Below are 903,330 nucleotides of genomic sequence, written 5' to 3' on the forward strand. Positions count from 1 at the left end.
CCCGTCGGGGGCTGGGGCCGGCCGCGTCGCGTCGTGGAGGCGCCCGGCCCCGCGCGGGACGCGGCGCATCGCCGGCCGCTCGGCTCTGCCGCAGGGATGCCGCGATGGCGTGGTGGCCTGCGGCCGCGGCCTCGCCGTCCCCTCGGAGCGGACATGCCCCCCTCACGATCGCTTCCCCTGCGCGCCCTGATCGCCCTCGCCGACGTCGCGGTCGCGGCCTTCGTCATCGGCATCGAGCTGCTGCGGCCGCTCTACCGCCCGCTCTACGAGGCGCTGTCGCGCCTCGCCCTGGTGCGGCGCCTGGAGGCCGGCGTCGCGCGCCTGCCCCGCTTCGCGATCCTGGCGCTCCTGGCGGTCCCGTTCCTGGGCGTCGAGCCCCTGAAGCTGGTCGGCGTGGTCTGGATCGCCGAGGGCCGTCCCGGCCGCGGCCTCGCGCTCCTGGCGGGGGCCTACCTGGTGAGCTTCGTGCTGGTCGAGCGCATCTACCACGCGGGAAGGGCCAAGCTCCTCACCATCGGCTGGTTCGCGGTCGCGATCGGCTTCGCGGCGCGGGTGCGCGGGGCGCTGCTCGCCTATGCGCGGGCGACGCGGGCGTGGGGCATGGCCGCCGCGACGGCGCGGCGGGTCCGCGCCCTGCTGCGGCGCCTGATCGCCCGCGCCGCCTGAATCCCGGCCGCCCGATCGCGCCGTCCCGGTTTTTCGTCGTGCCGCGCCTCCGTCCGGGTGGATTTACGCTCCGAATCACGCAACAGACTAAGAAAGTTTTCAGCAAGCCGGTGGAACGCTAGGGCGGCGGGATCACGATCGCTTCATGCTTCTCGATGTCATCGCAACGATCGGTGCGGATTGGGTGGATTCAAGTGGTCGTCGCAACGGCTTGGCGGAGGGCGGTTGTGATGGCAGGTCGGCGGCGTTCGGATCGGGCACTTCGCGAGAAGCTGCGGTCACCGGGTCGTCCCGGGGTCGGTCTGCGCGAGACGCGGCGGGGGTTCTGGGCGTTCCTCGCGCAGGGTCTCTCCAGCGAGGTCGCAGCGATGAAGCTCGGGATCTCGCCACCGGTCGGCTCGCGGTGGTTCCGGACAGCAGGCGGAATGGCACCTTCCCACCTGTCACCATCATCCAAGTCGCCTTCTGCGCGCTACCTGTCGTTGGCTGAGCGGGAGGAGATCGCGATCCTACAAGCGCAAGGTCACGGGGTCCGGGACGTCGCTCGGCGTCTGGGACGGGCGGCGTCGACCATCTCGCGGGAATTGCGCCGCAATGCGGCGACCCGCAGTGGCGGCCTGGACTATCGCGCCACGACCGCGCAGTGGCACGCTGAACGCGCGGCACGCCGGCCCAAGCCAGCAAAACTGGCGGGGAACGCAGCGCTGCGGACGTACGTGCAGGAGCGGCTCGCCGGAACTGTCGCGACACCGGGCGGGAGCGCTCTGCCTGGCCCTAGCGTTGCCTGGAAGGGACGGCGGCACGGGCGACGCCAGAGCCGGCGATGGGGTCGATCCTGGAGTCCGCAGCAGATCGCCGAGCGCCTACGGCTCGACTTTCCGGGCGATACGACGATGCGCATCAGTCACGAGGCGATCTATCAGGCGCTCTACATCCAGGGCCGGGGCGCGCTGAAGCGTGAGCTGACCGCGTGTCTTCGCACAGGACGGGCTTTGCGTGTGCCGCGGGCCCGCAGCCTGGGCCGAGGCAGGTCGTTCGTCACCCCCGAGGTGCTCATCAGCGAGCGTCCGCCCGAGGTGGAGGACCGCGCGGTGCCGGGGCACTGGGAAGGAGATCTGATCCTGGGTCTGAAGAGTTCGGCGATCGGGACCCTGGTCGAGCGCACGACGCGCTTTACGATGCTGCTGCATCTTCCGCCGATGGACGGCCATGGGGTGACACCGCGTGCGAAGAACGGCCCGGCGCTGGCGGGGCACGGGGCCCAGGCGGTGCGCGAGGCGATCGCCGGCACGATCGCGCGCTTGCCCGAGCAGCTGCGGCGCTCGTTGACCTGGGACCAGGGTACCGAGATGGCCGAGCACGCGCGCTTGCGGATCGACGCGGGTCTGCAGGTCTACTTCTGCGATCCACGCTCACCCTGGCAGCGGGGGACGAACGAGAATACGAACGGGTTACTGCGACAGTACTTCCCGAAAGGAACGGATCTGAGCGCCCACAGCGCGAACGATCTTGCTGCTGTGGCCGCAGCCCTCAACAGCAGACCGCGCAAGACGCTGAACTGGAAGACGCCGGCAGAGGCGCTCGACGCTGTGCTGGCTGCCGTGCAAGATGGTGTTGCGACGACCGCTTGAACCCAAGTTGGTTCTGGCAGGCCGATGCCGACCTGCGGATGTCGTCGCTCGACGGCCGCTTCGAAGAGCTGACGGGCCGCTCCGCAGGGGAATGCCTCGGGCGTCCCTGGCCGGGCCTCGACGGGCCGGGCGATCCGGTCGGCGATCTCGCGCCGCTCGCCGCCCGCCGGCCGTTCCGCGACGCGGTCCTGGCCCACCAGCACCCGGACGGGCGCACCCGCTGGTTCCGGCTCGCGGGCGCGCCGGTCCTGTCCGCGGAGGGCGCCTTCCAGGGCTATCGCGGCGTCGGTTGCGACGTCACCGCGGAGATCGAGGCGCGCGACGCGCGGGAGGCCCGGGCGGAGGCGCGGCTCGCCGCGGAGCGGCGGCGCTCCGAGACCCTGCTCGCCCACATCGCCGACGGCGTCCTCATGCTGGACGAGACGCTGGCGATCACCGCCTTCAACCGGCGGTTCCTCGACCTCTACGGCCTCTCGGCCGGGGACCTTCGGGTCGGGCAGCCGCTGGAGACGCTGGTGCGCGCCTGCGCGGCCCGGGGGCTGTTTCCGGGCAAGACCCCGGACAAGGCCTGGGCCGCCGTGGCGGCGGACCTTGCCCGGCGGGTCCCGCGCCGGGCCGAGCGCAGGCTGGCCGACGGGCGCACGGTGGCGCTCACCGTGACGCCCACCCCCGACGGCGGCTTCGTCATGGTCCACGAGGACGCGACCGACCGCAAGCGCGCGGATGCCCGGATGGCGGAGCAGAACCGCTGGCTCGACACCGCCCTCACCCACATGTCGCACGGGCTCGTCCTGTTCGACGCCGCGCACCGGATCACGCTCCTCAACCGGCAATTCCTCGACCTCTACGGGCTGCGGCCGGAGCGGGTCCGCCCGGGCCTCACGGCCGAGCAGCTGATCCGGGAACGGGTGGCGGTGGGCAACTTCCCCGGCCTCGACGCGGACGAGGTCTGGGCGGAGGTGGCCCGGCGGCTCGCCAGCCGGTCCCGCTACCGCCGCGACGAGCAGCTCATCGACGGCCGCACCATCGCGGTCACCTGCGCGCCGACCCCCGACGGCGGCTTCGTCACGGTCCACGAGGACGTGTCCGCCCACAAGCGGGCCGAGGCCCAGATCGTCCACATGGCCCGCCACGACGCGCTGACCGGCCTGCCGAACCGCACCGTGCTGCACGAGGGCCTGACCGAGGCCCTGGCGCGGATCCCGGCCGCCGGCCCGGCCGCCGTGCTCTGCCTCGACCTCGACCGCTTCAAGGCGGTCAACGACACGCTCGGCCACGCGGTCGGGGACCTGCTCCTGAAGCAGGTGACCGCGCGGCTCGGCGACGAGATCGGCCGCGCGGCCTCCGCCGGCACCGCCCTCCTGGCCCGCCTCGGCGGGGACGAGTTCGCCGTCGTCCTGCAGCCGGCCAGCCGCGAGCGGGCGGGCGCACTCGCCGGGCGCCTGATCGAGGCGGTCGGGCGCGACTTCGCCATCGACGGCAAGCGCGTGAACGTGGGCTTGAGCATCGGCATCGCCCTCGCGCCGAGCCCGGGCGCGCTCCCCGCCGACCTGATGCGGGCCGCCGACATGGCCCTCTACGGTGCCAAGGGCGAGGGGCGGGGCGCCTACCGCTTCTTCGAGCCCGAGATGGACGTCGCGGTCCAGGCCCGGCGCGCCGTCGAGCTCGACCTGCGCGCGGCCCTGGCCTCGCCGCAATTCGAGCTGCACTTCCAGCCCTTCCTGACGCTGGCGAGCGACCGGATCGCGGGGTTCGAGGCGCTGGTGCGCTGGCGCCACCCCGTGCGCGGCCTCGTCCCGCCCTCCGACTTCATCCCGGTCGCCGAGGAGACCGGGATGATCGTGCCGCTCGGCGAGTGGGTGCTGCGGGCGGCCTGCCGCGAGGCGGCGCGCTGGCCGGAGACGCTGCGCATCGCGGTCAACCTCTCGCCGGTGCAGTTCCGCCACCCCGCCCTGGCGGCATCGGTCCTCGCCGCCCTCGACGAGGCGGGGCTCGCGGCCTCCCGCCTCGAACCCGAGATCACCGAGGGCGTGCTCCTGCAGGACAGCGAGGCGACGCTCGCGGTCCTGCACCGGCTCAAGCAGCGCGGCGTGCGCATCGCCATGGACGATTTCGGCACCGGCTACTCCTCGCTGAGCTACCTGCGCGCCTTCCCGTTCGACAGGATCAAGATCGACCGCGCCTTCGTGGCGGACCTCGCGGTCCGCCCCGACGCGCTGGCGATCGTGCGGGCCGTCACGAGCCTCGGCGCCGGCCTCGGCATCACCACGACGGCCGAGGGAGTGGAGACGCGGGGTCAGCTGGAGCTGTTGCGGGAGGCGGGCTGCGCCGAGGTCCAGGGCTACCTGATCAGCCCACCCCTCCCCCGCGGCGAGATCCGGGCGCTCCTCGCCCGGGACGCACCGGTGCCCGCCCGCCCGCACCCCGCCCGGACCGCCGCGCCGCGCCGCCGCGCCGGGCCGGCGGGCGGCGTTCCGGAACCCGCCTGAACCCGCGCCGGAACGGGCCGCACCGCCGGGGCAGTGCACCTCCCGGGCGCCGCAGCCGACGGCCTCGCTTTCCGGCCCGGGGCCCCTATGATCGCGGTCGCCCGCGGCCCCTGGCCGCGACCCGCGCCCCGAGAGGAGCCCCATGACTCCACGCATCACCGCCGCCGTCCTGGGCCTCCTCGCCCTGCAGGCCCCCGCCCTGGCGCAAGGCACCCCGGAGCAGCGGCAGGCCTGCACGCCGGACGCGATGAGCCTGTGCGGCCCCTTCATCCCGGACGCGGTGCGGGTGAAGGCCTGCCTGCTGCACAACCGGCAGAGGCTGACCCCGGCCTGCCGCGCCGCCATCGTGCCCGACGAGCCCCGGCGGCCCCGCCGGCGGCGGCGCGCGCGCTGATCGCGCCGGTCAGGGCGGGTCCTGCGCGGGCTCGCCCGAGAGAGGCAGCACGCCTCCCATCTCGGCGACCGCCCCCGCCCGGAGGTTCGGCCCCGGGGTCGCGAGCGCCACCACGGCCAGGAAGGCGAGGCAGGCCAGGACGGCGAGTGTGCGGGTCAGCCGCTCGGGTCGGTCGCGCTGCGCGTGGATGACCGCGCAGCCGAGGGTGAACAGCGCGGCCTCGGCGAGCGGGACGGCGAGCGTCATGCGGGGGCTCCTGCGGGCCGCGTTGGAATACCACATACCAACCGGCCGGCGGCCTGGGAAGGGCACCCCGCCCCCATAAGTCCGGGGCGCGGCAAGGAACCGGACCGCCATTCACCCGCTTCTTCCTCGCCATCGACGGCAGGAGGAAGACGTCATGAAGGTACCGACTCTGCTGACGGCCGCAGCCATTCTCACGCTGAGCGCCGGTTCGGTTCTGGCCGGCCCGTGCAATACGGGAACGACCAAGGGCAAGTCGCCCGAGCAACACGCGACGAACGCGTCGAGCTCCGACGTGGACAAGGGCAGCAAGAACCTGGCCGGCGGCCAGCAGCCCGCTTCCCCGGGGACGGTCGGGGCGATGAACAATGTCGGCGCCGGTCAGGCGACCGGCGACAAGGGCGGCTCCAGCGCCGATGCCAGGGGCAACCAGACCGACCCGGCGAGCAAGAACCTCGCGGGCGGCCAGCAGCCCGCCTCGCCCGGCACGGTCGGCGCGATGAACAATGCCGGGGCCGACCAGAAGCTCGGACAGAAGGACGATTGCTGATCCGGCCCGCCGGACGCGAGGCCGGGCGCGCCGCCCTCCGGCACGGAGCGGCGGGGCGCCCGGCGCCTCCGCTCCCGACCCGCGCCGCGCTCCTGGCGGGCGCCGCGCTCCTGGCGGGCGCCGGCGGCGGCCCCGGGCGCGAGAAGACCTGCCCATCGCCCAAGGATCCTTGGCCGAGGGATCCTTGGCCCGGGGATCCTTGGCCCAGGGATCCTTGACCAAAGGATCCTTGGCCAAAGGATCCGTGCCGCCCGCTCGCCCGCCAGGCACACCAGCGCCTCCGGCCTCCCCAAGGTCATGTCCTCTCCGGGCGGCGCTTCCTTCGATCTAATTCGAACGGATTAAATCCTGCGATAGATTATGATTTCACAAGAATTCTGATAATTATTGGCACCGAGGTCGATTTTCCTGTCATCCCCGAATGGAGTCGACCGGAAATGGGTGACCGAATGAGCGAGATCAAAGCGGAATCGACGGCGCCGGACAGCGGCGCGCTGGCTGGGCTGACCGCCGGCATCGTCACCGCCTACGTGACGGGGAACGCGCTGCGCGCGTCCGACATGCCCCACCTCGTGCGCAGCGTCTACAGCACCCTGGCGACGCTCGGCGGCCCGGCCAAGCCCGCGGTCGCGGAGGCGCCGGTGCCGCCGATCCCGATCAAGAAGACCGTGACGCGGGATGCGATCATCTCGCTGGAGGACGGCAAGCCCTACAAGTCGCTGAAGCGCCACCTCACGGCGCGCGGCCTCAGCCCCGAAGAGTATCGGCGGAAGTGGAACCTGCCCCCCGACTACCCGATGGTGGCCGAGGTCTACGCCCAGCGCCGCTCGGACCTCGCCCGGGTGCTCGGCCTCGGCCAGATCCGCAGCCGGAAGGCCGCGGAGCGGCGCGCGGCCGCGGCGGCCGAGTAGGCGCGGCGGCGCCCGATCGTCGCCCGGCGGGATCCCGGAGCCGTCAGGGGCGTTCCCACGCCTCTCCCCGCTCGTGCCGAGGATCTCGTCAGGTGTCGCCGTCGCCGCTGCTCCCACTGATCGTCACCGCCGTGTTCGCGGCGGGGCTGTTCGTCATCACCCGGCTCGAGAAATGGGCCGACCTCGTCGGCGGGATCCTCGGCCTCACCGCGGTGGGGCTGCTCTGCCTGCTGCTGCTGGCCGTCACTCCCCCGGCGCCCAGCGGCCCGAACCCGGCGCGGGGCCGGCCGGGCGTGCCCGTCAGCATGATGGCGGGGGCCGACCTCGGCTGGCCGGCCCGGCCCTGACCTCACGCCGGCTCGGTGCGCCCCGCCGGCCCCGCCGCAGGGGCGGGCGGCTCGCGGACGAGGCGGTGCGCCTCGCGGACGAGGGCGGGCGCCTCGGCGAGCGGCTCGGGCCGCAGCCGCTCGGCCAGACCGTCGGCGATCCCCGACAGGACGGCGTCCCACGCGCTCCCGAAGCGGCGCAGCGGCGGGCGGGGCGTCAGGAAGGCGGGAAGCGGGCTGGCCGGGCGGGCCGCCGGGGCGGGCGGCTCGGCGGCGGGCGGAAGAACCGGGGCGGAATGCAATCCGTGTCGCATCGGAGCCTCGCGCGGCGGCTGTCCCGGGGCCCGACGCCCCGGTGGCTGACCGGGATACTCTCCCGCGCGCCGGGCCGGACGGCCGTGCCGCGGCGCACGCGCCGCGCGGCGCCCGCGCCGAACCTTCGCCACAGACGCCTCCGAGCATGCGCCCGCCTGGCGGGGCCGGCGCGGGAATCCGCCGCCGGCCCCCGGACGCTCGGAGCATGGTCGATGACGCACTCCCGCTCGGCGCTCGCCGCCGCCGCCCTCCTGGCCGGCCTGTCCGCCGCCCCGGCCAAGGACGCCCTCGCCAAGGACACCCTCGCCAAGGACGCCCCGGCCAGGAACGCACCGGCCAAGCCGGCCGGCCGCCCCGAACCCGCCGGCGAGGAGAGCTTTCCGGGCGTCGACCCGGCGGTGCTCGCCCAGTGCCGCGGCGAGGCCGAGGCCAAGCGGCTGCGCGGCGAGGCGCGCCAGCTCTTCATGAAGACCTGCGTCGAGCCGGAGGATTGATCCGGGATCCGCTTGATCGACGCGGGTCCCGTATCCCAAGCCTGCGCGGCGCCCGAGCGACGCCGACATCCGCTTTGCCGAAATGGGAGATGGCGAAGCAATCAACCGGATGTCATGTGAGGGCGCCGCGCCCGACCGGCCACCGCGCCGGGGATACGGTGTCGGGGGTCGCGCGCGGCAGGGGCAGCCCGCGCGATCGTCCGATTTCGGGCCGGGCTCAGCCTCCCTGCTCCTGCAGCGCCCGCACGACCAGGGCCGAGGCCGAGGTGCGGTTCTCGACGCCGAGCTTGGCGTAGACCTGCTCCAGGTGCTTGGTGACCGTGCGGGGGCTCAGGGACAGAATCTCGCCGATGTCGCGGCTCGCCTTGCCGCGGGAGACCCAGAGCAGCACCTCGGCCTCGCGCTGGGTCAGGCCGAGGGCCCGGCGCAGGCGCTCGATCTCGCCGCCCCCGTCGAGGGCGAGCCGCAGCAGGATCTCGTCGCCCCCGACCTGGCCGATGCGGCTCAGCTGCAGGCGCCGCCCGTCCGGGGTGGCGAGCGCCACGGGCCCGGGCGCCGCGGCCCGCAGCCAGGCCCGGGCGGCCGGCGGCAGCGCCGGGTCGCCCGCCGCGGAGGATTCCGCGAGGTCGCGCAGGAGCCGCGCCGCCTGGGGCGTGCACCAGCGCACCGAACCCGCCCCGTCGACCGCGAAGAGGTAGCGCCCGGCGCTGTCGAGGGCGAGCCGCGCGCTCTGCGCCGCCCGCGCATTGGCGAGGTGGACGCGGATGCGCGCCAGGATCTCGGTCGCCGAGATCGGCTTGGCGACGTAGTCGACGCCGCCCGCCTCCAGCCCCCGCACGATGTGCTCGGTCTCCGACAGGCCGGTCATGAAGATCACCGGCACGTGGGCCAGGGCGGCGTTGGCCTTGAGGCGGCGGCAGGTCTCGAACCCGTCGAGGCCCGGCATCACCGCGTCGAGCAGGATGATGTCGGGGGTGATCTCCTGCACCAGGGTCAGGGCCGCCTCCCCCGAGACCGCGACCAGCACGGTGGCGCCCGTCGCCTCGATGGCGGAGGTGAGGAAGCTCAGGGTCTCGGGCGAGTCGTCGACGACGAGGATGACGTCGCGGCCGGGCTCAGGCATCGCCGCTCATCCCCTCCAGCACCGCCATGTAGCGGGGCAGGTCGTAGGCCTGGACGAGGCCCCGCAGCTCCGCCACGAAGGGCGCGGGCGTCTCGGCCTCGATCTCGGCGAGCTTCGCCTCGATGCCCCGGACATGGCCGATGCGCCCGAGCCGGATCAGCTCGGCCACCTGCTCGGGCGTGGCGCGCCGGGGGCCGGTCCGCACGGGGGGCGCCTCGGCGGTGATCCAGTCGAGGCCGAGCAGGGCCTGGATCCGGGAGAGGAAGTCGCGCAGGTCGAAGGGCTTGGCGATGATCGCGTCGTGCGGCGCGTCCTCGCCCCGCACCGGGCTGATCTCGTGGACGTTGGCCGACATCATGGCGATGCGGGCGGGGCCGTGACCCTCCGCGCGCAGGCGCCGGGCGAGCTCCCAGCCGTTCATGCCCGGCATGGCGATGTCGAGGAGGAAGAGGTCCGGCCGGCAGCCCGCCGCGAGGTCGAGGCAGGACGGCCCGTCCGCGGCCGAGAGCAGGGTGAAGCCGAGGGGCGTCAGGATCTCGCGCATCAGGTCGCGGTGCGCGGGATCGTCGTCCACGACGAAGATGGTGCGGCGGCGCCCCGCGTAGCCCCGCACCGGCGCCTCGGCGGGGGCCGCGCGGCCGCTCTCCGCGAGCGAGGACAGCATCAGGCGCAGCCGGAAGGTGCTGCCGCGGCCGAGCGCGCTCGCCACCGTGATCTCGCCGCCCATCACCTGCGCCAGGAGATGGGCGATGGTGAGCCCGAGGCCGGTGCCGGGCGTGCTGGTCGCCGCCGGCAGCGTGCCGCGCACGAAGGGCTCGAAGATGCGCGGCAGGTCGGCCTCCGGGATGCCGGAGCCGGTGTCGGTCACGGCGAATTCGGCGATCTGGTTGCGGTAGGTCAGGTCGAGGCCGACATGGCCCCGGGCCGTGAACTTGATGGCGTTCGAGATCAGGTTGAGCAGGATCTGGCGCAGGCGCTTCTCGTCGGTGGCGACGAGGGCGGGCAGGATCGCCGGCCGGGTGAAGCGGAACTCGAGCCCCGCCGCCTCCGCCTGCGGCCGGCACATGTCGACGATCTGGTCGAGGAAGTCGGGCAGGCGCACCGCGTTGCGGTGGAGCTGGAGCCGGCCGGCCTCCATGCGCGAGATGTCGAGCAGGCCGTCGATCAGGCCCGACAGGTGCTCGGCGCTGCGCCGGATCACCCGGATGCCCGATTGCCGCTGGGGCGGGATCGCCGGGTCGTTCTCCAGGAGCTGCGCGTAGCCGAGCACGGCGTTGAGGGGCGTGCGCAGCTCGTGGCTGATGCCCACCACGTAGCGGCTCTTGGCGAGGTTGGCGGCCTCCGCCGCCTCCTTGGCCTTCTGGAGCTTGGCGTCGGTGATCTTGTGGGCGGCGATCTCGGCCCGGTGCAGGGCGGTCTGGCGGGCGGTCTCCTCCTGGGCGACGCGGCGGCTCTCCTGCGCCAGCACGAAGAGCCACGCCACCACGCCGAAGATCACCGCCATCACGAAGAACACCGCCTCCAGCGCCTGGGCGAGGACGGCGCCGTGCGCGGGGGCGCGGTGCGCCGCCTCCGCGTAGACGACTCCGAGGATCAGCCCGGCGGCGGCGCAGAGCGCCAGCATGATGCCGGCGTAGCGCCCGAGCCGGGACTCGACCACCGCGGCGACGCGGGGCGAGAGCCGCGCCGCGACGTGGCTCACCTGGGCGGAGAGCCGGGCGTGCGGCTTGCACAGGTCGCCGCAGCGCACGTCGAGGGAGCAGCACAGCGAGCAGATCGGCACCGCGTAGGCCGGGCAATAGGCCATGTCCTCGGGCTCGAAGCTGTGCTCGCAGACGCCGCAGGTGATCTCGCCGCGCCGCTGCCAGTGCCGCCGCGGCCGGCGCGCGAAGTAGTAGCGGCCGTCCGTCGCCCAGGCGATGAGCGGCGCCGCCGCGAAGGCGGTGCCGAGGGCGATGAAGGCCGCGAAGGCCTGCGGCCCCGCCCCGAGCAGCCCCGCATAGGCCAGGAAGGCGACGAGGCAGGCGAGCGCCATCGCCCCGGTGCCGACCGGGTTCACGTCGTAGAGGTGGGCGCGCTTGAACTCGATGCCGGGCGGCGAGAGGCCGAGCGGCTTGTTGACCGCGAGGTCGGCCATCAGGGCCCCCATCCAGGCCGCCGCCACCAGGGCGTAGAGCCCGAGCGTGCGCTCCAGCGTCTTGTAGATGCCGAGCTCCATCAGCAGGAGCGCGATCGCGACGTTGAAGACCAGCCACACCACCCGGCCCGGATGGCTGTGGGTGAGCCGCGAGAAGAAGTTCGACCACGCGATCGAGCCCGCATAGGCGTTGGTCACGTTGATCTTGAGCTGCGAGATCACCACGAACAGGCCGGTGACCAGGATCGCGCCGCCGGCCGGCAGGCCGTACCCGAAGGCCGCGGCGTACATCTGGGTCGGCTCGCTCGCCCGCTCGGCCGGCACGCCCTGGCCGAGCGCCAGCACCGCCAGGAAGGAGCCGAGCAGGATCTTGAGCATGCCCGGCACGACCCAGCCGGCCCCCGCCCCCAGCACCGCCGCCCACCAGCGCAGCTCCCGGTTCGGCTGCGGCGGCGGCACGAAGCGCAGGAAGTCGACCTGCTCGCCGACCTGGGCGAGGAGCGAGAACAGGATCCCGCAGGCGGCGCCGAAGAGCAGCGGGTCGAAGCCCTCGCCCCGCGCCCCCGCGAGGCCCGCATGCGCCATCCAGGCCTCGACGGGGCGGTCCGCCGCGACCGCGATGAAGGCGAGCGGCAGCAGGTTCAGCAGGAGCCAGACCGGCTGCGTGACGAGCTGGAACCGGCTGATCAGCGCGATGCCGTAGGTGACGAGGGGGATCACCGCGAGCGCGCTCACCAGGTAGCCGACCGGCAGCGGCAGGCCGAGGCAGAGTTCCAGCGCCAGCGCCATGATGGCGGCCTCGATGGCGAAGAACAGGTAGGTGAAGCTCGCGTAGATCAGCGAGGTCAGGGTCGAGCCGATATAGCCGAAGCCCGCCCCGCGGGTGAGAAGGTCGACGTCGAGCCCGTGGCGGGCCGCGGTGGCGCCCACCGGCACGCCCGCGAGGAAGATCACGAGACCGACCGCCAGGATGGCCGCCATCGTGTTGGTGAAGCCGTAGGCCAGGATCAGCGTGCCGCCGATCGCCTCCAGCGCCAGGAAGGCGACCGAGCCGAGCGCCGTCTGGGCGACGCGCAGGACCGACCAGCGCCGGGCGCGCTTGGCGGTGAAGCGCAGCGCGAAATCCTCGAGCGTCTCGTTCGCGACCCACCGGTTGTAATCGCGCCGGACCGGGATGATGCGCTGTCGTCCCTGCATGTGCCTCCAGGCCGCGCTTGCTGCAGCGCAATCTACGACACGCTTCCGCAAATGCACGCCTGCGGCGCGCCGCTCCCCACCCCGATCGGGACTTGGCGTCCGCGCGCGACGGGGGCAGCGCGCAATCCTGCGCAGGGTCATGGCGCAGCGGTATACGCAAAACAGCGTATATGCTGCGTCGCACAATGCCGCCTAGCCTCCGCTCCGGTCGCGGCGCGGACCGCCCGGGACGGGCCGGCCCCGCGAGCCTTCAGGAGAGGACGAGCGATGGCAGACGAGAACGACCGGGGCCTGGAATCCGCGCTGCGGCGCCGGCTGCTGATGGGGCTGGCCGCGGTGCCGGCGGTGGCGGCCCTGCCCCGCCTCGCGCTGGCCGCCCCCCCGACCTCCGCGGTGAACACGACCGGGCTCGCCGTCACCGACACCGAGGTGACGGTCGGCATCCTGCACTCGGTCACCGGCACGATGGCGATCTCCGAGACCGGCGCGCAGCAGGCCGAGAAGCTCGCCATCGAGCAGATCAACGCCGAGGGCGGCGTGCTCGGCCGCAAGATCAAGATCATCCAGGAGGACGGCGCCTCCGACTGGCCGACCTTCGCCGAGAAGGCCAAGAAGCTGCTCGTCAACGACAAGTGCGCGGCGGTGTTCGGCTGCTGTACCTCGGCCTCCCGCAAGGCGGTGCTGCCGGTGTTCGAGCAGTACAACGGCATGCTCTACTATCCGACCTTCTACGAAGGACTGGAAGAATCGAAGAACGTCATCTATACGGGCCAGGAGGCGACGCAGCAGATCCTGGCGGGCCTCGACTGGGTCGCCAAGGAGAAGGGCGGCAAGACCTTCTTCTTCATCGGCTCGGACTACATCTGGCCGCGCACCTCGAACAAGATCGCCCGCAAGCACGTCGAGAACGTGATCAAGGGCAAGGTCGTCGGTGAGGAGTATTTCCCGCTCGGCCACACCCAGTTCAACTCGGTAATCAACAAGATCAAGCTGACGAAGCCGAACGTGATTTTCGCCGACGTGGTCGGCGGCTCGAACGTGGCCTTCTACAAGCAGCTCAAGGCGGCCGGCATCGACCTGTCGAAGCAGGTGCTGATGACGATCTCGGTGACCGAGGACGAGATCGACGGCATCGGCGGCGAGAACATCGCCGGCGCCTACGCCTGCATGAAGTACTTCCAATCCCTGAAGAACCCGAACAACGAGAAGTTCGTGCCCGCCTTCAAGAAGATGTGGGGCGAGAAGACGGTGATCGGCGACGTCACCCAGGCGGCCTACCTGGGCCCGTACCTGTGGAAGCTGACCGCCGAGAAGGTCGGTTCGTTCGACGTCGACAAGATCGCGGCGGGCTCGGCCGGCGTCGAGTTCAAGGGCGCCCCCGAGGGCTACGTGCGCATCCACCCGAACCACCACCTGTGGTCGAAGACGCGCGTCGGCCTCGCCAAGGCGGACGGGCAGTTCGAGGTGGTCTACGAGAGTGCCGACCTGATCGAGCCGAACCCGTTCCCGGTCGGCTACCAGTAGGCGCGCCGCCCGCCCCGCGAGCCCCTCCTCCAGCCCCGGAGCGGGGGCCGCGCCGCCCGCGCCCTCCCCCAGCGCCCCCCTCCGTCCCGGAGCCCGCCCATGTTCGGTGACTACTCGCTCGGCGATCTCGGCTCGATCTTCGCGATGCAGGGCTTCGCCGGCCTCATCCTGTTTTCGGTCTACGTCCTGATGGCCCTCGGCCTCGCCATCATCTTCGGGCAGATGGGCGTGATCAACATGGCGCACGGGGAATTCATGATCCTGGGCGCCTACATGACCTATTTGTGCTCGAATGTCTTCCAGTCGCACCTGCCGAGCCTGTTCCCGGTCTCGTTCTTCGTGGCGATGGGGCTGGCCTTCCTGGCCTCCGGGGCGCTCGGGATGCTGGTCGAGTGGGCGCTGATCCGGCACCTCTACAAGCGCCCGCTCGACACGCTGCTGGCCACCTGGGGCCTGTCGCTGATCCTGCAGCAGGCCTACCGCTCGATCTTCGGCGCCCGCGAGGTCGGCGTGGAGCTGCCCTCCTGGATGATGGGCTCGGTCCAGGCGACCGAGACCATCGAGATCCAGATCAACGGCATGGTCGTGATGGGCGTCACCGCCCTGATCACGCTCGCGGTGGCGCTGCTGCTGTTCCGCTCCGGCTACGGCAAGCGGGTGCGCGCGGTGATGCAGAACCGCGTCATGGCGGGCGCGGTCGGCATCGACACCGACAAGGTCGACCGCCTCACCTTCGGCCTCGGCTGCGGCATCGCCGGCATCGCGGGCGCGGCCTTCACGATGATCGGCTCGACGGGGCCGACCTCCGGCCAGCTCTACATCGTCGACACCTTCCTGATCGTGGTCTTCGGGGGCGCCGCCAGCCTCGCCGGCACCATCGCGTCGGCCTTCTCGATCTCGCAGACCCAGTCGACCCTCGAATTCTTCCTCTCCGGCTCGACCGCCAAGGTCCTCACGCTGCTCGGCGTCGTGGCGATCCTGATGATGCGGCCGCAGGGGCTGTTCACCCTCAAGGTCCGGCGCTGAGGAGTCCCGACGACATGACATCCCCGACCCTCAACGACAACGCCTTCATGAAGCCGATGGAGTGGGCGAGCCTCGCCGTCCTCGCCGCCCTGATCCTGGTGGTGCTGCCGCTCGCCCTCGACATCTTCCGGCTCAACCTCGTCGGCAAGTACCTCACCTACGCCTTCGTCGCGCTCGGCCTCGTCATCTGCTGGGGCTATTGCGGCATCCTGTCCCTCGGCCAGGGGGTGTTCTTCGGGCTCGGCGGCTACTGCATGGCCATGTACCTGAAGCTCGAAGCCTCCTCGGTCGAGAACACCAAGATCCAGTCGACGCCGGGCATCCCCGACTTCATGGACTGGAACCAGGTCACGGCCCTGCCCTGGTTCTGGAAGCCGTTCCACTCCCTGCCGCTCACGCTGCTCGCCGTGGTGGCGGTGCCGACCCTGTTCGCCCTCGTCATCAGCGCGGCGATGTTCAAGCGGCGGGTCGGCGGCACCTACTTCGCGATCATCACCCAGGCGATCGCCGCGATCCTCACCATCCTGATCGTCGGCCAGCAGGGCTACACGGGCGGCATCAACGGCATCACCGACCTGCGCACGCTCCACGGCTGGGACATCCGCACCGACCACGCCAAAACCGTGCTCTACTTCGTCAACGGCGGGCTCCTGATCGCCTGCATCCTGGCCGCGCAATACGTCAAGCGCTCGAAGCTCGGCCGCATCCTGGTCGCCATGCGCGACAAGGAGGACCGGGTCCGCTTCTCGGGCTACTCGGTGGCGAGCTTCAAGATCTTCGCATTCTGCCTCGCGGCGGCCTTCGCGGCGATCGGCGGGGCGATGTTCACCCTGCAGGTCGGCTTCATGTCGCCGTCCTTCGTCGGCATCGTGCCGTCGATCGAGATGGTGATCTACACCGCGGTCGGCGGGCGCCTGTCGCTGTTCGGCGCGGTCTACGGCACGCTGCTCGTCAACTGGGCCAAGACCAGCTTCTCGGAGAGCTTTCCCGAACTCTGGCTGTTCGGCCTCGGCGCGCTGTTCATCGGGGTGGTGCTGGCCTTCCCGAACGGGCTCGCCGGGATCTGGCGCCAGTTCGTGGCGCCGCGCCTCTCCGCCACACCCGATCCCGCCAAACCCGGCGCCCCCGTCCTCCCGGCCGCGCTGCCGCACGGCGCCCCGGCCGAATAGGAGATCGCAGGATGAACGCCGCTCACGTCCCCGCCGCCCCCGGCCAGCAGGATTTCCTCCTCGCGGTCGAGGCCCTCACCGTCTCCTTCGACGGGTTCAAGGCGGTCAACGACGTCTCGTTCTACGTCGACCCGAACGAGATCCGGGTGATCATCGGCCCGAACGGGGCCGGCAAGACCACCGTCCTCGACCTGATCTGCGGGCGCACCAAGGCGACCTCCGGCTCGATCAAGTATCGCGGCCAGGAACTCACCCGCATGTCGGAGAGCGCGATCGTGCTGGCCGGCGTCGGCCGCAAGTTCCAGACGCCCTCGATCTACGACGACCTCACGGTGTTCGAGAACCTGGAGATCTCCTATCCGCGCGGCCGCACGGTGTTCGGAGCGCTGACCTTCAAGCGCGACGCCGCGGTGCGCGACCGCGTCCACGAGATCGCCGAGATGATCTTCCTCAAGGATCACCTCGACGCCCGCGCGGAATACCTCAGCCACGGCCAGAAGCAGTGGCTGGAGATCGGCATGCTGCTGATCCAGGACCCGGAGCTGCTGATGCTCGATGAACCGGTCGCCGGCATGAGCGTCGCCGAGCGCAAGAAGACCGCGGACTTGCTGCACCAGATCATCAAGGGCCGGTCGGTGCTGGTGATCGAGCACGACATGAAGTTCGTCGAGGACATCGCCCACCGGGTCACCGTGCTGCACCAGGGCCGGGTCCTGTCCGAGGGCTCGATGGAGCGGGTGAAGAACGACCCCAAGGTGGTCGAAGTCTATCTCGGGCATTGAGGGAGGCCGCGCATGCTTGAGACCGCCATCGCCACCCCGCCCGCCGCGCCGCCGGCCGGCCCGCAGGTCGGCCCGGCCCCCCTCCTCGCGGTGACCGGCCTGCACGCGGCCTACGGCCAGAGCGAGGTGCTGCACGGCATCGACCTCGCGGTCGCGCCGGGCGAGATCGTCGCGCTCATGGGCCGCAACGGCATGGGCAAGACCAGCTTCATGAAGACCCTGATGGGCATCCTGCCGGCGCGATCGGGCACGATCCGGATCGGGGAGCGCGACGTCACCGGCCTCAAGACCTTCCAGCGGGTCGCCGCCGGCCTCGCCTACGTGCCGCAGGGGCGCATGATCTTCTCGGCCATGACCGTGCAGGAGAACATCGAGACCGGGCTCACCGTGACCGGCAGCAGCCGGGTCCCGGGCGACCTCTACGAGATGTTCCCGGTGCTGCTGGAGATGAAGGGCCGGCGCGGCGGCAACCTCTCGGGCGGCCAGCAGCAGCAGCTCGCCATCGCGCGGGCGCTGGCGAGCCGGCCGAAGGTGCTGCTGCTCGACGAGCCGACCGAGGGCATCCAGCCCTCGATCATCCGCGAGATGGGCCGGACGCTGAAGCGCATCCGCGACGAGCGCGGCCTCGCGATCGTCGTCTCCGAGCAGGTGCTCAGCTTCGCCCTCGACGTCGCCGACCGGGTGCTGGTGATCGAGAACGGCGCGATCGTGCATGAGGACCGGCGCGCCGACGTCGATGAGGCCAAGGTCGCCCGCTTCCTCTCCGTCTGACGGAGGCCCGGCGGCACGCACGGCCCCGGGCCGGCGCAAGGATCCGGCCCCGGCCGGATGACCGAGAGACGGCAGGACGGGCCGGCCCGGGGCGAACCCGGCGCCGGAGGGAGAGCGCCTGCCCTCGATCCAACCCCACTGAGGAGCCTCGCAGGAAATGCCCGAGACCCTGATCAAGGTCGATCTCACCCAGTCGCCCTACGAAAACGACATGGTGCACAACCGCTGGCACCCGGACATCCCGATGGTCGCCATGGTGAAGCCGGGCGACGACTTCATCATCGAGACCTATGACTGGACCGGCGGCTTCATCAAGAACGACGATTCGGCCGACGACGTGCGCGACATCGACCTGTCGATCGTGCACTTCCTGTCCGGCCCGGTCGGCGTCGAGGGGGCGGAGCCGGGCGACCTCCTGGTCGTCGACCTGCTCGACATCGGCGCCAAGCCGGATTCGCTGTGGGGCTTCAACGGCTTCTTCTCCAAGAAGAACGGCGGCGGCTTCCTCACCGACCACTTCCCGCTGGCCCAGAAGTCGATCTGGGACATCGAGGGCCTGTTCACCAGGTCGCGCCACGTGCCGGGCGTGCGCTTCCCGGGCCTGATCCATCCCGGCCTGATCGGCTGCCTGCCCGACCCGAAGCTGCTCGCGACCTGGAACGCGCGCGAGACCGCGCTGATCGCCACCAACCCGACCCGGGTGCCGGGCCTCGCCAACCCGCCCTTCGGCCCGACCGCCCACATGGGCCGGCTCAAGGGCGAGGCGAAGGACAAGGCGGCGGCCGAGGGCGCCCGCACCGTCCCGCCCCGCGAGCACGGCGGCAATTGCGACATCAAGGACCTGTCGCGCGGCTCGAAGATCTACTTCCCGGTCTACGTCCCCGGGGGCGGCCTCTCGATGGGCGACCTCCACTTCAGCCAGGGCGACGGCGAGATCACCTTCTGCGGCGCCATCGAGATGGCGGGCTGGGTTCACCTCCGGGTCGACGTCATCAAGGACGGCATGGCCAAGTACGGGATCAAGAACCCGATCTTCAAGCCCTCGCCGATCACCCCGCGCTACGACGACTACCTGATCTTCGAGGGCATCTCGGTCGACGAGAGCGGCGGCCAGCACTACCTCGACGTGACCGTCGCGTACCGGCAGGCCTGCCTCAACGCGATCGAGTACCTGAAGAAGTTCGGCTATTCGGGCGCGCAGGCCTACTCGATCCTCGGCACGGCGCCGGTGCAGGGCCACGTCTCGGGCGTCGTCGACGTGCCGAACGCCTGCGCCACCCTCTGGCTGCCGACCGGCATCTTCGAGTTCGACATCAACCCGAGCGCGGCCGGGCCCCAGAAGTTCCTCGACGGCTCGGTCCAGATGCCGCTCTCGCCGGACACGTGAGATGCCGGTCTACGACTATTCCTGCGAGAGCTGCGGCCCCTTCACGGTGCTGCGGCCGATGGCGCAGTTCCGCGACCCGCACGATTGCCCGGATTGCGGGCAATCGTGCGAGCGGGCCTTCCTGACGGCGCCGCGGCTGTCCGGCATGGAGGCGGGGGTGAGGGCGGCGCACGCCGCCAACGAGCGCAGCCGCCACGCCCCCCGGCGCAGCCACGGCGCCGGCTGCGGCTGCTGCGCGCCCGGGAAGGCGGCCGGCGGCTCGGCCAACGGCAGCCCGGCCAAGAGCTTCCCGGCCGCACGGCCGTGGATGATCAGCCACTGACGATCCGGGCGCGGCCCCTCTCCCGCCCGGGAAGGGGCCGCGCCTCGTCCGCACGCGCGTTCGATCGGGAGACACGCCATGCATCACGGGGACATTTCCAGCAGCCACGACAGCGTCGGCGTCGCGGTCGTCAACTACAAGATGCCGCGGCTGCACACCAAGGCCGAGGTCCTGGAGAATTGCCGCAAGATCGCCGACATGGTGGTGGGCGTGAAGGCCGGCCTGCCGGGCCTGGACCTGATCGTGTTCCCGGAATACTCGACGCACGGGATCATGTACGACGCCGCCGAGATGTACGAGACCGCGTCGTGCATTCCCGGCGAGGAGACGGCGATCTTCGCCGAGGCCTGCCGCAAGGCGAAGGTCTGGGGCGTGTTCTCGCTCACCGGCGAGCGCCACGAGGAGCACCCGCACAAGGCGCCCTACAACACCCTCATCCTGATGAACGACCGGGGCGAGATCGTCCAGAAGTACCGCAAGATCATGCCCTGGGTGCCGATCGAGGGCTGGTACCCGGGCCACTGCACCTATGTCTCGGAGGGGCCGAAGGGGCTGAAGGTCAGCCTGATCATCTGCGACGACGGCAACTACCCGGAGATCTGGCGCGACTGCGCGATGCGCGGGGCGGAGCTGATCATCCGCTGCCAGGGCTACATGTACCCTGCCAAGGAGCAGCAGATCCTGATGTCGAAGGCGATGGCCTTCGCCAACAACGTCTACGTGGCGGTGGCGAACGCCTCGGGCTTCGACGGGGTCTACACCTATTTCGGCCACTCGGCCCTGGTCGGCTTCGACGGGCGGACCCTGGGCGAGTGCGGCGAGGAGGAGAACGGCATCCAGTACGCGGCCTTGTCGAAGTTCCTGATCCGCGACGCGCGCGCCAACTGGCAGTCGGAGAACCACCTCTTCAAGCTGCTGCACCGGGGCTACACCGGGATGATCAATTCCGGCGAGGCGCGGCACGGGATGGCGGCCTGCCCCTACGACTTCTACCGGCGCTGGATCGAGGATCCGGACGCCACCCGGGACGCCGTGCGGGCGATCACCCGGGCGAGCGTCGGCACGCCCGAATGCCCGATCGAGGGGATCCCGCTCGTGGGCGAGGGCGAGGCGCCGCACCGCTGAGGCGCCGGGGCGCCCCGGTCCTCTCCCCCCTCCTCCCGCACGGGCCCGTCCTTGCTCACCGATCCCCTCCTGCGCAGCGAGCCCTATTATCGCCCGGTCGGCGACGAGGTCGCGCTGTTCGAGGCCGCCTACGCGGCGCGGCTGCCGATGATCCTCAAGGGCCCGACCGGGTGCGGCAAGACCCGCTTCCTGGAGCACATGGCCTGGCGCCTCGGGCGGCCCCTCGTCACCGTCGCGTGCCACGAGGACATGTGCGCCGCCGACCTCGTCGGCCGCTGGCTCCTGGAGGCCGGGGGCACGGTCTGGCACGACGGGCCGCTCACCCGCGCGGTGCGCCAGGGCGCGATCTGCTACCTCGACGAGGTAGTGGAGGCCCGGGCGGACACGATCGTGGCCATCCACCCGCTGGCGGATGCGCGGCGCATCCTGCCGCTGGAGCGCAGCGGCGAGGTGGTGCCGGCCCATCCCGACTTCCTGCTCTGCCTCTCCTACAATCCGGGCTACCAGGCGGCGCAGAAGGACCTCAAGGAATCCACCAAGCAGCGCTTCGGCGCCCTCGCCTTCGCGTATCCGGAGGCCCCCGTCGAGGCCGAGATCGTCGGGCGCGAGGCCGGGATCGGCCCGGCCGTGGCGGAGCGCCTCGTGCGGGTCGGCGCGGCCTCGCGGGCGCTGGTCGCCGAGGGTCTGGCGGAGGGCGCCTCGACCCGGATGCTGATCCATGCCGGGCGGCTGATCGCGGGCGGGATCGGCTTCGCGCCCGCCTGCGCGCTCGCGGTCGCCACGCCCCTCACGGACGACCCGGCCCTGCGGGACGCGCTCGCCTCCTGCATCGCCGCGCAGGTGCCGTGACGGCGGCCGCCCCGGCGGGGAGCGCCGCCGCGCCGCCCTGCTGCGGGCGCTCTGGGGGCGCGGCCACCCGATCCTGTCCCTGCCCGCCCCGGCCCCCGACGCGCCGCCCCAGCGCCCGACCTTCGACGAGGCGGCCCTGCGCCTGCCGCACGGCGCCGCGCCCGCGGCGGCCCGCGAGGACCGGCTCGCGGAGGCGAGCCTCGCCCATCTCGGCGCCCACCTCGCCTTCGGGGGCGGGCGCTTCCCGATCGGCCGGCTGCGCCCGACCCAGATCGCCCTCGTCTCGCTGATCGAGGATGCGCGGGTCGAGGCCCTGGCCCTGCGCGAGCGGCCGGGGCTGGTCCGTCTCTGGCGCCCCTTCCACGCGGGCGCGGCGGAGGAGGCCGGCACGGCGGCCGGGCTGATGGCGCGCCTTGCCCGGGCCCTCCTCGATCCGGACCACCCCGATCCCGACGCCTTCGTGGCGCGGGGCCGGGCCCTGTTCTACGCGGATCCCCGGGCCTGGGCCGATCCCGGCCTCAGCCGCAGCCTCGGCGACCGGCTCGGCAACGACCTCGGCCAGATGCGGCTCCCCTTCGGCCCGCGGGCGGGGTGGAGCGAGCCCGCCTACCGGGACGACCACGCGGGAATGTGGGAGCGGCGGGAGATCGAGGCCGCTGCCCGCCCGGAGCGGGTGCCGGGGCCGGGCGACGGGGCCGACGCGCCCGCCGCCGACGCCCTGCCGCCGCGTCCGGGCGGCCGGGTCTGGCGCTATCCCGAATGGGACCGCCGCATCCGCCGCGCCCGGCCGGGCTGGGTCAGCCTGCGGGAGGAGTCGGCCGCGCCGGCCCTCGGCCGCCCGACGCCGTCCGAGCCGCGCCTCGCCGCGGCCCTGGCGGCGATGCGCCCGCGCCGGCCGCGGCGGATGCGGCGCCGGATCGACGGCGACGAGCTCGACCTCGCGGCGGCGACCGACGCGCTCGCCGACCTGCGGGCCGGCCGGGCGCCCGATCCGCGGGTCTATTCCCGCGTCCTGCGCCGGGCCGAGGGCGTGCCGCTCCTCCTGCTGGTCGACGCCTCGCGCTCGATGGGGGACCCGCTGCCCCGGGGCGGGCGGGTGATCGACGCGGCCCGGGGCGCGGCCGCGGCCCTGCTCGGGGCGCTCGCCGCGTCGGGCGGGCCGGTGGCGATCCAGGCCTTCCGCTCGGCGGGGCGCCACGACGTGCGGGTGGCCTGGATCAAGCGCTGGGACGAGCCGCCCGCCGCCGCCTGGCCGCGCCTCGCCGGGCTCGCGCCCGCCGGATCGACCCGGCTCGGCGCGGCCCTGCGCCATGCCGGCCGCAGCCTGCCGCCGGGACGCGGGGCGGTGATCCTGCTCACCGACGGCGAGCCCTCCGACATCGACGTGCACGATCCGGCCTTCCTCGCCGAGGATGCGCGGATGGCCTGCCGGGCGCTCGCGGCGCGCGGCGTCGGCGCCTTCGCCCTCGCGCTGGCGCCGGCGCCGCCCCCGGCGCTGGTGCGGGCCTTCACGCCCGGGCGCTGCGTCGCCGTGGCGGGGCCGGAGCGCCTCGCCGGGGCGCTGGTCGGTCTCGCGGCCCGCACCCGGGCCTGAGAGGCTGAACAGCGATCGCTTCCCGGCGTCCGTCCGGCCTGGCGCAGTCTCGATGGAGGGGGCGTGAGACCTCGCGGGTTTGGCAGCCGCGCCCGTGCTGGCGGACGTGCTGGACACCAGCATCGCACCCCGCGAAGGGCGCCCGCGACCGACCGATGCGCGCGGCGGGCGCCTCCTACGACGGCCCCGGCCCGACGAGCCGCGCCCCGAGCCGGCGATAGCCCTCCGGGGCCACGTGCAGGCGGTCCGCCGCGAGGGTGTGCGCGGCCTCCGCCTCGCCGCCGAGCAGGGCGGCCGCGTCGAGCAGATCGGCCCCGCAGCCCCGCGCGAGGCCCACGATCCCGCGATTGAGGGCGCGCCGGTCCGCGTCGGGGCGGCCCGCCCGCGGCGCCCGCCAGGGCAGCGTGACCAGGATCGGCCGGGCGCCCGGCCACAGGGCGAGGAGCTCGGCCGCGAGCAGGCCGAGCCCCGCCACGATCTCCGCGACGGGGTCGCCGTCCGCGAGGTTGTTGGTGCCGACCCAGAGCAGGGCGCGGCGCGGGCGCAGGCCGGAGAGGTCGACCGCCCGCAGCCGCCAGCGCGTGGTCTCGACCCGGTCGCCCGGCAGGCCGAAATTGAAGCTGCGCGGCGGCAGGGCCGCCTCGGGCCAGCCGGCCGCCTGCGAATCTCCCAGGAGCACGAGGTCGGCGGCGGCCGGCACGCGGACGGCCAGGCGCGCGTGCCGGCGCAGGGCCGAGGGCTTGACCGGCGGGGCGAGGCCGAGGGGGCGGGTCACGGCGGCGCCCGGCGCAGGCCGAGCGCGGCGAGCACGAGCCGGCCGATCCGCGGCGTGTAGTGCAGGTTGTCGAGCCACGCCTCCGTCGAGCCGGCGGCGGGGTCGAAGGGAAAGGAGGCGCCGAGCGCGGTGAGGTCGCGGATCGCGACCCCGCGCGCAGCGCCGACGCGCAGGACCGCCTCGCGCCAGCGCGCGAAATCGTCGAGGAGGCCGAGATCGGCGAGGACGCGGCGCTGCGCGTCGCTCACCGGCGACAGGTAGGCCTCGACGCGCAGCCCCGCGAGCCGGTCGAGGACGAGACCGAGAGCCTCCAGGGTCTCCGGGCGGAACGGCGCGGTGCTGCGCCGCCGCGCCGCGTCGTTCTCCCGGGTCAGGGCGGGGGGGAGCGGCGGCGTCTCCCGGAAGCCGTCGCGGGTCCAGGCGCCCGGATCCTCCGCGCCCGACACGGCCTCGATCCGGCTGTCCATCAGGGCGTAGCGGCCGAGCACGCTGCCCATGAGCGCGGTCAGCCGGCCGGTGGCGGAGGCGAGGGAGGGATCGAGGCGCACCGGCACGCTCGGGCGCGAGAACATGGAGTAGTCGAGGCCGATCACCACCCGGGACACGCCCGGCCGGGAGGCGACCACGCTCGCCACGAGCGGCAATTCCTCGGCGAGGATGGCCGAGATGCCGGCGTTGAAGACCGGCAGGGGCGCGGCGTCGAGGTCGCGCGGGTCGAGCCCGTGATAGACGGTGGAGCTTCCCACCAGCACGGTCGCGCAGGGGCGGGTGAGGGCCTGCAGCACCTTGGCGCGCCGGGTCTGGCGATCGAGCAGGCGGTTCCCGCCCCCCGTCGCCGCCCGCCAGGGCGGATCGGCGCGGAAGATCCAGTAGGCGTCGAACCAGACGACCCGCGCGGCGACGAGGAGGAGGAGCCCGGCCAGCAGCAGGGCCGTGAGGCCGAGGAAGCGCCGCGCCGGCTCAGAACTGGGCATAGATGAAGGCCTGGTTGGCGTCGTTGCCGACCTGGACGAGGAGCGCGGCGAGGAGCAGCGCCGTTGCGGCCGCCACCCGGCCCGAGAGGGGCAGCCGGTGGGCGAGGTCGTGGGCGGTCGGCCCGATCACCGCGAGGGCGAAGGCCAGGGCCGCGAGCGGCCACGCCTCCGGGACCGGCCCGGCCGCGGGCGCCGCGAGCCCGGCCGCGGGCGCCGCGAGCCCGGCTGCGGGCTCCGCGAGCCCGGCGAGCCCGCGATAGACTGCGAGCGCGGTCGCGAAGTCGGGGGCCCGGAAAGGCACCCAGGCCAGCGCCACGAAGGCGAAGGTCGCCGCCCAGCCGGCGAGCGGGGGCAGGGCCAGCCCGGCCCGGCGCCACAGGACGTGGAGCGCGAGCGCCGCCCCGTGCGCCGCTCCCCAGGCCACGAAGGTGAGCCCCGCCCCGTGCCAGAGCCCGCCGAGCGTCATCGTGGCGAGGAGCGCCGCCGCCTGCCGCGGCAGGCCGTGCCGGCTGCCCCCGAACGGGATGTAGAGGTAGTCGCGCAGGAACTGCGACAGGGTGATGTGCCAGCGCCGCCAGAAATCCTGGATCGAGGTCGCCCGGTAAGGCGCCCGGAAGTTCTCCGGCAGGACGATCCCGAACAGGAGCGCGAGGCCGAGCGCCATGTCGGTGTAGCCCGAGAAGTCGACGTAGAGCTGCAGGGCGTAGCCGAGCACCGCCTGCGCGGCGGCTTCCGGGCCGAGGCCCGCCCCCGCCGCGGCCCAGAGCGGGTCGATGGCGGCGGCGAGGGGATCGCCGAGCGCCGCCTTCTTGGCGAGGCCCGCCGCGAGGAGCAGGAGGCCGCGCGCGGCGCTCTCGGCCCCGGGCCGCGGCGGCGCCGCGGCGAAGGCGGCCGGCCGCACCAGCGGCCCGGCGATCACCCGCGGGAAGAAGGCCGCGTACAGGACGTAGTCGGTCGGGCCGAGGGCGGGTCCGGTGCCCCGGCGCAGGTCGACCAGGTAGGCCACGTGCTGGAAGGTCAGGAAGGAGAGGCCGAGCGGCGCGAGGAGGAGCGGCACCGGGACGGCGGCGCCGGTCAGGGCCGCGCCGAGCCCGGCGAAGAAGCCCAGATACTTGAAGAGTCCGAGGAGCGCGACGTCGAGGACGAGGGCCAGGGTGATCACCCGCCCGTCGCCGGAGCGCCGATACGCCTCGCCGGCGAGCCAGGTTCCGGCGATCGCGCCGAGGAGCAGCGGCAGGGCGCGCAGGTCCCACCACCCGTAATAGGCGAGCGACAGGCCGGCGAGGAGCCGAGCGTGCCAGGCGGGCCGCCACGCGAGGCAGAGCGCCTGCAGGGCGAGCGCGAGCGGCAGGGCGACGAGCAGGAAGGTGAGCGCGTTGAAGGGCATCGCGGCTCGCGGGGGGCCGCAGGGTTGCCGGCGGACCGGCCCGGCTGCGTCGGGGAAGGCGACAGACGGCATAAGCGGCCCGCCCGGCGCCGCGGTCAACATCGCGGCCGGCCCGTCGCGTTGCCCGCCCGGCCGCGCTTGGCTAGGCTGCCGCGGCAGGCCTCCCGACGGGACGACAGATGACGAGCGACACGCCCGAGCCCTCCCCCGCGCGGCGCCGCCTCGTCGAGTGGGCGGATCCGCGGCTCACCGCCCGGGCGGGGCTCGGGCGCGCGGGGCTGGACTTCCTGCGCGCGCTGATGTCCGAGGAGGTGCCGCGCCCGCCGATCAGCGCGCTCGTCGGAATGGAGATGGTCTCGGCCGAGAGCGGCCAGGTCATCATGCGCATGGCTCCCGGGGAACACCTCTACAACCCGATCGGCTGCGTGCACGGGGGAGCGATCGCGACCCTGCTCGACAGCGCGATGGGCTGCGCCGTGCACTCGCTGCTGCCGGAGGGACGCGGCTACACCACGCTCGAGATGAAGGTGAACTACCTGCGCGCCCTCACCCGGGAGACGGGCGTGGTCACGGCCGTCGGCGAGGTGCTGCATGCCGGGCGCCAGCAGGCCGTCGCCGAGGCGCGGCTGACGGACGAGGAGGGGCGCCTCTGCGCCACCGCCACCTCGACCTGCCTGCTGTTCGACCTGCCGGCCCGGCCGTCGGCCTGATCGCGGCGCGACGGCGGACGATATCTGGTGTAAGCTCGGCCGTCCCCGGTCTATCTCGGTGATGCCGATGTCTCCTGATCAGATCCGCCTCGTCCAGGACAGTTTCGAGTCAGTCAGTCCGATCGCCGCGACGGCCGCCGATCTGTTCTACGACCGCCTGTTCACGATCGCCCCAGACCTGCGCCCGCTCTTCCCCGACGACATGAGCGAGCAGAAGCAGAAGCTGATGGCGATGCTGGGGCTCGCCGTGGCGCAGCTCGGCCGGCCCGACACGGTGGTGCCGGCCATCCAGGAGCTCGGGCGGCGGCACGTCGCCTACGGCGTCGGCGAGGCGCACTTCGCGCCCGTCGGGGAGGCGCTGCTCTGGACCCTGCAGCAGGGCCTGGGCCCGGCCTTCACTCCGGAGCTGCGCGAGGCCTGGACCGCCACCTACGGCCTCGTCGCGGGGCTGATGTCGGGGGCGGCCCGCGCCTGACCGGCGCCGGCAGGCCCGCTCATCCGCCGTCCGGACGTGATCGTCCGGACGGCGGATGCCAAGCCCGCGCGGCGCGTGAGCGAAGCCGACATCCGCATGGCGACTCCGTCCGTCGGATGTCGCATCACTCGGCCGCCGTCCTCGGCGGCCGGCCGCGCCGCGCCGGCGTCTTCGCGCTCACCACCGCGTCGGCCGCCGCCCGCTTCTGCATCGCGCGCTCGCGGCGCAGCTGGCCGAGGCCGAGGCTCTTGGCGAGTTCGGAGCGCTGGGCCGCGTAGGTCGCCGCCACCATCGGGTAGTCCGGCGGCAGGCCCCACTTCTCCCGGTACTGCTCGGGGGTGAGCCCGCGCCCGGACAGGTGCCGCTTCAGCGACTTGTAGGGCTTGCCATCCTCGAGCGAGATGATCGCGTCCGGCGTCACCGTCTTCTTGATCGGGATCGGCGGCACCGGCTTCTCCGGGGCCGCCGGCGGCGGCGCGATCAATGCGTGCAGCGTCTCGTACACGCTGCGCAGCACGGCCGGCAGCTCGGCGCCGGAGATCCGGTTGTTGGAGACATACGCGGCAACGATGTCGCTCGCGAGCTCCGTCAGATTGATGGAGGATTCCTCTACGACGGCACTCATGGCTACGTCCTTTTGAATGACGCCACAATTTTCCCCGAGCGCGATCCTTCGTCAATCGATCCAGGCTGCTTGTTCGCAAATAATCACCGCTGCGCACTTTGTGGGAATGTCGGCAAGTGACTTACGGTTGCTGATATCTTTGCCAATCCACCGCCTGCGTGCAGAAACCCGGAGGCTTCGGGGGCGCGCCGCCAGGGTCGCGCTGCCGCGAACCCGAGGGAAGCCATGCGGTTTGGGCATGAATCGCGGCCCGGTTGCGGCCCGAGATGCGCGGGTCTCGCGGTCAGCCCCGACCGGCATGCAGCCGGCGCGCCCCTCCGGGCGGAGGGCGGCGGCTTCCCGGGAGGCCGCGACCGACGCGCGCCCGCCACCGGGGGCCGGCGCGCCGCGGTCGCGGCCCGGCGCCGGGACCCTGGAGCAGCGCCCGATCACGCTGCACGCGGACGCTGCTCCCGGTCGTGGATGGTGCCGCATCGTCCTCGACGAACCGGCATCCACGTCGCCGAGAATTGCTCTAGCCGCCGGGGCAGCCCTGCGCGTCCACGTACAGGGCGTAGACCGACTGGCTCGCGGCCATGAACAGGCGGTTGCGGTGCCGGCCGCCGAAGCAGAGGTTGGCGCAGCGCTCCGGCAGGCGGATGCGGCCGATCAGGCGGCCGTCGGGGTTGAACACCATCACCCCGTCGAGGGCGTCGTCGCCCATGCCCCAGCCGCACCAGAGATTGCCGTCGACGTCGCAGCGGATCCCGTCCGGCGTGCCCGGCCCGGCATCGATCAGGACGCGCCGGTTGGCGAGCCCGCGCCCGCCCGTCACGTCGAAGGCCGCGATGCGCCGGGTCGGCTGCCCGCGGGATTCCACGAGGTAGAGCACGGATTCGTCCGGGGAGAAGCAGAGGCCGTTCGGGCCGGCGATCTCCCGCGCCGCCGCCTCCAGCGTCCCGGTCGCGGGGTCGAGCCGGTAGACGTTCTGGGCCAGTTCCGGCTCGGCCCGCTCGCCCTCGTAGTGGCCCAGGATGCCGAAGGGCGGGTCGGTGAACCAGACCGCCCCGTCCGAGGCCACCACGACGTCGTTCGGCGAGTTGAGGCGCCGCCCCTCGAAGGACTCGGCCAGGACCGTGACGGCGCCGTCGTACTCGGTGCGGGTCACCCGCCGCCCGCCATGCTCGCAGGTGACGAGGCGCCCCTGCCGGTCGCGGGTGTTGCCGTTCGCGAAGCGCGAGGGCTTGCGGAAGGTCCCGACTACCCCGCTCTCCTCGTCCCAGCGCAGGATGCGGTCGTTGGGAATGTCGCTCCACAGCAGGCAGCGCCCGTCCCCGAACCAGACCGGCCCCTCGGCCCAGCGGCAGCCGGTGGCGAGGCGCTCGACGGCGGCGCTGAAGACCCGGTAGCGGGCGAAGGAGGCGTCGATGATCTCGACCGCCGGGTCGGGGTAGCGCGGGCTCGGTGTCCACACGGGGCCTGTCTCCTCACTCGGCCTTCATCGTCGCGGGGCCGGCGCCCAGGGGCAAGGCGGGCGGCACGGCCGCCGCGCGGCCCCGCTCGCCGAGCAGGAGCCAGACCACCAGCAGCGCCGCGAGATCGAAGACCGAGAGGCAGGCGAAGAGCGGCTCGTAGCCGATGCGCGCGGCCGCCTGGCCGATCAGCAGCGAGAACAGCGTGGCGCCGAGATAGCCCGCCATGCCGCCGAACCCGGTCGCGGTGGCGACCTCCTGCGGGGCGAAGCGGTCGGTGACGACCGCGTAGAGCAGGCTCGACAGCATCTGGTGCGCGAAGGCCCCGAGCGAGAACAGCGCGATCACCGTGAAGGGGCTCGCCACGAGGCCGATCAGCCCCGGACCGATCATGCAGACCGCCCCCACCCCGATGCCGGCGACCCGCGAGTTGCGCAGCGAGATCCGGAAGCGCCGGGCGAGAAAGGGGGAGAGGTAGCCGCTCGCCACGCAGCCGAGATCCGCCGCCAGGAAGGGCATCCACGCGAACAGGGCGAATTGCCTGATGTCCATCCCCCGGGCCGTGACCATGTAGAGGGGGATCCAGTAGTTGAAGGTCTGCCAGGCCGGCTCGGTCAGGAAGCGGGCCGCCGCGATGCCCCAGAACGGCCGCGCGGTGAGGACCGCGCGCACCGAGGGCCTGGGCAGGGCCGGCCGCGTGCCGATATGGGCGCGCTCCGCCGCGCCGAGCGCCGGGTGGCGGTCGGGGTCGCGGTAGAGGAGCCACCACAGCAGGGCGACGCCCACCGACATCAGGCCGGTGATCACGAAGGCGGCCTGCCAGCCGAGGCTGAGCGAGAGCCAGATCACCAGCGGCGGCGCGATCATCGCCCCGACCGAGGAACCGGTGTTGAACCAGCCGGTGGCGATCGAGCGCTCCTGGGGCGGGAACCACAGGGTCGAGGTCTTCACGGCGGCCGGGATCGCCGCCCCCTCCCCCACCGCCAGCAGGGCGCGGAACCCCGCCATCGACAGCCAGCCGGTCGCCAGCCCGTGCAGCGCGCAGGCCGTGCCCCAGATCAGGGCGAAGACCACGTAGCCGGTGCGCAGGCCGATCAGGTCGGTGAGGTAGCCCGCGAGCGGCTGCATCAGCCCATAGGTCACCTGGAACGCCGCCACCACGTAGGAATACTGCTCGGTGGTGAAGCTCAGCTGCTCCTTCAGGACGGGGGCGAGCACGCCCAGCGCGTTCCGGTCGATGTAGTTGACCACCGTGCCGAGCGCCACGAGGACGAGGATGCCCCAGCGGAGCCTGCCGACCTTGCCCATCCGTTCCCCTCCCGCGCGGCGCGCCCCTCCCTTGCCACGGGGCGCGCGCTTCGTTACTGCGCTCGTTATCGATAATGATATTGGCTGACAAGAGAGGGCCCGTGCCCGAGGCCGCGCCGACCACGATCCACGCCCTCCCGCGGGGGCGGCGCCACGTCCAGGTGGCGGACGCCCTGCGGCGGGCGATCATGCTGGGCGAGGTGGCGCCCGGCGCGGCGCTGCTCGAACTCGAGCTCGCCTCCCGCTTCGGCTGCAGCCAGGGCCCGGTCCGCGAGGCGCTGCTGCTGCTGCAGGAGGAGGGGCTGGTGCAGCGTTTCGGCCACCGCGGCACCCGGGTGTCGGAGACGAGCCCGGACGAGGCGCTGGAGATGCTGCGCCTGCGCCGGGACATGGAGTGCCGGGCGGCGCGGCGGGCCTTCGCGGGGCCGCCCGACCCGGACCTGCTGCCCGACCTTCGCGGCCGGCTCGCCGCCATGGAGGCGGCCGCCGCGGCGGGCGACGCCTACGCCCTGGCGCAGGCGGACCGCGCCTTCCACCGGCGCCTGTTCGCGGCGGCGCGGCTGCCGAGCCTGGAGCCGCTGCTGCTGCGCTGCCTGACCCACAACCACCGCTTCAAGATGCTGCGCGGCCCGGTGCCGCCCGACCTGGCGCACACGGCGCGGCGGCATCTCGGCATCCTGGCGGCGGTGGAGCGGCGGGACGGGACGGCGCTCGCGGCGGCGCTGGCCCACCACGTCGCCACGATCCTGGATGACGGCCCCTCGCTCCTCGACGAGGCCGAGAGGGCCGGCGGCGCGGGCGCGCCGGCGCGGAGGGGGATGCATGGTGAGGATCGCGCTCTCGGGAGCGGGCGGGCAGATCGGGCGGTCCCTGCGCCCGCGGCTCCTCGCGGCGGGGCACCGGCTGCGCTCGGGTGCGGGCTTCGACGCGCTGGAGCCCCTGTCGGCGGAGGAGACGATCGCGGCGGGCGACCTGCGCGACCCGGAGGCGGTGGACCGTCTCCTGTCGGGCAGCGAGGTGCTGGTCCACATGGCGGGCACCAGCGTCGAGAGGCCGCTGCCGGAGGTGATCGAGAACAACCTCGTGGCGCTCCACGCGGTCTACGAGGGCGCGCGCCGCCACGGGCTGCGCAGGGTGGTGTTCGCGAGTTCGAACCACGCCTTCGGGATGCACCCGGTCGAGGCGCGGCTGGGGGCCGAGGCCCCGTTCCGGCCGGACGGGTTCTACGGGCTCAGCAAGGCCTGGGGCGAGGCGATGGGCCGGATGTACTGGGACAAGCACGGCATCGAGGGGGTGGCGCTGCGCATCGGCACGGCGCAGCCCCGCCCGACCGAGCCGCGCCACCTCGCGACCTGGCTCGGCCTCGACGACCTCGCGGAGCTCGTGCTTCGCGCGGTCACGGCGGCCGTGCCGGGCTACCTCGCGGTCTGGGGGGTGTCGGACAACGGCGCCAGCTACTGGGACAATTCCGGCGCGGCGGCGATCGGCTACCGGCCGCGGCAATCGGCGGACGCCTTCGCGCGCGAGATCCTGGCCGGCGCCGACCCGCGCGACCCGGTGGCGCGCCGGTTCCAGGGCGGGAGCTTCGCGGCGATGGACTACACCCCGGAGACGGAGCGGCCGGACCGCTCCTCGGGGGGTGATCCGGCGCGCGAAGGCGCGGTCCCGAAGCCGGATCGGCCCGCCGACCCGGATCCGCTCACCGGTTGACGGACTGCATCCCCGCCGCCGGGTAGCGCGTCCCGGCGGCCGCGCCGGGCGGGAGCGCCGCGGCGAGGCGGGCGAGGTCGTCGGGCGCGAGCGCCACGTCGAGGGCGCCCAGATTCTCCTCCAGGTAGCGCCGCCGCTTGGTGCCGGGGATCGGCACGATGTCCTCGCCCTGCGCCAGCACCCAGGCCAGGGCGACCTGGGCGGGCGTGCAGCCCTTCTCCCGCGCCAGCGCCTCGATCGCGCCGACGAGGGCGAGGTTCCTGGAGAAGTTCTCGCCCTGGAAGCGCGGCGCGTTGCGGCGCAGGTCGTCCGGCGCGAGGTCGTCCGGGGAGCGGATCCGCCCGGTGAGGAAGCCGCGCCCGAGGGGGCTGTAGGGCACGAAGGCGATGCCGAGCTCCCGGCAGAGCGGCAGCAGCGCCTCCTCCGGCTCGCGGCTCCACAGGGAATACTCGGTCTGCAGCGCCGTGATCGGGTGCACGGCGTGGGCGCGCCGGATCGTGTCGGGCGCCGCCTCGGACAGGCCGAGATGCCGCACCTTGCCCTCCCGCACCAGCGCCGCCATCGCCCCGACCGTGTCCTCGATCGGCGTGTCCGGGTCGACCCGGTGCTGGTAGTAGAGGTCGATCACCTCGACGCCGAGGCGGCGCAGGCTCGCCTCGCAGGCCTGCCGCACGTAGTCGGGCCGCCCGCAGATACCCCGGAAGCTGCCATCCGCCCCGCGGACATTGCCGAACTTGGTGGCGACCACGATCCATTCCGAGCGCTCGCGCACCACGCGCCCGACCAGCTCCTCGTTCCGCCCGACCCCGTACATGTCGGCCGTGTCGAGGAAATTGACCCCGAGATCGACCGCCCGGTGCAGGGTCGCCACCGCCTCCGCCTCGTCGCGGCCAGCGTAGAAATCCGACATGCCCATGCAGCCGAGGCCGAGGGCGGAGACCTCCGGGCCGGCGGCCCCGAGCTTGCGCATCTTCATGGACGAGGCTCCTTCGCGTGCGGGATGAGGCGGGGGATCTGCGCCGACGGGTGGCCGATTCAAGGCGGGCCGGCCGCGCCTATCTGAGATCGCAGCCGCCCGCCGCCCGGACCCGCATGGCCACCTACTTCACCGCCAACACCCATTTCGGCGACGCCCGCATCCTGCGCCAGCGACGCCGCTTCGCCAGCGTCGAGGAGCACGACGAGACCCTGATCCGGCACTGGAATACCGTGATCGGGCCCGGGGACGCGGTCTGGCACCTTGGCGACTTCGCGGCCGGGGCGAGCCGCGCCCGCTGCCGCGAGATCTTCGCCCGGCTCAACGGCGTCAAGCGGCTGGTGCGCGGCAACCACGACACCAACCGCGTGCTCACCCTGCCCTGGGCCGAGCCGCCGACCGAGAGCTACCGGCTGAACCTCCCCGCGGCGGACGGGAGCGCCTGCCGGCTCTTCCTCGCCCACTACGCCCACCGGGCCTGGCCCGGCCTCTGGCGCGGCACCCGCCACCTCTACGGCCACACCCATGGGACGATCCCCGACACGACCCGCTCCTGCGACGTGGGCGTCGACGCCTGGGACGACCGCCCGGTCGGCATCGCCGCCCTGGTCGCCCGCCAGCGCGCCGCCACGCTCGTTCCCGACGAGCTGCGGCGCGATGCCGGGGTGGAGCCCGGCAGCCGCCGGGACTTATCCCTGAACCGTGATGATTGATGTTCTGTACATCAATCATCCGGTATGATACCGCTGTGCCACGAAGGAGCCGGCATGATCACCGCCGCACAGATGCGCGCCGCCCGGGCCCTGCTCGGCATCGACCAGCGCCAGCTCGCCGAGCTGGCGGGCGTGTCGCTGCCGACGATCCAGCGGATGGAGGCGAGCGAGGGCAACGTGCGGGGCGTCGTCGACACCCTCACCAAGGTGGTCGAGGCGCTCAATCAAGCCGGCGTCGAGCTGATCGGCGACAACGCGGTGAGCCGGGAGGGAGGGCGCGGCGTGCGCCTCGCCCGGCCGGCCCCGCGCTGAGCGCCGCCGGGACGGGGGACGGGGCCAGCATCATGAGTGCCGAGCGCAGTGCGGCGAGCTTCGCCGACCTCTACACGCCCAAGCTGGTGACGGTGCTGCGCGAGCGCTACGGCCTCGCCGACCTGCGGGCGGACGCGCTCGCGGGGCTCACGGTGGCGATCGTGGCGCTGCCGCTCTCGATGGCGATCGCGATCGCGTCGGGCGTCACGCCGGACCGGGGCCTGATCGCCGCGATCGTCGGCGGCTTCGCGGTCTCGGCGCTGGGCGGCAGCCGCTTCCAGATCGGCGGGCCGGCCGGGGCCTTCATCGTGCTGGTCGCCGCCACCGTCGAGGCGCACGGGGTCGACGGGCTCCTCACCGCCACCCTGCTCTCCGGGCTGATCCTGCTCGCCATCGGCTTCCTGCGGCTCGGCACCTTCATCAAGTACATCCCCTACCCGGTCACGGTCGGGTTCACGGCGGGCATCGCGGTCATCATCTTCGCCGCCCAGGTCAAGGACCTGCTCGGGCTGACGCTGCCCGGCCGGGAGCCCGGGCCGATCCTCCCCAAACTGGCCGCGCTCGCCGCCGCGCTGCCGACCGTCAACGGCGCGGCGCTCGCCGTCGCGGGGCTCAGCGTCGCGATCATCCTGGGCCTGCGCCGCCTGCGCCCGCACTGGCCGGGCTTCCTGATCGCGGCCTGCGCCGCCTCCCTGCTCGCCTGGCTCGCCGGCCTGCCGGTGGAGACGATCGGCAGCCGCTTCGGCGGCATCCCGCAGATGCTGCCGGCCCCCGCCCTCCCCGACCTCTCGCCCGCGAAGGTCGCCGAGATGCTGCCCTCCGCCCTCTCCTTCGCGCTGCTGGGCGGGATCGAGAGCCTGCTCTCGGCGGTGGTGGCGGATTCGATGAGCGGACGGCGCCACCGCTCGAATTGCGAACTCGTCGCGCAGGGGGCGGCCAACGTCGCCTCGGCCCTGTTCGGCGGCCTCTGCGTCACCGGCACCATCGCGCGCACCGCCACCAACGTGCGCGCGGGGGCGCGCGGCCCGGTCTCGGGCATGCTGCACGCGGTGTTCCTGCTGCTCTTCATGCTGGTGGCCGCGCCGCTCGCCCGCTTCATCCCGCTGCCGGCCCTCGCCGCCGTGCTGGCGGTGGTCGCCTGGAACATGGCCGAGAAGCACGCGGTCGCGGCGCTCCTGCGCGCCTCGCGGGGCGACGCGCTGGTGCTCGCCGCCACCTTCGGGCTGGTGGTGTTCCGCGACCTGACCGAGGGCATCCTGGTCGGCTTCGGCCTCGGGGCGCTGCTGTTCCTGCACCGGATGGCGCAGGCCGTGGACGTGGAGCGCCGCCTGCCCCTGGTGGCCGAGGACGCGGCCGATTCCGCGGTGCCCCGCACCCCCTACGATGCCGGGCTCGCCAGCGATCCGGACGTGATCGTCTACCGGATCTCCGGCGCCTTCTTCTTCGGCTCCGCGGCCGCGGTGGGCGCCGCCCTCGACCGCCTCGGCGAGCGGCCGCGCGCCACCGTGATCGACCTCTCGGAGGTGCCGCTGCTCGACTCGACGGCCGCCGCCACGATCGAGGCCTTCGCCCGCAAGGCCGAGCGGCACGGGGCGAGCGTCCTCGTCGCGGGGGCGAGCCCGCCGATCCGGCGGATGCTGCTCAGCCACGGGGTGCGGCCGCCCGCGGTGCGGTTCCGCGCCAACGTCGCCGAGGCGCTCACCGCCGCCCGGGGGCCGGATCCCGAGCTGCCGGAGGCCGCGTCCGTCAACGCCGCAGCGCTGCGGCGACCGTGACGGCGGCGGGCGTCGTCGGCCGGCCGATGAGCCGGCTGAGCGCCCGTCCGTCGTCGAAGAGCGCGCCCCGCGCGGCCGCCGCGTCCGACTGGGCCAGCAGCGCCGCGACCGGCTCCGGCAGCCCGGCCCCGAGCAGGGCGTCCTTGAACGCGGCCTCCGTCAGGTCCCGGTAGGCGACGGGACGCCGCGCCTGCCGGGCGATCTCGGCGGCGAACTCCGCGAGCGTGTAGGCGCCGTCGCCGGCGAGTTCGTGGATGCGGGGCGCGTCGGCGCCGCCGGCCGGGTCCGCGGCGCTCAGCACCGCGGCGGCGGCCTCGGCGTAATCCGCCCGCGCCGCCGAGGCGATGGGCCCCTCCCCGGCCGCCCCCAGCAGCGCGCCCTCGGCGAGGGCCGCGGGGATCGAGGCCGCGTAGTTCTCCGTGTACCAGCCATTGCGCAGGATCACGCAGGGCAGGCCGGATTCGGCGAGGGCCGCCTCGGTCCGCCGGTGCTCCCCGGCGAGGGCGAGCGGGGAGGTGTCGGCCCGCAGCACGCTCGTGTAGGCGACGAGGCCGATCCCCGCCGCCCGCGCGGCCGCGATCACCGCCCGGTGCTGCGCCTCCCGCCTGCCGATCTCGCTCGACGAGATCAGGAGCAGCCGGTCGATCCCCGCGAAGGCCGCCGCCAGGGTCTCGGGCCGGTCGTAATCGGCCTCCCGCACGGCGACGCCGCGGGCCGACAGCCGCGCGCCGGCCTCGCCGTCGGGCCGGCGCATCCCGGCGACGACGCGCTCCGGCGCGAGCCGCGCCAGCAGGGCGTCGATCACCAGGGTGCCGAGCTGGCCGCTGGCGCCGGTGACGAAGAGGCGATGGGTCGCGTGCGCCGACATGAGGTCGTCCCGCCTATGGTCTCGCTGTGGTCCATGGTACCTATGCGAGACCGTTGACGCGCGGAAGGAGGCACTTTCATGGGACCGGGTGACCGCGAGGGAACCGCGTGAGCGCCCGGGCCGACCTCGCGCGGGCCTTCGCGGGCTGGCGGCGCGCCGCCCAAGATCCCGCCTCCCAAGATCCCGCCTCCCAAGATCCCGCCTCCCAAGATCCCGCTTCCCCGGACCCCGCCTCCTGCCCGGTGCGGGACGTGCTCGACCGCGTCGGCGACAAGTGGACGAGCCTGATCCTGATCGCGCTCGCCGAAGGGCCGCGCCGCTTCGGCGCGCTCGGCCGCGCGGTGCCGGACATCTCCAAGCGCATGCTGACCCAGACCCTGCGCCACCTGGAGCGGGACGGTCTCGCGACGCGGACCGTCTTCCCGACGAAGCCGCCGAGCGTCGAGTACCGGCTCACGCCGCTGGGGGAATCGCTGCTGGAGCCGCTCGCCGGGCTGGTCGCCTGGGCCGAGGAGCGCCACGCGGCGATCCGCGCCGCCCGCGCGCGCTTCGACGCGGGCGACGATGCGGGGGCGGGCTGAGGTCCGGCGGCCGCCCCCCGGCGGATGCGGGATGGGCCGCCTGCCCCACGGTCGAATCAGTCGAGCCGACCCGCGCATGCGGGGCCATCCGCTGATTGCAGCGTTACATTTGTCATCCCACTCTGAGAGCCGATATAACCGAAAGGCTTAATCACTGAATCTGACGATAGACTGGTCAAATTCGGCCTTTGTTAAAGATTCTGACGGAGGAGTAGGGCCCACGCTCCGAGACCGGATCCGCAGCCGCCGCCCGGCAGGGCGCCCGCGGCGCGGCCGATCCATGTCGGAGCACCGACAGGAGATCGCAGATGCGCACGACCCGGTCCCTCGGCGTGAGCGGAAAATTGTCCGCCGCTTTCGCGTTGCTGGCCCTCGTCACCCTGGCCGCCAGCGCGGCGTGCTATCTTCAGTTCTCGTCGATCGAGCAGAAGGTCGGCTGGACCCAGCACACCTACGACGTTCTCGGCGCCACCACCGACCTGACGGCCGCGATGGTCGACCAGGAAACCGGCATTCGCGGCTACATCATCACGGCCGACACCAAGTTCCTCGAACCCTATCAGGCGGGCAGGAGGGCCTACGGGGCGGCCTTCGACAAGGCGAAGTCCCTGACCTCCGACAATCCCGCCCAGCAGGCGCGGCTCGGGGAGCTCGACCGGCTGGTTCAGGCCTGGAGCCGCGAGATCGCCGAGCGCGAGATCGCCCTGACGTCGGAGCCGTCCACGCGCGACGAGGCGCGGGCCTCGGTCGGCTCCGGGGCGGGCAAGGCCGCGATGGACCGGATCCGCGCCAAGGTGGCCGAGATCGAGCGGGCCGAGACGGACCTGATGAGCGTCCGCGCGGGCGAGCAGCAGACCAGCTTCCGTCTCGGCTACGCCGTCACTCTCGGCGGGGTCGTCCTCGGCCTCGTGCTTCCCGGCCTCCTGTCGCTCGCCGTCGTCCGCACGCTCGCGCGGCCGATCCAGGATCTGACGGCGGCCATGCGGCGGCTGGCGGAGGGCGACAGGACGGTGCCCGTCCCCGGCCTCGCGCGGCGCGACGAGGTCGGCGCCATGGCGGCGGCCGTCGAGGTGTTCAAGCGGAACGCGATCGAGGCCGAGCGCCTCGCCGCCGCCCAGGCCGCCGAGGACGAGGCGCGCACGCGCCGGGCCCGCACCCTCGACGCGCTGACCCAGAGTTTCGATCGCGCCGTCTCCACCCTCACGGCCGGGCTGGCCGGCGCGGCCAGCGAGATGGAGGCGACGGCGCAATCCATGATGGCGGTGGCGGACGACACCACCCGGCGCTCGGCGACGGTGGCGGGGGCCGCGGGCGTGACGTCCACGAACGTGCAGACCGTCGCGGCGGCGAGCGAGGAGATGTCGGTCTCGATCCAGGAGATCGTCCACCAGGTCACCCAATCCGCGCGGATCGCCGATCGGGCGGTCGAGAATGCCAAGCGGGCGGACGCCACCGCCAAGCACCTGACCGAGACCGCCGAGCGCATCGGAACCTTCGTGTCGCTGATCTCCGGGATCGCCGGCCAGACGAACCTGCTCGCGCTCAACGCCACGATCGAGGCGGCGCGGGCCGGCGAGGCGGGCCGGGGATTCGCGGTCGTCGCCGCTGAGGTCAAGGAACTCGCCAACCAGACCGGGAAGGCGACGGACGAGATCGGCGCCCGGATCGGGGACATCCAGGGCGCGACCCGCGGCATGGTCGCGGATATCCAGGAGATCGGCCGCGTCATCGAGGAGATCTCGGCCTACGCGGCCGGGATCTCGGCCGCCGTCGAGGAGCAGGGCAGCGCCGTCCAGGAAATCACCCGCAACGTGCAGGAGGCCGCCCGCGGCACCGAGCAGGTCACGACGACCATGTCGGGGGTGCGGGACGGCGCGGGCCAGACCAGCGCGGCCGCCACGCAGGTGCTGGGCGCGGCGCGCGACCTGGCGCGCCAGTCGGAGGTCCTCCGCGGCGAGGTCGCCGAGTTCCTGGCGAAGGTCAGGGCCGCCTGACCGGGACGGGGCTCCGGGGCCGCGGTCGGGCCCGGCGCGGGCCCGGAAGGTTCCGGGGGCGAGGGAGCCGCGACCGGAAGCGGGCCCGCGCCCCGCGAGGCGGGGACGGCGCCCGGGCGCGGGGCCGCGCCTCGTCAGGGATGCAGGACCATGTCCCTCATCACCTTGTCGACGGCCTTGCGGTCCGCGTGCAGGGCGAGGCCGACGAGGTCGAGATCCTCCGTCGCCACCCGCGCCACCGCGGCCCGGTTGTCGGCGTCGTTGCCGGTGGCGAAGAGGTCGCGCGTGTAGAGGCAGCAGGGCAGCTCCCGCTCGCGCGCCCGGGCCAGGGCCCGGGCCAGCGCCTCGCCCGATCCGGCGAAGATCAGGATCGGCTGGCGCACCAGCGGCCCGTAGACCCGGCCCGACCCGTCCCGGTAGGGTTCCCCGGGGAGGTCGGGATGGGCCCCGACCAGGCCCCCCGCGAGGAAGGCCGTGACGTTGAGCTTCTGCCAGGATGCGAGGTCATCCCGGACCGCGATGGCGATCTTGGTGTCGTAGCGCATGGACCCGGAGCTAGCGCCCGGTCGCGCCGACCGTCTTGAAGGATCGTGCGGGCTGCGCCGCCCGGACTGGATCCGCGTCGCGCCCGAGCAGGGCGGCATCCCGCGCATCGAGGCCTTCTTCACGGGTCACGCCTACGACCCGCACCGGCACGATTGCTACGCGCTCGGCCTCACCCTCCCGGGCGTGCAGCGCTTCGACTATCGCGGGGCGGAGCAGAACAGCCTCGCGGGCAACCTCATCGTGATCCACCCGGACGAGGTCCATAACGGCCGCGCGGGCGCCGCCTCCGGCTTCCGCTACCGCATGGCCTACCTGCCGCCGCACCGCCTGCGCGCGGCCCTCGACGGCCGCGCCGGCAGCCTGCCCTTCCTGCGCCGCGCCGTCCTCGACGACGGCCGGCTGCGGGCCGCCCTCGTGCCCCTGCTCGCCGACCTCGACCGCGGCCTCGAACCGCTCGAAGCCGACCAGGCGGTCGCGGACATCGCCGAGGCCCTCCTCGCCGGCGACCCCTCGGCCCGGCGGCGGCGCGAGCCGGCCGGCGCCGCGGCCGCCATCGAGCGCGCCCGCGCCTACCTGGACGAGGCGCATCGGGAGGGGGTGCGCGCGGAGGAGCTCGAGGCGCTGACCGGACTCGACCGCTTCACCCTGGCCCGCCAGTTCCGCCGCCGCTTCGGGACCAGCCCCTACCGCTACCTCACCCTGCGGCGGCTCGACGAGGCCCGCGCGCTGATCCGGGCGGGCGTCGGCCTCGCGGAGGCCGCGGCCGCGGCGGGCTTCTCCGACCAGAGCCACATAACGCGCCTCTTCGTCCGCGCCCACGGCCTCTCGCCGGGGCGCTGGCGCCGGATGCTGGCCACCGCGGAACGGTTCGGCGCGGCGGGCCGTTAGGGGGGCCCCGACCAGAAGCGGGCCCGGCCTCCGGGCCCGCCGGTCCCCGAGATGGAGATGGATCATGACGCGCGTCATCGCCACCGCCGCCGCCCTCGCCCTCCTCGCCACCGCCGCGTCGGCCCAGACCCGGGCGACCAACCCGCAGAACGAGCCGCCCGGCCAGAAGATGCACGAATCCGGCAGCGCCAAGGGCACGACCGGCGCCTCCGGCTACACGCCCGGCCACGAGATGAAGACGACCGGCAGCGTCAAGGGCACCTCCGGCGCCTCCGGCTACGCGCCCGGCCACGACCCGGCCTCCTCGCGCGGCACCGGCCGCTGAGCCGGGGCGGCACCCGCCCTCAGGGCGAGGCGCCGCCGAGCGCCGCCCCGCCCTCGAGCGCCTGGGCCAGGGCGGTGCGGGCGCGGCTGACCCGGCTCTTCACCGTGCCGACCTGGCACTGCATGATCCGGGCGGCGGATTCGTAGCTGAGCCCCTGCACCGCCACGAGCAGCAGGGCCTCGCGCTGCGGGGTCGGCAGCTGGCTCAGCCGCATCCAGACGTCCCGCAGCTCGATGCCGTCCTCCTGGTCGGGCAGCGCGACCATGCGGGCGGCCTGCTCGCCGTCCGCGTCCTCCACCTCGCGCCGGCGCTTGCGCGCCACAGTGTAGAACTGGTTGCGCAGGATCGTGAACAGCCACGCCTTCAGGTTGGTGCCGGGCGCGAAGCGGTCCTGGCTCTGCCAGGCCCGCAGCAGCGTCTCCTGCACGAGGTCGTCCGCCTGGACCACGTTCGCCGTCAGCGACACGGCGAAGCCCCGCAGGCAGGGCAGGGACGCCACGAGTTCGTCCCGGAAGGAAGAGGCCGGCCGCGCCGCCGCGAGGGCCGCGTCGAGCCGCGCCACCAGCGCCAGGAGCGGTTCCGGCTGAGCCTCGGCCAGGAGCGCCGCGTAGCAGGCCCGCAGGTGCCGGCCGAGATGGTCGCGCAGGAAGGGCGGGAGGTCGGGACGCCCGTCCAGGGAGCCGTCCGCCCGCAGCCGCAGGGACAGGGACGCGGCCGCGGCCGCGGCAGGTGGCTCGTCATCGGCGAGCGGGCCGAGAAGGTCGGGTCGCAAGCGGCTCTGCTCCGCGCATGGGTCGGCCAAGCTGATGCGCAGGAATGCCGCGCCGCCCCCGCCGTTCCCGGTTCGCCGGTGTTTCTTTGTCGGCCGGCCCGGCATAGGCGGATCAGGCCCGTCATGGACCGCCAGATCTGCCGAACTCAGCGGCGGGACGCGGTCCATCCCGCTCACGGGTGACCGCGCTGCCCCGGCGGACCTGGATACGACGCGGCCGGAGCGGGCGACGGGCCCTCGGCGGCCGGGCGCGGCGGGTCGGAGGAGGGGGTGGAACTTACCTCCCGCACACCCGTTCCTGGCCACCTCACACCTCGGAGGCCCTGATGCGTCTTGGACGATTCTTCCTCGCACTGATGCTGATCTGCGGGCTCGCCCCCGCCCTGCGGCCCGCCCCGGCCGCGGCCGAGACGGCGGCGGCGAGCGCGGCCGCACCCACCGCCTGGACCGGCTGGCACGGCGGCTGGCGCCACCACGGCTGGCACGGCCGCCACGTCGGCTGGCACCGGCACGGCTGGGGCCGGCCCTACGCCTACCGCACCGTCGGCTATTATCCGGCGCGCTACGGCTACCGGCACCATTACTGGCGGCACGGCCACTACGGCTGGCACCACCGGCCCTATTGGCGCCATTACGGCTGGCGCCACCGTCACTGGCGGCATTACGGCTGGCATCACCGGCCGCACTGGCGCCACTACGGCTGGCATCGCCACGGCTGGCGCCACGCCCGCTTCGGCTACTGAGCGGCGCCCCCGTCGGGCCGGGCCCGGCGGCCCGGCCCTCACGCGACGCCGGCCGGGGGCTTGAGCGTCGCGCCGATGCGCGAGGAGGCGATCACCGCCTGGGTGCGGCTCTCGACGCCGAGCTTCTGCAGGATCGCCGAGACGTGCGCCTTCACGGTCGCCTCCGAGACCGAGAGCTCGTAGGCGATCTGCTTGTTGAGCAGCCCCTCCGACAGCATCATCAGCACGCGCACCTGCTGCGGCGTGAGGGTCGCGAGGCGGCGCATCAGCTCGGCCGTCTCCTTGTCCTCGGAGGCCGAGAGGGCGATGTCGGGCGGCGCCCAGGTGCCCCCCGCCAGCACCTGCCGGACCGCCCCGCCGATCTCGTCGATGTCGAGGGATTTCGGGATGAAGCCGGCGGCGCCGAAATCGAGCGCCCGGCGGATCACCACCGGATCCTCGTTGGCCGAGACGATCACCACGGGGATCGCCGGGTGCTGCGCCCGCAGGTAGATGAGGCCGGAGAAGCCCTGGACCCCCGGCATGGTGAGGTCGAGGAGGATGAGATCCACCTCCGCCTCGCGCTCGAGGAGCGCCGTCAGCGCGTCGAGGCCGCTGGCCTCGACGATGCGGGCCTCCGGCAGGATGCCTCCGACCGCCCCGCGCAGGGCGCCCCGGAAGAGCGGATGGTCGTCGGCGACGACGATGGTGGTCTCGGAACTCAAGCGGTGCCTCCCGCCCACACGCCACGGAGCCTCGCACCCGGTGACCGGCGGCCCTCTTGAAACGGAACCTTAAGCCTTTGCGGCGCGCCGGACAATTTCGGCGGGCTGCGGAATCGCCGCTATCCCGCCCTCGACCGCGCGAAACGGCCGCCGGACCGGCACTCGTCCGGCGAAACCTGGTGGAATCGGAGCCTGCGCGCCTCAGTCAGCGCGGCGTCACGCGCCTCAGCGCGGCGTCACGGGGCCCGGGAGCGCCCGCTCGGCCTCCCGCAGCAGGCGCGCCTCGTTGCGCCGCACGGTCACGATCAGCCAAGCCAGGGTGATCACCGCGACGGCCAGGAAGGCGATCCCGAGGGGACCGCTCACCGCCTCGATGCGGGTGCCGAACAGGTAGGCGCCGCCGCCGAACACGGTCGCCCAGAGCAGGCCGCCCGTGGCGTTGGAGACGAGGAAGCGCGGCCAGGCCATGCGGTTCGCCCCGGCGAGCAGGGCCGCCAGCACCCGCAGCACCGCGACGAAGCGGCCGAAGAACACCACCTTCCCGCCGTGGCGCAGGAACAGGTACTGCCCGAGCTTGATCTTGTCCGGGGTGAGGCCGATGCGCGGGCCGTGGCGGATCAGCACCGGCTGGCCGAGGCGGCGCCCGATCCAGAAGCCCATCGAGTCGCCGACCACCGCCCCGCCGGCGGCCGAGGCGACGAGCCCCGGCAGGCTGAGATCGCCGGTGGCCCCCGCGTAGACCGCCGCGGTGACGAGGCAGGTCTCGCCCGGAAGCGGGAGCCCCAGGCTCTCCAGGCCGACGATCAGCGCCACGATCCACAGACCGTGCTGCGCGATCAGGCCGGACAGGTCTCCGAGCAGGGAATGCAGCATCCGGCAAGAACCGCGCCGCCCCGGGCGAGTTCCCGGGGGCCGCCCTCGCGCCGCCGGGCCGTCACGCCCCCAGGAGATGCAGCACGACCTCCCGCCGATGGTGCTGGTCCCGGTGCTCGATCAGGTAGACGCCCTGCCAGGTGCCGAGGGCGAGCTGCTGCTCGGCGACCGGGATCGCCAGGCAGCAATCGGTCAGCATCGTGCGGATGTGGCCGGGCATGTCGTCGGGGCCCTCGTCCCGGTGCAGGTAGAACATCCGCCCCTGCCCGCGCCCGGGCAGTTCCGCGTCGTACAGGGTGGCGCCCTGGCGCGGGGCGAGCCGGTCGAGGGCGGCCAGCAGGTCCGTGCGCACGTCCGGGTCGGCATTCTCCTGGATCGTGAGCGAGGCCGAGGTGTGGCGGCAGAACAGCGTGAGCAGGCCCTGGGCGATGCCGCTGTCGCGCACGAAGCCCGCCACCTCCTGGGTGATCTCCGTGAACCCCTGCCCGTTCGTGCTCACCGTGAGCCGGCCCGTCACCTGCCGCGTCACCGCGCCCCCGGCGATCGTCTCGATCCGCTTCATCGCGCCATCTCCCGTCCCGGCATCACCTCGCGCTCGCCCCGCTCCAGGATGCGCTCCAGCGTCTCGATCCGGTCGGCCTCGGCGGGCGGCTTGTCCCAGCGGATCCGGTTCACCCGGGGAAACCGCATGGCGACGCCCGACTTGTGCCGGGTCGAGCGCTGGAGCCCCTCGAAGGCGATCTCCAGCACCAAGCCCTGGCGCGGACCATACTCCACCTCGCGCACGGGCCCGAACCGCTTGACCGTGTGGTTGCGGACGTAGCGGTCGAGCTTGGCGAGCTCCTCGTCGGTGAAGCCGTGATAGGCCTTGCCGACCGGCACCAGCTCCTCGCCGCCCTCGGGGGAGTCCCGCCAGACCCCGAACGTGTAGTCCGAGTAGAAGGAGGAGCGCTTCCCGTGCCCGCGCTGGGCGTACATCATCACCGCGTCGACGAGGTAGGGTTCGCGCTTCCACTTCCACCACGGCCCCTTGGGCCGGCCCGGCACGTAGAGGCTGTCGCGGCGCTTGAGCATCACGCCCTCGATCGCGTCGGCATCCTCGCCGGCCCCCGCCTGGGCCGGGTCGGCCCGCGCCGCCGCCAGCGCCTCCCAATCGGCGAAGGGCACGAGCGGCGAGAGGTCGATGCGCCCGTGGTCGAGGCCGGCCACGAAGGCTTCGAGCCGGGCGCGGCGCGCCCCGAAGGGGAGCGGGCGCAGGTCCTCGCCGTCGAGCGCCAGCAGGTCGTAGGCCCGCACATGGGCGGGGAAGTCCTGGAGCAGCCGGCCCGTCACCGCCTTCCGGTTGAGGCGCTGCTGCAGCACGTTGAAGCTCTGCACCCGCCCCTCGCGCAGGATGAGGAGCTCTCCGTCGAGGGCGCCCTCGAAGCGGATCGCCTCGGCGAGGTCCGGGAAGGCGGCGGAGATGTCCTCGCCGGTGCGGGAATAGATGCGGGCGACCGCGGTCCCGGCGCGGTCGCGCCCGCCGACCAGCTGCACCCGGATGCCGTCCCACTTCCACTCGGCCGCGAAGGCGGCGGGGTCGAGCCTGGCGAAGTCGGTCTCCTCGTCGACCGGGTGCGAGAGCATCGGCGGCCGGAACGGGGCGGGATCGAGGCTCTCGGGCCGCTCGGCCCGGCCCTCGACCCAGGCGAAGAGGGGCAGGTAGGGGGGCTTGAGCCCGTGCCAGACCTCCTCGACCGCGTCCGGCTCGACGCCGCCGAGGCTCGCCACCGCGGTCTTGGCGAGGCGCGCCGAGACGCCGACCCGCAGCTCGCCCGTGATGAGCTTGATGAGCGCCCAGCGGCCGGTCTCGTCGAGGACGTCGAGCCAGGCGGCGATGCGGGCGGGCAGCTCGGCCTTGCCGATGGTGGCGAGCGCCTCGACCACCTCGCTCAGGCTCGGCACCTGCGGCGGCGGGGCGTTGTGGCCGATCCCGCCGGGCTCCGGCGCCGCGGGCGCGGGCCAGATCAGGGCGGTCGTCTCCGCGAGGTCGCCGACGTAGTGGTACGACATCCGGAACAGCACCGGGTCGACCCGCGCCTCGACGAGGCCGCGGATCAGGGTGGGCTTCGCCTCCCGGAAGGTCAGGGCGCCGGTCATGGCGGCGAGCGCGGTGCCGCGCTCGGGATCGGGCGCGCGGGAAAAGTAGTCCTGGAGCAGCCGCAGCTTCGCGGTGCGCCGGGGCTCGTAGGCGAGGCGGTCGAGGAGATGGGCGAAGTCGTTCACGCGGCGCCCCCCTGGGCGGGGCCCGCCCCGCCGCGGGCGGGCTGCGTCCCGCCCCGCGTGGGCTCCGCGTCGCCCGGGGCCGGTTCCGCCTCGCCCTCGTCGCCGTAGCCGAGCATGTGCAGGGGCCGGGCGGCGATGCCCCGCGTCGCGCACCAATGCACGAGCGCGTCCTCCTGGCCGTGGGTGACCCAGACCTCGCCCGCGCCGGTCTCCGCGATGGTCCGGCAGAGATCGTCCCAATCCGAGTGGTCGGAGATGACGAGGGGCAGTTCGACGCCCTTCTGGCGGGCCCGCGCGCGCACCCGCATCCAGCCCGACGCGAAGGCCGTGACCGGATCGGGGAACTTGCGCGACCAGAGATCCTGGATGGCGGAGGGCGGGCAGAGCACGACGGCGCCCCCGAGCTTCGGCCGGTCGGCGGCCGCGACCTTCGGGGTCTCGCCGAGGGGGATCCGCTCGCGCTTGTAGAGGTCGGTGAGCTTCTCCAGCGCCCCGTGCAGGTGGATCGGCGCGTCGTAGCCGGCGGCGCGCAGGAGCGCCATCACGCGCTGCGCCTTGCCGAGGCTGTAGGCGCCGACGATGTGGGTGCGCTCGGGGAAGAGCCGCACGGAATCGAGGAGCTTGCCCACCTCGTCGGCCGCGTCCGGGTGGCGGAAGACCGGCAGGCCGAAGGTCGCCTCGGTGATGAACACGTCGCAGGGGACGAGTTCGAAGGGCAGGCAGGTCGGGTCGGGGGCCCGCTTGTAGTCGCCCGAGACGACGATGCGGCGGGCGGCGGCCTCGATCACGATCTGGGCCGAGCCCAGCACGTGGCCGGCGGGCGCGAAGCGGACGGCGACGTCGCCGAGGCGGAGCACCTCCCCGAGCCGCGCCTCCTGGCGGGCGCCGCAGAAGTCCTCGCCGTAGCGCACCGCCATGATGCGCAGGGTCTCGGGCGTCGCGAGCACGCGGCCGTGGCCGGCGCGGGCGTGGTCGGAATGGCCGTGGGTGATGAGCGCCCGCGGCACCGGGCGGACCGGGTCGACGTGGAAGTCGCCGAGCGGGCAGTAGAGGCCCTCGCGGGTGAGGGTGAGGAGGTCGTCGCTTCTGGCCATGCTGGTCCGGGATCGGCGGGACACCGTATATAGGGGCGCTCCTCCCGGCGTCCGTGCCGCGCCCCCGCCCCCTGCCCTGCCGACCTGCCCTGCCGACCTGCCCTGCCGACCTGCCCTGCCGACCTGCCCTGCCGACCTGCCCTGCCGACCTGCCCTGCCATGACCGTGCCGCTCCGCTCCTCCGGCGACCTCCTCGCCGACCGCCGCTACGTCTGGGCCGAGGCGGCCCTCGCGGAGGGCGACGCGGCCGCCGCGGCCGACCTCGCCGAGCAGGTGCTGACCCTGGTGCCGGACTACGTGCCGGCCTGGCTGCTGCTCGGGCGCGCCCGCGAGGCGCAGGCGGGGGACGACCCGGCGGCGCGGGAGCGGGCGCGGCACGCCTTCGCGGCGGCCCTCGACCTCGACCCGGACGACGCGCTCGGCGCGCGGCTGCGCCTCGCCGAACTCGGCGCGCAGGCGGGCGAGGCCGCCCTGTCGCCCGCCTACGTGCGGGCGCTGTTCGACGGCTATGCGGGCCGCTTCGAGCGCCACCTCGTCGAGGGGCTCGGCTACCGCGCCCCGGCGATGCTCCGGGACGCGCTCCTGGCGACGGGCCACCCGCTTCCCTTCCGGCGCGCCCTCGACCTCGGCTGCGGCACCGGCCTCGCGGCCCGCGCCCTCGACGACCTCGTCGTCGCCATCGAGGGCGTCGACCTCTCGCCCGGCATGCTGGCCGAGGCGCGGCGCCTGGGGCGCTACGCGGCCCTGCACGAGGGCGACCTCACCGCCTTCCTGGCCGGCCAGCCCGCCGGAGGGGCCGACCTCGTCGTGGCGGCGGACGTCTTCGTGTATCTGCGCGCGCTGGGGCCGGCCTTCGCGGGCGTGGCGCGCGCCCTCGCCCCGGGCGGGCTCTTCGCCTTCACGCTGCAGGCCCATGCGGGCGAGGGTGCGGTGCTCGGCAGCGACGGGCGCTACGCCCACGGCGAGGCGCTGGTGCGCGCGGAGGCGGCCGCAGCGGGGCTCGCGATCCTGCGGCTGGAGGCGGCCTCGACCCGCCGCGAGCGCGGGGCCGAGGTGCCGGGCTGGCTCGCGGTGCTGGGGCGGGCGACCCACGGGCCGTCGGCCGCCGAGGCGGCGGGAGGGCCGGCCGGCAGCCCCGCCCTCGCGCCGTGAGGATGCCCCCGGGAGGCTCCCGCGGGGCGGGACGATCCCGCCTCGACGCACCAGCCCCCCCGGGGTAGAACCCGCCCGCGCCCGATTTCCCCTAGGAGGCCCCATGTCGGAGACGACGCCGTTTCGCCGCGTCCTCGTGAAACTCTCCGGCGAGGCCCTTCAGGCCCCGGACGGCTACTGGCTCCACCCGCCGACCCTCGCGGCCCTCGCCGAGGACATCGCCCAGACGCTGCAGGCCGGGATTCAGGTGGCGCTGGTGGTCGGGGGCGGCAACGTGATCCGCGGCGCACGGGTCTCGGCGGCGGGCTGGATCGACCGGGCCACCGGCGATTCCCTCGGCATGATCGCCACCGTGATGAACTCGCTGGCCCTGGAGACGGCGCTCAACGCCGCGGGCGTCACCGCCCGCACCATGTCGGCGGTGTCGATGCCGACCATCTGCGAGACCTACGCGCGCCAGCCCGCCCTGCACCACCTCGACAAGGGACAGGTCGTGGTCCTGGCGGGCGGCACCGGCAACCCCTACTTCACGACCGACACCGCCGCGGTGCTGCGCGCCGCCGAACTCAAGTGCGACGCGGTGCTGAAGGCGACCCAGGTCGACGGCGTCTACTCGGCCGATCCCAAGCAGGATCCCAGGGCCGTGCGCTACGACCGGCTCACCCACGACGAGGCCATCGCCCGCGACCTCAAGGTGATGGACACCGCCGCCTTCGCGCTCGCCCGCGAGAGCCGGCTCGCCCTCGTCGTCGGCTCCGTCCACGCGCCGAGTTCGGTGACGGCGATCCTGACCGGCCGGGCCCCCGCCACCCGCGTGGTGCCGTGACGCGGCGCGGCCCGGAAACGACCAGCGCCGGAGCCATTTGCGACAGGTCGGGTTTTGGTTCATTGAAGCCGGAACGAGGGGCGGGCGCCCGGGGCGCCGGCTCCGCGCGCAGGCTCCGTCTCGGGAAGAGCAGGAATGGCCACCCCCACCTTCGATCTCGCCGACATCAAGCGCCGCATGCAGGGCGCCGTGAACTCGCTCAAGCACGACCTCGGCTCGCTGCGGACGGGCCGGGCGAGCCCCACCCTGCTCGATCCGATCCAGGTCGAGGCCTACGGCGCGGCGATGCCGATGGCCCAGGTCGCGACGATCAGCGTGCCGGAGCCGCGCCTCCTCAGCGTCGCGGTCTGGGACCGCGGCATGGTGAGCGCGGTCGAGAAGGCGATCCGCGAATCCGATCTCGGCCTCAACCCGATGACCGAGGGCCAGACCATCCGGCTGCGCATCCCCGAGATGAACGAGCAGCGCCGCAAGGAGATGGTGAAGGTCGCGCACAAATACGCCGAGGAGGCCCGCGTCGCCGTCCGCCACGTGCGCCGCGACGGCCTCGACCTGCTCAAGAAGCTGGAGAAGGACGGCGCCATCAGCCAGGATGACGAGAAGCGCCAGGCCGATCAGGTGCAGAAGGTCACCGATCAGCACATCGCCGAGGTCGATCAGACCTTGGCCGCGAAGGAAAAGGAGATCATGCAGGTCTGATCGGGATCGGCAGGGATCTTCCACAACGGGTGCGCACGGGCCGGCAGGGCCCGTCCGACAGGTCGGGGCGGGGATGGCGGGCGACGGCAAGACGGCACTCCTCGCGGACGCGCAGACGAGCGCGGGCCAGTCGAACGGTGGCCAGTCGAACGGCGGCAAGGCGCGCGACATCCCGGCGCACGTCGCCATCATCATGGACGGCAACGGGCGCTGGGCCGCCCGCCGCGGCCTGCCGCGCGCGGAGGGCCACCGCCGCGGCGTCGAGGCGGTGCGGCGGGCCGTGCGCGCCGCGCTCGAATTCGGCATCGGCTACCTCACGGTCTACAGCTTCTCGTCCGAGAACTGGCGCCGGCCCGCGGCGGAGGTCGCCGACCTGATGGGGCTGCTCAAGCTGTTCGTGCGGCGCGACCTCGCCGACCTGCACGCGAACGGCGTGCGGGTGCGGATCATCGGCGCCCGCGAGGGCCTGCCCGCGGACATCGCCGCCCTGCTGCGCGAGGCCGAGGAGCGCACCGCCGCCAATACCCGGCTCACCCTGGTGGTCGCCTTCAACTATGGCGGGCGCCAGGAGATCGTCCGCGCGGTGCAGTCCCTTGCGCGGGCCGTGCAGGAGGGGCGGCTCGCCCCCGAGGCGATCGACCTCGACGCCGTGGCGGGCGCCCTCGACACGCGGGGGATCCCCGACCCCGACCTGGTGATCCGCACCTCGGGCGAGCAGCGGGTGTCGAACTTCCTCACGTGGCAGACCGCCTACTCGGAATTCGTGTTCCTGCCGGACCTGTGGCCGGATTTCGACCGCGCCGCCTTCGCGGCGGCGATCGACGCCTATCAGGGCCGCGAGCGCCGCTTCGGCGGGCTCTCCGCGCAGGCGGGCTGATGGCGCCCCCCGGCAAGGTCCCGGCCGGCCGCGCGGGCTGGCCGGCGAGCGAGCTCGGGCTGCGCGCCGTCTCGGGCGCCGTGCTGGGCCTCGCGGTGCTGGCCGCCACGCTCACCGGCGGCTGGCTCTTCGCCCTGGTCTGGCTCGCGGCCGGGCTCGCCATCGTGGGCGAGTGGCTCGCCATCACGGGAACGCGGCCCTACCGGCCCCTGCTCGGCCTCGCCGGGCTGGTGCTGGCCGGGCTCGTCGCCGGGGCGCGGCTCGGGGCGCCCGCGCCCTGGCTCGCCGCCGGCGCCGGGGCGGGCGCCGCGCTGCTCGCGCTCCTGGCCCGGCCGCCTGCCGGCCGGCTCTGGGCCCCCTTGAGCCTCGCCTGCGCGGGCGTCGTCGCCCTCGTGCCCGTGCTGCTGCGCGACGATCCCCGCATCGGGCTCGCCGGGCCGCTCTGGCTGTTCGGCACGGTCTGGACCACCGACATCGCCGCCTACTTCACCGGCCGGGCGCTGGGCGGCCCCAAGCTCTGGCCGGCGGTGAGCCCGAAGAAGACCTGGTCGGGCTTCTGCGGGGGACTCCTCGGCGCCACCCTGGTGGGCGGCGCCATCGCGGCGAACGCCGCCCATCTGGGCGGGGCGGCGAGCCTGCCCGCGGCCTCCGCCCTGCTCCTCTCGGCGCTGGGCTCGGTGCTGAGCCAGGGCGGCGACCTCGCCGAATCCGCCCTCAAGCGGGCCTACGGCGCCAAGGATTCCGGCCGCCTGATCCCGGGCCACGGCGGCGTCATGGACCGGCTCGACGGGTTCTTCGCCGTGGCGCTGCTCGCCGGGCTGATCCTGGCCCTGCAGGCCGGGTGAGGGCCCGCAGGGCCGGCGGCTGCGCCGGCGGCGGCTACGCCGGCGGCGGCTACGCCGCCTGGATGGCGTCGAGGAAGTCGTCGACCTCCCGCTTCACCGTCAGGGATTGCGAGGCGAGTTCGGCCGCCGCCGCGAGAACCTGCGAGGCCGCGCCGCCCGTCTCGCTCGCCGCGCTGAGCACCCGGGTCGCGCTGGCGGAGACGTCCTGCGTGCCCCGGGCCGCCTCGCCGGCATTGCGCGAGATCTCGTTCGTGGCGGCGGTCTGCTCCACCACGGTCGAGGCGATGGTGCCGGTGATCTCGTTGATCGACGCGATGGTGGCGCCGATCTGCCGGATCGCCGCGGCGGCCTGCTGCGTGGCCGCCTGGATCGCCGCGATCTGCCCGCCGATCTCGTCGGTCGCCCGGGCGGTCTGACCGGCGAGCTCCTTGACCTCGGCGGCGACGACCGCGAAGCCGCGCCCCGCCTCCCCGGCCCGGGCGGCCTCGATGGTCGCGTTCAGGGCCAGCAGGTTGGTCTGGCTGGCGATCGAGGAGATCATCGCCACGGCCGCGCCGATGCGCTCGGCCGCCTCGCTCAGGGAGGCCATGCTGGCGTTGGTCGCCTCGGCCTCCCGCGTCGCCAGGGTGGCGACCTCGCTGGAGCGCAGCACCTGCCGCTCGACCTCCTGGAGCGAGGCCACCATCTCCTCGGCGGCGGTCGCGACCATGCGGACATTCGCGGCGGTCTGCTCGGCGGCGGTGCTCGACGCGGCGGCCTGCTGGTTCGTCCCGTCGGCGACCCGCGTCATCCCGCGGGCGGTGGCGTCGAGCTCGGTCGCGGCCGAGGTCACGATCTCGAGCGCCCCCGCGATGCGCTGCTGGAAGCCGCGTACGAGTGCGTCGACCCGGTCGGCCCGCCGCTGGCGGGCGGATTGCGCCTCGGCCTGGGCCGCCTCAAGGGCGATGCGGTCAAGGGCGTTGCGGCGGAAGACCTCGACGGCCGCGGCCATGCGGCCCATCTCGTCGGACGTCCCCTGAGCCGGCACCTCGACACCCATGTCGCCCTCCGCGAGGCGCCGCATCGTCTCGGTCATCCCGATGATCGGCCGGACGATGCTGCGCGCGATCAGGACGGCGAGCGCGGCGCCGAGGACGAGGACCAGCCCGACCAGGACGAGCTGGGTCAGGCGCGCGGCCTCCACGGCGGCGGCGGCCTCGGCCCGCGACGTGGTGACGACCTCCTGGAGCTTGCCCTGGACGTGGCTCGCGTCCTCGGAGATCGCGGCGACCGCCGGCTTGATGCCGGATTCGTAGGCCGTCCGGGCCTCGGCCATGGCGGCGAAGGTGGAGCCGAACGCCGCCGCGTAGGCGGCGAGCGCGCCCTCGACGGCGCGGATCGCCGCCGCGGAGACGCTCTTGGAGTCGGTGCGCCGAAGCAGTTCGAGCGCGTCCCGCGTCTTGCCGGCATGGGTCCGGAAGGTGATCGCCCCGTTCGGATCCAGGGTGGCGAGGAAGCGCCAGTTCGCGACCTGCGTCAGGAGCACGGCCGCCTCGACCGCGCCCACCTGCGCGACCTGCGCGGCGCTGTCCCGCTCCCAGATCTCCGCCGTCAGCACGCCGGTGAGCCGCGTCAGCTCGTCGCCTCCCTTGAGGAGCCTGTCCTTCTCGCGCAGGATCGTCCGGCCGGCCTCGGCGAGGCGGTCGATCTGCGTCCTCAGTTGCCGGGCGTTCCCGTTGATCCGCAGGTAGATCTGCCGCCGCTCGGCGGTGAGCGCCTGGTCGACCATCCGCAGGCTCAGTTCCTCGAGGGCACCGCGGCTCTCCTCCATCCGGGTGATCATCTCGGGCGACCAGGTCGCCCGGTAGACCTCGGATTGCTCGGTGAGGCGGGCCGCCAGCGCGGTGGCGTTCGAAGCCCGGCGGGTCCGCGCCTCGAGCCCCTCGCGCGTTTCGTAACTGTCGATGGTGAGGCGCTGCTGCCGCGCGGAGAACACACCCAGTGCGGCCGTGAGCAGCACCAGGAAGCCGAAGCCCGCGTAGAGTCGCCACCGAATTCCCAGCCTCATAACCTCTTCACCTCGCCGTTTTTCCGCAAGGTCATGAAGGTCCGGTTCGGTTAACAAAACGCTCTCTACAGCGTGGCCCGGATCGAAATCTTGATCACGCGCCACCATGCGGGTGCCGGGCGTCGGCTCCCGGCGGACGGGCGCCGCGCCCCGGGCGCGGGCGCACGGGCGGGTGCGAAACCGGACGGATTGCCGATCGGCCCTCCGCTTCGATATGGCTTCCGGGACCAGTGAGGATCTCAGACCTTGACGCGCACCGTCACCGTGCTCGGGGCGACCGGCTCCATCGGGCGCTCCACCGCCGACCTCCTCGACCAGCACCGCGACCGCTTCCGGGTCGCCGCGGTGGCGGGGGGCAGGGACGCCGCCTCCCTGGCCCGCGTCGCCCGCGCGCTCGGGGCCGAGTTCGCGGCCCTCGCCGATCCGGAGGGCGGGCCGGCCCTGCGGGACGCCCTCGGGGGCAGCGGCATCGCCTGCGGGGCCGGGCCGGAGGCGGTGGTCGAGGCGGCGAGCCGCGAGGCCGACCTCGTCGTGGCGGCGGTGAGCGGCGCGGCGGGGCTCGGCCCGACCCACGCGGCGATCCGGCTCGGGCGCACCGTCGCCCTCGCCAACAAGGAGAGCCTCGTCTGCGCGGGCGACGCCTTCATGCGCGACGCGCGGCGCTACGGGGCCCGCATCCTGCCGATGGATTCCGAGCACAACGCCCTCGCCCAGGCGATCGGCGAGGGCAAGGTCGAGGACATCACCCGGATGACCATCACGGCCTCGGGCGGGCCCTTCCGCACGGCCCCGCGCGAGACCATCGCGGCGGCGAGCGCCGCCCAGGCCGCCGCCCACCCGACCTGGTCGATGGGCATGAAGATCAACATCGATTCCGCCACCCTGATGAACAAGGGCCTCGAACTCGTCGAGGCGCACCACCTCTTCGCCATCGAGGCCGAGCGGCTCGACGTCGTGGTCCACCCCCAATCCATCGTCCACGGCCTGGTGACGTGGCGGGACGGGGCGGTGACGGCCGGGCTCGCGATGCCGGACATGCGGGTGCCGATCGCCCATTGCCTCGGCATCGGCGAGCGCCTGACCGTCGCGCGGGGGCGCCCCGTCGACCTCGCCGCCACCGGCAGCCTCACCTTCGAGCGACCGGACGAGGAGCGCTTCCCCTGCCTGCGCATCGCGAAGGCCGCGCTCGCCACGGGCGGCGCGCAGCCGACGGTGATGAACGCCGCCAACGAGATCGCGGTCGCGGCGTTCATCGCCGGGCGCATCGGCTTCTACGACATCGCCGCCCTCGTCGAGCGGGCCTGCGCGGCCTTCGCGGCCCGCTTCCCCGCCGCCCCGGCCGACGTCGGGGAGGCGCTCGCCATGGACGACGAGGTGCGGCGCTGGAGCGCGCAGGCCCTCGGCTGACCGGCACCGCGCCATCCGGCCGAGAATCCCGCTCCCGCATCGTGCCCGGCGCCGAAATCGCCGCCGAAGTCGCCGCCGAAGCGGCCGCGCCTCAGGCGCACGGTGGCGTGCCGCCCGAGCGCGCCGTTAACCGCGGCCGGAGCCGGGCGGGGGCGGCGCATCCGCGCCCTGTCCTCGGCGCACGGGAAGCGGTATGACAGGCGGATGCGCGCCCGGGCCCTCGGCCCCGGACGCCCGGGGCGGAAGCCGGTCGCGGCCGGACCGCGCCCCGGGTCTTGATTTTGCCGCACGTCCCGACGGACCGGCCCCCGGCTTGGTCGGGACGTGCACTGAGAGGAACCGGCGGATGCCGGGCGGGCCGACATGACCTTTCTCAACGCCCTGACGGAGACGACCGGCAGCCTCCTCTACATCGTGCCGTCGTTCCTGTTCGTGCTGACCGTGGTGGTGTTCATCCACGAACTCGGCCACTTCCTGGTCGGCCGCTGGTGCGGCGTCGGGGTGACGAGCTTCTCGATCGGCTTCGGGCCGGAGATCGCCGGCTTCACCGACCGGCGGGGCACGCGCTGGAAGCTCTCGGCGATCCCGCTCGGCGGCTACGTCAAGTTCGTGGGCGACCAGAACGGCGCCAGCGTGCCCGACCCCGACAGCCTCGCGCGGATGAGCGCGGACGAGCGCGCGATCAGCTTCCACACCCAGCCGGTCTGGAAGCGCATCGCCATCGTGGCGGCCGGTCCGGCGGCGAATTTCCTGCTCGCCGTGCTGGTCTTCGCCGGCTCGATCTACGCCCTCGGGCGCATGGAGGTGACGCCGCTCGTCTCCGGGATCCAGCCCGGCAGCGCCGCCGCGCGGGCCGGCTTCCAGGTCGGCGACGTCGTCCAGGCGATCAACGGCCGGCCGGTGACGCACTTCGCCGACATGCAGCGGATCGTCTCGGGCAGCGGCGGCGAGACGCTCCGCGTCACGGTCGAGCGCGGGGGCGTGCGCACCACCCTGGAGGCCGTGCCCGACACCGTGCAGGAGAAGACGCCCTTCGGCACCCACCGCCTCGGGCGGCTCGGGATCCAGGGCCCGCGCGACGCCGCCGACGTCAAGCTCGCCCGCTACGGCCTGGTGGATTCCCTCAGGATCGGCGTCTCCGAGACCTACTACGTGGTCGAGCGCACCTTCGACTACATGGGCAAGCTGATCACCGGGCGCGAATCGGCCGACCAGCTCTCCGGCCCGATGGGCATCGCCCGGGTCTCGGGCCAGGCCGCCAAGGCCGGGGGCCTCTCGGCGGTGATCGGCCTCATCGCGGTCCTGTCGGTCTCGATCGGGCTCATCAACCTGTTCCCGGTCCCGCTTCTCGATGGCGGCCACCTGATGTTCTACGCCGTCGAGGTCCTGCGCGGCCGCCCCCTGAGCGAGCGTGCCCAGGAAATCGGCTTCCGCATCGGCCTCGCCCTCGTGCTCATGCTCATGCTGTTCGCCACCTGGAACGATATCGTGCAGATCGGCACCTCCTGGACCCGCGGAACCTGAGGCCCGCGCCGGGAGAAGCTGGCAATTCGAGCGATCGCGTTCAGCCTTTCCGCACAGGTCCCGACATAAATTCGTCGGGATCATGGGCGCTCATCTGCGCGAATCCCGATCTGGGCCGGCGCGCGACGGCGGTGCTTCAGGGCTTGCTGACTCTGCCGCGCGAAAGCCGGCGGGGATCCCGTGACAGGAAGGCCACGTCCCCCCAAAATCCCGGTCCGATGCGAGCTTGGCGTTTGCTTCGCGGGGGATTCTCAGTAGAAGCGGGCGAGGACCAGACGGTCCCCGCCCTCCTCGCAGAGGGTCGGCGACCCGCGGGTGCGAACCCGGACCGATAAAAAAGAGACGGGCCATTTGATGATGTCGATGACAGGGAAGCGCGCGCGCGTGTCGGCCACTGGCGCCATCATGATGGCAGCCGGACTGGCCGCGGGTGGCGCGCAGGCGCAGCAGGTCGTCGTGCAGGGCAACAGCCGCGTCGACGCCGACACGGTGCGGTCCTACGTGACCGGCGTGTCGCCCGAGGAGGCCCGGCGCAATCTGATCGCGAGCGGGATGTTCTCGGACGTCCGGGTTTCCCAGAGCGGCGGCCGCACCGTGGTGACGGTGCGGGAGAACAACACGATCAACCGCGTCGTCTTCGAGGGCAACAAGAAGGTCGAGAAGAGCACTCTCGAGAGCATCGTCGAGGCGAAGTCCCGCGCGGGCTTCAACCCCGCCGTGGTCCAGTCCGACGTCGAGCGCATCCGCGAGGTCTACCGCCGCTCCGGCCGCGGTCTCGCCAAGGTCTCGTACCGGACGGTGGACCTGCCGAACGGCTCGATCGACGTGATCTACACTATCGACGAGGGCGACAAGACCGGCATCAGGGAGATCCACTTCGTCGGCAATCAGGCCTATTCCGAGGGTCGCCTCAAGGACCTGATGACCTCGACGGAGATGAACCTCCTCAGCTTCGTCAAGACCTCGGACGTCTACGATCCCGACCGGATCGCCAACGACCTCGACCTCGTGCGCCGCTACTACCTGAAGAACGGCTACGCCGATTTCCGGGTCGTCTCCGCGGATGCGCGCTTCGACGAGGGCGCGGGCGGCTGGATCATCACCGTCACGGTGGAGGAGGGTCGGCAGTACCGGGTCGGCGCGGTGGCGATCGACTCGCGGCTCGGCGGCGTCGACGGCGCGACCCTGCGCGACGAGATCCGCACCGAGGTCGGCGACGTCTACAACGCCGAGGACGTGGAGCGCACCCTGACCGGCGTCACCACCGAGGTGGCGCGCCGCGGCTATCCCTTCGCGCAGGTCCGCCCGACCGGCGAGCGCGACCGGGCCTCCGGCACCGTGGCCCTCGGCTTCGTGGTCGAGGACGGCCCGCGCGTCTACGTCGAGCGCATCAACGTCCGCGGCAACACCCGCACCCGCGACTACGTGGTCCGGCGCGAGCTCGATTTCGGCGAGGGCGACGCCTACAACCGCGTCCTCGTGGACCGGGCCGAGCGGCGCCTGAACGGGCTGGGCTTCTTCAAGAAGGTCCGCTTCTCGAACGAGCCGGGCTCGTCGCCCGACCGCGTCGTCGTCAACATCGACGTCGAGGATCAACCCACCGGCTCGTTCTCGGTGGCGGGCGGCTATTCCACGGCCGACGGCGTCATCGGCGAGGTCTCGGTCTCGGAGTCGAACTTCCTCGGCCGCGGCCAGTACGTGCGCCTCGGCGTCTCCGCCGGCCAGTACACCCGCGGCATCGACTTCTCCTTCACCGAGCCGTACTTCCTCGGCTACCGGCTGGCCGCCGGCTTCGACGTGTTCAGCAAGTACAGCGACCTGACCCGCTACTCGCGCTACGTGACCGACGTGACCGGCGGCCAGCTGCGCCTCGGCCTGCCGATCACCGAGGAGTTCGGCATCACGCTGCGCTACTCGCTCTACAACACGACCCTCAAGATCCCGAACACCCTGAAGCGCCCCTACAACGATTGCTCGTTCCCGCTCGCGGGCTACACGGCGGTCAACGCGCTCGGGCAGGCGCTCTACCCGAACTGCGCCTATGACGGCGAGGCCTCGATCGCCCTCAAGGAATCGGTCGGCGACACGCTCACCTCGCTGGCGGGCGTGACCCTGGCCTACTCGACCCTCGACAACCTGCAGCTGCCGCGCAACGGCTTCTACGGCGAGTTGAAGCCCGAATTCGCCGGTCTCGGCGGCGACTCGAAGTTCTTCCGCGTCACCGGCGAGGCCCGCTACTACAAGGAGCTGTGGGAGGACGTCGTCGGCTTCGTGAAGATCCAGGGCGGCCACATCATGCCGACCGAGGGCAACACGCTGCGGATCACCGACCAGTTCTTCCTCGGCCCGTCGCTGGTGCGCGGCTTCGCGCCGAACGGCATCGGCCCGCGCGACATCGGCTCGACCGATTCCCGCTCGAACGCGCTCGGCGGCACCACCTATATCGGCGGCACCGTCGAGGTGCAGTTCCCGATCTGGGGCATCCCGAAGGATATCGGCCTGAAGGGCGCCATCTTCGCGGATGCGGGCACGCTGTTCGGCTACAAGTCCAAGCGCACCTTCGACGTCAACGGCGACGGCATCATCAACGGCTTCAGCCCGGTCGGCGGCTGCAACTTCAACACGTTCACGATCGGCGTAGAGCCCGAATGCGTGAACGTGCGCGACCAGGCGACTCTGCGCTCCTCGGTCGGTGCCTCGATCCTCTGGAACTCGCCGCTGGGCCCGATCCGCTTCGACTACGCCTACGCCCTCACCCGGGACGAGGGCGTGCTGACGGCGGGCGGCAAGGTCGGCAAGGACCAGCTTCAGGCCTTCCGCTTCTCGGGCGGCTCGCGCTTCTGAGCCCTCCCGGACGCGGCAGGGCGCCGCCACGGCGGCGCGCCTCGGCAGGGATGATCGATGCGGCACCCGTTCCCCCCGGAACGGGTGCCGTTCCGTTGAATGCCCCACGCCGCCTCGGACCAGCGGTCATCCGACATCCGACGGATTGCTTCGCCATCTCCGATTTCGGCCATGCGGATGTCGTCCGCGCTCAGGCGCCGCGCTCAGGCGCCGCGCGGGCTTGGGATCCGGGACCCGCTTCGATCAAGCGGATCCCGGATCCCTCCTCATGACCGCTGGTTCCGTTCTCGACGTGTCGCCAAGCCCTTTTTGCGCCAGTCCTTTTTCCACCAAGCCTGTCTCGCCACGCCTTCGGCGTGGCGCCGAGAATTCGCGAGGCTCGACGGCCCGCCGCGCCGGCATCCCGGGTCGTCGGGATCACAGGGCCGGGCCGCCTCGCAGCAGGTGATCCCTGACCGTCACGACGCGCGGCTGGCGAAGCGCGCCCGGGTTCCAGGCCAGGTAGAGGGCGTTGTCCAGCCCCTCGCGGGCGGTCGGCAGCTCGGTCAGCCGCCCCAGCGCCAGCGCCTCGGCGCAGACGTAGTCCGGCAGCACCGTCCATCCCACGCCCGCCACCGCCATGCCGGTCAGGCGGCGCAGGTCGGGCGCCGTCGCGACGGCCTGCAGGTCCGGGAGCCCGTCGAAGACCTGCGCGAAGAAGGGCCGGATCAGCGGCAGGCCCTCGTCGTAGGCGATGCACGGCAGGCCGCGCAGGATGTCGGCCGCGACGATGCGGCCCTTCGCGCGCGCGGCGAGCGCCGGCGCCGCGACCAGCAGCAAGCGCTCGCGGCCCAGTTCGGCGAAGCCGAGGCCCCTGCCCTCCGGCAGCGAGGCGGTGACGGCCAGATCCGCGTGGCCCTCCCCCAGGGCGGCGTAGATGCGGTCGCGGCCCCCCGTCCCGATGCGCAGCCGCAGCCCCTGCGCCACCAGCGGCGCCAGCGCCGGCCCGATGCGCGCGGAGAGGTATTCGGCCGGACCGACCAGGTGCACGGTGCCGGAGAGCTGGCTCGAGCGGGCGCGGGCCGCCGCCATCACCGCGTCGATGCGGTCGAGGGCGGCCGCGACCGAGCGGGCGAGATCGTCGGCCGCCGGCGTCGGGCTCACGCCGCGCGCCTGCCGGACGAAGAGCGGCCTTCCGAGCTGCCCCTCCAGCGCCGCGACGTGGGCCGAGGCCGCCGGCTGGGTGATGCCGAGTTGCCGCGCCGCGCGGGTGATCGAGCCGGCGCGGTCGGCGCAGAGGAAGGTGCGCAAGGAGACGAGGTGGCTCATCGCCGGAAGCGGGCATGGGAATGTCCCCGTTCCCTACCGCGACGGGCGATGCCTGTCCTCTCCCTCGGGCAGGCATGGCCCGGGGGCCGACCCGAGCATGGCGGGGGCCGGTCGCTGGATGGCCCCGCCGCCTCGCCAGGTGGGCAGCCCGCCACGCGGCAGCGGCCTGCGGGTGACCCCGCGGAGCGGTCATCTCGATAGGCGCGACGAGCGCGACCGGATGGCCGCGAAGCGGTCGGCGCGACGGGTCGGCGCTGGGGGAGCCATCGGATCTCTGATCGGTCCTCCCACGAGGAGTGATTTCCGCCGCCGAGTCCGGCTTGGCAAGGTCCGGCTTGGCAAGGTCCGGCTTGGCAAGGTCCGGCGCGGCAAGGCCCGGTCCGGCAAGGTCCGGTCCGGCAAGGTCCGGCTTGGCAAGGTCCGGCTTGGCAAGGAGCACGCACATGGCCCGTTTCAGCATCCTGATGATCGCCACCTCGGCCGCGACGATGGGCGATCCGGCGAAGCCGACCGGCGTCTGGTTCGAGGAACTGGCGACGCCCTATTGCGCGTTCGTGGACGCGGGCGCGGCGGTGACGCTGGCGTCGATCGCCGGCGGACCGGTCCCGATCGATCCGCGCTCGGTCAAGCCGAAGGGCGAGAACGAGGCCGCCGTCGAGCGCTTCCTCGGCGATGCGGCGGCCTCGAAGGCGCTCGCCGAGACGCCTGCCATCGCGGCGATCGACGCCGAGGCCGACGACGCGGTGTTCCTGCCCGGCGGCCACGGCACCATGGTCGACCTGCCGGAGAGCGCGGCCCTGGCCGCGCTGCTCGGCAAGGCGTGGGCGCAGGGCAAGGTGGTCGCCGCCGTCTGCCACGGGCCGGCGGGGCTGGTGAACGCCAAGGCCGAGACCGGCGCGCCGCTGGTGCAGGGCCGCCGCGTGACCGGCTTCACCGACAGCGAGGAGCGCGCCGTGGGCCTCGACGCGGCCGTCCCGTTCCTCGTCGAAACGCGGCTGCGCGAGCTCGGCGGGGTCTACGAGCGCGCGGCCGATTTCCACCCCTTCGCGGTGGCGGACGGCCGGCTCGTGACGGGCCAGAACCCGGCCTCCTCGGCGCTCACCGCCAGGCTGGTCCTCGACGCGCTCGCCGCGCGCTGACCCGCGACGCCCCCGGCGGGACGAGGGAGTCGCCCGCCTCCCGGCCCCGGGGCCCGCCTCCCCGCATCCTCCCGGGCCGGCTCCGCGCGGAGCCGGCCTTTTTCGTTTGTGCCGCCCGGCGCGACCCGCTAGGGCGGGCCTCCGTCGCGGTGCCGTCCGGCCCGCCGGTCCTGCCGCGAGCGCCGAGCATGTCCGACCCGGTCTTCTTCCCCTTCGCCGGCCCGATCTCCCTGGGCGAGGTCGCGGCGCTGGCCGGGGCCGCCCTGCCGGCCGGCCTCGACGGCACCCTCGCGGTCGCGGGCGCCGCTCCCCTGGAGAGCGCCGGGCCGGACGACCTCGCCTACATGGACAATGCCAAGTACGCGGAGGCGCTCGGCCGCACCCGGGCGCGGGCCTGCCTGGTCTCGCCGCGCTTCGCCGCCCGGGTGCCGGAGGGCACGGCCGCGCTGGTGACGCCCCAGCCCTACCGGGGCTTCGCCCAGGTGCTGGCGCGGCTCTTCCCGAGCGCCGCGCGGCCGGGCTCGCTGTTCGGCGCCACCGGCGTCTCGCCGGGCTCCTTCGTGCATCCGGAGGCGCGGCTCGAACCCGGCGTGGTCGTCGATCCCGGGGTGGTGATCGGCCCCGGGGCGGAGATCGGCAGCGGGACCGTGCTGGCGGCCGGGGCGGTGGTCGGGCCGGGCACCCGGATCGGGCGCGGCTGCGCCATCGGGCCGGGCGCCTCGCTGCTCCACGCGCTGGTCGGCAACCGGGTCATCGTCCACGGCGGCGCCCGCATCGGCCAGGACGGGTTCGGCTTCGCCATGGGGGCGGGCGGGCACCTCAAGGTGCCGCAGGTCGGCCGGGTCATCATCCAGGACGACGTCGAGATCGGCGCCAACACCACGATCGACCGCGGCGCCAGCCGCGACACGATCGTCGGCGAGGGCACCAAGATCGACAACCTCGTGCAGATCGCCCACAACGTGGTGATCGGCCGCCACTGCGTGATCGTGGCCCAGGTCGGCATCTCGGGCTCGACCACCCTCGAGGATTACGTGGTGCTGGGCGGCCAGGTCGGCGTCGTCGGGCACCTGCGGATCGGCATGGGCGCGCAGATCGCCGGCTCCAGCAACATCAACAAGGACGTGCCGCCGGGCGCCCGCTGGGGCGGGACCCCGGCCAAGCCGGTGCGCGAGTGGTTCCGCGAGATGACGACGCTCAAGCGGCTCGCCGCGCGCGAGCGCGGGCCGGAGGACACGGACGGCTAGTTCCGCCCCCATACGGCCGCAAAGTCCTTGCATCGGCGGTCGCTTCCTCGCCATTGACGAGGCCCGTCCTCGGCCCGCCGGCCGATCCCGACCATCCTTGAGGCCGCGCATGGAGCCCGACGCGAAGTCCCCGACACCCGGCACGACCGAGACGCCCCGCGAATTGGCAACGGCCGACATCCTGCGGGTGATGGAGCTCCTGCCCCACCGCTACCCGTTCCTGCTCGTCGACAGGATCGTCGAGATCGACGGCGACTCCAGCTGCATCGGCATCAAGAACGTCACCATCAACGAGCCGCAATTCACCGGCCACTTTCCCAAGGTCCCGGTCTTCCCCGGCGTGCTGCTGGTCGAGGGCATGGCCCAGACGGCGGGCGCCATCTGCTGCGCCCACACGCTCACCCGGGACACGCGGCCGAGCCGGGTCTACCTGATGACGATCGACAAGGTGAAGTTCCGCAAGCCCGTCGTGCCCGGCGACACCGTCGAGTACCACATGAGGAAGCTGACGAACCGCCGCACCATGTGGTGGTTCCGGGGCGAGGCGAAGGTCGCGGGCACGCTGGTGGCGGAGGCCGAGATCGGCGCCATGCTGGTGACCGAATGAGCGCCGGCGGCTCCCCGGGCGAGGCGCGCATCCACCCGAGCGCCGTGGTCGAGGACGGCGCGGTGCTCGGCGAGGGCGTGCGCGTCGGTCCCTTCTGCCATGTCGGGCCGGAGGTGCGGCTCGGCGACGGGGTCGAGCTCGTGAGCCACGCGGTGGTGGCGGGCCGCACCAGCGTGGGCGCCCGCACGCGGATCTTCCCCTTCGCGTCGATCGGCCACCCGCCGCAGGACCTGAAGTACCGCGGCGAGCCCTCGAGCCTCACGATCGGGGCCGATTGCCTGATCCGCGAGGGCGTGACGATGAATCCCGGCACGGCCGGCGGCGGCCTGGAGACGGTCGTCGGCGACCGCTGCGCCTTCCTGGCCAACAGCCATGTCGGGCACGATTGCCGGATCGGCGACAACGTCGTGTTCTCGAACAACGTGATGCTCGCCGGCCACTGCACGGTGGGGGATTTCGCCATCCTGGGCGGCGGGGCGGCGGTGATCCAGTTCGCGCGGGTCGGCCCGCACGCCTTCGTGGGCGGCCTCTCGGGGCTGGAGAACGACCTCATCCCCTACGGGATGGCGCTGGGCAACCGGGCCTACCTCTCGGGCCTCAACATCATCGGCCTGCAGCGCCGGGGCTTCTCGCGGGAGGACATCCACGCGCTGCGGCGCGCCTACCGGCTGCTCTTCGCGCAGGAGGGCACGCTGATGGAGCGCGTCGAGGACGTGGCGGCGGAGTTCGAGACGCACCCGATCGTGCAGGAGATCCTCGCCTTCCTGCGCGAGGGCGGCAAGCGCTCGGTCTGCATGCCGCGCGAGACGCCGGGACCGGCCTGAGGCGCGCCATGGCGGGCGGCACCGTGGCGATCGTGGCGGGCGCGGGACGGCTCCCGCTCCTCGTCGCCTCGGCCCTCGACGCGGCGGGGCGCCCCTTCCGGATCCTGGCGATCCGCGGCTTCGCCGACCCGGCGACCCGGCGCCGCGCCCACGCCACCGTCGACCTCCTCGACGTGCGCGGCGCGCTGGCGCGCCTCGACGCGTGGCGGCCCTCGGGCGTGACCCTGGCGGGCGCGGTGTCCCGGCCGAGCCCGGCGGCCCTCCTCAACACGCTCGCGGCCCTGCGCAACCGGGACGAGCTGCGCTCCCTGGCGCAGGGGGGCGACGACCACCTGCTGCGCGGCGTGCTGGCGCTGCTGGAGGAGCACGGGCACCGCATCCTCGGCGTGCACGAACTCGCCCCCGGGTTGATGGCCCCGCCCGGCCCGCTCGGGGCGCGCCGGCCGGACGCCGCCGCCGAGATCTCGGTCGCGACCGGCCGGGCGCTGCTCGCGAGCCTCGCCGCCCACGATGTCGGGCAGGCGGCCGCGGTGGCGGGCCGGCGCGTGCTGGCGGTCGAGGGGCCGGAGGGCACCGACCGGATGCTCGCCCGCGTCCGCGGCCTCGCGCGGCGCCCCCTCGGCCTCGGGCGCCCTCCCGCGGGCCTTGTCCTGGTCAAGCTCGCCAAGAGCGGGCAGGACCTGCGGGTCGACTTGCCGGCGGTGGGCCCGCGCACGGTGCGGGCGGCGGCGGCGGCCGGCTGCGCCGGGATCGCGGTCGGCGCCGGCGACACGCTGATCCTCGACCGCGGCGAGACCGCCGCCCTCGCCGACGCGCTCGGCCTGTTCCTGATCGGCCTGGAGGCGGCGTGACGCGATCCCTGCGAATCTGGCTCGTCGCGGGCGAGGAATCCGGCGACCAGCTCGGCGCCAAGCTGATCCGGGCGCTGCGCGCGGCCGCGCCCGGGCCGCTCGCCCTCGCGGGGGTCGGGGGCGACGCCATGGCGGCGGAGGGCATGCCCTCCCTCTTCCCCCTGGAGGACGTCGCGGTGATCGGCTACCTCGCCGTGGCGGCGCGGATCCGGCTGCTGATGCGGCGCATCCGCGAGACGGTGCGGGCCTGCGTGGCGGCGCGGCCCGACGTGCTCGTCATCATCGACAGCCCGGGCTTCACCCACGCGGTGGCGAGCCGGGTGCGGCGCCGGCTGCCGGAGCTCGCCGTCGTCGATTACGTGAGCCCGAGCGTCTGGGCGTGGCGGCCCTGGCGGGCCAGGACCATGCGCGCCTACGTCGATCACGTGCTGGCGCTGCTGCCCTTCGAGCCGGAGGCGCATCGCCGCCTCGGCGGCCCGGCCTGCACCTATGTGGGCCACCCGCTGATCGAGCGCCTCGCGGAGCTGCGCCCGGACGAGGCCGAGGCGGCCGCGCGCGGGGCCGAGGAGCCGGTCCTCGCCGTGCTGCCGGGGTCGCGCCGCTCCGAGATCGAGCGGCTGATGCCGGTCTTCGGGGCGACCCTGGGGCGGCTGCGGGCGCAGGGGGCGCGCTTCCGGGTCGAATTGCCGGCGGTGGCGCGCCACCGCGCCCTGATCGAGGCGCGGGCCGCCGCCTGGCCGGTGACGCCGCGCCTCGTGGCGGGCGAGGCCGACAAGCACGCCACCTTCCGCCGGGCGCGGGCGGCCCTGGCGGCCTCGGGCACGGTCACCCTCGAACTGGCGCTCGCGGGCGTGCCGATGGTGGTGGCCTACCGGGTTCCGAAGATCGAGGAGGTGATCGTCCGCCGCCTGATCCAGGTGCCGACGATCGTGCTGCCGAACCTGATCCTCGGCGAGAACGCCATCCCCGAGCTGATCCAGGGCGATTGCCGGGCGGAGCGCCTCGCGGAGGCGCTGGGGCCGCTGCTCGCGGGCGGGCCGGCCCGGGAGGCGCAGGACCGGGCCCTGCGCCGCCTCGACGCCGCCATGCGGCTGCCGGACGGGGACGACCCGAGCCGCTCGGCCGCCCGGATCGTGCTGGCGGCGGCGCGCGGGCCGGCGTGAGGGTCCCGCGCCCCGCCGGGCGGGTCGCGGCCCGCCCGGCAGGAGTGCGCCGCGCTCAGCCGCGCTGCGAGATCGACACGTATTCGCGCTTGGGCGGCCCGACATAGAGCTGGCGCGGGCGGCCGATCTTCTGCGAGGGATCCTCGATCATCTCGGCCCATTGCGCGATCCAGCCCACCGTGCGGGCCAGGGCGAACAGCACCGTGAACATCGAGGTCGGGAAGCCCATCGCCTTCAGGGTGATGCCCGAGTAGAAGTCGATGTTCGGATACAGCTTCTTCTCGATGAAGTACTCGTCCTTGAGCGCGATCTGCTCCAGCTCGACCGCCACGTCGAGCAGCGGGTCGTCCTTGATGCCGAGCTCGGCCAGCACCTCGTGGGTGGTCTTGGCCATGATGCGGGCGCGCGGGTCGTAGTTCTTGTAGACCCGGTGACCGAAACCCATCAGGCGGAACGGGTCGTTCTTGTCCTTGGCCTTGGCGATGTATTCCGGGATGCGCTCGGGCCGGCCGATCTCCTCCAGCATCTTGAGCGCCGCCTCGTTGGCGCCGCCATGGGCCGGACCCCACAGGCAGGCGATGCCGGCCGCGATGCAGGCGAAGGGGTTGGCGCCCGAGGAGCCGGCCAGCCGCACCGTCGAGGTCGAGGCGTTCTGCTCGTGATCCGCGTGCAGGATGAAGATGCGGTCGAGGGCGCGCGCCATCACCGGGTTGGCGTGGTACTCCTCGCACGGCACCGCGAAGCACATCCGCAGGAAGTTCGACGTGTAATCGAGCTCGTTCTTCGGATACACGAAGGGCTGGCCGATGGAGTACTTGTAGGCCATGGCCGCCAGGGTCGGCATCTTGGCGATCATGCGCATGGAGGCGATCATGCGCTGCTTCTCGTCCGAGATGTCGGTCGAGTCGTGGTAGAAGGCCGAGAGGGCGCCGACGCAGGCCACCATGATGGCCATCGGGTGCGCGTCGCGGCGGAAGCCCTGGAAGAAGCGGTTCATCTGGTCATGCACCATGGTGTGGCGCGTGACCCGGTAGTCGAAATCGGCCTTCTGGGCCGCGGTCGGCAACTCGCCAAACAGCAGGAGATAGCAGGTCTCCAGGAAGTCGCCGTGCTCGGCGAGCTGCTCGATCGGGTAGCCGCGATAGAGGAGGATGCCCTCGTCGCCGTCGATGTAGGTGATCTTCGACTCGCACGAGGCCGTGGAGGTGAAGCCCGGGTCGTAGGTGAACATCCCGGTCTGGCCGTAGAGCTTGCCGATGTCGAGGACGCTCGGTCCGATCGTGCCGTCCTTCTGCGGCAGCTCCACCTGGCGGCCGTTCACCGTGAGGGTGCTGTGGGGGAAGCTCATGGGGTTTTGGACCCTTTCATCAACGGAATGAGCGTCGGGGCACGGGCCGCGGGACCGGCGCGGTTCGCGGGCGCGGGCGAGGCGGCGGGAACTTTGCTGCAGGTGCTCACTCGCCGACCGGGTTAGCGGATCGACGCAGCGTCTTCAACTGGACCGCCCGAACCGAGTGACAAAATTCACGCGCTGTTCATAAACTCCGCGAGCCCGGGCCGGGCGCCGTTGCCTGGGTCGGGACCGCGCCCGATTCGGGGCGCGGCGCACTGGCATGCCAAAACCGGCAGGCCAAGCAGGAAAAACCGGCAGGCCAAGCAGGAATCAGGCCGCGCGGGCCTGGTCCCGCAGGCGGCCGAGGCTCTCCTCCCGGCCGAGCACCGCCATCACGTCGAAGAGGCCCGGCGAGGTCGCGCGGCCGGTCAGGGCGGCCCGCAGGGGCTGGGCGACGTGGCCGAGCTTCACCGCGGCGGCCTCGGCGAAGTCGCGCACCGCCTGCTCGGTCGAGGCGGCGCTCCAGTCGGGCAGGGCCTCCAGCCGCGGCAGCACGCCCGCGAGCCGCTCGCGCCCGCCATTGCCGAGGAGCCCCTCGGCGCGCTCGTCGAGGGCGAGCGGGCGCGGGGCGTAGAGGTAGTAGGCGCTGTCGAGGAGTTCGATCAGCGTCTTGGCCCGCTCCTTGAGGCCCGGCATCGCGGCGAGGAAGCGCGCGCGCAGGGCGTCGTCGAACCGGGCGGGGAGGCCGCGGGCCGGCCCCTGGCTCGGCAGGATCGCCTCGATCGCCGCCACCAGATCGGCGTCCGACGTCGCCCGGATGTACTGGCCGTTCAGGTTCTCCAGCTTGGCGAAGTCGAAGCGGGCGGGCGAGCGCCCGATCTGCTTGAGGTCGAAGGCCGCCACCATCTCCTCGGTGGAGAACACCTCCTGGTCGCCGTGGCTCCAGCCGAGCCGCACGAGGTAGTTGCGCAGGGCCGCGGGCAGGTAGCCGAGGCCCCGGTAGGCGTCGACGCCGAGCGCCCCGTGGCGCTTGGACAGCTTCGCCCCGTCCGGCCCGTGGATCAGCGGGATGTGCGACATGCTCGGCACGGTCCAGCCGAGGGCGTGGTAGATCTGCGTCTGCCGCGCCGCGTTGGTGAGGTGGTCGTCGCCGCGGATCACGTGGGTGACGCCCATGTCGTGGTCGTCGACCACGACGGCCAGCATGTAGGTCGGCGTGCCGTCCGAGCGCAGCAGCACGAGGTCGTCGAGGTCCTTGTTCTGCCAGACGACGCGGCCCTGGACCTCGTCCTCGACCACGGTCTCGCCCTCGACGGGGGCGCGCAGGCGGATCACCGGCCTGACGCCGGGCGGGGCCTCGGAGGGGTTGCGGTCGCGCCAGCGGCCGTCGTAGCGCAGGGGGCGGCCCTCGCGGCGCGCCGCCTCGCGCATCTCGGTGAGTTCCTCGGGGCTCGCGTAGCAGCGATAGGCCCGCCCCGCCGCGAGCAGGCCCTCGGCCACCTCCCGGTGCCGGGCCGCGCGGGCGAACTGGTAGATCACGTCCCCGTCCCAGTCGAGGCCGAGCCAGGACAGGCCGTCGAGGATGGCCTCGATGGCGGCCTCGGTGGAGCGCTCGCGGTCCGTGTCCTCGATGCGCAGGAGCATCCGGCCGCCGTGCTTGCGGGCGTAGAGCCAGTTGAACAGCGCCGTGCGGCCTCCGCCGATGTGGAGGAAGCCCGTGGGCGACGGGGCGAAGCGCGTGACGACGGAGGACATCAGCAACGGGAACCGGTCAGCAGGAGGTGGGGACGGAGACCGGTGGGCGAAGATAGGTCCGGTCGACCCGTCGGCGACCCGTCCTGTAGCATGCGCGCGACCGGCCGTTAAGAAATCCACGGGGCGCGGCGATGGCGCGCGGAGAGGCGGGGACCGGGCTCGCGGTGCGGAGCGCCGCCGCGCTCGCGGCGGTCGCCCGCCCCGGCGATCTCGCGCGGGGCATCGGGACATGGACGGCGCGCCGCCTCGCCGAGGAGGCGGCGCAGCGCCGCCTGTTTCCCTGGCTCGCCGTCGCCTTCGGGGCGGGCATCCTCCTGGTCTTCGCGGGGGCGGACGGGCCGCCCGCCCCGGCGGCGCCGCTCGTCGTGGCCGGCCTGAGCGCGGCCGCGGCGATCGGCCTGCGCGCCCGGCCGGCCTCGCGCGCGGGCGCCCTCGGGCTCTGCGCCTTCCTGTGCGGCTTTTCGGCGGCGGCCTACCGGATCGGGGACGTGGCGGCCCCGGTCCTCGCCCGGACCTTGGTCGCGCCGCTCGCGGGCTTCGTCGAGGGGCTCGACGAGCGCGAGGAGGGCGCGCGGCTCGTGGTGCGGGTGGTGCGCCTCGGCGACCTTCCCGCCGGGGAGCGGCCGGAGCGGGTGCGCGTGTCCTACCGCAAGGCCGCGCCGCTGCGGCCGGGCGACTTCATCGAGGCGAAGGCGCGGCTGCTGCCGCCCCCGGAGCCGGCGCGGCCGGGCGGCTACGACTTCGCCCGCGACGCCTATTTCCGCGGCATCGGCGCGGTGGGCTCGCTCCTCGGCGCGATCGCGGTGCGGGAGCCGCCCGCCCCGCCTCCCCTCTCGCTGCGCGTCGCCGCCGCGATCGACGACGCCCGCAACGCCCTGACCCGGCGCATCACCGACGCCAATGGCGGCCAGGCCGGGGCGGTCGCCGCGGCCCTCGTCACCGGCAAGCGCGGGCTCATCGACGGGCCCACCAACGACAGCCTGCGGGCGGCCGGGATCTACCACGTCGTGTCGATCTCCGGGCTCCACATGGTGCTGGCGGCGGGGGTGGTGTTCTGGCTCGCCCGGGCGCTCCTCGCCCTCGTCCCGGGCCTCGCCCTGTTCTGGCCGATCAAGAAGATCGCGGCCGGCCTCGGCATGGCCGGGGTGACCGGCTACTGCGTCTTCTCCGGCTGGGACATCGCGGCCGAGCGCTCCCTGATCATGACGCTGATCATGCTGGGGGCGATCCTGGTCGACCGGCCGGCCCTGTCCCTGCGCAACCTCGCCCTCGCGGCCCTGATCGCCCTCGCCCGCGAGCCCGAGGGGCTGCTCGGCCCGAGCTTCCAGATGTCCTTCGCGGCGGTGGCGGGCCTCGTCGCCTGCGCGCGGCTCCTCGACGGGCGGCTCTTCGCGGCGCCGGGGGCCGGGCCGCTCGGGCGCGCCCTCGCCTGGGTCGCCGGCACCCTGGTCGGCACGCTCGCGACGACGCTGGTGGCCCAGGTCGCGACCGCCCCCTTCGCCACCTACCACTTCCAGAACATCCAGCCCTTCGGGGTGGTCGGCAACGCCCTCACCCTGCCCCTGGTCTCGGTGGTGGTGATGCCGGCCGCCGTCCTCGGCATGCTCGCCTACCCCTTCACCCTCGACCGGCCGGTCTGGTGGACCATGGGCCTCGCGGTGCGGGGCATGCTCGACATCTCGGCCTGGATCGCGGGCTTCGACCACGCGGTGGTGATCGTGCCGGCCTTCGGGGCGGGGGCGCTCGGGCTCCTCACCGCCGCGCTCCTGCTCCTGACCCTGCCGAGCCCGCGGCTGCGCGTCCTCGGCGTGCTGCCGGCCCTCGTCGGCGTCGCGCTCGCCGCCAGGGCCGAGCGGCCCGACCTCTACGTCGATCGCGAGGGGGCGGGCGCGGCGCTGCGGGGGGCGGACGGGCGCCTCGCCAGCCTCGGCCGGCCGCCGGCCTTCGGCCTGGAACAATGGCTGCGCGCGGACGGCGATGCCCGCCCGCGCGGCGACCCGAGCCTCGCCCGGGCCGAGCGCTGCGACGCGGTGGGCTGCGTCGCCACCGCCCGCAACGGCTGGCGGGTCGCCCTGGTCAGGGACAAGCGCGCCTTCGAGGCGGATTGCGCCCGGGCCGACATCGTCATCGCGCGGGCGACGGCGCCGCCGGGCTGCGCGGCGCGGCTCGTCCTCGACCGGGCCTTCCTGGCCGCCCACGGCGCCACGACGGTGCGCTTCGCCCCCGAGGGACCGGTCGTGACGACGGCCCGCCGCCCCGGCGGGCAGCCGGCCTGGCGCCCGCCCGCCCCGCCGCTCCCCGCGCCGGCCCCCGCCCCGGAGGCCGAGGAGGCCGAGCGGGAGCCGTGAGCCGGCGCCGCGCGAGGAGCCGGGCAGCTTGCCCTCGCGGATTAAACTGCTTAGCTTCATTCGCAGCCCCCGCCCGGCACCTCCGGTGCGTGCTCGCGAGCGCGGGCTGACGGCCCGCCGGTGCGGGCTCACGGCCCGCCGGTGCGGGCTCACGGCCGTCCCTGCGGGGGCGATCGCGCGGCCCGCAGGGCCGCCGACATCGGGCGCCCCGCCGCGGCACCCCGCGTCTTCGCGCCTGGACCGGGCGCGGAAGGCGCTTTTCCACCGCCCGTCGGACGCGGCCGCCCTCGGCGCCGGTGCGACCGGACCTCCGCGGGCCCCCGGCCCGCTCCCTGCGCGAGAGGACACGCGATGATCGATCACGAGCGCCGCCTGCTCATGAAGGCCGCCCGCACCGAGGAGGGCCGCATCTCGGTGAAGCGCGACCCCGACCGCTCCTGGCCGGGCGACCACAGCCGGCTCTGCGCCCTGGAGAACGAGGGTCACCTGCACTTCCTGGGCGAGCAGGCCGGTCCGCATATCGGCGGCACCTTCGCGGTCTGGCAGATCACCGAGCGCGGGCGCGCCACGCTGCGGCGCAAGGAGGCCGCGCCGCGGGGGCGCGACGCGGTGCCGTTTGGGGTCGAGGCCCGGCAGGGTTAACATGCCTCGCGCCGTCAGCTCGGGCGGCAGGTGGCCGGCCTGTGAGGAGCGATGGAATTCGTCTGCGACGCCGAGGGGGGCAAGACCTGGTTCCGCATCGAGACCGAGGCGGAGGCGATCCGCGAATCGGCCCTGATGGGTCACGCCGTCGAGAAGCACTTCCGGCAGGCGGAGGCCCGCGCCCGGGCCTCCTACGTGCCGCCGCCCGGTCCCTTCATCGAGCGGGAGATCGGCCTCAAGGCGCACCTCGCCCGCACGATGCCGCGCTTCTACACCCTGCGCGACCCGGAGGGCGGCGGGCTCGCCACCGCCATGGTGCCGCAGCGCGAGGATGCCTGCCCGATCATCGTCGGGCAGGGCAACCGCGACCCCTACGTGGCGCACGCGGCGGCGATCCGGACGCTCGCCGCCCATCTCGGGCGCGACCTCGACCGGACGCGGTGCTACCCCTACGGGCGGGGGTAGCGGCGCGGCGGCGCTCACACCCGTGCGGTCCCATCGTCCCTCCGTGGCGGCAGCGCCAAGCCAGGCAGGCCGAGCACCGATCGATTGATCCGCTGTCGTATCACGACCTCTCAGGGCAGCGCCCCGATGAGGCGCTTGGCGTCCGTGACGATGGTCTCGCAGGCGCGCCGGTTGCCCTCGCGATCCTCGGCCAGGGCCTCCTGGATCAGCAGCCGGGCCGCCGCGACGGCTCCCGGGTCGGCGTCAGCTGCGGGTCGCTCGGCGTCCCCTGGAGGAGTCGCGGCAGGGCCTTCGATCCCGTGGTCAGGCTGTGGCCGGGTTCGAGGCCCGCCACGCGCAAGGCGCCCGGGCTGTCGAGCCGGCGCTGCAGGGCGGCGACCTGATCGGCGCAGGGAGAGGCGAGAGCGTGCCCTCCGGCGAGCCCCGAGAGAGCACAGCAGAGGGCGAGGAAGGCAGCACGCATCGGGATCGTCCATCCTGAGCATCATTCGCCGAAGCGGTCACCGCTTCGGCGGCGACGATGATGCGAAGACGGAAGTCTAAGCAGAAGCGCCGCACGCCGTTCTGCCGAGTCGGGCGGGTCCGCGACCGCGCCGGACGCCACCCGTGTGCGCCGCAGCAGGGGGCGGGGCCTTGATGCCGATCAAGGCCGTCCCGCGCGGCGGCCGCGGGACCTCAGCCCGCCCGGGCCCTGCGCAGCCGCACGATGGCGCGGTCGAGGGCGCCCAGGAACGCCGAGCGATCCTTGGCGGAGAAGGGCCGCGGGCCGCCCGAGACGAGGCCTGCCTCGCGCAGATCCTGCATCAGGTTGCGGGTCGCCAGGGCCATCCCGATCGAGGATTCCGTGAACGCCTTCCCGGTGGGGGCGAGCACCGTCGCGCCGGAGCGCACGCAGCGGTCGGCGAGCGGCACGTCGGCCGTGACCACGACGGCGCGCGGGCCCGCCCGCTCAGCGATCCAGTCGTCCGCCGCGTCGAGGCGTCCGGGCACCACGACGCGCTCGATCCAGGGCTCGCGGGGAACGTTGATGAAGCTGTTGGCGACCACGAAGACGCGCAGCCCGTGGCGGGCCGCGACGCGGTAGACCTCGTCCTTCACCGGACAGGCATCCGCGTCCACGAAGACCGCGATCTCATCCGACTCACTCACGCCGATCTCCCGCGCTGCGGGCGGCGGGAGCGGGTCCGGCGCGGCCGCCCGGCCACCGACCGTCCAGGTGGTTGCCCGGCGCGGCGGCGGCAAGGCGCGGCGGCGGCAAGGCGCGGGGGCGGCCCGTCAGCATGGATCGGCGGCGAGGCGGATCGCGACCGCCTCCCGGTGCCGCAGGGCGAAGCGGACCAGCCCGGGCCGGTCGCCGGCCCGGACCCGCTCGCGGATCACCGCCACCTCGTTCGAGACGGTCTTCGCGCTGACCAGCAGCGCCTCTGCCGCCTGCCGCTGGGAGCGGCCCTCGGCCATGAGCCGCAGGATCCGCAGCTGGCGCCCCGTCAGCCCGTCGAGCGGGTCCGCGGACCGGGCGGGCGCGGCCAGGGCGAGGGCCAGGTCGGCCGTCAGGTAGCCCTTGCCGGCGCGGACCCGGCGATAGGCGCGGGCGAACTCGGCGAGCCCCGCGGCCTTGCTCACGTAGCCGAGGGCGCCCGCGCGCAGGGCCAGTGGGGCGAGGCCGGGCGCATCGCACCGGCTGAAGACCAGCACGCGCGGGGCCGGATCGCGCTCGCGCAGCAGGCGCCGGATCAGGGCGAGCCCGCCGAGCGGCGCCCCCAGGAAGGCCAGGTCGGTGACGACGAGGGACGGCCGATGCACCCGGGCCAGGCGCTCGCCCTCCTCCGGGCTGCCGGCCGTCAGGACGGTGGCCCCCATGGGTTCCAGCAGCCCGCGCAGCGCGTCGCGGACGATCGGGTGACCGTCGACGAGCAGCACCCCGTCCATCGCCGCGCGTCCCGGCGCTCCTCACCAGGTCACGCGCATGCCGCCGTAGACCGAGAGCGGCTGCAGCAGGGTCGTGCTGCGCGGGTCGGTCAGCGCATAGCGGTTCGCGAAGGCCGCGCTCGGCTCGATGAACGTCCCGAAATTCGCCACCCGCGTGTTGGTCAGGTTCGTCACCAGACCGAACAGCTGCACCTCCCGCGACACTTGATAGCTCGTCGTCAGGTTCACCAGCGCGTAGGGCGCCAGCTTCCGGTTCAGGTTCGACTCGTCGCCCCGGAAAAACGACGACGAGAACGCCGCCACGTTCATCCCGAGCCGCCACTCCGGCGTCACCGCGACCTCGAACCCCGCCTTGATCTGGTGCTCGGGCACCAGCGGAACCTTGTTGCCCGGACGCACCCGGATCAGCCCGTCCCCGCTCGCCAGGGGGTTGTTGGGCGACGACAACTCGCCCTGGAACTGGAAGGTCGCGTCGATCAGCGCGTAGTTGGCATAGAGGCTCACCCGCTCCGCCGCGTACTCCGCCGCCACCTCCACACCCTGGCGCCGGGTCGCCGGCACGTTCACGTAGTAGCCCCGGGCCGCGTTGCCCGGCACCGCTACCTGCAGGATGTCGTGGGTCAGGTCGGTGCGGAACAGGCCGAGCTTGTAGCTCAGCAGCCCGCCCTCGTAGAAGTCCGGCACCGCGCCGCGCAGGCCCGCCTCGTAGGTCTGGGCCTCGACCTGCTTGAGCGGCGGGTCGGCGACCAGCGAGTTGGGCAGCAGGCAGGGCCGGTTCGGGTTGGCGCAGGCGAGTTCGAGCGGGGTCGGAGCGCGGTTGGACTCGGAGTAGCCGCCGTAGAGGCTGAGCCAGGGCGCGACCCTGTAGGTCAGGCCGGCAACCGGGTTGACGCGGGTGTAGTAGTGGGTGCCGGTGACGTCGGGCGAGAAGCCGGTCAGGTCCCGGGTCGCGATGCGGGCGAAGTTCAGGCGGGCGCCGGCGGTGAGCGAGAGTTGCTCGGTGAGGTCGAAAGTGTCGAGGGCGTAGAGGCCCATGTAGAGGTTGGAGCCGATCACGCTGCTGGGAGCGATGCCGAGGGCGGCGGCGGTGCGCAGGGGCCCGGTGCCGAGGCCCGGGACGAGCCCGTAGGTGAGGTTGAGCGGGTCGGTGGTGACGCTCAGATCCGGGTTGATGAGGCCGAGCAGGCTGGCGGACTTGAAGCTGTAATCGGCGACGTCGATGCTGCCGCCGAGGATGAAGGTGTTGCCGTGATCGAGGAGGCGGTCGCGGTTGGTGGCCTGGAGCGAGCCGCCCCAGCCGGTCGCCTCGGTCTTGACCGTGTCGAGGGTGCCGTACGGGATGCCCGCCCGGAACGGAACCCTCTCGCCGTTCGGTCCCAGGATCAGGAACTGGTTGCGGAACTGGGCCTGGGTCTGGCCGGGCGCGGCGGTGAACCCGTCATCCTCGAAGCAGAGGAAGCCGCGGAAGTTGGAGCGGGTGCTGCAATTCTCGAAGTTGCCGTCGTTGCCGTCCACGTAGCGCTGGCTGAAGCGGCGCAGGTAGGCGTTGCCCGCCAGGTCCCAGCCCGGCGTCAGGCTGACCCGCCCGGTGACCTGGATCTGCCCGACCTCGGTGTCGGTGGTCTGCGGGTTGGTGAAGATCGCCCGCTCGTCCGCGCGGCTCAGGTCGACCGGGGTCGCCGCGGCGGCGCCGAAGAAGGTCTTGGCGCCCGAGGCGATGAGGTGGAACTCGGAATCGAGGCTGCGGTGGCCGAGATCGGCGTAGACCCGGCCGATCTCGGAGGGCGACCTGTAGCGCCAGCCGTCGTCCTTGAGCCCCTCGCCCGCGAAGTAGAAGCTCCACGGCCCGACCACCTCGCCGTACTGCAGGGTGCCCAGGATGCGCCCGTCCGAGCCGCCCGCCACCGAGACCTCGCGGCCCTGCCAGGTGAAGCCGTTCTTCATCTCGACGTTGACCGCCCCGCCCAGCGCGTTGAGGCCGAAGATCGGGTTGCCGGTGACGATGTCGATGCGGTTGATGGCGACGGAGGGGATCAGGTCCCAGTTGACGACGTCGCCGAAGGCCTCGTTGATGCGGGTGCCGTTCTGGTAGACGGCGAGGCCCTGGGGAGCGCCCTGGACCGGCGAGGCGTCGAAGCCGCGATAGGTAAGGGTCTGGCGGAAACCGTTGCCCTGGCCGTCGGAGAGGCTGACGCCCGGGGTGGTGCGGGCGAGCGTGAAGGTGGGATCGAGGGTGGCGCGGTCCTGCGCGATCTGGCGGGCCGAGACGGTCTCGACCGTGAAGGGGACCTTGGCGAGCGGCAGGGCGCCGCCGGCGGCGACGGGGGCGCCGCCCTCCGCGCGGCGCAGGCCGCCCGCGCCCGCGACCGGGGTGACCGGGACCACGTCGATCTGCTCGAGGGCGATCGGGCCACTCTGGGCGGCCGCCGGTCCGACGAGGACGGGCGCGGTGCAATGCGCGAGAACCGTCGTGACCAAGAGAGCGCGGCGCAGCGCCACCATCGTGTTCCCCCGATTCATGAGAATTTCTTAGATATCGCGGAGCCGTTCCCGCCTTCTCGGCATACGAAAACCGCGTTTCAGCCGCAATCGACCAGCCATCTCGGCGCGATCACCGGCATTGGATCATCGCGATGGGGCGCAAACTGTATCATAATCATCACATCTGGCCGAGACGAATGGGAAATTCTCTCGGGAATACTTAGGAATCAATTTTGCCGCTTGTTCCCGGCCGGGGCGCGTCGCCGCGCCGCGCGGCCCGGCACCGCCATCGGTCCGTTCTTCACGCAACCGTAACCGTCTTCCGACCGCAAACGTCTCCGTATTTCATCATTTTTGCTATCCGAAAGCGTTTTGATCCGGACAGATGCCGGTGAATATCAGACATTCATCCTGATTTGATCGCCCAGATCGTCGTGCGTGACGGCTCTTTCTTCCGAAGAGACGCGCGTGGAAATTTCGCCATCGTCACTGCAGCGACCGCCCGTCGCTCAGCATGGCTGTGTTTATGGGAATAGATTGTAATTTAGCACTGCAGAAGCGAACGCAGCTGCAGGCCGCGACGGACGCGACCGCGCTCGAACTCGGCAAGACGCCGCTCGCGACGGACGGCGCGCCCCTCCGGCGGACGGCCGTGCAGTGCATGGCGAGCAACTTGCCGAGTAACTTGCCGGGCATCTTGCCGAGCGTCGGCCCCGCCGTGATCCGCTCGGCTTTCCGAGCAACCCGCGCACGATCCTGCCGCGCCCGACCGGCTCGGAACCGCGATCAGGGGCGGGCCTCCGCGGGCGCCCCGGCCTCAAGGATCGCCTGGACCTTCGCGGCGAGCGCCTCGATCGCGAAGGGCTTGGTGATCATCGCCATGCCGGCCTCGAGATGGCCGCCGCCGAAGGCGGCGTTCTCGGCGTAGCCGGTGATGAACAGCACCCTGAGGTCCGGCCGCGCGCCCCGGGCCTGGTCGATCATCTGGCGCCCGTTGAGGCCCGGCAGCCCGACATCCGTCACGACGAGGTCGACGGGGGCGGCCTCCAGGGCGGCGAGGCCCGCCGGGCCGTCCGCCGCCTCCCGCACCCGGTAGCCGCGGTCGCTCAAGGTCTCGGCGATGAGCGCGCGCACGGTCGGATCGTCCTCGACGACGAGGATCGTGCCCGTCCCGGGCCCGCGGGCCGGGGCGGGACGCGGCGCGAGGGACGCGGCGGCGGGGCCGTGGTGGCGCGGCAGGATCAGGCTCACCTCGGTGCCGCGCGCGACCTCCGAGGCGATGCGCACCTGCCCGTCCGACTGCTTGGCGAAGCCGTAGATCATCGACAGGCCGAGCCCCGTGCCCTCGCCGAGGGGCTTCGTCGTGAAGAACGGCTCGAACGCGCGCGCCGCCACGTCCGGCGGCATGCCGGCGCCCGTGTCGCGGACGGCGATCCGCACGTAGTCGCCCGGCGCCGGCCCGTCCTCGCCCGCCAGCGCGGCCCCGTCGAGGCGCAGATTCGCGGTCGCGATCGTGAGCCGCCCGCCCTCCGGCATCGCGTCGCGGGCGTTGATCGCGAGGTTGAGGATGGCGTTCTCCAGCTGGTTGGGGTCGCACAGGGTCGCCCAGAGATCCTCGGCGAGATCGAGGTCGAGGGCGACGCGCTCCGACAGGGTGCGCCGCAGCAGGTCGCCCATCGAGGCGACGAGGGCGTTGGCGTCGACGCCCCGCGCCGCCAGGGGCTGGCGGCGCGCGAAGGCGAGCAACCGGTGGGTGAGCGCCGCGGCGCGCTGCGCCGAGGCGGTAGCGAGGTCGGCGTAGCGCGGCAGGGCGTCGAGCCGCCCCTCGGCGAGGCGCGCGCGCAGCAGGTCGAGGGCGCCCGTGATCCCGGTGAGGAGGTTGTTGAAGTCGTGGGCGATGCCGCCGGTGAGCTGGCCCACCGCCTCCATCTTCTGCGCTTGGCGCAGCCGCTCCTCGACCCGGCCGCGCTCGGCCATCTCGGCGGTGAGCCGCGCATTCGCCTCCTCGAGGGCCGCCGTGCGCTCGCGGACCAGGATCTCCAGCGTCTCGCGGCCCCGCGCCAGCGTCTCGCGGGCGCGCACTTGGTCGTCGATGTCGGTGCAGGTGCCGAACCAGCGCTGGATCGCCCCGCTGGCGGGGTCCCGGAGCGGGACCGCGCGGCCGAGCACCCAGCGGTGGACGCCGTCGCGGCGGCGCAGGCGGTACTCGATCTCGTAGGTCTCCCCGGTGGCGAGGGCGCGTCGCCAGCGCCGCCACGCCTCGGCCCGGTCGTCGGGATGGAAGATCGCGTTCCAGCCCTCCCCGTCCGTCGAGCCGGGCGCCACGCCGGTGAACTCGTACCAGCGGGAATTGTAGTAGTCGTGGTAGCCGTCCGGCAGGGTCGACCAGACCATCTGCGGCATCGACTCGGCGATGGCCCGGAACTTCATCAGGCTGTCGGCCATGGCGGCCTCGGCCGCCTTCTCGGCCGTGACGTCGATGGCGAGCAGGTGGAAGCCCCCGTCCTCCGCCGGCACGTACTGCACCCGCACGTCGCGCGCCGCACCCCCGGGGCGCGCCGCCCTTCCGGGGCGCGGCAGCCTGATCTCGAAGCGGGCGGGCTCGCCGGCGAGCGCCCGCGCGATGTGGGGCCGGCGCTCCGCGTAGGCCCCCTCCCCGATCACCTCCCGCAGGGAGCGCCCGACGATCCGCTCCGGGCTCAGGCCGAACCAGGTCTCGTAGTGGCGGTTGACGAAGCGGTAGACCTCGTCCCGGTCGATCGTCGCGATCAGGACCGGGAGCGCGTCGGTGATGAGCCGCAGGTCGTGGCGGCTCGCCCGGGCGGCGGCGAGCGCCCGGTCGCGCTCGGCGAGGGCGCGGCGCAGCTCGATCTGCGTCATCACCTGCCGGGCGAGCGCCGCGAGCGCGACGAGTTCCTCCTCGGACAGGCCGCCCGGCCGCGGCGCGGTGTCGAGGACGCAGAGCGCCCCGAGGGGCAGCCCGTCCCGGCCGACCAGCGGGTGGCCGGCGTAGAAGCGCAGGCCCGGCGGCCCGGTCACCAGCGGGTTTCGCGCCGTGCGGGGGTCGCGCGCGAGGTCCGGGATGACGAGCGGCCCGGCCAGGCCCAGGGCATGGGCGCAGACCGAGGCGTCCCTCCCGGTCTCGCGCAGGGCGAGGCCCGAGGCGGCCTTGAACCATTGGCGCGTCTCCGCGACCAGGCTGATCAGCGCCATCGGCGCCCGGCAGGCCTGCCGGGCGATCTGCACCGCGTCGTCGAATTCGGGCTCGGGCGGCGTGTCGAGGATCCCGCAGGCGTCGAGCGCGGCCAGCCGCTCGCGCTCGCTCCAGCCCGCGGGCTCGCGGGAGGGGGTGGTCGGACCATCATCGCGCGGGAGGGTCATCGGCTGTCACGGTCCGCCGGCCGATCAGGCGGCCGCACCTTGGGCAAGAGCGTCGGGGCAAGAGCGTCGGGGCAAGAGCGTCGGGGCAAGAGCGTCGGCGATAGCCGCCCCCTGCCCCTGAGACAACCGGGCGCGCGCCGGCGCGGGGCCCCGGCGTGATTCCGTCGCAGGGTTGCGGCAGTGGTTGCAATGCCGCGACCGAATCGCTAACTTGTTGAAAGTGCTGTAGTTTTCAAGAGTTCTAATCTGCGGTGCAACCGGTTTGCCGGGCGCCACGCGAAACCGGATGCCCTGATCCCAGCATGATCGTCTGTTCCTGCAACGTCTTCTCCGACGGCCAAGTGCGCGCGTGCCTGAATCCGGGTCCGGCCTGCCCGCGGACGCCGGCCCAGGTCTATGCCTGCCTCGGCTGCAGCCCGAAATGCGGGCGCTGCGCGCGCACCATCCGGAGCATCCTCTCGCGGGCGCTCGACGAGGTGCACGCCTCCTGCGCGACGTCCTGCGGCGCCGCCTGCACGCTGGCGGCGGCGGCCGCGCCGGCTGCCGCCGAGGCGGCCTGACCCGGCCCGGGCCCGCGCGATCCGCGGGCGCGGGACTTCCCGGGGCCGGGCGCTTCCGGTAGCGAGGGACGGGGGCGGGGGCCGGGGCGGCATGCAGGACAGCATCGAGGCCGGCACGCCGGCCTTCCGCCGCACCGCCTACGCGCTCGCGGCGGCGGGCTTCTCGACCTTCGCGGTGCTCTACGCGGTCCAGCCGCTGCTGACGGTCTTCGCCGAGGAATTCGGCGTCGGCCCGGCGGCGAGCAGCCTGTCGCTCTCCCTGGCGACCGGCCTCCTCGCCGTCTCCCTCCTGGTGGTCAGCCCCCTGTCGGAGGTGTTCGGGCGCAAGCCCGTGATGGTGGTCTCACTCTTTTCCGCGGCCCTCCTCACCCTGGTCGCCGCCGCGATGCCGACCTGGCACGGTTTCCTGGCCGTGCGGGCCCTGGCGGGCCTCGCCATGAGCGGCGTGCCGGCCGTGGCCATGGCCTATCTCAGCGAGGAGATGCACGGGCGCGCCCTCGGCCTCGCCATGGGGCTCCTGATCAGCGGGAATTCGCTCGGGGGCATGGCCGGCCGGCTCCTCAGCGGCGCCCTCGCGGACCGGCTCGGCTGGCGCGCGGCGCTCGCGGCGATCGGCCTGCTGGCGCTCGCGGCGGCCATCGCCTTCGCGCGCGGCCTGCCGCCCTCGGCCCGCTTCACGCCCCGCCCCCTGCCCTGGCGGGCGGTGCCCGGCAGCTTCCTGCACCATTTCCGCGACGCGGGCCTGCCCTGGCTCTTCGCCGAGGCCTTCCTGCTGATGGGCGGCTTCGTCACGCTCTACAACTACATCGGCTTCCGCCTGCTGGCGCCGCCCTACGCGCTGAGCCAGACCGCCGTCGCGGCGATCTTCGCGGTCTACCTCGCGGGCACCGCCTCCTCGACCGCGGCCGGGCACGCGGCGAGCCTGTTCGGGCGCCGCCGGGTGCTGTGGCTCGCCATCGCGGCGGCCCTCGGCGGCGTCGCGCTGACCCTCGCCGAGAGCCTCGTCCTGATCGTGCTCGGCATCGTCGTCGCCACGGTCGGGTTCTTCGGCGCCCACTCGGTGGCGAGCAGCTGGGTCGGGCGGCGGGCGCGCCGCGACCGCGCCCAGGCCTCCTCCCTCTACCTGTTCCTCTACTATCTGGGCTCCTCGGTCCTCGGCACGGCGGGCGGCTGGTTCTACGCCCAGGCGGGCTGGACCGGCGTCGCGGCCTTCGTCGGCGCGCTCTACGGCGCGGCCCTCCTGGCGGCCCTGCGGCTCGCCCTGCTGGCGCCGCTGCCGGAGGCGCCGTGAGGCGCGCTGCGCCGGTCGCCCGACGCCTCGGCATCCCGGGCCGCCGGGATTAGCGAAACCGTAGGCAGGGCGGGCGCAGGATCGGGCGTTCGCGTCGAGCCGCCCCGATGATCGCCACCCCGACCTTCCCGGACCTCTCCGCCCTGGTCGTCGACGAGAGCCTCTACCTGCGCCGCATCGTCCGCGACATGCTGATGCGCGTCGGCATCAAGCGCGTGCTGGAGGCGCCGGACGGGGCCGAGGCGCTGGGGGCGCTCGCCGAGAGCAAGCCCGACCTCGTGGTCCTCGACTGGGACCTCGCCATCCTGTCGGGGGAGGAGTTCATCCGCCTCGCCCGCACCCCGGCGACCTCGCCCGCCCCGACCGTGCCGATCATCCTGATGCTGGCCCAGCCGCGGCGCAACATCGTCGACCGGGCGGTCAATCTCGGGGTCAACGAGATCATCGCCAAGCCCTTCTCCCCCAAGACCCTCTGGTCGCGGCTCGACGAGGTCATCAACCGCCCGCGGCCGTTCTCGCAGGTGAAGAGCCTGCTGCGCCCGCTGCCGCGGGTCGCCTTCTCGATGAACCCGAAAGTGGTCGCCTGATCGGGAGAATCGGGTGCAACGACGCATTGCGTTCCCACGGCAGCGACGTAAGCTTGGAGCGTGACAGCGCTGCCCACGCGGATTGCGCGGGCTGGAAGGATTGTTGGCGTCGTGAGGGACGAGACTGCCGCCCCCGTGCCGGCGCGCGCCGCGGAGAGGGCGGAGCCGGCGCGCCAGAGCGTGCTGCTGCGCGAGGCGCAGCGGGCGGCCGGCGCGGTGCGGCCCCTCCCGGCGCTGCGGCCGCAGGGGCGGCGCCCCTACGCGGCCCTCGACCTCGGCACGAACAATTGCCGGCTCCTGATCGCCGAGCCGGCGCCCTACGGGTTCCGCGTCGTCGACGCCTTCTCGCGCATCGTGCGCCTGGGCGAGGGCCTCGGCAGCACCGACCACCTGAGCGACGAGGCGATCCAGCGCACCGTCGAGGCGCTCGCCGTCTGCCGGGCCAAGATGGAGACGCGCGGCGTCGTCCGCTCGAAGGTCATCGCCACGGAGGCCTGCCGGCTCGCCGTGAACGGCCCGGATTTCGTCCGGCGGGTGCGCCGGGACGTCGGGCTCAACCTCGAGGTCGTGGACCGCCGCACCGAGGCCTACCTGGCGGTGACGGGCTGCGCGGCCCTGGCCGACCGGCACGCGGAATCGGTGGTGATCTTCGACATCGGCGGCGGCTCGACCGAGATCGTCTGGCTGCACGGCTCCGCGGCGCTCGCCCGCAGCGCCGACCCGACCCTGCGCATCCGCGCCTGGGACTCGCTGCCGGTCGGCGTCGTCACCCTCACCGAGCGCTACGGCGGCACCGACGTCACGCCGGCGATCTTCGAGGGCATGGTCGAGGACGTCTCGACCAAGCTCACCAAGTTCGCCCTGATGGCGGGCGCGGCCGCGCAGGCGCCGCATTTCCACCTGCTCGGCACCTCCGGCACGGTCACGACGCTGGCCGCCATGCACCTGCGCCTGCCGCGCTACGACCGGCGGCGCATCGACGGGCTCTGGATGAGCGACCGCGAGGTCTCGACGGCGATCACCGACCTGCTCGACACGCGGCTCGCCGAGCGGGCGCGCAATCCCTGCATCGGCCGCGACCGGGCCGACCTCGTCCTGGCCGGCTGCGCCATCCTGGAGGCGATCCGGCGGGCCTTCCCGTCCGAGCGCCTGCGCATCGCCGACCGCGGCCTGCGCGAGGGCCTGCTCATGAACATGATGCGCGAGGACGGCGTCTGGCGCCGGGGCGGGCGGGGCTGAGCGGCGGCGCCTCCCCGATCTCACAAGAGGTCGAACTCCTCGCGCTTATGGTTGAAATTCGTCGCGCGGAGGCTCAGGCCAACGGCCGCCAGGAAAAGGTCGAGGTCCGCGGTCAGAATCTCCAGATTACCGCGACCGATCTCAAGGATGGCTGAGTCCGTGATGCCGAGCCGCGCGTATTCGCGCCGTACCACCACCTTCCTGCTGGCCACGTAGTGCTCCGCGTGGCCGCCGATGATCTCGGCGAAGGTGCGCAGGATGGCGGTCCTCTCAGGATCCCGATGCTGCCGGAGCAGGTTCGCGGCCTCCGAGACGGTGTTCGGGAGCAGGATCAGAGCAGGATTATCACCGAGCAAAATCAGAAGCAGGTCGAAATCCTCCGCCGTGAACTCGGTGAGGTTCTTGTGCTTGGCGACGATTCCCTTCGACGTTCGGCCGACCACCAGGAGCACGAGCAACTGGGTGTCAAGGAGAATCGCAGTGCTCATCCCTCGCTCACCTCGCGAATTTTTATGGACGGCATCTCGTTCGAATCTTCCGGAATACGGACGATCTTATACGTTCTCTTGTACAGAACAGGCTTGAGAACCCCAAAGGAGGTCTGCGCGTCGGCCCCAGCCGGCCTCAAGAGGCCAAGAGTGACCAACCATGCCCGCTCACTCCGGTCGAACGCGATCTCCTCGAGCCGGATCTCGGATACGGTCTCGTCCGAAAAGACATCTGCCAGGAAGTGCTTCGCCCTCGCCACCGCTTCCTTGACATCCATGGGTCACCCCGGGCCGGCGACGGCCTGCGCCGCGCGCGGTGCGCAGCTTAGCACCCGGCCCGGCGACGTCGAGCGCCGCGTCCGGTCCGCTCCCGGAGGCAGCCGCGGGCGCCCCGCTCCGCCGCGTCCCCGGCCCGGGTGCCCCTTGCGAGTTGCGCGGTGCGGCGTCATCTGGATCGCGGGTGCAGGAGCGACGAATGAGCGACCGGAGGGGCGGTGGCCAGCGGGGCGACCTCAAGCAGCGGGTGAAGACCGGGCGCGGGCGCACGGTCTCGTCCAAGCGCTGGCTGGAGCGGCAGCTCAACGACCCCTACGTGGCCCGCGCCAAGCGCGAGGGCTACCGCTCGCGGGCCGCCTACAAGCTCCTGGAGATCGACGAGCGCTTCCACCTCCTCAGGCCCGGCCAGCGGGTGGTGGATCTCGGGGCTGCGCCGGGAGGCTGGTCGCAGGTGGCCGCCGCCAAGGTCGGCAGCCATCCGGGCGCGCCGCCGCCCCGCGGCCGGGTCGTCGGCATCGACCTCCTGGAGATCGAGCCGATGCCGGGAGTCGACTTCCTCACCCTCGACTTCCTCGACCCGAGCGCACCGGCGCGCCTGATCGCGCTCCTCGGCGGCCCGGCCGACCTCGTGATGTCGGACATGGCGGCCAACGCCACCGGGCACAAGAAGACCGACCACCTGCGCATCATGGGGCTCGCCGAGACCGCCGCCGCCTTCGCCCGCGAGGTGCTGGCCCCGGGCGGGGCCTACCTCGCCAAGGTGCTGCAGGGCGGGACCGAGGGCGGGCTGCTCGCCGACCTCAAGCGCGACTTCGCCGCGGTGCGCCACGTGAAGCCGGCGGCGAGCCGGGCGGATTCGAGCGAGCTCTACGTGCTCGCCACCGGCTACCGGGGCGCGAGCGAGCGCGCGGGCGAGGCGCAGGAGCCCGCCGAGGACGGGCGGGCGGACGATGCGGCGCCGGCTTGGCGGCCCTGACCGGCTGACCCCGCGCGCCGCGCGGGCGCTGGCGCACGGCCTGCTCCTCGCCGAGGGCTTCGAGACGGTGGCGCGGGGCGCGCGCAGCGGCAGCCTCTACCTGCGGGCGCCGGGCGGCCCGCATCAGGTCCGGATCGCCGACCATGCCCGCACGCCCAAGCGCCGCCGGCAATACCCGGACGTGGTGACGAGCCTCGTGATCGCCGCGCCGCTCTCCGAGGTCGGGGTGCGGGCGCGCGTCGCGGCCGCCCTGCGGGCCGTGGCGGCGGCGCGCCCGCCCGATCAGCCGGTATAGACGGAGGCCGCGACCGGGATCGCCGGCGAGCGGGCGGCGTGGGTGACGCTCCAGATCGCCCAGGCGGCGAGGCCCGAGCAGGCGAGGAGCACCAGGCCGCGCCGATAGCGGCCCCGGTGGATGTCGCGCACCGCGTAGACCGGCAGCAGCACCGCCTTGGCGAGGTTCCGAAGCGCCAGAACCATCAGGATCATCAGGAAGGCGGAGACCGTGCCGAGCATGAGCGTCGCCCCTTGGCGGTTGGAAAGCCGGGATGAGGGTGGGCCGCCAAAGCGGCGAAACCAAGTCCCGCGGCGGCGGAGAAACCGGGTCCCGCGGCGGGCGATTTGGACGCCGCCGCGCGGGGGCATTCTGGGAGCGGATGGTTAACGATTGGTCGCCCGCCCGCCCCCGGGGAAGCCCGGCGCCGGGCCGAGGCGCGCCCCGCCCCGTTCCCGCCGGTTCCGCAAGGTCGCGCCAGACGACGCGCGGGCCGCCCCGGCACGCGGACGGCCCGCGCCGCACCGGCCGAGCAACGCGGCATGGGGCGGAACATGTCCGCGCGTCCGACCCAGAAATCTTTTCCGAGGAAAATTTCTTTCCGGCCCGATCGCGCGCCGCGAGAGCCTGGATGTGCCGTTTTCGCACTTGCGAAATCGGTGCGTCCGTGGCCTTCTCCGGCCCGACATCTGCGGAGACGGCGATGGGATTCGAGATCCGAAGCACGATCGAGCAATTGTCCTCGTTCCAAGTTCGGAAAGGTCAGAGCTCGGTGTCCGGCTTGTCGTCCGGCGCCTTCATGACGGTGCAGCTGCACTTGGCCCACTCGTCCCGCTTCGCGGGCGCCGGGATCATCGCCGGCGGACCGTTCCGCTGCGCCGAGTCGTTCCGCGCGGCCGCGCTCATCGCCGAGGACGCCTACGAGCAGGGCGCGCTCTACATCAGCATGAACCCGCTGATCCCGCAGATGGCGCCGAGCGCCGAGCACCTCGCGGAGATCGCCCGCAGGACGGCCGAGGCGGGGGAGATCGACCCCGTCGAGAACCTCGCCGACGACCGGCTCTACATCTTCACGGGCAGCGCCGACCGGGTCGTCTACCCGGACGTGGTCGCGCGGACCCGGCGCTTCTACGAGCTGCTCGGGGTCGCGCCGGAGAACATCCTCTACCGCGACACCGTGCCGGCCGGCCACTCGATCATCACCGACAATCCCGAGGATTCCCCCCTCTCGACCAACCAGCCGCCCTATATCAACAACGGCGGCTTCATGCAGTCGCACGAGATCCTGCGACACATCTATCCGGGATTGAATGCCCCGGCCGAGCGCCTGAACGGGCGGCTGATCCGCTTCGACCAGACGGAGTTCTTCGCGGGCGAGCCGCGCTCCAGCATGAGCCCGTTCGGCTACGCCTACGTGCCCGCCGAGGTGCTGGAGGGGGCCGAGGCGCGCATCCACGTCGCGCTGCACGGCTGCAAGCAGGGCTACGCCTACATCAACTACGTCAACGGCCAGCCGGACGTCGCCAACCAGCCGCCCTACGGCAACCGCTACGTCACGACGACCGGCTACAACCACATCGCCGAGAGCAACAACATCATCGTCCTCTACCCGCAGGCGCAGGGCAGCGACGGCGGGGCGCTGCAGAACCCCGACGGGTGCTGGGATTGGTGGGGCTACACGTCGCGCAACACGGACAAGCCCGACTATTACTCGAAGAACGCGATCCAGGTCGGCGCCATCCAGGCGATGCTGACGCGCCTGGGCGGCTGATCGGCCATCGGGAGACCTGCCTCATGAGCAATGGAAACGCCGTGGCTGCGATGCCGTTCGCGGTCCTCGCCAAGACCGTCGCCGACACCGTCGCCGAACCCGCCAAGGTCAGCCCGCCCCTGCGGCGGACCCTGATGATCAACGAGGCCCTGTCGCGCAGCGCGGCGAACGCGCTCGGCACCGTCCAGGTGCTGGCGATGCGGCCCGACCCCGACACGCTCGGCGACCTGTTCGACATGCAGGCCGCGCTCCTCGAACGGTTCCGGCAGCTCGACCGGGCGTGGATCGACGGCCTGACGCAGCTGGCCCAGGCACGGCTGGCCCTGCGCGAGGCCAACACGATCTCGAAGGTGATGGAGCAGGAATTCAACCTGCTCGGCCAGTTCGGAACCCTGGTGGCGAACCAGATCACCAACACCGCCGCGCTGCTGGAGAGCGTGAACGTGGGCTACGCCTATTGGCTGAGCCGGAAGATCGGCGCGCCGCAATCGCCGCAGACCTGATGGCGTCCTAGGGGGTCGATGCCGCCGCGGGCCTGCCCGGCCTGGATCGCCCGCCAAGGATCTTCCGCCAAGGATCTTCCGCCAAGAATTTTCCGCCAAGAGAGGACCACGCGGCGGGACGGTTGCGGCGGCCGCACTCATCCGACATCCGGTTGATGGCTTCGCCATCTCCCATTTCGGCGATGCGGATGTCGGCTTCGCTCAGGCGCCGCGCTCAGGCGCCGCGCAGGCTTGTGATCCGGGACCCGCTTCGATCAAGCGGATCCCGTCTCAGTACCCGCGCCGCCGGTCGATGGCGTGCGGGATCGGCGCCCCCGTCCGCAGGGCCTCCGCCGTGGCGCGCAGCATCGCGGCCACGGCGGCGGGGCTCGCGTCGCAGGCCTCGTGCGGCGTGACGAGGATGCGCGGATGCCGCCAGAACGGGTGATCCTCGGGCAGCGGCTCGACCGCGAAGACGTCGAGGGCCGCGTGGGCGAGCCGGCCCGAATCGAGGGCACAGAGGAGGTCGGCCTCGACCAAGTGGTCGCCCCGCCCGACATGAACCAGGGCCGCCCCGGGCTTCAGGCGCCCGAACAGCGGCGCGGCGAGGAGGCCGCGCGTGTCCGGCGTCAGGGGCAGCAGGTTCACCAGCACGTCGCAGCGCGGCAGCAGGGCGGCCAGGCCCTCCGGGCCGTGCAGGTGGGTGATCCCGGGCTCGGCGGGGCGCGCCGCGCGGCTCCAGGCCAGGACCGGGAAGCCGAAGGCCGCGAGGTCGCGCGCCACCTGCGCCCCCATCCGGCCGCAGCCGAGGAGCCCGACCGTGACCTCGCCCGCCGCGCGCTGGCCGAGGGGCCGCCACAGGGCCCGGGCCTGGTTCTCCGCGTAGCTGCGGAAGCGCCGCAGGTGGCCGAGCACGTGCCAGAGCACGAAGCACGACATGGCGCGGGCCTGATCGGGATCGACGACCCGCACCACGGGCAGGTCCGGCGGCAGGCCCGGGCAGGCGAGCAGGCTGTCGACCCCCGCGGCGATCGAGCAGACCGCCCCGAGATTCGGGTAGCGCGCGAAGGCGTCGGCCGGCGGGAACCATGCCAGGGCGAGGCGCACCCGCGCCGCCTCGGCCGGGTCGGTCACCACCTCGACGGCGTCGGCGACCTGCGCCAGGACCGGGCCGAACAGGGCGGCGAGGTCGAGGGTCTCGCTGAGCAGGATGCAGGGGATCGGGCGGGTCATGCGGCGGCGCGGGTCCGGCCCGGCACGGCGTCGAGGAGGGCGCGCGTGTAGGGGTGCTCGGGGGCGGCGAAGAGGGCGGCGGTCGGCTTGATCTCGACGATCTCGCCCCGCCGCATCACCGCGATGCGGTCGCAGATCTGGGCGGCCACCCGCAGGTCGTGGGTGATGAACAGCATCGAGAGGCCGAGGCGGGTCTTCAGGTCCTCCAGCAGGGCGAGCACCTGCGCCTGCACCGAGACGTCGAGGGCCGAGACCGCCTCGTCCGCCACCAGCACCTCCGGCTCCACCGCGAGGGCCCGGGCGATGCCGACGCGCTGGCGCTGGCCGCCCGAGAATTCGTGCGGGTAGCGGTCGAAGGCCGAGGCGTCGAGCCCGACGAGGCCGAGGAGGTCCCGGGCGCGGGCCATCGCGTCGGCCTCCGGCACCCCGTGGGCGCGCGGCGCGTCCGCGATGATCCGCCCGACGCTGCGGCGGGGGTTGAGCGACGCGAAGGGATCCTGGAACACCATCTGGATCCGGCGCCGGGCGCGGCGCAGGGCCTCCCCGGAGAGGCTGGTGAGGTCGGTGTCGCCGAGGCGCACCGTGCCGGAATCGGGCTCGGCGAGGCGCAGGACGAGCCGCGCGACCGACGACTTGCCCGAGCCGGACTCGCCCACGAGCCCGAGGGTCTCGCCCCGGTGCAGCGCGAAGCCGACGTCCCGCGCCGCCTCGACGCGCCGGACCGGCCGGCCCCAGCCCCCGCCCGTCACGTAGGTCTTGGTGAGGCCGGCGACCTCGACCGCCGTCGCGCCGGAGACCGGCGGGCGGGGCGGCGGCTCCAGGGAGGGCACGGCGGCGAGCAGCGCGCGGGTGTAGGGCTCCTGCGGGCGCGCGAGCAGCGCGGCGGCCGGGCCGGCCTCCACCACGCGGCCGCGGCGCAGCACCAGCACCCGGTCGGCGATCTCCGCCACCACGCCGAAATCGTGGGTGATGAACAGGACCGCCATGCCGTGCCGCCGCTGCAGGTCGCGGATCAGCCGCAGGATCTGGGCCTGGGTGGTGACGTCGAGGGCGGTGGTGGGCTCGTCGGCGACGAGCAGGGCCGGTTCGAGGGCGAGCGCCATGGCGATCATCGCCCGCTGGCGCTGCCCGCCCGAGAGCTGGTGCGGGTAGGCCCGCAGGAGGCGGGCGGGATCCGGCAGGCCGACCTCGGCCGCGAGGTCGAGGGCCCGGGCGCGCCGCTCGGCCGCCTTCAGCCGGCCATGCGCCTCGAACATCTCGACGATCTGGTCGCCGACGCGCATCAGCGGGTTCAGGGCCGTCATCGGCTCCTGGAAGATCATGCCGATCCGGGCGCCCCGGGTGGCGCGCCACCCGGCCTCGTCCTGCGCCAGGAGGTCGGTGCCGGCGAGGAGGATCTCCCCGCCGGCCGGGCGCACCGCCCTGGGCAGCAGCCCCATCAGGGCGTGGGCGCACATCGACTTGCCCGAGCCCGACTCGCCGACGAGGCAGAGGATCTCGCCCGGCGCGATCGCGAAGGAGACGTCCTCGACGGCGTGGGCGCGGTCGGCGCCCGGCGGCAGGGCGAGGCGCAGGCCGCGGACGGAGACGACCGGCCTCATCGCTCGCCCCGGGCGAGGCGCGGGTTGAGCGCGTCGTTGAGCCCCTCCCCGATCAGGTTGAGGGCGAGCACCGTGGCGAGGATCACGAGGCCCGGGAAGGCGGTGACCCACCAGGCCTGCCGGATCACGGTGCGGCCCGCCCCGACCATGAAGCCCCAGGACATCCGGTTCGGGTCGCCGAGGCCCAGGAAGGAGAGCGAGGATTCGAGCAGGATCGCGGTCGCCACCATCAGGGAGGCCAGCACCACGATCGGCGAGAGGGTGTTGGGCAGGATCTCGCGGCGGATGATGGTGAAGGGGGTCTCCCCCGTCACGATCGCGGCCTGCACGTAGTCGCGGGCGCGCAGCGACAGCACCTCCCCGCGCACCAGCCGGGTCACCGGCGGCCAGCTCACCAGGGCGATGGCGAGGATGAGCGAGGACAGGGCCGGCTGCAGGATCGCCACCAGCACGATCGCGAGGGCGAAGCTCGGGACAGTCTGGAACAACTCGGTGAAGCGCATCAGCGCGTCGTCGGTCCGGCCGCCGACATACCCGGCGATCGCGCCGATCGGCACGCCGATCACCAGGGCCGCCAGGGTCGAGACGAGGCCGACCATCAGCGACACGCCCGCCCCGTGCATCAGGCCGGCGGCGATGTCGCGCCCGAGCGCGTCGGTGCCGAGCGGCACCCGCTCCAGGGTGAAGGGCGGCACGAAGGGGCGCTGCACCATCCGCCAGGGCGAGGCCGGGTAGAGCACGGGGGCGAGGAGCGCCGCCGCCACCACGAGGGCGAGGATCGCGAGCCCCACCACCGCGCCCGGGTGGCGCAGGAAGGCCGCGAGGGCACCGCGCCTCACGCCCGGACCTCGATGCGCGGATCGACGACCCGGTAGATCAGGTCGGTGAGGAGGTTGAGGAGCAGCACCATGGCGGAGGAGACGACGAAGACGCCGAGCAGGAGGGTGTAGTCGCGCTGGAGCAGGGCCTCGTACATCAGCCGGCCGATCCCCGGCCACGCGAAGACCGTCTCGGTCAGGATCGCCCCGCCGACCAGCGTGCCGGCCTGGAGGCCGGCCAGGGTGACGACCGGGAGCAGCGCGTTGCGCAGCACGTGGCGGCGCTGCACCACCCCCTCGGGGAGGCCCTTGGCCCGGGCGGTCTTGACGAAGTCGAGGCTCCCCACTTCCAGCATGGAGGCGCGGGTCATGCGGACGTAGACCGCCATGAAGAACAGCCCGAGGGTGAGGGAGGGCAGCACGAGGTGGCGGGCGATGTCGGCGGCCCGGGCGAGGCCCTCGTAGCCGCCCCCCACCGTCTCGAAGCCGAAGGCCGGCAGCCAGTCGAGGCGCACCGAGAAGACCAGGATCGCCATCAGCGAGACCCAGAACAGGGGCGTCGCGTAGAAGAGCAGCGCCAGCCCCGTGATGGCGGCGTCCGACCAGCGCCCGGCCCGCCGCGCCGCCAGCGCCCCGAGGGCCACGCCGAGGCCGAGCGAGATCAGGAAGGCGGTGCCGGTGAGGAGCAGCGTCGCCGGCAGCCGGTCGAGGATCAGCCGGCCCACCGGCATCTGCTGGCGCACCGAGTAGCCGAGGTCGAGGGTGAGAACGTGGCCGAGATAGAGGCCGAGCTGCACCGGCAGCGGCCGGTCGAGCCCGAACCGCTCCCGCAGCTGCGCCACGTAGACCTCGTCGCCCGCCCCCGCCTCCCCGGCCATGACCAGGGCGGGATCGCCCGGGGCGAGGCGGATGAGGAAGAAGTTCAGGACCACGATGGCCAGGAGCACGAGCAGCCCCTTGCCCAGTCTCGCGGCGAGGAAGCGGGCCACGGGTCAGCGCTCGATCCAGGCGTCGCGGAAGCCGTCGTTCACGCCGATCCCGGTGGTGACGAGGTCGTGCACCTTGCAGCGGGTGATGGTCGGGAACTGGAGTTCGAGCAGCCACGCCACCGGCGCGTCCTCGATCAGGGTCGTCTGGGCCCGGTCGTACAGGGCCTGCCGCTCGGCGGGGCTCACCGCCGCCGCGGCCTGCGCGAAGGCCTCGTCGACCGCCGGATTGGCGTAGCCCTCGACGTTGTTGAACGGCGAGCCCTTGGCGATCTGCGAGGAGACGTAGTTGCGCGCCACGCCGAGCGCCGGGTCGCCGTACTGGTAGAGGTACGTGAAGGCGATGTCGTAGTCCCAGTCCGAGGTCTTCTGGTTCCAGCCGGCGACGTCGGTGGCGACGATCTCGGTCCTGATGCCGACATCCTCCAGGTTCTGCTTCACCGCCTCGGCCCAGCGCTGCCATGTCTCGCCGTAGGGCACCGGCAGGAGGCGCAGGGTCTCGCCCTTGTAGCCGGATTCCTTGAGCAGCGCCTTCGCCTTGGCGGGGTCGTAGGCGTACCGGCCGAGGCCCGGGTTGAAGAAGCGCGTCGAGGAGGAGATCGGGCCGATCGCCGGCTTGCCGAGCCCGTTCCAGATCACGTCGCGGGCGAAGTCGCGGTCGATCGCGTAGGAGACCGCCTGCCGGAAGGCCTTGCTGGCGGTCGGGCCCTGGCGATTGTTGAGCCAGAGCCAGGAATGGGGGCCGAAGAACTCCCAGCCCTTGCCGGTCACGCAGGCGCCCTTCAGCTGCGACAGCCGCGGCACGTCGAAATTCTCGACCGAGCCGCCCGGCAGGATGTCGACCTTGCCGGTCTCGAAGGCGACCGCCCGCGAGGCGGCGTCCGGGATCACGTGCCAGTAGATCTCGTCGAGGTAGGGCCGTCCCGCCACGTGGTAGGCCGGGTTCTTGACCAGCCGGATGTAGGCGCCCTTCTTCCATTCCTTGAACAGGAACGGGCCGGTGCCGATCGGGGTGGTGTTGGCCGGGTTGGTCTTGTAGTCGGTGCCCGCGTAGAGGTGCTTGGGGATCATCGGCAGCGAGCCGACCTCGAACACGCCCAGGAAGGGGCCGAACGGCTCCGAGAGCGTGAACACCACCGTGTAGGGGTCGGGCGCCGTGAGGCTCGCGACCTTGGCCATGTTGGCCCGGGCGCGCGGATGGGTCTGCTTGAGGAACTCGACCGAGAACAGCACGTCCTCGGCGGTGAACGGCTTGCCGTCGTGCCAGGTGGCGTTCCGCACGAGGTGGAAGGTGTAGGTCCGGCCGTCCGGGCCGACCTCCCAGGATTCGGCGAGGCCGGGCCGCGGCTCGAGGCTCTCGGAGTAGCGCAGCAGCCCCTCGTAGATGTTGCCGGCCACCATCTGGGTCGGGCCGTTCTGCAGCAGGCCGAGCATCAGCCCCGGCGGCTCGGGCTGGATGATCGCGTTGGCGATGCCGCCCGCCTTCGGCACTTGGGCGATGCCGCCCGCCTTCGGCGCCTGGGCGACGCCGCCCGCCTTCGGCGTCTGGGCGAGGACCGCCCCCGCGAGGGTGAGCAGCAGGGCCGTTCCCGCCGCCGCAAGCCTGATCATCTCCGCCGTCTCCGCTGCCTCGATGCCGATCGCGCGCCCGTCGCGCCGTGTTGGAGAGGCGGCCGCGGCGGCGCGCCCCGCCGCACGGCCGCGACGCCCGGCGGCGTCAGTCCCGGTAATCCGGGTCGCTGCGCTCCAGCATGCGCTTGAAGGCCGCCCACTCGACGTCCTCCAGGGCGCCGGCGGCCACCTTCTCGCCGAACTGCGCGTACTGCCCGGCGGTCTTGCGGGCGATGGCGGCCGAGGGGCGGACCAGCGGGGCACCCGCGGCCTGGATCGCGAGCTGCGCCCGGCAGGAGCGCTCCATGTTGTGCATGAGCCGGAACGCCTCGCCGACGCTGCGCCCGCAGGTGAGCAGGCCGTGGTTGCGCAGGATCATCACGAACCGGTCGCCGAGATCCGCGACCAGCCGCGCGCGCTCGTCGAGGTCGAGGGCGATGCCCTCATAGGCATGATAGGCGATCCGGTCCGTGAACTGCATGGACCATTGATTGAGGGGCAGCAGCCCCTCCTCCTGGCAGGAGACGGCGACGCCCGCGACGGTGTGCGTGTGCAGGACGCAGAGCGCGTCCTCCCGCGCCGCGTGGATGGCGCTGTGGATGGTGAAGCCCGCCGGGTTGATGCCCCGCCCGTGGGGATCGTCGATGACCTGCCCGTCGAGGTCGACGGTGACGAGGTTGCCGGCCGTGACCTCCTCGAAGCGCAGCCCGAAGGGATTGATCAGGAAGCGGTGCTCCGGCCCCGGCAGCCGGGCCGAGATGTGGGTGTAGATGCTGTCGTCGAGGCCGAGGCGGTGGATCAGCCGGTAGGCGGCCGCGAGGTCGAGGCGGATCGCCTGCTCCTCGGGCGTGCGGGGGGAGGGCATGGCCGGAGTCTCCTGCGACGGCGACGATGGCGGCAGACTGGCCCGCTCCCCGCGGCGGATCAAGCCGAAAGCGTCGACAATCGACGCTTACCGGGTGCACACTCTGCCGCCGGAGGTGTCATGCGCCCGTTGTCTCCCCCCGTCGGCCTGCCGGTGCCCGCTGACCAGGATCTCGTGCGGCAGGTCGCCCGCGGCCTCACCGCGGCGATCACGAGCGGTCGGCTCGCGCCGGGGACCAAGGTGGCGGAGGCGGCGGTGGCGCGGGAGCTCGGCATCAGCCGGGCCCCGGTGCGCGAGGCGGCGCGGCTCCTGGAGAGCCAGGGCCTGCTGCGGGCGCATCCGCGGCGGGGCTTCTTCGTGCGCGAGATCTCGGCCGGCGACGTGGACGAGCTCTACGACCTGCGCCTGTGCATCGAGCGCCACGCGGCCGTGGAGGCGGCGAGGCGGCTGACGCCGGCCGGGCGGGCGGCCCTGCGCGCCCAGCTCGACGCGCTCTACGCCGCGGCCGCGCGGGACGACGCCTCCCTGATCGTCGAGGCGGATTACGGCTTCCACCGCCTCGTCTGCGAGATCGCCGGCAATGGCCGGCTGCTGCGGCTGTTCGACGGCCTCGCCTCGGAGCTGAAGGTGGTGATCGGCCTGATCGGCCACCTCTACGACGATCCGCACGCCATCGCCCGCACCCACGAGCCGGTGCTGGCGGCGATCGAGGCGGGCCATGCCGAGCGCATCGTCGCCCATGTCGACCACCATGTCGGCGTGGCGTGGCGCGAGGTCGGCCGGCTCGCGCGCGCCCTCTCCCCGCACCCGGAGTCCCCATGAGAGCCGTCTACACCGAGGATCACCGCGGCCACGACCCGCAATTCTTCCTCGTCCGCGGGCGCGTCACGCGCACGACCGAGCAGCCGGAGCGGGCCGACCGGCTGCTCGCGGGCCTGCGCGCGGGGGGCCACGCCCTCGTGGCGCCGCAGGCCTTCGGGCACGAGGCGCGGGCGCGGGTGCACGGCCCCGACTACCTCGCCTTCCTGGCCGAGGCCTGGGACGCCTGGGCGGCCCTGGGGGATGCCGCACCCGAGATGGTCGCCAACATCCACCCGATGCGCGAGCGGGCGACCTACCCGGAGCACATCGTCGGCCGGCTCGGCTGGCACACCCTCGACACCGCCTGCCCGATCGGCCCCGGCACCTTCGCGGCGGCCTGCGCGGCGGCGGACGTGGCGGCGAGCGCGGCGCAGCTCGTCCTCGACGGGGAGGACGCCGCCTACGCGCTCTGCCGCCCCCCCGGCCACCACGCCTATCGGGACCGGGCGAGCGGGTTCTGCTTCCTCAACAACAGCGCGGTGGCCGCGGCGCAGCTGCGCACCCGGCACGGCCGGGTGGCGATCCTCGACGTGGACGTGCATCACGGCAACGGCACGCAGGACATCTTCTACGCCGACCCGACGGTGCTGACGGTCTCGCTCCACGCGGATCCGGCGCGGTTCTACCCCTTCGTCTGGGGTTACGCGCACGAGCGCGGCGAGGGCCCGGGGCTCGGCGCCAACCGCAACCTGCCCCTGCCCCTCGGGACCGGGGACGAGGGCTACCTCGCGGCCCTCGACGCGGCGGCGCGGACGATCCGCGCCTTCGCGCCGGGCGCCCTGGTGGTGGCGCTCGGCCTCGACGCCTCGGTGCACGACCCGCTCGCCGGGCTCGCTGTCACCACGGAGGGCTTCTCGCGGATCGGCGCCGCGCTCGCGCGGCTGCGGCTCCCGACCGTGCTGGTGCAGGAGGGCGGCTACCTGTCCGAGCATCTCGGCCCCAACCTCGCGGCCGTGCTCGCGGGCTTCGAGGGCGCGCGCGAGGGCATCGCCCGCTGAGGCGGATGCCGGCTCAGCGCAGGACATGCGGCACGATCAACGACCTGGAGCGGCGTCCGACCGCACCGTGATCGGGCGCTGCTCTAAGCATCATTCGCCGAAATGGTCACCGGTTCGGCGGCAGAAATGATGCAATAACGAGACTTAAGCAGAGTTGCCGCGCGCAAGTCTGCTCAGGAGCCGGCGCGACGGGTCCCCGCCTCACGCCGCCCGGCGCGAGGATTCCAGCGTCGCGCGCTCGGCCTGGACCAGCACGTCGAGGGGGCGCCAGGGCTTGCGCATGTAGACCGCGTGGTCGGTCTCCGGCCGCGCCCCCTTCTCGGAGGTCACGACCACCCGCACGTCGGGCCATTCCCGCTCCACCGTGCGGGCGAGCGCCCCGCCATCCATCGCGCCCGCGAGGTCCACATCCGTGAACACCAGCGCGACCTCGTCGGGATGGGCGCGGATCACGTCGAGCGCATCCTCGGCGCTCGCGCAGGCGATCACGTCGAGATCCGTCTCCTCGAGGATCGCCGCCGCGAAGTCGCGCACGGACGCGTCGTCCTCCACCACCACGGCGATCGGACCGGCGGACGCAAGTTTGCCCATGATGCCTCCTCTCAATTCGTGAAAGTATCCCGCTGCCGCGGAGGGCCCAGCCAAGGGTCGGTCACAAGAGTCCGGAAGGTGGAGGGACCGCCGGGGCGGGCTTTGGGACGTCGGAAGACCGACGGGGGTCAACGAGCGATGCCGCGCATCGATCCCGGGCCGGGGCGAACTAATCGTCATGCGTCCCGGCCCGGGCCGCTCCGGGGGCCATGCGGGGGCCATGCGGGGGCGCATTAACGGCCTGTTCACCTTCGCGATCGGAATGTTACGCTTCCATGAAGGCGTCGGGCGGCGCGGGCGGGGCCGGCGCGGGGCGCCTCTAACCCACGGGTGTTCGGGCGATGTGCCGCTTCCTCGCCTACCATGGCGACCCTGTCTACCTCGACGACCTCGTCTGCACGCCGACCCACTCCCTCATCCACCAGTCCCTGCACGCCGCCGAGGCCAAGACCGAGACGAACGGCGACGGCTTCGGCATCGGCTGGTACGGCGACCGGCCCGAGCCGGGCCTCTTCCGCGACGTGCGCCCGGCCTGGTCGGACGAGAACCTGCGCAGCCTCGCCCGGCAGATCCGGGCCCGCACCTTCCTGGCCCACGTGCGCGCCTCGACCGGCACCGCGACGACGCGGGCGAATTGCCACCCCTTCGCGCATGGCCGGCTGCTCTTCATGCATAACGGCCAGATCGGCGGCTACGGCCGGATCAGGCGGCGGCTGGAGGCGCTGATCCCGGATCCGCTCTACGACGCGCGCTGCGGCTCGACGGATTCCGAGGCCCTGTTCCTGCTCGCCGTGGCGAATGGCCTCGCGCAGGATCCGGTCGCGGCCATGGAGGCCACGGTGGCGAGCGTGCGCGGCCTGATGCGCGAGGCCGGCATCGAGGAGGCGCTGCGGCTCACCGCGGTGGTGAGCGACGGCGACAGCCTGACGGCCTTCCGCTGGGCCTGCGACGGGCGCCCGCCGAGCCTCTACTGGCGCGAGACGGGCGGCGGGGTGGTGGTGGTCTCCGAGCCGATCGACGGCTGCCGGGAGGGCTGGCAGGTCGTGCCGAAGGGCGCGACCCTGATCGCCCGGGGCGCCCTGCCGCCGCGCCTCGTCGCGCCGCATTCCGTCCCGGGCGCCATCGCGGCCTGACCCGATCCTTGACTCGGGCCGGAGGCGCCGCCTACGTCGCGCCGCCCGCCGGGCGGCGTCGCAGGGAGGGGAGAGGATGTTCAAGACCGGCCGATCCGCCACCGTCCCGGGAGGTTTCGGGGGCGTCCTGTACCTGGACTTCCTGGCCGCGCTCGCGGCCAAGCGGCAGACCCGCCACTACCTGGAGATCGGCGTCCATTTCGGGCACACGCTGGCGCGGATTCCCTGCGACACGGCGGTCGGCGTCGATCCGCACTACAGGCTCGACCGGAACGTGACGGCGGGCAAGCGCCGCACCTTCCTGTTCCAGATGACGAGCGACCGCTTCTTCGCCGAGACCGACCTGCGGGCGCTGCTCGGGGGCGGGGTGGACATGGCCTTCCTGGACGGGCTGCACCAGTTCGAGTTCCTGCTGCGCGACATCGCCCACGCGGAGGCCGCGAGCGCGCCGAACGGCCTGATCCTGCTGCACGATTGCATGCCGCTCAACGCCGAGATGACGACCCGCGACGCGGAGGCCGAGCGGGAGGACGCGCACAAGGCCATGTGGACGGGCGACGTCTGGAAGGTGGTGCCGATCCTGCGCCGCTACCGGCCGGACCTGGAGGTGATCTGCGTCGATTGCCCGCCGACCGGCCTCGTCTGCCTCACCAACCTCGACCCGACCTCGCGGGTCCTGCGCGACAACGAGCGCGCCATCGTGCGGGAGTACCGCGAGCTCGCCTCGACCCAGGAGCAGCTCACCGCGTTCTACGCCGAGAACCCGATCGTGCGCTCCGTCGACATCCTGAACGGGCACGACCACAGCCTGTATTTCCGGGTCTGAGGGCGGGGCCGCGGTCGGCGGCTCGGCACGACCGCGGCGGCACCCGCAACACTCCCCGTGCTGAGCGTTGCGGGTGCCACATCCGGCGCATCCTGTCGCCCGTGCGCCAGCAAACCCGGTGCGCGCCCTTGCGCTGATCCGTCCAAACTCGTCATGCCGTGCGCAATCTCATTCGGCAGGACCCGGCGCGGGCGATCGAGGACCGCCCCTCAATGCGCCTCCTGCCAGTTCGCCGCCGCCTTGGCCTCGACGGCGAGCGGCACCGTGAGCCGCACCGCCGGCTGGGGCGCCTCCTCCATCACCCGGGCGATGATCGGCAGCGCCCGCGCGACCTCGTCCTGCGGCGCCTCGAAGACCAGCTCGTCGTGCACCTGCAGCAGCATGCGGGTGGTGAGCCCCGCCCCGGCCAGCGCCCCCTCCATCCGCACCATCGCGCGGCGGATGATGTCGGCGGCCGTGCCCTGGATCGGCGCGTTGATCGCCTGCCGCTCCACCGAGGCCCGCTCCTGCGGGTTGTTGGAGCGGATCTGCGGGTAGTGGCAGACGCGCCCGAACAGGGTGGTCACGTAGCCCTTGTCCCGGCAGGCCTTCTTGGTGTCCTCGATATAGGCGCGGATGCCCGGGAAGCGCTCGAAATACTGCTTGATGAAGGCCGAGGCCTCGCCCTGCGGGATGCCGAGCCGGTCGGCGAGGCCGAAGGCCGAGATCCCATAGATGATGCCGAAATTGATCGTCTTGGCCCGCCGCCGCAGATCCGGCGTCATCTCGCCCAAGGGGACGCCGAACATCGCCGAGGCGGTCGCCGCGTGGATGTCGAGCCCGTCCGCGAAGGCCTGGCGCAGCTGCGGGATGTCGGCCATGTGGGCGAGCAGCCGCAGCTCGATCTGGCTGTAATCCGCCGAGATCAACTGGTGGCCGGCATCCGCCACGAAGGCCTGGCGGATGCGCCGCCCCTCCTCGGTGCGGATCGGAATGTTCTGCAGGTTCGGGTCCGAGGAGGAGAGGCGCCCGGTCGTGGTGGCGGCGAGCGCGAAGGAGGTGTGGACGCGGTCGCTCTCCCTTTCGGCATGCTCCTGCAGGCTGTCCGTGTAGGTCGATTTGAGCTTCGAGAGCTGGCGCCATTCCAGGATCTTGCGCGGCAGCGGGTGTCCCTGGGTGGCGAGCTCCTCCAGCAGCGTCGCGGGCGTGGCCCACTGGCCCGACGGCGTCTTCTTGGCGCCGGGCAGCCCGAGCTTGCCGAACAGGATGTCGCCGATCTGCTTGGGGGAGGAGACCGAGAAGGTCTCGCCGGCCATCTCCTGGATCTCGGCCTCGAGCCGGGCCAGCGACTGCGAGAAATCCCCCGAGAGGCGGCTCAGCATGTCGCGGTCGACCCGGATGCCCTCCCGCTCCATGCGGGCGAGCACCGGCACCAGGGGGCGCTCCAGGGTCTCGTAGACGGTGGCGCGGTGCTCGGCGGCGAGCCGCGGCTTCATCAGGCGCCACAGGCGCAGCGTCACGTCCGCGTCTTCGGCCGCGTAGGCCGTGGCCTTGTCGAGGGGCACGCGGTCGAAGGTGACCTTGGCCCGGCCCGTGCCCGTCACGTCCGCGAAGGTGATCGGCTGGTGGCCGAGATGCCGCCGCGCCAGCTCGTCCATGCCGTGCGAGCCCTTGCCGGCATCGAGCACGTAGGAGATCAGCATCGTGTCGTCGTAGGGCTGGATCTCGATGCCGTGGCGGACGAGCACCAGCCAGTCGTACTTCACGTTCTGCCCGACCTTGAGCACCGCCGGATCCTCCAGCAGCGGCTTCAGGCGGGCCCGCACCGCGTCCCAGGGGAGCTGGTCGGGGAGCAGCCCCTCGCCGAACAGGTCCTCGCTGCCGCGATGGGCGAGCGGGATGTAGGCGGCGCGGCCGGGCGCCGTGGCGAGCGAGACGCCGACGAGGTCGGCCCGGTGGGCGTCGAGCGCGTTGGTCTCGGTGTCGACCGCGACCACGCCGGCCTCCGCCGCCTCGGCGATCCAGGCGTCGAGGCGGTCGAGGCGGGTGATCGTCTCGTAGGAGGCGGTGTCGAACGGCTTCACCGCCTCGGCGGCGCGGGCCGCCACGACTTGGCCGGGGGTCGGCTCGGCGGGGCCGCGGGGCCTGGGCGGGGCGTCGGGCAGGTCGAGATCCGCGAAGGGATCGGTCTCGGGCGCGGGCGGCGCCGTCGCCTCGTCGCCGAAGAACGGGGTCGCGTCGCTGCCGCCCTTCCCGTTGGCGTAGGCGGCGGCGCCCCCGGGGAGCAGGGCCGGATCGGGCCGCACCGCCTCCGGATCGACGTGGAGCAGCGAGGCGATGCGCCGGGTCAGCGTGTTGAACTCCATCGCCTTCAGGAAGCCGACGAGCCGCTCCGGGTCGGGCTTGCGCAGGCGCAGGGCCTCCAGCGGCACCGGCACCGGCACCGCCTCGTCCAGGGTGACGAGCCGGCGCGACAGCCGCGCCTGGTCGAGATGCGCGAGCAGCGTCTCGCGGCGCTTGGGCTGCTTGATCTCGGCCGCCCGCTCCAGCAGCGCCTCCAGGCTCCCGAATTCCTTGAGCAGCGCGGCGGCGGTCTTGAGGCCGATGCCGGGCACGCCCGGGACGTTGTCGGAAGTGTCCCCGATCAGCGCCAGCGCGTCGCCGATCTGGGCGGGGCTCAAGCCCTCCCAGCGCTCCACGATGGCGGCGGCGTCGAGGTTGCGCTCGGGCCGGTAGCCGGGCTTGCCCTTCTGCCCGGATTCGAAGTCGTAGAAGCGCACGAGCTCGCCGACGAGCTGCATCAGGTCCTTGTCGGAGGACACGATGATGACGCCCGCCCCCCTCGCCTCCGCCTGCCGCGCGTAGGTGGCGATCAGGTCGTCCGCCTCGTAGCGCTCGAGCTCGATCGGCTCCAGGCCGAAGGCCCGCACCGCCTCCCGCATCAGCGGCATCTGCCGCTTGAGGTCGTCGGGCGCGTCCGGCCGGTGGCCCTTGTAGTCCGGGAAGATCTCCTTGCGGAACGAGCCCTCCGACTTGTCGAAGACGATGCCGAGATGGCTCGGCTGGATCCCGGCCGCACCCTCCTGCACGAACTGGGCGATCTTGGCGCAGAACAGCCGCACGGCGCCGGTCGGCATCCCGTCGGAGGGCCGGAAATTGTAGCGCTCGGGCTGGTTGATCGACTGGAAATAGGCCCGGAAGATGAAGGAGGAGCCGTCGACCAGGAGCACCTGGTCGCCGGGGCCGACGGGCTTCGTCTCGGGGGCGGGGTCGGCATTCATGCGGGGCGGCTCGGTTCCTGACGGGCCGCCCTGACATAGAGCAGGAGCGCGCCCGCTTGAAGCGAGGGCGAGCGCCGCCCCGCCCGGGCCGCCGGCCCGGCTGCGGCGCGCCGCCGGCCCGCCCGGGCCGGCGGCTGTGATCTGCCGACACCACCTGCGCGCGAAAGCGCGGCGGCGCCCTCGCGGCGCCTTGACTTGGCCGTGCCGGAGGGCTTCGTCTGGCAGCCGAGACGCTGAAACCGCGGCGCGCCCGCGCGCCCCCAGGGCCCGCGCGCCCGCCCGAACCCGAGGTCCGGCCATGCGCCCCTCCTGCCTCCTCGCCTCGCTCGCCGCCGGCCTCGCCGTCGCCTGCGCCGTCACGCCCTCCCTCGCGCGCTCGGCCCGCCAGGAGGTCACCCCGGCGGAGGAGCGGGAATTCCCCTTCGACGCCGACATCCCGGGCTGCCAGGACGCGGACGTGCTGGAGAAGCTCTCGACGCAATTCGCCGAGAAGGAATCCAAGTTCTGGAACTCGTCGCTGACGATCCTCCGCTACGAGCGGATCGAGCGCACCGCGTGGCGGCCGTGGGGCCTGGACTTCTACCCGAGGCGCTTCTGCACGGCGGTGGCGACGACCTCGGACGGGGTGCGCCGCCGGGTGGATTACTCGGTGCGCGAGAGCCTGGGCATCATCGGCTCGACCTGGGGCGTCGAGTTCTGCGTGCACGGCCTCGACCGCAACCTCGCCTACGCGTACGCCTCGGCGACCTCCTGCCGGGAGGCGCGGCCCTGATCCGCGGACCCGCCCTCGCGCTGGCCGCGGCCCTCGCGGCCGTGCCGGCCGCCGCGCAGGAGCGCGGCGGAACCCCCGGCCGGTTCGACTTCTACGTCCTGGCGCTGTCCTGGTCGCCGACCTTCTGCGCGCTCACCGGCGAGCGGCGCGGCGACGCGCAATGCGATCCGGGCCGCAATCCCGGCTTCGTGGTGCACGGGCTGTGGCCCCAATACGACCGCGGCTATCCGAGCGAGTGCGGCGCCTTCCCGCGCCCGCCGTCGCGGCAGGCCCTGGCCGAGGCCGAGGGGGTGTTCCCGACCGAGGGGCTCGCCCGCTACGAGTGGCGCAAGCACGGCACCTGCTCGGGCGAGGATCCGGCGAGCTATTTCCGCCTCGCGCGCCGCGCCCGCGACGCCGTCACCATCCCGGAGCGCCTGCGCGGCGGGGAAACGCTGCGCGCGGCGCCGATCGAGGTGGCGCGCCTGTTCGTGACCAGCAATCCGGGCCTGCGCCCCGACATGATGTCGGTCACCTGCCGGGCCGGACGCCTGGAGGAGGTGCGGATCTGCTTGTCGAAGGACCTGCGCTCCTTCACGCCCTGCCCCGACCTGGCGCGGCAGAATTGCCGGGCGGGCGAGGTGACGGCCGCGTCCGGGCCCTGAGCCGCGCCGGAACCGTCGCCGGCCCCGTGCTTTGGTCCCCCACCCCGGGGCGGCGCGCCGCCCCGGGCGGCAGAGGGAGACCCGCATGGCGACGAATCCGAGCGACCGGGAGCCCCCGGTCCCCGGCGGTGGGGCATCCCCCGCGACGGGCGCGGAGGGCGAGGCCCGCCGGACGCGGCTGACCGAGGAGGAGCAGCGGGAACTCGACCGGCGGCTCAGCCGGCCGGACGGGCCGCGCGCCGACGCGGGCCGCGCGCCCGATCCGGGCGACCTGCCGGGCGAGGCGGACGACGTGCGGGCGGCCTTCGGCACGGCCGGCGCCCCGGCGGAGGGCGGCTCCCAGGAAGACGGCGGCAAAGGGTCCGGCGGCAAGGGATCCGGGGGCATGGGCGGCGACGGCACCGCGCATTCGGGCATTCTGAGCGCCCCGGGCGGGAGCGGCGCGACGCCGGTGCGGATCGACGACGTGCCGGCCTCCGAGCGCGGCAACCCGGACGAACTCGCCGCCCGCGGCGATCTCGACCGGCGCAACCCGCCGCGGCGGGAGGATACGGGGCCCGGCGGACAGACGGTGTTCTCGAACGCCGCCCGCGAGGGGCGCGAGGCCCCGCGGGACCCGCTGGCATCCCCGGCCGACCGGGCGGGGGCGAAGCGGGGCTGAGGCGGAGCGGAGGTCCGGGCGCCCGGGCCCGATCCTTGCGACCTCCCCGCTCCTTCAGAACTCCATTCCTTCAGAACTCCATGTCGAGTTCCTCGATCAGAACTCCATGTCGAGTTCCTCGATCTCCTCGGGCTCGCCCTCCGCCTCGGCGATCCATTCCTGCATCAGGGGCCAGGCCATGACGTGGTCGCGAAAGGCCGCGCTGCCGGGCGGCAGGCCGACATTGTAGGTGACGAAGCGGGTGCAGACGGGCGCGTACATCGCGTCCGCGATCGTGGGCGTCGCGCCGAACAGGTAGGGGCCGCCATGCGCGGCGAGCGCCTCCTCCCAGATCTCCACGATGCGCGCGATGTCCGACTGCGCGCCCCCCCACAGCTTGAAGTCGGTGTAGCGCGCCCGCAGGTTCATCGGCAGGGCCGAGCGCAGGTTCACGAAGCCGCCATGCATCTCGCCGGAGATCGAGCGGCACCACGCGCGCTTGACGAGGTCGGCCGGGACGAGGCCGGCCTCCGGGCGCCACTCGTGCAGGTACTGGGCGATCGCCAGCACGTCCCAGACCCGGACCGGGCCGTGGGTGAGGCGCGGCACCAGGAAGGAGGGCGAGAGGTGCAGGAGTTCGGCGCGGCTCGCCGCGTCGCCGGTCCCCAGCACCTCGACGGTGAAGTCGAGCCCGGCCATCCGGCAGAGCAGCCAGCCGCGCAGCGACCACGACGAGTAGTTTCGGCTCGATACCGTCAGCGTGGCCTCTGCCATGCGCATCCTCCCCCGCGGGCCCGGCCGGACCCGACCCGGCGTCAGCCCATCCAAGACTCGTGCCGTCAGCGCCGCGACCATAGGGGCAGCCGCCGCGGCGCACTAGACGACGAGAATCCAGACCGGCCCGGCCCGGGGTTTGGCACGAGCATCGCATGGCCGGGAGTCAGACGGGCATAGTCCCGGGACCACACCCAACGAAAGTCAGATCGCGGGAGGGCGAGCGTTGCCTTACGTCTCAGCAGCGGCAAGCGCGTCGGCTCCGGCGTGTGTGCGGGAGTCTTCGGGCTGATGCTCTACGATCTCTTCGAGGTGCAGTCCGACGCCGCGGCCGCGGCGCGGGGCTGGGGGCGCCTCCTCCACGAGACCGTCACGCCCTGGACGGAGGCGGGCGCCCGGGAGCCGGCCACCTGGGTGCTGGCGGCGGCCCGGATGATGATGCGCGCCGGCCTCACCCACGTGCGGCCGGCCTACGGCATCGCCGGCGTGCACGTCGGCAACCGCGAGGTGCCGGTGCGCGAGGAGCCGGTGCTGCGCACCCCCTTCGGCACGCTGCTGCACTTCCGCAAGGACATCGCCTCCGAGCAGCCCCGCGTGCTGGTGGTGGCGCCCCTCTCGGGCCACTTCGCCACGCTGCTGCGCTCGACCGTGCGCACGCTCCTCGCCGACCACGACGTCTACATCACCGACTGGCACAACGCCCGGGACGTGCCGGTCGAGGCCGGGCGCTTCGGCTTCGACGACTATGTCGGGCACGTGGTCCGCTTCCTGGAGACGATCGGCGAGGGGGCCCACCTCGTGGCGGTCTGCCAGCCCTGCGTCCAGGCCCTGGCGGCGGCGGCGGTGATGGCCGAATCGCGCAACGCCGCCCACCCGGCCAGCATGACCCTGATGGCCGGTCCGGTCGACACCCGCATCAACCCCACCAAGGTCAACGAACTCGCGACCTCCCGGCCGATCGAGTGGTTCGAGCGCAACCTCATCGGCACCGTGCCGCGCCGCCATGCCGGCGCGGGCCGCCGCGTCTATCCCGGCTTCGTCCAGCTCATGGCCTTCATGACGATGAACTCGGCCCGGCACATGCACGGCCACATCGACCTGTTCTGGCACATCGCGCGCGGCGAGGAGGCCAAGGCGGCGCAGATCGAGACCTTCTACGACGAGTACTTCGCCGTGCTGGACCTCGCGGCGGAATTCTACCTCGAGACGGTCAAGACCGTGTTCCAGGACGCGACGCTGGCCCGCAACGCCCTGACCTACCGGGGGGCGCCCCTCGACATGCGCGCCATCCGCAGGACCGCGCTGATGACCGTGGAGGGCGAGCGCGACGACATCTGCTCGGTCGGCCAGACGATGGCGGCGCACGACCTCTGCGCCAGCCTGCGGCCCTTCCGCAAGCGGCACCACCTCCAGGCGGGGGTCGGGCATTACGGCGTCTTCTCGGGGCGCAAGTGGGAGACCCAGACCTACCCGCTGGTGCGCAACTTCATCCAGTCGAACGCCTGACCAGCCGGGTCGGAGGGCGGTTCATTCAAGAATCGCGCCCCGCGCCCGCCGCGGCGCCGCGCACCCGGTTGGAAATCGTCCCGAACTGGTGTATGGCGCAGCCAGGCGCATGCGTGCGCCGGCCTTAGCGGCAATCGCGACGTGCGCTCCTCCCGGTCAGGAACGGCCGGGGTCTGGGGCGCATTCCGGTTCGCCGGATGTCGCAGGACGGCCCTCGGCCGGCCACGGTTCGAAGAATTCTAGAGGACACACCCTTGCAGGTACTCGTTCGGGACAACAACGTCGATCAGGCCCTCCGCGTGCTGAAGAAGAAGATGCAGCGCGAGGGCATCTTCCGCGAGATGAAGCAGCGGAAGGCCTACGAGAAGCCCTCCGTGCGCAAGGCCCGCGAGAAGGCGGAGGCGGTGCGCCGCGCCCGCAAGCAGGCGCGCAAGACCGCGATCCGCGAGGGGCTGATCGCTGCGCCGAAGCCGAAGCCCCGCGCCGTCGCGCCCCGCCGCCCGGCGGCCGCCCCGGCCCCGGCGTCGAGCCCGACCACCACCGCCTGAGCCCCGCGCCCGGATCGCCGGGCGCATCCCATCCTGACGTCCTCGCGGCGAGGCCCGGCGCATGCGCGCGCGGGCCCCGACGTGTGGACGGGCCCTCTCGGGAGATCCGCCCATGGCCTTCGCCTGCACGATTCCGGCCGTGCCGATGGTGCAGCTGGACGACGAGGCGGTGCGGATCACCCGCTGGGACTTCGCTCCCGGCGCCGTGACGGGCTGGCACGAGCACGGCTGGCCGTACGTGATCGTGATGGTGACGCCGGGCTGCCTGCGCGTCCATGACGGCGAGGCCGTGACCGAGACCGTGCTGGCGCAGGGCCAATCCTACCGCCGCCCCGCGGGCGTGCGCCACGACGTGATGAACGGCTCCGACCACCCGATCGCCTTCGTGGAGATCGAGCTGAAGCGGCCCGGCGCCCTCTGAACCGCCCCCGGTCCGCGACAGGCGCCGTCGGCGGACCGGATTCGGGACCAGCGCCCTCCCCCCGGCCGCGTCCGAGCCCCCGCCGGGCGCCACAACGAGAACGGCCGGGGCGAGGCCCCGGCCGCGTGCTCGTCGCAAGGTGCGGCGGCGATCAGCGCAGGAGCTGCAGCACGCTCTGCTGCGCCTGGTTGGCCAGCGACAGCGCCGAGACGCCGAGCGAGTTGCGGGTCTGCAGCGCCTGAGAATTCACCGCCTCCTCGTGCAGGTCCGCGTTGGTCAGGTTCGCCGCACCCGTGTCGAGCACGTTGATCATCTGCTTGGTGAAGTCCTGACGGTTCTGCACCACCGCAAGGTTCGCGCCCAGCGACGAGGCCTGGCTCTTCAGCGAGCTCGCCGCCGTGTTGATCGACTTGATCACCTTGTTGATCGCGCTGTTCTCCTGAAAGTCCGACTGCGACAGCACGTTCAGGCCGAGCTGCGTGTACGACACCGTCGAGCCCTGCACCGACAGCGTCGACGTGTTCTTCTCGTTGAAGCTGATCTTCAGCGTGTCCCCGGCGAGCAGGTTGACGCCGTTGTAGCCCGAATCCGCCGCGAGCTGGTCGATCTGGGTCAGCAGGTTGTTGAAGGTGCTCACCAGCCCGTTGCGCGCGGTCAGCCCGTCGCCGCCGATCACCGCGCTCGAGGTGCCGGAGTTGAACGGGTTGCCGGTGCCCGAGGCGGTGATCTTGAGGTCGTCGGTGCCCGAGTCGTTGGCGGTGGTGATCGAGATCCGCCCGGTCGCGGTGTCGATCGAGGCCTGGGCGTTGGCCGCCGCCAGCGCGCTGTTGAGCTGCGTCAGGGTCGAGATCTGGCCCGCCGCCGAGCCGAAGGTGAAGGTCGCGCTCGGGCCGGAGCCGACCTGCACGGTCAGCGACTTGCCCGCCAGGGCCGAGCTCGAGCCCGGCGCTCCCAGGCCCGCCGCGAAGGTGGTGGGCGAGTTGAAGCCGAGGTTGGAGAGCAGCGAGGTCGCGGTCGAGCCGTTGCCGAGGGTGATGGCGGTGTTGGTGTCGGCGGCCGTGAAGGTGAACTTGCGGTTGGTGGCGTCGTAGCTGGCCGAGACGGTGCCGCTGGTGGCGGTGCTGACCTTCTGGGCGATGGAGCCGAGCGTGTCGCCGGCCGCGATGTTGACGGATTGGCCGTTGACCGTGAAGTTGTCGCCGGCCTTGAAGCCGACCGCGATCGCCAGGGTGGCGGCGCTCGGCGAGAAGGTGCCGGCCGTGGTCGAGGCCGTCGTCCCGAAGCCGACCTGGCTGCCGGTGCCGCCCTGGACGGTGATGCTCGAGCCATCCGCCGCGCCGGTCAGCTTGATCTTGCCGCTATTGTCGGAGGCGGTGACGCCGGTGGTCGAGGTGACGGCGTTGATGGCGTTGATGACCTGGCTCTCGGTCGAGCCGGTGGCGACCGTGATCGTCGTGCCGTTGATGGTCAGCGTGGTGGAGGACGCGCCGGCGCCGTTCGTGGTGGTGCCGCTGGCCGCGAGGCCGGTCTCGGAGCCGGTCGCCGCGTAGGTGAACTGGGCGCCGGAATTGCTGCCGGTGAAGACGAGCTTGCCGCCGGAGGCCGCCACGGTGACGCCGGTGGTGGCGGATTGCGCGTTGATCTTGGTGACGGCGGCGTTGATGTCGTCGCCGGTGGCGAGCGCGATCGCGGTGCCGTTGAGGGTGACGGTCGCGGAGGCGGTGAGGGTCGTGTAGGAGCCGGCCGTGTAGGTCGCGACGCCGTTGCTGTAGGCGGTGCCGGCCGTGACGGTGGCGGCGGTGGCGGTGGTGTTGCCGCTCAGGGCGGTGTCGCTGACCGCCTGCGTTGCGCCGGTCGAGAGCAGGTTCTGGGCCGAGGCGCCGGTGAGCGCAGTCGAGACCGAGGTGGCCTTGACCGAGAAGGAATTGGCGGAGGCGAGGGCCTGCTGGGCCACCGACTTGAGCTGGTCGGTGAGGGTCTGGACCTTGGTGAGGCCGGTATTGGCGGCCTGGATGGTCTGGATGCCGTTCGAGACGCTGTCGAGGAGGGAGGACAGGGCGGTCGAGCGGGAGGAGAGGCCGTCGGCGGTGAAGAAGTTGGTCGGGTTGTCGAGGGCGGTGTTGACCTTCTTGCCCGTCGCCAGGCGGTTCTGGGTGGTGGCGAGGAGGGAGGCGGTGTCCTGCATCGACAGCAGGTTCTGCCGCGTGGCGGCAGTCAGCGTGATGGGCATGGGGCCGATCCTTTTCGATCGTCGGATCCGTCGTTTTGACGGCACCCGCATCTCAGGGGGCCGGCCCTTGCCGCGGCCTTAAGTCGATCGCGCGGACTCGTGCGGCTTTGCGAAATCGTTAACGCTTAACCACGACCATGGGGGTGATTCGTGGAAAGCCCGCCATGCCGCTTCGCATCACCCTCAAGCCGCACGAGCGCCTCATCATCAACGGGGCGGCGATCCGGAACGGGGACCGCGCGGCCGACCTGCTGATCGAGACCCATGCCCGCTTCCTGCGCGAGAGCGAGATCATCCGCGAGAGCGAGGCGGACACGCCGGCCAAGCGCCTCTGCGTGACGCTGCAGGTGATCTACCTCGCCGACAATCCGGCCGAGGTGGAGGACCTGCTGGTGCGCCAGTCGACCGAGATCCTGCGGATCATGCCGAGCGCGGTGCCCTATCTCCTCGCCGTTCAGGACGAGGTCGCCGCCCGCCGCTTCCACCACGCCCTGAAATGGGGCCGGGAGCTCGTCGCCCACGAGCGCGCCCTCCTGCAGCAGCAGGACGCAGCCCCGGGGGCCGCGCGGGAGGCGGCCCCGGGGGCCGCGCGGGAGGCGGCCCCGGTGGCCGCCCGGGCCTGACACCGCCGCGGCCGCGGCGGACCGGGCCCCGCGGCGCCGGCGCCGCGCGCGGAGGCGAAGGCCCGAGGAGAGCGGCCGGGATCCGGGGCCGAACCGGCGCGCGGGAGGCCGCTCCGGTATGATACTTTGTCTCAGTATGAGTACCAGAACCGTCCCCGGCGGCGGGCGTTGGGCCCCACTCAACCCCTGTCCAGGAGGATGACCGGATGGCCGAGGATCTCCGCTCGCTCTACGTGACCGCGCTCAGGAACACCCACGCCCTCGAATTGCAGGCCCTGCAGATCATGGAGCGGCAGGTCGAGCGCCTGGAGCGCTACCCCGAGATGGACGCGGCCCTGCGGCGCCACATCACCGAGACGCACGGCCAGCGCGACCGCCTGGAGGCGGCGCTGTCGGCCCTCAACGAGAGCCCCTCGGCCCTCAAGGAGGGCGTGCTCGGCCTGATGGGCAACCTCGCGGCCCTGGCCCACACGCCGGCCCAGGACGAGATCCTGAAGAACGCCTTCGCCAACCGCGCCTTCGAGAATTACGAGGCGGCGGCCTACGACTCGCTCATCACCATCGCGGAGGCGGCCGGCCAGACCGCCCACCTGACGGGATTCCAGCAATCCCTGAAGGAGGAACTGGCGATGGCCCAGACGGTGGCCGACCTCGTCAAGCCGACGACCCGGCGCTACCTCGAACTGACCGCGAGCGGCGCCAAGGCCGACCGCTGAGCCCGCACCGGCGGGCCGTGCGTTGAGCCCAGCGCCCGCCGGCCCTGCGGTGCCCGGCGGGTGCACCCCGGGAGGATCGGGCCTATATGCGGGGCAATTCCTCTCCCGGAACCCGATCGTGACGCAAATGCAATCTCCGGCGGGCGGGGCCTCGGACCGGCCCGGCCTCGTCGGGACCTACCGGCGCCTCTGGCCCTATCTCTGGCCGCACGGGCGCCTGGACCTGCAGCGCCGCGTCTTCGCGGCCTTCTTCCTGCTCCTCGTCGCCAAGGGCGTCACGATGCTGACGCCCTTCACCTTCAAGTGGGCGACCGACGCCCTCGTGGCGGCGGCGGGCGGGAAGGACGGCCCCCTGCCGACCGGCCTCTGGGCGGCGCCGATCCTGCTCATCGGCCTCTACGGCCTGTCGCGGGTGGCGATGGCCCTCCTCACCCAGGTCCGCGATGGGCTCTTCGCCAAGGTGGCGATGCACGCGGTGCGCCGCCTCGCCCTCCAGACCTTCGCGCACATGCACCGCCTGTCCCTGCGCTTCCACCTGGAGCGCAAGACCGGCGGCCTCACCCGGGTGCTGGAGCGCGGGCGCAACGGCATCGAGGAACTCTCGCGCCTGATGGTGCTGACGCTGGTGCCCACCATCGTCGAGTTCCTGCTGGTGCTGGGCATCCTGGCCTGGGAGTTCGACCTGCGCTACTCGCTGGTGGTGCTGGTGATGGTCGCGGCCTATCTCGGCTTCACCTACAAGGCCACCGAGTGGCGCATCGCCATCCGCAAGCGGATGAACGAGTCCGACACCGACGCCAACACCAAGGCGGTCGACTCGCTCCTCAACTACGAGACCGTGAAGTATTTCGGCGCGGAAGCCCGCGAGACCTCCCGCTACGACGTCTCGATGGCCAAGTACGAGAAATCCTCGACCCAGACCTACGTCTCGCTGGCGGTGCTCAATGCCGGCCAGGCGGTGATCTTCACGGCCGGCATGACCGTGGTGATGTGGCTCTCGGCGCGCGACATCATGGCCGGAAAGGCCACGATCGGCGGATTCGTGCTGGTCAACGCGATGCTGGTGCAGCTCTCGATGCCGCTCAACTTCATGGGCATGATCTACCGGGAGATCAAGCAGGCGCTGATCGACATCGACGACATGTTCCGGATCCTGCACCGCAACCCGGAGATCGCCGACCGGCCGGGCGCGCCGCCGCTCGCGGTGAGCGCGGGCGTGGTGCGCTTCGAGGACGTGCACTTCGCCTACAACCCGGACCGGCCGATCCTGAAGGGCATCAGCTTCGAGGTGCCGGCCGGGCGCACCGTCGCGGTGGTGGGCCCCTCGGGCGCAGGCAAGTCGACCCTGTCGCGGCTGCTGTTCCGCTTCTACGAGCCGCAGGGCGGGCGCATCCTCGTGGACGGCCAGGACATCGCCGCCGTGCAGCAGGAATCCCTGCGCGCGGCGATCGGCATGGTCCCGCAGGACACGGTGCTGTTCAACGACACGATCGGCTACAACATCCGCTACGGGCGCTGGGAGGCGAGCGAGGCGGAGGTCCGCGAGGCCGCCCGGCTCGCGCAGATCGACCGCTTCATCGCCGGCCTGCCGGAGGGCTACGACACGCCGGTGGGCGAGCGCGGCCTGAAACTGTCGGGCGGCGAGAAGCAGCGCGTCGCGATCGCCCGCACCATCCTGAAGGGGCCGCCGATCCTGGTCCTCGACGAGGCGACCTCGGCCCTCGATTCCTTCACCGAGCGGGAGATCCAGGACGCCCTCGACCGGGTCAGCCGGGGCCGCACGACGCTCGTCATCGCCCACCGGCTCTCGACGGTGGTGGGCGCCGACGAGATCATCGTCCTCGACCGGGGGGTGATCGTCGAGCGGGGCGACCACCCGACCCTCCTCGCGCGCGGCGGCGTCTACGCGGCGATGTGGAACCGCCAGCGCGAGGCGGACGCGGCGCGCGAGGCCCTCAAGCGGGCGGAGGGCGGCGAGGGCGAGAGCCTGCGCGTCCGCCTGGAATCGGGCGAGATCCCCCCGCCCGCCGCCAAGGCGCCCGAACCGGCCTCCGTCGCCTGACGGAACCCGGCCTTAACCGCGGCCGTCGGAGACTGGCCCGGCGGGGAGCGGGGATGCGCGGATGGCGGTGCCGGAACCTTGGAGGCTAGCGGTCCGCCTGGGGACGATCCCGTCGCTCGCCATCGCCCTGTCCCTGTTCGGCGGCCTGCCGGGCGGCCTCGACCGGCAGGGCTACTTCGTCGGCCGCGACTTCGTGATCTTCTGGACGGCCGGCCGGCTCGCCGCGACCGGGCTGCTGGATCAGATCTACGATCTCGGCGCCTTCCAGGCGGCCATGCGGGCGCTGTTCACGCCCGTCCAGCCCTTCATGAACTTCTCCTATCCGCCGACCGGGCTCCTGGTCCTGGCGCCCCTGGCCCGGCTGCCCTACGGGGCGAGCTACCTGCTGTGGCAGGGGGCGGGGATCGCCTGCTTCCTCGCCACGCTGCTCGGCGGGAAGGCGGGTCCGCGCCGCGCCGGGCTGGTGCCCTGGCTCCTCCTCTCGCCGATCGTGGTGCTCGAAGTCGCGATCGGGCAGGCGGGCTTCTTCTTCGCGGCGCTGGTCGTCGGGGCGATGCGGCGGCTCGACCGGCAGCCGCTCCTCGCCGGGGCGATGATCGGCCTCATCAGCGTCAAGCCGCAGCTCGGCCTGCTGTTTCCCCTGGTGCTGATCGCCCGGCAGCGCTGGGACGCCTTCGCGGCCGCCGCCGTCACCACCCTCGGCTTGATCGGGCTCAGCCTGCTGGCTTTCGGCCCCGAGCCGTGGCGCGCCTACCTCGCGGTCACGCTGCCCTTCCAGGGCGAGGTCATCACCGGGATGGACGGCTTCTACACCACCCTGATGACGACCCCCTACGCGGGCCTGTGGTGGGTCGGGGTCCCGGTCCCGGCGGCGCTCGCGCTCCAGGGGGCCGTCTCGCTGATCGTGGCGGGCGGCGTCGCCTGGCTCGTGCGCCGGGACCCCGCGCGGCCGGACGGGTCGGAGGGCGCCGCGGGCCTGCACGCCGCCCTCGTCGCGGCGGGCTGCATCCTCGTGACCCCGTACTGCCTGAGCTACGACCTCGCGATCCCGATCACCGCCGCCCTGGCGTGGCGCCTGCGCTGCCCGGCCCCGCCGCCGCGGGCGGTCGACCTCGCCCTGCTGGCCCTGTTCCTGGTGCCGCTGCTCGGGATGATCGTGGTCGCGACCAGGCTGCCGCTCCTGCCGCTCGCCGCGGCGGCGGCCTTCGCGGCCCTCGCCGCCGAGGCCTACCGGGCCGCCCCGCCGGCAAGCCGCCCGCCGCGAAGCGGCCGGCCCCTCGCAGGCCGCCTCCCGGTGGGCTGAGCGGCTGGCGATCCGTCGGCGTCCGGCCCGGCGCCGCGGAGGTCGCCCCGGCCGCACCCGACGGATCGCCGGGACGCCGCATCGCGCAGACCGGGAACGGGCGATTCGGGGTCGGCCTGCGACCCGAAGAGCCTCCTTAATCCTTGCGGGCGATCATGCCGGGCGCTGCCGCAAGGACACGTGCCGTGCCCACCGCCCCGTCCTCCCTCGCCCCGCGGGTTCCGAGCGTCCCGGTCGCCGAGCTGCGGTTCGCCGCGGCCCTCGCGGCGCTGGCCCTCTCGGCCTTCCTGCTGTTCTCGGCACCGATCCTCCTCGCCCGCGCGGCGCTGCCCGGGCTCGGCGGCTCCCCCGCCGTCTGGTCCGTGGCCCTGGTCCTGCTGCAGGCGGCCCTGCTCGGCGGCCAGCTCTACGGGCTCGCCGCCACCCGCTGGCTCGCGGGGCGCCGCGCCCTCCTGCTGCACCTCGCCCTGATGGGGGCGGCGCTCCTCGTCCTGCCCCCGCATCGGCCGGCGGCCCTCGCGCGGCTGCCCGCCGAGGGCGAGGCGCCCTGGCTTCTCGGCCTCCTTGCCGTCGCGGCCGGACCGCCTCTCCTCGCCCTGGCGGCGAACGGCCTGCTCCTGCAGGCGTGGCTCTCCGGCGCGGATCACCCGCGCGCCCGCGACCCCGCCCTCCTCGCCGCGGCCTCGCATGGCGGCGCCTTCGCGGCGCTCCTCGCCTATCCGGTGCTGATCGCGCCGCTCGTCTCCCTGCGCGCCCAGGAATGGGCCTGGACGGCCGGGTTCTGCCTCCTCGCCCCGCTGATCGCGGCCGCCGCCTGGAGCGCCGCCGGGACGCCGCCCGCGCGGGCGCCGGCCCCTCCCCGGCCCCCGCCAAGCGCCCGGTCCCGCTGACCGGCGCGGCGCTGGCGGGCTTCGTCGCCCTGGCCTTCGTGCCGGCCGCCTTCCTGGTCGCCGTCACGACCCGCCTCTGCGCGGAGCTCGCGACCGCGCCGCTGGTCTTCCTGCCGCCGCTCGCCCTGCACCTCCTGACCTTCGTGACCGCCTTCCGGGACAGCGCCGTGCGGGTCGCGCGCTGGCTCGCGCCGCTGCAGGTCGGGGGCACCGCGCTGGCGATCCTCGGCCTCGTGGTCGATCTCGGGCTCGCGGCGAACCTCGTCCTCGGCCTCGGCCTCGTCCTGGTGAATGCCAGCCTCTGCCACACGACGCTCTACCGCGCGCGGCCCGAGACCGCCCACCTGACGATCTACGCCGTCTGCATCGCGCTCGGCGGCCTCCTCGGCAGCGCCGCCGGCGCGCTGCTCGCGCCCGCCCTGTTCCCGGCCGGCCAGGAATACCCGCTCCTCCTCGGCGCGGCCCTGCTCGGCCGGCCCGGCCTCCTCGACGGCGCCCGGGCCGCCCGCGCCAGGGGCTTCGGGGAGGCCGCCCTCGTCTGCGCCCTGCTGGCGCTCCTCATCCTGGCGGGCTGCGCGGTGCTCGGCCTCGCCGCGCCGCGCCTGCTCATCGGCCTCGGCCTGTGCGGGCTCCTCGCCCTGTCCTGGGCGAGCCCGCGCCTCGCGGCCCTCTCCGGGATCGGGGCGCTCCTCGCGCTGGCGGGCCCGGCGCCCGCCCCGCCCGGGGCCGCGGGGGAGAGCCTGCGCTCCTTCTCCGGCATCCACCGCATCGCCGCGAGCCCGGACGGCGGCACCCGGCTGCTCTGGCACGAATCCCGCCCGCAGGGCGCGATGCGGCTGCGCCGGGAGGACGGCACGCCCGCGACCGGCGAGCCGGCGCCGCTCCTCGCCTACGCGCCCGACGGGCCGGTCGGGGCCGCGATCCGGGGGATCCGCGCCGCCCGGGGCGGCGATCTCGGCGACGTGGTGGTGGTGGGCCTCGGCGCCGGCAGCCTCGCCTGCGCGGCGCGTCCCCGGGAGGCCTGGACCTTCCTGGAGAGCGATCCGGTGCTCCTGCGCATCGCCCGCGACCCGGCCCGGTTCCGGTTCCTGGCCGCCTGCGCGCCGACCATGCCGGTCGTCGTCGGGGATCCGCGCCTGAGCCTCGCCGACCGGCCCGCGGATCTCGGCCTGATCCTGATCGACACCGCCGCCTCCGGCCCGTTCCCGATCCATCTCCTGACCCGCGAGGCCCTGCGCCTCGCCGTCTCGAAACTCGACCGGACCGGCGTGCTGCTGATCCACCTCGCCCACCCGCACCTCGATCCCGGCGCGGTCCTGGCCGGGATCGGGGCCGAGTTCGGGCTGAGCGCCTGGGCGCTCGGCGCGCCCGGCGCGGCCTCGACGCTGCTCGCGCTGGTGCGCGATCCGGCCCATCTCGGCCCATGGGGCGGTCGCGCCCGGCCCGGCGGCGCCTTGCTCCGCGACGCCCCGCTCCGCGACACCTTGCAAGGCGACGCCCTGCTCCGCGACGCCTCGCCCCGTGGCACCTGGGCCGGCAATCCCTGGCCCGGCCCCCCGGAGGCCGGCGGCCCCGGGTGGCGGCGCGTGCCGGCCGATCCCGGCCGCCGGCCCTGGACGGACGACCACGCCGACCTCCTCGGGGCGCTGCGCGCCCGCCCGGGCGGGTGAGGCCGCGCGGGCGATTGACGGGAGGACGTGCGCCTGCCATCCGCGGACGCGAACGGCGCTGCCCGCGCGCCTGCCGGAGTGCCTGAAGGCTGATGACCGACCTCTTCGAGACGATCCGCCGCGTCCTCGTGCCGATCCACAAGGAGGGCTACCTCTTCATCGCGATCGGCATCGTGCTGACGGTGCTCGCTGGCTCCTTCGTGCAGGCGCTGGGCTGGATCTTCTTCCTGCTCACGCTCTGGGTCTGCTACTTCTTCCGCGACCCCGAGCGCGTCGTGCCGGTGGGCGAGGGCCTCGTGGTCTCGCCCGCGGACGGGCGCGTGAACCTGATCTCGACCGTGGTGCCGCCCTCCGAGCTCGACCTGCCCTCCGAGCCGATGCTGCGCATCTCGGTCTTCATGAACGTGTTCGACTGCCACGTGAACCGGGTGCCGGTCTCGGGGCGCATCGACCAGATCCACTACACGCCGGGCCTCTTCCTCAACGCCGAGCTCGACAAGGCGAGCGAGGACAACGAGCGCAACGGGCTGGTGATCGAGACCGGCAGCGGGCCGGACGCCCTGCGCATCGGCGTGGTGCAGATCGCCGGCTTGGTGGCGCGGCGCATCGTCGACTGGGTCAAGCCCGGCGACAACCTGGTGGTGGGCGACCGCTTCGGGCTGATCCGCTTCGGCTCGCGGGTGGACGTCTACCTGCCGGCGGGATCGCGGGTGCTGGTGGGACTCGGCCAGAAGGCGGTGGCGGGCGAGACGGTGCTCGCCGACCTGCGCCCCGGCGGCCCGGTCCGCCAGTTCCGGCGGGTCTGACCCGCCCGGGCGGCGGGCAACCCGCCGCCGGGATGCCGGGAGCCTCGCGCGCCCGGCGCTTGTCCACGCCCCGAGGCGTGCTGGACAATTCGGCAACGGCGCCGGCGCTCGCCGGACCTGACCGTCGGTACGAGGCGCCTTCGGAGGCCGCATGGACGACAATCTCTTCCCGCCCTTCGCCCCCGACACCAACGAGCCCCGGCCGCGGCGCTTCAAGCCGATCCCGGTGCGGATGATCATCCCCAACATGATCACCCTGATGGCGGTCTGCCTCGGGCTCACCGCCGTGCGCCTCGCCTTCGAGGGCCGGTTCGAGCCGGCCGTCATCGCCATCGTGGTGGCGGCGGTGCTCGACGGCATCGACGGGCGGGTGGCGCGGCTCCTGAAGGGGACCTCGCGCTTCGGGGCGGAGCTCGACTCGCTCGCCGATTTCGTGAATTTCGGCTGCGCCCCGGCGCTGATCCTCTACGGCTTCACCCTCCACCACCTGAAGTCGCTCGGCTGGATCGTGGCCCTGATCTTCGCCATCGCGATGGCGCTGCGGCTCGCCCGCTTCAACGTGATGCTGGACGACCCGAGCCGCCCGGAATGGAAGAAGGACTACTTCGTCGGCATGCCGGCGCCGGCCGGCGCGCTGACGGCGCTGCTGCCGCTCTACCTCCACTTCCTCGGTCTCTCGTTCGGGCCGCGGCTCGCCCCGGCGGTCCTCGCCTACGTCCTGGTCCTGGCGATCCTGGTGATCTCGACCGTGCCGACCTACGCGGGCAAGACCATCGGCAAGCGGGTCCCGCGCGAGTACGTGCTGCCGATCTTCGTCGTGACGGTGGCGGCGTTCGGGCTGTTCATCAGCTTCCCGTTCGAGACGCTGGCGAGCCTGAGCATCGCCTATCTGTGCGCCATCCCGATCGGCGCCAACCAGTACCGGCGCCGCCTCAAGGCCGAGGCGGCCGTGTCCGGAGAGACCCCGGCCGCCTGACGGGCGGCTTTCAGGCCGCCGACCAGCGGCCTCCAGGCCGCCAGACGGGCGGCCCTGGGGCGCACCCGCGCGGTCGGGCGAGACAGGGAGACGTTCATGGGTTGGTCGCTGCCGCTCGGGACGGTGATGGGCACGGTGATCCGGGTCCACGTCACCTTCCTGCTCTTCCTGCTCTGGATCGGCGCCGCGGGCTTCGCCAAGGGCGGCCAGGGGGCGGCGCTGCAGAGCGTGCTCTACATCGTGCTCCTGTTCCTCTGCGTGCTCCTGCACGAGTTCGGCCACGTCCTGGCGGCGCGCCGCTACGGGGTGCAGACGCCCGACATCACGCTGCTGCCGATCGGCGGGGTGGCGCGGCTGGAGCGCATCCCGGAGGACCCGCGCCAGGAGCTCGTCATCGCCCTCGCGGGCCCGGCCGTGAACGTCGTCATCGCGGGCCTGCTGTTACTGGTCCTCGGGGCGGTGGCGCCGCGGGCGGAGGTGGAGAATCCGGGCATCTCGCTCTTCGAGCGGCTGCTCTGGGTCAACCTGTTCCTGGTCGGGTTCAACCTGATCCCGGCCTTCCCGATGGATGGCGGGCGGGTGCTGCGGGCGATCCTGGCCGCCCGGCTCGGCTACGCCCGCGGCACGCAGATCGCCTCGGGGGTGGGGCAGGCGGTGGCCTTCGCGCTCGGCCTGCTCGGGCTCGTCGGGGGCAACCCGCTCCTGCTCTTCATCGCGCTCTTCGTCTATCTCGGCGCCGCCTCGGAGGCGCACGCGGTGCAGATGCGGCAGGTCTCCCGCGGGCTGCTCGCGGGCGACGCGATGATCACCCGCTACGAGAGCCTGGGGCCCTCCTCCCGCGTCGAGGATGCCGTGCAGGAACTGATCGCCACGACCCAGCACGAGTTCCCGGTCGTGGACGGGGCGGGGCGGCTGCGGGGCGTGCTCACCCGCGACGACATGATCCGGGCCCTGCGCGACCGCGGCCCCGACGCCCCGGTGCTGGAGGTGATGCGGTCCGACATCCCGAGCGTGCGCGACCGCCAGCCCCTGGAGGACGCGCTGCGGCTGATGCAGGAGAGCGGCGTGCCGGCGGTGGGCGTGACGGACGCCCTCGGCCGCCTCGTCGGGCTGATCACGCCCGAGAACGTCGGTGAGATGATGATGGTCCTGACGGCCCGGCCGGAGGGCCGCACCGGGTTGAAGCGGAGCGGCTGAGCGGCGGCCCCCGGGCCGCCGCGGCGCCCGTCCGAAGGAGCCCTAGGGCCGCCCGGCCTGCTGCTGGATCAGCGGCGTGATCCGCCGCGCCGTCACCCTGCGGTTCTCGCGGTTCGCCTCCTGGGTGTTCACCTTCAGGTACTGCTCGCCGTAGCCCTGGGTGGTCAGGTTCTCGGGCGGCACGCGGAAGTCCCGGGTGAGCACCGCGGCGACCTCCTGCGCCCGCCGGTCGGAGAGCGAGAGGTTGTCGACCTCGCTGCCGACCGCGTCCGTGTGGCCCTCGATGAGGAACACCTCCTGCGGGTTGTGCTCGACCGCCCGCCGGATCGCCTCCGCGATCGCCGCGAGGCGCCGCGCCTGGTCGGGGGCGACCTGCCAGGAGCCGGTCTCGAAGGTGATCGTGTCGATGTCGACGCTGCGCATCCGGGCGCGCAGGCTCGGGCTGGAGCGCACCTCGTCGAGCGTGTAGCGCCGCTCCACCGGGGCGACCGGCGGCGCCGTGAGGGTCTCGTAGATCAGGCCCTCGTCGGCCCGCTCCGCCTCCACCACGTAGCGCTCGCGGGGAATGCGGATCTCGGGGGGCGGCAGCACCACCACGTCGCGCGCGATCGGCCGCGGACGGCCCTCGAAGGTGTTGTCGATCAGCACGACCTCGCGGCCGTCCCGCGCCCGGCGGCTGCGGCGCAGGAGCCGGCCGTCCTCGTCCACCACCGTGACGATCTGGTCGCCGCCGGGCCGGTCGATGATCGTGACCACGTCGCGGCCGCGGCGCTCGACGCGGGCGTCGCGATCGAGGGACCGGAACCGCTCCGTCTCGTCGTGGCGGATGAAGGTGCGGTCGTTCTCGCGCACGATCACCCGGCCGGGCTCGCGGATGACCAGCCGGCCGCCCTCGTTGACCTCGCGGCGGGCGCGGCGGACCTCGTCGTAGCTGCGCACCTCCACGTCGCTGCGGCGGAAGCCGCCGGGGATGGACTCCGCGTCGTCGCGGCGCTCGGCGCCGTCGCGGCGGTCGCGGCCATCCCGGCCGGGCGCGCCCGGCACCGGCAGCGGCGCGGCGCCCGGTCCGGCCGGGTCCGGCTGCGGCCGGGTCGGCGCGCCCGGCGGGACGGCGGGGCTTCCGGCGGGCGGCGGGGTCGGGGCCGCCTGCGGCGGGGTCGGGGCCGCCTGCCCCGGCCGCGCGGGCGTTCCTTGCGGACGATCCGGCGCGCCGGCGCCCGGACGCGCCTCGCCGGGCCGCTCCCGCGGCTGGCCGGGCTCCGCCGGCGGGGCCGGCGGGCGCCCGGGCTCGCTCGGCACCGGGGGCGTCGGGCGGGCCTGGGCGGGCCGCTCGGGCGTGGCCGGCGGCTGGGGCGGCTCCGGGGCCGCGCCGCCGGACTCTCGGGCGCGCGCGGGCGCTCGTCGCGGGGCGGCGTCGCCTCGGGCGGGCGCGGCGGCGTGGGGCGCTCCGGCTGGCGGGCGGCTGGCGGCGGAGCCTGGGGACGGGCCGGCTCGGGACGCTCGGCCGGCTCCCGCTCCGGGCGCGGCGCCGGACGCGCGCCGCGCGGCGCCTCGTGCGGCGGGGCTTCGCGGGCCGGGGCCTCCCGCGGGGGAGTCTGGCGTTCGGCCGGCGGCGCCGCCCGCTGGGGCGCCCGCTCGCGCGGTTCGGGAGCCCGCTCGCGCGGTTCGGGAGCCCGCTCGCCGCGCTCGACCGGGGGCGCCGCCCGCTCGGGGCCGCGCTCCCGCGGCTCGGGCCGCGCTCCGCGTTCAGGGCCGTGATCGGGGCCGCCGCGCTCCACGCCGCCGCGCTCCGTGCCAGCTTGGGCCATCCGGATGGCCGCCGCGGCGCCGGGATCGGCCCGCCCGGGGAGCGGCTGGACGAGGAGGGCGGGCAGGATCGTTCCGGTCAGGAGCAGCAGGCGGGCAGGCCGCATCATCTCACCTCGGGTCACGTGGCGCGGTCCAGTCGAACCGCGACCGCGCCGGTCGGTTCCCCCGCCGCGACGATCCGGCGCCCTCCGGATCGCGGACCGACCCGAGGCGCCCCCGCTCATGCCAGAGGCCCGGGATGCGGAGCCGCCGGGCCGTCGATCCTCTCGAAAGCTCGATCCAAGCCAATGACTTGGGAGAAAAACGGATCAGCCCTTGTCGCGCATCAGCCGCGCCTTGTCGCGCTGCCAGTCGCGCTCCTTGGCGGTCTCGCGCTTGTCGTGCAGCTTCTTGCCCCGCCCGAGCCCGAGCTCCACCTTCGCCCGGCCGCGCTCGTTGAAGTAGATCTTGAGCGGGATCACCGTGTAGCCCTCGCGCTGCGTCGCCCCCAGGAACTTGTTGATCTGGCGCCGGTGCAGCAGCAGGCGGCGGGGCCGCTTGGTCTCGTGGTTGAAGCGGTTGGCCTCGAGGTATTCGGGAATGTAGGCGTTGAACAGGAAGAACTCGTCGCCCGACGGGCCCGCATAGGCCTCCCCGATCGTGGCCTTGCCGCCGCGCAGGGACTTCACCTCGGTGCCGGTGAGCGCGATGCCCGCCTCGACCGTGTCGGTGATCTCGTAGTGGAAGCGGGCCTTGCGGTTGTCGGCGACGACGCGGCGGGCGGGGTCGGCTTTCGGGGCCATTGACGGGCTCTTCTCAGGCGCCGGCGGGGCGCCGGCGCGTCACGGGGGTCAGGTGTTGGAGAGGCCGGCGTCGCGCAAGGCGCCGTCGACCGCGCGCCGCCCCGCCTCCCCGAGCGGGACCAGGGGCAGGCGCACCTCCTCGTCCATCAGGCCGAGCCGCGCGAGCGCGTACTTGGCCGGCGACGGGTTGGTCTCGACGAAGAGGTTGGTGTGGAGCGGCATCAGCCGGTCCTGAAGGCGCAGGGCCGCCCGGTACTCGCCCGCGAGGCAGGCCTCCTGGAAGTCGGCGCAGAGGCGCGGCGCCACGTTCGAGGTCACCGAGATGCAGCCGTGCCCGCCATGCGCCATGAAGCCGAGCGCCGTCGCATCTTCGCCAGAAAGTTGGATGAAGTCTTCTCCCATCGCTTGGCGCTGAAGGCTGACGCGAGCCACGTTGGCGGTGGCATCCTTCACGCCCGCGATATTGCGCAATTCGTACAGGCGCCGCATCGTGTCGACCGACATATCGATCACCGAGCGGGCTGGGATGTTGTAGATCAAGATGGGAATGCCGATTGCGTCGTTCACCGCCTTGAAGTGCTGGTACAGCCCTTCCTGGGTCGGCTTGTTGTAATAGGGCGTGACGATGAGGACCGCGTCAGCCCCGGCCTTCTCCGCATGACGGGCGCGCTCGATCGCCTCGGCGGTGGAGTTCGAGCCGGCGCCGGCGACCACCGGCACCCGGCCGCCCGCCTCGTCGATGCAGGCCTCGACCACCCGGTCGTGCTCGGCATGGCTCAGGGTCGGGCTCTCCCCGGTCGTGCCGACCGGCACGAGGCCGTGCGTGCCATGCTCGATCTGCCACGCCACGAATCGCCGGAACGCCGCCTCGTCGAAGGCTCCGTCGCGGAACGGGGTCACCAGGGCCGTGAGCGAGCCTCTCAGGCGCTGCGAAATCGGCGTCGACGTCATGGAACAGGTCCTCGCTCGGACGGGGCTGCCGCGGCCAGGCCGCCTCGCCCGACACATAGGCCGTCATGTGCGCCGGCGCAAACCGCGACGCACACGGTTAATGCCTTCTTAACGCACCGCTTCCACCATGGCGTGTCCGCTCTCGCATAGGGGAACGACGACGATGCAGCTCCCGCCCCGACGGCGCCGCCTCGCGACCCTCGCCCTTCTCGCCTGCGGGACGGCCCTCGCCCTCCCGCCCGGCCCCGCCGTGCGGGCCGCCGACCCGGACGGCGAGGGCCTGCCCGCCCGGGCCGAGGCGCCGGCGGCCGAGTCCCCGGAGATCGCCGGGGGCCTGCGCGCCACGGCCGGCCCCGAGGACGCGCCCGCCACCGCCGCCGGGCGCCTCGCCCCGGCGGTGCCGCAGGCGGCCGCCGCCTACGCCTCGGCCGACCCGTCCGTGCCCCTCCCCTTCCCGGTGCCGGACGCCGCCGTCGCCCCGCGGGCGCCCGTGCCGAGCGTGCCCGATCCGGGCCGCCCGACGCCCGCCGTCGAGGTGGACGCGCCGGCCCTGCGCAACGCGATCGACGCCTACCGCCGGGGCAAGGTCGAGGAGGGCGACCGCCTGCGGGACGCCCTCGCGGATCCGGCCCAGCGCGCCCTGCTCGACTGGGTGGCGATCCGCTCGGGCGCGGGGATCGGGTTCGAGCGCATCGTGGCCTTCATCCGCGACAACCCCGACTGGCCGGCCGGCGCGGTGATCCGGCGCCGGGCCGAGGAGGCGCTGCTGAGCCAGCGCAAGGCGCCGGGGATCGTGCGCGCCTACTTCGCCGCCCGCCGCCCCGCGAGCCCGCCCGGCAAGTTCGCCCTCGCCCTCGCCCTCAAGGCCGACGGCCTCGACGAGGACGCCGCCGCCCTCGCGCGCGACCTCTGGCGCGAGGACGGCTTCGGCCGCACCCTCGAACTCAAGGTGCTCGACGCCTTCCCGGGCGCGATCACCGAGGTCGACCACCGCGCCCGCATGGAGCGGGCCCTGATGAAGGAGGATTGGGAGGCCGCCGGCCGCGCCGCGACCTACGCGGGCAAGAGCTACGGCACCCTGGTGCGGGCGCGCCGCGCCGTCGAGGCCAAGGCCGCCAACGCGCAGAGCCTCCTCGACGCCGTGCCGCCGAGCCTGCGCGGCGATTCCTCGTTCCTGTTCTCCCGCGCGCAGCTCCTGCGCCGGCTCGACAGGCCGGCCGAGGCGGCCGCCGTGCTGATGAGCGCGCCGCGCAACCCGGAGGTGCTGGTCGATCCCGACGAGTGGTGGATCGAGCGCCGGATCGTGGCGCGCAAGCTCCTCGACCAGGGCGACGCGAGGAATGCCTACGCGGTCGTGGCGGGGCACAGCGCGCGGGCGGTGGAGAAGCGCATCGAGGCGGAGTTCCACGCCGGCTGGATCGCCCTGCGCTTCCTGCAGGATGCGGCGCTGGGCGCCCGGCACTTCGCGGCCGCCGCCGCCGTCGCCGAGACCCCGATCTCGATCGCCCGGGCCGCCTACTGGCAGGGGCGCGCCGCCGAGGCGCTGAACCAGCCGGCCGAGGCCAGGACCTTCTACGAGCGCGCCGCCGCGCAGCCGATCGCCTATTACGGCCAGCTCGCCCGGGCGAAGCTCGGCCAGGACACCCTCGCCCTGCGCCACGCCGCTCCCCTCGACGAGGCCGCGCGCCGGGCCTTCGAGGCGCGGCCCGTGATCCGCGCCCTGCGGTTCCTCGCGGCGGCGGGCCTGCGCGAGCAGGCGCTGCCCCTCTACATCGACCTCGCGCATCGGCTGAGCGACCCGGCCGAACTCGCCGCCCTCGGCGACGTGGCGGCGGCCGACAACGATCCCCGCGCCCTGGTGGCGCTCGGCAAGGTCGCGGTCCAGCGCGGCCTGCCCCTCGACCAGCACGCCTATCCGGTGAACGGCATCCCGTCCTACGAGGCCTTCTCGGCGGTGCCGCAGGTCGAGCGGGCCATGGTCTTCGCCATCGCCCGCCAGGAGAGCCAGTTCGACCCGAAGGCGCAGTCGAGCGTGGGCGCCCGCGGCCTGATGCAGATGATGCCGGCGACGGCCCAGCGCACCGCCCGGCGGGTGAGCGCCGCCTTCGACGCGGGCCGGCTCCTGAGCGACCCGGCCTACAATGCCCGCCTCGGCCAGGCCCATCTGGGCGAGCTGATGGAGGATTGGCGCGGCTCCTACATCCTGGCCTTCGCCTCCTACAACGCCGGCGGCGGCAACGTGAAGAAGTGGATCGACGCCTACGGCGACCCGCGCGATCCCAGGGTCGACCCGATCGACTGGGTCGAGCGCATTCCCTTCACGGAGACCCGCAACTACGTCCAGCGCGTGACCGAGAACCTCCAGGTCTACCGCAGCCGGCTGGAGGGGCGCAGCGCCCTGCTGATCGAGAGCGACCTGCATCGCGGCGGGCGCTGAGGCTTGGGGGAGAGCCGCGGCTTGGCGAAGGGCCGCGGCTTGGCGAAGGCCCGCGGCTCGGCGAGAACCGTCCGGACGAGCGGGCGTTGGCCCGGGCGCGGCCCGCGCCCCGGCGCCCGCGAGGACGGAGAGAGCCGATCATGAGAGTCGTCGCGGATCTGTGCATCGTCCCGATGGGCGTCGGGCCCTCGGTCTCTCCCTACGTGCGGGAGATCAAGGCCCTGATCGACGCGAGCCCCCTCGAGGCGGAGATGCACGCCAACGGCACCAACATCGAGGGGGAACTCGCCGACATCTGCCAGCTCATCGAGCGCTGCGAGGCGCGGCTCGCCGAACTCGGCGTCCAGCGGGTCTTCTACACCATGACCTTCGGCACGCGCCGGGACAAGGCGCAGAGCATGGCCGACAAGCTGCGGGCGGTCTCGTAGGGCACCCTCGGCGCGCTCGGAAGCAGAGCACGACGCGTCCGGCACCGCTGTGCGGGGAAATTCGGACGCGCGGTGGCGATCGGGCCAGTGCGGCCGATGGCGGCGGGGTTCGATCGTCTTGCCGATTCATTTGCCGGATCCGCCATGGCACACCCCGCGCGGCACCCCCCCTCTTCCTCATGCCGAGGCGCGAGCGTCAGCATGAGGAACGCTGTAACGCGGATCCCGGATCAGGCGGGCGGAGCGGCCCGCGCCCGCCGGGGCCGCAGGGCACCGAGGCCGCAGCCGGCCGCGTAGGGGATCAGGAGCAGGGCGGCGACCTCGACCGCGAGGCCCGCCCGCCCCGGCACGAGGCCGGAGGCGGCGACGCCCGCCGCGAGGCCGGCCAGGGCCGCCACCGCGAGCGCGGCGAGGCGCGAGGCCCGCCCCGCCGGCCGGCCGGCGAGCCAGCCGGTCCCCGCCCCGAGGAGCAGGGCCACGAGGCAGGTCGGCCAGAGGGCGGCGAGGAGAACCGTCATCGGGCCGCCCTCAGGAGCGCAACGCGAAGGCGACGGCGCGCTGCGCCGCCTCGCCCGTCACGGTGGCGACCCGGTCGGCCGGCACGCCGGCCTTGAGCAGGTAATCGACGATCGCGGCGGCGCGGCGCTGCGCGAGCGTCAGGTCCGGCTCGGCCGGCGCGGGCTCCGTCTTGGGCTCCGCCTTCGCGTCGGCCTTGCCCTTGCCGGGCTTCTCGGCCCTCGCCGCGGGCGGCTTGGCGGAGGGTTTGGCGGGCGGCTTCTCGGGCGGCTTCTCGGGTGGCTTCTCGGGTGCCTTGGCGGGCGCCGTCCCGGGCGGGTCGTCGTGGCCCGCCACCTCGATCCGGCTGCCCGGGCAGGTCCGGGCGAGATCCGCGAGGTCGTCGAGGGCGGCGTAGAAATCCGGCTGCAGGTCCGCGCTGCCCGGGGCGAAGCGCACGGTGTGGGCGGCGACGCGCTCCGCGAAGGCGCTGCGGCAGGAGGCGGCGTCGCGGCGCACCGGGGCGTCCTTCGCCCGCACCTCCACGGCGACGCGCCAACCCTCCGGGGCGAGGCGCTGCCCGGTCTCGGAGAGGCGCCGGGCGCTCTCGGCATAGAGGCTCTCGCCGGTGAGGCGCAGGTCCCGGTCCGTCACCGCGACCTCCCCGCGGGCGAGCTGGCCGAGCGGGACGGCCGCCGCCCGCAGCGCGGCGAGGAGGCCCTCCGGCGCGCCGCCCGAGAGGCGGGTGCGGTCGACGATGCGCTCGCCGAAGAAGTGCGGGCGCAGGGCCGCGAGCAGGGCCGCCCGGGTCTCCGCATCGGGCAGGTGGCCGGTGAGCGTGACCGTCTCGGCGTCCCGCCGGATCGCGACGCGGTAGGGCGAGACCGGGCTCGCGGTCAGCTCGGCGCGGCCCGGGGCGAGCCCCTCCGGCAGGCTGCCGGTGGCGAGGGCGTCGGCCTCCTGCACCGCCTGGGCGTCGATCGCCGCGCCGCGCACCGACAGGGCGGTGCCGTCGAGGGCGACCGTGCCCTCGCGCACCAGCGCCAGGGCCGCGAAGGCGCGGGCGATCAGGGCGCGGGTCTCGAGGCCGGGCGGCAGGCCGCGGGCGGTGCGCATGGCATCCTCGACCGCCGCGCCCCCGGCGAGGTCGCGGGCGGCGGCCAGGATCGCGGCCCGGTCCGCCTCGGAGACCGTGTAGCCGTCGAGGCGGATGCGGCCGTCCGGGAGGCGCGTGGCCGACCACGTGAAGGGCTTCACGGTCGCGGGGACGAGGGCGACCTCGCCGAGGCCGAAGCCCGCGGGCGGAGCCGCGAGGGCTGCCCGCACGGCCTCGTAATCGCCGAGGGCGGCGGCCTCGCCCTGGAGCGACAGGGTGCGGTCGCGCAGGGTGGCGGTGGCGCCGGGGCCGAGCCGCGCCACCTGCGCGACGAGGAAGGACGCGGCCTCGGCGAAGCCCGGCGGCGCCCCGCGGGCGGAGCGGGCGGCATCGTGCAGCGCCACGCCCTCGGGCAGGAGCGGGCCGAGGCGCGAGGCGAGCGCGTCGTGCTTCATCTCGGCCGGGCGGTGGCCGCGCAGGTCGATGCGGTCCGGCGCCCGGCGCTGGACCGACCAGACGAAGGGGCTCTGCTCGGCGACGACGCCGAGGCGGTCGATCAGGCGGCGCAGGCCCGGGAGTTCGCCCAGGCGGTCGAGGGCGGCCTCGCGCTCGGGCGGCGTCGGCGCGTCGCCGAGGGCGACGAGGTCGCGCCCCCGCCGCTCGACGCGCAGCCAGGGCTCCGCCGCCTCCCCGAAGGTGGCGGCCGCGAGCGCCTCGGCCGGGGCCGCGAGCGTCGCGTCGAGCCGCGTCTCGGCGATCCGCGCGGCGCCGATGCCGAGAATGGCCAGGAGAGGAAGGCCGGCGAGCCAGCCGATGGCGCGAACCGACACGCATGCACCCCGAGGACGCGCGCTCCCCGCGCGTCCCCTGAGATGGGCCGCCTTTGGGGCTCAAGCAAGGCGTGCACGGGCAAGCTCGGCCGGGCGGGCCGCTCATCCCCGGTCGGACTGCCCCGGACCGGGCTCCGGCACCGCGAAGGGGGCCGGCCTCAGCCCGCGATCGGCCCGCGCCACCATCTGCCGGAACGCCGCCTCCAGCCGCCGCGCGAAGGCGGGCGCATCGAAGATCCGGCCCGCCCCGTGCCGCCGCGCGGCCAGCCGGCCGCGCAGGTCCGCCAGACGCTCCGGGTCCGCGAGGCGCAGGGCCTGCCGCTCGTAGGCGTCGAGGCTCGCGGCGACGAGGTCGGGCAGGCCGAGCGCGGTCAGCAGGCTTCCGGCCATGCGGCTCGCATAGGCGCGCCCCGCCAGGGTGAGGAGCGGCACGCCCATCCAGAGCGCGTCGCTCGCCGTCGTGCCGGCATTGTACGGGAAGGTGTCGAGGAACAGGTCGATGTGCCGCAGCCGGTCGAGATAGGTCTCGTAGGGGGCCCGGCCCGCGAGGACGAGCCGGTCCGGATCCACCCCGTGCCGGCCCGCCTCGCGCCGCAGATTGTCCCGCGTCGGGGCGTGGTCGGCGACCAGCCACAGCACGCTGCCCGGCACGGCCCGCAGCAGCCGCATCCAGGCCGCGAACAGGTCCGGCGTGAGCTTGTAGGAGGCGCTGAACGCGCCGAATACCAAGCCCTCCGCCGGCAGCCCGTGGGCGGCGCGGCGGGGCGGCGAGGCGGGCGGGGCCGGGCGGGCGCCGTTCGCCTGGAACGCCCCCGGCAGCCGCACGATCGCCTCCGAGAAGGCGCCCTGGAGCGCCTCCGGCGCCACGAACGCGTCGCCGATCGCGTAGTCGATCCAGTCCGCCCCGGTGCTGCCCGGATAGCCGAGGTAGTTCACCTGGATCCGGGCCGGGCGGGGAGCCAGGATCCCGGGCCGGCTGTGGGTGGTGAAGCCCGCGAGATCGACCGCGACGTCGATCCCGCGCGCCCGCAGCAGGGCCGCGACCTCGGCATCGGCCGAGCCCCGCACGTCCAGGAAATGCTCCGCCCCGTCGCGGATGCGGGCGCGCAGGGCCGAGCCGTCGTCGGGCCCGAAGGAGACGGCGTGCACCTCGAACCGCGCCCGGTCGTGGCAGGCGAGGACGTCGGCCATCAGCACCGCGACCGGGTGCTGGCGGAAATCCGGGGACAGGTAGGCGACCCTGACCCGCTCCCCGCGCGGGCCGGGCGGGGCCCGCAGCCGCTCGGCGGCGAAGCGCCCGGCATGGGCGCGGGCGCGCCGGAGCTGCGCCTCGGGATCGTCCGTGAGCGCCAGGACCGTGAAGGGCGGGGGCGGCTCGTCCGCCCGCCACGGCCCCGCCCTGGCGGACAGGGCCTCCCGGTCCGCCGCGAAGCCGCGCCAGTCGCAGAGGGCCTGGCGCAGGTGCGCGCGCAGGGCGACGGCGTAGCCGTGCGCCGGATCGAGGGCCGTGGCCGCCTCGATGCTGGCCAGGGCCTCGGGCAGGCGGCCGAGCGCCAGGAGGGTGCTGGCGAGGTGCACGTGTGCCTGCGCGAAGGCCGGGTCGAGCTCCGTCGCGCGGCGGAAGCAGGCGGCCGCCTCCTCGCCCTCGCCGAGGTCGAGGAGCGCGAGGCCGAGATTGCTCGCCACGCCCGCGTCGGGCCGCAGCGCGAGGGCCCGCGCGAAGCACCCCCGCGCCTCGGCGAAGCGGTGCAGGCCGCGATAGGCCGCCCCGAGATTGCTCTGCGCGGCGGCATCGTCCGGGACGAGGCTCACCGCCCGGTCGAGCGCGCGCGCCGCCTCGGCGAAGCGCCCGAGATGGTTGAGGGCGACGCCGAGATTGTTGTGGACCTCGGCGTCGAGGGGCAGCAGCGCCGCCGCCCTCTCCAGGAAGGGCAGGCCGGCCCCGGTGCGGCCGCGGGCGTGCAGGAGGGTGCCGAGGAGGTGCAGGGCGACCGGGTGATTCGGCTCGCGCGTCAGGAAGGCGCGGTAGAGCGTCTCGGCCTGCGCGAGGTTCCCGCTCTGATGCGCCGCGACGGCCTGCTGGGCGAGGGAGATCGTCTGAGCCATGGGGCAGACATAGCCCGACGCGGCGGCGCGCGGGAGGCGGGCCTGATCCGGGATCCGGTTGATCGAAGCGGATCCCGGATCGCGAGCCTGCGCGGCGCCTGAGCGCGGCGACTGAGCGAAGCCGACATCCGCATGGCCGACATCGGAGATGGCGAAGCCATCAACCGGATGTCGGATGAGAGGCTCCCGCAGCGCGGCCTCAAACGCGAAGGGGGCCCCGGTCGCGCCGGAGCCCCCCGTCTCGGGATCGGTCGATCCGATCAGAAGTCGCGCTGGACGCGCATGCGGACCTGGAACGTGTCCTGGCTGTTGATGGTCGGCGCGGTGGCAAGCTGAGCCGCCGTTGCCGTGTTCGCCTGGACGGCCGCAGCGATGACAGCGCCCTTGTTCGGGTCGATGATGCGACCGTTGTTCAGAGCCTGCCGGACGTACAGCCCCTCGACGCCGATATCGAGATCCTTCACCGGCGACCAGATCAGGCTTGCGCCCGCGACGATCTGGTTGGAGTCGCGCAGAACCGGGCTGAGCGCAAGGCGCGCGAGGCCAAGCGCCGTTCCCGGGTTCGGCAGGCCGCCGACGTTCAGCAGCGCACTGTTGATGCGAGCTGCCCGATTGTAGCTAATCTCGCCGTAGCTACCGATGAAGGCCGACCGCCACTCCGGAGCCCAGTAGTGGAGGTACGAACCGACGACCGTCCAGCTGTCAGAGAGCGAGAGCCTGCCGGTCACAGGGTCGACGATGGCGTCAGCATAATACTGATTGAAGATGCCAGCAGTCGCACTGCCCGTGAGGGTGTAGGTCCCGTTGTAAGCAGGCAGGCCAGTGTAGACCGTGGTGCCTTCACCGTAGGAGCCCTGCAGGTAGAGCGAGTCGCCCGCGGCGATAAAGGGCAGGTTGACCTTGAGGCCACCCTGAACCGCCCACCCGTACTCGGTTTGGGGACGGTTGATCGCAACAGCGGCACCGTTGAGCGGTCCAGTTGTGACGTAGTTGCCCGTATTGAGCTCGTGAACGGCCGCAGAGATCTGCGCCGAACCCCATGCGGCGTCGTAGCGGAGAACGCCCACGAAGTCAGGAAGGCGCGACCGCTGGATAGCGTCGAGATTGGCAAATCCCAGGCCTTGCCCCGGAGTTAGCACCGGAGCCAAGTTCACGGTCGGAGTTACGCCAACGGTGATGTTCCCGAAAATGGGATTCTTGCGGAAGTTCGAATCTTCCATCGAGATCGTGGCCGAGAAGCCCTCGCCGAACGTCGCCGTGTAGGCGAGCAGGTTCGTCGAGGCGACGTCCGAGCCGAGCGAGACGGCGTTGATTTCGAAGTCGTGGGCGTAGAAGTCGTAGAACGAGGCCGCGCGACCGGCGGTGAGGCCGGCGAACTGGATGAAGGCCTTGTCGACGTTCACGAACTGCTGGACGCGGGCGTTGGTGTCGACGCCGGTGGCGGCGAAGGCGTTCGCGATGCGCTCCTGGGTGCCGGACTTCAAGAAGCCGCCGGTGCGGCTGGCGAGCTCGAAGCGGACGAAGGCGCGCAGGGTGCCGTAGCCGGTCTGCGTGCGGGCATCGAGGTTCAGGCGGCCGAGGCCGCGATAGCCGACCGTGTCGCCGCGGATCAGGGGCTGGACGTAGGTCGCCTCGAAGCGGGCGCGGCCGCCGACGCGCAGGCAGGTATCGGTGCCCGGGATGTAGAAGAAGCCCGCGCCGTAGGCCGAGCAGATCCGCACGTACTCAACCGGAGCCGCCTTCTTGACCGGCAGATCGGCCGCCTGTGCCCCAGCCACGACCGTCAGACCAGCCGCGGACCCGAGCAGTAAGCTCTTAACGAGCCTCATCGAGACCTCCAAAGTTTCGAGACCCTTGGGGTGAACGACTGTGCCACCCGGACCCGGAGGGATCCGATCCACGCCACTCTTATCCCCGCCGACTCAGCCCTCCCGCACGGGGCAGCGGCCGAACCGCTCCGGGCTTGTGCCCGGCGCCCAATCACCATGCGGGACGCTCCCCGCACGATCAACATTGTTCCGCTTGGGCGGCCGGACTCTGGCCGGCTTTCCGCCGCATTGTTGCACGCAGGCAACGAAATATTGGTAGAGCACCGACGAGGGAGGCGGGCCTGCTGATACAGCGCGCTGCCCGGCGGGATCGATCGCGCGCGACGGATCTGCTTCCGGCTGGGCCTCGGGCGGGACCGGAGCATCGCGCCACGACTCTCGGACGGCTGCCGGCGCCGGGCGAAAGCAGGATCGTCCGGGGCGACGCGGGGGCGCGCGGCGGCGGACGCCGCGGGGGCGGGCCGTCGCCTCGCGTGCTCGGGCCCTTGCCACGGTTCCCCGCTCGATCGGTTCAGCCTCGCCATCCGGCAAGGCCGGCGTCCGGCCCGACGCGTCAGCGAAGGGAGATCCGGGACCCGGGAGGCATGGTGCCGCGCGGCGGCTCAACGCTCCGGCAACGGCGTTCGCTCAGGCGCCGCGCAGGCGCGTGATCCGGGATCGGCTTCAATCGAGCGGATCCCGGATCAGACGTCGGAAACCGGTCGATTTTCAACCTCTCAGCCCTCCAGCTCCTCGCGCAGCATCTCGAGGGCGAGCCAGCGCTCCTCGGCCGCGGCGAGGTCCGACTCGGCCGTGGCGAGCCCGCGGGAGATCGTCTCGAATCGGGCAGGGTCCCGGGCGTAGAGGGTCGGGTCGGCGAGGGCCGCGCGCAGCTTGACCGCGGCCGCCTCCAGGGCCGCGATGCGCTTGGGCAGGGTCTTGAGCTCGTGCTGCTCGTTGAAGCCGAGGCGGCGGCGGGCCGGCTCGGATTTCCGGGCCGCGGCCGGCGCCGGGTCCTTCGGGGCCGGGGCCGGCCGCGGCTCGGCCGGGCGGGCCTCGACCCCCCTCCCCCGCTGGGCCACCATGTCCGAGTAGCCGCCCGCGTAGAGGCTCCAGCGCCCCTCTGCCTCCGCGACCAGCACCTCCCCGACGACCCGGTCGAGGAAGTCGCGGTCGTGGCTCACCAGGATCAGGGTGCCGGAGAAGTCGGTGAGCATCTCCTGCAGCAGGTCCAGGGTCTCGAGGTCGAGGTCGTTGGTCGGCTCGTCGAGGACCAGCAGGTTGGCCGGCGTGGCCAGCGCCCGGGCGAGGAGCAGCCGGTTGCGCTCGCCGCCCGAGAGGACGCCGACGGGGGTGCGGGCCTGCTCGGGCGCGAACAGGAAGTCCTTCATGTAGCCGATGACGTGGCGGGTCTGCCCGCCCACCGCGACGGAGTCGCTGCCCCCGCCGGTGAGCACCTCGGCGACGCTCCGCTCCGGATCGAGGGCGGCGCGGCGCTGGTCGAGGAGGTTGAGGGTGACGTTCGCCCCGACCCGCACGTTCCCCTCGTCGGGGGCGAGGCGGCCGGTGAGGAGGTTGACCAGGGTCGTCTTGCCGGCGCCGTTGGGGCCGACGATCCCGAGCCGGTCACCCCGGTGGATCCGCAGCGAGAGGTCGCGCACGACGGCGCGCCCGTCGTAGCTCTTGCCGGCCCTCACGGCCTCGACCACCAGGGTGCCGGAGGCCTCGGCCTCGGCGGAGGCCATGCTGACCGTGCCCACCGGCCCGCGATGCTCCCTACGCTGCCGGCGCAGGTCGTGGAGGCCGGCGAGGCGCTTGACGTTGCGCTTGCGCCGGGCGGTGACGCCGTAGCGCAGCCAATCCTCCTCGGCGGCGATCTTGCGGTCGAGCTTGTGGCGGTCGCGCTCCTCCTCCTCGAAGAAGGCGTCGCGCCACGCCTCGAAGGCCGAGAAGCCCTGCTCGATCCGGCGCGTCACGCCCCGGTCGAGCCAGACCGTCGCCCGCGACAGGTTCTCGAGGAAGCGGCGGTCGTGGCTGATCAGGACCAGCGCCGAGCGCACCGCCCTCAGCTCCGCCTCAAGCCACTCGATCGCCGGCAGGTCGAGGTGGTTCGTCGGCTCGTCGAGGAGCAGGATGTCGGGCTCGGGCGCCATCGCCTGGGCGAGGGCCGCCCGGCGCGCCTCGCCGCCGGAGAGCCGGGCCGGATCCTCCTCGCCGGTGAGGCCGAGGCTCTCCAGGAGGTAGCGGGCGCGGTAGGGTTCGTCGCCGGGGCCGAGCCCCGCCTCCACGAAGGCGAGCGTCGAGGGGAAGCCCGAGAAGTCGGGCTCCTGGGCGAGGTAGCGCACCGTGGTGCCGGGCTGCAGGAAGCGCACGCCGCGATCCGGCTCCAGCAGGCCCGCGGCGATGCGCAGCAGCGTGGACTTGCCCGAGCCGTTGCGGCCGACGAGGCAGGCCCGCTCGCCCGGCGCGATGGCGAGGTCCGCCTGCACGATGAGCGGGGTGCCTCCGAAGGTGAGGGCGACGTCCTGGAGGGTGAGGAGCGGGGGAGCGGCCATGGGCGGGGTTATGGCAGCGCGCGGCCCCGCGCAAAAGCCGTCAGACGGTGCCCTCGCGCCGCCGCGCGCCCCCGGCCCGGGTTCAGAGGGCGCCCACGCCCTGCATCTGGATCGGGGCCGGGACGTAGCGGAACCCATCCCCCTGCCGGGCGACGTGGCCGATGCCGGGCCACGCGAAGTGGTAGGCGAGCAGGGGCACCCGGTTGGCCGCCAGCATCGTCAGCATCCGCACCCGGCTCTCCGCCGACTGGACCGGATCGGTGTCGTACGCGAATTGGGTGCGCGGCCGCTCCAGCAGCAGCACCGGGTGGTGGGCCAGATCGCCGATGTAGCACAGCGACTTGCCGCCGGACTCGATCATGAAGATCGTGTGGCTGACCGTGTGCCCGGGCGCCGCCAGGGCGGTGACTCCCGGCAGGATCTGCTCGTGGTCCCTGTAGAAGTGCAGCCGATCGCGCAGCGGCAGCAGGTTCTTGCGCGCCTGCGCGAGGAAGTTGCCTCGGGCCGGATAGGCCGCCGGCACCTTGGAGTCGTCGGTCCAGTACTCGAAGTCGGCTTGGCCGATATAGTATTGCGCGTTGGGGAAATTGGGAGTGCCGTCGTCGGCGACCAGCCCGCCGCAATGGTCGATATGGGCGTGGCTCATCACGACCGCGTCGATCTGGGCCGGGTCGATCCCGGCTTGGCGCAGCGTGGTCAGGAGCTTGCCGGTGGTGGTGCCGAACAGCGTGTCGGTGCCCATCCCGGTGTCGAACAGCACGGCGCGGTCGCCGAAATTCACCACCAGGACGTTCTGCTCCAGCGTCGCCGCGGAGGCGGGCAGGAAGGATTCCCGCAGCTCGCGCGCGATCTCGTCCTTGTCGATGTTGACGAAGGCGGCCCTGGGGTCGCCGAGCGGGAGCAGCCCGTCCGACACGACCGTGCACTCGGCCTCGCCGAGCATGAAGCGGTAGTAGTACGGCGCCTGCGGCTGGCCGAGCGGCATCCTGGCCCGCCCGTCGCGCGGCAGCAGCAGGGCCCCGGCCGCCCCGGCCAGGACGGCGCGGCGGGTGGTCATCGTGGAACGAAGCATGGCGCGGCTCTCCTCCCAGGCACGGCGCAGCGTTCTGCGTCCGGGAGCAGGTTCATCCGATTCGGGACACCGGCGCCAGCGTCCCGCCGCGCCGCGGCCCCTCACGCCTCCAGCGCCAGCACGGCGAAGCTCGCGAGCCAATGCGCGCCCATGTAGTGGTCGGCGAGGTGCGGCAGGCTCGCGGCCAGGTGCGCCTCGGCGGCCGCCCGCATCGGCGGCACGCGGGGATCGTCTTGCGGCAGGGCCCGCGCCAGGGCACGCAGGCACCACGCCCGGCTCAGGTTGAGCCCGTCGAGATGCGCGATCTTGCCGTCGCCGCGGTCGGCCACCGTGGCGGGCCGGAACAGGGTCTCCGGCTGCCCGGCGGCGAGGTCCGGCAGGAAGCGGGCGAACCACGGCAGGAAGCGCTCCGGCGGCAGCAGGCGCCGCATGCACTCGGCCTCGATCAGGGCGGAGGAGAGGAAGTCGTCCCCGCTCGGTTCGCCCCAGGCGGGGCACGCCGCGTCGGCGCCGTACCACGCCCAGGCCATCGCCAGGAGCCGGCCGGTCAGGGCGGAATCGCCCGCGCCCTCGGCGTAATCCGCCGCGAGGCGCAGGGCGAAGGCGGTGTTGAAGTGGGTCCCGACCCGGACCGGATAGGGCGAGACCGGCAGGATCTCGCGGATGCGCGCCGCGATGAGCGCGGTCAGCGGCGCGAGGGCCTCGGCCCAGCGCGGCTCCGGCAGGCGCGCGAGGGCCTCGGCGAGCTTCAGGAGCCACGCCCAGCCGTAGGGGCGCTCGAAGCGCGCGGCGGCGGGCGCCGAGAGGGTGGCGCATTCCCCGGCGACCTTCGCGGGCACCAGGGAGTGGTCGAACAGGGTGCGCACGGACTCGGCCCAGGGCGCGGCCGGTTCGCGCGCCAGCAGGCGGGCGAGCAGCCAGTAGCCGTGGACGCAGGAATGCCAGTCGAAGCTGCCGTGGAAGATCGGGTGCAGGGCGGCGGGCGGGCGCGCATCCTGCGGCCCGGTCAGCACGAGGCCCGGAAGGTAGGGGTATTCGCGGGTGACGTGGCCGAGCGTGAGCGCCGCGAAGCGGGACGCGCGGTCCGGGGTCAGGCCTGTCTGCATCGTCGCGCGCCTCCGGCGCAGGGCCGGCGCGAATCGGGCGCGCGGCCGTCCGGCACTGCGCGGCAGTGTCCCTCGCCGGTCAAGCGGAGGCGCGGCGCGCGGCGGGGACCGGCCCGCACGCGCCGCGCCCGCGCTCACATCGTCGGGTTGGCGGGCCCCGTCGGGGAGGGGTCCGGGGCGACCGCCGGCGAGGTGCCGGGATCGTTGACCGGGATCTCCACCGGCCGGTCGCCCGGCGCCTCGGTCGGCACGGTGGTGGGCGTGTCGGGGCCGGGCCCCGGCGAGGGCGGCACGGGATCGTAGGGTTGGTCCGGGGATCCGGGATTGGCCATGGCGGGCTCCTTCGTCGAGTCCCGGAGCCAACCGGGTCCTGCCGCAGGAGTTCCGGCTACTTCTTGGTGAGGAGCTTGGTGCCGTTCTGGTCGATCACCTTCTGCACCGCGCCGGCGAAGACCGACAGGATCAGCGGCAGGTTCACCTCGACCCGCACGGTGTCCGCCGCCACGTCGATGTGCCCGTCCACCTTCTGGTTCAGGGCGCCGACCGCGAAGGAGAGGCGCTCCCCCTCCCAGCTCGCCTCGGCCATGCTGAGGCCCGCCTTCTGGAGCATCGCCTTCGCCTCGCCGATGCCGCTGTCCAGGCGCCGGTGCGCCTCCGCCAGGCCGAGCTGATGCGGTATCACCACAACCAGAGGTTTTGCCATCACGTCAACTCCCTGTGCCCACCGCGCGCGGACGGTCCCCCGGGATGTTCACCCCGGAGAGGCCCTCCATAGCCAGCGTCACGGTCCCGAGGAAGCCGCCCGTGCGGGCGCCGCGCGGCGCGCGGCTCAGTCGAGCCGCTGGAGCGCCACGTGGGTGACGCCGCCCATGCCGATGGCCCGCGCGGAGCCGCGGCTGAGGTCGATGATCCGCCCGCCCGCGAAGGGGCCGCGGTCGTTGATGCGCACCACGACGGAGCGGCCGTTGGCGGTGTTCGTCACCCGCACGCGGGTGCCGAAGGGCAGGCTGCGGTGGGCCGCCGTGAGGCCGTTGGGATTGAAGCGCTCGCCGCTCGCCGTGCGCTGGCCGGAGCCGTACCAGGAGGCCCGGCCGGACTGGGCCGCGGCCTCGGAGACGGTCCCGATCTCCCCCAGCCCCGCCAGGGCCAGCGCCCCACCGAGATACAACGCCACCGGTCGACGCACGGCTCGTCCGCTGCTCATCCCGCATTCCCTGCTTGTTGATCGCAGGTCGATCAATCGATCCCGAACAGGACCAAAATGTGACCGCCGTCATGCGACATGATCACACCTATCCTGCGCTGATGTCTTGCCTCCCGCCCAAGCACAGCTTGATGGTTGCTGATGATCCTGGACGGTCGTAATTTTCACAGCGGGGATCGACCTGGATTGCAATTTTTCAGTATTGTGGAGATACGGGCCTCGACGCGCCCAAAGGGCGACTCGGCAAAAATTGCAGCCCCAATTCGAGACGGCGAACGTTTCTGAGCGCAACCAGGCCTTTACCGTGACCGGGGCAAGGTCCCCCTGTCAGTCGCGTAACCGGTGTTCGCCATGGCTTCCCCGCGTACCGCGGTCGCCGGCGCCGCCGCCCGGAAACAAGTCTCGCGTACCGGGCGTGCTGCGTCGGCGCCGCGGATGGGTCTCGTCCCGTCCGCCCCGCGTCTTCCCCTCGACGAAGTGATCCAGGGCGACTGCCTCGCCGCCCTCGACGCGCTGCCGCCATCGAGCGTGGACCTCGTCTTCGCCGATCCGCCCTACAACCTCCAATTGGGTGAAGCGGCCCTGCTTCGCCCCGACCAGAGCGCCGTCGACGCGGTCGACGACGACTGGGATCAGTTCGCCAGCTTCGAGGCCTACGACGCCTTCACCCGCCAGTGGCTGCAGGCCTGCCGCCGGGTGATGAAGCCGAACGCGACCCTCTGGGTGATCGGCTCGTACCACAACATCTTCCGGGTCGGGAGCGCGCTGCAGGATCTTGGTTTCTGGATCCTGAACGACATCGTCTGGCGCAAGGCCAATCCGATGCCGAACTTCCGCGGCAAGCGCTTCACCAACGCCCACGAGACCCTGATCTGGGCCTCCCGCAGCGCGCAGAAGGGCTACACCTTCCACTACGAGTCCCTGAAGGGGGGCAACGACGACCTGCAGATGCGCTCGGACTGGTTCCTGCCGCTCTGCACCGGCGAGGAGCGGCTCAAGGGCGAGGACGGCCGCAAGCTGCACCCGACCCAGAAGCCCGAGGCGCTCCTCGCCCGCACCATCCTGTCGGCCTCGAACCCGGGCGACGTGGTGCTGGATCCCTTCTTCGGCACGGGCACGACCGGGGCGGTCGCCAAGCGCCTGGGCCGGCGCTTCATCGGGATCGAGCGGGAGTCCGCCTACGCGGCGGCGGCCCGCGCCCGGATCGCCGCGGTCGAGCCCCTCTCGACGGCGGCCCTGCTCACCGCCCCGGCCAAGCGGGCGGAGCCGCGGGTGCCCTTCCTGAACCTGATCGAGGCCGGGCTGATCGCGCCGGGCAGCCAGCTCACCGACGAGCGGCGGCGCTTCCGGGCCCTGGTGCGGCCCGACGGCACGCTCAGCGTCGGGCCGGCCTGCGGCTCGATCCACAAGATCGGCGCCCTGGTCCAGGGCCTCCCGGCCTGCAATGGCTGGACCTTCTGGCACACGGAGCGCGGCGGCCGGCTCGTCGTGATCGATGCCCTGAGGGCCCAGATCCGCGCCGGCCTGGAGACGGCGGCCTGAGGCGCCCGCCGCGCCCGGAGACGCCTCACGCCTCGGGGCGCGGCGGGAGCAGCGCCCCGACCTCGCGCAGGAAGACGGAGGGCCGGAAGGGCTTGGGCAGCAGCCGGAAGGCGGTCGGCAGCGGCTCGGCCTCCGCCCAGGAGCCCGAGGTCATCACCACCCGCAGGCCCGGCCAGCGCCGTTGCGCGGCCCCCGCGAAGGGGGCGCCGCCGCTCATCCCGGGATCGGTCACCAGGACTCGGGGTCCCGGCCCCTCGCCGAGCATCCGCACGGCGGAATCCGCGTCCCCCGCCTCGGCGGCCCGGATCCCGGCCCGCGCCAGGATCTCGCCCATCAGGGTGCGCATCAACCGGTCGTCCTCGACGATCAGGACGTCCGCGGGCGGCCCACTCTCTTGCGTCATGCCAGCGGTTCCACTTCGTACAGCCGAGCTTTCACCGTGCCGCCGCGGTGATGACGGCCGTCGAAACCGGTCAGGGACGCGCCGGCCTCGCAACTCTGACGATCCTACAGCCGGCTTCTGCGGAGCCGCAATTCAGTCGCGTTGGCTAACCCCGGAGGCCTAGGCGAAACCTCACCGGAACTTGTGCATCAACATTTGAGCGGTAACGGCGCGTTTGAGCGATTCATGCTCAATTGGGCGCGCCGGGCGCGCATCGTGCGAACTAACCCAAGGGAATGAGAAGCGGGCGGGTGCCGCGGCCGGGGCGGAGGGGCGCCGCGCGGCGGGTGCGGCGCCGCGCCTTTTCGCAGCGCAGCACCGCACTACCTGCCCCCGGGCGGCGCGCCTGGGGCGTCGCATCGCCGCCGCATCGACCCGCGCGACCTGCCGGCCGAGCCCGGTGCGGAGACCGGCCAGCGGAGACCTGCCAGAGGAGACGCGCCATGCGCCTGCCCCCCATCCCGCCCTCCGACCTCACGGCGGAGCAGCGCCCCCTGTACGACGACATGCGTCACGGCATCGAGACGAGCTTCAAGGGCTTCACGGCGATCCGGGAGGACGGCGCCCTGATCGGACCCTGGGCCCCGTGGCTGCGTTTCCCGCGCTTCGGCGGGCCGGTCTGGGAACTGGTGAAGGCACTGTCGGCGGCGCCGACCCTGCCCAGGACCGTGCGCGAGGTGGCGATCCTGGTCACCGGCACGCATTTCCACTCGGGCTACGAACTCTACGCGCACATCCTGGTGGCGGAGCTGCGGGGCCTGTCCGACGACACGATCGCGACGATCTGCGCCGGCCAGCGCCCGCCCGATCTCGGCCGGGCGGAGGCGATCGCCTACGACGTGGCCTCCGCCCTGGTGACGGGGCGCCTGCTGCCGAAGCTCAACTACGAGCAGGCCAGGGCCGAGTTCGGCGAGGACGGGCTCGCCGAGCTCATCAACCTGGTCGGCCTCTATTGCTGCGTGTCGGTCACCCTCAACGGGTTCGACGTTCCGGTGCCCGACTAGAGCATTTTCGGACGAAGTGGATGCCGGTTCGTCGCAGAAAATGCGGCAAGATCAAAGACCTAGAGCAGCACCCGATGGCAACGTGACCGGGTGCTGCTCTAGCCCGCCCTCACACGGAGGTGGGCCGCCGCGAGCGCAGCCAGCTCTCGATGGCGGCCCGGCGTCCGCCGGGGTCGCCCATGTCGGGGATCGGGCCCGGCCGCGCCGGAGCGGCGGGCGCGGCCGCGAGGCCGGTGGCCGGCGTCGCCGGGGATGGCGGGGCTGCGGTGGTGCTCTCCTTCATCGTCGGTCTCCTGCAACGGGACGCGGTCGGCTCTTCCTCAACGGCGCAAGTGTTCCTCCGGCTCCAGCGTGACCTTCCCGGATCAGGCCAAAGTCGATGCCGGCGGCTCGCGCCGCCCGTGTCCGGCGGATCACTGCCCGGTGAGCGGCGGAACTTGGCAGGCACCGCCCCGCATGTTCCGACATCTCTCGACCTCGCGAAGGACGACCGATGTCACGCCTCCCCTGCCTGCTCATCCTGGCCGCGCTCGCGGCGCCCCCCGCCGAGGCCCGCGAGGCTCGCGACGGGCCGGGCGCCTCCCGGAGCGCCCGCTGGGTGCCGGTCCGGCACGACCTGCGCCGGCTCGACCGGCTCGACGCGCGGCTGATCCGGCACGGATTCGTCCCGGTCTCGCGCGTGCCGCCCCGGCGCGGCCCGGCCCGCGACCCGAGCGGCGTGACCGGGTTCAGCGGCCCGCCCGGGATCATCGGCGACAGCGTGAACAGCCTCGCTCCCCTGCCCCCCGGCTCGCCCGCCAGCCTCGACGGCCAGCTCTACTGATCCGGGATCCGGTTGATCGAAGCGGTTCCCGGATCACGCGCCTGCGCGGCGCCTGAGCGCGGCGCCTGAGTGCGGCGCCTGAGCGAAGCCGACATCCGCATGGCCGACATCGGAGTTGGCGAAGCCATCAACCGGATGGCGTATCAGAGGTCGGAGATCCCTCGGCTTCCGGCGCAGCTGTCCGGCTCGGCCTGGCCGCGACGGCCGTCGCCGCGCGGCCGGCCTATCCTCCGGCCGCCTGGGCCGTGAGCGCCGGCGCCGCGGCCGGCGCGGCGTCCGGGAGCGTCGTCCAGTCCACGACCTCGCTGACGAGGCGAAGCCGCTGCGCGTCGCGGTCCGGCGCCACCTCCTCGACCCCGACCTCCACGACGAGGCGCTGCGGCCGCGCGCGGCGGAAGAGGCCGGAGGGGCGCGGCGTGACGAAGAAGTACAGCCGCCCCTCCCCCGGCCCCTCGCCGGCCGCGCCCGGCTCGAACTGCGTCCGGTCGAGGATCTCGCGGTTCGGCGACAGGACGCGCTTGAAGGCGAGATGCGCGTAGCCGCCCGCGCCGGAGGGCCCGGCGGGCCGGAACTCCGCGGCCGACACGCCCGCCCCCCGCGGGCCGCGAACCCTGATGTAGCCGACGCGGAAGCGGTTCCGCCTCGGATCGCTCAGGCGGATGTAGAACAGCATCCCCCGTGCACCCGGCACCGCGTGGGTTCCGACGTGGAGCGACCACATGCTCTGGGCGGCCTTCCGCGCGCTTCGCTGCAGATGCCGGAGGGTTCGCCAGCTGATCAGCAGGCTGGCAGTCGAGAGACATGCGATGAATGCCAGTATCAGCATAACCTGTGATGTGGCGGGCATGGCGCGGCTTCCGTACGGGCAACAAACGCGCGAATACTAGCGGCCCGCACCGAGCTGTACAGCTGATTTGGCGGCCAGGAAGGCGATCCCCGGGAGGGTGTGCTTTTTGCGACTGCACGCGCAGGCGGCACGCGTGGACCCTCGGCGGAGAGGCCGGCGAGGCCTCGGCGGTTCCCCGGGACCGCTCCGTACTCTGCACCGTTCCGATTCCGCACGGGCGCGACCACAGTCCGGCAAACCCGACCCGCAATCCGATCCTGGAGTCTCCGCGATGAAGTCGCTCGTCCTGCCCGCCGCCGCCCTGGGCGCGGCCCTCGCCCTGACCTCGACCGCGGCCGAAGCCGGCGGCTACCGCTACGGCGGCTATCACGGGGGCTACCATGGCGGTTTCGCCGGATACCGGGCCTCGGCCTTCCGGGGCGGCTTCGGCGGACACCGCGCGGCCTACGGCTACGGCCGCTACGGCGGCCACGGATACGGGTTCGCCGGCGGTCGCGGCTATTACGGCGGCTATGCGGGCCGCGGCTACGGCGTTTACGGCGGGCGGGGCTATTACGGCGGCTACGGCTACCGCCGCGGCTACGGGCTCGCCGCCGGGCTGGGGCTCGGGCTGGCCGCCGGCGCGGCCTACGGCTATGCCTACGCCCCCTCGACCTACGGCGTGACCTACGATTACGGCAGCTACGGCTACGGCAGCTACGCGCCGGCCAGCTACGGCTACGCCGTGGCGCCGGTCGGCTACGGGGGCTATGGGTACGGGTACGGCTGCGGCTGCTGAGGCCGCCCCTCCCGCGCGGACGTCACGGATCGAAGCCCGCCCGCGCGGCGGGCTTCGTCCGCGGCGATGGGGGGCGACGGCCCGGGCGGGCGCGTCCTCATCCCCTGCGAGGCGCCGGTCTCAACGGCCCTTGGCCGGTCTCACCGGCCCTTGATGGCGTCCTTGATGCCGCCGACGACGTTCTGGACCTTGCCCTTGACCTGATCGGCGACGCCCTCGCTGCGCAGCTTCTCGTCCCCGGTCAGCTTTCCGGCGCCTTCCTTGATCTTGCCGCCGACATTCGTGGCCGATCCTTCGATGCGATCCTTGTCCATGTCTCGCTCCCGTCTCTGCGACACTGCGTCGATGCCCCACAAACGGGGCAGCGGCGGCCATCGTTCCCGACTTTTCGACCAGGAACGAAGCGGCCGCGGCGCCGTTACGGAGCATCGACACGAGAGGAGCGACGCGATGAAACGGTTCATCCTGGGCATTGCCCTGGCGGCGATGGCGGGGTCGGCGGCGGTCGCGGGCGAGGCCGGGGCCGCGGCGGGCGCGGCTGCCGGCGCCGCCGCGGGCGGACCGGTCGGCGCGGCGGTGGGCGCGGGCGTCGGCGGCGTGGCGAGCGGACCGGACCGGCGCACGGTCGTCGAGGGCCGCGGCGGCTGCTCGCACACGACCGTCCGCAAGGAGAACGACCTCGGCGACTCGAAGACCGTGCACCGCGAGGATTGCGACTGACCTCCCGGCCCGGCCGGGAACCCCGCCCCGGGGCCGGATCCGGCCCCGGAAGCGCGGGCTCTCTCGGCGCGCCGGGAGAGCCCCGTCAGGCGCGCTGCAGCACCCGCCGCACCTGGACGGCGCTCCAGCTCCGCCCGCGCGCCGTCGGAATGCCGCGGGCGTTCAGGGCGCCCGCAATCTCGTTCAAGCTGACCGCGCCCGCCGCCTGCACTTCGCGGATGACCGGGACAGTCAAGGCAGCCCGCTCGGCCGCCGCCGCGGCCCGAATCGCCACGCTCGTCTGGATGCCCTTGTCCCGCGATCGCCTCAGACCGGCGAACTTGTGATTGTCGAACTGCATCGGTCTCGAACCCGAGACCCCCTCGCCCCTTCGGCTAGCACCGGGATTGCACCTCCACAAGCGAAACCGCCGCGATCACTGGGTTGTGACGGCTCCCGCGGGGCTGCGCGGCCGCCTCGGGCGCGGCCGCGCGCCGGGGCGGGCCGCCGCTCACGGCGCGCGCGCGTCGGGCCGGTCGCGGCACTCCGGGGGCTCGTGCAGCACGCAGTCCCGGGCCCAGGCCTTGGCCTCCGCGATCGTCGCGAAGATGGGATTGCGGGTCGGTAGCGGCTGGCACGGGCCGAAGCCGACCTCCAGGTACCATCGCCGGTGCAGGTCCGAGGCGCGGTGGACCTCGTCCGAGAGGCGCACGAGGACGCACAGGAGGCGCCGCCCGAGGAAGAGCAGGCGTGCGTCGCAATCGTGCGAGCCCGTGTCGACCACGGCCTTTCGGAAAGTCACATCGTGCTGCATTTCGCCAACACTGTCCCGTTTCCGCCCTAGAACAATTGGCCTAGCGTACGTCAGGCCTGACACGAAGGTCTTGTGCCAGATCAAAGGGAACCAGGATTGCGCGCCCGAGCGTCCGGCCGGCCTTCCATAAGGGAAGCTGGCCCGTGGCATGCCAATCCTCGTCGCAGCAATCGAGCCACAACTTTCATCAATGATGCGCAAAGGGGCCCGCACGGCCGTGTCGGCGGACCGTAATCCCGAAGGAAACGCCACCCGGCCGCGAGACGAGACGGGCCCGGCAACGGTAGAGTGCGGCCCGCGAGAACCGATCAGGGCGGAGAACGACCATGACCAGCCGGGCGCGGCAGCGAGCGAGGCGGATCGGGGCGGTCCTGGTCGGCGTCTGCCTGGTCCTTCCGGGGTCGGCCCGGTCGCAGGGGCGCGGCTGCACGATCACGCCCTACACGGACCCGCCGCGCGAGGAACTGTCCTGCCCCGACGGGTTCACGCTGAGCGCGGAGCGGGGCTCCCTCTACCGGCTGCTCGACCGGAACCGGGACGGGCGCCCGGAAGCCGCCGAACTCAGCGGGCGCGGGCTCCTGGTCGACGCGCCGGCCCGCCGCGGCGCCTTCCAGATCCGCACGCCCCACGCGATCGCCTCGGTCCGGGGCACGGTCTGGGCGGTGGACGTCACGCCGGCCCGCACCTCCGTCTTCGTGCGCCGGGGCGCGGTCTCGGTGTCCCGGCCCTCCGGCCCGGCCGTGACGCTGCGCGACGGGGACGGGGTCGACGTCGAGGCCGGGACCGAGCCGCTCGCGGTCAAGCGCTGGAGCCCGGAGCGGGCGGCCGGGCTCCTGGCGCGGTTCGGGCGGTGACGACGCGGCCGCGCGCCCTCGCCGCGCTCGCGGCTTTGGCGCTGGCCGGCGCCTGGGCGGGACTGCTCGCTTCCCTCCACCTCGACGGGCGGGCGGGGCTCCTCGACCGGATCGAGGCGCCGCTGCTCGACCTGCGCTTCACCCTCGCGGGCGCGCGGCCCGCGCCGCCCGACGTGGTGATCGTGGCCCTCGACGACGCGACCGTCGCCGAGGCGGGCCGCTTCCCGCTCCCCCGCGGCACCCTCGCCGCGCTGGTGCGCCGGCTGAGCGCGGGCCGGCCGCGGGCGATCGGCCTCGACCTGCTGTTCCTGGAGCCCGGGGCGGAGGGCGCCGACCTGGATCTCGCCGCCTCGCTGCGGGAGGCGAACGCCGTCGTCGCGGGCGCGGCACTGTTCCCGCCCGAGGGTGCGGAGGGCAACGGGACGGACGTGCCGCGGGCGAGCCGCATCCTGTGGCCGGTCGCGGCGATCCGGACCGGCACCGGTCTCGGCCTCGTCAACGTCTCGACCGACAGCGGCGGCACCCCGCGCCACGTCCCGCTGCTCATCCGCAGCGGCGACGCGCTCCTTCCCTCCTTCGCCCTCGAACTCGCCGCCCGGGCGGCCGGCGCCGCCCCCTCCCTCGCCGGGGACGAGCTGCGGATCGGCCGGGCGGCGGTGAGGCCCGATCTCGGGCTCAGCCTGCCGCTGCGCTTCTACGGCCCGCGCGGCACGCTTCCCACCCTGAGCGCGGCGGCCGTGCTGGCCGGCCGGACCCCGCCCGAGGCGCTGCGGGACCGCGTGCTGGTCGTCGGCTCGACCGCCACGGCGGCGGGCGACAGCTTCGCGACGCCGTTCGACCCGATCCTGCCGGGCGTCGAGGTGCTGGCGACCGGCGTGGCGCACCTCGTCGCCGGCGACGGGCTCGTGCGCGACCGCCGGGTCCGGCGCGTCGACGCGGCGGCGGCGCTCGCGCTCGCCCTGGCGGGCGCCCTCCTGCCGGCCCTCGCGCCGCCCGCCCTCGGCCTCGCCCTGCTCGGGCTCGCGGCGGGCGCGTGGCTGGCCCTCACCCAGGCGGCCTTCGCGCAGGGCGGCCTGTGGTTCTCCGCCACGCTGCCGCTTGCGGCGATCCTGCCGGTGGCGGCCCTCGCGACGGCCGGCCGGGTCGTGCTGGAGCGCCGGCGGGCGGGCCGGCTCGCCCGCGCCGAGCAGGCCCTGCGCGTCTTCCACCCGCCGGCCCTGGCCGACCGCATCGCCGGCGATGCCGGCTTCCTCGCCGCCCCGGTGACCCAGCAGGCCGGCATCGTGTTCGTGGACCTCAGCGGCTTCACCGCCCTGAGCGAGCGGCTCGGACCGGCGCAGACCCGCGGCTTCCTGCGCGCCTTCCACGGCATCGTGGAGGAGGAGGTCACCCGCGCGGGCGGTGTCGTGCTCGCCTTCATGGGGGACGGCGCCATGTGCCTGTTCGGCCTGCCGGACCCGCGCCCGGACGACGCCGATCGCGCCCTCGCGGCGGCCTTCGCCCTCGTGCCGCGGGTGCGGGCGTGGCTCGCGGCGGATCCGCGGACGAGCGGCCTCGACCTGCGGGTCGGCGCCCATCACGGCACCGTGGTGGTGTCGCGCCTCGGGTCGGACGACCACCAGCACATCACCGCCACGGGCGACAGCGTCAACGTCGCGAGCCGCCTGATGGAGGTCGGCAAGGCGCACGGCGCCGCCCTGGTGGCGAGCGAGGACCTGCTCGCGGCCACCCGGGCCTCGCCGGCCGCGCACGCCGCCTTCGAGGCGCACCGCCCCGTGGCCATCCGGGGCCGGGCCCGGCCGCTCGGGGTGGCCTTCCGCTGGCTGAAACCGGCCTAACCCGAGCCGAGCCGAGAGCCGCCCCGCGACGCGATCCGCCGGCCTCCGCGGCCCGCCGTCACCCCTTCGCCCGGTCGTGGCCGGCGATCATCGCCAGGGCGGCGCGGTCGCGCAGGCGGATCCGCCGCCGCCCGAGCTCCACCAGCGCCTCGTGGCGCCACGCCTGCAGCTGGCGGTTCACGGTCTCGCGGGTCGTATTGGCGAATTCCGCGAGCTCCTCCTGCGACACGGCGATGTCGTCCCCGTAATCCTCCGCCAGGGCCGTGAGCCGGCGGGCGAGCCGCGCCGGGACGGGCAGGAAGGTCGTCTCCTCCATCCGCTCGCTCATCCAGCGCACGCGCCGGCACAGGAGTTCGATCAGCGCGACGGCGATCCGCGGCTGCTGCGCCAGGAGGTCGAGCAGGTCCCGGCGCCGGATCACGAACAGGTCCGTGGGCTCGGTCGCCACCGCGTCGGCGGTGCGGGGATGGCCGTCGAGGAGCGCGACCTCGCCGAAGACGTCGCCGGGCCCGAGCAGGTTGAGGGTGAGCTGGCGGCCCTCCTGCGTCCCCGTGCCGATCCGGATCTCGCCCCGGCGCACCGCGTAGAGGGCGTCGGCCGGATCGTTCTTCTGGAACAGCACCTCCTGCGCCCCGAGGCTGCGGGTCACGCACAGGCGCGCGACCGCCTGAAGGACGTCCTCCCCGAGGCCGGAGAAGAAGGGATTCGCCCGCAGGAGCCGTGAGAGCGGGTGGGCCTCCGACATCGGGTCGCTCCTCCTCGGCCGGCGCGGCGCGGTCCAGCATAGCACGACCGGACCCGGCGCCGGGGGGAGTGTGATCCGGATCACGGTCGGCCGGGCGGGCGGGCACCATCCTGATCCTGCCTCGGACGAGGCGACGGATCGGAGACGCGACGATGACACATCCCCTGCTCAGGACCGAGACGACGGACGACGACGCTTCCCCGCGGCCGCGGGCCGAGGCCGCGCTCGACCTCGACAGCCTCGACGGCGTCGTCGGGGGGCTGGCGACCTACTACGAGATGAACGGCAACTGGTACATCGTCGGGCACGACAAGTCCGGCAAGGCGACGGGCGTGGTGCGCGTGACGTGAGGGCCGGCGCGCGGGATCAGGTCTCGCCGCGGGGCGCCGCCGGGGATCCGCCCCTCCCGCGGCCGGGCCGACCCGCCGATCCCGCGCGTCCCTTCGGCCGCCTCGCCCTCGGCCCGACCGGCACCGCAGGGTCCGGTCCGGCGGCGGGGCGCCCGCCCGACGCGGCGGCCGCCGTCATCGGATAGTCGGGCGGCAGGCCCCATTTCGCTCGGTACTGCTCCGGCGTGAGCCCGCGCGCGGCGAGGTGGCGCTTCAGGGACCTGTAGGGCTTCCCGTTCTCCAGGCTGACGATGTGCTCCGGCGTGACGGTGCTCTCGATCGGCACGGGCGGCACCGGCCTTTCGGGCTGCGGCGGCGCGTCCGGTTGAGCGGCTGCCGGAAAACCGGCCATCGACAAGCTCCGCTCAAGACAGGTCGACACGATCTCCGCCGTAAGGCGAGAATAGGCCGACACCAGATCGCTGGCCAAGCCCATCAGGTCGAGGGGATCGGGCCGCCCCACCTTGTCGTCATCGGCGCCCATCACAATCCTGCCTGCCATACGGGTCCGACGGGGGCAGGACATACCACGATCGGCGCACGCATCATACGGGAGGAGGCCGAAATCGAAGGACCGGCAGAACGGGCGCCCGGCGAGCCTCCCTTCACGAGCCTCTCCCCACGAGCCTCTCCCCACGAGCCTCTCCCCACGAGCCTCTCCCCACGAGCCTCTCCGCGCAACCCCCTGCCCCGCGAGCCTTCAGCGCGTGCCGCGCCTCCGGGACAGGGTGTCCGCGTTCGGGACCGCCGTTCGTCAGAACGTATCGTAGCCGGCTCCGGGCGGCAGCGGCGTTCTCAGCGTGATCTCGGTGGTGTCGATGCCGGCAGGCATCTTCGCCTGTGTTCTCGGCGGGTCGGTCAGCATTGTCGCCCAGAAGGCGACTGTGGCGAGTGCAAAAGCCGCAACAAACAAGCCAATCTTGCGCATGCGCGACTCCCCAGCATGGCAGGTGAATGACAAAGCTGTCGCTCATGCCGCGACTTCAGCCTTGCCGAACTACTGTGCCGCCAAAACTTATCAAGTCAAAGTTCAATTTTCAAGCATATTGCCGATTGGCAGCGCTTGCCCTGATCACAAGCACAAATCCAGGGCCGTCGCATCATTCATTTGATGGAGAACATCTTAGCAAGACTCGCAGTATCTGGGCTTGACCGCCAAAGGTGAGGACGCCGATCGCGTGTGCGGCCGCGCCGCCGGACCACGCGCCGCGCGGCCGGACCCGCCGCGCGGCGGGCCTCATCCGACATCCGGTTGATGGCTTCGCCATCTCCGATGTCGGCCATGCGGATGTCGGCTTCGCTCAGGCGCCGCGCGGGCTTGGCATACGCCATCCGGTTGATGGCTTCGCCATCTCCGATGTCGGCCATGCGAATGTCGGCTTCGCTCAGGCGCCGCGCAGGCGCGTGATCCGCTTCGATCAAGCGGATCCCGGATCACTTCACGAGAACGAGCAGGATGCCGGCCAGGGTGAACAGCCCGACCACGAAGCCGAGAATGAGGATGACCGCCCGGCTCCCGCGCGTGTGGTGCGCGCCCACCATCGCCCTCCCTCCGTGCGAGCGCCGCGGCCGCGTCGCGACGGACTGCTCCTGCGGGGCCGCGGTCCGGCCGCCGCGCCCTGGGCGCGGCGGTCCTGCCTCGCCGGCGCGCGGCCGGCGAGGGGTGTCACGCGCCTTCCGGCGCTACTTGCCGCCCCCGGCGGATCCGCTCCCGCCGCCGCCGGCCGTGTTCGAGGTGGGCTTGCTGTTCTCCTCGGCGTTGCTCGCCGCTCCGGACGAACTCCCCGCCGGACGGCCCTGGGCCAGCACGGGCCCGGCCAGCACGATCAGCGCGGCGGTGGCGGCTGCGATCTTCCTCATCCGTGATCTCCCGTCTCCTGCCCGTCCTCCACGGACCGGCTCGAACCGGGGCAACGTCGATGCGCCGCGTTTGTTCTGACTCCGCGCGAGAGCGCCCGCTCGCCGGGACGGCCCCTCGCCCGGCGATCACTGGAGCGGCCGGCGCTCCACGGCCGGGCGCTCGGCACTCTCGCGCCCGACGGCCGCGAGCAGCCGCAGCGATTCCGCGAGTTCGGTCGCCGTCTCGAGGGGCAAGCCCGTCTGCGCGCGCCCGTTCACCCGGACGGGCTCCCCGGTCTGGAGAGCGTAGACGCCCCAGCCGTCACTCTCCCTGCGAACGGTGTAGGTGCGGTTCGCCATGCGCTCCTCCGGGCCCGGCTCCCGCGGGCTTGGTCCTGGGCAACGCGCCGCGGCGGTCCTTGCTCCCGCGCTGCCTCCGGCGCGGCCCCACGCCCGCCCCGCGGCCCGCCGGCTACTTCACGACGACGAGCAGGATCCCGCTCGACCCGAGGCTCAGGGACACGAAGGCGGCGATGACGCCGAGCAGGACCTCCGTCCGGTCAGGCGCGAGATCCGGATGCTGCCGGCGCGCCGATGTCCATCTCCGGCGTGCCCAGTAACGACGAAACGCTCTCATCTCGACTCTGTGTGTGGTGAAGGGGGCAGGCAGCCGACCGCGGCGGCGAGGATCGGGCCCGAACCGGGCGGAGCGCGGGAGTCACCGCGAGGCCGGGCGGGGTCGGCGCCGCGCCGCGATTGATCCTTAGCTCGCTAATGGATCTCACCGTTACTATCAATCTTGAAAATAGCAGGGGAGGTCCACGCCTCCCGCATGGCCGAGCGGCGGGCGGGACCCGGCCGCGCCCGCCGGCGCGGCGGCCCGCGCCGGCGGGCGGGGAGCGCCCCTGACGCAGATGGAGCAGAGCCGGCGACACCGTTCCTGCCCGCCGATCCGCAGTCCATTCAGGGAAATTACACGCCTTACGTGCGTTTCCACATCCAACGCATGCGCCTTGTCGAAACTTCGTACTTTCCCTTTGTTGCGACGCAGCGTAGAACGCGGGTGCGAGATCGCGGCGCTGCCGCGGTCGTGCAGCCCTTGATGGGCGTTTCCTCCCTACACTTCGGGCCGCCCCTCGGGCGGCCCTTTTTCTTGACGGCCACCCTCCGGCGACGGTGCGCCCGCGAGCCCTGGACCGGCCGCATCCCGCCGCGCCGCGACGGGACGGGCGCCCTGGTCCGCGGGCCCGAGGGCTCCCCGGCACGGATCGGCCGGCGCCGTGCCGGACAGGCGCCGGAACCGGTGCGCGATCCACCAGTCGTTCTGCCAATCCTCGTAGCCGAGGAGCGCGCCCTCGCGCCGCTCCATGGCCTCGGTCCAGCCCGACGACACCTCCCTGCGCAGGCGGATGGCGGCGTCGATGCGCCACTCCTCTCCCGGCAGCGCGAAGTACGCCTCGCGGATGCGGAGGCCGCACGGCTCGCCGGCGCTCCGCGGACCGGAGGCGGGCCGGTCGACGAGCCTGCGCACGATCCGTCCCTCGGACACGGCCGGATCGAACCGGGCCAGCAGCTCGTCGAGCCAGTCGACCGGGTACAGGTCGGAGAAGACCGCGAGCGGCTTGCGGCCCTCCAGCATCAGCGGCAATTCGAAGCCGGTGTGGACCAGGTAGGGCACCTCGCGCAGCCCGTGCCAGGGATCGAGCTGGGTGAAGACCGGGTCCGGCGCGAAGGGCGGGTCGGACAGCGCGCCGAGCCTGTCCAGCGCGTCGGGCGCGACCTCGTGGACGGCCCGCAGATCGGGATCCTCTCCGTCCGCGAGACCGAGGGCGGCGCGCAGCGCCTCCAGATCCCGGATCCTGAGCAGGGCCTCGACGCGGGGCGATCCCGTCGCCGGGTCGAGCGCTTGCAGGACGAACTTGCGGGCGCGCACGGGCTCGCGATCCTCCGCGGACGGTCGAACCGGCTGGAGATCACGGCGCGGGGCGGGCCGTCAAGTCGATCGGTCCCGCCCCGGCCGGAAACCGGCGCGGCACCCCGGAGCCGCCGCCCATTCGAGCGTCCTGCGCACCCGCGAGTCTGTTGCGCGCAAAGAAATGCCGGCCCAGATAGATATCCAGGCCGGCAGTCAGGGCTCCGTTTGGTGCCATCTGACGATGACTTTCCGGTTCTATAGGATCGCTCTTCCCCCGACAACTCCGAGTTTAGCCATCGCGCGAGCGGGACTACCGTCAATCCCGCAGGTAGTGCTTGGCCCGGCAGCGGGGCGAGGCGCGCGCCGGGCCGCTCAATGCCCCAGCGCCTCGCCTCCGGCGGCGGCGCGGGCCGCCCGATCCTCCGGATGGGCGAGCTGCTTGATCACCAGGGCGGCGGCCGCGATCAGGCCCGGGACGGCCACGATCGCGAAGATGGCCCCGAAGCTCAGCTGCCGGCGCGAGAGCTCGGCGACCAGGAAGGAGCCGGCGATGCCGCCGAAGCGCCCCAGGCCCAGCATCCAGCCCACCCCCGTGGCGCGCCCCTGGGTGGGATAGAAGGCGGCGGCCAGGGCCGGCATCGACGATTGGGCGGTGTTCATCAGGGTGCCGCCGACGAACACGAACAGGACCAGGAGGCCCAGCACGCCGGAGACCAGGCCGATCGCCCAGATCGCGAGGGCGGTCAGCGCGTAGCCGGCCGCGATGACGAGGTTCCCGTTGGCGCGATCCATCAGCCAGCCGAGGAAGATCGCGCCCACCCCGCCGAGGGGGAACAGGGCGGCGATGAGCGCGGCGGTCCTGGCGTCCATGCCGGCATCCTTGAACAGGATCGGCATCCAGTTGATCAGCGCGTAGAAGATCACCAGCCCCATGAAGTAGGCCAGCCACAGCATCGCCGAGCCGACCACGTAGGCGCCCGAGAGCACGAGGCCGACGCCGCTCCGGGCCTCGCCGGCAACGGGCGCCGCCTCGGTCATGGTGAAGGCGCGCGCCTCGGCGGCCGCGCGGGAGATGCGGCCCAGCACGGCGCGGACGCGCTCGCTCGGCTGTCCCCTGGCGACCATGTAGCGCACGGATTCCGGCAGCAGCGCGATCATCAGCACGGTGAGGAGGAGCGGGACGACGCCCCCGAGCACCAGGACGCTGCGCCAGCCGAATTGCGGGATCATCCAGGCGGCGAGGAAGCCCCCGAAGGCGGCGCCGAGGGGGAAGCCGCAGAACATCATGTTGGTCAGGGTCGCCCGCCGGGCGTCCGGGCAGTACTCGCTCATCAGCGTCACGGCGTTGGGCATGGCGGCGCCCAGGCCCAGGCCCGTGACGAAGCGCCAGATCACCAGGTGGTCGAGGTCGCCCGCGAAGGCGGAGCACAGGCAGGCGGCGCCGAAGACCAGGACCGCGCCGATCAGGACCAGCCTGCGCCCGAGCCGGTCGGCGAGCGGCCCGGCCGCGAGCGCGCCGGCCGCCAGCCCGAACAGGGCCGCGCTCAGGACCGGGGCGAGCGCGGGCCGCGTCACCCCCCATTCGGAGATCAGGGACGGCGCGATGTAGCCGATCGCGGCCGTGTCGAACCCGTCCAGCAGCACGATCAGGAAGCAGAGCGCGAAGATGATCCACTGGAACGGGGAGAACGGGTGCTCGTTCAGGAAGCTCTGGACGTTCACGGCACCGTGATTCATCGCGCTGGTATCCTTCTTTCTGTCGGGGGGCTCGCATTCGCTGCGAGGGGTGCGGCGCGGGGCTGCGGAGCCGGCCGCGCAGGCGCGGAAACTCGGTCATCCGGGGGCGCGGCGCGGGGGGATCCCGGCGGGGCGCAGGACGCCGCCGTCGCCGGCCGACCCGACGCCGGTCGCGACGAGGGCCGCCGCGGCGCCTCCGACGGCCGAGACCCGGCTGGGGACGGTCCGGCTGCGGACGGGTCGGCCGCGCGTGGCATGGTCGCGCAGACATGGCCGGCCACGACATGGCCGGGGCACGACATGGCCGCGCATGACCTGGCCGGGCACGGGCGCCTCCTGCGGTGGTTTCACTCCCGGGACCGCCCGCGTCGAGGCGAGCGGCCCGACCCGGGAGCATGCGCGCGTCGCGGCCGCCTGACGATGGACCGCGCGGCGAATGACTTGGATTTTCGCGACGCCCGCGCGGGCCCGGCACCGCCGCCGAGGGGCTCCGCGCGCGGCGCAAGCTCTTGACCCAACGTCATTCTCTTTTCGAGGAGGACGGATCCGCGCCGGCGGATCGCCGCCGGCACTTGGAGGATCCGGACGGCCCGGCGGGCCGATGGCCGTCTCCCACATCACCGGGCCCGGCGCGCCGCGGATCCCGCAGCGTCGAGGAGGAGACCGCCCGCACCTTCCTCACGCCATCCGGCCGCGGCCCGACGGCGAGCCCTCCCGACTCCCGGCCGTCCTCGCGGTCGATCCCCGGGACGGCACCCCGACCGCACCGGTCCGGGACGAGAATTCGGGGACGGGCTCCGCCCCGCCCGGAACGGCGCGCGGGCCGGCCGATGCCGGGACACGCTCAGCGAGGCGACGGCTCGCGCCGCGGCCGGTCTTTCCCGGCCAAGCCTCCAGAGCCTTGTCCGACGAAGGGGATGCCGGTCCGTCGAAGGCAATGCGGCACAATCACAAACCGAGACCAGCGCCCGATCGCAACGCGATCGTGCGCTGGTCTAGATGAGACCGCGCTCCGCCGGCAGTTCGGCCGACACGATCCCGTCCTGCTCCCTCAATTGAGCGACCAAGGCCGAAGCCGCATCCGAATTCAACACTTCGGCATACCATAGACGCCGCAATTCAGGCTTTTTCGCACCAGGGCTAATCCTGCCGACACTGCGAACGCCCGGAATTTGCTTGATGCGGTCGCCGAGAGTGTCCTGCAGATGCTCCGGTGTGTGCTCGCCAAAAGTGAACATGACACTGCTCATCGTCGGCACCTTCATTGCAACAATTTGAGCAGGTTGATCCGCCCCGCACCGTAGTCGGCGCTGAAATCCGCTCCATTCATCGCCTGCACCTTGTCGGCCGACGTCATCAGGGCGGCTCTCACCTGATCGGGCTTGAGTTCGCCACCGGCAGCGATGCTCTTGGCGATCAGGAGCGCCGCGCTCCCCGTCACATGGGGTGTTGCCATGGAAGTTCCATCCCAGGCGTCGTAGTTGCACTCGCGGCGGACCCTGGCTCCCGGCTGCGGCCGCCCGTCCGGGCCGTACGCGATGCCGAAGGCGGTCTGGCCGTCATACCGGGGGAGCGTCGACCAGATGGCCTTCCCGGGCGCCGCGACCGCGATGTGGTTTCCGCTGTTCGAGAAGAGCGTCACCCTGTCGTCCAGCCCCGTCGCGCCGACCGCGACGACCCCCGGTATCGCGGCCGGGTACGAGGTCGGGCTGCCATACTGGCGATCATTGCCCATCGCCGCGCAGATCGTCACGCCGGACGCGAGCAGCTGTTCGAACAGGGTCCGCTCGGTCGGATCGGGAACGGCCGGCCCGCCGATGCTCAGGTTCACGACGTGGGGCGGGTCGTCCACGCACGCGGCCAAGGCACGACGGTACAGGATCGGATTCACGTAATAGACGAAAGCTCCTTGGCCGGGCGCGTAGGTCGGCTCATCATCGAAGATCTTCCAGACATCAAGTTGGCAGGCACACACCCCTTGAACCGAGACGCCGCTGGCGATCAGCGCAGCGATCGTTCCCGAGACATGCGTCCCGTGCCCGATCAGATCGAGCTCCGAGACGGGCCGCGTCAGATCAGCGTTCTGCCAGTAATAATTGGACACCCGCAGGCTCGGGTGCTTGGCATCGACGCCGGTGTCCAGCACCGCGACCCTCACCCGGGTTGCCTCCTGGAAGCCGGCAGCCGCACGCGCCTCCTGCCAGCGGATCTTGGCGAGGTTCCAGAGCAGCGATGCCGCGGGCGGCGCCGCGGCGATCCCGAGACCGCCGCCGGCGGCCGTGCGCCCCGCGCGCCGCGCGGCGAGGTAGCGGACCGGAACCTGCGACACCGAGAGAACGCTCGGGTCGCTCGCCAGAGCGCCGTGCAGCTGCTTCGCGTCCTGACCGTCCATCATCTCGATGAAGCGGACCGGGGCGCCGACGTCGGGTGCTCCGGCGGGACGGTGGAACCCCATCATCGCGGCGGCCGCGGCCATCGGGGACGGCGCCGTCACCGCCTCCTCGCTCGCGCGCAGCGGAACGACCCGCTTGATGCGTCCCGCGCGGGCGAAATACGACAGCGCACCCAGGCCGGGCGTCTCCGGCGCCGGCGCCATCCCCATCCCCATCGCCATCCCCGCCGCCGCGGGAGCCTCCGCCGGTCCGGGCCGCATGGTCACGACGAGGATGTCGTCGTGGTGCTGCGGCAGAGCCTGCGTGGTGAAGATGCTGGCCGTGGTCCGGCGCATCGTCGCGCTCTCGAGGGTCCGAACGATGCTGGGCTTGGCCACGGACTCGGTCCGCGCCGCCGCGAGCCGCTCCGCCGAAGCCGCCGCGCGGATCCGAGCGTCGCGAGCCAGGACGTAGACGAAGGCCTTCGCCTGCCAGCCGGTCCCCGTCCAGGGCCGCGAATCCGGACCCACGCCGCCGTGGGATTCGAGCGTCTCGCCGTTGGCGATCAGGACGACGTGCCCGATCCTCTTGCGACCGGCGTCCTGCGGCCGCAGGAACGCGATCCGGACCACGTCGTCCGTGGCCCTGCCCTCCGCCACGGACGAGGTCTCCAAACCCCTCGCGCGCGCCCATTGGTGCTGATTGACCGAGCCGTCGGGGAAACGCAGCGACGGGGTCGTGGCGAGCCGGACGACCTGTCGGACGAAACCGCTGCAATCGACCTGCGTGAAGTCGCGTCCCGGGACGGCATCGAGGAACGGCACCTTCTGCCCGAGGCCGTAGGTGACGCGCGGCCTCGCGGTCCGGCACGCGTCGAGGAAGGCCCGCGCCCGCGCGAGGTCGAAGGCCGTGTCGCCGACGGCCGCGACGCCCGGTTCCGCCGGCGCGGCACTCTCCGCATCGACCGAGTATCCGAGATTGGCGAGGAGGCGGGCGGTGTCCTCGTCCGCGACCTCGGTGACGTCGGTCGGAGCGGGGGCGCCCGGGTCGTCGTCCGAGGCGTCCTGCGGATCCATCGCGCCGAGGACCGCCCCGCCATCGCGCGCCGCAGAGGAGAGCGATGCAGAGGCGAGCGATGCAATCTGTGGAGAACCCGCCGCCTCCTCACAATATGGCAGCAATCTCATCACATCCTGAGCGTATTGACGGGCTTTCTGGCCAGATCCGTTGTAAGCGCGGACAGCTTCCTGAATGTTCCCGGTCGCTTCATACTTGCTTGTAAGCTCAGATACGACTCTGCTCACACACTCTTCGAAGACATACCATTTCTTCTGACGAAAGAACGCTTCGTCCGTGCGGACATGCTGCAGATCGTACTGAAATATACCGTAACCTTTGTAAATCATCGAGGCCGGGCTGAGGCCGCGCGCGGCCCTCGCCTTGTTCGTTTCGGCGATCAGGAGCTGCGTGAATGCATCCCCATACGTGAGTCTGAACTGAGCGGTATTGATCGGGAACGCGGTTCGGGGCGCGCCGGCCACGTCGCCGCTGGCGTCGTACACGCACAGACCGAGGATCTCCGCGCCCCCCCTGTGCGGCGTCAGCGGGAGCCAGTACATGCCGGCCTCGCGGCAGGCGATGGCGCACAGCAGCGGCACCGTGAACGGCGTCGATCGCGTCGCGTCCGCGAGTTCGGATCGGAAATTGGCGATCAACCAGCGCGTGACGCCCTGGGCGACGTCGCGCTCGCTATGCGCCGCCGTGGTCGCGAATCCCGCATCGGCGGCCCCGAGATCCGCCTCGCCCGCATCCGTCATCGCGCTTCCCTCCCGGTTGAATGAACCGAAAGCCTCCGAGGCCCTTGGCAGGCATCGTCGTGACGCGGCCGGCCGGGCTGGTTTCACGCCTAAGTTGCTTCACCGACTCGATTGTCGCGGCCCAGCGCCGGCGCCGGCCACCGCGAAGCGAAGATGCCAAGAACGCCCGAACATGATCTGCGAGACCTTGGCGGCCGGCCGCCTTGCGGACCCCGACCGACCTGCAACCATCGCAGACAAACACGAACTTCCGCACGAACGCTGAGATCGGGACTTCACCTGACAGTATTCAACCGACATCCTTCGGCATTGGCGCTCAAGATACGCCCAACGGCCGCCGCGGACCACGGATGCGCAAGGTTGGGGAGCGCGCGGATCCGAGGAAAGCCGTCGACACGAGGCATCTCGACCACCCCAGCCCATGACGGAAATTGCCTCCTGAGGCGGGCCATCACACTGACGGCCGGCTCAAGCACCGAACCTCAGATGAGAACGGCACAATCATCATCGGTCGTGCCTGGCATACCAAACGACATGCCTCATCGACATATATGGGAAAGCTGACGCTCGGCGGATTCGCGGCCTTTGTCGATCATGACGACTCCGCCCTGCCGACGATATTTAAACGCATTTGAATCTGCGTTGCAACGGCTGGAGACGGATTTTTCGATTCAGCGCTGCATGAGAGCTCATGCGGCGAATGCTCGGACCGGCACGGACGATTCGCCCGTTCGTCTGCACCACCAGCCGTGCGTACCGAGAATATATTCGCTATTTGGCGCTCGATCGGCCCGGATCTCGTTCGAGTTCCGCAAGAAGCAAGATGATTGAGCTCGTGTTTCGAAGCTTCATCTTGCCCTTATTCCTCCCGGGCGCGGTCTCCCTGCTCGCCCGTTGGCGGGGCCGCGCGAGCGTCGACGCTCCGCCCGACCGTCCGGCGGCCCGGCGGGCCCGCGGCACCTGGGGCATCGAGCGGGTCGGGACCGCCCCGCGCGGCGTCGCGGATCAGGCCGGCGAGGCACACGGCGTGGTTGATGACCGCCAGTGGGTGAAGCCCCGCGGGACATTGCCCCGCCGCTCGCCGCCCGCCGCGTCGATCCCCTCGGCGAAGAGCCCGAGGAAGAACGCCGCGGCGAGGGAGACGGCCGCGTTGACGAGCGTGACCACCGGGGCCGCGAGGACGAACTGGCCGAGCCCCTTGTTGAGGGCGGCGGCGGCGCGGCTCTGGACCGTGTTGCGCGCCCCCGCCAGCGCGGCCGCCCGGGCGATCAGGACGGGTATGCCGGCCGCCTCGGCCGCCCCGACGGCGCTCCCCGCATCAGATCTCGGCGACGGTGCGGGGCTCGGCGGTCGAGCGGCCGTTCTCCTGCCGCCGCAGCGTCCCCATCGCCTCGTAGGCCCGCAGCCGCGCGCGGTTGATCGAGCCGAGCGGCCGGTGCGCCGCCAGCGTGTGGCTGGGGCAGAAGGCCAGGTCCTCCTCCTTGCCGATCCGGCCCTGGCTGTCCTGGGCCGGCAGGACCAGCCGGGCGACGGGGCGGTAGGGGCTCTCGGCCTCCGGCCATTCCCGGCTGGCATCCTCGATCGGCATCCGCGCGGGATCGGTGCAGAGCTGGACCGCGACCTCGTACGCGACCGGGTGGGTGGTGAGGTAGTCGGTCACCGCGTGGCGCAGCGCGTTCTCGTCGCCGCTCAGGTCGATGGTCCTGCCGATCAGGGCGCGCAGCCCCTCCGTCGCCGGCCGCACCGCCAGCTTGGCGACGTAGGCGCCGTAGCGCAGCGGCGTCTGGCTGTAATAGGCCTCGGCGAGCGGGTGGTAGGGCGGATGGCCGAAGAAATCGAGGGTGGCGCTGCCGAGGCCGACCGCGTTCAGCACCGCGTTCGCCGCGCGCGCGCCCGCCGAGACGGCCTGCTTGACCGCCACGGGCGCGGGCGTCGCCCGGCGCAGCGCGCCGATCGTGGCGAGGAAGGCCTTGGCGTCGGCGGCCGGGAAGGTCGTGCCGGTGTCCAGGATGAAGTCCTGCGTCGTCTCCCCCTCGTGACCGGGCAGGCGCTCGCCCTCGACGCCGAAGATCTTGAGGGAGAGGCCGCGCGGCGCGGAGACCTTGCGGTCGTCGAGGTACTCGCCCGGGACGTGCGAGAAGCGCGCGATCACCGGGTAGGTGCGCGGCTCGGCGAAGAGGCCCTGGCGCAGTTCGGGGGGCAGCCCGTCGAGGACGTGCAGCGTGCCCTCGGCGAGGCCGTGGCTCTTGGCGTGGGAGGTGCGCACCGCCCTGCCGTAGCGCTCGCGGGTGATGCGCCCCTCCTCCCGCATCGTGGCGATGATCCGGGCGATGACCTCGTCCTCGTCGGCCGCGCGGCGCTCGAGCCCGTCCGCGTAGCGCGCGTAGGTCCGGGGGGCGCCGGGAACGACGCGCAGGCGGCGGCGCTCCGCCTCCTGCCGCAGGGCGTCGTAGAGGAGGAAGCCCAGGCCGGCCCCGACCAGGAGCGTCGGGAGGAGGTTCTCCCGCGCCCCGTCGAGCAGGCGCCGGGCGCCCGCGTTCAGCGCCGGGCCCGGCGCGTTCGGGCCGACCAGATCCTCGGCGAGGCGGGAGACGTTGAGGCGGGCCTGCAGGCTGTCGAGGGTGCGGTCGAGCCGGGCCCGGCTCGCCTCGACCTCGTGCTCCAGGTCCTCGGTGGCATCGCTCATCGGGCGGGCTCCGTCGCGCGGGGATCGGGGATCGGCAGCGGCTCGGCCGGGACGAGGGCGCGCGAGCGCGGGATCGGCCGGGGGCCGGCCGCCCGCACGAGGCGGAACAGGGCGAAGCCCGCCAGGGCCGCCGCCGCGAGGGCGATCCCGGGACGGCGGCGGATGGCGGCGTCGACCTCGTCGTAGATCTCGCCGGGCGTGCGCGCGGCGATGCCGTCCGCGAGCGCCTCCACCCCCTCGGCCGCGCTGTCGAAGAAGGCCTTCAGGTGCGGGGCCTCGCCGAGGCCCGCGCCGCTGCCGCGGATCACCGCGGCCACGTCCGAGACGGCCCGGACCGCGTCGGCCTTGCGCTTCCCGACGTAGCCGTGCGCCTCTTCGAGGAGGCGCCCGGCGATGGTCTCGTCGCGGCCGCCCTCGCCGGCGGGGCCTCGCCCGAGGCCTTCGGTGTCGTCGAGCATGCGGGCCCTCCTCATCGATCGCGTCGGGAGAACCTCAGGCCGCCGGGCCGGTTCCGTGAGGCCGCGGCGACCCGCCCCCGGGGACGCGGCCGCTGGGCGCGGCCGCGTGCGACGGGAGCGACCGACGGGTCAGGCCGCGCAATGTCCGGCCGCCGAGGCGCATCCGCGGACCGGAGCGGGACGGGGCCTCGCCCGCATCCTCGGGATCGGGGCGATCACCGGGGCGGCGGATGACGATCCCTCGGCCACCGGCACCGACGCCGGCGCGAGGACCACGTTCGGCCTCGCGGTGGGTCGCCCCGGTCGTGCACCTCTCGGCCAAGCTCGGGCAGGTCCGCGGCAAGGGCCTGTTCGGATCGTGCGGTCAGCGGCCGGGTCACCAAAGGGCTCGGCTGGATCACCGCCGGAGTGACGGCCCCGGCCACCGCCTGCCCGGCGGCGCGGTTCCTGCGAGGGGCCGGGACCGCCCGCGACGGAGATGCGCTCCTCCGCGGGCGGTCCCTGCGCACGATCCGGGCCTGCGCCTCAGGCGGCCTTGCCACCGCGGCCTTGGCCACCGCGGCCTTGGCCGCCGCCGTCCTGGCCGCCGCGGTCCTGACCGCCCGGTTCGTCCCCGGCGCCCTCCTGGTTGATGCGCCCGGCGATCTCGGTGAGGAGCTGGTCGGTCCTCTTCTCCTCCTGCAGGGTCTCGTCGAGCAGCTTGGCGGCATCCCGGTAGCCGAGCTGGGCCGCCCAGGTCTTGAGCGTGCCGTAGCGGGCGATCTCGTAATGCTCGACCGCCTGCGCGCAGCCGACCAGGACCGCGTCCGCCGCCGGGCCGCCGCCGAAATCCTCCAGATCCTCCTCCATCTCGGAGGTCAGCCCCTGCATCGCCTCGCAGGTCTTGCCGCGGGCCGGCTTGCCGAGGATCTCGAAGACCTGCTGCAGCCGCTCGACCTGCTCGGCGCTCTCCTCGGCGTGCCGCTCGAAGGCCTGCCGCAGCTCGTCGTTCTCCGCCGCCCTGGCGGATTTCTTCAGCGCCCGGACGGATTGCCGCTCGGCGTAATAGACGTCCTTCAGCGTCTCGTAGAACGCATCCTGCAGGGTCTTGGTCTTGGCCGCCATGAACGAACTCTCGGATCGAGGGGGGGCCGCGCGCCCGGGCCCGGGCGGCGCGGTCTCGGCAGAACGCGCCGGCCCGCCCAGAGGTCCGGCGCGCCGGGCAGCGGGTGCGGCGCGCAGCGCCGGTCGAGCGCGTCCAGGGCGTCGAGCAGGGCGGCGGGGGCGGTGTGGTGCACCACGTGGCCGCAATCCGGGACCAGCGTGAGGGTGGCGTCCGGGAGGCGGCGGTGGCACGCGACCGACTGCGTCCGCGGGTCGACCATTCGGTCCCCGCCGCAGACCAGGGCGACCGGAACGGCAAGGCCGGCCGCCAGCCGGACGTCGAGCCGCGGGGTCGGGTGGAAGGTGCCGCCCTCCAGCAGGAGGCCGCGCACCTCCCGCGGCCTCTGCAGGGCCCAGGCGACGGCCACGCGGGCCCCCCGGGAATGGCCGAGCAGGAGGGGCCGGCGCACGCCGAGCGCGTCGAGGGCCTGGGCGAGGAGGCGGGCCTGCTCGCCGGGCGGGAAGGACCGGCCGCGCGGGCGGGTGCTGCGGCCGTGGCCGGGCCGGTCGAAGATCAGGACCCGGTGCCGGCGGCCGGCGCGGGCCGCGAAATCCCCGAGCAGGACATCCTGCGCCAGGCTGCCGTTGCCGTGCAGCACGACGGGGGGCGGTCCCTCGCCGCGCGCGACCCAGTGCAGGCGCACGCCGTCGACCTCGATGAAGGGCCCGAGGGGCGGGTTCCGCGCCGCGCCCGCGCCCCGGCGCCTCCGCGCGGCCATCAGGGCAAGGGCGAGGAGCGCGCAGGCCGCGGCAACCCCGCGCCCCGGGGCCGCGCCGCCCGCGTCAGGCACGCCCCCCGGCCTTTCGGAGGAGCCCCGGAACCAAGCCGGCGAGTTCGCGCGCCAGGAAGCCGAGCGGGCCGCAGCGATCCGCGAGATCCCGGCCGGCCTCGCCGTGGAGGTAGACGCCCCAGACGGCCGCCTGCGCGGGGGCGGCGCCCCGCGCCAGCAGGCCCGCGATCAGGCCGGCCAGGACGTCGCCGGAACCGGAGGTCGCGAGCCCGACGCCGCCGCCCCGGTAGAGCCACGCCGCCCCGCGCGGCGCGACGACCAGCGTCCGGGCGCCCTTCATCACCACGACGGCGCCCAGGAGGTCGGAGGCGGATTGCGCCGCGCCCCGCGGATCGGCCTCGATCGCCTCGCGCGGGCGGCCGAGGAGCGCCGCCATCTCCCCGGCATGCGGGGTGATGACGACCCGGCCCTCGCGCGCCCGCACGGCCTCGGCCTGGGCGGGAAGGTCGCTCAGGCCCGCCGCGTCGAGGACGACGGCCGCCGAGGGGGCCGCCTCCAGGAGGGCCGCCCGCAGGGCCGCCACCGGCGCCCCCTCCATCATGCCGGGCCCGACGAGCAGGCTGTCGCAGCGGGGCGCGTAGGCCGAGAGCCGCGCGACCGCGGCGGCGGGATCGATGCAGCCCCCGGCCTCGGGCAGGCCGATGACCCGCGCCTCCGGCACCGCGAGGCCGAGGGGCAGCGCCGCCTCGGCGACGGTCGCGATCTGCAGCTTGCCCGCGCCCGCCCGCAGGGCCGCCGTCCCGGCCAGCAGGGCCGCGCCCGGGACCTCGGCGCATCCGGCCACCACGAGGACGCGGCCGCGCTCCTCCTTGCTGCCCTCGTGCGGCAGCGGGAGCGCCATGCGGCGCAGCGCCTCGGGCGTGACGTCGACGGGGTCGCTCATCGCACGGCGCCCGTCGCGTCGGGCGCGTCGGTGACCGGGGCGCCCGCCCGCGCGACCGGGGCCACGAAGTTGTAGCGCTGCAGGGCCGGCCGCCCGCCCGCGCCCGGGGCCACGGCGTATTCGGTGATCGCGCAATTCGCGACGCTGCCCTGACCGTCGATCTCCAGGATCTCCGCCTCGGTCAGGTTCTCCAGCAGGTACCTGATGCACAACACCATCACCTGATGTCCGACCAGCAGGACCCGGTCTCCCGCGTAGTACAGCGACACCGTGTGGAGCGCGCTGCGCAGGCGCAGGATGACGTCGCACCAGCTCTCGCCGGAGGGCGGCCGGTGGTAGAACTTGCCGAGCAGCCGGCGGTACTCGGCCTGCTCGGGATGGAGTTGCCGGATGCCGTGCGGCGTGAGGCGGTCGAGGAGGCCGAACTCCTTCTCGCGCAGCCGCTCGTCGAGGACGAGGGCGAGGTCGTCCTCCGCCAGCCCCCCCGCCGCCCGCACCCGCTCGGCGGTCTCCACCGCGCGCCGGTAGGGCGAGGTCAGGACGACGTTCGGCCGCTCGGCCCGCGGCATGGCGGCGAACCAGCGCCCGACCGCCTCGGCCTGCCGCTCGCCGTCCGGGCTCAGCGGGACGTCGACGTCCCGCCCCTCGATGGCGATGTGGGTGGAGCCCTCCCGGTGCGCCGCGGCCCGCGCGACGTTGCCGGCGCTCTCGCCGTGCCGGAGGATCCAGATCCGGGCCGGCCATTGCTGTGGCATGGAGCCTCCTCGGCCGCCTCCTGGCGCGCAGTGCCTCCTGGCGCGCAGTGCCGACCGGCGCGCAGTGCCGACCAACGCGCGCCCCGGCCGCGGGTTCTGCCGCGCCGGGGCCGGACCGCGCCGCGCCCACGCCGTCGCGGGATCAGGCCCGATCCGGAATATCACCGGATCTACTTCACCCAACGTCAATCGATTGCTGCAAAATACCGACAAGATCCAATCGATCCGCCCTAAGCAACCTGACATAGGCCGCAATTAGGTGATATTTAACAATTCAGGCAGACCTAGTATTCATCAAATATTCGTGCCCCGAGCGGCCGGCCGGCGCCATGCCGGCAAGGTCCGCCCGCGTCGGAGCGCGATTCCGAGCCGCCCCCGTCACGAGGATCCGCCGCATGTCCGCCCTGCTCACGATCCGGCGCAAGCTGATCGCCACGGTGAGCCTCTTCCTGATCCCGATCGCCCTCCTCGCGGCCCTGTTCGTGAACCAGTCGCGCAAGGACATCAGCTTCGCGAGCCTGGAGCGGACCGGAACCGCCTACCTGCAGGCGGTCTGGCCCCTCTTGCGGGGCGGCGTCGCGCCGGACGGGCCGACGGGGGAGGCCTGGGCGGCCTTCGAGGCCGCGCGGGCCGCCCACGACGCCGCCACCGGCAGCGCGGAGGCGGCCCGCGCCCTCGCGGCGGCGCGCGGCCGGGAGCCCGCCGCCGTGGCGGCGGCGGCGCGCGGCCTGATCGGCAAGATCGGGGACGGCTCCAACCTGATCCTCGATCCGGACCTCGACTCGTTCTACGTGATGGACGCGGTCGTGGTGAAGCTGCCGGACCTGCTGCAGCAGGCCGGCGCGCTCGCGGCCCTCGCCCGCGCCTATCGGGGGGCGCCGACCCTGCGCCAGGACGAGGTGGCCCGGTTCCTGATCGAGCAGGGCAAGCTGCGGGCGAGCGCGGACGGCCTCCAGGCCTCCCTCGCCTCGGCCTACGGGGCGAATGCGGACGGGGCCACCCGGCGGGCCCTGGCGTCGCCCGCCGGCGCGGTCGCGCGGGCCGTGGAGGCGCTGGCGGCGCAATCGGCCGCACTGGCGGAGGCCTACGCGGCCCGCCGGCAGGCGGAGGCCGATCCCGCCCCCTTCCTGCGCGCCGCGGGCGAGGTCGTCGCCGCGGCCGACCCGCTCTGGCACGCGGCCGCGGCCGAACTCGACCGGCTGCTCGACGCGCGCGTCGCGGGCTTCCGCACCAGCCTCGTCGCGGCGCTCGGCACCGCCCTCTCGGTCACGGCGCTCGCCTACCTGCTCGCCTTCCTGCTGACGCGATCGGTGGTGGCGAGCCTCGCGCGCCTCGATCGGCGCGTGCGGGAGCTCGCCGACCTGTCCCTCGACGCCGCGGTGCCGGAGGCCGCGGGACGCGACGAGATCGCGGCCCTCGCCCGGGCGGTCGTCTATTTCCGGGACCGGACGGTGGAGAAGATCGCCGAGGCGACGAGCGACGAGCGCCGCCAGGAACTGGTCGCGCAGGAGCGCCGCTTCATGGCGCGGGTCGCCGAGCGGATCCGCGACACCGTGGGGGGCGGCGTGGCGCATTTCCAGGAGGTCGCCGACGCCATGCAGGGCGCCACCGCCAGCGTGCAGAGCCGGGCGACCGACACCCGCGAGCGCCTCGCCCGCTCGGTGGAGGACCTGAACGGCACCGCCGCCGACGTGTCGAGCGCGGCGAGCGCCGTGACCGAGCTGTCGGCCTCGATCGGCGAGATCGCCGCGCAGGCCGCCCAGTCCACCGCCGCGATGCAGGAGGCCCGCGCCAGGGCCGACGCCGCCCGCGGGCTGGCCGCCGAGCTCTCCGCCCTGAGCGACCGGATCGGCAGCGTCACCGGGCTGATCCACTCCATCGCCGCCCAGACCAACCTGCTCGCCCTCAACGCCACGATCGAGGCCGCGCGCGCCGGCGAGGCCGGCCGCGGCTTCGCGGTGGTGGCCGCGGAGGTGAAGGACCTCGCCGGCCAGACCACGAAGGCGACGGAGGAGATCGACCGGCAGGTCGGCAGCCTGCGCTGCGCCTCCGCGGAGGTGCTGGCGGCGGTGGACGGGATCGGCCACACGGTCGGGGCGATCACGCAGATCGCCACCTCGATCGCCTCGGCGGTCGAGGAGCAGAACGCCGCCACCGGCGAGATCAACCAGATGGTCCTGACCGTGTCGGACCGCACCCAGGCGGTGATAACCGGGATCGCGGCCCTCCCGGGCCTCGCCCGGGAGACCGACGCGCTGGCGACCCAGCTCGCCGGCATGGCCGTCGACCTCGCCCGCGAGGCGGATCACGTCGACGGCGAGGTCAACCAGCTGGTGAGGGAGATCGCCGACCGCCGGGCCGCCGCCCGCTACCCGTCCGGCGCCGCAATCTGGGTCACCGTCGACGGGGTGCGCCACCCGACCACCCTGCACGACATCAGCGAGTTCGGGGTGCGCCTCGACGCGATCGGCACGCCGCTCCCGGCCGGGACCCGCGTGGGGCTCGACCTCGGCGACGGCACCTCCCGGGCGGGGCACGTGGTCTGGAGCGAGCGGGGCATGGTCGGCCTGTCCCTCGCGCCCGGGCGCCTCGACGAGCGCACCGTCTCCAGCCTCGCGGCCCCGCGCCGGGCCGCCTGACGCCGCCCGCCAAGCCCCCGGGCGACGAAGGGTCAGGACCGACGAGGGCGCGGCGCCACCCGAATATCGGCCGCTCGCCGCAGGAGTTCCGACGTGTTCGGGCCCGCCGCGCAAGACGTTCCGGCCCTCCGGCGCCATGTTCGGCAGACCTGCGCGGCCGCTTCCCTCATAAGAATATCATAAACACGGCGCGGATCGGCGGGCGATTGCGGAACCATGGCGCGGGTCTCGCCTTGTTGCAGGCACGGGCTCCGCGCGGGCCTCTCGCCCGACAGGATGCCATGCCACGCACCGTGACGTGCCAGATCGTGGAAAAGGCGGCGGACGGCTTCGCCGTGGTCGGGGTCATGGCGCCGGACAAGCCGTTCCTGCGCGACGGCTTCGCCACGCGCGCGGAGGCCGCGGCGTGGATCGACGGCCTGCGGGAGATCATGGCGGCCTGCGGCGCCCCCGTGCGCCACCTCGACGACGGCGATCCCGACGGCCTCGCGCGGCGGCAGGAGGCGGCGCCCGCGCGCCGCTCAGGGACGCGCCGCGCGGCCTGCGCGCCGGCCCCCCCCTGCGCGAGGCTGCCTCATCCGACATCCGGTTGATGGCTTCGCCATCTCTCATCTCGGCCATGCGGATGTCGGCTTCGCTCAGGCGCCGCGCGGGCTGGTGATCCGGGACCTGCTTCGATCAAGCGGATCCCGGATCAGAGCGCGGCCGAGCGGCCCGACCGGCCGCCCTCGTAGCCGAGGGCCTGCGCCAGCGCCGCCCGCGCGCGGTTGACGCGGCTCTTCACGGTGCCGACCTGGCAGCCCATCAGCGCCGCCGCGGCCTCGTAGGTCAGGCCCTGCGCCCCCACGAGCAGCAGGGCCTCGCGCTGCGGGGTCGGCAGCTGGCTCAGCCGCATCCAGACGTCCCGCAGCTCGATGCCGTCCTCCTGGTCGGGCAGCGCGACCATGCGGGCGGCCTGCTCGCCGTCCGCGTCCTCCACCTCGCGCCGGCGCTTGCGCGCCACAGTGTAGAACTGGTTGCGCAGGATCGTGAACAGCCAGGCCTTCAGGTTGGTGCCGGGCGCGAAGCGGTCCTGGTTCTGCCAGGCCCGCAGCAGCGTCTCCTGCACGAGGTCGTCCGCCTGGACCACGTTCGCCGTCAGCGACACGGCGAAGGCGCGCAGGGCCGGGAGGGCCTCGAGCAGATCCTCGCGGAAGCGCGACGCCGGCTGCCCGTCCAGCGCCACCTCGAGCCGCGCGACCAGGTCGAGCAGCAGCTGGGGCTGGCGCTCGGCCAGGAGGGCGCCGTAGACGGCCTGCAGCTGCCGGCCGAGATGGGCGTGAACGGAGCGGGGCAGGAGCGGGCGCCCCTCGCCCGGGACCGCCGCTGCCCGGTCCCGCCCTGTCGGAGTGTCGTGGTCGAATGCCATGGTGCCTCTTACGCCCGCGTCGCGAGCAGATGCAGATCTCCGGGCTACGATGGCCCGGCTCTTGCCAAAGAGACCCTGAACGCTTCCTGTATAACAAGGCTAGGCAACGATAGGATTTTGGTTTCTGCAGTGTGATAGCTTCGCCTTGACAGCGAGGACCGGCTGATTTTCGCGCCCGCCCGGGCAGGTCGTTCGAGACTCTGCTTCAGGTCATCATCCGTCCCGGCTGGACCTGGCGGGCCCCCCGCATACTAACGTACAGTATTATGCGGCCGGGAACGCGACGCGGACGGGTTTCGCCGCGCACCTCGGACCCTATCCGGGTCGACGGCGCGCGCGAGGCGGCACGCGCGCGCGATCCGGACCGATGAGGCGCGACGCCGCGCCGCTCCGGCGGGTCCCCGCGCGCCGCGCCGGCCCCTCGCCCCGGCGTCGCTCCTGCGGCAATCTCGGATCCGTAGCTGTTACGGGAGTCTGCCGAGGATGCGAGATCGGGCGACGGAGGGGCTCACCATTGGGGCGCTGGCGACGCGCACGGGCGTTCATCTCGAAACGATCCGCTACTACGAGCGGATCGGCCTGGTGCCGCCGCCCGCCCGGTCGGCGGCGGGCCACCGGCGCTACGGCGGCGAGGCGGTGCGGCGCCTGATCTTCGTGCGCCGCTGCCGCGACCTCGGCTTCCGGCTGGAGAGCATCGGCGCGATGCTCGGCCTGGTGGACCGTCAGGCGGTGACCTGCGGCGAGGTCCAGGAGATCGTCCGCCACCACCTCGTGGAAATCCAGGCGAAGCGCGCCGACCTCGCGCGCCTGGAGCAGGCGCTGAGCGGCATGCTCGGGACCTGCCCGGGCGGCGACAGCGCCGAGTGCCCGATCCTGGACGCGCTGATGCGGGAGCCGGGGGCCGGCTGATCCGGGATGCGGTTGATCACTGCGGCTCCCGGATCACGCGCCCGCGCGGCGCGTGAGCGACGCCTCAATCCGCCAACCCGAAGGGATCAGGCGGATGGGGGATGAGGCGCCGCCCGGCGCCGTCGGCCTCACGCCGCCCCGGGCCCCTTCGCGGCGCCGCGCCGGATCGGGCCGGACCCGCGCGGGCGCGCGGGGGCCGCGCTGCCGGGCGGGTCGTCGCCGCCGACGCGGGTGCGCGCGCCGCGGGGGCGGTGTTCGGGCGACGGGACCTGCGCGACCAGCCCCTCGCGCCGCGGCGCGGCGCGCGGGGAGGCGGGACCGCCCTCGCCGCCGGGGGAAGCGCCCGCGACTCCGACCAGGCTCATCATCGCGACGGCGACGCGTGCTGTTGTGCCGATCATGACCGCGCTCCGGGATCGCCCGCGCCGCCGAGCGGCGCGGCGGGAGGCCCGATCAGACCTGTCGGCTCCCTCCCGATCCTTGCGCTGGATCAAGGGCGCCGCGGCGGGCCCTCACCCGGCGCCGCCCCCGGTGAACCGGCCGGCGCCGGACCTGCCGCGCGGGAGGCGCGCCCTGCCGTGGCGGGGGCGGCGCGTGGACAAGGCGGGGCCGCGGGGGCATTCTCCCCCCGGCCAAGCCGGATCCGGGCGAGGACGGCGCGTCCGCCGGACGGCGCGGTCCCGGGATCCCGGTCGCGGGCAGCACGTCGACCGTGCCCCGCGACGCGGCGCCAAGAAGGGACGGTCCCGCGAAGGACCGGTGGGAGGAGACATGACGATGCGAGGCAGGGCCGCCGCGGGCGCGGCGACGGCGATCCTGTGCGCCTGGACGGTGGGCGCGCGGGCCGAGAGCGGTATCCTCAGGACGCACTATGACGGGACCAGCAACGACCTCCTGACCGCCGGCCTCGGCAAGTCCGGTCTCGCCGGGCCGGCGCCGCAGCCGGCCGATCCGCTGCGCCCGACCGCCGAGGAGCTGCGGCGGCTCGCCATCTACAGCAATTACCGCGCCCTGATCGACCCGACGCCGGGGGGCGGCTACGGCACGCTCTACGGCCCCAACGTCGCGGCGGACGGCACCGTTACGGCATCGGAGGGCAAGATCGCGGGCGACGAGTTCATCGCCTACGAGCGGGCCGGGGACCGGCGCAGCCGGGTGACGATGCTGGTGCAGGTGCCCGACAGCTACGATCCGAGGCGGGGCTGCATCGTCGCCGCGCCCTCCTCCGGCTCCCGCGGCGTCTACGGGGCGATCGCCACGGCCGGCGAGTGGGGACTCAAGCACGGCTGCGCGGTGGCCTACACCGACAAGGGCACCGGCACCGGCGCCCACGACCTCCAGGCCGACACGGTCAACCTGCTGCGCGGCGAGCGCGCCCCGGCCTCCGCGGCGGGCGAGGCCGCCAATTTCGTGGCGCCGATCCCGGAGGTCCAGCGCAGCGCCTACGTGGCGGCGAACCCGCACCGCTTCGCGTTCAAGCACGCGCATTCGCAAGCCAATCCCGAGGCGGATTGGGGCCGCAACGTGCTGCGCGCGATCGCGTTCGCCTTCGAGGTGCTCAACGAGACATTCCGCACCGGGCCGCGGATCGGCAAGCACAACACGATCGTGATCGCGTCGAGCGTGTCGAATGGCGGGGGCGCCTCGGTGCGCGCGGTCGAGCAGGACGACGATCACCTGATCGACGGTCTCGCGGTCGGCGAGCCGAACGTGACGCCGCGCTACTCGCCGGCCTTCTCGATCGTCCAGGCCGGCGCGGCGCCGCTCTTCGCGCACAGCCGGCCGCTGATCGACACGATCACCCTGGTCAACGTCTTCCAGGGCTGCGCCAACGCCGCCCCGGAGAACGCCGCGGCCGGCCTGATCGCCCTGGTCCCCAAGGGCGACGGCCGCTGCGCCGAGTTGCGCGCGCGGGGGCTGATCGGCGCCGACACGCTCGCCGCGCAGGCGCGCGAGGCGCAGGCCGCGATCAACGCCGCCGGCATCCTGCCCGAGCAGAACCTCGTTCAGCCGGGCTACTGGTACGGCAACGTCCCGCAATCGATCTCGGTCACCTACGCCAACGCCTACGGGCGCTTCAGCGTGCGCGACGCGCTCTGCCGCTACAGCCTGGCCGCCGCGGCGCCCGGCGGCCCGCCGGTCCCGCTCGCGGGGGCGGGCGAGGCCCAGATCTTCGGGACCAGCAACGGCATCCCGCCGACCGCCGGCATCGTCCTGATCAACGAGGCGGCCGAGGGCGGGCCGCGGGAGGATCGCGGCTCGACGCCGGGCCAGAACCTGGAGGGCGCGCTCTGCCTGCGGGCGCTCGCGACCGGTCGCGACCCGGTCACCGGGGGGCAGCTCGCCGGCCCGCGCCGGGCGGAGGCCGAGCGCGTGGCGGCGGGCGTGCGCGAGATCCTGGCGGAGGGGCGGCTGCACGGCGTGCCGGCGGTGTTCGTCACCGGCCGCAACGACGGCATCCTGCCGCCCAACCACGCCTCGCGCGCGTATTTCGGCCTGAACTCCGTCCTGGAGGGCGCGGCGAGCCGGCTGCGCTACTACGAGGTGACGCACGCCCACCACCTCGATTCCTTCAACCAGTTTCCCGGCTACAACGAGCAATTCGTACCGCTGCACCGCTACTTCATCCAGGCGATGGACCTGATGTACGCGCACCTGACGCGGCAGCAGCCGCTGCCTCCGAGCCAGGTGGTGCGGACGACCCCGCGCGGGCCGGGCGCCCCGCCGATCACGGCGGCGCAGGTGCCGCCGATATCCGCCGCGCCCGCGCCGGACGCGCTGATCACCTTCGCGGCCGGGCAGGTGCGCATCCCGGAGTGAGCGATGGGGGCGGGCCGCGCGAGCGGCCCGGGCCATCCCGCGGGCCGGGACCATCGAGGTCCGGCAATCCTTGGGTGGCAAGCCCCGAATCGACGGACTTGGCCATGCCTCGAATGTTCGACTGGATCTTCTACGCCATCATGCGTCCGCCCCCCGCCCTGCTGCTCTGGGACCACCTGCGCAACCGCTGAGCTGCGCACCGGACCAGCGATCGTCCGAGCGCTCCGGGACGCGCGGCCGGGCCGCTCGCGCGGGGGGCCGGACCGCGTCATCGTCGCCCTGCCCGCACCTTAAGGTGTCACTGTTGGTGAGAATACGCCGCGGCGAGGGCTGCGGCGGCCCGGCCTCACCCCGTTCGCAGAATCGCCGGGTTGTCGCCTCTCCGGGCCTTGACCGCGCCTGCCTCGCCCAGCGCGGCCGCAGGCGGCCGCGCCTTCTCCCCATCCGGGGCCTCGCAGACGCTGGGCCGACCGGCTCGGGCCCAGCTCGGATGCTCCGCAGCGGCGTGACGGTGCGGAGGATCTCGGCGGTCATGCCCGGCACGGCGGCGAAGGCGCCGCGCGCCGGGGGCCGCACGCGCTGCATCGAGGGCGCGGGCGGCGCGATCCAGGACCGGATCCCCCCGCCCTCGGTCAGACATCGGTGCCGCCCGGGCGAGGCGGCTCATCGGCCTGCGCGCGGTCGTGCGGAACGTCGTCGCCGAAGCCGATGACGTGCGCCGCCGCGGCGCGGGCCTCGATCGCGGCGGCATCCGCGTCGAACTCGGCCGCCATGGCGGTCAAGGCCGCCACCGCAGGATCGTTCTGGTTGTACAAGTGCTTCGCGAGCCGACGGCACTGCTCGGCCTTCTCGCGAAAATACGCGGCGTCCTGCACGATCCTCACCTCGTCGAAGGCGAAGCTCGGCGCCTTTTCCGTGCGCCCGATCTAGCGCGCAAGGAACAATCGTTCACGCGCAAACATGCCACCAGCGTGGATATAGGCCATCATACCTAGACCCCCATCCGAAGCTTGCTCATATTTTACGTATCTATACAGAGCTTCATGCCGCCACATGCGCCGCATCTGCTTGCATCGCCGTCACCCGGCGGCGCGTGGCCGATCCCGCGAGGGCCGAGGCGCGACGGGCCGCGTTCGACCGGGGACGGCGCCCGGTCGTCCCGATGCTGCTCACGGTTGACTCGACCGGGATGGCTGCCCGCGAAGGCGCGCACCGCCGCGCCCGCGGCTCGGCTTCGGGGCGCGGCCCGCGGGTCGTCGCGCGGGATTCCGGGGCGCCGCCGCAGAGGCGTGATCCTGAGCTTAACCTTTGATATCGAAAGAATCTGAGCGCCATCCGGCGTCGCCTTGGATGCCGGCCTCGTTCCCTGCCGCGAGGGCACCGGCTCGTTCCGCCGGGCGTTCGTGTCGACGCGTTCTCCTCCCCACCGGCACCTCGGCGCAGCATGACTCGTAGGAACGGATGAGATCGAAGGCGCGCCGGCATCATTCGTAGCGTCGCGGTTGAGGTGCGCCGTCGCGAGAACCGTGCGGGTAAAGCGCACCGTATGGAGCAGGTCCTCCGGGAGCATGCGGCTGCGCAGGACCCGGCCGCGCCCGTCGCGCCACGTCTCGGTCGCGGCGTCGAACCAGCGCCCGCCCTGAAGGCGACCCGTTGCAGGTGAGGCCGCCCGCAGCCCTCGCAGCGCCCGCCGGCGCGCCGGAAGCGGATCACGTCGGAGAGCCGGGGCCAGTCGATCGGGTCGAAGCCGCGGTGCTCGGGTCGGATCGGCATCGGTGAGATCGGCGCCCTGATCGGCGCAGGCTACGGCGGAGTTCGTGATCCCGCTAGGCCGCCTTCCCGAACTCCCAGACGGTCACGCCGCGGCAGCGCCCGGGCTTGGCCTTGCACGAGGTCCAGAGGTGTGTCGTCAGGTACGCCTCTGCCAGCTCGAACACCGGGTAGGAGCAGGGCATCATCACGCCGCACCGGTCACCCCGCATAGCGCTCCGATCGCTTCTTTCCGCAAATTTCAACTGAGGGAGCCAGCCGAATGACCTTGCAATGCACGGAGAGGCGAGACATTATGGCAGATGAGGAAGAAAAAAGAAAAAGTGCATGTCCAGAATTGCTTGGTTCGTGGCCGGATTGCTCTGCACAAGCTCTGTTAATTCATATGCGCAAGAGAAGCCATGTGGCCCATTTTGTCAGGATTGCGTGGACCGCTTGAATATACCAAGAGACTCTAGCGGAAATCTAATATTCAAGATGTCTCCAGTCAGCAAGGCAACATTCAAGGAGTGCATCGCGAGTTCGATGCCGAATGGTGGCCCTCGCTCCAACGCTCGCACCTCAAATGCGAAGAAGCTCCGCGTTTTCTGAGTTTCAAAGCAGACTACAAGCCGGGGCACGGCGGCTGGCCGGGCGAGAGGGAGGCGAGGCCACGGCTCCACGCGGAGACAAGGCGCCGGGACCGGCCATCGGGTCGGCGGCCGGCATGGCGCCCCGATACTCGCCCGAGATCTGGCGGGGCTTGCCGCCGGTCCCGGCCTACGCGAGCCGCACCAGCAGGATCGCGGGGAGGTCGAGCGCCACATCCTGTGCGATCAGCCGCTACTCCACGACCAGGATCGCCAGGACGGTCTCGTCCTCATCGTGAATGTTGCTCACGCCACTGGCGAGATCGAAGCAGGGCGGATCAGGCCCCCTTCTACGCAGCCGGCGGTGCCCGGCTGCGCGCCTCGCGGTTGATAACAAGGCCATCAGCATTAGACAGCAAGCTACTTTTCTGCAAATCTTTGGGTGAAAATGAAACTCTGCTGCAGCGCAACGAGAAGCGTGAGGTAGCTCTGCGATGCTTACGACCATCGATAATTATTTCCTCAACTTGATGGGCAGATTTGCCGGACATAACGCATTGTTGGATAGATTTGTAATAAAATTCCTTGACTTGGATTCAGTAAAGTGTCTTCCTTTCATTATGTGTATTGTTTATTTCTGGTATCGCAAGTCTGATCGAAAGTCGTACAAAATCTTTGCTATCGGAGCAGTTATCAGCGTTTTCACAGCTATATTGACTTCTAGACTGACACAGAATCTTCTTCCAATGCGGCTGCGGCCTCTTCACTCAGGCGATTCTAATTTTATTGCTCCGATCGGAACTAAAATAGAGATATTTGAGCACTGGAGTTCATTTCCGAGCGATAGTTCGGCATACGCATTTGCACTCTCAACCGCGATCTGGTACGCTTCCCGATCATTGGGAAGCTTCTTTTATGCTTGGTCGATTTTCGTCATGTGTTTGCCTCGGATTTACGCTGGCTATCATTATGCAACCGATATCATCGCTGGGGCCATCATAGGCATTTCGACAGCTATGTTTGTAAGATTTCTTCTACCCATCAACACGATTTCAAGACGTGTTGAAGCTATATCGACAACCCACCCCGGCTTGTTCAACGTAGCGTTCTTTGTTCTGATGTTCCTACTTACTACTCAGTTCAGTGATATCAGGACGGCATTCGCCTCACTGTTTAAGGCGGCTTAAATCTCCGGTATGATCATGGTCCTGTGCCGCGCTATGCGCCAGCATCGGGGACGCGGGTCGTGTCCCTACTGGTGGTGTAGCTCGCCGGGAGCGAGAGAGCCCGCCTGCGCGCCCATCACAGCGCTGAAGCAGGCGGGATCTCTCGCGGGGTGGTCATCGGCGGTTGCCGGGTAGGGTGGGGTTGCTGGCACCAACCGCGAACCCGAGAGACCTCCGATGACCGACGAGATGATGAGCCTGCGCGGGCTGCTGGAGAAGAGCGCCGACGCGGACCTGCTGCGCGAGATGATCGGCTTTGCGGCCGAGCGGCTGATGGAGCTGGAGGTAGGCGGCCTGACCGGGGCGGCCCACGGCGAGAAGAGCGCCGAGCGGCTGGTCCAGCGCAACGGCTATCGTGACCGGGACTGGCAGACGCGGGCGGGCACGGTCGAGCTGCGCATCCCCAAGCTGCGCAAGGGCTCGTACTTCCCGGCTTTCCTGGAGCCGCGCCGCATGGCCGAGAAGGCACTCACCGCCGTGATCCAGGAGGCGTACATCCAGGGCATCTCGACCCGCTCGGTCGATGATCTCGTTCAAGCCATGGGCGGCACCGGCGTGTCCAAAAGCCAGGTCTCTCGGCTCTGCCAGGAGATCGACGAGCGCGTGGGCGCGTTCCTTGACCGGCCGATCGAGGGCGAGTGGCCGTCTCTCTGGATCGACGCGACCTCCGTGAAGGTGCGCCAGGACGGTCGTATCGTCTCGGTGGCGGTGATCGTGGCGGTGGGCGTGAACAGCGACGGGCGCAGAGAAGTGCTCGGCATGGACGTTGGCCCCTCCGAGGCCGAGACCTTCTGGACCGACTTCCTCCGGAAACTCGCCCGGCGCGGTCTGCGCGGCGTGAGGCTTGTGATCTCGGACGCGCACGAGGGCATCAAGGCCTCGGTTGCCAAGGTGATGAATGCCACCTGGCAGAGGTGCCGCGTCCCCTTCATGAGGACCGTGCTGGCCCACGCCGGCCGCAGCGGGCGGCGCGTCGTGTCGGCCTTCATCGCCACCGCCTTCGCCCAGGACGACGCGGAGGCCGCCCGTCAGCAGTGGCGGCGCGTGGCCGATCAACTCCGGCCCAAGGTCCCTAAACTCGCCGCCCTGATGGACGCGGCCGAACCGGACGTGCTGGCCTACATGGGCTTTCCCGCCCAGCATCGGGTCAAGCTGCACTCCACGAACCCGCTGGAGCGCCTCAACGGCGAGATCAAGCGGCGCACCGAGGTGGTCGGCATCTTCCCCAACGAAGCCGCGATCACGCGCCTTGTTGGCGCGATCCTGCTCGAACAGAACGACGAGTGGGCCGTCCAGCGCGCCCGCTCCATCACCCTGGAAAGCATCGCCCCCATCGGCGATGATCCCCTCGTCAGCCTGCCCACCCTGGCAGCCTGATCGTCCCGGCCCCAGTCGGTGATCGGGGTGACCACGCCGAAGCTACACCACGCCTGGGGACACGACCGCCACCTTGCCTCTGTGTGAGTCTCTGTGGCCCTTCACGGACCGAACGCCAGACCTTCTCCAAGTACGCCACAGCGACAGCCTGCCGTACCTTGGCCTCCACGGGGTCACGGGTGCGCAGCGACGTACGAACGTCCTTGGCCTTGTCCGAGATGACGAGGTGTACCTCCCCCTCCCCTATCGGGATGGTAAGCTTCATGCCTCGCACCTTCGCGGCTACGTCTGCCGGAATGCGCTGAACCAGTTGGTGGTAGGAGGAACCTGAACGCCTCATCGGGCGGGCCATCTGAAGGGGCATGTTGAACGCATCTGTTGAACAGCCAGATGCCAGCCAACCCACTCAGATCAGGATGCTTTTGAGGCGTCAACCACTTAGGGAGTGGTTGGTGCCCAGGAGAGAAGTCGCAAATCGTAATGAAATCAAAGGCGATGGAGCAAGGTGCGGGATTCCGCGGCCCTTTGAGGCGCAAGGGCAATTTTCGACGCTTCCCGCACCTTCTTGGGCGCGTAATGGGCAAGAGAGGGAACCTCTGGGTGGATGGGCTGACACAAGATCCGGCTGCAGCCGGAGCGGCGCTCGGGCTTCCAGAGCAGCACGTCGAGGCGCGGGCTGATGACCTAACGCGAGCCGTACCCGACCGCTTGGGCCCCCTCCCCTGCCCGTCCAGAGTTAGGCCCGCCGCCGCACAGCAGAGCGTGACAGTACCGCCCAGGACGGGAGCACGTGACCCGTTCCGGACATCGCACTTCGCCGCCCCAGAGGTCCGCTTCAGCTGGCGAAGCGGACGCTCGGCCGCTTCAGATGCATCGGTATCGGTCGGCCACCTGCACGGCGTCCGATCGCAGGGTGCGTACGTCCGCTCCCGCCACCGCCTTGCCTCCTGCCTAGTGGGCATCACGAAGTCGGCCCCCGCCCGGATGCCGGTCGGCCAGCGGGTCGTGATCGTCTTGAGGCGGGTGTAGAACCGGACGCCCTCCGGCCCGTGCATGTGGTGGTCGCCGAACAGCGACGCCTTCCAGCCGCCGAAGGAGTGGAAGGCCATCGGGACCGGGATCGGCACGTTGATGCCGACCATCCCGACCTCGATCTGGTGGGCGAATTCCCGCGCGGCGTCGCCGTCCCGGGTGAAGATCGCCGTGCCGTTGCCGAATTCGTGCGCGTTGATGAGCTCCGCCGCCGTGGCGTAATCGGGGACGCGGGCCACGGCGAGCACCGGCCCGAAGATCTCCTCCTCGTAGATCCGCATCTCGGGCGTGACGCGGTCGAACAGCGTGCCGCCGACGAAGAAGCCGTTCTCGTAGCCCTGGAGCGTCAGGCCGCGCCCGTCGACGAGGAGCTCGGCGCCCTCGGCGACGCCCTGGTCGATGTAGCCGCGCACCTTGTCGAGGTGCTGGCGCGTGACGAGCGGCCCCATCTCGGCCTCCGGATCGGTGCCGGGGCCGACCTTCAGCGCGCGCACCTTCGGGACCAGCCGCGCGATCAGCGCGTCGGCGGTCTTCTCGCCCACCGGCATCGCCACCGAGATCGCCATGCAGCGCTCGCCCGCCGAGCCGTAGGCGGCGCCCATCAGCGCGTCGACCGCCTGGTCGAGGTCGGCGTCCGGCATGATGATCATGTGGTTCTTGGCGCCGCCGAGCGCCTGGGCGCGCTTCCTCTGGCTCGTCGCGGTCGACGCCTACGCCTCCACCCTCAACTACACCGCCTTCCTGCGGAACCGGGCCCGGCGCGTCTTCCGCTGCGCCGGCGCCGATGCGCAATTCGCGGCGGCCGGCTGCCCGGATCTCGTGCGCGTCCTGCCCCAGACCGCGTTCCAGCGCACCGACTGGCGGATGCCGCATCCCGACAGCCGCGAGACGCGGCGCTGCCGGCCGCGCCTTCATGGTCCGCCGTGTCGGTGAGGAGCGCGGCCGCTCCTATCCTTATCGACACCCCGACTGAGGCGATTTCGATCGGGCGACGAGGCGGGTGTGAAAGAATCGTTCCTCCGGTCGCGCCACCCACTCGCCGAGGCTGGGAGGATGCGGCACAATCGATGCGTATAGATCGCATGGATCAAGCGATCATCGCCAGCGCAGAGGACGCCATGCTCAATCGTCGTGCATTCCTGACGCAGACCGCCCTCGCTGCCGCCGCGCTCGGCGCGCCGGCCCTGCTGCGGGGCGCCGCGGCAGCCGACGGCGCTCTTACGGTCGGGGCACCGCTGCCGATGTCCGGAGCCTTCGCGGCGAACGGGAAGTTCGCGGCGCTCGGCGCGACCTTCGCGGCGGAAGAGGTCGGCACGGTGCTCGGCCGCAAGGTCGTCGCGCGCGATCTCGACACCGAGGGTAAGCCGGCTACGGCGGCCCGCAAGGTTCAGGAAGCGATGGCCGAGGGCACGCGGCTCTTCGCCGGCGGCATCCTGTCCTCGGAGGCGCTCGTCATGGGCAAGGAGGTGAGCAACGGCGGCGGGGTGTTCTTCACCACCGCGGGTGCCGACGAGATCACCGGCAAGGAGTGCAACCGGGGAACCTTCCGCTGGAGTGTACCCACCTTCGGGGCGATCGCCCAGACCGTGCGCCCGCTGATCGAGCAGATGCCGCAGGCCAAGCGCTGGTACACGATCACACCGCAATACGTCTTCGGCGAGGGGCTCCTCGCCGCCGCCAAAGCGGTCTTCCAAGAGAAGGGGGTCGAGCACGTCGGCAACAGCTACCACTCGCTCGCCGAGAAGGAGTTCAGCGGCTATCTCACGAACGCCGTTGCGGCCAAGCCCGACGTGCTGTTGATCCTGAGCTTCGGCTCACAATCCTCGGACACCATGCGGCAGGCCGTCAGCTTCGGCCTGAAGAAGCGCATGACCATCGTGCTCGCCTGGGCCTCCGGCCTGGAGCAGTTCGAGGCGCTGGGCCCCGACCTCTGCGAGGGCATCTATTTCGGCGCGCAGTACTGGCACGCCGTGGACACGCCCCTGAACAAGGCCCTCGTCGCCAAGGTGCGCGAGACGCACAAGTTCAGCCCGAACTACTCGTTCGCCGGATCCTACCTGCTCACCAAGTTGCTGCTCGACGCGGCCGCCAAGGCCGGCTCGGCCGAGGGATCAGCGGTGATAAAGGCGCTCGAAGGGCTGACCTATGCCGGCCTCACTGGCGAGGAGGAGATCCGCGCTGCCGACCATCAAGTCATCAAGAACTACTACCTGCTCAAGGGAAAACCCAAATCTGCGATGGCCGACAAGGACGATTTCGTCGATATCGTCAGCTCTGGCAAATCGTTCCTTTCGCCCGAGGCCTCTGGCTGCAAGATGAGCTGAGATGCGCAGCGGACCGGCTCCTTGCGGACGGAAACGGCCGGATCCCGCGTGCCGGCCCCAACCTGGGGTGTCGACCGGTCGCGGATCGTCCGGCCTCGCAATACCCCCACCGGTGACCCGAGCGCTCCCGCGCGGCTCTCGCCCGTGCGCAAGTTGCTCCGAATGAGGTCGAGGGCGGGAATGGGCATTCAGACCGGCCGGCAGAGGCTCGCGTGACCTACCTGTTCCAGATTCTCAACGGTATCGGCCTGGGGATGCTCTACTTCCTGCTCGCCGTGGGATTGAGCGTGATCTTCGGGCTGCTGCAATTCGTGAACTTCGCTCACGGGGCCTTCTACATGCTTGGGGCGTATCTCGCCTACGAAATGGTCGCGCGCGGGGTCAGCTTCTGGCTGGCGCTCCCGCTCGCCTGCCTCGGCGTGGGCGCGCTCGCCGCCCTCACTGAGGCCGTGCTGCTGCGCCGGATCTACGCGCAGGCGCACACTTTCCACATCCTCGCGACGGTGGGCCTCGCGTTGGTGGTGCAGGAGCTCGTGATCATCATCTGGGGACCGATCGGCGGCAATCTCGCGCCGCCCGAGGGCCTATCCGGCGTCGTCATTCTCGGCGACTTCATCTATCCCGAGTACCGGCTCTTCGTGATCGCGCTCACGGCTCTGCTCGCCGCAGCCCTGTGGTGGCTCTTGGAGGGCACGCGCGTCGGGGCGATCGTGCGCGCGGGCTCCGAATCGCCGGAGGACATGGCGCTCCTCGGCTATGACACCCGCCGCATCAACACGGCGGTGTTCGGGCTCGGCGCCGGGCTCGCGGGGCTCGCGGGGGCGCTCGCCGCGCCGATCCGCGGCGTCGACCCGTTCATGAGTGTCGAGGCGCTGAGCGTCGCCTTCGTAGTCGTGGTGATTGGCGGCATGGGCAGCTACGCCGGGGCGCTGGCGGCGGGGCTCGCGGTTGGCATCGCGCAGAGCCTGATGGCGACGCTCTGGCCCGAGGGCGCCCGGCTCGTGATCTATCTCGGCATGGCGGGAATTATCGTCATGATGCCGCGGGGCCTGTTCGGGCGCGCGTGAGGGCTGTCGCGATGATCCGCTTCCTCGAACGCCCGCTTCTCCATTTCGGGCTCGCCGCGTCCACCGTGCTGGTGCTGCCGCTCGTCCTGCGCTCGGGCACCCTCGCCAGCGAGATCCTGATCTACGGGCTCGCTGCAGCCGCCTGCAACCTGCTCCTCGGCTATACGGGGCTACTCTCCTTCGGGCAGGGCATCTTCTTCGGTCTCGGCAGCTACGCGGGCGGTCTCCTCCTCCTGCGCGCCGGCTGGCCGGCGCCCGCGATGCTGCCCGCGGTCGCCCTCGTCGGCGCCGCGACCGCGACCGCAGTCGGCTGGCTCTCGATCCGACGGCAGGGCGTCTACTTCGTGATGCTGACGCTCGCCTTCTCGCAGCTGTTCTATTTCCTGGCCTACACGTTCAGCGATCTCACGGGGGGCGACAACGGGCTGCTCAACGTTCCCCGCCCCACGATCGGCGGGAAGCCGCTCGCGGATCCCTGGGCCTACTACGCCTTCGTAGCCGTGCTCTTCCTCGCGCTCTTCGCAGCCCTCCAGCGCGTGGCGCTCTCCACCTTCGGCCGCACGCTCCTCGCGATCCGCGACAACGAGGCGAGGGCCAGCGCCATCGGCTTCCCGGTGCGCGCCTTCAAGGTCGCGGCCTTCGCGATCTCGGGAGCGGCGACGGCTCTCGCGGGCGCGCTCCACGCCATGCTCATCGGCGTCGCGCCGCTTTCCAACATGGAGTACCACACCAGCGAGACGCTGCTGATCATGACGATCATCGGCGGGGCCGCGAACCTGTTCGCCTCGGTGCTGGGCGCTGCCTTCTACCTCGTCGCTGGCGATCTGCTCTCGGCGATCTGGCCGCGCTGGCTCCTGCTGCTCGGCGCCCTCCTGATTGCCATCGCCCTGTTCATGCAGCGGGGCCTCTGGGGCCTGATCGAGCGGTTCGCCGCACTCGCAACGCAGACGCCGGACGAGCCTGGCCCGGCCGACCGCCCCGTGCCGGAGGAGAGCCGCCCGTGACCGCTCCCGCGCCCCTCTCGGAACCCGCCGTCGAGGCCGGGATCGAGCCAACCTTCGCGCCGGCCCTGGCCGCCGAGGGGCTCGGCGTCCACTACGGCAGCTTCGTCGCCCTGAAGGACGTCACCCTGCGGGTGCGCGAGAACAACGTGCACGCCATCATCGGGCCGAACGGGGCCGGCAAGACCACCCTATTTCACGCCCTCACCGGCCGCATCCGGGCGGCCAGCGGGCGCATCACCCTGAACGGCCGCGACATCACTCGAACCCGCGACGACGATCGGGTGCGGCTCGGGCTCGCCCGCTCCTTCCAAGTCACGAGCCTGTTTACGACCTTGAGCGTGCGCGAGAACCTCCGGCTGGCCGCGCAGGGGCGCACGCCCTGGTCGGCGCTCGCGCCCTGGCGCCGGGTGCCGGAGCGGGACGCGGCTCAGGAGACGGCGGACGCCCTCCTCGCGCGGCTCGACCTCGGGGTCGTCGCCGGGCGGGTGGCCGGCGAGCTCTCGCACGGGCAGCAGCGGCGCCTTGAGGTCGGCATGGCGATGGCGGCGCGGCCGAAGGTGATCCTGCTCGACGAGCCAACCTCGGGGATGGGCACCGACGATATCGGCAGGATGACCGACCTGATCCGCGATCTCGGCCGCGACCACACCGTGCTGTTCATCGAGCACAACATGGGCATCGTGATGAACATCAGCGACACCGTCACGGTGTTGCGTGGGGGTCAGGTCTTGGTCGAGGGCCGGCCGGCGCAGGTGCGCGACGACCCGGAGGTACGCCGCGCCTATCTCGGCAACATGATCACGGGAGACCTGCGATGAGCGGGGCCGCGGCGCTGCGTCTCGACAACGTCCACGGCTATTACGGCAAGAGCCACATCCTCCAGGGTGTGAGCCTTGAGGTGCGCGCGGGCGAGATCGTCTGCCTGCTCGGGCGCAACGGGGCGGGCAAGACCTCGACGCTGCGCAGCATCAGCGGCCTGCTGCCGCCCCGCCGCGGCCGGGTGACCTTCGGTAGCTCCGAGATCGCCGGCTGGGCGCCCCACCGCATCGCCCGGGCGGGCCTTTGCCTTGTGCCTGAGGACCGCGGCATCTTCGGCCTGCTCACGGTCGAGGAGAACTTGAAGATCGCCGTGCGTAAGGGCTCGCCCTGGTCGGTTCAGGACATCTACCGGATCTTCCCTCGCCTGGAGGAGCGGCGCCGCAACGGCGGCGCCCAGCTCTCCGGTGGTGAGCAGCAGATGCTCTCGATCGCCCGTGCGCTCCTCACCGGCCCGAAGCTCCTGATGCTCGACGAGCCGGTGGAGGGCCTCGCGCCGGTCGTCGTCGAAGAGATCGTGGCGCAGATCCGCCTGATCCGGGAGGCGGGCGTGCCGATCCTGCTCGTCGAGCAGAATCTCGCGGTCTGCATCAGTCTGGCAGACCGGCACTACATCCTCGAGCTCGGACGCATCGCCTATCACGCCAGCGGGGCGGACTTCGCGCTGGACGAGGCTGCGCGCGACCGCTTCCTCGGTGTGAAAGCCCACTGAGCCCGCAACCCCAGCTCGAACTCCCCCGCCGAGGGCCGCCATGCGCATCGTGACCGCTCGCCTCAACCACGAGACGAATACCTTCTCGCCGCTCGCCACACCGCTCGCGGCCTTCCGGCCGGTCTGGGGCGAGGAGGCCCGCACGGCGGGCACCGGCAGCGCCACCGCGCTCGGCGCCTTCCTGGCCTTCGCGGAGAGCCGGGGGGCGGAGGTCGCCGTGCCGGTCATGGCCCACGCAAACCCCAGCGGGCCGGTCGCGGACGCGGCCTTCGAGGCGCTCGCCGCCGCAATCCTGGCCGCGGTGGCGCAGGGCTGCGATGCGATCCTCCTCGACCTGCACGGCGCCATGGTGACCGAGAGCCACGACGACGGCGAGGGTGAGCTTCTCGCACGCATCCGGGCCATCGCCCCGGACGTGCCGCTCGGCGTCGCCCTCGACCTCCACGCCAACGTGACGGCCCGCATGGTCGAGAACGCTGACGTCATCATCGGCTTCAAGACCTATCCGCACGTGGACATGGCGGAGACGGGCGACCACGTGGCCCACCTCGTCGGCCGAATGCTCGACGAGGGTCTGCGGCCGCACCAGGCTTGGTGCCACCCGCCGCTTCTCGCCCACACGCTGCGAATGGACACCCGCGTGCCGGGGCCGATGGCCGACCTGGTCGCGGCTGCACGGACGATGGAGGCGCGGCCGGGCATCCTCGCCGCGACCCTCTTCGGCGGCTTCGGCCTCGCCGACCTGCGAGAGGCTGGCGCGTCCTTCGTGGTCGCGGCCGAGAGCGCGGCGCAGGCGCGCGAGGCCGCTGCCGAACTCGGCGCCGCGCTCTGGGCCCGCCGGGCGGAGTTCGTCTACGAGGAGGCGCCGCTCGCGGACTCGATTGCGAAGGCTCAGGCGGCCGCCGACGGGCGGGGCACCGGCCCGGTCCTGCTTCTCGACCACGGTGACAACTGCATGTCGGGTGGCACCTGCGACGTGATGGACGTACTCGCCGCCTGCCTCAAGGCCGGCCTCGACGGCATCGTCGCCGGGCCGATCTGCGATCCCGAGACCGTGGCCGAACTCCTCGCGGCCGGGACCGGCGCCGCGGCGGAGGTCCGGCTCGGCAACAAGGTGCCGCTTCCAGGCTTCCCGCCCCAGGCACCGCTCGCGCTGACCGGCCGGATCGCGGCCGTGGGCGACGGCAGCTACGTCGTCACCGGCCCGACCTACACCGGGCAGCGCTTCTCGATGGGCCGCGCCGCGGTCCTCGATACGGGGCGCGCGCGCGTACTGGTGACGGAGGAGCCGCACGAGCCCTGGGACCGGGCGATCTTCACCGAGAACGGCATCGAGCCGCGGGAGGCGCGCTTCCTGGTCCTGAAGTCGCGCATGTACTGCCGACCGGTCTTCGAGCCGATCGCCCGGGCGGTCGTGGAATGCGCCAGCGCCGGTGTCACGAGCTCCGACTACCGGCTATTCCCTTTCGTCAAGTTGGCGCGCCCGACCTACCCGATCGACCGCGAAGTCGCTTGGCCGGCCCGATGAGCGCGGAGGAGGCGAAAGCCGCTGCGCCGCTGCGGCGGATCAAGCTGTCGGACCAGATCGCCGAGGATCTCTGCCGCCGCATCGCCCGCGAGCGCCTGGAGCCCGGACAACGCCTGCCGAACGAGCAGGCCCTGATGCAGCAATACGCCTGCGCCAAGGGAACGATCCGGGAGGCGCTGAAGGCCCTGGAGGTGCAGGGCTTGGTGACGATGCGGCCGGGCCCGAACGGCGGCGCCGAGATCCGGCCCGTCTCGGTCGACGCGGCCGCGCAGCACTTGCGCCGTTTCCTGCACTTCCGCCAACTCGACTTCGCGCAGGTCTACGCGGTGCGCCGCAGCCTCGAAGTCGCTCTTGGCATCGGCGTGGTGGGTCGGCTCGGCGCCGAAGCGCTGCGGCGCCTGGAGGAGAATATCGCGGCCTGCGAGGCGGCCTTCGCGGCAGGCGAGCACGTCCGGAGCCGCGACCTCGAACTGACCTTCCACGACCTGCTCTGCGACGCGAGCGACAACGCGCTCCTCGCCTTCATGTGCCGCTTCATCAACAGCCTGCTGCGCGACCTCGTCGAGTTCCGGAGCAGCGCGACGGAGCACACGGCCTTCGGGGCACACAACATCGACAGCCATCGCCAGTTGGTCGCTGCGTTCCGGGCGGAGGATGCCGAGGCGGTCGGCCGCGTGATGCAGGAGCACATGTGCTGCGCCGAGCATTTCATGCGCCGGCTTGACGCCTCGTTCCGCAGCGACCTCCTCACCGTCCGGTGATGCGGCCCTCGCCGCGATACCGCGACCGCGCCACCGCACGGACTTGGCTTCGCACTGCTCGGCCTGACGCCGGCGCGGGACGATTCCCGGATGAGCTTCGCCTGCACAGTTCCCGCGACACCGGTGCTTCAGCCCGATGACGAAACCGCCCGTATCGCCCGCCGCGACGTTCCGCCCGGTGCCTCGATCGGCCGGCACGCGCACGGCCAGTCCTGTCGCAGGCTTGCCGGCATCTACAACGACGTCCGGGACGGCTTCGTTCACCCGACCGCCTTCGAGATCGCGTCGAAGCATCCCGAAGCTTTGGCGAACCCGCGCTGACGCCACAAAGATGCACCAACCGCGTGATCGTCGCTGCATTTGTGCACCTGATACCGCCGCGCGTTTGTTCTGACGCGTTCTCCTCGCCGCCCGCATCTCCGCGCAGCATGGTTCGTATGAACGGATCAGGGCAAAGGCGCGCCGGTATGAGATCTTGACGATTTCGATTCGGGCGTAAATCGACCGCAACGACAACGCATCGATCGCCGATGATTGTAATGTCACTTTCTGTGCCGCCCTATGCTCGCGCGCGGCGAGCGAGACGGAGGTGAGCAGCCGAGCGCGGTCGGCTGACCAAGCGCTCGGCGCGGTGCCGTGGTGCCTCAGGCGGCGCGCGCGAGCGCGTCTCCCAGCATCGACACCATGTCATCGACGTGCCGGCGCTCGGCGATGAGCGGCGGCGACAGGGCGATGATATCCCCGGTGACCCGGATCAGCAGGCCCTTCTCGAAGCAGTCGACGAAGGCATCGTAGGCACGGGCTCCCGGCGCGCCCGCCCGCGGCGCGAGCTCGATGCCGGCGATCATCCCGATCGTGCGGACGTCGATGACGTTGCGCGCTGCACGCAGGGTGTGCATCGCCTCGTGCCAGTACTCCTGCAGACCTGCCGCCCGGGTCAGCAGGTCCTCCTCCTCGTAGATGTCGAGGGTGGCCAAGCCCGCCGCGCAGCCGGCTGGGTGGCCCGAATAGGTGTAGCCGTGAAACAGCTCGATTGCGTCCTGCGGGCCGCGCATCAGGGCGTCGTGCACGGCCCGGCTGGCGAAGACCGCGCCCATCGGGATGGTGCCATTGGTCAGGCCCTTGGCGGTCGTCACGAGGTCGGGGGTCACGCCGAAGAAATCGGTCGCGAAGGGAGCGCCGAGCCGCCCGAAGCCGGTGATGACCTCGTCGAAGATCAGCAGGATGCCGTGGCGGGTCGCGATCTCGCGTAGCCGCTCGAGGTAGCCCTTCGGGGGCACCAGGACGCCGGTGGAGCCCGCCACCGGCTCGACGATCACCGCCGCGATCGTCTCGGCCCCGTGGAGCGTCACCAGCCGCTCCAGATCATCGGCGAGGTCGGCGCCGTGCTCGGGCTGTCCTTTGACGAAGGCGTTGCGGGACAGGTCGTGCGTGTGACGAAGGTGATCGGCGCCTGGCAGGAGCGGGAACATCCGGCGGTTATTGACGAGGCCCCCGACCGAGATGCCGCCGAAACCAACGCCGTGGTAGCCGCGCTCGCGGCCGATCAGCCGCGTGCGCGTGCCCTGGCCGACGGCACGCTGGTAGGCCAGCGCGATCTTCAGGGCCGTGTCGACCGACTCCGAGCCGGAGCCGGTGAAGAAGACCCGATCCAGGCGGCTCCCCTCCGGTCCGGGGGCGATCGCGGCCAAGCGCTCTGCGAAATCGAAGGCGATCGGGTGGCCCATCTGGAACGACGGTGCGTAGTCGAGGGTGGAGAGCTGATGCGCCACCGCCTCGACGATGTGCCGACGGCCGTGGCCGGCATTGACGCACCACAGGCCGGCGGTGCCGTCGAGGACCGTTCGGCCGTCGTCGGCGGTGTAGTGCATGCCCTCGGCCGCGACGAGCAGCCGGGGCGCCGCCTTGAATTGGCGGTTGGCCGTGAAGGGCATCCAGTAGGCGTCGAGGCTCGGGCGGTTGGCCCGCGGCTGGGTGATCATGGCACGCTCTCTGCGATGGGACATGGGCAGACACACCGTTCTGGAGAGGCCAACAAGTCATTTTCTCTTCGCGGGTAACCCTTTGACAGAGAGCACGCAGCACCCCAGTGTTGGGATATATGCAACAACCCGAACAGGAGCCCCGGTGACGAACGACGAGGTGGGGGCGCGGCTGCGCTACGTGCGAACCCTGCATGGCTTGTCGCAGCGCGCGCTCGCCAGGAAGGCGGGCATCGTGAACTCGACGATCTCGCTGATCGAGTCAGGGCAGACGAACCCCTCGGTGGGGGCGCTCAAGCGTATCCTCGACGCCGTGCCGATCGGGCTTGCGGAGTTCTTTTCGCTCGAGCCCACACGCACCGAGAAGGCGTTCTACGCCGCCGAGGAACTGGTCGAGATCGGGAAGGGGCGCATCTCCTACCGGCAGGTCGGCGAGACCTTGTTCGGCCGCGCGCTCCAGATCCTGAAGGAGCGCTACGAGCCCGGCTCGGATACGGGGCGGGTGCCGCTCGTCCACGACGGCGAGGAGGGCGGGATCGTCCTCTCGGGCCGGCTGGAGGTCACGGTGGACGACGAGCGCAAGGTTCTGGGGCCGGGCGACGCCTATTATTTCGCGAGCCGTCGTCCGCATCGCTTTCGCTGCGTCGGCCCGCTGCCATGCGAGCTTGTTAGCGCCTGTACTCCGCCCAGCTTCTGATTCATGCATCTTGCGTGATAATTGTTTCCGAGCCGCAGCCGGCGCGGTCAGCACCTTTCAACGCGCCAGTACAGCCGGTTGGTCGACAGCTGGGTGGCGCTGATCAACCTCGACCCGGCAGCCTACGGCACGCACAGCCTGCGCCGCACGAAGGTAGCGCTCGTCTACAAGCCGACGGGCAACATCCGCGCCTGCCAGCTGCTGCTCGGGCACACGAAGCTGGAGAGCACGGTGCGGTACCTCGGTATCGAAGTGGAAGATGCCCTGGTCCTGTCTGAGCAGACCGAGATCTGAACTGGGCGCCGCGGTCACACCCGCCGCGGCGCCTCCGAAGCCCGGCCGCCATATGGCTCCGAGTGACCCTGAGCGGCCCTTCGCGGTTGATGCCAGGAACGTCCGGTTGCGAGGGTTTTCCAGACATTTGATTTCCTGACACGGTTCCCTGCCACCAGCTGGCTCGCGGGGCTCTCGCGTTAAGGGCGTCAGCGGACGCAGCTACCCTGGCCGTCAGGAATCGGTCGTTTGTTGACACGCCACTCCGTGACGAGGCGCAAGTAGGGTGTCGCGCTTGCATCCGGATGAGGGCCTGATAGGGCTGCCGATAGTGCAATCCACAATAGGGTCAGCGTGTTGGGACCGGCTCCGGCCCACGGTAGTCGTAGAAGCCCCGCTTCGACTTGCGGCCGAGCCAGCCAGCCTCAACGTACTTCACCAACAGCGGGCAGGGTCGATACTTCGAGTCGGCCAGCCCCTCGTAGAGCACCTGCATGATCGACAAGCAGGTGTCGAGGCCGATGAAGTCGGCGAGTTGCAGCGGGCCCATCGGATGGTTGGCCCCGAGCCGCATCGCCGTATCAATCGACTCCACCGAACCGACGCCCTCGTAGAGAATATAGACCGCCTCGTTGATCATCGGCAGCAGGATGCGGTTGACGATGAAGGCCGGGAAATCCTCCGACATGGTGGAGATCTTGCCGAGCTTGGCGACGAACGCCTTGGCCGAGGCATAAGTTGCCTCGTCGGTGGCGATACCGCGGATGAGCTCGACGAGCTGCATCATCGGCACTGGGTTCATGAAGTGGATGCCGATAAATCGCTCGGGCCGGTCGGTTGCCGCCGCGAGCCGGGTAATCGAGATGGACGAAGTGTTAGTTGCTATTATTGTATTCTGTTTTAGTGATCCACAAAGGGCGCTTAGTATATCGCGCTTAGTCGTCTCGTTTTCTGTCGCCGCTTCAATTACTAGATCACAATCTTTAAAATCAGCTAAACTGTATGCCGGAGCAAGCCTGCTGATGGCCTCCTGACTTTTGGTTTCTTCAATTTTGTTTTTGGAGACTAATTTAACTAGATTAGCGCCAATATTTTGAAATGATACATTGATGCGATCTTCGTCGCGATCATTTAGACGCACAGCAAATCCTGCGGTCACGCAGGCCTGGGCAATTCCAGTTCCCATCTGACCAGCACCGATAATGCCAACGCTAATAATCTCAATTGTCATGTGTCGTTCCGAGCCTCATTCACGGTGGCCGGTCTGAGCCGGTGTGTCGGCCCAGACTGGCGCACCACATCACCGCCCCGTGGTATACCTAGAACGTCTCAGAAGGGCCGCAAGCAGACCCTCGGCCCATGCCCGTCGTGTTCCGCCCCGCAGGCCGCCTTATTGCGGTGCTGGTTCAAGCGACGCGTTCCGATAGAGTACCTGCATACTCGAAAATTAGCTATGTTATGTTTTTCTGACGTCGTGCTGTCTATATGTGGCAACAAGAAGTATTATTTTATTTTGTATTCTTTCGCAAAATTTTCGATTTCCTGCGGGCTGAAGGCGTTTATGTCATCGATCAAATCATTGGTGATAACGTCCGATGGTTTGACGAACGTCCTTATTACATCGTGTTTTGAAAGGAAATTGATGTAGTCCTGATAATTTTGGACTGAATTCTCCCCCCATTTGGTGACGCCGCCAGCTGCCAGCTGCCAGTTCTTCACGCGAGCTTCAAGAGTTCTTATATCTTCGCGCATCGCTGTTGTCTCGTCACGGCCGGTGCCACGCACCTGCGGGAAGACCTCGTACGTGATGCGCAATGCCGCTTCAGGGTTGGCGATCGTGAACACTGTACCCTTCGCGTAGCCCTGCGCCAGCGCGACGGCCTGAGCACGGTGGCTCTTCAGGGTTTCATCAAGTGCGATAAGACCGTTCGACGGGAACTTGGAGATTGCGCGATTGTCCTCCTCGAGAAATCGCAGCTTCGCACCGGCATTCTCGGCAAGGGCGTACTGCGTATCGAATTGCGACAGCGCGTCGACCTGGTTCGTCCTAAGCAACGCCGCCGTTTGCCCGGCTTCGCCGGCGACGACGATGGTTATATCGCGATCGGGATCCATGCCGTTGTTCGCGGCGAGCGCACGGGCGATGACCACACCTCCTGACGCCATCGACGTGACGCCGATCTTCTTGCCCTTGAGATCCTTGAAGCTTCGAACTGCGCTCGCCTCCGGTACGGCGATCCCGTAGATGTTGCCCTGATACGCCGTGTAGAAGTTCTTTGCCTTGACGCCTTGCGTGCTGATGATCGCGACCGGTTCGATCGAAGGCAGCGAGTAAGGCAGGTCCCGCGTCGCCACAGTTCGCATACAGTCCGTCGAACCGGGCAGCGGCACAAGTTCGACCTTGAACCCCGCCTTGTCGAACCAGCCCATCTTCTGCGCCACGGCGAAGGGTGCTGCCGCCGACGAGATGGTACGGGCGCACCAACCGACTTTCACGATCGCCTGAGCACGCGCCGCAGTTGTGCAAATTAATGTTGCGACTGCTGCCAGCAAACAACAATATCTCATAGCTTTACTCCATTATTGAGCGGCCGATCGGCGCCTTTTTTCTGATTTTCATCCCAGAACAGTGCGCGCTTCCGCGCAAGAACAATCACACTATTAAGGACAAGGCCCATCAGTGACAAAATAATTAGAACTGAAAATTGGCCGGCTACATCAAGAGAAAAATTCATGCTCTGAATCAGCATGCCGAGACCCGCCTGCGCGCCGACGAATTCTGCAACGATCGCACCGATCAGCGCGAAGATCATCGCGATCTCCAGCCCCGCGAAGATGTAGGGCAAGGCGTTCGGTAACTGCAGCATCCAGAAGATCTGCGTCCGCGTTGCCGCCAACGAGCGCATCAGGTTGAGGCGGTCCTCTTCAGCGGAGCGTAATCCAACGATCGTATTCACCATGAGTGGGAAAAATGCAACCAGGGCAGCGTTTACAACTTTCGATGTTAGCCCGAGACCAAACCACACGATGATAAGTGGCGCAAGCGCCACCTTCGGCATAGACTGGAACATGACAATGAAAGGATATAGGAAGTACTCGACTGTGCGGTTCAGAGCGACGACGGTCCCGAGGGCGAACGCGAGCGTTACACCGAGGGCGAAACCGAGCAGCGTCTCATAAAGCGTGACCCAGATGTGCTTTAGGTAGAGGGTCGAGGCGATGCCGCGGTAGAGGGCCGTCAGGACGGCGCTCGCTGGCGGCAGGATGTAGGCTGGGATGGCGAGCGCCCACACGACGCCCTCCCATCCGACTAAGAACACCGCGATTGCGACGAGGCGCAAGCCGAGGCCGCCGAGGCCCCGTGTGGTCCAGGAGGAGCGCATCATTCGATCCCTCCGCCAGCCGCCTTGAGGCCTTTGCGGATCTGCTTGACGTAGGCGCCGAATGTCTCTGTGTTCATTAAATCGAGCGAGCGCGGCCGCGGTAGATCGATGGCGAGTTCATCCTGAATGCGGCCGGGCCTCGGCGACATAACGAGAACGCGGTCTGCGAGAAACACGGCCTCCGCCGTGGAATGCGTGATGAAGACGACCGTCTTGCGACGCTCAAGCCAGATGCGCTGCAGTTCGACATTCATGGTCTCACGGGTGAGCGCGTCAAGGGCACCGAACGGCTCGTCCATGAGTAGCATCGCCGGGTCATGCACCAGCGCGCGTACGAGCGCGACGCGCTGCTGCATGCCGCCGGAGAGCTGCCAAGAGTAGCGATGCTCGAAGCCGGCGAGGCCGACAAGATTGAGAAGTGCCAGCGCGTGCTCGCGGATCCGCGCCTTGTCGAGATCCTGAACGTCGCCGGGCAGAACCGCATTGCCGAGTACCGTCCGCCACGGGAAAAGCACCGGCGATTGAAACACCACGCCGATGTCCCGCCGCGGCCCATCGATCTTTGCTCCATTAAGGTAGGCCTCGCCGTCTGATGCGGGTAGGAGGCCAGCAAGGATCTTCAGAAGGGTGGACTTACCGCAGCCTGATGGACCCACGACTGATATAAATTCACCCTCACCAACTGTAAATGTGATGTCCTTTAACGCAACAACGGCATCTGAAGCATCACCGAAGCGACGAGATAGATGGCGCACCACGATAGCGTGATGCACAGCGGGCATTACTGGCACCTGGGTCGTCAACCGGTCCAGCATTATTCCCTCACGGCCGAACTACCACAGGCCTGTCCAGACGGATTGTCCAACTTTTGAGCAGAATTGCAAGACCGAGCCGTGCGGCCCGCCTCTTCGCAAGGGCGATTGGAACTCTTTGAGTGCGCGACGTGACCGGCTGCAATACTTTGGCAATTTGGGAAGATTTTACCTAATCAACTGCCGGTCCTAGCGTAAAGATTACGGTCTTACATAGAACATGCCACATAATTATTACAATAAAGCCTGTGTCAACGCCGTCACAACTTGCTTCAAACAAGATGTCAATGAGTAATTGTTCGTTTAGATAGTCTGAAATTATAGTTCCGTGATTTGCTTTCTGCTTTGCGTCTCGGAACAGACATCAAGGAGGGAACTAATCAATCTCCACCAGGGGTCGCAAGCGGCCCCTCAGGTAGGCTTCATAATGCCGCCTACAAATTCGGCCACTTAGCTGGTTCCATACGCCGCTCTTACGCGAATCGGAGAGCGTGCCAGAGGGGAGAAGCCGACTTCGAATGGCTGCTGCCGGTCGTTGAGCGGCCATTCCGGCGGCACTGGTCGAAGGTCCGGAGGTGGCGCGTTGCCGCTGGATGCACGCAGCTACCCTGGCCGGCAGCGGCGTGGCGCCTTCGACGAGTTCCGCATCTTCGGAGCTCGCCATGTCAGACACCACGACCACATCGGCCAACACCCGTGCGCCCTGGAACCGCGGCCGCATAGTCGGCCCGAAGCCGCCCCTCAAGCCCAAGCACATCTGGGCCCTGCGCACGCGCCTGCAGCTCGCCAATCGCACACGCGATCTGGCCCTCTTCAACATCGCTTTGGACAGCAAGCTGCGCGGCTGCGACCTGGTTCGGCTTCGCGTCACCGACGTGCATCTGGGCGACGCCGTGCGGCTGCGGTCGACGGTCTCTCAGCAGAAGACCGGCAGGCCTGTGCCGTTCGAAATCACCGAACCGACGCGCGAGGCCCTCATAGCTTGGCTGGCCAGCCGCAATCTGCGGGCGGGTGACTGGCTGTTTCCGAGCCGCAGCCGGCGCGGCCAGCACCTCACGACGCGCCAGTACAGCCGATTGGTCGACCGCTGGGTGGCGTTGATCGGCCTCGACCCGTCCGCTTACGGCACGCACAGCCTGCGCCGCACGAAGGTGACGCTGGTCTACAAGCGGACGGGCAACATCCGCGCCTGCCAACTGCTGCTCGGGCACACGAAGCTGGAGAGCACGGTGCGGTACCTCGGCATCGAAGTCGATGATGCCCTGGTCCTATCCGAGCAGACCGAGATCTGAGATGGGCGCCGCGGTCACACCCGCCGCGGCGCCTCCGAAGCCCGGCGGCTATATGGCTCCGACTGACCCAAAGCGGCCCCTCGCGTCGGATGTCGGGAATGTCCGGTTGTGAGGGTTTTCCCGACATTTGATTTCCTGACACGATTCCCTGCCACCAGCCGGCTCGTCGGGCTCTCGCGTCATCTGCGTCAGCGGACCCAGCTACCCTTTCCGCGAGGAATTGGTCGTTTTCCTGACATAACCGCACACCAGTTCCGGATCTGAGATGTGCGCCACTTACACCAACGAAATAGCAACTCCTTCCGGGTTCAGCAGCTGAACGACCGTAAGCATGCCCTTCGTGTCTGGAGCATATTGTGGGCCGCACTGTGCACCGCAGCGCCACGTCGTGCGTCTCAGAAATCCACGCCCGACCTTTTAAGGATTCTCGGGGCCAGGCGAGCATCTCTTGGCTGATCGCTGCAATGCTGATCGTCCCGGGCACCGTGATGATGAAGATCGCAAGCGCTTCATGGCAGCCGCATCCGCAACGGGTAGGAGCCCGGCCCTTGGAGTGGCCAAGCTGTTAGGATCCCCGATGGTTGCAAATTTTGCATGAATGAATGGCTTTATGCCTAATATCGGCGCGAAGGATGCTACTGACGCATATCTTGCTTGCGGTAAGGCAGATTGCTGCAGTGCAGCAATGGCGCATGCTGAGGCCTAGAGGCTATCAAGCTTCGGTTCTCGATTAAAGGAGATTACTATATCTCATTTAGATTATCAAAGAAAATTTCCGTACTGCGGAGGCGTGAAAACGTTTATCTCGAAGAACGCGAATCGTGTTCTTCAAATTATGTGGCATAAATGGCTGGACCACAATCAGAATGTGATTGATGCTGGGGGCCACTTGCATTGAAGATGCGCAAACTCGATAACAAATGATAACATAGACATGAATCATCGTATATATCACAGCACATGCGGTTGAAATCCGTATAAGATGCGGTTTACTGGAATAGCAATTCTCGAAAAGGACGACGAAGCCGTACCACAGCTTCGTCGTCGATTGGAGTCTCTATTTCAGGTTCGAGCACAGACCCGTCACGACACCGTCATGGGTGCCGCCGGAACACAACACAGTGTGGGGTTCGAGCGTCAGGCCGTTCACCCGCACGAGCCGCAGCACCGCTTGTCGTTGATCATGGGCTCGCACCGAGCTCGCAAACCGCAGGTCACAATGACGGTCATGCGATGGCAGGTCGCGTACCGCTCAAGTTCGTGCACCCGGCTGGCGGCAACGATCGGCTGATCAGCCTTCATGGTTCGGCCAGCATGGTTTGCCGACCGCCTTTCAATGTGCGCAGGACAGTACGCGGAGTGAGACACCGCGATCACGCGGGATGAACGAAACGGAGAGCCACGCGGCTGGCTTACCTCGACAGGGTGGATCTTTTCGACGGTGGACGGGCGCCGGCACAGCGCCTTCGTCGGGATCTCGCCACACGGCGTGGGGACGGTCAGATCGGGTGTATGAACCATAAGTCGGAAAGAGTTCGTGGAAGCCCCGACTCCATGGTATGCCTCCCAGCGGATCTAGTCCTTTAGTGAACCGCATCAAAGTTTGCCATGAACCAAGCCGACCCACGCCTGCCCCTTTATCAGCGACTCCGCGACGAAATCGCCCAGCAGATTGCTCTGAATGTCTGGCGGCCGGGCGACTCGATCCCGACCGAAGCCGAGTTGGCTTCAGAGCACGGGATCGCGGTTGGTACTGTGCGCAAAGCGCTCGATCTGCTCGTTGCTGACGGCTTGGTCGAGCGGCGGCAGGGGCGTGGCACGTTTGTACGTCGGCCCAAATTTGACGACTCCCTTTTCCGGTTCTTCCGCCATCAGAGTCCAGATGGAAAGAAGATTATACCAAAGGGACGTATCCTGACTCGAGAGTCGGTTCCTGCAACGCCCTCTGTCAGGGATGCTTTGGATCTTAATTCGAACGAAAGAGTCATTCATCTCTCGAGACTAAGGCTTATCTCCGAAAAGCCCGTCTTACGGGAGGAAATTTGGCTTCCGGAGCAGAGATTCAAGCCGATTTTAGATGTTGACATGAGCGAGATCGGCGATTTGCTTTATCCTGCATACGAGCGGCTCTGCAATGAAATTGTCGCTCGAGCGGATGAGACGGTTACCGTCAGCGTCGCCGGAGAGGATGATGTTCGGCTATTAGCCCTCTCTCCAGGAGAGCCTGTTGTCGTCATCGATCGACTAGCGCTGGGATACGACAACAAACCGGTCGAATGGCGCCATACCCGCGGCTCCGCGGCAGAGTTCCGCTATCAGGTCGAAATTCGCTAGCTCGGCCGCAATCTCCTCTTGACACCATACGTGACTCGCGTCTTCTTATAGTCATATAAATGACTGGTCCTCTCAAGCGGAGGATCCTGGGAGGACGCTCGTGTTCCGGTGGTACCGCGAGACCGCATCCGTAGAGCGGCGCACGTTCTGGGCCTGCCTCGGCGGCTGGGCCCTAGACGCCCTGGACGTGCAGATGTTCAGCCTCGTGATCCCAGCGCTGATCGCGACCTTTCAACTGAGCAGGGTGGATGCGGGTCTGATTGGCGGTGTGACGCTGGTGTTCTCGGCACTGGGCGGCTGGCTCGGCGGGGCACTCGCCGATCGCATCGGACGGGTGCGTGCGTTGCAGGTCACGATCCTGTGGTTTGCAGCCTCAACCTTCATCGCGGCGTTCGCCCAATCCTTCGAGCAGTTGCTCGTCACCAAGGCGCTGCAAGGGCTCGGCTTCGGCGGCGAATGGGCGGCCGGCGCGGTGCTGATGGCCGAAACCATCAGGGCGGAGCACCGCGGCAAGGCCCTCGGCGCCGTGCAGTCGGGGTGGGCCATCGGCTGGGGCACTGCCGTGCTGCTCTACACTGCCGTCTTCTCCTTTCTCCCGCAGGAGGTCGCGTGGCGGACGCTGTTCGCTCTTGGCCTGCTGCCGGCACTTCTCATCATCTACATTCGCCGCGCCGTGCCAGAGCCCGTACGGGTCTCGCCGAACGAGGCGCGGCTAGGCTTTGGGCAGGCGCTCGTCGGCATCTTCGCGCCGCAGACCCTGCGCGCCACGCTCGTCGGCGGGCTGTTCGGGCTCGGCGCGCATGGCGGCTTCTACGCCCTGTTCACGTGGCTGCCGACCTTCCTCAAGACAGAGCGCGGCCTCTCGGTGATGGGCACCGGCGGCTACCTCGCGGTGATCATCGTCGCCTTCGGCTGCGGCTGCCTCGTGGCGGGGCAACTCCTCGACCGCCTCGGCCGAAAGCGCACGGTGGCGCTGTTCGCGGCGGGCTGCATCGCGCTGACGATCGCCTACCTTGTGCTGCCGATCGGCGGGGCGGCGATGCTGGTGCTGGGCTTTCCCCTCGGCTTCTGCGCCGCCGGCATCCCGGCGAGCATGGGGGCGCTGTTCAATGAACTCTACCCGGCCGGCGTGCGCGGCACCGGGGTCGGCTTCTGCTACAACGCCGGGCGCATCGCGGCGGCGGGCCTGCCGCCGCTGATCGGCGCCCTGAGCGAGGTGTCGTCCCTCGGCACCGCCATCGGGATCAACGCCGCGCTCGCTTACTCCCTCGTCCTCCTCGCTCTTCTCCTGCTGCCTGAGACGCGTGGCAAGGCGCTGGACGACGCCGCTGCGAACGATCCTGTCCTCGTGACGGAGACCCTCTGATGATGACCCGGCGCAATCTTCTCCTCGGACTGGCCGTCGCTAGCCTCGCCACTGAGATCCCTCTGCCGGTCTATGCCAGGGCAGCTATCACTGGCATCGATACGCACGCGCATGTGTTCACCCGCGCGCTGCCGCTCGCCGGCGAGCGTCGTTACGCTCCGGGCTACGACGCTCCCATCGCCGACTATCTGGCGATGCTGGATCGCAACGGCATGAGCCACGGCGTCCTTGTTCAGCCGAGCTTTCTTGGTACGGACAACTCCTACATGCTCGAGGCCCTGCGCACGGCGCCGGAGCGGCTGCGTGGGATCGCGGTGGTCGCCCCCGAGGCGGAGCCTGACTTTCTCGCCGACCTTGGTCGCCAGGGAGTTGTCGGCATCCGCCTCAACTTGATTGGACGACCCGACCCTGACTTCGGTGCGCTGCTATGGAAGCGCCATCTCGCCCGCTTGGCGGAGCTGGGCTGGCAGGTTGAGGTTCAGGTCGAGGCGCATCGGCTACCCGCTCTCCTACCGCCTCTCTTGGCCGTCGGCCTCCCGATCGTAGTGGATCATTTCGGTCGCCCCGATCCGCGTCTTGGCATCGACGACCCTGGGTTTCGCTACCTGCTCGATAGCGGCGCCGCTGGGCGTGTGTGGGTGAAGCTTTCGGCTGCTTATCGGAATAACAGCGGTGCGGCGAGCGAGCAGACCGCCAACGCAGCAAGCCACCAGCTCCTCGCGGCGCTCGGCCCGAAGCAACTGCTTTGGGGAAGTGACTGGCCGCACACGCAATTCGAAACGAGTGCCGATCCCATCACGGCCCGCCGGTCACTCGACGTCTGGGTACCAGAGGAGGCCGCGCGCCGTACCATCCTCGTCGATACGCCGGCCCGACTGTTTCGGTTCAGCGCCTGAAGTCTTGGATCAACCAAGTTGAACCAAGCGAACAAAAATCTCTCAATCAAACCAGGAGGACATCGCTCATGGATACGATCACAGCGCCAAAAAACCCCCTTGAAGCACAGACAATGCGAAAAGTAGGCTTGCGCCTCATTCCATTTCTTGTTCTTTGCTACTTTATATCTTACGTCGATCGCGTGAATGTGGGCTTCGCAGCCCTCACTATGAACAAAGATATCGGCCTGAGCGCTACGGCTTTCGGCATAGGTGGCAGTCTGTTCTTCATTGCCTACGTGCTGCTCGAAGTTCCAAGCAACCTCGCCATGGAGCGGTTCGGCGCCCGCCGCTGGATCGCCCGCATCATGATCAGCTGGGGCCTGGTGGGAGTGATCTCCGCCTTCGTGACCGGCCCCATCTCCTTCTCCATCGTGCGCTTTCTGCTGGGGGCAGCCGAGGCTGGGTTCTTCCCTGGTGTTATCCTCTATCTGACCTACTGGTTCCCCAAAGCCTATCGTGCCCGCATCGTTGCCATGTTCATGGTCGCGATCCCTCTCTCCAGCTTCCTTGGCTCGCCGCTCTCGGCGGCGCTGCTCGCCCTCGATGGCGCCGCGGGGCTGCACGGTTGGCAATGGCTCCTCATCGCTGAGGCGATCCCCGCCGTTCTTCTCGGCTTGGCCACCCTGTGGGTGCTGCCTGACCGGCCCGCGCAGGCAGGCTTCCTCAATGCCGAGGAGCGAAATTGGCTGGAGCAGAGCCTGGAGACGGAGCGCCGGTCCGCCTCGGCCCGGCATGCCGGCCACGGCTCGATCTGGTCCGTGTTGACGAACAAGCAGGTCTGGCTCCTTGCTATCATCTATTGCGGGAGCTCGGCCACCAGCAACTCGCTGTCGCTCTGGATGCCGCAGATCCTGAAGGAGTTCGGCCTGAGCAATATCGAGACTGCTCTCCTGAACATGATCCCGTTCGGCATCGCCTCGGTGTTCATGATTTACTGGGGGATGCGGGCGGACAAGAGTGGCGAGCGGATCTGGAGCACGGCCCTGCCTTTGGCGCTGACGTCGCTGAGCTTCGCGCTAACGCTCCTGACCGGATCGCTGACGATCACGCTGGTGCTGCTCTCGCTGGTGCTGCTGGGTAACTATGCGATCAAGGGACCCTTTTTCGCCCTCGCGACCGAGACCTTGTCTCCGGCCGAAGCAGCGGCGGGTATCGCAGCGATCAATACGCTGGCGCATCTTGGCACAGGCGGCATAACCTCGACGATTGGATTTCTGCGGCAGGCGACCGGCAGCTTCCCCGTCGCTCTGCTCCCGCTCTGCATCCTGACCGGCATCGGCTGTCTCCTGGTGTTTTGGATCGGGCGTGAGCAGAGCCGCAGCGCTGCGCCAGTGCCGGCGGAGTAGCCCGATAACACGAGCCCGCCGTCGTCTGAGGTTCCTAGATCGTCGGCGGGCTCAGCAAGCACAATGTGAACTGAATCAAAGCTCTATCTAGCAGGAGACGCCCGTGAGTACTCAAAGCAACGACCGTATCGCGGCGACACTCATCCCGGGCGATGGCATCGGTCCAGAAATATCCGACGCCGTCGTCAGGATCCTCGATGCGCTCGAGGCGCCGTTCGCGTGGGATGTGCAGCAAGGCGGCATGGCCGGCATCGAGAGCAGCGGAGATCCGCTCCCTACTGCGCTCCTGGAGAGCATAGGCCGCACGAAACTGGCACTCAAAGGTCCTCTCACGACACCCGTCGGTGGTGGGTTCCGATCCGTCAACGTTCGCCTGCGAGAAGCCTTCGGTCTCTATGCAAACTTGCGCCCCGTCCGGACCATGATCCCGGGCGGCCGCTACGAGGACATCGATATCGTCCTGGTACGCGAGAACCTCGAAGGCCTTTACGTCGCGTTCGAACACTTCATTGCCGTCGGTGACGATCCGCGGGCCGTGGCCATCTCGCAGGGCATCAACACGCGAGAGGAGGCGCGTCGGATCGTGCGCTTCGCGTTCGAGTACGCGGTGCAGCATGGCCGCAAGAAGGTGACGATCGTCCACAAAGCCAATGTTCTCAAAGCATTGACGGGCCTCTTCCTGGAGGCAGGACGTGAGATCGCGAAGGAGTACGAAGGCCGTATCGCCGTGGACGACCGGATCGTCGATGCCTGTGCGATGCAGCTCGTACTTAATCCTTGGCAGTTCGATGTCATTGTGACGACGAACCTCTTCGGCGACATCTTATCCGATCAGTTGGCAGGCCTTGTGGGTGGCTTAGGCATGGCCCCCGGCGCCAACATTGGAGAAAAGGCGGCGATCTTCGAAGCTGTTCACGGTTCAGCGCCCGATATCGCTGGACAGGGTATCGCGAACCCCTTGGCTCTTCTCCTCGCTGCCGCACTGATGCTCGAGCATGTACAGCGCTCGGATCTCGCTGGCAGGTTGAGATCGGCAATCCTGCAAACGGTGCAAGCTGACAGCGTGCGGACGCGCGATATCGGTGGATCTGCCTCAACGCAGGAATTTGCGGACGCAATCATCCGGCGTGTGCTCGCCTAATTGAGTTCTCAACAGGCGCAAGCCTGGATAACCTTTCGAATGAACGGAATATGGACATGTCTAAGGGATCTGATCTCCTTGTTGCCGCTCTCGAGAATGAGGGTGTTGACCGCATCTTCGGCATCCCGGGCGAGGAGAACCTCGACGTCGTCGAATCCTTACGCACCTCGAAGATCGAACTCGTCCTCACCCGCCACGAGCAGGCCGCCGCCTTCATGGCCGCCACGCACGGGCGGCTGACCGGCCGGCCGGGCGTCTGCATCTCCACCCTCGGTCCGGGTGCGCTCAACTTCACCACGGGTGCGGCCTACGCGCATCTCGGCGCCATGCCGATGCTGATGATCACCGGCCAGAAGCCGATCATGAGCGCGCGCCAAGCTCGGTTCCAGATCGTCGACATCATCGGGGCGATGCGGCCCGTCACCAAGATGACCCGCCAGATCGTCTCGGCGGCCTCGATCCCCACCATCGTGCGCGACGCCTTCCGGGTCGCCACCGAGGAGCGGCCCGGCCCCGTCCACCTCGAACTGCCCGAGGACATCGCGGCCGAGACCGCCGACGTCGCGCTCGTGCCCTCGCACCCGATCGACCGGCCCGTGGCGGCGCCCGCCGCCATCGAGCGCGCGGCCGCGATGATCCTCGCCGCCAAGCGCCCGCTGATCATGGTCGGGGCGGCCGGCAACCGGCCGCGGCTGGTCGAGCCGCTCTCCGACTTCGTGCGCCGCACCCGCATCCCGTTCTTCAACACCCAGATGGGCAAGGGCGCGGTCACGGGCGGCTCGAACCTTTATCTCGGCACCGCGGCCCTCTCCGAGCGCGACTACGTGCATGAGGCGATCGACCGGGCGGACCTGATCGTCTCGATCGGGCACGACACCGTGGAGAAGCCGCCCTTCCTGATGGGGCAGGTCGCGGGCGGCCCGAAGGTAATCCATGTCGGCTACGTCTCGGCGAGCGTCGAGCAGGTCTTCCACCCGGATGCCGAGGTGGTGGGCGACATCGGCGCGACCGTGACGGCGCTCGCCGACCGCCTCGGCGGGCGCCTCGACCCGGACCAGGGAATGCTGCAGTTGCGCCAGCAGATCTTGGAGCGGATCAACGACCGGGCCGAGGAGGACAGGTTCCCGGTGACGCCGCAGCGCCTCGTGCACGACGTGCGGGCCGTGATGCCGGAGGACGGCATCGTCTGCCTCGACAACGGCATGTACAAGATCTGGTTCGCCCGCAACTACCGCACCCACGTGGCGAACACGCTGCTGCTCGACAACGCGCTCGCCACGATGGGCGCGGGACTACCCTCCGCCATGATGGCAGCACTGCTCCATCCGAAGCGTCGGGTACTGGCCGTATGCGGCGACGGTGGGTTCATGATGAACAGCCAAGAGATGGAGACGGCCGTCCGGCTCGGGCTAAACCTTGTGGTGCTGATCCTGGACGACTCGGCCTACGGCATGATCCGCTGGAAGCAGGCGGTGGACGACTTCGCCGATTACGGCATGACCTTCGGCAACCCGGACTTCGTCGCTTACGCCAATTCCTACGGGGCGACGGGCCACCGCGTCACGGCGGTCCGCGATCTGGCTCCGACGCTGGAGGCCGCTTTCAAGGCAGGTGGGGTTCACCTGGTCGCGGTGCCGATCGACTACTCCGAGAACACCCGTGTGCTGATCCAGGAGCTGCAACACAAGATCAAGGATGCCGAGCCGGCCGAATAGGTTCTTCTCTGCCCTCGTCCTCTCGGAGATCATCATGACCCCATTCACCTTCCAGACCTGCCCTAATATTCTGTTCGAGCCTGGTGCATCGGCGAAGCTGCCTGATCTCGTGGCGAGCTTCCGCGCTCAACGGATCATGCTGGTGACCGACAAAGGCGTTCGCGGCGCGGGTCTGACCCGCGCTGCGGAGGCCGCCCTGGCCTCGGCAGGCCTGAAGGCCACCATCTTCGAGGACGTCGTGGCCGACCCGCCGTCGCACGTCGTCGAGACCGCCGCCGCGCTCGCGCGAGCCGAGGGGACGGATCTCGTCCTTTCGATCGGCGGCGGCTCGGCTCTCGATACCGCGAAGCTCGTGGCCTACCTCGCGCGCAGCGACGAACCCCTCGACAGCATCTACGGCGTCGGCCTCGCCCAAGGCCAGCGCTTGCCGCTGATCCTGGTGCCGACCACGGCTGGCACCGGCTCCGAGGTGACGCCGATCTCGATCGTGACCACGCCCACGACCGAGAAGAAAGGCGTGGTCTCGCCTCGGCTACTGCCGGACTGGGCGGTGCTCGACCCCGACCTGACGCTGGGCCTGCCGGCCCATGTCACCGCCGCGACCGGCATCGACGCGATGGTGCACGCGATCGAGGCCTACACCAGCCGTCACAAGAAGAACCCGATCTCGGACCAGCTCGCCCGACAGGCCCTGGCCCTGCTCTCCGGCAGCATTCGCACGGCCTGCAGCGACGGCCGCAACGTCGAGGCGCGCTCCAACATGCTGCTCGGCTCGATGCTGGCCGGCATGGCCTTCGCCAACGCTCCCGTCGCGGCGGTTCATGCGCTGGCCTATCCGATCGGCGCCGTCTTCCACGTGCCGCACGGGTTGTCGAACGCCCTCGTGCTGATGGGCGTGATGCGCTTCAACCTCCCGCACGCGCAGACCCTCTACGCAGAACTCGCCCCGATCTTCGATCCGGAGGCAGTCAACCTGCCGACCGGCGAGGCTGCGGCCCGCTTCGTCGAGAGCCTCGCGGCCATCTGCCGGGATTGCGGCTTGCCCGCCTCACTCGCCGAGGTCGGTGTTCGCGAGGAGGATCTCGCGCGCCTCGCCACCGACGCGATGAAGCAGACCCGCCTCCTCGTGAACAACCCACGCGAGGTCACCTACCAGGATGCCTTCGCGATCTACTCCGAGGCCCTCGACGGCAAGCTCAGAACCGCTGCCTGAGCCGCTCAGGGAGGAGCGCACGTCATGGATCCATTCGATACCTTCAAGGCCATGGGAGAGCTCTGGGGCAAAGGCACCCAGTCCTTCCTCGAAGCCCAGCGCAACATGTTCGGGGCGATGACGACGGCCCTGGACAAGGACGGCAAGCCGAGCCTTCCCCTCGTCCCGGACTGGGAGGCCCTGCAACAGGCCCAACACTCGTACCAGCAGGCCTGGGAGGCCGCTCAGGCGGTCTCGGCGACCTTTGCCAAGAGCGTCAAGGGCAGAGGCGAGGTGCGAGATCCCATCGCGGCCGATGTCCTCGCCAAGATCTTCGACCCGCGCGGGTGGCTCTCGTCGACGAGCGAGGTCGATGAAGCCCTCAACCGCATGGCCGAAGGGCCACGGCTCGCCGATCTCTGGAACGTCGAGCGCAAGTTCGCGGCTGTGTTCACGGCTTGGGTCGCGTTGCGCCGCCGCAACCTCGAACACAATACCCTGATGATGGAGGTCTGGAAGAAAGCGACGGCAGCCTTCTCCGCCGTGGTCAATGAGCGGTCCAAGAACGAGCAGGGGATCGCCTCGAGCCGCGAGCTGATGGCGCTCTGGGTCGAGACGGCCAACGACGTTCTGCTGGAGGCGCAGCGGTCGGAGGAGTTTCTCAAGAGCCAGCGCGAGACGCTGAAAGCCTCGACGGACTTGCGGCTTGCTCAGCAGGACATCGCCGAGTTCTACAGCCAGATGTTCGGCTACCCGACCCGCGCCGAACTCGACGACGTGCATCAGAGCCTGACGCAGCTGCGCCGCGAAGTGAGAGCGCTTAGCCGCCAGAGGCGGACCAGCAGAAAATCAGGAGAGCCGACATGAGCCGCCCTGCCAAATCCAAAGCCGCACTCGATCCTTTCGCAGAAGCGGCAGCGCTCGGAAAGCGGCTCGCGGAAGGAGCCAAGCTCTTCCAGGAAGTCCGCGACGAGGACGTTCAGATTGCGACGAGCGAGAAGGACGTCGTCTGGCAGCAGGACAAGGTCACACTGTACCGCTACCGCTCCCTCACCGAGCAGAAGGTCAGGACACCCGTCCTCATCGTCTATGGCCTCATCGGCCGCTACACCATGGCCGACCTGCAGGAGGATCGCTCACTCGTTCGCAATCTGCTGAACCTCGGTGTCGATCTCTACGTGGTGGACTGGGGCAATCCAAGCCGAGCCGACCGTTTCGTGACGCTGGACGATTACATCGACGGCTATCTCGCCGAGTGCGTGCACGTCATCTCCGAGGCGAACGGGGGGCAGAAGATCAATCTGCTCGGGATTTGCGAGGGTGGTGTCTTCACGACCTGTTACGCGGCGCTGCACCCGGAAGACGTGAACGCGATGGTGCTGACGATCACGCCGATCGACTTCCACGCCGACACGGTCGAGAACCGCAAAGGCCACGGCTTCATCAACGTGTGGACACGCAGCCTCGAGCCTGACGACATCGATCGCCTGATCGAGGCGCACGGCACGCTGCCGGGTGAATTCATGGGCTCGGTGTTCTCGCTGATGACGCCGATGCGCACGATGACAAAGTACAATCTCGATCTGCTTGAGGTCATCGACGACAAGAAGAAGCTGATGAACTTCTTGCGTATGGAGAAGTGGATCTCCGATCGGCCGCACCATCCGGGTGAGGCCGCCAAGCAGTGGCTGAAAGATCTGTATCAGGACAACAAGCTGGTCAAAAATTCGTTCCAGCTTGCCGGCAGAACCGTCGATCTCGGCGAAATCAAATGCCCGGTCCTGAACATCTACGCCAAGGATGACCATATCATTCCGCCGGCGACGTCGCAGGCACTCAAGCAATTCGTCGGTACGTCGGACTACACCGAGCTGCCGCTGCCAGGCGGGCACGTCGGCGTCTTCGTCGGCGGAAGGGCGCAGAGCCTGCTTGGAACCGGCATCGCCGAGTGGCTGTCTGGCCGCGAGTAAGGGATGAACGACCGTGGCACTTAAGAACAAGATCGTTTCCGCGGACGAGGCCGCCGCGATCATCCGCTCGGGTGACACGGTCGCCGTCTCGGGCTTCGTCGGGATCGGCACGCCCGACGAGCTGATCCTGGCGCTGTCCTCCCGCTTCGAGGCGACCCAGGCTCCGAATGACCTCACCCTCGTGTTCGCGGCAGCCCCGGGTGACGGCAAGGACCGCGGGCTCAACCGCCTGGCGCGTGAAGGCCTGGTCCGACGTGTCATCGGCGGCCACTGGGCGCTGGTGCCGAAATTGGCCGAGCTCGCCCTCGACGAGAAGATCGAGGCCTACAATCTCCCGCTCGGGGTAGTGTCGCACCTCTACCGCGACATTGCCGCCAGGGGCCCTGGCCCCCTCACGAAGGTGGGCATGCGCACCTTCGTCGACCCGCGTCTAGGCGGCGGCAAACTCAACGCCCGCACGACGGAGGACTTGGTCGAACTCGTCGAGGTCGGCGGGGAGCCCTGGCTGCGCTACAAGTCCTTTCCGATCCAGGTGGCGCTCATTCGCGGCACCACGGCTGACCCGGCCGGCAACATCACGATGGAACGGGAGGCGCTCACCCTGGACAACCTCGCCACCGCCATGGCGGCGAAGAACTCGGGCGGCTTCGTCATTGCGCAGGTCGAGCGACTGGCCGCGGCGGAGTCGCTGAACCCACGCGAGGTGGTGATCCCGGGCATTCTGGTCGACTGTGTCGTCGTCGCCGAGCCTGAGAATCACCTGCAGACGTACGGGACACCGTACAACCACGCCTACTCCGGTCGGCAGCGCGTGCCGCTCGATCGGATCGCACCGCTGCCGCTCGACGAGCGCAAGGTCATCGCCCGGCGCTGCGCCTTCGCGCTGCCACCGGGCGGCGTGGTCAATCTCGGCATCGGCATGCCGGAAGGGGTGGCGGCCGTGGCGGCCGAAGAGCGCCTGCTCAAATACGTGACGCTCACGGCCGAGCCCGGGATCATCGGCGGCCTGCCACAGAGCGGGCTCGACTTCGGTGCCGCCCTCAACCCGGAAGCCGTCCTGCACCAGAACCAGCAGTTCGATTTCTACAACGGCGGCGGTCTGGACCTCGCCTGCCTCGGCATGGCGCAGGCGGACAGCCGAGGCGACGTGAACGTCTCGAAGTTCGGCCGCAAGCTCGCAGGAGCCGGCGGCTTCATCAACATCTCGCAGAACGCCAAGACCCTCGTCTTCGCCGGGACCTTCACGGCCGGCGACTTGGAGGTCGCGATCGAGGAGGGGCAGCTGCGGATCGTCCGAGAGGGGCGGGTGCCGAAATTCGTCGAGGCTGTTGAGCAGATTACCTTCTCGGGCGACTACGCGGCGGAAACGGGCCAGCCCGTGCTCTACGTGACGGAGCGCTGCGTGTTTCGGCGCGTCCCGGCGGGCATGGAACTGATCGAGGTCGCACCTGGCATCGATATCGAGCGCGACATCCTGGCTCACCTGGGCTTCGCTCCGCTGGTTGACGCACCGCGCACGATGGACCCGCGCATCTTTCGTGATGGCGCGATGGGGCTCGAACGGGATCTCCTCGGGCTCACGCTGGCCGAGCGGATCAGCTACAATCCCGAGCGCAACACGCTGTTCGTCAACTGGGAGGGCTTCCAGGTCCGGACCATCGACGACGTCGAGATGATCCGGCGCGAGTTCGAACAGCGCTGCAGGACGATCGGCCGGAAAGTTCACCTCATCGTCAACTACGACGGCTTTCAGCTTGATCCGCTGGTGAGCGACGCCTACTTCTCGACCATCACGTACCTGCAGGGCCGGTACTATCAGACGGCATCGCGCTACACGACGAGCGCGTTCATGCGGCTGAAGCTCGGCGAGGCGCTGAAGGAACGTGATCTGGCGCCCCACGTGTTCGAGACGCGGGCCGAAGCGCAGGTCTCCGCAGATCAGATCCGGGGGCAGCGCCGCCGGCCGTCGGGAGCAACCCCGGGTGAGACACCGGCCGATGTTCGCGGCCATGGCTGACGCAGGCTCTCATCCAGAGCTCGCGACGATCAACAGCGAACCTTGCATCCGTCCAGAGGTGTCATTGTGAGACTTGTGCTGCTCGGTCCTCCCGGTGCCGGCAAGGGGACCCAATCCCAACTCTTGAGCACCCATTTCGGGATACCCCAGCTCTCGACGGGCGACATGCTGCGAGCAGCGGTCGCGGCGCAGACCCCGATCGGGCGTGCTGCCAAGGCGGTGATGGAGGAAGGCGGTCTCGTGCCCGACGAGATCGTGACCGGAATCGTCAGCGAGCGTCTGGGAATGGCCGATGCGACGGCGGGCTTCATCCTCGACGGGTTCCCGCGCACGATCGCTCAAGCCGGTGCGCTGGACGGTGTGCTTCTGGCGAAAGGGGTGATGCTCAACGCCGTCGTCGAGTTGGTCGTCGATCCGGAGATCCTGGTGCTACGGATGACGGCGCGCGTGACCGAGACCCTCGCCCGTGGCGAGCCGGTGCGGCGCGACGACAACCCCGAAGCCTTCTCTCGGCGCTTGGTGGCGTACTCGACTGAGACGGCGCCGCTGACACGGTACTACGCTGAGCGAAGCCTCCTACAGCCTATCGACGGGATGCGACCTGTCGACGAAGTCTTCGACGAGATCACCCGTGCCCTCGACGCGTCGGCGGGCGCTCGTGCTCCGAAGAACGGAGAGGCCTAGTGTCGAGGCAAGCCGAAGCGCCCTTCCCGGGAGCGACTCCGGAAACCCGTCCCGGGCCAGCGATCCCGGCATGGCGGACCATCGCGCGACAGGGCATCGCGCAGGCGCGCAGGGTTCACGACAGAACGATGCGGATGCAGGAGACGCTGCTCAACGTGACCACGGATGCGGCACTCGTTTCCTGGTCGGGCGCCCGCGACGTGAGCCAGCGCATGGTGACCTTCGCCGACGTTAACGTGACGGCGGCCCTCGACCACGCGGAGCGCGTGCTTCAGGCGCGAACACCCCGAGAGGCCGGCGTTCTGCATCAGGAGTACCTCCGCGACCAGGCTCGATGCGTGGCGCAGCAAACGCGCGAGATCCACGATCTCGCCGCGAAGGCTCTGGGCGAGGCACTCGGCGCTGTCGTGCCGACGAAGTAGGCGGCAGATGGTGCGTCGGTTGAATCACAACAGGAACTTGGCACTTGGACTTTAACTCCGCGCCCGTGAGACGCGCCTCCCGCGGGAGCGAGCAGACTGCGAGCTTCCGGTACGGCGCCGTGCGGAGCATCTCGCGGCAGCACTTCCACCGCATCGCCTACGTCGAGTGGGGTGATCCGGCGAGCGAGCGCGTGATCGTCTGCGTGCACGGCCTGAGCCGCCAGGGGCGGGACTTCGATGACCTCGCCCGTGCCCTGGCAGCAAAGGGGTACCGCGTGGTCTGCCCGGACCTCGTCGGTCGCGGCCGGAGTGGCCGGCTGCATAACCCCGACGATTACGCCCTGCCGCAATATGCCGTCGATATGACGGTTCTGCTCGCCCATGTCGGCGCACCGCAGGTGGACTGGGTCGGCACCTCGCTCGGCGGGCTCATCGGCATGATCCTCGCGGGCATGCCCGAGTCTCCGATCAGGCGTCTTGTCATCAACGATATCGGGCCTTTCCTGCCCTGGGCGGCGCTCCGGCGCCTGGGCGACACGATCCGCGAGGCGACCCGGTTCTTCGACTCTATCGATCAGGCCGAAGCCCATCTCCGCCGGGTATTGGCGCCGTTCGGAGCGCTGACTGACGCCCAGTGGCGGCACCTGACCGAGCACAGCCTCTTGCCCCGCTCTGGCGGTGGGTACGAGCTGCACTACGATCCCGGCATCGGCGATGCGTTCCGGCCAGGACGGGTCTACAACGTGAGCCTGTGGACCTACTGGGACGCCATGCGCTGCCCAGCGCTCGTGCTGCGAGGAGAGACCTCCGATCTCCTGCTGGCGCGGACAGCGACCGAGATGGTGCAGCGACGTCCGGGGACGGAGCTTGTTGAGATCCCGGGCTGCGGGCACGCGCCCGCGCTGCTCGATCCTGACCAGATCCGCCTCGTCGTGGAATGGCTGACGCGATGAGCCCCCTTGTGCTCTTCGCGGCGAGTCCTGGCGGATGGGCGGATCCGCCGGGAAATCACCTGCCAACCGATCAGCGTGGAGGTATCGCACAATGCCGAATTCAATTCCGAATGGTCCTCTCCGGTTGCGCCGCGCCGATCTGTTCCGCGAGCAGGCCTACATCGACGGCGCGTTCGTAGCCGCCGATAGTGGCGAGACCGTCGTGGTAGATAATCCAGCCACGGGCCGGGTCCTGGGCCACGTGCCGAGGATGGGCACGGCCGAGACCGAGCGCGCCATCAAGGCGGCCGAGGTGGCGCTACCCGGCTGGCGGCAGCGCACCGCCAAGGAGCGCGCCACGATCCTGCGCCGCTGGTTCACCCTGATCATGGAGAACCAGGAGGATCTGGCGGCGATCATGACCGCCGAGCAGGGCAAGCCGCTTGTTGAGAGCCGCGGCGAGATCGCCTACGCGGCCTCCTTCATCGAGTGGTTCGCCGAGGAAGCAAAGCGCATCTACGGTGACGTCATCCCGGCCCACGGACCGGACAAGCGCATCGTGGTGCTCAAGCAGCCGATCGGCGTCTGCGCGGCGATCACGCCCTGGAACTTCCCGGCCGCGATGATCACCCGCAAGGCCGGTCCCGCGCTGGCGGCGGGCTGCACCATGGTGGTGAAGCCCGCGAGCCAGACGCCGTTCTCGGCCCTGGCACTGTGCGTGCTCGCCGAGGAGGCCGGAATCCCCGAAGGTGTGCTCTCCTGCGTCACCGGCTCCGCGGCGGCGATCGGCGGCGCGATGACGGCAAGCCCGATCGTGCGCAAGCTCTCCTTCACCGGCTCGACCGAGATCGGCCGCGAATTGCTCGCGCAATGCGCGCGGACGATCAAGAAGACCTCGATGGAGCTCGGCGGGAACGCGCCCTTCATCGTCTTCGATGACGCGGACCTCGACCTCGCGGTAAAGGGCGCCATCGCCTCGAAGTACCGCAACGCCGGACAGACCTGCGTCTGCGCCAATCGCATCCTGGTGCAGGAGGGAGTCTACAACGACTTCGCGGAGCGCCTCGCGGCAGCGGTGCGGGCGATGCCGGTGGGCGACGGCTTCGCGGACGGCACGCTGATCGGCCCGCTCATCGATGCCAAGGCGGTCGCCAAGGTCGAGGAGCACGTCTCGGACGCGGTGGAGAAAGGCGCCCGTATCCTCACGGGGGGCAAGCGCCACGCCCTCGGCGGCGGCTTCTACGAGCCGACCATCCTCGCCGACACCACCCCCGCCATGCGGATCTTCCGCGAGGAGACCTTCGGGCCGGTGGCGCCCCTGTTCCGCTTCCGTACCGAGGCGGAGGCGGTGGCACTGGCCAACGACACCGAGTTCGGGCTCGCCTCCTACTTCTACGGCCGCGACATCGGCCGGGTCTGGCGGGTGGCGGAGGCGCTCGAGTACGGCATGGTGGGGATCAACGAGGGGATCATCTCGACCGAGGTGGCGCCCTTCGGCGGCGTCAAGGAGAGCGGGCTCGGCCGCGAGGGCTCGCATTACGGCATCGAGGACTACCTGGAGGTCAAGTATCTCTGCATGGGAGGCATCTCCTGACATTCGCAGGCCATTCACGGTGCAAAGCAAAGAATGACTGCGTTCTGCACCGCGCGTGGCCCGGCTCTGCAACCAAATCTCCGATGCGCGGCGGGCAACGCTCTGTCGATCGGTCTGACCGAGCGCTGCCGCGCCTCCATCAGCATTGACCGCCGCCGAAAGGGGATCGAGGTCGGCGAGGCACGCGCTCAGAACCGCGCGTAGCATGCACCATACACTTGCCGGTTTTCCTTCCTACTTGGCCCGTGAGATGCAGCTCTAGGAGATGAGAGCGATGCCGGCATGACCGGCATCGCTGTAGAACGCATGAAAATAGAAATCTTACATCGCCGACCGTCTGCCGTAAGTCACAACGTAAAAATTATTTTCGTGCATGGAATTTCGGTCGGAGCTTGGGTGTGGAACGAACATTTTCTCCCCTTCTTTGCCGATGCAGGGTTTGAGGCACACGCACTCAGCCTTCGTGGTCATGGCGAGAGCGATGGACACGAAAATATTTCGACCTGGCGCCTGGCGGATTACACCCGAGACCTGGCCGAAGCCGTGCGGCAGATCGGTGGTCCGGCGGTGCTCATCGGCCATTCTCTGGGCGGGGCCGTGGTTCAGAACTGGGTGCGCTGCGGCGGCCACGCTGCTGGCATGGTCCTGCTCGCCTCAGTCCCGCCATGGGGACTGGCGTTGTCAGCGATCCACATGAGCCTGACCACGCCTGATCTCTTCCGGCACGTGCTCACAATGAGCGTCGGCGGCACCGCAAACGGTAGCTTGGGTGCCCTCCGGCGTGGCTTCTTTTCCGAAGACCTCTCCGATGAGCGATTTGAGTACATCCGCGCGCGTGCCGGCCAAGAGTCGGTCTTGATCGGCTCAGAATTGCAAGGCTGGCCGCCCTTTGCCCCACTGCCGTGGCAAGCGCCGCGCACTTTCGTACTTGGAGGCGCAGATGACTGCTTCGTGCCACCTGATGAAGTGCGGCGAACTGGAATCTACTATGGTGCGCGCACAACTATCGTGCCGCACCTCGCCCATACGCTGATGCTGGAGCCGCGCTGGGAAAGCGCTGCTCACCCACTTCTGAAATGGCTCACGGCTCTGCGGTCATAGCCTAGGCTGGGCGATTTGCGTGGACAACGGCACGGGGGAGCGGAGCGAGGTCTATTCTATACTGGAGCTTCTGGAGCTGCATACAACACGCGCCGTTCCATAGGTATTTCTCACATCAATCCGTGCCGTCGAGAGAGGCACTCGCCGACCTCGAAGGTCCGCTGTCCAGTGTCGAGCGGCCATTCCGGCGGCATCGGCTGAAGGTCTGGAAGTGGCGCATTGCTGAACAAGCCGGACGCGAGTTCGGCGGGAAAGCGCGCGTCCTCGGCTCGCATCGGCATCTGACGCCAAGGCGGCTCCAGGGGCTCCTTCGGGCGAGGAAATCCGACACTTCAGATCTCGACCACCAAAGAACCACGTGTAAGATCCGGCTCGACAGCGCAGCTTGTCGCTGATCGGGCGAGGAAACGGGGGCACTGCGCCCTCGTCGATCTCCGTCGTGAGAAACCGACCGTGCGACCTTCGAACCAGCACCACTTCCAGGATGAATTGATCTACCAACCCTAATGGCCCAGATCCACCTCTCCTGGTTCGATCGCCCAGCAGCCAACGTTGCCGCCGCCCTGATCGGTTGCCAATTGCTGGTCGACGGGGTGGGCGGTGTCATTGTGGAAGCCGAGGCCTACGGCCGGTCCGATCCGGCCTCGCACAGCTTCGCCGGACCGACCCGGCGAAACGCCAGCATGTTCGGCCTACCGGGACACGCCTACGTCTACCGCTCCTACGGCCTGCACTGGTGCATGAACATCGTATGCGAGCCAGGGAGTGCGGTTCTCGTGCGGGCGCTCGAGCCGACGCAGAAGATCGACAACATGAGGGCGCGCCGGCGCACGAGCGACATCCGCCTCCTCTGCTCCGGGCCTGGCCGCTTGTGTGAGGCGCTCGCCATTACGGGTGAGTATGACGGCTGGCCACTCGATCGCGCCCCGTTCGAGATGTTGGCGGGAGATCGGCCGGTCACGGTCTCATCCAGCGGCCGTATCGGCATCACGCGAGCCGTCGAGACACCGTGGCGGTTCGTGCTCGCGGGCTCTCGCTTCGTGAGCCGGCCAACCCCGCGCGGCAAGGTTTGGTAGAATTATCAGCTGGTCAGCGCACGAATCCAGCGGCGGAGCCATCGGCGGGAGAGCAGCTCAGCCGTGCTTGAACACGCGCAGATGCGGCGACACGGCCGGGCGGGTCATGGTCATTGTGCTGGCGAGTTCGCCGACAGCACGCGGTCTCTGCGCAAGACGCTCGAACAGCGCCCATCGCGTGGGGCCGTCGAGAACGGAGAGCGCATGGAGTCAAGAGAGTTAGCCACTGCTAACTGTAAGCAAGCACTAACCTAGCAAGGAGGCGGCCGGATCCGCTGCGAAAAGATCGCGCGGTGGCCACCCTCGTCCACCTCCCGCCTTTAGGGCAGCTCTCGTTGGATCTCAGCGCGCAGTACAAAGGGGCGCCCGCAGGCGCCCCGTCACAGTTGCTTAAGTCGAATTTCAATAACCGTAATAGTAGGGGGCAGGACCGTAGTATCCGTAACCGTAGGCCGGGGCTGGGTAGTAGCGGGGCGCTTGGGATGCAGCGATCGCACCGCCAATAATCCCAAGTGCCGCGCCGGCCGCGAGGGCGCCGCCGATCCCGGGGCCCCGTCGGTAGCCGTAATGACGGTAGCCATAACCGGCATGATACCCGTAGCCGCCCCGGTAGCCAGGACGCGCGTCCGCGGTAGGAGCAAGGAGCAAGGAGCCTGCGACGGTTGCGGCCAAAGCTGAAAGAGCCACCTTCTTCACTGTCGTCCCTCGACTGCTGAGTTCGTAGCGCGAGTTAAGCTGGGCCGTAATGAACCAACCCTGAACCCTCCGGGCGGGCTGAACGCAACCCTTGCCTCAACCGCCAGAGCGTTCCGGAGTAGCGGCTTCGCTCGGCGTCACATTGCCGAACGCCCCCAGGCTTGATCACAGCTTGATGTCAGTTGGACGTGTCGAATCGGTTGCGTCCCCTCCCCTGCCTCTCTGCAGCATCCGGCGCTCCGATGTAGCGTCACCGACAGCACCACCGCTGAACGGGAAAGTATGACCCAAAGCGGCCCCTCGCGGCGGATGTCGGGAATGTCCGGTTGCGAGTGAAATGCAGACACTCTGGCCATCGCACGACACACCGGCTCAGGCCGCAGTGCCTCGTCGCGGCGATGCGGGTCGTCATCTTCAGATCGGCTGATCCGTCCCGCTACCGGCACCTGCTCGAAATCACGATGTCGGCGCGGGCGTGCCGAAGTGTTCGGCTGGAGGCGGCAGCTTGTCGACCGACCCTTGTATCATCGGGATTTCAGGCGCGAGCCTGCTCCCCCTGCTGCGCAAGTCTGGCACCGCCCTCCGCGGGTTATGTCGCGGCGGCCGCTCGGAGCGGGAATTGCGGGGTTGCCCCCAGCAGGGGTGGACATCTCCACCGTCTCGCCGCCGAGTTCGCCCGTGCCGCCTGTAGCTCCAACTGAGACGGTTGAGGTCGTCCTCAGCCGCCCCGATTGCGGTACACACCCTCGTCGCCGGCGGCGTCTTCCATCGCATGGCTGGCAGCCTTCGCCAGCTGCTGTTTCAGGGTTGCGAGCGCCTCCTGAGACCAATCGCGCACCTCGGTCACGGCGACCCAGGCATCGACGTAGTGCTGCGGAGCATAGACGTGACCGTAACCCATCGGGGGCTTCGTCGCCATCGCCATGTCGAGAGCGAGTTGGAGAGCCGTCACGAGGGGATACCAGCGCAGCTGCGGCGACACGTCCGGCCCACGCGGAGTCTCCAGCCAAGCCGGCGGGCGATAGACATCGCGAGAGTCGAAGAAGGTCACCGCGTCGCTGGCGTATTGCAGATAGACGACCCGCATCGGCGCCCAGGGGGTGTCCGCGGCCACGCGCGTGCCGTCCTGATTAAGGAACCGCACGAAGCGGCCGTCCCGGAACTCCGGCAGCCAGGCCGGCGAGCCGGGATTGCGGCCATCGGTCAGCGAACGCCAGAGCCGGCTGCCGAACGGGGGGCCGCTCCACATCGCGCCATCGATCGGATCGCCAATCGTCTCGAACAGTTCGACCGAGCTTTCGGAATGCATCGCTCCCAGGCTCAGCCCGTGCAGGTAGAGCCTCGGGCGGCGGTTCCTCGGCAATGTGGTCCAGTAGCGGTAGACCTCCGCGAAGAGAGCGCGGGCCGTGTCCGATCCGTAGTCCGGCTGGACGAGGAGCGACAAGGGGCTCGACAGGTAGGAATACTGCACGGCGACGCTGGCGATGTCGCCGTGGTGCAGGTACTCGACAGCGTTCATCGCCGACGGATCGATCCATCCCGTCCCGGTCGGCGTGATCACGACGAGGATCGAGCGGTCGAAGGCCCCCGCGCGCTTGAGTTCTGCCAAGGCCAGTCGCGCCCGGTCCTGCGCCGTGTCGGCGGCGCGCAAGCCGACATAGACGCGGATCGGCTCGGCTGCCGGACGCCCAGTGACGGCGCCGATCTCCGCCGCACCAGGGCCCGACGCCACGAACTCGCGCCCGGCACGCCCGAGGTCCTTCCATCGGACCAGCGATCCCGGACCGCCCGTCCGCACCGGCTCGACCGGCTGCGGGCGCTCCGGCTCCAGCAGCGCGTCGCGTTCGCGAAACGAGGCGTCGAGCACGTGGAAGGCCGCGCGGAACAACACGCCATTCGCCAGCGACCAGAACGAGACGACCGTGACGGAGACGCCGATTACGGTCGCGACCCGCCCAGGGACGAATCGGCGCGCCCGACCGGCCATGCCGCGGGCTGTCAGCCCGAACAGCCGCACGAGCGCCAGGAGCGCGGCGAAGGTCGCCAAAGCCACCGAGCAGACCTGAAGGGGATGCGCGCTCGCGATGGGCTCCATGTCCATCACCCGGCGGATCGAGTTCTGCCACCCGGCTGCGCGCCACAGGAAGGTTGCGGCGACCGACAGACAGAACGCGGTGACGAGGGCATTCGTCACGCGGATCGCGCGGTCCGCTGGCACCGGCAGTTCCAGGTAAGCCCAGAGCCATCGCCAGGATACGCCGAGGCCATACCCTGTGGCGAAACTCGCGCCCGCCAGCACTCCCTGGGTGAGCGCCGTTCGCGGAACGAGAGACGGGGTCAGGGCCGCCGCGAAGAAAAGGGTACCAAACGCCACACCGACGCCCGACAACCCGCGTGCCCGGCGCCAGAGCAATGCGGCCGCATGGGCGGCGAGGCGCGCCACCCGAGAGCGATCCTGGGACGCTCCTCGTTCCGGGTGCGCCGATGGCAGGTTGCGCGATCGCACGAAAGGTCTCCGGCAGGGTCCGAACGGGCGGCGCCAAGGCCGAGCGCCGGCCGTACTCACCAAAGGTCGTGAACGGCTAAGTCGATGAAGTCGGGAACAAGCTCGTAGCAGAATATGACCCGGCGCTCGCTCGGATCCCAATAGGCGTTGGGATATCTGCAGGCTTCACCCTCGATCACGATGTCCTTCGGAAGAAGCAAGCTAGATTGGGCGAAATCGCGAACGACTTCCAGGATCCCGGCCGTCTCGAGGACATGCCGGTATGCCGCGATCCTCCCGCTCGCGTCTGCATACGTTACGGAGATCCTGCCCCCCGGCTTCGGCGCCAAATGAAGCAAGCCCTCCAGGAACGATGGCTTCGCGGCGGCCGGCCTGAAATGCGGCTGCAACAAGCGGACCCAGGAGGTCTCTGCTCTCTCGAAGTCCGCGTGGCAGGTTTCCTTCCGCTCTGCGGGCAGACCTGCTTTGACCGCTACGCCCCAGAACAGGTCCGGGTCCGAACCTACCATCAGGCAGATGATCTGGTAGGCACGTTGCTTGTCGAGGCCATGCGCCCCGTAGAAAGCAAGCCCTTGCCTCTGCTGTAGATTGCGTTCGCCGATCAGATAATGGCCGCGCGCGGCATCGATCAGAACGCGATGGGAGAAGTCGCTGCCGATGTGCAGAAGCGCAAGAGTGGCGAAGATGTCGACCGCACCCTCCTCCCGTCCGAGCACCGGCAGGTCGAATTCGCTGACGGCAGCGTGCCCAAGCTCGTGCGCCAAGACGAAGAGCGCATTGCCGACCACGAATTCGGTGACTTCGCTCCGTTGGCGCGCGTCGAGGCTCCGAACGGACGGGCTGGCTTCCGCAAGAGCCTCTGCGACAGCCCCGAGTCTTGATCCGTCTGCCCCTTGTGCGGCTGCGCTCCCGAAACGGGTGGTCGGCGCGAGAGTCACCATGATCGACACGAATATGATCCGGTGGAGTGTCATGCGAGCGGCCCCATCCTGAGCAAGTCCTAAGGTGCATGACTTCATTCAAGAATAATCATTTCATCTCCGATGGACAACAGTATTCGCACAGAGCAAGGCGTCATACTCCTTCGAGCAGTCGGTCTAGGTCGAATGTCGGGCGCCGTCCCACATCCGGACCATGTTCGGCCAGGAAGACGTCCGCACAGCGGCGCCCCTCGTCGCGCAGCATCGTCAGGAAGGGCCATTCCGCATTGAGCTTCGACGAGGAGCCGAGGCCCGCCACGACGTCGCTCGCGATGCGATGCATGCGCATCGCGGCCCATTTCGCTCCCTCCGAGTTGTCCGCTGGGGCGACCTGCCGCAGCAGGGCCATCATCCGCAGTTCCTTGAGCAGGACCGCGTTGAAGGAGACCTCGTTCAGCCGGTTCAGGATCTCCCGGGCCGACTGGGGAGAGCCAGGACGCTCGACCGGATTAACTTGAACGATGATGGTGTCCTGCGACACGCACTCGCGCACGAGCGGGGTGATCGTCGGGTTTCCTGAGTACCCGCCGTCCCAGTAGTACTCGCCGTCGATCTTCACCGCCTGGAACATCGTCGGCAGGCAGGCGGAGGCGAGAAGCACCTCGGCGGTGATGTCCGCGTTGCGGAACACGCGGCCGCGGCCCGTATGGACATTGGTGGCGGTGACGAACAGCTTGATCGCGCTGCGAGCAATCCTCCCGAAATCCACCGTGGCGGCAAGGACCCGTTCGAGCGGGTTGAACCCTCCCGGATTGAGATCGTAGGGCGAGAACACCCGGGCCATCAGGTCCACGGCGAGATAGAGAGGCGAGTGATCGAGGGTCCAGCGACCGAGCATCACGTCGAGCGGGCTGCGCCGGAAGGGACTGAAGCACGCCGCGCGCGAGACGCCGTCCCAGAAGGCTTCCAGCGCCGCGCGGGCGCCGGCACGCCCGCCCCGCTCATATCCGTCGATGAGGACCGCCGCGTTCATGGCTCCGGCCGACGTCCCGGAGATGCCGTCGATCCGCAGCCACGGCTCCTCCATCAGGCGGTCGAGCACGCCCCAGGTGAAGGCCCCGTGCGCGCCGCCGCCCTGCAGGGCCAGATCGATCAGGACCTGATCCCGCTCTCCCGGTATGATGGCGCCGCGCGACATGTGATCCACATCCTCATCTGGCATGGGCGAGTCTCGAAATTGCAGCTTTCGTTGCAGACCGCGAGTAGTCTGCCGTATCCGGCCGGCGTCGGGATCGCGATGCGTCGCGTCGATATCTTTCGCTGGCGAAGAGCCGCGACGGCATGACTCGCTCTGCACGAGGAGATGCTGCACGATGTCGGAGTCCGCCAAGCCAAGCGTTGCCGTACCGGCGATCTGCGCCCTGATTCTGGCCGGTGCGGCACTCCATCTCGCCCGGACCGTGTTCGCGCCGGCGGCGTTCGCCCTCTTCGTCATCGCCGTCGTGTGGCCGCTGCAGAGCCGCCTGGAGCGCGTCGTGCCGAAGGCCCTGGCCCTCTCGGCCAGCGTGCTGGCGACCCTCATCGTCGTCACGGCTTTCGGATCCCTGACCGCGTGGGCCTTCGGCAGGACGGTTCGGTACGTGGTCAACGATGCGCCGCATCTCCAGGCCGTCTATCTGCAGCTGTCGGACTGGCTCGAAACTCACGGCGTCGTTCTGGCCGGGCTCTTCGCCGAACACTTCGATGTCCGCTGGCTGATCCGTCTTCTCCCAGAAGTCGCGAGCCGGATCAGCAACATGACGGCATTTCTGTTCGTCATCCTGATCTACGTCATCCTGGGTCTGTCCGAGGTCGACGAGGTCGCGCGAAAGCTCCACACCCTGGATGATCACGGAATCGGACGGGCGCTCCTCGCGGGCGGAGCCGAAACCGCCGCGAAGCTCCGCCGCTTCGTCGTGGTGCGCACCCTGATGAGCCTCACGACGGGCCTCCTCGTGTGTGCATTCGCGGCCGCCATGGCGCTTCCCCTCGCTCTCGAGTGGGGGGTCATCGCCTTCACGTTGAACTACATCCCGGTGATCGGATCCGCGGCCGCGACCGTGCTCCCGACCGTGTTCGCCCTGGCCCAGTTCGTGTCCTGGGAAATCGCCCTCGTCGTCCTCGTGGGTTTGAATCTGATCCAGTTCTTCATCGGGAATTTCGTTGAACCGAAGGTGGCAGGCAGCAGCCTGTCGATCTCGCCCGTCATCGTGGTTTTCGCCGTTTTTCTGTGGACATTCCTTTGGGGAATTGCCGGCGCCTTCATCGGCGTCCCGATCACGATCGCCGGCCTGACGATCTGCGAGCAGTTCCCGTCGAGCCGCTGGATCGCGGAATTGCTGGGATCTCCCAAGGGGACAGCGAGCCGCGCGTCGCCCTGATGAGCGGGGGGCGGGCGTCTCCGGCGCCGTTCGCGCCCGAGCGTCGGACCGGACTGAGGCGGGTCGCATCGGCACGATGACCTTCTGATGACGTGCGGACGGTGTGCGCGGGCGCCTCTCAGAACGACCCCAAGGTCGAGCCGAGGGTAATCAGCACGACCAAGGCGATCAGGGCCCCGACGATCCCGACCATCACGATGTCGAAATAGCCTTCCTTGTGCGTCGCGCCGCACAAGACGAGCAGCGTCACCACGGCGCCGTTGTGCGGCAGTCCGTCGAGGGTGCCCGCCCCGACCACGGCCACGCGGTGCAGGAGCGCCGGGCTAATCCCCTGCTCGTGCGCCAGCCGCAGATAGGTCTCGCCCAGGGCATCGAGGGCGATGGTCAGGCCGCCCGTGGCCGATCCCGTCAGTGCGGCGAGCACGTTCGTCGCGACGGACAGCGACACGAGAGGGCTGCCGCCGATCGAGAGCATCCACTCCCGGACCACGCCGAAGGCCGGCATCGCCGCGACCACCGCCCCGAAGCCGACGAGGCTCGCGATGGTGACGGCCGGCAGGGCGGAGGCGTTCACGCCCGCATCCATGCTGTCGCGCAGCGCCGGCAGCCTGCTGCGGTTCAGGAGCACGAGCACAACGATTCCGGCGATTAGCGCGACGGCGACGGACCACACGCCGCCGACGGCCGTAAGCGTGGTGCGCCCCCAGCGCTCCTCGGCGAGGAAGGCGGCGTCCAGCCGCGGCAGCACGGCGAGCGTCATCCCGAGATTGACGAGGGCGACCACCGCGATGGGCAGCGCCGCCACCCGGAGCGGCGGGCTCGTTTCGCTCCGGTGGCCGTGCCGCGCCTCGGCCGGATCGAACTCGCGCGCCGTGGTGGCGAGTTCGCGCAGGCGTGGGTCGCCGGCCACGTCCCGGGCGTCCGGGGCGGGGCCGTAGCCCTCGCCCGCCCGGCGTGCCGCCGCCTCGCGCCGCCCGAGCCACCACAGCCCGAACGCCAGCATGATGGCGGAGGCGATGAGCCCGAGGCCCGGCGCGGCGAAGGGCGTCGTGCCGAAGAACGGCATCGGGATCGCGTTCTGGAGCGCCGGGGTGCCGGGAAGCGCCGACATCGTGAACGTGGAGGCCCCGAGCGCGATGGCGGCGGGCATGAGCCGGCGCGGCACGTCGGCCTGCCGGAAGAGAGCGTGCGCCATCGGCGCCAGGACGAAGAACGCGACGAACAGGCTGACGCCCCCGTAGGTCACGACGGCGCCGGACAGGACGACGGCGGGCACCGCCCGGTGCCGACCCAGCCGGGCCGTGACGGCCTTGGCGATGGCGCGAACCGACCCGGAATCGTCCATCAGCTTGCCGAACAAGGCGCCGAGCAGGAAGAGCGGGAAGAACTGGGCGAAGAAGCGGGCTCCCGCCCCCATGAAGGTCTGGGTCCAGTGGGCGAGCAGCGGCTCTCCCGCGAAGAGGGCGGCGACGAGCGCTCCGGCCGGGGCCAGCAGCAGGACGCTCCAGCCCCGGTAGGCGAACCACACCAGCAGCCCGAGCCCGACCAGGATGCCGAGCAGGCCGAGGCCGGTGCTGGAAGCCAGAGCGGTCATGCGCAGCTCCGCAAGGCGGCGGTCGGCCCCGGCTACTCGGCGATCGTCCGGCTGGGCTCGGCCCGATACGCCGCGGCACGGACCTGCTCCGGGGCGGCCTTCCCTTTGGTGCCCGGCATGATCTCGAAGCGCGGATCGAAATCCACCATCGTCGCGGCCAGTTGGGCCAGAATGCCCGCGTCGCCCTGAACCGTCGCGGTCCCGTCGGCGATCTGCGCCTCCAGGGTCTTGGCCCCGATCATCGTCTGCTCGAGAGCCGAGCGGTTGAGGGTCAGGGTCAGGTCCGGCTTCTCGGCCTGGAACCCCGCGATGTTGGTCAGCGTCGCGTTCTCCAGCTCGATGACGAAGCGCTCGCCGTTGTCCGGCGTGACCAGGTTGATGGTGAAGCGCATCCCCTCCGCCTTGCGGCTGTCCATGCGGATGGCGAGGAAGTTCAGGAACAGCTCGGTCGTCATCGCCCGCACCACGTCGGGGCTGCTCGAACTCGCCGTCTCGCCCTCCGGAATGCCGGTCCGAAGCTCGTAGGCCCCGGCCAGAAAGCTGTTGCGCAGGCCGGGATTCTCCTGCTGGTAGCCGATCTGCTCGAAAATGTCGGCCAAGAGCTCCTTGGCGGCCCGGTTGCGCGGCTCCGCCTGGACGAGCTTGTTCACGATCTCCTGGGCCAGCAGGTACTTCCCCTCGTCGTGCAGGCGGCGGCCGCGGGCGAGGATCGCCTCCGCGCCGCCCATCATCTCGACGTAGAGGGGGGCGCTCTCGGAAGGGGCGAGCGGGATCAGCGTCGCCGGGTTGCAGTCCCAGAAGCCGAGGTAGCGCTGGACGACGCCCCGGCTGTTGTGCTCCGGTGAGCCGTGATAGCCGCGGCAATGCCACGTCTGCTGCAGGCTCCGCGGCACCTCGTAGACGGTGTGGATCTCGTTGATCGTCACGCCCTGGTTCGCGAGGTGAAGCACCTGGTTGTTCATGTGGGCGTAGAGGTCGCGCTGCGCCCGCAGCACCTCCTGGATCCGCGCGTTGCCCCAGCGCGGCCAATGGTGGGAGGCGAACATCACCTCGGCCTCCATGCCGAAGCGGTAGAGCGCCTCGTTGATGTATTTCGACCAGTTGAGGGGATCGCGCACCGGGGCGCCCCTCAGCGTGTAGATGTTGTGCAGCGACGCGATGACGTTCTCCGCCATCCAGAGCGCCTTCATGTCCGGGAAGTAGGTGTTCATCTCGCGGGGCGCTTCGGTGTTCGGCGTGTTCTGGAAGATCATCCGGACGCCGTCGACCTCGAACTCCTCGATGGAATCGACGACGTGCCGGGTCGGAGCGATCAGGCCGGTGGCGCCGGCCGAGACGCGCTGGCCCAGGCCCTGCCCGACATAGCCGTGCGGTCCCGCCGGCAGGAGCAGCCCGTACTGATAGAACAGCCGCCGGTTCATGGCGTTTCCGGCGTAGACGTTCTCGGCCACCGTGTGGGCCATGAAATCGGCGGGGGCGATCACGGGCACGCGGCCGGACCGGACCTCCTCCTCATCGAGGATGCCGCGCACCCCGCCCCAATGGTCGCCGTGGGTGTGGGAGTAGATCACCGCCGAGATCGGACGCCCCTCACCCACATGCGCCTGGAACAGCCTCCAGGCGGCCCGCGCGGTCTCCTGGCTGATGAGCGGATCGAACACGATCCACCCCGTCCTCCCCCGCACCATGGTGAGATCGGAGAGATCGAAGCCGCGCACCTGGTAGATGCCGGGGACGACCTCGTAGAGCCCGTAATTGTTGTTGAGCCGCGAGATCCGGACCAGCGACGGGTGGATGCTGTCGAACTCGTCCTGCGCGTCGAGGAAGCGGAATTGCTGCATGTCCCAGGCGAGGTGGCCGGCCTCGGCCGGGATGGTCATGGCGGTCATGGGGGCGATCAGCCCCTTGCGCTGCTCCGCGAAATCCCTGTCGTCCGCGAAAGGGAGGGTTGCTCGTGCCCGGCGCAGCACGTCGCGCGTGAAGGTGGAGGGCGGCTTGCCCTGCGGGTGAAAATGCCCCTCGGGGGGAGGGACGCTCGCGGCTCCCTCGGCCCGGGCGACGCCTTCCCCCCACGCGAAGCTGCCAGCGACCGAGAAGGCCGCTCCTGCGCTCGGAAGCGCCTTGATGAACTCGCGTCTCGTCGACATGGGGCAGCTCCGTCCCGGGCCAAGCGAATTCGGTTCATCGCCTCGCGGCTCGCCAGAGTGCCGGAAGGCCGGGGCTGACCGGCCGCGGCTGCCGCCGCCGACAGCGCTCGCGGGACAGGCGATCAGCGCCACGCACAGACGCGGCGTCCCCGCCGCCACCAGCAGACCCTGCGACGGCGGCGGCGCGGGACGACGACGACGGCCTGGGCCTTCTCGACGAGGGCGTCGTCGTTCGCGTCGCCGACGGGCCCTGCCCTGAGAAGCACGGCCTCCGCGGCGCTCGGCACCAGAGCCAAGCCGGCGGCCGTGATGACGGCGCACGAAACGTCCCTGAGCACGGCGCGACGATGCAGCGATGCCATGGCCGATCTCCTTGTGCTGGTTGTGCTGGAACTCGGATGTCCGTCGCCGAGCGGGCGCGGAAGGCGGGCCGGCCGCCTGCGCCTCGGAGGTCCGCAGCGGATCCTCATCACGCCGTCGCGCCCAGATGGGGCGGCGGAACGGCCGGGGTCGCCTGCGCCCTCCCCGACAGGCCGACCCAGCACCACGTCGCCCCGGCGGCGATGAGGTCGCAGGACACGAACAATCCGATCGCCCACAGGCCCGAATACGGCCATTGCGCGATGAGGGCGGCGCCCAGCAGGACCGAGAGCACGGCGAACAGGATCACCGCGGCTCGGGACGTCTGCACCTCGTGCGCGACGGCCCAGATCGACCGGGCGATTCCCGAAGCGATCAGGGTCGCCCCAAGAACCAGCGTGAGGGCGAGCGACGCCTCGAGCGGTCGGACGATCGCGTAGAGCCCGCCGAGGAGGTACAGCAGGCCGGCGAGGACCCGAACGGCGCGGGACCGCCAGATCTCGGCCTCCTTCGGTCTGGCGAGAGCCTCGGCGATCTCGCCGAGGCCGGCCACCAGCAGGAGAACGCCGAACCAGAGCGTGCTGGCGATCGTGAACGCCACCGTCATGGAGAGGCCGACGAGGCCGAGGACCAGCAGTAGGACCCCGACCGCGACGAACCACCAACGGTTCCGCCCTGCATCGGCGGACGCATTTCCAAAGGCTGCCGTGCCGCTCATACGGCACCTCCATCATGTCGTGTGACGCCAAATCGGGGGGTGCAGACGTCTGACATGAGCTGCAGTCCCGCGCTTGATCGGCTGGGACAACGTCAGCTTACGGAGGAGCGGGCCGCACGGGGCCGCAGACGGGTGCCCTTTCGGCACGGCCGCAACAGAAAAGCGGTGATGCGAGCGGTCCGATGCTGTTCGAGACGTCTGCTACTGGATGGCGAGCTGCCCCTCCGACCGAGCCGCTCGAAGGTCTGGAAGTGGCGCATAGCCGAACAGGTCGGACGCGAACTCCTGACCCGAAGCTGTCCCTCGCTACGTATGCCGGAACGTTCAGTCGCGATAGGTTTTCAGACGGCTCGTCACCCGAGATCACGAAAGCCATTCCGGCCACGTCATAGCGTCAGTGATACCCTGGTCCTGTGAGGCCAGCCAGGCCAGCACGTTCGCCTATGGCAGTTCGGTAGTGAACTCCTCAACCGCTTACCCCTGCGTTCTGATTCAGGTTGTGGGGCGATCGGGCTATGATGGAGCGCATTGACCACACAATCGCCCATCGCACCGCCGCCTTAGAGATCCTGAGAATCGGTGCGACGCTTGATCGATGACCATTTGCTGTCATGTGACAGATTATTTATTACTTCGATTCGCTTTTTGCACATTCTTGATTGGACATCGAGGACTGTATGTCGATGTTGTATTTACTGATTATCTGATATAACATGCAATCACGCTGCGACCTCTCGCGCGACGCGTCGCTAGTTCGGCCGCTGATCCGATCGTCACTCTCCGCAGGAGTCCTCCTTGCCCTTCTCTGCTGACCACGGCCACCAGCCGACGCCCAAGCGCCTCGCCCAATCCGGCCTGATTGCCGCTCGCGGCTATGGCCGCACCACGCGTATCAGCACCCCGCCGCTCGATAACCTGCTCGCCCGCGGCGGTCTCGACCCGGACGGGATCCGCGCCCGAGCGCTGTGGACGGCCGGCGATCGTCTTCGCAACATGGCCCGCGTCGCGGCAGCCTCCGGCTACGGGACTGCCCGCCTCGACGGCATGCCGGGTGCTGCTCCCGGTCCCCGCGCCCCGATCACCGAAGCTGTCGAGCGCAGCAGCCGCGCCCTGCTCGATGCTGCGGCGCGGATAGATCCCGCCGACTGGCAGGTCGTGCATCTCGTGGTGGTCGAAGAGGCTCGCCTTGAGGAGGTTGGCAGAAACATGGGCTTCGGCCGCAAGAGTGCGGCACTCTCGGCTGCTAAGGCTTCACTCCGCCGCGGCCTCGCGAGCCTCGTCATTGCATGGAAACTGCTTCCGCCCACCGAGGCACCGTTATCCACGACACCATTCACACCGCGGTGATTGGTTTGTGTTGCACATAGATTGACATTAGGAACCCTGATCAGGTACGAATACGTATCTTCCCGTGTTGCGCCTGATTGCGGGCTCGTCCTGATGATGAGCCGCCGCGCAACTCGCTCCGTTTCAGATCGAAGATGGGCCGCCTTACCGAGGCGGTTTTTAGCCGTCCCTGTGGGAGTGCCCGTTGTCCGCGAATGATCACCGATTGGACCTTCTGACCGACCTCGCCGAGATCGGCTGCTTCGTGAGCTGGCCACCCCGCCGAGTGCAACACCGCGCCCTGTCCGGCGACCTGCTCACCTTCAAGGTTGGTCACCACACCTGCGCCCACCGCAGCACCCCGCGGGAGTGGGCGGCCTGCACCGAGCGCGGCCCTTGCCGACCATCACCGGATCCGCAGTGTCGCCTGATGCCCGTGATTTGAGCCCCGCGGATCGCTTCGGCCCGTGGGACCTCGCCATCTCCTCCGTCGAGCGCATCGCCCGGCTCCGCGCCCTCCGAGCCATCGCCCACCTGCACGCCGGTCCTCGCGCCGAGGCGCTGTGCAGCCGTCTGCGGGACGCCGAGCACGATCCCGCAGCCCTTCCCGGGGCAATGGCCGCCCTGGACCACCTCACCGCTGTCGGTCGGCGCCGCATCTTGGCGAGCTTCGCCGCCATCCACCGCCGGAGCCCGGCAGCCCACTCTTCCAACAGCCTGTCCCCGAACAGCCCATGAGCCAGCTTAAAACCCGCCTCTCGCGCCTTGAGGCGCAGCGTGCCGCTCGGCCCGTTCCCTTCGGGGTCTACGCCTTCGAGGGCCCCCTCAACATCGCCGAGGATGAGGCGGCGGCGTTCCTCCGTTCGTGCGGCCACAACCTCGGCCAGCATGTCATCCTGCGGCAAGTCGTGGCGGCCGAGAGTGGGGAGCCCGTCGACCTACCTTGGCGGGATCTCACGCCCTTGGTGCGCTGAGGGCTGGCCAATGCCACCGCTGCGCGTCCGTCTCGCCAAGCTGGAGGCTCTCATCTGCAGCCTCCAGCCGACGATCCGGCTCTTCTTCTGCGATGGTCCGGCCGGAGAAGCGGGCGACGAGAGCAGGGCCTTCCTGCGCTCCCGCGGCCACGATCCGCAGCCGCACGACATCGTCGTCAGGTTCATCGGCGCGGAGAACGGCAAGCCGAAGGATCTGCCCTGGCGGGATCGCACTGCAACCCTGCGCGGGCGGAGCCCAGACGCCGGATAAGCCGGTCAACATCATGTGCTGTGGCTGTACCCAACCTGATTTTACAGCCACCTCATCAAGGATCAACCGAATGCCAGGCAAAGGACGCCGCTTCGAACGCGGCCAGAGCGGCAACCCCGCGGGAAAGCCGAAAGGCGCCCGAAGCAGGACGACACTCGCTCTTGAGGCCCTGCTGCAGGGTGAGGCGGAGTGCATCACCCGCAAAGCCATCGAGTTGGCCATGCAGGGCGACACGGTGGCGCTGAGGCTGTGCCTCGAACGCCTGATCCCGGTCAGGAAGGACCGGCCGGTGCCGTTCGGGCTGCCGGCAATCGAGAGCCCCGCCGACCTCACCAAGGCGACGGCCGCGCTCCTCGACGCGGTGGCGCGTGGCGACCTCACGCCCTCCGAGGCTGCCGAACTCGGCAAGCTGGTGGACGCCCACCTGAAAGCGATCGAAGCGACCGAGTTCGCGGCCCGCCTTGCCGCCCTCGAACAGTCACAGTCGAAGCACGGAAGGTGCTAGTGCCCAGGTTATTCGACCGCTTGGCTCGCCTTGAGGCCGTTCACGCCGATCAGACCAGGGACGCCGCCCCGCCCGGGATGCTGGGCACCCTGATCAGCGCCTGCGCCATCGCCCTCGGCGGCTATCCGCTGCCGTCCCATCCGTGGCCGTCGCGTTTCATGGACTCGCCGAGTGACGGCTTCGCCCGCGCTCTCGGCTTCGCGGACGATGAGGATCTCCGCGAGCAGATCGAGGCTCATCCGAACCTCTGGGGGAAGCGCTTCGACCTCGCGATCACCGCGATGTTCCGCACTCAGGGCGTCGGCCGGGAGGCGGCGGGCGAGGCAGAGCAGTTCCGGGCGCTGGTGCGCATCCTCGGCTCGGTGAGCAAGGACCGAGGCTGGATTGGCGCGAGGAACGCACAGGCCACCGTCGACGATTAGATGAGGTCTGCCGGTTTCGATCCTGCGGCGATCCGGGCGGAGGCGCGGTCGTGAGTACCATCGGCCGGTTCCCGGGTGCGCAGGTACCGACGTCGCAGTACCGCTTCATCCGCAGCATCGGCTTCGTCGGCGACCTGGAGGTGATGCTCGCCCTTGTCGGCACCGATGACACGGCGCCGATCGCCGTGCTCCTGCGCCACGGCACCTTCCTGCACGAAGCCGCCGCGCGTCCGCTCCAAGTTCCAGCCGCGTCGCGGTGGGCACGCTAGGCGGCCAAGTTCTGCAACTACGCCCCGCCCCCGTCCACGCGCGCCGCGATGATCCTCGACGCCGTCGGGATCGGCTGGCTGCGGATCAGCCGCTAACCCAGCACCCAGGTGGGGAAAAGATTTCCCCACCCGCCACACGCCACCTGTACAAAGAGTTTGTACAAAGCTGCAGCAACAGTGCAGCACGGGCAGGGGAAAAATTCCCCCTCGACGGGGAAAAATTCCCCCTCGACGGTGTAAGAGTTTCCCCTTCACAAATTGAAGCGGATTAGCACTTGCGTAGCGTTGGGCACGTGTATTAGATTGGTCGCGTTGTGGGGGCCGGCACACCAATGCCGGTCCTTCTGGGTCCCGCCGCAGGTCGGCCCCGCGCGTTGCACCTTGAGGCAATGGCGCTGCACGACAAACTCATCAATGAAAACTTGGAGGCAAGCGTGCCTGAGCCCCGCCGGAGGCTGAATCCGCTCCACCCTCGCATCGACGAAGGCGTACGACTGTACACGGTCCTCTCGGACCGCGATGCCCGCCGCTTCGACGACTACGCATTCTCTGTCCGCGAGCGCAGTCGCGCCAAGGTCTTGCGCGAGTTGGCGTTGATCGGCCTCGCCGTGAAGCTGAAAGAGCTGAAGATCTCAAGCTGACAAGCCGCGCTTCCGCGCATCCTATCAACACTCAATCGAGAACGAAGGCCCGGCGCGCCGGCTCCGTCAAACGACGGCAGGATTATCGCGTCGGCACGGAATCACTATGTCTTTTGAAAAGAGCAAATAAGCCCAGCAGCCATCCCCATCTCCCCAGATGATGGGCTGCCGGGGCTTCGATGATCTAGGAGTGTCTACCGCAATGTCGGAAGATTTCTACACCGCCGACGTGGCAGCGGCAACCCTTGCCGCCAAGTTCGGCGTTAGCCCCGAACTGGCGCTTGTCATTGCCGACCTCGCTTGCCTCGGACCGAGGGAGGCGCGGCGATGAGCGTCGTCTACCACTACACCGACACGGCACGGCTGCCGTGGATCCTGAGGTCGGGCGAACTCCGTCCCGGCAACAATCGAATTGGGGGATTCCCCGATCCGGATTTCCTCTGGGCAACGACCTCTCCCGTTGGTGAACGCACCGCCGCTGCCTCAATGCAAGCGCTGCGCGCCGGGTTGACCCGCCTCGTGCGCTTCGTCCTGCCGGCCGAGGGGTTCGACACGTGGCCCGAAATCGTCCGCGCCTACCCCGCCTGGACCCGCGAGCACGTCGCGCGCCTGGAGCACGCCGCGAAAGGAAAGAGCCGCCCGCAGGACTGGCGGTGCCGGGTTCAGCCGCTGCCGGCCGAGGTATGGCTCGGGATCGGGACCCGCAGCTTCACGGACACCCGATGGCTGCCGTTCGACTCGAAATGTGTCGCGGAGCAGTTCGGCGAGCGAGCGCTCGGGCTCTGGTTTGGAAGCAAGATCTACATCTCTGAGGAGGTGGAGCACCCTTCCGGTGCCACTGGCTACAGCGTCACGGTTGGCACCCGGAGGGCAGCATGAACTCGCCCTCGCTCCTCGTCGAGACGATCACCACCCGCGACTCCGTGCTGGAGCATTCGGATGGGTCGTGGGTGACGCTGCCGCGCCCGCCGCTCGGCCTCGGCTGGGTGATCGCCGACAGCAGCCGTGAGCGCCACACCGTCTGGCGCCGCATTCGCCTCGCCCGGGTTGGTCACCGGCAGGAGGCGCCCCGTGCGCGCTGAGGCAATCGACCTCCGCGCCGTCGCGCGCGCGCTCGGCGGCGACCTCCGCAACGGGCAGGTGCTTGCCCCGGGACCCGGCCACTCGGCCGAGGACCGCTCCCTCTCCATTCGGCTGAACAAGGACGGCACCGACATCTCGGTCCATTCCTTCGCGGGCGACGATCCGATCACCTGCAAGGATTGGGTCCGGTCGCGCGCAGGGCTGCCCGCCTGGTCTCCCCACTCCAGCATCCAGCCCGCGATGCGCCTCTCGGAACGCACCCGGCAGCACCTCAACCTCAAACCCACCCACAACAGTGTGGAGGCGCCCGCCATGGAGCGCGCCATCAGCACCGCGCCCACGGCCGACGCCCACGTCCTAAGCCTCGACGATCACAGAGCCTCCCGCGAGACCATCGACGAGATCGTCGTGCCGATCCCGGCCGAGCTCCCGGCGGTCAGCTTCCGCGACAACGTCTTCGGCGACCCGACAGCCTCGTGGTCGTACCGCGACGCGCAAGGTCACCTGCTCGGCTACGTCCTGCGGTTCGACCCGCCGGGCCGGCGCAAGGTCTTCGTGCCGGTGACCGTCTGGCGGCGCGGCGGCGAGCCGCGCTGGACCCGAAAGAGTTGGCCGAAGCCGCGCCCGCTCTACGGACTCGACAGGCTTGCAGCGAGCCCGAACGCCTCGGTCATCGTCACCGAAGGCGAGAAGGCGGCGGACGCCGCGCAGATTGTCTTCCCCAACTCGGTCGTGGTGACGAGCCCCGGCGGAGCCGAGGCGGCGGGCTCGGCGGACTGGCGCCCACTGGCCGGCCGACAGGTGATGATCTGGCCCGACGCGGATGCGCCCGGCCGCAAGTACGCGCGGACAGTCGAGGCGGAACTGACCGCCATCGGCGCGGGCACCGTCATGATGATCGACCCCGACGCGGTAACTGCGACGGCACCGTCGGGACAGCCGCGCGACCCGGTTGAAGGCTGGGATGCGGCCGACGCCCTCGCCGAGGGGTGGGACCCGCAGCGTCTGCGCGAGGTCGCGCTATCTCACGCCGGCCGCGTCGAGCCGGCTCCGGCCTACGTCTCGTTCCACCCCTACGCGATGAACAGCGGCGGCCTCACTGTCGAGGTGATCAAGGGCCGGGGCGAGGCGCGGACCGAGGAGACGATCTGGTGCGCGGCGCCGTTCGAGGTGATCGGCCGGGCGCGCGACCCGCAGGGCCAGGGCTGGGCGCGGTGGCTGCGCTGGCGCGATCCGGACGGACGGCGCCACGAGTACGCGGTGCCCGACGCTGCGCTTCACGGCGACGCCGGTGCGCTGGCCGCCGAACTGGCGAGCCGCGGTCTGACCGTTTCCCGCAACGGGCGCGGTCATCTCTGCGACTACCTCAACCAAGTGCGGGTGAGCGCCAGGGTCACGGTTGTGCCCCGCACCGGCTGGCACGTTGTCGGCGATCAGCAGGTGTTCGTGCTGCCGGATCAGGTTCTCGGCCAGCCTACGAACGAGACGGTAGTACTGGTCGGTGCGGCTGCGGCACCCTACTCGGCGCGAGGCACCCTCGACGGTTGGCGCCGCGGCGTCGGCCAACTCTCGGCCGGGCACGGCCGCCTCGTCCTCGCCATCGCGACTGCGCTCGCCGGCTCGCTCGTTCACCTGGTCGGCGGTGAAGGGGGTGGGCTCAACCTCTACGGCCAGTCAAGCAAAGGTAAGACCACTACGCTAAGGGCAGCGGCGAGCGTGTGGGGACGCGGCTCGGCCGATCCCGGCTTCATTCGCTCCTGGCGCGCCACCGCCAATGCCCAGGAGGCCACGGCGGCGATCGTCACCGACACGCTGCTATGCCTCGACGAGATCGGCGTGGCAGAGGGCCGGGATGCCGCGGCGGCGGTCTACCAACTCGCTTCCGGTGTCGGGAAAGGCCGAGCCGCGCGGGACGGGCACATCCGCAGCCCGATGACGTGGCGGGTGCTGACGCTGTCCACGGGCGAGATCCCGATGGCCGCCAAGATCGCCGAGGATCGGCAGCGCCGCGCATATGCGGGACAGGCGGTGCGCCTCCTCGACATCCCGGCCGATGCGGGCCGCGGCTTCGGGGTCTTCGATCATCCGGGCGAGGAGGGTGACCCGGCCCGCCTCGCCGATGCGATCAAGAATTCGGCGCTCGGGGCATTCGGCACCGCGGGCCCCGCCTTCGTCCGTGCTCTCGTGGAGCGCGGGCTGGAAGAGACCACGAAGCTCGCGATCAGCGTCATGAACGACTTCGTGGAGGAGCACGTCTCGGCCGAAGCGGATGGGCAGGTGCGCCGCGCCGCCTCGCGGCTCGGCCTGATAGCAGCCGCAGGCGAACTGGCGCGCGCCTTCAACATCGTCCCGTGGTCCGAGGGCGAGGCTGAGGCCGCTGCCGCGAAGGCGCTGGCGGACTGGATCGGAACCCGAGGCGGCTCTGAACCAGCCGAGGTGCGCGAGAGCATCGCCAAGGTGCGCCAGTTCTTCGAGGCGCACGGTGATACGCGCTTCGAGCAAATCGGAGACGTGGAGGCCCGGCCGGTCACCAATCGGGTCGGCTGGCGCAAGGGCCACGGCGAGGAGCGGGTCTGGCTGGTGTTGCCGGAGTCGTGGAAGAATGAGGTGTGCGCCGGGCTCGACCCGGTGGCGACCGCCCGGGTGCTGGCCGAGCGTGGCATGCTGCGGCCCGACCGCCAGGGCAAGTTCCAGCGCATGGAGCGCACGCCTGTCAGCCCGCAGCCGATCCGGGTCTACGTCGTGCTGCCGACCATCTTCGACGGGGGCTCCGATGCGTGAGGAAACCCTCCGTCGACTGCGCGAGATCAGCCCTTCCCTTTCTGCCACGAAAACCGGTGCTACAGGTGCTACAGGCCGTGTTTCACTGGGTCGCAGCACCTTGTTGCACCGGCCGTGTCGCGTGAGTGCGCCAAAAATCACCGAGCGGATTCAGGCGTGTAGCACCGTTGCACCTGTATCACCGCAAAAACAGGAAGGTGGTGGGATCCGTAGCACCGGAGCACGTGCAACGGGCGGTGCAACGGCGCATTCGGAGTCGGTGCAACAGGTGCGAAGAGCCGATCCGGTCGCCCTGGAGGACTGGCTCGCAGCTTTTGATGAGCGCGCTGCCACCCTGGAGTTCGACGGCGGCCACGGTCGTGTTGCAGCCGAGCGCTTTGCTCTCACCGAAACCGAAGCAGCGTTGGGCAAGCGCCCTGTTCAAGCGAGCAAAGGGGAGGAGTAGCGCATGCCGCGACGGCGCGCCGCTGTGACTCAAGCCGATGTCGCCCGCGCGATCCGGGCAATGCAGGACGCCGGACTGCCAGTGGTTCGCGTGGTGGTGCACGCCGACGGCGTAGCGATCGAGACGGCCCAGGAAGGCGACCCGATGAAACCGGTTGCCCTGCTGGACGACGGCCCCGATGCTGAGAGGGAAGAGATCATCCTGTGATCGCCACCATGCCGCGTCCGCGCCCGCCGCACCTCGTCCGCGAGACCACCCGCCATGGAGGTGTCGTCTGGTACGTGCGGGTCGGGCAGGGCAAGCGGACCCGCATGCGCGAGGCTTATGGCACCGAGGCGTTCTGGCGCGACTACCGCCTCGCCGTTGAGGGCAAGCCCACCGAGGCGCCGAAGGCCGCCGCGACAGGTACGCTGTCCTGGCTCATCGGAAAGTACGTCGAGAGCGCGGAATGGTCGGACCTGAGCGCCGCGACTCGCAAGCAGCGGCACGCTGTTTACCGCGCCATCGAGGAGACTGCCGGCACAAAGCCCGCGAAGCTCGTCGACAAGGCCTCGATCCTCGCCGGGCGAGACCGGCGCCGCGACCGGCCGCATGCGGCCAATAACTTCCTGAAGGCGATGCGCGGCCTGTTCGGCTGGGCCGTCGACCGAGACTACCTGACGATCAATCCGACGCTCGGGGTCAAGTTGCTCACGGGCGACAACGATGATGCGGGCTTCCACGCTTGGACGGAGGAGGAGTTGGCGCGCTTCGAATCACGCTGGCCTATCGGCACCCGCCAACGTCTCGCCTTCGACCTCCTGCTCTACACCGGGCTCCGGCGCGGCGACGCGGTGCGGCTCGGCCGCCAGCACGTGCGCGGGCAGGAGTTCTCGATCCGCACGGAGAAAACCGGCGCGGTGGTGACGCGCCCGGTCCTGCTGCCGCTCGCCCAGTCGATCACCGCGACAAAGACCGGCGGCCTCGCCTTCATCTGCACCGAGCGTGGCACGCCTTTCACGAAGGAGAGCTTCGGGACGTGGTTCAAGAAGGTCTGTCGGGAAGCTGGGGTGCCCGGCTCCTCGCACGGCTTGCGCAAGGCCGGAGCGCGGCGCGCGGCCGAAGCCGGCGCAACCGAGGCACAGCTCAACGCGCTGTTTGGGTGGGCGCCGGGCAGCCGGGAGAGCGCGACCTACACGCGGACGGCGGACAACGCGCGGCTCGCGAGAGAGGCGCCGATCTATGTTCCGGCCGAACGTTCGGACAACAAAAAATCCCGCACCGGTGTCCAAGGTGCGGGATCAATCCCGGAAAAACGAGGAGCATCAACAGCTTGGAAAACTGTTGGTGCCCAGGAGAGGACTATACGCTTAAGCCTCTGAAGCATTGATATGTAAGGGTTTTTCGGCCGCTGCTGGCGAGAACGTTGAACACCTAGGTTGAGCACGGGAAGTGGCGCCAGGCAAGTGGCATAGCGTGAGGGATTGCCTCAGCTTATCGAGCAATCCGCCGATGGATGGCCATCCAGCATCTCGGACCGGGCCGCGACGCCGCGGCAAACCTCAATGACAGCTTGCTTGTCAGCATGCTTCATCAAACTGTTTAGCAGTTGACAAACAAGTTGGATGTTGCCCACCTGGTAAGTCCCTCCCTTGGCAATCGGAATTATGCAATCGATGCTCGCGTTGAATGGGAAGTATGCCCCCTTCTCAGCTCTGCATGTAAGAGGCACACCACTCATAGCGCAACGCCCACCCTGTTCTCTCCATAGTTCTTTCAAATATTCCCTGCTTAACGCCGACCTTGATTTACCCTCAATATTATTGTTCTTATAAAGCAAACGATTGAGATAGAGATCCAGATTACCATCTATCCGTGCATATTGATTGGAGGTACTGCGATTTGGCTCACCTCTACATTTCACACTGCAGAACTTCTGTGAGGTGCGAGCAGAGCTGAACGATGAGCTGCATCTAAGACAAACGTGCTGCGGCAACTATGCCTCCTAATCCTAGAACTGCCTGCCAGGCGAAGAGCAGCTAAGGGTGTACATTCTGCACACCCTAGGGAGTGTACAGGTAGGTCAGAAGTCGGAGTCCTCATCTTCATCATCAGGCTCATCAACGAAGCCAGCAAGCTCCTGATGCAGGTCATTCAGCTTCCGACCGAAGTACGCCGCAAGCGCCATCGCAGCAATCTCAGGGTTCGTGGACAGTTTGTTGCCGAACTCTTTCTGAAGCCTGTCTGCGTACTGGTCCGCCTGAGCCTGCTTCCATTCTTCAATCGCCTCATTGGACATGATGGCTGCACTTTCGCCCTTAGAGACGTTGAACGCTTGCCACCAGAGAGGATGGTCGGCTGCATCAGCACCCAACTGCCTCTTGACCTTCCGCATGGTAGCGACCTGAGAAGACGAAACACCAGCAGCAGCTGCTGTATCCGCCTTGCTATAAAGACCCATCAGAACAAGACGCCATGCATAGTTCTGACGCTCTAGAGAGGTCATGGGGAGTTTGGCCCTGGAGTTGGCCTTACCGCTCTCAAGGACAGCCTCATCCAGGGTGCCACCGAAGTACCTTACTGGGATACCTGATGTCTTCTCAGCAATTCTATACGCCTCATAACGGTGATGACCATCGATGAGGTATATGTCACCTCCGACACGGATGACAGTCAGAGGCTCAAGCACGTCGAACAATTTGATAGCTCGTACCAAATCGCTGATGTGCTTCTCACTGGTGCCACGCTGTTGAAAGAGGTCAGGCTCTAGCTTGATGCCATCCAGCGGAAGTTCTGATGGCATCGCCTTAGGCATCACCTCAGCAGCAGCCTTCTCCTTCAACTTCTTCAGAAGGATGGCAGCCTCAAGCTCCCGAACAGGTTCAGACGGGCTCACGGTGGCGTGCTCTGCCATTGCCTCACTCATCACCGCAGTTCCTCAAGGGACTTGTAGAAGTCTTGACGAGCGCTCTCCCGCTCCTGTCTGTCCTTCTCCTCAAGTCTCGCCATATGCGTCCCTGCGCCCCCGAAGGCCTCTGCAAGCCACTGCCCCATCACAACGATGGCCCGTGGCGGCACCTCCCTATAGACGCGCTTCATCGTCCCGCTCTCGTCATCCCAGTAGGTCCCAACGTTCATGTCCGTGAGGCCTCGAACCCTCCTGACAAGCTGCGCCCGGAAGCCAGCGTCAGACCGGAACCGTCTAGGCTCCGCCTCCAGCAGGAGGAACATGGCCAGAGCCGTCTCAACGACCGCCTTGGGCTCCACATCGGCCGCCAGCTTCAGCACCTCCTGCGCAGCCCGCCTCTCGAAGGCGTAGCCCACCTGCCCCCGGTGGTAGCCGTCCACGATGCCCTGAGCGTGGCTGACGATGGTGGCCCAGCGTGCCTCCAGTTGGCCCCACAAGGGGCTCTCCTTGTTCTTCTCGACACGAGCCCTCACGAGGCGCCTGTACGAGCCCAGGACGGCCTCCGTAACGCCCACCTGGTCAACCGCGCCATGCCTGCGTAGACGCGCCTTATGGGCCTTGCAGTAAAGACTGAACCGTGACGCAGCCGGGGATGAACAACCCGGTGCGCGGCATACCCTCGACATCCGCACTCCTGAGATTAGTGACCGTACCATGAGAGACAGTGAGAGAATAATAACAGGCATGTGAGGCTTATTAGAGGCTTCCAAGCGACCAATACCTCTTATTATCTTGCCACAGCATGACGCCAATCATTGAAAAGGCCTGATGTGTCGTTCTCAGGCGTCGGAGAGCCGCGTCCATCTTCCATCTGGCGGACTCAAAGCCGCCATCACGCAGCTTTCGGGTTCAACGCCCGGTGCACTGACATGCGGCTGATGCCGAGTTCCTTGGCGATGGCAGACGGGCCCATTCCGGTGGCGTGAAGCTCTCTGACCTTCTCAGCAGGCACCGATGTAGGGCGCCCCTTGCCGGCATAGACCCCAGCAGCCTTGGCTTTGGCAATGCCCTCAAGCTGCCGCTCCCTGCGAAGGTTCGTCTCAAACTCCGCGAAGACCCCGAGCATCTGAAGGAAGCACCGTCCCGCAGCCGTGGACGTGTCGATGGGCTGCTCAGTGGCCCTCAGAGCCACGCCCTTGGCCTCAAGCTGGCGGACGATGGCTGCGAGGTCAGCGATGGACCGTGCCAGCCGGTCGATGCGAGTGACCACGATGGCATCCCCCTTCCGGGCGAATTCCATCAGGGTCTGAAGCTCAGTCCTGCCCTCCGTGCTGGTGCCTGACCGCTTCTCGGAGCGGATGACCTCACACCCTGCGGCCCTCAGGGCTTCCTCCTGGAGGCTGAGGTCTTGGTCGGTGGTGCTGACACGGGCGTAACCGTAGACGGCCATCGAAGTGCGTCTTGTCTCATAACGGTCTAGACCATGCGACAGTGCTGTACCAAAACCTGGAAGTCAACCCTTATATGACGCCATCGGGTGTAACAGAGCTGTGTACCTCAGCGGTAAACCCTTCTGGTACGACGAAGCGGCTAGGAAGCAGGGAGCCGGACCCTACTCAGCAGCCTGCCTCAGCGTGGGGGGCGTGCTGTCTCTCAATCTCCGCCCGAACGCACTGGACGCAGCCTATCAGGCGACGTTGCTCGACCATCAAATCTCGGCCCTTACTGCGAAGCTCCTGCGCCTCCCTGCATAGCTCTCGGGCTTCACGGATGACACAAGCGGCACGGAAGTGGAGATCTTCATCAGGCATGGCTCTGTGGATGAGGCGATGACATCGTTGCCTCAATCACCTGTGTTGATGGCGCACGGTGATGCAGTCCACCCCTGGCGACATCGGGAGACCCCCACGGGGGACTTCAGGCCAACGCTCGTCTGTCGACGCCGTCTCAGGTATCTGCCACGAACATTTGGGCCCTCTGCCTTCACCGCTCGCTTGCTTGGGGGGGGGGCGGGTAGCCGGGACCTCTGAACGGCCGTCTACGGTCAACCCTGGCGGATTTAAAGGGCCATCTAGTGTTGGGGGTGCCTACTCTCCCCCATTAGATGCTCTGTTATAGCCATCATCAACTCAGATGACTTAATCTCCTCGATTAAGCGTCTGAGTTCGGCCAGCTCCTCAGGAGACGCTGGGAGGGACATAGTGCCTGCCATCTCGGCTATCAGTTTAGCTCGAAGTATCTATCGGCTGATAGCTTCCTTCACATCAGCATCTACAGGCCCTTGCTCATGTAAGATGTCCCAGTAGATCGCCATCAGATCTATGAGTCGGCGAGCGAGATGCGTGAGTTTAGATGGGGTGAGATGCATCGTGAGCTTAATTGCGCCGCTTGAAGGTTAAACCCAGACCCGCAATGCGAGTCGGCCTAGATATGGCAGATAGCTACTCTGGTTCAACAACACGCTTAACAGTAACTTGCGGTCAAGCTTCTGGAGAGGCTGCTCAGCCATTGCTTAAACGCCCTGGCCTGCTGCTCCCTGAAGCCCTTCGGCAGCTCGCTCAGGGTCTCCCGCTCCACGACAGCCATCATCAGGTGGCCGCCCTTGCCGGTAGGAATGAGGCTGTAGCCCCAAGCGTGCTCGCTGAGGGCTTTCTGGCGGCGATGCCGAGCTGTGTCAGGGTGCCAGCCGATAGCCTCGCCAGCGTCCTGTTCGATTATAGCCAGAGGTGGCCCTGAGCGGCCACTGAGCGGACCCTGAAGGACTTCCTGAGCCCCTCGCTTCCCTCGGTAGCCATCCTTCTCTCGTTACGTGCTGAGGCTTATGCGAACGGGACGCCTCGCGCATGAGGACAGCAGGGTGAAAGGAGGCCGCCCTTGAGGAGCGGCCTGAAGTTGAGGATGGGGTTGGGGGAACCCCCGAAGGGTCCTGCCGCGCTGCGGTCGCGACGCGGAGGAGCATCCACACCGTGTCATGCTGCGGGATGCTCCACTTGACCCGATGGGACTCCGCCTACATCAGCCGGTCCTGCTAGAGCGGGTGGGTTCTTGTCGTCGCATACTGAGACATTGCGAATGGGTTGGCTACGCACGCCATCAGGGCGCCCGACCTAGGCATCGTATTGTGGCCGAGACCCACTCCAGTCTGGCCAAGTCTCCACGTTCGCGCTACCGCACGCTTTGCATCGTAGATGCCGGGCGACGTCCCTCACAGGCATAGTCGCAGGCCACCGGTCGAGCGGCATGGAGATGCTGTGGCCACATTTCATACAGTCAAGCCAGACACCGCACGCTTCAGTCTGGCGGGCCTGTTCGACTGTGAACCAAGTTTGATTGTTCATCATTCCTCTGTGGGCATCATCAGACTCAACGTGGTGGGGCACGGCTGGTTCGAGTGTACGATTGGTTTGAAAGGTACGGCAGAGTACCCCGTGAGGACCAGACATTCTAGCCGGGCATCCATGCGTCTGCATTAAGACAAATCAATCCGCGCTGCCGGTACTCGCGGCAGAGACCCTTCAAAGGTCCGCTATGCCGCTGTCAGCGTCCATTCGTCGAGAGCATATCGGGTGGCTCTTCAGAGTCGGAAGCGGTCCTTGCGAACGTCAAGCTTGCTGAGCTCACGCCCTAACACTTCGGAATAGGGATACGGGACAGAGCTTCGTGCATCGTCGCCAGCGTCACCGTGCCATAAGCCTTCGCTACGCTCCCGGGTGCGTGTCCAACGATGGCATCTGCCACGCTGTCTTCAATCCTGGCCGCCCGCGCCAGTGTCTTGAAGCGGTGCCTCCAGGCATGCGAAGGGTCCTTCCGATGTGCCCGACCGACCTTTAAGCCAAGCTTCTGCACCCAGTCTGCCACGTTCTTCGCAACAATCTTGTGTGAAGGTTTCTTGGCGTCCGCCCTGCGCCTCACCGGGTTGTAGAACAGATGCCCCTTCTTGCCTTTCACAAACTCCAGGAACCCTGTATCAAGTACCTCAGGGTGGAGTGGAATGACACGCTCCGAGTTGAGGTTCTTCAACGACCCGGCCTCTGCCGTAATGCGTAGGGCAGGAATGCCATCCTGAACTATGACGTCCTCTGCACGAAGCTGTGCCATCTCCCCCACGCGAGCACCTGATGCTGCGCAGAGCAGAGGCAGCCATCGGTAGGCGGGTCGCGTCTCTTTCGCAGCGGCGTCAAGGATTGCGGCAGCTTCAGTGTCATCGAAGCCGAGCATCCTCTCACCGGCCTGCTTCTTGTAACGCACGGCCACCCCGGTCGCGGGATTGGATGCGACCCGGACGTTCTCGACGCCCCATGTGAAGGCCGCACGCACCGCCGCGAGCTTGCTGTCATTTATCGTCTTCGGTGAGCCTCCTGTCGCTACCAGCGCATCCTTCCAGGCCACCACGTCGGCCTTCGTCACCTGCCCAGCGTCATTCTTACCTACAAAGGCCAGGAACGCCTCACAGTGCTTCCGCCACTGGTCGACCGTGGCTTGCGAAGGCTTTCGCTCGTTCGCCCACCCGTCAAACAGGTCGAGAAGGCTGATACCCTTGGCCGCGATTGAGGGCGCGATGAACTCCGGAAAGCGGTCCGCATCGGGATCGGGCCTGTAATCACCTCCCGCACGCTTCATCAAGGTTAGGCTTGCCTGACGGAGAGCCCCTAGGACCTCATGGTTGAGTCTAACTCTGCTTTCAGCATCGATGACGAGGCCGTGTTTAGCGAGAACCATATCCGAGAAGCCGCCAACCCGCTCCTCGATACTCCTCGTGCGCTTCTCGCCATCGGAGAGGGTCATTAGGGCTGAGCGGCCATACTGGCCAAACTCGGCACGGAGGTTATCAACCTCAACCCGAAGCCACCGCTCAGATGGCCCAGGATCGTCTTCCAGGGACTTTGTCCAGGCAGCGTAGACCTCACCAGCCAAGGCAAGCGTGTGCTTGTGTGTGAGCCTCTTTGGCCCTTCCCGGACCGAACGCCAGACCGCCTCCAAGTAGGCTACCGCGCGGGCTTGCCGCTCCTTGGCCTCCCCGGGGTCACGGGTGCGCAACGACGTACGAACGTCCTTGGCCTTCTCCGAGATGACGATGTTCGCCACCTCCTCCCCTACTGGGATGGAGAGCCTCATACCGCGCACCTTCGCGGCCACGTCCGCCGGGATACGCTGAACCAGTTGGTGGAAGGAGGAACCTGAACGCCTCATGGGGCGGGCCATCTGAACGGGCATTGTTGAGCACACCTGTTGAACAGCCAGGTGCCAGCCAACCCATTCAAATCAAGATGCTTTTGAGGCGTCAACCACTTAAGGAGTGGTTGGTGCCCAGGAGAGGACTCGAACCTCCACGGCTTGCACCACTGGTACCTGAAACCAGCGCGTCTACCAATTCCGCCACCTGGGCCCGAGGCGCCAGCGGCGCCGCGGTGGGGATCGTTTAGTGGGCGGCGGGCTCACCGTCAACGGGGGAAACGCGAGCCCGCCGCGCAAAGCGTCACGCGGAGCGCGGCCACTCGCGGATGTCCACGAAATGGCCCGCCACCGCCGCCGCCGCCGCCATCGCGGGCGACACCAGGTGCGTGCGGCCCTTGTGACCCTGCCGGCCCTCGAAGTTGCGGTTCGAGGTCGAGGCGCAGCGCTCGTGCGGCTTCAGCCGGTCGGCATTCATGCCCAGGCACATCGAGCAGCCCGGCTCGCGCCAGTCGAAGCCCGCCTCGATCAGGATCCGGGCGATGCCCTCCTGCTCGGCCTGCTGCTTCACCAGACCCGAGCCCGGCACCACCATGGCGCTCACGCCCGGGTGGACCTTGCGGCCCTCCACCATCCGCGCCACCACGCGCAGATCCTCGATCCGCCCGTTGGTGCAGGAGCCGATGAACACCTTGTCGAGGCCGATCTCGGTGATCCGCTGCCCCGGCGCGAGGCCCATATAGGCCAGGGCCTGCTCCTTCGAGCGGCGGATGGTCTCGTCGGCGATCGCCGCCGGGTCCGGCACCCGCCCCTGCACCGAGACCACGTCCTCCGGGCTCGTGCCCCAGGTCACGATCGGCGGCAGATTCGCCGCGTCGAGCCGCACCTCGCGGTCGAAGAAAGCGCCCTCGTCGCTGGCGAGGCTCTCCCAATAGGCGCGGGCCCGGTCGAAGGCCGCGCCCTTGGGCGCCTTCGGACGGTCCTTCACGTACGCGAAGGTGGTCTCGTCCGGCGCCACCATGCCGGCCCGGGCGCCGCCCTCCACCGACATGTTGCAGATCGTCATCCGGCCCTCCATCGACAGGCTCCGGATCGCCTCCCCGGCATATTCCAGCACGTGGCCGGTGCCGCCCGCGGTCCCGATCTCGCCGATGATCGCCAGGATGATGTCCTTGGCGGTGACGCCGGCCGGCAGGCGGCCGTCCACCGTCACCCGCATGTTCTTGGCCTTCTTCTGCACCAGCGTCTGGGTGGCGAGCACGTGCTCCACCTCCGAGGTGCCGATGCCGTGCGCCAGCGCCCCGAAGGCGCCGTGCGTCGAGGTGTGCGAGTCCCCGCACACGATGGTCTGGCCGGGCAGCGTGAAGCCCTGCTCGGGGCCGATGATGTGCACGATGCCCTGGCGCCGGTCCAGCGCGTCGTAATACTCGATCCCGAACTCGCGCACGTTGGCGGCGAGCGCCTCGATCTGGGTGCGGCTCTCCGGGTCCTCGATGCCGAGGCTGCGGTCCGAGGTCTGCACGTTGTGATCGACGACCGCGAGCGTCTTCTCCGGGTGGTGCACCCGGCGGCCGGCCAGCCGAAGCCCCTCGAAGGCCTGGGGCGAGGTCACCTCGTGCACGAGGTGGCGGTCGATGTAGAGGAGGCAGGTGCCGTCCGGCTGACGATCGACGACGTGGTCGTCCCAGATCTTGTCGTAGAGGGTGCGCGGGGCCATGGCGGTGGGATGCCTTGTCAGGTTTTCTTGGCGGACCGGCCCTGAGAGCAGCGGTCGACCCGCGATGTAATACGCTCATCCGCGAGGCGAAAGGGCCCGCGGCGCCTCACCGGTGCGCGCGGGCCGCGGGCCCGCGCGGATCCGGCCGCCGCTACTCCTTCACGGCCCCGGTCATGGCCGAGACGTAGTGCTCGACGAAGAACGAGTAGAGGATCACGAGGGGCAGCGAGCCGACCAGCGCGCCGGCCATCAGCGAGCCCCAGCGGTAGATGTCCCCGTCCACGAACTCGCTCACCACCGCCACCGGCACGGTCTTGTTCGGCGTCGAGGACAGGAAGGTCAGTGCGTAGATGAACTCGTTCCAGCACAAGGTCAGCGAGAAGATCCCGGCCGAGATCAGACCCGGAACCGCCAGCGGCAGGATGATCCGGGTCAGGATCTGCCAGCGCCCGGCCCCGTCGATGAGGGCGCATTCCTCCAGCTCGTAGGGGATGGTCTTGAAGTAGCCCATCAGCAGCCAGGTCGAGAACGGGATCAGGATGGTCGGGTAGACCAGGATCAGCGCCAGGGGCGAGTCGAACAGCCCGTAGGCCTGGATGATCGTCGCGAGCGGGATGAACAGGATCGAGGGCGGCACCAGGTAGGCGAGGAAGATCGCCGCGCCCACGAAGGCCGCGCCCCGGTAGCGGATGCGCACGATCGCGTAGGCGGCGAGCACGCTCGCGAACAGCGACAGCAGCGTGGCCGCCACCGAGACCAGCATCGTGTTCCAGAGCCACAGCGGGTACTTGGTCTCGAACAGGAGCTTGCTGATGTGCTTGAGCGTCGGGGAGACCACGAAGAACGGGTTGTAGGTCTCCATATCGATGAGCTGGTCGTCCGGCTTGATGGCGGTCAGCGCCATCCAGTAGAACGGGAAGAGCAGCACCACCAGGATGATCCCGAGCGGCAGGTAGAGGGTCACGAGACGGCGCGGGAGCGTCTCGAGATAGGCCATGCCCTCGGAATGGTCGGCGACCTGGGCCATCGGGACTCTCCTCAACCGGATTGCCACTTGCGGTTCTGGAGTCCGAACCACGAGATCAGGATCGCGACGAGCAGGAACGGCACCATCGCGGTGGCGATCGCCGCCCCCTCGCCGAGGCTGCCCGACAGGATGCCGCGCTGGTAGGACAGGGTCGCCATCAGGTGGGTCGCGTTCACCGGCCCGCCGCGCGTCATGGCCCAGATCAGCTGGAAGTCCGTGAAGGTGAACAGGACCGAGAAGGTCATCACCACGGCGATGATCGGGGTCAGCAGCGGGAAGGTGATGTGGCGGAAGTTCTGCCAGGGCGTGGCGCCGTCGATCGTCGCCGCCTCGTACAGCGAGGGCGACACGGTCTGCAGGCCCGCCAGCAGGGTGATCGCGATGAAGGGCACGCCGCGCCAGATGTTGGCGAAGATCACGCAGGCCCGGGCCCAGGTCGGGTCGCCCAGGAAGTCGATGTTGCGGTCGAGCAGCCCGAGATGGCGCAGCGACCACGAGATGATCGAGAACTGGCTGTCGAAGATCCACCAGAAGGCCAGCGCCGACAGCACGGTCGGCACCACGAAGGGGATCAGCACGATCGAGCGGATCAGGGCCTTGAAGGGCAGGCGCTTGTTGAGCAGGAGCGCGAGGTAGAGGCCGATGCCGAACTTCGCCACCGAGGCGATGGCCGTGTAGAGCAGCGTGTTGAAGACCGAGAGCCAGAAGACGCTGTCGTCCCACAGCCACTCGTAGTTCTCCAGGCCGACGAACTCCCCGCCCCGGCCGATCCGCGTGTCGGTGAAGGAGAGCCAGATGCCCTTCACCAGCGGGTAGGCCAGGAACAGGAGCAGGATCAGGGCCGCCGGCAGCATGAACCAGAAGCCGAGCCAGCCGCGGCTGGTGCGCAGCCGGTTCCAGGCGGAGGTGCCCTGCCGGGCTTTTGCGACCGGACGGTCGAGGGCGAGGTCGGCCATGGGGCCTCCAGCGACGGCGGGACCAACGGGCCGCGCCGGCTCCCCGCCGCGGGGAGCCGGCGCGGCGATTCAACGCCTCACGCCGACCGGAAGATGCGCTGGGCCTGCCGCTCCGCCGTGCGGATGGCGCCCTTCACGTCCTCGCGGCCGGTGCAGTAGGAGGCGAACATGTCGACGATGACGAAGTCGGCGAGCACGGCCGCCACCTTCTCGCTCACCGGGGCGAGGCCGCCCGCCGCCAGCGTCCGGGTCGAGGCCTCGCCGAAGACCTTGTTCTTCGGGTCCGAGGTCCAGATCGGGTTGTTGGCGTAGGCCTTCAGCGGGTGGCAGAGGTAGCCCTGCGCCGCCTGCAGCCACGCATTGTAGTTCTGCGCCTCCAGCGCGAAGGCCATGAAGGCTTTGCAGGCGTTCGGGGCCTTCGTGTAGGTGTAGGCCAGGATCGGGAAGGCGAGCTGGAACTCGGTCGGCTTGCCGGACTTGCCGACCGGGTAGACCGCGTGGTCCATGTCCTCGGCGATGTCCTTGCGCTCGGTCTTGGCTGCGGCGTAGATCGAGATGCCGTTATTGGTCAGGTAGAGCTCGCCGGACAGGAACGCCTTGTTGTTCGAGGAATCGTTCCACGAGACCGTCCCGGGGATGAAGGTCTCGTAGAGGCTCTTGACGTATTCGAGCGCCTTGGCGGTCTCCGGCGAGTTGATGATGATCTTCTCGTTGGCGTCGACCAGGTAGGCGTCGTGCGACCACAGCGCCCAGTGGATCCAGGAATTGGCGTCGCCGGTGGCGTGGCCGAGGGCGAAGCCGGACGGCGTGTTGTTCTTCTTGAGCGCGCGGCAGAGTTCGAGGAAGCCGCCGAGATCCTCCGGGAACTTGCTGAACCCGGCCTTCTGCATGGCCGCGATCCGGTAGTTGAGGTAGCCGCCGTTGAAGGCCATCGGGATGGCGATCCACTTGCCCTTCACCTTGCCGTAGGCCTCGGCGGCGGGCAGCCAGCCGCCGTACTTCTTGCCGAGGTAGTCGGCGACGTCGCCGACCTCGAGGCATTTCGACGGGAACAGAGCCGGGAAGGAGTAGAGGCCCCAGACCATGTCGGGGCCCTGGCCGGTATTGGCGGCGACCGAGGCCTTCGGCTGGATGTCGTCGAAGGACTCGCTCGTGACGCTCACCGGCACGCCCGTCGCCTTGGTGAAGGCGTCGACGAGGCGCATGAAGGCCTCGTCCTCCGAGGGGATGAAGCGCTTCCAGCGCAGGAGCTTCAGCGAGGCGCCGGGCTCGGGCTTCCACTGGCTCTCCTGGGCCCAGGCCCTGGCGAAGCCGTCGAGGCAAGCGGCCCCGGACAGGCCGAGCGCGGCGCCCGCCTTGAGGATCTGACGGCGGTCGAAGAACGTCATGTGGCGCAACTCCCGAAATGTGGCGGGGGCTCGCGGCCCCTCTTGGAAGCGGAGCGCCGGGCCGGACGGCCCGGCGCTCAGTGCAGGCGACGGCCGGTCTCGGCGTCGAACAGGTGGACGAGGGCCGGGTCGGCCGTGATCGCGATCCGCTCGCCGGGGCGGGCGGCGATGCGCTCGCGGAAGACGCAGGCCATGTCGCGCCCGACCTCCTTGACCACGTCGGTGCCCGCGGCCGCGCCGGGCGGGCGCACCAGGACCAGCGTCTCGGAGCCGGTGGGCTCGACCACCGCCACCTCGACCGGCACCCCGTCCGGGCTCAGGGCGACGTGCTCGGGGCGCAGGCCGTAGATCGCCCGCATGCCCTCGGCCGGCCGGGCGCCGCGGGTCGGCAGCGGCAGGGTGAGGCCGCCCTCGGTGCGGAAGCTCGCCCCCGTCACCGTCCCGTTCAGGAAGTTCATCGCCGGCGAGCCGATGAAGCCGGCCACGAACAGGTTGTCGGGCCGGTCGTAGAGGTCGAGCGGCGCGCCGATCTGCTCGACGTTGCCGTCGTGCATCACCACGATCTTGTCGGCCATGGTCATGGCCTCGATCTGGTCGTGGGTGACGTAGACCGTGGTGGTGCGCAGGCGCTGGTGCAGTTCCTTGATCTCGGCCCGCATGGCGACGCGCAGCTTGGCGTCGAGGTTCGAGAGCGGCTCGTCGAACAGGAACACCTGCGGATCGCGCACGATCGCCCGGCCCATGGCGACGCGCTGGCGCTGCCCGCCCGAGAGCTGGCGCGGGTAGCGGTCGAGGAGCTTCTCAAGCCCGAGGATCGCGGCGGCGCGGTTGACCCGCGCGGCGGTCTCGTCCCTGGGCGCCTTCCGCAGCTTGAGCGAGAAGGCCATGTTGTCCCGCACCGTCATGTGCGGGTAGAGCGCGTAGTTCTGGAACACCATGGCGATGTCCCGCTCCTTCGGGGGCACCGCGTTGACGACCCGCGATCCGATCCGGATCTCGCCCGCCGTGATGTTCTCCAGCCCCGCGATCATGCGCAGCAGGGTCGACTTCCCGCAGCCCGACGGGCCGACCAGGATGACGAATTCCCCGTCCTGGATGTCGATCGAGACGCCGTGCAGGATCGGCGTGGTGCCGAAGGATTTCTGGACGTTCCTGATCTCAAGTCCGGCCATCGCCTCGTCCCTCCCGGTCAGGCCCCGGCCCGGGCGGGCCGGCGGGACTGCGCGGAGCGGCAGCGCTGCCACAGACGGGCGACGGATGCGTGACGACGCGGCGCGTCGAGCCTCATGAGCGTTCCTTCCCGGGATCGGGGCGGCTTGCCGCCTCTCGTCGTTCGGGGCCATCATCGGCACCTGAGGGCGCGAGATCAAGCGCCCCCGGCCTGCACCCATCGTCGGATGCGGGTCCGTGCCCGCGGGAGAGACGCTTGAAGTCCACAGAACTCCTGATGCTGCGGCCGATGATGCCGCTCGTGACCGAGTCCCTGGAGCGGCTCTTCACCCTGCACCGGGCCGGGCCGGGAGCGGACCCGGACCGGCTGATCGCGCAGGTCGGCCCCCGGGTGCGGGGCCTCGCGGTAAGCGGCGTGCGGGTGGACGACGCGCTCCTCGACCGCCTGCCGGCGCTGGAGATCGTGGCGAATTTCGGCGTCGGCTACGACACGATCGACGCGGCCGCCTGCGGGCGCCGGGGCGTCGTGGTGACGAACACGCCCGACGTGCTCACCGACGAGGTGGCGGACCTCGCGGTCGGCCTGCTCCTCGCCACATTGCGCCAGATCCCGCAGGTCGACCGCTACCTGCGCGAAGGCAAGTGGCTGGAGAAGCCCTACCCGCTCACCGGGACGCTGCGCGGGCGCCACGTCGGCATCCTGGGACTCGGGCGGATCGGCCGGGCCATCGCGCACCGGCTCGAAGCGTTCGGGGTGACGCTCGCCTATCACGGCCGGCGCCCGCAGGAGGACGTGCCCTACGCCTACCACCCCACGCTGATGGACCTCGCCGAGGCGGTGGACGTGCTGATCGTGGTCGCGCCGGGCGGGCCGGAGACGCGCAACATCGTCGACGCCGCGGTGCTGGCGGCGCTCGGGCCGGAGGGCATCCTGATCAACGTCGCCCGCGGCAGCCTCGTGGACGAGGAGGCGCTGATCGCGGCCCTGAAGAACCGCACCATCCTCAGCGCGGGCCTCGACGTCTTCGCGGACGAGCCGCGGGTGCCCGCCGAGCTGATCGCGCAGGAGCACGCGGTGCTGCTGCCGCATGTCGGCTCGGCCTCGGTCCACACCCGCACGGCCATGGGCCAGCTCTGCGTGGATAACCTCGTGTCGTGGTTTTCGGGCAAGGGGCCGCTCACGCCCGTGGTCGAGACGCCCTGGCCGCGGACCGCGCCGTGAGGCCGAGGCCCGTCCGGGCCCCCGCGGGCCTTCGGGCCCCGGCGGGCCTTCGGGCCCCCGCGGGCCTTCTGGCGGCGGCGGGGCTCGCGACCCTGGCGGGGCTCAGCCTCGCCGCGGCGGCGCTCGCCGATCCGGCCCGGCCGCGCAGCGACGCGGAGGCGCTGGGCGGCTGGGCCCTCTCGCTCAACGGCAGCCACCGGCGCTGCATCGTGACGCTGACGGACGAGGCCGCGCCGGGCGGCCACGCCCTGCGCTTTCCGGCGGGCTGCCGGCGGGCGCTTCCGGTGCTGGGCGGCCTGTCGGCCTGGCGGCTGGAGGACGGGGCGCTGCGCCTCGTCGGGCCGGATGCCAGGAAGCTCGACTTCGCCCTGCGCGAGACGCCCGGTGCCCTGAAGGCGGAGGTCGGCCCGGCCGAGATCTACGCGCTCGAGCCCGAGGGGCCGCGGGCCGCGCCGGCCCCGGCGGCGGTGACGCAGGCCGCCCTCGCGCCCGCTCCGGCGAAGCCCTCCGATCCCGCGCCGCCCGAGGCGGCCGCGCTGCCGCCCGAGGCGGCGGCGCTGGCGGGCACCTATGCCCTCGACCGCGCGCCCGGGACGGAGACCTGCCGGCTCGCCCTCGATCCCGGGATCGTGCGGGTGCTGGAGGGCTGCCGCGACCTCGGCCTGACGGTGTTCGATCCCGTCTCCTGGCGCTACGAATCGGGGCGGCTCACCCTGGTGGCGCGGCGCGGCCACGCGGTGGCGCTGGTGCCCGCGGGCGATGGGATGTGGCGGCGCGAGCCGCAGGTCGGCACGGCCTTCGTGCTGCGCCGGGTCTCCCCTTGAGGCCGGCCGCGCGGGGCGGGATCGGCCCCCGGGCGGGTGCGCGAACCGCTCCCCGGCGCAGTGTCCCCCACCGCCCTTCGCTCCGATGAGGACCATCATGAGGCCCTTCACCTTCCAGACCAGCCCCAACATCCTGTTCGAGCCGGGCGCCGCCGCGAAGCTGCCGGAGATCGTGCGCGGCTTCGGGGCGCGGCGCGTGCTCCTCGTCACGGATCGCGGCGTGCGCGGGGCGGGGCTGACGCAGGGCGCGGAGGCCGCCCTGCGCGGGGCGGGCCTCGCCCTCGCCGTCTACGACGACGTGGCGGCCGATCCGCCCGCGATCCTGGTCGAGGCCGGGGCGGCGCGGGCGCGGGCCGAGGGCACGGACCTCGTCCTCGCCATCGGCGGCGGCTCGGCCCTCGACACGGCCAAGCTCGTCGCCTACCTCGCCCGCAGCGACGAGCCCCTTGAGAGCCTTTACGGGGTCGGCCTCGCGCAGGGGCAGCGCCTGCCGCTCATCCTGGTCCCGACCACGGCCGGCACCGGCTCCGAGGTCACCCCGATCGCGATCGTCACGACGCCGGGCGACGAGAAGAAGGGCGTCGTCTCCCCCCGCCTCCTGCCCGACTGGGCCGTCCTCGACCCCGACCTCACCCTCGGGCTGCCCGCCGCGGTCACGGCCGCGACCGGCATCGACGCGATGGTCCACGCCATCGAGGCCTATACCAGCCGCCAGCGCAAGAACCCGCTCTCGGACCAGCTCGCCCGGCAGGCCCTGGCGCTGCTCTCGGCCCATATCCGCACGGCCTGCCGGGAGGGGGCGGACCGCGAGGCGCGCGGCGCCATGCTGCTCGGCTCGATGCTCGCCGGGATGGCCTTCGCGAATGCGCCGGTCGCGGCCGTGCACGCCCTCGCCTACCCAATCGGCGCCCTGTTCCACGTGCCGCACGGCCTGTCGAACGCCCTCGTGCTGATGGGCGTGATGCGCTTCAACCTCCCGCACGCGCAGACCCTCTACGCCGAACTCGCGCCGATCCTCGACCCCGCGGCGGCCGGCCTGCCGGTCCAGGAGGCGGCCGCGCGCTTCGTGGCGAGCCTGGCGGCGATCTGCCGGGATTGCGGCGTGCCCGCCTCGCTCGCCGCCGTCGGCATCGGCGAGGGCGACCTCGACCGCCTCGCCGCCGACGCGATGAAGCAGACCCGGCTGCTCGTGAACAACCCCCGGGAGGTGACCCTCGCGCAGGCCCGCGCGATCTACGCCGAGGCCCTCGGCGCCGAGGGCCGCGCCGGGGCGTGATCCGGGCTCCGCTTGATCGAAGCGGATCCCAAGCCTGCGCGGCGCCTGAGCGACGCCGACATCCGCAATGCCGAAATGGGAGATGGCGAAGCAATCAACGGATGTTGGATGAGGCGGGGTCCGGCGCCGGCTCAGGGCCCCCATCGCAGGTGCGCCACCGGCGCCACGAGGCGCCAGGACAGGCCCTCGGGCGCGAAGCGCAGGTCGACCTCGGCCTCCAGGCTCTGGCGGGCCATCGCGTCGATGACCCGGTGGCCGAAGCCCTTGCGGACGGGCGGGCGCACCGGCGGACCCTCGGCCTCCTGCCAGGCGAGGTCGAGCCGCGCCCCGGGGGCCGGATGCCCGGCGATGCGCCACGTCACCGCGAGGCGGCCCTTCTCCGTCGACAGCGCCCCGTACTTGCAGGCATTCGTCGCCAGTTCGTGCAGGACGAGGCCCAGGGTCTGCGTGGCGCTGCGGTTGAGGGGAAGCTCCGGCCCCTCGATGCGGATGCGCGGATCGGGCATGGCCACGAAGGAGGCGAGCTGGCGGCTCACCAGGAGGCCTAGGGGCGTGCCCGAGCCCTCGTGCTCGACGAGCAGGCTCTGCGAGGCGGCGAGGCCGGACAGCCGCTCGGTCAGGGCGTCCTGGAAGGCCGCCACGCTGGGGGCGCTCGCCCCCGTCTGGCGGATCAGCGACTGCACGACCGTGAACAGGTTCTTGGCCCGGTGGCTGAGCTCGCTGAGGGCGAAGGTGAGCTGCTCCTCCGCGCGCTTGCGCCGCTCGATGTCGGACATGACCGAGACGTAGCCGGCCGGGCGGCCGGCGGCGTCGCGGCGCAGGGTGACGCTCAGTTCGGCCCAGACCAGCCGGCCCGCCCGCGTCACGAACCGCTTCTCCAGCGTGGAGCGGTCGATCTCGCCGTCGCGCAGGCGCCGCAGCTGCGCGAGATCGGCCGCGAGGTCGGGCGGATGCGTCAGTTCCTGGACGGTGAGGCAGGCGAGGTCCTCGGCCGAGTAGCCGAGGAAGGCGCACAGGCAGGGATTCACCCGCAGGAAGCGGCCGTCGAGCCCGACCAGGGCCACCCCCACCGCCACGTTCTCGAAGGTCAAGCGGAACTGCGCCTCGCTCTCGCGCAGGGCCGCCTCGACCCGTCGCAGCTCGGTGACGTCGATGTTGAGGCCGACGATGCGCTCCGGCCGGCCCTGGGCGTCGGTCAGCACCCGGGCGCGGTCCGCGATCCAGCGGGTGTCCCCGCCCGGCCGCACGATCCGGAAGGCGTGCGACACCGGCTCGCCCTCACGGATCGCCCGCTCCGCCACCGCCCGCGCCGCCGCCCTGTCGTCCGGGTGGATGCTGGCGAGCCACGTGTCGAGGCTGGGCTGGCGCTGCGAGGGCGTCCAGCCGTAGAGCGCGTAGGTCGAGGGCGACCACGTCAGCACGCCCCGCTCAAGGTCGAACTGGTAGGCCGCGACCCCGCCGGTCTCCTGGGCGAGCTGCATCCAGGCCTGCGCGACCCTGAGCTCGTCCTCGGCTTCCCGCCGCCGGGCATTGTCCTGGAGCAGGAGCTCGACGAGGGCCGGGTGACCGCCCTCGCCCAGGGTGTCGACGCGCTCGCGCAGGAGGCTCATCTCGGCCTCGATCTGCGCGAGGCGCTCGCCGAGGGTGGCCGACGCCGTCTCCTGCCCCATCCGCCCCTCCGTCCTCGCCGCCGGCCTCCGGCAGCGACGCGGAGCCCGCGGCCCGGGGCGTCGGACCGGCAGGGGCGCGATGCCGCGCCCCCCGCCGCTGAGGCAGCGCAGGTCTGCCTGCCGGCTGTCCTTCGCCGCCGATTCCGTCTTTGATCGGTAATAGAGCGAGAAACGGGGCGCGGAGCAAGTCTATCGGGGTTGCAACTTGGTCAGCCAACAACACGCCTACGTCGTGTGGAGCCGCGGCTGCGCGGGTGACGGGTGCGCCGCGGCCTCAGACCACCAGCCGGACCAGGATCTCGGTCGCCAGGGATCCGACGATGGCGAGGCCGAGCGCCGTCATGCTGGCGAGATCGGCCGCCCGAGCTCCCGCGGGACGGAGCGCGGCGGCGGGCAGGGTCATGGCGTGGGCGTTCATCGGCGTTCCTCGCGGGCGGAGCGGGCCGGAAGCGGCACCGGCTGCGCCAGCCTCGGGCGTTTCGCCCGCCGCGGCCTTGATCCGGATCAAGGCCGCGGCGGGCGACCGATCCAGCGGCCCGGCACGCGGGCAGCCACGGGACGATGCAAGGCGACCGAGAGCGCACGCCGCATCACGGTGCGCTGCCGACATGCTTGCCGGTTCGGTTCAGAAAACACGGCGAAACCATCAATCTCGATCAGGATTCGATCACAACGTGACCGGATGCTGTTTTCGCATCATCGGCAGCATCACGTTCGTTCGGCCAATGAAAGACTTTGCCCGACGCAGAAAATCTTCTCATGACGCCACGAAGCACCTTGAGATCGGTCGCCGGATCGTGACCGAACCAGATGCTGTCGGGCTCCGACCGAAACAGATCGACGCCGTACAGGCTGATCTGCGCGACGTTGCAGGCTTCCAGCAGAAGAACGAGACGCGTCCCGGTGAGGAGCAGTTCGAAATCCGTCAGCCCCGTCAGATCTCGCGGGCCGACCGGCATCGAGAACAGGACGGACATCTCTTCGGCGGAGAGGTAGGCGTGCATCCCGTCGAACACCGTCGTCGAGGATGGCGCGACCAGGAGATCCTGCAGCCGTCCGGCGCGCCTCAGCCAAAGATAGGCACACAGGTGACGTGGAAGGGCGACACCGCCCAGAAGGCGACGCCGTCGCGGACCAGCGACGCGAACGCGCCGTTAGCATGCACGGCGCCCGCCTCGTCGCGGGCGACCACGTGAGCCGGCAGGCCCGCCCACAAGGTGGTCCTGACCCCATCACCGTCAGGGTCCCTTCGCCAGTGTCTCATCCCGGTGATGCGGATGACCTGATCATGGGCATCGATCTCGGCGCCGCTCGCATCGACCCTTCCGTTGCCGACGACGGCGATCCTCTGCCCTTCAAGGTCGGTGCGCAACCCGCACGAGAGATTGGACGGCAAAACTCTCGTGTTGTAATCGTATATTCCGTCCTCGGAGATCTCATGTTCCTCAAAAAATTTGACGCCGAACGATCTTTCATAGGCAGACTTGCCGATTTCGATTGGATTTCTGCTGCCGAGATTTGTGAAACCAACTCCCGTCATCATCTGCACCCCTCTGGCGGACGTCCGGACCGGAACCCGCACTCACCCCGCCCATGTCTCCGATCGCCATTGTCTTGGATTTATTCGTGATAAATCCCACAAAAGACCAGCACTGAAAGGTCTCCGTCTGCCACAATGGAGCATAACGTGCGTGTCCTCGGCAGAAACAGTCAGCATTCACCGCCATATTTGTTGTATCAATGCTTTTGCAATCCGCTTCATACTTTCAGAGAGATCGAATAAGTGGTATTTATTACATAATGACGATCATGTATCTATCTTTTATAGTCACATTATTTAATAAAAATTTGCATCACAGGCGTTTATTTTGTCATTTTTCGTCACCCTCTAGTCAAGCGAGCGAAGATGACGAATCTCTTCAACTTCTACTTACCTTACAGGATGTACGGCGGATAAGCAATACCATCTAGCACGAGCCAGGATCGTGAGGGCGGATTGACGGCGAGGTACGACACGAGGGGCCGCCGAGCCGGCGCGCGGCGCCGATGAGTCGAGTGATCCCGGGCATCCCGCCCCGGTCGTGCGGGAAGTGCCCGCCGGACCGCCCCGGCAAGATCGATGGCCCGCGCGCCGCGGGGATGGCGGCCGCCCTCGGCGGCCGTCGCACCGCCTTGAGGCGGGGATCCGCGGCCCGGGCCGGCCACCGTCGCCTCCTTGCGCCGGGCGTGGCCGGAGCCTAGCCTATCGCTCGACGGTGCCCTCCGGGGCCTAACAGGGAACGCGGTGAGGGCTCGCGCCCGAATCCGCGGCTGCCCCCGCAACTGTGAGCGGCGAGCCCTCCATCACCACGTCACTGGGGTCATGCCCGGGAAGACGATGGGGGGCGGCGACCCGCGAGCCAGGAGACCTGCCGTCGACCGTGGTCACACGCGAACACGCCGGGCGGGGTGTCCTGGCGGGTGCCGGAGCGGGCGCGAGGCGGCCGCGCGGCGTCGTTCGCGGTGACGTGCCACATCGTCGCCCGCCCCGCCTTGCCTGCGCCCCTCCCTCCGAGCCATCCCCCGCCACGGCGCCCGAGCGGCCCGGGGCGGGCCGTGCTTGAAGGAGCAAATGTAACGTTAAAACTTACGAAAGCCGCAGCCATGGTGACGGACGGGTCCGACGCCATCCCGGACACCGCCATGATCGTGCCCCGCGCCACCGCCCGCTCCGTCCTCGCCCTCCTCCTCGCGGCCCCGGCCGGGGCCGAGGAGATCCCCCTCGACGCGATCGAGGTCGCCGGCCGGCGCCCGGGCGAGTCCGGCCTGTCCCTCACGGCGCCGGCCCGCACGGGCAGCCGGCTCGACCTGACGCCCCTGCAGGTGCCCGCGAGCCTCGACGTCGTCGCGGGCGAGACGATCCGGGCGCGGGGCCAGACCAGCGTCGCGGACGCGGTCACGCAGAACGCCACCGGCATCACCAGCCTGGCCGCGCCCGGCAACGGCAACCTGTCCTTCGCCAGCCGGGGCTTCGCCGGCGCGGGCTCGGTGCAGCAGCTCCACGACGGCACGCGGCTCTATGTCGGGGCCGGCACCGTCACGTTCCCGTTCGATCCGTGGTCGGCGGAGCGGATCGAGGTGCTGCGCGGCCCCGCCTCGGTGCTCTACGGAGAGGGCGCGATCGGCGGCGTCATCAACGTGGTGCCCAAGCGCCCGGTCCTCGCGCCCCTCGGCGAGGCCCGGGCCGCCCTCGGCCCGGACGGCACCGCGCGGCTCGCGCTCGATTCGGGCGGGCCTCTCGGCGAGGCGGCCGCCTACCGGCTCGCGCTCAGCGGCAACCGCTCCGACGGCTTCGTCCGCCCGGACGGGGATCTGCGCAATCTCGCGCTCTCGGCCTCGCTGACGCGGCGGGTCGCGCCCGACCTCAGCGTCACGCTCTCGCAGGATCTCGGCGCCAGCGAGCCCAGCCGCTCCTGGGGCTCGCCGCTGATCGGCGGCCGCGTCCCGGCGCGGATCCGCTTCGTCAACTACAACGTCCAGGATTCGCGCATCGCCTGGCTCGACAGCTGGACGCAGGTCAAGGCCGAGTGGACGCCGCGCCCGGATTTCGCGGTCCGCAGCACCGCCTACCGGCTCTCCGCCGAGCGGCACTGGCGCGACGTCGAGCAGTACCGCTACGATCCGGCGACCGGGCGGGTCGTCCGCTCCGACTACATCGAGATCCTCCACCACCAGGAGCAGGTCGGGGCCCGCCTCGACGCGACCCTGCGCGGCAGCCTGTTCGGCCTGCCCCACGCGGTCGCGGTCGGCTTCGAGGTGAACCGCGTCGCCTTCGACCGCGACAGCAACACGCCCTTCGGCGGCGAGAGCACGGTCGACCTCCTGCGCCCGGTGCCCGGCGCCTTCCTCAATCTCGCGGGCACGCGCCGGGACATCGTCTCGCGCCTGAACCAAGCCGCGGTCTTCGCCGAGAGCCGTCTCGAAGTCTCGCCGCAGCTCGCCCTGGTCACCGGCCTGCGCTTCGATTCCCCCACCGTCGCGGTGGCGCGCCCGCTCGCCGCCGCCGCCTTCACGAGGACGTTCGACTCCCTCGGGACCCGGATCGGCGTCGTCTACGATCCGGTGCCCGGCCTCGCCCTCTACGCGCACTACGCGACCGCGGCCGATCCGCTCGGGAGCCTGCTGACCACCAGCGTCGCGCAGTCGCAATTCACCCTGGCGACGGGCGAGCAGGTCGAGGCCGGCGCCAAAGGGCTGTTCACCGAGGGCCTGTTCGCCGAGGGCCGGGGCGAGTGGACCCTCGCCGCCTACGCGATCACCAAGGACAACCTGCTGGTCCCCGATCCCGACCGCCCGACCCTCTCGCGGCAGGTCGGCCGGCAATCCTCGCGGGGGATGGAGGTGGCCCTGTCCTTCGCCCTCGACGAGCGCTGGCGCATCGACGCAAACCTCGCGCTGCTCCAGGCCCGCTACGACCGCTTCGCCCAGGCGGCGGGCGGGCGCGTCACCTCCTTCGCCGGCAACGTGCCGGTCGACGTGCCCGAGCGCGTGGCCAATCTCTGGATCGCCCACGCCTTCGCGCCGGGCTGGACCGCGCGGCTCGGCCTCAACGCGGTCGGGCCGGTGTTCGGCGACTTCGCCAACGCGGTGCGGCGGCCCGGCTACGCCCTCCTCCATGCGGGCCTCGACTGGCAGGTGACGCCGGATTCCCGCCTGTCCCTGCGCGCCACCAACCTCACCGACCGGATCTACGCCGTCTCGGGCAACGCGAATTCCTGGCTGCTCGGCCCGCCGCGCGCGGTCGAACTCGCCTACCGGGTGACGTTCTGACGTGGCCCCGCGCAAGCGCCTGACGCGCTGGCTCCATCTCGGCCATCGCTGGCTCGGCATCGCGGCCGGGCTGTTCGTGGCGACGTGGCTCCTGTCGGGGCCGGTGATGCTCTTCGTCGGCTTCCCGGCCCTGACCGAGGCCGAGCGGCTCGCGGCCCTGCCGCCCCTCGCCGTCGAGGCGGTGCGGCTCGGGCCGCAGGAGGCGCTGGCGCGCGCGGGGCTGACCGCCTTCCCGGAGCGCGTCACCCTGACCATGCGGGGCGCGGTCCCGGTCTACCGGCTGGGCCTGCCGGACGGGAGCATCCGGGCGCTCTCCGCCGTCACCGGCGAGCCGGTGGCGCCGCTCACCGCCGAGGCCGCCCTCGCCCTCGCCCGCCGCCACCCGGCGGCCGGCGCGGTGCGCGATCTCGGGCGCGTCCGGCGCGACCAATGGACCGTGACGGCGCGCTACGACGCCCTGCGGCCCTTCCGGCGCGTCGCCCTCGGGGACGCGGCCGGGACCGAGCTCTACCTCTCCGAGGCGACCGGGGAACTCGCCCTCGACACGACCCGCCGCGAGCGGGTCTGGAACTGGCTCGGGGCGGTGCCGCACTGGCTCTATCTCACGCCCCTGCGGGCGCGGGCCGCCCTCTGGCGGGGGGCGGTGCTGTGGGTGTCGGGGCTCGCGCTCGCCGCGATGGCGAGCGGCTGGGCGATCGGCCTCCTGCGCCTGCGCCGCGGCCGGCCCACGCCCTATGGCGGCTGGCGGGCGTGGCACCACCTCGCGGGCGTGGCGGGCGGGCTCGCGCTCACGAGCTTCCTGCTCAGCGGCTGGCTGTCGGTGAACCCGAACCGCTGGTTCGGCCCCCGCATGCCCGACGCGGCGGCGCTCGCGCGCTACGCCGGCCCGGCGGCGGGTTTCCCGATCGCCCGCGAGGCGCTCGCCGCCGCGCCGCCCGGCACGGTCGAGCTGCGCTTCGGCTTCCTCGGCGGGGCGCCCCGGATCCTCGCGGCCGGCCCGGCCGGCGTGCGGCCCTGCTGCGGCACCGCCGTGAGCGAGGAGGCGATCCGGGCGGCGGCGCGCCACCTCGTGCCGGGGGCCGGCCTCGCGGCCGTGGAGCGGGTCGCGGCGCCCGACGCCTACTGGTCCGACCGCGGCGGGGCGCCGCGCCTGCCGGTGCTGCGCCTCGTTCTCGACGATCCCGCGGAGACCTGGATCCACGCGGACCCGGCGACCGGCGAGATCCTGGGGCGGCTCGACCGGAGCGGCCGGGCGCAGCGCTGGCTCTTCGACGCCCTGCACACGCTCGATGTCGGGCCGCTGCTGCGCCACCCCCCGCTCCGCCGGGGCGTGATCGCGGCGCTCTGCGGGCTCGGCCTGATCGTGGCGACGAGCGGCGTCGTGCTCGGCGGGCGCCGCCTGAGGGCCGTTTGGCGGCGGCGGGCCTGACGGCCCCGCGGGCCCGCCGGGAGGCGGCGCCCGCCCCTCAGCCCCGCTTCACCGCGAAGGGCGAGAAGGCCTGCATCACCGGCATCATCTGCATCCGGTTGATGTTGAGGTGGCGCGGCAGGGTGCAGGACCAGAAGATCGTCTCGGCGATGTCCTCGGCCGACATCGCCGCCACGCCCTCGTAGGTCTTGGCCGCCTTGGCGGCGTCGCCCTGGAAGCGCACCAGCGAGAACTCGGTCTCGGCCATGCCCGGCTCGATGTTGGTCACCCGCACGTTGCTGCCGAGGAGATCGGCCCGCAGATTGAGGGCGAATTGCTTCACGAAGGCCTTGGTGGCGCCGTAGACGTTGCCGCCCGGATAGGGGTAGTCGCCCGCCACCGAGCCCAGCAGCACCACGTGCCCCTCGTCCCGCGCCACCATGCCGGGCAGGAGCGCGCGGACCGTGTAGGCGAGGCCGTTGACGTTGGTGGCGATCATCCGGTCCCAATCGTCGAGGTCGGCCTCCTGGGCGGGCGCGAGGCCGAGGGCGAGGCCCGCATTGGCGATGCAGACGTTCGGCGCGTCGAACCCGGCCGGCAGGGACTCGACCGCGGCGAGGACCGCGGCGCGGTCCGTGACGTCGAGTTCGAGCACGTGCAGCCGCTCGCCGAGTTCGGCCCTGAGCGCGTCGAGCCGGTCGCGGCGGCGGCCGGAGCCGATCACCCGCGCCCCCGCCTCCGCGAAGCGCCGGCAGAGGGCGGCGCCGAACCCGGCGGTCGCGCCGGTGACGAAGACGGTGAGGGTCTGAGGGTCCAGCATCGGGATCATCGCGGCGCGCTCCGGCTCTCTCGCCCGGCTCCGCGGCCGGACATCAGGCGAAGTGGGGCGCGCCGGCGCGAAGGCGACCGCGGGGCGCGGTGTCGGACGCCGGCGTCAGCGCAGCACGCCGCCCTCGGGCCGCAGGACGGGCGGCAGGGGCTCGCCGAGCGCGTCGCACACGATGCGCTCGATCCCGCGCAGCATCGCGTCGAGGGGCAGGTCGTTCGGCTCCAGGCCGAACGGCTCCTCCAGCTCGTCGCCGAGCACGTCGAGGCCGAAGAACGTGTAGGCCACCAGGGCGGCCACGGCGGGCGTCGCCCAGCCGAGCGAGGCCGCGAGCCCGAAGGGCAGGAGCAGGCAGTAGATCCAGGCCGTGCGGTAGAGCAGGAGCGTGTAGGCGAAGGGCAGCGGCGTCGACTGGATGCGCTCGCAGGCGGTGTGGATCTGCGACAGGGCGGCGACGCGCCCCTGCATCTGCGCGAACAGGATGTCGCTGAGGGCGCCCCGGCGCAGGGCCCCGGCGAGGTCGGCCGCGAGCGCCCCGAGCACCGCGTCGGTCGGGCTCGCCCGGCCCTCCAGGCGCTCGCCGTCCGGCAGCCAGGGCCGGGCCGCCGCCGCCTCGTCGGCGCTGCGCAGCCTCGCGTGCAGGGCGTGGGCGAAGCCCGCGACCCGCCGCAGGCACGCCCGCCGGGTCGCGGCCTCGGCCGGATCCTGCAGCAGGACGCCGATCAGCCGGACGAGGTCGCGCGTCTCGGCGATCAGGGCGCCCCATTGCTTGCGGGCCTCCCACCAGCGGTCGTAGCAGGAATTGTTGCGGAAGCTCAGGAAGATCGAGAGGGCGAGGCCCACCAGCGTGAAGGGACCGATCCCCTCCGGCCCCGGGAAGGATTGCGGCCAGTGCCGCTCGACCGCCACCACCAGGAAGGCGGCCGCCGTGATGCCGGCCACCTGCCGGATCACCTTCGGCAGGATCGAGCCCTGCAGCGTGAACAGAACCTGGATCAGGCCTGGACGGGGCCGGACGACCATCATGGACCTCGCGCGACGCGCGGCCCCGCGGGGACCGCGCGCCTGGTGGCCACGGCCGCGTGGCAGCCTCAAGGCGGGCTTGGCATCCGACATCCGACGGATTGCTCCGCAATGCGGATGTCGGCTTCGCTCACGCGCCGCGCGGGCCTGTCACCCGCTGTTCGGACGTGATCGTCCGGACAGCGGATCACTCCCGCGAGGCCGACTTGACCGCCGACATGTTGACGGCGGTGACGCGGCGGTTCTCGGGCGCGGTCGGGCGGGCCGCGTCCTTGAGGTGGCGCTTGCCGTAGCCCACCGCCACGAGGTTCGCCGCCGGCACCCCGTAATTGTGCACGATGTACTGCTTGACCGCCTCCGCCCGGCGCTCCGAGAGCACCTGGTTGCCGTGGTCGGAGCCGTTGGCGTCGGTGTGGCCGACGATCAGGATGACGCTGCCGGACATCTGCGGCCGGGACAGCGTGGCCCCCAGCACCTTCACCACCGGCAGCGCCTTCGGGCCGATCTGGGCCGAGTTGTAGGCGAAGGGCACGTCGAGGTCGATGCTCGGACGGTCGGCGGCGGCGGCGGCGAGGCGCTCGCGCTCCGTGTCCGAGAGTCCGGTCCGGTTGCGCAGCGTGTCCAGGAAGGCGCGGCCCTCGCTGCCCGCGTCGCCGCGCACCCCGAGGGTCAGGCCGCGGGTCAGGGGCCGGGGCGACAGCGCCGCCAGGATCTGCTCCTCCGTCACCGCCTGCGCCCGGGCTCCCGCCACGGTGCACAGGAGCGTCAGCGCGGAGAGGAAGGCGGCCCGGCACGGGCCGCGGGACGGGTGTTCGGACGATCGCAACATGGGCATCTCCTCTCGAGTGCTCCGACGGCGGGGCGCGGCGGGCCTCGCCCTTCCTCAGCAGCCGCCCCTCCTCAGCAGCCGCCCTTGCACTGCACGCCGGCCTGGGCCGGAGCCGGGGCGATCGGGGGCACGAAGCCGCCGAGGGCGAGCAGGAACGCGATGGCGAGCGTGGTGAACAGGCGCATGGCAAGCCTCTTGGCGCTGAGCTCGCCGCGCGGGCGGCCGGAGGGGACCTCTCCCCTCGCCTCAGCCCCGGCGGCAACACCCACAGGCTACGCGCATTCCCCGCGCATGCCGGTGCGCTCCCGCACCGGCGCGGGCCGTCAGGTCCTGATCTCGTTGATCCGCGCCACGAGGTGCCGGATCTTGCAGGCCGAGGCGGCCTGCCCGGCATTCGAGCCGCCGTGAAGGTCGAAATCGTACAGGGCGTCGCAGTGCAGCCGGTCGTACTCCTCGAAGGCGGCCTGCGCGGCCAGGAAGGCCTTGCGCCACGCCTCGGCATCGGCCGCTCCCGCGAGGCTGCCGGGGCTCGGGGCGCGGCGCCCCACGGCGTCGATCGCGGCGAGCTTGCGCGCCACCTCCTCCTTCATCCGCGCCCGCAGCGCCTTGGCGGCGTCGTCGAGGCAGGCGCCCTTCTGGTACTCGGGCAGCTTCGGTGCGGCGCAGCGGCGGAAGATCGGGGCGGCCGACAGGGGATCTGCCGGCCCGTAGGGATCCTCGGCGGCCTGCCCCGCCGTGGCGGTCATCGTCAGGAGAACCAGGATCGTCGCGCCGCGCATGGATCGCCCCCGCTCGCGACCGAGCTTGACCGAAAATCCACGGCCCGCAACCGCCGACGCGCGCCCGTTCACAGGGGCGCGTCCGCGGGGCCGAGGACCTTGGGCTGCCCATTCATTACTCACGGTCATTCAACCATCCTTAAGACGATGACGTAAGGATTTCGGCAGCCAGAATCGGGCTCCGTCTCCCGCGCACCGAGAAGATTCGCTGAGAGCGGACCGGATGCACGGGCCGGAGCCCCTCAGAGAGCGAGCTGGAAGGAATGGACGTCCTTCTCGTCGATGACAGCGCCGCGATGCAGCTGGCGCTGCGCCGCCACTTCTCCGCCTACCCGGACCTCAGCGTCAGAGCGATGGCGGACGCGCGCAAGGCCCTGACCGAGGCGCGGATCCGCGCCTTCGACCTCATGCTCGTCGACTACCACATGCCGGGGATGGACGGGATCTGCTTCATCCGGAAGGTGCGGGAGATCCCGCATTACGCGCAGGTCCCGATCGTGATGATCACCAGCGACGTGACGGATGAGATCAAGCAGGCGGCGCTGGAGGCGGGCGCCACCGACTTCCTCGCCAAGCGCACCCGCGGCGTCGAGTTCACGGTGCGCCTGCGCAACTTCATCCGGCTCGCCTCCGCGGTGCGGCGGCTGGAGGACCGGGCGACCTGGCTGGCGGGCGAGGTCGAGCGGGCGCTGCGCCACACGCGCGAGCGCGAGGCGGAGATCATCTTCCGGCTCGCGCTCGCCGTCGAGTATCGCGACAACGACACCGGCGGCCACACCCTGCGGGTGGCGCGCTACAGCCAGATCATGGCCGCCGAGATGGGGCTCGACCCGGAATTCTGCCGGCAGCTCTACCTCGCCGCCCCGCTCCACGACGTCGGCAAGGTCGCGGTGCCGGACGGGATCCTGCTCAAGAAGGGCCGCCTCGACGAGAACGAGTTCGCGGTGATCCGCGACCACACGGTGATCGGCAAGCGCATCCTGGGCGACTCGTCGGGCGCGCTGATCCGGCTCGCGGCGGAGATCGCCGAGGCCCATCACGAGAAATGGGACGGCAGCGGTTACCCGAACGGCTGGGCCGGCGAGGCGATCCCGCTCTCGGCGCGCATCGTGGCGGTGGCGGACGTGTTCGACGCGCTCACCTCGGAGCGGCCCTACAAGGAGGCGATGCGCTTCGAGGAGGCTCGGGAGCGCATCCGGGAACTCGCCGGCAGCCATTTCGATCCGGCCTGCGTGGAGGCCTTCCTGCGCCGCTGGGACGACATCCGGGCGGTGACCGCGGCGGAGCGGGGCTCGGACCTGTACGCCATGGCGCACGGCACGGAGCCGTGGGAGCGCGTGCCCGAACTCCTGCGGGAGCTCGCGGAGGAGCCGCCCCCGAAGGCGGCCTCGCGCTCCTGATGCCAACGGCTCAGGATGCTGACGCATCGAGCCGTTGATCCAACTCGAATTTTCGATTTCAAGCCAAATGCTTGGCGAAAATTCGAGAGCAGCACCACCGGTCACTTTCAATGACCGGTGGTATGATACGCTGTCCGGACGATCACGTCCGGAACGCGGATGACGCGCCCGCGCGGCGCCTGAGCGACGCCGCCATCCGCATGGCCGACATGGGAGATGGCGAGGCCATCGATCGGATGTCGGATGATCCGGGATCCGCCGGATGGAAGCCTGATCCGGCACCGCCCTGCCCGGCGGTCCCGGCGCCCAGGCCCGCGTCCGGTGTGCAGCGGGAGCAGAACGATCGATGGCGATCGCGGCAGTGCGGCCGACGGCGGTGGTGCTCGCGCGTTCGTCGAGGAGGATCCAGGCCGGACAGGCCCGCGCCCGCGTCCACGGGCCGGGATTCCGGCGCCGTGAGCGGCCGGAACGCGAAAGGATGGTCCCCCCTTCAGTCGGGCGGCCGGTAGCCGGGCGTGGTCGCGGCGCGGGCGGCCGCCTCGGCCGCGACCCGGTCGAGGATGCTCCCGCGCAGCGAGGGGCTCGCGGCGAGGTAGTAGATCTCCCACCCCACGGACAGGAAGGTGAGACCGAAGCGCTCGGCCGCGGCCCGCGCCCCGAGGCCCGCATCCGCCGCGCCCGACGCGATCACCGCCGCCACGGCCTGATGCGTGAACTCCTCGACCGCGCAGCCCGCCAGGCGGTCGGGCGGGATTCCGTGTTCGGCGAGCAGGCGGTCGAACCAGCGCCGGGTCCCCGACCCCTTCTGGCGGTAGACGACGCGCACGCCCTCGGCGGCGAGGTCGGCCACCCTCCGGATGCCGAGCGGGTTGCCGGGCGCGAGCAGCAGCCCCTGCTCCCGCTCCATGAGCCGGAGGAGCACGAGGCCCGGATCGGCCGCCAGCGCCGCGAAGGGCGGACCGGCCTCGGCCGGGGCGAGCGGGCCGCAATGGAAGCCGGCCACGTCCGCCCGCCCGTCCGCGACGCGCGCCGCCGCCTCCTCGCTGCCCACCACCTCCACCTCGCCGGCCCGGAGGTCCCGCAGTACCGCCATCAGCAGCGGGTCGTGGCTCGCCGCGATCCGCAGCGGGCGCGGGCCACCGCCGATCAGGTCGCGCAGGCGCAGATCCAGGACGCGGGACTCGCGGGCGAGCGCCGGCTCCACGCCCGCGGCGGCGGCCGCCAGGGCGTCCCGCAGGGCCGAACCGGCGGGGGTCAGGACGGAGCCGTGCCCCCGCGTCTTCTGCACCAGGGAATGCCCGAACCCGGCCTCGAGCGCGCGCAGCCGGTCCCAGGCGGCCCGGTAGGACAGGCCGAGCTCCGCCGCGAGGCCCTGCACGGAGCCGCTGCGCGCGATCGCGTCGAGCAGCGCGGCCGCATCCGCGACCGCCATCGCGCGGGTCCCGAGCCGGATCATGCCCCCGAGGGCGAGCGTCACCGTCAGCGCCGGGCCTTCGGAAGCGTCATGCATATTGAGACCGCCAGAACGGTGGTATACTGCCGATGCGCCCGGCGACGGGCGGCGCTGCGGACCGTGATGCCGGTGTCAAACGCGATCCCTCCCTCGCTCGATCAGGCCGCGGCGCCCGGGCCGTCATCCTTCGCAGCATCGCGGCGGGGTGGCCAGATCCGGGCGATTTCGTATGGCGGGGCCCCGGCGGAGGCGGGGCGGGACTCCTCGCGGCTGCCCTGCGGCTGGGTGCTCGACGGGGGCCTTCGCCTGTTCCGGGGGGACGGGGCGCGGGTCGGCCGCTCGGCGGCGGCGCTCAAGCTCCTCCTCGCCCTGGCCGTGACCGCGGAGGAGGACGGCTCGGCCCTGCTCTCCTGCGCGCAGCTCGCCGCTCTGGCGGGGCTCACGCAATCGCTGATCGTCTCGGGCAAGCGCCTCCTCGCGGATTACGGCCTCGTGCGCGTCGAGGCCGAGGGCCGGCGGACCCGCCTCGCCCTGACGCGCTACGGGCCGGACCATAGGGCCGCCCGCATCCGCCACGATCCCGCCTATCGGGCCAACCCGGCGGCCGAGATCCGGGGCCTGCGCGCCCTCTCCTGCCGCCGGAGCGGCCATCTCGACGCGCTCAAGCTCTACATCCTGCTCTGCGCCCTCGCGGGCGAGGAGGGCGCCCGCGAGGGCGCGCAGGGCGGTCCGGTCGCCCTGCCGGCCGGCCTCGCGGCGGACCTCCTGAACCTGACGATCCTGCGGCTCTCGGCGGCCCTCGCCCTGCTCCGGGACCAGGGGCTCGCGGAGCTCGGGGACGCGCGACCGGACACGCTCCTCGCGCGCCCGCTGCCGCTGCCGTGAGCCGGAGTCGCGCGGGCCCGGGAGGCCGGTCGTGATCGCGTCCGAGCGGCGGCTGCTGCGCCACCTCGCGCGGGCGGAGGGCTGGGTCGGCCTCGCGGACCTGAAGCGCCAGCGCCTCCTCGACGACGGCACCGGTCTCCTGGTACCCAATTTAATGGCGCGCGGCCTCGTGGATTACCGGGCGGACAGCCAGGATTTGCGCCTCACCGCGGCCGGCCGCGCGGCCGCCGCGGCGGCGTCCCCGGGCAGGGGCTGAGGACTGCCCCCGGGCGGGGCGAGCGCGCGACGGGCACAGGCCGGGCAAAGATCCGGCGCGAAGGAGGGGAGACGACCTGATGGATGCCGAGCTTGCCGAGTCGCCGCGCCCGGGCGCGGCGCCGGGCCCGCCGTCGCGGGAGGCCATCGTCGCGCGGGCGGGATTCAACCGCTGGCTCGTGCCGCCGGCGGCGCTCGCGATCCACCTCTGCATCGGCATGTCCTACGGGCTGTCGGTGTTCTGGCTGCCGCTGTCGCGGGCGCTGAGCACCGGCCGGCCCCGGCGGCCTGCCCGGAGATGAGCCTGCTCGGCGCCCTCGTCACCACCACCTGCGACTGGCGCGTCAGCGACCTCGTGGTGGTGTTCTCGATCGGCATCGTGATGCTCGGCCTCTCGGCGGCCCTGTTCGGGGGCTGGCTGGAGCGGGCGGGCCCGCGCAAGGCGGGGCTCGTCGCGGCCCTGTGCTGGGGCGGCGGCTTCCTGATCGGCGCGCTCGGGGTCGCTCTGCACCAGCTCTGGCTGATCTGGCTCGGCATGGGCGTCATCGGCGGGATCGGCCTCGGCCTCGGCTACATCTCGCCGGTCTCGACCCTGGTGAAGTGGTTCCCCGACCGGCGCGGCATGGCGACCGGCATGGCGATCATGGGGTTCGGGGGCGGGGCGATGATCGGCTCGCCCCTCGCCGACCTGCTCATCACCCGCTTCAAGGGCCCGGGCGAGGCCGGGGTCTGGCAGACGCTCGCGATCATGGGCGCGGGCTACCTGCTCATCATGACGGCGGGCGCCTTCGGCTACCGGGTGCCGCCGCACGGCTGGATGCCGGAGGGCTTCGCCCCGCCCGCCGCCCTGGCCTGGCTCGCGGTCGGGCTGCCGAACGCCTGGGGGGTCTGGATCACCCTGGGAAAGGCGCTGATCCTGTTCCGCTGAGCCTCACGCGCCGACGCACCTCAGCATGAGGAAGGGCGTGAGCGCCATCACGGTCCGGCCTCATGGCCTGCCATTCTGGTGGACGCAGGCCAAATTGGACGAATGCCAAATTGGACGGATGCCAAGCAGGCCCTCGATCTCGTGGAAATCCTTGAATTCCGGCGAAATGGCCGCGCCGGACATCGAAAGGGGCTCCGCCTCTCGGGAGGGGCCGGGCCACCGGTCGACGCCGACGCGGCAGAGCCCGGGCTCCGGCCCGCGCCGGCCCGGGCGCCCCTGCGGAACAGCGCCGGCCCCGGTCCGTTGGTCCGGCAGCATCCCCGCGGCGATCCCGGCGGGGACCCCGATTCCGGACCGAGGAGATTCCGCCATGCGCGCCCGCGCGGTCGGCCTTGTGCTCGCCCCCCTCCTGCTCGCGGCCGGTGCGGCGCTCGCGCAGCCGTCGGGGCCCTTCTTCGACGAGGACGGCCCCGCCGTCACCGGCAGCCTGCGGGGGGAACCCGGCTGGGGCTACTACCCGCCCCGCACGGGTCCGCGCGTCTGCCAGAAATGGTGCGAGGCCGACCTCGTGCCCTGCGACCCGCCGAACTTCAAGATCGCCGACGGCCGCTGCCGGCCGAATTCCGGCGGGCGGTTCTGAAGCCTGCATCCCCGGCCGCGGCCCGCCCGCCGCGGGCCCTCCCGCGTCGCGTCAGGAGCTGACCCCGCAATGATCGATTTCCCGAAGCCGCCCTTCAGCCGCCAGAAGCCGATCCCGATGCCCGGCCGCGACGCCGAGATGGATCCGAGGCCCGATTACGGCGAGGGCCACTATCGCGGCTCGGGCCGGCTGGCGGACCGCAAGGCCATCATCACCGGGGCGGATAGCGGGATCGGCAAGGCCGTGGCCCTCGCCTTCGCCCGCGAGGGCGCCGACGTGCTGATCAGCTACTACGACGAGCACGACGACGCCCGCGAGGCGGCGCGGCTCGTCGAGGAGGCCGGCCGCAAGGCGGTGCTGGTGCCGGGCGACATCAAGGACCCGGCCCATTGCCGGGCGATCGTCGAGAAGGCGGTGGCGGCCTTCGGCCGGGTCGACGTGCTCGTCAACAACGCCGCCCATCAGGCGACCGTGCAATCGGTCGAGGACCTCAGCGACGAGGAATGGGACGTCACCTTCCGCACCAACATCCACGCGATGTTCTACCTCGTGAAGGCGGCCCTTCCCCACATGCGGCCGGGCAGCGCGATCGTGAACACGACCTCGATCAACGCCGACACGCCGAGCCCGCAGCTCCTCGCCTACGCGACGACCAAGGGCGCGATCCAGAACTTCACCGGCGGCCTGGCCCAGCTCCTGGCCGAGAGGAACATCCGGGTGAATTGCGTCGCCCCCGGCCCGGTCTGGACGCCGCTGATTCCCTCGACGATGCCCAGGGAGAAGTTCGAGCAGTTCGGCAAGCAGGTGCCGATGCAGCGGCCGGCCCAGCCCTGCGAGCTCGCGCCGATCTACGTCATGCTGGCGGCCGAGGAGGCGAGCTACGTCTCGGGCGCCACGGTCGCCGTCACGGGCGGCAAGCCGCTGATCTGACCGCGGGAGGCGGCCCGTCGACAAGTCTCTCCGAGCCGCCGGGACGCCTCACGACTTGTGAGGAATTTGGCCTCTACCTCATCTGGATGATGACAGCCGGGGATGGATGCGGCGTCATCTGAGGGTTGCAACGAGAGTTCGTCGCGGGCGCGGCCCGATCAGGCGAACCGGCGGCGGGACCGCGCTCGCGACGGGCGCGGATCCGGCCGGCACCCACAGGAGAGGACACCCGATGCGCCTGATCCGCCTCGCTCCGCTCGCGCTGCTCGCGACCGCCCTCGCCGCCCCGGCCGGCGCCGAGGACCTGCCCCGGGAAGCGAGCTTCCGCATCACCTACACCTCCACCAACCCGGTCCCGGGCAAGCCGGTCCAGCTCGGGCCGACCCGCAGCCACGCGGTCGGCGTGAGCATCATGGCGGCGGTGAACCAATCCGGCGGCAAGCTCCTCCACAACATGGCCGGGCGCTGCAGCAGCAGCGCGATGTTCGACAGCGATGCCAAGACGTTCGAGAACCAGGGCTACTGCGACTACGTCGATGCCGACGGCGACCACGTCTACGAGCGCTACGCCTTCGCGCCGCAGCCGATGAGCGCGCGGCTGAAGGGGACCGGCGAGTGGATCGGCGGCACCGGCAAGTTCACGGGCCTGTCGGGCAGCTTCGACATCCAGGCGAGCCGCCTCTCGCCCCTCGCCGAGGGCGTCGCCCAGAGCGTGGGCGAGAAGACCGGCACCTACGTGATCCGGGACAAGGTCGCGGACGCCAAGTAGCGGACTCAAGCAGCGCTCCCCCGAGGAGCGCACCCCTTCCGATACGCGAAGCGGCGCCGCATCGCTGCGGCGCCGCTTCGCGCGCGCTCAGGCGCGCAGGATCAGGACAGCAGGCCCCGCGCGTTCGCCGCCTCGGCCCGCGCGATGCTGCCGAGGGCGAGGCGCATCACGGTCTGGCCGGTCTCGTCGCGCACCTTCAGGGCGAGGTCGGCGGCCTGCCCGCAGGGGAGCGGGCCGCTCGCGCAGGAGCGCAGGGCCAGCATCGCCTCGGCATGCGCCGCCCGCACGTCCGCCAGGACGACCCCGACATCGTCCCGGGCGTCGAAACCCTCGGCTTCCAGGTCGAAGAAGTAGCGGTGCACGGCCATCCCCCAATTCGCGCTGCCATGGAAGCCCGGAGCGGCGGCCCTTCGCCTTCACACAGGCTGACCTGCGCTGCGATGCAAGAGCCGTTCCGCGGCGCATCAATTGCTTAGGTAGCACGGCCGGGCGCCTCGGCGAGGGGCAGATAACCCCATCTTACCCGCGCCCAGTGAACCGCCCCGGCACCTCGCGGGCGCGGCCCTTTGCGGTAAGGTGGGGTTCGGCAGGAGGAGATCCCGGATGGTCTATCGCCACGTCGTCGGCCCTCGGACCTGGCTGTTCGCCGACCTCGCCGAGCTGATGGCGAAGGCGAGCCCGATCCGCTCCGGCGACCGCCTCGCCGGCCTCGCGGCGGGGAGCGCCGAGGAGAGCGTGGCGGCCCGCTGGTGCCTCGCCGAGGTGCCGCTCGCCGACCTGATGAACCGCCCGCTGATCCCCTACGAGGCGGACGACGTCACGCGCCTCATCCTCGACAGCCACGACGCGGCGGCCTTCGCGGCGATCGCCCACCTGACCGTCGGGGATTTCCGCGAGTTCCTGCTCACGGCGGACGCGGCCGCGCTGGCGCGGATCGCCCCCGGCATCACGCCGGAGATCGCCGCGGCGGTGTCGAAGATCATGCGCAACCAGGACCTGATCCTGGTCGCCCGCAAGTGCCGGGTGGTCACGCGCTTCCGCAACACGATCGGCCTGCCCGGCACCATGGCGGTGCGCCTCCAGCCCAACCACCCGGGCGACGATCCGGCCGGCATCACCGCGGCGATCCTCGACGGGCTCGCCTATGGCTGCGGCGACGCGGTGATCGGCATCAACCCGGTCTCGGATTCGGTGCAGGCGATCAGCCGCCTGCTCCACCTCCTCGACGACCTCATCGCCCGCCTGGAGATCCCGACCCAGGGCTGCGTGCTCACCCACGTCACCACGACCCTGGAGGCGATTCGGCGGGGCGTGCCGGTCGACCTCGTCTTCCAGTCGATCGCCGGCACGCAGGCGGCGAATGCCTCCTTCGGCGTCACCCTGCCGCTGCTTGCCGAGGCACGGGAGGCGGCGCTCTCGCTCAAGCGGGGCACGCTCGGCGAGGACGTGATGTATTTCGAGACCGGCCAGGGCTCCGCCCTCTCGGCCGACGCCCATCACGGCATCGACCAGCAGACCCTGGAGGCGCGGGCCTACGCGGTGGCGCGCGCCTTCCGGCCGCTCCTCGTCAACACGGTGGTGGGCTTCATCGGGCCCGAATACCTCTACGACGGCAAGGAGATCATCCGGGCCGGGCTGGAGGATCACTTCTGCGGCAAGCTGATGGGCGTGCCGCTCGGCTGCGACGTCTGCTACACGAACCACGCCGAGGCCGACCAGGACGACATGGACACGCTCCTGACCCTGCTCGGCGCGGCGGGCGTGAGCTACGTCATGGGCGTGCCGGGGGCCGACGACGTGATGCTGAACTACCAATCGACGTCGTTCCACGACCAGCTCTACCTGCGCGAGGTGCTCGGCCTGAAGCGGGCGCCGGAATTCGCCGCCTGGCTCGCGCGGATCGGGCTGACGGACGCGGCCGGGGCGCTCCTGCCCGGGGGCGCCAGGCCGCTCCTCGCCGCCGCCCCGGGGCTCGCCGCGTGAGCGCCGACGAGACCGTGCGCCCCGCGCAGGCCAAGCCCCCGGAGGAGGCCCTGACCGCGGAGGAGGCCCTGACCGCGGAGGAGGCCCTGACCCCGGAGGAGGCCTGGGGCCGGCTCAAGGCCCTCACCCCCGCCCGGATCGGGCTCGGCCGCGCCGGTTCCGGCCTGCCGACCCGGGAGGTGCTCGCCTTCGCGCTCGCCCACGCGCAGGCGCGCGACGCGGTCCACGCGCCCCTCGACGCGGCGGCCCTGCGCGCCGGGATCGAGGGGCTGGGGCTGCCGGTGCTGGCGATCGCCTCGCGGGCGCCCGACCGCGCCACCTACCTGCGCCGGCCGGATCTCGGGCGACAGCCCGACCCGGAGGGCCTCGCGCGGCTCGCCGCCGCGGCCGGGGATCCGGTCGACCTCGCGATCGTGGTGGCGGACGGGCTCTCGGCCCGGGCGGTGCACGAGGGGGCGGTGCCGCTCCTCGCCGCCCTCGCCCCGGCCATCGCCGGCTCGGGCTGGAGCCTCGCGCCGATCGTGCTGGCCGAGCAGGCCCGGGTCGCGCTCGGCGACGCGGTCGGCGCGGCGCTCAGGGCCAGGGCCGTCGCGGTGCTGATCGGCGAGCGGCCCGGCCTCTCCTCCCCGGACAGTCTCGGGATCTACCTCACCCTCGATCCCCGCCCCGGCCGCACCGATGCGGAGCGCAACTGCCTCTCGAATGTCCGCGCCGCCGGCCTGAGGCCGGACCTCGCCGCCTTCAAGCTGCACTGGCTCCTCGGCGAGGCGTTCCGGCGCGGGCTCACCGGCGTGGCCCTCAAGGACGAGAGCGACCGGCTCCTCGGGAGCGACGCCGCCGCCCCGCTCACGGCGCCGCCTTGAACTCCCTTCGAGCCGCAGGCTCACCTCGTCGCCGAGGGCCGGAAGGAAGGCCGTCATGCCGAATTCGGAGCGGCGGAGCACCGCCCGCCCGTCGAACCCCACCGTGTAGGTCTTGTCGACCGGGTGGATGCCGGCTTGGTTGAAGGTCACGTCGAGGACGATGGGCTTCGTCGTGCCCCGCAGGGTGAGGTCGCCCGTCACCCGCGCGGTGGTGGGGCCGGTCGGCTCCACGGCCCGGCTCTCGAAGGTGGCGGTCGGGAACCGCTCCGCGTCGAAGAAGTCCGGCCCGCGCAGGTGGGCGTTCAGCGCCTCGTGAAGCGCGTTCACGCTCGCGGTCGCGACCCGCACGCTGAGCCGGCTCTGGGCGGGCGCCTTCGGGTCGAGGCTGAGATCCCCGGCCACGTCGGTGATCTGGCCGTAATAGGTCGAGTAGCCGAGATGGCTCAGCGACCACGTGATCTTGCCGTGGGCGGCGTCGAGCCGGTAGTGCCCCGCCCGCACCTGGGTCGGGTCGGCGGAGGGCGGCGCGACGGCCTCCTCGGCCGCCGCCGGCAGCGCGAGCGCGACGAGGAGGCAGGCGAGCACGGTCGCACGCTTCATGCGGTCACCTTGTGGGTTCGGGCGGGGTCGCCGATATGGCCCGGATCCCATCCCACGAACAGGCCGGCGGCTCAAGGACGGGCCGCCCCCAACGGAACCCCATGATCGGCAAGCTGAAGGGTGTGGTCGATTCCTACGGCGAGGATTTCGTGATCCTCGACGTGCACGGCGTCGGCTACGAGGTACATTGCTCGGCGCGCACGCTGCAGCGGCTGCCGCCGGCCGGCGAGGCGACGGACCTCGCCATCGAGACGGTGGTCCGCGAGGACATGATCCGGCTCTACGGCTTCCGGTCGGACGCGGAGCGGGAATGGTTCCGCCTGCTCCAGACCGTGCAGGGGGTCGGCACCCGGGTGGCGCTCGGCCTGCTCTCGGTGCTGGAGCCGGCCGAGCTCGCCACCGCCATCGCCACCGGCGACAAGGGCGCGGTCGCCCGCGCCCCGGGCGTCGGGCCGCGGCTCGCCGCCCGCCTGGTCGCCGAATTGAAGGACAAGGCGCCGGCCTTCGCCCCGGTCGATCCGGCGCTCGTGCGCCTCGCGGGCGCGGTCGAGGCGCGCACCGCGCCCCAGCCGGTGGCGGACGCGATCTCCGCCCTCGTCAATCTCGGCTACCCGCAGGCCCAGGCCTCGGCCGCCGTCGCGGCGGCCCTCCAGAGCGCGGGGGCCGAGGCGGAGGCCAAGACGCTGATCCGCCTCGGCCTGCGCGAACTCGCCCGGTAGCCGCCGTCGCGGGCCCGCCCGGACACGACAAGCCTCGCGGGGGGAGCCGGAATCAGGCCGCCTGCGCCGGCGCCTGCCGGGGCACGCCGGCCGCGGCGCGGGGGAGTTCCAGGCGCGCGGCGAGGCCCCGCGGGCTGCGATTGGCGAGGGTCAGGCGCCCGCCGTGGGATTGCGCGATCGCGTGCGCGATCGCCAGGCCGAGGCCGAAGCCGCCGGCCTCGTTGAGGGTGCGCGCCCGGTCGCCGCGCACGAAGGGCTCCAGCATCGCGGCCTGCTCCTCCTCCGGGATGCCCGGCCCCTCGTCCAGCACCTCCACGGCCACGGCCTGCGGCCCCGCCGGGACGAGGCGCACGGTCGCCCCGCCGCCGTACTTCACCGCGTTGTCGACGAGGTTCGTGAGCGCCCGCTGCAATTCGTCGGGGGCGCCCTTGACCAGGCTCGGCCGGAGCCCCTCCGCCCGCACCTCCTGGCCCACATCCGCGAAGCCGTCGCAGACCGTCTGCACCACCGAGGCGAGGTCGACGAGGGCGAGCCCCTCCCGGCTGCGCCCGTCGCGCACGAAGGAGAGCGCCGCCTCCACCAGCGCGTTCATCTGGTCGAGGTCGCGCAGGAACTGCGCCCGCAGGGTCTCGTCCTCCAGGAACTCGGCGCGCAGGCGCAGCCGGGTGATCGGCGTGCGCAGGTCGTGGCTGATCGCCGCCAGCATGTGGGTGCGGTCGTCGACCAGGCGCTTGACCCGGGCGCGCATGCGGTCGAGGGCCCGCGACACCGCCAGCACCTCCTCGGGACCCGCCTGCGGCAGGGGCGCGAGGTCCATGTCGGTCCCGAAGGCCTCCGCGGCGCCGGCGAGGCGCTGGAGCGGGGCGGCGAGCGCCCGCGCGGCCCAGACCGACAGCAGGGTGAGGCTGAGCGCCAGGAAGACCAGGGTGGCGATGATCGCCCCGGTGAGCGGCGTGCGCCGCTCGTAGCGGGGCGGCAGGTCGGCCGCGGCCACGAGGCCGCGGCCGCGGATCACGAGCTGGCGCGGGCGGTCGTCCCCGGGGGCGATGCGCCCGACGCTCTCGACCCGCCACGCCTCCCCGAGGGCGCGCTGCAATTCCTCGGCCTCGGTGCTGTCGTGCGTCCGCGCCGGGGCGGCCTCGTCCGGCAGCACGGCCAGGCGCAGGCCGGTCGGGCCGCGGCCGGCCGCCTGCGCGATGGCGGGCCGCTCGCCCGGGCTCGCCGCGGCGAGCATCCGCACCACCAGGGCGAGGCGGTTCGCCAGCGCCCCCGGATGCTCCTCCAGCCGCCGCAGCTCGGGCCGCATCAGCAGGAAGGCCACCATCAGCACCACGTGCGTGACCACGATGGCGGCGACGACCAGGATGGCGATCTGCCCGGCGATGCGCCGGGTGAGGCGCACGGGCTCGCTCACGGCCGCCCCCTCACGCCCGCACCACGTCGGGCGTGAAGACGTAGCCGCCCGAGCGGATGGTCTTGATCATCTCCGGGTTGCGCGGGTCGCGCTCGATCTTCTGACGGATGCGGCTCACCAGCACGTCGATGCTGCGCTCGAAGGGGCCCGGCGCGCGGCCCTGGGTCAGGTCGAGGAGCTGGTCGCGGGAGAGCACCCGGCCCGGGCGCAGGCACATGGCGTGCAGGAGGTCGAACTCCGCCGCGGTGAGCGCCACCTGGGCGCCGTCCGGGTTGAGGAGTTGGCGCAGGCCGGCGTCGAGCACGAAGCCCGCGAAGGAGAGCCGGCGCACCTCCTCGTCCCGGACCGCGCCGCCGTTGGCGCCGCCCCGGCGCAGCACCGCCCGGATGCGGGCGAGGAGTTCGCGCGGGTTGAAGGGCTTAGCGAGGTAATCGTCCGCCCCGAGTTCGAGCCCGACGATGCGGTCGATCTCCTCGCTCTTGGCGGTGAGCATCAGGATCGGCACGGACGAGTGCGCCCGCAGGCGCCGGCAGACCGAGAGCCCGTCCTCCCCCGGCAGCATCAGGTCGAGGACGATGAGGTCGACCCGCGAATCGGCCAGCAGCCTGTCCATCTCGCGGGCGTCGCCCGCGAGGGAGACGCGCAGGTCGTTGCCGCGCAGGTAGCGGGCGACGAGCTGGCTGATCTCGCGGTCGTCCTCGACGAGGAGAATATGCGGCGTGCTGGTCACGCCCACCTTATGCCCGAGGCGGATCCCGGCTTGAAGCAGCGGAATTGCGTCGGAATGTTTCTGCGGCCGGCACCGGACACAGAGCGAAAGGATCGGCCCGCCGAGCGGGCGATTCGGCCCGCCAAGCGGGCGATTCGGCCCGGGCGGATTGCGGGGCGGGCCGGTTTGTCCCATCTGCCGGGGACGGCCCGCGAGCCCAGGAGATCACCGTGCAGTCCCAGAACCGCTTGCTCGACGATTTCGCCCGCCTGATGACCGACGCCGCCGGGGCGGCCCAGGGCGTCCGCCGCGAGGCCGAATCGGTGGTGCGCGCTCAAGTTGAGCGCTTCCTGCGCGACATGGACGTGGCCTCCCGCGAGGAGGTCGAGGTGCTGCGCGACCTCTTGACGGCCCTGCGCGGGCAGAACGACGCGCTCGCCGCCCGCGTGGCGGTGCTGGAGGCGAGGGCCGGGATCGGCGCCGCCGAGGCGCCCTCCGCCGGCTCCTCCGCCGATCCCTCCACCAAGCCCCCCGGCGCCGCGCCCACCGCGTGAGCCCGGCTTATTCACAGAAAGCTTCGGTGGATGGCGTCGTGACGCCCCGCCTCCCCCGGAGTTTTCGCTTTGAGTCTGCCGAGTCCGCCGGGCTATAGTGGCCTCACGCCTGATTCGCCGTCGCCAAGGGGAGACAAGTCGGCCGTTAAGCTCATCGCCTGCGGGCCAATACGTGCCGGGGATGCGATCTGCTTTCACCTCGACGTCGCTGTCCGCGTCCCGTGACGCCCCTCCCGCTCGGACGAGCCAAGAACCGGATCGCCATGACCCAATTGCACATCGTCGACCTTGAGCGCGCCGAGCACCCGCTCGATGTCGTCGAACGCCTCGCCTCGCTGCGCGACTGGATCTTCGACCGGGCCGAGACCGACGAGATGTCGGTGGCGGTGGCGGGCAAGTGGGCGGAGTACCACGTGGCCTATACGTGGATCGAGGACGTGGAGGCGCTGCACGTCGCCTGCGCCTTCGACCTCAAGGTCCCGCCCCGGCGCCGGTCGGAGGTGCTGCAGCTGGTCTCGATGGTCAACGAGCAGCTCTGGGTCGGGCATTTCGACCTCTGGAGCGGCGAGGACGTGGTGATGTACCGCCACGCCCTGCTCCTCACCGGCGGCGCCGAGCCGACGCACCGCCAGTGCGAGATGATGCTCAAGACGGCCATCGACGCTTGCGAGCGCTACTTCCAGGCCTTCCAGTTCGTGGTCTGGGCCGGCAAGACCGGCCGCGAGGCCCTCGACGCCGTGCTGTTCGAGACCGAGGGCGAGGCCTGAGGCGGGCCCGCCGCCCGGACCATCGATGCTTCGGTCGGACGCGCCGGAACCCGAAAGATCCTCGCCCTACCGGAAGGCCAGCGGCACCGAGAAGCTCTGCTGGGCCACGCTCACGCCGGCCGGCGCGGCCGGGACCGCGCTGCCCGGGGCCGCCGCCGCCAGGGCGGCGGCGTCGAGGCTGCTGTTGCCGCTGCTGCTCATCAGCGACGCGCCGACGATCCGGCCCGCGCGCGAGACCGTGAAGCGGATCGTCACCGTGCCGGTGCCGGCCCCGGCCCGCGCCCGGGCCTGGATCGCCCCGCGGATCTGCGCCCCCCAGGCGCGGAGCGCGCCCGGATCCGAGGCCGCCGCGGCCGCCTGCCCGCCCATCGGCACCCGCGCGCTGGTCGCGGCCGCCCGCTGACGGCGCTCCGGCTCGGTGGCGCGCTCGGCGGCCCGGGGCCGGGGCGCCTCGCGGGTCACCTCCCGGATCGGCTTCGGCGGCGGCTTGCGCGCCTGCTCGACGGGCTTCGGCGTCTCCACCGGTCTGGCCACGGGTTTCGGGGGCACCGGCTTGGGCGGTACCGGCTTGGGCGGCACCGGCTTGGGCGGCATCGGCGGCTCGACCGGGCGCGCCACCACGGCGGGCGTGGCCGGGGCGAGCGGCGCCTGCTCGTTCGTCGAGGTGATGACCTGCTCCTCGGGCGGCTGCACCGCCTGGACCGCCTCCGGGGGCCGCGCCTCGGTCACCGCCTCGGGCGGCGGCGCCTCGGTCACGGCCTCGGCGGGCGCGGCCTCGGTCATCGGCTGGGGTGCCGCGAGCGCGGTCTCCGGCGGGGTCACCGCCTGGATCTCGGGCGGCGCCTCGGCCGTCGGGGGTTCGGCGGGCGGCTCGACGGGCTTCTGCTCCGCCGGCAGGTCGGCCGGGGGCGGCGTCGTCACGACGTCGTTGGCCTCGGTCGGCACCTCGACGGGCGCGGGACTCGGGGCGAGGTCGATGGTGATCTCGCTCTCGCCGGGCGGCGCCCCGCCGCGCCACGCCATCATCGCGCCGAGCGCCCCCGCGTGCAGGGCGAGCGCCACCAGGAAGGCGAGGGCGAGGCCGGGACCCGGCTCGTCGGGTCCCCGCGTGGTCGCGTGGCTGCTCATGCGGCTACCGGGCGGCGGGCGCCGGAGCGGCCGCCAGGGGAGCCCCGTTGGGGGCGTTGGCGATCAGCGAGACCTTGGCGAAGCCCGCCTGGCCGACGAGGCCCATCACCTCCATGACCTTGCCGTAGGGCACGTCCTTGTCGCCGCGCACCAGCACGGTCTGGCCGGGATCCTCGGCGGCGGCGGCCCTCAGCCGGGCGAGCGCCCCCTCGGGCGGCAGCGGCTCCTTGGCCAGGAAGGCGTTGCCGTCCTTGTCGACCGAGACCACCACCGGCTTCTTGGGCTCGGAGGTCCTGGCGGCGGCGGTCTTGGGCAGCTGCACCGGCACGCCGACCGTCATCAGGGGGGCGGCCACCATGAAGATGATCAGCAGCACCAGCATCACGTCGACCATCGGCGTGACGTTGATCTCGGAGAGCGGGGCGGCCTCGAAGCCGTCCTCGTCGGCGGCGCCGGACTGGAGCGGGCCCATGCCCATGGGGCGGCCTCCCTACTCTGCGGCGCTGCGGGCGGCGTGGGGGCCGCGGTCGCGGGCGAGCCGGTTGCCCAGGGTGCCGATCGCCGCCGCGAAGGTGGATTGCAGCTTGGCGAGGTCGCCCGAGAGCTTGTTGTAGGCGACGACGGCGGGGATCGCGACCACGAGGCCGATCGCGGTGGCGAAGAGCGCCTCCGCGATGCCCGGCGCCACCACGGCGAGGCTGGTGTCCTGGCTCTTCGCGATCGACGCGAAGGAATTCATGATGCCCCAGACGGTGCCGAACAGCCCGACGAAGGGCGCGGCCGAGCCGGAGGTGGCGAGGAGCGGCAGGCCGACCTGCAGGCGCTTGAGGTCGAGGGCCAGCGCCGCCCGCATGGCGCGCTCGATGCGCTCGCGCCGCTCGGCCCGCGTCTCGGAGGGATCCTGGTCGCGCCACGCCTCCTGGGCCGCCGCGACGACCCGGGCGGCGATGCCGCGGCCCGCCTCGAGCGGCCCGCCGGTCGCCACCATGCGGGCGAAGGCCCGCGCCTGGCGGCGCGCCGCGGCCAGTCGGATCGCCTTCTCGACGATCACCGTCCAGCACGCCACCGAGGCCAGCACGAGGAGGATCATCACCCCCTTCACGATCGGGTCGGCCTGCAGGAACAGGCCGAGGAAGCTGAAATCGTGGGCGGCCGGTGCGGCGGCGGTCGGATCCATCGCGGATCTCCCTGGTGTGCGGGGCGGGCGGGGCGGGCTCAGCGCAGGAAGGGGGCGGCCCCCTTGGCGGAGGCGGGCTCGATGCGCTCCAGGCAGGTCTCGCGGGTCAGGTCGCCGCCCTCGCAGGCCACCACGTCGTTGAGCAGTAGGCGCCCGACCTGGGCGCAGGGCGCGGCGGCGATGTCGAACTGGCGCAGCACGGTCTTGCGGGCGGCGACCGGCCCGAGCTCCACCAGCACCCGCTTCTGCGCCACGCCGTCCGTGTCGAAGGCGTAGAGGTCGAGCTTGAGCGACCTGATCGGCGCGCCCTTGCCGTTGTCGACGAGGAGCGTCGCCCGGCAGGCCTCCCCGACCGTGTCGAGCTTGTTGAGCTCGATCCGCATCGGCGTCTCGGGCGCCTGCGCCAGGGCGGAGGCGAGCATCACCCCCGACAGGACGAGGCAGAACAGCAGATCGAGCGCGAGATGCCCGAGGCGGGCGCGGAACCACGGCAGACCCTGCGTCAACACGACAAACTCCCCCTGCGGCACGGTTGGCGGAGGCGCGATCGGACGCGCCCCGCGTCGCGCCCCGGAGGGCCGCAGGTCCGCCCGCCGGTCGCCCGCCGGCCGATGTGATGGTCCGCTCCCGTTCCGGTCAGCCGCCTCGTGCCGCGGCGGGCCGGCCGGGATGCACTATCCCGGATGACGCCGCGGGATCAAGCCTTGCCGGGAAACTCAGAGGAATTCCAGACTGTTATTCGGACCAAAGGCCGACTCAGCCGCGCGCCGCCGGGCCCTCCCGGTTGCTGAAGCGGGCATTGCCGAGGCCGGTCCCGATGGTGAGCACGCCCCAGCGGGCGAGGTCGCGCTGGAAGGGCACCTCGCTCAGGCCCTGCACGACGGCGTCGTTGTGCACGACCACCATGGTCGGATGGCCACCGACCGAGGGCAAGGCATCGCGCAGGGCGCGCGGCAGATTGAAGCGGCTGCTCTCCCAATTGCCGGGGAGGTTCTGGCCGCCGCGGCTGATGCGGCCGTCCGGCTCGATCACGCCCGGGCAGCCGACCCCGACGAAGGGCGCGAGCCTGAGGTCGGCCCGCGCGGCCCGGGCCACGAGGTCCTCCAGCATGGCGGCGATGCGGGCCACGGCGGCGTCGCGGGTGGGGGGTGGGTCCTCGTCGCGGTGGCGCCACAGCTCGGCCCGCCAGATCGCCGCGCGGGAGAGGTCGGGCGCCTTGCGCAGGTTCGTCGCCACGATGCCGGCCCGGATGTTGGTGCCGCCGATGTCGATGGCGAGCAGGCTGTCGTGGCCGGAGAAGATCCAGGCGGGGGCGAGGTGGGCGGCACCGATCAGTCCGCCCTCGTCGTGATGGTGGCGGATCGGCACCAGCGAGAGGTCGAGCCCGGCGGCGCGCAGGAGCACGCCCGCCCGCCCGATCACGAGGCGCCCGACGTAGGAATCGCTCAGGCCCCCGCCGACCACGATCCGCTCGGTGTCGCGCCAGCCTTTCTGGCGCAGGAAGCGGCGCACCACGGTGGCGAGCTCCTGGGAGAAATCCTCGACGGCGCCCTGGATCACCCCGGCGGCCTCGGGCGGGCCCTCGCGCAGGAGGCGGTCGAGCCGCTTCTTCGGCAGGTCCCGGCTCGGCGTGTCGCCGAGGGGATCCTCCCCGAGCTTGCGCAGGCGCTCGCGCCAATCCTCGATCAGGTCCCGGAAGGCCCCCTTGGTGACCCGGTCGCCGAGGAAGCCCTCCTCGTCCGGCTGGCGCAGTTCGATGTTGTAGCTGTCGACCGTCACCGCCGGGAGCGTGACGGCGGCGTGCGGGATGTCGGAGACGCTCGGGGCGGGGCTCGTCGCCATGCGGGGAGACCTTCGGGGTGCGGAGGCGCGGATCCCGAGACAACGGCGAGGAGGGGGTTACGGTTCAGCTTCGACCGGCGGTCGATGCGGGGCGCCGTTCGGGGCGGGGCGGGCCCGGCTCCGGATGCCAAGCGCCGCCGCGGCCGTCCCCGCACGGCCCGGGCAGGACGGCGTGCCGCCGCCGAACCGGTGCCCCCCGGCGCACGACGCTCAGCGCCGCGCCCCCTTCGGCGTGCGCGCCTCCTCGACCGCCTCGGCCTTCTCCTCGTCGGTGTCGCCGCCCCGGCCGATCGTCCTGCGCGGATCGGCCAGCAATTCCCCCAGGATCGCGCTCAGCCGCGCGCAATCGGGCCCGTACCCGTAGGCGTCGAGGACGATCGCGGCGTCGCGCAGGGTGCGCAGGTCCCGCACGGTCTGCAGGTTGGCGGCCTCGCGCAGGGCCGGGGTCTTGGCGATCTCCTCCTCCAGCCGCAGCGTCAGGGCCGGGCAGCCGGCCGGCGCCTCGGCCGCCCGGGACGGGCCGGCCGCGAGGAGGGCGACGGACAGGAGGATCGCGCGCATCATCATGTGGGGGGCTCCGAACGCCGCGTCAGGAATGCCCGAGGATCCGGTTGGCCAGCGCCACCACGTCGCTCGGGTAGTAGGGCTTGGGGACGAAGACCGAATCGGCGACGGCCTCGCCCTCGGCCAGGCGATGCCGCCCTCCCGACGTGTAGACAACCGGGAGATCCGGGCAGCGATGCCGCGCCGCGCGGGCGAGCGTCACCCCGTCGGTGTTGCGCGCGAGGTCGATGTCCGTGAACAGCATGTCCACGTGCTCGCGCTGCAGGATGCGGCCGGCCTCCTCGGCGTCGGCCGCGGTGAGCACGCGGTATCCCTCGTCCGCGAAGGCGGCCGCGGTCATCTCGCAGATCAGCGCCTCGTCCTCCACCACCAGGACCGTGTCCGGCAGCAGCAGGCCCGAGGGCGGGAGGGCGGCGAAGGCAGGCTGGATCATGACGCAACTCCGAACCCAGGCGGCGACGAACGCCTCGACCGTCGCCTTATCGAGAACGGCCGCGCTCGGCGGTCGTTCGGGGCCGATCCGGCGAATTGCGCGGGTTTGGTGAGCGAAGCATTAACCCTGCCAGCCCGGCGGTGAATCGCCGGGTCCCGCCCTCGCCCTTGCCAGCGGCGGACCCATGTGAGACGCGGTCTCCTCCTCCGCCTCCCGCAGGGTGTCATCCGCATGAGCGCCACCGCCGCCCCGTCCCTGACCCAGGCCGTCACCGGGATCGCGGCGGGCGCGCACGTGACCGCCGTGCACTGGCTCGGCCCCCGGGCCGCCTTCGCGCTCGGGGACGGGACCGTGATGCTCGCCGCCCCGGACGGGGACGCGGCCCGGGTCGCGGCCCATCCGGAGGCCGGCATCCTGGTGGCGGCGGGCGACGGGCGGCGCCTCGTCACCGGCGGCGACGACGGGCGCGTCGCCGCGACCGGGCCGGACGGGACCACCGAGACCCTCGCCAGCGCGAGGAACGGCGCCTGGATCGACGCGCTCGCCCTGCACCCGGACGGGGCCCTGGCCTTCGCGGCGGGCAGGCGGGTCGTCGCCCGCGACGCCAAGGGCCGCGAGCGGACGACCGAGGGACCCACGACCGTGCGCGGCCTCGCCTTCGCGCCGAAGGGCTACCGGCTCGCCCTCGCGCATTACAACGGCGCCACGCTCTGGTACCCGAACCTCGACGCCGCGCCGGAGGTGCTGGCCTGGAAGGGCTCGCATCTCGACGTGACGTGGTCGCCCGACGGCCGCTTCCTGGTGACGAGCATGCAGGAGAACGCCCTGCACGGCTGGCGCCTCCAGCCCGACCGCGGGCACATGCGCATGAGCGGCTACCCGGCCAAGGTGCGCTCGGTCTCCTGGTCGGCGGACGGGCACTGGCTGGCGACGAGCGGCGCCGAGGCCGCCATCGTGTGGCCCTTCGACAGCAAGGAGGGGCCGACCGGCAAGCAGCCGCGCGAGTGCGGGGTGCGCCCCGCCCGGGTCTCGCAGGTGGCCTTCCACCCGAAGGCGCCGGTGCTCGCCTGCGCGTACGAGGACGGCTGCCTGCTCCTGGTGCGCTTCACGGACGGGTCGGAGCTGCTGGTGCGCCCGGCCGTGAAGGGCAGCGCCGTGACGGCGCTCGCCTGGGACCGGACGGGCGAGCACCTCGCCTTCGGGGCCGCGGACGGGGCGGCCGGGATCCTCTCCCTGCCGCGCTGAAGCGATGGGCCTCCTCTCCGCCTTCCGCCGCCCGCGGCCGGATGCCGGCCGGCGCGAGCAGGTCGCCGCCTGGGCGCGCCGGCTCGGCGGCTTCGGGCCCGAGGTCGCGCTCACGGTGAGCGAGATCGTCTGCCCGGACCCCGCCTGCCCGGGAACCGAGACGGTGATCCTGATCATGGCGCCGGGCGCCCGGGCGCGGGCCGTGACATGCGCCAAGCCCGTCGAGGCCGTGACCGAGGCGGACGTGGCGGCGGCCCTGGGCTGAGACGGGATCCGCTTGATCGAAGCGGATCCCGGATCGCGAGCCTGCGCGGCGCCTGAGCGCGGCGCCTGAGCGCGGCGCCTGAGCGCAGCCGACATCCGCATGGCCGAAATCGGAGAGGGCGAAGCCATCGACCGGATGTCGGATGAGACGGGTCCGGCATCCCCGCGCCGGGACGCCCGCCCGGCCGTCGCGGCGGGCCGCCCGGCCCGGAGTGTTGCATCGCATCTACAGCGCTGTGGCGTCCGGCTCACTAACCAGGAACGGAACGCGCGCCCCGCGCGCCCGAAGGCCCCCGCCCATGCCCCGCGCGGCTCCCTCCTCGCCCGATCCCGCCGTCGACGCGGCGGCGCTGCTGCGCCGCATCGGCTTCATCGGCCTCGTGGTGGCGGTGCCGCTCGCCGCGCTGGTGTCGCGCCGCGCCATCGTCATCCTGGTGCCGATCGCCGTCGTCATCCTGTGCCTCGCCACCGCCCTCGACGGGGCGGGGCGGCCGGTCGGGGCGGGGCTGCGGCGCGTGCTGCGCACCCGGGCCATGGCGGCGGGGGCACTGCTGGCGGGCTGGACGGCCCTGTCGATCGTGTGGTCGCCCTTCCCCGGCACCGCCTCCGAGCGGCTCCTCAACGTGGCGATCACCGTGGGGCTGACGCTCGCGGGCTACCTCGCCCTGCCGGACCGGATGCGCGCCGCCAACGCCTACCTGCTGCCGGTCGGCGTCGGCGCGGCGGCCCTGGCCGCGGTGGCGCTGGGGCTGTTCAGCGGCGCGGCCCTGCGCTTCGGCCTGGAGGACGATTCGACCCTGGAGCGCGGCGCCATGCTGCTCGCGCTGCTGGTCTGGCCGGCCGTGGCGTGGCTGCGCTCGCGCCGCCGCGACGTCGAGGGCCTCGGCGTCGCGGTCGCGGTGGCGCTCGCCCTGGTGCTGGCGCCGAGCCCGATTCCCCTGCTGGCCCTGGCGGCGGGCGCGGTGGCCTTCGCGCTCGCGGCCTGGCGCCAGCAGCTCGGCGTGCGGATCGCGGCCGGCGTCGCGGCCGGCCTCGTGGCCCTCGGCCCCCTCGTGCCCTTCCTGCTGCGGCCGATCGTGGCGCCGCTGCTGGGGCCGCTCCACCCCCTGTCGCAGGCGCTGAAGACCTGGACCCGGGTGGTGACGAGCGAGCCGCTGCGCCTCCTCACCGGCCACGGCTTCGAGACGGCCCTGCGCGGGCGGATCGTCGGGATGCTGCCGCCGAGCGCCCCGACCTCGTTCCTGTTCGAGATCTGGTACGAGCTCGGCGTGGTCGGCGCCCTCGCGGCGGCCTTCGTGCTGTGGTCGGCGGTGCTGCAATCGGGCCGCGACCACCCGAGCCTCGCCCCGGGCGCGATGGCGACCGCCATGACCGCCTTCGCCTCGGCCTGCCTCGGTATGAGCGTCACGGTGGTGTGGTGGCTGACCAGCGTGGCGGTGGCGGTGCTGGCCTTCATCGCGATCGAGCGCGGCCAGTTCCGCACCAGCCGGCCCAAGGCGAGCGCGCTGCCGGGGATCAAGGGGTAGCGGGGCGCCGGCCGCGCCCTACTCCGCCTGCGCCTCGATCCGGGCCATGTCGTCGTCCGACAGCCCGACATGGTGGCCGATCTCGTGCACCAGCACGTGGGTGACGAGGTGGCCGAGCGTCTCGTCGTGCTCGGCCCAGTAATCCAGGAGCGGGCGGCGGTAGAGCCAGACCATGTTGGGGAACTGGCCCGTCGCGAGGCTCGCCGCGCCCCCGCCCTGGGCGAGCCCGGTGCCGCGGAACAGCCCGAGCAGGTCGAACTCGCTCTCGCAGCCCATCTCGTCGAGGGTGTCCTCGTCGGGAAAATCCTCGACGCGGATCACCACCCCCTCGCAGAGCCGGCGGAAGCTCTCGGGCAGCCGCGCGAAGGCCGCCTCGGCCAGGGCCTCGAAGGCCGCGAGGTCGGGGGCGCGGGCGGCGCTCCAGTCGGGTCCGTCGCTCATCCCCACAGCCTCAGTTGCACGCCGAGCCACCACGCCATCGCCACGAGGGCGACGAGGCCGAGGCCGCGGCCGATGCGCCGGCCCCAGACCTCGATCGGGTCCGTCTCGGGATTCATCGGCGGGCGCTCACCGGGGCAGCGCCGGGGCGACCCGCTCGCTCAGGAAGCCCGCGAGGTCGTTGGTGATGTGGTCGATGTGCGGGGCCCGCACCGCCTCCTGCTCGGACGCGTCCCGGAACGGATCGACCGTGCGCGGCACCACCAGCACCGTCGCCATGCCGAGGTCGTGGGGCACGACGAGGTTCTTGGCGATGTCCTCGAACAGGGCCGCGCGGGTCGGATCGACCGCGTGCCGGTCGAGGAAGGTCTCGTAGGCCCGCCGCTCGGGCTTGGGCACGAAGTCGGAGGCCGCGATGTCGAACACGTCCTCGAAATGGTCGAGGATGCCGAGCTTGCGCGCCACGTTCTCGGCGTGCCGGCGCGAGCCGTTGGTGAGGATGAGCTTGCGGCCCGGCAGGGCCTCGATCGCCCGGCCGAGGGCCGGGTTGAGGGCGATGCCCGAATGGTCGATGTCGTGGGCGAAGTCGAGGAAGTCGTAGGGATCGACCGCCTCCTCCTGCATCAGCGCCCGCAGGGTCGTCCCGTAGCGGTGGTAGAAGTGCTTCTGCAGGGCGCGCGCCGAGAGCCCGTCGAGCCCGAACAGATCCATCACGTAGAGGGTGATGCGCTCGTCGACCTGGGGCCAGACGCGGGCCTCGTGCGGGTAGAGCGTGTTGTCGAGGTCGAAGACCCAGGTCTCGACACCGGAAAAGCCGCGGGCGTCCGGGGCGGTGAGGTGGCTCTCGCTCGGAAGGAACACGGAAGCTCGGCCCATTCGACGCGAAGGGGGCCCCGCGGCCCCCGGGCGTCCAAGATAAGCATCTGGCTCCGGAAAGGAAGCGCCGATCGCCGTCAGGGTGCGCTGCGGCGGATCAGCGTGCCGGCGCCGTAATCGGTGAACAGCTCCAGCAGCACCGCGTGCGGGACCTTGCCGTCGAGGATGACCACCGCCTCGACGCCCTGCTCGATGGCGTAGATGCAGGTCTCGATCTTCGGGATCATGCCGCCCGTGATGGTCCCGTCGGCGACGAGCCGGCGGCAATCCTCGACCGAGAGTTCCGGGATCAGCTTCTTGTTCTTGTCGAGCACGCCCGGCACGTCGGTGAGGAGGAGGAGGCGCTTGGCCCGCAGGGCCCCCGCGATGGCGCCCGCGAAGGTGTCGGCGTTGACGTTGTAGGTCTGGCCGTCGCTGCCGACCGCCACCGGGGCGAGCACCGGGATCAGCTCGGCCTTCAGCACCGCGTCGAGCACCGCGCGGTTGACCCGCTCCGGCTCGCCGACGAGGCCGAGATCGACCTCCCGCTCCAGGTTGGAATCGGGATCGACGACGGTGCGGGTGGCGCGCCGCGCCTGCACCATGTTGCCGTCCTTGCCGCACAGGCCGATGGCCTTGCCACCCTCGGCCGAGATCCAGCCGACGATCTGCTTGTTGATCGAGCCGGCGAGCACCATCTCGACCACCTCGACGGTGGCCGCATCGGTGACGCGCAGGCCCTCGCGGAACTCCGACTTGATGCCGAGCCGGTCGAGCATGCGGCCGATCTGCGGCCCGCCGCCGTGCACGATCACGGGCTTGAGGCCCGACTGCTCCAGCAGGACCACGTCCTCGGCGAAATCCTCCGCCGCCGCCCGGTCGCCCATGGCGTGGCCGCCGTACTTGATGACGACGATCTCCTCGTCGTAGCGCTGCATGTGGGGCAGCGCCTGCACCAGCACCTCGGCGCGCACGTGCACGTTGGGCAGCGCGTCCGTCTCGGATTGGCTCATCGTGACGAGGTCCTCTCGATCGGGCCCGGTCGCCCGCGGCGGCGGGTTCTAGCGCAGGATCCCGGCCGCCGGAAGGCGCGGCCGGAGGCCGGCCTTGGAGACGATGCTCGTGCGTCGCCGCGGTGTCGGGCACCAGGTGCACGTCGAGGTCGGCCGGCACCGCCGCCTCGATCTCGTCCGGGCAGCGGCGGAACGCGCCGGCGCGGTGACGCGGCCCGTTCACCGTCCCGGCCTTCACGTCGAGCGCGGCGAACAGGCTGGCGGTGCGGTGCCGGGCGTCGTCGTGGCTGCGCCGCTCGGCCGGCTGGCGCGGGGTGACCGGCGCGGCGACGGCGCCGGGCGGGACCTTCCACGCCCGACGCTCCCCCCTCGGGTTCGGCACCGCGCTGGTCGGTTCTCGGTCCCGTGATCGGTCCTCGGGCAAGCGTGATCCTCGTCGACCATCACGTCCAACGGCCAGCGCAGGTGGCTCTCGATCTCCCCGTGCGCCCGAACAGGCTCCGCAAAGCGCGCCGGCGCCAGCGCGCCTGACCCGCTCGCCGCCGCACCGCCGTCTGCGACGCCGCGGCATCGGCCGGCCGCCGGAGGCGGAGGGGGACGAGCCGGAGCGTCCTCGCTTCAAGGCCTCTCCGCTCCGCCGCATCCGCATCGACATCGCCGCGGCGCACGGCCGGCTGTCCCCGTTCGCGGCGGCCGGAGAATTCCTCACACGCGTTCGCCCGCGAGACGGTTCGACACCATCTCGACAAACAGCTGCGTCCGCGCGGGCGTCTCCAAGCTCCCCGGCCACACAGCGCTGACGCGTATGGGAGGAGGCTCACACTGGGGAAGCACGAGTTCGAGGCGACCCTCGTCGAGGTCCTGTCTGACTTGCCAGAGCGGCGCGAGGCCGATCCCGGCTCCGAGGATCGTGGCCGCGTTGGCTCCGGCCGCGTCGCTGCACCGGAAGGCACCCTTCACCTGTGTTCGCACCACGACACCGTCGACCGACAAGGGCCACGCGTCGCCCTCCGGCCCGAAGGTGCGGACCACGCAGAGATGCGATGCAAGATCGTCGGGATCACGCGGCACACCATGGCGAGCAAGATAGGATGGCGCGGCGACCAGGACGCGGCGCAGCTCCGCGATCTTCTTCGACCGCAGGCTGATGGCGCCGAGATCTCCTATGCGAATCGCAACATCGAGCCGATGTTCGATGAGATCAACGACAGCATCATTCAATACCAAGTCTATACTTACTTCAGGAAACCTATTCATGAATGCCGTTGCGCATGGAACCACAAATTTCGGCGCAAATAGTACAGATGCGCCGATCCTAAATAGACCGTTTATTTTGGTTTTTTCGCTCTTCACCTGCAGGCGCGCATCTCCTATTTCTTTCAACGCTGTTCTCAGTCGCTCGTACAATATCATTCCCGCGGGGGTCGGCTGCAACCGCCGGGTCGTACGCCGGATGAGTTCGGTTCCCAGATCGGTCTCGAGTGCGGTCAGCGCACGGCTGACGGACTGCAGGGACCGGTTCAGCCTCTTGGCAGCGGCGCTCAGGCTTCCTCGCTCGATGATCGCGACGAGGGCCTCGTACTGCTCCAAGCTCGCCATATCGTTTCGCCCACAGGAAGAGACATTCTCGATCAACGCCGATTATCACGGCTGCCCCAATGGTGCAGGACGGCGTGAGGTCAACGCAGTGAACACAAGGGCCGCCATGCACACCCACGCCCGAATGACCAGCGCGCCACCGCCCATCAGCCGATCGAACACAATGTCCGCCGGACTAACTGTCCTGTTCGCATGCGCCGTTGGCGTCGTCGTACTGAGCCTGTATGCGTCGCAGCCCCTGATCGGCTTGATCGGATCGTCATTTTCGTTAAGCACATCCGAAGCCAGTCTTGTATCGACACTTACTCTGCTCGGCTACGCGAGCGGCCTGTTCCTGCTCGTCCCACTGACGGATCTCGTCGAGAACCGGACGGTGATCGTTGTGACTTTGCTGGTTGACGTTGCTGCCCTGGCGGCGATCGCGCTTGCCCCGACGCCATTTCTCTTCCTACTGGCGTCGTACGTCGCCGGTGTGACCACCAGCGCGATTCAAATGCTCGTACCGGTGGCGGCTCAACTCTCTCCTGAAGCACATCGCGGTCGCGTCGTCGGCAACGTGATGAGCGGCCTCATGCTCGGCATCCTTCTTTCGCGGCCAGCCGCGAGTTGGGTTGCGGAGTTCGTCGGTTGGCGCTGGTTCTACGGTGGGCTCTCCTTGATCATCGCAGCCCTGAGCATGATCCTGGCCACCGTCTTACCGGTCCGCAAGCCCGCGACCGGCACGAATTATTCGGCGCTCATCGGATCGATGCTGACGATCCTGCGGGAGGAGCCCGTCCTTCGGCGCCGGGCCAGTTACCAGGCCCTGTGCATGGGCGCATTCGGCGTGTTCTGGACGTCGGTCGCCTTGCGCCTTTCCGATCAGCCATTCTCCCTCGGTCAGACCGGAATCGGCCTTTTCGCCCTGGCCGGAGCCGCCGGGGCGGTCGTCGCCCCGATCGCCGGGCGAGCGGGCGACCGGGGCTGGACGCGCAGCGCAACGCGACTCGCCCACCTCGCGGTCATCGCCGCGATGATCCTCGCCGGCATCGGCGGCGACGTCCTGGTCGGCACGCCTTTCGCCCCGAGCTGGGCTCCTCTCGCGATCCTGGTCGCCAGCGCCGTCCTGCTCGATCTGGGGGTGATCGGCGATCAGACGCTGGGACGGCGCGCAATCAACCTGTTGCGCCCCGAAGCAAGAGGCCGCGTGAACGGGCTGTTCACAGGCCTGTTCTTCCTCGGCGCCGCGGCCGGGTCGGCCTTATCCGGACTGGCATGGGTCAGCTTCGGCTGGTTGGGTGTCTGCTCAGTCGGACTCGCGTTCGGATGCGTCACCCTCGTGCTTTCATCGTCTCAGCCGCAGGCAGCGGCGCGCTGACCGATCCAACGAATCGCGGCGGCCCTCGTCGGCGGCGAGCGCGGCGAAGGCTTTCGGGACAGCCTGTCACGTCGAGACATGAGCCGCGCAGTCTCGCCGGATCGAGGCGCGGCGTTCCCTACCTGTCGCGCGCGGAGCTTCGGATCGAGGCCGCGCCCCGCTATCAGCCAACCTTCTTGAATGCCGAACAGATAACACGCCTCCGTCTCAAGGCCGGGACCGGAACATTGGATTTCATGACCGATCTCTGGCCGCTCATCGCCAAGGAGGTGGGTTGGGTCTACCATCGTGGCTCGAGGGGCGGCTGCGCGACGGGACGATGGCGGGCGCCCCCGGCTCAGCGCAGCATCGCGAGCAGCCCCGCGAAGAGCCGCGCCCGGCTCACCAGGCTCGCCTCGTCGATCTGCTCCTCGAGGGTGTGGTAGCCGCGCCCGATCGCCCCGAGCCCGTCGAGGGTCGGGATGCCCATCGCCCCGGTGAAGTTGCCGTCCGAGCCGCCCCCGGCGCTGCGATGCGGCAGGGCCAGCCCCTCGGCCGCCGCGAGGGCGCGGGCGGTCTCGTAGAGGGCGAGGGTCTCGGCGTCCGGCTCCCAGACCGGGCGGGTGACCCCGCGCGTCACCGTGAAGGCGACGTCGTCCTCCGTGCCCGAGAGGGCGAGCATGCGCGCCACGCCCCGGTCGAGGTCGGCCTGGCGCTTGGCCATGCTGAGCGCCTCGCCCCGGCACCGCGTCGGCACGCAGTTCACCCACTGGCCACCCTGCACGATGCCGACGCTGAAGGTGCAATCCTCCCCCGACATCGCCTCGATCGCCAGGATCTTGCGGGCGAAGGCGCGCACCGCCGAGCGCCCCTCGCCGAGCCGCGCCCCGGCATGGCTCGGCCGGCCCGTGGCCTCCAGGACGAAGCGCGCGATCGCGTAGCGGCCCGTCACCACGCCGTTGTCCTCGTGGCCCGGTTCCGGCACCAGGACGTAGCGGTGGCGCGAGGCCTCCGCCTCGATCAGGTCGCGGGTCGAGGGACTGCCGATCTCCTCGTCGCCGGTGAGCAGCACCGTGACCGGCAGCGGCGTCGCGATCCCGGCCCGCCCGAGCGCCCGGATCGCCTCCAGGGCGAGGAGGTTGCCGCCCTTCATGTCGAGGATGCCGGGGCCGTGGACGCGCCCGCCCTCGCGGCGCCAGGGCAGGACCTCCAGCGTGCCCACGGGATGCACCGTGTCCATGTGGCCGAGCACCAGGATGCCGGGCGTCTCGGGCCGCGGGTGGGGGAAGCGGGCGCGCACGCAGTCGCCGAGGCCCATCCGGCCGGGCACGACCTCGATGCGCGCCCCCGCCACCGCGAGGTCGCGGGCGGCGAGCGCCATCATGCGGTTGACGGCCGGCGTGGCGAAGGTCGGGCTCTCGCATTCCACCCAGGGGCGGAGCGTCGCCAGCATCGCGTCGAGGTCGAGGGGCAGCCCGGAGGGAATCATGCGGCACCGAAGGGGTTGGGGTCGCGGGGCCACCAGGGCCCGGCCTTCTTGGTGAGGGGCAGGGCGGCGAAGTCCGGCGGCACCGCGCCCGGGGCCGCCACGTAGAGCACCGCGCTCGCGAGGCCCGCGAAGGCGGCGTGGAAGTGCTGCATCGACTTCACGACGACGAGGCGCTTGTCGTGCAGGGTGAGGCCGAGGCCCGTGAAGGCGTCCGGGTCGAAGGGCTGCTGGCGCTGGCTCGTCAGCACGAGGTGGATCCCGTCCGCCTCGACCCAGGCGCTCGGGCCGAGCAGCGCCCGCCCGCCGCTCAGGCCCGCCTGGCTGTGGTCGTCCGCCAGGCCGCGCACCGTGACGGCGAGGTCGACGGGGTCGCCGGAGGTCACGCCGCACTTGCCGCCGACCCGCAGGGTGAAGCGCGCGCCGATTCCGGCCTCCCGGCAGATGCCGACCGCCCCCGGATCCCAGTAGAGGCCGCTCGCCGCGTCCCGGACGCCGCGCGCGACGAGGCGGCGCAGGATCGCCGTGTTGTCGGAGGGGGCGCCCGCCCCGGCATTGTCGGCGACGTCGGCGAGCACCATCGGGCGGGGATCGTCGCAGGCGAGCGCCCGGTCGATCGCCGCGTCGATGGTGACGTAGGGGGTCGCGGCCTCCTCGCGCATGGCCCAGACCTCGGCGGCGAGGCTGCGCGCGAGCGCCGCCGCCGCGGCCTCGTCGCCGTCGGCCACGACCAGCATCTTGGCGCCGACATCGGCGACGTCCGCCCAGGGGAAGCCGTGGCCGAAGGAGACCGACAGGATCCCGTCGCGGCCCTCCGCGGCGCTCATGCGGTCGACGAAGCGGCGCACGGGCGGGTCGGAGGTGCGCCAGAGGCTCACCATCCGGCAATCCGCGTAGGCCATCACCGGCCGGATCCGCCCCTCGGCGGCGGCGATCACCAGCGGGTAGAGGTCGCGGGCGCGCGCGACGATGTCGGTGTGGGGGTACTCCTTGTAGATGACCATGACGTCGGCGGCCTGCCGCATCGTCTCGGTGAGGTGGCAGTGCAGGTCGAGCTCGACGCCGACCGGCACGCCCGGCCCGACGATGCCGCGCACCCGGGCGAGGGTGTCGCCCTCGCAATCGTCGTAGCCCTCGGCCACCATGGCGCCGTGCATGAAGAGCAGCACGGCGTCGACCGGCCCGGCGGCCTCGAGGTCGGCCAGGAGCGCGTCGCGCAGGTCCTCGTAGACGGCCCGCAGGGTGATCCCGCCGGGCTGGGCGAAGGTCGAGAGGCTCTCGACCACCTCGTGCCCGTCCGCCTCGGCGAGGCGGCGCCACGCGATCAGCCCGATATTGCTCAGGCGCGGCGGGTTGCGGCTGCCATCGCGACGGGCGTAGTCCGCCAGGAAGGCGGGCCGCCCGGTCGGCAGCGGCGCGAAGGTGTTGGTCTCGGTCGCCAGGGAGGCGATGAACAGCTTCATGCGGGGGGATCCTCCCGTGGCGGCCGGCGTGACGGTGTGGCCCGGGCCGCCCGCCGCGCGCAAGGGGCGCACCGGGCCGGGCCCTCAGGCCCCCGCCGCCTCGGCGAGCCGCTTCCTCTGCACCTTGCCGTTCGGCGTGCGCGGCAGCGCCTCCAGGAACACGATCTCGCGCGGGCACTTGTAGGCCGCGAGGCGCGCGCGGCACCACGCGAGCAGATCCTCCGCCTCCGGCGCGGCCCCGGGCCTCGGCACCACGTAGGCGGCGACGACCCGCACGTCCGCCCGCACGGCCCGCTCGGCGACCGCCACCTCCTGCACCTCCGGGTGGCCGATCAGCGCCGCCTCGACCTCGTTCGGCGAGACCCGGTAGCCGAAGGCGTTCATCAGGTCGTCGTGGCGGCCCTCGAACCAGACGTAGCCGTCCGCGTCGAGCCGGGCGAGGTCGCCGCCCGCGAACCACTCGCCCCGGATCACCGCCGCCTCCTCGTCGGGGCGGTTCCAGTAGCCGAGCATCAGCCCGGGATCGGAGCGGTGCACGGCGAGGAGCCCGGTCTCGCCCGCCGGCAGCGGCACGGGCTCGCCCTCGGGCGGGAGGATGGCGACGCGCCGCCCGGGCTGGGGCCGGCCCGGCGAGCCCGGCCGCACCGGCACGGTCGGGCCGGTCGAGACGTAGGTCGAGACCTCGCTCATGCCGAGCGCCTCGTAGAGGGGCTTGCCGGTCGCCGCCGTCCAGGCGGCGAGGAGCTCGGGGGAGAGCGCCTCGCCCGCCGTGATGCCGTGGCGCAGGCGCGACAGGTCGTGGGCGGACAAATCGGCGTATTTCAGGATCTGCCGGTAGAGGCTCGGCACCGCGGCGAACAGGGTGGCGCGCGTGCGGGCGATCAGGGCGGGCCACAGGGCCGGGTCGCGCGGGCCGGTGTAGAGCACCGCCGTCGCCCCGCGCGCCCAGGGATCCTGGATCCCGACGCCCAGCGTGTAGGTCCAGTTCATGGTGCCGGCATGCAGCACGACGTCGTCCCCGGTGAGCCCGAGCCAGTGGTCGTGCATCGGGCGCCGGCCCCAGACGGCGCGGTGGGCGTGCAGCACGCCCTTCGGCCGGCGCGTCGTGCCCGAGGTGTAGACGAGGGAGGCCGGGTCCTCGGCCGCGGTGTCGGCGTAGGCGGCGAGCGGCGTCCCGGCCCGCAGGCGCGCCACGTCGGCGGGCCGCAGCAGCGCGCGGCCGCGCAGGGAGGCGGGATCGAGGGGGCAATCCTCCGCCGCCACCACCGCGGCGGCTCCCGAATCCTCCAGCAGGAAGGCCGCCTCGGCGGGGGTGAGCTGGGGCGAGGAGGGCTGCGCCACCAGCCCGGCGGCCAGCGCCGCGAAGTACACGATCGCGTAATCGGCGTCGTTGCCCATGCGGATCATCACCCGGCTGCCCGGCGCGAGGCCGAGGGCGAGCAGGCCCGCCGCGACGGCGCGCACCGCCCGGTCGATCTCACCGTAGCTCAGCACCTGCGCGGCCCCGCCCTCCCCCGCGAGGATCAGGGCGGGCTTGTCGGGATGACGGCGCGCCTGCGCCTCCAGGCAGTGGCGCGCGGCGTTGAAGCGGGTCGGGGGCGGGTCGGAGGACGGGCTGGATGCGGACGGGGCGAGCACGGCGATCTCCGGGCCGGGGCGGATCCGCCGTCTTACGCATCCGCACGGCGGCCGTCATCCATCCGACAAACCGCCCCGCTTGCGCCCGCAGGGCTCCTTTTCGTCAGAAATCGTCCCCCGGCTCGTCCATTCTTTCGCCTCCCCTACGTCAGTCGCGCGGCACCAGATCGGCGCCATGACGGCGATCAGATCCGGCACATCACTTCACGATGATTTTACTTCCTCGGTAGAAATCTGCCCGCATCCCGCATCAGGGGCAGGGTCATGGCGGTGTTCGCAAGTCTCCGGGCTCGTCTTCCGGCCATGACGGTCGGCCTCGCGCTCCTCAGCGCCGGCGTCATGGGGAGCCTGAGCTGGTACGCGGCCCGGGCGGGGCTGGTGGACTCCGCCCAGGAGCGCCTCGCCTTCGCGGCGACGGCCCGCAAGACCGGGATCGAGCTGGCGGCGGCGCGCCTCGTCGACGAGGTGCAGGCCCTGGCGAGCCTGCCGCAGGTCGCCGCGAACCTGCCGGACCTGATCGAGACCCTGGACCCCGGCAAGCCCGACTTCGACGCGGTGGTGAGGGCCTTCACCGCCCCCGCGACGGTCGAGGAGCGCCTCGCCCTCGACGGCGCCGGCACCGGGATGATGTACGGGCGCCGCCACGCCAAGGTGCAGGAGGCCGCCCGCCGCGTCGCGGCGCGCCCGGGCATCGCCGACGTGCTCTTCGTCGAGGAGGGCGGGCGGGTCGTCTACACGGCCGCCAAGGGCGCGGATTTCGCCAAGACGGTCTCCGACCCGTCCCTCGCCGGCACGGCGCTCGCGGGCCTCGTCGCGCGGCCGAGGGCGACCGGATGATGGCCGACACCATGCGCCGCTGGGGCCGGTCCGGGGCGGCGGCGGGCGCCCGAACCCCTCCGGCAACCCGTCCAACGACGGCTACGATTACGGCAGGGGACAATCCGCCCCGACACTCTACAGCCCCCACCACAATGACAGCCCCTATTGAGGAAGTAAGCCCGCCGGCCTGCTCCCGCCCGGTGCGGGCGGAAGACCTGTCCCGGCCGGGGCCTGGGCCCGCCGCGCGGGCCCGCAGCCGGCCGGCGGGGCGCCGGGACTTGTCGGATTGCCGCCATTCCGCCGCTCCGCCGCGGCCCGGGCGAGAACAGCGCTTGAAGCGCGGCCGGTTCTCGCCAAAAGTTCCCTCCTCCGCTCGGATGCGCGAATGGCCGGCTGCGGGAGGGGGGGCCATGCAGGTTCGGTTCTTCGGGACACGGGGCTCCCTGCCGATCCCAGGTCCGCGCACGATCCGCTACGGCGGCAACACCTCCTGCGTGGCGGTGCGCACGGCGCGCGGCACGCTCGTGATCCTCGACATGGGCACGGGCGCCTACGCCCTCGGCCAGGAACTCGCCGCGGCGGGCCGGCCCCTGCGCGGCCACGTCCTCATCACCCACACGCACTGGGACCACATCCAGGGCGTGCCGTTCTTCGCGCCCTTCTTCGCGCCGGGCAACGAGTGGGACATCTACGCGCCGCGCGGCCTCGGGGCCTCCCTGCGCGAGACCCTCTCGGGACAGATGCAGTACAGCTACTTCCCGGTCTCCCTGGAGCAGCTCGGCGCCACCATCCGCTACCACGAACTCGTCGAGGGCGAATTGTCCCTCGGCGAGGGCGACGACGTCGCGGTCGAGACCCACTACCTCAACCACCCGGCCCTGACGCTCGGCTACCGCCTCACCGCCGACGGGGCGACGCTGGTCTACGCCCTCGACCACGAGCCCTTCTGCACCGCCGCCGCGGACGGCACCGCCCCGCCCGAGGGGCTCGACCGCCGCCACGCCGAGTTCCTGCGCGGGGCCGACCTCGTGATCCACGACGCGCAATACACCGCCGCCGAGTACCAGGCGAAGCTCGGCTGGGGCCACAGCACCGTCGAGTACGCCCGCCGCGTCGCCCGGGAGGCGGGGGCGGCGCGGCTCGCCCTGATGCACCACGACCCCCAGCGCGACGACGACAGCCTGGACGCCCTGGTGGCGCGGTACCGCGTCGAGGATCTCGACCTCTTCGCCGCCGCCGAGGGGCAGGCGATCGACCTCGCGGCGGCCCGGCAATCCGCGCCGGCGGCGGCCCGCGCCCGCTCGGCGCGCGAGGCGGTGGGCTCGGCGCTCGCGGCGCAGTCGGTGGTGATCGCCGCCGCCGACCCGGGCGAGGCCGAGCGCCTCGCCGCCCTCCTGCGCGGCGACGGCGTCGCCGTGCACGAGACGGCGCTCACCGCCGAGGCCGTGGCGCGGGCCGTCCGCCAGCACCGGCCGGCCCTGGCGGTGATCGAGAACGGGGCCGAGCCGGCCGAGCGCCTCGCCGCGCTCTGCGCGGCCGTGCGGGCCCTCGGCCCGGCCGGGCAGGACCTGCCGATCGTGCTGGTGAGCCGGTCGGGCGACCGGCGCGGCGACGAGGCGATCGGCATCAGCGACCGGCTCGTCACGCCCTTCACCCCGAGCTACGCCCGCACCCGCCTGCGGGCCTGGCTGATGCGCACCGCCTGCCGCTGGGCGCGCGCCGCCAAGCCGCCGCGGGAGGCCGAGCGGCTCGCCGCCCTGCACGGCCTCGGCCTCCTCGACACGCCGCCCGAGGAGCGGTTCGACCGGCTGGTGACCCTGGCCGCCCAGAGCCTCGCGACGCCCTTCGCGGCCCTCAGCCTCGTCGACCGGGACCGGCAATGGTTCAAGGCGAAGGCCGGCTTCCCCTTTCGCGAGACGCCCCGCGACGCCTCGCTCTGCGCCCACGCGGTGGCGGCCTCGGACGGGAGCGGCGCCCGCCTGCCCCTCGTGGTCCCCGACACGCTCCTGGACAGCCGCTTCGCCGACAACCCGGCGGTGGTCGGCCCGCCCTACCTGCGCTTCTACGCCGGGCAGCCGCTGATCCTGGCCCAGGGCCACTGCATCGGCACGCTCTGCGTCGCCGACACGCGGCCGCGCTTCCTCGACGCGGACGGGGAGACGCTCCTGCGCTGGCTCGCCGATCTCGCGCTTCGCGAGATCGAGCGGTCCCCGCCGGTCTGACGCCGTGGGCCTCCCCTCCGACCCCGCCGCGCGGCCGGCCCCGCCCCTGTCGGGCCTGCTGCCGCGCCGGCCGCCCCGGCGCGCGCGGCTCCGCGCCGGATGGGACGCCCTGCGCCGGCTGCCGCGGCGCTCCGCCTTCGTGCTGACCGCGCTGCTGCCGAGCCTCCTCATCCTGGCGGCGGCGGGCGGCCTCGTGCTGGAGATGCGCCAGCGCGCCCTCGACGACGCGCAGCGCGAACTCGCGACCCTGAACACGGTCCTGGCCGAGGACGCGGCGCGCACGCTCCAGAGCGTCAACCTCGTGCTCCAGAGCGTGATCGACCTCTACGCCGCCGAGGGCATCGCCACGCCGGAGGAGTTCGCCCGCCTCAAGGCCGGGCGCGACACGCACGATCTGCTGCGGGGCAAGCTCGCCGGGGTGCCGCAGCTCGACGCGGTGACCCTCGTGGCGGCGGACGGGCACCTGATCAACTTCTCCCGCGGCTACCCGATCCCGCCGATCAACCTCTCGGACCGGGACTACTTCGCGCACCTGCGCGACACGCCGCTGAGCGAGCCCTACGTCACCGAGCCGGTGCAGAACCGGGGCAACGGCACCTGGACCTTCTACCTCGCCCGGCGCCTCGCCGCGGCGGACGGGCGCTTCATGGGCCTCGTCCTCGGGGCGATCGACCTCAGCTACTTCGACCGCTTCTACCGCTCCCTCAACCTCGGCGGCCAGGCCGCGATCAGCCTGTGGCGGCGCGACGGCGTACTGATGACCCGCGAGCCGCCGGTGCCGGGGGTGGGGCGCCAGTTCCGCATCCGGGCCTTCGAGGCCCCCTTCCTGGAGGCGCGGTCGGGCTTCTACGAGATATCCGACTCGATGGACGGGCTGTGGCGCCTCGTCTCGACCCGCTCGACCCGCGACTACGCCCTCGTGGTCAACGTCACCCGCACCCGCGACGAGGTGCTGGCCGGCTGGCACCGCGAGGCGATCCTGGTCGCGAGCGCGGCGCTCGCCTGTGTGGCGGCGGTGATCCTGATCGTGCTCGCCCTCAAGCGCCAGATGCGGGCGGACGCCGCCGCGGCGCTCGCCGCGACCGAGCGGGCGCGGGCGGTCACGGCCCGCGAGGAGGCGGAGGCGCAGCTGCGCCAAGCCCAGAAGATGGAGGCGGTGGGCCAGCTCACCGGCGGCATCGCCCACGACTTCAACAACCTCCTCACCGGCATCATCGGCTCCCTCGACATGATGCAGACGCGCCTCGCCCAGGGGCGGATCGACACGCTGGAGCGCTACGCGCGCACGGCGATGACCTCGGCGAACCGCGCCGCGGCGCTGACCCACCGGCTCCTCGCCTTCGCCCGCCGCCAGCCCCTGGACCCGAAGCCCGTGGAGGCGGGCGGCCTCGTCGCCGGCATGGAGGACCTCCTGCGGCGCAGCATCGGCGAGGCGGTGCGGCTGGAGATCGTCACCCCGGCGCATCTCTGGGTGACGCTCTGCGACCCGCCCCAGCTGGAGAGCGCGATCCTGAACCTCGCGATCAACGCCCGCGACGCGATGCCGGAGGGCGGGCGGCTCACGATCGAGACCGCCAACGCGGTGCTGGGCGCGCCGGAGGCCTCCCCCTGCGAGGTCCCGCCGGGCGAGTACGTCTGCATCCGGGTCGCCGATACGGGCACCGGTATGCCGCCCGAGGTGATGGCGCGGGCGGTGGAGCCCTTCTTCACCACCAAGCCGATCGGCCAGGGCACTGGCCTCGGCCTCTCGATGGTCTACGGCTTCGCCCGCCAGTCGGAGGGCTGTGTGGCGATGCGCTCGGAGGTGGGGCGCGGGACCGAGATCCGCCTCTACCTGCCCCGCTACCAGGGGCCCGACCTCGCGGAGGCCGGCGAGCGGGCCGCCGGCGCGATCCGCCGCGGGCGCGGGGAGACGGTGCTTATCGTGGACGACGAGACGGCGGTGCGCGGGCTGATCGTCGAGGTGCTGGAGGATCTCGGCTACCGGGCGCTGGAGGCCGCGGACGGCCCGGGCGGGCTCGCCATCCTGACCTCGGAGACGCCGATCGACCTCCTCGTCACCGATATCGGGCTGCCCGGCCTCGACGGGCGCCGCCTCGCCGACCTCGCCCGGGCGGCCCGGCCCGGGCTCAAGGTGCTGTTCATCACCGGCTATGCCGAGACCGCGGCCCGCGCCGGCGGCATGCTGGCGCCCGGCATGGAACTGCTCACCAAGCCCTTCCCGATCGAGACCATCGCGACCCGCATCCGGACGATGATCGAGGGCTGAGACGGGATCCGGTTGATCACGGCGGCTCCCGGATCGCGCGCCCGCGCGGCGCCTGAGCGAAGCCCGCCGGGCCATCCTGCGGCCACAATCGGCATCATACCGCACTGCCTCTCGTTGCCTCAGTTGGTATGTTGCATACCAGGAATTTTAGTGCATTCTCCGCGCCGCGGGCGCCGAGCCCGACCAACAAGGGGAATCAGGGATGGAACGTCAGGACGCCTCGTCCGCGAAGTGGTGGCAGCTCGCGTTCGGCATCGTGTGCATGGCGATGATCGCCAACCTCCAGTACGGATGGACCCTCTTCGTCGACCCGATCGATGCCAAGTTCCACTGGGGGCGCACGGCCATCCAGTTCGCCTTCACGATCTTCGTGGCGACCGAGACGTGGCTGGTGCCGGTCGAGGCGTGGTTCGTGGACCGCTACGGCCCGCAGGTCGTGGTCTTCTTCGGGGGCGTGATGATCGCGCTGGCCTGGGTCCTCGACGCCTACGCGGAATCGCTCCCGCTCCTCTACGCCGGGGCGGTGATCGGCGGCATCGGCGCCGGCGCGGTCTACGGCACCTGCGTGGGCAACGCCCTGAAGTGGTTCCCGGACCGCCGCGGCCTCGCCGCGGGCGCGACCGCCGCCGGGTTCGGGGCGGGCGCCGCCCTCACCGTGGTGCCGATCGCCAAGATGATCGCGACGAGCGGCTACCAGCAGGCCTTCCTGACCTTCGGGCTGATCCAGGGCGCCGTGGTGGTCGTGCTCTCCTTCCTGCTGCGCAAGCCCGGCGTCGCCGTCCCGGTCAAGCGCAAGAGCCTGCGCCTGCCGCAATCGCAGGTCGACCGCACCCCGGGCGAGGCGGTGCGCACGCCGGTCTTCTGGGTGATGTACGCGATGTTCGTCATGGTGGCCTCGGGCGGCCTGATGACGGCGGCCCAGATCGCCCCGATCGCCCACGACTTCAAGGTCGCGGACGTGCCGGTGAGCATGCTCGGCCTGCAGATGGTGGCGCTCACCTTCGCGATCTCGCTCGACCGCATCTTCGACGGCTTCGGGCGGCCCTTCTTCGGCTGGGTCTCGGACAATATCGGCCGCGAGAACACCATGTTCATGGCATTCGCGACCGCCGCCGCCGCCGTGATCGTGCTGCTTCTCTTCGGCCGGAACCCGATCGTCTTCGTCTTCGCGACGGCGGTCTATTTCGGGGTGTTCGGCGAGATCTACTCGCTGTTCCCGGCCACCTGCGGCGACACGTTCGGCTCGAAGTACGCCACGAGCAATGCGGGCCTGCTCTACACCGCCAAGGGCTCGGCGGCCTTCCTGGTGCCCTTCGCCAGCATGGTCTCGGCGGCCTATGGCTGGTCGGCGGTGTTCGCGCTGATCATCGGGCTCAACGTCACCGCGGCGGCGCTCGCCCTGTTCGTCCTCAAGCCCCTGCGGATGCGCTACCTCTCGAGCGCGGCGAGCACCGCGACCGCCGAGGCCCGGGCCGTCCAGATGGCCTGATCGCGCCGGGTCCGCCTCGCGCCGAAGCGGGCGGCGACGGGTTCCCCGTCGCCGCCCGCTTTCGTTCGCGCCGGGCCGACCGGGCCATGCGGACCGGCCCATGACCGGCCGGGCCATGACCGGCCGGGCCATGACCGGCCGGGCCATGCCGAGGGCACATGCCCTCCCCCGTCCGGGCGCCGGGACGGCCCCTGCCGTCCCTCGCCGTCCCCCGCTAGGGAGAGGGCTGGACAGGGAGACACGGACGATGCCGGCCGAGGTGCGGGACGCCCCCTTCACGCGCGAGACGCTCGACATCGGCGATCCGTCGGGCGGGCGCGTCGCGGCCCTCGCCTTCGGCCCCCCGGGCCGGCCGCCCGACGCCCTGCTGCTGCACGCCAACGGCTTCACGGCCCGCACCTACCGCAGCCTGCTCGCGCCGCTGGCCGGGGAGATGCGCCTCCTCGCCTACGACCAGCGCGGCCACGGCGCCACGACGCTGCCGGCCGAGCCGCGCGGCCGCCGCGGCTGGGACGACCTCGCGGCAGATCTCGTGGCCGTGCTCGACCGGCTCGGCGGAAAGCCGCTCACGCTGGTCGGCCACTCGATGGGCGGCGCCGCCGCCCTGCTGGCGACCGCGCGCCGGCCGGACCGGGTGCGCAACCTCGTGCTCCTCGATCCGGTGATCCTGCGGCGGCGCGACGCGCTCGTCGCCCGCCTGCCGGTGCTGCGCCGGCTGATCCGGCGCCACTCGCCGCTCGCCGACATGGCGCTGCGCCGGCGCCCGGTCTTCCCGTCGCGGGCGGCGGCGCAGGCCGCCTATCGCGGGCGGGGCGCCTTCCGCACCTGGCCGGACGCGGCGCTCGCCGATTACGTGGCGGATGGGTTCCGCGACCGGCCGGACGGCACGGTGGAGCTCGCCTGCGCGCCCGCCTGGGAGGCCTCGAACTTCCTCGCCCTCGGCCACGACATCTGGGGCGCCCTCGCCCGCCTCGCCCGGCCGGCCCTGATCCTGCGCGCCGCCCAGGACAGCACCTGCGCCCTCGACCGGGACCGCCCACCCGGCCTCACGGTCGAGACCTTGCCCGGCACGACGCATTTCCTGCCCTTCGAGGCGCCCGAGCGGGTGCGCGCGGCGATCCGGGCGGCGGTCGGCTGAAGGCGGGAAGGGCGCGGCGCGGGAGGCTGGTCGCGCGGCCCGGTTCGGGATAGGTCTGCCTCGCGCCGAACCACCCGGATTTCACCCTCGAGGCTGGTATGGACCGGTTCCCCATGAACGCCTCCGATCTCCCCGCCTCCCTGATCCTCGTCGGCGCCGGCAAGATGGGCGGGGCGATGCTGGAGGGCTGGCTCGCGGGCGGGCTCGACGGGTCGCGCATCGCGGTCGTGGATCCCGGCGCCTCCGCCGACCTCGCGGATCTCTGCGCCCGGCGCGGCATCGCCCTCAACCCGCAGGGGTTGACGCCCCCCGAGGCGCTCGTGCTCGCCATCAAGCCGCAGGGGCTGGAGGCGGCCGCCCCCGCGGTCGCGCCCCTGGCCGGTCCCGACACGCTCGTGCTCTCGGTGCTGGCGGGCAAGACGGTGGCGAACCTCAAGGCCCGCCTGCCCGCGGCGCGGGCCGTGGTGCGGGCGATGCCCAACCTGCCGGCGAGCATCGGCAAGGGGGCCACCGGCGCGGCGGCGAGCCCCGAGACCAGCGCCCGGCAGCGCCGCATGGCCGACGCGCTCCTCTCCGGGATCGGCCTCGTCGAGTGGCTCGCCGACGAGAGCCTGATCGACGCCGTCACGGCGGTCTCGGGCTCCGGCCCGGCCTACGTCTTCCTGCTCGCCGAGGCGCTGGCCGAGGCCGGGGCGGCCGCGGGCCTGCCGCCGGAGGTCGCCGCCCGCCTCGCCCGCCAGACCGTCGCGGGGGCGGGCGCGCTCCTCGCCGAGAGCCCCCTCGATCCCGGCACCCTGCGCCGGAACGTGACCTCGCCGGGCGGCACCACGGCGGCGGCGCTCGCCGTGCTGATGGGGGCGGGCGGGCTGCCGGACCGCCTGCGCGAGGCGGTGGCGGCGGCCAGGACCCGCTCGGCGGACCTGTCGGGCTGACCCGCTACGACAGCCCGCCGCAGCGCCCCACCCTGCCGCCGCGCGCGGAACCCCCTACATGGAGGGGGAACCCGCATCGGAGCATCGCATGGCCCGCAAGCCCCTTTCCGACGACGCGCCGGCGGCCGCGCCCGCCAATCCGCGGGAGGCGATCGTCGAGGCGCTGATGCGGCTCGCCGCCGAGCAGCCCTGGAGCGACATCGAGATCACCGACATCGCCCGCGAGGCGGGGGTGAGCCTCGCGCAGTTCCGCGACCTCTTCCCCTCCAAGGGCGCGGTGCTCGGCGGCTTCTCGCGCATGATCGACAAGCAGGTGCTGGAGGGCACGGGCGACGACCTCGCCGAGGAGCCCGCCCGCGAGCGGCTCTTCGACGTGCTGATGCGCCGCCTCGACGCGATGACGCCCTACAAGCCGGCCCTGCGCCGCATCGCCTTCGCGCTGCGCGGCGACCCGCTCTCGCTCGCCGCCCTCAACGGCGTCGCCCTGAACTCGCAGCGCTTCATGCTGGCCGCGGCCGGGATCGACACCGAGGGGCCGCTCGGCCGCCTCAAGCTCCAGGGCGTGGTGATCGCCTTCGCCCGCACCCTGGAGACTTGGCTCGAGGACGACGACCCGTCGCTCGCCCGCACCATGGCCCGCCTCGACCGCGAGATCCGCAACGGCGAGCGGCTGATGGAGCGGGCCGAGGACCTGCGCCGCCTCACGGCCCCGTTCCGGGCGCTCGGCCGCTCGCTGGTCGAGCGCGGCCGCGGCCGCACCCGCCGGCCGCCCCGCGACGAGGCCGACGACGACCGGCTGGATACCGACCCGGTCGCGATCTGAGCCCGGCGCGGCCTCCGGTGACGGATCCGACACCGCGCGTTGTATAGGGGTGTCATAACAACCGGAGGAAACGCCATGGTCATGCTGGACCGCCGCACGCTGATCGGCGCCGCGGGCGTCGCGCTCGCGGGCTCCGCCGCGCGGGCCGCGCCCGAGCCGGCCGCGCCGCAACCGGCCGCGCCCCGCGACGTCACCCGCGCGCTGGCCCGCTACGTGACCACGGCGCGCTACGAGGACCTGCCCGAACCGGTCCGGCGCGAGGGCACCCGCACCTTCCTGAACTGGGTGGGCGTCGCCATCGGCGGCTCGCACCACGAGACGCTCGACGTCGCGGTCGCGGCCCTGCAGCCCTTCTCCGGCCCGCCCCAGGCCGGGCTGTTCGGGCGCGCGGAGCGCTTCGACATCATGAACGCCGCCTTCCTGAACGGCGTGTCGAGCCACATCTTCGATTACGACGACACGCACCTGAAGACCGTGATCCATCCGGCCGGCCCGGTCGCCTCGGCGATCCTGGCCCTGGCCGAGATGCGCCCGGTCCCGGGCCGGGACTTCCTCAACGCGCTGGTGCTCGGCATCGAGACCGAGTGCCGGATCGGCAACGCGGTCTATCCCAACCACTACGACGTCGGCTGGCACATCACCGGCACCGCGGGCGTGTTCGGGGCCGCGGCCGCCGCGGGCCGGCTGATGGGGCTCAGCGAGCAGCAGATGGTCTGGGCGCTCGGCCTCGCCGCCTCGCAGCCGGTGGGCCTGCGCGAATCCTTCGGCTCGATGAACAAGAGCTTCAATCCGGGCCGCGCCGCCGCCAACGGGCTCTTCGCGGCCATCCTGGCGTCGAAGAACTACACGAGTTCGGACGCGATGATCGAGGCCAAGCGCGGCTGGGCCAACACGATCTCGACCAAGCAGGATTACCGGGAGATCACCGAGGGGCTGGGGAGCCGCTACGAGGCACTGCTCAACACCTACAAGCCCTTCGCCTGCGGCATCGTCATGCATCCGGCCATCGACGCCGCGGTGCAGCTGCGCAACGAGAACCGCCTGACCCCCGGCCAGATCGCCCGCGTCGACCTCAAGGTCCACCCGCTGGTGCTTGAACTGACCGGCAAGACCGCGCCGCGCTCCGGGCTCGAGGGCAAGTTCAGCATCTCCCACGCGGTCGCGGTGGCGCTGGCCGAGGGGGCGGGCGGCGAGAAGCAGTTCAGCGACCGGGCGGTGCGCGACCCCGAGATCGCTTCCCTGCGGGCCAAGGTCGTCCCGACCGTGACGCCCGGAATCAGGCCCGAGCAGGTCGACATGACGGTGACGCTCACGGACGGCCGCACCCTGACCCGGCACATCGAGCACGCGATCGGCAGCGTCGAGAATCCGATGAGCGACGCGGATCTGGAGCGGAAATTCAACGACCTCGCGGAGGGCATCCTGCCGGAGGCGCAGGTCCGGCGGGTGATGGCCCTGGCCTGGGACGTGGCCAACCTGAAGGACGCGGGCGACGTGGCCCGGGCGGGGGTCCAGGCCTGAGGCGGGCACGGCGGGGGCGCTCCTGCGCCCGCCGCAGGGCTGCCCTGCGCGGCCCCCGCCGGGCCCTTGTCGTGGCACGCCAGTGGGTTAGCTCAGCCGCGAAGCGGGCGGCCGACGCGGCCCGCCGATCGGATCCGTCATGCCAGCACTCCCGACGACCCGCCGCCCCCTCGTGATCGCGGCGGTGATGGCCTCCATGTTCATGGTCGCCATCGAGGCCACCATCGTGTCGACCGCGATGCCCCAGATCGTCGGGGACCTCGGCGGGCTCGCCCTCTATTCCTGGGTGTTCTCCTCCTTCCTGCTCACCCAGACCGCCGCGACGGTGGTGTTCGGCAAGCTCTCGGACGTCTACGGCCGCAAGCCCGTGATGCTCGCGGGCATCGCCGTCTTCCTCGTCGGCTCGCTGCTCTGCGGCTTCGCCCGCTCGATGCCGGCGATGATCGCCTTCCGGCTGCTCCAGGGCGTCGGGGCGGGGGCGATCCAGCCGATCGCGCTCACCATCGTGGGCGACCTCTACAGCGCCCAGGAGCGCGGGCGCATCCAGGGCTTCCTGGCGAGCGTCTGGGCGACCTCCGCGGTGCTCGGGCCGCTCGCGGGCGGCTTCATCATCGAGCACGCCTCCTGGGCCTGGATCTTCTGGCTCAACATCCCGGTCGGGCTCCTGGCGGCGACGGGCTTCGCGACCTTCCTGCACGAGGGCGTGACCCGGGCCGAGCGCCGGATCGACGCGGCGGGCGCCGCCCTGTTCACGGTGGCGATCGGCGCCCTGATGGTGGCGCTCACCGAGGCCGGCACCTCCGACAGCTGGGGCGCCATGACGGCGGCCTGCGTCGCGCTCGTCGGCGCGACCCTGTTCGTGCTGCAGGAGCGGCTGGCGCCCGAGCCGGTGATCGCCTTCTCGGTCTGGAGCCGCCGGCCGATCGCCGCCTCGAACGGCTGCTCGCTCCTCGCCGGCATGGCGCTGATCGGCCTCACCACCTTCCTGCCGATGTACGTGCAGGGCGTGCTCGGCCAGACGCCCCTGGTGGCGGGCCTCGCCCTGACCGTGATGGTGCTCGGCTGGCCGATCGGCGCCACGCTCGCGGCCCGCACCCTGACCCGGTTCGGCCTGCGGCCGATCCTCCTCACCGGGAGCCTGCTGCTGCCGCTCGGGGCGAGCGTGCTCCTGACCCTCGGCCCCGGCTCCGCCCCGGGCACGGCCGGCCTCGCTTCGCTGGTGATGGGCTTCGGGATGGGGCTCCTCAGCACCGCCGCCCTGGTGCTGATCCAGGAGATCGTGCCCTGGTCGCAGCGCGGCAGCGCCACGGCCTCGAACGTCTTCTCGCGCAACCTCGGCAGCACGCTCGGGGCGACGCTGTTCGGGGCGGTGCTCAATCACGGCCTCGCCCGGGCCGGAACCGGGGTGCATGCCGACCAGCTCCAGCACCTGCTCGCCAGCGGCGGCGGGGCGGGCCTGACCGAGATCCGCGCGACGCTGCAACAGGCGCTGCACCTCACCTTCTGGGCGATGTTCGGCATCGCCGCGGCGGCGGTGCTGCTCGCGCTCCTGGTGCCGCACGTGCCCCTCGGCCGGGCGCGCGAGACCCCGGCCGAGTAGCCGGTCAGGCGGCCTTCGGGGAGGCCTCGGGCGCCGCGAGGGCCGCCTCGCGGGCGAAGACCGCCTCGCGGGCGAAGACCGCCTCGCGGGCGAAGACCGCCTCGCGGGCGAAGACCGCCTCGCGGGCGAAGACCGCCTCGAAGGCGCCGAAGGCGTCGAGGGCGCCGCGGATCACGGCGGCGCGCTCGCCCGGATGGCGGGCCCCGAAGGCGTCGAGGGCGGCCCGCAGCTCGGCCCAGAGCCGGCCCGTCGCCCTTCCGTGGCCGGCGAAGAACCGGGTGGCGTTGCCGAGGTCGAGGTCCGGGCGCCGCCGCAGCTCGGCCAGGATGAGCCGCCCGCCGAGCGCGGAGCCTTCGAGCACGTAGAGCCGCCCGAGGGCCTCCGCCAGGGACGCGCTCGGGGCGACCGGCGCGGCCGGGACCGGGGCGGCGGCCGCCAAGTCGGCGAGCAAGTCGGCGAGATCCCGTTCGAGCAGCGGGACGCGGGCGCGGGCGGCGGGGTCGAGCGCGAGCGCCTCCCAGCCCTCCTGCCGGGCGAGGTCGCGCTCGATCGGGCCCCAGACCGTGTGCATGGTGGCGAGGCAGGCCGCGTAGCCGCCCCGGTCCCGGATCGTCCCCGGCAGCCCGCTGAGCGCCTCCACCCGCGCGTGGGCCGCCTGCGTCTGCGCGCGCAGGACCAGCGACAGGGCTGCGTCGGGGTGGGGATCGGTCACGGGCGGCTCCAAGGGTGACGGGCTGGCGACGGGGGCACAGGATCAGGATCGCGGCAAGGCCCGATCCGTTCCCGGGGACGAAGCGCTCTCCGCCCCCGGGGCCATTCGGCCCCTTGTCCCGCGCGGGCGAAGGAGGCAAGTGCTGCGCATGAGCGAGGCATCCGCGTCCCCGACCCGCCGCCGCGACTGGCCCGGCCTCTTCCTGCGCGCCGTGCTGTCGCTGTTCCTCGGCCTGCCGATCGGCGGCGTGCTCTACGCCCTCGGGCTGGCGGCGCAGGCGTGGTACCTGCAGGATCCGATCCTGCAGCATCCCTGGCTGCTCCTCTTCCGCAGCCTCGGCGTCGCGGTGGGCTACGTGTTCATGGGCGGCTTCGCCTGGGCGCCCGAGACCGGCTACGAGAGCCTGCACGTCTGGTACGCGGCGGGCGTCCTCCTCGCCTTCGTGCTCCTGAGCCGGCCCTGGCGGCGCGAGCGCCCGCGGACGGAACCCTGGCCGCGGATGTCGTGATCCGGCGGATGGCGCGCGCCCGGTCCCATCGTGCGCGCTCGCGCCGCGGACGGGAACGGCTCCCATCAGGCTCGGTTGACCGGGCGATCCTCGGGCGCGGCCTGCCGCGCGGCGCGGCGCGGCCTGCCGCGCGGCGCGGGCGCTCCTGCCGATCCGGCCGGAAACCTCGGGCAAATCCTCCTCGGCCGCCTCGCCGGCCGCGACCCTGCCGCCGCCCGCCCTCAGGCGCGAGGGAACGCCTCGCGAAGCTCGCTCAGCCCCTCCCGGATCGACTTCATGCCGAGCTTGGTCCCGACCGTGGCCAGGTAGTGCTGGGCCGGATAGCTCGACAGCCATCCGGCATAGCCGAGATCGATGACCTCCGGCAGGTCGTGGCGCAGCAGGGCACCGGCCACGGCCGAGAGCCGCGCCTGGAGCCGGTCGCCGATCCGATCGAGATCCACCGCATCCGGATCCGGGAGATCGGGCGCCGGGATCTCGATGGGCGTGAGCATCCGCGGGGTCAGGGGGATGATCGGGAAGGCCGGCTCCGTCCCCAGCCCGTCCACCGTCGAGGCGACGACGGCGTTGCGGGCCTGCGCGTCGGCACCGGGCGCGATGCTGCCCCGGCTGTCCGGCGGCTCCTTGACGTACCAAGCCTGCGCCGCCGCGCCGCGCCGCGCCCTGAACTCCTCGAACAGCGGGTTGCTCTCGGCGAGCATGAAGCTCCAGCGCAGAAAGGCCTGGGCGTTGCGCCGTCCGAGCAGGTAATCGTGCCGTCGGAAGGATTCGTGCAGGAAGCCGCCGAACCCGCCCAGGATGCCGCAGGCGATCGGATGTTTCGGGGTCGGATCCCCCGCGACCGGGCGGCTCGGGACCACGGCGAAGCGCGAGAACACGCGATCGTTCTGGGCGAGCGCGAGCTCCTCCGGCTTGAAGCGGGCTTGATCGATCAGGGTGCGGAGGAAGGCCGGTATGACGCTGAGGAGGCGCAGATCCCCCGGCGCGGGCCCGTCCGGCAGGGCGGCGTGGTTCGGAAAGGGATCGACCAGGATCATCGCCCGGGTCGCCCTGCTGGCATCGCGCCGGTTCGACGCGAGGCCCCCGGCGAGGTAGCGCCGCGCGATCTCGAAGGGCTCGTTGTCGATCACGCCGCCGTCCACGGCGACGAAGCCGAAGGGAACCGGAGGCGTGGCGACGTGCGGCGGGACCGTGCAGGTCTGGCCGGTCCCGTCCTGGTAGGTGACGCTCGGCACCGCGGTGTAGTCGGAGAAATCGCGCTGCAGCTGCCGGGCCTGCAGGCCGATCGGGAAGGCGCCGGTCGCCAGGGCGGCCTGCTTCAGCGCGAACCAGCGGTCCGACGCGTCGGGCGGGATCCGCAGGGGCAGGTCGTCGGTGTCGAGCCCGACGAAGCCCGGCACCGGCCGGGGTCTGCTGCCGACCATGAACCGCATGGCGTCGCCATGGTTCAGCATGCCGTAGAACTCGCTCTTGTCCTGGCCGAACAGCTGGAAGGCGTAGGGCACGCCCCGCAGGTTCGAGGCCGTCATGATCAGCGCGACATCCTGCGAGTCGCCGCGACCGAGCCAGGTCCGGCGGCGGGTGCGGCGCTGGGCCGTAAGGGTGTCGTCGACGATCCGTTCGAGGATGGCGCAGTTGAGCACCGAGAGCACGCCGCGGTTGAGCCCGCCCGGGTCGAGCAGCGGCGCGACGTCGATCTCCCGCACCCAGCTCGCGTAGAGGCGGTTCGCCTCCGGTCCCGGCGGTTCCCCGGGACCGACATGGGAGAGGTCCGTGAACCAGCACAGGCTGGTGATCGCGGCCGTCATGCCGCCCGCCGAGGCGCCCGCGATCACCGGGACGCGCACCCGGTGCGTCGGTCCGCTCCAGCCTTCCATCTCGCGGACCGCCTCGTAGGCATCGATCGCCTCGGTGATGAAATCCATCACGCCGGCCGAATAGGCTCCCGCCGAGATCGCACCCGCCATGACGAAGCCGATCTCGAAATCCATGCCCATCGCGATCCTCCCCGATCACGGACAGATCGAGAGGATGCAGCATGTTCTCGTCACATGGCAATCTCTATCTGGTGTAGGCGTCTTATCTTTCCTGTACCGGATATTTTATCGTTCATTTGAAGATGAATACCTGGTCTGAGATGGCGGATGACAGAATGTCAGAAAGGACCAGGGATGTGCCGAGACAGGGATAATCAACTCTATAGCGCAATCATCGGCGATCATCTCAAACGGAAGTTGTGTGACGGGAACGCCTCGGCCCCCGGGGGGCACGGGAGACCGCGACAGCCTGGTCGGGCGTCCCGCGCTCAGGCCGCCGCCGCCTCCTCCCATTCCGGCCCCCAGACCTGGACCACGTGGCCGGGGGAGACCTCCCGGTAGGCCCGCTCCGGGGGGACGAAGTCCACGGCGCGGATCGGGCTGCGGATCTCGTCGGCGGAGAGGCCGTGGCGGGCGCGCCGGCGGGAGGGATCCGGCACCGGCACGGCGGCGAGGAGGCGCTTGGTGTAGGGGTGCTGCGGCGCATCGAAGATCGCCGCGCGCGGACCGATCTCCACGATCTCGCCCAGATACATCACGGCCACGCGGTGGCTGACGCGCTCCACCACCGCCATGTCGTGGGAGATGAACAGGTAGGCGAGGCGCAGGGATTCCTGCAGGTCGAGGAGCAGGTTCACCACCTGCGCCTTCACCGAGACGTCGAGGGCCGAGACGGATTCGTCCGCCACGATCAGGCGCGGCTCCAGGGCGAGCGCCCGGGCGATGCAGATGCGCTGGCGCTGGCCGCCGGAGAATTCGTGCGGGAAGCGGCCCGCCATCTCGGGCTTGAGCCCGACGCGCCCGAGCAGGTCCGCCGCGCGGGCCTCGGCCTCGCGCCGCGAGGCGAGGCGGTTGATCAGGAGCGGCTCGGCGATCGCCGCCCCGACGCTCATGCGCGGATCGAGGCTGGCGAAGGGGTCCTGGAAGATCATCTGCATGCGCCGCCGCCGCTGCCGCAGGGCCTCGGGCGAGAGCGCCAGGATGTCCTCGCCGTCGAGGAGCACGGAGCCGGCGAGCGGCTCGATCAGACGCAGGACCGAGCGGCCGGTGGTGGATTTGCCGCAGCCCGATTCGCCGACGAGCGCCAGCGTCTCCCCGGCCCGCAGGTCGAAGGACACGGTCTCGACCGCGTGCACGCGGCCCCGCACGCGCCCGAGCAGGCCGCCGCGGATGTCGAAGCGGGTGGTGAGCCCCTTCACCTCCAGCACCGGCCGCTCCGCCGCGGCGGGCCCCGCCGCGGCGGCCTCCTCGGGCGCCGGCACGGTCTCGCCGGTGGTGCGGTCCACGACGGGGAAGCGGGCCGGCCGCGCCCGGCCCCGCATGGCGCCGAGGGCCGGCACCGCGGCGAGGAGCGCCCGGCTGTAGGGGTGGGTCGGGCGGTGGAAGATGTCCTCCGTCGGCCCGCTCTCCACCGCCCGGCCGTCGAGCATCACCACGGTGCGGTCGGCGATCTCCGCCACCACGCCCATGTCGTGGGTGATGAACAGGACCGACATCCCCTCCTCGTCCTGCAGGGCCTTGATGAGGTCGAGGATCTGGGCCTGGATGGTGACGTCGAGGGCGGTGGTCGGCTCGTCCGCGATCAGGAGCTTCGGCCGGCAGGCGAGCGCCATGGCGATCATCACCCGCTGGCGCATGCCGCCCGAGAAGCGGTGGGGGTGGTCGTGCACCCGCGAGGCCGCCGCCGGGATGCGGACCTTGTCGAAGAGCCGCACGGTCTCGGCCTCGGCCTCGGCCCGGGAGAGGCCGCGATGGGCCATCAGCGCCTCGGCGATCTGGAAGCCGACCGTGAGCACCGGGTTCAGGCTCGTCATCGGCTCCTGGAAGATCATCGCCACGTCGCCGCCGCGGACCTTGCGCATCTCGGATTCCGGCAGGGTGAGGAGGTCGCGGCCCTGGAGGACCACCTCGCCGGTGATGCGGCTCGCGTCGCGGGGGGTGAGGCGCATGGTCGAGAGCGCGGTCACGCTCTTGCCGGAGCCCGACTCGCCGACCAGCGCAACGGTCTCCCGCGGGCCGATCTCGAAGGAGACCCCGTGCACCACCGGGCGCCAGCGCCCGTCCACCCGGAAGGCGGTGGCGAGGTTCCGGACGGAGAGGATCGGCGTCATGGGGGCTCCGGGTGGGGAGGGGGTGCGTCGTCAGGGGCGAGGGCCCGGCGCGCGGCCTCGGGCTCCCGCTCGATGATGCGCAAAGCCTGCATGGCGGCGTCGGGACGGCGGCGGCCCTGCTCGTCGGCCTCCATCGTCCGGGCGGAGGTCACGTCACAGCACCCGCCGCGGGTCGAGCGCGTCCCTGAGGCCGTCGCCGATGAAGTTGATCGACAGGACGGTCAGGAAGATCGCCGCGCCCGGGAACAGCGCCCAGTGCGGGGCGACGTCGAGGTGGTCCTTGGCGTCGAACAGGAGGCGGCCCCAGGTCGGGATGTCGGGCGGGAAGCCGAGGCCCAGGAAGGAGAGGGTCGATTCGGCGATGATCGCCGCCGAGACCTCGATCGTGGCCGCCACGATCACGGGTCCGAGCGCGTTCGGCAGGATGTGGCGCGTCACCTGGTGCAGCGGCCCCGCCCCCTGCGCGCGCGCCGCCTCCACGAATTCCTTCTCGCGCAGGGACAGGAACTGCGCCCGCACCAGCCGCGCCACCGGCATCCAGCGCAAGCCCCCGATCACCGCGACCACCATCACGAAGATGCCGCCCTCGATCCCGAAGACCTGCTTGAGCTGGTCGCGGAACAGATAGATCACGAGCAGCAGCAGCGGCAGCTGCGGCAGGGACAGGAACAGGTCGGTCACCCACATCAGGACGGGATCGAGCAGGCGGCGGGACATGCCGGCGATCGATCCCACCACCACGCCGACGAGGGTCGCCACCAGCATCGCCGCGAAGCCGACCGCGAGCGAGATCCGCCCGCCGTAGATCATGCGGGCGAGCAGGTCCTGGCCGAGATCGTCCGTGCCGAAGGGGTGCTGGGCGGAGGGGCCCTGCAGCATGGCCGAGAAGTCGATGTCGTCGATGGCGACCGGCCAGAGCAGCCCGCCGAACACGACCCCCAGCACCAGCACCGCCAGGATCACGCTCGACGCCACCGCCAGCCGGTGGCGGCGGAAGCGCCGCCACGTGTCCCGGCCGGAGGCGGCGGGCGCGGGCGCCGCCTCAGCCGAAGGAGATGCGAGGGTCGAGCCAGCCATACAGGAGGTCCGCGACGAGGTTGAACAGGACGACGAGGCAGGCGAACACGAAGGTCACGGCCATCACGACCGGCGTGTCGTTGGCGAGCATCGCGTTGATGAGGAGCGAGCCGATCCCCGGCACCCGGAAGATCTGCTCGGTGACGATGGCGCCGCCGAACACCGCCGGGATCTGGAGCGCCACGAGCGTCACCACCGGGATGAGCGCGTTGCGGGCGATGTGGCGCAGCGTCACCACCGGCTCGCTCAGGCCCTTGGCGCGGGCCGTCGTGACGTAGTCGAGCCGCGCCACGTCGAGGACCGAGGCCCGGACGTAGCGGGTGTAGGAGGCGGCCTGGAACAGCCCCAGCACCGCGATCGGCATGATCGCCTGCCGGAGATGCTCCCAGTACCATTGCCAGCCCGTCGCCGCGATGTCGGCGTTGTAGACGAAGGGCAGCCAGTCGAGCTTGAGGCTGAACAGCAGGATGAACAGCAGGCCGGTGAAGAAGGTCGGCAGCGAGAAGCCCACGAAGGCGAGCGTGTTCGCCACCTGGTCGAGGAGCGAGTAGGGCCGCAGGGCCGCCAGGATCCCGACCGGGAGCGCGATCAGCAGCGCCAGCACCTGCGAGGAGCCGACCACGAACAAGGTGGTCGGCAGGCGCTGCAGGATCAGGTCGTCGACGTTGACCCGGCTCGCGAAGGAGAAGCCCCAATCGCCCTGCAGCATGGCGAGGAACCAGTGCAGGTAGCGCACCAGGATCGGGTCATCGAGGCCGAATTTGGCCCGGAGCGCCGCCCGCACCTCGGGCGGCACGTTGGGGTTGGTGGCGAGCTCCCCGAAAGGATCGCCGGGCGCGAGCGCCAGCACGGTGAACAGGATCAGGCTGATCCCGACCAGGCTCGGGATCGCGATCAGCAGGCGGCGGAGGAGGTAGGCGCCCATGCGCGGCGCGTCAGCTCGGGGAGAACCGGCTCACGCCTCCTTGTACCAGTCGAACAGGAAGGCGAGCGAATTGTCCCAGCCGCTCGACGGCGCCTGGAGCTTGGCCCCGACCGCCGAGACCTGGGCCCGGTGGAGGAGCGGCATGACGTATTCGGAGGCCACGATGTCGTTCATCTTGATGAAGAGGGCCGCGCGCTTGACCGCGTCGAGTTCGCCCTGCGCCGCGCGGTAGCAGGCATCGGCCTCGTCGTTGCGCATCCGGCAGATGTTGCGGCCCTGCCACTTGTTCTCCTTGGTGGCCGCCTCCCAGGACACGTATTGCAGCATGAACACGCCCGGATCGGCCTGCGCCATGTTCCAGGTGTACATCTCCATGTCGGCGTAGAAGTGCGGGTAGGTGTCCGGGTTGGCGACGTCCGAGGAGAAGAACACGGAGCCGGGAATCGATTTCAGTTCCATGTCGATGCCGGCCTTTTGGGCAGCCTGCTTGACGATGGCCTGGGTCTTCTGGCGGGGGGCGTTGATGGAGGTCTGGTAGACGAATTTGAGTTTCTTTCCGTCCTTGGCGCGGATGCCGTCGCCGCCCTTCTTCCAGCCGGCCTCCTCCAGGATCTGCGCGGCCTTGTCGGTGTCGAAGGCGAAGCTGGTGTTCTTCGAGCGGAAGCGCTCGGGGCCGTTGAGCACGTTGGCGGTCGCCCGGCCGGTGCGACCGTAGATGAATTGCTGCACGGCCGCCCGGTTGACGATCAGGTTCATGGCCTTGCGCACCGCCGGGTCCGAGAAGGCCGGGTGCTTGGTCTTGAGCGAGGCGCGCTCGCCGTCGACCTCGGTCCAGGGATCGGTGGCGTTGAGCAGGATGAATTCGAGGTTGCCGCCGTAGACGATCTCGACGCGGCCCCTGCCCTCGGCCTCGAGGCGCTTGAGGATCTCGTCCTCGACCTGCATGTTCCAGGCGTAGTCGTACTCGCCGGTCTGCAGCACGGCGCGGGCCGCCGAGACCGCGTCGCCGCCGCCCTTCATCTCGATCGTGTCGAAGGAGGGCCGGTTCGGCATATGGTAGTCGGGGTTGCGCACGCCGCGCACGATGTCGCCGGGGCGGAACTCCGCGAACTTGTAGGGGCCGGTGCCGACCGGCGCGAGGTTGGCGGGCGCGTCGCGCGACTTGTCGCCGATATAGGCCTCGAAATGGTGCTTGGGGATGATCATCCCGGCCGAGGACACGAAGGCGTCGGCCCAGAACGGCGTCGGCTTGTCGAACAGAACCTTGACGGTGAGGTCGTCGACCTTCTCGACCTTGATGTCCTTGTAGCTGCCGGAGGTCACCGCCGCGGTGGCGGGGTTGGCGGCGTATTGCCAGGTGAAGACGACGTCGTCGGCCGAGAAGGGCTTGCCGTCGTGCCACGTCACGCCGGGCTTGAGCTTCCAGGTCACCGAGCGGCCATCCTCGGCGACGCCGCCGTTCTGGCGGCTCGGGATCGCGGCGGCGAGCACCGGGAACAGGTTGCCCTCGGCGTCCCAGGCGGCGAGGGGCTCGTAGAAGATGCGCGAGCCCTCCTGGTCCTTGGTGCCGACCGCGAAATGCGGGTTGATCAGGGTCGCGGCCTGCCAGAACAGCAGCTTGAGCGCCCCCCCGCCCCCGGCCTTGGCGGGCTTGTAGGCGGATGTCCCCTCGGCGGTCTGGGCGACGCCCTCCTGCGCCAGCATCATGCCGGCCATGGGGGCGGTGAGGCCGAGCGCGATCATCCGCTGCACGAAGTGCCGCCGGGAGAGCCGTCCGTCCTTCACCGCGCCGATCAGCGTCCGCAGGTCACGTTCGTTCATCAGCCTCGCCCCTTCCGTGCAGTGCCGGCAGCATGCACCAGACGCCCGCATCCGCAAGCGGCCCGCGGCCGCGGGCCACCGCTTTACAAGTCTCGCGCCACTTTGCCCGGTTGGGTATCCGCCGGGCGCCGGGGAGCCGTGCAGCGGGAGCGGTTCGCCGGCCGCTCCCGGGCCGGCATACCGGGCGGATGCGCGCAGCGACCGGGAGGCATCCATGGACAACCGCAACGCCGTGTGGCGGCAGGTCGACCTCCACAAGGACCGGTTGATCGCCCTGAGCGACGCGGTCTGGGCCACGCCGGAGGTCTGCTACACGGAGGCGCGCTCGGCCGAGGCCCACGCCGCGGAGCTGCGCCACCAGGGCTTCCGGGTCGTGCAGGGCGTGGCCGAGATTCCGACCGCGCTCGTCGGCGAGGCCGGCGCGGGCGGGCCGGTGATCGCCTTCCTGGGCGAGTACGACGCGCTGCCGGCCCTGAGCCAGGAGGCGGGGGTGGCGGAGCCGCGGCCGCTGGTGCCGGGCGGGCCGGGCCACGGCTGCGGGCACAACCTGCTCGGCTCGGCGGCGCTGCTGGCCGCGACCGCCCTCAAGGACTGGCTCGCCGAGACCGGCCGGCCGGGCCGCGTGCGCTACTACGGCTGCCCGGCCGAGGAGGGCGGGGCCGCCAAGGCCTTCATGGTGCGGGCCGGCGCCTTCGCGGACGCGGATGCGGCGATCACCTGGCACCCGGCGAGCTTCTGGGAGGTGGCGCCCCCGCTGGCGCTGGCCAACACCCGGGCCGACTTCGTCTTCACCGGCCGGGCGAGCCACGCGGCGGCCGCGCCGCATCTCGGCCGCAGCGCCCTCGACGCGGTCGAGCTGATGAATGTCGGCGTCAACTACATGCGCGAGCACATGCCGAGCGACGCGCGGGTCCACTACGCGCTCCTCGATGCGGGCGGCATCGCCCCCAACGTGGTCCAGGCCCACGCGCGGGTGCGCTACTCGATCCGGGCCCGGGACCTCGCCGGCATGCGCGAGCTGGTGGCGCGGGTGCGCAGGATCGCCGAGGGCGCGGCCCTGATGACCGAGACCGCCGTCGAGATGCGCATCGTCAGCGCGGTCTCGGACCTCGTCGGCAACGCGCCGCTGGAGGAGACCCTGCACGCGGTGATGGAGGAGCTGGGCCCCCCGCCCTTCGACGAGGAGGACCGGGCCTTCGCCCGCGCGATCCGGGCGACGCTCGCGCCCGGCGACATTGCCGCGGTCTGGCGGGCGATCGGGATGCCGCCCACCGAGGCGCCGCTCGCCGACTTCCTCGTGCCCCTCGACGCCAAGCGCAACCCGGCGATCGGCTCGACGGACGTGGGCGACGTGAGCTGGGTGGTGCCCACCGTGCAGGCCCACGCCCCGACGGTCGCGATCGGCACGCCCTTCCACACCTGGCAGGTGGTCGCGCAGGGCAAGAGCCCGGCAGCCCACAAGGCCATGGTGCAGGTGGCCAAGGCCATGGCGGCGGCCGGCGCGGCCCTGATCGCCGACCCGGCCCTGCGGGAGGCCGCCTGGGCGGAACTGCGGGCGCGCACGCGGGACGGCTACGTCTCGCCGCTGCCGCCCGAGGTCGCCCCGCCCCTCGACATGTCGCGGGGCTGAGCGTCGCTCGCCGAAGCGGTCGCCGCTCCGGCGGCAGGAATGATGCGGGAACGAGAATCCGGGCGGACGCGCCCGACGCTATCCTGGCTGGGGCCGCGGGTCGCGGCCGGCGCCTAGGGGTTGCCGCGCAGGCCGCTCGCGAGTTCGCGGTTGATCCGGATCAGCGCGGTCAGCTTCTCGGCGTGGGGCTCGATCATCGCGTCGAAGGTGCGCGTGAACACGAAGGCGCCGAGCTGCGCCATGGACTGCTTCAGGTCGGCGGGGAGCGGCGCGTCGGGCTCGGTCGCGGCCGTGGAGAGGAGCGTCCAGACCTTCTGGTTGAAGGTGAGCGCCTCGTTCAATCCCGCCTGCTGGTCGGTCCAGTTGTCCTGGATCGCCTGGAGCCGTGCCGCCGCCTTGATGAGCACGGCCGCCTCGGCCTCCCGCGGCGTCAGGGCCGCCTGCGCAACCTTGGCGTAAGCGTTCGCTCCGTAACTCATCGGATGCAACTCCTCCGACCCTGCACAAGGGCGGTCGGCGGAGGCTCGCACCAGAGCGTTAAGCTTGGGTTGTGAGTGTCGCGGCGAGGAGGGGGCGCGGGGCGATTCGGCGCCCTGCCCTGAAACCGCTACGATGTCGGCTCATCCGTCGCCCGCTATGCTGAATTTCGTCCTCGGCGCCGTCGCGGGCGCCCTCATGGCCACCGTGGCGACGATCGCGGCCGTCCGGAACCCGGACGTCCAGGTCCGGATGGGGCTGGTGCGGCCCCAGCTGCCGGCGGTCGCGCTGCGCCGGCCGGAGCCCGTCTGCCCACCCCCCGCCGCGCCGCCGAGCCTCGCGGGCGTCGCCCCGGTGGGGCAGCCCGACATGCTGTTCGCCCGCCGCCGCTTCTGGTCGGTGGCGCCGCCCTGAGCGCGGCGCGTCCCGGCCCTCGTGTCCGGCGGCCTTCGGGTCCGCTCGCGCCGCCATCGCCGGTCCGGGGCGTCCGCATCGGGGAATCCGGTCTCATGCGCTGTCCGGACGATCACGTCCGGACAGCGCATGGCAAGCCCGCGCGGCGCTTGAGCGAAGCCGACATCCGCCTCGCGACGCAATCCGTCGGATTTCGCATCAGAGCGTGCTGAGCAGGACCATCACGACCGTGGTGGCCGCCGTCGAGCCGAGGAAGCCGCAGAGCGCGGCCGCGAAGGAATGCGCGCCCGGGATGGCGGCATCGACGCGGGGGGCGGACTCGGTGCGGGCGGACTCGGTGAGCATGACGGTCTCCAGTGGCAAGCGGACTTCGTTGAGAGAGGGGATGCCCTCGCGCGGACGTGGCCGTCCGTGCGGGGACGCACCCGGGGGAGCGCTCAGTCGCAGCGGAAGGCCCGCTTCTCCAGGCGCACGCTGCGCAGCGCCCCGCGCAGGTCGATCGACGCGAGGCCCGCACCGCACGCCTCGAAGCGGTCCTGCGCGTCCTCGTAGCGGTCCTCGACGTCGCCCAGCGCGTCGCAGACCCGGTCGCGGTCGCCGATCCGGGCCTCCTGGCGGGCCTGGAAGCGCAGGGCATCGGCCTCCTGGAGCTTGCGGTGGGCCGGCGCGCAGGTGGCCGGCTGCGCGAGGGCGGAGCCGGCCGCGACGAGAAGCGCGGCCGTGAGCGGGAACAGGGCAGGGCGAAGCGGTCGGGTCATCGCTGAACTCGGTCGGGATGGTCGGCACCCCCTGCGGCGATAAGCCTCAGATCAGGAGGCTTGTCGCATGGCGCGGAGAGGCATCCCAGAAACGGCGACGCCCGGCCAGGGTTCCGGATTTTCCCGACCCCGAATTGTCCCGGCCCCGATGCGGGTCAGGCCGGCGCGGCGGCGCGGCGGCGCGAGGCCAGGATGGTGGCGAGCGTCACGGGCCGGTACGGGAAGGCGTCGACCCCGACGTCGAATTGCCGGGTCATCGGCTTCAGCCGGCCGTGGGAATGGCCGTGCAGGTCGATCACCCCGCGCCCCATGCGGTTCCAGGTGCGGAAGGCGTAGTGGCACAGAACCAGGCGGTGGCCGCCCTCGTCGATCTCGGCGTAGTGGGCGACCGAGGCCCAGCCCGGCGCGCCGAGCGTCGCCGGGCCGTCGTTGTTGCCGACGATCAGGTGCTTCTCGCCGTGGAGTCCCGCCAGGAGAGCGGCGACCCGCTCCGGCGGGGGCCCGAGGGCGAAGTCGCCGAGGTGCCAGACCGTGTCGCCCGGCCCGACCGTCGCGTTCCAGTTCGCGACCAGGGCCGCGTCGTGCTCGGGGATGCCGGCGAAGGGGCGCCGGTCGATGCGCAGCACCCGCGGGTCGCCGAAATGCGTGTCGCTCGTGAAGTAGACGGTCATGCGATCCGGGGACGGGCTCAGCGCGCCTGCATGCGCAGCGCCCCGTCGAGGCGGATGACCTCGCCGTTGAGCATCGGGTTGTCGATGATCGCGAGCACGAGGCGGGCATATTCCTCCGGCCGGCCGAGCCGCGGCGGGAAGGGCACCGCGGCGCCGAGGGAATCCTGCACCTCCTGCGGCAGGCCCTTCATCATCGGCGTCTCGAACAGGCCCGGCGCGATGGCGCAGACCCGGATACCGGCGGGGGCGAATTCGCGGGCGGCCGGGAGGGTCAGCCCGACGACGCCCGCCTTCGAGGAGGCGTAGGCCGCCTGCCCGACCTGGCCCTCGAAGGCCGCCACCGAGGCGGTCGAGACGATGACGGCGCGCTCGCCCCCCTCCAGCGGGTCGAGGGGCAGGGCGCCGGCCGCCACGAGCCGCATCAGGTTGAACGTGCCGATCAGGTTGATCTCGACGACGCGGGCGAAGGCGCGCAGGTCGAGGGGGCCGGCGCGCCCGACGATCCGCCCGGCGGTGGCGACGCCCGCGCAATTGACCAGGATGCGGGCCGGGCCGTGCGCCGCGGCGGCGCGGGACACCGCCTCCTCGGCGCTCCCCGCATCCGAGACGTCGCAGGCGAGGGCGAGCCCGCCGGTCTCCTCCGCGACCGCCCGCGCGGCCTCCTCGTTGAGGTCGAGGAGCGCGACCCGGGCGCCCGCCGCCGCGAGGGCGCGGCCCGTCGCCGCGCCGAGGCCCGACCCGCCCCCCGTGACCACGGCCGCGATGCCCTGAACCTTCATGCGCGCCTCCCGTCGTTGCGCATTCCGGCTTAGCAGAGGGCGGGGCCGCCCGTGAACCGCCGCGCTGCTGCCCCGTTGAGGGGAGCGATCCGGGAATCCCGAAGGGTGCTGCGCCTCATCACCTACAACGTCCGCCGCTGCCTCGGCACCGACGGGACCCTCTCCCCCGCGCGCATCGCCGCGGTCCTCGCCTCCTGCCGGCCCGACGTGGTGGCGCTGCAGGAGCTCGACGTCGGCCGCCCGCGCTCCGGGCGGATCGATCAGGCCCACGCCATCGCGGAGCATCTCGGCATGCGGGCGCATTTCCACGCGGCCCTGCGGGTGATGGAGGAGGCGTACGGCAACGCCATCCTCACCGCCCTGCCCTCCCGCCTCGTGCGGGCCGAGGCGCTGCCGGGCCTCGCCGGGCGCCCGCACCTCGAGCCGCGCGGCGCGCTCTGGGCGGCGATCGAGGCCGGCGGCACGGAGGTCCAGGTCATCGCCACCCATCTGGGCCTGCGCCGCCGCGAGCGCGCCCGGCAGGCGGAGGCCCTGCTCGGGCCCCGCTTCCTGGCCGATCCGGGCTGCCGCCCGCCCCTCGTGCTGGTGGGGGACCTCAACGCCGTGCCGGCCTCCGCCGCCTACCGGCGCCTCGCCCGGCATCTCCGGGACGCGCAGCGCGCCGCCGGCGTGCCGCGCCGCCAGCGCACCTTCCCGTCCGGGTTCCCGCTGCTGCGGCTCGATCACGTCTTCGTCAGCGAGGGGATCCGGGTGCGGCACGTCGAGGTGGTGCGCGGGCCGTTGGCGCGGGTCGCCTCGGACCACCTGCCGCTCCTCGTCGACCTCGACCTCGCCCCGGCGGCGGGCGCGCCGCGCCCCGACCGGGCGGAGGTGGCGTGATGGCGCGGCACGGGGCGGGGAGCGGGCGCCGCCGCCGCTGGACCCTGATCACCACCGCGCTCAGCGTCGCGCTCGGGGCCTACCTCCTCGTCCGCACCCTCTCGGGCTACGGCCTCGCGGAGCTGTACGCGGCGGTGCGGGCGATCCCGGCGGCCCGGCTCCTGGGGGCGGGCGCCTTCGCGGCGGGCAGCTACCTCTGCCTCACGGCAGGGGACTGGCTGGCCCTGCGGGCGATCGGGCGCCCCCTCCCCTACCGGTACGTCGGCGTGGCGGCCTTCGTGGCGCTCGGCGTCGGCCACAGCATCGGCCTGTCCGGCCTGAGCAGCGGGGCGATCCGCTACCGCTTCTACGCGCGCCGCGGCCTGACGCTGGCCGAGAGCGCCAAGCTGGTCCTGTTCTGCGGCCTCACGGTCGCGCTCGGGCTGATGGCGCTCGGCGCGCTGGCGCTGCTGCGGCCGCGGCTCGCGCAGGAGATCACGGGTCTGGGGCGGGGCGGCATCGTGGCGGTGGCGCTCGCCTGCCTCGCCGGGGTCGGGCTCTACCTCGCGGCCGCGGCCTTCCGGCTCGGGCCCCTGACCATCCGCCGCTGGTCGATCGAGGTGCCGCCCTGGCGCATCGCCCTCGCCCAGGTGGCGGTGGGGTCGGTGAACTTCGCCCTGGTCTCGGCCTGCCTGCATCAGGTGCTCGCGGCGGTCTCGGACGTGGCCTATCCGGGCGTCGCCTCGGTCTTCGTGATCGCGAACGCGGCGGTGCTCGTCACCAACGTGCCGGGCGGCGTCGGGGTGATCGAGAGCGTGGTGGTGCATCTCCTGCCCGGGACCGACGTGATCGGGCCGCTCATCGCCTTCCGCGTCGTGTACTTCCTGGTGCCGCTGGCGCTCGGGCTCCTGGTCTTCGCGGGGGCGGAGGTGGTGTTCCGGCGAAGGGGACGCGCCGGCCCGGCGCCCGGGCGGGACGCGATCGGCCCGGCGGCCTCGCCCGCCCGGTGAGGGCGCGCGCAGAGGGCGCGCGGAGAGCGGGTCAGATCACCTCGGCGACCGCCAGGGCGAGCACGAGCAGGGCCAGCGCCGCCACTTCCGACCAGTGCACGAGGGTGTCTGGTGCGATCCTGTTCATGAAGCGGAGCCTACGCCTGCTGTCCTGACAAGTATAGGGACAATTTATAGTGACAATTCGGGGCAGCGATCACGGCCAAGTTCGACGCATCCACGCGGGTGCGCGCCGAGGGCGGCTCGTCCGAAGGGAGAGGCCCCCGGGCGCGCCGGGTGCGCCTGCCGGCCTCAGCTCCCGAACGGCCGCTCCGGGTCGAGGAGGTCCGCGCCGAGGAGGGGCTCGATCAGGCCCTCCTCGGGCGGCACCGCGAAGGGCCGCAGGCCCCGCGGGCCGGTGTTGAGCCGCTCCACCGCCCGCACGAGCGACCCCTCCGCCCGGATCGCCGCCGTCACGGCGGCGGGATCGGCCCCGAGATGCTCGGCCAGCAGCCGGTCGCGCAGGGCCGCGATGGTGGCCCGGGTCGCCGGGTCGGTGCCCCCGACGGCGAGGTCGCACTCGGTGTCGAGCGCGACCGAGCGGTTGTTGAGGTTGGAGGAGCCGACCCGCAGGGCGGTGTCGTCCACGATCACCAGCTTCGAGTGCACCAGGACCTGGCACTCGCCCGCCGGGCCCGGCACCGCCGGGTAGGCGAGGAGGAAGCGGCCGTGCCGGTCGGCGGCGCGCAGGCGGCGGATCAGGCGGTCGCGGGGCGCGCCCATGGCGACCCGCTCGGTGAGGTTGTGCGAGCGGCGGGTGAGCACGATCACCACGTCGGGCCCGTCCGGCCGCGCCAGCTGCGCCTCCAGCACGTCGCCGACGAAGCGCGCCGTGAGGTACTGCGCCTCGATGTAGACGTGGCGCCGGGCGCCGCGCAGCAGGTCGGCCGTGAGGGCGGCGGCCTCCTCGACCGAGGGCTGCTCGTCGAGGAGCGGCATGGTCCGGGCGATCGCCACCGGCACGTCCGTGAAGTCGGGGGCGAGGCCGCGCGGCCAGAGCGGCGGTCCCTCGGCGGGGGCGGCCGCCTCTCCGGTCGCGTCGCGCCAGCGGGCGCGCACGAGGTCGCCGACCGCGCGGGCCGCCTCCCCGTCCACCACCATCTGGGTGTCGTGGACCGGCCCGTAGGGGGCGCCGTCCGGATCGACCCGGCGGGGATCCTCGGCCCGGTGCTCCTGCGTGTCCCAGCGCTGCACGGTCAGGTCCATGCCGCCCACGAAGGCGAGGCACTCGTCGACGCAGACGATCTTCTGATGATGGGCCGCGTAGAGGGGGTGGCGCGTGTCGAGCCGCACCCGGATGCGGGGATGGCGCTGCCACTCCGCCCCGAACAGCAGCGGCAGCGCCTCGCCCGGCCCGTGCAGCGTGCCCACGCTCCAGATCAGGATGCGCAGCTCCAGTTCGGGCCGCGCCTCCACGAGGGCGCGCAGGAAGGGGCCGAGCGGGGGCGAGGCCGCCTCCGGCGCGTCGGCCCGCAGGCGGATGCGGCCGTCGAAATCCCAGCCCACCAGGGTGATGCTGCGCCGGGCGCGCGCGAGCGCGTCCTCCAGCGCCGCGAAGTAATCCGCGCCGTCGACGAGCAGGGCGGCGCGGGCCGCCCGCGCCACCCGCCAGCAATTGCGGCCCGGCACGAACAGGGTCGGGGGCGGGGCGACCGGGACGGCCCCGGCCAACGCGTCATCCATTCTCATCGTGACGACCAACGATCTCCCCGATGCGGCGGGCGGCCCCGCCCGGGGCCGCGCCCCACCAGAACACGTCAGGCGCCCGAGCGTTGCAGCCTGCTCCTGCGGCACAGCGGACCCCGCCGCGCCGCACCGCACACGGCAAGTCCTGCCTCGAAGAACCAGTCTCGTTCGCACCCGCAGCACAGACGAGACGGAATAAGGACGCGCAAGAATGATGATCTCGATCGAACTTGCGGCCGCTCAACCCGTTTCAGGATCTGAACGGAATTGGAAAGGATCGATGATGCGGACGAAGCGGATGGCGCTCGCGGGCGCCCTGATGGTGGCCCTGGGCGGCGCGGCGGTGGCCCAGACCGCGGCGCCGGGCAGCGCCGAGGGCAACATGAACAACCCGGGCAGCGTCAAGAGCAACGCCGAGAAGGGGGGGCGCGACGCCGCCCCGGCGGCGGGCGTGGCGCCCGGGACGGCGCCGGCCGCGACCGGGACCGTGACGGGCGGAGGGAGCAGGACGGTCCCGAAGCCGAGCGACCCGACTCCGAGCCGCTGAGCCGGGCGATGCACCGGGGCGGCCGGGACGCGCGTCCCGGCCGCCCTCGGCGGTGGGCGGAGGCGGATCGCGGCTGGACGCGGGAATCCTGCACTCCCACTCTTCCGGCAGACCTCCGCCACCGGAGCCACCGGACCGAGCCCGTGCACTACAGCAGATCCGACATCGTCGCGGCCTGCGGCCCCAACGCCACCCGCGCCGGGCAGAGCTACCTGCGCGAGGGGCGCGTTCTCGAAGCGACCCGAAACGGAGCCGGGATCTCCGGCGAGGTCCAGGGCAGCGACGAGCCCTACAGGCTGGTCGTCGATCTGAGGGAGCGGGGGAAGGGGCTGCGGATCGAAGGCACCTGCTCCTGCCCGGTCGCCCGCAATTGCAAGCACGTGGCGGCCGTCCTCCTCTCGCTCCTGGACGAGGCGTCGGAGCCGCCGGGCGATCCGGTCGCGCAGCGCCTGGAGCGCCTGCTGGCGCCGGCCCCGACGGCCCGCGGCGCGGCACGAGCGGGCCGCCCCGCGGCCCAGGCGGAGGCGCTGCCGCCGGCCCTGGCGCGGTGGGTCGCGCAACTCGACCGGGCCCAGGCCACCGCCGGGGAGGATTACCCACGCTCCATCAACCAGCGGCTCGTCTACGTGCTCGGCTCGCTCCTGGCGGGGGAAGGCCTGCCGCGCCTCGCCCTGCAGGTGATCTCGACGCGCCTGCGCAAGGACGGCACCTTCTCGGAGGGCGGCAGCCCCTATCTCCTGCAGGCGGGCGCATCGCCGGCCCGGTTCCTGCGCCCCTCGGACCTGCGCATCCACCGCCTTCTCGCCGGCCGGCAGCGCCACTCCATCGGCTACGGCCGGGCCTACGCCTACGATCTCTCCGACGAGGATGCGGCGGAGATCCTGGCGGCCCTGCTCGCCACCGGCCGCGTCCGCTGGCGGGAGCCGAACGGGCCGGCCCTCGCGGCGGGTCCGCCCCGGGCCGGGCGGATCGCCTGGCGGGAGGAGGCGGATGCCCTGCGGGCGGAGGTCACCTGCGAGGATCCCGGCGCGGTGCTGGCCGCGGCGCCGCCCGCCTACGTGGACGAGGCGGCCGGCCTGATCGGGCCGGTGGAGACCGGACTCGCCCCGCGCCTCGCCGGCGCCCTCGCCCTGGCGCCGCCGGTCCCGGCGGAAGCGGTGGCGGCGCTCAACGCCGTCCTGGCGGAGAAGGTCCCGGACCTCGCCGCCCACCGGCCGCCCTCGCCCGCGGCGGAGCCCCTCCGCGTCGCCCCGCGACCGGTGCTGCGCCTCACGACCGCCCCGATCAGGACGACCATCGGCTACGGCCCCTACGCGATGATCGACCACGAGACGGTGCCCATCGCGCGGCTGGCCTTCGCGTACGGACCGGTGCGGACGGAACTCGGCGAGATGCGGGCCGTGGTGCCGCGCCTCAGCGGCGGGCGCCTCTACGCGGTGGCCCGCGATCCCGAGGCCGAGCGCGAGGCGGCCCGGCGCCTCATCCGGGAAAACTTCGTCCCGGTCTGCGAACGCTATCCCGCCGAGGCCGCGCATGGCCGCGACTTCGTGCGCGAAGGAGGAACGGCCCAATGGGCCGACGCGCAATACTGGCTCCTGCCCCGCCTGCGGGAGGAGGGCTGGGAGATCGAGACCGCCGCCGATTTCCCCCTGCGGCTGATGCGGGCGGACGGCGCCTTCGACGCGGAGATCCGCGAGGGATCCGGCATCGACTGGCTCGAACTCCAGCTCGGTGTCGAGCTGGACGGGGAGCGGATCGACCTCGTCGGGCCGATCCTCGCGCTGCTGCGGCGGCCGGGCTTCGACCCCGCCATCCTCGACGGCCCGGAGGGGGAGAAGGCCCTCGTCCTGCCGCTTCCGGACGGGCGGATGCTGGCCCTGCCCCCGGGCCGGCTGCGCGGGATCCTGGCGGCGATCGCCGAATTGCTGATCGGCCGCGACGACGAGGGGCGGCTTCGCCTGTCGCGGGCCGACGCGGCCGGCCTCGCGGCCCTGGAGGAGGAGGGCGGGGAGCGCGTGATCTGGCGCGGCGGCGAGGCGATCCGCGCCATGGGACGGCGGCTTTCCGCGAGCGGCGGCATCCCGCCGGTGGAGCCCCCCGCGGCGTTCCGGGCGAGCCTGCGGCCCTATCAGGCGCAGGGCCTCGCCTGGCTCGCCTTCCTGCGCGAGACCGGCTTCGGCGGCGTCCTGGCGGACGATATGGGCCTGGGCAAGACCGTCCAGGCCCTGGCGCTCCTCGCCCTCGAGAAGGCGGAGGGCCGCCTCGACCGGCCCGCCCTGGTGGTGGCGCCGACGAGCCTGATGGGCAATTGGCGGCGCGAGACGGAGCGCTTCGCCCCCTCCCTCCGCGTGCTCACGCTGCACGGCCTCGACCGCAAGGAGCAGTTCGGGGCGATGGCCGAGCACGACCTCGTGCTCACCACCTATCCGCTGATCCCCCGCGACCACGCGGTGCTGACGGCGCAGGAGTGGCACATCCTTCTCCTCGACGAGGCGCAGGCGATCAAGAACCCGGACGCGCAGACGACCCGGCTGCTGCACGGGATCCGGGCGCGGCACCGCTTCTGCCTCACCGGGACGCCGCTTGAGAATTCCCTCGCGGAGGTGTGGTCGCTCTTCGCCTTCGCGTGCCCGGGCCTGCTCGGCGACCGCCGGCACTTCACCCGGGCGTGGCGCATGCCGATCGAGAAGCAGGGCGACCGCGAGCGCGGCCGGCTGCTGGCGCGGCGCCTCAAGCCCTTCCTGCTGCGGCGGACCAAGGACGAGGTGGCGGCCGAGCTGCCGCCCAAGACCGAGATCGTCGAGCGCGTCGACCTCGCGGCCGGTCAGCGCGACCTCTACGAGTCGATCCGGCTCGCCATGCATGCCCGGGTGCGCGCCGCCATCGCCGAGAAGGGATTCGCCCGCAGCCGCATCGTCATCCTGGACGCGCTGCTCAAGCTGCGGCAGGCCTGCTGCGATCCGCGCCTGCTCAAGCTCGCACCTCCCCCGAAGGCGGGCTCGGCCAAGCTCGACCGCCTGGACGAGTTGCTGGAATCCCTGATCGCCGAGGGGCGCCGGGTGCTGGTCTTCTCGCAATTCACCTCGATGCTCGACCTGATCAAGCCGCGCCTCACGCTCGCCAAGACGCCCTGCCTCGAACTCACCGGCCGCAGCCGCGACCGCGCCGAGGTGGTGCGCCGCTTCGAGGCCGGCGAGGCACCGGTCTTCCTGATCAGCCTGAAGGCGGGCGGGACGGGGCTCAACCTCGTCGCGGCGGATACGGTGATCCTCTACGATCCCTGGTGGAATCCGGCCGTGGAGGCCCAGGCGATCGACCGCGCCCACCGCATCGGCCAGGACAAGCCCGTCTTCGTCCACAAGCTCGTCGCCTCCCGCACCATCGAGGAGAAGATGGGGGTGCTGAAGGAGAGGAAGGGCGCGCTCGCCGATTCGCTGTTCGACCACGACGGCGCGCCCACGAGCGCCATGACGGCGGAGGATTTGGATCTCCTGCTCGGGGACTGACTCTGGGGCACAAACCCGTATAATAGTCGCGCAATTTCCCCATCGCTGCATCGCAGCCTTCTGGTTGAATTTTTATGAAATTAGACGCATTTTTATTTCAAGTCATGATTTTGTTTCTGCCTGGAGTGATTTGGGCACGTATCGATATCGTGTGGGCAAGACAATCTAAACCTTCAGATGTTGAATTTTTCGTCCTGAGCTTTCTCTACGGGCTTGCAAGTTAGGCTGTCACATATGCTTTATTTGAGTTATTTGTTGGTGATTTCGAAGTCATAAGCATAGAAAAGCCGGCCATTTTTAACTATTCTATTGTATATGAACTCATTTGTGCAACTTTCATCAGTTTTGCAGGAGGAATAGCCTGGCTTTATGCCTCGAATTACAAAATCATGGCACGCTTCCTGCAATTCATTCGAGCCACCAAGCGATATGGCGATGAGGACGTATGGGACTTTACATTCAACAGTCGATCGAAATCAGTCGGATTTATAAATTGGCGCGACTTCGAGCAGAAGCTAGGCTAATCCGGATACGTTAATACATTCTCGGAAAGCGGAGAAATCAGAGAGATTGTACTGCGAGATGTGTCGGTGTATGATTTCGAGGGCAATAAGCAATACGACGTTCCGTTGCTCTACCTAGCGCGAAAAGCGGAAAATATCCATATCGAGTTTCCGATCCCGAACACGGAGGCGAGTCAGGATGCCGGATAAATCGTTCACGAACCTGAAGGCTGAGGGCGGCTACTCGCTACCCCGGAGTGCTCCGCTGACCGAGAGCTACGTCCGCAAAGGCGGCGTCAACGCTCCCTCGGCGCAAGCCACCCGTCCCCCGCCTCCCCGCCCCTTCGCCCGGCCACGGGGCCGAATGCGCCGTCGTCGGGCGGACAGGGCGGCTCCTCGCGGCAAACCTGAGGAGGGACCCGCGCGGGCCACCGTTCCGGCCCGTACCGGCCGCTGCCGCGTCACTCCGGTCGAGGCGAGCTCACTCCCCGGGGCCGCCGGGCTCGCCATGCCGCCGTGCGGGGGCGGGGCCGCCGCCTGGGCGGGGGCGGGCTTCGCTGCCCGGGCGCGCAGGCGCGCCGCCGCATTCTTCGGCAGGTCCGAGATCACGCAGACGAGGCAGAACACCGCCGGCACGAAGATCAGCGACAGGACCGTCGAGAAGAGCAGGCCGCCGATCACCGCGATCGCCATCGGTGCCCGGAACTCGCCGCCCGCCCCGATCGCCAGCGCGCTCGGGACCATGCCGGCCACCATGGCGATCGTCGTCATGATGATCGGCCGCGCGCGCTTGCGGCCCGCATCGATGATCGCCTCATTGCGCGACATGCCGTGGCGCATCGACTCGATCGCGAATTCCACCAGCATGATCGCGTTCTTGGTCACGATGCCCATCAGCATCAGGATGCCGATCCAGACCGGGGTCGTGAGCTGCTTGCCGGTGACGAGCAGCGCCACCACGGCGCCGCCCAGGGAGAGCGGCAGCGAGAACAGGATGGTGATCGGGTGCAGGAAGGACCCGAACAGCATCACCAGCACGGCGTAGACCATGAGCAGGCCCGCCCGCATCACCTCGGCGAAGCCGTCCGACAATTCGGCGAGGTTCTCGGCGTCGCCCGACTGGTTGACCTGCACCCCCTTCGGCAGGTTCCTCATCACCGGCAGCTGATTGATCGCGGCCAGCACGTCGCCGAGGGCCGCGTCCCCGACGAGGTCCGCCGCCACGGTCGCCTGGCGCTCGCGGTCGTAGCGGGAGATGTTGGCCGGCCCGTCCTGGAAGCCGAGATCCGCCACCGCCGAGAGCGGCACCCCGCCCTTCGCGGCCGGGGTCGGGATGCGCAGCTGCTCCACGATCTGCCAGTTCAGCCGGGCGCTGTCGTCGAGCTGGACCCGCACCGGCACGAGGCGGTCGCCCGCGTCGAACTTGGCCAGCGCCGGCCCCACGTCGCCGATCGTGGCGACGCGGATCGTCTCGGAGAGCGTGTCGGCCGTGATGCCGAGCCGGGCGGCGAGGTCCATGCGCGGGCGGATGCGCAGCTCCGGCCGGTTCAGGGTCGCGCCCGAGATCACGTTGGCCACGGCCGGCAGGCGGCGCATCTGGTTGGCGAGCTCGTTGGCCACGCTCGCCACCGTGCTGCTGTCCTGGCCGTTGACCACGAGTGAGATCGCCCGCAGGCCGTTCTCGTCCACGAACCAGTAGCGGATGTCCGGGATCTGCCTCAGCCGCGCCTCGACCTGCTGCTCCAGCTGGCGCTGGGTGATCGTGCGGTGGGTCTTGTTGGTGTAGTTGAGGATGAGCGAGGCGCGCCGGACCTCGATCGTGCCGCCCGCGATGCGCCCGCCATCGACGAAGATGCTCTTCACCTCCGGGATCTGGCGCAGGTCCTTGACGATCACGTCGGTGACGCGCTGCGTGTCCGAGGCCTGGCTGCCCGGGGGCAGCTCGATCGAGAGCAGCGAGCGGGCGGTGTCCTGGGCCGGCAGGAAGCCCTGCGACAGGAGCTTCATGCTGAGGATCGAGGCCGCGAAGATCGCGATGCCGAGGATCACGGTGAGCCCGTAGAAGCGCACCGATTTCGAGACCAGCCAGACATAGGCGCGCTCGATCCGGCCCGGCGGCTTCTCCTCGTGGACGTGCGGCTTCATGATGTAGGCGGCCAGCATCGGCGTCACGAAGCGGGCCGCGAGCAGCGAGAACAGCACCTGCACCGCGATGGTGATGCCGAACTGCTTGAAGAACTGGCCCGCGATGCCGCCCATGAAGCTCGCCGGCGCGAAGATCGCCACGATGGTGAGGCTGATCGCGATCACCGCGAGCCCGATCTCGTCGGCCGCGTCGATCGCCGCCTGGAAGGGCGACTTGCCCATCCGGATGTGGCGCACGATGTTCTCGATCTCGACGATCGAATCGTCGACCAGGATGCCGGTCGAGAGCGTGACGGCGAGGAAGCTCACGAGGTTGAGCGAGAAGCCGAGCAGGTCCATCGCCCAGAAGGCCGGGAAGATCGACAGCGGCAGCGACACCGCCACGATCACCGTCGTGCGCAGGTCGCGCAGGAACAGGAACACCACGATGACCGCGAGCGCCGCGCCCTCGAACAGCGTCTTGATCGCGGCCTCGTAGTTGCCGAGCGTGTAGTCGACCGACGTGTCGATCAGCGAGAGCTTGACGTCCGGGTACTCGGCCTGGATCTGGTCGACCTTGGCCTGGACGGCCTTGGCCACGACGACGTCGCTCGCGCCCTTGGCGCGCTTGATGCCGATGGCGACGACCGGCTTGGCGTCGAGGCTCGCGAAGGTGCGCCGGTCCGCCACCGTGTCGGTGACGACGCCGAGATCCTGCAGCCGGATCTGCCCGCCCGAGGCGAGCGGGATCATGGTGCCCTTGAGCTCGTCGAGGCTGCGCGCGCCCGCGAGGGCCCGGATCGCGAAGTCGCGCCCGCCGAGCTGGGTGCGCCCGCCCGCCACGTCCACGTTGATGCCGCGCAGCCGGCGGCTCACGTCGACGGCGGTGAGCCCGTAGGCCTGGAGCCGGTCGGGATCGAGGGAGACCAGGATCTCGCGCTCGGAGCCGCCGATCGTCTCGACCTGCGCGACGCCGCGGATGCTCTGCAGGCGGCGCTTGACCACCGTGTCGACGAAGTAGGAGAGCTGCTCGGGCGTCTTGTCGGGGGCGACCGCCGCGTAGGTGACGATCGGCAGGCCGACCACGTCGACGCGCTGGATCAGCGGCGCCTCCGCCGAGCGCGGCAGGTCGGCCTGGATGCGGGTGATCGCGTCCTTGACGTCGTTGAGCGCCCGGTCGGTGTTGGTCTCCAGGCGGAACTGGACCGTCGTCACCGAGACGCCGTCGGTGACGAGGGACGCGATGTGGCGCACGCCCTCGACGCCCGAGACCCCGTCCTCGATGGTCTTGGTGACCTGCGCCTCCAGCTCCGCCGGGGCCGCGCCGAACTGCGCCACCGCCACCGAGATGATCGGGATGTCGGCCGAGGGCAGCCGCGTGATCGGGAGCTTCCCGAAGCTCATCCAGCCCAGGATGAGCAGGATCAGCGAGATCAGGATCGAGGGGAGCGGCTTGCGGATCGCCCAGGAGGAGACGTTCAGGGACACTTACGGCGCTCGCCTCGGTTGGTGTTGCATCGACGCCTCCTCCGCTCCCGGTTCAGAAGGCCGTGCCGGCCTTGGCCACCACGGTGTCGCCCTCTCCGACGCCGCTGCGGATCTCGACGTCGTCCTCCGAGGAGGAGCCGACGACGACGCGGCGGGTCTCGATCCGGCCGCCGCGCACCACCTGGACGCTCGTCGTGTCGCTGCGGCGCAGGATGGCGGCGCGGGGCACGGCGATCCCGCAGCTGCGCGCCGTGTCGATCAGGGCGCGGGCGAACATGCCCGGGCGCAGGTCCGCGTGGGCCGGAACCGACACGAAGGCCCGGCCGAACTGGGTCGCCGGGTCGACGTCGGTCGCCGCCATCCGCACCTCGCCCCGCAGCGCGAGGTCGTTGCCGATCAGGATCCGGCTCTCCGCCCCGGCCCGGATCTTCGAGATGTAGAGGCTCGGCACCTGCACCATCAGGTCGAGATCGCGGTCGAGGGCGATCTGGAACAGCGGGTCCATCTGGGGGCTGACGAGCTGCCCCACCTTGGCGGTGCTGCGCGTGACGGTGCCGGCCGCGGAGGCCTTCAGGGAGATCGAGTTGGGGAGCTTGGCGAGGTTCGACGGGGCCAGCATCTGGGCGACCGAATCGTCCGCCCCGATCTTGGCGACCCGGGCCAGTTCCTGGCCGGCCGAGACGGGGTCGCCCTCCTGCACCAGCACGTCCGAGACCCGGTAGCCCTCGATGTTGATGCTCACGTAGGCGGGGCGCCGGGGCATCAGGTAGCCGGTCACCCGCACGTTGTCGGAGAAGCAGGCCCGCCGCGCCCGCACCGTGTCGGTCGGGGCGTCCTCGGCCCGGGCCAGCCCGGGCGGGCCGATCAGGGCGAGCGTCAGGAGGGCGGCGCGGCCGAGCGCCTCCGGGGCGCGCGCGGGGCGCGGGCGGAGGGCCGTATCGCGGTCAGGACGCATCCATCGGCCTCGCATCGGCCTCGCCAGAATCGTACGCGGTTCGGGGGCGGGAGGCGGGCCCGTCCGGGAGGACGGGGCCCGCGCCGCGGGGTGAGGGCCCGGCCGCGGCCGGGCGGGCCGGCCGAAACCGGGCGGGCCGGCTTTGGCCGGCCCCATCTCAGTAGCGCGAGGCCGACTTCACGCCCGACATGTTGACCGTCGTCACGCGGCGGTTGACCGGGGCGTTCGGGTTCGCCGCGTCCTTGAGCTGCGTCTTGCCGTAGCCGACGCTGACGAGGTTGGTGGCGGGCACGCCGTAATTCTGGACGATGTAGTCCTTCACGGCCTGGGCGCGGCGCTCGGACAGGGCCTGGTTCGCCTGGTCCTTGCCCTTGCCGTCGGTGTGTCCGACGATCAGGAAGGTGTTGCCCTTGAGTTCCTGCCGGGCGAGGGCGGCGCCCAGGCTCTTGACCATGGGCAGGGCCTTCGGGCCGATCTTGGCGGAGTTGTAGTCGAAGGGGATCTCGAGGTCGATGCTCGGCTTGTCGGCCGAGACCGCCGCGAGCTTGCTGCGCTCGCTCGGGGTCAGCGAGGCGCGGTTGCGCAGCGAATCCAGGAAGCTGCGGTCCTCGCCGAGGGCGCCGGCGCTCGCCGCCTCGCCGCGGACGCTGGTCGAGAGGCTGCGGGTCGGCCCGGTCGCGACCGGCGCCTCGGCGGGTGCCCCGATCAGGGCCTTGGCGATGTCGGCCTCGCTCGGGGCCTTCTGGGCGAGGGCGCCGGCCGCCGAGCCGAGGGTCAGCAATCCGGCAAGGAGCGCGGCGCGGCTCAGGCGCCGCGAGAACGTGTTAGCAGATCCAGTCATCGTGATGCTCCTCAAAACGATCTCAGTCCAGTGCCAGACGTTCTTCGTTCGTATGCCGGTCGCTGCCCGGTCATCAGGACCGAGTGACGCCGTCTTTCCGCTCGCGTCGAGGCCGGCCGCGCGGCGCGTGGGCGGCCTCAACGGATTCCGTATTGGGCGAACTCTCTCTCGAGGCCCGGATCCATCCGGAGCGCATCGTTGATGTCGCTCTTCCCCTCCTCCGTCTCGCCGGTCCGAACCCGCGCCATCCCGCGGCCGTACAGGGACGAGGCCTGCTTACCATTGCCCTTCAACGCGGCATCGTAATCGCGGATGGCGAGACCGGGAAGTCCTATCTTGAGGTTGACCAGTCCACGACTGTCGAGAGCGTCCGGGAAATTGGGTCTGAGCTTCAGCGCCTCGTTGCAGTCGCGCAGTGCCCGGTCGAGTTCATCAACCATCGCGCGCACCCAGCAGCGGTTATTGAGCGCCTCAACGTCCTGTGGGTTGAGGCGGATCACCTCGTCAAAGTCCGCCAGCGCGAGCGCGTACTCGCGGTGGATCGCGTAGAGCTGGCCGCGCCGGTAGAGGGCGGACCCGTCGGCTGGGTTGCGCTCCAGGGCCTTGTTGAGCTCGGCCCGCAGGCGCTCGTCCTCGCGGGTGTAGGGCAGCGGGGTCTGGGGCACCTTCGGGGCGGCGACCTTGGCCTGCTCCTCGAACCGCTTCAGCTCGGCCCGGCCGCGCTCGCCCCAGGCGGTGCCCTGGAACTTGTCCGCGAAGCGCTCCATCGCCTCCCGGGTCCCGGCCTTTCGGGCGGCGGCGAACTCGGCGGACGGGTCGGCCTGCGGCTCCCGCGGCGTCTCGGGCGGTCGGCCGGCCACCGGCCCGGGCGGCGCCTCCTCGCGCGGGGGCCTCCTCCCGGCCTGCTGCGGATCCACCCAGGTCGGGCTCTCCTTCGGGGTCTGACCCTCCTTGGCAGGGAAGTCCTTGGCAGGGAAGTCCTTGGGAGAGTGGTCCTTGGCAGAAAGGTCCTTGGCAGAAAGGTCTTTGGGCGGCGGGGTGTCCTTCGCGAGGGCCCCCTCCCGCAGGCTCGAGTAGATCCAGGGGGTCTGCCCGCCCTGGCCCGCCGCCAGGGCGGAGCGGGTCCGGTCGAACACCGCGCGGCTGATCCCGTCGCTCTGGCCGAGCTGCCGGACCAGTTCCTCGGCGAAGGGGCTGCGGGCGCCCGTCGCCTGGCGCAGCATCTGGCCGGGCTGGGTCGAGTAGAAGACGAGCGCGTTCGGGGGAGCCTCGGCCGTCGCCGCGAGCCCGTTGGCGAAGCTGCGGAAGCGCCGCTCGAACGGGTTGCGGTTGGCCGCGTCCAGGATCACCACCTTCAGGTCCGCGCCGCGCTTCTGCATCTCGCTCAGGATGCCCTCGACGTTGAAGCCGTCCCGCCGCAGATCCGGCTCGGTCCAGATCTGGGCATCGACCGGTATCAGGTAATTCTGCTTGTTCGATTGGATCCCATACCCGCTGAAGTAGAGGAGCGCGGTCGAGCCCGCCTTGATCTTGTCGTAGAAGCGCCCGAGCGCGCCCTGCAGGGCGACCTTCGCCATGTTCTCGCCGACGTCCACGGCGTAGCCCTTCTGCTGAAGGACCGCCGCCACGGCCCTGGCATCCGCGACCGGGGTCGTGAGGGCCGTGTCGCTGTCCGGGTACTGCGCGTTGCCGATCACCAGAGCGATCCGGTCGCCCGCTCTGCTTTGGGCGAAGACAGGTTGAATCGCCTGGCACGCGCTGAACGCGAGCACGATGCCGACAATCCACAACGCACGCATGCCGTCCTCAGAGAACTGCTCAGCAATCACAATCCAGCCGCGGAAGCTTAAGACCTCCGCCGCGGTCTGACAAGTTTAACGGTCGCGCACGACCGATTCCGATCGGCCGGACGAGGGACCTCCTTCCGCAATGCGACCACTGAATCGGCGTGACAAGCGCCAGTTTCTTCGCGTCATCCGCCAGAACCGGCACCGGACGGGCAAGTCTCGCACGGATGCGGGACCGGGTTTCGCCAGTCTCCTGGCAAGAGCCGCCCGATCGGAGCTTTCCGACGCTTCGGTTCTACCTGGGTGCGGGATGCCCGGGCGTGCGGGCGCGCACCGCCCGAGACGCGACGACGCCCCGGGCGGGGGCCCGGGGCGTCGTCGCGCGCCGCCTCGGGTGTGGCCGCTAGTCCACGGCGAGGCGGGTTTCGACGCGGCGGTTGGCCGGGTCGAGCGGGTTGTCGGTGAGCGGGCGGGACTTGCCGAGGCCGCGGGCGGTGAGCTGGGCGGCCAGGACGCCGCGGCCGGAGAGGTACCGGACCACGGCGTCGGCCCGGCGGCCCGACAGGCCGAGGTTGAACTCCTCGCCGCCGCGCGCGTCCGTGTGCCCCTCGACCAGGAAGGTCGAGGATCTCAGGCGGTCGTCGCGCAGCGCCTTGGCGAATTCGTCGAGGTTCTGCTTGGCGGCGCCGGTCAACTGGTCGGAATTGTAGTCGAAATTCACCACCAGGTCGAAGCTGCCGGTCGGCCTCGCCCGGGTTTCGACGCCGGCGTTGCACTCGCTGTGGGTGCCGATGCAGAGCCCGCGGGTCTTGCCCAGCGGATCGGCCGGCGCGAACTTCTTGACGATGTCCTCGGCGGTATAGGCCGGGCCGGCGACGGCAGCATGGCCGGCGCAGACCGCCGCGAGCGCGAGAATCGAGGCCGTAAACTTGCCGCGCATGTCCGAATTCCCCTGCAACGTTGCGGTTATGCCGCAGGATCAGTTTTTCGTCAATAGCCTGGGCCAGGTACGACTAGGTATCACTGATTCAAATTTTCGCTCCACAGTCGTTGCAAGACCTCGTCGCGCACCAATCCTCGGTACTCCTGCGTCGGGCCGGGGGCGCAGCGGCCTGGGGGCGGCGCCCGGCGAGCCCTTGCCGAAAGATCCCGCCTCGGTCAGGGTGACGGGGGCGCGCTTTCCAGGGGCCGGACCGGCCGCCGTCCCGCTCAGGCCGGTCCGCGCATCGGGCGCCCCCGCATGACCGGTCGGACCATGAAGACAGACGCCACCGAGCCGACGCCGCGGCCAGTCCGGGCCGCGCTGGACCTGGGCTCGGCCTGCCATGCGGGGCGCGTGCGCGAGTTGAACGAGGACCGTTTCCTGCTCGCGCCGGAGAGCGGGATCTTCGCGGTGGCGGACGGGATGGGCGGGCACGCGGGCGGCGAGGTGGCGAGCACCGCGGTGGTGGAGGCCCTGGCCGCGGTCGGGCCTGCAGCCTCGGCGGGGGACCTGCTCACCGCCCTGAAGGCGCGGCTCGCCGCCGCCAACGCGGACATCCAGAAGGTTGCCCGGGCGCGCGGCGCCGTCGTCGGCACCACGGTCGCGGTGCTGCTGATCCACGCGCCGCACTTCGCCTGCCTGTGGTCGGGGGACAGCCGGATCTACCGGGTGCGCGGCGGGGTGCTGGCCCAGCTCTCGCGCGACCACACCGAGATCCAGTCCCTGGTCGAGCGGGGGGTGATCACCCCGCAGGAGGCGCAGACCTGGCCGCGGCGCAACGTGATCACCCGGGCGATCGGCGTGCAGGCCCAGCCCGAACTCGACCTCGACCACGGCCTGCTGGAGGCCGGCGACCTGTTCATCCTGTGCTCGGACGGGCTCACGCGGCACGTGGAGGACGGCGAGATCCTGGCGGCGGCCTCGGGCCCGGAATCCGGCAGCGCCCAGGGGCTCTGCGACGCGCTCCTCGCCCTCACCCTGCACCGCGGCGCGGCCGACAACGTCACGGTCGTGGCCGTGCGCTATCTCGGGCGTCCCGCCGACGCCCCGGCCGACTCGCCCGCCGCCTCCGGGCCGCGCCCACCGGAGGGCCCGCGCGCATGAGCGAGGAGACGGTCTTCCTCCCGCCGCAGTCCCGGTCCTTCATCGCGCCCGGCACCCGCCTCAACGACATCTACGTGATCCGCAGCCTGATCGCGGCCGGCGGCATGGGCGAGGTCTACCGGGGCGAGGCGCTCGCCACCGGCGACGCGGTGGCGATCAAGGTGATCAAGCCGGACCTCGCCCGCAACGCCTCGGCGCTGGCCCTGTTCCGGCGCGAGGCCTCGGCCCTGCACAACCTCCACCACGAGGCGATCGTCCGCTACTTCGTGTTCTCGATCGACCCGAAGCTCGAACTCCCCTACCTGGCGATGGAGTTCGTGGACGGCGTGTCGCTCTCCGACCGGCTCAAGGAGGGTCCCCTCGACGGGCCGACGCTGCGGCTGCTGCTGCGCCGGCTCGCGGCCGGGCTGCAGGCCGCGCACGAGCTCGGGATCATCCACCGGGACGTCTCGCCCGACAACGTGATCCTGCCGGGCGGCAACGTGGCCCGCGCCAAGCTGATCGATTTCGGCATCGCCCGGGCGCCGAGCACGGACGGCACGGTGATCGGCGGGGGCTTCGCGGGCAAGTACGCCTACGTGTCCCCCGAGCAGCTGGGGCTCTACGGGGGCGAGGTCACCCCGCAATCGGACATCTACAGCCTCGGCCTGCTGATGGCGCACGCGGCGCGCGGCCGCGCCCTCGACATGGGCAGCAACCACGTCGACGTGGTCGAGAAGCGCCGGCGCGTGCCGGACCTGACCGGGATCGAGGAGCCGATCCGCGGCCTGCTGCAGGCGATGTTGCAGCCCAACCCGAAGGACCGGCCCGCCGACTTGGCGGCGGTGGCGGCGCTGGCCGCGGCCGAACCGGCCGCCCCCCGGCGCCTGCCCGTCGCGGTGCTGGCCGCGGCGGGCGGGGGCGTGGCCGCCACCGCCGCCCTCGCGGCGCTCGCCTTCGCGGTGCTGCCGGCGCGCCGGGCGGAGGCGCCGCTCACCACCCCGGTGCCGCAGGTGGTCGGCCCGGCCGAGCCGGTGGTGACGCCGAGCGTGCCCGCCCCGCCGACCGAGCCCTCCTCGCGGGCCGATCCCTCCTCGCGGGCCGAGCCCGCGCGGCCGCCCTCGGCCACGAAGCCGCCGATCATCGCCCTGCCCGACCCGGGCGAGGATCCGGACGCGCCGCCCGCATCCCCCCGGGACCCCCGGCGCGAGCCCCCGCCCCTCCCCGCCCCCGGCCGTGACCACGACCGCCGAGGAGGTGGAGAGCTTCATCCGCAAGTACGACGGGGGCGACTGCTTCTTCATCACGCCGGTGACGACCCAGCCGCCCGACATCACGGTCGACGCCTTCGGGCGCTCGACGCAGCCCTTCCGGGATTTCGACCAGGCGTTCAAGAACGCGCTCGGGATCGAGTCGCAGATCACCCTGCGGCAGGTGAGCGAGGCGCAGTGCCCCGTCGTCGCCTTCCTGGCGCGCCACTACCCGCAGCGCGACGCGCGCGCGGCGAGCATCACCATCACGCAGGACCTGCTCCACAGCGGGCAGGACCTCGTCGGCACGGTCGAGACCCGCGGCGACCGCGCGGTCGACCTGCTCCTCGTGGCGGATGACGGGCGGGTGACCAATCTCAGCCGCTCCGCCAAGCGGACGGGCGAGACCCTGCGCTTCTCGCTGCGGATGGAGGGGAGCGGCGTGCCGCGGCCGCAGCTCGTGGTGGTCGTGACCAGCCAGAAGCCGCTGACGAGCGTGCGCTCCGGGATCAACGGCCGGGCCGAGCAGCTCTTCCGGCAGATCGGCGACGAACTCGACCGCGATCCCCGTCCGGCGGGGATCGCGGTCGCCTATTTCAAGCTCGGGAGCTGAGATCCTCCGGGCCGTGATCCTCTGGGCCGTCCGGCCCGGGGGCGCTCACGGCATCCGGGTCATCAGGCGCAGGCCCTCGATGTCGAAGCGCGTGAAGGGCCGCACGCCCGGCGCCAGCGCGCGCCATCCGGCGGGAGCCGCCGGGGAGGGAGCGAAGACCTCGTCCGCGAAGGCGAGCTGCATCCGGCGCTCCGCGCGGGGATGGACGAAGGCGCATTCCTCGGGCGACAGGCCCCGGCACGGCGAGGCCTCGGCCGGCAGGGCCGCTGCGAGGGGCGCCACCAGGGCGAGGGCCGACAGGACCGGGGCAGCACGCAGCGTCATCAAGTCTCTCCATCCGTCTCGGGTTCGGCGAGGATCGTTCGGTCGTCGTGCCCCGAGATGGGCTTCCGAACCCGCCGATGCAAGATAAGGCCCCTCCGTTCTGGACCTACTGCTAGGCTAAGACTGTGCGCCCGCGCACCTGAACGCGGGATGATCGCGGTTTCAGCCGAGTTCCGGCGCGACCGGAGGAGCGCGAGAGAGCCTCGCCGTCTCAGTTGCGGCTCGCGACCTGCGGCGCCGACATGTTGACGGCGGTGACGCGGCGATTGGCGGCCGCGTAGGGGTTGGCGGCCTCCTTCAGGTGGCTCTTGCCGAAGCCGACGCCGATCAGGTTGCCGGCCGCCACGCCGTAATGCCGGACGATGTAGTCCTTCACCGCCCGGGCGCGCCGCTCCGAGAGCCGCTGGTTGCCGCGGTCGCTGCCCTTCCCGTCCGTGTGGCCGACGATGAGGATCGTGCTGTCGCGCAGTTCCGGGCGGGCCAGGCTGGCGCCGAGCGCGCTCACCTGCGCGAGCGCGCCGTGGCCGATCTTCGAGGAATTGTACGCGAAGGGGATGTCGAGGGCGATGCTCTGCTTGTCGGACGAGAGCGCGGCGAGCCGGTCGCGCTCGGCCGCCGACAGGGACGACCGGTTGCGCAGGGAATCCAGGAAGACCTGCTCCTCGCGCCCGCCGCGGTCCGGCACGACCAGGGTGAGGCTGCGGGTCTGGGGCCGCGGCATCAGCGCGCGGACGATGTCGTCCTCGGTCACGGTCTGCGCGCGGGCCCCGCCGGACCCGAGAAGCAGCGCGAGCGCGACGAGCGGACCGAACCCGGAAGGGCTCCGACGAGGGAACGCGACCATGGCTTTGCCTCAAGCAAGAGTGATCTGCGATCACACCCACGGACGCCGAGCACGGTGGCCCCTCCCGATGCGTCAAGCAGAGCGATGCAGAGCCGATGTTGTCCGATACAGAATCACGGCCAACCTGCCAAGCCCGCAAATGCCCGCACAATCTCTCCGGTCGGACCGGTCCCCAACAACTCCGCGCGAGCCTCCGCAAGTCCCGCATCCCGGTGATGTTCCACGCAGGTCGGGGGACGGCTGTGCGCCAGCGCACGGCCGGGGAGAAGCGGCCGGCGGGCGCGGGACTCGTCCCGGCCGCGGGGGCCCAACGAGAAAGGCCCGGCGGAGCCGGGCCTCTCGTTCGTCGCGCCGCGCGGGCTTGGCATCCCAAAGCCGCTCGATCCCTTCGGGATGGCGGCTTTGGGCTTCGCTCAAGCGCCGCGCGGGCTTGGCAGACGCCGTCCGGACGGATCGTCCGGCCGGACGTGATCCTCCGGACGGCGGATCAGAAGGTCGAGAACTGGTAGCGGATGCCGGCGCGGCCGCCGCCGCCGACGAGGTCGCCGCCGATCCGGTAATCGCCCCGGATGAAGCCCGACAGCCCGGTCTTGAGGTTGAAGAAATTGATCGAGGCCTGGACCTCCCCGCGCACCTTCCCCTCTTCCCGCAGGCCGGTCACCCCGGTGATCCCGTTGAACGCGCCCACCGTGCCGGTCTCGGTCAGCACGCTGTAGACGTAGCCCGTGATGCTCGGCTCGATCCGGATGTTGTCCTCGACCATCTCGGTCCCGATCCGCGCCCCGATCCGGCCGCGCAGGGCCTCGCCGTCCCGCAGGGGGACCGCCCCGACCGCCAGCGCCGGCGTGCGGTCGAACACCGTCGAGACGTATTCCAGGCCCGCCGTCGGCTCGACGTAGATGTTGTGCTCCAGCGGCACCCGGTAGCCGACATTGGTGGTGAAGTTGTAGTTCTGCAGGCCCGTGCGCTGCACCACGCCCGGCGCCCGGATGTCGAGGCCGAGCAGGTCGACCTTGAACAGCGCGTCCCAGAACCAGGGGCCGTTCAGGTAGGTGCCGTAGACGCCGACCGTGCCGCCCTCGTAATCCTGCCGCCCGGCATTGCGGTTGAGGTCGACGCCCGCCAGCGTGTAGCCGCCCATCACGCCGAGGATCAGGCCGTCGTCGGGCTTGGTCAGCCCGCTGATGACCACGTCCGTGCCGCCCAGGAAGCCGCCCGAGACCTGGCTGTAGCCGAGGTCGCGGGTGAAGTTGAGACCGCCGAAGGAGAAGTTGCTGAAGCCCGAGCGGCTCTCGATGTCGCCGTAGGCGCGGGCCCAGATGGCGGGCCGGGTGGTGGTCTGCGGCGCGGGCTCGGCGAGCTTGGGGGCGATCGGGTCCTTGGTCACGAGCGCCGAGTAGGCCGACAGGCCGTTATACTGCATCGCCTGCGGGATGGCGGTCTGGCCGGGCGCCGCCTTGAGGCTGTCGCGGACCTGGGTGAGCCGGTCGAGCACCGCCGAGCCGCCCTGGAAGGCGATGGTGCGGGCCGCGATCACGGCCGTGGAGGCCGAGAGGCCGACCGCGGTCGGCACGGTGCCGAGGGCCACGGAGGTGCCGCCCTGGCCGGTGGTCGCGACCAGGATCGCCTCGAGGGTGCCGAAATTCTGCGCCCCCGCGAGCGTGAAGGCGTTGGCGGCGCTGGTGCCGGTGACCGTGACGATCGGCGAGCCCGTGGTGAAGGGGACGGCCCCGGTCAGGTTGGTGACGGTGACGCCGGTCGTGCCGGAGGCGTTGCCGTTGATGATCAGGCGGTCGCCCGTGCTGGTCTGGGTGTTGAACTCCGCCAGCAGGCGCCCGTTCTGCCCGACGTAGTTGCCGTTGATGGTGAGCGTGTCGCCCGCCCGACCGTTCACGAGGCTGATCGTGCCGGCATTGACGAAGCTGGTGCCCTGAGTCTGGCTGCCGATGCTGCTGGTGCCGGTGGCGATGAGCAGGCCCGAGCCCTGGTTCTGGAACCCCGACAGGTTCTGCAGGCTGGTCGAGGCGAGCGAGATCCCGCCCGCGTTGGTGATCGTGCCGCCGCCGAAGCTGCTCGCGCCCGTGACGTTGACGCGGCCGCTCGCCGTGTTGGTGAAGGTCGAGCCGCTCGACAGGGCGAGGGAGCCGGTCAGCGTGCCGGCATTGGTCACCTGGCTGGCCACGGCGCTCGCCGCGGTCGTGATCGCGGCGCCCTGCACGTCGATCGTGCCGAGGTTGGTGATCGTCAGGGGTCCGGTGGCGGCGCCCGTCGCCGGGAGGCCGGGGACCGAGCTGAGCACCGCCGCGTCGATGCCGTTGGCGCCCGCGATGGTGCCGTTCGCCCCGTTCTCGATGCTGATCGCGCCGCCGGCGCGGGCGAAGATCGCCGACGGATTGGCGTTGGTCTGGAGGAAGCCGGCGATCAGGGTCGGCAGGCCGGTGGCGGGCGGGCCCGAGGCGGTGGCGGACTGGGTCAGCGCCCCCGCGTTGGAGATCACGAGCGGCGCGACCGCGCTGCCGCCCAGGATGCCGAACTGGCCGTAATTGACGGTGCCGGTGTTGGTCAGGGTGACGGTGCCGGTGAAGCCCCCGCCGACGAGGCCCGCGTAGGACGCGTTGAGGGTGCCGGAATTCGACAGGGCGGTGGTGGTGCGCGACGAGCCCGAGATGCCGAGCGGCGCGGTGATCGTGCCGGAATTCGCGACCGTGAGGGCGCCCCGGTTGGTGTCGGCCTGGATGCCCGCCGTCGCGGCCGTGATCGTGCCGGCGCTGGTGACGCTGCCCGCGCCCGTGCCGGAGCCGCTGTCGATCTGGATGCCGGCGCCGCCCGGCGCCGTGATCGTCGCCGAGGCGTTGACGTTGATCGCGACGCTGCCGGCCGGGCTCGCGCCGGTGGTCGCGGCGGTCGGCATCACCAGCACGGCGGCCGCGTTCTGCGGGCCGGCGATCGTGGTGTTGTCGAGGACGTTCAGGGTGAACTTGTCGAGCGGGGTGTAGAAGATGCCGCCCGTGTAGGCCCGGTTGGGGCCGCAATTGGCGATCTGCGTGGTCGAGGCGTTGTCCCCGGGCTGGCAGACGTTGGCCAGCATGACGACGCCGTTGCGGACCGGGAACAGGAACTGCCCGGGGACGCCGTTGTTCGAGCCCGCCACCAGCGAGTTGGGCCCGCCATCGATGAGCGCGCCGTTCACGAGGGAGCCGGGGAGCTCGAAGTAGCTGCCCGCCGCGCCGGTGCCGGCGGAGTAGCCGGCCGAGGCCGAGGTGCCGCCGAGCCCGTTCGTGCCGCCGCTGGCGTCGCCGGTCTCGAACTGGATGCGCTGGTAGTTGAAGTAGATGTCGAAATTGCCGCCGCCCGTATCGGCGCGGCTGGCCAGGACCAACTGGAAGGTGTTGGTCTTGTCGGCATGGTTCGAGAAGTAGCCGACCGAGGGCCAGGTCACCCCGAAGGCGGTCTGGCCCGCGTAGGTGCCGGTGCCGTAGGAGGTGATGCCGCTCGCCGGGTTGCGCGTGTCCACGTCGGAGAAGAAGGGCGCGATGATCGGCGCCCCGCGGTAATTGGCGCCGAGGCCGACCGGCGTGAACGTGCTCAGGGGCGTCCCGAACGTCACGTTGCCGTTGTTGTTGACGTAGAGCGACGAGTAGGTCGTGCCGAAGAAGTTGGCCGTGAAGGGCAGCGCCACCTCGCCGGTGGAGCCGTCGTCGTTGCGGGCGAGCTGATTGGCGTCGAAGCCCGGCACCACGCTCTGCGCGTAGGCCGCGCCGGCCAGCACCGGAAGCCCCGCGAAGGAGACGCCGATCATCAGCAGGCGCTTCATCCGCGCAAGGCCGCGCGCGCGGCCCGTTTCGTACCCCAGCGTCACCATCCCGCACCCCCGAACACGTCCCAGCGAGCCGGTCGGCGGGTCGCGCCCGCCCCGGCCCATGCCCGCCCCTCGCGGCGGCCGGCCCGACCCCGATCCCCGTCGGCGGCCGGTCCGGCGCGTGATCTCCGTCCGAAGACGCACATCAGGTCAGGCCTCTCGATCAGCATAACGGTCACGCTCGGCCAGCGTCTATTGCTAGACTGCCCGGCCGAGCACGCGAAACAACTCCGTTGCCGGGATGCCACAGCCGGCTTCCTCGCCACTGATTCGTTTCGAGTACAGCTGGCGATGAGCGTAAAGAGTTTCTTGCGAGATCGGCGCTCGACTCTGACCGGTATTCGTCCGATGCGGCAGATCTCGTTCCGGCCGGCGCCGGTCGAGCGAGGGATCTTGAGCGCATCAGAACCGGAACGGGATCGGTCGCGACGCGGATCGACTGGAGGCTGTTGTGGACCGGAGACGGGCGTTGTGTCGCGTCAGCGACGTCCGGCCCTGGCCAGCACGATTCCTGTCCCGGGTCGATCACGGCCTCTCGCCGGCCAGCGCGCGGCCGAAGGATTGGACGAGGCCGGCTTCGAGCTTGCCATCCATGCTCTGCAGGATGGTCATGGCCTCCCGCATCGGCATCGGCGTCTTGTAGGGACGGCGCTCGGTCAGGGCCGCGTAGATGTCGCAGATCGTCATCAGCCGCACCCCGTCGCTGACCGCCGCGCCCGCGAGCCTGTCCGGGTAGCCGGACCCGTCGAGGAACTCGTGGTGGTGGCGGACCACGTCGAGGGTGAAGGCGTCGCACTCGCCGCCGGCCTTCAGGATGTCGTGGCCGAGCGCCGCGTGGGTGCGCATCACCGCCGCCTCGTCGGGCGAGAGCCGGCCGGGCTTGGTGAGGATCGGGAGCGGGATCCGCGCCTTGCCGACGTCGTGGACGAGGGCGGCGCGCACGAAGCGCTGCTGGTCGTCGCGCCGGAAGCGCAGGTGCAGGGCGAATTGCGCGGCGAGGCCCGCCACCAGCAGGCAATGCTGGTAGGTGGCGTCGTCGTGCGTCCAGACCGTGTCGAGCCAGCGCGCCAGCCCGCCCTCCCGCACGGCGGTCAGGATCGGGGTCAGGCCCGCCTCGACGGTCTGCATGCGGATCCGGCTGCCCGCGCGCGCCTCCGCGAGCAGGCTGGTCAGCGCCTCCCCGGCCCGCGCGACGCCCTGGACCACCGCCGCCTCGCCCACCGGGCCGAACGCCTCGAGCTGGTTGAACAGGGCCGCCACCACCGTGTCGGGCGGCACGTAGGCCGGCAGGCAGACGGTGGCGCCGAGCGTCTTGGCGTGGCGCAGGGATTCCGTCGAGGTGCGGCGCAGGAGCCCGATCACCGGCAGCGCGCGGCCCCGGTAGCGCTTCTCCAGGGCCCGCAGGCAGGTGGACGCCTCGGGCCGGGTCAGGGTCAGGTCCGCGACCACGCCGATCAGCGCGGCGTCGCGGGTCCAGCGCTCGTCGGTCCCCACCACCTCGCAGCGCCCGACCGATCCGAGCGCCCGCGCGAGCGCGGCGCTGCGGTCCGGCCGATCGGTGACGAGGACGATGGTTCCCTCCGGCATGGAGGCACTCCCGACGGAACGGCCGCGACCTTGTCCGGTCGGGTATACTCCTAGTTCCGAAGAAATCGCTTACGGGATCCTCGAAGATCCGGCCCAGTCGGGGCGGGCGGCGCGGATCGATCAGATCACGCCCTGCCCCACGGGAGACGGGCGGCGCGAAGCCGGCTCAGTTCAGGGCCTGGCCCTCCCCGACGCGGATCGGCCGGACGAGGTCGCCCTCGCGCACGAAGGGGGCGGCGCGCACGACCACGAGGTCGTTCTCGGACAGGCCGCTGCGGATCTCGACCTCGTCCTCCGAGAACAGCCCGACCGCGACCGGGCGCGCCTCGATGTGGTTCTGGCTGACGACGTAGACCGTGGTGCCGTCCTGCCCGCTCACCAGCGAGGAGAAGGGCACGGCGATCCCGCAGCTCTCGCCGACCGAGACGGTGCCGCGGGCGTACATGCCGAGCCGCGCCTCGCCGATCGCGCTGAGCAGGATGCGCACCTGCCCGAGCTGGCTCGCCGCATCCGTCGAGGGGGAGACCAGCCGCACCCGGCCGCTGATCGGGCCGAGGCCGAGGGGCTTCACGGTCACGGGCTGGCCCGGGGCGATCTTCCCGAGCGCCGTGATCGGCGCGTCGGCCGCGAGTTCGATCTCGCCCTGCCCGATGATCACGAAGAGCGGATCGGAATGGGCCGGGGCGGGCCCGCCGATCGTGGCGGTGCTGCGGCCGACCACGCCCGCGACGGGGGCGCGGATCGGGATCGGGGTCGGGTTGACCGAGCCGTCGTCGGGGACGAGCTGGGCGAGGACCTGGTTCTGCCGCACCTCGTCGAGGGGCCGGACGGCGACCTGCTGCACGCGCAGCCCGTCCCGCTCGGGGCGGATCTGGACCTCCTGGCGGGCGGCGAGCACGCCGGTCACGTCGACCCGGTCGTCGAAGCAGCGCCGCTTGGCCGGCGCGACGCTGACGGCGAGGCCGGCGCTCGGCGCCGTCTCGGCCGCGACCGGGCCGGCGAGCGCCGCCCACAGCAGGGCCGCGAGCGCGGGCGCCGCGCGACGCGGCAGGCGATGGATGGGACGACGCGACACGACCTCGCTCCTCTCTTCGACGCGGCAACGGCCCGGGGCGGCGCCCGCCGGGCCGGGACGCGGCGGAACCGCCCCGGGCGGTTCCGCCGACACTTCTCGCTCTCGCATCATCCCCACCGGCGCGGGCTGACGCGGCGCCGGACGAGGGCGCGGGCGGGACCGGCCCTCACGGCCGCGCGCCCGGACGGGCGGGACCCGGCCGCAGGGGGGCGCGCGATCCCCCGCCGCCTCCGCCGCCGAACAGGGATTCCAGCATCCCGCCGAGCGGGTTGGCCTTGCCGCCCTCCAGCATCTCCGACCCGAGGGCGCCGAGATTCGACAGGGTCTGCCCGTTCAGCACGGCGCCGAGATCGACGCTGACCTGCGGCGCGTCCCAGGAGCCGCCGATGAGCACGGGCAGGCTCACGTCGAACAGCTTCGGGAGCGCGCGGGCGGCGGTGCGCGTCAGGCGGGGCTCGATGCGGAAGGCCAGGGTGCGGGCGGAGAGGTCGATGGTCCCGGTCCCCCTGGCGGTGACCAGGGGACCGGCGAGGGCGAGGTCCTGGGTCGTCGCCCGCCCGTCCGCGATGCGGAACCGGGACGAGATGCGGTCGAAGGCGGTGGCGTCCTGGCTGCGCAGCCGCGGATCGGGGGAGAGCTGCTGGGCGACCGACTGGACCACGCCCGGGATGTCGATCCCGGTGAGGCGCCCGTTCTCGACCTGGATGGCCGCCTCGCCCGAGAGGGATCTGGCGAGTTCGGCCTGGCTGCTGCCGCTCGCCTTGAGGTCGATGGTGGCGCCCGCCGTCCCGTCGAGGAGCGCGAAGCCCGAGGCGGCGGAGAGGAGCGGCAGGCTGCGGACCTGGGTGAGGTCGAGGTGGAGCGCGTGGCGGGGCGGCGCGCTCCCGCGCGCCTCCCGGGCGATGTCGGACCTGAGCGTGGCGCGCACCTGCCCGCCCGCGAGCCCGCCCTGCGTCAGGGCCGCCTCGATCCCCCCCTCCGTGAGCTTGCCGTCGAGGAGCGCCTCGGTGAGGGAGAGCCCGCCCGCCCGCAGGGCGCCGAGGCGGATCCTGGCGCGGCCGTCGAAGCTGCGCAGCAGGGCGGGATCCAGGGACGCGTCCCCGAGTCCCCCGGCGGCCGGGAGGTCCAGGCTGCCGCCGGCGAGGTCGATCCGCACGAAGGGCTTGGCGGTGAGGTCGACCACCACCGCGCCCGTGAAGGGCACGGCGCCGACCTGGGCGGAGAGGCGCGCCAGGGTCAGGGCGGCCCCGTGCAGGGCCGCGTCGGCGCGGCCCTCAAGCGGCTCGGCGCCGAGCCCGGGCACCCGGCAGCTGAAGGTCAGGGGCGCGCTCTCCCCCTCCTCCGGGGGCGCGACGGACACGTCGCAGCGCGCCGCCCCGCCGCCGGTGCGGCCCCCCGCCTTGACCTCGTACCCGCCCGCGCGGGCCAGGGCCTCGGCGGAGAGATCCTCGACGGAGGCCACGACCGTGTCGCCCTTGACGAGGAGGAGCGCGCCCCCCGTCACCCGGACGCGTTCGGGCCGCGGCCCGGCGGACCCGGCGTGCCCGGCGTGCCCGGCGGGGCCGGCCTGCTCGCGCGCGGGATCGGGTGCGGGATCGGGATCCGGTGCGGCGCCCGCTGCGGCTGCGGCGCCCGCGGGCGCGCCGGCGCGCCACCACTCGGCCGGCCAGCGCAGGACCGGGCGCTCGACCTCGATCGCGGCGAGGTCGCGCCCGGCGAGGAGGTCGAGGGGCGCACCGGTGACCCGCAGGCTGGCGATGTCGAGGCTCGCCGTGCCGACCCCCGGGTAATCCGTGCGGGTCCCGACGTCGCGCAGGACGACCGCAACGCGCGGCCACAGGGACAGGCTGGCCCCGCCCCGGACGGTCCAGGTCCGGCCGGTCTCGGCGGCGAGGCGCTCCTGCGCCGAGCGCACGATCATGGCCGTGCCGGACGAGGCCGCGACGCCGACCGCGAGGCAGCCCGCGGCGGCAAGCAGAAGGGAGAGGTTGCGCAGCTTCATCCTGTCCTCGCAACCCGCGGCACCGCGCGGGAAAGCAGAGCGCACTCTCCGCGCGAAATCAATCGGGCGGAACGACGTCCGCTCGTCTGATCGTTCGCGCGCTCGTCCGCGTCGTTCGCGCGCGCTCGTTCGCGCGCTCGTCCGCGCGTGCAGGCCCGCCGGCCGGGCGGGCCGCCGCGGGCCGATCCGGCGGGCAAGGGGCCGGCAGGAGAGTCCGGGCCCGGCGCGCCACCGTGCCCCGCCGCACGCGGCGGAGCCCCGTCTTCGACCAATCGCCCGCGCTCGCGGCAAGATCCTGTATTTTCTCGACTTTGGGTGAGCGGTAGCCCGTCCCGCCTGATCTCTCGCGGGTGCCCGGGCCCGGGGCCGTCGGACTGGTAAAGACCATGTCGAGACGGGAGACGATGTGTGCCGCGGCACTTGCCCGGGTTGGCCGGTGGCGTGTAGATTTGAGGCTATGAAACGGTCTCTCTCAGGATTTCTCGCTCTGCTGCTCACGCTGTGGGCAGGCATGGCCGTTTCGGCCCCGGCGGAGAAGCGCGTCGCCCTCGTCATCGGCAATGCCGCCTATGACAGTTTCGGCAAGCTGGCCAATCCCGGCAACGACGCCGAGGATCTCGCGGCCCTGCTGCGCAAATCCGGTTTCGACGTGATCGACGGCCGCGACCTCTCGCGCCGCGACATGGACCGGAAGCTCGCGCAGTTCTCGCGGCTCGCGACGGATGCGGACACCGCCCTCGTCTACTATGCCGGGCACGGTCTGCAATATCAGAGCCAGAACTACCTGGTGCCGGTCGACGCGCAGCTGCGGGACGGGTTCGACGTGCCGTTCGAGACGATCTCGGTCGAGTTCGTCATCTCGGCCCTCGACAACGCCAAGGGCGCCCGGATCCTGATCCTCGACGCCTGCCGCGACCTGCCCCTGAAGGATGTCGGCAACAACGCCGCCAGCCACGGCCTCGCGCGGGCGGTCGGCCGCAAGGGCCTGATCCTGGCTTACGCCACCCAGGCCGACAGCGTCGCCTTCGACGGCACCGGCCGCAACAGCTTCTTCGCGGGCGCGCTGCTGAAGGCCATGCAGGAGCCGGGCCTGGAGATCGGCCAGGTCTTCCAGCAGGTCGCCTCGACGGTGTCGGGCCTCACCAACGGCCGCCAGCTGCCCGAAATCACCCGGTCCTACCCGGGCGAGGTCTTCCTCAACCACGAGGAGACGGACATGCAGGCCTGGTCGCGGCTGCGCCGGAGCAACCAGCTCGCGGAGCTGCGCCAGTTCATCGCGAAGTACCCGAACAGCCTGCTGATCGACGACGCGATGACCCGCATCCAGCTGCTCGAGGCCCGGGCGACGCCCGACCGCAACGAGCAGCGCGAGCCCGCCCTGCCGCGCCAGGACATGGCCAGGGACACGGCCCGCCGCGAGGAGGAGGAGCGGCTCGCCGAGGTCGCCCGCCGCAAGCGCGAGGAGGAAGCCAAGCGCCTGGAGCAGGCCCGGCAAGAGACCACCCGTCAAGAGACCGCCCGTCTCGAAGCCGCGCGCGTCGCCGAGCAGGCCCGGCTCGCGGCCGAGGCGGCCCGGGCGCAGCAGGCCGCCAAGCTCGACGCCGAGAAGGCCGCGCCGACCGAGACGGCGCTGGCGACGGTGCCGACGACCTACACGGCGCTGCCGACCGGCGAGACGGCGCCGAAGCCGGCCGCCGCGGGCGAGGCGCCCGCCGCCGCAAGCGAGCCCGCCGCCGCGCCGGTGGTGAAGACCGCGTCCCTGTCCCAGCCCGTGGCCGAGGAGAAGGGCGTTTCCGAGCGGGTCGTGCGCGCGGTGCAGCAGCGCCTCGTCGATCTCGGCTGCTACCAGGGCCGGCCGGAATCGTCGTGGGGCAGGCAATCCTCGGAGGCGCTCGACCAGTTCTACCGCCTGTCGCAGGCGAGCGACCCGGCGAAGACCCGCGCGGTCAAGATCGTGTCGCACATGCCCGATCAGGCGACGCTGGACGTGCTCAACACCTACAACCAGCGGATCTGCCCGGTCTCGTGCCCGACCGGGTCGGAGCCGAAGGGCGAGGTGTGCGTGAAGATCACCTGCCCGACCGGGATGGAGCTCGACGGGAACGAGTGCCACCCCCGCCGCAAGTCGATCCAGGCGACGCTGCCGGCCGAGACGACCAAGAAGGCCCCGGCCGCCGCCGCGAAGGAGACGGCCAAGCCGAAGCTGGCCAAGCGGCCCGAGCCCCAGGACGAGGAGGAGCCCGTCCAGAAGCCCAAGGCCAAGGCCAAGGCGGCGCCCGTGGTGCGGGAGACGCCGAAGGCCGCCAAGCCGGTGGTCCGCGAGGCGGCCCGCCCGGTGGCCCCGAAGGTGAAGGTGGTGGAGCCGATCCGGGTCCGCGCGCCGGTCCCCTCCCTCGCCCGCACCCCGCGCTACGCGCCGGGCCCGGCGGCGGCCTCGGCGGCGCCGAGCTACACCCCGGCGGAGATCGGGGCCTCCCGGATGATGAGCCGGATGCCCTGACCTCCCCGCGATCCGCCAGATCCCCGCGCGGCGCCGGCCTCCCCGGCGCCGCTCTCGTTTGGGGCGCCGGCCGACCCGGCGGAGGGGGAGGGATCGGCGGCGCCTCGCGCGGTCCTCGGTGGGTTCGGTAGCGCCGTCCGAAGGCCGGGATCGGCTGCTCGGACCGCGAGATCCCGCCCCCGCTGTCCCGGACGCGGGACAGGCGATGACGGCCCTGGCCGATCTGCGTGCCGAACCGATCACCACCGATCCGCACGGCAGCCATCCGGCGCGGATCAGAACAAGACCGCCGAAATCCAAGGCAATGCCCGGGCGCGAGACGAGTCCGGACGGATCCGGCGGACACCGAAACGGTACGCGCTCGCCGCAATGAGCGAGGGGGCGGGATCGGTGGGCCGGCCGTGTCGGCGCGGAGCGGCCCCGCCCCGGTCGTCGCGGTGGAATCGGGCGTGCGCGGGAGGCCGCGCCGGTGTCGGCCCGCACCGGGAGGCGGGCCGCATGCCCGCCTGCCGCGCTACTCCGCCCCGCCCACCGTCAGGGCGAAATCGAGGGCGCTGGCGCGGTCGAGGCCGACCGAGCGGCCGATGCCGAGGGTGCCGACGTCGCGCAGCACCAGCTCCTCGCGGCGCATGCAGAATTCCTCGGCCCCGAACAAGGTCACGTAGGTCCCGTTCGTGCTGTGATCGACCAGCACCCACTTGTCGCCCCGGCGCTCGATCGTGGCGTGGCGGCGCGAGGCGTAGTCGTTGTCGACGACGATGTCGTTGGCCGATTCCCGCCCCAGCGAGACGCTGGCGTGGCGCTCGTCGAAGAGCCAGCGCCGGCCCCGGTAGGTGATGCGCAGGTCGTTGCCGGCGGGCGGGCGCTCGCCCGCCGCCGGCAGGAGCGAGAAGACCGTCTGGTTCTCGGCGAGGTGCCAGAGCACCTCGGCCACCCGCACGTCGTCGCTCGCCCCCTTCACGTAGACGCCGACGAGGCTGCGGGTCGCCGCCCGCTGCAGCGGCGGCAGGCTGTCGGCCAGGGCGCCGGTCGTGATGATCTGCCCGCCCTTGGCGATCGCCACCATCCGGGCCGCCATGTTCACGGTCGTGCCGAAGTAATCGTCGTTGGCCTGCACCGCCGGCCCGAAATGGAAGCCGATCCGCAGCTGCAGGTGCTGCCCCTCGACCTGCCCGACCCGGTCGTCCTCGAACCGGCGCTGAACCGCCACGGCGGCGTCGCACATGGCGCAGACGTCGGAGAAGACCGCCATGAACTCGTCGCCGATGGTCTTGACGATGCGTCCGCCATTGGCCTGGACCACGTCGGCGGCGCAGCCCAGGCAGCTTTCCACGATGCGCAGGGCCGCGTCATCGCCGAGATCGCGGTAGAGCCGCGTGCTCCCTGCGACGTCGCAGAACAGGACGCCGATGGAGCAGGGTTCGGTCGTGCTCATCTTGAGGAGCGATCCTCGAGGGGATTGCGCGACACAATGGCGCCAGTGCTCTCGTCTATGCAAGCGCCGCGCGCAGCGCGGAAGTCCAAAAACGATCCAGCGGGCGCGCCCGGTGCGCCAGCGCACCGACCTCCCCGCCGGCGCGCGCCGGCGCGGGCGGTTGGTGGGATGCGAGCGCGGCCCTATGCTGGGCCCGCGCCGGGCGGAGAGGCCGGGCGGGGAGGATGAGGGCGATGCGGAGGAATGTGGCGCTGCTGTTCGGAGGGCGCTCGGCCGAGCACGAGGTGTCGATCGTCTCGGCCGGCAACGTCGCCCGGGCGCTCGATCCGGATCGCTACGCGGTGACGCCGATCGCCATCGACAAGGAGACGGGCGCGTGGCGGCTCTGCCCGCCGCTCGCGCCCGGCGAGGCGCCCGCGATGGTGCGGGAGGGGCCGCGCGTCGCCTTCCTTCCGGGCGGCGGCGGCCGGCTCGCGGTGCTGGGGGAGACGGCGAGCGTGTCGGAGCCCTTCGACGTCGTCGTGCCGGTGCTGCACGGGCCGAACGGCGAGGACGGGACCGTGCAGGGCGCCCTCGACCTCGCGGGCGTGCCCTATGTGGGGTCGGGGGTCATCGGCTCGGCCGCCGCGATGGACAAGGACGTGGCCAAGCGCCTGATGCGCGACGCGGGCCTGCCGATCGTGCCCTACCTGGTGGCGGGGCCGCGGCGCGGGGTCGCCTACACGGAGGCGGTCGAGGCGCTGGAGAGCCGGACGCTGTTCGTGAAGCCCGCCAATATGGGCTCCTCGGTCGGCGTCTCGCGGGTCGCCGATGCGGGCCAGTTCGACCAGGCGCTGGCCCACGCCTTCGCGTACGACGAGAAGATCCTGATCGAGCGGGCCGTGCCGCGGGCGCGGGAGATCGAGTTCGCGGTGCTGGAGACGGCGGAGGGAGAGGTGCGGGTGTCGCCGCCGGGGGAGATCGCCCCGGCCGCCGCGCACGGCTTCTACGGCTACGACGCCAAGTACGTCGATCCGGACGGGGCGGCCCTGCTGATCCCGGCGAGCCTCGCGCCCGCGCTCGCCGAGCGGATGGGCGGGCTGGCGGCCCGGGCCTTCGAGGCCCTCGCCTGCGCGGGGCTCGCCCGGGTCGACCTCTTCCTCGACCCGGACGACCCGGAGGGAATCTTCGTCAACGAGGTCAACACCCTGCCGGGCTTCACGGCGATCAGCATGTACCCGAAATTGTGGGACGCGGCGGGCCTCGCGCCGCCCGCCCTTATGGACGCCCTGATCGCCCACGCCCTCGCCCGCCACGCCCGGGCCGTCGCCACGGGCCGGGCTGCCCCGCGATCGGCGGCGGATGCGGCGTGGGCGCCGATGCGCGAGAGCATTTCCCGCTGACGTGGATGCCGGTTCGGCGTAGGACATGCGGCCAAACCGGAGACCTGGAGCAGGCTTCGGGTTTCGACCCGAGCGAAGCCTGCTCCAGGCACCGTGCGCCGAAGGGGCACCGGTTCGGAAAAAACGACGCGGGAACAAGAACCTGAGCAGAATCGCGGCGGACCGCTCTGCTCGGGCCGGCCTGTCGGATCGGGAGAGGGCGGGAGAGGGCGGAATGACGGGAGCGGCCGGACCGGTGCCGGTGGAGGCGGCGGACGGCCTGCCGCCGGCCGAGCGCCTCTGGGCCATGGGGGCGATCGGCACCGCCATGACCCTCGCGGTGCTGGACGGGGCCATCGTCAACGTCGCCCTGCCGGTGATGGCCCGCGACCTCGGGGTCAGCCCGGGCGCCGCGATCTTCGTGACGAACGGCTACCAGCTCGCCGTCACGGCGGCGCTGCTGCCGCTCGCCTCGCTCGGCGACATCCTCGGCTACAGGCGGATCTACGCGATCGGGCTCGCCCTGTTCACGGCGGCCTCGCTGGCCTGCGCGCTCGCCCCCACGCTGCCCCTGCTCATCGCCGCGCGGATCCTGCAGGGGCTCGGCGCCGCCGGGATCATGAGCGTCAACATCGCCCTGGTGCGGTTCATCTACCCGCACCGCCTGATCGGCCGGGGGGTCGGCACGGTGGCGCTCGTGGTGGCGATCGCCTCGGCGGCCGGGCCGACCGTGGCGGGCGCGATCCTGTCGGTGGCGCGCTGGCCCTGGCTGTTCCTCGTCAACCTGCCGCTCGGGCTGCTGGCGCTCGCGGCGGCGATCCGCACCCTGCCGGTCACACCCCGCAGCGGCGGGCGCTTCGATGCCCTGAGCGCGCTCCTCAACGCGCTCGTCTTCGCGCTCCTGATCACCGGGGTCGACGGGCTCGGCGACCCCGGGGAACGCGGCCTTGCGCTCCTCCTCCTCGGGGGCGCCCTCGTGATCGGCACGGCCTTCGTCTGGTACCAGGCGCGGCTGCCGGCGCCCCTCCTGCCGGTGGACCTCCTGCGCATCCCGGTCTTCGCCCTCTCGATGGCGAGTTCGATCTGCGCCTTCTCGGCCCAGATGATGGCCTACGTCGCCCTCCCCTTCTACTTCCACGACCTGCTGCACCGGACGAGCAGCGAGACGGGCCTCCTGATGACGCCCTGGCCGATCGCCATCGCGGTGATCGCGCCGGTGGCGGGCCGGCTCTCGGACCGGATCGCCCCCGGCCTCCTCGGCGGCGTCGGCATGCTGGGGATGGCGGCGGGCCTCGCCCTGGTGGCGAGCCTGCCGGCCGAGCCCGCCACGGGAGACATCGTCTGGCGGCTCACGCTCTGCGGGCTCGGCTTCGGGCTGTTCCAGTCGCCGAACAACCGGGTGATCATCACCAGCGCCCCGCGGGAGCGCAGCGGGGGCGCGAGCGGCATGCAGGCGACGGCGCGGCTCGTCGGGCAGTCGCTCGGGGCCGCGATGGTCGCGGTGATCTTCGGCCTGATGCACACGGGCGGCACCGTGGCGGTGCTGTGGATCGCCGCCGGCCTGTCGCTGACCGGGGCGGCGACGAGCGCCATGCGCAATCCGGCGCGGACCTGAGGCGCCGCCTCCGGGCCGGAGGCGCCGCCTCCGGGGCTCCTCCGCGCGGACCGCCAAGCCCTGGACGTCCGGGATCGGGATCACATCTCCCGGGCGGGACGGCTGCGACGGAGGCCAGCATGGACATCGATCTCACCGGGCGGCGCGCCCTCGTGACGGGCTCGACCGCGGGAATCGGCTTCGCCATCGCCAGGGCGCTCGGGGAGCTCGGCGCCACCGTGGCGGTGAACGGGCGCACGGCCGGGCGGGCCGAGGCGGCGGTCGCGGCGCTCGCGCGGGCCGCGCCGAAGGGGCGCTTCCTGGCCGCGCCCGGGGACGTCGCGGACGAAGCGGGCGCGCGGGCCGTGCACGCCGCCGTCCCGGACGCGGACATCCTCGTGAACAATGCGGGGATCTTCGAGCCCAAACCCTTCTTCGAGATCCCGGACGAGGATTGGAGGCGCTTCTTCGAGGTGAACGTGCTGAGCGGCGTGCGCCTGTCGCGGCTCTACGTGCCCGGCATGACGGCGCGGGGCTTCGGCCGGGTCGTGTTCATCTCCAGCGAATCGGCCCTGCAGATCCCGGTGGAGATGGTCCATTACGGGATGACCAAGACCGCCCAGCTCGCGGTCTCCCGCGGCCTCGCCGAGACCGTCGCGGGCAGCGGCGTCACGGTGAACGCGGTCCTGCCGGGCCCGACCCTGTCGGAGGGCGTCGCCACCTTCATGAAGGAGATGGCGGCCGGCATCGCCGACCCGGACCTCGACGCGATGGGCCGCGCCTTCGTCCGGGAGCACCGGCCGACCTCCCTGCTCGGGCGGCTCGCCACGCCGGAGGAGGTGGCGAACCTCGTCGCCTATCTGTGCACCCCCGCCGCCAGCGCCACCAGCGGGGCGGCCCTGCGGGTCGATGGCGGGGTGGTGCGCGCCATCGTGTGACCCCGGCGCGCGCATCCGGCGAGGGCCGCGGAGGAGATTTCGCGGCCTTCGCCGAAGACAATCCAAGCGTGGGATTGAAAATTTACTCGCTTTTTTGAATCGTTCGGCCGCTCCTCTCGGCCATTTGGCCTATATCGAAAGGCATATTGCAGAACGGACACATCCTTTCCCTTACGGCAACTCACTGCCGGCGGCTCCCTGTACATTCACAGCCCGCTCAGATATTCCCTTACCCAGCGGAATCGGGGAAAGAAAAGGCGCGCCGTGCGACTCCTTCCCTGGGTAAAGGAGATGGTAAAGTGACGATGCAATCCGGAATGATGTCGGTGTCCGCGCGGTCGCTCCGCGCGGTCAAGGGCGTGCTCCTCGGTTCGGCGGCCGGTCTGGCCGTCGCCGGCGGGGCTCAGGCGGCCGATCTGCCGACCAAGAAGGCGGCTCCGGTCGAGTACGTGCGGATCTGCTCGGCCTACGGCGCCGGCTTCTTCTACATCCCGGGCACCGATACCTGCCTGCGCGTCGGCGGCCGCGCCCGCTTCGAGGCGACCTACGTCCAGCCGCTGATCCGCGGCGACAACATGGGCTATCGCGCCCTCGGCCGCCTGAACATCGACGCCCGCACGCAGACCGGCTACGGCACCCTGCGCGCCTTCGTCCGCTTCGAACTGGCCAGCCGCACCGGCGGCTTCTTGAAGTCCGGTACCCAGGAGCGCGCCGCCAACGCCTTCTCCGCCACCGGCGTCGACACGGCCGGGCGCGTCCAGCAATACGTGAACGCCGACAAGGCCTTCATCCAGTTTGCCGGCCTCACCGCCGGCCGCGCGGCCTCGTTCTACGACTTCTACGCCCACGATTACGAGATCATCGCCGGCACGCTCGGGTCGGACATGTCCTCGACCAACGTCCTCGCCTATACGGCGACGTTCGGCGAGGGCTTCTCGGCCACGATCTCGATGGAAGACCCGAACTTCCGCAAGAACCCGATCTTCGGTGCGCCGACCGCCAGCGTGGGCGTGAACCCCGTCGACGTGGTGCAGCGCTCGCGCATGCCCGACTTCGTCGGCGCCCTGCGCTACGACGCGGCCTGGGGCTCGGCGCAGCTCTCGGCGGCGGTCCACGAGATCAACACCGGCAACTTCACCTCGAATCTCCTCACGATCCCCCACGTGCCGAGCGAGTACGGCTGGGCGGTCCAGGGCGGCGTGAAGATCAACCTGCCCTTCATCGCCGCGGGTGACGGTCTCTACCTGCAGGGCTCGTACGGTGAAGGCGCGACGATCTATACCGGCATCTCCAACTACAACGGCACCTACTCGCTGACCGGCAACCCGATTGGTGGCCTGTTCAACACCTCCTACGCGGACGCGATCCTCGACCCGGTGACCGGCCGGCTGTCGCTCTCGAAGAGCTTCACGGTGGTGGGCTCGTTCCTCCATTACTGGACGCCCGAGTGGCGGTCGGCCATCTTCGGCAGCTACGGCGAGATCGAGTTCAACAAGACCGCCCGGGCCCGCACCGCGGCGGCCGGGATCGGCGGCCTCACCGTCGCCGACGCGGCGACCAGCGCCCTGCTGCGCGACGCGTCCCAGATCGTCGCCGGCGCGAGCCTGATCTGGTCGCCGGTGAAGGATCTCGATATCGGCGTCGAGGGTCTCTACACCCAGGTCGGCGTCAAGAACGGTCGCGTCCTCGACCCGAACCGGCCCGGCAGCACCACGGCGACCGTCAAGGACGGCGACACGTTCCAGGTTCGCATGCGCGTTCAGCGCGACTTCTGATCCCGACGGCGGATCGCGACGGAGGGCCCCGGCGGTGTCGGGGCCCTTTCCATTTTTGAGGATCGATGGGAGGGCGAGCGCCCCGCCCGGCCGGGCGCCTGCATCGGCAGGCGCGGGACGGGGCCGCGGGCAGCTGCCCGGTGGTTCGAGCCGGTCCGATGGCGGGATGGCCCCGAACGGGGCGGCCGATGCCCTCACGGCGTTTCCGGCACCGGCCCCATCCTCGCGTGCGTCGCCGCAACCCCGACCACGACGGCTCAGGACAGGGTTCGGGCCCGCACGCGGCCCGGCGCGATCTCTAGAGCCCCGGCCCATCATCGCCCGGCGAGGGGGCCCCAGCCATGCCGGGACCGTCGCGGAGGGCGGGGTCGAAGAGCGGCGCCGATGCGCCTCGGCGCGACGGGGACCGCGAGGCTCCGGTCCGAGACCGGCCGGCGCCGGACGCCGACGGGCCTCCGGCGGAACCCCGCGCGGGCCTCCGCCCTTACTTCAGGTGCTGGGCGAGATACTTGTTCATCTCGAACATCGTCGCCTTGTCCTTGCCGAAGACCTTCTTCAGCTTGTCGTCGGCGAGGATCTCGCGCTTGTTCTCGGGATTCTGCAGGGAATGGGTGCGGATGTAGTCCCACACCTTGCTGACCACCTCGCCGCGCGGGATCGGCTTGGTGCCGACGATCGCGCCGAGTTCCGGCGAGGGCTGGAGGGGCTTCTGCAGGGCGTTCGGCTTGTCGCCGCCCTTGGGCGCCGCCACCTTCTTGCCCTTGGCGGCGGATTCCTTGCCGGCGGGCTTCTCGGCCTCGGCCGCCTCGGCCTTCGGAGCCTCTTTCTTGGTCGTCTTGGTCGCCATCGCTCTCCTCCGGTGTCCCCTGGGGCCCACGTCGCGGGATATACGGCCCTGCCGGGCGCTTAGCGTCAACAACTAAGCCTTGCCGGCCCCGTTCCAAGCGGAAATTCGCGGCCGGAACGGGATCATCCACACCCGAAGGCGTAAACGAAAGCTCAAGCCCCGATTGATCGGGCATCCGTCCAGGTCTTGCGGCCCTCCAGGGGATAGGCCGGATCGGTGTAGCCGGGGGTCGAGGGATGGCCGGCCGGCACGAGCCGGTCGACCAGGGCTTCGTCCTCCGCCCCGAAGCGGTAGGCGAGCGAGGCCGCGTAGGCCTCCCACTGCGCGAAGGTGCGCGGGCCGGCGATGACCGCGGTGACCGCCCGATTGTTCAGCACCCAGCCGAGGGCGAAGTCGATCGGCGAGGCGCCGCGGGCGGCCGCGTGGGCGGCGATCTCGCGGGCGATGGCGAGGCTCTCGGGGCGCCACTCGGTCTGCATCATGCGGGCGTCGCCGCGGCCGGCACGGCTGCCCTCGGGCGGCGAGGCGCCGGGATCGTACTTCGCGGTGAGCACGCCGCGGGCGAGCGGCGAGTAGGGCACCACGCCGAGCCCGAAATACGCGCAGGCCGGCAGGTGCTCGACCTCGGGCATGCGGTTGAGGGCATTGTAGTAGGGCTGGCTCGCCGCCGGTCGATCGATGCCGTAGTCGTCGCAGAGGCGGCAGATCTCGGCGACGCGCCAGGACCGGTGGTTCGAGACCGCGAAGTACCGGACCTTGCCGGTGCGGATCAGGTCGCCCACGGCCCGCACGGTCTCGGCCAGCGGCGTGTCGTGGTCCTCGCGGTGGAGGTAGTAGAGGTCGATCCAGTCGGTGCCGAGGCGCCGGAGGCTGTCCTCGCAGGCGCGGATGACGTGGGCGCGGGAGAGGCCGCGGTCGTTGGGGCCGGCCCCCATCGGGTTCCCGACCTTGGTGGCGAGCACGACGGCGCCGCGGTCGCGGGCGATGGCGCGGCCCACCACCTCCTCGGAGACGCCGTCATTGTAGACGTCGGCCGTGTCGATGAAGTTGATCCCCCGGTCGCGGGCATCCGCGATGATGCGGGCGGCCTGGGCCTCACTGGTCTGGCCGCCGAACATCATGGTGCCGAGGCAGAGGGGGGAGACCTTGAGGCCGGATCGTCCGAGGGTGCGGTACTCCATCGCGTCGCTGTCCTCCGATGATGGCCGATCTTGGGCACTAAGTTCCTGTGGCGCGCGCGTCTCGCCGCCGTGTGGATGCCGGGGTTTTCCTCCCATTCACCCTGTTCGGCAATCCCCCGTTAAGCACGCGGCCGCAGAACTCTCCGCATGTTCTTCGCCGCCATCTCCCTCGCCTTCGGCGCCGCCAGCGCCCTCATCCTTGGCCTGCGGGCCGCGGTGTCCTCCGAGATCCCCGGGGAGGGCCCGCATTCGCGGGGCTTCCTCTGAGATCCGGGTGGCCGGAGGGTGCGCCCTGCGGCGGGGAGCCGAGGGGCGGCGCCCCTCGGTCCTGATCTCTGGTCGGCCGGCGCGGGCGCCGCGCCGCGAGGCGCCGCGATGCTGAGCCGCTTCCTCGTCGTCGCGGCGGCGCTCTATGCGGGCTACGGCGTCACGTCGCCCTACCTGCCGGCCTTCCTGGCCGAGCGCGGGCTCGGCGCGGACCAGATCGGGCTCGCGCTCGCGGCCGGCCAGGGGGTCCGGCTCGCGGCAGGCCCGCTGGCGGGGCGCCTCGCGGACCGGCGCGACGCCGCCCGCGGCGTGCTGGCGGCCTGCGCCCTCCTCTCCGCCGTCACGGCGCTCGCCTTCCTCGCCGGGCACGGCTTCGCGGCCCTCCTGGTGGTCGGGGTCGCGCACGCGGCCGCGACGGCGCCGCTCGCGCCGCTGGCGGACGCCCTGGCGCTCCCGGCCGCCGCGGCCGGCCGCTTCTCCTACGGGCTCGTGCGGGGTGCGGGCTCGGCGGCCTTCATCGCCGGCACGCTGCTCGCGGGGGCGGTGACGGCGTGGTCGGGCCGGCCGGCCCTGCTCGCCTGCGGGGCGGCGTTCTTCGGGCTCCTGGCGCTCGCCGCCCTGCGGCTCCCGGCCGGGGCGGCGCGGGCCGCGGGGATTGTGGATTCGGCCTCGCCGGGCCTCCTCCTGCGCTCGGCGCCGTTTCGCCGCATCGTCCTGGTCGCCGCCCTGGTGGTCGGCAGCCATGCCATGCACGACGCCTTCGCGGTGATCCGCTGGCAGGCGGCCGGGATCGGTCCCGGCGCGGCGAGCCTGCTCTGGGCGGAATCGGTCGCCGCGGAGGTGCTGGTCTTCACGCTCGCCGGGCCGCCGCTCCTCGACCGGCTCGGCCCGGCCCGGGCGCTGATGCTGGCGGGCCTCGCCGCGGCGGGGCGCTGGGCCGTGGAGGGCGCGACGGCGGCGCTGCCGGCCCTGGCGCTGATCCAGGCCCTGCATGGGCTGACCTTCGCGCTCCTGCACCTCGCCTGCATGCGGGTGCTGCTGGCGAGCGTGCCGCCGGCGCTGGCGGCCACCGCCCAGACCCTCTACGGCACGCTCGGCCTCGGGCTCGCCACCACGCTGACGACGCTGGCGGCCGGGCCGCTCTACGGCCGGTTCGGGCCGGCAGCCTTCTGGGCCATGGCGCTGATGGCGCTCGCCGCCGTGCCGCTGGCGCGGGGCCTGCGCGCGCCGCCGGGCGATGCCCTGCCGGGCGATGCCCGGGAGGGCACCGCCCGCGGCGGGGCTTGACCCGGGCCCGCGCCGGGCGGAAGGCGGGCCCGCCGACCGGAGCCCCGCATGCCCGTTCCCGCCGACCTCTCGGCCCTCGATTCGACCGCGCACATCATCCAGGTGGCGCTGACGCCGGTCTTCCTGCTTAGCGGGCTCGCGACGCTGCTCAGCGTCCTGTCGACGCGCCACGCGCGGATCGCCGACCAGGTCGAGAGGCTGTCGGGCCGCACGAACGAGGTGGCGCGGCTCGCGGAGTTGCGGCGGCGCAGCCTCGCCCTGGACGCGGCGGTGGTGCTGGCGGCGCTCGCGGGGGTGGCGACCTGCGGGGCGGTGCTGACGCTGTTCGTGGGGGCGCTGCGCGACACGGGCGTGGCGAGCGTGCTCTTCGCCTTGTTCGGCGCCGCGATCGTGTTCACCCTGTGCGCGCTCGGGGTCTTCGCCGTCGAGATGACCCTGGCGAGTCGCGACGTGCGCAGCGCCGCCGCGACTCAGGCGGAGGAAGCCCGGGAGCGCTGAGGGGCCGCGGGCGCCAGAGCGCCCGCAGGCGCGGAAGCGCCCGGAACCGTCCGGCGGGGGTCCGGTTCCCCAGGGGTGAGACGGGGAGACGAGAGATGCCGACCGACCTGCCGACCGAACGAAGCCTGCGCGCGCCGGGCTCGATGGAGCTCGACCCGACCGCCGAGGGCGTCGCCCTCGACGAGACCCGCCGGCTGATCGCCTCGAACAAGGTCGAGGGCACCGCGGTCTACAATCGCCAGGGCGAGAGCCTGGGTACGATCTACAACTTCATGGTCGATAAAGTGTCGGGGCAGGTCGCCTACGCGGTCCTGTCCTTCGGCGGCTTCCTCGGCCTCGGCGAGAGCTACCATCCGGTGCCGTGGCGGGCGCTGACCTACGATGTCCGGCTCGGCGGCTACGTGATCGACCTCGACGTGGACGCGCTGGCGGGGGCGCCGAGCCAGGGTCCGGGCGAGGACGCCTTCGCGGATCCGGGCTTCGGGCCGCGGGTCGACGCCCATTGGGGCCGCGGCCGGCCGGACCCGGCCTGAGGCCATGGAGCCGGAGGCGGTCGAGGGGGCGGTCGAGCGCGGCGCCGGCTTCTCGGTCGCGCCGGGGACGGGCAAGCGCCCCGGGGTGCTGGTGGCGATGCCGTTCGACCGCGACCTGATCGCGCGCTTCCGCGAGACCTTCCCGACCGCGAAGTTCCGCCGCGCGACGCGGCGCTGGTTCGTCCCGGGCACCACGGCCGAGCGGCGGGTCGATGCCTGGATCGGGCGGGAGATGTCGGCGCGCGACGCCCACGGCGACGCGAAGGGCCGCGACGCCTACGCCTTCGAGCCGCTGGTGAGCCGCTACCTCGACCCGAGCCCCGAGGGGCTGATCGTGCGCACCCCCTATTCGCGCACCGTGGTGGAGACCCTGCGGGGCATCTCCGCCGCCCATTGGGACCCGGCGGTGCGGGCGTGGCGGGTGCCGTGGCGGGCCTACGAGGCGCTCAAGGCGGTCTGGCCGGTGATCGAGGAGGCGGCCGCCCGCAACGAGCCCGAGGCGAAGCGCGCCCGCCGGGAGGCGGCCCGCGATCCCGCGGCCGAGCGCGAGCGGCGGCGCCAGCGTCACCCGGTGCCGATGGACGACCTGCCGCCCCTCGGGGTCCCGGTCGAGACGGCGGCCTACGGCGTGGTGGTGTTCGAGGCCCTCGACGCGGAGCCGATCGCGCGCGAGGACCTGCCGCACGCGGTGGCGCCCCTGCCGAAGGGCCGGGCCTTCGTGTGGGGCTGGTGGCGGATGCCGGATTTCCGCGAACTCGCGGAGGTTCTCTCCGCCGCGCGCCCGGACGACGTGCGCCGCGGCTGGTGGCCGCCGACCCGGGAGGGGCTGGAGATGCGGCGGCGGCGCCTGCGGGAGGCCGAGCGGGCGCGGGCGACCCGGGCCGCCCGGCGCGAGGAGGCCGAGGTGCCGGCCGGCGAGGACGCGCAGGAGTGATCCGGGTCGGCCGGCGCGCCCGCTCCCGTCCTACGCCCCGGCCGCCTCCGGCGCGTAGGCCGCCGGATCGACCCGCTCGGGCCGTCCCGGCAGGGCGAGGGCGGCCGCCCGGGCGGGGGTGCGGGCCACCACCCGGCCGCGGCGGATCACCGCGAGCCGCGTCGCGCGCAGCCGGATCGCCTCGATCGGGTCGCGGGCCTGCAGCAGCACCAGATCCGCGTGGGCGCCGACATGCAGCCCATAATCCTCAAGCCCCATCACGGCGGCGGCCTGGGTCGTCACGGCCGCGAAGCAGGCCCGCATCGCTTCGCGCCCGGTCATCTGCGCCACGTGCAGGCCCATATGGGCGACGTCGAGCATGTCGGCCGCGCCGAGGCTGTACCAGGGGTCCATGCAGCAATCCTGGCCGAAGGCGACGGTGAGCCCCGCCGCCAGCGCCTCGGGCACGCGGGTGAGGCCGCGGCGCTTCGGGTAGCTGTCGTGCCGGCCCTGGAGCACGATGTTGATGAGCGGGTTCGCCACCACCCGCAGCTGCGCCTCCGCCATCAGGGGCAGCAGCTTCGAGACGTAGTAATTGTCCATCGAGTGCATGGAGGTGAGGTGCGAGCCCGCCACCCGCCCCTGCAGCCCGTGCCGCACCGTCTCGGCGGCGAGCGTCTCGACGTGGCGCGACAGGGGATCGTCAGTCTCGTCGCAGTGGATGTCGACGCGCAGCCCCCGCTCCGCCGCGATCCGGCACAGGCGGCGCAGGGATTCGGCCCCCTCCTCCGCGGTGCGCTCGAAATGCGGGATGCCGCCCACCACCTCGACGCCGCGGTCGAGGGCGCGCTCCAGGTTGCGCGCCGCGCCGGGCGCGCGCAGATAGCCGTCCTGCGGGAAGGCGACGAGCTGGAGGTCGAGGTACGGCGCGACCTGCTTCTTGACGGCGAGCAGGGCGTCGACCGCGAGCAGCCGGTCGTCGCAGACGTCGACGTGGGAGCGCACCGCGAGCAGCCCCTGCGCCACCGCGAGGTCGCAGTAGCGCAGCGCCCGCGCGATCACCGCCTCCTCGGTGAGGAGCGGCTTCAGCTCGCCCCAGAGGGCGATGCCTTCGAGGAGCGTGCCGGACAGGTTGAGGCGCGGGTGCCCGAGGGAGAGCGTCGCGTCCATGTGGAAGTGGCAATCGACGAAGGGCGGCGTCACGAGCTGGCCGGCCGCGTCGATCTCCTCGCCGGCCGGGCCCGGGATGCCCGGCGCGATCCCGACGATCCGCCCGCCCGCGACCGCGATGTCGTGGTCCCGGCGCCCGTCCGGCAGGGTCGCGCGGCGCAGGATGAGGTCGATGTCCATGGGGTCAGCGCTCTCCGCGGCGATAGGGGATCATCAGGGCCCGGGGCGCCCGGGCGTGGCGGGCCCCGACCAGGAGCGCCGCGATCGACAGGAGGTAGGGCAGCATCAGGAAGACCTGCCCGGGCACGATCCCGCCCGCGACCTGCTGCAGCCGGACCTGGAAGGCGTCGAAGGCGCCGAACAGCACGGCCCCGAGCAGCGCCTTGCCGGGCCGCCAGCCCGCGAAGACGGTGAGCGCGATGCAGATCCAGCCGCGCCCGGCCACCATCTCGAAGAAGAAGGCGTTGAAGGCCGACAGCGTCAGGAAGGCGCCGCCCACCGCCATCAGGGCCGAGCCCGCCACCACCGCGCCGGTCCGCACGGCCCGCACGGGGATGCCCTGCGCCTCGACGGCGGCCGGGTTCTCGCCGACCGCCCGCACGGCGAGGCCGAGGGGCGTGCGGGCGAGGAACCACGCCAGCGCCGCCACGAGCGCGAGCGCCAGCAGGGTCAGGGCGGTCTGCCGGAACAGGATCGGGCCGACGAGCGGCAGGTCGGACAGGAGCGGCAGGTCGAGGGGCGCGAAGGGCACGATGCGCGGCGGCGTGGCGGCGCCGGGCAGGGCGAGCCGGTAGCCGAACGAGGCGGCGCTGGTGGCGAGCAGGGTCACGGCGAGCCCGCTCACGTGCTGGGAGAGGGAGAGCCCGACCGTGAGCCCGGCGAGGAGGAGCCCGAGGAGCGCGCCCGTGAGCGCCGCGACCAGCACCCCGCCCCAGAGGCCGGCGCCGAGATGCACGGCGAGCCAGCCCGTCATGGCCCCGGCCGTCATGATGCCCTCGATGCCGAGGTTGAGCACGCCCGCCCGCTCGCACAGCACGGCGCCCGCGACCCCGAAGATCAGCGGCGTGGCGATGCGCAGGGCCGCGGCCCAGAAGGTGACGGTGAGCAGGATGTCGAGGAGGCTCTGCACGGGGTCACGCCCTCCCGATCCGCACCCGGTAGCGGGTCACGAGCCCGGCCACCAGCACGGCGATCAGCGCCATGGCGACGATGAGGTTGGCGATGTAGCTCGACACCCCGACCGCCCGGCTCATGGAATCGGCGCCGACGAACACCGCCGCCACGAAGACGGCCGCCGCCACGGTGCCGAGCGGCGAGAGCCCGGCCAGCATGGCGACGACGATGCCCGCGTAGCCGTAGCCGGGCGAGAGGTCGGCGGCGAGGAAGCCCTTCACGCCCGCGACCTCGCCCGCCCCGGCGAGTCCCGCCAGCGCTCCCGAGAGGGCGCCGACGCCGACGAGCGTCGCGCCGACCGGGAGCCCGACGAAGCGCGCCGCCGCGGGCGCGGCGCCGACCGCCCGGATCGCGTAGCCCGCGACCGTGCGGGTGACGAGGAGGTGGATCGCCCCGGCCGCCGCCAGGGCGAGGAGGAGCCCCGCGTGGAGGCGGGTGCGCGCGACGAGCTTGGGCCATTGGGCGGCCTCGACGACGGGCTCGGATTGCGGCCAGCCGAGGCTCATCGGGTCCTTCATCGGCCCCTCGATCATCATCTGGACGAGGAGCAGGACGACGAAGTTGAGGAGGAGCGTGGTGACGACCTCGTCGGCGCCGAGCGCCACCCGGGCGAGGGTGGGGCCGAGCATCATCAGGGCGCCCGCGAGCGCGCCGGCCGCGAGGACGAGGGGGATCATCAGGGCGGGCGGCCCCTCGACGGCCCCGGCCCCCACGGCGACGGCCGCGAGGGCACCGGTATAGAGCTGGCCCTCGGCGCCGATGTTGTAGAGCCGCGCCCGGAAGGCGATCGCGGCGGAGAGCCCGGTGAGGATGAGGGGGGTGGCCCGGGTGAGCACCTCGGCCAGCGCGAAGCGGGAGCCGAGCGCGCCCTCGATCAGGCTCGCATAGGCGCGCGGCAGCGGCGCGCCCGCGGCGGCGATCGGGATCGCCGCGAGCGCCAGGGCGACGAGGCCCGCGGCCACCGGCACGGCGAGGGCGAGGAGCGGCGGCGTCCCGCTGCGCGGCTCGAGGCGGATCACGGGGCGGGGCTCCTCGGCGGGGGATGGGAATCAGGAGATCCGGCGCGGATCGGAGATACGCCCGGGAGCTTAGCGAAATCCGGGCCGCGGGACGAAGGGCGGGGATGCGGGCGACGGGCCTGACCCGGGCGACAGCCGCCGCCGCGCGACGTCGGCCGCTTCCGAACCTGCCGGATGCAGGGTCCATCCTGCTCGCAGCTTTTGGAAGGAGAGTACATAAATTAAATAATTCGAACAGGCGAGGCAGAGAAGGTTGAGTTTCACAGTGGGACGGTGAAATTCCAACGAATTCGATCCATGATTATCTATCCTGGCTGCACAAGCGCGAACAGGACCTGACGCATGACGGCACCTACACGCCCGCCATCCTGAAGAAGAACGCCGCAGCCTCCTGAACCGGCGCGACGGCGAGCGCCCCGCCTCCGCGCGATGAGGGTGCCACCGGCGGCGCGCCGACCGGGAGGCTCACGAAGCGCGCCGCCGCGGGCGCGGCGCCGACCGGTCGGATCGCGTCGCCCGCGACCGTGCGGGCGACGCGGAGGTGGATCGCCCCGGCCGCACCCGCCCGGGCCGGCGCTCGTCCCGGACAGCTCCGTCTTGCAAAATCCCTTCCCTAAGGTCATTGAGCATGACCGAGGCAACGCCGGATCCCTGCGCTGCCTCGCGCCGACCCTCAAGCGCACGGATCATGGCATCAGCCTGTCTCGGTCAGAGCGCGGCATCGGCACCGCGCCGCGCGGCATTGGCGTGAGATCGAAGCATGGCCCATCCGCTCTCCGCCGACGCTGCCTCCCGCATCTCCGCCGATCACGCCCAGCCTCGGCCTTCGCTTCCCCTGGTCATCGGCCTCGACGACGCGCTCCGGCGCGGCAGCGCGCTCCTGGAGGGCGCGCTCTCCCTCCTGCGATCCGACACCCCGGGGGTTCTCACGCTCCTGCTCCGGGGGCCAGGCGGGCGCGCCGTCCTGGAAGACCGCGTCGCGCGGGCGGCGGCCCTCGCCGAGGCGGCCCGGCCGCTCAACGAGGAGGCCCTGGCCTTCGCGGAGGCGCGGGCCCGGCGCGGGTGTCCCATCTGGCTCCTTACCGAGGACGATGCCCTGGCGCGGCGGGTCGCGGAGCACCTCCCCGCCGGCACCCGCGTGCTCGCGCCCGACGCGGCGCTCGCGCTGCCGGGCGAGGCCAGGGCGGCGCGGCTGGCGGACCTGTTCCCGGAGGGGTTCGCGTATGCGGGCGCGGCCGGCGCGGACCTGCCGGTCTTCGCCCGCGCGAGGGAGGCGGTGCTCGTCGGGGCCGCCCCGGGCGTGGTGCGGGCCGTCCGCGCCCTCGGCCGCCCCGTCACCGCGATCGAGGGCCCGTCGCGACCGCGCGCCCTCGCGCGGGCCGCGCGGCTCCATCAATGGGCCAAGAACGGCCTCGTCGTCCTGCCCCTCGTGCTCGGCGGCAAGTCCGGGGACCCGGCCGCCTGGGGCCGTGCCGTCCTCGCCTTCCTGGCCCTCGGCCTCGTCGCGTCGGCGAGCTACCTCCTGAACGACCTCTGGGACCTCCCCCACGACCGCGCGCATTGGTCGAAGCGCCGCCGGCCCCTCGCGAGCGGGGACCTGCCCCTCCCCCACGGCCTGTTCGCCCTCGCGGCGGGCCTCGCGCTCGGCCTCGGGCTCGCGGCCGGGGCCGGTCCCGGGGTGTTCGCCGCCGTGCTGGCCTACCTCGTCCTCACCCTGGCCTATTCCCTGGCCCTCAAGCGCGCCCCCATCCTCGACGCGCTCGCCCTGGGGGGCCTGTTCACCCTGCGCCTCGCGGTCGGCATCACCGCCGCGGCGGTGATCTGGTCGCCCTGGCTGCTCTCCTTCTCGATGTTCCTGTTCACCTCGCTGGCCCTCGCCAAGCGGCACACCGAGCTGCGCGGCGCGGCCCAGCGCGGGCTGAGCGTCGTCGGCGGGCGGGGCTACCTGCCGGCCGACGAGCCGGTCGTGCTCGCGCTCGGCATCGCGGCCGGCCTCGCCAGCATCGTGATCTTCATCCTCTACCTGGTGCTCGAGGCGTTCCAGACCGCCGCGCTGGCGGCGCCCCGGGCGCTCTGGGCCTTCCCGCCCCTCCTCCTGCTGTTCATCGGGCGAATCTGGCTGATCGCGGGGCGGGGCCAGCTGAACGACGATCCCGTGGTGTTCGCGCTCAGGGACCGCCCCAGCCTCCTGCTCGGGCTCGCCGCCGCCCTCGCCTTCGCGGCGGCGGCGCTCGGCCTGCCGGACGGGCCGCCGTGAGGGCCGGCGGCCCGGGACCTCGGCGTCGCGGGCCGGGCGCGGATCCCGGCCCGTCCGCTCCTCACAGGCGGTAGACGCTCGCGAGGAAGGCGACGGCCGCGTTCGTGACCACGCCCCAGGTCACCAGAAGCGGCAGGGCCGCGAAGGCGGCCGGACGCGGGGCGCGCAGCATCAGGACCAGCAGGATGGGCAGCCAGTCGAGCGTGTAGCGCTGCGTCGCGATCTGCTCGGCGCCGTTCGAGTGGTAGAGCAGGGTGGTGCCGGCGATCAGGCCGATCACCGCCGCCCCCGCGGCGAAGACGCGGTCGATCCTCGCGCAGGCGGCGAGCAGGATCCACGGGCTCGACACCGCCAGCGCGACGCCAGCCTTGTCGAGTCCGATGATCTCGGTCCGGTACGGCCCCCCGAACTCGATATGCACGCCCTGGAGGAGGAGATAGACCGCGTTGAACAGCGCGTATTTGGGCGAGAAGAGCCCGATCTCGCTGAGGCGCCGCCAGATGAATCCCTGGCTGTCCGGGTTGTCGATGAAGGCGTAGCCGGTCTCGAGCGGGTTGCCGAAGCGGGCCGCATCGTAGGCGAGGACCAGGATGAGCGCGGCCGCGAGCGGGACGGCCCCGCGCGCGAGGGGGCCGGCCAGCCCGCGCAGGCCCGCGCGGAGCGGCGCCCCCGGCGGCAGCGCGACGGCCAGCAGGAAGAGCGGATACAGGATCGTCATCTGGCGGCACAGGAAGGCCAGGGCCGCGAACAGGCATGCCAGGGCGAACGAGCCCCGGCAGACGACCGCCCACAGGCTCAGGCTGGTCATCAGGAACCCGACCACCTGCGCGAAGAACCAGACGCCGTCGGCCCGCAGCGTCACCTGGAAGAGCGGGCTCGCGAAGGCGAGCGCCAGGATCAGCCAGGGCGCGTCGCGGCGATCGACGGCGAGCGCCCCGAAGATCCGGCTCCAGATCAGCAGGCTCAGCGTCGAGAGGGCGAGGCCCAGCAGCACGAATCCCTTGAAGCCCGGAAAGCCGAACCACGCCACGAACGGCATGACGACGAGCGCCGGCAGGGGCGGAAACACGATGTAGGTGCGCCCGTCGAACCGCGCGCAGTCGATCTCCGGACAGGATTCGACCCAGACTCGGCCGTGCAGCAGGGCATCCGCCAGGGCGCCGTAGGAATTCGACCCGGCGTCGTGGAAGAGCCCCCTCCCGATCAGCATCGCGGCCATGCCGAGAGCCGCGAGGCCGGCCAGGATCGCCGGGGCGCGATGCTCCCGGTCACCGAACGGATGGTTCATCTGCCTGTCCCCGAATCCCGCGCATCACCGGAGCGCGGGACTCCGTGAGACTGCGACACGTCCTTCATAACTCTGCGTCACGGCTCGGGACAGCCCCGTGCGGGAGGCCGGGCGACGCCGTCGCGTGCGGGCCGGACGCGTCCACCCGGATCCCGCCTCCCGCGCGCGGCCGCGGCGCCCGGCTCGCCTCCACCTTTGACAACCTGCCCGCGTCCCGGGACAACCGGCAGCGGAGCGGGGCGCGGGACCGGCGGGATGGAGCGCAGACGGCTGCAACGGGTCGTGCGGGCATGGCCCATCCGCTGGCGCATCCTGGGCATCGCCGGGCTCAACTCGGCCCTCGCCCTGGTGCTGATCGGGCTGATCTGGGACGGGGCCACCGTGCTGTCGCGGGCCTGGAACGACCTGCGGCAGGTGCGCCAGTCCGAGCACCTGCTCGGCCAGCTCGACCGCGACACCGAGCGGCTGCAGAGCCTGATCCACCGCTCGATCAGCCAGGACGACCCCGACATGCTGTGGCGGATCGGCGACCTGCGCGACACGCTGATCGGCCGGCTGCGCGTGCAGGCGCGGCTCGACCCGCTCATCGCCCGGCCCTCGGAGACCCTGCGGGAGGTCACCGAGCGCTTCATCGCCGGGTTCTCGGCCCTGCGCGAGACGCGCGCCCGGATCTCGCAGATCTACGAGGGCCGCCTCGCGGGGCCGGCCCGCGAGATGTCGGGGCTCTACGCGCTCATCGAGGGGTCCGACGCGGCCGGTCAGGCGCCGATCGGGCCGCCCCTGTCGAAGTCGCGGGAATCCTTCCACGCCATGATGCTGGCGGCGAACGCCTTCTCGCTCTCGGCCGCGGAGGCCTCGGCCGCGGAGGTGCGCCGGGCCGCCGCCGCGATCCGCGGCACGGTGCCGGTGATGCGCGACCGCGCGGCGACCGACGTGCAGAGCCGCGCCCTCGACGCGCTCGACGCCCGCGCGCAGGCGGTCGAGGCGGGCGTCGCGGCGCTCACCGCCGAGTTCGCCGCCCAAGGTCGCCTGCTCAAGGAGGAGATCGACGGCAATGCCGACCGCATGACCGCCTCGATCGAGGCGATGGGCACCCATGTGCGCGCGGTCGAGCAGGCGGCCCAGGCCCGCTTCGACCGCACCCTGGAGAGCGCGGCGCTCAAGCTCGGGGGCGTGGCGCTCGCCTTCGTGGCCCTGGTGGCCGCGCTCGGCACCCTGGTGGCCCGCAGCATCAGCGACCCGCTGCGGGGCCTGAGCGGCGCCATGCTGGCGATCGCCGGGGGCGACTACGCCCGCAAGGTGCCGGGCGCCGAGGCCCGCGACGAGATCGGCGACATGGCGGCCGCCGTCGCGGTGTTCCGCGAGAACGCGCTGGCGCGGCTGCGGGCCGAGGCGGAGCTGCGCCGCGCCAAGGAGCAGGCCGAGGCCGCCCTCGCGGAGCTGCGCGAGACCCAGGCGAGCCTGATCGAGGCCGAGAAGCTCGCCGCCCTCGGCGGCCTCGTCGCCGGGGTCGCGCACGAGGTCAACAACCCGGTCGGCATCAGCCTCACCGTCGCCTCGACCCTGAGCCAGCGCTGCGAGGCCTTCGCGGCGGACCTCGCCGGCGGGCCCCTGCGCCGCTCGCAGCTCACGGGCTTCATCGAGGCCGTGCAGGAGGCCAGCAAGCAACTCGTCGCCAACCTGATGCGGGCGGGCGACCTCGTGCAATCCTTCAAGCAGGTCGCCGTCGACCGCAGCCAGGACAACCGCCGCCGCTTCGACCTCGGCGAGACCTGCGCGCAGATCATCGCGAGCCTGCGGCCGGAACTGCGCACCGCCCGCATCGCCCTCGCCCTCGACCTGCCCCCCGGCCTCGTGATGGAGTCCTTCCCCGGCCCCCTCGGCCAGGTGCTGACGAACCTGTTCCTCAACGCCGTGCGGCACGGCTTCCCGGACGGGCGCGCGGGCACGATCCGGCTCGCGGCCGAGCCGCTGGGGTCCGACCGCGTCGTCCTCACCTTCAGCGACGACGGCGTCGGCATGAGCGAGGAGGTGGCGCGGCGGGCCTTCGAGCCCTTCTTCACCACGCGCCGGGACAGCGGCGGCACCGGGCTCGGCCTCCACCTCGCCTTCAACATCGTCACCCACCAGCTCGGCGGGCGGATCACGCTGCATGCGGCGCCCGGCGCGGGCAGCCGCTTCGTGCTGACCCTTCCGCTCGTCGCCCCCGTGCAGGAGCCCGGACGCAAGCGGCAGGCGGCGTGATGCGAACGGCTCGGCGACGATTCGAGAACGGACCCGACGGTCGCGTCGCGTGACCGTCGGGGTGAGCCGCAGGCCCCGGATGTCGGTCCGCCGCCGAGCAACGCTTCGATGAACCGGCAAATTGATTCAGATCACGGCGGCCCCATCCGCGCGATGATCCGGTGAGACCGGATCATCGAGAGGATCACCGCCATGGCGATGCGCTGCCTTCTGGTTCCGACGGGCCCCGATTGCGATGCGCGCCCGCGCCTCGACTTGGCCCTGGCGCTCAGCGACCGGCTGAAGGCGCATATCGGGCTGACCTTCCTGTCCCCGCCGGCCGAGGACGTGCTGGCGGCGATCCCCGAAATGGCGATCGCCGCCGGGGTGACCCGCGAGCGCCTGGAGGAGGAGACGCGCGAGGCGATCGGGGCCGCGCGCGCCGCCTTCGAGACCTGGTGCACGGGGGCCGACGTGGCGGTGCGCGCCGGCGACGACGTCCGCCCGGGCGTCACCGACGCCTCCTTCACGGTGCGGCTCGGGCCGGTCGATGCCAGCCTCGCCCGGGCGGGACGCCTGAGCGACCTGATCGTGATCGACCGGCCCGACTGGCAGGACCCCTTCGCGACGGTGGCCTTCGACGCCGCGGTCTTCGCCACGGGCCGGCCGGCCCTGGTGGTGCCGCCCGGCCCCGCGCCGGCCGACCCGCTGCGCAAGCTGCTGATCGCCTGGAACGGCAGCCTGGAGGGCGCGCGTGCGATCGCCCAGGCGATGCCCCTGATCGAGGCCGCCGGCGCGGTCGCGATCTTCTCCGCCCCGCGCCGGGACGAGGACGCGCAGGACGCCGCCGAACTCGCCGCCTATCTCGCCCGGCACGGCATCGCGGCCGAGCGGCTCGCGCCCCCCGACCCGACCCGCTCCGTCGGCGCCGCCCTCCTGGAAGCCGCGCAGGCGAGCGGCGCCAGCCTCCTCGTCATGGGGGCCTACACCCACAGCCGGGTGCGCCAGTTCTTCCTCGGGGGCGTCACGCGCCACGTCCTCGACCACGCCCCCCTGCCCGTGCTGATGACGCATTGACGGCGCGGGCCCGGACCCGGCCCGCATGCCGGGTCAGAACCCGGCCCGCACGCCCGCGAAGACGGCGCGGCCGTTGCCCGGGTAGAAGGCCGCCAGGGCCGCCGGCCCGCCCGCGACCTTGCGCGCGTCGGCGACGACCGAGATGTCCGAGACGAAGCGCTCGTCCGTCAGGTTGCGGGCGTCCAGGAACACCGACACGCCGTTCGCGACGTCGATCCCGGCTTGCAGGTTGACCAGCGCGTAGCCCGGCACGCGCAGGGTGTTGGCGTGGTCGGCGAAGGCCCCGCGCGGCACCCAGTCGAGGGAGGGGGCGACGTAGAACCCGCTCGGATGGGTGTAGCGCAGCACCGTGCGCAGCACGTCGTCCGGGATGCCGGCGATGCGCCCGTTGCCGAAGACCGGGTCGTGCAGGAAGCGGAAGTCGTTGTGCGTCCAGACCTGCCGCAGGACGAGCGCGTCGCCCTCCGCGGCGAGGTCGCGGGCGAGGTCGAGGCCGAAGGCCGCCTCGACGCCCTGGTGGCGGGTGCGCGGGGCGTTGAAGGTCGCGGCCGGGATGCCGAGCCCGGGCGCGATCGCGTAGTTGATGAGTTCGTCCCGCACCTCGGCCCGGTAGAGGGTCACGTCCCAGGACAGGCGGTCGATGCGGCCGCGCGTCCCGGCCTCGACGGTCCAGGCGCGCTGCGCGGCGAGGGGCACGAAGGTGGTCCCGAGCGCGTTCGTCTGCACGAGGTCCGAGAAGTCCGGCACGTCGCGCGAGCGGGTGACGTCGCCGAAGACCTGGATCTCCGGCAGCGGTTGCCAGAGCAGGCCGAGCTTCGGGTTGACGCCCTCGAAGGTCTCGTCGGCGAAGGCCGGGGCGGCGCTCGGCGGGGCGAGCCCGCCCTTGTTGCTGTAGGTGCGGTTCGAGGAGAACAGCTTCGCTCCCGTCATCAGGGCGAGGTCGGGCAGGATCCAGAAGCGGTTCTCCGCGTAGGCCTCGTAGTTCGAGGCGCTCTGCACGGCGTCGAGCGTCTGCGCCCCGCGCCGGCCGGCCAGGTTCACGAATTGCCGGGCGGCGTTCCGCCCCGCGAAGGCGCGCAGGCCCAGCAGCAGGTCGTTGCGGTGGCCGCCGAGGTCGACGCTGCCGGCCCAGTGCGGCGCGATCCCGTAGGTCCAGCCGTCCTGGTCGATGACCTGGAAGATCGGGTGGTAGAGCGACTTGTGGATCGCCCAGGTGTCGATGTCGAGCTTGCCGACCTCGAGCACGAAGGAGGTGCGGTTGGCGATCCGCTCGGTCTCGACCTTGCGGGACTGGTTGCCGCTGAGCGCCGTCGGGCTCGCGGTCCGCGGATCGGTGAGGGCGCCGGACAGGGTCAGCGTGCCGGGCAGCTTCTGGTCGGTGAGGTAGGTCCCGAAGAAGAACCGGGTCTCGACGCCTGGCGCGAGCCGGTAGCCGAGATTGGCGTTGAGGTTGCGGGTCGCCTGCGCCTCGTGCTGCCGGTATCCGTCCGAATTCGTGACCGTGCCGTTGACCAGGATGTCGACCGGGCCGGAGATCCGCGAGACCTGGACGCTCTCCCGGACCGTGTTGAAGCTGCCGCCCTCGACGCGCAGGAGCGTGGGCGCGAGGGCGGTGTGGGCGGTGGGCGTGACGGCGTTGACGGCGCCCCCCAGGGTGGTGGCGCCGAAGGCGAACGCGTCGCCGCCCTTGTAGATCTCCAGCGAGCGCAGGGCCGGCAAGTCGATCTGGTAGAAGTCGCCGCTCCCGTCCGCGAGGTTGAACGGGATGCCGTCCTGCAGGAGCTCGATCCCGCGCAGGTGGAAGCCGCGGGCGACGCCCGAGCCGCGCACGGACAGGCGCAGCTCCTGGCCGTAGCGCTCCTGCACGGTGACGCCGGGCACGTCCCGAAGCACGTCCCGCAGCGTGTTGGCGTAGGTGTTCTGGTACTCCGCCGCATCCACGAAGCCGACCGAGCCCACGGTGGCGTTCACGGCCGCGCGCTGGGCGGCGACGCTCGGCACCGTGACGGAGCCGGAAGGCGGCGGCCCGCTCCCGGCGACGGTGATCTCGGAGAGGGCGATGGTCGTGTCGGACGTCTGGGCGAGGCCGGGACCGGCGAGCAGGACGAGCGGCAGCACCGCGGCGCGGCGGGCGGCCCGGGAACGGGGGGGCATGAGGGATCATCCGTGTCTGACAGGATCGTGGCGGGCGATCGGTCAGAGGACGGGCGGGGCTCGGGGGCCGGCGCTGATGCCGGGGGCGCGCGGGGCTGGGCGACGGTGTCGGGCCGGTGCGGGATCGGGACGGCGCGGCGGCGCGGCCAGGCCACGGGGCTCGCCTCGGCGGGCGGCGGAGCCGCTCCGTCGAGCGCCTGGGCCGCCACGCAGCAGGCGCCGTGGTTCGGGACGGGATGGGACTTCCCCGGCCCCGGCGCCTCGGGCGCGGACGCGTCCGGCGCGCAGAGGGCGTGCGCCGCGGAGGGCATCCCGGCCGCGAGCGCTCCCCCCGCCACCGCCTGCAGGACGAGCGCGTAGAGCGCGGCCAGGGCGATGACCGCGCGCAGGATCGGCCGGCGGGGCGGCGGGGCACGCATGCGAGAGGCGTAGGTGGGCCGGCAAGAAGGTGTCAATCGCGCCGCGGCGGTCGCCGGGCGTTTCTCCCCGCCTGCGACCCGGCGGCATCTCATCCGCCATCCGGTTGATGGCTTCGCCATCTCCAATTTCGGCAATGCGGATGTCGGCTCCGCTCAGGCGCCGCGCGGGCTCGTGAGACGGGAACCGCTTCGATCAAGCCGATCCCGGCTCATTCCAGGCTGCTGAGGTAGCGGATGACGTCCTCGACCTGATCCGGGTCGAGGCGGAATTCCGGCATGGTCGGATGGCCCGTGGTGATGCCCTCGGCGAGGGATTCGGCGAGTTCGGCGACGGGGTAGCGGGTGTGGAGGTCGCGGAAGCGGGGCGCCTCGGGGAGCGGGCTCTCGCCCGTGCGCCCGACCGCGTGGCAGCCGGCGCAGTGGGTCCGCACGAAATTGCGCCCGCGCGTGAGGTGGGGATCCTCGACGGCCCGGGCCGGGCCGGCCGCGAGGGCGAGGCCGAGCGCGACCGCGCCGAGGACGGGGAAACGAGGGTGGACCAGGGGCATCGACCTCTCCGCGGTGAGACCCGACACTGCGCGAGCCGGCCCGCCCGGACCTTGATTCAACGCAAGCCGCCGAGGCCGTCGGGCGAGGCCGCAGCGCCCCGCCCCCCGCTCCTGCACCGTCGTCGTGTACGAGTTGTTAACCGCTCGCTGCGACCGTGCAAACCGCTTGGGTGAGCGCCCCCGTCGCCATCTGCGGGAGGTTTCCGATCGCCGGGCAGCGGCGGCGAGACCGGCCCCGCGGGGTTCCGGGCGGCCTCCGGGCGGGCGGGCGCGCCTCCGCCTGGGGGATGCCGCGACCGGGTCGCCGGAGGGATGCGATGCGCGACGATGCCGAGACCGGTGCGGAAGCTGCGCGGGACCGGTTCGCCGAGATCGCCCGCGAACTCGCCGCCCTGCGCCCGGCCGCGCCGCCGGACCGTCGCCCGATCGCCGTCGTGGTCCCGATCTACAATGACTGGCCGGCGTTCCGGCACCTCGCGGAGGCCATCGACGCCGTCTGCGAGGCGGCCGATCTCGACGCGGAGATCATCGTCGTCGACGACGGCTCCTGGCAGAGCGGGGAGGAGACGCTGGCGGCGCTGGCGCGGACCGCGAAGCGCGTCCGCCTGCGCCCGGCAATCCTGGTGACCAATCTCGGCCACCAGCGGGCGATCGCGGTTGGGCTCACGCTCGCGAGCGAGCGGGCCGCGGCCTACGGGGCCGTGATCGTGATGGACGGCGACGGCGAGGACCGGCCCGAGCACATCCCGCTCCTGCTGCGGGAGAGCGCGGCGCATCCGGAGGCGATCGTCTGCGTGCGGCGCGGGCGGCGCTTCGAGGGCCTGCGCTTCGCCATCGGCTACGCGGCCTTCAAGGCGGCGTTCGCCCTCGCCACCGGCAAGACGATCGATTTCGGCCATTACTGCGTGATCCCGCCGCGCGCGCTGACGCGCCTCGTGCACAGCCCGGCCCTGTGGAGCCACTTCGCCGCGGCGCTGCTGCGCGCGGGCGTGCCGCTGCACCGCGTCCGCCTCGACCGGGGGGTGCGCTACGCCGGGCGCTCCAGCATGAACCTGACCTCGCTGATCCGCCACGGGCTCAACGCCATCGCGGTCTTCGAGGACGTCTGCCTGGTGCGCCTGCTGATCGCGCTCGGGGTCTTCTCGGCCGGGATCTGCGCGGCGCTGATCGGCGTCGTGGCGGTCCGCTTCGGCACGGACCTGGCGATCCCGGGCTGGGCGACGAGCGCCGCCGGGCTGCTGCTCGTGGCCCTGCTCCAGGCGGCGCTGCTGGCCATCACCTCGGCGGCCTCGCACCTCAACCGCCGCTCCCTGTCCGAGATGGTGCCCGCCCGGGACGCGGCGCGCTTCCTCGGTCCGGCGGCCCCGCGCGGCGGCGCCCAGCCGCTTCCCCCATCCGGAGAGACGACGTGGAAGGCAGCATCCTGAGCCAGGGCGACTACGTCGGCACCGAACTCGACCTCTTCTCCGCCGCCACGACCTGGAAGGCCTACTGGTCGGGCGAGATCGCCCCCTTCCTGCGCGGGCGCGTGCTCGACGTGGGAGCGGGCCTCGGGGCGACCGCCGAGATCCTCGGCCGGCACCCGGCCGTGACCGAGTGGACCTGCCTCGAACCCGACCGGGGCTTCGCCGCCGCCCTCGCGGCGAAGCTGGCGGAGGGCCGGCTCGCCCCCCACACCCGCATCCGCCGGGGCACGCTCGCCGCCGCGGCGGCCGCGGGCCCCTACGACGCGATCCTCTACGTCGACGTCCTCGAACATATCCGCGAGGATCGGGACGAACTCGCGCGCGCCGCCGCCTGCCTGGCGCCGGGCGGCAGCCTGGTGGTGCTGGCCCCGGCCCACCCGGCGCTGTTCTCGCCCTTCGACGCCGCGATCGGGCACGAGCGGCGCTACACCCGCGCCAGCCTGCGGGCCGCCGGCCCGGACGGGCTCGCCCTGACGCGCCTGCGCTACCTCGACAGCGTCGGCCTCCTCGCCTCCCTGGCCAACCGCGCGCTCCTGCGCCAGGCGATGCCGACGGCCGGGCAGATCGCCGTCTGGGACCGCCTGATGGTGCCGCTCTCGCGGCGGATCGATCCGCTCCTCTTCCACCGGGCGGGCAAGTCCATCCTGGCGGTGTGGGCGCGATGAGGATGCAGGGCAGCCTCCTGGCCGGCGCGCCGCCGGCCGCCATCCCCCTCCCCGCGCGGCGGGCCGGGATCCGGGCGGAGCTCGGCGGCGCCGTGCTCGCCGGCCTGCTGGCGGCCGCGACCGGGGCGCTCCCCCTGCTGCACGATCCGGGCTTCTACTTCACCGACGATTGCCAGACCTACTTCCTCCCGGGCTTCCTCGAGATCGCCCGGCTGATCAAGGCCGGGGAATGGCCGGTCCTGACGCCCCGCCTGTTCCAGGGCGGCTCGCTCCTCGCCGAGTACCAGTACGCGCTCCTCAATCCGGTCTGCCTGCTGCTCTACCTCCTGCTCGACGGCTTCGAGCGCCTCGATCGCGCCGCCGCCTTCTACGCCCTCACGCATCTGGGCCTGCTCGGCGCGGGCCTCTACGCCCTGGCGCGCAGCGTCGGCACCGCGCGCCCCTTCGCGGTGCTGGCCGGCCTGACCGGCGCCACCTGCCTGGGGATGATCTACTGGGGCGCCTCCACCTGGGTCCCGGGCCTCGTCAGCACGGCCTGGCTCGGCTTCGCGGCCGCGCTCCTGATGCGGGCGCGGGAGGAGGCCCGCTTCGTCGCCCCCGCGGCGCTCGCCGTCTTCCTCGTGGTGGCGAGCGGCTGGCCCTTCGCGGACGCGGCCCTGCTCGCCGGGATCGGCACCGGCGTGCTGATCGTGCTGCAGAGCGGCGCGGGGCTCCGCTCCTGCGCCCGGGTCGTGCTGGCGGCCGGCCTCGGCTTCGCCCTCGCCGCCCCGGCCTGGATGCCGCTCGCGGCCGCCATCGGCAGCACCGCGCGGGTCGCCGAGGCCTTCTACCCGCACATGCTGCAGGCGCCCCTGCCGACGCTCCTCGCCATCGGGGCGCCGCTCTTCCCGCAGATCTGGGTCAGCTTCTGGGGACCCGAGATCGTCGCCTCCCCGCCGATGCACTACGTCGGCTGGTGGATCCCGGTCGCGCTGCTCCATGGCAGCTGGAGCCGCCTGAGGACGCCGGCGGGGACCGGCGCCGCCATCCTGCTCGCCGTGACCCTGGCGCTCGGCCTGCTGGCGACGGCCCCGGGCGTCTCGCAGCTGCGCTGGACCTTCCGCTTCCTGCCCTATTTCCAGATCGGCTGCGCGGTGGTCGCCGCGTGGTTCCTGGCCCAGCCCGGTCACCGCTGGTCCTCCAGCCCGACCGTGATCCTGGTCCTGGCGACCGCGGTGATCGCGTCCTTCCAGTCCGTGGCCCTCGCCAAGCTCAATCTCGTCTTCGCGCTCGTGGTCCTGGCGGCGGCGCTGGCGGTGCTGCGGGCGGGCGGCCCGCGGACCCGGGCGGGGCTCCTGGCGATCGGGATCAGCCACGTCGTCCTGTTCGCGCTGCTGACGCGCGTCTTCCCGCATAACGGACTCGTGCCGGAGTGGACTCCGCCCGCGAGCCGGGAGGCCTACCAGGGCGAGCCGCTGCGGAACGGCGACGCGGCGCTGCTGCTGTTCGAGCGGCCGCTCTTCACGCATCGCGAGGTCGGCGGCACCCCGTCCGGCCTGTTCCGGGTCTTCCCGCACGGCAATATGGGCCTGCTCACCGCCTCGGCCTCGATCGCCGGCTACTCGCCGATGCGGGCCAAGGGCTTCGACGACCTCTGCCTCGACTATATCGGGGCGAGCTGTCCGGAGGTGGTCGATCTCTGGACCCGCCCCGATCCGGTGAGCGGGGGCAGCACCCTCGATCTCGCCCGGGTGACCCGCGTGACCGCGCAGGCCGGCGCCCGGGCGGACGCCTTCGCGGCCTTCGCCGGGCCCGGCTGGACGCGGCGGCCGGTCGAGGGAGGCAGCGTGTTCGAGCGGGCCGGCGCGGGGGACCTGCCCGGCACCCTCTCGCGCCTGCCCGCCGGGACGGTGCTCACCGCCGCCTCCGAGGGCGCCCGCGAGGGCCGGTACGAGATGCGGGGCGAGGGCGGGCGCGTGGTCTGGGCGCGGGCCTGGTACCCGGGCTACGAGGCCAGCTGGAACGGGCAGCCCCTCGCCGTCGAGATCGTGAACGGCATCCTGTGCGCGGCGGTGGTCCCGGCCGGGCCGGGCGTGCTGACGCTGCGCTACCGGCCGGCAGGTTTCCTGCCGGGGCTCGCCCTGGCGACGCTCGCCCTCGGCGCGACGGCCGCGTTCGCCCTGCGGTCCCGGCGCGGCGCCTGAGCGACGCCGACAGCCGCATTGCCGAAATGGGAGATGGCGAAGCCATCAACCGGATGGCGCAGGCGCGCGCCGGGCCCGGGCTTCCCCGCCGGCCGGCCGCCGACGCCGCCCGCTCAGGCGGCGGCGATCGCCTGGAGGCGGTCGCGGTCCAGCACCCGTACCCCGTCCGGGACGATCAGGATCACCCGGTCGCGGGCGAGCTTCGAGAAGGTCCGGCTCACCGTCTCCAGGGTCAGGCCGAGGTAATCGGCGATGTCCTGGCGGGTCATCGGCAGGGCGAGCGTCACGCCCCTGCGTCCGAGGCGGCAGAGCCGCTCGCGCAGGGCGACCAGGAAGGCCGCCACCTTCTCCTCCGCGGTCCGGCGGCCGAGCAGCACCATGTGGTCCTGGGCCAGGGACAATTCGTGGGTCGCCGCCTCGTGCAGCCGACGCAGCAGGTGCGGCTTGTCGTCGACGAGCTGCGTGAAGGCGGCGCGGTCGAACCGGCAGGCCGCGACCGGCTCCACCGCGTCGGCCGAGAAGGCGTAGCGGTCCGAGAGGGCGAGCCCCATGAAATCGCCCGGCAGGAGGAAGCCGATGATCTGGCGGCGCCCGTCCGCGAGCAGGCGGTAGAGGCGCACCGTGCCCTCGGTGATGTTGTAGACATGCGTCGCCGGGTCGCCCTGCATGGCGATCGCCGCCTTGGCGGCGAAATCGGCGTCGGCGGCCAGCGCTTCGAGGAGGTCGAGTTCTCCCGCGTCCAGGGCGGCGCAGATGCTGACGCTGCGCACCCGGCAGGCGGCGCAGCGCGTGTCGAGGCGGCCCTGCGGACAGGTCGCTCCTTCGGTCCAGCCGGGACATTCGGCAGGCGAGGGCGGAAAGGCGTTCGCCGACATTGAATCTCGCGAGTCGGTGGCACGGATGACGGTCCCGTCGTGGAGTTGTAGCATGAGCAAGCCTCACCGCGTCACTCCCCCGACGGCGCGTCGCATGCTCGCGCGGCAGCACTGCCCCAGCGATGCCGGGCTTGATCCTGGTCAAGGACGCGACCGCCTGAACCGCCCGACAATCATGGCCTTCGCGGGTGGCCGGAGTGACCGAGTGGAGATCGACGACCATTTCTCGGCGCGTCTCCTGTGCGACTCGGAGGCGACCGGCGGGCAGGCCCTGCGGCGGGCCTTCGCCCTGGTCCGTCTCTGCGAGCCGGGGGCCGATGCGCGGCGCTGGGCCGCGCTGGTGCGGCACTATCGCCGCCGGGCGCCCGGGCGCGCCGGGCTGATGATGCTGGAGGACGTGCGCGGCTACGCCCACGCGGTATTCTGCTACGCCGTGGACGACGCGCCGCGCCTGCACGGCCTCGGCGCGCCCTCGCCCCAGAAAGTGCTGCGCGTGCGCGACGTCGTCGCCGCCCATCTCGGCGGGCCGCGCGTCGAGACGGCGCTGCGATCCTGCGCGACGCACCTCGCCGGGCGGCTCGGCTGCGCCTCGGTCGCCTTCGACGCGCCGGCCGGCCCCTGAAGCCGGCCGAACCGCCCTGCACTCAAGCCGCCCTGCACCCAAGCCGCCCTGCACTCAAGCCGCCCTGCACTCAAGCCGCCCTGCACTCAAGCCGCCCTGCACTCAAGGCGCCCGGCGGGGCGCGTCGCGCGGGCCGTCCGCCGGCAGGGTCTTGATCTGAATCAGGGCATCCGCCGTCCCGCCCCGTCATCGTGGCGCACCGAGGGAATGCCAGGAAGGGGAGCGGCCATGGACGCGCAGGATGGCACGGGCTGCGAGGGCACGCCGATCGAGCTTCCGCATTGCCGGGCGAAGCCGGATTGCGCCCGGCTCGAGCCGGTTCGCGCGGCGGCCCTCGTCGCGCGCTACGGGCAGCCGGTCCCGCGCTACACCTCCTACCCGACCGCGGCCCAGTTCACGGGCGCGACGGGACCGGCCGAGCACGCCGCCTGGCTCGCCGCCCTCCCGCCGGCCGAGCCGGTCTCGCTCTATCTCCACGTGCCCTTCTGCGACCAGCTCTGCTGGTACTGCGGCTGCCACACCAGCGTGGTCCATCGGCGCGGGCCGATCGAGGATTACGTCGCGACGCTGACCCGGGAGATCGGCCTCGTCGCCGAGGCCCTGCCGGCCCGGCTCGCCGCCGGGGCCGTGCATTTCGGCGGCGGCACGCCCAACCTGCTCGCGCCCGGCGACCTCGCCGCCGTGGTCGAGGCCCTGCGCCGGCATTTCACCCTGTCGCCGGACACGGCCTTCGCGGCGGAACTCGACCCGCGCCTCCTCACCGAGGCCTGGATCACGACCGCCTGCGGCCTCGGCCTCAACCGGGCGAGCCTCGGCGTGCAGGACCTCGACCCGCAGGTGCAGGCGGCCATCAACCGCCGCCAGCCCTTCTCGATGGTGGCGTGGTCGGTCGAGCATCTGCGCCGGGCGGGCGTGGGCTCGATCAACCTCGACCTGATGTACGGGCTGCCCCATCAGACCACCAAGGGGCTCCTCTCCACCATCGACCAGGTCGCGGCGCTGCGGCCGGAGCGGATCGCCCTGTTCGGCTACGCGCACGTGCCCTGGATGAAGCCGGCTCAGCGCCTGATCCCCGACCACGCCCTGCCGGGACCGGTGGGGCGGCTGGAGCAGCAGCGGGAGGCCGCCGCCCGCCTGCAGGATCTCGGCTACGTGCGCATCGGCCTCGACCACTTCGCCTGGCCGGACGACGCCCTGGCGGAGGTCGCCGCGGCGGGCCGCCTGCGGCGCAACTTCCAGGGCTATACGGAGGATGCGGCCGAGACCGTGATCGGCTTCGGCGCCTCGGCGATCAGCCATCTTCCGGCCGGCTACGCGCAGAACCACGCGGGCGTGCCCGCGTGGCGCGAGCGGATCCTGGCCGGCGACCTGCCCACCGCCCGCGGGCTCGCGGTCGGCGCCGCCGACCGCCTGCGCGGCGCCGTGATCGAGCGGCTGATGTGCGACTTCGCGGTCGACCTGCGCCGGCTCTGCGCGCTGCACGACACGAGCGTCCCGGCCCTGGTCTCGGGCACGATGCGGGCCCGCCTGGAGGAGTTCGCCCGCGACGGCCTCGTGCGGCTGTTCGCGAGCGGCACCGGGCCCGATTCCCTCGACGGCATCGCCGTGACCGAGACGGGCCGCTCCTTCGTGCGCGGCGTCTGCGCGGTCTTCGACCGGCACCTCGTGCCGGCGCCGGAGCGTCACGCGGCGGCCGTCTGATCCGGGACCCGCTTGATCAAAGCGGGTCCCGGATCACGAGCCTGCGCGGCGCCTGAGCGAAGCCGACATCCGCATTCCCGAAATGGGAGATGGCGAAGCAATCAACCGGCTGGCGGATGAGCAGCATTCGCCGAAATTCGCCGAAGCGGTCGCCGGTTCGGCGGCGTCGGGCTCGTCCCGACGCGCGCCCCGGCCAAACCCTCGGCCCGATCCTCGCCCTCTCCGTCGGGCATGGGCGCCTCCGGCGGGGGGACGCGGACGATCCCGGGCGGCCCCCGCTTGCTTCGCCGGGCCTGCCCCGATCCGAGCCAGCCGGACCGCGCCGGCCTTGACCCCGCGTTAACGCCGCTGCGCGCAATCTCCCGGCATGCGTCGTGGCCTCGTTGCGTTCTCAGCCTTCACGCTCTTCAGCCTGGGGCTCACCGGATGCGCGCTCAAACCCTTTGAGCAGCGCGAACCCTGGCGTACGGAGGCCGAGGAGGCCTGCCTCGCCCGCGGCCTCGTCAAGCCGACCGAGGACATCGTCCCCGTGAAGGAGATCGACGGGCCGGGAATCTGCGGGATGGTGCATCCGTTCCGCGTCACCCGGCTCGCGGGCGGCACGGTCGCGCTCAAGCAGCGCATGACGCTCGCCTGCCCGATGATCCCGGAGGTGGAGGCGTGGCTCGCCGGCACGGTTCAGCCGGCCGCGCAGCTGTATTTCGGCCAGCCGGTGGTGGAGATCAATTCCGGCTCCTATTCCTGCCGCGGCCGCAACAATCAGGTCGGTGCGAAGCTCTCGGAGCATTCCTTCGGCAACGCGGTCGACGTGATGTCCTTCCGGCTCGCGGACGGTTCCGTCGTGACGGTGAAGGGCGGCTGGCGCGGCAGCGAGGCCGAGCAGGGCTTCCTGCGCGAGGTCTTCCTGGGGGCCTGCAACCACTTCACCACGGTGCTGGCGCCGGGGTCGAACGTCTACCACTACGACCACCTGCACCTCGACCTCGCCCGCCACGACCCGCGCGGGCTGCGGCGGATCTGCAAGCCCCTGATCAAGTTCCAGTCGCAGCTGCCGCCGCCCGGCTCGCCCCTGTCGCCGATCCGCAAGAAGCCGCCGGCGTGGCAGCCCGCGCCCGATCCGGCGCCGATCGACGTCGAGGAGGACGATCCCTACGGCGTGTCGCCGATGAGCCGGCGCGAGAGCCCGGGCCAGACCCGCGTCGTCCGCGCGCCGGCCCCCCCGCCCGTGCAGGCCTACGCGCCGCGGCCGGCGCCGACCCGCAGCGCCGCCGCGCAGGAGCCGCCCGTGGCGCCGGGCTTCGGCCCGGCGGCGCGGGCGATTTCCGCGCCGCTGCCGCTCAATTCTCCCGCTTGGTCGTCCGGACCGATCTACTGACGGCGGCGCCGCCGAGATCCTCCACCACGGCGCGGCGCTCCGCCTCGCTCTCGGCGAGGCGGTGGACGTGCATCTCGTTCGCGCCCCGGGAGCGCACCCGGGCGACGAAGCCGCGCAGCCGCTCGCGCGGGCTGTCCTCGGTGGTCGCCACGTCGAGGAGCTCCGCCAGCCCCTCCCGGTCCCGGCGCACGGCCAGCACCACGGCCTCGCCGATCTCGGCCGCGTCCGCGTCGAGGTCGTGGATGCCGACCACGTAGCGGCGGCCCGACCGCCCCCGCCACGCGCTCAGGCTCAGGGCCGGGGTGCCCCGCAGGGACGACGCCGCTCTCAACCGCTCCTCGCGCACCTCCGACCTCCTCGACCGATCCGTCTCGATGTCCCGCATCGCCGCCGACCAGGACAGGGCTCGTCTGTTCGCCATTTGTTCTATCCTAACCGTGGCGCGCGACGCGGGTCAAGCGTCGCGCGGTCGCCTCGAGAGATGGGGAGCGGCGGACGGGCGCGCAATGCGGGGGCGGGGCGACGCCGCCGCGGGGGCGAGGTCGCCGGCCTCGGCGGGCGACGGCCCGGGGCCTCGCGGCCCCGGACCCGCTCAGGTCACCAGCGGTGATGCCAGCCGGCATGGCGCCAGCCGCCGTGCCAGCCCCACGGGCGGTGGTAGAACCCGGCCCCGTGCCAGTAGGGCCGATGCCAGTAGGGCCGATGCCAGCCGCCGTACCACCCTGCCCGGTGCCAGTAGGGCCGGTACCAGCCGACGCGGTGCCAGCGCGGGCCGCCATAGACGACCGGCCCGTAGAAGCGCGGCCCGTAGAAGTTCGGGCGGCAGAAGCCGTAGAAGTCCCGGTGAAAGCCCGGACCGCAGCCGTCGCGGGCCTCGGCCACGGTCCCGGTGCCGACCAGCGTTCCCAAGGCGAGAGCCGCCGCACCTGCCAGTTTCCAGCGCATCGTCTCCTCCTGTCGAGGATCCGAAACCCCGCCGCACCGACGCGGCCGGAGCCGGATCGCGATCAGTCAAGCCGTCTCGCATGATTCCGCCCCTCATGGGGCGAACATGCATGAATGTCGCTGCCGGCCAGGGCGTTCCGACATTACGGAATTGTCATGCGGGGACCTCGCCGCCTCTGCGCGAGGTGTCCGCGAGGAGCGCCGCGGAGGCGGTCTCGATCCGCTCCTGGATCAGCGCGAAGGCAGTCTCGCGCACGATCCCGGGCGGGATCGGCGGCAGGAAGGCGATCACGGCGGTGCCCGGGTGGCGGTGCAGGCTGTTGCGCGGCCAGACCAGCCCGGTGTTGAGGGCGACGGGCAGGCAGGGCACGGCGAGGCGGTCGTAGAGATGCGCCACCCCGAACTTGTAGGCGGGCGGGGCGCCGGGCGGGCGGCGGGTGCCTTCCGGGAAGATGATCAGCTGGCGCCCCTGCGCCATGGCGCCGGCCGCCTCCTCGCTCATCAGGGCGAGCGCCCGCGAGCCCTTCCGGCGGTCGATCGGCACCATCTCGCCGCGGGAGAGGTACCAGCCGAACAGGGGCAGCCAGAGCAATTCGCGCTTCAGGATGTAGGTGAAGTTCGGCAGGACCGTCGTGAGCGCGATGGTCTCCAGCGCCGATTGGTGCTTGGCCGCGACGATGATCCCGCCCGGCGGGATGTGCTCCAGGCCGCGGAACTCGACCCGGATGCCGACGATCCGTTCCAGCAGCCACAGGGTCACCCGGGCCCAGGTCTGGGCGAGGCGCAGCACGAGGCGGCGGGAGACGAGGCAGAAGAGCCCGCCGATCAGCATCGCGGCGGTCAAGGCGTAGAAGGCGACGTTGAACGCCAGCGAGCGGAGGAGGAGCATGGTCGATCCCGGACGCCGCGCGGCGTGGTGCTGGGGCGCGGCGCGGCCTCCCTTATCGCGCCGGCCGGGCGGGGGCCACTCCCGGCGGGCGAGCGGCCGGGCGGGTGTCCTTCCGGCCACACCGGCCAAGAGAATGGGCCGCAAGGCGAGGCGCTCCCAGAGAGGCGGGCCCCGCGGCCGGGCCGGAGGAGACCGGGGACGGGTTTTCGGTGCGGCATCATTCCTTTACCGCAGGATGACTCACATTTCGGGCCGGACCGGCGCGGTCCGGTGCGTTCCTGAGAGCCCCGCGAGTTCGCATGTCCCCTCCCCTCTCCCTGGCGCCCATCGTGGTGTTCGATCTCGACGGCACGCTCGCCGAGACGGCGAGCGACCTCATCGGCACGCTCAACGTGATCCTGGCGCGCGAGGGCCTGCCGCCGGCGGATGTGGGGCGGGCGCGGGACCTGATCGGGGCGGGCGCCAAGGCGATGCTCGCGCGCGGCTTCGCGGCCGCGGGCCGGGAGCTGACGCCGGAGCGGCTGGAGGCGCTGTTCCGGGTCTTCCTGGCCCATTACGGCGCGCATCTCTGCGAGAGCTCCTTCCTGTTCCCGGGCGCGGCGGCGGCGCTCGACCGGCTGGCGGGGGCGGGCTACCGGCTTGCGGTCTGCACCAACAAGGTGGAGGCGCATTCGGTGGAGCTGCTGCGGGCGCTCGGCGTCGCGGACCGCTTCGCGGCGATCTGCGGGCGCGACACCTTCCCGTGGTTCAAGCCGGACCCGCGCCACCTCACCGAGACGATCGCGCGGGCGGGCGGCGACCCGGCCCGGGCGGTGATGGTGGGGGATTCCCGCACCGACATCGTGACCGCGCAGGCGGCCGGCATCCCGGTCGTGGCGGTGCCCTTCGGCTACACGGACGTGCCGGTGGAGGATCTCGGCCCCGACCTCGTCATCGGCCATTTCGACGCGCTGTTCGACGCCGTGCAGCACCTGCGCACCCGCACCCGCTCGGCGGCGTGACCGCCGCTCGGCGGCGTGACCGCCGCTCGGGGCGGCCCCGCCCGGCGGCGCCGGCTCACAGGCCGATGACGGAGAGGGTCACGCTGAGCACGAACAGCGCCACGCCGGCATTGTAGAGCCGGATCTTGCGCCGCAGCAGCCCCCCGACGACGCGCAGATTGGCGATCGCCTCCCGGAACAGGGTGTCGATCGGGGAGGCGACGAAGCGCTCCTGCAGCGCCGCCAGATCGTCCTCCGCGAAGGCGATCCGGCTGAACAGGTCGGCGGAGCGGCGCACCCGCGCGAGTTCCGACCAGAGCAGCACGACCATGCCGGCGACTCCCGCCCACAGGGAGGGGTGGGAGGCCGCGAAGGCGGCCTTCTCCAGGATCGGCGTGGTGCCGCCGCGCATCAGCGGGGAGACGGCGAAGCCGAGGAACGAGGCCAGGAACGCCATCAGCAGCGAGGAGCGGCGGGCGACCGAGTCGAGCCGGCCGCCGAGATACTGGTAGAACGCGGCCAGGAGCGCCGCCCGGTCCTGCCTGGGATGTGAGGGTAAGGGCGTCTCGGTCACGCGACCCGGGTCCGTCTGGCCGGATCCTCGGTCAGGGCGGGGCCCGGCTGCCGGCCGCTGTCCTGGGACGCCATGGGAACCGGTGGAATGGTGGGCGCGACAGGGATTGAACCTGTGACCCTTCGCGTGTGAAGCGAATGCTCTCCCGCTGAGCTACGCGCCCGGTCCGGCGGCTTCTAGGCGGGTCGCGGGCGGGCGTCAAGCGGGTCGGCGCCGCGGATCGCCGCCGCGGGCCGGAAGGGCGCCCCCTCACGCCGCCGAGCGCCGGCGGACCGGCGCATCGGCCGCGGCCGAGGCGGCGAGCGAGGCGGCGAGACGGTGCCCCACGAAGCGCCTGGACCGTGACGATGGCCTGCCTCCGACCCTTGCGATGTCCGGCTGCCAGCCGTACATTGGACGCGTCACGAGAAATAACGCGATAGCCGCGAAGCACTCGGCGGTGAAGAGGCGCGTGGCTGCCCGGAGAGAGCGGCTGGAAGCCCGCATCTCCTCCGATCAGAAGGACCTGTTCCAACGCACAGCCGAGCTTCAAGGCCGGACGTTGACCGATTTCGTGATCGCCAGCGTTCACGAAGCCGCCGCCCGCACCCTTGAGGACCTGCAGACCGTGAAGCTTACCGCCGAGGAGAACCGCGCGTTCGCTGAGGCGCTTCTGAACCCGCGCGAGCCCGGGGGGCGTCTGCAGGCCGCGGCGCAACGCTACATCGTGTCGGAGACGGGCGAGCCGAGCGCTCGCTGACCCTTGCGGATCGAACCGCTCGACGATCATCAGACCGCGCCGGCTTCACCTCCGGCGTAGACCCGCTTGACCGCCACTTCCGCGCTCAAGCCGGACAGGCGACCCGGCGCCGGGTGGCCTCCTGCTTCGTCCTGGTGGAGGCTGACGCTACCCCGCTCGCCTACTATACGCTCGCTGCGACATAGATCGCGCTTGCCGACTTGCCGGCATCCCTAATCAAGCGCCTCCCGCGCTATCCGCTGGTCCCGGCGGCCTTGCTCGGACGCCTCGCCGTCGATCACCGTCACCGCGGTCGGCGCCTCGGGGAGCATATGCTTTTGGACGCGTGCGCCCGGGCGCTGCGCAGCGACATCGCGACCTTCGCGGTCGTCGTGGATGCGAAGGACGACCGCGCAGCCGCTTTCTACCGTGCGTACGATTTCGTGCCCTTGGACGCCGGCGGGCGGCGGCCGTTCTCGCCAATGACGACGATCGCCCTGCTGTTCGCCTGAGCGGGCCAGCTCGAAAAGCGGCTTGAACTTGGTCGGGGGTTCATCTCCGTAGGACGGACCGCGACGCAGCCATGCGCGCTTCTCACCCGATCGGTCTTCGACTCGGAGCAGCTACGCGGGGCTAGGACCAGACGGAGGACGGGCCGACCTCATCGGCGGGGTTCGATACGCGCTCGCCATGGAGGATGGCGAACCCGTCGATTTGCTTCACGATGTCGTGATCAATTTTAGGTAGTATATTTCTGTCTAGGCCGGTCTTTGTTGTAGTGGGGCCTCCATTCCTCGATGCGCTCGCGGGCATCAGTCAGGGACAGGAACCATGAGGCATTCAGGCATTCTGCCCGGAGGCGGCCATTAAAGTTCTCGATGTAGGCATTATCGGTCGGTTTTCCGGGCCGAGAGAAGTAGAGCTCTACCCCATTCAGGTAGACCCATCGATCCAGCATACGACCGGCAAACTCCGGCCCATTGTCCACCCGTAGGCTCTTGGGCCGGCCGCGGAGCCTCACCAGAGCGTCGAGTGCCTCGACTACCTGGTAGGCCCGGAAGTTGGCTCTCGGCGCCAGCGAGAGCGCCTCTCGCGTGTGGCAGTCCACGACCGTCAGGATCCGGAACGGACGTCCGTCGAAGAGACGGTCGGACATGAAGTCTATTGCCCAGACCTCGTTGGGACCGCCAATTGCGGGACGTCCTTGCCGGTAGCGCCAAGCCCGTTTTTGCCTGGGCAGCTTGGGCCGGATCGACAGGCCCTCGTCCCGGTAGAGCCGGTACGTGCGCTTGTGGTTCACGGCCCAGCCCTCCCGTCGCAACAGGATTTGCAGCCGCCGGTAGCCGTAGCGCACCCGCGTGGCCGCCAATTCCTTCAACCCCTGCGCAGCGCCACCTGCGGATCCGACCGCCTGCGGGTAGCGCTGAGATGAGCAGCCGAAGCCGGTGGCCTGACAGGCCCGTCGTTCGCTGATACCGTAGGCCACCTGCAGGTGACCGGCGACCTCGCGGCGAACGGCGGGCCTCACCACTTTCGCTTGAGCACGTCCTGCAGCATCGAGCGATCCAGCGTGAGGTCGGCGACCAGCCGCTTGAGCTTGCTGTTCTCGTCCTCCAGCTGCTTCAGTCGCCGGATCTCCGGCAAGCCCATGCCGACGAACTGTTTTTTCCACTTGTAAAAGGTCGGCTCGGACACACCCATCTTCCGGCAGATCTCGTCCACCGTGCTGCCGTTCTCCGCCTGTCTGAGGGCGAAGGCGATCTGTTCGTTCGTGAAGCGTTTGCGAGGCATGGCATCCACCCTCTGTCAGAGTTCAGGATGCCCGAAAATTTGCGCTCGGCCTGGACCAGTTGGCCGAGTCAGGACCACGCATCAGCCGATCAGGACCTCGGCCGCCTTCACCTCAACAAGGTTCAACACCTCGGCATGCAGATCGACGGCGTGTCCTTGAGCGGACAAGGAGATGACCAGGGCATATCTGCCCTTGTCCGCGAAGCGCCGCTGTCCAAAGTGCGACTTCCACCACCCGCCGACAGGCTAGACCGCGATCGCGTCATGACCGGCGAGCTCTATGGCCCGGCCACGCCACAGGTCGCAATGCAGCGAGCCAGCCTGAACGGCCTTAGGGCCGAGGAGCCAGCAGCTGGTCTCGGCCTCGGTTTCCGAGCCGTCCTTCTCCTGTGCTGAGGAGATGCGGCTGCGGAATTTTGCATTCGTTTCCGTCCGCCTCTTCATGTCGAACCGGAGCCCGAACGAGCGATAGGTGTCGGGCCGTGTCGCAGCTTTACCAGTGAGGTTGGGCTCGACGAAGTAGGAGAGCGTCACCTTCATCGTGACGATCTCGTTCTCAAGCTGCTCCAGCGCCGCCTTGGGCCAGGGCAGGTCGTAGAAGTGCATCTCGTTGAAAACAGCACTTCGCCCGTCCGCGCCGAGCGCGAAAGGCTGGATTTCGGCTTCGGCGATCAGCGTAACATTGTTCCGCGCTGACAAGATCGCGCGCCCGATGTCTGGCACACCGTAGCCTATTTCGCGTAACGCCTGCTGTTTCTGCGCCTTAGATCCGGTCTTCCAGTGCGCGCCGCGGCCGATCAGCAGCTTGCGCATGGGCTGCGGCCAATCCGCGGAGTCCACGGTCAGTGCGCGATGCGTCTCGGGCCAGAGATGAGGCAGGCTCGCCTGCAACCGACCGATGAAGTTCCCCGCCACACCGGCCGCTGCGCTCGTCGCGCAGAACGGCACGAGCGGCTCGGTCGCCACGTCCGAGCCTGGGGCAAGCAGTGACACGGCCTCATGCCAGGCGCAGAAGCCAGTCGCGTTGGAAACCATGTTGCCGGCCTCGAACAGCACCTCGGGCTTGATCGGCGTTAGATCGTCGGGAAGTGTCTGGGAGCCGCGACTGTACGGGCTCCGGTTGTTCGCGGGCACGACCGGCGCCAGCGCGGGCGGGGGTGTCGGCGCCTGCTCCTTTTGCGTGAAGCCACCGATCGTCAGCGCGTTCCAGCTCTGGGAAGGATCTTCGAGCGGCTGCGACGGGATGACATCAAGCATCATGCCGCCCGGCACGTTGCCGGTCGCAACCACCACCAACCGTTTGGGCGCGCCTGCCGCCGGCACGTCATCGGCTTCATCCCCAGGCATCGACCCCGCGGCGATCTGATCGAGAGCGCCGCTCCAGCTCGATGGACGGCTCGGCGGAAAGTCAGCCGCCGAAGTGGCGAGGCAGAAGCTGCGGACCACGTTCGGCCGTTCGGCTTCGACGAGGGCCACAGCGCCTTGGGTCACCACGCCATAGCTTGGCGGCTTGGTCGCCGGAAAGCCGCCGGGCGGCAGGAGCTTCATCGACTCCGCCCCGTGGTAGAGTTCGACTGGTCCCACACTGTTCATGTGCGGCTCGAGATCGCCATGCAGGATCAGCCCAGCGATCGCCGTGCCATGGCCGCCATACGGCGCATGATCATCCGTTCCCCAGGCCGCATCATAGGCCCACGCGCCCTTCAGGCCTGGCTGGATGAGAGGGTGCTCACCCGCGACCCCAGTATCGAGCGCGCACACGACCGGCGCGTCTTCCGGCGTCGGCACGATTCGCTCTGCGAGTTCGGCCACCCAGTCATGCTGCCCAACACCGCCCGCGCCGCGGTCAAGGAACGGTTCGATCGTGCCGGTGGCCTGCCTGACCTCGGTGATAGCACCCGGCAAGCGCTCGGCGAATGCCAGCAAGCCCGCCGCCGCAGCATGGACGAAGACCACCGTCGTGTCCGGGAAGAGCAGCCGATCGGCATGTACATCGAGGTTCGCGCCGCGCGCAAGCACAGCCACGCGCTCGGCGCGCGCCGCGCCGCCCTGCACCCACAGCTCCCACCAGACGATTTCGGGCGCGGAGAAGTCGACCGGGCCGACAAAGAGCGTCCACGCCGGCGCGGCGGCGATGGTCTCGACTGGCTCAAACCGCTCGACATCGGGCCGGCGCGCGTTGCCCGGGTCACGGCCATAAGCTGCGATGCGATCGCGCAGGAAACCGCGAGCCTCGTCTGGAACGAACAGCAACGCGCTCTCGGTGCGATCATCCCGGCGTTCGGTGCGGAGCAGGACGATATCCTGACCGGGGAACTCGAGCGCGGCCGGAACCTTCGCCGCCTTGGAGCGCGACCCATTGGGCGGTGGCGCGGTCGACACCTCGACGATCGTGCCCGGCTTGAGTCCCTGGACCGGCAGCCGCGTGTCCGCGGCGACCACGGGCAGCTCACCCAGCGCCTTGCTCAGCTGATCGAGAAGCGAGTCAGCGTGCGCGCCATAGTCTTCGCGCAGCGGCTTGCGCTGCTGCGCTCGCGACGGATAACCGTACTGCGCGGCCTCACGAAACGCGTCGATGGAGATGTGCGGGCGATCACGCGCCCCGTAATCTTCAGGCTCCACCATATTGCCTCTGCCTTGAACGAGCTTGCTTCATCTGTCCGGCCGGCGAGCCTGTCTAACGGCCGGTCGAGCGGCGGAATTTGCCCTTCAAGGTCTGACGGTTCTGGAGAGCCCGGGTGAGCGCATCCGGGGATACCTTGGGTGCACCCTCCAGGATGGCATCCTTCACGACAGCGTCGGCTGCCCGAACGAGTTCGCCTTGGCTCAACCCGTCAAGCGCGGGGTCGATCGAGGACCAGGAGCGCGCGGTGAGCTTGAACTTGCCGAGGCGCCGTTCAAGGATCGCGCGCGCCGCCATCCGGTCCGGCAAACCATATTCGATGACCTCGTCGAACCGGCGCGCGAGCGCCTCGTCGAGGATCTCGACATGGTTCGTAGCCGCCAGGACGAGGCTGTCCGTCGTGTTCGGCTCTTCCATGAAGGCGAGCACGGAATTCAGCACGCGGCGGATCTCGCCAACATCGTTGGGATCGCCACGGCGCGCGCCGATCGCGTCGAACTCGTCGAGCAGGTAGACGCCTCGGACCTGCGCGATCTGATCGAACAGCAGACGCAGCTTGCCCGCCGTCTCACCGAAGAAGCGGCTGAACAACGCCTCCAAGCGGACAGTGAACAGCGGCAAATGCAGCTCACCAGCGAGCGCCGATGCTGTCATTGTCTTACCCGTACCAGGCAGCCCGACCAGCAGCAAGTGAGTCGTGGGCGCTTGTCCATGGTCGCGCAGCGTCGCCCGCTCCTGCTGCTGTCTGACCACGCGGCTCAAGCGATCGCGGACATCATCCGCGAGGACCATACTTGAGAGCGAAACCTTGGGATAGGTGCTCTCGACAAGTTCCTGCAACTCGCCGCGTGGGCGGGCCAACGGAATGGGCGTTTGGCCCCCAGCCGGTCGGCCGGTCCTTTGCTGGTCGCGCGCCCGTTGCACCAGGCGCTTCAGCTTATCGGCGTCTTCGGTCCGGCCTTGCCGCGCTTCCTGAGCTGCCGCCTGGAGGGCGATGGAGAGGAACTGCTCCTCATCACCCTGGATGTGTGAGTTGAGGAGCGCGAGCAGATGCTTCGTCGACATTCGCGCCTCCCTTCTCGACTCAGATGCCTCAGTCTGCAGACCGCCTTAGCGCCTCAGCCGTGGATTTTAAGACCGAACCCTAACCAAATGGCCCAACCCGCGCCACGGTTTCCTAACCGCTGAGCACAAGGTGCGTGCCGTCGGCGGTGATCGGCGGGAATTCCCGGTATCCACAGGGCTGAACCTCCCGATCGCTGCTGCGAGGGATCGACTCAGCCACGATACGCGAACATAACATGAACGAAACTGCTCTTCCAGTGTTTAGGGGTGCATGCGCGAGTCGAGCCATGATCGTGTCCTCGACGAACTCCGTAAGCGCATCGCTAACCTGGAGCGCTGTGGCCAGTCGCGTCGACAAGGTGGTTTTGCGCTCGGCATCCGTGACATCGACGGACGTGTCCGATGGCTCTGAACCCGCACGCCGCCGAGGCTGCGGAGCGCACCTCCACGTGACACGCTAGACCGCCAGAAGGTGCAAGCTAGAGCTGTTCCCGGTCAGGTAGCGACGGCCAAGTTGTTCTCGCACCCGGCTGCGGTGAGGTAGTTGCGGCACTCCTGGGTGAAGCGGGTGAAGGCCTGTCGGATCGCCGCCCAGAGATCCGGGATCGTGCGGGCTGCCGCACTGCGCAACAGCGCCTTAGCTTCGCGAACACCTGCCGGCAAGCTCCTTCACCCCTCAACGCGCAACCCGCAGATCCGTCTCTAGCGGCTCGGGACCCGCCCTAGCAGCCGACGTTTGTCGCGCTGCTTCTCCTGCGCCGGTGAGCGCCCTTCAGCGAAGGCGCGGCGTGCGTCGATGCACTTCTCTCTTGCCCGCGCCAGAGGAGATAGCCCAGCTGGTCCGTAACGACCGCGCGTCAGCGTCTCGCGACGGCCGTTCATTCGGTAGTCGAAGCGGAGTGAGATTGACCCTCCGGGCGACACGTAGGCGTAGATGCCGTCCCGATCAGTGACCTTGTAGGGCTTGTCCTTCGGTTTGGGGTTCTTGAGCGCAATATCTGTGAGCATAACGGGCTCCTCTTTAGGATACCGTCAGCCCGGAGCGGCGCCACCATCCTCATTTCCCCAGAACTGACAGGCACTTACGCTGAAGAACTACCGTCGTCCAGACTTACGAGGTTGACGGCATCAGCCTGCGCGCGAATCCAAGCGCTAGCGTATTCGTCCATTATGCCGTCATGTGCGACTGCTACCCACCGGTAACTCGCTATAGTCATCGGGAGAAAAAGAGGCACAGGTCACTGGGTTGAGTACAGTCTCGCGATCGGCTCCAAACGCCCTCGGGACATAGCGAATCACTCCCACTCGATCGTCCCGGGCGGCTTCGAGGTGATGTCGTAGGTGACCCGGTTGATGCCCTTGACCTCGTTGATGATCCGGGTCGCGACCCGGCCCAGGAAGCCCATGTCGAAGGGGTAGAAATCCGCCGTCATGCCGTCCACCGAGGTGACGGCGCGCAGCGCGCAGACGTGGTCGTAGGTGCGCCCGTCGCCCATCACGCCGACCGTCTTCACCGGCAGGATCACCGCGAAGGCCTGCCAGATCGTGTCGTAGAGGCCCGCCTTGCGGATCTCCTCCAGGTAGATCGCGTCGGCCTTGCGCAGCGCGTCGAGCTTCTCCGCCGTGATCTCGCCCGGGCAGCGGATGGCGAGGCCGGGACCCGGGAAGGGGTGGCGGCCCACGAAGGCGTCGGGCAGGCCGAGCTCGCGGCCGAGCACCCGCACCTCGTCCTTGAACAATTCGCGCAGGGGCTCCACGAGCTTCATGTTCATGCGCTCGGGCAGGCCGCCGACATTGTGGTGGCTCTTAATCGTCACCGAGGGGCCGCCCGTGAAGGACACGCTCTCGATCACGTCCGGATAGAGCGTGCCCTGCGCCAGGAACGCCGCGCCGCCGCTCTTCCTCGCCTCCGCCTCGAACACGTCGATGAAGAGCCGCCCGATCGTCTTGCGCTTCACCTCCGGGTCGGTGACGCCGGCGAGCGCGCCCAGGAAGAGGTCCTGGGCCTGCACGTGCACGAGCGGGATGTTGTAGTGGTCGCGGAACAGCCGCACCACCTCCTCGGCCTCGCCGAGCCGCAGAAGGCCGTGATCCACGAACACGCAGGTGAGCTGCTCGCCGATCGCCTCGTGGATCAGCACCGCCGCCACCGCCGAGTCGACCCCGCCCGAGAGGCCGCACAGCACCTTCTCGCCGCCGACCTGCCGGCGGATGCGCTCGATCGCCTCCTCGCGGAACGCGCGCATCGACCAGTCGCCCGCGCAGCCCACGATGTCGCGCACGAAGTTGCGCAGCAGCAGCGCGCCGTGCGGCGTGTGCGCCACCTCCGGGTGGAACTGCACCGCGTAGAAGCGGCGCCCCTCGTCGGCCACCGCCGCGAAGGGCGCGTTCGGCGAGATCGCGATGGTGGAGAAGCCGTCCGGCAGCTTGGTCACCCGGTCGCCGTGGCTCATCCAGACCGGGTAGCGCTCGCCCACGTGCCAGATGCCGCGGAACAGGGCCGAGTCGGCGATGACCTCGACCTCGGCCCGGCCGAACTCGGCGTGGTGCCCGCCCTCGACCTCGCCGCCGAGCTGGGCCGCCATGGTCTGCTCGCCGTAGCAGATGCCGAGCACCGGCACCCCGGCCTCGAACACCGCCTGGGGCGCGCGGGGCGAGGTCTCGATCGTCACGGATTCGGGGCCGCCCGAGAGGATCACGCCCTTCGGCTTCAGGGCCGCGAAGGCCGCCTCCGCCGCCTGGTAGGGCACGATCTCGGAATAGACCCCCTCCTCGCGCACCCGGCGCGCGATGAGCTGGGTCACCTGGCTCCCGAAATCGATGATCAGGATCTTGTCGTGGTCGGCCGTCATACCGGTGAGTTAGACGAGGCGGAGGCGGCGCGCAACGCGGGGCCGCGCGATCGGCCGACCCCGTTCCACGGAGCCGCGCGCCCGGCGGGCCGTCACCCCCGCACGAAGCCCCGCCGCCGCGCCCAGGCCAGGAACAGGCCGGGCCAGGCCGCCGCCGGGGTGCCGGGCACGCCGAGCGCGAAGCCGTGCCCGCCGCGCTCGAACAGGTGCATCTCCACCGGCACGTCGGCGGCCCGCAGCGCCCCGTACATCAGCAGGCAATTGTCCACCACCGCGACCGGGTCGTCGGCCGCCTGGGCCAGGAAGGTCGGCGGGCATTGCGCGCGCACGTGCAATTCGATCGAGTAGCTGTTGGTGGCGAAGCGCGTCGGGCTCTCGCCCACCAGCACGCGCCGGCTCGACGTGCGGTCGAAGGGCGGGCGGAGCGTGATCACCGGGTAGATCAGCGCCGCCGCGTCGGGCCGGGCCGAGAGCGCGTCGTCCTCGTCGACCGGCTCGTAGAGCGGCGCCCCGAAGCGCACCGCGGCCGAGCCCATCAGGTGGCCGCCCGCCGAGAAGCCGACCACGCCGATCCGGCCCGGCTCGTAGCCGTAGCGCTTGGCCCGCGCCCGCACGAGGCGCACCGCCCGCTGCACGTCCTGGATCGGCGCGTCCGCCCCCGCCCGCCAGCCCTCGCCGGGCAGGCGGTAGACGAACACGAAGGCCGTGACCCCCTGGCCCGCCAGCCACTGCGCGGTCGGGATCGCCTCGTGCCCGATATCGATGCGCCGGTAGCCGCCCCCCGCGGCGATCACGACCGCGCTGCCGGTCGGGCGGGGCGCGCGCACCACCAGCAGGCAGGGCCGGGCCACGCTCTGGATCACGCCCTCGCGGCTCTCGTCGTAGGCGGGGCCGTCGAGGTCCGGGCCGCCGCCGCCGGGCGGCGTGCCGGGCCAGAGGGCCATGACGTCGAGGTCCGCGCCCGGGCGGATCGGGGTGGGGCCGGCGCCGGGGGCGGGACGGCCGGCGCGGCGGTGTCGCCCCCGCCTGGGCCGCCGTCTCCGTCGGGCGCGCGAACGGGAGCGCGGCCGCTCCCGTGAGCAACGTCCTGCGATGGAGCGGCATGTCCCGTCGATCCGCGATCCCCGAGACTCCCTGAACCACCCCCTCGCGAGCTTGTCCAGTCATCCAAACGATCGCGACCGCGGCATCGGCCCGGGCTCGGTCATTCGGCCGGGGGAAGGGCGCTCCGTCCCTCTTGCCCGTGGGTCAGCAGCGCCACGTAGAACCCGTCCGTGCCGGTGCGGGCCGGCGTCATCTGGATGCCGTGGGCCGTGCGGCGCAGCGCGGGCTCGAGATCCGGCGCGAGCGCGAGGGGGACCGCGCGCAGGGAGGAGCGCCGCGCCAGCAGCCCGGCCACCGCCCCGTCATTCTCCTCCGGCAGGAGCGAGCAGGTGACGTAGACGATGCGGCCGCCGGGCCGGATCAGGCCCGCAGCGCGGTCGAGGACCGCCTCCTGCTCGGCGCGGCGCGCGGCGAGGCTGCCGGGGCGCAGGCGCCACTTGGCGTCGGGGTTGCGCCGCCACGTGCCCGAGCCCGTGCAGGGCGCGTCGACGAGGACGAGGTCGGCCGCGCCGGCGAGATCCGCCAGCGCGTCGGGGGCGCCCCGCCCGCCCCGGGGCGTGCGCACCTCCGCGACCGCGCCCGCCCGGCGCAGGCGCTCGTGGATCGGGGCGAGGCGGCGCGGGTCCCCGTCCGTGGCGACGAGCCGGCCCCTGTTGGCGATCAGGGCGGCGAGGGCCAGCGTCTTGCCGCCGCCGCCGGCGCAGAGGTCGATCACGGTCTCGCCCGGCCGCGCGCCCGTGAGGCGCGCGGCGAGCTGCGAGCCCTCGTCCTGGATCTCGAACAGGCCCTCCAGGAATTCCGGCTCGACGTGGAGCGCCGGCCCGCGCCCGTCATCCGGCACCGGGATGCGCAGGCCGTCCGGCGCGTGCGGGGTCGGGGCGGGGTTCAGGTGCGCCAGCGCCGCGGCCACGCGGTCGCGGTCCGCCTTCAGGGTGTTGACCCGGATGTCGAGGGGCGCCCGGCGGGCGAGGGCCTTCAGCTCCGGCAGGAGATCGTCGCCCAGCGCCGCGACCAACGAGGGCAGCACCCATTCGGGCACGTCGCCGGCGACGTGGAGGGGAGCGTCCGCGAGGGTCGCCGTGTCGAGGCGCGCGCGCTCCGCCTCGGTCAGGGGAGCCGGGGCGAAGCGCTCGCCGCTGCACAGCCCGGCGATCGTGGCGCCCGCGAGGCCGCGCTGCAGGCGCAGCGACCCGATCAGCACGGCGCGCGGCGCGTCGTCGTCCATGATCCAGGCCGCCGAGGCGCGCCGGCGCAGGGCGTCGTAGACGAGGCCCGCAATCGCGGCCCGATCGCCCGAGCCGGCGAAGCGGTGGGCGAGGCCCCAATCCTTGAGCGCGTCGGCGGCGGGCCGGCGGCGCGCGGCGATGTCGGCCAGGACCTCGATCGCGGCGGAGAGGCGGGCGGACGGGGTCATCCCGAAACGGCCGCGCCGGTGCCCGCGATCGGGCGGAGAACGGCCAAGCTTTGGTCACCTTCCCTTAGGAGATGGAGGGCCTTCACCCCGATCCGGAGCTTCACCGTCATGTCACGCCTCGCGTCGCTCACCCTGTCCGGCCTCCTCCTGCTGGCGCTCGCCGCCTGCGCCGCGGCACCCGCCGCGCCCGACCTCACGCCGCCCCCGCGCAAGCCCGCCGACGCCAAGACCACGCTCGAATCCGGCGCCGCGCCGCGGCGGTGATCCCCGCGCCGCGGCTCCGCCTCACGCCCACCGCGCGAGGAGGAGCCGCACCGCGATGGTGATCCCCATCGCCATCGGGATCGGCGCACCCGCCGCGACGAGGCGCAAGCGCAGCCGCACCGGGGTTCGTCGTCGACGGAAGCGCGCCGGCCGTCAGGTCCGGCTCGGGTAGTTCGGGCTCTCGCGGGTGATGGTCACGTCGTGGACGTGGCTCTCGCGCAGGCCCGCATTGGTGATGCGGATGAACTGGGCCCGCTCCCGGAAGGCGGCGAGGTCCTCGGCGCCGACGTAGCCCATCGCGGCGCGCAGGCCCCCGGCGAGCTGGTGCAGCACCGCGGCGACCGGCCCCTTGTAGGGCACCTGCCCCTCGATGCCCTCCGGCACCAGCTTGTGGGTGTCGTTCACCTCCGCCTGGAAGTAGCGGTCGGCCGAGCCGCGCGCCATGGCGCCGACCGAGCCCATGCCCCGGTAGCTCTTGTAGGAGCGGCCCTGGTAGAGGAAGACCTCGCCCGGCGCCTCGTCGGTGCCGGCGAGCAGCGAGCCCAGCATCGCCACCGAGGCGCCCGCCGCGAGCGCCTTGGCGAGGTCGCCCGAATACTTGATGCCGCCGTCGGCGATCACCGGCACGCCGGCCTCGGCCGAGGCCTCGACCGCCTCCATGATGGCGGTGAGCTGGGGCACGCCGACCCCCGCGACGATGCGGGTGGTGCAGATCGAGCCCGGCCCGATCCCGACCTTGATGGCGTCGGCCCCGGCATCGATCAGGGCCTGGGCGCCCTCGCGGGTCGCGACGTTGCCGGCGATGACCTGCACGGCGTTCGACAGGGTCTTCACCCGGCGCACGCTCTCCAGCACCTTGGCCGAGTGGCCGTGGGCGGTGTCGACCACGATCACGTCGCAGCCCGCGTCGATCAGGCGCTCGGCCCGCTCGAAGCCGCTCTCGCCCGTCGTGGTCGCGGCCGCGACCCGCAGGCGGCCCTGCTCGTCCTTGACCGCGTGCGGGTAGGCGACCTGCTTCTCGATGTCCTTGACGGTGATGAGACCGATGCAGCGGTAATGGTCGTCGACGACGAGCAGCTTCTCGATGCGGAACTGGTGCAGCAGGCGCTTGGCCTCGTCCTGGGTGACGCCCTCGCGCACGGTGATGAGCCGGTCGCGGGTCATCAGTTCGGAGATCGGCTGGCTCGTGTCGGTGGCGAAGCGGGTGTCGCGGTTCGTCAGGATGCCGACGAGCTTGCCCTTCGAGCCGTTGGGGCCGCGCTCGACCACCGGGATGCCCGAGATGCCGTTCTGGCGCATGAGCTGGTGGGCGTCGGCCAGCGTCTCGTCCGGGTGGATGGTGATCGGGTTGAGCACCATGCCGGATTCGTACTTCTTGACCTGCCGCACCTGCTCGGCCTGCTCGTGCGGCTCCAGGTTGCGGTGGATCACCCCGAGCCCGCCGTTCTGCGCCATGGCGATGGCCATGCGGGCCTCCGTCACGGTGTCCATCGCCGAGGCGATGATCGGCAGATTGAGCTTGATCGAGCGGGTGAGGCGGGTGTGGATCGCGACCTCGGCGGGCATCACCGCGGAGGCCGCCGGCCGCAGCAGGACGTCGTCGAAGGTCAGGCCCTCGATGATGCGGTCGCCAACGATGGGGGCCATGAACCAACTCCTGGATGCGGCAAGGGGCCGGGCGCGGCAGCATCCCAGCCTCGAACGAGTTGGCACCGGCCGATAGCACGCGTCCATGACAGGCGCAAAGCGGCAACGAGGGCCGCATGCGCCCGCGGCAACCCGCGCCCGAGCGCCGCGCAGAGCGCGGCGCGGGGCGAGGCGCCTGGGGGCCCTATTTCTGGCCCTGGCTCGCCTTGTTGGCGTTGTGGTGGCCGATGGCGCAGCCGGCCGCCGCGCCGGCCTTGCCGTGGCCCGCGGCGGCGCCCGCCGCGCCGCCGACCACGGCGCCCTTGAGGCAGCCCTTGGCCTCGGCCCCGCCGGCCGCGAGGAGGCAGGAGCCGGCGAGCGCGGCGGCGAGCAGGAATCTGGTGCGCATGGGATTCTCCCGAGATGGCGTGTCGCCCGAGAACGGCCCGGACCCGCCCGGCGTTCCGGATCGACCGCGGCGCGGCGCCGGGCGGGGGGAGACCGACCCGGTCCCGGGCCCGCCACGGTGACGACACCGCTCCCCTCCTCCCGGGGCTCCCGGCGGGTCCCGCGCGACGGCGCGGCGCCGGCGGGGCCGTGGCGGATTGCGGCGGTCGGTCGCGCTTGGCGTTCACGTGGCCTAGCGTCACCGCTCCATCCGATCGGTCCCTGCGCCGCGCTCACCTGCCGCGAGAGAAAGGAGATACTCCCGGAGCGGAGGATGGAGGTGGATCCACCATCATCCGGTGGGCGCTCGCCTCCACGCCCGCCATCGAGCGCCGCCCGCGCCGGTTCCGCGAGCCGCAAAGCGGCGCCGTGCGCCTGGACGAGACCTCCACCGGCAGCAAGGGATCGGGAGCGACCATTTCCGGGTGCAGCGGTCCATGCCGCGGGTGAGCGGGTTTCGGTCGTTCGATACGGCCCGGCGCGCGATCCCGGGCTTCGAGGCGATGCCGTGGCTGCGCAACAGCTTCGGATTGGCCGGCGCCTGGACCGTGCGGGAGCAGAACCAACCGCTCGCGAGGTGTTGCGGTTTGCCGTCGCGAAGACGGGGTGGAAGCGGGACGGCCGAGTCCCCGTGTCTCGGCGCCGGGTCTGCGAGAGGCCCCGGCGTCCCGCCCCCTTCGAAGCCAGCACCACGCTAACCGTGTCTTTCAATGATTCAGAGCTCAGCCGACCTCGGATGCAGGTGCATTGAGTATTTCAGCCGAAAGTGAAGCTACCATCCGCACCGAAGTTGACCCTCACCCCGGCGATCATGTACGATCCTCCGCGAGCATCAACGACGTCTGAGTTTACAGTACCGCGGGTCCACTTCATTCCACCGTTCACATCATCGAGCTCCTGCTCTGACAGCTGCTGCGGCATGATTTCCTGATCGTCATTCGAGTGGGTCATCGTCGTTTCTCCTTCAATATCAGGTTCGAAGTAGCGCTATTCGCCGCTTCATGCGCTGTTACTGCACCACACGGCCGCACTGATCTGTGCTTCAGGGCACGTGTCCGCACGAGAGCGTCGGACGCCAGGACGGTGCGACTGCGGCCTCGCGCTCAAAGCTGATCCGACGGGCGGGGACACGGCGGCGACCGACGCGCAGGCGTGGCGGCCGAGGGAACTCGCGCGCGCCGGATCACCGAGCAGTCCCTGCCGCAGGCGGCCGAGAGCGGCGGGCCTCGGGCGGCGGGCAGGCCGGTTCAGCACTCTCTGCACCGCGGTGGATGTCCCGCGTGGCGACCCCTGCGCGGTCGGGATACCCCGCTCGGTGAGGGCGCGGGCGATGCCGCTGGCAGAGGAGATGCCGGCCGCGCGAAGCTCCGCGATTGACCGGTACGACGCGCGCCGCGTTGCGGTCGCCTCCGGCCTTCCTGCCCACCCCGTGGCCAGGTTCGGCGAAGGTCCGCAGGAAGCCGGGATCGCGGGAGGGGCGATCACGCGTCGCGCCACGGGGACGGCGTGCCTCGATCGCCTTCCCATCAACCTCACGTGCCGGTTGCGTGCCCCCATGCACGCGGCACCAATGGCTGCTTGCCACGTTGATGTTACAGCGATTAACATTCGGAAGGCAGCCATGGCCGACCTTGAGGTGCCTCTTGCCCAGATAGAGGATCTTGCCCAGCAAGCGCGAGAACGCATTGAGGAGAGCATCGCACGGCTTGGCGGTGACAGTGCTGCGTTCTGGTATGCGGTGGCGTTGATCTACCGTCGCGGCCTCGCTGACCCTGCACTCGCAAGAGCTGAGAGCATCGCCGGCACACACTGTGCCTGCCCTTCAAGCGCTGAACTGGTCGCATCGCCTGAGATGGCACCCAAGAACGGCCAGCCCTTGGCCAATTCCTCAGAGTGCTTGGAGTTCATGCTGTGATGATCCGGACCGTGGACGTCATTGCCACGCCCGTGGAGGACGAAAGCACTTGGTGGCTCACCGACCGCTCGGGATATTCCTTGGGTGCGGTTCAGAGAATCATGGACTCGCCCAAGGTCAGCATCGTGGTGAACCCCCAGGGCGCCCTCGAAGGCATCCCCGCGCACCATCCCTCGATCGACGCCGCCTTCGAAGCCATCGCGGAGCATGTGGGCGGCACCTGCGAACGCAATCCCACAATGAAGAGTTGAAGCGGCGCCTTGGCCGCCGGAGACGCGATCCCTCCGCGGCAGACCTCGCGGACAGCGCGCGGTGCGCAAAACGAAGCCGGCGCGAGGATCAGCCTCGGCCGGCTCCAGTCAGTGTCATCGGGGGCTTCCAATGAGATGCCTCCAAACGGCCGAGGCAGCCCGGGAGTTCCAGCGCGAGGTGGCGGGACCGGAGATCGCGGGCCGGGCCCGGGGCGGAGGCGGCACGCTGGGCGGGTCTGCCTCACGGCCCGGAGCGGCAGCGCGTTCGTGCTTGCCAGGCCCGGCCTTTGTCGCGTCAGCGCGCATTCGTCTCGCGGTTCGGGTCGGTGACGGGCGGCTCCCTCGCGTCTCCCCCCGAGAGGAGGCGCCCGACCAAGCCCATCGCCCCCATCATGCCGACGGCCAGCCCGCTGCAGACCAGCATCGCGCCCGTCGCGCTGAGCATTCCGAACCCGATCTCCATTGCCGTGCTCCCGTGTTGCAGGCCTCAACACGGGGCAGCGCAGGGCACGGCGACCGGTTCCTCGCCAGGCCCGCTCAGCCTCCGATCGCGCTGACGACACGCTCGATGTCGTCGATGGCGGCGCGGATCCGTGCCGTCCGCTCCTGCAGGGCCGCGACCTTCTCGGGCCCGGGCTCGGCATCCGTCCACCAGCGGCACCCGTCGACCGTCTGAAGCAGGCGACCGAGGCGCTCGTGCTCTCGCTTGAGGTCGGCGGCAAACTCCTCATTACAGCCCATCTCACTGTCCCTCCGCGGATCACAGATAGAACAACGCGAGTGGATCCTCGGCGGACCCACGTCACGCCGACGTTCGGACGGGAGAGGGGGTCGTCGAGTGTTGCCGGCTCCACGGGGAAACACCGCAACGGGTCTCGTTCGAGGATCTTTTGTGCCGGCTGGTCAGCGTCCCGTGCCACGAGTCCTCGCTCCCCGTTTCGGCACGCCGTCCCGCCGTGTCGCGCCACCTCGCGACACCGGAGGCATCCGGATGGGCGTCCCGCTCGGGCGGTGATCTCCGCGCCGGCGCGCCGGGCGACATTGCCCCGCGCCTCGCAGCGAAGGCCGTCGCCCTCGGCACGAAGCCGGCCGCGCGCGGGCGGCGGGATCTCACGGCCCTGCGCGTCGTCGCCGCGACGGGGATTGCCTCTCACGGCCCAGTGTAGCCGAGCGCCGCCGCGGCCTTGCGCAGCCGCACCATCGACGCCGCGTAGCGCCGCTCCAGGCGCTCGGCCTCCTCCGGCTGCGCCCGGTACGGGTCGGCATTGTCCTCGTCGTCCGAGAGCTTGATCAGGATCGCCCCGAGATTGCCACTCGCGATGAGGGCCGCGACCCGCTCGGCGCAGGTCCGGCCATCGTCCGACGGCGTGAGCAGTTGCACCATCTCGATCACGGGCTCGGCAAAGCCGGCCGCTCTCAGGTCCTCCGCGGTAGTGGGGGTGTCCTCGACCACATCGTGCAGCCATGCAGCCTGGACGATCGCATCCACATCCGTGCTCAGCCCGGCCTGCCGGGCGTGCCGAGCCCGGATCTCGGCCACCGCCACCACGCGATCCAGGTGCTCGATGAAGGGCTCGCCCGCCTCGTCGACCTGCCCGGCGTGCTGGATGCGGGCCAGGGCTTTCGCGTCGGCACTCGTCATCATGGGCCGCCCCTCGGATCCGTCACACCATCCGAAGGATTAACTCAGTCCCGGAGGATGCGCTGCGGAGGCAGCGTCGTTGGGCGGGCCGCGCCTGCAGGATCGCGGTCCGGACGGCCATGCGCATCTCGGCCTCGGACGGGTCACGGGCCGGATCTGGACCGACGCCCGGCGCCACGGGATGCCCGTCGGGCATCCCGCCGTGGTTAAGATCTCGTTAACCATTCCGGCCCACACTCTCGCCTGCCGTGCTGAACCCCCATCCGGCACGGCGGCCCGGGTTCACCTCGTTCTCGCCTTGCAGGGATCCCGGGCCGGTGCCCTTCTATCCGAGACCGACCTCGCTCCCCGGCGGGGGCGAAGGCAGCGACCGCCTGACATCCCCGATCCAGCGGTCGGTCGTTGCAGCCAGCGGCCGGGCTCCGCCCCCACAGCGGGCCCGGCCGCCGCACCTCCACGCAACAGCCCGCCATGGGACCTCGCGGGCATGGCGGCTTGCGCGGACCGGCCCAGGGCCAGCCGTGGAGGCCGTGCCTTCCCCGGTCCGACTGGACCAACGAGAGTGTCACGGCGGCGCGGGGCGGTGTTGATCTCGCTCAGTGGGTGAGCTTCCCTGCCCGCGCGGAGGCAGCGATCACGGGCGCTTTCCCCGCTTCTCCTCAGCGTCGAGGCCGATCTCCACGAGCCGCACCCGCTCCTCAGGCCGCCGCGCTGAAGGACTGACCTGTTCCAGGTCGGGGGAGGCACGGAGGGGCTTGATGCGGACCGCCAACGCGTGCGCGCCCTAGCCGCAAGACCTTGGCGCTTCGCCTTTCGCGCCTCAATCGGGTCGATCCCCTCCGCGCATAACTTTCGGCGGACAAGTGCCTTGTCGCGGGCCTCCGCGAGCGAGAATGGCGAGGCTGAGCCGAGCCCCATAGCTCGCGCCCTGCCGCGCAGGGTGAAGCGGAAGATCCAGCTCTTGGCTCCGTTGCCCGTCACCTGTAGCCACGGGCCGCCACCGTCGCCGGACATCCCCGGCGTCCTCAGCGTCGCGACCCTCACGGTGGAAAGCGTCCCGGTCATGCCTGCTGTTCTCACGCTCCTCCCCGCACCGTCATCGCGCGTTTCGGCGAGCTCCTGCGGCGCATCACGGACGACGGGCTGTGCCTTCCTCGGCCATTCAAGGGACTTAGCGGTCACATGCGCACCAGTACGGACGGTCAGCTCGCGGATCTTCTCGCCAATCTGGGGTAAATTAATGAATCTTTAGAACGGCTTAGTAAAAATTACATCTTACACATCCACGATTTTACCCACATCGGATCGGCGGCTTGAGGCGGACGCCTATGGGTGCCCGCGAACGATGGTTGCGGCGGTGGGTCGCGCTTGGGTTCAGGCCGCCTGACGGCACCGCTCGATGCGATCGAGCCTGACGCTGGCCCCGCATGCTACAAACCACACCTGTGGGGGTCTGACCGGCAGAGCGGTGTGCCCTCAAGGACCGGCAGCAAGTCCGAGAGGGGCCTGCGGCTTGCCGGTCAGGCAGCCCTGCCCCTGCGCGCAGCCCTCGACCTCCACGAAGGCGAACTGCGCGGGCGTCTCCACACCCTCGGCCGTCACGGTCATGCTGAGCCGCAGCACCGACTCGCCGGGCGTCACGACCGGACCCGTCTCCTCCACGAGGGGGACGAACACGCCCGGGCCGAGCTGGCCACGGGTCGAGTGGTTCCAGCGCACCAGCGCCTCGACCGCGACAATCGCCCGGGAGGCAACGTCGAGGGCCGGCTGGTAGTGCAGCAAGAACTCGCCGAGTCGCTGGCCGAGGGCATCCGGACCGGTCACCCGAGCATGCCGGAATTCCAGCTTGACCGAGGTCTGGTGGAGGATGTGATCCGCTATCTCGCCAGCCTGGAGCGGTGAGCCGTCCGGCTGCCCTCGACCGAGAATGGGCGAGGATCAGCTGGGCTGAGAGCTCACCGGCGGGACGCCTCCCGCCTGCCCATGCAGGGTGCCCTCGATCCGTGGGGATCTCCTCGGCCTGCCCGGCTCCGACCGCGGCGGGCTCTTTGCTGCTCCGTACACCCCATCACGCCCATGAAGGTTTTGGCGAAGGTGCGCTTGCCAACGGGCTGGAACCCTTTCCGCAAGCACCTTGTTGCGTCCTTCACAAAGCAGAGGGAGGCGACGTCATGCGCCCGTATGCATTGGGCATTGCTGCCGCGGCGGCACTATTTATTGTGCCGGTCACAGCCTTCTCACAGGGGATCGAGATCGGGCCGGGCGGTGTTCGCTTCGGAGATGGAGGTCGCGGGGGCGGTCGATGTGAGCAGCTCAGGCGAGCATGCGAGAACAAGGACGAATTGGGTGAGCGCGGCGAGGGCAACTGCCGGCGCTACCGTGAAGAGTGTGGACGTCGCTCGCGCCGCGATCTCTGCGCGGAACTGCGCCAAGCCTGCCTCAACAAGGATGAGCTAGGCGAGCGTGGACGCGGCAACTGCCGTCAGTATCGCGAGACCTGCCGGTAGTCCACACGAGTTCCCTAGGCTCAATCTGTGGAGCGCCCAAATGCGCAAGGCCCTCATTGCTGCAACCTGCCTTCTTGTACTGCCGCTCCCGGTGATCGCTCAAAGCTCATCACGGGATGAAGACAGAGGCAGGTCATACGACCGCGGCAACAGCAGAAGGGATGATACGCGATACCGCCCCAATGAGGATTGGGATCGGTCCTATTGGCATGGCTATGGAGCCGAAGCGCCGGGGGGAGGCTCTTCGTTTCACATCAGGATGGGTGACGCGAAAATCCATGTCAGATGCGGCCCTCGCGAAACGCTGAAGGACTGCGTGGACGCCGCCACTACCCTGCTCGACAAAGCGCGGTCGCTGCCAGTGACGGGAAGCGCGAACACGGGATCCGGGAACGCGCCATCGAAGCCATAGTCGGCAGAGCGACCGGGCCCGGTCGCTCTGCCTCCGACCCCCTCATGACTAAGGGACCGTTCGGGGAGCCCTGGCCTCGCCCCCGAGCCCAAGCCGCGGGAGGCCAGACGAGGCCTAGAGCAGCACCCGATCACGTTGCAACCGGGTGCCGCTCTCGATCTTTGATCTTGCCGCATTTTCTGTGACGAACCGGCATCCACTTCGTCGGAAAATGCTCTCGACGCGCGGCTTGGCGCCCGTGCCGGCCTTCAGGTCGATGAGGAACCCGGCCATCCCGAGTGCTCAGGCGATCAAGTCAGACAAACAGCCGCCGCGACGGGCGACCCGCGGTCGCCGTGCATCGCGATCGGACCCCGCGCCGTCGCTCCCGCCCAGAATTGGTTCGGCTCCGGCCCCGAGTCGGATAGGGACCGCGCCCATGTCATCGCGGAGCCCGTCGGACGGTCGATTGCTGGTCTACGGAGAGCGGAGGTGCTCCGGGCCCTCTGCACCTGCCCTGGTGGCCGCCAGAGCCACGATGGCCGGCGTCCAGGCAGCGGGGCTGGCCGGCATCGTCGACGTGATCCTGACGGTTCGGGACGACGTCACGCTCGAGGTCTCGTTCATCGCGACGCTTCGTGAGCGCCGGAAAGGCCATGCCGGTCAGGCGATCGGGATCATGACCCAGGCAGCCGATGCCGCCGGGGTGCTGCTGATCCTCAAGGCGCAGGGCTGCCCGCCGAAGGGAGCGCGCCGTGTCCTTGGCACGTACGAGCTCGTGCGGTTCTACGAGCGCCGAGGGTTTCGCGTCCTCTCCGCAGCCTACGGCGGAGGCGTCCTGATGGAGCGCCCACCGAAGCGTCAGAAGCCCGCGAGCAGGTGCGCGGCCTGATCCGCTCCTCAGGAGGCCCGGCCGCCACCGTTACGGTTTGGTCGCGGGCGAGGGGTTGGTCGGCGTGGCGGGAGAGGGTGGCGTCGGAGCCGCCGGGCTCCCGGTCGGCGGGCTTGCCGGCGCGGCGGTCGTGGCTGCCGGCGGGTTGGCCGTGTTGGTCGTGTCGGCCTTCTTCTCATCCTTGCACGCGGTGAGCGCGAGCAGCGCGATGAAGGGTAACAGGGTGCGTGCACGCATTGTCGTTCCTCCTCATGGGAACTCTCCCAGGGACCAAGGAACGCGATGTTGCTGAAGTGGTTCGGGATCGAACGCTGGAAGGCCACCCGGCGCGTATCAGCCATCCGGGCCGCCGGCCCGACTTGGCAAGACGGGATCGCCGCGGCGCTGCACGCGCGCGGCATCCTGGCGCCGCGCGGTGGGGCTTGGCGGGACGTACAGATCCACCGTGTGCTGGGTGGCGGGTGGGCGTGGCAGCGGGCCGTAAGGAAACCGGTGACGGAGACCCTCGGCCCGCCGGTGGCCCCTCCGCTCCGAGCGCTCGGGGCGGAGGGTTGGAGTGCCACGCCCAGGAGGTAGCTCGCCTGCGTCTGCGCCCCATGCGCGGTGAATACGGACCTTGGGGCTGATTAGGGGCCATCCCTGCGGTGAGTGCTCGCCCAAAACAGATCGTGCGCATCCGACGTGATCGTGCTGTCAAGGACGGCGAAGCTCACGTCGACCACCAAGAACAGAACGCTGACGCCGATCATGGCGAGCGTCTGGACGGGGCTGAAACCGCGCTCCCGCAGCCGGCAGTAGACGTGCATGTGTCGCTTTGGGCCGGGACCAATCAGGAGGTGAAGGCGGCCGAGCCGACGGGTCGGGTCAGACTCGGCCGCGCACTCGCTTGCCCCGAAACGCAACGCGGGCCAGCGATCTCGCAATCCAAGAGGGGCGACGGCCCTGCGATCTTGCGAGGGGATAGGCCGTCACTGTCGCCGTGCTGGGGACAACTCGGTGAGCAACAGACTGCCGCAGGATGGTTGAGGAAGTGCTGCCAACAGCAGAGCGCCCGGCTACGGAGTCGGGACCGTGAGCCGGGCGTCGTGTCGTCCTAATCGCTCCTGTTGTCTGCCGGACCAATTCCGGCAGGCTCTGAGCGTTCGAGCAGGGCTTTTCGGGACGGCGTTAAATGCTGTGACTCGCGCCGAGCCGCACGCCGCCCAAAGAAAGAGGCCGCCCTGGTAAGAGCGGCCCGAAGTCTAGGGAGGAAACGCCCACGAAGGGCAATCCTCATGTGGGAAGCGCCCTATCATCGTGACGTGCGCAAGCGATGGAAGTACAGGGGGCGTGAGACCGGCCGAGACAGCCAAACGCAGCCGCACGCCATGAAATTTACGCAAAATTTGGCGGAGATGACATCATTTCTGGAGGCCGTGGAGGGTACCCTATGGTTGATTACGTTTTGGAAGGTCCTCGATGGGGCGGCGGATCATACGGCTCAAGCGGGGGTATCGTAACTTGGTCAGTTGATAATACTGTACCAGGTTCATTTGCTCCCGTAATACAAGCCGCCTTCTCGAAGTGGTCTCAATACGGAAACATTCGCTTCCAGCAGGTTGACCATATGGCTGGCGCCAACATAGCTATTAGCGACAACTATATAGATGGGCTAGACAGGATTCTTGGACAGACAAATTACACATTTTCCGGGCAGAATTTTCAGTCGGCAACAATTCAATTCGACAGCGGAGAGCACTGGACCGCGTCAAACGGAAGTATATTGAGCAGCGACGGCTTTAACCTTTATGATGTTGCCTTGCACGAAATTGGGCATGCCATTGGCATAGGGCACTACGACGCCTCACCGGCAGTCATGAACACATTTCTAAATTCGTCTGTCACAAATCCTGTGACATCAGATATAGATGCTATCAGGGCGCTATATGGGGCTGCTCTCACGACCACGACCAGACTAGGTGGTGATTTTAACAGCGACGGAACAACCGATGTGCTCTGGCACGATACAGCCGGTCACATTAACGCATGGCTGCTCGGCAGCAATGGCCAGATTATTTCAACTCCAAACATCGGAACCGTTGGTTCTGAGTGGAGCATTAGAGGCAATGGGGATTTCAACGGGGATGATAAAACCGATATTCTGTGGCAGGATACGGCCGGGCACATCAACGAATGGCTGATGGGCAGTAACGGTCAGGTCACGTCCGCGCCCAACATCGGAACCATCGGTTCCGAATGGTCGGTGCAGGGTATCGGTGACCTGAACGGAGATGGCCGGTCCGACATCCTTTGGCGCGATACGGCCGGGCACGTCAACGAATGGCTGCTCGGCAGCGATGGCAAGGTCACCTCGGCTCCCAACATCGGAACTGTTGGCTCTGAGTGGACCGTGAAAGGCGTGGCCGATCTCAACGGGGACGGCATCAGCGACATCCTCTGGCAGGATACGGCCGGGCACGTCAACGAATGGCTGATGGGCAGCAACGGTCAGGTGTCCTCGGCACCCACCATCGGCACGATCGGCGGCGAGTGGACATTGCTGGGAACGGGCGACTTCAACGGCGACGGCACCAGTGATCTGCTCTGGCGAGATGCGGCCGGCCACGTGAATGAGTGGCTGATGGGCAGCAACGGTCGGGCGTCCTCGGCACCTAATATTGGCACGATTGGCTCGGAGTGGTCGCTGATCGGGACGGGCGACTATAACGGTGACAGCCGAACTGACTTGATGTGGCGGGACACAGCCGGGCACGTAAACGAGTGGCAGCTCAACAGCAGTGGTCAGGTCGCATCAGCGCCAAATATCGGGACGATCGCCTCGAATTGGACTGCTGTTGCCTAATTCATCTCACGCGTGACCTGCAGGACCGACTTGGCCCTGCAGGTCACACGAGGTTGCGCTTTACATGCCGGTGACTGCGGCAAGCTGAGTTGCGCTCCACCGGCCCATCACACCCGCCTTCACCAACGATGAGTTGTCTCGCTCGGAACACGGTTGTATTCATCCCCGCGCGAGGCGGCGCGGGACGGGTAAGCGGGTTTATGAAGCCATCCGCTTGGCGATCTCGGCGAGGTGCGCCCGGCTGCACCCGGTCGCCTGGATCTGCGACCACGTCATTCGGCACGGCCGATTGAGGCCTGCAGGGCGCCCTGGAGCGGTTTCGGCGGGGATGCGCGAACCGAGATTGCGCGGAGTGGGATCGGCCCGTGCTGAGAGCGCAACCGCGAGGAGAGCCGCGCGGTCGAGGTAAGGCGCCAGCTCATCCTCACGCTCCCGTCGAGCGCGGGCGCTCAGGCCGGCGAACCGTCGAAGCAATCGCTGGGGTGCATCGTCGAGGAGCAGCCCCGGCGGTGCAGGGTCGGCCGGTGGCGGCACGTGGCGTGTGGTCCGGCGGGCGGAGGTCACGAAAGCCACGCTGCCGCGACACGCGGTCGGGGAAGACAAACGCGGCGGTAAGCGCGCCAATTCGACCCGTTAAACTTTGGTTAAAACACAGATGAGCTACGGTTATACTTAGTGCAGTAGAAGCATGATTATAGCAAGGCTTGCACTCGCGGTGCTGAGAAGGCCGATGCTTGCTATCGTTTCTGCGATCATCTCCGCCCCCTTGTGCTTCTTGAGACTGGCCATACCGGTCGTCGGGTGATTTGGCAACTCGGATTGGCGGCCTAATTCATGATCAGGTCGCACACATACATGGTCAGTAATCAGGTTGCACACGGTCCGATCGACGACCTTAAGTGCCTCGGATTATTAACTGCCAAGCTGTCCCGATCACGCACCGTGAGGTGCAGTCGGCTGTGGATCAACCCCGGTCGGTGCGACAAACTCAGCACAGAACGTTGCCCCCAGTGTGTCACTGTGAGCACACTGGCGACATGTCCTGTGGTTGCCCCACGTCGCACTTCGAGCTCTGGCTCCTCTGGCCGCGGCCGGACGGCGCGGGTGTCGTGACCGATCATGAGGATCTGGGTGTCGCCACCAAAGAGGAAGCGTTTGCAGCCGCCGCAGCCCGGGCTCGCGAACTGTTCTCGCAGTCTGACGGGGTGGTCATGCTGCTGGACGGATCGGGTAAGCTGATCTGGTCGAAGCGGTGCGGCATGCCTCGGCCGGGCGACTCCGTCGGCTTCTGAGTGCAGCGGACTGCGCGGTCACCGGGATCTGACGCAGTAGGTTGCGGCGATCACGGCGGGGCCGCGGGGCGGCGTCGCCCCGCCGCGACCCGCTTGGCGATCTTGGCGATGCGGGCCCGGCTGCACCCGGCCGCCGCCTGAACCTGAGACCACGTCAGCCCGGCGGTGAGCATCGCGGCGATGCCTGCGTTGCGCTCCGTGTCCTCGACCCGGCCCCCGGTACAGGCCCTGCGCCTTCGCCCGCGCCTGCCCCTGAGCCTGCCGGCGGCGCCGGTCCTCGTCGTCCTTGCGCGCCACCGCCGCGAGCACGTCCAGCATCATCCCGTTGACCGCCTCGAACATCCGGGCCGTGAACGCGTTGCCGTTGCCCGCCGCCGTCATCCAGCTCGTCGGCGGGTCGAGGGCGACCACGCGGATGCGCCGGTCAGCGACCTCGCGCTCCAGCCGCTCCCAGTCCGCTACCGTGAGGCGGGAGAGCCGGTCGACCTGCTCGGTGAGCAAGCACGTCGCCGGGGTGGGCATCGGCGAGCAGGCGGAACAGGGCCGGGCGCTCGAGGCAGGCGCCGCTCTCGGTCTCGGCGTACCACGCGGCGATCCGGAGCCCCCGCTCGGCGGCGAAGGCTTCGAGCTGCTGACGGGCGCGCTGGGCGTCCTGCTCGTCGGTGGAGGCCCGGAGGAGGTGCACAGGCGGGCCGATCGGTCCGCTATGGATGGTTCACTGAGCGGCGGTTCGCTTTGAATGGTCAAGCGGGCCTTCTTGAACCAGCTCCGGGCTGGTTCTCCGGGGGCAGACCCATCCAGAACCGATGCGGGTATGTCGGGAGCCGGGCAGTCATCTCCGCAATGGCTCCATGATGAGATCGATCGACACACTGCATGGCAAATTTTGTCGATCTCGCAGTTATTATTTTGCATTTCTGTCTTGTTTATCTATGGCTTTTCTTATAATTTTTCTAATATGCTCTCGAATTCTCTCGCTTCGCTCTGATGAATTGTCAGTCGCGTCATGTGCTTCAGCCTTGATCGGATCGTGCATCGATAGGGTTCCCGGCGCCAGAGAGCGTGCATACTCAACAAGTAGCCCAGCCTCTTAGGTAGGACGGCATGTCGGTGTGACTACACAACCTACTCTGCCGTAAATCTGCTACATAGTGCAACGCTCCCAAAGTCAGGCAGTCGTTATGGCCATATTTGATCGTGCAGTTAATTTCATGAAACTTCGGTATAAGGATTAAGTTTCCATAAACCAAACATGCGTATTAGCTCGGTGTCGAATACGTAGGCTGCCGGACGGAGCCGCGCACTCCCGACTGCGCAGAAAAGGGCCACCTGATGCAGCCTAACTCAAGGTTTACAGCATAAACACTCTTCTTACACCAAAGATCTCACCAATCGATCGTGTGACGAGTGCAGCAGATTGGTTCCTTAACGAACTTAACGTTTCCGATAATGTCGAAAGAGCATTCCTTGAAACGCCACCATAACAAATACGCTGACCAAGTGTCGAAGAATTGAGAGGCAGCCTCATGTTGACCGAGCCAGCCTCTAGAGCACCAAGTATAAAATAATTCGCCTTGGATCGTCGTGCCGTGGCGTTTGTAGTTGTGGGTCGTGGTGCTGGCGCGGCCGGGCTTCATCGGCAGACTGGGCTGGCTGCGGTCGAGGACCTGGATCTGGCTCTTGTCGTCGACCGACAGCACGACCGCATGGGCAGGCGGGTCGACCGAGAGGCCGACCACGTCGCGCAGCTTTGGCACGAAGTCGGGGTCGGGGGAGAGCTTAAACTGCTGCAAGCGGTGCGGCGCGAGCCCGTGCGCTTTCCAGATGCGTTGGACGGACGAGACGCTGATCCCGATCGCCTTGGCCATGGCGGCGGCCGTCCAGTGCGTGGCCTCCTGCGGGGGCTCAGTCGCGGTCACCGCCACCACACGGTTGATGACGTCCTGCCCGCTGGGCGGCACGCGAGAGGGCCGGGTCTTGTCCCCCGGAAAGCGTTAGACCCTTGCCGCGGCGGACCGCTTCTGCCAGCGCCAGACGCAGATCTTTGATGCCCCGGTCCTGCGCATAATCTCGACTAGAGCAGCACCCGATCACGTTGCAATCGGGTACTGCTCTAGGTCTTTGATCTTGCCGCATTTTCTGCGACGAACCGGCATCCACTTCGTCGGAAAATGCTCTAGCTCACGTCGTTTAACGCTCGTCTGAAAAGCCCCGATTGAACGGCTCAAACGGGCGCGGGTTGGGCTACTGTGGTGTCTCATGAGTTGGGTCCGAACAGACGCCCGGCGGCAGGGCGCAGCCGCCGGGCGTTCTGCTGCGGGTAAGACTTCGCTAACCATCCCAGCCAACCCTCTCACCTGCTAGGCTGAACACCCAGCCGGCACGGCGGCGGCCCGATGCTCCGGGATGAGATCTCCGGGCCGCCGCCCCGAATTCCGAGACCGCCCGCTCGCGTCGTCGCAGGTTCGAGCGTGCGAAGACAGCGACCGATTGACCGCCCAAGACCTCAGGCGGGCCGGTTGCTGTAGCTGGCGGCCGAGCTCGCTGTGCAGGCTGGACCCGGCCGCTGCACTGTTTCAGCACATCCGCAAGCCGTCCTGGCGCGCTACCACTCCGCCCCGGGCCAGCTCGGGCGGGCCTTCGTGGTCGATCGCGTCGCGCTCGCGGCTCTTGAAGCCCCCGGGTTCTTTGAGGGGATCGAGGTCCCCGGCTCGGCCTTCCGGGCCACCGCGCGGGCTACGGTGCCGGCCGGTGCAAGGGCGGTTCGGCCGTGACTCCCTTGCCCGCCTTCGCTACGGCCAACGCAGCCGCTCAGCGGGCCCGCGGCGGACTCTCGTGGGACGGCCCGACACACTCTACTCGGACCGCGGCCGATAATTAGGTCAGAGGCCCTGTCTTGTAACTATGAACATTGCAGAGTTGAATTGAGAGTAGGTCGATTTTTGCGCCGCAGAGAGCGATGAGGGAAGGCTATGGCTAGGATCGAAGGTGGGTGCCTCTGCGGTGCCGTTCGCTACCGGTCCGAGGCTGAACCGGCCATGCAGGTCATATGTCACTGCAAAACCTGCCAGAAGAATTCTGGATCAGCCTTCTCCATGAACGTGGCGATACCTCAAGATAGTCTCACCACACAGGGTGACGCATTGCGGCCCTATATTGACCACAGCGGCGCGAGCGGGCAGCCGTTTTACCGCTACTACTGCAGTAGCTGCGGCTCGCATATCTACAGTCATGGCGCAGCCTATGGACCGGTTGCATTCATCAAGGCAGGAACGCTTGATGACGCGACATGGCTCGCCCCGTCGGTGCACATTTGGGTTGCCGAAAAGCTTCCCTGGGTATCTATCCCAGACGGTACTACGCAATATCCAGGAAATCCGAGCTGACAGCTGAAAGGTTGGTTAGGCGCGGGCCGCCCCGGGCTTCACGTCGAGATCGTGTCCCTTGGAATAACCCAGGAGCGGCGAGGCCGCCGAGACAGACCGAAACGTCGATGCCGCTCCAGTCCGGGACGACGATGACCACGACGCAGGCGGTGATCGGGTCGAGAACGCGGACCTGGGCCACGAGCGCTCCCCGCTGCTGAGCCGTCGGTAAGCGTGGCTGGGATCGTGAGGCTTTCGAGGCGGCTGAGGTCAGAAGCCGCCGTCGTCCCCGCTGGTCTAGGCAGAGGCCCACCGGGTCAAGTGGCGCACACCGCAGCGTGGCAGGGCTCTTCGCGATCTCCTCCCCGACCTCAGGCCGCTCCTCAGGAGCGGCCTTCTTTCATCCTGCCGGACCTCATGCGCGAGGCGTCCCGTTCGCGTAAGCGCGAGGCTGGAACGCGCTCGGGGGGCTGACCCAGCTCAACGACAGTGCCGTGACGCCTTGTCAGAGTGCTACTCGGTCGAGCCCCGAAGCTGAGCGATGAGAAGCTCTCGGCCTACGGAGCAAAGGCAAACGGCCACGAGCGCCCCGTGAGGAAAAGCGCAGGGCGAAGGCAACCGGGGAGGGTCTGAATGACGACGCTGCACCTGACGCATGCAGCCGCACTGGCTCATCTTGCGCCTCTGGGCCATCCCGAGCGAGCGGATCGCATCCGGGTCGTCGAGCGAACCCTGGAACAGGAGCGCTTCGCGGGCTTGGTCCGAGAGCAGTCGCCGCTCGTCGCGCGCACGGCCCTGATCCGCGCGCATGACGAAGCCTATGTCGCAGCCATGATCGAGGGCCTCAGGCGGGGCGACTGTGTGCTGGCGGATGACGACACGCCTGCCTCGCCGGGCACCTTGGAGGCGGTCCTGCGCAGTGCCGGCGCTGCCGTGCAAGCGGTCGACGAGGTCATGACCGGACAGGTGCGGAACGCCTTCTCGGCCATGCGTCCGCCTGGCCACCATGCCGGGCGCGCGCGCGCCACGGGCTTCTGCTTCTTCAACAACGTCGCCGTCGCAGCCCGCCACGCTCAGGCCGTCCACGGCGCCGCGCGGATCGCCATCGTGGACTGGGATGCCCATCACGGGGACGGAACCCAGGAGATCTTCTGGAGCGACGCGAGCGTCCTCTTCTGCTCGACGCATCAGTGGCCTCTCTACCCGGGTTCGGGTGCTGTGTCCGAGCGCGGCGAACACGACACGATCGTGAATGTGCCACTCCCTCCCGGTGCTGACGGCACGATGTTCCGCGAGTCCCTCGATGTGGCGGTGCTGCCCAGGATCAGGGCCTTTCGCCCAGACCTTATCCTGATCTCGGCCGGGTTCGACGCGCATTGGCGGGACCCGTTGTCGGACCTGAACCTCACAGAAGCAGATTTCGGCTGGGCGACACAGCGGCTCGTAGACATCGCCGACCAGGTGAGTGGGGCGCGCATGGTATCACTGCTGGAGGGCGGCTATGATCTGATCGGCTTGGCGAGGTCGGCGGAGGCCCACGTCGCGGCCCTGATGGCCCCTCCCTCGCGTTCTATCGGGTACTGGGAAGACTCGCGGGCCCAGGCTTCTGCCTGAGATGGCCGATAAGAACGGAAGACGACAAGGCTGCTTCAGTCCACGCGTACAGCACGGGACGAAGCTGCATTCGCGGACGTCCCTTTGTGCTGATGATCACAGCGGCTTTGCTCACCGACGCGTATCGTGTGCATACTTTGGTTATGAAACAGATTTCCCCCGAGACAGCGCGGATCGACACCGTTGACAGTATGAACCAGAGCAATGAAAAGATCAAATTGGCCGTGCTTCTCGGTTTTATCGCAGTCGGCGCAACGAATTTCATTGCGTTTAGTATCGCAGCTGCTTTTCTCGGGGGCGACGCTGGAAATGGCAAGATCGTAAACGGACACTATTTTCTGGGAAGTCACGGCACTTACACCGAAGTGAGTGAGGCAGTTTTCACTTACAGCCTGTGGCACGTTCGAAGCCTCTTCATCACCCATCCGCTGGCCGGGTTGGCGGTATTGTCATTGTTCAAGACGAAATGCTCTACCTCTCATGGGTCGACCACGGATGGGCTTGCGTTTTACGTCCGAATTTATGGGTGCCTTGTGCGCAGCATAGGGCGACGCTTCAGACGTCGCCTCTAAGTTTTTCAACAAAATCCAGCCGTAGCGGACCTCGCGCGTGGCTATCGAGCGTCAGACCTGATCCACGAGGAAGCCCGCGAGTCTGCCGATTAAGGGGGCGGCCCGAGGCGAAAAGCCCGTCTCCGGCCAACCTTGAGGTCTGTAGCCGGCGTCCAGCCCGGATCAGGCCAGGCAGCTGATAGGTCCCGGTTCGCGCGATCCCGAGCCGCCGGGCGATCTCGGCTGGGCCGAGCCCTTCCACCTGCAGCGCGCACCCGCGCCGCGTCGATCGCGGGCGCGACCGTTGCTCTAGCTCAACGACGACGTCGCGGCTGCGCGCATGATCGGATCGCAGCGCTGCGTCTTCTGACCTCATCAGGAGCCAGTGCTGCCGGCGGGCCGGGGGTTCTAACGTTCGATGGCAAACCCGGCTCGCTGCCCCTGTTGCGCTGCCGAGAGCTATTTCGCCTGGCTGCTGGTCATTACCCAGGGGGGGTCCGGCCCGGTGTCGGAGCCGGCTGAGCTTGCTTGCGATGTATGGGCCGATGCGGGAGGCGATCAGGCGCCGATGGTCTTGAGGAGGGTGGCGAAGGTGCCGGTCCCCGAGAGGCGGGCGGTGTCGACGACCGTGCGCACGTCTGCCTCACCCTTGGCCGCCCACATCGCGCGCCGGCTCGGGGCGGACAGGATGTCCGACAGCCGCCGCTCCAGCGACCGGCCGCTCCAGCGACCGGCGCTTGGCCGAGAGCGTCGAGGCGGCCAGATCGGTGACGCGCTCGGCCAGGCTGAACACCGACCCGAGCCACAGTTGCAGGCGCAGCGGCACCGGGTCGTCGCTCACCTCGACCGCGTAGGCGACGTCACGAGCCAGATGCGCCAGGCAGGTCTGGTGCCGCACGCCGTGGCCCTGCTGGGCGGTGTAGCGGTCAGAGATCCACACCGCGGGCCGGTGCCCGTCCATCATCGCGTGCACGATGGAGGCAGCCCGCGTCGGGGCGGCCTGATGCACCACCGCTTCGTCCGAGCGGAACACCCGACGGTACGCGTTGCTGCCTTCGATCCGGACGCCAGTCTCGTCCGAGGGTCCACACCTGCATCCGCCGCACCCCGTTCCTGCCCTGGACCGGCCTCGGCTCGAAGGCGCTGCCGGGGCTGCGGGGCCGCGGACTCGCGCTCTATCTCGGGTTCCAGGACCTGAAGCGGCGCCTCACCGGCCGCGGCGCCCCCTGGCGGCCGGTCGGGCCGGTCGCCGTCGACGCTCCAGCCTACACTTAGACCTGAGAGATACTGCGCGGCCGACGCTCGTCTCCGCCGCGCAGCCCTCTATCGTCCACGCATCCTGCGAGGCTCGATAGGCTGGCCCTGGCCACCAGCATCAACTCAAGCCGGTGGCCAGGGCGCCCGATCGCGGCGGCGCTCTCTCAACGCTTGCCGCGTCAGGGATCCGCGACCGGTTCTTCGCGCCCGGCCTGGGCGGGTTCAGCAAGGCCCCCGGCCTCGGCCTCAGCCCTCCCGCGGTCACTCCGCCAGGACGGGCTTGTTGGCCTCGGCGGCCTCCAAATCCCTGTTGACCCTCAACGTCATCGCGACGATGCCCCCGGCGAGGGTGCAGCCGCCCAGGACAAGCAACCCGGCGGTGAAGTTGCCCGTCAGATCTTTGAGATAGCCCATTACGTAAGGCCCCGCGAAGCCGGACAGATTCCCGATCGAGTTGATTGCCGCTATCCCGGCCGCGGCCGAGGTGCCCGTCAGAAAGGCGCTCGGGATCGGCCACAGAAGCGGTGGCGTCGCTGACACCCCGATCTGGCTCAGGCACAACAAACCAAGCACCAGGACCGGGCTCGAGACCAGCCCTGCGCCCGCGACACCGACAGCGGCGAGGACCATGGCAAAGCACACATGCTCCCGACGCTTCAGCGTGCGATCGGAGTTGCGGCCCAGGAGAACCATCCCGACCGCGCCGAACACGAACGGCAGCGCGGAGAGCAGGCCGGTCTGGAAGTTGCTGACGCCGAAGCCCTTGACGATGGTGGGCAGGAAGAACGCGACCCCGTAGCTGGCCGCGTTCAGGCAAAAGTAGACGAACGAGCACGCCAGCACCCGCGGATCGGAGAGCGCCTTGCCAATGCTGAGGTGCTCGACGGCGGTCTTCTGCTTGCGCTCTGCCTCGAGGCGCGCCTCGAGCCATGCCTTCTCGTCATCCGGCAGCCAAGCCGCGAGGGCCGGCCGATCAGTGAGGTAGAGAATGACCGCGAGCGCCATCACGATCGACGGCAGGGCCTCGAGGATGAACAGCCACTGCCAACCGTCGAGCCCGGCGCCGGTGACGTTCAGCAGGGCCCCCGATACTGGCGCACCGACGATCGAGGAGAAGGGGATGGCCAGCATGAACAGCGCCACCACACGGGCGCGGTAGACGGAGGGAAACCAGAGCGTGAGATAGAAGATGATGCCGGGGAAGAAGCCCGCCTCGGCGATGCCGAGCAAGAAGCGCAGGATGTAGAACACCCACTCGCTTGAGACCCCAGTTGCCTTCGAAATCGGAGCAATGAAGGCAAACATGGCGGAGATGATGCCCCAGCTCAGCATAATGCGAGCGATCCACAACCGCGCTCCGAACTTGTCCAGAGCGAGGTTGGAAGGCACCTCCAGCAGGAAATAGGCAATGAAAAAGAGACCGGCCCCGAAGCCGTAAGCAGACTCCGACAGCCCGATGGCCGCATTCATTTGTAACTTAGCGAAGCCAACATTCACCCGATCTAGGTAAGCGACAAAATAGCAGACAAATAGGAACGGCATCAGCCGCCACATGACTCTGCGAATGGCTCTGGTCTCGATCTCTTCCATGACGAACTCCCTCCCTTGCTCTTGTATTGTTGCAGATCTGAGACTCCGTGGTTTCCTACCAGAGATTTGGGCGGAGGCGAGTGCTGAGATCTGCGCCGGACCGCGCACACGGGGAGGACGGAGCCGCAGATCAAACCGGAAGCCGCGACGCCGTTCCAAGGCACCAAGTTGCTCGTCGACATTGGGAGCGTGATGAGCCCCAGGGAGCACTTGCTCCTTGCCGTCTCTCCAGTGCGTGCTCATGCGAGCGGTGGGGCACTCTGCCCTGCTTGGTGGGCCGAGACGCGGGCTGCTCAAGCCACGCTACCCTCCTGCCTGAGCGAGGAGGTGAACGGCATGGCGTCCAAGAAGACGGTGAGCGTTGCCAATCTGACGGCACTCGGCGCCGAGCGCCTCGCGAAGATCCTCATCGAACTCGCAGACGAGAACGCTCAGGTGAAGCGGCGCCTGCGTCTCGAATTTGCAGCAGAAGCCAGGGAGACAGCATCGCTGCCCAGATTGGCAAGCACCTCACTTCACCAATGTTGCTAGAGCATTTTCCGACGAAGTGGATGCCGGTTCGTCGCAGAAAATGCGGCAAGATCAAAGACCTAGAGCAGTACCCGATTGCAACGTGATCGGGTACTGCTCTAGTGGTCCAAATCTGACGCTTGATACCTGCCGCGAGGGGCTGCTTCCGACCCCAGGCGGTCCTGAGGAGGTCCGCTTTCAGGCTGCTTGGTGAACCAGAGACGTGAGACCGGAACAGATGGATTTGCGACCGTCCGCTCTACGGATGCAAATTGCTGGGCGAACGTCGCGATCCGGCCTGTGGTAACCGCTTGTGCATCCACCGAAACTCAAGCCACGTGCGCTTGCCCTGGATCGTAAGGGTTCCATTTCGCCGGGGCGGCCCATCGCACGGGTCGCCTCACGACCGGAGAGGAACGGATGTTGGTCTCACGATGCGGGCATGCCCTGGTCGCGGGCGTCATGCTGCCTCTCGTCATGGGCCTCCCGGCCGTGGCACAGGACGCCTCGACAGCCGAGCAGACCATCGACGTGATGAACACCTTGTTCGGCAAGCACCCGGGCAAGCGGGCCAACCACGCCAAGGGCGTGGTCGCCGAGGGCAGCTTCACCCCGTCGGCCGACGCGGCAACGATCAGCAAGGCGTCCCTCTTCAAGGGGACGGCCGTGCCAGTGACCATCCGCTTCTCGGACGCGACCGGCGTCCCAACGATTGCGGATGGCGCGGCTAACGCTAATCCCCATGGCATGGCGCTCAAGTTCAAGCTCGGCGACGGGTCGGACATGGACGTCGTCGCAAACTCCCTTGCCTACTTCCCTGTTGCTACAGGTGAGGAGTTCCGCGACCTGCTGAAGGCGGTGTCCGAGAGCGGGCCCGATGCGAAGAAGCCGACCGCGCTGGAGCGCTTCGTCGCCACCCACCCCGCCGCTGCCACGGCCGGCAAGACGGCCAAGACCCCGTCGAGCTTCGCCCGACAGACATACAACGGCGTGAACGCCTTCATCTTCGTGGACAAGCACGGCACGCGGCAGCCGTTCCGCTTCCGGTTCGTGCCCGCCCAGGGCGAGGAGATCCTGTCCGCTGAGGAGGCGGCCAAGCGAGATCCGAACTACCTGATGGCTGAGATTGGCCCTCGCATCGCCAAGGAGCCCGCGAAGTTCCGAGTACTGGCGCAACTTGCCGAGGCAGGGGACCCAACCAACGACGCCACGAAGCCGTGGCCGGAGAGCCGGAAGATGGTCGACCTTGGCACCCTGACGGTCACCAAGGCTGTGCCGGACAGCGCAGAGGCCGAGAAGGCGCTGCTGTTCATGCCGAACGCACTCACCGAGGGTATCGAGGTCTCGGACGATCCCCTCATCGATGCGCGCGTCCAAGCCTACGCAGTGTCGTTCAGCCGACGCTCGCAGTAGGCGCCGGACACCGCGGGCGCCGCTGCGCTTAGCGCGCGGTTCCGGCGGCTGGGGCGGGGGTTCCGGCGGGGCGGTTCGTGTCCGGGGCGCCGGTGCGGGCGCCGTTCTTCGTGGCACCCGAGCCGGACAGGCCGCCCGCACCTACGCTCCCCGTGGGCGTGCCGGCCTCGCTTCGGTCTCGGGCCGGCGACTTGGCGGCTCCCTGGTCCTCCGCCGCTCCAGCGCTTCCTGCCAGACTGGTGAGAAGCGCCGCGCCGAGGAGGACTGCCCGTCCGGTTGCTCTCATGATGCGTCCGCTCCCGATCGTGGTGATCTGCGATTGCTGTCCTGCGTGACCAACAGGAGACGTTCGGCAACGTTCCGGGGGACGCGGCGGTTGGGTGTTCTCCAAGGTGCCGACGATCCGCAAGGACGGGCGGGAGGCCACAGCAGATCAGCGCAGGACCGCCAGCCACGCGCCGACGAGGTCTTGGCTTGCGAGAACCATCCCAACGGTCGCGATCAGCACGCCGACCAATACGAGGAGGGCCGAGACGAGTGACAGGCTGCGCTTGCGCGCGGCCTGTCGCGATCGGAACGAGCTCCGCACCTACTCGACTGCGGCCTTGGACCTGCCGGCCTTGGACCTGCGCGGCCTCCCGCGCTTGGCCGGCTTGCTCCCGCTTGCATCCGAGGTGGCTGCATTCGCGGCGGCCCGATCGCGCCGGATCTGGCCGAGGCCGAGGGCCTTCGCGAGCGCGGAACGCGCCTTGGCGTAGTTTTCCGGCACCATCGGGTACGTCGGCGGCAGCCCGAACTTCTCCCGGTACTCGGCGGGCGTCATTCCGTGGCCGGTCAGGTGCCGCTTCAGCGATTTATAGGGCTTGCCATCGATGAAGCTGATTAGGGCATCTGGCGTGATGGACTTCTTGATCTGGGCAGGGGTCGCCTTCGGCGCCTCCTCAACGGCCGGGGGCGGCGGGTTCAGCACGTTGCCGAGTGCCTCGTATACGCGCGTGAGCAGGGCGGGCAGATCAGTCATCCGCACGCTGTTGTTCGCTACGTACGCAGAGACGATGTCGCTCGTGAGTTCTAGAGAGCTGCTGGAGACGGGGCCGGTCATTTGTTGATCCCTGGCGGACACCAACTCCTGGACTCGACAGAGCATTTGGTCAATGCGGTGAATCTGGGATCGACAGGAAATTCGGCGGCAGATCCTGCGGGTACCGGCCGTGACTTGATGAAGAGCAAAAATCCCAAGCCCGAGTGAACTTATGGATCGGGTTCGCCGTTCGTGGGTGGGTCCCAGTCAAGGAGCCGTGCAGATGGGTATCTTGGACAAGGCATGGAGTCCCGGACGGATCGTCGAGATGGGCACGTACGGGCTGGTCCGCTACGCCAAGATGAGCAACGGCGAAACGATCTGGTGGGGGATGGAGGAGACGGTACCCCAGCAGGTGGCGCTGGCGGCCTGGGCCACGGAGGCCGAAGCCAAGCAATCACGCGCCGCTGCGGCGCGGGAGCGAGTAGCCGGCTGAACGCATGGACACAGGAGCGCGGAACGCGCCTGTGGACCGAGCGCTGCTCCTCGGCGTGTGCCTCGACCCGCGCTGCCGGCACGACCTGCATCGCCTGCGCTCGAGCAGCACCCGATCACGTTGCAATCAGGTACTGCTCTCGGTCTTTGATCTTGCCGCATTTTCTGCGACGAACCGGCATCCACCTCGTCGGAAAATGCTCTGGCCGCGATCGTGCCTCTCGGTCCATCACGAAAGCGGTCACCTGGTATCAGGACGCGGGCCAGGCCTACGTGCAGGCTGATCTGGACGGCAATGCCGCCAACGGGGCGGAGCTCAAGATCCAGCTCGCGGGCAAGCTCGCGCTGGTCAGCTCGGACTTGCTCCTGGCCTGAGCTGGGCATCGCCGTGAGAAGGTCGTGGGGAGCCTGCTAAGCCCCCTACGCCACCTCTGTTGGCGGGTTCGCTTGGTCGCGGCCCTTACCTTTGTGCAGCGCAGACGATCTGACCAGGTATACTCACGGAGACAGAAACAGCAGGGCTCAAAATGCCGTCCGCGTGAGTTGCCTGCGACGTGCGGACGTGAGTCTATATGAACGCTTTCCTTGTAGACACAAGCAGATAGAGCAGAACTGGAGTGGCGTTCGTCCGTTCTCTCGCTCCGGTTGGCCGAGGTGTGCGCCTCAATCGCTGTTTGACGTCGCACCCGGTCTTCATGCAAATATGGTATGCATGAACATGCGTTGCCAAGTAGCGTAGGCTTGGCGCCAGGCAGACCCGGGCTGCTGAAGAGCGTCGAGCTGGCGCTTCACATGCGAGCTGTACGGCCTGTGGGAGTGCGACATGGCGAAAGCTCCATCGTCCGCAGTTGTACTCGGAGCCAGCATAGCGGGGTTGCTCGCCGCACGAGTTCTCAGACAGCATTTCGACCGCGTCACGCTCGTCGAGCGCGATACCCTGCCGGACGAGCCCGCCGTGCGCAAAGGCGTGCCGCAGGGTGCCCACGCGCACGGGCTGCTCGCAGGTGGGTACCGCATCCTGGATGCGTATTTCCCGGACATGATGGACGAGTTGGAGGCGCTCGGCGCGCCTCGCGGCGATGTCGCGGGGGACTTTCTCTGGTTTCAGTACGGCCGCTGGAAGCTGCGCCACGATGCCGGGCTGCCTGGCATGGTCGTGAGCCGTCCCAGTCTGGAGACTGCCATCCGCCGCCGGGTCACGGCGCTGCCGAATGTCGACCTGCTGCACGCGGAAGCGAAGCAGCCGAAGTTCGATCCCGCGACCGGCAGCGTTGTTGGCCTCGTCGTGGAGAGGCACGGGTTTCCTGCCGCTGAGGAGATCCGAGCTGATCTGGTCGTCGATGCGAGTGGGCGAGGCTCTCAATCACCCAAATGGCTTGAGCAGTGGGGCTACGGTCGCCCACAAGAGGCTGCGGTATCGGTCGACGTCGGGTACGCCACGCGCGTCTTCCGGCGGCGACCGGGAGAGTTGTACGGCTCCTTCGGCGCTATCATCGCGTCGACGCCGCCTGCGGGGAAGCGCATGGGCGGCCTCATGGGCGTGGAGGGCGACCGCTGGATCGTCACGCTCGGCGGCAGCGCCGGTGATCATCCCCCGACCGACGAGGAGGGCTGGAACCGCTTCGCCGCGAGCCTGCCGGTGTCGGCGCTCTACGACATCGTCACCTCCGCTTGCCCCCTGACGGGGATCCAACAATTCCGATTCCCAGCCAATCGACGGCGGCTGTACGAGCGAATGCGCCGCTTCCCGGGCGGGTACCTCGTGCTGGGCGATGCACTCTGCAGCTTCAATCCCATCTACGGCCAGGGCATGACCGTCGCGGCCAGCGAGGCACAGGCGCTTGATGACGTTTTGGCGAGCGGTCGCGAGGGTTTGGCGCGGCGCTTCTACGCGCGAACTCGCCGGATCGTCGACATTCCCTGGACCATCGCGACGGCCGAAGATCTCCGGTTTCCGGAGATCGAAGGGAAGCGTCCACCCGGGACCGCGCTGGTGAACAGGTACCTGGAGCGCGTTCATGCGGTAGCTTCCTGCGATCCCCTGGTCTGCCGCAAATTCTTCGAAGTCGTTAATCTCTTGGCGCCTCCAAGTGATTTGTTTTCACCGAAATTGATCTGGCGGATTCTCAGGCCCTTAGCCGATCAGGGCGAAAACTCGCCACTTCAGGCGCACCGATTAGGCTTAGATCGCGCCCAGATACCTTGATCTGATTGCCGGGTCTGGGAGGACGAAGCACCTGATTACATGCGTGCGAGGGCTCAAGCCGTGATTCTGTACCACTTCAGCGATGCGTGGGGGTTCGACCCGAGCCCCTTCTGCGGCAAGGTCCAGGCCTATCTCCGGCTGGCTGGCCTCCCCTACGAGGGCCGCACCGGTCTGGCCGAGTTCCGCCGTGCACCGCGCAAGCAGTTGCCCTACATCGACGACGACGGTGTGATCGTTGCCGACAGCCAGCGCATCATCGAGCATGTCAAGGCGAAGTACGGTGACAGGCTGGACGGGTGGCTCGGCCCCGAGCAAGCGGCCATCGGTCACGCGGTCAGCCGGATGCTCGAAGGCGGGAATTACTGGATCGGTGTGTACAGCCGCTGGTTCGAAGACGATGTCTGGAGGATCTACAAGCCGGTAGTGCTCGGTGCTCTGCCGGCCCTAATCCGACCAGTTTTCGCCGCTGCACTACGCCGCGACTACCGCCGGCGGCTTCGCGGCGTTGGCTTATCACTTAGACCTGCTGAGGAGATTTATGAGCTGGGCAGACGGGACATATCAGCGCTTGCTGGAATTCTGGTTGATAAGCCATTCCTTCTCGGCGAGAGAGTCTCTTCGTTCGATGCAACTGTCTACGGTTTTCTCGCGAATGGATTTTACACGCCTCTTCCTGGACCGTTTCGATCCATGATCAGCGAGCATGACAATGTCGTTGCGTACGTGGAGCGGCTGCGCAGAATGACTCAATTGCCGAAACTCTGATCCGAGCGTATGCGGTGTTCTCAGGCCACGGCCTTGGCGGTGGGCATGGCGGGGTAGACCCAGGGCAGCAGCTCGTCGCGGCGGCTGTTGGGATGCCCCTCGACGCTGCGGGAGATCACGTCAGCGAGGTAGCCGCGCGGCTCGATGCCGGCGAGCTTGCACGTCTCGACCAGTGAGGCGATCACCGCCCAGTGCTCCGCCCCGCCATCCGAGCCGGCAAACAGGGCATTCTTTCTCGTCAAGGCCGGGGGCCGGGTGGTGCGCTCGACCACCTTCGAGTCGATCTCGACTCGCCCGTCAAGCTGCCCCGCCTTCGTGCGACCTCGACCCGGGTCGAGCACCGGCGCGGTGGTCTCGTCCGCGAACAGCTTGCCCGAGGCCCTCAGCTGCTCCAGCAACCGCGCGTGCACCGGCCGCAGCGGGAAGGCGGCGCGCCCGACCCAGTCGGCCAGGGTCGAGCGGTCGAGGTAAACGCCTTGGCGGGCGAGGATCTACGCCTGCTGGTAGAGCGGCAGGTGATCGGCGAACTTGGAGACGAGGACCTGCGCGACGAGGTCGTCGGTGGGCAGCCCGCCCTCGATCAGTCGCGCGGGCGCGGGCGCCTGCACGACGACGTCCTCGCAGGCGCGGCAGGCGCGGCAGGCGCGGCAGGCGTAGCGCGGACGCCGGATCACCAGCACACGGACCTGGGCCGGCACCACGTCGAGGCGCTCGGACAGGTCCTCGCCAATCCGATGCAGGGTACCCGAGCAACAGGGGCAAACGGTGCTCGCGATGTCGATCACGCGCTCGACACGCGGCAGGTGGGCGGGAAGCGCGCCACCTCGGACACCACCGCACCCGGCAGGAGCGTCTCTTCCAGGATGCGCGCCTTGGCCTCCGCCGACCAGGTCCGTCGCCCGCCGGCACCGGTGATCACCTCGAAGCGGCGCACGCGCTCCGGCTCAAGCGTAAGGTCAAGTCCAGACACAAGCGGATCCCGGGTTCGAAGCAGGAACCGCCAGGATCACACCTCAGGCGCAGGCCCGAATGGTGGCCCGGAAACATCGCTTACTCTCCGAAGCGGACATTAGCCGAACAATCCGTTGTGACTGTAGCTGGATGATACGGATGCGCGGAAATTGAAGCGCTGGGCCATTCGCGCCTTCGTGGAGGGGGAACTCAAAGGTTGATGGCAGACAGCTGATCAACGCGCGACTCGAACGGGGCCGTCCGTGGCAGGCATGCGCCGTCGGTCACGCGCGTCCTGCGCGAAAGACCCGAGACTGTGGTCCGCCACAGGTCGACATCTGCGGAGTTGCGCGGTGTGTCAGAGCCGGTCGAGCGCCGGCACATCGCCGCCGAACCAGTTGCTTTTGATCAGCCGTTCCGCCTCGCTCGCGGCGGCTCTATCGCCCCGTGCCTCGGCCACCCTCAGCAGGCCTGCGGACGCCCAACCATTGTTGGGCGAATGCCGGAGCGCCGTGCGAAACGCAGCCTCTGCCTCGTCCAGCCGACCTTGCGCCAAAAGCGCGGCACCAAGCGATTGGTGAACGGGGTAGTACCAAAAAGGTGGCTCCATATAGGGCAGCAACTCCTGGATCGCCGCAGCCTCCCTGAACAGGGCAGCCGAGCGGGCATGATCGCGGGCGTTCTGGGCCACCCTGGCCTCTATCAGCTTCGCGGCGATGGCGAGGACGTCCGGCGCCGGAACGCCGGCAGGCACGAGGGCGGCGATCTCCGGCCGCTGGGCCAGCTTTCGGATCTCCGCGGCTTCCGACCGTGCTTGGTCACCCCGGCCGAGCCGCGCCAGGGCGACGCCGCGGGCGTAATGCCAATTCGCGCGAACGAGCGGGAAGTTCGCGTCGGGGGCTGGCAAGGCCAAAATGGTGCTTGGGGACGAGAACCGCGCATGAGCGCTGTAGGGCGCAGCAGCGATCGGCTGCGACCAGGGCACTTCACGCTTAGCTCGATCTGAGACCATTCCGGCGAGCTTCTCGGCCGCGGCGAGCGCGGTCTGCCCATCCCCACCCATTGTGGCCGACGCGAGGAGGAAGTGGACGTTGTGGGCGTAGTAGGCCTCCGAATAGAGGAGGCTCGCGCCGCCTCGCCGGATTAGCGCCTCGTCGACGGCGGCGGCCTGCAGGTTCGCGTCGAGGCTCTCACGCCAGCGTCCGACGCGATACCAGATGTGGCTCGGCATATGCACGATGTGTCCGGCGCCCGGCATCAGGTCGGCTAGCCGCTCGGCATGTGGCACGGCTCGTTCGGGTCGGTCCGAAGCCTCTACCGCGTGGATGTAGAGGTGAATGGCCCCAGGGTGATCGGGTGCTGGAACGAGAGCCCCTACCTGGCTCTCACCAAGCACGCCTTCGATCAGCTCGATCATCCGCCTTGCTTCGCCTTTGGGGGTCCGGCCGTTGTCCGTCCAGTAATCCCACGGGCTCAGGTTCATCAGGGCGTCTGCCGTGAGCAGCGCAACCTCCGGGCTCTCTGGAAACCGGGCCTGCACGCCCTTCATCTCGTCGGCATAGGCGTGGTCGAGTGACCTGCGATCCACATTGTCATCGGGTGAGTAGCGCTTCGCAAGCGCGGTGATGAGCGCCGCGCCAACCGGTCCCGAGGACGGGGCCAAGCGCTTGGCTTCATCGAGGGCAACCAGTGCTCGCGCATTCGCGTCGGCCTCGATCGGGAAGTTGATGTGCGGGCCGAGCACCCAGGCCTCGCCCCAGAAGCACATGGCGCAGCTCGGATCGAGCACTTGCGCCGCCCGGAACGCCCGGGCAGCCTCGGCGTGATTGAATGCCCAGGCAAGCCGATAGGCCTGATCGAAATAGGCGGCGGCCTCGGCGTGTGCAGGGCGGGCCTCCGGCCAAGTGAGCCGACCAAGGTTGTCATAGAGCGGCGGCGGCTCTGACGAGGTCGGCGCGGCCGCCCCTTTCGGGAGGTCGTGGCTATATGTCCCGAGTTCGTTGCGGGCGGGCGGGCGGGGATGCGCGTGGTTCTGGGCCGGCGCGATCACAATTTCGGCTGTGGCGCCCGATGGCCTCGGCTGGAGCAGAGTGTGGAGAAGCCGCACGCGCGGGCTGTCGTGACTTCCAAGCGGGCAAGCGATGGCTCCGCTTCCCACTGACAATACGCTGGCCGCTGTGGTCGCGATGAGAGCGCGGCCGAAGGGCCGCCAGGACCATTGGACGACGTCGATCATCGGAACCTCCAGAGTTCACCGACCTTCGCCTGATATTGATACGACGGCGGCTCGGCTGACGCACAGGATCTATGCAGCGGAGGTCTGGCCGTTCGCGGCCGTCGGCCTTCGCGCCGCTCAGGGGACACGAAGATGAAAAGGCCACTCCCTCAGGATGGCCACCCGTGTTTGTCGGTGTCAAGCGACGCGAATGCCTGTCCTCTTTGTGTCACGAGGACCTGACCACGCAATCCGTCTTCCGTTCCTAGAGCGGCACCCGATCACGTTGCAATCGGGTGCCGCTCTCGATCTTTGATCTTGCCGCATTGTCCGCGACGAACCGGCATCCGCTTCGTCGGAAAATGCTCTAGACAGGTGCGGATTGAGGGCGGGCGCCGATCTATGCAGAAGACCGCTGCGCCGCTTCCCGCGCAGCCGGCGCCTCAGATGCGGCGGAGCCTACGGTGCGGACGTGAGCCTGCTGCGCCTCGCTGCAACCCCCGGCTTGGACGTCGTCATTGTGGGTATCTGCGGCGATCCGCTGAACGTCCGCTCGGGGTCGATGCTGTTGAAAAACTCCGCTTGTGGCACAAATTCCGGGGTGATCACACAATATGTGGTCATATCTCATCCGCCATCCTACTATATATACAGAGGCGTGCAGATGCGGGGGGTTTTTCAACAGCATCGGGCATCCGCTGCCGAAAGCGGTTAGGCCATTTCCGGCCAAGACCGGTTGCTCCAAGTCAATCGGGCCGCCAGTAAACAGGCCTTCCGAGAGTCCGAGAGGGGTCGGAAGCTGCCCCTCGGCCCCGGCCTACCGTGGTCCGCTCAAGCCGACGCGGGCTCCACGCTTCGCGATTCGGCAACCCGGTAGCCAATACCTGGATCTGTGAAGACAATCCTCGGCTCTGCCTGATTCTGCTCGAGTTTCTGGCGAAAGTGTCCCACATAGACGCGCAGATATTGGGTATTCGCCTTGTGCGACGCCCCCCCCAGACCGCGCTCAGAACCTGCGTGTGAGTGACAACCTGTCCGGCGTGCCGAGTCAAAAGCGCAAGTATGTTAAACTCCCTCGGCGAGAGCCTTACCTCGACATCATTTCGGGTTACGCGCCGACGTAGGATATCGATCTCAATCTCGCCGATCCGGACCGCCGCCATCTCCCCAACCTGGTGCAGGCGGTGCCGCAGAGCCGCCCGCAAACGCGCCATCAGTTCGCCGGTCCCGAAAGGCTTAGTCACAAAATCATCGGCCCCCAGGTCCAGCGCCGCGATCTTCTCCGCTTCTCGATCCCGGGCTGAGCGCACCACGATCGGCACCTGCGACCAGGCGCGCACGCGACCGATCACTTCTTTTCCATCCATGTCGGGCAGGCCCAGGCCGAGGACAACCGCATCCGGAGCATCGGATGCGATCCGTTGCAGCGCCTGGCCCCCGTCTCGGCTCTCCGCACGTCATAGTCGTTCGCCACCAGTACCGGAGCCAGGAAGCGGTGGATGGCGGGCTCATCATCGACCACCAAAATGCGGAGGAGGACGAACGCGGTGGGGCCGCGACGCAACTTCGTGCGTCTGGTGAGAAGGCTAAGTACTCTAACTGCAAGCACTCTGTGGGGATATGGTCGCGCATTACGAGCTGTATTGATGAATGGGCGTAGTTCTGAGGTAAGCTAGACGCCAGAACGTTCAAGGAGGGGGAATGTCCGAGGCAGAGGGCAGCGCGGCGCGCAACGTCGAGCTGGTGGCCGATCTTGTTGCGGCCTTCTTATCTTACAACACCGTGCCGGCGGGCCAGCTGCCGGGATTAATCCGTAGCGTCCACGAGGCGGTCAGCGGACTCGGCAAGCTCGCCGAGGTGGTGCCGGCCAAGCCGGTGCCGCCGATCCCGATCAGGAAAACGGTGACGCCGGACGCGATCATCAGCCTGGAGGACGGCAAGCCCTACAAGTCGCTGAAGCGCCACCTGACTGGGCGTGGGCTCACCCCCGAGCAATATCGAGAGAAGTGGGGCCTGCCGCCGAACTACCCGATGGTGGCGCCGAACTACGCCGCGCAGCGCTCCGAATTTGCCAAGGCGCTCAGCTTCGGCCAACACCGCCGCAAGGGTGCACCTCCTTCCGGCAGCTCGGCATGATCGAGGCGCACTCGCGCGAGGGCGGTCCGTTCACATGAGGGCGGGGTCTAGAGTCGAAAGAAGCCCGCCACGGCGAGGGGGAATACCGGGCGGGCAGAAAGAGAGTGGGATCGATAAGGATCGGCGTCACTTGATCACAGCCGTAGAGAACGCGCCCCAACCTATGATACGTTGGAGGTGTCGGACGGTCTCATCGTGCCCGCATGCTCAGAGCGCAGCTCATCCAACGCGTCGCGGCATTGAACCCGCATCTTCCCCATGGCCAAGCTGACGCGCTCGTGCGCGCAGTCCTGGACCGGATCACCGAGGCCCTGATGGAGGGTGACCGGATCGAGCTGCGCGGCTTCGGGGTGTTGAAGACGACGGCGAGAGAGGCGCGGCAAAGTCGCAACCCTCGGACGGGCGAAGCAGTGGAGGTCCCGGCCAAGCGCGACGTGGCGTTCAGGGCCTCGCGTGAGATGCATGAGCGGTTGAATCCCACGCCCGATCAAACGCTGCGCGCGGCGGAGTGAGGGTTGGGCCAGCTTCCACGCGCGTGAGGACGTCCGGCAGGGTGCCGCGGGCGGGTGTCTCGACTGTGCTCATCTGCGGGCGCCTGCTCCGGGTGCCGATCCCTGGCAGTGGGCAGCGGGTCGGGTTCGATGGACCCCCTGACGGCCCGGCCCGCACGAAGGAACGCTGGCTCGCGAGGGGCCTCTCAGGCCACCCGCTTCGTCACGTGTACCGCTCGCGATTCTCCAGGCCGTTCAGCGCCTCGCAACACGCGTGAGCCTGGATCTCGACGACGAACGACGCCGCTGGGGCCCCGCTGCCGTCCCGGTCGCATACGTCGAAGATCTGGCCAGCCACGCGGAGGAGCGCCTCCAGCGCGTCCCGGATGTCGACGTCGTCGGCCATGCGCTGCCCCTCTGCCGTGGGCGGCATGGCCGCAAAACGTGACGTCTTGCAGAAGGAAGCCCGCCGCGGCAGAGCCGGGCGGGCTGAAGGCCGCGTAGAGTAGAACCCCGCCAGAGAAGCATGTCGGCGGCCGATTCAGAGCTTGGCAGTTCGTACTACCCGCGCCCCGCGTCGGAGAAAGCCCGCCGCGGCGGAGGGGAGGACGCCGGGCGGGCAGAGGTGCGCTTGCATCGGTGAAGGCCCCCATCCAATCAGATCTGCCGGCCCGACACATTCACCTGAGCTACTGGATCCTGCCCTGCGAGTTCCTCAGGCTGAGCGTAGGAGGGGCTGAAAAGCCGGCCGTTCGCATGAAGCGGGGTATGGATCACCCCTGAACGAGAAAGGGCCTTCAGAAGGGGGCGGGGCCCGTTGTCTGAACGAATGTGCGGAGGAACGCCGGGCAGGATGAACAGGTCCGAGAGCACATCGATCGCATCCGCTGCCTTGAGCTTGCGCGCCACCCGAATGGCGAGGCATTCGCGGGTGAACTCGTCGACCACGTTCAGCAGGAGGACCTTGCGGCCGTCACGCGTGCGCGCCTCGACGACGTCGTAGGACGAGACATGATCGCGATGCTCGGGCCGCAGCCGGACACAGGAGCCATCCCCGTCCCAGAGCCGGCCCTTCTTGGGCTGGCGGGCCGGCACCTTCAGCCCCTCCTGCCGCCACAGCCGCTCCACCCGCTTGTCGTTGACCAGCCAGCCCGCCGCCCGCAGCAGCGCGGCGATCTTGCGGTAGCCGTGACGGCCATACCGGTGCGCCGGCTCGATCAGGTCAGCGAGCAGCGCCGCCTCGTCGTCTCTCCCCCGCGGCCTCTTGCGCTGCGTCGAGCGATGCTGCCCGAGCGCGCGACAGGCACGCCGCTCGGAGACGTGCAGGACGTCCATGACATGCTCGATGCAGGCGCGCCGGCGCGCGGGGCTGGTCAGTGTCCCCGGGCGGCCTCCTGCCGGATCAGCCCGTCGAGCGTGAGGTCCGCGATCGCCTTGCGGGCATTCTCGGTCTCCAGCTCCTTCATCCGGCGCACCTGGTCGGACTTCGGCCCACCGAACTCCTCGCGCCAGCGATAGGAGGTGACCTCGGTCACGCTGATCGCGCGGATCGCATCAGCCACGCTCTGACCCTGCGAGACCAGCACGTCCACCTGCCGCAGCTTGGCCACGACCTCTTCCGGCTTGTGTTTCCTCGTTCCCATCGCGTCCGTCCTCCGTCGGCTCAGAGCCATACTTCAGGGCGGACCACTCCGATGGGGGCTGACCACGGGCGCGCTGCTTTCGAGAGGCCGTAAGCGGAAGTTGTTCACCGCCTCTGTCATTGGTGGGCCCGGCAGGACTCGAACCTGCAACCAGACCGTTATGAGCGGCCGGCTCTAACCGTTGAGCTACGGGCCCAGGAGGATGGGGTGGATAGCCGGTTTCCGCCCCTGCCGTCATCACCCACAGGGTCGAGTGGCGCAGCAGGGTGGCTGGCGCTAGAGCATTTTCCGACGAAGTGGATGCCGGTTCGTCGCAGAAAATGCGGCAAGATCAAAGATCTAGAGCAGCACCCGATTGCAACGTGATCGGGTGCTGCTCTAACTCCCAGCCATGCTTTCGCCCGACCTACCTGCCGACCCCACTACCCTTGTTCATGGGTGGAACCGCGGCCTCGCCTCCCTCTCGCTCGGCCAGCCACCGTGCCCCGGCCTCCGCCTTGAGGATTGGGCGACGATCCTGGAGAACTGCCGCCACTTCGTTGGCGAGTTCAGCGCCGAGGCGGCGGAGCTCGGGTGGGACACGCTCACCCTGTTCTCGGTGCGCCGGCAGGCCGGCATGATCCGGGGCGACTGGCGCGGGGTCATGGGCTCGACGATAAGTGCGCCCTGACCAGCCACCGCCTCATCGCGTGGCGCGGGCGACCGAACCTGGAGAGCATCGTCCGACGGGCGCGCGCCCGGCGGTCCTTCACGGCGACGTCGGAGCTCGCCGTCGAGCGTTGCAGCGCATGAGCGGATCTCGTCGCACCCCAACCGCCGTCGTCGCGCCGGTAAATGGCGGCCTGCCGATGATCCGCGGTGCCCCGCCGGGCGAGGGTCAAGGCGAAATCGCGGTCGCCCTGGCCGCCCTCCGGGCCGGCGGGACCGGCGCGCCGCCCGGGGCCGGCGCGTGAGCGCCGCGCCCGGTCGCGCGCCGGACAGGAAACCGGTCCTGATCGTCCTGCACCAGGAACTCTCGACCCCCGGGCGGGTCGGGCGCCTCCTGCAGGAGCGCGGCCATCCCCTCGACGTCCGTCGGCCGCGCTACGGCGATCCGCTGCCCCCCACCCTCGCCGCGCATGCCGGCGCGGTGATCTTCGGCGGCCCGATGAGCGCCAACGACCCCGACGCGTTCCTGCGCCGCGAGATCGACTGGATCGCCGTGCCGCTCGCCGAGCGGAAGCCCTATCTGGGCCTCTGCCTCGGCGCGCAGATGCTGGCGAAGTGCTGCGGCGCCAGCGTCCAAGCCCACCCGGAGGGCCGGGCCGAGATCGGCTACTACCCGCTCGTCCCGACCGAGGCCGGGCGCGGCTTCGCGCGGGAGATCGGGCAGGCGTGGCCCTCCCACGTCTATCACTGGCAGCGCGAGGGCTTCACCTGCCCGGCGGGCGCCGAGATGCTGGCGACCGGGGACGACTTCCCCACCCAGGCGATCCGGGTCGGGCCGGCGGCCTTCGGGCTGCAATTCCACCCGGAGGTCACCCACGCCATGCTCTGCCGCTGGACCGTGCGGGCCGCCCACCGCCTCGCCCTGCCCGGCGCCCAGGATCGCGTCCGCCAGATCGAGGGCCGCTACATGCACGATCCCCAGATGGTCCGCTGGCTCGACGCCTTCCTGGACCATTGGCTCGCCCTCGGCGACGGGGCCTCGTCCGCATGATCGTCAGCCTCAGTCTTCACCTGCTCTGCCGGCTCTTCGGCGAGATCCGGGTGCGCCGCCTCGCGTCCCTACGGACGGGCAGCTGGACCTGGGCTGCCATCAACTCCCTGGCCGAGCCGATTGCATCACGCAATACTGCGAGTTTTGTGGAGGTAAAGACACACCTCGCGCACAAATCACACGGCATTCTCACTGCGTGCGCTTCGGCCTTGGTGCGGCCTTGAAGTCCTCACCTCTGAGAGACGTACTTCGGACCTTGGACTGGGGGCGGTGCCATGGCTGACGGATGGGCATTTCGCGAGAAGACGCGCGGCCGACTGAGGGTGGTAGCCGTAGCTCGGTCGCTCGCCCGCTCCGGGGAGCATGCCGACCACACCACAATTCTTGAGGCCCTCCGGGCGGACGGCCTTTCCGACATGGCGCCGAGCTGGTTCAGCGACCCCGCCTTCGTCCTGCAACTCGACCGGATGTGCACTCATGCCCACGAAAAGGCGATCGGGGCGCATCGCGCCGATGCCGGGCGGCCGCGGGCCCGCGGGACAGGTCACGAACACCGCTGCACTCCGAGGCGCCTCTCCACGCGGCCACGAGGCGACGATCAGCACCGACCGCGTCCCGGCCAACATGCCGTTTCCGGACATCACCTTGCACTTGCGGGCTCGGCCTGTGGGTCGAAGCAGGTCGGCGTTATGCGCGGCTGAAGGCGCGCACGGGCTGGAGCATGGCCGAAGCGGGGACCGCGCCCGCCGGCTACGGGTGACGGGGCGGGACACGCCCTGGCCGGATCGGCAGTGAGCTACCGCTTGGACGCACGCGGAGGATCGAGCGAAAGATCAAGTTGAACATCGGCGCCTAAGCTCGCGGCAAGACGCCGAGCCATCGCAGGATCAAGGCCCCACACGAGCGGGCGACCTCCGCTCACTAATGTGTAAGTGCCGTCGCGCTTAGCTTTGATCACGATCAGTTCTTCCACGTACAATCCCCCGGTTTAGCTGAACTGCAAAGCCTGACATGTGCTGGTTCATTGCAGGACAAAACGGGATCTGGAGATTGGTTCACGCGTCCGTGATCGGAATATCGGCTAAGCTCTCCGCCTATTGGTGCAAGACATTGCCGTAGAAGCAGAAAGGTCCGCCGCGGCCGGAGCCGGGCGGGCCGAAGGCATCCCCACATGATCAAGGGCATCGTGCGCCCGCACGCCCGGGCCGATCAAGCGCCGCCCGCCTGCGGGTCCAGGACCAAAATCGGCCCATGGCAGACAGTGCATACAGCACGCAGTTTCGTTCATCCGACTCGGAGCAACACCCTGTCGTCTCACCCGCACCGTGCGGCGTGAGCCCACTCGCACGGTCAAAGCTTTGCGCATATTCCTACGGGAACAGGGCTTGCGGAAAGTGCCGCCCGGGTGAACGCTTGCCACCGTGGCGTCCTGATGCCGCCGTAATACGGGCCGAGCGGGAGGAGGGGGATGGTGGGCTGGGTGCCGACGGCGGCGAGTGGGATGGGGGACGTGGGCGCGGCACCATCCGCGAACGAGCCGCTCTGGCTTGCCGGCCGGAACGGCACGGTGTGGCGGACGGATGACGGCAAGGATTTCGAGCAGCTCACGGGCCATGGGCTGCCGCCGGGAGTGACGCGGATCGCCGGGTCGCACGGGCGGCAGTTCGCCGACACGCGCCAGAACGTCGCCTGGGCGGTCACGGGCGCGGGCGAGTTGTGGCGCTTTAACGGGCAGGGCTGGACCAAGACCAAGGCGAGCGGCATGCTCGACGTCGCCGTGAGTCCGTTCGATCGCGCCTGGGTGCTTGGACAGAACGGGACGGTCTGGATGACCGGGGAGGTCGGGGACCAGTTTGTTCAGGTGCGGCCGCACGACGGCGCGCCCGTGTTCATCCGCATCGCTGTGGTCCCGGACCTCGTCGTGAGAGCCGACACGATCTGGCTCGCCGGAAACGACGGGTCGCTCTGGCGGTTGAACCCGTCGCAAACGGATTGGTGGCGCACCAACGCGAGCGAAGTGGGCGACGTCGCGCTGGGGCCGCATGGACGGCTCTGGCTCGCGGGGACGAACGGCACGGTCTGGCACTCCGATGGCGTGCACTTCACGCGAGTGTCGACCTTGCCGGACCGGCGGCAACTGGCGACCCCGAAGCACGATCAGAGCCTGCCGCCACTGCACATCGAAAGCTTGGCGGGACGGGGCAACACCGTCTGGGGCGTGACCAACACCGGCGAGCTGTGGAAGTTCGACGCCACGAACCTCTGAGCGAGGCGGGAACCGCTGCACCTAGAGCATTGTCCGACGAAGCGGATGCCGGTTCGTCGCGGACAATGCGGCAAGATCAAAGATCGAGAGCGGCACCCGATTGCAACGTGATCGGGTGCCGCTCTAGACCTGCAGCAGGAGAGCGCCGCCCAGGGTAGGCGCGGAGCCGCCGCTACCTTTGCCCCCCGCCGACCTTCTCGACGGCCCGGCCGACCTCGGTCCAGTCCCTCCGGAGCGACTTTACGCTGTCGTCCTTCGCGACCCGTTGCAACGCCCCCCTGGAGCTGCGCGAGCGGCGCCGAGAACGGGTCATCAGCGCCTATCCTGAAGCGTAAACTTTCACCGGTCATCGTTTGACTACTGCCGTAGTGATTACAGACGTATCTAAGGCTAACGTCCTATGCGTGAGCCTACGCAGGTTGTTGACTTGGCATCGTGCAGAAGTATTAATTTTCGCGATCGCGACTTTGGGCGCTGAGTGGATATAACCTAGGATAATATCATATTCATAGACGTCGAGGATGTTGATAGCGGTAATGCAAATTATTTCAATGTAATTGCTAATACATTATCCGCTTACGTATCCAACAACTCGGTTCGACTGACCGTTGAGTTGCCACTGCTCTCAGTTGACACTAGTGATGACAGAGAGCCCCGGCGAGAGACGAACGGTGGCGGCATAAGTTCAGGCTTGTCCCGCAAGAAGCTGGAACAACCAGGCTGTGGCGACGCACATTAGGGAGCGGGAGCTCAGAGCCGGAAGGCCGCTCGTCAGGGCGCGACTGCGGCGAGTTCGGCCTGGGATACCTTGCGGAGGTCGCGCAGCGTTCCCAAGGTTGCTGCGACATACTCTCGGACCGCTTGCGCTTCCGACCGAGTGGCATCCTCGTAGGCAGCGATCTCCAGGCTAAGGGCCTGCGTCTCCACCTCGGCGTAGCGCCGGGAAAGCGCCAAGTAATCTAGGGGTTCGATGTTCTCAACAATGCTTCGCAGCTCCCGATCGAGCGTGTTCCGCACCTCGACCCCGGCGTCCCCCGCCAGCCGGGCGAGTTCCGGCAACTGAGCAGTCCGGAAGTCGCGTACACGCTCGGCCAGGGACTTGATGCCGGGCCGTGGCTCCTTGGCCGCAGCGATGCGGGAGATCTGCGCCTGGAACAGGGCAGACGAGTAGGCGGCTTCGATGAACCGTCCCGTAGCGTCGTTCGCGTGCGACTGGGCTACGCCCGCAGCCCAGAAGGCGATCGCCGCGAAAGCCATTCGTCGCCGGCTCATTGCCATCCTGGAACCCCTTGCATGTTGGGAAGCTTGTGCGCGATGCCCTTGTGGCAGTCGATGCACGTCTTCTGGCCTGTGAACAGATCCTTCTCGTGAGCTGCCGCCGCCCGCGGATTCTGCTTCGACACGTCCATCGACTGGGCGCTGTGGCAGTTGCGACATTCCAAGGAGTCGTTGGCCTTCATCCGCGCCCATTCGTGTTCTGCCAAGTGACGGCGCAGATCCAGGAACTTATCACGTGTGTCAATCGAGCCGAAGATGTGCCCCCAGACTTCTTTGGAGGCTTGCATCTTGCGCGCGATCTTGTCGGTCCACTGATGTGGCACGTGGCAATCGGGACAGCTCGCGCGAACGCCCGAGCGGTTGGTGTAGTGGATCGTGCCCTTGAGCTCCTCGAAGACGTTCGTCTTCATCTCGTGGCACGACGTGCAGAATTTCTCGGTGTTGGTGTGCTCCAGGACTGTGTTGAAGCCGCCCCAGAACAGGACTCCTGCAACGAAGCCGCCTAGCGTGAGGAAAGCCAGCGACAGGGTGACGGGAGGACGCGTGGCCGTACGCACCCAAGGGTTCAGCCAGAACCAGGACCACGCCCTAGCAATTGCCGCCATCTCAGCGCCCCCGGGGCTCGCGCTCAACCAGCGCGTCCATGTCGACGAAGGTGTTCGGGACGAGCGGCTTCGCCCCGGTCTGCGGAACGTGGCAGGCGAGACATGAGTAGCGACGTGGGGAGACCCCGCCGAGCGTGTTTCCCTCGCGATCCTGGTAGTGCGTGACGCTGATCATCGGGGCCTGCGATTGCTCGGTGAACTTTCGAGCGTGGCAGGCCAGGCATTTGTTCGCGTTCAGGTCGAGCGCGTAACCCTCGATTGCGTGTGGGATCAGGGGCGGCTGGTCCGGATAGTTGCGCTTGCGGCGCACGTCGTCGGTGACCTGCCGCTGCATCGGCGGGGCCGGCGTTTCCTTGGTGAACGGCTCCGGACCGGTCAACCGAGGAGCATCCTGCGCGAACAGCGCCCCCGCGACGAGGCAGGCCGCACCAGTACAGGCGGAGAGCAGAAGGCGACGCATCATTCCGCCCCACGCTCGGCCGTGGCGACGCCGATCACCTTGACGGCGCACTTCTTGAAGTCGGTCTGCTTCGAGATCGGGTCTGTCGCGTCCAGCGTGGCCTTGTTGATCAGCTGGCTGGCGTCGAAGAACGGAACAAAGACGCGCCCGGGCGGCATCTTGTTGCGTCCCCGGGTCTCTACCCGGGAGCGGATCTCACCGCGCCGCGAAATGATCCGCACCTCCTGCCCACGGCGGAGACCGCGCTTCTGCGCGTCGTCGGGATGCATGAACATCACGGCGCCGGTGAAGGCCCGATAGAGCTCTGGCACCCGCATCGTCATCGAGCCCGAATGCCAGTGCTCCAGCACGCGACCTGTGACCAGCCAGAGGTCGTATTCCTGATCCGGAGCCTCGGCCGGCGGCTCGTAGGGCGCCGCCATGACGACCGCTCGGCGGTCGGGATTGCCGTAGAACTGCCAGCCGGCCCCCTTCTCGACGTAGGGGTCGTGTCCCTCGCGATAGCGCCAGCGCGTCTCCTTGCCATCGACGACGGGCCAGCGCAGGCCGCGGACCTCGTGGTAGCGGTCGAAGGGTGCGAGGTCATGGCCGTGACCGCGCCCGAACGAGGCGTACTCCTCAAACAGTCCTTTCTGGACGTAGAAGCCAAACTGCTTCGATTCGAAGTTCTCGTGGTCCGCTGCGATCTCGTCCAATCCGAAGCGGTCAACGCTGCCGTTGCGCCAAAGCACGTCGAAGAGCGATTTGCCCTTGTAATCCGGATGAGCGACCAGGATCTCCTGCGCCCAAACCTCGTCGGTCGTGAAGCGCTTGGAGAACTCCATCAGTTGCCAGAGGTCCGAGCGCGCATCGCCGGGGGCATTGACGAGCTGGCGCCACATGTGCGTCCGGCGCTCGGCATTGCCGTAAGCACCCTCCTTCTCGACCCACATGGCCGTGGGCAGCACGACGTCCGCGGCCATCGCGGTCACGGTCGGGTAGGGGTCCGAGCAGACGACGAAGTTGGCCGGGTTGCGGTAACCCGGATAGGTCTCGGTGTTCGTGTTGGGAGCCGTCTGCAGGTTGTTGTTGCACATGATCCAGTAAGCGTTGAGCTTACCGTCCTTGAGCATGCGGTCCTGCTGCACGGCATGGTAGCCGATCTCGCCGTTCAACAAGCCGGGTGGCAGCTTCCAGATCTCCTCAGCGTGCTTGCGGTGCTCGGGGTTGTTGACCTGCATGTCCGCGGGTAGGCGGTGCGAGAAGGTGCCAACCTCGCGAGCCGTTCCGCAGGCCGATGGCTGACCCGTCAGTGAAAAAGGGCTGTTTCCGGGCTCCGAGATCTTCCCAGTCAGTAAATGGATGTTGTAGACGAGGTGGTTCGCCCAGACACCGCGGACGTGCTGGTTGAAACCCATCGTCCAGAGTGACATCACTCTGATCTTCGGATCGGCGTACGTCTTTGCGAGGGTCAGGAGCCGCTCCTTCGACACCCCGGTCAGTTCTTCAGTCTTTTCAAGAGTGTACTCTCCCACCATGCGGGCATAGGCGTCGAAGTTCGACGGCTGCGACACGGCGGCCTCGTTGGCATGCGTGGCGCGCTGCTCCAGCACGTGCTCGGGCCGGAGGCCGTAGCCGATATCGGTGTTGGCAACTCGGAAGTTGACGTGGCGCTCCACGAAGTCGCGGTTCACGGCTCCGTTCTGGATGATGTAGTTCGCGACGAAGTTCAGGATGGCGAGGTCGGTCCCAGGCTGGAAGATCAGTGACTGATCCGACAGCTCGGTCGTGCGGTGCTCGTAGGTTGAGAGCGTCGCGATACGGACGTGCGGCGCGCTGAGACGGCGGTCGATGACCCGCGTCCAAAGGATCGGGTGCATCTCCGCCATGTTCGAGCCCCAGAGCACGAAGGCGTCGGCATGCTCGAAGTCGTCGTAGCACCCCATCGGCTCGTCCATGCCAAAGGTACGGATGAAGCCGACGGCGGCCGATGCCATGCAGTGGCGGGCATTCGGATCGAGGTTGTTAGATCGAAAGCCGGCCCGCATGAGCTTGGTCGCAGCATAGCCCTCGAAGATGGTCCACTGGCCCGAGCCGAACATGCCAACGGCCTTGGGCCCTTTCTCGCGCAGGACGCGCTTCCACTGCCGGGCCATTTCATCGAAGGCTTGGTCCCAGGAGACCGGCTGCAGCTCAGCGTTCTTGTCGAACTTGCCGCCGCGTACCCTCATCAATGGCTGCGTCAGCCGGTCCGCGCCATACATGATCTTCGAGAGAAAGTAGCCCTTCACGCAGTTCAGGCCGCGATTGACCTCGGCCTGCATGTCGCCGTGCGTCGCGACCACGCGACCGTCCTTCACCCCGACCATCACGCCGCAACCCGTGCCGCAAAATCGGCATGGTGCCTTTGACCACTTGAGGGCGATGTCCTCGCCGGCCGCAAGATTTTGCGCCTCGGCCGGCAGGTCGATGCCGGCGACAGCAGCCGCCGCGGCCGCGGCCTGAGCCTTGAGCAGAGTTCGACGAGACATATCCATGGTCGTTTCCTGGGTGCGGCAGGTCGCCGACCGGCGCGCCTAGTCGAAGCGGTGGTAGACAAGCGCTGTAGAGAGGACGCCGGGTAGCTCCCCGATCTCGCCCAGCCGCTGCACAACGTCGTCCTCCGTGGAGGTCTCCAGCGTGGCGACGATCTTCCCAGCGGGACTCTCCCCATGCACGTCGAGGCCCGGCATCGCCCTGAGCGAGGCCAGCACCCCGGCTAGACGCTCGGGCCGGGCGTGGACCACCAATCCGCTGACATGATGTCCACCGCCCGCTGCGCGTCCGGCGGCCGGACGGCCGGCCAGCAGGTCCCGTCGTGACAAGGACGCTTGTTCATGCGCCATCGCTCTCTCCTAGACGGGTCCTGGAGGACCAGTGAACGCGTAGTACATCCAGACGAGGAAGCCCCAGCCGGAGACCACTCCGACCGCGATAAAAGGCCATATCAGGACCGCTAAGACCAGAAAAGTCAGCAACTCTCGCGCACGGCCATCTCGTGTTGGCATTTTCTCTTGAGCCTGCTGGCTTTGCACTACCAGCCTCCCCCCGATTAGGCCTGACCCAGGCCGTGATAGCCGGAAACGAAGGTTCCGGTTCTGTTTTCAAGCGCCGCAATGACTGTCTCGCGCTGCGATAGCGAGCCGAAAAGGACACGTAAGCACGGCACCGCCGGACGCGTGTCCTCACCTGGGCGTATTGCGTGACTTAGAGCACCTATCCAAGCCGCCTTCGCTCCTGAAATTTCAACCACTTAGCGGGGGCGAAGGCGGATTGTGTTAGGGGCTTTTAGCCCGACTATCAAACGTAACAGCGGAGGGTTCGGTTCCAGGTGTTATTGATTTAGATTGGTCTCGAACGCAATTGATGGATGCTATAAATACTTGAACGCAACTCGTTTGCGCCACAGCAGACGAACGGGCTGAGTGATGAACCCCTTTGAATGTGCAGTAGTGGAGTCGCCGCGCACCCGCAAAAACTGTGTCCATTGCAGCGTCGGGGGTCTCGGAATGCGGCCTGCAAAATTCACTCTGCCGCCTTGAAGCAGAAGTTTCGTTCGCGTCCGGGTTCGGCTCCCCTTCGATTTCCTTAACGACATGCCCAGCAATGCGGGACTCTGGAGAGAGTCTATCTCAGCGATCTTTGCGCCCACGGCGGTGATTCACTTCTGTACAGAAGTGGCGGTGAACTCAGGTCCATTGTCAGAGCGAACGTGCGTTCATTCTCTCTGCCGGTACGGTCCACACACCACCTGAGAGGTCGAGTTCGTGCCACCGGGCATCCAGCACCTCGCCCGTGCGCGCGGCAGTCAGGATCGTGTACTCAAAGGCACGGGCGGCAATGCTGCCGCCGGTGCGCAGCGTCGCCAGGAACTGCGGTACATCCTTGTAGCGCAAGGCGGCGTGGTGCTCGACCCGCCGGATTTTGGACCGGGCCGGCAACAGGTTTTCAAGATGGCCGCGCCAAGGTGCGGGGTCATCACCAGTGCGATACCCGCGGGTGCGAGCCCAATCCAGGATGGCTTCGATCCGCCCTCGCAACCGGTTGGCGGTCTCAGACTTGTTCGTCCAGATCGGCTCCAGCACCCTCATCACCCACCTCGTGTCCACCGCCGCCACGGGCGAATCACCGAGCACAGGATGAAGGTAGGTCTCCAGTGTCGAGCTCCACTGCATGGCGTGCTTGGCATTGCGCCAGCTAGCCCGGTGGGTCGAGATGTAGGTTTCGGCAGACTGGCGGAACGTCATCGCGTGCGCCGCCTTGGCCGCGAGATCTTGGCGCTTCGCCTTTCGCGCCTCAATCGGGTCGATCCCCTCCGCGCATAACTTTCGGCGGACAAGTGCCTTGTCGCGGGCCTCCGCGAGCGAGAATGGCGAGGCTGAGCCGAGCCCCATAGCTCGCGCCCTGCCGCGCAGGGTGAAGCGGAAGATCCAGCTCTTGGCTCCGTTGCCCGTCACCTGTAGCCACGGGCCGCCACCGTCGCCGGACATCCCCGGCGTCCTCAGCGTCGCGACCCTCACGGTGGAAAGCGTCCCGGTCATGCCTGCTGTTCTCACGCTCCTCCCCGCACCGTCATCGCGCGTTTCGGCGAGCTCCTGCGGCGCATCACGGACGACGGGCTGTGCCTTCCTCGGCCATTCAAGGGACTTAGCGGTCACATGCGCACCAGTACGGACGGTCAGCTCGCGGAGGTCTTCTCCGCCTTCCTCAAGCTCGGCCTAACCTCCTTCGGCGGCCCGATCGCGCATCTCGGCTATTTCCGCGACGAACTCGTCCTGCGCCGCCGCTGGATCGACGAGGAGGCCTACGCGGACCTGGTGGCCCTGTGCCAGTTCCTGCCGGGGCCGGCGTCGAGCCAGGTCGGGTTCTCCCTCGGCATCCTGCGCGGCGGGGGCTGGCGGGCGGGCTCGCGGCCTTCGCGGGCTTCACCCTCCCCTCCGCCCTCCTCCTCGTCGCGGTCGCCCTGGGGGCGGGGCGGCCCCGGCCCCCTGGCGGCGGGGGTGCTGCACGGGCTGAAGCTCGTCGCGGTGGCGGTGGTGGCGCAGGCGGTCTGGGGCATGGCGCGGACCCTCGCGCCCGACCGGCCCCGCGCCGGCCTGGGCCTCGCCGCGCTCTGGCTCGTCGTGCTGCTGCCCGGCGCCGCGGGCCAGCTCGGCGCCATCGCGCTCGGCGCCGCGGGCGGGCTCCTCCTCTGCCGGGGGCCGGGCGCGGGCTCCGGGCACGCCGCCGCCTTCCCGGTCTCGCGGCGGACCGGCCTCGCCTCCCTCGCCCTCTTCGCCGCGCTCCTGGTCCTGCCGGGGTCCGTGGCCGCGCTGACCGGCTCCGGGGCGCTCGCCGCCTTCGACGCCTTCTACCGGGCGGGCGCCCTGGTCTTCGGCGGCGGCCACGTGGTGCTGCCGCTGCTGCAGGCCTCCCTGGTCGGGCCGGGCTTCGTCACCACCGACGCGTTCCTGGCCGGCTACGGCGCCGCCCAGGCCGTGCCGGGGCCGCTCTTCACGGTCGCGGCCTATCTGGGCGCCGTGCTGCAGGGGGCTCCGGGGGGAGTTCCCGGGGCGGCGCTCGCGCTGGCGGCGATCTTCCTGCCGGGCCTGCTGCTGGTGCTCGGCACCCTGCCCTTCTGGGATGCCCTGCGGGCGCGGCCCGGTGCCCAGGCCGCCATGCGCGGCACCAACGCCGCCGTGGTCGGGATCCTCGCCGCGGCCCTGCACGACCCGGTCTGGACCAGCTCCGTCCACTCCCCCCGCGACATGGCGGTCGCCGCGACCGGCTTCGTGCTCCTGACCGTCGGGCGCGCCCCGCCCTGGCTCGTGGTGCTGCTGAGCGCGGCTGCGGGGGCGCGGCTCGGCCCCTGATTCGACATCCGACGGATTGCGTCCGCCATGCGGATGTCGGCTTCGCTCACGCGCCGCGCGGGCTTGGCAGACGCTGTCCGGACGTGATCGTCCGGACAGCGTGTGAGTCAGGCGGCCCGCACGCTCGCCAGGAAGCGGGCGACCTCGGCCCCGAGCCGCTCCGACTGGTGCGAGAGCTCGCCGGCCGAGGCGAGCACCTGCGCGGCCGCGCCGCCGGTCCGCTCGGCCGTGCCCGCCACGCCCGCGATGGTGCAGGTGACCGTGCTGGTGCCGGTGGAGGCCTGGGACACGTTGCGCACGATCTCCTGGGTCGCCGCCGCCTGCTCCTCCACGGCCGCCGCGATGGTGGTCGACACGCTGCTGATCTCGCGGATGCGGGCCGAGATCGAGCCGATCGCCGAGACGGCCTGGCCGGTCGCGTCCTGGATCTGGCCGATCTGGGCCGAGATGTCGCTCGTCGCCCGGGCGGTCTGGCTGGCGAGCTCCTTGACCTCGGCGGCCACCACCGCGAAGCCGCGCCCGGCCTCGCCGGCCCGCGCCGCCTCGATCGTGGCGTTCAGCGCGAGGAGATTGGTCTGGCTCGCGATCGAGGAGATGAGCCCGACCACGTCGCCGATCCGGGTCGCCGCTTGGCTGAGCTGCTGCACCAGCCGCCCCGTCTCCTCCGCCTCGCCCACCGCGACCTGGGCGAGGCCGGCCGAGCCCGAGACCTGCCGGCCGATCTCCTGCACGGAGGTGCCGAGTTCCTCCGCGGCCGCCGCCACCGTGCCGACATTCGTCGACGCCTCCTCGGCCGCCGCCGCGACGCTGGAGGATTGCAGCGCGGTCTCGCTCGCCGCCGCCGCCATGGTCTCGGCCGTGGCCCGCAGCCCGGTGGCGGAGGAGGAGACGAGGCCCACGATGCCGCCGACCGCCCGCTCGAACTCCACCGCGAGGCTCGTCATGGCCTCCCGGCGGGCCGCCGCGGCCGCCACCTCGGCGACGCGCCGCCGCTCGGCCTCGTCGGCGGCCGCCCGCGCCACCATCGTCTTGATCCGCTCCACGGCCCGGCCGATAGCACCGATCTCGTCGCCGCGCCGGGCCTCGGCGATCTCGGCGTCGATCTCGCCGGCGGCCATCCGCTCGAGCACCCCGACGAGCCGCCCGATCGGCCGCGTGATCCCGATCACCCCGACCACGATCGCCGCGAGGATGCCGACGAGCAGGGCGAGCGCGCTGACGACGATCAGGCTGCGGCGGGTCGCGTTGGTCTCCTCCGTGAGCTCCTCGTCGCGCCGGCTCGCCACGGCCGACATCTCGCCCGCGAGGGCCTCGCCGCCCGCCACGAGCGCGTCGAAGATCGGATCGACCGCGCGGTGAACGACGGCGAGCGCCTCGGCGTTGCGGTTCGCCATCCCGAGCCGGCGCACCTCCTTCACCTCGCTCACGAAGCGCTGGATCAGGCTCCGCTGCTCGTCGGCCCAGGCCACGTAGCGGGGAGCCTGCCGGCGCAGGGCCTCGAGCGCCTTCTCGATCTCCGGCAGCGCCGCCTGGAACCCGGCATCGGCGTGCGCCATCTGCGCCTCCTCGGTCTCGGCGATCACCCGGTAGGCCCAGTAGTTCAGCTCGAAGATCATCCGGTTGAGCCGATGCGTCGTCGCCGTGGCGTTCTCCTCCTCGCCGATCAGCCGCGTATAGGCATCGTCGATGTAGCTCATTCGGCCCTGGGCGTACCACACGACGCTGCCCACGATGGCGCCGATCAGCAGGATGACGCTGATGAGCTTACCCAGAACCTTGATGTTGCGGAGTTTCATAACGGTTTTCCCAAGGGCGCCTGACCCATGGTTAGAAATTGGATTAGCGCGCTTAAATAAGTGTAAATTCCGGGGTACCCCCCGATTCGACCAGCATAATCTCGTTCTCGCACGGGTGGACTATGCTGAACGGCGTACATCCTCCTGAGGAATCGAGGAACAGGCCGGGGCCGTGCGCCGAGCTGATGCGGCGGCTCCTCACGCCCGACCGGCAGCGGCCCGGTTCGACGACGCGCGGGGACGTGGCGCCCGCGGCCAAGCACCCTATCTTAGCCGCCGGCCCCTCGGGCCCCCTCGCGGCACAGGATGTCCTGATGGAAGACGTCCCTCCCCTCCCCTCGGCCGATCCGCGCTTCGCCCATCTGCCGATTCACGACCGCCACGCCTACGCGGACACGCTCGACCTCGTCGGCGAGGCCGGCGCGGCGCGGCTGCTCGACCGGCTGATCGCGCAGCTCGACGCCGCCTTCCAGGATGGGGCGGACCGGGAGCGCGTGGCGCGGGAGGCCCACGCCCTGATCTCGACCTCCGGCCTCCTCGGTTGCCCGCGCCTCTCGGAGACCTGCCGGGATCTGGAGGAGGCCGCGAAGGCGGGCATCCCGCTGGAGGAGCGGCTCGCCGGGATCCGCCGCATCCGCGACCTCACGGCCGCGGCCCTGCGCACCGTGCGGCAGGGCGGGGCGGGAGACCCGGCCGGTTGAGGCCCGCCGGGGGCCTCGGGCCCGCCGGCCCCTACGGCCCGCGCGGCTCGGTCCCCAGGGTGCGGTCGAAGAAGGCCGCGATCTCGCCGAAGACCTCGCGGGTCTCGGGCGCGTCCGGGTTGAACAGGTACTGCGCGTGGCTCATGCCCTCGAAGACCTGGAGGGAGGCCTCGACGCCGGCTTGGCGCAGCTTGCGGTGGGTGCGCACCGTGTTCGACAGGAAGAGGTCGCGGGTGCCGGTGGTGAGGATGGCGGGCGGCAGGCCGCGGAAATCGCCGTAGATCGGCGAGAGGAGCGGGTCCTTGAGGTCGTGCCCGGCGGCGTAGAGGCGGGCGACGTGGGTGAGCGTGCCCTCGTAGGAGACCAGCACGTTGTCGAGCCACTCGTTGGCCTTGTAGCTGTCGCCGGTCTCGGTGAGGTCCGACCAGGGCGTGCCGGGGGCGATGGCGGCGGGCAGCGCCACCCCCTCCTGCTTGGCCCGCAGCATCAGGGCGAGCGTCATGGCGCCCCCGGTCGAGGTGCCGAACACCGCCATGTTCTCGGGGCGCTGCAGGGTGAGCGCGGCCTTCCACACCGCCATCGCGTCGTCGAGGGCGGCCGGGAAGGGCGCGTCCGGCGGCATGCGGTAGTCGAAGGAGATCACCGTGAAGCCGCCGAACGCCGCCATCAGCACCGCCTCGACGGTGCCGGCCTCGCCCGGGTTGTGGACGTAGCCGCCCCCGTGGATGTGGACGAGGAGGCGGTTGCGGTTGCGCTCGGGCAGGTCCCGGGGGGCGATGATCCAGGCCTTCACGCCCCCGATCACCTCCGGGGTCGCGATCACGCCGAGGCGCTCGCGCAGGGCCGGCAGGGAGGCGGCCGCCTGGGCAGCGAGCCGCGCGACCAGGGCCTTCCACTCGGCCACGCCGTCCGGGTTGGCGTTCCAGGCCGGAGACCGGTACGGGGCCGCGATGGCCGCCTGGAATTCCGGGCTGACCGTGCCGGGCACCGGGATGCGCCGGCCCGGCACCGTCCGCGGGCCGGGCTTGCCATTGGCGGCGCTCTGCTCGGCTTCGAGCCGGGCGAAATCCGGTGCGCTCGCCGTCGGCGCCTGCGGACCGGCCGCCGGCGCGTTGGCCGCGGGCGACGGGATGCTGGCCGCGGGCGACGGGATGCTGGCCGCGGGCGCTTGGACGCTGGCCGCGGGCGCTTGCGCGCCGGCCGAAGGCGCCTGGGGGGCCGCCGGGGTCTGGGCCCGCACTGCCGGCACGGCCCCGACGAGGAGCAGGGCCGTGGACAGCGTCACGGCAGGCCGACGGATCATGGGCGGAGCCTCTTCGTCCGGGAGCGTCTTCGCGGGCGGCGCGCAGCGAGCACGAATGCACGCACCGGGCCAGGTGGGCAAGGGCGCGGGCAAGGGCGCGGGCAAGGGCGCTTGCGCGCGCGGCACGGCGCGGATCGGGAGCCGGCGGCGTGTCGCCGTCACCACGGCCGGCGGGGATCGGGCCCCGGCCCGGGTTGCCGTCTGGCCTTTGCCGCAACCGGCCGTTAGGAGGAGCCGAATGGGGTTGACCCGGTTGCGCTGACCGGGACCCTGACGAGACCAGCGGGGAGACCGATGTTCGTCCGCACCAGAGCCCGGCTCGCCGGAATCAGCCTCGCCGCCGCGGCGGCGCTCCTCGGCGGCTGCGTCAACAACCCGCTCTCCCAGACCGGCGGCGTCCTCCCGGCGGGGGAGATCGGCCCGCCCCCCTCCGCCCGCGCGGATCTGCGCACGCCGGCCCGGAGCGCGGCGGCGACGGATCCCGACCAGGTGGTGGCCAGCGAGCCGACGCGGCGCCTCAACATCCCGACCGCGGCCCGCGGGGCCGGCGGCGCGGACTCCCAGGCCCGCCGCATCCGCCGCGAGGACCTGGAGGATTACAAGCCGTCGGGCGGCGGGGGCGGCGGATTGCAGCCCTCCCTCGGCTCCGGCGGCGCGGTCGGGGTCGGCGGGCGCTTCTGAGCCTCGCCGGATCTCGTCCTATTGTCTGGCGGACAATGGAGTTCTCCCGGCCCGGGAATGCTCTAGTTTGAGCCCCCGCGGGAGGGGCCCGCCACCGAGGCCCCTCCGCCGGAGGAACCCCGCATGATCAAGACCGTCGCATCCGCCGCCGCGCTCCTGGCGCTGTCGGCGCTTCCCGCGCTCGCCCTCGAAGCCTCCAAGACCCAGGACATCGCCGCCCCGCCCGCCAAGGTCTGGGCCACGATCGGCGATTTCTGCGGCATCGGGCAGTGGCACCCCGCCGTCGAGAAATGCGTCCTCTCCGAGAAGGGCGGCAAGCCGATCCGGACGCTCAGCCTCAAGGGCGGCGGCACCATCGTCGAGGAGCAGGTGCGCCGCGACGACAAGGCGATGAGCTACACCTACACGATCCTGGAGAGCCCGCTGCCGGTATCCGGCTATGAATCGACCATCGCGGTCAAGCCCGCGGGGGGCGGCTCGACCGTGAGCTGGTCCGGCTCCTTCAAGGCCAAGGGCGCCGACGACGCCACCGCCAAGGGCGCCATCCAGGGCATCTACGATTCCGGCTTGGCCGCCCTGGCCGCGAAGGCGAAGTAGGACGGCCCGGGCAGGGCCGAGGGACGTCGGGTCGCCGACCCGCCTCCCGCCCGCGGGCGGGAGGCGGGCGGCTCGCCTCAGGTCCCTCCGGCCGCCTCCGCCTGACCGCGGCGGCGGCGCTGCTGGCCGAGGCCGAGCGTCCGGGCGAGCTGCGAGCGCTGCTCGGAATAGCTCGCCGAGGTCATCGGGTAGTCGGGGGGCAGGCCCCACTTCCGGCGATAGCTCTCCGGCGTCAGCCCCCGCATCGTCAGGTGGCGCCGGAGCGTCTTGTACGGCTTCCCATCCTCGAAGCTGATGAGGAAGTCGTGGTTGATCGAGCGGCGGATCTCCGCCGCCGTCGCCTTCTGGGGCGGCTCGGCCGGCCTGACCCCCTCGGCGATCCCGACGAGGGCGCTGTGCACCTCCCGGATCAGCCGGACGAGCTCCCCTGTCTGCACGTGGTTGTTGGAGACATAAGCGGAGATCACGTCGGCCGTGAGCGTGATCGCCGATTCCCGTTTGTCGCTTGTGCCGTCCATGCGCCCACGACCTTAAGGCTTGGTGAACCAAAGAACGATTCTGGCCTTAGGTAATCGCGGAGAAAAAGACAAGGCCGTGAGTCCGTTTTCCCAGTCTAGATTGAACCCCATTGTATACAGGGGTAGGGCATACGGATGTCCAAGGAACCGCCCGCCGCGGGGGCGAGGTTCCAGACGGCCGATTCTGGGGCATCAGACCGGCCGGCCGACCTCTCTTCGGGCGGTTTATTCCGGCCCTCCGGGCGCGGCCGACAGGATGTTTTAACAAAGGATAACGACGAGGGCCGCAGCGAGCCGATCTTCGGCCTGGTGCCGCCGACGCGCCCCGGGGAGCGGGCGGGATTGCCTGACGGCGCGGCAGGGGGGCTAGAGCACGGGACGGCGGGGCGCGCAGCGGTCCCGCCCCGGAAAGCCGTCGGACGCGACGGGAGGCGGGCGCCGCTCTCACCGCCGGCGATCGGCCCGGATCGAACCAAGTCGAGGAACGCCCGATGAGTTCGACGCAGACGCGTGCCCCCGCGGGCGAGCCCGACGCCCTCAATGTGCCGGTGGAGGATGCCAGCCTCGCGGCGTTCTACCGGGACATGACCGTGCCGGAGCGCCGCACCTTCTGGGCCTGCGCGTCGGGCTGGGCGCTCGACGGCATGGACTTCATGATCTACCCCCTCGTCATCGGCACCATCATCAAGCTGTGGGGCGTCGATGCCGGCACGGCGGGGCTCGCCGCCACCGTGACGCTGCTCGCCTCGGCGCTGGGGGGCTGGCTCGCCGGCTACCTCGCCGACCGGATCGGCCGGGTCCTGACGCTGCAGATCACCATCCTGTGGTTCTCGGTCTTCTCGCTCGTCTGCGCCGTCACGCAGGACTTCACGCAGCTGCTCGTCGCGCGCGCCCTCCTCGGCCTCGGCTTCGGCGGCGAGTGGGCGGCGGGCGCCGTGCTGATGGGCGAGACGATCCGGGCGCAGTATCGCGGCCGGGCGGTCGGCTCCGTGCAGTCGGGCTGGGCGGTCGGCTGGGGCCTCGCCGTGCTGGCCCAGGCGGTGCTGTTCTCCGCGCTGCCGCCGGAGACGGCGTGGCGCTGGATGTTCGTGATCGGCGCGGCGCCGGCCCTACTGGTCTTCTACCTGCGGGCCTACGTGCAGGAGCCGCAGGTCGCGGCCGAGACGCGGGCGCGGGCCGCGGCGGCGGGCGACCGCCCCTCCCTCTGGGAAATCTTCTCGGGACCGATGCTGCGCACCACGCTGCTCGCCTCCCTAATGGCGGCGGGCTGCCAGGGCGGCTACTACGCGATCACCACCTGGCTGCCGCGCTTCCTCACCACGGAGCGCCACCTCTCGATCGTCTCCTCGACGGGCTACCTCGCGGCGCTGATCGTCGGTTCCTTCGCCGGCTACCTCGTGGGGGCGTGGCTCGCCGACCGGCTCGGGCGCCGGCCCCTCTTCCTGATCTTCTCGCTCGGCGCCATCGCGGTGGTCCTGGCCTACACCCAGCTGCCGCTCTCGAACGCCGTGCTGTGGGTGCTGGGCTTCCCCCTCGGCTTCTTCGCCTCGGGCTACTTCTCGGGGATGGGGGCCTTCCTGACCGAGCTCTACCCGACGCGGCTGCGCGGGTCGGGCCAGGGCTTCTGCTACAATTTCGGCCGCGGCATCGGGGCCCTGTTCCCGGCCCTCGTCGGCTACCTCTCGGCCGGGATGTCCCTCGCCTCGGCGATCGCGATCTTCGCCGCCGCGGCCTACGGGGTGTTCTTCCTGGCGGCCTTCGCGCTGCCCGAGACGCGCGGGAAGGTGCTGCACGCCGATGCCTGAGATCCGCGACTGCCCCGGCCCCGACCCGCATCCCCGCGCGGCCCGCCGCTTCGCGGTGCCGGCCGGCGCGACGGACACCCACGCCCACGTGATCGGGCTGCCCCCGCCTACCCCTTCGTGGCCGCCCGCAGCTACACGCCGCCCGCCGCGACCCCGCAGGCCTACCTCGCCATGCTGGACGCCACCGGCATGACCTACGGCGTGCTGGTGCAGGTGAGCGTCCACGGCACCGACAACCGGCTGATGGTCGAGACCCTGCGCGCCCATCCGCGCCGGCTGCGCGGCATCGCGGTGATCCCCCTCGGCCTGCCCGATCGCGACCTCGCGGCCCTCAAGGAGGCGGGCGTGGTGGGCCTGCGCCTCAACGTCCTGTACGGCGGCGGCATCGGCTTCGATCAGGTCGAGGCCTACGGGGCGCTCGCCCGCGAGATGGGCTGGCACCTGCAATTCCTGATCGACGCCCGCCAGCTGCCGCCGCTCGCCGACCGGCTGTCGCGGCTGCCGGTGCCCTTCTGCGTCGACCATATGGGGCACATGCCGACGGGCTGCGGCACGCAGGATCCGGGCTTCCGGACCCTCGTGGGGCTGGTGCGGGACGGGGCCTTCGTGAAGCTCTCGGGGGCCTACCGGATGAGCGCGCAGCCCCTGCCCTATTCCGACACGGTGCCCTTCGCCCGCGCCCTGATGGCGGCGGCGCCCGAGCGCTGCGTCTGGGGCTCGGACTGGCCGCACGTGGCGCACTGGGATCCGATGCCGAATGTCGGCGACCTCCTCGACCTCCTGGCCGTGTGGGTGCCGGACGAGCCCGCCCGCCACCGCGTCCTGGTGGAGAACCCGGCCCGGCTCTACGGCTTCCCGGCCGTCAGCCCCGGGGGCTGAAGCCCATCGCGTAGATCACCAGGGCGACCGCGATCACCAGCAGGACGAGCCCGAACAGGGCCGGGCGCACCCGATTGGTGGTTCTCTCGGGCTTGTCGCTGGGCAGGGCCATCGGCTCGCGTCTCTCTCCGGGGTCTCGACCCCGGCCCAACGTCCCGCCCGGGCGCGGGTTCGCGCCCCGGCCAAAATACCCACCCTGAGTTTATCCGGCGGTGTCCTCGCCGATGTAGTCGCGCCAGATCGCGCCGCCGCCGAGGCCGGCCGTGAAGGCGGCGTGGGCCTCGCGCTCGGCCTGCGTCAGGCGGCTGCGCACGGCGCGGGGCACGTGGGCGGCGGGTCCGCCCAGGGTCGCCACCCGGACGGTGCTCGCCACGTCGAGCGTCAGGCCGAGGCTGGTCTGCTTGCCGCCGAGGAGCTCGATGTAGACTTCGGCCAGGATCTGGGCGTCGAGGAGCGCCCCGTGCTTGGTGCGGCGGGAATTGTCGATCCCGTAGCGGGCGCACAGCGCGTCGAGATTGTTGGCGGCGTTCGGATGCTTGCGCCGGGCGAGCGCCAGGGTGTCGACCACGCCCGCGAGGTCGATGGCCGGCGGGGCCGCGTCGCCGAGGCGGGCGTACTCGGCGTTGAGGAAGCCGACGTCGAAGGCGGCGTTGTGGATGACGAAGGTGGCGTCGCCGCAGAAATCGAGGAAGGCCGGCAGGATCGCGGCGAAGGGCGGCTTGTCGGCCAGGAACGCGTCCGCGAGGCCGTGCACCGCGAGCGCGCCCTGCGAGACCGGGCGCTGCGGGTTGATGTAGCGGTGGAATTCCCGTCCGGTCGGAATGTGGTTGAGGAGCTCGATGCCGCCGATCTCGACGAGGCGGTCGGTCTTCGCGTCGGTCCCGGTGGTCTCGGTGTCGAGGACGATCTCGCGCAGCATGCCGGCTCCCCGTGGTGGTCCCCTCCGGATAACCGGAAATCCTTTCCCCGGCCCTGCGCCCGATGCCCGTCCGCCGAGGCCTCGGCCGCGTTCGCCGCAGGGGTCGCCGGTTCGGCTCAAGGCCGCCGCGCGAGGGTCCCGGCCCGCACCGCCGCGATCAGCGCGTCGACCTGGGCCTGCGCGCGCGGGAAGCCCTCGCCGGTCTCGATGAGGGCGTCGGCGCGCCGCCGCTTCTCGGCATCCGGCATCTGCTTGCCCAGGATCGCCGCGAAGGTCGCCTCGGTCATGCCGGGGCGGGCCAGGACGCGGGCGCGCTGCACCTCGGCCGGTGCGGTCACCACCGCGACCGCGTCGCAGCGCGCCTCGCCCCCGGTCTCGAAGAGCAGCGGCACGTCGAGGACGACGAGGTCCGCCCCCGCATGGGCGGCCAGGAAGGCGGCCTCCGCCTCGCGGACCAGCGGGTGGACGAGGCGCTCCAGCCGCCCCAGGCGGTCGGGGCGGTCGAGCACCGCGGCGCGCAGGCGCGCGCGGTCGACCGCGCCGTCCGCCGCCAGCGTGCCGGGAAAGGCCTCGCCGATCCGCGCCGCCGCCTCGCCGCCCGGCCCGTAGAGGGCGTGCACGCAGGCATCCGCGTCGTGGACCGGGACGCCGCGGGCGCGGAACATCGCCGCCGTGGCGCTCTTGCCCATGCCGATCGAGCCGGTCAGGCCGAGGATGAAGGGCCGGGTCACCGGCGCCCCTCGAGATCCGCCACGACGAGGGCCCGCAGCTCCGGGGTGACGCGCGGCGTCACCCCGAACCAGCGCGCGAAGCCCGGCACCGCCTGGTGCAGCAGCATGCCGAGCCCGTCGACGGCGCGCAGCCCCCGCGCCCGCGCGGCGGCGAGGAGCGGGGTTTCCAGCGGCACGTAGACGATGTCGGCGACCGCCGCCTCCGGCGGCAGGCCCGACAGGTCGAGGTCGAGGGCGCCCGCCCCCGCCATGCCGAGCGAGGTGGTGTTGACGAGGAGCCCCGTCCCGCCCGTCAGCGCCGGGAGATGCGCCCAGGCGACCGCCTCGATCCGGGTCGGGTCGAGGGCGCGCAGGGCCTCGGCGCGCGCGGCCGTGCGGTTGGCGACGCGCAGATGCGGCAGGCCGCGCTCCAGGAGCCCGACCAGGATGGCGCGGGCCGCGCCCCCGGCCCCGAGCACCAGGACGGCCCGGCCCGCGTCGGTCCCGGTGGTCCGCGGCCAATCCGCGCCGAGGCTCGCGTCGAGATGGGCGAGGAAGCCCGGCGCGTCGGTGTTGTCCCCGTGCAGCCGGCCCGCGGCGTCGAGGCTCAGGGTGTTGACGGCCCCGATGCGCTCGGCCCGCGGGGTCAGCAGAGCGGCGCCCCGGAAGGCCGCCTCCTTGTGCGGGATGGTCACGTTGCCCCCGACGAAGCCCCGCTCCGGGAAGTCCCGCAGGAAGGCCGGGAAGGCCTCGGGCGCCACGTCGACCCGCTCGTAGCGTCCGGGGAGGCCGTGCGCCGCGAGCCAGTGGCCGTGGATCAGGGGGGAGCGGGAATGGGCGATCGGGTGGCCGACCACGAAGGCCTTCGGCAGGGAGGTCATGGGAGGGGGTCATGGGAGGGGGTCATGGGAGGGAGGTCATGGGTCAGAAGCTCAGGAGACCCCGCGCCCGCAGGCGCGCGAGGAGGGGCAGGAGCGGCAGGCCGAGGATGGTCGCGTGGTCGCCCTCGATCCGCTCGAACAGGTGGATGCCGAGCCCTTCGAGCTGGTAGGCGCCCACGCTCGCGGCGACGGCCGGCCCGGCGGCCGCCAGGTAGGCGTCGATCGCCGCCCCGTCGAGCGGGCGCAGGGTCAGGCGGGCGCTCACCACGAAGCGCTCCGCCACAGCCCCGTCGAGGGCGAGCGCCACGGCGGAATGGAGCGCGTGGCTGCGGCCCTGCAGCGCCGCGAGATGGGCCCGCGCCGCCCCGAGATCGGCCGGCTTGTGGAGGAGCGTGCCGTCGAGATCGAGCACCTGGTCGGCCCCGACCACCGCCCGCCCGGGCGCGTCCCGGGCGACGGCGGCGCACTTCGCCTCCGCCAGGGCGAGGGCGAGGTCGGCGGGCGGCAGGCCGCCGCAGGCCGCCTCGACGGCGCGCTCGTCGATGCCGGACGCGCGCGTCTCGACCGGCAGCCCGGCGGCTTCGAGGAGGGCGCGGCGGGTCGCGCTGGCCGAGGCGAGGAGGAGCGGGGCCGAGCCCCGCCAGGGCGAGGGCGCCGGGGCGGGCGGGGCGGTCATGGGCCGGAACCGGAGAGAACCATGCGGCACTCTCTGCCGGTTCCGGACGAAACCGCAAGCGCCCGGGCCCCGCGTCGCGCAGCGCAGCGGCCGCCGGTTCGGCGGCGACCGCGCGGCGCACCCGCCCTGGTCAGGCCGCCAGCGTGAGCCGGCCGCCGGCGTCGCGCCGGAGGGCCTCCGCCAGGGCGGCGCGGGCGGCCTCCACGTCGGCCTCCCGCCGGGTCGCCTGCGCGAGGAGGAGGCGCTTGTGCACGTCGAGCCAGTGGATGCCCGAGCGCACCACCGGAAGGCGCTCGCGCTCCACGAAGCGGCGCGCCTCCTCGACGGTGGCGAGGTCGAGGACCGGACCCGAGGCGGGCACGACGCGCAGGCCCGGCGCGAACGGGAGGGGAGGAAGGGAGGTCATCGGCGAGCGCCCCTTGCGGTGGAGAGCCGCGATTGATGGCCCCGAAGATGGCCGCGCGAAGGCACCTTGGCCGTGAGGCCAAGGCACCTTGGCCGTCAGGCCGAGGCACCTTGGCCGTCAGGCGAAGGCACCTTGGCCGAGGCCCTTCGGCCGCCGCGGCGCTACTCGGCGATGAACCTGAGCCGGTGCTCCCGGTGCAACTCGACGATGGCGGCGGCCGTCTCCTCGATCGAGCGGCGGGTCACGTCGATCACCGGCCAGCGGTGCTTGGCGAAGAGCCGGCGCGAGACCGCCACCTCGTTCGCGACCGCCTCGTGGTCGACATAGGCGGTGGAATCGTCGGCCTTGAGGCTGAGCAGCCGGTTCTGCCGGATCTGGACGATCCGCTCGGGCGAGGCGAGGAGGCCGACGATCAGGGGCTTGCGCGCCGCCTCCAGGGCCGGCGGCAGGGGCACGCCGGGCACGAGCGGAATGTTGGCGGTCTTCAGGCCGCGATTGGCGAGGTAGATCGAGGTCGGCGTCTTCGAGGAGCGGCTGACGCCGAGCAGGATCACGTCCGCGTCGTCGAGGTCGAGCGGCAGGTTGCCGTCGTCGTGCGCGAGCGTGAAGTTCATCGCGTCGATGCGCTTGAAGTACTCGGCGTTCAGCATGTGCTGGGCGCCGGGCCGCGCCGTCGAATGCGCCCCGAGATAGGATTGCAGCAGGCCGTGCACCGGCTGGAGCACGGAGAGGTAGGGCGAGCTCGTGGCCCGGCAGGCCTCCTCCAGGCGCTCGGTGAGGTCCTGGCCGACCAGCGTGTAGAGCACGATCCCCGGCGCCTGCTCGATCTCGTTGATCACCCGCTCGAGCTGCGCGGCGGAGCGCACCAGGGGATAGACGTGCTCGATGGCCGAGACGCCCTCGTACTGGGCGGCGGCGGCGCGCCCGACATTGATCAGGGTCTCACCGGTGGAGTCGGAGACGAGATGGAGATGGAAGTAGCTGCGGACCACGATCGCTCCCCGGGGCCGACGTCCCGCCGCGTGTTCGTCCACATTCGGCCTTCAGGGAGTCGATCAGTGTGGATAATCCGGCCGATCAGCCAGGTCCAGGCGAGGAGGCGCGCGGTTTGTCGACTCCGCTGTCAACAGGCGCGCGGCGGCGCTGAGGCCGGACGGGCCGCGTGGGAGAATCCGGGACGCGTCCGGCGATTCCGCACCGCTCCCCCGGGCAAGCTCCTCGCGAGCCTCGCGATCCCTGAAACCTAGAGCCAATCCGTTAAAGGCCTCTTAACGGCGCCGCGGTGGGGATGGGGTGTGGACGCCGCGCACCCCCCGGGATTCGGGGGTCCAGAAGAAGAATCAGACTCAAGAGTCTTTCTTTCCTTCTTTTTTTCTCGTCCGAGAGGGTCGCGCCGGGACCGGCTTGCGGAGGGCCGGCGGGCGGGCGACGACGCGTCGGGCTGGTATCCTGGCCGCTCTCCGGTCATAGGGGGAAGCCGAGGGGCTTTGGGGGAGGCGCGGGGGAGATGGGCGAGAGCGAGCGCGAGGCGCGGCCGGTCCTGCGGGTTCTGAGCGGCGAGAGCCTGTCCCCTCCTCCGGCCTGGATGATGCGGCAGGCGGGCCGCTACCTGCCGGAATACCGGGAGCTGCGGGCGAAGGCCGGCTCCTTCCTCGACCTCTGCTACACGCCGGATTTCGCCACCGAGGTCACGCTGCAGCCGATCCGCCGCTTCGGCTTCGAGGCGGCGATCCTGTTCTCCGACATCCTGGTGGTGCCCCACGCCCTCGGCCAGGGCGTGCGCTTCGTCGAGGGCGAGGGGCCGCGCCTCGACGCGCTCGAGGACCCGGCGGCGTTCGGGACCCTGCGCGGGGCCGGCGACGCGCGGGTGATGGACCACCTCGCCCCGGTCTTCGAGACGGTGAGCCGCCTGCGCGCGGCGCTGCCCCGCGAGACCACCCTGCTCGGCTTCTGCGGCGCGCCCTGGACGGTGGCGAGCTACATGATCGGCGGGCGCGGCACCCCCGACCTCGCCCCGGCCCGCGCCCTGGCGGCCCGGGATCCGGCGCTCCTCGACGGGCTGATCGAGCGGCTCGTCGCGGTCTCGACCGAGTACCTCGCCCGCCAGATCGAGGCGGGGGCGGACGCCGTGCAGATCTTCGAGAGCCACGGCGGCACCCTGCCGGGGATGCCGGAGGGCGAGGCCGGCGACGCGCTCACCCGCTGGAGCCTCGGGCCGATCGCCCGGATCGTCGCCGGCCTGCGGGCGCGGGTGCCGGGGGCGCGCGTCATCGTCTTCCCGCGCGGCACCGGCCTCGACGGCCATGCCCGGACGCTCGCCGCGACCGGCGCCGACGCGGTCGGGGTCGACTGGGACGTGGACCTCGCTGCCCTGCGCGGGCGGCTGCCGGGGCGCGCCGTCACCCAGGGCAACCTGCATCCCCACACGCTGATCGCGGGCGGGGCGGCGCTCGACGCGGCGGTCGACGCGATCCTCGCCGCGACCGCGGGCCTGCCCCACATCTTCAATCTCGGCCACGGCATCACGCCGGAGACGCCGATCGCCCATGTCGAGCGCATGCTCGCGCGGCTGCGGCGCTGAGCAGGATGGCCCGTTTCGATTCTGCTTGGATCGGTGTGGCCGCATCGTTGCCGGCGCCGCACCGGCCACCGCTTCGGCGCGTGATCCCTGGATCTCTGTCCTGCCGGGAGACCGATGCTCTATCTCTGGATCAAGGCCGCGCACGTCGTCGCGCTGATCGCCTGGATGGCCGCCATGCTCTACCTGCCGCGGCTCTTCGTCTACCACGCGGGCCTGCCGGCGGGCTCGCCGCAGGGCGAGACCTTCAAGGTGATGGAGCGGCGCCTCGCCAAGGCGATCATGACTCCGGCCATGATCGCGACCTGGGTGCTCGGCCTGACCCTCGCCTGGATGAGCGGCGCCTACGCGCAGGGCTGGCTCCACGCCAAGTTCGCGCTGGTGCTCGCGATGAGCGGCCTGCACGGCTGGTTCGCGCGCATGGTCAAGGACTTCGCGGCCGACCGGAACACCCGGGCGCCGACCTTCTACCGGGTGGTCAACGAGGTGCCGACGCTGCTGATGATCGGTATCGTGATCCTGGCGATCGTGAAGCCGTTCTGAGGAGGGCGACCGCATGGAGACGCGCCGTCTCACCCTGACGCTGCCGGACCGCACCGTCTCGGTCGGCTGCGACGTGATCGGCTCCGGCCCGGACGCCCTGCTGCTGCCGGCCCTGTCCTCGATCGCGACCCGGGAGGAGATGCGGCCCCTGGCCGAGCGCCTCTCCGGCCGCTTCCGCTGCCTGATCCCCGACTGGCCGGGCTTCGGCGCCGAGCCGCGGGCGCGGCTGCCGCTCTCGCCGGCCGCGCTGCACGGCGTGCTCGACGCGCTGCTCGCCGCCCTTCCGGGCCCCTTCGCGATCGGGGTCGCGGCGGGCCACGCGGCGCCCTACCTCGCGGCCGCGGCGCGGCGCCATCCCGGCCGCTTCGCGCGGCTCGTCCTGGTGGCGCCGACCTGGCGCGGCCCGCTCCCCACCGCCATGGGACCGGAGCGGCGCCCGCTCTACGCCCGCCTGCGCCGGGCCGTCGAGGCGCCGGTTCTCGGCCACCTCCTCTACCGGGTGAACCTGAGCACGCCGGTCGTCGCCCGGATGATGCGCGCCCACGTCTACGCGGACCCGGCCCGGGTCACGCCGGCGGTGCTGGCCGCCAAGCGGCGGGTGACGCACCAGCCCGGCGCCCGCTTCGGGACGGCCGCCTTCGTCACCGGCGCCCTCGACCCTGCGGCGACCCGCGAGGAATTCCTGAGCTTGTTCGGCCCGGGCCTGCCGCCCGTGCGCGTGCTGAGGCCGGAGGCCGCGCCGCGGCGCTCCGGCGCCGAGATGGACGCGCTGCTGGCGACGGGCCTCGTCGCCCGGGCGACCGTCCCGGGAGCGCTCGCCCCGCACGAGGAGCACCCGGAGGCGGTGGCGGCCGCCATCCTGGCCCCCTGATCCGCTGTCCGGACGATCACGTCCGGAATGCGGATGACAAGCCCGCGCGGCGCTTGAGCGAAGCCGACATCCGCATGGCGAAGCAATCCGTCGGATGTCGTATGACAAGCCCGCGCGGCGCTTGAGCGAAGCCGACATCCGCATGGCCGAAAGGGGAGATGGCGAAGCAATCCCTCGGATGTCGGATGCCCCGTCCGAGGCCGGGCGCGGGGCGGACGAATTCGGGCGCAAGCGCCGGGATGCGGGCCGGGGCGGGTCCGCGCCAGAGTGGCGGCATCGCGGCGGGCGGGCGCGGATCGTCCGCCGCCGCCCGCAGGACCATCCCCATGAGCGTCCCCCATGAGCGTCCCCATGAGCGTCCCCATGAGCGTCCCCCATGAGCGTCCCCATGAGCGTCCCCATGAGCGTCCCCATGAGCGTCCCCATGAGCGTCCCCATGAGCGTCCCCATGAGCGTCTCCCCATGACCCTCCCCGACCTCGATCCGATGCGCGCGCGCCCGGCGGGCGATCCGCGCTACGCGGCGCTCGTCCGGCGCGATGCCGCCGCGGACGGCACCTTCGTGTACGCCGTGCGCACCACGGGCGTGTATTGCCGGCCGAGCTGCCCGGCCCGCACGCCGCGCCCCGAGAACGTCGCCTTCTACGCCAGCGGCCGGGAGGCCGCGGGGGCGGGCTTCCGGCCCTGCCGGCGCTGCCGGCCGGACGAGGCGGCCCCCGCCGCGCGCCAGGCCGAGGCCGTCGCCCGGGCCTGCCGGATGATCGACGAGGCCGAGACCCCGCCCTCCCTCGACGCGCTCGCCCGCGCGGCGGGCCAGAGCCCATTCCACTTCCACCGGGTCTTCAAGCGGGTGACGGGCGTCACGCCGAGGGCCTACGCGGCCGCGCGCCGCAGCGCGCGGCTCACCGAGGGGCTCCTGCGCGAGGCCGACAGCGTCACGGCGGCCATCTTCGAGGCGGGCTACGCCGCGTCGAGCCGCTTCTACGCCGCCGCCCCCTCCCGCCTCGGCATGACGCCCACGGCCTATCGCCGGGGCGGCGAGGGCGCCACGATCCGCTTCGCCGTCGGCCCCTGCTCGCTCGGCAGCGTGCTGGTGGCGGCGACCGGCAAGGGCCTCTGCGCGATCCTGCTCGGGGACGATCCGGAGGCGCTGGTGCGGGATCTCCAGAACCGCTTCCCGAAGGCCGACCTCATCGGCGGCGATCCCGGCTTCGAGGCGCTGGTGGCGCAGGTCGTCGGCCTCGTCGAGGCGCCGGAAGCGGGCCGCGTCGACCTGCCCCTCGACATCATCGGCACCGCCTTCCAGCAGCGGGTCTGGCAGGCGCTGCGGGCGATCCCCGCGGGCGAGACCGCCACCTACACGCAGATCGCCCGCGCGATCGGCGAGCCCAGGGCCGTGCGGGCGGTCGCGCAGGCCTGCGGGGCGAACCCGCTCGCGGTGGCGATCCCCTGCCACCGGGTGGTGCGCCACGACGGCGCGCTCTCGGGCTACCGCTGGGGCGTCGAGCGCAAGCGCACCCTCCTGGCCCGCGAAGCGGGCTGCCGCGAGCCGACCGCGCCGGAGGGCGAGCGATGAGCCCGGACGCCGTCGGGGCCCTCGACTGGCCGCGCATCGCGGCGGATCTCGACGCCCACGGCTGCGCCGCCGCGGGCCGCCTCCTCGATGGGCCGACCTGCGCGCGGCTGCGGGCGCTCTACGACGACGAGGCTCCTTTCCGCAGCCGGATCGTGATGGCCCGTCACGGCTTCGGCCGGGGCGAGTACAAGTACTTCGCCTATCCGCTCCCCGAGCCCCTCGCCGCCCTGCGCGGTGCGCTCTACTCCCGCCTCGCGCCGCTCGCCAACCGGTGGAGCGCGACGCTGGGCTCGGCCCTGCGCTACCCGCCGGACCACGCCGCCTTCCTCGACCAGTGCCGCGCCGCCGGGCAGACCCGCCCGACGCCGCTCCTGCTGCGCTACGGCCCGGGCGACTACAATTGCCTGCACCAGGACCTCTACGGCCCGCAGATCTTCCCGCTCCAGGTCGCGATCCTGCTCTCGGTCCCGGGGCGGGACTTCACGGGCGGCGAGTTCGTGCTGACCGAGCAGCGGCCGCGCATGCAGTCGCGGGCCGAGGTGGTGCCCCTCGCGCAGGGCGAGGCGGTCATCTTCGCGGTCCATCACCGCCCGGTGCAGGGCGGCCGCGGGGCCTACCGGGTCGCCCTCCGGCACGGGGTGAGCCGGGTGCGCACCGGCGAGCGCTGCGCGACCGGCCTCATCTTCCACGACGCGGCGTGACCTCAGCGCCGCTTCGGGGCGGGCGGCGGGGGCGCGGCCGGCTGCTCGTCCCCGCCGCCGAGCGAGGCCTTGATCGCGAAGGCGACCAGGGGACCGGCCACGTCCACGATCTCGGCCTTGGTCAGGCCGGCCTTGGGATCGTAGGTGCCGACCATCATCACGACCTTGCCGTCGTTCGTGGCGAGGTCGGGCGCGTTCGGCCCCTCGCCCGCGACGGCGAGCGCCCGGCCGGAGATCTCCGCGCCCTTCGGGTCGTTGGTGAAGAGAACCGTGAGCTTGCCGTCCTTGGGCACGCCGACGTAGCAGGTCTCCTTCTCGCTCCGGCAGGGGAAGAGCAGGCCCGCCGAGGCGTCGGGCGGCGGGGCCGCCTCCTTCGGCGGCGGCGCCTTCGGCTTCGGCTTCGGCTGGGCCGCCGCCGGCGCGGCGAGGGCGACGAGGACGGTCACGGCAAGGAACGGGCGAAAGCTCACGATCGGTCTCCTCCCTGGCGCGCCCGAGACTGCCGCGAAACCCGCCGCCGTCAAGGCGCGGTCGCCCGCGCCGGTCAGAGCGCGCGCGCGTCGGAACGCAATCGCGAGCTTGGCGTTGTGGACGCGTCCGTCATTCCCGCGACCCGGAGGTGTGCGTGCGCGCCCGTCACCTGATGCTGGCCTTCGGCCTCCTCGTGGCCCTGTGCGGCTGGGCGAGCGCCTCGCCGCTCATTCCCCGGGCCGCCGTGACCGTGGCCCTCGACCAGCCCTCGACCGTCGAGACGGTGCGCTGGCGCCGCCACCGCCACTGGCGGCGTCACCGGCACTGGCGCCGCCACCATTATCACCGGCGGCACTGGCACCATCGCCGCCACTGGCATCATCGGCGGCATTGGCATCATCGGGCGCACGGGCACCACCGGCGCCTCCACGGCCGTGCCCTGCATTTCAGCCGCCCGGCCGGCCATTCCTGGATCGAGCCGCGCCAGGCGGCGGGCCGCTGAGCCGCGATGCCGGAGGGGCCGCGGGGAGCGCCCGGGCGGGGGCGCGACTGGCTCGACCTCGGCGCCGCCCCGGCTCCCGACGCGCCCGCGGGCGGCACGGGGCCCGCGCCGCGCGCGAGGACCGGGAGGATCCGCGCCGCCTTGTCCCGCCTGCGCGAGCGCCTCGCGGGGATCCGGGGGCGGGCCGCCCGCGCCGCCTCGCATCCGGCGGCGCGCCGGGCCGCGGCGGGTGCGACGGCGGGTTTCCGGGCGGCTTGGCACCCGCTCCGGCGCGCCGCCGCCCGCGTGCCGTGGCTGCGCGTGCTCGCCGGCAGCCTCGCCCTCGGCCTCGCCCTCCTCGGCGTAATCCTGGTCTACGCGCTGGCGACGCTGCCGGTGAATGGCGGCCTCGTGGTCGAGCCGACCGCCTCGGCCCTGGTGGTGCGCGCCGAGGGCGGCGAGGCCTTCGCGACCCGCGGCGTCATCAAGGGGGCCAAGCTCGCGCCGCGCGACGTGCCGCAGGTGCTGGCCCAGGCCATCGTGGCGATCGAGGACCGGCGCTTCTTCACGCATCGGGGCGTCGACCTGCGCGGGCTCCTCCGGGCGGCCCTGCGCAACGCGGCCGCGGGCGGCACCCGCGAGGGCGGCAGCACCCTGACCCAGCAGCTCGTGCGGATGAGCTACCTGTCGCAGGACCGCACCCTGAAGCGCAAGGTGCAGGAGGCGATCCTGGCCCTCTGGCTCGAATCGCAGCTGCCCAAGGACGAGATCCTCACCCGCTACCTCAACACCGCCTATTTCGGGGCCGGCGTCTACGGGGCCGACGCGGCCTCCCAGCGCTACTTCGGCAAATCCGCCCGCGAGCTGACCCTGAGCGAGGCCGCCATGCTGGCCGGCCTCGTGCGCGCGCCCTCGCAGCTCGCCCCCCACCGCAACCTCGACGGCGCCCGCGGCCGGGCCGCCCAGGTGCTGGAGGCGATGGTCGAGACCGGGGCGATCACGCCCGAGCAGGCGGAGGAGGCCCGCCGGCACCCGGCGACCGTGCAGGTGCCGACCGAGACGCCGGTGGGCACGAACTACTTCGTCGACATGGTGGCGGACCAGGCCAAGGCCCTGATCGGAGCCGGCCCGGCCGACGCCGCGCTGCGCACCACCCTCGACCTCACCCTGCAGAACATCGCCGAGAGCGTGCTCGCCCGCCACCTCGACGAGGCGGGCGAGCGCCGCAAGGTCTCGCAGGGGGCGATCCTGGCGATGAGCCCGGACGGGGCGATCCTCGCCCTGGTGGGCGGGCGCGACTACGCCGAGAGCCAGTTCAACCGGGTGACGCAGGCCCGGCGCCAGCCCGGCTCCCTGTTCAAGCTCTTCGTCTACCTGACGGCCCTGAAGAACGGCTACCGGCCCGATTCGGTGATGGTCGACCGCCCGACCCAGATCGGCGAGTGGGAGCCGGAGAATTACGGCGGACGCTACCGCGGCGCGGTCACGCTGCGCACGGCCTTCGCCCACTCGATCAACACGGTGGCGGTGCAGCTCGCCGAGGCGGTCGGGATCCCGGCGGTGATCGAGACCGCGCGGGGACTCGGCATCCAGTCCGACCTGCCGAACCTGCCGAGCCTCGCGCTCGGCTCCGCCGAGACCACGCTCCTCGACCTCACCCGCGCCTACGCGGCGCTCGCCGCCGGCGCCGAGAGCGTCGAGCCCTACGCCATCCGGCAGATCGCGGCCCGCGACCAGGTGCTCTACACCCGCCCGGCCGCCGCGCCGACCCCCGCCCGCGACCAGGCCGCGCGGGCCGGGATGCTCGACCTCCTCGCCGCCGTGGTGCGGGAGGGGACCGGCAAGGGCGCCCGCGTCGCCGTGCCCGCGGGCGGCAAGACCGGGACCACCCAGGACAATCGCGACGCGTGGTTCATCGGCTTCACTCAGGACATCGTGGTCGGGGTCTGGCTCGGCAACGACGACAACGCGCCGATGGCGGGGGTGACGGGCGGCGACATGCCGGCGGCGATCTGGCGCGACTTCGTCACCCAGGCCATCGCGGTGCGCGGCCGCGCCGCCAAGGCCCGGGCGCCCAAGCCCGAGCGGCCGCAGGCCCGGCCCGAGGCGGCGGCGGCCGATCCCGACGCGGAGGCGCGGCCGGAGCGCGGCCTCCTGCGCGGCACGCCCTCGGTCGTCGATACCGGCACCCTCGACCTCGGCGGCCAGACCGTGCGGCTCCTCGGCGTGGAGGGATTGTCCGGCCGCAACGCCCGCGAGCTCGGCCGCTACCTGCGCCGCCGCGACGTGTCCTGCACGCCCGCGGAGGCCGGCGCCTACCGCTGCAGCCTCGACGGGCAGGATCTCTCGGAGCTGGTCCTGTTCAACGGCGGCGGCCGGGCCGGCGCCGACGCGACGCCGGACCTGCTCGCCGCCGAGGAGCAGGCGCGCTCGAACCGGATCGGCATCTGGCGGCGGTAGCCCGTCCCCGCCGGAACACATACTCCTAGGGAGCATTGAACCGGGTCCCTTCTGGCGAGGTCCCGGCATGGCGCAGCAGATCCCGATCTCCCCCGAGGCGCGAGCCGACGGGCCGGCCGGTCCGGACGGCACCCACGCCATCGCCCCGGACGTCGCCTACCAGCGCCACACTCTGGTCAACGTGGTCTATCTCGGCCCGCCCGGCGCGGGCGACCGCGGCTGGGTGCTGGTCGACGCGGGCATCCCGGGCTCGCGCGGCACCATCGAGAAGACCGCCGCGGCCCGGTTCGGCGCGGGGGCGCGGCCGGCCGCGATCCTGATGACCCACGGCCACTTCGACCATGTCGGGGCGCTGGAGGATCTGGCGGAGGCCTGGGACGCGCCCGTCTACGCGCATGGGCTGGAGACGCCCTATCTCGACGGCAGCGCCGCCTGTCCGCCGCCGGATCCGCGGGTGGGCGGCGGGCTGTTCGCGCTGATCTCGCCGCTCTTCCCGACCAAGCCCGTGGATGTCGGCGCGCGCCTCCGCCTGCTGCCGGAGGACGGCAGCGTCCCGCCCCTGCCGGGCTGGCGCTGGCTGCACACGCCGGGCCACTCGCCGGGCCACGTCTCGTTCTGGCGCCCGGACGACCGCATGCTGGTGGCGGGGGACGCCTTCGTGACCACCGCCCAGGAATCGATCTACGCCGTCGCCGTGCAGGAAACCGAGCTGCACGGGCCGCCCCGCTACCTGACGATCGACTGGGAGGCGGCGCGGGCCTCGGTCGAGGCCCTGGCGCGGCTGCGGCCCGAGACCGCCGTCACCGGCCACGGCCGTCCGCTCAAGGGCTCGGCCCTGCGCGAGGGGCTCGACGCGCTGGTGCGCGACTTCGCCATCGTGGCGGTGCCGCGCGACGGGCGCTACGTCGCCGAGCCGGCGCGGGCCGCGGACGGGTCGGCCTACCGACCGACCTGACGGGTGCGGTGCGGGCCCCGGGCGGGGCCGCGACAACGCGCAGTCCCGGTCGCGGCGGCCCGGCCGGGGCGGCCGAGGCGGGACGATGTCCCGGCGGCGGTCCGACCGGCTTCGCGGCGCCATCCCCGGCGGGTATGCTGCGTCCCGGTGAGCGACATCCGGGGAGGCGCCCCATGCCAGGGCCGTTCGCGCCGGCGATCCCGGCCGCGGCGCGCGCGCCCGTGAGGCGGGCGATCCGGCGGCGCGACCTGATCCCGCTCTGCGCCGCGGCGGCGGCGTGGCCCCTCGGCGCGCGCGCGGAGCGCGGTCCGCGCCGGATCGGAATCCTCGTCACGGGGTCGCCGGACTCGCACGGCGCCTTCGTGGCGGCGTTCCGGCGGCGGCTAGCGGAACTCGGCCACGCCGAGGGACGGGACGTCGCCTTCGACCTGCGCTGGAGCGAAGGCCGGATCGAGCGCCTGGGGCCCCTCGCGGAGGATCTCGCGCAGCTCGCCCCGGACCTCGTGGTGACCTCGACGACCGCCGCGGCCCTGGCCGCCAAGCGCGTCATGCCGGAGCGCCCGATCGTGTCCGCGACCCTGATCGACCCGATCGGCGCCGGGCTGGTGACCAGCCTCGCCCGCCCGGGCGGCACCGTCACGGGCATGCTGATCAGCTTCGAGACCCTCCTCGGCAAGCAGCTCGAAGTGGCCCGCGAGATGCTGCCGGGCGTCACGCGGATCGGGATGCTGGTCAACCCGGCCAATCCGGTGATCCCGTTCCAGCGCGAGAACACGCAGGCCTATGCGGACCGGCTGCGGGCGCGGCTGATCCCGGTCGAGGCCCGCTCCCCGGCGGACCTCGATGCCGCCTTCGCGACCTTCGCGCGGGACTCCGCCGGCTTCGTGATCGTGCTGCTGGACGCGCTGTTCATCACCCACCGCGCGCGGATCGCCGAACTCGCCCTCGCGTCGCGCGTCCCGACCGTCGCGGGCGCGCGCGAGTTGGCGGAGGCGGGCGGCCTCGTGAGCTACGGGATCGACCTGAGCGCGACCTGGCGCCAGGCGGCCGCCTTCGCGGACCGCGTCCTGCGCGGCGCCAGGCCGGCGGACCTGCCTGTCGAGCTTCCGACCAAGTACGAACTCGTGCTCAATCTCGGGGCCGCTTCGCGCTTCGGGATCACGGTCTCGACCATGCTGCTCGCCCGCGCCGACACGGTCATCGAGTGATCCGGGATCCGCTTGATCGAAGCGAATCCCGGCTCACGCGCCTGCGCGGCGCCTGAGCGCGGCGCCTGAGCGAAGCCGACATCCGCATGGCCGAAATGGAAGATGGCGAAGCCATCAACCGGATGGCGTACGAGGCCGCGGCGCCGGCTGCATCCCGCGACCGGCGGTCGCCGTTAACGCCTCGCTTACCGCGATCCCCGACGCTGCCGGGCGACCCCACCGGAGGAGAACCCATGGGCGACACGGCCGGCATTCCGGGCGACCGCATCCGCACCATCATCGAGCGGATCGAGAAGCTCGAAGAGGAGATCAAGGACCTCAACGAGGCCAAGAAGGAGGTCTTCCTGGAGGCCAAGAGCGATGGCCTCGACGTGAAGATCCTCAAGGAGATCATCAAGCTGCGCAAACAGGACCAGGACGAGCGCGACGAGCACGAGACGCTGCTCGACGTCTACCTGCGGGCCATGGACGCGCCCGCGCCGGTTCCGAGCGCGCGGGCGGCCTGAGCCCCCGTGGAGGCCCCGCCGGGCGGGGCCTCCTCACGCGCGGCGGGCCCCGTCCGGTCCGGCACCGCGTGCGGGCGGCCGCGTCCGGTCGGGGGCACGCGGACGGTCCGAGCCGCGCCCCCTCCCCGCATCGCCGACGGTCCGGGCGAACCCGCCGGCTGCGTCGGCGAACGCGGCGACGGCCCGCAGATCTCCGCGTCGCCCATGATTTTTCCCGCCGACGCGATTACCATCGCGGGCGACACCGCTCCGGGACCGGAGAAGCTCCATGGTCAAGCCCTCGGTTGCGAAGGAACTGCCCTCTCGCGAGGCTGGGCAGTCCCACGATGCGCAAGAGCATCAGAAGTCTGAGATGAACGACGCCGAGCTCGAGCATGTCTCTGCCGGTGCGTACGAATTCTACGTTCAAACTGAAGGTGTAAAGCAGGGCAAGGCGAAAGAGGGCGTAAAGTAGGAATTCATCATCGCGAGGATCGCGTCCGCTGGACGGCCAAGATCGTTCGTCGGTATTCTTGCTTTTCCAAGGGAGTGGTGCCGCCGCGCCGTGTCGTCCGTCGGCGGGAGCCGGATGGGGGCGTGCCGCTCCTCCCGGGCCACCGCGAGGTCGTGAGCGGCCCGATCATCCGCTCGGCCTGCGGGCCGTGCGCATCGTGCCGGGCCTCCGCCGGTTCCGCCCTGCCCGGGCGCAAGGCTGATCCCCGGCGAAGGGCCGCCGCCGAGCCGCGCGAGGGTGGCCACGGTCGGCGAGGTCTGCGAGAGACGCGTCGGACCTCGTGAAGGAGTCGATCTGTGAGCGGAAGCGAACGAGCCCCGGCCGAGGACCGCGAGGCGCCCTCGCCCGACGCGGTGGCGCGCGCGGTGCTGGCCGCCCTGGACGAGCGGCGGCAGATCGCGCCCCTCGGCGCGGAGGGCCCCGGCCTGCGGCTCGACGAGGCGTACCGGGTGACCGCGTCCGTGCGCCGGATCCGCGAGGCGCGCGGCGAGCGCGCGGTCGGGCGCAAGATCGGCTTCACCAACACCACGATCTGGGACGAGTACGGCGTCCGCGCGCCGATCTGGGGCTACGTCTACGACACGACCCTGCACCGCCCGGAGGGGCTGGCGGGTACCTTCTCCCTGGCGCGGACCGTCGAGCCGCGCATCGAGCCCGAGATCGTCCTCGGCCTCGCGCGCGCGCCGGAGCCGGACATGGACGAGGCGGCCCTCCTCGGCTGCCTGGATTTCGTCGCGCACGGTTTCGAGGTCGTGCAGTCGCTGTTTCCCGGCTGGCGCTTCACCGCCGCCGACACGGTCGCGGCCTTCGGCCTGCACGGCGCCCTGCTGATGGGGCCGCCGGCCGCGGTCACCCCGGCGAACGCCGCCGCGTGGGGCGCGTCCCTCGCGGGCTTCCGGATCACGCTCCTGCGCGACGGCGCCGAGGCGGATCGGGGCCGGGCCGAGAACGTGCTCGGCGGCGGACCCCTGGCGGCCCTGCGCCACCTCGTCCGGGTGCTGGCCGAGGATCCGGAGAGCCCGCCCCTCGCCGCCGGCGAGGTGGTCACCACCGGCACCCTGACGCGGGCGCTGCCGGTCGCCCCGGGCGAGACCTGGAGCACCCGGCTCGACGGCCTGCCGCTGGCGGGCGTCACGGTCGCCTTCGCGTGAGCGATCCGGCCGGAGACGCGATGCGGTGGCGCCCGATGCGGGCCGACGACCTCCCGGCCGTGCACCGGATCGGGAACGAGGTCTATCCGCCCCCGCTCCACGAGAGCCTGGAGGCGGTGCGCTCCCGCCTCGCCTTCGGGGCGGACTTCTCCTTCGTCCTCGCCGCCGGGGCGCAGGTGCGGGGCTACCTCGCCGGCCATCCCTGGGACGAGTCGATCCCGCCGCTGAACCGGGTGCTGGCGCCCCCGGCGCGGGGCAGCCGGGCCTTCCTGCACGACCTCGCCCTGCTTCCCGCCGCGCGGGGGAGCGGCGCGGCGCGGGAGGGGGTCGCCCGCTTCCTCGCCCGCGCCCGGCGCCACAGCGGCCGCGCCGCGCTCGTCGCGGTGAATGCGAGCCTGCCCTTCTGGACGCGCCGGGGTTTTCGCGCGGCCGAGGCGGGCGCGGATCTCGCCGCCTATGGCGGGGACGCCGTCCTCATGACCTGGCAGGCTCATCACCTGCCAGATCACGACGTGGCAGGCTCACGACCTGCCAGGTGATGACCTGCCAGGTGATGACTTGGCAGGTGATGACTTGGCAGGTGATGACTTGGCAGCTCATGCCTTGGCAGGCGCCGGAGCGCTTGGCCGCGGATCCTCCGCGCTCCGTCCGACGGTGAGCGATCACCGGCTCGAAGCCGGCGCAAGATCTGATAAGGTGCCGATCCAGCATCGAGCTTCCTCGGGCGTTCCGGGATGGCGACGTCACGGCCTTGCAATCAGGGTCCGCGCTCCGGACCATCCTCCGGCCCGCCGCGATCCCCCGACGGCGCCGCTTGCCTGCCGCGGCGCGCGCTGCTCGGCGGCCTCGGGGCCGCGGCGTTCCTGCCGCGCCCGGCCCGCGCCCAGTCCTCTCCGATGCCGGTGGTCGGCTATCTCGGGCCCGAATCGCCCGGCCCCTATGCCAGCCGCCTCGCGGCGTTCCGCGAGGGCCTCGCCCGGGCGGGCTACGGCGAGGGCCGAAACCTCGCGATCGAGTTCCGCTGGGCCGAGGGCCAGTACGATCGGCTCTCCGCCCTCGCGCGGGACCTGGTCCAGCGCCGGATCGCCGTCCTGGCGGCACCGGGCGGCGCACCGATCGCGCTCGCGGCCAAGGAGGCGACCGCGACCGTCCCGATCGTCTTCGAGATGGGAGGCGATCCCGTGGCGCTCGGCGTCGTGGACGACCTCGCGCAGCCGCGCGGGAACATCACGGGCGTCTCCAGCCTGAGCGTCGAATTGTCCCGCAAGCGACTGGAATTCATGCACGAATGCCTGCCGCAGGCCGGTTCCTTCCCGGTGATCGTCAACCCGACCAGCCCCACCGTCCGCTCCCAGCTGGCCTCCCTGCACGACGCGGCGCAGCGCTTCGGCGTGCAGCTGCAGGTCTACGACGCCGATCGCGAGCGGGATTTTCCCGACCTGTTCGCGACCCTGTCCGCCCGGAAGGCGAGCGGCGTGGTCTTCACCTCGGATCCCTACTTCGCGAACCGCAGCCAGCCCCTCGCCGACCTGGCGTTGCGCCACGGCCTGCCGGCCATCACCCAGTCGCGGGACTTCGCGCTGGCGGGCGGCCTCATGAGCTACGGCGGCGACTTCATGCAGTCGCACCGTCAGGCGGGCTTCTATGTCGGGCGGATCCTCCGGGGCGAGCGGCCCGCCGACCTCCCCGTCCAGCTGGTCACCAAGGTCGAGCTGTTCGTCAATCTGAGGGCGGCCCACCGCCTCGGCGTGACCGTTCCGACGGCGCTGCTCAGCGGCGCCGACACGGTGATCGAGTGATCCGGGATCCGGTCGATCGAAGCGGATCCCGTCTCATCCGCTGTCCGCACGATCACGTCCGGTTTGGCATGAGCCGGGACGGGCCCCGGGGCCCGGGGCTCACGGCGGCGGCACCGGCCCCTCGTGCGGCGGGCGCGCCGTGACTTGGCGCAGGAGGCGCCCGAGCTGCTCGGCCGAGTAGGGCTTGTGCAGCAGCTTGAACCCGTGCTGGCCGTCCTGGGCGAGCACGTGGCTGTAGCCGGAGGCCAGCAGCACCGGGAGGTGCGGCAGCCGCTGCCGCAACTGCTGGGCGAGGGCGAGGCCGCCCATGCCCGGCATCACCACGTCCGAGAACACCACGTCGAAGCCCGACCCGTCCGGCCCGAGCCTGTCGAGCGCCTCCTCGGCATTCACCGCCCAGGTCGTCTCGTAGCCGAGATCCTCCAGGATCTGGGTCGCGAAGCTGCCGACCTCGACGTTGTCCTCCACCACGAGCACGCGCTGGCCCGTGCCGACCGGCGAGGCCGCCGCGGCGGCACCCGCGTCCCGCGCGCCGGGGGCCTGCGCGGCGACCTCGGGCAGGTAGAGCGTGAAGGTCGTGCCCCGGCCGAGCACGCTCGCCACGTCGACGTCGCCGCCCGACTGCTTGGCGAAGCCGAAGACCTGGGAGAGGCCGAGCCCCGTCCCCTTGCCGACCTCCTTCGTGGTGAAGAACGGCTCGAAGATGCGCTCCTGCACCTCCGGGGCGATGCCCGTCCCGGTGTCGGAGAGCGAGACGGCCGCGAAGGGCTGGGTGCTCCCGGCATGGCCGCGGATCGGCGGGAGCCTGCCCGCGCAGGTCAGCCGCAGGGTGAGCGTGCCCTCGCCCTCCATCGCGTCGCGGGCGTTGACGGCCATGTTCACGAGCGCGGTCTCGAATTGGCTGAGGTCCGCCCGCACGAAGCAGGGCGTCTCGGGGATCTCGGTCACGACGCGGATGCGCGCGCCGGTGACCGTCTCGAGCAGGTCCGCCACCGCCCGCAGCCGCTCGCCGAGGGAGAAGACCTGCGGGTCCAGCGTCTGCCGGCGCGCGAAGGCGAGGAGCTGGCTCGTCAGCTTGGCGGCGCGGTCGACCGTGTCGGAGACCGCGTCGAGGTAGCGGGCCTTGCGCGCCTCGGGCAGGTCCGGCCGGCGCAGGAAATCAACCGAGGAGCGGATGATGGTGAGCAGGTTGTTGAAGTCGTGCGCCACGCCCCCGGTGAGCTGCCCGACCGCCTCCATCTTCTGCGACTGGCGCAGCGCCTCCTCGGCCTTGAGCAGCTCCGCCGTGCGCTCGGCGACGCGGCTCTCCAGGGTCTCGTTCAGCTCGCGCAGGCTGGCCTCCGCGAGCTTGCGGTCGTGGATGTCGGTCGAGGTGCCGAACCACGTCGTCACGCGCCCGCTCGCGTCCCGCAGGGGCTCGGCCCGGGCCACGTACCAGCGGTAGGCCCCGTCGTGCCGGCGGTAGCGCAGCTCGACCTCGTAGGAGACGCCGCCGGCCCGCGCCTCGGCCCAGATCGCGGCGGTCTGCGCCTGATCGTCCGGGTGGACGGCCGCGATCCAGCCGTCGGGCAGCACCTCCTCGGGAGTCTGGCCCGTATACTCGCACCAGCGGCTGTTCATGAAGTGCAGCCGCCCGTCCGGGGCGGCGAACCAGACGAAGGCCGGCACGACGTCCGTCAGCGTCCGCAGCCGCGCCTCGGCCTCCCGGCGCTCGTCGATGTCGACGACCGAGCCGAAATAGCCGAGAAAGGTCCCGTCCGGGTCGAGGCGCGGCGAGGCCGAGTCGAGCGCCCAGCGGTAGCTGCCGTCATGGCGCCGCAGCCGGTACTCGACCCGGATCGGCTCCCGCCGCGCGTTGGCGGCCAGGAAGGCCTGCTCGGACCGGCCGCGGTCGTCCGGATGGACCGCGTCGAGCCAGCCGAGGCCGAGCCCCTCCTCCGGCGTCTGCCCGGTGAACTCGAACCAGCGGCGGTTCAGGTAGATGCAGGTGCCGGAGGCCTCGGTGATCCAGGTCATCACCGGCGCGTCGTCCGCCATGGTGCGGAAGCGCGCCTCGCTCTCGCGCAGGCGCGCCTCCGCCTCGTGGCGGAAGGTGACGTCGCTCGCGGTCCCGAACCACTCGATCACCTCGCCCGCCCCGTCGAGGAGCGGCACCGCGCGCGACAGCGTCCAGCCGATGCCGCCGTCGGCGCGCCGCACCCGGTGCTCCAGCGCGAACAGGCCGCGGCGCCGGATCGCATCCGCGATCGCCGCCTCGACCTCGGGCCGATCCTCCGGCTCCAGGTACAGGTCGCGCCAGCGCGGGCTCGGCTCCGCCATGTCGGCGAGGAAGCCGCCGCCGTCGAGCCGGCGCATCTCCTCCCAGTCCGGACTCATCCGGTAGACGGCGTCCGCGGTCGCGTCGACCAGGGCGCGCAGGCGCCCCTCGCTCATGCGCAGGTTGGCCTCGGCGCCGACGCGCTCGATATGGGCCCAGCAGCGCTCGGTCACCTCGCGGATGAGCGCGAGCTCGGCCTGCGACCAGCGGTGCGGGGCGGCGTGGTGGATGGCCATCAGCGCGGTGAGCCGCCCGCGCTTGACCAGCGGCATGCAGATGGTCGCGGCGATGCCGATGTCCTGGAAGGTCTTCGCCTCGCGCGGCGCGATCTCGGCGAGGGTGTCGTTGATGATGAGCGGCCGGCCCGCATTGAGTTCCCGGACCGCGAGCGCGCCGAAATCCGCGAGGCGGTAATGCCCCAGGATGGAGGGCGAGCCCGGGGCGTGCCAGTTGCCGCGGATGGTGAAGCCGTCGCCGTCCGGGTCCATGTCCGCGTAGGCGCAGTTGGACAGGCCCAGATGCTCGCCGACGAGCCGCGTGGTGACGGTCAGCACCGCGTCGGCGTCGCGGGCCTCCGCGGTCGCCTGGGCGAGGCGGTCGAGGAAGCGGAAGCGGCTCTCGCTCCCGGCCACCCGGCGCTCGCCGAGCACGCGCGCGGTGATGTCCAGCACGGTGGCGAGCACGCCGAGGGGCGCGCCGTCCTCGCCGAGGAGCGGGGTGTAGTCCAGGTCCATCCAGACCGTCTCGGGCCGGCCGCTCCGCCGCAATTCGAATTCCCGGGCCCGGAAGCTGAGGGCGCGGCCGGCGCGCCCGCTCTCGATCACGCGGGCGTTGAAGGCGCGGGCCTCCGGCCAGACCTCCAGCAGCCGGCCACCCAGCGCCTGCGGGTGGCGCGGTCCGCAGACCTCAGCGTAGCCCTGGTTGTAGACGAGGATGCCCTCGGGACCCCAGATCGCCACCATCGGGACCGGCGAGAGCAGCAGCGTCCTCCGCCCCACGGTTGCTTGAGACACCCCGTTAGCGGACGGTCTCCGCGACAGGGGTGAGGACGATGACCACATACACGAGGGCGGGTGCCGATGCGGTCGGTCCCGGCCGGGGCGGGAGGATGTCCCGGCAGCGCAAGCGGGATGCCGTACTGCGACTGCTGCGCGGTGAGGACCTGGAGACTATCTCGCGCAGCCTGGGCGTGACCGCCGCGACCCTGTCGGGCTGGCGCGACGCCTTCCTGGCAGCGGGTGAGGCGAGCCTGTCCACCCGGCCCACCGATGCGGAAGCGCTGGAGAGCGGGCGGCTGAAGGCCAGGCTCGGCGAGATGTTGCTGGAGCGCGAGTTGCTGGAGGCCAAGATCACGGCTCTGGAGGCGCGCGGCCCCGGCCCTTTGGCCCGCAGGAGGTCGCGGCCATGAGCCAGGTCCTCTCCCCGTCAGTGGCAAAGCTTACGGGCTGGCCCGCGTCTGCCGGATCTGGGGCCTGTCGCGCGCCACCGTCCACCGGCATCTCTCACCCGCGCGGCCGGAGCCGGCGCGGCGTCCCGGCCCGGTTGGGCCGATGCCGGATGCGGCGCTGCTCGACGAGATCCGCGCCACCCTCACCGGCAGCCCCTTTCACGGCGAGGGTCACCGCAAGGTCTGGGCGCGCCTGCGCCACAAGGGCGTGCGCACCTCCAAGCGCCGCGTGCTGCGCCTGATGCGCGACCATGATCTGCTCGCCCCCTCGCGCGTCGGCGCGCCGCGCGGCCCACGCACGCACGACGGCACCATCATCCCGGAGGCAGTGGACACGATGTGGGGCACCGACCTGACCACCACCTGGACCGGCGAGGGCCAAGTCGCGGTGTTCGTGGCCGTCGACCACTGCTCGGCCGAGTGCGTGGGCGTTCATGCGGCGCGGCGGGCCACGCGCTTCGAGGCGCTGGAGCCGATCCGCCAGGGTGTGCGGCAGCGCTTCGGCAGCTTCGCGGCCAAGAGTGCTTCCGGCCTGAGTGTCCGGCACGACCATGGCAGCCAGTACATGTCCGACGCCTTCCAGGCGGAACTGGCGTTCCTGGGCATCGCGAGTTCGCCCGCCTTCGTGCGGGCGCCGGAGGGCAACGGCTGCGCCGAGCGTTTCATCCGCACGCTCAAGGAGAACCTGCTGTGGGTGGACAGTTTCGACACGGTCGAAGACCTCCGCCGCGCCCTGCTGGCGTTCCGCGAGATCTACAACGAGACGTGGCTGATCGAGCGGCACGGGTTCCGCCCACCGGCAGCCATTCGTGCCGCACAGCTTTCACCCGCGGCTCTGGCCGCGTAGGCTGGAAATCGGTGTCTCACAAACTGCGGGCGGTACAAGCGTCTGGACGACGGTGCGCACCGGCATGGGCCACTCGGCCATGGCGCCGAGCGGCGTGGCGGCCCAGTCGTGCCGCCGGACGAGGTCCCCGAGAGGGCCGCCCCCGACCGGGGACCACGCGGACGCTGAACCTGCCTGTGTCATCAACTCATGGGTGAAAGCCGCTGTCCCGGGCGCTTGTCGGGGCGCGGGCGGTTCCCGTCAACGGCCGCCCGGGAGGGCCCAGGGTCGCGGCGCCCAGGGTCGCGGCGCCCAGGGTCGCGGCACCCCGGCCCCGAGCGCCGACCCGGCGACCGATCCGGCGGCGAGGCCGATGGGCTCAGCGGCGCCTGCTCCCCATCGCCCAGGCGGCGGAGGCCACCGCGAGGCCCAGGCCGGCCGCGGCCGTGGCGAGCGGGTGCAGGCTGGCCCTCGTGTACGCGCTGGTCCGCTGCACGTATCCGGGCTGGTCGCCGCGGACCCGGCCGGCCTCCCGCGGGCGGAACAGGGCGCCCTCCGGGTGGCGCGGCGGCGACCCCCGCTTCTGGAGCGCGATGATGGCGGGCGCGAGTTGGTCGTAGAGCCCCGGCGCGAATTCCTTGCCCATCACGAAGAGCTTGCCGGCGCCGCCGACGAAGATGTCGCGCGGCGCATGGACGGCCGCGTGCAGGATCGCGTGGGCCACCTCCTCGGGCCTGTAGACCGGGGGCGGCAGCATCGGCTCCCTGTCCATGGTGTTGCGCGCCCGTTGCGGCAGCGGCGTGTCGATGGAGGCGGGCTTGATCAGCGTGACCGACACCGGCGCGCCCTCCGCGATCAGCTCCATGCGCAGCGTGTCGGTGAAGCCCTTCACCGCGTGCTTGGAGGCCGCGTAGAGGCCCTGGAACGGGAAGGCGAGGTCGGAGGCGATGCTGGCGACGTTGATCAGCGCGCCGCCGCCCCGGCGCAGGTGCGCCACCGCCGCCATCGACCCGTGCACGGTGCCCCAGAAATTCGTCCGGACCAGGCGCTCGTGATCCTCCAGGGGAATGTCCCGCAACGCGCCGTAGGTGGTCAGGCCGGCGACGTTGACCCAGGTGTCGAAGCCGCCGAACGTCGCGACCGCCCTGTCGGCGAGGGCCTCCACGTCCTCCTGGCGCCCGACGTCGCAGGCGACCGCGAGGGCCCGCCCGCCCGCTCCGCCGAGTTCGGCCGCGAGCTCCTCCAGCACGTCCCCGCTCCTCGCGGCGAGCACCACCCGGGCGCCCCGCCGCGCGGCCATGCGCGCCGTGGCGAGGCCGATGCCGCTCGACGCACCCGTGATCACGATGACTTGGTCGCGCACCCGCTTGTGTCTCATGCTCGCTCCTCCCTCAGCCCCGGCTCCCCTGCCGCCCGCGGCCCCTTGCCGCCCGCGGTTGCCCGCCGCGCGGTTCGCGCGCCGGGCGACCGCGGGCCGGGCCGCCGGAAGCCGGACATTCCAGTAATCAAGGACTCAGGCGGTCCTCGTCGGATCGTGGCCCCAGTTCATCAGCGAGAGGCGCCAGGGCGAATCCTTCACGGCGGCCGCGTCCTTGGGGCCGCCCTGCGCCAAGTGCCGGTGCACGTAGCCGACGACTTTGCGCATGTGCTGATAGTCGTCGTCGGACAGATCGGACTTCTTGGTGCGCAGGATCTCGACGATGCGTCGACCCTCCCGGTGCCCGGTCGCCTCGGAGGCGCCGTCCCTCCTCTGGCCGACCGACCGGCTCGCCTCGCCCGCGAGGTGCTTCTCCAGGGTGGACGCCGTCATGTTCACGGCCTTCCTGAACTCCCGGACGATCTCCTCGCGGTCCTGGTCCGTCTCGTGCCCCATCATACCTCTCCCGCTCGCGAGGCCGCCCGCGGCGCGCTCCGGCCCGCGCAGGTGCTCTTCCCAAGCTCGCATCCTCAAGGCCCGCGCGATGCGGCGGATCCGCGTCGATCCCGCCGAGGCCGGCGCCCGCCGGGGGCCGCCGCCTCGTCCCGCTCGTCTCGAACCGGGCGGCCAACGTCGGCCGGAATGCGTCGTTCCGGGGCTTGGTCTGCGGCGATTGCGCCGCGCCAAGCCGGGGCGCGGCCCCCGCTCCCGGGGCCACCGCCCGGCCGCGACCTCCTGCCCGCGCTCCCGGCTCGGCCCGGAGCGACAGTTTTGATCAACACCGGCCGCGTACCGGAACCCGGGATCACGCGTTGTGGCGATTGCGCGCGCAGTCGAGCCCCGCGGCATGACTGCGCTGATCGGGAGGACGTTCCGCAGACATGGGGAGCACGAGTGTCATCATCGGCATTCACGGCCTGGCGAACAAGCCGCCGGTCGACGAGAAGACGCGGTGGTGGCGGGCGGCCATCGCCGAGGGACTGATCCGCAACGAGGGACTGAGCGACCCGCACTTCGCGTTCGAGTTCGTCTACTGGGCCGACCTTCGCTACGATGCGCCGCTGCGGGAGGAGTCCAACCGGGAACCCTACCGCCGCCACGGCGGGGCCGGGCCGCTGCCGGGGGAGGACGAGGCGCCCGCGCTCACCGAAAAGGTGGTGCTGGCGCCCCTCTATGCGGGGATCGACCGCCTGGAGGAGACGACCGGCGTCACCCTGGTGGACGATGCCATCCTGGAATACCGGTTCGACGACCTCTGGTACTACCATGCCGAGCGGGACTTCGCCCGCGACGTGCGCGCGCGACTGGCCGCGCGGCTCCGGGCCTGCCGGCACCGGCGCATCCTGCTGGTCGCCCACTCGATGGGGTCGGTCATCGCCTACGACGTGCTCCGCCTGTTGGAGCGCGAGGATCCCTCCCTGCGGGTCGAGCACCTCGTCACGGTCGGCTCGCCCCTGGGCCTGGCCAAGGTGAAGCTCAAGATCGAGGCCGAGCACGGCGCCGCGCGCGTGCCCGCCAACGTGGCGCGCTGGACCAACCTGGCCGACGGCCACGACGTCGTCGCCATCATGGGCACGCTGGACGAGGCGTTCGCGCCGAGCGACGCGGGGCTGCGGGTGGTCGACCGGCGGGTCGTGAACACCTACAGCCGTCCCGACGGCGGGCGGAACCACCACAAGTCCTACGGCTACCTGCGCACGCCCGAATTGTCCCGCATCGCCCGCGCGTACGCGACCTCCTCCGGCGGCGCCTGATCCTGGCGCCGGGCCGGCCGGGGCTCGCGCGCGGCGGGCGCCCCGGACGCGCGGGGACATGGACGCGCGGGGACATGGCCGGGCGGGACATGGCCGGGCGGGGACGCCATCTTCGCCTCGACATCCGCCCCCGGAGGTCCGAGACGATGGCTAACCGCGTTGGCGTGCTCGCCGCGCCGGCGCGGGTCGTGATCGCGCCGCCAATCTTGCAGGAGTGCCCAGGTGACCCAAGCCGAGGTGAAAACGCTGGTCCGCGTGCTGGCCGCCGAGAGCGGCTCCGGGTACCGGCTCGTGATCGAGACCGCCGACGGCAGCGTCGTGGAGCTGCGCGCGACCCGCGATCAGGTGGAGAGCCTTGCCCGGCAGCTCGCGCGCCTGACCGAGGACGAGGAGCAGGCCGGCGGCTGACGGGCCGCGCGGGCGCGACGCGACGGATGCGGCGCGCGGCGCGTTAGCGGACACCCGGCGGCCACCCCGCCGGCCGCGCCCGCCGCCCGGAGTCCCGCATGCCCGCTGCCGTCACGCCGCCCTCCCTCCCGCCGGCCCGCGTCCCCCCGCCCTCCACGCCCGGCCCGTCCGGGCTCGCGACCCTGGCCGTCGCCGTGGTCGTGGTCGCCGCGCTCTACCTCGCGCGCGAGGTCTTCATCCCCCTGGTCCTCGCCATCCTGCTGAGCTTCGTGCTCGCGCCGGTGGTGAATCTGCTGCGCCGCCTGCGCCTCGGGCGCGTGCCCTCGGTGATCGCGGCGGTGCTCCTCGCCCTCGGGGTCATCCTGGCCATCGGCGGCGTCATCGGCCTGCAGGTCGCCGACCTCGCCAAGAACATCCCCGCCTACCAGAGCACGGTCCAGCGCAAGGTCTCGACCCTGCAGGAGGGCGTGCTCGGCCGCGCCAACGACCTCATCCGCCGCTTCAACCGGCAGGTCAGCGAGGTCTCCAGCCAGGCGGCCGCGCCCGACGCCGCCGGCGCCGCGGCGGGCGCGCAGGCGCCCCGGGCCGTGCTGGTGAAGGTGCAGGAGCCGGACACCTCACCCCTGGTCCTGGCCGAGAAGGTCCTGGGCCCGGTCGTCTCGCCGCTCACCATGGTCGGCATCGTCCTGGTGGTCGTGATCTTCATCCTGATGCAGCGCGAGGACCTGCGCGACCGCCTGATCCGCCTGTTCGGGGCGAGCGACCTGCACCGCACGACCATGGCCATGGACGACGCGGCGGGCCGGCTCGGCACCTTCTTCCTGGCCCAGCTCGGCATGAACGCCGCCTTCGGGGTCATCGTGGGCGTCGGCCTCTGGTTCATCGGGGTGCCGAGCCCGATCCTGTGGGGCGTGTTCTCGGCCCTGATGCGCTTCGTGCCCTATATCGGCGCGCTCATCTCGGGCGTGTTCCCGGTGGCGCTCGCGGCCGCCGTCGATCCCGGCTGGTCGATGGCGCTCTGGACCGCCGCCCTCTTCCTGGTGGCCGAGCCGGTGTTCGGGCAGGTTGTCGAGCCGCTGCTCTACGGCCACTCGACGGGCCTGTCGCCCTTCTCGGTGATCGTCTCGACCCTGTTCTGGGGCTTCCTCTGGGGGCCGATCGGCCTGATCCTGGCCACGCCCTTCACGGTCTGCCTCGTGGTGCTCGGCCGCCACGTGGAGCGGCTCGAATTCCTCGACGTGCTGCTCGGCGACCGGCCGCCGCTGACGCCGGTCGAGAATTTCTACCAGCGCATGCTCGCGGGCGATCCCGACGAGGCGCAGGAGCAGGCGGAACTGCTGCTGAAGGAGCGCTCGCTGTCCTCCTACTACGACGAGGTGGCCCTCAAGGCGCTGCAGCTCGCCGCCAACGACTACCAGCGCGGGGTTCTCGGGCCCGCTCAGCTCGACGCGATCCGGCAGCTGACGCAGGCGCTGGTGATGGAATTCGCCAAGCGCCCGGACGAGGTGCCGCAGGAGGCGCCGGAGGCGCCGGCCGGGCAGCCGGGCGCCGAGGCCTCGCTGGCCGAGAAGGAGCACCCGAAGAACGAGGCCGTGCCGGGCCGCGCGCCGCCGCCCGAGGCGCGGCCGCAGAGGTGGCGCGGCGAGGCCCCCGTCCTCTGCATCGCGGGCCGCGGCCCGCTCGACGAGGCGGCCTCGTCCATGCTCGCCCAGCTGCTCGGCAAGCACGGGCTCGGCGCCCGCGTCGTCCCGCACGAGGCGGTCAGCCGCGAGAAGGTGCGCAACCTCGACGTGAGCGGGGTGGCGATGGTGTGCATCTCCTACCTCGACATCAGCGGGAACCCGGCCCATCTGCGCTACCTGCTGCAGCGGCTGCGGGAGAAGGTGCCGGGCCAGCCGATCCTGGTCGGCCTCTGGCCCGCCGAGGACGCGATCCTGACCGACGCTGCGCTGCGCCGGCAGGTCGGGGCGGATTACTACGTCGTCTCGCTGCGCGAGGCGGTCGAGGCGTGCCTGGAGGCCCTGCGGCAGGCCTGATCCGGGCTCCGCATCGAGCGAGCGGGTCCCGAATCCGGGACCCGCCCGTCCGGACCTCCGGACCGCGCGCGCCTGACCAGCGCTCCCGAACACCCTTCCGGGCCCTCGCGGCGCCTGTGGAGATGTCCGGTTGCAAGCGTGTCGCGGACATCTCTTACGACATTCGACGGATTGCGTCGCCATCTTCCATTTCGGCAATGCGGATTTGGGCTTCGCTCAGGCGCCGCGCGGGCTTGTCATCACGCTGTCCGGACGTGATCGTCCGGTTCACCTCCACGCGCAAACCTTCGCGGTCGCGTTGGCCCAACATGCGCTTCCTTGTGGCTTCAAGGTTCCGAGGCTGTCATGGGCGTGACTTCCTCCCCGCGCTCCATTCCAACTGCCTTCGGCGGTACCGTCTTCGTTTTTATTGACGTACGCGAAGAATTTTGAAGAACGACGATCGCCGGTTCCCACGGAAAAATTGCCGTCCGCATCAGACTCGATGTTGCATCTGCCGTCCAGGTAGCGTTTCCCGCCGACTTCGATGAGACACCGTCCTTGTCCCGATTCGCTGAGGCATTTTCCCTCGGAGCGCAGCGTGCAGGTCGCGCCCGCCGGCGAGGCAGCGACGAGCCAGAGAACGGAAAGGAGTTTGACGGCACGCATCGGTCATTCCTCCGGGCTGCAAGCGGTGAGTCCGATCTCGTTTTACTGCGACGAACCGGCAACAAAAATCGATACAGAAATGCGCCGCTCACAAGGGAAAGCGATAAATATTCCTGCAGAGACTATCCGGTTCGATCTCTCAGTCCCAGTGCGCGGCGGAGTCCCTGACCTCGGTCGGATCTCACGTCGTAGATGCGCCAGCCGTCGGGAGCGCGCTTCAGGCGATAAGTGATGCGCACCGCTTTGCGCGCGTTCCGGAATCTTGCTTGCGTAACGGCATAGTCACCCGTCATCGTGGCCGGGCTGATCACCAGGTTTGCGATGGTGGGATCCTGCGATTCCGTGAATGGATCAACATCGATTGTGTTGTCGCCGTTCGCGGCCTTTGCGAGGTCTCGAAGCCATGCCGCCGCGATCTCTTTCTCAAAAAAATGGTTGGCCGTTGACTTGTCCAACTGAAGTGAAAGCAGTTTCGGGCTTTTGCGTGAGCCCTCGTACTGGGCATAGACGGCTTGAACGGCAGCTTCCGGCGTCGCGAACTGGGCTTCGGAAACTGTCAACCCGGTGAGCAGCGTAGCCCCTGTTGCACATGCGAAGAGCGATGAGCGTATCAGAGCACACATCGCAAGCTCCTCCTGCCCGTCCCTTGCCGAGATCGCGGAAGCACCGCTGATCGAGATCTGGACTCTTGAAATCAGCGGGAGTCCCTGCGGGGAGATCAGGTCATGCTTCCTCAGAAATGATGTCTCGTCGCGGATCGTGCTCCCGAGCGTGGCGCCAGAGGCGGCCGCCGCTGCGGTGGCCATCGCCGGTCTTCGGCGAGGGTTCGGTTGCGGGCTGAACTCCGACCGGACACGGCGGTGACCGAGGACAGGATGATCCTGATCGCGCAGATCGAGAAGGGGGCGGGCGGCGATCTCGTGCGCGACCTGCTGGTCTTCCCGCGGTCGAGCCGGCCGGCTCGGGCCCCTCACCGCGCCGGCCCTGCCGCTTCGCTGCGCACGGGGCGGACCCGGCGGCCGCCCCGTGCGACACCCTCCGCACGGCCGAGCCATCGACGGGCCGCGGCCGGCTCCGTAAGGTGAGGGGGATCGGGAGAGGCGCGCGCGTGTCCGACAGTCGAAACCGCTGGCACGTGATCACGGGCCCGCCCTGCTGCGGCAAGTCGACGACGATCGACCTCCTGGCAGCGCGCGGCTTCCGGGTGAGGACCGAGGTGGCGCGCGCGCACCTGGACGAGGCGCTGCGAGCCGGGCGCAGCGTCCACGAGGTGCGCGCGAGGCCCGAGGAGTTCCAGGTCTCCGTGCTGATGCGCGCGCTCGCCGTCGAGCGGAGCCTGCCGCCGGAGGAGCTGATCTTCTTCGACCGCGGGGTCCCCGACAGCCTCGCGTATTTCAGGCTGCACGGCCTGCCCGAGGCCGATTACATGTCCCGCATCGCCGCCGCGCGCTACCGGACGGTCTTCTACCTCGAACCGCTGAGCGACTACGTCACGGACTACGCCCGCGTCGAGAGCCGCCACGAGCGGGACAGGCTCGCGGACCTCCTCTGGCGCGCCTACGCGGACCTCGCCTTCGACGTCGTGCGCGTGCCGGTCCTGCCCGCGCAGGAGCGGATCGACTTCATCCTGCGGCGGATCGCCGGAGCGGGCGACGGCGCGCCCCGGGCGGAGTGACCGCGCGGGCGGCCGCAGGGCCCCGCCCCACCCAGGCTTGAGCGCACGCAAACCGCAGAACAGGCCGGCCGAAACCAAACACCTCTCGCCCGCGTTGGGGGCCTACCTGTCATCACGGGCCGGGAAGCCTCAGCGTCGGAAAGGTGTCTGCGGATGATGTACCTCATGCGTGAGTCGTGTGAACTGATGCTCACGCCCGCCCGGATCGCCGCCGACCTCACGAAGCTTGCTTGCGAGAACCCGCTCAACCCTTTCACCTATACGGTCGCGGGCCGCTCGATCGCCGCCTCCTGCGAGATCTTCGAGCGCGCCACCCGCTCCTATCCCAAACCCGCCTTCGGCCTGCCGGCCGCGGAGCGGATCGTGTGGGAGCAGCCCTTCTGCCGGGTCATCGCCTTCGGGGAGCCGTCCGACAAGCCGAAGCTCCTCCTCGTCGCCCCGATGTCGGGCCACTACGCCACGCTGCTGCGCGGCACGGTGGCAGCCTTCCTCGACACCCATCAGGTCTTCATCACCGACTGGGCCGACGCCCGGCAGGTGCCGCGCGCGGCCGGGCGCTTCGGCCTCGACGAGTACATCGACGCCTGCGCGGCGATGTTCGCGGCGCTCGGGCCGGACCTGCACGTGATGGCCGTCTGCCAGCCCTCGGTGCCCGTCCTGGCCGCCATCGCCCGGATGGAGGCCGAGGACCACCCGGCCGTGCCGCGCGCGGCGATCCTGGTGGGCGGGCCGATCGACACGCGGCGCTCCCCCACGGCGGTCGACCTCCTGGCCCAGGAGCGCGGCATCGGGTGGTTCCGGCAGCACTGCATCCACCTCGTGCCGCCGGGCTATCCCGGCCACGGGCGCGCGGTCTATCCGGGCTTCCTGCAGCTCTCCGGCTTCATGGGGATGAACCTCGACCGGCACCTGACCGCCCACTGGGACATGTTCAACCACTTGGTCGAGGGCGACGGCGATTCGGCGTCCAAGCACCGGGCCTTCTACGACGAGTACCTCGCCGTGATGGACCTGACCGCCGAATTCTACCTGGAGACCGTGGAGCAGGTCTTCATCACCCACAGCCTGCCGAACGGCACCATGCGCCACCGCGGCGCGCCGGTCGATCTCGGGGCGATCCGCCGCTGCGCCCTGATGGCGATCGAGGGCGAGAAGGACGACATCACGGGCGTCGGCCAGACCCGCGCCGCCCTCGACCTCACCCCCAACCTCCCGGGCGACAGGAAGGCCTACCACCTGCAGGCCGGGGCAGGGCATTACGGCATCTTCAACGGCTCGCGCTTCCGGGCCGAGATCGTGCCCGAGATCTGCCGCTTCATGGCGGATCAGGCGGCGCCGCGCCCGGCCCCCGTCCCGGAGCGGGCGGACTGGATCGACCGCTCCGTGGCCCTCTTCGTGGTCAAGGCCCCGCCCGGCCGCGCCGCGGTCCCGCTCCGGCCCGTCTGAGCCTGGTCCTCAATGCAGCAGGGCGCGCCCCGGCACGGCGGCGCCCTGCGCGCCGGCAGGCGCGGTCAGGCCGGCCGCGCGGGCCTGCAGGTCCCCGAGCCGCCGCCGCAGCGCGCTCCGCCCCCGCTCCCGCTTGGCGCGCAGCTGCGCCAGGATCCGCTCCCGCTCCGCGCCCGGCCCGATCCGGGCCTCCAGGTGCTCGCACTCGATCTCGTGCGTGACCTCGACGTCCGCCAGCGCCGCCAGACGGCCTGCAGCGCGCCGGTGAGGCCGTCCAGGTCCGTCCCGGGGGCGCGGCGCGCCGGGCGGACCGACACCGTGGCCGCCTCGGACAGGTCCAGCCGGAGCGGCGGCCGCGTCGCCACCAGGATGGACGCGCCGGCGACGATCGCCCCGGAGCGGGTGCGAATCGGGGTCGCGCAGGGCATGAACGGGATCCGCGTGCCGTCCGGGCGCTCCAGCACCGCCCCGGCGTCGCGGACGGGGCGCCCCTCCCGCAGGGCCACCGCCATCGGGCAGAGCGCGAGGGGCAGGTCCGACCCGTCGGGCGCCAGGAGGCGCCACGCGCCGCACCAGCGCGCGGCCGATCTCCGGACGGTAGCCCCAGAGCGCCGCGGCGGCCGGGTTGTAGTAGGTCAGCCAGCCCTCGGCGTCGGTGGTGTAGACCGCCGTCCCGGCCCCGTCGAACACCTGAGCGATCGGCGGCTCGTCGTTCCAGTCGGACGTCATGCCCGCGTGTCCTCCCTGCCCCCCGACACCTGATCGGCGCCTCCGGCCGAGGAGCGGCTCCGCTTATCGTTGATCTTGACGGATCGGCTTGACTTGCGACGCGCCGCGCACGGGCCGCATTCACCCATGATCGTCCCGGACAGGCAATGGGACGAAAACGATCGGCCGCCGAGCCGCTCCCGCCGCCGTCGCCCGGTCCGGCCGGACTTGTCCCGGATCCGAGAACGTTCTCGGGCGCCGTCACATTGCAATCGATCGCCCCCGTACGGGCAGGTCTATGCCGACATCCGGATTTTCTCTCGCGTAGAGCTCATCGGGAGACCCAATCGACTGAGTTCCCGCCGCGCGGGAATCGCGGCGTCCCGCTGCCGAATGCCCGGGTCAGATTGCTGACATCATGGCATTCACCGGTCGCATGTGATAAAAGAGTTGTGATCATGATGACGGCTAGGCCTCCCAGGATGGCGGTGCTCGAGGAATTGCCATTTGGTGTAGATGTGAGCGAGAGCGAGGATTACCTCGTGATCGAAAAATCCGGCATCGAGCATGATAATCATAACTATATTGTGTCTGGGAAAGTGAAAAAGAAGAATAGAAGCGTGCTGGTCACGACCCATGTGGCGTCGTTCGAGGAAGCACTCGTCCTTGCCAAGCATCTCGCCGACAGGTTGGAGGCATCGCTGATCTACATACGGGACGACGCCCAGCCCTCGCTCTAGCTCGGATCCGCGCACGGCCGGATCTCCTCGGGCGCCGGCGGGGCGGCGCTTGGGCGCCGGCGGGGCCCGGACGGAGGCCGGCCGCGAACGGTGCGGCACCTCCGTACTCGGTCGCGCGCTTTGCCGGCGCGCCCACTCGGTCCCAATAATCCGCGCCGCGCGCCCTCGTCGGACCCCGCACCGGAGCCCGCCTGTCACCAGCGATCCTCACGGCAGCTGTCGACTAAATTGATACACTGCATCCTTTCTGTGCCGCTATGTCGTCGCGGATCTGGGTCCGTTAAGGATAAATTTAACACAGGATACCCAGATTAGGGCCTGAGATACAGATCACGGGCTCTTCGATGTCAGTCGGCTACGGCAATTCCCTGGTGCTCCGGGTGGCGGAGGACGCCTATCGGGGCGACGCGCTGGTCGCGGTGCTGGTGGACGGCGTGCAGGTCGGCGGGCCCCAGGCCGTCACGGCCCGCCGCGCGGCCGGCGAGTGGCAGGACATCACGCTCACGGGCGATTTCGGCGACGACCCGCGCAGGGTCGAGGTGCGGTTCCTCAACGATGCCTGGGGCGGCACGGCGGACGCGGACCGCAACCTCTACGTCGATCACCTGATCCTGGGCGGGCGCACCTACGAGGGCGAGGCGGCGAGCAACGCGGCCGGCCCGATGCTCGGCGACGCCGCGGCCCTCTACTCGGCCGGAACCCTGACCTTCGATACCGGCGTGCCGCCCGCGGCGCCGGTGCGCAGCCTGACGATCCGGGTGGCGGAGGACGCCTATCAGGGCGACGCGCTGGTCGCGGTGCTGGTGGACGGCGTGCAGGTCGGCGGGCCCCAGGCCGTCACGGCCCGCCACGGGGCCGGCGAGTGGCAGGACATCACCTTCACGGGCGCCTTCGCGCCGGATCCGCGCAGGGTCGAGGTGCGGTTCCTCAACGATGCCTGGGGCGGTACCGCCGGCGCCGACCGCAACCTCTACGTCGACCACCTAGTCCTGGACGGCCGGACCTATCGGGGCGCGGCGGCGAGCAACGGCGCCGGCGCGACGGTCGACGGCGCCGCGGCGCTGATGGCGGAGGGGGGCCTCGTCTTCGACACCAGCGCGCCCCCGCCCCTGCGCAGCCTGACGATCCGGGTGGCGGAGGACGCCTATCGGGGCGACGCGCTGGTCGCGGTGCTGGTGGACGGCGTGCAGGTCGGCGGGCCCCAGGCCGTCACGGCCCGCCGCGCGGCCGGCGAGTGGCAGGACATCACGCTCACGGGCGATTTCGGCGACGACCCGCGCAGGGTCGAGGTGCGGTTCCTCAACGATGCCTGGGGCGGCACGGCGGACGCGGACCGCAACCTCTACGTCGATCACCTGATCCTGGGCGGGCGCACCTACGAGGGCGAGGCGGCGAGCAACGCGGCCGGCCCGATGCTCGGCGACGCCGCGGCCCTCTACTCGGCCGGAACCCTGACCTTCGCTACCGGCGTGCCGCCCGCGGCGTCGATGCCGGTCCTCACGCCGGCCCCCCCGCCCGGCGGGACGGGCCCCGGCCTCTCCCTGCTCGGGGTGAACCTCGCCGGGGCCGATTTCGCCGCCGGCGCGCTGCCCGGCCGGCTCGGCACCGACTACACCTACCCGACCGCGCAGGAGATCGACTACTACGCGTCCAAGAACCTGAACGTCATCCGCCTGCCCTTCCTGTGGGAGCGCCTGCAGCCGGTCCAGGGCGGTCCCCTGAGCGCCGCCGAACTCGCCCAGATCGACGCGGTGGTGTCCGCCGCCACCGCCAAGGGCATGAAGGTGATCCTGGACCCGCACGATTACGGCGCGGGCTACGGCCACCTGATCGGCAGTCCGGAGACGCCCGACAGCGCCTTCGCGGATTTCTGGGGCAAGCTGGCCGGGCATTTCAGCGCCAACCCGAACCTGATCTTCGGCCTGATGAACGAGCCCTACGCCCAGAGCGCGACGCAGTGGCTCGGCTCGGCCAACGCGGCCATCGCGGCGATCCGCGCGGCCGGGGCGACGAGCCAGGAGATCCTGGTCCCGGGCAGCTACTGGGACGGGGCCCATAGCTGGGTGAGCAGCGACAACGACACGGTGATCGGGACCGGCATCGTCGATCCGGCCGGCAACTACGCCTTCGAGGTGCACCAGTACCTCGACGCCGACAGTTCCGGCACGCAGGCGGGCGTCGCCTCGCCGACGGTCGGCGTCGAGCGCCTGACGGCGATCACCCAGTGGGCGACGCAGACCAACAGCCGCCTCTTCCTCGGCGAGTTCGGCGTGGCGTCGGACCCAACCAGCCTGCAGGCGCTCGACAGCATGCTGGCCTACATGGACCGGCACGCCGTCTGGCAGGGGGCCACCTACTGGGCGGCGGGGCCCTGGTGGGGCGACTACATGTTCTCGATCGAGCCGACCGGCCTGGGCACCGCGCAGGTCACCGACCGGCCGCAGATGGACGTCTTGGAGAAGTACGCCCCGTGACGTAAGCTGCCCACCGGGCGGCGCCGCCGCCCGCGGCGCGCCCCCTCCGCGCCCGGCCGAACTCGACCCCGCGATGCCCGTCTCCCTTCCCCAGCACTTCTGGCAGGCCGTGCGGCCCGGCCTGTCGCCCCTTGGTCTCGCCCGGCTCCTCGCCGCCTCGTGGCGGCTGCGCCGGCTCGCCGGGGCGATCGGGCGGGCGCGGGAGGCGGGGGACGGGGCCGCCCTCGCGGCCCTCACCGCGCGCTGGGTGGCGCTGCACGAGGAGGCGGCGCGCCGCTTCGGGATCCCGGTCCCGGCGGAGGTCTACGCCGCCGAGGCGGCGCTGCGGACCTTCGCGGTCCGCGACCTGCCCCGCCTCGACCGCGAGATGCGCCGCCTCGCCTGGGCGGAGGCCCGGGCCGCGCGCGCCCGGGCAGCCGGGGACGAGCGGGCCGCGGCGGCCGCGCACCGGCTCGGCCAAGCCGCCTGCGACCGCATCTCGGCCCTCTCGCGCGAGATCGACGGCCGCTGATGCAACACTGCATCACCGGTTCGGTCCTGCCCACGCAGCGTGAATGGAAGCATAGGCTGGATTTCAGCGCTTCCGCACAACGCCCTTGACTGTGGTAGAGCTGTGTTCTGAACTGGATGATGGCCACAATTCAGCCATTCTGAAAGCCGTTGCCGGAGGGACGGCCGCGTGCTAGGCCTGAATAATACCCGTACAGGGCGAGACCGGCGCGCTGCGGGCCGCTTCGCCGCGTGGTTTTCGCGATGATTATGGTGGTATCTCTGGCAGGTGTCGCGGCGATCGGGGCCGTCATGGCGCGGTTCTGCCCGTGGTTGCCGATGCTCCTGGCGAGCGTGCTGCTGTTCCTCGGGGCCGCGATCGGCCTCGTGGCCTGGGGCGAGCCGCTCCCGACCGCGCTCGGCCTGGCCTGCCTGCCGGTCCTCGTGCTGCAGACCAGCTACGTGATCGCCGGACAGGTTCTGGAGGGCGCGCGGGCCGCCCTGCTCAAGGCCAACCCGGCGCAGAAGACCCTCGTCTCCCCGCACGGCTCGGCGGACGAGCCCCCCGGCCTGCACTGATCCGACGTCCGCCCGATCGGTTCATACGCCATCCGGTTGATGGCTTCGCCATCTCCGATTTCGGCCATGCGGATGTCGGCGTCGCTCAGGCGCCGCGCTCGCGCACGATCCCGGCTCCCGGCGTCCTGCTCCGACGGGCGCGGGATGGGCGTCGGACGGAGTCCCCGTGATCGGTCCGGCAGCGCCTGTCCGCGGTCACGGCTCCGCTTCCGGACCCGTTCGGGCCTGCCCGACCGGGGCGGAGACGGCGGAGTCCGGGCAGCCGGCGACCGGATGCTCAGAGCGGCGCAGCGTCCGGGCCCGGGCCCGCGGGCAGCAGCTCGCCGCCGAGCGGCGTGTCGATGGTGCAGACGAGGCCCTCGGGGCGGAAGTCCATCCGCACCCGACCGTTGAGCTCACCGGCGAGGGCCCTCTCCAGCATGCGCGTGCCGAATCCCCGGCGCGCGGGCGGGTGAACCGGCGGACCGCCGCGCTCCTCCCAGCGCCAGAGCAGCCGCCGGGGCGGATCCTCGGTCACGCTCCAGGCGACCAGGATCTCGCCCCCGTCGCGCGCGAGCGCGCCGTACTTGATGGCGTTCGTGACCAGCTCGTGCAGGGCCATCGCCATGGTAACGGCGGTGCGCGGCTGCAGGGCCACCGGCGGGCCGCTCGCCGAGACGCGGCCCTCGACGCCGCACGCCGTCGCCGCGGTCGCGACGATCTCGCCGAGGTCGGCGGCCCTCCAATGCACGCGCGTCAGCACGTCGTGAGCGTGCGACAGGGCTTGCAGGCGGCCCTCGAACGCCGATCGGGCGGCGCCGGCCCCCTCCACTTCCCGGAAGGTCTGCAGGGCGAGCGACTGAACGATCGCCAGGGTGTTCTTGACGCGGTGGTTGAGCTCCTCGACCATCAGCCGAAGCCGCCTCTGGTCGTCCGCGATCTGCTGCTGGGCCCGGCGCAGCTCGGTTGAATCGTAGTAGTAGCAGATCACGCCGAACCGGCCGTCGGGCAACCGCGTCCGCTGCAGCTCCCACTCGTAGCCTTCGGTGCCCGGCACGTCCTGGCGGGGCCGGTAGAAGGCGCGCGAGTAGAAGGGAACGCCGGTGTCGAGCGTGTCCCGGAAATGGCCGATGATCTCCTGCGCCACCTCCTCCGGCCAGAGGATCCGCATGGCCTCGGCGAAGGGGCGGCCGATCAGCGGGCGCACGTTGCGGAAGGCGCCGTCCTGCGAACGGTGGTTCATCGAGGCGATCGTGAAATCCGCGTCGACGATGTAGATCCCGAAGGGGCAGCGCTCGATGAGCTCGTGAAACAGCTCCTCCTGGCGCGCGGCGCGCGCCGTGGCCCGCGCCAGGCGCTGCTCCAGGCTCGGGCCGTGATCCGCCGGCGGCGGCTCTCGCCGATCCGGGGCCTCGGGTGCCCGCTTCGCCGGATCCCCCGCTTCGGGCTCGTCACTGCTCAAAGGTCACACCGGCCGGGCTGAGAACCGCACCGGAGGCTCCCTACCTCAAGTCGAGGCGGGGGAGAAACCGGATCCGCGCGGCGTGCTCGGCGGCCCCCGCACGGCCGATTCCGGCTCAGCGGGCGGGATCGCGGGCGTCCGCCTCCCCGCCTCGGCCCCCCGCGAGCGCCGCGAGCCGGCGCCCGAGGAAGTCCACCACGGCCTCCCGGTCTCCCGCCGCCTGCCGGTTCCAGCGCGCGAGGTTGTGCCGGGCCGCCTCGCGCGCCGCGCGCCGCCAGTCCGGACGGGCCAGGGCCGCGGCCACGGCCGCCGCCGCCGCCTCCGGATCGCCGATCGGAACCCGCAGCCCCGAGGCTCCGAGCACCTCGTGGAAGACCGGCTTGTCCGGCGCCACCACCAGGAGCCCGGCGAACTGCATCTCGAGCAGCGGCAGCCCCAGCCCCTCGTCGTGCGAACTCATCAGGAACAGGTCGAAGGCGCCGATTGCCCGGCGCGCCTCGTCGTCGTCGAGGAAGCCGAGCGGCCTGACATGGGGCAGGCGCGCCAGCGTCTCGGCCTCGCCGCCCCAGCCCGGCCGGCCGATGATCCGCAGCTCGACCGGGCGGCCGAGCCGGCGCGAGAGGGCCGCGCAGAGGGCGGCGGCGCCGGAGTAGTTCTTGCGCGGCTCGATCGTGCCCATGGCGCCGACCACGAGCGGCCGGTTCGGGTCCTCCCGGTCCCCCGCCCCGGCCTCCTCCGGGAGCGCGTCCGAGAGGGAGAAGACGTTGCGGATCGGCGGGCGGTAGAGCAGCACGGTCGCGTCCGGCCGGATCCAGGGCCGCAGGGTCGCGCCCGTCGTCTCCGAAAGGACCAGGAAGTTGCGGAGCCGTCGCAGCGCAAGCCGGAAGGGCGGCACCATGTAGAGCCGCGCGGCCCGGTTGAGCTCGTGGCGCCGCGTGAGCAGGAACAGGTCGTTGACGTAGAGCACGCTGCGCTCCGGCAGCGCCGCGAAGACCGGCGAGGGCGGGTAGCCGGAGAACAGCCACAGGCTGCGCGGATGGGCCAGGGCGGCGGCCGGCATCCGCAGCATCTGCTCCCAGATCATCGCGGGCCGGCTCCCCCGCGAGGTCCAGCCGGTCACCGGCAAGGGTGCCAGGGCCTCCTCGCTGAACAGCTCGCGGGTGATCCGCTCGATCCCCGAGGCGCGCCGGCTCAGATGGGTGCGGTCGACGACGAGGGTGGGGCGGGGGCCGAGCGGCAGGGTCGGGCCGCTCATGGGCGCATCCCGCCGCTCTCCGCCTCGCCCTCGCTCTCCAGCATGCCCTTGAGCATCCACAGCAGGGAGGCGGTCTTGATGCTGAGGAAGCCGTAGCTCACCAGTGAGTTGAAGGCCACGTAGAGGCAGAGCGCGTGCGCGTAGCGGATCTGTGCCCGGTTCCGGTAGGCGGTCGAGAAGGTGCAGTAGAGCCAGAACAGGGCGAGGCCGAGGAGCGACTGCGTCGTGATGATGTAGCTGACGCCGCTGTCGACCGCCTTGTAGATCAGCTTGTCCGAGAGGCCGAGGAACTCGGGCACGTCGTAGACGTGCAGGAGGTCGACCGTCCAGGCGACGCGACCCGGGAAGTCGTCGCTGCCGCCCGCGATCCCGGTCACGCCGACGAACAGGAAGGAGGCGACCAGCGCGCCCGGCAGGTAGAGGAGAGGCACCACCCGCGGCAGGAACCGCCACACCACGCTCACCAGCAGGATCGCGAAGAACGAGACCAGGGCGAGGCGCCCGTCGCAGGCCACCATCAGGAAGAAGTTCGTCGCCAGGAGGTAGGTGCGGCAGGATGGGCTCAACCGCTCCCAGCGCGAGAAGATGTAGGCCGCGATGATCACGCAATAGGCGCCGAGCGAGACCGGCTCGAGGAAGACCGACGAGACCCGGTGCGCGTCCATGATCTGGTCGGCGATGCTGAGGAAGCGCGCATCGGGCCGGGTCGCGCTCACGAACAGGTCGGAATCCGTGTTCCAGAAATTCTCCTCGGTCAGCCCGCGGGTCGCGATGAAGTAGTCCTTCACCCGGAACAGCGCCGAGTAGGCTTCGACGTTGAAGGCCTCGATCACCCCGAAGACGAACACGACGCTGTGGATGGCGAGGAGGTAGCGGTTCAGGTAGCGCGTGCGCGTGCACAGGCCGAGCATCATGAAGACCGGCGCGATCAGGATGTCGCGGAAGTACTTCACGCTCGTGGCCGGATCGACGGCCACCGCCCGCAGCGTCATGAACACGAAGAGCCAGGCGATCAGCGCGACCGAGAGCGTCATGCTCGGCCGGTAATGCGCCAAGGCGACGAGCAGGGCGGCGCCGATCAGCACGATCTCGGCCCCGATGACGATGCCGGGCGAGAGCCCGGTGACGTTGCCGTTCACGTAGGCGAGCGCGGCGTTGAACAGCATCCCCCCGGCGAGGATCCCGAAGGGGACGTGCTCCAGCACGGCGCCCCGCGCCGCCGCCGGGGCCGGGACGGGCCTGAGGAAGGAGGGCAGCGCGACCGCGTGGGTCGGGACGGGCGGCATGGCGGGGCTCCGGCGGGTGGGGCGGCGAGGGACCCGCGCGTCGGCGGGCCGGCACCCGCGGTCAGCGGGTCGGCACCCGCGTCAGCGGGTCGGCACCTCGGGCGGCTCCTCGGCCTGCAAGGCGACCTCGACCACGTCGCCGGGCTGCAGCTCGGTGTCGTGATCCGCCGGGATCCGGGCCGTCTTGCCGCCGGACCTGCGGAAGATCGAGATCTGCGGCTGGCTGTCGAAGCCGCGCACCAGCTGGGACTTGACCATTCCGGTGTAGCGCAGCTTCTCGCTGACCGCCTGGAGCCGGCTGCGGATCGCCGCCAGCTTGGCGGTCGAGTCCTGGATCTCGCGCAGCACCTCGAGGCGCCGGGTGTCGTCGACCCGCTGGAGCTTGCGGCCGAGATCGCCCTTCTCGCGCTCGACCGAGGCGAGGACCGCCATGGTCTGGAGGGCGCGGGTGGCCGAGAGCAGGACCGTGCGGCGCGCCTCGACGAGGCGCGGCATCGGCACGTTGCCGCGATCGAACAATTCCTGGTAGCGCTTGAGATCGTCAGTGTCCGACTGGACGCCTTCCTTCTCGCGCCGCTCCTGCTCGCTGAGCACCGAGGCCCGCTCGTTCTCCTTGGCGGCGGCCTCGGTCAGGTAGCGCTTCTCCTTGACGATGTCCTCGTTGCGCGTCGTCAGGATCGCGCGCTCGCCCTCCGAGAGCTCCTTCGCCACGGAGGGCGCGACGGGCGTCTCGATCACCGCCTTGCGGTCGAGCTCCCCCTTGCCGTCGAGCTCGGCCCGCAGGCGCGAGAGCCGCTGCTGCTCCTTGGCGTAGTCGATCCAGGCCGTGTTGTAGGCGTCGCGCAGGTCCGACAGCTGCAGGAACGGGTTGTCCATCTTGAAGCGGAGGATGTCGAAGCCCCCGGCCAGCGCCACGGTCTGGCGCACGGTCATGCCCGGCCGGTAGGGCTGCTCGCCCGGCTTGGCCACGTCGCCGTTCAGGTAGACCGGTCGATATTCCAGGATCGCGACGTTGATCTCGGAGGCCGAGAGGATCAGCGGAAATTCCCGGCCGTCGTCGGTGCGGCGGCGGATCTCCTTCGACGGCAGGAGCGACTGGATCTTCGCCCGCGCCTCGGCGAGGCTCAGCCCGGCGACCGGGACCTGGCCGACCAGCGGCACCGTGACCTCGCCGTCGCCGTTGACGACGCTCTTGGCCTTCAGTTCGGGCACCGCGACCGCCTCGATCGTGAGCGTGTCGCCCGGCGCGATCAGGTAGGCCGCCGCGGCGGGATGCGCCGCGAGGGCGAGGACCGCCCCCAGGACGAGGCCCGCCCTCGTGCGGGACGGGCGGCGCGGGGCCTGGTTCACCATGCGGGGTACTCCCTTTCGCGGCGCGTGGCGGGCTTCCTGCGGTCGTGCGACCGGCCTCGTCGCATTCCGGATCCCTCGTTCGGACGGGTCCCGCGTCGGGCGACCCTGATGCTGGACGGGTCCGGGCGGCCCGCGGGGAGCGACCGGACGCGGCGGCTGTCACAACTTCGATTGTGCAGTGCACAACCGAAGGGCGAGAGACGGCGAAGCCATCCCCCGCCGCGAACCGGGGCTAGAAGTCCCTTTCCCCCCGAACCGTTCCAAGAAATGCCGCGCGACACAAGAGGTATGCGGCTTCCCCTGCCCCCGCTGGACCAGTTCAAGAAGACGCAGCACCGAGGATGCGGCGGCCCGGCCTTTCGCCTATGCGAGACAGCACCCGTACTTCTCAGAGAATGCAAGAAACGGGCCTGTTCCACGAAATGTCGGGTCGCCGCCACCGACATCGGCGCGCATTATGCTTGCAAAGCAGAGCAGACATGCGAAAAATGCAAAGAGGCCGCGAGGCTGCGCCCCGTGGGGCAAGGCGGGGCCCGCTTCGCCCTCTGATAAGGCTTGCGAATCCAATCGTCCCGGATCCGGGGCGGTGCGACCGGCCCGGCGGGTCGGCCGCACCGAGCGCCGCCTTCGGCCGCTCCCGTCATGCTGAAATCACAACCCTGGTCATCGTTTTGAGCATGTCTTAACCGGCAACGAGAGGGTCGATCCGGGTCCCGGCTGGACTGTCCGCCCGATACGGGCCGCACAACCTCCCGAACGCCCTGGCCGGGAACCCTCTCGCGTTGCAACAAAAACCCCAACGGCCGGGCCGGGCCGCTTCGCCATGCACCGAGACGGCGTTTGGTTCCCGGAAAAAATCCGCCGGCTCGCCTGGAACGTGCATTCGGAACGGCAACGCTTTGCCAATCCGGCGCGGCGGGTTGTGAAACCCGTTCGACCGGTGTTAACCCTTTCGAGGCAGCAAGCGGCCGGCATTGCGACCTGTACGCCAAGCAGATCTGCTCGAATCGACACCTCGCCAGCAAGTCGGCGCAGATCAGCCGCCGAGTTGCGCAGGGCTTCAGCCCGATACGCCGTATCGCCGGCAAAATTCCCGCTGTTGTGCAGGGCCGGTCGGCCGCGTCCTGCGAGTACCGAGCGCGCAAGGGTGGCCATGAACATCAAGCCGAACCAGCTGCGTCTGCACGTCGACTCGGCCTCACCCCGGCTGGAGCGCGATGAGCGCTGGGACGTGGCGGCGATCCTGGACGTTCTGCGCCGGCGCCGCATCCTGGCGGCTTGCGTGTTCGTGGCCTGCCTCACCGCCGCGCTCGCCTACCTGGCGACCGCGACGCCGCTGTTCATGGCGACCGGCATCCTGGTGCTCGACACCAAGCTGACGCCCCCCTCCCCCGCCCAGGTCAGCGCCGAGCCGACCATCGATCCGGCCGTGGTGGACAGCCAGATCGAGATCCTCAAGTCCCGGAAGATCGCGACCGACGTGGTCGACAAGCTCGGCCTCCAGGGCGACCCCGAATTCGTCGGCAGCGGTCCCTCGCTCCTCGACGCGCTCAAGGGCCGGCTCCTGTCCCTGGTGGAGGCCAGCAGCGGATCCGCGGAGCCGCCCGACCTGCGCCAGGTCGCGGCGGGGACGCTCGAGCGCACGCTCAAGATCACCCGCACCGGCCGCAGCTTCCTCGCCGAGATCAACGCGACCACGCGGGACCCGAAGAAGTCGGCCGCGATCGCCAACGCCGTGGCGGAGGCCTACATCCAGGACCAGCTCAGCAGCCGGATGGAATCGAGCCAGCGCACCACCGACTGGATGCAGCGGCGCCTGAAGGAAGTGCGGGACGAGGCCGAGGCGGCCGAGCGCGCCCTCAAGGAGTTCCGGGCCCATGCCGGCGCGTCGAGCCCCGGGGCCGAGCCCGTGAGCGCGGCGGACATCGCCTGGGAGCGCGCCTCGATCGAGGCGATGCGGCGCGCCGCGGCCGAGAGCCTGGAGCGGGGCCGCGCGGGCCTCGCCGCCGCCCAGGCGATGCTGGCCGCCCTGGAGGGCGGGGACACCGCCGCCGCCACCCGCAAGCGCCTCGACGAGGTCGACGACCCCGAGGTCTCGCACCTCGCGGCGGCGATGGCCGGCCCGGGGCCGAGCCCGGCCGAGGCCGAGGCCCTGCGCGCGCGGCTGCGCCGGCTCGTGGACGACCGCCAGGCCGCGATCGGGCTCGCCCAGCGCCGCGACGGGCTGCTGGCGCGGCGCCTCGGCGACCTCGCGGCGGGCACGGATCCCGGCCCGAACGGCCGCGAGCAGCAGCTCGCCCGCGCGGCCGAGGCCGCCCGCTCCACCTACGAGGCGCTGCAGAACCGGGTCTCGCGCGTCAGCTCCTTCCTGCAGCAGCAGGCGCTGCCGGTCACGGAGGCGCGGCTGGTGAGTGCGGCGGTGCCGCCGCTCGCCAAGTCCTCGCCCCGGACGACCCTGGTCCTGCTCCTGGCCAGCGCCGGCGGGCTCGCCGCGGGCATCGCGGCGGCCTTCCTGCGGGAGATGTTCGACCGGCGCATCCGCTGGCCGACGCAGATCGCCGGCCTCGGTCAGCCCTTCCTCGGTCCCCTGCCGCCCACCGAGGGGCGCCGCCTGCCTCTGCCGGGCCGACGGGCGCGGCCTTCCGCCGGGATCCCGCTGCTCATCGCAGGCCCGGACGCCTCGCCCGCGGCGCTCGAGACCCTGCGCGCGGCCAAGATCGCCGTCGACCACGCCCTCGGCCGCGAGAGCTGCCGGGTGGTCGGGGTCGTCTCTCCCTGCGACCGCGACGGGAAATCGACGGTGGCGGCCAATTTCGCGGCCCTGGCGGCCGAGATGCGGGCCCGCGTGCTCCTGATCGACGCCGACCTGCACGGCGGCGGCCTCTCGGCGCAATTCGCGGGCGAGGGGGCGATCGGCCTCGACGAGGCGGTGGGCCGGCAGCACCCGCTCGCCCGCTGCGTGGTGCCAACCCCGCTCGGCTTCGACCTCCTGCCCGGGAGCGTCGGCGCGCCGCCCGCCCACCCGGTCGAGATCCTGGCCTCGGTCGGGCTGCGGCGCCTGCTGACCGAGGCGCGCGGGCGCTACGACTACGTGGTGATCGACGTCCCGGCGGTCCTCTGCGCGGTCGACGCGAGGGCGATCGCCGAGGTCATCGACGGCTTCATCCTCACGCTGGCCTCCGGCCGCACCAGCCTCGATGCGGTCGAGCGGGTCTTCGCCACCTGCCCGGGCATCGCCGACCGGTCCGTGGGCGTGGTCCTCAACCGCTCCAGGGTCGCGGTCGGCCCGCTGCGGGCGCGGCGGGCCCCGCGGTCCGGCATGCTGGAGATCGCCCGATGAGCGCCCATCCCGTCCTGCGCACGGCGCGGCGGGCCGTGCGGCCGGTGGCCCGCGCGGTCCGGCGCCACCTGCTGCCGCGGCTGATGCCGGTCGCTCGCCACGCCTTTCCGGAGGCCGCCGCGCGGGTGCGGGTCGTGGGCCTGCTGTCCTCGTCCTCCGGGCTCGGGGAATCGGCGCGGCTCTGCCTCGGCAGCCTGGCCGGGGCCGGCTACCGGCTCTCGACGGCCGACGTCGCGGGCCTGTTCGACAGCAACGACGGCATCGCCTACCCGGCGGGCGAGTCCGACCCGCAAGAGGACCTCGCCATCTACCATCTCAACCCGCCCATGCTCCTCCCGAGCGTGGTGCGGACGGGCCTGCGCCGGCACGCCGGCACCTACAGCATCGCCTACTGGGCCTGGGAGCTGGAGACCCTGCCGGCCGAGTGGATCGCGGCGATCCGGTTCGTCGACGCCATCCTGGTGCCGAGCCGTTTCTGCCAGGCCGCCCTGCGGGCCCACACCGACAAGCCGGTGATCGTGGTGCCGCATCCGGTCGACGCCGCCGTCCCGGTGCGGGAGGCCGCCGCGCCGCCGCCGGGGGACCGCTTCCGGGTGGCGAGCATCTTCAATTTCGGCTCGTCCTACGCGCGCAAGAACCCGACCGCGCTGGTGCGCGCCTTCCGGGCCGCCTTCGGCGAGGATCCGGGGGCCGAGCTGGTGCTGAAGGTCAGCGACGGGGCCCGCTACCCCCGCGAGCGCGCCCAGATCCTGGCCGAGATGGCGGGGGCGCCGAACGTCCGCCTGATCGACGAGGTCTGGGAGCGCCCGCGCCTGCAGGCCTTCCTGGCCTCGGCGGACGCCTACCTGTCGCTCCACCGCTCGGAGGGCTTCGGCCTGACCCTCGCGGAGGCGATCCTCGCCCGCGTGCCGGTCGTGGCCACCCACTGGTCGGGCAACACCGATTTCTGCGACCCGGCCCTGTCCTACCCGGTCGACTACGCCCTGGTGCCGTTCAGCGACCCGCATCCCGCCTATGCGGGGGTCGGCGCGGCGCGCTGGGCCGAGCCGGACATCGCCCACGCGGCCCACCAGCTGCGACAGGTGCGGGGCGAGCCCGAGGCGGCGCGGGCCAAGGCCCGGGCCCTGCGGAGCGCCTTCGTCACCTACCTGCGCCGCCACGGCTACGAGGAGGCGCTCGCCTCCCTCGCCCGCCCCGCGCAAGCCGCCTGATCGGGACGCCCGCGCCCCGACCCTGCTGCCCCGAGAGGAACGAGCCTTGACTGATCCGATTGCCCAGAAGGGCGACGAGACGGACCTGACCGTGTCGCTCGTCGTCTGCACGGTGGGCCGGCTGGAACCCCTGGAGAGGCTGCTCGCCTCCCTGCGCCGCCAGACGCGCCGGCCCCTCGAGATCCTCCTCGTCGACCAGAACCCGGCCGGCACGCTCAGCGCCCTGCTCACCCGCTTCCGCGACCTGCCCCTCGTGCACCTCGTCGACCTCGCCGATGCGCGGGGCCTGTCGCGGGCCCGCAACCTCGGCCTGGCCTGCGCCCGCGGCAGCGTGGTGGGCTTTCCGGACGACGATTGCTGGTACGACCCCGAGGTCGTCGCGCGGGTCGCCGACCTGTTCTCCGTCCCGGGAAGCCCGGGCCTGATCTGCGGGCGCACGGTCGATGCCGGGGGCGCCGAATCCGTCAGCGCGCATCTGCCGGTCCCGGCCGAGATCGCGCGCGACACCGTCTTCCTGGCGGGCAATTCCAACGGCCTGTTCGTGCGTCGGGGCCTCGCCAAGCGCGTCGGCGGATTCGACGAGACGCTGGGAGTGGGCGCCGCGACGCCGTTCCAGTCCGGCGAGGAGACGGACTTCATCCTGCGCGCCCTCGCTCTCGGCGCGTCCTGCCGCTTCGAGCCCGGCCTGGTCGTCCGCCACGACCAGCCCGAGGCGAATCCGGCCGCCGCGGCCGCGCGGGCCGCCCGCTACGCGCCGGGCTTCGGGCGGGTGCTGCGCCTGCACGGTTTCGGACCCGGCTACGTCGGCAACCGCGTGCTGCGGGCCTTCGGGCGCGGGGCGCTCCTCCTCCTCGGCGGCCGCCGGGACGACGCGCGCCACCGCTTCGCCTGGGCGCTCGGCACCCTGCGGGGCTACGCCGCCCCGGCCCGCGCCCGCGCGGCGGCCCCGCCGCGCGGGGCCGCCGCGCGGGAGCCGGGCGCGCAGCCCAGGCCCTTCGGCCTCTCCTTCGCGCCGCTCGACGACGGGCAACTCGCCCGGCAGCTGGCCGGCCCGCTGGTTCCGGCCGGCGCGGGCCCGCGGATCGTCGCCACCGCCAACCTCGACCACATCGTCCAGCTCTCGCGCAACACCGTCTTCCGGGAAGCCTATCGCCGCGCCTGGATCGTCACCGCCGACGGGATGCCGGTCTACCTCTACGCGAGGCTGCGCGGGGCGAAGCTGCCCGGCCGGCTCACCGGCGCGGACCTGTTCGCGCGGCTGATGACGATGCTCTCCCCGGCCCGGCACCGCTGCTTCTTCGTGGCCTCCTCGGAGGAGACCGCCGCGCGGATCGAGGCCCTGCTCCTCGCCCGCGGCTTCTCGCGCGAGCAGCTCGCCTTCCGGGTGCCGCCCTTCGGTTTCGAGACCGACGCGGCCTATTCGGACGCCCTCGCGGGGGCGATCCGGGCCCACCGCGCCACCCACCTGTTCCTCGGCCTCGGCTCGCCGAAATGCGAGATCTGGAGCCACCGCTACCGCGGCGCCCTCGGCGACTGCTACGTGCTCAACGTCGGCGCCGGCCTCGACTTCTACAGCGGGACCAAGCGGCGCGCCCCGGTCGTCCTCCAGCGGACCGGCCTCGAATGGGCGTGGCGCGTGGCCCAGGAGCCGCGTCGGCTGTTCCACCGCTACTTCGTCGCCTCCTGGCGCTTCCTCTGGATCGCCGCCGCCGACTTCGCCCGGTCGGACCGCACCCTGCCCCCCTCACGCGCCATCGAGGTGGAACGCCATCGATGAGCCCCGCCACGCGAGGCGCGCTCGCGCCGCCGGAGCGGTCCGCCCGCCCGGCCGCGCCGCTCCGCCCCGAAGTCCACGGCCGCTGACCGATCGCCCGGCGAGACCGATGCCGCTCCGGAACGCCACACCTCCCGCATCAACCCAGAAGCCGGTGCGCAGCACCGCGCCGCAGGCGCCCCAAGGCGCCTGGACGCGCCGTCCGCCGCGCCACGAGGAGAGACGATCAATGCCAAGGGGGATTGCAGTCGAGTTCCAATATCGGGAGCAGCGCCTCGAGGACGGTGCCGCGGGGCTCCCACGGCGCGCGATCGACCCGGCCCGGCCCCTCTGCCGGCGCGCCGGCCTCATCAACGTGGCGCTGGCCAAGCGCGCGACCGACATCGCCGTCGCGCTCGCCGCGCTGGTGTTCCTCCTGCCGGTCTTCGTCGCCGTGGCCATCCTGATCAAGGCGGAGACGCCCGGCCCGGTCTTCTTCCGCCAGCGCCGCTACGGCGTGCAGCGGCGGCCGTTCCTGATCTTCAAGTTCCGCACCATGACGGTGCTCGAAGCGAGCGGAGCCTTCCGGCAGGCCGCCGCGAACGACGCTCGGGTGACGCGGATCGGGCGCTTCCTGCGGCGCTCCAGCCTCGACGAGGCGCCCCAGCTCATCAACGTGCTCGTCGGCGACATGTCGCTCGTCGGGCCGCGGCCGCACGCCGTCGCCATGGACGACGCCTACGCGCCGGTCGTCTCGCACTACGAGGACCGTTTCCTGGTGCGCCCGGGCCTCACCGGCCTGGCCCAGATCAGCGGCTACCGCGGCCCGACCGACACCCACGACAAGATCGCCCGGCGCATCGCCCACGACCGGGCCTATATCCGGCGCTGGTCCCTGCTCCTCGACTTCGCGATCATGCTGCGCACGCCGATCGCGCTCGTGAGGGATCCCAATGCCCTCTGAGGCGACGAGGCGGGCGCGGCCGCTTCCCGCCGCGATCACCCGCGGCGCCTTCCTGGCCGCCCTCGCCGGCGGCGTCGCCGCGGCGGCCGGGACGGGGGCGGGCCCGGCGCGGGCCGGCGGGGCGGTCCGCTACCCCGGCGTCAACCTGTCGGGCGGGGAGTTCGGCGACATCGGCCGCCCCCTCGGCCAGGGCTACATCTACCCGCCGAACGAGAGTTTCGCCTACTACGCCGGGCGCGGCATGAAGCTCGTGCGGATCCCGTTCAAGATCGAGCGGGTGCAGCCGGAGCCCCTCGGCGCCCTCTCGGTCCGGGACGCGGACGAACTCGCGCGCTGCGTGCGCGCGGCCAAGGCCGCCGGGCTCCTGGTGGTCCTCGACGCGCACAATTTCGGCAAGCGCGACGGAAAGCCGATCGAGGCGCGGGACCTCACCAATCTCTGGTCGCGGCTCGCCGCGCGGTTCCGGGACGAGCCGTCGGTGGCCTACGGCCTCATGAACGAGCCGGTGGCCTTCGCGCCGCCCGCCTGGCGCCCGGTCGTCGACGCCCTCGTCAAGGCCATCCGCGACGGCGGCTCGCGGCAGCTCCTGATGGTCCCCGGCGCCGGCTGGAGCGGCGCCCATTCCTGGGTGTCGGACGGCAACGCCGCGGCCTTCGAGGATTTCCAGGACCCGCACTTCCTCTTCGAGGTCCACCAGTACCTCGACCGGGACAATTCGGGCTCGAACCCGCAGGATTACGCCCCGGGCGCCGGCGCGACCCGGCTCGCTGCCTTCACGGACTGGGCCCGGCGGCGCGGCGCCAAGGCCTTCCTGGGCGAGTTCGGCTTCGCCCTGCCCGCGGGCGAGGCCGAGGCGCGGGCGCTCCTCTCCTTCGTGGCCGCCCACACGGATGTCTGGCAGGCCTACGCCTACTGGGCCGGCGGACCGTGGTGGGGCGATTACGCGTTCAGCATCGAGCCCGGCAAAGAGGGCGACAAGCCGCAGATGGCCCTGCTGAGGCACTTCATGTGACCGCCCGGCCCGCGGGAGGCGCGGCCGCGGGCGCGTCGCCAGGTCCCGCGCGGACCCCAGGAGCACCGGACCCGGGAATCAGGAGCACCGGACCCGGGAATACGGATCCAAGAATACGGATCCAAGAATACGGACTTAGGGATACGGATGGCAGGCACACTGGTTCGCAAGTCGTTGATCAACGCCGTCGCGGGCGTGGCGACCACGTTCGCCGGCTTCGCGAGCAGCATTCTGGTGGCGCGCCTCATCGGGGTCGAGGGATCCGGGATCATCGGGTTCGCGGTCTGGGCCGCCACGATGTCCGTGATGGTGGCGGATCTCGGGATCCCCGGCAGCCTCGCCCGCTTCCTGCCCGAGCTTCGCGCGCGCGCGAGCCTCGCCGATGCGGACGGCCTGACGCGCGCGCTCCTGCGTCCCTACCTCCTCGTCACCCTGTGCGTGTCCGGAGGCTTCTTCGCCTACGCGGCCTCGCTCGCGGCCGCCCAGCCCGACGGGATCGGCTGGCAGATCCACCAGGGCAGCTACCGCGCCTCGCCGCTGTTCTGGCTGCTCGTGGGGCTGGCCTGCCTCACCCAGTCGCTGGCGAGCTTCGTGACCAGCTACCTGCGCGGCGTGCAGGATTTCGCGGCGCTCGCGCGGCTCGCCCTGCTCGCCGCCGGCGCGCAGATCGCGGCCACGACGGTCGGAATCGTCGCGTTCGGCGTCGGCGGCGCCCTGGCGGGCGCCGTGATCGGATCGGCCGTCGTCATGCGCCAGGTCCTGCGGCTGCCGCGCGAGGGCAGCCCCGTTCCGCCGGTGCTGCGCGCCCGCGTCGTCCGCTACTCCGTCGAGTCCTGGGCGAGCCACCTCGTCACGGCGTTCCTGTGGTCGCGGATGGAGGTCATCTTCCTCGAGCGGAGCTTCGGCAGCCACGCGGTCGGGCTGTTCACCGTGAGCCTGACGCTGTCGAACCTCGCCATGCAGGGGCCGCTGCTGCTCACCGGCGCGCTGCTGTCGCACCTCTCGCAACATTCCGGAGCGGAGCACGCGGAGACCCGCCTGGCCCTCTACCCGGCCAGCGTGCGTCTCCTCGCGCTGTTCGTATTCCCGCTCTGCCTGGGGACGGCGGGTGTCATGCCGCTCCTGCTTCCCCTGCTCTTCGGCGACGCCTTCGCGCCGGCGGTGACCGCCGCCACGATCCTGGTCGGGACCGCGAGCCTGATCACGATCGCCACCATCGCGTACTCGTACCTGTTCGCGATGGAGCGGACGAGCTTCATCCTGGGATCGGGGCTCGTCGGGGCCGTCCTGGCGATCACCGCCGGCCTCACGGTGGTTCCGGCCGCGGGCCTGCTCGGCGCGGCGAGCGCGCGGGCCGCGATCCAGCTCCTCGTGACGGGCGCCATCGTCTGGTACGCTCGGCGGTCGCTGGGCTGCGTGCTGCCCACGCTCGATCTCGCGCGGATGTTCCTGGCGGCCCTGCTCTGCGCGATCGCCGCCCGGATCGTCGTCACGGTGACCTCGGGCGTGCCCGGGCTGATGCTGGCCGTGCTCACGGGCGCCCTCGTCTACGCGGCCGCCCTGCGCGTCCTCAAGCCCCTGCCGCGCGCCGACCTGCAGCGGGTGCGGGACGCGCTGCGCAACCTGCCCGTCCCGCTGCGCTCGGCCGCCCTCGCGAGCCTGCGCGTGATCGCGCCGGCCTGAGCCTCGTTCCCCGGCAACCTCGTCCCTGGAGGATGCACCGATGATGCGAAACCTGATGCGGCAGCTGCGCGGCGCCCTCGTGCGGCGAGCCGAGCGGCTGACGGGAACCCACATCATCCCCCGGGGCAGCCTGTGGGCGATGCCCGAGCGGGAGCACCTCAGGGCGTTCTTCGCGCATTTCGGCGTCGACTGCGTCTTCGACGTCGGCGCCAACGAGGGGCAATTCGCCGACATGCTCCGCCGCAAGGTCGGCTATCGCGGGCCGATCCTGTCCTTCGAGCCGATCCCGGACGTGGCCGAGCGGCTCAAGGCCCGGGCTGCCGCCGATCCGCTCTGGTTCGTCGAGCAGGTCGCCCTCGCCGACGAGATCGGCGAGCGCACCTTCAACATCATGGCCGACACGCAATTCAGCTCCCTCGCCAAGCCCAGCCACGAAGAGGTCAAGCTGTTCGAGGGCACCAATCAGATCCTGCGAAGCATCGGCGTCAAACTGTCGACGGTCGAGTTCATGCTGGAGAAGTACCGCAAGGAGCTGAAATTCACCCGGCCCTACCTGAAGATGGACACGCAGGGCCACGACCTGTCCGTGGTGCGGGGGGCGGGCGACAGCCTGCGGGGCTTCGTCGGACTGCAGAGCGAGTTGGCGATCCGCAAGCTGTACGACACGTCGGTCGATTTCCGCGACGCCATCACGGCCTATGAGCGGGCCGGCTTCGCCCTCAGCGCCTTCGTGCCCAACAACGAGGGACACTTCCCGGCGCTGATCGAGATGGACTGCATCATGTACAACACGCGCTACGTGCCGCTCGCGTGACCGCGCCGCGCGCTGACCGCGCGATCGTAGAGGGCGGCAGTGTCCCGCGCGATCGCCGCCCAGCTCGGCACCGCGGCGATCCGCTCGCGCGCGCCGCGCCCGAGCGCCAGGCGCAGCTCGCGGTCCTGCGCCAGCCGCGTCATGGCCTGCGCGAGCGCGCGCGGGTCTTCCGGCTCGACGAGGCACCCGCTGCGCTCCGGCTCCAGCATGGCCGCGAAGACGCCGAGGCGCGACGCCAGGATCGGCCGGCCGAACGGGAGGGCGAGCATCAGGACGCCGCTCGCCTCGATCTGCCGGTAGGGGAACACGAAGACGTCGGCGTCCGAGAGGATCCGCGGCAATTCCTCGTCGGGGATGTGGCGCTCGTCGAAGACGAGCTGGGCGGCGAGCCCGAGTTCGCGCGCCCGCTCCTTCAGCCCGTCGAGCGGCATGGCGGGGCGGCCGGCCACGACGAACCGGCAGTGGCGCAGAACCGCCTCGGGCATCATCCCCGCGGCCTCGATCAGGATGTCGAGCCCCTTGTAGGGTTTCAGGATGCCGAAGAGCAGGAAGTCGACCGTGCGCTTGGAGCGGTCGGGCTCGACGAACGGCGAGGATGGCAGGGAGGCCGGCGTCAGCAGGCCGTGCCCGATCTGGTGGATCCTGGCCGGATCGACGCCCTGCCGGGCGAGTTCGCGCGCGGCCGGCGCCGTGTGGACGATGACCGCGTCGGCATCCTTGATCACCCGCTCGCCGCCCGCTCTCAGGAGCAGGGGCACGCGATCCCCGTTCGACGGGCGCGTGTCGTGGACCGTGAGAATGCAGGGTGCGCGGCGGCGCAAGCGCCGGAACAGGATCCGGTCGGCGAGGGGCACGACCGGCCATTGCACGTGGACGATGTCGGGCGCGAGCCGCGCCACGTGGCCGACGAGCTGCTGCAGGAGGAGCCCGTAGCGGAGGTGGCGCAGGAAGACCGTGACCCGGTGCGGCGCGATCCGCGGCGGCAGGGGCGCGAAGATGTCGTTGATCGCCAGCGGCAGGTGGGTGACCCCCTTCGGCGCGGCCTCGCCCGGGCGCAGCGGTCGCGAGGCGAGGAAGACCTCGTGCCCCTGCTCGGCCAGCCCGGCGCAGAGGCTGGCATCGTACGGCAGGGTGAAGAGCAGCGGGTCAACGACGAGGATGCGCAATGGGAATGCTCCGAGGCAGGAGGGTCGACCCGAGCGGGGCTGCGCGGCCCGGGATGAGCAGGACGACCGGACACGAATTTACCACAACATATAATAATCATTGCCTCGGAAGTCAATTATACAGGAGTTGTTTTTCGGAAGTCATGTAATATAACAGTCAAACTGCGCCTTTTTGCCAAGGATGACGGGGAAGACATGATGGGAGACCGGACCTGTCAGGTGAGCGTGATCATGCCGGCGTTCAACGCGGCGGCGACGATCGAGCGCGCGCTCGCCAGCGTCCTCGCCCAGAGCCATGCCGCCCTCGAGGTGATCGTGGTCGATGACGGCTCGACCGACGCGACGCGGACCCTCGTGGGCTCGGCCGCCGCGCGGGATCGCCGCGTGCGGCTGCTCGCGAGCGATCGGAACGGCGGGCCTGCGGCGGCCCGCAACACGGCCCTGTCGGCCGCGACCGGCGAGTGGCTCGCCCTCCTGGACGCCGACGACGCGTGGCGCCCGGAGCGGCTGGAGCGGCTGCTCGCCGTCGCCGGCGACCGGGCCGAGGTGGTGTTCGACAACCTCCTCGGCCTCGATCCCCACAGCGGCGCCGAGGTCGGCCCGCTCTTCCCGCGGCTGCCCGACGCGATCGGCGTCTCGGAGATGGCCGCGGCGGCGGTTCCGGGCAGCCGCTTCGATTACGGCTACCTCAAGCCGATCTTCCGGCGCGCCCTGGTCGCGCGGGCCGGGCTGCGCTTCGACGAGGGGCTCAGGACGAGCGAGGATCTCCTGTTCTTCCTCGCGCTGCTCGTCGAGGGCGGGTCCGCGCGGACGACCTCGGAGGCGTTCTACGTCTACACGCTGCCGGTGAGTTCGGGCGGACGCATCTCGCCCTACTCGCATAGCCAGCCCCGCGACCTCGCCGTCGCCGAGGCGCTGGCGGCGCTGCGGCGGGCCTGCGCGGCTCGGCTGTCGCCCGCGGAGAGCGCGCAGCTCGAGAGCAGGATCGCGCATCTGCGGCGCGTCGCCCCCGTGAGCGAGTTCCACTTCGCGCGGCGCACCGGCGACCTGCGCAGGATCATCGGCCTGCTCGCCCGCTCGTCGGCCGTGCGGCGGGAACTCGCGCGCGGGATCCTGCGCCGCGTGCGGGGGCGCCCCGCGGCGGCCGAGCGGGCCGGGCCGGATCGGTGACGGGGCCGCGCGGCGCGCCCGCGCCGCCGGGCCGGCGCGGTGCGGTCCCGCGTCGTCGCCCCGGTGCTCGCCGCCGTCCGCGGCCTCGCCGGCCGCGCCCCGCCTCGGCGAGCGATCCGGCGGACGGCTTCGTCCCGACCCGCGGCGCCGAGATCGCCGCTCCGGACGGGACGCCCCTGATGCTGCGGGGCATCAACCTCTCCAGCTTGCTCGTCCCGGAGGGCTCCATGTTCGGGTTCCGGGACGCGACCGCGCCCCGGCAGATCCGGCAGGTGTTCAGGGAACTGGTCGGGCCGGAGGCCGACAACGCCTTCCGGCGGCGCATCGCCGCCCACGACCCGGACGTGCCGAGGTGATCGGCTACGACGTCCTCACCGAGCCCCTGCCGGGGCAGGAGGGCAACGCGCCCGTCCGTCCAGCCCCGATGCGCGCCCTACCGGGAGGCGGCGGCGCCCGTCCCGCGCTTGCGCGAGGCGCACCGGGTGCCGATCCTGATGGGAGAGGCCGGCGAGAACAGCGACGCGTGGGTCCGCGCCTGCCGGGCGGTGCTGGAGCGGCACCGCGTCGGCTGGGCGTTCTGGACCTACGGGACGATGGATGCCGCGAGCACCGTGCGCCGCCCTGGGACGCGATCGTGGCCTAGCAAGCCCTCGCCGGGCTGACGCTGACGGACCGGCGCCGCCCGCCGCCGGAGGTCGTGAGGGCGGCGCTCGACGGGCTCCGCATCCCCTTCCCGGAGACGACGGAGAACCCGGGCTCCGTCGACGCCCTGCGCGGCCCGCCCCGAGCCGCGCCGGCCCGATCCCGGCGCCGCGGCGCCCGCGGCGCCGGGGATGGCGCGGTCAGAGACGCGCCTCTTCGAAGGCCCGCACCCATTCGGCGCAGATCCCCGAGCGGACGATGTCCTCCAGCCCGAACTCCACGATCGGGATCGGCATCAGCCGGCTCTTCACGAGGTGGATCACGGTCCGCAAGCCCGACGTCTCCCGCAGGTCGGTCTGGGAGACGTCGCCGTTGATGATGACCTGGCAATCGTCGCCGATGCGGGTCAGGAACATCTTGATCTCGGCCGGGGTGGTGTTCTGGGCCTCGTCCAGGATCACGAGGCAGTTCTTGAAAGTGCGGCCGCGCATGACCTCGAAGGGCACGATCTCGATGTCGCCGGACTTGAGCGCGATGTCGAAGGCGCCCGCGCCCATCCGCTCCTTCATCGTCTCCGTGAGCGGAGCGACCCAGGGCGCGATCTTCTCTTCGAGACTGCCGGGAAAGTAGCCGAGGGAGCGTCCCGAGGGGACGTTGGGCCGGGTGATCACCACCTTGGCGATGCGGCGCTGGCGGAGGAGGTCCGCGGCGCGGGTGCCGGCGATGTAGGTCTTGCCGGTACCGGCCGGCCCGAGAACGATGACTTGTGCGTGGGAACCGAGGGCTTCGAGATACTCGGCCTGGCGGGCCGTCATGGGTTGAATCGGCGGCGCATTGCGCTCCTCCTCGAACCGGGTGCGCGGCATCCGGATCGGGCGGTCATCGACCAGTTCAAGTCGTGCGCGTCGTCTCTTCATAGATCAACACTCCCACTGGACTTGCGGTGCCGCGATGTGATCTGCCCTCTCGTGTCCCTCGACCTCCTCGTTGCGCCAACAGCACGTCAAATCCGCGGGTCCGGACGGGTTCCACGTCCGATCGACGCAGGCGGTGGACAAGTCCGCCTGGATCTCCCGCAACGGTATGCCGACAGAGGTTGACCAGCAATTCCCGCGCCGCGCCGCACAGGACGGTTTTCGCGGGCGCGAAGATTAGGGTTCGGTCTGTGTCTCAAACCACACAGCGACGGGGCTCGCGGCCGGCTCCGCGGCGGGGTCGCGCACGCTGTCGCGTGCGCCGTCCCGGATGTCGGCTCCTGCGAGATCGCACCCTCCGCCGGCGTGACGCGGGGACAGCGGCCCGCCGAGTCAGGTCGGCTGGACGAAACTGTCGAGGACCATCTTCCGGCCGGCCTTGTCGAAGTCAACCGTGAGCTTGTTGCCGTCGACCGCCGCGACCGAGCCGGGGCCGAACTTCGTGTGGAAGACACGCGCGCCCGCTACGTAGTCTGACGCAGTGCCGGTCGACTTCGCCACCAGCGTTCCCTCGATCTGCCTGGGGGCGCCGCGCGCGCCGCGGCCCTCGCCGAAGCGGGGCTCGCCCGGGCGGCCCTGGCCGCCGAAGCGCTCCTGTCCGGCCGTGGCCGCCTGGGCGCGCTGCCAGCCGGGGGTCGCGTAGGAGGAGCCGAAGGGCGTCGCCTGCCGGTCGAAGCGCGAGGGGCCGTGGGAGAAGTTCGCCGGCGCCTCGATCACGCTCACGCTCGCCTCGGGCAATTCGTCGATGAAGCGGCTCGGCATGGTCGAGGACCACAGGCCGTGGATGCGGCGGTTGACCGCGAAGGAGATCTTGGCGCGCTTGCGGGCCCGGGTGAGCCCGACATGGGCGAGGCGCCGCTCCTCCTCCAGCCCGGCCCGGCCGCTCTCGTCGAGGGCGCGCTGGTTGGGAAACAGCCCGTCCTCCCAGCCCGGCAGGAAGACCGTGTCGAATTCGAGCCCCTTGGCGGCGTGCAGCGTCATCAGGCTGACGCGGTCGCCGCCCTCCGCCTCGTTGGCGTCCATCACCAGCGCGATGTGCTCCAGGAAGGCCGGCAGGTCGGGGAACTCCTCCAGCGAGCGCACCAGTTCCTTGAGGTTCTCCAGCCGGCCGGCGGCGTCGGCGGTGCGCTCCTTCTGCCACATCTCGGTGTAGCCGGATTCCTCCAGGATGATCTGGGCCACCTCGGCGTGGGGCCGCCCCTCCAGGAGCTTCGCCCAGCGGTCGAAGCACTGCACCAGGGCCCGCAGGGTCGAGCGGGGCTTGGGCTTCAGCTCCTCCGTCTCGACGATCAGCCGGGCCGCGTGCAGGAGCGGCACCGCGCGCCGCCGCGCGACACCGTGGAGGGCCTGCAGGGTGGCGTCGCCGAGCCCGCGCTTGGGCGTGTTGACGATGCGCTCGAAGGCGAGGTCGTCCGCCCCGTTGGCGGTCAGGCGCAGGTAGCCGAGCGCGTCGCGCACCTCGGCCCGCTCGTAGAAGCGCGGGCCGCCGATCACCCGGTAGGGCAGGCCGAGCTGGACGAAGCGGTCCTCGACCTCGCGCATCTGGGCGGAGGTGCGCACCAGCACGGCGATCTGCGCCAGGGGATGCTCCTGCCGCTGCAGGCCCTCGATGGTCTCCCCGATGAGGCGCGCCTCCTCCTCGGAATCCCAGGCGCCCGTCACCGTGACGGGCTCGCCCGCGCCGGCCTCCGTGCGCAGGGTCTTGCCGAGCCGCCCCTCGTTGTGGGCGATCAGCGTCGCCGCCGCGGCCAGGATGTGGCCCGTCGAGCGGTAGTTGCGCTCCAGCCGCACCACCACGGCGCCCGGGAAATCGTGCTCGAAGCGCAGGATGTTGTCGACCTCGGCGCCGCGCCAGCCGTAGATCGACTGGTCGTCGTCGCCCACGCAGCAGACGTTGCGGCGGCCCTGGGCCAGGAGCCGCAGCCAGAGATACTGCGCCACGTTGGTGTCCTGGTACTCGTCGACCAGGATGTAGCGGAAGCGGTCCTGGTAGCTCGCCAGGATGTCGGGATTCTCGCGCCAGAGCTTGAGGCAGAGCAGGAGCAGGTCGCCGAAATCGACCGCGTTGAGGGTGGCGAGGCGCTCCTGATAGGCGGCGTAGAGCGGCCCGCCCTTGCCGAAGCCGAAGGCGCCGGCCTCGCCGGCCGGCACCTGGTCGGGGGCGAGGCCGCGGTTCTTCCAGCCGTCGATGGCCTGGGCGAGGCCGCGGGCGGGCCAGCGCTTCTCGTCGATGCCCGCCGCCTCGATCACCTGCTTGAGCAGGCGCAGCTGGTCGTCGGTGCCCAGGATGGTGAAGTCGGATCGCAGCCCGACCAGCTCCGCGTGGCGGCGCAGGATCTTGGTGCCGATCGCGTGGAACGTGCCGAGCCAGGGCATGCCCTCGCCGGCCGCGCCGATCAGGCCGCCGATGCGCTCCTTCATCTCCCGCGCGGCCTTGTTGGTGAAGGTCACGGCCAGGATGTCGAAGGGCCGGGCGCGGCCGATGGCGATCAGGTGGGCGATGCGCGTGGTCAGCACCCGCGTCTTGCCGGTGCCCGCGCCGGCCAGGACCAGGACGGGCCCCTCCGTCGCCTCGACGGCGCGGCGCTGCTCCGGATTGAGCCCGTCGAGATAGGCCGCCCCGGGAGGCGCCACGGCGGCCCTCGCGCGGGCTGCGATCGAGGTGGGGGCGGGCGCCTCGGCCCCGGCGGCATCGCGAGTCATGGATTCATCACTGGACCAAAACGCGAACGGCGTCGAGGGTGGGCCGGCGAGGGGGCCGGCGAGGGGGCCGGCGAGGGGGCCGGCGAGGGGGCCGGACGGTGGCGCAGCGCCGCAGGGTCGCGGGGAACCCGAGACCGTCCCGGCGCGTCCCCCCATCGCCGATATCCGTGACCGTTCACAGCCTCGGGGTGTTCCCATGCGCGTCCATACCCTGCTGATCCTCGCGGCCGCCCTGGCGGCGAGCCCCGCCCTGGCCCAGAACCAGCGCGGCACCACCCGTGCCGAGCGCACGGTCGAGGGTCTCAACAACTCGATGAACTATCGCAGCGAATCGCGCGACATCCAGCAGCAGAACCGGTTCGAGACGAACCAGCTGCAGGGCCAGATCCGCCGCGAGCAGACGCTGCCGCTGCCGCCGGTGACCCCCGGCATCATCGCCCCGGCCCGGTGAGGGAGCCGGGCGGGGCGCGCCTCGGTCCGGCGCCGTCGCGGCACCGGGTCACCCGCCGGAGCCTCTCCGGCGGGTGACCGGGCGTTCCTATTCGAGGCTCAGCGCCACGAACCGCACCTCGCCCTGGGCGTTCGAGACCAGCAGCAGGGCGGATTTGCGGCCCTCCTTCTTGATCTGATCCAGGCGGCGGGTGACGTCCGAGGGTGAGTTCACCGGCTCCTGGCCGACCTCGACGATGAGGTCGCCGGCCTGGATGCGCTTGTCGGCCGCGTTCGAGTTCGGGTCGACGCGGGTGACTACCACCCCCTTCAGCCCGTCCTTGATGTTGAAGCGCCGCCGCGCCTCCTCGGAGAGGCCGGTCAGGTTGAGGCCGAGGGCCTGGCGCGTCACGTCGGCCTCGGGCTGGGGCCGGTTGAGGGCGGCGGGCTGGGGCTTGTCGTTGTCCTCCAGCCGCCCGAGGGTGACCGGCCGCGTCTGCTCCGCGCCCTTGCGGATCGTGAGCACGTCCACGGTCTTGCCGACCGGCGTCGTCGCCACGATGCGGGGCAGGTCGCTCGACGACTTCACCTCGACGCCGTTGAACTTCACGATCACGTCGCCGACCTCGAAGCCGGCGGTCTTGGCCGGGCCCTTCTCGTCGATGCCGGCGATCAGCGCGCCGCGGGCGCCGCCCTTGAGGCCGAGCGCCTCGGCGGTGGTGTCGTCGACGTTCTGGATCCGCACGCCGAGCCAGCCGCGACGGGTCTCGCCGTACTGGCGCAACTGCTCGATCACCGGGGCCGCCGTCGCGGTCGGGACCGCGAAGCCGATGCCGACCGAGCCGCCGGTCGGCGACAGGATCGCCGTGTTGATGCCGATCACCTCGCCGCTCATGTTGAACAGCGGACCGCCCGAATTGCCCTTGTTGATGGCCGCGTCGGTCTGGATGTAGTTGTCGTAGGGCCCCGAATCGATGTTGCGGCCGCGCGCCGAGACGATGCCGGCCGAGACCGAGCCGCCGAGGCCGAACGGGTTGCCGATCGCGATCACCCAGTCGCCCGGCCGCATCTTCTCGGAATCGCCGAGCGGCACCGCCTTGAGCGGCCGGTCCGCCTCCGGCTTGACCCGCAGCACCGCGATGTCGGTCTTGGAATCCTTGCCGACGATCTCCGCCTTCAGCTTGCGGCCGTCGTGCAGGATGACCTGGATGTCGTTGGCGTCGCCGATCACGTGGTTGTTCGTCACCACGATGCCGGAGGCGTCGATGATGAAGCCGGAGCCGAGCGAGTTCGACTTGCGCGGCTGGCGCGGCTGATCGCCGCCGCCCCGCCGGTTGAAGAAATCCTCGAACAGGTCCTCGAAGGGGGTGCCGGGGGGCAGCTGCGGCAGGGTGCGGCCGCGGGTCTCCACCGTCGTCGAGGCCGAGATGTTCACCACCGCGTCGGTGACCTGCTCGGTGAGGTCGGCGAGGGATTCGGGGCCCCTGGCGAGGGCCGCGGAGGGGAGCGCGGCGGTCCCGACCGAGAGCGCCAGGAGGGCGCCCGCGAGCGCCGGCAGCCGCCGTTTCGCGAAGGCTTCGGATCGGCGCGCGGGCGCGGACTCGGCAGCGGGCATCGGGAACCTCGTCTGAACGGCTGTGTCGGGCCATGCTGCCAGATCGGGCGGCCTCCGGGAAGCGGAGGGCCGACCGCCCGGCGGATCCCTTAGATCGTGGTCGCGCCCGAAGGATCAAGGGCGGCCCGGGCGTCTCCGGCCCGCCCCGGCGCGGTTTCGCCTAGCGGAGCAGGAGGCGCACCACCCCGACCACGATCACCCCCGCCACCGCGGAGACGACCCCGACGAGGCGCATCCGCTCCGCCGGGGTCTGGGCCGCCTCCAGCATGGCCCGCCGCATCGCCCCCGGGAAGGCCGCGCAGAGCAGGCCCTCGATCGCGAGCGCGAGCCCGAGCGCGGCGACGAGGTCGCGCACGGCCCTGCGCTACTGGCCGGGCGCCGGGGTACCCGGCGCCGGAGCCGGGCCGCTCGGCGCCGGGGCGCCGGACTGGCCCGGGGCGGGCGAGGCGGCGGCGGGACGCGACCGGCCCTGCGGGTCGTTGAAGTAGCGGAAGAAGTCCGAGCCGGGGCCGATCACCAGGCGGGTGTCGGGACCCGTGAGCCCCTTCTCGTAGGCCTGCATCGAGCGGTAGAAGGCGAAGAAGTCCGGATCCTGCCCGAAGGCCTGGGCCAGGATGCGGTTGCGGTCCGCGTCGCCCTCGCCGCGCAGCTGGTCGGCCTTCTGGCTCGCCTCGGCGACCAGCACCGTCACCTCGCGGTCGGCCCGCGCCCGGATCGTGGCCGCGTCGCGCTCGCCGTTCGCCCGCAGGTCGGCGGCCTCGCGCTGGCGCTCGGTCTGCATCCGGCCGTAGACCGCCTGGCTGTTGGCGGCCGGCAGGTCGACGCGGGTCAGGCGCAGGTCGATGATCTCGATGCCGAGATTCTTGGCCTGCCGGTTCACGTCCTCCTGGATGCGGTTCATCAGCGCCTCGCGCTGGGTCCGCACGATGGCGTCGCGCGAGGCGCTGGCGAGCACGTTGCGCATCGCCGCGTTGGTGAAGCTCGACAGGCGCTGATTGGCGACCTGCACGTTGTTCACCGCCTGATAGAAGCGCAGCGGGTCCGAGACCTTGTAGCGGGCGAAGGCGTCGACCTCGAGGTTCTGCCGGTCGGCCGAGAGCACGGTCTGCACCGGCAGGTCGAGGTCGAGCAGGCGCTTCTCGAACAGCACGACGGTCTCGAAGAACGGGATTTTGAAGTAGAGGCCGGGCCGGTCGGTGCCGGCCTGGTTCAGCACGGTGCGCACGCGGCCGAACTGCAGCACGAGGGCCTGCTGGGTCTGGCTCACCGTGAAGGCCGAGGCGTAGAGCAGGAGGGCCACGACGGCGATCAGGCCGATCGCGGCGGTCCGCAGGGCGTTGCTGCCGTTCATCGCGTCGTCCCCTGCGCTTGGCCGGCGCCGCGGGGCGCGGCGAGTTCGTTGAGCGGCAGGACCGGGATCACGCCCGGGGCGGCGGACCCGCCGGTTCCGGGCTGGTCGAGGATCACCTTGTTCACGCTGCCCAGCACCTTCTCCATCGTGTCGAGGAACATGCGCTCGCGGCTCACCGCGGGCGCGAGCTTGTAGGATTCGTAGACCTCGCGGAAGCGGCCCGCCTGGCCGGTCGCCTCGGCGGTGGCCTGCGACTTGTAGCCCTCGGCCTGCTGGATCATCTGCGAGGCGCGGCCCTCCGCCTGCGGCACGACGCGGCTCGCGTAGGTGCGGGCCTCGTTGCGGGCGCGCTCGGCGTCCTGCTGGGCGGCGTTCACGTCGACGAAGGCCTGGCGCACCTCCTGCGGCGGGCTCACGCCCTGGAGCTGCACCACGTTGATCAGCACGCCGGCCCCGTAGGAATCGAGCGCCCGCTGAATGATCTCCTGCACCTCCTGCGCGACGCTGGTCTGCTCGGTGGTGAGGATCGCCTGGATCTTGCGCCGGCCCACCACCTCGCGCATGGCGCTCTCGGCCACGGACTTGATAGTGCCCTCCGGGTTCTGGAGGTTGAACACGAATTCCTCGGCCTTGGCCGGGTTGACGCGCCACTGCACGTCGAAGTCGATGTCCACGATGTTGTCGTCGCCGGTGAGCATCAGGCTCTCCTCCGGCACGTCGCGCATCCGCTGCGGGCCGACGCCGGAGCGGTAGCCGATCTGGATGCTGTTCACCTGCCCGACATTCGGCTTCACCACGGCGCCGATCGGGTAGGGGAAATTGTAGCGCAGGCCCTCGCCGACCTGGCCGGTGTAGCGCCCGAACACCGTGTTGATGCCGACCTGGTTCGGCGCCACGGTGTAGAAGCCGGTCAGCAGCCAGACCGCGGCCACGATCAGCACCGCGAGCGCGATGCCGCGCCCTCCCACCGGGCCGCCGCCCGGCATCAGGGTCCGCAGCCGGTCCTGGCCGCGGCGCAGCAGATCCTCGAGATCGGGCGGCTGGTTGCCGCCGCCGCCGCTGCCCCAGGGCCCGCCGCCGTTGCCGCCGGGCCGGCCCCAGGGTCCGCCCCCGTTGCCGCCGGCGCCGCCGCCGCCACTCTGATTACTCCATGGCATGCTCGCCCACTTCCTTTCCCGGCCGGCACGCCTCTCGCTGTCGCGACCCGCGCGGCATCTTGAGTTGCTGTCAACGCTGTCCCCGCAGCGATATCGGCTGCGCTTGGCGGGAAAGCAACCTCCCGGGACCGGGCGAGGCCCCGGGCGGCGCCCCGGCGCCGGGGGTTCATCGCCGCACCCGGCGCCCGGATGGCCCGGACGGGCTCAAACGTGGCGGTCGAGGGTGACGAACCGGTAGGGATGCTCGTCCTCCGGGCCGGCCGGGTGCGCCTCGCTCGCGACCTCCCGGAAGCGGCCCGCCGGGATCTCGGGGAAGCGCGCGTCGCCCTCGGGCGCCGCCGCCACCTCGGTGAGTTCGATCCGGTCGGCGAGCGGCAGGGTCAGGGCGTAGATCTGCGCGCCGCCCGCCACCATCACCTCCTCGGCCTCCCCGACGAGGGCGAGCACCGCGTCCCAGCCGGCGGCCGTCTCGACGCCGGGCGCCGACCAGCCGGGATCGCGGGTCATCACGATGACCCGCCGGCCGGGAAGCGGCCGGCCAATCGAGTCCCAGGTCCGGCGGCCCATCACCACCGGCTTGCCCATCGTGAGGGCGCGGAAGCGCCGCAGGTCGCCGCGCAGGCGCCAGGCGAGGTCGTTGTCGCGGCCGATGACGCCGTTGCGCGCGACCGCGGCGATCAGGGTGACGCGGGGCACGGGGTCAGACCGCCACGGGCGCGCGGATCGCCGGATGCGGGTCGTAGCCCTCCAGGACCACGTCGTCATGGCGGAAATCGAAGAGCGAGCGCACCTGCGGGTTGAGGCGCAGCTGCGGCAGCGGCCGGTGGTCGCGGGCGAGCTGCTGGCGGGCCTGGGCGACGTGGTTCACGTAGAGGTGCGCGTCGCCGAGCGTGTGCACGAAGTCGCCCGGGACAAGGTCGAGCACCTGCGCCATCATGGCGGTGAGCAGCGCGTAGGAGGCGATGTTGAAGGGCACGCCCAGGAAGGCGTCCGCCGAGCGCTGGTAGAGCTGGCAGGAGAGGCGGCCCTGCGCGACGTAGAACTGGAACAGGCAGTGGCAGGGGGCCAGCGCCATGCGGTCGAGGTCGGCCGGGTTCCAGGCCGAGACCACGAGGCGGCGGGAATCCGGGTTGCGGCGGATCTCGTCGAGCACCCAGGCGATCTGGTCGAGGCTGCCGCCGTCGGGCTTGGCCCAGGAGCGCCACTGCTTGCCGTAGACCGGCCCGAGATCGCCGTGCTCGTCGGCCCACTCGTCCCAGATCGTCACCCCGTTCGACTGCAGGTAGGCGACGTTGGTGTCCCCGGCCAGGAACCAGAGCAGCTCGTGGATGATCGACTTCAGGTGCAGGCGCTTGGTGGTGACGAGCGGGAATCCCTCGGCGAGGTCGAAGCGCATCTGGTGGCCGAACACCGAGAGGGTGCCGGTCCCGGTGCGGTCGTGCTTCTCGACGCCGTCGTCGAGGATGCGCCGCAGGAGGTCGTGATAGGCGCGCATGGGCTGTGCTCCGAGGCCCTCCAGGATAGCGCAGTCCGCGTCCGCGGGTGAGCGGGCGGCGCCGCTTTTTCAGGGGACCGCGAGGGCCAGCATGGCGAGCACGATCGCGCCGTTGTTCACCGCGTGCAGGGCGATGCAGGCGGGCAGGCTGCCGGTGCGCAGCCGCACGAACCCGAGCACGAGGCCGAGGGGGAGCACGCTCAGCGGGCGGGCGGCGTGGCCGATCCCGTGGCTGAGCGCGAACAGGCCGGCGCTCAGGAGCACGACCGCGACCGGGCCGAGCCGCCCGGCCGCGCGGGCGAACAGGTCGCCCCGGAACAGCAACTCCTCGGCCACCGGCGCCAGGAGCACGAGCCACGCCACCCAGACCGCGAAGGCCGGGCCGGCGAGCGCCGCGGGCAGCCGGAACGCCGCCGCGGCGGGCTGGCCGGCGAGGAGCGCGAGGGCCGAGACCCAGCCGATCTGGAAGCCGGGCCAGAGCAGCAGCAGCAGGGGCAGGAGCGGTCCGCGGGGCGGCGCGGCGAGGCCGAGCGCCCCGGTCCAGCCCCGCCCGAAGCGCGCCCGCGCCCGCCAGACCACCAGGGCGGCGAGGATCGGCAGCGGCACGACCGCGAAGGTCAGGGCGTAGCGCTCGGCCTCGTCGAAGCCCGCGTACGGGAAGCCCCAGACCGAGAGGCCGACGCGGCGCAGCAGGCGGGCGGCCCCCGCCACCAGCGCGAAGGCCAGGAGCCCGGCCGCCACCAGGAAGAGCGGGGGGCGCAGGCCGAGGAGCGCCGCGGCGCCCAGCTCCCGCCAGGCGTTGCGGTCCCGCCAGGCGTTGCGGTCCTGCCAGGCGCCGCCGCGGGGCCCCGCCGCGGGGCCGCCGGGCCCCTCGGCGGGGCGTTCGCGCCCCGGCGCGGGAGGGGAGAAGGGCGGATCCGCCACAGGGGAGCGGGAAGGGTGATCGACGGGCTTCAAAACCGGCGCGCCTGCCTCTATATTCGGTAGGCCGGCCGCGAGGTCGGCTATGGCGATAAACGTTCTTCGCAATAAACCTATCGGACCCGGGGGCGGTACCCGGCGCCTCCACCCAAGCCCAGCCCGTTCCGGCGGGCTGGGCTTCGGCGGGGGCGAAATAGGATCGACGAGGGCGTAAAGGTTGGACTTTCGCTCGGCATGGTTCCGCCGTTATCGGGCCAATGCAATAGTTGCCAACGACAACTATGCTCCGGTGGCGGTCGCCGCGTAAGCGGTGCCCAAGACCAAACAAAGTCCTAGCGGTTAGCATCGCATAGGCGGGGTTCGGAGGCACCTGGCAACAGAAGCCTCCACTTTCCCTTCCACGACTCGCCGATGGATGCGGCACCGGGTAAGCGACCGCCGATGGCAGACGATCTGATTCGCTACGATCTCCTGGTGCAGGACGCCCTGCGCAGCGTTGTGCGCAAGGTTCTCGGCGACGCGGCCCGCGACGGGCTCGCGGGCGAGCATCACTTCTACGTGTCGTTCCGGACCGACTACCCGGGCGTGCGCATCTCCCAGCGCCTGCGCGAGAAGTACCCGCAGGACATGACGATCGTCCTGCAGCACCAGTTCTGGGACCTGGGGGTGACCGAGCACGCCTTCGAGGTGGGGCTGTCCTTCTCCGGCATCCCCGAGCGGCTTCTGGTGCCGTTCGAGGCGGTGACGGGCTTCTTCGACCCCTCGGTGCAGTTCGGCCTGAAATTCGAACTGGGCGAGGGGCAGGCGGGCGAGGAGAGTGCGGCGCCGGCCGCGAGCCCGGGAGCGAGCCTGCGGGCGATCCGCGGCGCGGGGTCCGAGCCGAGCGAGGCGGCCCCGAAGGTGCCGGCCCTCGCGGCGGCGCCGAAGATGCTGGGCGCCGACAAGCCGGAGGCGAAGCCCGCCGGCAAGGAGGCCGCCAAGGCCCCGGCCAAGCCGGCCGAGGAGCCCGCCGCCCCCGAGGGCGGGGCCTCCGTGGTGAGCCTCGACGCGTTCCGCAAGAAGAGCTGAGGCAGGGGCGCAGGGGTCCCCGGGGCGCAGGTCCCCGCTTCCCTCGGCCAAGCCGAATCGCATGGGGCCATTCGGCTTGGTCTCCTGGTGCCGCGTCATGTTTCGCTGACGCGGTCCTTCGGTTCGGCGGCGAACCGCCGACCATTTCGGCGCATGGTGCTTTATACCAACGGCTCAGGATGCGGACGCATCGAGCCGTTGATGCGCCTCGTATTTTCGATTTCAAGCCAAAGGCTTGGCGAACCGAAGGCTTGGCGAACCGAAGGCTTGGCGAACCGAAGGCTTGGCGAACATTCGAGAGCAGCACCACCGGTCATGAGAAATGACCGGTGGTCTTGGAACCCCCCGGGCGGCTCTGCGGCCCCCGCGGCTCGGCGCCCCCTACCGGCCGGATTCCCGCCGCGTCACCCGCATCCGCATGCCGTCCCGCGGCCGCAGCGTGACCCGGTGCAGGGGCACCACCGGCCCGGCCTCCGGCGAGCGGTCGAGGCGCACGGCGCGCAGGAGATGCGCCAGCACCAGCGTCGCCTCCATCAGCGAGAAGCTCATCCCGATGCAGACCCGCGGCCCCGCCCCGAACGGCAGGTAGGCGTAGCGGTCGATCCGGCCGCGGAACTCGGGCAGGAACCGCTCCGGCCGGTAGGCGTCCGGATCGTCCCACAGGCGGCGGTGGCGGTGCAGCACGTAGGGCGCCACCGTCACCAGCGAGCCGCGCGGGATCTTGATCCGCCCGAGTCGGTCGTCGGCGATCGCCTGCCGGCTCATGAAGGGCACCGGCGGGAAGAGCCGGATCGCCTCCTCCAGGGCCGCCCGCGTGAACGGGAAGGCGTCGGCGCGCGGCTGCGCCTCGGCCGCGAAGGCCGCGTCGATCTCGGCCTCGGCCCGGGCGCGGGAGGCCTCGTCCTGCGACAGGCAGTAGAGCGTCCAGGTCAGCGCGTTGGCGGTGGTCTCGTGGCCGGCCCCGATGAAGGTCACGATGTTGGCCTTCACCTCCAGGTCCGAGAGGCCCTGCCCCGTCTCGGGGTCCTGCGCCCGCAGGAGCAGCGTCATCAGGTCGTGCGGCGCCTCGCCCGCCGCGAGCAGCGCCCGGCGCCGCGCGATCAGCTCGTCCACCACCTCGGCGAAGAAGCGCAGGGCCGGCCGCGCCCGCAGCCGCCCGATCCGCGGCACCCAGTCGGGCATCCCGAACACGTCGAGGGGGTCGATCGGCCCGAGCGCCTCGAAGTAGCGGGTGATCGCCCGCCCGAGCGCGTCGGGGTCGCGCGGCAGCCCGTGCGTGAAGATCGTCCGCTCCAGCACGTCGAGGGTGACCCGGGTCATCTCCAGGGCCACGTCCACCGCCTGCCCGTCGCGCCGCGCGAGGCGCCGGGCGAGCACCGCCGCCGCCTCGCTCATCGGCGCCTGGAAGCCCGCCACGTGGCGGGCGGAGAAGATCGGCGCCAGCGTGCGCCGCTGCAGGCGCCACTCCTCGCCCTCGGCGGTGAGCAGCCCGTTGCCCAGGCCCGGCGCCAGGACGCGGCGCTGGAGGTCGTCCTTGCGGTAATTGGCGGCGTTGTCGACCAGGATGTGCCGGATCGCGGCCGGGTCGCTCACCACGGTGATCCGCCCGAGCGCCCCCTCCCCCGTCACGATCAGGTGCTCGAAATGCTCCCGGAACCACGTGGTGAGGGGATTCGCCCGCGCGGCGCGCAGGAAGGCGAACAGGTCCATCGGCTCCGTGCGCGGGCGGGGCACCGCCGGACGGAAGGGAGCCTGGGGAGGGCGGGCCTCTATCACGGCGTCTGACAGATCCTGTCTCCTGTCATGCTGGGGGCGGCCTCGCGCGGATCCGGCATCGCGCAAGGCGGATCTTTGGCTTAAGTAGGCGCCGTTTCGCTCTGCCAAAGAGGGCCACGATGTCGCCGACCGAGAAAGCCACCCGCACGGAATCCGACACGTTCGGGCCGATCGAAGTCCCGGCCGACCGCTACTGGGGGGCGCAGACCCAGCGCTCGATCCAGAATTTCCGCATCGGCACGGAGCGCATGCCCGCCCCGCTTGTGCACGCCCTCGGCCTCGTGAAGCAGGCGGCGGCGCTCGTGAACCGCGACCTCGGCGTGCTGGAGCCGCGGCTCGCCGAGGCCATCGCGGCCGCCTCCGCCGAGGTGGTCGAGGGGCGCCACGACGGCGAGTTCCCGCTGGTGGTCTGGCAGACCGGCTCGGGCACGCAGTCGAACATGAACGCCAACGAGGTGATCGCGAGCCTCGCCAACGAGCGGCTCGGCGGGCAGCGCGGCGGCAAGTCGCCGGTGCACCCGAACGACCACGTCAACCGCGGCCAATCCTCGAACGACACGTTCCCGACCGCGATGCACATCGCGGTGGCCCGCGAGATCAGCGACCGGCTGATGCCGGCGCTCCACCACCTGCACGCGGCCCTCGACGCCAAGGCGCAGGACTTCGCCGGGATCGTCAAGATCGGCCGCACCCACCTGCAGGACGCGACCCCGGTCACGCTCGGCCAGGAATTCTCCGGCTACGCCGCCCAGGTGGCCCTCGGCGGCGCGCGCGTCGGGGCGGCGCTGCCCGGCGTGCTGGCCCTCGCCCAGGGCGGCACCGCGGTCGGCACCGGCCTCAACGCCCATCCGGACTTCGCCGAGCGCTTCGCCGCCAAGGTGGCGGAGCTGACCGGCCTGCCCTTCACCTCGGCGCAGAACAAGTTCGAGGCCCTCGCCACCCACGACGCGCTCGTCTTCGCCCAGGGGGCGCTCACCAGCCTGGCGAGCGGCCTGTTCAAGATCGCCAACGACATCCGCCTGATGGGCTCCGGCCCGCGCTCCGGCCTCGGCGAGATCTCGCTGCCCGAGAACGAGCCCGGCTCCTCGATCATGCCCGGCAAGGTCAACCCGACCCAGGCCGAGGCGATGACCATGGTCTGCGCCCAGGTGATCGGCAACGGCACCACCGTCTCGGTGGCGGGCAGCCAGGGCCATTTCGAGCTCAACGTGTTCAAGCCGGTCATCGCCAACGCGGTGCTGCAATCGGTGCGCCTCCTGGCCGACGCGGCGGTGAGCTTCGCGGACAATTGCGTCGTCGGGATCAAGCCGAACCACGACCGCATCGCCGACCTGATGAGCCGCTCGCTGATGCTGGTGACCGCGCTCGCGCCGACGATCGGCTACGACAAGGCCGCCGAGATCGCCAAGACCGCCCACAAGAACGGCACTACGCTCAAGGAGGAGGCGCTGCGCCTCGGCTACGTCACGGCCGAGCAGTTCGACGCCGTGGTGCGGCCCGAGACGATGCTGGCGCCGAGCGCGGAGTAGCCGATGGCCGAGATCATCAACCTGCGCCGGGCCCGCAAGGCCCGGGCCCGGCAGACCGAGGAGGCGAGGGCGGAGGAGAACCGCGTCGCCTTCGGGCGGCCGAAGGCCGCGCGGACGCTCGCCGAGTCCCGCCGCGCGATCGAGACCGCCCGCCACGAGGGCCACCGGCTCGAGGGCCCGCCCGAGGACCGGCCCGGGGTGACCGATCCGTCGGAATGACGGGATCGGCGGCCGGCCTGCGCAAGCGCTCGGTGATGATCGCCGGGCACCGCACCAGCGTGTCGCTGGAGGACCCGTTCTGGGAGGCGCTCCAGCGGCTCGCGCGGGCGCGCGGCCTCTCCGTCCCGGCGCTGATCGGGCGCATCGACGCCGGGCGCGCGGGGCAGAACCTCTCCTCGGCGATCCGGGTCTTCGTGCTGCGCGCCCTGCAGGAGGAGGCGGGCGGGCCGGAGGCGCCGACCTGACCGCGACGGGATCGGCGCTTCACGCGGCGATGCACAGGGCGCGCCGCATCATGTCGAGATGGGCCGCGTAGTAGCCCTGAAGCTCGAGCGGGTGCGCCTCCCCGAACAGGCTGAGCCAGGTCGAGGCCATCATCACCGGCGAGAACAGCAGGTGCGGATAGGCCTCCTCGACGCCCGGGCGGAACTCGCCGCGCGCGACGCCGTAGCGCATCACCGCCCGCATCCGCTCCACCGCCGGGCCGATCACCTCGTCGTGCCAGCGCTCCGCCAGGCTCGGGAAGCGGCCGGCCTCCGCCATCAGCAGGCGCAGCAATTCCCGGCCCCGCCGGTCTGCCACCATGTGGTCGTAGACGAAGCGGAAATGCGCGCGCAGGATGTCCATCGCGGTGCCCTGCGGCGCGTGCGTCAGGGCCGCGATGTTCTCCATCGTCGGGCGCACCATCTCCTTGAAGGTGGCGACGAACAGGTCCTCCTTGCTCGGGAAGTAGACGTAGATCGTGCCCTTGGTGATGCCGGCGCGGGCCGCCACGTCGTCGAGGCGCGTCGCCGCGTAGCCCCTGCGGGCGAATTCTTCGAAGGCCGCGTCCAGGATCTCCCCCGGACGGGCCTCCTTGCGCCGCTGCCGCGGCCCGTGCCGTGCCGCCTCCATCGCTCCCCCTATTGACCAACCAGTCAGTCACTAGTACCAAGGCGCCGCGAAGAGCAAGAGCCGTCCCCCGTTCGAGGAGCGCGGCGCCGCTTCGCCACGAACATCCTTGCCCCGCGCGGGGCTCGCGACAGGTCTCCGGTTGACGTAAGGTCGCCAGGGGGCCTGGAAGGAGCGGCCGCTCCGCCCCCTCGCGGCCGCTCCTTCACGGTTCTCCGCCTCGGCATCATGCGCCGACGCGGTCCCGGGCTCGCCGGAAAAACCATGCACCGACAAGACTCTCAAACGAATCGCCGCATGCCGTTCCGGTGGGCCGCCACCCATGGAGCCTTCGTTCCCATGCCGCTCCTCCCCATGCTTCGCCTGATTCGCGCGGCGCTCCTCGCGGGCGCGGCGCTCGGCCCCGCCGCGGCGGCCGGCGCCCCGGCCGACGCGACGCCGCCGCCCTCGCTCGCCGCCGTCAAGACCGTCACGGCCGCCCGCACCGACGTGGCGGGCGAGGTCGTGCTGTCCGGCGACGTCCAGGCCAAGTTCCTCAGCACCGTCGCGTTCCGCGTGACCGGCAAGATCGCCGAGCGCCTCGCCGAGGTCGGCGACCACGTGGGGGCCGACCAGGTGCTGGCCCGGCTCGAACCGCAGGAGCAGCGGGTCAACGTCGAGACCGCCGAGGCGGCCCTGTCCTCGGCGGAGGCGCTGCTGACCCAGGCCAAGGTGAATTTCGAGCGCCAGCAGGCGCTCATGCGCAGCGGCTACACGACCCGCAGCAGCTACGACCAGGCCGAGCAGCAGCTGCGCACCAGCCAGGCCTCGGTCGATTCGGCCCGCGCCGCCCTCGGCTCGGCCCGGGAGCAATTCACCTACACGGAGCTGCGGGCCGGGGTCGCCGGCATCATCACGGCCCGCAACGCCGAGGCCGGGCAGGTCGTCTCCTCGGGCCAGACCGTGTTCACCCTGGCGCATGACGGCCCCCGCGACGCGGTCTTCATCGTGCCCGAGACCCTGCTGACCACCCCGCCGGCGGGCGGCAGGATCGAGATCAGCCTGCAGGCCGATCCGCGCATCCGCACCACCGGCGCGGTGCGGGAGATCTCGCCGACCATCGACCCCGGCACCGGCGGCGTGCGGGTGAGGATCGGCCTCGATTCCGTGCCGCCCGAGATGAGCCTGGGCGCGGTCGTGCTCGGGCGCGGGCGCTTCCGGCCGCGGCAGGCCGTGACCCTGCCCTGGAGCGCGCTCTTCCGCTGGAAGGACGCGCCCGCCGTCTGGGTGCTCGATCCGGGCTCCGGCACGGTGACGCCGAGGCCGGTCGAGATCGCCCGCTACGCCGGCTCCGCCATCGTGCTGGCCGGGGGCGTCGAGGCGGGCGAGCAGGTCGTCACCGCGGGGATCCAGTTCCTGCGCCCGGGCCAGCGCGTCGCCGCCGCCGGGGAGGGCGCGCCGTGAGGCCCCTCCTCCTCACCGCCGCGCTCCTCACCGCCGCGCTCCTGGCGCTCGCCGGCTGCCAGCAGGAGAAGGCCGAGGCGCCCCCGCCCGTGCGCCCCGTCCTCGCCGTGGCGGCGGAGCGCCAGGCGAGCGAGACCTTCGGCCCCTTCGCGGGCACGGTGGAGCCGCGCTACCAGACCCAGATGGGCTTCCGCATCGGCGGCCGCATCGTCGCCCGCGACGTCTATGTCGGGGACCTCGTCGCCAAGGGCACGCGGCTCGCCGCCCTCGATCCCACGGTGCAGCAATTCGCCCTGCTGCGGGCCCGGGCCGACGTGGCGGATGCGCAGGCCCAGGTCCAGAACACCACCGCGGCCGAGAGCCGCCAGCGCACCCTGTTCGAGAACGGCAGCGCGGTGACGCAGGCCCAGCTCGACGCCGCGGTCGCCGCCCGCGACACCGCCACCGCGCGCCTCGCCCAGGTCAGGGCGGCCCTCCAGAAGGCGGAGGACGAACTCGGCTACGCGACGCTCACCGCCGATTTCGACGGCGTCGTCACCGCCTGGAGCGCCGAGGTCGGGCAGGTCGTGCCGGCCGGGCAGGCGGTGGTCACGGTGGCGCGGCCCGACATCCGCGAGGCCGTCGTCGACATCCCGGACGCGCTGATGGGCGAGGTGCCGCGCGAGGCGGTCTTCACGGTGACGCTGCTCTCCGCGCCCGGCCTCACGGCGCGGGGCCGGGTGCGGGAGATCGGGCCGCTCGCCGAGGCGTCCACCCGCACCCGGCGCGTACGCATGACGCTGGTCGACCCCTCCCCCGCCTTCCGCCTCGGCACCACCGTGACGGTCGCGCTGGAGCGGCGGATCGCCCCCGCATCCCCCTCCCCTCCACGGCCCTCCTCGACCCGGAGGGCCGCCCCGCGGTCTGGGTCGTGGCGGCGGACGGCAAGTCGGTCCGGCGCCGGGACGTGACGCTGGTCGGGCGGGCCGGGGACCGGGTCTTCGTGGGCGAGGGGCTCGCGGCCGGCGAGCGGGTCGTCGTCGCGGGCGTGCACAGCCTGAAGGAGGGCCAGGCCGTGCGGCTGCCCGAGGCCGGGCTGTGATCTGCTTTCCGGACGATCACGTCCGGACAGCGGATGCCAAGCCCGCGCGGCGCGTGAGCGACGCCGACATCCGCATGGCGACGCAATCCGTCGGATGTCGGATGACGCCGTGCGGCGCGGCCGCGCGGCCATCCGGCATCAGGCGCGCGGGGCCCGGGGCCCGGCGCGCCGAACCTCATCCCCTCCCCGCGCCGCGCGGCCTCCCGCCCCTGGGCGGGCCGCGGCGGCCCCGATCCAGGACGCGCCGATGACCTCCTTCAACCTCTCCGAATGGGCGCTCGCGCACCGCTCCTTCGTCTGGTTCCTGATGGCGATCTCCATCGTGGCCGGGGCCATGGCCTACGAGCGCCTCGGCCGCGAGGAGGATCCCGCCTTCGCCATCAAGACCATGGTGGTGCAGGCGCGCTGGCCCGGCGCCACCATCGGCGAGACCCTCGAGCAGATCACCGACCGCATCGAGAAGGAGGTCCAGCAGATCAACGCGGTGGACTACACCCGCAGCTACACGACGCCGGGCCAGACCACCGTCTTCGTGCAGCTGCGCGAGACCACGCCGCCCAAGACCATACCGTGGCTGTTCTACCAGGTCCGCAAGCGGATCGGCGACATCAAGGCTCAGTTCCCGCAGGGCGTGCAGGGGCCGTTCTACAACGACGAGTTCGGCGACGTGTTCGGCAACGTCTACGCCTTCACGGCGGACGGCCTCTCGATGCGCCAGCTGCGCGACTACGTCGAATCCGCCCGCACCAGCATCCTCAAGGTGAGGAACATCGGCAAGATCGAGATCGTGGGCGCGCAGGACGAGGTCATCTTCCTCGACTTCTCGACCCGCAAGCTCGCCGCCCTCGGGATCGACATGCAGAGCGTGATCAACACGCTGCAGGCGCAGAACGCCGTCGAGCCCTCGGGCGTGATCCAGGCCGATCCCGAGCGGGTGTCGGTGCGGGTCGGCGGCCAGTTCGCGGACGAGAACAGCCTGAGGGCGATCAACCTGCGCCTCAACGACCGCTTCTTCCGCCTCTCCGACGTGGCGGAGATCCACCGCGGCTACACCGACCCGCCCGAGACGCTCTTCCGCTACAACGGGCAGCCCGCCATCGCCCTCGCGATCGCCATGCAGCCGAGCGGCAACATCCTCGAATTCGGCGAGGCGCTGAAGGCGCAGATGCGCCGGATCGAGGGCGAATTGCCGGTCGGCGTCGGCATCCACCTCGTCTCGGACCAGCCGAAGATCGTCGAGGAGGCGGTCGGCGGCTTCACCAAGGCGCTGGTCGAGGCCGTGGTGATCGTGCTCGTCGTCTCCTTCCTGAGCCTCGGCCTGCGGGCCGGCCTCGTCGTCTCGCTCTCGATCCCGCTGGTCCTCGCCATCGTGTTCGTGATCATGGACGCGATGGGGGTGACGCTGCAGCGCATCTCGCTCGGCGCCCTGATCATCGCGCTCGGGCTGCTCGTCGACGACGCGATGATCACGGTGGAGATGATGGTGGCGCGGCTGGAGGCCGGTGACAGCCTGACCAAGGCGGCGACCTTCGCCTACACCTCGACCGCCTTCCCGATGCTCACCGGCACGCTCGTCACGGTAGCGGGCTTCCTGCCGATCGGCTTCAACGGCTCGGCGGCAGGCGAGTACACCTACTCGCTCTTCGTGGTGCTGGCGACCTCGCTCCTGGTCTCCTGGGTGGTGGCGGTTCTGTTCGCGCCCCTCATCGGCGTGAAAATCCTGCCGAAGACCATGAAGTCCCACCACGACCGGCCCAGCCGGCTGCTCACCGTGTTCCGGGCCCTGCTCGTCCCGGCGATGCGCTTGCGCTGGATCACGGTGGCGGCCACGATCGGTCTGCTCGCCGCCTCGGTCGTCGGCCTGGGCCACGTGCAGCAGCAGTTCTTCCCCTCCTCGGACCGCAACGAGGTGCTGGTCGACCTCACCCTGCCGCAGAACGCGAGCATCGGCGAGACCAGGGCGCAGATGGACCGCTTCGAGGCCGCCCTGAAGGACGATCCCGACATCCGGCACTGGAGCTCCTATGTCGGCCAGGGGGCGATCCGCTTCTACCTTCCCCTCGACCAGCAGCTCGGCAACGCCTTCTTCGGGCAGATCGTGATCGAGACGACGTCCCTGGAGGCGCGCGACCGCACCATGGCGCGGCTCGCCGCGCTCGGCCGCCGCGACTTCGTGGGCACCGACGTCTTCGTGCACCCCCTCGATCTCGGGCCGCCGGTCGGCCGCCCGATCCAGTACCGGATCGGCGGCCCCGACCTCCAGGTCGTGCGCCAGCAGGCCCTCGCCCTCGCGGCCATTCTGGGCGGCCATCCGAGCCTCGGCGTGCCGACCTTCGACTGGAACGAGCCCGGCAAGGTGCTCAAGGTCGAGATCCTGCAGGACAAGGCCCGCCAGCTCGGCGTGACCTCGAAGGACATCGCCACGATCCTGAACGGCATCGTCGGGGGCACGGCCATCACGCAGGTGCGCGACGCGATCTACCTCGTCGACGTGGTCGGCCGCGCGCTCGCCGCCGAGCGGCGCTCGATCGACACGCTCCAGAGCCTGCAGGTCCCTCTCGCCAACGGCGCCACCGTGCCGCTGCTCGCCTTCGCGCGCATCGGCTACGACCTGGAGCAGCCGATCGTCTGGCGGCGCGACCGCCAGCCCACCATCACGGTGCGCGCCGCGATCACGGACGACACCCAGCCCCCCACGGTCGTCAAGGCGCTCCAGCCGGCGATCGACCGGTTCAAGGCCGGTCTGCCCGACGGCTACGACCTGGAGATCGGCGGGGCGGTCGAGGAGAGCGCCAAGGGCCAGGGGCCGATCGCGGCCGTGGTGCCGGTGATGCTCCTGGTCATGGCTTTCCTGCTGATGGTGCAGCTCCAGAGCGTGCAGAAGACGCTGCTGGTGGCGAGCGTGGCCCCGCTCGGCCTCATCGGCGTCGTGGCGGCGCTGCTGCCCTCCGGCGCGCCGCTCGGCTTCGTGGCGATCCTCGGCGTGCTGGCGCTGATCGGCATCATCATCCGCAACTCGGTGATCCTGGTCACCCAGATCGACGCGTACGAGGCGCAGGGCATGGCGCCCTGGGACGCCGTCGTGGAGGCGACCTGCCACCGGATGCGGCCGATCCTGCTCACCGCGGCGGCGGCGAGCCTCGGCATGATCCCGATCGCCCGCGAGGTGTTCTGGGGGCCGATGGCCTACGCGATGATCGGCGGCATCGTGGCGGCGACCTTCCTGACCCTGTTCTTCCTGCCCGCCCTCTACGTCGGCTGGTACCGCATCAAGGCCCCGCCCCGGGGCGGGGCCTTGCCCGGCGCGGTCGCGCGGGAGGCCGGGGACGGCCGGCGCGGCGAGGCCGCGCCGGCGGGTGCCGGCGCGCCGATCGGGGCCTGAACGGCGGGGCCATACTTAGAACTATTCTAAGAAAGTGTCTTGGCTGTTCGCCCGCGCCGTGCCATGTGGGGGGAGCCGTCGATCGGCCGGGCGGGTTTCCGGAGAGGCAGCGTCGGCGCGAGTCTGAGGAGGGATGGGATGAAGGGCGATCCGAAGGTCATCGAGTACCTGAACCGCGGCCTGCGCAGCGAGCTGACCGCCGTGAGCCAGTACTGGCTGCATTTCCGCATGCTGAACGACTGGGGTTACATCGAGCTCGCCAAGTACTGGCGCAAAGAGTCGATCGAAGAGATGAACCATGCTGACCGGTTCATCGATCGTATCCTGTTCCTTGAGGGCTTCCCGAACCTGCAGGAGCTCGATCCGCTGAAGATCGGGCAGAACGTGCAGGAGATCATCGAGTGCGACCTCGCGGCCGAGAACGAGGCCCGGGCGCTCTACCTCGAAGCGGCGCAGTACGCCGAGTCGATCAATGATCGCGTCTCGAAGGTGCTGTTCGAGGACCTCGCCGAGGATGAGGAGGGCCACATCGACTTCCTGGAGACGCAGCTGGAGCTGATCCAGCAGATCGGCCTGCCGCTCTACGCCCAGAAGCACATCGGCGGCCTCGACAAGATCGAGCCCGAGGTGGAGTGACGCGGGGCCCGGACCATCGGTTCGGAGATCGCCCGGCGCGGCGCCCCCTCCGTGCGGGCGCCGCACCGAGCGCGGCCCGCCCCGGCGGATCGGGCCTGACGGGCGAGCCCGATTCCCGGGCCGTCCCACCCGGTGCGGGGCCGGACGAGGTCGACGCCCCGCGGCGTGAGCGGGCCCGCCCCTGCGCCGCCATCCGCAGGAGGTCCGGGAGCGGCCCCCGGCCCGGAGGCCGGCACAGCGTTCGAGCGCGTCGGAACGCGCTCGCCCCGGGCGCCGCCCGTCCGGCCGGCGGACGCAACGACGGGAGAGATCCCGAGCTCAGGCAGGGCTGCCGGGCGCCGGCCAGGAGCCGTGATCCGACATCCGCATTGCCGACATGGGAGATGGCGAAGCCATCAACCGGATGGCGTGTGACCCGACGCCCTCGTCGGTTGCCCTCGCCTCACGCGAGGCCGCGGTTGCGCTCCAAACCGCCGCGCGGAGCGGGTGCTGTTCGAGAAATTCCCGCGTCGCTGCCGGGCGCCCCAGGGGAAGGCTTGGACGTCTGCTTCGGGCAATCTGCCGAATCGATGCTGCGCCGATCCTCGATAGGAAAGATTCCGTCAACAACATGGTACTATTTTCTGCGATGAGCCCGGACCGTCCGCCCCCGACGAGTTGCCCAGCCTGCCGACACCGAAAGATGTAAAATCTCAGGTTGTATATAGCTCATCCGATAAAATTGCGTCTAGGCCGTTCGTCTCTCGGGCAGGTCGGCCCGGTAAGATGCTGCGGAATACATCGGCGATCTCGGTCGTGACCAGGCGAGGATGAACATGATGAGCCCAGCGATCGACACCGTGTCGCACCCCCGTCCGGGTCGGCTTCGCGCCATGGGCCGCTGGCTCGGACGTCGAGAGGTCTGGGCCGGCCTCGGCGTGCTCGCCCTGACGGCGCTCGCCGCCACGGCCGGCCCGCCGGCCTGGGTCTCCGCCGCCCGCGCCCTCGGCGTGCCCTACTGCCTGAAGTATTCCGACGTCTACCTGTACGCGGGCGGCGCCTTCCAGCGCCGGGGCAGCGATTGGTTCGATCTCCCCGTTTACAGCAACCTCACCGTCTCCCGCTACGAGGAGATCGAGCGCGACGCGGAGTTCATCTATCTCCTGAATTCCGCCTCCCGCAACAACGACAAGGTCAACCAGATCGTCGTCCGGCTCCCGGTCTGCGGCGGCGTCTCGCAGGTGACGCTGTCGAAGAATGCCCGCAACTGGATCGACTCGCAGCCGATCTGGCGCTGACGGGCGGCCGGGGGGCGCGGCGCGATCGGTCGCCGCGATCGGTCGCCGCGATCGGTCGCCTTGTGCGGCGGCCCCGGATGAGTACATCCGGGGAAGGGTTACCTGCCGGGCGGCGGGCCCCGACGGCCTCCTCCCCTCGAAGCCCCTCCGAGCGCCCCTTGAGCAATCCCAGACCTCTCCTCACCCCCGAGCGCCGCGAGGACGACATCGACGCGTCGATCCGTCCACTGAGCCTGTCGGATTTCACGGGCCAGCGCGCGGCGCGGGCGAATCTGGGGGTGTTCATCGAGGCGGCGCGGCGCACCGGTCAGGCGCTGGACCACGTGCTGTTCGTGGGCCCGCCGGGGCTGGGCAAGACCACGCTGGCGCAGATCGTGGCCCGGGAGCTGGGGGTGAATTTCCGCTCGACCTCGGGTCCGGTGATCGCCAAGGCGGGGGACCTGGCCGCGCAGCTCACCAACCTGGAGGAGCGCGACGTCCTGTTCATCGACGAGATCCACCGGCTGAGCCCGGCGGTGGAGGAGATCCTCTACCCGGCCATGGAGGATTACCAGCTCGACCTGATCATCGGCGAGGGCCCGGCGGCGCGCTCGGTCAAGATCGAGCTGCCGCGCTTCACCCTGGTGGCGGCCACGACCCGGGCGGGTCTGCTGACCACGCCGCTGCGCGACCGCTTCGGCATCCCGATCCGGCTGGAATTCTACGCGGTGGACGAGCTGGAGGCGATCGTGGCCCGGGGGGCGCGGGTGCTGGGGATCGGCATGGCGGCGGACGGGGCCAACGAGATCGCCCGGCGGGCGCGGGGCACGCCGCGGATCGCCGGGCGGCTGCTGCGGCGGGTGCGGGACTTCGCGATCGTGGAGGAGGCCGGGACGGTGACGCGGGCGATCGCCGACCGGGCGCTGCGTCTGCTGGACGTGGACGCGGCGGGTCTGGACACCATGGACCGCAAGTATCTGGGGCTGATCGCGCGCTCCTACGGGGGCGGTCCGGTCGGGGTGGAGACGATCGCGGCGGCGTTGTCGGAGCCGCGCGACGCCATCGAGGAGATCATCGAGCCCTACCTGCTCCAGCAGGGCTTCGTGCAGCGCACCCCGCGCGGCCGCCTCCTCACCCCGCACGCCTTCCGACACCTCGGATTGCCGGAGCCGAGCCGCGACCCCGCCGCGCAATTCGGCCTGTTCGGCGGGGACGAGGATGTCTGAGCCCTCGCGGCGCCGCTGGCCCACCCGCCGCCAGGTGATCGGGGGATTGGGCGCGCTCGGGGCCTCGGGCTTCGCCACGGCGGCCTACGGCACCGGGATCGAGCCGTTCTGGTCGGTGGTCACGCACTACGCGGTCCGGCCCCGGGCGGCCTGGCCCGCGGGCCTGCGCCTGCGCTTCGTCGCCTTGGCGGACATCCACGCCTGCGAGCCCTGGATGACGGTCGAGCGCGTCGCCGGCCTCGTCGCGGCGGCGAACGCGCTCGGGCCCGACCTGATCGTGCTCCTCGGCGACTACGTGGCCGGGCAGCGCTTCATCACCCGCCGCCTGCGGGCCGAGGAATGGGCCGCCCCCCTGGCGGGCCTCGCGGCGCCCCTCGGCGTCCACGCGGTGCTCGGCAACCACGATTGGTGGGAGGATGCCCGGGCCCAGGCCCGGGGCGGCGGCCCGGTCGAGGCGGCCGTCGCCTTGGCGGGGGTCGGGATCCGGGTGCTGGAGAACGCGGCCGTCCCCCTCGCGGTGCCGGGCGGCCCGGTCTGGCTCGCGGGCCTGCAGGACCAGCTCGCGCTGCTGCCCCATCACCACCGCCTGCGCCGGGAGACCGGCGCGGCGCCCGGACGGGTCGGCCTCGACGACCTCGCCGCCACCCTGGCGGCGGTGCCGCCGGAGGCGCCCGTGATCCTGCTCGCCCACGAGCCCGACATCTTCCCGCGCGTTCCGGCCCGGGTGGCGCTGACCCTGTCGGGCCACACCCACGGCGGTCAGGTCAGGTTCTTCGGCTACGCGCCGGTCGTGCCCTCGCGCTACGGCCGCCGCTACGCCTACGGGCACATCCGCGAGCACACGGACCTGATCGTCTCGGGCGGGCTCGGCATGAGCATCGCGCCGATCCGGATCGGCGTCCCGCCCGAGATCGTGGTCGTGGAGATCGGGACGGAGGCCGCCGCGTGACCGGGCACCGCCTGACCCTGCGCGTCTACTACGAGGACACGGATTTCTCCGGCCTCGTCTACCACGCGAGCTACCTGCGCTTCCTGGAGCGCGGGCGCACCGAGATGCTGCGCGCGGCGGGGATCGACCAGTCGACCCTGCATGCGGGGGGCGAGGGCCTGTTCTTCGCCGTGCGGCGGATGCTGATCGACTGGCTGGTCCCGGCCCGGATGGACGACGTGCTCACCGTCGAGACGCGCACGAAAGAGGTCCGCGGCGCCTCGATCCTCGTGGCGCAGCGCATCCTGCGGGGCGATCAGGTGCTGATGACGGCGGAGGTCCGCGTCGCGGCCCTGATCGGCGGGCGCCCGGCGCGGCTGCCGGACGGGTTGCGGGCGATCCTGGAGGGCGGGCCGGAGGCGTGATGCGACATCCGCCATCCCGAAGGGATCAAGCGGATGTGGGATGAGGCCGCCGGGCTCCGCCCGGGGTGCTGCGGGCCGCAGGGCCTCGCGGAGGCGGGCTCAGGCGCGCGTTCCCTCGACCCGGAACCGGGCCGCGTGGCTCCCCACCTCGTCGAGGCGGGCGGGCGGCGCGCCGCAGGCCGCCAGGGCGTCCCGCAGGGTCTCGGGATCGACCGCGCCCGGCAGCGCGAGGAGCTGGCCGAGGCCGCCGCGCAGGCCGGCGCTCGCCACCACCTCGGCCCCGAGCTCCGCCAGCACCGCCTCGGCGCCCTCCCGCCAGCGCTCGAAGCGGGCGGCGTAGAGCACCCAGTCGCGCTGGGCCGCGCTCGGATCGTCGAGGGGACGGGCGATCACGAAGACCGGGGTGCCTGCCGGATGGCCCGGCCGCTCGATAAAGGGCAGGCGCGCGATCACCTTCGGGCTTCCCTCTCCGGCGAGCCCCTCCCACCAGGGCCCGGCGGTGACGCCCTGGTCGAGGCGGAAGATGCCGAGGTCGCCGCGGGAATCCGCCACCGCGGCGATCACCGCCTTGGCGCTCGGATGCGGCCGGTAGGGCACCGTGAAGCCGAAGTGGAAGCGGGCCGAATCGCGCATCGGCGCGTCGCCGCCCGAGACGTCCGCGTGCACCGCGAAGGGCGCCTGCACGTACGTGAAGGTGGCGATGATGACCCGCCAGATCCCCTCGACCGTGTCGAGGGGCAGGAGCCCCGCGTGGCGCTCGGCGATGGCCCGCATCATCGAGGCCTCCCGGCCCGGCCGGAAGGCCGAGCCCGAGGCGCCGGTGCGCTTGACCGCGATCAGCCGGTCGATGATGCGCCCGCGCTCCATCAGCAGGTCGTGCATGGCCGCGTCGATGCGGTCGATCTCGGCGCGCAACGCCGCGAGATCGGCGGTGGGGGCGGGGGAGGTCATGTGGGATCGGGCATCCGGGGAGACATCGCGCCGTCTTACGACCGCCCCGCCCCGCCCGTCACCCTCGATTGACGGACGGCCGCGAAGGTCCTAACTCAAGCGTCCGGCGAAACGAATTTTCTGGCCGCTTTATCGTCCGCAACCGGCGGATGCTGCTTGGAAGGCCCTTCGCGATCATGGCCATCTCCGCCCTGAGACCCGGCGCCGAGACCGCCTCGCAGGCCGTGGAGCCCGCGAGTCCCGTGGCCCAGTTCGGGCTCGACGCGCCGCTGGCGATGGATGCGGGCGTGGCCCTCGCCCCCTGGCAGATCGCCTACCAGACCGTCGGCCGGCTGAACGCCGCGCGCAGCAACGCGGTGCTGGTCTGCCATGCCCTGACCGGCGACCAGCACGTGGCGAGCCGCCACCCGCTCACCGGCAAGCCCGGCTGGTGGGAGACCGTGGTGGGGCCGGGCAAGCCCGTCGACACCGACCGCTACTTCGTGATCTGCGCCAACGTGGTCGGCTCCTGCATGGGCACGACCGGGCCGGCCTCGATCAACCCGGCGACCGGCCACCCCTACGGGCTCGACTTCCCCCTGGTCACCATCCGCGACATGGTGCGGGGCCAGGCGATGCTCCTCGACCGGCTCGGCATCCCCGACCTGTTCCTGTGCATCGGCGGCTCGATGGGCGGCATGCAGGTGCTGCAATGGGCGGCGAGCTACCCCGAGCGGGTCTTCGCCGCCATGCCGATCGCGACGGGCGCGCGCCACTCGGCCCAGAACATCGCCTTCCACGAGGTCGGCCGCCAGGCGGTGATGGCGGATCCCGCCTGGCACGGCGGGCGCTACCTCGACGTCGGCACGCGGCCCGCCAAGGGGCTCGCGGTGGCGCGGATGGGCGCGCACATCACCTACCTGTCGGAGCCGGCCCTGCACCGCAAGTTCGGCCGCCGCTTCCAGGACCGCGACGCGCCGACCTTCTCGTTCGACGCCGATTTCCAGATCGAGAGCTACCTGCGCCACCAGGGCATCAGCTTCGTCGAGCGCTTCGACGCCAACGCCTACCTGTATCTCACCCGCGCGATGGACTATTTCGACCTCGCCGCCGACCATGGCGGGGTGCTGGCGAACGCCTTCCGGGGCAGCCGCACGCGCTTCTGCGTGATGTCCTTCACCTCCGACTGGCTGTTCCCGACGCCCGACTCGCGGGCGATCGTGCACGCGCTCAACGCGGCGGCGGCGCGGGTCGCCTTCGTGGAGGTGGAGAGCGACAAGGGGCACGACGCCTTCCTGCTCGACGAGCCGGCGATGTTCGCGGCCGCCTGCGGCTTCATCGCCGCCGCCGCCCGGGAGCGCGGCCTGTGAGCGCCGCCGCCGCGCCGCTCGCCCCCGCGGGCCTGCCCGAGGAGCCCGGCCTCGCCGCCGCCCGGGCCGACCACCGCGTCGTGCTCGGCCTCGTCGAGGCCGGGGTGCGGGTGCTCGACGTCGGCTGCGGGGACGGCTCGCTGCTGGCGCTGCTGCGCGACCGCCGCGGCGTCGACGGGCGGGGCATCGAGCTCTCCCGCGAGGGGGTGAATGCCTGCCTCGCCCGCGGCCTCCCGGTGATCCAGGGCGACGCCGATACCGACCTCGCCGACTACCCGGACGACGCCTTCGACTACGTCATCCTCTCGCAGACGATCCAGGCGACGCGCCAGCCCAAGGTCGTGCTGGAGCACCTGCTGCGCATCGGCCGGCGGGCCATCGTCTCCTTCCCGAATTTCGGGCATTGGCGCATCCGGGCCGAGCTGCTGATGCGCGGGCGCATGCCCGTCAACGACTACCTGCCGGACGCGTGGTACGAGACGCCCAACATCCATCACTGCACGATCCGCGACTTCGTGGGCCTGTGCCACCTGGTCGGTGCCCGGATCGAGCGCGCCTCGGCCCTCGACGCCGAGGGGGAGCCGATGCGCTTCTCCCTGCCCTGGTGGATCTGGAACCTCGTCGGCGCGCAGGGCATCTTCCTGCTGCGGCGGGGCTGAGGCGGCCCTTCGGCGCGCTCGGCAGAATTGCGTGCGCCGACGTCATCGTCACCGCCGGACCGGTGATCCGGGATCCGCTTGGTCGAAGCGGATCCTGTATCCCAAGCCCGCGCGGCGCCTGAGCGAAGACGACATCCGCGTTGCCGAAACGGGAGATGGCGAAGCCATCAACCGGATGTCGGACGACCCTCGCGGCGAACGATGCCGGGACGGGCGTCGCGCCTCATCCCCCTGCGTCGGCACCGCCTTGCGCGAAGGCCGGCGCGGCGAGCCCGCGGGCGTGGTCGCGGAGCGCCTCCGGCCAGCTCTCCGTCAGCGCCCGGAAGCGCGCCCCGTCGCCCGCGTAGAGCGCCCGCGACGCCTCCTCGTAGCCCGGGGCGTCGCCCAGCATCGCGCCCATGAAGCGGTCGGCGGCCTCCCGGGCCTGCCGCACCCGCTCGCGCCCGGCCCCCTCCGCCCGGGCCGCGTCGACGAGCCGGCGCAGGGCCGCCGAGGCGCCCCCCGGCTGGGCGGCCAGCCAGTCCCAGTGCCGGGGCAGCAGCGTGACCTCCCGGGCCACGACCCCGAGCTTCGGCCGCCCGGCCTGCCGCGGCGGGGGCGCGGGTGCGAGCCGGGCCAGGATCTCCGCGTCGCTGCCGCGCAGGTCGAGGTCGATCACCCGCCCGGTCCGGTCGTCGAAGACGTGAACCGGCGCGCCGCCCTCCCGTTGGTGAGCGGCCTTGACGGCGAGCGCAACCTCACGGATTGCGCCCGACGCCAGCCGGCGCTCCCCCTGGAACGCCGTGCAGTCCGACCCTGATTCCATCGCCGGATCCTCCTCGGCGGGGAGATATCACCCGGATGATATCCTCCGTCAATATCATCCGGGTCAAATTCGCGAGGCTCCGAGCCCGATGCGCCCTGCCCGGATCGTCCCCCTGGTCGTCGCCACGGCCCTGTTCATGGAGAACACGGATTCGACCGTGATCGCGACCTCGCTCCCGGCGATCGCGGCGGATCTGGGCGAGGACCCGATCGCCCTGAAGCTCGCCCTCACCTCCTACCTGGTGAGCCTCGCGATCTTCATCCCGGTCAGCGGCTGGATGGCGGACCGGTTCGGGGCGCGCACGGTCTTCCGCCTCGCGCTCGCCGTGTTCATGGGCGGCTCGCTCGCCTGCGCGGCGGCCGATTCCCTCGGCTGGTTCGTGGGCGCGCGCTTCCTGCAGGGCATGGGCGGGGCCATGATGGTGCCGGTGGGGCGGCTCGTGCTCCTGCGCAGCGTGCCGAAGGCGGAACTCGTCCAGGCGCTCGCCACCCTGACGATCCCGGCCCTGGTCGGCCCGGTGATCGGCCCGCCGCTCGGCGGCCTCATCACCACGACCCTGAACTGGCGCTGGATCTTCTTCATCAACCTGCCGATCGGCCTCGCCGGCATCCTGCTGGCGACCCGCTACTTCGCCGACCTGCGCGAGGCCGAGCGCCCGCCCCTCGACGGGGTCGGCTTCGTGCTCTCGGGGGCCGGGCTCGCCAGCCTGATGCTCGGCCTGGCCTCGGGCGGGCGCCACCTCCTGCCCGCTTCCGTGTCGTGGGGCTGCGTCGGGGCCGGGCTCGCGCTGCTCGCGCTCTATTGCGGCCATGCGCGCCGCACCGCCCACCCGCTGATCCGCCTCGACCTGATGGGCTACCCGACCTTCCGGGCGGCGATCACCGGCGGCAGCCTGTTCCGCATCGGCACCGGGGCGATCCCCTTCCTGCTGCCGCTGATGCTGCAGCTCGGGTTCGGGCTCGACCCGCTGCATTCGGGCCTGCTCACCTTCGCGGCGGCCGCGGGGGCGCTGTTCATGAAGACCCTGGCGGCCCGCATCCTGCGGTCCCTCGGCTTCCGCACGGTGCTGACGGTGAACGCCGTTCTGGCCGCCTGCCTGCTCGCCGCGAACGGCCTGTTCACTCCCTCGACCCCGCACGCGCTGATCGTGGCGGTGCTGCTGATCGGCGGCTGCTTCCGCTCGCTGCAATTCACCGCCGTCAACGCCATCGCGTACGCGGACGTGGATTCGCGCGACATGAGCGCGGCGACGAGCCTCGCCAGCGTGGCCCAGCAGCTCTCCCTCAGCATCGGGGTGGCGTTCGGGGCCTTCGCGCTCGAGAGCGCCGCGCAGTGGCACGGGCGCGCCTCCGTGCGGTCGGAGGATTTCTGGCCGGCCTTCCTGGCGGTGGCGCTCGTCTCGGGCCTGTCGGCCTTCGCCTTCGCGCGCCTCGCCCCGACCGCCGGGGCCGAGGTCTCGGGCCACCGCCGCGTCACCGCGCGGCCGGCCGCGGACGCGACCTGAGCTGCGCGGCCGACGCAGGGTTGCACCGGCCCTCGCCGCCCACTTTCAGCACCCATTCAGTCACGCTTCCCTACAAGGATCGTCGTCGCGACGGCGGGAGATCTCTCCCGGGCAAACGCCGCGATTTCCATTCTCAATCATGCGAGATCGAGGGGATCGGCCATGAAGCGCATCGTCTCCGCCTGTGTGGCTGCCGCAACCCTGGCCGGCATGGTGACGGCGGGCGCGTCTCCGGCGCAGGCCGGCGGCTGGCGGGCGGGCCCGGCGATCGCGCTCGGCGCCATCGGCGGCCTCGCCCTCGGCAGCGCGATCGCGGCGGGCTCGCGTCCCGCCTACGGCTACGCGCCGGCCTACGGGCCGGCACCGGTCTACGTGGAGCCCGACTGCTACGTCGTGCGCCGCCGCGTCGTGGACGAGTTCGGCGACGTCTACCTCCGCCGCGTGCGCGTCTGCGAGTGAGCGGGGCGCGGGTCCGGGGCGGCGTGCCGCCCCTCAGCCCCCGCCCGCCGCCCGCTTCGCCTCGATCGCGTCCCACACCGCCACCGCGAGGTCGGGGCCGCCGAGGCGCTTGATGGCCCGGATGCCGGTGGGAGAGGTCACGTTGATCTCGGTCAGGTGGCCGTCGATCACGTCGATCCCGACCAGGATCAGGCCCCGCCGCCGCAATTCGGGGCCGATCGCCGCGCAGATCTCGCGCTCGCGGGTGGTCAGCGCGGTCGCCCCGCCGGTTCCGCCCCGCACCATGTTCGAGCGGATGTCGTTGCGCGCCGGCACCCGGTTCACGGCGCCGAGGGGCTCGCCGTCGACCAGGATGATGCGCTTGTCCCCCTCCGAGATCCGGGGCAGGAAGCGCTGGATCACCCAGGCCTCGCGGAAGGTCTGGGAGAAGAGGTCGAAGATCGAGCCGAAATTCGGGTCGTCCGGCGTCACCCGCAGCACCGCCGCGCCGCCGTGCCCGTGCAGGGGCTTCATCACCACGCTGCCGTGCTCGGCCCGGAACTCCTCGATCTCCTGCCTGTCGCGGGAGATCAGGGTCGGGGGCATCAGGTCCGGGAAATGCGTGACGAAGAGCTTCTCGGGGGCGTTGCGCACCTCGAAGGGGTTGTTCACCACGAGCGTCGCCGGGTGGACGCGCTCCAGGAGATGCGTCGCCGTGATGTAGGCGAGGTCGAAGGGCGGGTCCTGGCGCATCAGCACCACGTCGAGATCCGCGAGGTCGACGCGCTCCGGGCTGCCGAGCGCGGCGTGCGCGCCCTCGACATCCTGCACCCGCAGCGCCTCGGCGCGGGCCGTGACCCGCCCGTCGCGCATCGAGAGCCGGTCGGGCGTGTAGTGCAGCAGGGTGTGGCCGCGCGCCTGCGCTTCGAGGAGAAGCGCGAAGGTGGTGTCGCCCGCGATGCGGATGCTCTGGATCGGGTCCATCTGGACCGCGACGGTCAAGGCCATGGGAAGGCGCCTCCGGTCGGCGGCGTTATCGGGCGCGCCCGTCCTCCTGGCAACGGGGCGCGAAAAAACGCCCCGCTCCGGGAGGAGCGGGGCGTGAGATCAGGGAGGAAACGTCATGGTGACCCGATCGGCCATGCAAACCGCGTGCCGAAATCCCGTCAGGCCTGCGGATCCTCGGCCGGCCAGCCGACGATCCGGTCGAGGAGTTCGTCCGTCTCGAACTCCTCCTCGGTGCCGCTGACGCGCCCGCGCACCGAGATCCCGGCCTCGTGCACGGTGGCCCGGCTGCCGGAGACCAGGGGGTGCCACCAGGGCAGGTCGCGGCCCTCCCGGACGAGGCGGTAGGCGCAGGTCGGCGGCAGCCAGGGCAGGCGGCGCACCGCCTCCGGCGTCAGGCGCACGCAATCCGGCACCCGGCTCTGGCGCCGCGCATAGTCGCGGCAGCGGCAGGCGCCGATGTCGAGGAGCGTGCAGGCCACGTCCGTGTGGTGGATCTCGCCGGTATCCTCGTCCTCGAGCTTGAGCAGGCAGCAGCGCCCGCAGCCGTCGCAGAGGCTCTCCCATTCCGGCGCGGTCATCGCCTCCAGGCTCTTCGTGCGCCAGAACGGCGCGGCGGGGTCGCTCCCGGGCGGCGCGGAAAGCGGCGGGGCGGCCTTGCGTTTGTCGGCCTTGAGGTCGGCGGCCTTGGGTTTGGCGGCCTTGGGTTTGGCGGCCAAGGGCAGATCCTTCGTCGGGGGCGGGGCTTCCCTCTGCCGCAGCCGGGCCTCCCGCACAAGCGCGGCCGCCCCTGCGCAGTCCTGCGACCTCGCGCCCCGGCGCGTCCGGGCGCAGGATCCGCGAGGGATCCGGGGCGCCGCCGCGGCGTTGCCGCAGGGCGCCAGCGCGGCCGTTTCCGAAACCCGGCCTCGCGATCCGCGTCGAGTTTGGGTACACCTCACCGTCCGGCCCGCTGACCGGCCGGGCCGCCAAGGACATCCGCCGTGCCGCTGAACCGGCTTGCCTCGCTCTGGACGCGCCTCAATCGCGCCGCCCTCGGATTCGACGCCTGGGTGAATGCGAGCCTCTACGAGGGCGGCGCCGGGCTCGGCGAATCCTATTCCCGCTTCTCCGACGCGATGCGGCGGCGCTTCACCGTGCGGGGCGTCAAGCGCCTGATCCTCGACCTGTCGAGCGAGGCGGTGACCCTCACCCTCGGCGGCGCCGTCGTCATGGTCACCCTGGCCCAGCCCGCCTTCAACCAGACCAGCGAGAACTGGCTGAAGGCCCAGGACCTCGCCGTCACCTTCCTCGACCGCTACGGGACCGAGGTCGGCCGGCGCGGCATCAAGCACGACGATTCCCTGCGCATCGACGAGTTCCCGGACATCCTGGTCAAGGCCCTGATCTCGACCGAGGACCGCCGCTTCTACGACCATCTCGGCATCGACCCGATCGGCACCCTGCGGGCGCTCACGGTGAATGCCCGCGGCGGCGGCCACGTCCAGGGCGGCTCCTCGCTGACCCAGCAGCTCGCCAAGAACCTCTTCCTGACCAACGAGCGCACCCTCCAGCGCAAGATCAACGAGGCCTTCCTGGCCCTCTGGCTGGAATGGCACCTCACCAAGAACGAGATCCTGAAGCTCTACCTCGACCGGGCCTATATGGGGGGCGGCACGTTTGGGGCGGCGGCCGCCGCCGACTATTATTTCGGCAAGAACCTCAAGGACATCTCGCTGGCCGAGGCGGCCATGCTGGCGGGCCTGTTCAAGGCGCCGACGAAGTACGCGCCGCACGTGAACCTGCCGGCCGCCCGCGCCCGCGCCGCGGACGTGCTGCACAACATGGTCGAGGCCGGCTACCTCACCGAGGGCCAGATCCAGTCCGCCCTGCGCAACCCGGCGACGCCGGTGACGCGCTCGCGCGACATCAGCGCCGACTACTACCTCGACTGGGCCTTCAACGAGGTGAAGCGCCTCGCCGACGAGGGCAAGCTCAAGCGGGAGCGGGTGCTCGTCGTCAAGACGCCCCTCGACCTGTCGATCCAGCGGCGGGCCGATCAGGCCGTCGAGAACATCCTGCGCCAGTTCGGCGACGCCTTCGACGTCGAGCAGGCCGCCCTCGTCACCATGGACCCGGACGGGGGCGTGCGGGCGATGGTGGGCGGCGCCGATTACGGCCAGAGCCAGTTCAACCGCGCCACCGACGCGCTGCGCCAGCCGGGCTCGTCCTTCAAGCCCTACGTCTACGCGGCGGGGCTCTCCACCGGCCTGTGGCGGCCCGACAGCAAGGTGGTGGATTCCCCGGTCTGCATCGGCAATTGGTGCCCGGCCAATTACGGCCGCTCCTTCGCCGGCACGGTGCCGCTCTGGGTCGCGGTCGCGAAGTCGATCAACACGATCCCGGTCAAGTTCTCGATCGCCATGGGCAAGGCGACGGGCGAGACGCACGAGGCGCGGGCCGCCAAGCTCGGCCGGGCCAAGATCATCGACACCGCCCACCGGATGGGCATCACCAGCAACCTCGTCGATTCGGTCTCCCTGCCGATCGGCTCGGCCGAGGTGACGGTGATCGACCAGGCGGCCGGCTACGCGGTCTTCGCCAACGGCGGCAAGCGCGCCAAGCCCTACGCCGCCGTGGAGATCCGCACCTCCGCCGGCGAGGTGATCTACCGCCACGACACGAGCGAGCCGCCCCCCGAGCAGGTGCTCTCGACCCGCGTCGTGGCCGACATGAACTTCATGCTCAACAAGGTCGTGGAGGAGGGCACCGGCCGCAAGGCGCAGGTCGAGGGCGTGAAGACCGCCGGCAAGTCCGGCACCACGAACGCCTACCGGGACGCGTGGTTCGTCGGCTACACGGGCAACCTCGTGACCGCGGTCTGGTACGGGAACGACGACCATTCCTCGAGCAAGAACATGACCGGCGGCTCGCTGCCCGCCATGACCTTCCACGAGGTGATGGCGCCGGCCCACCAGGGGATCGAACTCAAGCCGCTGCCCGGCTTCGAGGGCGACAAGCCGGGCGCGGTCGCCGCGAAGGCCCCGGCCCCGGCCCCGCCGCCCGGCGCGCCTCCCGGCACGATCTCGCGGCGCTCCTTCGAGGTGCTCGGCGGCATCGGCAGCCTGTTCCGCGCCGTCGAGCCCGCGCCCGGCCGCTCCGCCATGCGGGAGGTGACCGCACCCGGCAGCGTCGCCGAGGGCGGCCGCCCGGCCGGACGGCTCGTCACGCGCTGACCGGGTGCTGACCTCGCCCCCGCACCTGCGCTACACGCAGCCGATGCAGCCGTCGCGAACAGCCCGGGTGCCGGCGGAGTGGTCCGCCCGCGCCGCCCCGCTCCGCCCCGCCCTCGCCCGGGCGCGCAGCGCCCTGCGGCGCTCGGGCCTCGATCCCCGCCGGACCGGGACCGTGGGACTCGTGGTCTACGCCCTCGCGCTCGGCGGCGGCCTGGGGCTCGCCAGCGCCAATTGGGCGACGCGCGGGCGCTACCCCTTCGGCGGCGTCGCGCTGAACGCCTGGACGGCGTGGCCGCGCATCGGCTCGCGCGACGCGGACCCCTACGTGCGGGCGATCCACGCCCGCACCGGCGAGATCCCGATCGCGCTCGGCGAGGGGCTGCTGCTCACCGCCCGGGAGGACGATGCGGGCCAGCGCCTCTCGCCCGGCTGCAGCTACCGGATCGCCGGGGCGACGCCGCCGGCCCGGGCCTGGACGCTCACCGCCGAGCGCCGCCGGCCCGCCGCCGCGCCCGCGGCGGAGGGGCCCGTGCCGCGGCGCGGCTTCACCTCGACGGAGGTGCTGCGCGACCAATCCGGGCGCTTCGCCATCACCCTGTCGCCCTCGGTCCAGCCCGGCAACTGGCTGCCGACCCCGCCCGGGGAGGGCGCCCTGCGCCTGGTCCTGCGGCTCTACGACACGCCGGTCGCGGCGAGCACCGGCGTGCTCGAGCGCGAGGGCGTCCCCTCGATCACGCGCCTGGGCTGCGACGGATGACCCCCTTCGGCCGCTTCCTCATCGCGACGCTGTCCGGGCTGGTGCTGGCGGGCATCGTCCACATCGCGGTGGTGCTGGCGATCCCCGCCCTGTCGGCCCGGGACGCCCTCTCGCGCACCCGCGCCACGCTCAGCAACGACACCTCGGTGCTGATCCACGCCGCCGAACTGAGCGGCCCGCCCGAGGCGGCGGAGGGATGGCTGCCGCCGCAGGACCCGGCGGTGGCGGTGGGCGTCTGCGCCTACGACCTCGACGACGGGCCGGTGCGGATCTCGGCCGAGACCGGCCCGCTCTTCGAATCCCTCTCGGTGCACGGCCGCGGCAGCGCCTTCTACGCCATCACCGACCAGGCCGCCGTGAAGGGCAACATCGAACTCGTGGTGATGACCCAGCGCCAGTTCGACGAGGCGCTGGCCAACGCGGACGAGGACGAGCGCAACCGCGACGTCCGCATCGTGGCGCCGAGCCGCCAGGGCTTCGTGGTGGTGCGGGTGCTCGCCGCCCTGCCGAGCCAGCAGGCGCTGGCCAACGCGGCCGCGCGCTCGGTCTCCTGCACCATCGACGGGCCGGACGAGTGATCCGCCGGCCCGGGGCGCCGCGTCGGGGCGCCGCGGCCTCCGTCAGCCCTTGGTCACCAGCACCGCCTCGGTCCCCTCCCCGGGCGCGAGGCCGCAGCGCGCCTCGGCGTCCACCGGCAGGAGCGGGTCGAGCAGCCGGCGGCGGGCGGCCAGGAAGGCGAGCACGCGCTCGGCGCCGACCGCCTCCTCGTCCGGCACCGCCACCAGCAGGTGCTCCAGGGCGTAGCGGTAGCCCTCCTCGCGCAGGCGCGCCTCGCGGCGGACCCAGGCGACGAGGCAGCGATTCTCCGCCACCCGCAGGGCCGCGCTGCGCACGTCCGCGTCGTTGAGGGTGCGGATGAAGGGCAGGCTGCGCAGGCGCGTGAGATCGGCCCGCATCACCCGCGACGCCGTCTCGGCGAAGGCCGGGAGCAGGCGCCCGTCCGCCGCGGCGTCGTCCGAGAGGCGGCGGTAGCGGGAGACGGGCGAGCGCGCCTCCTCCGCCATCAGCGCGTCGAAATACGCCGAGGGCGCGGCGGGGCGCCACTCCGCCGGAAGCAGCCGGGCGCGGGTGAGGTCGGCGAGCGCCGCCTCGAAGGCGAAGGGATCGCGGGCCGGCATCAGGTAGCGCCACGCCCGGTCGCGCAGGACCTTCTCGTCCTCCGTGAAGGGAAACGGCGAGGCCGGCGCGCCGCGGTCGCGGGCCGCGAGCGCGCCGGCCGCGTCGACGAGGCTGTTCCAGGCCGTGGGAGCCGGGCGGCCGAGATCGCCCTGCTGCACGCAGGAGGCGATGAGCGGCAGGGCGGCGAGCAGGATCGGGCGGCGCAGGAGGCCGCGCGGCCCCATCCGCGCGTCAGCCCCGCTTGCGGGCGTCGCTGCCCGCGGGCGGGCAGGCGAGCGGGGCGGGATCGGGCATCCGTTCATAGCGCACCCCGGTGAAGAGCAGGACGGTGGCGCCCGGGTGCTCGGCGGCGTCCGGCCGGCGGGCGGGCCGGGCCGAGGCCCTCAGGGGCACGATCTTCCCCGTGACGCGATGCTCCGGACCGCTCATTGCCGCCTCCCAAACCCGACGACCCTCCGAGAACCGCCGTGCGGGACGGCGGCGCGCTGATCGCTTCCTCATGACGCGGCGTGGTTAACGAGAGGTTTCGGGACGGGGTCCGGACCCCCCTCGCCCGTAAACCGTCCGTCACTGCGTCCCGGCGGCATCCCCGCTTTCCCCAGCCCCGGCGCCCGCCCCTCCCGACAGGCTTAAGCGTCGCTTTACAGGGCCGGCCCTAGGGTCGGGGCCTTCGTATTGCGTAGCCGATCCGCCCGATGTCACGTCCCGCCGTCGACGCCCTGCCGGACCTCTCCGGCCTCCTCGAACTGGCGCAGGACCGCCGGCTCGACATGAAGCCCGTGCTGCTGCGGGTCCAGACGGACCTCTTCCGGGCCGCGCCCGTCCGGGATCCGGGCACGATCCGGGCCTTCGAGGCCCTGGCCTGCGGGCTGATCCCGACCGTGGATGCCGCTACGGCGGCGCTGGTCGCCGAGAAGCTCGCGCCGCTCGCGGACACGCCCGAGAGCGTGCTGCGGCTCCTCGCCGCCCACGGGGGCGAGGCGCGGGACGCCGTGCTGCGGCTGAGCCCGGTCCTGTCGACCGACCTCCTCGACGCCGCCGAGAACGGACCGGCCCTCGACGCGGTGATCGCCCGGCGCGGCGACCTCAGCCGCGCGCTGATCGAGGACCTCACCCTGCGGGAGGATCCGGCCGTCGACCTCGCCCTGGCGGGCAACCGGGGGGCGCGGCTCGACGGGCCGGCCCTGGCGCGCCTCGTCGCCCGCGCCCGGACGCGGCCGGACCTCGCGGCCGCCCTCGTCGCCCGCGACGACCTGCCGGCGGTCGACCTCGCCCCGCTCTACCTCGACGCGCCGACCGGCCTGCGGGCGCGGATCCGCGAGGGGGTGGCGGCCCGCGCCGCCCTGCGGCCCCTCGCCAGGCCGGCGCCGCGCGGCCTCGGGGAGGCCCTCAAGACCTTCGCGCTGCGCGGCGCGCGGGAGCGGGCGGAGGCGGAGCTCTCCGCCGCCCTCGGCTTCGCGGGCGTCGCCTGGGACTTCGCCGCGCCGCGCCGCCACGACCTCCTCGCCCTCGCGCTCAGGGCCGCCGGGCTGAGCGAGGAGGAGGCCGTGTTCCTGTTCCTGCGGCTCGATCCCGAGATCGGCCGCTCGGTCGAGGCGGTCTTCGCCCTGGCGAACCTGTTCCGCACGACGCTTCCCGCCACCGCCCGCGACCTCCTCGCGGCCATCCTCGGCGAGGAGCCGGCCGAGCGCGTCGCGGGCCCCGAGCAGCACCGGCCCCATCACGGCCCGGCCTCGCCGCGGCTGCGCCCGGCCGCGCCGGCCCTGCGCCCGGCCCTGCCCGAGCGCGTCCGGCGCTCGCAGACGAGGAGCGAGTAGGCGGGGGGCGCCGCGCGGGCGGCGGGCCGCCCTCAGCCCTTGGCGAGGTCGAGGAAGTGGCGGCCCTGCGGGTCGTCGATCTCGATGATCCAGAGGTCGGGGTCGAAGCGCATCTCCTTGGTGAGGCGGGTCTCGACGTCGGGGGGCATCGCCTCGGTCATCAGCGCCTCGAAGCGCCGCACGCCGTCGTCGTCCGCGGCGAACAGGGCCTGGGGCGCCGGGCCGTAGAGGTCGGCGCGGCCGTCGAGCCGATCCACCTTGACGAAGATCGCCCCGGCCTCCGGCGCGCCCCGCCGCCGCTGCACCGCGCTCACGCCCTCGACCGCGCAGCGGCGCAGGTGGGCGGCGACGAAGAAATCGGAGCGAAGGCGTGCCATCCGCGAGTCTCCCGGCCGGACCGCCCCTGCTACACAGGCCGGACCGCCGGGCCAACCGGGTCCGGGCGGCGCGGCGCCCCGCCGCCGCTCAGTCCGGCTTGAGGCCCGAGCGGCTCGCGAGTTCCTTTAGGGTGCGGGAGGCCACCTCCGGCGAGCCGGGCAGGCGGCGCTCGCGCTCGAACCGGGCGATGGCCGCCCGGGTGGCCGGGCCGGCGCGGCCGTCGACGGCGAGCGGGCCGTAGCCGAGCTTCACCAGGGCCTTCTGGGCGAAGGCGACCTGCGGGTCGGGGTGCGGCGCCTCGCCCCGGTCCGGGCCGGCCGGCCTCCGCGCCGCCGGCTTGGCCTCGGCCGCCCGGGTTTCCGGGGCGCGGAGAGCCGCGAGCTTGGCGGAGGCGGCCGGCGCCGCCTCTCCCCTCGGTCGCGGCGGGGGCGGCGGCAGGGAGGCGAGGGATTTCTGGCTGCCGGAGGCGGGCCGCGGCGGCGCGTCGTGCGGGGCGACCGAGGCGGTGACCTGCGCGTCGCCGCGGAGGATCTCGCCGATGCCGTCCTGCGGCGCCTCGGCGGGGTGCGGGGCGGGGCGCGGCGGGCGGGCGTCGGGCTTGGCCGCGGACTTGGTCGGGGCGTTGGCCGGGGATTTGGCCGGAGCCTGGGCGAAGAGGGGAGCGGGATGCCGGCCGTTCTGGAAGCTGAGGGCGTTCACCGCCACGGCGGCCGTGGCGGCGAGGGTCAGCAGCCCGCCGGCGATGGCGGCCGGATGGCGCAGCAGCGCCTCGAACCGGCCGCGCGGGCCCCCGGCCTCCGGCAGCGCCGCGGGCGCGGCGGCGGGCCGCCGGACCCGTGGCGCCGCGCCAGGCGGGCGCGGCACCGGCCGCGCCTCGGGCACGATCGTCAGGTCCGGGTCGCGGGGCCGGGCGGGCGCCTCGGGCATCGCCTCTCCTGCGCTGGAGCAATCCGGGCAGGAGGGTACGCGCGCACCCGTCTCGAATGTCCTAATCCCAAAAGCCCGGGATGCTGACGCACCGGGCCGTCGGCCCTCTCGAACCGTCGACACCGCGCCGAAGGCTTGGCGCGAGAGATGGCTTGGCGCGAGAAATGGCTTGGCGCGGAAGACGGCTTGGCGGCGATGCGAGAACGGAACCAGCGGTCATGAGAGATGACCGCTGGGATGACCCGCGGGCTCCGGGGTGGAGGCTCAGAACCGGTAGGTGAAGCCGCCCTTCACGGCGTGGTCCTGCGCCCGCGGCCCGACCTGCCCCGTGTAGGACACGTCGAGCGTCGCCCGCTCCGAGAGCCGCAGCGAGAGGCCGGCCCGCGCCAGGAGGGCGTCGCGGTCGATCGGGATGCCCGCCGTGACGAAGCCCGGCGCCGTCCCGAAGGCGAGCAGCGCGGTCGGCACCACGTCCCCGAAGGCCCGGCGATAGCCGAGCAGCCCGTGCAGGATCACCGGCGCGCCGAAGCCCAGGTCGAGGCCCGTCTGCGCCCGCATGCCCGCCGTCAGCGTCGGGATCTCCGCCGTCCGGGCGGCGCCGGTGAGGGCCCCCACCCCGCCGGTCTCCGCGAAGCGGTCGCGGTCGATGCTCACGGAGGCGCCACCCACGAAGGGCTCGATGAAGGTCGGGATGGGCGCGAGCGGATCCTTGCCCGCGACGGACGGCGCGCCGCCCAGCACGATCCTGTAGCCGATCTCGCCGAAGCCCTGCACCGTCGCGCCGCCGTAGCGCGCCGCCTCGGTCTCGGCCACGCCCGGGAAGGTCACGCTGCGGCGCGTGCGCAGGCTGTCCCCGGCATAGACCGCCCCGAGGCGCAGCGCGAACGGACCCGCCTCGTAGCCGCCGTACACGCCCCCGAAGCCGCTCTCGATCGTGCCCGACTGCACCCGGCCGGGCGTGTCGAGGCTCGTCGTCGTGTAGCCGCCCGCGACGCCGAGCGTGAGCCCGTTCCCCAGCCGCAGGTCGGCGCCGAGCACGAAGCCGGCCGTGTCGCGGCTCACCGCCACGGCGTTCCCGTCGCTGCGCGCCTCGCCGAAGGAGCCGAAGCCCTGGCCCCAGAGGCCGAAGACCCGCGGGTCGAGCACCCGGACCGGCACGGGCGCCGCCGGGGCGGCCCGCCCGGGCAGGTCGGCCGTGTAACTGGCCGGCAGGCTGCCGTAGTCGCGCACGCCCGCCTCGCCCCGGCGCAGGCGGTCGAGGATCGCCTCCCGCACGAAGAAGGCGGTCTCGGAGGCGGCGGAGACGCTGCTCGCGTGGATGTCGCCGCTGAGGGCCTGGAAGGCGCCGACCGCCTCCGGCGTGGTCAGCCCGACGGTGCGGGCCGTGACGGCGCTCGCCCCGCCGCTCGCCTGGATGCCGTTCGCCGCGGCGGCCTGGTTTGCGGGTCCGGGCCACTGCCGCGAAGGGAACGTCGTTGCGGGTGAGCGTCAGGTCGACCTCGTTCGCCTGGTAGCGCAGGGTCGGGGTGAGGAAGGCGAAGTTGGCGGTGACGCCCGCGAAGCTGCCGCTCACCCCGCCGCCCGCCGTCAGGATCGGGTAGAGGGTGCGCGGGGCGTAGGTGCCGGCCTGGGCCAGAACCGCGACGGTGCCCCCGGCGAGGGCGGCGGTGCCGGTGGCGGCGAGGCGGTCGGCCTGCCCGGCCGCGTTGGCCTCGACCCGGTAGGTCGAGCCGGCCGCGAAGGCGACGGTCCCGGCGACGGTCAGGGTGCCGATCGAGGTGCCGGGCGCCACGGTGCCGCCGGCCTGGGCCACGATCCCGCCGACCGTGCCGGTGCCGCCGAGGAGGCCGCCGGCTCCGACCGTGACCGGCCCGCCGATCACGCCGTTCGCGTAGAGGGCGCCGGTATCGCCGATCGTCACCGCGGTGGTGAGGCGGTCGGCCGGGTCCATGCGCAGCGTGCCGACCACGTTGTCGAAGTATCCGGCGGCCGCGTAGAGGTCGAGGCGCGCCCAGTAGCTGAGCGGCTGCCCGTAGAAGGCTGCGAGCGCGGTGGTCTCGGTGTTGACCAGGATCTGGTTGATCGTGGCGGTGGCGAGGTTCCCGGAGAGGCCGCCATTCGGCGCGAGCGTCGCGGCCGCGCCGGTGCCGCCGTAGAGGGGCGCGAGGAGGATCGCGGCGTCCGGCCCGCCCGCCGGGGCCTGCTCGCGGGGCGCTTGGTCGAACGGGAGGGTGGGCAGGCCGTAGGTCAGGCGGGACTGGTAGAGCGCCTGATTGGCGGCCGAGGGCAGGTAGGGGGTGTTGGTCGTGTTGGCGGCGCCGGCGGCGCAGGCCGCCACGGAGGCGCCGCACTGGGCCGCGAGGTAGCCCTGGAGCTCGCCCTGGGCGCGCGTGAACAGGCCCGGCAGGTTCATCGCCAAGCCGGTGGTCGCGGCGTTGGCGACGTAGGCCGGGTTGGTGAAGGCCTGGGCGAGGTCGTAGGCCGAGAAGGCCCGCGACGCGACGATGTCGAGCGGGTAGTGGACGCCCAGCACGATGCGGCTGTCCGCGTATTCGGCGGCCCGGGACAGCATGCTGCGGTATTGCTGCGGCACCAGCATGGCGAGCAGGATTCCGTCCGTAAAGGCGTACTGCGTGTGCCCGCTCGGGAAGGACGGGTTGGTGGCGATGCCGTTGAGCGCCGTCGGGTCGAAGATCGCGTAGCGGCCGGGCGCGACCTGGATCGGCCGCGAACTGCCGTAGACGTCCTGGCCGGCCTGGGTGTTCGTCACCCCGTAGGCGAGGTCGTAGACGCTGTCGCGGGTGTTCGGCAGGCCGTTCAGGGTGGGCAGGGTGGAGCCCGCCGGCGCGACGGCCGGGACCGGCACGTAGTTCGCGGGCGTCGTGCCCGGGTTCGTGGCGGCGCCGTTCGCGAAGTAGTTCTTGGCGACGCCGAGATCGGTGCCCATCACCGAGTAGGCCGTGTTGAGCAGGGCGAAGGTCGCGGCGAGCGGACCCGTCGTGGCGGTGCTCGCCCGGATGCCGGCCTGGTAGAGGCTGCCGAGCTGCGGGCCGAGACCGCCGACCGGCTGGACCGGGTTCAGCGTGCCCGCGCCCTGGACCGCCTGGAGCGGCAGGCCGCCCGCGAGATTGTCGGCCGGCCCGAGAGTGACCGTCGTGCCGTTGGCGAGGGTGATGGCGGTGACGAAGGCCGCGCTGCCCGGCAGCGCCTTGTCGCTGATCGCGAGCTGCCTCTGCGCCGTCGTCGCGTTCTGGTTCTGCGCGATCGCCTGCGAGAGGTTGAGCTGAAGCGTCTGCCGGCCGACCGGGGTGCTGGCGAGCGACAGGAAGGGCGCCAGCAGGTTCAGCACGTTGACGTTGGCCGGCGTCGTGTTGACGGCCTGGGCCCGCGCCGCCCCGACTCCCATGATGGCCGTGATCACGGCCGCAAGCGAGACACCCGACAGGAACCTCATCCGGCTTCCCCAAAGTCATTCTGAGCGATGCTCTCGGCCGGGATGGTTAAGGTGCGGCAACGCGCGGGTCGCCGTCATAATCCGTCATAATTTCTGCCGCATCCGGACCGTGTCCGAACTGCCACGACTCGCGATGAGCCGGCGAAATATCTTTGTTTCGAATTGGTATCTCGGCATCCGCGGCGCTCGCCCGCGCGTTCTCCGCCCCGTGCGGTCGAGCAAGGCTGGCGCGATCGGGACCCCTGGGTCAGGGTTCCGCCCCGGGCGGGAGCAGGCGCGCCCGCGCGGCCCGGTGGGCCCGCCCCTTGCCGTGGAGGGGCCAGTAGCGCTCCATGGCCAGGTAGGTGAAGGAGGCCGACCAGCCGATCAGCAGGAGCCCGTTCAGGGCCTCGACCCCGGCGAGCAGCCGCGTGTGCGAGGCCGGAATATGGTCTCCGAAGCCGAGCGACGTGTAGGTGACCACCGAGAAGTAGAGGCAATCCTCGAACGAGGTGACCGGGACGCCCGCGAAGGCCCCGTGGCCGAGCCGCAGGACGAGCAGCCAGTACATCCCGGCGTAGATCCAGACCGCGATGGTGTGGCCCACGAAGGCGGCCAGCACCACGACCAGGATGCGGGCGCGCGGCGGCACCGGGAGGTCGGACAGGTGCTCGGAGGTGAGCCGCAGCACCTCGTAGAGCACCAGGATCGTGGCGACCACGAGGACGATGCTGGCGGTGATGGCGACGAGCATCCGGCAAGAATGCGGGCATCTTGGGCTGCCCGTCATTGACCTTGCTCAACCCGGCCGCATCATTGGCGGGCGGGTTGCGGCCCCTGCCCCGACCGCGCCTCCGCCGGGGCGGTCCCGTCGGCTCCCCCGGGTCCGGCCTCCTCCAGCAGCAGGGTTCGGACGTCGTTCAGGACGAGGGCCGGCTCGAAGAAGTCGAGGCTGTAGATGTTGCGGATGCGCCCCCGCCGGTCGATCAGGAAGGCGCGGAGGAGGTGGCCGAGCGCGCCGCCGGGGCGGCGGTCGAGCCGCTGGTCGTAGGCAGCGAGGATCGGCGCGAGGGCGTCCCGGTCGGGCGCCGTGAGGAAGGCCCAGGCGGGCGCCGCCGGGTCCGAGGAGCGCCACGCGGCCGCGAAGGCGCGCATCACCTCCGGCGTGTCGTGCTCCGGGTCGAAGCTCAGCGTGACGAGGCGCATCCGCCGCGACAGGTCCGCGTCCGCCGCGGCGAGGTCCTGCAGCCGGGCCATGTCGGCGCTGGCCAGGGGGCAGAGGTCGCCGCAGCGCGTGTAGATCAGGGCGAGCACGGTCGCGCGGCCGCGCAGCGCGTCCCGCAGCAGGTCCAGGCGGCGGCCGGTCTCGTCCAGCACGACGCCCCCGGCCGCCGGCCGGATCGGGGGCAGGCGGTAGCTCCCGGCCGGCGGCACCGGGAAGGAGGGGCCGGCCGCGGCGCCGGGCGCGGGCGGGTGGCCCTCGTGGGCCGCCGCGCCGAAGGCGGGCACCGCGACGGCGAGCGCCGCGGCGAGGAGCGGGAGCGCCGCCGGTCGCATCCGGGCTCAGTTCGTGGAGGGCGAGGCCGCCCCGAACGCCATCATGTGCGGGCGCCCGAGACGCTCGGCCGTGAAGTCGATCGCGAAGCGCGGCGTCAGCGCGGCGCCGTCCCAGGTATACGCCTTCAGGAACTGCTCGTTCTCGGCCCCCGTCTTGTCCCAGTTCGCCAGGAGCGAACTCGTGTAGTAGAGGCGTTTGCCGTCCCAGCTCTGCGAGACCATGTTGAGCTGCGCGCCGATCTTCTTCTCGTAGATCTGCCGCGGCCGGTGCGGGTCGGAGACGTCGAAGACGCGCGTGGTGCCGTCCATGAAGGTGTCCACGAACAGGGTGCGGTCGTCCGCCGAGAGGCTGATGTCGACCGGGAGCGGCAGCTTGGAGGGATCGCCGATATCGGCCACCGCCTCGGCCTTCCAGGTGCCGCGCTCATCCTCGTGGACGAGCCAGATCTTCGCCGTGAGGGCGGTCGAGGTGAAGGCGTAGGAGTGGTGCGGCCCCCAGGCCCAGCGGATCTCCAGGGGCACGCCCGGCACGTGCAGCACCGACCGGGGCTGCCGGGCGTGGAAATCCCACACGACCATGGTCTGGCCGAAGCGCTTCATGGCCTCGGCATCCGCCACGACCTCGGCGAGCGGGCGCATGTAGTTCTCGAGGCCCGTGAAGGACGAGGTCAGCATCACGTTGCGGCGCGGCAGCACGCGCGCGTCGTAGCCGTAGCCGTCGGCCCGGGCCTCGATCCGGGCGCCGTTCGGGGCCGCGTCGGTCGGCAGCCAGTGGGTCGCGATGTAGTCGCCGCCGTTGGAATACTCGACGAGGGCCGCCCGCCCGGTGCCGTCCCGGTTCGAGAGGCTCGGGATGAGCATGCGGCCCGGCAGCGCGTAGGCGCCGTGCGGGCCGGCCGCCCCGCCGCTCCTCTCGACGAAATCCTCGATCACCTTGACGAGGCGCGGCGTCCCGGGATCCGACGCGACGTCGAAGATGAAGATCTTGCTGTCGGACAGCCCGGCCGCCCAGAACTGGCGGCGGTCGTCGGTGAAGCCGCCGTGATGGGCCTCGTGCCGGCCGCCCACCGAGGCCGCGTGGATCGGCTTGCCGAAGGTCGGCGAGCCCTCGCGCGCGTCGACAGTGACGAGCTTGTCCGAGCCGTCGCCGAGCCCCTCGACGCCGAGCGTCCAGACGTAGACGAAATCCTCGACGCCGGTGATCTTGGCCATGTAGGGCGACTGGCAGGTCTCGTCGGCGAGGGCCGGCCCCGTCGCCAGCAGAAGGGCGGCGGCGCCCGCGCGCCACGCCGCGCGCACGCCGGACGGTCCCGAGTGGATCCTGCTCATGGATCTCTCCTCCCCGCCCCCTGCCCGCGCCGACATCCTCCCGCCTCGACCGGCCCGGACGGGGCGGCGGGGAGCGGGATCGTGGCGACACCTGTTGCGATCATGCTTCGCCAATTCGGCGGGGGTGTCAATCACGCGACCCGGGCCGCCGGGATCTCCCCCGGCCCGGGCCCGCGGACCGCTCACGGGTCCTCCTTGACGAAGACCACGACGGCGTTGGCCGGCAGGACCACCGCCGCCGAGTGCGGCAGTCCGTGCAGCGGCGGGCCGCCCGCCTCGATCGCGCCGGAATTGCCGGCGACCGCCGGATTGACCCAGCCGTCGTAGACGTCGCTGTTGAAGGCCTCGCGCCACGTCCCGCCCCGCGGGAACCCGAGGGCGTAGCCGTGCCGCGTGGCCTCCGCCAAGCTCGCGGCGACGACCACGTCCCGCCCCTGGCCCGGCAGCCAGCGATGATACGCGATGACGCGGTTGAGATTGTGGACGTGGAAGACGTTGATCTCGCCGCGGGTCAGCGCCGGCTGCGCCCGGCGCAGGCCGATCAGCTCGCGCGTGAAGCGCAGGAAATCCGCCATCGCCCGGTCCTGCCGCAGGCCGTCCCACCAGATGCGGTGGTCGGGATCGTCGGGGGAATCGCTCCAGAGCTTGTCCTCCAGGAACTCCTGACCCATGAACAGGAGCGGGATGCCGGGGCCGGTGAGGAGCAGGCCCGTCGCGACCCGCGAGCGGCTGCGCGCGTACCACGAGCGCGCGTTCGACGGATCGGCGGCGGCCGGGACGCGCGGGCGCCGGTCCTTCGCCTCGTGGGCGACGAGCAGGACGTCGTGGTTCTCCAGCATCTGGACCGCGCGCCAGCGCTGCGGGAGGCCGTTCCACGCCGCCAGGGCCTGCGCGACCGGGTCGAGGTTCACGTCCGCGTCGCGCCCGCCCGCCGCCTGGGCGAGCGCCTGCCGCACGCTCTCGCGCAGGCCCGCGTGCCAGACGAGGTCGAAGCCCGCGCCGCCCTCCGCCGCCGGGCGCACGCAGGCGGCCTGATCGGGCGCCCAGTACTCCGCGACCTGCACGGCCGAGGGCTTGGCGCCGCGCAGGGCCGCCGTCAGGTCCTGGCAGAAGGACCAGCCGCCGAACGCGTCGATGACGCTCACCTCGTCGTAGCGCAGCCCGTCGACGTGGAATTCCCGGGCCAGGAACACGGCATTGTCGATCAGGAACCGGCGCACCGGGGCGTTCCAGTACGCGAAGACGAGGCCGCCCGCCCAGCCCCGGTCCGTGAAGTAGAGGCTGTCGTTGTTGTTGCCCTGCGGGACCCGGTCGAAGAAGTACAGGCTCTCGTCGCCGAAATCACCGCCCGCGTGATTGTAGACGACGTCGAACAGCACCGCGATGCCGTGGACGTGCAGCAGGTCGACGAACAGGCGCAGCTGCCCGGCGGCGTCCCGGATGTCGGCCGCCGCCACGGGGGCGTGGCCGCGCGCGGCCAGGAGGGCGTTGGCGCGCCGCAGGGAGGGGCCGAGTTCGGCCTCCGGCACCGCATAGGTAAATTCCGGCGAGAAATAGTCGGTGCCGTTGTAGCCGAGGCTGAAGGCGGTCGGGAATTCCACGATCGGCAGCGGCTGCACGGCCGTGACGCCGAGCTCGGCGAGGTAGGGGATCCGGTCGATCGCGTCCAGGAAGGTGGCGACCCGGCCCTGGCGCCGGTCCGCCCCCGCCGCGTCGACGGCGAAGAAGGTCCCGACATGGAGCTGGTAGATGATCAGGTCCTCGTAGGCCGGCGGGCGGAACCCCGCATCGTGCCAGGGATAGGCCGCCGGATCGGTCACCACGCAGTTCCAGTCCGGGGCGACGATCTCGCGCGCGTGAGGGTCGCGCTTGTATCCCCGCGAGCCCGGCCCGTCGACGTAGAACTTGTACTGCGCGCCCGCGCCGACGCCCGGTACGAAGCCGGCCCAGCAGCCGGAGGGATCGCGCACCAGCCGCTGCGCCTCCGCGCGAGGAGACCAGCCGTTGAACGAGCCGGTCACCCACACGCCGAGGGCGCGCGGGGCCCAGCACCGGAAAGTGCAGCCGCCGGGCCTCGCCGTGGCGCCCATCGGCGTGTCGGGACCGATGTGAGTCTGGCTGGCGGGCATGGGACCGTCCTCGCTTCGCTCGCCTCCCCCGATTCGGTCGCGTGCCGCCGTGTTCGGCGGTCATGCCGAATTCCTCTCACGCACACGCTCAGTGTCTCGCCCCGCTCGGGGCCGGAAGATCGCGCACGCCGCACGACAACCCGCATTCAACAGGCGGATGCGGCGAAGCGGATGGACTACGCAAGACAAGGATGTCTGTAACTCCCTTATAGGCGAAGCGCCTCGATTGAGAAGGCCGATGATCCGGCCGCGTCGGAAATTTCGGTCGGCGTTCCGGCCGGACAAATCCGGGCGGATCTGGCGCCGCGACGGTCTCTGCCGGCCCGATCGCTGGCGGGCGGCGACCTTCCTCAGCTTTCGACCGGGAGAATGTCCGCGTCGCGCTCGCCCTCGTCCCGCCTCGCCCGACGGGCGTTCCCCCTCCGCCCGGCCGGGAACCGGCCGCGGGGCGGCGCCCGGCCCGGGCGGCTGCCAAGAGCGGCTGCCAAGAGCGGCTGCCAAGAGCGGCTGCCAAGAGCGGCTGCCAAGAGCGGCTGCCAAGAGTAGCAGCCAAGAGTACCAGCCAAGAGCAGCGGCAGACGAGTCGCGGGAATGCGGCGTCACCGGGGCTGCGACGCCCTCGCTCGCCCTGATTTATTCTCATTCAAATCTGTGCGGCGGCGCGAGATGGGGGTTTCATCTTGCGCGACCGGCCCGGCTCCCGGTAGCTGGGCCGGAACAGGGCTGCCCCGCCCCGGTGCGCGGGAGCGCCCCGGGGCGCCCGGCCACGGGGTCCGCGCCGGAGCGCCGGCCCCTCGCGCGAGGATGCCACGGATGGACGAACTGAACGGACGGATGCTCGGCGTGCAGATCCTTCTCACCGGCGTCATCGCCCGGATGGCCGGCGAGACGCGCGACCCGGTGGGGTTCCTCAGCGAATTCCGCGACGAGATCCGGGCGGTGGTCGGGGGCGTGCGCATCGCGGGCGCCGCCGACGAGGGGCGGGTGCGGGCGAGCGCCCTGGCGGCCGTCGACGAGCTGTTCGCCCTGATGAAGCCCCCGAGCCGGGAATGAGGGCGCTCGACCGGAGTGCGGGCCGTCATCCCGCCCGTTTCGGGAAAGGTTCGGGTTGTTGCTGCCTTGCAACAATACAACCTTAAATGGCAATCTTTCAGCGGATCCGGCCCCGGCGCCCTCCCGGCGACGCAGCAAGGCCCTGATCGCACAAGGGGAAATCTCGACGCCAGCGAGATCCGCAGATCATTCTTGGAAAAAGTCTAATCAGGGACTCTACCTCTGCGTTAGATCGCTGCGATTGCTATAATATTCCTTATTATAATTCCAAACTACGGCGATTGACTGGAAAATTATCCTGCCTTTTTTAGCTTTCATGTCCGGCCCGAGGCGTGGCGCGGCATCCATACAGGGGGCACCATCCGTGAAGCGGCCGAAGCCAGTTCCGCATCTCCGGCGTCGGGCCGGTCACAGCCATCCGACGATGCTGGCGGATCCGAAGGGCGCGGTCGGCGTGGCGTGCGCGGTCGCCGTGGGGTCGGTCGGGACCGCCCAGGCCCAGCAGGCGCCGGCCGCGGCGCTGCCCCCGCTCAACGTCGATGCCCCGATCGTCCGGCCGCGCCCGCCGGCCCCGCAGCCGACCAAGGCGCAGGTGAAGGCCCGCACGGCCCTGCGCCAGGTCGTGCGCGCCCGGCAGGTGGCGGCGCCGCCCGTCGCGGCGCCCGCGCCCAGCCCCGCCGCGGGCGGCGCCGCGGCCCTGGCGCAGCTCGACGTGGGCGGCAGCCCCTACGCGGACCCGGCCGCGCCCTACAAGGCGGACCGCCTCGCCTCCAACCGCTTCACGCAGCCGATCCTGAACACGCCGAAATCGATCACCGTGGTGACGCGGGAGGTCCTCAACGACAAGAACGCGACGAGCTTCCGCGACCTCGCGCGCACCACCGCGGGCGTGACGCTCGGCACCGGCGAGGGCGGCAACGCCTTCGGGGACCGGTTCTTCATCCGCGGCTTCGACGCGCGCAACGACGTCTTCATCGACGGCATCCGCGACCCGTCGGTCAGCGTGCGCGAGAACTTCTTCACCGAGCAGATCGAGATCCTGCGGGGGCCCGCCTCGACCTTCGCGGGCCGCGGCACCGCGGGCGGCGCCGTCAACATCGTCACCAAGCAGGCGGGCTTCGCGGATTTCGTCAGGGGCGAGGGGCAGCTCGGCACTGACGCGACCCGGCGCGTCACCCTCGACGTCAACCAGGTGATCAGCCCGGCCCTGGCCGTGCGTGTGAACGGCCTCTACCAGGAGGCCGGCGTCGCGGGCCGCAACTCCGTCTACGACGACCGCGCCGGCGCCGCGGTGGCCGTGACCCTGAAGCCGGCCGACGGCTGGACCTTCACGGCGAACTACTTCCACACGGACCTGGACAGTCTCCCGGATTTCGGCGTGCCCTTCAACGTGCGGGTGCGCCGGCCCTTTACCGAGAGCATCGTCCCGCGGGACACCTATTACGGCTTCGTCAACCGCGACTTCTACCGCGTCCAGCAGGATACCGGCACCCTGACGGCCGAGTACGCGCCGTCCGACGGCATCAAGCTGAGCAACCGCTTCCGCGCCGCGCATTCCGTGCTCGACTACGTCGGCACCCTGCCCCAGGCGCCGGTGATCCCGGCCAACGGCAACCTCGCCGGCACGACCCTGACCTTGAGCCCGCAGAGCCGCTACCAGACCGTCGACGTCGTGGCGGACGTCGCCGACGCGACCTTCAAGTTCGCGACCGGGCCGATCCTGCACACGGCCGTGATCGGCAGCGAGATCAGCCGCGAGAATGTCGGCCGCGACACCTATGCGGGGCTGCGCTCGGAACTGTCGAGCGCCGGAACCGGCGGCACCTTCACGGGCACCGGCAGCCTGACCGGCGTCAACATCCTGGCGCCGCCCAACCTCCTGCCCTTCGCCCGCAAGCCCTACCGGGCCGGCAACCCGACCACCATCCCGGTCGACACCAAGGCGGCCTACCTGATCGAGACCGCCAATTACGAGGACGTCGTCCTCCTGAACGGCGGCGTCCGCTACGACGATTACAACGTCTCCTCGACGAGCGGCACCAGCACGGTGCGGGCGCATTCGGGCCTGCTGAACTACAATGTCGGCCTGACGGTGAAGCCGCAGCCGTTCCTGAGCCTCTACGGGGCCTACGCGACCTCGTCGAACCCGGTCGGGGCCGAGCTCGACGCGTCGAGCTCGGCCTATGGCGGCCTCAGCCCGACCGCGACCGTCAACCAAGTGTTCGGGCCGGAGCTGAACACCGCCGAGGAGGTGGGCGTCAAGGCGGAGCTGTTCGACCGCCACCTGCTCGCGACCGCGGCCCTGTTCCGCACCACGAAGGAGAATGCCCGCGAGACCGTCGGCACGGGCGCGGCCGCCACCATCGTGGCGGACGCGGCCTACCGCGTGGAGGGCGTCGACCTCGAACTCGCCGGCAAGATCACCGACCGCTGGAGCGTCTTCGGCGGCTACGTGATCATGGACACCAAGGTCACCAAGAGCGCCAATCCGGCCACCATCGGCTACCGGCTCGCCAACATCGCCCACCGCTCCTTCAGCATGCTGACCAAGTACAAGGTCACGAACTGGCTCGAATTCGGCCTGCAGGCGGTCAACAATTCCCGCATCTCCGGCGGCACGCTCGCCTCCAACAACAACGTGCTGCCCTCCTACTGGCGCTTCGACGCCTTCCTGGAGGCGAAGGTCAGCGAGAACCTGACCGTGAAGCTGTACGGTCAGAACCTGTTCGACCGGAAGTACTACGACGCCTTCTATCGCAGCGACGCGCCCTTCACCTTCATCGCCCCGGGCCGCAGCGTCTACCTCATCGCGCAGGCGAAGTTCTGAATCATGCTGGTCTGCATCCCGGAGGTCCTGAGCAAGGACGAGGTCGCCGAGTTCCGCCGCATCATGGACGCGGCGGAGTGGGAGGACGGCCGCGCCACGGCCGGCGCGCAATCGGCGCTCGTGAAGCGCAACGAGCAATTGCCGCCCGACGGCGAGGTGGCGCGCCAGCTCGGCGCGCGGGTCGTGCGGGCCCTGCTCGCCAACCCGCACTTCGTCTCGGCGGCGATCCCGCTCCAGATCTTCCCGCCGCTCTTCAACCGCTACGGCGAGGGGCACCATTTCGGGATGCACGTCGACAACGCCGTGCGGGGCGATCCCCTGACGGGGCTGCGCATCCGGACCGACCTGTCCGTGACGCTGTTCCTGGCCGAGCCCGACGAGTACGACGGCGGCGAATTGGTGGCCGAGGACTATTACGGCACGCAGGAGGTGAAGCTGCCGGCCGGGGACCTCGTCCTCTACCCGTCCTCCAGCCTGCACCGGGTCACCCCGGTGACCCGCGGCACCCGGGTGGCCTCGTTCTTCTGGCTGCAGAGCATGGTCCGCAGCCCGCAGGCGCGCAGCCTGATCTACGACCTCGACGGCGCCATCCAGGGTCTCGCGGCGGAGCTGGGCCAGGATCACGCCGAAGTCGTCAGGCTGGCGGGGATCTACCACAACCTGATCCGCACATGGGCCGAGGTATGAGGGCGAGGGACGAGAGGATGAGGGGCAGAGATCCGAGGGAGCGCGCCGCGCCGCGCCGGCGGCGGGCGTCCGCGGCCTTCCGCGCCGGGCTCGGCGCGTGGCTGATCCTGGCCCTGCTCGGCCTCGCCGGCGCCCCGGGGCGGGCGCAGCCGCAGGGCGCCGCCGCGCCGCCCGACGCGGCCGCGCCCGCTCCGGCGGCCGCGCCCGCTTCGGTGGCCGCGCCCGCTTCGGCGGCTGCGCCCGCTTCGGTGGCCGCGCCCGCTTCGGCGGCGCCGGCCGAGGCGCCGCCCGCGGCCGCCGAACCGGCCCGCGCGCCGCAGGCGGACCGGGCGGAGCCCGCCGCCCGGCCGGCCGCCGCGGCGCCGCAGATCCACGACCTGTCGCCCTGGGCGATGTTCCTGAATGCCGACATCCTGGTGAAGATCGTGATGTCCGGGCTCGCCCTCGCCTCGGTGGTGACCTGGACGATCCTGGCCGCCAAGACGGTCGAGCTCGGCCTGGCGCGGCGCGGCCTCGGCCGGGCCCTCGGCCGCGTCGCCGGCGCGGGCAGCCTCGCCGAGGCCGAGCGGGAGCTCGGCGGGCGCGACACCGTGCTCGACCGGCTCGTGGCGGCCATCCTCGACGAGGTGCGGATCTCGCGCGGCCTCGGCGAGGGCATCAAGGAGCGCGCCGCCTCCCGCTGCGCGGAGATCGTGAAGGCGGAGGGCCGCACCGCCCGCCGCGGCATGGGCGCGCTGGCGACGATCGGCGCCATCTCGCCCTTCGTCGGGCTGTTCGGCACCGTCTGGGGCATCATGAACAGCTTCATCGGGATCGCGAGGGCCCAGACCACCAACCTCGCCGTGGTGGCGCCCGGGATCGCCGAGGCGCTGCTCGCCACCGCCATCGGCCTCGCCGCGGCGATCCCGGCGGTGATCGTCTACAACCACTTCGCGCGGGCGACGCGCGGCTACGGCGAGCTCGTCCAGCGGGCCTCCGGGGCCGCCCAGCGCCTGCTGTCGCGGGATCTCGACCGCGACGGCGAGGCCGGGCGGCGCCTGTCGCTCGCCCGCGCGGCCGAGTAGCCGGGAGGCCCCGATGGCGGTCGCACTGGGCGGCGACGAGGACGACGGCGACGATTTCGGCGAGGCGCACGAGATCAACGTCACCCCGTTCATCGACGTGATGCTCGTCCTCCTGATCATCTTCATGGTGGCCGCGCCGCTCTCGACGGTCGACCTGCCGATCGACCTGCCCTCGTCGAGCGCCCTGCCGCAGAAGAAGCCCGACAAGCCGACCTACGTGACGATCAAGGCGGATCTCGCGGTGGCGATCGGCGAGACGCCGGTCAAGCGGGTCGACCTCGCGCGCACCCTCGACGGGCAGGGCGACGGGCGAAAGGACCGGCGCATCTTCCTGCGCGCCGACCGCGCCGTGCCCTACGGCGAGATGATGGACGTGCTGGAGATCCTGCGCGCCGGCGGCTACCTCAAGGTGGCCCTCGTCGCGCTGGAGGGAGCGCCCGGCGCGGATGCGAGGGGGGCCGGCGGCGCGCCCCCCGCGCCGCGATGACCGGACCGGCTCGCGGCGAGGCCGCGATCGGGCGGGTGGGGCGGACGGCCTGGCCGATCTGGCTCGCGGCCGGCGCCTTCGTGCTGGCGCTGCACGCGAGCGGCCTCGTCCTCGCCCTCGGCGCGGCGGTGCCCGACGAGTCCGACGACCTCGGCGCGAGCGCGCTGGAGATCGGCCTGGAGATGGCCGCGCCGCGCCGCGAGCCCTCCGACCTGCCGCCCGGCCCCGAGGCGGAGGAGGCCGCGGCCGCGCAGGCCATGGTCCAGCAGCAGGCGACCGAGACTCCGACCGAGCTGCCGAAGGCCGTGCCGACCGAGGCGGAGGATCCCGACCGGATCGTCTCGCCCGACGCGACGCGCAAGCCGCAGGAGGACAAGCCCGAGGTCAAGCGGACGGAGACGAGCGCCTCGCAGGACTCCGTCGCCTCGGAGGCGGCCGCCGTCCCGACCTCCGAGACGATGCGGGAGGCGCCGCGCTCGACCGCCCCGGTGCTGGGAACGGGCGAGAGCGCGCGGCGCGCCCGGGTGACCTGGCAGAAGCAGCTCCTCGCCCATCTCGACCGGCACAAGCGCTACCCGAGCGGCGCCGCCCAGGCGACCGGCCAGGTGACGGTGACCTTCGTGCTCGACCGCCTCGGCCGCGTCGCCTCGGCCTCCGTCAGCGCGGGATCGGGCGACGCGGCGCTCGACCGCGCGGCCCTGGCGATGATGCAGCGCGCCGATCCGGTCCCGCCGCCGCCGCCCCTCGTGGCCGACGAGGGCCTCACCTTCGCGATCCCGGTCGTGTTCCGGGCGAAGAAGGGCAAGTGAGGAGAAGGGCACCTGAGGGCGGGACCGCGCGCCCCGCGCCCGTGCGGGCCCGCGCGGCCGCACCGCAGGGGGAGATCCGGGAAGGAGGGCCCCTCACAGCCCCAGTCGCTCGAGGGTGCGCGGATCCTCCCGGCCGCCGTAATAGAGGTCGAGGGCCGCGCGGAACCCCGGCTCGGTCGGCGCCGCGCGGGAGAACAGCGTCATGCTGGAGCGGAACTTCATGTCGTCCGGGGAGCCGAACAGGTCCTGCGCCGTGCAGCCGGTCAGCGCGGTCGCGGCCGCGGTGCAGCGGCGCAGCCGCTCGCCCAGCAGGGGATGGGCGAGGTAGGCCCGGGCCTCCGGCAGACCGCCGATGGCGTAGCGCTGCGCCATGGCGCTGGATCCGAGCCCCGCGACCTGCGGGAAGATGAACCACATCCAGTGGCTCCGCTTGCGCCCGGCCGTCAGCTCGCGCAGGGCCTGATCGTAGGTGCCGCGCTGCGCGGCGACGAACCGCGCGAGATCGTAGGGATCGTCCATGCCGGGCCTCCGGTGCGGAGCGGCGCCGCGATCCCGCGCGCCGCGACACCCCGGGCCAACCCGCGAGGGCCCCCCGGCGATCCGCCGCCCGCCCGGCCGGACGCGGTCTCCGGTTCGCGCGCCCCGCCGGGAGGGGCCGGACAGCCGCGCGGCGAGGTCCCCGCCGATCCCCTTGCCACCAGTTTCGCCACGGCCCGCAGGATCAGTGTCACGACATTTCTCGTTACCCAAGATGTCGTTCCCTGCAAGGACGCCCGCTCGGCCGCGATGTCCCGCAATTGCGACCCCGATCGACTCGCACGGTTGCGGTCCTGTTCGTGCCTCGACGGTGCGGACCGGGCCGGGCGGCTGCTCCCCAGCGGTGACCGACTATGGTAAGGAGCGGCGATTGCCCGCGATGCACTGCTCCATCGGGATCGCTCGTTTCGAATGGCCAATGGGGAGCCACGGATGGCCGACACGGGGGATCCGGCTGGGCCGGCCGAGGGGATCGCCCGCAGCACGCTCGCGATCCTGGCGGCCGACGTGGTGGGCTACTCGCGGTTGGCCGAGATCGCCGAGGAGGACACCCACACCCGGCTGCGCGCGCTCCGGGTCCGCACCATCGATCCCTGCGTCGTCTCCTTCCGGGGCCGCATCGTCAAGAACACCGGCGACGGCCTGATCGCGTCCTTCGACTCGCCGCTCGACGCGGTCGCCTGCGCGATCCAGCTGCAGGACGAGGTCGCCGCCACCGAGCGCGCCCAGCCGGGCGAGCGCAGGATCCGGTTCCGGATCGGCGTCAACGTCGCCTCCACGATCGTCGATTCCGGCGACGTGTTCGGCCGCGGCGTCAACATCGCGGCGCGCCTGCAGGAGATGGCGCCGCCGGGCGGCATCATCATCTCCAAGCCCGTCTTCGACGCGGTCGCGCCGCGCGCGCGGATCAAGGCGGTCGATCTCGGCCCGACCCACCTCAAGAACATGGCGACGCCGGTGCGCGCCTATTCGGTGCTGGGGCACCAGCCCGACACCGACCCGGCGGCGCGGCCGCTGCGCCGGCTGAAGGCCAAGGTTCCGTCGATCGCCGTGCTGCCCTTCCGCACCGAGGGGCGCGAGGCCGGCTCCGACTACATCGGCATGGGACTGGCCAACGACCTGATCGTGGCGCTGCAGAGCGTGCGCGGGCTGCTGGTCATCTCGCGCAGCTCCACCCTGCCCTACCAGGGCCGGGGCGTCGACCGCAGGCGGGTCAGCCGGGAACTCGGCGTGCGCTACGTGCTCAGCGGGTCCGTGGCGGTCAACGGGGCGAGGCTGCGGATCAACGCCAGCCTCGCCGACCAGGAGACCGGCGTCGTGATCTGGGCCGACCGCTACGACGGGTCGACGGCCGACATCTTCGCGCTGCAGAGCCGCATCGCCACCCGCATCCTGTGGAGCATCGCCCCCCACGTCCGCGAGGCCGAATTGAAGCGCGCGCTGCGCAAGCGCTCCGAGAACCGGAACGCCTACGAACTCGTGCTGCAGGCGGTCGACGCCATGTACCTCATGCGCAGTCCCGAATTCCCGAAGGCCCGCGAACTCCTGCAGGACGCGATGCGGGCGGACGAGACCTACGCCACCTCCTTCGCGTACGCGGCCCTCTGGCACATCCACAACGTGGCGCAGGGCTGGGCCGCCGACGTCGGCTCCGAGGCCGAGGAGGCCACGCGCCTCGCGGTCGCCGCCATCGAGCGCGACCCGGCGGACGGCTTCGCGCTCGCGGTCTACGGCCACACCAAGGCGCTCTTCTTCCGCGAATACGCCAACGCGATGCTGATCTTCGAGCGTGCCCTCGAAGCCTCGCCCGGCAACGCGATGGCCTGGACGCTCAGCAGCGGCGTCTACGGCTATGTCGGACAAGGGGAGGCTGCCGTCACCCGTGCGGAGCAGGGGCTGCGTATTTCCCCAGTCGACGTGCAATCATACTTCTATCTCATGTTTCTTGGTCAGGCTCATTATCTCAGTAGAAACTACGAAGAGGCGCTGATCTGGGCGCAAAAAACCTTTTTGCTCAATCCGAGGCTCTGCGCAAATTTGAGGATTCTTGCGGCAACACTGGTTGCTCTGGAGAGAATTCCGGAAGCCAATCTTGCCGCCCGGGCGATCCTCTCGGTGCAGCCGGCTTTTCGCCTGAGAGCTTACGCGGCAAGGTGTCCTTTTTCAGGAATTCTGCTAGAAGAATTCATCGACAGGCTGGAGCGGGCCGGGCTGCCGCACGCATGACCGGAGCCGGCCCCCGGGCGGATCGGAGGGGGTAATGGGAGGCAACTGGTTCGACGCGCTGGGCGGCAACTGGATCAGCCCCATGGGCGGCAACTGGGTCGACGCGGCGGCCTCGCCCGGCCCGCAGGTCTTCGCCATGCGGGCCGACCGGCCGCTGGCGGAGATCCCGGTTCAGGCCGACCTCACCGCCACCTTCCGGGCCTCCGAATGGGATCCCGACCTGATCGCGCTCGCCATCCTGCCGCAATTCATGAAGGCGAAGGTCGGCACCAAGACCTGGGACGCCGCGATCGCGCTGCCGGCGCCGGCCGCCATCACCCAGCCGATGATCGACGACCTCCTGCTCCTGGCGATCACCGAGCGGCCGGACGCGCTCCCGGAGATCGTCCAGCAGCACCAGAACTTCCAGACCTGCTGGCTGCAGCTGCTGAACATCAGCAGGGCCTCCCATCCGCAGACCTACCTGCTGATGAAGCTGATCGCGCGGTGCGGCGAACTGGCCATGATGGTGCTGAAGCTGCGCCACCCGGCGCGGCCGCGGCCGTCCCAGGTCTGCCCGACGCTCTACCCCCCGGTGCCGGTCCCGGGCCACTCCTCCTACCCGGCCGGCCACGCCCTGATCGGGAGCTTCACCTCCGCCTGCCTGGCGGAACTCTTCCCGCCCCCAGCCCAGGCCCAGGCCCAGGCCCTGACCGCGCTGGCCGCGCGGGTCGGCTTCAACCGCGTCATCGCGGGCCTGCACTTCCGCCAGGACGTGGATGTCGGCCTCGACGTCGGCCTGCAGCTGAAGCCCTTCATCAAGCAGTGCCAGCTCTACAAGGACACGCTGGCGGCGGCGCAGGCGGAATGGGCCTGAGCCCGCAGCGCCGAAGCGGTCGCCGCTTCGGCGCAGGAGGCTCTCGCGGCGAAGAGGGGAGGCGTCCGTGGCGCGCAATGTCCCGCATTCCGGGTTCCGTCGCGTTCTCTGGGAGAGGCCGAGCGATCCGGCCCTGGTGCGGGCCGCCGAGAGCGTGGCGGCGCGCGAGCCGCCCGACCGCTGGCTGGACGCCTACCGGGTTCCGGACGGGGTGAGGCTCGACCGCGCGTTCGGGGCGATCCCGATCGGCCCGGGAGCGGGGGCGCGGGAGATCTCCCCCCTGTCCCTCGACCCGCGCCGGTCGGAGCGGTTCCTGGTGCGCGCCATCATCCCGGTGCCCGGCTCCGGCGAGATCCCCGCCACGCTCGACGGCGGCGCGGTCTCTTCCGACGCCGAGGTCGGCACCACCCTGACCTGCGGCAGCAGCCGGGCGGTCGGGACCGAGGCGGACGTGCGGACGCGGCTCGACACCGCCCTGCTCGCCCAGAACGGGCTCGACGGCAGCGGCGTCGCGATCGCCATCGTGGATGGCGGCATCTCCCTGGCGCGGCTCGCCGCGCGGCTCGGCACGCCGCCGCTCCTCGACGCCGGCCAGTCCTGGTCGCCCACGACCATCGTCTCCGTGCCGGGCAGGCACCGGGTCGGGCACGGCACGATGTGCGCCTTCGACGCGCTGATCGCGGCGCCGAAGGCCACCCTGCTCGACGTGCCCGCCCTCGCCGCCCGCTCGGCCGGCGATCACTCGGCGGCCGGGACGGTCGGGGCGGCGATCCAGGCCTACTGGTTCCTGATCACCCGCTGGCTGCTCACCGGGCCGCCGGCCGGCCTCGCGGCGCTCGTGGTGAGCAACAGCTGGGGCATCTACCACCCGAGCCTCGACTTCCCCCAGGGCCATCCGGGCCGCTACGTCGACAACCCGAACCATCCGTTCCGGTTCTACGTCCGCGCCCTGACGCAGAGCGGCACCGACGTCGTGTTCGCGGGCTCGAATTGCGGGCCCGAATGCCCGGCGGCCCCGTGCCTGCAGCGGGTGCAGGGCGCGATCATGGGCGCCAACGCCTATCCGGAGGTGCTCACGCTGGCCGCCTGCACGACCGCCGGGGACCGGCTGGGCTACTCCGCCAAGGGTCCGTCGATCGCCGGGATGACGCCGCAGAAGCCGGACGTGACGGCCTACAGCCACTTCCTCGGCTCGCTCAGCCGGAGCCGGTTCACGCCCGACGGCGGGACCTCGGCGGCCTGCGCGGTCGCCGCCGGCTGCGTCGCGGCGCTCCGCACCCGGGCGAAGCCGGCCACCACCTCCGCCGCCGCGATGGCGCAGGTCCTGCGCGCGACCGCCCTCCAGACCGGGCCCCCGGGGTGGAACGCCGAGCGCGGCCACGGCGTCCTGCGGCCCGTCGAGGCGGGCCGCAGCCTGGGGCTGATCCCCTGACCCGGCCGCGGGCCGGGCGACCCCGGCCCCGCCTGATCCCAGCGGTCATGGGACATGACCGGCGGGTCCGTTCTCGACTCGTCGCCGAGCTGCCGGCTTGGGGCGCGCAATCGAGAGGGTCGACGGCCCGGTGCGTCGGCATCCCGGGCCGTCGGGATCACTGCATGGTGGGCATCACGAAGTCGGCCCCCGCCCGGATGCCGGTCGGCCAGCGGGTCGTGATCGTCTTGAGGCGGGTGTAGAACCGGACGCCCTCCGGCCCGTGCATGTGGTGGTCGCCGAACAGCGACGCCTTCCAGCCGCCGAAGGAGTGGAAGGCCATCGGGACCGGGATCGGCACGTTGATGCCGACCATCCCGACCTCGATCTGGTGGGCGAATTCCCGCGCGGCGTCGCCGTCCCGGGTGAAGATCGCCGTGCCGTTGCCGAATTCGTGCGCGTTGATGAGCTCCGCCGCCGTGGCGTAATCGGGGACGCGGGCCACGGCGAGCACCGGCCCGAAGATCTCCTCCTTGTAGATCCGCATCTCGGGCGTGACGCGGTCGAACAGCGTGCCGCCGACGAAGAAGCCGTTCTCGTAGCCCTGGAGCGTCAGGCCGCGCCCGTCGACGAGGAGCTCGGCGCCCTCGGCGACGCCCTGGTCGATGTAGCCGCGCACCTTGTCGAGGTGCTGGCGCGTGACGAGCGGCCCCATCTCGGCCTCCGGATCGGTGCCGGGGCCGACCTTCAGCGCGCGCACCTTCGGGACCAGCCGCGCGATCAGCGCGTCGGCGGTCTTCTCGCCCACCGGCATCGCCACCGAGACCGCCATGCAGCGCTCGCCCGCCGAGCCGTAGGCGGCGCCCATCAGCGCGTCGACCGCCTGGTCGAGGTCGGCGTCCGGCATGATGATCATGTGGTTCTTGGCGCCGCCGAGCGCCTGGGCGCGCTTCCCCTGGCTCGTCGCGGTCGCGTAGATGTGGCGGGCGATCGGGGTCGAGCCGACGAAGCTCACCGCGTTCACGCCGGGGCTGAGCAGGAGCGCGTCGACCGCCTCCTTGTCGCCCTGCACCACCGAGAAGACGCCGTCGGGCAGGCCCGCCTCCCGCAGCCACTCGGCGAGCAGCAGGGCGGCGGAGGGATCGCGCTCGGAGGGCTTCAGGATGAAGCAGTTCCCGCAGGCCAGGGCGACCGGGAACATCCACATCGGCACCATGGCCGGGAAGTTGAAGGGCGTGATGCCGGCCACCACGCCGAGCGGCTGGCGCAGGGAGTGGGAATCGACCCGGGTGCCGACATTCTCGGTCACCTCGCCCTTGAGGAGCTGCGGCGCGCCGGTGGCGAATTCCACCACCTCCATGCCGCGCAGGATCTCGCCCTTGGCGTCGGAGAGCACCTTGCCGTGCTCGGCGGTGATCACGGCGGCGAGCGCGTCGGCGCGCGCCTCCAGGAGGCCGAGGAACCGGTTGAGGATGCGGGCGCGGCGCAGGGGCGGGGTGGCCGCCCAGGCCGGGAAGGCCGCCCGGGCGCTCGCCACCGCCGCCTCGACCTCGTCGCGGCTCGCGAGCGCCACCGCGCCGGTCTGCTCGCCGGTGGCCGGGTTGAAGACGGGCGCCGTCCGGCCCGAGCGGCCCGGCACGCGGGCGCCGTTCACGAAGTGGTCGATCGGGGAGATCATGGCGGGGGTGCCTTCCTGTCCGGCCCGCTCCGGGCCGCCTGTTGACGGGCTGTTCTGGGCCGACAAAAATCGCGGCTCAATGGCAGATCCCGCCCAACCGTTGTGCGGAGTTTCGCGCCCCTGGGGGCACGCCCGTGCGGGTCGCGCCCGGACGGGTGGTGCCCGTGAGCCGGGAGCGCCGATGAACTGGGACCACCTGCAGGTCTTCCTGGCGGTCGCCCGCTCCGGCCAGATGCTGGAGGCCGGCCGCCGGCTCGGCCTCAACCACGCCACGGTGGCGCGCCGGATCGAGGGGCTGGAGGCGGCGCTCGGCGCCACGCTGTTCCACCGCCGGCCGCACGGCTCCGTGCTGACCGAGGCGGGCGAGGGCCTCGTGCCGGTGGCCGAGCGGATCGAGGCCGAGGTGCTCGCCGCGACCGCGCGGCTGCGGGCGCAGGAGGCCGAGCCGACCGGCACGGTGCGGATCGGGGCGCCGGACGGGCTCGGCAACCTCTTCCTCGCCCGGGAACTCGGCCGGCTCGCCCGCCGCCACGCGGGGCTGATCATCGAGCTCGTGCCGCTGCCGCGCTCCTTCTCGCTGTCGCGGCGGGAGGCGGACCTCGCCATCGGCCTCGACCGGCCCAGCCACGGGCGGCTGATCCTGTCGAAGCTCTCCGATTACAGCCTCGGCCTCTACGCGGCGCGCGACTACCTCGACCAGGCGGGCGCGCCGGCCGGCGAGGCGGACCTGGCCGCCCACCCGGCGGTGATCGGCCTCGACGACTACGCCTACGCCTCGGCCCTCGACTACGCGGCCTTCCTGCAGGACCGGGCGCGGCGGGTCTTCCGCTGCGCCGGGGCGGTCGGGCAGCTCGAAGCGGTGCGGGCCGGGGCGGGCATCGGCATCCTGCACGATTTCGCGGCCGCCGGCTGCCCGGACCTCGTGCGGGTCCTGCCCGGGATCCAGTTCCGGCGGACCTACTGGCTGATGTCGCATCCCGACAGCCACGAGGCGCGCCGGGTCGCCGCCTGCCGGGACTTCATCACCCGGCGCTTCCGGGAGGAGCGCGACCGCTTCCTGCCGCGCCGGTCCGCCGGCCCGGTCCCGCCGGACGCGCCCTGACCAGGCGCAGCGCTGCCGAGGCCGGTCTCCGCCGCTCGGGTTCTCCGCCTCTCGGGTTCTCCCCCTCTCGGGTTCTCCGCCGCTCGGGTTCTCGGCCTTTCGGGTTTTCCGCCTTTCGCTGCCGCGCCCATCCGGCAGGCGCGCGCGGCCCGGCGCCCGCCCGAGGGAGGTCGGCCCACCCCAATCCTGCCCGTCGCGGCCCTACGAGCAAACCGGGCCCGGCGAGGTCATGGCCTTCACCCGTGATCATTTCCTACAACAACCACTTGCGGAGGCGGCCTTTCGCAGGCATCCTGTGCAACCACAGATGGCCAGTAATGATGCCGCTTTTCTCAAATCCTCGATGACGGAGGGCGTGGTGGCTGGCGATATGGATTTTCAAGAGTCGGTAGTATTTCACGCGGTGCGAGGACCCGACGCGCAACCACATCTTTCTCCGCAAGGGCGCGCCTTGCCGGTGCTCCAACAATATGGACGTATTGCGATTACGTTGGGAGATGTCGGCGTGACGTCGCCGATCAACGAGGAGAATTTGTATGAAACTGAGAGGCTGGGGCTCGATGCGTTTCGCCTTCGGAGCGAGCAATCCTACAGGAAGGCCAAGGCGAACCGGCCCGCGAACGCGCTGACCTGGGGCGGGGATGGCCCGCGCGCGCCGCTCGACAAGGGCGACCTCGAACGTTCGTTCGATCCGCCGCCCGGAGCCCCGGCGGCTTACAGGCTGATCGGCCGCGTGGCGGCCGGTCTCGTCATCGTCTCCGGCCCCGGAGCGCTCGCGTTCACGCAAGCCGAACGGACCAAGATCGTCGCCGAAGTCCAGAACGCCCATGCTTGGCTAAGCTCGCAAAGTCCTGCGAAGGACGTCACGTTCGTACCGATCATCAATCAGGTTGACGTGACCGCCGCCGACAATCCGCAAGGTGGCAGCTATGAGAGCCAGGAGCAGTTTTGGCGGGATGAGGCGCTCTCCCAGCTTGGTCACGACGCGGGGACGGCCGGTATCGCACAATTTTTGCAAAGCATGCGCCAGAGCGTGGCGGCGGATTATTATTACTGCGCGTTCTTTGTAAAGTATACGACTTTTCATTTTGCCTATGCGCATCCTGAGAGCGCGTACCTTGTTCTCAACTACTACAACGACAGCTGGGGGGCCGACAATATCGACCGTGTTTTTGCGCGCGAGTCCTGCCACATCTTTGGTGCGCCGGATGAGTATGCGTTGGCGCGGTGCGAGTGCGGCGGCTCCTGGGGCGTCTTCGGGCGCCCCAACATCAATTGTGAAAGCTGTGCTCCGAGCGGCGGCGAGCCCTGTTTGATGAAGGCAAACACTTGGTCGATGTGCGCCATGACACCATATCACGTTGGCTACAACGGGTTGCCGGCCGTGTAGCGGCCGCACCGCGGAGGGCCGAACGATGAATGAGCTGCTTCTCATCAAGGCGCCCGATCCATCGGAGACTTTCGAAAAGCTGAACTCGAAAGTCACGATCCTGCAATCATTCTCGCCGCGTCTCCATGAGGTCGAGGGCTCTTCGGACGATGTCGCGGGAGCCGCGACGCTGCCGGGGGTGGTCGCCGGGGCGGCCGTCCAGCATTCGGACCTGTCACAATCGGAAAAGCTTGCGGTCGATGCGTGGCGCTTGCGCCTGAAGGGAAAAGCGCGGCCTTACGAAGGAATGAATTGGGGCTCGGACGGCTTCGATCCGCCGTAGGTGGAGAGCCATTTGCGGCAGGTGGCACAATGCGGGGCGGCCATGAATCGCTTGGTTGTCGTGACATCGGTTTGGCTTGCGTGGATCAGCTTCGCCAGCTTTGTCCTTGGCTCCATCACGACGTATTATGTACAATGGAAGGCGGCCGACGCCGCAAAGAAGGCCAGCGAAGCCGCGAACGGGGCGGTTCAGCGCGCCGCGCCGGCGGGCGGCCCACCGGGCGCGCTGCCGGCCAACGCTCCCACGATCGGCGATCTTTCGGAGCTCTTCAAAGCGATCACGGGGGCGCTCGACGTCGTGGTCAAGGCGGGTCCGGGCTTGGCCGGGCTCATCGCATCGATCCTGTTCCTTGGGGTGGGCTGCTGGGCCTCGACCGAGCCGGACCCGCGAACATGCACCATTAACAAAGACACCGTGATCAGCATCAAAGACAATAAACTGACTGAACCAGTGATCGTCGCATGCAAATCTGATTCCGCAAAGAGATAATTGTTCGATGTGCGATCTAGTTCGCACAGGTGTGAAAAATTGCACTATGAGAGCTTACGGTCCGAGCTAAGATATAGTCTGTAGTCAAATCGCCATATATTTCCGGTAGAACTGTAGAGTCGGTCTCACTCAGGCCTCGTTGATATCCTCTAAAACTTGGAGACTTCCGATGCGCAGGCTCGAAGGCCGATCGATGTACATCGTGCGCCTGATGAACGTCATGGCTGCGAGTGGAGGCGTGGATCCATTCGTGCAGCGTTGCACCGACGCGCATCTCGCCTCCATATGGATCCGGATGGGCTATGGAAGGCGGATCGATCCCAATCTCCGGCATCCTGACTTTTCGCAGCTTCATAAGAAATTGACCGGTGCCGGCATCCAGATCTGGGGCTGGCACGTGCCGCGCTGTCCGAACGTGGAGATTGCCCAGCAGGAAGCCGAACTCGTCGTCGGCTGGGCGCGGGACTTCACCTTGGCTGGCGTTCTCCTGGATGCGGAGCAGGGCGACCGCTTCTTTCAAGGGGGCGGGGATGAAGCGGCAGCTTATGTCCGCCAAGTGGAAACCGGGTTGAGCGCCCTGGGAGCAGGCCTCGCCCTCTCGAGCCACGATGCGCCGAGATTTTTTCCGAACTTTCCGTTCCCACGCTTCTTGAGCCAAGTCAGCGATAATTGCCCACAAGTTTACTACACGAAGGAGGTTTCCGGAAGATTGAATCGGTCAATTCAGCAATACAAGGCCCTCGAACTCTCGCGAGCGTTTGCTGACCGTTACAAGCCGGTCGGTAACATCACGATTCGCGGCGACGTTGCGCATGAGAGCACGGCTGCTTGCCTGGAGAGGGCGGCGGCGTTCGTCGATCTCGTGACCGAGCAGGGGTTCAAGGCCTACGGTTTCTGGTGCGCTGACGAGGCGCCGGACGAGATATGGCAGTTCCTGAAGGGAAAGGACGTGTTTCCGGCAGCCATTCGCCCCGCTGCTGCGGCTCCTCTCGCCGCAGCGGCTCCTCCCGCGGCCGCGGCTCCTTCGATCAGCGAGGGCGAACTCGACTCGTTTGCGGACGACGTGCGCACCTTGCAGGCTCTCGCCGAGGACGACCAGCGTGAATTCTACGATACGGTGCTCGCATCCCAGATCGAGGAATTTGCACTGCGCGCACGGGATGCCGCCGACGATGCGACGCTCATGCGCTGGCTCCAGATCCAGTCGCTCACGGCGCACTTCGTCACGGAGGGCGTCGCCGACGTCACCTTCGACCTCTGGCGGCGCTCGGACGATCACCTGAACAGCATCGTCGCGACGCTGCCCCCGGAGGCGCGCAGCCGCATCAGGTTTCTGTTCCAGGAATTTGCCGATACGGGAGAGGCGTCGCCGCCGGGCGTGTTGTCGGCGCCGCTCGGCCCGCGCGCGTTCGAGGCGCCGGATCTCGGAGAGGACGGTGTTCTGGCGGCCTTCACCGGAACGGGTACGTTCACGAGCGCCCGAGGCTTTCCCGTCGTGAGCGGCACGCTCGCCGTGCTCGATCCCGACCGGGGCCAGGTGGTCACGTTCACGGCCAATTCGGGCGGCGGAGCCCGCGGCTCCCGCGCCACCTACGGTCCCACGCCCCCCGGCATCTACCGCGTCAGCAACCATCGCCCCAATCGCACGACGGCCGGAATGGTTCTGGAAGGCGTCGGATTCTCATTCGATCTCGATCCAACCGCTGGGACACCGGTCTATGGCCGCAGTCTGTTCCGAATTCATCCGGACGGCGGCGCGCCGCAGACCAATGGCTGCATCGGCGTGCGCGAGCACGCAGGCCGGTTGCGCGACGTGGAAAACCTCTTGAACGCCAATCTTCGGGCGAATGGCGGCCGATTCAAGCTAACGGTCAAGCATCAGCTGTGAGGGCGGCAAAAATCTCTCGCGCCCCTTGCGACGCCGGCGGCCGCTGGCGTCGGCAGAGGTGCCGCGGCGGAGCGGCCATCGCAACCGGCCGCCCCGCCGGCCGGACGGGCGCACCGCCCCGACCCGCCCTCCCCTACTGCACCAGCTGCCCGACGCTCAGGATCGCGTTCATCACCGAGACGATGAGCCCGCCGATGAGGCCGCCGATCGCCACCGTCACGAGCGGCGTGAACAGGGCGAGCAGCCGGTCGATGCGCTCGCGCACCTGCGCCTCGTGCATCGCGGCGGCGTGGAGCAGGACCGGGCCGAGCCGGTTCACCTGCTCGCCGCTGGCGATCAGGGTCAGGGTCGAGGGCGCGTAGTCGCGCAGGGCCGCGAGGCCCGCGGCGAGCCCGCCGCCCTCGGTCAGGCAGCGCGCCGCGTGGTCGAGGGCCGCCCGGACGACCGCGTTGCGCGGCAGCGGGCGGGCGGCCGCCACGGCGTCGGGGATCGGCACCTGCGCGGTCACGAGCGTGCCCAGCACCCGGCAGATCCGCCCGAGCTCGATGCCGATCATGATCCCGCCGATCACCGGGAGCCGCAGGGCGAGCCGGCTGCGCACCCGCGCGAAGCCCCGGTCCGACCAGATTGCCGCCAGCGCGAGGCAGGCCGCGCCGGCGCCGGCGAGGAGCGCCACCCACCACGCGGCCAGGAACGCGCCGAGCCCCGCCGCCGCGCGGATCGCGAGGGGCGGCGGCCGGCCGCTGCCCTCGAAGAGCGGCAGCAGCGCCGGCACCAGCACCCCGATCACCATGCCGAGCGTGCCGAGCCCCATCAGGATCAGCAGCGCCGGGTAGATCATCGCCGAGGCGAGGTGCCGGCGCACCGCGTCGCGCCGCTCCAGGGAGGCGGTCAGGGTCGCCACCACCTCGCCGAGCGTGCCGGTCGCCTCGCCCGCCCGCAGCCCGTCCACCATCTCGCGCGGGAAGGCCTGCGGGTGGGCCGCCATCGCCCGCGACAGGGAGGCGCCCGCGAGCACGCGCTGGAGCACGTCCGCCAGCACCGGCCGGAGCGCGCCGGGGCTCTGGCGCTCCACGAGGCGCAGCGCCCGGTCCACCGTGAGCCCGGCGCCGAGCAGGGTGCCGAACTCCTTCAGGAAGGCGATGCGGGCCGCGTCCGAGACCCGGTCGCGCCCGAACAGGTCGCGCGCCCAGAAGGGCTTCTCGCCCGGGCCGGCCGGCCCGATCTCGAAGACCTGCAGCCCCTCCGCCCGGAGCTGCGCCAGCGCCCGGGCCTCCCCCTCCGCCTCGACCCGGCCGCTCCGCTGGCGCCCGTCGGGCGCGAAGGCGCGGTAGTGGAAGACCATCATCAGACCAGCCCCTCGAAGACGCGCCCGACCTCCTCCAGGGTCGTGTCCCCGGACAGGACGCGGGCGCGGGCGCTCTGGGCCAGGCTGGTGAGGCCCGCCGCCTCGGCGGCCCGGGTCAGGCTCTGCTCGTCGGCCCGGTCGGCGACGAGCCCGCGCAGGGTGGCGTCGAGCGTCATGATCTCCGACACCACCATGCGCCCGCGATAGCCGGTGCCGTTGCAGGCCGGGCAGCCGCCGGCGCGGCGCAGGGTGAGCGGCGCCCCCGCCGGCACGCCGAGGCGCAGCCGCTCCTGCGCGGTCGCGGGCGCCGCCTCGGCGCAGGCGGCGCAGACCCGCCGCACGAGGCGCTGCGCCACCACCCCGTTGAGGGTCGCGGCGATCAGGAAGGGCTCGACCCCCATGTCGACGAGGCGCGTCACCGTGGCGGGGGCCGAGTTGGTGTGGAGCGTCGAGATCACGAGGTGGCCGGTGAGCGCCGCCTGCACGGCGACGCGGGCGGTCTCGCCGTCGCGGATCTCGCCGACCATGACCACGTCCGGATCCTGGCGCAGGATCGCCCGCAGGGCCGTCGCGAAGTCGAGCCCGATGCCGGGATGCACCTGGACCTGGTTGACGCCCGCCATCCGGTACTCGACCGGGTCCTCGACCGTGACCACCTTGACCTGCGGGCTCGCGACCCGCCGCAGCGCCCCGTAGAGCGTGGTGGTCTTGCCGCTGCCGGTCGGGCCGGTGACGAGGACGAGGCCGTTCGGCCGGCGGATCATCGCCTCGATCCGCGCGATGGCCGGGGCGTCGAAGCCGAGCCCGGCGAAATCGTCGACCCGGCGCGAGCCGTCGAGGACGCGCATCACCACGCTCTGATCGTGGGTACGTTTTTCGCGCACCGCCCTCGATCTAGCTATCCCTTTGTGACTGCAACGGATTTATCGGCTACGGGCCGGCAAAACGCCGGCCCGAAATGAGAACGGAAGCACAACGACGGGGGTCTGTCGGGGCACAAGGTCCCGACGAAGCTCCCGACCAGCGTGCGGATCCCGTTCTCACGGTCGGGCGAGACGATCCCGCGTGTGAGGTGCCACCGCGGCCCGTCCTCAGGGCGGGCCGCATCACCAGGAGCACCCGCCGCCGCAGCACGACACCACAAAGCAAGACCCCCTCAGGCTGGAACCTGAAGGGGTCTCAAGCCCGCGAGGGGCTGGATCTTTGGTAGCACTCTGATCCTGTCCCGACAGCCTGTCTGAGTCAATCTGAAAGCACCGCTTTCGGACGCGGGCGCGCTTTGCCGTTCGCCCTGCCGCGGCCCTGACAAGGGCCGGGAACGATGACCTGTATCTATCGCCTGCCGCGCGAGGCCGCGGACAGGCTGGCGACGGCCGCACAGGGCCGGAAGAACGCCAAGGCGGTGCATGCCTTGGCGACGTTCCTGGCGCGGTTCTGGAGCGCCCCGGGACGGATCGGGCGGGCCTTCCCCGTAGATCGCGTGGCGCTCGCGGACCATCCCGAGCTGGGGCTCACGGAAGCCCGAGTGCGCGGCGCCCTCGCGGTTCTGGAGGAGATCGGCTTCGTCGAGCGCGTCGAGGTCGCCGGCTCGGCCTACCGCGCCACCGAACACGGTCTACGGCGCAAGCCGGTCCAATGGCGGTTCGGCCCGGACTACATGCCGGTGTTTCTCGCGGCCAACCGGCGGGCTCAGAGGGCCCGTGGAGCCGGTTCTCCGGCGCGGCGCCCGATCATGCCCCCTGCCCTACCGCGGCCGTCCGCGGCCACACCAACGAAGCCGGAGCGTCCCCCACCGCGGACCCCCGCTCCGTCCGCCCCCCAACTCGCCAGAAGAGACCATCCAGCGGAAGCGTCCTTCCTTATCGGCGAGAAGGGTTCGGCAGAGGCGGCGTCAGGTCTCGAAGCCGCTCTGGAGCGGCTGCGCCGAGCGGGAGGGTTCTGAACCGAAGAGGCTCGCGGAACCGCCTTCAAGCGCCGTCGGGGAACCAATCCCGATTCCGCTTGTTCCACATTTGGGAACATGCTAGAGAGGGTTATGCGCGTACTAGCCCTAAAGCATCTTAGGGAGTTCTGGGAAAAAAACCCTAGAGCCAAGGACGATCTAAGAGCTTGGTACGCTATCGCGGACAAGGCTGATTGGTCTAGCCCGCAGGATATAAAAAACACTTTCAGGAAGGGGGTTGACTTTGTAGGAGATAATCGCGTGATATTTGATATTCGCCATAATGAATTCAGATTGATCGTGAGGGTTTCCTATCAATATAGATCGATGTTGATAAAATTCGTTGGAACCCACGCGGAGTACGACCGCATTGACCCGGAGACTGTATGATGCTGCTTGACGTCAGACATATCCGCAATGAAGACGACTACGCTTGGGCGCTTGGTCAGGTGGAGGCTTATTTCGACAATGAGCCAACCCCCGGCACTCCTGACGCGGAGCGTTTTGAAATCCTGTCCACGCTCATCAGCGCGTACGAAAAAGACGCCGTTCCCGTGGATGCGGCAGACCCAGTATCCGTCCTGTGGTTCGCCATAGAAAATATGGGCAGATCACAGGCCGAGTTGGCTGACCTAATCGGATCCAGATCTCGGGCTTCTGAGATACTGAACCGTAGAAGACGTTTAAATCTTGAGCAAATACGGGCCATATCCAGTTCGTGGAAGATACCAATTGAGGCTTTGATTGGCACATATAATCTTGACGGGCAGGATCATGGGCCTAAGAAGACCAAGCAAAGAGAGTACGCATAAACAGCTTATGCTATTATCAAAGTTTGGTTCCGAGCCAAATACGCCATCGCCAACAGAAAACCCCGCTGCGGCGGGGAGCCGGGCGGGGGGTGCGCGCCTAGCTGACCAAGTGTCGTGCGGAGGGGTTTCCTATGCGGACCATTGTTGGCGTTGTAGCCCTGTGTCTGCCTATTCAGGCCATGGCAGAGCCGCGAATACCGTGTGATCTGATGGCCCCAACCCCACAACGCCTCTGCGCGGACCGCTACAGTGATCACCCCGAGCTTATTCAGATCTGCATCCAGTCTGAGATGGAGAATTTGAAATGGTTGAGTGACAACGAGGGGCGCATATCAAGGCGTCTAGTAGAAGAGTGTGGATATGCAGGCTGTAAGGCCGCATATTACAAGATTAAAACAGTGGCGGAGTGCATTAGGGTGGCCCTGCCACTGAAGGACAAGGCCACCCCTAATTGATATCTTAAGCCGGCCGCTATCGAATAGCGCCCTGCGCGTTGCGCATGCTCATGTCGTGAACACGGGAGAGTGCTGAGGCGGTCTGGTTCGCGACGGCCTCCACCTGGTCTGCTAGAACGAGAGGGCAGGCGTCTCGACTGTGCTAGTCTTCCGCCGCTCGCCCAGGGGCCGCGTTCGAGCGCGGGGGCGCCAGGGCCCGGCCCGCACAAAGAAGCGCCGGCTCGGGAGGGGAAGCCCGGCCGGCGTAGAGGGGGAAGGATCACAACTCCTGCCTCATCGCGCGCCGGCCCCGGGCGGTTCCGGCCGGGTGGAAGGGGCCCTCAGGCCCTCCGCTTCTCCCGCTTCACTACCTTGAACCGCTCCCGGCCCTCAGGGCGTTCAGCGCCTCGCAGCAGGCCCGAGCCTGAACCTCGACGACGAACGAGGCGGCCAGGGTCCAGCCGTCGTCGCGGTCGCGCATGTCGAAGATCTGGCCGGCCTCGCGGAGATGCTCCTCGATTGCGTCCCGAACGTCGAAGTCGTCGGCCATGCGCTGCCTCCTACCATGACCGGCTTAGCCGTAGAGCGTGACGCCTTGCACAAGGAAGCCCGCCACGGCAGGGCCGGGCGGGCTTGAGGTTGGAGTTCGTTCCGCAAGAGACAGGTAACCACGCCACGGTAAGCCAATTCTTAAGCTACGCTGCCGCCCCTCACGCCAACCGTGACGCCGTCCCGGCCGTCGCGTGAGTGATTTCCTCCCCGCGACTTTCGGGATGTAAGTCACTGCCGTCACTGGCGGAAAGGCCGACTCTCTCACCTTGCCGGTGGCGGACGGCGAGCCTTAAAGCACAAACGCTCAAAGGATTAGGTCATTCGCAACGACCCGCCGCCCACCTGCACGGTAGCAGGGCTGTGATGCAGTACAATGATGCTGCTGCGACGCAAATTACGTACCTATTGAAGGTTGCAAACGGCGAGCTAGCGGCTTTGCCTGCTCTCGCGCGCGTGAGGGCGGCCCATTCGCATAAGGTGGGGTACGGAACCGATTACGGAACCCGCGGACAGTCTCCGGAAGACCTCGGAGCCGGTCCGGGCGGGGCGCCAGTCGAGGGCCGGTATATCGGCCTTCTGGGCGGCTCCAGGGCCGTTCGGCTATTCTGGCGAGGACTGTAGCGGCCGGTCCGGTCATGGGGCTCCCGGCGGGGCTGGGATGCAACCCACGTATGTAAGTTAATGCGGATCTACGATGGCGTCGACGTAGGCTTCCCCAAGGCGACCAAAGCTCCGGAGCTTTGGTCGCCTCTCAATCCCTCAGGCTGGGATCGATCTCGTGACAAATACCTGTTCAACTATCTATCAATATCTTTCTTGAACGGGCCTGAGGAAAATGCGGTGCGAAATTCATAGTTGGAGCCGTATTGAGTTGCTCCAATTTGAAAGCTGGCATGCGGATGGTCTGGGCTAGGATGATTTTGAACATTCGTGCGTGAATGCGCTTGCCGTGAGCGAGATTTTCTCTCAAACCAAGCCTGTAGACTCTTTTCTCTATTTGAAGAAAAACCTTCTACGAAATTCTTGGATACGATATTATGCACACGGCTCTCGGCCAGAGAATCGTCCAGGTAAGCACAAGCCAGAGAGATATACCTTGGAATTGCTCGATCTTTTGCATAGTAGGCAACCAGCCGTCTCGCAATACCGAGTTCGGCCGCGGCTCTATCAAGAGTGAGGCCGTTGCGTTTCAGGAACGCCGCAAAATCTTCATTCGTCATAGTCTGTTCGGCTAAGTCGGCAAGCGTCGTCGCGGCAACGGCTAGGTCGTCGTTACCTTCCCACTCTATAGAGCCGCCCCATTCGCCAACCCGCACCGATCTGAAGAGATCTCGGTTTTCACGAAGAGGAGCAAATACCTTATACGTAAAAATCATAGGGGCTAGGTCAACTAGATCTACTCGGCCCATACGCGGACCTTCGCCCCAGGTGATTGTTACAGAATAGAGGCCTTCGCTAGCCTCAACATGCGCAACAGAAGGCAGCCGCTCGCCAACCTCGATCATCTTAGTCTCGGTCATTGAGGCGCCTCCATTGCTCGTATAGCACATCTTTGTTCCGTGAAGCCCATTTAACGGCTTCGTCAAGGATCCCAGGTGGCAGAACGCCTCTATCCATCTCAAGGTTGGACAGGAGGATTACCCCACCAAATCCAGGACCTCTCACGTGAAAGTGTGGTGGCGGATGATCGTCCGCATACATGTAGATCGTGAAACCGGCGAACCGTTGGACGGTCGGCAAGGCGCCTCTCCACTCTGCCGCCAAAATAGTGCACTACGTGCACTCTGACAAGGCGGCAGGGATCCCCTCTGCACCGACTTCTATCTTGCGATCCGCAGAGGTGGCCCGCCCCGCGCCTCCCGCCGCAGCGCTAACACCCGCGATGTCGGCACTCTTGAACCCGCCGACGTCGCGGGTGCCAGCGGTTGTACCCGTGCCGGACGGGCAAATGAAAGCCTCAGGCTTCCCGCCCGCCCCACGACTGCACCCCGCCGCCCGGCGGGTGACCTTCGCCTCGTGGAAGAGGCCCGCCTAGCAGCACACCGGGCGGGCCTCCGGCGGCTCAGGCCGTCCGCTTCTTCACGACGTTCATCGCCCGCGCGCCCATCTGCCGGGTCTTGGCGATCTCCACCTCGTGGAAGAGCGACCCCTTATCGGCCTCGACCCGCGTTCCGGCAGGGATGTTGTCGAACTTGACGTGCAGCGTGCCCTTGCCGGGCGCAGCGGATGGGCCGCTACCGCCACCGTGGAAGGCGCTGGCGCGGTTCAGCATCTCCGCGGCGACACCGTCGCGCTCCTGGAAGCGCTCGCCGTGGTCGGCGGGCCGCCGCCCAGAGCCTGCCGGCGACCCTTCCCGGCCGAGCCGGTAGCGCGCGTACGCGTCCGCCGCCGCGCGGTTCTGGAACTGGACGTGGAAGTGCGGGCCCGACCAGCGCGCGGACTTGGTCCGGTACTCGTCGATGTACTTCCAGTCCCGGCCTTCCTGGAGCCCGGCCTCACCCATGCGGGTCCGGATGCGGCCTAGCAGCTCGTCCGGGTTGCCTTTCAGATCCATCGCCAGGCCGCGGCCGTGCATGCCCCTCCCGCGGTGGAAGTGGTCATTCATGGCCGTGATCTGCTTCAGGACGCCGTCATGCTGCAGATCCCGCGCGAGGGCATTCAGGCCCGAGGCGTTCCACCCGCCCGCGACCGCCTCGCCGCTCTTGAGCGGGAGACCCGTGTGGTCGAGAGCGCCGGCCTCCGGCACGTACCCGGAATTGCCCCAGCGCGGGCTCGGGTCGCGCGGTCCGTGATAGCCGGCCCAGGGGCGAGTGCTGCCGCCTCGGGCGAGGTACTTGGCGACCCAGCGGACCTGCGCGGGGATCGACTTCGGATCGCGCAAGTCGAGACCGGTTTCCTTCTCAAACTGGACGCCCATGCCGCGGCGCCGGTTGAGCTGGAACGGACCCCAGGACGACTCCAGGGCGTCGTGCTTGAAGTCGTACTTGTTGTTCTTCCAGCTCTCGCCGGCCCGAATGCCGTGCATGATCCGCGGATCGATGCCGGCCTTCTTGGCCTCCTCGTCGATCAACGCCGTCAGGCTGCCCGCGCCGCTGCCAGCGCCTGAAACAGAACCGACGCCGCCCGAACCGCCCCCGCCCATGCCGTTGAACCGGCCACCGGATCCACCGCCGAAGCCGCCACCGAACCGTGGAGAGAAGATGCCGCCACCGCCCCACGCGGCAGTCTGCACCCTCGCGCCGTCACCGAACGGGCCGGAATAGCTCTGCTGCTGAACGGATGGGATGCCGCCCTGCATCTTCTTCAGCTGCTCAGTCAGCCGGTCAATCGACTGGCGCAGCTCATCCTGCCGCTTCTGGACGTCGGGCCGGTTCTGGTCGAGCGTCTTGTTGAACTCATAGGCGTCCTGGGCGTCTTTGAGCTTGGCCTTGACCCGGGAGCGGTCGGACCAGTTGCTCGGCGTCTCGCTGGTGCCGTTCCACCAATCCTTGACGACACCGACACCGCGCAGGACGTTGCGGCCGAACCCGTAGAGGAGCCCGCCCGCCTCATCGCCGAGGTTGTCGGCCCGGCTGATCGCCTCGCCGCGCTTCTCCTGGATGCTCGGCCCGGCCTTTGCCTTGGCCTCGCTGTCCTTCCCGTACCGCTGTTCGTACTCCTTCCGGCGCTGGTCGATATCGATCTCAAGGGAGCGCAGGCGCGTGCCGTACAGCGCATCGCCCGTGGCCGCACCGGAAGCCTCCTCCCGGCGAGCATTGTTGTCGATGCTCTTCAGGAAGCGGTTGTTCTCGGTGATGAACTCGTCGAGCGACTTCGCATTCCGGAGCTTGCGGGCGACGTCGCCGCGGCCCTTGCCAACCAGGAACGACCAGTAGCCGCCCGCTTGGCGGTCGACGCTGTCCTTGGCGCGCATCATCTGCATGATCGCGCTGGCGCTCTCCTCCGAGCCCATGCCCGCGGCGCCAAGCGCCCGCTGGAGACCGGAGACCTGGGCCGCCGACATGCCGGACCCGAGTGACAGCGTCTTCAGGTCGAAGCCGCCCTGGCCGTACTTGAGGAGACCCGCGATCCCGGCCGAGGCGAGACCGATCCCGCTCATCGCGCCGAACCGCCCGGCCGTCATGTGAGAGGCTAGCGGGCCCGCGGCGCCGAAAGCGCCTGAGTGGCGGTTCAGCTCACGGCCGACCTCGCTCCATTCCGCCCGGACACGCTTGGCCGCGTCCGCCCAAGCGTCGCCGGTCTTCTTCGCCGCGTCGCTCTTCTGGATCGCGTCGAGCTGCTTCTTCAGCTCGGTTAGCGTTTTGGAAAACTGGTCGCGAACTTCCGCAGTAAGGACAAGGTTCTCGTCAGACATCTTCGATCTCTGCGCTCACAGGGCGCAATTTCTGTGGATGAGGCGGATCTTCTGCTCGGCGGCCGCATTTCCGGTATAGGCTGCATGCAGCCACTCTAAAACCTATGTTAACAGTGTAAGGAGCCCGCAGGATGCCGGAATTCGAAAGCAAAGCGCCCGCGCAAGAGGGTGCGCTGATCGAGCAAGCGGCCGACATTGTTTCGGCCTATGTCTCGAACAACCGCGTGACGGCCGGTGAGCTGCCGGGCCTCATCGCTTCGCTTCACGCCGCTCTGCAGGACCTTGGTAAGCCTGCCACGCCACCGGCAGAGGAGACGCCCAAGGCGACTGCCGCCCAGATCCGGAGGTCGATCACGCCGGATGCCCTGATCAGCTTCGTTGACGGCAAGCCGTACAAGGTTCTGAAACGGCACCTCACCACGCACGGCCTGACCCCGGCCGAGTACCGGCAGAAGTTCGGCCTGCCGGGCGATTACCCCATGGTCGCGCCGAGCTTCACGGCCCGGCGATCGGAAATCGCCAAGAGCAGCGGCCTTGGCCAGAGGCGCCCGAGAGCAGCAGCAGAGAAGCGCGCCAGCCCCGACCCGAAGGTGACAGCACCGGCTACGCCGAAGAGGGGGCCGGGCCGCCCGCGGAAAGCCAAGGCGGCCGAGTGAGGCAATGAGCGGGGTCAGAGTGGCCAGCCTGTGTCACTCTGCACCATTTGGGTATGTGGCCGCGGCTGTAAGCCTGCTGTAAAATAGCCTTCAAGTAATGCCAGTAGCGATGCTTTCGCGGCAAAGCTGGCGCACAAGGGGCTATCATGAAGCGGTCTGCCAGAGTGCTCATCAAGTGTCGGGTGCTGCGCGAATTGGATCGTGCTCTCGCGCAACGTAACCTTGAGCGAGTTGCCATCTTGCTAGGGCGGCAGCTCAGGATTGAGAAATACGGTACCGCCGCAGCATAGCGGTCTTCCACGCCTCGACGTTCACCGGCTCGCCGGCTTCCTTGGCCAGGGCGGACCAGGCCACCTCCCGGAATGCCTCGGGCTCCCACAGCAAGTCCCGCGGCTTGATCCCCATCTCAGCGAGGACGTCCTCGACCTCCTGCAGGAGCGCGATCCGCACCAGGGACGTGAGGTGATAGGCGAGGCTCGGCTTGATCCCCAGCATGACGGCGAGCGGGGCGACGAGGCTAGGAGCCCGGTAGGTCAGGCACATCATGCCCAGCACCGCCGCCCGATCCTCCGCATCGGTGCAGAGGTCTGCGCTGGCGTAGGCCCGCGGGAGCGCCGGGCGCTGAGGCGATGCGGGCGCCTCGAGCGGTGCGGATCGTGGCGCGCGAGACGGGCGAGACGACGCGCCCTTCGCCTTCGCCTTCGTCTTGGACGTCTCGGCCGCCAATGCCTGCGCGCGTGCGGCGCCCTTGTCGCTGCCGGACGAAATGGAATGCGAGCCCGCCACCCAGCTTAAGCACGTCTCTCGGTCCAATCGGCCGTCACTGCGTACAGGCATGCCGCGCCCGACGTATTGTGAGACGCGCGCCTTAGTTATTCCTAACTCCGCCGCAAGTGCAGACTTAGTCGTGATCGTCATGCGTTCGCCTCGCGAGCGCGGGGTTAAGAAGGGGTGAGAGGCTGCACCTAGCCAGGAACCGAGCCTCGCGCGTCACCCTCCCCCTCCACCCTTAGGGAAGGACCCAAGCAGGGGTGGGGGTAGGGTGGCAGGGGAGGCCCCGCCAGCGGGTGCGGAGATCCTCGGCCGAGCCGAGACGGCTGGGGCCGCCGCGGGTCCGTGCGGCCCGGTCAGACCGGCGACCACATCGGGCGGGCGGCGTGCGCCTCGTGGATGATCTCGGGCAAGGCCGAGATGTCGGACAGGCTGATGACCTTCGCGCCCGCCTTGCGGTTGGCCATGGCCTGCAGCGCGTGCCGCTCTTCCGGTGTTAGGCTCAACGAGGCACGCGCCGCGGCCTCACTGTCCCACACCCCGGGCTGCCATCTGCCGGTCGGGTCCGCCACGACGAATTCGTGGCCGTGCTTGGCGGGGAAGCTGAAGATCGCTCGACCGTCGTCGAGGTCGATGCGAGCGAGACCGTAAGTCATGGTCAGTGCCTCACCGCCTCGGCACTGGCCTCACCCCTGAGGAGCGAGACGGCCAAATGAAGGGCCGAGCGGGCGTCAACCCGCTGCTCTTTCAGGAGACCCGCGATCGTGTGGCCGGCGGGGTCCAGGCTGTCGGCGTGCTCATCAAGGGCGTCGGCAACCGCGCCGGTCGAGTACTCGATGCGCTGCAGCGCGCAGCCGAGCACGTCCGCGATCTCCCTCAGGACCTGGACGTCAGAGCATTCGTTGAGCGTCATACCGGCCTCCCCGCCACGCGGCGCCAATGCTTCTCGGCCGCCCGGAATTCCCGCCGCTCCTGCTGCCGGGCTGCGTCGCGCGGGTCGGCGTCGCGGGCGTGACCCTCGGCCGTGAGCAGGGTGAGCAGGCGCGACTTGAAGGCCCGAACGCTCATGCCGCTTTCTGCGGCCTCCCGGCCCAGATCCTCCCGGCCGGCCTTCACCGCGAGTGCGTAGACCTCGGCGCGTCGCTGCGCCTCGATCGAAGCGGGAGACATTCGGCCTTTCGGGGAGGGCTTGGCCGCTGCCTTGGCCGGCTTGGCGCTGCGGGAACTGCCCTTAGCCTTCCCGCCGTCCGGCGCCTTAGCGGAGCGCACGTGGCAGCCGGCATCGGCCGGGACTGGCACCAAGGAAATTTCCAAGGGCTCCCAGTCCGTGACTTCCCAGGTGGCGGGCTGGCCGTCACGGGCTTCGGTCTTGTGAACTTCGAAGACCGAATAGCCGACCGAGACGCTGCGAACGATGCCGGTCTTGATCTTCCGCACCGCGTCACGAACGTCGTCGGTGTCGCTCAGCTTGATCGTGGCAATGCCCTTCCCGTCCACGATCCGCGCCGAGCCGGGCACGACCACGCCGATGACGTTCCGCACCGACTCGGACATGTGGGTGTCGCAGAAGGGTGCGCCCTGGTTCAGCTTTTCCAGTCGAACGGCGCCGGGTTCGAGCGAGAGCACTTCGTCGAATTCCTCGCCGTCGACGAAGGAATAACGCCGGACCGGCGCTCCCGTTGTCCACACGACTTCGATCGTGTTCTCGGTTTCGTTGAAGCTTTGGGAGCGCAGCGATGCTGCGCGATAGATGGTGCGTGTGGTAGACATCTAAGTTCTCGATTGCTCAGGCCACGAAAGCGGCGCCGATCATGCCGTTACGGAGCTGAGCCCCGAGCTTTTCATCCTCCGACACGACGCGCTGCCGCAGCGCGGGCGCGCCGTATTCAAGGGCCGGGAGATGCACTTCTTTCAGGATAGACTGGTGCGGGCCCGCAGGTTCGGCCGAGATGATAGTCGGGCTACCCGCCCGCTCCTCCACAACCACGTCGGGGTCGTCGAGCCGATACTGAAGCAGGGTCTGCCCCGTCTTCCGGTGGACGCGGACCTTCTGCACATTCGGAATGATCTGCTCGGGCTTAGCGGGACGGCCCCGGTGCGGCTCGCCGCTCGCGATCGGCTCCCGGCCCGCGGGCAAGTCCGCGTTCGCCTCGGCGATCGTGCGGCCCAGGTCCTCGGCCTTGCCGAGCAGTTCCGCCAGTTCCTGGGCCAGGCGCGGGTACGTCTCGACAATGAACTTTCGGCGCTCGGCGCTGGCGCGCCGGGCAGCGTCGTACCGGGCGACGCGCCCCGCCTCGGCCTCGGCCTCCCGCAGCGCCGCGGCCTCCGCTTCCAGTTTGGCCTTGCGGACGCTGGCGGCCTCGGCTTCGAGGCGCAGTCGGTTGAGCTTCAGCTCGTGGCCCTCGGCAGCGTCGACGTCGCCGGCCTCGACGGCGGCGGTCCGGGCTGCCTGCAGCTCGGCGAGCTTCGCGGCGCGGGCGGCGTCGGCGCTCACCAGCGCGGCGATGTCGGTCTCGACGTCGGCCGCCGTGCGTGCGCGCAGTATGGCCTTGATCGCGTTCTTCATGTTCGTACCATCAGTTTGAGTTGTGGGCCGGGTTTGCGAGGCTTGGCCTTGAGCAAAAACGTCTAAGACGTCGGGGGAAGGAGCCCCACTTCCCGTTGTCGGTCGACCCGGCCCGGGCTTCGACCTCGATGGCACCCCCTTTTACTCACGCCCGACACCTCAAGCGGGCGCGAATTCTTCTGGGCCGTCACAGCAACCCGTTGAACTGTGACGGCCCACCGGCCGAAGCCGGTTCCCCCGAAGCGCTTCGCCGCTGCGCCTGGGGTGTTCGCTGAAGACGGGGCGGCGCCGCGGGAAGATCGCGGCGCCGCCCGGGCGCGGGAGCGAGGCGTTCGGGGGACAGGAGACCCGCGCCACGCTCGACCGCGCCTGACCCGGCCCGGTCGCCTCCACGCGGCACGGGACGGGGTTCGTGTTCACGATGGCCGGACCTCGACGGGGTCGACGGCGAGACCGCGCCGGGGACGCGGTGCGCGTTCGGCGCGCTCGGCCCGGAGCCTTACGTGTTCGGCCACGTGGCAGGGCCGGCAGTAGTGCTCGACCCGCAACGGCTCGGCGTAATCGGGATGGTGCATCTCGGTCCGCGGGTCGCCGCATGCCTGGCATGGTTCCGAGACCAGTTCGCCGCGGCGGCGGGCACGCTGAGCCTTGCCCTGCGCCGCCACTCGCTCGGGGTGGCGCCGGCGATAGCGTTGTTGGGCCTCGACGTGCCGGGCGCGGGCGGCGGCGTCCAGCGGCTTGCGCGGCGCGGTCACCCCCGGCCGCCCCTTGCCGGCAGGGCGCTCGCCAGCGGCCGTTTGGGGTCGGCCGGTACCTGCCTAGCCGCCGACCCCCGATCGGCCGTTTTTGGCGACCCGCTCGTGCTTTCTCGGGGCATCTGGAACGGCACGTACCGCGTGAGGTGCAGCCAGCGGTCATCCTCTCGGACGGTGAGGGCGGCGGCGCGGCCGACCGTCGACCGGAGGCTGACCGCCCCGGCCGCGTGTCGCAGCACCAGCGGGGTCCGGTCGGGCGTGCCCTCGGCCTTCAAGATCCGGGCGACGTCGCACAGCGGCACGCGAAAGACGCCAAGCTCCCGGTCGCCCACGAAGGCCCGGTACTGCCCGCGGCCTGCGGGCTCAATTGCGATTTCAATCACGATCTGCGGCTTCCAGCCGATCTGGCGAGTTCTTCGGGCTCGCGAAGCCAAGCCCGGAGCGTTTCGCGGCGCACGCACGGCGTGCGACCAAGAAAAAAGACCGGCGCTAGCTGGCCGGTCTCAATCATGCGCTCGACGCGCTGGCGCGAGCAGTTCAGGAAGTCGGCGATCTGGTCGACGCCGGACAACAGGCCGAGCCGGTCATGCTCGGTGAGGTGAAGCGTCACCGCCGGGCTACTTGCGGGCTGCGCCTTCGGTCTCGACTTCGCGCAGCCACGCGTCGAGGCGGGAGCGGCGGGCGAAGATCGTGGCGCCGTTACCCACCTTGAAGACCGGAAGCTTGCCGGCCTCGGCGAGGTACTGAGCTTGTCGGCGGTTCACGCCGAGATGTTCGGCGATGGCGCGGACCCCATAGAGAAGATCGCCCGCAGCCGAGGCCCGGGCGTGAGCAGATGTGGCAGACATGGCGAGATTTCCCTTGCGGATATACTGGTCGCAACGGTGCGGGCCGATCTTTGGTCGGCGCTATCGGATCGTCAGAGCACGAAAAAAGGCGCCGTGAGGCGCCTGCGGACTGGCAAAATACTTTACCACAAACTTGACACAATCTAGGACGGAGGACCTGATTGGTAGAGCAGCCCCGGGTAGGTCCTCATAGGGAAGACCTCCGACTGCACCCCCCCCGAGGCCCCCGCCCTAATCGGCTGATTGTGCTCTCGGCTGTCGAACCGGGGCCCGATGCAAGGTCGGGCGCATGCGAGTACGACAACTTACGCCCATTAAACCACGGATTGCGAAAAAGATCAATTACGCAGATCGTCGCACCACTAGGTCACGCGGGGCGGTCGGAAGCGACGACGTTGGTTCGGGGCGGAGGTCTTGCTGCGGAAAGCAGCCCGGTCGCGCTACGACCTCGCGGGCCTTGCGCCTGCGTTCCTCGACGTGGGCGGCACGCTCCAGCTTCGTTACCGTGTCGCGGACCGGCGGCGCGCACCCTTGGCCGGGCTCTGCCCGTCATGGCCTCAGGGAATAGGGGGAAGAGCAAATTCAACATTGTGTTGAATTTGACACTCCGAAGTAGGCGTGGATCGGGCCGGCGCCGTGGGCCGACGCGCTGCGGGCAGCGCCGGCCGTCATGGCCTTAGGGAATGGGGCGAGCCAAACTTCCACTTGGTGGAAATTCGGCCCCGATGCTCGCGCCCGCGTGCGTGGGGAAGCGACCCCGAAAGTTTCCCACTGTGGGAAACTTTTAAGGACTGCCCGCGTGCGCGGGGGAGCTGCCCTTAGAAAGTTTATCAGCCTGATAAACTTTCCCTTGCGCACCCTTGGCCGGGCTCTGCCCGTCATGACCTCAGGGAATGGGGCCGGCAAAAACGACACCGTGTCGCTTTTGACGCTCCGAAGTCAGATAGGCGTGGATCGGGCCGGCGCCGTGGGCCGACGCGCTGCGAGCGCCGCGTCGAGCGCCCGGCTATTCCGCCATGGGTCGTCACCGCCGCCGACGAAGGTCCACGCGTCGTCGATGACGTCGACGAGGTAGGCGCCGAATTCCGGATAGCGCTGGCACACCCGCCGCAGCGCCTCGGCCATCGCGATCGTGCCGCCGATGCGGTGCAGCTCGTCGCCCACCGCGGCGAGGCCCAGCCGAAAGGTGGCCCGGACCGGATCGTCGGCGATGTCGTCGAAGGAGGGCCCCCGGGTCTCGCACCAGGGGCGGAGGCTGTTCTCGATGGGCGCGTCCTGGTCGTGGGCGATCCGCATCCGCAATTCGAGGACCAAGAGCGCGCGGGTGACCGACACGAGCGCGTCGAAGCACCGGCTGGCGCGGGGGGCGAGGTCGAAAGCATCCACGTCGGTTCTCCGGTTCGAGGTGCGGCCGTGGACGGCCGCAATGGGGTCGCGGGTGGGATCGGACGTCGGCGGTCGGGAACGCCGTTCAGCGGGCTGTGGGGCGGGCTCCTGGCCTACGGCTCAGGTCCACCACACGTCGCCGCTGGCCTTGTCGCCAACGCCATCCCATCGGGCCGCAACCAGTGACCGTACCCGTCCCGCGGGGTGGTCGGCGTTCTCGGCCACGCGTTCCAGCGTCGTGTGCATCAGGGCGGTGCCGCCGATCCGGGCGAGGTGGGTGCCGACGTCGCGGATGGCGCGGTCGAGGGCATGGCCGACCGGGTCCTCAAGCAGGGTGTCGAGGCCCCGGCGCGCGAGCCCGCGGCGGCACTCGTCGGGCGTGAGGAACTTGTAGGTGGGCCGCTCGCCTCGGGCGCGACGTGCATCGGCGACGCGGGCCTCGTAGTCGATGCGCGTCGCGGCGAGGAAGGCGAGCACGTGCTCCAGCCCGGCGACGTCGTCGCGCTGCTGCTGGGTCAGGGCGTCCGGCGCAGGCGATCGGCCCGGCCGGCGGGTGGTGTTCGATGTCGTGGGCATGGTGATCCCGTCGAGAGGAATGAGGCCCGGGGGCGGGTTGGGCGGGCCGGTTCGGGTTGGCCCTGGGGGTTGGGATGACGGATGACGGATCGTGACGGATCTTCCGTATCGGCCTTCACGCGCGCCCGCGCGGGCGCGCGCGTGAGGCGGGAAGGGTTTAATCCGTCATGATCCGTCATCCGTCATTCCTGGCTTGATCCCCCTGCCCAGCGGGGCACACCGGGCAGGGGGAAGATATCTCGTCAGATCAAGCGTTTAGCGGGAAGTCGGGGCACGGCTTGAGCCGGATGCCAGAGAACCCCCGTCCCGTCGCGCCGCGGATCTGCGGGAAGCCACGGCCCGCGATCTTCGGGCTGAACACCTTCTGCGCTTCGGCCTCTTCGCCGTTCACAAGCGCGTAGCTCTTCCAAGCGTTGTACAGCTCGGTAGAGCCTACGGTCAGACGATCGTTACCGGGGTCCAGGTCACACTTTTCTGCCAGGAACTGTCCGAGGAGGTCCTGCCCCGAGAAGTACTCTTCGGTATTGTCCTCAACGGCCTTGGGGCTGATCAAGCGGTTCGCCTGCCAGTCAAGGCAGCCATCGATCATCCAGCGCAGGATGCCCGGCCACTCCGCTTCCAGCTTCTTCGGAAGGTCAGGATCGCGCTTCTCCTTCGGCACGTCGTTGTTGAACGGCACGACGATCAAGCGACGCCGCATCGCCTGATCGACGTTGCGCAGGCTCGGCCGGTTATTGCCCATCACGAAGAGCTTGAACTGCGGCAGGAACTCGAACTCATCCTGGCGCATGAACCGCGCCTTGATCCGGTCCCCGCCGGTCAGGGCCTTGATCCGCGCCTCCGCCCACTCCCGGCCGCCCTCGGTCTCGCTCGCCGTCACCAGGCGCTTGCCGCGCAGGGCCGCGATCTCGGTCGGATGCCGGTCGTGCTTGGCCGCGGTCAGGGCCTCCATAGCGACCACGGTCGCATAGTCCTTCAGGATGCCGAGGGCGGTGCCGATCAGGACCCCCTTGCCGTTGCCGCCCTTGCCCTCACCGAAGACGAACCGCTGTTCCGTCGTGTCGCCGGTCAGGCAGTAGCCGCACCACTGCTGCAGGAACCGAACCGTCTCGGTGTCGCCCCCGAAGGTCTCGTCGAGGAACTGCAGGAACTGGGGGCACTCCGCGGTGTCGGCCGGCGCCACGGCGGTGGTCCGGGTGATCATGTCGGACTGGAGCGCGGGCCGCAGCTCGCCCGTCCTGAGGTCGATGGTCCCGCCCGGCGTGCCGAGCAGGTACGGGTCGAGGTCCCAATCCTCGTAGACGGTCACGAGGCGTGGGTCGGTCTTCGCGAAGGTCTCGACGTTCGCGGCGAAGGCGACCTTCGAGTGCGTCACTCGCAAGTGCCCCGGGGCCTCCTGTGCCACCCGGCGGGCCAGCTCGCGTGCGTACTGGAACGCGCGCTTGACCTTATCGGTCTCCCAGATCGTCCCGGTCCAGTGAAGCCAGGTCTTGCTGTCGACGTTGTACCGAAGAAACCCCTCGAACTGTTTTGCGAACTCAAGAGCGACGCCGTCTTCGGTGATCAGATCCTCGTCGGATGAAGTTGCAGCCTCGCGAAGTTTGGCCTGCTTCTCGGCAAGGCTAATAATCCTGCTCTCAGAGCCCGACATAGCGCGCCTCCATCTTGCGGATCTGCGCTCGGGCGATCTTCTCGACGACGCTGGTGACCTCGTCCTCTTCAAGGGGTGGGCTGAACCGCATCTCGTTCCAGCACTGCAGGAGCTGATGCACCACTTCGAAGTCGACGTGTCGGCAGATGAGATAGCCGGCGAGCTTGGCGACGGCGGTGTTGCGTCCGCCTTCGGTGACGCCTTCGGTCACCAGCTCGCGCCACTCCGACACGGGTCGCGCCGCCTTGCGCTCGGGCTTGGCGAGGCGTGCCGCCATCCACTCGGGCAGTGGGGCGACGGGTGCCCCCCGGAGCGGGTGGTGCTCGGCCGACCACTCGTAGCGACCGCCGGAGATGTGGTCGCTGCCCACGGCGACGATGTAGCCGCCCGCGCCGCGCACATCGAGGCCGTGCCCCAAGGGGCTGTTCGGGTCGCCGTAGCACCCCACCGTGACGCCGGCCGGCGGTCGGAAGAAGATGTGCTGCCCACCGCCGCCGGTCCTGGCCCGCACCGTGTGGGGCAGAGGCCCGTGCTCGGCCTCCAGGGCCGCCAGGGTCGCGTCACCGCCGTGCCGGGGGTCGACGTCGATGATCGTGACCTTGCCCGTGGCCATGCCGATGTTGGCGCCCGGCACGGCCTCGAACCACTGGCGCACGGCTCGCGTATCGGTCGTGGCGTCCTTGAAGCCGCTCGGCGCGAAGCGGGCCATCGGGTGCTTGCCCGGGTGCCGGCAGTTGGGGTTCCCGCACGTGCACGCGAGCGATCCGTCGTCTGCCCTCAGGATGCCGTGTAACGGAAACACCGGGGCACCATTCTCGGCGAGCCACGACGCGATGCTAGTCCGCCCCGCGTTCACAGGAGGCGCGACAAGATTTTCAGCGCCCGCGTCTTGACGCGGCGCCGAAACAACGTTAGATCTTTTCATGGAAATTGACTTTCAATAGCCCCGCCAGCCTCCGCTGAGCGGGGCTGCTTTCTTTGGCAAGCTACGGCAGGGTACACGTGTAGACATGCCCCGGTGACGAGGCGGCTTCGGTTTTTCTCCTAGGGCGTGTCGGGGTGGGCCGGTCTACTGCGCGGTGCGGGGCGCTCCGGTAGGAAGGGCCAACATCTCGCGCAGAGCGAGCGTGGGCACGCGATAGCTACGGCCGAGCTTTACTGCCGGGATCTCTCCGCGGACAATCGCGGCGCGCGCAGCCGCCAAGCTTAGATCGAGCACTTCGGCCGCGGTCTTGGCGTCGACGCTCGGTCGGGTCAATACGCGGGTAATCGCGTCGTGTTCGGTCGCCTTCCTCTTGATGAAGGCACGGGCCCGGGCCATCCGGGTGGCAGCATCGTTCAAACTCAGGTCCTCCGAAATTGCGCCAAGCTCGGGCGCTCAGAGGAGAGTGGGAGCTGTCACGTCCCGTTGCAAGCATGATCTTGCGACCCCTTACGTCAAACAGCTTCCCTAAACGGCTGGCACATCCGCGAAATCGGCTGGCACATGGCTGGCACAAGATGACTGGCCCATCTAGTCTTGCGCGGCACCTCAGAGCGCAAAGCCGCATCGCCGCAACGGCTTAGCGGCGATGCGGAGTTGCGGGGCCGAGCGAACGCACCGGGCGACCAGCTCCGATACGGGATGCCGATATGTCGCACCCCGATCAGACACAAGATCTAGTGGGTTCCGGTCCGCTCGGGCCCTATCCCTGCCGCTGTCTCCTAACTTCGGCGAGGTCGATGACCGCGCCGCCGCCGATCCACCGCCCGGTCTCGGCGTGGTGGCGCCAACGCATCAGGTGGATCGCCTCCCACTCCGCGCCGTCTCGCGGTTCACGGCTCGCGATCTCGCGCATGACGGCGAGACGGCGGTCGGCATCATCATCCCACGCGAGGGCCAGGCGCTGGTACAGGGCTATGTCCTGGGCGTCATCGGGCAGCTCCAGGATGCACTTCTCGGCGGACCGCGCCCGGGCCGTGAATGCCTCATAGAACAAGAGCAGTTCGCCGAGGCCGAGCAAATCTAGGTCCAACGTGCGTGAGGACTCGACTCGACTGGTTGAAGCGCTAATTACTGTTTGAGCCATGGTCGTACCCTAGTCCGACTGTGGTTAGACCCGACCGTGGCCTGCCAGCTCCGGTCGGGTCGCCTGTTCATGGCACCCGAGCCTGTGTACAGCAATCGTTAAAAAGGATTAGGCTACCGACAATTTGTCGGTCGAATATACGGGCACTTCCGCCCACCTTCAGCAGGATACGCGCGCGTCACCTAACTTAGTCACCTAACAGGCGTTGGAGTTAGTTGACAGACACTGGCCGCCCGCCTTGTATGATCTCCACGACTGCTTGACACGCAACTCCACCGCTGCTCTCAATCATGCCGGCAGCAAGGGAGGCGTGTGTGACACGACTGAGACGACCCGACCCACCCGACAATCATTCGTTCGTCCGCAAGCAATTGACCGTGTCGCCGGCCTGGTTGCGCCAGGTCGACAACTGGCGGCGGTCGCAACCGATCATCCCGTCATGGAAGGCGGCCGTGTGTACGCTCGTCGAGCGCGGGCTCGCGGCCGATGCCGCGGGGCGGCGATGATCGTAGCGGAGAGCCGGGCAGACGTTACTGTGACTCGGAACGAAAATCGCGCTGCTACCTGTCGCCGTGTTCAGTCTCCATGTCGGGTTCAGCCCGCTTTGGGCCAATTTCTGCCGAGTTCGAGCAGCACAGTGTCTTGAAGTAGGTGGATATTCGCCTCAAGTAATCTGCAGGATCGCGATTGGCGATGACCCGCGCCGGCCTCCTCACGCCTATGCAAGCCGCGGCCTACCTCGGGATTTGCCGGGAGACACTGCGCGCCCACGTCAAGCACGGCGACCTTTCCTACATCGACATTGGCCGCGGTACTGTGCGGCGTCGGATGATGTTTCATCCCGACGATCTCGCTGCATTCATCGAGGCAAGGAGACAACGCCAGTGTCAATCTACAAACCCAAAAGCAGACCGTACTACCTCTATGATTTCCAGCTCGGCGGTCATCGATTTCACGGCTCTACGCGCTGCACGAGCAAGCGCGAAGCCGAAGCTTTTGAAAAAGAGCGCCGCAAAGAAGCGGCAGAGCAAATAGCAGACGCACGATCTCTAGGCCGACAGCCGATGACCTTCGGGGTCGCGGCAACCCGGTACTGGAACGAGGTCGGCCAACATGTGAAGTCGCGAGCGAACCTCCTGCCGGTTCTGTCTTGGCTTCAGATCGAAATCGGCAACCATCGCCCCCTCAAAGCGGTCGATGGCCGCCTCGTTGCGGCGTTGGTGGCGAAACGTCGGGCCTGCAAAACGCGCACCGGCACGGTGCTGAAGCCGGCGACAGTGAACAGGGTAACGGACGTGCTGCGCACGATCGTGTTTCGGGCGGAGCGCGTCTGGGGGGAGCCCGTCACGGCAGTCGATTGGCGCAGGTATCGGCTCAAGCAACCGCAGGAGCGAGTGCGCGAACTGCGCGAGGATGAGGAGGCGAGGATGTTTGCCGTCCTCCGCGAGGACTACCACCCCATCGTCCGCTTCGCGCTGTTGACCGGCTGCCGGCTTGCCGAGTGCGTGAACCTGCGTTGGGCGGACGTGGATTGGGGCGGCCGTCAGATCTGGATCCGGGGCAAGGGCGACAAGCTGGCGACCATCCCGCTGTCACCGACCGTGCGCGAGCTTTTGTGCACACTCCGGGAGCACGACTCGGAGGTCGTCTTCACCTACCAGGTCCGGAACGGCGGCCGGGAAGTTCGGAAGGGCGCGCGCCGGCCGATCACCTACGAGGGCCTGAAGACGGCGTTCGGGAGGGCCGTGAAGCCGATCCTGCCCGACTACCGGTTCCACGATAACCGCCACACCGCGGCGACGCGGATCCTGCGCGCATCCGGCAACCTCCGGGTTGCGCAGGCGCTGCTTCGGCACTCAAACATCTCCACGACGACGAAGTACGCCCACGTGATGCAAGACGACGTCGTCGCCGCCATGGAAGCGGCGGTGCGTGGGGCGGGCGGAGCGAAAAGTCCCGACCGATCCCCGACGCCGGCTGTACATTAGGAAGCGAAAACCCTATCACTAGAGACACTTCACACGCGGGAGCACCGAGGGACGCTCTCGCCGTGGGCGGTCGGCAGGGTCGAGATGCGGATGTCGACGTCCTGGCCGCGATCCGCCACCCTCATGCGGCCGTCCTGGGGCAGGCGCCGCTCGGCGATGTTGAGCCCGGACAGGATCTTGATGCGGGTCGTGAGCGGCAGCTGCACGCTGCGGGCGAGGCGCTCGGCCTCGACCAGCACGCCGTCGATCCGGTAGCGGACGCGCACCTCCGCCTCCTCGGCCTCCAGGTGGATGTCGGAGGCCTGGAGCTCGAAGGCCTTGCGCACGAGGCGGGCGGCGAGCCGCACGATCGGCGCCTGGCTCGCCACGTCCTGCAGGCGGGCGAGGTCGTCGTCGAGCCCCTCGCCCGCCTCCGCCTCGCCGGCATCGCCGTAGACGGCCCGGTGCAGGCGCTCGAAGGCGCTCGGCCCGACGAGGCGCGGGGCGACCCGGCGGTCGGTGAGGTGGGCGAGGGCGGCGGGGATCTCCGGATCGAGCGCGTCGACGAGCCCGACCGCGAGGGTCTCCGCATCCGCCGCGAGGGGCAGCACCCGGGCCCGGGCGCAGTACTCGGCGGTGATCAGCTCCGGCAGGACCGGCTCGGCCGGCAGGTCCTCCTCGCGCAGGATCGGCAGGCCGGTCGCCTCGGCGAGCGCCGTGACCAGTGTGGTCTCGTGGACGAGGCCGAGTTCGGTCAGCAGCACCGGGAGCGGGCGGCGGCCCGGCAGGTCGAGGGCGGCGAGCGCGCGCTCCAGGCCGGCCGCGTCGAGCACCTGCATGCCCGCGAGGTCGTGGAGGAGCCGGCGGGCGGGGTCGGCTCCGTCTCGGTCGGCGCCGCGCCGGTCCGGCCGGGGCCGCCGCGGCCGCGTCTTGCCGGTCCAGATCGTCAGCATGCGGCCTCCTGCCCGAGAGGAAGCGGCCCGTCCGGCCCGCAAGCAAATCTAAAGGCCGGGCAGTTAAGGATTGACACCGGCGGAGGGCGCGGCGCGGCCGCAGGGGGAGGCGAGATGAGGCGGATCCCGGTCCCGGTGCTGACCCTGGGGAGGCGCTGAGCGTGCGCGCCCCGCACGGGTTCCAGGCCCTCGCGGCCTCGCCCCTCCGGCGCGCCCCGCCGCCGCTGCACCGCGCTCACGCCCTCGACCGCGCAGCGGCGCAGGTGGGCGGCGACGAAGAAATCGGAGCGAAGGCGTGCCATCCGCGAGTCTCCCGGCCGGACCGCCCCTGCTACACAGGCCGGACCGCCGGGCCAACCGGGTCCGGGCGGCGCGGCGCCCCGCCGCCGCTCAGTCCGGCTTGAGGCCCGAGCGGCTCGCGAGTTCCTTTAGGGTGCGGGAGGCCACCTCCGGCGAGCCGGGCAGGCGGCGCTCGCGCTCGAACCGGGCGATGGCCGCCCGGGTGGCCGGGCCGGCGCGGCCGTCGACGGCGAGCGGGCCGTAGCCGAGCTTCACCAGGGCCTTCTGGGCGAAGGCGACCTGCGGGTCGGGGTGCGGCGCCTCGCCCCGGTCCGGGCCGGCCGGCCTCCGCGCCGCCGGCTTGGCCTCGGCCGCCCGGGTTTCCGGGGCGCGGAGAGCCGCGAGCTTGGCGGAGGCGGCCGGCGCCGCCTCTCCCCTCGGTCGCGGCGGGGGCGGCGGCAGGGAGGCGAGGGATTTCTGGCTGCCGGAGGCGGGCCGCGGCGGCGCGTCGTGCGGGGCGACCGAGGCGGTGACCTGCGCGTCGCCGCGGAGGATCTCGCCGATGCCGTCCTGCGGCGCCTCGGCGGGGTGCGGGGCGGGGCGCGGCGGGCGGGCGTCGGGCTTGGCCGCGGACTTGGTCGGGGCGTTGGCCGGGGATTTGGCCGGAGCCTGGGCGAAGAGGGGAGCGGGATGCCGGCCGTTCTGGAAGCTGAGGGCGTTCACCGCCACGGCGGCCGTGGCGGCGAGGGTCAGCAGCCCGCCGGCGATGGCGGCCGGATGGCGCAGCAGCGCCTCGAACCGGCCGCGCGGGCCCCCGGCCTCCGGCAGCGCCGCGGGCGCGGCGGCGGGCCGCCGGACCCGTGGCGCCGCGCCAGGCGGGCGCGGCACCGGCCGCGCCTCGGGCACGATCGTCAGGTCCGGGTCGCGGGGCCGGGCGGGCGCCTCGGGCATCGCCTCTCCTGCGCTGGAGCAATCCGGGCAGGAGGGTACGCGCGCACCCGTCTCGAATGTCCTAATCCCAAAAGCCCGGGATGCTGACGCACCGGGCCGTCGGCCCTCTCGAACCGTCGACACCGCGCCGAAGGCTTGGCGCGAGAGATGGCTTGGCGCGAGAAATGGCTTGGCGCGGAAGACGGCTTGGCGGCGATGCGAGAACGGAACCAGCGGTCATGAGAGATGACCGCTGGGATGACCCGCGGGCTCCGGGGTGGAGGCTCAGAACCGGTAGGTGAAGCCGCCCTTCACGGCGTGGTCCTGCGCCCGCGGCCCGACCTGCCCCGTGTAGGACACGTCGAGCGTCGCCCGCTCCGAGAGCCGCAGCGAGAGGCCGGCCCGCGCCAGGAGGGCGTCGCGGTCGATCGGGATGCCCGCCGTGACGAAGCCCGGCGCCGTCCCGAAGGCGAGCAGCGCGGTCGGCACCACGTCCCCGAAGGCCCGGCGATAGCCGAGCAGCCCGTGCAGGATCACCGGCGCGCCGAAGCCCAGGTCGAGGCCCGTCTGCGCCCGCATGCCCGCCGTCAGCGTCGGGATCTCCGCCGTCCGGGCGGCGCCGGTGAGGGCCCCCACCCCGCCGGTCTCCGCGAAGCGGTCGCGGTCGATGCTCACGGAGGCGCCACCCACGAAGGGCTCGATGAAGGTCGGGATGGGCGCGAGCGGATCCTTGCCCGCGACGGACGGCGCGCCGCCCAGCACGATCCTGTAGCCGATCTCGCCGAAGCCCTGCACCGTCGCGCCGCCGTAGCGCGCCGCCTCGGTCTCGGCCACGCCCGGGAAGGTCACGCTGCGGCGCGTGCGCAGGCTGTCCCCGGCATAGACCGCCCCGAGGCGCAGCGCGAACGGACCCGCCTCGTAGCCGCCGTACACGCCCCCGAAGCCGCTCTCGATCGTGCCCGACTGCACCCGGCCGGGCGTGTCGAGGCTCGTCGTCGTGTAGCCGCCCGCGACGCCGAGCGTGAGCCCGTTCCCCAGCCGCAGGTCGGCGCCGAGCACGAAGCCGGCCGTGTCGCGGCTCACCGCCACGGCGTTCCCGTCGCTGCGCGCCTCGCCGAAGGAGCCGAAGCCCTGGCCCCAGAGGCCGAAGACCCGCGGGTCGAGCACCCGGACCGGCACGGGCGCCGCCGGGGCGGCCCGCCCGGGCAGGTCGGCCGTGTAACTGGCCGGCAGGCTGCCGTAGTCGCGCACGCCCGCCTCGCCCCGGCGCAGGCGGTCGAGGATCGCCTCCCGCACGAAGAAGGCGGTCTCGGAGGCGGCGGAGACGCTGCTCGCGTGGATGTCGCCGCTGAGGGCCTGGAAGGCGCCGACCGCCTCCGGCGTGGTCAGCCCGACGGTGCGGGCCGTGACGGCGCTCGCCCCGCCGCTCGCCTGGATGCCGTTCGCCGCGGCGGCCTGGTTGCGGGTCCGGGCCACTGCCGCGAAGGGAACGTCGTTGCGGGTGAGCGTCAGGTCGACCTCGTTCGCCTGGTAGCGCAGGGTCGGGGTGAGGAAGGCGAAGTTGGCGGTGACGCCCGCGAAGCTGCCGCTCACCCCGCCGCCCGCCGTCAGGATCGGGTAGAGGGTGCGCGGGGCGTAGGTGCCGGCCTGGGCCAGAACCGCGACGGTGCCCCCGGCGAGGGCGGCGGTGCCGGTGGCGGCGAGGCGGTCGGCCTGCCCGGCCGCGTTGGCCTCGACCCGGTAGGTCGAGCCGGCCGCGAAGGCGACGGTCCCGGCGACGGTCAGGGTGCCGATCGAGGTGCCGGGCGCCACGGTGCCGCCGGCCTGGGCCACGATCCCGCCGACCGTGCCGGTGCCGCCGAGGAGGCCGCCGGCTCCGACCGTGACCGGCCCGCCGATCACGCCGTTCGCGTAGAGGGCGCCGGTATCGCCGATCGTCACCGCGGTGGTGAGGCGGTCGGCCGGGTCCATGCGCAGCGTGCCGACCACGTTGTCGAAGTATCCGGCGGCCGCGTAGAGGTCGAGGCGCGCCCAGTAGCTGAGCGGCTGCCCGTAGAAGGCTGCGAGCGCGGTGGTCTCGGTGTTGACCAGGATCTGGTTGATCGTGGCGGTGGCGAGGTTCCCGGAGAGGCCGCCATTCGGCGCGAGCGTCGCGGCCGCGCCGGTGCCGCCGTAGAGGGGCGCGAGGAGGATCGCGGCGTCCGGCCCGCCCGCCGGGGCCTGCTCGCGGGGCGCTTGGTCGAACGGGAGGGTGGGCAGGCCGTAGGTCAGGCGGGACTGGTAGAGCGCCTGATTGGCGGCCGAGGGCAGGTAGGGGGTGTTGGTCGTGTTGGCGGCGCCGGCGGCGCAGGCCGCCACGGAGGCGCCGCACTGGGCCGCGAGGTAGCCCTGGAGCTCGCCCTGGGCGCGCGTGAACAGGCCCGGCAGGTTCATCGCCAAGCCGGTGGTCGCGGCGTTGGCGACGTAGGCCGGGTTGGTGAAGGCCTGGGCGAGGTCGTAGGCCGAGAAGGCCCGCGACGCGACGATGTCGAGCGGGTAGTGGACGCCCAGCACGATGCGGCTGTCCGCGTATTCGGCGGCCCGGGACAGCATGCTGCGGTATTGCTGCGGCACCAGCATGGCGAGCAGGATTCCGTCCGTAAAGGCGTACTGCGTGTGCCCGCTCGGGAAGGACGGGTTGGTGGCGATGCCGTTGAGCGCCGTCGGGTCGAAGATCGCGTAGCGGCCGGGCGCGACCTGGATCGGCCGCGAACTGCCGTAGACGTCCTGGCCGGCCTGGGTGTTCGTCACCCCGTAGGCGAGGTCGTAGACGCTGTCGCGGGTGTTCGGCAGGCCGTTCAGGGTGGGCAGGGTGGAGCCCGCCGGCGCGACGGCCGGGACCGGCACGTAGTTCGCGGGCGTCGTGCCCGGGTTCGTGGCGGCGCCGTTCGCGAAGTAGTTCTTGGCGACGCCGAGATCGGTGCCCATCACCGAGTAGGCCGTGTTGAGCAGGGCGAAGGTCGCGGCGAGCGGACCCGTCGTGGCGGTGCTCGCCCGGATGCCGGCCTGGTAGAGGCTGCCGAGCTGCGGGCCGAGACCGCCGACCGGCTGGACCGGGTTCAGCGTGCCCGCGCCCTGGACCGCCTGGAGCGGCAGGCCGCCCGCGAGATTGTCGGCCGGCCCGAGAGTGACCGTCGTGCCGTTGGCGAGGGTGATGGCGGTGACGAAGGCCGCGCTGCCCGGCAGCGCCTTGTCGCTGATCGCGAGCTGCCTCTGCGCCGTCGTCGCGTTCTGGTTCTGCGCGATCGCCTGCGAGAGGTTGAGCTGAAGCGTCTGCCGGCCGACCGGGGTGCTGGCGAGCGACAGGAAGGGCGCCAGCAGGTTCAGCACGTTGACGTTGGCCGGCGTCGTGTTGACGGCCTGGGCCCGCGCCGCCCCGACTCCCATGATGGCCGTGATCACGGCCGCAAGCGAGACACCCGACAGGAACCTCATCCGGCTTCCCCAAAGTCATTCTGAGCGATGCTCTCGGCCGGGATGGTTAAGGTGCGGCAACGCGCGGGTCGCCGTCATAATCCGTCATAATTTCTGCCGCATCCGGACCGTGTCCGAACTGCCACGACTCGCGATGAGCCGGCGAAATATCTTTGTTTCGAATTGGTATCTCGGCATCCGCGGCGCTCGCCCGCGCGTTCTCCGCCCCGTGCGGTCGAGCAAGGCTGGCGCGATCGGGACCCCTGGGTCAGGGTTCCGCCCCGGGCGGGAGCAGGCGCGCCCGCGCGGCCCGGTGGGCCCGCCCCTTGCCGTGGAGGGGCCAGTAGCGCTCCATGGCCAGGTAGGTGAAGGAGGCCGACCAGCCGATCAGCAGGAGCCCGTTCAGGGCCTCGACCCCGGCGAGCAGCCGCGTGTGCGAGGCCGGAATATGGTCTCCGAAGCCGAGCGACGTGTAGGTGACCACCGAGAAGTAGAGGCAATCCTCGAACGAGGTGACCGGGACGCCCGCGAAGGCCCCGTGGCCGAGCCGCAGGACGAGCAGCCAGTACATCCCGGCGTAGATCCAGACCGCGATGGTGTGGCCCACGAAGGCGGCCAGCACCACGACCAGGATGCGGGCGCGCGGCGGCACCGGGAGGTCGGACAGGTGCTCGGAGGTGAGCCGCAGCACCTCGTAGAGCACCAGGATCGTGGCGACCACGAGGACGATGCTGGCGGTGATGGCGACGAGCATCCGGCAAGAATGCGGGCATCTTGGGCTGCCCGTCATTGACCTTGCTCAACCCGGCCGCATCATTGGCGGGCGGGTTGCGGCCCCTGCCCCGACCGCGCCTCCGCCGGGGCGGTCCCGTCGGCTCCCCCGGGTCCGGCCTCCTCCAGCAGCAGGGTTCGGACGTCGTTCAGGACGAGGGCCGGCTCGAAGAAGTCGAGGCTGTAGATGTTGCGGATGCGCCCCCGCCGGTCGATCAGGAAGGCGCGGAGGAGGTGGCCGAGCGCGCCGCCGGGGCGGCGGTCGAGCCGCTGGTCGTAGGCAGCGAGGATCGGCGCGAGGGCGTCCCGGTCGGGCGCCGTGAGGAAGGCCCAGGCGGGCGCCGCCGGGTCCGAGGAGCGCCACGCGGCCGCGAAGGCGCGCATCACCTCCGGCGTGTCGTGCTCCGGGTCGAAGCTCAGCGTGACGAGGCGCATCCGCCGCGACAGGTCCGCGTCCGCCGCGGCGAGGTCCTGCAGCCGGGCCATGTCGGCGCTGGCCAGGGGGCAGAGGTCGCCGCAGCGCGTGTAGATCAGGGCGAGCACGGTCGCGCGGCCGCGCAGCGCGTCCCGCAGCAGGTCCAGGCGGCGGCCGGTCTCGTCCAGCACGACGCCCCCGGCCGCCGGCCGGATCGGGGGCAGGCGGTAGCTCCCGGCCGGCGGCACCGGGAAGGAGGGGCCGGCCGCGGCGCCGGGCGCGGGCGGGTGGCCCTCGTGGGCCGCCGCGCCGAAGGCGGGCACCGCGACGGCGAGCGCCGCGGCGAGGAGCGGGAGCGCCGCCGGTCGCATCCGGGCTCAGTTCGTGGAGGGCGAGGCCGCCCCGAACGCCATCATGTGCGGGCGCCCGAGACGCTCGGCCGTGAAGTCGATCGCGAAGCGCGGCGTCAGCGCGGCGCCGTCCCAGGTATACGCCTTCAGGAACTGCTCGTTCTCGGCCCCCGTCTTGTCCCAGTTCGCCAGGAGCGAACTCGTGTAGTAGAGGCGTTTGCCGTCCCAGCTCTGCGAGACCATGTTGAGCTGCGCGCCGATCTTCTTCTCGTAGATCTGCCGCGGCCGGTGCGGGTCGGAGACGTCGAAGACGCGCGTGGTGCCGTCCATGAAGGTGTCCACGAACAGGGTGCGGTCGTCCGCCGAGAGGCTGATGTCGACCGGGAGCGGCAGCTTGGAGGGATCGCCGATATCGGCCACCGCCTCGGCCTTCCAGGTGCCGCGCTCATCCTCGTGGACGAGCCAGATCTTCGCCGTGAGGGCGGTCGAGGTGAAGGCGTAGGAGTGGTGCGGCCCCCAGGCCCAGCGGATCTCCAGGGGCACGCCCGGCACGTGCAGCACCGACCGGGGCTGCCGGGCGTGGAAATCCCACACGACCATGGTCTGGCCGAAGCGCTTCATGGCCTCGGCATCCGCCACGACCTCGGCGAGCGGGCGCATGTAGTTCTCGAGGCCCGTGAAGGACGAGGTCAGCATCACGTTGCGGCGCGGCAGCACGCGCGCGTCGTAGCCGTAGCCGTCGGCCCGGGCCTCGATCCGGGCGCCGTTCGGGGCCGCGTCGGTCGGCAGCCAGTGGGTCGCGATGTAGTCGCCGCCGTTGGAATACTCGACGAGGGCCGCCCGCCCGGTGCCGTCCCGGTTCGAGAGGCTCGGGATGAGCATGCGGCCCGGCAGCGCGTAGGCGCCGTGCGGGCCGGCCGCCCCGCCGCTCCTCTCGACGAAATCCTCGATCACCTTGACGAGGCGCGGCGTCCCGGGATCCGACGCGACGTCGAAGATGAAGATCTTGCTGTCGGACAGCCCGGCCGCCCAGAACTGGCGGCGGTCGTCGGTGAAGCCGCCGTGATGGGCCTCGTGCCGGCCGCCCACCGAGGCCGCGTGGATCGGCTTGCCGAAGGTCGGCGAGCCCTCGCGCGCGTCGACAGTGACGAGCTTGTCCGAGCCGTCGCCGAGCCCCTCGACGCCGAGCGTCCAGACGTAGACGAAATCCTCGACGCCGGTGATCTTGGCCATGTAGGGCGACTGGCAGGTCTCGTCGGCGAGGGCCGGCCCCGTCGCCAGCAGAAGGGCGGCGGCGCCCGCGCGCCACGCCGCGCGCACGCCGGACGGTCCCGAGTGGATCCTGCTCATGGATCTCTCCTCCCCGCCCCCTGCCCGCGCCGACATCCTCCCGCCTCGACCGGCCCGGACGGGGCGGCGGGGAGCGGGATCGTGGCGACACCTGTTGCGATCATGCTTCGCCAATTCGGCGGGGGTGTCAATCACGCGACCCGGGCCGCCGGGATCTCCCCGGCCCGGGCCCGCGGACCGCTCACGGGTCCTCCTTGACGAAGACCACGACGGCGTTGGCCGGCAGGACCACCGCCGCCGAGTGCGGCAGTCCGTGCAGCGGCGGGCCGCCCGCCTCGATCGCGCCGGAATTGCCGGCGACCGCCGGATTGACCCAGCCGTCGTAGACGTCGCTGTTGAAGGCCTCGCGCCACGTCCCGCCCCGCGGGAACCCGAGGGCGTAGCCGTGCCGCGTGGCCTCCGCCAAGCTCGCGGCGACGACCACGTCCCGCCCCTGGCCCGGCAGCCAGCGATGATACGCGATGACGCGGTTGAGATTGTGGACGTGGAAGACGTTGATCTCGCCGCGGGTCAGCGCCGGCTGCGCCCGGCGCAGGCCGATCAGCTCGCGCGTGAAGCGCAGGAAATCCGCCATCGCCCGGTCCTGCCGCAGGCCGTCCCACCAGATGCGGTGGTCGGGATCGTCGGGGGAATCGCTCCAGAGCTTGTCCTCCAGGAACTCCTGACCCATGAACAGGAGCGGGATGCCGGGGCCGGTGAGGAGCAGGCCCGTCGCGACCCGCGAGCGGCTGCGCGCGTACCACGAGCGCGCGTTCGACGGATCGGCGGCGGCCGGGACGCGCGGGCGCCGGTCCTTCGCCTCGTGGGCGACGAGCAGGACGTCGTGGTTCTCCAGCATCTGGACCGCGCGCCAGCGCTGCGGGAGGCCGTTCCACGCCGCCAGGGCCTGCGCGACCGGGTCGAGGTTCACGTCCGCGTCGCGCCCGCCCGCCGCCTGGGCGAGCGCCTGCCGCACGCTCGCGCAGGCCCGCGTGCCAGACGAGGTCGAAGCCCGCGCCGCCCTCCGCCGCCGGGCGCACGCAGGCGGCCTGATCGGGCGCCCAGTACTCCGCGACCTGCACGGCCGAGGGCTTGGCGCCGCGCAGGGCCGCCGTCAGGTCCTGGCAGAAGGACCAGCCGCCGAACGCGTCGATGACGCTCACCTCGTCGTAGCGCAGCCCGTCGACGTGGAATTCCCGGGCCAGGAACACGGCATTGTCGATCAGGAACCGGCGCACCGGGGCGTTCCAGTACGCGAAGACGAGGCCGCCCGCCCAGCCCCGGTCCGTGAAGTAGAGGCTGTCGTTGTTGTTGCCCTGCGGGACCCGGTCGAAGAAGTACAGGCTCTCGTCGCCGAAATCACCGCCCGCGTGATTGTAGACGACGTCGAACAGCACCGCGATGCCGTGGACGTGCAGCAGGTCGACGAACAGGCGCAGCTGCCCGGCGGCGTCCCGGATGTCGGCCGCCGCCACGGGGCGTGGCCGCGCGCGGCCAGGAGGGCGTTGGCGCGCCGCAGGGAGGGGCCGAGTTCGGCCTCCGGCACCGCATAGGTAAATTCCGGCGAGAAATAGTCGGTGCCGTTGTAGCCGAGGCTGAAGGCGGTCGGGAATTCCACGATCGGCAGCGGCTGCACGGCCGTGACGCCGAGCTCGGCGAGGTAGGGGATCCGGTCGATCGCGTCCAGGAAGGTGGCGACCCGGCCCTGGCGCCGGTCCGCCCCCGCCGCGTCGACGGCGAAGAAGGTCCCGACATGGAGCTGGTAGATGATCAGGTCCTCGTAGGCCGGCGGGCGGAACCCCGCATCGTGCCAGGGATAGGCCGCCGGATCGGTCACCACGCAGTTCCAGTCCGGGGCGACGATCTCGCGCGCGTGAGGGTCGCGCTTGTATCCCCGCGAGCCCGGCCCGTCGACGTAGAACTTGTACTGCGCGCCCGCGCCGACGCCCGGTACGAAGCCGGCCCAGCAGCCGGAGGGATCGCGCACCAGCCGCTGCGCCTCCGCGCGAGGAGACCAGCCGTTGAACGAGCCGGTCACCCACACGCCGAGGGCGCGCGGGGCCCAGCACCGGAAAGTGCAGCCGCCGGGCCTCGCCGTGGCGCCCATCGGCGTGTCGGGACCGATGTGAGTCTGGCTGGCGGGCATGGGACCGTCCTCGCTTCGCTCGCCTCCCCCGATTCGGTCGCGTGCCGCCGTGTTCGGCGGTCATGCCGAATTCCTCTCACGCACACGCTCAGTGTCTCGCCCCGCTCGGGGCCGGAAGATCGCGCACGCCGCACGACAACCCGCATTCAACAGGCGGATGCGGCGAAGCGGATGGACTACGCAAGACAAGGATGTCTGTAACTCCCTTATAGGCGAAGCGCCTCGATTGAGAAGGCCGATGATCCGGCCGCGTCGGAAATTTCGGTCGGCGTTCCGGCCGGACAAATCCGGGCGGATCTGGCGCCGCGACGGTCTCTGCCGGCCCGATCGCTGGCGGGCGGCGACCTTCCTCAGCTTTCGACCGGGAGAATGTCCGCGTCGCGCTCGCCCTCGTCCCGCCTCGCCCGACGGGCGTTCCCCCTCCGCCCGGCCGGGAACCGGCCGCGGGGCGGCGCCCGGCCCGGGCGGCTGCCAAGAGCGGCTGCCAAGAGCGGCTGCCAAGAGCGGCTGCCAAGAGCGGCTGCCAAGAGCGGCTGCCAAGAGTAGCAGCCAAGAGTACCAGCCAAGAGCAGCGGCAGACGAGTCGCGGGAATGCGGCGTCACCGGGGCTGCGACGCCCTCGCTCGCCCTGATTTATTCTCATTCAAATCTGTGCGGCGGCGCGAGATGGGGGTTTCATCTTGCGCGACCGGCCCGGCTCCCGGTAGCTGGGCCGGAACAGGGGCTGCCCCGCCCCGGTGCGCGGGAGCGCCCCCGGGGCGCCCGGCCACGGGGTCCGCGCCGGAGCGCCGGCCCCTCGCGCGAGGATGCCACGGATGGACGAACTGAACGGACGGATGCTCGGCGTGCAGATCCTTCTCACCGGCGTCATCGCCCGGATGGCCGGCGAGACGCGCGACCCGGTGGGGTTCCTCAGCGAATTCCGCGACGAGATCCGGGCGGTGGTCGGGGGCGTGCGCATCGCGGGCGCCGCCGACGAGGGGCGGGTGCGGGCGAGCGCCCTGGCGGCCGTCGACGAGCTGTTCGCCCTGATGAAGCCCCCGAGCCGGGAATGAGGGCGCTCGACCGGAGTGCGGGCCGTCATCCCGCCCGTTTCGGGAAAGGTTCGGGTTGTTGCTGCCTTGCAACAATACAACCTTAAATGGCAATCTTTCAGCGGATCCGGCCCCGGCGCCCTCCCGGCGACGCAGCAAGGCCCTGATCGCACAAGGGGAAATCTCGACGCCAGCGAGATCCGCAGATCATTCTTGGAAAAAGTCTAATCAGGGACTCTACCTCTGCGTTAGATCGCTGCGATTGCTATAATATTCCTTATTATAATTCCAAACTACGGCGATTGACTGGAAAATTATCCTGCCTTTTTTAGCTTTCATGTCCGGCCCGAGGCGTGGCGCGGCATCCATACAGGGGGCACCATCCGTGAAGCGGCCGAAGCCAGTTCCGCATCTCCGGCGTCGGGCCGGTCACAGCCATCCGACGATGCTGGCGGATCCGAAGGGCGCGGTCGGCGTGGCGTGCGCGGTCGCCGTGGGGTCGGTCGGGACCGCCCAGGCCCAGCAGGCGCCGGCCGCGGCGCTGCCCCCGCTCAACGTCGATGCCCCGATCGTCCGGCCGCGCCCGCCGGCCCCGCAGCCGACCAAGGCGCAGGTGAAGGCCCGCACGGCCCTGCGCCAGGTCGTGCGCGCCCGGCAGGTGGCGGCGCCGCCCGTCGCGGCGCCCGCGCCCAGCCCCGCCGCGGGCGGCGCCGCGGCCCTGGCGCAGCTCGACGTGGGCGGCAGCCCCTACGCGGACCCGGCCGCGCCCTACAAGGCGGACCGCCTCGCCTCCAACCGCTTCACGCAGCCGATCCTGAACACGCCGAAATCGATCACCGTGGTGACGCGGGAGGTCCTCAACGACAAGAACGCGACGAGCTTCCGCGACCTCGCGCGCACCACCGCGGGCGTGACGCTCGGCACCGGCGAGGGCGGCAACGCCTTCGGGGACCGGTTCTTCATCCGCGGCTTCGACGCGCGCAACGACGTCTTCATCGACGGCATCCGCGACCCGTCGGTCAGCGTGCGCGAGAACTTCTTCACCGAGCAGATCGAGATCCTGCGGGGGCCCGCCTCGACCTTCGCGGGCCGCGGCACCGCGGGCGGCGCCGTCAACATCGTCACCAAGCAGGCGGGCTTCGCGGATTTCGTCAGGGGCGAGGGGCAGCTCGGCACTGACGCGACCCGGCGCGTCACCCTCGACGTCAACCAGGTGATCAGCCCGGCCCTGGCCGTGCGTGTGAACGGCCTCTACCAGGAGGCCGGCGTCGCGGGCCGCAACTCCGTCTACGACGACCGCGCCGGCGCCGCGGTGGCCGTGACCCTGAAGCCGGCCGACGGCTGGACCTTCACGGCGAACTACTTCCACACGGACCTGGACAGTCTCCCGGATTTCGGCGTGCCCTTCAACGTGCGGGTGCGCCGGCCCTTTACCGAGAGCATCGTCCCGCGGGACACCTATTACGGCTTCGTCAACCGCGACTTCTACCGCGTCCAGCAGGATACCGGCACCCTGACGGCCGAGTACGCGCCGTCCGACGGCATCAAGCTGAGCAACCGCTTCCGCGCCGCGCATTCCGTGCTCGACTACGTCGGCACCCTGCCCCAGGCGCCGGTGATCCCGGCCAACGGCAACCTCGCCGGCACGACCCTGACCTTGAGCCCGCAGAGCCGCTACCAGACCGTCGACGTCGTGGCGGACGTCGCCGACGCGACCTTCAAGTTCGCGACCGGGCCGATCCTGCACACGGCCGTGATCGGCAGCGAGATCAGCCGCGAGAATGTCGGCCGCGACACCTATGCGGGGCTGCGCTCGGAACTGTCGAGCGCCGGAACCGGCGGCACCTTCACGGGCACCGGCAGCCTGACCGGCGTCAACATCCTGGCGCCGCCCAACCTCCTGCCCTTCGCCCGCAAGCCCTACCGGGCCGGCAACCCGACCACCATCCCGGTCGACACCAAGGCGGCCTACCTGATCGAGACCGCCAATTACGAGGACGTCGTCCTCCTGAACGGCGGCGTCCGCTACGACGATTACAACGTCTCCTCGACGAGCGGCACCAGCACGGTGCGGGCGCATTCGGGCCTGCTGAACTACAATGTCGGCCTGACGGTGAAGCCGCAGCCGTTCCTGAGCCTCTACGGGGCCTACGCGACCTCGTCGAACCCGGTCGGGGCCGAGCTCGACGCGTCGAGCTCGGCCTATGGCGGCCTCAGCCCGACCGCGACCGTCAACCAAGTGTTCGGGCCGGAGCTGAACACCGCCGAGGAGGTGGGCGTCAAGGCGGAGCTGTTCGACCGCCACCTGCTCGCGACCGCGGCCCTGTTCCGCACCACGAAGGAGAATGCCCGCGAGACCGTCGGCACGGGCGCGGCCGCCACCATCGTGGCGGACGCGGCCTACCGCGTGGAGGGCGTCGACCTCGAACTCGCCGGCAAGATCACCGACCGCTGGAGCGTCTTCGGCGGCTACGTGATCATGGACACCAAGGTCACCAAGAGCGCCAATCCGGCCACCATCGGCTACCGGCTCGCCAACATCGCCCACCGCTCCTTCAGCATGCTGACCAAGTACAAGGTCACGAACTGGCTCGAATTCGGCCTGCAGGCGGTCAACAATTCCCGCATCTCCGGCGGCACGCTCGCCTCCAACAACAACGTGCTGCCCTCCTACTGGCGCTTCGACGCCTTCCTGGAGGCGAAGGTCAGCGAGAACCTGACCGTGAAGCTGTACGGTCAGAACCTGTTCGACCGGAAGTACTACGACGCCTTCTATCGCAGCGACGCGCCCTTCACCTTCATCGCCCCGGGCCGCAGCGTCTACCTCATCGCGCAGGCGAAGTTCTGAATCATGCTGGTCTGCATCCCGGAGGTCCTGAGCAAGGACGAGGTCGCCGAGTTCCGCCGCATCATGGACGCGGCGGAGTGGGAGGACGGCCGCGCCACGGCCGGCGCGCAATCGGCGCTCGTGAAGCGCAACGAGCAATTGCCGCCCGACGGCGAGGTGGCGCGCCAGCTCGGCGCGCGGGTCGTGCGGGCCCTGCTCGCCAACCCGCACTTCGTCTCGGCGGCGATCCCGCTCCAGATCTTCCCGCCGCTCTTCAACCGCTACGGCGAGGGGCACCATTTCGGGATGCACGTCGACAACGCCGTGCGGGGCGATCCCCTGACGGGGCTGCGCATCCGGACCGACCTGTCCGTGACGCTGTTCCTGGCCGAGCCCGACGAGTACGACGGCGGCGAATTGGTGGCCGAGGACTATTACGGCACGCAGGAGGTGAAGCTGCCGGCCGGGGACCTCGTCCTCTACCCGTCCTCCAGCCTGCACCGGGTCACCCCGGTGACCCGCGGCACCCGGGTGGCCTCGTTCTTCTGGCTGCAGAGCATGGTCCGCAGCCCGCAGGCGCGCAGCCTGATCTACGACCTCGACGGCGCCATCCAGGGTCTCGCGGCGGAGCTGGGCCAGGATCACGCCGAAGTCGTCAGGCTGGCGGGGATCTACCACAACCTGATCCGCACATGGGCCGAGGTATGAGGGCGAGGGACGAGAGGATGAGGGGCAGAGATCCGAGGGAGCGCGCCGCGCCGCGCCGGCGGCGGGCGTCCGCGGCCTTCCGCGCCGGGCTCGGCGCGTGGCTGATCCTGGCCCTGCTCGGCCTCGCCGGCGCCCCGGGGCGGGCGCAGCCGCAGGGCGCCGCCGCGCCGCCCGACGCGGCCGCGCCCGCTCCGGCGGCCGCGCCCGCTTCGGTGGCCGCGCCCGCTTCGGCGGCTGCGCCCGCTTCGGTGGCCGCGCCCGCTTCGGCGGCGCCGGCCGAGGCGCCGCCCGCGGCCGCCGAACCGGCCCGCGCGCCGCAGGCGGACCGGGCGGAGCCCGCCGCCCGGCCGGCCGCCGCGGCGCCGCAGATCCACGACCTGTCGCCCTGGGCGATGTTCCTGAATGCCGACATCCTGGTGAAGATCGTGATGTCCGGGCTCGCCCTCGCCTCGGTGGTGACCTGGACGATCCTGGCCGCCAAGACGGTCGAGCTCGGCCTGGCGCGGCGCGGCCTCGGCCGGGCCCTCGGCCGCGTCGCCGGCGCGGGCAGCCTCGCCGAGGCCGAGCGGGAGCTCGGCGGGCGCGACACCGTGCTCGACCGGCTCGTGGCGGCCATCCTCGACGAGGTGCGGATCTCGCGCGGCCTCGGCGAGGGCATCAAGGAGCGCGCCGCCTCCGCTGCGCGGAGATCGTGAAGGCGGAGGGCCGCACCGCCCGCCGCGGCATGGGCGCGCTGGCGACGATCGGCGCCATCTCGCCCTTCGTCGGGCTGTTCGGCACCGTCTGGGGCATCATGAACAGCTTCATCGGGATCGCGAGGGCCCAGACCACCAACCTCGCCGTGGTGGCGCCCGGGATCGCCGAGGCGCTGCTCGCCACCGCCATCGGCCTCGCCGCGGCGATCCCGGCGGTGATCGTCTACAACCACTTCGCGCGGGCGACGCGCGGCTACGGCGAGCTCGTCCAGCGGGCCTCCGGGGCCGCCCAGCGCCTGCTGTCGCGGGATCTCGACCGCGACGGCGAGGCCGGGCGGCGCCTGTCGCTCGCCCGCGCGGCCGAGTAGCCGGGAGGCCCCGATGGCGGTCGCACTGGGCGGCGACGAGGACGACGGCGACGATTTCGGCGAGGCGCACGAGATCAACGTCACCCCGTTCATCGACGTGATGCTCGTCCTCCTGATCATCTTCATGGTGGCCGCGCCGCTCTCGACGGTCGACCTGCCGATCGACCTGCCCTCGTCGAGCGCCCTGCCGCAGAAGAAGCCCGACAAGCCGACCTACGTGACGATCAAGGCGGATCTCGCGGTGGCGATCGGCGAGACGCCGGTCAAGCGGGTCGACCTCGCGCGCACCCTCGACGGGCAGGGCGACGGGCGAAAGGACCGGCGCATCTTCCTGCGCGCCGACCGCGCCGTGCCCTACGGCGAGATGATGGACGTGCTGGAGATCCTGCGCGCCGGCGGCTACCTCAAGGTGGCCCTCGTCGCGCTGGAGGGAGCGCCCGGCGCGGATGCGAGGGGGGCCGGCGGCGCGCCCCCCGCGCCGCGATGACCGGACCGGCTCGCGGCGAGGCCGCGATCGGGCGGGTGGGGCGGACGGCCTGGCCGATCTGGCTCGCGGCCGGCGCCTTCGTGCTGGCGCTGCACGCGAGCGGCCTCGTCCTCGCCCTCGGCGCGGCGGTGCCCGACGAGTCCGACGACCTCGGCGCGAGCGCGCTGGAGATCGGCCTGGAGATGGCCGCGCCGCGCCGCGAGCCCTCCGACCTGCCGCCCGGCCCCGAGGCGGAGGAGGCCGCGGCCGCGCAGGCCATGGTCCAGCAGCAGGCGACCGAGACTCCGACCGAGCTGCCGAAGGCCGTGCCGACCGAGGCGGAGGATCCCGACCGGATCGTCTCGCCCGACGCGACGCGCAAGCCGCAGGAGGACAAGCCCGAGGTCAAGCGGACGGAGACGAGCGCCTCGCAGGACTCCGTCGCCTCGGAGGCGGCCGCCGTCCCGACCTCCGAGACGATGCGGGAGGCGCCGCGCTCGACCGCCCCGGTGCTGGGAACGGGCGAGAGCGCGCGGCGCGCCCGGGTGACCTGGCAGAAGCAGCTCCTCGCCCATCTCGACCGGCACAAGCGCTACCCGAGCGGCGCCGCCCAGGCGACCGGCCAGGTGACGGTGACCTTCGTGCTCGACCGCCTCGGCCGCGTCGCCTCGGCCTCCGTCAGCGCGGGATCGGGCGACGCGGCGCTCGACCGCGCGGCCCTGGCGATGATGCAGCGCGCCGATCCGGTCCCGCCGCCGCCGCCCCTCGTGGCCGACGAGGGCCTCACCTTCGCGATCCCGGTCGTGTTCCGGGCGAAGAAGGGCAAGTGAGGAGAAGGGCACCTGAGGGCGGGACCGCGCGCCCCGCGCCCGTGCGGGCCCGCGCGGCCGCACCGCAGGGGGAGATCCGGGAAGGAGGGCCCCTCACAGCCCCAGTCGCTCGAGGGTGCGCGGATCCTCCCGGCCGCCGTAATAGAGGTCGAGGGCCGCGCGGAACCCCGGCTCGGTCGGCGCCGCGCGGGAGAACAGCGTCATGCTGGAGCGGAACTTCATGTCGTCCGGGGAGCCGAACAGGTCCTGCGCCGTGCAGCCGGTCAGCGCGGTCGCGGCCGCGGTGCAGCGGCGCAGCCGCTCGCCCAGCAGGGGATGGGCGAGGTAGGCCCGGGCCTCCGGCAGACCGCCGATGGCGTAGCGCTGCGCCATGGCGCTGGATCCGAGCCCCGCGACCTGCGGGAAGATGAACCACATCCAGTGGCTCCGCTTGCGCCCGGCCGTCAGCTCGCGCAGGGCCTGATCGTAGGTGCCGCGCTGCGCGGCGACGAACCGCGCGAGATCGTAGGGATCGTCCATGCCGGGCCTCCGGTGCGGAGCGGCGCCGCGATCCCGCGCGCCGCGACACCCCGGGCCAACCCGCGAGGGCCCCCCGGCGATCCGCCGCCCGCCCGGCCGGACGCGGTCTCCGGTTCGCGCGCCCCGCCGGGAGGGGCCGGACAGCCGCGCGGCGAGGTCCCCGCCGATCCCCTTGCCACCAGTTTCGCCACGGCCCGCAGGATCAGTGTCACGACATTTCTCGTTACCCAAGATGTCGTTCCCTGCAAGGACGCCCGCTCGGCCGCGATGTCCCGCAATTGCGACCCCGATCGACTCGCACGGTTGCGGTCCTGTTCGTGCCTCGACGGTGCGGACCGGGCCGGGCGGCTGCTCCCCAGCGGTGACCGACTATGGTAAGGAGCGGCGATTGCCCGCGATGCACTGCTCCATCGGGATCGCTCGTTTCGAATGGCCAATGGGGAGCCACGGATGGCCGACACGGGGGATCCGGCTGGGCCGGCCGAGGGGATCGCCCGCAGCACGCTCGCGATCCTGGCGGCCGACGTGGTGGGCTACTCGCGGTTGGCCGAGATCGCCGAGGAGGACACCCACACCCGGCTGCGCGCGCTCCGGGTCCGCACCATCGATCCCTGCGTCGTCTCCTTCCGGGGCCGCATCGTCAAGAACACCGGCGACGGCCTGATCGCGTCCTTCGACTCGCCGCTCGACGCGGTCGCCTGCGCGATCCAGCTGCAGGACGAGGTCGCCGCCACCGAGCGCGCCCAGCCGGGCGAGCGCAGGATCCGGTTCCGGATCGGCGTCAACGTCGCCTCCACGATCGTCGATTCCGGCGACGTGTTCGGCCGCGGCGTCAACATCGCGGCGCGCCTGCAGGAGATGGCGCCGCCGGGCGGCATCATCATCTCCAAGCCCGTCTTCGACGCGGTCGCGCCGCGCGCGCGGATCAAGGCGGTCGATCTCGGCCCGACCCACCTCAAGAACATGGCGACGCCGGTGCGCGCCTATTCGGTGCTGGGGCACCAGCCCGACACCGACCCGGCGGCGCGGCCGCTGCGCCGGCTGAAGGCCAAGGTTCCGTCGATCGCCGTGCTGCCCTTCCGCACCGAGGGGCGCGAGGCCGGCTCCGACTACATCGGCATGGGACTGGCCAACGACCTGATCGTGGCGCTGCAGAGCGTGCGCGGGCTGCTGGTCATCTCGCGCAGCTCCACCCTGCCCTACCAGGGCCGGGGCGTCGACCGCAGGCGGGTCAGCCGGGAACTCGGCGTGCGCTACGTGCTCAGCGGGTCCGTGGCGGTCAACGGGGCGAGGCTGCGGATCAACGCCAGCCTCGCCGACCAGGAGACCGGCGTCGTGATCTGGGCCGACCGCTACGACGGGTCGACGGCCGACATCTTCGCGCTGCAGAGCCGCATCGCCACCCGCATCCTGTGGAGCATCGCCCCCCACGTCCGCGAGGCCGAATTGAAGCGCGCGCTGCGCAAGCGCTCCGAGAACCGGAACGCCTACGAACTCGTGCTGCAGGCGGTCGACGCCATGTACCTCATGCGCAGTCCCGAATTCCCGAAGGCCCGCGAACTCCTGCAGGACGCGATGCGGGCGGACGAGACCTACGCCACCTCCTTCGCGTACGCGGCCCTCTGGCACATCCACAACGTGGCGCAGGGCTGGGCCGCCGACGTCGGCTCCGAGGCCGAGGAGGCCACGCGCCTCGCGGTCGCCGCCATCGAGCGCGACCCGGCGGACGGCTTCGCGCTCGCGGTCTACGGCCACACCAAGGCGCTCTTCTTCCGCGAATACGCCAACGCGATGCTGATCTTCGAGCGTGCCCTCGAAGCCTCGCCCGGCAACGCGATGGCCTGGACGCTCAGCAGCGGCGTCTACGGCTATGTCGGACAAGGGGAGGCTGCCGTCACCCGTGCGGAGCAGGGGCTGCGTATTTCCCCAGTCGACGTGCAATCATACTTCTATCTCATGTTTCTTGGTCAGGCTCATTATCTCAGTAGAAACTACGAAGAGGCGCTGATCTGGGCGCAAAAACCTTTTTGCTCAATCCGAGGCTCTGCGCAAATTTGAGGATTCTTGCGGCAACACTGGTTGCTCTGGAGAGAATTCCGGAAGCCAATCTTGCCGCCCGGGCGATCCTCTCGGTGCAGCCGGCTTTTCGCCTGAGAGCTTACGCGGCAAGGTGTCCTTTTTCAGGAATTCTGCTAGAAGAATTCATCGACAGGCTGGAGCGGGCCGGGCTGCCGCACGCATGACCGGAGCCGGCCCCCGGGCGGATCGGAGGGGGTAATGGGAGGCAACTGGTTCGACGCGCTGGGCGGCAACTGGATCAGCCCCATGGGCGGCAACTGGGTCGACGCGGCGGCCTCGCCCGGCCCGCAGGTCTTCGCCATGCGGGCCGACCGGCCGCTGGCGGAGATCCCGGTTCAGGCCGACCTCACCGCCACCTTCCGGGCCTCCGAATGGGATCCCGACCTGATCGCGCTCGCCATCCTGCCGCAATTCATGAAGGCGAAGGTCGGCACCAAGACCTGGGACGCCGCGATCGCGCTGCCGGCGCCGGCCGCCATCACCCAGCCGATGATCGACGACCTCCTGCTCCTGGCGATCACCGAGCGGCCGGACGCGCTCCCGGAGATCGTCCAGCAGCACCAGAACTTCCAGACCTGCTGGCTGCAGCTGCTGAACATCAGCAGGGCCTCCCATCCGCAGACCTACCTGCTGATGAAGCTGATCGCGCGGTGCGGCGAACTGGCCATGATGGTGCTGAAGCTGCGCCACCCGGCGCGGCCGCGGCCGTCCCAGGTCTGCCCGACGCTCTACCCCCCGGTGCCGGTCCCGGGCCACTCCTCCTACCCGGCCGGCCACGCCCTGATCGGGAGCTTCACCTCCGCCTGCCTGGCGGAACTCTTCCCGCCCCCAGCCCAGGCCCAGGCCCAGGCCCTGACCGCGCTGGCCGCGCGGGTCGGCTTCAACCGCGTCATCGCGGGCCTGCACTTCCGCCAGGACGTGGATGTCGGCCTCGACGTCGGCCTGCAGCTGAAGCCCTTCATCAAGCAGTGCCAGCTCTACAAGGACACGCTGGCGGCGGCGCAGGCGGAATGGGCCTGAGCCCGCAGCGCCGAAGCGGTCGCCGCTTCGGCGCAGGAGGCTCTCGCGGCGAAGAGGGGAGGCGTCCGTGGCGCGCAATGTCCCGCATTCCGGGTTCCGTCGCGTTCTCTGGGAGAGGCCGAGCGATCCGGCCCTGGTGCGGGCCGCCGAGAGCGTGGCGGCGCGCGAGCCGCCCGACCGCTGGCTGGACGCCTACCGGGTTCCGGACGGGGTGAGGCTCGACCGCGCGTTCGGGGCGATCCCGATCGGCCCGGGAGCGGGGGCGCGGGAGATCTCCCCCCTGTCCCTCGACCCGCGCCGGTCGGAGCGGTTCCTGGTGCGCGCCATCATCCCGGTGCCCGGCTCCGGCGAGATCCCCGCCACGCTCGACGGCGGCGCGGTCTCTTCCGACGCCGAGGTCGGCACCACCCTGACCTGCGGCAGCAGCCGGGCGGTCGGGACCGAGGCGGACGTGCGGACGCGGCTCGACACCGCCCTGCTCGCCCAGAACGGGCTCGACGGCAGCGGCGTCGCGATCGCCATCGTGGATGGCGGCATCTCCCTGGCGCGGCTCGCCGCGCGGCTCGGCACGCCGCCGCTCCTCGACGCCGGCCAGTCCTGGTCGCCCACGACCATCGTCTCCGTGCCGGGCAGGCACCGGGTCGGGCACGGCACGATGTGCGCCTTCGACGCGCTGATCGCGGCGCCGAAGGCCACCCTGCTCGACGTGCCCGCCCTCGCCGCCCGCTCGGCCGGCGATCACTCGGCGGCCGGGACGGTCGGGGCGGCGATCCAGGCCTACTGGTTCCTGATCACCCGCTGGCTGCTCACCGGGCCGCCGGCCGGCCTCGCGGCGCTCGTGGTGAGCAACAGCTGGGGCATCTACCACCCGAGCCTCGACTTCCCCCAGGGCCATCCGGGCCGCTACGTCGACAACCCGAACCATCCGTTCCGGTTCTACGTCCGCGCCCTGACGCAGAGCGGCACCGACGTCGTGTTCGCGGGCTCGAATTGCGGGCCCGAATGCCCGGCGGCCCCGTGCCTGCAGCGGGTGCAGGGCGCGATCATGGGCGCCAACGCCTATCCGGAGGTGCTCACGCTGGCCGCCTGCACGACCGCCGGGGACCGGCTGGGCTACTCCGCCAAGGGTCCGTCGATCGCCGGGATGACGCCGCAGAAGCCGGACGTGACGGCCTACAGCCACTTCCTCGGCTCGCTCAGCCGGAGCCGGTTCACGCCCGACGGCGGGACCTCGGCGGCCTGCGCGGTCGCCGCCGGCTGCGTCGCGGCGCTCCGCACCCGGGCGAAGCCGGCCACCACCTCCGCCGCCGCGATGGCGCAGGTCCTGCGCGCGACCGCCCTCCAGACCGGGCCCCCGGGGTGGAACGCCGAGCGCGGCCACGGCGTCCTGCGGCCCGTCGAGGCGGGCCGCAGCCTGGGGCTGATCCCCTGACCCGGCCGCGGGCCGGGCGACCCCGGCCCCGCCTGATCCCAGCGGTCATGGGACATGACCGGCGGGTCCGTTCTCGACTCGTCGCCGAGCTGCCGGCTTGGGGCGCGCAATCGAGAGGGTCGACGGCCCGGTGCGTCGGCATCCCGGGCCGTCGGGATCACTGCATGGTGGGCATCACGAAGTCGGCCCCCGCCCGGATGCCGGTCGGCCAGCGGGTCGTGATCGTCTTGAGGCGGGTGTAGAACCGGACGCCCTCCGGCCCGTGCATGTGGTGGTCGCCGAACAGCGACGCCTTCCAGCCGCCGAAGGAGTGGAAGGCCATCGGGACCGGGATCGGCACGTTGATGCCGACCATCCCGACCTCGATCTGGTGGGCGAATTCCCGCGCGGCGTCGCCGTCCCGGGTGAAGATCGCCGTGCCGTTGCCGAATTCGTGCGCGTTGATGAGCTCCGCCGCCGTGGCGTAATCGGGGACGCGGGCCACGGCGAGCACCGGCCCGAAGATCTCCTCCTTGTAGATCCGCATCTCGGGCGTGACGCGGTCGAACAGCGTGCCGCCGACGAAGAAGCCGTTCTCGTAGCCCTGGAGCGTCAGGCCGCGCCCGTCGACGAGGAGCTCGGCGCCCTCGGCGACGCCCTGGTCGATGTAGCCGCGCACCTTGTCGAGGTGCTGGCGCGTGACGAGCGGCCCCATCTCGGCCTCCGGATCGGTGCCGGGGCCGACCTTCAGCGCGCGCACCTTCGGGACCAGCCGCGCGATCAGCGCGTCGGCGGTCTTCTCGCCCACCGGCATCGCCACCGAGACCGCCATGCAGCGCTCGCCCGCCGAGCCGTAGGCGGCGCCCATCAGCGCGTCGACCGCCTGGTCGAGGTCGGCGTCCGGCATGATGATCATGTGGTTCTTGGCGCCGCCGAGCGCCTGGGCGCGCTTCCCCTGGCTCGTCGCGGTCGCGTAGATGTGGCGGGCGATCGGGGTCGAGCCGACGAAGCTCACCGCGTTCACGCCGGGGCTGAGCAGGAGCGCGTCGACCGCCTCCTTGTCGCCCTGCACCACCGAGAAGACGCCGTCGGGCAGGCCCGCCTCCCGCAGCCACTCGGCGAGCAGCAGGGCGGCGGAGGGATCGCGCTCGGAGGGCTTCAGGATGAAGCAGTTCCCGCAGGCCAGGGCGACCGGGAACATCCACATCGGCACCATGGCCGGGAAGTTGAAGGGCGTGATGCCGGCCACCACGCCGAGCGGCTGGCGCAGGGAGTGGGAATCGACCCGGGTGCCGACATTCTCGGTCACCTCGCCCTTGAGGAGCTGCGGCGCGCCGGTGGCGAATTCCACCACCTCCATGCCGCGCAGGATCTCGCCCTTGGCGTCGGAGAGCACCTTGCCGTGCTCGGCGGTGATCACGGCGGCGAGCGCGTCGGCGCGCGCCTCCAGGAGGCCGAGGAACCGGTTGAGGATGCGGGCGCGGCGCAGGGGCGGGGTGGCCGCCCAGGCCGGGAAGGCCGCCCGGGCGCTCGCCACCGCCGCCTCGACCTCGTCGCGGCTCGCGAGCGCCACCGCGCCGGTCTGCTCGCCGGTGGCCGGGTTGAAGACGGGCGCCGTCCGGCCCGAGCGGCCCGGCACGCGGGCGCCGTTCACGAAGTGGTCGATCGGGGAGATCATGGCGGGGGTGCCTTCCTGTCCGGCCCGCTCCGGGCCGCCTGTTGACGGGCTGTTCTGGGCCGACAAAAATCGCGGCTCAATGGCAGATCCCGCCCAACCGTTGTGCGGAGTTTCGCGCCCCTGGGGGGCACGCCCGTGCGGGTCGCGCCCGGACGGGTGGTGCCCGTGAGCCGGGAGCGCCGATGAACTGGGACCACCTGCAGGTCTTCCTGGCGGTCGCCCGCTCCGGCCAGATGCTGGAGGCCGGCCGCCGGCTCGGCCTCAACCACGCCACGGTGGCGCGCCGGATCGAGGGGCTGGAGGCGGCGCTCGGCGCCACGCTGTTCCACCGCCGGCCGCACGGCTCCGTGCTGACCGAGGCGGGCGAGGGCCTCGTGCCGGTGGCCGAGCGGATCGAGGCCGAGGTGCTCGCCGCGACCGCGCGGCTGCGGGCGCAGGAGGCCGAGCCGACCGGCACGGTGCGGATCGGGGCGCCGGACGGGCTCGGCAACCTCTTCCTCGCCCGGGAACTCGGCCGGCTCGCCCGCCGCCACGCGGGGCTGATCATCGAGCTCGTGCCGCTGCCGCGCTCCTTCTCGCTGTCGCGGCGGGAGGCGGACCTCGCCATCGGCCTCGACCGGCCCAGCCACGGGCGGCTGATCCTGTCGAAGCTCTCCGATTACAGCCTCGGCCTCTACGCGGCGCGCGACTACCTCGACCAGGCGGGCGCGCCGGCCGGCGAGGCGGACCTGGCCGCCCACCCGGCGGTGATCGGCCTCGACGACTACGCCTACGCCTCGGCCCTCGACTACGCGGCCTTCCTGCAGGACCGGGCGCGGCGGGTCTTCCGCTGCGCCGGGGCGGTCGGGCAGCTCGAAGCGGTGCGGGCCGGGGCGGGCATCGGCATCCTGCACGATTTCGCGGCCGCCGGCTGCCCGGACCTCGTGCGGGTCCTGCCCGGGATCCAGTTCCGGCGGACCTACTGGCTGATGTCGCATCCCGACAGCCACGAGGCGCGCCGGGTCGCCGCCTGCCGGGACTTCATCACCCGGCGCTTCCGGGAGGAGCGCGACCGCTTCCTGCCGCGCCGGTCCGCCGGCCCGGTCCCGCCGGACGCGCCCTGACCAGGCGCAGCGCTGCCGAGGCCGGTCTCCGCCGCTCGGGTTCTCCGCCTCTCGGGTTCTCCCCCTCTCGGGTTCTCCGCCGCTCGGGTTCTCGGCCTTTCGGGTTTTCCGCCTTTCGCTGCCGCGCCCATCCGGCAGGCGCGCGCGGCCCGGCGCCCGCCCGAGGGAGGTCGGCCCACCCCAATCCTGCCCGTCGCGGCCCTACGAGCAAACCGGGCCCGGCGAGGTCATGGCCTTCACCCGTGATCATTTCCTACAACAACCACTTGCGGAGGCGGCCTTTCGCAGGCATCCTGTGCAACCACAGATGGCCAGTAATGATGCCGCTTTTCTCAAATCCTCGATGACGGAGGGCGTGGTGGCTGGCGATATGGATTTTCAAGAGTCGGTAGTATTTCACGCGGTGCGAGGACCCGACGCGCAACCACATCTTTCTCCGCAAGGGCGCGCCTTGCCGGTGCTCCAACAATATGGACGTATTGCGATTACGTTGGGAGATGTCGGCGTGACGTCGCCGATCAACGAGGAGAATTTGTATGAAACTGAGAGGCTGGGGCTCGATGCGTTTCGCCTTCGGAGCGAGCAATCCTACAGGAAGGCCAAGGCGAACCGGCCCGCGAACGCGCTGACCTGGGGCGGGGATGGCCCGCGCGCGCCGCTCGACAAGGGCGACCTCGAACGTTCGTTCGATCCGCCGCCCGGAGCCCCGGCGGCTTACAGGCTGATCGGCCGCGTGGCGGCCGGTCTCGTCATCGTCTCCGGCCCCGGAGCGCTCGCGTTCACGCAAGCCGAACGGACCAAGATCGTCGCCGAAGTCCAGAACGCCCATGCTTGGCTAAGCTCGCAAAGTCCTGCGAAGGACGTCACGTTCGTACCGATCATCAATCAGGTTGACGTGACCGCCGCCGACAATCCGCAAGGTGGCAGCTATGAGAGCCAGGAGCAGTTTTGGCGGGATGAGGCGCTCTCCCAGCTTGGTCACGACGCGGGGACGGCCGGTATCGCACAATTTTTGCAAAGCATGCGCCAGAGCGTGGCGGCGGATTATTATTACTGCGCGTTCTTTGTAAAGTATACGACTTTTCATTTTGCCTATGCGCATCCTGAGAGCGCGTACCTTGTTCTCAACTACTACAACGACAGCTGGGGGGCCGACAATATCGACCGTGTTTTTGCGCGCGAGTCCTGCCACATCTTTGGTGCGCCGGATGAGTATGCGTTGGCGCGGTGCGAGTGCGGCGGCTCCTGGGGCGTCTTCGGGCGCCCCAACATCAATTGTGAAAGCTGTGCTCCGAGCGGCGGCGAGCCCTGTTTGATGAAGGCAAACACTTGGTCGATGTGCGCCATGACACCATATCACGTTGGCTACAACGGGTTGCCGGCCGTGTAGCGGCCGCACCGCGGAGGGCCGAACGATGAATGAGCTGCTTCTCATCAAGGCGCCCGATCCATCGGAGACTTTCGAAAAGCTGAACTCGAAAGTCACGATCCTGCAATCATTCTCGCCGCGTCTCCATGAGGTCGAGGGCTCTTCGGACGATGTCGCGGGAGCCGCGACGCTGCCGGGGGTGGTCGCCGGGGCGGCCGTCCAGCATTCGGACCTGTCACAATCGGAAAAGCTTGCGGTCGATGCGTGGCGCTTGCGCCTGAAGGGAAAAGCGCGGCCTTACGAAGGAATGAATTGGGGCTCGGACGGCTTCGATCCGCCGTAGGTGGAGAGCCATTTGCGGCAGGTGGCACAATGCGGGGCGGCCATGAATCGCTTGGTTGTCGTGACATCGGTTTGGCTTGCGTGGATCAGCTTCGCCAGCTTTGTCCTTGGCTCCATCACGACGTATTATGTACAATGGAAGGCGGCCGACGCCGCAAAGAAGGCCAGCGAAGCCGCGAACGGGGCGGTTCAGCGCGCCGCGCCGGCGGGCGGCCCACCGGGCGCGCTGCCGGCCAACGCTCCCACGATCGGCGATCTTTCGGAGCTCTTCAAAGCGATCACGGGGGCGCTCGACGTCGTGGTCAAGGCGGGTCCGGGCTTGGCCGGGCTCATCGCATCGATCCTGTTCCTTGGGGTGGGCTGCTGGGCCTCGACCGAGCCGGACCCGCGAACATGCACCATTAACAAAGACACCGTGATCAGCATCAAAGACAATAAACTGACTGAACCAGTGATCGTCGCATGCAAATCTGATTCCGCAAAGAGATAATTGTTCGATGTGCGATCTAGTTCGCACAGGTGTGAAAAATTGCACTATGAGAGCTTACGGTCCGAGCTAAGATATAGTCTGTAGTCAAATCGCCATATATTTCCGGTAGAACTGTAGAGTCGGTCTCACTCAGGCCTCGTTGATATCCTCTAAAACTTGGAGACTTCCGATGCGCAGGCTCGAAGGCCGATCGATGTACATCGTGCGCCTGATGAACGTCATGGCTGCGAGTGGAGGCGTGGATCCATTCGTGCAGCGTTGCACCGACGCGCATCTCGCCTCCATATGGATCCGGATGGGCTATGGAAGGCGGATCGATCCCAATCTCCGGCATCCTGACTTTTCGCAGCTTCATAAGAAATTGACCGGTGCCGGCATCCAGATCTGGGGCTGGCACGTGCCGCGCTGTCCGAACGTGGAGATTGCCCAGCAGGAAGCCGAACTCGTCGTCGGCTGGGCGCGGGACTTCACCTTGGCTGGCGTTCTCCTGGATGCGGAGCAGGGCGACCGCTTCTTTCAAGGGGGCGGGGATGAAGCGGCAGCTTATGTCCGCCAAGTGGAAACCGGGTTGAGCGCCCTGGGAGCAGGCCTCGCCCTCTCGAGCCACGATGCGCCGAGATTTTTCCGAACTTTCCGTTCCCACGCTTCTTGAGCCAAGTCAGCGATAATTGCCCACAAGTTTACTACACGAAGGAGGTTTCCGGAAGATTGAATCGGTCAATTCAGCAATACAAGGCCCTCGAACTCTCGCGAGCGTTTGCTGACCGTTACAAGCCGGTCGGTAACATCACGATTCGCGGCGACGTTGCGCATGAGAGCACGGCTGCTTGCCTGGAGAGGGCGGCGGCGTTCGTCGATCTCGTGACCGAGCAGGGGTTCAAGGCCTACGGTTTCTGGTGCGCTGACGAGGCGCCGGACGAGATATGGCAGTTCCTGAAGGGAAAGGACGTGTTTCCGGCAGCCATTCGCCCCGCTGCTGCGGCTCCTCTCGCCGCAGCGGCTCCTCCCGCGGCCGCGGCTCCTTCGATCAGCGAGGGCGAACTCGACTCGTTTGCGGACGACGTGCGCACCTTGCAGGCTCTCGCCGAGGACGACCAGCGTGAATTCTACGATACGGTGCTCGCATCCCAGATCGAGGAATTTGCACTGCGCGCACGGGATGCCGCCGACGATGCGACGCTCATGCGCTGGCTCCAGATCCAGTCGCTCACGGCGCACTTCGTCACGGAGGGCGTCGCCGACGTCACCTTCGACCTCTGGCGGCGCTCGGACGATCACCTGAACAGCATCGTCGCGACGCTGCCCCCGGAGGCGCGCAGCCGCATCAGGTTTCTGTTCCAGGAATTTGCCGATACGGGAGAGGCGTCGCCGCCGGGCGTGTTGTCGGCGCCGCTCGGCCCGCGCGCGTTCGAGGCGCCGGATCTCGGAGAGGACGGTGTTCTGGCGGCCTTCACCGGAACGGGTACGTTCACGAGCGCCCGAGGCTTTCCCGTCGTGAGCGGCACGCTCGCCGTGCTCGATCCCGACCGGGGCCAGGTGGTCACGTTCACGGCCAATTCGGGCGGCGGAGCCCGCGGCTCCCGCGCCACCTACGGTCCCACGCCCCCGGCATCTACCGCGTCAGCAACCATCGCCCCAATCGCACGACGGCCGGAATGGTTCTGGAAGGCGTCGGATTCTCATTCGATCTCGATCCAACCGCTGGGACACCGGTCTATGGCCGCAGTCTGTTCCGAATTCATCCGGACGGCGGCGCGCCGCAGACCAATGGCTGCATCGGCGTGCGCGAGCACGCAGGCCGGTTGCGCGACGTGGAAAACCTCTTGAACGCCAATCTTCGGGCGAATGGCGGCCGATTCAAGCTAACGGTCAAGCATCAGCTGTGAGGGCGGCAAAAATCTCTCGCGCCCCTTGCGACGCCGGCGGCCGCTGGCGTCGGCAGAGGTGCCGCGGCGGAGCGGCCATCGCAACCGGCCGCCCCGCCGGCCGGACGGGCGCACCGCCCCGACCCGCCCTCCCCTACTGCACCAGCTGCCCGACGCTCAGGATCGCGTTCATCACCGAGACGATGAGCCCGCCGATGAGGCCGCCGATCGCCACCGTCACGAGCGGCGTGAACAGGGCGAGCAGCCGGTCGATGCGCTCGCGCACCTGCGCCTCGTGCATCGCGGCGGCGTGGAGCAGGACCGGGCCGAGCCGGTTCACCTGCTCGCCGCTGGCGATCAGGGTCAGGGTCGAGGGCGCGTAGTCGCGCAGGGCCGCGAGGCCCGCGGCGAGCCCGCCGCCCTCGGTCAGGCAGCGCGCCGCGTGGTCGAGGGCCGCCCGGACGACCGCGTTGCGCGGCAGCGGGCGGGCGGCCGCCACGGCGTCGGGGATCGGCACCTGCGCGGTCACGAGCGTGCCCAGCACCCGGCAGATCCGCCCGAGCTCGATGCCGATCATGATCCCGCCGATCACCGGGAGCCGCAGGGCGAGCCGGCTGCGCACCCGCGCGAAGCCCCGGTCCGACCAGATTGCCGCCAGCGCGAGGCAGGCCGCGCCGGCGCCGGCGAGGAGCGCCACCCACCACGCGGCCAGGAACGCGCCGAGCCCCGCCGCCGCGCGGATCGCGAGGGGCGGCGGCCGGCCGCTGCCCTCGAAGAGCGGCAGCAGCGCCGGCACCAGCACCCCGATCACCATGCCGAGCGTGCCGAGCCCCATCAGGATCAGCAGCGCCGGGTAGATCATCGCCGAGGCGAGGTGCCGGCGCACCGCGTCGCGCCGCTCCAGGGAGGCGGTCAGGGTCGCCACCACCTCGCCGAGCGTGCCGGTCGCCTCGCCCGCCCGCAGCCCGTCCACCATCTCGCGCGGGAAGGCCTGCGGGTGGGCCGCCATCGCCCGCGACAGGGAGGCGCCCGCGAGCACGCGCTGGAGCACGTCCGCCAGCACCGGCCGGAGCGCGCCGGGGCTCTGGCGCTCCACGAGGCGCAGCGCCCGGTCCACCGTGAGCCCGGCGCCGAGCAGGGTGCCGAACTCCTTCAGGAAGGCGATGCGGGCCGCGTCCGAGACCCGGTCGCGCCCGAACAGGTCGCGCGCCCAGAAGGGCTTCTCGCCCGGGCCGGCCGGCCCGATCTCGAAGACCTGCAGCCCCTCCGCCCGGAGCTGCGCCAGCGCCCGGGCCTCCCCTCCGCCTCGACCCGGCCGCTCCGCTGGCGCCCGTCGGGCGCGAAGGCGCGGTAGTGGAAGACCATCATCAGACCAGCCCCTCGAAGACGCGCCCGACCTCCTCCAGGGTCGTGTCCCCGGACAGGACGCGGGCGCGGGCGCTCTGGGCCAGGCTGGTGAGGCCCGCCGCCTCGGCGGCCCGGGTCAGGCTCTGCTCGTCGGCCCGGTCGGCGACGAGCCCGCGCAGGGTGGCGTCGAGCGTCATGATCTCCGACACCACCATGCGCCCGCGATAGCCGGTGCCGTTGCAGGCCGGGCAGCCGCCGGCGCGGCGCAGGGTGAGCGGCGCCCCCGCCGGCACGCCGAGGCGCAGCCGCTCCTGCGCGGTCGCGGGCGCCGCCTCGGCGCAGGCGGCGCAGACCCGCCGCACGAGGCGCTGCGCCACCACCCCGTTGAGGGTCGCGGCGATCAGGAAGGGCTCGACCCCCATGTCGACGAGGCGCGTCACCGTGGCGGGGGCCGAGTTGGTGTGGAGCGTCGAGATCACGAGGTGGCCGGTGAGCGCCGCCTGCACGGCGACGCGGGCGGTCTCGCCGTCGCGGATCTCGCCGACCATGACCACGTCCGGATCCTGGCGCAGGATCGCCCGCAGGGCCGTCGCGAAGTCGAGCCCGATGCCGGGATGCACCTGGACCTGGTTGACGCCCGCCATCCGGTACTCGACCGGGTCCTCGACCGTGACCACCTTGACCTGCGGGCTCGCGACCCGCCGCAGCGCCCCGTAGAGCGTGGTGGTCTTGCCGCTGCCGGTCGGGCCGGTGACGAGGACGAGGCCGTTCGGCCGGCGGATCATCGCCTCGATCCGCGCGATGGCCGGGGCGTCGAAGCCGAGCCCGGCGAAATCGTCGACCCGGCGCGAGCCGTCGAGGACGCGCATCACCACGCTCTCGCCGTGGGCGGTCGGCAGGGTCGAGATGCGGATGTCGACGTCCTGGCCGCGATCCGCCACCCTCATGCGGCCGTCCTGGGGCAGGCGCCGCTCGGCGATGTTGAGCCCGGACAGGATCTTGATGCGGGTCGTGAGCGGCAGCTGCACGCTGCGGGCGAGGCGCTCGGCCTCGACCAGCACGCCGTCGATCCGGTAGCGGACGCGCACCTCCGCCTCCTCGGCCTCCAGGTGGATGTCGGAGGCCTGGAGCTCGAAGGCCTTGCGCACGAGGCGGGCGGCGAGCCGCACGATCGGCGCCTGGCTCGCCACGTCCTGCAGGCGGGCGAGGTCGTCGTCGAGCCCCTCGCCCGCCTCCGCCTCGCCGGCATCGCCGTAGACGGCCCGGTGCAGGCGCTCGAAGGCGCTCGGCCCGACGAGGCGCGGGGCGACCCGGCGGTCGGTGAGGTGGGCGAGGGCGGCGGGGATCTCCGGATCGAGCGCGTCGACGAGCCCGACCGCGAGGGTCTCCGCATCCGCCGCGAGGGGCAGCACCCGGGCCCGGGCGCAGTACTCGGCGGTGATCAGCTCCGGCAGGACCGGCTCGGCCGGCAGGTCCTCCTCGCGCAGGATCGGCAGGCCGGTCGCCTCGGCGAGCGCCGTGACCAGTGTGGTCTCGTGGACGAGGCCGAGTTCGGTCAGCAGCACCGGGAGCGGGCGGCGGCCCGGCAGGTCGAGGGCGGCGAGCGCGCGCTCCAGGCCGGCCGCGTCGAGCACCTGCATGCCCGCGAGGTCGTGGAGGAGCCGGCGGGCGGGGTCGGCTCCGTCTCGGTCGGCGCCGCGCCGGTCCGGCCGGGGCCGCCGCGGCCGCGTCTTGCCGGTCCAGATCGTCAGCATGCGGCCTCCTGCCCGAGAGGAAGCGGCCCGTCCGGCCCGCAAGCAAATCTAAAGGCCGGGCAGTTAAGGATTGACACCGGCGGAGGGCGCGGCGCGGCCGCAGGGGGAGGCGAGATGAGGCGGATCCCGGTCCCGGTGCTGACCCTGGGGAGGCGCTGAGCGTGCGCGCCCCGCACGGGTTCCAGGCCCTCGCGGCCTCGCCCCTCTGGCCGCGCTGGCTGCCCCGCGCCGGGTGGTGGCTCGCCGAGGCCGCCTCCCTGTTCGGCGAGGAGGAGCGCCGCGACCGCGCCGAGTCGGACCTCGTCCTGCGCCTGGAACCCGGCGGGGACCTCGTCCTCCTCGACCGCAGGGGAGCGGAGCCGCGCAGCTACCGCCTCGCGCCGGATCTCGGCGACCTCGCCGAGCGCCTGGCAGCGATCCGCGGCGCCGGCCGCGCCGCCGTGCGCGTCAAGGTCCTGGTGCCGCCCGACCTCTGCTTCCTGCGCACCCTCTCCCTGCCCGCCGGCGCGCTGCCGCGCATGCGCGAGGTGCTCGACCGCGAACTCGAGGCCGCGACGCCCTTCCGGGCCGCCGCGATCTACGGGGACTGGTTCGTGATCGGCGAGGAGGCCGGCCGGCTCAGAATCCGCCACTGCGTCGTCAAGCGCAGCCGCCTCGATCCGCTCCTCGGCGCCCTCGCGGCCGCGGGCCTGGCGGCGGGGCCGGTGGTGGTCGGCCTGGAGGAGGACCGCACCCTGCCGGTCGACCTCCTCAGCGGCGGGCGCCGGGCCCTGCCGCGGCGCCTCGCCGGGCTGCGGGCCGGCGACGCCCTGGCGCTCGCGCTCGCGGCCGGGCTCCTGATCGCGGCCCACGGGCTCTGGCGCGGGCACCAGGCCGCGACCCTCGCCGCCCTCGACGCCGCGACGCTGGCGGCCCGCCGCGCCGCCCCCGCGCGCCCGCCCGCGCCGGTCCCGGCCGTCGCGGCCGAATTGCTGGCGCAGCGCGCCGCCCGCCCGCCCCTGGCCGCGATCTGGGACGCCCTCGCGGAGGCGCTGCCCGGCTCCGTCTCGGCCGAGACCCTGCACCTCGACGCGGGCGGGCTCACCCTCGGCCTGCGCGCGCCCGACGCCGCGCCCGCCCTCCGGGCCCTCGCCCGCGTCCCCGCCTTCGGGCCGGCCCGCCTCCTGGCGGAGGACGGGGCGGGCCGCGCCGTCCTCGCGGTGCCGCTGCGCGGCACGGTGCCGCCGCGCGGCGCGCCGCCGCCCCGGCCCGCGGAGCCGCCGCGGTGAGGCGCCTGCCCGCCCTCCCCGCCCGTCCCGCGCGGCGCTGCCGGCCCTCCTCGCCCTCGCGGCGGCCGCCGCCCTCGCCGCCGCGGCGCTCGCTCCCCTGATCGAGGGCGCCCGCGAGATCGACCGCGCCCGCGCGCTCCTCGGCCGGGTGAGCGAGGCGGCCGCGCGCCCGACCGGCCTGGTCCCCCTCTTCGCGGCCGACGCGCCGGCCCTCCTCGCCGCCTTCCGGGCGCGGCTCGACGCCCTGGCGGCCGGCCGCGCCGTCCTCGTGGATGCCGTGCACGTCGAGCCCGATCCCGGGCGGCTCGAGGCCCCGCGCCTCGCCGCGGTGCTGCGCGGCACCACGGAGGGCCTGCGCGGCCTGCTGCTCGCCCTGGAGACGGAGGAGCCCCTCGTCGTGCTCGACCGCGCCGACCTCACGATCGTCCAGGCCGCCGAGCCCGAGGCGGAGCGGCCGACGCTGCTCCAGCTCGCGCTCGCGGCGCGCGGCGTCGTCGTGCCGCCCCGCCAAGGGGCCGCACCGCCCCGCCAAGGGGCCGCCCCGCCCCCCCAGGGGGAGCGATGCCCCCTCAGGGGGCGCACCGCCCCCCCAGGGGGCGCCCGATGAGCCCGCGCCTCGCCGCCCTGCGCCGGCTGGCGGCCGAGAGCGGCGCCGTCCCGCGCGCCGTCCTGGCCCTCGCGGCGGCCGTCGCCCTGGCTGCCGGGCTGTGGCCGGTCGATGCCGCGCCCCCGCCCGCGCCCGCGCCCGGTCCGGCCGCGGGCCCCGGCCCCGGCCCCGGCGGCCGCGGCGGGGCGCTGCGGCAGCCGCTCTTCGACCCCGGGCGCCGGGCCTGGACCGCGCTGGGCAGCTGGGAGGACGCGTTCGGGATGCCCAACCCGGGCACGACCCTGTCGCTCCTCGGCGTGCTGGTCGACGGACCCCGGCGCCGCGCGCTGATCGACGACGGGAGCGGGCCGCCGGAATGGCGCGCCCCCGGCGAGGGGCCGGAGGCGTGGCGGATCACCGCCATCGCGCCCGGTCGCGTCGAGGTGGCGGACCGGGCGGAGCGCCGCGCCGCCCTGGACCTGCTCGGGCCGCCGGTCGTGCTCCCCCCGCCGCCGCGCCACCCGCGCCCCCCGCGCCGGGCGCGGCGCCTCCGGGCGGGCAGCCCTGGGTCAGTCCAGGATCCGCTGGCGCAGCCCCTGCACTCCGGCTGGCACCTCTTCCAGAGGCGGCGGCGCGCTGACCGGGCGCACCGGCATCATCGTCCGGACCTGGTCGCGGAAGTCGCTGGCGATGCGGTCGGCGTCGGCCGTGCCGCGGATCACCTTCGGGCGCAGGAACACGATCAGTTCCGTGCGCACGCGCAGATCCGACTTGTTGCGGAAGGCGGGGCCGATCACCGGGAGGTCGCCGAGCACCGGCAGGGCCTCGGTGCCGATCTGCGCCTTCTCCTGGACCATGCCGCCGATCGCCAGGCTGTGCCCGTCCGACACCGCCACCGAGGTCGCGACCCGCCGCTGGCGGATGGTGGGCGAGTTGATGTTCGACGTCGTGGTCGGCACGACGTCGCTGACCTCCTGGTTGATGTCGAGGACGACGAGCCCGTTCTTGTTCACCCGCGGCGTGACCGAGAGGATCACGCCGGTGTCCTTGAGCTCGATCTGGTTGAGGATCGGCGCGTTGCCGGCGAGCGCGCTCTGGCCGCTCTGCTTCACGATCGGCACCTGGTCGCCGATCTGGAGGCGCGCGGTGCGGTTGTCGAGCACCGTGATGTTGGGCGAGGAGAGCACGTTGACCCGGGTCACGCCCCGCAGGGCGTTGAGCACGACGTGGAAATCCGCGTCGTTGAGCAGGTAGTTGAAGCCCGGCACGCCGCGCATCGCCGCGCTGACCAGGGCGCCGGCGCCGCTCGTCCCGCTCGCGACCGACGCCGCCGTGTCGGACTGGGCGAGGTTGAAGCGCGAGCCCCCGTTCTTCAGGAACCACTGCACCCCGAATTCGAGCTTGTCGTTCAGCGTCACCTCGGCGATCACCGTCTCCAGCAGCACCTGGGTCGGGCGCGCGTCGAGGCGGCCGAGGATCCGGAGGATCTTCTCGTACTGGGTCCGGGTCGCCGAGATCACGAGGCTGTTGTTGGTCTCGTCGGCGACGATGCCGATCCCGCCCCGCCGCGCGCCGCTGCCGTAGACCGCGCCCGAGCCCCCGGCCTCGCCCATGCCGGAGAGGGCGCTGCCCGAGAAGCCCGCCTCCATGGCCCCGCCGCCGAACCCGCCGGCGCCGGAGACGCCGGACCCGGCCCCGCCCGGGCCGAGGGCAGCGGCCGGCCCCCGAAGGCGCCGGGCGATCCGCCGCCGAAGGCGCCGGACGGGCCTGCCCCCGGCCCCCGCCCGCGGGAGCGCCGGCGCCGCCCGGCGGGCCGCCGAACCCTCCCGCGCCCGCCGGACCCGTCCCGGCCGCCCCGCCGCCGAAGCCGCCGAAGCCGCCCGCATCGGCGAAGCCGCCGCTCAGGCCCGCCCCGCCGCCCGCGGAACCGTAGGCGGCGGCGCCCGGCGCGCTCGCCATGGTCGGGTCGGAGGAGACGACCCCCTGGAGCACGGCGGCGAGCTCCTTCGCCGAGCGGTTCTGGATGCGGTAGACGAAGAGCTGCCGCTCGCGATCGGCCGCCACGACTTCGAGCCGGGCGATCCATTCCCGCGCCCGGTCGAGGTAGAGGGCGCGCGAGCTCACCACCAGGATCGCCCCGAGCGCCTCGTTGGGCAGGAAGCGGATCATCGCGCCCGCCCCCGAGGCCTCGCCGCCGAACACCTCCGCCAGGTCGCGGGCGATCGCCGAGGGATTCGCCCGCCGCACCGGCACCATCGCCACCGAGAGGCCGCGCATCCAGTCGACGTCGAAGACCGCGATCGTCTCGCGCAGGGCCTGGATCTGGGCGCGGTCGCCGGAGACGATGAGCAGGTTGCGGGTGCGGTCGGCCCGCAGGACGAGGTCGCGCGGCGCCACCGCCGCGAGGATGGATTGCATCTCGCCCGCCGAGATCCAGCGCAGGGGGATGACCTGCGCCCCGGGCTCGCCCGCGGCATCGGGCGTGCCGCGCACCCCGGAGGGCGGCGGCGGGGCGCCCGCGGGGAGGATCTGCACGTGGCTGCCCCGGCGGCGCAGGGTGACGCCGCGCGCCGCGAGCGCGCTCTCGAACAGGCCGAGCAGGGCCGCGCGGCTGACCGGCCCCGCCGTCTGCAGGGTGACGGTGCCGGCGACGCGCTCGTCGAGGCTGTAGCTCCAGCCGAGCGCGTCCACGAGCACCGCCCGCGCCGCCACCGCCACCGGGGCGTTGACGAGGTTGAGCGTGACGTTGCCCTCCGGGAGCGGCGCGGCCGCCTCCCTCGCGCCGCGCACGAAGACGTCGGTGCCCCGCCGCACCAGCGCCGGGGCCGGGCCGGCGGGCGGGCCGCTCTCGATCGCGCCGCGCAGGCCGTAGTCGGAGGCGCCCGCCGGCGGAGTCCCGCCGCTCCCGAGGGCGAGCGCCATCTCGAGGACGGCGCGCCAAGCCTTCGCCCTCCCCCGCATCGCCCTCTCCTGCGCCAACTCAGCGTAAAGAGATCCTTACGATCCGCATGCTTAACCAAGAGTAAAGCGGCGGCACGCGCCGGGATCTGCACTTTCTGCGCGCAGTCACCCCTGACAACAACTCTCCCCTTGCGGCACGGCGGCGGGGGCGGACCGGCCCGGCGCGGTGGCCGCGGGTGCGGCGCGGCGTGCCTTTCGGGGCCCGACGCGCTAGATCCGGGCCGTTGCCCCCGCGGTGTTGAGGAGTGGCCGCCCGATGTTTCCCGATGTTCAACTGCATATCGCCGGTGAGTGGCGCCGCGGCGGCGCCGGCCAGACGCTTCCGATCCTGAATCCGGCGACCGGCGAGACGCTGGGCCAGCTCGCGGTGGCGACGCGGGAGGATCTCGACGCCGCGCTCGCCGCTGCCGAGCGGGGGTTCTCGGCGTGGCGCAAGGTCTCGGCCTTCGAGCGCAGCAAGGTGCTGCGCAAGGCCGCCGACCTGCTGCGGAGCCGCGCCGACGCCATCGCCCGGATCATGACCCAGGAGCAGGGCAAGCCGCTGGCGGAATCCCGCGTCGAGGTGATGGCGGGCGCCGACACGATGGACTGGTTCGCGGAGGAGGGCCGGCGGGCCTACGGCCGCGTGATCCCGCCCCGGGCCGAGGGCGTGATGCAGATCGTGCTGCGCGAGCCGGTGGGGCCGGTGGCGGCCTTCACGCCCTGGAACTTCCCGATCAACCAGGCGGTGCGCAAGGTCGCGGCCTCCCTCTGCACCGGCTGCTCGGTGATCCTGAAGGGGCCGGAGGACACGCCGGCGAGCTGCGCCGAGCTGATCCGGGCGCTCCTCGACGCGGGCGTGCCGGGGGACGTGCTGGGCCTGGTCTTCGGCGACCCGGCGACGATCTCGTCCTACCTGATCCCGCATCCGGTGATCCGGAAGATGTCGTTCACGGGCTCGACGGCGGTGGGCAAGCAGCTGGCGGCCCTGGCCGGCCAGCACATGAAGCGGGCGACGATGGAGCTCGGCGGCCACGCGCCGGCGATCGTCTTCCGCGACGCGGATGTCGACAAGGCCGTGAAGGTGCTCGGCGCCAACAAGTTCCGCAATGCCGGCCAGGTCTGCGTGGCGCCGACGCGCTTCCTGGTGCACGACTCGGTCTTCGACCGCTTCGTGGACGATTTCGTCGGCTATGCCCGGGCCCTGACCGTGGGCAACGGCCTGGAGGAGGGGGTGACGATGGGCCCCCTCGCCCATGGCCGGCGGATCGAGGCGATGGAGGGCTTCGTGGCCGACGCGGAGGCGAAGGGCGCGCGCCTGCGCACGGGCGGCAAGCGCCTCGGCAACCGCGGCCACTTCTTCGAGCCGACGGTGTTCACGGACGTGCCGCTCGACGCGCGGATCATGAACGAGGAGCCGTTCGGGCCGATCGCGGCGATCCAGCGCTTCTCGGAGGACGAGGAGGCCTTCGGCGAGGCGAACCGCCTGCCCTACGGGCTGGCCGCCTACGCCTATACGGGCTCGACCGAGACGGCGCAGAAGCTCGCCACCCGCATCGAGAGCGGCATGCTGTCGATCAACCACCACGGCATCGCGCTGCCGGAGACGCCCTTCGGCGGCGTGAAGGATTCGGGCTACGGCAGCGAGGGCGGCTCGGAGGCGATCGAGGGCTACCTCAACACCCGCTTCGTCACCCAGGCCGGCTTCTGAGCGGCTCCCGGCCGGCGCCCCACGGCGCCGGTCCCTTGCCGGCGATTTAGGGGTTGCCAAGCCGATCCGGACCCTCTAGATCACCCCCCACCGACGGAGGCCGCTGCCTCCCGGCCAGGCGCCCGTAGCTCAGCTGGATAGAGCACCAGACTACGAATCTGGGGGTCAGAGGTTCGAATCCTTTCGGGCGCGCCATCTAACTTCTTGCTACGCATGGTTTTTTCCTTTCGGGGCTTTCGGCTCCGGAGGGCTGGTTTGCAGTCGGTTTGCAAATTCTGTTCGTGGCGAGTTCTCCCAGTTGAAGATCGCTTGGTCCGCCAGCGCCCGCGTGCGGGCGAGATAGCGGTCGAGGATCACGGTCACGGTCTTGAGCGAGTGACCGGTGATGGTCGCGATCTGCTGTGGCTGGCAGCCGGCCTCGGACAGCATCGTCACCGCTGTCCCGCGCAGATCGTGGAAGTGCAGGCTCACCGGCTCGGCGAGGCCCGGGAGTGTGATCCGGTCGAGGCCGGCCTCGATCGTCGCCTCCTCCCACAGCCGGGCGAAGTACCGCTTCTGCAGCGCCCTCCCCGTCTTGGTGGTCAGGATCAGCGGTGAAACACGCTGCATGCCGTCCAGCATGAGCCGGAGGGCCTGAGTGCACGGGATGGCGACGAGGGGCGCCACGCGCCTGCCGCGGGCGCTCTTGCCCTGCCTGAGCGTAATGGCGGTGCCGTCGTATGCGGACCAGGGCAGCACCAGCAGGTCGCCCTGCCGCTGGCCGGTGTGAAGCGCCATGATGAGCGCGCGCTGCAACTCGATCGGTGCCACGCGCATGAAGGCGTGGATGTGCTCAGGTAGCCAGATGATCTCTGACCGGTCGACGTGGTAGAGGCGCTTGAAGCCCTGGATGTGGTTGGCGTGGATCCGGCCGTTCTCCCGTGCCCAGGTCAGCATGGCCGAGATGACGGAGAGGCGGTTGTCCGCCTCGCGCTCGCCCGAGGCACGGGCGACCTTCGCACGCCAATCCAGAAAGTCACCGCGCACGGCCGGGTCGTTCAGGACCTCGCGCGGCATGTCGCCGAACTCGCTCTCGGCCTTCGCCAGCATGCGCCGATATTCACGCTGCGTGGAGGCGGAGAGCTTGTCGGTGAATTCTAGGGAGGCCGTGTACTCGCGGATGAGGCCGTCGAAGTTGTCGCCCGTGTGTCGCGCCTTTAGCGTCTTCTCCGCCTCGGCGACGCTCAGCAGGAACTCACGGGAGCCCGGCTCACCGTCGAGCCGCATGCCGGTCGCGCGGTGGTACCAGTAGGTCCGGCGCGTGCCGTCCTTGAGGGTCTTGTAGGTCGGGAACGTGCCCGGATAGTTAGCGCGAACCACGGCCGGCCTTCCATTTCTCGCGCAACGTCATGTCGGTAGAGGTGCTCCCCTCCCCTATCGTAAGGCTGAGGCGACCGGTCACGGGATCGACCTCGAGGCGGCCGACCTTGAGGCCTGCCTCCGTGGCGCCCTTCAGGATGCGCTTGACCTGGGTCTGAGTAATGGTCGGCCGACGCGACATCTTACGCCTCTTTATGCCGGCGGGAGCGTAGAGCTTCCACTTTTGCGTTAACACGACTGACGATGTCGTTGCAGTTCACGAATATCGCCGACGAGCGCTTGTTGAGTAGCGACTTGCAGAGATCGATGTAATCCCGGTCGTCGGTAATGTTGACCAAAATAGTCGACGCACCATGTCCAAGCGTGCTACTAGGATCCGAGTTCTTAACGCTTGGTGGTGGACTAAAAATTAATAGTATGGTCAAACCTTCCGGAAATAATTCACCAGCTTTTCTCGATTTGGCGGGATCTTCGTAAAAAATCACCAAGTGTGTGAATTTCTGGGCGGCCAGCGACGCTTGGCCCGGAGACATCCCGTAGCTGGTCAGCTCTGCGATAAGTGCGATGAGATAGACGGTGCGAAGCGTCACCAGGTAACGCCCGCCACGCCCTTCCGCGGGCTGATCGTTGCCGGTCAGCGGTACCGCGCCCCGCGAGATCTGGCTGCGGAGCGTGTTGAACTCCATGCCGGTAACCGCGGCAGCGTCCGCCAAGAGGAACTGAGGCACATCGAGCATGGCAGATTGCGATCCTATCGATGAGCATGCTGAACGATTGATGCGGTCGCGTCAATGATATTGCGCAGGCATCGGAGCCGTTTTGGTGCTGGTTCGCTGGGGACAGACGAGAGCCGCCGCATTGACGCGGCGGCGGGACCAGCACGAGCCAAGGTGAGCTAAGTGGGATACCGCTGCGGAGGCGCGTTGACCCCGGCGTTTCGATCGCTGCCGCTCAAGACTCCGACCGGACGTGAGCAGCATCGGCCGCCGCCTGAACGGCGATGGTCGACACCTTCTCCCAGTCCCCGCATTCCGCGTTGTGGCGTACCAGCTCGATGGCTCGAAGCCTCGCCTCCTCATCCGTCTACGGCGTGCTCTCACGGATCGCCTTCAGGACGATGTCGCGCAGGTCATCGAGCCGCTGCGCTTCATCATCGAGGATCCCGGCCGCGATCGGGCCCAGCCTCGGGTGGAAGCTCTGGGCGGCGCACGCATCGGCGCTGTGCTCGAGCCCGCGCTGTAGGCGCACGAGCTCATGGATGGTCAGGTCTGCAGGCCGGACGCGGGCCGCGGCTCGGGCTCCACGAGGGCCTGAATGGCCGCGCAGACGGCCTCAAGTGCCGCTTCGGTCAGCGGCTTGTCTGCCGCGCCATCCTCGACCTGGCGAACGATGTCGGGCAGGTACGTCGCGAGGGCGGTGAGCCCGGCCGTCGAGGTCGGCCTCGTCGGCAGCAAGGCGCGGAGCAGAACATCATGCCGCGCCTGGAACTCGCCAATGAGCGCCTGCAGGCGGCGCTCGCTCGAGTGGCCTGGATCGACCTTGGCGTATGCGTCGACGGCCTCACTGTGCTGCGCGTAGGCCTGCCGGTGGCTCTCGATGGCCACGAAGATCGGATCAGTCTGCAGCGTGCTCATCACAGGCTCTCTTCAGTGCACAGGGCGGCGAACGATTGCGCCGCCTCGGGATCCTTAGGAGCGAACCGCCTCTGCAGGGCCTTGCGCAAGACCACAATCGGGCCGCGGGCCGGCTCCCCGGTGCGCATGGCCCGGATGGCAGCTGTGACCGGTCCAACCTGTGTGGAGGGTGAGCGGGAGCGTTCGCCGGCGCGGGCCGGCGTGGTAGGTGTCCAGATGGCCATGACTGATCCCCAGGAGACGGTTGTGGTCAGGCCTGGCCGGGAGTGTCCACCTTCCGGTCGGGCCGTCTTTGTGCTAGCACGGTTTTGCCATGTCGCAAGAAACCGTGCTAGCAAAGAAACGTCGCGGCCCGCCCCCCACGGGCAAAGGGCAGCAAATTGTTGTCCGCGCTCAGCCGGACCTTGTGGCTGCCCTCGACGCTTGGATTGGACACCAGCCCGATCCCAAGCCTTCGCGGCCGGAGGCTGTTCGCCGTCTCGTCGAAATCGCGCTGAGGTCGGAGCCCCAGTTCTGATGCGCCCATCCAAGCACCACAGAGCCAAGGGCTACCTGAAGTGAGAGGCGACCGACGGTGCCCACTCACCTTCCTAAGCGAGTACCACCCTCGCGCTGGCAGCAGATCCTCTGGGTGGTCGAAGCCGTCCTTGAGGGCACTCTCGTGCGCTTGTGGCGCTGGGTGCGTGCCATTCTCACGAGAAGGCGTCCTTGAAGCCGCCACCGTCGTGTTCCTGTCGGCTGGCGAGATGGTCGATGGCGGCCCCGGCGTGCGTCTCCGCAAAACCAATCGGGAGTCCTGACATGCGCCAGCTCGGCACCGTCACTCTCCACATCGAGCCTGCCACGACCACGATGCCGGCTCGTGTGTCCATTGCCGTTGCTGGCACGTCAGGACCGAGCGGAGAGGTCGTCTACCTGACCGCAGAGTGCGTGACGCTCGACGAGCTGGAGGGCCAGATCAACGGCCTCCAGGATGAGCTTGACGTCCTGCGAGCCGAGGCCCGGCGCATTTTCTCGGATCAGAGCGGCCACGCGTGAGGAATGATGGGCATGAAGGCAAAGGACCACCCGAAATGACGTGCCGCTGTCTTTTCGCTGCGGCCGCAGCAGCCGTGTTGTTCCCGGTCGCGCACTCCGGCCCAGCCTTCGCGCAATCCTGCGAAGAGGCTTGGTACCAGCGCAACATCCTGTTCAAACAGGGCGGCTACTGCTTCAAGTCGCCGAGAGCGATCAGGACGTTCGGCAACGCCGGATGCCGGTACGACAGTCAGGCGGACGTGCCGCTGTCGGTACGCCAGCGGGCCGCCATTGCTGAAATCCAGGCGTTCGAGCGTGCCAACGGGTGTCCTCCGTGAAGCGGCTGATGCTCTATCTCGGTGACCCATGAGTAGCGTCGTGGATCAGCCGCCACGCCTCGCCGAGGTCTCGCGCCTGGCCCACCTCCTGGCCGATCGCATCTACAAGGATCACATGGTCGGAGTGGCGGTGCCGGGCGAGCACATGAGCGCCCTGGTCGCGGCAGGGCTGCTGCTGGAGGAGTACAGCCTGGAGGTGCCGCCGCTGCTGGCGCCGGTCATGGATCAGCTCCGGGCGCGGGCGGCGGTCGAGACGATGGCGAGCTAGAGGGCAGCTCGTGATCACCTCTCCCACCAGGAAGCCAGCCGCGAGGCGGTTGCTGAGCACCCCCGGCTCCCCCGCCACGGCGACGGCAGCCCGGAGGGATAGGTCGCCGCCATCAGCCGGTCGCCCTCGTACCGAAGCGCCTGCGCATCATCACATCCAGGCGGCCGTCAGCGATCTTTCCGCCGAGCATCTTTTCCATCTGGATGTCGACCCGGGGCCCCTGCGGGGTCTGCGTGACCGTCGCGGTGGCGGGTGGGGCGCCCCGCCTTGCGCAGCTCGCCGCCTCTGGCATCCTCCGGTGATGAGCTACTTCGTCGACATCATCCGGGTCGAGCCGCCAGCGCCCGGCAGCGAGGCGGGCCGACCGACGTACCGCCTGCCCGGCGAGTTCCCGGGCCTCGACGAGGCGAACGCGGCCGCCCAGCAGCACATCCTGGAGCTCGGGCTCCCGCCGGGTGGGGCGCACTACCGCGTCGTGGATCGGGACGGCCGCGAGGTCGTGACCACGCACGACCCGCAGGGTTGACGCTCGCCTCCGCGCTTCCGGTCGAGCGGGCTGGCGGGCTGGCGGGCCATTCAGGCATGCCCGGTCAGCCTCGCGGTCATCTCGGCGATGAACGCACGGTGGCGGAGCGTCTGCGCCTGGGAGACTTCCATCGTTCGCAGAAGATCCTCGGCAAGGTGCGCCGGGGCGCCCTTGTCGGCCGGCTGCGCGACGAGAGCCTCCTGAGCCCCAAGCCGTCCCTCGCCCTCTGCCATGTGCCGATTGGCGAAGGCGAGCTGCTCGACCTCATGCTCCGGGTTCGACACGACGCCCGCGTGTTCAGTGCTGCGGTGCTTCGGCCTGCGCTGCCCATACCGGGCATGTCACCGGCGGGAGTGCGGCGGCTACGCTGCACGGCGCCTTGCTGACCTGATCGGCTCTAGGAGGGGGACCTGCATGAGATGCTGGCCCGCAGCATTGGCGATCTCGAACGCGCATGCGCGCGGATCGCGACCCGCCTGAACGACGTCGCCCAAGACGCCCGGGATTGCCTCACACGCCTCGAGATAAGCTTCCTCGACACTGGAGCACTCGATGCCGATGTCGTCGCTTTCGACGCGGTCCACGTCGCGGAAATGAAAATAGAAATGCGGCATTAGTCCCCCTGAACGCGGTCTTCTAAGACGCCTGAGCATATGCACTCCGCCGCTTTACGCGACAAGGCTCCATGACTCCGCCGAGTCTCTCTGCAAAGCGCAGCGCTTGAACTTTGTCCAATCCATGCACGAGCGGCCGCCCTCCACTGAACAGGGTGTACGTGCGATCCAGTCTGGGCTTGAGGAGGATTTGATCATGCATTCACTTGCACCTTCTGCGGTCAAGCGGAGCCACTTGATCCATGTTAAGAGCTTCTGATCCAAAGGCGCGGGATGGGATTTTGTTCACGGCAATGGCATCAGAGATCACCGTTAAACAGGCGCTCCTCCGCGCCATCGATTAAGCCGGCATAATGATCGCGCGCCATAAAATGCAGCCTCCGACAATTGAACCCCTCCTCTCCTGAGGAGCTTGGACCTACTGCGGTTCAGGCTGGCGGCGTTTCGAACCGGGGCGCGCCGTGCCTGGACTTTCCCCTTGAACAGGCTGACCAGGTACTCGAAAGCGCTGGAAATAGAGAGCCCCAAGGGCCTCGTCGTACGGCCGCCAGGGCTCTCGTGCCATCAATCGGAGCGCCGGGGGAGTGGAGCCGGCGCCGAGGTCCTCGGATAGCCCCAGGGCCGGCCGGCGGTCCGGCGTGGAGAGGAGGGGGATCCGCTGGACCGGATCAGGCTGCCTCGGCCGCGTTGCTGGCGTGTGTACGTACCACCGTCCACGCAGCAAGGAGGGCGGCTCGCCGCCCCAGCCGACCTCGAAGGGCGGAGCTCACTTGAGCCCTATCCCCGCCATCTCCACCGGCACCGCTACGATCACGCTCTTCCGCAGGAGGCCGTTGAGCTGCTCCGCCATCTAGTTCACGGCTGCACCGACCCTGCTGAACGACTGGGTGAGTTTGTCGGCGGCGCTCTCCGCGCGGCCGGACGCGCTGATCAGCTGGTCGAGGGCCGATGCCGCCGTAATAGCCGGCCGGCCGTCGACCGCGAGCCCGAGGGTAGGGAGGTCCGCTACTGGTCCGCATCTGACGCTTGATGTCCGCGCGCGAGGTCCGCAGCGGGTATTTCTCTACCCTTGGCGGAAGCACACCCTAAGGGCAGGAATGCGCCACGAGCTGACCTTCAACTTCGCATATCTGAAGGTCCGCTGTTGATCTATGGGCAGACATGAATGCGAAGGCCTAGCTCTGTGCCCCGACCATCTCCCAGGCTGCCCATTTCGGATTGGATGAACATCGTCTTCATGCTCGCGCAGATCACCTACGATCACGACGAGCGCGGCGCCTGGACAGTCCTCAAGGCCCAGGAGCGGTCGCATGTGCTCTGGACCCCACTGGGAGGATGCTCTGGACCCCACTGGGAGGATGCAGACGGAACGCTGCACGCGCGGGTCGTACGCGGGTGCGACCTGACCGGGCCGAACCACCGGCACGCCGTGCAGGTCGTCGAGAACGAGGAACAAGCCTTCGACTTCGCCGAGACCTTCGGCGACGAGATCCCGCTCGCGGACGACGACATCACGCTGCCGCTGCCGGAACCGGCCGTGCCGGATCACCACATCGCCGTGCTCCTGTCCGAACCGTTCCTGACCTGCGACGGTCTCATCCAGGTTGCACCCGAAGTTATCAGGGCCTGACGGACCGGGCGCCGGACGGGTCACCGCCCGCGCAAGGCTCGGTCAGACGCCCGCCGCTTCCCGCCGTGCCGGACCGAAGGAGCTATCGCTGAAGGTCGCGCATCGACGAGATCAGCGTCCTCCTCCAGGCGACTGCCGACGGTCAGGCTCGCGTCGAGAGCATCCTCGGGTTCGGGGCGAGCCTGGAGAGCGGCCCGAGGTCGCCCTCGACAAGGGTTTAGGTATCCAGCCAGCTATCGGTGAAACCGGCCGCCGCGGAAGCCGCCGCCGTGGAAGCCTCGCCCGCCTGCGAAGCCACCCACCCGGCGCGCGTAAACGCCGCGACCGCCGTAGACCCGGCCGCCGTAGACCCGCCGCCCGTAGACGGCGCCGCCGCGGTAGCCGTAGACGGCGCCGCCGCGGTAGCCGTACACGGCGCCCCCGCCGTAGTACCCGGGCGCGCCATAGTAGCCACCGTAGACGTTCGGCCGGCAGGCGCCGTATGGCCCTCGATGGAAGCCGATCCCGCAGCCCCCCACGGCCTCGGCGGTGTCGACGCCGATCCGGCCCTTCTCCATCGCGCCGAGTCCGAGCCAGGCCCCGAAGGCCAGGGCGAAGAGCGCCACCAATCCCCTGCTTCGCATCGCGTGCACTCCAGCGTGAGCCGGGGCTGGCCGAGCGGATGGTCGCGCCGGCGCCCCTCCTACCGCTCGCCGCTCCTCGTGAGGCGCGACGGACGGTGGGACTAGAGCGCCGGCCCGCGGGGGTGTCACCGCTGTAACAGTAACAGTGATGACATCGGGGTTCGGGAGCGGGGAGGATCTCCCGGCGGGGTCACCTCAGGGGGGCGGCCCCGCGCTTCCCAGGTCCGACGGAGCGGCCCGGATGCTAATTCTTCGCGACGAGCGGACGAGGCTCCGGGGCGGCCTTAGGGGGAGCCACCCAGAGCGGGACGGCCACGGACACGAACAGGGTGGTGCCGACGAACCGGTTCTGCACCTCGACGTCGCGCAGCACCTTCACCCGCGTCGTGACCGGCGTCTGGCCCACCTTGAAGTCGTAGCCGAGCATGCCGCCCAGCGCCGTCACCCGGCCGCGGAACGGCCCGATGCGGTTGCCGGGGCCGCTGTCGTCCGTGAACTGCTGGTAGTGGAAGCCGACGAACCCGAGGGTGAACTCCTTCGTCAGGAACTTCGTGGCCGACCACTCGACGTGGAACTCGTTGCCCGAGATGTAGCGGGTCGCCGGATTCTCGAAGTTGAAGGTTACGCCGGGCGTCACCGAGAGCTCGTAGCCCGCCACCGGGTCGAGGTAGGTGAGCGCGCCCGTGAGGTCGATAGCCGGCCGGTTCAGGGCCACGTTCGAGAGCTGGCCGACCTCGTAGGCCCCCGCCGGAATGTTCCCGCTCAGGTTCAAGCTCCAGTGGAAGTTGCCGGAGTGCCAACCGATGAAGGCGGACACAAAGGGGTCGCCGGCGTTAAAGGTCGAGTCGCTCACTCGTCCCCCAACGACGCGGTCGATGCGGGGCGAGTACAGCAGGGTCGCCGCGCTCACGGTGGGCTCGCCGAACGGTATCGCGACCGAGAAGCCGAGTTGTCCCCCGAAGATCTCGACCGGCGTCACCCAGAGCGGGGTGACGAGATTGATGTTGGTGTCCTGGCGGACGTTCGCGGCCACCACGCCACCCGACTGGAAGACGCGGCCGCCGCCGAGCGCTCCGGAGTAGTGGTAGAAGTCATCCTCAAAGTAGAAGCCAGGCGGCGGAGTGACGCCCGCCAGGGGACCTCGGATACCCAGCAGGTAAACGCCCGTCGCGGCCTCGGCGGCCTCCGCCTCCCGCTCGAAGGGAGGGCTGCCGTACACCGCCGCTGCAAGCGCGAGGGCGGCAACGGCCCTCAGCGGCCTTGCGAGAGTGGCCCCGTTCCCTTTCATGGTTGGCATTCTTCGCCCCGGCGTCGTTGCTACCAAGTCCAGGCTACGGAAGGTCCCGGATGACATAAATAGAAAACCCGAGCATCTCCTGGTTGCTGTCAACGGTGTTGAATTATTGCAACGGCATATTGCCGGCGAACCGTCGTGCCGAGATCCCTAAAATAAACGCGGAGCAGCATAAGATGCGGGTGAACGGCTTAATTGATTGCAAGGCTCTCCTCGCATTGGCCGCTCCCGCGCCGTTGGAGCCCGCGCAGGCGGCTCCGCTGCCCGTCGCCGCGATGACCGATGTCGGGCCGGGCGTCACGCTCGTGCCCGTCGCGCGCCGGCACAACTTCCGCGGCGGCTTCCGTGGCGGCGGCTTCAGGGGCGGAGGCTTCCGTGGCGGTTTCGCAGGGCGCAGGATGGGCGGGTTCTGGGGTGGGTAGGGACGCCCGGGCTTCGCGGGCGGCGGCATCGGACGCCCCATCGCGGGCCGGGTCAGGCCTGGCTGGCATGGCGGCGGCGTCCGGCGCCCCATCGCGGGCAGGGTCCGACCGGGCTGGCACGGCGGTGGCGTCAGACGCAACGCCGTCGTGGTGCGCCGGAACGTTGTGGTCGGCGGCGTCTACCGTCCCTACGGCGCATGGTGGCCGGCCGGTGGCGCCATCGCGGCCGGAGCGGCCCTCGGCTTCGTCGGCGCGGCGACGGCCGCCGCCTGGGCGGGCTCCCCGCCGGCCTCCGGCTACTGCTGGTTCTACACCGACGCGTCCCGGACGAAGGGCTTCTGGGACCGCTGCCCTCGCTGACCTGAGGAGGCTTCCATGGACATCCGCAAGTGCGCGGCCGAAGCCATCGGCACGTTCTGGCTCACCTTCGCCGGCTGCGGCAGCGCCGTCGTCGCGGCGGCCTTCCCGCAGGTCGGCATCGGCCTGCTCGGCGTGTCGCTGGCCTTCGGCCTGACCGTGGTGACCATGGCCTACGCCATCGGCCACATCTCGGGCTGCCATCTCAACCCGGCGGTCACGTGCGGGCTCGCCGCGGGCGGACGCTTCCCAGCACGCGAGATCCCCCCTTACGTGGTCTCGCAGGTCATCGGCGGGATCGCCGCCGCGGCGCTGCTCTACGCAATCGCGAGCGGCGCGCCCGACTTCGACGCGGCGAAGGGATTTGCCGCGAACGGTTACGGCGACCACTCGCCGGGGCATTACGGCCTGGTCTCCTGCCTCATGGCCGAGGTGGTGCTCACGATGATGTTCCTGTTCATCATCATGGGGGCGACCCACGGCAAGGCGCCGGTCAGCTTCGCGCCCCTCGCAATCGGCTTCGCGCTGACGCTGGTCCACCTCGTCGGCATCCCGGTCACGAACCTCTCGGTGAACCCGGCCCGCAGCACGGGCCCCGCCCTTTTCGCCGGAGGCTGGGCCGTCGGGCAGCTCTGGCTGTTCTGGGTCGCACCGCTGCTCGGGGGGACGTTGGGCGGGATGCTCTACCACTGGATCAGCGCGGAGCCGTCGGCGCAGGTCACCGGCATGGTGCCGCCCGCCCCGGCGGAGTGAGCGGGAGAACGCTGCCGAAACCCCTGACACCCTCGATCCGGGCGCCGCGCGCACCCGGGCTCCATGACCGCGACCGACCCTTCAGGAGAGGACCATGAGCGAGACACGGCGGCTGAACGACCTCGACGTGAAGCAGGAGGCGGGCCGGGCGTTCAGCCGCCGCGCGATGCTCCTGGGGGGGACCGCGCTGGCCGCATCCACGATGGGCGCCCAGGCACAGGCGCCCGCGCCGTCCCCGCAGCCCGCGCCCGCCAGGACCGGCGGCTCGGGCCGACCGGTCAACATCCTGGTCATGTTCGGCGACGATATCGGGCAGTCGAACATCAGCGCCTACACCTTCGGCCTGATGGGATACCGCACCCCCAACATCGACCGCATCGCCCGCGAGGGCATGATGTTCACCGACTACTATGCCGAGCAGAGCTGCACGGCCGGCCGCTCGTCCTTCATCACGGGGCAGTCGACCCTGCGTACGGGGCTGTCGAAGGTCGGCGTGCCCGGCGCGACGGTGGGCCTGCAGAAGGAGGACCCAACCCTCGCCGAGCTCCTCAAGCCGCTCGGCTACGCCACGGGGCAGTTCGGCAAGAACCACCTCGGCGACCGGGACGAGTACCTGCCGACCAACCACGGCTTCGACGAGTTCTTCGGCAACCTCTACCACCTCAACGCCGAGGAGGAGCCCGAGCAGCGGACCTACCCGCGCGATCCCGAGTTCCGGAAGAAGTTCGGTCCCCGCGGCGTCCTCAAGGCGTCGGCGGACGGCAAGATCGAGGACACGGGCCCGCTCACCAAGAAGCGGATGGAGACCATCGACGACGAGACCTCGGCCGCCGCGATGGATTTCATGGAGCGCCAGGTTCGGGCCAGCAAGCCGTTCTTCTGCTGGTTCAACTCGACCCGGATGCACTTCCGCACCCACGTCGCGGCGGACCGCCGGAGCCCCCCGGGCCTCACAGCCCGGACCGAGTACGCCGACGGGATGGTCGAGCACGACGGGCACATCGGGCAGCTCTTGAAGAAGCTCGACGACCTCGGCATCGCGAACGACACCATCGTCCTCTACACGACCGACAACGGCCCGCACATGAACTCCTGGCCGGACGCCGCGATGACGCCGTTCCGGAGCGAGAAGGACACGAACTGGGAAGGCGCCTTCCGGGTGCCCTGCATGATCCGCTGGCCCGGGCACATCCAGGCCGGATCGGTTTCGAACGAGATGGTCAGCGGGCTCGACTGGGTGCCGACGCTCATGGCGGCCGCAGGTGATCCCGACATCACGGGCAAGCTCCTGAAGGGTCACACGGCCGGTGCGAAGACCTTCAAGGTTCACCTGGACGGCTACAACCAGCTTCCGTATCTCACCGGGCAGCAGGACCGTAGCGCCCGCAACAAGTTCTTCTACTTCAACGACGACGGCGACCTCGTGGCGATGCGCTACGAGAACTGGAAAATCGTCTTCGAGGAACAGCGTGCCCCGGGCACGATGCGGATCTGGGCCGAGCCCTTCACTACGCTGCGCATGCCGAAGCTGTTCGACCTGCGGGCGGACCCTTACGAGCGCGCCGACATCACATCGAACACCTACTACGACTGGTTCGTCTCGCAGCCCTACCTGATCTTTCCCGCCCAGGAGGAAGTCGCCAAGTTCCTCGCGACGTTCCGCGAATTCCCCCCTCGCCAGCGGGCGGCGAGCTTCAGCATCGACCAGATCATCGAGAAGATGCGCCGTGCGACAGAGGCGCATAGCCAGTAGGGCGTCAGGAGACCGGCGATGTCCTCGCGGACAGGTACCTTCAGCCGCCGTGGGATGCTTGCGGCCGCGGCGGCCGTCCCCATCCTGGCAGGGCCACCGTGGGTGAGAGCGGCCCGATCCCAGGATGGCCCGCTGCCTTCCTGGAACGACGGCGCTCCGAAACGGGCCATCCTCGATTTCGTCGCTCGCGTCAGCGGCGGGGGCGGCCCGGACTTCGTCGCACCGGCCGAACGCGTCGCCGTGTTCGACAACGACGGCACCCTGTGGGCGGAGCAGCCGATCTACTTCCAAGTCGCGTTCGCCTTGGACCGGGTGAAGGCGCTCGCGCCCGAGCATCCGGAGTGGAAGGACGCCCAGCCCTTCAAGGGCATCGTCGAGGGCGACCCCAAGGCCGTCGCGGCCGCCGGGGAGCGAGGCCTGCTCCAGGTCATGGCGGCGACCCACGCCGGCATGACCACCGAGACCTTCAACGGCATCGTCGCGGACTGGCTGAAGACCGCGCGCCATCCCCGCTTCGGCAGGCCCTACGACAGCCTCGTCTACCAGCCGATGCTGGAGCTGCTCGCCTACCTGCGTGCCAACGGCTTCAAGACCTTCATCGTCTCGGGCGGGGGCGTCGAGTTCATGCGCGTCTTCGCGGAGCGGACCTACGGCGTCCCACCCGAGCAGGTCGTGGGCTCGTCCGGTGTCACGAAGTTCGAGTTGAGGCCCGACGGGACGCCGGTCCTCGTGAAGGAGCCCAAGGTCGAGTTCATCGACGACGGTCCCAGCAAGCCGTCCGGCATCGACCGCTTCATCGGGCGCCGGCCCGTCCTCGCCTTCGGCAACTCGGACGGGGACCACCAGATGCTGCAATGGACGGCTGCGGGAGCCGGGCCCCGCTTCCTGGGCCTCGTGCATCACACCGATGCCGAGCGCGAATTCGCCTACGACCGCCAGTCCCACGTCGGGCGCCTCGACAAAGCCCTCGACGAGGCCGGCCGGCGCGGGTGGACGGTCGTCGACATGCAGCGGGACTGGAACGCCGTCTTCCCGCCTGCGCCAAGGAGCGACCGATGACGCATACGGCCCTTCTCGACCGCCCCCCCGCTCCGGACGCGGTCCGGGATATGGTGTTCCTGCCCGGGGGCACGTTCCGCATGGGCTCCAACCGGCACTACCCGGAGGAGGCCCCGGCCCACCGGGTCCGCATCGACGGCTTCTGGATCGACCCGACGCCGGTCACGAACGCGCAGTTCCGCGCCTTCGTGCGCGCCACCGGCTACGTGACCATGGCCGAGCGGAAACCCGACGCCGCCGACTACCCCGGCGCGCTGCCCCACATGCTCCAGGCCGGCTCACTGGTGTTCAAGCCGCCGAAGGGGCCGGTCAACCTACGGGATTGGGGCGCGTGGTGGCGCTTCAAGTTCGGTGTGCACTGGCGCCGCCCCTACGGGCCAGGCTCCTCCATCGCCGGGCTCGACGAACATCCCGTGGTGCACGTCGCCTACGCCGACGCCGAAGCCTACGCGGCCTGGGCGGACAAAGAGCTGCCGACCGAGGCCGAGTGGGAATACGCCGCGCGCGGCGGCCTGGACGGGGCGGAGTTCGCCTGGGGCGACGAACTCACGCCCGGCGGCCGGCACATGGCCAACACCTGGCAGGGCGCCTTCCCGCACCAGAACCTGGCCGAGGATGGCTATGAGCGCACCTCGCCGGTCACGGCATTCCCGCCGAACGGCTACGGCCTTTTCGACATGACCGGCAACGTCTGGGAGTGGACGACCGACTTCTACGTCCCGAAGCACCCTGCCGACGCGGCGAAGGCCTGCTGCATCCCGCAGAACCCCAGAGGCGGCCAAGCGGACGAGAGTTTCGACCCAAGCCAGCCCGGGATCCGTATCCCGCGAAGGGTGGTCAAGGGCGGCTCGCACCTCTGCGCGCCGAACTACTGCCGTCGGTATCGCCCGGCTGCCCGCCACCCCCACCCAGTCGACACCTCGACGAGCCACATCGGGTTCCGCTGCATCCGGCGGTCGGGAGACCGCCCATGAGCGTTCGGGGCCGGCTCGCCGGGCCCTGGAGGCGGCTGCTCCAGTCCCTGCTGCTGACGGGGCCGCTCGCCAGCGCTTCCGCGGCCCACGCACAGGCACCGCCGTCCAGCGTCGATGGATGGGACAACGCCTACTACCAGATCCTCGCGGAGAGCCTGCGCCGAGCCGGACGGGGAAAGTGGGTCTACACCTCCGATGGCCACCCCATCGGCCACATTGCGGATGTCCACACCGCGCCGGACGGCGTGCACGAGGTCGCGGTCGTCCGGGTGCGCCGCCTCCTGCGGGGCGGCGAGATCGCGCTCCCGGTCTATCGCTCGAGCCGGCAGAACGGACGGATCGTCTCGGCCGAGGACCGGCCGACGATCCGCGCGATGGCGCGCGTGGACGTGGCAGCGGGGGATGGACGCCCATGAGCCGCACGTCGGGTCGCGCGCTTGCCCTCGCCTCCGTCTGCGTCGTCTTGCCCATCGAAGCTGCAGAAGCACGCGGCGCAGCCTCCGCGGGCTCGGACCGCATCCGCGTCGTCTACGAGGCACCGAAGAAGGCGGCCTACCGCGAGATCTACGATTCCATGCGTCGGAAGCGCGTGCTGGAGCGTGTCGGCGCCATCGTCGGGCTGGCCCGGCTACCGACCCGGCTGACGTACCGCCTCAAGGAGTGCGCCGGGGAGCTGAACGCCTGGTACGACCCCGAGAACCGGAGCGTGACACTCTGCTACGAACTCGTCGCCAGCATCCATGAGGTCGCGCCGAAGACCAGGTCGCCTGCTGGGGTCTCCCGCCACGACGCGCTCGTGGGTCCCGTAGCCCAGATCCTCATGCACGAGAGCGGGCACGCGCTCTTCGACCTCCTCCGCGTGCCCATCCTCGGGCGCGAGGAGGACGCGGCCGATCAGGTGGCGTCCTTCGCCCTGCTCCAACTGGGCGGCAAGGAGGCGCGCACGGTGGTGAACGGGAGCGCCTTCTTCTTCGCGACGACGGGCAAGGACGAGCCCGTCGACAAGGGCGGCTTCGCGGACGTCCACGGCTTCTCCTGGCAGCGCTTCTACAACCTCGCCTGCCTGGCCTACGGATCGAACGAGAAGCGGTTCGGCTACCTCGTGGCCAAGGGCTACCTGCCGAAGGAGCGGGCCGAGGGTTGCGGCGAGGAGTACGACCAGGTCGCCTTCGCCTTCGACAGGCTGATCGTCCCGCACCTGCGCGTGAGGCCGGGCCGCGGCGAGCGGCTGCGCCGCGCGTTCGAGCGTGCCGCGCGGGGACGGTAGCCGCCGGGTTCAACGGGTTTCGGCTCGCCCGTCGCGAAGCGCGCGCTCGATGCGCGCGATGTCCGCGACCGAGAGGCGGATTTCCAGGAGAAGGAAGACCAGGGCGCTCGTGAACAGCGCCAGGGCGGCGATGAACAGCACCGCGATGGCGGGGCTGTTGTGGAAGCCGAACATGGCGTCGACGAAGGTCAGGATGACCATCCAGCCCGTGACGATGCCGCTGTGCACGCAAAGGGTGATGGCCCACCGCGTGTGCCATGCCCGCCGGAGCGCGTCCCGGAGCGTGGCATCCCCCCATCGTCCGTCGGCTCGCTCGCGGTCCGCCACCAAGGAGCGAACGACGTCCGCGATGCGGGTGAGGCGCAGGACCAGGAGGGACAACAGCCCGGCGACGGCTCCGAGCAGGAACGCCGGCGCGGTCGCGAGGCCGATGACGTGCGTGATCTCGTCGACCGGAACGTCCTTGAGCATCGTCCTCGCGCCGGGCTGGGCCCGAGACTGAGGTCGCAGGCCGCCTTCGGTTGGCAAGGCTGTAACGGTAACAGGGCTGACTTGGGCGTCCGCTCGTCCAAACTCCCGCGGGGAGCGCACCGGCATGTTGAAGGACGTCCAGGACCGAGCAGAGGTGGGAACGGGCTCCGCGGCACGCGCCGCCGTCCTCGACCTGCAGGCGCGCATCAACTGTGACATCATCGGCCAGGAGCGCGTGGTCGAGCGCATCGTCATCGCGCTCCTCGCCGACGGCCACGTGCTTCTCGAAGGCCTGCCGGGGCTTGCCAAGACCCGGGCGATCAAGAGCCTGTCGAAGAACCTGGAATCCGATTTCAGCCGCATCCAGTTCACGCCCGACCTCCTGCCATCAGACGTCACCGGCGGCGAGATCCTGCGTAACGACGGGCACTTCGAGTTCCGCAAGGGCCCGGTGTTCGGGAACCTGGTGCTGGCCGACGAGATCAACCGCGCCCCCGCCAAGGTTCAGTCCGCCTTGCTGGAGGCGATGGAGGAGCGGCACGTGACGGTGGCCGGCAAGCGCTACGACCTGCCGCCCCTGTTCATGGTGCTCGCCACCCAGAACCCCATCGAGCAGGAGGGGACCTATCCGCTGCCGGAGGCACAGATGGACCGGTTCCTGATGCACGTCCGGATCGATTATCCGTCGGACGCCGACGAGGTCCGGGTGCTCCGCCTCGTGCGGTCGGAGCAGACCCCGGCGGGAGCGGCGGCGCCTAAGCCGCCGAAAATCCCGCAGCATACCATCCTCGACGCCCGGGCCGAGATCGACCGCGTCGTCACCAAGGATGCCGTCGAGGCGTACATGGTCGGCCTGGTGGCCGCCACGCGCCGGCCCGGAGAGTTCGGGGACAAGCTGAAGGCGTGGGTCGCCATCGGGGCGAGCCCGCGCGGCTCGCTCGCCCTCGACCGCTGCGCGCGCGTGAACGCATGGCTGCGCGGGCGGGACTACGCCACGCCGGAGGACGTCCAGGCTGTGGCGCACGACTGCCTGAGGCACCGCGTCTCCCTGAGCTACGAGGCCGGCGCGGACGGCGTGACGGCCGACGGGGTCCTCGACGAGGTGATCAAGCAGGTCGCGGTGGCGGTCTGACGAGGGGCACGCGATGGCGCGGTCGATCGAGCGGCGCGGTGAGGTAGGTGACGGGAAGCCGTCGAACGGAGCGCGTGCCTACGTCGGCCTCGACGCCCTCCTGCGCCTTCGGCATCGGGCCAAGGGCTTCAGCTTCCTGCCGCGGCAGCCCGTGCACAGCCTGCTCTCGGGCCGGCACGCCTCCCGCCTGCGCGGACGGGGCCTGAACTTCGAGGAGCTGCGCCACTACTTCGAGGGCGACGACACCCGCACCGTCGACTGGCTGGCGACCGCGCGCCTCGGAGCGCCGCACGTCCGCGTCTACTCGGAGGAGCGCGACCGGCCGGTCCTGCTCCTCGTGGACCAGCGCACCACGATGTTCTTCGGGAGCCGGCGGGCAATGAAGTCGGTCGTCGCGGCCGAAGTCGCGGCGCTCGCGGCCTGGCGGGTCACATCGCTCGGCGACCGGGTCGGTGCGGTCGTGTTCGGCGACGTCGACATGACCGAGGTGAGACCGCAGGGGCGAGAGACGGGGGCCGTCCGGGTCATCGCCGAGGTCGCGCGTCGGAACGGACTTCTCGGTACCGGCGCCCCTTCTCCCGGAGCCGACGGGCAGCTCAACGAGGCCCTGCGCCGGGCCGAGCGCCTGGCGACGCACGACTGGCTCGTCTGCCTCGTCACCGACGCCGCGGGCGAGGACGCCGAGACCGCGCGCCTCGTCACGCGCCTCACGGCCCACAACGATGTCCTGACGGTGCATGTCCACGACCCGCTCGAACTCGAGCTCCCTGACGTGGGGCCCGCGGTGTTCAGCTCGGGCGAGGCACAGGTCGAGGTCGATTCCTCCTCGAAGAGCCTGCGCAGCCGCTACTCGGACGATCGCGCCGAGTGGCGGGAGCGCCTGGGCGCGCTCTCGCTCCGGCGAGCCATCCCCGTGCTCCCGGTCACGACCGCCCAGGATGTCGCGACCCAGTTGCAGGCGCTGATCGGGAGAAGGGCCGAGCGTCGTCTCACCAGCGTCGGAGGGACAGCCCCATGAACCCGGATCCCGGCAGCCTGGAGAACCTACGGGACCTTGCGGTGCCGGCCCCGGTGTCGTTCTGGCCCTCGGCACCCGGCACCTGGATCGTGTTGGCGGGGCTCGCGGCCATGCTGGCCCTTTTCCTGCGGGATGTCCGGAGACGGCACCGCGCCAATGCCTATCGACACGCGGCTCTCGCGGAACTCGACGCCCTCGCGGCGTCGCCCCAGCCGTATGCCCGTGCCGTCGAGCGCGTCTCGGAGGTGATGAAGCGGGCGGCGCTGGTGGCCTTCCCGCGCGAGCAGGTCGCGCCCCTGAGCGGTGCGAGGTGGGCCGATTTCCTCACCGGAAGCGGCAGGGGCAGGCTCGATGCGCCCGCGTTGCGCAGGCTGCTTTGCGAAGCCTACGGCGCCCATGGTCCGGAGCCTGCCGACGTCCGCAGGTTGATCGAGCAGGCCCGCATCTGGGTCGCCGAGCACCGGCCAGCAGCCAAGGCAGGGGCGGGCTAAGCGTGCTCACGTTCTCTTATCCCTGGCTTTTCCTTCTGGCTCCCCTGCCGGCCCTGGCGTGGTGGCTCCTGCCGGCGCACGTGACATGTCACGCGGGACTGCGCGTCCCCTTCTTCGCCCGGCTAGTCGCCCTTACGGGCCGGAACCCGCACGCGGGCGGGCTGGTGGCGCCGCGAAGCCTCCCGCGCCTCGCGACGCTTGTCGCCTGCTGGCTTCTCGCGCTCGCCGCCCTGATGCGCCCGCAATGGATCGAGGCGCCGCTCCATCGGGACCAGCCGACGCGCGACCTCCTCCTGTTGGTGGACCTCTCCGGGTCGATGGACACGAAGGATTTCACCGACGCGTCCGGCAGGACCGTCGACCGGCTGACGGCCGTGAAGGCCGTGCTCGACGACTTCCTGTCACGCCGCAAGGGCGACCGCGCCGGGGTCGTGGTCTTCGGCGACGCGCCCTTCGCGCTCGTGCCGTTCACCACGGACCTCGACCTCTGCCGCGAGATGCTGCGCGATACGGTCGTCGGGATGGCGGGCCCTCGCACGGCCCTAGGCGACGCCATCGGACTCGGGATTGCCCTGTTCGACCGGAGCACGGTGAAGGCCAAGACCATCATCGCCCTCACCGACGGCAACGACACGGCCAGCCAGGTGCCGCCGACCGAGGCCGCGGGTGTCGCCAAGGACAAGGGCATCGTCATCCACACGGTCGCCATCGGGGACCCCTCGACGGTCGGCGAGGACAAGCTCGACGAGACGGCACTGAAGGACGTGGCGTCCGCGACGGGCGGCGGCTTCTTCCGCGCCCTCGACCGCGACGAGCTCGCCCGTATCTACGGCCGCCTGGACGGGACCGAGACCCGCCGGATCGACACGGTCACGTTCCGCCCGCGGAAGGACGTCTACTGGGTCCCGCTCGCGGTGGCCCTGCTCGTCTCGCTGCTCGCGCAAGCCGTTCACCTGCTTCTACGGGGCCGCTCCACGTCGCGTGCGCCCCTGTCCGGGCCCGGGCTGGCGTCGAAGGCGAGGACCTCGTGATGAGCGCCCTCGCGGCCTTCCACTTCGAGCGCCCGGCCTGGCTCCTGCTGCTGCTGCCGGCAGCGGCGCTCTGGTACTTGGAGCGCCGGCGGTCGGACGAGGCCCAGCGCTGGCGGCGCGTGATCGACCCGGAACTCCTCCGGCACCTGCTCGTTGGGCGGGAGCGCCGGTCGTGGTTCTCGCCGAACGCGCTGCTCCTCGCCGTCTGGTTCGTCACCGCGGCCGCTGTTGCGGGACCCGTGTGGGAGCGCGAGCCGTCACCCTTCGCGGATGCCAAGCCCCCTGTGTTGGTCGTCCTTCGGGTCGCGCCCACGATGATGACCCCGGACCTGGCGCCGACCCGCCTCGACCGGGCGCGCCAGAAGCTGGCCGACCTGCTCAAGCTGCGCGAGGGCGCTTCCACCGGCCTCATCGCCTACTCGGGCTCCAGCCATCTCGTCCTACCGCCGACGCCGGACGCCACCGTCGTCCTGAACCTGGCGCAGGCCCTCTCGCCCGAGATCATGCCCCGCGAGGGCGACGACATCGCGGGCGCCGCCGCGCTGGCCGACCGCGTCCTCGCGGGAGGCGGCCACGGCGGCTCGATCCTCCTGATGGCCGACACCACGGCCATCTCGGCCGGTGGCCTCGGCCTTTCCCGCCTCGGTCACCCCGCGACGGTTTTCGCGCTGCTGCCGCCGGACCAGGATCGAGGACGCCTCGCCGACGTCGCTCGCGCTCTCGATGCGGACCTCGTCGCGACCACGGTGGATCAGGCCGATGTCGACGTGGTCGCCCGACGGCTCGACCGCACCGGCCGCGCGGCCGAGGTGGCGGGCGAAGGGCAGCACTGGAGGGAGGCGGGCTATTGGCTGACGCCGCTCCTCGCCCTCCTCACGCTTCTCTGGTTTCGCCGCGGTTGGGTGACGGCATGATCCGCCTCGCCAAGCCACCGCACCCCTACGTCCTCGTGTCACTGGCCCTGTTCCTGGCGCTCGGTGCGACCGCCTACAACGTCGGCTTGCGGAACCTCCTGCTCACGCCGGACCAGCGCGGGCGCTTCCTGATGGCGCGAGGCCGTCCGGGCGAGGCGGCTTCCGCGTTCCGCGATCCGGTCTGGCGCGGCGTGGCTCTGTTCCGGGCGGGCGACTTCAAGGGGGCGGCGCAAGCGTTCGGAGGCGTCGACACGGCGGAGGGCGCCTATGACCAGGGCAACGCCCTGGTGATTCTCGGCAAGTACGACGACGCCGTGAGGCGCTACGACCGGGCGCTGGCTCTCCGCCCCGGATGGGAGGATGCGGCCGCCAACCGCGAGATCGCGCGCCTGCGGGCCGAGCGCATGCGCCAGGAGGGAGGCGAGACCGGGGACACCGAGTCGAGCCCCGACGAGGTCGTCTACGACAAGGGCAAGAAGGGCGGCGCGGACACCACGGTCGAGGGCGACGGGAAGCCCATGTCGGACGAGGCGGTCCGGGCCCTCTGGCTGAAGCGGGTGCAGACGCGGCCGGCAGACTTCCTGCGGGTGAAGTTCGCCTACCAACTCCAAACGGCGTCCGGCGCCGATTCCGGGGCGCCCTCGGGGACACGACCATGAGGAGGCTGGTCGCTGCCCTCGCGTTGGCAGTTGCTTGGGCGAGCACCGCAGCGGCGAAGGCAGCCGAGGTCGTGGTCCGGACCCAGGTCGACGCGACAAGAGGCATCGTCGTGGGCCAACCGGTTCACCTCCGGGTGGACGTGCTCTTCCCCGGCAGCATGCCGCGCCCGCCGCGGGTCAGGGTCGGCGACGCTCCGGGTGCCCAGGTCCTGCGCTTCGAGACCCAGGGCGTCACCACGAACGACGAGATCGGTGGCCAGCCTTACGTCGGGCAACAGTTCGAGTTCGTCGTGTTCCCGCGCCGGGGAGGAGCCATCGAGATCCCGGCCGCAGAGGTCACGCTGCTCGACGCTGCGGGTGACCCAGCGGGAACGGCAAGGGGCGAGGCGCGGCGCCTCGTCGTCACCGTGCCTCCGCGGCTCGACGCATCCGGACCCGTCATCGCCGCGGAACAGGTCGACGCCACCCAGACCTGGGAGCCCGACCCTGCGCAGGCGCGGCTCAAGCCCGGCGGCGCGTTGGTGCGCGCGATCCGCCGCAGCGCCGACGGCGTTCCGGCTATGGGTATGGCCGACCTCGCCTTCACCGCTCCCGAGGGCGTCCGGATCTACGTCGACCCGCCGCGCTCCGAGGACCGGATGAACCGCGGCGCCGTCACCGGGTCGCGTGTCGACCGGGTGACCTACGTCTTCGAGAAGCCGGGCAGCTACGACCTGCCGGCCGTCGTCCAGCCCTGGTGGGATCTGGACGAAGCGCGCGCGCGGGCGGTGACGCTTGCCGGCGTCAGGGTAGCCGTAGCTCAGGCAGCCTCTGCGACGGAGCCGGCGCCTCGCCGCGGAAGGACATGGGCTTGGGCCGCCGGAGCGTTGCTCGGGATCGCTTTGCTGCTGGGTCTCGCATTGGCCCTCCGACGCCGGCAGGGCCGAGACGCCGGCACCACGGAAGCGACGGCACTGTCCGAGTTGCGCCGGGTTGCCCGGAGCGGCGATGCCCCGGCGACTTACCGGGCGCTCGCGATATGGCTTGCCCGGCTACCTTCCGGCGTGCGGCGGGACGCGAGGCATGATCGGCGCCTCGCGCCGCTCGCCGGCGAACTGGAGCGTACCTTGTTCGGTGAGGGGGGCTCCTGGTCGGCCGACGCGGGGCGGCAGCTCCGCAACGTCGTCCCGAAGGTCCGCAGGGATCTGGCGAAGGAGGTCATCAGAGCGAAGCGAATGGACCTGCCGCCGTTGAACCCCGCCGCGCCTGCGTCCAGCCATCGGCCCGCCTGAAGGCCACGAAGGTGGGGACCGGGACGCCTCCGGAGTGGAGGTCAATCCGCTCGCTGAACCGCGGGCGGAACCCAGGAACCGTCGACCACGGCGGTCCTCGGCCAGTAGGCTCGGACGTAGAGCGTGAAGTCCCCGTCCTTGGGCGCCGGCAACCAGTTGTCGCGCTGGGCCTCCGGGGGCGGCTCCGACTGCACGTACACCGTGAGCGAGCCGTCCGGGCCGTACTTCATGGCCTTGTTCTTGGTGCCGAGCGAGTAGCGCTGGATCGCGTTCGGCACGAAGAAGTGCGCCGCGTCGTAGAGCGTCAGCGACCAGAAGCCGTCGACCGGCGGGGTCTCTCCCTTCGCGAAGGTCACCGTGTAGCGTTTGGCGCCGTTGAGCCGCGCCCCTGAGACATCGAGATCTTGGTAGTAATACTTTGTCTCGTTGGGTGCGTTGACGAAGATGTTCGATTTTGCGGCCGCCGTCCGAGTGAAGTAGTCGACGCCGAACGCGGCGTTGTTGGACGTCGTGCTCCAGTGATCCTTGAGCTGCACGCCCCAGTTGCGAAACTGGAGGAGCGGGTCAACCATCTCCCTCTCGGCCTTGGAGGCCTCGTCGGCCATGGCCTGCTTGAGGGCCGGGTCGCGTCGAGCAGCGGCGAGGACGGCGGTGACCTGCGCGTACCGGGCTTCCTCGCCCGGCAGCGGCGGCGCGTCCCTCAGCACCAACGGCAGCTCGTCGAAGAACTTCTCCGGCAACACCCACTTCGTCTCTCCCGAGCCACCTCCTTCCCCCGGCGAGCCCAACTTGGGCAGCTGCCGCCAGTCGTGCCGCTTCATCGTCCCGTCGAACTGCGCGAGCGGGTAGGCGTCGATCCCGGAGATGGCCGACTGGATGGCCCGTCGGTCCTCGGGCGTGTCGTCCATGAAGACGCGAGGCAGCACGAACGCCGTGCCCGTCTTGGCCCGGAACACCCTGGCGATCCCCTTCGGGACCTCGCCCGTCCAGTTGGGGCCGACCAGCAGGTAGAAGCCCGGTCGCGTGCCGTACATGGAGCCGAGCTGGGCGAAGCCGTCGGTGCGGGTATCCACCACCTGGTAGACCCAGAAGCGGCTCCCGAAATCGGGGACCTGAAGCACGACCGGCGTCTCGTCGAGCGCCGCGATGGAGGCTCCGTACACGACGTCCTGGTTCGGGCAGGCAACCCAGCGCTGCTCGGGTGCGATGTAATCGTGCAGCATGGCCATGGCGTTCAGGGGCGCGAACGCCAGCACGCCGTTCATCAATCCAGCCTCACGAACCTGGCTGTTGGCCTGCCGGCGATTGTAGATGTTCTCCATCGGCCAGGCCCAGAAGTAGGCGTCGCGCGCGACCATGCGGGCATAGGCTTCCGTGATCTTGACCGCGCTGTCTGGTGCCGGCGGCAGCGCGGCCGCCCAGTCAGGCGACGGCGCGAGGGCTTCGGCGCGCGCGGCCGGCGTCGCCGCAAGCAGCGCGAGCGCGGCCGCGGTCATGATGTGGCGCCTAGGGGTCATGGGCGGGCTCCCTCGATCCTCGCGACAGACGGCGGCGTCCACTCGCATCGCTTCACGACCTCCCTGGGCACGTAGGCACGGAACGTCAGGGAGAACGGCCGGCCCTCGGCCGAGGGAAGCCAATTCGTCTTCGGAACGCCGGCGACCGGCTTCGGCCCGACCGCGATCTTCAGGGAGCCGTCGACTTCCTTCGTCAGCGTCGAGAGGTTGTTGAAGTTGAAGCGGTTGAGGGGGTTGGGCACGACCCGGTAGTCGGGCACCCCGACCAGGATCACGGACCAGTAGGCGTCGACCACGGCCTCGGGCAATCGGTCGGCTGCGAAGTGCATGACGTAGCCCCCGCTCCCGTCGAGGGGCTTCTCCTCGGCGTCCCGGGTGGCAACGAAGTAGACGACCTCATTCGAGGTGTTCGCCCAGATCCCGGCGTAATTGGCCGCGGTGCGCCGCCGGAAGTCACCCCCGTAATTGCCGCTGCCCGTCCCACAGAGCCAGTGGTTGCGGTACGGGGCCGACTTGGTCAGGGCATCTTCCCGGAAACGGCGGATCACGTCGCGCAGCTTCGCGTCGACCTCGGCGCGGGCTCCCGCGCTCGACGCCGCGTAGGCCGACACGGCGCGGACCTTCTGCTGCATCTCGGCGGAGTTGGGAGCCACGTCGAGCGCGCTCGCGAGCTTCGCGTCCGCGTCGTCGAAGATCTCGACCCCGACGAGGTCCTGGTTGCCGAACATCGGCAGCCGAGGTGGTGGAGCGGCCTCCGGCGTGCCCAGGGTCGTCACCTTGAAGGCGCGCTGCAGCGCCAGCGCGCCATCGGTGTCGCCCTTGATCTCGATGCGGGCGAGCATCTTCGCCTTGCCGGAGTGAAGCTCGATCCGCCCAGCGCCGGGCGGGACGGCCACGTTCGAGCCGGGCTTCACGAGCGCGAAGGTGCCGTAGGGCTTCGTCGGGAAGGTGCGATCGTTGATGTTGGCGATGACCTCGCCCCATTCGTCGAGGATCTGCGCCGTGTAGTACCGTCCCTTCACCTCGGGGATCTCCAGCAGCGCCGCCGCCTTGTCGTCGGTCGCGAACCAAGCTTCGAGATAGGAAACGTCGAAATTCGGGTTGACGAAGTCGGCCGATCCCACGGGATTGTAATTAATCCTGTTGTAGGAGAAGTCGGGCCCGCTCCTGTCGATCATCTCCTGGCGGATGACCAGGGCACGGCCGAGCAGGTAGACGTAGGCGTCGTCGATGTCCTTGTCGGTGACGGGTGCCGTCTGGGCCGCGGCCAGGCCGGTAGCCGTGATCAGCGCCAGCACCGCCAGGCCCAATTTCCTCGTGAGGGTGGTTCCCATTCGCCGCCTCGCTCAGAACGGGTTGGCGTAGTTCAGGATCGCGCTCTGCCGGAGCAGGACCTTCCGGATGACGTGCGCCTGCTGCACGTGGTCCGTGTAGATCGCCGCGGTCCCGGTGCTGCCGGCCGGCAGGCGGCGGGCCACCTCAGCGTCGTCGAGCGTGAAGCGAACCACGAACGGCGCGGACTGGATGTCGGTCGGCGCCACCGCGGAACCCCCAAACTGCGCCTGCCCCGTCGCTATGGCCTGCAGGACGGCCTCGACCCGCCCGGAGTGGACGGTACCCGGGAGCGTCTTGAAGGTGATCTCGACGGGCTGACCGGGCTCGATGTAGCGCGCGTAGATCTGGGGGATCTCCGCGCCGAGGAGGGTGTCGCCGGTATCGATGAAGGCCATCACCGGCGACTGCGCGGTGACACGCGCCCCCTTTCGTAGAGTCAGGTTGGTCACGTAGCCGGCGGCCGGGGCCCGCACGGTGGTCTTGTCGAGGTTCCACTTGGCGCCCTCAAGCTGGGCGCGCAACTGGTCAGCCTCGGCCTGTCTCTGCTCGACGTCGAAGGCGCGCCCGGTCCCGCGGCTCTGGAGCTGGGACATCTCGGCCAGTCGGGTCTCAGCGAGCTTCAGCTGCGCCCCGATGGCTTCGACCTGCGTCTGATAGGGCGTCGGATCGATCCGGAAGAGGACGTCGCCTTCCTTGAGCGGGGTATTCGCCTTGACCGGGACGTCAATGACCTCGCCGGCGACAGAGGGGACGATCTGGACCGAGTTGCGGATGACCGCTGCCGGCCCTGAGGGCGCCCCCCAGCCCATCGGGATGAACAGCCCGACGAGCAGGAGGATGAGGACGAGCGCGGGTGAGAGCTTCCAGAACAGGTTGAACGGGATGAACCGCAGCCAGACGAACAGGACCAGGAGGGCGATGTAGCTGTTGAGCAGGAAGACGATCATCGGTCCGCGTCCCGCCGTGCAGGGGCATCGACGTAGGCCCAGACCAGGATCAGCGGCCAGAATACGAAGCCGAAGACGAGGGTGGCCCAGCTGCCGACGGTCACGGCCTGCGCCCAAGGATGCCCGCGTCTGCGCGCGATGCGGCCGGGCATGACGCCGAGCGCGACGAACGTCGCGATGAGCGTCGCCACCACGACCAGCAGGACGATCCAGGCGAAGATGTCGATGAACGGCATGGACATGATGCGTGACGGTCGCACGCGCGCGGATGCCCCTGAAGCCTGTAACTGTAACTGCCCGCGGACACCTTGCCGGCTGCGCTGGGAGACGTCACCGCGAGGCTTGCGACGGTTCGAGCGGCTCTCAGGCGACCACGTCCGTCACGCTTTGCGCGACGGCGTCCGCGAGCGCATCGATGCGTGCTCCCTCAGGGACGGCGTCCTCCATCCCGTCGACGGCACCGGACGCCTTCACCTCGCCGCTCCGCGGGTCGCTGACCGACCACGAGTATCGGCACCCTTCCGCGATCCCGTGCACGGAGACGTCGAGCGCGAGGACCGCCTCGGGCTGCGAGAGCAGTTTCCTGATGGCATGAGCGGCGGCCCTGTGCTCGGGAGGAGGTTTCACGAAGACGCGGAACCTCCTCCCGGCGAGGGCCCTGACGATGGCCTGGAGGAAGATGTCCCCCTTGGCCATCGCACACCGGTCGCGTCGGTCGCTCCGGTGCGTGACCACCAGGGCCATTCGACCATGGGTGGCTAGGTCTTCTTCTGTGGCGTGGGGCAGTGGGTGACAGGCGGAAGTGGCGGCCGAGGGTGCCGGTGGCAGCCGGGCCGCCTCGCAGACCGGTATGTACGACCCCGGCCGCAGGACCAGCCGAACCGGGTCATGGGTGCCGGGGCCATCGTAATAGGCGGCGAGGGCCGACCTGATCCGGGTCGCCTCGATCCGGACGATGGGATCCTTGCCGGGGTCGAAATCCGGACCCCGGCCGAAGACGTCCACCCCGATGGTGTAGGCTTTGACGCGCCCGCCGCGCCCGGCCAGTGCCTCGGCGACCACGAACGAGAGGAAGCGACGGTTGCGCTCAGACAACCGCAAGCCTTCGGCTGCCAGGAGTTCGCGAAATACCCGTTCGAGCTCCGGCGACGGCTCGTTCGAGTTAGCCGAGGAATAATCAGCATCCATCGGATCCTCCGCAGACCGCGTTAGAACCTAGGTGGATCTTGCCCGATTACGGTGCTCGAGCGACCCCTGATGAGCCGGGAAGGCTACGCATAGGTTAACGTTCTATCCTAAGTTGCGCAGGATGTCTTCCTCGATGGCACCCGCGAGCTGCCGGTACTCCTCCGCCCGCTCGGGCCCGACCGGCTCGGTCGATTTCGCCCAGTAGTCCGTCGCCTCGCAGGCCGCCTCGTAGGCTTCGCACAGGTCGCGGAAATTGGCGTCTTCGGCGGCCTTGCCGCGAAGCGTCTCCCGTCGGTCGGGATACCGGAGCAAAAGCCTCGCGAGGCCGCTTCTCTCGGAACGCTCCATCGAAGCCTCCCGGAATTGAGTCCGTCGGCCGCTTGCCACCGACCCCCCCATAATGCGCCCCGCGGGCGCGTGCTGGCCCTGTTACAGTTACTTGGCCAAAATGGTTGCACCGAGCGCCGTGGATTCCTAGGGGCGGGATAGCCTGCCGGCCAATTCCTGGGAAGACGGAGCATGGATCTGACGAAGAAGTTACTCGTCGAGCCCGGTTCCCACGTTCGCCTGCACGAGGTCGACGCCGCCTTCGTTGGCTCCTACTCGTCACCCTGACAATGCGTACGGCGTCCTCCCGCGAGGAGCTGCTGTCCAGGCTCTTCCATGAGCTCCCGCAGGCGGCCGACCGGGCCGTTGATATCAGGGCGTGGATCGACAACCGAGGACGTATGATCCTGGGACGGAGGACAGGGAGCCGGCGAGGCTTTCCGTCTGCATCGGCTCGGCGCACAAGTGCGTTTGCTGAGTTCGAACCCGAGGCGGACGGGCCCGGCCCCACCGCCGCAAGCCGGAGATGAACGATGAGCGATGGCTACCCCTCGATGACGGCGCTCCTGGGCCTGCTGGCCTTGGCCGGGTACCAGAACCGGGACAAACTCTCGGAACTGCTCGGAGGCGCTGGTCAGGCCGCTCCCGCGCCCACGGGCCCCGCGGCCGCGCCCGGCGGCTCCGGTGGCGGTTTGGGCGGCCTTCTCGGCGGCCTGCTGGGCAACCAGCGGAGCGTAGCGCCCGGCGGGTTCCTGAATAGCGGTCTGGGCGAGATGCTGGAGCGCTTCCACCAGGCCGGGCACGGAGCGGCCGCCCAGTCCTGGGTCAACCAGGGCCCGAACCAGGAGATCGCCCCGCATCACCTGGAGCAGGCCATCGGCCCGGACGTGTTGGCGACCTTAACGCAACGCACGGGGCTTTCTCGCGAGGAGCTGCTGTCCAGGCTTTCCAGGGAGCTCCCACAGGCGGTCGACCGCTACACTCCAGACGGTCGGGTCCCGGCGTAGGCCGCACAGCGACGGGGCCCGTGGTTGCTCGCTGCGCACTGCGGCACTGAGCGCCAAACGGCCTTGAACGACGATCCAAATGCGCGATGCCGCTCCCCTTCGGAAGCGGCATCGCGTCAGTTCGGGCTCGGTGGCTGCGGAACTTTGGCGCTCAAAGCGGAACTTTGAGCCCGAGCTCAACAAGTGCGAGCATGCCGGTTTTGCCGCAATCGGCGCCACGTCCGCTTCGCAACTTGAAGCAGACCTTCGGAAGCGTGATGTCGAAAGTCTGCAATGGGTCAGGAGCGCAGGTCAGGCTATCGCAGTGTGAAGGTCCGGATGGGGTCGGAAGCAGCCCCTCGTGGCTGGTACTAAGACCGTATGTCCGCCGAGCCGGGGTGGCTCGCCCTACACTGCGCCTTCGAGGGTTGCTCGGCGCGGCCGAGCCGATCCTCATCGCAGGAGGACGAGCCGTGGGCCATGCTACCGAGGTTTTCGTCGGGATCGACGTGTCCAAGATGCGCAATGCCGTCGCCGTTGCTGATGGCGAGCGTGGAGGCGAGGTCCGCTACCTGGGTGAGGTCGACGCCTCGCCCGAGAGCATGCGCCGGCTGGTGAGGCGCCTGGCAGGCCAGCACGAGCGCCTGCACTTCTGCTACGAGGCGGGGCCGACGGGCTACGGTCTCCACCGCCTCATCACCGAACTCGGCCACTCCTGCTCCGTCGTGGCGCCCTCTCTGATCCCCAGGAAGCCCGGCGACCGGGTCAAGACCAACCGCCGCGATGCGGTGGCGCTCGCCAAGCTCCTGCGCGCCGGCGAGCTCACGGCCGTCTGGGTGCCCGACGAAGGCCATGAGGCGATGCGCGATCTCGTGCGCGCCCGGGCCGCTGCCGTCGAGAGCCTGCGCGTGCATCGCCAGCAGGTCAGTGCCTTCATGCTCAAGCACGGGCGCGTCTATCCCCGCAAGAAGGGCTGGACGATGCGCTATCTTTGCTGGCTGCAGGAGCAGCGCTTCGACCATCCCGCCCACCAGATCGCGCTGCAGGAGCTGGTCGAGGCGGTGCGGATCGCCAAGGAGCGCGTGGCGCGTATCGAGGCGGCCATCGCTGAGTTCGTGCCCACCTGGTCGCTCGGTCCGGTCGTGCGGGCGTTGCAGACCCTGCGCGGCATCGACCTCATCGTCGCTGTCACCTTCGCGACCGAGGTCGGCGACATCAGCCGCTTCGAGAGTCCGCGTCAGCTCATGGGATATCTCGGCCTCGTACCGAGCGAGCGGTCCACCGGCGACACGGTCCGGCGCGGCGGGATCACCAAGGCCGGCAATGGGCGCGTGCGGCACATGCTGGTGGAGAGCGCCTGGACCTACCGTCACCCGCCGAAGGTCGGAGCAAAGAAGCTCTACCGGATGGAAGCCGCGACGCCACGGGTGCGCGAGATCGCCTGGAAGGCCCAGACCCGCCTCACGGCTCGTTACCGGGCGCTGATCGGGCGCGGCAAGAAGGCGACGGTGGTCTGCACGGCGATCGCCCGCGAACTCGTCGGCTTCATGTGGTCGGTCGCCCGGGAGGCGCGGGTCGCCTGAGGCGGCCACCAAGCGGGACGCTTCCTCGCGCATCGGCGGGGGCGGGACCACGGCAGGAGAACGCCCGTCAGACGCTTTGTGGCCGGCCGTGAGGCCGACGCCCGCTGTAAGATCGGGACAGCTCCGGACGCACACTCGGGACTGCGGTAGCCAACCCGCGCATCAGAGCTTGATCACCGACGTCCATCGGTCCCGTCTCCACCCATGCGCGTACATCCTCACTGCGCCGCTCCTCAGAGCGAACGATCTCGCTCGTCCCGGTAGTTGACTGCGGACATCAGAGCGTCAGATTAGCACCACTAGCATTTCCCCCTGCTGATCGGTCCGCAGCTTCAGCCGCGACTCCGATCCCAGATGTTGAGCCCCATCGCCGCGTCGCGCCCTTCGAGCGCCGGGAGCACGACCCTCTGGGCGAGCAGCCACACGACCCCGGCCGCGTGGGTGCCGCTCGGGCTGACGCCGCGGACTTCGAACTCGGGCAGCACCAGCGCCACCGCGCCCTGCGGCAACCGGCGGTTCACCGCCTCGACCGCGTGCTCGGCCTCGGTGACCTCCCGCAGGAGACCGGCGATGTCGCCTGCCAGCGCCGGGTAGCGCTCGCGCAGGAGCGTCGCGGCGGCGTCCCGCTTCTCCCTCGCCGCGGCGTAGTCCTCCCGGCGGCGCTCCTCGTCCTTGCGGCGCTGGGCGCGATCCAGGACGGGCTTCAGCGCCTCGATGCCGGTCGCGAGGCACCGGCCGGCGAAGGCGAGGCGGTCCATGTCGGCGCGGGCCTGCTCCACGTCATCGCCCGACAGGCGCGGGTCGAGAGCCCGCCTCTCGGCCTGGACGTGCTCCGCCTTCAGCGCCACGGTGGCGCGGCCGGCCTCCACGATGAGGTTCGCGACCTCGCCGGAGGACAGGGCGGTGCCGGAGACTGCCGCGGCGATGCGGTCGTTGAGGCCGCTCATCGGGCCGCCCCCGCACGGCGCTGCGCCGCGGTGTGGCGCGCGGCCACCGCCTCGCCGCTGAGGTGTTCCGCGAGGTGGGCGAGCGCGGTCTTCTCGCCACTGTCCGTCGTGACGCCGGACCCACGTCCAATCTGGTCCAGCGTGCGCATCCGGGCCACGAGCGCGTCGGCCTGCCAGGCCGCGTCCTCCATGACGGCGGCGTTGTCCGACGCCAGCATGCCGCTGACATACATGTACTTCTGCCTGAACTCGTCGGGCACCTGGGCGAGGCTGTCGGTGAGGGTCATCGCACCATCCTTCGTGAGCGGGCCGGGCGGGCGGGCGCTGTCGGCGAACATGAGCGGGATGCGGAGCGCCGCGCCGTTCTGCAGCGCGCCGGCTCCGATGAGCGCGTCGATCTCGGCATCCGCCAGCTTCGGAAGCAGCGCCCGCAGCTGCGCCCGCCGCTCGTCGAGTGTCAGAATTCGCATAGCGCATCCCGCCGTCTGGGCTTGCGCAACCTGACCGGATGCGGGCCAATGTCTATCCGGCTACGGCCCGAACTGGCGGCTTTGCGATCTTTGGAGATTCTGCAGGGGATAACGGCAGTCCGGCGCGCACGAAGTAGGCGGTGACTGCGGGCGAGGTGCGGTCACCCGTGAGGTAGGCCGCGAGCGCGTCGTGGTCGTCGTCGAGGAGCATCAGGAAGGCCGGCGCGGACACTTTCCAGGCGCCGCCCGCGATGCAGCGGCCGACGTGGTGGCAGGCGCACCAGCCGCGGACCGTGCTCGCCGAGCAGTGCGCTAGGAAGGCCGCTTCGCCGATAGAAATGGCCTCAGCCGGGTCCCAGGGGATCAGGATACGGGGCGCGCTCATCCGTGCCTCCTGAGATGGTCTAGGAGCGCGCCCACCCGGAAGGCCGGCCTGTCGGCCTCGGCTCCGCCGCCGATGACGTCCATCATGCCGTACCTGCGCCGGACCTGGGCCCGGATCAGCACGCCCGCCACCGCGTTCGCCACGTCGTCGTGCTCGCCGGGCGGATGGTCGATCCTGTCGCGGCCGCCGCGGGCCGTGCGGCGCTCGAGGGCGGTGAGCTGCGCCTTCAGCTTCGGCAGGTCGAGGAGCTGGGCGGTGCGACTCGTGAGAAGCGGCAGCGCGGCCTGGTAGATCTCGGACTTCGGCATGTCGGCGAGCTCGTAGCCGATGCCGTGGTCGCGGAAGGCCTCGCGCGGCCACTCGCCGCCCCAGCGGTCGCCCGTCACGGCGGTGATGCGGTAGGCCTTCAGCACCGCGGCGAACTCGGCCACCACGGCCTGCGGCGAGAAGGGCGGGACCCGCTCCATGACCCGATCGAGCACGACGATCCCGTCCGCCTGGTGGGCGATCGCGAGCGTCATCGAGTCCTTCCCCGAGCCGCCGGCTGGGTCGACGAAGGCGTGATAGCGGACGCGCTCGACCGGCAGGTTCTCGCTGGCCGGGACGGTGCAGGCCTCGACTGTTTCGATCGAAATGAAGTCCTCGACGTCGTCGCGGAACTCGGCGCCGTACTCCGCCCGCGCGGCCGCGGCGTCCCGGGCGTAGGCGCGGGCTACCACGCTCTCGGCGAGCGTCGGGTTCATCGTCCGGCTCGGCGCCTTCGCCACCAGCACCGCCGGGTCGCCCTCGGGGCCGAAGTCGCGCCGGAAGGCGCCGTAGAGCTCGCCGCGCTTGGCGTAGGGCGAGGAGATGATGCAGAGCGGCCCGCCGGTGGTGGCGAGGCCGGGCCGGAGCGCCGCCAGGATCTCGCGGTCCGGGTTGGCCGAGCCCTCGACGCGCCAGAACGCGACCTCGTCGCAGAGGGCCGCCACGAGAGTGCCGCCGCGCGAGGTGCGGAAGCTCGCCGGGCGGACCTCGATGTCCACGCCGGTGTCGAGCGAGAGCGTGTCGGCCGTCTGCCCGGTGACGTGCCCCGCGAAGCCCTCGACGTGGTCGAAGATGCCCCGGATGTAGGAGAGCGCCTTGCCGGCCTGATAGGTCGAAGCCGCGATCAGCGGGAGGGAGCCGCGCTCGCCCGGCGCCAACACGTCGTCCCAGTCGCACAGGACGGCGAAATAGGCCGCCAGGACGGCCATGGCGCGGGTTTTCCCGCCGCGGCGGCCGATGATGGCCCAGACCTCCTCCACGGGCGCCCCGGGCTCGTTCTCGCGGCCGGTGAGGGCGGCGTAGATCGCGCGCTCGGCGGCCGTCAGGGGCTCGCCTTGGCTCGCGATCAGCAGCACGCGCCACGCGGCCCAGGACTCGCCCGGGAGGATGGCCCCGAAGACGTTGGGGTCCTCTAGGGCTTCGCGCATGCTGAGCAGGCGCCTCACTGCGCGTGCCTCCGGGCGAGGGCGCGCTCGCGGGGGCTGAGGGGCCGGGCCTCGGATGTGGGCGGGCCCATGCGGCGGGCCTGGCGGTCCATGCGGTCGGCGAGCTGGCCGTAGGCCTCGGCGTCGATCGACTTCCCGGCCGCGCGGTCGGCCTCCATCGACTCGCACTCCACCGCGAGCTGCGCGTAGCGCCGGATGGCCTGCTGCTGGACGATGGTGACCGCCTTCGGCCCGCCGCGCTCCTCGGTGAGGTCGTGGATCAGGTCCGCGAGGCGGCGGCCCTCCTCGGTGCGGCCGTCGATGTGGCGGATGTGAACCCGCGAGCCGTTCGAGAGCGCGTTGCGGGTCGCGGCGGGGCGATTGGTGGGCATCATGGCCGTGGTCTCGTGAAAGGGGTGCGGCCTTCCCGGGCTTGACCCGTTCGCCCACGCAATGCGCGGAGCAGCGAGGGCGGGAGCCCGGGTTCCCGTTGTCGGACGGGCCGCGGCGCCCTCAAGGGATCCTCGCCGCTGTCGTGAGCCCCGGTGGCGGAGCGAAAGGGATCGGGTGCGGCACTCAGGGCCGGTCGAGCCTCGCGTAGCTCGCCAGCACGCGCCGGCGGTCGACCGGGGCGAGGCGGTCGAGGGCCTCGAGGGCCGGCGCCAGCGCGCCCGGGTCGAACTCGGCCTGGGCGAGGAGGCTGCAGAGGTCGGCGGCGCGCAGACCGCAGTGCAGCTGCGCGATCGCCCTCATCACCCGAAGGCGGGCACGCTGCTCGGCCGGGTGCAGGTTGTGCATCCACGGGCCGAACCGGTCGCGCGGCGCCAGGATGCGGGGGCGGGGGTGAGGGGGATGGAGCGGGGCACACCAGTCACGCCTTGCTGCACGTCCGGAGAGGAGGTGCCTGCTGCCGCGGTGGCGGCCCATAGGCGTGACGGACTGGGTCCGACTGGTAGACAATCGCTGAGAAGCGGCGCGGTTGCAACCCGTGCCGGCTAGCGCGCGCGAAAAGCTTCTACACATAGCTTTCGCAGTAGAAAATCCTGCTGTCACCACAGTGTCACCATGCTCTCGGCGCGGATCAGCTATGATCTGCAAATATAGATGAGCGGCAAAGAGGGCAGATTTCGCAATATGGACCTCAAAATGTGCGTTGGCGCACATTACCAATTAGGTTGCGAGTCTATCTGGACCGTCGTGGCAGGCGCTCAATGCGCAACCGGCCGCACGATAAGACGAGTGGAGCTATGACGAAGTCGATCCTGCTCTTGGCGGGCGTGATGACGCTCGCGGCCTCCGCTGCCTCAGCTCAATCGGCCAAGGAGCGCTACAGCTACAAGGCGCCGTCGGGCATGTTCAGCGAGGGCACCACGAAGTGGGAGATGTACCGCTTCATGAACGAGGATGCCGAGCGAACGCGCGCCTACAATGCCGGCCTGGCCGCGACGGGCTCCGCGCTCCCCTCGCCGGCAGCGCCGTCCAACACCCGGTACACCAGCAATCCGCCCCGCCAGCGGCAGGGCCACCGGTAGGATGCTGGGCGTTTCCGGCATCAAGGGTCAGGCATCGAGCCGGGCGAGGAGGTTGCGCACCGTCGAGGCGTGCCACGTACCGCCGCGGGCGGTGAGGATGCCGCGGGCGTTCAGCTCGCGGGCGATAGCCCCCAGGCTGTCGTGGCCAGCCTCGCGGATCGCGGCGATGATCGGGCCCAGGTCAGCGGCGCGCCTTTCGGCATTCTCCCGCCCGGCCGCGACCGCAGCGGCGTTCCCCAGGCCGCGGAGGTGGGCACCGCCCGTCCGACTGCCGAGCCGCACGCCCCGGGCCTTGGCGGCGGCCAGAGCGGCCTTGGTGCGGGCGGAGATCGCGCGGCGCTCCTCCTCCGCCACCATCGCCATGATGCCGACGGTGAGCCGGTTGGCAGTCGGCAGGTCTGCAGCCACGAAGTCGACGCCGGCCTTGTCGAGGCCGAGGAGGAAGTGGGCGTCACGGCTGAGGCGATCAAGCTTCGCGATCACCAGACGGGCGCCGATGGCCCTCGCGTGCGCCAAGGCGGCGGCGAGCTGCGGGCGGTCGTTCCGCTTTCCGCTCTCGATTTCCACGTACTCGGCCACGAGGGTCCAGTGTCCGCCGTTCAGGTAGCCGAGCACGGCTTCGCGCTGCGCCTCCAAGCCGAGACCGGACGCACCCTGCTTCGCCGTCGAGACCCTGAGATACGAGACGTGCTTGCCCGAGGCCATGGCATATAAACTCGCATAACGAACGTCTTGTTTGTTTGTACGGGACCGAGCGCTTCCTCGCAAGTTCTAATTCGGCGGTTGGCAAGTCCTGAAGCTATCATGTGCGCCGTGCCGCAGTCGATGTGGTGTGATCGGGGTGGATTTATCTGCCTGGGCGAAGTCTGTGAACGGCGCTATTCCCGTCTCACCTCGCCCACATCGCTGAGAGAGCAGCCCTACCTTGAGCGGCCTCGAAAGCCCCTCAACGATCAGCCACCGTGTACGGTCCTGACGCCATCCGTGCGACCGGCGAACCGCTAACGATCTCTAGCCCTCTGACATCCGGACAGCTGCCCGGAATTTCCGCTGCGTCCAGCCCCGGATTCTCCACCTTGCAAGGTGGGTGGAGAAAGGTGGCGAACGTGGCCACTGTCACGTCTCCACCACCACCCCTTTATAGGGGGTGGGGTGGTGGTGGCGGAGACGTGTGGCAGGTGGAGGTGGAGGCTCAATCCGAGGCAGCCTCGCCAACCTCGATGAAGGGCCGCGGCTTGCTCTTCTCGTCGCGGCCCTGGACCACGACGAACATGCGCATGCGGATCCATGTGCGCAGCAGCGCTTTGATGCGATCGCGATCCCGCTTGTCGTCCGGATTGAGGCCCAGGGCCTCCGCGATCGGGTGTCCGACCCAGTTCTTCGCCTGGACGTCTGCCCGCCACTGGCCCTTGGCCACGGCAGCCTGGGCCCTGCGAAGATCATCGACGTTCACGCCGTTGAAGGCATCCGGCCACTCCCACGCTGTCACCACGCCAATGTGATCGCTCGGGCGCTCCTGCGTAGCGTTTCCGAGATCCACCGAAGCGGTGCGGTACCACGTGGCCTTCTCATCGCGCGGCGCGAGATTGGCCTTTCCGGTAGTGACCTTGAAGTAGCGCCACGACTCTTCGACGCCGGCACGCTCGACCTCGTCCTTCGACATGGCGTTGAGCACGCGGGCCGCCCGGGTCTTGTCTTTCAGGGCGCTCGCGCCGCGCCCGTCCTCGACGGTGTACTCGGCCCCGCCGGCCTGGCCCTTGCGGACGTGATGCACCAGCTCGAAGGCGCAGTTGGTGCGGCCAGCGACGCGGTTGATGCCCTGAGCGATCAGGTCGATGGCGGAGTTGTCGTTCTCTGAGACCGCGTGCGTCGAGACGAAGGGGTCGAGGATGACGACGTCGATCCGGTTCTCGCGGATCGTCGCCTCAAGCTGGTCAAATGCCGGCGCCGCCACGGTCGTGCCGGTCTTGCTCGTGGTCGCGAGGATGATCCCGCTGTCGCGGCCGCTGTCGAGGAACAGCCATCCGTCAAGGTCAACCTCGCTGATGCTGTAGTGCAGGCACGCCGCGAGAACGCGGCGCTCCAGCTCCTCCAGAGGGTCCTCGCCGTTCCACAACCACACCCGCAGGCGCCCCGCCGGCTTGATGCCGAGAAGCGGCCTGCCGGTCGCCATCGCGAGCGCTTCCACGATCACCAGCGAGGACTTCCCGAGCCCGCCCAGCGCGAAGGTCGCGCTGGTGAACTTCCTGATGAGGTGACGCCCGTACAGCCACTCGCGCGGCGGGATGCTTGCGGGGTCCCGCCAGCGGAACGGTGTGGCGCGTAGCGGCGCGGGTGAGGCTTCCGCAGTCCTTGCCCACGGAAGTGGCTGCGGAGCTGGCTCCGCGCGGTCGAGGAGAGCCGCGGCGGTACCCCCGTAACCGTTGAGCCAGTCTGTGACGTCCTCGCCGACGCCGATTTCCGGGAACCTGATCAGCTGCAGGCGGGCCGCCGCGCCGGAGGCGAGCGCGATCTTACGCTCCTCGCAGGCCCGTCCCGGCTCGTCATTGTCGGCGAGCACAACGAGGTCCCGCCCTGCGACGAGGGCGCGGGCCGCGTCCGGAACGTCGTTCGAGCCGCCGAAGGTGAAGGCGAGGAGGCCCACCGCAGCGAGCGTGTCGACGTCGCGCTCTCCCTCCGGCCACAGGAGCGGCTCGGCGCGGTGTTCCGGATCGAAAGGATCCAGCGCGCCGGCAGGGCCGGTGTAGGGCACCGGCTGGTAGCCGGCGGGCTTGCGGCCCTGCCAGCCGACTTCGCCGTCTGAGGGCCGCCTGACGCGGTAGAAGTCGCGGAACTCGCCGCTTGTGAGCTTCACCTTGATCCGGACCGGCGAGCCCTCGCGCCGGTAGATGTGGCGGCGCAGCTCGTCCCGTAGCGGGTCGATGGCGTCGCGACCGATCGCGAAGAAATGCGGCTTGCTCTTAGCGTCGGGAGGGGTCCAGTCCGGGAACGGGCCCGCCGAGCCGTGACGTGCTGCCGGCGCGACCGCGCCGTTCGCGTGACCGTTGGGACGCGGGCCGGCCGGCGCAGGGGTGGTGCGGGGTTCGAGCTCACCCTTGCTCAGACCGCTCCGGATCGTGGCTCGGGCCGCAGCGGCGCCGTCCTTCTGAACGTAGCCGTTTGCCGTTGCGGCCTCGAACAGGCAGCGCTCGGCCGAGTTCCGGTCGAGTTTGCCGGCGCCGACTAGCTGCCCGATGTTGAAGGCCGCCAGGTTCAGCTGATTGTTGCGCCCCGAGCGGGTCGCGGCCAAGCCCTCGCACTCGCGGTCGAGGGCGGCCTGGGCATAGCTCTCGTCGGAGGACGGACGGCTCACGGGATCCCCCTCTGAAGGGCGTTCAGGGACGTGCAGGGGGCGAGGCGGATCCGGCGCCAGGTCGTGTGGCGCTCGCGGCTGCTGTCGGCGATGACCCAGCCCACGCCGCGGGGTGGCCGGGGGAGCGTGACCCACGAGCCGTCCGAGTGTTCCACCACGCAGTCGCGGGTGGTGACGCTCTCGATGATGAGGTGAGGTGCACTCACGACGCACCTCCCGCATCCGGTATCAGACCCTCGGCCTCGACGGCGGCCTTGGCGGCCAGCAGGACCTCCGCGAGCGCGGCGAGGAGATCCGGCCGCACGACGATGCCGCTCGCTGTCGGCGCCATCCCGCGCCCGCCGGAGCGGTGGAGGCGGACCTCCACCATCGGCTTTCCGTGGAAGGGGCGGAGCTCGACGACGAACGCTTCGCGTCGCCCCTTCGGGATTGTGGCAAGACGCTGTGGGATCATCGCCGCGCCTCCATCAGGTAGGCGCGGGCCTCGCTCGGCCGGCTGAAGACGCCGCAGACCATGCCTTCGCGGTCGACGACGACCACCGGGCGGCTTGTCAGGGCGATACGAGCCTGCTTATGCTCTGTTCCGCTTCTGCTGAAGGAAGCCTCTGAATTAGCGCCGCTCCGGGCCTGGACTCCCGGGGCGGCGTTGCTCTTTTCGGAGAGAGATGAGTGCGGGTCCAGGTTTGCAACCCGGGTGCTAACCCCTTGATCCTTAAAGGGCAGATCGTCGCTCAGTTTGCAGAGAAACTCTGCATTTTCAGCGCCCTGCCCCAATCTACGAATCTGGGGGTCAGAGGTTCGAATCCTTTCGGGCGCGCCATCAAACTCAAGCATTTAGTGAAAACTAAGCGACCGGGCGCTTACCAGGATGAGACGCTGGTAAGCGCGTGGTAAGCAGCCGGCGATTTTCGCCAATCAGGCGTGACAACGCCGCTCCCGGTCGAGGGCCTTTCCTGCGGTAGGCGGGGCTTCGGTTCAGCCGCCCTGATTGCGGCTGGTAGAAGGCCGCAAAATAATGCATCTCGGTCGCCGGCGTCTTGCGGGGCTTGGTCTCGGCGTACTCGCTGAAGGAGGCCGACACGAGGCAGCGGAACGCGCGCTTGAACCATGGCCGCCAGTAGGACGAGATCACGTTGCGGACGTTTGTGACGGGCTGGGTGCCGAGCTTCGGGGGCGGCGGGAAGCCCCAGCGCATAATCCGCCAACTCGCGCTCGCCCTCCGCCTCACGCACCACGGGCGCCATTCGCGCGCCGGCTGTACGTGACGCACCGCGAGATTGGTCTAGCGGATCGCGTCCGTGAGCGCCTATCTGGTGGTGCCACACAGGACAGAGCGAAGAAGGGCGGAGATCATCTCGCCCATCTGAACTCAGTCCATCAATCCCTCGCAGAAAGGCTTCTCGCCCGACCGCAAGCGTGCCACTTCGGTGGATCAGCGACGCCTGCGGGCACAGGCCGGCAGGGCACGATGGAGAGGGCCCACTTCCTGGGGCTCCAGGCGTTTCTCAGCATCGCGAACTGGGGAAGCTTCAACCGGGCGGCTGGGCACCGCGATGAGTACCTGTGCCCTGTGCGCCGGTGGCATCGCCTTCTGCGCGGCGCTGCTCCCCTCGCAGACCGCCGGCGCCGACCTACACGGCGATCCAGGTCCCACCGACGGCCGCCAGGTCGAGCCTGGCCGGATGCCGGCAGAGCGGTACCGCCCCATCTCGTACACACCGACGTGTAGGAGCCGCCCACCACACGACAGAGCTCGGGGAGGAGCAGGAGATGTCCCAGACCGCTTCAGGACATGGCACGGATCGACGCAAGTTCCTGCAAGTGACGGGCAGCCTCCTAGCCGCAGCCGCCAGTCCCGTGCGGGTGGCCGCGGCCGGTGGCGAGGTCACCGGACAGCTCGCCCGCTACATGGTCGAGGCGCGGGACCGGCCTTTGCCGCCCGAGGTCGTGCAGGCCTGCAAGCACCGCATCCTTGACACCTTCGGCGCCATGATCTCCGGCGCTCGCATGCGGCCTGGCGAGTTGGCGACGGCCTATGTGCGCGGCCTCAGCGGCACCGATCAGGCCACCGTCGTCGCCTCCGACCTGCGCACGACCGCGATCAACGCGGCGCTCGCCAACGCCATGTGTGCCCACGCGGACGAGACGGACGACTTCGAGCCGGTCACCAAGGCGCATCCGGGCTCCGCGACCGTGCCCGCAGCTCTCGCGATGGCCGAGAAGGAGGGCCGCTCCGGCCTGGAGATGATCCGCGCCGTGGCGCTCGGCTACGATCTCTGCTGCCGGCTGCTGCTGGCGCTCGGGCCAGACCTTGTGCGCGGCTCCCACCGTAGCGCAGAGGGCACGAGCTCGACCTTCGGTGCGCTCGGGGCGGCCGCCACACTCGCCCGCCTCGACGAGCGGAGCACGCGCTTCGCGCTGTCCTACGCGGCCCAGCAGGTCTCGGGCCTGTGGAGCTGGGTGAAGGACGAGGACCACATCGAGAAGGCGTTCGACTTCGCCGGCATGGGCGCCCGCAACGGCGTCACTGCCGTCTCCATGGTTCAAGCCGGCCTGACCGGTGTCGCTGACGTCCTCGACGGGACGCACAACCTGTTCATCGCGCTCTCAAGCGACCCAAAGCCCGAGGCGATGCTGGAGGGGCTCGGGAGCCGCTTCTTCGTCACCGAGACCGCGATCAAGACCTTCTCGGTCGGGTACCCGATCCAGTCGCCGCTCGACGCGGTTTTGACCTTGCGCGAGCGCCACGGCCTGCGGGCCACCGATGTGCGACGGGTCGTGGTGCATCTGCCGACCGACGCGGTCGGCATCGTCGGGCACAGCGCCATGCCAGACGTGAACTGTCAGCACCTCGTCGCGTTGGCGCTCGTGAAGGGGGCCGTCTCCTTCGCCGACAGCCATGATCCGAGGCTGATGCAGGAGCCATCCATCCAGTCCGTGCGGGAGAAGGTCGAGGTGGTGGGCGATCCCGGCCTGATGACACGGGAGGCTCCGCGCAGCGCGCGGGTCGAGGTGATCCTTGCCGACGGGCGCAGGCTCGAGCACTTCACGAAGTTTCCGCCGGGAACGAAGGAGAACCCCCTGAGCACGGAGCGGGTTAACGCGAAGGTTCGCGACCTGATCGTGCCGGTGCTTGGGGTATCGCGCGCGGACGACCTGATTGCGCGTATCAACGACCTCGAAAATCTTGAGGACGTCCGAGCACTACGGCAATTGTTCGCGCCCTGACCCGACTGCAACCTAAGCCTAGGCGTAGTGTGGGCTAGGGCCGCTGCGCGCCAGGAGCCGACATTGAGCTGCCGAGATCTGAAGGGCCGCTTCCGACCCTTCTCGGGCGTTCGGAAGGTCTGCTTACCGGCGGTCTGATCGGCCCTGAACCACCGGGGCTGGCCGAGGACGGCCATGTTCCAGCATGGCTGTTCCATTCATCAAGCCCTATTGGAACGGGCTTGGACCCAGCCCTGGCTCGCGCGTACACCAGTTATTGAGGTGCTGCGCAGGGTCCGAGCCACGGTTCTTCGCTGACAAGCGCCTGATCGCTCAGCGCCGGGGAACTCCAATGCCCAGCCAAGAGCAGATGATGAAGCGCCAGCAGGTGCTGGCCGATTTCGGCGAGTTCGTCCTGCGCAGCGAGAACCTCGACGAGGTGCTGGCTGAAGCCTGCCGTCTCGTCGCCGAGGCTTGCGGCATCACCCGCGCCAAGATCCTAGAGATCCAAGGGGACGGGCAAAGCTTGCTCGTGCGGGCTGGCGTCGGCTGGGATCCGGGCATCGTTGGTCGGCTGCGCCTACCCATGAGAGAGCGCTCCTCCGAGACCTTCGCGATCAAGGAAGGCAGGCCCACCATCACGCAGGACATCCGCAAGGAGGAGCGCTTTGATGTCCCCGCGTTCATGAAGGAGGCCGGAGTCATCGCATTCGCCAACGTGCCGATCTTCGTGCCCGGCTGGAAGGCTTACGGCCTGCTGCAGGTGGACGCGACCGAACCGCGCGAATTCGGCAAAGAGGATACCGAGTTCCTGCGCACCTACGCCATCATCCTGGGGCCGGTGATCGACCGCCTGCAGAAGGTGAGTGCCTTGCGCTTGACCGAGGAGCGCTTCCAGCGCTTCGCCGAGCATTCGGCGAACGTTCTCTGGCTCGCCGACCTGGAGAGCGGACAACTCAATTATCTCAGCCCGGCCTTCGCGCAGGTCTGGGGCATGTCCGCCGAGGACATGCCGGACCTCGCGAGTTGGCTCGCCAGCCTTCACCCGGAGGACCGCGACGCCGCCGCGCAGGCGCTGGAGCGGGTCGGCGGCGGCGAGACAGTCGTGTTGGAGTATCGCATCCAGCGCGCCTCAGACCACGCGGTGCGCCGCATCCGCGACACCTTCTTCCCGATCCCGGGCATTGACGGACGGAGCCGGTCAGCGGGCGGGATCGCGCAGGACGTCACCACCGACACCGGCCTGCGCGCCTACGTGGTCGCGGTTGGGGACGACGCCCGGAGTAGCCTTGTTGGTGCCCTGCAAGCCGCCGGGTACGAGGTGCAGACCTTTGCGAGCGGTCAGGCCCTCCTCAAGATTGCTGGCTCGCTGATGCCGGGCTGCGTCGTGCTCGACCTCGAGGAGGCGAGCGGCCTGGTGACCACAAGCGCGCTGAAGGCGGCACGTGCGCACCTGCCCGTGCTGGCGGTCGGCGCGAGCGGGGGCGACGTCGGCTTCGGGGTCCGCGCCATGAAGGCGGGAGCGGTCGATTTCCTCGAAGCCCCCTGGACACCGGAGGTGCTGCTGTTCGCGGTTAGAACGGCGCTCGCCGAGATCCACGCCGAGGCTGATCGGGCGCGCCAGGGCGAGGAGGCCCGTGCCCGGACTGCGGCGCTTTCCGCGCGCGAGCGCGCGGTGCTGGAGGGTTTGCTCGCGGGCGGGACCAACAAGACCATCGCCCGCACGCTGGGCCTGAGCCCGCGCACGGTGGAGATCCACCGGGCTCGGGTCATGGAGGCGCTCGGCGCCCACACCCTACCCGAGGCCGTTCTCATCGCGACCGCAGCTGGCGTGCGTCCCACCGTTCAGGACGGCGACTAGGTCGCAGCCCAGCGCCCGCGTAGGAAGCGGGCCGTTATGGGCCTCGAGACAGCCGGCGTTCGCTAGAGATACCCGGCCTCGAACTCCGCGAGCTGACGCAGCCGCTGCGGCGCGAGTATCTGCAGGCGCGGTCCCCGCAGCGAGATCAGCCCGTCGCGTCGTAGGGCTTGCAGCACGCGGTTGACGTGCACGTACGACAGGCCAAGTGTGTCGGCCAGATCCACCTGGGTCAACGGCAGATCATACTGACCATCCGAGACTTGGCCGATTGATCCCAGGCGCTCCAGCAGTTCGCACAGGAGATGCGCCATTCGCTCAGTGCCCGAGCGGCTGACATTGGCCACCCACTCGTGCGCCGTCGCCTCTTCGGCGAGCCTCGCGTACTGGAGCGCGAGCGCGATGCGGGGATGCCGGCCGAGCAGGTCGAAGTAAGCCACGCGCGGAACCTTGGCGACGAGGCAGTGCGTGAGGGTCTCGATCGTGTGGTCGAGCGGGTAGTTGTGGAGGACACCGCGGTCGCACAGATCGCCGGGGACGAGATAAGCCACAATCTGGCGGCGGCCGGACGCACGTCGCTTGTCACGGCTCGCGAACCCGGCGAAGACGATGAGCGCGTGATTGGCCACGCTGTCCTGCTCCACAATGACGGTGTGCCGCTCGACCGGCCGGACATAGCCGGTCAGGCCTTCAAGCGCCGCTCGATCCTGCACCGAGAGCGGGGCAAAGCCATCGAGCTTACGCGCCAGCGCACAGACGGGGCTGTCCGCTTCCGGCGCCGGAGACACCTGCGGTGGTACCTGAGCGACTCCGGATCCGGCGGGATCCATCACGGTTATTGTGGCAAGTGTCTCCATCGAACTTCCTCTGGAATGGTTGCCCCATTCTTCCGGCGGCGCAGCGCGAGTACATCCGGTCCATTCCTTAGGAGCCCGCCGAGCCGCGAGCTTCGATCTCCTCGCTCCGGTAGGCCATCGCAGAGGCAGGACGAGATCCTTGAGGCGCTGGACCGCCGCATCGTGGAGGCCGAGACACAGGTCACGGCGCTGACTGCGATCATCATCGGCCTCAGCAAGGCCGGGTGTGACACCGCCGAGGCAGCGGCCCTGTTGCGCGACTACGAGACCTCGCTGCCGAACCTGCGTGGCCAGCGATGGGCGATCCCAGCCAAGGGAGGGCAGGATCCATAATGTCCAGTCGGCGAATGGCCGATTTGGAGATGCCGCTTGGGTCAGCTGGATGGCAGGAATGGGAGAAAAGCCGAATGTCGGCTTTCGGGCAACGGGCCAATGGCGGCTCTCCACCGAGGCCGTGTGAAAACTCAGGCGCGCTCCGAAATCGGAGAATAATCTTCTACACAGCCGTTATCCGAGCATCCTGGATGGCGGCCGAGATGCCAACTGGGTGCCTATTCCGGCGCTGCCCAGGGTTATCGAGGGAAGATCCTCCTGCCGCCTTTGCGTTTTCACACAGCCTCCACCCCATCCAGACCTTGGTCGCCAGCGGTTCAAATGTCCGCTTGGGGTCAGCAGCGGCGGTTATGAGAGTGCATTCCGGGGGTCTGGTAGGGTCGAGAGCAGCCCCTTGCATGGCTAAGCTGATTGGTTTTGACCCTAGCCTTAGTCGTCGCTGGCCAGCTTCCGCCTTTGCCGATCAGTCGCAGCGGTCGAACGGGGCCGCCCGCCCTCACTAACGACGAACCCTGCGCGCCACCGGATAGCAGCCACGAGGCACCCGGCGCGATCGTCCCCTGGCCCAGATTGCGCCGCCTCGCCGGTGCGGGCGACGAGGCCGCAGGTTGAGCTCTGGGCGTCTTGGGGGCGGTGCGCAGACGGGCCTCGCATCCGGCGGTTGGTCGAGGCCGGATGCGGCCCGGATAATCGTCCCGAACCGTCGCGAGGCGCGCGATCACGCCGGCCTCGTCACGGTCGATATCCGCGCCGTCGCGGTAACGTCGGGGACATCGGCCGCGAGCGGAACAGTCGTGAGGGTCACCCCGCAGCCGGAAGGGCGGGAGCGCGGATGTCGGCCAAAGCTCAGGGTGCAGTCTCGGCGGAGGAGCAGCGCTGGGCGACGCGCCAGACCGCGCTGTCGAGGGGCGCGCCACGCCACTGCGCGAGGTGGCGGTCACTCGCCAGGAGGGCCGCCTGGTCGATCCCGGTGCGGACGCCCATCGCCTCCAGCATGGACACGACGTCCTCGGTCGCGGCGTTGCCGGTCGCGCCGGGCGCGTAGGGACAGCCGCCGAGCCCGCCGATGGCGGTATCGAAGTGGACGATGCCGGCCTGCAGCCCGGCCAGGACGTTGGCCAGCGCGCAGCCGCGCGTGTTGTGCAGGTGAAGCTCGAACACGATGCCGGGGAAGCGCGCGATCAGCCCCCGCGACAGCCGGTCGACCTGCACCGGATCGGCGATGCCGATCGTGTCGCACAGGCCGATCCGCTCGCACCCGCCCGCGACCAGCCGGGCCACGATGGCGTGGATGCGCTCATCCGGCACCGCGCCCTCGAAGGGGCACCCGAACACCGTCGACAGCGAGATCCGCCGCCGCAGCCCGTCCGCTCCCGCGGCCGCGTGCAGGTCGAGGATCTCGACGAGCGATTCCTCGGTCGAACGGTTGAGGTTGCGTCTGTTGTGGCTGTCCGTCGCCGAGAAGACGAAGGTCATGCCCTTGATGCCGGCGCGCTGCGCCCGCTCCATGCCGCGCGCGTTGGGGATGAGCGCGAAGGCGCCGACCGGCAGGTGACGGGTCGCCCGCACGACCTCCTCGGCGTCGGCGAGGTTCGGGATCCACGACGGATGGGTGAACGAGGTCACCTCGATCTCGCCGAGGCCGGACGCCGCCAGCTGCTCGATCAGCCTGACCTTGTCCTCGGTCGGCATGAAGCGGGCTTCGTTCTGGAGGCCGTCGCGGGGGCCGACCTCAGTGATGTGGGCGAAGGCAGGCAGCCGCATCGTCGTCAGGCCTCCGGCCGGAAGGCGCGGCCGAGGATGTCCATCAGCCCCTCGTAGGTGACGTCGCGCGGGTTCGGACGGACCTGGCGGACATTCGTCATGCCATCGCGGGCGAGCGCCTCCATGGCGCTGCGCGGCACGGCGAGATCGTCGAGATGCGCCGGGATGCCGACGTCGCGCGACAGGGCCTCAACCGTCGCGACCGCCCGCTCGGCGCCCTCGCGGACCGGGAGGTGGGCGACCGTCTCGCCGAGGGCCGCCGCGACGTCGCAATAGCGCGGCAGGGCCGCGACGAGGTTCCAGCGCATCACGTGGGGCAGCAGCACGGCGTTGGCGATGCCGTGCGGGATGTTGAACTGCCCGCCGAGCGGCATCGCTAGGCCGTGCACCATCCCGGTCGCGGCGCTGCCGAAGGCGTAGCCGGCGTAGAGGCTCGCCGTCAGCATCGCCTCGCGCGCCCGGATGTTCTGGCCGTTGTGAACGGCCGTCCGCAGGTTCTCGCCGATCAAGCGGATCGCCCTGAGTGCGAAGTCGTCGGTCATCGGCTGGGCGAAGCGCGAGACGTAGGCTTCGATCGCGTGGGTCAGGGCATCCATGCCGGTCGCGGCCGTCACCGCGGCCGGGAGCCCGAGCGTCAGCTCAGGATCGAGCAGGGCCGTGTCGGCGAGCAGGTAGCGGCTGACGATGCCCTTCTTGGTGTGCTGCGCCTTCAGGCTGAGCACGGCGACGTTCGTCACCTCGCTGCCCGTGCCGGCGGTTGTCGGGACGATGATCTTCGGGACGCCCGGCGACGTGACCTTGTCGATGCCGAGGTAATCCTCGACGGCGCCCGGGTTGGTGGCCATGACCGATGCACACTTGGCGGTGTCGATGGCGCTGCCGCCGCCCAGGCCAACGATCAGGTCGCATTTCTGCGTGCGCACGCGGTCGGCGCAGGCGACCACCGTCTCAATGCTGGGATCCGGCTCGACGTCCGAGAAGACCTCGACGTCGCGTCCCTGCAGCAGGTCGAGCGCGCGTCCGGCGATGCCTGCCTTCACCAAGCCCGGATCCGTGACCAGCAGGATCCTGCGCCGGCCGAAGCGGTCGACCTCGTCAGCGAGCTGGTTCAGGGCGCCGCAGCCATGCACCAGCCTCTGGATGGCAGTGAAGATCGCGATGTCTGACACGGGCGTGCTTCCGTCTGGATGGGGCTGGCGGTGGCAGCGCGGCGGGATCAGATCACGCCGTCGGCTTTGAGTTGGGCGATGTCGGCGGCACTCAGGCCGAGCCGTTCGGACAGGACCTCGCGCGTGTGGTGCCCGAGCGGCGGACCAGCCCACTGCACGGCACCCGGGGTCTCGGAGAGCCGCGGGGTCACGCCCTGCATCGTGAGGCGCCCATACTCCTCGGACTCGACCTCCACGACGGCGCCACGCTCGCGGAAGTGGGCGTCCTGCACGATGCCGGCGGCGTCGTTGAGCGGGCCAGCCGGCACGGCGGCGCGCTTGAGGACGGCGAGGAGTTCCGCGAGCGGCAGCGTCCGCGTCCAGGCCGCGACGCGGTCGTCCAACTCCTGCTGGTGGGTGCCACGGGCGCGGTGCGTCGTGTAGCGCGGGTCGGCGGCCAGTTCGGACGCGCCCATGGCCTGCGCGAGACGCTTGAAGATCGCGTCCCCGTTCGCCCCGATGATCGCCCACTGCCCGTCACGCGTCGGGTAGAGGTTGGAGGGTGCGATGCCCGGCAGCCGCGTCCCGGTCCGCTCGCGCAGCGCGCCCGTCGCGCTGTACTCCGACAGGACGCTCTCCTGGACCGCCAGCACGGCGTCGGTGATGCCGACATCCACCACCTGCCCCTTGCCGGTCCGCCGGCGGGCTTCGAGCGCGGCCAGCGTGCCGAGGGCCGCGAAGGCGCCCGCCAGCGAGTCGCCGATCGATAGGCCGGCGCGGGGCGGGGGCCGGTCTGGGAAGCCGGCGAGCGTGCGCAGCCCGCCCATCGCCTCGGCGATCGCGCCGAAGCCGGCGTCGCGGCTGTAGGGGCCCGTCTGCCCGAAGCCGGAGACCCGGGCGACGATCAGGCCGGGATTGGTCGTCCACAGATCGTCCGGGCCGAGCCCCCACTTCTCCAGCGTGCCGGGGCGGAAGTTCTCGACCAGGATGTCGGCTTCCGCGATCAGCGCGCGCGCGATCTCCTGACCCCGCCCGGTGCGCAGGTCGAGCGTCAGGCTGCGCTTGTTGCGGGCGATGACCGGCCACCACAGCGACTTGCCGTCGAGCTGGACCGCACCCCACTGGCGCATCACGTCGCCGGATTGCGGCGGCTCGACCTTCACGACGTCGGCACCGAGATCAGCGAGCAGCTGCCCGCAGAAGGGGCCGGCGATGAACGAGCCCACCTCGACGACGCGGATCCCGGCCAGGGCGCCGGGGTTCGGGGTCTGGGTCATGATGCCTTTCCGACCACTGCAAAGCCGCGGACCTGATGAGAGGGCCCGTCCGTGAGCCGGCTGCCGATGTTGCGCGACCGCACGCCCTCGATGTGGTTCGTGATCGCGGCGACCGCCTGCTCGACGCGGCCCTCCCGGATGAAGTGCAGGATGGCGTGGTGCTCGTCCCACGACCGATCGCGGCCCTCCACCGTCCAGACCTCGAGCCACCGCGCCCGCGACAGGCGGATCATCAGGTCCTCGACGGCGCGGATGTAGAAGCCGTTGTTCGTCAGCCGCGCCAGCTCGACGTGGAAGTCGGAGCCGACGCGGTGCCACGCCGCACGGGACTCGTCCTCCCGGCAGGACGCGAGGATCTCCTCGATGACCGCGATGTCGGCCTGCTGCGCACGACGGCAGGCGAGCTTCACCACCTCGACCTCGATCACCTGCCGGAACTCGATGGCCTGTTCGAGCTCATCGAGCGAGATCGGCGTCACGATCCAGCTCCGGTCCTCCCGGGCGACGAGCCCGTCGGTCTCCAGGCGCGCCAGGGCGGCGCGGATGGGGGTGCGCGAACCGCTGAACCGGGTCTCCAGGGACCGTTCGCTGAACCGCTGCCCCGGGGCCATCTCCAGCGAGAGGATGGCATCCCGGAGTTGTTCGTAGACCGCCATCATCTGCGACATGCGCCGATCTCCTTGTCCGCGGCAGATCGCGCCGTAAGACGCCGCATCAGAGAGGACCGACGACGTCCTGCAGCTTATTCCACAGTTCGTCCCCGAATTTGGCCTGCCAGTTCTTGTAGAAGCCGCTCTTGCGCAACGTGTCGCGGAAGGCCGCGCGATCGACGTCAACGAACGTGATGCCCTTGGCTCGAAGGTCGCCGCGCAGGCTGTCGCTGAGCTTCACGACGTCTTGCCGTTGCTCGATCGCCGATTTGTTGATCTCGTTGACGACAATGTCGCGCAGGTCCGCGGGCATGCCCGCGAAGGCGCGGCGGTTGCCGACGACCCAGAATCCGTCCCAGACGTGATCCGTCATCGAGATGCTGGTCTGCACCTCGTAGAGCTTCGTCGTATAGATCAGCGGAAGCGCGTTCTCCTGTCCCTCGACGATCTTCGTCTGCAGGGCGGAATAAACCTCGTTGAAATTGATCGGCGTCGGGCTGGCGCCGAGCGATTGGAACAGCGAGGTCAGCATCGGCGCGACCGGCACCCGGATCTTGAAGCCCTTGATGCTGTCCGGGCTGTCGATCTTGCGGGTCGAGGAGCTGATCTGTCTGAACCCGTTGTTCCAGATCTTCTCCGTGACGAACAGGCCGGATTTCGCAATCTGCGCGCGGACGAGATCGCCGAAGGCGCCGTCCATCGCCTTCCAGACGTGGTCGTAGTCGGGAAACGCGAAGCCCGTGTTGAGCATCCCGCACGATGGGACCAGCGTCGCCAGGACCGACGCCGAGATGTTGAGGATCTCGACGCTGCCGTTACGGACCTGCGAGATCAGGTCGGTGTCCGAGCCGAGCTGGTTGGCCGGGAAGAGGCTGATCTCGACGCGGCCGCCCGTCGCCTCGCGGATCCGCGCGATCGCCTCGGCGGCGCGCAGGTTGACCGGATGCGTCGGATCCTGGCCGGTCGCGTATTTCCAGACGAACTCGGCGGCCCTGCCGCGCGTCGCGCCGATCGATACCAGCGGAACCGCGGCCATCCCGGACAGCACCCGGCGCCTGGACAGCGCGGTCATGGACTCCTTCGTCACGGGCATTCCTCCGGCTCGACTTATTTTTCTAAGGCAGCCGCCCGTGGATGGGGCGGATCGCCGCCATGCTTGTCTCAGCTTGGACGACGGGGGCGGCGCATGTCGGGCTCCGGCCGCAGCCCCTTCGTCGGCGGGGGCGAGGAGTTCTCAGACCGGAATCAAACGCGGTATACCAATCGGTATTCCGGACTTGGGAGGCCCGTCAAGCACGAAGTGACGGCGTCTCGCGTGGCTTCAATCCGCGGTCCGGGCCGGCCGGAACGCTAGCGCGTTCATCGCAGGTGACGGCTGCGAACCTGGGGGCGTCCTCTGCTTTGCAAACTGCGGCCGGTTGGGCCGCTGGACATCTCCGAGCCGATGCGAAGGCGGCGCGGCTCGCACCCGTGATCGCAATCTGTTTGGCGCCAGGGTTCCGAGATGCGCCACTTCCAGACCTTCGACCGGTACCGCCGGAATGGTCGCTCGGCACCCGACAGCGGACTTTTCGAAATCGGCGATTGCCCCTTTGGCGCTCCCACCAATTCGCGTAAGGCCGAGTATGCAACCTGGAAGTCCTGATCCTCGCGACGGCTTCGCTGCAAATCGCCCGGCATCCAGCGCGGCCGGGCTCGTCTCACCGAGGAGCACCCCCGTGCCAGAACAGGATCAGACGTGATCCCAGTGAGTGAGCGGCGCAGCTGCGGCGCGCTCGGCAGCGGCCGGTCGGGCATCCGCTGCCGCTCGACCAAGCTTGATCAGGCACCGCTGCGGATGCGCATCTGCAATCTGGCCAAGAGCTGGGTGCGCTACGGCTCCTTCTGGATCCACATCCTCCTGCGCCGGGAGAGCTGGCGGATAAGCCACAAGAGGGTTTGCCGGCTCTATGGGAGTAAAGATCTGAGCCTGCGCTTCAAGCGACTGGGGAAGGTCGGCGCGAAGGTGATCGCCCACTCGCGCTACACGGTGTTCCATTTGGCCGAAGTGGCGGTGCCGCGTGACCTGTTCCGCCGCATGCTGAACTTGATCGATGGTCTTCGACCGAAGCAGGTTGCGCGATGTTGAATTGGCAAGTGGAGGCGGTCGTGCTGGAACCTAAGGCGGTGGTGCGCATGACTCCCCGTTCAGCAGGCGGGACCGACGCGGTTTGGCTGTCGCCGGCGTTAACCAAATTCGGCCAAGCGGCTCGATCAGCTGCCTGGCACCGTTTAGAGGACGAGCATGGCTTTCCTCTATCCACGAACATTCCATTTGCGTTCTTATTGTGAGGTAGTCCTATGCTCCGTGCAACGGCGCTGGCGCTCATCGCCGGATACGCAGATACCGTTGGGTATTTGCATCTGAATGCTTTTGCGGGACTAATGACCGGCAATACGATTTTTATGGGAATGGAAATTGCGACGGGCAAATATAGGGAAGCTGCATTTCATGCTGCCATTATAGCCATGTTCTTGTTTGGAGTTGTATTCGGCCGAATCATAGTACGAGCAGGTCTGGAAGTTTTTCGAGCGCTATTGGTCACAAGTGGCTTGCTGATTTTTAGCAGTCTTACAGATAAATTCTGGGGAGCATTGCTTCTTGCAATCGGAATGGGGATTCAGAACTCGGCTGCTAACCGTTTTGGAGGCGTCACCCTGAATCATGTGTTTATTACGGGAAATCTCCAAAAGATTGGCGAAGAACTTGTGTCTTGGATGTGGCCCTCTCCGGGCAAGCAAGTGAAACGCGAAAGCGCCATATTCGCTCTAGCGTGGTTTGGGTACTTATTGGGGGCCATAGCGGGTGCTTTGGCAGTTAATTTCATCGACAAGCCTCTCATTTTAGCAGCATGTGTCCTACCATTTACTATGCTTTTCCATGAGTACAAGGGAAATGCTAACTTGCGCTGATCGGCGCCTGCGGGCACAGTCGCGGAGGCCGATAAGGCTCTTCGAAGTCCTGCCCATTCCAGCGGGATCAGCGCAAATGCTTGTCTGCCCCTCTCTTTGCGATTGAGTCTAGAGCCGGATCCCAGTGATAAATACATGGATGCTTGCTGCCGTTTTTGCTTTTGCTTGGGGGCGTGAAAGAGACCTCGGCTTGACTGACTGGTTGAGCCGCCGCGCGGAAGTCAGAACCGGGGCTCACCCTGAGAGTTGAACGGCTCGCATGCGGGTTCTGCCGATCGACTGCCATCCCCTTCCGGGTAGTTATGCCGCCGCGCTGCGCGGCTCGGCCGTCCAAGGCCTTCGTGCTGCCGGACATGATGTCGAAGTCTGCGACGGGGTATCATCGACCTTGGCGGGCATGGTCTCCGCGAGCGGCTGGATTCGAGTGTCGCAGCCGAAATCTATGGCCTATCAGCGGCTTGCACCATGCCCGTCACCCCACATGAATGATCCGGGTTAGCAACCGGCCAGTAAGCCACCCAGGCCGGCAGAGCTGTCCCGCACTGTCTGAAAGTCCAGCCAAAATCCGGAGCCAAATTCTGGATTTTCGCACTCAGCTCCTGCCGGCGCACAGATCCACACCCGTTTAAGTGTCTCAGCGCGCAATCTTATTTCTACGCGAGCCTACTTGGCACGGCACCTGCTGAAATAGCCACACAATAAGCGCGCCTCACGCCTTACCGGGGCAGCGCCAGGGAGGTGACGTTGGATTCCACACGCGATCCCGATCCGATCGAAACCCGCGAATGGCTCGACTCCCTGGATGGCGTCCTGGAGGTCGAGGGTCCTGACCGGGCGCACTTCCTGATCGAGCAGGTGATCGAGGAGGCCCGCAAGAAGGGCGCTCCCGTCCCCTACTCCGCCAACACCGCCTACCTGAACACGATTCCCCTCGAGGCGCAGGCCAAGCACCCGGGCGACCGCGCCATCGAGCACCGCATCCGCTCGGCGATCCGCTGGAACGCCATCGCGATCATCCTGCGCAACAACAAGGATTCCTCGGAGCTGGGCGGCCACATCGCGAGCTTCCAGTCCGCCGCGACGCTCTACGACACCGGCTTCATGCATTTCTGGCGCGGGGCGAGCGACGGCCACGGCGGCGACCTGATCTACGTCCAGGGTCATTGCTCGCCGGGCATCTACGCCCGCGCCTTCCTGGAGGGCCGGATCACGGAGGAGCAGTTGCTCTCCTTCCGCCAGGAGGTCTCCGGCAAGGGCCTGTCCTCCTATCCGCATCCCTGGCTGATGCCGGATTTCTGGCAATTCCCGACCGTCTCGATGGGCCTCGGGCCGCTGATGGCGATCTACCAGGCGCGGTATCTCCGCTACCTGCACCATCGCGGCCTCGCCGACACCGACCGTCGCAAGGTCTGGGCCTTCATGGGCGACGGCGAGATGGACGAGCCCGAGTCCCTCGGCGCGATCTCCCTCGCCGCGCGGGAGAAACTCGACAACCTCGTCTTCGTGATCAACTGCAACCTGCAGCGCCTCGACGGGCCGGTGCGCGGCAACGGCAAGATCGTCCAGGAGCTGGAGGCCAATTTCCGCGGCGCGGGCTGGAACGTCATCAAGGTGCTGTGGGGCTCAGGGTGGGACGCGCTGCTCGCCCGCGACACATCGGGCATGCTGGCCCGCCTGATGACCGAGTGCGTCGACGGCGAGTACCAGGACTTCAAGTCGAAGAACGGCGCCTACATCCGCGAGCACTTCTTCGGCCGCTATCCGGAGACCAAGGCGCTGGTCGCCGACTGGAGCGACGACGACATCTGGCGGCTGACCCGCGGCGGCCACGACCCCAGCAAGGTCTACGCGGCCTACCACGCCGCGGTGAACCACAAGGGCCAGCCCACCGTCATCCTCGCCAAGACCGTCAAGGGCTACGGCATGGGCGAGGCCGGCGAGGCCCAGAACATCACCCACCAGCAGAAGAAGATGGGCGAGGCGGTCCTCCGGCAGTTCCGCGACCGCTTCCAGATCGACCTCACCGACGACAAGCTCACCGAGATCCCGTTCATCCGCTTCCCCGACGGGAGCCCCGAGCACCGCTACCTGATGGCGCGGCGCCAAGCCCTCGGCGGGCCGCTGCCGGCGCGGCGGCAGAAGTCGCAGAGCCTGGAGGTGCCTCCGCTCTCGGCCTTCTCGGCCCAGCTCAAGGAGACGGCGGGCCGGGAGATCTCCACCACCATGGCCTTCGTGCGGGTGCTCAACACGCTCCTGCGCGACAAGGAGATCGGCAAGCGCATCGTGCCGATCGTGCCCGACGAGAGCCGCACCTTCGGCATGGAGGGCATGTTCCGCCAGTTCGGCATCTTCAGCCAGGTCGGCCAGCTCTACCGGCCCGAGGATGCCAACCAGCTGATGTACTACAAGGAGGACAAGAACGGGCAGATGCTGCAGGAGGGCATCAACGAGGCCGGGGCGATGTCGTCCTGGATCGCGGCGGCGACCTCCTACTCGCACTCGAACGCGCCGACGATCCCGTTCTACATCTACTACTCGATGTTCGGCTTCCAGCGGGTCGGCGACCTGGCCTGGGCGGCGGGCGACCTGCGGGCGCGCGGCTTCCTGATCGGCGGCACGGCCGGGCGCACCACGCTCAACGGCGAGGGGCTGCAGCACGAGGACGGCCACAGCCACCTGTTCTCGGCCACGATCCCGAACTGCGTCTCCTACGACCCGACCTTCTCGTACGAGGTGGCGGTGATCGTGCAGGACGGTCTGCGCCGGATGTACGGCGAGCAGGAGGACGTCTTCTACTACATCACCGTGATGAACGAGAACTACGAGCATCCGGGCATGCCGGACGGAGCGCAGGAGGGCATCATCAAGGGGATGTACCTGTTCCGCGAGGGCAAGGGGAAGGGCCCGCGGGTGCAGCTCCTGGGCTCGGGCACGATCCTGCGCGAGGTCATCGCCGGGGCCGAACTCCTGGAGAAGGATTTCGGCATCGTGGCCGACATCTGGTCCTGCCCGAGCTTCACGGAGCTGGCGCGCGACGCCATGGCGGTGGAGCGCTGGAACATGCTCCACCCGACCGAGACCCCGCGCAAATCCTACGTCGAGACCTGCCTGTCGGGCCGCTCCGGCCCGGTGATCGCGGCGAGCGACTACATGCGGCTGTTCGCCGACCAGATCCGCCCCTTCGTGCCCGCCCGCTACAAGGTGCTCGGCACGGACGGGTTCGGGCGCTCGGACTACCGGGTACGCCTGCGCGACTTCTTCGAGGTCGACCGGCGCTGGGTCGCCGTGGCGGCGCTCAAGAGCCTCGCGGAGGACAAACGGGTCCCGACCGCGAAGGTGGTGGAGGCCATCGCCAAGTACGGCATCGACCCCGGCAAGCCCGCGCCCTGGACGGTCTAGGACCCGGCGGGAAGCCTCTCCGGTGTGGGAGGGGGCGGGGCGAGGCTCCGGGGTGGAGCGCCCCGTGCCGGTCAGGATGTGGCGCTTGGCGCCATCCCGGCAGCGGGGCGGTTCCGGGTTCCTGCCGAACTCTCGGGTTGGTGCCGACCGGCTGGTTCCTCGCGCGGGATCGACGATGCCCTGCCCCTCTCCCGCCCGGGAGAGGGATCCCACCCTGACCTTCAAATCCAACGTCTAGCCAAGCGACATGACGGAACGGGAGAAACGCCGTGGCGACTGAGGTCAAGATCCCGGACATCGGGGATTTCAAGGACGTGCCGATCATCGAGGTGCACGTGAAGGAGGGCGACACGATCGGACCTGACGACCCGCTGATCTCGCTCGAGTCCGACAAGGCGACGATGGAGGTGCCCGCGCCCTCCGCCGGCGTCGTCGAGAAGCTCTTGATCAAGATCGGCGACAAGGTCTCGGAGGGGCACCCGATCCTGCTGCTCAGGGGCGGAGATGAGGCCTCGGCTGCGCCGCGCAGTGAGCCGAAGGGCAACGGCGCCGCGCCGGCGGCCGATACGGCCGCTCTGATGCCCAAGCAGGAGCCGGCCCTCGCGCCCGCCTCCGCCCCCGCCCCGCGGGCGGCCTCGGCGATCCCGGACTTCTCGCAGGTCCATGCCAGCCCCGCCGTACGCCGCCTCGCGCGCGAACTCGGGGTCGACCTCAACACCATCAAGGGCACCGGCGAGAAGGGCCGCATCACCAAGGAGGACGTGAAGGGCCACCTCACCGGCGCGGCGGCGCCCGCCGCGGGCGGCGCCGTGATGGCCTCGGGCGGCATGGGCATCCCGGAGATCCCGGCCGTCGACTTCTCGAAGTTCGGCCCCACCGAGACCCGGCCGCTCGCCCGGATCAAGAAGATCTCGGGGCCGCACCTGCACCGGGCCTGGCTCAACGTGCCCCTCGTCACCCACCAGGACGAGGCCGACATCACCGAGACCGAAGCCTACCGCAAGGACCTCGACAAGGCCGCCAAGGACAAGGGCTACCGCGTCACGCTGCTGGCCTTCCTGATCAAGGCCGCCGTCTCGGCCCTGCGCCAGCACCCGGAGTTCAACGCCTCGCTGTCGCCCGACAAGGAGGCGCTGATCCTCAAGCGCTACTACAACGTCGGGGTGGCGGTCGACACGCCGGACGGGCTCGTGGTGCCGGTGGTCAAGGATGCCGACCGCAAGGGCATCCAGGAGATCAGCCAGGAACTCGGCTCCCTGTCGAAGAAGGCGCGCGACGGCAAGCTCGCCGGCTCCGACATGCAGGGGGCGAGCTTCACGATCTCATCCCTCGGCGGCATCGGCGGCACCGCCTTCACGCCGCTCGTCAACGCGCCCGAGGTGGCGATCCTCGGCGTCGTGCGCTCCAGGATGGCGCCGGTCTGGGACGGGTCGGAGTTCAAGCCGCGCCTGATGCTGCCGCTCTCGGTCTCCTACGACCACCGCGTCATCGACGGGGCGCTCGCGGCCCGCTTCACCCGCCACCTCGCCCACGTCCTGGAGGACGTGCGGCGGCTCGCGATCTGAGGAGACGCGGCGCATGAGCAGCAACGAGGTCCGCCTGCCCGACATCGGGGACTTCAAGGACGTCCCAGTCATCGAGGTGGTGGTGAAGCCGGGCGACACGATCGGGGTGGACGACACCCTGATCGTGCTCGAATCCGACAAGGCGACGATGGACGTGCCCTCGCCGGTCTCCGGCACGGTGGCGGAGATCAAGGTCAAGCCGGGCGACAAGGTCTCGCAGGGCGACCTGATCCTGCTGATGACCGAGGCGGCCGGGGCGGGCGCGGCGGCGCCCGCGGGCGGGCCGCCCGCCCACGCGCCCGGCGAGGGGCAAGCCGGCTATGGCTCCTCGGCGAGGGGCGGCGGCAACGGCGCGACGCCCCCCGCGCCCCAGGCCGCCGCGCCCGTCTCGGGCGAGGAGATGCGCGCCGAGGTGCTGGTGCTCGGCGCCGGACCGGGCGGCTACACGGCGGCCTTCCGGGCCGCCGACCTCGGCAAGAAGGTGGTGCTGGTCGAGCGCTGGGCCTCGCTGGGCGGCGTGTGCCTCAACGTCGGCTGCATCCCCTCGAAGGCCCTGCTCCACGCCGCCAAGGTGATCGACGAGAGCCACGGCATGGCGGCGCACGGCATCAGCTTCGCGAGCCCGCAGATCGACATCGACAAGCTCCGGGGCTGGAAGGACGGCGTCGTCAAGCGCCTCACCGGCGGCCTCGGGGGCCTCGCCAAGCAGCGCAAGGTCACGGTCGTCACCGGCACCGCCCGCTTCGTCAGCCCGCACCAGATCGCGGTCGAGCATGAGGGCCAGACCCGGGTGATCGGCTTCGAGCAGGCGATCATCGCGGCGGGCTCCGAGCCGGTGAAGCTGCCCTTCATCCCGCATGACGACCCGCGGGTGATCGATTCCACGGGGGCGCTCGAACTCGACGGCATCCCCCAGCGCCTGCTCGTCATCGGCGGCGGCATCATCGGGCTGGAGATGGCCACCGTCTACCACGCGCTCGGGTCCAAGGTGACCATCGTCGAGCTGATGGACCAGATCATCCCGGGGGCCGACAAGGACATCGTCACCCCGCTGATGAAGCGGATCTCCAAGCAGTATGAGGCGATCCACCTCAAGGCCAAGGTCACGGCCGTCGAGGCTCTGCCCGAGGGGCTGAAGGTCTCCTTCGAGGGCGGCTCGGCGCCGGCCCACGACACCTTCGACAAGATCCTGGTGGCGGTGGGGCGCCGGCCCAACGGCAAACTCATCGGCGCGGAGGCCGCGGGCGTGATCGTGGACGAGCGGGGCTTCGTCCCGGCCGACAAGCAGATGCGCACCAACGTGCCGCACATCTTCGCCATCGGCGACGTGGTCGGCCAGCCGATGCTGGCCCACAAGGCGACGCACGAGGGCAAGGTCGCGGCCGAGACGGCGGCGGGCAAGAACTCGTTCTTCGACGCGAAGGTGATCCCGTCGGTGGCCTACACCGACCCGGAGGTGGCCTGGGTCGGGCTGACCGAGAACGAGGCCAAGGCCAAGGGGCTCAAGGTCGGCAAGGGCGTGTTCCCGTGGGCGGCGAGCGGGCGCTCGCTGTCGCTGGGGCGCGACGAGGGCCTGACCAAGGTGCTGTTCGACGAGGCGACCGACCGCATCGTCGGCTGCGGCATCGTCGGGCCGTCCGCGGGCGACCTGATCGCCGAAGCCGCGCTCGCGATCGAGATGGGGGCGGATGCGAGCGACATCGGGCTGACCATCCACCCGCACCCGACCCTGTCCGAGACGGTCGGCATGGCGGCGGAGGCCTTCGAGGGCAGCATCACCGACCTCTACATGCCAAAAAAGAAGACTCACTAAGCTCGACTTTGGCTGATTTCCGACTGGCATCTCGGCGCGGAACGGGAGCGGCCGTGCAGGCGACCGGTTCTCGAATAGAGGCCCGGCGCTGCATGGCAGGTTACCGTAATGAAGCGTGTAGGGTGACACCTCCGGCTACGGCGTGGGAGATGGCCAAAGTCAAGCTAAGAGGCAGCCGGAATAAAGCCCTGTCCAGATAAACTTCGGCCCGCTCCTTGGAAAAAGAAGGAGAGATTTTAGTGAGTGCGGAGCATGATCTAGGATCCTCAGTTGGCTCTTATGTCGAGACCGCTAGCAGCGGCTACAGTCTCCTCAACGATCCACTGCTAAACAAGGGTACCGCCTTTACGGAGGAGGAACGCGATCTTTTCGAGCTGCACGGGCTTCTCCCGCCGACGGTTGCGACCCTCGGCGAGCAGGTTGCGCGACGCTATCAGGCAATGCGTCAGCTGCCGAACGACTTCGAGCGCTACGTCTTCCTGCGCGGTTTGCAGGACACCAACGAGGTGCTGTTCTACGCTCTCCTGGTGCGCCACTTCGAAGAGCTGTTGCCCATCGTTTATACGCCCACAGTCGGCCTCGGCTGCCAGCACTTCAGCCAGGCGTTCCGCAAGCCGCGAGGCCTGTTCCTGAGCATCCCCCACCAGCAGCGTATCGCCCGCATCCTAGCTCATCCGCGGTTCGACAGTGTTGAGGCGATCGTGGTCACGGACGGAGAGCGCATCCTCGGTCTCGGTGACCAAGGCGCGGGTGGCATGGGGATCTCGATCGGGAAGCTGTCGCTCTACACTGGTTGCGGCGGCCTCCACCCTGCAACCACACTGCCAATCTTCCTCGACGTTGGCACCAACAACCCTGAGCGCCTGTCCGATCCGCTCTACATCGGCTGGCGTCACGAGCGCCTGCGCGGCCAGCCGTACGACGACTTCATCGAAGCATTCGTCTCAGCGGTGACGGAGCGCTGGCCACACGTCCTGCTGCAGTGGGAGGACTTTGCACGCGACAACGCGACCCGGCTGTTGGAGCGCTACCGCGACCGGCTCTGCACTTTCAATGATGATATCCAGGGCACGGCGGTTGTTGCCGCCGGCGCTCTGCTGGCGGCCGTGAACGTCACGGGCCTGCCAATGCGGGAGCAGCGGGTCGCCGTCGTAGGCGCGGGCGGGGCTGGGACCGGCATCAGTTCGCTGCTTTTACGCGCTATGATCGAGGACGGCCTCACAGAGGTGGAGGCGCGCCGGCGCTTCTACCTGATCGACCGCGACGGTCTCTTGGTCGAGGGCATGCCGGACCTCCTGCCGTTCCAGGAGCGCTTCATACAACCTCGCGACGCGGTGGCGGATTGGGTCCTGGAGAACGAGAGCCGGATCGGGCTTAGCGACGTGGTACACAACGCCAAGCCCACTGTGCTGATCGGCGTGTCGGGCCAGCCAGGGGCCTTCCCCGAGAACGTGGTGCGAGCCATGGCGGCGTCAGTGAAACGGCCGGTTATCTTCCCGTTGTCCAATCCGACATCGCGGGCCGAGGCGACGCCCGCCGACCTCATGGCCTGGACTGAGGGCCGAGCGGTGATCGGCACGGGCAGCCCGTTCCCAGCGCTTCTTAAAAACGGAATGTACGTCCGGGTGGATCAGACCAACAACTCCTATGTCTTCCCTGGCATCGGACTCGGCGCCATCGCCGTCCGGGCGCGGCGAGTCTCGGACGCCATGCTGATGGCCGCCGCACGTGCTCTGGCGGACATCTCGCCAGCGCGACTCAATCCTAACGCCAATTTACTGCCAAATGTCTCGGACTTGCGGGACGTGTCGCTGCGGGTAGCACAAGCAGTCGCCCTGCAGGCGCGGAATGACGGCCTGACCGAAGCGATGGACGCTGGCGATATGTATCAGAAAATCCGAAACAAAATGTGGGCGCCACTCTATCGACCGTACCGACGCATTAATTGACTGCGGAAAACTAGATAGACCAATCTGCGGATATCGTGTGACCGTCGATCTAGACAGATTTCCAGTAGAGCTCCAGCCGCCCGCAACCCGATCGCCTGGAGCTAGACAGAACAGGCGCAAAAGCGCCCAGTCGCGAGGAGACGCCAGTGAGCGAAGAGATGAACCTCAGAACGCCCGGCGAGGCTAACGACGAGGCAGGCACCGACGATGTCCTGACCCGTGCCGCCCTGGATTACCATCGATTCCCGACACCTGGAAAAATCTCGGTCCTGCCCACGAAAGACATGACCACCCAGCGCGACCTGGCGTTGGCCTACTCGCCCGGCGTCGCGGCCGCCTGCATGGCGATCAAGCGCGACCCAGCCGAGGCGTCGAGCCTAACCTCGCGCGGCAACCTGGTGGCGGTCATCTCCAACGGCACCGCGGTGCTCGGTCTCGGCAACATCGGGGCGCTCGCCGGCAAGCCGGTGATGGAAGGCAAGGGCTGCCTTTTCAAAAAATTCGCCGGCATTGACGTCTTCGACATCGAGATCGACGAAACCGACGTCGACAGGCTTGTCGATATTATCGCCAGCCTGGAGCCAACGTTCGGCGGTATTAATCTCGAGGATATCAAGGCGCCTGAGTGCTTCGTGATCGAGACTCGGCTGCGCGAGCGCATGAAGATCCCGGTTTTCCACGACGACCAACATGGCACCGCGATCGTTGCTGCCGCGGCCGTGCTCAACGGCCTGAAGGTGGTCGGCAAACGGATCGAGGATGTGAAGGTTGTCTGTTCCGGCGCGGGCGCGGCAGCGATCGCCTGCCTCAATCTCCTGGTCGGGCTGGGCGCAAGGAAAGAGAATATTCTGGTCACGGACAGCCGGGGAGTTCTGACGAACGAGCGGCTGGGGTCGCTCGACGAACAAAAGGCGGCTTACGCGCGTGAGACCTCGGCCCGCACCCTCGCGGATGCGGTCGAAGCGGCCGATATTTTTCTTGGCGTCTCCATGGCTGGTGTACTCAAGCCAGACATGGTCAAGACGATGGCGAGCCGTCCGCTCATCCTGGCGCTCGCCAATCCGGATCCGGAGATCCGGCCCGAAGCTGCCAAGGCGGTAAGGTCCGACGCCATCATCGCGACCGGACGATCCGATTACCCGAACCAAGTCAATAACGTTCTCTGCTTCCCGTTCATCTTCCGCGGTGCGCTCGATGTCGGTGCGACCGCAATCAACGAGGAGATGAAGCTGGCCGCCGTGCGTGCCATCGCGGAACTGGCGCAAGCCGAGCAGTCGGACATGGTCAGCGCAGCCTATGGCACACAGGATCTACGCTTCGGGCCCGACTATCTGATCCCGCGGCCGTTCGATCCCCGGTTAATTCTGCGCGTCGCCCCGGCGGTGGCGCAGGCAGCGATCGATAGCGGCGTGGCCACGCGGCCTTTCGCGGACATCGAACGTTACCGGCGCTCGCTCCAGAGCTTCGTCTATACGTCTGGCACGGTCATGCAGCCCGTCTTCGCGGCAGCGGCGGAGGGCGATCCGCGGCGCATCGTCTACGCCGAGGGCGAGGACGACCGCGTGCTGCGGGCCGTGCAAGTGGTGGTCGACGAACGATTGGGTAAACCAATCCTGGTCGGACGCCCGGAGACGATCAGTGCCAAGCTGCAAGACCTCGGTTTGCGGGTCCAGATCGGCCGGGACCTTGAGGTCGCCAGTATCGACGACGAAGGTTTCGTCGCTGAGGCCGCCGAAGCCTACTATAAACTAGGTCGGCGGCGCGGCCTGTCACACGCTACCGCCGCTGCCGAGATGCGCCGCAACGGCTCGCTCATAGGCGCGATGCTGGTGAGGATGGGTAAGGCTGATGGTCTGCTCTGCGGGCTGTCCGGGTCTTACGCTGCGCATCTGAGCGTCGTGGAACGCGTCATCGGCTTGAGAGAGGGCGCTCAGGGCTTTGCTGCCATGGGCCTCCTCCAACTGCCGCGGCACACGGTCTTCATCTGCGATCCGTACATCCATCTCGATCCGACGGCAGAAGAAATCGCCGCGATGACGGTGCTCGCGGCCGCCGAGATGCGCCGCTTCGGGCAAACGCCGCGCGCGGCGCTGCTCTCGCACTCCAGTTTCGGCACCGCCGATGATCCCTCGGCCCGCAAAATGCGGGATGCGCTCGAGCTCATTGCCGAGCGTGCGCCTGACCTCGAGGTTGAGGGCGAAATGCACGCGGACGCCGCCCTGAGCCTCCCGATCCTCAGGCGCACCTTCCCGGACGCGGGCCTGACGGCACAAGCGAACCTGCTCATCATGCCGAACCTGGACGCCGCGAACATCACGTTCAACGCCCTCAAGGTGGTGGCTGGGCAGGGCATCTCGGTCGGGCCGATCCTGCTGGGGGCCGCCAAGCCGGTCCATATTCTCACGCCAACAGTCACCGTGCGCGGTATCGTGAACATGACCGCGGTGACAGCAGTCGCTGCCGCATAGCTTGGCAAAAAGAATTGAGGAGGAGCTCATGGCGACCATTGCAGCGGGTGCGACCGCCCCGACCAGAGTGAGCCAAAAACCCTGGTACAAACTGCTCTATGTCCAAGTTCTGATCGCGATTGTTCTTGGCATCCTGTTCGGATGGCTCTCGCCCGACTACGCCAAGAGCGACTGGATCAAAGGAATGGGTGACGGCTTCATCAAACTGATCAAAATGGTCATTGCGCCGATCATCTTCTGTACTATCGTCTCAGGCATCTCCCACATTCAGGATGCCAAGAAGGTGGGGCGTGTCGGCCTTAAGGCACTCATCTACTTTGAAGTTGTTTCAACCTTCGCCCTTATCGTGGGTTTGATCGTCGGCAATGTCGCCAGGCCGGGGGCCGGGTTCTCCGGCGGAGCAGCTGACGCCGCTGCCGTCGCCGTCTACGCCAAGAAAGCCGGCGAGCAGAAGCCCGTCGATTTCATCTTGCACATCATCCCCGACAGCGTGGTCGGGGCGTTTGCTGCGGGCGACATCCTGCAGGTTCTGCTGTTTTCCATCCTGTTCGGCTTCTCACTGCTGATCCTCGGCGAGCGCGGCGCCACGATTCGCAGCTTCATCGATGATGCTGCTCACGCTATTTTCGGGGTGATCGCGATCGTGATGAAGGCTGCGCCGCTCGGGGCTTTCGGCGCCATGGCCTACACAATCGGACGGTTCGGGCCCCAAGCGCTCGGTAATCTGTTCGGTCTGATCGCCGTCTTCTACATCACGTCCGCTATATTCGTCTTCGGGGTGCTCGGCATCATTGCACGGCTCGCAGGATTCAACATCTTCAAATTTATCGGATATCTTAAGGATGAACTTCTACTCGTGCTGGGAACAAGTTCGTCCGAGAGCGCATTGCCTGCTCTCATGGAAAAGCTTGAACGGCTCGGTTGCTCGAAGTCGGTTGTCGGCCTTGTGGTTCCGACAGGCTATTCGTTCAACCTCGACGGCACCAACATCTACATGACCCTAGCCTCGCTCTTTATAGCGCAAGCGATGGGCTTCGACCTCACCTGGGGCCAACAGGGAACCATTCTGCTGGTCGCTCTTCTGACCTCGAAAGGTGCCAGCGGCATCTCGGGCGCGGGTTTCATCACGCTCGCGGCGACGCTGGCGACCGTCAACCCGGCGTTGGTGCCGGGCATGGCCATCCTTCTCGGCATCGACAAGTTCATGAGCGAGTGCCGCGCTCTGGTGAACTTCACTGGCAATGGCGTGGCCACCGTTGTGGTGGCTTGGTGGGAGGGTGAGCTCGACCGCAACAAACTCGCCGCGGCACTGAGCCGAGACGTCGACCCATCCGACGTCGAGGTGGCGGTAACAACCGGTTGAGTGGACGAGGTCCACCGAGACCATCGTGGCCGGGCACATCCCGGCCGCTTAGCAACCCAGGACGGGCGGAGGTCGACTGATGTCACCTTCAGAGAGCGGTCCATCACTCGGGACCACTACGATGGGCGGACCCGCTGAACAGGTTACCCCTGACACACTCGCCAACCGGGAGACCGTGGCAGGGCCCCTGGATGCGGATCGGAACGGTGGCGCTGAGGGTAGCCAACAGAGCTTGGCGACTCCGGACCTGCCAATCTCCTCGTCCACAGCCAGGGAGCCTACCGGCACAAGCAGGCCCGCCCGGATCTGGATTCCTGACCCGTCTCTCCATCACATCGTGATTGTAGGGGGAGGGGCGGCAGGTCTCGAGTTGGCCACTAAGCTGGGCGACACCTTAGGAAGAGGCAAGCAGGCGCAGATTACCCTCGTCGAGCGCAACCGGACCCATATCTGGAAGCCTCACCTGCATGAGGTGGCAGCTGGCACAATGGACGTCGGTCGTGACGCGGTCGACTATTTGGCGCAAGCTTCTGATCATCATTTTCGCTACCGTATCGGCGAGATGACTGGCCTCAATCGGGCGGACCGTGAGATTTATCTGGCGGCCAGCTACGATGCAGAGGGCCAGGAAGTCACGCCGGCGCGCGCTGTTCCGTACGATACTCTCGTGATTGCCGTCGGCAGCACCGGCAATGATTTCGGCACGCCCGGCGTCAATGAGTTCGCGATCTCGCTCGATACGCAGGAGCAGGCCGTCCGCTTCCACCAGAGGCTCGTGAACCGCTTCATCCGGGCTCATGCACAGCCCGAGCCAGTGCGGCCCGGGCAGTTGCACGTCACCATCATCGGAGCGGGAGCGACGGGCACGGAACTTGCCGCAGAACTGCACCGCACGACCCGCCAAGTTGTGGCCTACGGTCTCGACCGTATCGATCCCGACAGAGATCTCAAGATCACGCTCGTCGAAGCGGCCGAGCGTATTCTGCCCGCTGTACCGGCCCGGGTCGCCAAGGGGGCGGCTCAGCTCTTGGAGGGCCTCGGTATCGACGTGCGCACGAGCGCGCGGGTCGTTCAGGTCCGACCCGACGGGGTCGCCTTGGCGGATGGCGACTTCATCCCCTCCGAACTTGTGGTCTGGGCGGCCGGGGTCAAGGCCCCGGACTTCCTGAAGAATATCGACGGCCTCGAGACGAGTCGAAACAATCAACTCGTGGTGACGCCGACCCTGCAGACCACGAGCGATCAAAACATCTTTGCCATTGGAGACTGCGCCTTCCTGATCAGTCCGAGCGATAACAAGCCGGTTCCCCCTCGTGCTCAAGCCGCGCATCAGCAAGCAAGTCATGTCGTCGCGCAGATACGCCGTCGGCTCACCGGAAGGCCGCTTGATCCGTTCCGCTATCGGGACTTCGGGTCGCTTGTATCGCTCGGCGAGTACAGCACAGTGGGGAACCTGATGGGCTTCGTCAGAGGTCGAGGATTGTTCATTGAAGGCTACTTCGCCCGCCTGATGTATCGATCGTTGTACAAGATGCACCAGACGGCCCTGCACGGCTGGTGGCGAGTTATGCTCGACACCGTTGCTCGTAGACTGACGCGCCGCACCGAACCTCGCGTGAAACTGCATTAGCAAGGGGAGTTTCTGATGCCCGGGCCAAGCCCTCCGCCCGATCCGCGTCTCGGCGGTCACCGCTTCGGTGCAGCTGTTGCTGTCCGCCACGGTCACGTCGTCTACGAGCGAGTGCCCGTGCGCGACGTCAGAATTGGAACTGTGTGAGGCACGGGGACAGGCAAACCAGAGGAGACACTCATGAGCGATGTCGTTATCGTTTCAGCCGTGCGCACGCCCGTTGGCGCTTTCAACGGCTCCTTCGCGAGCCTGCCGGCGCACGAACTCGGCGCCATTGCGATCAAGGCGGCGCTGGAGCGCGCCAAGGTGTCGCCCGAGGACGTGGACGAGGTCATCTTCGGGCAGGTGCTCACCGCGGGCGCGGGCCAGAACCCGGCCCGCCAGGCGGCGATGGCCGCCGGCATCCCGCAGGAGGCGACGGCCTGGGGTCTCAACCAGCTCTGCGGATCGGGCCTGCGCACCGTCGCGGTCGGCCTGCAGCAGATCGCCAACGGCGACGCCACCGTCATCGTGGCGGGCGGCCAGGAATCGATGTCGATGGCCCCGCACGCCCAGCACCTGCGCGGCGGCCAGAAGATGGGCGACCTCGCCCTCGTCGACACGATGCTGAAGGACGGCCTGCTGGACGCCTTCAACGGCTACCACATGGGCAACACCGCCGAGAACGTCGCCCAGCGCTGGCAGCTCACCCGCGAGGAGCAGGACGCCTTCGCGACCCGCTCGCAGAACAAGGCCGAGGCCGCCAGGAAGGCGGGCCGCTTCAAGGACGAGATCGTCCCGGTGACCATCAAGACCCGCAAGGGCGAGGTGGTCGTCGATGCCGACGAGTACATCCGCGAGGGCGCGACCGTCGAGGCGATGGCCAAGCTGCGCCCGGCCTTCTCCAAGGAGGGCACGGTCACGGCCGGCAACGCCTCGGGCATCAACGACGGCGCCGCCGCCATCGTGCTGATGTCGGCCGCCGAGGCCGCGAAGCGGGGCCTGAAGCCGCTGGCCCGCATCGCCTCCTGGGCGACGGCCGGCGTCGATCCCGCCGTCATGGGCACCGGGCCGATCCCGGCCTCCCGCAAGGCCCTGGAGAAGGCCGGCTGGAAGCCGCAGGACGTCGACCTGATCGAGGCGAACGAGGCCTTCGCGGCCCAGGCGCTGGCGGTGAACAAGGAACTCGGCTTCGACGATTCCAAGGTCAACGTGAACGGCGGCGCCATCGCGATCGGCCACCCGATCGGCGCCTCGGGCGCCCGCGTGCTGGTGACCCTGCTGCACGAGATGCAGAAGCGCGACGCCAAGAAGGGGCTCGCCACCCTCTGCATCGGCGGCGGCATGGGCGTCGCCATGTGCGTGGAACGCTGATCATCGGACGACCAGCGGATGATCGGCGGCTCGCCCTGTCTAAGCCGCCGATCGGCACTGACCGACGAAGCTCATTGGGAACAAAGGAGGAAACGCTATGGCGCGGGTCGCATTGGTGACGGGCGGGAGCCGTGGGATCGGGGCAGCGATCTCAAAGGCGCTGAAAGAGAATGGCTTCACGGTGGCGGCCAGCTACGCCGGAAATGACGAAGCCGCTCAGCGCTTCAAGTCCGAAACCGGCATCCCGGTGTTCAAGTGGGACGTGGGCGACTACGATGCTTGCTCAGCCGGCGTGAAGCAGGTCGAAAGCGAGGCTGGCCCAGTGGACGTCCTGGTGAACAACGCCGGCATCACGCGGGACGGCTTCTTCCACAAGATGAGCCGCGAGCAGTGGTCGGCGGTCATGCGCACCAACCTGGACTCCTTGTTCAACATGACCCGGCCGGTGATCGAGGGCATGCGCACGCGCGGCTGGGGGCGGGTGATCGTGATCTCGTCCATTAACGGGCAGAAGGGCCAAGCGGGGCAGGTAAACTATTCGGCTGCAAAGGCAGGGGACATCGGCTTCGTGAAGGCGCTGGCGCAGGAGAACGCGAGCAAGGGAATCACGGTGAATGCCATCTGCCCGGGCTACATTGGAACGGAAATGGTGCAGGCGATCGATCCGGAGATCCTGAAGAGCAAGATCATCCCGCAGATCCCCGTAGGACGGCTGGGCCAGCCGGAGGAGATCGCGCGGGCGGTGGTGTTTCTGGCTGGCGAGGACGGCGGCTTCATCACCGGATCCACGCTGGCCATCAATGGTGGCCAGTACATGACGTAACAAAAGACTCCGGGGCGGTTCGCGGCATTTGCTAGGGCTTGCGAAACTGGGGTTTCAATTTCCTATGGCGTTTGAGATAGGCTGCGTCACATTGAACGGAAATCCAGCCGGCGACGTCCTCCCTCGCCGGCTGGTACTCGTCGCCCTACAGCCTCCCGAGGAGGCTTTATGAGATCACGTCTTGCCAAAGGCTTGTACACGAGAGTTCTCGCGTGGGCCGCAATCTGTATTCTCTCAGCGACAATTGTATTTGGCGTTAAGGACGGAGTCGAGCGCTCCGCTATTCGGCAATTGCAGGCAGAGGGAGAGCGAAGGCTGGATATTTACGTTCAGAGTCTCAACGGCGAGCTGGGGCGCTACGATTATCTCCCGACAGTAATTGCGCTGAACGCCAATGTGACCGCAATGTTGCAAAATCCAGACGACCAAGAACTTCGCAAAAAAGTGAACGAGTACCTTCAGGATGTGAATGAAAGTGCTCGCTCATCGGCCGTCTATATATTAGATCATCAGGGAGTCACTCTCGCATCGAGCAATTGGAATGACGATATCAGTTTCGTTGGTGTAAAATTGGATTATAGGCCGTATTTCCTGGAAGCTCTGAAGTCCGCCCACGGCCGTTTCTATGGAATAGGGACCACCAGCGGCATTCCTGGCTATTTTAGGTCCAGCCCGATTATCCACGACGGCCGTCTACTTGGTGTGATGGCGCTCAAGATCAGCATAGAACAGCTTGAGGGCGCGTGGGAGGAGGGTCGTACGAAGAGTCGCGAGATTGTAGCGGTTGCCGACAAGAACGGCATCATCTTTCTCTCGTCACGAAACTCTTGGAAGTATAAGACCACTAAATCTCTCGATCCTCCGGCCCTGGAGCAAATTCGCGCTTCCCGGCAGTACGACGGTGCAGGTTTGAAGCCGCTTGAATTGGTTGTAGTTCGGTCTACCGGATCCGCTCCTATTATAAGATTTAATGAGGATATGCCGGATCGGTACTCCGGATCGTCCAGCAGGAAGTTTCTGGAACAGATACGGTCGGTTGATTCTGCGGGTTGGCGCATCTTGTTGTTCTCCGACCTTGAGCCTCAAAGGCGGTTTGCCCTTAGCGTTGCCATCGCATGTGGTCTTGCAATCGGAGCGGCGATCTTTCTAACACTTTATCTTCATCAACGCTGGCGCGCGCTCAATGCGGCTGCCACTGCGAAGGAAGCGCTGCAGGTCGCGCACGACAGACTCGAGCAGGATGTGGCGGATCGTACTGCCGATCTCGTCCAAACCAATCAGCAGCTCCACCGAGAGATCGTGGAGCGCAATAGAACCGAAGTTGTACTCCGCGAAGCGCAGGCTGGACTTGTGCATGCTGAGAAGCTGGCCGCTCTCGGGCAGATGTCCGCCGGCATTGCGCATGAGTTGAACCAGCCGCTCACGGCTGTACGGACCCTGTCCGACAACGCGAAGGTACTCCTTGAGCGAAACCGACTTCAGGCGGCGACAGCCAATCTTTCGAAGATATCCGAGCTGTCTGAGCATATGGGGCAAATTGTTGCGCACTGGAAAAGAGTCGCGCGGAAATCGGAGCCGATTACAGGCATTGTTTCTGCCAGACAGTCGATTTCGAATGCTTTATTGATTGTCGATCGCTCAATGAAATTGAAAGAAATCAATATTGTGACGAAAATTCCGTCTGAAGATGTCATCTTAAAGTGCGACCCTAACCGCCTAGAACAGGTAATCATCAATCTTTTCAGCAACGCCGTCGACGCCGTTGCGAACGTCCATCATCCCGAGATCGTTGTAAGCGTAAGCCGTCATCAAGATCGAGGTGCTATTTGCGTCCACGACAACGGACCGGGAATATCCGACTCCGTGATGCCTCACCTGTTCGAGCCCTTTTTTACCACAAAAGAAGCTGGATCCGGCCTTGGGCTCGGACTCGCTATTTCAGCCGATATCGTGGCTGCAATGGGTGGAACCATTCATGCCCATGATCGGCCAGAGGGCGGAGCCGAGTTCATTCTTGATCTGCCCCTTGCACCTCCGGAGGCGCATCATGGCTGACGCCATCAAGGTGATTGTTATCGAGGACGACCCCGCGGTCCGCGCTGGGATCGAACAGGCGCTCGATCTGGCTGGCTTCGATGTGCGATCCTTCGGATCGGCAGAATGGGTTCGAAGCCATCTTCCCGGCGGTTTCGCTGGGGTCGTGGTTACGGATGTCAAGCTTCCCGGAATGGATGGTCTGCAACTCCTGAAACACCTCCGTGACTTGGATCCCAAGCTGCCGGTGATCGTGATCACCGGCCATGGTGACATCTCCATGGCGGTCCAGGCGATGCGGGACGGCGCTTACGATTTTATCACGAAACCGTTCGCTTCGGAGCAACTCGTCGGCGTTGTGCGGCGTGCGGTTGAGAATCGCAACCTGACTCTGCAAGTTGCCCACCTTCAGAAAAAGCTCGTTCGGCAAGCGGTCGAGGCCGTTCTGATCGGCCAGTCCCCAGGGATCGAGAAGGTTCGGCGGATCATCAGTGACGTCGCAGCCACTCAGGCGAGCGTGCTTATCAATGGTGAGACCGGAACCGGAAAAGAACTGGTCGCCCGCTGCCTGCATGAACAGGGTAGCAGCAGCAGCGGCCATTTTGTTGCGCTGAATTGTGGAGGGTTGCCGGAGCAGCTGTTTGAAAGCGAAATGTTTGGGCACGAAGCTGGGGCATTTACCGGGGCTGCGAAGCGTCGGGTAGGTAAAATTGAGCACGCGCACAACGGCACTCTTTTTCTCGACGAGATAGAAAGCATGCCGTGCAATTTGCAAGTAAAACTTCTTCGTGTTTTACAAGAACAGACCCTTGAGCGCCTTGGATCAAACGCACAAGTGCCTGTCAATTGCCGTGTCGTAGCGGCCACAAAAGATGACCTTCTTTCTCTCAGCGAGCAAAATCGGTTCCGTTCGGATTTGTACTACCGACTCAACGTTGTCCCGATTGATCTTCCGCCTCTTCGAGAACGACGTGAAGATATACCGCTTCTATTTGAGCATTTGACGCTACTCTCTGCCCTTCGTTTCGGCCGTGAAGCACCTGTGCCATCGGCCGGATTTGTGCGGCAGCTTCTAGCCCATTCCTGGCCTGGCAATGTTCGCGAGCTTTCCAATGTCGCGAGCCGCTTTGTACTAGGCATGAATGGAGCCGAAAGAGTCGGAAGTCTGGGAAGTCCAAACATAAAGAACTCGTTAACGGACCACGTTGACCAATTTGAGAGAAGTCTTATCCAAGACGAACTCAAAAGGCAAAATGGCTGTGTCGCCACGGCAAGTCAAGCACTTGGTATTCCAAAGAAACCGCTTTATGGTAAGTTGCGCAGGTATCAGCTGAACCTTGATCATAAAGTATGGTGCGGGTCAGACCGCTGACGCCGAGGATCAATTTTGTACCGTTCGCATTTGCGCGCGAGCTGCTCTTGCCAAGAGGAAGGCAAGCTGACGATCTGATATCGCCGCGCTTACAAGCTAATCTATTGCAGGTGAGGGGTTAGGCGCTGAGGGACTTGATGCGGCCGGACTCCGCCGCGAGCGCATTCCAGGCGCTTGAATGTGCGGAGTGATCGACGTGTGAAGACGAATGAGCCTAGCTGCCGAGGAGAGAAGAGTGAGCCATGCTTCCAAGGTACGCAGCGATGTCGGCGCCCAGACGCCAAGGGGGTCAACGATGAAACCAGGTGACGATACGAACCCGGGAGCCCCTGGGTCGGGTGAGCGGTGATGGCGGAGGTAGAAAATGATCATGAACTTCGACGCGCTCGTCCTCTCACGCATCCAGTTCGCGTTCACCATCTCCTTTCACATCATCTTCCCGGCCTTCACCATCGGTCTCGCAAGCTGGCTCGCCCGGCTGGAGTTCGAGTGGCTGCGCACCGGCAACCCTCAGTACAAAAATCTCTACAAGTTCTGGGTGAAGGTCTTCGCGGTCTCCTTCGGTCTCGGCGTCGTCTCCGGCATCGTGATGAGCTACCAGCTTGGCACCAACTGGTCGCGCTATTCCGAGTTCACCGGCAACATCTTAGGTCCCTTGATCGCCTACGAGGTGATCACCGCCTTCTGCCTGGAGGCGGGGTTTCTAGGCATCATGCTGTTCGGCTGGGATCGCGTCGGCGACCGGCTGCACTTCTTCGCAACCTGCATGGTGGCCCTCGGAACTCTGATCTCGGCCTTCTGGATCCTGTCGGCAAACTCCTGGATGCAGACGCCCGACGGCTTTCGCGTCGAGAACGGCCTCGCCCTGCCGGTTGACTGGTGGAAGATTATCTTCAACCCATCGTTCCCGCTGCGCTACGCCCATATGGTCATGGGGTGCTATCTCACCACGGCGTTCGCAGTTGCGGGCATGTCGGCTTGGATGCTGTTGCGCCACCCGCATGATGCGCCCGAGGCCAAGCTCGCGGGCGCGCGCCGCGCGCTCTCGATGGCGCTTTGGTTTGCCACGATCGTGACGCCGATCCAGATCTTCGTCGGCGATATGCACGGCCTGGGTGTTCTCAAGTATCAACCGACCAAGCTGGCAGCGATCGAGGGCAACTGGGAGCGGCGGGCCAACATGCCGCTGCGATTGTTCGCGATCCCCGACCAGAACGCCGAGACTAACCATTACGAGATCAGCATCCCGAAGATCGGCAGCTACATCCTGACCCATGAGTTCGGCGGCGAGGTACCCGGCCTGAAAGACGTGCCGCCGGATCAGCGCCCACCCGTGCTGCCGGTATTTTTTGTCTTCCGGGGCATGCTTGCCATCGGATTTGCCATGCTGGGCCTGAGCCTGTGGCATCTCTACCTGCGCTGGAAAGGGGGGCTCTTCACCGACCGGCTGTTCCTCAACGCAGCAATGATGATGACGCCCTCGGGCTTCGGCGCCGTTCTGCTCGGCTGGTTCACCGCCGAGATCGGCCGGCAGCCCTACCTCGTGTATGGGCAATTGCGCACGGCCGATGCCGTATCGCCGGTTACGACGGGTGCGGTCACCATCTCGCTTATGACTTTCCTCATCGTCTACTCGATCGTGTTCGGCTGCGGGAGCTACTACCTCGCCAAGCTCCTGCGGAAAGGACCTGATCCAGTCGAGGAGATCCCGGGAGCCGAGAGCCTGGCCAAGAAGCCGAAGCGGCCGTTGTCGCTACCCGACGAGAGACTCGACGGAGGACCAAGGCGCAAAGCTCCCCAACCCGCCGAATAAGGAGAGCCCACATGTTCGGCTTCGGAACGGAATATGTCGGCTGGGCCTTTTGGCTGCCCCTGCTCTGGGCGGTGATCCTTGGGGTCGCGATCACCATGTACGTGGTGGTCGACGGCTTCGATCTCGGCATCGGTATCATGTTCACCAGGGCCGAGAACGACAATTGGCGCGACCGGATGATGTTCTCGGTCGCGCCGATCTGGGATGGCAACGAAACTTGGCTGATCCTTGGCGGCGCCGGCCTGTTCTGCGTCTTCTCGGTCGCCTATGCGATCCTGATGCCGGCGCTCTACATTCCGATGCTGATTATGCTGATCGCTTTGGTCTTCCGGGGCATCGCCTTCGAGTTCCGCTTCAAGGCGGATACATCCAAGCGTATCTGGGACTACGCCTTCCACTACGGCTCCCTGCTGGCGACCTTTGCGCAAGGGATCGTGCTCGGCGCATTCGTGCAGGGCTTCGAGGTAGGCGGACGGCAGTTCGCTGGCGGCACCTGGGACTGGCTGACCCCGTTCAGTCTAGCGACCGGAGTCGGCCTCGTCTGCGGTTATGGCCTCTTGGGCGCGACGTGGTGTGTGATGAAGACCACGGGTGCCTTAGAGATCTGGGCCCGGCGTAAATCTGAGCAATTCCTCGTCGCCACAATCGTCATGATGGCGATCGTGAGCGCCTGGGTGCCGTTTCTTGGCCGGCAGATCGAAGCACGCTGGTTCTCTTGGCCCAGCATCCTCGCTCTGGTCCCGGTTCCACTGTTGACGGCGTTCGTTGCATATATGATTTATCGGTCGGTCAACGACGGTCATCATACCGCGCCGTTCTTACTCTCCATTGTGATGTTCCTGCTCGGGTTCCTGGGGTTGGTCATCAGCTTGTTCCCCTACATCGTGCCGCCTTCCATAACGATCTGGCAGGCTGCGAATACGGTGGACTCGCAAATGTTCGCCCTGATCGGCTATGCCTTCGCTTTGCCGATCACCTTCGCATACACGGCTTATGCATACTACGTGTTCCGTGGCAAAGTCGCAAAGGAGATCGCGGGCGGTGGGTACGGATAGCGGGAGACAGCCGCACCGCCGGCCCGCATCGAACCGCAGCCTCACTCGCGCGGAGGGTGGGTCAGTGTCTTAGACGCGGTACGGCAAAATTCAAAAGCATCAGCTTGTTCTTGAAGATTACAACAAGTAGATCGTCAGGAACAAGGCCGCGGTTGCTTCAGAGCACGCAAGGAGTCTCATGGCCGTCGTTCTCGATCTCCTCAACACGGACATCCGCCCGCGCCACCCTGAGAAGGCGCATCGGCCCGACCAGCCCGTCCAGCGTAAGCCCGACTGGATCCGGGTGCGGGCGCCGGGTTCGCCCAAATGGGCCGAGACGAACCGCATCGTGCGCGAGAACAAGCTCGTGACGGTATGCGAGGAGGCGGGCTGTCCCAATATCGGCGAGTGCTGGGAGAAGAAGCACGCCACCTTGATGATCTCGGGGGACACCTGCACCCGTGCGTGCGCCTTCTGCAACGTCAAGACCGGCCTGCCCGGCGCGCTTGATCCGCACGAGGCTGACAGCGTCGCCCAAGCGGTGGAAAAGCTCGGGCTCGCCCACGTCGTCATCACGTCGGTGGACCGGGACGATCTGCCGGACGGCGGCGCGGGGCACTTCGCCCAAGTCATCCGGGCGATCCGTGCCCGCTCGCCTGAGACCACGATCGAGGTGCTGACGCCGGACTTCCTGCGAAAAACAGAAGCCCTGGAGGTCGTGGCCGCGGCCCGGCCCGACGTGTTCAATCACAACCTCGAAACGGTGCCGTCCAAATATCTGACCGTGCGGCCCGGGGCGCGCTACTTCCACTCCATCCGCCTGCTCCAGCGCGTGAAGGAACTCGACCCGACGATCTTCACCAAGTCTGGCATAATGGTCGGCCTCGGCGAAGAGCGCAACGAGGTGCTTCAGCTCATGGATGACCTGCGCTCGGCCGATGTCGATTTCCTGACCATCGGCCAGTACCTGCAGCCGACGAAGAAGCACCATCCGGTGATGCGCTTCGTGCCGCCCGACGAGTTCCGGGCCTACGAGACCACGGCCTACGCCAAGGGCTTCCTGCTTGTTTCGGCGACGCCGCTGACCCGCTCTTCGCACCACGCCGGAGAATATTTTGCGCGACTCAACGCAGCGCGCATCACACGTCTATCGGTGGCCGCAAAACAAAGCCAACTGTCAGAGTAGAGGTAGCGGAGGATCTTATGCGACACATATGCCGGCTCGTCTGTGTTCTGGCTGCTATGCTCCTTTCTACGGGGGTAGCTTTTCCTGCTGATCCCAATTGGCCTGCCACTCTGGTCATTGGGACGGCATCGCCGGGCGGAACGTACTTTACTTATGGCGAGGGTTTGGCAAAGATCCTGACCCGCGAACTTGGCATACCTGTTTCCGCACGGGCGACAGAGGGCCCTGTTCAGAACATTGCTCTTCTGGAGAAGGGCGAGATCCAGTTGGCTTTCGCGACGCTCGGGGTCGCCTTGCAGGCTTGGAACGGAACAGGCGCGGGGAGCCAAGGCAAGCCGTTCCGCGAGATGCGCGCGTTGTTTCCCATGTATGACACTCCGTTCCAGTTGGTCGTGATGCACGGGTCAATCATTCAGTCGGTTGCTGATCTCGCTGGAAAGCGCATTGGTTCCGGCCCGCAAGGGGGCACTACGGCCACCTACATGCCCGAGATGTTGAAGGCGCTTAAGATCGAGGCTCCCTTGATCTATGGAGACTGGGCCGATCTCGCTCAGCAACTTCGCACAGGAGCGCTTGATGCTCTCGCGGTCGCGGCCGGTGTTCCGTTCCCGTCCTTTCTCGATCTTGAAACAAACGGCAAGCTGCGTTTCCTTCACGTCACTACTCAGCAAATCGCTGTCCTCCGCTTGACGCACCCCGAGCTGCAACTGTCGACTGTACCGCCGGGGATCTATGCCTCGCTTCCGACCCCATATCAGACCGTTGGGCTTTTCAATTTTGCCGTGGGTCGGATGGATCTGCCCGACAATCTTGTATATGCGATCTTGGATGCCGTGTTTTCACATCAGGATGAGCTGATCGGCACGCATCCCGCTGCGACCGAAACCGTTCCGGCCAACTTCACACGCAACATGTTCCTTCCGTTTCACAACGGCGCGGATCGCTGGTACCGCAATCATGCCGCTGGCGGGACTGAGCAGGGCGATTAACGATTGTTGTCGGGCAGATACACCGGCACGTATCCGGGGCTGCCGACAGGTCCAGGCACAAGAGCTCGAGATGTTGAACGAACATTCGCCTGGCTTGGCCGTGGCCAGGGTCTCGCCAAGGGTTGGGAGAGAACCACCGCGAGCTGCGCCGCCAGGGCTCTCATTGCCAGCATCACGCCGATGTCACGACGGCTCGCAAGGTACTGCTACCTGACGTGAACTTTCGAGTCCGGCTCTGAGACACGCCTCGACAGGCCGATCCTGCGACCGCGCGTTCCAGTTCCCGTGACACTGCCGCGGGAAACCCCACCAGCCCATCCCTCACGCCCGCTTTCTCGAGGCACCCCTGACGAGCGCCCATTGGATTGGCCGCGGCCGAGCTTAGACTGATTCAACGCCCACATGAAAAGAATTTTTATGATCCTGCGGCCATGATTGCCACGCCATAGCCATAAAAGTGGCAGCAGTCATGATTAAAACTGCAAACAGATGGAACACGACAGGAATCACGGCCTGAATTGTAGACATAAATCGTACTCCCAAGTTTGAAGGCCGAAACGTCGGCGGCGTGTCATGCCCTAAGATCGAGCGCGGCAGTGGAGCGCGAGATGGGCGTGGACAGGTAAAATGGGGTTCACCTTATCACGGGTGAGTTCGCCGGCAGCCAAGCTGCAAACAGCTCTTACCCGGCCAGGGCAATGCCGACGATCGCGATCGCCGCCCCAATCAGCATCAGGAGCGTCGAGACGAGCGGCAGGCGGAGTGTGAGCGCCTCCTTCCGACGAGGTGAGAACGGGTTGTGCAGGTTACTCCGCAGGTGCCTCCTAGAAAGCTGGCGCTTAGTCAGACCCGTGTTGAGTTCGTGTGATGCCAGCGCCTTTTGGAAGCCCGGGCTCCGATGCAGCTGGCCGAGTCTCGCCGGGGAGTAGCCGCTCATCGGTGAGGTCAAGACGGACCGTTTCCCAGCTGAGTGTGCCGCGATCATGCAGCGCTCAGTGTGCGCGTCGTACGAACCGCTCGAGAATCTGAGCGTACCGGCAACTCTCACGAACGGCTTGCCACTCGATCAGCTAACGTCGGCCTACCCAGCTTGTGTGGTGAGCCACTATGCTGCAGCGGAGCCGTACTCATCGAGCCAGAGTTGACGTCCAAGCAAGATCGCCACTCTCTCTAGATTGCGGTAGGTCAGCGCGCAATCCAGATCGCGCAGCACGCGACACTTGATGAGCGCTCTAACGGACGGCTTCATGATATGCCTCTTTTGCAGTAGCTTGACGCCACGATTCCGTAATCAGCCTAACGACACATGTCGCTCAAGAAGCCCTTAAGCTTTCCAATATGAACGCAGTCATCAGATTGTTTGCCGCAACAAATGAACGACTGCACTCAGCGTTCGTCGCCAGCATTATATCAACGGGCGTCTGAGACTTCGCGAGAACGCGGCCGTACGCGAGCTTAGCTCCCAGCTCGTCCTGTACGTACGACACCCAGATGCTATGCTGCGCGCTGATCTTCTCTAGCAATCGAGCAGCCGTCGAGTATGTGCTCGCCCGAGCAGTTGATGGTTCAGCAAAAGCGCTGGCATCAGCACCAGCGTGCTCGCTCGCTGCCGATCCTGATGTGGTGAGCTCATCCGAAATCTCTGGCGCGCTTACTGCAGCCGCGTAAACCGCGACCGGTTCCGGCTCAGGTGTGGCACTCTCAAGCGTACTTGCAGGTTCATCACCATCAAGTCGGGCGTCATCCGGCACGAGGTCCTCATTGGCCCCTTCCAGTGGGGACAACGGCTCGGGCTCATTGGCAGGGACAGACTCAAGCAACGTCTGATCGCCACTCTGGTCGCCATTGCCCTGCGGGAGGACAGCCTGCCCGTCCCCAGCATTGAGGATCGGCGCGTCAGCGGCCATGACCTCGTTCATGGGGCTTCTCCGTTGCACTTCCGGTGAACGCCTCCCGCGTCGCGCTGCCATGTTACCGCTCCCTCTCGTCAGGGCCGGCCCGCGCGTCTGAAATAGCGCGGGCTCCGGCTAATCAAATCAGGTTACGCAGCCTTAGCGACGGAATAGAGTTCCTTGGCCTGGACCTGGAAAGCCTCGAGCTGAGCGCGGACGTACTCCGCCTGGATCTTGCCGGCCTCTTGCAGACCGCGGGCGCGGACGACCTTCTGGGTGGCCTCGAAGGCAGCGTTGGCGTTCTGCTCAGCGAAATCGAGGCTGCGGGTGTAAGCCACGCTGACCGGGAGCTGGGCGTTCTTGAACGAGGACTGGACGGTCTCGTTCGCCCTGCGGGTGTTCTGGAAGAAGGCGGTGACGGCCTGCTGGACCTGCGACACGCTCTTCTCGGCGAAGTCGCGCAGCTGGGCAGGGATCTCGATGGGGTTCTGGCTTGCCATGACGCTTCTCCACGGTGGTACTCACCGCCTTCTTGTACGGTGCAATAAAAATGGTGCAGTGCACAATGACGCGCAACTCGACCTTTCGGATTAGTCCAAAAGAGATAAAGGCAGAGGCGACGATGCGCTCAGGACGACGGGGCGGTGGGTTATGACATGCTGGCCGACCAGTGCATGGACGTAGCCAGCCTGGCTCGGTACATGCTGTAACAATCTGATAAATAAGCAATTTCTGATTTTGAGCGCGTTCCTGAGCGAGTCAAAAAGGGCCGCCCTCGCGGACAGCCCGAAATCTAGGGAGGACACGCCCATGGAGGGTATGCACCGCCGCAACGCCATCGCGGCTGTGCACGAGTTTTGTGCGATGGTGCGGCGCACAATGCAATCAACGATGTGCTCCAGGTATGAGGTGCGTGCTTACGGTTGTTCGGCTGCTGGTCACGAGAGGGATTGCCACCTCAGTCGCACATGTGCCGCACATCTTTGTTCCGGAACTGGCGTCCGCCGTGGGGCATACGCACAGCCGCTGACGGTCGTCCGACGCTGACGCGCTTGACGCCAGAGCCCCCGCAGCGGTCAGTCGCGGGGAACCTCGTCAGGAAATCAAATGTCGGGAAAACCTTCGTAACCGGACACTCCGGATATTGGCCGCGAGGGGCCGCTTCGGGTCAGAAGTTCGCGCTCGGTTGGTTCGGCTATGCGCCACGAGAAGTCAGTTCTGCGTGCTCACCGAGGGCCGAGCGGGGCAGCACGATCCATGCTCACCACGACCTTGCCGTTCGAGGCACCCGTCGCAACCGCGCGGTACGCCGCGTCGATCATGTCAAATTCGAAGACATGGGCGTCGAGACGAGGGGAAATCCGGCCGGCCTCGACGAACTGTGTCACCGCGCGCAAGATCTCACCGTGCTGCGCTCGGCCCTCCCCCGTGAGCAGCGGCAGAAGCGTGAAAACCCCCGAGTAGGTGCCGGCTTTGAAGGAAAGGGGCGCCAGGGCGTGTTTGCCCCAGCCCAGCGCGCTGACCACGTGGCCGAAGCGCCGGACCGCCTCGAAGGATGCGTCGAGCGTCGCGCCACCCACGGTGTCGTAAACCAGATCGAACCCTCTTCCGGCCGTGTGTCGTTCGACGTAGTCGGCAACGGTCTCGCTTCGGTAATCGATGAAGGTCGCGCCCAGCCGCGTGATCACTGACCGATTCACGCCGGATCCGGTCGCGAACACCTCCGCCCCGAACGCCCGCGCGATCTGCACGGCGGCCTGCCCGACCCCGCCGGCACCCCCGTGCACCAAGACAAGCTGACCGGAGCCGACACGGGCCCGATCGACGAGACCTTCCCAGGCCGTGATCGCGACGAGCGGCAGGGACGCGGCCTCGCGCATGCTCAGGTTCGCGGGCTTTGGGGCGAGAAGGTTCGCATCCGCCACCTGGTACTCGGCCAGCGAGCCCTGGTGGCCACCGACGCCGCCCGTCATGCCGTAGACCTCGTCCCCGACCCGCATGCCGGACACACCCGGCCCGACCGCCTCGACCGTCCCCGCCATGTCGAGGCCGAGGATGGCCGGCAGGGGATGACGCGCATGCGCGGCCGTCCCCGCGTGGATCTTGAGGTCCAGCGGGTTCACGCCACTGGCCGCGACACGCACCAGGACTTGGCCCGGGCCGGGCTCGGGCCGGCTGATCGTGGCGATGCGGAACGGCGCCCCGTGGCTCTCGACCACGGCTGCTCTCATGGTGGCGGGTGAGCTCATGGCGATCTCCTGTGATGAGTCGACGATCGAGCATTCACAGGCGAATGGGAACGAACGATACTGCACGCTGCTCAGACGCAATTGTATGGCTGATCGCGACCGTGATCGAGTGGAGCGACTTGCGGATCTTCCTCGCGATCGCCCGGGCCGGCACGCTCGGTGCGGGCGCCCGCGCGGTCGGGAGCACTCAGCCCACCATGGGCCGGCGCCTTCGCGCGCTCGAAGCCGCGATCGGTCATGCCTTGTTCCAGCGCACGGCGGACGGGTTCGTGCTGACCGACGAGGGCGAGGTTCTGCTCGCCCATGCCGAGCGCATGGAGGAGGAGGCGCTCGCCATCGAGCGGCAACTCGCCGGTCGGCCCGGGACGCTCGCGGGTTCGCTTCGCTTGTCATCGTCGGATTGGTTCGGCAGAACCTTGCTGGCACCGGCCCTGGCCACGTTCGGGCACCACCACCCGGACGTGGAGATCGAGTTGCTGACGGATGCGCGGCTCTACAGCCTCCCGCGGCGGGAAGCTGACCTCGTGTTCCGAATCACCCGGTTCGACGAGCCCGAGGTGATCTCGCGCCGCCTGCTGACGGTCCGCTACGGGGTCTACGGAGCACGCGGCACGACACTGCCGGTTGCGGGGGACGGCTCCGGCACGCGGACCATCACGATGGACGCGGCGTTCGCTGAGATGCCCGACGCGGTGTGGCTCCGGCGAATGCTGCCGAATGCGCGAGTCGCGTTCCGCAGCAACAACCGCGAGGTCCAGGCGCAGCTGTGCCGAGAAGGAGCGGGCGTCGCTGTCCTGCCGCGCCCGCTCGGTGACGCCACTCCCGGTCTCGTCGCGCTCGACTTGGGCGAGGCGCCGCCGTGCCGCGACACGTTCGTGGGCTACCACCGCGATCTGAGGCGGCTCGGGCGGCTGCGAGCGCTGCTCGATCACCTGCTCGACCGGCTGGCGGGCTGACCGCTCGTACGGCCAGGACATCGACGAGGCACCCGCGCATCCTCTCCGCAACGCGCCACGATCTTCCGGGTAGAGGCGATGCGGTCACGCGGCGCCGTGGGACGCACGTGATGTCGACACTCATCGGCGAGAGTGCATCGGGGATGGGCGCACCAAGAGGCGGGCGTGCGCACCGCGGCCGCGAGACCTCCGCGCACCCTGGAACCGCGCGCCCTGAGAGGGCCGCCTCCGGTGCAGGCACGGCGCTCGGTGCGGTTCACCGCCCTCTCGTCGCGCCTGATGCCGCTCCAGTCGGGAAGACCTCCCAGGCGAGACCGGAAGCGCGTGACGGCCCTTCAATCGGATGTGGTCGACGTCGCGATCTCCTCCAGCGCGCTCGACATCGCGCCAACGACCGCGTCCACGGAAGCGCCAAGCCCGTGGCGGCGGGCCAAGTACGCAGGTTCATTGTACGTGAGGAACGTCGTCCCGGTCTCATCCTGCCAGACCAGAGCCTTGAGCGGAAGGTCTATCCCGATCGTCTGCATGGACTGCATCAGCGGCGTGCCTCCCTTGGCCGCGCCGAAGATCAACAGATCGGTGGGACGAAGAGCCATGCCAGCGCCGGTCGCGGCGGCCGCGTGGTCGATATGGGCGAAGACGATCATCCCCCTGGCCTTCACCGCTGCCTCAAGTCGGGCCATCGTCTCGGCCGGTCCGAAGGCACTCCTCAGCGTGACAAGTCCATCCTCGGCCATTGCGCGCGCTCCAGTCAGGAAGGATATGAAGGTCACCGCGACGGCAGTGCTCCGCATTGACATAGCCATCATCCCCCCTCCCGGACAGCCGTCCCAAACCGCCTCGCGATCCCGGTTCGCCAATGATGCGACGGCGGAGTGTAGACGCAGGGCGCTCTGCTCCGTGCATCGCAGGTGCCGACCGACGCCTGACCGCTATTTCGGCGCTGCGATCCCGTTCAGGAAAAGAAGCACCTTGGTGAAAGGAAAGCGGAACGGAAGAGCGAGGTCGAAGCGATGGCCGTCCGGCAGCACGGCGCCAATGGGCCCAGGGGAGTCGAGACACGTGAGATCGCCATCCGCGTACGCTAAGCCGCAGCCAGCATTCCCGAGGGTGCCACCCGCCGGGATTGCGACGCGGTCCCGATCGATCGCATCAAGCTCCGGACCAGGCGCGCGGTTGTAGGCGTTGAAACGCATCAGGTGCCAGAAGTGCCGATCGGGCCGTCCTTCAACCGCAAAGCACTTGGCGAAAATGGACTGACCATCGCGCGTCCACACGTCTTGTCCGGCACAGGACGGGTCGTCGTAGTCCGCCTGCCGGCATGCGCGAGGGCCGTTCGCTCCGCACCCGATGAATTCGACCAGATTGTTGTAGCTCGTGATCGGCGGCCCCGGGCTCCCGCGGAAGAGGGGACTTCTGGTTCTCACGCTGTTGTTGAAGAAGAAGAGGCGGTCCAGGACGGGTCCGTCCGGCAGATCGTCATACGTCCCCATCTTGATGACGGTACCCAGCATGTGCGTCGAGCAGCTCGCATCGTCACCTTCGGCCATGTCGGCACTCCAGCGCCCCCGTGCCCCCAGGATGGGCCGGAACTGCCTGCTGCCCACCCAACCATCGTTCGTGCATTTTGATCCAGGCGCATCATCAAGGGCGAAGACGTTTCCAAAGACAAAGACATCGTGGCCTGCAACCCCGTCCGTCGAGATCGGGGCGTAATTGTTTATGATGGTGTTGTGCTTGACGATCCAATACGTAGCTTGGCTCTCCGGCTCGACGGCATTGTCCCTGATGTTCTCGAACCTGTTGCCGGTGATCTCGAAACCGGCATTCGCGATTTCCCGGCAGTTCGGGTTCTCGAGGCACACCTCACTGAGCCTGACGCGAACGCCATTATAGGCGTCGGTCACCCGGTTGTCGGCGATTCGCACATTGCCCAGGATGTCCTTGGCGACGAAGAGTGCTCCGTTCAGCGGGCTCCAGAAGTAGTGGTGAACCACGGCCCAGGGTATGTCGGACCAGGCGCTGACCGGACAGGACCAATCATTGCGGATGTCGCAGGCGCGTTTGGACGGACGATAGCTCGCCGGACTCTGCCGCCATACGTTCCCAGTGATCTCGAAAGTGTGTGCGGTCTCCGGGTGGCCTTTCCTTGCGATGGCAGCAAAGGCGTAGGACCCTCCATCAATCAGCGATCCATGTAAGCCGATATTCGATGAGGCATAGGCAGCGACGGCCGCGAGCCAGCATTCGCGGAACCCGAGGTCCCGGAGGTCGACGAAGGCGGCCTCCCAGAGGAGAACGCAGTCCAGCCGAAGGCGGATGTCAGGCATCGTTACTCCGGCCTCCGGCTCCAGCTCCCGAGACAGGTATTCGAGGAGGTCCTGCCGCTTCCCTGTCGGCCCGTCCGGCTTCGGACCATCCGGCGGTGGGCCGGAGCACAGGTCGACATCGTGCGGCTTGCAGAGAATCTCTCGGAGCGAGCGCTGCCCGACGATTGTTGTGAGCGCGCGGGGAGTGCCTCCTGACCTATCGACCTGACCTCGAATGGTAAGTCTGTTGGCTTCGGTGCCGCGCCACCGGATAGCCAAGCCTGTTTTTCCAAGATTGAGCGAGTATTGCGTCTCTTCGAGGCCGGAGCGGCGAAGGAGACGGATCTCGAGCGGCCGAGAACCTGCCGCTGCCCTTGCCGCGGCGACGGCGTCCTGTAGGGGAACACTGTCCGTAATAATCTCGCCCGCCCAGAGATATCCGGAGGTGGACTGATCTCCGTCAGGACGCGCGTAGAGGATCTCGGACCCAGCGGGGCCTAACATGAATACCAGCCAGAGCAGAACGGAGCTGAGAAGCCACATTGAGTGTCCCTCCGCGATTTCTCCTATTCCCACACCGACATCATGAACACGAGCACGGACCCCTAGGCGGTTGGGAGCGTCTGCCGTCCGCACCCGTGAGACGGCTTGAGGGCCTTCACGAGTGAAGATGGCGGCGACACTGTATCCGCCAGAGGCGAAGATGAAATACATCCGGACCAGCGCGGAAGCCGGCAGGGACGGTGATCAAGGACATCCGCCGCGCCACGCGCCGGCAGTTCTCGGCCGAGCAGAAGGTCCGCCTCGTGCTGGAGGGCCTGCGCGGTACACGGGGGGGTACTCCGGATTTGAGGCCGGGGTCGGAGCATCCTCAAGGGCAGCGTGACAGGGCCCGAGACCGGCGGCGTTGAGATGGATCAAGGTGCCCCCAGGCCGGCCCGGCAGGATGCTTCACTCGTCCAAGAGTATGGCACTTATTGATTCGGCAGCGCCTATCCCGACGAAGCGTGGGCCCTTCAAGAAGCGGGACGGAGGGCAACAAGAATGGTGTTTTTGCTAAAAATCGCTCTCTCAGTAGCTTCGTTTGCCGCGTCCGGAATGATGATAGATTTTTTCGCGCCGGGAGTGATGAAAGAACTTAGCTCAAACACCGTGTTTTTTTTATCTGTTCCCCTGCTTATCGCAATATGGCGCAGGAGCGGCCTTCTGTTAACGAAGTTGGCGTCCGGTCTCGCGGGTATAATTATCGGGTTGATCTTCGTGGTGGCCCGGCGTGACATTCCGATAGCGCTTTATCGATCTGGCGTATCAAGATCGATCGTAGTGGCTTCGGACGCGGCTTTGCAGCTTGGAGGCTACCTCGTTCCTGGTTTCGTCGCGTTGTTAGCTTTATCGGTCGCGCGCCGTCACGAGCCGCGCAAAAGTTTAAACTGAGACGCTGTTCAGCAAGCATTGCCTCCCTACCCCGCCTCGACGAGCACCGAGGCGGTGACACCATCGCCAATCGCCTCTCCCAAGCAACGGGCCTGGATCATGGTGCAACCGGTTGCCACGCTGCCGCCTCGCGCTACGGCCGACCTCGCCCGCATCCGGCAGGACGTTGAAGCCGCACGGGTCGCCGATCTGGCGCAGCAGTTTACGTTGCTGGTGCGCGCCTGCGGTCTTGGCAACGACCGGTCAGCGGATGCCGCCGGCGAACTCGACAGATGGTTGCTGGAAACGCGCAACTGCGGCGTCGCTGCGCTAGAGCATTTTCCGACGAAGTGGATGCCGGTTCGTCGCAGAACATGCGGCAAGATCAAAGATCGAGAGCTGCACTCGGTTGCAACGTGATCGGGTGCCGCTCTAGAGACCTTCGCGGCTGGTTTGGCGCAGGATGGGGCGGCCGTTCGAGCGGCGCTGACGACGTCATGGAGCAACGCCCAGGCGGAAGGGCAGATCAGTCGGCTGAAGATGCTCAAGCGCACCATGTACGGTTGCGCCAGCTTCGCACTCCTCCGTCGCCGCACCCTCATCGCTGCTTGATCCACGCAAAGCGCGGAAGAACCACCGAAACGGTGGAGGATCAACTTCCGCTTCCTGCGTTGAAGCGGATGTTTGATGCGGCAGAGGCGAGGGTCCGCAAGGGGTCACTCGGAGCCCGTCATGGTTCAGACCACTCAAGCCTTTTCCATGGTGAAGCCGACCTTCAGCGTGACCTGGTAGTGCTGCACCTTACCGCCTTCGATCTGGCCACGGGTCTCCAGCACTTCAAACCATCGCAAGTTGCGCACCGTCTGGCTTGCGCGCTCGATGGCCTGCTGGATCGCGTCTTCAATCGATACCTTGGACGACCCCACGAGCTCGATGACCTTGTAGATGTGCTCAGACATCACGGCCTCCTCATCGCCATCGTTCAAAGATTGTGGAGGCGAAAGGGTTAGGATCAAGGGGTCAGTAGGGCTGGAGCACGACAAGGCCCAACTTGGCCATACGAGCGCATCAAATCAGCCGTCCTGCCATTGAACCTCGCGCTTTCATTGAATTGTGAGCAGTGAAGCTGAAGCCCAGGCAGGAAGGCTCCCGAGTGGGCGGTTTAGCCAACAACGTAGATGCGCCATTTGCCGACATCCAGCGGGTGCGGCTTGAACCGCCGCTTCCGACCCGGCCGGACGCGCAACCATCCTGGACCGCGGCTCCCCGCGACGGGCCGCCAAGCCCTGCCGCGAGACCCCGCCGACCGGCGACGGCAACGCCCGGGGCGCGGCGAGGCCCCGGGGGGCGGCCGCTCAGGCCGCCCGGACGGTCGCGAGGAAGCCGGCGACCTCGGTCCGGAGATGCTCGGACTGGCGCGACAGCTCGGAGGCCGAGGCGAGAACCTGGGCGGCGGCGGCGCCCGTCTCCTCGGAGGCCTGGGCCACGCCCGCGATGGTGCGCGTCACCTCGGCCGTGCCGGTCGAGGCCTGGGCCACGTTGCGCACGATCTCCTGCGTGGCCGCACCCTGCTGCTCGACCGCCGCCGCGATGCTCGCCGAGACCGCGTTGACCTCCCGGATCCGGCCGGTGATCGACCCGATGGCGCCGACCGCCTGCCCGGTCACGCCCTGCACCTCGCCGATCTGACGCGCAATCTCCTCCGTCGCCTTGGCGGTCTGCTCGGCCAGCGCCTTCACCTCGGCGGCGACCACCGCGAAGCCGCGGCCCGCCGCGCCGGCCCGCGCCGCCTCGATCGTCGCGTTGAGCGCCAGCAGGTTGGTCTGGCCGGCGATGCCCGAGATCAGGCCCACCATGTCGCCGATCCTGCCCGAGGTGGATTGCAGCGCCTGGACGAGCGCGGTGGTCTTGTCCGCCTCCGCCACCGCGTGCTGCGCCAGGGTGGCCGAGCCGCTGACCCGGCGGCCGATCTCCTGCACGGAGGCGCCGAGCTCCTCGGCCGCGCTCGCCACCGTGCCGACGTTGGAGGCGGCCTCCTCCGCCGCGGCCGCCACCGTGCTGGACTGGCTCGCCGTCTCCGTCGCGGTGGCCGTCATCTGCTGAGCGGTCGCCTGCAGCTCGGTCGCCGAGGACGAGACCAGGCCCACGATGCCGCCCACCGCCCGCTCGAAGCGGTCGGCCAGCTCGATCATCGTGCGCCGGCGTTCGGCCGCCGCAGCCGCGTCGGCGCGCCGCTTGACCTCGGCCTCCTCGGCGGCCTTGCGGGCGACCATGGCCCTGATGCCCTCGACCGCCCTGCCGACCGCGCCGATCTCGTCGCCGCGGCCGGCCTCCGGGATCGCCGCGTTCACCTCACCCGCCGCGATCCGCTGCAGCACCGCGACGAGGCGGCCCAGCGGACGCGTGATGCCGAACACCGCCATCAGCATCGCCGCCACGATGCCGACCACCACGCCGAGCGCGCTGAACGCCATCAGGCTGCGGCGCGTGGCGTTGGTCTGCGCGGTGAGGTCGTTCGAGCCCCTCTCCATGTAATCGGCGATGTCCTGCCTCAGCTTGACGGCATCCCGCACCACGCCGGAGAAGGTCGGGTCGATGGCGCTGTGCACCATGCCCAGGGCATCCGCGTCCCGATTATGCGCGCCGAGGCGGCGCACCTCCTCGACGGCCGTCACGAACGTCTCGACGCGGGCAGCCTGCGCCTGGACGCGCTCGGCGAAGCTCGGCGCCTCCTCACGCAGATCCGCGAGGGCCTTCCGCAGCCGGGGCAGCACGGCGTCGAAGCCCCGGTCGGCGGCCTTGATCTGCGGCTCCTCGGTCTCCGCGATGAGGCGATAGACCCAGTAATTGAGTTCGAACAACTGTTGGTTGATAAGTCGCGCCGTCGCCGCCGCGCGCGCCTCGCGCACGATGAACAGGCTGTAGGCGTCATCGATCCGGGTCATGCGCGATTGCGCGTACCAGACGCAGCCACCGACGATCAGGCCGATGAGCGCGATGACGCTGGAGAGCTTGGGCAGGATCTTGATGTCGGATAGATGCGGCATAGGAAATCAATCCAAATCGTGTTTCCCACGCGCCTCTTATCCCGTGAGAATGCTTAACAAATACGTCAGGTTTTGTCTGAAGATACAGTCGCGATGCGCGCGACGCCGACCATGGCGGCGCTCGGGACGAGGCCGGCGCGGCCGATCCAGCCAAAGCTGCGCGCGATCAGCCCGCGCCGCGGCCGCGCCGCGACACCCCGTCCGGCCGCCCTCGGGCCCTGCGACCGCGACGGGGCGGCCGTGCCGACCCGCTCGCCCGGGCCGGCGGAACGGTGCGGGTCGAGCGGCCGCGCGGGGGGCGCGCCGCCGCGCCCCTCATTCCGGCAGCCGCGGGAGGGGCGTCCCATCCGGCGGCAGGCCGTAGCGGGCGGCGTTCAGCTCCATGGCCAGGAAGGTGTAGTAGCCGCTGATCGCCGCGAGATCGACCACGCCCGCCTTGCCGAAGCGGCTCTCCGCCCGCGCGAAGGTCGCGTCCGACACCCGCTTGTTCTGCTGGAGCTCGGTGGTGAAGTCGTAGACGATCGCCTCGTCGGCGCTCAGGCCCTCCGGGCGGCGCCCGTCGCGGATCGCCTCGATGATCTCCGGCGCGATGCCGACCTTCCGGGCGATCGGGGCGTGGACGTACCACTCGTAGTCCTGCGACCAGTGCCGCGCGTTGATCAGGATCACCAGTTCGGACAGCGTGGTCCCGATCTTCGGCTTGTAGCGCAGGTAGTCGCCCATCTGGCGCGTGAGCGTCATCACCTCGGGCGAGTGCATGAGCGGCTCGAAGGGACCGAAGACCTTGACCTTGCGGGCCGCCTCGAACTCCTCGGCGGCCTTCCTCTGCTCGGGCGTGTACTGGTCGGGCGGGATGGTCGGCAGGCGGTCCGCCGCGAAGGCCAGGGCCGGGGCGAGGGCGAGAGCGAGGGCGGGGAGACGGCGGATCATCGGCGAGGCTCCGGAACGGACGCGGCGAGGCCCGGCCCGGATGCGATGCCCCGCGGCGGGCCCCCGATCAGGGTGCGCCGCACGGGAACGCGTCGGGCCGTCCGGGCGACACTGCCCCGCCCGGCGCCGCGCCGATAGGGGGCGCCGCGCGACACCGCGCCGGCCCGCCGCGCGGGCCGGCGGCGCGGATCCCGCCCCTCCGCCCGGCCCTATCCGGGCCTGGGCGCGCGCGACCGCGCCCAGGCCTCCGCGACGGCCTGCGCGAGGGCCAGGGAGGTCGGGGCGCCGTCCGCCTCGCCCTTCTCGAAGTCGCCCGCCTGGCCCATCCGGTTGGTCACGTGCGCGAAGCAGAGCACGGCGCGGCGGCGCGCCGCGGCGAAGGCGTAGAGCGCGGCCGCCTCCATCTCGACCGCCAGGAGGCCCGCCGCCCGGGCCGCCGCGATGGCCTCGGCGGTCTCGCGGTAGGGCGCGTCGGTCGTCCAGGTGGCGCCGCGCTCGATCGGCTCGCCCACCTCCGCCAGCCCCGCCCCGACCGACGCCACCAGGGCCGGGTCGGCCTGCGCGAAGTCGCCGGCCGGCAGGTAGTGGTAGCTCGTGCCCTCGTCGCGCAGCGCGCGCTCGATCAGGATGAAGTACGGCGGCGGCCGCAGCGCCGTGATCTGACCCGACGAGGTGATGCTGATGAGCAGGCGGCAGCCGGAGGCGAACATCTGCTCGGCCACCAGCACGGCGTAGGGCGCGCCCACCGCGCAGCCGACGATGCCGAACGCGCGACCGCCCTGCTCGAAGCGGTCCATCTCCGAGTGGTAGCAGGCCCAGCCCTCGACGGGCCGGGCCCTGCCGGCGGCGCGCAGGTGGCGGACGACGTCGCCGTCCGGGTCCAGGATGCAGACCTCCGGCACGGGCGCGTCGGGGATGCGCCGCTGCCGGCGCGCCTCGCGCAGCAGGCTCTGCGGCGTGAACGCGGACGCCGCCTCCGGGTGCTTGTCGCGGAGGATCGGCGGCAGGGGGCGAGGGGGCGGAGCACTCATGCGGCCACTCTCGGCGCGCGGCCCGGCCGCGGCAACAGGGCCGGCGACGATGGAGGGCGCGCCCCGTCCCCGGCCCGCCGACACCCCCGAGACGCGTCGGCTCCGGTCGGGCGGACCGCCCCCCGGGGCGGGGCGGTCACCGCCCGATCCTCACCGGATCGCGGATCATGCGTGACAGGACCCGCCTCGCCCCGCGCGTGGCAGGTTTCTCGACGAGACGATAGGCGAGGAGCCCGCCTGCCAGGCTCGACAGGCATAAGAGGACGGGAAATGTCTTATGGAGAATCGAAGACTCGTCATCCAGCGCGTGGAAGGCGCTTTGGATGGATCTTACGATGTAGATACCGAAATCCTGGAAGAGATATATGGAATAGGACGCGTTCCCGATCTGAAAGAGAGGGCGAAGGAAGACGACAGCTCTGGACCGCTCGAGCATGAGCGCGCCGGCCAGCACGATGGTGGACCCGGCACCCCATCGCAAGCGGTGATCGAAGGCCGAGAAGAGCAGGAGACCGGCGGCCGCCAGGAGAACGGCGAGGACCTGCGCGGCGGGAGGCCGCGATCGCGCATCCATCCCCAGGAACCGTCCGAGTGCGGCGCCCGAGAGGAATTCGAGCAGAATGGGGTTCGTGTAAAACTGAGATACGCCAGCATTCGTACTCCACGTTAATCCAGTCACCACCAGCGACACAAGCACGACCGCCAGGATCTCGAAACGGAATGTTCTGCTGATTGCGAGAATGAGCGCGAAGATCGTATAGAAAAACATCTCGTAATTGAGGATCCAGCCCAGGTACAGGGTCGGATAAACTCTGCCGCTCTCGCTCGGGTTTGCAATAAATAGCAGTGACAATACGAAATGTGAAAGGCTTGCATCAGGGTTATAGACGAACGTGTCGTCGTAGACTGTGAGGAGAAACCAAGCGGAAGTCGCGACCCAGTATGTCGGGACGATCCTGGCCAGGCGGTCCGCCGCGAAGCGCGACGGTGTGACGGTTTCCTTTTCCGTGAGGTACATCATCAAAAAGCCGCTTATCACGAAAAACAGATCCACGCCGTATTGACCATAATGGGCTACGCCGTAAAGTCGTCCTTGAAAATTGTGATAGACGATCACCGCGAGCGCAGCACAAGCGCGCAGATATTGTATGGAGACAAGTTTCTTATTGTCAGAGATTTTCACGGGATATGGCGAATGGTGTGTCATGTCGGCGGGCCGGATTTTCATGCCGGGTGACTTTCTCATGGCTTGCAGCTGCGCGCGCGAGGATGATCTGTGCAAGAATGTTACCAGATCCCGCCTGGTCGTCCCAAACTCCGGGCAGGCGGCGGATCCCTGCTCCGCAGAGGGGATGGCTTGATCGAGACTGACTGTCCGGCGGCGGCGCGGGCCGGGTCCCGACGCGATGGCGGCGCCTCAACCATCCGCTTCGGCCGGCGCACGGGCGGGGTGAGGGGGCGTCGCGCGAGAGGCGACGCGCGGCCTAACCCACATGGCGCGGTTGTCGAAGCTGAGCCCGCTATTTACTGGCGCCCGCCGAGCACGCAGCGAAATGGGGCCGCAGGCCCGGGCGTGCAATCCAGGATGGTAGGATTCACGCCCATGGTCATCGCCCTCGTGGGGTCCGCCATCCTCGGCGGGACGATCACGCTCGCCTCGCTCGCGCCCGTCCTGGGATTGAAGGCCCTCCTGGTGGCGCCGTTCGGCGGCAGCCTCGCGGCCGGGCTGGTGGTCGCGGTCTCCTGCGCGAGAGCGGCGAAGCGCGTCGCCGCGCCGACCACCCTGAGCGAGGTCTGATCCGGGAACCGGTTGATCACAGCGGAGCCCGGATCCCGAGCCCGCGCGGCGCCTGAGCGCGGCGCCTGAGCGAAGCCCACATCCGCATGGGCGAAACGGGAGATGGCGAAGCCATCGACCGGATGGCGTATGACGCCTCCCGGCCGCCCTCGCCCGTTCGTCCCGCGGCGGGATCGGGGCCGCGCCTTGCGCGCCGCGGCGGCCCCGCGCGTCCACGGGCCGCGCCCTTTCGGCTTGCCTCAAGCCGCGCCGCGTGGCCCAGGGAGCGCTCACCGCGGTGAGCCGGGATGCCCCGTCCGGGGCCGCTCGCGCCGCCCATCGCAGCCCGCCGCGGGCGAGAGCCCCCGCCCCGACGCGATGTCAGCCGATCCCCCTCCCCTGTTCGTGCCCCGCCCGCACCAGCGCGAGGGGCGCGACGCGATCCTGGCCCACCGCGCCGCGGGCCGCCCGGGCTTCCTCCTCGGCGACATGACCGGCCTCGGCAAGACGCTGACCGCGTGGTCCGCCCTGGCCGCCATGCCCGAGCGCGAGATCCTGATCGTCTGCCCCAAGGGCGGCCTGCCGCAATGGCGCCGCACCATCGCGGGCAGCGGCCTGCCCGCCAAGAGCGTGACGCTGATCAACTACGAGCGCACCAAGTCGCTGTTCCTGCCGCCGCCGGACAGCACCCGGCGCTCGACCCGCGCCCGCAACAACGAACTCGCCCGCGAGGGGCGCCCCAAGCGGGCCTGGCCGCTGGTGGTGTTCGACGAGGCCCACCGGCTGCGCAACCCCTACGCCCAGCAGAGCATGGCCTGCCGCCAGCTCGCCGACCAGGCGGCGTTCGCGATCTACATGAGCGCCACGGCCGGGCAGGCGCCGCACGAGCTGTTCTATCTCGGGCGCCTGCTCGGGCGGGCGGCGGGCCGGGAGGTGGCGTCCCTGGCCGATTTCCGCGCCCTGATGCGCGCGCTCGGGATCGGGCGCGCCAGGGGGCGCTGGACGAACTGGAGCTGGACGCCGAACCCGCGCGACCGCGCCGTGATGGCCGACCTGCTCTACCGGGGCCGCGACGCGATCGGCCTGCGCCGCCGCCCGGCGGACATCGCGGGCTGGCCGGAGGCGCAGCGCGAACTCGCCCCGACTGCGCTCGGCCCGGAGGAGCGCCGCCTCTACGACGCGTCCTGGCGCGAGTTCCGGCGCGCGTTCGGGCTCCTCGGCGGCGCGACGCGGCGCCCGGCGGGCTGGGCGGCGGACCTGCGCTTCCGCCAGAAGGCGAGCCTGCTGCGGGTCGCGGGCACCGCCGCCTTCGCGGGCGACCTGCTGGAGGCCGGCGAGCAGGTCGCCCTCTCGGTCGCCTTCCTGGAGACGTCGGCCCTGCTCGCCGAGACCCTGCGCGGGCAGCGCTGGCGGGTCGGCGAGATCAACGGGGAGCGCCCGGCCGAGGCGAACGAGGCGACCCGGCTCGACTTCCAGCGCGGCCTGCTCGACGCTCTCGTGTTCACGGTCACGGAATCGATCTCGCTGCACCGGCACGAACTGCCCGGCGGCGAGCGCCCGCGCGCGCTCGTGGTGCACGACATGCGCCACAGCGCGATCCAGCTGCAGCAGATCGAGGGACGCTGCCACCGCGACGGCCAGCACGCGGTGATCTACTACGCCTACGCCGAGGACACGGTCGAGGAGCGGATCGCCGCGACGGCGGTCGCCCGCATGGCGGCGATGGACGGGATGGCCGGCGACGACACCGCCATGGCGGACGCGCTCGCGGCGGTCCTGGCGGAGGCGGCCGCGCGCGCGGAGCGCTGACCCCGGCCGGCTCCCCCGACGGCCGCGGCCGCCTCAGGGCCGCGGCGCCTCCGCCCCGAACAGGATGTCGTGCGTCATCGGGTCGTAGAACCGCATCAAGGACCGCACGAAGTGCCGGACGTCGACCTCCAGCGCCTCGGCCCAGGCCCGGTAGCGGTCCGGGGGGATGCGGCCCCGGCCGGTCTCCAGCTGGGAGATGAAGGTGTAGTACTCGGCACCGACCAGCGCCGCGAGCTGCCGCTGCGAGAGGCCGCGCGCCTCCCTCAGCTCCTTGAGGTAGCGGCCGCCTTCCCGGCGCAGTTCCTGGACCTCCTCGGAGTCCAGACGCTGATGGTGAGCATACACGGTGGATGCCTTCCTGCGGGCCTCACCTGCGAGCGCCCCGCCTGTACAGTGACATTCATATACCCCTGTCCGGCCGGCGGTGTCCAGGGCGATCCCGCCCGGGCGCCTTGACGGTCCTTGCGGCGGTCCGTCCGGCGGTCCTCCGGGCGGCGCCGCGCCGGCCCCGAGGGGTACCCGCGTCCCGCGCACTTGGAATAAATACAACTTGCCCTATCATCGCGTGATCGGGGCGCGACGCACGCCGTCGGTCAGCGACCTGGGGGGGCGCCACGAGACCTGGACACGAGACCTGGACAAGAGACCCGGACGCGAGACCTGCACGCGAGACCCGGACCCGAAACAAACCCCCCGGCCGATCGTTGGCTCCCGAGTCCCGGGTCGGCTGCCGCGGACCGGGTCGGACCGACCGCGGCCGCTCCGCTGATGCCCATCGTTCCGCGCCTCGGCGCCTCCTTGGCGGGATTTCGGTATGACGAGTGACCGGGCGACGTCCGTCCTGCAGAGCGGCCTGCGCTCCCTGCGTCCGGTCCTGGCGACCGCGTTCGTCTTCAGTTTCTTCATCAACATCCTGCTGTTCGTCACACCCCTGTACATGCTGCAGATCTACGACAGGGTGTTGTCGAGCCGCAGCGAGGCGACGCTGGTCGGCGTCAGCCTGATCGCCGCCTTCGCGCTCGCGGTCTATTCGTGCCTCGAGATGCTCCGCGCGCGCATCCTGGTGCGCGGCGGAGTGATCTTCGATCAGGCGATCGCGACCCCGATCTACGACGCGGTGCATCGCAGCATCCTGCGCAGGCCCGGGAGCGGGCAGGACGCGGCCCTGCGCGACCTCGACGTCCTGCGCGAATTCCTGACCGGCAGCGGCCTCCTGGCGTTCTGCGACGCGCCCTGGACCCCGATCTTCCTGCTCGCCTGCTTCGCCCTGCATCCCTGGTTCGGATGGATGGCCCTGGCGGGCGGCTCGGCGATCCTGGCCCTGACGCTCGTCAACGAGGTCGCCACCCGCCGGCTGCTCGACGCGGCGAACCGGGCCTCGCACGCGGCCGCGCAGCAGGCCCGCGCCAGCGCCCGCAACGCCGAGGTGCTGCACGCCATGGGCATGGTCGCGGCCGTGCGCGAACTCTGGCGCGCCCCCCACCAGGACGTGCTGATGCTGCAGGCCCGCGCCAGCGACCGGGCCGGCCTCATCGTCGCCGCGACGAAGTACGTCCGCATGCTGCTGCAGACGATGGTGCTCGGCCTCGGCGCCTACCTCGCCATCCGCCGGGAGATCTCGGCCGGGTCGATGATCGCCGCCTCGATCATCATCGGCCGCGCCCTGGCCCCGATCGAGGCGATCGTCGCCCACTGGAAGGGCGTCACCGCGGCCCGGGCGAGCTACCGCCGGCTGGCGGACCTGGTCTCGGCGGCCGGGGCGGAGCCGCGGCGGATGAGCCTGCCGCGGCCCCGCGGCGAGGTCGAGATCGAGAACGCCTCGGTGGCGGCGCCCGGCGGGGCGGCGCCGATCCTGCGCGGCGTCAGCGTGCGGATCGAGGCCGGGAGCGTCGTCGGGATCGTCGGACCCAGCGCCTCGGGGAAATCGACGCTCGCCCGCGCCCTGACCGGGGTGTGGCCGCTTCTCGGCGGCACGGTGCGGATCGACGGCGCCGAGATCGGGCACTGGGACCCGCAGGCCCTCGGCCGCTACCTCGGCTACCTGCCCCAGGACGTCGAGCTCCTCGACGGCACCGTGGCCGAGACCATCGCGCGCTTCGCCGTCGAGGACGAGGGGGCGATCGTCGAGGTGGCGCGCAGGGCCGGCTGCCACGCGCTGATCCAGGCGCTCCCGGACGGCTACAACACCCGGATCGGCCCGGGAGGGCACGGGCTGTCGGGCGGGCAGCGCCAGCGCATCGCCCTCGCCCGGGCCATGTACGGCGCGCCCAGCCTCGTCGTGCTCGACGAGCCGAATGCGAGCCTCGATCAGGCCGGCGAGGCGGCCCTGATCCAGGCCGTGGCGGACCTCAAGCGCCACGGCGCCACGGTGATCCTGATCACCCACAAGCTCGGCATCCTGGCCGGTGCCGATCAGGTGCTGGTGATGAACGAGGGCCGCGTCCAGGCCTTCGGCGCGGCGGAGCCGATCCTGGCGCAGCTCACGGGCGGGCGGCCGCTTCCCGCCTCCGCGCCGGCGGCGATCGGGGACGGCGTCGTCGACCGCCGATTGCAGGAGCGGCCCCGCGCCGCGACGGGCTGAGCGATGACCACCGGGACCGCCCGCTTCCTGCCCGTCCCCGGATCGCCCCGGCCCGTCGCCCCGCGCCCCGAGGCGGGGGCCGGTCTGGCGCGGCCGGCCGAGATGACGAATTGGCGGCTCTACGCCGTCGCGGGCTACGCCCTGATCGCGCTGACCTTCGGGGTCGTCGGCGGCTGGGCCGCGCGGGTCCGGCTGGACCGCGCGGTCATCAGCCCGGGCGTCGTCGTGGCGGAGACGAGCCGCAAGGTGGTCCAGCATTTCGAGGGCGGCATGGTCCTCGACGTGCTGGTGAAGGACGGCCAGAGCGTGCGGGAGGGCGACGTCCTCCTGCGCCTCGACCCGCTGCAGTCGCGGGCGAGCGCCGACCTGTTCCGCACCCAGCTCGACGCCGCCCTGATCCTCGAGGCCCGCCTGCGGGCCGAGCAGGACGGGGCGGCCGACCTCGACCTGCCGCCCGACATCGTCGCGCGGCGCCACGAGGCGCCGATCGCCCGGGCGATCGGCGACCAGCGCAGCCAGCTCGCGGAGCGCCGCAAGTCGATGCGCGCCCAGCTCGACCTCATCGCGGCGCGCGTGCGGCAGCTGAGGGTCGAGATGGAGGGGCTGGCGGCCGAGAGGGCCTCGGTCGAGGCGCAGGTCCGCTACATCGACGAGGAGCTCGGCGGCCTGCGCAGCCTGCGCGACAAGAACCTCATCCCGCTCTCGCGGCTCCTGATGATGGAGCGGGAACGCACCCGGCTCCAGGGCGTGATCGGGCGCTCGGTGGCGGAGACGGCCAAGGCCGAGAACGCCATCGGCGAGGCCGGCATGCAGGTCACCCAGATCGAGCAGAGGCGCCAGGAATCCGTCACCGCCCAGCTCCTGGAGACCCGCCAGAAGATCTCCGAACTGCGCGAGAAGCTGCTCGTCGCCCAGGACGTGCTGCGGCGGCACGAGGTGCGCGCCCCGCACGGCGGCGTCATCCAGGGCCTCAAGGTCTACACGATCGGGCAGGTCGTCCGCCCCGGCGAGCCGCTGATGGAGATCGTCCCGACGCGCGACCGGCTGGTGATCAGCGTGCAGTTCTCGCCGCAGGATCTGGAGGCCGTCCATGCCGGGATGCGGGCCGAGGTCAAGCTGCCCACCTTCCAGACGCGCCGGACCCCGGCGATCTTCGGGACGCTCAGGACGGTGTCGCGCGACCGGCTGATCGACGAGGCGACCAAGCAGCCCTACTTCGCCGGGATCGTCGAGATCGACGAGCACGACGTGCCGGGCGACGTCAGGGACCGCCTCCTGGCCGGACTTCCCGCGGAGATCGTCCTCTCGGCCGGGGAGCGGACGGCCCTCGACTACATGGTCTCACCCCTCTTCGACGCGATGGGACGTGCCTTCCATGAGCGCTGAGCATCACTCGCCGAGACGGTCGCCGGTGCGGTGGCGGACCATGATGCGGGAACGAGAGAGTCGGCAGGATCGCGCGGGCCATGCTGCGTAGGTCCGGACGGGACGGGTGCGCGCGCCGGGGGCCTCGGGGATGCCCCGCTCCGGCCCCGCGCTTCTGTGCGGAGTGAGGGCGAAATGGGTGCTGTCATCTCCTTCTTCCGGCCCGCGCCGACGACGCGCGGGGATTGGTCCCAGCAGGAGCTGGCCGAGTTCTACCGGGTCGAGGCCGCCCTGGTCCGGGCCGGGATGCGGATCACCAGCGATCAGGGCCTGAGCGACGAGGCCGACCCGTGGTTCGTCTTCTGCCGGGCGGACGGCGACGTGATCATGCACTTCGCCCGCATCGACGGGCGCTACGTGGTCGGAAGCGCGGTGCTGGACCAGCCGATGCAGGGTCCCGACTTCCGCGCCCTGCTCAACCAGATCGCGGTCCGCTACCCGGCGCTGCTGCCCATCCCGCAGGGCCAGGGCGGCACGACGCTCGTGGTTCACCCGGCCGCCCTGCTGGCGGCCATCGTCGCGGCCGCGGCCTTCCTGCTGTCCGAGGACGACGCCGCCGCCTCCGAACTCGCCCCGGTCGAGCCGCTGCCCGGGCCGGCGGCCGCCGGCCGGCCGGGACCGGTCGCGCCGCCCCGCTCGGCGGAGGCGGGAGGCGCGGGCGAGGCCCAATCGCAGCACGACGATCACCGCCGGCACGTCGCCGCGATCGTGACCACCGCGATGCTGTTCGCCGTGGACGCCGCGCCCGACGAGGCCGGCCCGCGGCCGGAGACGGACCTCGCGCCGACGAGCGCCGCGAGCGCGGCGGACGGCGCCTCCTGGCACGGGGACGCGGCGCTGCCGGCGGTTCCCTCCTCGGGCAGCCCGCGCGCCACGGACGCCTCCGCGCCGGCCGCGCCCCCGCTCTCCCGCGGCGGCAATGCTCAGGACCTCGACGGGGCCGGGCGCGGCGGGGCGGCGCCGGCCGGCCCGGTCCACCCGGCCCGGCCCGATCCCGGCGAGGGACCCGACCTCTCGCGGACGCCGCTCACCGAGAAGGCGGCCGGCGCCCGGCCCAACGAGGCGGGGCAGCAGGCGGGCGCCCAGGCGGCCGGCTCTCCCGCCACGGCCGAATCCGCGTCCGGCGGCCACCCGTCCGGGACGGCGCCGGGCGCCGCGGACCACGCGAGCGAGACGGTGCAGGCCGACGCCTCGGCCGCCACCTCGGCTGCTCCTGGCGCCGATCCGGGCGCCAAGGCCGCTCACGCCGCGGCGCCCGTCCCGGCCGCGACCGAGGCCGCCGCGGAGGCGGGCCGGGGCGAAACCGGCGCCGCGAGGGCGCTCGCGCCGCCGTCGCGCCAGGAGGGCGCCGCCGAGGCCGGCCCGGCCGCGAGCCGCGCGGGGGCGGACCATGCCGCGCCGGGCGAGAGCGAGGGCCGGGGCGCCGCACACGGCGCGGGCGAGGGCGGCGCCACCGGCAGCCGGGCCTCGGAGTCGTCCGGCCCGAAGGCGGATGACGCGCCGGGCGACGGGGCGGGCCACGGCGCCGCCGAGCGCGCCGGCGCCCACGCCGGCCCCGTCCGCGAGGCGGCGAGCGACGCCGCCCGCGGCCCGGGCCGGGGCGATGATGCGCAGGCCGAGCGCGCGGAGGTCCGGCCCGACCGGTCCGGCCCGGATGCGGCCGGCACCGACCGGGCTCCCGGGGCCGACGCGCCGCACGGCGCGCGCGCCGACGCCCCGGCCGCGCAGGATTCGGATCACGGGAGCGGTCACGCGGCCCGGGTGCCGGTCACGGTGGGAGAAGGACACGGGGCCGGCCCCGCCTCGGCGGCCGGTGCGATCGCGGGCACGGCCATCGACCCGGACCACCCGGGGACGGCGCGCGGGCCGGGCGCGGCGGCCGCGTCCCCGGAGATCGGCGCGGCCCGGGCCGAGCCCTCGGGACACGGCGACGGCGCGGTGGCCGCGGTGCCGGGAGGCAGCAGCGACGCGTCCCGCATCGTCCCGGCGGTTCCGACGGCGGCAGGTTACGCGCCGACGGACGATGCCGCCTCCGGGCAGGATCGGGATGGGATCCGCCCCGATCACGCGGGCCCGGCCGGTCCCGGCACCGCTCCGGTCACCGCGCCGGCCGTGCCGCCCGCGGCGAGCGGCGAGATCTGGGCGGCGGGCGCGAGCGACGCGGCCGGCCCCGCCGTCCCGGCCGCCGAGCCGACCGAGAGCGCCGGCCAGGGCGGCGGGCTTCCTGGCGGTCACCCCGCGGCGCCGGATACGCCCCCGGTCCCGGCGGGACCCGGGCCCGCGGGCGCCGAGGCGCATCCCGCGCCGGGGGCGACCGTCGCTCCCGGCTATCCGGGCCCGCAGGCGCGCGATCCGGGGGCCGCCCCGGGCGGGGCGGGCGCCGAGGCCGGGTCGACGGCGGCGAGCCATTCGGGCGCGGAGAATGCCGTCTCGGATCGTGGCCACGCCGAGGGCGCACCGGAGCAGGTCATCGATCCGCTCGGCCACGGCCGGGCCGCTCCCGGGACCGGCGCGGAGACCCTGTCGGCCCCGAGCGCCGCGAGACCCGACGCCGCGACGCCGCTGGCGGGCCACGAAGCGGCCGGCAGCGCCCCGTCGGATCGGAGCCCGGTCGACGGCGCCGCGGGAGGAGAGGCCCCCGCCGCGGACCGCCACGCCGCGCACGCCCCCGGGGCCGATGCGGCCTCGCCCCCCGCCGGTGCGGCGCAGGCCGCGCCGGATCCCGGGCATCCCGCCGTCGCGCCCGAACCCGCGGGCTCGCCCCCGCCGCCGGCTGCCGGCGCGGCGAGCCCGGCGGTGGGGTCCGCGGCCGCGCAGGCGGGGCATGCCCCGGCGCCGAGCGCGCCCTCCGGCCTGCAGGCCGAGATCGGGGCGGATGGCACCCTCGTCTTCGCTCCGGGCAATCCGCACCCGGTCCCGGCGGCGCCGGCCGGGCCGGCCCACGACGGGGCCGCGCACGCGGAGGTCGGGCTCGTGGGCATCGCTCATCACGACGCGGTGCCGGTCCACCCGAATTTCCACTGACGCGGCCGCGGGAGCCCGGGGCCGGCCGCGACGGGTTGACCCTCCGGGCCCCGGGGGTGTACAGTGAAATTGTAACTTTCCTTCGCTGTATGCTCCCGGCGGGCGGGGTCGTCCGCCGGGGAGGCGGCGCGGGAACGGGCGCGGGCGCCGAGGGGCGGCCATGGTTGCAGGCGGATCCCCGCGCGTTCGGGGCTCTGCCCCGCCCGGGAGGCCCGCGCGGCGTTCGTCCGGCCGTGTTCCGAGACCGCGGGCAAGACCGTGAATGAACTCTCGAAGGCGGGTGTCGCAGCGTGTTGCACAGAACATCGAGACTGGTCCGAACCACGGCGAGCGCGCGGCACGCGCCGACGCCCGTCCTCGCGTGCGCGCCGCTCTCGCATCGGGAGCCGGCGGCCCGGGAGCCCGCGGCGGCCGATCGCCGGCCGCAGCTCGCGCCCTTCCTGCGCGACCATCTCGGCCGGCAGCTGCGAACCGCCTACGCGGCCTTCGTCAGCGCGCCGCACCCCTCGGAGGTGCGCGAGGCGATCGCGCGCCTGGAGGCGGCCCTGGCGGGGCAGCCGGCCGTCGTCTCCCGCTTCCGCGACGATCTGCTGGCGGCGCTGCCGGCCTTGCGCGGCTTCGCCCTGTCGCTGACGGCCAACGTGATCCAGGCCGACGACCTTGTGCAGGAGACGATGCTGCGCGCCTGGCAGAACCAGCACCGCTTCGAGGTCGGGACGAACCTCAAGGCGTGGCTGTTCACGATCCTGCGCAACCAGTTCTACACGAACGGCCGGCGGCGGCGCCGCGAGGTCGAGGATGCGGACGGCGCCGCCGCCGCGCAGCTGGTCTCCCTCCCGGCCCAGGAGGACGGTGTCGAGCTGCGCGAGGTCTGGGCGGAGCTCGGCAGGCTGCCGGCCGCGCAGCGCGAGGCCCTGCTGCTGGTCGCCATGCACGGCATGACCTACGAGGCCGCCGCGGAGCTGATGAACTGCCAGGTCGGGACGGCGAAGAGCCGGGTCAATCGCGCGCGCGCCGCCCTCGCGCAGGCGCTGGGCTACGAGGCGGGACGGCCCGGTCGCGCGGCCGGGCCGTGAGGCGCGCCGCGCCGGGCCGCGCCTCCCCTCGCCGCCTCCCGAAATCCGCCGAGCACGGAAGCATCGTCATCGCGTCCTCGTCCGACACCACCGACAAGCGGCGGCTCGGCCGCCTGCGGACCCGTGCGCGCCGCATCGGGATCAGCGTCGCGAAGCTGCGGGGCGCCAAGCCCGACGCGTTCGTGCTCTCCTACACGCACCTGGACCTGCCGCTGGGCGGGTGCGACCCGCGCGGCATGTCGCTCGACCGGGCCGAGCAGATGATCCGCGTGGCGGAGCAGGGCCGGGGGACCCGGTCGGCGCGCCGGCGGCCTGCGCAGCGCGACGCGGGCTCCGTCCGGCGGGGCTGATGGAACGGTCCGCCCGGCACCGGCATTTCCGGGACCGCACGCGCTCACCCCGTCCGCCGGCCCCTTCGCAGCCGGCGTGGCCTTCCGTGCGCCCCAGGAGAACCTGCCCCGCCTCACAGTGCAGGAGGGACTATTGCTCAGGGCATGCGTGTCCGACAGCTCATTCCCGCCGAACCTGGGCCAGGCAAGCCAGATTAAATAGATCATTCCTCAACTTAAGTCGCGGTTAAACGAGATACCGCGGGCGAGATGCCGGAACCTGTGCGCTGAAACGGGCGTTTATGGCGCAGTTCTGAACTGAGGAGCATGACGCATGCGCACCGTCTTCGTCGCGACCCTGGCGGCCACTGTCCTGGCGGGCCTCTCCGGCTCGGCCATGGCCGAGGAGACCACCGTGATCCATCGCGACCGGGCCCCGGGCGTCGCCGTCGAGCACCGCGAGGGCGTGGTCGAGCACCGCGAGGTCACCACCGGCAGCGTCGATTGCGGCTCCAAGACCGTCCACAAGGAGGACGGTATGGGCAACTCCAAGACCGTCCACAAGGAAGGCTGCTGATCGCGCCGCGCTGAACTGCCGGATTTGTCGAGAGGACGCATCATGACCAGCAAACTGCTTCTGGCCGCCGTCGCGGCGGCCACCCTCGGGCTGCCGCTGGCGGCCCAGGCCCAGGGAACCCTGCGCGGGGCGCAGGAGGGTGCCGAGGCGGGCGCGGCCGCGGCCGGCCCGGTGGGCGGCATCGTCGGCGGGGCGGTGGGGGCCGCGACCGGCACGGTCGGCGGCATCCTCGGCGTGGACGACCGTCCGCGCTTCCGCTCCTACGTGCGCGAGCGGCACCTGCCCTCGTACCGGTACAGGGAGGACGTCCGCGTCGGGGCCGTGCTGCCCTCCTCGGGCGTGACCTACTACGACGTGCCGGCCGAGTACCATGTGCGGCCCGGCTACCGCTACACGGTCGTCAACGACCAGCCGGTCCTGGTGGACCCGCACACCCACCGGATCGTCGAGGTGATCGAGTAGGGACCATCCTGGGCGAGCCCGGCAGGGCTCGCCTGGGCGAGCCCGGCAGGGCTCGCCTGCGTGAGCCCGGCAGGGCTCGCCTGCGTGAGCCCGGCAGGGTTCCCGCGCGGGCTTCCGTCAGGCGCCCGCGCGGGCGGCCGACGCCGTCGCCGCCGACGCGCAGACCCGGGGGAGCCACGCCCCGCCCGTCCCGGCCGGCGCCCTCGGGGCGCATGCGGGTTCCTCCGCGTCGGGGGCCGGCCGCAGCGGCGGCCCGGGACGGCGCTCGCCGAGAATCTCGCCGTAGAGACGCAGCAGGTCGTCGCCCTGATCGGCCGCAGTGCGGACGGCCCGGCCCTCGGGAGGCGGAACCTGGAAGCGCGCCGGGTCCTGATCGATCTCCGCCAGGATCGCCCGCAGGTCGCGGGGTGACGCCACGTCGATGACGAATCCGTCGACGCCCGGCACGATGTCCTTGCCCACCGCGCCCCGGTCGCTCGCCACCACCCAGAGTCCGAAGGCCTGCGCCTCGCGCGCCACGAGGCCGAAGCTCTCCGGCCAGAGCGAGGGCACCAGCAGGACGTCGAGTTCGCCGTAGAGCGCCGCGATCTCCTCCTGCGGCACCGGACCCACGATCCGGACCGGCGTCGTGCCCCACACGTCGTGCCGCACGTGGTCCCGCTCCTGGGCGAGATCGACCAGGGTGAGGCTCAGGTTGCGGAACGCCTTGGTGCGCAGGACCGCCTCGATCAGCCACGCGCCCTTGTGCGCCTCGCGGCCCCCCACGTGGCCGAGGCGCACGCGCGGCCCCTTCCCCGCCGCGCGCCGCCGGACCGTGCCGGGCGACAGGCCGTTCGGCACGCTGATCGTCCGCGCGAAGCCCGCGTCCCGGTAGATCTGCGCGAAGCTCTCCGACACGGCCAGGATCCGGTCGGCCCCCTGGAGGAGGCGGGCGAGGCGGCGGCGCCGCACGATCCGCGCCGCCGCGTCGCGGGGCCCCTCCGCCGAGGCCTGCAAGGTGTCCGCGCGCGTCCGCACCACCCTCCCGTCGCGGTCGAGCAGGAACTGGTGGTCCGAGATCCACCAGCCGTCATGCACGGTCACGAGGTGCGGCAGGCCGCGCGCCTGGACCGCCTCGACGGCCGAGGCGGTCAGCCGCTGTACGCAGTGGAAGTGGACGAGGTCCGGCTGCAACCGGTCGAGGGCGGCCGCGAAGACGCTCCCGACCGTCGGATTGAACGGCCGCCAATCCATGTCGGCCTCGATCGGTGTCGAGATGCGGACGACCGGCATGCCCCGGTAGGCGTCGATGCGCATCCGGCCCTCCGGCGCGACGCCCTCGTCGCTCGCCACGACCGCGAAGTCGAAGCGGTCGCCCGCGCGATCCAGGAAGTGGTCGAGATTGTCGCGCACCACCCGGGTGGCGCCGCCGATCGTCTGGGGCGGGAAGAACACGTTGGAGACGAGGATGAGCGGCTTCCTCACCGCGGCCGGAATCGGGGCGGAGGGGCGGGGCGGGGGCAGGATGTCCGCGAGCGCCCGCGCCGACGCGTCGAGCTGCCGCGCCTTCTCCCGCGCCGCGAGCCCGATCCGGCGGCGGAGCCCCGGATCCCCGACCAGGCGCTCCAGCGCGCGCGTCCACTCCTCCGGGGTGGAGGCGAGGAGCGCGTCCTCCCCGTCGACGAGGATCTCCCGGTAGGTGCGCGTGCCGCTCACCACGGACGGGATGCCGCAGGTCGCGGCCTCCAGCCACTTGATCTCGCTCTTGGCGTCCGCCACCCGGCCCGGTTGCAGGACCGCGACGTTTATGTCGACGCCCGAGAGGATCTCCCAGTAATCGCCCACCTCGGCCGTGAAGCCCATCGTCTGGATCTGGTGCGCGCAGGCTCTCAGCGCCGGGCCGAGCTTCAGGTGGCCGGCGATCAGGAGGCGGACCTGCGGGTGGCGTTGCAGGATCGCGAGCAGGGCCGGTCCGATCAGGTCGTTGAAGTCGCGGTTGTGCGCCTTGGTGCCGGAGCCGTAGAAGATCGTCACGGTGTCGCCGGGCTCCGCGAGCGGCGGGTCCGGCTGATCGAGGAAGTGGTCGTTGCGCGCGTCCAGGCCGTTGCGCATCAGGTGGCAGCGCTGCTGGCGCAGGATCGGGGCCATCGCCTCCGCCAGGGCGGGCGTCGCGGCGAGGCCCTCGTCGCACTGGGACATGGCGAACCGGAACAGAGGCACGCCGGCCTGCAGCTCGGCGTAGTCCTCCCGGGTGATCTGCCCCTCGAAGCTCTCGAAGGGATCCGGATAGCTCGCCGCGTCGAAGATCAGGTCGTCCACGTCGTAGAAGGTGCGCAGGCCGAGGGCCCGCGCGGTGAGGATCGCGTGGAGGATGTCGGGAAAGGCGGCCACCCGGTAGAAGATCGCGGCGCTCGCCCCGGGCAGGGCCTGGCGGAAGGCCTCGGTCTCGTTCTGCCCGAAGACCCGGACGGTCCAGCCCCCGCGCTCCAGCTGCTGCCGGCGCTGCTCGACGCGGTAATGGACGCATTGCGGCAGGTCGAGATTGGCCAGCATGACGATCGCGCCGCCGGGGACCGGCGGGAGCGGGGCCGGGAGCGGCAGCACGAGGGGCAGGTCGAGGGCGAGCTGGTTCAGGGCGTCGTCGAGGATCGCGTCGCCCTGCGCCCGCAGGCCCTGGCGGTAGGCCGCGCGGGCGACCTCGCGATGGGCGGTGAAGCTCTGGTCGAGGAGTTTCCTGGCGGTGTCGCGCCAGCGCGCGTCGCGGCTCCACCGGGGCGAGGAGGCGCGGATCTGGGCGAGGGCCGCCGGCAGATCGCCGGCGGCGAGTCCCTCGGCGGCGTGGATGTGGCTCCACAGGCTGCTGGCGGGCTCCCTCGCGGCGGCGACGTAGTCGCCCGTGGCGGCCGCGTCCTGGCCGAGCGCGCGGGCCGCCTCGGCGCGGCCGTGCAGGCGGGCGGAGCTCGGACCGCCGCGGGCGATGGCCTCGTCGTAGGCGCGAAGCGCGACGCTGCCCTGGTGGCGCAGGAGTGCGCGAAAGCCGACCTGGGCCAGGAAGGACGGCGCGTCGGGCCCGCGGATCACGTCGAGGCACCCTCCCGGGAGCCCGTGGTCGAGCCAGTGGGCGAGAAGCTGGGTGCGGGTCAGGTCGGCCAGGCCGGCCTGGGTCGCGCGGTAGGCCTCGGCATCGAAGCACGACGGGAACGCGCCCTGGCCGATCAGGGCGGCGGTGCAGGCGCGCTCGTTCGGGGCGAAGCCCAGCTCGACCCCCTCGCGCAGCCAGTGACGGTAGAGGTCGGCATCGCCGAGACTGGCCGCCACCGGATGGTTCGCCCGGTAGAAGGCCGGGTCGAACGCGTCCTCGATGTTGAGGGGGGCGAGCCGGTCGACGCCCTGCTCGGCGAAGAGCAGCATGCCCTGGATGCGGGTCGCCGGAGCGGCCCCGATCCAGTCCGCGTTCAGGAAGATGAACTGCGCGAGATCGAAGCGCTGCTGCCAGCGCCCGGGCATCAGGTCGTGCCGGCGCAGATGCGCCGCGACGAGCGCGTCGTCGACCTCGGCGCAGACCAGGGAGGGCCAGGCGGCCTCGTCGCCGCGCTCGGATTCCCGCCGGAACCGGCGCCGCTCCACGCGCCCGAACTGGACGTAATGCGCCGCGTATTCCCAATCCTCCTGGAGCAGGGCCGCGAGGTCCTGGTTCAGGTCGCGGTAGATCGTCGGGTCGAAGCCCTCAGGCAGGTCCCCGTGCTTGGTGAAAAGATGGGCGAGATAGGCGGTCCGGGTCGGGAAGCGCCGCTCCTTGCGCCCGTGCACGAGGTAGTGCGACAGCAGCGCCTTGGCGTCCCGGAGATGGCGCAGGTCCGGATAGAGCCGGCTGTAGAAGTCCGGATCGAATTCCACGCTCTGCCCGAGCCAACGGGATCCTCCGGCCTTCCTGGCGAGCAGGCCCAGGAGACGGGCGCAGAAGTCGGACATCCGTTCGAGGCTGAGCGCGTCGCGACGGTACAGAGCGTTCGTCATGGCCAGTACGACTCCGGAAGGCACTCAGCGGGCGGCGTGGGCGAAGACCGCGTCGGGGCGCCGGCGCTCGGCCTCGACGGCCGGCCCCTCGGCCGGCCGCGGGTCGTGCGCGTCCAGTTCCACGTGCCGGTCGGTGACGTGCGCCGCTGACTCGCGCACGGTCGCGGCGATGACGCCGGCGCGGTCGACGCCGGTCATGAAGGTGAGTTCGTCGTCCTGCTCCGCCGTGAGACCTGTCATCTCGTGCCCCCGTCCGGACCCCTGCGGGATCTGCCGTTGCGTCACCCTGCGTGTCCAACGAGAGGCGAAAATTTGCAGCGACATGCGGACGCGGCGTGCCGGGCTCCGGGCTCCGCGCCGCGCGCCGGCAATGCGCCGAAAAAAATGCGCGGCATCGGGATGTGAGACTCGGCGCCTCGTCCCACAGACTTGACGAGCGGCAGAAGCGAGGTGCGCGACGATGCCCGGGGGTGAGCGACGACGCGGCGCGAGGCGAATGGCGGCGCCTCCCGGCCGCCGGGGCCGATCGCCGGTGCGGGACGGAGCGGGCGGCTCCAGCACCTCCGGCCTGCCAGCACCTCCGGCCTGAGCGAATCGCGGGCGCGCGAACCCCCGGCCCCTCGGGCGTGACGGCCCGGCATCCCGGCCGCGGCACGCCAGGTCCATCACACCATCCCCTTCCTCAACCAGGGTTGTCGCCATGTCTTCCGATCCGAGCCCGGCACAATACTTCTCGCACTGCTATTTCATCTACAAGACCGCGACATCCGATCAATTCACCATCGGGCGGTACGGAGGAATTACCAAGAATTTCGTCGTCAGGGACACGCCGGATGCCGGCAAGACGGACGACACCACGCAGATCGGCGATGTGCAGAACGACGTCTTCACGGCCGGCGTCGTCGACGGCAGCTCGGCGCCGAGAACCTATTTCGGACAGACCAGCCAGCAGGGCCTGATCGGAACCGCCAAGGGCAAGAAGGGGACGATCTACTTCCTCTACACGAACAACACCTACGACCCCGGCGCCACCGTCCAGGTCGACCACGCCGCCTACCCGCTCTGCTTCGTGACCGGGACGAGGATCCGGACGGCGCGGGGCGACGTCCCGGTGGAGATGTTGGCGGTCGGCGACCGGGCCGTGACCGCCTCGGGGGCGCTGCGCCCCGTCATCTGGATCGGGAAGCGCACCCTCGACGGCCCCGCCCTCTCCCGCGATCAGGCGCCGGTGCGGCACCGGAGGACATCGTCTCCGACGTCTTCGTGTCCCTGATGGCGCTGCCGAACGTGGCGAGCGTGCGCGAGCCGCGCGCCATGATGACCACGATCGCCAAGCGCATCATCTTCGAGGCGCGGCGGCGCAAGCGGCTTCAGATCGCCTACGAGGACGCGCTCGCCGCCATGCCCGAGGCGCTGGACGTCTCGCCCGAGGAGAGGCTCATCCTCGTGCAGGCCTTGCAGAAGATCGACGCAGTGCTGGCGAAATTGTCGCCGCGGGCGCGCACGGCGTTCCTTCTGAGCCAGATCGATGGTATGTCGAACCGTGAGATCGCCAAGGAACTCAACGTCTCGATGAGTGCGGTCAGCAAGTGCATGACGCAGGGTTTCTCGGCCGTCTACAGCGCCAGGATGGAAAGTTGAGGCGATGAATCCTGCTCGCTCACGACAATCGGACGACGACGAGAATGGGATAGACGAGAGCGGCCGGGCCGCAATCAAATGGATGGTCGCCATGACCTCCGGTGGCTTGAGCGAGCGCCAGCGGCGGGATTTCGAGGTCTGGTACGGCGCCAGCCCGGCCAATGCCGAGGCCTGGGGACGCATGGCCGGGAATCTGCAACCCTTCGGGATCGTCGCGCGCTCCGGGCTGCCGCGGGGCACGGTGGCGCGGATGGGGGCGCCGCCGCGGCGCGACCGTCGGAACGTCGTGGCGGGGCTGACGGCCCTCGCCGCCGGCGGCGCGGTCGCGCTGGAGCGCTTCGTGCCCCTGGAAGACCTGCTCACCGACCGCTTCACCCGGACGGCGGCCCACGCGCGCTTCCGTCTCGGGCAGGATGCCGAGGTCGTGATGGCGCCCCGCTCGGCGCTCAACCTGGGAGCCGCTGCCGAGACGCGGGCGCTGAGCTTCCTGCGGGGCAAGATCCTGCTCGACATCCAGCCGCGCGACGCGCGGCCCTTCGTGGTGGAGGCCGGCCCGTTCCGGATCGAGGCGCTCGCCGGCGCCTTCGTGATCGAGCGGGCCGCCGGGGCGTTCCGCTTCGCGAGCCTGCGCGGCGACGGCACGCTGTGGGGCGAGGACCACCGGAGATTCTCCGTCGCGTCGGGCGAGCGCATCACCGTCGCCGAGGGCGAGGTGCGCCGGAGCGCGGTCGACGCCGATGCGGCCTCGTCCTGGACGTCCGGCTTCGCGGTCCTGCGCGAGGAGACGGTCGCGGCCATCGTCGACGAGATCCGGCCCTACTTCGCCGGGATCATCCGGCTTCACCCGGACGCGGCGTCGCGGCGCGCGACGGGCGTGTTCAACCTGTTCGAGCCGGTCGCCTCGTTGGGCAATCTCGCCCGCGCGGTGAATCTGACCCTGACCCGCACCGCCGGCTTCTGGATCGCGCTCGAGCCGCGCCGCGCCTGAGGCCGGCGAGACCTGGCCGCGGGGATGCGCCGCCGGCCGCGGAGCGGCCTCGGATCACTTGGTGTGCGGGTCGGCGTCCGAGGTCGCGGCGCGGGCGGCATTCTGCTCCGCGAGGCGACGGTCCAGTTCGCGCAGGACGCGGCACCGGGCGACGGCTTCGACTGAGCGCTTCATGGCAGCCTCCTCCTCTCGTCTGCCTCCCGTAGCACCTTGCAGCCCCTTCGCGTGTGTCACGCAACACCGGGCCGCCCGCGGGGTTCCAAGCCGCGGGGTTCCAAGCCGCGGGGTTCCAAGCGCACCGACGCGGCCCCGGCGAGGGGCGACCCGCCCGACCCGCGAAGCGGCTCGCAGAGGCCGAAGCGACATGCGCGAGCCGCCGGACGTCGAAGAACGCGACGGCGAATTACTGGGTGTGCTGCTTCAAATAGGCAATCACGTCATCGACCTTCTTGTCGTCCGGGTAGCCGGCGAAGATCATCTTCGTTCCAGGGACTTTCGCCTTGGGGTTCTTCAGCCATTCGTGCAGATTGGCCTCATCCCAGGTAATGCCTGAGCCTTTCAAAGCCGCCGAGTAACTGTATCCCTCGACGGATGCCGACTTGCGCCCGACGACGCCGGTCAGGTTGGGGCCGACACCGTTTTTTCCGAATGCGTGGCAGGCTTTGCATGTTGCGAATGCCTTCTCGCCGGCAGCCGGGTCGCCGCTCCCCTGCGCGTGTCCCGATGTGCACAGCGCCGCGAGCACGGCTGCACTTGCCAATACAATTCGCATGGCGTTCCTCCTGCTTCAGGCCCCCGTCCAGAAGCTGTGGCGGCCGCGGCCCAGGTCCAGGCGTGGCGGCGGGATGCGACGATTTGGCCAGGGATTAATTTTGGGCGTCCGGTTTCGGAGGGCCTCCCCGAGGATGACGGGGCCGGCCATCCTCCGGCGGCGCCCCGCCCGGTTCCCCCGCCCACGCCGCGCTCCGCACCGGCGCTCGGCGCCCGACCGCGTCGCGCGCGGGATCCGGCCCCGCGCCGGGCCGTTATCGGCCCGCCCGCGCAGGGTGCGGCCCGATCCCGCGCGGGGCGGCGCTCACCGTGCGGCCAGGGGAAGCGCCAGGGGAAGCGAGGGAATCCGAGGTGACGGAGGACGAACTCGTCCGGATCTACCCGCGATTGTGGCACATGGCGGAGGACGGGGCCTGGCCCTCGATCCGGGCGCAGGGCCTCCTCAGCACATCCGCGCTGCTCGACCGCTACGGCCTGTCGGGACCTGCGCGCGACGCGCTCGAGGCCCGCCGTCGCCCGCAGGGGACGAGGATCGCGCGCGCGGGCCTGCCCGACGCGGTCGTGCGCGACCAGAAGCCGATGTCGGATGCGGCCCTGCGGCGCTGCCTGGACGACGGCCTCGGTCCCGCGGACTGGTACCGCATCCTCAACGACAAGGCGTTCTTCTGGCTCTCACGCAGGCGTCTGCGCCACCTGCTCGATGCGAGGGCCTACCGGGGACGGCCGCAGACGGTCCTGACGCTCTGCACGCGCAGCCTCGTCGCGGCCCACCGGGACCGGATCCTGCTCAGCCCCATCAACAGCGGCGCGGCCTTCATGAGGCCCGTGCGGCGCGGGCGGGGCACGTTCATGCGGATCGCCGCCTACCCCTACGCCGAGCGGCGGGCGACCCGCTCCCGGGACGACGCGCTGGTCGAACTGACCGTCGCCGGAGGGGTTCCGGACGTCGCGGACCACGTGCTGGCCGTCCACCGCCTCGCGGACGGCGCGGCCGCCGAGATCTGGCGCTCGCCGCGCGCGGCGCCCGACGACGGGCCGTGACGGAGCGGCCGGCACCGCGCGCCCTCTCCCCGGCAGGCCCCGCGCCCGTCCGCTTCCGGCGAGGCGCTCAGGATGCGCGGGGGCGCGTCGCGCCGCTCCGGCGGCCCGCATCGGGGCTGCGGTCACGGGGCGGGCCTCGCCTCCGTCCGCCCGTGCCGCCGCCACACGAACCGGCACAGCACCGCGACCGGTGCGCCGATCCAGGATGTCCCCACGAAGGACCACGTGAAATCCAGGGACTCGATGACGCAGCCGGACATCCCGGCCAGCCGAACGCCTCGGTGAGGGAGAGGGCGCCCGCCCCGGCCGCGAAGGGTCCGAGGCGCCAGCCGATCTCGGCCCAGGACGATATCAGAGGACGACATCAGAGGACGACATCAGGGAGTGCCGCGCGGCGGGCGCGACGGTGATGCGCCACCCGCCGATGACGACATCCTGCCGGGCCCCGCGAAGCCGGGCGCCAGGGGGAAGACCGCCGTCCAGGCCAGGCCATGCGCCGGGTCGCCGAACGCGACGCCGGCGAGCGTGAGCATGACGCCGCTCTGCGAGGCGATGATCCGGCCGCGCCGCCGCCCCGGCCAGCGGCCGAGCAGCGGCGCGTCGCACTGATCGAGGAAGGGCGCCCAGACGAACTTGACCTTGTCGGCCAGGGTCGGCTCGCTCATCAGCCCGAGCGTGCCGAGGGGAACCTCGCCTCGGACAGCCACGCCGGCTGAGCAGAATCGCATGGCGCAATTCTGCTTAGACTCGTGTTTTCGCATCATTTTTGCCGCCAAACCGGGGACCGCTTCGGCGAATGATGCTGAGGTCCCGTAGACCAGCAGGAAGGGGATGCCGGAGCCGGAGCCGAGGCCCGGCATGGCCGCGACGCCGCGGTCCGTGAGCAGGTGGCGACGAGAGGGGCGCGTCCGGGCGCCGCCCGATCCGGAACCGCCGTGCATTCTGGTGCCGAGCCTCGCCCTGCCTCCGCCTGCGCGGGCGGTGCCGGCTCCAGCCGGCGGGGCCCGGACCTGCGCCGCGCCCTCCCCCGGGCCGTCCGCGGGTCAGCGGCAGGTGCGGTCGAGCGTGAAGCCGCGCGGACCGCTGAACCCGGCGAAGCGGCAGCCGCCGAAGCTGCCCTCGAAGCCGTAATCGTTCTTCCCGGTCTTCCAGGTCGCGCCGCGGCCGCCGTTCCAGCTGGCGGTCCGGTAGCCGGCGGGGCGGCCCTCCGGCGCCGCGCGCTCCGCCCGCCGCGGCGGCGCGATTTGGGCGGGTTCCGGCCGGACGGCCGGCGCCTCGGTCGCGGCGGGGGCCTGCACGGCCGAGGCCGGGCTGATCCGCGCCACGCGCTCGGGTTGGGGCGCGCGGGCCGGAGCCGCGACGTAGCCGCCCTGGCTCGGCGCGTCGGACCGGGGCAGGTCGATGACGCGCGGCGCGGGCCTGCCGCTCTCCGGCTGCGGGTCCGCATCCGTCTGCGTCACGGGGGAGAAGGTCCTCACCTCGGCGTGGCGGATCGCGGGACGCACCGGCTTCTCCGCGGCGGGCACGGCCTGGCTTCCGGGCGACGGGGGAAACTCGGCGGACGGCTGCGTGGACAGGCCGGCATGGGCGACGGTGGCCAGCCCGAGGGTCAGGGCCGCGGCGGCTGCAAGCTTGATCATCGTGAACTCCTCGATCCGCGACGGGCGCCTCGCCCTCCAGGTCGGGGGTGTCGTCGCATGCGCGGCAGCGGGGCGGCGTGCTCGGACGCACCCGCCGCGGAGGCGCGCCGCCCCTCGGGACGCCGCGGCGGCGGGCGGCCGGGTCGGGCGCGGGCGTGCCGGCCCGCCTCGGACCCGCGCCGCCCCTTGCCCGGGGCCGGTCGGCCCTCGCGGGCAAGGCTCACGAGGTCGCCCGCCCCGCCAGCCACAGGACCAGCGCGGCGACGAGGCCGGTCACCGCCGCCTGGACGATGATCCGGGTCTCCGCGTCCCATCCGAGATCCGGCCCGAGCCACCGGTTGAGGACGATGCCGGCGAGCGCGCCGAGTCCGCCCGCGGCGGCCCCGACCAGGGGTCTGCGGTGCAGCGGGCGAGGGTCCTGCGGCCGAGGCCGGGCGGGCGGCGCGCCTCCCGAAGGGGCGGGCCGCCGGCCGGCGCGGACCGGCTCGTCCGCGACGCTCCGGGCGGAGTGGCCGCCCAGCGGAAGCGCGCCGCCGCGGCGCGGGGCCTCGTCGTGCGGTGCGGTCTCGGTCCGATCCGCGCCGCCGGCGCGGGTCTCGGGGGCCCGCCGGATCGCCATCATCGTCGTCCTCGAAAGGCTGATGCGGGAGCCCGCGCCGCGCGCGAGCCCGCCGGACGAATGATGCCGGCATGGCACGGGTCGGCGGTGCTCGGACGCACCGGGAGCGGCCGCCCGGCCGGGCGGCGCCGGCCGCATCCTCCCCCGCGCGGCTCGTCCTTTTGTCACAACCTGCGCGGCGCGTTCGGACGTGACGGTCACCGCCACGGTGGGGTACTCCCTCCTAGTAAATTCGACCGTGGGGAGCGCCGCACGTGCGCCGGGGTCTCGTCCTACTCGCCCTCGCCGCGCTCCTGCCGCTGATCCTGCTCGCGGGCGGCCTGTCGTTCCTCCTCCTGCGTCAGCAGCAGACGCTGATGCGCACCGGCGCGGTCCACCACGTCGCGCAGATGCTCGGGGCCGTGGAGCGGGAGCTGCTGACGCAGGTCGAACTCCTCAAGGTTCTCGCGCAATCGCCGCTGCTCGACGGCGACCGGCCCGATCTCGCCGCGTTCCACGCCCTCGCCGAGCGCTTCAAGGCGCAGCTGCCGCTCTGGCACCGGGTCATCCTGGCCGATACCGGGGGGCAGATGGTGGTCCGCACCGGCGCGGCGTTCGGGACGCCCCTGCGGGCGGTCGTGGACGAGACGAGCTACCGGCGGGTGCTCGAGACCGGCGAGCCCACCATCGGCGACGTCGCCGGGCCGGGTCAGCCGGGCAGCGGGCCGCCCCGCGCCAGCTTCCGGGTTCCCGTGCTGCGGGAGGGCAGGATCCGCTTCGTGCTCACGGGCGTCGTGTCCGTCGAGCGGCTCGCGGCCCTGCTCGCCGGCCCCGGCCTCGATCCCGCCTGGCGCCCCTACCTCGTCGACGGCGCCAACCGGATCGCCGCGAGCGCGCGCGTGCCGGAGCTGGTGGGGGCCCTGGCGATGCAGCCCACCATCGAGGCGCGCCGGACGCGCTCGGCCGGGCTCTACGAGGGGACCGCCCCCGACGGCGAAGCGCTGGTCACGGCCTTCCGCAAGTCGGAGCGGACCGGCTGGTCCGTCCACCTCGCCATTCCGCTCGCGCTCTACGCCGCGCCGCAGCGGCACGCCGCCTGGATCCTCGGCACGGCGGCCGCGGCCGCCCTCCTGCTGAGCGGCCTCTTCATCCTGCTCCTGCGCCGAGAGCTGCGGGCGCAGCGCCAGGAGGCGCTCCTCCACGCGCGGGCCCTGCGCATGGAGGCGCTCGGGCGCATGACGGGCGGGGTCGCGCACGATTTCAACAACCTGCTCATGGTCATCCTGGGCAACCTGGAGATGCTCGGCCGCCGCCTCCCGGAGCCCCGCCTGGAGCGCTACGTGACGGCGATCCGCAAGGCGGCCGAGCGCGGCACGCATCTCACCCGCGAATTGCTCGCCTTCTCGCGCGGCCAGGGCACCCGGACCGAGGTCGTCGACCTCAACGAGCGGCTGGGCGCCACCCTCACGATGATCCGCCAATCGGTCAGCGGGCCCATCGCGGTCGAGACCGACCTCGCGCCCGGACGGCACGCGGTGAGGCTCGATCCGCTGCAATTCGACCTGGCGCTGCTCAACGTCGCGGCCAATGCGCGCGACGCCATGCCGGACGGGGGACGCCTGGAGATCACGACCCGGCGCGTCCCGCTGCCGGACCGCTCCGGGCGCGACGGGGTGGCGCTCGCGATCAGGGACACGGGCAGCGGCATCACCGAGGAGGCCCTGCCGCACGTGTTCGAGCCGTTCTTCACCACCAAGGAGGTCGGCAAGGGCACGGGGCTCGGCCTCTCCCAGGTCTACGGCTTCGCCAAGTCCTGCGGCGGGCTCGCCGATGTGGAGAGCCGGGCCGGCCAGGGAACCACCATCACCCTGCACCTGCCCCTGGCGCGGGAGCCCGTGTCCGAGGCGACGCCGACGCTCGCGACGCCGGCGGCGCGGCTCGTCGGCTCCCCGGACCGGGTCGTCCTGGTCGACGACAACGACGAGGTGCGCGGGGTGACGGCCGCCTTCCTCGAGGAGGCGGGTTTCCGCGTCGCTCAGGCGAGCGGGGCGCAGGCGGGCCTGGACCTGCTGGAGCAGGGCGGCGCCGACATCCTGGTGAGCGACCTCGTGATGCCGGGCGGGATGGACGGGCTCGCCCTCGCCAACGAGGTGCGCCGGCGCTGGCCGGCGCTGCCGGTCATCCTGGTCTCCGGCTACAGCGCCTCGGCGGCGGCCGCGACGGAGCAGGGCTACACGCTCTACATGAAGCCGTTCGACATGGCCGAGCTCGCCCGGGGCATCCGGGCCCGGATCGGCCGGGGCGAGGCGCCGCCCGCGGCGGCCGCGCCGCGCTGATCCCCGCCGGCGGCGCGGGCCGGCCTGCGCGGGCCGTCGGGCCTCACCCGGCCGTGACCGACCCGCGGGGCGCGACACGTCAGAAACAAACTACGTATTAACTACGTAGGCGCTGACTCGCGCGTATGCCGAAGCCCCCCGGACTGCCCGCATCCACCTTGGCCCAACAGCTTCTGAGGAGCGTCCTGCACCCGAGCACGCCGCTCGCGCAGCCCACCCTGGTGGAGGTGTGGAAGCGCAGGACCCTGTCCTCGGCGGCCGGAGACGTCGCGGCTCAGCGACTCCTGGACCTGCGCGACAAGGGCAAGCTGTGATCCGGGATCCGGTTGATCACAGCGCAGCCCGGATCCCGCGCCCGCGCGGCGCCTGAGCGAAGCCCCAATCCGCCATCCCGAAGGGATCGAGCGGATCATGAGCCCGCGCGGCGCCTGAGCGAAGCCCCAATCCGCCATCCCGAAGGGATCGAGCGGATTGGGTGTGAGACCCGCGCCGATCGGAAGGTGATCCTCTCCCCGGAGCGGATCGGCGCCCGCCTCAGCCGGCGGGCGCCGGGCGCGGCTGCGCGCCCTCCTCGGTGACGATGACGTCCATGGGCACGTCGTGCGGCTGAGGGTGGATCGTGTCGAGGCGGGCGAGCGCGAAGCCGACGCCGATCACCCGGGGCCTGACCGGCATGGCCGCGATCGTGCGGTCGTAGAAGCCGCCCCCGTAGCCGAGGCGGTAGCCGGCCGGATCGTAGCCGACGAGCGGCGCGATCAGCACGTCGGGATGCACCGCCTCGCCCTCGGCCGGGATCGGGATGTCCCAGACGCCGCGGGTCATCGCGATCCCGGGCCGCCACTCCCGGAACTGCAGCGGCTGCGCCTTCTCGACGACGACCGGCAGCGCGAGGCGGGTGCCCCTCTCCCGCAGCGCCGTCAGGACGGGCCGGGCATCGAACTCGCCCCGGAAGGGCCAGTAGAAGCCGATCAGCCCGCCGGGCGCCCCGGCGAGCGCGGCCTCGAGCCCGCGGCCGATGCGCGCGCTCCACGCCTCCCGCTCCTGGGCCGAGATCTGCATGCGCCGCGCGATCAGGGCGGCCCGGGTCTCCTTCCGCCACCGCCTCACCGTCGGCCAGTCCGGCGCGCCGCCTTCGGCGGACGCTCCCGGGCCGCCGGCCGCCCCGAGGCCGAGGGAGGCCGGGTCGAGTTCGTGCATGAAGCAGGGCGGCGAACTGTACTCGCCGAACGCGCTCGCCTCGCGGTGTTCCGGCTCGGAAGCCTTCTCGGACGGCTTGGATGAACCTCCGGCCATGGTGTCCCCCATGATCGCGCCAGGGCGGCGGCGCGGGCCGCCTCCGATACCGACGGTCATCTCTCGTGACCGTCGGTTCCCTTCTCGCACCTTCGCCACGCCATGAGCTCGTGTCGAAGGTGCGAGATGGTCCAACGCGTGATGGCCCGAAGCGGTCCCCGGTTCGGCGGCGCCGCGGCCGGGAGACCCCGCGCGGAGGCGCCCGCGCCGGTCAGCGCCCGAGGCTTGCGGAGAGGCGGGACACGGCCTCGCGGGCCAGCCCCGGGCTGATCGCGAAGCAGAGGCGGATGAATCCCTCGCCCTCCGGGCCGAAGGCGGTGCCCGGCGCGACCCCGACCTTCGCCTCGCGCAGGAGCCGGAAGGCGAGGTCGAGGCTGGACTCGCCGCCCGCCACGTGGGCCATCAGGTAGAACGCGCCTTCGGGCATCGCCACCGTGACGCCGGGCAGGCGCGACAGGCCGGAGACCAGGATCTCCCGGCTCTCGGCGCAGCGATTGACCATCGTGCGGATGAAGCCGTCGCCCTCGTCGAGCGCCGCCACGGCGGCGTGCTGGATGAAGGTCGGGATCGAGGTCGTGTTGTACTGGCCGAGCTTGGCGAAGGTGGGGCCGAGGCCGCGCGGGTGGACCAGCCAGCCCGCCCGCCAGCCCGTCATGGCCCAGTTCTTGGAGAAGGTGTTGGTGACGATCAGCCGGTCGTCCTCCGTGCAGATCTGCAGGAAGGACGGCGCGATCGCGTTGCCGTAGGTGAAGTGCGCGTAGACCTCGTCCGAGAGGATCCAGAGGCCGCGGGCCCGGGCGAGGTCGCGCAGGGCCTTCATCTCCGCCAGCGGCATCGTCCAGCCGGTCGGGTTCGAGGGCGAGTTCACCACCAGCACCCGGGTGCGCGGGGTCAGGGCCGCCTCGATCGCGGCGAGCGGCAGCGCGAAGCGGCCGTCGGCCAGGACCCGGTAGGGCACCGTGACCGGCACCCCGCCGGCGATGCGCACGGCCTCCGCCAGGTTCGGCCAGGCGGGGGACGGGACGATGATCTCGTCGCCGGGTTCGAGGAGCGCCTGCGCCGCCTGCATGATCGCGTTCATGCCGCCCGCCGTGACGGCGAAGCGGTCAGGTGGGACGTCCACGCCCCAGTGCCGGGCGTGATAGGCGGCGAGCGCCTCGCGCAGGCGCGGCAGGCCGAGCGACGTGGCGTAGCGCGTGTGCCCGGCCTGCATGGCCCGGTGCGCCGCCTCCACGATGAAGGGCGGCGTCGGCAGGTCGCCCTCCCCGATCCACAGCTTCACCACCTCGGGATCGTCCCGGCCGCGGTCGGCCACGAGCCCGATCTGGCTCGTGCCGATCCCGCGCATGCGCGGGGAGAGGTCGCCGGTGAGGTCGGCCGGGGGCGTGGGGGGCACCGCGTGATGCATCGTGGGGTCGAAGCTCGGTCGGGATGGGACGGGCCGGGCGCGAGGTTCGTTCGGGTCGAACCGGGTCCTGCGCGCGCGCCGCTTTTGCCGCGTTTTCCGACGCGCCGCCATCCGCCGCGTCGCGGCGCGCGCGGCGCGCCCGCGCTCACGCCGGCGAGAGCACGTGGATCGCCCGCGAGGCGACGAGGTCCCTCGTGCGCGCCCCGAAGGCCAGCATGTGCGGCGCGGCCGCGTGGGCCCGCAGCGCGTCGAGGCTGGCCCATTTCTCGATCACCACGAAAGTGTCCGCGCCGAGCGGCGCCTGGGAGGGGCCGGCGCCCTCGGCATCGATCGCGGCCCCGTACTCGATGCAGCCGTCCTCGGCGTGGACGGCGGGCAGGTTCGCCCGGAAGGCCTCCAGCACCTCGTCCCGCTTGCCGGGCTTGGCCGTGATGATGGCGAGGACGTGGATCACGGTGAACTCCCCCGGTCGGAGCGGCCGCCTCCCCGCGGCCGGAGGGCCGCGGCGGCCCGCTCGATCCCGCGCGTTGTGGCACGCGCGGCGGCGCCGGAACACCCCCGCGCCTCCCCGGGGCCCGGCTCAGATCCCGCCCGCGAGGTAGCCACCGTCCACGGTCAGCACCCGGCGAGGCTCGGCGCGGCGCCGGGCTCGGTCACGTCGGCCGCGGAGGCGCGCGCCGCGGGGCTGAGCGCCCGGAGTCGGTCCAGCGCCGCGTCGAGCTTCTCCGGGCGGCGCGCCGCGATGGCGATGCGGGCGCCGGCCCGGGCGAAGCCGTGGGCGGCGGCCTCGCCGATGCCGCTGGAGCCGCCGATCACCAGGGCGGTCATTCCGGTCAGGGACGGGGCGGTCGAGCCGATGGGGAGCATGGCCAAGCCTTCACTGCGCAACCGGCGAAGCCGGCGCGGGGCAACGCGGCCGGGACGGTCGCGGACGCGGCGGGATCGCGGCCCGTCCGGCACCGCCCGCCCGGGCGGGGCGAGCCGCCGACATCATGGCGGCTGATCGGCGAGATCAGTTTTCTCTATTTGCTGAAGAGTTTCTCCGCACGCACGATCGGGTCCGACGCGAGCGCATCCGACGCAAGTCTCCACGCGCGACCGCCCCTAGAAGAACCGGGAGGAACCATGATCACGTCTCGCGCCCCGCGCCGCGCCGCGGCCGGCTGACGGACCGGGCCGCCATGCAGCCGAACTGGATCGTGCTGTCGCTCACGCTGGCCTACATGGCCGCGATGGGCGTGATCAGCCTCGTCGCGCGCCGCCACGCCAGGAGCGCCGGCAGCTTCACCTCGGGGGGCGCGCGCTACCCCGCGGTGCTGATCGGCTTCCTGCTGATGTCCGAGTTCATCGGCACCGCGGCGAGCGTCGGCACCACCCAGACGGCCGTGAAGGTCGGCCTCTCGGCGGCCTGGAACATCGCGGCGCTCGGCATCGGCTTCATGCTCTACGCGTTCTTCCTCGCGGACCGGTTCAAGACGCTCGGCGAGAACACGATCTCGGGCGCCCTGGCGCGGGCCTACGGCCGGCCGACCAAGCTCGCCACCTCGGTGATCATGATCTTCGCCCTGCAGATCGTGGCGATCTCGACCTATGCGGGGGGCGGCACCGTCCTGTCGGGGCTGCTGCGGGTCGACCGCAGCACCGCGATCGTCCTCACCGGGGTGGTGGCGACGCTCTACGTCGGCGTCGGCGGCATGCACTCGGTGATCTACACCAACGTCCTGCACGCCCTCGTCAAGTACATCGGCATCCTGGTCGCCGCCGTCTTCGCGCTCTCGCAGGTCGGCGGCCTCGGCACCCTGCAGGCGCAGGTCCCGGCCCGGATGTTCGCGGCCGACACGGTCGGGTGGGCGCAGATCTTCGCGTGGCTCGTGGCGGGGATCGGGGCGGTCTTCTCCACGCAGTACGTGATCCAGGCGATCAACACGGTGGAGGACGGGCGCACGGCCCGGGCGGCGAGCTTCTGGTGCGCGGTCCTCCTCGTGCCCTTCGGCCTCCTCGCCGCCCTCGTCGGGGTCTGCGGCGGGGTGCTGATGCCGGCCCTGCCGCCGATCCAGGTGCTGCCCGCCCTGATCGGCCGGATGGACGACCTCCTCGCCGCGATCGTGGTCGCGGGGCTCGCCGGCTCGCTGTTCGGCACGATCTCCGCCCTCAGCATCGGGGCGGCGACGCTCCTCTACAAGGACTTCTACCTGCCCCTGCGCGGCGAGGAGGGGCGCGGCGCGCTCGCCTTCGTGCGCGTCGCCACGGTCGTCGTCGGCCTCGTCCCGATCCCGCTGGCGATCTACGCGCCGGACATCCTGAAGGTCACCTTCCTGGCCAAGTCCCTGCGCACCACGCTGGCGGTCCTGGTGCTGTTCGCCTTCTACGCGCCCCAGTTCGCCCGGCCGCGCGCCGCCGTCGTCAGCATCCTGTCCTCCCTCGTGCTCACGATCGGCTGGTTCCTGGCGGGCGATCCCTTCGGAATCGACAACGCCTACGTGGCCCTCGTCATCCCGCTCGTCGTGATGGGGGCCGACCGCCTGCTGGCCCGGCCGAGCCCCGGCGCGCCGGCCCCGTTGCCGGTGTCCGGGCCGGCCGCGACGCTGCCGCGAAAGTAGAGGCCGCGAATGAGCCCGTCCGCGGCTGGCAGCGGCCGTGGCCGGGTGCTAGATTCCGACGATGTCTGAGGCTCTCGAGATCGCGTACGGAGATTTCGGCCGCGTCGCCCTGCTCGACATGGATCGCGGGCTGGTCCGGCACGCCCATCCGCATTGTCACGTGCTGCTCAAGGTGGAGGGCGACGACACGCAGTTCCTGGTCGGGGAGCGGGTGGTCAGCCTGACGGACATGCAGGCGGTGCTCGTCAACGCCTGGGAGACCCACGCCTACCTGCACGATCCGCGCCGCGAGCCGGCGATGATCCTCGCCCTCTACATCGAGCCGGCGTGGCTCGGCGCCTTCCGGCACAATTGGTCGGCGAGCGGCGCCCCGGGCTTCTTCCACGAGCCCGCCGGGCAGGTGACGGCGCCGATCCGCGCGCTGGTGCGCGACCTCGCCGCCGAGATGGTCTACGCGCCCGGGTCGCGGCGCGTGCGCGACGAATTGCTGCCGGGGCTGATGATCGCCCTGATCGAGCGCTTCACGAAGTGGCGCGAGATCGGCACGTCCCTGCGCGAGGCGAGCCGGTCCGCGCGGGGGGATTGGCGCGTGCGGCGCGCCATCGCGCGGATGCGCGGGGAGGAGGGGCTCGGCCTCGGCGCCGACGCCCTGGCGCGGGAGGCCGGCCTGTCGCGGGCCCATTTCTACCGCCTGTTCGAGCGGACCACCGGCGCCTCGCCGCACGTCTTCCTGAACGCGATCCGCGTCGAGCGCGCCGTGGAGGCGATCGTCGGCGGCGACGAGAGCCTCGCGGATCTCGGCACCAAGCTCGGCTTCTCGGCGCCCGCGCATTTCTCGCGCTTCTTCCGCGACCATGTCAGCGTGCCGCCGAGCGTCTTCCGCACGATCGTGCGCCGGACCGCCGCCTGCGCGGCCTGACCCGCGCGGCGGCGCGTCCCGGGAGCGCTGCCCGCCGCGTCGAGGACCCCCTCAGGGATCGCCGCTCCGCGCCTGGCTCACGAGGCTCGTGAGATCGGACCCGCCCGAGCAGTAATTCTCGGTCCCGGTCAGAAAGACGTTCCCGACGGCCGACACGACCGCGACCACGAAGGGACCGTCGGACCAGAACCCGAACATCGGCCCGCCGGACTGGCCCGGCATCAGGTCGGCCGCGGTCGTCATCGCCCGGCCGGAGCCGTAATCCCACGCGTCCTCGTCGAGCTTCTTGTTGCGCTGGTAGATCGGGAACAGGCCCGCCGACACGTCGTCCGGATAGCCGATGTTCCACCACCAATCCTCCTCGTCCCAGGCGCTGTCGTAGGTGCGCACGCCCATCCAGCCGAAGCGGTCGCCCAGGCGCTGATCGACCACCAGGACCGCGTAATCCTCGTCGACCGTGCTGGCGCCGGGATCGCCGGTGATCTTGGTGAAGGTCCACCGCCGGACGGTCCTGGCGGTCGCCGCGGCGGTCGCGCCGGCCCGGTGCACCTCGATCGTCTCGGCGGTGCCGCCCCAATTCACCACGTGGCTCGCCGTCAGGACGTGGCGCGGGCCGACGAGCACGCCCGACCCGGTCTTCCCGGAACTCAGGATCTTGCACACGCAGCCCCACGGGTACCGGGTGTCGTCGTAGCTCCGCCGGTCGTCCTCCCCCCAGACGACGAGCGGGTCGACCGGGATCCCGCGATGGACCAGGCGGGGCGGCAGCCTTCGGGGTGCCTGCACCGGCCTCACGGCGGACGAGACCCAGGCCGGGCGATGCGGCGCGATGCGCTCGCGCGGGCTGCCCATCCCCTTGCGCGTCGTCTGGTCCGGGACCGCCCTGGCGACGGAGAGGTCGGACCAGAGGTGGCGCAGGGTCTCCGGCACCGGCTCGCTCGCCTCGATGCACGGATCCCGGTCGCGCAACTCGTCCCAGGTCAGCGGCCTCTCCTCGCGCCGCGCCCGGGCGGGCTGCGGCGGGCCCGAATTGTCCAGATTCATGTCCGACCCCTCGATCCGGTGCTCTGCGGAGGGGAGGATCGGACCATAGTTGAGGATCGGCAGCATCCCCGGATCGAAGGACAGATCTGATCGGGCCTCCGGCGAGGACGCGGCCGCGGATCGGCCCGCGCGGCCGCCCCGCTCGGATTTTGAGACGTTTCGGTAAGTCGTGAGACGGGCGCGCCTCACGGCCCGCCGGCGCCCGGAGGCAGATTGTCCGCGACGAGGCCTGCCAAGAGGCTCGGGTCAAAGAGGCTCGGGTCAAAGAGACTCGGGTCAAAGAGACTCGGGTCAAGAGCCTCGGGCGAGGAAGCGAGCATTGGGCATCGAGCAACGCCGCTCCGTCGGGCAGTCGGTCGAGCGCGTCGAGGACGCGGCTCTCCTGTCCGGACGCGGCCGCTACATCGACGATCTCGGGCACAGGCCGGGCACGCTGCACGCGGCAATCCTGCGCTCGCCGCACGCGCACGCGGACATTCTCGCCATCGACGCCGCGGCCGCCCGGGCGCTTCCGGGCGTGGCGGCGGTGCTCACCGGGAGCGACCTCCTCGACCTCGCCGGGCCCCTCGTGCCGGCCCTGCGCGCCGCCGTCGACGCGCGCGCGATCGCGGTCGACCGGGTCCGCTACGTCGGCGAGCCGGTCGCCGTCGTGCTGGCGCAGGACCGCTACCTCGCCGAGGACGGCTGCGACCTGATCGAGGTCGCCTACCGGGCCCGTCCCGCCGTCATCGACCCGCTGGCGGCGCTGGAGCCGGACGCCCCGGTGCTGCACGAGGGCGTGGGCCGCAACCTCGTCAGCGACCGCTCCTTCCGGTACGGCGACCCGGAGACCGCCTTCGCGCAGGCCCACCGCACCCTCTCGGTGACGGTCCGCTACCCGCGCAACACCGGCTCGCCGATGGAGACCTACGGGGTCCTCGCCGAGTACGACCCGGGCGACGGGTCCTACGACATCCTCGCCAACTTCCAGGGGCCTTTCAGCATCCACGCGGTGATGGCCCGCGCGCTCAAGGTCCCGGGCAACCGCCTGCGCCTGCGCACGCCGCCGGATTCCGGCGGCAGCTTCGGGGTCAAGCAGGGGGTCGCGCCCTACGCGGTCCTGATCGCCGCCGCCGCCCGGGCGGTCGGACGGCCGGTCAAGTGGATCGAGGACCGGATGGAGCACCTCGCCGCCTCGGTCTCGGCGACGAACCGCGTCACCACCCTGACGGCGGGGTTCGACGGGGAGGGCCGCATCGCCGTCCTCGACTGGGACCAGGTGGAGGATTGCGGCGCCACCCTGCGCGCGCCGGAGCCGGCGACCCTCTACCGGATGCACGGCAACATGACGGGCGCCTACGCGATCCGGCACGTGCGCATCCGCAACCGGGTGGTGCTCACCAACAAGACGCCGACCGGCCTCGTGCGCGGCTTCGGCGGCCCGCAGGTCTACTACCCGCTCGAGCGCCTCGTGCAGCGCATCGCCGCGACGCTCGGCCTCGACCCGCTCGACGTGATCCGCCGCAACCTGATCCCGGCCGACGCCTTCCCGTACCGGACCGCGACCGGGGCGCTCTACGATTCGGGCGACTACCCGCGCGCCCTCGACGAGGCGGTCCGGGACGGCGACCTCGCGGTCCTGCGCCGCCGCCGCGACGAGGCCCGGGCGGCGGGCCGGCTCTACGGCATCGGCTTCACGGCCGCGGTCGAGCCCAGCGTCTCGAACATGGGCTACATCACCACGGTGCTGAGCGCCGCCGAGCGGGCCAAGGCCGGCCCGAAGAACGGCGCCCAGGCCACCGCGACCCTCACCCTCGACCCGGTCGGCTCGGTGACCGTGCAGGTCGCCTCCGTGCCCCAGGGCCAGGGCCACCGCACCGTGCTCGCCCAGGTGGTGGCGGACGTCCTCGGCATCCCGATGGATCAGGTGCGGGTGACGGCCGACCTCGACACCGCCAAGGACGCGTGGTCGATCGCCTCGGGCAACTATTCCAGCCGCTTTGCCGCCGCGGTCGCCGGGGTGGCGCACCAGGCCGCCACGCGCCTGCGCGCGCGCCTCGCCCAGGTCGCGGCGGCCCAGCTCAACGTGCGGGCCGAGGACCTCGTCTTCGCGGGCGGCCGCGTCGCCTCGCGCACGAACCCGGACGCCGCCCTCCCCTTCGCGCGCGTCGCCGCGACGAGCCACTGGTCGCCCGGCCTCGTGCCGGACGAGGTCGGCGCCGTCATCCGCGAGACCGCCTTCTGGTCGCCGCCCGAACTGACCGCGCCGGACCCGGCCGACGCGGTCAATTCCTCCCTCTGCCACGGCTTCATCTTCGATTTCTGCGGCGTCGAGGTCGATCCGGTGACCGGCAAGCTCGCCGTCGACCGCTACGTCTCGATGCACGATTGCGGCCGGATCCTGCATCCCGGGATGGTCGAGGGGCAGGTGCGCGGCGGCTTCGCGCAGGCCCTGGGCGCGGCCGTCTACGAGGAATTGTCCTACGGCGAGGACGGGGCCTTCCTGGCCGGGACCTTCGCCGACTACCTCCTGCCGACCGCGACCGAGATCCCGGACCTCACCGTCCTGCACCTCGAGAGCCCCTCGCCCTTCACGCCGCTCGGCGCCAAGGGGGTCGGGGAGGGCAATTGCATGTCGACGCCGGTCTGCCTCGCCAACGCGGTCGCGGACGCGCTCGGCGTCGAGACCATCGACCTGCCCCTGACCCCGGCCAAGCTCGCGGCCCTGGCCGCGGGCGGCGACGAGCCCGCCCCGCCGGAGGGCCGCGCCGCGGCGGCCGCCCGGCCCGGCGACCGCACCATGCGGGGCGAGGGCGCCGCCGCGGTCGCGGCCCCTCCCGAGGCGGTCTGGGCGATGCTCCTCGATCCCGCCGTGCTGACCTCGGTCATCCCCGGCGCGCACGGGGTGCGCAAGCTGTCGGACACGCATTTCCGCGCCGACGTCACCCTCGGCGTCGGCCCCGTGAAGGGGCGCTACAAGGCCGACATCACGCTCTCCGACCTCGATCCGCCCCGCGCCGCCACCCTCGCCGGCGCGGTGACGGGGGCGCTCGGCAATGGCGGCGGGCGCGGGCGGATCACCCTGGAGCCGGACGGCCGGGGCGGCACCCGGATCGGCTACACCTACGAGGCCTCGGTCGGCGGCAAGGTCGCGGCGGTGGGCGGGCGGCTCCTCGACGGGGCGGCCCGGGTGATCATCGGCGGGTTCTTTGCGGCGCTCGCCCGCCGGGCCGGCGGGGGCGCGGCCGCGGGCGGCGCGCCCGGCCTCCTGCGCCGCCTCCTCGCGATGCTCGGGATCTCGGCATGAAGCCCGCCCGCTTCGACTACCTGCGCGCCGAGAGCCTCGACGAGGCCCTGCAGGCGCTGGCCCGCCACGGCGACGAGGCCCGGATCATCGCCGGGGGCCAGTCCCTCGTGCCGATGCTGAACATGCGGCTGACCAAGCCCGCCCTCCTCGTCGACGTGATGCGGATCGAGGCCCTGCGCGCGCCCCGGCGCGCCGACGGCGCCCTCGTGGTGCCGGCGGGCGTGAGGCAGGCCGCCCTCCTCGACCGGCCGGGCTTCGCCGAGGCGCAGCCCCTCCTCGCCGCCGCGATGCCCTGGGTGGGCCACGTCCAGACCCGGGCCCGCGGCACGCTCTGCGGCTCCGTCGCCCACGCGGATCCGAGCGCCGAGATCCCGCTCTGCCTCGTCGCCCTCGGGGGCGAGGTGCACCTGCGCTCGGCCAAGCGGGCGCGGCGCGTGCCCGCGGAGACGTTCTTCGCCGGCATGATGGTGACCGACCGGGCCGACGACGAACTCGTCGAGGCGGTCGGCCTGCCCGCGCGCGCCCCGGGCACGGGCTACGCCTTCGCGGAGGTGGGCCGGCGCCACGGCGACTTCGCCATCGTGGCCTGCGCGGCCGTCGTGGACGGCGCGCGCATGCGCCTCGCGGTCGGCGGCGTCGCCGACCGGCCGACCGCCCGCGACTGGCCCGCGCTCGACGGGGCGGCCCTCGACGACGCGCTCAACGCCTTCGCGTGGGACCTCGGCGCGGGCGACGACGTCCACGCCACGGCCCGCTACCGCCGCGACCTCGTGCGCCGCCTCGGCCGCCGGGTTCTGGACCACGCCGCAGAGGAGGCGCGCCGATGCCGAAGCTAGGGGCGGGAGCCCGCCACGCGGTCGCCTTCACGCTGAACGGCAGCCCGGTTCGGGTCGAGGTCGAGCCGCGCACGCTGCTGACCGATGCCCTGCGCCACGGGCTCGGGATGACCGGCACCCATGTCGGCTGCGAGCACGGCGTCTGCGGCGCCTGCACGGTGACGATCGACGGCGCGTCGGCCCGGGCCTGCCTGACCCTCGCGGTCGCGGTCGAGGGCTGCGACCTCACCACCGTCGAGGGGCTGGCGCCGGAGCCCGGACGGCTCGGCCTGCTCCAGGCGGCCTTCCGGCGCCACCACGCCCTGCAATGCGGCTTCTGCACGGCCGGCATCCTGATGTCGCTCGACGCCTATCTGCGCCGGCACCCGCGCGCGTCGCGGGCGGACCTCACCGAGGTGATCGGCGGCCATCTCTGCCGCTGCACCGGCTACGCCCCGATCATCGAGGCCGCCTGCGAAGCCGCCGCCGCCCTGCGCGGCGACGCGATCGAGGAGACCCCATCCCATGCTTGACCTCGGCACCAGCTTCCTGGCGAGCGTCTCCCGCGACCCGCGGGGCCTCGCCATCGTGGACGGCGAGACCCGCCTCACCTACGCCGAATGGTACCGGATCATCTCCGGCGTGGTCGCGGGGCTCGACGCGCTCGGCCTTGAGCCCGGAGATCACCTGGTCACGGTGCTGCAGAACCGCCTGGAGGCGGCGACGCTCCACTGGGCCTGCCAGTTCGCCGGCCTCGTCCTGACGCCGATCAACTGGCGCGCCAGCCCCGAGGAGATCGACTTCGCGGTCGGGAACGCGGGCGCGAAGGCGCTCGCCTACGAGGAGGTGTCGGCGCCGAGCGTGCGGGCGAGCGGGGGCGCGCGCGCCTGCCCGCGCATCGCGGTCGGCCTGCCGCCCGAGCCCGGCGAGACCGCCTTCGCGGCCCTCGCGGCCCGGGACGCCGCGCCGGCCGCGCCGCGGGCGGATGCCGAGGCGATCTCGCTGATGCTCTACACCTCGGGCACCACGGCCAAGCCCAAGGGCGTGCCGCGCCGCCACCGGGCGGAGCGGGCCGCCGCCCTCGCCCACGTGGCCCAGAACCTCTACGGGCGCGGCGAGCGCACGCTCGGCGTGATGCCGCTCTACCACACGATGGGGGTGCGCTCGCTCCTCGCCATGTCGTTGATCGGCGGCGCCTTCGTGTGCCTGCCGCGCTTCGACGTGGCGGCGGCTCTGCGCCTGATCGCGGCCGAGCGGGTGACGAACCTCTACCTCGTGCCGACCCTCTACCACGACCTCGTCCACCATCCGGACTTCGCGGCCACCGACACGTCCTCGGTGCGCAAGCTCGGCTTCGCGGGCGCGCCCATGACGGACGGGCTCCTGCGCCGGCTCACCGAGGCCTTCCGGCCGGACCTGTTCGTCAACCATTACGGCTCGTCGGAGGTCTACACCTTCACGATCAACCAGGACGCCGCGGGCAAGCCAGGATCGGCCGGGCGCGCCGGCCTCAACACGATGGTGCGGATCGTGCCGCTCGGCGCCACCGATCCGGAGGCGGCGGCGCCCGGCGAGGAGGGCGAGATCGCCGTCATCGCGCGCGGCGACGAGGCCTTCGAGGGCTACTGGCACCGCCCCGAGGCCGACGCCAAGGCCTTCCGGAACGGCTGGTACTTCACGGGCGACACCGGCTTCATGGACGCGGACGGCGACGTCTTCGTCACCGGCCGGGTCGACGACATGATCATCACGGGCGGCGAGAACGTCTCCCCGGTCGAGATCGAGAGCTGCCTGTCCCTGCACCCGGCCGTCTCGGAGGTCGCGGTGGTCGGCCTGCCCGACGAGCGCTGGGGCAAGGTCGTCACCGCCTTCGTGAAGCGCCGCGGCCCGGCCGACGAGGCCGCCCTCGACGCCCATTGCCGCGCCGCCGGCCTCCCGAGCCACAAGCGCCCGCGCGCCTACGTCTTCGTTGCCGAGATCCCGAAATCCCCCGTCGGCAAGCTCCTGCGCCGCCAGCTCGTCGCCGGCGCCTACGAGGCCGAGGGCGACCCCTCCGCCGCCGCCTGACGCGGCCCCTCCCCCGACGACCAACCAGAGAGTTCCGCCATGACCAGCGATCCCCGCCTGTCCGACCTCGACGGATTCCGGGTCGAGATCGACCCCGCGCGCGAGCGCGCCGACGTGATCCTCGCCCGTCCGCCCATGAACGTGATCGCGATGCCCCAGCGCGACCAGATCCGCCGGGTGTTCGAGGCCCTCGACGAGGACGACCGCGTGCGGGTGATCGTGCTGCGGGCCGAGGGCGAGCACTTCTCCTCGGGCGGCTACATCAAGGGCTTCCTCGACGCCTCGCCCGAGCACGTCTCCAAGCTCGCCTGGAACATCGCGGCGCCCGCCCGCTGCACGAAGCCGGTCATCGCGGCCAATCGCGGCTACACGTTCGGGGTCGGGTTCGAGATCTCCCTCGCCTGCGACTTCCGCATCGTCTCGGAGACCTGCCAGTACGCCCTGCCCGAGCAGAAGCTCGGCCAGATCCCGGGCTCAGGCGGCTCGGCCCGCCTGCAGAAGATCGTCGGCATCACCCGCACCAAGGACATCGTGATGCGCTCGAAGCGCATCCCGGGCCGGCAGGCGCTCGACTGGGGCATCGCCACGGAATGCGTGCCGGACGGCGAACTGGAGGCGACGGTCGACGCCCTCGTGGAGGAGCTGCGCGCCTTCTCGCCGATCGCCCAGCGCACGGCCAAGAAGCTCCTCAACGACACCGAGGATTCGACGCTCGCGATCGCCATCGAGCTCGAGGGCCATTGCTACAGCCGCCTGCGCCAGTCGGACGATTTCCGCGAAGGCGTCGAGGCCTTCCACGCCAAGCGCAAGCCGAATTTCCGCGGCTCGTAGGCCGCCCCCGCCCGGCGCCCCCGCCCGGCGCCCTTCGCCCGGCGGTCCCCGCCCAGATTCCCGCCCCGAGCCGGCCGCAAGACCGGCGGAGCGGACCCGCCCGCGCGGCCGACCCGGCCGCGTGATCCACGACGCCTGCCCGGCGCAGCGAGGCTGCCCGGAGCCTCGCGCGTTCCCAGAGGAGGAACCCCGTGACTGCCGCCACGACGATCCCGGCGCCGGACGCCGCGCTGACCAAACCCACGACCCGCCAGACGGCCACCGCCGTGATGGCCTCGCTGTTCGGGTGGGGGCTCGACCTGTTCGACCTCTTCATCCTGCTCTACGTGGCGCCGGTCGTCGGGGCGCTGTTCTTCCCCGCCGACAAGCCGATGCTGTCGCTGGCGGGCGCCTACGCGTCCTTCGCGGTGACGCTGCTGATCCGGCCGCTCGGCTCGGCCCTGTTCGGCTCCTACGCCGACCGCCTCGGCCGGCGCCGCGCCCTCATGGTGGCGGTGATGGGCGTCGGCCTCTCGACGGCGGCCTTCGGGCTGCTGCCGACCGTCGGGCAGATCGGCTGGCTCGCCACCGCGGTCTTCCTGGCCTTCCGGCTGATCCAGGGCATCTTCGTGGGCGGCGTGGTCGCGGCCTCGCACACGATCGGGACCGAATCCGTGCCGGAGCGCTGGCGCGGCCTGATGTCGGGCGCGGTCGGCGGCGGCGGCGCCGCCATCGGCGGCCTGCTCGCCTCGATGATCTTCTACGTCGTCTCCCTGATGGCGCCGGGCGAGGCCTTCGCGTCCTGGGGGTGGCGCGCGATGTTCTTCTCGGGCCTGCTGACCTCGGTGGTCGGGCTGATGCTGTTCCGCAACCTGGAGGAATCGCCGATCTTCCGGCAGCTCCAGGCCGACAAGGCGGCCCGCCGCGCCGGGGCGCCCGTCGTGGCCTCGCCGGTCCGCGCGCTGTTCTCCGCCGAGCACCGGCGCGCCTTCCTGGTCGCTATCCTGGTCTCCTTCGGCGGCGGCGCGGCCTATTACCTGACCTCGGGCTACCTGCCGACCTTCCTCAAGCTCGTGAACGGGGTGCCGAACGCGACCGCCTCGATCATGCTGGTCGGCGCCAACGTCGCGGCCGCCCTCGGCGCCTGCGCCCTCGGCGAGCTGAGCCAGCGCATCGGGCGCAAGCCCACCTTCCTGCTGATGGGCGTCCTGCGGCTCGTCGCCTTCCCGGCCCTGTTCCTCGCCATGGCGAAGACCTCGGACACGACCCTGCTCGCGGTCTACGTCCTCGTCCTCTCCTTCGTCGCCAATGCGAGCTACGGCCCGCTGCTGATCTTTCTCAACGAGAAGTTTCCGACCGCCCTGCGGGCGACCGGCACCGGCCTGACCTGGAACGTCGGCTTCGCGCTCGGCGGGATGCTGCCGACGCTGGTCTCGCTGGCGGTCGACGGGCCGAGCCAGATCCCCATGATGCTGGCGATCTTCACCACCGTCGTGACGGCCGTCTACCTGATCGGCGCCGCGCTGACGGAGGAGACCCGAGGCAACCTCGACCGCGCCTGAGCGGGCGGCCGCGCGGGCCCGGACCCGTCGCGGCGATCGCGGGCCGGCGGGGCGCGTCCCCGGCACCATTCGCCGAAGCGGTCACCGGTTCGGCGGCACGCACGATGCGGGAACGCGACACTCAGCGGAATCGCGTCGGGCCGGTCTGCTTGGCCGGTCTGCTTGGCCCGTCCGCCTGGCCATTCTGCCTGGCCGGACCGCTCCCATGGAGGTGTGGATGCCCGAGGAGCCGCTCTGGACCTTCGCCCTCGCCCTCTACGGCCGGCCGGGCGCGGCCCCGGCCTGCCTCGCCCTTCAGGACGAGGCCGGCGCCGACGTCCCGCTCGTCCTCCATCTCCTCTGGTGCGCCGCGACGGGCCGCACCCTCGACGCGGCCGCGATCGCCGCGATGGACGCGGCCCTGGCGCCCTGGCGCGACGCCGTCGTGGCGCCGCTGCGGCGGGTGCGCCGCGCCATGAAGGCGCCGCTCCTCCCCGCGCCGGGGGCGGAGGTGCTGCGGGAGCGGGTCAAGGCCGCGGAGATCGAGGCGGAGCGCCTCGCGCTCCGCGCGCTCGCCGCCCTGGCGCCCCCGCCCGGCGCACGAACGGACGCGACCGCCGCGGCCTGGCGCCACCTCGATCTCTATGCCGCGCATCTCGGCCGGCCGCTGCCGCGGGCACCCTGCGCGGCGCTGGTGCACGCCCTCACGGGCGGCTGACCTTCCGCGAGACGCCCCGCGTGCGAGGGCCGCGGCGCCTGAGCGAAGCCCAGATCCGCCATCCCGAAGGGATCTGGCGGATCACGAGCCCGCGCGGCGCCTGAGCGAAGCCCAGATCCGCCATTCCGAAGGGATCTGGCGGATGTGGCGTGGGACGGCCGAGGCCGCCGGATGACGGCCCTAACCCTCCGCCTCGCGCCAGCGCCGCACCCCGCCCGAGTCGATGTCGAACAGGTCGAGGACGCGGCCCACCGTGTGGTCGATCATCGCGGCGAGGCTCTCCGGCCTCGCGTAGAAGGCCGGCACCGGCGGCGCCACGATCGCCCCCATCTCGGAGAGGGCCGTCATGGTCCGCAGGTGGCCCGTGTGCAGGGGCGTCTCGCGCACCATCAGCACGAGGCGGCGGCGCTCCTTCAGCGTGACGTCCGCGGCCCGGGTCAGGAGGCCGGAGGTCGCCCCGGTGGCGATCTCCGCCATGCTGCGCATCGAGCAGGGGGCCACGATCATGCCGCGGGTCCGGAAGGAGCCCGAGGAGATCGCCGCCCCGATATCGGCCTGCGCGTAGGTCCGGGCGGCGAGCGCCCGCACCTCCGCCACCTTCAGGTCCGTCTCGTGCGCGAGCGTCACCTCGGCCGAGCGCGACATCACCAAGTGGGCGGGGATCGCGAGGTCGCGCAGGATCTGGAGCAGGCGGATGCCGTAGATCACGCCCGAGGCGCCCGAGATGCCGACGACCAGGGGCAGGTCCGTCACGCCGCGGGGCCCCCGCCGCGCGCCCCGCCCCTCCCGTGGCGTGTCGCCCCCATGCCGTCCCCCCGCCTCGTCCCGCGCCCGCGCGCCGGGTCGGGGGCGATCCTAGGAGCGGGCGCGGCCGGCTGTCGAATAAGGATGGCTGATCGCCGCGATCAGCGGGACCTCGCTGCCGGGTCAGGGGCCCGCCACGATGTGGGTCTGGAGCGCCGCCGCCGCCGCCGAGAGCTCCTCGGCGAGGATCTCGACGAAGCGCGTCGCGGCCTGCGTCAGCGGGGTCTTCGGGTGATGGATGATGACGAGCTGGCGGGTGATGCGCGGCGCGACGATCCGGTAGGCCTTGAGCGAGCCCTCCGCGAGCTGCCGGCTCACCGCGATGCTGGGCAGCACCGTGAACCGCGCCGAGCGCGCGACGAAGTCGGCGATGGCCGAGGGAAGGTCGAGCTCGATCTGCGGGCTGAGGCTGACATCCTGCGCGCCGACCCTCCGGTCGAGTTCGAGGCGCAGGCCGTGCCGGGCCGAGGGCAGGACGAGGTCGAGCTCCACGAGGTCGCGCATGCGCACCGGAACCGGGATCGGCAGCGGCGTCGCGCTCGCCCCGACCACCACCATCTCCTCGTCGAGGAGCGGCTCCATCATCAGGCCGAGGCGCCGGTTCGGCTTGTTGATCACCGCGAGGTCGAGGCTGCCGTCGCCGACCCCGTCGATGAAGGTGCTGGAATAGCCGTCCGCCAGCGAGAGCTCGACCTGCGGGTAGGCGGCGGAGAAGCGCGCGAGCACGCTCAGCACCACGCTCATCGAGAGCGACGACAGGATCCCCGCCGTGACCCGGCCGGACACGCTCTGGGCGAGCCGCGCCATGGCGGCCCGGGCCTCGGCCACGTCCCGCAGGATCGGCTGCACCAGCCGGTGCAGCATCCGGCCGGCCGCGGTCGGCACCATGGCCTTGGGCTGGCGCTCGAACAGGCGCTGGTCGAGTTCCCGCTCCAGCTTGGCGATCTGCATGCTCAGCGCGGGCTGCACCACGTTCATGCGCTGGGCGGCGCGCGTCACGCTGCCCTCCTCGAACAGGGCGACGAAGTAGGAGATCTGACGCAAATCCACCGACGGGAATCCAGACTTCCGGACGCGCGGGCCCGGCCTCGCGCCGGGCGAAAAACACGTCCGGCGACAAGATCATACCGGCGCGGCCGGGGCAATTCAGACGGCCTGATCCGCCCCATCAGCAATCCTTATTTCAGTCCCCGACGCGGAGCGCCTAACCAGGCGGGACGAGGCGCCCGGGAGCGCCCGACCGGGAGGCGACGATGATTCTGCAGGCCCCTGCCCGATCCCTGCGCGACTGGCTCGGCCGCCTCGCCGAGAGCGGCCGGCTCAGCGTGGCGCGGCCCGGAATCGGCCTGAGGCACGAGGCCGCCGCGGTGGCGAACCGCCTGGACGGGCGGAGCGCCACCCTGTTTCCCCGCCCCGGCGGGCAGGACGGCACCATCGTGTCGGGGCTGGTGTCGAGCCGGGCCTGGATGGCCGAGGCGCTCGGGACGAGCGAGGACCGCCTCGTCTCGCATTTCCAGCAGGCCTGCGCGGCGCCGCTGCCCTGGCGCGAGCAGGAGACGGGACCGGCCCAGGAGGTGGTCCACCGCGCCGGCATCGACCTGCTGCGCCTCCTGCCCGTGCCGACGCTCAACGAGCACGACGGGGGGCCCTACATCTCGGCCGGGCTGATGATCTCGCGCGATCCCGAGACCGGCGCGCAGAACGTCGCCATCCTGCGCTGCCAGATCAACGGGCCGGACCGCATCGGCGTGCTAGTCCTGCCCCGCCACACCGACCACTTCTACCGGCGGGCGGAGGCCGCGGGCCGCGGGCTCGACGTGGCGCTGGTCGTGGGGGTCGACCCGGCCTGCCTCCTCGCCTCGCAGGCGATCGTGCCGCTCGGGCAGGACGAGCTGGAGATCGCGGGCGCCCTCACGGGGGCGCCCCTGCCGGTGGTGAGGTGCCTCACCAATCCGGTGCGCGTGCCGGCCGAGGCCGAGATCGTCATCGAGGGGCGGATCCTGCCGGAGGTGCGCGAGCCCGAGGGCCCGTTCGGCGAGTTCCCGCAATATTACGGCGAGCGGGCGAGGCGCCACGTCATGCAGGTCGACGCGGTCACCCATCGCGCCCGGCCGATCTTCCACATGATCGTGGGCGGCGGCCTGGAGCACCTCCTGCTCGGCGCGATCCCGCGCGAGGCTACGATCCTGGCCACCCTGCGCCGCAGCTTCCCGGGCGTCGAGGACGTCCACCTCTCCCTCGGCGGGGTCGGGCGCTATCACCTCTACGTCAAGCTGCGCAAGATCCAGGAGGGCGAGGCCAAGAACGTGCTGCTCGGCGCCTTCGCGGCCCATTACGACATCAAGCACGCGGTGGTGGTCGACACGGATGTCGACATCCACGATCCCGGGGAGGTCGAGTGGGCCGTCGCCACGCGCTTCCAGGCCGACCGCGACCTCGTGGTGGTGGCGCAGGCGCAGGGCTCGAAGCTCGACCCCTCGGCGCGCGACGGCGTCGGCGCCAAGATGGGGCTCGACGCGACGGTCCCCCTGGACGCGCCCCCCATGAAGTTCACGCGCATCCGCGTGCCGGGCGAGGCCGAGGTCGACCTCGCGGCGGTGATCGCGCCGGGCGCGGATTGGCGCGACGCGGTCGCCGATCGGCGCGACGCGGTCGCGGGCTGAGCGCCGTGCCCGACCTTCCCGCATCCGTCGACGTCCTGATCGTCGGCGGCGGCTCGGCCGGCTGCGTCATGGCCAACCGGCTCTCGGCCGATCCCGGCCGCCGCGTCCTGCTCGTCGAGGCGGGGCGCGACACGCCGCCCGGGCGCGTGCCGGCCGAGATCCTCGACAGCTACCCGATGCCGCTGTTCTTCGGCGACACCTACATCTGGCCGGGCCTCGACGCCGCCGTGACGCGCGGGGCGGACGGGCGGGTCCGGCGCCGCGCCTACGAGCAGGGCCGGGTGATGGGCGGCTCGTCGAGCATCAACGTGCAGGCCGCCAATCGCGGCCTGCCCCGCGACTACGAGGCCTGGGTGGAGGCGGGCGCGGCGGGCTGGGGCTGGGACGACGTCCTGCCCTATTTCCGCCGGCTCGAGACCGACCTCGACTGCGACGGCCCGCTGCACGGCCGGGACGGCCCGGTGCCGATCCGGCGCATCCTGGAACCCGCCTGGCCGCCCTTCGCGCGGGCGGTGGCGCGGGCCTTCGACGCCACCGGCCTGCCGCGGCGCCTCGACCAGAACGGCGAGTTCGAGGACGGCCTCTTCCCGCCCGCCTTCTCCAACCGCGACGACGCCCGGGTCTCCGCCGCGGCGGCCTACCTGGACGCCGAGACCCGGGCGCGGGACAACCTCGTCATCGCGGCGCAGACCCGGGTGACCGCCCTCACGCGCGACGGGCGCCGGGTCACGGGCGCGCAGCTGCGCGGACCCGGCGGGCGCCCGCACCGGGTCGCGGCGCGGCGGGTCGTGGTCTGCGCCGGGGCGCTGCAATCGCCGGCGCTGCTCCTGCGGGCGGGGATCGGGCCGGCCGAGCACCTGCGCGCCTGCGGGATCGCCGTCGTCGCCGACCGGCCCGGGGTGGGCGAGAACCTGCGCGACCATCCGGCCCTGACGGTGGCCCAGTACCTGCCCCGCCCGCTCCGGCTGCCGCCGAGCCAGCGCCGGGCGAGCTTCCTGGCGGTGCGCTCCTCCTCCGGCCTGCCGGGCGGCAGCGCCTCCGACATGTACCTCACCGCCTCCGCCCGCGGCGGCTGGCACGCGCTCGGGGCCCGCCTCGCCCTCTACTTCCTGTGGGTGAACCAGCCGCACTCGGTCGGGCGGCTGCGGCTCGACCCGGCCGACCCGTCCGGCCATCCCGACATCGACCTCAACCTCCTCTCCGACCCGCGCGACCTCGACCGGCTGGCGGCCGGCCTGCGCGACCTCGTCGCGCGCGTGGTCTCGCCCCACCTCAACCCCGACCCGGCGGCGCTCGTCCCGGCGAGCTTCACGCCGGCGATCAAGCGGCTCAGCCGGTTCAGCCCGGGCAACCGGCGCGTCACGGCGCTCCTGGCGGCCCTCCTCGACGGCCCGGCCCCGCTGCGGCGGCGGATGCTGCGCCTCGTCTCCGGCGGGGTCGCGCTCGGCGAGGTCGTGGGGGACGAGGCGGCCCTGCGGGACCTCGTGCGCGACCTCGTCTTCGGCGTCTGGCACGCGAGCGGCACCTGCCGCATGGGCGATCCGCAGGATCCGGGGGCGGTGGTCGACCCCGCCGGCGGCGTGATCGGCGTCGCCGGCCTGACGGTCGCCGATGCCTCCGTGATGCCGAGCCTGCCGAGCGCCAACACCAACGTCCCGACCATGATGGTCGCCGAGAAGATCGCCGACCACCTCGCGGGCCGCCCGCCCCCGGCCTGACGGACCGGGGCCGGGCCCGCCGAGGGCGCGCGGCCGAAAGGTCCAGCGCATGGCCTGCCACGACACCGACGCGGCGGCGCGCGAGGACCTGATCGGCGCCCCGACGCTCTCGCTCGCGCGTCGCCGCCGGGACCGGCACGCCGCGCCGATGCTGCGGCCGATGGACCACCGCGTCCGCCGGGCCCTTCGGCTGCTCCGGCAATCGGGCGCGGCGGCCGACTCGGGGCCGGAGCGGGACCTACGCCGAAGGGCCGCGCGCGATCCGGCTGAGGTAGTCGAGCTTGCTCGACCGCATGTGGTCGACGCACAATTGCGCGAAGGCCCAGCGGTCGCGGCCGCGCAGCAGCTCGATCATCGTCTCGTGCTGGCTCAGCGACAGGCGCAGACCCTCCGCATCCGCGAGGTTCTTGGCGCGCATCGGCAGGGTCAGGGCCATGTAATCCTGCAGGGTGCGCACCAAATAGGCGTTGCCGCAGGCCGAGAACAGCGCGAGGTGGAAGGCGTCGTTGGCCCCGTGGATGGCGAGGAGGTCCCCTCTCTCGGCCTCGCGCCGATAGGCGTCCTGCAGGCGGCGCAGCTCGGCGAGCAGCCCGGGCGGCGCCGGCAATCCGATCAGCAGCGCGGCCTCGCGGGTGAGGAACTCGCGCACGTCGTAGATTTGGCGCACCTCCTCGGCCGCGTAGGAGCGCACCGTCGCGCCGACGTTCCTCTCCCGCCGCACGATGCCGCGCCGCTCCACCGCCACCAGGGCCTGCCGCACGAAGTGGCGCGAGGCGCCGTAGCGCGCCATCAGGGCATCCTCGGTCAGGCGCGCTCCGGGGGCGAGGCGCCCGAAGATGATGTCCTCCTCCAGGCGCGCCGCGACCGCCTCGGCGCCCGCGCGCGGCGGGGCGAGGAGATCCGCCAGCGCGCCGCTCACCGGGCCGCCCCGCGGCCGGCCAGGCGGTAGCATTCCTCGACGAGGCGGAGCGTGGCGAGGTTGTCCTCCGGCGCGGTCTCGAACGGGCCGCCATCCGCGAGCCGCTCGACGAAGTGCGCGATCGCCGCGTCGTAGGAGCCCTGGTAGGTGGCGGCCGGATCGAAGTGCCACGCGCGCCCCTCGCCGGGCGCCTCGCGCGCCTCGGGCGCCGTGCGCGCCTCGGGCGCCGTGAGGGTCAGGTCGCCGCCGGCGAGGTGCAGGGCCCCGTCCGGCCCGTAGATCTCGAGCCGGTCCGCCGCGCCGGGCGGCGCGCCGTGCGCCGCGAAGCTCGCGAAGAGCTGCACGGCGAGGCCCCCCTCCCCCGCGAGCTGGACGAGCGCGCTGTCCTCGCCCCGCAGGGCCGCGCAGGTGCGGCTCATCGCGCAGGCCGCGACGGTGAGGGGGCCGAGCAGCATGCGCAGGGTGTCGAGGTGGTGGATCAGCACCTCGGCGGTGAGCATGCGCGCCTCGTCGCGCATGAAGGGCTGGCGCTCGAGGGCGGGGTAGCGCCCGTCGGCATCGGGCAGCGTGCCGCTGGTCAGCACGGTGAGCCGCGCCGCGAAGGGACGGCCGACCGCGCCCGCGCGCAGCAGCGCGGCCGCCTGCCGGTAGGTGTCGCGGAAGCGCCAGTTCTCGTGCACCATCAGGCGGCAGCGCCCGCCGACCTCCGCCGCCAGCGCCTCGGCCTCGGGCAGCGTCGGCGCGAGCGGCTTCTGGCACAGGACCGGCAGCCCGCGGGCGGCCGCGAGGCGCACGAGGTCGGCATGCGCGGCCCGCGGCACCGCGACGTCCACCGCGTCGATCCCGCCCTCCGCCAGCATCCGGGCGGCGTCCGCGTAGGTGCGGGGGATCCCGAACTCCGCGGCCCGGGCGGCGCGACGGGCCTCGCTCGGGTCGGCGACGGCGACGACGCGCGCGCGGCCCTGCAGGGCCGCCCAGGCGCGCAGGTGATACTGGGTGACGAAGCCCGCCCCGACCAGCCCGACCCGCAGCCCGCTCACTGCAGCGCCTCCGGGCGGCGGGCCACGTCGGCGGGGATCGCCCGGCGGGTCGCGGCGTCGAACAGGTAGGCGGCGTCGGCCGCGAAGTGGAGCTCGACCGCCTCGTCGACCCGCGCCCGGGTGCCCCGCGGCAGGCGGGCGGTGCACTCGGCCCCGCCCTCCCCCTCGACGACGAGCAGCGTCTCGGCCCCGAGGGGCTCGACCGCGACGACCCGGCCGCGCACGCTCCCGCCCGCCTCGCCGGCCGCGGCGCGGTCGAGGTGCAGGTCCTCGGCCCGCACCCCGAGCACGATCTCGCGCCCGGCGGGCCCCAGCGTGCCGCTCCGCCAGCGCGCCAGCGGGGCGGTCACCGCCGCCTCGGCCACGCCCGCCTCCGCCAGCCGGGCCGGAAACAGGTTCATGGGCGGCGCGCCCAGGAATCGCGCCACGAAGGTGTCGGCGGGGTTCCAGTACACGTCGAGGGGCGCGCCGATCTGCGCCACGCGCCCGCCATTCATCACGCAGATGCGGGTGCCCATGGTCATGGCCTCGACCTGGTCGTGGGTGACGTAGATCATCGTGGCGCCGAGGCGGTGGTGCTGCTTGATCAATTCGTTGCGGGTGTTGACCCGCAGGGCGGCGTCCAGGTTGGAGAGCGGCTCGTCGAACAGGAACACCATCGGCTCGCGCACCATCGCGCGCCCGAGGGCGACGCGCTGGCGCTGCCCCCCGGAGAGCGCGTGGGGCTTGCGCGCGAGGAGCGGCACGAGGCCCAGGATCTCGGCGGCCTGCCGCACCCGCCGCTCGATCTCGGGGCCGGGCGTGCGCCGCCGCCGCAGGCCGAAGGCCATGTTCTCGTAGACGCTCATGTGCGGGTAGAGGGCGTAGGACTGGAACACCATCGCCATGTCGCGGTCCTTGGCCGGCACGTCGTTGACGACCCGCCCGTCCACCGAGAGGGTGCCCGACGAGATCGTCTCCAGGCCGGCGATCATCCGCAGCGTCGTCGACTTGCCGCAGCCCGAGGGGCCGAGCAGGACCATGAACTCGCCGTCGCCCACCGTGAGGTCCACCTCGTCGACGGCGACGACGCCCGCGCCGTAGCGCTTGCTGATCCGGTCGAGGCGGACGACGGCCATGCGGGGCTCCTACTTGACCGCGCCCGCGGTCATGCCGCGGATCAGCTTTTCCGAGAAGAACGCGTAGGCGAGGATCACCGGCACCACCGAGATCATCACGCCGGCCGCGATCATGCCGATGTCCTGGAAGTGGTCGCCCATGAAGGCGCGGATGCCGACCGGCAGCGTGCGCTTGTCGGGGTCGGTGATCAGCACCACGGCGAACAGGAACTCGTTCCAGAGCTGGATGACGTTGAGGATCACCGTGGTGGCGATGGCCGGCATCCCGACCGGCAGCACGATGCGCCGGAAGATCTCGACCTCGCCGTAGCCGTCCATCCGCGCCGCGTCGAACAGGTCCTGCGGGATGCGCGCGAAGAAGCCTTCGAGCAGGTACACGGTGAGCGGCAGCTGCAGCGAGACGTACACGACGGTGAGCCCGGCGAGGCTGTTGTAGAGGCCGTAATCGACCAGGATCTGGTAGAGCGAGATCAGGGTGATCTGGGGCGGGAAGATGATCGACGAGAACAGGATGCCGTAGATGAGGCGGTTGCCGGGGAAGCGGTAGCGCGCGAGCGCGTGCGCCGCCGCCGCCCCGATCAGCGTCACGGCCGCGACCGCCGTGACCACGACCGCGGACGAGTTCCAGAAATAGGTGGCGAAGTCGGAATCGACCCAGGCGATCCGGAACTGCTCCCAGTGCACCGGGCTCGGCCAGGCGTAGTGGTCGGCCGAGATCTCGCCGGTGGTGCGCACCGACATGGTGGCGAGCCACAGGAAGGGGCCGAACGTGTAGAGCGAGTAGAGGGCGATGACGAGGCCGAGCGCCCCGCGCCCGAACAGCCGAGCGGACGCCACGTCAGTACTCCAGCCTCTCCGAGGATCTGAACAGCCGGTTGAGCACCAGCACGCAGGCGCAGACGACGCCGAACCACACCGCCGCGATGGCGGACGGGTAGCCGAGATCGAAGGTGTTCCAGTTGAACGCGCGCTTGTAGACGTAGGTCGAGACCGTCTCGGTCGCCCAGAGCGGGCCGCCTCCGGTCATGATCCAGACGAGGTCGAACACCTTCATCTTGCCGATGAAGGCGAGGACGTAGAGGTTGAGCAGCGTCGGGCGCAGCATCGGTACGATGATGTGGCGCAGCTTGGCGCCCCAGCCGCAATTGTCGAGCTCGCTCGCCTCCAGCACCTCGGAGGGCAGCGCGTGGATGGCGGCGAGGCAGACCACCATGTTGAACCCCGCCCATTTCCACGCATGCGTGACGATGAGCGCGGCGAGCGCGGTGGCGGGGTCGCCGAGCCAGGAGCGGGTGAGCGCGTCGAGGCCGAGCGCCCGCAGCGCCACGTTCACCACCCCCCAATCGTAGTTGTAGATCCACATCCACAGGATCGCGACGACCACGTAGGAGAGCAGCACGGGGGCGAACCACGCCACCCGCAGGAATCTCCCGAAGGGCACGCCCGCGTAGAGGGCGAGCGCGAGGAGCAGCCCGGTGGCGACGTCGAGGACCGGCGCCGCGAAGGCCCACACGAAGGTGTTGCGCACCGCGACCCAGAAGGTCTCGTCGGCGAGGAGGTCGCGGTAATTCGCGAGGCCGACCGCTTGGCGCTCCATCCCCTCGATGGTGAAGAAGCTGTCGTAGAAGGTCCGGATGGCCGGGTAGGCGGTGAGCCCGGCATAGACCGCCAGCGCCGGCCCCACGAAGAGCGCCACCACCGGCAGGCTCGCCCGGCGGGGATCGAAGGCGCGCGCGCGCGCCGCCGCGGGCGGGGCGGCCGGCGCCGCCGCGTCCACGCCCGCCGTGCCCGACATCGCCTCAGCTTCCCTTGTGGCAGGCGGCGTCCATCCGCTCGGCCGCGTCCTTCACGGAGATCAGCCCGGCCGGCAGCGCGTTATTGATCACCTGGGTGTAGGTCTCGGCGCACTTCGCCCGGTAGTGGAACAGCGGCGTGCCGAAGAAGTACGTCACGCCCTGGTTGCGGGCCTGCAGCTGGCGGAAATAATCCTCGTGGGCGGACTTGATCCGGCTCGGGTCGGACTTGAGGCCGGTCTGGAGCGAGACCTGCTCCATCCACTTGGTGCCGTTCTCGACGCTGCCGATGGACCTGAGCAGCGCGCCGGCGCAGTCCTTGTTGCGGCTGCGCGCGTAGACCACGAAGCTGCCCGCGACCGAGAGCGTCTTGCAGGTCGGGCACCGGCCCTCGTCCATGGCCGGGAACTGCATGATGCCGAGGGGAAAATCCGCCGGCATGCCGCCGCTCTCCGGCGGCGCGAAGGCGCGGCCGGTGAACCAGCTCGGGTCGGGGAAAACCAGCGCGCCGGGCTTCTGGTAGAAGTAGTAGTGCGACTCCCCGAGCTTCAGGGTCGAGAAGCTCTTCGGATAGGCCCCGGCATCGACCAGGTCCTTGAACCACGTCATCACCGCGAGGACCCGGGGATCGCGGAAGGACAGGTCCCCGCTGAGGAGCTTGCCGTAATCCTCGGTCCCGAGCTTGCGCAGCAGCGACTCGAACAGCAGCAGGCCGCCCGGGAAGGGCCGGTCGCCGACGCCCTGCGCCACGGGCGTCACGCCCGCGGCCACGCCCTTCCTGACGAGGTCGGCGAAGGCGCCCTGCGTCAGCTGGCCGGATTCCGGCACCGCGACGCCGACCTTCCTGACGAGATCCCGGTTGTAGTAGAGTTCGACCGTGTAGGCCTCGACCGGCAGGCCGTAGAGGTGGCCCTTCGCGGTCCAGGCGGGCTTCGCCCATTCCTCGATCGCCCCCGTGTCGACGCGGGTCTCGAGCGGTTCGAGGAAGCCGCCCTGCAGGAATTCGGGCTGGTCCGGCTCCATGTAGAAGACGTCCGGCGCCTGACCGGTGCGCACGGCGGACTTGGCCTGCGTGTAGATGTCGGCCTTGGGGATGAAGCTCAGCTTCACCCGGCACTGGGCATTCGCGGCCTCGAATTCCTTGACCCGGGCGCTCACCCACTCGCGCTTGGCGGGCTCGTCGGGCCAGTTCGACCACATGGTGATCTGCGTCGGCTCCGCGGCCCGCGCGCCGCCGGCCGCCAGCGCGGCCCCGAGGACCAGCGCGGCCACCCTCCCTCGTCCCATGCGGCGCTCCTCACGGCCACCTTGTCGTTGCGCGGCAAGGGATCAGGTTGCCGGGACATTGTCAATAACGAACCGCCTGATTGGCCGTGAAGACCGGTAGATCGGCGTTGACGCGGCGGTTTTATTGACAATGCACCGGGCCGTCGTAGAAGCGGACGGGCGACGGAGCGGGGAGGAGCGGGATGGCCGGCGACGCGGGCAAGGGGTTGCGCAAGGGGCTCACGAGCTACGGCGACGCGGGCTTCTCGCTGTTCCTGCGCAAGGCCTTCATCAAGGCCATGGGCTATTCCGACGACGCGCTGAACCGGCCGATCGTCGGCATCACCAACACCTTCAGTGACTACAATCCCTGCCACGGCAACGCCCCGGCCCTGATCGAGGCGGCCAAGCGCGGCGTGATGCTGGCGGGCGCCATGCCGATGGTGTTCCCGACCATCTCGATCCACGAGAGCTTCGCCCACCCGACCTCGATGTTCCTGCGCAACCTGATGGCGATGGACACCGAGGAGATGATCCGCGCCCAGCCGATGGACGCCGTCATCGTGATCGGCGGCTGCGACAAGACCCTGCCGGCCCAGATCATGGCCGCGGCGAGCGTGGACCTGCCGACCGTGGTGATCCCGGTCGGCCCGATGGTGGTCGGGCACCACAAGGGCGAGGTGCTGGGCGCCTGCACGGATTGCCGCCGGCTCTGGGCCGCGCACCGGGCCGGCGAGATCGACGAGGCCGAGATCGAGGTGGTGAACGGGCGGCTCGCCCCCTCGGTCGGCACCTGCATGGTGATGGGCACGGCCTCCACCATGGCCTGCATGATCGAGGCGATGGGCCTCGCCCTGCCCTACGCGGGCACGATCCCGGCGCCGCATGCCGAGCGGGTGCGCCTCGCCGAGGCGAGCGGCCGCCGCGCCGCCGCGATGGCGGTGGCGGGCGGGCCCCGCCCGAGCGCGCTCCTGACGCCCGCGAGCCTGCGCAACGCGCAGGTGGTGCTGCAGGCGATCGGCGGCTCGACGAACGGGCTCATCCACCTCACCGCGATGGCGAACCGGGTCGGGGCGAGGATCGACCTCGACGCCTTCGACGCGGTCGGGCGCGAGGTGCCGGTCCTGGTCGACCTCAAGCCCTCCGGCGCGCATTACATGGAGCATTTCCACCACGCCGGCGGTGTGCCGAAGCTCCTGCGCGAACTCGGCGACCTCATCGACCTCGACGCCCCGACCGTGGCGGGCGGCTGCCTGCGCGACGTGGTGGCGGCGGCCGAGGAGGTGCCGGGCCAGACCGTCATCCGCTCGCCCGCCGACCCGATCAAGGCGGCGGGCGGTCTCGCGGTGCTGCGCGGCAACCTCGCGCCGCGCGGGGCGCTGATCAAGCACGCGGCGGCGAGCCCGCGGCTCCTGCAGCACACCGGCCGGGCCGTGGTGTTCGAGTCGATCCCCGACATGGCGGCGCGGATCGACGCGCCGGACCTCGACGTCGGGGCCGACGACGTGCTGGTCCTGCGCAATGCCGGCCCGAAGGGCGCGCCCGGGATGCCGGAGGCCGGCTACCTGCCGATCCCGAAGAAGCTCGCCCGGCAGGGCGTCAAGGACATGGTGCGGATCTCCGACGCCCGGATGAGCGGCACCGCCTTCGGCACGATCGTGCTCCACGTCACGCCGGAATCGGCGGTGGGCGGCCCGCTCGCGCTGGTGCGCACGGGCGACGCGATCCGCCTCGACGTGGCCGGGCGGCGCATCGACCTCCTGGTGGACGAGGCGGAGCTGGCGCGCCGGCAGGCCGCCCTGCCCGAAGCCCCGCGCCCGGCCTGGGCGCGGCGCGGCTACGCCCGCCTGTTCCACGACACGGTCACGCAGGCCGACGAGGGCTGCGACTTCGCCTTCATGGCCCCGGACGGCGGCGCGACGGAGGAGTGATCCGGGATCCGCTTGATCAAGCGGATCCCGGATCACGAGCCTGCGCGGCGCCTGAGCGACGCCCAAATCCGCATGGCCGAAAGGGGAGATGGCGAAGCCGTCAACTGGATGGCGGATGATGCGATTGCGCCCGATCCGCCGAGATTTGCGCCGAGCGTGAGGGCGATCCCGGCTTCCGGCGTCCCGTACCGATGCGCGGGATGGCGTCGGACGGCGTCCCGGTGATCGCGCGCCCGGGGTCACGGCTCCCGTTTCCCCGGACGACGGGAGCGGGAACTCGGCGTCGGGGCGGCCGGTCTCGGCGGCACGGCGGTGCTGAACCCGGCGATCGGGAACCGTCTCGGCCCGAGCGAGGCCTGCTCTAGAGCATTTTCCGACGAAGTGGATGCCGGTTCGTCGCAGAAAATGCGGCAAGATCAAAGATCGAGAGCGGCACCCGATCACCTTGCAACCGGGTGCCGCTCTACGGCCAAGCGCCGGGCGCTGGAACGGCAACTGTCCGACACCCTATCCGCCCCGAGCCGGTGCGATCTGACCCGCGCGCTGCAAGCCAAGATCGGGCGAGCCCGCGATCAACTCTTGGTCTTGCTCGCCCATCCCGGCCGCGTGGAGGTCACCAACAACGGGTGTGAGCGAGCCCTGCGCCCGGCCTGGTGCAGCAAAAAGTGACGAACGGCCACCGGGCCATGTGGGGGGCCGCGGGTAAGGCGGACGTGCGCACGGTCGTCGACACCGCCCGCCTCTCGGGTGCTAACACCTTCGGTATCATCCTCGAGACCATCGGCGCCTGATTGCCTCTCGCGCCGACCACCTCATCGCAGACAAGCTCAGCCGGCTCGTAAACTGCCCCAAACCTCCTGGGTAATTACCTGGGAGCCAACGTCTGGAAGTGGCGCATCTCGGCCATGCTTTGTCACCGCACATCCAAGACATGAACTGTCAGATGTTCTCTAGGCACAACATCTAAAATTTCTTGATCTACCGCGCCACGCGTGCCTCTTCTTTTTTGCTAACATGCCATACGACTATATGATAGTGTGGAACTTCAACACCAGGATGACCCGCGTTGAAATAAATTGTAATATGATCCGCCTTTCCGGCAGCACCTTTTAAATCGAACGCCTTTTTGTTTTGGAAATCCTCAGTAGGAATCATATAGATTGTACTTACCAACCGATCGTGTCGATCGAATGCGCGGAAAGGACCCGCCGGCAGAGTCCCGGGCTTGACGTACAGCGCTCCGATCCCCGGCAAAAAGCCAGGCAGATTCACCAGGGAACTCACTTTCCTATAACCCTGTTGCTCGCTCACCTTGCGTTCATTCTGTCTCTTGCGCGACCAGCGGGGCTTTCGGTCGCTACTCATTCCAGAACGAACCAATTTTGCCTTCGGTTTTAACTGCGCCCAATCGGAATCTTGTGCGATCAGGTCGTGATTTTTTATACATACTTGCCTTTCCTGGGCACCAACACAGGAAATAATCGACAGAGCTCCAGAAAACACAAGCTGCAAAATGGCCATGATCCGCTCCCCCGGCACTATGAATTAACCTAGCTTGTCATTTTCTCTGCCGCTGTTTGTCCGAACGAAGCGCTGCCCCTGACTGTACAAAGCCTGCCTGGGAATTATCATCAGAGTTCTGGCGAAGCCAATTCTCGGCCGGGCCAAAGCGCCTCCATCCCTGCACGACTGCACTAAGGTTGACTTCTTTCCATTTTGGATGATTCGGCACAGTGGCAAGCTCGGCAAAATGCGAGAAGAACTTGTGGACAAAATTTTGCAGCAGGAGACGGCGGCTGCTTCGCTCTGGCCAATCATACGCCAGCAATACCGCCAATACCGCGACAGTATCGATGGCGCTACCAGGGGCAATAAGGTTGGGGTAGTCGCCATCAGTAAAAACTGCCGGAGAGTATATATCGTCAGCAACTAGCGACGTCGATATTGGAACAAGATGAAAGCCTGCATCTCTTTTGTACTCCGAAAGCCAAGACAGGGGCTTGCCCTCAATAGTGAGGGTGGCCGCGAGTTCCCCGGCCCGAATTTTTTCCAGTGCATCTTGCTGACTTATATTAACTGGCCAAAATCTAATATTCATTTTGTTGAGAAGTTCGCGCCCTAGTATGTCGGTCGCGCCACCCGAAACTCCCAGGTTAACGGCTTTACCAGAAAGATCAGCTATATTTTGGATGCTATGTCCGGCAATTATATGCAACTCTTCTTTGTAGAGCGGTACGATATAGGCAATTTTCTGTGAGACGACATTGCTTACTTGAGTATTTCGGACAAAATCAAACAAAACAGCCGGAACAATAGCCATGTCGACATCAGGTTTTGTCAAAAGATCACGAATATCCTGAATTCCCCCCATGCCAACCGTTACTGCTACGCGCAACGCCATCTCACCTCTTGGGCCGGTCTCCTGCCCGTCGGCAATAACGGCGGAAATATCACTTGCGATCCACTGGTCGGTACCTGCTGCGGTGGTAAGGCCAATTGTATGCGGGTCGCCTCGGCCACTGATCTTCGTCAAGAGCGCTCGCTCGTGAGTCTGAGCCATAAGGGCAGGTACGCAAAAGATTTGGCCAACAATGAACCAGCTTGCTACGGCAGCGCCACATCGATATCGCCCGCTCGCGCCACGCATTTGCTTCAACCGTTCAGGTTGGGGAGCACGCCTTCCAGATGTCCGAGCACATCCGGAAAGTTACCACCTTGCCGCAGGCCTTGGTTCGCTGCAAGAGCCGCGCTCGCTCGTATTCGGTTGTGTGAGCATCTAGAGGGTGTCTGGAAAATCGCCTGATGGCCAACTGAGTGAGATGACCACTCAGCATTATGCCACCGATCTCAGCGACGCCGAATGGGAGATCCTCGCGCCGCTCCTTGAGCCGCGCACGCGGCGCGGACGGCCGCGCACGCATGCTGTGCGCACCATGCTGAATGCCGTGCTGTCCGTGCTGCGCGGCAGCGTGTCCTGGCGGCTTCTCCCGCGTTTCGCCGCTTCCTGGACGAGATCGAGGCGACCGTGCCGGCCGACCTCGACGTGCATCTGGTGCTCGACACCTCGGCGACGCACAAGACCAAGCTTATCCGCGACTGGCTGGCGCAGCGCCCGCGCTACCACGTGCACTTCACGCCGACCTCGGCCTCGTGGATCAACCAGGTCGAGCGGTGGTTCGGCCTGCTCACCGACCGAGCCATCCGGCGTGGGGTGCACTGCTCGGTGGAGGAACTTGAACGCGACATCCGCGCCTTCATCCAGGCCACGAACGCCGACCCCAAGCCGTTCCGCTGGGTGAAGTCGGCCGACGCCATCCTGGCCAGCGTCAAACGCTTCTGCCTGCGAACAATCGACCCTGAAACAGATGATGCGCCTTTGCCGCAAACTTCAGGCGCAGGACACTAGACGCCGAACGCCAATCCCTCGCGCGCGTAGTCCTCGCGGACGCATTGCAGGATGAGGGGGATCTCCGGTGAGGGATCGTCCTTGCGGTAGCTCATGATGACGGGGATGAGGGCCCGCTCCTCGTTCAGCGGCCGGTAGGCGACGCCGTCGCGGCGGAGGCGCTCGACGGAGGCGGGGACGACGCACACCCCCGCCTCGGCGGCCACGAGGCCCAGCGCCGTCTGCAATTCGCGCACCTCGTGGATCACCGGAGGGCGCACCGCGTGGTCGCGGAACAGCGCCAGGATGCGGTCGGCGTTGTTGGGGCGCGCGCTCTTCGGGTAGATGATCAGCGGCGTGTCGGCGAGGTCGCGCAGCCGCAGCGGCCCCGGCGGGCGGGCGGCGTCCCAGGCCGTCGGCACGGCGACGATCATCGTCTCGTTGCGCAGCAGCACGCGCGCGATCGCCGGGTCCTCGATCTCGATGCGGCCGAACCCGACGTCGATGCGGCCCTCCTTGAGCGCCGCGATCTGCTCCAGCGTCAGGAGTTCGAGCAGCGTCAGGTCCACGTCCGGGCGCTTCAGCCGGTAGCCGCGCAGGATCTCCGGCAGGCGGCCGTACAGGGTCGAGGCCACGAACCCGACCCGGAAGCGGTTGCGCTCGGTCAGGCGCAGGCGCCGGCCCGTCTCGCGCAGGTCGTCCATTCGCTCAAGGATCTGCAGCGCCTGCTCGAAGATCAGCCGGCCCGGCTCGGTCAGGCGCAAGGGCCGCGCCCCGCGCTCGATCAGGGACAAGCCGAGTTCGTCCTCGAATTGCTGGATCTGCTTGCTCAGCGCGGGCTGGGCGACGTGCATCGTCTCGGCAGCCCGCGTGAAGCTCTGCTCGCGGGCGACGGCCACAAAGTAGCGCAAGTGCCGGAGCTCCACTTATTCCTCCCAGGAATGTTTTCGTTCCCAATCGGTCTTGGACGCCGCAATGCCCCCTGTCTAGAACGTGAAGAAGAGGAAACGCCCAGGAGCGAGCGAGGCCCGGCCGATCCGGCCCATCGAGCGCCACGCCCTTCCTGCGCAGGTGAGAGGACGATCCGAGCCGGCCGCGCCCCGCGTGGACCCGCAACGATCCCGCTCGCTCCCGAGCCACGCCCGTGAGGCCAGGAGGACGTCGTGCTGGAAGATCTGCATCAGATTGTCGAGACCGCGGTTGAGGATAATCCCGAGACGGGCACCTATCGCTGCCGGCGCGACATCTTCACGGATCCCGACATCTTCGAGTTGGAGATGCGGCATATATTCGAGGGGAACTGGATCTACATGGCCCACGAGAGCCAGATCCCGAACCCGAACGATTATTTCACGACCTATATGGGCCGCCAGCCGGTGGTCATCACCCGCAACCGCAAGGGCGAGCTCCAGGCCTTCGTCAACGCGTGCAGCCATCGCGGCGCGATGATCTGCCGGCACAGGCGCGGCAACAAGGCGACCTTCACCTGCCCGTTCCACGGCTGGACCTTCAGCAACGGCGGCAGGCTGCTCAAGGTCAAGGACCCGGAGGGCGCGGGCTATCCCGACAGCTTCAACCGCGACGGCTCGCACGACCTGACGCCCGTGGCCCGGTTCGAGAGCTACCGCGGTTTCCTGTTCGGCAGCCTCAACCCGGACGTGAAGCCGCTCACCGAGCACCTCGGCGAGGCGACGAGGATCATCGACATGATCGTCGACCAGTCGCCGGACGGGCTCGAAGTGCTGCGCGGCGCCTCGACCTACGTCTTCGACGGCAACTGGAAGCTCCAGACCGAGAACGGCGCCGACGGCTACCACGTCAGCGCGACGCACTGGAACTACGCCGCCACGACGAGCCGCCGCAAGGAGACCCACGTCGTCGACAAGACCCGCGCGATGGATGCGGGCGGCTGGGCGAAGCAGGGCGGCGGCTTCTACTCCTTCGCGCACGGGCACCTGCTGCTCTGGACCACCTGGGCCAACCCGGAGGACCGCCCGAACTGGGACCGGCGCGAGGAGCTGGCGGCGGCTCACGGGCAGGCGATGGCGGACTGGATGATCAGCCGCTCGCGCAACCTCTGCCTCTACCCGAACGTCTACCTGATGGACCAGTTCTCGTCGCAGATCCGCACCTACCGGCCGATCGCGGTCGATAAGACCGAGGTGACGATCTACTGCATCGCCCCGAAGGGCGAGGCCCCCGAGGCGCGGGCCCGGCGCATCCGCCAGTACGAGGATTTCTTCAACGCGAGCGGCATGGCGACCCCGGACGACCTCGAGGAGTTCCGGGCCTGCCAGCTCGGCTACCAGGGCCGGGCGGCGCGCTGGAACGACCTCTGCCGGGGCGCCACCCACTGGATCGAGGGCGCCGACGAGGGCGCGCGGGCGATCGGCCTCGAGCCGCTGCTCAGCGGCGTCAGGACCGAGGACGAGGGCCTGTTCGCGATCCAGCACCGCTACTGGATGGAGACGATGCGCCGGCACCTGCCGTAGCGCGACGCGCCCGAACCCTCCCGGTCCGCGCGGGAGGGGTCCGCAAGCCAACGCCATCGACGACGGACCGGCCCCTCCCGGGCGCCGAACGCCCCGTCACGCCCGCAGGAGACCCCGATGACCCTGACCCTGGAAGAGGTGCAGCAGTTCCTCTACCGCGAGGCCCGCTACCTCGACGACCGCGACTTCGACGCCTGGCTCGCGCTCTACGCCCCCGACGTCGAGTTCTGGATGCCGTCCTGGGACGACGACGACCAGCTCGTCACCGACCCGCAGCGCGAGGTCTCGCTGATCTACTACGACAGCCGCGGCGGCCTGGAGGACCGGGTCTTCCGCATCCGCACCGAGCGCTCCAGCGCCACCAGCCTGCCGGAGCCGCGCACCTCGCACCACATCTCGAACGTCGAGATCCTCGCGCAGGACGAGCTCTCCTGCCGGCTGCGCTTCAACTGGCTCACCTTCAACTACCGCTACAAGACCGTCGACACCCATTTCGGCACGTCGTTCTACACGCTCGACAATAGCGGCGGCACCCCGCTGATCAAGAAGAAGAAGGTCGTTCTGAAGAACGACTACATCCACCACGTCATCGACGTCTATCATATCTGAGGAGGGCGCCGTCATGTACACTGTCGCGCTCAACTTCGAGGACGGGGTCACCCGGTTCGTCGGCTGCCGGCCGGGCGAGACGGTGGCCGACGCCTCCTACCGGATCGGCATCAACATCCCGCTCGACTGCCGGGACGGCGCCTGCGGCACCTGCCGGGTGCACTGCGAGTCCGGCCGCTTCGATCCGGGCAGCTACATCGAGGACGCGCTGTCCGACGAGGAGGCCGCCCAAGGCTACGGCCTCGCCTGCCAGATGCGCCCGCGGACCGACCTCGTGCTCGCGGTCGCGGCCTCCTCGCACCTCTGCAAGACCGGCGGCGCCGCGCACAAGGGCACGATCGGGGCGGTGCGGCGGCTGTCCGACACCACCTTCGGGCTCACGGTCGAGACGCCCGAGCCGATCGGCTTCCTGCCGGGGCAGTACGTCAACATCGCGCTGCCGGGCAGCGGCCAGCAGCGCTCCTACTCGTTCAGTTCGGCCCCGGGCGGCACGCGGGCGGAGTTCCTGATCCGCAACATCCCGGGCGGGCTGATGAGCACCTACCTGGCGGAGGCTGCCAAGCCCGGCGCGAGCCTCGACCTGACCGGCCCCGCGGGCAGCTTCTACCTGCGCGAGATCCGCCGGCCGGTGCTGATGCTCGCCGGCGGCACCGGGCTCGCACCCTTCCTGTCCATGCTGGGCAGGATCGCCGAGGGCGGCAGCCCGCACCCGGTCCACCTCGTCTATGGGGTGACGCACGACGCCGACCTCGTGGAGGTCGAGGCGCTGGAGAAGGCCGCCGCCGCCATCCCGGGCTTCAGCTTCGCCACCTGCGTCGCCTCCCCCGACAGCGCGCATCCGAGGAAGGGCTACGTCACCGAGCACCTCGCGCCCGAGCACCTCAACGGGGGCGACGTCGACACCTACCTGTGCGGCCCGCCCGCCATGGTCGACGCGGTGCGCCGCAGCCTGTCCGAGCGGGGCGTGACGCCCGCGAGCTTCCACTACGAGAAGTTCGCGGCGAGCGGAGCGGGAGGCGCGGCATGAGCCGGGACATCCACACGCCCGGGCGCTTCGCGGGCAAGGCCGCGGTGGTCACGGGCGCCGCGCAGGGCATCGGCCGCGAGGTGGCGCTGCGGCTCGCCCGCGAGGGCGCCGCCCTCCTCCTCACCGACCGCTCGGAGATCGTCGAGGAGACCGCCGCGGAGTGCCGCGACCTCGGCGCGACGGCGGCGGTCCGTCTCGCCGACGTCGAGGCCTCCGAGCCCTGCGAGGCCGTGATGGCGGCGGCGGTCGAGGCGTTCGGGCAGCTCGACGTGCTCGTCAACAATGTGGGCGGCTCGATCTGGTTCAAGCCCTTCGCCCATTACGCGGCCCACGAGGTCGAGGCCGAGATCCGGCGCTCGCTCTTCCCGACCCTGTGGTGCTGCCGGGCGGCGCTGCCGCACCTGCTCGCCGCCGGGGGCGGCAGCATCGTCAACGTCTCGTCGGTCGCGACGCGGGGCGTGAACCGCGTGCCCTACGCGGCCGCCAAGGGCGGGGTGAACGCGCTCACCGCCTGCCTCGCCTGGGAATACGCCGCCCACGGCATCCGGGTGAACGCGGTCGCGCCCGGCGGCACCGAGGCGCCGCCCCGGCGCATCCCGCGCAATCCCGCGCCGCCGGGCGAGCAGGAGCGCGCCTGGATCGCCGAGGTGGTGGCCCAGACCAAGGCGTCGAGCCTGATGGGCCGCTACGGCACCGCGGCCGAGCAGGCCGCCGCCATCCTGTTCCTCGCCTCCGACGAGGCCTCCTACGTCACCGGCGTCACCCTGCCGGTGGCGGGGGGCGACCTCGGCTGAACCGACCCCCCGAGAAGACCAACCCTCAAGAGAGGAGACGCCCCATGTCCACGATCACCGAGTCCACGATCACCGATTCCCCCGAGGCGCAAGCCCTGTTCGACAAGGTCGCGGGCCTCGACACCGCCGCCGGCAACCCGCGCCTCAAGCGGATCGTGCGCCGCGTCGTCGCGGATGCGTGCCGGATCATCGAGGACCTCGACGTCACCCCGAGCGAGTTCTGGACCGCGATGAGCTACCTGACCGAGACCGGCCGGAAGAACGAGTTCGGGCTGCTCATGCCCGGCCTCGGCATCGAGCACTTCATCGACCTGTGCGTCGACGCCAAGGAGCGCGCGGCCGGGATCGCGGGCGGCACGCCGCGCACCATCGAGGGACCGCTCTACGTCGCGGGCGCGCCGCTCGCCAAGGGCGAGGCGCGGCTCGACGACGACCCGGAGGACGGCGAGGTGCTGATCGTCGAGGGCCGGGTCACGGGCCGGGACGGCGCGCCCCTGCCGGGGGCGGTGGTGGATGTCTGGCACGCCAACACGCTCGGCAACTACTCGGTCTTCGACACGAGCCAGAGCCCCTGGAACCTGCGCCGCCGCATCGAGACGGACGGGAACGGTTGCTACCGCTTCCGCAGCATCCTGCCGAAGGGCTACGGCTGCCCGCCGCAGGGCCAGACCCAGAAGCTCCTCGACCAGCTCGGCCGGCACGGCCGGCGCCCGGCCCACATCCACTTCTTCGTCTCGGGGCCCGGGCACCGGCAGCTCACGACGCAGATCAACCTCGCGGACGACCCCTACGTCCACGACGACTTCGCCTTCGGCACGCGCGACGGGCTGGTGGTCGAGGTCGCGCCGGTCACCGATCCGGCGGCGCTCGCCGCTTCGGGGATGACCGCCCCCTTCTCGCGGATCCGCTTCGATTTCGCGCTCAACCCCGAGGTCGCGCACGCGCCCGACCCGGTCGTGGCGCGCCCCCGCGCCGAGGCCGCCTGACGCCTCCCGGGCCTCTCCCGCCCGAGAGGCCCGACCCCCTCCCGTGCGAACCGGCGGGCACCAAGCCCCGCCGGCACCAAGTCCCGCCGGCACCAAGTCCCGCCGGCACCAAGTCCCGCCGGCACCAAGTCCCGCGCCCTGCTTCCGAAGGCTCCGTCATGCTCGCGAAGACCCAGATCCACGACGCCGCGAGTCCGGCGCCCGCCCGCGACCTCGCGGTCGCGGAGATCCGCTCCACCGTCGTGGACGTCCCCACCGTGCGCAAGCACAAGCTTTCCCAGACCTCCGTCACGGCGCAGAGCTACGTCGTCGTGCAGCTGCGGCTCGCCAACGGCGTCGAGGGCATCGGCGAGGCGGCGACGCTCGGCGGGCCGCGCTGGAGCGAGGAGAGCGTCGAGGGCATCAAGGCCACCATCGATCGCTACCTCGCCCCGTCCCTGCTCGGGCATCCGGCCGACCGCTTCGTGGCGGCGGGCGAGCGCCTCGACGCGGCGGCCAAGCGCAACAACGCCGCCAAGGCGGCGATCGAGACCGCCCTGTTCGACGCGGTCGGCCGGACGCTGGGCCTGCCGGTCGCGGCGCTGCTCGGCGGCGCGGTCCGGGCGAGCCTGCCGGTGCTGTGGACGCTCGCCTCCGGCGACCCCGACCAGGAGATCGCGGAGGCCGAAGCCAAGCTCGACGCGCGCCTGCACCGCACCTTCAAGGTCAAGATCGGCGCCCAGGCGCCGGAGGCCGACCTCGCGCGGCTGGCGCGGCTGGCCCGGGCGCTCGCCGGCCGCGCCACGCTCATCGTCGACGCCAACCAGGCCTGGGACGAGACCACCGCCCGGCGCGTCCTGCCGCGGCTCGCCGATCTCGGCATCGCCCTCGTGGAGCAGCCGCTGCCGGCCTGGAACGTCGCCGGGATGGGCCGGCTGCGGGCGCGCGACGATGTCCCGCCGCTCCTCGCGGACGAGTGCGTCTTCACCTCCCACGACATGCTGGCGGTGGCGCAGGCCGCCGCCGCCGACGCGGTCTCGCTGAAGCTCGTGAAGCACGGCGGGCTCGTGGGCCTGCGCAAGGTCGCGGCGGTGGCGGAGGCCGCCGGGATCGCGCTCTACGGCGGCTGCCTGCTGGAGAGCTCGATCGGCGCCGCCGCCCATCTCCAGGCCTTCGCGGGCCTGCGCGACCTGGCCTGGGGCTGCGAGCATTTCGGCCCGCAGATCCTCACCGACGACCTCGTCACCGAACCCCTGCGCTTCCACGATTTCGCGGTGCATCTGCCGGACGGCCCCGGCCTCGGCGTCGCCCTCGATCCCGACAAGCTGCGCCACTACGCCCGGAGCTGATCCCATGCTGTACTGCGTCGAGATGGACGTCGCGATCCCGCACGGCCTCGATCCCGCCCTCGTCGCCGCGCTGAAGTCCGACGAGAAGGCCCGCGCCCAGGACCTGCAGCGGCAGGGGAAGTGGGTTCACCTGTGGCGCGTGGCCGGACGCTACGCGAACGTCAGCATCTTCGACGTCGCGAGCCACGACGAGCTGCACGACATCCTGTCCGGCCTGCCGCTCTTCCCGTTCATGACCATGCGGGTGACGCCGCTCGCGCGCCATCCCTCGGCGATCGCCTGAGCCCGTCGCACCCCCGGGCCCCCGATCGGGCCGGCGCGCGACCGAGACCGCCTCCTCCAGAAGGGACAACGATCATGTCCGCGACACGCAGCATCGACGTCCAGGACGTCATCAACCGCCACGGCGTTTCCGGCTTCCAGGTCCGGATCGTGCTCCTGTGCTTCCTCGTCGTCGCCATCGACGGCTTCGACACCGCCGCGATCGGCTACATCGCCCCGGCCTTGCGCGCGCAGTGGCAGCTCGGCCAGGCGCAGCTCGCGCCGCTGTTCGGGGCCGGGCTGTTCGGCCTGATGGTCGGCGCCTTCCTGTTCGGCCCGCTCGCCGACCGGATCGGCCGCAAGGCGATGCTGGTCGCCACCACGGCGTTCTTCGGGCTCGCCAGCCTCGCCTCGGCCTGGTCGACCTCGATCGAGATGCTGACGGTGCTGCGCTTCGTCACCGGGCTCGGGCTCGGGGGCGCGATGCCGAACGCGATCACGCTCACCTCCGAGTATTGCCCGGAGCAGCGCCGCTCGTTCCTGACCATGGCGATGTTCTGCGGCTTCACGGTCGGCTCGGCGCTGGGCGGCTTCGCGGCCGCGCACCTGATCGCCGATCACGGCTGGACCTCAGTCCTGGTGCTCGGCGGAATCCTGCCGCTCGCCCTGACCCCGCTGCTGGCACTCGGCCTGCCCGAATCGGTGCGCTTCCTCGTCCTCAGGCAGGCTCCGGCGGACCGGGTGGCCGCGCTGCTGCGGCGCATCGCGCCGGGCGAGGACCTGTCCGGCGCCCGCTTCACGGGCATCGCGGCCGCGAAGGGTTCGCCGATCGGCCAGTTGTTCCAGCCCGGCCTCGTCGCCGGCACGCTCTGCCTGTGGCTGACCTTCTTCATGAGCCTGCTGATCTTCTACCTCCTGTCGAGCTGGCTGCCGACGATCATCAGCAGCGCGGGCCTCTCGCTCAAGGAGGCGTCCCTGATCACCGTGATGCTGGCGACCGGCGGCACGGTCGGCGGCCTCGTGCTCGGGGCGCTGATGGACCGGGCCAACCCGCACGCGGTGCTCGGCCTGTCCTATCTCTGCGCGGCGGGGTTCGTGGCCCTGATCGGCAGCGCCACCGGCTCGGTCGCGCTGCTCGCCGTCGCGGTGTTCGGCGCGGGCTTCTGCGTCGCGGGCTCGCAGATCGGCATCAACGCGCTCGCGGCGAGCTACTACCCGACCGCGAGCCGGGCGACGGGCGTGTCCTGGGCGAACGCGGTCGGCCGGGTCGGCTCGGTCGCGGGCTCGATGATCGGCGCCTCGCTCCTCGGCCTCGGGCTCGGCCTGCCGGCCACCTTCGGCCTCGTGGCGGTGCCGGCCCTGATCGCGGCGCTGAGCATCGGGCTCAAGGGCCGGCTCGTCCGCCCTCTCCTGCCCCTCGCGGCCGCCGCGCCGGCGGTGCAGCGGTCCTGACGGCCGCCGCCCCGTCGTCGCGCATCCCTCGCAAAGGACTTGGACCCATGAGTCTCCCACCCGTCGTGATCGCGGTCGCGATCACCGGCTCGGTGCCGCGCAAGGCGGACAACCCCGCCGTCCCGACCCGCGTCTCCGAGCAGATCGAGTCCACCCACGAGGCCTACGAGGCCGGCGCCAGCCTCGTGCACATCCACGTGCGCAACGACGACGAGAGCCCCTCCTCCGACCCGGACCGGTTCGCCGCCGTCCAGGAGGGCGTGCGCAAGCACTGCCCGGGCATGATCGTGCAGTTCTCCACCGGCGGGCGCGGCCGCGACCCGGCCGCGCGCGGCCTCTCGCTGGTCCACCGCCCCGACATGGCCTCGCTCTCCACCGGCTCGGTCAACTTCCCGAGCATCGTGTACGAGAACCCCGCCGCGCTCGTCACCGAGCTCGCCGGGCAGATGCGCCGCCACGGCATCCGGCCCGAGATCGAGATCTTCGACCTCTCGCACCTGCACGGGGCAAGGCGGCTGATCGAGGCGGGGCTGATGGACGAGGCGCCCCACGTGCAGTTCGTGCTGGGGGTGAAGAACGCGATGCCGGCCGACGAGCACCTGCTCGACATCCTGCTTTCCGAGACGCGGCGGATCCTGCCCCAGGCGACCTGGACGGCGGCGGGGATCGGGCGCGAGCAGGCGCGGGTGATGGACTGGGCGCTGGCGCGGGGGGCGGAGGCGGTGCGCACGGGGCTTGAGGACAACATCCGGGTGACCAAGGACCGGCTGGCGGCGAGCAACGCCGAGCTGGTCTGGCTGGCGGCCGAGGCCGTGCGCCGGCACGGGCGCCGGGTGGCGACCCCGGCCGAGGCCCGCGCCATCCTGCACCTGCGCCCGGCGGCGTAGGCGGGCCCGCCCGCCGACGGGGGCGCGGCCGACGCGGTCCCGCCTCGCGCGGAGGCCTGCCGCCCGGGCCCGGTTCTGCCGGAAGGCCGCCTGATCCGACATCCGACCGATTGCTTCGCCATCTCGGATTTCGGCCTGCGGATGTCGGCTTCGCTCAGGCGCCGCGCTCAGGCGCCGCGCAGGCGCGTGATCCGGGATCCGCGTCGATCACGCGGGTCCCGGATCAGTCCCCGTCACGCCAGCTGATCGGGCACGAGCCCGCCGAGGAACCGGAACATCCCGAGCGACATCGCCGCGTCCGCGCCCTGCGCCGTCGCGGGGCCGAGCGCCCGCAGGCACGCGTCGAGCGCGGCGGCCGGATCGATCCAGGCGCCCTCGACGAGCCAGAGCCAGCGCCCGGTCCCGGTTCGCACCTCCCGGTAGGAGGCGACGCCGAGGCCCGCCCGCGTCGCGGCCTCGTCGCTCTCGCACAGGTGCACCGCGAGCACGCCGGACAGCGCCATCATGCGGGGGCTCGCCCGCGTCGCGAGCCACGCGCGCAGGCGCTCCGCCTCCCGGGGCAGCGGGCCGAGTTCCGCCACGAACAGGCCGCCCCCGGTCCCGCGGGCGACCGTGTGGGTCACCGCGCAGCCCATCCGGCCCATGCCGCGAAACAGCGGCAGGGCGGCGAGCGTGCGCGGCGTCGGGGTCTCGAGGGCCCGCAGATAGGCCGGGGAGCGCAGGGTGCCGGCGGCCTCGACCTCGTAGAGCGTGAAGTAGCGCCAGCCCGCCAGCCGCGGGTCGCGCAGGGCCTCGACGTAGCGGCGCGCCCGCAGGAAACCCGGGATGGCGACGCGCTCGGGCAGGTGCTCGTGCGTGTACCAGTCGTTGAACTCGTCCTCGCGCGCGGGATCGATGCCGCCCCACAGGGCCAGCGCGGCCTCCCCCAGGAGCCCGGGCGGGAGGGGTGGGGCGGGGTCGCTCGGCATCGGCGGCGTCCTGCTATTCGAGGATGATCTTGCGCGTGAACGCGACCGCGTAATCCGTCATCGCGTCGCAGCGCGCGGAGGCGGCCGCCTCGTCGCCGCGGCCGATCGCTTCGGCGAGATCGGCGTGGACCCGCGCCACCTCCATCAGGTCCCCGAACCGGTCGTGATGGACGTAGAAGAAGCGGCGCGAGAGCGCGTGCAGCGGCGACAGCGCGCGCGCCGCGTAGGGGTTGCGGGCGCATTCGCAGGTGAAGCGCTTGAGTGCGAAATGAACCCGCAGGTAGAGGAGCGGGTCGCGCTTCGCGCCGGCCTCGCGGAGTTCGACCGCGCTGCCCAGGTGCGCCTCCCGCTCGGCCCGGGTGGAACGCCGGGCGGCCCAGACCGAGACCAGCCGCTCGAGCTCGCGACGGGCGTCGAGCACCAGGAGCTGCTCGGAGACCTGCACCTCGGTGATCTTGATGCCGTGCCGCCGCAGCAGCACCACCAGGTGGTCGGCCGCCAGCCGCTGCAGCGCCTCGCGCACCGGGGTGCGCCCGATGCCCGTGCGCTCGCTCAGGGCCGCCTCCGACCACAGGCTGCCCGGCGGGAGCGCCGCCGTGACGATCAGCTCCTCCAGGGCGGCATAGGCCTGATCGCCGAGGCGCAGCGCGGCATTGCCGGCGGGGGATTCGGCGGGCGCGTCGCGGGAGAGCGGCAAGGGACCTCGGGGCGGCAGGGAGGCGGGTCCTCCCTGGTAGGCCGAATCCGCCCCGGGCGACAATCGTCGCGCGGCCGGGTGGCGCGCGGCGCTCAATCCAGCCGCGCCCCGTCGCGGTTCAGCCGCGCGCGCAGGTCCGCCCCCGCGATGGCGCGGGGCGCGACCCGGTCGAGCGCGGCGATGGCGGCCGCGTGCCCGATCGCGTGGCCGTAGCTGAAGCACTGGGCGGTCACCCGGGCGGAGGCGACCGCCTCGTGCTCCGCCGACAGGCAGCGGCCGGCGAACAGCAGCCCCTCGCCGCGCTCCGGCACGAAGCAGCCGTAGGGCACCTCGTAGACGTCGTCGATGAGCCACTCGACCCGCGGCTTGGCCCCGGAATGCAGCTCGATCGGCCAGGGCGAGCGGGCGATCCCGTCGGCGAACTTGGTGCCCGCCACCACGTCGGCGTTGCGCAGGAGCGCGACGCCCCTGGCCTGCCTGGTCTGGCGCACGCCCACCTGCACGCCGGTGTCGTTCACGAAGCTCGCCTCGCACCCCGCGAGGTGGTCGCGGAAGAAGCGGGCGTATTCCCGCACCTGGCGCCGCCCCTCGATCTCGGCCTCGGTGAAGTCGCGCGCGAACAGCGTGTTCAGTTCGCGCCCGTCCGCCCCGATCACGCGGGTGCAGTTGCAGAGGAGTTCGCCCGGGCGCGTGGTCGTGAACAGCCAGATCTTCGCGCGCGGGAGCGTGTAGCCGTTCCCGGCCGCCTTCTCGCGGATGAGGGCCGAGACCTCCTCGCCCATGATCGTGTCGGTCCCGTAGCGGCTCACGAAGCGGGCGGTGTCGACGCCCATCAGCCGGAAGATCATGGTCGGATTCTGCACGCGCCCGTCCTGCCCGACGAACGAGGGCAGCCCGGCCATCGCCACGACGTCGGCGTCGCCGCTCGCGTCGACCGTGACCTTGGCGCGGATGCGGGCCCTGCCCTCCTTGGTGAAGGCGACGACGCCCTCGACGCGCTCGGCCCCCTCCACCAGGGCGCCGGTGACGACGGCGTGGTAGATGATCCGCACGCCGGCCTCCGCCAGCAGCGCGTCGGCCGCCTCGCGCCAGACCAGCGGGTCGTGCACGCGGGTGTAGGTCTTGCCGTAGCGCACCGGCTCGGCGAGCCCGCCGCGCGCCTCCAGGGCCGCCACGAACTCGTCGAGGAAGCCGTGGACCACCTGGCGCGGCGGCGCGGCGCGGTCCTCCGTCGCCGCGTACATGCCGCAGATGGTCCCCGAGAGACCCGCGACGGCCCCTCCGCCGCAGAACCCGTAGCGCTCCAGGAGCGTGACCCGGGCGCCCTGCCGGGCCGCGGTGACCGCCGCGGCGACCCCCGCCGCCCCGCCGCCGACCACGAGCACGTCGGTCTCCAGGGAGAACCCGGTGCGATCGTCGATCCCCTCACTCACGTCCCACTCCCGGTTCGTCCGTCGAAGCCCGCGACCCCGCGCGGGCCGGTCCCGCATCCCGATCCGGGATGCCGCGCATCGTTTCCTCGGCCGCCCGGATCAGTTCACGAGCGAGCAGCCGCCCGCCTCGAGGGGCCGGAACGCCTCGGCGGCCGGCACCTTGCGCAGGAGCTTGTAGTAATCGTAAGGCCCGCCGCTCTCCGCCGGAGCCTTGACCTCGAACAGGTAGAGGTCGTGCGTGGCCCGGCCGTCGCTGCGCACCGCGCCGTGCCCGAAGAGCGGGTCGTCGGTCTCCAGGCGCTTCATCTCCTGCACCACCGCCCGGCCGTCGTCGCGCCCCGCGGCGGCCCGGGCCTTCAGGTAATGCGTGACGGCCCCGTACACGCCGGCATGGACCATGTTCGGGTAGACGCCCCCGCTGCGGGCCGCGAAGCGCTTGGCGAAGGCGCGCGTGCCCTCGTTCAGGTCCCAGTAGAAGGCCTCGGTCAGCACCAGCCCCTGCGCGGCCTTCAGCCCGAGGGAGTGGATGTCGCTCAGGGTGATCAGCATGCTGGCGAGCTTCTGCCCGCCCTGGACCAGGCCGAACTCCGCCGCCTGCTTGACGCCGTTGATCGTGTCGGCGCCGGCATTGCCGAAGGCCACCACCTTGGCCCCCGAGGCCTGCGCCTGGACCAGGAACGACGAGAAGTCGCCGGTCCCGACCGGGTGGCGGACCTTGCCGAGGATGCGGCCGCCCGCGGCCGTCAGCGCCTCGCTCGCGTCGCGCTCCAGCGCGTAGCCGAACGAGTAATCGACCGTGATGAAGTACCAGGTGTCGAAGCCCGCCTTGGTCAGGGCGCCCCCGGTGGAATTGGCCAGCGCCCAGGTGTCGTAGGTCCAGTGCACCGTGTTGGGCGAGCAGTTCTTGCCCGTGAGGTCCGAGGTCCCGGCGCCCGAGACCAGCAGCACCCGGTTCTTCTCGCGGGCCACCTCCGCGACGGCGAGGGCCACCGACGAGGTCGGCACGTCCGCGATGGCGTCGACGCCCTCCTGGTCGAACCAGCGCCGGGCCAGCGCCGAGCCGATATCGGCCTTGTTCTGGTGGTCGGCCGAGACCACCTCGATCGGGAGGTCGCCGACCCGGCCGCCGAAATCCTCGGCGGCCATCTGGGCCGCCAGCGCCGAGCCGCGCCCGCCGAAATCCGCGTAGATCCCGCTCATGTCGGTGAGCACGCCGATCCGCACGGCCTTCTCGCCCGCCCGGGCGCCCCCGGCCGAGAGGGCGACCGCCAGCAGGGCCGCCCCGACCATCCGCACCGTCATGGTTTCCCTCCCTCGTTGGTCCCGTTCGGTCTCGCCGGGGCGGTCGGGAGCGCCGCGCCGCCCGCGGGGCCGGGGCGCCGGCTCACGCGGCGAACAGCCCCGCATCCATGAAGGGCAGCGGATCGGCGATCCGGTGCGGCGCGAACTCCATCTGGTCGAGGATGTCGCGCCGCACGTCGATCCCGCGCGCGACCTCGACCAGCGCGAGACCCTCGGGCTCGACCCGGAACACCGCGCGCTCGGTGATGACGAGGGCCGATTGGCCGCGCTCCGCGACGCCCCGGCGGACCGGATAGGTCACCTGCTCGGCGCGGGCGACGAGCTTGCGCACCGTGCCCTCGCGCCGGATCGACAGCCCGCCCTCCCCGATGGCGCAGTCGAGCCCGCCCGTCGTGAAGGTGCCGGTGAAGAGGAGGTCCCGGGCATTCTGGGCGATGTCGATGAAGCCCCCGGCGCCCGGGTTACTGGAGCCGAACCAGCTGACGTTGACGTTGCCGCCGGCGTCGAATTGCGCGAAGGCCAGCGCCGCGAACGGGCAATTGCCGCCGTCGATGAAGTCGAATTGCTGCAGGCCGTCGAGCAGGGCCTCGGGGCCCATATTGGCCGAGAACTGCCAGCCGCTCATCACGACGCCCCCGAAGGGACCGTGCTCGGTGGTGAACTGGTAATCGTCGATGCGGCCGTGGTCGAACAGCCCGGCCTCCGCCATGACGAGGGGGGCGTCCGAGGAGGCGCCGAAGCCGAAGATGCTGGTCCGGCCTGGCCTGACCTCGGCGGCGGCGCGCCGGGCGATGACCTTGTCCGGCCCGAGGGCGAGCCGCGGCAGGTCCGACGGGGCCGCGCGCCGGCCGCCGAGATAGACCGGGTCGAACAGCGTGTCGGTGCCCGACATCTGGTCGGGCTCGACGACGTAGTGGTCGACGAGCGTGCCGGGCACGCGCACGTGGTGGGCCGGGCGCGAGTGCCGCTCCACCTCGCGCCGCACCTGCGCCACCACGATGCCGCCGGACGCCTTCACGGCGAGGGCGAGGGCCGTGTTGGACGACATCAGGGCCTCGTCCTCGTAGGAGAGGTTGCCGAAGGCGTCCGCCGAGGAGGCGCGGATGAAGCCGACGTTCAGCGGGAAGGTCGGGTAGAACAGGTACTCCTTGCCCCTGAACTCGATCAGCTCGATCAGGTCCTCGGTCGCGCAGGGCGTGAATTTGCCGCCCTGCTGGCGCGGATCGGCGTAGGTGCCGAGGCCGATCTCGGTCATGTAGCCGGGGCTGCGGCGCGCGACCTCGCGCAGCCAGTGCATGCTGGCGCCGATCGGCCAGCTATAGGCCTCGACGCGGTTCTCGCGGATGAGCCGCATCAGTTCGGGCCGGGTCCGCTTCACCGGGTGCAGCGGGTTCACGTAGGAGCCGGAGATGATCCGCCTCATCAACCCCTCGATCGCGACGTGGTCCATGCCGCGGATGTCGATCGAGTCCCCGGTCCCGCACGGGAAGTAGAAGGTGAGGTCGCGCGGGTCGCCCTCCTCCTGGAAGCGCGCGCCGAGCGCCTTCAGCAGGGCATCGGGCGTGATCCAGCCGATCACGCCGACGCTCGCGACCGTGTCCCCCGAGCGGACGAGGCCGGCGGCCTCGGCGGCGGTGATGCGCTTGCTCATGCCGTGACTCATGCCGTGACTCCGAAGCGCCGCAGCGTCCCTTGCGCGACGGGGTGGCCGCAATCGGCCGCGAACAGGCGGTTCGCCCAGGCATCCGCGGCCTCCGCCGTGCCGGCGATCGCGGGGGCGTAGAAGTGCTTGGTGGAGGCGACGGCCGGCGGCGGCAGCGCCGCCAGGGCCTCGGCCTCGCGCAGCGCCGCCTCCAGGACGCTCGCGCCGGGGGCGACGAGCGCGTCGGCGAGGCCGAGGCGGTGGGCCTCGCGCCCGTCGAACGGCGCCGCGCCCCAGGTCAGGCGGCGGGCCGCCACGGGCCCGACGCGGGCGACCACGGCCTGCAGGCCCCAGGGCGGGATCCAGCCGATGGAGACCTCCGGCAGGTGCCAGCGCGCCTCGCTCGCCGTGACGACGACGTCGCAGGAGATCGCCAGCACGAAGCCGCCGCCGAGCGCGAATCCGTCGACGGCCGCGATCACGGGCGTGCCCAGGAAGGCGATCGAGCGGGCGAGCGCCGCGGTCCGGGCCTCGTGCGCGCACATCCCGGCGAGGTCGGTCTCGGCGAGTTCCTTGAGGTCGCTCCCCGCGCAGAAGCCCGGCGCCGCGCCGGTCAGCACGATGGCGCGGGTGTCGGCCTCCCGGTCCAGCCGCGCGAATTCCCGCGTCAGGTCCTCCACCAGCTGGACGCCGATCGCGTTCCGGCGGCGCGGGCGGTCGATCGTCAGGATCGCCACGCTGCCTTTTCTCTCGACGATGAGGTCCGACACGCCTTGCCTCCATTGGATATCGGTACCATGGTACAAATGTGCACGCCGCGTCAACGGGCGGGCGACAACGAGACGACCAGGGAGGATGGAGGAATGGGCATCAGGAGATTGCTGCGCGCGCTCGGCGCGTGCGCGGCCGCCGTCGCGGCCGGCCCGGCGCTCGCGCAGCCGGGGCCCTTGCCGGAGCCCTTGGCGGTTCGGATCGGGGTGCTGACGGATCTCTCGAGTCTCTACGCGGACACCAACGGCAGTGGCGCCGTGACGGCGGCCCGCATGGCGGTCGAGGATTACGAGGCGGCGGGCGGCACGGTGAGGGCCGAGGTCGTGTCCGCCGACCACCAGAACAAGGCCGATATCGGCTCGACGATCACGCGGGAATGGTTCGACCGGGGCGGCGTGGACGTCGTCGTGGACGTGCCGAACTCGGCCGTGGCCCTCAGCGTGACGGAGCTGGCGCGTCAGAAGAACAAGGTCTTCATGAATTCGGGTGCGTCCTCGTCCGATTTCACGGGCAAGAACTGCACCCCCAACAGCATTCACTGGACCTACGACACCTACGCGCTCGCGACCGGCACCAGCCGGGCCGTGGTGGCCTCGGGCGGGGATTCCTGGTACCTGCTGACGGCGGATTACGCGTTCGGCCACACGATGGAGGCCGACATCCGCAAGATCCTCTCGGCCTCGGGCGCCACGGTGGTGGGCAGCGCCCGCACGCCCCTCAACACCCCCGACTTCTCGTCCTTCCTGCTGCAGGCGCAGGCCTCGAAGGCCAAGGTGGTCGGGCTGGTCAACGCGGGCGGCGACACGATCAACGCGATCAAGCAGGCGTCCGAGTTCGGCATCGTGCAGGGCGGGCAGAAGATCGCCGCCATGGTGCTCTACATCACGGACGTGCACTCCCTCGGCCTCGGCGTCGCCCAGGGGCTGCAGTTCACGGCCGCCTATTACTGGGATCTCAACGACGGCACCCGGGCCTTCGCCAAGCGGTTCTCCGCGCGCATGGGCGGGCGCATGCCGACGCAGCTCCAGGCCGGCGCCTACTCGGCGACGCTGCACTACCTCAAGGCCGTCGAGAAGGCCGGGACGAAGACCGACGGCAAGCGGGTCGTCGAGGTCGCCAAGAGCCTGCCGACCGATGATCCGGCCTTCGGCAAGGGGACGATCCGGGCCGACGGGCGCAAGATGCACAACATGTACCTGTTCGAGACGAAGACGCCGTCCGAATCGAAGGGGCCCTGGGATTATTACAAGCTGATCAGGACCATCCCGGCCGAGGAGGCGTTCCGGCCGATGGGAGAGGGCGACTGCCCGATCGTCACCGGCTCGCGCTGAGGGCCCGCGGCGCGCGGCGACCGCGACGGCGGCCGCCTCGCGCCCTCATGAGGGCCCCGATCTCCTCGAAGACGAGATCGGCGCCCCGAACGGGCGGCGCAGCGTCGTGGTCCAGACCCGTCGTGGTCGAAAGCCCCTGAAGTCCGGCGGAGGGATCGTGCCGAACCTCGACGGATCGTCACGCGCTCACCGGGGCCCCGCGCCGTCCAGGATCGCGACCGCCTCCTCCGGCACCTTCCGCGCCCAGGCGCGGATCGGCCCCGCGGCGCCCGCGCGGAGCGAGGCGAGGAGCGCCGGAGGGGCCGGCTCGGCGATCGCCACGCCGTTCGCGCGCATCCGGGCGTAATTGTCGGCCGTGCGGGTCGCGAGCAGCGCGAACTGGCTCTGCTCGGTCTCCGCGGCCGCCGCCAGCACCGCCTCGCGCTGCGCAGGCGGCAGCGCCTCGACCGCGTCGGTCCGCACGACGGCCAGCGAGATCGGGATCGCGTAGTTGATCGCCGTGAAGTAGCGCAGGTCGTCCCACAATCTGCGTCCGGCGCCGCCGTCCCCGGAGGTGAGGATCCCGTCCAGGTCGCGGCTCCTCACCTTCGCGACGGCCTCGCTGAAGGGCATGAACTCCGCCTTCGCGCCGGCGGCCCGCATCACCTCGGCCGAGGTGGGGTCGTAGGCGCGGATCGCCATCGCGCGGAGGTCGTCCGGGCCGGCCAGGGGCCGCGCCGTCCAGAGGCCGGTCGGCGGCCAGATCGTCATGTAGAGGAGCGTGAGGCCCCGCGCCGCGAGGGCCCGCGCGTAGAGCGGTCGCGCGCGCGCGTTCAGGTCCCTGGCGGCCTCGACGGACTGGACGACGAAGGGCAGGGAGGCCAGCCCGAAGATCGGATCGGTGGCCTCGAGCGGCCCGGCGAAGGCGTCGCCGCCCGAGATCCGGCCGTCCTGTGCCGCGCGGATCATCTCGCCCGAACTGATCTTCAGCGCGTTGTCGAGGGCGTTCGCCACCTCGACGGCGCCCTGCGTCCGCTCGGACACCCGCCGCGCGAAGGTCGTCAGCCCGACGCCCGAGACGGTGCTGGCCGGGTACTCGGTCGCCATCACCCACCGGACCTGCGCCGCGGCCGGGCCGGCGACGAGCGCGGGCAGGAGCCCGAGGAGCGTCCCGATCAGCCGCCGCCGCGTCCAACCCGCTCGCTGGGGCAAGCCCCGCCGCCCTCGCCTCATGGTGAGCCCCCTCCCGCCCGCACGCTCGCCGCTGCGGGGGCGCCATGGTTATCCCAGCAGGGCCGGGAGCGGAACGACCGCGATCCCGGCGGCATCGAGGGCCGCGCGCACGGCCCGCATCACCGGGACGGCGGTCGGCTCGTCGCCGTGGACGCAGAACGTGTCGATCCTCGCGGGAATCTTCCGCCCGGACTGGGAGATGATCGCCTTCTCGGCGATGAAGCGGAGCACCTGGTCGGCCGCCTGCCGCGGATCGTGGATCACCGCGTCGGGCCTCTCGCGCGATCTCATCTGACCGTCATCGTCGTAGACGCGGTCCACGTAGGATTCGGACGCCACCCGGAGGCCGAGGCGCTCCGCGGCCTTCGCCATCTCCGAGCCGACATTGGCGACGTAGATCAGGTCGCGGTCCGCCGTCCGGATGCCGCGCCCGATCGCCATGGCGTAATCCTCGTCGACGTGCGCCATGTTGTTCAGCGCCCCGTGGGGCTTGACGTGGGTGACCGTCGCGCCCTGGCCGCGCGCCAGGGCCTGCAGGGCGCCAATCTGGTAGGTGACGAGGTATTCGAGGTCGAGCGGGCGCATCCGGATCTGCCGGCGGCCGAAGCCCCAGACGTCGTTGAAGCCCGGATGGGCTCCGATCGAGACGCCGTTCGCGAGCGCGGCGCGGATCGTGTCGACCATGATGCCCGGGTCGCCCGCGTGCATGCCGCAGGCGACGTTGGCGGAGCCGATCAGCGGCATCAGCGCCTCGTCGTGGCCGATCTTGAACCGTCCGTAGCTCTCGCCGATGTCGGCGTTGATGTTGATCCTCATGGGGGCCTCCACGGCGGCGATCGCGGATGATGCGCGGGTGATCCAGGCGGCGCGCCCGCCTCGTCACTCGGCGGGTTCCTCCGGCGGGCCCGACAGGCGCCGGACCACGTCGAGCAGCACGGTCGCGCCCGCCACGAGCTCCGCCTCCGACGTGTGCTCGTGCGGGCTGTGGCTGATGCCGCCGGCGCTGGGCACGAAGATCATCGCCGCCGGGCAGAGGCGCGCCATCATCTGGGCGTCGTGCCCGGCGCCCGAGATCATGCGCCGCACCGACAGGCCGCGCCGCGTCGCGGCGGCCTCGATCGCCCGGACCAGGCCCGGGTCGAAGGCCACCGGGTCGAAGCGGGCGAGGCGCCGGACCGTCACGGCGACGTCCTCCGCGCGCGCCACCTGATCGAGCCGCTCGGCCAGGTCGGCCTCGAGCGCCGCCAGCCGGCCCGCATCCGGGTCGCGCAGGTCGACGGTGAACACGGCGCGGGCCGGGATGACGTTGATCGCCTCCGGCTCCAGGCGCAGGCGGCCGACCGTGGCGACGCTGCGCCCGTTCCCGGCCCTGGCGCGCGCGCGCAGCCACGTCACGACCCGCGCGGCGGCCACGCCCGCATCCCGGCGCAGCGCCATCGGCGTCGTTCCGGCATGGTTGGCCGCGCCCTCGATCGTGACCTCCTGCCAGGAAATGCCCTGCACCGCCGCCACGGCGCCGATCGCGGTGCCCTCGCGCTCCAGCACCGGCCCCTGCTCGACATGCAGCTCGACATAGGCGCGCGGCCGCAGGAAGCCCGGCGCGTGCGGCCCCGCGTAGCCGATGCGCGACAATTCCTCGCCCAGCACCGTCCCGTCCACGCCGACCGTCGCCAGCGCCGCCTCCGCCGCGAGGCCGCCCGCGTAGACGAGCGAGCCCAGCATGTCGGGCGCGTAGCGCACCCCTTCCTCGTTGGTGAAGGCGGCGACGGCGAGCGGATGCGCCGGCCGGCCGCCCGCCTCCCGCAGCGCCTCGACCACCGCGAGGCCCGCGAGAACGCCGACGCAGCCGTCATAGGCGCCCGCATCGACGACGGTGTCGATGTGCGACCCGATCATCACCGGGTCGCCCTGCGCGCCTTCGGGCCGCCAGAGCCCGAGCAGGTTGCCGATCCGGTCCACCCTCACCTCCAGGCCCGCCTCGCGCATCCAGCCCGCGACGGCGTCGCGCCCGGCCCTGTCCGCGTCCGAGGCGGCCAGCCGGGTCAGCCGGCCCTGGGCGTCGCGGCCGACCCCCGCGAGCGCCCGCAGGCGGTCGAGGAAGCGCGCGGCGTCGATGGTGGGGGGTGAAGTCATGGGACGGGTCCGGATGTCCGACGGCGTCGGGCGCGCCTAGAGCAGCACCCGATCACGTTGCAATCGGGTGCTGCTGTAGGTCTCTGATCTTGCCGCATTTTCTGCGACGAACCGGCATCCACTTCGTCGGAAAATGCTCTAGTCCTCGAGCGCGCCCTCGGTGACCAGGATCAGGAGCCGGCTCGCGCGGTCGAGGCCGAGATCGGCTCGCCTCCCCGGCTGCCGGAGGGCGGCGACGGCGCCCGCGAGGCCCGCGGCGCCCGACGGGGTCGTCGCGGGGCCGCCCTGCGCGGCGAGGAGCTGCGGGGCCGCCGCCAGGTCCGGCTCGGACACGGTCACGACGCGCACGCCGCGGCGCCGAAGCACGGCGAGGGCCGGGGCGCTCGCCTCGCCGCAGGACAGCATCTCGGCCCGCGTGTGCAGGTCGCCCGGCACGCGCACCGGCCGGTTCGCCGCCAGCGCCGCCGGGAGGCAGGACGCCGTCTCGGGCTCGACCGCCACCACCGATCCGGGCGGGGCCAGCCAGCCGGCGAGCCCCTCGGCCATCGCGGCGGCGAGGCCGCCGACGCCGGCCTGGACGAAGAGGTGCGTCGGCCGGGCCTCGCCCGCATCCTCGACCTGCCGCCGGATCTCCGCGGCCATGACGCCGTAGCCGGCCATGACGTCGCCGACGACGGGGTCGCGGGGATCGTCCGTGGTGTCGGCCACCAGGATGCCGAGGCCCTCCCGCGCCGCGGCCGCCGCGGCATCGACCGCGTCGTCGTAGGTGCCCGCGACCCTGACGATCTCGGCTCCCCATGCGGCGATGCGCCGGGCGCGGGGCGCGGGCACGCCCGCGTGCAGGTAGATGCGGGCGGCGGCCCCGGCGAGGCGCGCCGCGGCCGCGACCGCGAGGCCGTGATTGCCGTCGCTGGCGCAGAGGAGGGTCGGCTGGCCGGCCGGCCGCGCCGCGACGAGGCCGGAGAGGTCGGTCCCGGCGGCCCGGGCCAGGGCCCTGAGGCCCGCATAGGTGCCCCCGAGGGACTTGAAGCTGCCGAGCATGCGGCGCCCCTCGTCCTTGGCGAGCACCTGCGCGACGCCGAGATGCGAGGCCAAACCGGGAAGCGGCCGGAGCGGCGTGGGCGCGTAGGCCGGATCGAGGCCGCGCAGGTCCGCGGCGATCGCATCGATCGCGGCAATCATGTCGATCGCGGCGGGGTCGGCGATCGCGGCGGTGGGCGAGAGGGCGGGGTCGGTCATGCCCATAATGATGCCGGTCCGCGGCGGCGGAAGGCGCCGAAATCATGCTAAGGCTCGCCTGTTTCCGCCGCGAATCCGCCGCCCATGCCGGAAAACGTCGATCTCGACGCCTTCGATCGCGCTCTGCTGGCCGAGGTCCAGCGCGACAACCAAGTGCCGGCCCGCCTCCTGGCCGAGCGCGTCGGCCTGTCCGAGAGCGCGGTGCTGCGCCGGCTGCGGCGCCTGCGCGCCGAGGGGATCATCGTCGCCGACGTGGCCCTGGTGCACCCGGCCGTGCTCGGCGCGCCGCTCACCATCCACGTCCTGGTGTCGCTGGAGCGCGAATCTCCCGATCTCCTCGACGCCTTCGTGCGCCGGCTGCGCGCCCGGCCCGAGGTGAGGGCGGCGTGGTACGTCACGGGCGAGGTCGACTTCGTCGTGCACCTGCAGCTCTCGGGCATGGAGGCCTACGAGGCCTTCGCCCGCGAGGTCTTCCACGCCGATCCGAACGTGCGGGCGTTCCGCACCATCATCGCCATGCGGCAGGTCGCCGGCACGCCGCTGGCGGCCGGCCGCTCGGCCCCGTGATCGCGCGGCCGCGCGGGCCGCTCAGGTCGGCAGAGGAATCGCGCGCAGCCGCGCCACGGCGAAATCGACGAAGGTCCTGACCTTGGCCGGCGCGCGCCGTCCCCCGGGGTGCAGCACGTGGATCGGCAGCGGCGGCTCCTCGTAATCGGCGAGCACGATCCGCAGGCGCCCGTCGCGCAGGGCGGGACCGACCTGGTAGTGCAGCGCCCGCGTCAGCCCCCAGCCCGAGAGGGCCGCGGAGATCGGCGCCTCGTTGCTGTTGCTCTGAAGGGCGGAGTGGACGGTCACGCGCTCGTCGCGCCCGAACCGCCATTCCGGCGAGGCCCAGGCGCCGGTCGAGACCGCGATGCGGTGATCCTTCAGGTCGGCGGGCGTCGCCGGAACACCGTGCCGCTCGAAATAGGCGGGCGACCCGCAGACGACGCGGCGCATCGCCCCGACCCGGATGGCCGTGAAGCCGGAATCCGGCAGGTGGCCGATGCGGATCGCGACGTCGACGCCCTCCTCGACGATGTTCACCAGGCGGTCGACGAAGAGCGTCCGCGCGGCCATGGTCGGGTAGGCGTCGAGGTAGTCGGTGACGATGGGCAGCACGTGCATCTGCCCGAACAGGACCGAGGCCGTGACCGTGAGCGTCCCGGACGGCGTCGCGTAGGAGCCGGCGGCGGCGGCCTCGGCCTCGGCGAGGTCGGCCAGGATGCGGCGGCAATCCTCGACGTAGCGCCCGCCCGCCTCCGTCAGCTTCACGGAGCGCGTGGTGCGCACGAAGAGGCGGGCGCCGATGACCTCTTCGAGTCCCGCCACCGCGCGCGTCACGGCCGGCGGGCTCATGTGCAGGTGGCGCGCGGCCTCCGCGAAGCTCGCCGTCTCGGCGACTTTCACGACGATGCGCATGGCCTGCCAGCGATCCATCGCCCTCGCTCCCGCCTGCCGGACGCTCCCGCCGGGCGCGCGCCGCCCGCGTCCCCGCCCGCGCCGCGGGATCGCGCCGGGATGGTAGGATACGCGGGAGGACGGCGTCACCTCACCCGCCGGGGGCGGTCCGGCTCCGGCGGTCCGCCCCGGCGATCGTCGGCGGATCGGGGGAGGGAGGGCGGAAGGGCCGCGCGGGGCGCGCCTCGTCAGAGCGCGAGCCGGATCCGCTCCGCGCCCTCGGCCGGCACCGCCGAGCAGATCAGCACCTCGTCGCGCGCGACGGGCGCGCCCGGCTCCCGCAGGTAGGTCACCGCTCCGGCCAGGAGCTTGGTCCGGCAGGTGCCGCAGCTCCCCTGCCGGCAGCCGAAGGCGGGACTGAGACCTCGGGCCTCCGCCAGGTCGAGCAGGCTGCCCGAATCCGGGGTCCAGCGCGCCTCCTTGGCGGACTCGGCGAAGATCACCGGAACGGGCGCGGCCGAGGCGGGCGGGCGCGGCGGAGCGGCGGGCGCGGCCGGTGCCGTCCGGACCAGCGAGGAGGGACCGAACGCCTCCGCGTGGATCCGCGCGTCGGCGACGCGGGCGGCGCGCAACCCGTCGTAGAGCGCCTGGACGAAGCCCGGCGGCCCGCAGAGGAAGAAATCGGCGTCGCCGAAGGCGAGGAAGCGCCGCAGGAGGGCGATGTCGATCCGGCCCGCGGCCTCGTAGTCGACGCCCTCCCGGGCCCCGTCGGGGTCGCCGAGCACGCGCACGATCCGCACGGCGCCCCGCGCCGCCTCGGCGAGGTCGGCCAGCTCCCGGTCGAAGGGGCGGTCGGCCTTCGTGCGGGCGGCGTGGACGAGCGTGGTCGGGCGGGTGCTCCGGGTGCGCAGCCCCTCGTAGACGACGTGCCGCAGCATCGCCAGGAGCGGCGTGATCCCGATGCCGCCGGCGAGCATGACCGCCGGCCGCGGCGCGCGGGCGTCGATGGTGAAGCCGCCGCGCGGCGCGCCCGCCTCGATGGCGTCGCCGACCCGGATCGCGTCGTGCAGGTGGCGCGACACCGCGCCGTCCCGCTTGACGCTGATGCGGTAGACCGCGTCCGAGGGCGCGACCGACAGCGTGTAGGTCCGCAGGCTCGCCCGGTCCGACCCGGGCAGCGTCACGCGGATCGGCAGGTGCTGCCCCGCGCGATGCGGGATGAGCCCGGCCCCGTCGTCCGGAACCAAGTGGAACGAGCGGATCGCGCGGCTCTCCTCGACGATCCTCGTCACCCTGAACGGGCGCCAGCGGGCCGCGCGCTCGGCCGCGCGGAGGCGGTCGGCGGCCTCGCGCCAGTCGCCGGTCATCAGGGAGTTGGGCGACCAGCCCTGCGGCCGGAAGGACCAGCGCAGCGGGAGAGCCTCCCGCCTGCGCACGACCCGGCGGGGCCGGAAGGTCCACAGGCGCTCGGCGCCCTGAAAGGCCGCGATCTCGGGCGAGTCCAGGATCACCTCGGCCTCGCCGGTCATCTGCAGCAGGTCGCCCGTCTCGAAATCGGCGAAGACCAGCCCCGCCCTGCCGTTGAGGAGGATGTTGCCGAGCGTGGCGAAGAACAGGTTGCCGGCGAAGTCAGGCACCGTGAGCGTGCCGTCCGCGGCGACGCGGAGGAAGCCGGCCTTGCCGCCGCGATGCGAGACGTCGACCTGGCGGCCCGCCTCGCGCTCCGCGTAGGATGCCACGAAGAACGTGTCCGCCGCCGCGATCAGGCGGCGCGCCGGCGCGTCGAGCGCGGCGCTCTCCTCGACGATGCCGGGGGACGGCGCGCGCGGGTCGCGCACGAAGGCGGCGTCGCGCAGCTGGATGTACTGGGGGCAGTTGCCGAAGCTCTGGTCGACCGCGACGCTTAGGCCGCCCGCCGAGGCGCGCAGGACGCCGTTCGCGCGGTTGCGGCGGCGGGTGTGGAGCTCGATGCCGAGCAGGCCGACCGGCTCGCCCTCCCGCATCCCCGCGCTCGCCGGATCGGCGGCATCGCCCCCCGCATCGATGGTGAGGAGGCGGGGCGTGGGCGAGGCGATGAAGCCGGGCCGTCCGGCCAGGAGCGTGGCCCATGCCTCCCCCCGCCCGTCGACGCTGCCCAGGACCACGAAGGGGATCTGGGCGAAGAAGGCGCGGTGCTGGTCGGGCATGGCGTCCCGCACCACGCGCCGGCCCACCTCCTCCATGTGCGCGGCGACGCCGACCCGCTCCTGGATCGCCTTCTCGCCGGGGTGCCAGGTCGGCACCCGCGTCACGGCTCGAACCCCAGCCATGGCCTCGTCCTCCGATCCGGTTCCGCCGGGCGCCCTCGGGCGCGCCCGCACCCGCGGGTCACGCCGCCGCGGAGGTGCCGACGGGCGTCTCGGCGAAGGGGACGAAGCCCGGCAGGGCCTCGACCCGGCGCAGGAAGGCCGCGACGGCGGGGTAGCCGGACAGGTCGACATTCCCCTCGGGGGCGCGGGCCACGTAGCTGTAGAGCGCGACGTCCGCGATGGTCGGGCCCGCGCCGACGAGCCAGTCGCGGCCGGCCAGATGGGTGTCGAGCCGGCGCAGGAGCGTGTGGGCCCGGCCGATCACCTCCTCGGGATCGCGCTTCGCCCCGAAGACCGTGATGAGCCGCGCCGCCGCGGGGCCGTAGGCCAGCTCGCCCGCCGCCACCGACAGCCAGCGCTGGACGGCGGCCTCGCCGCGCGGGTCCGCGGGCAGCCAGTCGGTCCGGCCGAGCTTGCGTGCGACGTAGACCAGGATCGCGTTGGAATCGGCCACGACCACGCCGTCATCCACCAGCACCGGCACCTGCCCGAACGGGTTGAGCGCCAGGAATTCCGGGGTCTTGTGGGCGCCGGCCCTCAGGTCGACCTCGATCAACTCGTGCGGCGCGCCCACGAGCGAGAGGAAAAGGCGCGCCCGGTGCGCGTGGCCCGACAGGGGATGGTGGTAGAGCTTCATGATCGTCCTCGCCGCGGCGGCCGGGCCGTCCCCGGGCCGCCCGCGGAGGATGGCGAGGTCCCCGCGCGGCGAGAATGAGCGCTCTCGACAGTTCATCGTTCCGGATGCCGGAACAATCCGCGCGGCCGGTGCGGCGCGCCGGTCCGCGCGGGCGCGACGGTCAGCGGCGGGGCGTCGGTTGCTCCGCGGCGTCGCTCGCCGGGCCGCCCGCCCGCGCGGCGAGCGTATCCCGCGCGAAGGCCCCGAGCGAGACGCGCGCGACCTGCCGCAGCGCCTCGCGGTCGGCGCCCGACGACGCCAGGACGCCCATGCCCGAGGCCACCGTCGAGAGGAAGCGCGCCAGCGCCGCCGGGTCGGCCTCCCGCGGCAGGTCGCCGTCCTGCCTCGCCCGCACGAACCGCTCGCGAAGCTCCGCCTCGGTCTGGGCGCGCCGCGACGCCAGTTCGAACGGGATGTTCTCCGACCCGGCCCCGCAGGCGAGCCCGCCCTGGACCAGCAGGCAGCCGGGGGGATTGGCCGGGTCCGTGTGGCTCTCGGCGATGCTGCCCAGGAAGCGCTCGGCCACGTCGCGCGCCGTCGGGGCGGCCAGGACGTACCGCATGTGCTCGGAGCGTCTCTGCGCGTAGCGGTCGAGGGCGGCCTTCAGCAGGCCCTCCTTGCTGCCGAAGGCCGCGTAGAGGCTCGGCGGCTTGATGCCCATCGCCCTGGTCAGCATGGCGAGGCTCGCGCCGTCGTAGCCGTGGCGCCAGAACACCTCCATCGCCTCGTCCAGGGCCTTGTCCGTGTCGAAGGACCGGGGCCGCCCCATCGCCATCGTCCGCCATCTCCGCGTTTTGTAACGAGTGGTAAATAAGTCGCTTGACGCCCGGCGTCCACGCCGACATGTGTAGCGAACCATACAGATATCGGAGTCGGTCGTGACCCCTCAGCGTGACGCCTCCCCTTCCGCTTCCCCTGCCCGCCCCTCCCGCTCTCGTCTCCGCCCCGGCCTCGCGGCCGGCCTCCTGCTCGCGCTGCTGGCGGGCGCATCCTACCACGTCGCGTCGCCGGCGCTGCTGCGCGGGAGCCGGGCCGTCGCGGCGACGCCGCCCGCCGAGCAGGCCGCGCCGGCCGCCGTCGCCGCCGTCGAACCGCGCGAGGTCCGCCTCTGGGACGAGTTCTCGGGGCGCCTGGAGGCCGTCGACCGCATCGACGTGAGGGCGCGGGTCGGCGGCGCGGTCCAGGCCACCCACTTCGTCGAGGGCGAGATGGTCAAGGCCGGGGACCTCCTGGTGACGATCGACCCCGCGCCCTACGCGGCCGAGGTGCAGCGCCTGGAGGCCCAAGCGGCCGGCGCCGAGGCGCGCCTCGCCCTGACGGCGAGCGACTTCGCGCGTGGGCAGCGCCTGTCGGACCAGCGCATCGTCACGGCGCGCGACCTCGACGTCCGGGCCAACGCGTTCAAGGAGGCGAAGGCGAGCCTGGAGGCCGCGAGGGCGGCGCTTCAGGCGGCGCGCCTCAATCTCGACTACACGGAGGTCCGGGCGGCCGTGGCCGGCCGCGTCGGGCGCCGCGAGATCACGCCCGGCAACCTCGTGGCGACCGGGGCGGGCGCCACCGTGCTGACGACCCTCGTCTCGGTCGATCCGATCGACGCGAGCTTCGACGCGGACGAGGCCACCGTCCTGCGGGCGCTGGCCTCGATCGCCGAGCCGTCGAGCGGGCGCGGCCAGCTCGCGCGCGTTCCGGTCGAGATGGTCACGGCCGATGGCGGCCGCGCCAGGGGCCACCTCCAGTTCATCGACAACAGGGTCGACGCGCGCAGCGGGACGATCCGCGTCCGCGCGCGCTTCGCCAACCGGGACGGCCGCCTGATGCCCGGGCAGTTCGCGCGCATCCGGCTCGGGCAGGCCGTGCCCGAGACGCTCCTGCTCGTGGACGAGCGGGCGGTCGGCACCGACCAGGACAAGAAGTTCGTCCTGGTGGTGGGCGCGGATGGCCGGGCCGCTCTCCGGGCGATCACCCTCGGCCGGGCCGTCGACGGCCTGCGGGTCGTGACCTCCGGCCTCGCCGCCGGCGAGCGCATCGTGGTCAACGGGCTGCAGCGCATCCGGCCCGGCACGCTCGTCAGCGCCACTCCGGTGACCATGGGCGCGCGGTCGCCCTCGCAGGACGGACCGTCCGCTCCGGGCAAGCTCGCGCAGCGCTGAGCAGGTTCGCGCAGCGCTGAGCAGGTTCGCGCAGCGCTGAGCAGGTTCGCGCAGCGCTGAGCAGGTTCGCGCAGCGCTGAGCAGGTTCGCGCAGCGCTGAGCAGGCGCGCGCGGCGCAGGCGCCTCCCCGGTCCCCGCCCGGCCCAATCCCCGACAAGGCCCTCACGGCGGCCGTCCGCGGCCGCGTCTTCCCGCGATCGTCCTCGCCCCCGGAGGGCGCCATGAACCTCTCCAAGTTCTTCATCGACCGCCCGATCTTCGCGGGCGTGCTCTCCGTGCTCATCTTCATCGCGGGCCTGCTCTCGCTCCTCGCGATGCCGATTTCCGAGTATCCGGACGTGGTGCCCCCCTCCGTGGTGGTCCGCGCGACCTTCCCGGGCGCCAATCCGAAGGTCATCGCCGAGACCGTCGCGACGCCGATCGAGGAGCAGATCAACGGCGTCGAGGGCATGCTCTACATGTCGAGCCAAGCCACGACGGACGGCATCATGACGCTGACCGTCACCTTCCGGCTCGGCACCGACCCCGACAAGGCCCAGCAGCTGGTCCAGAACCGCGTCGCGCAGGCCGAGCCGCGCCTGCCGGCCGTCGTGCGCCAGCTCGGCATCGTCACGGTGAAGAGTTCGCCCGACCTGACCATGGTCGTGCACCTCCTGTCGCCGGACGGCCGCTACGACATGACCTACCTGCGCAACTACGCCGTCCTGAACATCAGGGACCGCCTGGCCCGCCTCGACGGCGTCGGGCAGGTGCAGCTGTTCGGGTCCGGCGACTACGCGATGCGCATCTGGCTCGACCCCCAGAAGGTCGCCGAGCACGGCCTCTCGGCCGGCGACGTCGTGCGCGAGATCCAGGCCCAGAACGTGGAGGCGGCGGCCGGCGTGATCGGCGCGTCGCCGGCCGTTCCCGGCCTGGACCTGCAGCTCTCGCTGAACGCGCAGGGCCGCCTGACCAGCGAGGAGCAGTTCGGCGACATCGTCGTCAAGACCGGGCCGGACGGCGAGATCACGCGCCTGCGCGACCTCGCGCGGATCGAACTCGGCGCCGCCGACTACGCCCTGCGCTCGCTCCTCGACAACAAGTCCGCGGTCGCGATCCCGATCTCCCAATCGCCGGGCTCGAACGCGATCCGGATCTCGGACGAGGTCCGCCGCACCATGGCGGAGATCAAGACGACCATGCCGGAGGGCGTCGATTACCGGATCGTCTACGACCCGACGCAGTTCGTGCGCGCCTCGATCGAGGCGGTCATCCACACGCTGCTGGAGGCGGTCGCCCTCGTGGTGCTCGTCGTGATCCTGTTCCTGCAGACCTGGCGGGCCTCGATCATCCCGCTGCTGGCCGTGCCGGTCTCCATCGTCGGCACCTTCGCGGTGATGCACGCCTTCGGCTTCTCGATCAACGCGCTGAGCCTGTTCGGCCTGGTCCTCGCCATCGGCATCGTCGTCGACGACGCCATCGTGGTGGTCGAGAACGTCGAGCGGAACATCGAGAGCGGGCTGGCGCCGCGGGAGGCCAGCCACCGCGCCATGCGCGAGGTCTCGGGCCCGATCATCGCCATCGCCCTCGTCCTCGTCGCGGTGTTCGTGCCGCTGGCCTTCATCAGCGGCCTGACGGGCCAGTTCTACAAGCAGTTCGCCCTGACCATCGCGATCTCGACGGTGATCTCGGCGGTGAATTCCCTGACCCTCTCGCCGGCCCTCTCGGCGCTCCTGCTGAAGGATCACGGCGCGCCCAAGGACCGGCTGACCCGGATCCTGGACGGGCTGCTCGGCTGGTTCTTCCGGCGGTTCAACCGGGCCTTCGGGACGGCGTCCGCCGGCTACGGGCGCGGGGTCGGCCTCGTCGTCTCGCGCAAGGCGGCGATGATGGTCCTCTACCTCGTGCTCGTCGGCGCGACCGCGCTCCTGTTCCGCCAGATCCCCGGCGGCTTCGTGCCGGCCCAGGACAAGCAGTACCTCGTCGGCTTCGCGCAACTGCCCGACGGCGCGACCCTCGACCGGACCGAGGAGGTGATCCGCCGCATGAGCGAGATCGCCCTCAGGGAGCCCGGCGTCGAGAGCGCCGTCGCGTTCCCGGGCCTCTCGATCAACGGCTTCACCAACAGCGCGAATTCCGGGATCGTGTTCTCGACCCTGACCCCGTTCGAGCAGCGCCGGGACCCCGCGCTGAGCGGGGCGGCCATCGCGCGATCGCTGAATGCGAAGTACGCCGCGATCCCCGAGGCGTTCATCGCCATGTTCCCGCCGCCGCCCGTCAACGGGCTCGGCACGATCGGCGGGTTCAAGCTCCAGATCGAGGATCGGGCCGGCCTCGGCTACGAGGCCCTCAACGAGGCCACCCAGGCCTTCATGGCCAGGGCCGCCCAGGCTCCGGAACTCGCCGGCCTGTTCTCGAGCTTCCAGATGAACGTGCCGCAGCTCTTCGCGGACATCGACCGCACGAAGGCGCGTCAGCTCGGCATCCCGGTGACGGACGTGTTCGACACGCTGCAGATCTATCTCGGATCGCTCTACGTGAACGACTTCAACAGGTTCGGCCGGACCTACTCGGTCCGCGTGCAGGCCGACGCGCCCTTCCGCGCCCGCCAGGACGATGTCGGCCTGCTGAAGGTGCGCGCCGCCTCGGGCGAGATGGTGCCGCTCTCGGCCCTGCTCCGCGTCCGGCAGACCGCCGGCCCGGAGCGGGCCATGCGCTACAACGGCTTCCTGTCCGCCGACATCAACGCGGGCGCGGCCCCCGGCTCCTCGTCGGGGCAGGCCCAGGCGGCGGCGGCGCGCATCGCGGCCGAGACCCTGCCGCGGGGCTTCGCCTTCGAGTGGACCGACCTCACCTACCAGGAGTTCATCGCCGGCAATTCGGGAGTCTGGGTGTTCCCGCTCGCGCTGCTCCTGGTGTTCCTGGTGCTGGCCGCGCAGTACGAGAGCCTCGCCCTGCCGCTGGCGATCCTCCTGATCGTGCCGATGGGCCTGCTCGCGGCCATGGTCGGCGTGTGGCTCTCGGCGGGGGACAACAACGTCTTCACGCAGATCGGCCTGATCGTGCTGGTCGGCCTCTCGGCCAAGAACGCCATCCTGATCGTGGAATTCGCCCGCGAGCTGGAACTCGCCGGTCGCTCCCCGCGCCGGGCGGCGATCGAGGCGAGCCGCCTGCGGCTGCGCCCGATCCTGATGACCTCGATGGCCTTCATCATGGGCGTCCTGCCCCTCGTCACCGCGACCGGGGCCGGCTCGGAGATGCGCAGCGCCATGGGCGTCGCGGTCTTCTCCGGGATGATCGGCGTGACGGCGTTCGGGCTCTTCCTGACGCCCGTGTTCTACGTGCTGTTGCGCGGCCTCGGCGGCAACAGGCCGCTCAGGCACCATGGCGGCGCGTCCGTCGCGCCGCGCGACGACCTCGTCGAGGCCGCCTGAGCGGAATTGCCCCATGCGATTCTGCTCAGGCTCTTGGTCCCGCATCATTCGCCGCAGCGGTCACCGCTGCGGCGAATGATGGGCAGCCGACGCCCGGCTCCCCGGGCCGGATCCGGCCACGTCACCGTCGGAATCGCGCGCGTCCGTCCCGATGCGCGGCCCTCCGCTCGCCCGGAGGGTGTCCGGGGAGCCCTGCAACGACGGGCCCCCACGATCGCTTCGCAGCATCACCAGGCCCGAATGCTGCGGATTCCTCCCCGGTGCGCCGACACGCCCCGTCCGGAGCGGTCACGCCGAGGTCGATTTCTCCGATTCCCCCCTCAGGCTGTTGAGCCTGCGAAGCATGTTCCTGATATGCTGGCGGATCTTATCGGCCCTCTCGGCCACGGCCCCGCCCTCACTCTGCGTGGCAGACGCGAACGTGCTTGGCATTTGCTTCGTCCTTGAAGAAGAGGAGCACACCCGCCGCGTGGGCACGAAACCGCCAAGCCTCGATGCAGCGCGCCCGCCCGCCGAGGGATCCGCGGCGGCCCGAGGGATCCGCGGCGGCGCGTCGATCCATTGCCGAGTCCGTCCCACCACCCCTCTCGGCCGACCTCCCGCCACCCGCGGGGACCTGTCCAAGCGGAGATCGCGGGACCGAGCCGGCTCCCGGATCCTCCGCGCCGGTGCGTCCGCCTCGGCGCGGCCACCGGGTTTGCCGCCCTTCCCGCCGGGCAGGGCGTCCTGACACTTGGCATGCCCTGACGCTTGGCATGCAGTATTCCTGGCGCGCGGTCTTACGGTGTACCGAGTCATCGATCGGGCACATACGTTGGGGTAGTGAACTGATTCAGTTCGATATTTCTAGATCGTGTGTTGGTCGCACGAGAGGCAGTGCCGACTTGCTGACTGCGGACGTTCCATGGGACCCGATCCCGAACCTCCCAGGCAAGTCACAATCGCTTCAGATTGCCCGAATGTGTCGCACCACGACTATACAGCAAACCATATACACCACGAATCCGGGTTGGACAACACCCCATCATGTCGCCCCGCCCAACACACGGCCGTTGCTTTACTGCTTGGCTGTGCCTTGCAGGCGGCGCGACGGACCCGATCGCGAGCGCATCGCGCCGGCAGCGCACCATTCGGCCGATGGCGTCCTGGGGCACGGTGCCGCGGGTGGTGCCGATGGACCGCGGCGACGGCGCATCGCGCCCAGGCTCGGCTTCGCGCACCCGCACCCTCTCACCGCGATCGCGGTAACGGCCGCCGAACCGGTTCGGCGGGCTCCGAGGCGGGCTCGCGCCCGGGCGTGCGCGGCCGCACACGGGCGGGTCTCGCCACCGGCACTCAGGGTCACGGCGCGCGGGACGCGCCGCGACACCGGAGACGATCGATGACCGAGACCCGCCCCCTCGCCGCCCTGGCGCCCGTGATCGGCACGCTGGCGGCCTTCTTCGGCCTCATGGCCGTCGCGTTCGGCGCCTGACCCCCCGACCCGGAGAAGCCCCATGCGCCGCCTCGCCGCCCTCGCCCTCGCCCTGTCCCTCGGGACGCCCGCCCTGGCCGAGATCGACCCGGGCTCCCGGCCGGCCTCACGCCCGCCCGCGCTCAGCCGGCCGGTGGTCCGGCACGTGACCTCGCTCGGCACGACCAAGCCGGACGGTGCGGCCCTCGACGCGCGCGCCGGCACGCGGCCCGATCTCGACCGCCGCAGCCGGGACCTCGCCCGCCTGATCGCCACCTCGATCTGCCGCGGCTGCTGAGCCGCCCGGGTCAGGGCCTCGCGTCGAGAACCTGCCGGTCCGCGGGGCCCGTCCGGTCGATCATGCGCGGGAAGGATTCCGTGATGTCATCCATCACGAGCTGGCTCATCGCGCAGATGAAGGAGGACAGCCGGTAGCCGTCGTGGCGCGACAGGGCGTTGTCGAAGGCGCGCACGTTCCAGAACGGGTCGTTGGCAAGCGTGATCGGCGCGATGCCGGTCAGGGGCAGGCCGTGCAGGAAGCGCGCCGCCGGACGGCCCGCGGCGCGCTCGGGTGCGTCGGGCGGGCCGGGATCCTCGCTGTCCCAGAATGCCCCGTGCCGGTCCCGCCGCCGGGCGCGCGCCCGCGTCAGCCAGCCGTCGCTGCGCGGGCAGTCGATCGCCGCGTCGGCGAGCGTGGCGTAGGGATGGTGGCGCTCGACGCCCGCCTCCTGCAGGCCGAGCAGCTCGTGGGTGGTGCCGAAGGGCGCGGCCGAGGGCTGCGCGTCCGCGAGCACGCCGGCCGCCGGCCGCGGCGGATCGAGGTTGCCGATCGTGTGCGATTCCTCCCTCAGGCTCACCTGGAACGGGAAGGTCTCGGCCAGGACCGAGAGGGCCCGCAGCGGCAGCGTGAGGAGCCGGTCGAGGATCCCGGCGGGCCTGGGCGGGGCGCAGCTCATCCCCCGCGGCGGGCGGCCCTCGAAGCGGGCGGCGAGGCGGTCGAGGAACCCGGCGCCCGGGCGGAAATCGAGCTTGAAGACCGGGAAGAGGTCGTGCGTCGCCCAGTCGTAGTCGACGCCGGACCGGAACATCGTGTCGGTGCTCGCCAGCCTCTGGCGGATGCGCCGCCGCGCGGCCTCGAACCCGTCCTCGAGGTCGAGGCCGATCCAGGCGCAGTCCCCCGGCCGCAAGCCGCCCGCCGGGAAGGCGAGGGCGGCGGTGACGGACACCATCACGGGGCGCTGCTCGGGCGGGAAGAAGCCGGTGTCGCGGGCGACCTCGGCCGCCGGGGTGTGCTCGTCGGGGTGGAGCGCGATGCGCTGCCAGACCGCGCGCTGGATCGCCGTCCACTTGCTCGCTTCCGAGGCCGGGTTGATCAGCAGGACAAGGTTGCCGAGGACCGGAGGCATCACCTCGCCGAAGCGGTGCCGCGCCACCGCCTTCAGCACGTCGTCCCGGAGACCGGTCGCCAGCATGTTGCCGCCGAGGCTGTGCCCCGCGACGACGAGGCGGTTGTCGCGCTCGCGGCCGTCCGGGCGCGGCGCGGCGAGCACCGATTCGATCGCGCGCAGGGCCGAGATCGCCGCCGGGGCGATTGCCTCGCTGACGGGCTTGCGGTCGAACAGGGTGGCCCCGGCCGAGAGGCCGCCGAAGGCGCCGCCGAGCGCGTCCCCGAACAGGCGCCGCAGGCCCCGCTCGTCCACGCGCGCGCCGCGCCAGCCGACGTAGATGCCGGTGACCTTGGTCTCGCACGCCCTCGGATCGCTCGGGCAGCGCTGCTGCAGGAAGCGGGCGGCGTGCGCGGCGTAGAGCCGGAGGTCGGCCACGTTCCGGTCGCCGATGCGCGCGTCGTGCCGCCAGCCGTGCACGAAGACCAGGACGTAGTGCGACCCGGTCGAGAGGTGGCGCACGAGCGCGTCGAGCTGGGTGATCACCGGCCGGATGCCGGCGGCGCGCCCGCCGCGCGCGATCATCTGGGCCTCCACGGCCCGGCTGAGCATGGCGGTCGTGCTCTCGACATCGTCGTCGCCGGCGCCCCCCGACACGAGCGCGTAGGGCTCGCCGTCCTCCTGGAATTCCAGGAAGCCCAGCGTGTAGTCGATCGCCGCGGCGCCCGGCCGCTCGGCCGGGATGACGTGGCGCTGCAGGGCGCAGCGGAAGCGGGTGCCCCAGCGCGGGTCGGCGGCGATCGCGGCGTCCTCGTCGTTGCTGGCGTCGCGCCACCCGCCGTCGTCGATGGCGGCCGGCCCGATCAGCCCCCGCCCGGTCTCCGCCAGGATGGTCCAGCCCTGGCCGAGCCCCTCGCGGCACTCGGGGACGGACGGGTCGAGGTTGCGGTAGGCCGCGGCCTTCGGCGTCGAGAGGACGACGTAGTTCACGAAGAACAGGCCGAGGACCAGGAGGATCGCGGTGGCCAGGGCCGCCAGGGCGGCCCGCAGGAGCCGCAGGTAGCCGCGCCAGAGCGGGGCGAGGCGGGAGCGGACCGCCGCGCCCGGTCCCGGCGGAGGGTTCGGCGATCGGCGCGTCACCGCCTGGATCTCCGGTCCGAGGGAGCGCGGGCGGGCGCGGCGAGCGCCGGACGGAGAGCTGCCGGGACGGGCATGTCGTTCCCCCTTCGTGATGGTGCGCCGACGGCCCAGGATGCGGACGCACCGGGCCGGCGATCAATCGCGACGCTTCGGCGCTGCGCCGGCAGGGTCCCGGAGCCCGCGCCCTCCCGCTCCCCGTCCCCCTCCCCGTCCCCTGACAGCATCGCCCGCAGGGTCCGGAGGGCGCGGTGGAGGTTGACCTTCAGCGAGCCCTTGCTGCGCCCCGTCCCGGCCGCCGCCTCGGCGAGGGAGCGCTCCCGCACCACGAGCTGCTCGACCGCCAGCCTCTGCGCGCCGGGCAGCGCCTCGATCGCCCGGGCGAGGCGGGAGTGCCGCTCGCGCCCCGCGAGCCGGTCGAGGGCGAGCGGCGCGGGGTCGGCGGCGCCCTCGAGGGCCAGGGGCGCGTGCACCTCCGCGACCCGGCGGGCGGAGCGGCGCAGGTGGTCGACGCTCCGGCGCTGGGCGAGGGCGCGCAGCCACGGCAGGAACGGGCGGGCCGGGTCGTAGGTGGCGCGGGCCCGGTGCAGCGTGAGGAGCGTCTCCTGCACGATGTCGTCCACCGCGGAGGCAGGGACGCCCTGGGCCCGCGCCACGGCCGCGATGACCGGCACGCAGTCGCGCAGCAGGGTTCGATAGGCGCGGGCGTCGCCGCCCTGCGCGGCGGCCATCGCGGCCGCGAGCCGGGTTTCCTCCGGCAGGGGGGAGGCCGTGCGCGACATGGGCGCCTCACCGGGTCACGGCGGCGTGGCCCGCATCGGCCTCGTGCAGTACGAAGCCTTCGAGGGCGTCGACCTCGCGGGTCCAGGGCGCCTCGGCGAGCACCTGCCGCGCGTGCCGGTAGCCCGCCTCCTCGCGCAGGCGGATCCCGGTCGGGCTGAAGTCGATGTCGCGCAGGTGGTCCTCCGCCTCCAGCCGCGGGGCGAGGAGGCGCACCACGTGCATGCGGGTGAGGCAGCCATGGGCGGCGAGGGCCGCGATCTCCGGATCGGCCGCCAAGTCCCCGGGCAGGCGCCGGGCGAGTTCCGCGATCACGTGGCGGAGCCGGTGCATCTGCTTCTGGCGCGCGATGTGGCTGTGGGCGCGGCTCGCGTATTGCAGGTCCTTCTGGCGGTTGACGACCTCCCAGAGGGTTCGCGGTTCCGGCCCGGACGGGTTCCACATGTGGACCGCGAACACGACCGCGTCGCGCCGCGGGTTGTCGTCGAACACCGCCTCCACGGGCGTGTTCGAGAGGATGCCGCCGTCCCAGTAGAGGTCGTCGCCGATGCGCACCGGCGGGAAGGCCGGCGGCAGCGCCCCGGAGGCCGCGACGTGGCGCAGGTCGAGGGCCTCCTCGCGGCTGTCGAAGTAGCGCATCTGGCCGGTGCGCACGTTCGCCGCCCCGACCGTCAGCCGGCAGGGGCCGCCGTTGAGCTGCGCGAGGTCCACGAGCCCGGCCAGCGTCTCCCGCAGCGGCGCGGTCGTGTAGTAGCCGGCCGCCTCGGGGCCGAGCGGCCAGTGGGGATTGGCGAGCGCGAAGGGGTTGGGCGCGAAGAAGCCCGCCACGCCCCGCATCAGCGTCGCCCAGTGGGCGCTGGCCGGGCCGAGGCCGGGCCAGGCGGAGAGGTGGGCGCGCACGGCATCGTGCGCGACGCGGCGCCAGAAGGCGGAGAGGCGCTCCAGGCGCCGCTCGGGCGGGTTGCCGGCGATGAGGCCGCCGTTGATCGCGCCGATCGAGGTGCCGATCACCCAGTCGGGCTCGATCCCGGCCTCGTGCAGGGCGCGGTAGACGCCGACCTGGTAGGCGCCGAGGGCGCCGCCGCCCTGGAGCACGAGGACGACCTGGCCGAGGTCCCGCGGGATGCGCCGGTCGGCGGCCGGCGCATGGATCGGATTCATCGCGTTCATGACCGGCTCCCTGGGTGATGGGTCATCCGACATCCTGTTGATGGCTTCGCCATCTCCGATTTCGGCCATGCGGATGTCGGCTTCGCTCAGGCGCCGCGCTCAGGCGCCGCGCGGGCTCGTGATCCGGGATCCGCTTCGATCAAGCGGATCCCGGATCAGCGGTTGAGCGGGCCGCCCGCGCGCGACCCGGAGCCGTCCCGGCGCGGGCCGGGCTGGCGCGCGGCCACCGGGACCGCGCCGCCCGGCCCGGTCGCGGACAGGCGGTTGTTGAGCGGCCCGCCGGCATGGCTGCCGGAGCCGAGCCGCCTCGGGTCGGGCGCGGTCGCGGGCCTCGGCGGGCCGCCGGTCGCGCTGATGCGGTCCCGGGCGGGCCCGCCCGTCTGCTGGCCGCTGCCGGTGTTCCGGGCGAGGGCGGGACCCGCGAGGCAGAGCGCGAGCCCGGCGATGAGGAGGCGGTTCATGGCAATCTCCGGCGCGCCGCCATCCGGCGGCAGCCCCATCAGAGCACCGAGGGCGCCCGGGCAGAATTCGCGAGTGGCTATGATTTCGATACCCGCCGCGGCCCGCGGCCGCCTCGGCGCGCCCGATATCCCGCGCGAGGTGACCGGCCATGGAGTTCGCCGCAAGCTCTCGAAGGGGTCCCTCGCGGCGCCCGCGGCCTCGCGGAAGTTCAGCCCGTGCGCTCGCCTTCCCCGAAGCGATGCATTACGGTCCGCTGGACCGCGCGCGGGGCGACGATATCCGCCGCTCGACTGGCCCACAGCGTCGAGGCCGGCCCGCGACCCATCCGGAGAGCGGTGGAGATCGCGTTCGGCTCCGGCCGACGGCGCTCCTGCCCCCGGCGCCTCGCCGCGGTCGGCGCGGGTCGCACCGGGTGGGGTGAGCGCATGGAAATGCATCAGGTCCGCTACTTCCTCGCGGTGGCCGAGCACCTGAACTTCACCCGCGCGGCCGAGCGCCTGCACGTGGCGCAGCCCTCGCTCACCCGCGCGATCCAGAAGCTGGAGGACGAGCTCGGCGGCCCGCTCTTCCGCCGCGAGCGCGCCCACACGCACCTGACCGAACTCGGCCGCCTGATGCAGCCCCACCTGCGGGCCGCCCTGGAGGCGGCCGAGACCGCCAAGCGGCAGGCGCAGAGCTTCCGCAAGCGCGAGACCGGGCAGCTCACGATCGGGGCCTGCTCCACCATCGCGGCCGAGACGGGCGCGCCCCTGCTCTCGGCCGTCTCGGCGGAGATCGCGGGCCTGACCCTCCAGGTCGAGATCGGCCCGTCCGCCGCCATCGAGGAGCGGCTGATCGCGGGCGAGGTCGACGCCGCCCTGCTCGCGCCCCTCGGCGAGGCCGGGGGCCGCCACGAGCGCTTCGACCTGCGGCCGATCGCCGAGGACATGTTCTGCGTCGCCTTCGCGCCCGGCCACCGGTTCGAGGCGCAGGGCGAGCTGGTGCTGGAGGACCTCGACGGGGAGCCGCTGATCGTGCGGCTCGGCTGCCGCCACGAGGAGGCGATCGCCGCCGCCATGGAGGCGCGGGGCATCAACCGGGTCGCCCGCCACGCCAGCGCGGACGAGCGCTGGCTCGCCGGACTCGTCCGCGAGGGCCTCGGCTGCATCCTGTGGCCGGAGAGCATCGCCCGCGCCCGGCAGCTTCCCTTCCGCCCGCTCGCCGACCTTCCCCTGTGCCACCGGGTCGTCCTCACCACGGTGGCGGGCCGGCGCCACTCGCCGGCGCTCGCCGTCCTGGTGCGGCGGGCGGCCGCGCGCGCCTCGCCCGAAAGGCGCCGGGCAACGGACCGCGTCGCCTGATCCGGGATCGGCTTGATCGAAGCGGATCCCGGCTCACGCGCCCGCGCGGCGCCTGAGCGCGGCGCCTGAGCGAAGCCGACACTCGCACGGCCGAAATGGGAGATGGCGACGCCATCGACCGGATGTCGGATGAGCGGTCCGGCTGCGACGATGCCGGGCAGTCGACGGTCTCGGCAGCCTTGCCTCGCGCGGGTCCGCTTGGCCGGGCGCGGCTCAGGCGGACAGGGCGCGCAGGGCCGCCAGGATGTCGTCCGGGTCGAGGCGCCGGGTGAAGTCCGGGTCCGTGTGGGCGAGCGCGATGGTCCCGTCCCGGCGGATCAGGTAGGTGGCCGGGATCGGGAGCAGCCACGCATCCGTGCCGTAGACGTGCGAGAGGTCGACCCCGAGCGCGAGCAGGGCCTCGCGCAGGACGTCCGGCATGCGGAAGATCAGCCCGTATTGCAGCCCGACGCCGTTCATCGGGTCCTTCAGCACGGTCAGGCCCGGGACGCCGCGGCTGCGCGCCAGCAGGGTCTCGGAGGAGCCCTGCGGCGAGACCATGACGAGGCTCGCCCCCGCGGCGGTGAAGTCCGGCAGCGCCGCCAGCAGGGCGTCCATCTCGATGCGGCAGAAGGAGCACCACTCGCCGCGGAAGAAGCTGAGGATGACGGGACCCGCCCGCAGCCGCTCGGCGAGGGACAGGGTCGCGCCGTCCGGATCGGGCAGGGCGAAGTCGGGGGCGCGATCCCCGGCCAGCTTGGCGCGGGCCGCCATCCCGCTGCTGCGCAGATGGGCGACGGCCGCCTCCATGCTCGCCCTGTAGGCGCCGTCGAGCTGGTCCAGGCGGGCGCCCAGGCGCGCCCGCAGCGGCGTGACCGTTCCGGTCTCTCCCATTCCGGCCTCCCGATCGCCGATGACGGTCCCGCGCGGCGTCCGCTCGCCAGGGTAGAGGAGATCCCGCGGCGACCCGAGCGGACTCAGGCGCGCGGGCGTCCCGCGCCCTCCCGCGGCGCGGCCCGACCCTCCGCGAGACTATGCCCGCGGCCCGCCCGGTTCCCATAGCGTTTGGCTATGGAGACGAGACCGGATCGGCATTTCACCCCGGTCCCGGGCGCGCCCATCGTCGGTCCAAGGCAGCCGGAGCGAACCGGCTGCGGGTCACGCATGGAGATCGATGATGATGCGCGCGCAAAAGTGCCCCCGTCCGTCGCTGCTGGCGCTGCTCGCGGCCGCTTGGGCCGGTTTCGCCTGGGCCGGCCTCACCTTGGCCGGCCTCACCTTGGCCGGCCTTGCCTGGGCCGGTCCCGCCTGGGCCGGCGCCTGCCCCGCCGGTCAGGGCCGGTCCGGCGCCGGCCCGGGCGGCCCGGGCGCGCCGGTGGGCGTCACCGACACGGTGCTCGGCGCCCTCGACCTCGCCAAGGAGAGCGGCGTCGCGGTGCCGGGCCGCAGCTTCCGCATCCGCAGGTTGGTCGTGCAGCCCGGCGGGATCGTGCCGTTCCACAGCCACGAGAACCGGCCCGCCCTGATCTACGTCGTGCAGGGCACGATCGTGGAGCACGCCTCGACCTGCGCGGTGCCCATCGTCCACCGCGCGGGCGACGTCTCGCGCGAGACCCGGGACGTGGCCCATTGGTGGAAGAACGAGTCGAGCAAGCCCGTCACCCTGATCTCGGCCGACCTGTTCCCCGAGAAGGAGGATCCGCACGTGATGTGAGCCCGTCCCGGGCGGGCGGCGGACGCCCCCGCCCGGGCCCCTCCGCGGGAGCCCCGACCCATGACCGCCTCCCCCGCCCTCGGCCCCGCCGAGCGGCCCGCCGGCCTGTCGCCGCAGCGCGTCCGCTCCCTGCTGATCGGCCTCATCGCCTTCCTGACTCTCGCCGACCTCTTCGCCGCCCAGGCGATCCTGCCGGCCCTCGCCCGGGCCTACGCGGTCGCTCCGGCCGCGATGGGCCTCGCGGTGAACGCCTGCACCTTCGGCATGGCCGCGGCGAGCCTCGGCGTCGCCGTGGCGGGGCGCCGCCTCGACCGGCGCCGCGGCATCGTGGCGAGCCTCGTGCTCCTGACCCTGCCGACCGCTCTCCTGTGCGCCGCGCCCGACCTCACCGCCTTCGCGCTCCTGCGCGTCGCCCAGGGCCTGTGCATGGCGAGCGCCTTCACGCTCACCCTGGCCTATCTCGGCGAGCATTGCGGCCCCTCCCTGGCGGCGAGCGCCTTCGCGGCCTACGTCACCGGCAACGTCGCCTCGAATCTGGGCGGGCGCCTCCTCGCGGCGGGCGCGGCCGAGCATCTCGGGCTCGGCCCCACCTTCCTGGTGCTGGCCGGCCTCAACCTCGCGGGGGCCGGGCTGGTCGCGGTCGGGCTCACCCACGCCACCGCCCTCGTGCCGATGCCGCCCGTGCGGCGCGCGGCCCTGGCCACGCTCGCGCGCCACGCCGGCAATCCGAGGCTGCTCGCCGCCTTCGCGGTCGGGTTCTGCATCCTGTTCGCCTTCATCGGGACCTTCACCTTCGTCGCCTTCGTCCTGGCGAGGGCACCTTTCGGCCTCGACCAGATGGCGCTCGGGCTCGTCTGCCTCGTCTTCCTGCCCGCCCTGGCGACGACGCCGCTCGCCGGCCGGGTCGTGCCGCGGCTCGGACCGCGCCGGGCGCTCCGGCTCGGCCTCGCCGTGGCGGGGGCCGGGCTGCCGCCCCTGCTCGCCTCCCACCTCGTCCCCCTCCTCGCCGGGCTCACCCTGGTGGCGGCCGGCACCTTCTTCGCGCAGGCCGTGGCGACGGGCTTCGTCGGGCAGGCCGCCGAGGGCGACCGGGGCGCCGCGAGCGGGCTCTACCTCGCGGCCTACTTCGCCGGCGGCCTCGTCGGCAGCATCGTGCTCGGGGCGGTCTTCGACCGCTTCGGCTGGCCCGCCTGCGCGGCGGGCATCGGCGCCGCGCTCCTCGCCGCGGGCTGCGTCGGCGCCCGCTTCGACGGGCGCGACTGATCCGGAATCGGGTTGATCCAAGCGGATCCCGGATCCCGGATCCCGGATCACGCGCCCGCGCGGCGCTTGAGCGAAGCCGACATCCGCATGGCGACGCAATCCGTCGGATTCGGGAGATGCGGTTGCGGGCGATCCGTTCGGGCCGGTCGGCGCGGCGCGGGGCTCCCGCGGCGCCCGGCGGCCATCCCGTTCGAGGACGTGCTGGCGTTCCTCGCGGCCCTGGCGCTGGAGCTCTGCATTCCGAACGCGCCGCGGTCGGGCGAGGTGCTCGGCGGGCTGGAGCGAGATCGACCGGACCGCGAATGTCTGGGCCGTTCCTGCGGAGCGGATGAACCCATTCAGGGTTGGAGCAGCACCGCTCAGCCGATGTACGGCCACGCCCGCAGCGGGCAGGTCATCTCCGCCGCGAACGGCGCGTCAGTCGCCGGCTCGGTCCGCGGGGCAGCGGCATCGGTCGCGGCGAGTGTGGGAGCCGCGTGGCTCCAGACGACGAGAACGGCCGCCGCCGCGATGATCCGGATGATGTCCAGCATGAGCAGGTCCCCCTTGCGCGGTCATCGACGACCGTCCGTGACGTGGACCTCTAAAGCTCAGCCGTTGCGGGGCGATTGCGTCGATTATTGCTCCGCTTGCGACGCTTCAGGATGCGGATCCGGGGCGCAGGCCGTCCTGCGCGCCGTCGCACGCGCCCGAGCGTGGTGACGCCGTCGACTTGCCCCCGCTCGCAACCATCATTATTGACAGTAATAAGCCACGGCGAGAGCCGCATGGCCGTGGCGGCCCGGCCTCAACCCGTTCGCAGAGTCGCCGGGCCGCCACCCTCGACCTCCCGTCGCACGAGCACCCGCTGGACGTCGGCTGCCGTCCATCCCGCCGAGCCACGGGCCTTCGGGACGCCGCGTCCGCTCAAGGCGTGGGCTCGGCAGTTTCGCGAAGCCTGACAGGGCGGCCCAGCCGCGCGGGCCCGACCTCTCAACCCAGACCCGGCCCGCTCTTCGGATCCATCGGCGGCAGCAAGCCACCTCCTCCGCGCAACTTCCCGCGACCAGCCTGCTGTGCCGTATCGCACAGCAGAATGCCGGACCGTGTTGATCTTCTCTCCCCCGCTTCCCGATGCCGACTGACCTCATTCACGGCACGGGTGCGGAGGACCCCCACCATGACGTTTCGCACGGCCGCCATGACAAGCATCGCCCCGCTCCTGCTGGCCATCTGCGGGGTGACGTCGTCTTCCGCCGAGCCAGCGTCCATCGGCGGCCCGAAGATCCTCGTGCACGGCAACTATTGCGGGCCCGGCAACAACGCTCCCCTGCCGCCGATCGATGCCCTCGACGCGGCCTGCGCGCGCCATGACGCGTGCACGCCCAGCAGGGGACTTCCCGCGAAAGCCTGCAACATTCGGCTTGAGCGGGAAGCGACGGCCATCGCGCGTGATCCGCGCCAGCCCGACAATCTGCGCGCGATGGCCGGCGCGGTCGCCGCATTCGCGGCCGCCAACCCGTCGCAGTCGGCTCCCAACGGGACGCCTGAGCGCGTGGGAGCCGCCGTGGCCAACATCGTCTTGTCGGGCCTGAGATAAGGGTGAGCTCGACGCACGCTCGGAGCCGGGACGCGGGAGGGGCTTGGCCAGGAGGGGCTTGGCCAGGAGAGGTTTGGCCGTTCATTCCGCTCCCGCACGGCGCGATGCCGCCACGGACCCGACATCCTCACGTGGGAGCAGGACTCCGACGACCAAGACCGATCCCGCGCCGATTCGGGCCGCGGACATGCGGCTCGTAGCCGTCGTCATCCCTGTGTCGGATGTCGACCGTGCCCAGCCGTTCTACCGCGGCCTGGGCTGGCGGCCGGATGCAGACTTCGCCTCCGGCGACGGCTGGTACGCGGTCCCGTTCACGCCGCCCGGCTCCGGCGCCTCGGTCATCCTCGGCGCGAACCTCACGGCCGCCGCACCCGGCTCCGCCCGGGGATCGTACCGCGTCGTCTCCGACATCGAGGCGGCTCGCCAGGATCTGCGCCGTCGCGGTGTCGAGGTCAGCCAGAGGTTTCACGGTGCGGACAACGCGCGCACGGGCACGGACGAGCCCTGCCTGTTCGGGCGCGGCCGGGTCGGCGGCGGACCCCGGGCAACGCAGCGACCGCGCGCACGCCTCGTTCAGTCACACGCTGTCCGGACGATCATGTCCGGACAGCGTGTGACAGGTCCGCGCGGCGCTTGAGCGAAGCCGACATCCGCATTGCGGAGCAATCCGTCGGATGTCGGATGATCCGGACGGCAACGGCCGGCTGCTCCAGGACGTCACCGAGCGACTCCCGGGCCGGGTGGAGGCCGGCACGACCTTCCCCTCGGGCGCCGATCCCGCGGCGACGCTCCGCCGCGCGGCTGCGGCGCACGGCGCGCACGAGACGCGGACCGGCGCGCACGATGAGGATTGGCCCGACCGGTACGCCCGGTCCATTGCCGGCGGGCAAGCCGGCAGGCCGTTGCCGCACGAGGCGCCGCATGCTGGAGTTTCATCATCAGCGACGGATCGTCGGCGGCCGACGACCCGCACGCTGCCGGAAGCCGGCCGCCGAGTGACTGGGATGAGCAACCGAATTCTTGTCTTCTACGGCTCCTACCGGTCCGACCGGACGGGGATCCGACTGGCGGAGTTCCTGGTCGAGCGGCTGCGCCGCCGCGGGGACGAGGTCGAGCTGATCGACGCCAAGGCCATCAATCTCCCGATGCTCGACCGGATGTACAAGGAGTACCCGAAGGGCGAAGCTCCCGACGGCCTCGAGCAGCTGGCGCAGAAGATTCGCGGCGCCGACGGGTTCGTGTTCGTGACCGGCGAGTACAACTGGGGCGTCCAGCCCGGATTGAAGAACCTGACCGACCACTTCCTGGAGGAGTGGTTCTGGCGTCCTGCAGCGATCGCGAGCTACTCGGCCGGCCGTCTGTCCGGCGCGCGGGCGGCGACCGCCTGGCACGGCACGCTCTCCGAGATGGGGATGATCGTCATATCGAGCACGATCGCGGTCGGTCCCATCGGATCAACCTTGTCGCCCGAGGGCGAACCGACCGGCGAGGGCGGCCGGGCCCTCGACGCTGCGTTCCCGCGCTTCGCCGACGATCTCACGTGGTGGGTCGAAGCGGCCAAGATGCAGCGGCAACGCAAGCAGCCGCCGTACTGAGCACGAAGACGTCGATCCTGGCGGCGGAGACGATCCGGGCGATCTCGGCGCAGAGGAGTTCCGTCATGCGACCCGACATGGTTCCCGGAGCGAGCTTCCCCGACGATGAACCGGCGGACCATACCGGCAAGCGTCGGAAGCTGTCCGACCTGCAAGGGCAGCACCCGATGATCCCGGTTCTCAGCCGCGGCGGTTTCTGCCCCGAGGACCGCCGGCGGCACGAGGGCTTGGTTCAGCGTCGTCGTGAGCGCGAAGTCGGTTACTGCCGCCTCGTTACGTTCAGGGAACGCGCCGGCCCGATCGGGATATCGGTACGCCCGAGCTGAAAGCTGCATGGAAGGAAGGGAGAAAGGAGGGCTTCAATCCTCACGGAATGAGCTATGCGCACACCATCGGCGAACAGGATCAGGATCTGGGTTGTTTCCGCCGCTCCGGCGTCCTCCTTCCGGTGCCGGATGTGACAAGGTGCGCGCCCCCCGGCGGTGCTGGCTGGTGCTCCCGGCCGGGTCCGACCTGCGCCGCTGACCAGGACCAAGCCGCCGACGGGCTGAGAACCGCTCGCACGGAATAGAGTCACCGCTGCCCATCATTCTGGCCCGCGTGCTCGCAAGCGAAAGATCCGTGGCGCTTGCGCAATTGCCGTGTGCGTGTGCATCGAGGCGGCTCCCTGCGCCCCCGCGCACTCCGTTGCCGGGATAGGTGATTCGGGTTACGTTCAGGTAACCTGGGCGTTCTGGGCAGTGCTTGCGATGGAGCTTCAGGGACACACCGCGTTCAAGTACGTGACGGGCAGACGGTTGGGGACGTCGTCCGGTCGCGGCTGGACGAGCGTCCTGGCCGAGCGCTGGGATCATGAGGCTGGTGCCCTGCCCTCGCTGCTTCCCCGGGAAACCGAGGTTGCGGTTCTGCTCAGCGGCCGTTCCCTCGTGTACCGCGAGGGGGCTGGGTTGCGGCAGAGGACTCCCGGTCATTCCGGGACCGTCTGGCTCTGCCCGGCCGGCATCCGGGAAGAACGCATCGACTTCGAGCAGCCGCTCCACGATTGTCTGCACATCTTCCTGCCGCCCGATCCGTTCGCGGAGTGCGTGCTGCAGGATCTCAATATCGATCCTGCTCGTGCGGGGCTTCGCTATGAAGCAATCGCCTACGATCCGTTCATCGAGCAGATTGCATTCGCGATCAACCGCGAGCTGCAGGCAGAAACCTCCGCCGGACGCCTGCTGGTCGAGTCGCTCGCCCGGTCACTTTCGGCATATCTCGTTAACCGCTATTCGGAACTTTCGACGCGGGCGATAGGATTTTCGTCCGAGGCTAAGCCGATCGACAGCCGGCGAATGTCGCGCGTTTTAGAGTTCATCGGAGCCCGCCTTGATCAGAACTTTACCGTAGCGGAACTGTCATCAGTCGCCTGCATGAGTCAGGCCCATTTCGCGCGCGCATTCAAGGCAACGACCGGGCACGCGCCGCACGCGTTCGTAAGCCGGATGCGTCTCGAATCAGCGAAGCGGATGCTGGCCGATGGCCTCCGGCCGATCGGCGAGATCGCCCTGGCTGCCGGCTTCTCTTCGCAATCCAACTTCTCGAGGGCGTTCCGCAGCGCCGTGGGCCTGCCGCCCGGTGACTATCGCCGCAGCCAAGCCCGATCGCGAGCCGCATCGGGAGATCTCACGCAGGCAGGGCAGCGATCGTCAGTCGCGGAATAGCGACGCGCAGGCCGTGAATAGCGGAGCCGCTTCACGGCTGGCACTCTCTCACGGATGCCGCGACCACGCCGTAGCGGTGGCAGGCCGAACCGCGATGAGAACACCAAATCACCTGAATGCGCTGCGCACCTTCGAGGCTGCCGCCCGGCATCTCAGCTACGTCGCCGCTGGGGACGAGTTGGGTGTGACGCCCGCTGCCGTCAGTCAGCTCGTCCGCGGCCTGGAGGAGACGCTCGGTGTAAAGCTGTTCCGCCGTTCGCGGTCAGGTCCGGCTAGGCTCGAACTCACCGACCTTGCCCAGTCCGCTATTCCGGATCTGCAGGCCGGCTTCTACCACCTGGCAGTCGTCATCGAGCGGCTGAGGACGGGTAGCGCTTCCGCTGCCATTCGCGTCGCCGTGCCGTCAGCGTTCGCAGACAAGTGGCTGCTGCCCCGGGTACAGCGCTTCCGCCACGATCATCCGGACTACGATCTGCACATCGGTACGAACTGCCGGTTCGGGGAACTGGCTGCCGGCAGGCTCGACATCTGCGTCTGGTTCGGCGCAGAGCCCTCGCCCGGGTTCCAGTCGACTCTTCTGCTGCGGGAGGGGTGCTTTCCCGTCTGCAATCCCAATCAGGTTGCCGGTTACCGGCCGCCACGATGTGCCGATGAGTTAAACCGCTTTCCGCTCATCCACGACGTCTCGGCAGCGGCGAGAGGCACGTCCTTGACGTGGCGCGCCTGGCTCCAGCGCGCAGGCATCGGCGGCATCGATACGGGGCGCGGGCTGCATCTCGATGATCCCGGTGCAGCGATCCAGGCCGCCGTCGCGGGCTGCGGCGTCGCGCTCGCCCGGAGCGCCCTGGTCCGAGCCGAGCTTGAGGAGAGGCGCTTGTTTCGCCCGTTCGGCGCGCGCCTCGGATCGGAACTCGGCTACTACGCCCTCCGTCGGCGCGAGGACGCGGACAGGGAGCCCGTCGCGTTATTCCACGACTGGCTAATCGCAGAAGCCCGGCGAGATCGCGAGGCGTGAGCACGCTCAATATTTTCTTTCTCCCGCATGCAGAACATCTTGTTTGCATCTGAGGGCAGCAATCCTCATGGTGAGATCACCGTGGCATGCAGATGCGGACGACGAGCGCGAGGGGTGACTCTCATGGCTGGCGTTGCGTACGGTATGCGTCATACGACATCCGGTTGATTGCTTCGCCATCTCGCATTTCGGCCATGCGGATGTCGGCTTCGCTCGGGCGCCGCGCGGGCTTGGGATACGGGATCCGCTTGGATCAAGCGGATCCCGGATCAGTCAGCAACCCAGCTATTCCGCCACGACGAAGCACGCCTCGTAACCGTTGGCGTGCTTCGTGATCAGCTTGATCCAGCCCGAAATCAAATCAATGATCGCGTGTTTTGGATCACGATTCGTAGCGTGCGGATCTTTGTAAGTCGGTCTACGGTCATTCTTGCCGCGGGCGAGTGATAATCCTGTTTGCGACACCTCTGCGAGGAGGAAGCGATGCTCAAGTGGAATTTGCTTTCTTGCGTCAGCCTTCGATTGGCTTCAATCGTCGTGTTTGGCTCGGCGATCGCTGGCTTGGGCGGCCTGGCCCTTGCCCAGCAGGACAAGTACGGCGTGAGCGTCCCGGGCGGGCTCTCGTTCTCCGAGTTCAGGGGATACGAGGGCTGGCAGCTCGTCTCAACCAGCCACAGCGACAAACTGGTCGCGGTGATCCTCGCCAATCCCGTGATGATCGACGCCTACCGGACCGGCATCCCAGGAAACGGGAAGCCCTTCCCGGACGGTTCCAAGATGGCGAAGGTTCATTGGAACCCAGCGAGGCAGCAGTACTTTCCGGACACGACGGTGCCGGGCACCCAGCACGATGTGGATTTCATGGTGAAGGACAGCAAGCGGTTCGCGGATAGCGGCGGGTGGGGATACGCCGTGTTCGAATACGACGCTGCGAGCGAGACCTTCTCGCCCGGCACCCCGGAGAACCAGCCGCCGCAGGCGAACGACGCCAAGTGCGGGTTCGCGTGCCACACCATCGTGGAGAAGAGAGACTACGTCTTCACGGAATTCGCGAAGAGGTGATGGTGAGCTCCAGCTTGAGGCGAAAGGAACCGGCGTCCTCGTGCCCGGCCGTGCCGAAGCCCGTGATACGAAATCCGAATGATTGCTTCGCAATGCGGATTTCGTATGGGTTCCTCACCGGCTTCGCCGTCCGTCACGGATGAAGCCTGAGCGTGCATGCGGTCAGAGTTTGGCACGCTGGCATAGCGACTTTCTGTTGAGCGGATCACGTCAAAGGCGCGCCGGTATGAATTAGATCGTGTCAACCTCTCACACTTTGCTCCCTTCATGGTTGGGCTCGGGGGACCTAAGGGCGGAATATGTCATGGCCGGCATCATATGCCGAGACCGCTTCTGGCGAAGAGACCATCCTCCTCCGTCAGCGAGGCTCCACGGCATCCCGCCTGCGCGCCAGCGTCTCCTGCCGCTGCCCGAGCCAGAGTCCGGCGCCGAGCCAGATCAAGGAGAGCGGAACCGCGATGAGCGGCAGCGCTGCGGGGCCGAGGCCGGCGAGACCGGTCAGGTCGTACGACCACGCGCCGACCTGGTCGCCGAGCCGGTAGACCACCGTGTCGATGAAGCTCTTGGCCTTGTAGCGGTCCTCCCGGTCGAGGACGGTGAACAGCACCTCGCGCGTGGGCTTGGCGACCGCGAAGTTCGCGGCGCGCCGCAGCACGTTGAAGACCACCACGGCGGCGATCGTGGGGGCCAGCGCCAGCACCGCGAAGCCGATGAGCGTCACGGTCGGCAGGATGGCGAGCGTCGGACCAACCCCGATCCGGCGCACGATGCGCCCGGTGAGGAAGAACTGGATGCCCAGCGTCAGCGCATTCGCCGCCAAGTCGACGCTGGCGAAGAAGGCGGTCTGCGCCCCGCGGTCGGGAAAGCTGCGCTTGGCGATCCCCGCCTGCTCGAAGTACAGGAAGGTCGAGGTGATGGAGTAGAGCAGCAGGATCAGGCTGATCGCCAGGAGGTAGGGCGAGCGCAGCGCGCGGGTCATGCCCGCCGTCACGCTGCCGCCGATGGCCTGCGTGCCGGCGCCCGACCGCCGGTGCAGCGCGTCCGAGAGCCGCGCGAGCCCGCGCATGCTGAACACCGCGACCTCCAGGAGGAGGGCCGCAGCCAGGAGGAGCACGGCGGTCGGCACGTCCCGCGCCAGCACCGCCGTGAACGCCGAGCCCGCGATGGCCCCGAGCGTCGCGCCCGCCGCGATGAAGCCGAACAGCCGCTTGCCCTGCTCGGTGTCGAACACGTCCACGATCGTCGCCCAGAAGATCGAGACGACGAACAGGTTGAAGACCGACAGCCAGACGAAGAAGGCCCGCCCGATCCACACCACCTGCTCGCCCTCCGCGCGCGCGATGGCGCCCGCGAACAGGAGGATGTTGAGGGCGAAGAAGCGGTAGGTGAGGGGCACGAAGCGCGCGCGCGGCAGGGTGCGCACCAGCCACGCGAAGGGCACGTTGAGCGTCAGCATGCCGAGCAGCGTCGCGGTGAACAGCCAGGGCAGGTTCTCCAGCCCGCCTGCGAGGCCCATCTGGTCGCGGATCGGCCGCATCACGTAGTACGAGGACAGGATCGAGAAGATGTAGAGCCAGGACCAGGCCAGGGCCGACGTCTCCCCGGGGCGCACGTCGATCAGCCGCCGCAGCCAGCCCGGCGCCTGCGCGCCGAGGCCGCTCGTCGCGGGTGTCGCGTCCCTCCTCACGGGACGAGTCCGAAAGCCTTGCGCGCCTCGGCGGCGGTGACGTCGAGGCCGAAGCCCGGGCTCCCCATCGCGAAGCGCTTGGCCGCGTCGAGCGGGCCGACCACCACGGGGTCGAAGCCGGCATCGCGCACGAGACCCTCGGCCACCGCCACGGCCTCGGCGTCGTCGCCGGCGAGCGGCACAGCCATGAGTCCGCCGGAGCGGTGGGCGTTCGTTCGAAAGACCTTGGAGTTCGCCGCGTTGAACGCCCGCACGATCCGCGCCCCGGAGAGGTACTTCGCCGAGGTCGCCCCGATGCCCCGCTCCTCGGCCTCCGCCGCGAGATCGCCGTCGCGCGCCCGCGTGGCATTGCCGGCGTCGAGCACGATCTTGCCCGCGAGGGCCCGCGCGTAGTCCCGCCCGAGGTCCGGATAGGCCTTGTAGGGCACGGCGAGCAGCACCGCCCCGCCGAAGGCGAGCGCCTGCGCGACGGTGCCGGCCTTGGCCTGCGGCCCCTGCTCCTTCACGAGATCCGCCAGTTCCTCCGGGTGGCGCGAGGCGAAGAGCACCGGGTGCCCCGCCTTGATCCACAATCCTCCGATGGTGCTGCCGATGTTGCCCGCCCCGATCACCCCGACCGGCATCTTCTGCGGCTGGCCGCGGGCCGGCAGCGCGCCCGCGAGCGCGCCGACCGCGGCAAGCGTGAGCACGGCGCGACGGTTCGGGTCAGAGGCCATCGATGAACTCCTCCATCGTGCGGCGTTGCGCTGCGTCAGGAAGGCGGCCGCGCGCGGCCCCGAGGTTGTCCTCGACGTAGCGGGCCTGCGCCATGCCCGGCACCGGGCAGGTCACCGCCTCGTGCGAGAGGACGTATTTGAGGAAGAACTGCGCCCAGGACGCGCAGTCGCACTCGGCCGCGAAGGCGGGCAGCTCACGGCCGCGCACCAGGGAGAAGAGCCGCTCGCGGCCGAAGGGCACGTTGACCATCACGGCGACGCCCCGGTCGCGCGCGAGCGGCAGGATGCGCTCGGCGGCCTGGCGCGCGTCGATGGCGTAGTTGACCTGGATCACGTCGAGGCGCTCGCGCCGCATCAGGGCCTCCAGGTCGCCGTACTGGCGCTCGACCCAGGTCGTCGCGCCGAGGTAGCGGATGCGCCCGGCGTCCTTGAGCCGCCGCAGCTCCGCGAGCTGCGTGTCCGCGTCGATGAGGTTGTGCACCGCGATCAGATCCATGGTCTCGGTGCGCATCCGCCGGAACGAGCGCGCGATCTGGGCGCGCCCCGCCTCGGTCCCCTCCGCCGCCACCTTGCTGCAGAGGAACACCTTGTCGCGAAGCGTCTCCTCCGAGAGGATGACGCCCAGCACCTCCTCCGCCCGGCCGTAATCCGGCGCGGTGTCGATCACCCGCCCACCGAGATCGACGAAGCGGCTCACGGCCTCGCGCAAGGGGGCCACGGCGTCGGGCAACGGTGCGACGTCGTAGCGGCGCGACGTGCCGATCCCGATCACCGGCACCGCTTCGCCCGTCGCGGGGATCGGCCGCCGCAGCAGCGGCGCGGCCTCGGCGCGGCCCACCGCCGGCGCGAGGCAGGCGGCCGCTCCGGCGAGCACGGCACGGCGGGTCGGCATCATGCGGAGCATTCCTCTCGGCATGGTTGCATGGCGCCGAGCATCTAGAGCGGGAGCGCGCGGCGCCGACCCGGGCGGCCGAACACGCTTCGGTGAACCGACGGCCGACCGGCCGCGGCGGCTCGGCCGCGCGCTTTGGATCTCGGTGCAGCACGGCGGAGGCCGATGCCGCGATCTGTGCGAGGTGGCTTTCTGCCGGCGGGGCACGGGCGCGCCCTGCGGAGGGCTGGGGCGCGGGGCGTTCAGGTCCGGGCCGCTGCGATCAGCGGCCAGGCCCCGAGGGTGTGGAACGTCCGCTTCCTTGAGAGGTGGTCAGCGAGCCGCGTCGCCGCGCAGCGGCTTGGTTCGACGGTGGCTATTCCGACGGCGTGCCAGGAGGGCGCGGTCCAGGGCGCTGGCAGGCGGGAGCGTCGGCACCGTGCCGTTGATTCAGGTGACAATTCGGGTCAGCGCACCGAAAAACACCCTCGTTCAAAGCCTTGCGCTTGAGGCTTGGCGGAGACGGAGGGATTCGAACCCTCGAAGCCCCTTTCGGGGCTTGCTCATTTAGCAAACGAGTGCCTTCAGCCGCTCGGCCACGTCTCCCTGCCGGATCGCTCTAGGAAATCGGCGGGATCCGGTCAACCCGGATTCGCCGGCCGGCGGGACGGATCTGAGGAGCCGAGCGCCCCGGAACCGCCGGCCCGCCGCGTCAGGCCATCCTTAACGAAACCTGTCTAAACCCCGGCGGGTCGATAGGGGATCGGGAGGGATGCCGGTGAGCGCCTGGGTGCCGAAGGAACTCGCCGCACGGTTGAGCGAACTGCCGCGTCGCCCCTGCGCCCTCAGCGAGGCGGGGCACGAACCCCATCGTCCGGTCTTCGCCGAGATCCTCGACCGGACCGGCCACGGGACCGGTCACTTCGTGCGCCTGCCGCAGAGCATGGTCGAGATGATCGCCCGCGAGGCCCGCACCGCGCCGGACGCCAAGGCGCCGCCCCGGGCGGAGGGCCCACCCGAGGCTCACGGGCCTTCGGAGGGCGTCGGGGCCGGGGAGCCGGCCGCGGCGAAGCCGGCCGGGGCCAAGCAGAAGAAGCGCCGCGTGCGCGGCGGCGCGTGACCTCGCGCACCGACGCGGCGCGGCCGCGATCCGCGGCGGCGTTCCAAGATCCGCCGCGGCGCGTCGGCGCCCGACGCGGTCCCGGCGGGCGAGGAGACCCGCCCCTGCGCCGGGCTTCCCCGGGCGCGCCCCGGTCCGCCGTCCCGCCAGTCCGGTCAGACCAGCGGCTGGCCGGCCTGCGCCTGCGCCTCGGCGGCCTTCTGGCGGTAGAGGCCCACGAAGTCGATCGGGTCGATGTAGAGCGGCGGGAAGCCGCCGTTGCGCACCGCATCGGCGATGATCTGCCGCGCGAAGGGGAACAGCAGGCGCGGGCACTCGATCATCACGGCCGGATGGATCTGGTCCTGCGGAATGTTGCGCAGGCGGAAGATCCCCGCATAGGTGAGTTCGAAGGCGAACAGAACGTCCGTGCCGATCTTGGCGTCGCCCTCGAGATGCAGGTCCACCTCGAAATCCGCCTCCGCGAGCTGGCGGGCGTTGACGTTCACCTGAATGTTGATCTGCGGCCCCTGGCCGGCCGGCGGCTGCAGCGAGCGCGGCGCGTTCGGGTTCTCGAAGGAGAGATCCTTGGCATATTGCGCGAGCGCGTTCAGGGCAGGCGTGAGGTCGTCGGGCTGCGCCGCGGCGCCACCGTTGCCGTTCGGGAACGGAGAATCGGCCATGGTGGATGTTTCCTTCGAGAATCGTGTGGGCGGAACCGGACTGGGGCCGCGCTGGCGCGAAAAGCCGCGCGCGCTCCGGCCGCGAAGCCGCTATCATGCCCGCCTTGCTCGAACAAGCGCGGGGGGCGCGTCATCCCGGCAGCCTGTCTTCCCCTGCGTCACGCGGGCGGTCCCGCGCGAGAGCCCCCCGCCCGCGCCTGGAAGCCGCGGGCCGCCCCTCCCATATGGAGGAGGGGTCTGGTGCGGGATGCCGCGCCGGCCTCGGCCCGGCGTGCGGCTTGCCTTCGACGGGGGCCGATGCCAAAGCCGCCAGGCAGGCCCTGAGGCCCGGGCGGAGCGCGAGCCGCCGCCACGATCGGATCGATGATGCAGGACTCCCTCGACCTTACGACCCTCATCTTCCTCGGGCTTGCGGTCTTCGTGATCTGGAAGCTGCGCGCGGTCCTCGGCCAGAAGACCGGCCACGAGCGGCCGCCGTTCAACCCCCTGGTGCGCCGGCGGGAGGAGCCGCCGCCCGCCGCCCGCGAGGACAACGTGGTGCGGCTGCCGGCCGGCGGGGACCGGACCGCGGCCGCCCCCGTCGCCACCGTGCCGCGCAACTGGAAGGGGGTGGTCGAGCCGAACTCGGCCGCGGCGCGGGGCCTCGACCTCGTGCTGCAGCAGGAGCCCGGCTTCGACCCCCGCGCCTTCACAGACGGGGCGAAGATCGCCTACGAGACCATCGTGATGGCCTTCGCCAAGGGCGACCGGCGCACGCTCAAGAGCCTGCTCTCGCGGGAGGTGGCCGAGGGCTTCGAGCGGGCGATCCAGGCCCGCGAGCGCGCCGGCCAGAGCGTCGAGACGACCTTCGTGTCGATCGACCGGGCCGAGATCGTCGGCGTCGACCTGCGCAACCGCGTCGCCCAGATCACCGTGCGCTACCTCTCGAAGCTGATCACCGCCACCCGCAACGCGCAGGGGGCGGTGGTCGACGGCAGCCCGGACACGGTCGTGGACGTGACCGACGTCTGGACCTTCGCCCGGACGCTGGGCAGCCGCGACCCCAACTGGCAGCTCGTCGCCACCGAAGCCGGGCAGTGAGGGCGGGGCGGGGCCTCTCGGCATGCCACCGCGACCGGCCCTGCCCGCCCTCCTCCCGGGCCTCGTCCTGGCGGCGTGTCTCGCCGCGCCCGGGGCGCGGGGGCAGGCTCTGCGCGTCGGCGAGGCCGTGCTCGAACCGGTGGCGCTCGCGAGCCTGCCGGGCTTCGGCGCCGACGATCTCGGGCAGGCGCTCGCCGCCTTCCGCGCCTCCTGCGCGCAGGAGAGCCGCGCCGTCCCGGCCGAGGGCGGGCCGGGGAGCCCGAGCCAGGACCTCGCGGCTTCCTGCGCGGCCGCGCCGCGGAGGCCGCCGCGGCGCGGGCCTTCTTCGAGAGCCGCTTCACCGCCTACCGCGTCACCCGGCCGGGCCGCGAGGATCCGGCCGAGCGGCGGGCGGGCTTCCTCACCGCCTATTTCGAGCCGGAATTGCCGGGCTCCCCGGTCCCGACCGCCGAGTTCCCCGTCCCGGCCCTCGCCCGGCCGGACGACCTCGTCTCCTTCGCGCCCGGCGAGACGGCGCCCGGCCTCGACCCGGCGCTGCGGGCCGCCCGGCGCCTCGACGGCGGCTACGGGCCCTATCCCGACCGGGCCGCGATCGCCGACGGGGCGCTCGGCGACCGGGCCCGCCCGCTCCTCTACCTGCGCGACGAAGTCGACCTCCTGCTGCTCCAGGTCCAGGGCTCGGGCCGGGTGCGCCTGCCGGACGGGCGCGCTCTGCGCCTCGCCTATGACGGGCGCAACGGCCAGCCCTACACCTCGGTCGCCCGGCTCCTCGTCGCGGAGGGGCACCTGCCCCTCGAAGGGCTGACCCTGGAGCGCTGGACCGGCTGGATGCGCGCGCATCCGGAGACGGCCCGGCGCCTGATCCGCCGCAACGCCGCCTACGTGTTCTTCCGCCTGGAGGAGGTGCCCCCGGACGCGCCGGGCCCCCGCGGCGGGGGCGGGGTGCCGCTCACGCCCGGGCGCAGCCTCGCCGTCGACGCCGCGCTCTGGCGCTACGGCCTGCCCTTCTGGCTCGAGGGGAGCCTGCCGCGGCCCGAGGGCGGGCGCGAGCCCCTCGGCCGGATGGTGATCGCCCAGGATACCGGCACCGCCATCGTCGGCCCCGCCCGCGGCGACCTCTATCTCGGCACCGGCGCGGAGGCGGGCCGCGCGGCGGGCCTGGTGCGGGAGGCGGTCGGCTTCGTCGTGCTGCTGCCGCGGCCCCCGGGCGGGGCGATGCCGGAGCCGGTCCGGTGACCGGCCCGCGACGCCCGCGCGAGCGGCGCCTCACCGCGGACGAGCGCCGGCTCTGGGCGGAGATCGCCCGGCAGGTCACGCCGCTCCAGGGCCGCGCGCTGCCGCCCGAGCCGCCGCCCCTCGCCGCGGCGCCCTCCCCTCCCCGCCCGCCGCCCCGGAGCCGCCGCCCCCGCGCCGCCGCGGCCCAGGCCCGCCCTGCCGCCCCTCGCGCCGATCGAGCGGCGGGTGCGAACCGCCCTGCGGCGCGGCGCGCGGCCGGTCGACGCGGTGATCGACCTGCACGGGCTGCGTCAGGGCGAGGCGCACGCGGCACTCGTCGCCTTCCTGCACCGCTGCCGCGGGGCGGGGCACAGCCTCGTCCTCGTGGTGACCGGCAAGGGAGCCCTCGGCGACGATCCCTTCGCGGAGCGCGGTGTCCTGCGGCGCAGCGTGCCCCATTGGCTGCGCCTGCCGGACCTGCGCGGCCTCGTCCTCGGCTTCGAGGAGGCGGCCCACCACCACGGCGGCAGCGGCGCGCTCTACGTGCGCCTGCGCCGCCGCGGCGCGCCCTGAGGCCGAATCCCCAGCCGAAGCGAGGCGAAACCGACCGATGTGAATGCGCCCGACGCGCCCCGCGCGCGTGATGGCGCCGCCAAGCCGGCCCCGCCGCCCTTTTCCCGGACAGGGTCTTGAGTCCAGCACCAGAAACCGCTACATAAAGGCACTCCCTCCTAAAAGTCAGGTCACGTCGCTCGCGAGCCACAGGCTCACCCATCGTGACCTTCCGGGACAACGGGCAAAGCTCCGCGGCCGGTCTTCCGGTCCAGGCACAAGCCCCGCTCGGGCCGCTCCGGCCGAGACGATCCTGAGATGACACCTCCCCGCACTGCTCTCACACCCCGATAGCCGATGATTGAAGACACCATCGCCCCCGTCGAGACCTTCACGCCCCCCATGCGGGAGGTGAAGCTCCAGGACCTGAAGTCGAAGACGCCGACCGAGCTGATCGCCTTCGCCGAAGAGGTCGAGGTCGAGAACGCCTCGACCATGCGCAAGCAGGAACTGATGTTCGCGATCCTGAAGCAGCTCGCTGCCAAGGACGTCGAGATCATCGGGGCCGGAACCGTCGAGGTGCTGCAGGACGGCTTCGGCTTCCTGCGCTCCTCGGATTCCAACTACCTGCCGGGGCCGGACGACATCTACGTGTCGCCGACCCAGATCCGCCGCTTCGGCCTGCGCACCGGCGACACCGTCGAGGGGCCGATCCGGGGTCCCAAGGACGGCGAGCGCTACTTCGCGCTCCTGAAGGTGAACACCATCAATTTCGAGAACCCGGACAAGATCAAGCACAAGGTCCATTTCGACAACCTGACGCCGCTGTTCCCGACCCAGCGCTTCAAGCTCGAGCTCAGCGAGCCCACCCGCAAGGACTTCTCGCCGCGGGTGATCGACATCGTCTCGCCGATCGGCAAGGGCCAGCGCGCGCTGATCGTGGCGCCGCCGCGCACCGGCAAGACGGTGCTGATGCAGAACATCGCCCAGTCGATCACCATCAACCACCCGGAATGCTACCTGATCGTGCTGCTCATCGACGAGCGGCCCGAGGAGGTCACCGACATGCAGCGCTCGGTGAAGGGCGAGGTGATCGCCTCCACCTTCGACGAGCCGGCGACCCGCCACGTGCAGGTGGCCGAGATGGTGATCGAGAAGGCCAAGCGCCTCGTCGAGCACGGCCGCGACGTGGTGATCCTGCTCGACTCGATCACCCGCCTGGGGCGGGCCTACAACACGGTGGTGCCGTCCTCCGGCAAGGTGCTCACCGGCGGCGTCGACGCCAACGCCCTGCAGCGGCCCAAGCGCTTCTTCGGCGCGGCCCGCAACATCGAGGAGGGCGGGTCCCTCAGCATCATCGCGACCGCGCTGATCGACACCGGCTCGCGCATGGACGAGGTGATCTTCGAGGAGTTCAAGGGCACCGGCAATTCCGAGATCATCCTCGACCGCAAGGTCGCGGACAAGCGCACCTTCCCGGCCATCGACATCACCCGCTCGGGCACCCGCAAGGAGGAGCTGCTGGTGCCGCCCGACACCCTCAAGAAGACCTACGTGCTCCGCCGCATCCTCAACCCGATGGGCGTGACCGACGCGATCGAGTTCCTGCTCGACAAGCTGCGGCAGACGAAGAGCAACCAGGACTTCTTCGACTCGATGAACACCTGATCGGGGCCGCCCCGGCCTCCGGTCGGGGAGCGGAGGCGAGCCGTCGGGCCGCCCGCGAGGCGGGCCGTCAGGCGGCCCGCGGCACGAAGATCGCGCCGGCTTGCTCCAGCATCGCCCCGACCTCGGCGGCGGGGCGGGGCCGGCTGATCAGGAATCCCTGCACCTCGGTGCAGCCCTCCGCCCGCAGCTTCTCGAGCTGGCGGTGCGTCTCCACGCCCTCGGCCGCCGTGGTCATTCCCGAGGGCGTGGCTGAGGCCCGTCACCGCCCGCACGATCGCGGCGGAATCCGCCTTGGTCTCCAGGTCCTGCACGAAGAAGCGGTCGATCTTGATCTTGTCGAACGGGAACCTGCGCAGGTAGCTCAGGCTCGAATAGCCGGTCCCGAAATCGTCCATCGAGATGCGCAGGCCGCTCTCGCGCAGGGCGTGCAGCGTCGCCAGGGTCTCGTCGGTGTCCTGGAGCAGGACCGTCTCGGTGATCTCCAGTTCCAGCCGCCCGGGCGGCAGGCCCGACGCCTCCAGCGCGGCGGCGGCGTCCCGCACGACGGCCCGCTCCCGGAACTGCAGGGCCGAGAGGTTCACCGCGACCTTGACGTCCGTCGGCCAGCCGGCGGCGTCCCGGCAGGCCGTCTCCAGCACCCACGCCCCGACCTCGCGGATGAGGCCGAGTTCCTCCAGGAGCGGCACGAACCCGTCGGGCGGCACGGGGCCGCGGTGCGGGTGCGTCCAGCGCAGCAGCGCCTCGAAGCCGCTCACCCGGTTCGTCCGCAGGTTCAGGAGCGGCTGGTAGTGGAGGTGGAACGCCCGCTCCCGCACGGCCTGGCGCAGGTCGATCTCCAGCGCGCGCCGCTCCTCCATCTGCGCGCCCATCGCGGGCTCGAAGAACCGGTAGGCGCCGCGCCCGTCGCCCTTGGCCCGGTACAGGGCCATGTCCGCGCACTTCATCAGCCGGTCGGGGGCGGTGCCGTCGGCCGGGGCCAGGGCGATGCCCACGCTGGTGTCGACCACCACGTGGTGGCCCATGAGCGCGTAGGGCCTGCCGACCTCGGCGATCAGCCGGCCGGCGAGGTCGCTCGCGCCTGCCGGCTGGTCCGGCCCCACCTGCACGATGGCGAATTCGTCGCCGCCGAGCCGCGCGACGAGGTCCTGGGGCCGGAGGCAGGACTGGATGCGCCCGGCCACGGCCTGCAGGAGCGCGTCGCCGACCGGGTGGCCGAGCGTGTCGTTGACGGCCTTGAAGTGGTCGAGGTCGAGGTAGAGCACCGCGATCGCGGCCTGCGCGCCGCGGCCGTCGAGGGCGGCGACCAGGGCGGCGGTGAAGCGGGCCCGGTTGGGAAGGCCGGTCAGCACGTCGTGGTAGGCCAGGAAGGCGATCCGCTCCTCGGCCCTGCGCCGTTCCGTGATGTCCTCGTGGGTCACCACGCAGCCGCCGTCCGGCAGGGGCTGGAGGCTGACCGCGATGGCGCGCCCGTCCGCGAGCTCGTCGATGCGGACGTGGGCCTGCCCGGTGCGGTGGGCGGCGAGCCATTCCGCCGCGTCCAGCTGGCCCGCCTTGAGCTGGCACCCGCGCGCGATCCGCGCCTTCAGGAGCGCCGTCAGGCTGGTTCCGGGCCGCACCTCGTCGGGGGCGTGGCCGTACATCGCGCGGTAGCGCTCGTTGGCGATGATGAGCCGCCCGCCGGCATCGAACATGCACAGGCCCTGCGACATGTTCGCGACCGCCGCGTCCAGGCGTTCGAACTGCAGCCGGATCTCGGCCTCCGAGGCCGCGAGCAGCTGCTGGCGGGCCTGCCGCACCTCGCGCAGCATCGTGTCGAAGGAGCGGGCGAGGATGCCGAACTCGTCCGCGCGGGCACCCAGGGCCGGGTCCACAGCGACGTCCATGCTCTCGGGCCGGACGTCGAGCACGCCCTGCGTCAGCCGCGCCAGCGGCCCGGTCACGGCAGCGGCGAGGCGAAGCGCCAGGACCGTGCTGGCCAGGATGGCGAACCCGGTGAGGGCCAGGATGATCAGCTTCGCCCGGTGCACGCTCGCGCCCGCCTCGGTGCGGGCGGCCTCGTTGCGGCTCCTCACCGCCCGGTCGATCCGGGCGATCAGGCCGTAGAAGTCCCGCTCCAGCGCTTCCAGCCGGCCGCGCCCCTCGGCGAGCCCGGCATCGAGCGCCAGCCTCCAGCCGTGGGAGGCGAGCGCCCCGTCCTCGCGCAGCAGGGACGCCTCGAGGGCGACGAAGGTCTGGCTCAGGGCGGCGAGGTCGGCCTCCTCCTGGCCGAGGACGCGGATCCGTCCCGCGATCTGCCGGAGGCTCACGCCGGCGCCGCGCAGCCCGGACTCGATCCGGCGCCGCTCGGCGGCCAGCCGCTCGGGATCGGTCTGGGCCAGCGCGGTCGCGGCGGCGTTGCGGATCTCGCTGCTGAGGCGGACCAGCCGGTAGACCGTCTGAAGCGTCGGGAAGGTGCCGGTCATCGTGGCCGTGAAGCGCTCGCCCAGGCTCTCGACCGTCGCCCGTCCCGTCTGGGCCTCGACCTTGGCCTCGTCCTCGCTGCGGGCCATCGCGATCTCGGCCAGGGCGGCCATGCGCACGAGCTTGGCGTCGATCTGCTGCTGCAGCGCGAGGGCCTCCCGCGCCCGCGCCTCGGTCGCCGCCAGGGTCTCCTCGCGGCGGCGGTGCGCGGCGATCAGGTCGAGCGACAGGCGCGTGAAATCCTGCGCGTTGCGGGTTCCGCGCGCGATCAGCTCCGGTTCCAGCCACTCGCGCCCGAGCGAACCGATGCGCCCGAGGCGCCGCCCCGCATCCTCGCCCATGGCGCGCAGGGTCGGGCCGCCGTCCGGCTCGCGCCGGCCGTGGCCGATCTCCGCCAGGAACGCGCCGCTCATGCGCTGCACCTCCTCGACCAGGGCGGTGCTCTCGGCGAGGAGCGGGGTGGCCACCTCCGAGAAGCGCGACACGCTGGCATCGACCCGGCCGAGGAAGAGCAGCCCCACCGCCCCGCAGCCGCCGCAGAGGGCCGCCATGGCGAGCAGGCTGACGAGAAGCTTGGTCCTGACGTTCATCTGCCGCCCCGGCGGTCCATCACAGCCTCTCGGGAAGGGACCTCAGTGGCTCGGCGCGCCGACGCGCCTGAAGACCTGGATGCGGAAGTTGCCGGTATCGGCCACGTAGACGAGGCCGGTGTCGCGGTCGACCAGAACCCCGTGAAGGTTGGAGAAGGCCCCGGGAGCCGAGCCCGGCACGCCCCACATCCCGAGGAAACGGCCGTCCGGGCCGAGCACCTGGACGCGGCTGTTGCCGATCTCGCTGACGTAGACGTTCCCGTCGCGGTCGAAGCCGAGGCCGGCTGGGGAGCGGAACTCGCCCGGCCCCGTGCCGGTCCGTCCCCAGACCGCGAGCAGCCGGCCCTCCGGGTCGAACACCTGGAGCCGGTCGTTGCGCAGGTCCGTGACGAAGAGGCGGCCGTCGGGCGAGACCTTGGCGGCCTCCGGGGAGTCGAACTCGCCCGGCCCCGCGCCCCGGCGGCCGAACGCGCGGACATGCGCGCCGTCGAGGTCGAAGACGCTGACGCGGTGCGTGCCGGCCTCCGGCACGAACAGCCGGCCGCCATGGATGTCCATGAACTCCGAGCGCATCGTCTGTCCCGCGCCGGCCCCGTAGCCGCCGAAGGTGACCAGCCAGCGGAAGGCCGGATCGTACTTCTTGATGAACCCCGACGCGTGATCGGCGACGAAGACGTTGCCGGCCTCGTCGACCGCGATGCCTTCCGGCCGTTCGAGATGGTGATCCTCGTCGCCCCTGCCGCCGAACCGGCCGAGGAATCGGCCGGTCGTCTTGTCGAAGGCCTGGACCCAGGCATGGGCGGCGTCGGTGGCCAGGATCCTGCCGTCCCGCGTGAGGGCGAGATCCTCGACATACTCGAATTGGCCCGCCTCCGTGCCGCGCGTGCCGATGCTCGCGATCGGCTCGAATTGCCAGGGGGTCCCGGACGACCGCGCGGGCCCGCCACCGCACGCGATCAGGGCGGCTGCGGCAAGCGTGCGGGCGAGGCGAGTCACGTTCATCGAGGGCGAACTCCGGCGTCGGTCGCGGCGGGGATGCGTGGATCACGCGGATCGTGGCAAGTTCAGCGTCGCGGACCGAGCGTCACTCCAGAACAATCGACGCCGAGAGCGGGCGTGGAGCGATGAGGCGGCACGAGAACGGCCAGCCTCGCTCTTGGAGGCGCTCATTCGTCTGGCCTGGAGCCGATCAATCCGCATTTCATTACAGCATCCGAACATATGCCGCAAGGGCACGCGGGTGCGAGGACAGTTCAGGCGCGTCACCCGCCGGTCCCGGATGCCTGACGGGGTGGGACGCCGGGCGGCCTCATCCCGCCTTGAGGAATTTCTCAACGCTGCCGCTGAGGTCGGCCGAGTGCTCCGCGAGATCGCCGGCGATCGCGCGGACCGACCCGGCCAGCTCCCCGGTCGAACTCGCGGCCGCCGAGACGCCCCCGATATTGCCCGACATCTCCTCGGTCGCGGCCGACTGCTCCTCGACGGCGCTCGCCATCGCCAGGGTGAGCTTCGACAGCTCGGCCACGGCCGTGGCGATGGTCTGGATCGCCTCGACGGCGTGGCCCGTCGAGGATTGGATGTCGGCGATCTGCCGGGTGATGTCGTCGGTCGCCTTGGCGGTCTGGCCGGCGAGCTCCTTCACCTCGCTCGCCACCACCGCGAAGCCGCGCCCGGCCGCCCCGGCGCGGGCCGCCTCGATCGTGGCGTTGAGCGCGAGCAGGTTGGTCTGGCTGGCGATCGACTTGATCATCCCCACCACCGCGTCGACCTTGCGGGCGTCCTCGGCCAGCTGGCGGACGGTGCTGTCGGTCGCCTCGGCCTGCTGGGCGATCTGCTGGGCGCGCTCGGAGACGCGGCCGACCTGGCCGGAGATCTCGCGGATCGAGTCGTTCATCTGCGACGAGGCGGTGGCCACCGAGCTCGCGCGGTCGCGGGCATTCTCGGCCGAGCGGCCGAGCCCCTCGGAGGTGTGCTGCATGCGCTCCACGGCGTCGCGCAGGGCGCCGACGACCCGCGCGACGTCGTCCGCCATGCGCGCCTGGGCGGTGATGATCGACCAGGTCAGCATCGGCCCCACATAGCTGCCGTCCGGGCCGTGGATCGCCGAGACGCGCAGCTCCAGCGTCTCCGGCCCCACCCGGATCTTGGTCCGGTACGGCAGGTGACGCGCGTCCTTCAGCATCTCGCGCTGATGGCGCGGGTTCTTGTGGAACACGTCGATCGAAGAGCCGATCATGTCCGCGATCTTCACCGGCAGGTACTGCTCGATGGCGCCGAGCGTGCGCCGGGAGGTCTGGTTGAGGTAGTTGATCCGGAACTCGTTCTTGGGATCGGCCGTCATGACCGCGACCGGCATGTCGTCGATCATGGTCATCAGGCGGCTGACCTCGTCCTTCTTGGCGGTGATGTCGGAACCCACCTTCAGGACCCGCTCGATCCGGCCGTCCGGCCCGAGCACCGGGTTGTAGCTCGCCTCCAGCCAGACGCGGTGGCCGGCCTTGTTGACCCGCTGGAACTCGCCGGAGTGGAACTCGCCGGCCTTCAGCCGCGCCCAGAACCCCGCATAGGCGGGGCTCCCCGCGTAGGCCGGCTCGCAGAAGATGCGGTGATGCTTGCCCCTGACCTCGTCCAGGCCGTAGCCGACCACCGACAGGAAGTTCGGGTTGGCGTCGAGGATGGTGCCGTCCAGGTCGAACTCGATGCTGGCGAGGGAGCGATTCAGGGCGTCGAGTCGGGCCTGGGCGGGGTTGTAGGTCTTCTGGCGGAACATGGTCGTATCCTTCGGGCCGTCCGCTCCGGGCGGACCGTCTCGCGCAGCCGTGGTGAGCCGGGGCCGGCCGGGCCGGTCCCCGACGGGCGGTCCGCGGGCCCGGCGCGGCGCGGCCCCGAAGCACGGGGTGCCCTGCCGGCGCAGGTCCGAGCCCGGGCTCGCCCGCCGCTCACCCTGCAGACGCTAGTGAGAAACCGTTAATTTCACCTTTCCGCGACCGGGATATACCTGTCTAGCAACGCACTCATGCGGATTAGACCTTGCGGTAGAGGTCTCGACCAATTTGACGGAATGCAACTTTTAGCAGCGTAAGGGTCTGGCCAATTGGCCGTCCGGGGGCTCGAGCAGCAGGGTCAGGAGCGGGTTGGGCAGCGGCGGGCCTGAACGATGGCGTGGACGCGCTCGATCACTCCGGGACGCCGCAGCGCGCCACGAGGAGACCCGCCGGGAACTCGTCCTGGACCACGGGTCGGCGGCACCAGGGCGACGCCCGCGCCCAACCGCGCGCAGCCGCAGCATGGCCATGGCGTCGACCTCGGCGCGGATGACCGGCGCGCGCCAGGACGTGGCCGAATACGGGACCCGCTTGATCATTCGGCGTCGCCACACAGTTCTTTTACAAAACAGAACGAAACCGCTCAATATTTGAATTTCCTGAACGCCGTGATCCGGCATACCTGAAGGGTCGTCCGCGCCCGGGATGACCCCGATGTTCCGGCTCCTCGCTTGGATCCTCGCCGCCGCGCCGCTGCTGCTGCTGGCGGCCGTCGGTCGCCTGCCGGCCTCCCTCGCCGGTCCCTGCCCCGCGCGCCTGCTCCGTCTCGCGCGCGACCTGATCCTGCACGAGGCCTGCGAGCGCGCCGTGCGGCGGGAAATGATGAGCCGGCTCCTGGGATCCGCTCCCGGCGGCGGCCCCGCCCAGCACGCAGCCCTCAGCGACCTCGTCGAGAAGCGGTGGATCCACCTCGTGCGGATCACGCCCGAGGGGCGCCTCAGCCGCTACCGGGGCGGCGGCCTCTGGGAGCCGGACGCCGCCGCAGTCAGCGGCGTCCCCGAATCGGACGCCGCCGCGGCCGGGGGCGCGATCGAGGAGGCCCTGTCGTGAGCGCCCCCCCGATGCCGGCCATCCAGATCCTGTGGCGGGACCCCGACGGGCCGCCCGGCGGCGAGACGCTCCTCGACCTCTTCGCCCGCCACGAGATCGTCGAGGCGGATCTCGACGAGGCGATCGACCTGATCCTCGCCGATCCGGCGGTCGAGCGGATCGCGATCGGGGGCGCCTACCGGCTCGACATCCGCGCCGCGGTCGCCGGGAGCGTGCTCGCCCGCGCCGTGTTGTCGCGGCCGGACGCGTCCCGGGATTCCAGGCGGCAGGCCCTCCTCATCGCGCTGCTGCTGCATCGTCCCGAGCGGCTGCGGCCGGGCGAGGGCGCGCCGCCCGCCTCGCGAACACGTGTTGTCTTGGACTGGGGTCGGGATTGACGCGTGAGGGAAGACGCGGCCTCAATCCCCGCGAGAGCGGGCCGAGCGACAAGGCCCGCCCGAGGAGGCGGCCGGATGGTGGGGTGCGCGGGGCCACGAGCGATGCGCGGGCGCGGAACCCGATGAGGAACGCGGACCTCCCCGGGCCCGGAAGCCCGGTGCCGCCCGACGAGGGGCAGGCCGCGGGACGGGCCGAGGGACGGGCGCTGCGCGAGCGCGTCCTCACCCTCCGGGCCGGGCTCGAGGAGGGGCTGATCGGCTGCAGCGGGCTCGTCGAGCGCCTGCTGATCGGGCTCCTCACCGGCGGCCACCTGCTGATCGAGGGGGCCCCCGGCCTCGCCAAGACCCGGGCGGTGAAGCGCCTCGCGGACGGGCTGCATACCGGCTTCGCGCGCGTGCAATGCACTCCGGACCTGATGCCGGCCGACCTCACCGGCACCACGGTGTGGCGGCCCGATGGCGGGCGCTTCGAGTTCCTGGCAGGCCCGCTCTTCCACTCCCTGGTGCTGGTCGACGAGATCAACCGCGCCCCGCCCAAGGTGCAGTCGGCGCTCCTCGAAGCCATGGCCGAGCACCAGGTGACGGTGGCCGGCACCACCCATCCCCTGCCCGATCCCTTCATGGTCGTGGCGACCCAGAACCCGATCGAGCACGCGGGCACCTACCCGCTGCCCGAGGCGCAGCTCGACCGCTTCCTGCTGCACGTCGTCGTCGAGATGCCGGACGAGGCCTCCGAGCGGCGCATCCTCGACTTGGTCGAGGGGGAGATGAGCGCGGAGGTGGCGCCGATGCCCCTGCGCCTCACCGCCGAGGACCTGCGCGCCGCCCGCGCCGCCGCCCTCCGGACCTACGTCTCCCCGGCCCTCAAGGACTACCTGGTGCGGCTCGTGGCCGGGACCCGTAGCGAGAGCGCGGCGCCCGACCTGCGCGCCGCGATCGAGCACCCGGTCTCCCCCCGCGGCACCCTCGCCCTGATGATCGCCGGCAAGGCGCGCGCCTACCTGCACGGCCGCGACCACGTGGTGCCGGAGGACGTGGCGGCGCTGGCCGCCGACGCCCTCTCGCACCGCCTCGCGCTGACCTGGCGCGCCGCCGCCGAGGGCCAGACCGCCCGCGCCCTGGTGGCCGGGCTGCTCGACCGGGTGCGGCCCCTCTGAGGCCTCCCGCCGTGGCCCGCCCCTCCCCGCCCGACGATCCCCTGGCGCAGCCCGGCGTCGCGGTCGACGCGGCCGCCCTGATGGGCCTTCGCCACCTCGCCCGCCGGGGCGGCGGCCTCGCCACGCGCAGCCTCGTCGGCCTGCCGGGCGGGATCGTGACCCGGCGCCGCGGTCGCGGCTCCGAGCCCGACGACGTGCGCCCCTACGCGGAGGGGGACGATGTCCGCCACATCGACCGCAACGCCACGGCGCGGACGGGCGTCCTGCACACGCGCACCCACCATGAGGAGCGCGACCGGGCGGTGGTGCTGCTGGCCGATTTCCGGCCCTCCATGCTGTTCGGCACGCGGCGGGCCCTGCGCTCCGTGGCGGCGGCGGAGGCGCTCGCCCTCCTGGGCTGGCGCATCGTGGAGGATGGCGGGCGGATCGGCCTCGTGGTCGCCTCGACGGAGGCGGAGCCGGTGGTCCTGCGCCCGACCGGCGGCGGGCGCGGCATGGGGGCGCTCGCCGGCGCCCTCGCCCGGGCGCACGCGCTGGCGCTCGCCGCGCCCCCGGCGCGGGACCCGCCCCTGCTCGCCACCCTCGCCCGCGCCCAGACCCTGCTGCCGGCGGGGGGACACCTCGTGATCGCGAGCTCCCTGGATGAACCCGGAGAGGGATTCGCGGCGGCCCTGACCGCGCTCGCCGAGCGGGTCTCGCTCAGCCTGATCCTGGTGAGCGACGCCTTCGAGCGCGCCCCGCCCCCCGGCCTCTACCCCTTCGCCACGCCGGACGGGCGCCGGGGCACCGCCGCGGCCGGGCGCGCCGCGCCGCCGCCCGACGACCGCCTCTCCCGCTGGGCGCGGGCCGGGCTCGAAGGCGTGCGGCTCGACAGCGAGGGCGGCCCGGAATCCTTCGCCCCGCTGATGGAGCGCCTCGATGCCGTGCTGTGACGACGGCGCCGCGCCGGCGCTGCGCGCGGCGCTCGCCGACCTGCGCGGCCTGCACGCGCCTCCCGACCCGGGCGGCCTCGACCTCGCCGTCCTGGCGGCGATCGCGCTCGGCCTCGCGCTCGCCGCCCTGGCGGTCGCGGCGCGGCGCTTGATGAGCCGGCAAAGCACCCCCGTGCGGCGCGCCGCTCTGGCCGACCTCGCCGCCGCGCGCGGCCTCGACCCGCCCGCGCGGCTCTTCGCGCAGGCGCGCCTCGTGGCACGCCTCGCCCGGGCGCTCGGAGCGGAGGACGGGGTGGGCGGGCGGTCGCCCGAGGACCGGGCCGTCGCCCTCGACCGCCTGTTGCGCACCGATTTCTTCACCGCGGGGCCCGGCCGGGCGCTGACCCGCGACCTCTACGCCCCCGCCGCGCCGGACCTCGACGCGGTCGATGCGGGGCTGACGCGGCTCCTTTCGCGGATCCGGGCCTGACCATGGCCTCCCTCCTCGGCGCCCTCCTGCCCGGCGGCTTCGACTTCGCGGCGCCCCTCGCCCTGCTCCTCCTGCCGCTGCCCCTCCTGGTCGCCCGCCTCGCGCCGCCGGAGCGGGCGGGCGGCGCGGGCGCGCTCCTGGTGCCGGACTCGATCATCGGCCGGATCGGCCGGGCCGAGGATCTGCGCGCGGCGGCCCGGCGGCGCCGGCTCCTCGCGGGACTTCTCTGGACCTGCCTCGTGGTCGCGCTCGCCGGGCCCCGGCTGGTGCTGCCGGCGACGGCCCTCCCGGCCTCGGGCCGCGAGATCATGCTGGCCCTCGACCTCTCGGGCAGCATGGAGCGGGTCGATTTCTCGATCGACGGGCGCAACGTCTCCCGCCTCGCGGCGGTCAAGCAGGTCGGGGCGGACTTCATCCGCCGCCGGGCCGGCGACCGGATCGGGCTCGTGATCTTCGCCGACCAGGCCGACGTGGCGGCCTCGCTCTCCTTCGACACCGCCGCGGTGGTGCACGCCCTGGAGGAGGCCCAGATCGGCCTCGTCGGCCGCTCGACCGGCATTGGCGACGGGCTCGGCCTCGCGCTCAAGCGCCTCGACGCCGCCACGGCGCGGGAGAAGGTGGTGATCCTGCTCTCGGACGGCGCCAACAATGCTGGCCAGACCACGCCGCACGACGTGGCGGGCCTCGCCCGCGACCTCGGCATCCGGGTCCACACCATCGCGCTCGGGCCGCGCGACCTCTCGGACGCGGACGGCGACCCCGACGTGGTCGATACCGAGGCCCTGCGGGACGTCTCGGCGACGAGCGGCGGGCGCTTCTTCCGCGTGCGCACCACCGACGACCTCGCGGCCGTGGCCGATGCCATCGACGAGGTCGAGGGCGGCCGCGCCAAGGCGCCGCCGGTGCCGCTGCGCCGCGACCTCTGGCCCTGGCCGGGCGGCCTCGCCCTCCTCACCGCCCTCTCGCTGCTGCTCGCGAGGCGCACGGCATGAGCGACGCCCTCACCCTCCTGCGCCCCTGGTGGCTCCTCGCCCTGCCGCTCCTCGGCCTCCTCGCGTGGCGCGCGGCGTTCCGGGCCGCCCCCCTGGGGGATTGGGTGCGGGCGATCGAGCCGCGCCTGCTCGCGGGCCTGACGGCGCGGGGCGCCGTCCTGCCCGGGCGGCGGCGGGCGGGCCAGGCCGCCCTCCTGGCCACCGCCGCCCTCCTCGCCCTCGCCCTCGCCGGCCCGGCCGTGCAGCGCGGCGACGCGGCGGGATTCCGCAACCTCGACGCCACGATCCTGGTGATGGACCTGTCCCGCTCCGTGGCCGAGGGCGGGCGGCTCGACGAGGTGCGGGGCGTCGCCCAGAGCCTCGCCGAGGCGGCCGGCACCCGGCAGGTCGCTCTCGTCGTCTACGCGGGCGACGCTTACCTGGCCGCGACGCCCACCACCGACCGGGAGGCCCTCGGCACTATCCTGTTCGCCCTCGACGGCGCCACGGTGCCGGACCGCGGCAGCCGCCCGGCCCGGGGCCTCGCGCTCGCCCGCCGCACCCTCGCGGAGATGGGCGCGGTCGGGGCGGACGTGGTGCTGGTCTCCGACGGGGGCGGCGTGGACGAGGCGGCCCGGCGCGAGGCGAGCGGCCTGTCGGGCGACGGCCACCGCCTGCACGCGCTGTTCGTGCCGACGCCGGCCCTGCCGCCGGAGGCGCCCCGGCCCGACCGGCCCGCCCTCGACCGCCTCGCCGCGGCGGGGGGTGGCGTCGCGGCCGACCTCGACGCGCCCGCCCCGGTCCTCGGCGCGGTCGGCGAGACCGCGGCCCGGCACCTCGCGGACGGGGGCCTCGCCGTGCTGGCCTGGCAGGATCTCGGGCGCTGGCTGCTCCTCGGGGCGCTGGCGCCCGCCCTGCTGCTGTTCCGGAGGGGGGCCTGATGGAGGCGGTCCTGCCCGCGATCCGGCCGCGCCGCCGCCCGCGCCCCGGGAGCGCGGCCCGCGCCCTGGCGGTCGCCGGGGCCCTCGCGGCGCTCGGCCTCCTCGCGGTGCCGCGGGCGAGCCTCGGGCGCGCGCTCCTCGCCGCCGGCCTGCCCGGCCTCGCCGTGCGGGTCGCCGACGATCCGGGCTGGCGCGGCACGGCGCTCTACGCGGCCGGACGCTACCGGGAGGCCGCGGAGGCCTTCGGGCAGGCGCGGGGCCGCGCCGCCGCCTACAATCGCGGCAACGCGCTCGCCATGGCGGGCGACCTCGACGGGGCGCTCAAGGCCTACGAGGCCCTGCTCGCGCGCGACCCCGGCAACGAGGATGCCCGCGCCAATCGCGACCTCGTCGCCCGCCTCCTCGACGAGCACCTCACCCTCGGCCAGCAGGCGGCGGGCGAGGCCAATGCCCGCGCCGACCAGACCACGCGCTACGACGCCAAGGCCACCAGCGACGAGAACGACCCGGGCAACGCCTCCTTCGGCGAGGGGCTGGCCGGCAACCGCGAGGCCTCGGCGGCGGCCGACGCGCCCGGCACCTCGAAGGCCTCGCGCACCGGCAAGGCCGAGCAGCGCGCCGTCGATCCCGGACGCGGGCGCGCGCGGGGATCGGCGAGCGACGCGGAGGGGGGCGGGCGCAGCGGCGCGGGCCTCGCCAGCGTCTCGCAGGTGGTCGAGCGGGAGGTCCGCCGCGTCTCGAAGAGCTTCGAGGCCAAGGAGATCCGCGCGGACCGGCACTGGCTCGCGACCATGACGGACGATCCGGGCCGCTTCCTCAAGCGCCGGCTCGAGGCCGAGCACCTGCGCCGCCAGGAGGCGGGCAGCGCCGTCCAGCCCGGGAGCAACCCGTGGTGAAAATGGTTAGCCGCGAAACTTATCTCGCGCAGGACGCGCTCGCCGGTCGGGGAACGCCGCGCCGCGCCGCAGGGGAACGGCGCCGGAGAGCGAGTTTGAGCCGGCTAATAAACGCGGCTGAGCGCGCGGCCGGCCTCGTGCTCGCGCTGCTGCTCGCCGGCCCGGCCCTGGCCCTCGACCCGGGCGACCTCACCCTCACGGTGACGCCCGAGACCGGCGGGAACGCCGCGCCTTTTCCGCGCGAGATGGTGCTCCTGCACATCCGCGGCACCTACCGCGCCCAGATCACCCTGGAGGATCTGCGCCAGCCCCCGCTGCAGAATTTCAGCTGGACCCAGCTCGGCCGCGACCGCTGGTTCAAGACCAGCATCGACGGCCAGGAGGCGCGCGGCTTCGAGCGGGTCGTGGCGGTGTTCCCCCAGCGCCCGGGCCTCTTCACCATCGAGCCCTTCGTGCATCACCTCACCCTCGTGGACGGCGGCGGGCGGCGGGTGGTCGACGTGCCCTCGGCGCCGGTCCCGATCGAGGTGAAGCCCTGGACGGGGCCGGGCGGACCCGACCAGAAGGACCCCTGGTGGCTGCCCGCCTCGGCGGTGGCGGTGACGGACGTGTGGAACCCCGAGCCCGAGACCCTCCGGGTGGGCGAATCCGCCCGCCGCACCGTGATCATCGAGGCGCGGGGCATGACCGGCGACGGGCTCCCGCCGCGCCCGATCATGCGCAGCCGGGGCGTGCTGACCTTCGCGGGCCCGACCGAGCGCCAGACCTTCATCACGCCCACCGGGCCGGTGAGCCGCGCCACCTACCAGTGGGACGTGCGCCCCGGCGTGGCCGAGCCGGTCACGCTCGCGGAGATCCGCGTTCCCTGGTTCGACACCGCGTCGCGCACCATGCGCGAGGCCGAGATTCCCGCCCGCATCGTCGGGAGCCGCGCCCGGGCGGAGCCCGACGAGGCCGACCTGCCGCCGCCCCGCTCCGCCTGGACGGCCGCGCTCGCCGGCACCCTCGCCTTCGGTCTCGGCGCGCTGTTGTTTGCCGGCTTCTTTTCGCGATCGGATCCCCGCGCCGCGACGCTGCGGGGCCTGAGGCGGGCCGCGCGGCGCGGCGACGCGCCGGCGTTCCGGGCATGCCTCGCCCGGACCGACGCGGCGCTCGCCGCGCATTGGCGGCGCGATCCCGCCACGGCCGGCCTCCTCGCTTCCCTCGACCGGGCCCTGTTCGGGCCGGGGGCGGAGGCGCCGCCCGACCTGCGGGCGCTGGTGCCGGCGCTCGGGCGCAGCCGACCCCCGCCGCCGGCGTCGCCCGATCCCCTCGCCCGCCTCGACGGCGCCCGCTGACGGCCCCGGTTCGGCCACCGCGCCTGCACGGAACGGCCAAGGTTGCGCGGCAGCCTGTCGCCGTAACGGCCAGACGGAGCACCCGCATGCCCTGCCTCACCCGCCGCGCCGCCCTGATCGGCTTTCTCCTCCTGCCCCGGGCGCTGCGGGCCGCCGAGGGCCCCGGCGAGGCCGTGGCGCGCCTCGCGGCGCTCGAACGCCACGATGGCGGGCGGCTCGGCGTCACCGTCCGGGACACCGGGACGGGCCGGATCCTGTCCTACCGGGCCGACGAGCGCTTCCCCCTCTGCAGCACCTTCAAGGCCGTCGCCGCCGCGGCGGTGCTGGCCCGGGTCGACCGGGGCGAGGAGAGCCTGGACCGGCGCATGGCCTACGGTCCCGAGGACCTCGACGCCTACGCGCCGGAGACCCGCCGGCGCGTCGGCGAGGGCGGCATCGACCTGCGGGCGGCCTGCGCGGCGGCGGTGATCTGGAGCGACAACACGGCCGCCAACCTGATGCTGCGGGCCCTCGGCGGCCCGGAGGCCGTCACGGCCTTCGCCCGCGCGCAGGGCGACGCGGTCACCCGCCTCGACCGCACGGAGCCGAGCCTCAACACGGCGATCCCGGGCGATCCGCGCGACACGACCAGCCCCGCCGCCATGGCGGCGCTGATGGAGCGCATCCTGGTCGGGCCGGTGCTCTCGGCCGAGAGCCGCGCGCTCCTCCTCGGCTGGATGACGCAGAGCCCGACCGGCGCCGAGCGCCTGCGCGCCGGGCTCAGCCCCGGCTGGCAGGTGGCCGACAAGACCGGCACCGGCGCGAACGGCACCGCCAACGTGGTGGCGCTGGTGCGCCGGCCCGGCGGCGCGCCGCTCGTGGCGAGCGTCTACCTCACCCAATCCCCCGCCCCGGCGGAGGCGCGCAACGGGCTCCACGCCGAGGTCGGCCGGCTCGTCGCGCGCACCTTCGCCTGATCCCGCCGCGCGATCGCCGCGAACACGAGCGGATGTTCGAGACCGACACCCCCAATACCCGCCCGCCTCCGAGACCACCCGCCGCCAAGACCGCCGATGTCCAAGACCACCCGCGCCACCCTGGCCCTCGCGAGGGCGTCCGTGCCGCACGGCCTCCGCGCCTACGCCTACGATCCCGACGCGCCGCGCATCGGCCTGCAGGCGGCGGAGGCGCTCGGCGTCGCGCCCGAGCGGGTGCTGAAGACGCTGATGGCCCAGGTCGACGGCAAGCCGGTCTGCGTGCTGGTGCCCTCGGACCGCGAGGTCTCCCTGAAGAAGCTCGCCGCGGCCTGCGCCGGCAAGGCGGCCGCCATGATGCGCCCCGCCGAGGCGGAGCGCCTGACCGGGTACCATGTCGGGGGCATCTCGCCCCTCGGCCAGAAGCGCCCCGTCCTGACCCTGGTGGAGGAGCAGGCCCTGCGCCACGAGCGGGTCTTCGTGAATGGCGGCCAGCGCGGCCTGCAGATCGAGATCGCCCCCGGCGACCTCGTGGCGGTGCTCGGCGCGCGCTCGGCCGCGCTCGTCGCCGCGGCCGAGGAGCCGGCGACGAAGCGTTAACCCTGCGCGCGCAGGCTGCCGCCTCGCGGGCGGAGGAGGAATCGGTGAACGAACGGGGCGGATCCGCGAAGGCGGGCCACGCGGTCGCGCTCGGGCTCCTGGTCGGCCTCGCCCTGCCGGCGGGGGCGGCCGATCTCGCCGAACCGGCCTATCAGGCCGAGATCCGGTATTTTCCCTACGGCGACGACGGGGTGGTGCGGCGCGCCGCTCCGCCCCGGGTCGTGCTGGCCTGCCCGCCGGGGGCGGGCGTCACGCCGACGAATGGGCCGCTCGATCCGAGCTACGTCGGCTCGTCCCTCGGCCTCGGCAAGCCGAGCTATTACGGCCTGACCCCGCCACCGGGGGTGGACGACCCGTACGGGCGGCGCCTCCGCGCCTGCCCGTGAGGGTCGGCGGGGTCACTCCTGCCGTGCGGTCACGGTCCGGCCTTGGCGAGCACGCGGGCGAGGCGGGCGGCGAGGGCCTCCGGCTCCGTCCCGACCGCGACCCGGTCGACGATCAGGCCGTTCTCGTCCACCAGCAGCACGGCGGCGCTGTGCGCGTAGGTGAAGTCGCCCCCGGGCAGGGCGACGCGCTCGGCCGTGATACCGAAGCCCTCGATGGCCTCGTCGATCGCCGGACGCTCGCCGGTGAGCGCGACGATGCGCGGATCGAACCCCGTCATGTAGGCGGCGAGCGCGGCCGGCGTGTCGCGCTCGGGATCGACGGTGACGAAGTAGATCCGCAGCTCGGGGTCGGGGACGGCCCGCAGCGCGAGGCTGAGCTGGGCCAGCGTCGTCGGGCAGATGTCGGGGCAGTGGGTGAAGCCGAAGAACAGCCCGTAGGGCCGTCCCGTCAGGGCCTCCGACTCCACGCTCCGGCCGGACGGGTCCCGCAGCGCGAAGTGGCCGGCGAGCGGGCTGGCCGGAGGCGCGGCGCGGAGCGCGGGGCGGGCCGGGATCTCGGTCGCGGAGCCGGGCGCCGCCATCGCGCCGAGGAGCAGCGCGAGGGCCGCGACGCGGCGGGCGCGGCGCCGGATGGGGTGGGGTTGCGCGCCGGTCAGGGGCATTCGTCGCCGCTCCAGGTGTAGCCGCCCTTCGCCTCCCGGGCGATCGCCGCGCAGACGCTCTCCGGGACGGAATCCGTGCAGGTGCGCCCGCCGACCTGGTCCCTGACGCGGCAGGCTCCGACGGCCGGCGCGGGCGGCTGCGCCGCCGTCCCGGGCGACTGCGACGCCGTCCCGGTCGCGGCCCGATCCGGCCGGGCCTGTTGCGCGCGGGCGACGCCCGCGGGAGCCAGCGCGAGCAGGGCTGCCGCGGCGATCCTGGCGATTCTCGACATGGTGCGCTCTCCGCTTCGGAGCCGGCGGTTACCGGATCCACACGACCTTCGCGACGCTCGGCACGCCGTTGCCGTCCAGCGCGAACAGCATCCAGGTGCCCGGCAGCAGGATCCCGGGATCGGCCGGCAGGGCCAGCTGGTAGGTGGTGCCGCTCGCGGCGGCGATGGCGAGGGGCACCCGGCGCTGGTCGTTGTTGGTCGAGTGCGTGACGCTGCCCAGCCGGACCAGGGCGAAGGCGGCCACGGCGCGGTCGGTCGCGACGGCGATCGTGCTGCCGAGGCCGGCGCTGGCCGGGGCCCGGGTGAGGACGGGCCGGCTCGCCGGGTTGCCCCGAGCGTCGAACAGGTAGGGCGGGGACAGGATCTCGAAGTTGAGGTGGTCGGCGCCGCCGCAGCCGCCGCACAGCCCGCCGCCGCCGAACAGCACCCGTCCGTCGAGGAGCAGCATGCCGATGCTGTGGTAGTTGCGCGGCACGGCCATGGGGGCGAGCCGCCGGACCTTGCCGGTCCGCGGGGACCAGATCTCCGGCATCATCACCGGCAGGTTGTCGGTGAACTGGGCCGCCACGTTCTGGCCGCCCGCGGTCACCACGTCGCCGTCGGGCAGGACGACGCTGTTCGCGTAGGCCCGCGCGAACAGCATCGGGGCCGCCTCGGCGAGGCCGACCGCGCCGTTCGGTCCGGCGCTGATGTCGATCGTGAAGGCGCTGTCGAGGGCGGGCGCGCCCGTATAGGCGGGGGCGCCGCCGGCCTTGTAGATCTTGCCGACGTCGTACAGCGTGGCGGTGCCGTTCACCGCGAAGAGGTCGTTGCCGCGCCGGCCGGCGAACCGCATCGTGCCGTCCCCGGCGGTGTCGATCCAGTGCATGTCCGTGCTCGGCCCGGCGTGGAAGACCGCCCCGTTGGAACTGGCGAACAGCCAGAAATGCGTGTCGCCGGGATAGATCGCGACGCTCGGATCGGCCGCCGCGTTGCCCTTCACGTTGCGCAGGACCCGCCAGCGATTCGCCGCGGCCGACCAGATCTCGCCGTCCTTGCCGCCCGCGCCGCCGGACCACGAGCCGCCGAACGTGAAGGATTCGCCGGTCGAGAGCGTGGTGCTCGCGTTGTAGCCGCGGGTGATGGTCATGTCGGCCACGCGGGTCCAGGAATTGGCGGCCGGATCGTAGATCGTCGCGAGGCCGGCCGAGATGCCGCCGGTGATCAGGATGCGGCCGTCCGGCAGCACGTTGGTGCCGGGACAGAACATGTCGTGGCCGGTCTGGGCGATGTAGGTGTCGGTCGCGCGGTCGGTGGCCGGGTCGTAGAGCGTCGTCCAGGTTCCGTTGCCGGAGCCGAAGCTGGTGCGCTGCTCGGCGGCCCAGAACAGGAGCTTGCCGTTGGGCAGCACCGCGCCGGCGACCGGGACGATGCCGATCTCGCGCGGGGCGGTCCAGGCGGAGGGCGCGCGGCCCTCCGGCCCGAGGATCGTCCAGCGCTGCGGATCGTTCGCGTCGCAATCCCACTGGAGGATGGCGCTGCCGGAAGTGCGGTTGCCGTTCGGCCCCGTCGGGGTCAAGCAGCGGCCCGAATGCATCGCGACGATCTCGGTCCAGCGGTCGATCCGGCGCAGGCGGAACAGGGCGTTCGGCGCCGCGGAGCAGCCCTGCGGCACGACGCGGGCGCCGTTGCCCATGCCGGCATTCTCGACGGCGAGGCACTGGCCGGTCAGGTCGCTCCTGATCTGGTAGCCGCCCGAGGTCGGCACGAAGGTCCAGGTCTGGCTCGCCTGATCCCGGCAGATCTGCTGGGCCACGCCGCCGCCGCCGGCATCGACGCAATTGCCCGAGCGGCGGTTGATGAGGATCGAGGCGCCGGTCGGCGCGGGTTCTCCGGGCGGCGGGCCGCCGCCCGTCTGCCCGCCCCCGGTCCCCGGACCGGTTCCGGGATCGGCATCGCCGCCCGGCACGCTGCAGCGCAGGGTGTAGACGACGTTGCGGCCGGGCGCGCCGGCATCGCCCCAGACGTCCTGCCGGCCGCCGGCGCTGGCGCAATCGCCCGCGATCTGGACCGCCCGCTCGCCCGGCGTGTCGCTGTAGACCAGGACGGGCGCGCCGTTGCGCGACTTGTCGCCGTTGGCCCAGATGCGCAGGCCCACGCCCCAGCGCCCGCCCGCCGGCACGCCGAACGGCTGCGAGGGCAGGTTCAGGCCCGGCGTTCCGATGCCGAAATTGTAGCTGGCGACCGTCGTCTGCGCGCCGACAGTGCCGTCGGGGTTGCGGATGAACAGGAACACGTCCTTGGCGTACCAGCCGTTGATCTCGGTCGGCGTCAGCGTCACCGCGAGGGCTTGCGGCGTCCCGGGATCCGTCCCGGGCGATGCGGCGGTGCAGCTGACGGAATAGACGATGTTCTGCCCCGGAGCGGCGGCGTCACCCCAGAGGTCCTGGCGATTCCCGAACCGGCAATCGCCCGAACTCTGGAAGGGGCGCTGGCCGGGCGCGTCGCTGAAGTACAGGACCGGCGGCCCGTTGCGCGACTTGTCGCCATTGGGCCAGACCCGCAGGCCGAAGCCCCAGCTCGCCGTCGCGACCGGCAGCGCGATCGGCCGCGACGGCAGGTTCATCCCGGCCGTCTGTCGCCCGAAATCGTAGGTGACGAGGTCGGTCTGGGCGATGACGGCGCCCGCGGCGTCGCGGGCGAACAGGAAAAGGTCCTTGGCGTACCAGCCATTCGCCGCCGTGAGCGTGATCGACACCCGCGTGCCCGGCGCGCCGGTGCCGCCCCCCTCGGCGCTCGCCCCGGCGGCGAAGGTCTGGTGGGTGCCGCCCGAGCAATCCCACTGGATCAGCTTCGTCCCGGCTGTCGCGAAGCCGCCGTAGACGTCGAGGCATTTGCCCGAATAGGCCGCCACGAGGCGCACCCCGCCGCCCTGGGCCTGGGCGGACCAGATCTGCTGCGTGACCGGGAGGCAGCGGATCTGCCAGACCGCGCTGCCGCCGCTGCGCGACATCTGCGAATCCAGGCACAGGCCCGTCGCCTGGTTGACGAGGTTGAACCCGCCGCCCGCCGGCCGGATCTGCCACGTCTGATCGGCGCCCCCGGTGCAGGGCTGCTGCTCGATCTGCACCGCCTCGGCCGGGTTGCCGCCCGGAACCGTCAGGCACATCCCGGAATGCAGGGCCCTGATCGGCCCCGACCCGGTGCGCGCGGCGAAGCTGATCTCCGCGGCCGCGGGCGAGGCCGCGAGCGCGAGGAGCACCAGGATCATCGCCCGGGGCACGGAGCGTTCTCGGCGGGACGGACGTCTCATGGCCGGCGGCATTCCCATCAGCGAGGAGGATCGGCTCATCGAACCTCGGGACAGACGCGCCGCGAGGCGCCCCGTGGCCAGGTGAGAAACGGCATTCCGGCGACGATTCGAGAGCATGGCGGCGTGATACGACGTCATCGGTAAAATTTTCCCCAAGGTCAATCGGCGCTGATCGGTCCGCATGGGGTCGCCGCGCCGCCTCATCCGATCCCGTCATTCCGTGAATATTTCTCAGGCCGACTCAGTCGTACCGAAACATCCGGCCGCAACGGCTTTTGCAAAGCGCCTCATGGCGCCGCGCCGCGGCCCGACCGCCCAGTCCATCCCCGATCGGAGAGCCGGATCACCTCTCACGGGCTGGGCTCCCGACTTCCGGACGGGCCGGGCGGGCGCGATCTCTGCCGTTTCATCAGGATGAATGGCGCGGCGCCGATCGCGACCGGCGCGGACGGCACGCGACGCCCCCTCGCCGCGCGGCCGGCGGCCGGGGCGGGTGCGGGGCGGGACCCGAGGCCGGGGGCTCCCGCGCGTTTCGTCCGGAAATGCTCTAGGGTCCCAGCCGAATCGACCCCGGAGCCCCGCGATGCCCCTCCCCTCTCCCTCCCCCGCCGCGGTCGCGCGGCTCGCCGACGTGCCGGCGCTGCGGGCCCAGGTGCGGGCGTGGCGGGAGGCGGGCGAGGCCGTCGCGCTGGTGCCGACGATGGGAGCCCTGCACGAGGGTCACCTCGCCCTGGTGCGGCAGGGGCGCGAGACCTGCCGGCGGGTCGTGGTCAGCATCTTCGTCAACCCGACGCAGTTCGGCCCGAGCGAGGATTTCTCCCGCTACCCGCGCGACCCGGAGCGCGACCTCGCGCTGCTCGCGGGGGCCGGGGCGGACGCGGCCTACCTGCCGGACGTCGCCACCATGTACCCGCCGGGCTTCTCCACCACGGTCAGCGTGGCCGGCCTCACCGAGGTGCTGTGCGGTCCGCTGCGGCCCGGCCACTTCGCGGGCGTCGCCACCGTGGTGACCAAGCTCCTGCTCCAGGCCCTGCCCGACCGGGCCCTGTTCGGCGAGAAAGATTATCAGCAATTGCAGGTGATCCGCCGCTTCGTGCGCGACCTCGACCTGCCGGTGACGATCGAGGGCGTGCCGACCGTGCGCGAGCCGGACGGGCTCGCCCTCTCGTCGCGCAACCTCTACCTGACCGCGGCCGAGCGCGAGGTGGCGCCGCGCCTGCACGCGGTGCTCCGGGACGTGGCCGAGGCGGTGCGGGGCGGCGGCGCGACGGGGCCCGCCCTCGCCGAGGGAAGCGTCGCCCTCGCGGCGGCCGGGTTCGCGCCCGTGCAGTATCTCTCGGTGAACGATGCCGACTCGCTGGCGCCGCTGGAGCGCGTGGACGGCCCCGCCCGCGTGCTCGCGGCGGCCTATCTCGGCCGCACCCGGCTCATCGACAACGTGCCCGTCTGATCCCAGCAATCATGTCTCATGACTGCCGGTTCCGTTCCCGGATCGTCGCCAGGCCTTTTCTTGGTGTCGACGATCCGGGAGGGTCAGCGGCCCGATGCGTCGGCGTCCCGGGCCGTCGCGGTCAGTCCCGCAGCAGCTCGTTGATGCCGGTCTTCGCCCGCGTGCCGGCATCGACCCGCTTGACGATCACCGCGCAGTAGAGCGCCGGGCCGGGCGCGCCGTCCGGCAGCGCCTTGCCGGGCAGCGAGCCCGAGACCACCACCGAGTAGGGCGGCACGCGGCCGTAGACGACCTCCCCGGTGGCGCGGTCGACGATCTTGGTCGAGGCGCCGAGATAGACGCCCATCGAGAGCACGCTGCCCTCGCCGACGATCACCCCCTCGGCCACCTCGGCGCGGGCGCCGATGAAGCAATTGTCCTCGATGATGACCGGGTTGGCCTGCAGCGGCTCCAGCACCCCGCCGATGCCGGCGCCGCCGGAGATGTGGCAGTTCTTCCCGATCTGCGCGCAGGAGCCGACCGTCGCCCAGGTGTCGACCATCGTGCCCTCGCCCACGTGGGCGCCGAGATTGACGAAGGAGGGCATCAGCACCGCGCCCGGAGCGATGAAGGCGCTGCGGCGCACGATGGCGCCCGGCACCGCGCGGAAGCCCGCCTGCCGGAAGCGCTCCGCGTCCCAGCCGTCGAACTTCGACGGCACCTTGTCCCACCACGCCGCGCCGCCCGGCGCGCCGGAGATCAGCTCCATGTCGGTGAGGCGGAAGGACAGCAGCACCGCCTTCTTCAGCCACTGATTCACCTGCCAGTCGGCGTTGCCGGACTTCTCGGCGACCCGGACCTGCCCGGAATCCAGGAGGGCGAGCGCCGCCTCGACGGCCTCGCGCACGGGGCCCTGGGTGGCGGCCGTCACGTCCGCGCGGTCCTCCCAGGCGGCTTCGATGGTCCGGGCGAGATCGGCGTGCGACATGGGCGGGAGTCCTGGCAGGGAGTCTTGCGAGGGGGTCCGGAGAGGGAGCCCCGCGAGGGGAGCGGTCGGGCGCCTGCTTAGCAAAGCCCCGCCGCCGCTGTCATCCCGGATCCCTTCTGGCCGGATCCCTTCTGGCCGGATCCCTCGCCGCCGGATCCTCCCCGGGCGCGGCGGCCCACAGCCCGCTCAGCGCCCGCGTCAGGGCGGTCAGCTCCTCCGCGATGGCGTCGTGGATCGCCGCGGCGGTCTCGGGGAAGACTTCGAGCACCCGGCGCATCAGGGCGCGGGGGATCACCATCACCGCCGCCTCGGTGGCGGCCCGCGCCGTGGTCGGGCGCTCCTGGACCAGGAACAGGGCGGTCTGGCCGATCAGCGCCGAGGGGCCGGCCTCGACCGGGGGCGTGCCCGCGGGGCGCGGGTCGAGCCGGATCGTGCCGCGCAGCACCACGAAGCCGCCATCGGCCGGCTCGCCGCGCCGGAACAGGACGCTCTCCGGGGCCAGCGTCCGATGCTCGGCGGCGAAGGAGATCAGCCTCAGCGCGTCCCGGGGCATCAATCCGAAGAGCGGGCTCGCGGCCAGGATCGCGATGTCGTCGTCGAGCGCCAACGGCCCCCTTCTCCCCCTGCCGCCCGGGGGCGGTCGAGAAACTGCTTAGCCGATCGGGCGTCGCCGTACCACGGCCGATCAGGGCAGCAGCTTGTAGCCGCCGCCCTCCGTCACCAGGATCGAGGCGGCGGCGGGGTTCGGCTCGATCTTCTGGCGCAGGCGGTAGATGTGGGTCTCCAGGGTGTGGGTCGTGACCTGGGCGTTGTAGCCCCAGACCTCGGCCAGCAGGGTGTCGCGCCCGACGACCTGCCGGCCCGCCCGGTAGAGGAAGCGCAGGATAGCGGTCTCCTTCTCGGTGAGCTTCAGCTTCGAGCCGCGCTCGCCGACGAGGAGCTTGGCGCCCGGCCGGAACGTGTAGGGGCCGATCTGGAAGATCGCGTCCTCGCTCGCCTCGTACTGGCGCAGCTGCGCCCGGATGCGGGCGAGCAGCACCGCGAACTTGAACGGCTTGGTGACGTAGTCGTTGGCGCCCGCGTCGAGGCCCATCACGGTGTCGGCCTCCGAGGTCTGGGCCGTCAGCATGATCACCGGGCTGCGGAAGCCGCTCTGGCGCATCTGCCGGACCGCCTCGCGCCCGTCGAGGTCGGGCAGCCCGACATCCATCACGACGAGGTCGACGCGCTCGGCCGCGACCCGGGCGAGCGCCCCCTGGGCGGTCTCCTCCGTCGCCACGGCGAATTCGGCGTGCAGTTCGAGCTGCTCGGTGAGGGTCTCGCGGAGCGAGGGATCGTCGTCGACGACGAGCAGGCGGTGGGCGTTCGACATCGGAACGACACTCTTGATGAACGCGACCCGGCCGAACCGCCGGCTTCCCTCACGATCGACGCCCCGGGCTCACCCCGGCCGGCCCTGCGCGTGCGGCACGGGACCGCTGCTTAGCAGCATGCGTGGCCGAGAGTAGCGGAGCGCGATGTCGCGGCAAGGCCCGCCCTTGCCGTGTCCACCCCCGCGCGCGACGGAGCGTTTCCGGCATGTTACGCAGGAGTCCGGGGCGGCAGCGTCCCGTCGGGCCGCTTCGGGGCCGGGCGCAGATTGCTGGGCGCCGCCAGGGCCGGGCGCTCCACCCGCACCGGACAGCCCTGCAGCCAGAGATAGACGCGCAGGGCCAGCCACGCGTCCTCCAGCGCCCCGTGCCGCGCCCCCGCCCGCGCCAGCTTCACGCGCCGGCAGACCGCGTCGAGGGCGGACGAGCCGGGCTCGCCCCGGCGGCGATAGGCCTCCATCGTGCAGTAGGTCGGGCGCGCGGGATCGGGCCGGCCCGCGGCCCGGAACTCGCGCGCCAGGAAGCCGAGGTCGAAGGCGGCGTTGTGCGCGACCACGAGGTCGGCCCCGGCGAGGAGCGCCGCGACGGCGTCGAGGTGGCCGCGGGCCGGGTCCTGGTGGCGCAGGAGCCAGTCGTCGTAGCCGTGCACCGCCTCCGCCCTCGGGTGGCTGGGCCGTCCGGGATCGAAGATCAGGTGGTGGCAGGCGAGGACGGGGCTCCCGCCGAGGAGCGTGGCGGTGTCGAGGAGGACGGCGCCGAAGCTGACGACCCGGTCCTCCGCGCCGAGGCCCGTGGTCTCGACGTCGACCGCGAGGAGCCGCCCCGGCAGGTGCCCGAGCCAGTCGGGCACCGCCGCACCCTGCGCCATCCCGTGCGCCATCGCCGCCTCCTGGAGACTCCCGCCCGAACGTCCTAAACCGGCAGCCATGAAGCGCACCACCCTCTCGGCCCTGCGCCTGCGCGCGAGCGTCCGCGACCGCTCCCGGGGCACGCTCCTCGCGGGCCCCGTGCAGATCCCCTGCGCCCTCGGCAAGGGCGGGCGCAGCCACGCCAAGCGCGAGGGCGACGGCGCCTCGCCGCGGGGCGCCTTCCGCCTGCGCGGCGGCTACTTCCGGCCCGACCGGTGCGGGATCCGCCCGGCCTGCGGCCTCGGGCTGCGCCCGATCCGCCCGCGGGACGGCTGGTGCGACGACCCGCGCGACAGGCGCTACAACCGCCCCATCCCCCTCCCCTCCCCGGGCGTGAGCGCCGAGACCCTGTGGCGGGAGGACGGCCTCTACGACATCGTGATCGACCTCGACTACAATCGCGGCCCGATCCGGCGGGGGCGCGGCAGCGCCATCTTCCTGCACTGCGCCCGGCCCGGCTTCCTGCCCACGGAGGGCTGCGTCGCCCTGCGCCGCCGCGACCTCGCCCGGCTGCTCGCCCGGATCGGGCCGCGGACGCGCCTCGTCATCTGATCCCTCGGCCGCCTCGCGCGGAGCCGGCGCGGCCCTCCGCAGGGTCATGCTGCGTCGCAGCATCGATCGGGCCGGTTTCACCAATATTGGTAACGCTGCCATGCTCGCCTGCCCCGCAAACATCCGGTATGGTCCGCCGCAATCCGCAATTCGGCCATAAATCAGCAGGGAGACGCGCATGCCGCTTGAGGCTTATTCCGCGACCGAAATCGTGCGCGCCCGGCAGATCCACGCTGCGGAAGGACCGAAGGGCACCCTCTGGGACGAGCGCGTGCGCCACCGGCAGGATCTCGACGCGCTGGTGCTGCTGTCCGACGACGACCGGTTGCGCTTCCTCGAACAGGCCCGCGAGGAGATCCGCCGCCTGCACGCGAATTGAGCCGCGGCGGGCCGAGGGGGCGGTCCGCCTGCCTCGCACGGGTGCCCCGGCATCCGCCCTAGCCCTTCGCCGGCCGCGCCCCGAAAATCGCGCTGCCCACCCGGACATGGGTGGCGCCCATCTGGATCGCCGCCGGGTAGTCGGCGCTCATGCCCATCGACAGCACCGCGAGCCCGTGGCGGGCGGCGATCCGGGCGAGCAGCGCGAAATGCGCCGAGGGCGGGTCCTCGGCGGGCGGGATGCACATCAGCCCCTCGATCGTCAGCCCGTGCGCGTCGCGGCACTCGGCCAGGAAGGCGTCGGCCGCGGCCGGCGAGACGCCGCCCTTCTGCGGCTCGTCCCCCGTGTTCACCTGAACGAGGAGGCGCGGGCGCCGACCGGTGCGGGCGATCTCCCTCGACAGGGACGCTGCCAGGGAGGACCGGTCGAGGGAGTGGATCACGTCGAACAGCTCCACGGCCTCCCGGGCCTTGTTCGACTGGAGCGGGCCGATCATGTGCAGCTCCACGTCCGGGTAGCGGGCCCGGAGCGCCGGCCACTTGGCCCTGGCCTCCTGCACGTAGTTCTCCCCGAACAGCCGCTGACCCGCCTCCAGGGCCGGGACGATCCCCTCCGCCGGCACGGTCTTCGACACGGCGACGAGGGCGACCGCGTTCGGGTCGCGCTCGTGGTCCCGCGCCGCGCGGGCGATCTCGGCCCGCACCGTCGCCAGATTCGCCGCGACTGCCGCCGCCTCGATCATCGATCCCCTCCCTCGCGCTCCCCGCGGCTCGACCGTTGACCCCGGGGACCAAACCGTGTCCTAGAGGCTGTCATGGACCGGAGACAGGTGTTGTGTCGCGTCAGCGACGTCCAGCCCGCGGCGTCGGCCGGCGACGCACCCGGCGCCCGACCCTGGCCGGCACAACGCCTGTCCCCGGTCCATCACAGCCTCTAGTCCGCCGGCGCCGCGCCGGGCAAGCTCAACCGCTTGCGGTCGCGGCGCTCTCCCGTCCCGCCTCCAGGCCCGGTCCCGCCGGCCGGCGCCGCCCCGTCCCACGAAGACGCTCCCCATGGCCGAACGCTACAACCCGAAAGAATCCGAGCCCCATTGGCAGGCGGTCTGGGCCGAGCGCGACCTCTTCCGCACCCGCAACGAGGATCCCCGGCCCACCTACTACGTGCTGGAGATGTTCCCCTACCCGTCGGGCCGCATCCACATGGGCCACGTGCGCAACTACGCGATGGGCGACGTGGTGGCGCGCTACAAGCGCGCCAAGGGCTTCAACGTGCTCCACCCGATGGGCTGGGACGCCTTCGGCTTGCCGGCCGAGAACGCCGCCATGGAGCGCAAGATCAATCCGCGCGAGTGGACCTACGCCAACATCGCCACGATGAAGGGCCAGCTCAAGGCGATGGGCCTGTCGCTGGACTGGAGCCGCGAGGTCGCGACCTGCGACCCGTCCTACTACAAGCACCAGCAGCGCATGTTCCTGGACTTCCTGAAGGCCGGGCTGGTGACGCGGCGCACCGCCAAGGTGAACTGGGACCCGGTCGACCACACCGTGCTGGCCAACGAGCAGGTGATCGACGGGCGCGGCTGGCGCTCGGGAGCCCTGGTCGAGCAGCGCGAACTGACCCAGTGGTTCTTCAGGATCACCGACTACGCGCAGGACCTGAGCGACCGGCTCGACACGCTGGAGCGCTGGCCGGAGAAGGTCCGGTTGATGCAGAAGAACTGGATCGGCCGCTCGGAGGGGCTGGAGCTGCGCTTCGCCCTGGCGGCGCCTGACGGCGCGGCGCCTGACGGCGCGCCCGATGGCGTCCCCTCCGAGGTGAAGGTCTACACGACGCGGCCCGATACCCTGTTCGGGGCGAAGTTCCTGGCGGTCGCGGCGGATCACCCCCTGGCCGCCGCCGTGGCGGCCACCTCCCCCGCCCTGCGGGACTTCATCGCCGAGTGCCGCCGGATCGGGACCGCGCAGGAGGCGATCGACACGGCGGAGAAGCTCGGCTTCGACACCGGGCTGAAGGTTCGCCACCCCCTCGACCCGACTTGGCTGCTGCCGGTCTACGTCGCCAATTTCGTGCTGATGGAGTACGGCACCGGCGCCGTGTTCGGCTGCCCGGCCCACGACCAGCGCGACCTCGACTTCGCCAACAAGTACGGGCTCGGCAACGTCCCGGTCGTCTGCCCGCCCGGGACCGACCCGGCCGGTTTCGTGATCACCGACGTCGCCTATGAAGGTGACGGCCGCATGATCAACTCGCGCTTCCTCGACGGCATGACCACCGAGGCGGCGTTCGCGGCCGTGGCAGCGCGCCTCGAAGCGGAGCGGCTCGGCGAGGCGCCGGTCGCGCAGCGCCGGGTGCAGTTCCGCCTGCGCGACTGGGGCGTCTCCCGCCAGCGCTACTGGGGCTGCCCGATCCCCGTCATCCACTGCGAGTCCTGCGGCGTGGTGCCGGTGCCGGTCGAGGACCTGCCGGTGACGCTGCCCGAGGAGGTGTCCTTCGACCAGCCGGGCAACCCGCTGGAGCGGGACGCGGCGTGGCGCAACGTGCCCTGCCCGGTCTGCGGCGCTCCGGCCCGGCGCGAGACCGACACCATGGACACGTTCGTGGATTCGTCCTGGTACTTCGCGCGCTTCACGGCGCCCTGGCTGACCGACGCCCCGACCGACCCGGCGACGGCCGACCGCTGGCTCCCCGTCGACCAATATATCGGCGGCATCGAGCACGCGATCCTGCACCTGCTCTACTCGCGCTTCTTCGCCCGGGCGATGCGCAAGGTCGGCTGGGGCGGGGCGGACGAGCCTTTCGCCGGCCTGTTCACCCAGGGCATGGTGGTCCACGAAACCTACAAGGACGCGTCCGGGGCCTGGGTGCAGCCGGTGGACGTGCGGATCGCCGTCGAGGACGGGGAGCGCCGGGCGTTTCACGTGAAAACCGGCGCGCCGATCATAATCGGCTCGATCGAGAAGATGTCGAAGTCGAAGCGCAACGTGGTCGACCCGGACGACATCATCGCCTCCTACGGGGCGGATACCGCGCGCTGGTTCATGCTGTCGGACTCGCCGCCCGAGCGCGACGTGATCTGGACGGAGGACGGCGTGCAGGGCGCCTCGCGCTTCGTCCAGCGGGTCTGGCGCCTCGTCAACGAGATCGCCGAGCGGCCCGAGCAGGCCGGCGACGCGGCCGCCGACCTCGCCCTGCGCAAGGCGGCGCACCGGGCCCTGGCCGCGCTCGGCGAGGATATCGAGCGCCTGCGCTTCAACCGCTGCGTCGCCCACCTGTACGAGCTGGCGAACACGCTCCAGGACGCGCTCGCCGGCCCGGCGCCGCTCGGGCGGCCCGCGCTGATCGAGACCGGCCGCATCCTGGTGCAGCTGCTCGCCCCGATGATGCCGCACCTCGCGGAATCCTCATGGGCGGTGCTCGGACAGCCGGGCCTGGTCGCGGAGGCCCCCTGGCCGGAGGCCGACCCAGCCCTGCTCGTCGAGGCCAGCATCACGCTGCCGGTGCAGGTGAACGGCCGGAAGCGCGCCGACGTGACGGTGCCGCGCGAGGCCGACGCCGCCGCGGTCGAGGCCGCCGTGCTCGCCCTGGAGGCGGTGCAGCGCGCCCTCGACGGCAAGGCGCCGCGCAAGGTGATCGTGGTGCCCCAGCGCATCGTCAACGTCGTGGCCTGAGGCGGGGACGATTCGCGGCGGGGATCCGTGAGGAAAGCGGGGACGGCGCGCCCCGCCTCCACGCTCCCGCCGCAGAGCTTTCCTATATCCTGCGGGTCCGGGTCGGTGTCGCGCCGACCCGGCGACCGAATCAGGATCCGCTCGCGGCGGAGGACGGGACCGGCATGGCACGCAGCACGGTAGGCACGGCGCGACGCTTCGCACTCGCCGGGATGGTGATGCTCGGCCTGTCCGGGTGTTTCCGGCCGCTCTACGGCCCGACCGCCTCCGGCGCGCCGCTGAGCGCGGTGCTGGCCTCGATCCAGGTCGACCCGGCGACGACGGCCCAGGGCCAGGAGCGCCTCGGCCACTACCTGCGCAGCGAGCTGGTCTTCGACCTCGACGGGGCCGGCCAGGCGCCGGAGAAGCGCTATCGGCTCACGCTCGCGGTGAGCGAGACGGTGCAGACCCCGATCGTGAGCTCGGTCACGGCCCGGGCCGAGTCCGCCACGCTGTACGGCAGCGCCGCCTACAAGGTGGTGAGCCTCGACGGCAGCCGCACCCTCACGGAGGGCACCGCCACCGGCCTCGCGAGCTACGACCGCTCGGTGCAGCGCTTCGCCAGCCTGCGCGCGGCCCGCGACGCGGAGATCCGCCTCGCCAAGCTCCTGGCGGACCAGATCAAGACGCGCGTCGCCGCGATCCTTGCCACGCAGCCGTGACGGCGATCCGCCCGGGCGACGTCGAGGGCCTGCTGCGCCGCGGGCCCGACCCGCGCGTCGCCGTGATCCTGGTCTACGGCCCCGACACGGGGCTGGTGGCCGAGCGCGCCCGCAGCCTCGCGGAGGGCGCGGTGGCGGACCCGTCCGACCCCTTCGCCCTGGTCAAGATCGACGGGGACGTGCTGGCGGGCGATCCCGGCCGGCTCCTCGACGAGGCCGGGACGGTCGGGCTGTTCGGGGGCCAGCGGGCGATCTGGGTGCGGCCCGGCAGCCGCCCCATCGCGCCGGCCGTCGAGGCCCTGCTCAAGGCGGAGCTGCCGGCGGCCCGCGTCGTGGTGGAGGCGGGCGACCTCGCCAAGTCGGCGCCGCTGCGGGTCCTCTGCGAGCGCTCGCCGCGGGCCCTCGCCCTCCCCTGCTACCCGGATGACGCGCGGACCCTCGCCGACCTGATCGACGCGCGGCTCCAGGCCGAGGGCCTGCGCATCGCGCGCGACGCCCGCGAGACCCTGGCGGCGAGCCTCGGGGGCGACCGCCGCGCCAGCCTCGGCGAGATCGAGAAGCTCGCCCTCTACGCGCGCGGGCAGCGCGAGATCAGCCTCGAGGACGTGGAGGCGGTGGCGAGCGACGTCTCGGGATCCGTCCTCAACGCCCTGATCGACGCCGCCTTCGCGGGTCAGGCCGGCGAGGCCGAGCGGAGCTACCGGCGCTTCCGGGTCGAGGGCATGGACGCCTCGGTGATGTTGGGGGCGGCCCTGCGCCACGCCCTCGCGCTGCTCGCCGCGCGCCTCGACGGCCAGGGCCAGTCGCCGGGCCAGATCGTGGCGAGCTGGCGCGGCCTGCACTTCCGGCGCCAGAGGATCGTCGAGGTCCAGCTGGCGCGCTGGTCGCCGGAGGCGCTCCGGCGCGCCGTCGCCCGCCTGCAGGAGGCCGTGCTCGCCTGCCGGCGCGCCGAGGCGGAATTCGCGCACGCCCTGGCGAGCGACGTCCTGGTCCGGATCGCCCTGGAGGCCGGGCGCCGCGCCTGAGCGACGCCGACATCCGCATGGCCGAAATCGGAGATGGCGAAGCCATCAACCGGATGTCGTTGGAGCGCGATGCGGGCCCCCTCCCCTCGCCGCTCAGCCCTGCATCTCGAGCCGGCGGCAGATCGCGTCCAGCTGATCGAGGCTGGCGTAGCGCAGGCGCAGTTCCCCGCCGCCGCCGCGATGCTCGATCGAGACGGTCACCCCGAGCGCGTCCTCCAGGCGCCGCTCCAGGGCGCGGGTGTCGGCATCCTTCTCCGGCGGCGCCCGGCGCGGGCGGCCGGGACGCGGGCCGGACTCGGCGGGCTGCTCGGCGGCGGCCAGGGCCTCGACCTCGCGCACCGTCAGCCCCTCGGCGACGACCCGGCGGGCCACCGCCTCCGGGTCCCTGACGGCGAGCAGGGCGCGGGCGTGGCCCGCGGTGAGCGCGCCCGCCACCACCTGCTCCTGCACCGATGGCGGCAGGTTCAGCAGGCGCAGCGTGTTGGCGAGGTGGCTGCGGCTCTTGCCCATGATCTCGGCCAGCTCGGTCTGGCTGTAGCCGAACTCGCTCATCAGCCGCTCGTAGCCGGCGGCCTCCTCGATCGGGTTGAGGTCGGCGCGCTGGACGTTTTCCAGGATGGCGTATTCGAGGGAGGTGCGGTCGTCGATCTCGACCACGACCACCGGGACTTCGTGCAGGCCGGCGCGCTGGGCGGCCCGCCAGCGGCGCTCGCCGGCGACGATCTCGAACGTGTCCGGCACCGCGGCGACGCCGCGCACCACGATCGGCTGGATCACGCCGCGGGTGCGGATCGAGGCCGAGAGCTCCTCCAGCTCGGCCTCGGCGAAGTGGCGGCGGGGATTGCGCGGATTGGGGCGCAGGAACTCGATCGGCACCCGGCGCTGACCGCGGCGGTCGATCGGCGCCGGAGGCGCGTCCTCGCCGACATCGCCGATCAGCGCCGCGAGCCCGCGTCCGAGCCGCGGGCGGGCCACCTCTTCCGCCATATCCTGGTGTCCTCGTGTCTCGTGACCCCGGCGCTCACGCGGCTGCGGGGAGGCGTCCTTCGCGCTGGATGATCTCGGAGGCCAGGCGCAGGTAGGCCTGCGAGCCGGCGCATTTCAGGTCGTAGAGCAGGACCGGCTTGCCGTGCGAGGGCGCCTCGGAGACGCGCACGTTGCGGGGGATCATCGTCTCGTAGACCTTGTCGCCCATGAAGGCCCGCACATCCGCCACGACCTGGGTCGAGAGGTTGTTGCGCGGGTCGAACATGGTGAGCACGATGCCCTGGATCGCGAGCCGCGGGTTGAGCGTGCCCCTCACCTGCTCCACCGTCCGCAGCAGCTGGCTCAACCCCTCCAGCGCGAAGAACTCGCATTGCAGCGGCACCAGCACCGCGTCGGCCGCCGCGAGGGCGTTGATGGTGAGGAGGTTGAGGGAGGGTGGGCAGTCGATCAGCACGTAGGTGAAGCGCTCCTCCTCGGCCATCTCGCCGCGGGTCAGCGGTTCGAGGACGCGGCGCAGGCGGTGGGCGCGGTCCTGCGCGCTCGCCATCTCCATCTCGAGGCCGAGCAGGTCCATGGTCGAGGGGGCGATCGCGACGCGCGGCACGGCGGTCGCCTGGACGGCCTCTTTCAGGGCGGCCTCGCCCGCGAGAACGTCGTAGGTCGAGAGGCGGCGCTGGCGGCGGTCGATCCCGAGCCCCGTCGAGGCGTTGCCCTGCGGATCGAGGTCGATGATCAGCACCTGCTCGCCGATCGCCGCCAGGGCGGTGCCGAGATTGATGGCCGTCGTGGTCTTGCCGACGCCGCCCTTCTGGTTGGCGAGCGCGATGATGCGAAGGGGCCGCGCGGAGCGGGCCGGCGCCTCGGAAGGTTCCACTGTCATGGAAGCGGGTCGCTCAAGCTGGAGATGCGGACGATCCCCGCGGAGGAATCGGTCCGGCTCGGGATCACATCCGCCACGAATGTCCACTTTTCGCGGGCGGCGGTCAATTCGGATTGGGCCTCCCGGCCCTTCGGAAACAGCCCGATGGTGCCGCTTTTCAACAGCGGGGCCGTCCAGGCGATGAGCTGCGGCAGGGGCGCGAGGGCGCGGGCGCAGACCACGTCGACGCCGCGGAAACCGGCGACGACGCGCTCGATCCGGGCGACGTGGATCCGGGCCGGGGCGCCGGTGAGGCGGGCGGTTTCCTGCAGGAAGGCGCCCTTGCGGGCATTGCTCTCGACGAGGTCGACGCGCAGGTCGGGGCGATTCCGCACCCCGGCGATCGCCAGGATCAGGCCCGGGATGCCGGCGCCGCTGCCGAGGTCGAGCCAGGTCCGCGCCTGCGGGGCGGCGTCGAGGAGCTGCAGGGAATCGGCGATGTGGCGCGTCCAGACATCCGGCAGGGTGGCCGGGCCGACGAGGTTCTTGATCGCCTGCCAGCGCGTGAGCTGGGCGACGTAGAGGTCGAGGGCGGCGGCTGTTTCACGTGAAACACCCGCCTCCGCCAGCACCCTGTCGCGGTCGGAGGGCACCATCACGCCTCCGCCGGAGCGGCCGCGTCGGCCCGCCTGGCATGGGCGGCCAGCAGGGTCAGAGCCGCGGGGGTCACACCCTCGATCCGTGCCGCCTGGCCCAGCGTGTGCGGCCGCACGCAATCCAGCTTCAGCCGCAACTCGTTCGACAGGCCGGCGATGCGGCCGTAATCGAGAGAGGCCGGAAGTCGCACCGCCTCGTCGCGCCGGAAGGCCGCGATGTCGGATCGCTGCCGGTCGAGATAGACCGCGTAGGCCGCGTCGGTGCGCAGCCGCTCGGCGACGCGGGGCGGGACGGCCGCGAGTTCGGGCCAGATCGCCGCGAGGCGCGGCCAGTCGATCTCCGGATAGGAGAGGAGCTGGAAGGCGCTGCGCCGGATCCCGTCCCGGTTCAGGGCGAGGCCGTGCCGGGCCGCCTCGCTCGGCGTGATCGCGAGCGCGTCGAGCCGCGCGCGGGCCGCGGCGAGGGCCTGCTGGCTCTCGGCAAAGTGGCGGGCCCGCGCGGCCCCGACGCAGCCGAGCGCGATGCCCCGCCCGGTGAGCCGCTCATCCGCGTTGTCGACCCGCAGGCTGAGCCGGTACTCGGAGCGCGAGGTGAACATCCGGTAGGGCTCGCTCACGCCATGCGTGACGAGGTCGTCGATCATGACGCCGATGTAGGACTCGGCCCGGTCGAGGACGGCGAGGGCCGATCCGGCGGCGAGGCGCGCGGCGTTGATCCCCGCCAGGATGCCCTGGCCGGCCGCCTCCTCGTAGCCAGTGGTGCCGTTGATCTGGCCGGCCAGGAACAGGCCGGCGACCCGGCGGGTCTGGAGCGTCGGGTCGAGCTCGCGCGGGTCGACGTAGTCGTACTCGATCGCGTAGCCCGGCCGCAGCATCGCGGCCCGCTCGCAGCCCGGGATCAGGCGCAGGACCGCGCGCTGGACCTCCTCGGGCAGGGCGGTCGAGATGCCATTCGGGTAGATCGTGGGATCGTCCAGCCCCTCCGGCTCCAGGAAGATCTGGTGCCCGTCGCGGTCCCCGAAGCGCACCACCTTGTCCTCGATCGAGGGGCAGTAGCGCGGACCGCGGCTGGTGATCCCGCCCGAGTACATCGGCGAGCGGTGCAGGTTGGCGCGGATCAGGTCGTGCACCGCCTGCGTGGTGCGGGTGACGCCGCACTCGATCTGCGGCGTGGTGATCCGGTCGGTCAGGCTGGAGAAGGGCACCGGCTCGTCGTCGGCGGCCTGCTTCTCGATCCCGGCCCAGTCGATGGTGCGTCCGTCGAGGCGGGCCGGGGTGCCGGTCTTGAGCCGGCCGAGCCCGAAGCCGTGCCGGTCGAGGGTGGCGGCGAGGCCGAGGGCCGGCGCCTCGCCAACCCGTCCGGCCGGCATGGTCCGCTCACCGATATGGATCAGACCGCGCAGGAAGGTCCCGGTCGTCAGCACCACGGCCGCGCAGGGGAGGGCGCGCCCGTCCGCCAGCACGATGCCCGTGACGCGCCCCTCCACCACGGCCAGGTCGTGCGCCTCGCCCTCGATCAGCGAGAGGTTGGGCGTGGCTGCCAGCGCCTCCTGCATCGCCCGGGCGTAGAGCTTGCGGTCGGCCTGGCTGCGGGGCCCGCGCACCGCCGGTCCCTTGCGGCGGTTCAGCAGACGGAACTGGATCCCGGCGCGGTCGGCGACGCGGCCCATCAGCCCGTCGAGGGCGTCGACCTCGCGCACGAGGTGGCCCTTGCCGAGGCCGCCGATGGCGGGGTTGCACGACATGGCGCCGAGCGTGGCGCGGCGGTGGGTGACGAGCGCCGTGGCGGCGCCCAGGCGCGCGGCGGCCGCGGCGGCTTCCACGCCGGCATGGCCGCCGCCGACGACGATCACGTCGAAGCGGGTGCGGTCGATTCGCTGCATGCGAGATCTCTGGGCGGGCAGCCCGAGATCGTCAACCGGGAAGTCGGGGAGGGCGCGTGTTTCACGTGAAACGGGGAAAGCGATTGGAGAATCGTGGCTGTTTCACGTGAAACAGCCTCGCTCCGCCGCAGCGCGGGCGCGCCCGCGCGAGCGGATCCTCCTCGCGGCCCCGCTTCACTTCCCGATGCAGAAACTGGAGAACAGTCGGTCCAGCATCTCCTCGACGCCGACCCGGCCCGCCACCGCCCCGAGGGCCCGCACCGCGAGGCGCAGGTCCTCGGCGACCAGTTCCGCCGGCATCGTCTCGGCCCCGGCGATCGCCCGCCCGAGATGGGCCGCGCATTCCTCGAGCGCGCGGCGCTGCCGCTCGCGCGTCACCACGGCGTCGCCACGGCCGAGCGCGGCCCCCGCCGCGGCCGCGACGCGGTCGAGAAGCATCGCGAGCCCCTCGCCGGTCAGGGCCGAGATCGCGAGCGCCCCGTCCACGCCGCCGCCCGGATCCCGCCCGAGATCCCGCTTGGTGTGCACGACCAGGGCTCCCTTCGGCGCCGCGGCGCCGCCCTCGGGCGGCACCAGCCACAGCACGAGATCCGCCTCCTCGATCCGCCGCCGGCTGCGCGCCATGCCCTCGGCCTCGATCGGGTCCGCCCCTTCGTCCCGCAGCCCGGCCGTGTCGACGAGGAGCACCGGCAGGCCGTCGAGGTCGCAGCGGACCTCGATCGCATCCCGCGTGGTGCCGGGGATCGGCGAGACGATCGCCGCCTCCCGCCGGGCGAGGGCGTTGAGCAGCGTCGATTTGCCGGCATTGGGCGGACCGGCCAGGACCACCACGAACCCCTCCCGCAGCCGCTCGCCCCGCCGTCCCTCCGCCAGCGCCGCCAGGATCGCGTCCCGCACCCGCGCGGCCGCGGCGAGACCCGACGCCGACAGGGCCGATTCGTCCACGTCGCCCTCGTCCGAGAAGTCGAGCGCGGCCTCGGCCCCGGCGAGCACGCCGAGCAGGGTGTCCCGCCAAGCCTCCACGAGCCGGCCGAGCGCCCCGTCGAGCTGCCGCATCGCCTGCCGGCGCTGCGCTTCCGTCTCGGCATCGATCAGGTCGGCGAGACCCTCGACCGCGGTCAGGTCCATGCGGCCGTTGAGGAAGGCCCGCCGCGTGAAGGCGCCGGGCTCGGCCGGGGCGAGGCCCGGCAGGCGGCCGAGCACCCGAAGCACGGCCGCGCGGACGGCCGCCCCGCCGTGAAGGTGCAACTCGGCGCTGTCCTCGCCCGTGAAGGTCGCGGGACCGGGCAGCCAGACCACCAGGGCACGGTCGAGCACCTCGCCCGTCCCCGGGTCGCGCAGCTGCCGCAGCGACAGGCGCCGCGGCAGGGGAGGGGGGTGGCCCGTCAGCGCCGTGAGACATGAGGCCGCTCCCGGTCCGCTGATCCGGATCACCGCCACCGCGGCCCGTCCGAATCCCGAGGCCGGCGCGAAGATCGTGTCGGTCAAGACGTCGCTCCTCCGGGGGCTCCGCCCCGCACCCCGCGCGGGCGCCGCCCGCGCCCCGCCGGGAACTCGCCCCCGGAGCCCGGGATTGACAGCGCCGGTCCGTCCTGTCGAGCATCGCGGCGCCGCAGCGTCATCGTTCCGGCACCATTCAGGCCAATCCCCCTAGGGCTGGCCATCCTCCCGTCTCCGTCGAGTCCGCCATGCCGCCTGCCTCCCCGCCCGATGCGGCGCTGATCGTGCGCCGCCTCGCCCTCGCGCTCCCGACGCTCGCGACGGCCGCCGCGCTGGCCGGGCTCGCGGCCGCGGCGAGCCCGGCCGACGGTCTCCTCGACGGCGCCGTCCTGGTGCTGTTCTGCCTCGTGATGACGTGGCAGGCCTACGTGGCGTGGCAATACGTCTACGGCGCCGCCGCCGCCTGGCTCAAGCGGCGCGTCGTCTCCGCCGTCGAGGCGGCGGCCCCGACGGTGCCGCTGGCGCCGTCCGGGCGGAGCCGCACGGTGCTGGCGGTGGCGATCCACGCCGAGGACCCCGTCGCAGTCTTCGCAGCGATCCGGGTGATGGCCCGCTCCATCGCCCGGGCGGGCGGCGGCGGCGACATCGACATCTTCGTCCTCAGCGACACGCGGGACGCCGCCATCGCCGCCGCCGAGGAGCGCGAACTCGCCCGCGCCCGGGCGTGGTGCGAGGCCGCCGGTCCCGGGCTGCCGCGCCTGCGCTATCGCCGCCGGGCCGAGAATACGGGCCGCAAGGCCGGCAACATCGCGGAGTTCTGCCGCCGCCACGGCGACGCCTACGAGTTCATGGTCGTGCTCGACGCCGACAGCCTGATGAGCGGCGCCACGATCCGCCGGCTGATCCGGCTGATGGAGGCGCATCCGCGCGTCGGGCTGATCCAGACGGTGAGCTACGCGGCCGGGCGCGACACGCTCTTCGCCCGCATCCAGCAATTCGCCGTGCGCCTCTACGCGCCGCTCTCGATCCGCGCCCTCGACACCTGGCAGGGCCCGGACGGCAGCTACTGGGGCCACAACGCCATCCTGCGCCTGCGCGCCTTCGCGGCGCATGCCGACCTGCCGGTTCTGCCCGGACGGCCGCCGCTCGGCGGCGAGATCCTCTGCCACGACACCGTCGAGGGGGCGCTGCTGCGCCGCGCCGGCTGGGAATTACGCCTGCTGCCGGAGGAGGGGGGCACCTGGGAGGAGATGCCGACGAACCTCGTCGACCTCCTCGGGCGCGAGCGCCGCTGGTGCCAGGGAAACCTGCAGCATCTCGGCCTCGTCGGCACGCCCGGCCTCACGGCCGGGAGCCGCTGGCACCTCCTGGTCGGGATCCTGTCCTACCTCGCCTCGCCGCTCTGGCTCGCCTTCCTGACCCTCGGCACGGCCCGGGCTGTCCTGCGCGGCGATCTCGGCCTGCTCGCCTACGGGCTCACCGGCGAGGGGGAGGCGGCCGGCGCGCTCGCGGCGCTCACCCTGGCGGTCCTGGCGGCGCCCAAGCTGCTCAGCCTCGGCCACGTCCTCCTCAGCCGCGAGCGGCGGAGCGCCTTCGGCGGAACCCGCCGGCTCCTCCTCAGCGCCGCCCTCGAACAGGTGGTCTGGGTGCTGCTCTGGCCGGTGCTGATGCTGTTCAACGCCGGGGCGGTGGCTTCGACCCTGGCCGGCAAGGTCGTGCGCTGGGACGCGCAGGTGCGCGACGACCGGCAGGTCCCCTGGTCGGAGGCGGCCCGGCTGCAGGCCGACGCGCTGATCGCGGGGGGCGTCCTGGCCATACTCCTCGCCGTCGCGGGCGATCCGTGGCTGGCCGCCTGGATGGGGCCCGTCGCCGCCAGCCTCCTGCTCAGCCCCGCCCTCAGTGTGCTGACGAGCCGCGCCGATCTCGGCCAGGGCGCGCGGCGGCGCGGGCTGTTCCTGACCGTGGACGACACCGCGCAGGCGCCGGAGCTGCGCGACCTCGCGGCGGCCCGGGCCGGCCGGCCGCCGGAGCCGGAGCGCCCGCGCGCCCAGCCCGTCGCGGGGGAGGGGCCGGTCTGGCTCGCCACCGTCACGGACGACGCCGCGGCCTCGCCCCCGCGCTGAGCCGGCCCGCGGACCCGCCGGGACGGGCGCCGGACGGCTCCTCAGCGGAATCGCCGCGCGCGATCCTGCCGTGACCGTCGCGTGCGGACCATCGTCGCCGCCGAATCGGTCGCGCGGCTCAGCGCGCCGGCTTGCCCAGCACCCGGAGGGGATCGGTGCGCTGCTGCGGCGAGGGCGCGGTGGTGAGCGCCGTGCCCTCCTCGCCCCGCCGGGTGCTGCCGGTGGTCGCGGGTCCGGCGCCGCCCTGGCCGGCGGTGGCGCCGTTCTCCGGCCCGTGCACCGGCACGTTGCCGCTGGCGAGTTCGAGGCAGGTCAGCATCTCGACGTAGCTCGGGAAGCCGCCGGCCCGCGATTGCTGCGAGCACTGGCGCTTCGCCGTGCCCGAGAAATCACCCCAGCGCTTGCGCAGGTCGTCCCCCGCGGCGCGCTCCGAGCGCAGGCAGCCGTCCGCCCCGGCATCGTTCGAGACGGAGGCGCGTCCCGGTGACTTGCAGGTGGCCTCGATGTTGAAGCGCGGCGGCCCGTCGGCCGCGGCGAGGAGGACGTGCGCGCCGAGAAGCGCGGCGGGCAGGGCGGCAGGCATGGGGCACTCCTCGGCTGGCGAGCTTTGCGGGAGAACGCGCCGGGATGCGATCGGTTCGACGGGCGGGCCCGTGCGAACCGAAGGAGCGGCGCGTCGACCGAAAGTTCACCATGATCCGAAATCCGACGGATTGCTTCGCAATACGGATTTCGGCTTCGCTCAAGCGCCGCGCGGGCTTGGCATACGACGACCGACGGATTGCTTCGCCATGCGGATTTCGGCCTCGCTCAAGCGCCGCGCGGGCTTATCTCACGCTCTCAGGACGTGATCGTCCGGAGAGCGTCTGATTC

General features: G+C 71.1%; 809 protein-coding genes, 5 tRNA genes, 1 other RNA gene, 34 pseudogenes and 1 riboswitch. Of the genes and pseudogenes, 447 read left to right on the forward strand and 402 right to left on the reverse strand.

The genetic code is table 11. The features are described from left to right. Positions 1-153: 153 nt before the first annotated feature. The 4 genes from QA634_RS02945 (at position 154) to QA634_RS02960 (ending at position 5,180) form a co-directional block, all read left to right on the forward strand. Positions 154-666 carry a hypothetical protein gene (locus QA634_RS02945; RefSeq protein WP_012330560.1) on the forward strand — a complete coding sequence of 171 codons (513 nt, stop codon included), beginning with the start codon at positions 154-156 and terminating at the stop codon, positions 664-666. 230 nt (positions 667-896) lie between these two features. After that, complete coding sequence (locus tag QA634_RS02950; RefSeq protein ID WP_012330561.1) at positions 897-2,297, forward strand: IS30-like element ISMtsp4 family transposase; 1,401 nt, start codon at positions 897-899, stop codon at positions 2,295-2,297. Between the two features lie 38 nt (positions 2,298-2,335). Beyond that, positions 2,336-4,786 (forward strand): EAL domain-containing protein, encoded by a 2,451-nt coding sequence (locus QA634_RS02955; RefSeq protein WP_050777460.1) that lies wholly within the window; start codon positions 2,336-2,338, stop codon positions 4,784-4,786. Between the two features lie 142 nt (positions 4,787-4,928). Then, on the forward strand, positions 4,929-5,180 hold the full coding sequence (locus tag QA634_RS02960; protein ID WP_012330562.1) for a hypothetical protein: 252 nt from the start codon (positions 4,929-4,931) through the stop codon (positions 5,178-5,180). A gap of 9 nt (positions 5,181-5,189) precedes the next feature. On the opposite strand, the gene QA634_RS02965 is transcribed toward QA634_RS02960, so the two are convergent. Continuing rightward, a complete protein-coding gene (locus tag QA634_RS02965; protein WP_018262702.1) occupies positions 5,190-5,426 on the reverse strand; it encodes a hypothetical protein in 237 nt (78 codons plus the stop codon). Between the two features lie 154 nt (positions 5,427-5,580). Here QA634_RS02965 and QA634_RS02970 point away from each other — a divergent pair, with 154 nt between their 5' ends. From QA634_RS02970 to QA634_RS02980, 3 genes are all read left to right on the forward strand, one after another. After that, positions 5,581-5,973 (forward strand): hypothetical protein, encoded by a 393-nt coding sequence (locus tag QA634_RS02970; RefSeq protein ID WP_012330564.1) that lies wholly within the window; start codon positions 5,581-5,583, stop codon positions 5,971-5,973. Between the two features lie 449 nt (positions 5,974-6,422). Further along, a complete protein-coding gene (locus QA634_RS02975) occupies positions 6,423-6,884 on the forward strand; it encodes a MucR family transcriptional regulator (protein WP_043700758.1) in 462 nt (153 codons plus the stop codon). A gap of 92 nt (positions 6,885-6,976) precedes the next feature. Next, positions 6,977-7,231, forward strand: a complete 255-nt coding sequence (locus tag QA634_RS02980; protein ID WP_012330566.1) for a hypothetical protein — start codon at positions 6,977-6,979, stop codon at positions 7,229-7,231. A 2-nt stretch (positions 7,232-7,233) separates the two neighbouring features. On the opposite strand, the gene QA634_RS02985 is transcribed toward QA634_RS02980, so the two are convergent. Then, a complete protein-coding gene (locus tag QA634_RS02985; RefSeq protein ID WP_265576513.1) occupies positions 7,234-7,524 on the reverse strand; it encodes a hypothetical protein in 291 nt (96 codons plus the stop codon). Positions 7,525-7,737: 213 nt separating this feature from the next. On the opposite strand from QA634_RS02985, the gene QA634_RS02990 reads away from it, so the two are divergent. After that, the gene (locus QA634_RS02990; RefSeq protein WP_012330568.1) at positions 7,738-8,019 is read left to right on the forward strand and encodes a PsiF family protein; all 282 of its coding nucleotides are present in this window, start codon (positions 7,738-7,740) and stop codon (positions 8,017-8,019) included. Between the two features lie 217 nt (positions 8,020-8,236). On the opposite strand, the gene QA634_RS02995 is transcribed toward QA634_RS02990, so the two are convergent. Both QA634_RS02995 and QA634_RS03000 read right to left on the reverse strand, forming a co-directional pair. Then, positions 8,237-9,142: a response regulator transcription factor gene (locus QA634_RS02995; protein WP_012330569.1), complete on the reverse strand. Its 906-nt coding sequence runs from the start codon at positions 9,140-9,142 to the stop codon at positions 8,237-8,239. Continuing rightward, positions 9,135-12,476 (reverse strand): ATP-binding protein, encoded by a 3,342-nt coding sequence (locus QA634_RS03000; protein WP_012330570.1) that lies wholly within the window; start codon positions 12,474-12,476, stop codon positions 9,135-9,137. Before QA634_RS03000 ends, QA634_RS02995 begins: the two co-directional genes overlap by 8 nt. A gap of 267 nt (positions 12,477-12,743) precedes the next feature. Between QA634_RS03000 and urtA the strand changes: the two genes are divergently transcribed. The 10 genes from urtA to QA634_RS03050 all read left to right on the forward strand — a co-directional run bounded on the left by urtA (position 12,744) and on the right by QA634_RS03050 (position 23,025). Continuing rightward, positions 12,744-14,000 carry an urea ABC transporter substrate-binding protein gene (gene urtA, locus QA634_RS03005; protein WP_012330571.1) on the forward strand — a complete coding sequence of 419 codons (1,257 nt, stop codon included), beginning with the start codon at positions 12,744-12,746 and terminating at the stop codon, positions 13,998-14,000. A gap of 99 nt (positions 14,001-14,099) precedes the next feature. Continuing rightward, positions 14,100-15,026 (forward strand): urea ABC transporter permease subunit UrtB, encoded by a 927-nt coding sequence (gene urtB, locus QA634_RS03010; protein WP_012330572.1) that lies wholly within the window; start codon positions 14,100-14,102, stop codon positions 15,024-15,026. Between the two features lie 14 nt (positions 15,027-15,040). Beyond that, complete coding sequence (gene urtC, locus QA634_RS03015; protein ID WP_012330573.1) at positions 15,041-16,195, forward strand: urea ABC transporter permease subunit UrtC; 1,155 nt, start codon at positions 15,041-15,043, stop codon at positions 16,193-16,195. Positions 16,196-16,206: 11 nt separating this feature from the next. Next, positions 16,207-16,977: an urea ABC transporter ATP-binding protein UrtD gene (gene urtD / locus QA634_RS03020; RefSeq protein WP_012330574.1), complete on the forward strand. Its 771-nt coding sequence runs from the start codon at positions 16,207-16,209 to the stop codon at positions 16,975-16,977. Between the two features lie 12 nt (positions 16,978-16,989). Beyond that, complete coding sequence (gene urtE / locus QA634_RS03025; protein ID WP_012330575.1) at positions 16,990-17,748, forward strand: urea ABC transporter ATP-binding subunit UrtE; 759 nt, start codon at positions 16,990-16,992, stop codon at positions 17,746-17,748. 157 nt (positions 17,749-17,905) lie between these two features. Then, complete coding sequence (fmdA, locus tag QA634_RS03030; protein WP_012330576.1) at positions 17,906-19,135, forward strand: formamidase; 1,230 nt, start codon at positions 17,906-17,908, stop codon at positions 19,133-19,135. A 1-nt stretch (position 19,136) separates the two neighbouring features. Further along, positions 19,137-19,457, forward strand: a complete 321-nt coding sequence (locus tag QA634_RS03035) for an FmdB family zinc ribbon protein (protein WP_012330577.1) — start codon at positions 19,137-19,139, stop codon at positions 19,455-19,457. Positions 19,458-19,535: 78 nt separating this feature from the next. Beyond that, the gene (locus QA634_RS03040) at positions 19,536-20,582 is read left to right on the forward strand and encodes an aliphatic amidase (protein ID WP_012330578.1); all 1,047 of its coding nucleotides are present in this window, start codon (positions 19,536-19,538) and stop codon (positions 20,580-20,582) included. A gap of 51 nt (positions 20,583-20,633) precedes the next feature. Then, positions 20,634-21,431 carry a CbbQ/NirQ/NorQ/GpvN family protein gene (locus QA634_RS03045; RefSeq protein ID WP_012330579.1) on the forward strand — a complete coding sequence of 266 codons (798 nt, stop codon included), beginning with the start codon at positions 20,634-20,636 and terminating at the stop codon, positions 21,429-21,431. A 403-nt stretch (positions 21,432-21,834) separates the two neighbouring features. Then, the gene (locus tag QA634_RS03050; RefSeq protein ID WP_283027226.1) at positions 21,835-23,025 is read left to right on the forward strand and encodes a hypothetical protein; all 1,191 of its coding nucleotides are present in this window, start codon (positions 21,835-21,837) and stop codon (positions 23,023-23,025) included. A 175-nt stretch (positions 23,026-23,200) separates the two neighbouring features. Here the strand turns inward: QA634_RS03050 and QA634_RS03055 are convergent, their stop codons facing one another. From QA634_RS03055 to QA634_RS03065, 3 genes are read right to left on the reverse strand one after another with little or no spacing between them, the layout of a single operon-like run. Then, the gene (locus QA634_RS03055; protein ID WP_012330581.1) at positions 23,201-23,800 is read right to left on the reverse strand and encodes a GDSL-type esterase/lipase family protein; all 600 of its coding nucleotides are present in this window, start codon (positions 23,798-23,800) and stop codon (positions 23,201-23,203) included. Continuing rightward, the gene (locus QA634_RS03060) at positions 23,797-24,774 is read right to left on the reverse strand and encodes a hypothetical protein (RefSeq protein WP_012330582.1); all 978 of its coding nucleotides are present in this window, start codon (positions 24,772-24,774) and stop codon (positions 23,797-23,799) included. Before QA634_RS03060 ends, QA634_RS03055 begins: the two co-directional genes overlap by 4 nt. After that, a complete protein-coding gene (locus QA634_RS03065; protein WP_012330583.1) occupies positions 24,761-26,161 on the reverse strand; it encodes an MBOAT family O-acyltransferase in 1,401 nt (466 codons plus the stop codon). Before QA634_RS03065 ends, QA634_RS03060 begins: the two co-directional genes overlap by 14 nt. A gap of 179 nt (positions 26,162-26,340) precedes the next feature. On the opposite strand from QA634_RS03065, the gene QA634_RS03070 reads away from it, so the two are divergent. Both QA634_RS03070 and QA634_RS03075 read left to right on the forward strand, forming a co-directional pair. Next, complete coding sequence (locus QA634_RS03070; protein ID WP_012330584.1) at positions 26,341-26,871, forward strand: PaaI family thioesterase; 531 nt, start codon at positions 26,341-26,343, stop codon at positions 26,869-26,871. A gap of 67 nt (positions 26,872-26,938) precedes the next feature. Further along, positions 26,939-27,346 carry a globin family protein gene (locus tag QA634_RS03075; RefSeq protein ID WP_012330585.1) on the forward strand — a complete coding sequence of 136 codons (408 nt, stop codon included), beginning with the start codon at positions 26,939-26,941 and terminating at the stop codon, positions 27,344-27,346. A gap of 124 nt (positions 27,347-27,470) precedes the next feature. Here the strand turns inward: QA634_RS03075 and QA634_RS03080 are convergent, their stop codons facing one another. The 3 genes from QA634_RS03080 to QA634_RS03090 form a co-directional block, all read right to left on the reverse strand. Continuing rightward, on the reverse strand, positions 27,471-27,971 hold the full coding sequence (locus QA634_RS03080; RefSeq protein WP_012330586.1) for a MucR family transcriptional regulator: 501 nt from the start codon (positions 27,969-27,971) through the stop codon (positions 27,471-27,473). A gap of 514 nt (positions 27,972-28,485) precedes the next feature. Beyond that, positions 28,486-29,424: an SMP-30/gluconolactonase/LRE family protein gene (locus QA634_RS03085; RefSeq protein ID WP_012330587.1), complete on the reverse strand. Its 939-nt coding sequence runs from the start codon at positions 29,422-29,424 to the stop codon at positions 28,486-28,488. Between the two features lie 13 nt (positions 29,425-29,437). Further along, positions 29,438-30,730 (reverse strand): MFS transporter, encoded by a 1,293-nt coding sequence (locus tag QA634_RS03090; protein WP_012330588.1) that lies wholly within the window; start codon positions 30,728-30,730, stop codon positions 29,438-29,440. 188 nt (positions 30,731-30,918) lie between these two features. On the opposite strand from QA634_RS03090, the pseudogene QA634_RS03095 reads away from it, so the two are divergent. Together QA634_RS03095 and QA634_RS03100 are read left to right on the forward strand one after the other, a co-directional pair. Then, positions 30,919-31,410, forward strand: a pseudogene (locus tag QA634_RS03095) (GntR family transcriptional regulator); the annotation flags it as partial. A 142-nt stretch (positions 31,411-31,552) separates the two neighbouring features. Then, entirely contained in the window at positions 31,553-32,440 is an 888-nt protein-coding gene (locus tag QA634_RS03100; RefSeq protein WP_012330590.1) for an NAD-dependent epimerase/dehydratase family protein, read from the forward strand. On the opposite strand, the gene QA634_RS03105 is transcribed toward QA634_RS03100, so the two are convergent. Next, entirely contained in the window at positions 32,430-33,416 is a 987-nt protein-coding gene (locus QA634_RS03105; protein ID WP_012330591.1) for an aldo/keto reductase, read from the reverse strand. The two genes, QA634_RS03100 and QA634_RS03105, sit on opposite strands and share 11 nt — an antisense overlap. A gap of 116 nt (positions 33,417-33,532) precedes the next feature. Between QA634_RS03105 and QA634_RS03110 the strand changes: the two genes are divergently transcribed. The 3 genes from QA634_RS03110 to QA634_RS03120 are packed head-to-tail and all read left to right on the forward strand — an operon-like array spanning position 33,533 to position 36,216. Next, positions 33,533-34,129 (forward strand): metallophosphoesterase, encoded by a 597-nt coding sequence (locus QA634_RS03110; protein WP_012330592.1) that lies wholly within the window; start codon positions 33,533-33,535, stop codon positions 34,127-34,129. Between the two features lie 54 nt (positions 34,130-34,183). Further along, entirely contained in the window at positions 34,184-34,441 is a 258-nt protein-coding gene (locus QA634_RS03115; RefSeq protein ID WP_012330593.1) for a helix-turn-helix domain-containing protein, read from the forward strand. 32 nt (positions 34,442-34,473) lie between these two features. Then, complete coding sequence (locus QA634_RS03120; RefSeq protein ID WP_012330594.1) at positions 34,474-36,216, forward strand: SulP family inorganic anion transporter; 1,743 nt, start codon at positions 34,474-34,476, stop codon at positions 36,214-36,216. On the opposite strand, the gene QA634_RS03125 is transcribed toward QA634_RS03120, so the two are convergent. Further along, positions 36,188-37,084 carry an NAD(P)H-binding protein gene (locus tag QA634_RS03125; RefSeq protein ID WP_012330595.1) on the reverse strand — a complete coding sequence of 299 codons (897 nt, stop codon included), beginning with the start codon at positions 37,082-37,084 and terminating at the stop codon, positions 36,188-36,190. The two genes, QA634_RS03120 and QA634_RS03125, sit on opposite strands and share 29 nt — an antisense overlap. A 107-nt stretch (positions 37,085-37,191) precedes the next feature. Here QA634_RS03125 and QA634_RS03130 point away from each other — a divergent pair, with 107 nt between their 5' ends. Together QA634_RS03130 and QA634_RS03135 are read left to right on the forward strand one after the other, a co-directional pair. Beyond that, positions 37,192-37,665, forward strand: coding sequence for a winged helix-turn-helix transcriptional regulator (locus QA634_RS03130; RefSeq protein WP_012330596.1), 474 nt, complete (start codon positions 37,192-37,194; stop codon positions 37,663-37,665). Positions 37,666-37,973: 308 nt separating this feature from the next. Beyond that, positions 37,974-39,659, forward strand: coding sequence for a methyl-accepting chemotaxis protein (locus tag QA634_RS03135; protein ID WP_012330597.1), 1,686 nt, complete (start codon positions 37,974-37,976; stop codon positions 39,657-39,659). A 134-nt stretch (positions 39,660-39,793) separates the two neighbouring features. Here the strand turns inward: QA634_RS03135 and QA634_RS03140 are convergent, their stop codons facing one another. Next, positions 39,794-40,204, reverse strand: a complete 411-nt coding sequence (locus tag QA634_RS03140) for a DUF2000 family protein (RefSeq protein ID WP_012330598.1) — start codon at positions 40,202-40,204, stop codon at positions 39,794-39,796. Between QA634_RS03140 and QA634_RS03145 the strand changes: the two genes are divergently transcribed. Both QA634_RS03145 and QA634_RS03150 read left to right on the forward strand, forming a co-directional pair. After that, positions 40,203-41,093 carry an AraC family transcriptional regulator gene (locus QA634_RS03145; protein WP_050777461.1) on the forward strand — a complete coding sequence of 297 codons (891 nt, stop codon included), beginning with the start codon at positions 40,203-40,205 and terminating at the stop codon, positions 41,091-41,093. The two genes, QA634_RS03140 and QA634_RS03145, sit on opposite strands and share 2 nt — an antisense overlap. A 64-nt stretch (positions 41,094-41,157) precedes the next feature. Then, on the forward strand, positions 41,158-41,418 hold the full coding sequence (locus QA634_RS03150; protein WP_012330600.1) for a hypothetical protein: 261 nt from the start codon (positions 41,158-41,160) through the stop codon (positions 41,416-41,418). Positions 41,419-41,437: 19 nt separating this feature from the next. On the opposite strand, the gene QA634_RS03155 is transcribed toward QA634_RS03150, so the two are convergent. Beyond that, positions 41,438-42,190 carry a sigma-70 family RNA polymerase sigma factor gene (locus tag QA634_RS03155; protein WP_012330601.1) on the reverse strand — a complete coding sequence of 251 codons (753 nt, stop codon included), beginning with the start codon at positions 42,188-42,190 and terminating at the stop codon, positions 41,438-41,440. A 326-nt stretch (positions 42,191-42,516) separates the two neighbouring features. Here QA634_RS03155 and QA634_RS03160 point away from each other — a divergent pair, with 326 nt between their 5' ends. Next, on the forward strand, positions 42,517-42,933 hold the full coding sequence (locus tag QA634_RS03160) for a hypothetical protein (RefSeq protein WP_012330602.1): 417 nt from the start codon (positions 42,517-42,519) through the stop codon (positions 42,931-42,933). A gap of 38 nt (positions 42,934-42,971) precedes the next feature. Here the strand turns inward: QA634_RS03160 and QA634_RS03165 are convergent, their stop codons facing one another. The 5 genes from QA634_RS03165 to QA634_RS03185 all read right to left on the reverse strand — a co-directional run bounded on the left by QA634_RS03165 (position 42,972) and on the right by QA634_RS03185 (position 47,869). Further along, complete coding sequence (locus tag QA634_RS03165; RefSeq protein ID WP_012330603.1) at positions 42,972-43,637, reverse strand: response regulator; 666 nt, start codon at positions 43,635-43,637, stop codon at positions 42,972-42,974. A gap of 225 nt (positions 43,638-43,862) precedes the next feature. After that, complete coding sequence (locus QA634_RS03170) at positions 43,863-44,510, reverse strand: DedA family protein (RefSeq protein ID WP_012330604.1); 648 nt, start codon at positions 44,508-44,510, stop codon at positions 43,863-43,865. Positions 44,511-44,571: 61 nt separating this feature from the next. Further along, positions 44,572-45,072 carry a secondary thiamine-phosphate synthase enzyme YjbQ gene (locus QA634_RS03175; protein ID WP_012330605.1) on the reverse strand — a complete coding sequence of 167 codons (501 nt, stop codon included), beginning with the start codon at positions 45,070-45,072 and terminating at the stop codon, positions 44,572-44,574. Then, entirely contained in the window at positions 45,069-46,775 is a 1,707-nt protein-coding gene (locus tag QA634_RS03180) for a cisplatin damage response ATP-dependent DNA ligase (protein WP_012330606.1), read from the reverse strand. The genes QA634_RS03175 and QA634_RS03180 overlap by 4 nt, the downstream gene beginning before the upstream one ends. Next, the gene (locus QA634_RS03185) at positions 46,772-47,869 is read right to left on the reverse strand and encodes a ligase-associated DNA damage response exonuclease (RefSeq protein ID WP_012330607.1); all 1,098 of its coding nucleotides are present in this window, start codon (positions 47,867-47,869) and stop codon (positions 46,772-46,774) included. The genes QA634_RS03180 and QA634_RS03185 overlap by 4 nt, the downstream gene beginning before the upstream one ends. A gap of 159 nt (positions 47,870-48,028) precedes the next feature. Here QA634_RS03185 and QA634_RS03190 point away from each other — a divergent pair, with 159 nt between their 5' ends. From QA634_RS03190 to QA634_RS03210, 5 genes are all read left to right on the forward strand, one after another. Next, positions 48,029-49,021 carry a class I SAM-dependent DNA methyltransferase gene (locus QA634_RS03190; protein WP_012330608.1) on the forward strand — a complete coding sequence of 331 codons (993 nt, stop codon included), beginning with the start codon at positions 48,029-48,031 and terminating at the stop codon, positions 49,019-49,021. A 103-nt stretch (positions 49,022-49,124) separates the two neighbouring features. Next, positions 49,125-49,847: a UMP kinase gene (gene pyrH / locus QA634_RS03195; protein ID WP_012330609.1), complete on the forward strand. Its 723-nt coding sequence runs from the start codon at positions 49,125-49,127 to the stop codon at positions 49,845-49,847. A gap of 135 nt (positions 49,848-49,982) precedes the next feature. Continuing rightward, positions 49,983-50,546, forward strand: a complete 564-nt coding sequence (frr, locus tag QA634_RS03200) for a ribosome recycling factor (protein WP_012330610.1) — start codon at positions 49,983-49,985, stop codon at positions 50,544-50,546. Positions 50,547-50,619: 73 nt separating this feature from the next. Beyond that, positions 50,620-51,423 carry an isoprenyl transferase gene (locus QA634_RS03205; RefSeq protein WP_012330611.1) on the forward strand — a complete coding sequence of 268 codons (804 nt, stop codon included), beginning with the start codon at positions 50,620-50,622 and terminating at the stop codon, positions 51,421-51,423. After that, positions 51,423-52,268 (forward strand): phosphatidate cytidylyltransferase, encoded by an 846-nt coding sequence (locus QA634_RS03210; protein ID WP_012330612.1) that lies wholly within the window; start codon positions 51,423-51,425, stop codon positions 52,266-52,268. Before QA634_RS03205 ends, QA634_RS03210 begins: the two co-directional genes overlap by 1 nt. Before the next feature lie 49 nt (positions 52,269-52,317). Here the strand turns inward: QA634_RS03210 and QA634_RS03215 are convergent, their stop codons facing one another. After that, positions 52,318-54,315: a methyl-accepting chemotaxis protein gene (locus tag QA634_RS03215; RefSeq protein WP_012330613.1), complete on the reverse strand. Its 1,998-nt coding sequence runs from the start codon at positions 54,313-54,315 to the stop codon at positions 52,318-52,320. 246 nt (positions 54,316-54,561) lie between these two features. Here QA634_RS03215 and dxr point away from each other — a divergent pair, with 246 nt between their 5' ends. The 3 genes from dxr (at position 54,562) to bamA (ending at position 60,090) form a co-directional block, all read left to right on the forward strand. After that, positions 54,562-55,722, forward strand: a complete 1,161-nt coding sequence (dxr, locus tag QA634_RS03220) for a 1-deoxy-D-xylulose-5-phosphate reductoisomerase (protein ID WP_012330614.1) — start codon at positions 54,562-54,564, stop codon at positions 55,720-55,722. A gap of 363 nt (positions 55,723-56,085) precedes the next feature. After that, a complete protein-coding gene (gene rseP / locus QA634_RS03225; RefSeq protein WP_012330615.1) occupies positions 56,086-57,246 on the forward strand; it encodes an RIP metalloprotease RseP in 1,161 nt (386 codons plus the stop codon). Between the two features lie 354 nt (positions 57,247-57,600). After that, positions 57,601-60,090 (forward strand): outer membrane protein assembly factor BamA, encoded by a 2,490-nt coding sequence (gene bamA, locus QA634_RS03230; protein ID WP_012330616.1) that lies wholly within the window; start codon positions 57,601-57,603, stop codon positions 60,088-60,090. 417 nt (positions 60,091-60,507) lie between these two features. On the opposite strand, the gene QA634_RS03235 is transcribed toward bamA, so the two are convergent. Continuing rightward, on the reverse strand, positions 60,508-61,398 hold the full coding sequence (locus QA634_RS03235; protein WP_012330617.1) for a LysR family transcriptional regulator: 891 nt from the start codon (positions 61,396-61,398) through the stop codon (positions 60,508-60,510). 443 nt (positions 61,399-61,841) lie between these two features. Here QA634_RS03235 and QA634_RS03240 point away from each other — a divergent pair, with 443 nt between their 5' ends. From QA634_RS03240 to lpxB, 6 genes are all read left to right on the forward strand, one after another. Continuing rightward, positions 61,842-62,537: a type 1 glutamine amidotransferase domain-containing protein gene (locus QA634_RS03240; RefSeq protein WP_012330618.1), complete on the forward strand. Its 696-nt coding sequence runs from the start codon at positions 61,842-61,844 to the stop codon at positions 62,535-62,537. A gap of 188 nt (positions 62,538-62,725) precedes the next feature. Further along, positions 62,726-63,784 carry a UDP-3-O-(3-hydroxymyristoyl)glucosamine N-acyltransferase gene (gene lpxD, locus QA634_RS03245; protein WP_012330619.1) on the forward strand — a complete coding sequence of 353 codons (1,059 nt, stop codon included), beginning with the start codon at positions 62,726-62,728 and terminating at the stop codon, positions 63,782-63,784. 109 nt (positions 63,785-63,893) lie between these two features. Beyond that, complete coding sequence (fabZ, locus tag QA634_RS03250; RefSeq protein WP_012330620.1) at positions 63,894-64,391, forward strand: 3-hydroxyacyl-ACP dehydratase FabZ; 498 nt, start codon at positions 63,894-63,896, stop codon at positions 64,389-64,391. Then, the gene (gene lpxA / locus QA634_RS03255; protein ID WP_012330621.1) at positions 64,388-65,215 is read left to right on the forward strand and encodes an acyl-ACP--UDP-N-acetylglucosamine O-acyltransferase; all 828 of its coding nucleotides are present in this window, start codon (positions 64,388-64,390) and stop codon (positions 65,213-65,215) included. Before fabZ ends, lpxA begins: the two co-directional genes overlap by 4 nt. 8 nt (positions 65,216-65,223) lie before the next feature. Next, positions 65,224-66,066, forward strand: a complete 843-nt coding sequence (locus QA634_RS03260; RefSeq protein ID WP_012330622.1) for an LpxI family protein — start codon at positions 65,224-65,226, stop codon at positions 66,064-66,066. Continuing rightward, positions 66,063-67,229: a lipid-A-disaccharide synthase gene (lpxB, locus tag QA634_RS03265; protein WP_012330623.1), complete on the forward strand. Its 1,167-nt coding sequence runs from the start codon at positions 66,063-66,065 to the stop codon at positions 67,227-67,229. The genes QA634_RS03260 and lpxB overlap by 4 nt, the downstream gene beginning before the upstream one ends. Positions 67,230-67,284: 55 nt before the next feature. On the opposite strand, the gene gltA is transcribed toward lpxB, so the two are convergent. Then, on the reverse strand, positions 67,285-68,577 hold the full coding sequence (gltA, locus tag QA634_RS03270) for a citrate synthase (RefSeq protein ID WP_012330624.1): 1,293 nt from the start codon (positions 68,575-68,577) through the stop codon (positions 67,285-67,287). Positions 68,578-68,892: 315 nt separating this feature from the next. Then, complete coding sequence (gene gltX / locus QA634_RS03275) at positions 68,893-70,320, reverse strand: glutamate--tRNA ligase (protein WP_210161185.1); 1,428 nt, start codon at positions 70,318-70,320, stop codon at positions 68,893-68,895. Between the two features lie 128 nt (positions 70,321-70,448). Here gltX and QA634_RS03280 point away from each other — a divergent pair, with 128 nt between their 5' ends. From QA634_RS03280 to QA634_RS03290, 3 genes are all read left to right on the forward strand, one after another. Further along, on the forward strand, positions 70,449-72,665 hold the full coding sequence (locus tag QA634_RS03280) for a ComEC/Rec2 family competence protein (protein WP_012330626.1): 2,217 nt from the start codon (positions 70,449-70,451) through the stop codon (positions 72,663-72,665). A 351-nt stretch (positions 72,666-73,016) separates the two neighbouring features. After that, complete coding sequence (locus tag QA634_RS03285; protein WP_012330627.1) at positions 73,017-73,307, forward strand: hypothetical protein; 291 nt, start codon at positions 73,017-73,019, stop codon at positions 73,305-73,307. Between the two features lie 51 nt (positions 73,308-73,358). Next, positions 73,359-73,772 (forward strand): hypothetical protein, encoded by a 414-nt coding sequence (locus QA634_RS03290; protein ID WP_012330628.1) that lies wholly within the window; start codon positions 73,359-73,361, stop codon positions 73,770-73,772. A 205-nt stretch (positions 73,773-73,977) separates the two neighbouring features. Here QA634_RS03290 and QA634_RS03295 read toward each other — a convergent pair whose 3' ends face one another. From QA634_RS03295 to QA634_RS03315, 5 genes are all read right to left on the reverse strand, one after another. Then, a complete protein-coding gene (locus tag QA634_RS03295) occupies positions 73,978-74,235 on the reverse strand; it encodes a hypothetical protein (protein WP_018262661.1) in 258 nt (85 codons plus the stop codon). A gap of 212 nt (positions 74,236-74,447) precedes the next feature. Beyond that, a complete protein-coding gene (locus tag QA634_RS03300) occupies positions 74,448-74,921 on the reverse strand; it encodes a YaiI/YqxD family protein (protein WP_012330629.1) in 474 nt (157 codons plus the stop codon). A gap of 126 nt (positions 74,922-75,047) precedes the next feature. Further along, complete coding sequence (locus QA634_RS03305) at positions 75,048-75,701, reverse strand: response regulator transcription factor (RefSeq protein WP_012330630.1); 654 nt, start codon at positions 75,699-75,701, stop codon at positions 75,048-75,050. Between the two features lie 21 nt (positions 75,702-75,722). After that, positions 75,723-78,203 (reverse strand): TonB-dependent receptor, encoded by a 2,481-nt coding sequence (locus QA634_RS03310; RefSeq protein ID WP_012330631.1) that lies wholly within the window; start codon positions 78,201-78,203, stop codon positions 75,723-75,725. Positions 78,204-78,968: 765 nt separating this feature from the next. Next, positions 78,969-81,563, reverse strand: coding sequence for a PAS domain-containing protein (locus tag QA634_RS03315; protein ID WP_012330632.1), 2,595 nt, complete (start codon positions 81,561-81,563; stop codon positions 78,969-78,971). A gap of 302 nt (positions 81,564-81,865) precedes the next feature. On the opposite strand from QA634_RS03315, the gene QA634_RS03320 reads away from it, so the two are divergent. The 4 genes from QA634_RS03320 (at position 81,866) to QA634_RS03335 (ending at position 85,240) form a co-directional block, all read left to right on the forward strand. After that, entirely contained in the window at positions 81,866-82,123 is a 258-nt protein-coding gene (locus QA634_RS03320) for a (2Fe-2S)-binding protein (protein ID WP_012330633.1), read from the forward strand. Between the two features lie 91 nt (positions 82,124-82,214). Further along, on the forward strand, positions 82,215-83,414 hold the full coding sequence (locus QA634_RS03325) for an MFS transporter (protein ID WP_012330634.1): 1,200 nt from the start codon (positions 82,215-82,217) through the stop codon (positions 83,412-83,414). 107 nt (positions 83,415-83,521) lie between these two features. After that, a complete protein-coding gene (locus tag QA634_RS03330; RefSeq protein WP_012330635.1) occupies positions 83,522-84,001 on the forward strand; it encodes a response regulator in 480 nt (159 codons plus the stop codon). Positions 84,002-84,112: 111 nt separating this feature from the next. Then, positions 84,113-85,240 carry a Ppx/GppA phosphatase family protein gene (locus tag QA634_RS03335; RefSeq protein ID WP_026190924.1) on the forward strand — a complete coding sequence of 376 codons (1,128 nt, stop codon included), beginning with the start codon at positions 84,113-84,115 and terminating at the stop codon, positions 85,238-85,240. Positions 85,241-85,260: 20 nt separating this feature from the next. Here the strand turns inward: QA634_RS03335 and QA634_RS03340 are convergent, their stop codons facing one another. Beyond that, the gene (locus QA634_RS03340) at positions 85,261-85,728 is read right to left on the reverse strand and encodes a PIN domain-containing protein (RefSeq protein ID WP_012330637.1); all 468 of its coding nucleotides are present in this window, start codon (positions 85,726-85,728) and stop codon (positions 85,261-85,263) included. Then, positions 85,725-86,006 (reverse strand): hypothetical protein, encoded by a 282-nt coding sequence (locus tag QA634_RS03345; protein ID WP_012330638.1) that lies wholly within the window; start codon positions 86,004-86,006, stop codon positions 85,725-85,727. Before QA634_RS03345 ends, QA634_RS03340 begins: the two co-directional genes overlap by 4 nt. A 197-nt stretch (positions 86,007-86,203) precedes the next feature. Between QA634_RS03345 and QA634_RS03350 the strand changes: the two genes are divergently transcribed. Both QA634_RS03350 and QA634_RS03355 read left to right on the forward strand, forming a co-directional pair. After that, positions 86,204-86,980 carry an RlmE family RNA methyltransferase gene (locus tag QA634_RS03350; protein ID WP_012330639.1) on the forward strand — a complete coding sequence of 259 codons (777 nt, stop codon included), beginning with the start codon at positions 86,204-86,206 and terminating at the stop codon, positions 86,978-86,980. Further along, positions 86,955-87,275, forward strand: coding sequence for a hypothetical protein (locus QA634_RS03355; RefSeq protein ID WP_012330640.1), 321 nt, complete (start codon positions 86,955-86,957; stop codon positions 87,273-87,275). Before QA634_RS03350 ends, QA634_RS03355 begins: the two co-directional genes overlap by 26 nt. Here the strand turns inward: QA634_RS03355 and QA634_RS03360 are convergent. After that, positions 87,263-87,496, reverse strand: coding sequence for a hypothetical protein (locus QA634_RS03360; protein ID WP_012330641.1), 234 nt, complete (start codon positions 87,494-87,496; stop codon positions 87,263-87,265). The genes QA634_RS03355 and QA634_RS03360 overlap by 13 nt on opposite strands. Before the next feature lie 461 nt (positions 87,497-87,957). Between QA634_RS03360 and QA634_RS03365 the strand changes: the two genes are divergently transcribed. Together QA634_RS03365 and QA634_RS03370 are read left to right on the forward strand one after the other, a co-directional pair. Next, positions 87,958-89,025 (forward strand): extracellular catalytic domain type 2 short-chain-length polyhydroxyalkanoate depolymerase, encoded by a 1,068-nt coding sequence (locus tag QA634_RS03365; RefSeq protein ID WP_012330642.1) that lies wholly within the window; start codon positions 87,958-87,960, stop codon positions 89,023-89,025. A gap of 23 nt (positions 89,026-89,048) precedes the next feature. Then, complete coding sequence (locus tag QA634_RS03370; RefSeq protein WP_012330643.1) at positions 89,049-89,528, forward strand: hypothetical protein; 480 nt, start codon at positions 89,049-89,051, stop codon at positions 89,526-89,528. Between the two features lie 270 nt (positions 89,529-89,798). Here QA634_RS03370 and QA634_RS03375 read toward each other — a convergent pair whose 3' ends face one another. The 6 genes from QA634_RS03375 to QA634_RS03400 form a co-directional block, all read right to left on the reverse strand. Next, positions 89,799-90,740 carry a 2-hydroxyacid dehydrogenase gene (locus QA634_RS03375; protein ID WP_012330644.1) on the reverse strand — a complete coding sequence of 314 codons (942 nt, stop codon included), beginning with the start codon at positions 90,738-90,740 and terminating at the stop codon, positions 89,799-89,801. After that, the gene (locus QA634_RS03380) at positions 90,737-92,341 is read right to left on the reverse strand and encodes an ABC transporter ATP-binding protein (protein ID WP_012330645.1); all 1,605 of its coding nucleotides are present in this window, start codon (positions 92,339-92,341) and stop codon (positions 90,737-90,739) included. Before QA634_RS03380 ends, QA634_RS03375 begins: the two co-directional genes overlap by 4 nt. Further along, entirely contained in the window at positions 92,338-93,180 is an 843-nt protein-coding gene (locus QA634_RS03385) for an ABC transporter permease (RefSeq protein WP_012330646.1), read from the reverse strand. Before QA634_RS03385 ends, QA634_RS03380 begins: the two co-directional genes overlap by 4 nt. After that, positions 93,177-94,148, reverse strand: coding sequence for an ABC transporter permease (locus QA634_RS03390; protein ID WP_012330647.1), 972 nt, complete (start codon positions 94,146-94,148; stop codon positions 93,177-93,179). The genes QA634_RS03385 and QA634_RS03390 overlap by 4 nt, the downstream gene beginning before the upstream one ends. A 3-nt stretch (positions 94,149-94,151) precedes the next feature. Continuing rightward, complete coding sequence (locus QA634_RS03395; RefSeq protein ID WP_012330648.1) at positions 94,152-95,756, reverse strand: ABC transporter substrate-binding protein; 1,605 nt, start codon at positions 95,754-95,756, stop codon at positions 94,152-94,154. Positions 95,757-95,862: 106 nt separating this feature from the next. Continuing rightward, positions 95,863-96,621 (reverse strand): class II aldolase/adducin family protein, encoded by a 759-nt coding sequence (locus QA634_RS03400; protein WP_012330649.1) that lies wholly within the window; start codon positions 96,619-96,621, stop codon positions 95,863-95,865. A 120-nt stretch (positions 96,622-96,741) separates the two neighbouring features. Between QA634_RS03400 and QA634_RS03405 the strand changes: the two genes are divergently transcribed. Then, complete coding sequence (locus QA634_RS03405; RefSeq protein WP_012330650.1) at positions 96,742-97,443, forward strand: GntR family transcriptional regulator; 702 nt, start codon at positions 96,742-96,744, stop codon at positions 97,441-97,443. Then, positions 97,440-98,480, forward strand: a complete 1,041-nt coding sequence (locus QA634_RS03410; RefSeq protein ID WP_012330651.1) for a histone deacetylase family protein — start codon at positions 97,440-97,442, stop codon at positions 98,478-98,480. The genes QA634_RS03405 and QA634_RS03410 overlap by 4 nt, the downstream gene beginning before the upstream one ends. A gap of 201 nt (positions 98,481-98,681) precedes the next feature. On the opposite strand, the gene QA634_RS03415 is transcribed toward QA634_RS03410, so the two are convergent. Further along, entirely contained in the window at positions 98,682-99,071 is a 390-nt protein-coding gene (locus QA634_RS03415; RefSeq protein WP_012330652.1) for a response regulator, read from the reverse strand. Positions 99,072-99,412: 341 nt separating this feature from the next. Here QA634_RS03415 and QA634_RS03420 point away from each other — a divergent pair, with 341 nt between their 5' ends. Continuing rightward, positions 99,413-100,204, forward strand: coding sequence for a class II glutamine amidotransferase (locus QA634_RS03420; protein ID WP_012330653.1), 792 nt, complete (start codon positions 99,413-99,415; stop codon positions 100,202-100,204). A gap of 76 nt (positions 100,205-100,280) precedes the next feature. Continuing rightward, positions 100,281-101,030 carry a class I SAM-dependent methyltransferase gene (locus QA634_RS03425; RefSeq protein ID WP_012330654.1) on the forward strand — a complete coding sequence of 250 codons (750 nt, stop codon included), beginning with the start codon at positions 100,281-100,283 and terminating at the stop codon, positions 101,028-101,030. A 209-nt stretch (positions 101,031-101,239) separates the two neighbouring features. Here the strand turns inward: QA634_RS03425 and polA are convergent, their stop codons facing one another. Then, complete coding sequence (gene polA / locus QA634_RS03430) at positions 101,240-104,290, reverse strand: DNA polymerase I (protein WP_012330655.1); 3,051 nt, start codon at positions 104,288-104,290, stop codon at positions 101,240-101,242. Between the two features lie 298 nt (positions 104,291-104,588). Here polA and QA634_RS03435 point away from each other — a divergent pair, with 298 nt between their 5' ends. The 3 genes from QA634_RS03435 (at position 104,589) to QA634_RS03445 (ending at position 106,367) form a co-directional block, all read left to right on the forward strand. After that, positions 104,589-105,062, forward strand: coding sequence for a hypothetical protein (locus tag QA634_RS03435; protein ID WP_012330656.1), 474 nt, complete (start codon positions 104,589-104,591; stop codon positions 105,060-105,062). Positions 105,063-105,103: 41 nt separating this feature from the next. Further along, on the forward strand, positions 105,104-105,706 hold the full coding sequence (locus QA634_RS03440) for a ribonuclease T2 family protein (protein ID WP_012330657.1): 603 nt from the start codon (positions 105,104-105,106) through the stop codon (positions 105,704-105,706). Between the two features lie 85 nt (positions 105,707-105,791). Then, entirely contained in the window at positions 105,792-106,367 is a 576-nt protein-coding gene (locus tag QA634_RS03445) for a hypothetical protein (protein WP_012330658.1), read from the forward strand. A gap of 96 nt (positions 106,368-106,463) precedes the next feature. Here QA634_RS03445 and QA634_RS03450 read toward each other — a convergent pair whose 3' ends face one another. Beyond that, complete coding sequence (locus QA634_RS03450; RefSeq protein WP_012330659.1) at positions 106,464-107,120, reverse strand: glutathione S-transferase family protein; 657 nt, start codon at positions 107,118-107,120, stop codon at positions 106,464-106,466. A gap of 291 nt (positions 107,121-107,411) precedes the next feature. Between QA634_RS03450 and QA634_RS03455 the strand changes: the two genes are divergently transcribed. The 3 genes from QA634_RS03455 to QA634_RS03465 all read left to right on the forward strand — a co-directional run bounded on the left by QA634_RS03455 (position 107,412) and on the right by QA634_RS03465 (position 109,595). Continuing rightward, on the forward strand, positions 107,412-108,626 hold the full coding sequence (locus tag QA634_RS03455; RefSeq protein ID WP_012330660.1) for a polyhydroxyalkanoate depolymerase: 1,215 nt from the start codon (positions 107,412-107,414) through the stop codon (positions 108,624-108,626). A 254-nt stretch (positions 108,627-108,880) separates the two neighbouring features. After that, positions 108,881-109,174 (forward strand): 30S ribosomal protein S21, encoded by a 294-nt coding sequence (rpsU, locus tag QA634_RS03460; protein WP_012330661.1) that lies wholly within the window; start codon positions 108,881-108,883, stop codon positions 109,172-109,174. A gap of 112 nt (positions 109,175-109,286) precedes the next feature. Next, positions 109,287-109,595, forward strand: coding sequence for a cupin domain-containing protein (locus QA634_RS03465; protein ID WP_012330662.1), 309 nt, complete (start codon positions 109,287-109,289; stop codon positions 109,593-109,595). A 151-nt stretch (positions 109,596-109,746) separates the two neighbouring features. Here the strand turns inward: QA634_RS03465 and QA634_RS03470 are convergent, their stop codons facing one another. After that, positions 109,747-111,825: a flagellin N-terminal helical domain-containing protein gene (locus tag QA634_RS03470; RefSeq protein ID WP_012330663.1), complete on the reverse strand. Its 2,079-nt coding sequence runs from the start codon at positions 111,823-111,825 to the stop codon at positions 109,747-109,749. Between the two features lie 164 nt (positions 111,826-111,989). Here QA634_RS03470 and QA634_RS03475 point away from each other — a divergent pair, with 164 nt between their 5' ends. From QA634_RS03475 to QA634_RS03510, 8 genes are all read left to right on the forward strand, one after another. Then, the gene (locus tag QA634_RS03475) at positions 111,990-112,448 is read left to right on the forward strand and encodes a flagellar biosynthesis repressor FlbT (RefSeq protein ID WP_012330664.1); all 459 of its coding nucleotides are present in this window, start codon (positions 111,990-111,992) and stop codon (positions 112,446-112,448) included. Positions 112,449-112,654: 206 nt separating this feature from the next. Next, positions 112,655-113,164: a ferritin-like domain-containing protein gene (locus QA634_RS03480; protein ID WP_012330665.1), complete on the forward strand. Its 510-nt coding sequence runs from the start codon at positions 112,655-112,657 to the stop codon at positions 113,162-113,164. Positions 113,165-113,291: 127 nt separating this feature from the next. Beyond that, positions 113,292-115,226 (forward strand): ABCB family ABC transporter ATP-binding protein/permease, encoded by a 1,935-nt coding sequence (locus tag QA634_RS03485; RefSeq protein WP_012330666.1) that lies wholly within the window; start codon positions 113,292-113,294, stop codon positions 115,224-115,226. Positions 115,227-115,287: 61 nt separating this feature from the next. Next, positions 115,288-116,529 carry a glycosyltransferase family 87 protein gene (locus tag QA634_RS03490; protein WP_012330667.1) on the forward strand — a complete coding sequence of 414 codons (1,242 nt, stop codon included), beginning with the start codon at positions 115,288-115,290 and terminating at the stop codon, positions 116,527-116,529. 760 nt (positions 116,530-117,289) lie between these two features. After that, complete coding sequence (locus QA634_RS03495) at positions 117,290-119,089, forward strand: hypothetical protein (RefSeq protein ID WP_283027239.1); 1,800 nt, start codon at positions 117,290-117,292, stop codon at positions 119,087-119,089. Positions 119,090-119,181: 92 nt separating this feature from the next. Next, complete coding sequence (locus QA634_RS03500) at positions 119,182-119,895, forward strand: phosphatidylserine decarboxylase (protein WP_012330669.1); 714 nt, start codon at positions 119,182-119,184, stop codon at positions 119,893-119,895. Positions 119,896-120,046: 151 nt separating this feature from the next. Continuing rightward, positions 120,047-120,871, forward strand: coding sequence for a CDP-alcohol phosphatidyltransferase family protein (locus tag QA634_RS03505; protein ID WP_012330670.1), 825 nt, complete (start codon positions 120,047-120,049; stop codon positions 120,869-120,871). A 96-nt stretch (positions 120,872-120,967) separates the two neighbouring features. After that, positions 120,968-122,068, forward strand: coding sequence for a site-2 protease family protein (locus QA634_RS03510; protein ID WP_012330671.1), 1,101 nt, complete (start codon positions 120,968-120,970; stop codon positions 122,066-122,068). 42 nt (positions 122,069-122,110) lie between these two features. Here the strand turns inward: QA634_RS03510 and QA634_RS03515 are convergent, their stop codons facing one another. From QA634_RS03515 to dapA, 3 genes are all read right to left on the reverse strand, one after another. After that, a complete protein-coding gene (locus QA634_RS03515; protein ID WP_445928379.1) occupies positions 122,111-123,367 on the reverse strand; it encodes an OmpA family protein in 1,257 nt (418 codons plus the stop codon). 818 nt (positions 123,368-124,185) lie between these two features. Continuing rightward, a complete protein-coding gene (gene smpB, locus QA634_RS03520; protein ID WP_012330673.1) occupies positions 124,186-124,659 on the reverse strand; it encodes an SsrA-binding protein SmpB in 474 nt (157 codons plus the stop codon). A gap of 48 nt (positions 124,660-124,707) precedes the next feature. Then, positions 124,708-125,610, reverse strand: coding sequence for a 4-hydroxy-tetrahydrodipicolinate synthase (gene dapA, locus QA634_RS03525; RefSeq protein ID WP_012330674.1), 903 nt, complete (start codon positions 125,608-125,610; stop codon positions 124,708-124,710). A gap of 163 nt (positions 125,611-125,773) precedes the next feature. On the opposite strand from dapA, the gene QA634_RS03530 reads away from it, so the two are divergent. Both QA634_RS03530 and QA634_RS03535 read left to right on the forward strand, forming a co-directional pair. Beyond that, the gene (locus QA634_RS03530) at positions 125,774-128,047 is read left to right on the forward strand and encodes a lytic transglycosylase domain-containing protein (protein WP_012330675.1); all 2,274 of its coding nucleotides are present in this window, start codon (positions 125,774-125,776) and stop codon (positions 128,045-128,047) included. 140 nt (positions 128,048-128,187) lie between these two features. Next, positions 128,188-128,475 (forward strand): MTH1187 family thiamine-binding protein, encoded by a 288-nt coding sequence (locus QA634_RS03535; protein WP_012330676.1) that lies wholly within the window; start codon positions 128,188-128,190, stop codon positions 128,473-128,475. A gap of 230 nt (positions 128,476-128,705) precedes the next feature. Here the strand turns inward: QA634_RS03535 and QA634_RS03540 are convergent, their stop codons facing one another. From QA634_RS03540 to QA634_RS03585, 10 genes are all read right to left on the reverse strand, one after another. Further along, the gene (locus QA634_RS03540) at positions 128,706-128,993 is read right to left on the reverse strand and encodes a hypothetical protein (RefSeq protein WP_012330677.1); all 288 of its coding nucleotides are present in this window, start codon (positions 128,991-128,993) and stop codon (positions 128,706-128,708) included. Between the two features lie 10 nt (positions 128,994-129,003). Beyond that, positions 129,004-130,896 carry a flagellar motor protein MotB gene (locus tag QA634_RS03545; RefSeq protein WP_012330678.1) on the reverse strand — a complete coding sequence of 631 codons (1,893 nt, stop codon included), beginning with the start codon at positions 130,894-130,896 and terminating at the stop codon, positions 129,004-129,006. 102 nt (positions 130,897-130,998) lie between these two features. After that, on the reverse strand, positions 130,999-133,002 hold the full coding sequence (locus QA634_RS03550) for an O-linked N-acetylglucosamine transferase, SPINDLY family protein (RefSeq protein ID WP_012330679.1): 2,004 nt from the start codon (positions 133,000-133,002) through the stop codon (positions 130,999-131,001). A gap of 260 nt (positions 133,003-133,262) precedes the next feature. Then, positions 133,263-134,831 (reverse strand): porin, encoded by a 1,569-nt coding sequence (locus QA634_RS03555; RefSeq protein ID WP_012330680.1) that lies wholly within the window; start codon positions 134,829-134,831, stop codon positions 133,263-133,265. A 716-nt stretch (positions 134,832-135,547) separates the two neighbouring features. Continuing rightward, on the reverse strand, positions 135,548-137,365 hold the full coding sequence (locus tag QA634_RS03560) for an ABC-F family ATP-binding cassette domain-containing protein (RefSeq protein WP_012330681.1): 1,818 nt from the start codon (positions 137,363-137,365) through the stop codon (positions 135,548-135,550). An 82-nt stretch (positions 137,366-137,447) separates the two neighbouring features. Continuing rightward, positions 137,448-138,437, reverse strand: a complete 990-nt coding sequence (locus QA634_RS03565; protein WP_012330682.1) for an MBL fold metallo-hydrolase — start codon at positions 138,435-138,437, stop codon at positions 137,448-137,450. Between the two features lie 101 nt (positions 138,438-138,538). Then, the gene (locus QA634_RS03570; RefSeq protein ID WP_012330683.1) at positions 138,539-139,543 is read right to left on the reverse strand and encodes a DUF2891 domain-containing protein; all 1,005 of its coding nucleotides are present in this window, start codon (positions 139,541-139,543) and stop codon (positions 138,539-138,541) included. Positions 139,544-139,677: 134 nt separating this feature from the next. Further along, a complete protein-coding gene (locus tag QA634_RS03575; RefSeq protein WP_012330684.1) occupies positions 139,678-139,875 on the reverse strand; it encodes a hypothetical protein in 198 nt (65 codons plus the stop codon). 56 nt (positions 139,876-139,931) lie between these two features. Beyond that, positions 139,932-140,246 (reverse strand): polyhydroxyalkanoic acid system family protein, encoded by a 315-nt coding sequence (locus QA634_RS03580; protein ID WP_012330685.1) that lies wholly within the window; start codon positions 140,244-140,246, stop codon positions 139,932-139,934. A 126-nt stretch (positions 140,247-140,372) separates the two neighbouring features. Beyond that, on the reverse strand, positions 140,373-140,747 hold the full coding sequence (locus QA634_RS03585; RefSeq protein WP_012330686.1) for a septal ring lytic transglycosylase RlpA family protein: 375 nt from the start codon (positions 140,745-140,747) through the stop codon (positions 140,373-140,375). A 351-nt stretch (positions 140,748-141,098) separates the two neighbouring features. Here QA634_RS03585 and QA634_RS03590 point away from each other — a divergent pair, with 351 nt between their 5' ends. Continuing rightward, positions 141,099-142,289 carry a site-specific DNA-methyltransferase gene (locus tag QA634_RS03590; protein ID WP_012330687.1) on the forward strand — a complete coding sequence of 397 codons (1,191 nt, stop codon included), beginning with the start codon at positions 141,099-141,101 and terminating at the stop codon, positions 142,287-142,289. 25 nt (positions 142,290-142,314) lie between these two features. Here the strand turns inward: QA634_RS03590 and QA634_RS03595 are convergent, their stop codons facing one another. Beyond that, positions 142,315-142,692: a response regulator gene (locus QA634_RS03595; RefSeq protein ID WP_012330688.1), complete on the reverse strand. Its 378-nt coding sequence runs from the start codon at positions 142,690-142,692 to the stop codon at positions 142,315-142,317. Between the two features lie 482 nt (positions 142,693-143,174). On the opposite strand from QA634_RS03595, the gene QA634_RS03600 reads away from it, so the two are divergent. Then, positions 143,175-143,735: a carboxymuconolactone decarboxylase family protein gene (locus tag QA634_RS03600; RefSeq protein WP_012330689.1), complete on the forward strand. Its 561-nt coding sequence runs from the start codon at positions 143,175-143,177 to the stop codon at positions 143,733-143,735. Between the two features lie 109 nt (positions 143,736-143,844). Here QA634_RS03600 and QA634_RS03605 read toward each other — a convergent pair whose 3' ends face one another. Next, positions 143,845-144,018, reverse strand: a complete 174-nt coding sequence (locus QA634_RS03605; protein WP_012330690.1) for a hypothetical protein — start codon at positions 144,016-144,018, stop codon at positions 143,845-143,847. A gap of 210 nt (positions 144,019-144,228) precedes the next feature. On the opposite strand from QA634_RS03605, the gene QA634_RS03610 reads away from it, so the two are divergent. Continuing rightward, a complete protein-coding gene (locus tag QA634_RS03610; protein ID WP_012330691.1) occupies positions 144,229-144,558 on the forward strand; it encodes a hypothetical protein in 330 nt (109 codons plus the stop codon). 223 nt (positions 144,559-144,781) lie between these two features. Here QA634_RS03610 and QA634_RS03615 read toward each other — a convergent pair whose 3' ends face one another. Then, the gene (locus tag QA634_RS03615) at positions 144,782-145,279 is read right to left on the reverse strand and encodes a hypothetical protein (protein WP_265576516.1); all 498 of its coding nucleotides are present in this window, start codon (positions 145,277-145,279) and stop codon (positions 144,782-144,784) included. Positions 145,280-145,676: 397 nt separating this feature from the next. Between QA634_RS03615 and QA634_RS03620 the strand changes: the two genes are divergently transcribed. Beyond that, positions 145,677-146,183, forward strand: coding sequence for a hypothetical protein (locus QA634_RS03620; RefSeq protein WP_012330693.1), 507 nt, complete (start codon positions 145,677-145,679; stop codon positions 146,181-146,183). A 140-nt stretch (positions 146,184-146,323) separates the two neighbouring features. On the opposite strand, the gene QA634_RS03625 is transcribed toward QA634_RS03620, so the two are convergent. After that, a complete protein-coding gene (locus QA634_RS03625; RefSeq protein ID WP_012330694.1) occupies positions 146,324-146,497 on the reverse strand; it encodes a CsbD family protein in 174 nt (57 codons plus the stop codon). A 136-nt stretch (positions 146,498-146,633) separates the two neighbouring features. Between QA634_RS03625 and QA634_RS03630 the strand changes: the two genes are divergently transcribed. Further along, complete coding sequence (locus QA634_RS03630) at positions 146,634-146,903, forward strand: hypothetical protein (protein WP_012330695.1); 270 nt, start codon at positions 146,634-146,636, stop codon at positions 146,901-146,903. An 85-nt stretch (positions 146,904-146,988) separates the two neighbouring features. Here the strand turns inward: QA634_RS03630 and QA634_RS03635 are convergent, their stop codons facing one another. Both QA634_RS03635 and QA634_RS03640 read right to left on the reverse strand, forming a co-directional pair. Continuing rightward, positions 146,989-147,243 carry a recombinase family protein gene (locus QA634_RS03635; RefSeq protein WP_018262624.1) on the reverse strand — a complete coding sequence of 85 codons (255 nt, stop codon included), beginning with the start codon at positions 147,241-147,243 and terminating at the stop codon, positions 146,989-146,991. 150 nt (positions 147,244-147,393) lie between these two features. Next, positions 147,394-147,696: a hypothetical protein gene (locus tag QA634_RS03640; RefSeq protein ID WP_012330696.1), complete on the reverse strand. Its 303-nt coding sequence runs from the start codon at positions 147,694-147,696 to the stop codon at positions 147,394-147,396. Positions 147,697-148,022: 326 nt separating this feature from the next. Here QA634_RS03640 and QA634_RS03645 point away from each other — a divergent pair, with 326 nt between their 5' ends. Together QA634_RS03645 and QA634_RS03650 are read left to right on the forward strand one after the other, a co-directional pair. Further along, positions 148,023-148,550 carry a FecR domain-containing protein gene (locus QA634_RS03645; RefSeq protein ID WP_012330697.1) on the forward strand — a complete coding sequence of 176 codons (528 nt, stop codon included), beginning with the start codon at positions 148,023-148,025 and terminating at the stop codon, positions 148,548-148,550. Continuing rightward, on the forward strand, positions 148,547-150,388 hold the full coding sequence (locus QA634_RS03650; RefSeq protein WP_012330698.1) for a CHASE2 domain-containing protein: 1,842 nt from the start codon (positions 148,547-148,549) through the stop codon (positions 150,386-150,388). The genes QA634_RS03645 and QA634_RS03650 overlap by 4 nt, the downstream gene beginning before the upstream one ends. A gap of 58 nt (positions 150,389-150,446) precedes the next feature. On the opposite strand, the gene QA634_RS03655 is transcribed toward QA634_RS03650, so the two are convergent. After that, positions 150,447-151,133: a Crp/Fnr family transcriptional regulator gene (locus tag QA634_RS03655; protein ID WP_012330699.1), complete on the reverse strand. Its 687-nt coding sequence runs from the start codon at positions 151,131-151,133 to the stop codon at positions 150,447-150,449. 152 nt (positions 151,134-151,285) lie between these two features. Between QA634_RS03655 and QA634_RS03660 the strand changes: the two genes are divergently transcribed. Beyond that, a complete protein-coding gene (locus QA634_RS03660) occupies positions 151,286-151,483 on the forward strand; it encodes a hypothetical protein (RefSeq protein WP_012330700.1) in 198 nt (65 codons plus the stop codon). A 16-nt stretch (positions 151,484-151,499) separates the two neighbouring features. On the opposite strand, the gene QA634_RS03665 is transcribed toward QA634_RS03660, so the two are convergent. The 16 genes from QA634_RS03665 to QA634_RS03740 form a co-directional block, all read right to left on the reverse strand. Then, positions 151,500-152,006, reverse strand: a complete 507-nt coding sequence (locus tag QA634_RS03665; protein ID WP_012330701.1) for a MucR family transcriptional regulator — start codon at positions 152,004-152,006, stop codon at positions 151,500-151,502. A gap of 270 nt (positions 152,007-152,276) precedes the next feature. Further along, positions 152,277-152,450 (reverse strand): hypothetical protein, encoded by a 174-nt coding sequence (locus QA634_RS03670; protein ID WP_012330702.1) that lies wholly within the window; start codon positions 152,448-152,450, stop codon positions 152,277-152,279. A 176-nt stretch (positions 152,451-152,626) separates the two neighbouring features. Beyond that, a complete protein-coding gene (locus QA634_RS03675) occupies positions 152,627-152,944 on the reverse strand; it encodes a hypothetical protein (protein WP_012330703.1) in 318 nt (105 codons plus the stop codon). A 261-nt stretch (positions 152,945-153,205) separates the two neighbouring features. Beyond that, entirely contained in the window at positions 153,206-153,382 is a 177-nt protein-coding gene (locus tag QA634_RS03680; protein WP_012330705.1) for a hypothetical protein, read from the reverse strand. 126 nt (positions 153,383-153,508) lie between these two features. Beyond that, positions 153,509-153,721, reverse strand: coding sequence for a hypothetical protein (locus tag QA634_RS03685; RefSeq protein ID WP_012330706.1), 213 nt, complete (start codon positions 153,719-153,721; stop codon positions 153,509-153,511). 757 nt (positions 153,722-154,478) lie between these two features. After that, positions 154,479-155,294 carry a hypothetical protein gene (locus QA634_RS03690; protein WP_012330708.1) on the reverse strand — a complete coding sequence of 272 codons (816 nt, stop codon included), beginning with the start codon at positions 155,292-155,294 and terminating at the stop codon, positions 154,479-154,481. Positions 155,295-155,648: 354 nt separating this feature from the next. Then, a complete protein-coding gene (locus QA634_RS03695) occupies positions 155,649-157,013 on the reverse strand; it encodes an MFS transporter (RefSeq protein ID WP_012330709.1) in 1,365 nt (454 codons plus the stop codon). A gap of 995 nt (positions 157,014-158,008) precedes the next feature. Further along, positions 158,009-158,263 carry a hypothetical protein gene (locus QA634_RS03700; protein ID WP_236728804.1) on the reverse strand — a complete coding sequence of 85 codons (255 nt, stop codon included), beginning with the start codon at positions 158,261-158,263 and terminating at the stop codon, positions 158,009-158,011. Between the two features lie 11 nt (positions 158,264-158,274). Continuing rightward, the gene (locus tag QA634_RS03705; RefSeq protein ID WP_012330712.1) at positions 158,275-161,202 is read right to left on the reverse strand and encodes a S8 family serine peptidase; all 2,928 of its coding nucleotides are present in this window, start codon (positions 161,200-161,202) and stop codon (positions 158,275-158,277) included. A 1,005-nt stretch (positions 161,203-162,207) separates the two neighbouring features. Continuing rightward, positions 162,208-162,369, reverse strand: coding sequence for a hypothetical protein (locus QA634_RS03710; protein WP_168169128.1), 162 nt, complete (start codon positions 162,367-162,369; stop codon positions 162,208-162,210). A 151-nt stretch (positions 162,370-162,520) separates the two neighbouring features. Further along, positions 162,521-163,888, reverse strand: a complete 1,368-nt coding sequence (locus tag QA634_RS03715) for a DUF3618 domain-containing protein (RefSeq protein WP_012330713.1) — start codon at positions 163,886-163,888, stop codon at positions 162,521-162,523. Beyond that, positions 163,885-164,346, reverse strand: coding sequence for a hypothetical protein (locus tag QA634_RS03720; RefSeq protein WP_012330714.1), 462 nt, complete (start codon positions 164,344-164,346; stop codon positions 163,885-163,887). Before QA634_RS03720 ends, QA634_RS03715 begins: the two co-directional genes overlap by 4 nt. 525 nt (positions 164,347-164,871) lie before the next feature. Beyond that, positions 164,872-165,450, reverse strand: a complete 579-nt coding sequence (locus QA634_RS03725) for a YciE/YciF ferroxidase family protein (RefSeq protein ID WP_012330715.1) — start codon at positions 165,448-165,450, stop codon at positions 164,872-164,874. Next, positions 165,402-166,280 (reverse strand): alpha/beta fold hydrolase, encoded by an 879-nt coding sequence (locus tag QA634_RS03730; protein WP_012330716.1) that lies wholly within the window; start codon positions 166,278-166,280, stop codon positions 165,402-165,404. Before QA634_RS03730 ends, QA634_RS03725 begins: the two co-directional genes overlap by 49 nt. Further along, the gene (locus tag QA634_RS03735) at positions 166,273-167,163 is read right to left on the reverse strand and encodes an NAD(P)H-hydrate dehydratase (protein WP_012330717.1); all 891 of its coding nucleotides are present in this window, start codon (positions 167,161-167,163) and stop codon (positions 166,273-166,275) included. The genes QA634_RS03730 and QA634_RS03735 overlap by 8 nt, the downstream gene beginning before the upstream one ends. Continuing rightward, positions 167,160-167,918 (reverse strand): histidine phosphatase family protein, encoded by a 759-nt coding sequence (locus tag QA634_RS03740; protein ID WP_012330718.1) that lies wholly within the window; start codon positions 167,916-167,918, stop codon positions 167,160-167,162. The genes QA634_RS03735 and QA634_RS03740 overlap by 4 nt, the downstream gene beginning before the upstream one ends. A 395-nt stretch (positions 167,919-168,313) precedes the next feature. On the opposite strand from QA634_RS03740, the gene QA634_RS03745 reads away from it, so the two are divergent. Beyond that, on the forward strand, positions 168,314-170,557 hold the full coding sequence (locus QA634_RS03745) for a methyl-accepting chemotaxis protein (protein WP_012330719.1): 2,244 nt from the start codon (positions 168,314-168,316) through the stop codon (positions 170,555-170,557). Between the two features lie 281 nt (positions 170,558-170,838). Continuing rightward, positions 170,839-171,150, forward strand: a complete 312-nt coding sequence (locus QA634_RS03750) for a hypothetical protein (protein WP_012330720.1) — start codon at positions 170,839-170,841, stop codon at positions 171,148-171,150. A 101-nt stretch (positions 171,151-171,251) separates the two neighbouring features. Here the strand turns inward: QA634_RS03750 and QA634_RS03755 are convergent, their stop codons facing one another. Then, the gene (locus QA634_RS03755; protein WP_012330721.1) at positions 171,252-171,965 is read right to left on the reverse strand and encodes a sigma-70 family RNA polymerase sigma factor; all 714 of its coding nucleotides are present in this window, start codon (positions 171,963-171,965) and stop codon (positions 171,252-171,254) included. Between the two features lie 483 nt (positions 171,966-172,448). Between QA634_RS03755 and QA634_RS03760 the strand changes: the two genes are divergently transcribed. Next, the gene (locus tag QA634_RS03760; RefSeq protein WP_012330722.1) at positions 172,449-172,874 is read left to right on the forward strand and encodes a MerR family transcriptional regulator; all 426 of its coding nucleotides are present in this window, start codon (positions 172,449-172,451) and stop codon (positions 172,872-172,874) included. Between the two features lie 128 nt (positions 172,875-173,002). On the opposite strand, the gene QA634_RS03765 is transcribed toward QA634_RS03760, so the two are convergent. Next, on the reverse strand, positions 173,003-173,275 hold the full coding sequence (locus QA634_RS03765; RefSeq protein ID WP_012330723.1) for a hypothetical protein: 273 nt from the start codon (positions 173,273-173,275) through the stop codon (positions 173,003-173,005). Positions 173,276-173,651: 376 nt separating this feature from the next. Here QA634_RS03765 and QA634_RS03770 point away from each other — a divergent pair, with 376 nt between their 5' ends. Beyond that, a complete protein-coding gene (locus QA634_RS03770) occupies positions 173,652-175,694 on the forward strand; it encodes a D--3-hydroxybutyrate oligomer hydrolase lipoprotein transmembrane (RefSeq protein WP_018262610.1) in 2,043 nt (680 codons plus the stop codon). 632 nt (positions 175,695-176,326) lie between these two features. On the opposite strand, the gene QA634_RS03775 is transcribed toward QA634_RS03770, so the two are convergent. Both QA634_RS03775 and QA634_RS03785 read right to left on the reverse strand, forming a co-directional pair. Beyond that, on the reverse strand, positions 176,327-176,569 hold the full coding sequence (locus tag QA634_RS03775; RefSeq protein ID WP_012330725.1) for a hypothetical protein: 243 nt from the start codon (positions 176,567-176,569) through the stop codon (positions 176,327-176,329). A gap of 951 nt (positions 176,570-177,520) precedes the next feature. Continuing rightward, on the reverse strand, positions 177,521-177,676 hold the full coding sequence (locus tag QA634_RS03785; RefSeq protein ID WP_012330726.1) for a hypothetical protein: 156 nt from the start codon (positions 177,674-177,676) through the stop codon (positions 177,521-177,523). Positions 177,677-178,653: 977 nt separating this feature from the next. Here QA634_RS03785 and QA634_RS35725 point away from each other — a divergent pair. Both QA634_RS35725 and QA634_RS03790 read left to right on the forward strand, forming a co-directional pair. Continuing rightward, complete coding sequence (locus tag QA634_RS35725; RefSeq protein ID WP_236728926.1) at positions 178,654-179,220, forward strand: phosphatase PAP2 family protein; 567 nt, start codon at positions 178,654-178,656, stop codon at positions 179,218-179,220. A 216-nt stretch (positions 179,221-179,436) separates the two neighbouring features. Continuing rightward, on the forward strand, positions 179,437-180,636 hold the full coding sequence (locus QA634_RS03790; RefSeq protein ID WP_012330728.1) for an IS256 family transposase: 1,200 nt from the start codon (positions 179,437-179,439) through the stop codon (positions 180,634-180,636). On the opposite strand, the gene QA634_RS35520 is transcribed toward QA634_RS03790, so the two are convergent. After that, positions 180,611-181,000 carry a DUF6538 domain-containing protein gene (locus QA634_RS35520; protein ID WP_322597453.1) on the reverse strand — a complete coding sequence of 130 codons (390 nt, stop codon included), beginning with the start codon at positions 180,998-181,000 and terminating at the stop codon, positions 180,611-180,613. The genes QA634_RS03790 and QA634_RS35520 overlap by 26 nt on opposite strands. 583 nt (positions 181,001-181,583) lie before the next feature. Continuing rightward, a pseudogene (locus QA634_RS03795) lies at positions 181,584-182,375 on the reverse strand (aldehyde dehydrogenase family protein); the annotation flags it as partial. Here QA634_RS03795 and QA634_RS03800 point away from each other — a divergent pair. The 9 genes from QA634_RS03800 (at position 182,317) to QA634_RS03840 (ending at position 190,201) form a co-directional block, all read left to right on the forward strand. Then, positions 182,317-182,601, forward strand: coding sequence for a hypothetical protein (locus QA634_RS03800; RefSeq protein WP_043700774.1), 285 nt, complete (start codon positions 182,317-182,319; stop codon positions 182,599-182,601). The pseudogene QA634_RS03795 and the gene QA634_RS03800 overlap by 59 nt on opposite strands. Before the next feature lie 149 nt (positions 182,602-182,750). After that, positions 182,751-183,992, forward strand: coding sequence for an ABC transporter substrate-binding protein (locus QA634_RS03805; RefSeq protein ID WP_210161169.1), 1,242 nt, complete (start codon positions 182,751-182,753; stop codon positions 183,990-183,992). Between the two features lie 212 nt (positions 183,993-184,204). Beyond that, positions 184,205-185,059, forward strand: coding sequence for a branched-chain amino acid ABC transporter permease (locus QA634_RS03810; protein WP_012330730.1), 855 nt, complete (start codon positions 184,205-184,207; stop codon positions 185,057-185,059). 11 nt (positions 185,060-185,070) lie between these two features. Then, on the forward strand, positions 185,071-186,063 hold the full coding sequence (locus QA634_RS03815; protein ID WP_012330731.1) for a branched-chain amino acid ABC transporter permease: 993 nt from the start codon (positions 185,071-185,073) through the stop codon (positions 186,061-186,063). Then, a complete protein-coding gene (locus tag QA634_RS03820) occupies positions 186,060-186,881 on the forward strand; it encodes an ABC transporter ATP-binding protein (RefSeq protein WP_012330732.1) in 822 nt (273 codons plus the stop codon). Before QA634_RS03815 ends, QA634_RS03820 begins: the two co-directional genes overlap by 4 nt. Beyond that, on the forward strand, positions 186,878-187,591 hold the full coding sequence (locus tag QA634_RS03825; protein ID WP_012330733.1) for an ABC transporter ATP-binding protein: 714 nt from the start codon (positions 186,878-186,880) through the stop codon (positions 187,589-187,591). The genes QA634_RS03820 and QA634_RS03825 overlap by 4 nt, the downstream gene beginning before the upstream one ends. A 40-nt stretch (positions 187,592-187,631) precedes the next feature. Further along, a complete protein-coding gene (locus tag QA634_RS03830) occupies positions 187,632-189,119 on the forward strand; it encodes a M81 family metallopeptidase (RefSeq protein ID WP_012330734.1) in 1,488 nt (495 codons plus the stop codon). Further along, the gene (locus tag QA634_RS03835) at positions 189,104-189,880 is read left to right on the forward strand and encodes a FadR/GntR family transcriptional regulator (RefSeq protein ID WP_210161170.1); all 777 of its coding nucleotides are present in this window, start codon (positions 189,104-189,106) and stop codon (positions 189,878-189,880) included. Before QA634_RS03830 ends, QA634_RS03835 begins: the two co-directional genes overlap by 16 nt. A 90-nt stretch (positions 189,881-189,970) precedes the next feature. Further along, entirely contained in the window at positions 189,971-190,201 is a 231-nt protein-coding gene (locus QA634_RS03840) for a hypothetical protein (RefSeq protein ID WP_012330736.1), read from the forward strand. Positions 190,202-190,524: 323 nt separating this feature from the next. Here QA634_RS03840 and QA634_RS03845 read toward each other — a convergent pair whose 3' ends face one another. After that, positions 190,525-191,862 (reverse strand): aspartate aminotransferase family protein, encoded by a 1,338-nt coding sequence (locus tag QA634_RS03845; RefSeq protein WP_012330737.1) that lies wholly within the window; start codon positions 191,860-191,862, stop codon positions 190,525-190,527. 145 nt (positions 191,863-192,007) lie between these two features. Between QA634_RS03845 and QA634_RS03850 the strand changes: the two genes are divergently transcribed. Both QA634_RS03850 and QA634_RS03855 read left to right on the forward strand, forming a co-directional pair. Further along, complete coding sequence (locus tag QA634_RS03850) at positions 192,008-192,559, forward strand: cupin domain-containing protein (RefSeq protein ID WP_012330738.1); 552 nt, start codon at positions 192,008-192,010, stop codon at positions 192,557-192,559. 21 nt (positions 192,560-192,580) lie between these two features. Beyond that, positions 192,581-192,853, forward strand: a pseudogene (locus QA634_RS03855) (tyrosine-type recombinase/integrase); the annotation flags it as partial. Between the two features lie 328 nt (positions 192,854-193,181). Here the strand turns inward: QA634_RS03855 and QA634_RS03860 are convergent. From QA634_RS03860 to QA634_RS03875, 4 genes are all read right to left on the reverse strand, one after another. Then, positions 193,182-194,063 carry a 3-hydroxybutyryl-CoA dehydrogenase gene (locus tag QA634_RS03860; RefSeq protein ID WP_012330739.1) on the reverse strand — a complete coding sequence of 294 codons (882 nt, stop codon included), beginning with the start codon at positions 194,061-194,063 and terminating at the stop codon, positions 193,182-193,184. A gap of 272 nt (positions 194,064-194,335) precedes the next feature. Continuing rightward, the gene (locus QA634_RS03865; RefSeq protein ID WP_265576518.1) at positions 194,336-195,385 is read right to left on the reverse strand and encodes an ABC transporter substrate-binding protein; all 1,050 of its coding nucleotides are present in this window, start codon (positions 195,383-195,385) and stop codon (positions 194,336-194,338) included. Between the two features lie 11 nt (positions 195,386-195,396). Further along, positions 195,397-196,218: an ABC transporter permease gene (locus QA634_RS03870; RefSeq protein WP_012330741.1), complete on the reverse strand. Its 822-nt coding sequence runs from the start codon at positions 196,216-196,218 to the stop codon at positions 195,397-195,399. Then, complete coding sequence (locus QA634_RS03875; protein ID WP_012330742.1) at positions 196,215-197,030, reverse strand: ABC transporter ATP-binding protein; 816 nt, start codon at positions 197,028-197,030, stop codon at positions 196,215-196,217. Before QA634_RS03875 ends, QA634_RS03870 begins: the two co-directional genes overlap by 4 nt. 659 nt (positions 197,031-197,689) lie before the next feature. Between QA634_RS03875 and QA634_RS03880 the strand changes: the two genes are divergently transcribed. The 17 genes from QA634_RS03880 to QA634_RS03960 all read left to right on the forward strand — a co-directional run bounded on the left by QA634_RS03880 (position 197,690) and on the right by QA634_RS03960 (position 218,147). Then, positions 197,690-198,319: a tyrosine-type recombinase/integrase gene (locus QA634_RS03880; protein ID WP_012330743.1), complete on the forward strand. Its 630-nt coding sequence runs from the start codon at positions 197,690-197,692 to the stop codon at positions 198,317-198,319. 1,608 nt (positions 198,320-199,927) lie between these two features. After that, positions 199,928-200,653 (forward strand): GntR family transcriptional regulator, encoded by a 726-nt coding sequence (locus tag QA634_RS03885; protein ID WP_012330744.1) that lies wholly within the window; start codon positions 199,928-199,930, stop codon positions 200,651-200,653. Between the two features lie 100 nt (positions 200,654-200,753). Then, on the forward strand, positions 200,754-202,019 hold the full coding sequence (locus QA634_RS03890) for an MFS transporter (RefSeq protein WP_012330745.1): 1,266 nt from the start codon (positions 200,754-200,756) through the stop codon (positions 202,017-202,019). Continuing rightward, complete coding sequence (locus QA634_RS03895; protein ID WP_012330746.1) at positions 202,019-202,915, forward strand: amidohydrolase family protein; 897 nt, start codon at positions 202,019-202,021, stop codon at positions 202,913-202,915. Before QA634_RS03890 ends, QA634_RS03895 begins: the two co-directional genes overlap by 1 nt. A 68-nt stretch (positions 202,916-202,983) precedes the next feature. Continuing rightward, positions 202,984-204,303, forward strand: a complete 1,320-nt coding sequence (locus QA634_RS03900; protein ID WP_012330747.1) for an MFS transporter — start codon at positions 202,984-202,986, stop codon at positions 204,301-204,303. Between the two features lie 103 nt (positions 204,304-204,406). Continuing rightward, positions 204,407-205,444, forward strand: a complete 1,038-nt coding sequence (locus QA634_RS03905) for an isocitrate/isopropylmalate dehydrogenase family protein (protein WP_012330748.1) — start codon at positions 204,407-204,409, stop codon at positions 205,442-205,444. Between the two features lie 56 nt (positions 205,445-205,500). Beyond that, complete coding sequence (locus tag QA634_RS03910; RefSeq protein ID WP_043702038.1) at positions 205,501-207,159, forward strand: acetolactate synthase large subunit; 1,659 nt, start codon at positions 205,501-205,503, stop codon at positions 207,157-207,159. A gap of 34 nt (positions 207,160-207,193) precedes the next feature. Next, the gene (locus tag QA634_RS03915; RefSeq protein WP_012330750.1) at positions 207,194-208,372 is read left to right on the forward strand and encodes an iron-containing alcohol dehydrogenase; all 1,179 of its coding nucleotides are present in this window, start codon (positions 207,194-207,196) and stop codon (positions 208,370-208,372) included. A 24-nt stretch (positions 208,373-208,396) separates the two neighbouring features. After that, a complete protein-coding gene (locus QA634_RS03920) occupies positions 208,397-209,218 on the forward strand; it encodes a poly(R)-hydroxyalkanoic acid synthase subunit PhaE (protein ID WP_012330751.1) in 822 nt (273 codons plus the stop codon). Next, the gene (gene phaC / locus QA634_RS03925) at positions 209,215-210,321 is read left to right on the forward strand and encodes a class III poly(R)-hydroxyalkanoic acid synthase subunit PhaC (protein WP_012330752.1); all 1,107 of its coding nucleotides are present in this window, start codon (positions 209,215-209,217) and stop codon (positions 210,319-210,321) included. Before QA634_RS03920 ends, phaC begins: the two co-directional genes overlap by 4 nt. A 13-nt stretch (positions 210,322-210,334) precedes the next feature. Further along, complete coding sequence (locus QA634_RS03930; protein ID WP_012330753.1) at positions 210,335-212,338, forward strand: acyl CoA:acetate/3-ketoacid CoA transferase; 2,004 nt, start codon at positions 210,335-210,337, stop codon at positions 212,336-212,338. Positions 212,339-212,404: 66 nt separating this feature from the next. Continuing rightward, positions 212,405-213,022, forward strand: coding sequence for an adenylate kinase (locus QA634_RS03935; protein ID WP_012330754.1), 618 nt, complete (start codon positions 212,405-212,407; stop codon positions 213,020-213,022). Between the two features lie 134 nt (positions 213,023-213,156). Then, positions 213,157-213,444, forward strand: coding sequence for a phasin family protein (locus QA634_RS03940; protein WP_168169129.1), 288 nt, complete (start codon positions 213,157-213,159; stop codon positions 213,442-213,444). Between the two features lie 119 nt (positions 213,445-213,563). After that, complete coding sequence (locus tag QA634_RS03945) at positions 213,564-214,397, forward strand: alpha/beta fold hydrolase (protein WP_265576520.1); 834 nt, start codon at positions 213,564-213,566, stop codon at positions 214,395-214,397. 91 nt (positions 214,398-214,488) lie between these two features. After that, complete coding sequence (gene gabD / locus QA634_RS03950) at positions 214,489-215,970, forward strand: NADP-dependent succinate-semialdehyde dehydrogenase (RefSeq protein WP_012330757.1); 1,482 nt, start codon at positions 214,489-214,491, stop codon at positions 215,968-215,970. 282 nt (positions 215,971-216,252) lie between these two features. Then, positions 216,253-217,071: an alpha/beta hydrolase gene (locus QA634_RS03955; RefSeq protein WP_083784624.1), complete on the forward strand. Its 819-nt coding sequence runs from the start codon at positions 216,253-216,255 to the stop codon at positions 217,069-217,071. Between the two features lie 506 nt (positions 217,072-217,577). Next, entirely contained in the window at positions 217,578-218,147 is a 570-nt protein-coding gene (locus QA634_RS03960; RefSeq protein ID WP_012330759.1) for a DNA-3-methyladenine glycosylase, read from the forward strand. Positions 218,148-218,204: 57 nt separating this feature from the next. Here QA634_RS03960 and QA634_RS35730 read toward each other — a convergent pair whose 3' ends face one another. The 5 genes from QA634_RS35730 to QA634_RS03975 all read right to left on the reverse strand — a co-directional run bounded on the left by QA634_RS35730 (position 218,205) and on the right by QA634_RS03975 (position 223,467). Beyond that, positions 218,205-218,315, reverse strand: a complete 111-nt coding sequence (locus tag QA634_RS35730) for an ArsR family transcriptional regulator (RefSeq protein ID WP_083784790.1) — start codon at positions 218,313-218,315, stop codon at positions 218,205-218,207. 234 nt (positions 218,316-218,549) lie between these two features. Then, positions 218,550-218,894 (reverse strand): hypothetical protein, encoded by a 345-nt coding sequence (locus tag QA634_RS35735; protein WP_168169191.1) that lies wholly within the window; start codon positions 218,892-218,894, stop codon positions 218,550-218,552. 667 nt (positions 218,895-219,561) lie between these two features. Continuing rightward, the gene (locus QA634_RS03965) at positions 219,562-221,286 is read right to left on the reverse strand and encodes an alpha/beta hydrolase (protein WP_012330761.1); all 1,725 of its coding nucleotides are present in this window, start codon (positions 221,284-221,286) and stop codon (positions 219,562-219,564) included. Positions 221,287-221,405: 119 nt separating this feature from the next. Further along, a complete protein-coding gene (locus QA634_RS03970) occupies positions 221,406-222,290 on the reverse strand; it encodes a DUF4344 domain-containing metallopeptidase (protein WP_265576632.1) in 885 nt (294 codons plus the stop codon). 133 nt (positions 222,291-222,423) lie between these two features. Continuing rightward, the gene (locus QA634_RS03975) at positions 222,424-223,467 is read right to left on the reverse strand and encodes a patatin-like phospholipase family protein (protein ID WP_012330763.1); all 1,044 of its coding nucleotides are present in this window, start codon (positions 223,465-223,467) and stop codon (positions 222,424-222,426) included. Between the two features lie 175 nt (positions 223,468-223,642). Between QA634_RS03975 and QA634_RS03980 the strand changes: the two genes are divergently transcribed. Beyond that, positions 223,643-224,689: an AI-2E family transporter gene (locus tag QA634_RS03980; protein ID WP_012330764.1), complete on the forward strand. Its 1,047-nt coding sequence runs from the start codon at positions 223,643-223,645 to the stop codon at positions 224,687-224,689. 118 nt (positions 224,690-224,807) lie between these two features. Here QA634_RS03980 and QA634_RS03985 read toward each other — a convergent pair whose 3' ends face one another. The 4 genes from QA634_RS03985 to QA634_RS04000 form a co-directional block, all read right to left on the reverse strand. After that, positions 224,808-226,283 carry a GntP family permease gene (locus QA634_RS03985; RefSeq protein WP_012330765.1) on the reverse strand — a complete coding sequence of 492 codons (1,476 nt, stop codon included), beginning with the start codon at positions 226,281-226,283 and terminating at the stop codon, positions 224,808-224,810. Positions 226,284-226,315: 32 nt separating this feature from the next. Next, on the reverse strand, positions 226,316-228,430 hold the full coding sequence (locus QA634_RS03990) for an alkyl/aryl-sulfatase (RefSeq protein ID WP_012330766.1): 2,115 nt from the start codon (positions 228,428-228,430) through the stop codon (positions 226,316-226,318). 122 nt (positions 228,431-228,552) lie between these two features. Then, positions 228,553-228,792 carry a hypothetical protein gene (locus QA634_RS03995; RefSeq protein WP_012330767.1) on the reverse strand — a complete coding sequence of 80 codons (240 nt, stop codon included), beginning with the start codon at positions 228,790-228,792 and terminating at the stop codon, positions 228,553-228,555. A gap of 107 nt (positions 228,793-228,899) precedes the next feature. Next, positions 228,900-229,508: an HdeD family acid-resistance protein gene (locus tag QA634_RS04000; RefSeq protein WP_012330768.1), complete on the reverse strand. Its 609-nt coding sequence runs from the start codon at positions 229,506-229,508 to the stop codon at positions 228,900-228,902. A 795-nt stretch (positions 229,509-230,303) separates the two neighbouring features. On the opposite strand from QA634_RS04000, the gene QA634_RS04005 reads away from it, so the two are divergent. The 15 genes from QA634_RS04005 (at position 230,304) to QA634_RS04075 (ending at position 239,586) form a co-directional block, all read left to right on the forward strand. Beyond that, a complete protein-coding gene (locus tag QA634_RS04005; protein WP_012330769.1) occupies positions 230,304-230,855 on the forward strand; it encodes a hypothetical protein in 552 nt (183 codons plus the stop codon). A gap of 375 nt (positions 230,856-231,230) precedes the next feature. Next, entirely contained in the window at positions 231,231-231,572 is a 342-nt protein-coding gene (locus QA634_RS04010; protein ID WP_210161171.1) for a hypothetical protein, read from the forward strand. Next, the gene (locus QA634_RS04015; RefSeq protein ID WP_012330772.1) at positions 231,569-231,808 is read left to right on the forward strand and encodes a hypothetical protein; all 240 of its coding nucleotides are present in this window, start codon (positions 231,569-231,571) and stop codon (positions 231,806-231,808) included. Before QA634_RS04010 ends, QA634_RS04015 begins: the two co-directional genes overlap by 4 nt. Before the next feature lie 10 nt (positions 231,809-231,818). Continuing rightward, positions 231,819-232,079 (forward strand): hypothetical protein, encoded by a 261-nt coding sequence (locus tag QA634_RS04020; protein WP_012330773.1) that lies wholly within the window; start codon positions 231,819-231,821, stop codon positions 232,077-232,079. Between the two features lie 70 nt (positions 232,080-232,149). Further along, positions 232,150-232,584, forward strand: coding sequence for a DUF5681 domain-containing protein (locus QA634_RS04025; protein ID WP_012330774.1), 435 nt, complete (start codon positions 232,150-232,152; stop codon positions 232,582-232,584). Between the two features lie 77 nt (positions 232,585-232,661). Continuing rightward, positions 232,662-233,006, forward strand: coding sequence for a hypothetical protein (locus QA634_RS04030; protein WP_265576521.1), 345 nt, complete (start codon positions 232,662-232,664; stop codon positions 233,004-233,006). A 50-nt stretch (positions 233,007-233,056) separates the two neighbouring features. Then, entirely contained in the window at positions 233,057-233,275 is a 219-nt protein-coding gene (locus QA634_RS04035) for a hypothetical protein (RefSeq protein WP_012330776.1), read from the forward strand. 389 nt (positions 233,276-233,664) lie between these two features. Then, positions 233,665-233,916 carry a hypothetical protein gene (locus tag QA634_RS04040; protein ID WP_012330777.1) on the forward strand — a complete coding sequence of 84 codons (252 nt, stop codon included), beginning with the start codon at positions 233,665-233,667 and terminating at the stop codon, positions 233,914-233,916. Positions 233,917-234,118: 202 nt separating this feature from the next. Continuing rightward, positions 234,119-234,247: a hypothetical protein gene (locus QA634_RS04045; RefSeq protein WP_265576522.1), complete on the forward strand. Its 129-nt coding sequence runs from the start codon at positions 234,119-234,121 to the stop codon at positions 234,245-234,247. After that, positions 234,244-234,795: a hypothetical protein gene (locus tag QA634_RS04050; RefSeq protein WP_012330779.1), complete on the forward strand. Its 552-nt coding sequence runs from the start codon at positions 234,244-234,246 to the stop codon at positions 234,793-234,795. Before QA634_RS04045 ends, QA634_RS04050 begins: the two co-directional genes overlap by 4 nt. Then, a complete protein-coding gene (locus QA634_RS04055; RefSeq protein ID WP_012330780.1) occupies positions 234,792-234,998 on the forward strand; it encodes a hypothetical protein in 207 nt (68 codons plus the stop codon). Before QA634_RS04050 ends, QA634_RS04055 begins: the two co-directional genes overlap by 4 nt. After that, entirely contained in the window at positions 234,988-237,780 is a 2,793-nt protein-coding gene (locus tag QA634_RS04060) for a DUF927 domain-containing protein (RefSeq protein WP_012330781.1), read from the forward strand. The genes QA634_RS04055 and QA634_RS04060 overlap by 11 nt, the downstream gene beginning before the upstream one ends. Then, entirely contained in the window at positions 237,773-238,225 is a 453-nt protein-coding gene (locus QA634_RS04065) for a hypothetical protein (RefSeq protein WP_150108568.1), read from the forward strand. Before QA634_RS04060 ends, QA634_RS04065 begins: the two co-directional genes overlap by 8 nt. Before the next feature lie 3 nt (positions 238,226-238,228). Next, entirely contained in the window at positions 238,229-238,432 is a 204-nt protein-coding gene (locus QA634_RS04070; protein ID WP_012330782.1) for a hypothetical protein, read from the forward strand. Continuing rightward, positions 238,429-239,586 carry a tyrosine-type recombinase/integrase gene (locus QA634_RS04075; RefSeq protein WP_012330783.1) on the forward strand — a complete coding sequence of 386 codons (1,158 nt, stop codon included), beginning with the start codon at positions 238,429-238,431 and terminating at the stop codon, positions 239,584-239,586. Before QA634_RS04070 ends, QA634_RS04075 begins: the two co-directional genes overlap by 4 nt. Positions 239,587-240,287: 701 nt before the next feature. On the opposite strand, the gene QA634_RS04080 is transcribed toward QA634_RS04075, so the two are convergent. From QA634_RS04080 to QA634_RS04125, 10 genes are all read right to left on the reverse strand, one after another. Continuing rightward, complete coding sequence (locus tag QA634_RS04080; RefSeq protein ID WP_012330785.1) at positions 240,288-241,130, reverse strand: ParB/RepB/Spo0J family partition protein; 843 nt, start codon at positions 241,128-241,130, stop codon at positions 240,288-240,290. Continuing rightward, positions 241,130-241,687, reverse strand: a complete 558-nt coding sequence (locus tag QA634_RS04085; protein WP_050777463.1) for a hypothetical protein — start codon at positions 241,685-241,687, stop codon at positions 241,130-241,132. The genes QA634_RS04080 and QA634_RS04085 overlap by 1 nt, the downstream gene beginning before the upstream one ends. 317 nt (positions 241,688-242,004) lie before the next feature. Continuing rightward, positions 242,005-242,562: a recombinase family protein gene (locus tag QA634_RS04090; protein ID WP_012330787.1), complete on the reverse strand. Its 558-nt coding sequence runs from the start codon at positions 242,560-242,562 to the stop codon at positions 242,005-242,007. Positions 242,563-244,736: 2,174 nt separating this feature from the next. Then, complete coding sequence (locus QA634_RS04095) at positions 244,737-246,227, reverse strand: tyrosine-type recombinase/integrase (RefSeq protein WP_043700791.1); 1,491 nt, start codon at positions 246,225-246,227, stop codon at positions 244,737-244,739. A 186-nt stretch (positions 246,228-246,413) separates the two neighbouring features. Continuing rightward, positions 246,414-246,498: transfer RNA gene (locus QA634_RS04100), tRNA-Leu, on the reverse strand. A 90-nt stretch (positions 246,499-246,588) separates the two neighbouring features. Further along, positions 246,589-248,001, reverse strand: a complete 1,413-nt coding sequence (leuC, locus tag QA634_RS04105) for a 3-isopropylmalate dehydratase large subunit (protein ID WP_012330790.1) — start codon at positions 247,999-248,001, stop codon at positions 246,589-246,591. Positions 248,002-248,152: 151 nt separating this feature from the next. Next, positions 248,153-249,028: a carbohydrate ABC transporter permease gene (locus tag QA634_RS04110; RefSeq protein WP_012330791.1), complete on the reverse strand. Its 876-nt coding sequence runs from the start codon at positions 249,026-249,028 to the stop codon at positions 248,153-248,155. Positions 249,029-249,039: 11 nt separating this feature from the next. Beyond that, positions 249,040-249,984: a carbohydrate ABC transporter permease gene (locus tag QA634_RS04115; RefSeq protein WP_012330792.1), complete on the reverse strand. Its 945-nt coding sequence runs from the start codon at positions 249,982-249,984 to the stop codon at positions 249,040-249,042. 77 nt (positions 249,985-250,061) lie between these two features. Continuing rightward, positions 250,062-251,372, reverse strand: coding sequence for an ABC transporter substrate-binding protein (locus QA634_RS04120; RefSeq protein WP_012330793.1), 1,311 nt, complete (start codon positions 251,370-251,372; stop codon positions 250,062-250,064). Between the two features lie 77 nt (positions 251,373-251,449). Next, positions 251,450-252,544 (reverse strand): ABC transporter ATP-binding protein, encoded by a 1,095-nt coding sequence (locus QA634_RS04125; protein WP_012330794.1) that lies wholly within the window; start codon positions 252,542-252,544, stop codon positions 251,450-251,452. A gap of 275 nt (positions 252,545-252,819) precedes the next feature. Here QA634_RS04125 and QA634_RS04130 point away from each other — a divergent pair, with 275 nt between their 5' ends. The 3 genes from QA634_RS04130 to QA634_RS04140 all read left to right on the forward strand — a co-directional run bounded on the left by QA634_RS04130 (position 252,820) and on the right by QA634_RS04140 (position 255,864). Next, positions 252,820-253,764, forward strand: coding sequence for a 2-hydroxyacid dehydrogenase (locus tag QA634_RS04130; protein ID WP_018262605.1), 945 nt, complete (start codon positions 252,820-252,822; stop codon positions 253,762-253,764). After that, positions 253,761-254,588: an AprI/Inh family metalloprotease inhibitor gene (locus QA634_RS04135; RefSeq protein ID WP_012330796.1), complete on the forward strand. Its 828-nt coding sequence runs from the start codon at positions 253,761-253,763 to the stop codon at positions 254,586-254,588. The genes QA634_RS04130 and QA634_RS04135 overlap by 4 nt, the downstream gene beginning before the upstream one ends. A gap of 97 nt (positions 254,589-254,685) precedes the next feature. After that, positions 254,686-255,864, forward strand: coding sequence for an iron-containing alcohol dehydrogenase (locus tag QA634_RS04140; protein WP_012330797.1), 1,179 nt, complete (start codon positions 254,686-254,688; stop codon positions 255,862-255,864). Positions 255,865-255,995: 131 nt separating this feature from the next. Here the strand turns inward: QA634_RS04140 and QA634_RS04145 are convergent, their stop codons facing one another. The 4 genes from QA634_RS04145 to QA634_RS04160 form a co-directional block, all read right to left on the reverse strand. Next, positions 255,996-257,534 (reverse strand): PAS domain S-box protein, encoded by a 1,539-nt coding sequence (locus QA634_RS04145; protein WP_012330798.1) that lies wholly within the window; start codon positions 257,532-257,534, stop codon positions 255,996-255,998. Between the two features lie 274 nt (positions 257,535-257,808). Further along, positions 257,809-257,952: a hypothetical protein gene (locus QA634_RS04150; protein WP_012330799.1), complete on the reverse strand. Its 144-nt coding sequence runs from the start codon at positions 257,950-257,952 to the stop codon at positions 257,809-257,811. 238 nt (positions 257,953-258,190) lie between these two features. Then, positions 258,191-258,538, reverse strand: coding sequence for a hypothetical protein (locus QA634_RS04155; protein WP_012330800.1), 348 nt, complete (start codon positions 258,536-258,538; stop codon positions 258,191-258,193). A 62-nt stretch (positions 258,539-258,600) separates the two neighbouring features. Then, complete coding sequence (locus QA634_RS04160; protein ID WP_012330801.1) at positions 258,601-259,077, reverse strand: hypothetical protein; 477 nt, start codon at positions 259,075-259,077, stop codon at positions 258,601-258,603. A 693-nt stretch (positions 259,078-259,770) separates the two neighbouring features. Next, a riboswitch (cobalamin riboswitch) is annotated at positions 259,771-259,964 on the forward strand. Positions 259,965-260,177: 213 nt separating this feature from the next. Between QA634_RS04160 and QA634_RS04165 the strand changes: the two genes are divergently transcribed. Both QA634_RS04165 and QA634_RS04170 read left to right on the forward strand, forming a co-directional pair. Further along, entirely contained in the window at positions 260,178-262,343 is a 2,166-nt protein-coding gene (locus QA634_RS04165) for a TonB-dependent receptor (protein ID WP_012330802.1), read from the forward strand. A gap of 1 nt (position 262,344) precedes the next feature. Beyond that, positions 262,345-263,772: a peptidase gene (locus tag QA634_RS04170; protein WP_012330803.1), complete on the forward strand. Its 1,428-nt coding sequence runs from the start codon at positions 262,345-262,347 to the stop codon at positions 263,770-263,772. Positions 263,773-263,809: 37 nt separating this feature from the next. On the opposite strand, the gene QA634_RS04175 is transcribed toward QA634_RS04170, so the two are convergent. The 4 genes from QA634_RS04175 to QA634_RS04190 all read right to left on the reverse strand — a co-directional run bounded on the left by QA634_RS04175 (position 263,810) and on the right by QA634_RS04190 (position 267,208). Beyond that, entirely contained in the window at positions 263,810-264,580 is a 771-nt protein-coding gene (locus QA634_RS04175; RefSeq protein WP_012330804.1) for an SDR family NAD(P)-dependent oxidoreductase, read from the reverse strand. A 105-nt stretch (positions 264,581-264,685) separates the two neighbouring features. Beyond that, a complete protein-coding gene (locus QA634_RS04180) occupies positions 264,686-265,600 on the reverse strand; it encodes a bestrophin family protein (RefSeq protein ID WP_012330805.1) in 915 nt (304 codons plus the stop codon). A 187-nt stretch (positions 265,601-265,787) separates the two neighbouring features. Then, positions 265,788-266,429 (reverse strand): OmpA family protein, encoded by a 642-nt coding sequence (locus QA634_RS04185; RefSeq protein ID WP_012330806.1) that lies wholly within the window; start codon positions 266,427-266,429, stop codon positions 265,788-265,790. Positions 266,430-266,752: 323 nt separating this feature from the next. Beyond that, positions 266,753-267,208, reverse strand: coding sequence for a lysozyme inhibitor LprI family protein (locus QA634_RS04190; protein WP_012330808.1), 456 nt, complete (start codon positions 267,206-267,208; stop codon positions 266,753-266,755). Between the two features lie 263 nt (positions 267,209-267,471). On the opposite strand from QA634_RS04190, the gene QA634_RS04195 reads away from it, so the two are divergent. Continuing rightward, positions 267,472-268,608 (forward strand): HD-GYP domain-containing protein, encoded by a 1,137-nt coding sequence (locus QA634_RS04195; RefSeq protein WP_012330809.1) that lies wholly within the window; start codon positions 267,472-267,474, stop codon positions 268,606-268,608. Positions 268,609-269,098: 490 nt separating this feature from the next. Here the strand turns inward: QA634_RS04195 and QA634_RS04200 are convergent, their stop codons facing one another. Next, positions 269,099-270,118 carry a substrate-binding domain-containing protein gene (locus QA634_RS04200; protein ID WP_012330810.1) on the reverse strand — a complete coding sequence of 340 codons (1,020 nt, stop codon included), beginning with the start codon at positions 270,116-270,118 and terminating at the stop codon, positions 269,099-269,101. A 66-nt stretch (positions 270,119-270,184) separates the two neighbouring features. Here QA634_RS04200 and QA634_RS04205 point away from each other — a divergent pair, with 66 nt between their 5' ends. From QA634_RS04205 to QA634_RS04230, 6 genes and pseudogenes are all read left to right on the forward strand, one after another. After that, on the forward strand, positions 270,185-270,946 hold the full coding sequence (locus QA634_RS04205; RefSeq protein ID WP_012330811.1) for a hypothetical protein: 762 nt from the start codon (positions 270,185-270,187) through the stop codon (positions 270,944-270,946). Between the two features lie 31 nt (positions 270,947-270,977). Continuing rightward, positions 270,978-271,202 (forward strand): hypothetical protein, encoded by a 225-nt coding sequence (locus tag QA634_RS04210; RefSeq protein WP_012330812.1) that lies wholly within the window; start codon positions 270,978-270,980, stop codon positions 271,200-271,202. 79 nt (positions 271,203-271,281) lie between these two features. Further along, positions 271,282-272,102 (forward strand): annotated as a pseudogene (locus QA634_RS04215) (MFS transporter); the annotation flags it as partial. A gap of 397 nt (positions 272,103-272,499) precedes the next feature. Beyond that, the gene (locus QA634_RS04220) at positions 272,500-272,769 is read left to right on the forward strand and encodes a hypothetical protein (RefSeq protein ID WP_012330813.1); all 270 of its coding nucleotides are present in this window, start codon (positions 272,500-272,502) and stop codon (positions 272,767-272,769) included. 69 nt (positions 272,770-272,838) lie between these two features. Beyond that, positions 272,839-273,699: a glucose 1-dehydrogenase gene (locus QA634_RS04225; RefSeq protein WP_012330814.1), complete on the forward strand. Its 861-nt coding sequence runs from the start codon at positions 272,839-272,841 to the stop codon at positions 273,697-273,699. Positions 273,700-273,931: 232 nt separating this feature from the next. After that, a complete protein-coding gene (locus QA634_RS04230; protein WP_012330815.1) occupies positions 273,932-274,468 on the forward strand; it encodes a hypothetical protein in 537 nt (178 codons plus the stop codon). A gap of 101 nt (positions 274,469-274,569) precedes the next feature. On the opposite strand, the gene QA634_RS04235 is transcribed toward QA634_RS04230, so the two are convergent. Continuing rightward, entirely contained in the window at positions 274,570-274,836 is a 267-nt protein-coding gene (locus QA634_RS04235) for a DUF6894 family protein (RefSeq protein WP_012330816.1), read from the reverse strand. A gap of 235 nt (positions 274,837-275,071) precedes the next feature. Here QA634_RS04235 and QA634_RS04240 point away from each other — a divergent pair, with 235 nt between their 5' ends. Continuing rightward, on the forward strand, positions 275,072-276,451 hold the full coding sequence (locus QA634_RS04240) for an ethanolamine ammonia-lyase subunit EutB (RefSeq protein ID WP_012330817.1): 1,380 nt from the start codon (positions 275,072-275,074) through the stop codon (positions 276,449-276,451). Positions 276,452-276,501: 50 nt separating this feature from the next. After that, complete coding sequence (eutC, locus tag QA634_RS04245) at positions 276,502-277,314, forward strand: ethanolamine ammonia-lyase subunit EutC (RefSeq protein WP_210161186.1); 813 nt, start codon at positions 276,502-276,504, stop codon at positions 277,312-277,314. On the opposite strand, the pseudogene QA634_RS04250 reads toward eutC, so the two are convergent. Further along, positions 277,298-277,914 (reverse strand): annotated as a pseudogene (locus QA634_RS04250) (YceI family protein). The gene eutC and the pseudogene QA634_RS04250 overlap by 17 nt on opposite strands. Positions 277,915-278,015: 101 nt before the next feature. Between QA634_RS04250 and ruvA the strand changes: the two are divergent. After that, positions 278,016-278,633 (forward strand): Holliday junction branch migration protein RuvA, encoded by a 618-nt coding sequence (gene ruvA, locus QA634_RS04255; protein WP_012330819.1) that lies wholly within the window; start codon positions 278,016-278,018, stop codon positions 278,631-278,633. A gap of 52 nt (positions 278,634-278,685) precedes the next feature. On the opposite strand, the gene QA634_RS04260 is transcribed toward ruvA, so the two are convergent. Both QA634_RS04260 and QA634_RS04265 read right to left on the reverse strand, forming a co-directional pair. Further along, entirely contained in the window at positions 278,686-280,047 is a 1,362-nt protein-coding gene (locus tag QA634_RS04260) for an ATP-binding protein (RefSeq protein ID WP_012330820.1), read from the reverse strand. A gap of 10 nt (positions 280,048-280,057) precedes the next feature. Next, positions 280,058-280,783, reverse strand: coding sequence for a response regulator (locus QA634_RS04265; RefSeq protein ID WP_012330821.1), 726 nt, complete (start codon positions 280,781-280,783; stop codon positions 280,058-280,060). A 203-nt stretch (positions 280,784-280,986) separates the two neighbouring features. Here QA634_RS04265 and QA634_RS04270 point away from each other — a divergent pair, with 203 nt between their 5' ends. After that, a complete protein-coding gene (locus QA634_RS04270) occupies positions 280,987-281,310 on the forward strand; it encodes an accessory factor UbiK family protein (RefSeq protein WP_012330822.1) in 324 nt (107 codons plus the stop codon). Positions 281,311-281,573: 263 nt separating this feature from the next. Continuing rightward, positions 281,574-282,077: a YbjN domain-containing protein gene (locus tag QA634_RS04275; protein ID WP_012330823.1), complete on the forward strand. Its 504-nt coding sequence runs from the start codon at positions 281,574-281,576 to the stop codon at positions 282,075-282,077. Positions 282,078-282,143: 66 nt separating this feature from the next. On the opposite strand, the gene QA634_RS04280 is transcribed toward QA634_RS04275, so the two are convergent. The 7 genes and pseudogenes from QA634_RS04280 to QA634_RS04310 all read right to left on the reverse strand — a co-directional run bounded on the left by QA634_RS04280 (position 282,144) and on the right by QA634_RS04310 (position 287,221). After that, positions 282,144-283,205 (reverse strand): TonB family protein, encoded by a 1,062-nt coding sequence (locus QA634_RS04280; protein WP_012330824.1) that lies wholly within the window; start codon positions 283,203-283,205, stop codon positions 282,144-282,146. A gap of 4 nt (positions 283,206-283,209) precedes the next feature. Next, on the reverse strand, positions 283,210-283,683 hold the full coding sequence (tolR, locus tag QA634_RS04285; RefSeq protein ID WP_012330825.1) for a protein TolR: 474 nt from the start codon (positions 283,681-283,683) through the stop codon (positions 283,210-283,212). 111 nt (positions 283,684-283,794) lie between these two features. Continuing rightward, positions 283,795-284,058, reverse strand: a pseudogene (locus tag QA634_RS35740) (MotA/TolQ/ExbB proton channel family protein); the annotation flags it as partial. A 362-nt stretch (positions 284,059-284,420) separates the two neighbouring features. Continuing rightward, positions 284,421-284,891, reverse strand: a complete 471-nt coding sequence (locus QA634_RS04295; RefSeq protein ID WP_043700806.1) for a hypothetical protein — start codon at positions 284,889-284,891, stop codon at positions 284,421-284,423. 247 nt (positions 284,892-285,138) lie between these two features. After that, complete coding sequence (locus QA634_RS04300) at positions 285,139-286,224, reverse strand: glucokinase (protein WP_012330828.1); 1,086 nt, start codon at positions 286,222-286,224, stop codon at positions 285,139-285,141. A 210-nt stretch (positions 286,225-286,434) separates the two neighbouring features. Then, positions 286,435-286,791: a hypothetical protein gene (locus tag QA634_RS04305; protein ID WP_012330829.1), complete on the reverse strand. Its 357-nt coding sequence runs from the start codon at positions 286,789-286,791 to the stop codon at positions 286,435-286,437. A 22-nt stretch (positions 286,792-286,813) separates the two neighbouring features. Then, positions 286,814-287,221: a response regulator gene (locus tag QA634_RS04310; protein WP_012330830.1), complete on the reverse strand. Its 408-nt coding sequence runs from the start codon at positions 287,219-287,221 to the stop codon at positions 286,814-286,816. A gap of 231 nt (positions 287,222-287,452) precedes the next feature. Here QA634_RS04310 and QA634_RS04315 point away from each other — a divergent pair, with 231 nt between their 5' ends. The 3 genes from QA634_RS04315 (at position 287,453) to QA634_RS04325 (ending at position 290,256) form a co-directional block, all read left to right on the forward strand. Further along, a complete protein-coding gene (locus tag QA634_RS04315) occupies positions 287,453-288,466 on the forward strand; it encodes a WD40 repeat domain-containing protein (RefSeq protein ID WP_012330831.1) in 1,014 nt (337 codons plus the stop codon). Between the two features lie 4 nt (positions 288,467-288,470). Then, a complete protein-coding gene (locus tag QA634_RS04320) occupies positions 288,471-288,731 on the forward strand; it encodes a hypothetical protein (RefSeq protein WP_012330832.1) in 261 nt (86 codons plus the stop codon). 298 nt (positions 288,732-289,029) lie between these two features. Further along, complete coding sequence (locus tag QA634_RS04325; protein WP_012330833.1) at positions 289,030-290,256, forward strand: hypothetical protein; 1,227 nt, start codon at positions 289,030-289,032, stop codon at positions 290,254-290,256. Positions 290,257-290,274: 18 nt separating this feature from the next. Here QA634_RS04325 and QA634_RS04330 read toward each other — a convergent pair whose 3' ends face one another. From QA634_RS04330 to argB, 3 genes are all read right to left on the reverse strand, one after another. Further along, positions 290,275-290,697, reverse strand: a complete 423-nt coding sequence (locus QA634_RS04330; protein WP_012330834.1) for a metallopeptidase family protein — start codon at positions 290,695-290,697, stop codon at positions 290,275-290,277. A 126-nt stretch (positions 290,698-290,823) separates the two neighbouring features. Next, positions 290,824-291,555 (reverse strand): pyrimidine 5'-nucleotidase, encoded by a 732-nt coding sequence (locus QA634_RS04335; RefSeq protein ID WP_012330836.1) that lies wholly within the window; start codon positions 291,553-291,555, stop codon positions 290,824-290,826. 92 nt (positions 291,556-291,647) lie between these two features. After that, positions 291,648-292,562 carry an acetylglutamate kinase gene (gene argB, locus QA634_RS04340; protein WP_012330837.1) on the reverse strand — a complete coding sequence of 305 codons (915 nt, stop codon included), beginning with the start codon at positions 292,560-292,562 and terminating at the stop codon, positions 291,648-291,650. 94 nt (positions 292,563-292,656) lie between these two features. Here argB and QA634_RS04345 point away from each other — a divergent pair, with 94 nt between their 5' ends. Continuing rightward, complete coding sequence (locus tag QA634_RS04345; protein ID WP_150108569.1) at positions 292,657-292,971, forward strand: hypothetical protein; 315 nt, start codon at positions 292,657-292,659, stop codon at positions 292,969-292,971. A 296-nt stretch (positions 292,972-293,267) separates the two neighbouring features. Here QA634_RS04345 and QA634_RS04350 read toward each other — a convergent pair whose 3' ends face one another. Next, positions 293,268-294,152, reverse strand: coding sequence for a LysR family transcriptional regulator (locus tag QA634_RS04350; protein WP_168169131.1), 885 nt, complete (start codon positions 294,150-294,152; stop codon positions 293,268-293,270). A gap of 115 nt (positions 294,153-294,267) precedes the next feature. Between QA634_RS04350 and QA634_RS04355 the strand changes: the two genes are divergently transcribed. After that, entirely contained in the window at positions 294,268-295,518 is a 1,251-nt protein-coding gene (locus QA634_RS04355; protein WP_012330839.1) for an MFS transporter, read from the forward strand. A 337-nt stretch (positions 295,519-295,855) separates the two neighbouring features. Here the strand turns inward: QA634_RS04355 and QA634_RS04360 are convergent, their stop codons facing one another. The 3 genes from QA634_RS04360 to QA634_RS04370 all read right to left on the reverse strand — a co-directional run bounded on the left by QA634_RS04360 (position 295,856) and on the right by QA634_RS04370 (position 300,084). Further along, positions 295,856-296,986, reverse strand: coding sequence for a M20/M25/M40 family metallo-hydrolase (locus QA634_RS04360; protein ID WP_012330840.1), 1,131 nt, complete (start codon positions 296,984-296,986; stop codon positions 295,856-295,858). Further along, the gene (locus QA634_RS04365; RefSeq protein ID WP_012330841.1) at positions 296,983-298,446 is read right to left on the reverse strand and encodes a M81 family metallopeptidase; all 1,464 of its coding nucleotides are present in this window, start codon (positions 298,444-298,446) and stop codon (positions 296,983-296,985) included. Before QA634_RS04365 ends, QA634_RS04360 begins: the two co-directional genes overlap by 4 nt. A gap of 84 nt (positions 298,447-298,530) precedes the next feature. Then, a complete protein-coding gene (locus tag QA634_RS04370; protein WP_012330842.1) occupies positions 298,531-300,084 on the reverse strand; it encodes a class I adenylate-forming enzyme family protein in 1,554 nt (517 codons plus the stop codon). Positions 300,085-300,348: 264 nt separating this feature from the next. Here QA634_RS04370 and QA634_RS04375 point away from each other — a divergent pair, with 264 nt between their 5' ends. From QA634_RS04375 to QA634_RS04415, 9 genes are all read left to right on the forward strand, one after another. Beyond that, positions 300,349-300,921: a hypothetical protein gene (locus tag QA634_RS04375; RefSeq protein WP_012330843.1), complete on the forward strand. Its 573-nt coding sequence runs from the start codon at positions 300,349-300,351 to the stop codon at positions 300,919-300,921. Positions 300,922-301,313: 392 nt separating this feature from the next. Next, on the forward strand, positions 301,314-303,125 hold the full coding sequence (locus QA634_RS04380) for an MBL fold metallo-hydrolase (protein ID WP_012330844.1): 1,812 nt from the start codon (positions 301,314-301,316) through the stop codon (positions 303,123-303,125). Between the two features lie 4 nt (positions 303,126-303,129). Then, positions 303,130-305,394, forward strand: a complete 2,265-nt coding sequence (locus tag QA634_RS04385) for a hybrid sensor histidine kinase/response regulator (protein WP_012330845.1) — start codon at positions 303,130-303,132, stop codon at positions 305,392-305,394. A gap of 202 nt (positions 305,395-305,596) precedes the next feature. After that, on the forward strand, positions 305,597-306,883 hold the full coding sequence (oxlT, locus tag QA634_RS04390; RefSeq protein ID WP_012330846.1) for an oxalate/formate MFS antiporter: 1,287 nt from the start codon (positions 305,597-305,599) through the stop codon (positions 306,881-306,883). A gap of 247 nt (positions 306,884-307,130) precedes the next feature. Continuing rightward, positions 307,131-308,021, forward strand: coding sequence for an alpha/beta fold hydrolase (locus tag QA634_RS04395; protein WP_012330847.1), 891 nt, complete (start codon positions 307,131-307,133; stop codon positions 308,019-308,021). Positions 308,022-308,119: 98 nt separating this feature from the next. After that, positions 308,120-308,953, forward strand: coding sequence for a pyrroline-5-carboxylate reductase (proC, locus tag QA634_RS04400; protein WP_012330848.1), 834 nt, complete (start codon positions 308,120-308,122; stop codon positions 308,951-308,953). Between the two features lie 88 nt (positions 308,954-309,041). Continuing rightward, entirely contained in the window at positions 309,042-309,776 is a 735-nt protein-coding gene (locus QA634_RS04405) for a TetR family transcriptional regulator (RefSeq protein ID WP_012330849.1), read from the forward strand. A gap of 75 nt (positions 309,777-309,851) precedes the next feature. After that, entirely contained in the window at positions 309,852-311,297 is a 1,446-nt protein-coding gene (locus tag QA634_RS04410) for an MmgE/PrpD family protein (protein WP_012330850.1), read from the forward strand. Between the two features lie 139 nt (positions 311,298-311,436). Continuing rightward, entirely contained in the window at positions 311,437-312,897 is a 1,461-nt protein-coding gene (locus QA634_RS04415; protein WP_012330851.1) for an MDR family MFS transporter, read from the forward strand. Positions 312,898-312,901: 4 nt separating this feature from the next. Here QA634_RS04415 and QA634_RS04420 read toward each other — a convergent pair whose 3' ends face one another. Continuing rightward, positions 312,902-313,609, reverse strand: a complete 708-nt coding sequence (locus tag QA634_RS04420) for a biliverdin-producing heme oxygenase (protein ID WP_012330852.1) — start codon at positions 313,607-313,609, stop codon at positions 312,902-312,904. Positions 313,610-313,757: 148 nt separating this feature from the next. On the opposite strand from QA634_RS04420, the gene QA634_RS04425 reads away from it, so the two are divergent. After that, positions 313,758-314,117 carry a hypothetical protein gene (locus tag QA634_RS04425; protein ID WP_012330853.1) on the forward strand — a complete coding sequence of 120 codons (360 nt, stop codon included), beginning with the start codon at positions 313,758-313,760 and terminating at the stop codon, positions 314,115-314,117. 221 nt (positions 314,118-314,338) lie between these two features. On the opposite strand, the gene QA634_RS04430 is transcribed toward QA634_RS04425, so the two are convergent. The 6 genes from QA634_RS04430 to QA634_RS04455 form a co-directional block, all read right to left on the reverse strand. Continuing rightward, positions 314,339-316,114: a patatin-like phospholipase family protein gene (locus QA634_RS04430; protein ID WP_043700816.1), complete on the reverse strand. Its 1,776-nt coding sequence runs from the start codon at positions 316,112-316,114 to the stop codon at positions 314,339-314,341. A 308-nt stretch (positions 316,115-316,422) separates the two neighbouring features. After that, positions 316,423-318,264, reverse strand: coding sequence for an ABC transporter ATP-binding protein (locus tag QA634_RS04435; RefSeq protein WP_012330855.1), 1,842 nt, complete (start codon positions 318,262-318,264; stop codon positions 316,423-316,425). Next, positions 318,261-318,416, reverse strand: a complete 156-nt coding sequence (locus QA634_RS04440; protein WP_157182253.1) for a hypothetical protein — start codon at positions 318,414-318,416, stop codon at positions 318,261-318,263. Before QA634_RS04440 ends, QA634_RS04435 begins: the two co-directional genes overlap by 4 nt. Position 318,417: 1 nt before the next feature. Next, positions 318,418-319,341 carry an ABC transporter permease gene (locus QA634_RS04445; RefSeq protein WP_012330857.1) on the reverse strand — a complete coding sequence of 308 codons (924 nt, stop codon included), beginning with the start codon at positions 319,339-319,341 and terminating at the stop codon, positions 318,418-318,420. Next, positions 319,307-320,266: an ABC transporter permease gene (locus QA634_RS04450; protein WP_012330858.1), complete on the reverse strand. Its 960-nt coding sequence runs from the start codon at positions 320,264-320,266 to the stop codon at positions 319,307-319,309. Before QA634_RS04450 ends, QA634_RS04445 begins: the two co-directional genes overlap by 35 nt. A 30-nt stretch (positions 320,267-320,296) precedes the next feature. Continuing rightward, positions 320,297-322,087 (reverse strand): peptide ABC transporter substrate-binding protein, encoded by a 1,791-nt coding sequence (locus QA634_RS04455; RefSeq protein WP_012330859.1) that lies wholly within the window; start codon positions 322,085-322,087, stop codon positions 320,297-320,299. A 214-nt stretch (positions 322,088-322,301) separates the two neighbouring features. On the opposite strand from QA634_RS04455, the gene QA634_RS04460 reads away from it, so the two are divergent. Beyond that, positions 322,302-323,717 (forward strand): amidohydrolase, encoded by a 1,416-nt coding sequence (locus QA634_RS04460; protein ID WP_012330860.1) that lies wholly within the window; start codon positions 322,302-322,304, stop codon positions 323,715-323,717. 113 nt (positions 323,718-323,830) lie between these two features. On the opposite strand, the gene flaF is transcribed toward QA634_RS04460, so the two are convergent. Then, positions 323,831-324,196, reverse strand: coding sequence for a flagellar biosynthesis regulator FlaF (gene flaF / locus QA634_RS04465; RefSeq protein ID WP_012330861.1), 366 nt, complete (start codon positions 324,194-324,196; stop codon positions 323,831-323,833). Between the two features lie 157 nt (positions 324,197-324,353). Between flaF and QA634_RS04470 the strand changes: the two genes are divergently transcribed. Continuing rightward, complete coding sequence (locus QA634_RS04470; protein ID WP_012330862.1) at positions 324,354-324,608, forward strand: hypothetical protein; 255 nt, start codon at positions 324,354-324,356, stop codon at positions 324,606-324,608. A gap of 198 nt (positions 324,609-324,806) precedes the next feature. Here QA634_RS04470 and QA634_RS04475 read toward each other — a convergent pair whose 3' ends face one another. The 4 genes from QA634_RS04475 to QA634_RS04490 all read right to left on the reverse strand — a co-directional run bounded on the left by QA634_RS04475 (position 324,807) and on the right by QA634_RS04490 (position 326,816). Then, positions 324,807-324,953: a hypothetical protein gene (locus QA634_RS04475; RefSeq protein WP_012330863.1), complete on the reverse strand. Its 147-nt coding sequence runs from the start codon at positions 324,951-324,953 to the stop codon at positions 324,807-324,809. Positions 324,954-325,045: 92 nt separating this feature from the next. After that, complete coding sequence (locus tag QA634_RS04480; protein ID WP_012330864.1) at positions 325,046-325,366, reverse strand: hypothetical protein; 321 nt, start codon at positions 325,364-325,366, stop codon at positions 325,046-325,048. Positions 325,367-325,521: 155 nt separating this feature from the next. Then, positions 325,522-326,037, reverse strand: coding sequence for a metallophosphoesterase (locus tag QA634_RS04485; RefSeq protein WP_012330865.1), 516 nt, complete (start codon positions 326,035-326,037; stop codon positions 325,522-325,524). 17 nt (positions 326,038-326,054) lie between these two features. Next, positions 326,055-326,816, reverse strand: a complete 762-nt coding sequence (locus QA634_RS04490) for an SDR family NAD(P)-dependent oxidoreductase (RefSeq protein ID WP_012330866.1) — start codon at positions 326,814-326,816, stop codon at positions 326,055-326,057. 105 nt (positions 326,817-326,921) lie between these two features. On the opposite strand from QA634_RS04490, the gene QA634_RS04495 reads away from it, so the two are divergent. Continuing rightward, positions 326,922-327,695 carry an endonuclease/exonuclease/phosphatase family protein gene (locus QA634_RS04495; protein WP_012330867.1) on the forward strand — a complete coding sequence of 258 codons (774 nt, stop codon included), beginning with the start codon at positions 326,922-326,924 and terminating at the stop codon, positions 327,693-327,695. Next, complete coding sequence (locus QA634_RS04500) at positions 327,695-328,684, forward strand: lysylphosphatidylglycerol synthase transmembrane domain-containing protein (protein ID WP_012330868.1); 990 nt, start codon at positions 327,695-327,697, stop codon at positions 328,682-328,684. Before QA634_RS04495 ends, QA634_RS04500 begins: the two co-directional genes overlap by 1 nt. 291 nt (positions 328,685-328,975) lie before the next feature. Here the strand turns inward: QA634_RS04500 and QA634_RS04505 are convergent, their stop codons facing one another. Further along, positions 328,976-330,406, reverse strand: coding sequence for a phospholipase D-like domain-containing protein (locus QA634_RS04505; RefSeq protein ID WP_168169132.1), 1,431 nt, complete (start codon positions 330,404-330,406; stop codon positions 328,976-328,978). Between the two features lie 283 nt (positions 330,407-330,689). On the opposite strand from QA634_RS04505, the gene QA634_RS04510 reads away from it, so the two are divergent. Together QA634_RS04510 and QA634_RS04515 are read left to right on the forward strand one after the other, a co-directional pair. Further along, a complete protein-coding gene (locus QA634_RS04510) occupies positions 330,690-330,956 on the forward strand; it encodes a hypothetical protein (protein ID WP_012330871.1) in 267 nt (88 codons plus the stop codon). Positions 330,957-331,099: 143 nt separating this feature from the next. Further along, on the forward strand, positions 331,100-334,462 hold the full coding sequence (locus tag QA634_RS04515) for a DEAD/DEAH box helicase (RefSeq protein WP_012330872.1): 3,363 nt from the start codon (positions 331,100-331,102) through the stop codon (positions 334,460-334,462). A gap of 779 nt (positions 334,463-335,241) precedes the next feature. Here the strand turns inward: QA634_RS04515 and QA634_RS04520 are convergent. The 5 genes from QA634_RS04520 to QA634_RS04540 form a co-directional block, all read right to left on the reverse strand. Next, on the reverse strand, positions 335,242-338,577 hold the full coding sequence (locus QA634_RS04520; protein WP_283027276.1) for an efflux RND transporter permease subunit: 3,336 nt from the start codon (positions 338,575-338,577) through the stop codon (positions 335,242-335,244). Positions 338,578-338,629: 52 nt separating this feature from the next. After that, entirely contained in the window at positions 338,630-339,532 is a 903-nt protein-coding gene (locus QA634_RS04525) for an efflux RND transporter periplasmic adaptor subunit (RefSeq protein WP_012330874.1), read from the reverse strand. A 157-nt stretch (positions 339,533-339,689) separates the two neighbouring features. After that, on the reverse strand, positions 339,690-340,373 hold the full coding sequence (locus tag QA634_RS04530; protein ID WP_012330875.1) for an OmpA family protein: 684 nt from the start codon (positions 340,371-340,373) through the stop codon (positions 339,690-339,692). Between the two features lie 137 nt (positions 340,374-340,510). Continuing rightward, positions 340,511-342,070, reverse strand: a complete 1,560-nt coding sequence (locus QA634_RS04535) for a caspase family protein (RefSeq protein WP_150108570.1) — start codon at positions 342,068-342,070, stop codon at positions 340,511-340,513. Between the two features lie 493 nt (positions 342,071-342,563). Continuing rightward, complete coding sequence (locus QA634_RS04540) at positions 342,564-343,100, reverse strand: OmpA family protein (protein ID WP_012330877.1); 537 nt, start codon at positions 343,098-343,100, stop codon at positions 342,564-342,566. 315 nt (positions 343,101-343,415) lie between these two features. Here QA634_RS04540 and QA634_RS04545 point away from each other — a divergent pair, with 315 nt between their 5' ends. Genes QA634_RS04545 through QA634_RS04555 form a run of 3 tightly spaced genes read left to right on the forward strand, consistent with a single transcriptional unit; the run spans position 343,416 to position 346,088 of the window. Next, positions 343,416-344,246: a PP2C family protein-serine/threonine phosphatase gene (locus QA634_RS04545; RefSeq protein WP_012330878.1), complete on the forward strand. Its 831-nt coding sequence runs from the start codon at positions 343,416-343,418 to the stop codon at positions 344,244-344,246. Next, positions 344,243-345,835: a serine/threonine-protein kinase gene (locus tag QA634_RS04550; RefSeq protein ID WP_283027278.1), complete on the forward strand. Its 1,593-nt coding sequence runs from the start codon at positions 344,243-344,245 to the stop codon at positions 345,833-345,835. Before QA634_RS04545 ends, QA634_RS04550 begins: the two co-directional genes overlap by 4 nt. A gap of 7 nt (positions 345,836-345,842) precedes the next feature. Beyond that, entirely contained in the window at positions 345,843-346,088 is a 246-nt protein-coding gene (locus QA634_RS04555; protein ID WP_283027279.1) for a hypothetical protein, read from the forward strand. 45 nt (positions 346,089-346,133) lie between these two features. Here the strand turns inward: QA634_RS04555 and QA634_RS04560 are convergent, their stop codons facing one another. The 6 genes from QA634_RS04560 to QA634_RS04585 form a co-directional block, all read right to left on the reverse strand. Further along, on the reverse strand, positions 346,134-346,412 hold the full coding sequence (locus QA634_RS04560) for a hypothetical protein (protein ID WP_012330880.1): 279 nt from the start codon (positions 346,410-346,412) through the stop codon (positions 346,134-346,136). A 211-nt stretch (positions 346,413-346,623) separates the two neighbouring features. Beyond that, positions 346,624-347,256, reverse strand: a complete 633-nt coding sequence (locus tag QA634_RS04565) for an OmpA family protein (protein WP_012330881.1) — start codon at positions 347,254-347,256, stop codon at positions 346,624-346,626. A gap of 487 nt (positions 347,257-347,743) precedes the next feature. Beyond that, the gene (locus QA634_RS04570) at positions 347,744-351,118 is read right to left on the reverse strand and encodes an autotransporter outer membrane beta-barrel domain-containing protein (protein ID WP_265576525.1); all 3,375 of its coding nucleotides are present in this window, start codon (positions 351,116-351,118) and stop codon (positions 347,744-347,746) included. A gap of 522 nt (positions 351,119-351,640) precedes the next feature. Further along, positions 351,641-352,702, reverse strand: a complete 1,062-nt coding sequence (locus QA634_RS04575) for an HD-GYP domain-containing protein (RefSeq protein WP_012330883.1) — start codon at positions 352,700-352,702, stop codon at positions 351,641-351,643. Positions 352,703-352,868: 166 nt separating this feature from the next. Further along, positions 352,869-353,777: an efflux RND transporter periplasmic adaptor subunit gene (locus QA634_RS04580; RefSeq protein ID WP_012330884.1), complete on the reverse strand. Its 909-nt coding sequence runs from the start codon at positions 353,775-353,777 to the stop codon at positions 352,869-352,871. Between the two features lie 166 nt (positions 353,778-353,943). Further along, complete coding sequence (locus QA634_RS04585) at positions 353,944-355,779, reverse strand: AsmA family protein (protein WP_012330885.1); 1,836 nt, start codon at positions 355,777-355,779, stop codon at positions 353,944-353,946. Between the two features lie 511 nt (positions 355,780-356,290). Between QA634_RS04585 and QA634_RS04590 the strand changes: the two genes are divergently transcribed. Continuing rightward, on the forward strand, positions 356,291-358,279 hold the full coding sequence (locus tag QA634_RS04590) for a caspase family protein (RefSeq protein WP_150108571.1): 1,989 nt from the start codon (positions 356,291-356,293) through the stop codon (positions 358,277-358,279). A 205-nt stretch (positions 358,280-358,484) separates the two neighbouring features. After that, a complete protein-coding gene (locus tag QA634_RS04595; protein ID WP_157182251.1) occupies positions 358,485-358,652 on the forward strand; it encodes a hypothetical protein in 168 nt (55 codons plus the stop codon). A 141-nt stretch (positions 358,653-358,793) separates the two neighbouring features. Here QA634_RS04595 and QA634_RS04600 read toward each other — a convergent pair whose 3' ends face one another. Further along, positions 358,794-359,714 carry an adenylate/guanylate cyclase domain-containing protein gene (locus QA634_RS04600; RefSeq protein ID WP_012330887.1) on the reverse strand — a complete coding sequence of 307 codons (921 nt, stop codon included), beginning with the start codon at positions 359,712-359,714 and terminating at the stop codon, positions 358,794-358,796. A gap of 233 nt (positions 359,715-359,947) precedes the next feature. On the opposite strand from QA634_RS04600, the gene QA634_RS04605 reads away from it, so the two are divergent. The 4 genes from QA634_RS04605 (at position 359,948) to QA634_RS04620 (ending at position 365,382) form a co-directional block, all read left to right on the forward strand. Continuing rightward, a complete protein-coding gene (locus QA634_RS04605; protein WP_012330888.1) occupies positions 359,948-361,096 on the forward strand; it encodes a D-alanine--D-alanine ligase family protein in 1,149 nt (382 codons plus the stop codon). Between the two features lie 214 nt (positions 361,097-361,310). Then, entirely contained in the window at positions 361,311-362,690 is a 1,380-nt protein-coding gene (locus QA634_RS04610) for an MFS transporter (protein WP_012330889.1), read from the forward strand. A 119-nt stretch (positions 362,691-362,809) separates the two neighbouring features. After that, positions 362,810-363,607 (forward strand): SDR family NAD(P)-dependent oxidoreductase, encoded by a 798-nt coding sequence (locus tag QA634_RS04615; RefSeq protein ID WP_012330890.1) that lies wholly within the window; start codon positions 362,810-362,812, stop codon positions 363,605-363,607. A gap of 317 nt (positions 363,608-363,924) precedes the next feature. Then, positions 363,925-365,382: a porin gene (locus QA634_RS04620; RefSeq protein ID WP_043700821.1), complete on the forward strand. Its 1,458-nt coding sequence runs from the start codon at positions 363,925-363,927 to the stop codon at positions 365,380-365,382. A 484-nt stretch (positions 365,383-365,866) separates the two neighbouring features. Here QA634_RS04620 and QA634_RS04625 read toward each other — a convergent pair whose 3' ends face one another. Together QA634_RS04625 and QA634_RS04630 are read right to left on the reverse strand one after the other, a co-directional pair. Beyond that, positions 365,867-366,229 carry an SWIB/MDM2 domain-containing protein gene (locus QA634_RS04625; protein ID WP_012330892.1) on the reverse strand — a complete coding sequence of 121 codons (363 nt, stop codon included), beginning with the start codon at positions 366,227-366,229 and terminating at the stop codon, positions 365,867-365,869. Positions 366,230-366,381: 152 nt separating this feature from the next. After that, positions 366,382-367,410: an aldo/keto reductase gene (locus QA634_RS04630; RefSeq protein ID WP_012330893.1), complete on the reverse strand. Its 1,029-nt coding sequence runs from the start codon at positions 367,408-367,410 to the stop codon at positions 366,382-366,384. Positions 367,411-367,785: 375 nt separating this feature from the next. Here QA634_RS04630 and QA634_RS04635 point away from each other — a divergent pair, with 375 nt between their 5' ends. From QA634_RS04635 to QA634_RS04650, 4 genes are all read left to right on the forward strand, one after another. Then, positions 367,786-368,964, forward strand: a complete 1,179-nt coding sequence (locus QA634_RS04635; protein ID WP_012330895.1) for an MFS transporter — start codon at positions 367,786-367,788, stop codon at positions 368,962-368,964. 48 nt (positions 368,965-369,012) lie between these two features. Beyond that, on the forward strand, positions 369,013-369,462 hold the full coding sequence (locus tag QA634_RS04640; RefSeq protein WP_012330896.1) for a DUF2721 domain-containing protein: 450 nt from the start codon (positions 369,013-369,015) through the stop codon (positions 369,460-369,462). A 95-nt stretch (positions 369,463-369,557) separates the two neighbouring features. Further along, entirely contained in the window at positions 369,558-369,995 is a 438-nt protein-coding gene (locus QA634_RS04645; RefSeq protein WP_012330897.1) for a PRC-barrel domain-containing protein, read from the forward strand. A gap of 4 nt (positions 369,996-369,999) precedes the next feature. Further along, positions 370,000-370,929: a hypothetical protein gene (locus tag QA634_RS04650; RefSeq protein WP_012330898.1), complete on the forward strand. Its 930-nt coding sequence runs from the start codon at positions 370,000-370,002 to the stop codon at positions 370,927-370,929. A 30-nt stretch (positions 370,930-370,959) separates the two neighbouring features. On the opposite strand, the gene QA634_RS04655 is transcribed toward QA634_RS04650, so the two are convergent. From QA634_RS04655 to QA634_RS04665, 3 genes are read right to left on the reverse strand one after another with little or no spacing between them, the layout of a single operon-like run. Then, positions 370,960-372,258 (reverse strand): amidohydrolase family protein, encoded by a 1,299-nt coding sequence (locus tag QA634_RS04655; protein WP_012330899.1) that lies wholly within the window; start codon positions 372,256-372,258, stop codon positions 370,960-370,962. Positions 372,259-372,262: 4 nt separating this feature from the next. Beyond that, the gene (locus QA634_RS04660) at positions 372,263-373,207 is read right to left on the reverse strand and encodes an ABC transporter permease (protein WP_012330900.1); all 945 of its coding nucleotides are present in this window, start codon (positions 373,205-373,207) and stop codon (positions 372,263-372,265) included. Between the two features lie 4 nt (positions 373,208-373,211). Next, on the reverse strand, positions 373,212-374,270 hold the full coding sequence (locus QA634_RS04665; RefSeq protein WP_012330901.1) for an ABC transporter permease: 1,059 nt from the start codon (positions 374,268-374,270) through the stop codon (positions 373,212-373,214). 760 nt (positions 374,271-375,030) lie between these two features. Between QA634_RS04665 and QA634_RS04670 the strand changes: the two genes are divergently transcribed. Further along, entirely contained in the window at positions 375,031-376,527 is a 1,497-nt protein-coding gene (locus QA634_RS04670; RefSeq protein ID WP_012330902.1) for a UbiA family prenyltransferase, read from the forward strand. Between the two features lie 61 nt (positions 376,528-376,588). Here QA634_RS04670 and QA634_RS04675 read toward each other — a convergent pair whose 3' ends face one another. After that, the gene (locus QA634_RS04675; protein WP_012330903.1) at positions 376,589-377,815 is read right to left on the reverse strand and encodes a hypothetical protein; all 1,227 of its coding nucleotides are present in this window, start codon (positions 377,813-377,815) and stop codon (positions 376,589-376,591) included. A 255-nt stretch (positions 377,816-378,070) separates the two neighbouring features. On the opposite strand from QA634_RS04675, the gene QA634_RS04680 reads away from it, so the two are divergent. Continuing rightward, complete coding sequence (locus QA634_RS04680; RefSeq protein ID WP_012330904.1) at positions 378,071-380,059, forward strand: sensor histidine kinase; 1,989 nt, start codon at positions 378,071-378,073, stop codon at positions 380,057-380,059. Positions 380,060-380,251: 192 nt separating this feature from the next. Then, positions 380,252-381,115 carry a universal stress protein gene (locus tag QA634_RS04685; RefSeq protein ID WP_012330905.1) on the forward strand — a complete coding sequence of 288 codons (864 nt, stop codon included), beginning with the start codon at positions 380,252-380,254 and terminating at the stop codon, positions 381,113-381,115. A 33-nt stretch (positions 381,116-381,148) separates the two neighbouring features. On the opposite strand, the gene QA634_RS04690 is transcribed toward QA634_RS04685, so the two are convergent. Both QA634_RS04690 and QA634_RS04695 read right to left on the reverse strand, forming a co-directional pair. Then, entirely contained in the window at positions 381,149-383,269 is a 2,121-nt protein-coding gene (locus tag QA634_RS04690; RefSeq protein ID WP_012330906.1) for a TonB-dependent receptor family protein, read from the reverse strand. Positions 383,270-383,897: 628 nt separating this feature from the next. Continuing rightward, a complete protein-coding gene (locus tag QA634_RS04695; RefSeq protein WP_012330908.1) occupies positions 383,898-384,236 on the reverse strand; it encodes a c-type cytochrome in 339 nt (112 codons plus the stop codon). Positions 384,237-384,553: 317 nt separating this feature from the next. On the opposite strand from QA634_RS04695, the gene QA634_RS04700 reads away from it, so the two are divergent. The 3 genes from QA634_RS04700 to QA634_RS04710 are packed head-to-tail and all read left to right on the forward strand — an operon-like array spanning position 384,554 to position 388,550. Continuing rightward, positions 384,554-385,663, forward strand: coding sequence for a glycosyltransferase family 2 protein (locus QA634_RS04700; protein ID WP_012330909.1), 1,110 nt, complete (start codon positions 384,554-384,556; stop codon positions 385,661-385,663). Continuing rightward, positions 385,645-386,367, forward strand: coding sequence for a class I SAM-dependent methyltransferase (locus QA634_RS04705; protein WP_012330910.1), 723 nt, complete (start codon positions 385,645-385,647; stop codon positions 386,365-386,367). The genes QA634_RS04700 and QA634_RS04705 overlap by 19 nt, the downstream gene beginning before the upstream one ends. A 2-nt stretch (positions 386,368-386,369) precedes the next feature. Then, on the forward strand, positions 386,370-388,550 hold the full coding sequence (locus QA634_RS04710) for a hypothetical protein (RefSeq protein WP_012330911.1): 2,181 nt from the start codon (positions 386,370-386,372) through the stop codon (positions 388,548-388,550). Positions 388,551-388,663: 113 nt separating this feature from the next. Here QA634_RS04710 and QA634_RS04715 read toward each other — a convergent pair whose 3' ends face one another. Beyond that, entirely contained in the window at positions 388,664-389,425 is a 762-nt protein-coding gene (locus QA634_RS04715) for a helix-turn-helix domain-containing protein (RefSeq protein ID WP_012330912.1), read from the reverse strand. A 205-nt stretch (positions 389,426-389,630) separates the two neighbouring features. Here QA634_RS04715 and QA634_RS04720 point away from each other — a divergent pair, with 205 nt between their 5' ends. The 3 genes from QA634_RS04720 (at position 389,631) to QA634_RS04730 (ending at position 393,123) form a co-directional block, all read left to right on the forward strand. After that, the gene (locus tag QA634_RS04720; RefSeq protein ID WP_012330913.1) at positions 389,631-390,047 is read left to right on the forward strand and encodes a hypothetical protein; all 417 of its coding nucleotides are present in this window, start codon (positions 389,631-389,633) and stop codon (positions 390,045-390,047) included. 228 nt (positions 390,048-390,275) lie between these two features. After that, positions 390,276-391,748, forward strand: coding sequence for an oxygen-independent coproporphyrinogen III oxidase (gene hemN, locus QA634_RS04725; protein ID WP_012330914.1), 1,473 nt, complete (start codon positions 390,276-390,278; stop codon positions 391,746-391,748). Positions 391,749-392,115: 367 nt separating this feature from the next. Continuing rightward, positions 392,116-393,123, forward strand: coding sequence for an extensin-like domain-containing protein (locus QA634_RS04730; RefSeq protein ID WP_012330916.1), 1,008 nt, complete (start codon positions 392,116-392,118; stop codon positions 393,121-393,123). Here the strand turns inward: QA634_RS04730 and QA634_RS04735 are convergent. From QA634_RS04735 to QA634_RS04745, 3 genes are all read right to left on the reverse strand, one after another. Next, complete coding sequence (locus QA634_RS04735; RefSeq protein WP_012330917.1) at positions 393,086-393,544, reverse strand: hypothetical protein; 459 nt, start codon at positions 393,542-393,544, stop codon at positions 393,086-393,088. The genes QA634_RS04730 and QA634_RS04735 overlap by 38 nt on opposite strands. Positions 393,545-393,720: 176 nt before the next feature. Next, entirely contained in the window at positions 393,721-394,068 is a 348-nt protein-coding gene (locus tag QA634_RS04740) for a GCG_CRPN prefix-to-repeats domain-containing protein (RefSeq protein WP_012330918.1), read from the reverse strand. A 154-nt stretch (positions 394,069-394,222) separates the two neighbouring features. Beyond that, positions 394,223-394,957, reverse strand: a complete 735-nt coding sequence (locus QA634_RS04745; protein WP_012330919.1) for a lysophospholipid acyltransferase family protein — start codon at positions 394,955-394,957, stop codon at positions 394,223-394,225. 299 nt (positions 394,958-395,256) lie between these two features. Between QA634_RS04745 and QA634_RS04750 the strand changes: the two genes are divergently transcribed. Continuing rightward, positions 395,257-395,958, forward strand: coding sequence for an HAD family hydrolase (locus tag QA634_RS04750; RefSeq protein WP_012330920.1), 702 nt, complete (start codon positions 395,257-395,259; stop codon positions 395,956-395,958). A 55-nt stretch (positions 395,959-396,013) separates the two neighbouring features. Here QA634_RS04750 and QA634_RS04755 read toward each other — a convergent pair whose 3' ends face one another. Together QA634_RS04755 and QA634_RS04760 are read right to left on the reverse strand one after the other, a co-directional pair. Continuing rightward, on the reverse strand, positions 396,014-396,511 hold the full coding sequence (locus tag QA634_RS04755; RefSeq protein ID WP_012330921.1) for a hypothetical protein: 498 nt from the start codon (positions 396,509-396,511) through the stop codon (positions 396,014-396,016). A gap of 88 nt (positions 396,512-396,599) precedes the next feature. Further along, positions 396,600-396,674, reverse strand: a tRNA-Val gene (locus tag QA634_RS04760). A 288-nt stretch (positions 396,675-396,962) separates the two neighbouring features. On the opposite strand from QA634_RS04760, the gene QA634_RS04765 reads away from it, so the two are divergent. Next, complete coding sequence (locus tag QA634_RS04765; RefSeq protein ID WP_265576527.1) at positions 396,963-397,250, forward strand: type II toxin-antitoxin system TacA family antitoxin; 288 nt, start codon at positions 396,963-396,965, stop codon at positions 397,248-397,250. A 311-nt stretch (positions 397,251-397,561) separates the two neighbouring features. Beyond that, entirely contained in the window at positions 397,562-397,741 is a 180-nt protein-coding gene (locus tag QA634_RS04770; protein WP_415926899.1) for a hypothetical protein, read from the forward strand. A 227-nt stretch (positions 397,742-397,968) separates the two neighbouring features. On the opposite strand, the gene QA634_RS04775 is transcribed toward QA634_RS04770, so the two are convergent. The 9 genes and pseudogenes from QA634_RS04775 to QA634_RS04810 form a co-directional block, all read right to left on the reverse strand. Next, positions 397,969-398,757, reverse strand: coding sequence for an IS3 family transposase (locus tag QA634_RS04775; protein WP_415926900.1), 789 nt, complete (start codon positions 398,755-398,757; stop codon positions 397,969-397,971). Next, positions 398,754-399,020, reverse strand: a complete 267-nt coding sequence (locus tag QA634_RS35745; protein ID WP_012330924.1) for a transposase — start codon at positions 399,018-399,020, stop codon at positions 398,754-398,756. The genes QA634_RS04775 and QA634_RS35745 overlap by 4 nt, the downstream gene beginning before the upstream one ends. A 246-nt stretch (positions 399,021-399,266) precedes the next feature. Continuing rightward, positions 399,267-401,645 carry a S8 family peptidase gene (locus tag QA634_RS04780; protein ID WP_265576529.1) on the reverse strand — a complete coding sequence of 793 codons (2,379 nt, stop codon included), beginning with the start codon at positions 401,643-401,645 and terminating at the stop codon, positions 399,267-399,269. 52 nt (positions 401,646-401,697) lie between these two features. Continuing rightward, positions 401,698-402,708 carry an AAA family ATPase gene (locus QA634_RS04785; RefSeq protein ID WP_012330925.1) on the reverse strand — a complete coding sequence of 337 codons (1,011 nt, stop codon included), beginning with the start codon at positions 402,706-402,708 and terminating at the stop codon, positions 401,698-401,700. A gap of 495 nt (positions 402,709-403,203) precedes the next feature. Further along, positions 403,204-403,347, reverse strand: a pseudogene (locus tag QA634_RS04790) (IS630 family transposase); the annotation flags it as partial. Positions 403,348-403,434: 87 nt separating this feature from the next. Continuing rightward, positions 403,435-403,716 (reverse strand): annotated as a pseudogene (locus QA634_RS04795) (Arm DNA-binding domain-containing protein); the annotation flags it as partial. A 287-nt stretch (positions 403,717-404,003) separates the two neighbouring features. Then, positions 404,004-405,560, reverse strand: a complete 1,557-nt coding sequence (guaA, locus tag QA634_RS04800; RefSeq protein WP_012330926.1) for a glutamine-hydrolyzing GMP synthase — start codon at positions 405,558-405,560, stop codon at positions 404,004-404,006. 92 nt (positions 405,561-405,652) lie between these two features. Further along, positions 405,653-406,504, reverse strand: a complete 852-nt coding sequence (locus QA634_RS04805; protein WP_283027290.1) for an alpha/beta hydrolase — start codon at positions 406,502-406,504, stop codon at positions 405,653-405,655. A gap of 260 nt (positions 406,505-406,764) precedes the next feature. Further along, on the reverse strand, positions 406,765-408,078 hold the full coding sequence (locus QA634_RS04810; RefSeq protein WP_012330928.1) for an RsmB/NOP family class I SAM-dependent RNA methyltransferase: 1,314 nt from the start codon (positions 408,076-408,078) through the stop codon (positions 406,765-406,767). A gap of 108 nt (positions 408,079-408,186) precedes the next feature. Here QA634_RS04810 and QA634_RS04815 point away from each other — a divergent pair, with 108 nt between their 5' ends. Further along, complete coding sequence (locus QA634_RS04815; protein WP_012330929.1) at positions 408,187-408,342, forward strand: hypothetical protein; 156 nt, start codon at positions 408,187-408,189, stop codon at positions 408,340-408,342. Between the two features lie 153 nt (positions 408,343-408,495). Here the strand turns inward: QA634_RS04815 and guaB are convergent, their stop codons facing one another. Together guaB and QA634_RS04825 are read right to left on the reverse strand one after the other, a co-directional pair. After that, positions 408,496-409,989: an IMP dehydrogenase gene (guaB, locus tag QA634_RS04820; RefSeq protein ID WP_012330930.1), complete on the reverse strand. Its 1,494-nt coding sequence runs from the start codon at positions 409,987-409,989 to the stop codon at positions 408,496-408,498. A 184-nt stretch (positions 409,990-410,173) separates the two neighbouring features. Beyond that, complete coding sequence (locus tag QA634_RS04825) at positions 410,174-410,377, reverse strand: hypothetical protein (protein WP_018262521.1); 204 nt, start codon at positions 410,375-410,377, stop codon at positions 410,174-410,176. Positions 410,378-410,804: 427 nt separating this feature from the next. Between QA634_RS04825 and QA634_RS04830 the strand changes: the two are divergent. Continuing rightward, a pseudogene (locus QA634_RS04830) lies at positions 410,805-411,008 on the forward strand (DDE-type integrase/transposase/recombinase); the annotation flags it as partial. Between the two features lie 163 nt (positions 411,009-411,171). Here QA634_RS04830 and QA634_RS04835 read toward each other — a convergent pair. Next, positions 411,172-411,366, reverse strand: a complete 195-nt coding sequence (locus QA634_RS04835; RefSeq protein WP_012330931.1) for a hypothetical protein — start codon at positions 411,364-411,366, stop codon at positions 411,172-411,174. Positions 411,367-412,036: 670 nt separating this feature from the next. Between QA634_RS04835 and QA634_RS04840 the strand changes: the two genes are divergently transcribed. Both QA634_RS04840 and QA634_RS04845 read left to right on the forward strand, forming a co-directional pair. Then, on the forward strand, positions 412,037-412,330 hold the full coding sequence (locus QA634_RS04840) for a hypothetical protein (protein ID WP_150108572.1): 294 nt from the start codon (positions 412,037-412,039) through the stop codon (positions 412,328-412,330). Beyond that, positions 412,330-412,581 carry a hypothetical protein gene (locus tag QA634_RS04845; RefSeq protein ID WP_012330932.1) on the forward strand — a complete coding sequence of 84 codons (252 nt, stop codon included), beginning with the start codon at positions 412,330-412,332 and terminating at the stop codon, positions 412,579-412,581. The genes QA634_RS04840 and QA634_RS04845 overlap by 1 nt, the downstream gene beginning before the upstream one ends. Before the next feature lie 295 nt (positions 412,582-412,876). Here QA634_RS04845 and QA634_RS04850 read toward each other — a convergent pair whose 3' ends face one another. The 6 genes and pseudogenes from QA634_RS04850 to QA634_RS04875 all read right to left on the reverse strand — a co-directional run bounded on the left by QA634_RS04850 (position 412,877) and on the right by QA634_RS04875 (position 417,415). Next, complete coding sequence (locus QA634_RS04850; protein WP_283027292.1) at positions 412,877-413,026, reverse strand: hypothetical protein; 150 nt, start codon at positions 413,024-413,026, stop codon at positions 412,877-412,879. 92 nt (positions 413,027-413,118) lie between these two features. Next, entirely contained in the window at positions 413,119-413,322 is a 204-nt protein-coding gene (locus tag QA634_RS04855; protein WP_012330934.1) for a hypothetical protein, read from the reverse strand. A gap of 409 nt (positions 413,323-413,731) precedes the next feature. Beyond that, entirely contained in the window at positions 413,732-414,226 is a 495-nt protein-coding gene (locus QA634_RS04860; protein ID WP_012330935.1) for an HD domain-containing protein, read from the reverse strand. Positions 414,227-415,003: 777 nt separating this feature from the next. Then, positions 415,004-415,288 (reverse strand): annotated as a pseudogene (locus QA634_RS04865) (Arm DNA-binding domain-containing protein); the annotation flags it as partial. 411 nt (positions 415,289-415,699) lie between these two features. Beyond that, on the reverse strand, positions 415,700-416,047 hold the full coding sequence (locus QA634_RS04870) for an EAL domain-containing protein (protein WP_265576530.1): 348 nt from the start codon (positions 416,045-416,047) through the stop codon (positions 415,700-415,702). Positions 416,048-417,256: 1,209 nt separating this feature from the next. After that, entirely contained in the window at positions 417,257-417,415 is a 159-nt protein-coding gene (locus tag QA634_RS04875; RefSeq protein ID WP_168169133.1) for a hypothetical protein, read from the reverse strand. Between the two features lie 244 nt (positions 417,416-417,659). Here QA634_RS04875 and QA634_RS04880 point away from each other — a divergent pair, with 244 nt between their 5' ends. Further along, positions 417,660-418,013, forward strand: a complete 354-nt coding sequence (locus QA634_RS04880; RefSeq protein ID WP_265576531.1) for a hypothetical protein — start codon at positions 417,660-417,662, stop codon at positions 418,011-418,013. Between the two features lie 30 nt (positions 418,014-418,043). On the opposite strand, the gene QA634_RS04885 is transcribed toward QA634_RS04880, so the two are convergent. Further along, positions 418,044-418,250 carry a hypothetical protein gene (locus QA634_RS04885; RefSeq protein ID WP_026190899.1) on the reverse strand — a complete coding sequence of 69 codons (207 nt, stop codon included), beginning with the start codon at positions 418,248-418,250 and terminating at the stop codon, positions 418,044-418,046. 389 nt (positions 418,251-418,639) lie between these two features. Next, positions 418,640-418,819, reverse strand: a complete 180-nt coding sequence (locus tag QA634_RS04890; protein ID WP_018262509.1) for a hypothetical protein — start codon at positions 418,817-418,819, stop codon at positions 418,640-418,642. A 623-nt stretch (positions 418,820-419,442) separates the two neighbouring features. Between QA634_RS04890 and QA634_RS04895 the strand changes: the two genes are divergently transcribed. Together QA634_RS04895 and QA634_RS04900 are read left to right on the forward strand one after the other, a co-directional pair. Then, entirely contained in the window at positions 419,443-420,855 is a 1,413-nt protein-coding gene (locus tag QA634_RS04895; RefSeq protein WP_012330939.1) for an FG-GAP-like repeat-containing protein, read from the forward strand. A 1,109-nt stretch (positions 420,856-421,964) separates the two neighbouring features. Further along, on the forward strand, positions 421,965-422,147 hold the full coding sequence (locus QA634_RS04900) for a hypothetical protein (protein WP_236728793.1): 183 nt from the start codon (positions 421,965-421,967) through the stop codon (positions 422,145-422,147). Positions 422,148-422,197: 50 nt separating this feature from the next. Here the strand turns inward: QA634_RS04900 and QA634_RS04905 are convergent. Beyond that, positions 422,198-422,832 (reverse strand): annotated as a pseudogene (locus QA634_RS04905) (recombinase family protein). Between the two features lie 895 nt (positions 422,833-423,727). Continuing rightward, positions 423,728-424,234 (reverse strand): annotated as a pseudogene (locus QA634_RS04910) (IS630 family transposase); the annotation flags it as partial. Between the two features lie 951 nt (positions 424,235-425,185). Here QA634_RS04910 and QA634_RS35750 point away from each other — a divergent pair. From QA634_RS35750 to QA634_RS04920, 3 genes are all read left to right on the forward strand, one after another. Next, entirely contained in the window at positions 425,186-425,533 is a 348-nt protein-coding gene (locus tag QA634_RS35750) for a GFA family protein (protein WP_415926911.1), read from the forward strand. 612 nt (positions 425,534-426,145) lie between these two features. Next, positions 426,146-427,126 carry a histone deacetylase family protein gene (locus QA634_RS04915; RefSeq protein ID WP_012330943.1) on the forward strand — a complete coding sequence of 327 codons (981 nt, stop codon included), beginning with the start codon at positions 426,146-426,148 and terminating at the stop codon, positions 427,124-427,126. Positions 427,127-427,212: 86 nt separating this feature from the next. Then, on the forward strand, positions 427,213-427,698 hold the full coding sequence (locus QA634_RS04920) for a hypothetical protein (RefSeq protein ID WP_150108574.1): 486 nt from the start codon (positions 427,213-427,215) through the stop codon (positions 427,696-427,698). 537 nt (positions 427,699-428,235) lie between these two features. On the opposite strand, the pseudogene QA634_RS04925 reads toward QA634_RS04920, so the two are convergent. After that, positions 428,236-428,758 (reverse strand): annotated as a pseudogene (locus QA634_RS04925) (IS66 family transposase); the annotation flags it as partial. Positions 428,759-429,195: 437 nt separating this feature from the next. Continuing rightward, positions 429,196-430,524 (reverse strand): MFS transporter, encoded by a 1,329-nt coding sequence (locus QA634_RS04930; protein WP_012330945.1) that lies wholly within the window; start codon positions 430,522-430,524, stop codon positions 429,196-429,198. A gap of 336 nt (positions 430,525-430,860) precedes the next feature. Here QA634_RS04930 and QA634_RS04935 point away from each other — a divergent pair, with 336 nt between their 5' ends. Then, the gene (locus QA634_RS04935; protein ID WP_150108575.1) at positions 430,861-431,055 is read left to right on the forward strand and encodes a DUF6880 family protein; all 195 of its coding nucleotides are present in this window, start codon (positions 430,861-430,863) and stop codon (positions 431,053-431,055) included. A gap of 399 nt (positions 431,056-431,454) precedes the next feature. Continuing rightward, positions 431,455-432,447, forward strand: a complete 993-nt coding sequence (locus QA634_RS04940) for a catalase family peroxidase (protein WP_012330946.1) — start codon at positions 431,455-431,457, stop codon at positions 432,445-432,447. Between the two features lie 589 nt (positions 432,448-433,036). Here QA634_RS04940 and QA634_RS04945 read toward each other — a convergent pair. Continuing rightward, positions 433,037-433,549, reverse strand: coding sequence for a MucR family transcriptional regulator (locus QA634_RS04945; RefSeq protein ID WP_012330948.1), 513 nt, complete (start codon positions 433,547-433,549; stop codon positions 433,037-433,039). A gap of 202 nt (positions 433,550-433,751) precedes the next feature. On the opposite strand from QA634_RS04945, the gene QA634_RS04950 reads away from it, so the two are divergent. The 4 genes from QA634_RS04950 (at position 433,752) to QA634_RS04965 (ending at position 436,934) form a co-directional block, all read left to right on the forward strand. After that, a complete protein-coding gene (locus QA634_RS04950) occupies positions 433,752-433,964 on the forward strand; it encodes a hypothetical protein (protein ID WP_012330949.1) in 213 nt (70 codons plus the stop codon). A 152-nt stretch (positions 433,965-434,116) separates the two neighbouring features. Continuing rightward, on the forward strand, positions 434,117-434,338 hold the full coding sequence (locus tag QA634_RS04955; protein ID WP_150108576.1) for a hypothetical protein: 222 nt from the start codon (positions 434,117-434,119) through the stop codon (positions 434,336-434,338). Between the two features lie 448 nt (positions 434,339-434,786). Beyond that, a complete protein-coding gene (locus tag QA634_RS04960) occupies positions 434,787-436,169 on the forward strand; it encodes an NAD(P)/FAD-dependent oxidoreductase (RefSeq protein ID WP_012330951.1) in 1,383 nt (460 codons plus the stop codon). A gap of 60 nt (positions 436,170-436,229) precedes the next feature. After that, the gene (locus QA634_RS04965; protein WP_265576532.1) at positions 436,230-436,934 is read left to right on the forward strand and encodes a glutathione S-transferase family protein; all 705 of its coding nucleotides are present in this window, start codon (positions 436,230-436,232) and stop codon (positions 436,932-436,934) included. 20 nt (positions 436,935-436,954) lie between these two features. Here the strand turns inward: QA634_RS04965 and QA634_RS04970 are convergent. The 4 genes and pseudogenes from QA634_RS04970 to QA634_RS04985 all read right to left on the reverse strand — a co-directional run. Then, positions 436,955-437,755: pseudogene (locus tag QA634_RS04970) on the reverse strand (IS66 family transposase); the annotation flags it as partial. Continuing rightward, positions 437,716-437,904, reverse strand: a complete 189-nt coding sequence (locus tag QA634_RS04975) for a transposase (RefSeq protein WP_150108577.1) — start codon at positions 437,902-437,904, stop codon at positions 437,716-437,718. The gene QA634_RS04975 and the pseudogene QA634_RS04970, both read right to left, overlap by 40 nt. 339 nt (positions 437,905-438,243) lie before the next feature. Then, on the reverse strand, positions 438,244-440,121 hold the full coding sequence (locus tag QA634_RS04980; protein ID WP_012330953.1) for a tetratricopeptide repeat protein: 1,878 nt from the start codon (positions 440,119-440,121) through the stop codon (positions 438,244-438,246). 810 nt (positions 440,122-440,931) lie between these two features. Further along, positions 440,932-441,664 (reverse strand): annotated as a pseudogene (locus tag QA634_RS04985) (response regulator). A 137-nt stretch (positions 441,665-441,801) separates the two neighbouring features. Between QA634_RS04985 and QA634_RS04990 the strand changes: the two are divergent. Continuing rightward, the gene (locus tag QA634_RS04990) at positions 441,802-442,236 is read left to right on the forward strand and encodes a MucR family transcriptional regulator (protein WP_012330954.1); all 435 of its coding nucleotides are present in this window, start codon (positions 441,802-441,804) and stop codon (positions 442,234-442,236) included. 203 nt (positions 442,237-442,439) lie between these two features. Further along, positions 442,440-442,748, forward strand: coding sequence for an HU family DNA-binding protein (locus QA634_RS04995; RefSeq protein WP_012330955.1), 309 nt, complete (start codon positions 442,440-442,442; stop codon positions 442,746-442,748). Positions 442,749-442,950: 202 nt separating this feature from the next. Here the strand turns inward: QA634_RS04995 and QA634_RS05000 are convergent, their stop codons facing one another. From QA634_RS05000 to QA634_RS05010, 3 genes and pseudogenes are all read right to left on the reverse strand, one after another. Continuing rightward, positions 442,951-443,133 (reverse strand): hypothetical protein, encoded by a 183-nt coding sequence (locus tag QA634_RS05000; protein WP_043700840.1) that lies wholly within the window; start codon positions 443,131-443,133, stop codon positions 442,951-442,953. 383 nt (positions 443,134-443,516) lie between these two features. Next, positions 443,517-444,370 (reverse strand): annotated as a pseudogene (locus tag QA634_RS05005) (IS3 family transposase); the annotation flags it as partial. A gap of 120 nt (positions 444,371-444,490) precedes the next feature. Next, positions 444,491-444,566, reverse strand: a tRNA-Ile gene (locus QA634_RS05010). Between the two features lie 195 nt (positions 444,567-444,761). On the opposite strand from QA634_RS05010, the gene QA634_RS05015 reads away from it, so the two are divergent. The 3 genes from QA634_RS05015 (at position 444,762) to QA634_RS05025 (ending at position 448,335) form a co-directional block, all read left to right on the forward strand. After that, positions 444,762-445,040, forward strand: coding sequence for a hypothetical protein (locus QA634_RS05015; RefSeq protein WP_012330959.1), 279 nt, complete (start codon positions 444,762-444,764; stop codon positions 445,038-445,040). 279 nt (positions 445,041-445,319) lie between these two features. Then, entirely contained in the window at positions 445,320-446,069 is a 750-nt protein-coding gene (locus QA634_RS05020) for a glutamine amidotransferase (RefSeq protein WP_012330960.1), read from the forward strand. Positions 446,070-447,537: 1,468 nt separating this feature from the next. Further along, a complete protein-coding gene (locus QA634_RS05025) occupies positions 447,538-448,335 on the forward strand; it encodes a hypothetical protein (RefSeq protein WP_012330962.1) in 798 nt (265 codons plus the stop codon). Positions 448,336-449,106: 771 nt separating this feature from the next. On the opposite strand, the gene QA634_RS05030 is transcribed toward QA634_RS05025, so the two are convergent. The 7 genes from QA634_RS05030 to QA634_RS05060 all read right to left on the reverse strand — a co-directional run bounded on the left by QA634_RS05030 (position 449,107) and on the right by QA634_RS05060 (position 455,237). Continuing rightward, the gene (locus tag QA634_RS05030) at positions 449,107-449,592 is read right to left on the reverse strand and encodes a DUF4142 domain-containing protein (protein WP_012330964.1); all 486 of its coding nucleotides are present in this window, start codon (positions 449,590-449,592) and stop codon (positions 449,107-449,109) included. 11 nt (positions 449,593-449,603) lie between these two features. Continuing rightward, a complete protein-coding gene (locus QA634_RS05035; protein WP_012330965.1) occupies positions 449,604-450,218 on the reverse strand; it encodes a NapC/NirT family cytochrome c in 615 nt (204 codons plus the stop codon). A 1-nt stretch (position 450,219) separates the two neighbouring features. Further along, positions 450,220-450,678, reverse strand: coding sequence for a nitrate reductase cytochrome c-type subunit (locus tag QA634_RS05040; RefSeq protein ID WP_012330966.1), 459 nt, complete (start codon positions 450,676-450,678; stop codon positions 450,220-450,222). After that, entirely contained in the window at positions 450,678-453,194 is a 2,517-nt protein-coding gene (gene napA / locus QA634_RS05045) for a nitrate reductase catalytic subunit NapA (protein WP_012330967.1), read from the reverse strand. Before napA ends, QA634_RS05040 begins: the two co-directional genes overlap by 1 nt. Positions 453,195-453,233: 39 nt before the next feature. After that, positions 453,234-453,542 (reverse strand): chaperone NapD, encoded by a 309-nt coding sequence (locus QA634_RS05050; RefSeq protein ID WP_083784633.1) that lies wholly within the window; start codon positions 453,540-453,542, stop codon positions 453,234-453,236. 9 nt (positions 453,543-453,551) lie between these two features. Further along, positions 453,552-453,704, reverse strand: coding sequence for a periplasmic nitrate reductase, NapE protein (locus QA634_RS05055; RefSeq protein WP_083784792.1), 153 nt, complete (start codon positions 453,702-453,704; stop codon positions 453,552-453,554). A 693-nt stretch (positions 453,705-454,397) separates the two neighbouring features. Continuing rightward, a complete protein-coding gene (locus QA634_RS05060) occupies positions 454,398-455,237 on the reverse strand; it encodes a tyrosine-type recombinase/integrase (RefSeq protein WP_012330970.1) in 840 nt (279 codons plus the stop codon). A 117-nt stretch (positions 455,238-455,354) separates the two neighbouring features. On the opposite strand from QA634_RS05060, the pseudogene chrA reads away from it, so the two are divergent. Further along, positions 455,355-456,548, forward strand: a pseudogene (gene chrA / locus QA634_RS05065) (chromate efflux transporter). 107 nt (positions 456,549-456,655) lie between these two features. Here chrA and QA634_RS05070 read toward each other — a convergent pair. After that, positions 456,656-458,344 carry a methyl-accepting chemotaxis protein gene (locus QA634_RS05070; protein WP_012330972.1) on the reverse strand — a complete coding sequence of 563 codons (1,689 nt, stop codon included), beginning with the start codon at positions 458,342-458,344 and terminating at the stop codon, positions 456,656-456,658. Between the two features lie 314 nt (positions 458,345-458,658). Here QA634_RS05070 and QA634_RS05075 point away from each other — a divergent pair, with 314 nt between their 5' ends. After that, on the forward strand, positions 458,659-459,045 hold the full coding sequence (locus QA634_RS05075) for an Hpt domain-containing protein (RefSeq protein WP_018262445.1): 387 nt from the start codon (positions 458,659-458,661) through the stop codon (positions 459,043-459,045). Between the two features lie 31 nt (positions 459,046-459,076). Here the strand turns inward: QA634_RS05075 and QA634_RS05080 are convergent, their stop codons facing one another. Further along, a complete protein-coding gene (locus tag QA634_RS05080; protein WP_012330974.1) occupies positions 459,077-460,348 on the reverse strand; it encodes an alpha/beta hydrolase in 1,272 nt (423 codons plus the stop codon). 294 nt (positions 460,349-460,642) lie between these two features. On the opposite strand from QA634_RS05080, the gene QA634_RS05085 reads away from it, so the two are divergent. Together QA634_RS05085 and QA634_RS05090 are read left to right on the forward strand one after the other, a co-directional pair. Next, positions 460,643-461,029: a hypothetical protein gene (locus QA634_RS05085; RefSeq protein ID WP_012330975.1), complete on the forward strand. Its 387-nt coding sequence runs from the start codon at positions 460,643-460,645 to the stop codon at positions 461,027-461,029. Positions 461,030-461,152: 123 nt separating this feature from the next. Then, positions 461,153-461,626 carry an SRPBCC family protein gene (locus tag QA634_RS05090; RefSeq protein WP_012330976.1) on the forward strand — a complete coding sequence of 158 codons (474 nt, stop codon included), beginning with the start codon at positions 461,153-461,155 and terminating at the stop codon, positions 461,624-461,626. 77 nt (positions 461,627-461,703) lie between these two features. Here QA634_RS05090 and QA634_RS05095 read toward each other — a convergent pair whose 3' ends face one another. Further along, entirely contained in the window at positions 461,704-462,144 is a 441-nt protein-coding gene (locus QA634_RS05095; RefSeq protein ID WP_012330977.1) for a MucR family transcriptional regulator, read from the reverse strand. Positions 462,145-462,635: 491 nt separating this feature from the next. On the opposite strand from QA634_RS05095, the gene QA634_RS05100 reads away from it, so the two are divergent. Together QA634_RS05100 and QA634_RS05105 are read left to right on the forward strand one after the other, a co-directional pair. Continuing rightward, entirely contained in the window at positions 462,636-463,949 is a 1,314-nt protein-coding gene (locus QA634_RS05100; RefSeq protein ID WP_012330978.1) for an MFS transporter, read from the forward strand. Then, positions 463,942-464,828, forward strand: a pseudogene (locus QA634_RS05105) (amidohydrolase family protein). Before QA634_RS05100 ends, QA634_RS05105 begins: the two are co-directional and overlap by 8 nt. On the opposite strand, the gene QA634_RS05110 reads toward QA634_RS05105, so the two are convergent. The 7 genes from QA634_RS05110 to QA634_RS05140 form a co-directional block, all read right to left on the reverse strand. Beyond that, a complete protein-coding gene (locus QA634_RS05110) occupies positions 464,812-464,940 on the reverse strand; it encodes a hypothetical protein (RefSeq protein ID WP_012330980.1) in 129 nt (42 codons plus the stop codon). The pseudogene QA634_RS05105 and the gene QA634_RS05110 overlap by 17 nt on opposite strands. 90 nt (positions 464,941-465,030) lie before the next feature. Then, positions 465,031-465,747 carry a DNA polymerase III subunit epsilon gene (dnaQ, locus tag QA634_RS05115; RefSeq protein WP_012330981.1) on the reverse strand — a complete coding sequence of 239 codons (717 nt, stop codon included), beginning with the start codon at positions 465,745-465,747 and terminating at the stop codon, positions 465,031-465,033. Between the two features lie 116 nt (positions 465,748-465,863). Further along, the gene (gene coaE / locus QA634_RS05120; protein ID WP_012330982.1) at positions 465,864-466,478 is read right to left on the reverse strand and encodes a dephospho-CoA kinase; all 615 of its coding nucleotides are present in this window, start codon (positions 466,476-466,478) and stop codon (positions 465,864-465,866) included. Then, complete coding sequence (locus QA634_RS05125; RefSeq protein ID WP_012330983.1) at positions 466,475-467,338, reverse strand: shikimate dehydrogenase; 864 nt, start codon at positions 467,336-467,338, stop codon at positions 466,475-466,477. Before QA634_RS05125 ends, coaE begins: the two co-directional genes overlap by 4 nt. 43 nt (positions 467,339-467,381) lie before the next feature. After that, complete coding sequence (locus QA634_RS05130; protein WP_012330984.1) at positions 467,382-468,014, reverse strand: Maf family protein; 633 nt, start codon at positions 468,012-468,014, stop codon at positions 467,382-467,384. A gap of 130 nt (positions 468,015-468,144) precedes the next feature. Further along, entirely contained in the window at positions 468,145-468,420 is a 276-nt protein-coding gene (locus QA634_RS05135; RefSeq protein WP_012330985.1) for a hypothetical protein, read from the reverse strand. A 161-nt stretch (positions 468,421-468,581) separates the two neighbouring features. Next, positions 468,582-469,412 (reverse strand): pyruvate, water dikinase regulatory protein, encoded by an 831-nt coding sequence (locus QA634_RS05140; RefSeq protein WP_012330986.1) that lies wholly within the window; start codon positions 469,410-469,412, stop codon positions 468,582-468,584. Positions 469,413-469,927: 515 nt separating this feature from the next. Between QA634_RS05140 and hemE the strand changes: the two genes are divergently transcribed. From hemE to QA634_RS05165, 5 genes are all read left to right on the forward strand, one after another. After that, positions 469,928-471,001 carry a uroporphyrinogen decarboxylase gene (hemE, locus tag QA634_RS05145; protein WP_012330987.1) on the forward strand — a complete coding sequence of 358 codons (1,074 nt, stop codon included), beginning with the start codon at positions 469,928-469,930 and terminating at the stop codon, positions 470,999-471,001. Positions 471,002-471,115: 114 nt separating this feature from the next. Beyond that, entirely contained in the window at positions 471,116-471,541 is a 426-nt protein-coding gene (gene hemJ, locus QA634_RS05150) for a protoporphyrinogen oxidase HemJ (RefSeq protein WP_012330988.1), read from the forward strand. A 13-nt stretch (positions 471,542-471,554) separates the two neighbouring features. Then, entirely contained in the window at positions 471,555-472,412 is an 858-nt protein-coding gene (locus QA634_RS05155; RefSeq protein WP_012330989.1) for an alpha/beta fold hydrolase, read from the forward strand. 462 nt (positions 472,413-472,874) lie between these two features. Beyond that, positions 472,875-473,987 carry a bifunctional DNA-binding transcriptional regulator/O6-methylguanine-DNA methyltransferase Ada gene (gene ada, locus QA634_RS05160; RefSeq protein WP_012330990.1) on the forward strand — a complete coding sequence of 371 codons (1,113 nt, stop codon included), beginning with the start codon at positions 472,875-472,877 and terminating at the stop codon, positions 473,985-473,987. Continuing rightward, positions 473,984-474,688 carry a 2OG-Fe(II) oxygenase gene (locus tag QA634_RS05165; RefSeq protein WP_012330991.1) on the forward strand — a complete coding sequence of 235 codons (705 nt, stop codon included), beginning with the start codon at positions 473,984-473,986 and terminating at the stop codon, positions 474,686-474,688. Before ada ends, QA634_RS05165 begins: the two co-directional genes overlap by 4 nt. A gap of 2 nt (positions 474,689-474,690) precedes the next feature. Here QA634_RS05165 and QA634_RS05170 read toward each other — a convergent pair whose 3' ends face one another. Next, the gene (locus QA634_RS05170; protein WP_012330992.1) at positions 474,691-475,158 is read right to left on the reverse strand and encodes a hypothetical protein; all 468 of its coding nucleotides are present in this window, start codon (positions 475,156-475,158) and stop codon (positions 474,691-474,693) included. Between the two features lie 155 nt (positions 475,159-475,313). Between QA634_RS05170 and QA634_RS05175 the strand changes: the two genes are divergently transcribed. The 9 genes from QA634_RS05175 to QA634_RS05215 all read left to right on the forward strand — a co-directional run bounded on the left by QA634_RS05175 (position 475,314) and on the right by QA634_RS05215 (position 484,212). Beyond that, positions 475,314-475,661, forward strand: coding sequence for a hypothetical protein (locus QA634_RS05175; RefSeq protein WP_012330993.1), 348 nt, complete (start codon positions 475,314-475,316; stop codon positions 475,659-475,661). Between the two features lie 6 nt (positions 475,662-475,667). Beyond that, entirely contained in the window at positions 475,668-478,100 is a 2,433-nt protein-coding gene (locus tag QA634_RS05180) for a PBP1A family penicillin-binding protein (protein WP_012330994.1), read from the forward strand. Between the two features lie 67 nt (positions 478,101-478,167). After that, complete coding sequence (locus QA634_RS05185) at positions 478,168-479,055, forward strand: MBL fold metallo-hydrolase (RefSeq protein WP_012330995.1); 888 nt, start codon at positions 478,168-478,170, stop codon at positions 479,053-479,055. Between the two features lie 173 nt (positions 479,056-479,228). Next, entirely contained in the window at positions 479,229-480,263 is a 1,035-nt protein-coding gene (locus QA634_RS05190; RefSeq protein WP_012330996.1) for an ABC transporter substrate-binding protein, read from the forward strand. Positions 480,264-480,496: 233 nt separating this feature from the next. Further along, positions 480,497-480,769: a DUF2312 domain-containing protein gene (locus tag QA634_RS05195; RefSeq protein ID WP_012330997.1), complete on the forward strand. Its 273-nt coding sequence runs from the start codon at positions 480,497-480,499 to the stop codon at positions 480,767-480,769. A 268-nt stretch (positions 480,770-481,037) separates the two neighbouring features. Next, positions 481,038-481,223 (forward strand): hypothetical protein, encoded by a 186-nt coding sequence (locus QA634_RS05200; RefSeq protein ID WP_018262430.1) that lies wholly within the window; start codon positions 481,038-481,040, stop codon positions 481,221-481,223. A 335-nt stretch (positions 481,224-481,558) separates the two neighbouring features. After that, on the forward strand, positions 481,559-482,413 hold the full coding sequence (locus QA634_RS05205; RefSeq protein WP_012330998.1) for a 2-keto-4-pentenoate hydratase: 855 nt from the start codon (positions 481,559-481,561) through the stop codon (positions 482,411-482,413). Between the two features lie 20 nt (positions 482,414-482,433). After that, a complete protein-coding gene (locus QA634_RS05210; protein ID WP_012330999.1) occupies positions 482,434-482,952 on the forward strand; it encodes a GNAT family N-acetyltransferase in 519 nt (172 codons plus the stop codon). 363 nt (positions 482,953-483,315) lie between these two features. Next, entirely contained in the window at positions 483,316-484,212 is an 897-nt protein-coding gene (locus QA634_RS05215) for an ABC transporter substrate-binding protein (protein ID WP_018262426.1), read from the forward strand. A gap of 99 nt (positions 484,213-484,311) precedes the next feature. On the opposite strand, the gene QA634_RS05220 is transcribed toward QA634_RS05215, so the two are convergent. Continuing rightward, a complete protein-coding gene (locus QA634_RS05220; protein WP_012331001.1) occupies positions 484,312-487,491 on the reverse strand; it encodes a PAS domain S-box protein in 3,180 nt (1,059 codons plus the stop codon). 89 nt (positions 487,492-487,580) lie between these two features. Between QA634_RS05220 and QA634_RS05225 the strand changes: the two are divergent. Further along, positions 487,581-488,823, forward strand: a pseudogene (locus QA634_RS05225) (IS3-like element ISMtsp5 family transposase). Positions 488,824-489,181: 358 nt separating this feature from the next. Here the strand turns inward: QA634_RS05225 and QA634_RS05230 are convergent. Beyond that, positions 489,182-490,180 (reverse strand): SDR family oxidoreductase, encoded by a 999-nt coding sequence (locus tag QA634_RS05230; RefSeq protein WP_012331004.1) that lies wholly within the window; start codon positions 490,178-490,180, stop codon positions 489,182-489,184. A 135-nt stretch (positions 490,181-490,315) separates the two neighbouring features. Beyond that, complete coding sequence (locus QA634_RS05235; RefSeq protein WP_012331005.1) at positions 490,316-490,675, reverse strand: DUF3140 domain-containing protein; 360 nt, start codon at positions 490,673-490,675, stop codon at positions 490,316-490,318. Between the two features lie 425 nt (positions 490,676-491,100). Here QA634_RS05235 and QA634_RS05240 point away from each other — a divergent pair, with 425 nt between their 5' ends. From QA634_RS05240 to QA634_RS05250, 3 genes are all read left to right on the forward strand, one after another. Beyond that, on the forward strand, positions 491,101-491,973 hold the full coding sequence (locus QA634_RS05240; protein ID WP_012331006.1) for a hypothetical protein: 873 nt from the start codon (positions 491,101-491,103) through the stop codon (positions 491,971-491,973). A gap of 222 nt (positions 491,974-492,195) precedes the next feature. Then, positions 492,196-492,381 (forward strand): hypothetical protein, encoded by a 186-nt coding sequence (locus tag QA634_RS05245; protein ID WP_012331007.1) that lies wholly within the window; start codon positions 492,196-492,198, stop codon positions 492,379-492,381. Between the two features lie 98 nt (positions 492,382-492,479). After that, positions 492,480-494,417: an AI-2E family transporter gene (locus tag QA634_RS05250; RefSeq protein ID WP_012331008.1), complete on the forward strand. Its 1,938-nt coding sequence runs from the start codon at positions 492,480-492,482 to the stop codon at positions 494,415-494,417. 267 nt (positions 494,418-494,684) lie between these two features. On the opposite strand, the gene QA634_RS05255 is transcribed toward QA634_RS05250, so the two are convergent. Together QA634_RS05255 and QA634_RS05260 are read right to left on the reverse strand one after the other, a co-directional pair. Continuing rightward, positions 494,685-495,065 (reverse strand): hypothetical protein, encoded by a 381-nt coding sequence (locus QA634_RS05255; RefSeq protein ID WP_168169120.1) that lies wholly within the window; start codon positions 495,063-495,065, stop codon positions 494,685-494,687. 122 nt (positions 495,066-495,187) lie between these two features. Continuing rightward, on the reverse strand, positions 495,188-495,871 hold the full coding sequence (locus QA634_RS05260; protein ID WP_265576537.1) for a DUF3828 domain-containing protein: 684 nt from the start codon (positions 495,869-495,871) through the stop codon (positions 495,188-495,190). A 302-nt stretch (positions 495,872-496,173) separates the two neighbouring features. Here QA634_RS05260 and QA634_RS05265 point away from each other — a divergent pair, with 302 nt between their 5' ends. Beyond that, positions 496,174-496,740 carry an AAA family ATPase gene (locus QA634_RS05265; RefSeq protein WP_012331010.1) on the forward strand — a complete coding sequence of 189 codons (567 nt, stop codon included), beginning with the start codon at positions 496,174-496,176 and terminating at the stop codon, positions 496,738-496,740. A 153-nt stretch (positions 496,741-496,893) separates the two neighbouring features. Beyond that, positions 496,894-498,186 (forward strand): polyhydroxyalkanoate depolymerase, encoded by a 1,293-nt coding sequence (locus tag QA634_RS05270; protein ID WP_012331011.1) that lies wholly within the window; start codon positions 496,894-496,896, stop codon positions 498,184-498,186. 9 nt (positions 498,187-498,195) lie between these two features. On the opposite strand, the gene QA634_RS05275 is transcribed toward QA634_RS05270, so the two are convergent. Further along, the gene (locus QA634_RS05275; protein ID WP_265576538.1) at positions 498,196-498,915 is read right to left on the reverse strand and encodes a PAS domain-containing protein; all 720 of its coding nucleotides are present in this window, start codon (positions 498,913-498,915) and stop codon (positions 498,196-498,198) included. A 461-nt stretch (positions 498,916-499,376) separates the two neighbouring features. Here QA634_RS05275 and QA634_RS05280 point away from each other — a divergent pair, with 461 nt between their 5' ends. From QA634_RS05280 to QA634_RS05295, 4 genes are all read left to right on the forward strand, one after another. Next, a complete protein-coding gene (locus QA634_RS05280; protein WP_236728786.1) occupies positions 499,377-499,634 on the forward strand; it encodes a hypothetical protein in 258 nt (85 codons plus the stop codon). Between the two features lie 344 nt (positions 499,635-499,978). Next, a complete protein-coding gene (locus QA634_RS05285; protein ID WP_012331013.1) occupies positions 499,979-502,108 on the forward strand; it encodes a carbohydrate-binding domain-containing protein in 2,130 nt (709 codons plus the stop codon). 73 nt (positions 502,109-502,181) lie between these two features. Then, on the forward strand, positions 502,182-502,619 hold the full coding sequence (locus QA634_RS05290; protein WP_012331014.1) for a hypothetical protein: 438 nt from the start codon (positions 502,182-502,184) through the stop codon (positions 502,617-502,619). Between the two features lie 290 nt (positions 502,620-502,909). Further along, positions 502,910-503,176 carry a hypothetical protein gene (locus QA634_RS05295; RefSeq protein ID WP_018262416.1) on the forward strand — a complete coding sequence of 89 codons (267 nt, stop codon included), beginning with the start codon at positions 502,910-502,912 and terminating at the stop codon, positions 503,174-503,176. Between the two features lie 277 nt (positions 503,177-503,453). Here the strand turns inward: QA634_RS05295 and QA634_RS05300 are convergent, their stop codons facing one another. The 4 genes from QA634_RS05300 to QA634_RS05315 all read right to left on the reverse strand — a co-directional run bounded on the left by QA634_RS05300 (position 503,454) and on the right by QA634_RS05315 (position 508,511). Continuing rightward, positions 503,454-504,617: a sensor histidine kinase gene (locus QA634_RS05300; protein WP_012331016.1), complete on the reverse strand. Its 1,164-nt coding sequence runs from the start codon at positions 504,615-504,617 to the stop codon at positions 503,454-503,456. A gap of 115 nt (positions 504,618-504,732) precedes the next feature. Beyond that, positions 504,733-505,872, reverse strand: a complete 1,140-nt coding sequence (locus QA634_RS05305) for a glycosyltransferase (RefSeq protein ID WP_012331017.1) — start codon at positions 505,870-505,872, stop codon at positions 504,733-504,735. Next, the gene (locus QA634_RS05310; protein WP_012331018.1) at positions 505,869-507,158 is read right to left on the reverse strand and encodes a hypothetical protein; all 1,290 of its coding nucleotides are present in this window, start codon (positions 507,156-507,158) and stop codon (positions 505,869-505,871) included. Before QA634_RS05310 ends, QA634_RS05305 begins: the two co-directional genes overlap by 4 nt. Before the next feature lie 81 nt (positions 507,159-507,239). Further along, on the reverse strand, positions 507,240-508,511 hold the full coding sequence (locus QA634_RS05315) for a polysaccharide biosynthesis/export family protein (RefSeq protein ID WP_012331019.1): 1,272 nt from the start codon (positions 508,509-508,511) through the stop codon (positions 507,240-507,242). A gap of 1,153 nt (positions 508,512-509,664) precedes the next feature. Between QA634_RS05315 and QA634_RS05320 the strand changes: the two genes are divergently transcribed. The 7 genes from QA634_RS05320 to QA634_RS05350 all read left to right on the forward strand — a co-directional run bounded on the left by QA634_RS05320 (position 509,665) and on the right by QA634_RS05350 (position 519,288). Next, positions 509,665-511,851, forward strand: a complete 2,187-nt coding sequence (locus QA634_RS05320) for a Wzz/FepE/Etk N-terminal domain-containing protein (protein ID WP_012331020.1) — start codon at positions 509,665-509,667, stop codon at positions 511,849-511,851. Then, the gene (locus QA634_RS05325; RefSeq protein ID WP_012331021.1) at positions 511,848-513,062 is read left to right on the forward strand and encodes a glycosyltransferase family 4 protein; all 1,215 of its coding nucleotides are present in this window, start codon (positions 511,848-511,850) and stop codon (positions 513,060-513,062) included. The genes QA634_RS05320 and QA634_RS05325 overlap by 4 nt, the downstream gene beginning before the upstream one ends. A gap of 46 nt (positions 513,063-513,108) precedes the next feature. Then, positions 513,109-514,839 carry a WecB/TagA/CpsF family glycosyltransferase gene (locus QA634_RS05330; protein WP_050777464.1) on the forward strand — a complete coding sequence of 577 codons (1,731 nt, stop codon included), beginning with the start codon at positions 513,109-513,111 and terminating at the stop codon, positions 514,837-514,839. A 226-nt stretch (positions 514,840-515,065) separates the two neighbouring features. Next, complete coding sequence (locus tag QA634_RS05335) at positions 515,066-515,779, forward strand: sugar transferase (protein ID WP_018262408.1); 714 nt, start codon at positions 515,066-515,068, stop codon at positions 515,777-515,779. Then, positions 515,769-516,791, forward strand: coding sequence for a glycoside hydrolase family 5 protein (locus tag QA634_RS05340; protein ID WP_012331023.1), 1,023 nt, complete (start codon positions 515,769-515,771; stop codon positions 516,789-516,791). Before QA634_RS05335 ends, QA634_RS05340 begins: the two co-directional genes overlap by 11 nt. 147 nt (positions 516,792-516,938) lie before the next feature. Then, positions 516,939-518,474 (forward strand): lipopolysaccharide biosynthesis protein, encoded by a 1,536-nt coding sequence (locus QA634_RS05345; RefSeq protein ID WP_012331024.1) that lies wholly within the window; start codon positions 516,939-516,941, stop codon positions 518,472-518,474. Positions 518,475-518,514: 40 nt separating this feature from the next. Further along, complete coding sequence (locus QA634_RS05350) at positions 518,515-519,288, forward strand: FkbM family methyltransferase (RefSeq protein WP_012331025.1); 774 nt, start codon at positions 518,515-518,517, stop codon at positions 519,286-519,288. Here QA634_RS05350 and QA634_RS05355 read toward each other — a convergent pair. Further along, positions 519,270-520,454 (reverse strand): glycosyltransferase family 4 protein, encoded by a 1,185-nt coding sequence (locus tag QA634_RS05355; RefSeq protein WP_012331026.1) that lies wholly within the window; start codon positions 520,452-520,454, stop codon positions 519,270-519,272. The two genes, QA634_RS05350 and QA634_RS05355, sit on opposite strands and share 19 nt — an antisense overlap. A 231-nt stretch (positions 520,455-520,685) precedes the next feature. Here QA634_RS05355 and QA634_RS05360 point away from each other — a divergent pair, with 231 nt between their 5' ends. The 3 genes from QA634_RS05360 (at position 520,686) to QA634_RS05370 (ending at position 522,286) form a co-directional block, all read left to right on the forward strand. Next, positions 520,686-521,624, forward strand: a complete 939-nt coding sequence (locus QA634_RS05360) for a glycosyltransferase family 2 protein (RefSeq protein ID WP_168169134.1) — start codon at positions 520,686-520,688, stop codon at positions 521,622-521,624. A 179-nt stretch (positions 521,625-521,803) separates the two neighbouring features. Further along, entirely contained in the window at positions 521,804-521,980 is a 177-nt protein-coding gene (locus QA634_RS05365; protein ID WP_168169135.1) for a hypothetical protein, read from the forward strand. 108 nt (positions 521,981-522,088) lie between these two features. Continuing rightward, complete coding sequence (locus tag QA634_RS05370) at positions 522,089-522,286, forward strand: hypothetical protein (RefSeq protein ID WP_043700853.1); 198 nt, start codon at positions 522,089-522,091, stop codon at positions 522,284-522,286. Positions 522,287-522,466: 180 nt separating this feature from the next. On the opposite strand, the gene QA634_RS05375 is transcribed toward QA634_RS05370, so the two are convergent. Then, the gene (locus tag QA634_RS05375) at positions 522,467-523,183 is read right to left on the reverse strand and encodes a PhoH family protein (protein ID WP_012331028.1); all 717 of its coding nucleotides are present in this window, start codon (positions 523,181-523,183) and stop codon (positions 522,467-522,469) included. A 390-nt stretch (positions 523,184-523,573) separates the two neighbouring features. Continuing rightward, positions 523,574-525,943 (reverse strand): ATP-dependent helicase, encoded by a 2,370-nt coding sequence (locus tag QA634_RS05380; RefSeq protein WP_012331029.1) that lies wholly within the window; start codon positions 525,941-525,943, stop codon positions 523,574-523,576. Positions 525,944-526,139: 196 nt separating this feature from the next. On the opposite strand from QA634_RS05380, the gene QA634_RS05385 reads away from it, so the two are divergent. Then, positions 526,140-526,394: a hypothetical protein gene (locus QA634_RS05385; protein ID WP_012331030.1), complete on the forward strand. Its 255-nt coding sequence runs from the start codon at positions 526,140-526,142 to the stop codon at positions 526,392-526,394. A gap of 87 nt (positions 526,395-526,481) precedes the next feature. Here the strand turns inward: QA634_RS05385 and QA634_RS05390 are convergent, their stop codons facing one another. The 7 genes from QA634_RS05390 to QA634_RS05420 form a co-directional block, all read right to left on the reverse strand. Next, a complete protein-coding gene (locus QA634_RS05390) occupies positions 526,482-527,987 on the reverse strand; it encodes a DegQ family serine endoprotease (RefSeq protein ID WP_012331031.1) in 1,506 nt (501 codons plus the stop codon). A 160-nt stretch (positions 527,988-528,147) separates the two neighbouring features. After that, positions 528,148-528,342, reverse strand: coding sequence for a DUF2065 family protein (locus QA634_RS05395; RefSeq protein ID WP_012331032.1), 195 nt, complete (start codon positions 528,340-528,342; stop codon positions 528,148-528,150). 9 nt (positions 528,343-528,351) lie between these two features. Beyond that, positions 528,352-529,338: a protease modulator HflC gene (hflC, locus tag QA634_RS05400; RefSeq protein WP_012331033.1), complete on the reverse strand. Its 987-nt coding sequence runs from the start codon at positions 529,336-529,338 to the stop codon at positions 528,352-528,354. Beyond that, on the reverse strand, positions 529,335-530,495 hold the full coding sequence (hflK, locus tag QA634_RS05405) for an FtsH protease activity modulator HflK (RefSeq protein ID WP_012331034.1): 1,161 nt from the start codon (positions 530,493-530,495) through the stop codon (positions 529,335-529,337). Before hflK ends, hflC begins: the two co-directional genes overlap by 4 nt. A 204-nt stretch (positions 530,496-530,699) precedes the next feature. After that, on the reverse strand, positions 530,700-531,191 hold the full coding sequence (locus QA634_RS05410) for a dihydrofolate reductase (RefSeq protein ID WP_012331035.1): 492 nt from the start codon (positions 531,189-531,191) through the stop codon (positions 530,700-530,702). Between the two features lie 4 nt (positions 531,192-531,195). Further along, positions 531,196-531,990 carry a thymidylate synthase gene (locus QA634_RS05415; protein WP_012331036.1) on the reverse strand — a complete coding sequence of 265 codons (795 nt, stop codon included), beginning with the start codon at positions 531,988-531,990 and terminating at the stop codon, positions 531,196-531,198. Positions 531,991-532,059: 69 nt separating this feature from the next. Continuing rightward, complete coding sequence (locus tag QA634_RS05420) at positions 532,060-532,947, reverse strand: CPBP family intramembrane glutamic endopeptidase (RefSeq protein WP_283027312.1); 888 nt, start codon at positions 532,945-532,947, stop codon at positions 532,060-532,062. On the opposite strand from QA634_RS05420, the gene ssrA reads away from it, so the two are divergent. Further along, positions 532,939-533,302: a transfer-messenger RNA gene (gene ssrA, locus QA634_RS05425) on the forward strand. The two genes, QA634_RS05420 and ssrA, sit on opposite strands and share 9 nt — an antisense overlap. Before the next feature lie 50 nt (positions 533,303-533,352). Next, positions 533,353-533,979: an SspB family protein gene (locus QA634_RS05430; RefSeq protein ID WP_012331038.1), complete on the forward strand. Its 627-nt coding sequence runs from the start codon at positions 533,353-533,355 to the stop codon at positions 533,977-533,979. Between the two features lie 381 nt (positions 533,980-534,360). Here the strand turns inward: QA634_RS05430 and QA634_RS05435 are convergent, their stop codons facing one another. Further along, a complete protein-coding gene (locus QA634_RS05435; protein ID WP_236728785.1) occupies positions 534,361-535,689 on the reverse strand; it encodes a cytochrome P450 in 1,329 nt (442 codons plus the stop codon). 185 nt (positions 535,690-535,874) lie between these two features. Here QA634_RS05435 and fumC point away from each other — a divergent pair, with 185 nt between their 5' ends. The 3 genes from fumC to QA634_RS05450 are packed head-to-tail and all read left to right on the forward strand — an operon-like array spanning position 535,875 to position 537,748. After that, complete coding sequence (gene fumC / locus QA634_RS05440; RefSeq protein WP_012331040.1) at positions 535,875-537,284, forward strand: class II fumarate hydratase; 1,410 nt, start codon at positions 535,875-535,877, stop codon at positions 537,282-537,284. Between the two features lie 3 nt (positions 537,285-537,287). Continuing rightward, positions 537,288-537,503, forward strand: a complete 216-nt coding sequence (locus tag QA634_RS05445; RefSeq protein ID WP_012331041.1) for a DUF4169 family protein — start codon at positions 537,288-537,290, stop codon at positions 537,501-537,503. Continuing rightward, positions 537,500-537,748 (forward strand): ribbon-helix-helix domain-containing protein, encoded by a 249-nt coding sequence (locus tag QA634_RS05450; RefSeq protein ID WP_012331042.1) that lies wholly within the window; start codon positions 537,500-537,502, stop codon positions 537,746-537,748. The genes QA634_RS05445 and QA634_RS05450 overlap by 4 nt, the downstream gene beginning before the upstream one ends. 19 nt (positions 537,749-537,767) lie before the next feature. Here QA634_RS05450 and QA634_RS05455 read toward each other — a convergent pair whose 3' ends face one another. After that, positions 537,768-538,397, reverse strand: a complete 630-nt coding sequence (locus tag QA634_RS05455; protein WP_012331043.1) for a TetR/AcrR family transcriptional regulator — start codon at positions 538,395-538,397, stop codon at positions 537,768-537,770. A gap of 336 nt (positions 538,398-538,733) precedes the next feature. On the opposite strand from QA634_RS05455, the gene QA634_RS05460 reads away from it, so the two are divergent. The 8 genes and pseudogenes from QA634_RS05460 to ybgC all read left to right on the forward strand — a co-directional run bounded on the left by QA634_RS05460 (position 538,734) and on the right by ybgC (position 548,771). Further along, complete coding sequence (locus QA634_RS05460; RefSeq protein WP_012331044.1) at positions 538,734-539,837, forward strand: efflux RND transporter periplasmic adaptor subunit; 1,104 nt, start codon at positions 538,734-538,736, stop codon at positions 539,835-539,837. After that, positions 539,834-540,918, forward strand: a pseudogene (locus tag QA634_RS05465) (efflux RND transporter periplasmic adaptor subunit). The gene QA634_RS05460 and the pseudogene QA634_RS05465 overlap by 4 nt, the downstream one beginning before the upstream one ends. Positions 540,919-541,165: 247 nt before the next feature. Beyond that, complete coding sequence (locus QA634_RS05470) at positions 541,166-544,300, forward strand: efflux RND transporter permease subunit (RefSeq protein ID WP_012331046.1); 3,135 nt, start codon at positions 541,166-541,168, stop codon at positions 544,298-544,300. 138 nt (positions 544,301-544,438) lie between these two features. After that, a complete protein-coding gene (bfr, locus tag QA634_RS05475; protein WP_012331047.1) occupies positions 544,439-544,936 on the forward strand; it encodes a bacterioferritin in 498 nt (165 codons plus the stop codon). Positions 544,937-545,754: 818 nt separating this feature from the next. After that, complete coding sequence (locus QA634_RS05480; protein WP_265576539.1) at positions 545,755-546,213, forward strand: hypothetical protein; 459 nt, start codon at positions 545,755-545,757, stop codon at positions 546,211-546,213. Between the two features lie 158 nt (positions 546,214-546,371). Continuing rightward, a complete protein-coding gene (ruvB, locus tag QA634_RS05485; protein ID WP_012331049.1) occupies positions 546,372-547,418 on the forward strand; it encodes a Holliday junction branch migration DNA helicase RuvB in 1,047 nt (348 codons plus the stop codon). Beyond that, positions 547,411-548,367, forward strand: a complete 957-nt coding sequence (locus QA634_RS05490; RefSeq protein ID WP_012331050.1) for a metallophosphoesterase — start codon at positions 547,411-547,413, stop codon at positions 548,365-548,367. The genes ruvB and QA634_RS05490 overlap by 8 nt, the downstream gene beginning before the upstream one ends. Continuing rightward, a complete protein-coding gene (ybgC, locus tag QA634_RS05495) occupies positions 548,364-548,771 on the forward strand; it encodes a tol-pal system-associated acyl-CoA thioesterase (protein ID WP_012331051.1) in 408 nt (135 codons plus the stop codon). Before QA634_RS05490 ends, ybgC begins: the two co-directional genes overlap by 4 nt. Positions 548,772-548,870: 99 nt before the next feature. Here ybgC and QA634_RS05500 read toward each other — a convergent pair whose 3' ends face one another. Then, complete coding sequence (locus tag QA634_RS05500) at positions 548,871-549,722, reverse strand: chorismate mutase (protein WP_012331052.1); 852 nt, start codon at positions 549,720-549,722, stop codon at positions 548,871-548,873. A gap of 176 nt (positions 549,723-549,898) precedes the next feature. On the opposite strand from QA634_RS05500, the gene metX reads away from it, so the two are divergent. Together metX and metW are read left to right on the forward strand one after the other, a co-directional pair. Further along, positions 549,899-551,071: a homoserine O-acetyltransferase MetX gene (gene metX, locus QA634_RS05505; RefSeq protein WP_043702076.1), complete on the forward strand. Its 1,173-nt coding sequence runs from the start codon at positions 549,899-549,901 to the stop codon at positions 551,069-551,071. Beyond that, positions 551,068-551,730, forward strand: a complete 663-nt coding sequence (gene metW, locus QA634_RS05510) for a methionine biosynthesis protein MetW (RefSeq protein WP_012331054.1) — start codon at positions 551,068-551,070, stop codon at positions 551,728-551,730. Before metX ends, metW begins: the two co-directional genes overlap by 4 nt. Before the next feature lie 223 nt (positions 551,731-551,953). Here the strand turns inward: metW and QA634_RS05515 are convergent, their stop codons facing one another. Next, entirely contained in the window at positions 551,954-552,535 is a 582-nt protein-coding gene (locus QA634_RS05515) for a DUF2239 family protein (protein ID WP_012331055.1), read from the reverse strand. 88 nt (positions 552,536-552,623) lie between these two features. Here QA634_RS05515 and QA634_RS05520 point away from each other — a divergent pair, with 88 nt between their 5' ends. Both QA634_RS05520 and QA634_RS05525 read left to right on the forward strand, forming a co-directional pair. Further along, the gene (locus QA634_RS05520; RefSeq protein ID WP_012331056.1) at positions 552,624-554,039 is read left to right on the forward strand and encodes a DHA2 family efflux MFS transporter permease subunit; all 1,416 of its coding nucleotides are present in this window, start codon (positions 552,624-552,626) and stop codon (positions 554,037-554,039) included. 162 nt (positions 554,040-554,201) lie between these two features. Further along, positions 554,202-554,498 carry a hypothetical protein gene (locus QA634_RS05525; protein WP_012331057.1) on the forward strand — a complete coding sequence of 99 codons (297 nt, stop codon included), beginning with the start codon at positions 554,202-554,204 and terminating at the stop codon, positions 554,496-554,498. A 33-nt stretch (positions 554,499-554,531) separates the two neighbouring features. Here QA634_RS05525 and gshB read toward each other — a convergent pair whose 3' ends face one another. Together gshB and QA634_RS05535 are read right to left on the reverse strand one after the other, a co-directional pair. Further along, on the reverse strand, positions 554,532-555,485 hold the full coding sequence (gene gshB / locus QA634_RS05530) for a glutathione synthase (protein WP_012331058.1): 954 nt from the start codon (positions 555,483-555,485) through the stop codon (positions 554,532-554,534). 158 nt (positions 555,486-555,643) lie between these two features. Beyond that, positions 555,644-556,201 (reverse strand): YcgN family cysteine cluster protein, encoded by a 558-nt coding sequence (locus QA634_RS05535; RefSeq protein ID WP_150108580.1) that lies wholly within the window; start codon positions 556,199-556,201, stop codon positions 555,644-555,646. Positions 556,202-556,465: 264 nt separating this feature from the next. On the opposite strand from QA634_RS05535, the gene QA634_RS05540 reads away from it, so the two are divergent. Genes QA634_RS05540 through QA634_RS05550 form a run of 3 tightly spaced genes read left to right on the forward strand, consistent with a single transcriptional unit; the run spans position 556,466 to position 560,032 of the window. Then, positions 556,466-558,697: a transglycosylase domain-containing protein gene (locus QA634_RS05540; RefSeq protein ID WP_012331060.1), complete on the forward strand. Its 2,232-nt coding sequence runs from the start codon at positions 556,466-556,468 to the stop codon at positions 558,695-558,697. A gap of 4 nt (positions 558,698-558,701) precedes the next feature. Then, on the forward strand, positions 558,702-559,454 hold the full coding sequence (locus tag QA634_RS05545) for a DUF1214 domain-containing protein (protein ID WP_012331061.1): 753 nt from the start codon (positions 558,702-558,704) through the stop codon (positions 559,452-559,454). Continuing rightward, positions 559,451-560,032 (forward strand): DUF1254 domain-containing protein, encoded by a 582-nt coding sequence (locus QA634_RS05550; RefSeq protein ID WP_012331062.1) that lies wholly within the window; start codon positions 559,451-559,453, stop codon positions 560,030-560,032. The genes QA634_RS05545 and QA634_RS05550 overlap by 4 nt, the downstream gene beginning before the upstream one ends. A 42-nt stretch (positions 560,033-560,074) precedes the next feature. Here QA634_RS05550 and QA634_RS05555 read toward each other — a convergent pair whose 3' ends face one another. Together QA634_RS05555 and QA634_RS05560 are read right to left on the reverse strand one after the other, a co-directional pair. After that, positions 560,075-560,857 (reverse strand): hypothetical protein, encoded by a 783-nt coding sequence (locus QA634_RS05555; RefSeq protein WP_012331063.1) that lies wholly within the window; start codon positions 560,855-560,857, stop codon positions 560,075-560,077. 7 nt (positions 560,858-560,864) lie between these two features. After that, positions 560,865-561,062: a hypothetical protein gene (locus QA634_RS05560; RefSeq protein ID WP_012331064.1), complete on the reverse strand. Its 198-nt coding sequence runs from the start codon at positions 561,060-561,062 to the stop codon at positions 560,865-560,867. A 266-nt stretch (positions 561,063-561,328) separates the two neighbouring features. Here QA634_RS05560 and QA634_RS05565 point away from each other — a divergent pair, with 266 nt between their 5' ends. Then, positions 561,329-562,450 (forward strand): DUF2336 domain-containing protein, encoded by a 1,122-nt coding sequence (locus QA634_RS05565; RefSeq protein WP_012331065.1) that lies wholly within the window; start codon positions 561,329-561,331, stop codon positions 562,448-562,450. A gap of 32 nt (positions 562,451-562,482) precedes the next feature. On the opposite strand, the gene QA634_RS05570 is transcribed toward QA634_RS05565, so the two are convergent. From QA634_RS05570 to QA634_RS05605, 8 genes and pseudogenes are all read right to left on the reverse strand, one after another. After that, a complete protein-coding gene (locus tag QA634_RS05570) occupies positions 562,483-562,827 on the reverse strand; it encodes a DUF1491 family protein (RefSeq protein WP_012331066.1) in 345 nt (114 codons plus the stop codon). A gap of 88 nt (positions 562,828-562,915) precedes the next feature. Beyond that, positions 562,916-563,755, reverse strand: a complete 840-nt coding sequence (locus tag QA634_RS05575; protein WP_012331067.1) for a peptidoglycan-binding domain-containing protein — start codon at positions 563,753-563,755, stop codon at positions 562,916-562,918. A gap of 264 nt (positions 563,756-564,019) precedes the next feature. After that, entirely contained in the window at positions 564,020-565,171 is a 1,152-nt protein-coding gene (locus QA634_RS05580; RefSeq protein WP_341850694.1) for an autotransporter outer membrane beta-barrel domain-containing protein, read from the reverse strand. A 118-nt stretch (positions 565,172-565,289) separates the two neighbouring features. Next, positions 565,290-567,209 (reverse strand): annotated as a pseudogene (locus QA634_RS05585) (phosphatase PAP2 family protein); the annotation flags it as partial. A 247-nt stretch (positions 567,210-567,456) separates the two neighbouring features. Next, the gene (locus QA634_RS05590; RefSeq protein WP_012331069.1) at positions 567,457-567,942 is read right to left on the reverse strand and encodes a potassium channel family protein; all 486 of its coding nucleotides are present in this window, start codon (positions 567,940-567,942) and stop codon (positions 567,457-567,459) included. 59 nt (positions 567,943-568,001) lie between these two features. Beyond that, complete coding sequence (locus QA634_RS05595; protein WP_012331070.1) at positions 568,002-568,745, reverse strand: SCO family protein; 744 nt, start codon at positions 568,743-568,745, stop codon at positions 568,002-568,004. Positions 568,746-568,751: 6 nt separating this feature from the next. Further along, positions 568,752-570,074: a selenium-binding protein SBP56-related protein gene (locus tag QA634_RS05600; protein WP_012331071.1), complete on the reverse strand. Its 1,323-nt coding sequence runs from the start codon at positions 570,072-570,074 to the stop codon at positions 568,752-568,754. Between the two features lie 182 nt (positions 570,075-570,256). After that, positions 570,257-572,203 carry an alpha amylase C-terminal domain-containing protein gene (locus tag QA634_RS05605; RefSeq protein WP_012331072.1) on the reverse strand — a complete coding sequence of 649 codons (1,947 nt, stop codon included), beginning with the start codon at positions 572,201-572,203 and terminating at the stop codon, positions 570,257-570,259. Positions 572,204-573,016: 813 nt separating this feature from the next. Here QA634_RS05605 and QA634_RS05610 point away from each other — a divergent pair. The 6 genes from QA634_RS05610 (at position 573,017) to QA634_RS05635 (ending at position 579,130) form a co-directional block, all read left to right on the forward strand. Continuing rightward, complete coding sequence (locus QA634_RS05610) at positions 573,017-573,256, forward strand: hypothetical protein (RefSeq protein ID WP_012331073.1); 240 nt, start codon at positions 573,017-573,019, stop codon at positions 573,254-573,256. A 424-nt stretch (positions 573,257-573,680) separates the two neighbouring features. After that, entirely contained in the window at positions 573,681-576,083 is a 2,403-nt protein-coding gene (locus QA634_RS05615) for a TonB-dependent receptor (protein ID WP_283027319.1), read from the forward strand. 3 nt (positions 576,084-576,086) lie between these two features. Continuing rightward, positions 576,087-576,770 carry a Fe2+-dependent dioxygenase gene (locus QA634_RS05620; RefSeq protein ID WP_012331074.1) on the forward strand — a complete coding sequence of 228 codons (684 nt, stop codon included), beginning with the start codon at positions 576,087-576,089 and terminating at the stop codon, positions 576,768-576,770. Positions 576,771-576,787: 17 nt separating this feature from the next. After that, a complete protein-coding gene (gene exbB, locus QA634_RS05625; RefSeq protein ID WP_012331075.1) occupies positions 576,788-577,834 on the forward strand; it encodes a tonB-system energizer ExbB in 1,047 nt (348 codons plus the stop codon). Between the two features lie 13 nt (positions 577,835-577,847). Continuing rightward, positions 577,848-578,321, forward strand: a complete 474-nt coding sequence (gene exbD / locus QA634_RS05630) for a TonB system transport protein ExbD (protein WP_012331076.1) — start codon at positions 577,848-577,850, stop codon at positions 578,319-578,321. Then, entirely contained in the window at positions 578,318-579,130 is an 813-nt protein-coding gene (locus tag QA634_RS05635) for a TonB family protein (RefSeq protein ID WP_012331077.1), read from the forward strand. The genes exbD (QA634_RS05630) and QA634_RS05635 overlap by 4 nt, the downstream gene beginning before the upstream one ends. Before the next feature lie 93 nt (positions 579,131-579,223). Here QA634_RS05635 and QA634_RS05640 read toward each other — a convergent pair whose 3' ends face one another. Continuing rightward, on the reverse strand, positions 579,224-579,649 hold the full coding sequence (locus QA634_RS05640) for a DUF1810 domain-containing protein (protein WP_012331078.1): 426 nt from the start codon (positions 579,647-579,649) through the stop codon (positions 579,224-579,226). Positions 579,650-580,099: 450 nt separating this feature from the next. Here QA634_RS05640 and QA634_RS05645 point away from each other — a divergent pair, with 450 nt between their 5' ends. The 3 genes from QA634_RS05645 to QA634_RS05655 all read left to right on the forward strand — a co-directional run bounded on the left by QA634_RS05645 (position 580,100) and on the right by QA634_RS05655 (position 584,181). Then, a complete protein-coding gene (locus QA634_RS05645; protein ID WP_012331079.1) occupies positions 580,100-581,893 on the forward strand; it encodes an adenylate/guanylate cyclase domain-containing protein in 1,794 nt (597 codons plus the stop codon). 34 nt (positions 581,894-581,927) lie between these two features. After that, entirely contained in the window at positions 581,928-582,749 is an 822-nt protein-coding gene (locus QA634_RS05650) for a phosphatase PAP2 family protein (protein ID WP_012331080.1), read from the forward strand. A 67-nt stretch (positions 582,750-582,816) separates the two neighbouring features. After that, complete coding sequence (locus QA634_RS05655; RefSeq protein WP_012331081.1) at positions 582,817-584,181, forward strand: S8 family serine peptidase; 1,365 nt, start codon at positions 582,817-582,819, stop codon at positions 584,179-584,181. Between the two features lie 157 nt (positions 584,182-584,338). On the opposite strand, the gene QA634_RS05660 is transcribed toward QA634_RS05655, so the two are convergent. Continuing rightward, a complete protein-coding gene (locus tag QA634_RS05660; RefSeq protein WP_012331082.1) occupies positions 584,339-585,838 on the reverse strand; it encodes a CoA-acylating methylmalonate-semialdehyde dehydrogenase in 1,500 nt (499 codons plus the stop codon). A 181-nt stretch (positions 585,839-586,019) separates the two neighbouring features. Here QA634_RS05660 and QA634_RS05665 point away from each other — a divergent pair, with 181 nt between their 5' ends. The 5 genes from QA634_RS05665 to QA634_RS05685 all read left to right on the forward strand — a co-directional run bounded on the left by QA634_RS05665 (position 586,020) and on the right by QA634_RS05685 (position 591,029). Then, positions 586,020-586,940, forward strand: a complete 921-nt coding sequence (locus QA634_RS05665) for a LysR family transcriptional regulator (protein ID WP_012331083.1) — start codon at positions 586,020-586,022, stop codon at positions 586,938-586,940. A 229-nt stretch (positions 586,941-587,169) separates the two neighbouring features. Beyond that, positions 587,170-588,330 carry a hypothetical protein gene (locus QA634_RS05670; RefSeq protein ID WP_265576540.1) on the forward strand — a complete coding sequence of 387 codons (1,161 nt, stop codon included), beginning with the start codon at positions 587,170-587,172 and terminating at the stop codon, positions 588,328-588,330. Positions 588,331-588,355: 25 nt separating this feature from the next. Beyond that, positions 588,356-588,652 carry a hypothetical protein gene (locus QA634_RS05675; RefSeq protein ID WP_012331085.1) on the forward strand — a complete coding sequence of 99 codons (297 nt, stop codon included), beginning with the start codon at positions 588,356-588,358 and terminating at the stop codon, positions 588,650-588,652. Positions 588,653-588,694: 42 nt separating this feature from the next. Next, a complete protein-coding gene (locus QA634_RS05680) occupies positions 588,695-589,141 on the forward strand; it encodes a hypothetical protein (protein WP_150108581.1) in 447 nt (148 codons plus the stop codon). 169 nt (positions 589,142-589,310) lie between these two features. Then, a complete protein-coding gene (locus tag QA634_RS05685) occupies positions 589,311-591,029 on the forward strand; it encodes a L,D-transpeptidase family protein (RefSeq protein WP_012331087.1) in 1,719 nt (572 codons plus the stop codon). A gap of 133 nt (positions 591,030-591,162) precedes the next feature. On the opposite strand, the gene QA634_RS05690 is transcribed toward QA634_RS05685, so the two are convergent. Together QA634_RS05690 and QA634_RS05695 are read right to left on the reverse strand one after the other, a co-directional pair. Then, complete coding sequence (locus QA634_RS05690; RefSeq protein WP_012331088.1) at positions 591,163-592,377, reverse strand: type II secretion system F family protein; 1,215 nt, start codon at positions 592,375-592,377, stop codon at positions 591,163-591,165. Next, a complete protein-coding gene (locus QA634_RS05695; RefSeq protein ID WP_265576541.1) occupies positions 592,377-593,261 on the reverse strand; it encodes a GspE/PulE family protein in 885 nt (294 codons plus the stop codon). The genes QA634_RS05690 and QA634_RS05695 overlap by 1 nt, the downstream gene beginning before the upstream one ends. Before the next feature lie 437 nt (positions 593,262-593,698). Between QA634_RS05695 and QA634_RS05700 the strand changes: the two genes are divergently transcribed. The 3 genes from QA634_RS05700 to QA634_RS05710 all read left to right on the forward strand — a co-directional run bounded on the left by QA634_RS05700 (position 593,699) and on the right by QA634_RS05710 (position 595,131). Next, entirely contained in the window at positions 593,699-594,319 is a 621-nt protein-coding gene (locus QA634_RS05700) for a hypothetical protein (RefSeq protein ID WP_012331089.1), read from the forward strand. A gap of 93 nt (positions 594,320-594,412) precedes the next feature. Continuing rightward, a complete protein-coding gene (locus QA634_RS05705; RefSeq protein WP_210161188.1) occupies positions 594,413-594,709 on the forward strand; it encodes a type II toxin-antitoxin system HigB family toxin in 297 nt (98 codons plus the stop codon). Next, positions 594,709-595,131: a helix-turn-helix domain-containing protein gene (locus QA634_RS05710; protein WP_012331091.1), complete on the forward strand. Its 423-nt coding sequence runs from the start codon at positions 594,709-594,711 to the stop codon at positions 595,129-595,131. The genes QA634_RS05705 and QA634_RS05710 overlap by 1 nt, the downstream gene beginning before the upstream one ends. Before the next feature lie 801 nt (positions 595,132-595,932). On the opposite strand, the gene QA634_RS05715 is transcribed toward QA634_RS05710, so the two are convergent. The 4 genes from QA634_RS05715 to QA634_RS05730 all read right to left on the reverse strand — a co-directional run bounded on the left by QA634_RS05715 (position 595,933) and on the right by QA634_RS05730 (position 600,471). Then, complete coding sequence (locus tag QA634_RS05715) at positions 595,933-596,115, reverse strand: hypothetical protein (RefSeq protein ID WP_012331092.1); 183 nt, start codon at positions 596,113-596,115, stop codon at positions 595,933-595,935. A gap of 799 nt (positions 596,116-596,914) precedes the next feature. Then, positions 596,915-597,637, reverse strand: a complete 723-nt coding sequence (locus QA634_RS05720; protein WP_012331093.1) for a DUF2442 domain-containing protein — start codon at positions 597,635-597,637, stop codon at positions 596,915-596,917. Beyond that, the gene (locus QA634_RS05725) at positions 597,624-597,818 is read right to left on the reverse strand and encodes a DUF4160 domain-containing protein (RefSeq protein ID WP_083784794.1); all 195 of its coding nucleotides are present in this window, start codon (positions 597,816-597,818) and stop codon (positions 597,624-597,626) included. Before QA634_RS05725 ends, QA634_RS05720 begins: the two co-directional genes overlap by 14 nt. Before the next feature lie 361 nt (positions 597,819-598,179). Further along, positions 598,180-600,471, reverse strand: a complete 2,292-nt coding sequence (locus tag QA634_RS05730) for a hypothetical protein (protein ID WP_012331095.1) — start codon at positions 600,469-600,471, stop codon at positions 598,180-598,182. Between the two features lie 131 nt (positions 600,472-600,602). Between QA634_RS05730 and QA634_RS05735 the strand changes: the two genes are divergently transcribed. Beyond that, the gene (locus tag QA634_RS05735) at positions 600,603-601,127 is read left to right on the forward strand and encodes a MucR family transcriptional regulator (RefSeq protein ID WP_012331096.1); all 525 of its coding nucleotides are present in this window, start codon (positions 600,603-600,605) and stop codon (positions 601,125-601,127) included. 255 nt (positions 601,128-601,382) lie between these two features. Here QA634_RS05735 and QA634_RS05740 read toward each other — a convergent pair whose 3' ends face one another. The 15 genes from QA634_RS05740 to QA634_RS05810 all read right to left on the reverse strand — a co-directional run bounded on the left by QA634_RS05740 (position 601,383) and on the right by QA634_RS05810 (position 611,683). After that, positions 601,383-601,913, reverse strand: a complete 531-nt coding sequence (locus QA634_RS05740) for a hypothetical protein (protein WP_210161173.1) — start codon at positions 601,911-601,913, stop codon at positions 601,383-601,385. Positions 601,914-602,254: 341 nt separating this feature from the next. Further along, entirely contained in the window at positions 602,255-602,554 is a 300-nt protein-coding gene (locus QA634_RS05745; RefSeq protein WP_012331098.1) for a hypothetical protein, read from the reverse strand. A 2-nt stretch (positions 602,555-602,556) separates the two neighbouring features. Further along, positions 602,557-602,811 (reverse strand): hypothetical protein, encoded by a 255-nt coding sequence (locus tag QA634_RS05750; protein WP_012331099.1) that lies wholly within the window; start codon positions 602,809-602,811, stop codon positions 602,557-602,559. Then, on the reverse strand, positions 602,808-603,668 hold the full coding sequence (locus QA634_RS05755; RefSeq protein ID WP_012331100.1) for an HK97 family phage prohead protease: 861 nt from the start codon (positions 603,666-603,668) through the stop codon (positions 602,808-602,810). The genes QA634_RS05750 and QA634_RS05755 overlap by 4 nt, the downstream gene beginning before the upstream one ends. Before the next feature lie 16 nt (positions 603,669-603,684). Next, a complete protein-coding gene (locus QA634_RS05760) occupies positions 603,685-604,464 on the reverse strand; it encodes a hypothetical protein (protein WP_012331101.1) in 780 nt (259 codons plus the stop codon). A gap of 416 nt (positions 604,465-604,880) precedes the next feature. Then, positions 604,881-605,219: a hypothetical protein gene (locus QA634_RS05765; RefSeq protein WP_012331103.1), complete on the reverse strand. Its 339-nt coding sequence runs from the start codon at positions 605,217-605,219 to the stop codon at positions 604,881-604,883. Beyond that, positions 605,216-605,602, reverse strand: coding sequence for a hypothetical protein (locus tag QA634_RS05770; RefSeq protein ID WP_012331104.1), 387 nt, complete (start codon positions 605,600-605,602; stop codon positions 605,216-605,218). The genes QA634_RS05765 and QA634_RS05770 overlap by 4 nt, the downstream gene beginning before the upstream one ends. Continuing rightward, positions 605,599-605,829: an excisionase family DNA-binding protein gene (locus tag QA634_RS05775; RefSeq protein ID WP_012331105.1), complete on the reverse strand. Its 231-nt coding sequence runs from the start codon at positions 605,827-605,829 to the stop codon at positions 605,599-605,601. The genes QA634_RS05770 and QA634_RS05775 overlap by 4 nt, the downstream gene beginning before the upstream one ends. Before the next feature lie 7 nt (positions 605,830-605,836). Continuing rightward, positions 605,837-606,067: a helix-turn-helix domain-containing protein gene (locus QA634_RS05780; protein ID WP_012331106.1), complete on the reverse strand. Its 231-nt coding sequence runs from the start codon at positions 606,065-606,067 to the stop codon at positions 605,837-605,839. 939 nt (positions 606,068-607,006) lie between these two features. After that, positions 607,007-607,453, reverse strand: coding sequence for a hypothetical protein (locus QA634_RS05785; protein WP_012331107.1), 447 nt, complete (start codon positions 607,451-607,453; stop codon positions 607,007-607,009). 120 nt (positions 607,454-607,573) lie between these two features. After that, positions 607,574-608,029: a hypothetical protein gene (locus tag QA634_RS05790; RefSeq protein ID WP_012331108.1), complete on the reverse strand. Its 456-nt coding sequence runs from the start codon at positions 608,027-608,029 to the stop codon at positions 607,574-607,576. A 247-nt stretch (positions 608,030-608,276) separates the two neighbouring features. Further along, a complete protein-coding gene (locus QA634_RS05795; RefSeq protein ID WP_012331109.1) occupies positions 608,277-609,680 on the reverse strand; it encodes a phage/plasmid primase, P4 family in 1,404 nt (467 codons plus the stop codon). Beyond that, entirely contained in the window at positions 609,667-610,536 is an 870-nt protein-coding gene (locus QA634_RS05800; protein ID WP_012331110.1) for a bifunctional DNA primase/polymerase, read from the reverse strand. The genes QA634_RS05795 and QA634_RS05800 overlap by 14 nt, the downstream gene beginning before the upstream one ends. Positions 610,537-610,749: 213 nt before the next feature. Beyond that, positions 610,750-611,022 (reverse strand): helix-turn-helix domain-containing protein, encoded by a 273-nt coding sequence (locus QA634_RS05805; RefSeq protein WP_210161174.1) that lies wholly within the window; start codon positions 611,020-611,022, stop codon positions 610,750-610,752. 343 nt (positions 611,023-611,365) lie between these two features. Continuing rightward, entirely contained in the window at positions 611,366-611,683 is a 318-nt protein-coding gene (locus QA634_RS05810; protein ID WP_150108584.1) for a hypothetical protein, read from the reverse strand. A gap of 759 nt (positions 611,684-612,442) precedes the next feature. On the opposite strand from QA634_RS05810, the gene QA634_RS05815 reads away from it, so the two are divergent. Then, positions 612,443-612,784 carry a helix-turn-helix domain-containing protein gene (locus tag QA634_RS05815; protein ID WP_083784635.1) on the forward strand — a complete coding sequence of 114 codons (342 nt, stop codon included), beginning with the start codon at positions 612,443-612,445 and terminating at the stop codon, positions 612,782-612,784. A gap of 29 nt (positions 612,785-612,813) precedes the next feature. Next, complete coding sequence (locus QA634_RS05820) at positions 612,814-613,737, forward strand: tyrosine-type recombinase/integrase (RefSeq protein WP_083784636.1); 924 nt, start codon at positions 612,814-612,816, stop codon at positions 613,735-613,737. A 29-nt stretch (positions 613,738-613,766) separates the two neighbouring features. Here the strand turns inward: QA634_RS05820 and QA634_RS05825 are convergent, their stop codons facing one another. The 8 genes from QA634_RS05825 to QA634_RS05865 form a co-directional block, all read right to left on the reverse strand. Next, the gene (locus QA634_RS05825; RefSeq protein ID WP_012331113.1) at positions 613,767-614,669 is read right to left on the reverse strand and encodes a GspE/PulE family protein; all 903 of its coding nucleotides are present in this window, start codon (positions 614,667-614,669) and stop codon (positions 613,767-613,769) included. 390 nt (positions 614,670-615,059) lie between these two features. Further along, positions 615,060-615,899 carry a peptidoglycan-binding domain-containing protein gene (locus tag QA634_RS05835; protein ID WP_012331067.1) on the reverse strand — a complete coding sequence of 280 codons (840 nt, stop codon included), beginning with the start codon at positions 615,897-615,899 and terminating at the stop codon, positions 615,060-615,062. A gap of 264 nt (positions 615,900-616,163) precedes the next feature. Then, the gene (locus QA634_RS05840) at positions 616,164-619,352 is read right to left on the reverse strand and encodes an autotransporter family protein (RefSeq protein ID WP_012331068.1); all 3,189 of its coding nucleotides are present in this window, start codon (positions 619,350-619,352) and stop codon (positions 616,164-616,166) included. A 247-nt stretch (positions 619,353-619,599) separates the two neighbouring features. Further along, positions 619,600-620,085: a potassium channel family protein gene (locus QA634_RS05845; protein WP_012331069.1), complete on the reverse strand. Its 486-nt coding sequence runs from the start codon at positions 620,083-620,085 to the stop codon at positions 619,600-619,602. Positions 620,086-620,144: 59 nt separating this feature from the next. Further along, positions 620,145-620,888, reverse strand: coding sequence for an SCO family protein (locus QA634_RS05850; protein ID WP_012331070.1), 744 nt, complete (start codon positions 620,886-620,888; stop codon positions 620,145-620,147). Positions 620,889-620,894: 6 nt separating this feature from the next. Continuing rightward, positions 620,895-622,217, reverse strand: coding sequence for a selenium-binding protein SBP56-related protein (locus QA634_RS05855; protein ID WP_012331071.1), 1,323 nt, complete (start codon positions 622,215-622,217; stop codon positions 620,895-620,897). Between the two features lie 181 nt (positions 622,218-622,398). Further along, positions 622,399-623,172: an alpha amylase C-terminal domain-containing protein gene (locus QA634_RS05860; protein WP_283027330.1), complete on the reverse strand. Its 774-nt coding sequence runs from the start codon at positions 623,170-623,172 to the stop codon at positions 622,399-622,401. 246 nt (positions 623,173-623,418) lie between these two features. After that, positions 623,419-624,342, reverse strand: coding sequence for a hypothetical protein (locus tag QA634_RS05865; RefSeq protein ID WP_283027331.1), 924 nt, complete (start codon positions 624,340-624,342; stop codon positions 623,419-623,421). 815 nt (positions 624,343-625,157) lie between these two features. Here QA634_RS05865 and QA634_RS05870 point away from each other — a divergent pair. The 6 genes and pseudogenes from QA634_RS05870 (at position 625,158) to QA634_RS05895 (ending at position 631,270) form a co-directional block, all read left to right on the forward strand. After that, positions 625,158-625,397 carry a hypothetical protein gene (locus QA634_RS05870; RefSeq protein ID WP_012331073.1) on the forward strand — a complete coding sequence of 80 codons (240 nt, stop codon included), beginning with the start codon at positions 625,158-625,160 and terminating at the stop codon, positions 625,395-625,397. Positions 625,398-625,821: 424 nt separating this feature from the next. Next, positions 625,822-628,224, forward strand: a complete 2,403-nt coding sequence (locus tag QA634_RS05875) for a TonB-dependent receptor (RefSeq protein ID WP_283027319.1) — start codon at positions 625,822-625,824, stop codon at positions 628,222-628,224. Between the two features lie 3 nt (positions 628,225-628,227). After that, a complete protein-coding gene (locus QA634_RS05880; protein WP_012331074.1) occupies positions 628,228-628,911 on the forward strand; it encodes a Fe2+-dependent dioxygenase in 684 nt (227 codons plus the stop codon). A gap of 17 nt (positions 628,912-628,928) precedes the next feature. Further along, positions 628,929-629,974: pseudogene (gene exbB / locus QA634_RS05885) on the forward strand (tonB-system energizer ExbB). 13 nt (positions 629,975-629,987) lie between these two features. Then, on the forward strand, positions 629,988-630,461 hold the full coding sequence (gene exbD / locus QA634_RS05890; protein ID WP_012331076.1) for a TonB system transport protein ExbD: 474 nt from the start codon (positions 629,988-629,990) through the stop codon (positions 630,459-630,461). Further along, positions 630,458-631,270 carry a TonB family protein gene (locus QA634_RS05895; RefSeq protein WP_012331077.1) on the forward strand — a complete coding sequence of 271 codons (813 nt, stop codon included), beginning with the start codon at positions 630,458-630,460 and terminating at the stop codon, positions 631,268-631,270. Before exbD (QA634_RS05890) ends, QA634_RS05895 begins: the two co-directional genes overlap by 4 nt. A gap of 93 nt (positions 631,271-631,363) precedes the next feature. Here QA634_RS05895 and QA634_RS05900 read toward each other — a convergent pair whose 3' ends face one another. Beyond that, entirely contained in the window at positions 631,364-631,789 is a 426-nt protein-coding gene (locus QA634_RS05900; protein WP_012331078.1) for a DUF1810 domain-containing protein, read from the reverse strand. A gap of 450 nt (positions 631,790-632,239) precedes the next feature. Between QA634_RS05900 and QA634_RS05905 the strand changes: the two genes are divergently transcribed. The 3 genes from QA634_RS05905 to QA634_RS05915 all read left to right on the forward strand — a co-directional run bounded on the left by QA634_RS05905 (position 632,240) and on the right by QA634_RS05915 (position 636,320). Then, positions 632,240-633,847: an adenylate/guanylate cyclase domain-containing protein gene (locus tag QA634_RS05905; RefSeq protein WP_283027333.1), complete on the forward strand. Its 1,608-nt coding sequence runs from the start codon at positions 632,240-632,242 to the stop codon at positions 633,845-633,847. A 219-nt stretch (positions 633,848-634,066) separates the two neighbouring features. Further along, on the forward strand, positions 634,067-634,888 hold the full coding sequence (locus tag QA634_RS05910) for a phosphatase PAP2 family protein (protein ID WP_012331080.1): 822 nt from the start codon (positions 634,067-634,069) through the stop codon (positions 634,886-634,888). Between the two features lie 67 nt (positions 634,889-634,955). Continuing rightward, on the forward strand, positions 634,956-636,320 hold the full coding sequence (locus QA634_RS05915; RefSeq protein WP_012331081.1) for a S8 family serine peptidase: 1,365 nt from the start codon (positions 634,956-634,958) through the stop codon (positions 636,318-636,320). 157 nt (positions 636,321-636,477) lie between these two features. Here the strand turns inward: QA634_RS05915 and QA634_RS05920 are convergent, their stop codons facing one another. Then, a complete protein-coding gene (locus QA634_RS05920; RefSeq protein WP_012331082.1) occupies positions 636,478-637,977 on the reverse strand; it encodes a CoA-acylating methylmalonate-semialdehyde dehydrogenase in 1,500 nt (499 codons plus the stop codon). Positions 637,978-638,159: 182 nt separating this feature from the next. Here QA634_RS05920 and QA634_RS05925 point away from each other — a divergent pair, with 182 nt between their 5' ends. From QA634_RS05925 to QA634_RS05950, 6 genes are all read left to right on the forward strand, one after another. Continuing rightward, positions 638,160-639,080 (forward strand): LysR family transcriptional regulator, encoded by a 921-nt coding sequence (locus QA634_RS05925; RefSeq protein WP_012331083.1) that lies wholly within the window; start codon positions 638,160-638,162, stop codon positions 639,078-639,080. Between the two features lie 229 nt (positions 639,081-639,309). Continuing rightward, positions 639,310-640,470 (forward strand): hypothetical protein, encoded by a 1,161-nt coding sequence (locus QA634_RS05930; protein WP_265576540.1) that lies wholly within the window; start codon positions 639,310-639,312, stop codon positions 640,468-640,470. A gap of 25 nt (positions 640,471-640,495) precedes the next feature. Then, positions 640,496-640,792, forward strand: a complete 297-nt coding sequence (locus QA634_RS05935; protein ID WP_012331085.1) for a hypothetical protein — start codon at positions 640,496-640,498, stop codon at positions 640,790-640,792. A 42-nt stretch (positions 640,793-640,834) separates the two neighbouring features. Further along, the gene (locus QA634_RS05940) at positions 640,835-641,281 is read left to right on the forward strand and encodes a hypothetical protein (protein ID WP_150108581.1); all 447 of its coding nucleotides are present in this window, start codon (positions 640,835-640,837) and stop codon (positions 641,279-641,281) included. Between the two features lie 169 nt (positions 641,282-641,450). Further along, complete coding sequence (locus QA634_RS05945; protein ID WP_283027334.1) at positions 641,451-641,933, forward strand: hypothetical protein; 483 nt, start codon at positions 641,451-641,453, stop codon at positions 641,931-641,933. Continuing rightward, positions 641,930-643,108: a hypothetical protein gene (locus QA634_RS05950; protein WP_283027335.1), complete on the forward strand. Its 1,179-nt coding sequence runs from the start codon at positions 641,930-641,932 to the stop codon at positions 643,106-643,108. Before QA634_RS05945 ends, QA634_RS05950 begins: the two co-directional genes overlap by 4 nt. Before the next feature lie 192 nt (positions 643,109-643,300). Here QA634_RS05950 and QA634_RS05955 read toward each other — a convergent pair whose 3' ends face one another. Both QA634_RS05955 and QA634_RS05960 read right to left on the reverse strand, forming a co-directional pair. Further along, a complete protein-coding gene (locus QA634_RS05955; RefSeq protein WP_283027336.1) occupies positions 643,301-644,263 on the reverse strand; it encodes a type II secretion system F family protein in 963 nt (320 codons plus the stop codon). Between the two features lie 250 nt (positions 644,264-644,513). Beyond that, positions 644,514-646,247: a GspE/PulE family protein gene (locus QA634_RS05960; RefSeq protein WP_283027337.1), complete on the reverse strand. Its 1,734-nt coding sequence runs from the start codon at positions 646,245-646,247 to the stop codon at positions 644,514-644,516. Positions 646,248-646,408: 161 nt separating this feature from the next. Here QA634_RS05960 and QA634_RS05965 point away from each other — a divergent pair, with 161 nt between their 5' ends. Together QA634_RS05965 and QA634_RS05970 are read left to right on the forward strand one after the other, a co-directional pair. Then, positions 646,409-647,515: a hypothetical protein gene (locus tag QA634_RS05965; RefSeq protein ID WP_012331114.1), complete on the forward strand. Its 1,107-nt coding sequence runs from the start codon at positions 646,409-646,411 to the stop codon at positions 647,513-647,515. Between the two features lie 148 nt (positions 647,516-647,663). Further along, positions 647,664-648,122: a GspMb/PilO family protein gene (locus tag QA634_RS05970; RefSeq protein ID WP_283027338.1), complete on the forward strand. Its 459-nt coding sequence runs from the start codon at positions 647,664-647,666 to the stop codon at positions 648,120-648,122. Positions 648,123-648,670: 548 nt separating this feature from the next. On the opposite strand, the gene QA634_RS05975 is transcribed toward QA634_RS05970, so the two are convergent. Then, the gene (locus QA634_RS05975; protein WP_283027339.1) at positions 648,671-649,750 is read right to left on the reverse strand and encodes a type II secretion system protein GspD; all 1,080 of its coding nucleotides are present in this window, start codon (positions 649,748-649,750) and stop codon (positions 648,671-648,673) included. Positions 649,751-650,225: 475 nt separating this feature from the next. Then, positions 650,226-650,519 (reverse strand): annotated as a pseudogene (locus tag QA634_RS35530) (secretin N-terminal domain-containing protein); the annotation flags it as partial. Between the two features lie 322 nt (positions 650,520-650,841). On the opposite strand from QA634_RS35530, the gene QA634_RS05985 reads away from it, so the two are divergent. The 3 genes from QA634_RS05985 (at position 650,842) to QA634_RS05995 (ending at position 652,947) form a co-directional block, all read left to right on the forward strand. Further along, positions 650,842-650,973 (forward strand): hypothetical protein, encoded by a 132-nt coding sequence (locus QA634_RS05985; protein ID WP_283027341.1) that lies wholly within the window; start codon positions 650,842-650,844, stop codon positions 650,971-650,973. A gap of 345 nt (positions 650,974-651,318) precedes the next feature. Beyond that, positions 651,319-652,752: an NAD-dependent succinate-semialdehyde dehydrogenase gene (locus tag QA634_RS05990; RefSeq protein WP_012331118.1), complete on the forward strand. Its 1,434-nt coding sequence runs from the start codon at positions 651,319-651,321 to the stop codon at positions 652,750-652,752. 118 nt (positions 652,753-652,870) lie between these two features. Continuing rightward, positions 652,871-652,947: transfer RNA gene (locus tag QA634_RS05995), tRNA-Arg, on the forward strand. Between the two features lie 12 nt (positions 652,948-652,959). Here QA634_RS05995 and QA634_RS06000 read toward each other — a convergent pair. Then, on the reverse strand, positions 652,960-654,111 hold the full coding sequence (locus QA634_RS06000; protein WP_012331119.1) for a tyrosine-type recombinase/integrase: 1,152 nt from the start codon (positions 654,109-654,111) through the stop codon (positions 652,960-652,962). A 182-nt stretch (positions 654,112-654,293) separates the two neighbouring features. Beyond that, positions 654,294-654,848 carry a hypothetical protein gene (locus tag QA634_RS06005; RefSeq protein ID WP_012331121.1) on the reverse strand — a complete coding sequence of 185 codons (555 nt, stop codon included), beginning with the start codon at positions 654,846-654,848 and terminating at the stop codon, positions 654,294-654,296. 232 nt (positions 654,849-655,080) lie between these two features. Between QA634_RS06005 and QA634_RS06010 the strand changes: the two genes are divergently transcribed. Continuing rightward, positions 655,081-655,353 (forward strand): hypothetical protein, encoded by a 273-nt coding sequence (locus tag QA634_RS06010; protein WP_150108585.1) that lies wholly within the window; start codon positions 655,081-655,083, stop codon positions 655,351-655,353. Between the two features lie 20 nt (positions 655,354-655,373). Here the strand turns inward: QA634_RS06010 and QA634_RS06015 are convergent, their stop codons facing one another. Then, positions 655,374-655,745 carry a hypothetical protein gene (locus QA634_RS06015; RefSeq protein WP_012331123.1) on the reverse strand — a complete coding sequence of 124 codons (372 nt, stop codon included), beginning with the start codon at positions 655,743-655,745 and terminating at the stop codon, positions 655,374-655,376. Between the two features lie 801 nt (positions 655,746-656,546). On the opposite strand from QA634_RS06015, the gene QA634_RS06020 reads away from it, so the two are divergent. The 4 genes from QA634_RS06020 (at position 656,547) to QA634_RS06035 (ending at position 657,894) form a co-directional block, all read left to right on the forward strand. Further along, the gene (locus QA634_RS06020) at positions 656,547-656,783 is read left to right on the forward strand and encodes a hypothetical protein (protein ID WP_012331124.1); all 237 of its coding nucleotides are present in this window, start codon (positions 656,547-656,549) and stop codon (positions 656,781-656,783) included. Positions 656,784-656,818: 35 nt separating this feature from the next. Then, a complete protein-coding gene (locus QA634_RS06025) occupies positions 656,819-657,100 on the forward strand; it encodes a YARHG domain-containing protein (RefSeq protein WP_012331125.1) in 282 nt (93 codons plus the stop codon). Positions 657,101-657,140: 40 nt separating this feature from the next. Beyond that, positions 657,141-657,368, forward strand: coding sequence for a hypothetical protein (locus QA634_RS06030; RefSeq protein WP_012331126.1), 228 nt, complete (start codon positions 657,141-657,143; stop codon positions 657,366-657,368). Positions 657,369-657,669: 301 nt separating this feature from the next. Then, complete coding sequence (locus QA634_RS06035) at positions 657,670-657,894, forward strand: hypothetical protein (RefSeq protein ID WP_012331128.1); 225 nt, start codon at positions 657,670-657,672, stop codon at positions 657,892-657,894. A gap of 50 nt (positions 657,895-657,944) precedes the next feature. On the opposite strand, the gene QA634_RS06040 is transcribed toward QA634_RS06035, so the two are convergent. Continuing rightward, entirely contained in the window at positions 657,945-658,178 is a 234-nt protein-coding gene (locus QA634_RS06040) for a hypothetical protein (protein ID WP_012331129.1), read from the reverse strand. A 78-nt stretch (positions 658,179-658,256) separates the two neighbouring features. Further along, positions 658,257-658,547 (reverse strand): DUF6894 family protein, encoded by a 291-nt coding sequence (locus tag QA634_RS35755; protein ID WP_415926901.1) that lies wholly within the window; start codon positions 658,545-658,547, stop codon positions 658,257-658,259. A 1,183-nt stretch (positions 658,548-659,730) separates the two neighbouring features. Between QA634_RS35755 and QA634_RS06050 the strand changes: the two genes are divergently transcribed. Then, positions 659,731-660,138: a hypothetical protein gene (locus QA634_RS06050; protein ID WP_012331131.1), complete on the forward strand. Its 408-nt coding sequence runs from the start codon at positions 659,731-659,733 to the stop codon at positions 660,136-660,138. A 233-nt stretch (positions 660,139-660,371) separates the two neighbouring features. Here the strand turns inward: QA634_RS06050 and QA634_RS06055 are convergent, their stop codons facing one another. Continuing rightward, complete coding sequence (locus tag QA634_RS06055; protein WP_012331132.1) at positions 660,372-660,761, reverse strand: GCG_CRPN prefix-to-repeats domain-containing protein; 390 nt, start codon at positions 660,759-660,761, stop codon at positions 660,372-660,374. Between the two features lie 244 nt (positions 660,762-661,005). Continuing rightward, positions 661,006-662,058, reverse strand: coding sequence for a SphA family protein (locus QA634_RS06060; RefSeq protein WP_012331133.1), 1,053 nt, complete (start codon positions 662,056-662,058; stop codon positions 661,006-661,008). 83 nt (positions 662,059-662,141) lie between these two features. Here QA634_RS06060 and QA634_RS06065 point away from each other — a divergent pair, with 83 nt between their 5' ends. The 8 genes from QA634_RS06065 to QA634_RS06100 all read left to right on the forward strand — a co-directional run bounded on the left by QA634_RS06065 (position 662,142) and on the right by QA634_RS06100 (position 668,640). After that, positions 662,142-662,477, forward strand: a complete 336-nt coding sequence (locus QA634_RS06065) for a hypothetical protein (RefSeq protein ID WP_150108586.1) — start codon at positions 662,142-662,144, stop codon at positions 662,475-662,477. Positions 662,478-662,627: 150 nt separating this feature from the next. Next, complete coding sequence (locus tag QA634_RS06070; protein ID WP_265576542.1) at positions 662,628-662,837, forward strand: hypothetical protein; 210 nt, start codon at positions 662,628-662,630, stop codon at positions 662,835-662,837. A 15-nt stretch (positions 662,838-662,852) separates the two neighbouring features. Then, positions 662,853-663,587, forward strand: coding sequence for an aquaporin Z (gene aqpZ, locus QA634_RS06075; protein ID WP_012331136.1), 735 nt, complete (start codon positions 662,853-662,855; stop codon positions 663,585-663,587). Positions 663,588-663,681: 94 nt separating this feature from the next. Continuing rightward, positions 663,682-665,340, forward strand: coding sequence for an arylsulfatase (locus QA634_RS06080; RefSeq protein WP_012331137.1), 1,659 nt, complete (start codon positions 663,682-663,684; stop codon positions 665,338-665,340). 54 nt (positions 665,341-665,394) lie between these two features. Next, positions 665,395-666,399 (forward strand): HAD family hydrolase, encoded by a 1,005-nt coding sequence (locus QA634_RS06085; protein ID WP_043700870.1) that lies wholly within the window; start codon positions 665,395-665,397, stop codon positions 666,397-666,399. Beyond that, positions 666,396-667,373 (forward strand): formylglycine-generating enzyme family protein, encoded by a 978-nt coding sequence (locus QA634_RS06090; protein WP_012331139.1) that lies wholly within the window; start codon positions 666,396-666,398, stop codon positions 667,371-667,373. The genes QA634_RS06085 and QA634_RS06090 overlap by 4 nt, the downstream gene beginning before the upstream one ends. After that, complete coding sequence (locus QA634_RS06095) at positions 667,370-667,789, forward strand: hypothetical protein (protein WP_012331140.1); 420 nt, start codon at positions 667,370-667,372, stop codon at positions 667,787-667,789. The genes QA634_RS06090 and QA634_RS06095 overlap by 4 nt, the downstream gene beginning before the upstream one ends. Continuing rightward, positions 667,786-668,640, forward strand: coding sequence for a DUF4344 domain-containing metallopeptidase (locus QA634_RS06100; protein ID WP_012331141.1), 855 nt, complete (start codon positions 667,786-667,788; stop codon positions 668,638-668,640). The genes QA634_RS06095 and QA634_RS06100 overlap by 4 nt, the downstream gene beginning before the upstream one ends. A 9-nt stretch (positions 668,641-668,649) precedes the next feature. Here the strand turns inward: QA634_RS06100 and QA634_RS06105 are convergent, their stop codons facing one another. Further along, on the reverse strand, positions 668,650-669,111 hold the full coding sequence (locus QA634_RS06105) for a DUF2721 domain-containing protein (protein WP_012331142.1): 462 nt from the start codon (positions 669,109-669,111) through the stop codon (positions 668,650-668,652). 124 nt (positions 669,112-669,235) lie between these two features. Here QA634_RS06105 and QA634_RS06110 point away from each other — a divergent pair, with 124 nt between their 5' ends. Genes QA634_RS06110 through QA634_RS06140 form a run of 7 tightly spaced genes read left to right on the forward strand, consistent with a single transcriptional unit; the run spans position 669,236 to position 675,627 of the window. Beyond that, positions 669,236-670,243, forward strand: a complete 1,008-nt coding sequence (locus QA634_RS06110; RefSeq protein WP_050777465.1) for an AAA family ATPase — start codon at positions 669,236-669,238, stop codon at positions 670,241-670,243. A 13-nt stretch (positions 670,244-670,256) separates the two neighbouring features. Further along, positions 670,257-671,261, forward strand: coding sequence for a DUF58 domain-containing protein (locus QA634_RS06115; protein ID WP_012331144.1), 1,005 nt, complete (start codon positions 670,257-670,259; stop codon positions 671,259-671,261). Next, a complete protein-coding gene (locus QA634_RS06120) occupies positions 671,258-671,752 on the forward strand; it encodes a DUF4381 domain-containing protein (RefSeq protein WP_012331145.1) in 495 nt (164 codons plus the stop codon). The genes QA634_RS06115 and QA634_RS06120 overlap by 4 nt, the downstream gene beginning before the upstream one ends. Before the next feature lie 2 nt (positions 671,753-671,754). After that, the gene (locus QA634_RS06125; RefSeq protein WP_012331146.1) at positions 671,755-672,783 is read left to right on the forward strand and encodes a VWA domain-containing protein; all 1,029 of its coding nucleotides are present in this window, start codon (positions 671,755-671,757) and stop codon (positions 672,781-672,783) included. Continuing rightward, entirely contained in the window at positions 672,783-673,697 is a 915-nt protein-coding gene (locus QA634_RS06130) for a VWA domain-containing protein (RefSeq protein ID WP_012331147.1), read from the forward strand. Before QA634_RS06125 ends, QA634_RS06130 begins: the two co-directional genes overlap by 1 nt. After that, complete coding sequence (locus QA634_RS06135; protein ID WP_012331148.1) at positions 673,694-674,356, forward strand: tetratricopeptide repeat protein; 663 nt, start codon at positions 673,694-673,696, stop codon at positions 674,354-674,356. Before QA634_RS06130 ends, QA634_RS06135 begins: the two co-directional genes overlap by 4 nt. Continuing rightward, positions 674,353-675,627, forward strand: a complete 1,275-nt coding sequence (locus QA634_RS06140; RefSeq protein ID WP_012331149.1) for a BatD family protein — start codon at positions 674,353-674,355, stop codon at positions 675,625-675,627. The genes QA634_RS06135 and QA634_RS06140 overlap by 4 nt, the downstream gene beginning before the upstream one ends. A 41-nt stretch (positions 675,628-675,668) precedes the next feature. Here QA634_RS06140 and QA634_RS06145 read toward each other — a convergent pair whose 3' ends face one another. From QA634_RS06145 to QA634_RS06170, 6 genes are all read right to left on the reverse strand, one after another. Next, positions 675,669-677,123 (reverse strand): DUF1254 domain-containing protein, encoded by a 1,455-nt coding sequence (locus QA634_RS06145; protein ID WP_012331150.1) that lies wholly within the window; start codon positions 677,121-677,123, stop codon positions 675,669-675,671. Positions 677,124-677,140: 17 nt separating this feature from the next. Continuing rightward, positions 677,141-678,478 (reverse strand): DUF1214 domain-containing protein, encoded by a 1,338-nt coding sequence (locus QA634_RS06150; protein ID WP_012331151.1) that lies wholly within the window; start codon positions 678,476-678,478, stop codon positions 677,141-677,143. A gap of 12 nt (positions 678,479-678,490) precedes the next feature. Further along, positions 678,491-679,426, reverse strand: a complete 936-nt coding sequence (locus QA634_RS06155; RefSeq protein WP_012331152.1) for an HlyD family secretion protein — start codon at positions 679,424-679,426, stop codon at positions 678,491-678,493. Beyond that, positions 679,423-679,662 (reverse strand): DUF3302 domain-containing protein, encoded by a 240-nt coding sequence (locus QA634_RS06160; RefSeq protein WP_043702094.1) that lies wholly within the window; start codon positions 679,660-679,662, stop codon positions 679,423-679,425. The genes QA634_RS06155 and QA634_RS06160 overlap by 4 nt, the downstream gene beginning before the upstream one ends. 127 nt (positions 679,663-679,789) lie before the next feature. Then, positions 679,790-680,614 (reverse strand): hypothetical protein, encoded by an 825-nt coding sequence (locus QA634_RS06165; protein ID WP_012331154.1) that lies wholly within the window; start codon positions 680,612-680,614, stop codon positions 679,790-679,792. A gap of 102 nt (positions 680,615-680,716) precedes the next feature. Then, a complete protein-coding gene (locus QA634_RS06170) occupies positions 680,717-680,962 on the reverse strand; it encodes a hypothetical protein (protein WP_012331155.1) in 246 nt (81 codons plus the stop codon). Between the two features lie 512 nt (positions 680,963-681,474). On the opposite strand from QA634_RS06170, the gene QA634_RS06175 reads away from it, so the two are divergent. Both QA634_RS06175 and QA634_RS06180 read left to right on the forward strand, forming a co-directional pair. Then, a complete protein-coding gene (locus QA634_RS06175) occupies positions 681,475-681,948 on the forward strand; it encodes a YidB family protein (protein WP_012331156.1) in 474 nt (157 codons plus the stop codon). 452 nt (positions 681,949-682,400) lie between these two features. After that, on the forward strand, positions 682,401-683,510 hold the full coding sequence (locus QA634_RS06180; protein WP_012331157.1) for an IS110-like element ISMtsp6 family transposase: 1,110 nt from the start codon (positions 682,401-682,403) through the stop codon (positions 683,508-683,510). Positions 683,511-683,842: 332 nt separating this feature from the next. On the opposite strand, the gene QA634_RS06185 is transcribed toward QA634_RS06180, so the two are convergent. From QA634_RS06185 to QA634_RS06210, 6 genes are all read right to left on the reverse strand, one after another. Next, the gene (locus QA634_RS06185) at positions 683,843-684,457 is read right to left on the reverse strand and encodes a hypothetical protein (RefSeq protein ID WP_012331158.1); all 615 of its coding nucleotides are present in this window, start codon (positions 684,455-684,457) and stop codon (positions 683,843-683,845) included. Continuing rightward, positions 684,454-684,927 (reverse strand): hypothetical protein, encoded by a 474-nt coding sequence (locus QA634_RS06190; protein WP_012331159.1) that lies wholly within the window; start codon positions 684,925-684,927, stop codon positions 684,454-684,456. The genes QA634_RS06185 and QA634_RS06190 overlap by 4 nt, the downstream gene beginning before the upstream one ends. A 52-nt stretch (positions 684,928-684,979) precedes the next feature. Then, a complete protein-coding gene (locus QA634_RS06195) occupies positions 684,980-685,312 on the reverse strand; it encodes a hypothetical protein (protein ID WP_012331160.1) in 333 nt (110 codons plus the stop codon). Further along, positions 685,309-686,766: a hypothetical protein gene (locus QA634_RS06200; RefSeq protein ID WP_210161175.1), complete on the reverse strand. Its 1,458-nt coding sequence runs from the start codon at positions 686,764-686,766 to the stop codon at positions 685,309-685,311. Before QA634_RS06200 ends, QA634_RS06195 begins: the two co-directional genes overlap by 4 nt. A gap of 14 nt (positions 686,767-686,780) precedes the next feature. Beyond that, complete coding sequence (locus QA634_RS06205; RefSeq protein WP_012331162.1) at positions 686,781-687,158, reverse strand: hypothetical protein; 378 nt, start codon at positions 687,156-687,158, stop codon at positions 686,781-686,783. A gap of 181 nt (positions 687,159-687,339) precedes the next feature. Further along, positions 687,340-687,561 (reverse strand): hypothetical protein, encoded by a 222-nt coding sequence (locus tag QA634_RS06210; RefSeq protein ID WP_012331163.1) that lies wholly within the window; start codon positions 687,559-687,561, stop codon positions 687,340-687,342. A 449-nt stretch (positions 687,562-688,010) separates the two neighbouring features. Here QA634_RS06210 and QA634_RS06215 point away from each other — a divergent pair, with 449 nt between their 5' ends. Then, complete coding sequence (locus QA634_RS06215) at positions 688,011-688,295, forward strand: hypothetical protein (protein ID WP_012331164.1); 285 nt, start codon at positions 688,011-688,013, stop codon at positions 688,293-688,295. A gap of 27 nt (positions 688,296-688,322) precedes the next feature. On the opposite strand, the gene QA634_RS06220 is transcribed toward QA634_RS06215, so the two are convergent. The 4 genes from QA634_RS06220 to QA634_RS06235 form a co-directional block, all read right to left on the reverse strand. Further along, complete coding sequence (locus QA634_RS06220; protein ID WP_012331165.1) at positions 688,323-689,000, reverse strand: recombinase family protein; 678 nt, start codon at positions 688,998-689,000, stop codon at positions 688,323-688,325. A gap of 487 nt (positions 689,001-689,487) precedes the next feature. Then, positions 689,488-691,647, reverse strand: coding sequence for an AAA family ATPase (locus tag QA634_RS06225; RefSeq protein WP_012331166.1), 2,160 nt, complete (start codon positions 691,645-691,647; stop codon positions 689,488-689,490). Then, complete coding sequence (locus QA634_RS06230; RefSeq protein ID WP_012331167.1) at positions 691,644-691,853, reverse strand: hypothetical protein; 210 nt, start codon at positions 691,851-691,853, stop codon at positions 691,644-691,646. The genes QA634_RS06225 and QA634_RS06230 overlap by 4 nt, the downstream gene beginning before the upstream one ends. Further along, on the reverse strand, positions 691,850-692,017 hold the full coding sequence (locus QA634_RS06235) for a hypothetical protein (RefSeq protein ID WP_168169136.1): 168 nt from the start codon (positions 692,015-692,017) through the stop codon (positions 691,850-691,852). Before QA634_RS06235 ends, QA634_RS06230 begins: the two co-directional genes overlap by 4 nt. A gap of 1,400 nt (positions 692,018-693,417) precedes the next feature. On the opposite strand from QA634_RS06235, the gene QA634_RS06245 reads away from it, so the two are divergent. Together QA634_RS06245 and QA634_RS06250 are read left to right on the forward strand one after the other, a co-directional pair. Continuing rightward, positions 693,418-694,875 carry an MmgE/PrpD family protein gene (locus tag QA634_RS06245; protein WP_012331169.1) on the forward strand — a complete coding sequence of 486 codons (1,458 nt, stop codon included), beginning with the start codon at positions 693,418-693,420 and terminating at the stop codon, positions 694,873-694,875. A 331-nt stretch (positions 694,876-695,206) separates the two neighbouring features. After that, positions 695,207-696,715 (forward strand): LuxR C-terminal-related transcriptional regulator, encoded by a 1,509-nt coding sequence (locus tag QA634_RS06250; RefSeq protein ID WP_012331170.1) that lies wholly within the window; start codon positions 695,207-695,209, stop codon positions 696,713-696,715. Between the two features lie 62 nt (positions 696,716-696,777). On the opposite strand, the gene QA634_RS06255 is transcribed toward QA634_RS06250, so the two are convergent. Continuing rightward, positions 696,778-697,569 (reverse strand): Crp/Fnr family transcriptional regulator, encoded by a 792-nt coding sequence (locus QA634_RS06255; protein WP_012331171.1) that lies wholly within the window; start codon positions 697,567-697,569, stop codon positions 696,778-696,780. Between the two features lie 162 nt (positions 697,570-697,731). Between QA634_RS06255 and QA634_RS06260 the strand changes: the two genes are divergently transcribed. Next, entirely contained in the window at positions 697,732-697,902 is a 171-nt protein-coding gene (locus tag QA634_RS06260; RefSeq protein WP_012331172.1) for a hypothetical protein, read from the forward strand. An 846-nt stretch (positions 697,903-698,748) separates the two neighbouring features. On the opposite strand, the gene QA634_RS06265 is transcribed toward QA634_RS06260, so the two are convergent. The 5 genes from QA634_RS06265 to QA634_RS06285 are packed head-to-tail and all read right to left on the reverse strand — an operon-like array spanning position 698,749 to position 703,813. Next, positions 698,749-699,666 carry a hydroxymethylglutaryl-CoA lyase gene (locus QA634_RS06265; protein WP_012331173.1) on the reverse strand — a complete coding sequence of 306 codons (918 nt, stop codon included), beginning with the start codon at positions 699,664-699,666 and terminating at the stop codon, positions 698,749-698,751. 5 nt (positions 699,667-699,671) lie between these two features. Continuing rightward, positions 699,672-700,835, reverse strand: coding sequence for an iron-containing alcohol dehydrogenase (locus QA634_RS06270; protein ID WP_012331174.1), 1,164 nt, complete (start codon positions 700,833-700,835; stop codon positions 699,672-699,674). A gap of 47 nt (positions 700,836-700,882) precedes the next feature. Then, on the reverse strand, positions 700,883-702,091 hold the full coding sequence (locus QA634_RS06275; protein WP_012331175.1) for a CaiB/BaiF CoA transferase family protein: 1,209 nt from the start codon (positions 702,089-702,091) through the stop codon (positions 700,883-700,885). Continuing rightward, entirely contained in the window at positions 702,088-702,759 is a 672-nt protein-coding gene (locus tag QA634_RS06280; protein WP_012331176.1) for a GntR family transcriptional regulator, read from the reverse strand. Before QA634_RS06280 ends, QA634_RS06275 begins: the two co-directional genes overlap by 4 nt. A 46-nt stretch (positions 702,760-702,805) precedes the next feature. Next, positions 702,806-703,813, reverse strand: a complete 1,008-nt coding sequence (locus QA634_RS06285) for a TRAP transporter substrate-binding protein (protein ID WP_198293070.1) — start codon at positions 703,811-703,813, stop codon at positions 702,806-702,808. A gap of 675 nt (positions 703,814-704,488) precedes the next feature. On the opposite strand from QA634_RS06285, the pseudogene QA634_RS06290 reads away from it, so the two are divergent. The 19 genes and pseudogenes from QA634_RS06290 to QA634_RS06380 form a co-directional block, all read left to right on the forward strand. After that, positions 704,489-704,725: pseudogene (locus QA634_RS06290) on the forward strand (IS3 family transposase); the annotation flags it as partial. Beyond that, positions 704,720-704,869 (forward strand): annotated as a pseudogene (locus QA634_RS06295) (IS1380 family transposase); the annotation flags it as partial. The pseudogenes QA634_RS06290 and QA634_RS06295, both read left to right, overlap by 6 nt. A 212-nt stretch (positions 704,870-705,081) precedes the next feature. Then, positions 705,082-705,693: a YoaK family protein gene (locus QA634_RS06300; protein WP_012331179.1), complete on the forward strand. Its 612-nt coding sequence runs from the start codon at positions 705,082-705,084 to the stop codon at positions 705,691-705,693. A 744-nt stretch (positions 705,694-706,437) separates the two neighbouring features. Then, positions 706,438-709,092, forward strand: a complete 2,655-nt coding sequence (gene aceE / locus QA634_RS06305; protein ID WP_012331180.1) for a pyruvate dehydrogenase (acetyl-transferring), homodimeric type — start codon at positions 706,438-706,440, stop codon at positions 709,090-709,092. 269 nt (positions 709,093-709,361) lie between these two features. Further along, a complete protein-coding gene (gene aceF / locus QA634_RS06310; RefSeq protein ID WP_012331181.1) occupies positions 709,362-710,657 on the forward strand; it encodes a dihydrolipoyllysine-residue acetyltransferase in 1,296 nt (431 codons plus the stop codon). Positions 710,658-710,670: 13 nt separating this feature from the next. Continuing rightward, positions 710,671-712,470, forward strand: coding sequence for a dihydrolipoyl dehydrogenase (gene lpdA / locus QA634_RS06315; RefSeq protein WP_012331182.1), 1,800 nt, complete (start codon positions 710,671-710,673; stop codon positions 712,468-712,470). A 239-nt stretch (positions 712,471-712,709) separates the two neighbouring features. Beyond that, positions 712,710-714,419, forward strand: a complete 1,710-nt coding sequence (locus QA634_RS06320) for an NAD-dependent malic enzyme (protein WP_012331183.1) — start codon at positions 712,710-712,712, stop codon at positions 714,417-714,419. Between the two features lie 158 nt (positions 714,420-714,577). Beyond that, positions 714,578-716,887 carry an NADP-dependent malic enzyme gene (locus QA634_RS06325; RefSeq protein WP_012331184.1) on the forward strand — a complete coding sequence of 770 codons (2,310 nt, stop codon included), beginning with the start codon at positions 714,578-714,580 and terminating at the stop codon, positions 716,885-716,887. A gap of 28 nt (positions 716,888-716,915) precedes the next feature. Further along, entirely contained in the window at positions 716,916-718,250 is a 1,335-nt protein-coding gene (dctA, locus tag QA634_RS06330) for a C4-dicarboxylate transporter DctA (RefSeq protein ID WP_012331185.1), read from the forward strand. Between the two features lie 304 nt (positions 718,251-718,554). Then, the gene (locus QA634_RS06335; RefSeq protein WP_043702108.1) at positions 718,555-719,880 is read left to right on the forward strand and encodes an NAD(P)/FAD-dependent oxidoreductase; all 1,326 of its coding nucleotides are present in this window, start codon (positions 718,555-718,557) and stop codon (positions 719,878-719,880) included. 180 nt (positions 719,881-720,060) lie between these two features. Continuing rightward, entirely contained in the window at positions 720,061-721,233 is a 1,173-nt protein-coding gene (locus QA634_RS06340; RefSeq protein ID WP_012331187.1) for an acetyl-CoA C-acetyltransferase, read from the forward strand. Between the two features lie 97 nt (positions 721,234-721,330). Continuing rightward, positions 721,331-722,056: an acetoacetyl-CoA reductase gene (gene phbB, locus QA634_RS06345; RefSeq protein ID WP_012331188.1), complete on the forward strand. Its 726-nt coding sequence runs from the start codon at positions 721,331-721,333 to the stop codon at positions 722,054-722,056. Between the two features lie 168 nt (positions 722,057-722,224). After that, complete coding sequence (locus QA634_RS06350; protein WP_012331189.1) at positions 722,225-724,111, forward strand: sensor histidine kinase; 1,887 nt, start codon at positions 722,225-722,227, stop codon at positions 724,109-724,111. Continuing rightward, the gene (locus QA634_RS06355) at positions 724,104-725,462 is read left to right on the forward strand and encodes a sigma-54-dependent transcriptional regulator (protein WP_012331190.1); all 1,359 of its coding nucleotides are present in this window, start codon (positions 724,104-724,106) and stop codon (positions 725,460-725,462) included. Before QA634_RS06350 ends, QA634_RS06355 begins: the two co-directional genes overlap by 8 nt. Before the next feature lie 370 nt (positions 725,463-725,832). After that, complete coding sequence (locus QA634_RS06360; protein ID WP_026190867.1) at positions 725,833-727,275, forward strand: cytochrome ubiquinol oxidase subunit I; 1,443 nt, start codon at positions 725,833-725,835, stop codon at positions 727,273-727,275. An 11-nt stretch (positions 727,276-727,286) separates the two neighbouring features. Then, positions 727,287-728,330, forward strand: a complete 1,044-nt coding sequence (gene cydB, locus QA634_RS06365; RefSeq protein WP_012331192.1) for a cytochrome d ubiquinol oxidase subunit II — start codon at positions 727,287-727,289, stop codon at positions 728,328-728,330. A 178-nt stretch (positions 728,331-728,508) separates the two neighbouring features. Beyond that, the gene (gene lipA / locus QA634_RS06370; protein ID WP_012331193.1) at positions 728,509-729,495 is read left to right on the forward strand and encodes a lipoyl synthase; all 987 of its coding nucleotides are present in this window, start codon (positions 728,509-728,511) and stop codon (positions 729,493-729,495) included. A gap of 17 nt (positions 729,496-729,512) precedes the next feature. Continuing rightward, on the forward strand, positions 729,513-730,484 hold the full coding sequence (locus tag QA634_RS06375) for a TAXI family TRAP transporter solute-binding subunit (RefSeq protein WP_012331194.1): 972 nt from the start codon (positions 729,513-729,515) through the stop codon (positions 730,482-730,484). Positions 730,485-730,556: 72 nt separating this feature from the next. After that, a pseudogene (locus QA634_RS06380) lies at positions 730,557-730,703 on the forward strand (IS5/IS1182 family transposase); the annotation flags it as partial. A 463-nt stretch (positions 730,704-731,166) separates the two neighbouring features. Here the strand turns inward: QA634_RS06380 and QA634_RS06385 are convergent. The 4 genes from QA634_RS06385 to QA634_RS06400 all read right to left on the reverse strand — a co-directional run bounded on the left by QA634_RS06385 (position 731,167) and on the right by QA634_RS06400 (position 734,625). Further along, positions 731,167-731,421: a hypothetical protein gene (locus QA634_RS06385; protein WP_043700882.1), complete on the reverse strand. Its 255-nt coding sequence runs from the start codon at positions 731,419-731,421 to the stop codon at positions 731,167-731,169. A 376-nt stretch (positions 731,422-731,797) separates the two neighbouring features. Then, positions 731,798-732,403: a hypothetical protein gene (locus QA634_RS06390; RefSeq protein WP_265576543.1), complete on the reverse strand. Its 606-nt coding sequence runs from the start codon at positions 732,401-732,403 to the stop codon at positions 731,798-731,800. 122 nt (positions 732,404-732,525) lie between these two features. Further along, complete coding sequence (locus tag QA634_RS06395; RefSeq protein ID WP_012331197.1) at positions 732,526-732,876, reverse strand: phasin family protein; 351 nt, start codon at positions 732,874-732,876, stop codon at positions 732,526-732,528. Positions 732,877-733,602: 726 nt separating this feature from the next. Then, positions 733,603-734,625: a zinc-dependent alcohol dehydrogenase family protein gene (locus QA634_RS06400; RefSeq protein WP_012331198.1), complete on the reverse strand. Its 1,023-nt coding sequence runs from the start codon at positions 734,623-734,625 to the stop codon at positions 733,603-733,605. Positions 734,626-734,726: 101 nt separating this feature from the next. Between QA634_RS06400 and QA634_RS06405 the strand changes: the two genes are divergently transcribed. Beyond that, on the forward strand, positions 734,727-735,581 hold the full coding sequence (locus QA634_RS06405; protein ID WP_012331199.1) for a LysR family transcriptional regulator: 855 nt from the start codon (positions 734,727-734,729) through the stop codon (positions 735,579-735,581). A gap of 335 nt (positions 735,582-735,916) precedes the next feature. Here QA634_RS06405 and QA634_RS06410 read toward each other — a convergent pair whose 3' ends face one another. Then, entirely contained in the window at positions 735,917-736,390 is a 474-nt protein-coding gene (locus tag QA634_RS06410) for a DUF302 domain-containing protein (protein ID WP_012331200.1), read from the reverse strand. 123 nt (positions 736,391-736,513) lie between these two features. After that, complete coding sequence (locus QA634_RS06415; protein ID WP_012331201.1) at positions 736,514-738,433, reverse strand: hypothetical protein; 1,920 nt, start codon at positions 738,431-738,433, stop codon at positions 736,514-736,516. 501 nt (positions 738,434-738,934) lie between these two features. Here QA634_RS06415 and QA634_RS06420 point away from each other — a divergent pair. The 3 genes and pseudogenes from QA634_RS06420 to QA634_RS35765 form a co-directional block, all read left to right on the forward strand. After that, positions 738,935-739,324, forward strand: a complete 390-nt coding sequence (locus tag QA634_RS06420) for a hypothetical protein (protein ID WP_150108589.1) — start codon at positions 738,935-738,937, stop codon at positions 739,322-739,324. A gap of 30 nt (positions 739,325-739,354) precedes the next feature. Further along, positions 739,355-739,627: pseudogene (locus QA634_RS35760) on the forward strand (ISL3 family transposase); the annotation flags it as partial. Positions 739,628-739,729: 102 nt separating this feature from the next. Next, a pseudogene (locus tag QA634_RS35765) lies at positions 739,730-739,915 on the forward strand (ISL3 family transposase); the annotation flags it as partial. 134 nt (positions 739,916-740,049) lie between these two features. Here the strand turns inward: QA634_RS35765 and QA634_RS06430 are convergent. The 5 genes from QA634_RS06430 to QA634_RS06450 form a co-directional block, all read right to left on the reverse strand. Beyond that, positions 740,050-740,262 (reverse strand): dodecin, encoded by a 213-nt coding sequence (locus tag QA634_RS06430; RefSeq protein ID WP_012331202.1) that lies wholly within the window; start codon positions 740,260-740,262, stop codon positions 740,050-740,052. Between the two features lie 396 nt (positions 740,263-740,658). Beyond that, entirely contained in the window at positions 740,659-742,350 is a 1,692-nt protein-coding gene (locus QA634_RS06435) for a methyl-accepting chemotaxis protein (RefSeq protein ID WP_012331203.1), read from the reverse strand. Between the two features lie 315 nt (positions 742,351-742,665). Then, positions 742,666-743,280 (reverse strand): carboxymuconolactone decarboxylase family protein, encoded by a 615-nt coding sequence (locus QA634_RS06440; protein WP_012331205.1) that lies wholly within the window; start codon positions 743,278-743,280, stop codon positions 742,666-742,668. Between the two features lie 209 nt (positions 743,281-743,489). Beyond that, positions 743,490-744,311, reverse strand: coding sequence for a nucleoside phosphorylase (locus QA634_RS06445; protein ID WP_012331206.1), 822 nt, complete (start codon positions 744,309-744,311; stop codon positions 743,490-743,492). 136 nt (positions 744,312-744,447) lie between these two features. Continuing rightward, a complete protein-coding gene (locus QA634_RS06450; protein WP_083784639.1) occupies positions 744,448-745,557 on the reverse strand; it encodes an acyltransferase family protein in 1,110 nt (369 codons plus the stop codon). 357 nt (positions 745,558-745,914) lie between these two features. Between QA634_RS06450 and QA634_RS06455 the strand changes: the two genes are divergently transcribed. Together QA634_RS06455 and QA634_RS06460 are read left to right on the forward strand one after the other, a co-directional pair. Continuing rightward, complete coding sequence (locus QA634_RS06455; protein WP_012331208.1) at positions 745,915-746,109, forward strand: hypothetical protein; 195 nt, start codon at positions 745,915-745,917, stop codon at positions 746,107-746,109. Positions 746,110-746,466: 357 nt separating this feature from the next. After that, entirely contained in the window at positions 746,467-747,897 is a 1,431-nt protein-coding gene (locus QA634_RS06460; RefSeq protein ID WP_012331209.1) for a DEAD/DEAH box helicase family protein, read from the forward strand. A gap of 33 nt (positions 747,898-747,930) precedes the next feature. Here the strand turns inward: QA634_RS06460 and QA634_RS06465 are convergent, their stop codons facing one another. Then, on the reverse strand, positions 747,931-748,242 hold the full coding sequence (locus QA634_RS06465; RefSeq protein WP_012331210.1) for a helix-turn-helix domain-containing protein: 312 nt from the start codon (positions 748,240-748,242) through the stop codon (positions 747,931-747,933). Positions 748,243-748,711: 469 nt separating this feature from the next. On the opposite strand from QA634_RS06465, the gene QA634_RS06470 reads away from it, so the two are divergent. The 7 genes from QA634_RS06470 to QA634_RS06500 all read left to right on the forward strand — a co-directional run bounded on the left by QA634_RS06470 (position 748,712) and on the right by QA634_RS06500 (position 757,371). After that, positions 748,712-750,478, forward strand: a complete 1,767-nt coding sequence (locus tag QA634_RS06470) for a type I secretion system permease/ATPase (protein ID WP_012331211.1) — start codon at positions 748,712-748,714, stop codon at positions 750,476-750,478. A 3-nt stretch (positions 750,479-750,481) separates the two neighbouring features. Further along, positions 750,482-751,864, forward strand: coding sequence for an HlyD family type I secretion periplasmic adaptor subunit (locus tag QA634_RS06475; RefSeq protein WP_012331212.1), 1,383 nt, complete (start codon positions 750,482-750,484; stop codon positions 751,862-751,864). A gap of 174 nt (positions 751,865-752,038) precedes the next feature. After that, a complete protein-coding gene (locus QA634_RS06480; RefSeq protein WP_012331213.1) occupies positions 752,039-754,927 on the forward strand; it encodes a hypothetical protein in 2,889 nt (962 codons plus the stop codon). Positions 754,928-755,220: 293 nt separating this feature from the next. After that, positions 755,221-756,003, forward strand: a complete 783-nt coding sequence (locus tag QA634_RS06485) for a sigma-70 family RNA polymerase sigma factor (protein ID WP_012331214.1) — start codon at positions 755,221-755,223, stop codon at positions 756,001-756,003. Further along, entirely contained in the window at positions 756,000-756,353 is a 354-nt protein-coding gene (locus tag QA634_RS06490; protein ID WP_012331215.1) for a hypothetical protein, read from the forward strand. The genes QA634_RS06485 and QA634_RS06490 overlap by 4 nt, the downstream gene beginning before the upstream one ends. A gap of 313 nt (positions 756,354-756,666) precedes the next feature. Continuing rightward, positions 756,667-756,909, forward strand: coding sequence for a hypothetical protein (locus QA634_RS06495; RefSeq protein ID WP_012331216.1), 243 nt, complete (start codon positions 756,667-756,669; stop codon positions 756,907-756,909). Between the two features lie 42 nt (positions 756,910-756,951). Then, positions 756,952-757,371, forward strand: coding sequence for a DUF1236 domain-containing protein (locus QA634_RS06500; RefSeq protein WP_012331217.1), 420 nt, complete (start codon positions 756,952-756,954; stop codon positions 757,369-757,371). Between the two features lie 117 nt (positions 757,372-757,488). On the opposite strand, the gene QA634_RS06505 is transcribed toward QA634_RS06500, so the two are convergent. Both QA634_RS06505 and QA634_RS06510 read right to left on the reverse strand, forming a co-directional pair. Then, the gene (locus QA634_RS06505; RefSeq protein WP_012331218.1) at positions 757,489-761,367 is read right to left on the reverse strand and encodes a glycosyltransferase; all 3,879 of its coding nucleotides are present in this window, start codon (positions 761,365-761,367) and stop codon (positions 757,489-757,491) included. Positions 761,368-761,391: 24 nt separating this feature from the next. Beyond that, a complete protein-coding gene (locus QA634_RS06510) occupies positions 761,392-761,607 on the reverse strand; it encodes a hypothetical protein (RefSeq protein ID WP_012331219.1) in 216 nt (71 codons plus the stop codon). 460 nt (positions 761,608-762,067) lie between these two features. On the opposite strand from QA634_RS06510, the gene QA634_RS35535 reads away from it, so the two are divergent. The 3 genes from QA634_RS35535 (at position 762,068) to QA634_RS06525 (ending at position 763,996) form a co-directional block, all read left to right on the forward strand. Next, a complete protein-coding gene (locus QA634_RS35535) occupies positions 762,068-762,640 on the forward strand; it encodes a Hint domain-containing protein (protein ID WP_012331220.1) in 573 nt (190 codons plus the stop codon). Beyond that, entirely contained in the window at positions 762,640-763,008 is a 369-nt protein-coding gene (locus QA634_RS06520; RefSeq protein ID WP_043702111.1) for a sigma-70 family RNA polymerase sigma factor, read from the forward strand. Before QA634_RS35535 ends, QA634_RS06520 begins: the two co-directional genes overlap by 1 nt. Positions 763,009-763,099: 91 nt before the next feature. Beyond that, on the forward strand, positions 763,100-763,996 hold the full coding sequence (locus tag QA634_RS06525; RefSeq protein WP_445928380.1) for a FecR domain-containing protein: 897 nt from the start codon (positions 763,100-763,102) through the stop codon (positions 763,994-763,996). Between the two features lie 403 nt (positions 763,997-764,399). On the opposite strand, the gene QA634_RS06530 is transcribed toward QA634_RS06525, so the two are convergent. Continuing rightward, a complete protein-coding gene (locus QA634_RS06530; RefSeq protein WP_012331223.1) occupies positions 764,400-764,768 on the reverse strand; it encodes a c-type cytochrome in 369 nt (122 codons plus the stop codon). A gap of 350 nt (positions 764,769-765,118) precedes the next feature. On the opposite strand from QA634_RS06530, the gene QA634_RS06535 reads away from it, so the two are divergent. Next, entirely contained in the window at positions 765,119-765,808 is a 690-nt protein-coding gene (locus tag QA634_RS06535) for a DUF7002 family protein (protein WP_012331224.1), read from the forward strand. Between the two features lie 377 nt (positions 765,809-766,185). Here the strand turns inward: QA634_RS06535 and QA634_RS06540 are convergent, their stop codons facing one another. From QA634_RS06540 to QA634_RS06550, 3 genes are all read right to left on the reverse strand, one after another. Further along, entirely contained in the window at positions 766,186-766,668 is a 483-nt protein-coding gene (locus tag QA634_RS06540; protein ID WP_150108590.1) for an AmpG family muropeptide MFS transporter, read from the reverse strand. A gap of 183 nt (positions 766,669-766,851) precedes the next feature. Then, positions 766,852-767,448, reverse strand: a complete 597-nt coding sequence (locus tag QA634_RS06545; protein ID WP_012331225.1) for a hypothetical protein — start codon at positions 767,446-767,448, stop codon at positions 766,852-766,854. A 220-nt stretch (positions 767,449-767,668) separates the two neighbouring features. Continuing rightward, a complete protein-coding gene (locus QA634_RS06550) occupies positions 767,669-768,070 on the reverse strand; it encodes a hypothetical protein (protein WP_018262301.1) in 402 nt (133 codons plus the stop codon). 251 nt (positions 768,071-768,321) lie between these two features. On the opposite strand from QA634_RS06550, the gene QA634_RS06555 reads away from it, so the two are divergent. Further along, entirely contained in the window at positions 768,322-770,382 is a 2,061-nt protein-coding gene (locus tag QA634_RS06555; protein ID WP_012331227.1) for an ATP-binding protein, read from the forward strand. Between the two features lie 158 nt (positions 770,383-770,540). Beyond that, a complete protein-coding gene (locus tag QA634_RS06560; protein ID WP_020493667.1) occupies positions 770,541-770,696 on the forward strand; it encodes a hypothetical protein in 156 nt (51 codons plus the stop codon). Positions 770,697-770,916: 220 nt separating this feature from the next. Here QA634_RS06560 and QA634_RS06565 read toward each other — a convergent pair whose 3' ends face one another. The 4 genes from QA634_RS06565 to QA634_RS06580 form a co-directional block, all read right to left on the reverse strand. Then, positions 770,917-771,675: a 5-formyltetrahydrofolate cyclo-ligase gene (locus QA634_RS06565; RefSeq protein WP_012331229.1), complete on the reverse strand. Its 759-nt coding sequence runs from the start codon at positions 771,673-771,675 to the stop codon at positions 770,917-770,919. 211 nt (positions 771,676-771,886) lie between these two features. Further along, complete coding sequence (locus QA634_RS06570) at positions 771,887-773,083, reverse strand: pyridoxal phosphate-dependent aminotransferase (RefSeq protein WP_012331230.1); 1,197 nt, start codon at positions 773,081-773,083, stop codon at positions 771,887-771,889. A gap of 145 nt (positions 773,084-773,228) precedes the next feature. Next, entirely contained in the window at positions 773,229-773,537 is a 309-nt protein-coding gene (locus QA634_RS06575; protein ID WP_012331231.1) for a putative quinol monooxygenase, read from the reverse strand. 161 nt (positions 773,538-773,698) lie between these two features. Beyond that, positions 773,699-773,950 (reverse strand): SDR family NAD(P)-dependent oxidoreductase, encoded by a 252-nt coding sequence (locus QA634_RS06580; protein ID WP_012331232.1) that lies wholly within the window; start codon positions 773,948-773,950, stop codon positions 773,699-773,701. Between the two features lie 314 nt (positions 773,951-774,264). On the opposite strand from QA634_RS06580, the gene QA634_RS06585 reads away from it, so the two are divergent. Together QA634_RS06585 and QA634_RS06590 are read left to right on the forward strand one after the other, a co-directional pair. Beyond that, positions 774,265-775,683: a sodium:solute symporter family protein gene (locus QA634_RS06585; RefSeq protein ID WP_012331233.1), complete on the forward strand. Its 1,419-nt coding sequence runs from the start codon at positions 774,265-774,267 to the stop codon at positions 775,681-775,683. 61 nt (positions 775,684-775,744) lie between these two features. Next, the gene (locus tag QA634_RS06590) at positions 775,745-776,602 is read left to right on the forward strand and encodes an AraC family transcriptional regulator (RefSeq protein WP_012331234.1); all 858 of its coding nucleotides are present in this window, start codon (positions 775,745-775,747) and stop codon (positions 776,600-776,602) included. Positions 776,603-776,653: 51 nt separating this feature from the next. On the opposite strand, the gene QA634_RS06595 is transcribed toward QA634_RS06590, so the two are convergent. Beyond that, a complete protein-coding gene (locus QA634_RS06595; protein WP_265576545.1) occupies positions 776,654-777,646 on the reverse strand; it encodes a trypsin-like serine peptidase in 993 nt (330 codons plus the stop codon). Positions 777,647-777,965: 319 nt separating this feature from the next. On the opposite strand from QA634_RS06595, the gene QA634_RS06600 reads away from it, so the two are divergent. From QA634_RS06600 to QA634_RS06630, 7 genes are all read left to right on the forward strand, one after another. After that, complete coding sequence (locus QA634_RS06600; protein WP_012331236.1) at positions 777,966-780,932, forward strand: xanthine dehydrogenase family protein molybdopterin-binding subunit; 2,967 nt, start codon at positions 777,966-777,968, stop codon at positions 780,930-780,932. After that, positions 780,929-781,768: an FAD binding domain-containing protein gene (locus QA634_RS06605; RefSeq protein WP_012331237.1), complete on the forward strand. Its 840-nt coding sequence runs from the start codon at positions 780,929-780,931 to the stop codon at positions 781,766-781,768. The genes QA634_RS06600 and QA634_RS06605 overlap by 4 nt, the downstream gene beginning before the upstream one ends. Next, a complete protein-coding gene (locus QA634_RS06610; protein ID WP_012331238.1) occupies positions 781,756-782,280 on the forward strand; it encodes a (2Fe-2S)-binding protein in 525 nt (174 codons plus the stop codon). The genes QA634_RS06605 and QA634_RS06610 overlap by 13 nt, the downstream gene beginning before the upstream one ends. Beyond that, a complete protein-coding gene (locus QA634_RS06615; RefSeq protein WP_012331239.1) occupies positions 782,273-783,814 on the forward strand; it encodes an AMP-binding protein in 1,542 nt (513 codons plus the stop codon). The genes QA634_RS06610 and QA634_RS06615 overlap by 8 nt, the downstream gene beginning before the upstream one ends. Before the next feature lie 39 nt (positions 783,815-783,853). Beyond that, positions 783,854-784,645 (forward strand): enoyl-CoA hydratase/isomerase family protein, encoded by a 792-nt coding sequence (locus tag QA634_RS06620; RefSeq protein WP_012331240.1) that lies wholly within the window; start codon positions 783,854-783,856, stop codon positions 784,643-784,645. Between the two features lie 191 nt (positions 784,646-784,836). Further along, positions 784,837-786,186, forward strand: a complete 1,350-nt coding sequence (locus QA634_RS06625) for an MFS transporter (protein WP_012331241.1) — start codon at positions 784,837-784,839, stop codon at positions 786,184-786,186. 205 nt (positions 786,187-786,391) lie between these two features. Then, positions 786,392-786,883, forward strand: a complete 492-nt coding sequence (locus QA634_RS06630; protein ID WP_012331242.1) for a TIGR02444 family protein — start codon at positions 786,392-786,394, stop codon at positions 786,881-786,883. A gap of 180 nt (positions 786,884-787,063) precedes the next feature. Here QA634_RS06630 and QA634_RS06635 read toward each other — a convergent pair whose 3' ends face one another. Together QA634_RS06635 and QA634_RS06640 are read right to left on the reverse strand one after the other, a co-directional pair. After that, positions 787,064-787,636, reverse strand: a complete 573-nt coding sequence (locus QA634_RS06635; protein ID WP_012331243.1) for a UbiX family flavin prenyltransferase — start codon at positions 787,634-787,636, stop codon at positions 787,064-787,066. A 174-nt stretch (positions 787,637-787,810) separates the two neighbouring features. Then, positions 787,811-788,737, reverse strand: a complete 927-nt coding sequence (locus QA634_RS06640; RefSeq protein ID WP_012331244.1) for a LysR family transcriptional regulator — start codon at positions 788,735-788,737, stop codon at positions 787,811-787,813. 203 nt (positions 788,738-788,940) lie between these two features. Here QA634_RS06640 and QA634_RS06645 point away from each other — a divergent pair, with 203 nt between their 5' ends. After that, entirely contained in the window at positions 788,941-790,350 is a 1,410-nt protein-coding gene (locus QA634_RS06645) for a UbiD family decarboxylase (RefSeq protein ID WP_012331245.1), read from the forward strand. Between the two features lie 5 nt (positions 790,351-790,355). After that, the gene (locus QA634_RS06650; RefSeq protein ID WP_012331246.1) at positions 790,356-792,068 is read left to right on the forward strand and encodes a GMC family oxidoreductase; all 1,713 of its coding nucleotides are present in this window, start codon (positions 790,356-790,358) and stop codon (positions 792,066-792,068) included. Positions 792,069-792,306: 238 nt separating this feature from the next. Here QA634_RS06650 and QA634_RS06655 read toward each other — a convergent pair whose 3' ends face one another. The 6 genes from QA634_RS06655 to QA634_RS06680 are packed head-to-tail and all read right to left on the reverse strand — an operon-like array spanning position 792,307 to position 798,225. After that, positions 792,307-792,987, reverse strand: a complete 681-nt coding sequence (locus tag QA634_RS06655; protein ID WP_012331247.1) for a GntR family transcriptional regulator — start codon at positions 792,985-792,987, stop codon at positions 792,307-792,309. Continuing rightward, complete coding sequence (locus QA634_RS06660) at positions 792,984-794,027, reverse strand: Gfo/Idh/MocA family protein (protein ID WP_012331248.1); 1,044 nt, start codon at positions 794,025-794,027, stop codon at positions 792,984-792,986. The genes QA634_RS06655 and QA634_RS06660 overlap by 4 nt, the downstream gene beginning before the upstream one ends. Then, complete coding sequence (locus QA634_RS06665; protein ID WP_012331249.1) at positions 794,024-795,145, reverse strand: ABC transporter ATP-binding protein; 1,122 nt, start codon at positions 795,143-795,145, stop codon at positions 794,024-794,026. Before QA634_RS06665 ends, QA634_RS06660 begins: the two co-directional genes overlap by 4 nt. A 9-nt stretch (positions 795,146-795,154) precedes the next feature. Continuing rightward, positions 795,155-795,982, reverse strand: coding sequence for a carbohydrate ABC transporter permease (locus tag QA634_RS06670; RefSeq protein ID WP_012331250.1), 828 nt, complete (start codon positions 795,980-795,982; stop codon positions 795,155-795,157). A gap of 1 nt (position 795,983) precedes the next feature. Continuing rightward, positions 795,984-796,940 (reverse strand): carbohydrate ABC transporter permease, encoded by a 957-nt coding sequence (locus QA634_RS06675; RefSeq protein ID WP_012331251.1) that lies wholly within the window; start codon positions 796,938-796,940, stop codon positions 795,984-795,986. Positions 796,941-796,944: 4 nt separating this feature from the next. Then, positions 796,945-798,225 (reverse strand): ABC transporter substrate-binding protein, encoded by a 1,281-nt coding sequence (locus QA634_RS06680; RefSeq protein WP_012331252.1) that lies wholly within the window; start codon positions 798,223-798,225, stop codon positions 796,945-796,947. Between the two features lie 182 nt (positions 798,226-798,407). On the opposite strand from QA634_RS06680, the gene QA634_RS06685 reads away from it, so the two are divergent. Both QA634_RS06685 and QA634_RS06690 read left to right on the forward strand, forming a co-directional pair. Further along, on the forward strand, positions 798,408-800,135 hold the full coding sequence (locus QA634_RS06685) for an IlvD/Edd family dehydratase (protein ID WP_012331253.1): 1,728 nt from the start codon (positions 798,408-798,410) through the stop codon (positions 800,133-800,135). Between the two features lie 465 nt (positions 800,136-800,600). Beyond that, positions 800,601-800,926: pseudogene (locus QA634_RS06690) on the forward strand (IS66 family transposase); the annotation flags it as partial. Positions 800,927-801,113: 187 nt separating this feature from the next. Here the strand turns inward: QA634_RS06690 and QA634_RS06695 are convergent. After that, complete coding sequence (locus QA634_RS06695; protein ID WP_012331254.1) at positions 801,114-801,656, reverse strand: DUF5602 domain-containing protein; 543 nt, start codon at positions 801,654-801,656, stop codon at positions 801,114-801,116. Between the two features lie 37 nt (positions 801,657-801,693). After that, on the reverse strand, positions 801,694-802,668 hold the full coding sequence (locus tag QA634_RS06700) for a TAXI family TRAP transporter solute-binding subunit (protein ID WP_265576546.1): 975 nt from the start codon (positions 802,666-802,668) through the stop codon (positions 801,694-801,696). A 286-nt stretch (positions 802,669-802,954) separates the two neighbouring features. On the opposite strand from QA634_RS06700, the pseudogene QA634_RS35770 reads away from it, so the two are divergent. Continuing rightward, positions 802,955-803,098: pseudogene (locus QA634_RS35770) on the forward strand (transposase); the annotation flags it as partial. A 29-nt stretch (positions 803,099-803,127) separates the two neighbouring features. Continuing rightward, positions 803,128-803,541: pseudogene (locus QA634_RS06705) on the forward strand (IS630 family transposase); the annotation flags it as partial. Here the strand turns inward: QA634_RS06705 and QA634_RS06710 are convergent. After that, positions 803,538-804,446 carry a LysR family transcriptional regulator gene (locus QA634_RS06710; protein WP_012331256.1) on the reverse strand — a complete coding sequence of 303 codons (909 nt, stop codon included), beginning with the start codon at positions 804,444-804,446 and terminating at the stop codon, positions 803,538-803,540. The pseudogene QA634_RS06705 and the gene QA634_RS06710 sit on opposite strands and share 4 nt — an antisense overlap. Before the next feature lie 237 nt (positions 804,447-804,683). Here QA634_RS06710 and benA point away from each other — a divergent pair, with 237 nt between their 5' ends. The 9 genes from benA to QA634_RS06755 all read left to right on the forward strand — a co-directional run bounded on the left by benA (position 804,684) and on the right by QA634_RS06755 (position 813,356). Continuing rightward, positions 804,684-806,012 carry a benzoate 1,2-dioxygenase large subunit gene (benA, locus tag QA634_RS06715; protein ID WP_012331257.1) on the forward strand — a complete coding sequence of 443 codons (1,329 nt, stop codon included), beginning with the start codon at positions 804,684-804,686 and terminating at the stop codon, positions 806,010-806,012. Positions 806,013-806,129: 117 nt separating this feature from the next. Further along, positions 806,130-806,621, forward strand: coding sequence for a benzoate 1,2-dioxygenase small subunit (gene benB, locus QA634_RS06720; RefSeq protein ID WP_012331258.1), 492 nt, complete (start codon positions 806,130-806,132; stop codon positions 806,619-806,621). 13 nt (positions 806,622-806,634) lie between these two features. Next, complete coding sequence (gene benC / locus QA634_RS06725; protein ID WP_012331259.1) at positions 806,635-807,648, forward strand: benzoate 1,2-dioxygenase electron transfer component BenC; 1,014 nt, start codon at positions 806,635-806,637, stop codon at positions 807,646-807,648. Further along, positions 807,645-808,442 carry a 1,6-dihydroxycyclohexa-2,4-diene-1-carboxylate dehydrogenase gene (locus QA634_RS06730; RefSeq protein WP_012331260.1) on the forward strand — a complete coding sequence of 266 codons (798 nt, stop codon included), beginning with the start codon at positions 807,645-807,647 and terminating at the stop codon, positions 808,440-808,442. Before benC ends, QA634_RS06730 begins: the two co-directional genes overlap by 4 nt. 44 nt (positions 808,443-808,486) lie before the next feature. Next, entirely contained in the window at positions 808,487-809,428 is a 942-nt protein-coding gene (catA, locus tag QA634_RS06735; RefSeq protein ID WP_012331261.1) for a catechol 1,2-dioxygenase, read from the forward strand. A gap of 158 nt (positions 809,429-809,586) precedes the next feature. Next, on the forward strand, positions 809,587-810,756 hold the full coding sequence (locus QA634_RS06740; protein WP_012331262.1) for a muconate/chloromuconate family cycloisomerase: 1,170 nt from the start codon (positions 809,587-809,589) through the stop codon (positions 810,754-810,756). Between the two features lie 4 nt (positions 810,757-810,760). Then, positions 810,761-811,039, forward strand: coding sequence for a muconolactone Delta-isomerase (gene catC, locus QA634_RS06745; protein WP_012331263.1), 279 nt, complete (start codon positions 810,761-810,763; stop codon positions 811,037-811,039). A 74-nt stretch (positions 811,040-811,113) separates the two neighbouring features. Then, positions 811,114-812,469 (forward strand): MFS transporter, encoded by a 1,356-nt coding sequence (locus QA634_RS06750; RefSeq protein WP_012331264.1) that lies wholly within the window; start codon positions 811,114-811,116, stop codon positions 812,467-812,469. A 47-nt stretch (positions 812,470-812,516) separates the two neighbouring features. Beyond that, entirely contained in the window at positions 812,517-813,356 is an 840-nt protein-coding gene (locus QA634_RS06755; RefSeq protein ID WP_012331265.1) for a 3-keto-5-aminohexanoate cleavage protein, read from the forward strand. A 233-nt stretch (positions 813,357-813,589) separates the two neighbouring features. On the opposite strand, the gene QA634_RS06760 is transcribed toward QA634_RS06755, so the two are convergent. The 6 genes from QA634_RS06760 to QA634_RS06785 form a co-directional block, all read right to left on the reverse strand. Then, positions 813,590-814,324, reverse strand: coding sequence for a DUF4286 family protein (locus QA634_RS06760; protein WP_012331266.1), 735 nt, complete (start codon positions 814,322-814,324; stop codon positions 813,590-813,592). Between the two features lie 13 nt (positions 814,325-814,337). Continuing rightward, positions 814,338-815,021, reverse strand: coding sequence for a GntR family transcriptional regulator (locus QA634_RS06765; RefSeq protein ID WP_012331267.1), 684 nt, complete (start codon positions 815,019-815,021; stop codon positions 814,338-814,340). Positions 815,022-815,113: 92 nt separating this feature from the next. After that, a complete protein-coding gene (locus QA634_RS06770; protein ID WP_012331268.1) occupies positions 815,114-816,454 on the reverse strand; it encodes an FAD-dependent oxidoreductase in 1,341 nt (446 codons plus the stop codon). Positions 816,455-816,553: 99 nt separating this feature from the next. Beyond that, complete coding sequence (locus QA634_RS06775; protein WP_012331269.1) at positions 816,554-817,756, reverse strand: ABC transporter substrate-binding protein; 1,203 nt, start codon at positions 817,754-817,756, stop codon at positions 816,554-816,556. Positions 817,757-817,838: 82 nt separating this feature from the next. Beyond that, positions 817,839-819,407, reverse strand: a complete 1,569-nt coding sequence (locus QA634_RS06780; protein WP_018262280.1) for an acyl CoA:acetate/3-ketoacid CoA transferase — start codon at positions 819,405-819,407, stop codon at positions 817,839-817,841. Positions 819,408-819,415: 8 nt separating this feature from the next. After that, the gene (locus tag QA634_RS06785) at positions 819,416-820,168 is read right to left on the reverse strand and encodes an enoyl-CoA hydratase/isomerase family protein (RefSeq protein ID WP_012331271.1); all 753 of its coding nucleotides are present in this window, start codon (positions 820,166-820,168) and stop codon (positions 819,416-819,418) included. Between the two features lie 93 nt (positions 820,169-820,261). Between QA634_RS06785 and QA634_RS06790 the strand changes: the two genes are divergently transcribed. Next, positions 820,262-821,500 carry an ABC transporter substrate-binding protein gene (locus QA634_RS06790; protein WP_012331272.1) on the forward strand — a complete coding sequence of 413 codons (1,239 nt, stop codon included), beginning with the start codon at positions 820,262-820,264 and terminating at the stop codon, positions 821,498-821,500. Positions 821,501-821,686: 186 nt separating this feature from the next. Here QA634_RS06790 and QA634_RS06795 read toward each other — a convergent pair whose 3' ends face one another. The 4 genes from QA634_RS06795 to QA634_RS06810 form a co-directional block, all read right to left on the reverse strand. Then, positions 821,687-822,691, reverse strand: coding sequence for a TRAP transporter substrate-binding protein (locus QA634_RS06795; RefSeq protein WP_265576547.1), 1,005 nt, complete (start codon positions 822,689-822,691; stop codon positions 821,687-821,689). Positions 822,692-822,760: 69 nt separating this feature from the next. Continuing rightward, complete coding sequence (locus tag QA634_RS06800) at positions 822,761-823,528, reverse strand: LamB/YcsF family protein (protein ID WP_012331274.1); 768 nt, start codon at positions 823,526-823,528, stop codon at positions 822,761-822,763. A gap of 63 nt (positions 823,529-823,591) precedes the next feature. Beyond that, positions 823,592-824,845 carry a Zn-dependent hydrolase gene (locus QA634_RS06805; protein WP_012331275.1) on the reverse strand — a complete coding sequence of 418 codons (1,254 nt, stop codon included), beginning with the start codon at positions 824,843-824,845 and terminating at the stop codon, positions 823,592-823,594. Positions 824,846-824,983: 138 nt separating this feature from the next. Continuing rightward, the gene (locus QA634_RS06810) at positions 824,984-826,084 is read right to left on the reverse strand and encodes a pyridoxal-phosphate dependent enzyme (protein WP_050777549.1); all 1,101 of its coding nucleotides are present in this window, start codon (positions 826,082-826,084) and stop codon (positions 824,984-824,986) included. An 84-nt stretch (positions 826,085-826,168) separates the two neighbouring features. Between QA634_RS06810 and QA634_RS06815 the strand changes: the two genes are divergently transcribed. Beyond that, positions 826,169-826,651 carry an Lrp/AsnC family transcriptional regulator gene (locus QA634_RS06815; RefSeq protein ID WP_012331277.1) on the forward strand — a complete coding sequence of 161 codons (483 nt, stop codon included), beginning with the start codon at positions 826,169-826,171 and terminating at the stop codon, positions 826,649-826,651. A gap of 21 nt (positions 826,652-826,672) precedes the next feature. Here QA634_RS06815 and QA634_RS06820 read toward each other — a convergent pair whose 3' ends face one another. The 4 genes from QA634_RS06820 to QA634_RS06835 form a co-directional block, all read right to left on the reverse strand. Further along, positions 826,673-827,563: a LysR family transcriptional regulator gene (locus QA634_RS06820; RefSeq protein WP_012331278.1), complete on the reverse strand. Its 891-nt coding sequence runs from the start codon at positions 827,561-827,563 to the stop codon at positions 826,673-826,675. A gap of 209 nt (positions 827,564-827,772) precedes the next feature. After that, a complete protein-coding gene (locus QA634_RS06825) occupies positions 827,773-829,833 on the reverse strand; it encodes a 2Fe-2S iron-sulfur cluster-binding protein (protein ID WP_012331279.1) in 2,061 nt (686 codons plus the stop codon). A gap of 58 nt (positions 829,834-829,891) precedes the next feature. After that, positions 829,892-830,509, reverse strand: coding sequence for a glutathione S-transferase family protein (locus QA634_RS06830; protein ID WP_012331280.1), 618 nt, complete (start codon positions 830,507-830,509; stop codon positions 829,892-829,894). A gap of 160 nt (positions 830,510-830,669) precedes the next feature. Beyond that, positions 830,670-831,323, reverse strand: coding sequence for a TetR/AcrR family transcriptional regulator (locus QA634_RS06835; RefSeq protein ID WP_012331281.1), 654 nt, complete (start codon positions 831,321-831,323; stop codon positions 830,670-830,672). Positions 831,324-831,411: 88 nt separating this feature from the next. Between QA634_RS06835 and QA634_RS06840 the strand changes: the two genes are divergently transcribed. The 3 genes from QA634_RS06840 (at position 831,412) to QA634_RS06850 (ending at position 837,862) form a co-directional block, all read left to right on the forward strand. Then, the gene (locus QA634_RS06840; RefSeq protein ID WP_085984458.1) at positions 831,412-832,698 is read left to right on the forward strand and encodes an efflux RND transporter periplasmic adaptor subunit; all 1,287 of its coding nucleotides are present in this window, start codon (positions 831,412-831,414) and stop codon (positions 832,696-832,698) included. 221 nt (positions 832,699-832,919) lie between these two features. Next, complete coding sequence (locus QA634_RS06845) at positions 832,920-836,111, forward strand: efflux RND transporter permease subunit (RefSeq protein ID WP_012331283.1); 3,192 nt, start codon at positions 832,920-832,922, stop codon at positions 836,109-836,111. 1,496 nt (positions 836,112-837,607) lie between these two features. Next, on the forward strand, positions 837,608-837,862 hold the full coding sequence (locus QA634_RS06850; protein ID WP_012331284.1) for a hypothetical protein: 255 nt from the start codon (positions 837,608-837,610) through the stop codon (positions 837,860-837,862). A gap of 10 nt (positions 837,863-837,872) precedes the next feature. On the opposite strand, the gene QA634_RS06855 is transcribed toward QA634_RS06850, so the two are convergent. The 4 genes from QA634_RS06855 to QA634_RS06870 all read right to left on the reverse strand — a co-directional run bounded on the left by QA634_RS06855 (position 837,873) and on the right by QA634_RS06870 (position 842,497). Further along, on the reverse strand, positions 837,873-840,089 hold the full coding sequence (locus tag QA634_RS06855) for a hypothetical protein (protein WP_012331285.1): 2,217 nt from the start codon (positions 840,087-840,089) through the stop codon (positions 837,873-837,875). Beyond that, complete coding sequence (locus QA634_RS06860; RefSeq protein ID WP_012331286.1) at positions 840,086-840,868, reverse strand: RNA polymerase sigma factor; 783 nt, start codon at positions 840,866-840,868, stop codon at positions 840,086-840,088. Before QA634_RS06860 ends, QA634_RS06855 begins: the two co-directional genes overlap by 4 nt. 7 nt (positions 840,869-840,875) lie before the next feature. Next, positions 840,876-842,036, reverse strand: coding sequence for a patatin-like phospholipase family protein (locus QA634_RS06865; RefSeq protein WP_012331287.1), 1,161 nt, complete (start codon positions 842,034-842,036; stop codon positions 840,876-840,878). A gap of 155 nt (positions 842,037-842,191) precedes the next feature. Beyond that, positions 842,192-842,497 carry a hypothetical protein gene (locus QA634_RS06870; protein WP_012331288.1) on the reverse strand — a complete coding sequence of 102 codons (306 nt, stop codon included), beginning with the start codon at positions 842,495-842,497 and terminating at the stop codon, positions 842,192-842,194. 426 nt (positions 842,498-842,923) lie between these two features. Here QA634_RS06870 and QA634_RS06875 point away from each other — a divergent pair, with 426 nt between their 5' ends. Beyond that, complete coding sequence (locus QA634_RS06875) at positions 842,924-843,838, forward strand: LysR family transcriptional regulator (protein ID WP_265576548.1); 915 nt, start codon at positions 842,924-842,926, stop codon at positions 843,836-843,838. A gap of 213 nt (positions 843,839-844,051) precedes the next feature. Here the strand turns inward: QA634_RS06875 and QA634_RS06880 are convergent, their stop codons facing one another. Then, a complete protein-coding gene (locus tag QA634_RS06880) occupies positions 844,052-844,711 on the reverse strand; it encodes a peroxiredoxin-like family protein (protein ID WP_012331290.1) in 660 nt (219 codons plus the stop codon). Between the two features lie 280 nt (positions 844,712-844,991). Between QA634_RS06880 and QA634_RS06885 the strand changes: the two genes are divergently transcribed. Together QA634_RS06885 and QA634_RS06890 are read left to right on the forward strand one after the other, a co-directional pair. After that, the gene (locus tag QA634_RS06885) at positions 844,992-845,531 is read left to right on the forward strand and encodes a cupin domain-containing protein (protein WP_012331291.1); all 540 of its coding nucleotides are present in this window, start codon (positions 844,992-844,994) and stop codon (positions 845,529-845,531) included. Positions 845,532-845,591: 60 nt separating this feature from the next. Then, positions 845,592-846,794, forward strand: coding sequence for an MFS transporter (locus tag QA634_RS06890; RefSeq protein WP_012331292.1), 1,203 nt, complete (start codon positions 845,592-845,594; stop codon positions 846,792-846,794). Positions 846,795-847,153: 359 nt separating this feature from the next. On the opposite strand, the gene QA634_RS06895 is transcribed toward QA634_RS06890, so the two are convergent. Then, positions 847,154-847,327 (reverse strand): hypothetical protein, encoded by a 174-nt coding sequence (locus QA634_RS06895; RefSeq protein ID WP_012331293.1) that lies wholly within the window; start codon positions 847,325-847,327, stop codon positions 847,154-847,156. 626 nt (positions 847,328-847,953) lie between these two features. Here QA634_RS06895 and QA634_RS06900 point away from each other — a divergent pair. From QA634_RS06900 to QA634_RS06935, 7 genes and pseudogenes are all read left to right on the forward strand, one after another. Next, positions 847,954-848,373 (forward strand): hypothetical protein, encoded by a 420-nt coding sequence (locus tag QA634_RS06900; RefSeq protein ID WP_012331294.1) that lies wholly within the window; start codon positions 847,954-847,956, stop codon positions 848,371-848,373. A gap of 172 nt (positions 848,374-848,545) precedes the next feature. Beyond that, positions 848,546-849,284, forward strand: a pseudogene (locus QA634_RS35775) (VOC family protein); the annotation flags it as partial. Between the two features lie 93 nt (positions 849,285-849,377). Beyond that, positions 849,378-849,968, forward strand: a complete 591-nt coding sequence (locus QA634_RS06915) for an NADPH-dependent FMN reductase (RefSeq protein WP_018262259.1) — start codon at positions 849,378-849,380, stop codon at positions 849,966-849,968. A gap of 65 nt (positions 849,969-850,033) precedes the next feature. Continuing rightward, positions 850,034-850,294 carry a hypothetical protein gene (locus tag QA634_RS06920; RefSeq protein WP_012331297.1) on the forward strand — a complete coding sequence of 87 codons (261 nt, stop codon included), beginning with the start codon at positions 850,034-850,036 and terminating at the stop codon, positions 850,292-850,294. Positions 850,295-850,717: 423 nt separating this feature from the next. Beyond that, complete coding sequence (locus QA634_RS06925) at positions 850,718-851,671, forward strand: AraC family transcriptional regulator (RefSeq protein ID WP_050777550.1); 954 nt, start codon at positions 850,718-850,720, stop codon at positions 851,669-851,671. A 94-nt stretch (positions 851,672-851,765) separates the two neighbouring features. Continuing rightward, positions 851,766-852,686, forward strand: a complete 921-nt coding sequence (locus QA634_RS06930) for a LysR substrate-binding domain-containing protein (RefSeq protein WP_012331299.1) — start codon at positions 851,766-851,768, stop codon at positions 852,684-852,686. 483 nt (positions 852,687-853,169) lie between these two features. Further along, positions 853,170-853,748, forward strand: coding sequence for a cytochrome P460 family protein (locus QA634_RS06935; RefSeq protein ID WP_012331300.1), 579 nt, complete (start codon positions 853,170-853,172; stop codon positions 853,746-853,748). Positions 853,749-854,106: 358 nt separating this feature from the next. Here the strand turns inward: QA634_RS06935 and QA634_RS06940 are convergent, their stop codons facing one another. The 4 genes from QA634_RS06940 to QA634_RS06955 form a co-directional block, all read right to left on the reverse strand. Further along, positions 854,107-855,435, reverse strand: coding sequence for an NTP/NDP exchange transporter (locus QA634_RS06940; protein ID WP_012331302.1), 1,329 nt, complete (start codon positions 855,433-855,435; stop codon positions 854,107-854,109). Further along, on the reverse strand, positions 855,432-856,151 hold the full coding sequence (locus tag QA634_RS06945) for an NADPH-dependent F420 reductase (protein WP_012331303.1): 720 nt from the start codon (positions 856,149-856,151) through the stop codon (positions 855,432-855,434). Before QA634_RS06945 ends, QA634_RS06940 begins: the two co-directional genes overlap by 4 nt. Continuing rightward, on the reverse strand, positions 856,141-857,046 hold the full coding sequence (locus QA634_RS06950) for an aldo/keto reductase (RefSeq protein WP_026190852.1): 906 nt from the start codon (positions 857,044-857,046) through the stop codon (positions 856,141-856,143). Before QA634_RS06950 ends, QA634_RS06945 begins: the two co-directional genes overlap by 11 nt. Positions 857,047-857,536: 490 nt before the next feature. Beyond that, positions 857,537-857,628, reverse strand: a tRNA-Ser gene (locus tag QA634_RS06955). A gap of 166 nt (positions 857,629-857,794) precedes the next feature. On the opposite strand from QA634_RS06955, the gene QA634_RS06960 reads away from it, so the two are divergent. Beyond that, positions 857,795-858,142 (forward strand): hypothetical protein, encoded by a 348-nt coding sequence (locus QA634_RS06960; RefSeq protein ID WP_012331305.1) that lies wholly within the window; start codon positions 857,795-857,797, stop codon positions 858,140-858,142. A 155-nt stretch (positions 858,143-858,297) separates the two neighbouring features. Here QA634_RS06960 and secB read toward each other — a convergent pair whose 3' ends face one another. Next, entirely contained in the window at positions 858,298-858,804 is a 507-nt protein-coding gene (gene secB, locus QA634_RS06965) for a protein-export chaperone SecB (protein ID WP_012331306.1), read from the reverse strand. Positions 858,805-859,170: 366 nt separating this feature from the next. Here secB and QA634_RS06970 point away from each other — a divergent pair, with 366 nt between their 5' ends. From QA634_RS06970 to rho, 4 genes and pseudogenes are all read left to right on the forward strand, one after another. Next, positions 859,171-859,884, forward strand: a complete 714-nt coding sequence (locus QA634_RS06970; RefSeq protein WP_026190848.1) for a Tim44/TimA family putative adaptor protein — start codon at positions 859,171-859,173, stop codon at positions 859,882-859,884. A gap of 22 nt (positions 859,885-859,906) precedes the next feature. Beyond that, positions 859,907-861,120: pseudogene (mltA, locus tag QA634_RS06975) on the forward strand (murein transglycosylase A). Continuing rightward, positions 861,117-861,672 (forward strand): annotated as a pseudogene (locus tag QA634_RS35780) (Smr/MutS family protein). The pseudogenes mltA and QA634_RS35780 overlap by 4 nt, the downstream one beginning before the upstream one ends. 336 nt (positions 861,673-862,008) lie before the next feature. After that, on the forward strand, positions 862,009-863,319 hold the full coding sequence (rho, locus tag QA634_RS06985) for a transcription termination factor Rho (RefSeq protein WP_012331310.1): 1,311 nt from the start codon (positions 862,009-862,011) through the stop codon (positions 863,317-863,319). Here rho and QA634_RS06995 read toward each other — a convergent pair. From QA634_RS06995 to QA634_RS07005, 3 genes are all read right to left on the reverse strand, one after another. Further along, positions 863,202-866,369 (reverse strand): EAL domain-containing protein, encoded by a 3,168-nt coding sequence (locus tag QA634_RS06995; RefSeq protein WP_012331311.1) that lies wholly within the window; start codon positions 866,367-866,369, stop codon positions 863,202-863,204. The genes rho and QA634_RS06995 overlap by 118 nt on opposite strands. Before the next feature lie 42 nt (positions 866,370-866,411). Then, positions 866,412-867,371, reverse strand: coding sequence for an NHL repeat-containing protein (locus QA634_RS07000; protein WP_012331312.1), 960 nt, complete (start codon positions 867,369-867,371; stop codon positions 866,412-866,414). 307 nt (positions 867,372-867,678) lie between these two features. Next, complete coding sequence (locus QA634_RS07005) at positions 867,679-869,139, reverse strand: methyl-accepting chemotaxis protein (protein WP_012331313.1); 1,461 nt, start codon at positions 869,137-869,139, stop codon at positions 867,679-867,681. A 709-nt stretch (positions 869,140-869,848) separates the two neighbouring features. On the opposite strand from QA634_RS07005, the gene QA634_RS07010 reads away from it, so the two are divergent. The 12 genes from QA634_RS07010 to QA634_RS07065 all read left to right on the forward strand — a co-directional run bounded on the left by QA634_RS07010 (position 869,849) and on the right by QA634_RS07065 (position 879,263). Continuing rightward, positions 869,849-870,244, forward strand: coding sequence for a hypothetical protein (locus QA634_RS07010; RefSeq protein ID WP_012331314.1), 396 nt, complete (start codon positions 869,849-869,851; stop codon positions 870,242-870,244). Beyond that, a complete protein-coding gene (locus QA634_RS07015) occupies positions 870,241-870,621 on the forward strand; it encodes a hypothetical protein (RefSeq protein WP_018262208.1) in 381 nt (126 codons plus the stop codon). Before QA634_RS07010 ends, QA634_RS07015 begins: the two co-directional genes overlap by 4 nt. A 122-nt stretch (positions 870,622-870,743) precedes the next feature. Then, a complete protein-coding gene (locus tag QA634_RS07020; RefSeq protein WP_236728769.1) occupies positions 870,744-871,778 on the forward strand; it encodes an AAA family ATPase in 1,035 nt (344 codons plus the stop codon). Positions 871,779-871,789: 11 nt separating this feature from the next. Beyond that, positions 871,790-872,710 (forward strand): DUF58 domain-containing protein, encoded by a 921-nt coding sequence (locus QA634_RS07025; RefSeq protein WP_012331317.1) that lies wholly within the window; start codon positions 871,790-871,792, stop codon positions 872,708-872,710. Then, complete coding sequence (locus QA634_RS07030) at positions 872,697-873,179, forward strand: DUF4381 family protein (protein ID WP_012331318.1); 483 nt, start codon at positions 872,697-872,699, stop codon at positions 873,177-873,179. Before QA634_RS07025 ends, QA634_RS07030 begins: the two co-directional genes overlap by 14 nt. A 2-nt stretch (positions 873,180-873,181) precedes the next feature. Then, positions 873,182-874,171 (forward strand): VWA domain-containing protein, encoded by a 990-nt coding sequence (locus QA634_RS07035; RefSeq protein ID WP_012331319.1) that lies wholly within the window; start codon positions 873,182-873,184, stop codon positions 874,169-874,171. Continuing rightward, positions 874,168-875,091, forward strand: coding sequence for a vWA domain-containing protein (locus QA634_RS07040; protein WP_012331320.1), 924 nt, complete (start codon positions 874,168-874,170; stop codon positions 875,089-875,091). The genes QA634_RS07035 and QA634_RS07040 overlap by 4 nt, the downstream gene beginning before the upstream one ends. Further along, positions 875,091-875,987, forward strand: coding sequence for a tetratricopeptide repeat protein (locus QA634_RS07045; protein ID WP_012331321.1), 897 nt, complete (start codon positions 875,091-875,093; stop codon positions 875,985-875,987). The genes QA634_RS07040 and QA634_RS07045 overlap by 1 nt, the downstream gene beginning before the upstream one ends. A 137-nt stretch (positions 875,988-876,124) precedes the next feature. Beyond that, the gene (locus QA634_RS07050) at positions 876,125-877,324 is read left to right on the forward strand and encodes a BatD family protein (protein WP_012331322.1); all 1,200 of its coding nucleotides are present in this window, start codon (positions 876,125-876,127) and stop codon (positions 877,322-877,324) included. 86 nt (positions 877,325-877,410) lie between these two features. Beyond that, positions 877,411-878,280: a class A beta-lactamase gene (gene bla, locus QA634_RS07055; protein ID WP_012331323.1), complete on the forward strand. Its 870-nt coding sequence runs from the start codon at positions 877,411-877,413 to the stop codon at positions 878,278-878,280. A 96-nt stretch (positions 878,281-878,376) separates the two neighbouring features. Continuing rightward, entirely contained in the window at positions 878,377-878,877 is a 501-nt protein-coding gene (gene ybaK, locus QA634_RS07060) for a Cys-tRNA(Pro) deacylase (RefSeq protein WP_012331324.1), read from the forward strand. 44 nt (positions 878,878-878,921) lie between these two features. Beyond that, positions 878,922-879,263, forward strand: coding sequence for a hypothetical protein (locus QA634_RS07065; RefSeq protein WP_012331325.1), 342 nt, complete (start codon positions 878,922-878,924; stop codon positions 879,261-879,263). 29 nt (positions 879,264-879,292) lie between these two features. On the opposite strand, the gene QA634_RS07070 is transcribed toward QA634_RS07065, so the two are convergent. Genes QA634_RS07070 through QA634_RS07080 form a run of 3 tightly spaced genes read right to left on the reverse strand, consistent with a single transcriptional unit; the run spans position 879,293 to position 883,459 of the window. Continuing rightward, positions 879,293-879,925: an SCO family protein gene (locus tag QA634_RS07070; RefSeq protein ID WP_012331326.1), complete on the reverse strand. Its 633-nt coding sequence runs from the start codon at positions 879,923-879,925 to the stop codon at positions 879,293-879,295. Further along, positions 879,916-880,197 carry a hypothetical protein gene (locus tag QA634_RS07075; RefSeq protein ID WP_012331327.1) on the reverse strand — a complete coding sequence of 94 codons (282 nt, stop codon included), beginning with the start codon at positions 880,195-880,197 and terminating at the stop codon, positions 879,916-879,918. Before QA634_RS07075 ends, QA634_RS07070 begins: the two co-directional genes overlap by 10 nt. 28 nt (positions 880,198-880,225) lie before the next feature. Beyond that, positions 880,226-883,459, reverse strand: a complete 3,234-nt coding sequence (locus tag QA634_RS07080; protein ID WP_265576551.1) for an RICIN domain-containing protein — start codon at positions 883,457-883,459, stop codon at positions 880,226-880,228. Positions 883,460-884,072: 613 nt separating this feature from the next. Here QA634_RS07080 and panC point away from each other — a divergent pair. Then, positions 884,073-884,939 carry a pantoate--beta-alanine ligase gene (gene panC, locus QA634_RS07085; RefSeq protein WP_012331329.1) on the forward strand — a complete coding sequence of 289 codons (867 nt, stop codon included), beginning with the start codon at positions 884,073-884,075 and terminating at the stop codon, positions 884,937-884,939. A gap of 121 nt (positions 884,940-885,060) precedes the next feature. Here panC and dapD read toward each other — a convergent pair whose 3' ends face one another. The 4 genes from dapD to QA634_RS07105 all read right to left on the reverse strand — a co-directional run bounded on the left by dapD (position 885,061) and on the right by QA634_RS07105 (position 888,156). Next, a complete protein-coding gene (gene dapD / locus QA634_RS07090; RefSeq protein WP_012331330.1) occupies positions 885,061-885,906 on the reverse strand; it encodes a 2,3,4,5-tetrahydropyridine-2,6-dicarboxylate N-succinyltransferase in 846 nt (281 codons plus the stop codon). Positions 885,907-886,006: 100 nt separating this feature from the next. Then, on the reverse strand, positions 886,007-886,513 hold the full coding sequence (locus QA634_RS07095; RefSeq protein ID WP_012331331.1) for a cyclic nucleotide-binding domain-containing protein: 507 nt from the start codon (positions 886,511-886,513) through the stop codon (positions 886,007-886,009). 78 nt (positions 886,514-886,591) lie between these two features. Continuing rightward, positions 886,592-887,278 (reverse strand): response regulator transcription factor, encoded by a 687-nt coding sequence (locus QA634_RS07100; protein ID WP_012331332.1) that lies wholly within the window; start codon positions 887,276-887,278, stop codon positions 886,592-886,594. 209 nt (positions 887,279-887,487) lie between these two features. Then, positions 887,488-888,156: a 3'-5' exonuclease gene (locus QA634_RS07105; protein ID WP_012331333.1), complete on the reverse strand. Its 669-nt coding sequence runs from the start codon at positions 888,154-888,156 to the stop codon at positions 887,488-887,490. Between the two features lie 46 nt (positions 888,157-888,202). On the opposite strand from QA634_RS07105, the gene QA634_RS07110 reads away from it, so the two are divergent. Both QA634_RS07110 and QA634_RS07115 read left to right on the forward strand, forming a co-directional pair. Further along, the gene (locus tag QA634_RS07110; protein WP_012331334.1) at positions 888,203-888,736 is read left to right on the forward strand and encodes a L,D-transpeptidase family protein; all 534 of its coding nucleotides are present in this window, start codon (positions 888,203-888,205) and stop codon (positions 888,734-888,736) included. 178 nt (positions 888,737-888,914) lie between these two features. After that, positions 888,915-889,115: a hypothetical protein gene (locus QA634_RS07115; RefSeq protein WP_012331335.1), complete on the forward strand. Its 201-nt coding sequence runs from the start codon at positions 888,915-888,917 to the stop codon at positions 889,113-889,115. 58 nt (positions 889,116-889,173) lie between these two features. Here the strand turns inward: QA634_RS07115 and QA634_RS07120 are convergent, their stop codons facing one another. Continuing rightward, a complete protein-coding gene (locus QA634_RS07120) occupies positions 889,174-889,857 on the reverse strand; it encodes a YggS family pyridoxal phosphate-dependent enzyme (RefSeq protein WP_012331336.1) in 684 nt (227 codons plus the stop codon). A gap of 310 nt (positions 889,858-890,167) precedes the next feature. Here QA634_RS07120 and leuS point away from each other — a divergent pair, with 310 nt between their 5' ends. From leuS to holA, 3 genes are all read left to right on the forward strand, one after another. Then, on the forward strand, positions 890,168-892,783 hold the full coding sequence (gene leuS / locus QA634_RS07125; RefSeq protein ID WP_283027358.1) for a leucine--tRNA ligase: 2,616 nt from the start codon (positions 890,168-890,170) through the stop codon (positions 892,781-892,783). A gap of 164 nt (positions 892,784-892,947) precedes the next feature. Further along, the gene (gene lptE / locus QA634_RS07130; protein ID WP_012331338.1) at positions 892,948-893,484 is read left to right on the forward strand and encodes an LPS assembly lipoprotein LptE; all 537 of its coding nucleotides are present in this window, start codon (positions 892,948-892,950) and stop codon (positions 893,482-893,484) included. Beyond that, on the forward strand, positions 893,481-894,509 hold the full coding sequence (gene holA / locus QA634_RS07135) for a DNA polymerase III subunit delta (RefSeq protein ID WP_012331339.1): 1,029 nt from the start codon (positions 893,481-893,483) through the stop codon (positions 894,507-894,509). Before lptE ends, holA begins: the two co-directional genes overlap by 4 nt. 93 nt (positions 894,510-894,602) lie before the next feature. Here the strand turns inward: holA and QA634_RS07140 are convergent, their stop codons facing one another. The 5 genes from QA634_RS07140 to mnmE form a co-directional block, all read right to left on the reverse strand. After that, positions 894,603-895,496 (reverse strand): ParB/RepB/Spo0J family partition protein, encoded by an 894-nt coding sequence (locus QA634_RS07140; protein ID WP_012331340.1) that lies wholly within the window; start codon positions 895,494-895,496, stop codon positions 894,603-894,605. Between the two features lie 34 nt (positions 895,497-895,530). Next, positions 895,531-896,376: a ParA family protein gene (locus QA634_RS07145; protein ID WP_043700900.1), complete on the reverse strand. Its 846-nt coding sequence runs from the start codon at positions 896,374-896,376 to the stop codon at positions 895,531-895,533. After that, positions 896,373-897,011: a 16S rRNA (guanine(527)-N(7))-methyltransferase RsmG gene (gene rsmG / locus QA634_RS07150; RefSeq protein ID WP_012331342.1), complete on the reverse strand. Its 639-nt coding sequence runs from the start codon at positions 897,009-897,011 to the stop codon at positions 896,373-896,375. Before rsmG ends, QA634_RS07145 begins: the two co-directional genes overlap by 4 nt. Beyond that, positions 897,011-898,894, reverse strand: a complete 1,884-nt coding sequence (mnmG, locus tag QA634_RS07155) for a tRNA uridine-5-carboxymethylaminomethyl(34) synthesis enzyme MnmG (RefSeq protein ID WP_012331343.1) — start codon at positions 898,892-898,894, stop codon at positions 897,011-897,013. Before mnmG ends, rsmG begins: the two co-directional genes overlap by 1 nt. A 174-nt stretch (positions 898,895-899,068) precedes the next feature. After that, positions 899,069-900,382 carry a tRNA uridine-5-carboxymethylaminomethyl(34) synthesis GTPase MnmE gene (mnmE, locus tag QA634_RS07160; protein WP_012331344.1) on the reverse strand — a complete coding sequence of 438 codons (1,314 nt, stop codon included), beginning with the start codon at positions 900,380-900,382 and terminating at the stop codon, positions 899,069-899,071. A 200-nt stretch (positions 900,383-900,582) separates the two neighbouring features. Here mnmE and mdoH point away from each other — a divergent pair, with 200 nt between their 5' ends. Then, positions 900,583-902,457 carry a glucans biosynthesis glucosyltransferase MdoH gene (gene mdoH / locus QA634_RS07165; protein ID WP_012331345.1) on the forward strand — a complete coding sequence of 625 codons (1,875 nt, stop codon included), beginning with the start codon at positions 900,583-900,585 and terminating at the stop codon, positions 902,455-902,457. A 118-nt stretch (positions 902,458-902,575) separates the two neighbouring features. Here mdoH and QA634_RS07170 read toward each other — a convergent pair whose 3' ends face one another. Then, on the reverse strand, positions 902,576-903,040 hold the full coding sequence (locus tag QA634_RS07170; RefSeq protein ID WP_012331346.1) for a hypothetical protein: 465 nt from the start codon (positions 903,038-903,040) through the stop codon (positions 902,576-902,578). Positions 903,041-903,330 lie beyond the last annotated feature (290 nt).

Origin of the sequence: Methylobacterium sp. CB376, assembly GCF_029714205.1 — a bacterium.
In the GTDB taxonomy this organism is placed as follows: Bacteria; Pseudomonadota; Alphaproteobacteria; order Rhizobiales; family Beijerinckiaceae; genus Methylobacterium.

What these genes read in the sequence shown, in the direction of transcription:
- QA634_RS04485 (WP_012330865.1), bottom strand. Translation starts at nt 326,037, where the DNA reads ATGACCGTCTACTTCACGAGCGACACGCATTTCGGCGACCCGCGGGTG.
- QA634_RS05940 (WP_150108581.1), top strand. Translation starts at nt 640,835, where the DNA reads ATGAATCGCTTGGTTGTCGTGACATCGGTTTGGCTTGCGTGGATCAGC.
- QA634_RS03465 (WP_012330662.1), top strand. Translation starts at nt 109,287, where the DNA reads ATGGCCTTCGCCTGCACGATTCCGGCCGTGCCGATGGTGCAGCTGGAC.
- QA634_RS05500 (WP_012331052.1), bottom strand. Translation starts at nt 549,722, where the DNA reads ATGACCTCCCCCGCCCCCACCGCCGATCTCGCGGCGTTGCGCGCCGAG.
- QA634_RS03825 (WP_012330733.1), top strand. Translation starts at nt 186,878, where the DNA reads ATGAGCGGGGCCGCGGCGCTGCGTCTCGACAACGTCCACGGCTATTAC.
- QA634_RS04575 (WP_012330883.1), bottom strand. Translation starts at nt 352,702, where the DNA reads ATGCCGGAGGGAACCATCGTCCTCGTCACCGATCGGCCGGACCGCAGC.
- QA634_RS07040 (WP_012331320.1), top strand. Translation starts at nt 874,168, where the DNA reads ATGAGCGACGCCCTCACCCTCCTGCGCCCCTGGTGGCTCCTCGCCCTG.
- QA634_RS06190 (WP_012331159.1), bottom strand. Translation starts at nt 684,927, where the DNA reads ATGCGAATTCTGACACTCGACGAGCGGCGGGCGCAGCTGCGGGCGCTG.
- QA634_RS35745 (WP_012330924.1), bottom strand. Translation starts at nt 399,020, where the DNA reads ATGCCTCGCAAACGCTTCACGAACGAACAGATCGCCTTCGCCCTCAGA.
- QA634_RS07070 (WP_012331326.1), bottom strand. Translation starts at nt 879,925, where the DNA reads ATGCCCCTGACCGGCGCGCAACCCCACCCCATCCGGCGCCGCGCCCGC.
- QA634_RS05735 (WP_012331096.1), top strand. Translation starts at nt 600,603, where the DNA reads ATGCCGGAATTCGAAAGCAAAGCGCCCGCGCAAGAGGGTGCGCTGATC.
- QA634_RS05360 (WP_168169134.1), top strand. Translation starts at nt 520,686, where the DNA reads ATGCCGGCGTTCAACGCGGCGGCGACGATCGAGCGCGCGCTCGCCAGC.
- QA634_RS05210 (WP_012330999.1), top strand. Translation starts at nt 482,434, where the DNA reads ATGCGGTGGCGCCCGATGCGGGCCGACGACCTCCCGGCCGTGCACCGG.
- QA634_RS04000 (WP_012330768.1), bottom strand. Translation starts at nt 229,508, where the DNA reads ATGAGCGGCACGGCAGCCTTTGGAAATGCGTCCGCCGATGCAGGGCGG.
- QA634_RS05035 (WP_012330965.1), bottom strand. Translation starts at nt 450,218, where the DNA reads ATGGCGGCAATTGCTAGGGCGTGGTCCTGGTTCTGGCTGAACCCTTGG.
- QA634_RS06220 (WP_012331165.1), bottom strand. Translation starts at nt 689,000, where the DNA reads ATGGCCTCGGGCAAGCACGTCTCGTATCTCAGGGTCTCGACGGCGAAG.
- QA634_RS06610 (WP_012331238.1), top strand. Translation starts at nt 781,756, where the DNA reads ATGCCGAAGCTAGGGGCGGGAGCCCGCCACGCGGTCGCCTTCACGCTG.
- QA634_RS05880 (WP_012331074.1), top strand. Translation starts at nt 628,228, where the DNA reads ATGCTGGTCTGCATCCCGGAGGTCCTGAGCAAGGACGAGGTCGCCGAG.
- QA634_RS03530 (WP_012330675.1), top strand. Translation starts at nt 125,774, where the DNA reads ATGCAGCTCCCGCCCCGACGGCGCCGCCTCGCGACCCTCGCCCTTCTC.
- QA634_RS03630 (WP_012330695.1), top strand. Translation starts at nt 146,634, where the DNA reads ATGAAACGGTTCATCCTGGGCATTGCCCTGGCGGCGATGGCGGGGTCG.
- QA634_RS06275 (WP_012331175.1), bottom strand. Translation starts at nt 702,091, where the DNA reads ATGACCCAGACCCCGAACCCCGGCGCCCTGGCCGGGATCCGCGTCGTC.
- QA634_RS04675 (WP_012330903.1), bottom strand. Translation starts at nt 377,815, where the DNA reads ATGAACCATCCGTTCGGTGACCGGGAGCATCGCGCCCCGGCGATCCTG.
- QA634_RS04510 (WP_012330871.1), top strand. Translation starts at nt 330,690, where the DNA reads ATGATGCGGACGAAGCGGATGGCGCTCGCGGGCGCCCTGATGGTGGCC.
- QA634_RS04770 (WP_415926899.1), top strand. Translation starts at nt 397,562, where the DNA reads ATGCTTTTGGACGCGTGCGCCCGGGCGCTGCGCAGCGACATCGCGACC.
- urtC (WP_012330573.1), top strand. Translation starts at nt 15,041, where the DNA reads ATGACATCCCCGACCCTCAACGACAACGCCTTCATGAAGCCGATGGAG.
- QA634_RS04915 (WP_012330943.1), top strand. Translation starts at nt 426,146, where the DNA reads ATGACGACGCTGCACCTGACGCATGCAGCCGCACTGGCTCATCTTGCG.
- QA634_RS03210 (WP_012330612.1), top strand. Translation starts at nt 51,423, where the DNA reads ATGGCGCCCCCCGGCAAGGTCCCGGCCGGCCGCGCGGGCTGGCCGGCG.
- QA634_RS04160 (WP_012330801.1), bottom strand. Translation starts at nt 259,077, where the DNA reads ATGATGACGGGAGTTGGTTTCACAAATCTCGGCAGCAGAAATCCAATC.
- QA634_RS06120 (WP_012331145.1), top strand. Translation starts at nt 671,258, where the DNA reads ATGAACCCGGATCCCGGCAGCCTGGAGAACCTACGGGACCTTGCGGTG.
- QA634_RS04685 (WP_012330905.1), top strand. Translation starts at nt 380,252, where the DNA reads ATGGCGATGCGCTGCCTTCTGGTTCCGACGGGCCCCGATTGCGATGCG.
- QA634_RS03075 (WP_012330585.1), top strand. Translation starts at nt 26,939, where the DNA reads ATGTCTCCTGATCAGATCCGCCTCGTCCAGGACAGTTTCGAGTCAGTC.
- QA634_RS05230 (WP_012331004.1), bottom strand. Translation starts at nt 490,180, where the DNA reads ATGAGACACAAGCGGGTGCGCGACCAAGTCATCGTGATCACGGGTGCG.
- QA634_RS04680 (WP_012330904.1), top strand. Translation starts at nt 378,071, where the DNA reads ATGGAGCGCAGACGGCTGCAACGGGTCGTGCGGGCATGGCCCATCCGC.
- QA634_RS04475 (WP_012330863.1), bottom strand. Translation starts at nt 324,953, where the DNA reads ATGCTCACCGAGTCCGCCCGCACCGAGTCCGCCCCCCGCGTCGATGCC.
- catC (WP_012331263.1), top strand. Translation starts at nt 810,761, where the DNA reads ATGCTGTACTGCGTCGAGATGGACGTCGCGATCCCGCACGGCCTCGAT.
- QA634_RS03125 (WP_012330595.1), bottom strand. Translation starts at nt 37,084, where the DNA reads ATGTCGGCGCACGCGACCCATCGCCTCTTCGTCACCGGCGCCAGCGGC.
- QA634_RS02995 (WP_012330569.1), bottom strand. Translation starts at nt 9,142, where the DNA reads ATGCCTGAGCCCGGCCGCGACGTCATCCTCGTCGTCGACGACTCGCCC.
- QA634_RS04070 (WP_012330782.1), top strand. Translation starts at nt 238,229, where the DNA reads ATGCCGCGACGGCGCGCCGCTGTGACTCAAGCCGATGTCGCCCGCGCG.
- QA634_RS06830 (WP_012331280.1), bottom strand. Translation starts at nt 830,509, where the DNA reads ATGAAGCTCTACCACCATCCCCTGTCGGGCCACGCGCACCGGGCGCGC.
- QA634_RS06505 (WP_012331218.1), bottom strand. Translation starts at nt 761,367, where the DNA reads ATGACGAACGCTCTGTACCGTCGCGACGCGCTCAGCCTCGAACGGATG.
- QA634_RS05235 (WP_012331005.1), bottom strand. Translation starts at nt 490,675, where the DNA reads ATGGGGCACGAGACGGACCAGGACCGCGAGGAGATCGTCCGGGAGTTC.
- QA634_RS06675 (WP_012331251.1), bottom strand. Translation starts at nt 796,940, where the DNA reads ATGTCGGGCACGGCGGGCGTGGACGCGGCGGCGCCGGCCGCCCCGCCC.
- lpxA (WP_012330621.1), top strand. Translation starts at nt 64,388, where the DNA reads ATGAGCGCCGGCGGCTCCCCGGGCGAGGCGCGCATCCACCCGAGCGCC.
- QA634_RS04885 (WP_026190899.1), bottom strand. Translation starts at nt 418,250, where the DNA reads ATGCGTGCACGCACCCTGTTACCCTTCATCGCGCTGCTCGCGCTCACC.
- cydB (WP_012331192.1), top strand. Translation starts at nt 727,287, where the DNA reads ATGTTCGGCTTCGGAACGGAATATGTCGGCTGGGCCTTTTGGCTGCCC.
- QA634_RS04175 (WP_012330804.1), bottom strand. Translation starts at nt 264,580, where the DNA reads ATGATCCCGATGCTGGACCCTCAGACCCTCACCGTCTTCGTCACCGGC.
- QA634_RS03605 (WP_012330690.1), bottom strand. Translation starts at nt 144,018, where the DNA reads ATGAAGGAGAGCACCACCGCAGCCCCGCCATCCCCGGCGACGCCGGCC.
- mdoH (WP_012331345.1), top strand. Translation starts at nt 900,583, where the DNA reads ATGCCGCCTGCCTCCCCGCCCGATGCGGCGCTGATCGTGCGCCGCCTC.
- QA634_RS35520 (WP_322597453.1), bottom strand. Translation starts at nt 181,000, where the DNA reads ATGCCCCTTCAGATGGCCCGCCCGATGAGGCGTTCAGGTTCCTCCTAC.
- QA634_RS04620 (WP_043700821.1), top strand. Translation starts at nt 363,925, where the DNA reads ATGATGTCGGTGTCCGCGCGGTCGCTCCGCGCGGTCAAGGGCGTGCTC.
- QA634_RS06620 (WP_012331240.1), top strand. Translation starts at nt 783,854, where the DNA reads ATGACCAGCGATCCCCGCCTGTCCGACCTCGACGGATTCCGGGTCGAG.
- QA634_RS03105 (WP_012330591.1), bottom strand. Translation starts at nt 33,416, where the DNA reads ATGAAGATGCGCAAGCTCGGGGCCGCCGGCCCGGAGGTCTCCGCCCTC.
- QA634_RS05840 (WP_012331068.1), bottom strand. Translation starts at nt 619,352, where the DNA reads ATGAGGTTCCTGTCGGGTGTCTCGCTTGCGGCCGTGATCACGGCCATC.
- QA634_RS04130 (WP_018262605.1), top strand. Translation starts at nt 252,820, where the DNA reads ATGCTGCGGCCGATGATGCCGCTCGTGACCGAGTCCCTGGAGCGGCTC.
- QA634_RS06140 (WP_012331149.1), top strand. Translation starts at nt 674,353, where the DNA reads ATGAGGAGGCTGGTCGCTGCCCTCGCGTTGGCAGTTGCTTGGGCGAGC.
- QA634_RS04330 (WP_012330834.1), bottom strand. Translation starts at nt 290,697, where the DNA reads ATGAGCGACGGACCCGACTGGAGCGCCGCCCGCGCCCCCGACCTCGCG.
- QA634_RS05325 (WP_012331021.1), top strand. Translation starts at nt 511,848, where the DNA reads ATGAGCGCCCATCCCGTCCTGCGCACGGCGCGGCGGGCCGTGCGGCCG.
- QA634_RS06325 (WP_012331184.1), top strand. Translation starts at nt 714,578, where the DNA reads ATGAACCTCAGAACGCCCGGCGAGGCTAACGACGAGGCAGGCACCGAC.
- QA634_RS04615 (WP_012330890.1), top strand. Translation starts at nt 362,810, where the DNA reads ATGGACATCGATCTCACCGGGCGGCGCGCCCTCGTGACGGGCTCGACC.
- QA634_RS04670 (WP_012330902.1), top strand. Translation starts at nt 375,031, where the DNA reads ATGGCCCATCCGCTCTCCGCCGACGCTGCCTCCCGCATCTCCGCCGAT.
- QA634_RS05750 (WP_012331099.1), bottom strand. Translation starts at nt 602,811, where the DNA reads ATGACGCTCAACGAATGCTCTGACGTCCAGGTCCTGAGGGAGATCGCG.
- QA634_RS05345 (WP_012331024.1), top strand. Translation starts at nt 516,939, where the DNA reads ATGGCAGGCACACTGGTTCGCAAGTCGTTGATCAACGCCGTCGCGGGC.
- QA634_RS05700 (WP_012331089.1), top strand. Translation starts at nt 593,699, where the DNA reads ATGACCTGTATCTATCGCCTGCCGCGCGAGGCCGCGGACAGGCTGGCG.
- QA634_RS07030 (WP_012331318.1), top strand. Translation starts at nt 872,697, where the DNA reads ATGCCGTGCTGTGACGACGGCGCCGCGCCGGCGCTGCGCGCGGCGCTC.
- QA634_RS04890 (WP_018262509.1), bottom strand. Translation starts at nt 418,819, where the DNA reads ATGCACGTCTACTGCCGGCTGCGGGAGCGCGGTTTCAGCCCCGTCCAG.
- QA634_RS06760 (WP_012331266.1), bottom strand. Translation starts at nt 814,324, where the DNA reads ATGCCGAGCGACCCCGCCCCACCCCTCCCGCCCGGGCTCCTGGGGGAG.
- secB (WP_012331306.1), bottom strand. Translation starts at nt 858,804, where the DNA reads ATGGCCGATTCTCCGTTCCCGAACGGCAACGGTGGCGCCGCGGCGCAG.
- QA634_RS03560 (WP_012330681.1), bottom strand. Translation starts at nt 137,365, where the DNA reads ATGGCCGCTCCCCCGCTCCTCACCCTCCAGGACGTCGCCCTCACCTTC.
- QA634_RS05720 (WP_012331093.1), bottom strand. Translation starts at nt 597,637, where the DNA reads ATGACCGAGACTAAGATGATCGAGGTTGGCGAGCGGCTGCCTTCTGTT.
- QA634_RS06510 (WP_012331219.1), bottom strand. Translation starts at nt 761,607, where the DNA reads ATGACAGGTCTCACGGCGGAGCAGGACGACGAACTCACCTTCATGACC.
- smpB (WP_012330673.1), bottom strand. Translation starts at nt 124,659, where the DNA reads ATGGCCCCGAAAGCCGACCCCGCCCGCCGCGTCGTCGCCGACAACCGC.
- QA634_RS03870 (WP_012330741.1), bottom strand. Translation starts at nt 196,218, where the DNA reads ATGATGCGCTCCTCCTGGACCACACGGGGCCTCGGCGGCCTCGGCTTG.
- QA634_RS05900 (WP_012331078.1), bottom strand. Translation starts at nt 631,789, where the DNA reads ATGGACGATCCCTACGATCTCGCGCGGTTCGTCGCCGCGCAGCGCGGC.
- QA634_RS06145 (WP_012331150.1), bottom strand. Translation starts at nt 677,123, where the DNA reads ATGACCGCGGCCGCGCTCGCGCTGCTTGCGGCGACGCCGGCCGCGCGC.
- QA634_RS05665 (WP_012331083.1), top strand. Translation starts at nt 586,020, where the DNA reads ATGAACTGGGACCACCTGCAGGTCTTCCTGGCGGTCGCCCGCTCCGGC.
- QA634_RS04365 (WP_012330841.1), bottom strand. Translation starts at nt 298,446, where the DNA reads ATGAAGCTGTTCATCGCCTCCCTGGCGACCGAGACCAACACCTTCGCG.
- QA634_RS06970 (WP_026190848.1), top strand. Translation starts at nt 859,171, where the DNA reads ATGCAGGACTCCCTCGACCTTACGACCCTCATCTTCCTCGGGCTTGCG.
- QA634_RS05185 (WP_012330995.1), top strand. Translation starts at nt 478,168, where the DNA reads ATGGCGCAGCAGATCCCGATCTCCCCCGAGGCGCGAGCCGACGGGCCG.
- QA634_RS03420 (WP_012330653.1), top strand. Translation starts at nt 99,413, where the DNA reads ATGTGCCGCTTCCTCGCCTACCATGGCGACCCTGTCTACCTCGACGAC.
- QA634_RS03135 (WP_012330597.1), top strand. Translation starts at nt 37,974, where the DNA reads ATGCGCACGACCCGGTCCCTCGGCGTGAGCGGAAAATTGTCCGCCGCT.
- QA634_RS05660 (WP_012331082.1), bottom strand. Translation starts at nt 585,838, where the DNA reads ATGATCTCCCCGATCGACCACTTCGTGAACGGCGCCCGCGTGCCGGGC.
- QA634_RS05165 (WP_012330991.1), top strand. Translation starts at nt 473,984, where the DNA reads ATGAGCCCGGACGCCGTCGGGGCCCTCGACTGGCCGCGCATCGCGGCG.
- QA634_RS03640 (WP_012330696.1), bottom strand. Translation starts at nt 147,696, where the DNA reads ATGCAGCACGATGTGACTTTCCGAAAGGCCGTGGTCGACACGGGCTCG.
- QA634_RS06280 (WP_012331176.1), bottom strand. Translation starts at nt 702,759, where the DNA reads ATGTCGCAGATGATGGCGGTCTACGAACAACTCCGGGATGCCATCCTC.
- QA634_RS03880 (WP_012330743.1), top strand. Translation starts at nt 197,690, where the DNA reads ATGTCAGACACCACGACCACATCGGCCAACACCCGTGCGCCCTGGAAC.
- dnaQ (WP_012330981.1), bottom strand. Translation starts at nt 465,747, where the DNA reads ATGCTGCGCGAGATCGTCCTCGACACCGAGACCACCGGGACCGACGCG.
- QA634_RS06195 (WP_012331160.1), bottom strand. Translation starts at nt 685,312, where the DNA reads ATGAGCGCGCCCCGTATCCTGATCCCCTGGGACCCGGCTGAGGCCATT.
- lpdA (WP_012331182.1), top strand. Translation starts at nt 710,671, where the DNA reads ATGAGCAGCAACGAGGTCCGCCTGCCCGACATCGGGGACTTCAAGGAC.
- QA634_RS03970 (WP_265576632.1), bottom strand. Translation starts at nt 222,290, where the DNA reads ATGGTGACTCTCGCGCCGACCACCCGTTTCGGGAGCGCAGCCGCACAA.
- QA634_RS06540 (WP_150108590.1), bottom strand. Translation starts at nt 766,668, where the DNA reads ATGCCGGGCCTCGGCTCCGGCTCCGGCATCCCCTTCCTGCTGGTCTAC.
- QA634_RS05605 (WP_012331072.1), bottom strand. Translation starts at nt 572,203, where the DNA reads ATGCCCGCCAGCCAGACTCACATCGGTCCCGACACGCCGATGGGCGCC.
- dapA (WP_012330674.1), bottom strand. Translation starts at nt 125,610, where the DNA reads ATGACGTCGACGCCGATTTCGCAGCGCCTGAGAGGCTCGCTCACGGCC.
- QA634_RS06355 (WP_012331190.1), top strand. Translation starts at nt 724,104, where the DNA reads ATGGCTGACGCCATCAAGGTGATTGTTATCGAGGACGACCCCGCGGTC.
- QA634_RS03840 (WP_012330736.1), top strand. Translation starts at nt 189,971, where the DNA reads ATGAGCTTCGCCTGCACAGTTCCCGCGACACCGGTGCTTCAGCCCGAT.
- QA634_RS04540 (WP_012330877.1), bottom strand. Translation starts at nt 343,100, where the DNA reads ATGCGCGGCAAGTTTACGGCCTCGATTCTCGCGCTCGCGGCGGTCTGC.
- QA634_RS05055 (WP_083784792.1), bottom strand. Translation starts at nt 453,704, where the DNA reads ATGCCAACACGAGATGGCCGTGCGCGAGAGTTGCTGACTTTTCTGGTC.
- QA634_RS03500 (WP_012330669.1), top strand. Translation starts at nt 119,182, where the DNA reads ATGACCGACCTCTTCGAGACGATCCGCCGCGTCCTCGTGCCGATCCAC.
- QA634_RS03715 (WP_012330713.1), bottom strand. Translation starts at nt 163,888, where the DNA reads ATGAGCGATGCCACCGAGGACCTGGAGCACGAGGTCGAGGCGAGCCGG.
- QA634_RS04115 (WP_012330792.1), bottom strand. Translation starts at nt 249,984, where the DNA reads ATGGCCGACCTCGCCCTCGACCGTCCGGTCGCAAAAGCCCGGCAGGGC.
- QA634_RS06595 (WP_265576545.1), bottom strand. Translation starts at nt 777,646, where the DNA reads ATGAATCTGGACAATTCGGGCCCGCCGCAGCCCGCCCGGGCGCGGCGC.
- QA634_RS03580 (WP_012330685.1), bottom strand. Translation starts at nt 140,246, where the DNA reads ATGGCAAAACCTCTGGTTGTGGTGATACCGCATCAGCTCGGCCTGGCG.
- QA634_RS06415 (WP_012331201.1), bottom strand. Translation starts at nt 738,433, where the DNA reads ATGTGGCTTCTCAGCTCCGTTCTGCTCTGGCTGGTATTCATGTTAGGC.
- QA634_RS07115 (WP_012331335.1), top strand. Translation starts at nt 888,915, where the DNA reads ATGCCGCTTGAGGCTTATTCCGCGACCGAAATCGTGCGCGCCCGGCAG.
- QA634_RS04090 (WP_012330787.1), bottom strand. Translation starts at nt 242,562, where the DNA reads ATGGCCGTCTACGGTTACGCCCGTGTCAGCACCACCGACCAAGACCTC.
- QA634_RS05340 (WP_012331023.1), top strand. Translation starts at nt 515,769, where the DNA reads ATGCCCTCTGAGGCGACGAGGCGGGCGCGGCCGCTTCCCGCCGCGATC.
- QA634_RS06185 (WP_012331158.1), bottom strand. Translation starts at nt 684,457, where the DNA reads ATGAGCGGCCTCAACGACCGCATCGCCGCGGCAGTCTCCGGCACCGCC.
- QA634_RS03050 (WP_283027226.1), top strand. Translation starts at nt 21,835, where the DNA reads ATGGCGCGCCTTGCCCGGGCCCTCCTCGATCCGGACCACCCCGATCCC.
- QA634_RS06410 (WP_012331200.1), bottom strand. Translation starts at nt 736,390, where the DNA reads ATGATGGCTATGTCAATGCGGAGCACTGCCGTCGCGGTGACCTTCATA.
- QA634_RS05705 (WP_210161188.1), top strand. Translation starts at nt 594,413, where the DNA reads ATGCGCGTACTAGCCCTAAAGCATCTTAGGGAGTTCTGGGAAAAAAAC.
- QA634_RS04460 (WP_012330860.1), top strand. Translation starts at nt 322,302, where the DNA reads ATGGACAACCGCAACGCCGTGTGGCGGCAGGTCGACCTCCACAAGGAC.
- QA634_RS06235 (WP_168169136.1), bottom strand. Translation starts at nt 692,017, where the DNA reads ATGGTGGAGGTCCGCCTCCACCGCTCCGGCGGGCGCGGGATGGCGCCG.
- QA634_RS03885 (WP_012330744.1), top strand. Translation starts at nt 199,928, where the DNA reads ATGAACCAAGCCGACCCACGCCTGCCCCTTTATCAGCGACTCCGCGAC.
- QA634_RS03555 (WP_012330680.1), bottom strand. Translation starts at nt 134,831, where the DNA reads ATGAGGCTCGTTAAGAGCTTACTGCTCGGGTCCGCGGCTGGTCTGACG.
- QA634_RS05155 (WP_012330989.1), top strand. Translation starts at nt 471,555, where the DNA reads ATGGAGACGCGCCGTCTCACCCTGACGCTGCCGGACCGCACCGTCTCG.
- QA634_RS06455 (WP_012331208.1), top strand. Translation starts at nt 745,915, where the DNA reads ATGGTCATCGCCCTCGTGGGGTCCGCCATCCTCGGCGGGACGATCACG.
- argB (WP_012330837.1), bottom strand. Translation starts at nt 292,562, where the DNA reads ATGAGCCAATCCGAGACGGACGCGCTGCCCAACGTGCACGTGCGCGCC.
- QA634_RS04025 (WP_012330774.1), top strand. Translation starts at nt 232,150, where the DNA reads ATGCCAGGCAAAGGACGCCGCTTCGAACGCGGCCAGAGCGGCAACCCC.
- urtB (WP_012330572.1), top strand. Translation starts at nt 14,100, where the DNA reads ATGTTCGGTGACTACTCGCTCGGCGATCTCGGCTCGATCTTCGCGATG.
- QA634_RS03090 (WP_012330588.1), bottom strand. Translation starts at nt 30,730, where the DNA reads ATGGGCAAGGTCGGCAGGCTCCGCTGGGGCATCCTCGTCCTCGTGGCG.
- QA634_RS04280 (WP_012330824.1), bottom strand. Translation starts at nt 283,205, where the DNA reads ATGAGCAGCCACGCGACCACGCGGGGACCCGACGAGCCGGGTCCCGGC.
- QA634_RS03740 (WP_012330718.1), bottom strand. Translation starts at nt 167,918, where the DNA reads ATGCCACAGCAATGGCCGGCCCGGATCTGGATCCTCCGGCACGGCGAG.
- QA634_RS06050 (WP_012331131.1), top strand. Translation starts at nt 659,731, where the DNA reads ATGAACATCGTCTTCATGCTCGCGCAGATCACCTACGATCACGACGAG.
- QA634_RS03330 (WP_012330635.1), top strand. Translation starts at nt 83,522, where the DNA reads ATGATCGCCACCCCGACCTTCCCGGACCTCTCCGCCCTGGTCGTCGAC.
- QA634_RS05710 (WP_012331091.1), top strand. Translation starts at nt 594,709, where the DNA reads ATGCTGCTTGACGTCAGACATATCCGCAATGAAGACGACTACGCTTGG.
- QA634_RS05350 (WP_012331025.1), top strand. Translation starts at nt 518,515, where the DNA reads ATGATGCGAAACCTGATGCGGCAGCTGCGCGGCGCCCTCGTGCGGCGA.
- QA634_RS06160 (WP_043702094.1), bottom strand. Translation starts at nt 679,662, where the DNA reads ATGCCGTTCATCGACATCTTCGCCTGGATCGTCCTGCTGGTCGTGGTG.
- QA634_RS05610 (WP_012331073.1), top strand. Translation starts at nt 573,017, where the DNA reads ATGGACGAACTGAACGGACGGATGCTCGGCGTGCAGATCCTTCTCACC.
- QA634_RS06420 (WP_150108589.1), top strand. Translation starts at nt 738,935, where the DNA reads ATGGTGTTTTTGCTAAAAATCGCTCTCTCAGTAGCTTCGTTTGCCGCG.
- QA634_RS03960 (WP_012330759.1), top strand. Translation starts at nt 217,578, where the DNA reads ATGGCCCAGATCCACCTCTCCTGGTTCGATCGCCCAGCAGCCAACGTT.
- QA634_RS06475 (WP_012331212.1), top strand. Translation starts at nt 750,482, where the DNA reads ATGACCACCGGGACCGCCCGCTTCCTGCCCGTCCCCGGATCGCCCCGG.
- QA634_RS03480 (WP_012330665.1), top strand. Translation starts at nt 112,655, where the DNA reads ATGGCCGAGGATCTCCGCTCGCTCTACGTGACCGCGCTCAGGAACACC.
- QA634_RS35750 (WP_415926911.1), top strand. Translation starts at nt 425,186, where the DNA reads ATGCAGGTCATATGTCACTGCAAAACCTGCCAGAAGAATTCTGGATCA.
- QA634_RS06210 (WP_012331163.1), bottom strand. Translation starts at nt 687,561, where the DNA reads ATGCACAACCTGCACCCGGCCGAGCAGCGTGCCCGCCTTCGGGTGATG.
- metX (WP_043702076.1), top strand. Translation starts at nt 549,899, where the DNA reads ATGGCCATCTCCGCCCTGAGACCCGGCGCCGAGACCGCCTCGCAGGCC.
- QA634_RS05050 (WP_083784633.1), bottom strand. Translation starts at nt 453,542, where the DNA reads ATGGCGCATGAACAAGCGTCCTTGTCACGACGGGACCTGCTGGCCGGC.
- QA634_RS06570 (WP_012331230.1), bottom strand. Translation starts at nt 773,083, where the DNA reads ATGCATCACGCGGTGCCCCCCACGCCCCCGGCCGACCTCACCGGCGAC.
- QA634_RS02945 (WP_012330560.1), top strand. Translation starts at nt 154, where the DNA reads ATGCCCCCCTCACGATCGCTTCCCCTGCGCGCCCTGATCGCCCTCGCC.
- QA634_RS05560 (WP_012331064.1), bottom strand. Translation starts at nt 561,062, where the DNA reads ATGAGCGGTCCGGAGCATCGCGTCACGGGGAAGATCGTGCCCCTGAGG.
- QA634_RS05470 (WP_012331046.1), top strand. Translation starts at nt 541,166, where the DNA reads ATGACCTCCTTCAACCTCTCCGAATGGGCGCTCGCGCACCGCTCCTTC.
- QA634_RS06395 (WP_012331197.1), bottom strand. Translation starts at nt 732,876, where the DNA reads ATGGCAAGCCAGAACCCCATCGAGATCCCTGCCCAGCTGCGCGACTTC.
- QA634_RS05445 (WP_012331041.1), top strand. Translation starts at nt 537,288, where the DNA reads ATGGCCGAGATCATCAACCTGCGCCGGGCCCGCAAGGCCCGGGCCCGG.
- QA634_RS04445 (WP_012330857.1), bottom strand. Translation starts at nt 319,341, where the DNA reads ATGGCTGGCTCGACCCTCGCATCTCCTTCGGCTGAGGCGGCGCCCGCG.
- QA634_RS03320 (WP_012330633.1), top strand. Translation starts at nt 81,866, where the DNA reads ATGATCGTCTGTTCCTGCAACGTCTTCTCCGACGGCCAAGTGCGCGCG.
- QA634_RS03550 (WP_012330679.1), bottom strand. Translation starts at nt 133,002, where the DNA reads ATGGCTCAGACGATCTCCCTCGCCCAGCAGGCCGTCGCGGCGCATCAG.
- hflK (WP_012331034.1), bottom strand. Translation starts at nt 530,495, where the DNA reads ATGCCATGGAGTAATCAGAGTGGCGGCGGCGGCGCCGGCGGCAACGGG.
- QA634_RS04435 (WP_012330855.1), bottom strand. Translation starts at nt 318,264, where the DNA reads ATGACGCCGATCCTCTCCGTCCGGAACCTCGCCACCGCCTTCCGGGTG.
- QA634_RS04610 (WP_012330889.1), top strand. Translation starts at nt 361,311, where the DNA reads ATGACGGGAGCGGCCGGACCGGTGCCGGTGGAGGCGGCGGACGGCCTG.
- QA634_RS04480 (WP_012330864.1), bottom strand. Translation starts at nt 325,366, where the DNA reads ATGACCCGACCGCTTCGCCCTGCCCTGTTCCCGCTCACGGCCGCGCTT.
- ada (WP_012330990.1), top strand. Translation starts at nt 472,875, where the DNA reads ATGACCCTCCCCGACCTCGATCCGATGCGCGCGCGCCCGGCGGGCGAT.
- QA634_RS07010 (WP_012331314.1), top strand. Translation starts at nt 869,849, where the DNA reads ATGTTCCGGCTCCTCGCTTGGATCCTCGCCGCCGCGCCGCTGCTGCTG.
- QA634_RS06090 (WP_012331139.1), top strand. Translation starts at nt 666,396, where the DNA reads ATGACGCATACGGCCCTTCTCGACCGCCCCCCCGCTCCGGACGCGGTC.
- QA634_RS03975 (WP_012330763.1), bottom strand. Translation starts at nt 223,467, where the DNA reads ATGTCGCGCGGCGCCATCATACCGGGAGAGCGGGATCAGGTCCTGATC.
- QA634_RS03240 (WP_012330618.1), top strand. Translation starts at nt 61,842, where the DNA reads ATGGCCCGTTTCAGCATCCTGATGATCGCCACCTCGGCCGCGACGATG.
- QA634_RS04095 (WP_043700791.1), bottom strand. Translation starts at nt 246,227, where the DNA reads ATGAGGCTCTCCATCCCAGTAGGGGAGGAGGTGGCGAACATCGTCATC.
- bamA (WP_012330616.1), top strand. Translation starts at nt 57,601, where the DNA reads ATGATGTCGATGACAGGGAAGCGCGCGCGCGTGTCGGCCACTGGCGCC.
- QA634_RS05565 (WP_012331065.1), top strand. Translation starts at nt 561,329, where the DNA reads ATGTCACGTCCCGCCGTCGACGCCCTGCCGGACCTCTCCGGCCTCCTC.
- QA634_RS06835 (WP_012331281.1), bottom strand. Translation starts at nt 831,323, where the DNA reads ATGGCGATGGGGCGGCCCCGGTCCTTCGACACGGACAAGGCCCTGGAC.
- QA634_RS03415 (WP_012330652.1), bottom strand. Translation starts at nt 99,071, where the DNA reads ATGGGCAAACTTGCGTCCGCCGGTCCGATCGCCGTGGTGGTGGAGGAC.
- tolR (WP_012330825.1), bottom strand. Translation starts at nt 283,683, where the DNA reads ATGGGCATGGGCCCGCTCCAGTCCGGCGCCGCCGACGAGGACGGCTTC.
- QA634_RS03570 (WP_012330683.1), bottom strand. Translation starts at nt 139,543, where the DNA reads ATGCAGACAGGCCTGACCCCGGACCGCGCGTCCCGCTTCGCGGCGCTC.
- QA634_RS03485 (WP_012330666.1), top strand. Translation starts at nt 113,292, where the DNA reads ATGCAATCTCCGGCGGGCGGGGCCTCGGACCGGCCCGGCCTCGTCGGG.
- QA634_RS02975 (WP_043700758.1), top strand. Translation starts at nt 6,423, where the DNA reads ATGAGCGAGATCAAAGCGGAATCGACGGCGCCGGACAGCGGCGCGCTG.
- QA634_RS05480 (WP_265576539.1), top strand. Translation starts at nt 545,755, where the DNA reads ATGAGCCCAGCGATCGACACCGTGTCGCACCCCCGTCCGGGTCGGCTT.
- QA634_RS02970 (WP_012330564.1), top strand. Translation starts at nt 5,581, where the DNA reads ATGAAGGTACCGACTCTGCTGACGGCCGCAGCCATTCTCACGCTGAGC.
- QA634_RS03000 (WP_012330570.1), bottom strand. Translation starts at nt 12,476, where the DNA reads ATGCAGGGACGACAGCGCATCATCCCGGTCCGGCGCGATTACAACCGG.
- QA634_RS04225 (WP_012330814.1), top strand. Translation starts at nt 272,839, where the DNA reads ATGATCGATTTCCCGAAGCCGCCCTTCAGCCGCCAGAAGCCGATCCCG.
- QA634_RS06895 (WP_012331293.1), bottom strand. Translation starts at nt 847,327, where the DNA reads ATGCTGGACATCATCCGGATCATCGCGGCGGCGGCCGTTCTCGTCGTC.
- QA634_RS05075 (WP_018262445.1), top strand. Translation starts at nt 458,659, where the DNA reads ATGGAAGACGTCCCTCCCCTCCCCTCGGCCGATCCGCGCTTCGCCCAT.
- QA634_RS06815 (WP_012331277.1), top strand. Translation starts at nt 826,169, where the DNA reads ATGCCGGAAAACGTCGATCTCGACGCCTTCGATCGCGCTCTGCTGGCC.
- QA634_RS06480 (WP_012331213.1), top strand. Translation starts at nt 752,039, where the DNA reads ATGGGTGCTGTCATCTCCTTCTTCCGGCCCGCGCCGACGACGCGCGGG.
- QA634_RS04635 (WP_012330895.1), top strand. Translation starts at nt 367,786, where the DNA reads ATGCTGAGCCGCTTCCTCGTCGTCGCGGCGGCGCTCTATGCGGGCTAC.
- QA634_RS04305 (WP_012330829.1), bottom strand. Translation starts at nt 286,791, where the DNA reads ATGATGATGCGCGCGATCCTCCTGTCCGTCGCCCTCCTCGCGGCCGGC.
- QA634_RS03895 (WP_012330746.1), top strand. Translation starts at nt 202,019, where the DNA reads ATGATGACCCGGCGCAATCTTCTCCTCGGACTGGCCGTCGCTAGCCTC.
- QA634_RS03175 (WP_012330605.1), bottom strand. Translation starts at nt 45,072, where the DNA reads ATGAAGCGGATCGAGACGATCGCCGGGGGCGCGGTGACGCGGCAGGTG.
- QA634_RS06055 (WP_012331132.1), bottom strand. Translation starts at nt 660,761, where the DNA reads ATGCGAAGCAGGGGATTGGTGGCGCTCTTCGCCCTGGCCTTCGGGGCC.
- QA634_RS04030 (WP_265576521.1), top strand. Translation starts at nt 232,662, where the DNA reads ATGCTGGGCACCCTGATCAGCGCCTGCGCCATCGCCCTCGGCGGCTAT.
- QA634_RS04715 (WP_012330912.1), bottom strand. Translation starts at nt 389,425, where the DNA reads ATGTCGGCGAACGCCTTTCCGCCCTCGCCTGCCGAATGTCCCGGCTGG.
- QA634_RS03535 (WP_012330676.1), top strand. Translation starts at nt 128,188, where the DNA reads ATGAGAGTCGTCGCGGATCTGTGCATCGTCCCGATGGGCGTCGGGCCC.
- QA634_RS03215 (WP_012330613.1), bottom strand. Translation starts at nt 54,315, where the DNA reads ATGAGGCTGGGAATTCGGTGGCGACTCTACGCGGGCTTCGGCTTCCTG.
- QA634_RS03235 (WP_012330617.1), bottom strand. Translation starts at nt 61,398, where the DNA reads ATGAGCCACCTCGTCTCCTTGCGCACCTTCCTCTGCGCCGACCGCGCC.
- QA634_RS03450 (WP_012330659.1), bottom strand. Translation starts at nt 107,120, where the DNA reads ATGGCAGAGGCCACGCTGACGGTATCGAGCCGAAACTACTCGTCGTGG.
- rseP (WP_012330615.1), top strand. Translation starts at nt 56,086, where the DNA reads ATGACCTTTCTCAACGCCCTGACGGAGACGACCGGCAGCCTCCTCTAC.
- QA634_RS05450 (WP_012331042.1), top strand. Translation starts at nt 537,500, where the DNA reads ATGACGGGATCGGCGGCCGGCCTGCGCAAGCGCTCGGTGATGATCGCC.
- QA634_RS06915 (WP_018262259.1), top strand. Translation starts at nt 849,378, where the DNA reads ATGAGCAACCGAATTCTTGTCTTCTACGGCTCCTACCGGTCCGACCGG.
- QA634_RS06080 (WP_012331137.1), top strand. Translation starts at nt 663,682, where the DNA reads ATGAGCGAGACACGGCGGCTGAACGACCTCGACGTGAAGCAGGAGGCG.
- QA634_RS03425 (WP_012330654.1), top strand. Translation starts at nt 100,281, where the DNA reads ATGTTCAAGACCGGCCGATCCGCCACCGTCCCGGGAGGTTTCGGGGGC.
- QA634_RS04220 (WP_012330813.1), top strand. Translation starts at nt 272,500, where the DNA reads ATGCGCGCCCGCGCGGTCGGCCTTGTGCTCGCCCCCCTCCTGCTCGCG.
- QA634_RS06800 (WP_012331274.1), bottom strand. Translation starts at nt 823,528, where the DNA reads ATGAGGATCAACATCAACGCCGACATCGGCGAGAGCTACGGACGGTTC.
- QA634_RS03670 (WP_012330702.1), bottom strand. Translation starts at nt 152,450, where the DNA reads ATGCGCAAGATTGGCTTGTTTGTTGCGGCTTTTGCACTCGCCACAGTC.
- QA634_RS06935 (WP_012331300.1), top strand. Translation starts at nt 853,170, where the DNA reads ATGCTCAAGTGGAATTTGCTTTCTTGCGTCAGCCTTCGATTGGCTTCA.
- QA634_RS06525 (WP_445928380.1), top strand. Translation starts at nt 763,100, where the DNA reads ATGACCTCCGGTGGCTTGAGCGAGCGCCAGCGGCGGGATTTCGAGGTC.
- QA634_RS03295 (WP_018262661.1), bottom strand. Translation starts at nt 74,235, where the DNA reads ATGCGTGCTGCCTTCCTCGCCCTCTGCTGTGCTCTCTCGGGGCTCGCC.
- QA634_RS05650 (WP_012331080.1), top strand. Translation starts at nt 581,928, where the DNA reads ATGGGAGGCAACTGGTTCGACGCGCTGGGCGGCAACTGGATCAGCCCC.
- QA634_RS03350 (WP_012330639.1), top strand. Translation starts at nt 86,204, where the DNA reads ATGAGCGACCGGAGGGGCGGTGGCCAGCGGGGCGACCTCAAGCAGCGG.
- QA634_RS04860 (WP_012330935.1), bottom strand. Translation starts at nt 414,226, where the DNA reads ATGATGACGAGTGCCGACGCGAAAGCCCTGGCCCGCATCCAGCACGCC.
- QA634_RS03205 (WP_012330611.1), top strand. Translation starts at nt 50,620, where the DNA reads ATGGCGGGCGACGGCAAGACGGCACTCCTCGCGGACGCGCAGACGAGC.
- QA634_RS06860 (WP_012331286.1), bottom strand. Translation starts at nt 840,868, where the DNA reads ATGTCGCGCACGGCCTCCCCCCTGCCGGAGGAAACCCGGCTCGCGGCC.
- QA634_RS06300 (WP_012331179.1), top strand. Translation starts at nt 705,082, where the DNA reads ATGCTCCGTGCAACGGCGCTGGCGCTCATCGCCGGATACGCAGATACC.
- QA634_RS04410 (WP_012330850.1), top strand. Translation starts at nt 309,852, where the DNA reads ATGGTCATGCTGGACCGCCGCACGCTGATCGGCGCCGCGGGCGTCGCG.
- QA634_RS03035 (WP_012330577.1), top strand. Translation starts at nt 19,137, where the DNA reads ATGCCGGTCTACGACTATTCCTGCGAGAGCTGCGGCCCCTTCACGGTG.
- QA634_RS02965 (WP_018262702.1), bottom strand. Translation starts at nt 5,426, where the DNA reads ATGACGCTCGCCGTCCCGCTCGCCGAGGCCGCGCTGTTCACCCTCGGC.
- QA634_RS05845 (WP_012331069.1), bottom strand. Translation starts at nt 620,085, where the DNA reads ATGCTCGTCGCCATCACCGCCAGCATCGTCCTCGTGGTCGCCACGATC.
- QA634_RS05590 (WP_012331069.1), bottom strand. Translation starts at nt 567,942, where the DNA reads ATGCTCGTCGCCATCACCGCCAGCATCGTCCTCGTGGTCGCCACGATC.
- QA634_RS04195 (WP_012330809.1), top strand. Translation starts at nt 267,472, where the DNA reads ATGGACGTCCTTCTCGTCGATGACAGCGCCGCGATGCAGCTGGCGCTG.
- lpxD (WP_012330619.1), top strand. Translation starts at nt 62,726, where the DNA reads ATGTCCGACCCGGTCTTCTTCCCCTTCGCCGGCCCGATCTCCCTGGGC.
- QA634_RS07075 (WP_012331327.1), bottom strand. Translation starts at nt 880,197, where the DNA reads ATGTCGAGAATCGCCAGGATCGCCGCGGCAGCCCTGCTCGCGCTGGCT.
- QA634_RS07170 (WP_012331346.1), bottom strand. Translation starts at nt 903,040, where the DNA reads ATGCCTGCCGCCCTGCCCGCCGCGCTTCTCGGCGCGCACGTCCTCCTC.
- QA634_RS04110 (WP_012330791.1), bottom strand. Translation starts at nt 249,028, where the DNA reads ATGGCCCAGGTCGCCGACCATTCCGAGGGCATGGCCTATCTCGAGACG.
- QA634_RS07110 (WP_012331334.1), top strand. Translation starts at nt 888,203, where the DNA reads ATGAAGCGCACCACCCTCTCGGCCCTGCGCCTGCGCGCGAGCGTCCGC.
- QA634_RS06200 (WP_210161175.1), bottom strand. Translation starts at nt 686,766, where the DNA reads ATGCGCGAAGCCCTAGAGGACCCCAACGTCTTCGGGGCCATCCTCCCG.
- QA634_RS06580 (WP_012331232.1), bottom strand. Translation starts at nt 773,950, where the DNA reads ATGCTCCCCATCGGCTCGACCGCCCCGTCCCTGACCGGAATGACCGCC.
- QA634_RS05680 (WP_150108581.1), top strand. Translation starts at nt 588,695, where the DNA reads ATGAATCGCTTGGTTGTCGTGACATCGGTTTGGCTTGCGTGGATCAGC.
- QA634_RS06930 (WP_012331299.1), top strand. Translation starts at nt 851,766, where the DNA reads ATGAGAACACCAAATCACCTGAATGCGCTGCGCACCTTCGAGGCTGCC.
- QA634_RS03365 (WP_012330642.1), top strand. Translation starts at nt 87,958, where the DNA reads ATGGGATTCGAGATCCGAAGCACGATCGAGCAATTGTCCTCGTTCCAA.
- QA634_RS04055 (WP_012330780.1), top strand. Translation starts at nt 234,792, where the DNA reads ATGAACTCGCCCTCGCTCCTCGTCGAGACGATCACCACCCGCGACTCC.
- QA634_RS05490 (WP_012331050.1), top strand. Translation starts at nt 547,411, where the DNA reads ATGTCTGAGCCCTCGCGGCGCCGCTGGCCCACCCGCCGCCAGGTGATC.
- QA634_RS06060 (WP_012331133.1), bottom strand. Translation starts at nt 662,058, where the DNA reads ATGCCAACCATGAAAGGGAACGGGGCCACTCTCGCAAGGCCGCTGAGG.
- QA634_RS05690 (WP_012331088.1), bottom strand. Translation starts at nt 592,377, where the DNA reads ATGATGGTCTTCCACTACCGCGCCTTCGCGCCCGACGGGCGCCAGCGG.
- QA634_RS06460 (WP_012331209.1), top strand. Translation starts at nt 746,467, where the DNA reads ATGTCAGCCGATCCCCCTCCCCTGTTCGTGCCCCGCCCGCACCAGCGC.
- QA634_RS06865 (WP_012331287.1), bottom strand. Translation starts at nt 842,036, where the DNA reads ATGAACGCGATGAATCCGATCCATGCGCCGGCCGCCGACCGGCGCATC.
- QA634_RS06685 (WP_012331253.1), top strand. Translation starts at nt 798,408, where the DNA reads ATGGCCGGCGACGCGGGCAAGGGGTTGCGCAAGGGGCTCACGAGCTAC.
- QA634_RS06585 (WP_012331233.1), top strand. Translation starts at nt 774,265, where the DNA reads ATGCAGCCGAACTGGATCGTGCTGTCGCTCACGCTGGCCTACATGGCC.
- QA634_RS03120 (WP_012330594.1), top strand. Translation starts at nt 34,474, where the DNA reads ATGAGTGCCGAGCGCAGTGCGGCGAGCTTCGCCGACCTCTACACGCCC.
- QA634_RS05725 (WP_083784794.1), bottom strand. Translation starts at nt 597,818, where the DNA reads ATGTATGCGGACGATCATCCGCCACCACACTTTCACGTGAGAGGTCCT.
- QA634_RS04930 (WP_012330945.1), bottom strand. Translation starts at nt 430,524, where the DNA reads ATGGAAGAGATCGAGACCAGAGCCATTCGCAGAGTCATGTGGCGGCTG.
- flaF (WP_012330861.1), bottom strand. Translation starts at nt 324,196, where the DNA reads ATGAGTTACGGAGCGAACGCTTACGCCAAGGTTGCGCAGGCGGCCCTG.
- QA634_RS02955 (WP_050777460.1), top strand. Translation starts at nt 2,336, where the DNA reads ATGTCGTCGCTCGACGGCCGCTTCGAAGAGCTGACGGGCCGCTCCGCA.
- proC (WP_012330848.1), top strand. Translation starts at nt 308,120, where the DNA reads ATGGACCGGTTCCCCATGAACGCCTCCGATCTCCCCGCCTCCCTGATC.
- QA634_RS05100 (WP_012330978.1), top strand. Translation starts at nt 462,636, where the DNA reads ATGAGTTCGACGCAGACGCGTGCCCCCGCGGGCGAGCCCGACGCCCTC.
- QA634_RS05130 (WP_012330984.1), bottom strand. Translation starts at nt 468,014, where the DNA reads ATGACCGCCCCGCCCGCCCCGGCGCCCTCGCCCTGGCGGGGCTCGGCC.
- QA634_RS05315 (WP_012331019.1), bottom strand. Translation starts at nt 508,511, where the DNA reads ATGGTGAACCAGGCCCCGCGCCGCCCGTCCCGCACGAGGGCGGGCCTC.
- QA634_RS03665 (WP_012330701.1), bottom strand. Translation starts at nt 152,006, where the DNA reads ATGGGCGCCGATGACGACAAGGTGGGGCGGCCCGATCCCCTCGACCTG.
- QA634_RS06695 (WP_012331254.1), bottom strand. Translation starts at nt 801,656, where the DNA reads ATGGCCATTTTGCAGCTTGTGTTTTCTGGAGCTCTGTCGATTATTTCC.
- QA634_RS05275 (WP_265576538.1), bottom strand. Translation starts at nt 498,915, where the DNA reads ATGACGTCCGACTGGAACGACGAGCCGCCGATCGCTCAGGTGTTCGAC.
- gshB (WP_012331058.1), bottom strand. Translation starts at nt 555,485, where the DNA reads ATGGCCTTGACCGTCGCGGTCCAGATGGACCCGATCCAGAGCATCCGC.
- QA634_RS05595 (WP_012331070.1), bottom strand. Translation starts at nt 568,745, where the DNA reads ATGCGACCGGCGGCGCTCCCGCTCCTCGCCGCGGCGCTCGCCGTCGCG.
- bla (WP_012331323.1), top strand. Translation starts at nt 877,411, where the DNA reads ATGCCCTGCCTCACCCGCCGCGCCGCCCTGATCGGCTTTCTCCTCCTG.
- QA634_RS04375 (WP_012330843.1), top strand. Translation starts at nt 300,349, where the DNA reads ATGGCGGTGTTCGCAAGTCTCCGGGCTCGTCTTCCGGCCATGACGGTC.
- QA634_RS04805 (WP_283027290.1), bottom strand. Translation starts at nt 406,504, where the DNA reads ATGGCCCTCTGGCCCGGCACGCCGCCCGGCGGCGGCGGCCCGGACCTC.
- QA634_RS05305 (WP_012331017.1), bottom strand. Translation starts at nt 505,872, where the DNA reads ATGAGCGGCCCGACCCTGCCGCTCGGCCCCCGCCCCACCCTCGTCGTC.
- QA634_RS05095 (WP_012330977.1), bottom strand. Translation starts at nt 462,144, where the DNA reads ATGGACGGCACAAGCGACAAACGGGAATCGGCGATCACGCTCACGGCC.
- QA634_RS03685 (WP_012330706.1), bottom strand. Translation starts at nt 153,721, where the DNA reads ATGGCGAACCGCACCTACACCGTTCGCAGGGAGAGTGACGGCTGGGGC.
- QA634_RS03290 (WP_012330628.1), top strand. Translation starts at nt 73,359, where the DNA reads ATGGAATTCGTCTGCGACGCCGAGGGGGGCAAGACCTGGTTCCGCATC.
- QA634_RS06945 (WP_012331303.1), bottom strand. Translation starts at nt 856,151, where the DNA reads ATGGCCTCTGACCCGAACCGTCGCGCCGTGCTCACGCTTGCCGCGGTC.
- QA634_RS04650 (WP_012330898.1), top strand. Translation starts at nt 370,000, where the DNA reads ATGGAGCCGGAGGCGGTCGAGGGGGCGGTCGAGCGCGGCGCCGGCTTC.
- QA634_RS06440 (WP_012331205.1), bottom strand. Translation starts at nt 743,280, where the DNA reads ATGATCCGCCGTCTCCCCGCCCTCGCTCTCGCCCTCGCCCCGGCCCTG.
- QA634_RS04605 (WP_012330888.1), top strand. Translation starts at nt 359,948, where the DNA reads ATGCGGAGGAATGTGGCGCTGCTGTTCGGAGGGCGCTCGGCCGAGCAC.
- QA634_RS05520 (WP_012331056.1), top strand. Translation starts at nt 552,624, where the DNA reads ATGCGCCCTGCCCGGATCGTCCCCCTGGTCGTCGCCACGGCCCTGTTC.
- QA634_RS05825 (WP_012331113.1), bottom strand. Translation starts at nt 614,669, where the DNA reads ATGCTGACGATCTGGACCGGCAAGACGCGGCCGCGGCGGCCCCGGCCG.
- QA634_RS06780 (WP_018262280.1), bottom strand. Translation starts at nt 819,407, where the DNA reads ATGAGCAAGCGCATCACCGCCGCCGAGGCCGCCGGCCTCGTCCGCTCG.
- QA634_RS07105 (WP_012331333.1), bottom strand. Translation starts at nt 888,156, where the DNA reads ATGGCGCACGGGATGGCGCAGGGTGCGGCGGTGCCCGACTGGCTCGGG.
- QA634_RS06020 (WP_012331124.1), top strand. Translation starts at nt 656,547, where the DNA reads ATGCGCCAGCTCGGCACCGTCACTCTCCACATCGAGCCTGCCACGACC.
- QA634_RS06925 (WP_050777550.1), top strand. Translation starts at nt 850,718, where the DNA reads ATGGAGCTTCAGGGACACACCGCGTTCAAGTACGTGACGGGCAGACGG.
- QA634_RS05015 (WP_012330959.1), top strand. Translation starts at nt 444,762, where the DNA reads ATGCTTTCGCCCGACCTACCTGCCGACCCCACTACCCTTGTTCATGGG.
- QA634_RS06645 (WP_012331245.1), top strand. Translation starts at nt 788,941, where the DNA reads ATGATTCTGCAGGCCCCTGCCCGATCCCTGCGCGACTGGCTCGGCCGC.
- QA634_RS03660 (WP_012330700.1), top strand. Translation starts at nt 151,286, where the DNA reads ATGACACATCCCCTGCTCAGGACCGAGACGACGGACGACGACGCTTCC.
- QA634_RS06205 (WP_012331162.1), bottom strand. Translation starts at nt 687,158, where the DNA reads ATGATGCCCACCAATCGCCCCGCCGCGACCCGCAACGCGCTCTCGAAC.
- QA634_RS03860 (WP_012330739.1), bottom strand. Translation starts at nt 194,063, where the DNA reads ATGACAATTGAGATTATTAGCGTTGGCATTATCGGTGCTGGTCAGATG.
- QA634_RS05920 (WP_012331082.1), bottom strand. Translation starts at nt 637,977, where the DNA reads ATGATCTCCCCGATCGACCACTTCGTGAACGGCGCCCGCGTGCCGGGC.
- QA634_RS06820 (WP_012331278.1), bottom strand. Translation starts at nt 827,563, where the DNA reads ATGGATCGCTGGCAGGCCATGCGCATCGTCGTGAAAGTCGCCGAGACG.
- QA634_RS06665 (WP_012331249.1), bottom strand. Translation starts at nt 795,145, where the DNA reads ATGGCCGTCGTCCGCCTCGACCGGATCAGCAAGCGCTACGGCGCGGGC.
- guaB (WP_012330930.1), bottom strand. Translation starts at nt 409,989, where the DNA reads ATGGCCCCCATCGTTGGCGACCGCATCATCGAGGGCCTGACCTTCGAC.
- QA634_RS03755 (WP_012330721.1), bottom strand. Translation starts at nt 171,965, where the DNA reads ATGGCATTCGACCACGACACTCCGACAGGGCGGGACCGGGCAGCGGCG.
- QA634_RS03410 (WP_012330651.1), top strand. Translation starts at nt 97,440, where the DNA reads ATGAGAGCCGTCTACACCGAGGATCACCGCGGCCACGACCCGCAATTC.
- QA634_RS06350 (WP_012331189.1), top strand. Translation starts at nt 722,225, where the DNA reads ATGAGATCACGTCTTGCCAAAGGCTTGTACACGAGAGTTCTCGCGTGG.
- QA634_RS06430 (WP_012331202.1), bottom strand. Translation starts at nt 740,262, where the DNA reads ATGTCTGAGCACATCTACAAGGTCATCGAGCTCGTGGGGTCGTCCAAG.
- QA634_RS03910 (WP_043702038.1), top strand. Translation starts at nt 205,501, where the DNA reads ATGTCTAAGGGATCTGATCTCCTTGTTGCCGCTCTCGAGAATGAGGGT.
- QA634_RS03635 (WP_018262624.1), bottom strand. Translation starts at nt 147,243, where the DNA reads ATGCAGTTCGACAATCACAAGTTCGCCGGTCTGAGGCGATCGCGGGAC.
- panC (WP_012331329.1), top strand. Translation starts at nt 884,073, where the DNA reads ATGCCCCTCCCCTCTCCCTCCCCCGCCGCGGTCGCGCGGCTCGCCGAC.
- QA634_RS03040 (WP_012330578.1), top strand. Translation starts at nt 19,536, where the DNA reads ATGCATCACGGGGACATTTCCAGCAGCCACGACAGCGTCGGCGTCGCG.
- QA634_RS06960 (WP_012331305.1), top strand. Translation starts at nt 857,795, where the DNA reads ATGCCGGTGAGCGCCTGGGTGCCGAAGGAACTCGCCGCACGGTTGAGC.
- QA634_RS03830 (WP_012330734.1), top strand. Translation starts at nt 187,632, where the DNA reads ATGCGCATCGTGACCGCTCGCCTCAACCACGAGACGAATACCTTCTCG.
- QA634_RS06565 (WP_012331229.1), bottom strand. Translation starts at nt 771,675, where the DNA reads ATGGCCGGAGGTTCATCCAAGCCGTCCGAGAAGGCTTCCGAGCCGGAA.
- QA634_RS03345 (WP_012330638.1), bottom strand. Translation starts at nt 86,006, where the DNA reads ATGGATGTCAAGGAAGCGGTGGCGAGGGCGAAGCACTTCCTGGCAGAT.
- QA634_RS06805 (WP_012331275.1), bottom strand. Translation starts at nt 824,845, where the DNA reads ATGACTTCACCCCCCACCATCGACGCCGCGCGCTTCCTCGACCGCCTG.
- QA634_RS02985 (WP_265576513.1), bottom strand. Translation starts at nt 7,524, where the DNA reads ATGCGACACGGATTGCATTCCGCCCCGGTTCTTCCGCCCGCCGCCGAG.
- QA634_RS04735 (WP_012330917.1), bottom strand. Translation starts at nt 393,544, where the DNA reads ATGGCGAACAGACGAGCCCTGTCCTGGTCGGCGGCGATGCGGGACATC.
- polA (WP_012330655.1), bottom strand. Translation starts at nt 104,290, where the DNA reads ATGAATGCCGACCCCGCCCCCGAGACGAAGCCCGTCGGCCCCGGCGAC.
- lptE (WP_012331338.1), top strand. Translation starts at nt 892,948, where the DNA reads ATGGCACGCAGCACGGTAGGCACGGCGCGACGCTTCGCACTCGCCGGG.
- QA634_RS05960 (WP_283027337.1), bottom strand. Translation starts at nt 646,247, where the DNA reads ATGCTGACGATCTGGACCGGCAAGACGCGGCCGCGGCGGCCCCGGCCG.
- QA634_RS04140 (WP_012330797.1), top strand. Translation starts at nt 254,686, where the DNA reads ATGAGGCCCTTCACCTTCCAGACCAGCCCCAACATCCTGTTCGAGCCG.
- lipA (WP_012331193.1), top strand. Translation starts at nt 728,509, where the DNA reads ATGGCCGTCGTTCTCGATCTCCTCAACACGGACATCCGCCCGCGCCAC.
- QA634_RS04145 (WP_012330798.1), bottom strand. Translation starts at nt 257,534, where the DNA reads ATGGGGCAGGAGACGGCGTCGGCCACCCTCGGCGAGCGCCTCGCGCAG.
- QA634_RS03585 (WP_012330686.1), bottom strand. Translation starts at nt 140,747, where the DNA reads ATGAGCAGCGGACGAGCCGTGCGTCGACCGGTGGCGTTGTATCTCGGT.
- QA634_RS06250 (WP_012331170.1), top strand. Translation starts at nt 695,207, where the DNA reads ATGCCCAGCCAAGAGCAGATGATGAAGCGCCAGCAGGTGCTGGCCGAT.
- QA634_RS07120 (WP_012331336.1), bottom strand. Translation starts at nt 889,857, where the DNA reads ATGATCGAGGCGGCGGCAGTCGCGGCGAATCTGGCGACGGTGCGGGCC.
- QA634_RS03190 (WP_012330608.1), top strand. Translation starts at nt 48,029, where the DNA reads ATGACCGTGCCGCTCCGCTCCTCCGGCGACCTCCTCGCCGACCGCCGC.
- QA634_RS03100 (WP_012330590.1), top strand. Translation starts at nt 31,553, where the DNA reads ATGGTGAGGATCGCGCTCTCGGGAGCGGGCGGGCAGATCGGGCGGTCC.
- exbD (WP_012331076.1), top strand. Translation starts at nt 629,988, where the DNA reads ATGGCGGTCGCACTGGGCGGCGACGAGGACGACGGCGACGATTTCGGC.
- QA634_RS03705 (WP_012330712.1), bottom strand. Translation starts at nt 161,202, where the DNA reads ATGACGGATGCGGGCGAGGCGGATCTCGGGGCCGCCGATGCGGGATTC.
- QA634_RS04840 (WP_150108572.1), top strand. Translation starts at nt 412,037, where the DNA reads ATGGCCGACCTTGAGGTGCCTCTTGCCCAGATAGAGGATCTTGCCCAG.
- QA634_RS06285 (WP_198293070.1), bottom strand. Translation starts at nt 703,813, where the DNA reads ATGACCGCGCTGTCCAGGCGCCGGGTGCTGTCCGGGATGGCCGCGGTT.
- QA634_RS04655 (WP_012330899.1), bottom strand. Translation starts at nt 372,258, where the DNA reads ATGGACATCGACCTCATCCTGCGCCGCGCGACCCTGCCGGACGGGCGC.
- QA634_RS06445 (WP_012331206.1), bottom strand. Translation starts at nt 744,311, where the DNA reads ATGAGTGCTCCGCCCCCTCGCCCCCTGCCGCCGATCCTCCGCGACAAG.
- QA634_RS03745 (WP_012330719.1), top strand. Translation starts at nt 168,314, where the DNA reads ATGTCCGCCCTGCTCACGATCCGGCGCAAGCTGATCGCCACGGTGAGC.
- QA634_RS03600 (WP_012330689.1), top strand. Translation starts at nt 143,175, where the DNA reads ATGCGCCTGCCCCCCATCCCGCCCTCCGACCTCACGGCGGAGCAGCGC.
- QA634_RS06730 (WP_012331260.1), top strand. Translation starts at nt 807,645, where the DNA reads ATGAGCCGGGACATCCACACGCCCGGGCGCTTCGCGGGCAAGGCCGCG.
- QA634_RS05125 (WP_012330983.1), bottom strand. Translation starts at nt 467,338, where the DNA reads ATGACCTCCCTGCCGAAGGCCTTCGTGGTCGGCCACCCGATCGCCCAT.
- QA634_RS05550 (WP_012331062.1), top strand. Translation starts at nt 559,451, where the DNA reads ATGACCCCCTTCGGCCGCTTCCTCATCGCGACGCTGTCCGGGCTGGTG.
- QA634_RS04710 (WP_012330911.1), top strand. Translation starts at nt 386,370, where the DNA reads ATGCAGGGCAGCCTCCTGGCCGGCGCGCCGCCGGCCGCCATCCCCCTC.
- QA634_RS05600 (WP_012331071.1), bottom strand. Translation starts at nt 570,074, where the DNA reads ATGAGCAGGATCCACTCGGGACCGTCCGGCGTGCGCGCGGCGTGGCGC.
- exbB (WP_012331075.1), top strand. Translation starts at nt 576,788, where the DNA reads ATGAGGGGCAGAGATCCGAGGGAGCGCGCCGCGCCGCGCCGGCGGCGG.
- QA634_RS04875 (WP_168169133.1), bottom strand. Translation starts at nt 417,415, where the DNA reads ATGGCCGGGTTCCTCATCGACCTGAAGGCCGGCACGGGCGCCAAGCCG.
- QA634_RS05430 (WP_012331038.1), top strand. Translation starts at nt 533,353, where the DNA reads ATGGCAGACGATCTGATTCGCTACGATCTCCTGGTGCAGGACGCCCTG.
- QA634_RS05870 (WP_012331073.1), top strand. Translation starts at nt 625,158, where the DNA reads ATGGACGAACTGAACGGACGGATGCTCGGCGTGCAGATCCTTCTCACC.
- QA634_RS05040 (WP_012330966.1), bottom strand. Translation starts at nt 450,678, where the DNA reads ATGCGTCGCCTTCTGCTCTCCGCCTGTACTGGTGCGGCCTGCCTCGTC.
- fmdA (WP_012330576.1), top strand. Translation starts at nt 17,906, where the DNA reads ATGCCCGAGACCCTGATCAAGGTCGATCTCACCCAGTCGCCCTACGAA.
- QA634_RS05895 (WP_012331077.1), top strand. Translation starts at nt 630,458, where the DNA reads ATGACCGGACCGGCTCGCGGCGAGGCCGCGATCGGGCGGGTGGGGCGG.
- QA634_RS06630 (WP_012331242.1), top strand. Translation starts at nt 786,392, where the DNA reads ATGGAGGTGTGGATGCCCGAGGAGCCGCTCTGGACCTTCGCCCTCGCC.
- QA634_RS03470 (WP_012330663.1), bottom strand. Translation starts at nt 111,825, where the DNA reads ATGCCCATCACGCTGACTGCCGCCACGCGGCAGAACCTGCTGTCGATG.
- QA634_RS03400 (WP_012330649.1), bottom strand. Translation starts at nt 96,621, where the DNA reads ATGCCCTCCCCCCGCACGCCCGAGGAGCAGGCGATCCGCCTCGACCTC.
- phaC (WP_012330752.1), top strand. Translation starts at nt 209,215, where the DNA reads ATGAGCCGCCCTGCCAAATCCAAAGCCGCACTCGATCCTTTCGCAGAA.
- QA634_RS04065 (WP_150108568.1), top strand. Translation starts at nt 237,773, where the DNA reads ATGCGTGAGGAAACCCTCCGTCGACTGCGCGAGATCAGCCCTTCCCTT.
- QA634_RS03700 (WP_236728804.1), bottom strand. Translation starts at nt 158,263, where the DNA reads ATGAGCAGTGTCATGTTCACTTTTGGCGAGCACACACCGGAGCATCTG.
- QA634_RS04825 (WP_018262521.1), bottom strand. Translation starts at nt 410,377, where the DNA reads ATGCGCACCAGATTCCTGCTCGCCGCCGCGCTCGCCGGCTCCTGCCTC.
- QA634_RS04405 (WP_012330849.1), top strand. Translation starts at nt 309,042, where the DNA reads ATGGCCCGCAAGCCCCTTTCCGACGACGCGCCGGCGGCCGCGCCCGCC.
- QA634_RS05220 (WP_012331001.1), bottom strand. Translation starts at nt 487,491, where the DNA reads ATGGTGGCGATCTGGGGTCCCGAGGGCATCCTCGTCTACAACCAGGGC.
- QA634_RS05460 (WP_012331044.1), top strand. Translation starts at nt 538,734, where the DNA reads ATGCCGCTCCTCCCCATGCTTCGCCTGATTCGCGCGGCGCTCCTCGCG.
- QA634_RS07020 (WP_236728769.1), top strand. Translation starts at nt 870,744, where the DNA reads ATGAGGAACGCGGACCTCCCCGGGCCCGGAAGCCCGGTGCCGCCCGAC.
- QA634_RS05135 (WP_012330985.1), bottom strand. Translation starts at nt 468,420, where the DNA reads ATGACCTCCCTTCCTCCCCTCCCGTTCGCGCCGGGCCTGCGCGTCGTG.
- QA634_RS04200 (WP_012330810.1), bottom strand. Translation starts at nt 270,118, where the DNA reads ATGCATGACGCTTCCGAAGGCCCGGCGCTGACGGTGACGCTCGCCCTC.
- QA634_RS04300 (WP_012330828.1), bottom strand. Translation starts at nt 286,224, where the DNA reads ATGGCGACGAGCCCCGCCCCGAGCGTCTCCGACATCCCGCACGCCGCC.
- QA634_RS04425 (WP_012330853.1), top strand. Translation starts at nt 313,758, where the DNA reads ATGAGCGAGGCATCCGCGTCCCCGACCCGCCGCCGCGACTGGCCCGGC.
- QA634_RS05905 (WP_283027333.1), top strand. Translation starts at nt 632,240, where the DNA reads ATGGCCGACACGGGGGATCCGGCTGGGCCGGCCGAGGGGATCGCCCGC.
- QA634_RS03070 (WP_012330584.1), top strand. Translation starts at nt 26,341, where the DNA reads ATGACGAGCGACACGCCCGAGCCCTCCCCCGCGCGGCGCCGCCTCGTC.
- ybaK (WP_012331324.1), top strand. Translation starts at nt 878,377, where the DNA reads ATGTCCAAGACCACCCGCGCCACCCTGGCCCTCGCGAGGGCGTCCGTG.
- QA634_RS05255 (WP_168169120.1), bottom strand. Translation starts at nt 495,065, where the DNA reads ATGCGTGCCGTCAAACTCCTTTCCGTTCTCTGGCTCGTCGCTGCCTCG.
- QA634_RS05000 (WP_043700840.1), bottom strand. Translation starts at nt 443,133, where the DNA reads ATGGCCGACGACGTCGACATCCGGGACGCGCTGGAGGCGCTCCTCCGC.
- QA634_RS05685 (WP_012331087.1), top strand. Translation starts at nt 589,311, where the DNA reads ATGCGCAGGCTCGAAGGCCGATCGATGTACATCGTGCGCCTGATGAAC.
- QA634_RS04525 (WP_012330874.1), bottom strand. Translation starts at nt 339,532, where the DNA reads ATGCGTCCTGACCGCGATACGGCCCTCCGCCCGCGCCCCGCGCGCGCC.
- aqpZ (WP_012331136.1), top strand. Translation starts at nt 662,853, where the DNA reads ATGGACATCCGCAAGTGCGCGGCCGAAGCCATCGGCACGTTCTGGCTC.
- QA634_RS04600 (WP_012330887.1), bottom strand. Translation starts at nt 359,714, where the DNA reads ATGAGCACGACCGAACCCTGCTCCATCGGCGTCCTGTTCTGCGACGTC.
- QA634_RS03790 (WP_012330728.1), top strand. Translation starts at nt 179,437, where the DNA reads ATGACCGACGAGATGATGAGCCTGCGCGGGCTGCTGGAGAAGAGCGCC.
- QA634_RS05030 (WP_012330964.1), bottom strand. Translation starts at nt 449,592, where the DNA reads ATGGCTTTCGCGGCGATCGCCTTCTGGGCTGCGGGCGTAGCCCAGTCG.
- QA634_RS04895 (WP_012330939.1), top strand. Translation starts at nt 419,443, where the DNA reads ATGGTTGATTACGTTTTGGAAGGTCCTCGATGGGGCGGCGGATCATAC.
- QA634_RS03490 (WP_012330667.1), top strand. Translation starts at nt 115,288, where the DNA reads ATGGCGGTGCCGGAACCTTGGAGGCTAGCGGTCCGCCTGGGGACGATC.
- QA634_RS03575 (WP_012330684.1), bottom strand. Translation starts at nt 139,875, where the DNA reads ATGGCCAATCCCGGATCCCCGGACCAACCCTACGATCCCGTGCCGCCC.
- QA634_RS04240 (WP_012330817.1), top strand. Translation starts at nt 275,072, where the DNA reads ATGGTCTATCGCCACGTCGTCGGCCCTCGGACCTGGCTGTTCGCCGAC.
- QA634_RS04415 (WP_012330851.1), top strand. Translation starts at nt 311,437, where the DNA reads ATGCCAGCACTCCCGACGACCCGCCGCCCCCTCGTGATCGCGGCGGTG.
- QA634_RS03310 (WP_012330631.1), bottom strand. Translation starts at nt 78,203, where the DNA reads ATGGTGGCGCTGCGCCGCGCTCTCTTGGTCACGACGGTTCTCGCGCAT.
- QA634_RS04585 (WP_012330885.1), bottom strand. Translation starts at nt 355,779, where the DNA reads ATGAAGCTGCGCAACCTCTCCCTTCTGCTTGCCGCCGCGGGCTGCCTC.
- benC (WP_012331259.1), top strand. Translation starts at nt 806,635, where the DNA reads ATGTACACTGTCGCGCTCAACTTCGAGGACGGGGTCACCCGGTTCGTC.
- QA634_RS06845 (WP_012331283.1), top strand. Translation starts at nt 832,920, where the DNA reads ATGAACCTCTCCAAGTTCTTCATCGACCGCCCGATCTTCGCGGGCGTG.
- QA634_RS04695 (WP_012330908.1), bottom strand. Translation starts at nt 384,236, where the DNA reads ATGCCCCTGGTCCACCCTCGTTTCCCCGTCCTCGGCGCGGTCGCGCTC.
- QA634_RS05990 (WP_012331118.1), top strand. Translation starts at nt 651,319, where the DNA reads ATGTTTCCCGATGTTCAACTGCATATCGCCGGTGAGTGGCGCCGCGGC.
- QA634_RS06740 (WP_012331262.1), top strand. Translation starts at nt 809,587, where the DNA reads ATGCTCGCGAAGACCCAGATCCACGACGCCGCGAGTCCGGCGCCCGCC.
- QA634_RS05635 (WP_012331077.1), top strand. Translation starts at nt 578,318, where the DNA reads ATGACCGGACCGGCTCGCGGCGAGGCCGCGATCGGGCGGGTGGGGCGG.
- QA634_RS04490 (WP_012330866.1), bottom strand. Translation starts at nt 326,816, where the DNA reads ATGAAGGTTCAGGGCATCGCGGCCGTGGTCACGGGGGGCGGGTCGGGC.
- QA634_RS06375 (WP_012331194.1), top strand. Translation starts at nt 729,513, where the DNA reads ATGCGACACATATGCCGGCTCGTCTGTGTTCTGGCTGCTATGCTCCTT.
- QA634_RS04880 (WP_265576531.1), top strand. Translation starts at nt 417,660, where the DNA reads ATGGCCGGCGTCCAGGCAGCGGGGCTGGCCGGCATCGTCGACGTGATC.
- QA634_RS05715 (WP_012331092.1), bottom strand. Translation starts at nt 596,115, where the DNA reads ATGGCCGACGACTTCGACGTTCGGGACGCAATCGAGGAGCATCTCCGC.
- QA634_RS05390 (WP_012331031.1), bottom strand. Translation starts at nt 527,987, where the DNA reads ATGCCCGCTGCCGAGTCCGCGCCCGCGCGCCGATCCGAAGCCTTCGCG.
- QA634_RS06255 (WP_012331171.1), bottom strand. Translation starts at nt 697,569, where the DNA reads ATGGAGACACTTGCCACAATAACCGTGATGGATCCCGCCGGATCCGGA.
- QA634_RS06900 (WP_012331294.1), top strand. Translation starts at nt 847,954, where the DNA reads ATGACGTTTCGCACGGCCGCCATGACAAGCATCGCCCCGCTCCTGCTG.
- QA634_RS05745 (WP_012331098.1), bottom strand. Translation starts at nt 602,554, where the DNA reads ATGACTTACGGTCTCGCTCGCATCGACCTCGACGACGGTCGAGCGATC.
- QA634_RS03355 (WP_012330640.1), top strand. Translation starts at nt 86,955, where the DNA reads ATGCGGCGCCGGCTTGGCGGCCCTGACCGGCTGACCCCGCGCGCCGCG.
- QA634_RS06115 (WP_012331144.1), top strand. Translation starts at nt 670,257, where the DNA reads ATGGCGCGGTCGATCGAGCGGCGCGGTGAGGTAGGTGACGGGAAGCCG.
- ruvA (WP_012330819.1), top strand. Translation starts at nt 278,016, where the DNA reads ATGATCGGCAAGCTGAAGGGTGTGGTCGATTCCTACGGCGAGGATTTC.
- QA634_RS03655 (WP_012330699.1), bottom strand. Translation starts at nt 151,133, where the DNA reads ATGTCGGAGGCCCACCCGCTCTCACGGCTCCTGCGGGCGAATCCCTTC.
- QA634_RS04550 (WP_283027278.1), top strand. Translation starts at nt 344,243, where the DNA reads ATGAGCGAGGAGACGGTCTTCCTCCCGCCGCAGTCCCGGTCCTTCATC.
- QA634_RS04945 (WP_012330948.1), bottom strand. Translation starts at nt 433,549, where the DNA reads ATGACCGGCCCCGTCTCCAGCAGCTCTCTAGAACTCACGAGCGACATC.
- QA634_RS05200 (WP_018262430.1), top strand. Translation starts at nt 481,038, where the DNA reads ATGGTCAAGCCCTCGGTTGCGAAGGAACTGCCCTCTCGCGAGGCTGGG.
- QA634_RS05570 (WP_012331066.1), bottom strand. Translation starts at nt 562,827, where the DNA reads ATGGCACGCCTTCGCTCCGATTTCTTCGTCGCCGCCCACCTGCGCCGC.
- QA634_RS06170 (WP_012331155.1), bottom strand. Translation starts at nt 680,962, where the DNA reads ATGGAGCGTTCCGAGAGAAGCGGCCTCGCGAGGCTTTTGCTCCGGTAT.
- QA634_RS05850 (WP_012331070.1), bottom strand. Translation starts at nt 620,888, where the DNA reads ATGCGACCGGCGGCGCTCCCGCTCCTCGCCGCGGCGCTCGCCGTCGCG.
- QA634_RS06265 (WP_012331173.1), bottom strand. Translation starts at nt 699,666, where the DNA reads ATGCGGCTGCCTGCCTTCGCCCACATCACTGAGGTCGGCCCCCGCGAC.
- QA634_RS03360 (WP_012330641.1), bottom strand. Translation starts at nt 87,496, where the DNA reads ATGCTCGGCACGGTCTCCGCCTTCCTGATGATCCTGATGGTTCTGGCG.
- QA634_RS04815 (WP_012330929.1), top strand. Translation starts at nt 408,187, where the DNA reads ATGTCACGCCTCGCGTCGCTCACCCTGTCCGGCCTCCTCCTGCTGGCG.
- QA634_RS04180 (WP_012330805.1), bottom strand. Translation starts at nt 265,600, where the DNA reads ATGGTCGTCCGGCCCCGTCCAGGCCTGATCCAGGTTCTGTTCACGCTG.
- QA634_RS04155 (WP_012330800.1), bottom strand. Translation starts at nt 258,538, where the DNA reads ATGCACGCCTACCTCTCCGCCGAAGAGATGTCCGTCCTGTTCTCGATG.
- QA634_RS04690 (WP_012330906.1), bottom strand. Translation starts at nt 383,269, where the DNA reads ATGCCCCCCCGTTCCCGGGCCGCCCGCCGCGCCGCGGTGCTGCCGCTC.
- QA634_RS04545 (WP_012330878.1), top strand. Translation starts at nt 343,416, where the DNA reads ATGAAGACAGACGCCACCGAGCCGACGCCGCGGCCAGTCCGGGCCGCG.
- QA634_RS03900 (WP_012330747.1), top strand. Translation starts at nt 202,984, where the DNA reads ATGGATACGATCACAGCGCCAAAAAACCCCCTTGAAGCACAGACAATG.
- QA634_RS03280 (WP_012330626.1), top strand. Translation starts at nt 70,449, where the DNA reads ATGGCGCGCGGAGAGGCGGGGACCGGGCTCGCGGTGCGGAGCGCCGCC.
- QA634_RS04745 (WP_012330919.1), bottom strand. Translation starts at nt 394,957, where the DNA reads ATGCTCCTCCTCCGCTCGCTGGCGTTCAACGTCGCCTTCTACGCCTTG.
- QA634_RS06530 (WP_012331223.1), bottom strand. Translation starts at nt 764,768, where the DNA reads ATGCGAATTGTATTGGCAAGTGCAGCCGTGCTCGCGGCGCTGTGCACA.
- QA634_RS03115 (WP_012330593.1), top strand. Translation starts at nt 34,184, where the DNA reads ATGATCACCGCCGCACAGATGCGCGCCGCCCGGGCCCTGCTCGGCATC.
- QA634_RS06085 (WP_043700870.1), top strand. Translation starts at nt 665,395, where the DNA reads ATGCTTGCGGCCGCGGCGGCCGTCCCCATCCTGGCAGGGCCACCGTGG.
- QA634_RS05515 (WP_012331055.1), bottom strand. Translation starts at nt 552,535, where the DNA reads ATGGAATCAGGGTCGGACTGCACGGCGTTCCAGGGGGAGCGCCGGCTG.
- QA634_RS07035 (WP_012331319.1), top strand. Translation starts at nt 873,182, where the DNA reads ATGGCCTCCCTCCTCGGCGCCCTCCTGCCCGGCGGCTTCGACTTCGCG.
- QA634_RS03620 (WP_012330693.1), top strand. Translation starts at nt 145,677, where the DNA reads ATGAAGTCGCTCGTCCTGCCCGCCGCCGCCCTGGGCGCGGCCCTCGCC.
- QA634_RS03955 (WP_083784624.1), top strand. Translation starts at nt 216,253, where the DNA reads ATGACCGGCATCGCTGTAGAACGCATGAAAATAGAAATCTTACATCGC.
- QA634_RS03150 (WP_012330600.1), top strand. Translation starts at nt 41,158, where the DNA reads ATGACGCGCGTCATCGCCACCGCCGCCGCCCTCGCCCTCCTCGCCACC.
- QA634_RS05875 (WP_283027319.1), top strand. Translation starts at nt 625,822, where the DNA reads ATGCTGGCGGATCCGAAGGGCGCGGTCGGCGTGGCGTGCGCGGTCGCC.
- QA634_RS03185 (WP_012330607.1), bottom strand. Translation starts at nt 47,869, where the DNA reads ATGGCCAGAAGCGACGACCTCCTCACCCTCACCCGCGAGGGCCTCTAC.
- QA634_RS06155 (WP_012331152.1), bottom strand. Translation starts at nt 679,426, where the DNA reads ATGATCGTCTTCCTGCTCAACAGCTACATCGCCCTCCTGGTCCTGTTC.
- QA634_RS03495 (WP_283027239.1), top strand. Translation starts at nt 117,290, where the DNA reads ATGGGCCTGGACGGCCGGGTTCTGCCTCCTCGCCCCGCTGATCGCGGC.
- QA634_RS02960 (WP_012330562.1), top strand. Translation starts at nt 4,929, where the DNA reads ATGACTCCACGCATCACCGCCGCCGTCCTGGGCCTCCTCGCCCTGCAG.
- pyrH (WP_012330609.1), top strand. Translation starts at nt 49,125, where the DNA reads ATGTCGGAGACGACGCCGTTTCGCCGCGTCCTCGTGAAACTCTCCGGC.
- QA634_RS05675 (WP_012331085.1), top strand. Translation starts at nt 588,356, where the DNA reads ATGAATGAGCTGCTTCTCATCAAGGCGCCCGATCCATCGGAGACTTTC.
- QA634_RS05820 (WP_083784636.1), top strand. Translation starts at nt 612,814, where the DNA reads ATGACCTTCGGGGTCGCGGCAACCCGGTACTGGAACGAGGTCGGCCAA.
- QA634_RS04020 (WP_012330773.1), top strand. Translation starts at nt 231,819, where the DNA reads ATGCCACCGCTGCGCGTCCGTCTCGCCAAGCTGGAGGCTCTCATCTGC.
- QA634_RS06500 (WP_012331217.1), top strand. Translation starts at nt 756,952, where the DNA reads ATGACCAGCAAACTGCTTCTGGCCGCCGTCGCGGCGGCCACCCTCGGG.
- QA634_RS04730 (WP_012330916.1), top strand. Translation starts at nt 392,116, where the DNA reads ATGCGTCGTGGCCTCGTTGCGTTCTCAGCCTTCACGCTCTTCAGCCTG.
- QA634_RS04045 (WP_265576522.1), top strand. Translation starts at nt 234,119, where the DNA reads ATGTCGGAAGATTTCTACACCGCCGACGTGGCAGCGGCAACCCTTGCC.
- gabD (WP_012330757.1), top strand. Translation starts at nt 214,489, where the DNA reads ATGCCGAATTCAATTCCGAATGGTCCTCTCCGGTTGCGCCGCGCCGAT.
- QA634_RS03625 (WP_012330694.1), bottom strand. Translation starts at nt 146,497, where the DNA reads ATGGACAAGGATCGCATCGAAGGATCGGCCACGAATGTCGGCGGCAAG.
- QA634_RS35725 (WP_236728926.1), top strand. Translation starts at nt 178,654, where the DNA reads ATGTGTATTGTTTATTTCTGGTATCGCAAGTCTGATCGAAAGTCGTAC.
- QA634_RS03380 (WP_012330645.1), bottom strand. Translation starts at nt 92,341, where the DNA reads ATGAGGCCGGTCGTCTCCGTCCGCGGCCTGCGCCTCGCCCTGCCGCCG.
- QA634_RS03765 (WP_012330723.1), bottom strand. Translation starts at nt 173,275, where the DNA reads ATGATCGGCACAACAGCACGCGTCGCCGTCGCGATGATGAGCCTGGTC.
- QA634_RS05645 (WP_012331079.1), top strand. Translation starts at nt 580,100, where the DNA reads ATGGCCGACACGGGGGATCCGGCTGGGCCGGCCGAGGGGATCGCCCGC.
- QA634_RS05455 (WP_012331043.1), bottom strand. Translation starts at nt 538,397, where the DNA reads ATGGAGGCGGCACGGCACGGGCCGCGGCAGCGGCGCAAGGAGGCCCGT.
- QA634_RS06825 (WP_012331279.1), bottom strand. Translation starts at nt 829,833, where the DNA reads ATGGCTGGGGTTCGAGCCGTGACGCGGGTGCCGACCTGGCACCCCGGC.
- QA634_RS05090 (WP_012330976.1), top strand. Translation starts at nt 461,153, where the DNA reads ATGATCAAGACCGTCGCATCCGCCGCCGCGCTCCTGGCGCTGTCGGCG.
- QA634_RS03800 (WP_043700774.1), top strand. Translation starts at nt 182,317, where the DNA reads ATGTGGTTCTTGGCGCCGCCGAGCGCCTGGGCGCGCTTCCTCTGGCTC.
- QA634_RS04810 (WP_012330928.1), bottom strand. Translation starts at nt 408,078, where the DNA reads ATGACCCCGTCCGCCCGCCTCTCCGCCGCGATCGAGGTCCTGGCCGAC.
- QA634_RS05380 (WP_012331029.1), bottom strand. Translation starts at nt 525,943, where the DNA reads ATGACTCGCGATGCCGCCGGGGCCGAGGCGCCCGCCCCCACCTCGATC.
- QA634_RS03815 (WP_012330731.1), top strand. Translation starts at nt 185,071, where the DNA reads ATGATCCGCTTCCTCGAACGCCCGCTTCTCCATTTCGGGCTCGCCGCG.
- QA634_RS05925 (WP_012331083.1), top strand. Translation starts at nt 638,160, where the DNA reads ATGAACTGGGACCACCTGCAGGTCTTCCTGGCGGTCGCCCGCTCCGGC.
- QA634_RS04080 (WP_012330785.1), bottom strand. Translation starts at nt 241,130, where the DNA reads ATGAGTGAGGCAATGGCAGAGCACGCCACCGTGAGCCCGTCTGAACCT.
- QA634_RS06470 (WP_012331211.1), top strand. Translation starts at nt 748,712, where the DNA reads ATGACGAGTGACCGGGCGACGTCCGTCCTGCAGAGCGGCCTGCGCTCC.
- QA634_RS02990 (WP_012330568.1), top strand. Translation starts at nt 7,738, where the DNA reads ATGACGCACTCCCGCTCGGCGCTCGCCGCCGCCGCCCTCCTGGCCGGC.
- QA634_RS04850 (WP_283027292.1), bottom strand. Translation starts at nt 413,026, where the DNA reads ATGCTCAGCGCGACGGGCGCGATGCTGGTCTGCAGCGGGCTGGCCGTC.
- QA634_RS06095 (WP_012331140.1), top strand. Translation starts at nt 667,370, where the DNA reads ATGAGCGTTCGGGGCCGGCTCGCCGGGCCCTGGAGGCGGCTGCTCCAG.
- QA634_RS03565 (WP_012330682.1), bottom strand. Translation starts at nt 138,437, where the DNA reads ATGCTTCGTTCCACGATGACCACCCGCCGCGCCGTCCTGGCCGGGGCG.
- QA634_RS04530 (WP_012330875.1), bottom strand. Translation starts at nt 340,373, where the DNA reads ATGACTGGATCTGCTAACACGTTCTCGCGGCGCCTGAGCCGCGCCGCG.
- QA634_RS04960 (WP_012330951.1), top strand. Translation starts at nt 434,787, where the DNA reads ATGGCGAAAGCTCCATCGTCCGCAGTTGTACTCGGAGCCAGCATAGCG.
- QA634_RS03315 (WP_012330632.1), bottom strand. Translation starts at nt 81,563, where the DNA reads ATGACCCTCCCGCGCGATGATGGTCCGACCACCCCCTCCCGCGAGCCC.
- leuS (WP_283027358.1), top strand. Translation starts at nt 890,168, where the DNA reads ATGGCCGAACGCTACAACCCGAAAGAATCCGAGCCCCATTGGCAGGCG.
- QA634_RS04360 (WP_012330840.1), bottom strand. Translation starts at nt 296,986, where the DNA reads ATGATTCCCTCCGGGCTGCCCCTCGACCTCGACGCGATGCTGGCGACG.
- QA634_RS04395 (WP_012330847.1), top strand. Translation starts at nt 307,131, where the DNA reads ATGCCGGCCGAGGTGCGGGACGCCCCCTTCACGCGCGAGACGCTCGAC.
- QA634_RS04150 (WP_012330799.1), bottom strand. Translation starts at nt 257,952, where the DNA reads ATGAACGCCCACGCCATGACCCTGCCCGCCGCCGCGCTCCGTCCCGCG.
- bfr (WP_012331047.1), top strand. Translation starts at nt 544,439, where the DNA reads ATGAAGGGCGATCCGAAGGTCATCGAGTACCTGAACCGCGGCCTGCGC.
- QA634_RS05975 (WP_283027339.1), bottom strand. Translation starts at nt 649,750, where the DNA reads ATGGAGGCGGGCTTCTCGGGCAGCGCCCTCTCCGGCATGGGCGAGGCC.
- QA634_RS03750 (WP_012330720.1), top strand. Translation starts at nt 170,839, where the DNA reads ATGCCACGCACCGTGACGTGCCAGATCGTGGAAAAGGCGGCGGACGGC.
- QA634_RS03505 (WP_012330670.1), top strand. Translation starts at nt 120,047, where the DNA reads ATGGACGACAATCTCTTCCCGCCCTTCGCCCCCGACACCAACGAGCCC.
- QA634_RS06130 (WP_012331147.1), top strand. Translation starts at nt 672,783, where the DNA reads ATGAGCGCCCTCGCGGCCTTCCACTTCGAGCGCCCGGCCTGGCTCCTG.
- QA634_RS04355 (WP_012330839.1), top strand. Translation starts at nt 294,268, where the DNA reads ATGCACACCCACGCCCGAATGACCAGCGCGCCACCGCCCATCAGCCGA.
- QA634_RS03940 (WP_168169129.1), top strand. Translation starts at nt 213,157, where the DNA reads ATGCAGGAGACGCTGCTCAACGTGACCACGGATGCGGCACTCGTTTCC.
- QA634_RS03305 (WP_012330630.1), bottom strand. Translation starts at nt 75,701, where the DNA reads ATGGACGGGGTGCTGCTCGTCGACGGTCACCCGATCGTCCGCGACGCG.
- QA634_RS04380 (WP_012330844.1), top strand. Translation starts at nt 301,314, where the DNA reads ATGCAGGTTCGGTTCTTCGGGACACGGGGCTCCCTGCCGATCCCAGGT.
- QA634_RS03845 (WP_012330737.1), bottom strand. Translation starts at nt 191,862, where the DNA reads ATGATCACCCAGCCGCGGGCCAACCGCCCGAGCCTCGACGCCTACTGG.
- QA634_RS06390 (WP_265576543.1), bottom strand. Translation starts at nt 732,403, where the DNA reads ATGAACGAGGTCATGGCCGCTGACGCGCCGATCCTCAATGCTGGGGAC.
- QA634_RS05865 (WP_283027331.1), bottom strand. Translation starts at nt 624,342, where the DNA reads ATGCCCGCCAGCCAGACTCACATCGGTCCCGACACGCCGATGGGCGCC.
- QA634_RS06550 (WP_018262301.1), bottom strand. Translation starts at nt 768,070, where the DNA reads ATGATGGCGATCCGGCGGGCCCCCGAGACCCGCGCCGGCGGCGCGGAT.
- QA634_RS03735 (WP_012330717.1), bottom strand. Translation starts at nt 167,163, where the DNA reads ATGAGCGACCCCGTCGACGTCACGCCCGAGGCGCTGCGCCGCATGGCG.
- QA634_RS05575 (WP_012331067.1), bottom strand. Translation starts at nt 563,755, where the DNA reads ATGCCCGAGGCGCCCGCCCGGCCCCGCGACCCGGACCTGACGATCGTG.
- QA634_RS03080 (WP_012330586.1), bottom strand. Translation starts at nt 27,971, where the DNA reads ATGAGTGCCGTCGTAGAGGAATCCTCCATCAATCTGACGGAGCTCGCG.
- QA634_RS03370 (WP_012330643.1), top strand. Translation starts at nt 89,049, where the DNA reads ATGAGCAATGGAAACGCCGTGGCTGCGATGCCGTTCGCGGTCCTCGCC.
- napA (WP_012330967.1), bottom strand. Translation starts at nt 453,194, where the DNA reads ATGGATATGTCTCGTCGAACTCTGCTCAAGGCTCAGGCCGCGGCCGCG.
- QA634_RS05855 (WP_012331071.1), bottom strand. Translation starts at nt 622,217, where the DNA reads ATGAGCAGGATCCACTCGGGACCGTCCGGCGTGCGCGCGGCGTGGCGC.
- QA634_RS02950 (WP_012330561.1), top strand. Translation starts at nt 897, where the DNA reads ATGGCAGGTCGGCGGCGTTCGGATCGGGCACTTCGCGAGAAGCTGCGG.
- QA634_RS03065 (WP_012330583.1), bottom strand. Translation starts at nt 26,161, where the DNA reads ATGCCCTTCAACGCGCTCACCTTCCTGCTCGTCGCCCTGCCGCTCGCG.
- QA634_RS03985 (WP_012330765.1), bottom strand. Translation starts at nt 226,283, where the DNA reads ATGACCGCTCTGGCTTCCAGCACCGGCCTCGGCCTGCTCGGCATCCTG.
- QA634_RS05435 (WP_236728785.1), bottom strand. Translation starts at nt 535,689, where the DNA reads ATGGACCTGTTCGCCTTCCTGCGCGCCGCGCGGGCGAATCCCCTCACC.
- QA634_RS03395 (WP_012330648.1), bottom strand. Translation starts at nt 95,756, where the DNA reads ATGATCAGGCTTGCGGCGGCGGGAACGGCCCTGCTGCTCACCCTCGCG.
- QA634_RS06875 (WP_265576548.1), top strand. Translation starts at nt 842,924, where the DNA reads ATGGAAATGCATCAGGTCCGCTACTTCCTCGCGGTGGCCGAGCACCTG.
- QA634_RS05760 (WP_012331101.1), bottom strand. Translation starts at nt 604,464, where the DNA reads ATGAAGAACGCGATCAAGGCCATACTGCGCGCACGCACGGCGGCCGAC.
- QA634_RS06885 (WP_012331291.1), top strand. Translation starts at nt 844,992, where the DNA reads ATGATGATGCGCGCGCAAAAGTGCCCCCGTCCGTCGCTGCTGGCGCTG.
- dctA (WP_012331185.1), top strand. Translation starts at nt 716,916, where the DNA reads ATGGCGACCATTGCAGCGGGTGCGACCGCCCCGACCAGAGTGAGCCAA.
- QA634_RS04935 (WP_150108575.1), top strand. Translation starts at nt 430,861, where the DNA reads ATGGCGTCCAAGAAGACGGTGAGCGTTGCCAATCTGACGGCACTCGGC.
- QA634_RS05670 (WP_265576540.1), top strand. Translation starts at nt 587,170, where the DNA reads ATGGCCTTCACCCGTGATCATTTCCTACAACAACCACTTGCGGAGGCG.
- QA634_RS05790 (WP_012331108.1), bottom strand. Translation starts at nt 608,029, where the DNA reads ATGCCCACGACATCGAACACCACCCGCCGGCCGGGCCGATCGCCTGCG.
- QA634_RS06340 (WP_012331187.1), top strand. Translation starts at nt 720,061, where the DNA reads ATGAGCGATGTCGTTATCGTTTCAGCCGTGCGCACGCCCGTTGGCGCT.
- QA634_RS03990 (WP_012330766.1), bottom strand. Translation starts at nt 228,430, where the DNA reads ATGTCGACGAGACGCGAGTTCATCAAGGCGCTTCCGAGCGCAGGAGCG.
- QA634_RS04275 (WP_012330823.1), top strand. Translation starts at nt 281,574, where the DNA reads ATGACCCAATTGCACATCGTCGACCTTGAGCGCGCCGAGCACCCGCTC.
- QA634_RS05260 (WP_265576537.1), bottom strand. Translation starts at nt 495,871, where the DNA reads ATGGCCACCGCAGCGGCGGCCGCCTCTGGCGCCACGCTCGGGAGCACG.
- fabZ (WP_012330620.1), top strand. Translation starts at nt 63,894, where the DNA reads ATGGAGCCCGACGCGAAGTCCCCGACACCCGGCACGACCGAGACGCCC.
- QA634_RS03760 (WP_012330722.1), top strand. Translation starts at nt 172,449, where the DNA reads ATGCGAGATCGGGCGACGGAGGGGCTCACCATTGGGGCGCTGGCGACG.
- guaA (WP_012330926.1), bottom strand. Translation starts at nt 405,560, where the DNA reads ATGACGGCCGACCACGACAAGATCCTGATCATCGATTTCGGGAGCCAG.
- QA634_RS04625 (WP_012330892.1), bottom strand. Translation starts at nt 366,229, where the DNA reads ATGGCGACCAAGACGACCAAGAAAGAGGCTCCGAAGGCCGAGGCGGCC.
- QA634_RS05755 (WP_012331100.1), bottom strand. Translation starts at nt 603,668, where the DNA reads ATGTCTACCACACGCACCATCTATCGCGCAGCATCGCTGCGCTCCCAA.
- QA634_RS04455 (WP_012330859.1), bottom strand. Translation starts at nt 322,087, where the DNA reads ATGAACGAACGTGACCTGCGGACGCTGATCGGCGCGGTGAAGGACGGA.
- QA634_RS05615 (WP_283027319.1), top strand. Translation starts at nt 573,681, where the DNA reads ATGCTGGCGGATCCGAAGGGCGCGGTCGGCGTGGCGTGCGCGGTCGCC.
- QA634_RS04750 (WP_012330920.1), top strand. Translation starts at nt 395,257, where the DNA reads ATGTCCCCTCCCCTCTCCCTGGCGCCCATCGTGGTGTTCGATCTCGAC.
- QA634_RS06360 (WP_026190867.1), top strand. Translation starts at nt 725,833, where the DNA reads ATGAACTTCGACGCGCTCGTCCTCTCACGCATCCAGTTCGCGTTCACC.
- QA634_RS04320 (WP_012330832.1), top strand. Translation starts at nt 288,471, where the DNA reads ATGGGCCTCCTCTCCGCCTTCCGCCGCCCGCGGCCGGATGCCGGCCGG.
- QA634_RS04565 (WP_012330881.1), bottom strand. Translation starts at nt 347,256, where the DNA reads ATGGTCGCGTTCCCTCGTCGGAGCCCTTCCGGGTTCGGTCCGCTCGTC.
- QA634_RS05640 (WP_012331078.1), bottom strand. Translation starts at nt 579,649, where the DNA reads ATGGACGATCCCTACGATCTCGCGCGGTTCGTCGCCGCGCAGCGCGGC.
- QA634_RS05780 (WP_012331106.1), bottom strand. Translation starts at nt 606,067, where the DNA reads ATGTCTGCCACATCTGCTCACGCCCGGGCCTCGGCTGCGGGCGATCTT.
- QA634_RS04430 (WP_043700816.1), bottom strand. Translation starts at nt 316,114, where the DNA reads ATGGGCATGGATTTCGAGATCGGCTTCGTCATGGCGGGTGCGATCTCG.
- QA634_RS04230 (WP_012330815.1), top strand. Translation starts at nt 273,932, where the DNA reads ATGCGCCTGATCCGCCTCGCTCCGCTCGCGCTGCTCGCGACCGCCCTC.
- QA634_RS06035 (WP_012331128.1), top strand. Translation starts at nt 657,670, where the DNA reads ATGAGCTACTTCGTCGACATCATCCGGGTCGAGCCGCCAGCGCCCGGC.
- QA634_RS05365 (WP_168169135.1), top strand. Translation starts at nt 521,804, where the DNA reads ATGCTGCGGGGCATCAACCTCTCCAGCTTGCTCGTCCCGGAGGGCTCC.
- urtE (WP_012330575.1), top strand. Translation starts at nt 16,990, where the DNA reads ATGCTTGAGACCGCCATCGCCACCCCGCCCGCCGCGCCGCCGGCCGGC.
- QA634_RS05795 (WP_012331109.1), bottom strand. Translation starts at nt 609,680, where the DNA reads ATGTCGGGCTCTGAGAGCAGGATTATTAGCCTTGCCGAGAAGCAGGCC.
- QA634_RS03695 (WP_012330709.1), bottom strand. Translation starts at nt 157,013, where the DNA reads ATGAATCACGGTGCCGTGAACGTCCAGAGCTTCCTGAACGAGCACCCG.
- QA634_RS04505 (WP_168169132.1), bottom strand. Translation starts at nt 330,406, where the DNA reads ATGGATGACGCGTTGGCCGGGGCCGTCCCGGTCGCCCCGCCCCCGACC.
- QA634_RS06165 (WP_012331154.1), bottom strand. Translation starts at nt 680,614, where the DNA reads ATGGATGCTGATTATTCCTCGGCTAACTCGAACGAGCCGTCGCCGGAG.
- QA634_RS03110 (WP_012330592.1), top strand. Translation starts at nt 33,533, where the DNA reads ATGGCCACCTACTTCACCGCCAACACCCATTTCGGCGACGCCCGCATC.
- QA634_RS06680 (WP_012331252.1), bottom strand. Translation starts at nt 798,225, where the DNA reads ATGGGACGAGGGAGGGTGGCCGCGCTGGTCCTCGGGGCCGCGCTGGCG.
- QA634_RS03915 (WP_012330750.1), top strand. Translation starts at nt 207,194, where the DNA reads ATGACCCCATTCACCTTCCAGACCTGCCCTAATATTCTGTTCGAGCCT.
- QA634_RS05320 (WP_012331020.1), top strand. Translation starts at nt 509,665, where the DNA reads ATGAACATCAAGCCGAACCAGCTGCGTCTGCACGTCGACTCGGCCTCA.
- QA634_RS03475 (WP_012330664.1), top strand. Translation starts at nt 111,990, where the DNA reads ATGCCGCTTCGCATCACCCTCAAGCCGCACGAGCGCCTCATCATCAAC.
- QA634_RS04450 (WP_012330858.1), bottom strand. Translation starts at nt 320,266, where the DNA reads ATGGGCGCCTACCTCCTCCGCCGCCTGCTGATCGCGATCCCGAGCCTG.
- QA634_RS04630 (WP_012330893.1), bottom strand. Translation starts at nt 367,410, where the DNA reads ATGGAGTACCGCACCCTCGGACGATCCGGCCTCAAGGTCTCCCCCCTC.
- QA634_RS04950 (WP_012330949.1), top strand. Translation starts at nt 433,752, where the DNA reads ATGGGTATCTTGGACAAGGCATGGAGTCCCGGACGGATCGTCGAGATG.
- QA634_RS04120 (WP_012330793.1), bottom strand. Translation starts at nt 251,372, where the DNA reads ATGACGTTCTTCGACCGCCGTCAGATCCTCAAGGCGGGCGCCGCGCTC.
- QA634_RS04050 (WP_012330779.1), top strand. Translation starts at nt 234,244, where the DNA reads ATGAGCGTCGTCTACCACTACACCGACACGGCACGGCTGCCGTGGATC.
- frr (WP_012330610.1), top strand. Translation starts at nt 49,983, where the DNA reads ATGGCCACCCCCACCTTCGATCTCGCCGACATCAAGCGCCGCATGCAG.
- QA634_RS04845 (WP_012330932.1), top strand. Translation starts at nt 412,330, where the DNA reads ATGATCCGGACCGTGGACGTCATTGCCACGCCCGTGGAGGACGAAAGC.
- QA634_RS06880 (WP_012331290.1), bottom strand. Translation starts at nt 844,711, where the DNA reads ATGGGAGAGACCGGAACGGTCACGCCGCTGCGGGCGCGCCTGGGCGCC.
- QA634_RS03720 (WP_012330714.1), bottom strand. Translation starts at nt 164,346, where the DNA reads ATGCTCGACGACACCGAAGGCCTCGGGCGAGGCCCCGCCGGCGAGGGC.
- QA634_RS05290 (WP_012331014.1), top strand. Translation starts at nt 502,182, where the DNA reads ATGCCCGTCTCCCTTCCCCAGCACTTCTGGCAGGCCGTGCGGCCCGGC.
- QA634_RS06870 (WP_012331288.1), bottom strand. Translation starts at nt 842,497, where the DNA reads ATGAACCGCCTCCTCATCGCCGGGCTCGCGCTCTGCCTCGCGGGTCCC.
- QA634_RS04500 (WP_012330868.1), top strand. Translation starts at nt 327,695, where the DNA reads ATGGCGCGGCACGGGGCGGGGAGCGGGCGCCGCCGCCGCTGGACCCTG.
- QA634_RS04855 (WP_012330934.1), bottom strand. Translation starts at nt 413,322, where the DNA reads ATGGGCTGTAATGAGGAGTTTGCCGCCGACCTCAAGCGAGAGCACGAG.
- QA634_RS05375 (WP_012331028.1), bottom strand. Translation starts at nt 523,183, where the DNA reads ATGAAGAGACGACGCGCACGACTTGAACTGGTCGATGACCGCCCGATC.
- oxlT (WP_012330846.1), top strand. Translation starts at nt 305,597, where the DNA reads ATGGAACGTCAGGACGCCTCGTCCGCGAAGTGGTGGCAGCTCGCGTTC.
- QA634_RS03145 (WP_050777461.1), top strand. Translation starts at nt 40,203, where the DNA reads ATGGACCCGGAGCTAGCGCCCGGTCGCGCCGACCGTCTTGAAGGATCG.
- QA634_RS06750 (WP_012331264.1), top strand. Translation starts at nt 811,114, where the DNA reads ATGTCCGCGACACGCAGCATCGACGTCCAGGACGTCATCAACCGCCAC.
- QA634_RS07140 (WP_012331340.1), bottom strand. Translation starts at nt 895,496, where the DNA reads ATGGCGGAAGAGGTGGCCCGCCCGCGGCTCGGACGCGGGCTCGCGGCG.
- QA634_RS05910 (WP_012331080.1), top strand. Translation starts at nt 634,067, where the DNA reads ATGGGAGGCAACTGGTTCGACGCGCTGGGCGGCAACTGGATCAGCCCC.
- QA634_RS03140 (WP_012330598.1), bottom strand. Translation starts at nt 40,204, where the DNA reads ATGCGCTACGACACCAAGATCGCCATCGCGGTCCGGGATGACCTCGCA.
- QA634_RS03510 (WP_012330671.1), top strand. Translation starts at nt 120,968, where the DNA reads ATGGGTTGGTCGCTGCCGCTCGGGACGGTGATGGGCACGGTGATCCGG.
- QA634_RS05085 (WP_012330975.1), top strand. Translation starts at nt 460,643, where the DNA reads ATGTTCGTCCGCACCAGAGCCCGGCTCGCCGGAATCAGCCTCGCCGCC.
- QA634_RS04310 (WP_012330830.1), bottom strand. Translation starts at nt 287,221, where the DNA reads ATGATCCAGCCTGCCTTCGCCGCCCTCCCGCCCTCGGGCCTGCTGCTG.
- QA634_RS03340 (WP_012330637.1), bottom strand. Translation starts at nt 85,728, where the DNA reads ATGAGCACTGCGATTCTCCTTGACACCCAGTTGCTCGTGCTCCTGGTG.
- QA634_RS05025 (WP_012330962.1), top strand. Translation starts at nt 447,538, where the DNA reads ATGGTGGGCTGGGTGCCGACGGCGGCGAGTGGGATGGGGGACGTGGGC.
- QA634_RS06100 (WP_012331141.1), top strand. Translation starts at nt 667,786, where the DNA reads ATGAGCCGCACGTCGGGTCGCGCGCTTGCCCTCGCCTCCGTCTGCGTC.
- QA634_RS06920 (WP_012331297.1), top strand. Translation starts at nt 850,034, where the DNA reads ATGCGACCCGACATGGTTCCCGGAGCGAGCTTCCCCGACGATGAACCG.
- mnmG (WP_012331343.1), bottom strand. Translation starts at nt 898,894, where the DNA reads ATGCAGCGAATCGACCGCACCCGCTTCGACGTGATCGTCGTCGGCGGC.
- QA634_RS03160 (WP_012330602.1), top strand. Translation starts at nt 42,517, where the DNA reads ATGCGTCTTGGACGATTCTTCCTCGCACTGATGCTGATCTGCGGGCTC.
- QA634_RS05415 (WP_012331036.1), bottom strand. Translation starts at nt 531,990, where the DNA reads ATGCGCGCCTATCACGACCTCCTGCGGCGCATCCTCGACGACGGCGTC.
- QA634_RS07005 (WP_012331313.1), bottom strand. Translation starts at nt 869,139, where the DNA reads ATGTTCCGCCAGAAGACCTACAACCCCGCCCAGGCCCGACTCGACGCC.
- QA634_RS03615 (WP_265576516.1), bottom strand. Translation starts at nt 145,279, where the DNA reads ATGTGGTCGCTCCACGTCGGAACCCACGCGGTGCCGGGTGCACGGGGG.
- QA634_RS06215 (WP_012331164.1), top strand. Translation starts at nt 688,011, where the DNA reads ATGACGAAGTCGATCCTGCTCTTGGCGGGCGTGATGACGCTCGCGGCC.
- QA634_RS04040 (WP_012330777.1), top strand. Translation starts at nt 233,665, where the DNA reads ATGGCGCTGCACGACAAACTCATCAATGAAAACTTGGAGGCAAGCGTG.
- gltA (WP_012330624.1), bottom strand. Translation starts at nt 68,577, where the DNA reads ATGAGCTTCCCCCACAGCACCCTCACGGTGAACGGCCGCCAGGTGGAG.
- QA634_RS06850 (WP_012331284.1), top strand. Translation starts at nt 837,608, where the DNA reads ATGCGCCGCCTCGCCGCCCTCGCCCTCGCCCTGTCCCTCGGGACGCCC.
- QA634_RS06105 (WP_012331142.1), bottom strand. Translation starts at nt 669,111, where the DNA reads ATGCTCAAGGACGTTCCGGTCGACGAGATCACGCACGTCATCGGCCTC.
- QA634_RS03995 (WP_012330767.1), bottom strand. Translation starts at nt 228,792, where the DNA reads ATGGCATCGCTGCATCGTCGCGCCGTGCTCAGGGACGTTTCGTGCGCC.
- urtD (WP_012330574.1), top strand. Translation starts at nt 16,207, where the DNA reads ATGAACGCCGCTCACGTCCCCGCCGCCCCCGGCCAGCAGGATTTCCTC.
- QA634_RS06790 (WP_012331272.1), top strand. Translation starts at nt 820,262, where the DNA reads ATGGGCATCAGGAGATTGCTGCGCGCGCTCGGCGCGTGCGCGGCCGCC.
- QA634_RS06615 (WP_012331239.1), top strand. Translation starts at nt 782,273, where the DNA reads ATGCTTGACCTCGGCACCAGCTTCCTGGCGAGCGTCTCCCGCGACCCG.
- QA634_RS06590 (WP_012331234.1), top strand. Translation starts at nt 775,745, where the DNA reads ATGTCTGAGGCTCTCGAGATCGCGTACGGAGATTTCGGCCGCGTCGCC.
- QA634_RS06520 (WP_043702111.1), top strand. Translation starts at nt 762,640, where the DNA reads ATGGCGCTGCCGAACGTGGCGAGCGTGCGCGAGCCGCGCGCCATGATG.
- QA634_RS06110 (WP_050777465.1), top strand. Translation starts at nt 669,236, where the DNA reads ATGTTGAAGGACGTCCAGGACCGAGCAGAGGTGGGAACGGGCTCCGCG.
- QA634_RS35755 (WP_415926901.1), bottom strand. Translation starts at nt 658,547, where the DNA reads ATGCTCAGGCGTCTTAGAAGACCGCGTTCAGGGGGACTAATGCCGCAT.
- QA634_RS06435 (WP_012331203.1), bottom strand. Translation starts at nt 742,350, where the DNA reads ATGCCGCATCTATCCGACATCAAGATCCTGCCCAAGCTCTCCAGCGTC.
- QA634_RS06775 (WP_012331269.1), bottom strand. Translation starts at nt 817,756, where the DNA reads ATGACGGTGCGGATGGTCGGGGCGGCCCTGCTGGCGGTCGCCCTCTCG.
- QA634_RS05815 (WP_083784635.1), top strand. Translation starts at nt 612,443, where the DNA reads ATGACCCGCGCCGGCCTCCTCACGCCTATGCAAGCCGCGGCCTACCTC.
- QA634_RS35535 (WP_012331220.1), top strand. Translation starts at nt 762,068, where the DNA reads ATGTCTTCCGATCCGAGCCCGGCACAATACTTCTCGCACTGCTATTTC.
- catA (WP_012331261.1), top strand. Translation starts at nt 808,487, where the DNA reads ATGTCCACGATCACCGAGTCCACGATCACCGATTCCCCCGAGGCGCAA.
- QA634_RS04785 (WP_012330925.1), bottom strand. Translation starts at nt 402,708, where the DNA reads ATGTCGACGAAGCATCTGCTCGCGCTCCTCAACTCACACATCCAGGGT.
- hemE (WP_012330987.1), top strand. Translation starts at nt 469,928, where the DNA reads ATGGGCGAGAGCGAGCGCGAGGCGCGGCCGGTCCTGCGGGTTCTGAGC.
- QA634_RS05835 (WP_012331067.1), bottom strand. Translation starts at nt 615,899, where the DNA reads ATGCCCGAGGCGCCCGCCCGGCCCCGCGACCCGGACCTGACGATCGTG.
- QA634_RS04205 (WP_012330811.1), top strand. Translation starts at nt 270,185, where the DNA reads ATGCCGGTGTCAAACGCGATCCCTCCCTCGCTCGATCAGGCCGCGGCG.
- fumC (WP_012331040.1), top strand. Translation starts at nt 535,875, where the DNA reads ATGTCGCCGACCGAGAAAGCCACCCGCACGGAATCCGACACGTTCGGG.
- QA634_RS06450 (WP_083784639.1), bottom strand. Translation starts at nt 745,557, where the DNA reads ATGAGAAAGTCACCCGGCATGAAAATCCGGCCCGCCGACATGACACAC.
- QA634_RS03590 (WP_012330687.1), top strand. Translation starts at nt 141,099, where the DNA reads ATGGCTTCCCCGCGTACCGCGGTCGCCGGCGCCGCCGCCCGGAAACAA.
- QA634_RS04980 (WP_012330953.1), bottom strand. Translation starts at nt 440,121, where the DNA reads ATGATCGACGTCGTCCAATGGTCCTGGCGGCCCTTCGGCCGCGCTCTC.
- QA634_RS04315 (WP_012330831.1), top strand. Translation starts at nt 287,453, where the DNA reads ATGAGCGCCACCGCCGCCCCGTCCCTGACCCAGGCCGTCACCGGGATC.
- rsmG (WP_012331342.1), bottom strand. Translation starts at nt 897,011, where the DNA reads ATGGTGCCCTCCGACCGCGACAGGGTGCTGGCGGAGGCGGGTGTTTCA.
- QA634_RS04185 (WP_012330806.1), bottom strand. Translation starts at nt 266,429, where the DNA reads ATGTTGCGATCGTCCGAACACCCGTCCCGCGGCCCGTGCCGGGCCGCC.
- QA634_RS04700 (WP_012330909.1), top strand. Translation starts at nt 384,554, where the DNA reads ATGCGCGACGATGCCGAGACCGGTGCGGAAGCTGCGCGGGACCGGTTC.
- QA634_RS06995 (WP_012331311.1), bottom strand. Translation starts at nt 866,369, where the DNA reads ATGAACGTCAGGACCAAGCTTCTCGTCAGCCTGCTCGCCATGGCGGCC.
- QA634_RS05310 (WP_012331018.1), bottom strand. Translation starts at nt 507,158, where the DNA reads ATGCCGCCCGTCCCGACCCACGCGGTCGCGCTGCCCTCCTTCCTCAGG.
- QA634_RS05280 (WP_236728786.1), top strand. Translation starts at nt 499,377, where the DNA reads ATGGCGGTGCTCGAGGAATTGCCATTTGGTGTAGATGTGAGCGAGAGC.
- QA634_RS06545 (WP_012331225.1), bottom strand. Translation starts at nt 767,448, where the DNA reads ATGATCAAGCTTGCAGCCGCCGCGGCCCTGACCCTCGGGCTGGCCACC.
- QA634_RS05945 (WP_283027334.1), top strand. Translation starts at nt 641,451, where the DNA reads ATGCGCAGGCTCGAAGGCCGATCGATGTACATCGTGCGCCTGATGAAC.
- QA634_RS03060 (WP_012330582.1), bottom strand. Translation starts at nt 24,774, where the DNA reads ATGCCCAGTTCTGAGCCGGCGCGGCGCTTCCTCGGCCTCACGGCCCTG.
- QA634_RS03260 (WP_012330622.1), top strand. Translation starts at nt 65,224, where the DNA reads ATGGCGGGCGGCACCGTGGCGATCGTGGCGGGCGCGGGACGGCTCCCG.
- QA634_RS03540 (WP_012330677.1), bottom strand. Translation starts at nt 128,993, where the DNA reads ATGACGGTTCTCCTCGCCGCCCTCTGGCCGACCTGCCTCGTGGCCCTG.
- QA634_RS03405 (WP_012330650.1), top strand. Translation starts at nt 96,742, where the DNA reads ATGCGCCCGTTGTCTCCCCCCGTCGGCCTGCCGGTGCCCGCTGACCAG.
- QA634_RS04645 (WP_012330897.1), top strand. Translation starts at nt 369,558, where the DNA reads ATGCCGACCGACCTGCCGACCGAACGAAGCCTGCGCGCGCCGGGCTCG.
- QA634_RS05180 (WP_012330994.1), top strand. Translation starts at nt 475,668, where the DNA reads ATGCCGGAGGGGCCGCGGGGAGCGCCCGGGCGGGGGCGCGACTGGCTC.
- QA634_RS07045 (WP_012331321.1), top strand. Translation starts at nt 875,091, where the DNA reads ATGGAGGCGGTCCTGCCCGCGATCCGGCCGCGCCGCCGCCCGCGCCCC.
- QA634_RS05285 (WP_012331013.1), top strand. Translation starts at nt 499,979, where the DNA reads ATGTCAGTCGGCTACGGCAATTCCCTGGTGCTCCGGGTGGCGGAGGAC.
- QA634_RS06495 (WP_012331216.1), top strand. Translation starts at nt 756,667, where the DNA reads ATGCGCACCGTCTTCGTCGCGACCCTGGCGGCCACTGTCCTGGCGGGC.
- QA634_RS06400 (WP_012331198.1), bottom strand. Translation starts at nt 734,625, where the DNA reads ATGAGCTCACCCGCCACCATGAGAGCAGCCGTGGTCGAGAGCCACGGG.
- QA634_RS04325 (WP_012330833.1), top strand. Translation starts at nt 289,030, where the DNA reads ATGCCCCGCGCGGCTCCCTCCTCGCCCGATCCCGCCGTCGACGCGGCG.
- QA634_RS05240 (WP_012331006.1), top strand. Translation starts at nt 491,101, where the DNA reads ATGGGGAGCACGAGTGTCATCATCGGCATTCACGGCCTGGCGAACAAG.
- QA634_RS05270 (WP_012331011.1), top strand. Translation starts at nt 496,894, where the DNA reads ATGATGTACCTCATGCGTGAGTCGTGTGAACTGATGCTCACGCCCGCC.
- QA634_RS03875 (WP_012330742.1), bottom strand. Translation starts at nt 197,030, where the DNA reads ATGCTGGACCGGTTGACGACCCAGGTGCCAGTAATGCCCGCTGTGCAT.
- hemJ (WP_012330988.1), top strand. Translation starts at nt 471,116, where the DNA reads ATGCTCTATCTCTGGATCAAGGCCGCGCACGTCGTCGCGCTGATCGCC.
- QA634_RS03680 (WP_012330705.1), bottom strand. Translation starts at nt 153,382, where the DNA reads ATGAGGAAGATCGCAGCCGCCACCGCCGCGCTGATCGTGCTGGCCGGG.
- QA634_RS03285 (WP_012330627.1), top strand. Translation starts at nt 73,017, where the DNA reads ATGATCGATCACGAGCGCCGCCTGCTCATGAAGGCCGCCCGCACCGAG.
- QA634_RS03770 (WP_018262610.1), top strand. Translation starts at nt 173,652, where the DNA reads ATGCGAGGCAGGGCCGCCGCGGGCGCGGCGACGGCGATCCTGTGCGCC.
- QA634_RS06245 (WP_012331169.1), top strand. Translation starts at nt 693,418, where the DNA reads ATGTCCCAGACCGCTTCAGGACATGGCACGGATCGACGCAAGTTCCTG.
- QA634_RS03725 (WP_012330715.1), bottom strand. Translation starts at nt 165,450, where the DNA reads ATGGCGGCCAAGACCAAGACCCTGCAGGATGCGTTCTACGAGACGCTG.
- QA634_RS04995 (WP_012330955.1), top strand. Translation starts at nt 442,440, where the DNA reads ATGCTCAGAGCGCAGCTCATCCAACGCGTCGCGGCATTGAACCCGCAT.
- QA634_RS03920 (WP_012330751.1), top strand. Translation starts at nt 208,397, where the DNA reads ATGGATCCATTCGATACCTTCAAGGCCATGGGAGAGCTCTGGGGCAAA.
- QA634_RS05335 (WP_018262408.1), top strand. Translation starts at nt 515,066, where the DNA reads ATGCCAAGGGGGATTGCAGTCGAGTTCCAATATCGGGAGCAGCGCCTC.
- QA634_RS06175 (WP_012331156.1), top strand. Translation starts at nt 681,475, where the DNA reads ATGAGCGATGGCTACCCCTCGATGACGGCGCTCCTGGGCCTGCTGGCC.
- QA634_RS05525 (WP_012331057.1), top strand. Translation starts at nt 554,202, where the DNA reads ATGAAGCGCATCGTCTCCGCCTGTGTGGCTGCCGCAACCCTGGCCGGC.
- QA634_RS05110 (WP_012330980.1), bottom strand. Translation starts at nt 464,940, where the DNA reads ATGGCCCTGCCCAGCGACAAGCCCGAGAGAACCACCAATCGGGTGCGC.
- QA634_RS05250 (WP_012331008.1), top strand. Translation starts at nt 492,480, where the DNA reads ATGCCCGCTGCCGTCACGCCGCCCTCCCTCCCGCCGGCCCGCGTCCCC.
- QA634_RS05620 (WP_012331074.1), top strand. Translation starts at nt 576,087, where the DNA reads ATGCTGGTCTGCATCCCGGAGGTCCTGAGCAAGGACGAGGTCGCCGAG.
- QA634_RS06605 (WP_012331237.1), top strand. Translation starts at nt 780,929, where the DNA reads ATGAAGCCCGCCCGCTTCGACTACCTGCGCGCCGAGAGCCTCGACGAG.
- QA634_RS04740 (WP_012330918.1), bottom strand. Translation starts at nt 394,068, where the DNA reads ATGCGCTGGAAACTGGCAGGTGCGGCGGCTCTCGCCTTGGGAACGCTG.
- QA634_RS04990 (WP_012330954.1), top strand. Translation starts at nt 441,802, where the DNA reads ATGTCCGAGGCAGAGGGCAGCGCGGCGCGCAACGTCGAGCTGGTGGCC.
- QA634_RS05935 (WP_012331085.1), top strand. Translation starts at nt 640,496, where the DNA reads ATGAATGAGCTGCTTCTCATCAAGGCGCCCGATCCATCGGAGACTTTC.
- QA634_RS05555 (WP_012331063.1), bottom strand. Translation starts at nt 560,857, where the DNA reads ATGGGGCCGCGCGGCCTCCTGCGCCGCCCGATCCTGCTCGCCGCCCTG.
- hemN (WP_012330914.1), top strand. Translation starts at nt 390,276, where the DNA reads ATGGACGCGCAGGATGGCACGGGCTGCGAGGGCACGCCGATCGAGCTT.
- dapD (WP_012331330.1), bottom strand. Translation starts at nt 885,906, where the DNA reads ATGTCGCACGCCGATCTCGCCCGGACCATCGAAGCCGCCTGGGAGGAC.
- QA634_RS06135 (WP_012331148.1), top strand. Translation starts at nt 673,694, where the DNA reads ATGATCCGCCTCGCCAAGCCACCGCACCCCTACGTCCTCGTGTCACTG.
- QA634_RS05295 (WP_018262416.1), top strand. Translation starts at nt 502,910, where the DNA reads ATGGCGCGGTTCTGCCCGTGGTTGCCGATGCTCCTGGCGAGCGTGCTG.
- QA634_RS05080 (WP_012330974.1), bottom strand. Translation starts at nt 460,348, where the DNA reads ATGATCCGTCGGCCTGCCGTGACGCTGTCCACGGCCCTGCTCCTCGTC.
- QA634_RS04470 (WP_012330862.1), top strand. Translation starts at nt 324,354, where the DNA reads ATGCTGAATTTCGTCCTCGGCGCCGTCGCGGGCGCCCTCATGGCCACC.
- QA634_RS04125 (WP_012330794.1), bottom strand. Translation starts at nt 252,544, where the DNA reads ATGGCCGGACTTGAGATCAGGAACGTCCAGAAATCCTTCGGCACCACG.
- QA634_RS04165 (WP_012330802.1), top strand. Translation starts at nt 260,178, where the DNA reads ATGGTGACGGACGGGTCCGACGCCATCCCGGACACCGCCATGATCGTG.
- leuC (WP_012330790.1), bottom strand. Translation starts at nt 248,001, where the DNA reads ATGGCCCCGCGCACCCTCTACGACAAGATCTGGGACGACCACGTCGTC.
- QA634_RS06810 (WP_050777549.1), bottom strand. Translation starts at nt 826,084, where the DNA reads ATGACCGACCCCGCCCTCTCGCCCACCGCCGCGATCGCCGACCCCGCC.
- QA634_RS06385 (WP_043700882.1), bottom strand. Translation starts at nt 731,421, where the DNA reads ATGAGCGGCTACTCCCCGGCGAGACTCGGCCAGCTGCATCGGAGCCCG.
- QA634_RS03595 (WP_012330688.1), bottom strand. Translation starts at nt 142,692, where the DNA reads ATGACGCAAGAGAGTGGGCCGCCCGCGGACGTCCTGATCGTCGAGGAC.
- QA634_RS04590 (WP_150108571.1), top strand. Translation starts at nt 356,291, where the DNA reads ATGGCCGTTTCGGCCCCGGCGGAGAAGCGCGTCGCCCTCGTCATCGGC.
- QA634_RS05060 (WP_012330970.1), bottom strand. Translation starts at nt 455,237, where the DNA reads ATGACCGGGACGCTTTCCACCGTGAGGGTCGCGACGCTGAGGACGCCG.
- QA634_RS03455 (WP_012330660.1), top strand. Translation starts at nt 107,412, where the DNA reads ATGCTCTACGATCTCTTCGAGGTGCAGTCCGACGCCGCGGCCGCGGCG.
- QA634_RS06950 (WP_026190852.1), bottom strand. Translation starts at nt 857,046, where the DNA reads ATGATGCCGACCCGCCGTGCCGTGCTCGCCGGAGCGGCCGCCTGCCTC.
- QA634_RS04595 (WP_157182251.1), top strand. Translation starts at nt 358,485, where the DNA reads ATGACGGCCCTGGCCGATCTGCGTGCCGAACCGATCACCACCGATCCG.
- QA634_RS03980 (WP_012330764.1), top strand. Translation starts at nt 223,643, where the DNA reads ATGTCGGAGTCCGCCAAGCCAAGCGTTGCCGTACCGGCGATCTGCGCC.
- QA634_RS07145 (WP_043700900.1), bottom strand. Translation starts at nt 896,376, where the DNA reads ATGACAGTGGAACCTTCCGAGGCGCCGGCCCGCTCCGCGCGGCCCCTT.
- QA634_RS06890 (WP_012331292.1), top strand. Translation starts at nt 845,592, where the DNA reads ATGACCGCCTCCCCCGCCCTCGGCCCCGCCGAGCGGCCCGCCGGCCTG.
- rho (WP_012331310.1), top strand. Translation starts at nt 862,009, where the DNA reads ATGATTGAAGACACCATCGCCCCCGTCGAGACCTTCACGCCCCCCATG.
- QA634_RS03435 (WP_012330656.1), top strand. Translation starts at nt 104,589, where the DNA reads ATGCGCCCCTCCTGCCTCCTCGCCTCGCTCGCCGCCGGCCTCGCCGTC.
- benB (WP_012331258.1), top strand. Translation starts at nt 806,130, where the DNA reads ATGACCCTGACCCTGGAAGAGGTGCAGCAGTTCCTCTACCGCGAGGCC.
- QA634_RS07000 (WP_012331312.1), bottom strand. Translation starts at nt 867,371, where the DNA reads ATGAACGTGACTCGCCTCGCCCGCACGCTTGCCGCAGCCGCCCTGATC.
- QA634_RS06025 (WP_012331125.1), top strand. Translation starts at nt 656,819, where the DNA reads ATGACGTGCCGCTGTCTTTTCGCTGCGGCCGCAGCAGCCGTGTTGTTC.
- QA634_RS06015 (WP_012331123.1), bottom strand. Translation starts at nt 655,745, where the DNA reads ATGAGCACGCTGCAGACTGATCCGATCTTCGTGGCCATCGAGAGCCAC.
- QA634_RS07100 (WP_012331332.1), bottom strand. Translation starts at nt 887,278, where the DNA reads ATGTCGAACGCCCACCGCCTGCTCGTCGTCGACGACGATCCCTCGCTC.
- QA634_RS04780 (WP_265576529.1), bottom strand. Translation starts at nt 401,645, where the DNA reads ATGGTGGAGCCTGAAGATTACGGGGCGCGTGATCGCCCGCACATCTCC.
- QA634_RS05195 (WP_012330997.1), top strand. Translation starts at nt 480,497, where the DNA reads ATGGGCGACACGGCCGGCATTCCGGGCGACCGCATCCGCACCATCATC.
- QA634_RS03325 (WP_012330634.1), top strand. Translation starts at nt 82,215, where the DNA reads ATGCAGGACAGCATCGAGGCCGGCACGCCGGCCTTCCGCCGCACCGCC.
- QA634_RS03645 (WP_012330697.1), top strand. Translation starts at nt 148,023, where the DNA reads ATGACCAGCCGGGCGCGGCAGCGAGCGAGGCGGATCGGGGCGGTCCTG.
- phbB (WP_012331188.1), top strand. Translation starts at nt 721,331, where the DNA reads ATGGCGCGGGTCGCATTGGTGACGGGCGGGAGCCGTGGGATCGGGGCA.
- QA634_RS03785 (WP_012330726.1), bottom strand. Translation starts at nt 177,676, where the DNA reads ATGCGGGGTGACCGGTGCGGCGTGATGATGCCCTGCTCCTACCCGGTG.
- QA634_RS05190 (WP_012330996.1), top strand. Translation starts at nt 479,229, where the DNA reads ATGCCAGGGCCGTTCGCGCCGGCGATCCCGGCCGCGGCGCGCGCGCCC.
- QA634_RS04940 (WP_012330946.1), top strand. Translation starts at nt 431,455, where the DNA reads ATGTTGGTCTCACGATGCGGGCATGCCCTGGTCGCGGGCGTCATGCTG.
- QA634_RS05070 (WP_012330972.1), bottom strand. Translation starts at nt 458,344, where the DNA reads ATGAAACTCCGCAACATCAAGGTTCTGGGTAAGCTCATCAGCGTCATC.
- QA634_RS05730 (WP_012331095.1), bottom strand. Translation starts at nt 600,471, where the DNA reads ATGTCTGACGAGAACCTTGTCCTTACTGCGGAAGTTCGCGACCAGTTT.
- hflC (WP_012331033.1), bottom strand. Translation starts at nt 529,338, where the DNA reads ATGAACGGCAGCAACGCCCTGCGGACCGCCGCGATCGGCCTGATCGCC.
- QA634_RS04640 (WP_012330896.1), top strand. Translation starts at nt 369,013, where the DNA reads ATGCCCGTTCCCGCCGACCTCTCGGCCCTCGATTCGACCGCGCACATC.
- QA634_RS04015 (WP_012330772.1), top strand. Translation starts at nt 231,569, where the DNA reads ATGAGCCAGCTTAAAACCCGCCTCTCGCGCCTTGAGGCGCAGCGTGCC.
- QA634_RS03805 (WP_210161169.1), top strand. Translation starts at nt 182,751, where the DNA reads ATGGATCAAGCGATCATCGCCAGCGCAGAGGACGCCATGCTCAATCGT.
- QA634_RS06005 (WP_012331121.1), bottom strand. Translation starts at nt 654,848, where the DNA reads ATGCTCGATGTGCCTCAGTTCCTCTTGGCGGACGCTGCCGCGGTTACC.
- QA634_RS03375 (WP_012330644.1), bottom strand. Translation starts at nt 90,740, where the DNA reads ATGACCCGCCCGATCCCCTGCATCCTGCTCAGCGAGACCCTCGACCTC.
- QA634_RS04235 (WP_012330816.1), bottom strand. Translation starts at nt 274,836, where the DNA reads ATGGCCGTGCACCGCTACTTCTTCGACCTGGAAGCCGAGGGTTTCGAC.
- urtA (WP_012330571.1), top strand. Translation starts at nt 12,744, where the DNA reads ATGGCAGACGAGAACGACCGGGGCCTGGAATCCGCGCTGCGGCGCCGG.
- QA634_RS05930 (WP_265576540.1), top strand. Translation starts at nt 639,310, where the DNA reads ATGGCCTTCACCCGTGATCATTTCCTACAACAACCACTTGCGGAGGCG.
- QA634_RS03445 (WP_012330658.1), top strand. Translation starts at nt 105,792, where the DNA reads ATGGCGACGAATCCGAGCGACCGGGAGCCCCCGGTCCCCGGCGGTGGG.
- QA634_RS04835 (WP_012330931.1), bottom strand. Translation starts at nt 411,366, where the DNA reads ATGACCCACTCGAATGACGATCAGGAAATCATGCCGCAGCAGCTGTCA.
- QA634_RS04560 (WP_012330880.1), bottom strand. Translation starts at nt 346,412, where the DNA reads ATGACGCTGCGTGCTGCCCCGGTCCTGTCGGCCCTCGCCCTGGTGGCG.
- exbD (WP_012331076.1), top strand. Translation starts at nt 577,848, where the DNA reads ATGGCGGTCGCACTGGGCGGCGACGAGGACGACGGCGACGATTTCGGC.
- QA634_RS03610 (WP_012330691.1), top strand. Translation starts at nt 144,229, where the DNA reads ATGTCACGCCTCCCCTGCCTGCTCATCCTGGCCGCGCTCGCGGCGCCC.
- QA634_RS04570 (WP_265576525.1), bottom strand. Translation starts at nt 351,118, where the DNA reads ATGGTGACGCTGGGGTACGAAACGGGCCGCGCGCGCGGCCTTGCGCGG.
- QA634_RS06150 (WP_012331151.1), bottom strand. Translation starts at nt 678,478, where the DNA reads ATGGGAACCACCCTCACGAGGAAATTGGGCCTGGCGGTGCTGGCGCTG.
- QA634_RS04190 (WP_012330808.1), bottom strand. Translation starts at nt 267,208, where the DNA reads ATGCGCGGCGCGACGATCCTGGTTCTCCTGACGATGACCGCCACGGCG.
- QA634_RS06755 (WP_012331265.1), top strand. Translation starts at nt 812,517, where the DNA reads ATGAGTCTCCCACCCGTCGTGATCGCGGTCGCGATCACCGGCTCGGTG.
- QA634_RS03170 (WP_012330604.1), bottom strand. Translation starts at nt 44,510, where the DNA reads ATGCTGCATTCCCTGCTCGGAGACCTGTCCGGCCTGATCGCGCAGCAC.
- QA634_RS05385 (WP_012331030.1), top strand. Translation starts at nt 526,140, where the DNA reads ATGCGCGTCCATACCCTGCTGATCCTCGCGGCCGCCCTGGCGGCGAGC.